General features: G+C 67.4%; 802 protein-coding genes, 16 tRNA genes, 1 other RNA gene, 10 pseudogenes and 3 riboswitches (2 of these 832 cut by a window edge). Of the genes and pseudogenes, 403 read left to right on the forward strand and 426 right to left on the reverse strand.

The annotated features are described in order from the left end of the window. The 3 genes from prfB to HWX14_RS00465 form a co-directional block, all read right to left on the reverse strand. Positions 1-239, reverse strand: a protein-coding gene (gene prfB / locus HWX14_RS00455) for a peptide chain release factor 2 (protein ID WP_175881119.1) whose coding sequence is annotated in 2 segments (ribosomal slippage) — positions 1-157 and positions 159-239 — 1,104 coding nt in all; it reaches 866 nt to the left of the window's first position. Because the reading frame shifts where the segments join, the coding sequence is not laid out codon by codon here. A 153-nt stretch (positions 240-392) separates the two neighbouring features. Beyond that, complete coding sequence (gene recJ / locus HWX14_RS00460; protein WP_124623881.1) at positions 393-2,090, reverse strand: single-stranded-DNA-specific exonuclease RecJ; 1,698 nt, start codon at positions 2,088-2,090, stop codon at positions 393-395. A 14-nt stretch (positions 2,091-2,104) separates the two neighbouring features. Further along, positions 2,105-3,181 (reverse strand): regulator, encoded by a 1,077-nt coding sequence (locus HWX14_RS00465; protein ID WP_175881120.1) that lies wholly within the window; start codon positions 3,179-3,181, stop codon positions 2,105-2,107. A 150-nt stretch (positions 3,182-3,331) separates the two neighbouring features. Here HWX14_RS00465 and HWX14_RS00470 point away from each other — a divergent pair, with 150 nt between their 5' ends. The 9 genes from HWX14_RS00470 (at position 3,332) to ftsB (ending at position 14,379) form a co-directional block, all read left to right on the forward strand. Further along, positions 3,332-4,585 (forward strand): lipoprotein-releasing ABC transporter permease subunit, encoded by a 1,254-nt coding sequence (locus tag HWX14_RS00470; RefSeq protein ID WP_175881121.1) that lies wholly within the window; start codon positions 3,332-3,334, stop codon positions 4,583-4,585. Between the two features lie 58 nt (positions 4,586-4,643). Then, positions 4,644-5,339, forward strand: a complete 696-nt coding sequence (gene lolD, locus HWX14_RS00475; protein ID WP_034174517.1) for a lipoprotein-releasing ABC transporter ATP-binding protein LolD — start codon at positions 4,644-4,646, stop codon at positions 5,337-5,339. Positions 5,340-5,402: 63 nt separating this feature from the next. Continuing rightward, positions 5,403-6,191 carry a TatD family hydrolase gene (locus HWX14_RS00480; protein ID WP_175881122.1) on the forward strand — a complete coding sequence of 263 codons (789 nt, stop codon included), beginning with the start codon at positions 5,403-5,405 and terminating at the stop codon, positions 6,189-6,191. Positions 6,192-6,247: 56 nt separating this feature from the next. Next, positions 6,248-8,746 (forward strand): DNA internalization-related competence protein ComEC/Rec2, encoded by a 2,499-nt coding sequence (locus HWX14_RS00485; protein ID WP_175881123.1) that lies wholly within the window; start codon positions 6,248-6,250, stop codon positions 8,744-8,746. A 189-nt stretch (positions 8,747-8,935) separates the two neighbouring features. Further along, positions 8,936-9,781 (forward strand): alpha/beta hydrolase, encoded by an 846-nt coding sequence (locus HWX14_RS00490; protein WP_175881124.1) that lies wholly within the window; start codon positions 8,936-8,938, stop codon positions 9,779-9,781. 191 nt (positions 9,782-9,972) lie between these two features. Next, on the forward strand, positions 9,973-11,631 hold the full coding sequence (locus HWX14_RS00495; RefSeq protein WP_175881125.1) for a CTP synthase: 1,659 nt from the start codon (positions 9,973-9,975) through the stop codon (positions 11,629-11,631). Then, complete coding sequence (gene kdsA, locus HWX14_RS00500) at positions 11,628-12,482, forward strand: 3-deoxy-8-phosphooctulonate synthase (RefSeq protein ID WP_006478405.1); 855 nt, start codon at positions 11,628-11,630, stop codon at positions 12,480-12,482. Before HWX14_RS00495 ends, kdsA begins: the two co-directional genes overlap by 4 nt. 106 nt (positions 12,483-12,588) lie before the next feature. Further along, positions 12,589-13,872 (forward strand): phosphopyruvate hydratase, encoded by a 1,284-nt coding sequence (gene eno / locus HWX14_RS00505; protein ID WP_006478406.1) that lies wholly within the window; start codon positions 12,589-12,591, stop codon positions 13,870-13,872. An 81-nt stretch (positions 13,873-13,953) separates the two neighbouring features. Beyond that, a complete protein-coding gene (gene ftsB, locus HWX14_RS00510) occupies positions 13,954-14,379 on the forward strand; it encodes a cell division protein FtsB (protein WP_011549473.1) in 426 nt (141 codons plus the stop codon). 89 nt (positions 14,380-14,468) lie between these two features. Here the strand turns inward: ftsB and HWX14_RS00515 are convergent, their stop codons facing one another. From HWX14_RS00515 to HWX14_RS00525, 3 genes are all read right to left on the reverse strand, one after another. Then, positions 14,469-14,834, reverse strand: coding sequence for a hypothetical protein (locus tag HWX14_RS00515; RefSeq protein WP_175881126.1), 366 nt, complete (start codon positions 14,832-14,834; stop codon positions 14,469-14,471). Between the two features lie 138 nt (positions 14,835-14,972). Continuing rightward, entirely contained in the window at positions 14,973-15,923 is a 951-nt protein-coding gene (gene hslO / locus HWX14_RS00520; RefSeq protein ID WP_175881127.1) for an Hsp33 family molecular chaperone HslO, read from the reverse strand. Positions 15,924-15,948: 25 nt separating this feature from the next. After that, the gene (locus HWX14_RS00525; protein ID WP_175881128.1) at positions 15,949-16,473 is read right to left on the reverse strand and encodes a gamma carbonic anhydrase family protein; all 525 of its coding nucleotides are present in this window, start codon (positions 16,471-16,473) and stop codon (positions 15,949-15,951) included. 143 nt (positions 16,474-16,616) lie between these two features. Between HWX14_RS00525 and HWX14_RS00530 the strand changes: the two genes are divergently transcribed. The 11 genes from HWX14_RS00530 (at position 16,617) to HWX14_RS00580 (ending at position 25,995) form a co-directional block, all read left to right on the forward strand. Continuing rightward, positions 16,617-17,477 carry a ferritin-like domain-containing protein gene (locus HWX14_RS00530; RefSeq protein ID WP_175881129.1) on the forward strand — a complete coding sequence of 287 codons (861 nt, stop codon included), beginning with the start codon at positions 16,617-16,619 and terminating at the stop codon, positions 17,475-17,477. Between the two features lie 180 nt (positions 17,478-17,657). Further along, positions 17,658-18,548, forward strand: a complete 891-nt coding sequence (locus HWX14_RS00535) for an alpha/beta fold hydrolase (protein ID WP_175881130.1) — start codon at positions 17,658-17,660, stop codon at positions 18,546-18,548. An 81-nt stretch (positions 18,549-18,629) separates the two neighbouring features. Further along, entirely contained in the window at positions 18,630-19,460 is an 831-nt protein-coding gene (locus HWX14_RS00540) for a 3',5'-nucleoside bisphosphate phosphatase (RefSeq protein WP_175882324.1), read from the forward strand. A gap of 72 nt (positions 19,461-19,532) precedes the next feature. Then, positions 19,533-20,165, forward strand: coding sequence for an L-threonylcarbamoyladenylate synthase (locus HWX14_RS00545; RefSeq protein ID WP_175881131.1), 633 nt, complete (start codon positions 19,533-19,535; stop codon positions 20,163-20,165). A gap of 47 nt (positions 20,166-20,212) precedes the next feature. Next, positions 20,213-20,875: a site-2 protease family protein gene (locus HWX14_RS00550; RefSeq protein WP_175881132.1), complete on the forward strand. Its 663-nt coding sequence runs from the start codon at positions 20,213-20,215 to the stop codon at positions 20,873-20,875. Positions 20,876-20,883: 8 nt separating this feature from the next. Beyond that, a complete protein-coding gene (locus HWX14_RS00555; RefSeq protein ID WP_126362314.1) occupies positions 20,884-22,086 on the forward strand; it encodes a tryptophan--tRNA ligase in 1,203 nt (400 codons plus the stop codon). 8 nt (positions 22,087-22,094) lie between these two features. Continuing rightward, positions 22,095-22,697 carry a class I SAM-dependent methyltransferase gene (locus HWX14_RS00560; protein WP_175881133.1) on the forward strand — a complete coding sequence of 201 codons (603 nt, stop codon included), beginning with the start codon at positions 22,095-22,097 and terminating at the stop codon, positions 22,695-22,697. Between the two features lie 46 nt (positions 22,698-22,743). Then, positions 22,744-23,649, forward strand: a complete 906-nt coding sequence (gene dapA / locus HWX14_RS00565; protein ID WP_175881134.1) for a 4-hydroxy-tetrahydrodipicolinate synthase — start codon at positions 22,744-22,746, stop codon at positions 23,647-23,649. A gap of 111 nt (positions 23,650-23,760) precedes the next feature. Further along, positions 23,761-24,906 (forward strand): outer membrane protein assembly factor BamC, encoded by a 1,146-nt coding sequence (gene bamC / locus HWX14_RS00570; RefSeq protein WP_175881135.1) that lies wholly within the window; start codon positions 23,761-23,763, stop codon positions 24,904-24,906. A gap of 4 nt (positions 24,907-24,910) precedes the next feature. Continuing rightward, on the forward strand, positions 24,911-25,687 hold the full coding sequence (locus HWX14_RS00575) for an MBL fold metallo-hydrolase (protein WP_175881136.1): 777 nt from the start codon (positions 24,911-24,913) through the stop codon (positions 25,685-25,687). A 104-nt stretch (positions 25,688-25,791) separates the two neighbouring features. Next, positions 25,792-25,995 carry a hypothetical protein gene (locus tag HWX14_RS00580; protein ID WP_006487056.1) on the forward strand — a complete coding sequence of 68 codons (204 nt, stop codon included), beginning with the start codon at positions 25,792-25,794 and terminating at the stop codon, positions 25,993-25,995. On the opposite strand, the pseudogene HWX14_RS36840 reads toward HWX14_RS00580, so the two are convergent. Together HWX14_RS36840 and HWX14_RS00585 are read right to left on the reverse strand one after the other, a co-directional pair. Continuing rightward, a pseudogene (locus HWX14_RS36840) lies at positions 25,996-26,242 on the reverse strand (hypothetical protein). A 56-nt stretch (positions 26,243-26,298) separates the two neighbouring features. Continuing rightward, on the reverse strand, positions 26,299-27,519 hold the full coding sequence (locus tag HWX14_RS00585) for a cupin domain-containing protein (protein ID WP_175881137.1): 1,221 nt from the start codon (positions 27,517-27,519) through the stop codon (positions 26,299-26,301). 32 nt (positions 27,520-27,551) lie between these two features. Here HWX14_RS00585 and HWX14_RS00590 point away from each other — a divergent pair, with 32 nt between their 5' ends. After that, complete coding sequence (locus tag HWX14_RS00590) at positions 27,552-28,094, forward strand: peptidylprolyl isomerase (RefSeq protein WP_175881138.1); 543 nt, start codon at positions 27,552-27,554, stop codon at positions 28,092-28,094. Here HWX14_RS00590 and HWX14_RS00595 read toward each other — a convergent pair. The 3 genes from HWX14_RS00595 to HWX14_RS00605 form a co-directional block, all read right to left on the reverse strand. Beyond that, a complete protein-coding gene (locus HWX14_RS00595) occupies positions 28,074-29,309 on the reverse strand; it encodes a hypothetical protein (RefSeq protein ID WP_175881139.1) in 1,236 nt (411 codons plus the stop codon). The genes HWX14_RS00590 and HWX14_RS00595 overlap by 21 nt on opposite strands. Further along, positions 29,290-31,947: a DNA mismatch repair protein MutS gene (mutS, locus tag HWX14_RS00600; protein ID WP_175881140.1), complete on the reverse strand. Its 2,658-nt coding sequence runs from the start codon at positions 31,945-31,947 to the stop codon at positions 29,290-29,292. Before mutS ends, HWX14_RS00595 begins: the two co-directional genes overlap by 20 nt. A gap of 117 nt (positions 31,948-32,064) precedes the next feature. Beyond that, on the reverse strand, positions 32,065-32,556 hold the full coding sequence (locus tag HWX14_RS00605) for a hypothetical protein (protein WP_175881141.1): 492 nt from the start codon (positions 32,554-32,556) through the stop codon (positions 32,065-32,067). Between the two features lie 380 nt (positions 32,557-32,936). Between HWX14_RS00605 and HWX14_RS00610 the strand changes: the two genes are divergently transcribed. Both HWX14_RS00610 and HWX14_RS00615 read left to right on the forward strand, forming a co-directional pair. Then, complete coding sequence (locus tag HWX14_RS00610) at positions 32,937-33,263, forward strand: EthD family reductase (protein WP_175881142.1); 327 nt, start codon at positions 32,937-32,939, stop codon at positions 33,261-33,263. A 304-nt stretch (positions 33,264-33,567) separates the two neighbouring features. Further along, positions 33,568-34,263, forward strand: coding sequence for an isoprenylcysteine carboxylmethyltransferase family protein (locus tag HWX14_RS00615; protein ID WP_175881143.1), 696 nt, complete (start codon positions 33,568-33,570; stop codon positions 34,261-34,263). A 115-nt stretch (positions 34,264-34,378) separates the two neighbouring features. On the opposite strand, the gene HWX14_RS00620 is transcribed toward HWX14_RS00615, so the two are convergent. Together HWX14_RS00620 and HWX14_RS00625 are read right to left on the reverse strand one after the other, a co-directional pair. Continuing rightward, a complete protein-coding gene (locus HWX14_RS00620; protein ID WP_175881144.1) occupies positions 34,379-36,001 on the reverse strand; it encodes an NAD(P)/FAD-dependent oxidoreductase in 1,623 nt (540 codons plus the stop codon). 307 nt (positions 36,002-36,308) lie between these two features. Further along, positions 36,309-37,112 (reverse strand): inositol monophosphatase family protein, encoded by an 804-nt coding sequence (locus tag HWX14_RS00625; protein ID WP_059608913.1) that lies wholly within the window; start codon positions 37,110-37,112, stop codon positions 36,309-36,311. Between the two features lie 281 nt (positions 37,113-37,393). Here HWX14_RS00625 and HWX14_RS00630 point away from each other — a divergent pair, with 281 nt between their 5' ends. Both HWX14_RS00630 and cysE read left to right on the forward strand, forming a co-directional pair. Then, complete coding sequence (locus tag HWX14_RS00630) at positions 37,394-38,218, forward strand: RNA methyltransferase (protein ID WP_175881145.1); 825 nt, start codon at positions 37,394-37,396, stop codon at positions 38,216-38,218. Positions 38,219-38,532: 314 nt separating this feature from the next. After that, complete coding sequence (gene cysE / locus HWX14_RS00635) at positions 38,533-39,306, forward strand: serine O-acetyltransferase (protein WP_175881146.1); 774 nt, start codon at positions 38,533-38,535, stop codon at positions 39,304-39,306. Positions 39,307-39,368: 62 nt separating this feature from the next. Here the strand turns inward: cysE and HWX14_RS00640 are convergent, their stop codons facing one another. The 4 genes from HWX14_RS00640 to HWX14_RS00655 form a co-directional block, all read right to left on the reverse strand. Continuing rightward, on the reverse strand, positions 39,369-40,169 hold the full coding sequence (locus HWX14_RS00640; RefSeq protein ID WP_175881147.1) for a UDP-2,3-diacylglucosamine diphosphatase: 801 nt from the start codon (positions 40,167-40,169) through the stop codon (positions 39,369-39,371). A 26-nt stretch (positions 40,170-40,195) separates the two neighbouring features. Next, entirely contained in the window at positions 40,196-40,687 is a 492-nt protein-coding gene (locus tag HWX14_RS00645) for a peptidylprolyl isomerase (RefSeq protein ID WP_006478428.1), read from the reverse strand. Between the two features lie 88 nt (positions 40,688-40,775). Next, positions 40,776-41,351, reverse strand: coding sequence for a peptidylprolyl isomerase (locus HWX14_RS00650; protein ID WP_175881148.1), 576 nt, complete (start codon positions 41,349-41,351; stop codon positions 40,776-40,778). A 39-nt stretch (positions 41,352-41,390) separates the two neighbouring features. Next, positions 41,391-42,113 (reverse strand): tetratricopeptide repeat protein, encoded by a 723-nt coding sequence (locus tag HWX14_RS00655; protein WP_175881149.1) that lies wholly within the window; start codon positions 42,111-42,113, stop codon positions 41,391-41,393. A 234-nt stretch (positions 42,114-42,347) separates the two neighbouring features. Between HWX14_RS00655 and cysS the strand changes: the two genes are divergently transcribed. From cysS to cyoD, 12 genes are all read left to right on the forward strand, one after another. Further along, positions 42,348-43,745, forward strand: coding sequence for a cysteine--tRNA ligase (cysS, locus tag HWX14_RS00660; RefSeq protein WP_175881150.1), 1,398 nt, complete (start codon positions 42,348-42,350; stop codon positions 43,743-43,745). A 43-nt stretch (positions 43,746-43,788) separates the two neighbouring features. After that, positions 43,789-44,616, forward strand: coding sequence for a DNA-3-methyladenine glycosylase (locus HWX14_RS00665; RefSeq protein WP_175881151.1), 828 nt, complete (start codon positions 43,789-43,791; stop codon positions 44,614-44,616). 103 nt (positions 44,617-44,719) lie between these two features. Continuing rightward, complete coding sequence (locus tag HWX14_RS00670; RefSeq protein WP_006478433.1) at positions 44,720-45,691, forward strand: acetyl-CoA carboxylase carboxyltransferase subunit alpha; 972 nt, start codon at positions 44,720-44,722, stop codon at positions 45,689-45,691. A 43-nt stretch (positions 45,692-45,734) separates the two neighbouring features. After that, complete coding sequence (gene tilS, locus HWX14_RS00675) at positions 45,735-47,156, forward strand: tRNA lysidine(34) synthetase TilS (RefSeq protein ID WP_175881152.1); 1,422 nt, start codon at positions 45,735-45,737, stop codon at positions 47,154-47,156. Between the two features lie 342 nt (positions 47,157-47,498). Continuing rightward, entirely contained in the window at positions 47,499-48,752 is a 1,254-nt protein-coding gene (locus tag HWX14_RS00680; protein WP_050012969.1) for an aspartate kinase, read from the forward strand. A 110-nt stretch (positions 48,753-48,862) separates the two neighbouring features. After that, a tRNA-Ser gene (locus HWX14_RS00685) sits at positions 48,863-48,956 on the forward strand. Between the two features lie 214 nt (positions 48,957-49,170). Next, complete coding sequence (locus HWX14_RS00690) at positions 49,171-50,559, forward strand: hypothetical protein (protein ID WP_175882325.1); 1,389 nt, start codon at positions 49,171-49,173, stop codon at positions 50,557-50,559. 476 nt (positions 50,560-51,035) lie between these two features. Beyond that, positions 51,036-52,565: an NADH-quinone oxidoreductase subunit M gene (locus HWX14_RS00695; protein ID WP_175881153.1), complete on the forward strand. Its 1,530-nt coding sequence runs from the start codon at positions 51,036-51,038 to the stop codon at positions 52,563-52,565. Positions 52,566-52,854: 289 nt separating this feature from the next. After that, positions 52,855-53,742 (forward strand): ubiquinol oxidase subunit II, encoded by an 888-nt coding sequence (gene cyoA, locus HWX14_RS00700; RefSeq protein WP_175881154.1) that lies wholly within the window; start codon positions 52,855-52,857, stop codon positions 53,740-53,742. Positions 53,743-53,745: 3 nt separating this feature from the next. Further along, positions 53,746-55,749 (forward strand): cytochrome o ubiquinol oxidase subunit I, encoded by a 2,004-nt coding sequence (gene cyoB, locus HWX14_RS00705; protein ID WP_175881155.1) that lies wholly within the window; start codon positions 53,746-53,748, stop codon positions 55,747-55,749. After that, the gene (gene cyoC, locus HWX14_RS00710; protein WP_175881156.1) at positions 55,749-56,357 is read left to right on the forward strand and encodes a cytochrome o ubiquinol oxidase subunit III; all 609 of its coding nucleotides are present in this window, start codon (positions 55,749-55,751) and stop codon (positions 56,355-56,357) included. Before cyoB ends, cyoC begins: the two co-directional genes overlap by 1 nt. Next, a complete protein-coding gene (gene cyoD / locus HWX14_RS00715; RefSeq protein WP_034207706.1) occupies positions 56,358-56,690 on the forward strand; it encodes a cytochrome o ubiquinol oxidase subunit IV in 333 nt (110 codons plus the stop codon). A 106-nt stretch (positions 56,691-56,796) separates the two neighbouring features. Here the strand turns inward: cyoD and HWX14_RS00720 are convergent, their stop codons facing one another. Beyond that, positions 56,797-57,096 (reverse strand): DUF4148 domain-containing protein, encoded by a 300-nt coding sequence (locus tag HWX14_RS00720; RefSeq protein ID WP_175881157.1) that lies wholly within the window; start codon positions 57,094-57,096, stop codon positions 56,797-56,799. Between the two features lie 218 nt (positions 57,097-57,314). On the opposite strand from HWX14_RS00720, the gene HWX14_RS00725 reads away from it, so the two are divergent. The 9 genes from HWX14_RS00725 to HWX14_RS00765 all read left to right on the forward strand — a co-directional run bounded on the left by HWX14_RS00725 (position 57,315) and on the right by HWX14_RS00765 (position 67,381). After that, positions 57,315-57,989 carry a response regulator transcription factor gene (locus HWX14_RS00725; RefSeq protein ID WP_175881158.1) on the forward strand — a complete coding sequence of 225 codons (675 nt, stop codon included), beginning with the start codon at positions 57,315-57,317 and terminating at the stop codon, positions 57,987-57,989. A gap of 11 nt (positions 57,990-58,000) precedes the next feature. Next, positions 58,001-59,392, forward strand: a complete 1,392-nt coding sequence (locus tag HWX14_RS00730; RefSeq protein ID WP_175881159.1) for a HAMP domain-containing sensor histidine kinase — start codon at positions 58,001-58,003, stop codon at positions 59,390-59,392. Positions 59,393-59,411: 19 nt separating this feature from the next. Then, positions 59,412-60,077, forward strand: a complete 666-nt coding sequence (locus HWX14_RS00735; RefSeq protein WP_175881160.1) for a winged helix-turn-helix domain-containing protein — start codon at positions 59,412-59,414, stop codon at positions 60,075-60,077. Between the two features lie 265 nt (positions 60,078-60,342). Then, the gene (locus tag HWX14_RS00740; protein WP_027784809.1) at positions 60,343-60,699 is read left to right on the forward strand and encodes a hypothetical protein; all 357 of its coding nucleotides are present in this window, start codon (positions 60,343-60,345) and stop codon (positions 60,697-60,699) included. A 140-nt stretch (positions 60,700-60,839) separates the two neighbouring features. After that, positions 60,840-62,714: an extracellular solute-binding protein gene (locus tag HWX14_RS00745; protein ID WP_175881161.1), complete on the forward strand. Its 1,875-nt coding sequence runs from the start codon at positions 60,840-60,842 to the stop codon at positions 62,712-62,714. Positions 62,715-62,766: 52 nt separating this feature from the next. Then, entirely contained in the window at positions 62,767-63,810 is a 1,044-nt protein-coding gene (locus tag HWX14_RS00750; protein WP_175881162.1) for an ABC transporter permease subunit, read from the forward strand. Positions 63,811-63,858: 48 nt separating this feature from the next. Next, entirely contained in the window at positions 63,859-64,956 is a 1,098-nt protein-coding gene (locus tag HWX14_RS00755) for an ABC transporter permease (RefSeq protein ID WP_175881163.1), read from the forward strand. Next, entirely contained in the window at positions 64,953-66,581 is a 1,629-nt protein-coding gene (locus HWX14_RS00760; protein WP_175881164.1) for a dipeptide ABC transporter ATP-binding protein, read from the forward strand. Before HWX14_RS00755 ends, HWX14_RS00760 begins: the two co-directional genes overlap by 4 nt. A gap of 128 nt (positions 66,582-66,709) precedes the next feature. Continuing rightward, a complete protein-coding gene (locus tag HWX14_RS00765; protein WP_175881165.1) occupies positions 66,710-67,381 on the forward strand; it encodes a C40 family peptidase in 672 nt (223 codons plus the stop codon). Positions 67,382-67,540: 159 nt separating this feature from the next. Here the strand turns inward: HWX14_RS00765 and HWX14_RS00770 are convergent, their stop codons facing one another. Beyond that, positions 67,541-68,458, reverse strand: coding sequence for a patatin-like phospholipase family protein (locus HWX14_RS00770; protein WP_175881166.1), 918 nt, complete (start codon positions 68,456-68,458; stop codon positions 67,541-67,543). Positions 68,459-68,736: 278 nt separating this feature from the next. Between HWX14_RS00770 and gltX the strand changes: the two genes are divergently transcribed. The 7 genes from gltX to HWX14_RS00805 all read left to right on the forward strand — a co-directional run bounded on the left by gltX (position 68,737) and on the right by HWX14_RS00805 (position 71,806). Next, positions 68,737-70,146 carry a glutamate--tRNA ligase gene (gltX, locus tag HWX14_RS00775; RefSeq protein WP_175881167.1) on the forward strand — a complete coding sequence of 470 codons (1,410 nt, stop codon included), beginning with the start codon at positions 68,737-68,739 and terminating at the stop codon, positions 70,144-70,146. Between the two features lie 127 nt (positions 70,147-70,273). Next, positions 70,274-70,349: transfer RNA gene (locus HWX14_RS00780), tRNA-Ala, on the forward strand. 138 nt (positions 70,350-70,487) lie between these two features. Then, positions 70,488-70,563: transfer RNA gene (locus HWX14_RS00785), tRNA-Glu, on the forward strand. A gap of 80 nt (positions 70,564-70,643) precedes the next feature. Then, positions 70,644-70,720 (forward strand) — tRNA-Asp (locus tag HWX14_RS00790). Between the two features lie 65 nt (positions 70,721-70,785). Continuing rightward, positions 70,786-70,861 (forward strand) — tRNA-Glu (locus HWX14_RS00795). A 73-nt stretch (positions 70,862-70,934) separates the two neighbouring features. Beyond that, a tRNA-Asp gene (locus HWX14_RS00800) sits at positions 70,935-71,011 on the forward strand. A 330-nt stretch (positions 71,012-71,341) separates the two neighbouring features. Continuing rightward, a complete protein-coding gene (locus HWX14_RS00805; RefSeq protein ID WP_175881168.1) occupies positions 71,342-71,806 on the forward strand; it encodes a GNAT family N-acetyltransferase in 465 nt (154 codons plus the stop codon). A gap of 25 nt (positions 71,807-71,831) precedes the next feature. Here the strand turns inward: HWX14_RS00805 and HWX14_RS00810 are convergent, their stop codons facing one another. Then, on the reverse strand, positions 71,832-72,713 hold the full coding sequence (locus tag HWX14_RS00810; protein ID WP_175881169.1) for a helix-turn-helix transcriptional regulator: 882 nt from the start codon (positions 72,711-72,713) through the stop codon (positions 71,832-71,834). A gap of 281 nt (positions 72,714-72,994) precedes the next feature. Between HWX14_RS00810 and HWX14_RS00815 the strand changes: the two genes are divergently transcribed. After that, on the forward strand, positions 72,995-73,408 hold the full coding sequence (locus tag HWX14_RS00815) for a gamma-glutamylcyclotransferase family protein (protein WP_175881170.1): 414 nt from the start codon (positions 72,995-72,997) through the stop codon (positions 73,406-73,408). A 131-nt stretch (positions 73,409-73,539) separates the two neighbouring features. On the opposite strand, the gene aceB is transcribed toward HWX14_RS00815, so the two are convergent. Together aceB and HWX14_RS00825 are read right to left on the reverse strand one after the other, a co-directional pair. Next, positions 73,540-75,132 carry a malate synthase A gene (gene aceB, locus HWX14_RS00820; RefSeq protein WP_175881171.1) on the reverse strand — a complete coding sequence of 531 codons (1,593 nt, stop codon included), beginning with the start codon at positions 75,130-75,132 and terminating at the stop codon, positions 73,540-73,542. 66 nt (positions 75,133-75,198) lie between these two features. After that, positions 75,199-75,960 (reverse strand): haloacid dehalogenase type II, encoded by a 762-nt coding sequence (locus HWX14_RS00825; protein ID WP_175881172.1) that lies wholly within the window; start codon positions 75,958-75,960, stop codon positions 75,199-75,201. 157 nt (positions 75,961-76,117) lie between these two features. Between HWX14_RS00825 and HWX14_RS00830 the strand changes: the two genes are divergently transcribed. Together HWX14_RS00830 and HWX14_RS00835 are read left to right on the forward strand one after the other, a co-directional pair. Further along, positions 76,118-77,023 (forward strand): LysR family transcriptional regulator, encoded by a 906-nt coding sequence (locus tag HWX14_RS00830; protein ID WP_059510889.1) that lies wholly within the window; start codon positions 76,118-76,120, stop codon positions 77,021-77,023. A gap of 159 nt (positions 77,024-77,182) precedes the next feature. Next, entirely contained in the window at positions 77,183-77,617 is a 435-nt protein-coding gene (locus HWX14_RS00835; protein ID WP_175881173.1) for a universal stress protein, read from the forward strand. A gap of 211 nt (positions 77,618-77,828) precedes the next feature. On the opposite strand, the gene aceA is transcribed toward HWX14_RS00835, so the two are convergent. The 3 genes from aceA to HWX14_RS00850 all read right to left on the reverse strand — a co-directional run bounded on the left by aceA (position 77,829) and on the right by HWX14_RS00850 (position 81,715). Beyond that, a complete protein-coding gene (aceA, locus tag HWX14_RS00840) occupies positions 77,829-79,136 on the reverse strand; it encodes an isocitrate lyase (RefSeq protein WP_175881174.1) in 1,308 nt (435 codons plus the stop codon). 396 nt (positions 79,137-79,532) lie between these two features. After that, a complete protein-coding gene (locus HWX14_RS00845) occupies positions 79,533-81,089 on the reverse strand; it encodes a DEAD/DEAH box helicase (protein WP_175881175.1) in 1,557 nt (518 codons plus the stop codon). A 356-nt stretch (positions 81,090-81,445) separates the two neighbouring features. Continuing rightward, positions 81,446-81,715, reverse strand: a complete 270-nt coding sequence (locus HWX14_RS00850) for an acyl-CoA-binding protein (protein ID WP_006478462.1) — start codon at positions 81,713-81,715, stop codon at positions 81,446-81,448. Positions 81,716-81,862: 147 nt separating this feature from the next. On the opposite strand from HWX14_RS00850, the gene tsaB reads away from it, so the two are divergent. The 4 genes from tsaB to HWX14_RS00870 are packed head-to-tail and all read left to right on the forward strand — an operon-like array spanning position 81,863 to position 85,095. Then, on the forward strand, positions 81,863-82,630 hold the full coding sequence (tsaB, locus tag HWX14_RS00855; RefSeq protein WP_175881176.1) for a tRNA (adenosine(37)-N6)-threonylcarbamoyltransferase complex dimerization subunit type 1 TsaB: 768 nt from the start codon (positions 81,863-81,865) through the stop codon (positions 82,628-82,630). Further along, entirely contained in the window at positions 82,627-83,127 is a 501-nt protein-coding gene (gene rimI, locus HWX14_RS00860) for a ribosomal protein S18-alanine N-acetyltransferase (protein WP_175881177.1), read from the forward strand. Before tsaB ends, rimI begins: the two co-directional genes overlap by 4 nt. Then, the gene (locus tag HWX14_RS00865; protein WP_175881178.1) at positions 83,114-84,133 is read left to right on the forward strand and encodes a uracil-DNA glycosylase; all 1,020 of its coding nucleotides are present in this window, start codon (positions 83,114-83,116) and stop codon (positions 84,131-84,133) included. The genes rimI and HWX14_RS00865 overlap by 14 nt, the downstream gene beginning before the upstream one ends. Further along, a complete protein-coding gene (locus HWX14_RS00870; RefSeq protein ID WP_175881179.1) occupies positions 84,130-85,095 on the forward strand; it encodes a DUF1853 family protein in 966 nt (321 codons plus the stop codon). The genes HWX14_RS00865 and HWX14_RS00870 overlap by 4 nt, the downstream gene beginning before the upstream one ends. Positions 85,096-85,113: 18 nt before the next feature. Here the strand turns inward: HWX14_RS00870 and thiD are convergent, their stop codons facing one another. Then, complete coding sequence (gene thiD / locus HWX14_RS00875; protein WP_175881180.1) at positions 85,114-85,923, reverse strand: bifunctional hydroxymethylpyrimidine kinase/phosphomethylpyrimidine kinase; 810 nt, start codon at positions 85,921-85,923, stop codon at positions 85,114-85,116. Between the two features lie 58 nt (positions 85,924-85,981). Then, positions 85,982-87,289, reverse strand: a complete 1,308-nt coding sequence (gene lplT, locus HWX14_RS00880) for a lysophospholipid transporter LplT (RefSeq protein ID WP_175881181.1) — start codon at positions 87,287-87,289, stop codon at positions 85,982-85,984. A gap of 218 nt (positions 87,290-87,507) precedes the next feature. Here lplT and alr point away from each other — a divergent pair, with 218 nt between their 5' ends. From alr to HWX14_RS00895, 3 genes are all read left to right on the forward strand, one after another. Then, positions 87,508-88,578 carry an alanine racemase gene (gene alr, locus HWX14_RS00885; RefSeq protein WP_175881182.1) on the forward strand — a complete coding sequence of 357 codons (1,071 nt, stop codon included), beginning with the start codon at positions 87,508-87,510 and terminating at the stop codon, positions 88,576-88,578. A gap of 11 nt (positions 88,579-88,589) precedes the next feature. Further along, a complete protein-coding gene (radA, locus tag HWX14_RS00890) occupies positions 88,590-89,966 on the forward strand; it encodes a DNA repair protein RadA (protein WP_175881183.1) in 1,377 nt (458 codons plus the stop codon). A 148-nt stretch (positions 89,967-90,114) separates the two neighbouring features. Continuing rightward, positions 90,115-90,381: a DUF2866 domain-containing protein gene (locus HWX14_RS00895; protein ID WP_021159088.1), complete on the forward strand. Its 267-nt coding sequence runs from the start codon at positions 90,115-90,117 to the stop codon at positions 90,379-90,381. A 196-nt stretch (positions 90,382-90,577) separates the two neighbouring features. On the opposite strand, the gene HWX14_RS00900 is transcribed toward HWX14_RS00895, so the two are convergent. Then, positions 90,578-92,509: an ATP-binding cassette domain-containing protein gene (locus tag HWX14_RS00900; RefSeq protein WP_175881184.1), complete on the reverse strand. Its 1,932-nt coding sequence runs from the start codon at positions 92,507-92,509 to the stop codon at positions 90,578-90,580. A 136-nt stretch (positions 92,510-92,645) separates the two neighbouring features. Between HWX14_RS00900 and HWX14_RS00905 the strand changes: the two genes are divergently transcribed. Next, a complete protein-coding gene (locus HWX14_RS00905; RefSeq protein ID WP_175881185.1) occupies positions 92,646-93,125 on the forward strand; it encodes a glutathione peroxidase in 480 nt (159 codons plus the stop codon). A gap of 62 nt (positions 93,126-93,187) precedes the next feature. On the opposite strand, the gene cls is transcribed toward HWX14_RS00905, so the two are convergent. The 6 genes from cls to dapC form a co-directional block, all read right to left on the reverse strand. Next, positions 93,188-94,627, reverse strand: a complete 1,440-nt coding sequence (cls, locus tag HWX14_RS00910) for a cardiolipin synthase (RefSeq protein WP_175881186.1) — start codon at positions 94,625-94,627, stop codon at positions 93,188-93,190. Between the two features lie 123 nt (positions 94,628-94,750). Further along, positions 94,751-95,659 carry a 50S ribosomal protein L3 N(5)-glutamine methyltransferase gene (gene prmB, locus HWX14_RS00915; RefSeq protein ID WP_175881187.1) on the reverse strand — a complete coding sequence of 303 codons (909 nt, stop codon included), beginning with the start codon at positions 95,657-95,659 and terminating at the stop codon, positions 94,751-94,753. Positions 95,660-95,670: 11 nt separating this feature from the next. Next, positions 95,671-96,810 carry a succinyl-diaminopimelate desuccinylase gene (gene dapE, locus HWX14_RS00920; RefSeq protein ID WP_175881188.1) on the reverse strand — a complete coding sequence of 380 codons (1,140 nt, stop codon included), beginning with the start codon at positions 96,808-96,810 and terminating at the stop codon, positions 95,671-95,673. Positions 96,811-96,898: 88 nt separating this feature from the next. Then, positions 96,899-97,267, reverse strand: a complete 369-nt coding sequence (locus tag HWX14_RS00925) for an ArsC family reductase (RefSeq protein WP_006478478.1) — start codon at positions 97,265-97,267, stop codon at positions 96,899-96,901. Next, on the reverse strand, positions 97,267-98,094 hold the full coding sequence (gene dapD, locus HWX14_RS00930; RefSeq protein WP_006478479.1) for a 2,3,4,5-tetrahydropyridine-2,6-dicarboxylate N-succinyltransferase: 828 nt from the start codon (positions 98,092-98,094) through the stop codon (positions 97,267-97,269). Before dapD ends, HWX14_RS00925 begins: the two co-directional genes overlap by 1 nt. 45 nt (positions 98,095-98,139) lie before the next feature. Continuing rightward, the gene (gene dapC, locus HWX14_RS00935) at positions 98,140-99,387 is read right to left on the reverse strand and encodes a succinyldiaminopimelate transaminase (RefSeq protein ID WP_175882326.1); all 1,248 of its coding nucleotides are present in this window, start codon (positions 99,385-99,387) and stop codon (positions 98,140-98,142) included. A 157-nt stretch (positions 99,388-99,544) separates the two neighbouring features. Here dapC and HWX14_RS00940 point away from each other — a divergent pair, with 157 nt between their 5' ends. The 5 genes from HWX14_RS00940 to def all read left to right on the forward strand — a co-directional run bounded on the left by HWX14_RS00940 (position 99,545) and on the right by def (position 108,275). After that, positions 99,545-100,486: a DMT family transporter gene (locus HWX14_RS00940; protein ID WP_175881189.1), complete on the forward strand. Its 942-nt coding sequence runs from the start codon at positions 99,545-99,547 to the stop codon at positions 100,484-100,486. Positions 100,487-100,625: 139 nt separating this feature from the next. Then, positions 100,626-104,138: a chromosome segregation protein SMC gene (gene smc / locus HWX14_RS00945; RefSeq protein ID WP_175881190.1), complete on the forward strand. Its 3,513-nt coding sequence runs from the start codon at positions 100,626-100,628 to the stop codon at positions 104,136-104,138. 85 nt (positions 104,139-104,223) lie between these two features. Next, on the forward strand, positions 104,224-105,504 hold the full coding sequence (locus HWX14_RS00950) for a cell division protein ZipA C-terminal FtsZ-binding domain-containing protein (protein WP_175881191.1): 1,281 nt from the start codon (positions 104,224-104,226) through the stop codon (positions 105,502-105,504). A gap of 165 nt (positions 105,505-105,669) precedes the next feature. After that, positions 105,670-107,745 carry an NAD-dependent DNA ligase LigA gene (gene ligA / locus HWX14_RS00955; protein WP_175881192.1) on the forward strand — a complete coding sequence of 692 codons (2,076 nt, stop codon included), beginning with the start codon at positions 105,670-105,672 and terminating at the stop codon, positions 107,743-107,745. After that, a complete protein-coding gene (gene def, locus HWX14_RS00960; protein WP_175881193.1) occupies positions 107,742-108,275 on the forward strand; it encodes a peptide deformylase in 534 nt (177 codons plus the stop codon). The genes ligA and def overlap by 4 nt, the downstream gene beginning before the upstream one ends. Before the next feature lie 80 nt (positions 108,276-108,355). Here def and HWX14_RS00965 read toward each other — a convergent pair whose 3' ends face one another. Genes HWX14_RS00965 through map form a run of 3 tightly spaced genes read right to left on the reverse strand, consistent with a single transcriptional unit; the run spans position 108,356 to position 113,841 of the window. After that, complete coding sequence (locus HWX14_RS00965) at positions 108,356-110,386, reverse strand: pseudouridine synthase (RefSeq protein ID WP_175881194.1); 2,031 nt, start codon at positions 110,384-110,386, stop codon at positions 108,356-108,358. A gap of 16 nt (positions 110,387-110,402) precedes the next feature. Beyond that, positions 110,403-112,979, reverse strand: coding sequence for a [protein-PII] uridylyltransferase (locus HWX14_RS00970; protein ID WP_175881195.1), 2,577 nt, complete (start codon positions 112,977-112,979; stop codon positions 110,403-110,405). A 46-nt stretch (positions 112,980-113,025) separates the two neighbouring features. Then, a complete protein-coding gene (gene map, locus HWX14_RS00975; protein WP_126362171.1) occupies positions 113,026-113,841 on the reverse strand; it encodes a type I methionyl aminopeptidase in 816 nt (271 codons plus the stop codon). 378 nt (positions 113,842-114,219) lie between these two features. Between map and rpsB the strand changes: the two genes are divergently transcribed. From rpsB to HWX14_RS01055, 16 genes are all read left to right on the forward strand, one after another. Continuing rightward, positions 114,220-114,960, forward strand: coding sequence for a 30S ribosomal protein S2 (gene rpsB / locus HWX14_RS00980; RefSeq protein WP_006758564.1), 741 nt, complete (start codon positions 114,220-114,222; stop codon positions 114,958-114,960). 162 nt (positions 114,961-115,122) lie between these two features. Beyond that, positions 115,123-116,004, forward strand: a complete 882-nt coding sequence (gene tsf, locus HWX14_RS00985) for a translation elongation factor Ts (protein WP_175881196.1) — start codon at positions 115,123-115,125, stop codon at positions 116,002-116,004. Between the two features lie 156 nt (positions 116,005-116,160). Beyond that, entirely contained in the window at positions 116,161-116,874 is a 714-nt protein-coding gene (gene pyrH / locus HWX14_RS00990) for a UMP kinase (protein ID WP_006402648.1), read from the forward strand. A gap of 91 nt (positions 116,875-116,965) precedes the next feature. Next, the gene (gene frr / locus HWX14_RS00995; RefSeq protein ID WP_059464256.1) at positions 116,966-117,526 is read left to right on the forward strand and encodes a ribosome recycling factor; all 561 of its coding nucleotides are present in this window, start codon (positions 116,966-116,968) and stop codon (positions 117,524-117,526) included. 49 nt (positions 117,527-117,575) lie between these two features. Further along, the gene (uppS, locus tag HWX14_RS01000) at positions 117,576-118,358 is read left to right on the forward strand and encodes a polyprenyl diphosphate synthase (RefSeq protein ID WP_006478494.1); all 783 of its coding nucleotides are present in this window, start codon (positions 117,576-117,578) and stop codon (positions 118,356-118,358) included. Then, on the forward strand, positions 118,352-119,173 hold the full coding sequence (locus HWX14_RS01005; RefSeq protein ID WP_175881197.1) for a phosphatidate cytidylyltransferase: 822 nt from the start codon (positions 118,352-118,354) through the stop codon (positions 119,171-119,173). Before uppS ends, HWX14_RS01005 begins: the two co-directional genes overlap by 7 nt. A gap of 15 nt (positions 119,174-119,188) precedes the next feature. Beyond that, a complete protein-coding gene (locus HWX14_RS01010) occupies positions 119,189-120,385 on the forward strand; it encodes a 1-deoxy-D-xylulose-5-phosphate reductoisomerase (protein ID WP_175881198.1) in 1,197 nt (398 codons plus the stop codon). Between the two features lie 11 nt (positions 120,386-120,396). Continuing rightward, the gene (gene rseP, locus HWX14_RS01015) at positions 120,397-121,767 is read left to right on the forward strand and encodes an RIP metalloprotease RseP (protein ID WP_175881199.1); all 1,371 of its coding nucleotides are present in this window, start codon (positions 120,397-120,399) and stop codon (positions 121,765-121,767) included. Between the two features lie 61 nt (positions 121,768-121,828). Continuing rightward, on the forward strand, positions 121,829-124,138 hold the full coding sequence (bamA, locus tag HWX14_RS01020) for an outer membrane protein assembly factor BamA (RefSeq protein WP_126362160.1): 2,310 nt from the start codon (positions 121,829-121,831) through the stop codon (positions 124,136-124,138). A gap of 64 nt (positions 124,139-124,202) precedes the next feature. After that, positions 124,203-124,700 carry an OmpH family outer membrane protein gene (locus tag HWX14_RS01025; RefSeq protein ID WP_069256978.1) on the forward strand — a complete coding sequence of 166 codons (498 nt, stop codon included), beginning with the start codon at positions 124,203-124,205 and terminating at the stop codon, positions 124,698-124,700. Between the two features lie 16 nt (positions 124,701-124,716). Then, positions 124,717-125,811, forward strand: coding sequence for a UDP-3-O-(3-hydroxymyristoyl)glucosamine N-acyltransferase (gene lpxD / locus HWX14_RS01030; protein ID WP_175881200.1), 1,095 nt, complete (start codon positions 124,717-124,719; stop codon positions 125,809-125,811). 129 nt (positions 125,812-125,940) lie between these two features. Next, positions 125,941-126,408 (forward strand): 3-hydroxyacyl-ACP dehydratase FabZ, encoded by a 468-nt coding sequence (gene fabZ / locus HWX14_RS01035; protein WP_006495559.1) that lies wholly within the window; start codon positions 125,941-125,943, stop codon positions 126,406-126,408. Between the two features lie 67 nt (positions 126,409-126,475). After that, positions 126,476-127,264, forward strand: a complete 789-nt coding sequence (gene lpxA, locus HWX14_RS01040; RefSeq protein WP_175881201.1) for an acyl-ACP--UDP-N-acetylglucosamine O-acyltransferase — start codon at positions 126,476-126,478, stop codon at positions 127,262-127,264. A 3-nt stretch (positions 127,265-127,267) separates the two neighbouring features. After that, complete coding sequence (lpxB, locus tag HWX14_RS01045; protein WP_175881202.1) at positions 127,268-128,437, forward strand: lipid-A-disaccharide synthase; 1,170 nt, start codon at positions 127,268-127,270, stop codon at positions 128,435-128,437. Then, entirely contained in the window at positions 128,434-129,081 is a 648-nt protein-coding gene (gene rnhB, locus HWX14_RS01050; RefSeq protein WP_175881203.1) for a ribonuclease HII, read from the forward strand. Before lpxB ends, rnhB begins: the two co-directional genes overlap by 4 nt. After that, positions 129,078-129,860, forward strand: a complete 783-nt coding sequence (locus tag HWX14_RS01055) for an RNA methyltransferase (RefSeq protein WP_175881204.1) — start codon at positions 129,078-129,080, stop codon at positions 129,858-129,860. Before rnhB ends, HWX14_RS01055 begins: the two co-directional genes overlap by 4 nt. A 101-nt stretch (positions 129,861-129,961) precedes the next feature. Here the strand turns inward: HWX14_RS01055 and HWX14_RS01060 are convergent, their stop codons facing one another. Beyond that, complete coding sequence (locus HWX14_RS01060) at positions 129,962-130,777, reverse strand: pyruvate, water dikinase regulatory protein (RefSeq protein ID WP_034207652.1); 816 nt, start codon at positions 130,775-130,777, stop codon at positions 129,962-129,964. A gap of 375 nt (positions 130,778-131,152) precedes the next feature. Here HWX14_RS01060 and ppsA point away from each other — a divergent pair, with 375 nt between their 5' ends. The 3 genes from ppsA (at position 131,153) to HWX14_RS01075 (ending at position 135,163) form a co-directional block, all read left to right on the forward strand. Beyond that, positions 131,153-133,552 carry a phosphoenolpyruvate synthase gene (ppsA, locus tag HWX14_RS01065; RefSeq protein WP_175881205.1) on the forward strand — a complete coding sequence of 800 codons (2,400 nt, stop codon included), beginning with the start codon at positions 131,153-131,155 and terminating at the stop codon, positions 133,550-133,552. Positions 133,553-133,759: 207 nt separating this feature from the next. Continuing rightward, on the forward strand, positions 133,760-134,194 hold the full coding sequence (locus HWX14_RS01070) for an NfeD family protein (protein WP_175881206.1): 435 nt from the start codon (positions 133,760-133,762) through the stop codon (positions 134,192-134,194). A 33-nt stretch (positions 134,195-134,227) separates the two neighbouring features. Further along, positions 134,228-135,163, forward strand: coding sequence for an SPFH domain-containing protein (locus tag HWX14_RS01075; RefSeq protein ID WP_175881207.1), 936 nt, complete (start codon positions 134,228-134,230; stop codon positions 135,161-135,163). A 158-nt stretch (positions 135,164-135,321) separates the two neighbouring features. On the opposite strand, the gene smpB is transcribed toward HWX14_RS01075, so the two are convergent. Continuing rightward, complete coding sequence (gene smpB / locus HWX14_RS01080; RefSeq protein WP_006478511.1) at positions 135,322-135,768, reverse strand: SsrA-binding protein SmpB; 447 nt, start codon at positions 135,766-135,768, stop codon at positions 135,322-135,324. A gap of 99 nt (positions 135,769-135,867) precedes the next feature. Between smpB and HWX14_RS01085 the strand changes: the two genes are divergently transcribed. Both HWX14_RS01085 and HWX14_RS01090 read left to right on the forward strand, forming a co-directional pair. Next, the gene (locus HWX14_RS01085) at positions 135,868-136,305 is read left to right on the forward strand and encodes a type II toxin-antitoxin system RatA family toxin (protein WP_006478512.1); all 438 of its coding nucleotides are present in this window, start codon (positions 135,868-135,870) and stop codon (positions 136,303-136,305) included. A 4-nt stretch (positions 136,306-136,309) separates the two neighbouring features. After that, entirely contained in the window at positions 136,310-136,633 is a 324-nt protein-coding gene (locus HWX14_RS01090; protein ID WP_175881208.1) for an RnfH family protein, read from the forward strand. Between the two features lie 42 nt (positions 136,634-136,675). Here the strand turns inward: HWX14_RS01090 and HWX14_RS01095 are convergent, their stop codons facing one another. The 3 genes from HWX14_RS01095 to HWX14_RS01105 all read right to left on the reverse strand — a co-directional run bounded on the left by HWX14_RS01095 (position 136,676) and on the right by HWX14_RS01105 (position 139,698). Then, a complete protein-coding gene (locus HWX14_RS01095; RefSeq protein WP_175881209.1) occupies positions 136,676-137,641 on the reverse strand; it encodes a DMT family transporter in 966 nt (321 codons plus the stop codon). A 118-nt stretch (positions 137,642-137,759) separates the two neighbouring features. Next, positions 137,760-138,446, reverse strand: coding sequence for a glutamine cyclotransferase (locus tag HWX14_RS01100; RefSeq protein WP_175881210.1), 687 nt, complete (start codon positions 138,444-138,446; stop codon positions 137,760-137,762). A 31-nt stretch (positions 138,447-138,477) separates the two neighbouring features. Further along, entirely contained in the window at positions 138,478-139,698 is a 1,221-nt protein-coding gene (locus tag HWX14_RS01105; RefSeq protein ID WP_175881211.1) for a helix-turn-helix domain-containing protein, read from the reverse strand. 112 nt (positions 139,699-139,810) lie between these two features. Here HWX14_RS01105 and HWX14_RS01110 point away from each other — a divergent pair, with 112 nt between their 5' ends. The 5 genes from HWX14_RS01110 (at position 139,811) to guaA (ending at position 145,521) form a co-directional block, all read left to right on the forward strand. Further along, positions 139,811-140,575, forward strand: a complete 765-nt coding sequence (locus HWX14_RS01110) for a DUF899 domain-containing protein (protein ID WP_175881212.1) — start codon at positions 139,811-139,813, stop codon at positions 140,573-140,575. 28 nt (positions 140,576-140,603) lie between these two features. Then, complete coding sequence (locus HWX14_RS01115) at positions 140,604-141,437, forward strand: DUF2182 domain-containing protein (protein WP_175881213.1); 834 nt, start codon at positions 140,604-140,606, stop codon at positions 141,435-141,437. A 281-nt stretch (positions 141,438-141,718) separates the two neighbouring features. Next, the gene (gene guaB, locus HWX14_RS01120; protein WP_027784746.1) at positions 141,719-143,179 is read left to right on the forward strand and encodes an IMP dehydrogenase; all 1,461 of its coding nucleotides are present in this window, start codon (positions 141,719-141,721) and stop codon (positions 143,177-143,179) included. 6 nt (positions 143,180-143,185) lie between these two features. Further along, positions 143,186-143,794: a hypothetical protein gene (locus tag HWX14_RS01125; RefSeq protein ID WP_175881214.1), complete on the forward strand. Its 609-nt coding sequence runs from the start codon at positions 143,186-143,188 to the stop codon at positions 143,792-143,794. Between the two features lie 107 nt (positions 143,795-143,901). Further along, positions 143,902-145,521, forward strand: coding sequence for a glutamine-hydrolyzing GMP synthase (gene guaA, locus HWX14_RS01130; RefSeq protein ID WP_175881215.1), 1,620 nt, complete (start codon positions 143,902-143,904; stop codon positions 145,519-145,521). Between the two features lie 156 nt (positions 145,522-145,677). On the opposite strand, the gene HWX14_RS01135 is transcribed toward guaA, so the two are convergent. From HWX14_RS01135 to HWX14_RS01150, 4 genes are all read right to left on the reverse strand, one after another. Then, positions 145,678-146,253 (reverse strand): DinB family protein, encoded by a 576-nt coding sequence (locus tag HWX14_RS01135; RefSeq protein ID WP_069232829.1) that lies wholly within the window; start codon positions 146,251-146,253, stop codon positions 145,678-145,680. A 173-nt stretch (positions 146,254-146,426) separates the two neighbouring features. Next, complete coding sequence (locus HWX14_RS01140; RefSeq protein WP_175881216.1) at positions 146,427-147,272, reverse strand: PhzF family phenazine biosynthesis protein; 846 nt, start codon at positions 147,270-147,272, stop codon at positions 146,427-146,429. Between the two features lie 54 nt (positions 147,273-147,326). Further along, entirely contained in the window at positions 147,327-147,956 is a 630-nt protein-coding gene (locus HWX14_RS01145) for a LysE family translocator (RefSeq protein ID WP_175881217.1), read from the reverse strand. Positions 147,957-147,990: 34 nt separating this feature from the next. Next, entirely contained in the window at positions 147,991-148,395 is a 405-nt protein-coding gene (locus HWX14_RS01150) for a VOC family protein (protein WP_175881218.1), read from the reverse strand. A 133-nt stretch (positions 148,396-148,528) separates the two neighbouring features. Here HWX14_RS01150 and HWX14_RS01155 point away from each other — a divergent pair, with 133 nt between their 5' ends. Next, positions 148,529-149,875, forward strand: coding sequence for a PLP-dependent aminotransferase family protein (locus HWX14_RS01155; protein ID WP_175881219.1), 1,347 nt, complete (start codon positions 148,529-148,531; stop codon positions 149,873-149,875). Between the two features lie 71 nt (positions 149,876-149,946). Here HWX14_RS01155 and HWX14_RS01160 read toward each other — a convergent pair whose 3' ends face one another. After that, entirely contained in the window at positions 149,947-150,564 is a 618-nt protein-coding gene (locus HWX14_RS01160; protein ID WP_175881220.1) for a 3'-5' exonuclease, read from the reverse strand. A gap of 154 nt (positions 150,565-150,718) precedes the next feature. Here HWX14_RS01160 and thpR point away from each other — a divergent pair, with 154 nt between their 5' ends. Further along, positions 150,719-151,306 (forward strand): RNA 2',3'-cyclic phosphodiesterase, encoded by a 588-nt coding sequence (gene thpR, locus HWX14_RS01165; RefSeq protein ID WP_244130153.1) that lies wholly within the window; start codon positions 150,719-150,721, stop codon positions 151,304-151,306. Between the two features lie 102 nt (positions 151,307-151,408). Here thpR and HWX14_RS01170 read toward each other — a convergent pair whose 3' ends face one another. The 10 genes from HWX14_RS01170 to HWX14_RS01215 all read right to left on the reverse strand — a co-directional run bounded on the left by HWX14_RS01170 (position 151,409) and on the right by HWX14_RS01215 (position 160,175). Further along, positions 151,409-151,855, reverse strand: coding sequence for an NUDIX hydrolase (locus HWX14_RS01170; RefSeq protein ID WP_175882327.1), 447 nt, complete (start codon positions 151,853-151,855; stop codon positions 151,409-151,411). 76 nt (positions 151,856-151,931) lie between these two features. Continuing rightward, the gene (locus tag HWX14_RS01175) at positions 151,932-152,816 is read right to left on the reverse strand and encodes an NAD(P)-dependent oxidoreductase (protein WP_175881222.1); all 885 of its coding nucleotides are present in this window, start codon (positions 152,814-152,816) and stop codon (positions 151,932-151,934) included. 106 nt (positions 152,817-152,922) lie between these two features. Further along, positions 152,923-153,201 carry a gamma-butyrobetaine hydroxylase-like domain-containing protein gene (locus HWX14_RS01180; RefSeq protein ID WP_175881223.1) on the reverse strand — a complete coding sequence of 93 codons (279 nt, stop codon included), beginning with the start codon at positions 153,199-153,201 and terminating at the stop codon, positions 152,923-152,925. Further along, positions 153,198-154,202 carry a HEAT repeat domain-containing protein gene (locus HWX14_RS01185; RefSeq protein ID WP_175881224.1) on the reverse strand — a complete coding sequence of 335 codons (1,005 nt, stop codon included), beginning with the start codon at positions 154,200-154,202 and terminating at the stop codon, positions 153,198-153,200. Before HWX14_RS01185 ends, HWX14_RS01180 begins: the two co-directional genes overlap by 4 nt. Before the next feature lie 40 nt (positions 154,203-154,242). Further along, positions 154,243-155,031 carry an ABC transporter ATP-binding protein gene (locus HWX14_RS01190; RefSeq protein WP_175881225.1) on the reverse strand — a complete coding sequence of 263 codons (789 nt, stop codon included), beginning with the start codon at positions 155,029-155,031 and terminating at the stop codon, positions 154,243-154,245. Continuing rightward, a complete protein-coding gene (locus HWX14_RS01195) occupies positions 155,028-155,903 on the reverse strand; it encodes an ABC transporter permease (RefSeq protein WP_175881226.1) in 876 nt (291 codons plus the stop codon). The genes HWX14_RS01190 and HWX14_RS01195 overlap by 4 nt, the downstream gene beginning before the upstream one ends. A gap of 46 nt (positions 155,904-155,949) precedes the next feature. After that, positions 155,950-157,374 carry an ABC transporter substrate-binding protein gene (locus tag HWX14_RS01200; protein WP_175881227.1) on the reverse strand — a complete coding sequence of 475 codons (1,425 nt, stop codon included), beginning with the start codon at positions 157,372-157,374 and terminating at the stop codon, positions 155,950-155,952. Positions 157,375-157,411: 37 nt separating this feature from the next. After that, a complete protein-coding gene (locus tag HWX14_RS01205; protein WP_006490846.1) occupies positions 157,412-157,657 on the reverse strand; it encodes a ferredoxin family protein in 246 nt (81 codons plus the stop codon). 11 nt (positions 157,658-157,668) lie between these two features. Then, complete coding sequence (locus HWX14_RS01210; protein WP_175881228.1) at positions 157,669-159,408, reverse strand: fumarate reductase/succinate dehydrogenase flavoprotein subunit; 1,740 nt, start codon at positions 159,406-159,408, stop codon at positions 157,669-157,671. Continuing rightward, positions 159,405-160,175: a GntR family transcriptional regulator gene (locus tag HWX14_RS01215; RefSeq protein ID WP_109341413.1), complete on the reverse strand. Its 771-nt coding sequence runs from the start codon at positions 160,173-160,175 to the stop codon at positions 159,405-159,407. The genes HWX14_RS01210 and HWX14_RS01215 overlap by 4 nt, the downstream gene beginning before the upstream one ends. A 324-nt stretch (positions 160,176-160,499) precedes the next feature. Between HWX14_RS01215 and HWX14_RS01220 the strand changes: the two genes are divergently transcribed. The 11 genes from HWX14_RS01220 to HWX14_RS01270 all read left to right on the forward strand — a co-directional run bounded on the left by HWX14_RS01220 (position 160,500) and on the right by HWX14_RS01270 (position 170,702). After that, positions 160,500-161,723, forward strand: coding sequence for an MFS transporter (locus tag HWX14_RS01220; protein ID WP_175882328.1), 1,224 nt, complete (start codon positions 160,500-160,502; stop codon positions 161,721-161,723). A gap of 280 nt (positions 161,724-162,003) precedes the next feature. Then, on the forward strand, positions 162,004-162,405 hold the full coding sequence (locus HWX14_RS01225) for a DnaJ family domain-containing protein (RefSeq protein WP_012328731.1): 402 nt from the start codon (positions 162,004-162,006) through the stop codon (positions 162,403-162,405). Beyond that, complete coding sequence (gene tadA, locus HWX14_RS01230; RefSeq protein ID WP_175881229.1) at positions 162,402-162,998, forward strand: tRNA adenosine(34) deaminase TadA; 597 nt, start codon at positions 162,402-162,404, stop codon at positions 162,996-162,998. Before HWX14_RS01225 ends, tadA begins: the two co-directional genes overlap by 4 nt. 101 nt (positions 162,999-163,099) lie before the next feature. Next, on the forward strand, positions 163,100-164,038 hold the full coding sequence (ldcA, locus tag HWX14_RS01235) for a muramoyltetrapeptide carboxypeptidase (RefSeq protein WP_175881230.1): 939 nt from the start codon (positions 163,100-163,102) through the stop codon (positions 164,036-164,038). A gap of 306 nt (positions 164,039-164,344) precedes the next feature. Further along, on the forward strand, positions 164,345-165,049 hold the full coding sequence (locus tag HWX14_RS01240) for a GntR family transcriptional regulator (protein WP_175881231.1): 705 nt from the start codon (positions 164,345-164,347) through the stop codon (positions 165,047-165,049). Between the two features lie 149 nt (positions 165,050-165,198). After that, on the forward strand, positions 165,199-166,683 hold the full coding sequence (locus HWX14_RS01245; RefSeq protein ID WP_175881232.1) for an NCS1 family nucleobase:cation symporter-1: 1,485 nt from the start codon (positions 165,199-165,201) through the stop codon (positions 166,681-166,683). Between the two features lie 10 nt (positions 166,684-166,693). Beyond that, positions 166,694-167,485 (forward strand): aspartate/glutamate racemase family protein, encoded by a 792-nt coding sequence (locus HWX14_RS01250; protein ID WP_175881233.1) that lies wholly within the window; start codon positions 166,694-166,696, stop codon positions 167,483-167,485. 160 nt (positions 167,486-167,645) lie between these two features. Next, positions 167,646-168,599 carry an allantoinase PuuE gene (gene puuE, locus HWX14_RS01255; RefSeq protein WP_175881234.1) on the forward strand — a complete coding sequence of 318 codons (954 nt, stop codon included), beginning with the start codon at positions 167,646-167,648 and terminating at the stop codon, positions 168,597-168,599. Then, positions 168,596-169,117 carry a 2-oxo-4-hydroxy-4-carboxy-5-ureidoimidazoline decarboxylase gene (uraD, locus tag HWX14_RS01260; RefSeq protein ID WP_175881235.1) on the forward strand — a complete coding sequence of 174 codons (522 nt, stop codon included), beginning with the start codon at positions 168,596-168,598 and terminating at the stop codon, positions 169,115-169,117. Before puuE ends, uraD begins: the two co-directional genes overlap by 4 nt. A gap of 62 nt (positions 169,118-169,179) precedes the next feature. Beyond that, positions 169,180-170,193, forward strand: a complete 1,014-nt coding sequence (alc, locus tag HWX14_RS01265) for an allantoicase (protein ID WP_175881236.1) — start codon at positions 169,180-169,182, stop codon at positions 170,191-170,193. Then, a complete protein-coding gene (locus HWX14_RS01270; protein WP_175881237.1) occupies positions 170,190-170,702 on the forward strand; it encodes an ureidoglycolate lyase in 513 nt (170 codons plus the stop codon). The genes alc and HWX14_RS01270 overlap by 4 nt, the downstream gene beginning before the upstream one ends. A 79-nt stretch (positions 170,703-170,781) precedes the next feature. On the opposite strand, the gene HWX14_RS01275 is transcribed toward HWX14_RS01270, so the two are convergent. Continuing rightward, positions 170,782-171,747, reverse strand: coding sequence for a LysR family transcriptional regulator (locus HWX14_RS01275; protein ID WP_175881238.1), 966 nt, complete (start codon positions 171,745-171,747; stop codon positions 170,782-170,784). Between the two features lie 152 nt (positions 171,748-171,899). Between HWX14_RS01275 and HWX14_RS01280 the strand changes: the two genes are divergently transcribed. Next, positions 171,900-172,304 (forward strand): RidA family protein, encoded by a 405-nt coding sequence (locus HWX14_RS01280; protein WP_175881239.1) that lies wholly within the window; start codon positions 171,900-171,902, stop codon positions 172,302-172,304. A 34-nt stretch (positions 172,305-172,338) separates the two neighbouring features. Here the strand turns inward: HWX14_RS01280 and HWX14_RS01285 are convergent, their stop codons facing one another. After that, positions 172,339-173,265, reverse strand: coding sequence for an aminotransferase class IV family protein (locus HWX14_RS01285; protein WP_175881240.1), 927 nt, complete (start codon positions 173,263-173,265; stop codon positions 172,339-172,341). Positions 173,266-173,285: 20 nt separating this feature from the next. On the opposite strand from HWX14_RS01285, the gene HWX14_RS01290 reads away from it, so the two are divergent. Together HWX14_RS01290 and HWX14_RS01295 are read left to right on the forward strand one after the other, a co-directional pair. Beyond that, entirely contained in the window at positions 173,286-174,206 is a 921-nt protein-coding gene (locus HWX14_RS01290; protein ID WP_175881241.1) for a LysR substrate-binding domain-containing protein, read from the forward strand. A 60-nt stretch (positions 174,207-174,266) separates the two neighbouring features. Beyond that, the gene (locus HWX14_RS01295) at positions 174,267-174,677 is read left to right on the forward strand and encodes an ACT domain-containing protein (RefSeq protein ID WP_175881242.1); all 411 of its coding nucleotides are present in this window, start codon (positions 174,267-174,269) and stop codon (positions 174,675-174,677) included. A gap of 102 nt (positions 174,678-174,779) precedes the next feature. On the opposite strand, the gene HWX14_RS01300 is transcribed toward HWX14_RS01295, so the two are convergent. Both HWX14_RS01300 and uraH read right to left on the reverse strand, forming a co-directional pair. Then, positions 174,780-175,973, reverse strand: a complete 1,194-nt coding sequence (locus HWX14_RS01300; RefSeq protein ID WP_175881243.1) for a urate hydroxylase PuuD — start codon at positions 175,971-175,973, stop codon at positions 174,780-174,782. 53 nt (positions 175,974-176,026) lie between these two features. After that, positions 176,027-176,380, reverse strand: a complete 354-nt coding sequence (uraH, locus tag HWX14_RS01305; RefSeq protein ID WP_027784716.1) for a hydroxyisourate hydrolase — start codon at positions 176,378-176,380, stop codon at positions 176,027-176,029. Between the two features lie 506 nt (positions 176,381-176,886). On the opposite strand from uraH, the gene HWX14_RS01310 reads away from it, so the two are divergent. Next, the gene (locus tag HWX14_RS01310; protein ID WP_175881244.1) at positions 176,887-178,299 is read left to right on the forward strand and encodes an 8-oxoguanine deaminase; all 1,413 of its coding nucleotides are present in this window, start codon (positions 176,887-176,889) and stop codon (positions 178,297-178,299) included. A 145-nt stretch (positions 178,300-178,444) separates the two neighbouring features. Here HWX14_RS01310 and HWX14_RS01315 read toward each other — a convergent pair whose 3' ends face one another. Further along, on the reverse strand, positions 178,445-179,374 hold the full coding sequence (locus tag HWX14_RS01315) for a LysR substrate-binding domain-containing protein (protein ID WP_006478550.1): 930 nt from the start codon (positions 179,372-179,374) through the stop codon (positions 178,445-178,447). A gap of 221 nt (positions 179,375-179,595) precedes the next feature. Then, positions 179,596-179,805, reverse strand: coding sequence for a dodecin (locus tag HWX14_RS01320; RefSeq protein WP_011549586.1), 210 nt, complete (start codon positions 179,803-179,805; stop codon positions 179,596-179,598). Between the two features lie 138 nt (positions 179,806-179,943). Here HWX14_RS01320 and HWX14_RS01325 point away from each other — a divergent pair, with 138 nt between their 5' ends. Beyond that, complete coding sequence (locus HWX14_RS01325; RefSeq protein ID WP_175881245.1) at positions 179,944-180,837, forward strand: NAD(P)-dependent oxidoreductase; 894 nt, start codon at positions 179,944-179,946, stop codon at positions 180,835-180,837. 68 nt (positions 180,838-180,905) lie between these two features. Here HWX14_RS01325 and HWX14_RS01330 read toward each other — a convergent pair whose 3' ends face one another. From HWX14_RS01330 to HWX14_RS01345, 4 genes are all read right to left on the reverse strand, one after another. Beyond that, positions 180,906-181,352, reverse strand: a complete 447-nt coding sequence (locus HWX14_RS01330; RefSeq protein ID WP_006488003.1) for a hypothetical protein — start codon at positions 181,350-181,352, stop codon at positions 180,906-180,908. 333 nt (positions 181,353-181,685) lie between these two features. Next, entirely contained in the window at positions 181,686-182,117 is a 432-nt protein-coding gene (mscL, locus tag HWX14_RS01335; protein ID WP_175881246.1) for a large conductance mechanosensitive channel protein MscL, read from the reverse strand. Between the two features lie 241 nt (positions 182,118-182,358). Further along, the gene (locus HWX14_RS01340; protein WP_175881247.1) at positions 182,359-183,543 is read right to left on the reverse strand and encodes a tetratricopeptide repeat protein; all 1,185 of its coding nucleotides are present in this window, start codon (positions 183,541-183,543) and stop codon (positions 182,359-182,361) included. Positions 183,544-183,634: 91 nt separating this feature from the next. Further along, complete coding sequence (locus HWX14_RS01345; protein WP_175881248.1) at positions 183,635-184,315, reverse strand: PspA/IM30 family protein; 681 nt, start codon at positions 184,313-184,315, stop codon at positions 183,635-183,637. A gap of 443 nt (positions 184,316-184,758) precedes the next feature. Here HWX14_RS01345 and HWX14_RS01350 point away from each other — a divergent pair, with 443 nt between their 5' ends. Beyond that, on the forward strand, positions 184,759-187,281 hold the full coding sequence (locus tag HWX14_RS01350; protein ID WP_175881249.1) for a penicillin-binding protein 1A: 2,523 nt from the start codon (positions 184,759-184,761) through the stop codon (positions 187,279-187,281). A gap of 85 nt (positions 187,282-187,366) precedes the next feature. On the opposite strand, the gene HWX14_RS01355 is transcribed toward HWX14_RS01350, so the two are convergent. The 4 genes from HWX14_RS01355 to mfd all read right to left on the reverse strand — a co-directional run bounded on the left by HWX14_RS01355 (position 187,367) and on the right by mfd (position 193,828). Then, on the reverse strand, positions 187,367-187,807 hold the full coding sequence (locus tag HWX14_RS01355; protein ID WP_175881250.1) for a DUF3574 domain-containing protein: 441 nt from the start codon (positions 187,805-187,807) through the stop codon (positions 187,367-187,369). Positions 187,808-187,952: 145 nt separating this feature from the next. After that, a complete protein-coding gene (locus HWX14_RS01360; protein ID WP_175881251.1) occupies positions 187,953-188,972 on the reverse strand; it encodes a threonine/serine dehydratase in 1,020 nt (339 codons plus the stop codon). 60 nt (positions 188,973-189,032) lie between these two features. Then, the gene (argE, locus tag HWX14_RS01365; RefSeq protein WP_175881252.1) at positions 189,033-190,253 is read right to left on the reverse strand and encodes an acetylornithine deacetylase; all 1,221 of its coding nucleotides are present in this window, start codon (positions 190,251-190,253) and stop codon (positions 189,033-189,035) included. 104 nt (positions 190,254-190,357) lie between these two features. Beyond that, positions 190,358-193,828, reverse strand: a complete 3,471-nt coding sequence (mfd, locus tag HWX14_RS01370; protein WP_175881253.1) for a transcription-repair coupling factor — start codon at positions 193,826-193,828, stop codon at positions 190,358-190,360. 108 nt (positions 193,829-193,936) lie between these two features. On the opposite strand from mfd, the gene ispD reads away from it, so the two are divergent. Together ispD and ispF are read left to right on the forward strand one after the other, a co-directional pair. Beyond that, a complete protein-coding gene (gene ispD, locus HWX14_RS01375; RefSeq protein WP_050013299.1) occupies positions 193,937-194,647 on the forward strand; it encodes a 2-C-methyl-D-erythritol 4-phosphate cytidylyltransferase in 711 nt (236 codons plus the stop codon). A gap of 29 nt (positions 194,648-194,676) precedes the next feature. Beyond that, positions 194,677-195,162, forward strand: coding sequence for a 2-C-methyl-D-erythritol 2,4-cyclodiphosphate synthase (gene ispF / locus HWX14_RS01380; RefSeq protein ID WP_175881254.1), 486 nt, complete (start codon positions 194,677-194,679; stop codon positions 195,160-195,162). Between the two features lie 125 nt (positions 195,163-195,287). Here ispF and HWX14_RS01385 read toward each other — a convergent pair whose 3' ends face one another. The 4 genes from HWX14_RS01385 to ompR all read right to left on the reverse strand — a co-directional run bounded on the left by HWX14_RS01385 (position 195,288) and on the right by ompR (position 198,758). Beyond that, entirely contained in the window at positions 195,288-195,815 is a 528-nt protein-coding gene (locus tag HWX14_RS01385) for a carboxymuconolactone decarboxylase family protein (RefSeq protein WP_050013297.1), read from the reverse strand. A gap of 76 nt (positions 195,816-195,891) precedes the next feature. After that, positions 195,892-196,440 (reverse strand): peroxiredoxin, encoded by a 549-nt coding sequence (locus tag HWX14_RS01390; protein WP_034188782.1) that lies wholly within the window; start codon positions 196,438-196,440, stop codon positions 195,892-195,894. Positions 196,441-196,629: 189 nt separating this feature from the next. Continuing rightward, positions 196,630-197,991: an ATP-binding protein gene (locus HWX14_RS01395; RefSeq protein ID WP_175881255.1), complete on the reverse strand. Its 1,362-nt coding sequence runs from the start codon at positions 197,989-197,991 to the stop codon at positions 196,630-196,632. A gap of 41 nt (positions 197,992-198,032) precedes the next feature. Then, positions 198,033-198,758 (reverse strand): two-component system response regulator OmpR, encoded by a 726-nt coding sequence (gene ompR, locus HWX14_RS01400; protein ID WP_004199523.1) that lies wholly within the window; start codon positions 198,756-198,758, stop codon positions 198,033-198,035. A 267-nt stretch (positions 198,759-199,025) separates the two neighbouring features. On the opposite strand from ompR, the gene HWX14_RS01405 reads away from it, so the two are divergent. The 3 genes from HWX14_RS01405 to HWX14_RS01415 all read left to right on the forward strand — a co-directional run bounded on the left by HWX14_RS01405 (position 199,026) and on the right by HWX14_RS01415 (position 202,223). Further along, positions 199,026-199,304 (forward strand): hypothetical protein, encoded by a 279-nt coding sequence (locus tag HWX14_RS01405; protein ID WP_006478566.1) that lies wholly within the window; start codon positions 199,026-199,028, stop codon positions 199,302-199,304. 134 nt (positions 199,305-199,438) lie between these two features. Beyond that, positions 199,439-200,935 (forward strand): DUF1800 domain-containing protein, encoded by a 1,497-nt coding sequence (locus HWX14_RS01410; protein ID WP_175881256.1) that lies wholly within the window; start codon positions 199,439-199,441, stop codon positions 200,933-200,935. A gap of 67 nt (positions 200,936-201,002) precedes the next feature. Continuing rightward, entirely contained in the window at positions 201,003-202,223 is a 1,221-nt protein-coding gene (locus HWX14_RS01415) for a DUF1501 domain-containing protein (protein WP_175881257.1), read from the forward strand. A gap of 10 nt (positions 202,224-202,233) precedes the next feature. Here the strand turns inward: HWX14_RS01415 and hpnD are convergent, their stop codons facing one another. Then, complete coding sequence (gene hpnD, locus HWX14_RS01420; RefSeq protein ID WP_175881258.1) at positions 202,234-203,067, reverse strand: presqualene diphosphate synthase HpnD; 834 nt, start codon at positions 203,065-203,067, stop codon at positions 202,234-202,236. Positions 203,068-203,301: 234 nt separating this feature from the next. Between hpnD and HWX14_RS01425 the strand changes: the two genes are divergently transcribed. Next, positions 203,302-203,388: transfer RNA gene (locus HWX14_RS01425), tRNA-Leu, on the forward strand. 186 nt (positions 203,389-203,574) lie between these two features. Beyond that, positions 203,575-203,871: a hypothetical protein gene (locus HWX14_RS01430; RefSeq protein ID WP_175881259.1), complete on the forward strand. Its 297-nt coding sequence runs from the start codon at positions 203,575-203,577 to the stop codon at positions 203,869-203,871. A 104-nt stretch (positions 203,872-203,975) separates the two neighbouring features. Here the strand turns inward: HWX14_RS01430 and HWX14_RS01435 are convergent, their stop codons facing one another. The 5 genes from HWX14_RS01435 to HWX14_RS01455 form a co-directional block, all read right to left on the reverse strand. Next, on the reverse strand, positions 203,976-204,206 hold the full coding sequence (locus HWX14_RS01435) for a hypothetical protein (RefSeq protein ID WP_006487995.1): 231 nt from the start codon (positions 204,204-204,206) through the stop codon (positions 203,976-203,978). A 112-nt stretch (positions 204,207-204,318) separates the two neighbouring features. Continuing rightward, on the reverse strand, positions 204,319-205,428 hold the full coding sequence (locus HWX14_RS01440) for a class II histone deacetylase (RefSeq protein WP_175881260.1): 1,110 nt from the start codon (positions 205,426-205,428) through the stop codon (positions 204,319-204,321). 14 nt (positions 205,429-205,442) lie between these two features. Next, entirely contained in the window at positions 205,443-206,645 is a 1,203-nt protein-coding gene (locus tag HWX14_RS01445; RefSeq protein ID WP_175881261.1) for an MFS transporter, read from the reverse strand. 21 nt (positions 206,646-206,666) lie between these two features. Further along, positions 206,667-207,713, reverse strand: a complete 1,047-nt coding sequence (locus HWX14_RS01450; RefSeq protein ID WP_175881262.1) for a porin — start codon at positions 207,711-207,713, stop codon at positions 206,667-206,669. After that, positions 207,710-207,883 carry a hypothetical protein gene (locus HWX14_RS01455; RefSeq protein ID WP_244130154.1) on the reverse strand — a complete coding sequence of 58 codons (174 nt, stop codon included), beginning with the start codon at positions 207,881-207,883 and terminating at the stop codon, positions 207,710-207,712. The genes HWX14_RS01450 and HWX14_RS01455 overlap by 4 nt, the downstream gene beginning before the upstream one ends. 132 nt (positions 207,884-208,015) lie before the next feature. Here HWX14_RS01455 and HWX14_RS01460 point away from each other — a divergent pair, with 132 nt between their 5' ends. Beyond that, positions 208,016-209,161, forward strand: coding sequence for a helix-turn-helix transcriptional regulator (locus tag HWX14_RS01460; protein ID WP_175881264.1), 1,146 nt, complete (start codon positions 208,016-208,018; stop codon positions 209,159-209,161). A 105-nt stretch (positions 209,162-209,266) separates the two neighbouring features. Next, positions 209,267-210,265 (forward strand): 2-dehydropantoate 2-reductase, encoded by a 999-nt coding sequence (locus tag HWX14_RS01465; RefSeq protein ID WP_175881265.1) that lies wholly within the window; start codon positions 209,267-209,269, stop codon positions 210,263-210,265. Between the two features lie 203 nt (positions 210,266-210,468). On the opposite strand, the gene HWX14_RS01470 is transcribed toward HWX14_RS01465, so the two are convergent. Together HWX14_RS01470 and HWX14_RS01475 are read right to left on the reverse strand one after the other, a co-directional pair. Further along, positions 210,469-210,918 (reverse strand): MarR family transcriptional regulator, encoded by a 450-nt coding sequence (locus HWX14_RS01470; RefSeq protein WP_175881266.1) that lies wholly within the window; start codon positions 210,916-210,918, stop codon positions 210,469-210,471. Between the two features lie 62 nt (positions 210,919-210,980). Then, positions 210,981-212,126 carry a glycerate kinase gene (locus HWX14_RS01475; RefSeq protein ID WP_175881267.1) on the reverse strand — a complete coding sequence of 382 codons (1,146 nt, stop codon included), beginning with the start codon at positions 212,124-212,126 and terminating at the stop codon, positions 210,981-210,983. A 391-nt stretch (positions 212,127-212,517) separates the two neighbouring features. Here HWX14_RS01475 and tig point away from each other — a divergent pair, with 391 nt between their 5' ends. The 7 genes from tig to HWX14_RS01510 all read left to right on the forward strand — a co-directional run bounded on the left by tig (position 212,518) and on the right by HWX14_RS01510 (position 221,241). Next, entirely contained in the window at positions 212,518-213,864 is a 1,347-nt protein-coding gene (tig, locus tag HWX14_RS01480) for a trigger factor (RefSeq protein WP_175881268.1), read from the forward strand. A 140-nt stretch (positions 213,865-214,004) separates the two neighbouring features. Next, positions 214,005-214,658, forward strand: coding sequence for an ATP-dependent Clp endopeptidase proteolytic subunit ClpP (gene clpP / locus HWX14_RS01485; protein WP_006496351.1), 654 nt, complete (start codon positions 214,005-214,007; stop codon positions 214,656-214,658). A 164-nt stretch (positions 214,659-214,822) separates the two neighbouring features. After that, positions 214,823-216,094, forward strand: coding sequence for an ATP-dependent Clp protease ATP-binding subunit ClpX (gene clpX / locus HWX14_RS01490; protein ID WP_006489345.1), 1,272 nt, complete (start codon positions 214,823-214,825; stop codon positions 216,092-216,094). 197 nt (positions 216,095-216,291) lie between these two features. Further along, on the forward strand, positions 216,292-218,715 hold the full coding sequence (gene lon / locus HWX14_RS01495) for an endopeptidase La (protein ID WP_175881269.1): 2,424 nt from the start codon (positions 216,292-216,294) through the stop codon (positions 218,713-218,715). A 208-nt stretch (positions 218,716-218,923) separates the two neighbouring features. Further along, positions 218,924-218,999, forward strand: a tRNA-Val gene (locus HWX14_RS01500). A gap of 23 nt (positions 219,000-219,022) precedes the next feature. Continuing rightward, positions 219,023-219,099 (forward strand) — tRNA-Asp (locus HWX14_RS01505). 204 nt (positions 219,100-219,303) lie between these two features. Beyond that, positions 219,304-221,241 carry a SurA N-terminal domain-containing protein gene (locus HWX14_RS01510; RefSeq protein ID WP_175881270.1) on the forward strand — a complete coding sequence of 646 codons (1,938 nt, stop codon included), beginning with the start codon at positions 219,304-219,306 and terminating at the stop codon, positions 221,239-221,241. 72 nt (positions 221,242-221,313) lie between these two features. Here HWX14_RS01510 and HWX14_RS01515 read toward each other — a convergent pair whose 3' ends face one another. Continuing rightward, entirely contained in the window at positions 221,314-221,982 is a 669-nt protein-coding gene (locus HWX14_RS01515; RefSeq protein ID WP_175881271.1) for an arylesterase, read from the reverse strand. On the opposite strand from HWX14_RS01515, the gene HWX14_RS01520 reads away from it, so the two are divergent. After that, entirely contained in the window at positions 221,981-222,694 is a 714-nt protein-coding gene (locus HWX14_RS01520; protein ID WP_175881272.1) for an ABC transporter ATP-binding protein, read from the forward strand. The two genes, HWX14_RS01515 and HWX14_RS01520, sit on opposite strands and share 2 nt — an antisense overlap. A gap of 71 nt (positions 222,695-222,765) precedes the next feature. On the opposite strand, the gene pgi is transcribed toward HWX14_RS01520, so the two are convergent. The 3 genes from pgi to HWX14_RS01535 form a co-directional block, all read right to left on the reverse strand. Further along, on the reverse strand, positions 222,766-224,388 hold the full coding sequence (gene pgi, locus HWX14_RS01525; RefSeq protein WP_175881273.1) for a glucose-6-phosphate isomerase: 1,623 nt from the start codon (positions 224,386-224,388) through the stop codon (positions 222,766-222,768). Positions 224,389-224,499: 111 nt separating this feature from the next. After that, positions 224,500-226,050 (reverse strand): NAD(P)H-hydrate dehydratase, encoded by a 1,551-nt coding sequence (locus tag HWX14_RS01530; RefSeq protein WP_175881274.1) that lies wholly within the window; start codon positions 226,048-226,050, stop codon positions 224,500-224,502. Positions 226,051-226,102: 52 nt separating this feature from the next. Beyond that, positions 226,103-227,404 carry an FAD-dependent oxidoreductase gene (locus HWX14_RS01535; protein ID WP_175881275.1) on the reverse strand — a complete coding sequence of 434 codons (1,302 nt, stop codon included), beginning with the start codon at positions 227,402-227,404 and terminating at the stop codon, positions 226,103-226,105. Between the two features lie 330 nt (positions 227,405-227,734). Here HWX14_RS01535 and purL point away from each other — a divergent pair, with 330 nt between their 5' ends. Both purL and HWX14_RS01545 read left to right on the forward strand, forming a co-directional pair. Further along, positions 227,735-231,799, forward strand: a complete 4,065-nt coding sequence (gene purL / locus HWX14_RS01540) for a phosphoribosylformylglycinamidine synthase (RefSeq protein WP_175881276.1) — start codon at positions 227,735-227,737, stop codon at positions 231,797-231,799. Between the two features lie 5 nt (positions 231,800-231,804). Next, positions 231,805-232,353, forward strand: a complete 549-nt coding sequence (locus tag HWX14_RS01545) for an N-acetyltransferase (protein WP_175882329.1) — start codon at positions 231,805-231,807, stop codon at positions 232,351-232,353. 171 nt (positions 232,354-232,524) lie between these two features. On the opposite strand, the gene HWX14_RS01550 is transcribed toward HWX14_RS01545, so the two are convergent. From HWX14_RS01550 to HWX14_RS01570, 5 genes are all read right to left on the reverse strand, one after another. After that, a complete protein-coding gene (locus tag HWX14_RS01550) occupies positions 232,525-233,307 on the reverse strand; it encodes a peptidylprolyl isomerase (protein WP_069617783.1) in 783 nt (260 codons plus the stop codon). Positions 233,308-233,325: 18 nt separating this feature from the next. Beyond that, positions 233,326-233,634, reverse strand: coding sequence for a BolA family protein (locus tag HWX14_RS01555; RefSeq protein ID WP_050013273.1), 309 nt, complete (start codon positions 233,632-233,634; stop codon positions 233,326-233,328). Between the two features lies 1 nt (position 233,635). Beyond that, a complete protein-coding gene (locus HWX14_RS01560) occupies positions 233,636-234,166 on the reverse strand; it encodes a septation protein A (protein WP_069617784.1) in 531 nt (176 codons plus the stop codon). Between the two features lie 129 nt (positions 234,167-234,295). Further along, on the reverse strand, positions 234,296-234,727 hold the full coding sequence (gene msrB / locus HWX14_RS01565; RefSeq protein ID WP_069232789.1) for a peptide-methionine (R)-S-oxide reductase MsrB: 432 nt from the start codon (positions 234,725-234,727) through the stop codon (positions 234,296-234,298). Between the two features lie 44 nt (positions 234,728-234,771). Then, the gene (locus HWX14_RS01570; RefSeq protein WP_175881277.1) at positions 234,772-236,340 is read right to left on the reverse strand and encodes a protein adenylyltransferase SelO; all 1,569 of its coding nucleotides are present in this window, start codon (positions 236,338-236,340) and stop codon (positions 234,772-234,774) included. Between the two features lie 177 nt (positions 236,341-236,517). Here HWX14_RS01570 and HWX14_RS01575 point away from each other — a divergent pair, with 177 nt between their 5' ends. The 5 genes from HWX14_RS01575 (at position 236,518) to HWX14_RS01595 (ending at position 244,037) form a co-directional block, all read left to right on the forward strand. Next, positions 236,518-238,161, forward strand: coding sequence for a 3-(methylthio)propionyl-CoA ligase (locus HWX14_RS01575; protein ID WP_175881278.1), 1,644 nt, complete (start codon positions 236,518-236,520; stop codon positions 238,159-238,161). A gap of 217 nt (positions 238,162-238,378) precedes the next feature. Continuing rightward, on the forward strand, positions 238,379-240,463 hold the full coding sequence (locus tag HWX14_RS01580) for a 3-hydroxyacyl-CoA dehydrogenase NAD-binding domain-containing protein (protein ID WP_175881279.1): 2,085 nt from the start codon (positions 238,379-238,381) through the stop codon (positions 240,461-240,463). A 44-nt stretch (positions 240,464-240,507) separates the two neighbouring features. After that, entirely contained in the window at positions 240,508-241,140 is a 633-nt protein-coding gene (gene pncA / locus HWX14_RS01585; RefSeq protein ID WP_046545910.1) for a bifunctional nicotinamidase/pyrazinamidase, read from the forward strand. A gap of 47 nt (positions 241,141-241,187) precedes the next feature. After that, complete coding sequence (locus HWX14_RS01590; RefSeq protein ID WP_175881280.1) at positions 241,188-242,366, forward strand: acetyl-CoA C-acyltransferase; 1,179 nt, start codon at positions 241,188-241,190, stop codon at positions 242,364-242,366. A 270-nt stretch (positions 242,367-242,636) separates the two neighbouring features. Then, on the forward strand, positions 242,637-244,037 hold the full coding sequence (locus HWX14_RS01595; protein ID WP_175881281.1) for a GGDEF domain-containing protein: 1,401 nt from the start codon (positions 242,637-242,639) through the stop codon (positions 244,035-244,037). Positions 244,038-244,136: 99 nt separating this feature from the next. On the opposite strand, the gene HWX14_RS01600 is transcribed toward HWX14_RS01595, so the two are convergent. Continuing rightward, positions 244,137-246,278 (reverse strand): hypothetical protein, encoded by a 2,142-nt coding sequence (locus HWX14_RS01600; protein WP_175881282.1) that lies wholly within the window; start codon positions 246,276-246,278, stop codon positions 244,137-244,139. Positions 246,279-247,174: 896 nt separating this feature from the next. On the opposite strand from HWX14_RS01600, the gene HWX14_RS01605 reads away from it, so the two are divergent. The 5 genes from HWX14_RS01605 (at position 247,175) to HWX14_RS01625 (ending at position 251,375) form a co-directional block, all read left to right on the forward strand. Then, entirely contained in the window at positions 247,175-248,653 is a 1,479-nt protein-coding gene (locus HWX14_RS01605; protein WP_175881283.1) for a sensor domain-containing diguanylate cyclase, read from the forward strand. A 316-nt stretch (positions 248,654-248,969) separates the two neighbouring features. Continuing rightward, positions 248,970-249,284, forward strand: a complete 315-nt coding sequence (locus tag HWX14_RS01610; RefSeq protein ID WP_012328683.1) for a Dabb family protein — start codon at positions 248,970-248,972, stop codon at positions 249,282-249,284. Next, complete coding sequence (locus tag HWX14_RS01615; RefSeq protein ID WP_006483907.1) at positions 249,281-249,760, forward strand: PaaI family thioesterase; 480 nt, start codon at positions 249,281-249,283, stop codon at positions 249,758-249,760. Before HWX14_RS01610 ends, HWX14_RS01615 begins: the two co-directional genes overlap by 4 nt. A gap of 167 nt (positions 249,761-249,927) precedes the next feature. Further along, positions 249,928-250,887, forward strand: coding sequence for an alpha/beta hydrolase (locus HWX14_RS01620; protein WP_175881284.1), 960 nt, complete (start codon positions 249,928-249,930; stop codon positions 250,885-250,887). Between the two features lie 41 nt (positions 250,888-250,928). After that, positions 250,929-251,375: a GNAT family N-acetyltransferase gene (locus tag HWX14_RS01625; protein WP_175881285.1), complete on the forward strand. Its 447-nt coding sequence runs from the start codon at positions 250,929-250,931 to the stop codon at positions 251,373-251,375. Positions 251,376-251,391: 16 nt separating this feature from the next. On the opposite strand, the gene HWX14_RS01630 is transcribed toward HWX14_RS01625, so the two are convergent. Continuing rightward, positions 251,392-252,237: an NRDE family protein gene (locus HWX14_RS01630; protein WP_175881286.1), complete on the reverse strand. Its 846-nt coding sequence runs from the start codon at positions 252,235-252,237 to the stop codon at positions 251,392-251,394. 76 nt (positions 252,238-252,313) lie between these two features. Then, a complete protein-coding gene (locus HWX14_RS01635; RefSeq protein WP_175881287.1) occupies positions 252,314-253,348 on the reverse strand; it encodes a folate-binding protein YgfZ in 1,035 nt (344 codons plus the stop codon). A 77-nt stretch (positions 253,349-253,425) separates the two neighbouring features. On the opposite strand from HWX14_RS01635, the gene mltG reads away from it, so the two are divergent. From mltG to HWX14_RS01680, 9 genes are all read left to right on the forward strand, one after another. After that, on the forward strand, positions 253,426-254,445 hold the full coding sequence (mltG, locus tag HWX14_RS01640) for an endolytic transglycosylase MltG (protein WP_175881288.1): 1,020 nt from the start codon (positions 253,426-253,428) through the stop codon (positions 254,443-254,445). Further along, positions 254,445-255,065 carry a dTMP kinase gene (gene tmk, locus HWX14_RS01645; RefSeq protein WP_175881289.1) on the forward strand — a complete coding sequence of 207 codons (621 nt, stop codon included), beginning with the start codon at positions 254,445-254,447 and terminating at the stop codon, positions 255,063-255,065. Before mltG ends, tmk begins: the two co-directional genes overlap by 1 nt. Positions 255,066-255,084: 19 nt before the next feature. Then, positions 255,085-256,113 carry a DNA polymerase III subunit delta' gene (locus HWX14_RS01650; RefSeq protein WP_175881290.1) on the forward strand — a complete coding sequence of 343 codons (1,029 nt, stop codon included), beginning with the start codon at positions 255,085-255,087 and terminating at the stop codon, positions 256,111-256,113. Positions 256,114-256,254: 141 nt separating this feature from the next. Then, complete coding sequence (locus HWX14_RS01655) at positions 256,255-257,034, forward strand: TatD family hydrolase (RefSeq protein WP_175881291.1); 780 nt, start codon at positions 256,255-256,257, stop codon at positions 257,032-257,034. 43 nt (positions 257,035-257,077) lie between these two features. Then, positions 257,078-257,788: an ankyrin repeat domain-containing protein gene (locus HWX14_RS01660; RefSeq protein ID WP_006478608.1), complete on the forward strand. Its 711-nt coding sequence runs from the start codon at positions 257,078-257,080 to the stop codon at positions 257,786-257,788. Positions 257,789-257,907: 119 nt separating this feature from the next. Beyond that, positions 257,908-258,264 (forward strand): Rap1a/Tai family immunity protein, encoded by a 357-nt coding sequence (locus HWX14_RS01665; protein WP_006485939.1) that lies wholly within the window; start codon positions 257,908-257,910, stop codon positions 258,262-258,264. A gap of 89 nt (positions 258,265-258,353) precedes the next feature. Then, complete coding sequence (locus HWX14_RS01670; RefSeq protein ID WP_175881292.1) at positions 258,354-259,526, forward strand: mechanosensitive ion channel domain-containing protein; 1,173 nt, start codon at positions 258,354-258,356, stop codon at positions 259,524-259,526. Positions 259,527-259,562: 36 nt separating this feature from the next. Further along, complete coding sequence (locus HWX14_RS01675; protein WP_175881293.1) at positions 259,563-260,738, forward strand: AAA family ATPase; 1,176 nt, start codon at positions 259,563-259,565, stop codon at positions 260,736-260,738. A gap of 284 nt (positions 260,739-261,022) precedes the next feature. Next, positions 261,023-262,087: a glycosyltransferase family 4 protein gene (locus HWX14_RS01680; protein ID WP_023475621.1), complete on the forward strand. Its 1,065-nt coding sequence runs from the start codon at positions 261,023-261,025 to the stop codon at positions 262,085-262,087. Positions 262,088-262,212: 125 nt separating this feature from the next. Here HWX14_RS01680 and HWX14_RS01685 read toward each other — a convergent pair whose 3' ends face one another. The 3 genes from HWX14_RS01685 to HWX14_RS01695 form a co-directional block, all read right to left on the reverse strand. After that, positions 262,213-262,800, reverse strand: coding sequence for a YSC84-related protein (locus tag HWX14_RS01685; RefSeq protein ID WP_175881294.1), 588 nt, complete (start codon positions 262,798-262,800; stop codon positions 262,213-262,215). 249 nt (positions 262,801-263,049) lie between these two features. Then, complete coding sequence (locus tag HWX14_RS01690) at positions 263,050-263,499, reverse strand: membrane protein (protein WP_012328676.1); 450 nt, start codon at positions 263,497-263,499, stop codon at positions 263,050-263,052. Positions 263,500-263,757: 258 nt separating this feature from the next. Continuing rightward, positions 263,758-264,048, reverse strand: a complete 291-nt coding sequence (locus HWX14_RS01695; protein WP_006761523.1) for a PsiF family protein — start codon at positions 264,046-264,048, stop codon at positions 263,758-263,760. A 270-nt stretch (positions 264,049-264,318) separates the two neighbouring features. Between HWX14_RS01695 and HWX14_RS01700 the strand changes: the two genes are divergently transcribed. Further along, positions 264,319-265,341 (forward strand): asparaginase, encoded by a 1,023-nt coding sequence (locus HWX14_RS01700; RefSeq protein ID WP_175881295.1) that lies wholly within the window; start codon positions 264,319-264,321, stop codon positions 265,339-265,341. A gap of 89 nt (positions 265,342-265,430) precedes the next feature. Here HWX14_RS01700 and lysM read toward each other — a convergent pair whose 3' ends face one another. The 4 genes from lysM to gcl all read right to left on the reverse strand — a co-directional run bounded on the left by lysM (position 265,431) and on the right by gcl (position 269,925). Further along, a complete protein-coding gene (lysM, locus tag HWX14_RS01705; protein ID WP_027807606.1) occupies positions 265,431-265,901 on the reverse strand; it encodes a peptidoglycan-binding protein LysM in 471 nt (156 codons plus the stop codon). 460 nt (positions 265,902-266,361) lie between these two features. Then, positions 266,362-267,255, reverse strand: a complete 894-nt coding sequence (locus HWX14_RS01710; protein ID WP_175881296.1) for a 2-hydroxy-3-oxopropionate reductase — start codon at positions 267,253-267,255, stop codon at positions 266,362-266,364. Between the two features lie 41 nt (positions 267,256-267,296). Then, on the reverse strand, positions 267,297-268,106 hold the full coding sequence (hyi, locus tag HWX14_RS01715) for a hydroxypyruvate isomerase (RefSeq protein WP_175881297.1): 810 nt from the start codon (positions 268,104-268,106) through the stop codon (positions 267,297-267,299). Positions 268,107-268,149: 43 nt separating this feature from the next. Next, entirely contained in the window at positions 268,150-269,925 is a 1,776-nt protein-coding gene (gcl, locus tag HWX14_RS01720; RefSeq protein ID WP_175881298.1) for a glyoxylate carboligase, read from the reverse strand. A 171-nt stretch (positions 269,926-270,096) separates the two neighbouring features. Here gcl and HWX14_RS01725 point away from each other — a divergent pair, with 171 nt between their 5' ends. The 10 genes from HWX14_RS01725 to HWX14_RS01770 all read left to right on the forward strand — a co-directional run bounded on the left by HWX14_RS01725 (position 270,097) and on the right by HWX14_RS01770 (position 278,776). Next, on the forward strand, positions 270,097-271,008 hold the full coding sequence (locus tag HWX14_RS01725) for a LysR family transcriptional regulator (RefSeq protein ID WP_175881299.1): 912 nt from the start codon (positions 270,097-270,099) through the stop codon (positions 271,006-271,008). 177 nt (positions 271,009-271,185) lie between these two features. Next, positions 271,186-271,827 carry an RNA polymerase sigma factor gene (locus HWX14_RS01730; RefSeq protein WP_175881300.1) on the forward strand — a complete coding sequence of 214 codons (642 nt, stop codon included), beginning with the start codon at positions 271,186-271,188 and terminating at the stop codon, positions 271,825-271,827. Next, complete coding sequence (locus tag HWX14_RS01735) at positions 271,817-272,719, forward strand: zf-HC2 domain-containing protein (protein ID WP_175881301.1); 903 nt, start codon at positions 271,817-271,819, stop codon at positions 272,717-272,719. Before HWX14_RS01730 ends, HWX14_RS01735 begins: the two co-directional genes overlap by 11 nt. Positions 272,720-272,949: 230 nt before the next feature. After that, positions 272,950-273,324 (forward strand): 30S ribosomal protein S6, encoded by a 375-nt coding sequence (rpsF, locus tag HWX14_RS01740; RefSeq protein ID WP_006486255.1) that lies wholly within the window; start codon positions 272,950-272,952, stop codon positions 273,322-273,324. A gap of 40 nt (positions 273,325-273,364) precedes the next feature. Further along, complete coding sequence (priB, locus tag HWX14_RS01745) at positions 273,365-273,664, forward strand: primosomal replication protein N (RefSeq protein ID WP_175684470.1); 300 nt, start codon at positions 273,365-273,367, stop codon at positions 273,662-273,664. A 4-nt stretch (positions 273,665-273,668) separates the two neighbouring features. Further along, complete coding sequence (rpsR, locus tag HWX14_RS01750; protein ID WP_006486248.1) at positions 273,669-273,944, forward strand: 30S ribosomal protein S18; 276 nt, start codon at positions 273,669-273,671, stop codon at positions 273,942-273,944. Between the two features lie 27 nt (positions 273,945-273,971). Continuing rightward, on the forward strand, positions 273,972-274,424 hold the full coding sequence (gene rplI / locus HWX14_RS01755) for a 50S ribosomal protein L9 (RefSeq protein WP_021156519.1): 453 nt from the start codon (positions 273,972-273,974) through the stop codon (positions 274,422-274,424). 142 nt (positions 274,425-274,566) lie between these two features. Further along, positions 274,567-276,990: a replicative DNA helicase gene (dnaB, locus tag HWX14_RS01760; RefSeq protein ID WP_175881302.1), complete on the forward strand. Its 2,424-nt coding sequence runs from the start codon at positions 274,567-274,569 to the stop codon at positions 276,988-276,990. A 138-nt stretch (positions 276,991-277,128) separates the two neighbouring features. Continuing rightward, positions 277,129-277,755, forward strand: a complete 627-nt coding sequence (locus HWX14_RS01765) for a DUF47 domain-containing protein (RefSeq protein WP_006478627.1) — start codon at positions 277,129-277,131, stop codon at positions 277,753-277,755. Positions 277,756-277,765: 10 nt separating this feature from the next. Beyond that, positions 277,766-278,776, forward strand: coding sequence for an inorganic phosphate transporter (locus HWX14_RS01770; RefSeq protein ID WP_175881303.1), 1,011 nt, complete (start codon positions 277,766-277,768; stop codon positions 278,774-278,776). A gap of 140 nt (positions 278,777-278,916) precedes the next feature. Here HWX14_RS01770 and HWX14_RS01775 read toward each other — a convergent pair whose 3' ends face one another. Next, a complete protein-coding gene (locus HWX14_RS01775; RefSeq protein ID WP_175881304.1) occupies positions 278,917-280,008 on the reverse strand; it encodes a C40 family peptidase in 1,092 nt (363 codons plus the stop codon). Between the two features lie 236 nt (positions 280,009-280,244). Beyond that, positions 280,245-282,047, reverse strand: a complete 1,803-nt coding sequence (locus tag HWX14_RS01780; RefSeq protein ID WP_175881305.1) for a PhoH family protein — start codon at positions 282,045-282,047, stop codon at positions 280,245-280,247. Here HWX14_RS01780 and HWX14_RS36845 point away from each other — a divergent pair. Continuing rightward, positions 281,943-282,169, forward strand: a pseudogene (locus HWX14_RS36845) (hypothetical protein); the annotation flags it as partial. The gene HWX14_RS01780 and the pseudogene HWX14_RS36845 overlap by 105 nt on opposite strands. A gap of 213 nt (positions 282,170-282,382) precedes the next feature. On the opposite strand, the gene HWX14_RS01785 reads toward HWX14_RS36845, so the two are convergent. The 9 genes from HWX14_RS01785 to HWX14_RS01825 form a co-directional block, all read right to left on the reverse strand. Continuing rightward, complete coding sequence (locus HWX14_RS01785; protein ID WP_006482867.1) at positions 282,383-282,844, reverse strand: peroxiredoxin; 462 nt, start codon at positions 282,842-282,844, stop codon at positions 282,383-282,385. 107 nt (positions 282,845-282,951) lie between these two features. Continuing rightward, positions 282,952-283,848, reverse strand: a complete 897-nt coding sequence (locus HWX14_RS01790; RefSeq protein WP_175881306.1) for a polysaccharide deacetylase family protein — start codon at positions 283,846-283,848, stop codon at positions 282,952-282,954. Between the two features lie 13 nt (positions 283,849-283,861). After that, entirely contained in the window at positions 283,862-284,917 is a 1,056-nt protein-coding gene (locus tag HWX14_RS01795) for a bifunctional UDP-4-keto-pentose/UDP-xylose synthase (RefSeq protein WP_060733329.1), read from the reverse strand. Beyond that, entirely contained in the window at positions 284,914-285,861 is a 948-nt protein-coding gene (locus HWX14_RS01800; protein ID WP_175881307.1) for a formyltransferase, read from the reverse strand. The genes HWX14_RS01795 and HWX14_RS01800 overlap by 4 nt, the downstream gene beginning before the upstream one ends. Next, a complete protein-coding gene (locus HWX14_RS01805) occupies positions 285,858-286,910 on the reverse strand; it encodes a glycosyltransferase (RefSeq protein WP_244130155.1) in 1,053 nt (350 codons plus the stop codon). Before HWX14_RS01805 ends, HWX14_RS01800 begins: the two co-directional genes overlap by 4 nt. Before the next feature lie 6 nt (positions 286,911-286,916). Further along, positions 286,917-288,068: a DegT/DnrJ/EryC1/StrS aminotransferase family protein gene (locus HWX14_RS01810; protein ID WP_175881308.1), complete on the reverse strand. Its 1,152-nt coding sequence runs from the start codon at positions 288,066-288,068 to the stop codon at positions 286,917-286,919. Between the two features lie 140 nt (positions 288,069-288,208). After that, the gene (locus HWX14_RS01815) at positions 288,209-288,580 is read right to left on the reverse strand and encodes an EamA family transporter (protein WP_050013231.1); all 372 of its coding nucleotides are present in this window, start codon (positions 288,578-288,580) and stop codon (positions 288,209-288,211) included. Positions 288,581-288,593: 13 nt separating this feature from the next. Beyond that, positions 288,594-290,270 carry a glycosyltransferase family 39 protein gene (locus HWX14_RS01820; protein WP_175881309.1) on the reverse strand — a complete coding sequence of 559 codons (1,677 nt, stop codon included), beginning with the start codon at positions 290,268-290,270 and terminating at the stop codon, positions 288,594-288,596. Positions 290,271-290,393: 123 nt separating this feature from the next. Further along, on the reverse strand, positions 290,394-290,768 hold the full coding sequence (locus tag HWX14_RS01825; protein ID WP_012328660.1) for an Mth938-like domain-containing protein: 375 nt from the start codon (positions 290,766-290,768) through the stop codon (positions 290,394-290,396). Positions 290,769-291,084: 316 nt separating this feature from the next. Here HWX14_RS01825 and HWX14_RS01830 point away from each other — a divergent pair, with 316 nt between their 5' ends. The 6 genes from HWX14_RS01830 to HWX14_RS01855 all read left to right on the forward strand — a co-directional run bounded on the left by HWX14_RS01830 (position 291,085) and on the right by HWX14_RS01855 (position 297,417). After that, positions 291,085-292,323 (forward strand): pyridoxal phosphate-dependent aminotransferase, encoded by a 1,239-nt coding sequence (locus HWX14_RS01830; protein ID WP_175881310.1) that lies wholly within the window; start codon positions 291,085-291,087, stop codon positions 292,321-292,323. A 53-nt stretch (positions 292,324-292,376) separates the two neighbouring features. Next, on the forward strand, positions 292,377-293,705 hold the full coding sequence (locus HWX14_RS01835; RefSeq protein ID WP_175881311.1) for a homoserine dehydrogenase: 1,329 nt from the start codon (positions 292,377-292,379) through the stop codon (positions 293,703-293,705). A 14-nt stretch (positions 293,706-293,719) separates the two neighbouring features. Continuing rightward, positions 293,720-295,171 (forward strand): threonine synthase, encoded by a 1,452-nt coding sequence (gene thrC / locus HWX14_RS01840; protein ID WP_175881312.1) that lies wholly within the window; start codon positions 293,720-293,722, stop codon positions 295,169-295,171. 234 nt (positions 295,172-295,405) lie between these two features. Next, the gene (gene glp, locus HWX14_RS01845) at positions 295,406-296,653 is read left to right on the forward strand and encodes a gephyrin-like molybdotransferase Glp (RefSeq protein WP_175881313.1); all 1,248 of its coding nucleotides are present in this window, start codon (positions 295,406-295,408) and stop codon (positions 296,651-296,653) included. 19 nt (positions 296,654-296,672) lie between these two features. After that, positions 296,673-296,930: a molybdopterin converting factor subunit 1 gene (moaD, locus tag HWX14_RS01850; protein WP_175881314.1), complete on the forward strand. Its 258-nt coding sequence runs from the start codon at positions 296,673-296,675 to the stop codon at positions 296,928-296,930. Between the two features lie 10 nt (positions 296,931-296,940). Beyond that, positions 296,941-297,417 carry a molybdenum cofactor biosynthesis protein MoaE gene (locus HWX14_RS01855; RefSeq protein WP_175881315.1) on the forward strand — a complete coding sequence of 159 codons (477 nt, stop codon included), beginning with the start codon at positions 296,941-296,943 and terminating at the stop codon, positions 297,415-297,417. Positions 297,418-297,480: 63 nt separating this feature from the next. Here the strand turns inward: HWX14_RS01855 and HWX14_RS01860 are convergent, their stop codons facing one another. Next, entirely contained in the window at positions 297,481-298,053 is a 573-nt protein-coding gene (locus HWX14_RS01860; RefSeq protein WP_175881316.1) for a group III truncated hemoglobin, read from the reverse strand. A gap of 251 nt (positions 298,054-298,304) precedes the next feature. Between HWX14_RS01860 and HWX14_RS01865 the strand changes: the two genes are divergently transcribed. Together HWX14_RS01865 and clpB are read left to right on the forward strand one after the other, a co-directional pair. Next, positions 298,305-298,823: an Rrf2 family transcriptional regulator gene (locus HWX14_RS01865; RefSeq protein ID WP_175881317.1), complete on the forward strand. Its 519-nt coding sequence runs from the start codon at positions 298,305-298,307 to the stop codon at positions 298,821-298,823. A 166-nt stretch (positions 298,824-298,989) separates the two neighbouring features. Further along, entirely contained in the window at positions 298,990-301,587 is a 2,598-nt protein-coding gene (gene clpB, locus HWX14_RS01870) for an ATP-dependent chaperone ClpB (RefSeq protein WP_175881318.1), read from the forward strand. 113 nt (positions 301,588-301,700) lie between these two features. On the opposite strand, the gene HWX14_RS01875 is transcribed toward clpB, so the two are convergent. Together HWX14_RS01875 and HWX14_RS01880 are read right to left on the reverse strand one after the other, a co-directional pair. Further along, the gene (locus HWX14_RS01875) at positions 301,701-302,132 is read right to left on the reverse strand and encodes a YidB family protein (protein WP_175881319.1); all 432 of its coding nucleotides are present in this window, start codon (positions 302,130-302,132) and stop codon (positions 301,701-301,703) included. A gap of 88 nt (positions 302,133-302,220) precedes the next feature. Then, positions 302,221-302,832, reverse strand: coding sequence for a helix-hairpin-helix domain-containing protein (locus HWX14_RS01880; RefSeq protein ID WP_175881320.1), 612 nt, complete (start codon positions 302,830-302,832; stop codon positions 302,221-302,223). 306 nt (positions 302,833-303,138) lie between these two features. Between HWX14_RS01880 and HWX14_RS01885 the strand changes: the two genes are divergently transcribed. Together HWX14_RS01885 and HWX14_RS01890 are read left to right on the forward strand one after the other, a co-directional pair. Beyond that, complete coding sequence (locus HWX14_RS01885; protein WP_175881321.1) at positions 303,139-303,600, forward strand: MerR family transcriptional regulator; 462 nt, start codon at positions 303,139-303,141, stop codon at positions 303,598-303,600. After that, positions 303,584-304,018, forward strand: a complete 435-nt coding sequence (locus HWX14_RS01890; protein ID WP_175881322.1) for a carboxymuconolactone decarboxylase family protein — start codon at positions 303,584-303,586, stop codon at positions 304,016-304,018. Before HWX14_RS01885 ends, HWX14_RS01890 begins: the two co-directional genes overlap by 17 nt. 19 nt (positions 304,019-304,037) lie before the next feature. Here HWX14_RS01890 and HWX14_RS01895 read toward each other — a convergent pair whose 3' ends face one another. Continuing rightward, on the reverse strand, positions 304,038-305,957 hold the full coding sequence (locus HWX14_RS01895) for a sigma-54-dependent Fis family transcriptional regulator (RefSeq protein WP_175881323.1): 1,920 nt from the start codon (positions 305,955-305,957) through the stop codon (positions 304,038-304,040). Positions 305,958-306,488: 531 nt separating this feature from the next. On the opposite strand from HWX14_RS01895, the gene HWX14_RS01900 reads away from it, so the two are divergent. The 6 genes and pseudogenes from HWX14_RS01900 (at position 306,489) to lipA (ending at position 311,918) form a co-directional block, all read left to right on the forward strand. Further along, positions 306,489-307,547, forward strand: coding sequence for an NAD(+)/NADH kinase (locus tag HWX14_RS01900; protein WP_175881324.1), 1,059 nt, complete (start codon positions 306,489-306,491; stop codon positions 307,545-307,547). 58 nt (positions 307,548-307,605) lie between these two features. Next, a pseudogene (locus HWX14_RS01905) lies at positions 307,606-307,692 on the forward strand (SDR family NAD(P)-dependent oxidoreductase); the annotation flags it as partial. 95 nt (positions 307,693-307,787) lie between these two features. Continuing rightward, the gene (locus HWX14_RS01910; RefSeq protein ID WP_175881325.1) at positions 307,788-308,771 is read left to right on the forward strand and encodes a thiamine pyrophosphate-dependent dehydrogenase E1 component subunit alpha; all 984 of its coding nucleotides are present in this window, start codon (positions 307,788-307,790) and stop codon (positions 308,769-308,771) included. A 54-nt stretch (positions 308,772-308,825) separates the two neighbouring features. Then, complete coding sequence (locus tag HWX14_RS01915; RefSeq protein WP_175881326.1) at positions 308,826-309,830, forward strand: alpha-ketoacid dehydrogenase subunit beta; 1,005 nt, start codon at positions 308,826-308,828, stop codon at positions 309,828-309,830. A gap of 4 nt (positions 309,831-309,834) precedes the next feature. Beyond that, the gene (locus HWX14_RS01920; RefSeq protein ID WP_175881327.1) at positions 309,835-310,950 is read left to right on the forward strand and encodes an acetoin dehydrogenase dihydrolipoyllysine-residue acetyltransferase subunit; all 1,116 of its coding nucleotides are present in this window, start codon (positions 309,835-309,837) and stop codon (positions 310,948-310,950) included. Between the two features lie 2 nt (positions 310,951-310,952). Continuing rightward, complete coding sequence (lipA, locus tag HWX14_RS01925; RefSeq protein ID WP_175881328.1) at positions 310,953-311,918, forward strand: lipoyl synthase; 966 nt, start codon at positions 310,953-310,955, stop codon at positions 311,916-311,918. Positions 311,919-311,929: 11 nt separating this feature from the next. Here the strand turns inward: lipA and HWX14_RS01930 are convergent, their stop codons facing one another. The 8 genes from HWX14_RS01930 to trxA form a co-directional block, all read right to left on the reverse strand. Further along, positions 311,930-313,285, reverse strand: a complete 1,356-nt coding sequence (locus tag HWX14_RS01930; protein ID WP_175881329.1) for an MATE family efflux transporter — start codon at positions 313,283-313,285, stop codon at positions 311,930-311,932. 2 nt (positions 313,286-313,287) lie between these two features. Beyond that, complete coding sequence (locus HWX14_RS01935) at positions 313,288-315,120, reverse strand: glycosyltransferase family 39 protein (RefSeq protein ID WP_175881330.1); 1,833 nt, start codon at positions 315,118-315,120, stop codon at positions 313,288-313,290. Between the two features lie 143 nt (positions 315,121-315,263). Beyond that, on the reverse strand, positions 315,264-315,530 hold the full coding sequence (locus tag HWX14_RS01940) for a type B 50S ribosomal protein L31 (RefSeq protein WP_174390782.1): 267 nt from the start codon (positions 315,528-315,530) through the stop codon (positions 315,264-315,266). A gap of 158 nt (positions 315,531-315,688) precedes the next feature. Beyond that, entirely contained in the window at positions 315,689-316,522 is an 834-nt protein-coding gene (locus HWX14_RS01945; protein WP_069621260.1) for a M90 family metallopeptidase, read from the reverse strand. 38 nt (positions 316,523-316,560) lie between these two features. Continuing rightward, positions 316,561-318,114 (reverse strand): MFS transporter, encoded by a 1,554-nt coding sequence (locus HWX14_RS01950; RefSeq protein WP_175881331.1) that lies wholly within the window; start codon positions 318,112-318,114, stop codon positions 316,561-316,563. After that, the gene (locus HWX14_RS01955) at positions 318,111-318,611 is read right to left on the reverse strand and encodes a MerR family transcriptional regulator (RefSeq protein WP_175881332.1); all 501 of its coding nucleotides are present in this window, start codon (positions 318,609-318,611) and stop codon (positions 318,111-318,113) included. The genes HWX14_RS01950 and HWX14_RS01955 overlap by 4 nt, the downstream gene beginning before the upstream one ends. A 131-nt stretch (positions 318,612-318,742) precedes the next feature. After that, complete coding sequence (rho, locus tag HWX14_RS01960; protein ID WP_006478662.1) at positions 318,743-320,005, reverse strand: transcription termination factor Rho; 1,263 nt, start codon at positions 320,003-320,005, stop codon at positions 318,743-318,745. A 195-nt stretch (positions 320,006-320,200) separates the two neighbouring features. Continuing rightward, the gene (trxA, locus tag HWX14_RS01965) at positions 320,201-320,527 is read right to left on the reverse strand and encodes a thioredoxin TrxA (RefSeq protein ID WP_006402348.1); all 327 of its coding nucleotides are present in this window, start codon (positions 320,525-320,527) and stop codon (positions 320,201-320,203) included. A 390-nt stretch (positions 320,528-320,917) separates the two neighbouring features. On the opposite strand from trxA, the gene ffs reads away from it, so the two are divergent. From ffs to HWX14_RS02015, 10 genes are all read left to right on the forward strand, one after another. Further along, positions 320,918-321,016, forward strand: an RNA gene (ffs, locus tag HWX14_RS01970) — signal recognition particle sRNA small type. A gap of 127 nt (positions 321,017-321,143) precedes the next feature. Then, a complete protein-coding gene (locus HWX14_RS01975; RefSeq protein ID WP_175881333.1) occupies positions 321,144-323,546 on the forward strand; it encodes a DNA polymerase III subunit gamma/tau in 2,403 nt (800 codons plus the stop codon). A gap of 95 nt (positions 323,547-323,641) precedes the next feature. Beyond that, the gene (locus HWX14_RS01980) at positions 323,642-323,968 is read left to right on the forward strand and encodes a YbaB/EbfC family nucleoid-associated protein (RefSeq protein WP_006482124.1); all 327 of its coding nucleotides are present in this window, start codon (positions 323,642-323,644) and stop codon (positions 323,966-323,968) included. A 31-nt stretch (positions 323,969-323,999) separates the two neighbouring features. Then, complete coding sequence (gene recR / locus HWX14_RS01985) at positions 324,000-324,596, forward strand: recombination mediator RecR (RefSeq protein WP_006478665.1); 597 nt, start codon at positions 324,000-324,002, stop codon at positions 324,594-324,596. Between the two features lie 48 nt (positions 324,597-324,644). Further along, entirely contained in the window at positions 324,645-325,850 is a 1,206-nt protein-coding gene (locus HWX14_RS01990; RefSeq protein WP_006496407.1) for a CaiB/BaiF CoA-transferase family protein, read from the forward strand. Between the two features lie 217 nt (positions 325,851-326,067). Next, on the forward strand, positions 326,068-326,829 hold the full coding sequence (gene surE, locus HWX14_RS01995; protein WP_175881334.1) for a 5'/3'-nucleotidase SurE: 762 nt from the start codon (positions 326,068-326,070) through the stop codon (positions 326,827-326,829). After that, complete coding sequence (locus HWX14_RS02000; RefSeq protein ID WP_175881335.1) at positions 326,826-327,758, forward strand: protein-L-isoaspartate(D-aspartate) O-methyltransferase; 933 nt, start codon at positions 326,826-326,828, stop codon at positions 327,756-327,758. Before surE ends, HWX14_RS02000 begins: the two co-directional genes overlap by 4 nt. 5 nt (positions 327,759-327,763) lie before the next feature. Further along, positions 327,764-328,654, forward strand: coding sequence for a peptidoglycan DD-metalloendopeptidase family protein (locus HWX14_RS02005; protein WP_126361837.1), 891 nt, complete (start codon positions 327,764-327,766; stop codon positions 328,652-328,654). An 11-nt stretch (positions 328,655-328,665) separates the two neighbouring features. After that, positions 328,666-329,754, forward strand: coding sequence for an RNA polymerase sigma factor RpoS (rpoS, locus tag HWX14_RS02010; protein WP_175881336.1), 1,089 nt, complete (start codon positions 328,666-328,668; stop codon positions 329,752-329,754). A gap of 3 nt (positions 329,755-329,757) precedes the next feature. Then, positions 329,758-330,534 (forward strand): 3'-5' exonuclease, encoded by a 777-nt coding sequence (locus HWX14_RS02015; RefSeq protein ID WP_175881337.1) that lies wholly within the window; start codon positions 329,758-329,760, stop codon positions 330,532-330,534. Between the two features lie 30 nt (positions 330,535-330,564). Here the strand turns inward: HWX14_RS02015 and HWX14_RS02020 are convergent, their stop codons facing one another. Further along, on the reverse strand, positions 330,565-331,419 hold the full coding sequence (locus HWX14_RS02020; RefSeq protein ID WP_175881338.1) for an endonuclease/exonuclease/phosphatase family protein: 855 nt from the start codon (positions 331,417-331,419) through the stop codon (positions 330,565-330,567). Between the two features lie 324 nt (positions 331,420-331,743). Here HWX14_RS02020 and rlmD point away from each other — a divergent pair, with 324 nt between their 5' ends. After that, entirely contained in the window at positions 331,744-333,048 is a 1,305-nt protein-coding gene (gene rlmD, locus HWX14_RS02025; protein WP_347879817.1) for a 23S rRNA (uracil(1939)-C(5))-methyltransferase RlmD, read from the forward strand. A gap of 62 nt (positions 333,049-333,110) precedes the next feature. Here the strand turns inward: rlmD and HWX14_RS02030 are convergent, their stop codons facing one another. Then, positions 333,111-333,809 (reverse strand): Bax inhibitor-1/YccA family protein, encoded by a 699-nt coding sequence (locus HWX14_RS02030; RefSeq protein WP_175881340.1) that lies wholly within the window; start codon positions 333,807-333,809, stop codon positions 333,111-333,113. A gap of 249 nt (positions 333,810-334,058) precedes the next feature. On the opposite strand from HWX14_RS02030, the gene ndk reads away from it, so the two are divergent. The 17 genes from ndk to HWX14_RS02115 all read left to right on the forward strand — a co-directional run bounded on the left by ndk (position 334,059) and on the right by HWX14_RS02115 (position 352,775). Next, positions 334,059-334,484, forward strand: a complete 426-nt coding sequence (gene ndk, locus HWX14_RS02035) for a nucleoside-diphosphate kinase (RefSeq protein ID WP_175881341.1) — start codon at positions 334,059-334,061, stop codon at positions 334,482-334,484. Between the two features lie 55 nt (positions 334,485-334,539). Further along, positions 334,540-335,679: a 23S rRNA (adenine(2503)-C(2))-methyltransferase RlmN gene (gene rlmN / locus HWX14_RS02040; RefSeq protein ID WP_011549686.1), complete on the forward strand. Its 1,140-nt coding sequence runs from the start codon at positions 334,540-334,542 to the stop codon at positions 335,677-335,679. 163 nt (positions 335,680-335,842) lie between these two features. After that, on the forward strand, positions 335,843-336,859 hold the full coding sequence (locus HWX14_RS02045) for a helix-turn-helix domain-containing protein (RefSeq protein ID WP_175881342.1): 1,017 nt from the start codon (positions 335,843-335,845) through the stop codon (positions 336,857-336,859). A gap of 112 nt (positions 336,860-336,971) precedes the next feature. Continuing rightward, positions 336,972-338,276: a flavodoxin-dependent (E)-4-hydroxy-3-methylbut-2-enyl-diphosphate synthase gene (gene ispG / locus HWX14_RS02050; RefSeq protein ID WP_027806072.1), complete on the forward strand. Its 1,305-nt coding sequence runs from the start codon at positions 336,972-336,974 to the stop codon at positions 338,274-338,276. Between the two features lie 20 nt (positions 338,277-338,296). Further along, on the forward strand, positions 338,297-339,637 hold the full coding sequence (gene hisS, locus HWX14_RS02055) for a histidine--tRNA ligase (RefSeq protein WP_011549689.1): 1,341 nt from the start codon (positions 338,297-338,299) through the stop codon (positions 339,635-339,637). Between the two features lie 58 nt (positions 339,638-339,695). Then, positions 339,696-340,325: a tetratricopeptide repeat protein gene (locus HWX14_RS02060; RefSeq protein WP_006761402.1), complete on the forward strand. Its 630-nt coding sequence runs from the start codon at positions 339,696-339,698 to the stop codon at positions 340,323-340,325. Between the two features lie 41 nt (positions 340,326-340,366). Continuing rightward, complete coding sequence (bamB, locus tag HWX14_RS02065) at positions 340,367-341,512, forward strand: outer membrane protein assembly factor BamB (protein ID WP_175881343.1); 1,146 nt, start codon at positions 340,367-340,369, stop codon at positions 341,510-341,512. 247 nt (positions 341,513-341,759) lie between these two features. Continuing rightward, on the forward strand, positions 341,760-343,097 hold the full coding sequence (der, locus tag HWX14_RS02070; protein WP_044848985.1) for a ribosome biogenesis GTPase Der: 1,338 nt from the start codon (positions 341,760-341,762) through the stop codon (positions 343,095-343,097). 141 nt (positions 343,098-343,238) lie between these two features. Beyond that, complete coding sequence (hfq, locus tag HWX14_RS02075) at positions 343,239-343,478, forward strand: RNA chaperone Hfq (RefSeq protein WP_006399927.1); 240 nt, start codon at positions 343,239-343,241, stop codon at positions 343,476-343,478. A gap of 72 nt (positions 343,479-343,550) precedes the next feature. Further along, positions 343,551-344,723, forward strand: a complete 1,173-nt coding sequence (gene hflX / locus HWX14_RS02080; protein ID WP_006483315.1) for a GTPase HflX — start codon at positions 343,551-343,553, stop codon at positions 344,721-344,723. Between the two features lie 47 nt (positions 344,724-344,770). Beyond that, positions 344,771-346,117 carry an FtsH protease activity modulator HflK gene (gene hflK, locus HWX14_RS02085; RefSeq protein ID WP_175881344.1) on the forward strand — a complete coding sequence of 449 codons (1,347 nt, stop codon included), beginning with the start codon at positions 344,771-344,773 and terminating at the stop codon, positions 346,115-346,117. A gap of 15 nt (positions 346,118-346,132) precedes the next feature. Continuing rightward, entirely contained in the window at positions 346,133-347,032 is a 900-nt protein-coding gene (gene hflC / locus HWX14_RS02090; protein ID WP_175881345.1) for a protease modulator HflC, read from the forward strand. A gap of 36 nt (positions 347,033-347,068) precedes the next feature. After that, positions 347,069-347,260 carry a DUF2065 domain-containing protein gene (locus HWX14_RS02095; protein ID WP_006478685.1) on the forward strand — a complete coding sequence of 64 codons (192 nt, stop codon included), beginning with the start codon at positions 347,069-347,071 and terminating at the stop codon, positions 347,258-347,260. Between the two features lie 113 nt (positions 347,261-347,373). After that, positions 347,374-348,522 (forward strand): ATP phosphoribosyltransferase regulatory subunit, encoded by a 1,149-nt coding sequence (locus HWX14_RS02100; protein ID WP_175881346.1) that lies wholly within the window; start codon positions 347,374-347,376, stop codon positions 348,520-348,522. A 113-nt stretch (positions 348,523-348,635) separates the two neighbouring features. Continuing rightward, the gene (locus HWX14_RS02105) at positions 348,636-349,982 is read left to right on the forward strand and encodes an adenylosuccinate synthase (protein WP_175881347.1); all 1,347 of its coding nucleotides are present in this window, start codon (positions 348,636-348,638) and stop codon (positions 349,980-349,982) included. A gap of 7 nt (positions 349,983-349,989) precedes the next feature. Beyond that, the gene (locus HWX14_RS02110) at positions 349,990-350,586 is read left to right on the forward strand and encodes a phosphoribosyltransferase (protein WP_006478688.1); all 597 of its coding nucleotides are present in this window, start codon (positions 349,990-349,992) and stop codon (positions 350,584-350,586) included. Between the two features lie 272 nt (positions 350,587-350,858). Then, entirely contained in the window at positions 350,859-352,775 is a 1,917-nt protein-coding gene (locus tag HWX14_RS02115) for a potassium transporter Kup (protein ID WP_175881348.1), read from the forward strand. A gap of 116 nt (positions 352,776-352,891) precedes the next feature. Here HWX14_RS02115 and HWX14_RS02120 read toward each other — a convergent pair whose 3' ends face one another. Beyond that, the gene (locus tag HWX14_RS02120) at positions 352,892-355,216 is read right to left on the reverse strand and encodes a Tex family protein (RefSeq protein WP_175881349.1); all 2,325 of its coding nucleotides are present in this window, start codon (positions 355,214-355,216) and stop codon (positions 352,892-352,894) included. A 164-nt stretch (positions 355,217-355,380) separates the two neighbouring features. Between HWX14_RS02120 and HWX14_RS02125 the strand changes: the two genes are divergently transcribed. The 3 genes from HWX14_RS02125 (at position 355,381) to HWX14_RS02135 (ending at position 358,718) form a co-directional block, all read left to right on the forward strand. Continuing rightward, positions 355,381-356,118, forward strand: coding sequence for a hypothetical protein (locus HWX14_RS02125; protein WP_175881350.1), 738 nt, complete (start codon positions 355,381-355,383; stop codon positions 356,116-356,118). Positions 356,119-356,194: 76 nt separating this feature from the next. Beyond that, positions 356,195-356,410 (forward strand): YdcH family protein, encoded by a 216-nt coding sequence (locus tag HWX14_RS02130; RefSeq protein WP_006478692.1) that lies wholly within the window; start codon positions 356,195-356,197, stop codon positions 356,408-356,410. Between the two features lie 55 nt (positions 356,411-356,465). Beyond that, complete coding sequence (locus HWX14_RS02135) at positions 356,466-358,718, forward strand: ATP-dependent DNA helicase (RefSeq protein ID WP_175881351.1); 2,253 nt, start codon at positions 356,466-356,468, stop codon at positions 358,716-358,718. A 120-nt stretch (positions 358,719-358,838) separates the two neighbouring features. On the opposite strand, the gene HWX14_RS02140 is transcribed toward HWX14_RS02135, so the two are convergent. Beyond that, positions 358,839-359,663 (reverse strand): outer membrane protein assembly factor BamD, encoded by an 825-nt coding sequence (locus HWX14_RS02140; RefSeq protein ID WP_039360216.1) that lies wholly within the window; start codon positions 359,661-359,663, stop codon positions 358,839-358,841. A gap of 41 nt (positions 359,664-359,704) precedes the next feature. Here HWX14_RS02140 and HWX14_RS02145 point away from each other — a divergent pair, with 41 nt between their 5' ends. The 7 genes from HWX14_RS02145 (at position 359,705) to HWX14_RS02175 (ending at position 368,091) form a co-directional block, all read left to right on the forward strand. Continuing rightward, positions 359,705-360,913: an RluA family pseudouridine synthase gene (locus tag HWX14_RS02145; protein ID WP_175881352.1), complete on the forward strand. Its 1,209-nt coding sequence runs from the start codon at positions 359,705-359,707 to the stop codon at positions 360,911-360,913. 6 nt (positions 360,914-360,919) lie between these two features. Next, on the forward strand, positions 360,920-361,759 hold the full coding sequence (gene pgeF, locus HWX14_RS02150; RefSeq protein ID WP_175881353.1) for a peptidoglycan editing factor PgeF: 840 nt from the start codon (positions 360,920-360,922) through the stop codon (positions 361,757-361,759). Positions 361,760-362,119: 360 nt separating this feature from the next. Then, entirely contained in the window at positions 362,120-363,982 is a 1,863-nt protein-coding gene (gene phaC, locus HWX14_RS02155) for a class I poly(R)-hydroxyalkanoic acid synthase (RefSeq protein WP_175881354.1), read from the forward strand. A gap of 99 nt (positions 363,983-364,081) precedes the next feature. Continuing rightward, positions 364,082-365,263, forward strand: a complete 1,182-nt coding sequence (locus HWX14_RS02160; protein WP_175881355.1) for an acetyl-CoA C-acetyltransferase — start codon at positions 364,082-364,084, stop codon at positions 365,261-365,263. Positions 365,264-365,398: 135 nt separating this feature from the next. Then, complete coding sequence (locus HWX14_RS02165; RefSeq protein WP_006491801.1) at positions 365,399-366,139, forward strand: 3-ketoacyl-ACP reductase; 741 nt, start codon at positions 365,399-365,401, stop codon at positions 366,137-366,139. Between the two features lie 119 nt (positions 366,140-366,258). Continuing rightward, the gene (gene phaR, locus HWX14_RS02170; RefSeq protein WP_011549704.1) at positions 366,259-366,825 is read left to right on the forward strand and encodes a polyhydroxyalkanoate synthesis repressor PhaR; all 567 of its coding nucleotides are present in this window, start codon (positions 366,259-366,261) and stop codon (positions 366,823-366,825) included. Between the two features lie 423 nt (positions 366,826-367,248). Beyond that, positions 367,249-368,091 carry a lysozyme inhibitor LprI family protein gene (locus tag HWX14_RS02175; RefSeq protein ID WP_175881356.1) on the forward strand — a complete coding sequence of 281 codons (843 nt, stop codon included), beginning with the start codon at positions 367,249-367,251 and terminating at the stop codon, positions 368,089-368,091. A 203-nt stretch (positions 368,092-368,294) separates the two neighbouring features. Here the strand turns inward: HWX14_RS02175 and HWX14_RS36325 are convergent, their stop codons facing one another. Together HWX14_RS36325 and HWX14_RS36850 are read right to left on the reverse strand one after the other, a co-directional pair. Then, complete coding sequence (locus tag HWX14_RS36325) at positions 368,295-368,549, reverse strand: hypothetical protein (RefSeq protein WP_012328614.1); 255 nt, start codon at positions 368,547-368,549, stop codon at positions 368,295-368,297. Positions 368,550-368,717: 168 nt separating this feature from the next. Next, positions 368,718-368,963: pseudogene (locus tag HWX14_RS36850) on the reverse strand (insulinase family protein); the annotation flags it as partial. A 141-nt stretch (positions 368,964-369,104) separates the two neighbouring features. Between HWX14_RS36850 and rimO the strand changes: the two are divergent. The 4 genes from rimO (at position 369,105) to HWX14_RS02205 (ending at position 373,358) form a co-directional block, all read left to right on the forward strand. Further along, entirely contained in the window at positions 369,105-370,466 is a 1,362-nt protein-coding gene (gene rimO, locus HWX14_RS02190) for a 30S ribosomal protein S12 methylthiotransferase RimO (RefSeq protein WP_011549710.1), read from the forward strand. A 3-nt stretch (positions 370,467-370,469) separates the two neighbouring features. Then, a complete protein-coding gene (locus HWX14_RS02195) occupies positions 370,470-371,396 on the forward strand; it encodes a sugar kinase (protein ID WP_175881357.1) in 927 nt (308 codons plus the stop codon). Between the two features lie 123 nt (positions 371,397-371,519). Continuing rightward, entirely contained in the window at positions 371,520-372,062 is a 543-nt protein-coding gene (locus HWX14_RS02200; protein ID WP_175881358.1) for a hypothetical protein, read from the forward strand. Between the two features lie 114 nt (positions 372,063-372,176). After that, a complete protein-coding gene (locus HWX14_RS02205; protein WP_175881359.1) occupies positions 372,177-373,358 on the forward strand; it encodes a cystathionine beta-lyase in 1,182 nt (393 codons plus the stop codon). An 86-nt stretch (positions 373,359-373,444) separates the two neighbouring features. Here the strand turns inward: HWX14_RS02205 and serB are convergent, their stop codons facing one another. Next, complete coding sequence (gene serB / locus HWX14_RS02210; RefSeq protein ID WP_175881360.1) at positions 373,445-374,290, reverse strand: phosphoserine phosphatase SerB; 846 nt, start codon at positions 374,288-374,290, stop codon at positions 373,445-373,447. A 169-nt stretch (positions 374,291-374,459) separates the two neighbouring features. Further along, positions 374,460-375,398 carry a LysR family transcriptional regulator gene (locus tag HWX14_RS02215; RefSeq protein WP_175881361.1) on the reverse strand — a complete coding sequence of 313 codons (939 nt, stop codon included), beginning with the start codon at positions 375,396-375,398 and terminating at the stop codon, positions 374,460-374,462. Positions 375,399-375,522: 124 nt separating this feature from the next. Between HWX14_RS02215 and HWX14_RS02220 the strand changes: the two genes are divergently transcribed. Both HWX14_RS02220 and HWX14_RS02225 read left to right on the forward strand, forming a co-directional pair. Beyond that, positions 375,523-376,539 (forward strand): zinc-binding alcohol dehydrogenase family protein, encoded by a 1,017-nt coding sequence (locus HWX14_RS02220; RefSeq protein WP_175881362.1) that lies wholly within the window; start codon positions 375,523-375,525, stop codon positions 376,537-376,539. A 163-nt stretch (positions 376,540-376,702) separates the two neighbouring features. After that, positions 376,703-377,254: a DUF6013 family protein gene (locus HWX14_RS02225; RefSeq protein ID WP_175881363.1), complete on the forward strand. Its 552-nt coding sequence runs from the start codon at positions 376,703-376,705 to the stop codon at positions 377,252-377,254. 269 nt (positions 377,255-377,523) lie between these two features. Here HWX14_RS02225 and fetB read toward each other — a convergent pair whose 3' ends face one another. Both fetB and HWX14_RS02235 read right to left on the reverse strand, forming a co-directional pair. After that, entirely contained in the window at positions 377,524-378,327 is an 804-nt protein-coding gene (fetB, locus tag HWX14_RS02230; protein ID WP_126361734.1) for an iron export ABC transporter permease subunit FetB, read from the reverse strand. After that, a complete protein-coding gene (locus HWX14_RS02235) occupies positions 378,324-379,025 on the reverse strand; it encodes an ATP-binding cassette domain-containing protein (protein ID WP_175881364.1) in 702 nt (233 codons plus the stop codon). Before HWX14_RS02235 ends, fetB begins: the two co-directional genes overlap by 4 nt. Positions 379,026-379,184: 159 nt before the next feature. Here HWX14_RS02235 and HWX14_RS02240 point away from each other — a divergent pair, with 159 nt between their 5' ends. Then, positions 379,185-381,491 (forward strand): AsmA family protein, encoded by a 2,307-nt coding sequence (locus HWX14_RS02240; RefSeq protein WP_175881365.1) that lies wholly within the window; start codon positions 379,185-379,187, stop codon positions 381,489-381,491. Between the two features lie 106 nt (positions 381,492-381,597). On the opposite strand, the gene HWX14_RS02245 is transcribed toward HWX14_RS02240, so the two are convergent. After that, positions 381,598-382,050, reverse strand: a complete 453-nt coding sequence (locus tag HWX14_RS02245) for a lipocalin-like domain-containing protein (RefSeq protein ID WP_175881366.1) — start codon at positions 382,048-382,050, stop codon at positions 381,598-381,600. 168 nt (positions 382,051-382,218) lie between these two features. Here HWX14_RS02245 and HWX14_RS02250 point away from each other — a divergent pair, with 168 nt between their 5' ends. The 6 genes from HWX14_RS02250 to HWX14_RS02275 all read left to right on the forward strand — a co-directional run bounded on the left by HWX14_RS02250 (position 382,219) and on the right by HWX14_RS02275 (position 388,954). After that, positions 382,219-383,811: an ABC-F family ATPase gene (locus tag HWX14_RS02250; RefSeq protein WP_175881367.1), complete on the forward strand. Its 1,593-nt coding sequence runs from the start codon at positions 382,219-382,221 to the stop codon at positions 383,809-383,811. Between the two features lie 234 nt (positions 383,812-384,045). Next, entirely contained in the window at positions 384,046-384,795 is a 750-nt protein-coding gene (locus HWX14_RS02255; RefSeq protein WP_175881368.1) for an FkbM family methyltransferase, read from the forward strand. Next, positions 384,796-385,794 carry a phosphotransferase gene (locus HWX14_RS02260; protein ID WP_175881369.1) on the forward strand — a complete coding sequence of 333 codons (999 nt, stop codon included), beginning with the start codon at positions 384,796-384,798 and terminating at the stop codon, positions 385,792-385,794. Position 385,795: 1 nt separating this feature from the next. After that, complete coding sequence (locus HWX14_RS02265; protein ID WP_175881370.1) at positions 385,796-386,674, forward strand: 4Fe-4S cluster-binding domain-containing protein; 879 nt, start codon at positions 385,796-385,798, stop codon at positions 386,672-386,674. Then, positions 386,671-387,738 carry an asparagine synthase-related protein gene (locus HWX14_RS02270; RefSeq protein WP_175881371.1) on the forward strand — a complete coding sequence of 356 codons (1,068 nt, stop codon included), beginning with the start codon at positions 386,671-386,673 and terminating at the stop codon, positions 387,736-387,738. The genes HWX14_RS02265 and HWX14_RS02270 overlap by 4 nt, the downstream gene beginning before the upstream one ends. A gap of 7 nt (positions 387,739-387,745) precedes the next feature. After that, positions 387,746-388,954, forward strand: coding sequence for a glycosyltransferase (locus HWX14_RS02275; RefSeq protein WP_175881372.1), 1,209 nt, complete (start codon positions 387,746-387,748; stop codon positions 388,952-388,954). Here HWX14_RS02275 and HWX14_RS02280 read toward each other — a convergent pair. Next, positions 388,911-389,600, reverse strand: a complete 690-nt coding sequence (locus tag HWX14_RS02280) for a CmcI family methyltransferase (protein WP_175881373.1) — start codon at positions 389,598-389,600, stop codon at positions 388,911-388,913. The genes HWX14_RS02275 and HWX14_RS02280 overlap by 44 nt on opposite strands. Positions 389,601-389,625: 25 nt before the next feature. Here HWX14_RS02280 and HWX14_RS02285 point away from each other — a divergent pair, with 25 nt between their 5' ends. Continuing rightward, positions 389,626-390,591, forward strand: a complete 966-nt coding sequence (locus HWX14_RS02285) for a phosphotransferase (protein WP_244130156.1) — start codon at positions 389,626-389,628, stop codon at positions 390,589-390,591. Between the two features lie 12 nt (positions 390,592-390,603). Here the strand turns inward: HWX14_RS02285 and HWX14_RS02290 are convergent, their stop codons facing one another. Further along, positions 390,604-391,182, reverse strand: a complete 579-nt coding sequence (locus tag HWX14_RS02290) for a polysaccharide deacetylase family protein (RefSeq protein ID WP_175881375.1) — start codon at positions 391,180-391,182, stop codon at positions 390,604-390,606. A gap of 16 nt (positions 391,183-391,198) precedes the next feature. Beyond that, a complete protein-coding gene (locus HWX14_RS02295) occupies positions 391,199-391,759 on the reverse strand; it encodes a hypothetical protein (RefSeq protein WP_175882331.1) in 561 nt (186 codons plus the stop codon). Between the two features lie 287 nt (positions 391,760-392,046). Here HWX14_RS02295 and HWX14_RS02300 point away from each other — a divergent pair, with 287 nt between their 5' ends. Further along, the gene (locus HWX14_RS02300) at positions 392,047-392,535 is read left to right on the forward strand and encodes a DUF2501 domain-containing protein (RefSeq protein ID WP_175881376.1); all 489 of its coding nucleotides are present in this window, start codon (positions 392,047-392,049) and stop codon (positions 392,533-392,535) included. 160 nt (positions 392,536-392,695) lie between these two features. Here the strand turns inward: HWX14_RS02300 and HWX14_RS02305 are convergent, their stop codons facing one another. Next, positions 392,696-393,061 (reverse strand): hypothetical protein, encoded by a 366-nt coding sequence (locus HWX14_RS02305; protein WP_006488152.1) that lies wholly within the window; start codon positions 393,059-393,061, stop codon positions 392,696-392,698. Positions 393,062-393,329: 268 nt separating this feature from the next. Between HWX14_RS02305 and HWX14_RS02310 the strand changes: the two genes are divergently transcribed. The 3 genes from HWX14_RS02310 (at position 393,330) to HWX14_RS02320 (ending at position 396,786) form a co-directional block, all read left to right on the forward strand. Then, entirely contained in the window at positions 393,330-394,766 is a 1,437-nt protein-coding gene (locus HWX14_RS02310) for an aldehyde dehydrogenase family protein (RefSeq protein ID WP_175881377.1), read from the forward strand. Positions 394,767-394,888: 122 nt separating this feature from the next. Continuing rightward, on the forward strand, positions 394,889-396,079 hold the full coding sequence (locus HWX14_RS02315) for a nitronate monooxygenase family protein (protein ID WP_175881378.1): 1,191 nt from the start codon (positions 394,889-394,891) through the stop codon (positions 396,077-396,079). 65 nt (positions 396,080-396,144) lie between these two features. Further along, the gene (locus HWX14_RS02320) at positions 396,145-396,786 is read left to right on the forward strand and encodes an OmpW family outer membrane protein (protein WP_175881379.1); all 642 of its coding nucleotides are present in this window, start codon (positions 396,145-396,147) and stop codon (positions 396,784-396,786) included. A gap of 75 nt (positions 396,787-396,861) precedes the next feature. Here the strand turns inward: HWX14_RS02320 and HWX14_RS02325 are convergent, their stop codons facing one another. Then, the gene (locus HWX14_RS02325; RefSeq protein WP_006493160.1) at positions 396,862-397,065 is read right to left on the reverse strand and encodes a DUF1289 domain-containing protein; all 204 of its coding nucleotides are present in this window, start codon (positions 397,063-397,065) and stop codon (positions 396,862-396,864) included. Positions 397,066-397,484: 419 nt separating this feature from the next. Here HWX14_RS02325 and HWX14_RS02330 point away from each other — a divergent pair, with 419 nt between their 5' ends. The 8 genes from HWX14_RS02330 (at position 397,485) to HWX14_RS02365 (ending at position 407,678) form a co-directional block, all read left to right on the forward strand. Beyond that, positions 397,485-398,579, forward strand: coding sequence for a polyamine ABC transporter substrate-binding protein (locus HWX14_RS02330; protein WP_175881380.1), 1,095 nt, complete (start codon positions 397,485-397,487; stop codon positions 398,577-398,579). Between the two features lie 86 nt (positions 398,580-398,665). Next, complete coding sequence (gene potA, locus HWX14_RS02335; RefSeq protein ID WP_175881381.1) at positions 398,666-399,826, forward strand: polyamine ABC transporter ATP-binding protein; 1,161 nt, start codon at positions 398,666-398,668, stop codon at positions 399,824-399,826. Then, positions 399,823-400,749, forward strand: coding sequence for an ABC transporter permease subunit (locus HWX14_RS02340; RefSeq protein ID WP_050015507.1), 927 nt, complete (start codon positions 399,823-399,825; stop codon positions 400,747-400,749). Before potA ends, HWX14_RS02340 begins: the two co-directional genes overlap by 4 nt. After that, positions 400,746-401,567: an ABC transporter permease subunit gene (locus tag HWX14_RS02345; protein WP_175881382.1), complete on the forward strand. Its 822-nt coding sequence runs from the start codon at positions 400,746-400,748 to the stop codon at positions 401,565-401,567. Before HWX14_RS02340 ends, HWX14_RS02345 begins: the two co-directional genes overlap by 4 nt. 431 nt (positions 401,568-401,998) lie before the next feature. Continuing rightward, positions 401,999-402,250 carry a PAAR domain-containing protein gene (locus HWX14_RS02350; protein WP_175881383.1) on the forward strand — a complete coding sequence of 84 codons (252 nt, stop codon included), beginning with the start codon at positions 401,999-402,001 and terminating at the stop codon, positions 402,248-402,250. A gap of 18 nt (positions 402,251-402,268) precedes the next feature. Then, on the forward strand, positions 402,269-405,034 hold the full coding sequence (tssI, locus tag HWX14_RS02355; RefSeq protein WP_175881384.1) for a type VI secretion system Vgr family protein: 2,766 nt from the start codon (positions 402,269-402,271) through the stop codon (positions 405,032-405,034). After that, positions 405,031-406,422 (forward strand): hypothetical protein, encoded by a 1,392-nt coding sequence (locus tag HWX14_RS02360; RefSeq protein WP_175881385.1) that lies wholly within the window; start codon positions 405,031-405,033, stop codon positions 406,420-406,422. Before tssI ends, HWX14_RS02360 begins: the two co-directional genes overlap by 4 nt. A gap of 11 nt (positions 406,423-406,433) precedes the next feature. Continuing rightward, a complete protein-coding gene (locus tag HWX14_RS02365; RefSeq protein WP_175881386.1) occupies positions 406,434-407,678 on the forward strand; it encodes a type VI immunity family protein in 1,245 nt (414 codons plus the stop codon). A gap of 44 nt (positions 407,679-407,722) precedes the next feature. Here the strand turns inward: HWX14_RS02365 and HWX14_RS02370 are convergent, their stop codons facing one another. From HWX14_RS02370 to HWX14_RS02380, 3 genes are read right to left on the reverse strand one after another with little or no spacing between them, the layout of a single operon-like run. Continuing rightward, positions 407,723-408,529, reverse strand: a complete 807-nt coding sequence (locus HWX14_RS02370; RefSeq protein ID WP_175881387.1) for a sulfite exporter TauE/SafE family protein — start codon at positions 408,527-408,529, stop codon at positions 407,723-407,725. An 18-nt stretch (positions 408,530-408,547) separates the two neighbouring features. Continuing rightward, the gene (locus tag HWX14_RS02375; RefSeq protein WP_175881388.1) at positions 408,548-410,218 is read right to left on the reverse strand and encodes a bifunctional protein tyrosine phosphatase family protein/NAD(P)/FAD-dependent oxidoreductase; all 1,671 of its coding nucleotides are present in this window, start codon (positions 410,216-410,218) and stop codon (positions 408,548-408,550) included. Between the two features lie 28 nt (positions 410,219-410,246). Beyond that, positions 410,247-411,131, reverse strand: coding sequence for an MBL fold metallo-hydrolase (locus HWX14_RS02380; RefSeq protein WP_175881389.1), 885 nt, complete (start codon positions 411,129-411,131; stop codon positions 410,247-410,249). A gap of 253 nt (positions 411,132-411,384) precedes the next feature. On the opposite strand from HWX14_RS02380, the gene HWX14_RS02385 reads away from it, so the two are divergent. The 5 genes from HWX14_RS02385 (at position 411,385) to HWX14_RS02405 (ending at position 414,997) form a co-directional block, all read left to right on the forward strand. Beyond that, entirely contained in the window at positions 411,385-412,782 is a 1,398-nt protein-coding gene (locus HWX14_RS02385) for a sigma 54-interacting transcriptional regulator (protein ID WP_175881390.1), read from the forward strand. Between the two features lie 87 nt (positions 412,783-412,869). Beyond that, positions 412,870-413,394 carry a DUF4124 domain-containing protein gene (locus HWX14_RS02390; protein WP_175881391.1) on the forward strand — a complete coding sequence of 175 codons (525 nt, stop codon included), beginning with the start codon at positions 412,870-412,872 and terminating at the stop codon, positions 413,392-413,394. 148 nt (positions 413,395-413,542) lie between these two features. Next, positions 413,543-414,103 (forward strand): DUF2975 domain-containing protein, encoded by a 561-nt coding sequence (locus HWX14_RS02395; RefSeq protein WP_175881392.1) that lies wholly within the window; start codon positions 413,543-413,545, stop codon positions 414,101-414,103. 8 nt (positions 414,104-414,111) lie between these two features. Continuing rightward, a complete protein-coding gene (locus HWX14_RS02400; RefSeq protein WP_012328573.1) occupies positions 414,112-414,336 on the forward strand; it encodes a helix-turn-helix transcriptional regulator in 225 nt (74 codons plus the stop codon). Then, positions 414,311-414,997 (forward strand): hypothetical protein, encoded by a 687-nt coding sequence (locus HWX14_RS02405; RefSeq protein ID WP_175881393.1) that lies wholly within the window; start codon positions 414,311-414,313, stop codon positions 414,995-414,997. The genes HWX14_RS02400 and HWX14_RS02405 overlap by 26 nt, the downstream gene beginning before the upstream one ends. 47 nt (positions 414,998-415,044) lie before the next feature. Here the strand turns inward: HWX14_RS02405 and HWX14_RS02410 are convergent, their stop codons facing one another. The 4 genes from HWX14_RS02410 to HWX14_RS02425 form a co-directional block, all read right to left on the reverse strand. Continuing rightward, on the reverse strand, positions 415,045-416,073 hold the full coding sequence (locus HWX14_RS02410) for a MerR family transcriptional regulator (RefSeq protein ID WP_175881394.1): 1,029 nt from the start codon (positions 416,071-416,073) through the stop codon (positions 415,045-415,047). A 124-nt stretch (positions 416,074-416,197) separates the two neighbouring features. Next, complete coding sequence (locus HWX14_RS02415; RefSeq protein WP_175881395.1) at positions 416,198-417,763, reverse strand: efflux transporter outer membrane subunit; 1,566 nt, start codon at positions 417,761-417,763, stop codon at positions 416,198-416,200. A 2-nt stretch (positions 417,764-417,765) separates the two neighbouring features. Then, the gene (locus HWX14_RS02420; protein WP_175881396.1) at positions 417,766-420,912 is read right to left on the reverse strand and encodes an efflux RND transporter permease subunit; all 3,147 of its coding nucleotides are present in this window, start codon (positions 420,910-420,912) and stop codon (positions 417,766-417,768) included. Next, on the reverse strand, positions 420,909-422,018 hold the full coding sequence (locus tag HWX14_RS02425; RefSeq protein ID WP_175881397.1) for an efflux RND transporter periplasmic adaptor subunit: 1,110 nt from the start codon (positions 422,016-422,018) through the stop codon (positions 420,909-420,911). Before HWX14_RS02425 ends, HWX14_RS02420 begins: the two co-directional genes overlap by 4 nt. Positions 422,019-422,206: 188 nt before the next feature. Here HWX14_RS02425 and HWX14_RS02430 point away from each other — a divergent pair, with 188 nt between their 5' ends. Continuing rightward, a complete protein-coding gene (locus tag HWX14_RS02430) occupies positions 422,207-422,827 on the forward strand; it encodes a TetR/AcrR family transcriptional regulator (protein ID WP_175808627.1) in 621 nt (206 codons plus the stop codon). 36 nt (positions 422,828-422,863) lie between these two features. On the opposite strand, the gene HWX14_RS02435 is transcribed toward HWX14_RS02430, so the two are convergent. Together HWX14_RS02435 and HWX14_RS02440 are read right to left on the reverse strand one after the other, a co-directional pair. Further along, complete coding sequence (locus HWX14_RS02435; RefSeq protein WP_208456175.1) at positions 422,864-424,600, reverse strand: ClcB-like voltage-gated chloride channel protein; 1,737 nt, start codon at positions 424,598-424,600, stop codon at positions 422,864-422,866. A gap of 103 nt (positions 424,601-424,703) precedes the next feature. After that, positions 424,704-425,789: a YeiH family protein gene (locus tag HWX14_RS02440; protein ID WP_175881399.1), complete on the reverse strand. Its 1,086-nt coding sequence runs from the start codon at positions 425,787-425,789 to the stop codon at positions 424,704-424,706. 112 nt (positions 425,790-425,901) lie between these two features. Here HWX14_RS02440 and HWX14_RS02445 point away from each other — a divergent pair, with 112 nt between their 5' ends. From HWX14_RS02445 to HWX14_RS02480, 8 genes are all read left to right on the forward strand, one after another. Further along, positions 425,902-426,795, forward strand: a complete 894-nt coding sequence (locus HWX14_RS02445) for a LysR family transcriptional regulator (protein WP_175881400.1) — start codon at positions 425,902-425,904, stop codon at positions 426,793-426,795. A 162-nt stretch (positions 426,796-426,957) separates the two neighbouring features. Beyond that, positions 426,958-427,722, forward strand: coding sequence for a TIM barrel protein (locus HWX14_RS02450; RefSeq protein WP_175881401.1), 765 nt, complete (start codon positions 426,958-426,960; stop codon positions 427,720-427,722). A 36-nt stretch (positions 427,723-427,758) separates the two neighbouring features. Then, positions 427,759-428,751, forward strand: a complete 993-nt coding sequence (locus HWX14_RS02455; protein WP_175881402.1) for a sugar kinase — start codon at positions 427,759-427,761, stop codon at positions 428,749-428,751. A gap of 115 nt (positions 428,752-428,866) precedes the next feature. After that, positions 428,867-430,147 (forward strand): MFS transporter, encoded by a 1,281-nt coding sequence (locus HWX14_RS02460; RefSeq protein WP_175881403.1) that lies wholly within the window; start codon positions 428,867-428,869, stop codon positions 430,145-430,147. Between the two features lie 4 nt (positions 430,148-430,151). After that, on the forward strand, positions 430,152-431,117 hold the full coding sequence (locus tag HWX14_RS02465; protein ID WP_175881404.1) for a D-glycerate dehydrogenase: 966 nt from the start codon (positions 430,152-430,154) through the stop codon (positions 431,115-431,117). Between the two features lie 332 nt (positions 431,118-431,449). Then, complete coding sequence (locus tag HWX14_RS02470) at positions 431,450-432,493, forward strand: LacI family DNA-binding transcriptional regulator (RefSeq protein WP_175881405.1); 1,044 nt, start codon at positions 431,450-431,452, stop codon at positions 432,491-432,493. Between the two features lie 54 nt (positions 432,494-432,547). Next, entirely contained in the window at positions 432,548-433,336 is a 789-nt protein-coding gene (locus tag HWX14_RS02475) for a YhfC family glutamic-type intramembrane protease (protein ID WP_175881406.1), read from the forward strand. A 13-nt stretch (positions 433,337-433,349) separates the two neighbouring features. Further along, a complete protein-coding gene (locus tag HWX14_RS02480; RefSeq protein WP_175881407.1) occupies positions 433,350-433,712 on the forward strand; it encodes a DUF3022 domain-containing protein in 363 nt (120 codons plus the stop codon). 40 nt (positions 433,713-433,752) lie between these two features. On the opposite strand, the gene HWX14_RS02485 is transcribed toward HWX14_RS02480, so the two are convergent. Both HWX14_RS02485 and HWX14_RS02490 read right to left on the reverse strand, forming a co-directional pair. After that, positions 433,753-434,184, reverse strand: a complete 432-nt coding sequence (locus HWX14_RS02485; RefSeq protein WP_006491182.1) for a PGDYG domain-containing protein — start codon at positions 434,182-434,184, stop codon at positions 433,753-433,755. Positions 434,185-434,324: 140 nt separating this feature from the next. Next, positions 434,325-434,864 carry a Spy/CpxP family protein refolding chaperone gene (locus HWX14_RS02490; RefSeq protein ID WP_175881408.1) on the reverse strand — a complete coding sequence of 180 codons (540 nt, stop codon included), beginning with the start codon at positions 434,862-434,864 and terminating at the stop codon, positions 434,325-434,327. Between the two features lie 248 nt (positions 434,865-435,112). On the opposite strand from HWX14_RS02490, the gene HWX14_RS02495 reads away from it, so the two are divergent. Next, on the forward strand, positions 435,113-435,577 hold the full coding sequence (locus HWX14_RS02495; RefSeq protein ID WP_006481526.1) for an Lrp/AsnC family transcriptional regulator: 465 nt from the start codon (positions 435,113-435,115) through the stop codon (positions 435,575-435,577). Positions 435,578-436,095: 518 nt separating this feature from the next. Next, positions 436,096-437,196, forward strand: coding sequence for a saccharopine dehydrogenase C-terminal domain-containing protein (locus HWX14_RS02500; protein WP_006481527.1), 1,101 nt, complete (start codon positions 436,096-436,098; stop codon positions 437,194-437,196). Between the two features lie 98 nt (positions 437,197-437,294). Here HWX14_RS02500 and HWX14_RS02505 read toward each other — a convergent pair whose 3' ends face one another. Both HWX14_RS02505 and cydX read right to left on the reverse strand, forming a co-directional pair. Beyond that, the gene (locus tag HWX14_RS02505; protein WP_175881409.1) at positions 437,295-437,912 is read right to left on the reverse strand and encodes an ATP-binding protein; all 618 of its coding nucleotides are present in this window, start codon (positions 437,910-437,912) and stop codon (positions 437,295-437,297) included. Beyond that, positions 437,909-438,055 carry a cytochrome bd-I oxidase subunit CydX gene (cydX, locus tag HWX14_RS02510; RefSeq protein ID WP_175881410.1) on the reverse strand — a complete coding sequence of 49 codons (147 nt, stop codon included), beginning with the start codon at positions 438,053-438,055 and terminating at the stop codon, positions 437,909-437,911. The genes HWX14_RS02505 and cydX overlap by 4 nt, the downstream gene beginning before the upstream one ends. Before the next feature lie 200 nt (positions 438,056-438,255). On the opposite strand from cydX, the gene corA reads away from it, so the two are divergent. Beyond that, on the forward strand, positions 438,256-439,233 hold the full coding sequence (gene corA, locus HWX14_RS02515; protein ID WP_175882332.1) for a magnesium/cobalt transporter CorA: 978 nt from the start codon (positions 438,256-438,258) through the stop codon (positions 439,231-439,233). Positions 439,234-439,240: 7 nt separating this feature from the next. On the opposite strand, the gene HWX14_RS02520 is transcribed toward corA, so the two are convergent. Beyond that, positions 439,241-439,534 carry a YciI-like protein gene (locus HWX14_RS02520; RefSeq protein WP_006475974.1) on the reverse strand — a complete coding sequence of 98 codons (294 nt, stop codon included), beginning with the start codon at positions 439,532-439,534 and terminating at the stop codon, positions 439,241-439,243. A gap of 465 nt (positions 439,535-439,999) precedes the next feature. On the opposite strand from HWX14_RS02520, the gene HWX14_RS02525 reads away from it, so the two are divergent. The 15 genes from HWX14_RS02525 (at position 440,000) to HWX14_RS02595 (ending at position 462,056) form a co-directional block, all read left to right on the forward strand. After that, positions 440,000-440,488, forward strand: a complete 489-nt coding sequence (locus HWX14_RS02525) for a YbaK/EbsC family protein (protein ID WP_058901485.1) — start codon at positions 440,000-440,002, stop codon at positions 440,486-440,488. Positions 440,489-441,419: 931 nt separating this feature from the next. Next, positions 441,420-442,121: an energy transducer TonB gene (locus HWX14_RS02530; RefSeq protein WP_175881411.1), complete on the forward strand. Its 702-nt coding sequence runs from the start codon at positions 441,420-441,422 to the stop codon at positions 442,119-442,121. A gap of 86 nt (positions 442,122-442,207) precedes the next feature. Further along, positions 442,208-443,107, forward strand: a complete 900-nt coding sequence (locus tag HWX14_RS02535) for a MotA/TolQ/ExbB proton channel family protein (RefSeq protein ID WP_175881412.1) — start codon at positions 442,208-442,210, stop codon at positions 443,105-443,107. Positions 443,108-443,127: 20 nt separating this feature from the next. Continuing rightward, positions 443,128-443,550 (forward strand): biopolymer transporter ExbD, encoded by a 423-nt coding sequence (locus HWX14_RS02540; RefSeq protein WP_011549764.1) that lies wholly within the window; start codon positions 443,128-443,130, stop codon positions 443,548-443,550. A 100-nt stretch (positions 443,551-443,650) separates the two neighbouring features. Then, on the forward strand, positions 443,651-444,082 hold the full coding sequence (locus HWX14_RS02545) for a biopolymer transporter ExbD (RefSeq protein ID WP_006475979.1): 432 nt from the start codon (positions 443,651-443,653) through the stop codon (positions 444,080-444,082). 16 nt (positions 444,083-444,098) lie between these two features. Beyond that, positions 444,099-445,289 (forward strand): tetratricopeptide repeat protein, encoded by a 1,191-nt coding sequence (locus HWX14_RS02550; protein ID WP_175881413.1) that lies wholly within the window; start codon positions 444,099-444,101, stop codon positions 445,287-445,289. Between the two features lie 307 nt (positions 445,290-445,596). After that, positions 445,597-446,172, forward strand: coding sequence for a cupin domain-containing protein (locus tag HWX14_RS02555; RefSeq protein WP_175881414.1), 576 nt, complete (start codon positions 445,597-445,599; stop codon positions 446,170-446,172). Positions 446,173-446,524: 352 nt separating this feature from the next. Continuing rightward, entirely contained in the window at positions 446,525-449,350 is a 2,826-nt protein-coding gene (locus tag HWX14_RS02560) for a TonB-dependent receptor (protein WP_175881415.1), read from the forward strand. Positions 449,351-449,591: 241 nt separating this feature from the next. Further along, positions 449,592-451,466, forward strand: coding sequence for an extracellular solute-binding protein (locus HWX14_RS02565; protein ID WP_175881416.1), 1,875 nt, complete (start codon positions 449,592-449,594; stop codon positions 451,464-451,466). A gap of 12 nt (positions 451,467-451,478) precedes the next feature. Beyond that, entirely contained in the window at positions 451,479-452,531 is a 1,053-nt protein-coding gene (locus HWX14_RS02570) for an ABC transporter permease subunit (protein WP_011549770.1), read from the forward strand. Further along, on the forward strand, positions 452,485-453,588 hold the full coding sequence (locus HWX14_RS02575) for an ABC transporter permease (RefSeq protein ID WP_175881417.1): 1,104 nt from the start codon (positions 452,485-452,487) through the stop codon (positions 453,586-453,588). The genes HWX14_RS02570 and HWX14_RS02575 overlap by 47 nt, the downstream gene beginning before the upstream one ends. Next, positions 453,588-455,222 (forward strand): dipeptide ABC transporter ATP-binding protein, encoded by a 1,635-nt coding sequence (locus HWX14_RS02580; RefSeq protein ID WP_175881418.1) that lies wholly within the window; start codon positions 453,588-453,590, stop codon positions 455,220-455,222. Before HWX14_RS02575 ends, HWX14_RS02580 begins: the two co-directional genes overlap by 1 nt. Positions 455,223-455,334: 112 nt before the next feature. Further along, positions 455,335-458,508, forward strand: a complete 3,174-nt coding sequence (locus HWX14_RS02585) for a multidrug efflux RND transporter permease subunit (protein WP_175882333.1) — start codon at positions 455,335-455,337, stop codon at positions 458,506-458,508. Positions 458,509-458,550: 42 nt separating this feature from the next. Continuing rightward, the gene (locus HWX14_RS02590) at positions 458,551-458,697 is read left to right on the forward strand and encodes a Tn3 family transposase (RefSeq protein ID WP_279611797.1); all 147 of its coding nucleotides are present in this window, start codon (positions 458,551-458,553) and stop codon (positions 458,695-458,697) included. 638 nt (positions 458,698-459,335) lie between these two features. Then, the gene (locus HWX14_RS02595) at positions 459,336-462,056 is read left to right on the forward strand and encodes a TonB-dependent receptor (RefSeq protein WP_175881419.1); all 2,721 of its coding nucleotides are present in this window, start codon (positions 459,336-459,338) and stop codon (positions 462,054-462,056) included. A 378-nt stretch (positions 462,057-462,434) separates the two neighbouring features. On the opposite strand, the gene HWX14_RS02600 is transcribed toward HWX14_RS02595, so the two are convergent. After that, entirely contained in the window at positions 462,435-463,448 is a 1,014-nt protein-coding gene (locus HWX14_RS02600; protein ID WP_175881420.1) for a hypothetical protein, read from the reverse strand. 438 nt (positions 463,449-463,886) lie between these two features. Between HWX14_RS02600 and HWX14_RS02605 the strand changes: the two genes are divergently transcribed. From HWX14_RS02605 to HWX14_RS02630, 6 genes are read left to right on the forward strand one after another with little or no spacing between them, the layout of a single operon-like run. After that, positions 463,887-465,029: an acyl-CoA dehydrogenase family protein gene (locus HWX14_RS02605; RefSeq protein ID WP_175881421.1), complete on the forward strand. Its 1,143-nt coding sequence runs from the start codon at positions 463,887-463,889 to the stop codon at positions 465,027-465,029. A 58-nt stretch (positions 465,030-465,087) separates the two neighbouring features. Further along, positions 465,088-465,990, forward strand: a complete 903-nt coding sequence (locus HWX14_RS02610; RefSeq protein WP_124556487.1) for a CoA ester lyase — start codon at positions 465,088-465,090, stop codon at positions 465,988-465,990. Positions 465,991-465,998: 8 nt separating this feature from the next. Then, positions 465,999-466,652, forward strand: coding sequence for a pyridoxal 5'-phosphate synthase (locus HWX14_RS02615; protein WP_175881422.1), 654 nt, complete (start codon positions 465,999-466,001; stop codon positions 466,650-466,652). Beyond that, a complete protein-coding gene (gene metC, locus HWX14_RS02620) occupies positions 466,643-467,887 on the forward strand; it encodes a cystathionine beta-lyase (RefSeq protein WP_175881423.1) in 1,245 nt (414 codons plus the stop codon). Before HWX14_RS02615 ends, metC begins: the two co-directional genes overlap by 10 nt. Further along, positions 467,881-468,525, forward strand: a complete 645-nt coding sequence (locus HWX14_RS02625) for a glutathione S-transferase (RefSeq protein WP_175881424.1) — start codon at positions 467,881-467,883, stop codon at positions 468,523-468,525. The genes metC and HWX14_RS02625 overlap by 7 nt, the downstream gene beginning before the upstream one ends. A 20-nt stretch (positions 468,526-468,545) precedes the next feature. After that, positions 468,546-469,328, forward strand: a complete 783-nt coding sequence (locus tag HWX14_RS02630) for a glutamine amidotransferase (protein WP_175881425.1) — start codon at positions 468,546-468,548, stop codon at positions 469,326-469,328. On the opposite strand, the gene HWX14_RS02635 is transcribed toward HWX14_RS02630, so the two are convergent. From HWX14_RS02635 to HWX14_RS02655, 5 genes are all read right to left on the reverse strand, one after another. Then, positions 469,251-469,985, reverse strand: a complete 735-nt coding sequence (locus tag HWX14_RS02635) for an autoinducer binding domain-containing protein (RefSeq protein WP_175881426.1) — start codon at positions 469,983-469,985, stop codon at positions 469,251-469,253. The two genes, HWX14_RS02630 and HWX14_RS02635, sit on opposite strands and share 78 nt — an antisense overlap. A gap of 85 nt (positions 469,986-470,070) precedes the next feature. Beyond that, entirely contained in the window at positions 470,071-470,502 is a 432-nt protein-coding gene (locus tag HWX14_RS02640; protein ID WP_175881427.1) for a hypothetical protein, read from the reverse strand. Between the two features lie 59 nt (positions 470,503-470,561). Continuing rightward, on the reverse strand, positions 470,562-472,100 hold the full coding sequence (locus HWX14_RS02645; RefSeq protein ID WP_175881428.1) for a DHA2 family efflux MFS transporter permease subunit: 1,539 nt from the start codon (positions 472,098-472,100) through the stop codon (positions 470,562-470,564). Continuing rightward, the gene (locus tag HWX14_RS02650) at positions 472,097-473,461 is read right to left on the reverse strand and encodes an HlyD family efflux transporter periplasmic adaptor subunit (RefSeq protein ID WP_175881429.1); all 1,365 of its coding nucleotides are present in this window, start codon (positions 473,459-473,461) and stop codon (positions 472,097-472,099) included. Before HWX14_RS02650 ends, HWX14_RS02645 begins: the two co-directional genes overlap by 4 nt. Before the next feature lie 9 nt (positions 473,462-473,470). Beyond that, positions 473,471-474,970 carry an efflux transporter outer membrane subunit gene (locus HWX14_RS02655; RefSeq protein WP_175881430.1) on the reverse strand — a complete coding sequence of 500 codons (1,500 nt, stop codon included), beginning with the start codon at positions 474,968-474,970 and terminating at the stop codon, positions 473,471-473,473. Positions 474,971-475,073: 103 nt separating this feature from the next. Between HWX14_RS02655 and HWX14_RS02660 the strand changes: the two genes are divergently transcribed. Next, complete coding sequence (locus HWX14_RS02660) at positions 475,074-475,910, forward strand: helix-turn-helix transcriptional regulator (protein ID WP_175881431.1); 837 nt, start codon at positions 475,074-475,076, stop codon at positions 475,908-475,910. A 121-nt stretch (positions 475,911-476,031) separates the two neighbouring features. After that, positions 476,032-477,399, forward strand: coding sequence for a glutamate--cysteine ligase (locus HWX14_RS02665; protein ID WP_175881432.1), 1,368 nt, complete (start codon positions 476,032-476,034; stop codon positions 477,397-477,399). 19 nt (positions 477,400-477,418) lie between these two features. On the opposite strand, the gene HWX14_RS02670 is transcribed toward HWX14_RS02665, so the two are convergent. Beyond that, positions 477,419-478,531 carry a 3-deoxy-7-phosphoheptulonate synthase gene (locus HWX14_RS02670; protein WP_175881433.1) on the reverse strand — a complete coding sequence of 371 codons (1,113 nt, stop codon included), beginning with the start codon at positions 478,529-478,531 and terminating at the stop codon, positions 477,419-477,421. Positions 478,532-478,914: 383 nt separating this feature from the next. Between HWX14_RS02670 and HWX14_RS02675 the strand changes: the two genes are divergently transcribed. Genes HWX14_RS02675 through HWX14_RS02685 form a run of 3 tightly spaced genes read left to right on the forward strand, consistent with a single transcriptional unit; the run spans position 478,915 to position 480,549 of the window. Continuing rightward, the gene (locus tag HWX14_RS02675) at positions 478,915-479,325 is read left to right on the forward strand and encodes an acyl-CoA thioesterase (protein WP_089467464.1); all 411 of its coding nucleotides are present in this window, start codon (positions 478,915-478,917) and stop codon (positions 479,323-479,325) included. 28 nt (positions 479,326-479,353) lie between these two features. Beyond that, positions 479,354-480,001 carry a hypothetical protein gene (locus HWX14_RS02680; RefSeq protein WP_175881434.1) on the forward strand — a complete coding sequence of 216 codons (648 nt, stop codon included), beginning with the start codon at positions 479,354-479,356 and terminating at the stop codon, positions 479,999-480,001. Further along, on the forward strand, positions 479,998-480,549 hold the full coding sequence (locus HWX14_RS02685; RefSeq protein WP_175881435.1) for a shikimate kinase: 552 nt from the start codon (positions 479,998-480,000) through the stop codon (positions 480,547-480,549). Before HWX14_RS02680 ends, HWX14_RS02685 begins: the two co-directional genes overlap by 4 nt. A 137-nt stretch (positions 480,550-480,686) precedes the next feature. On the opposite strand, the gene HWX14_RS02690 is transcribed toward HWX14_RS02685, so the two are convergent. Next, entirely contained in the window at positions 480,687-480,914 is a 228-nt protein-coding gene (locus HWX14_RS02690; protein WP_175881436.1) for a hypothetical protein, read from the reverse strand. A 222-nt stretch (positions 480,915-481,136) separates the two neighbouring features. On the opposite strand from HWX14_RS02690, the gene HWX14_RS02695 reads away from it, so the two are divergent. From HWX14_RS02695 to HWX14_RS02715, 5 genes are all read left to right on the forward strand, one after another. Then, the gene (locus tag HWX14_RS02695; RefSeq protein ID WP_034201940.1) at positions 481,137-481,556 is read left to right on the forward strand and encodes an organic hydroperoxide resistance protein; all 420 of its coding nucleotides are present in this window, start codon (positions 481,137-481,139) and stop codon (positions 481,554-481,556) included. Positions 481,557-481,622: 66 nt separating this feature from the next. Continuing rightward, a complete protein-coding gene (locus tag HWX14_RS02700) occupies positions 481,623-481,949 on the forward strand; it encodes a DUF4148 domain-containing protein (RefSeq protein ID WP_175881437.1) in 327 nt (108 codons plus the stop codon). A 65-nt stretch (positions 481,950-482,014) separates the two neighbouring features. Beyond that, on the forward strand, positions 482,015-482,344 hold the full coding sequence (locus tag HWX14_RS02705) for a DUF4148 domain-containing protein (RefSeq protein ID WP_175881438.1): 330 nt from the start codon (positions 482,015-482,017) through the stop codon (positions 482,342-482,344). Between the two features lie 74 nt (positions 482,345-482,418). Continuing rightward, positions 482,419-482,748, forward strand: a complete 330-nt coding sequence (locus HWX14_RS02710) for a DUF4148 domain-containing protein (protein ID WP_175881439.1) — start codon at positions 482,419-482,421, stop codon at positions 482,746-482,748. Between the two features lie 166 nt (positions 482,749-482,914). Next, entirely contained in the window at positions 482,915-483,631 is a 717-nt protein-coding gene (locus HWX14_RS02715; protein WP_175882335.1) for a GNAT family N-acetyltransferase, read from the forward strand. A gap of 61 nt (positions 483,632-483,692) precedes the next feature. Here the strand turns inward: HWX14_RS02715 and HWX14_RS02720 are convergent, their stop codons facing one another. From HWX14_RS02720 to HWX14_RS02725, 3 genes are all read right to left on the reverse strand, one after another. Next, the gene (locus tag HWX14_RS02720; RefSeq protein ID WP_175881440.1) at positions 483,693-484,148 is read right to left on the reverse strand and encodes a MarR family transcriptional regulator; all 456 of its coding nucleotides are present in this window, start codon (positions 484,146-484,148) and stop codon (positions 483,693-483,695) included. Between the two features lie 107 nt (positions 484,149-484,255). Beyond that, entirely contained in the window at positions 484,256-484,384 is a 129-nt protein-coding gene (locus tag HWX14_RS36710) for a hypothetical protein (protein ID WP_256122098.1), read from the reverse strand. After that, complete coding sequence (locus HWX14_RS02725) at positions 484,381-484,752, reverse strand: GFA family protein (protein ID WP_175881441.1); 372 nt, start codon at positions 484,750-484,752, stop codon at positions 484,381-484,383. Before HWX14_RS02725 ends, HWX14_RS36710 begins: the two co-directional genes overlap by 4 nt. A 621-nt stretch (positions 484,753-485,373) precedes the next feature. Here HWX14_RS02725 and HWX14_RS02730 point away from each other — a divergent pair. Further along, a complete protein-coding gene (locus HWX14_RS02730; protein WP_175881442.1) occupies positions 485,374-486,843 on the forward strand; it encodes an MFS transporter in 1,470 nt (489 codons plus the stop codon). A 71-nt stretch (positions 486,844-486,914) separates the two neighbouring features. On the opposite strand, the pseudogene HWX14_RS02735 reads toward HWX14_RS02730, so the two are convergent. The 5 genes and pseudogenes from HWX14_RS02735 to HWX14_RS02755 all read right to left on the reverse strand — a co-directional run bounded on the left by HWX14_RS02735 (position 486,915) and on the right by HWX14_RS02755 (position 491,624). Next, positions 486,915-487,891: pseudogene (locus tag HWX14_RS02735) on the reverse strand (LysR family transcriptional regulator). A 112-nt stretch (positions 487,892-488,003) separates the two neighbouring features. Then, on the reverse strand, positions 488,004-488,831 hold the full coding sequence (locus HWX14_RS02740) for an alpha/beta hydrolase (RefSeq protein WP_175881443.1): 828 nt from the start codon (positions 488,829-488,831) through the stop codon (positions 488,004-488,006). 208 nt (positions 488,832-489,039) lie between these two features. Further along, complete coding sequence (locus HWX14_RS02745) at positions 489,040-489,423, reverse strand: VOC family protein (RefSeq protein ID WP_175881444.1); 384 nt, start codon at positions 489,421-489,423, stop codon at positions 489,040-489,042. 27 nt (positions 489,424-489,450) lie between these two features. After that, positions 489,451-490,413, reverse strand: a complete 963-nt coding sequence (locus HWX14_RS02750) for a hydroxymethylglutaryl-CoA lyase (RefSeq protein WP_175881445.1) — start codon at positions 490,411-490,413, stop codon at positions 489,451-489,453. A 20-nt stretch (positions 490,414-490,433) separates the two neighbouring features. Next, positions 490,434-491,624: a CaiB/BaiF CoA-transferase family protein gene (locus tag HWX14_RS02755; protein WP_175881446.1), complete on the reverse strand. Its 1,191-nt coding sequence runs from the start codon at positions 491,622-491,624 to the stop codon at positions 490,434-490,436. 259 nt (positions 491,625-491,883) lie between these two features. Between HWX14_RS02755 and HWX14_RS02760 the strand changes: the two genes are divergently transcribed. Beyond that, a complete protein-coding gene (locus tag HWX14_RS02760) occupies positions 491,884-492,843 on the forward strand; it encodes a D-2-hydroxyacid dehydrogenase (RefSeq protein ID WP_175881447.1) in 960 nt (319 codons plus the stop codon). A gap of 203 nt (positions 492,844-493,046) precedes the next feature. On the opposite strand, the gene HWX14_RS02765 is transcribed toward HWX14_RS02760, so the two are convergent. The 6 genes from HWX14_RS02765 to HWX14_RS02790 form a co-directional block, all read right to left on the reverse strand. Beyond that, positions 493,047-493,259 (reverse strand): hypothetical protein, encoded by a 213-nt coding sequence (locus HWX14_RS02765; RefSeq protein ID WP_006497261.1) that lies wholly within the window; start codon positions 493,257-493,259, stop codon positions 493,047-493,049. Positions 493,260-493,470: 211 nt separating this feature from the next. Beyond that, positions 493,471-493,908, reverse strand: coding sequence for a hypothetical protein (locus HWX14_RS02770; RefSeq protein ID WP_175881448.1), 438 nt, complete (start codon positions 493,906-493,908; stop codon positions 493,471-493,473). 129 nt (positions 493,909-494,037) lie between these two features. Further along, entirely contained in the window at positions 494,038-494,961 is a 924-nt protein-coding gene (locus HWX14_RS02775; protein WP_175881449.1) for an ABC transporter permease, read from the reverse strand. Then, complete coding sequence (locus HWX14_RS02780) at positions 494,961-495,842, reverse strand: sugar ABC transporter permease (protein ID WP_175881450.1); 882 nt, start codon at positions 495,840-495,842, stop codon at positions 494,961-494,963. Before HWX14_RS02780 ends, HWX14_RS02775 begins: the two co-directional genes overlap by 1 nt. A 49-nt stretch (positions 495,843-495,891) precedes the next feature. Then, on the reverse strand, positions 495,892-496,971 hold the full coding sequence (locus HWX14_RS02785; protein WP_175881451.1) for an ABC transporter ATP-binding protein: 1,080 nt from the start codon (positions 496,969-496,971) through the stop codon (positions 495,892-495,894). Between the two features lie 49 nt (positions 496,972-497,020). Continuing rightward, the gene (locus tag HWX14_RS02790) at positions 497,021-498,187 is read right to left on the reverse strand and encodes an extracellular solute-binding protein (protein WP_175881452.1); all 1,167 of its coding nucleotides are present in this window, start codon (positions 498,185-498,187) and stop codon (positions 497,021-497,023) included. A 465-nt stretch (positions 498,188-498,652) separates the two neighbouring features. Here HWX14_RS02790 and HWX14_RS02795 point away from each other — a divergent pair, with 465 nt between their 5' ends. Together HWX14_RS02795 and HWX14_RS02800 are read left to right on the forward strand one after the other, a co-directional pair. Continuing rightward, positions 498,653-499,357, forward strand: a complete 705-nt coding sequence (locus tag HWX14_RS02795; protein WP_175881453.1) for a glutathione binding-like protein — start codon at positions 498,653-498,655, stop codon at positions 499,355-499,357. Positions 499,358-499,565: 208 nt separating this feature from the next. Continuing rightward, entirely contained in the window at positions 499,566-500,450 is an 885-nt protein-coding gene (locus HWX14_RS02800) for a hypothetical protein (protein ID WP_175881454.1), read from the forward strand. 218 nt (positions 500,451-500,668) lie between these two features. Here the strand turns inward: HWX14_RS02800 and HWX14_RS02805 are convergent, their stop codons facing one another. After that, entirely contained in the window at positions 500,669-501,190 is a 522-nt protein-coding gene (locus HWX14_RS02805; RefSeq protein ID WP_175881455.1) for a MarR family transcriptional regulator, read from the reverse strand. Positions 501,191-501,320: 130 nt separating this feature from the next. Here HWX14_RS02805 and HWX14_RS02810 point away from each other — a divergent pair, with 130 nt between their 5' ends. Next, entirely contained in the window at positions 501,321-502,499 is a 1,179-nt protein-coding gene (locus HWX14_RS02810) for an MFS transporter (RefSeq protein WP_175881456.1), read from the forward strand. A 116-nt stretch (positions 502,500-502,615) separates the two neighbouring features. On the opposite strand, the gene cobM is transcribed toward HWX14_RS02810, so the two are convergent. From cobM to cbiE, 4 genes are read right to left on the reverse strand one after another with little or no spacing between them, the layout of a single operon-like run. Continuing rightward, on the reverse strand, positions 502,616-503,344 hold the full coding sequence (gene cobM, locus HWX14_RS02815) for a precorrin-4 C(11)-methyltransferase (RefSeq protein WP_175881457.1): 729 nt from the start codon (positions 503,342-503,344) through the stop codon (positions 502,616-502,618). Between the two features lie 42 nt (positions 503,345-503,386). Beyond that, positions 503,387-504,118 (reverse strand): cobalt-precorrin-6A reductase, encoded by a 732-nt coding sequence (locus HWX14_RS02820; protein ID WP_175881458.1) that lies wholly within the window; start codon positions 504,116-504,118, stop codon positions 503,387-503,389. Then, positions 504,115-505,203 (reverse strand): cobalt-precorrin-5B (C(1))-methyltransferase, encoded by a 1,089-nt coding sequence (locus HWX14_RS02825; RefSeq protein WP_175881459.1) that lies wholly within the window; start codon positions 505,201-505,203, stop codon positions 504,115-504,117. The genes HWX14_RS02820 and HWX14_RS02825 overlap by 4 nt, the downstream gene beginning before the upstream one ends. After that, the gene (cbiE, locus tag HWX14_RS02830; protein ID WP_175882336.1) at positions 505,203-506,483 is read right to left on the reverse strand and encodes a precorrin-6y C5,15-methyltransferase (decarboxylating) subunit CbiE; all 1,281 of its coding nucleotides are present in this window, start codon (positions 506,481-506,483) and stop codon (positions 505,203-505,205) included. The genes HWX14_RS02825 and cbiE overlap by 1 nt, the downstream gene beginning before the upstream one ends. 202 nt (positions 506,484-506,685) lie before the next feature. Beyond that, positions 506,686-506,877, forward strand: a riboswitch (cobalamin riboswitch). A 108-nt stretch (positions 506,878-506,985) separates the two neighbouring features. Here cbiE and cobG point away from each other — a divergent pair. From cobG to HWX14_RS02855, 5 genes are all read left to right on the forward strand, one after another. After that, positions 506,986-508,386, forward strand: a complete 1,401-nt coding sequence (gene cobG / locus HWX14_RS02835; protein WP_279611800.1) for a precorrin-3B synthase — start codon at positions 506,986-506,988, stop codon at positions 508,384-508,386. Then, positions 508,379-509,005 (forward strand): precorrin-8X methylmutase, encoded by a 627-nt coding sequence (locus HWX14_RS02840; RefSeq protein ID WP_175881461.1) that lies wholly within the window; start codon positions 508,379-508,381, stop codon positions 509,003-509,005. The genes cobG and HWX14_RS02840 overlap by 8 nt, the downstream gene beginning before the upstream one ends. After that, a complete protein-coding gene (locus HWX14_RS02845) occupies positions 509,002-509,736 on the forward strand; it encodes a precorrin-2 C(20)-methyltransferase (protein ID WP_077218400.1) in 735 nt (244 codons plus the stop codon). Before HWX14_RS02840 ends, HWX14_RS02845 begins: the two co-directional genes overlap by 4 nt. Next, entirely contained in the window at positions 509,733-511,442 is a 1,710-nt protein-coding gene (gene cobJ, locus HWX14_RS02850; RefSeq protein ID WP_175881462.1) for a precorrin-3B C(17)-methyltransferase, read from the forward strand. The genes HWX14_RS02845 and cobJ overlap by 4 nt, the downstream gene beginning before the upstream one ends. A 353-nt stretch (positions 511,443-511,795) precedes the next feature. Then, on the forward strand, positions 511,796-513,151 hold the full coding sequence (locus HWX14_RS02855) for a chitinase (protein WP_175881463.1): 1,356 nt from the start codon (positions 511,796-511,798) through the stop codon (positions 513,149-513,151). A gap of 102 nt (positions 513,152-513,253) precedes the next feature. Here the strand turns inward: HWX14_RS02855 and HWX14_RS02860 are convergent, their stop codons facing one another. From HWX14_RS02860 to HWX14_RS02875, 4 genes are all read right to left on the reverse strand, one after another. Next, complete coding sequence (locus tag HWX14_RS02860; RefSeq protein WP_175881464.1) at positions 513,254-513,997, reverse strand: IclR family transcriptional regulator; 744 nt, start codon at positions 513,995-513,997, stop codon at positions 513,254-513,256. A 60-nt stretch (positions 513,998-514,057) separates the two neighbouring features. Next, positions 514,058-515,224, reverse strand: coding sequence for an acyl-CoA dehydrogenase family protein (locus HWX14_RS02865; protein ID WP_175881465.1), 1,167 nt, complete (start codon positions 515,222-515,224; stop codon positions 514,058-514,060). A 37-nt stretch (positions 515,225-515,261) separates the two neighbouring features. Beyond that, the gene (locus HWX14_RS02870; protein ID WP_175881466.1) at positions 515,262-516,563 is read right to left on the reverse strand and encodes a citrate:proton symporter; all 1,302 of its coding nucleotides are present in this window, start codon (positions 516,561-516,563) and stop codon (positions 515,262-515,264) included. A gap of 125 nt (positions 516,564-516,688) precedes the next feature. Next, positions 516,689-517,858, reverse strand: a complete 1,170-nt coding sequence (locus HWX14_RS02875) for a CoA transferase (RefSeq protein ID WP_175881467.1) — start codon at positions 517,856-517,858, stop codon at positions 516,689-516,691. A gap of 278 nt (positions 517,859-518,136) precedes the next feature. Between HWX14_RS02875 and HWX14_RS02880 the strand changes: the two genes are divergently transcribed. Beyond that, positions 518,137-518,397 carry a hypothetical protein gene (locus HWX14_RS02880; RefSeq protein ID WP_175881468.1) on the forward strand — a complete coding sequence of 87 codons (261 nt, stop codon included), beginning with the start codon at positions 518,137-518,139 and terminating at the stop codon, positions 518,395-518,397. A 152-nt stretch (positions 518,398-518,549) separates the two neighbouring features. Further along, on the forward strand, positions 518,550-518,972 hold the full coding sequence (locus HWX14_RS02885; protein ID WP_175881469.1) for an NUDIX domain-containing protein: 423 nt from the start codon (positions 518,550-518,552) through the stop codon (positions 518,970-518,972). 39 nt (positions 518,973-519,011) lie between these two features. Here HWX14_RS02885 and HWX14_RS02890 read toward each other — a convergent pair whose 3' ends face one another. The 7 genes from HWX14_RS02890 to cobW form a co-directional block, all read right to left on the reverse strand. After that, the gene (locus HWX14_RS02890; protein ID WP_175881470.1) at positions 519,012-519,338 is read right to left on the reverse strand and encodes a low molecular weight protein tyrosine phosphatase family protein; all 327 of its coding nucleotides are present in this window, start codon (positions 519,336-519,338) and stop codon (positions 519,012-519,014) included. Positions 519,339-519,366: 28 nt separating this feature from the next. Then, positions 519,367-519,999, reverse strand: coding sequence for a DUF1993 domain-containing protein (locus HWX14_RS02895; RefSeq protein ID WP_175882337.1), 633 nt, complete (start codon positions 519,997-519,999; stop codon positions 519,367-519,369). 25 nt (positions 520,000-520,024) lie between these two features. Further along, on the reverse strand, positions 520,025-520,477 hold the full coding sequence (locus HWX14_RS02900; protein ID WP_174430393.1) for a YaiI/YqxD family protein: 453 nt from the start codon (positions 520,475-520,477) through the stop codon (positions 520,025-520,027). Between the two features lie 61 nt (positions 520,478-520,538). Then, positions 520,539-521,147 carry a VWA domain-containing protein gene (locus HWX14_RS02905; protein WP_175881471.1) on the reverse strand — a complete coding sequence of 203 codons (609 nt, stop codon included), beginning with the start codon at positions 521,145-521,147 and terminating at the stop codon, positions 520,539-520,541. A gap of 68 nt (positions 521,148-521,215) precedes the next feature. After that, a complete protein-coding gene (locus HWX14_RS02910; RefSeq protein ID WP_175881472.1) occupies positions 521,216-522,310 on the reverse strand; it encodes an ATP-binding protein in 1,095 nt (364 codons plus the stop codon). Then, a complete protein-coding gene (gene cobN / locus HWX14_RS02915) occupies positions 522,307-526,116 on the reverse strand; it encodes a cobaltochelatase subunit CobN (protein ID WP_175881473.1) in 3,810 nt (1,269 codons plus the stop codon). Before cobN ends, HWX14_RS02910 begins: the two co-directional genes overlap by 4 nt. 6 nt (positions 526,117-526,122) lie before the next feature. Next, entirely contained in the window at positions 526,123-527,211 is a 1,089-nt protein-coding gene (gene cobW, locus HWX14_RS02920; RefSeq protein ID WP_175881474.1) for a cobalamin biosynthesis protein CobW, read from the reverse strand. A 326-nt stretch (positions 527,212-527,537) separates the two neighbouring features. Further along, positions 527,538-527,802: riboswitch (cobalamin riboswitch) on the reverse strand. 152 nt (positions 527,803-527,954) lie between these two features. Here cobW and HWX14_RS02925 point away from each other — a divergent pair. The 5 genes from HWX14_RS02925 to HWX14_RS02945 all read left to right on the forward strand — a co-directional run bounded on the left by HWX14_RS02925 (position 527,955) and on the right by HWX14_RS02945 (position 533,636). Further along, complete coding sequence (locus HWX14_RS02925; RefSeq protein WP_175881475.1) at positions 527,955-530,093, forward strand: TonB-dependent siderophore receptor; 2,139 nt, start codon at positions 527,955-527,957, stop codon at positions 530,091-530,093. Positions 530,094-530,161: 68 nt separating this feature from the next. Continuing rightward, a riboswitch (cobalamin riboswitch) is annotated at positions 530,162-530,399 on the forward strand. 109 nt (positions 530,400-530,508) lie between these two features. After that, positions 530,509-531,318 carry a uroporphyrinogen-III C-methyltransferase gene (gene cobA / locus HWX14_RS02930; RefSeq protein WP_175881476.1) on the forward strand — a complete coding sequence of 270 codons (810 nt, stop codon included), beginning with the start codon at positions 530,509-530,511 and terminating at the stop codon, positions 531,316-531,318. Next, positions 531,315-531,692, forward strand: coding sequence for a cobalamin biosynthesis protein (locus HWX14_RS02935; protein WP_175881477.1), 378 nt, complete (start codon positions 531,315-531,317; stop codon positions 531,690-531,692). The genes cobA and HWX14_RS02935 overlap by 4 nt, the downstream gene beginning before the upstream one ends. Positions 531,693-531,726: 34 nt before the next feature. Then, on the forward strand, positions 531,727-532,329 hold the full coding sequence (gene cobO, locus HWX14_RS02940; RefSeq protein WP_175881478.1) for a cob(I)yrinic acid a,c-diamide adenosyltransferase: 603 nt from the start codon (positions 531,727-531,729) through the stop codon (positions 532,327-532,329). Between the two features lie 2 nt (positions 532,330-532,331). Beyond that, positions 532,332-533,636: a cobyrinate a,c-diamide synthase gene (locus tag HWX14_RS02945; RefSeq protein WP_175881479.1), complete on the forward strand. Its 1,305-nt coding sequence runs from the start codon at positions 532,332-532,334 to the stop codon at positions 533,634-533,636. Positions 533,637-533,725: 89 nt separating this feature from the next. Here the strand turns inward: HWX14_RS02945 and HWX14_RS02950 are convergent, their stop codons facing one another. The 3 genes from HWX14_RS02950 to HWX14_RS02960 form a co-directional block, all read right to left on the reverse strand. Next, positions 533,726-533,989 (reverse strand): type II toxin-antitoxin system RelE/ParE family toxin, encoded by a 264-nt coding sequence (locus HWX14_RS02950; RefSeq protein ID WP_347879815.1) that lies wholly within the window; start codon positions 533,987-533,989, stop codon positions 533,726-533,728. A 25-nt stretch (positions 533,990-534,014) separates the two neighbouring features. After that, the gene (locus HWX14_RS02955) at positions 534,015-534,260 is read right to left on the reverse strand and encodes a type II toxin-antitoxin system ParD family antitoxin (RefSeq protein ID WP_175873293.1); all 246 of its coding nucleotides are present in this window, start codon (positions 534,258-534,260) and stop codon (positions 534,015-534,017) included. Between the two features lie 113 nt (positions 534,261-534,373). Beyond that, positions 534,374-535,537, reverse strand: coding sequence for a M20 aminoacylase family protein (locus HWX14_RS02960; protein WP_175881481.1), 1,164 nt, complete (start codon positions 535,535-535,537; stop codon positions 534,374-534,376). Between the two features lie 352 nt (positions 535,538-535,889). On the opposite strand from HWX14_RS02960, the gene HWX14_RS02965 reads away from it, so the two are divergent. Then, on the forward strand, positions 535,890-536,960 hold the full coding sequence (locus HWX14_RS02965; RefSeq protein WP_175882338.1) for a type IV toxin-antitoxin system AbiEi family antitoxin: 1,071 nt from the start codon (positions 535,890-535,892) through the stop codon (positions 536,958-536,960). Then, positions 536,929-537,834, forward strand: coding sequence for a nucleotidyl transferase AbiEii/AbiGii toxin family protein (locus HWX14_RS02970; protein WP_175881482.1), 906 nt, complete (start codon positions 536,929-536,931; stop codon positions 537,832-537,834). Before HWX14_RS02965 ends, HWX14_RS02970 begins: the two co-directional genes overlap by 32 nt. A 44-nt stretch (positions 537,835-537,878) precedes the next feature. Here HWX14_RS02970 and HWX14_RS02975 read toward each other — a convergent pair whose 3' ends face one another. From HWX14_RS02975 to HWX14_RS03015, 9 genes are all read right to left on the reverse strand, one after another. Then, positions 537,879-538,295 (reverse strand): type II toxin-antitoxin system VapC family toxin, encoded by a 417-nt coding sequence (locus HWX14_RS02975; RefSeq protein ID WP_175881483.1) that lies wholly within the window; start codon positions 538,293-538,295, stop codon positions 537,879-537,881. Further along, on the reverse strand, positions 538,292-538,555 hold the full coding sequence (gene vapB / locus HWX14_RS02980; protein ID WP_175881484.1) for a type II toxin-antitoxin system VapB family antitoxin: 264 nt from the start codon (positions 538,553-538,555) through the stop codon (positions 538,292-538,294). Before vapB ends, HWX14_RS02975 begins: the two co-directional genes overlap by 4 nt. A 253-nt stretch (positions 538,556-538,808) precedes the next feature. Beyond that, on the reverse strand, positions 538,809-539,825 hold the full coding sequence (locus HWX14_RS02985) for a GNAT family N-acetyltransferase (RefSeq protein WP_175882339.1): 1,017 nt from the start codon (positions 539,823-539,825) through the stop codon (positions 538,809-538,811). Next, complete coding sequence (locus tag HWX14_RS02990; protein ID WP_175881485.1) at positions 539,825-540,664, reverse strand: formyltransferase family protein; 840 nt, start codon at positions 540,662-540,664, stop codon at positions 539,825-539,827. The genes HWX14_RS02985 and HWX14_RS02990 overlap by 1 nt, the downstream gene beginning before the upstream one ends. Positions 540,665-540,750: 86 nt before the next feature. Next, positions 540,751-543,015, reverse strand: coding sequence for a TonB-dependent siderophore receptor (locus HWX14_RS02995; protein ID WP_175881486.1), 2,265 nt, complete (start codon positions 543,013-543,015; stop codon positions 540,751-540,753). A 22-nt stretch (positions 543,016-543,037) separates the two neighbouring features. Then, the gene (locus tag HWX14_RS03000) at positions 543,038-544,414 is read right to left on the reverse strand and encodes a lysine N(6)-hydroxylase/L-ornithine N(5)-oxygenase family protein (RefSeq protein WP_175881487.1); all 1,377 of its coding nucleotides are present in this window, start codon (positions 544,412-544,414) and stop codon (positions 543,038-543,040) included. Between the two features lie 35 nt (positions 544,415-544,449). Beyond that, positions 544,450-545,481, reverse strand: a complete 1,032-nt coding sequence (locus HWX14_RS03005) for a GNAT family N-acetyltransferase (RefSeq protein WP_175881488.1) — start codon at positions 545,479-545,481, stop codon at positions 544,450-544,452. Further along, a complete protein-coding gene (locus tag HWX14_RS03010) occupies positions 545,471-550,465 on the reverse strand; it encodes a non-ribosomal peptide synthetase (RefSeq protein ID WP_175881489.1) in 4,995 nt (1,664 codons plus the stop codon). Before HWX14_RS03010 ends, HWX14_RS03005 begins: the two co-directional genes overlap by 11 nt. Positions 550,466-550,474: 9 nt before the next feature. Further along, positions 550,475-560,134, reverse strand: a complete 9,660-nt coding sequence (locus HWX14_RS03015) for a non-ribosomal peptide synthetase (RefSeq protein ID WP_175881490.1) — start codon at positions 560,132-560,134, stop codon at positions 550,475-550,477. A 269-nt stretch (positions 560,135-560,403) separates the two neighbouring features. Here HWX14_RS03015 and HWX14_RS03020 point away from each other — a divergent pair, with 269 nt between their 5' ends. Then, a complete protein-coding gene (locus HWX14_RS03020; protein ID WP_175881491.1) occupies positions 560,404-562,149 on the forward strand; it encodes a cyclic peptide export ABC transporter in 1,746 nt (581 codons plus the stop codon). 189 nt (positions 562,150-562,338) lie between these two features. Here HWX14_RS03020 and HWX14_RS03025 read toward each other — a convergent pair whose 3' ends face one another. The 7 genes from HWX14_RS03025 to HWX14_RS03055 all read right to left on the reverse strand — a co-directional run bounded on the left by HWX14_RS03025 (position 562,339) and on the right by HWX14_RS03055 (position 569,123). Further along, positions 562,339-563,364 (reverse strand): iron-siderophore ABC transporter substrate-binding protein, encoded by a 1,026-nt coding sequence (locus tag HWX14_RS03025; RefSeq protein WP_175881492.1) that lies wholly within the window; start codon positions 563,362-563,364, stop codon positions 562,339-562,341. Then, positions 563,361-564,161, reverse strand: a complete 801-nt coding sequence (gene fhuF / locus HWX14_RS03030) for a siderophore-iron reductase FhuF (protein ID WP_175881493.1) — start codon at positions 564,159-564,161, stop codon at positions 563,361-563,363. Before fhuF ends, HWX14_RS03025 begins: the two co-directional genes overlap by 4 nt. Further along, the gene (gene fhuB, locus HWX14_RS03035; protein ID WP_175881494.1) at positions 564,158-566,227 is read right to left on the reverse strand and encodes a Fe(3+)-hydroxamate ABC transporter permease FhuB; all 2,070 of its coding nucleotides are present in this window, start codon (positions 566,225-566,227) and stop codon (positions 564,158-564,160) included. The genes fhuF and fhuB overlap by 4 nt, the downstream gene beginning before the upstream one ends. Then, positions 566,224-567,072 (reverse strand): ABC transporter ATP-binding protein, encoded by an 849-nt coding sequence (locus tag HWX14_RS03040; protein WP_175881495.1) that lies wholly within the window; start codon positions 567,070-567,072, stop codon positions 566,224-566,226. Before HWX14_RS03040 ends, fhuB begins: the two co-directional genes overlap by 4 nt. Beyond that, complete coding sequence (locus tag HWX14_RS03045) at positions 567,072-568,079, reverse strand: TauD/TfdA family dioxygenase (protein WP_175881496.1); 1,008 nt, start codon at positions 568,077-568,079, stop codon at positions 567,072-567,074. The genes HWX14_RS03040 and HWX14_RS03045 overlap by 1 nt, the downstream gene beginning before the upstream one ends. Before the next feature lie 47 nt (positions 568,080-568,126). Beyond that, positions 568,127-568,369 carry an MbtH family NRPS accessory protein gene (locus HWX14_RS03050; protein ID WP_006476052.1) on the reverse strand — a complete coding sequence of 81 codons (243 nt, stop codon included), beginning with the start codon at positions 568,367-568,369 and terminating at the stop codon, positions 568,127-568,129. An 85-nt stretch (positions 568,370-568,454) separates the two neighbouring features. Further along, positions 568,455-569,123 carry an RNA polymerase factor sigma-70 gene (locus HWX14_RS03055; RefSeq protein WP_175881497.1) on the reverse strand — a complete coding sequence of 223 codons (669 nt, stop codon included), beginning with the start codon at positions 569,121-569,123 and terminating at the stop codon, positions 568,455-568,457. Between the two features lie 293 nt (positions 569,124-569,416). Between HWX14_RS03055 and HWX14_RS03060 the strand changes: the two genes are divergently transcribed. Both HWX14_RS03060 and HWX14_RS03065 read left to right on the forward strand, forming a co-directional pair. Then, the gene (locus tag HWX14_RS03060) at positions 569,417-569,668 is read left to right on the forward strand and encodes a hypothetical protein (protein WP_175881498.1); all 252 of its coding nucleotides are present in this window, start codon (positions 569,417-569,419) and stop codon (positions 569,666-569,668) included. A gap of 46 nt (positions 569,669-569,714) precedes the next feature. Further along, positions 569,715-569,852, forward strand: coding sequence for an HHHH-motif protein (locus tag HWX14_RS03065; protein WP_172593442.1), 138 nt, complete (start codon positions 569,715-569,717; stop codon positions 569,850-569,852). A gap of 159 nt (positions 569,853-570,011) precedes the next feature. Here HWX14_RS03065 and HWX14_RS03070 read toward each other — a convergent pair whose 3' ends face one another. The 4 genes from HWX14_RS03070 to HWX14_RS03085 form a co-directional block, all read right to left on the reverse strand. Continuing rightward, entirely contained in the window at positions 570,012-571,034 is a 1,023-nt protein-coding gene (locus HWX14_RS03070) for a fimbrial protein (RefSeq protein WP_175881499.1), read from the reverse strand. Beyond that, on the reverse strand, positions 571,031-571,777 hold the full coding sequence (locus tag HWX14_RS03075; RefSeq protein WP_175881500.1) for a molecular chaperone: 747 nt from the start codon (positions 571,775-571,777) through the stop codon (positions 571,031-571,033). Before HWX14_RS03075 ends, HWX14_RS03070 begins: the two co-directional genes overlap by 4 nt. A 17-nt stretch (positions 571,778-571,794) precedes the next feature. Continuing rightward, entirely contained in the window at positions 571,795-574,248 is a 2,454-nt protein-coding gene (locus HWX14_RS03080; protein ID WP_175882340.1) for a fimbria/pilus outer membrane usher protein, read from the reverse strand. Positions 574,249-574,370: 122 nt separating this feature from the next. Continuing rightward, positions 574,371-574,883 carry a fimbrial protein gene (locus HWX14_RS03085; RefSeq protein WP_175881501.1) on the reverse strand — a complete coding sequence of 171 codons (513 nt, stop codon included), beginning with the start codon at positions 574,881-574,883 and terminating at the stop codon, positions 574,371-574,373. Positions 574,884-574,906: 23 nt separating this feature from the next. On the opposite strand from HWX14_RS03085, the gene HWX14_RS03090 reads away from it, so the two are divergent. Then, entirely contained in the window at positions 574,907-575,125 is a 219-nt protein-coding gene (locus HWX14_RS03090) for a hypothetical protein (RefSeq protein ID WP_175881502.1), read from the forward strand. A 606-nt stretch (positions 575,126-575,731) separates the two neighbouring features. Here HWX14_RS03090 and HWX14_RS03095 read toward each other — a convergent pair. From HWX14_RS03095 to HWX14_RS03105, 3 genes are read right to left on the reverse strand one after another with little or no spacing between them, the layout of a single operon-like run. Next, on the reverse strand, positions 575,732-577,198 hold the full coding sequence (locus HWX14_RS03095; RefSeq protein WP_175882341.1) for an efflux transporter outer membrane subunit: 1,467 nt from the start codon (positions 577,196-577,198) through the stop codon (positions 575,732-575,734). Beyond that, on the reverse strand, positions 577,198-580,338 hold the full coding sequence (locus tag HWX14_RS03100) for a multidrug efflux RND transporter permease subunit (RefSeq protein ID WP_175881503.1): 3,141 nt from the start codon (positions 580,336-580,338) through the stop codon (positions 577,198-577,200). Before HWX14_RS03100 ends, HWX14_RS03095 begins: the two co-directional genes overlap by 1 nt. 15 nt (positions 580,339-580,353) lie before the next feature. After that, on the reverse strand, positions 580,354-581,556 hold the full coding sequence (locus HWX14_RS03105; RefSeq protein WP_175881504.1) for a MexX/AxyX family multidrug efflux RND transporter periplasmic adaptor subunit: 1,203 nt from the start codon (positions 581,554-581,556) through the stop codon (positions 580,354-580,356). 151 nt (positions 581,557-581,707) lie between these two features. Between HWX14_RS03105 and HWX14_RS03110 the strand changes: the two genes are divergently transcribed. Beyond that, the gene (locus tag HWX14_RS03110) at positions 581,708-582,355 is read left to right on the forward strand and encodes a TetR family transcriptional regulator (RefSeq protein ID WP_069232612.1); all 648 of its coding nucleotides are present in this window, start codon (positions 581,708-581,710) and stop codon (positions 582,353-582,355) included. Positions 582,356-582,694: 339 nt separating this feature from the next. Further along, positions 582,695-583,957: a M23 family metallopeptidase gene (locus tag HWX14_RS03115; protein WP_175881505.1), complete on the forward strand. Its 1,263-nt coding sequence runs from the start codon at positions 582,695-582,697 to the stop codon at positions 583,955-583,957. 1,193 nt (positions 583,958-585,150) lie between these two features. Here the strand turns inward: HWX14_RS03115 and HWX14_RS03120 are convergent. The 17 genes from HWX14_RS03120 to HWX14_RS03200 form a co-directional block, all read right to left on the reverse strand. Further along, the gene (locus tag HWX14_RS03120) at positions 585,151-586,887 is read right to left on the reverse strand and encodes a ShlB/FhaC/HecB family hemolysin secretion/activation protein (protein WP_175881506.1); all 1,737 of its coding nucleotides are present in this window, start codon (positions 586,885-586,887) and stop codon (positions 585,151-585,153) included. Between the two features lie 24 nt (positions 586,888-586,911). After that, positions 586,912-587,136, reverse strand: a complete 225-nt coding sequence (gene bcpO / locus HWX14_RS03125) for a CDI system lipoprotein BcpO (protein WP_175881507.1) — start codon at positions 587,134-587,136, stop codon at positions 586,912-586,914. Between the two features lie 28 nt (positions 587,137-587,164). Beyond that, positions 587,165-587,974 carry an immunity 49 family protein gene (locus HWX14_RS03130; protein ID WP_175881508.1) on the reverse strand — a complete coding sequence of 270 codons (810 nt, stop codon included), beginning with the start codon at positions 587,972-587,974 and terminating at the stop codon, positions 587,165-587,167. Positions 587,975-587,983: 9 nt separating this feature from the next. Continuing rightward, positions 587,984-597,406, reverse strand: coding sequence for a contact-dependent inhibition toxin BcpA (bcpA, locus tag HWX14_RS03135; RefSeq protein WP_175881509.1), 9,423 nt, complete (start codon positions 597,404-597,406; stop codon positions 587,984-587,986). A gap of 350 nt (positions 597,407-597,756) precedes the next feature. Further along, complete coding sequence (locus HWX14_RS03140; protein ID WP_175881510.1) at positions 597,757-598,482, reverse strand: amino acid ABC transporter permease; 726 nt, start codon at positions 598,480-598,482, stop codon at positions 597,757-597,759. Between the two features lie 2 nt (positions 598,483-598,484). Then, the gene (locus tag HWX14_RS03145) at positions 598,485-599,207 is read right to left on the reverse strand and encodes an amino acid ABC transporter permease (protein ID WP_175881511.1); all 723 of its coding nucleotides are present in this window, start codon (positions 599,205-599,207) and stop codon (positions 598,485-598,487) included. A 101-nt stretch (positions 599,208-599,308) separates the two neighbouring features. Beyond that, positions 599,309-600,124: an ABC transporter substrate-binding protein gene (locus tag HWX14_RS03150; protein ID WP_175881512.1), complete on the reverse strand. Its 816-nt coding sequence runs from the start codon at positions 600,122-600,124 to the stop codon at positions 599,309-599,311. A 428-nt stretch (positions 600,125-600,552) separates the two neighbouring features. After that, the gene (locus HWX14_RS03155) at positions 600,553-601,857 is read right to left on the reverse strand and encodes an MFS family transporter (RefSeq protein ID WP_050012591.1); all 1,305 of its coding nucleotides are present in this window, start codon (positions 601,855-601,857) and stop codon (positions 600,553-600,555) included. 238 nt (positions 601,858-602,095) lie between these two features. Continuing rightward, a complete protein-coding gene (locus tag HWX14_RS03160) occupies positions 602,096-603,778 on the reverse strand; it encodes a SpoVR family protein (protein ID WP_175881513.1) in 1,683 nt (560 codons plus the stop codon). After that, the gene (locus HWX14_RS03165) at positions 603,775-605,043 is read right to left on the reverse strand and encodes a YeaH/YhbH family protein (RefSeq protein ID WP_006476064.1); all 1,269 of its coding nucleotides are present in this window, start codon (positions 605,041-605,043) and stop codon (positions 603,775-603,777) included. The genes HWX14_RS03160 and HWX14_RS03165 overlap by 4 nt, the downstream gene beginning before the upstream one ends. A gap of 125 nt (positions 605,044-605,168) precedes the next feature. Next, a complete protein-coding gene (locus HWX14_RS03170) occupies positions 605,169-607,091 on the reverse strand; it encodes a PrkA family serine protein kinase (protein ID WP_006483964.1) in 1,923 nt (640 codons plus the stop codon). 564 nt (positions 607,092-607,655) lie between these two features. Next, positions 607,656-609,428, reverse strand: a complete 1,773-nt coding sequence (locus tag HWX14_RS03175; RefSeq protein ID WP_175881514.1) for a methyl-accepting chemotaxis protein — start codon at positions 609,426-609,428, stop codon at positions 607,656-607,658. Between the two features lie 277 nt (positions 609,429-609,705). Further along, positions 609,706-610,641 carry a ribokinase gene (rbsK, locus tag HWX14_RS03180; protein ID WP_175881515.1) on the reverse strand — a complete coding sequence of 312 codons (936 nt, stop codon included), beginning with the start codon at positions 610,639-610,641 and terminating at the stop codon, positions 609,706-609,708. Further along, a complete protein-coding gene (locus HWX14_RS03185; protein WP_071334418.1) occupies positions 610,638-611,669 on the reverse strand; it encodes a LacI family DNA-binding transcriptional regulator in 1,032 nt (343 codons plus the stop codon). The genes rbsK and HWX14_RS03185 overlap by 4 nt, the downstream gene beginning before the upstream one ends. Positions 611,670-611,704: 35 nt before the next feature. Further along, positions 611,705-612,724: an ABC transporter permease gene (locus HWX14_RS03190; protein WP_175881516.1), complete on the reverse strand. Its 1,020-nt coding sequence runs from the start codon at positions 612,722-612,724 to the stop codon at positions 611,705-611,707. Next, entirely contained in the window at positions 612,721-614,334 is a 1,614-nt protein-coding gene (locus tag HWX14_RS03195; protein WP_175881517.1) for a sugar ABC transporter ATP-binding protein, read from the reverse strand. The genes HWX14_RS03190 and HWX14_RS03195 overlap by 4 nt, the downstream gene beginning before the upstream one ends. Positions 614,335-614,479: 145 nt before the next feature. Beyond that, entirely contained in the window at positions 614,480-615,430 is a 951-nt protein-coding gene (locus HWX14_RS03200) for a sugar ABC transporter substrate-binding protein (RefSeq protein ID WP_050012585.1), read from the reverse strand. A 207-nt stretch (positions 615,431-615,637) separates the two neighbouring features. Between HWX14_RS03200 and HWX14_RS03205 the strand changes: the two genes are divergently transcribed. Continuing rightward, positions 615,638-615,904, forward strand: a complete 267-nt coding sequence (locus HWX14_RS03205; protein WP_175881518.1) for a hypothetical protein — start codon at positions 615,638-615,640, stop codon at positions 615,902-615,904. A gap of 254 nt (positions 615,905-616,158) precedes the next feature. Here the strand turns inward: HWX14_RS03205 and HWX14_RS03210 are convergent, their stop codons facing one another. The 6 genes and pseudogenes from HWX14_RS03210 to HWX14_RS36855 all read right to left on the reverse strand — a co-directional run. Then, on the reverse strand, positions 616,159-617,085 hold the full coding sequence (locus HWX14_RS03210; RefSeq protein ID WP_175881519.1) for a CysB family HTH-type transcriptional regulator: 927 nt from the start codon (positions 617,083-617,085) through the stop codon (positions 616,159-616,161). A gap of 75 nt (positions 617,086-617,160) precedes the next feature. Then, positions 617,161-618,219 carry a sulfate ABC transporter ATP-binding protein gene (locus HWX14_RS03215; RefSeq protein WP_011545347.1) on the reverse strand — a complete coding sequence of 353 codons (1,059 nt, stop codon included), beginning with the start codon at positions 618,217-618,219 and terminating at the stop codon, positions 617,161-617,163. Between the two features lie 13 nt (positions 618,220-618,232). Further along, positions 618,233-619,177: a sulfate ABC transporter permease subunit CysW gene (cysW, locus tag HWX14_RS03220; RefSeq protein WP_175881520.1), complete on the reverse strand. Its 945-nt coding sequence runs from the start codon at positions 619,175-619,177 to the stop codon at positions 618,233-618,235. Then, positions 619,174-620,079: a sulfate ABC transporter permease subunit CysT gene (cysT, locus tag HWX14_RS03225; RefSeq protein ID WP_175881521.1), complete on the reverse strand. Its 906-nt coding sequence runs from the start codon at positions 620,077-620,079 to the stop codon at positions 619,174-619,176. Before cysT ends, cysW begins: the two co-directional genes overlap by 4 nt. 123 nt (positions 620,080-620,202) lie before the next feature. After that, positions 620,203-621,240 carry a sulfate ABC transporter substrate-binding protein gene (locus HWX14_RS03230; RefSeq protein ID WP_069621441.1) on the reverse strand — a complete coding sequence of 346 codons (1,038 nt, stop codon included), beginning with the start codon at positions 621,238-621,240 and terminating at the stop codon, positions 620,203-620,205. Positions 621,241-621,417: 177 nt separating this feature from the next. Next, a pseudogene (locus tag HWX14_RS36855) lies at positions 621,418-621,534 on the reverse strand (sodium:proton symporter); the annotation flags it as partial. Here HWX14_RS36855 and lexA point away from each other — a divergent pair. Genes lexA through HWX14_RS03245 form a run of 3 tightly spaced genes read left to right on the forward strand, consistent with a single transcriptional unit; the run spans position 621,505 to position 623,262 of the window. Next, entirely contained in the window at positions 621,505-622,152 is a 648-nt protein-coding gene (lexA, locus tag HWX14_RS03235; protein WP_006476077.1) for a transcriptional repressor LexA, read from the forward strand. The pseudogene HWX14_RS36855 and the gene lexA sit on opposite strands and share 30 nt — an antisense overlap. 25 nt (positions 622,153-622,177) lie before the next feature. Next, entirely contained in the window at positions 622,178-622,513 is a 336-nt protein-coding gene (locus HWX14_RS03240; RefSeq protein ID WP_011351892.1) for a hypothetical protein, read from the forward strand. A 29-nt stretch (positions 622,514-622,542) separates the two neighbouring features. Beyond that, a complete protein-coding gene (locus HWX14_RS03245; RefSeq protein WP_175881522.1) occupies positions 622,543-623,262 on the forward strand; it encodes a DUF2939 domain-containing protein in 720 nt (239 codons plus the stop codon). 87 nt (positions 623,263-623,349) lie between these two features. On the opposite strand, the gene HWX14_RS03250 is transcribed toward HWX14_RS03245, so the two are convergent. Next, entirely contained in the window at positions 623,350-623,847 is a 498-nt protein-coding gene (locus tag HWX14_RS03250; protein WP_011545343.1) for a universal stress protein, read from the reverse strand. 332 nt (positions 623,848-624,179) lie between these two features. On the opposite strand from HWX14_RS03250, the gene nodI reads away from it, so the two are divergent. Then, the gene (gene nodI / locus HWX14_RS03255) at positions 624,180-625,094 is read left to right on the forward strand and encodes a nodulation factor ABC transporter ATP-binding protein NodI (protein ID WP_175881523.1); all 915 of its coding nucleotides are present in this window, start codon (positions 624,180-624,182) and stop codon (positions 625,092-625,094) included. Between the two features lie 6 nt (positions 625,095-625,100). Then, positions 625,101-625,934: an ABC transporter permease gene (locus HWX14_RS03260; protein WP_175881524.1), complete on the forward strand. Its 834-nt coding sequence runs from the start codon at positions 625,101-625,103 to the stop codon at positions 625,932-625,934. A gap of 44 nt (positions 625,935-625,978) precedes the next feature. On the opposite strand, the gene HWX14_RS03265 is transcribed toward HWX14_RS03260, so the two are convergent. The 4 genes from HWX14_RS03265 to HWX14_RS03280 form a co-directional block, all read right to left on the reverse strand. Beyond that, positions 625,979-626,401 (reverse strand): hypothetical protein, encoded by a 423-nt coding sequence (locus tag HWX14_RS03265; RefSeq protein WP_034174145.1) that lies wholly within the window; start codon positions 626,399-626,401, stop codon positions 625,979-625,981. Positions 626,402-626,507: 106 nt separating this feature from the next. Beyond that, positions 626,508-627,566, reverse strand: coding sequence for a permease (locus tag HWX14_RS03270; RefSeq protein WP_175881525.1), 1,059 nt, complete (start codon positions 627,564-627,566; stop codon positions 626,508-626,510). After that, positions 627,563-628,693 carry a tRNA 2-selenouridine(34) synthase MnmH gene (gene mnmH / locus HWX14_RS03275; RefSeq protein ID WP_175881526.1) on the reverse strand — a complete coding sequence of 377 codons (1,131 nt, stop codon included), beginning with the start codon at positions 628,691-628,693 and terminating at the stop codon, positions 627,563-627,565. The genes HWX14_RS03270 and mnmH overlap by 4 nt, the downstream gene beginning before the upstream one ends. A 64-nt stretch (positions 628,694-628,757) precedes the next feature. After that, the gene (locus HWX14_RS03280; protein WP_175881527.1) at positions 628,758-629,711 is read right to left on the reverse strand and encodes a LysR substrate-binding domain-containing protein; all 954 of its coding nucleotides are present in this window, start codon (positions 629,709-629,711) and stop codon (positions 628,758-628,760) included. Positions 629,712-629,874: 163 nt separating this feature from the next. On the opposite strand from HWX14_RS03280, the gene HWX14_RS03285 reads away from it, so the two are divergent. Together HWX14_RS03285 and HWX14_RS03290 are read left to right on the forward strand one after the other, a co-directional pair. After that, entirely contained in the window at positions 629,875-631,296 is a 1,422-nt protein-coding gene (locus HWX14_RS03285; protein ID WP_175881528.1) for a M20 family metallopeptidase, read from the forward strand. A 35-nt stretch (positions 631,297-631,331) separates the two neighbouring features. Continuing rightward, entirely contained in the window at positions 631,332-632,618 is a 1,287-nt protein-coding gene (locus HWX14_RS03290) for an MFS transporter (RefSeq protein WP_175881529.1), read from the forward strand. Positions 632,619-632,705: 87 nt separating this feature from the next. On the opposite strand, the gene HWX14_RS03295 is transcribed toward HWX14_RS03290, so the two are convergent. The 4 genes and pseudogenes from HWX14_RS03295 to HWX14_RS36335 all read right to left on the reverse strand — a co-directional run. Further along, positions 632,706-633,758 carry an NADP(H)-dependent aldo-keto reductase gene (locus tag HWX14_RS03295; protein ID WP_175881530.1) on the reverse strand — a complete coding sequence of 351 codons (1,053 nt, stop codon included), beginning with the start codon at positions 633,756-633,758 and terminating at the stop codon, positions 632,706-632,708. A gap of 147 nt (positions 633,759-633,905) precedes the next feature. After that, positions 633,906-634,343: a PaaI family thioesterase gene (locus HWX14_RS03300; protein ID WP_006484216.1), complete on the reverse strand. Its 438-nt coding sequence runs from the start codon at positions 634,341-634,343 to the stop codon at positions 633,906-633,908. Between the two features lie 204 nt (positions 634,344-634,547). Beyond that, positions 634,548-634,685, reverse strand: coding sequence for a transposase (locus HWX14_RS36330; RefSeq protein ID WP_244130175.1), 138 nt, complete (start codon positions 634,683-634,685; stop codon positions 634,548-634,550). Then, positions 634,668-634,838 (reverse strand): annotated as a pseudogene (locus tag HWX14_RS36335) (RNA-guided endonuclease TnpB family protein); the annotation flags it as partial. The pseudogene HWX14_RS36335 and the gene HWX14_RS36330, both read right to left, overlap by 18 nt. A gap of 92 nt (positions 634,839-634,930) precedes the next feature. On the opposite strand from HWX14_RS36335, the gene HWX14_RS03310 reads away from it, so the two are divergent. After that, positions 634,931-635,419, forward strand: a complete 489-nt coding sequence (locus HWX14_RS03310; RefSeq protein ID WP_006476090.1) for a helix-turn-helix domain-containing protein — start codon at positions 634,931-634,933, stop codon at positions 635,417-635,419. Between the two features lie 331 nt (positions 635,420-635,750). Then, a complete protein-coding gene (locus HWX14_RS03315) occupies positions 635,751-636,374 on the forward strand; it encodes a phospholipase D family protein (RefSeq protein WP_175881531.1) in 624 nt (207 codons plus the stop codon). Positions 636,375-636,518: 144 nt separating this feature from the next. On the opposite strand, the gene HWX14_RS03320 is transcribed toward HWX14_RS03315, so the two are convergent. The 5 genes from HWX14_RS03320 to HWX14_RS03335 all read right to left on the reverse strand — a co-directional run bounded on the left by HWX14_RS03320 (position 636,519) and on the right by HWX14_RS03335 (position 639,129). Then, complete coding sequence (locus tag HWX14_RS03320) at positions 636,519-636,746, reverse strand: hypothetical protein (RefSeq protein ID WP_175881532.1); 228 nt, start codon at positions 636,744-636,746, stop codon at positions 636,519-636,521. Between the two features lie 508 nt (positions 636,747-637,254). Then, the gene (locus HWX14_RS03325) at positions 637,255-637,728 is read right to left on the reverse strand and encodes a VOC family protein (protein WP_012328424.1); all 474 of its coding nucleotides are present in this window, start codon (positions 637,726-637,728) and stop codon (positions 637,255-637,257) included. A gap of 181 nt (positions 637,729-637,909) precedes the next feature. Continuing rightward, the gene (locus HWX14_RS03330) at positions 637,910-638,428 is read right to left on the reverse strand and encodes an aspartyl-tRNA synthetase (RefSeq protein WP_175881533.1); all 519 of its coding nucleotides are present in this window, start codon (positions 638,426-638,428) and stop codon (positions 637,910-637,912) included. 103 nt (positions 638,429-638,531) lie between these two features. After that, complete coding sequence (locus tag HWX14_RS36860) at positions 638,532-638,780, reverse strand: hypothetical protein (RefSeq protein WP_347879816.1); 249 nt, start codon at positions 638,778-638,780, stop codon at positions 638,532-638,534. 40 nt (positions 638,781-638,820) lie between these two features. Next, positions 638,821-639,129 (reverse strand): phosphatidylserine/phosphatidylglycerophosphate/cardiolipin synthase, encoded by a 309-nt coding sequence (locus HWX14_RS03335; RefSeq protein ID WP_175881534.1) that lies wholly within the window; start codon positions 639,127-639,129, stop codon positions 638,821-638,823. Positions 639,130-639,326: 197 nt separating this feature from the next. Between HWX14_RS03335 and HWX14_RS03340 the strand changes: the two genes are divergently transcribed. Further along, positions 639,327-640,097: a DUF695 domain-containing protein gene (locus tag HWX14_RS03340; RefSeq protein WP_175881535.1), complete on the forward strand. Its 771-nt coding sequence runs from the start codon at positions 639,327-639,329 to the stop codon at positions 640,095-640,097. A gap of 659 nt (positions 640,098-640,756) precedes the next feature. Here HWX14_RS03340 and HWX14_RS03345 read toward each other — a convergent pair. After that, positions 640,757-641,152 (reverse strand): hypothetical protein, encoded by a 396-nt coding sequence (locus HWX14_RS03345; protein ID WP_175881536.1) that lies wholly within the window; start codon positions 641,150-641,152, stop codon positions 640,757-640,759. 298 nt (positions 641,153-641,450) lie between these two features. Between HWX14_RS03345 and HWX14_RS03350 the strand changes: the two genes are divergently transcribed. After that, complete coding sequence (locus tag HWX14_RS03350; RefSeq protein ID WP_175881537.1) at positions 641,451-641,915, forward strand: hypothetical protein; 465 nt, start codon at positions 641,451-641,453, stop codon at positions 641,913-641,915. Positions 641,916-642,009: 94 nt separating this feature from the next. On the opposite strand, the gene HWX14_RS03355 is transcribed toward HWX14_RS03350, so the two are convergent. The 10 genes from HWX14_RS03355 to ssuD form a co-directional block, all read right to left on the reverse strand. Beyond that, entirely contained in the window at positions 642,010-642,525 is a 516-nt protein-coding gene (locus HWX14_RS03355) for a GNAT family N-acetyltransferase (protein WP_175881538.1), read from the reverse strand. 384 nt (positions 642,526-642,909) lie between these two features. Beyond that, on the reverse strand, positions 642,910-643,266 hold the full coding sequence (locus tag HWX14_RS36340) for a hypothetical protein (protein ID WP_244130157.1): 357 nt from the start codon (positions 643,264-643,266) through the stop codon (positions 642,910-642,912). Positions 643,267-643,486: 220 nt separating this feature from the next. Next, positions 643,487-643,562 (reverse strand) — tRNA-His (locus tag HWX14_RS03365). 54 nt (positions 643,563-643,616) lie between these two features. After that, on the reverse strand, positions 643,617-644,603 hold the full coding sequence (gene dusA, locus HWX14_RS03370; RefSeq protein WP_244130177.1) for a tRNA dihydrouridine(20/20a) synthase DusA: 987 nt from the start codon (positions 644,601-644,603) through the stop codon (positions 643,617-643,619). 130 nt (positions 644,604-644,733) lie between these two features. Further along, entirely contained in the window at positions 644,734-644,979 is a 246-nt protein-coding gene (locus HWX14_RS03375) for a hypothetical protein (RefSeq protein ID WP_175881540.1), read from the reverse strand. 55 nt (positions 644,980-645,034) lie between these two features. After that, on the reverse strand, positions 645,035-645,232 hold the full coding sequence (locus HWX14_RS03380; protein ID WP_175881541.1) for a hypothetical protein: 198 nt from the start codon (positions 645,230-645,232) through the stop codon (positions 645,035-645,037). 147 nt (positions 645,233-645,379) lie between these two features. After that, positions 645,380-645,595, reverse strand: coding sequence for a TOBE domain-containing protein (locus tag HWX14_RS03385; RefSeq protein ID WP_006476104.1), 216 nt, complete (start codon positions 645,593-645,595; stop codon positions 645,380-645,382). 57 nt (positions 645,596-645,652) lie between these two features. Next, positions 645,653-646,612: an ATP-binding cassette domain-containing protein gene (locus tag HWX14_RS03390; RefSeq protein ID WP_175881542.1), complete on the reverse strand. Its 960-nt coding sequence runs from the start codon at positions 646,610-646,612 to the stop codon at positions 645,653-645,655. Further along, entirely contained in the window at positions 646,609-647,421 is an 813-nt protein-coding gene (gene ssuC / locus HWX14_RS03395; protein ID WP_011545311.1) for an aliphatic sulfonate ABC transporter permease SsuC, read from the reverse strand. Before ssuC ends, HWX14_RS03390 begins: the two co-directional genes overlap by 4 nt. A gap of 16 nt (positions 647,422-647,437) precedes the next feature. Then, positions 647,438-648,595 (reverse strand): FMNH2-dependent alkanesulfonate monooxygenase, encoded by a 1,158-nt coding sequence (gene ssuD / locus HWX14_RS03400; RefSeq protein ID WP_175881543.1) that lies wholly within the window; start codon positions 648,593-648,595, stop codon positions 647,438-647,440. Between the two features lie 341 nt (positions 648,596-648,936). On the opposite strand from ssuD, the gene HWX14_RS03405 reads away from it, so the two are divergent. Then, positions 648,937-649,365, forward strand: a complete 429-nt coding sequence (locus HWX14_RS03405) for a hypothetical protein (protein ID WP_006484223.1) — start codon at positions 648,937-648,939, stop codon at positions 649,363-649,365. Positions 649,366-649,498: 133 nt separating this feature from the next. Here HWX14_RS03405 and HWX14_RS03410 read toward each other — a convergent pair whose 3' ends face one another. The 3 genes from HWX14_RS03410 to HWX14_RS03420 are packed head-to-tail and all read right to left on the reverse strand — an operon-like array spanning position 649,499 to position 651,524. Next, positions 649,499-650,653 carry an enoyl-CoA hydratase/isomerase family protein gene (locus HWX14_RS03410; RefSeq protein WP_175881544.1) on the reverse strand — a complete coding sequence of 385 codons (1,155 nt, stop codon included), beginning with the start codon at positions 650,651-650,653 and terminating at the stop codon, positions 649,499-649,501. A 31-nt stretch (positions 650,654-650,684) separates the two neighbouring features. After that, the gene (locus HWX14_RS03415; RefSeq protein ID WP_011545307.1) at positions 650,685-651,023 is read right to left on the reverse strand and encodes a multidrug efflux SMR transporter; all 339 of its coding nucleotides are present in this window, start codon (positions 651,021-651,023) and stop codon (positions 650,685-650,687) included. Between the two features lie 3 nt (positions 651,024-651,026). Further along, positions 651,027-651,524 carry a heme-degrading domain-containing protein gene (locus HWX14_RS03420; RefSeq protein WP_006476110.1) on the reverse strand — a complete coding sequence of 166 codons (498 nt, stop codon included), beginning with the start codon at positions 651,522-651,524 and terminating at the stop codon, positions 651,027-651,029. A 197-nt stretch (positions 651,525-651,721) separates the two neighbouring features. Here HWX14_RS03420 and HWX14_RS03425 point away from each other — a divergent pair. The 7 genes from HWX14_RS03425 (at position 651,722) to HWX14_RS03455 (ending at position 657,013) form a co-directional block, all read left to right on the forward strand. Further along, positions 651,722-651,798 (forward strand) — tRNA-Met (locus HWX14_RS03425). 183 nt (positions 651,799-651,981) lie between these two features. Continuing rightward, a complete protein-coding gene (locus HWX14_RS03430; protein WP_006476111.1) occupies positions 651,982-652,527 on the forward strand; it encodes an NUDIX hydrolase in 546 nt (181 codons plus the stop codon). 11 nt (positions 652,528-652,538) lie between these two features. Further along, entirely contained in the window at positions 652,539-653,303 is a 765-nt protein-coding gene (gene aat / locus HWX14_RS03435; RefSeq protein WP_175881545.1) for a leucyl/phenylalanyl-tRNA--protein transferase, read from the forward strand. Positions 653,304-653,336: 33 nt separating this feature from the next. Beyond that, positions 653,337-654,167, forward strand: a complete 831-nt coding sequence (locus HWX14_RS03440) for an arginyltransferase (protein WP_006476113.1) — start codon at positions 653,337-653,339, stop codon at positions 654,165-654,167. 98 nt (positions 654,168-654,265) lie between these two features. Then, positions 654,266-655,303, forward strand: coding sequence for a quinone-dependent dihydroorotate dehydrogenase (locus HWX14_RS03445; RefSeq protein WP_027807358.1), 1,038 nt, complete (start codon positions 654,266-654,268; stop codon positions 655,301-655,303). Between the two features lie 100 nt (positions 655,304-655,403). Further along, entirely contained in the window at positions 655,404-656,198 is a 795-nt protein-coding gene (locus HWX14_RS03450; protein WP_175881546.1) for a cystine ABC transporter substrate-binding protein, read from the forward strand. A gap of 122 nt (positions 656,199-656,320) precedes the next feature. After that, complete coding sequence (locus tag HWX14_RS03455; RefSeq protein ID WP_012328406.1) at positions 656,321-657,013, forward strand: amino acid ABC transporter permease; 693 nt, start codon at positions 656,321-656,323, stop codon at positions 657,011-657,013. Between the two features lie 61 nt (positions 657,014-657,074). Here HWX14_RS03455 and HWX14_RS03460 read toward each other — a convergent pair whose 3' ends face one another. The 6 genes from HWX14_RS03460 to rnr form a co-directional block, all read right to left on the reverse strand. Continuing rightward, a complete protein-coding gene (locus HWX14_RS03460) occupies positions 657,075-658,064 on the reverse strand; it encodes a Gfo/Idh/MocA family oxidoreductase (protein WP_175881547.1) in 990 nt (329 codons plus the stop codon). Positions 658,065-658,165: 101 nt separating this feature from the next. Further along, positions 658,166-658,882 carry an FCD domain-containing protein gene (locus HWX14_RS03465; protein WP_006476118.1) on the reverse strand — a complete coding sequence of 239 codons (717 nt, stop codon included), beginning with the start codon at positions 658,880-658,882 and terminating at the stop codon, positions 658,166-658,168. A 282-nt stretch (positions 658,883-659,164) separates the two neighbouring features. Further along, a complete protein-coding gene (rpiA, locus tag HWX14_RS03470; RefSeq protein ID WP_175881548.1) occupies positions 659,165-659,860 on the reverse strand; it encodes a ribose-5-phosphate isomerase RpiA in 696 nt (231 codons plus the stop codon). A 92-nt stretch (positions 659,861-659,952) separates the two neighbouring features. Then, positions 659,953-660,825 (reverse strand): N-acetylmuramoyl-L-alanine amidase, encoded by an 873-nt coding sequence (locus HWX14_RS03475; RefSeq protein ID WP_175881549.1) that lies wholly within the window; start codon positions 660,823-660,825, stop codon positions 659,953-659,955. 133 nt (positions 660,826-660,958) lie between these two features. Then, positions 660,959-661,702 (reverse strand): 23S rRNA (guanosine(2251)-2'-O)-methyltransferase RlmB, encoded by a 744-nt coding sequence (rlmB, locus tag HWX14_RS03480; RefSeq protein ID WP_050012544.1) that lies wholly within the window; start codon positions 661,700-661,702, stop codon positions 660,959-660,961. A gap of 148 nt (positions 661,703-661,850) precedes the next feature. Further along, entirely contained in the window at positions 661,851-664,328 is a 2,478-nt protein-coding gene (gene rnr, locus HWX14_RS03485) for a ribonuclease R (protein WP_175881550.1), read from the reverse strand. A 250-nt stretch (positions 664,329-664,578) separates the two neighbouring features. On the opposite strand from rnr, the gene HWX14_RS03490 reads away from it, so the two are divergent. Further along, positions 664,579-664,665, forward strand: a tRNA-Leu gene (locus tag HWX14_RS03490). Between the two features lie 348 nt (positions 664,666-665,013). On the opposite strand, the gene HWX14_RS03495 is transcribed toward HWX14_RS03490, so the two are convergent. From HWX14_RS03495 to gbpA, 19 genes are all read right to left on the reverse strand, one after another. After that, entirely contained in the window at positions 665,014-665,565 is a 552-nt protein-coding gene (locus tag HWX14_RS03495; protein WP_175881551.1) for a cytochrome b/b6 domain-containing protein, read from the reverse strand. Positions 665,566-665,721: 156 nt separating this feature from the next. Beyond that, positions 665,722-666,690, reverse strand: a complete 969-nt coding sequence (locus HWX14_RS03500; protein ID WP_175881552.1) for a fimbrial protein — start codon at positions 666,688-666,690, stop codon at positions 665,722-665,724. Continuing rightward, the gene (locus HWX14_RS03505) at positions 666,687-669,242 is read right to left on the reverse strand and encodes a fimbria/pilus outer membrane usher protein (protein WP_175881553.1); all 2,556 of its coding nucleotides are present in this window, start codon (positions 669,240-669,242) and stop codon (positions 666,687-666,689) included. The genes HWX14_RS03500 and HWX14_RS03505 overlap by 4 nt, the downstream gene beginning before the upstream one ends. A 118-nt stretch (positions 669,243-669,360) precedes the next feature. After that, complete coding sequence (locus tag HWX14_RS03510; RefSeq protein ID WP_175881554.1) at positions 669,361-670,089, reverse strand: molecular chaperone; 729 nt, start codon at positions 670,087-670,089, stop codon at positions 669,361-669,363. Positions 670,090-670,106: 17 nt separating this feature from the next. Continuing rightward, the gene (locus HWX14_RS03515; RefSeq protein ID WP_175881555.1) at positions 670,107-670,628 is read right to left on the reverse strand and encodes a fimbrial protein; all 522 of its coding nucleotides are present in this window, start codon (positions 670,626-670,628) and stop codon (positions 670,107-670,109) included. Positions 670,629-671,024: 396 nt separating this feature from the next. Further along, on the reverse strand, positions 671,025-671,708 hold the full coding sequence (locus tag HWX14_RS03520) for a response regulator transcription factor (protein WP_050012537.1): 684 nt from the start codon (positions 671,706-671,708) through the stop codon (positions 671,025-671,027). Positions 671,709-671,721: 13 nt separating this feature from the next. Further along, positions 671,722-672,246 (reverse strand): type II secretion system protein, encoded by a 525-nt coding sequence (locus HWX14_RS03525; protein WP_175881556.1) that lies wholly within the window; start codon positions 672,244-672,246, stop codon positions 671,722-671,724. Continuing rightward, positions 672,233-672,628, reverse strand: coding sequence for a prepilin-type N-terminal cleavage/methylation domain-containing protein (locus HWX14_RS03530; protein WP_175881557.1), 396 nt, complete (start codon positions 672,626-672,628; stop codon positions 672,233-672,235). Before HWX14_RS03530 ends, HWX14_RS03525 begins: the two co-directional genes overlap by 14 nt. Continuing rightward, positions 672,603-673,091 carry a type II secretion system protein gene (locus HWX14_RS03535; RefSeq protein WP_175881558.1) on the reverse strand — a complete coding sequence of 163 codons (489 nt, stop codon included), beginning with the start codon at positions 673,089-673,091 and terminating at the stop codon, positions 672,603-672,605. The genes HWX14_RS03530 and HWX14_RS03535 overlap by 26 nt, the downstream gene beginning before the upstream one ends. Continuing rightward, a complete protein-coding gene (locus HWX14_RS03540; protein ID WP_175881559.1) occupies positions 673,088-675,505 on the reverse strand; it encodes a secretin N-terminal domain-containing protein in 2,418 nt (805 codons plus the stop codon). The genes HWX14_RS03535 and HWX14_RS03540 overlap by 4 nt, the downstream gene beginning before the upstream one ends. Positions 675,506-675,536: 31 nt before the next feature. Next, positions 675,537-676,019, reverse strand: a complete 483-nt coding sequence (locus tag HWX14_RS03545) for a hypothetical protein (protein WP_175881560.1) — start codon at positions 676,017-676,019, stop codon at positions 675,537-675,539. Further along, a complete protein-coding gene (locus tag HWX14_RS03550) occupies positions 676,016-676,570 on the reverse strand; it encodes a hypothetical protein (RefSeq protein ID WP_175881561.1) in 555 nt (184 codons plus the stop codon). Before HWX14_RS03550 ends, HWX14_RS03545 begins: the two co-directional genes overlap by 4 nt. Next, positions 676,567-677,097, reverse strand: a complete 531-nt coding sequence (locus HWX14_RS03555; protein ID WP_175881562.1) for a hypothetical protein — start codon at positions 677,095-677,097, stop codon at positions 676,567-676,569. The genes HWX14_RS03550 and HWX14_RS03555 overlap by 4 nt, the downstream gene beginning before the upstream one ends. Further along, on the reverse strand, positions 677,094-677,867 hold the full coding sequence (locus HWX14_RS03560; protein WP_244130158.1) for a hypothetical protein: 774 nt from the start codon (positions 677,865-677,867) through the stop codon (positions 677,094-677,096). The genes HWX14_RS03555 and HWX14_RS03560 overlap by 4 nt, the downstream gene beginning before the upstream one ends. Next, positions 677,848-679,482: a GspE/PulE family protein gene (locus HWX14_RS03565; RefSeq protein WP_175881563.1), complete on the reverse strand. Its 1,635-nt coding sequence runs from the start codon at positions 679,480-679,482 to the stop codon at positions 677,848-677,850. The genes HWX14_RS03560 and HWX14_RS03565 overlap by 20 nt, the downstream gene beginning before the upstream one ends. A 54-nt stretch (positions 679,483-679,536) precedes the next feature. Then, positions 679,537-680,721, reverse strand: a complete 1,185-nt coding sequence (locus HWX14_RS03570; RefSeq protein WP_175881564.1) for a type II secretion system F family protein — start codon at positions 680,719-680,721, stop codon at positions 679,537-679,539. Between the two features lie 2 nt (positions 680,722-680,723). Next, positions 680,724-681,221: a lytic transglycosylase domain-containing protein gene (locus tag HWX14_RS03575; RefSeq protein ID WP_175881565.1), complete on the reverse strand. Its 498-nt coding sequence runs from the start codon at positions 681,219-681,221 to the stop codon at positions 680,724-680,726. Continuing rightward, a complete protein-coding gene (gene gspG, locus HWX14_RS03580) occupies positions 681,211-681,651 on the reverse strand; it encodes a type II secretion system major pseudopilin GspG (RefSeq protein WP_175881566.1) in 441 nt (146 codons plus the stop codon). Before gspG ends, HWX14_RS03575 begins: the two co-directional genes overlap by 11 nt. Positions 681,652-681,925: 274 nt before the next feature. Beyond that, positions 681,926-683,386 carry an N-acetylglucosamine-binding protein GbpA gene (gene gbpA / locus HWX14_RS03585; RefSeq protein WP_175881567.1) on the reverse strand — a complete coding sequence of 487 codons (1,461 nt, stop codon included), beginning with the start codon at positions 683,384-683,386 and terminating at the stop codon, positions 681,926-681,928. A gap of 284 nt (positions 683,387-683,670) precedes the next feature. On the opposite strand from gbpA, the gene HWX14_RS03590 reads away from it, so the two are divergent. Continuing rightward, positions 683,671-686,577, forward strand: coding sequence for a glycosyl hydrolase family 18 protein (locus HWX14_RS03590; RefSeq protein WP_244130159.1), 2,907 nt, complete (start codon positions 683,671-683,673; stop codon positions 686,575-686,577). A 584-nt stretch (positions 686,578-687,161) separates the two neighbouring features. Here HWX14_RS03590 and HWX14_RS03595 read toward each other — a convergent pair. Then, complete coding sequence (locus HWX14_RS03595; protein WP_175881569.1) at positions 687,162-689,477, reverse strand: ATP-binding protein; 2,316 nt, start codon at positions 689,475-689,477, stop codon at positions 687,162-687,164. Between the two features lie 3 nt (positions 689,478-689,480). On the opposite strand from HWX14_RS03595, the gene HWX14_RS03600 reads away from it, so the two are divergent. The 4 genes from HWX14_RS03600 to HWX14_RS03615 all read left to right on the forward strand — a co-directional run bounded on the left by HWX14_RS03600 (position 689,481) and on the right by HWX14_RS03615 (position 691,644). Next, entirely contained in the window at positions 689,481-689,684 is a 204-nt protein-coding gene (locus HWX14_RS03600) for a hypothetical protein (protein WP_175881570.1), read from the forward strand. A 342-nt stretch (positions 689,685-690,026) separates the two neighbouring features. Further along, positions 690,027-690,113 (forward strand) — tRNA-Leu (locus HWX14_RS03605). Positions 690,114-690,455: 342 nt separating this feature from the next. Beyond that, complete coding sequence (locus HWX14_RS03610; protein WP_175881571.1) at positions 690,456-691,445, forward strand: aliphatic sulfonate ABC transporter substrate-binding protein; 990 nt, start codon at positions 690,456-690,458, stop codon at positions 691,443-691,445. A gap of 112 nt (positions 691,446-691,557) precedes the next feature. After that, positions 691,558-691,644 (forward strand) — tRNA-Leu (locus HWX14_RS03615). 128 nt (positions 691,645-691,772) lie between these two features. On the opposite strand, the gene HWX14_RS03620 is transcribed toward HWX14_RS03615, so the two are convergent. Then, positions 691,773-692,276: an Ohr family peroxiredoxin gene (locus HWX14_RS03620; RefSeq protein ID WP_175881572.1), complete on the reverse strand. Its 504-nt coding sequence runs from the start codon at positions 692,274-692,276 to the stop codon at positions 691,773-691,775. A 354-nt stretch (positions 692,277-692,630) separates the two neighbouring features. Between HWX14_RS03620 and HWX14_RS03625 the strand changes: the two genes are divergently transcribed. The 5 genes from HWX14_RS03625 (at position 692,631) to HWX14_RS03645 (ending at position 698,599) form a co-directional block, all read left to right on the forward strand. After that, on the forward strand, positions 692,631-693,878 hold the full coding sequence (locus HWX14_RS03625) for an ROK family protein (RefSeq protein WP_175881573.1): 1,248 nt from the start codon (positions 692,631-692,633) through the stop codon (positions 693,876-693,878). Beyond that, positions 693,865-695,418 carry a sugar ABC transporter ATP-binding protein gene (locus HWX14_RS03630; RefSeq protein ID WP_175881574.1) on the forward strand — a complete coding sequence of 518 codons (1,554 nt, stop codon included), beginning with the start codon at positions 693,865-693,867 and terminating at the stop codon, positions 695,416-695,418. The genes HWX14_RS03625 and HWX14_RS03630 overlap by 14 nt, the downstream gene beginning before the upstream one ends. Positions 695,419-695,461: 43 nt before the next feature. Continuing rightward, on the forward strand, positions 695,462-696,499 hold the full coding sequence (locus tag HWX14_RS03635; RefSeq protein ID WP_175881575.1) for a ribose ABC transporter permease: 1,038 nt from the start codon (positions 695,462-695,464) through the stop codon (positions 696,497-696,499). 86 nt (positions 696,500-696,585) lie between these two features. Beyond that, positions 696,586-697,527: an ABC transporter substrate-binding protein gene (locus HWX14_RS03640; RefSeq protein ID WP_175881576.1), complete on the forward strand. Its 942-nt coding sequence runs from the start codon at positions 696,586-696,588 to the stop codon at positions 697,525-697,527. A gap of 133 nt (positions 697,528-697,660) precedes the next feature. Then, complete coding sequence (locus HWX14_RS03645; protein WP_175881577.1) at positions 697,661-698,599, forward strand: carbohydrate kinase; 939 nt, start codon at positions 697,661-697,663, stop codon at positions 698,597-698,599. Positions 698,600-698,621: 22 nt separating this feature from the next. On the opposite strand, the gene HWX14_RS03650 is transcribed toward HWX14_RS03645, so the two are convergent. From HWX14_RS03650 to HWX14_RS03660, 3 genes are all read right to left on the reverse strand, one after another. After that, entirely contained in the window at positions 698,622-700,361 is a 1,740-nt protein-coding gene (locus tag HWX14_RS03650; protein WP_175881578.1) for a SulP family inorganic anion transporter, read from the reverse strand. A 24-nt stretch (positions 700,362-700,385) separates the two neighbouring features. Then, positions 700,386-701,012 carry a ParB-like protein gene (locus HWX14_RS03655; protein WP_175881579.1) on the reverse strand — a complete coding sequence of 209 codons (627 nt, stop codon included), beginning with the start codon at positions 701,010-701,012 and terminating at the stop codon, positions 700,386-700,388. A gap of 125 nt (positions 701,013-701,137) precedes the next feature. After that, positions 701,138-701,680: a GNAT family N-acetyltransferase gene (locus tag HWX14_RS03660; RefSeq protein WP_175881580.1), complete on the reverse strand. Its 543-nt coding sequence runs from the start codon at positions 701,678-701,680 to the stop codon at positions 701,138-701,140. A gap of 280 nt (positions 701,681-701,960) precedes the next feature. On the opposite strand from HWX14_RS03660, the gene HWX14_RS03665 reads away from it, so the two are divergent. The 4 genes from HWX14_RS03665 (at position 701,961) to HWX14_RS03680 (ending at position 707,087) form a co-directional block, all read left to right on the forward strand. Next, a complete protein-coding gene (locus tag HWX14_RS03665; RefSeq protein WP_175881581.1) occupies positions 701,961-703,181 on the forward strand; it encodes an MFS transporter in 1,221 nt (406 codons plus the stop codon). Positions 703,182-703,396: 215 nt separating this feature from the next. Further along, positions 703,397-704,218 carry a TetR/AcrR family transcriptional regulator gene (locus HWX14_RS03670; RefSeq protein ID WP_069621395.1) on the forward strand — a complete coding sequence of 274 codons (822 nt, stop codon included), beginning with the start codon at positions 703,397-703,399 and terminating at the stop codon, positions 704,216-704,218. A gap of 157 nt (positions 704,219-704,375) precedes the next feature. After that, positions 704,376-706,130 carry an AMP-binding protein gene (locus HWX14_RS03675; RefSeq protein WP_175881582.1) on the forward strand — a complete coding sequence of 585 codons (1,755 nt, stop codon included), beginning with the start codon at positions 704,376-704,378 and terminating at the stop codon, positions 706,128-706,130. Positions 706,131-706,169: 39 nt separating this feature from the next. Continuing rightward, complete coding sequence (locus HWX14_RS03680; protein WP_175881583.1) at positions 706,170-707,087, forward strand: DUF1571 domain-containing protein; 918 nt, start codon at positions 706,170-706,172, stop codon at positions 707,085-707,087. A 27-nt stretch (positions 707,088-707,114) separates the two neighbouring features. Here the strand turns inward: HWX14_RS03680 and HWX14_RS03685 are convergent, their stop codons facing one another. Next, a complete protein-coding gene (locus tag HWX14_RS03685) occupies positions 707,115-707,399 on the reverse strand; it encodes a hypothetical protein (protein ID WP_175881584.1) in 285 nt (94 codons plus the stop codon). A 297-nt stretch (positions 707,400-707,696) separates the two neighbouring features. On the opposite strand from HWX14_RS03685, the gene hfq (HWX14_RS03690) reads away from it, so the two are divergent. Further along, positions 707,697-708,275, forward strand: coding sequence for an RNA chaperone Hfq (gene hfq / locus HWX14_RS03690; RefSeq protein WP_124701967.1), 579 nt, complete (start codon positions 707,697-707,699; stop codon positions 708,273-708,275). Positions 708,276-708,362: 87 nt separating this feature from the next. Here the strand turns inward: hfq (HWX14_RS03690) and HWX14_RS03695 are convergent, their stop codons facing one another. The 14 genes from HWX14_RS03695 to HWX14_RS03760 all read right to left on the reverse strand — a co-directional run bounded on the left by HWX14_RS03695 (position 708,363) and on the right by HWX14_RS03760 (position 721,796). Beyond that, a complete protein-coding gene (locus HWX14_RS03695; RefSeq protein WP_175881585.1) occupies positions 708,363-709,070 on the reverse strand; it encodes a DUF2968 domain-containing protein in 708 nt (235 codons plus the stop codon). 54 nt (positions 709,071-709,124) lie between these two features. Then, positions 709,125-710,516 (reverse strand): sigma-54 dependent transcriptional regulator, encoded by a 1,392-nt coding sequence (locus HWX14_RS03700; RefSeq protein WP_175881586.1) that lies wholly within the window; start codon positions 710,514-710,516, stop codon positions 709,125-709,127. 13 nt (positions 710,517-710,529) lie between these two features. After that, positions 710,530-712,338, reverse strand: a complete 1,809-nt coding sequence (locus HWX14_RS03705) for a TadG family pilus assembly protein (protein ID WP_175881587.1) — start codon at positions 712,336-712,338, stop codon at positions 710,530-710,532. Between the two features lie 12 nt (positions 712,339-712,350). After that, on the reverse strand, positions 712,351-712,680 hold the full coding sequence (locus tag HWX14_RS03710) for a DUF3613 domain-containing protein (protein WP_175881588.1): 330 nt from the start codon (positions 712,678-712,680) through the stop codon (positions 712,351-712,353). 23 nt (positions 712,681-712,703) lie between these two features. After that, positions 712,704-713,531 carry a pilus assembly protein gene (locus HWX14_RS03715; protein ID WP_175881589.1) on the reverse strand — a complete coding sequence of 276 codons (828 nt, stop codon included), beginning with the start codon at positions 713,529-713,531 and terminating at the stop codon, positions 712,704-712,706. A gap of 29 nt (positions 713,532-713,560) precedes the next feature. Beyond that, positions 713,561-714,559, reverse strand: coding sequence for a type II secretion system F family protein (locus tag HWX14_RS03720; protein WP_175881590.1), 999 nt, complete (start codon positions 714,557-714,559; stop codon positions 713,561-713,563). Between the two features lie 4 nt (positions 714,560-714,563). Beyond that, positions 714,564-715,544 (reverse strand): type II secretion system F family protein, encoded by a 981-nt coding sequence (locus HWX14_RS03725; RefSeq protein WP_175881591.1) that lies wholly within the window; start codon positions 715,542-715,544, stop codon positions 714,564-714,566. Continuing rightward, positions 715,537-716,883, reverse strand: a complete 1,347-nt coding sequence (locus HWX14_RS03730; protein ID WP_175881592.1) for a CpaF family protein — start codon at positions 716,881-716,883, stop codon at positions 715,537-715,539. Before HWX14_RS03730 ends, HWX14_RS03725 begins: the two co-directional genes overlap by 8 nt. A gap of 3 nt (positions 716,884-716,886) precedes the next feature. Then, positions 716,887-718,125: a fimbrial protein gene (locus tag HWX14_RS03735; RefSeq protein WP_175881593.1), complete on the reverse strand. Its 1,239-nt coding sequence runs from the start codon at positions 718,123-718,125 to the stop codon at positions 716,887-716,889. A gap of 75 nt (positions 718,126-718,200) precedes the next feature. After that, complete coding sequence (locus HWX14_RS03740) at positions 718,201-719,532, reverse strand: type II and III secretion system protein family protein (RefSeq protein WP_175881594.1); 1,332 nt, start codon at positions 719,530-719,532, stop codon at positions 718,201-718,203. A 22-nt stretch (positions 719,533-719,554) separates the two neighbouring features. After that, a complete protein-coding gene (gene cpaB / locus HWX14_RS03745; protein WP_175881595.1) occupies positions 719,555-720,457 on the reverse strand; it encodes a Flp pilus assembly protein CpaB in 903 nt (300 codons plus the stop codon). A gap of 95 nt (positions 720,458-720,552) precedes the next feature. Continuing rightward, positions 720,553-721,047, reverse strand: a complete 495-nt coding sequence (locus HWX14_RS03750) for a TadE family protein (RefSeq protein ID WP_175881596.1) — start codon at positions 721,045-721,047, stop codon at positions 720,553-720,555. Beyond that, positions 721,044-721,538, reverse strand: a complete 495-nt coding sequence (locus HWX14_RS03755; protein ID WP_175881597.1) for an A24 family peptidase — start codon at positions 721,536-721,538, stop codon at positions 721,044-721,046. The genes HWX14_RS03750 and HWX14_RS03755 overlap by 4 nt, the downstream gene beginning before the upstream one ends. Before the next feature lie 87 nt (positions 721,539-721,625). Next, a complete protein-coding gene (locus HWX14_RS03760) occupies positions 721,626-721,796 on the reverse strand; it encodes a Flp family type IVb pilin (protein WP_175881598.1) in 171 nt (56 codons plus the stop codon). Positions 721,797-722,474: 678 nt separating this feature from the next. On the opposite strand from HWX14_RS03760, the gene HWX14_RS03765 reads away from it, so the two are divergent. From HWX14_RS03765 to HWX14_RS03780, 4 genes are all read left to right on the forward strand, one after another. Next, complete coding sequence (locus HWX14_RS03765; RefSeq protein ID WP_175881599.1) at positions 722,475-724,148, forward strand: collagen-like triple helix repeat-containing protein; 1,674 nt, start codon at positions 722,475-722,477, stop codon at positions 724,146-724,148. 40 nt (positions 724,149-724,188) lie between these two features. Continuing rightward, on the forward strand, positions 724,189-725,613 hold the full coding sequence (locus HWX14_RS03770) for a collagen-like triple helix repeat-containing protein (protein WP_175881600.1): 1,425 nt from the start codon (positions 724,189-724,191) through the stop codon (positions 725,611-725,613). 144 nt (positions 725,614-725,757) lie between these two features. Further along, positions 725,758-727,443, forward strand: a complete 1,686-nt coding sequence (locus HWX14_RS03775) for a ShlB/FhaC/HecB family hemolysin secretion/activation protein (RefSeq protein WP_175881601.1) — start codon at positions 725,758-725,760, stop codon at positions 727,441-727,443. Positions 727,444-727,617: 174 nt separating this feature from the next. Then, entirely contained in the window at positions 727,618-728,079 is a 462-nt protein-coding gene (locus HWX14_RS03780) for a DUF2147 domain-containing protein (protein WP_175881602.1), read from the forward strand. 112 nt (positions 728,080-728,191) lie between these two features. Here HWX14_RS03780 and HWX14_RS03785 read toward each other — a convergent pair whose 3' ends face one another. The 6 genes from HWX14_RS03785 to typA all read right to left on the reverse strand — a co-directional run bounded on the left by HWX14_RS03785 (position 728,192) and on the right by typA (position 737,882). Continuing rightward, a complete protein-coding gene (locus tag HWX14_RS03785) occupies positions 728,192-728,602 on the reverse strand; it encodes a transposase (protein WP_175881603.1) in 411 nt (136 codons plus the stop codon). A gap of 148 nt (positions 728,603-728,750) precedes the next feature. After that, on the reverse strand, positions 728,751-729,848 hold the full coding sequence (zapE, locus tag HWX14_RS03790) for a cell division protein ZapE (RefSeq protein ID WP_175881604.1): 1,098 nt from the start codon (positions 729,846-729,848) through the stop codon (positions 728,751-728,753). 100 nt (positions 729,849-729,948) lie between these two features. After that, positions 729,949-731,379 carry a dihydrolipoyl dehydrogenase gene (lpdA, locus tag HWX14_RS03795; protein ID WP_175881605.1) on the reverse strand — a complete coding sequence of 477 codons (1,431 nt, stop codon included), beginning with the start codon at positions 731,377-731,379 and terminating at the stop codon, positions 729,949-729,951. Between the two features lie 81 nt (positions 731,380-731,460). Next, positions 731,461-732,738 (reverse strand): 2-oxoglutarate dehydrogenase complex dihydrolipoyllysine-residue succinyltransferase, encoded by a 1,278-nt coding sequence (gene odhB, locus HWX14_RS03800; protein ID WP_050012491.1) that lies wholly within the window; start codon positions 732,736-732,738, stop codon positions 731,461-731,463. Between the two features lie 136 nt (positions 732,739-732,874). Continuing rightward, positions 732,875-735,739: a 2-oxoglutarate dehydrogenase E1 component gene (locus tag HWX14_RS03805; RefSeq protein WP_175881606.1), complete on the reverse strand. Its 2,865-nt coding sequence runs from the start codon at positions 735,737-735,739 to the stop codon at positions 732,875-732,877. A gap of 316 nt (positions 735,740-736,055) precedes the next feature. After that, positions 736,056-737,882 carry a translational GTPase TypA gene (gene typA, locus HWX14_RS03810; RefSeq protein WP_175881607.1) on the reverse strand — a complete coding sequence of 609 codons (1,827 nt, stop codon included), beginning with the start codon at positions 737,880-737,882 and terminating at the stop codon, positions 736,056-736,058. A gap of 326 nt (positions 737,883-738,208) precedes the next feature. Between typA and HWX14_RS03815 the strand changes: the two genes are divergently transcribed. The 4 genes from HWX14_RS03815 (at position 738,209) to HWX14_RS03830 (ending at position 743,139) form a co-directional block, all read left to right on the forward strand. Next, a complete protein-coding gene (locus HWX14_RS03815; protein WP_175881608.1) occupies positions 738,209-738,700 on the forward strand; it encodes a MarR family transcriptional regulator in 492 nt (163 codons plus the stop codon). 87 nt (positions 738,701-738,787) lie between these two features. Further along, positions 738,788-740,284 (forward strand): efflux transporter outer membrane subunit, encoded by a 1,497-nt coding sequence (locus HWX14_RS03820; RefSeq protein WP_175881609.1) that lies wholly within the window; start codon positions 738,788-738,790, stop codon positions 740,282-740,284. A 52-nt stretch (positions 740,285-740,336) separates the two neighbouring features. Continuing rightward, positions 740,337-741,551: an HlyD family secretion protein gene (locus HWX14_RS03825; protein WP_175881610.1), complete on the forward strand. Its 1,215-nt coding sequence runs from the start codon at positions 740,337-740,339 to the stop codon at positions 741,549-741,551. 28 nt (positions 741,552-741,579) lie between these two features. Beyond that, a complete protein-coding gene (locus HWX14_RS03830; RefSeq protein WP_175881611.1) occupies positions 741,580-743,139 on the forward strand; it encodes a DHA2 family efflux MFS transporter permease subunit in 1,560 nt (519 codons plus the stop codon). Between the two features lie 109 nt (positions 743,140-743,248). On the opposite strand, the gene truB is transcribed toward HWX14_RS03830, so the two are convergent. The 9 genes from truB to HWX14_RS03875 form a co-directional block, all read right to left on the reverse strand. Beyond that, entirely contained in the window at positions 743,249-744,181 is a 933-nt protein-coding gene (gene truB, locus HWX14_RS03835; protein WP_175881612.1) for a tRNA pseudouridine(55) synthase TruB, read from the reverse strand. Between the two features lie 13 nt (positions 744,182-744,194). Beyond that, a complete protein-coding gene (rbfA, locus tag HWX14_RS03840; RefSeq protein WP_006495346.1) occupies positions 744,195-744,593 on the reverse strand; it encodes a 30S ribosome-binding factor RbfA in 399 nt (132 codons plus the stop codon). A 113-nt stretch (positions 744,594-744,706) separates the two neighbouring features. Further along, on the reverse strand, positions 744,707-747,622 hold the full coding sequence (infB, locus tag HWX14_RS03845) for a translation initiation factor IF-2 (RefSeq protein WP_175881613.1): 2,916 nt from the start codon (positions 747,620-747,622) through the stop codon (positions 744,707-744,709). A 91-nt stretch (positions 747,623-747,713) separates the two neighbouring features. Beyond that, the gene (gene nusA / locus HWX14_RS03850; protein ID WP_006476166.1) at positions 747,714-749,189 is read right to left on the reverse strand and encodes a transcription termination factor NusA; all 1,476 of its coding nucleotides are present in this window, start codon (positions 749,187-749,189) and stop codon (positions 747,714-747,716) included. Further along, the gene (gene rimP / locus HWX14_RS03855) at positions 749,189-749,647 is read right to left on the reverse strand and encodes a ribosome maturation factor RimP (protein WP_006476167.1); all 459 of its coding nucleotides are present in this window, start codon (positions 749,645-749,647) and stop codon (positions 749,189-749,191) included. Before rimP ends, nusA begins: the two co-directional genes overlap by 1 nt. Before the next feature lie 449 nt (positions 749,648-750,096). Beyond that, positions 750,097-751,881, reverse strand: coding sequence for a 23S rRNA pseudouridine(2605) synthase RluB (gene rluB, locus HWX14_RS03860; protein ID WP_175881614.1), 1,785 nt, complete (start codon positions 751,879-751,881; stop codon positions 750,097-750,099). Between the two features lie 60 nt (positions 751,882-751,941). Beyond that, a complete protein-coding gene (gene scpB / locus HWX14_RS03865; RefSeq protein ID WP_175881615.1) occupies positions 751,942-752,976 on the reverse strand; it encodes an SMC-Scp complex subunit ScpB in 1,035 nt (344 codons plus the stop codon). Between the two features lie 272 nt (positions 752,977-753,248). Then, on the reverse strand, positions 753,249-754,451 hold the full coding sequence (locus HWX14_RS03870; RefSeq protein ID WP_175881616.1) for a pyridoxal phosphate-dependent aminotransferase: 1,203 nt from the start codon (positions 754,449-754,451) through the stop codon (positions 753,249-753,251). A gap of 75 nt (positions 754,452-754,526) precedes the next feature. After that, positions 754,527-755,429, reverse strand: a complete 903-nt coding sequence (locus HWX14_RS03875) for a LysR family transcriptional regulator (protein WP_126361088.1) — start codon at positions 755,427-755,429, stop codon at positions 754,527-754,529. Positions 755,430-755,858: 429 nt separating this feature from the next. Here HWX14_RS03875 and HWX14_RS03880 point away from each other — a divergent pair. After that, positions 755,859-756,245: pseudogene (locus HWX14_RS03880) on the forward strand (transposase); the annotation flags it as partial. A 213-nt stretch (positions 756,246-756,458) separates the two neighbouring features. Continuing rightward, positions 756,459-756,710 (forward strand): hypothetical protein, encoded by a 252-nt coding sequence (locus HWX14_RS03885; protein WP_175881617.1) that lies wholly within the window; start codon positions 756,459-756,461, stop codon positions 756,708-756,710. A 194-nt stretch (positions 756,711-756,904) separates the two neighbouring features. On the opposite strand, the gene HWX14_RS03890 is transcribed toward HWX14_RS03885, so the two are convergent. Continuing rightward, entirely contained in the window at positions 756,905-757,222 is a 318-nt protein-coding gene (locus HWX14_RS03890) for a hypothetical protein (RefSeq protein WP_053525783.1), read from the reverse strand. 160 nt (positions 757,223-757,382) lie between these two features. Here HWX14_RS03890 and HWX14_RS03895 point away from each other — a divergent pair, with 160 nt between their 5' ends. From HWX14_RS03895 to HWX14_RS03905, 3 genes are all read left to right on the forward strand, one after another. Continuing rightward, complete coding sequence (locus tag HWX14_RS03895; RefSeq protein WP_175881618.1) at positions 757,383-758,099, forward strand: YdcF family protein; 717 nt, start codon at positions 757,383-757,385, stop codon at positions 758,097-758,099. Between the two features lie 221 nt (positions 758,100-758,320). Next, a complete protein-coding gene (locus tag HWX14_RS03900; protein WP_175881619.1) occupies positions 758,321-758,584 on the forward strand; it encodes a hypothetical protein in 264 nt (87 codons plus the stop codon). Between the two features lie 136 nt (positions 758,585-758,720). Then, a complete protein-coding gene (locus tag HWX14_RS03905; RefSeq protein WP_034184019.1) occupies positions 758,721-758,978 on the forward strand; it encodes a hypothetical protein in 258 nt (85 codons plus the stop codon). A gap of 55 nt (positions 758,979-759,033) precedes the next feature. On the opposite strand, the gene HWX14_RS03910 is transcribed toward HWX14_RS03905, so the two are convergent. The 4 genes from HWX14_RS03910 to HWX14_RS03925 all read right to left on the reverse strand — a co-directional run bounded on the left by HWX14_RS03910 (position 759,034) and on the right by HWX14_RS03925 (position 762,131). Beyond that, the gene (locus tag HWX14_RS03910; RefSeq protein ID WP_175882343.1) at positions 759,034-759,324 is read right to left on the reverse strand and encodes a putative quinol monooxygenase; all 291 of its coding nucleotides are present in this window, start codon (positions 759,322-759,324) and stop codon (positions 759,034-759,036) included. Between the two features lie 536 nt (positions 759,325-759,860). Further along, positions 759,861-761,069, reverse strand: a complete 1,209-nt coding sequence (gene bamC, locus HWX14_RS03915) for an outer membrane protein assembly factor BamC (protein WP_175881620.1) — start codon at positions 761,067-761,069, stop codon at positions 759,861-759,863. A gap of 140 nt (positions 761,070-761,209) precedes the next feature. Further along, positions 761,210-761,286 (reverse strand) — tRNA-Pro (locus HWX14_RS03920). A 131-nt stretch (positions 761,287-761,417) separates the two neighbouring features. Continuing rightward, positions 761,418-762,131 (reverse strand): methyltransferase domain-containing protein, encoded by a 714-nt coding sequence (locus HWX14_RS03925; RefSeq protein WP_175881621.1) that lies wholly within the window; start codon positions 762,129-762,131, stop codon positions 761,418-761,420. Between the two features lie 392 nt (positions 762,132-762,523). Here HWX14_RS03925 and HWX14_RS03930 point away from each other — a divergent pair, with 392 nt between their 5' ends. Beyond that, the gene (locus tag HWX14_RS03930) at positions 762,524-764,734 is read left to right on the forward strand and encodes a hypothetical protein (protein ID WP_175881622.1); all 2,211 of its coding nucleotides are present in this window, start codon (positions 762,524-762,526) and stop codon (positions 764,732-764,734) included. 81 nt (positions 764,735-764,815) lie between these two features. Here the strand turns inward: HWX14_RS03930 and HWX14_RS03935 are convergent, their stop codons facing one another. The 12 genes from HWX14_RS03935 to HWX14_RS03990 form a co-directional block, all read right to left on the reverse strand. Then, positions 764,816-765,232, reverse strand: a complete 417-nt coding sequence (locus HWX14_RS03935) for a MerR family transcriptional regulator (protein ID WP_175881623.1) — start codon at positions 765,230-765,232, stop codon at positions 764,816-764,818. A 54-nt stretch (positions 765,233-765,286) separates the two neighbouring features. Then, complete coding sequence (locus tag HWX14_RS03940; protein WP_006486093.1) at positions 765,287-765,673, reverse strand: integration host factor subunit alpha; 387 nt, start codon at positions 765,671-765,673, stop codon at positions 765,287-765,289. 72 nt (positions 765,674-765,745) lie between these two features. After that, positions 765,746-768,175: a phenylalanine--tRNA ligase subunit beta gene (gene pheT / locus HWX14_RS03945; RefSeq protein ID WP_175881624.1), complete on the reverse strand. Its 2,430-nt coding sequence runs from the start codon at positions 768,173-768,175 to the stop codon at positions 765,746-765,748. A gap of 97 nt (positions 768,176-768,272) precedes the next feature. Next, complete coding sequence (gene pheS, locus HWX14_RS03950) at positions 768,273-769,286, reverse strand: phenylalanine--tRNA ligase subunit alpha (RefSeq protein WP_175882344.1); 1,014 nt, start codon at positions 769,284-769,286, stop codon at positions 768,273-768,275. 149 nt (positions 769,287-769,435) lie between these two features. Next, complete coding sequence (rplT, locus tag HWX14_RS03955; protein ID WP_004192938.1) at positions 769,436-769,795, reverse strand: 50S ribosomal protein L20; 360 nt, start codon at positions 769,793-769,795, stop codon at positions 769,436-769,438. A 30-nt stretch (positions 769,796-769,825) separates the two neighbouring features. After that, on the reverse strand, positions 769,826-770,023 hold the full coding sequence (gene rpmI, locus HWX14_RS03960) for a 50S ribosomal protein L35 (protein ID WP_004191477.1): 198 nt from the start codon (positions 770,021-770,023) through the stop codon (positions 769,826-769,828). A gap of 189 nt (positions 770,024-770,212) precedes the next feature. Next, complete coding sequence (gene infC / locus HWX14_RS03965) at positions 770,213-770,737, reverse strand: translation initiation factor IF-3 (protein ID WP_071734130.1); 525 nt, start codon at positions 770,735-770,737, stop codon at positions 770,213-770,215. Between the two features lie 49 nt (positions 770,738-770,786). Next, positions 770,787-772,694: a threonine--tRNA ligase gene (gene thrS, locus HWX14_RS03970; protein ID WP_175881625.1), complete on the reverse strand. Its 1,908-nt coding sequence runs from the start codon at positions 772,692-772,694 to the stop codon at positions 770,787-770,789. A gap of 271 nt (positions 772,695-772,965) precedes the next feature. After that, positions 772,966-773,042, reverse strand: a tRNA-Val gene (locus HWX14_RS03975). Positions 773,043-773,126: 84 nt separating this feature from the next. Next, complete coding sequence (locus HWX14_RS03980) at positions 773,127-775,361, reverse strand: bifunctional (p)ppGpp synthetase/guanosine-3',5'-bis(diphosphate) 3'-pyrophosphohydrolase (RefSeq protein ID WP_175881626.1); 2,235 nt, start codon at positions 775,359-775,361, stop codon at positions 773,127-773,129. 39 nt (positions 775,362-775,400) lie between these two features. Continuing rightward, a complete protein-coding gene (locus tag HWX14_RS03985) occupies positions 775,401-775,754 on the reverse strand; it encodes a RidA family protein (RefSeq protein WP_069621352.1) in 354 nt (117 codons plus the stop codon). Between the two features lie 79 nt (positions 775,755-775,833). Continuing rightward, complete coding sequence (locus HWX14_RS03990) at positions 775,834-776,730, reverse strand: alpha/beta hydrolase (RefSeq protein ID WP_175881627.1); 897 nt, start codon at positions 776,728-776,730, stop codon at positions 775,834-775,836. 97 nt (positions 776,731-776,827) lie between these two features. On the opposite strand from HWX14_RS03990, the pseudogene HWX14_RS03995 reads away from it, so the two are divergent. Continuing rightward, positions 776,828-776,911 (forward strand): annotated as a pseudogene (locus HWX14_RS03995) (short chain dehydrogenase); the annotation flags it as partial. A gap of 77 nt (positions 776,912-776,988) precedes the next feature. Here the strand turns inward: HWX14_RS03995 and HWX14_RS04000 are convergent. Then, a complete protein-coding gene (locus tag HWX14_RS04000) occupies positions 776,989-777,630 on the reverse strand; it encodes a CoA transferase subunit B (RefSeq protein WP_023477364.1) in 642 nt (213 codons plus the stop codon). 1 nt (position 777,631) lies between these two features. After that, the gene (locus tag HWX14_RS04005) at positions 777,632-778,336 is read right to left on the reverse strand and encodes a CoA transferase subunit A (protein WP_012363722.1); all 705 of its coding nucleotides are present in this window, start codon (positions 778,334-778,336) and stop codon (positions 777,632-777,634) included. Between the two features lie 217 nt (positions 778,337-778,553). Here HWX14_RS04005 and HWX14_RS04010 point away from each other — a divergent pair, with 217 nt between their 5' ends. Then, positions 778,554-779,099, forward strand: a complete 546-nt coding sequence (locus tag HWX14_RS04010; RefSeq protein ID WP_175881628.1) for a LuxR C-terminal-related transcriptional regulator — start codon at positions 778,554-778,556, stop codon at positions 779,097-779,099. Between the two features lie 119 nt (positions 779,100-779,218). Here the strand turns inward: HWX14_RS04010 and HWX14_RS04015 are convergent, their stop codons facing one another. Both HWX14_RS04015 and HWX14_RS04020 read right to left on the reverse strand, forming a co-directional pair. Further along, a complete protein-coding gene (locus tag HWX14_RS04015) occupies positions 779,219-779,659 on the reverse strand; it encodes a thioesterase family protein (RefSeq protein WP_175881629.1) in 441 nt (146 codons plus the stop codon). Positions 779,660-779,691: 32 nt separating this feature from the next. Continuing rightward, positions 779,692-780,474: an SDR family oxidoreductase gene (locus HWX14_RS04020; RefSeq protein ID WP_011545236.1), complete on the reverse strand. Its 783-nt coding sequence runs from the start codon at positions 780,472-780,474 to the stop codon at positions 779,692-779,694. 179 nt (positions 780,475-780,653) lie between these two features. Between HWX14_RS04020 and HWX14_RS04025 the strand changes: the two genes are divergently transcribed. Beyond that, positions 780,654-782,327: an electron transfer flavoprotein-ubiquinone oxidoreductase gene (locus HWX14_RS04025; RefSeq protein WP_175881630.1), complete on the forward strand. Its 1,674-nt coding sequence runs from the start codon at positions 780,654-780,656 to the stop codon at positions 782,325-782,327. 148 nt (positions 782,328-782,475) lie between these two features. On the opposite strand, the gene aroC is transcribed toward HWX14_RS04025, so the two are convergent. From aroC to HWX14_RS04040, 3 genes are all read right to left on the reverse strand, one after another. Next, positions 782,476-783,576, reverse strand: a complete 1,101-nt coding sequence (gene aroC, locus HWX14_RS04030) for a chorismate synthase (protein WP_175881631.1) — start codon at positions 783,574-783,576, stop codon at positions 782,476-782,478. 288 nt (positions 783,577-783,864) lie between these two features. Continuing rightward, positions 783,865-785,799: an MFS transporter gene (locus HWX14_RS04035; RefSeq protein ID WP_175881632.1), complete on the reverse strand. Its 1,935-nt coding sequence runs from the start codon at positions 785,797-785,799 to the stop codon at positions 783,865-783,867. 139 nt (positions 785,800-785,938) lie between these two features. Beyond that, complete coding sequence (locus HWX14_RS04040) at positions 785,939-786,394, reverse strand: CBS domain-containing protein (protein WP_006488504.1); 456 nt, start codon at positions 786,392-786,394, stop codon at positions 785,939-785,941. A gap of 149 nt (positions 786,395-786,543) precedes the next feature. Here HWX14_RS04040 and HWX14_RS04045 point away from each other — a divergent pair, with 149 nt between their 5' ends. Then, the gene (locus HWX14_RS04045) at positions 786,544-786,861 is read left to right on the forward strand and encodes an Mpo1-like protein (RefSeq protein WP_124557258.1); all 318 of its coding nucleotides are present in this window, start codon (positions 786,544-786,546) and stop codon (positions 786,859-786,861) included. Between the two features lie 15 nt (positions 786,862-786,876). Here HWX14_RS04045 and HWX14_RS04050 read toward each other — a convergent pair whose 3' ends face one another. Then, a complete protein-coding gene (locus HWX14_RS04050; RefSeq protein ID WP_175881633.1) occupies positions 786,877-788,205 on the reverse strand; it encodes a YihY family inner membrane protein in 1,329 nt (442 codons plus the stop codon). A 145-nt stretch (positions 788,206-788,350) separates the two neighbouring features. Between HWX14_RS04050 and wrbA the strand changes: the two genes are divergently transcribed. From wrbA to HWX14_RS04070, 4 genes are read left to right on the forward strand one after another with little or no spacing between them, the layout of a single operon-like run. Beyond that, complete coding sequence (wrbA, locus tag HWX14_RS04055) at positions 788,351-788,971, forward strand: NAD(P)H:quinone oxidoreductase (protein ID WP_175881634.1); 621 nt, start codon at positions 788,351-788,353, stop codon at positions 788,969-788,971. After that, positions 788,968-789,360, forward strand: a complete 393-nt coding sequence (locus HWX14_RS04060; protein WP_175881635.1) for a DUF2069 domain-containing protein — start codon at positions 788,968-788,970, stop codon at positions 789,358-789,360. The genes wrbA and HWX14_RS04060 overlap by 4 nt, the downstream gene beginning before the upstream one ends. 18 nt (positions 789,361-789,378) lie before the next feature. Beyond that, complete coding sequence (locus HWX14_RS04065; RefSeq protein WP_175881636.1) at positions 789,379-790,800, forward strand: FAD-binding oxidoreductase; 1,422 nt, start codon at positions 789,379-789,381, stop codon at positions 790,798-790,800. A gap of 25 nt (positions 790,801-790,825) precedes the next feature. Then, positions 790,826-791,656 (forward strand): metallophosphoesterase, encoded by an 831-nt coding sequence (locus HWX14_RS04070; protein ID WP_175881637.1) that lies wholly within the window; start codon positions 790,826-790,828, stop codon positions 791,654-791,656. Between the two features lie 58 nt (positions 791,657-791,714). On the opposite strand, the gene HWX14_RS04075 is transcribed toward HWX14_RS04070, so the two are convergent. Next, positions 791,715-791,867 (reverse strand): hypothetical protein, encoded by a 153-nt coding sequence (locus HWX14_RS04075; protein ID WP_006476208.1) that lies wholly within the window; start codon positions 791,865-791,867, stop codon positions 791,715-791,717. A gap of 117 nt (positions 791,868-791,984) precedes the next feature. After that, entirely contained in the window at positions 791,985-792,926 is a 942-nt protein-coding gene (locus HWX14_RS04080) for a LysR family transcriptional regulator (RefSeq protein ID WP_175881638.1), read from the reverse strand. Between the two features lie 157 nt (positions 792,927-793,083). Between HWX14_RS04080 and HWX14_RS04085 the strand changes: the two genes are divergently transcribed. From HWX14_RS04085 to HWX14_RS04100, 4 genes are read left to right on the forward strand one after another with little or no spacing between them, the layout of a single operon-like run. Continuing rightward, positions 793,084-794,706, forward strand: coding sequence for an efflux transporter outer membrane subunit (locus tag HWX14_RS04085; protein WP_175881639.1), 1,623 nt, complete (start codon positions 793,084-793,086; stop codon positions 794,704-794,706). Positions 794,707-794,720: 14 nt separating this feature from the next. Next, positions 794,721-796,925 carry an FUSC family protein gene (locus tag HWX14_RS04090; RefSeq protein ID WP_175881640.1) on the forward strand — a complete coding sequence of 735 codons (2,205 nt, stop codon included), beginning with the start codon at positions 794,721-794,723 and terminating at the stop codon, positions 796,923-796,925. Beyond that, positions 796,922-797,125, forward strand: coding sequence for a DUF1656 domain-containing protein (locus HWX14_RS04095; RefSeq protein ID WP_006476212.1), 204 nt, complete (start codon positions 796,922-796,924; stop codon positions 797,123-797,125). The genes HWX14_RS04090 and HWX14_RS04095 overlap by 4 nt, the downstream gene beginning before the upstream one ends. Before the next feature lie 12 nt (positions 797,126-797,137). After that, positions 797,138-798,013 carry an HlyD family secretion protein gene (locus HWX14_RS04100; protein ID WP_175881641.1) on the forward strand — a complete coding sequence of 292 codons (876 nt, stop codon included), beginning with the start codon at positions 797,138-797,140 and terminating at the stop codon, positions 798,011-798,013. Between the two features lie 21 nt (positions 798,014-798,034). Here HWX14_RS04100 and HWX14_RS04105 read toward each other — a convergent pair whose 3' ends face one another. Further along, on the reverse strand, positions 798,035-799,711 hold the full coding sequence (locus tag HWX14_RS04105) for a methyl-accepting chemotaxis protein (protein WP_175881642.1): 1,677 nt from the start codon (positions 799,709-799,711) through the stop codon (positions 798,035-798,037). A 406-nt stretch (positions 799,712-800,117) separates the two neighbouring features. Here HWX14_RS04105 and HWX14_RS04110 point away from each other — a divergent pair, with 406 nt between their 5' ends. Then, positions 800,118-801,353, forward strand: a complete 1,236-nt coding sequence (locus tag HWX14_RS04110; RefSeq protein WP_175881643.1) for an MFS transporter — start codon at positions 800,118-800,120, stop codon at positions 801,351-801,353. A 74-nt stretch (positions 801,354-801,427) separates the two neighbouring features. On the opposite strand, the gene HWX14_RS04115 is transcribed toward HWX14_RS04110, so the two are convergent. The 4 genes from HWX14_RS04115 to HWX14_RS04130 form a co-directional block, all read right to left on the reverse strand. Next, positions 801,428-802,225: a 5'-methylthioadenosine/adenosylhomocysteine nucleosidase gene (locus HWX14_RS04115; protein WP_175881644.1), complete on the reverse strand. Its 798-nt coding sequence runs from the start codon at positions 802,223-802,225 to the stop codon at positions 801,428-801,430. Further along, positions 802,222-804,585: a UvrD-helicase domain-containing protein gene (locus tag HWX14_RS04120; protein ID WP_175881645.1), complete on the reverse strand. Its 2,364-nt coding sequence runs from the start codon at positions 804,583-804,585 to the stop codon at positions 802,222-802,224. The genes HWX14_RS04115 and HWX14_RS04120 overlap by 4 nt, the downstream gene beginning before the upstream one ends. A gap of 143 nt (positions 804,586-804,728) precedes the next feature. After that, positions 804,729-805,154: a type VI secretion system amidase immunity protein Tai4 gene (locus HWX14_RS04125; protein WP_175881646.1), complete on the reverse strand. Its 426-nt coding sequence runs from the start codon at positions 805,152-805,154 to the stop codon at positions 804,729-804,731. Continuing rightward, positions 805,151-805,645, reverse strand: coding sequence for a type VI secretion system amidase effector protein Tae4 (locus HWX14_RS04130; RefSeq protein WP_175881647.1), 495 nt, complete (start codon positions 805,643-805,645; stop codon positions 805,151-805,153). Before HWX14_RS04130 ends, HWX14_RS04125 begins: the two co-directional genes overlap by 4 nt. 215 nt (positions 805,646-805,860) lie before the next feature. On the opposite strand from HWX14_RS04130, the gene HWX14_RS04135 reads away from it, so the two are divergent. Together HWX14_RS04135 and galU are read left to right on the forward strand one after the other, a co-directional pair. Further along, positions 805,861-808,728: a valine--tRNA ligase gene (locus HWX14_RS04135; protein WP_175881648.1), complete on the forward strand. Its 2,868-nt coding sequence runs from the start codon at positions 805,861-805,863 to the stop codon at positions 808,726-808,728. An 87-nt stretch (positions 808,729-808,815) separates the two neighbouring features. Then, positions 808,816-809,700, forward strand: coding sequence for a UTP--glucose-1-phosphate uridylyltransferase GalU (gene galU, locus HWX14_RS04140; protein WP_050017561.1), 885 nt, complete (start codon positions 808,816-808,818; stop codon positions 809,698-809,700). A 52-nt stretch (positions 809,701-809,752) separates the two neighbouring features. Here galU and HWX14_RS04145 read toward each other — a convergent pair whose 3' ends face one another. From HWX14_RS04145 to HWX14_RS04175, 7 genes are all read right to left on the reverse strand, one after another. Further along, positions 809,753-810,367 (reverse strand): DUF4136 domain-containing protein, encoded by a 615-nt coding sequence (locus HWX14_RS04145; RefSeq protein ID WP_175881649.1) that lies wholly within the window; start codon positions 810,365-810,367, stop codon positions 809,753-809,755. Positions 810,368-810,404: 37 nt separating this feature from the next. Continuing rightward, on the reverse strand, positions 810,405-812,792 hold the full coding sequence (locus tag HWX14_RS04150) for a CHASE2 domain-containing protein (RefSeq protein WP_175881650.1): 2,388 nt from the start codon (positions 812,790-812,792) through the stop codon (positions 810,405-810,407). A 10-nt stretch (positions 812,793-812,802) separates the two neighbouring features. Beyond that, positions 812,803-814,164, reverse strand: a complete 1,362-nt coding sequence (locus tag HWX14_RS04155; RefSeq protein WP_175881651.1) for a FecR domain-containing protein — start codon at positions 814,162-814,164, stop codon at positions 812,803-812,805. Beyond that, positions 814,161-814,865 carry a response regulator transcription factor gene (locus tag HWX14_RS04160; protein ID WP_006490421.1) on the reverse strand — a complete coding sequence of 235 codons (705 nt, stop codon included), beginning with the start codon at positions 814,863-814,865 and terminating at the stop codon, positions 814,161-814,163. Before HWX14_RS04160 ends, HWX14_RS04155 begins: the two co-directional genes overlap by 4 nt. 267 nt (positions 814,866-815,132) lie before the next feature. After that, on the reverse strand, positions 815,133-815,567 hold the full coding sequence (locus HWX14_RS04165) for a peptidase (protein WP_175881652.1): 435 nt from the start codon (positions 815,565-815,567) through the stop codon (positions 815,133-815,135). Positions 815,568-815,832: 265 nt separating this feature from the next. Next, positions 815,833-816,060: a sulfurtransferase TusA family protein gene (locus HWX14_RS04170; protein WP_059505660.1), complete on the reverse strand. Its 228-nt coding sequence runs from the start codon at positions 816,058-816,060 to the stop codon at positions 815,833-815,835. Positions 816,061-816,177: 117 nt separating this feature from the next. Beyond that, positions 816,178-817,113 (reverse strand): LysR family transcriptional regulator, encoded by a 936-nt coding sequence (locus HWX14_RS04175; protein ID WP_175881653.1) that lies wholly within the window; start codon positions 817,111-817,113, stop codon positions 816,178-816,180. Positions 817,114-817,223: 110 nt separating this feature from the next. Between HWX14_RS04175 and HWX14_RS04180 the strand changes: the two genes are divergently transcribed. After that, positions 817,224-818,744, forward strand: a complete 1,521-nt coding sequence (locus HWX14_RS04180) for a CoA-acylating methylmalonate-semialdehyde dehydrogenase (protein WP_175881654.1) — start codon at positions 817,224-817,226, stop codon at positions 818,742-818,744. Positions 818,745-818,801: 57 nt separating this feature from the next. On the opposite strand, the gene HWX14_RS04185 is transcribed toward HWX14_RS04180, so the two are convergent. The 8 genes from HWX14_RS04185 to HWX14_RS04220 form a co-directional block, all read right to left on the reverse strand. After that, complete coding sequence (locus tag HWX14_RS04185; RefSeq protein ID WP_175881655.1) at positions 818,802-819,686, reverse strand: MurR/RpiR family transcriptional regulator; 885 nt, start codon at positions 819,684-819,686, stop codon at positions 818,802-818,804. A gap of 271 nt (positions 819,687-819,957) precedes the next feature. Continuing rightward, positions 819,958-821,130 (reverse strand): Gfo/Idh/MocA family oxidoreductase, encoded by a 1,173-nt coding sequence (locus HWX14_RS04190; protein ID WP_175881656.1) that lies wholly within the window; start codon positions 821,128-821,130, stop codon positions 819,958-819,960. A 32-nt stretch (positions 821,131-821,162) separates the two neighbouring features. Beyond that, positions 821,163-822,089, reverse strand: coding sequence for a TIM barrel protein (locus tag HWX14_RS04195; protein WP_175881657.1), 927 nt, complete (start codon positions 822,087-822,089; stop codon positions 821,163-821,165). 39 nt (positions 822,090-822,128) lie between these two features. Next, entirely contained in the window at positions 822,129-823,142 is a 1,014-nt protein-coding gene (locus tag HWX14_RS04200) for a Gfo/Idh/MocA family oxidoreductase (protein WP_175881658.1), read from the reverse strand. Positions 823,143-823,216: 74 nt separating this feature from the next. Beyond that, positions 823,217-824,128 carry a sugar phosphate isomerase/epimerase gene (locus tag HWX14_RS04205; protein WP_175881659.1) on the reverse strand — a complete coding sequence of 304 codons (912 nt, stop codon included), beginning with the start codon at positions 824,126-824,128 and terminating at the stop codon, positions 823,217-823,219. A 44-nt stretch (positions 824,129-824,172) separates the two neighbouring features. After that, complete coding sequence (locus HWX14_RS04210; RefSeq protein WP_174432082.1) at positions 824,173-825,198, reverse strand: ABC transporter permease; 1,026 nt, start codon at positions 825,196-825,198, stop codon at positions 824,173-824,175. Between the two features lie 27 nt (positions 825,199-825,225). Further along, entirely contained in the window at positions 825,226-826,800 is a 1,575-nt protein-coding gene (locus HWX14_RS04215; protein ID WP_175881660.1) for a sugar ABC transporter ATP-binding protein, read from the reverse strand. A gap of 68 nt (positions 826,801-826,868) precedes the next feature. Continuing rightward, the gene (locus HWX14_RS04220) at positions 826,869-827,795 is read right to left on the reverse strand and encodes a sugar ABC transporter substrate-binding protein (protein WP_175881661.1); all 927 of its coding nucleotides are present in this window, start codon (positions 827,793-827,795) and stop codon (positions 826,869-826,871) included. Positions 827,796-828,112: 317 nt separating this feature from the next. On the opposite strand from HWX14_RS04220, the gene iolC reads away from it, so the two are divergent. From iolC to HWX14_RS04245, 5 genes are all read left to right on the forward strand, one after another. After that, the gene (gene iolC / locus HWX14_RS04225) at positions 828,113-830,071 is read left to right on the forward strand and encodes a 5-dehydro-2-deoxygluconokinase (protein WP_175881662.1); all 1,959 of its coding nucleotides are present in this window, start codon (positions 828,113-828,115) and stop codon (positions 830,069-830,071) included. 46 nt (positions 830,072-830,117) lie between these two features. Further along, positions 830,118-832,001 (forward strand): 3D-(3,5/4)-trihydroxycyclohexane-1,2-dione acylhydrolase (decyclizing), encoded by a 1,884-nt coding sequence (gene iolD / locus HWX14_RS04230; protein ID WP_175881663.1) that lies wholly within the window; start codon positions 830,118-830,120, stop codon positions 831,999-832,001. Positions 832,002-832,061: 60 nt separating this feature from the next. Further along, complete coding sequence (gene iolE / locus HWX14_RS04235) at positions 832,062-832,991, forward strand: myo-inosose-2 dehydratase (protein ID WP_175881664.1); 930 nt, start codon at positions 832,062-832,064, stop codon at positions 832,989-832,991. Positions 832,992-833,047: 56 nt separating this feature from the next. After that, positions 833,048-833,866 carry a 5-deoxy-glucuronate isomerase gene (gene iolB, locus HWX14_RS04240; protein WP_175881665.1) on the forward strand — a complete coding sequence of 273 codons (819 nt, stop codon included), beginning with the start codon at positions 833,048-833,050 and terminating at the stop codon, positions 833,864-833,866. Positions 833,867-833,972: 106 nt separating this feature from the next. Continuing rightward, a complete protein-coding gene (locus HWX14_RS04245) occupies positions 833,973-834,467 on the forward strand; it encodes a heme-degrading domain-containing protein (protein WP_175881666.1) in 495 nt (164 codons plus the stop codon). A 61-nt stretch (positions 834,468-834,528) separates the two neighbouring features. On the opposite strand, the gene HWX14_RS04250 is transcribed toward HWX14_RS04245, so the two are convergent. The 9 genes from HWX14_RS04250 to HWX14_RS04290 all read right to left on the reverse strand — a co-directional run bounded on the left by HWX14_RS04250 (position 834,529) and on the right by HWX14_RS04290 (position 842,167). Beyond that, entirely contained in the window at positions 834,529-834,936 is a 408-nt protein-coding gene (locus tag HWX14_RS04250) for a YbgC/FadM family acyl-CoA thioesterase (protein WP_175881667.1), read from the reverse strand. Between the two features lie 51 nt (positions 834,937-834,987). Next, complete coding sequence (locus HWX14_RS04255; RefSeq protein ID WP_175881668.1) at positions 834,988-836,214, reverse strand: beta-ketoacyl synthase N-terminal-like domain-containing protein; 1,227 nt, start codon at positions 836,212-836,214, stop codon at positions 834,988-834,990. 273 nt (positions 836,215-836,487) lie between these two features. Then, positions 836,488-837,234, reverse strand: a complete 747-nt coding sequence (locus HWX14_RS04260) for a glucose 1-dehydrogenase (RefSeq protein WP_175881669.1) — start codon at positions 837,232-837,234, stop codon at positions 836,488-836,490. Positions 837,235-837,418: 184 nt separating this feature from the next. After that, entirely contained in the window at positions 837,419-838,123 is a 705-nt protein-coding gene (locus HWX14_RS04265; RefSeq protein ID WP_175881670.1) for an ABC transporter ATP-binding protein, read from the reverse strand. Next, entirely contained in the window at positions 838,120-838,872 is a 753-nt protein-coding gene (locus HWX14_RS04270; protein ID WP_175881671.1) for an ABC transporter ATP-binding protein, read from the reverse strand. The genes HWX14_RS04265 and HWX14_RS04270 overlap by 4 nt, the downstream gene beginning before the upstream one ends. Further along, positions 838,869-840,098 (reverse strand): branched-chain amino acid ABC transporter permease, encoded by a 1,230-nt coding sequence (locus HWX14_RS04275; protein ID WP_175881672.1) that lies wholly within the window; start codon positions 840,096-840,098, stop codon positions 838,869-838,871. The genes HWX14_RS04270 and HWX14_RS04275 overlap by 4 nt, the downstream gene beginning before the upstream one ends. After that, on the reverse strand, positions 840,091-841,026 hold the full coding sequence (locus HWX14_RS04280; RefSeq protein ID WP_175881673.1) for a branched-chain amino acid ABC transporter permease: 936 nt from the start codon (positions 841,024-841,026) through the stop codon (positions 840,091-840,093). The genes HWX14_RS04275 and HWX14_RS04280 overlap by 8 nt, the downstream gene beginning before the upstream one ends. A gap of 9 nt (positions 841,027-841,035) precedes the next feature. Beyond that, positions 841,036-841,473 (reverse strand): thioesterase family protein, encoded by a 438-nt coding sequence (locus HWX14_RS04285; protein WP_175881674.1) that lies wholly within the window; start codon positions 841,471-841,473, stop codon positions 841,036-841,038. 157 nt (positions 841,474-841,630) lie between these two features. Continuing rightward, a complete protein-coding gene (locus HWX14_RS04290) occupies positions 841,631-842,167 on the reverse strand; it encodes an NUDIX domain-containing protein (RefSeq protein WP_175881675.1) in 537 nt (178 codons plus the stop codon). 269 nt (positions 842,168-842,436) lie between these two features. Between HWX14_RS04290 and HWX14_RS04295 the strand changes: the two genes are divergently transcribed. Next, positions 842,437-843,492, forward strand: a complete 1,056-nt coding sequence (locus HWX14_RS04295; RefSeq protein ID WP_244130160.1) for a fimbrial protein — start codon at positions 842,437-842,439, stop codon at positions 843,490-843,492. A 161-nt stretch (positions 843,493-843,653) separates the two neighbouring features. Here the strand turns inward: HWX14_RS04295 and HWX14_RS04300 are convergent, their stop codons facing one another. Next, positions 843,654-844,934, reverse strand: coding sequence for a YbfB/YjiJ family MFS transporter (locus HWX14_RS04300; RefSeq protein WP_175881676.1), 1,281 nt, complete (start codon positions 844,932-844,934; stop codon positions 843,654-843,656). Between the two features lie 125 nt (positions 844,935-845,059). Between HWX14_RS04300 and HWX14_RS04305 the strand changes: the two genes are divergently transcribed. After that, on the forward strand, positions 845,060-845,974 hold the full coding sequence (locus tag HWX14_RS04305) for a LysR family transcriptional regulator (protein WP_175881677.1): 915 nt from the start codon (positions 845,060-845,062) through the stop codon (positions 845,972-845,974). A gap of 139 nt (positions 845,975-846,113) precedes the next feature. Here HWX14_RS04305 and alaS read toward each other — a convergent pair whose 3' ends face one another. Further along, positions 846,114-848,738 (reverse strand): alanine--tRNA ligase, encoded by a 2,625-nt coding sequence (alaS, locus tag HWX14_RS04310; protein WP_175881678.1) that lies wholly within the window; start codon positions 848,736-848,738, stop codon positions 846,114-846,116. Positions 848,739-849,283: 545 nt separating this feature from the next. On the opposite strand from alaS, the gene HWX14_RS04315 reads away from it, so the two are divergent. After that, positions 849,284-850,504 (forward strand): CaiB/BaiF CoA-transferase family protein, encoded by a 1,221-nt coding sequence (locus HWX14_RS04315; RefSeq protein ID WP_175881679.1) that lies wholly within the window; start codon positions 849,284-849,286, stop codon positions 850,502-850,504. A 60-nt stretch (positions 850,505-850,564) separates the two neighbouring features. Here HWX14_RS04315 and HWX14_RS04320 read toward each other — a convergent pair whose 3' ends face one another. The 4 genes from HWX14_RS04320 to HWX14_RS04335 all read right to left on the reverse strand — a co-directional run bounded on the left by HWX14_RS04320 (position 850,565) and on the right by HWX14_RS04335 (position 852,802). Further along, the gene (locus tag HWX14_RS04320) at positions 850,565-851,140 is read right to left on the reverse strand and encodes a hypothetical protein (protein WP_244130161.1); all 576 of its coding nucleotides are present in this window, start codon (positions 851,138-851,140) and stop codon (positions 850,565-850,567) included. After that, positions 851,137-851,565 carry a L,D-transpeptidase gene (locus HWX14_RS04325; protein WP_175881680.1) on the reverse strand — a complete coding sequence of 143 codons (429 nt, stop codon included), beginning with the start codon at positions 851,563-851,565 and terminating at the stop codon, positions 851,137-851,139. The genes HWX14_RS04320 and HWX14_RS04325 overlap by 4 nt, the downstream gene beginning before the upstream one ends. A gap of 274 nt (positions 851,566-851,839) precedes the next feature. Further along, positions 851,840-852,394, reverse strand: a complete 555-nt coding sequence (locus tag HWX14_RS04330; protein ID WP_175881681.1) for an alpha/beta hydrolase — start codon at positions 852,392-852,394, stop codon at positions 851,840-851,842. Between the two features lie 198 nt (positions 852,395-852,592). Further along, the gene (locus HWX14_RS04335) at positions 852,593-852,802 is read right to left on the reverse strand and encodes an ornithine acetyltransferase (RefSeq protein WP_006497729.1); all 210 of its coding nucleotides are present in this window, start codon (positions 852,800-852,802) and stop codon (positions 852,593-852,595) included. A gap of 254 nt (positions 852,803-853,056) precedes the next feature. Between HWX14_RS04335 and HWX14_RS04340 the strand changes: the two genes are divergently transcribed. Next, positions 853,057-854,766 carry a glutamine--tRNA ligase/YqeY domain fusion protein gene (locus HWX14_RS04340; RefSeq protein WP_175881682.1) on the forward strand — a complete coding sequence of 570 codons (1,710 nt, stop codon included), beginning with the start codon at positions 853,057-853,059 and terminating at the stop codon, positions 854,764-854,766. Positions 854,767-854,891: 125 nt separating this feature from the next. On the opposite strand, the gene HWX14_RS04345 is transcribed toward HWX14_RS04340, so the two are convergent. The 3 genes from HWX14_RS04345 to HWX14_RS04355 all read right to left on the reverse strand — a co-directional run bounded on the left by HWX14_RS04345 (position 854,892) and on the right by HWX14_RS04355 (position 857,218). Further along, the gene (locus tag HWX14_RS04345) at positions 854,892-855,362 is read right to left on the reverse strand and encodes an NUDIX hydrolase (RefSeq protein ID WP_175882347.1); all 471 of its coding nucleotides are present in this window, start codon (positions 855,360-855,362) and stop codon (positions 854,892-854,894) included. Positions 855,363-855,373: 11 nt separating this feature from the next. Then, entirely contained in the window at positions 855,374-855,760 is a 387-nt protein-coding gene (locus HWX14_RS04350) for a hypothetical protein (RefSeq protein ID WP_175881683.1), read from the reverse strand. A gap of 108 nt (positions 855,761-855,868) precedes the next feature. Further along, positions 855,869-857,218 carry a cytochrome c peroxidase gene (locus tag HWX14_RS04355; protein WP_175881684.1) on the reverse strand — a complete coding sequence of 450 codons (1,350 nt, stop codon included), beginning with the start codon at positions 857,216-857,218 and terminating at the stop codon, positions 855,869-855,871. A 232-nt stretch (positions 857,219-857,450) separates the two neighbouring features. Between HWX14_RS04355 and HWX14_RS04360 the strand changes: the two genes are divergently transcribed. Then, on the forward strand, positions 857,451-859,037 hold the full coding sequence (locus HWX14_RS04360; protein WP_175881685.1) for an acid phosphatase: 1,587 nt from the start codon (positions 857,451-857,453) through the stop codon (positions 859,035-859,037). A gap of 114 nt (positions 859,038-859,151) precedes the next feature. Here the strand turns inward: HWX14_RS04360 and HWX14_RS04365 are convergent, their stop codons facing one another. Genes HWX14_RS04365 through HWX14_RS04390 form a run of 6 tightly spaced genes read right to left on the reverse strand, consistent with a single transcriptional unit; the run spans position 859,152 to position 864,877 of the window. Next, entirely contained in the window at positions 859,152-860,714 is a 1,563-nt protein-coding gene (locus HWX14_RS04365; RefSeq protein WP_175881686.1) for an alginate export family protein, read from the reverse strand. Continuing rightward, a complete protein-coding gene (locus tag HWX14_RS04370) occupies positions 860,711-861,409 on the reverse strand; it encodes a YoaK family protein (RefSeq protein WP_175881687.1) in 699 nt (232 codons plus the stop codon). Before HWX14_RS04370 ends, HWX14_RS04365 begins: the two co-directional genes overlap by 4 nt. Continuing rightward, entirely contained in the window at positions 861,406-862,320 is a 915-nt protein-coding gene (locus tag HWX14_RS04375) for a glyoxalase (RefSeq protein WP_244130162.1), read from the reverse strand. The genes HWX14_RS04370 and HWX14_RS04375 overlap by 4 nt, the downstream gene beginning before the upstream one ends. A 26-nt stretch (positions 862,321-862,346) precedes the next feature. Next, a complete protein-coding gene (locus HWX14_RS04380; RefSeq protein WP_175881688.1) occupies positions 862,347-862,799 on the reverse strand; it encodes a DoxX family protein in 453 nt (150 codons plus the stop codon). A 1-nt stretch (position 862,800) separates the two neighbouring features. Then, positions 862,801-864,690, reverse strand: coding sequence for an amidohydrolase (locus HWX14_RS04385; RefSeq protein ID WP_175881689.1), 1,890 nt, complete (start codon positions 864,688-864,690; stop codon positions 862,801-862,803). A 19-nt stretch (positions 864,691-864,709) separates the two neighbouring features. Continuing rightward, the gene (locus HWX14_RS04390) at positions 864,710-864,877 is read right to left on the reverse strand and encodes a DUF1427 family protein (RefSeq protein ID WP_124482527.1); all 168 of its coding nucleotides are present in this window, start codon (positions 864,875-864,877) and stop codon (positions 864,710-864,712) included. 99 nt (positions 864,878-864,976) lie between these two features. Here HWX14_RS04390 and HWX14_RS04395 point away from each other — a divergent pair, with 99 nt between their 5' ends. Further along, the gene (locus HWX14_RS04395; RefSeq protein ID WP_124482529.1) at positions 864,977-865,900 is read left to right on the forward strand and encodes a LysR family transcriptional regulator; all 924 of its coding nucleotides are present in this window, start codon (positions 864,977-864,979) and stop codon (positions 865,898-865,900) included. A 63-nt stretch (positions 865,901-865,963) separates the two neighbouring features. Here the strand turns inward: HWX14_RS04395 and HWX14_RS04400 are convergent, their stop codons facing one another. Continuing rightward, positions 865,964-866,650: a hydrolase gene (locus tag HWX14_RS04400; RefSeq protein WP_175881690.1), complete on the reverse strand. Its 687-nt coding sequence runs from the start codon at positions 866,648-866,650 to the stop codon at positions 865,964-865,966. A 284-nt stretch (positions 866,651-866,934) separates the two neighbouring features. Here HWX14_RS04400 and HWX14_RS04405 point away from each other — a divergent pair, with 284 nt between their 5' ends. Genes HWX14_RS04405 through HWX14_RS04420 form a run of 4 tightly spaced genes read left to right on the forward strand, consistent with a single transcriptional unit; the run spans position 866,935 to position 870,174 of the window. After that, positions 866,935-867,195, forward strand: a complete 261-nt coding sequence (locus tag HWX14_RS04405; RefSeq protein WP_124482531.1) for a XapX domain-containing protein — start codon at positions 866,935-866,937, stop codon at positions 867,193-867,195. Positions 867,196-867,220: 25 nt separating this feature from the next. Continuing rightward, positions 867,221-868,801: a sodium:proton antiporter gene (locus HWX14_RS04410; protein WP_175881691.1), complete on the forward strand. Its 1,581-nt coding sequence runs from the start codon at positions 867,221-867,223 to the stop codon at positions 868,799-868,801. A 54-nt stretch (positions 868,802-868,855) separates the two neighbouring features. Then, the gene (locus HWX14_RS04415; RefSeq protein ID WP_175881692.1) at positions 868,856-869,248 is read left to right on the forward strand and encodes an OsmC family protein; all 393 of its coding nucleotides are present in this window, start codon (positions 868,856-868,858) and stop codon (positions 869,246-869,248) included. A 44-nt stretch (positions 869,249-869,292) separates the two neighbouring features. After that, positions 869,293-870,174, forward strand: a complete 882-nt coding sequence (locus tag HWX14_RS04420) for a pirin family protein (RefSeq protein WP_175881693.1) — start codon at positions 869,293-869,295, stop codon at positions 870,172-870,174. Between the two features lie 42 nt (positions 870,175-870,216). On the opposite strand, the gene HWX14_RS04425 is transcribed toward HWX14_RS04420, so the two are convergent. The 15 genes from HWX14_RS04425 to HWX14_RS04495 all read right to left on the reverse strand — a co-directional run bounded on the left by HWX14_RS04425 (position 870,217) and on the right by HWX14_RS04495 (position 891,500). Next, positions 870,217-870,972, reverse strand: coding sequence for a hypothetical protein (locus HWX14_RS04425; protein WP_175881694.1), 756 nt, complete (start codon positions 870,970-870,972; stop codon positions 870,217-870,219). Between the two features lie 106 nt (positions 870,973-871,078). Continuing rightward, positions 871,079-871,399 (reverse strand): hypothetical protein, encoded by a 321-nt coding sequence (locus HWX14_RS04430; protein WP_124477481.1) that lies wholly within the window; start codon positions 871,397-871,399, stop codon positions 871,079-871,081. Positions 871,400-871,593: 194 nt separating this feature from the next. Then, positions 871,594-871,791 (reverse strand): hypothetical protein, encoded by a 198-nt coding sequence (locus tag HWX14_RS04435; RefSeq protein WP_175881695.1) that lies wholly within the window; start codon positions 871,789-871,791, stop codon positions 871,594-871,596. Beyond that, on the reverse strand, positions 871,773-873,329 hold the full coding sequence (gene bcsG, locus HWX14_RS04440; RefSeq protein ID WP_175881696.1) for a cellulose biosynthesis protein BcsG: 1,557 nt from the start codon (positions 873,327-873,329) through the stop codon (positions 871,773-871,775). Before bcsG ends, HWX14_RS04435 begins: the two co-directional genes overlap by 19 nt. 27 nt (positions 873,330-873,356) lie before the next feature. After that, positions 873,357-875,894 carry a UDP-forming cellulose synthase catalytic subunit gene (bcsA, locus tag HWX14_RS04445; RefSeq protein ID WP_175881697.1) on the reverse strand — a complete coding sequence of 846 codons (2,538 nt, stop codon included), beginning with the start codon at positions 875,892-875,894 and terminating at the stop codon, positions 873,357-873,359. Next, positions 875,891-876,670 (reverse strand): cellulose biosynthesis protein BcsQ, encoded by a 780-nt coding sequence (bcsQ, locus tag HWX14_RS04450; RefSeq protein WP_175881698.1) that lies wholly within the window; start codon positions 876,668-876,670, stop codon positions 875,891-875,893. The genes bcsA and bcsQ overlap by 4 nt, the downstream gene beginning before the upstream one ends. Then, positions 876,667-876,897 (reverse strand): hypothetical protein, encoded by a 231-nt coding sequence (locus HWX14_RS04455; RefSeq protein WP_175881699.1) that lies wholly within the window; start codon positions 876,895-876,897, stop codon positions 876,667-876,669. The genes bcsQ and HWX14_RS04455 overlap by 4 nt, the downstream gene beginning before the upstream one ends. Then, the gene (gene bcsE, locus HWX14_RS04460) at positions 876,894-878,867 is read right to left on the reverse strand and encodes a cellulose biosynthesis protein BcsE (protein WP_175881700.1); all 1,974 of its coding nucleotides are present in this window, start codon (positions 878,865-878,867) and stop codon (positions 876,894-876,896) included. The genes HWX14_RS04455 and bcsE overlap by 4 nt, the downstream gene beginning before the upstream one ends. Positions 878,868-878,876: 9 nt before the next feature. Next, positions 878,877-882,785, reverse strand: a complete 3,909-nt coding sequence (locus HWX14_RS04465; RefSeq protein WP_175881701.1) for a cellulose synthase subunit BcsC-related outer membrane protein — start codon at positions 882,783-882,785, stop codon at positions 878,877-878,879. Beyond that, the gene (gene bcsZ / locus HWX14_RS04470) at positions 882,770-884,008 is read right to left on the reverse strand and encodes a cellulose synthase complex periplasmic endoglucanase BcsZ (protein WP_175881702.1); all 1,239 of its coding nucleotides are present in this window, start codon (positions 884,006-884,008) and stop codon (positions 882,770-882,772) included. Before bcsZ ends, HWX14_RS04465 begins: the two co-directional genes overlap by 16 nt. 3 nt (positions 884,009-884,011) lie before the next feature. Next, positions 884,012-886,351, reverse strand: coding sequence for a cellulose biosynthesis cyclic di-GMP-binding regulatory protein BcsB (gene bcsB / locus HWX14_RS04475; protein ID WP_175881703.1), 2,340 nt, complete (start codon positions 886,349-886,351; stop codon positions 884,012-884,014). An 839-nt stretch (positions 886,352-887,190) separates the two neighbouring features. Next, a complete protein-coding gene (locus tag HWX14_RS04480; protein WP_175882348.1) occupies positions 887,191-887,643 on the reverse strand; it encodes a hypothetical protein in 453 nt (150 codons plus the stop codon). Further along, a complete protein-coding gene (locus tag HWX14_RS04485; protein WP_175881704.1) occupies positions 887,643-889,052 on the reverse strand; it encodes a phosphatase PAP2/dual specificity phosphatase family protein in 1,410 nt (469 codons plus the stop codon). Before HWX14_RS04485 ends, HWX14_RS04480 begins: the two co-directional genes overlap by 1 nt. Beyond that, a complete protein-coding gene (locus tag HWX14_RS04490) occupies positions 889,049-890,818 on the reverse strand; it encodes a bifunctional alpha/beta hydrolase/class I SAM-dependent methyltransferase (RefSeq protein ID WP_175881705.1) in 1,770 nt (589 codons plus the stop codon). Before HWX14_RS04490 ends, HWX14_RS04485 begins: the two co-directional genes overlap by 4 nt. Positions 890,819-890,894: 76 nt before the next feature. Then, the gene (locus HWX14_RS04495; RefSeq protein WP_175881706.1) at positions 890,895-891,500 is read right to left on the reverse strand and encodes a CDP-alcohol phosphatidyltransferase family protein; all 606 of its coding nucleotides are present in this window, start codon (positions 891,498-891,500) and stop codon (positions 890,895-890,897) included. Positions 891,501-891,532: 32 nt separating this feature from the next. On the opposite strand from HWX14_RS04495, the gene HWX14_RS04500 reads away from it, so the two are divergent. From HWX14_RS04500 to HWX14_RS04510, 3 genes are all read left to right on the forward strand, one after another. Further along, entirely contained in the window at positions 891,533-891,865 is a 333-nt protein-coding gene (locus tag HWX14_RS04500) for a hypothetical protein (protein ID WP_175881707.1), read from the forward strand. A gap of 102 nt (positions 891,866-891,967) precedes the next feature. Continuing rightward, entirely contained in the window at positions 891,968-892,600 is a 633-nt protein-coding gene (locus HWX14_RS04505) for a lysophospholipid acyltransferase family protein (protein ID WP_175881708.1), read from the forward strand. A gap of 34 nt (positions 892,601-892,634) precedes the next feature. Then, positions 892,635-893,564, forward strand: a complete 930-nt coding sequence (locus HWX14_RS04510) for a phosphatidate cytidylyltransferase (RefSeq protein ID WP_175881709.1) — start codon at positions 892,635-892,637, stop codon at positions 893,562-893,564. A gap of 227 nt (positions 893,565-893,791) precedes the next feature. On the opposite strand, the gene HWX14_RS04515 is transcribed toward HWX14_RS04510, so the two are convergent. The 5 genes from HWX14_RS04515 to HWX14_RS04535 form a co-directional block, all read right to left on the reverse strand. After that, positions 893,792-895,531, reverse strand: coding sequence for a ShlB/FhaC/HecB family hemolysin secretion/activation protein (locus tag HWX14_RS04515; RefSeq protein WP_175881710.1), 1,740 nt, complete (start codon positions 895,529-895,531; stop codon positions 893,792-893,794). A gap of 1,013 nt (positions 895,532-896,544) precedes the next feature. Beyond that, complete coding sequence (locus HWX14_RS04520) at positions 896,545-896,790, reverse strand: hypothetical protein (protein ID WP_175881711.1); 246 nt, start codon at positions 896,788-896,790, stop codon at positions 896,545-896,547. 165 nt (positions 896,791-896,955) lie between these two features. Then, on the reverse strand, positions 896,956-898,353 hold the full coding sequence (locus tag HWX14_RS04525; RefSeq protein WP_175881712.1) for a hypothetical protein: 1,398 nt from the start codon (positions 898,351-898,353) through the stop codon (positions 896,956-896,958). Between the two features lie 67 nt (positions 898,354-898,420). After that, the gene (locus tag HWX14_RS04530; protein ID WP_244130163.1) at positions 898,421-898,693 is read right to left on the reverse strand and encodes a DUF4231 domain-containing protein; all 273 of its coding nucleotides are present in this window, start codon (positions 898,691-898,693) and stop codon (positions 898,421-898,423) included. Continuing rightward, complete coding sequence (locus tag HWX14_RS04535) at positions 898,680-907,826, reverse strand: hemagglutinin repeat-containing protein (protein ID WP_175881713.1); 9,147 nt, start codon at positions 907,824-907,826, stop codon at positions 898,680-898,682. The genes HWX14_RS04530 and HWX14_RS04535 overlap by 14 nt, the downstream gene beginning before the upstream one ends. Positions 907,827-908,038: 212 nt before the next feature. Between HWX14_RS04535 and HWX14_RS04540 the strand changes: the two are divergent. Next, a pseudogene (locus HWX14_RS04540) lies at positions 908,039-908,224 on the forward strand (phosphatidate cytidylyltransferase); the annotation flags it as partial. 55 nt (positions 908,225-908,279) lie between these two features. Here HWX14_RS04540 and HWX14_RS04545 read toward each other — a convergent pair. Then, positions 908,280-909,104, reverse strand: coding sequence for a topoisomerase IV (locus HWX14_RS04545; RefSeq protein ID WP_175881714.1), 825 nt, complete (start codon positions 909,102-909,104; stop codon positions 908,280-908,282). Positions 909,105-909,341: 237 nt separating this feature from the next. Between HWX14_RS04545 and HWX14_RS04550 the strand changes: the two genes are divergently transcribed. Then, complete coding sequence (locus HWX14_RS04550) at positions 909,342-910,172, forward strand: carbon-nitrogen hydrolase family protein (protein ID WP_175881715.1); 831 nt, start codon at positions 909,342-909,344, stop codon at positions 910,170-910,172. Between the two features lie 33 nt (positions 910,173-910,205). Here HWX14_RS04550 and HWX14_RS04555 read toward each other — a convergent pair whose 3' ends face one another. The 3 genes in view from HWX14_RS04555 to HWX14_RS04565 are tightly spaced (at most 39 nt apart) and all read right to left on the reverse strand, a layout consistent with a single transcriptional unit that may run on beyond the window. Beyond that, positions 910,206-910,517, reverse strand: a complete 312-nt coding sequence (locus tag HWX14_RS04555) for a hypothetical protein (RefSeq protein WP_034200710.1) — start codon at positions 910,515-910,517, stop codon at positions 910,206-910,208. After that, positions 910,517-911,881, reverse strand: coding sequence for an acyclic terpene utilization AtuA family protein (locus tag HWX14_RS04560; protein ID WP_175881716.1), 1,365 nt, complete (start codon positions 911,879-911,881; stop codon positions 910,517-910,519). The genes HWX14_RS04555 and HWX14_RS04560 overlap by 1 nt, the downstream gene beginning before the upstream one ends. A 39-nt stretch (positions 911,882-911,920) precedes the next feature. Beyond that, positions 911,921-912,488: the 3' portion of a citrate:proton symporter gene (locus HWX14_RS04565; RefSeq protein ID WP_175881717.1), read on the reverse strand. It continues 731 nt past the right edge of the window; only the last 568 of its 1,299 coding nucleotides appear in the window; its start codon lies beyond the right edge, outside the window; its stop codon occupies positions 911,921-911,923.

Here is a 912,488-nt window from a genome sequence, read left to right on the forward strand (position 1 = left end):
GCAGGTCGCTATCGAGCGCGGTGAGCGTCGTGACGACGCCTTCGAGCAGCTTCTTCTCGCGGCCGAGCGCCTGGGCGTTCTTCGAATCGTTCCAGACGTTCGGGTCTTCGAGTTCCTTGTTGACTTCGGTCAGACGCGCAGCTTTGGCGTCGTAGTCAAAGATACCCCCGAAGCTCGCCCGCGCGATTGCGCAGGTCGAGCAGGGAGCTTTCGATCGCGTTGAGACGTTCCGCTTCCATGATCGTTCGCTGTTCCGGCTTCGTAAAAAAGCGGAATTATAGCCGATCGGCGGGGTTGCCCGGTGACGCAAACGGTGCCCGCATGCGTGTCGGCGGCCCCGTCCGGCGCGGCGCGCACGCGTGCGGCGGCGCGTCGCGGGACGGTCGGCCCGCTCAGCCGGCCGCGTGTTCGACGATCAGCTGGACGCGCGTGACGCCGTTCCACGTATCGGCGACGAGCCGGTACGCGACCAGCGCGCTCGCCGGCAGCGGCTCGGTGTGGTTGAACCAGATCGCGTTGAAGCGCTGGCGGCCGCGCGCAAGCTGCAGCTTCAGGTGCTTTTCCTTCACGAGCGACTGCGACACGACGTCGAATTCGCCCGAGAAAAGCGGGGCCGGAAAGCCTTGCCCCCACACGGCTTCGTCGAGCAGGCCGACGAACTGCGGTGTGAAGTACGCGTCCTCGAGTTCGCCGTCGGTCTCGATCACGCGCGCGAGCGCGTCGTCGGACAGCCATTCGCGCGCGACGGCCTCGAACGCGGCCGCGAAGCGCGGCACGTTTTCGGTGTCGAGCGTGAGGCCGGCCGCCATCGCGTGGCCGCCGAACGCGACGATCAGGTCCGGTTCGCGTTTCGACACGAGGTCGAGCGCGTCGCGCAGGTGGAAGCCGGCGATCGACCGGCCGGACCCCTTGACCCGCCGGCCTTCGTCGTCGGCGTGCGCGAACGTGAACGACGGGCGGTGGAATTTTTCCTTGAGCCGGCCGGCGACGATGCCGATCACGCCCTGGTGCCACGCGGGATTGAACAGCGTGATCGTGCACGCGTCGGCCGGATCGACGTCGGCGAGATCGGCGAGCGCCTGCTGCTGCATGCCGGCCTCGATTTCGCGGCGCTCGCGGTTCATCACGTCGAGCTGCTGCGCGAGATCCCACGCGCGGCCGATGTCGTCGGTGATCAGGCATTCGATGCCGAGTGACATGTCGGACAGCCGCCCGGCGGCGTTCAGGCGCGGGCCGAGGCCGAAGCCGAGGTCGAAGCCCGACGCGGTGCGCGCTTCGCGCGCGGCGGCGCGGAACAGCGCGGCGACGCCCGGCTGCATGCGGCCGTTGCGGATGCGCTGCAGCCCCTGCGCGACGAGCACGCGGTTGTTGCCGTCGAGCCGCACGACGTCGGCGACGGTGCCGAGCGCGACGAGGTCGAGCAAGCCGTCGAGCCGCGGCTCGGCTTCCTTGCTCGCGAATGCGCCGCGGCGGCGCAGCTCGGCGCGCAGCGCGAGCAGCACGTAGAACATCACGCCGACGCCCGCGAGGTGCTTGCTCGGGAATGCGCAGCCGGGCTGGTTCGGGTTGACGATCGCGCGCGCGGCGGGCAGCGCGTCGCCGGGCAGGTGGTGGTCGGTCACGAGCACGTCGATGCCGCGCGCGTTCGCGGCTTCGACGCCGGCGACGCTCGCGATCCCGTTGTCGACGGTGATCAGCAGGTCGGGCTTGCGCGCGGCCGCGAGCTCGACGATCTCGGGCGTGAGGCCGTAGCCGTATTCGAAGCGGTTCGGCACCAGGTAGTCGATCTGCGCGCCGAACATCCGCAGGCCGCGCACCGCGACCGCGCAGGCGGTCGCGCCGTCGCAGTCGTAGTCGGCGACGACCAGCAGGCGCCGCTTGTCGGCGATCGCGTCGGCGAGCAGCACCGCCGCATCGGCGCAGCCTTTCAGCTCGGTGGGCGGCACGAGGCGCGCGAGCGCGGTCTCGATGTCGACGGGTGACTGCACGCCGCGCGACGCGTACAGGCGCGCGAGGACGGGGTGCAGACCGTGGCGCGCAAGCGCTTCGGCGTCGGCGGGCGCGACGGGGCGGGTAACGATCCGGGTCATTCGGGGTCTGCTGGTTATTCGAACAGGGAGGCGAGCGCGCGGCGGCGCCAGAATTTGCGCAGGTCGCCGCGCGTCGCGTGCAGCGTCACGGAGCTCGTGTCGCCGCACAGCGTGACATCGACGCCCGCCAGCTCGCCGTTCTGCAGCGCGGCGAGCGCCGGCGCGAACCAGTCGCGCTCGAGCGTGGCGAGCCCGTCATGCCAGCGCGCCCAGTCCTGCTCGATGAATGGGGTGGTCAGCGCCGGCAGGTCGACGAGCGTCGCGCCGTCGGTGGCCGGCAGCGCGCCGAACGTCGCGGGCGGGCTACCGGCTTCGGTTTGCGCGGCGCGCGCGAGGCCGAGCGCGGCGGGCGACGCGGACAGCACGCGGGCGAACGGCTTGCCGACCGGCTTCAGCGTGCCCTGCGCATGGAACCAGATCGAATTGACGGCCGGCAGTCCGCGCGCCTCGCGCGCTTCGTTCACCGGATGCTGGAACCACGCCATCTGCACTTCGTTCTGCAGTTTCATCCACATCCGCGAGCGCTCGCCCGTGTGCGCCTCGTGCGGCAGCCAGATCTCGATGTTGCGGCCGCTGGCGCGCAGCGGCGCGGCGCCGGCGAGGCGCGCGAGTTGGTCGCTCGACAGATACCAGCGCGCCGGGTTCGGCGCTTCGAGCCGCACGCCGAGCTCCTCGATCAGCGGCCGGGCGACCGCGAGCAGCGCGGCCGCGTCGCCGTCGTCGAGCGCGAGGGCCGCCGGATCGACGAGCACCAGGTGATCGTGAGCGATTTCGACGTGCACGGGCTCGACGCACGCCCATGCTTGGGTGCCGGGATCGCCGCCGTCGGCGAGCAGCATGTAGGGCGCGAGCGGCGCCTCGTCGGCGGCGTTGCCTTGCGTGGCGCCGAACCGGCTTGCCAGCCAGCGCTCGTGCGGCAGCGTGCGCTGGAAGTCCTCGCCGGCCACGCGCTCGACGAGGCTCGCGCGGGCGAGCAACTTTTGGAGCGCGGGGCTGTCCAGCGTGTGCAGGGACGAGGCCGCATCGGCCGCCGACGGCAGCGCGAACGGAACGAGAAAATGGAGGCGTCGGTCGTGCATGATGGTGCGCATTGTATGGCAAACTGCGCGCGTGATCGGGCCGGCTGACGGCCCGTTCGCGTCCGGCGGCCGTTTTTTCGACCGTGCCCGGGCTGCCGGCCGCCACCCGGCGGCGGTCCGGCCGCGGCGCGCGTTCCGCCGTAACCAGCAGAAAGGATTCGCTTGAAACTTCCGTACGAATGGCAGATCGGCTGGCGCTACACGCGCGCCGGCAAACGCACGACCGGCAACGGCTTCATTTCCTTCATCGCGCTCGTGTCGATGCTCGGGATCGCGCTCGGCGTCGCGGCGCTGATCGTCGTGCTGTCGGTGATGAACGGCTTCCAGAAGGAAGTGCGCGACCGCATGCTGTCGGTGCTCGCGCACGTCGAGGTGTTCTCGCCGACGGGCTCGATGCCCGACTGGCAACTGACCGCGCAGGAAGCGCGCCGCAATCCGTCGGTGATCGGCGCGGCGCCGTACGTCGACGCGCAGGCGCTGCTCACGCGCCAGGACGCGGTGAGCGGCGTGATGCTGCGCGGCGTCGAACCGTCGCTCGAGCCGCAGGTGTCCGACATCGGCAAGGACATGAAGGCCGGCCAGCTCGCCGCGCTCGTGCCGGGCCAGTTCGGCATCGTGCTCGGCGACGCGTTGGCCGGCAACCTCGGCGTGACGGTCGGCGACAAGGTCACGCTCGTCGCGCCCGAAGGCTCGATCACGCCGGCCGGGATGATGCCGCGGCTGAAGCAGTTCACGGTCGTCGGCGTGTTCGAATCGGGCCACTACGAATACGACAGCACGCTCGCGATGATCAATATTCGCGACGCCGAGGCGCTGTTCCGGATGAGCGCGCCGACCGGCGTGCGGCTGCGGCTCACCGACATGCAGAAGGCACCGCAGGTCGCGGTCGAGCTGTCGCATACGCTGTCGGGCAGCCTGTACATTCGCGACTGGACCCAGCAGAACAAGACCTGGTTCTCGGCCGTGCAGATCGAGAAGCGGATGATGTTCATCATCCTCACGCTGATCATCGCGGTGGCCGCGTTCAACCTCGTGTCGTCGCTCGTGATGACCGTGACCAACAAGCAGGCGGACATCGCGATCCTGCGCACGCTCGGCGCGCAGCCGGGGTCGATCATGAAGATCTTCGTCGTGCAGGGCGTGACGATCGGCTTCGTCGGCACCGCGTCCGGCGTCGCGCTCGGCTGCCTGATCGCGTGGAGCATCCCGTGGCTGATCCCGATGATCGAGCACCTGTTCGGCGTGCAGTTCCTGCCGCCGTCGGTGTATTTCATCAGCGAGCTGCCGTCCGAACTCGTCGCGAGCGACGTGATCCGGATCGGGCTGATCGCGTTCGCGCTGTCGGCCGTCGCGACGCTCTATCCGAGCTGGCGCGGCGCGAAGGTGAAGCCGGCGGAGGCGCTCCGCTATGAATGACCGCGCGGCCGCAATCGCGGATTCACGACAACAACACAACAGACAGGATTCGGCAGGTATGCAGGAATACGTGCTTCAGGCGCGCGGGATCACGAAGGCGTTCGTACAGGGCGGCTTCAACGTGCAGGTGCTCAACAACACCGAGCTGACGGTGCGGCGCGGCGAGAAGCTCGCGGTCGTCGGCGCGTCGGGCTCCGGCAAGAGCACGCTGCTGCACGTGCTCGGCGGCCTCGACGAACCGAGCGCCGGCGAAGTGTCGCTGCTCGGCAAGCCGTTTACGCAACTCGCCGAGCGCGAGCGCAACGAGCTGCGCAACCGTGCGCTCGGCTTCGTCTACCAGTTCCACCACCTGCTGCCCGAATTCACGGCGCTCGACAACGTCGCGATGCCGCTGCGCATCCGCCGGATGACGACCGAGGACGCGCGCGAGCAGGCACAGGCGATGCTCGAACGCGTCGGTCTCGGCCCGCGTGCGAAGCACCGGCCGGGCGAGCTGTCGGGCGGCGAACGGCAGCGCGTCGCGATCGCGCGCGCGCTGGTCACGAAGCCCGCGTGCGTGCTCGCCGACGAGCCGACCGGCAACCTCGACGGTACGACGGCCGACACGGTGTTCAACCTGATGCTCGAACTGTCCGAGACGCTCGAAACGAGTTTCGTGATCGTCACGCACGATCCCGATCTCGCCGCGCGCTGCGACCGCATCATGCGGCTGCGCGACGGCGTGCTGCACGAGGAGCCGGCGCTGCCGGTGTAAAGAAGCCACGCGCCGTTGGCCGGCCGCCGGTTCGGCACGGCGCAACGGCGCAGGACCGCTGCCATGTGGATCGACACGCACTGCCATCTCGATGCCGCCGAGTTCGACGCCGACCGCGACGCGGTCGCGCAGGCTGCGCACGCGGCCGGCGTGTCGCGCATCGTGATCCCGAGCATCGGGCGCGACAACTTCACGACGGTGCGCGAACTCGCGCAGCGCACGCCGGGCGCGGTCTACGCGCTCGGCATCCATCCGATGTATACGCCGCAGGCACGCGACGCGGATCTCGACCGGCTGCGCATGGAGATCGAGGCGAGTCTCGACGATCCGCGTTTCGTCGCGATCGGCGAGATCGGGCTCGACTATTTCGTGCCGGGCCTCGACGAAGACCGGCAGCAGTTCTTCTACCAAGGCCAGCTCAGGCTCGCGCGCGAATTCGACCTGCCGGTGCTGTGCCACGTGCGCAAGTCGCAGGACCGCGTGCTCGCGGGGCTGCGCCGTTTCGGCGTGCGGCGCGGCATCGCGCATGCGTTCAACGGCAGTTTCCAGCAGGCCGAAGCGTATCTCGCGCAGGGGCTGCATCTCGGCTTCGGCGGCAACGTGACCTTCACGCGCGCGCGCCAGATCCGCCGGCTCGCCACCGAGTTGCCGCTCGACGCGCTCGTCGTCGAAACCGACGCGCCCGACATCGCGCCCGAATGGGCGTACCAATCCCGCAATACGCCCGACCAGGTGCCGCGCATCGGCGGCGTGCTCGCCGAATTGCGCGGGTTCGACACTGGCGAACTGGCCGTATGCACTTCGGCTAACGCGCTCGCCGCGCTGCCGCGACTCGCACTTTCGTCCGCATAATCGTTGCCGGAAGGCGCCGTATTGGCAGGGTGGCGCCGGGTCGACGAGGAGGCGGAATGCGCGTGTGGTGGATCGCGTTCGCGCTCGGCGTCGTCGTGCTGCAGCGGCAGGCGGCGTTGCCCGGGGCGATCGCATGGACGATCGGAGCAGCCGTGCTCGCGGGCTGCGCGGCGCTGGGCGCGTGGTGCGTGCGTCGACGGCGCACGCGTGCGGTCGTCGTATGCGGATGGATGCTGTGCGCGGTCGCGGCCTGCGTCGTGGGGTTCGGCTATGCGGCCGCGCGCGCTGAATGGCGGCTGCGCGACAGTCTGCCTGTCGAGTGGGAAGGGCGCGACATCGTCGTCACGGGCGTGATCCGCGGGCTGCCCGTCGTCGACGAGACAGGCGCGCGGCTGCTGTTCGCGGTCGAGTCCAACGATGCGGGGCTCACCCGTTTTCCACTCTTGATCCGGCTGTCGTGGCGTGCATATGGCGCATCCGCGACACGCGATGCGCTGCCCGATTTGCGTGCGGCCCAGCGCTGGCGTTTCGTCGTGCGTCTGAAGCGTCCGCATGCGGAGGCCAATCCCGGCGTGCGCGACAGCGAGGCGGCGTGGCTCGCCGCGGGGATTCGTGCGATCGGCTATGTCAGTGCGCCGCGTCGGGCGGTATTGCTCGATGCGCGCGCATCGGAATGGCGTGCGTCGATCGACCGCGTGCGCGACACGCTGCGCGCCCGCATCGGCGAGGTGCTTGGTACCGACGTAGCGCATCGCGGCATCGTCGCCGCGCTGGCGATCGGCGACCAGTCCGGCATCGGCGACGACGACTGGCGCATCCTGCGCAACACCGGCACGAGCCACCTGGTCGCGATTTCCGGTCTCCATGTCGGGCTGGTCGGTGCGATCGTCGGTTGGCTCGTGTCGATGGTCTGGCGCCGCGTGCGCTGGCGCGTGCGGGCCGCGACGCTCGTGTTGCCGGCGCCGTACGCGGCCACGCTTGCCGCGCTGGTTGCGGCTGCGGGCTACGCCGCGCTCGCCGGCTTCAACGTGCCGGCACAGCGCGCGTGGTGGATGATCGCGGGCGGCGGCGTCGCCTATCTGGCCGGCCGCAGCGTGCCGACGTCCGCGGTGCTGTGCGCGGCGCTCGGCGGCGTGCTGCTCACGGATCCGTGGGCCGTGCTGTCGGCCGGATTCTGGCTGTCGTTCGGCGCGGTCGCCGTGATCCTGGTGGCCGTCGCCGGCTGGCGCGCGGTGCGCGAGATCGATCGGAGCGACGAGATCGACGAAACCGGCGCGGAAAGCGGCACGGCCCGCTTGCGGAGGCGGTTGCGCGGGTGGGCCATGCGCTGCCGGCGCCGCATCGCCGAGGCCACGCGCGTGCAGTACGCGGTGACGATCGGTCTCGCGCCGCTCACCGCCGCCTGGTTCGCGCAGGTTTCCGTGTCGGGCCCGTTCGGCAATGCGTTCGCGATTCCGTGGGTCAGCTCGGTCGTGACGCCGATCGTGCTGGCCGGCATCGCGTTGCCGCCGCCGCTCGATGCGGCTGCCTTCCGGCTTGCGCATGCGGCGCTCGCACCGATGATGACGCTGCTCGGGCACCTGGCCGACTGGCCGGGCGGCGTGTTCTGGCTGCGCATGCCCGACTGGCCGGTGCTGGCGCTCGCATGCGTGGGTGTCGCGTGGGCGCTGATGCCGCGCGGCTGGCCGTTGCGCTGGGCGGCGCCGCTCACGTGGCTGCCGCTCGTCGCGCCGGCGCCCGACGCGCCGCCGCCGGGCGGTTTCCGGCTGACCGTGCTCGACGTCGGGCAGGGCGCGGCGGTGCTGGTCGAAACCGCGCGGCGGACCTTGCTGTTCGATGCGGGGCCGGGGGCGGAGTCATCCCATGCCGGTACGCGGATCGTCGCGCCGGCGTTGCGGGCGCGCGGCATCGCGACGATCGATTCGCTCGTGCTCAGTCATGCGGATGCCGATCATGCGGGCGGCGCACCGGCCGTCTATGCGGCCGCCGACGTGCGCCAGCTGCTGGCCGGCATTGCGCCGCGGCACCGGCTGTGGCGCGATGCGCAGGCGGCCGGCGTGGCCGATCGGCTGCCTTGCGCGGCCGGGCAGCGGTGGACCTGGGACGGTGTCGTCTTCACGATGCTGTGGCCGCCGGGCGGGGTGGGCACGGGTTCGTCGAACGGACAATCGTGTGTGCTGCGCATCGACGCGGGCGGCACGTCGGCACTGCTGACGGGCGACATCGATGCGCGCGGCGAGCGCCGGCTCGTGAATGACGCGCGCGACGCGCTGGCCGCGCAGATCCTGGTCGTGCCGCATCACGGCAGCCGCACGTCGTCGGTCGAGCCTTTCCTCGATTCGGTCGGGCCGCGCGTCGCGGTATTTCCTGTAGGCTATCGCAATCGTTTCGGGCATCCGCACCGGACCGTGCTCGCCCGCTACGAGGCGCGCGGGATTCCGCTGCCGCGCACCGATCGCGACGGCGCCGTGCGGTTCGACGTCGCGCCGGCCGGCGGCGGGTTTGCCTTCGCGCGCTATCGCGACGAACGGCACCGCTACTGGATGGACCGGTGAGCGCGGCGAAGGCCGGCGTATCAGAACAGAAAGCTCGGGGCCGGCGTACCGTGCCGAGGCACGGGTCCGACGGAACACGAAGCGCGGGGCTGGCGTAACCGCCGAGCGTCAAATCCAGTCGATCGCGAAGCATGGGACTGGCGTCATCGCTGAAGTACCCGCTCCAGTCCACAAAGGAGACATCGGCATTTGAAGGACATCCTCCACTTCTCGCATGCGAACGGCTTCCCGGCGTCGACCTACCGGACGATCTTCGCCGAACTGGCCGACGACTACGAGCTGCGCTACATCGAACGGATCGGCCACGACCGCCGCTACCCGGTGACGCGCGACTGGCCGCATCTCGTCGAGCAACTGCTCGACGACATCGGGCATCGCTACGAGCGCCCGGTCTGGCTCGTCGGCCATTCGCTCGGCGGCTACCTGTCGCTGATGGCCGCGCTGAAGAAGCCGCAGTGGGTGCGCGGCGTCGTGATGATCGATTCGCCGATCATCGCGGGCTGGCGTGCCGGCGCGCTGCGCGCGAGCCAGTGGGCGGGGCTCGACGAGCGGCTGTCGCCGGCCGCGGCGACGCGCAACCGGCGCACGCGCTGGATGAGCCGCGACGAAGTGTGGCGGCACTTCCGCGAGAAGCCCGCGTTCGCCCGCTGGGACGAGCGGATGCTGGCCGACTATATCGACTACGGGATCCCGCAGGCCGGCGCCGACGGCGAGCGCGCGCTGGCGTTCGACCGGCAGGTCGAATACCTGATCTACCGGACGCTGCCGCACACGCTCGGCCCGCGGCTCGCGCACGGCGCGCCGGTGCCGCTCGGCTTTCTCGCCGGCACGCGCTCGCGCGAGGTGCGGCAGGTCGGGCTCGACGCGACGCGCCGCGCGGCGCGCGGGCGCATCGAATGGCTCGAGGGCAGCCACCTGTTCCCGATGGAACGGCCAATCGAGACCGCCCGCGCATTGCAGCGGATGCTGAATACGCTGAAGGCGGAAGAGGGCGGCGCTTCGCAGGTCGGCGCGCCGCTCGCGAAGCGCGCCTGACGCTTCGCCGGGCGGCCGGAACGCCCGCTGGCGCATGCGCGCGGTGCCGACCGGCCGGCCGGTTCGTACCGGCGCGCACGGCCGGCGCGGGTCGGCGCGGGTCGGCCCGAAGGGGGCGCGATCATCACGCCAATTGCTGAGAGAAGGGCGGGCTTTACGGTATAATCCGTTTTTCCCGCGAGCATCCAGCGATGACCAAATATGTTTTCGTCACCGGCGGCGTAGTTTCTTCCCTCGGCAAGGGTATTGCCGCCGCCTCTCTCGCCGCGATCCTCGAATCGCGCGGTCTGAAAGTCACCCTCCTCAAGCTTGATCCCTACATCAACGTCGACCCCGGCACGATGAGCCCGTTTCAACACGGCGAAGTGTTCGTGACGGAAGACGGAGCGGAGACCGACCTCGACCTCGGCCACTACGAGCGCTTCATCAGCACGAAGATGCGCAAGGCCAACAACTTCACGACCGGCCAGATCTACGAATCGGTGATCCGCAAGGAACGCCGCGGCGACTATCTCGGCAAGACCGTGCAGGTGATTCCGCACATCACGAACGAAATCCAGGCGTTCATCGAGCGCGGGGCGGCATCGGCCACCTGCGGCGAGCCGGACGTCGCGATCGTCGAGATCGGCGGCACGGTCGGCGACATCGAGTCGCTGCCGTTCCTCGAGGCCGCGCGCCAGATGAGCCTGCGCCTCGGCCGCAACAGCGCGTGCTTCGTGCACCTGACGCTGGTGCCGTACGTCGCGACGGCCGGCGAGCTGAAGACGAAGCCGACCCAGCACAGCGTGCAGAAGCTGCGCGAGATCGGCATCCTGCCGCACGTGCTGCTGTGCCGTGCGGATCGCCGCATCCCCGACGACGAATCGAAGAAGATCTCGATGTTCTCGAACGTCCCCGAAGACGCCGTGATCTCGGTGTGGGACGCCGACAGCATCTACAAGATTCCGCAGATGCTGCACGACCAGGGCCTCGACCGGATCATCTGCGAAGAGCTGAAGCTGTCGCCGAAGGACGCCGACCTGGGCATGTGGTCGGCGCTCGTCGAGAAGCTCGAGAACCCGCAGCACGAAGTGACGATCGGTATGGTCGGCAAGTACGTCGACCTGACCGAGTCGTACAAGTCGCTGATCGAGGCGCTGCGCCATGCGTCGATCCACACGTCGACCAAGGTCAACATCGAATACATCGACTCGGAAGAGCTCGAGACGAACGGCGTCGACAGCCTGAAGCATCTCGACGCCGTGCTGGTGCCGGGCGGTTTCGGCCGTCGCGGCACGGAAGGCAAGATCGCCGCGGTTCGCTACGCGCGCGAGTCGAAGGTGCCGTACCTCGGCATCTGTCTGGGCATGCAGCTCGCGGTGATCGAATTCGCGCGCGACGTCGTCGGCCTGAAGCAGGCGAACAGCACGGAGTTCGATCCGGACACGCCGGAGCGCGTGGTCGCGCTGATCACCGAATGGTACGACCGCGAAGGCAAGGTCGAGACGCGCACCGAGGAATCCGACCTCGGCGGCACGATGCGCCTGGGTTCGCAGCGCTGCCCGATCAAGCCGGGCACGATGGCGGAAGAAATCTACGGCAAGGACGTGAACGAGCGCCATCGCCACCGTTATGAAGTCAATAACCGCTTCGTGCCCCAGCTCGAAGCCGGCGGCCTTATCATCAGCGCCCGTACCCCGAGCGAGGATCTGCCGGAAATGATGGAGCTGCCGCGTTCGATGCACCCGTGGTTCGTCGGCGTCCAGTTCCACCCGGAATTCACGTCCACGCCGCGTGACGGTCATCCGCTGTTCAAGTCGTTCGTCGAAGCGGCGCTCGCCAACAAGCAAGCGCGCGGAGTGCAAGCATGAAGCTGTGCGATTTCGAGGTCGGTCTCGACCAGCCTTTCTTCCTGATCGCGGGTACCTGCGTCGTCGAATCGGAGCAGATGACGATCGACACGGCCGGCCGCCTGAAGGAGATCTGCGAGAAGCTGAACGTTCCGTTCATCTACAAGTCGTCCTACGACAAGGCGAACCGCAGCTCGGGCAAGTCGTTTCGCGGCCTCGGAATGGACGAGGGGCTGCGGATCCTCGGCGAGGTGAAGCGCCAGCTCGGCCTGCCGGTGCTGACCGACGTGCATTCGATCGACGAGATCGAGCAGGTCGCGTCGGTCGTCGACGTGCTGCAGACGCCGGCGTTCCTGTGCCGCCAGACCGACTTCATCCATGCGTGCGCGCGCTCGGGCAAGCCGGTCAACATCAAGAAGGGCCAGTTCCTCGCGCCGCACGACATGAAGAACGTGATCGACAAGGCGCGCGACGCGGCGCGCGAGGCCGGGCTGTCGGAAGACCGCTTCATGGCCTGCGAACGCGGCGTCTCGTTCGGCTACAACAATCTCGTGTCGGACATGCGTTCGCTCGCGATCATGCGCGAGACGAACGCGCCGGTCGTGTTCGATGCGACCCACTCGGTGCAGTTGCCGGGCGGGCAGGGCACGAGCTCGGGCGGCCAGCGCGAATTCGTGCCGGTGCTCGCACGTGCGGCGGTCGCGACGGGCGTCGCGGGCCTGTTCATGGAAACGCATCCGAATCCGGCCGAGGCGAAGTCGGACGGCCCGAACGCGGTGCCGCTGAACCGGATGGGCGCGTTGCTGGAGACCCTCGTCACGCTCGACCAGGCGGTGAAGCGCAATCCGTTCCTGGAAAACGATTTCAATTAAAGATCGAATGAACCTTGCGGCGGCTTCGCGCGTCTGTAGCGAAAGCGGTTCCGGCGCGCACGCCGTCGCAGTTTGAAGAATCCATCGTCATTCTCAGAGGAAACCCATGAGTGCAATCGTAGATATCATCGGCCGCGAGATTCTGGATTCGCGCGGCAACCCCACCGTCGAATGCGACGTGCTGCTCGAATCGGGCACGATGGGCCGCGCGGCGGTGCCGTCGGGCGCGTCCACCGGCTCGCGTGAAGCGATCGAACTGCGCGACGGCGAAGCCGGCCGCTACAACGGCAAGGGCGTGCTGAAGGCGGTCGAGCACATCAACACCGAAATCTCCGAAGCCATCATGGGCCTCGACGCGTCGGAACAGGCGTTCCTCGACAAGACGCTGCTGGAACTGGACGGCACCGACAACAAGTCGCGCCTCGGCGCGAACGCGATGCTGGCCGTGTCGATGGCCGTCGCGAAGGCCGCCGCCGAAGAGGCCGGCCTGCCGCTGTACCGCTACTTCGGCGGTTCGGGCGCGATGCAGCTGCCGGTGCCGATGATGAACATCGTCAACGGCGGCGCGCACGCGAACAACAGCCTGGACATCCAGGAATTCATGATTGTCCCGGTCAGCCAGCCGACGTTCCGTGAAGCGCTGCGTTGCGGCGCGGAAGTGTTCCACGCGCTGAAGAAGATCCTGAGCGACCGCGGCATGAGCACGGCAGTTGGCGACGAAGGCGGTTTCGCACCGAACTTCGGCAGCAACGACGAGTGCCTGTCGACGATCCTGCAGGCGATCGAGAAGGCCGGCTACCGTGCGGGCGAAGACGTGCTGCTCGCGCTCGACTGCGCGGCATCCGAGTTCTACCACGACGGCAAGTACCAGCTCGCGGGCGAAGGCCTGCAACTGTCGTCGGCCGAATTCACCGACTACCTCGCGACGCTCGCCGACAAGTTCCCGATCGTGTCGATCGAGGACGGCATGCACGAAAGCGACTGGGACGGCTGGAAGCTGCTGACCGACCGTCTCGGCAAGAAGGTGCAGCTGGTCGGCGACGACCTGTTCGTCACGAACACGCGCATCCTGAAGGAAGGCATCGAGAAGGGCATCGCGAACTCGATCCTGATCAAGATCAACCAGATTGGTACGCTGACCGAAACGTTCGCGGCGATCGAAATGGCGAAGCGCGCGGGCTACACGGCCGTGATCTCGCACCGCTCGGGCGAAACGGAAGATTCGACGATCGCGGACATCGCGGTCGGCCTGAACGCCGGCCAGATCAAGACGGGTTCGCTGTCGCGCAGCGACCGCATCTCGAAGTACAACCAGCTGCTGCGCATTGAGGAAGATCTCGGCGACATCGCGAGCTACCCGGGCAAATCGGCTTTCTATAACCTGCGCTAACGCGCTACTATCGGGTTCGTCATCTCGACGCCGCTCTGTGCCTGTGCGCGGAGCGGCGCTTCTTATATCTGCGTCTTCTACATGCGGCTTGTCACTGTCGTCCTGATTGCCTTGCTGGCGCTCATTCAGTACCCCCTATGGTGGGGACACGGCGGCTGGCTGCGGGTGCATGAATTGCGTCAGCAGCTCGACGACCAGCTCCAGAAGAATGCGGACGAGAAGCTGCGCAACGAGCGCACCGCCGGCGAAGTGCAGGATCTGCAGAGCGGCACCGCGGCGATCGAGGAGCGTGCGCGCTACGAGATGGGCATGGTCAAGGACGGCGAAGTATTCGTGCAGTTCGTGTCGCCGAATGCCCCTGCGGGGCCGGTGAACACCACGCCGTCGAATACGTCGACGCGCGGCGCGGTCTCGGCGGCGCCGGTGCGGGTCGTGCCGAATCCGCAGTCGATCGCGAAGCCGTCGCGGCATCACGGCGGCGACAAGGGCAAGCCCGCACATCACTGAGCGCGGTACGTCGAATCCATTGAAAAAGCGCGGGAAATGCCGCGCTTTTTTATTTCCTGCCAGTCGTCAATCGATCGGGCGACACCCGCTCACCACCACCAGCCCGGGTAGCCGTAGCTGACGCCCGTGCCCCAGCGATTGCCCCATCCGCCGTAGTACCCGCCGTAGACCGTCACGGGCGGCGGCGAGTAATAGGCCCACGCGCGCGCGGCCGCTTCGGCCGCCATCGCGCTGTTCTGCTCGCGCAGCACCTGCTGGTCGATCTCGTCGTAGCGCTTGCGTTCGGCGCTCGACAGCACGGGCGGCTGGCCGCTCGACGCGCCCGGTTCGGGCAGGCGGCTCAGGATCGTGGCAGTCGGCGGCGGCATCGCGCAGCCGGCCAGCGCGAGCGTGCCGGCGGCCATGCTCGTCACGACGATCGTGCGGAGGGTGCAAAAGGGGAGGACGCGATTCATGTGTTTCTCCTGCAGCGTGCCGACCGGGGAAAGCGACTTGCGCCGAAGGCCCGTGCCCTCGGCGCCTGAACCCTGCGTGCGGCGCTCGTGCGTCATTATGCGCCCGTGCCGCGCCGATGGCGGGCACGGGCGCATGGCTCAGTGACGCTGCTCGGTCGCGGGCGCGATGCCGGTTTCGACACCGGGGGCCGCGAACAGTTGCGCGACGTCGACCGGATCGAATTCGTAGCGCTGGTTGCAGAACTCGCAGTGGATCTCGACGTGGCCGCGCTCGACGATCACGCTGTCGACTTCTTCACGGCCGAGCATGCGCAGCATCGCGCCGACCTTCTCGCGCGAACACGAGCACTGGAAGCGCGTGCCGGCCGGTTCGAAGTGCTGCACGTTTTCCTGCCAGAACAGCCGGCGGAACACGACTTCCGGTTCGACCTCGAGCAGTTCCTTCGCGGACAGCGTGCCGCCGAGCGTGCACACGCGCTCCCACGTGTCGATGTCGGTTTCGGCGTTGCGCGGCACGATGCCGCCGTCGCCCGGCAGCTTCTGCAGCAGCATGCCGACCGCGCGGTCGCGATCGGCCGCGAGCCACAGCCGCGTGTCGAGCTGCTCCGAGTGATGCATGTAGTGCTCGAGCACCTGCGACACCGATTCGAGCGGGCCGTCGAGGCCGTTCAGCGGCACGATGCCCTGGTACGGCTGCTGGCCCGGCAGCTTGTCGGCCGGGTCGAGCGTGATCACGCAGCGGCCGTGGCCGCTCGCGTTGACGAGGGACGCGAAGCTCGTGTCGTCGCCGATCGTCTGCGCGGCGTCGCCCGAGAACTTCGCGGTGGCCCGCATCGACAGATCGGACCCGCACTGGACGACCAGCATCTGGACCGGCCCGTCGCCGAAGATCTGCATGATCAGGGTGCCGTGAAATTTCAGGTTCGCGGACAGCAGCGCGCACGCGGCCATCATCTCGCCGAGCACCGTGCGCACGGGGGCAGGGTAGTCGCGGCGGGCGAGCACTTCCTGCCACGTGTTGCGCAGCGAAACGATCTCGCCGCGCACGGGCGCCGCATTGAACATGAATTTCTGTAACTGGTCGCTCACTCTTCTTCCTTGAAATCCGTGCGAATCACCCGATCCGCACGAGTTGCTCCTTGAAATGCGCGCGTCGCTCGACATACGTCTTCGCGTTCGCGCGCAGCCGCGCGACGTCTTCGGCCGACAGCTCGCGCACGACTTTCGCCGGTGCGCCGAGAATCAGCGAATTGTCCGGGAACGTCTTGCCTTCCGTCACGACCGCGCCGGCACCGACCAGACAGTTGCGGCCGATGACCGCTCCATTCAAGACCACCGCCTGAATCCCGACCAGCGAACCTTCGCCGATCGTGCAGCCGTGCAGCATCGCCTGGTGCCCGATCGTCACGTTGTCGGCAATCGTCAGCGGAAAGCCCGGGTCGGTATGCAGGACCGCGCCTTCCTGGACGTTGCTGCCGGCGCCCACGGTGATCGTCTCGTTGTCGCCGCGAATCGTCGCGCCGAACCACACGCTCGCGTTTTCCTCGAGCACGACCTTGCCGATGATGGCCGCCGTGTCGGCGACGAATACGCTTTCGTGGATCGTCGGGGCCGTCTCGCCCAGCTTGTAGATCGTCACGGAGTCTCCTTGTCTCTTCGAGGGTGGGCGCCGGTAAAATGGCGCGTCCGGTTTGCCCGGCGCCTGGCGCCGCGGAACAAACGCATATTGTAAACCGTCGCGCGCCTGTGCTCCCGCGATGCGTACGCAAGGTGTCCCCGTTTATGAGCATCGCGTCTTCTTCTTTCGGCCCGGCGCCGGCCTGTGTGCGCAGCGTGGCGCTCGACGCGCTGCGGGTTGCCGAGCCGGCGGCCAAGGCCGCGCAGGTGCGCGCGCTGCACGATGCGCTGCGGGCCGGGCAGGCCGCGATCGCGCCGTCGCTTGAACTGCGCGAACCGGCCGGTCTGCCCGGGCGCCCGGCGCAGCCGCCGCTCGTCGAGCCGCGCGAGCTGCAGCGGCGCAGCATGCGCTCGCCCGCGGGGCGCGCGGTGCTGCTGCACGCGCTCGCGCATATCGAATTCAATGCGATCAACCTCGCGCTCGACGCCGTGTGGCGCTTCGCCGGGATGCCGGACGCGTTCTACGCGGACTGGCTGAAGGTCGCGGCCGAGGAGGCCTATCACTTCACGCTGCTGTCCGACCGGCTCGCCGACGGGTTCGGGCATGCATACGGCGATTTTCCCGCGCACAACGGCCTGTGGGAGATGTGCGAACGGACCAAGGACGATGTGCTGGCGCGCATGGCGCTCGTGCCGCGGACGCTCGAGGCGCGCGGGCTCGACGCGTCGCCGCCGATCCGCGCGCGGCTCGTGCAGGCCGGCGACGATGCGTCGGCCGCGATCCTCGACGTGATCCTGCGCGACGAAATCGGCCATGTCGCGATCGGCAACCGCTGGTTCCGGCATCTGTGCGACGCAGCCGGCCGCGATCCCGTGCCGACCTATCGGCAGCTCGCCGAGCAATACCACGCGCCGCGGCTGCGCGGCCCGTTCAATTTCGATGCGCGGCGCGATGCCGGCTTCGAAGAGGCCGAACTCGACGAACTGGCCGCGCAGGACGCGGCGAGCGGAAGCGCCGCGCGTTAGCCGGATCGCGTTCGGCCGCATCGGGCCGGCCCCCGCCGGCTCGCGCGCGTCCCGCCGATCGCGTTTGCCGGCGGTCCCTCGAACGGCCTCGCCGCTAGAGCCGTCCCTCGATCGCCGGCCGCCGGAACCGGCGCGTCGCCGCTATAATCGAACGACCATTCTTTTTTTGGGGCGGTGGCAATGAGTGCGTCGAGTTCTGTTTCCGATTTCGTCACGGTGCGCGGCGTCCAGCTGCATGTGCGGCGCTGGGGCCGGCCCGATGCGCCGACGCTGTTCATGCTGCACGGCTGGATGGACGTCGCGGCGTCGTTCCAGTTCGTCGTCGATGCGCTCGCGGGCGACTGGCAGGTGATCGCGCCCGATGCGCGCGGCTTCGGGCTGTCCGACTGGCCGGTCGCGCGGCAGGGCGGCGGCCACTACTGGTTCCACGATTACCTGGGCGACCTCGATGCGCTCGTCGACCGTTATGCGCCGACCGGCGAGGTCAATCTGGTCGGACACAGCATGGGTGCGAACGTCGTGTGCCTGTACGCCGGCGCGCGGCCGGAACGCGTGCGCCGAGTGGTCGATCTCGAAGGCTTCGGGCTCGCGCCGGCCCGCGCCGAACAGGCGCCGCGCCGGCTGCGCGGCTGGCTCGACGAGCTGCGCGAGCCGCCCGCGCTGCGGCCGTACGCGTCACTCGACGACGTGGCGGCGCGCCTGATCAAGACCAATCCGCGGCTCGACCCGCGCCGCGCCGCGTTTCTCGCCGCGCACTGGTCGAAACGCGGCGACGACGGCCTTTACCACCTGCTGGCCGACCCGGCGCACAAGATGCCGGGCCCGCTGCTGTACCGGCTCGACGAGGTGATGGCGACCTGGAAGCAGGTGCGCGCGAAGGTGCTGCACGTCGAGGCCGTCAATTCGCCGACGCTCGCGCACATCGCCGGCGACATCCCGTTGCCCGAATTCAAGGTGCGCTTCAGCGCATTCCCGGACTGGCGCGAGAAGCTCATCGAGGATGCCGGCCACATGGTGCATCACGACCAGCCCGAGCAGATCGCGGCGCTGATCGAGGCGTTCTGCGCGTAGGCGCGTGGCACGGGCGGCACGGCGGCGGGCGGCGCAATTGCCGCATTGCAGTAGAATGAGGCCTTACCTGCCATGCCGACAATGAACGCCGATCTCCACTGCCATTCCAATGTTTCCGACGGGTTGCTGTCGCCTGCCGACGTCGCGCGCCGCGCGCACGCGGGCGGCGTGACCCTGTGGGCGCTGACCGACCACGACGAGATCGGCGGCCAGGCGGCGGCGCGTAGCGAGGCGGAAGCGCTCGGCATGCGCTACCTGAGCGGCGTCGAGATTTCGGTCACGTGGGCATCGCGCACCGTGCACATCGTCGGTCTGAACATCGATCCCGCCCATCCGGCGCTGGTCGACGGCCTGTATCGCACGCGCCACGGCCGTGCGGCGCGCGCGCTGGCGATCGCGGAGCAGCTCGCGACGCTCGGCATTCCCGGCGCGTACGAAGGCGCGCTGAAATACGTGTCGAATCCCGACCTGATCTCGCGCACGCACTTCGCGCGCTTTCTCGTCGAGAACGGCCACGCCGAATCGACGTCCGACGTGTTCGACCGCCTGCTCGGCGACGGCAAGCCCGGCTTCGTCCCGCATCGCTGGGCGTCCCTGCCCGACGCGGTCGGCTGGATCCGCGCGGCGGGCGGCGAAGCGGTGGTCGCGCATCCGGGCCGCTATCGCTATACACCGGTCGAATTCGACGCGTTCTTCGGCGAGTTCATCGATCTCGGCGGCCGCGCGATCGAGGTCATCACGGGCAGTCACACGCCCGACCAGTACCGCGAATACGCGGACGTCGCGCGCCGCTTCGGCTTCGAAGTGTCGCGCGGCTCGGATTTCCATGCGCCGGGCGAAGGCCGTGTCGAACTCGGCAGCCTGCCGCCGTTGCCGCCCGACCTGACACCGGTCTGGGAGCGCTGGCTCTGACGCCGGGCGGCTTCGGGCCGCCCGCGTTGCCGTCGTTGTGCGCATCCGACTTCTCCCTCTTTACGTGTCCCCATGTCCCAGTTCTTCAGGATTCATCCGGATAATCCGCAGCCGCGCCTGATCAAGCAGGCGGTGGAGATCGTCAGCAAGGGCGGCGTGATCGCGATGCCGACCGATTCGAGCTATGCGCTCGCGTGCCATCTCGACGACAAGGATGCGGTCGAGCGCGTGCGCCGGATTCGCGGCCTCGACGAGAAGCAGCACCTGTCGCTGCTCGTGCGCGACCTGTCGGAGCTCGCCAACTTCGCGATGGTCGACAACCGCCAGTACCGGCAGATCAAGGCGGTGACGCCGGGCCCGTACGTGTTCATCCTGCAGGCGACGAAGGAAGTGCCGCGCCGGCTGTCGCACCCGTCGCGCAAGACGATCGGGCTGCGCGTACCCGATCACGCGATCACGCTCGCGCTGCTGGAGTCGCTCGGCCAGCCGCTGCTCGGCACGACGCTGATCCTGCCGCCGGACGACGAACCGCTGAACGATCCCGAAGAAATCCGCACGCGGCTCGAGAAACAGGTCGACCTCGTGATCGACGGCGGCGCGTGCCCGCGCGAACCGTCGACGGTGATCGACCTGACCGGCGATGCGCCCGAGCTCATCCGCGCGGGGCGCGGCGCGCTCGAACCGTTCGGGCTGTCGGTCGCGTAAGCGCGCCGTTCATTTTTGCGCGAGTGCGCTTGTTACAATAACGCGATATGGATGCTTCCCTGATACAGACCATCGCCGTCTACGCGCTGCCCGTGATCTTCGCGATCACGCTGCACGAGGCCGCGCACGGCTACGCCGCGCGCCTGCTCGGCGACAACACCGCCTACGCGATGGGGCGCGTGTCGTTCAATCCGATGCGCCACATCGACCCGCTCGGCACGATCGCGATTCCGCTCGCGATGTACTTCCTGACCGGCGGCGCGTTCCTGTTCGGCTATGCGAAGCCGGTGCCGGTGTCGTTCGGCAACCTGCGCAATCCGCGCTGGGGCAGCCTGTGGGTCGCGCTGGCAGGCCCGGCCTGCAACTTCGTGCAGGCGCTGATCTGGGGCGTGCTGACCCTCGTGCTGCCGGCCATCGGCGTCGACGAGCCGTTCTTCACGCGGATGGCGTTCGCCGGCGTCAGCGCGAACCTCGTGCTCGGCGTGCTGAACCTGTTCCCGCTGCCGCCGCTCGACGGCGGCCGCATCCTGGCGGCGCTGCTGCCGACCAGGCAATCGATCGCGCTGTCGCGCATCGAGCCGTACGGTTTCATCATCGTCCTCGTGCTCGTCACGACGGGCGTGCTGACGAACTTCTGGCTGCGTCCGCTCGTCAATGTCGGCTACGCCGTCCTGAGCGCCATCCTGTCTCCCTTCGCCTCGCTTTTCTAACGACAATCATGTTCCCAGAACGTATTTTCTCCGGCATGCGACCCACCGGGTCGCTGCACCTCGGTCATTACCACGGCGTGCTGAAAAACTGGGTGAAGCTGCAGTCCGAGTACCCGTGCTTCTTCTGTGTCGTCGACTGGCATGCGCTGACGACGCACTACGAGACGCCCGAGGTCATCGAGAAGAACGTGTGGGACGTGCTGATCGACTGGCTCGCGTCCGGCATCGATCCGGCGCAGGCGACGCTGTTCATCCAGAGCAAGGTGCCCGAGCACGCGGAACTCGCGCTGCTGCTCGGCATGAGCACGCCGCTCGGCTGGCTCGAACGCGTGCCGACCTACAAGGAGCAGATGGAGAAGCTGAAGGACAAGGATCTGTCCACCTACGGCTTCCTCGGCTACCCGGTGCTGATGGCCGCCGACATCCTGCTGTATCGCGGTTCGCTCGTGCCGGTCGGCGAGGACCAGGTGCCGCACGTCGAGATGACGCGCGAGATCGCGCGCCGCTTCAACTACCTGTACGGCCGCGAGCCCGGTTTCGAGGAGAAGGCGCTCGAAGCCGCGAAGAAGCTCGGCGGCAAGCGCGCAAAGCTCTATCACGAGCTGCGCAACGCGTACCAGCAGGAAGGCGACGACGAGGCGCTCGAACAGGCGCGCGCGATGCTGCAGGAATCGCAAAGCCTGTCGATGAGCGATCGTGAGCGCCTGTTCGGCTATCTCGAAGGCGCGCGCAAGATCATCCTGGTCGAGCCGCAGGCGCTGCTGACCGAAGCGTCGCGGATGCCGGGCCTCGACGGGCAGAAGATGTCCAAGTCGTACGGCAACACGATCGGCCTGCGTGAAGACGCGGAGACGATCACGAAGAAGGTCCGCACGATGCCGACCGATCCGGCGCGCGTGCGCCGCACCGATCCGGGCGATCCCGACAAGTGCCCGGTGTGGCAGCTTCACCAGGTCTACACGGACGAAGCGACGCACGATTGGGTGCAGAAGGGCTGCCGTTCGGCGGGTATCGGCTGCCTCGACTGCAAGCAGCCGGTCGTCGAAGGCATCCTGCGCGAACAGCAGCCGATGCTCGAGCGCGCGCAGAAGTACATGGACGACCCGTCGCTGCTGCGTGCGATCGTCGCGGACGGTTGCGACAAGGCGCGCAAGTACGCGACGGAAACGATGCGCGACGTGCGCGACGCGATGGGCCTGTCGTACAACTGACCCGGCGCATGAGCGAATCCGTCATCGCCGCCGCGGGCGGCCACGTCGGCCAGGCCGAGCCGTCGCGCTGGGTCGCGCAATGGGCGCGGCTCGTGCCGGCCGGCGGGGCGGTGCTCGACGTCGCCGCGGGCGGCGGCCGCCATGCGCGCGGGTTCGCGGCGCGCGGGCATCCGGTCGTCGCGCTCGACCGTGACCCGGCCGCGCTGGCCGCGTTGCGCGCGATTCCGGGTGTCGACGCCCGGGCGGCCGATCTCGAGGGCGCGCCGTGGCCGCTGCCGGCCGACGAGCGGTTTGCGGCCGTGATCGTCACGAATTACCTGCATCGTCCGCTCTGGCCCCATCTGCTCGATGCGGTGGCCCCGGGCGGCGTGCTGATCTACGAAACCTTCGCGCAAGGAAACGAAACGGTCGGAAAACCGTCCAACCCCGCGTTCCTGCTCGCCCCGGGCGAGTTGCTGGACGCCGTGCACGGCCGCCTGCGGGTGGTCGCGTACGAGGACGGTTTCATCGCCGCGCCGCGCGAGGCGTTCGTGCAGCGTCTCTTCGCAGTGCGCGAGGGCGCGACCCCGAAGGCGGGGGCGGGAATTCCACGTTACGAACTGCCCGGCTAATCCGCTACAATCTCAACGTTTACCGGTACACAATCAATCGCGTTTCATGGCTAACGGCACCCAAGACGGCATTCAAATCCGCGGCAGCATCCCCGCGATCGTCACCCCGATGCTCGAAGACGGCAGTCTCGACCTGCCGGCGTTTCGCAAACTGATCGACTGGCACATCGCGGAAGGCACCGATGCGCTGGTCGTCGTCGGTACGAGCGGCGAGTCGGCAACGCTCAGCGTCGAAGAGCACATCCTGATGATCCGCACGGCGGTCGAGCATGCGGCGAAACGCATCCCGATCATCGCGGGCGCGGGCGGCAATTCGACCGCCGAGGCGATCGAGCTGACGAAGCACGCGAAGGCCGTCGGCGCGGACGCGACGCTGCAGGTCGTGCCGTACTACAACAAGCCGACGCAGGAAGGCATGTACCGCCACTTCCGCACGATCGCCGAAGCGGTCGACCTGCCGGTGATCCTGTACAACGTGCCGGGCCGCACGGTCGCGGACATGACGCACGAGACGACGCTGCGCCTCGCGCAGGTGCCGGGCATCATCGGCGTGAAGGAAGCGACCGGCAACATCGATCGCGCCGCGCACCTGATCAAGGCCGCGCCGAAGCATTTCGCGATCTACAGCGGCGACGATCCGACCGCGATCGCGCTGATGCTGCTCGGGGGCCACGGCAACATCTCGGTGACGGCGAACGTCGCGCCGCGTGCGATGAGCGAGCTGTGCCGCGCGGCGCTGGCCGGCGACGTCGCAACGGCGCGCGAACTGCACATGAAGCTGCTGTCGCTGCACAAGAACCTGTTCATCGAAGCGAACCCGATCCCGGTGAAGTGGGCGCTGCAGGCGATGGGCAAGATGCAGGGCGGCATCCGGCTGCCGCTCACGGCGCTCGACGAGCGCTGCCACGATGTCGTGCGTTCGGCCCTCGTCGAGGCCGGCGTTCTCGCCTGATGCCGACGCGGCCGCGTCCTGCGGCCGCCGGCTCGACCCCTGATCAACCCGCACCGGCCGGCTCCGTCCGGCGCCGCTCCTGACGAGCGTTCTAGCAAGACGAAGGATTTCATGAAACGTTTCGCCTTTTCCTCTCGCGCCATCCAGCTGTCGGTGGTGGCGCTGGCGCTGGGCGCGCTCGCTGGCTGCGATACGCTGAACGACTACCTGGCCCCCGACCGGGTCAACTACAAGAACACCGGCTCGGCGCCGCCGCTCGCGGTGCCGAGCGACCTGAAGCCGGTGCAGACGACGCAGCAGTTCGTCGCGCCGCCGACCAACGCCGGGCTCGGCACGCTGCCGCCGCGGGCCACGACGCAGGCCGGCAACGCGACCGACGGCATCCCGAGCGCGCAGGATCCGCTCGGCATGCACATCGAGCGCGACGGCGATCGCCGCTGGCTCGTCGTCGACGGCCGCACGCCCGAGCAGCTGTGGCCGATCCTGAAGGAGTTCTGGCAGGAGAACGGCTTCTCGCTGAAGACCGATGCGCCGTCGACGGGCATCATGGCCACCGACTGGGCCGAGAACCGCGCGAACATTCCGGACGACTGGTTCCGCCGCACGATCGGCCGGGTCATCGATTTCGCCTACTCGTCGGGCACGCGCGACCGCTTCCGCACGCTCGTGAACCGGACGTCGGACGGCAACACCGACATCTCGATCACGCACAGCGCGATGGAAGAAATGATGGTCGGCCCGCAGGGCGGCACGTCGTCGCGCTGGGAAGAGCGTCCGCGCAACCCGGTGCTCGAAGCCGTGTTCCTGTCGAAGCTGATGCAGAAGTTCGGCCTGACCGACGCGCAGGCGAAGCAGTTGCTGACCGATGCGCGCCCCGCGACGGCGCCGGCGCAGGTCGGCGACACGAGCGGCGGCGGCGCGACGCTGCAGCTGGCCGAGTCGTTCGACCGCGCGTGGCTGCGCGTGGGCCTGGCGCTCGACCGGACCAACTTCACGGTCGACAATCGCGACCGCGAGAAGGGCGTCTACACCGTGCGCTATGCGAATTCGATGGAAGAGCTCAAGCGTGACGGCCTGTTCGGCAAGCTGTTCTACGGCGGTCCGTCGGCGGCCAAGCCCGGCAAGGAATATCTGATCAACGTGCGTGCGCAAGGCAATGGCGGCACGCAGGTCGCGGTGGTGGGCGCGAATGGCCAGGTCGACAATTCGTCGGACGCGCAGCGGCTCATTTCGCTGCTGCACGCGCAGCTGAACTGAGCGCGTGCGATTCGCCAGCCTCGGAAGCGGCAGCGAAGGCAACGCGCTGGTCGTCGAGGCCTCGAGCGGCACGACGACCACCCGCGTGCTGCTCGACTGCGGCTTTTCCGCCAAGGAGGTCGAGCGCCGGCTCGGCCGACTGAATCTCTGCATCGCCGATCTCGATGCGATCCTCATTACCCATGAACACAGCGACCACGTCGGCAGCGCGCTGACGCTCGCGCGTCGCGCGTCGCTGCCGCTCTACATGAGCTGGGGCACCGCGCGCGCGGTCGGCGCGGACGAGGCCGACGTCGATCTCCACGTGCTGTGGGGCGACGAGACGGCCGCGATACGCGATCTGGCCGTGATGCCCTATACGGTCCCCCACGATGCGCGGGAACCGCTCCAGTTCGTCTTCATGGACGGAAACCGCCGGCTCGGCGTGCTGACGGACGTCGGGATGGCCACGCCGCACATCACGGCCGTCCTGAGCGGCTGTGACGCGCTGGTGCTCGAATCCAACCACGATACCGCGATGCTGGCCGCCAGCCGCTATCCGCAGTCGCTGAAGGCGCGGATCGGCGGCAACCACGGCCACCTGAGCAACGACGCGGCGGCCGACATCCTCGCGTCGCTCGAACGCAGCCGCCTCCAGCACCTGGTCGCGGCCCATCTGAGCCAGCAGAACAACCTGCCGGAACTGGCCCGCCAGGCGTTTGGCGGCGTACTCGGGACGGACGGAGAAGACGTGATCGTGGCCTCGCAGGACGCGGGCTTCGACTGGCTGATGCTCGGATGAGCGGGGCAGGACTGCTGCGGCGGCCCGAAGCGGCTGCCGCGCGTTCGATGCGAAAGCGGCAGACGTAAAAAAAACCGGCCCTCGGGCCGGTTTTTTTTCAGCTGATGCTGAAGGCTTACTGGCTTGCGCCCGAAGCCGGAGCAGCCGTCGCTGCCGAAGCAGCCGACGCCACTGCAGCAGCAGCGTCGCTCGCAGCAGCCGTTGCCGACGAAGCAGCAGCCGAAGCGTCGCTCGCAGCACCAGCAACTGCCGAAGCAGCCGACGAAGCAGCAGCAGCCGCGTCGCTTGCAGCCGACGAAGCAGCTTGATCAGCGCTCTTGTTGCAAGCAGCCAGTGCAACAGCAGCCAACAGGGAAGCTACGAGGAGGGATTTCTTCATGATCACGTCCTTTTATGGTTAAAGGTAAGCAACAGCGCGAAACAATACCGGTAATGTGCTCCAACACCGACCTGGGCCGCTGGTGGAGATGCACTTCTTAGAGCGTGAATCTTCCCTACGGCTTGGGCGGAAATTATATGCACTTTCCTATCGACCGTCGACAAATGCGGGGTCAATACGTTGTCTTTCCCATACAGAATTTGATCTGTACGGGCATACGGGGCGACTCACACTAATTCCGGTTTCCGACCCGTATCCAGCCCGCACGATACCACTCGTGCAACAAGGCTGTCATCGAGGGAACCCGGGATAGTGTTACAAACCGTTTCGCCTCCATCTGGCGTTGATTGGCCAGTTCGGGCAGCCATTCATCGGCTTGCTCGAGCGACCCTTCCTCGCCATTAATGAAGTACGAGCGCGCGTTATACATCAATGCGGCCCTTCTGTCGAGACGCACGCCACGGCGTGACGCCTGCGTGACGAACGCGGCCTCGGACAGCGGACGCTCCGGCGGGTCGAAAACGACGTTCGATTTCGGCTCGCTCAGGTAGCAGCCGAGGAATTCGGCGACGTCGCGCTTACGCCAGCGGATCGCGTCGACGATCTCGGCCACCCGTTCGACCATGGCCGGCGGCAGTTGCGCGGGCGCGTCGACGGCCGGCTGCTTCGGATCGCGGTAGAGGTCGTCGCCGCCCGCGTCGCGCAGGCCGCCGCGCTCCGCGAGGTAGTACAGGAACTGGGCGCCCAGCTCGCCCGCGGACGGCGCCCGGAAGCCGATCGAGCAGGTCATGCACTCGCCTTCGGCGACGCCGTCGTGCGCGATGTGCGGCGGCAGGTACAGCATGTCGCCGGGCTCCAGCACCCATTCGTCGCTCGGCTCGAAGTTTTCGAGGATCTTCAGCGGCACGTCCGGCTGCAGCGACAGATCCTTCTGCGCGCCGACCCGCCAGCGGCGCCGGCCTTCGACCTGCAGCAGGAAGACGTCGTAGGAATCGAAGTGCGGGCCGACGCCGCCGCCGTCCGTCGCATACGAGATCATCAGGTCGTCCAGCCGTGCGTCGGGGATGAAGCGGAAGCGGTCGAGCAACGCGCGGGCCGCGTCGACGTGCAGGTCGAGCCCCTGCACGAGCAGGGTCCAGGATTTGCGCGTCACCGCGGGCAGTGTGTCGGGTTCGAACGGGCCGTGCGCCAGTTGCCACTTGTTACGAAAATGGGTGATCAATCGCGATTCCGCGTCATAGTCGGCGGCGAGCTCGAACAATGCATCGCGCGTGACCGGCGACGCGACGCCGGGGATCGCCTGGCGGATCAGCAGCGGCTTCTTTTGCCAGTAGTCGCGCATGAATTGCGCCGGCGTGAGACCGCCGAGCAGCGGTGTGGGAAGATCGGAAGGCGGCGCGCCGAGCGGGGCGGCAGCGGCATCCCGCGGTTCGGCTTGAGACCGGTTGCGCATCGTATAATGAGACTTGTAATTGGGAGAATTGGATGAAAATCGCAAAAAACACCGTCGTGTCGGTCACTTACAAGCTGTCGGACACACAGGGCAATCTGATCGAGGAAAGCGACGAGCCGATGGTTTATCTGCACGGCGGCTATGATGGCACGTTCCCCAAGATCGAGGAACAGCTCGACGGCCACGAGGCGGGCTATCAGGCGCAGGTCCAGCTCGAGCCGCAGGACGCATTCGGCGACTACGATCCCGAACTCGTGAAGATCGAGCCGCGCGATCGTTTTCCCGAGCCGCTCGAAGTGGGCATGCAGTTCGAAGGCACGCCGGAAGACGGTGACGAGGAAGTCGATTCGCTGATCTATACGGTCACCGATATCGCCGAAGACAAGGTCGTGCTCGACGGCAATCACCCGCTGGCCGGCATGGCGCTGCGTTTCGCGCTGACCGTGAAGGACGTTCGCGAAGCCACCGAAGACGAAATCGAGCACGAGCACGCGCATGGCGCGGAAGGGCTCGAGATCGTCGACGAGGATGACGACGAAGACGGCGAAGCGCCGTCAGGGCGCACCCTGCACTGAGCTTGCCGGCAGGCCCGGCGCCGGCCCCGATGCGGCGCCGTCGCCCTGCAACGGCGGCGCGACCGACGACGAGTCGGGCAGCGCCGGCAGCGCGGGGATTTCCGGCATCTGCGGCAGCGGCACGTCGTCGCGTGGCGCGAGCGGCAGCGTGGGCGGCACCGGCAGGTTCTTCGGCACCTCCTGCAGGCTTACGTTGAAGATCGTCTGCCGTGCCGGCGATACGCTCACCTTCACCCACTGATTCGCCGGATGGCGCGGTCCGATCGCGACGCGCGTCACGTTTCCGACCAGCTCGCCGTCGTCGCCATGCAGCGGACGGTCGATCAGAAAGCCGTTCGCCAGCGGTTCGCCGCTCGCGTGCATCACCAGTATCGGGCCGCGGAATGTCGCCGCCGCCTTCACCAGCGTTCGTTTCAACTCACGGAAGCCGTCGCGCACGCGCGGCCGGTTGAAACGCAGCCATGCGAAGCGCTCCGCGCGTTCATAGCGTTCGAACTGCGGATCGCCTTCGAAAATCACGACCATTGCGCGCGCTTCGCGCCGCTTCGCATATTCGGCCGCGTGGTCGATCCAGAAGCCGTTCGCGATGATGCGGTCCTCGAATTCGCCGTTGCGGCCGCCCGCCGTCAAATAATGGTTGTTCGGCGCCGGCGCATTGAGTGCGACGTAGACGATGTCGTCGCGCATCCAGCGGGCGTTCTCGCGATACGGCCGGAACCGTGCGACTTCGCTCTCGCGCGTGATCTGCAGCGCACCGGGGTCGGGCAACGCCGAATCGGCGAGCAGCGTCTGCCGCAGGAAATCGAGCCGTTCGACCGGGTCGTAGCTGCCGCCGGCCGCGGTGTTGCACGCGATCCAGTCGTCGTGGCCGGGAATGAACACGAGCGGCACGCGCGTCGAATCCAGGATCGCACCGCGCTGCGAATACAGCGTGTCGCGGCATGCTTCCTTCGAGCCTTTGAGATCGCCCGCGTAGACGACGAACGCGAGGTTGCGCTCGCGTGCGATCGCATCGAGCAGCCGCTGCGCGGCCGGTTCGTCCGCCGGAGCGTTGATGACGCCCGACACGACCGCGAACGAGTAGGGCGCCGCGCTGCGCTTGGGCGGCGCGGCCAGCGCGCCGGCCTGCGCGAAGACGAGGACCGCCGCGACGAGCGCGGCGGCGGCGCGGGCCGGCAGGCCCCGCGGAATGCGCTTACGCGTGCCCGTCGGCATCGTGCGAGCGGACCAGCGTGCGCAGTTCGTACAGCAGGTCGAGCGCCTCGCGCGGCTTGAGATCGTCGGGGTCGATGTCGCGCAGTTTTTCGAGCGCCGGATGCGGTGCGTCGGGCAGCGCAGGCGCGTCCGCGCATTCGAGATCGTCGACGGCCGCCGGCGGCGCGCTGAACAGGTCGAGTTGCGGCGTGTGCTGCGAAGCCGATTGCTGTTCGAGATACGCGAGGTGCTTGCGCGCAGCGCGGATCACCGGCGCCGGGACGCCCGCAAGCTGCGCGACCTGGAGGCCGTAGCTCTGGTTCGCCGGGCCTTCGTTGACCGCGTGCAGGAACACGATCCCGTGGCCGTGCTCGACGGCCGACAGGTGGACGTTGGCCGCTTGCGGGAATTCCGCCGGCAGTTGCGTCAGCTCGAAATAGTGCGTCGCGAACAGCGTGTAGCACGCGTTGTGCGCCAGCAGGTGGCGCGCGATGGCCCAGGCGAGCGCGAGGCCGTCGAAGGTCGACGTGCCGCGGCCGATCTCGTCCATCAGCACGAGGCTTTGCGGCGTCGCGTCGTTGAGGATCGCCGCGGCTTCGGTCATCTCGACCATGAAGGTCGAGCGGCCGCCCGCGAGATCGTCGGCCGCGCCGATGCGCGTGAAGATCCGGTCGATCGGGCCGAAGCACGCCGACTTCGCCGGCACGTAGCTGCCGACGTACGCCATCAGCGCGATCAGCGCAGTCTGCCGCATGAACGTCGACTTACCGCCCATGTTCGGCCCGGTGATCAGCAGCAGCTTGCGCTCGGTGCCGAACCGGCAGTCGTTCGCGATGAACTGCTCGACCTGCGCTTCGACGACCGGATGGCGACCTTGTTCGATTTCGATGCCGATCTCGTCGGTGAAGGTCGGCGCGACCCAGTCGAGTGCACGCGCGCGTTCGGCGAAGGCGGCCAGCAGGTCGAGCTCGGCGAGGGCCGACGCGACGCGCTGGCATTCGGGGATGAACGGCAGCAGCGCCTGCAGCACCGAGTCGTACAGCGCGCGCTCGCGTGCCAATGCGCGTTCCTGCGCGGACAGCGCCTTGTCCTCGAAGGTTTTCAGTTCCGGCGTGATGTAGCGTTCGGCGTTCTTCAGCGTCTGGCGGCGGCGGTAATCGTCGGGCACCTTGTCGGTCTGGCCGCGCGTGACCTCGATGTAGAAGCCGTGCACCTTGTTGTATTCGACGCGCAGGTTCGCGATGCCGGTGCGCGCGCGCTCGCGCGCCTCGAGGTCGATCAGGAACTGCCCGCAGTTTTCCGAAATGTCGCGCAGCTCGTCGAGCTCGGCATCGTAGCCGCGCGCGATCACGCCGCCGTCGCGGACCATCGCGGCCGGTTCGGTGGCGATCGCGCTCGTCAGCAGGTCGAGGCATTCGGCGGGCGGCGCGAGCGCCGCGTCGACGCGCGCGAGCGCATCCGCGTTCGCGACGATCGCGCCGATGCGCTCGCGCAGCGCCGGCAGCGCGGCGAACGTGTCGCGCAGGCTCGACAGGTCGCGCGGGCGAGCGGACAGCAGCGCGAGCCGCCCGGTGATCCGTTCGACGTCGGCGATCTGGCGCAGCGCGCTGCGCAACGCATCGAGGCTCGCGTTGGCCGGCGCGTCGAGCAGCGCGCCGATCGCCTGCTGGCGCGACTGCGCGGCGACGGAGGCGCGCGGCGGGTGATGCAGCCAGTGACGCAGCAGGCGGCTGCCCATCGTCGTGCAGCAGGTGTCGAGCAGCGAATACAGCGTGGGCGACTCGGTGCCGCGCAGCGTCTCGGTCAGTTCGAGGTTGCGGCGCGTGGCCGGATCGAGCCCGATGTATTCGGTTTCGTTCTCGACCTTCAGGCTGCGCACGTGCCGCAGTTGCTGGCCTTGCGTGGCTGCGGCGTAGAGCAGCAGCGCGCCGGCCGCGCCGCAGGCGCTCGTCAGCGAATGCGCGCCGAAACCGTCGAGGCTCGCGACGTCGAGCTGGTCGCACAGGCGCTGCGTGCCCGACGCGATGTCGAAGTGCCAGGCCGGCACGCGCTTGCTCGCGCCCGCGCCGGCGGGAAGGGCGTCGGTTGCGCCGTCCGGCGTCAGGATTTCGGCCGGCCGGATGCGTTCGAGCGCGGCGGCGAGTTGCTCGGGCTCGATTTCGGCGAGCCGCAACGCGCCGCTCGCGAGGTTCAGCCACGCGAGGCCGATATTGACCGCGACGCCGCGCTTGTTGTGGCCGGTGCACATCGCGAGCAGGTAGACGTCGTTCTTGTCGGACAGCAGCGCGGCATCGGTGAGTGTGCCGGGCGTGACGACGCGCACGACCTTGCGCTCGACCGGGCCCTTCGACGTGGCCGGATCGCCGATCTGCTCGCAGATCGCGACCGATTCGCCCATCTTCACGAGCTTCGCCAGATACTGCTCGACCGCGTGATGCGGGACGCCGGCCATCTTGATCGGCGTGCCGGCCGACGCGCCGCGCTGCGTGAGGGTCAGGTCGAGCAGGCGTGCCGCTTTTTCCGCATCCTCGAAGAACAGCTCGTAGAAGTCGCCCATCCGGTAGAAGACGAGCGTATCCGGATGATCGGCCTTGATGCGCAGGTACTGCTGCATCATCGGAGTATGGCCTGCGAAGGCTTCGGGCGACAGCGTGGTCATAGGTCAGGCATGAAGTTGTTGCTTGGGTTGCCCGAGTTTACCAGTGGCTTCGCCGTGAACGTGCGAAGTTGGCCGTTTGGTCAGGTGCGGCGGACGGCGAGCGGCAGCGGGCCATGCCTACTTGCTCTCGTCCAGCGCGTCGTTCCAGACCTTCGCGCCCCGCTCATGTGAGGCAACGCCGTTGAAGAACGACTCGATGGCGGCGCCCATGTCAAAGTCGTCACACTTGTCCCACAAGATGAGTTTGGGCTTGTGTACGCGGAACTCGCCGGTGCTCTTCGGTGTGTATGCGACCGCGATGGCTGCCTTTGCCGACGGGAAAGCGTAGGACCGCGCTTCCAGAATGATCGCATCGAGCTTTTTGCCATCGGGCGTCGCGATCCGGCCGTCGTACGCCAGCACGCCGTCGCTTGCGTTGAACGGATCGCTCTCGAGATGCTTTCGACCTTGCTCGACTGCCTCGCCGGCATCATCGAACACCAGCCGCTCGATTTTCCGTTGACCATCGTTAGTCTGAAATGCCGCCATGGGGACAAGACCATCTGCGTCGGAGACACACCAGACGGCATGTGCAGCAACAAAACCAGCGAGTTCGAAGGCGGTGAGCATGGTAGTGGGGGCGGACAGGTCAGCGTTGAGTACTCACGTGACCGGGAAAGTTGCTTGGGTAGCACGAGTTTACCAGCGCGCCAAACGGGGTCGCTCGAAGTTGGCCATTCGGTCGGTGGTCAGCGGTGGCGATCGGCCACTATCTGAAAGGCAGGCTCCCGCGACTGCCGACCCACAAAGCGTCCGATGTCGCCGGGCTGCTCCCGCATCGTTGGACACCCGGCACCACCCAACTGGCAGAACGGGTTCACCGGTGCTTACAATCAGAGGAATGTGCGCGCCGATTCTGGAAGAAGCCTCGGCCACACGCTATATCGGCGACTCGATGCCGTCTCGCGGGCGCCCTCGCGTCGTTTACCGTGCCGCAACCGGAGAACCCGATGATCAAAGTCAGTGTCATGTACCCGTACGCCGCAGGCGCGCGATTCGATCATGCCTACTACCGCGAGCGGCATATGCCAATGGTGAAACAGCGGCTCGGCGCCGCCTGTCTGTACTACACGGTGGACAAGGGAATCGCGGGCGGGGCTCCGGGCACTGACCCTGTTTACGTGGCCAAGTGCGACTTCATCTGCACTTCCGTCGAAGCTTTCCAGGCAGCTCGCGATCCGCATGCGCAGGAAATCATGGCCGACATAGCCAATTACACGGATATACGCCCCGTGCTGCAAATCAGCGAGGTGGTAGTGGAACGTTCGGAAACCTGACCAAGGTTCGGATATCGCCAGGCATTGCATGCACGCGCGAAGTTCGCCGCGGCGTCGAACTTCGCGTTGCAGTGCCACCTATTGGATGGCGAGCGGGAGAATCAGGCCCGTCCCGAAAGCGCCAAGAACTGTGAAACGTTTGGCAGTCAGCGCAATCCAGCCCTTCAGCCTTTCTATTTCCCAATGCGCTCGGGACTTACACCAATTCGCGTCGGAAAACTGAAATTTGGGCCTGTTTCAACGAGACCGGCGTGCTAGTCTGAAACGTCGATATAAAAATACAATAGATTAACGGGGCACAAACATGAAGCAGGCCATACAGGATGGCGGGGTAGCGTGCGCGCAAAGTACGCTGGCGCCGCCCACGACGGCGGTTGCGGGCAAGTCGGGGCGGATCGATCCGATCGAGCTTGGCGCGCGCGCGTCTTCAGTGACCGTGCTGGGCGCATTCGCCTATCTGATTTATATGCAGTGGCGATTGAACCCGAGCCGGATCACGCTGATCCTGCTGCTGGTTTCCGCGGGAGTGACCGTCGGCATGTCGGCTTTCGCCAAATTGCCGAAGCGGCGCGACTGGCATCCCGCCACGGTGAGCGTCGCGCTCGGTGGTTCGTTTTACTGCCTCGCCTATCAGCTGAACGCCAGTACGCACCTGATCCCGGAGTGGGCCGGGGGCGTCTGGCAAATTTCCGGGATTGCGTGGCAACTGTTCGCGAAGCTGTCGCTGGGGCGCTCGTTCGGTTTGCTGCCCGCGAATCGCGGGGTCGTGTCGAGCGGCGCGTACCGGTTCATGCGCCATCCGATCTATGCCGGTTACCTGCTGTCCGAAATCGGCTTCCTGCTGGCGAACTTCAGTACCCGGAACCTGCTCACGATCGGCATCTGGATGCTGTTGCAGATCGGGCGAATCGTCATGGAAGAGCGCGTGCTGTCGGAAGACGCCGATTATCGTGCGTACAAGGCGAAGGTGCGGTACCGGTTGATTCCCGGCGTGTTTTGACGGGAACGCCGCAAGCGCGCAACGGCGGTGCGTCGATGAAGCTCGGGTGGGGCGGACAGGCGAAAGCCGGCGCACGCAGGTTACGAACCTGCGCGCGCCGGCCCCGTACCGAGGATCAGGACGCGTGCGCCGACGTCAGGCTGAGCGCCACCGCCTGCGCGACTTCGATGCCGTCGATCGCCGCCGAATAGATGCCGCCCGCATACCCGGCGCCTTCGCCGGCCGGATACAGGCCTTCGACGTTCATGCTCTGGTAGTCGTCCTTGCGCCGAATCCGGATCGGCGACGACGTGCGCGTCTCCACGCCGGTGAGCACGGCATCGTGCATCGCGAAGCCGGCGATCTTCTTGTCGATCTCGGGCAGCGCTTCGCGGATCGCTTCGATCACGTAGTCCGGCAGCGCGGTGCCGAGATCGGTCGGATTCACGCCGGGCTTGTACGACGGCTCCACGGAGCCCAGCGACGTCGACGGCCGGCCCGCGATGAAATCGCCGACCAGCTGGCCCGGCGCGCGGTAATCTCCGCCGCCGAGTTCGAACGCGCGCTCTTCCCATTTGCGCTGGAACGCGATGCCGGCGAGCGGGCCGCCCGGATAGTCGTCCGGCGTGATGCCGACGACGATGCCCGCGTTCGCATTGCGCTCGGCGCGGGAATACTGGCTCATCCCGTTGGTGACCACGCGGCCGGGCTCGGAGGTCGCGGCGACCACCGTGCCGCCCGGGCACATGCAGAAGCTGTAGACCGCGCGCCCGTTGCTGGCGTGGTGGACCACCTTGTAGTCGGCCGCGCCGAGCTGCTTGTGGCCCGCGAACTTGCCGAAGCGGCTGCGATCGATCAGCCCCTGCGGATGCTCGATACGGAAACCCAGCGAGAACGGCTTCGCTTCGATGTAGACGCCGCGGTCGTGCAGCATCTGGAACGTGTCGCGCGCGCTGTGGCCCACGGCCAGCACCACGCGGTCGCACCGCAGCGTTTCGCCGTTCGACAGCTTGAGCGCGCGCACCTTGCCCTGGTCGATTTCGATGTCGTCGACGCGGGTTTCGAAGCGCACTTCGCCGCCGAGTTCGTGGATCGACGCGCGCATTTTTTCCACCATGCTGACGAGGCGGAACGTGCCGATGTGCGGCCGGCTCAGGTACAGGATGTCCTCGGGCGCGCCGGCCTTGACGAATTCGTCCAGCACCTTGCGGCCATAGTGGTTCGGATCCTTGATCTGGCTGTACAGCTTGCCGTCGGAAAACGTCCCCGCGCCGCCTTCGCCGAACTGCACGTTCGATTCGGGATTGAGCACGCTCTTGCGCCACAGGCCGAAGGTGTCCTTGGTACGCTCGCGCACGGCCTTGCCGCGTTCTAGGATGATCGGACGGAACCCCATCTGCGCGAGGATCAGCCCCGCGAACAGCCCGCACGGCCCCATGCCGATGACGACGGGACGCAGGAACTCGGCGTGTTCGGGCGCCTTCGTGACGAAGTGATACGCCATGTCGGGCGTCACGCCGCAATGCGGCTTGCCGGCGATGCGCTCGAGCGCGGCGGCTTCGTCGCTGACTTCGATATCGACGATATAGGTGAGCTTGATGTCGGCGCGCTTGCGCGCGTCGTGCGCGCGGCGGAACACGGTGTAACGGAGCAGCCCGTCTGGCGCCACGCCAAGCTCCGCGAGGCGCGCGCGAATCGCGGCCTCGAGCGCGCTCTCGGGATGGTCGAGGGGGAGTTTAATTTCGCTTAGCCGTAACATGGGGACTCGGATGCGATTGCCACGGCGCCGTGGCGGTGTTGATACAGGCGGGGCCGGCATGCCGGCGGCGGCGTCGTTCGCCGCGCGGGCCTGCCGGACGCAAACCCTAGGCTGTCGTCGCGGGACAGGCGGTGCGAGCGGCACTGCGCCGACCCGTACGGGCAACCCGGGCAACTTCAGGATAGGCGCACGAAGCGACCCGTGTGCACGGAAGATTTTCCCCCGTGTCGGGCGTTCGGCGCGCCATCATGACGATGCCGCGCGAGCGGTTTGCGCGAAAGCCGCGCCACGCGGGCGCGGCCCGGGCTTACTCCGCTGCCGGATGCACGCGGCTGTAGCGGTTCAGGATCGGGATCATCTGCGCGTAGATCTTCGGGTTCGCGGCGACGATCTCGTGGCGATGCAGGAAATCGGCGTCGCCCGTGTAGTTGCCAACGAGGCCGCCGGCCTCGGTGATCAGCAGGCTGCCCGCGGCCATGTCCCACACGTTGATGCCTTGCTCGAAGAACGCGTCGAGGCGGCCGGCCGCGACGTTCGCGAGGTCGAGCGCCGCCGCGCCCGGCCGGCGCAGGCCCGTGCAGGCTTGCGTCATTTCGGTGAAGAGGCGCGCGTAGGCGTCGAGGCCGTCCTTCTCGCGGAACGGGAAGCCCGTGCCGACCAGCGCGTCCGACAGGCGGTCGCGGCGGCCGACGCGGATGCGGCGGTCGTTCAGGTACGCGCCGCGGCCGCGGGTGGCCGTGAACAGGTCGTTCTTGTTCGGATCGTAGACGACGGCCTGCGTGACGACGCCCTTGTGCTCGAGCGCGATCGATACGCAGTAGTACGGGAAGCCATGGATGAAGTTGGTCGTGCCGTCGAGCGGATCGATGATCCACTTGAATTCGGATTCGTTCTCCGATTCGCCCGATTCCTCCGCGAGGATCGCGTGGTCGGGGTAGGCGGTCTTCAGCGTCTCGATGATCGCGTCTTCGGCGGCCTTGTCCACTTCGGTGACGAAGTCGTTCTGCTGCTTCTTGCGGATCTCGATCAGGTCGAGATCGAGGGACGCGCGATTGATGATCTGTCCGGCGCGGCGCGCAGCCTTGACAGCAATGTTGAGCATGGGATGCATGAGCCTGGATCCTGTAGCCGGCGGCACGGGCCGCCACGAAGTGGGACAACCGCCCGGAACGGCGCAAGCGTGCCGGGGCGAGGTGAGACGCGAATTGACAAAGAGCGGGGTACGACCCGCGCTGCGCCGAGCGCAACGCGTAAAGGCATGATTTTACCCGATTTTCGGCGGTTTCAGGCGACCGGCATGCGGGGAAACCCCCACTGGCCGTCCGGACGAGTGGGTTTGCGGAAGCGATGGCGATACCATACGGCCATTCTGACGAACCGAGTCGTATCGTAGTGGAAACCCCGCAGAACACCGCCGCGCCGTCCGAATCGGGCGCGGCCTCGTCCCCGCCGCCGTCCGGCGGCTTCACGTCCACCCGCTTCGTGCTGGTCGAGCCGAGCCATCCCGGCAACGTCGGGGCGGCCGCTCGCGCGCTGAAGACGATGGGCTTCTCGCGCCTCGTGCTGGTCGCGCCGCGCGTGCCGCACGTGCAGAGCGACCCGGACGCGATCGCGATGGCCAGCGGCGCGGACGACGTCCTCGCGTCCGCGCATGTCGTGCCGACGCTCGGCGAAGCGCTGTCCGGCGTGCACTGGTCGATCGCGCTGACCGCGCGCACGCGCGAATACGGGCCGCCGCGCCTCGCGCCGCGCGCGGCCGCCACGCAGGCGAGCGCGCAGGTCGGCACGGGCGACATCGCGCTCGTGTTCGGCAACGAGCGCACCGGTCTCGCGAACGAGCATGTCGAGCAGTGCAGCGCGCTCGCGCATATTCCGGCCAACCCGGCCTACAGTTCGCTGAATCTCGCGCAGGCCGTGCAGGTGCTCGCATACGAGTTGCGCGTCGCGTTTCTCGAGCAGGCGAGCGAGCCGTCGGCGCAGCCGCAGGCCGAAGCCGGCACGCTCGCGCAGAGCGACGAGATCGAGCGGATGTACGTGCACCTCGAGAACGCGTTGATCGCACTCGACTTCCTCGATCCGCGCAATCCGAAGAAGTTGATGCCGCGGCTGCGGCGCCTGTTCGCGCGCACGAGCCTCGAGCGCGAGGAGGTCAACATCCTGCGCGGCGTCGCGAAGCACATCCTGCTGAAGTCGGGCAAGCCGGACGGCGACGCGTAAGGTAAGCCGCCGGCGCTTCGATCACCGGGCGCGCGGGGGAGTCCGCTGGATGCCGCGTGTGGCCGGGCAGGCCATGCGTTGACCTACCGGAAGCGTCGCGTCTGCTATTTCTCTCCCGCCCGGCATTTCCCTGAAATCCCGCCCCGCAGCAAGCGTCGCGGCCGAATACCCCCGCCGACGGCGGGGTGAACGCGCGACCGCGTGCGGGCCGGCGCGACTGGCCCTACAATCGCCGGACGTCATAAGCAAATGACCCGGCGCGATAACGGCCGGCATTGCCGGCGATGCGCGCCGGCCTTTTCCCAGATCACATCATGTTCACGAGACTGCGCGAAGACGTTGCAACGATTCGCGAGCGGGATCCCGCCGCTCGCAGTGCGTGGGAAGTGCTGACCTGTTATCCGGGGCTGCATGCGCTCGTGCTGCACCGTTTCGCGCACGCATGCTGGCGAGCGAAACGCTACTGGCTCGCGCGGTTCGCGTCGCAGGCCGGCCGGTTCCTGACAGGTATCGAGATCCACCCCGGCGCGACGATCGGCCGGCGCGTGTTCATCGATCACGGCATGGGTGTCGTGATCGGCGAGACGGCGATCATCGGTGACGACTGCACGATCTATCAGGGCGTGACGCTGGGCGGCACGTCGCTCACGCGCGGCGCAAAGCGCCACCCGACGCTCGAGGCCGGCGTGATCGTCGGCGCCGGCGCGAAGGTGCTCGGCGGTTTCACGGTCGGCGCGGGCGCGAAAATCGGCTCGAACGCGGTGGTCGTCAAGCCGGTGCCGGCGGGCGGCACCGCGGTCGGCAATCCGGCGCGCATCGTGATGCCGGCGCAGCCGAAGCCGCAGACCGAGCGTGCGGCATTCAGCGCGTACGGGATCACGCCCAACGCCGACGATCCGATGTCGCTCGCGATTCACGGGCTGATCGATCACGCGGCGAAGGAAAGCCGCCGCGTCGACGAGATCGTCGCGGCGCTCGAGCGGCTCGGCACGCATCTGGAAACGCTGCAGGGCGCCGACGCGGCGCGCCTCGACCTGCGCAGGCTGTCGGCGGTGCTGGAAGGCAAGACGGTCGAACGCCAGATGTAACGAATGCGATGGGCGCCGAACGCTGCCGTCGGTGCGACGGCAGCGGCGGCGTCAGCGGAGGCTCAGTCGAGCGGCATCGCGTGGATGCCTTCCGCGTCGACGCGCAGGTAGCCGCCGCGCCGCGTGCCGTGATCGAGATCCCAGTCGGGCAGCACCCAGCGGATTCCGCCCGGTTCCGCGTGGCGCGCGGGGCGGTGCGTATGGCCGTGAATGATCACGCTTGCACGGCTTTTCCGGAACAGCGCGGCCACGCCTTCCCGCGTGACGTCGTAGATGGCCGAAGCAGGGCGCATCCGGCCTGTTTCGCTGTTCGAACGCATGCGCTGCGCGAGCGCGCGGCGCCAGCGGAACGGCCACGCGAGAAACAGCCATTGCGCGACGCGGTTGCGCGCGAAGCGACGGAACACCTGGTAGCCGCGGTCGGCCGTGCATTGCGCGTCGCCGTGCGCGAGCACGATGCGCTGGCCGAACGCCATGATCAGCGAAGGGTCGGGCAACAGCATCGCGCCGGCGGCCTTCATGAAGCGCCGGCCGAGCAGGAAATCGCGATTGCCGTGCATCACGTAGAGCGCGATGCCGCGTTCCGAGAACGTGTGCATCAGCGCGGCCATGCGCGCGGCGAACGGATCGTCGTCGAGGATGTCGTCGCCGATCCAGTATTCGAACAGGTCGCCGAGGATGAACACCGAGTCGGCGCTGTCGGCGGTGTATTTCACGAAATGCTCGAACGCGGCGACCGTCTTCGGAATCGCCTCGCTCAGGTGCAGATCGGAGAGAAACAGGAACGGGCGTGCGGCTTGCGCGTATTCGCGCTCACCCGGCACGCCCGCGGAGACGCTTCGCGGCGGACTCTCCTGCAACATCGAAGTGCCTCCGTAACGACTGTGCGTCAGACCACCACGGCCTTTTCGATCACGACGTCGTCGGTCGGCACGTCCTGATGGAAGCCCGCGTTGCCCGTCTTGACGCCCTTGATCTTGTCGACCACGTCCTGGCCTTCGACGACCTTGCCGAACACCGCGTAGCCCCAGCCCTGCGGCGTCGGCGACGAGTGGTTCAGGAAGTCGTTGTCGTTCACGTTGATGAAGAACTGGGCGGTTGCCGAGTGCGGATCGTTCGTGCGCGCCATCGCGACCGTGTAGTTGTCGTTCTTCAGGCCGTTGTTCGCTTCGTTGTCGATCGGCGCGTCGGTCGGCTTCTGCTTCAGGCCCGGCTCGAAGCCGCCGCCCTGGATCATGAAGCCGTTGATCACGCGGTGGAACACGGTGCCGTCGTAATGGCCCTTCTTCACGTAGTTCAGGAAGTTCTCGACCGTCTTCGGTGCCTTCGCGGCGTCGAGTTCGAGCTTGATCACGCCGTGGTTCGTATGCAGTTCAACCATGATGAATTCCTTCGGTGAGGCGGTTTAAATGGCACGCGGCCGGTCGTGCGACGCGGCCGCGTGTGGCGCCGGACGTGCCGGCAGGTTCTTACTTCGAGACGATGTTCGCCGATTCGATCACGACCGGTTGCGCCGGCACGTCCTGCATCGGGCCGCGCGAGGTCGTCGCCACGCCTTCGATCTTCTTCACGACGTCGAGGCCCGACACGACCTTGCCGAACACCGCATAGCCGTTGCCGTCCGGGTTCGGGTAGTCGAGGCCGCCGTTGTCGACCGTATTGATGAAGAATTGCGCGGTGGCCGAATTCGGATCGCTCGTGCGCGCCATCGCGATCGTGCCCGTCAGGTTCTTCAGACCATTGCGGCTCTCCAGCGGGATCGGCGCGCGGGTCGGCTTTTCCTCGAAGTTGGTCTTGTAGCCGCCGCCCTGGATCATGAAGCCCTTGATCACGCGATGGAAGATCGTGCCGTTGTACTGGCCGGCCTTCACGTAATCGAGGAAGTTGGCGACGGACTTCGGCGCCTTCTCCGGATAGAGCTCGACGCGGATGTCGCCCTGCGAGGTCTTCAGCTGCACGACGGGGTGCGCTGTGGCCGTTTGCGCGAACGCGGGTGCGGTCGCGAGAAGGGCGGCGCCGCCAAGCGCCAGCAACAGACGTTTCATTGCGATCCTCAGGTTGGGAGGGAAGGAAGGCCGCGCCGCTTATTGCGACGGCGCGACGTACGGCGCCGCCAGTGCGCCCGACGGACCGTTGAACTGGAACGTCGGCGACATCGGCAGCGTGGTGGTGCTCACGTTCGCGGCCGCGCGGTCGGTGTACTCGCGCGTGGCCGGCGTGGTCGCGCGGGCGTTCGGCGCGGCTTTCGGCGGCGACACGATCTTCTGCAGATCGGCGAGGCGCTGCGCGGTCGCGCCGCTCGTGCGGCCGAGCGATTGCGCGCGCTTGTACGATTCGGCCGCGAGGCGCAGGTAGAGATCGCCGAGGTTCTCGTACGCGAGCGAGTAGCTCGGGTTCGATTGCGTCGCGGTGACGAGCGCGGTGCGCGCTTCGTCGTAGCGGCCGTGCTTCGCGTACAGCGCCGCGAGGTTGTTGTACGGCTCCGGCAGTTCGGGGTACGCCTGCGTGATCGCGACGAACTGCGTGATCGCGTCGTCGTCGCGGTTCAGGCGGGCCAGCACGGTGCCGCGCTTGAACTGCGCCTGCACGTCGTGCGGGTTCGACGCGATGCGCGCGTCGAGCTGCGCGAGCGCCTGCTGCCACTGCTTGCCGGCGATCGACGCGTCGACTTCGGGGGTGCCGTCGGCGACCGCCGGGGCCTTTTGCGCATGCGCCGCGGGGGCCGCGAAAAGCGTCAGCGCGACGCCCATGACGGTGGTCGCAACGAGGGTCGCAGCGCTCGGCGCGCGGCCGCGATGAGGTTTCATAGGCGTAAATCGGAATGTTATACTCCGACCCATTCTAACAAAACGTCTGCGCGTTCCGGCGAGCCGCAGACAGTCTTTCTTAGCCTCTCGTGGCCGTCACCGCTGTGCTTGCAGCCTGACCGCCCCGTGTGATATCGAGGACGCGCGGCCTGGCGCCGCAGCAGATGGTCCGTCCGTTTCACATGCTGGGCGAGCTTCGCCAGGGCGGTTTCCTTCGGCTCACGGTTCATCTCTATGGAATCACTGCGCATCTACAACACGCTCGCGCGTGACAAGCAAGTTTTCGTGCCGCGCCAGCCCGGCGAAGTGCGGATGTACGTATGCGGAATCACCGTCTACGACTATTGTCACGTGGGCCACGCGCGCATGCTGGTCGTGTTCGACCTCGTCCAGCGCTGGCTGCGTGCGATCGGCTACCGGGTCACGTACGTGCGCAACATCACCGACATCGACGACAAGATCATCCGCCGCGCGCTCGAGAACGGCGAGACGATCAAGTCGCTGACCGACCGCTTCATCGGCGCGATGCACGAGGATGAAACCGCGCTCGGCATCCAGCGGCCCGACATCGAGCCGCGCGCGACGCAGTTCATTCCGCAGATGCTCGGCATGATCGAGACGCTCGAGGCGAACGGCTACGCGTATCAGGCGACCGACGGCGACGTCAATTACTCGGTGCGCAAGTTCGCGAGCTACGGGAAGCTGTCGGGCAAGTCGCTCGACGACCTCCGCGCGGGCGAGCGCGTCGCCGCGAACGACGCGAAGCAGGATCCGCTCGATTTCGTGCTGTGGAAGCGTGCGAAGGAAGGCGAGCCGGACGGCGCGTCGTGGGCGTCGAAGTACGGGATGGGCCGCCCGGGCTGGCACATCGAGTGCTCGGCGATGGGTTGCTCGCTGCTCGGCAATCATTTCGACATCCACGGCGGCGGCCAGGATCTGCAATTCCCGCACCACGAGAACGAGATCGCGCAGAGCGAAGGCGCGACCGGCGAGACGTTCGTCAATTACTGGATGCACAACGGCTTCGTGCAGGTCGACAACGAGAAGATGTCGAAATCGCTCGGCAACTTCTTCACGATCCGCGAAGTGCTCGAGCGTTACGACGCGGAAGTGATGCGCTTCTTCATCGTACGCACGCACTACCGTTCGCCGCTTAATTACAGCGACGTGCATCTCGACGATGCGCGCGCGTCGCTCACGCGTCTGTACACCGCGCTGAAGGACGTCGAGCCCGACACGCTCGCGCTCGACTGGAACGAGCCGCACGCGCAGCGTTTCGCGGCCGCAATGAACGACGATTTCAACACGCCGGTCGCGGTGGCGACGCTGTTCGAGCTGGCGGGCGAAGTCAACCGCACGCGCGATGCGTCGCTCGCGCGGCAACTGAAACACCTGGCGGGCCTGCTCGGCCTGCTGGGCCGCGAACCGCGCGCGTTCCTGCAGCAGGCGTCCGGCGCCGCGCAGGCGGCCGGGCTCGCGGCCGACGAGATCGAAGCGAAGATCGCCGCGCGTGTCGCGGCGAAGCAAGCGAAGGACTATGCCGAAGCGGACCGGATCCGGGCGCAATTGCTCGAAGCCGGCATCGCACTTGAAGACAAACCGGGCGGATCGACCGAATGGCGTCGCGTATGAGCGCGGCGCGTTCCACTGACCGATCCGTCAGGTAGGAGGCAAGATGGCAACGGCCAGAAAAGCGCCGGTCAGGCGCGCGACCCCGGTCGCCGCGCGTCCGGCAGCCAAGCGCGTACCGGCGGCGAAGACGGACGCGACGCGCGCCGTGCCGAACGGCGCGTTGAACGGTCATGCGCAGCCGGCGGCCGCGCCGCCGGCCGCCGACACGGCCCGCAAGACACGTGCGTCCGAAGCGGGCGGCGAGGAGGTCGTCGTGCGTCCCGTCTATTGGGACAAGGCATGCGCCGACCTCGTCAAGCGCGACCGGATCCTGAAGAAACTGATTCCGAAGTTCGGTCCCGCGCATCTCGTGAAGCGCGGCGACCCGTTCGTCACGCTCGCGCGCTCGGTCGTCGGCCAGCAGATTTCGGTGCCGTCCGCGCAGTCGCTGTGGGCGCGCATCGAGGACGCCTGTCCGAAACTCGCGCCGCAACCGGTGATCCGGCTCGGCGCGGACAAGCTGATCGCGTGCGGGCTGTCGAAGCGCAAGACGGAATACATCCTCGATCTCGCGCAGCATTTCGTGTCGGGGGCGCTGCACGTCGACAAATGGACGTCGATGGACGACGAGGACGTGATCGCGGAGCTCACGCAGATCCGCGGCATCAGCCGCTGGACGGCCGAGATGTTCCTGATCTTCAACCTGTCGCGGCCGGACGTGCTGCCGCTCGACGACCCGGGTCTGATCCGGGCGATCAGCGTCAATTATTTCAGCGGGGAACCCGTCACGCGCAGCGAGGCGCGCGAGGTTGCGGCCAACTGGGAGCCGTGGCGCACCGTCGCGACCTGGTACATGTGGCGCAGCCTCGATGCGCCCGACGCCGACGCCTGAGCGCCGGCTATCGGGTTTTAAACATCAATAGTTGAGAGCCGGTTTTGAGCGTCGCCCGCGCGGGTAGAATACGCGCTGCCGCAAGACCCAAGGATTCGAACACATGAAGACCACGTTTCTGGATTTCGAACAGCCGATCGCCGAACTCGAGGCCAAGATCGAAGAGCTGCGATTCGTGCAGGACGACTCGGCTGTCGATATTTCGGAAGAAATCGAGCGGCTGTCGAAGAAAAGCCAGCAACTGACGAAAGACCTCTACGCGAACCTGTCGCCATGGCAGGTTTCGCAGATCGCGCGGCACCCGCAGCGGCCGTACACGCTCGATTACGTCGCGGAACTGTTTACCGATTTTCACGAGTTGCATGGCGACCGCGCGTTCGCGGACGACCTCTCGATCGTCGGCGGTCTCGCGCGCTTCGGCGGCCATCCGTGCATGGTGATCGGTCACCAGAAGGGCCGCGACACGAAGGAGCGCGCCGCGCGCAACTTCGGGATGCCGCGTCCGGAAGGCTATCGCAAGGCCGAACGCCTGATGCGTCTGGCCGAGAAGTTCGGGCTGCCGATCTTCACGTTCGTCGACACGCCGGGCGCGTACCCGGGCATCGGCGCGGAAGAGCGCGGCCAGTCGGAGGCGATCGGCCGCAACCTGTACGTGATGGCCGAGCTGAAGACGCCGATCATCACGACGGTGATCGGCGAGGGCGGCTCGGGCGGCGCGCTCGCGATCGCCGTGGCCGACACGGTGATGATGCTGCAGTTCTCGACCTACTCGGTGATCTCGCCGGAAGGCTGCGCGTCGATCCTGTGGAAGAGCGCCGCGAAGGCGCCGGAAGCCGCGGAAGCGCTGGGCCTGACCGCGCACCGCCTGAAGGCGCTCGGCCTGATCGACAAGATCATCAACGAGCCGCTCGGCGGCGCGCATCGCGATCCGAAGGGCATGGCCGCGCTGCTGCGCCGTGCGCTGGCCGATTCGCTGCGCCAGTTCCAGGGCATGAGCATCGATGCGCTGCGCGAGCGCCGCTTCGAGCGCCTGATGGCCTACGGCAAGTTCAAGGAAACCACGCCCGGCGCATGACCGGCGTGCTCGCATCGCGCGCCGTTCGGCGCGCATCTCTCTCGTGATTCCCCCGACCGAATTCTCCGCCGACCGTGTCGTACTCGACGCGGTCGGCGTTGCGCTTTCCGGCCTGCCGCCGGACGCGCGTATCGCGATCGCCTACAGCGGCGGCCTCGATTCGACGGTGCTGCTCGATGCGGCCGTGCGCGTCGCGGGCGCCTCGCGCTGCGTCGCGCTGCACGTGCATCACGGCCTGAGCGCGAACGCCGACGCGTGGGTCGCGCATGCCGAAGGGCAAGCGGCGCGGCTCGGTGTCGCATTCGAATCGATGCGCGTCGACGTGCCGCGCGACAGCGGCCTCGGTATCGAGGCGACGGCGCGCGAGCGTCGCTACGCGGCGCTCGACGAGATGGGCGAACGCTACGGCGTGGCAGCGCTGTGGCTCGCGCAACATGCGGACGACCAGGCGGAGACGGTGCTGCTGCAACTGTTGCGCGGGGCAGGCATCGCGGGGCTCGCCGCGATGGCGCCGCGTTATCGCCCCGACGGCGTGAGCATCGAACGGGTGCGTCCGTTGCTGCGATTGTTGCGCGCGCAACTTGAACGCTATGCGAAGCAGCACGCGCTCACGTGGATCGACGACGAATCGAACGGCGATACGCGCTATGCGCGCAATGCGCTGCGCATCGACGTGCTGCCGGCGCTGGCCGTGCATTTCCCGGGCTTTCGCGATGCGCTCGGCCGCGCGGCCCAGCATGCGGCGGCCGCTCAGCGGCTGCTCGACGATCTGGCCGAACTGGATTTCGCCGTCGCCGCGCGCGATGACGGTCACGCGCTGTCGCGCGACGCACTGGTCGGTTTCGACGACACGCGCGGCGCGAACCTGCTGCGCTTCTGGATGCGTGGGCTCGGTTTGCCGGGCGCGTCGGCTGCCCGGCTCGCCAACATGATGCGGCAACTGCGCGCGGCGCACGACGCGCATGCGCTGCGTGTCGATCACGCGGGGCAGTGCCTGCGGCTCTATCGCGATGTCGTCTACTGGGAAGCGGGCGATAGCAGCGAGCCGGCCGACGACGGCACGGGCACGCCGCAACCGGAGGCGGCGCTCGCATGGGACGGGCAGGAAGTATGGCACCTGCCGGCGTGGCGCGGCACGTTCGTATTCGCGCCGGCCGACGCGGGCAGCGCCGATGCGGTGCCGGAGCGGCTGCTGCGGGGTGCGCGGCTGGCGGCGCGCGCCCGGGCCGGCGGCGAACGGATGCGTACGTCGCCGGGCGGGCCGGGCCGGACGCTGAAGAACCTGTTCCAGGAGCGCGGCGTGCCGGCCTGGCAGCGCGACGTGCCGCTGCTGTTCGCGGGCGACCGGCTGATCTACGTGCCGCGGCTGGGCGTCAATCGCGACATCGGCGAGCCTGCCGGCGCGGCGCGCGGTGACGCCGCATGGCGCCGGATCGAATGGCGTCCCGACCTGCTGATCGCCTAGCGGCGGCAGGCTGCCGGCGGCGCGATGGCGCGCCGATTTTCACCATTTGGTAAACAGCGCCGGAACGGCCGCCGACACGGCGCGCGGCTTGTCAAGCGGGCTTCTATCGGGTACGCTCGGTCGTTTGCTCGGCTCGATTTTTGAGCGTTTTGTGCAGGTTTTCCGCGTGACGTACCCGGTTTGCGCGGCCTGATCGGCCTTCCGGGCAAAATCCGCCACGCTTGCGTGTTGCGTCCCAGCCGTCCCCCTCGTCGTCCGTCCACAGCCACAAGCCGCGTGACCGAACGGCTATGCGGCCTGCCCAGCGCACCCGTGCGGTTTCTCCTCCAGTTCAGAACGACAATGGCACTCATCGTACACAAATACGGCGGCACTTCGATGGGCTCGGTCGAGCGCATCAAGAACGTCGCGAAACGCGTCGCAAAATGGCATCAGGCCGGGCACCAGATGGTGGTCGTGCCTTCGGCGATGTCCGGCGAAACCAACCGTCTGCTCGGTCTCGCGAAAGAGATTTCGAGCCAGCCGAGCCCGCGTGAGCTCGACATGATCGCGTCGACCGGCGAGCAGGTCAGCGTCGGCCTGCTGTCGATCGCGCTGCAGGAAATCGGCGTCGAGGCCGTGAGCTATGCCGGCTGGCAAGTGCCGATCAAGACGGACAGCGCGTTTACGAAAGCACGCATTCACTCGATCGACGACGAGCGCGTGAAGGCCGACCTGAACGCCCGCAAGGTCGTGATCATCACGGGCTTCCAGGGCGTCGATCCGGACGGCCACATCACGACGCTGGGCCGTGGCGGCTCGGACACGTCGGCGGTGGCGGTGGCGGCTGCGCTGGGTGCCGAAGAGTGCCTGATCTATACCGACGTCGACGGCGTCTACACGACCGATCCGCGTGTCGTCGAAGAAGCGCGCCGCCTCGACCGCGTGACGTTCGAGGAGATGCTGGAAATGGCCAGCCTCGGCTCGAAGGTCCTGCAGATCCGCTCGGTCGAATTCGCCGGCAAATACCAGGTGAAGACGCGTGTGCTGTCGAGCCTGACCGATCCGCTGATTGCGCTCGACGAAGAAATGCGCTCGGGCACCCTGATTACTTTTGAAGAAGACGAGACCATGGAAAAGGCAGTCATTTCCGGCATCGCGTTCCAGCGCGACGAAGCACGCATTGCGGTGATGGGCGTGCCCGACAAACCGGGCATCGCATATCAGATCCTCGGCCCGGTGGCCGATGCGAACGTCGACGTCGACATGATCATCCAGAACCAGAGCGTCGAAGGCAAAACCGACTTCACGTTCACGGTCGGTCGCGGCGACTACCAGAAGGCGATGGACATCCTCACCAACCAGGTGCAGGGCCATGTGAGCGCCGAGCGCGTGCAGGGCGACCCGAAGGTGTCGAAGGTGTCGGTCGTCGGCGTCGGCATGCGTTCGCACGTGGGCGTCGCGAGCAAGATGTTCCGCACGCTGTCGGAAGAGGGCATCAACATCCAGATGATCTCGACGTCCGAAATCAAGATTTCGGTGCTGATCGACGAGAAATACATGGAGCTGGCCGTCCGCGCGCTGCACAAGGTATTCGAACTCGACCAGGCATCGTGAATTTTCCGTGATGCATTGAAGAAAATGCATCACGGAAATTGACGCACGGTTCGAAACCCTATATTATCTCGTTCTCGTCGCACTGCCTCCCTGGTGCGAGCGAAAGTTTGGGAGACGTGGCCGAGAGGTCGAAGGCACTCCCCTGCTAAGGGAGCATCTGGGCCAAAACCTGGATCGAGGGTTCGAATCCCTCCGTCTCCGCCAAAAGCGGTGACAAAGCCCCGCAAGTTCTCGGACTTGCGGGGCTTTTTCTTTTTCAGCCCCGCCGTGCGGGTCGTGCGTCGTGCGTCGAGCATCGATGCTGCCGGATCTCATCCTCGGCCGCGCGTCGTCGGAACGGTCGATCAGGCAATGAGTGCTCGACTTGAGTGCCGGTCATGCGCTACATATCGCGTATCGTCCGGCGCGACTCAAGGTGATGCTCTTGGCAAACCCGCATTCCGTTCTGACCGTCCTGTCTCACCGACCTGTCGACGGACTGGTCGACAACCACGCCCGTTACGCGCACCTGCACGGCTACCGGCACGCGACGGTCGACGGCATGCACGTGTATGGCGAGCGGCAGCAGGTGCTGCACAAGTACCACGCGATCATCGCGCAACTCGTGGCGATGGAGCAGGGTGCGTTGCTGCTCGTGCTCGATCCGTTCTCCGTCGTGTTCGATCCGCACGCATTGCCGGACGTCGCGCACGGTTACGATGCGATCGTCACGACGCAGACGTCGAAATCGGCGCTGCCCGCGGCGAGCGGCATGATCTTTCGCAACGTACCCGACGTGCGCGAGCAGTTGCGCCGGCTGGCGCTCGAACTGGGCAAGTGGGCGATGCATCTTCCGGAGCGGCAGCACGCGTGCGAGGCGACGCTGCTTGCGGAACACTTTCCGCCGCTGCCGTTCGATGCGCGGCTGGCGAACGGTCATTTCGCGTCGGTCCAGACGGTCTGGAGCGATGGCGTCTCGATCGATTCGATCGCCGGCGCGCGGCCGCTCGTCGCGCACCAGGCACCCGAGTGGCGAGAAGCGAACGGTGTCTGGGCGCCGGCGCCCGACTACGACTTCCGTTACGTGACGGCGCTCGTCGACGATGCCGAACGGTACCAGCGCGGCGACTGCCCGCACGCGATGGACGACTGGCGCGCCGCGCAGCAGCGGCCGCGCGAAGCGGAGCGGCATGTGAATCCGCACGCGCCGATCGCGTTCGTGAGCCTGCACACATCCCCTATCGCGGGCTACGGCGACCTGCACGAGGAGAACTTCGTGCGCTACTGCACGCGACATGGCTATGCGTACCACACGTATCGCGCCGCGCCCGCATTCTTGCCGGACGGCATCGATGCGAACTGGGCGAAGCTGCACCTGATTCGCGAACATCTGCCGCATCACGCGTTCGTCTTCTGGGTCGATGCGGACATCCTCGCGATCGACCAGAGCCAGCGCATCGACGGCACGATCGACGGCCGCGACTTCGTGATCGGCACCGACCACACGGCGTGGGCGATCAACTCCTGCATGATCGGCGTGCGCAACGTCGCGCCGATGCGCGAACTGGTGGAGCGGATCTGCGCGCGCATCGAGCGTTTCGACGATCGTTCGTCGGTCTACGCGAGCGGCGGCGATCAACAGGCCATCTACGTGGAATTGCTGGCGTCCGGCATGATCGACGCGCGCCATATCGTCGATGCGACGACGCTTGCGTCATCGCCGGTCTATGCGACGCGCGACAGCCGCTTCGTCCATTTCCCCGCCCAGCACGATCACTATCGCGCGGTGACGATGCGGATATGGGATCGGCTGAGTCATCGGCGCTAGCGGCCGGCGCGTGACCGGGGCAGGTGAGGGCGCCCCTTGGCGCGAGGGGCGCGACCCGAGATCGAATGAAATAAAAGTGAAAGTATTCGTGTAAGGCAGAGCGCCCCGCGCGATCGCCGCGCAGCGGAACGTGGGTCCCGCTGTTCCAGCCCCTCGAAATGACCGGTTGACATCAAAAATGCGGCGCTGCGTCGATTCGCGCAGCGTGGCGCGTCGCGCAATACGAAAAATTACTCATGAAAATCAGTGTGCTACGGCGACGTTGAAAATCGATGCTCTGCTGCGATGCAAAAAATATTCAATCGCCTTATGCTCGTTAACCCGATCGCGTTTGAGCGGCGTCAAGTTTTCCGGTGACACCGCTTTACATTTTGCCAACATTGGCGATTCACGAAATCTACCTGTCGATTTGATTTCGTTCCTTTCGTCGCGCCTGTCCCCGATGCAAGGCGCGACTTCCTCAAGGCGTTGTTGACATGCATGATTTCCCCTTCCTGAGCCTGGCCATCTGGGTTCCGATCCTGTTCGGCGCGGGGCTGCTGCGCGCCGGTTCCGACCGGCATTCACGCCGGATACGACTGATCGCGCTCGTCGGTGCGATCGCGGGGCTGGCGGCCGTCGTCCCGCTGATTGCCGGATTCGACACGCACTCGGCGGCGATGCAGTTCGTCGAAAGACGCGACTGGCTGGCGGCATTCAATGCCGGATGGCGGGTCGGCATCGACGGCGCGTCGCTGTGGCTCGTCGTGCTGACCGCGTTCACGACGCTCGTGGTGGTGGTCGCGTCGTGGGAATCGGTCACGGTGCGCGTCGCGCAGTACTACGCGTCGTTCCTGATCCTGTCGGGGCTGATGGTCGGCGTGTTCGTCGCGCAGGACGGGCTGCTGTTCTTCATCTTCTTCGAGGCGACGCTGATCCCGCTGTACCTGCTGATCGGCACGTGGGGGCGCGAGCGCCGCGTGTATGCGGCCGTGAAGTTCTTCTTCATCTCGTTCGCCGGCTCGCTGTTGCTGCTGATGGCGATGCTGTACCTGTACGCGCAGTCGCATACGTTCGACATGGCCGTGTGGCGCACGCTGCAGCTCGGTTTCGCGCCGCAGTTGCTGGTGTTCCTCGGCTTTTTCGCCGCGTTCGCGGTCAAGGTGCCGATGTGGCCGGTCCACACGTGGCTGAGCGACGTGTACACGGACGGCCCGACGGGCGCCGCGCTGATGCTCGCGATGCTCAAGCTCGGCGGTTACGGGTTCCTGCGCTTCGCGCTGCCGATCACGCCCGATGCGAGCCACTTCTTCGCGCCGGCAGTGATCGCGCTGTCGCTGTTCGCGATCGTCTACGCGAGCCTGATCGCGCTCGCGCAGACCGATCTCGGCAAGCTGCTCGCCTATTCGACGGTCGCGCACATGGGGATCGTCACGCTCGGGCTGTTCCTGTTCAACCGGATCGGCGTCGAAGGCGCGATCGTGCAGCTCGTGTCGTACGGCTTCGTGGCGGGCGCGATGCTGTTGTGCGTGAACGTGCTCGTGGATCGCACCCGGCAGCGCGAGATCGCCGCGTACGGCGGCGTGGCGGGCGTGATGCCGCGTTTCGCGACCTTCACGCTGCTGTTCGCGATGGCCAACGTCGGCCTGCCGGGCACGTCGGGGTTCGTCGGCGAGTTCATGGTCATCATGGGCGCGATCCGCTTCAACTTCTGGATCGGCGCGATCGCGGCGCTCACGTTGATCCTCAGCGCGTCGTACACGCTGTGGATGCTCAAGCGCGTGGTGTTCGGTAAGGTCGCGAGCCAGCGGATCGCGAAGCTCGCCGACCTGAACCGTCGCGAGATCGTGATGTTCGCGTCGCTCGCGCTGATCGTGCTCGCGGTCGGCATCGATCCGAAGCCGTTCACCGATGCGATCGATCCGACCGTCGGCAAGCTGATCCAGGAAGCGAGCCATTCGAAGGTGCCGGCAGGGGATGGCCCCGCGCCGGCGCTGCCGTCGTACATGGCATCGACGCACGACTGATCTGATCGCGGCACACCGGGCCGCGCCATGCAAGCCAGGCCTGCCGCATCGCGCGGCGGGTATCGTTGCGCACACATCGATCACACGCTCCGCACGGCGAGTGCCGGGCGCGCATCCGGCTGCGTGAAATTGCCCCGCGACAATGTGACTCACGGCAGATTTTGCAATGATGATTTGCCGCATGCACCGGTTTTTCATCGCACTCGCGCGACGTATGATTCGGCCAATTTCGTGAATCGAATGCGCATCGGGCATACGCAAACGGATTCAATGACCCTCGGGCTGTGTGATGAAAAGAAGAGCATCAAGAGGCTGGTCGGCGCTGCTTTCAATGGGCGCGGCATTGAGCCTGTCAGGTTGTAATTTAGATGTACTAAATCCGAAAGGAAGCGTGGGTGCCGCCGAAAAGGCGCTGATCGCGACGTCCACCTGGGCGATGCTGATCGTCGTCGTGCCGGTGATCCTGCTCACGCTATGGTTCGCGTGGCGTTACCGCGCGTCGAACCGCCACGCCGCGTATGCGCCGAACTGGTCGCACTCGACCGCGATCGAGGTCGTGATCTGGACGGTGCCGACGCTGATCATCCTGTTCCTCGGGGTGCTCACGTGGAAGACCACGCACGAGCTCGATCCGTACAAGCCGCTCGAATCGGCGGTGAAGCCGATCGACGTCGAGGTGGTCGCGCTCGACTGGAAGTGGCTGTTCATCTATCCGGAACTCGGCATCGCGTCGGTGAACCAGCTCGCGATTCCGGTCGGCACGCCGGTGAACTTCCGCATCACGTCGGATTCGGTGATGAATTCGTTCTTCATCCCGCAGCTCGGCGGCCAGGTCTACGCGATGGCCGGCATGCAGACGCGCCTGCACCTGATCGCCGACGAGCCCGGCAACTACGCGGGCACGTCCGCGAACTTCAGCGGCCGCGGGTTCTCCGACATGAAGTTCCGCACGCTCGCCGAGCCGCGCGAGCAGTTCGATGCGTGGGTGCAGAAGGTGAAGGCATCGCCGGACCGGCTCGACGCGACCCTGTACGGCAGCGTCGCGCAGCCGAGCGAGAAGGCGCCGGTGCGCTACTTCTCGTCGGTCGATCCGCGGCTCTTCCACAACATCATCGCGAAATACAACGATGGCCACGTCCTCGACCTGAAGGACGCCGCCTGCGGCACGAAGGGGTAACGCATGTTCGGCAAACTCACACTTTCGGCGATCCCGTTCGATCAGCCCATCATCATGGGGGCCGGCGCCTTCATGGGGCTGGTCGTGCTGGGCATTCTCGCCGCGCTGACGATCACCGGCCGCTGGAAATGGCTGTGGACGGAATGGCTGACCACGGTCGACCACAAGAGACTCGGCGTGATGTACATCATCGTCGCGCTGATCATGCTGCTGCGCGGCTTCGCCGACGCGATCATGATGCGCATGCAGCTCGCGCTCGCGTACAACGCGCCCGGCTACCTGCCGCCGCACCACTATGACCAGATCTTCACGGCGCACGGCGTGATCATGATCTTCTTCATGGCGATGGTATTCATGGTCGGCCTGATGAACCTGGTCGTGCCGCTGCAGATCGGCGCGCGCGACGTCGCGTTCCCGTTCATCAACTCGCTGTCGTTCTGGATGACGGCGGTCAGCGCGATCCTGATCAACCTGTCGCTCGTGATCGGCGAGTTCGCGCAGACGGGCTGGCTCGCGTACCCGCCGCTGTCGGAGCTGCAGTTCAGTCCGGGGGTAGGGGTCGACTACTACCTGTGGGCGCTGCAGATCTCCGGGGTCGGCACGCTGCTGACCGGCGTGAACTTCTTCGTGACGATCATCAAGATGCGCGCGCCCGGCATGACGCTGATGAAGATGCCGGTGTTCACGTGGACGGCACTCTGCACGAACGTGCTGATCATGGCGTCGTTCCCGATCCTGACCGCGACGCTCGCGCTGCTCGGCCTCGACCGCTACCTCGGCATGCACTTTTTCACGAACGATGCCGGCGGCAACGCGATGCTGTACCTGAACCTGATCTGGGCATGGGGCCATCCGGAGGTGTACATCCTGATCCTGCCGGCGTTCGGGATCTTCTCGGAAGTCATCGCGACGTTCGCGAAGAAGCCGCTGTTCGGCTACAAGACGATGGTGTATGCGACCTGCGCGATCATGGTGCTGTCGTTCCTCGTGTGGCTGCATCACTTCTTCACGATGGGCTCGGGCGCGAACGTGAATGCGTTCTTCGGGATCATGACGATGATCATCGCGATTCCGACCGGCGTGAAGGTGTTCAACTGGCTGTTCACGATGTACCGCGGCCGGATCGAATTCACGACGCCCGTGCTGTGGACGATCGGCTTCATGGTCACGTTCACGCTCGGCGGCATGACCGGCGTGATGATGGCGATTCCCGGCGCGGACTTCGTGCTGCACAACAGCCTGTTCCTGATCGCGCACTTCCACAACGTGATCATCGGCGGCGTGCTGTTCGGCTATCTCGCGGGCTTCAACTACTGGTTCCCGAAGGCGTTCGGCTTCAAGCTGAACGAGAAGCTCGGCAAGGCCGCGTTCTGGTTCTGGCAGATCGGCTTCTACGTCGCGTTCGTGCCGCTCTACGTGCTCGGCTTCATGGGCATGACGCGCCGCCTGAACCACTACGACAACCCGGCCTGGCATCCGTGGCTGCTGGTCGCCGCGTTCGGCGCCGTGCTGATCGCGATCGGCATCGCGTGCCAGCTGCTGCAACTGGTGGTCAGCATCCGCAACCGCCATCTGCCCGAGTACCGCGACACGACGGGCGACCCGTGGGGCGGCCGCACGCTGGAGTGGGCGACCTCGTCGCCGCCGGCCGACTACAACTTCGCGGTGATCCCGCAGGTGCGCACGCTCGACGCGTATGCGGACATGAAGGCGCGCGGCGAAGGCCGGCCGAACCCGGCGGCGATCCGCGACATCCACATGCCGTCGAATACCTGCGCGGGCCTCGTGATCGCGGTCTTCAGCCTGGTGCTCGGCTTCGCGCTGGTGTGGCACATCTGGTGGATGGCGATCGGCGGGCTCGTCGGGATCATCGCGACGCTCGTGATCTACAGCTCGCGCGATAACGACGGCTATTACATCCCTGCGTCGACGGTGCGCAAGACCGAAGACAAGCAGCCGACGCAGCGCACGGCGCGCGTCGACGACGTGGAACTGGAGGCCAACTGATGTTGCAGAAAACCTTGAGCGCAACCCTGCTCGAGCACGACGACCATCCGCCGTCGCATTCGGTGTTCGGGTTCTGGCTGTACCTGATGACCGACTGCGTGATCTTCGCGGCGCTGTTCGCGACGTTCGCGGTGCTCGGCCACCAGTACGCGGGCGGGCAGACCGCGAAAGAGCTGTTCGACATTCCGGGCGTCGCGGTGGAAACCGCCGCGCTGCTGCTGTCGAGCATCACGTACGGTTTCGCGATGCTCGCAGCGTACAAGCAGCGGCGCGGCGCGCTGCTCGCGTGGCTCGCGGTGACGTTCGTGCTCGGCGCGGCGTTTCTCGCGATGGAACTGCGCGAGTTCTCGCACCTGATCGCGGAAGGCGCGGGCCCGCAGCGCAGCGCGTTCCTGTCGGCGTTCTTCACGCTGGTCGGCACGCACGGGCTGCACGTGACGGCCGGCCTGTTGTGGATGCTCGTGCTGGCCGCGCAGATCGTGTTGCGCGGCGGCGACCTGACCGATCGCGACCTGCGGCGCCTGACGTGCCTGAGCCTGTTCTGGCACTTCCTCGACATCGTGTGGATCTGCGTGTTTTCCTTTGTCTATCTCGCGAGCGTGATCTAAATGGCCCATTCGCATTCGTCTCAACTCGAAGAAGGGCACGGCAGTGTCGGCGGCTACGTCGCCGGTTTCATCCTGTCGGTGCTGCTCACGGCCGCGTCGTTCGGCCTCGTGATGGGCGGCGTGCTGTCGCCGCATGCGTCGCTGGTCGGGCTGGCCGTGCTCGCGTTCGTGCAGATCGTCGTGCACCTCGTGTACTTCCTGCACATGAACGGCTCGTCGGGCCAGCGCTGGAACGTGATGGCGTTCAGCTACACGGTGCTGACCGCGGCGATCCTGATCGTCGGCACGCTGTGGGTGATGCACAACGTCAGCATGAACATGATGTCGCGTTGAGCGGCAACGCGGCGCATCGGGTTCACGTCCCTGCGCGTTCATGACGAAAAGGCGGCATGTGCCGCCTTTTTGTTTTTCTCCTGCTGCGTTGCGCCGGGCCGTGCGGTCAGTGCCGCACACCCGCATCGGCGGTCAGCGCATGCGTGCAGTCGGCGCGGTACTCGGCGGCGAGCCGATGCTTCGCGCCGTCGAGATCGTCGGGATAGTACGGGCTCGCGTGGGCGGGGTCGTAGCCGACCTGTTCGAGCTCGGTCAGCTCGCGCACGAGGTCCGCACGCGTGACGTCATTGCCCGTGTGCACGAACGGGTATGCGTTGCATTCCTGCGGGGTGAGGTGCGGCCCCGCGAACGCGGCGGTGCTCGCGCATGCGAGCAGCATGCAGGCGACGGTGGTCGACAGTTTCATCCGGTAGCTCCTGGTTGCGCGGCCCGATGCCGCATGACGTCAGCGTAGGCGGCCGCGGTCGCAGGGCCGGCGACGCACGGATGAAACATGTTTCATGCGCGCCCGTCGCGATGCCGGATGAAGCTATTTTCATCTGGCGCCGCACGGCGATCGCCGCGCTTACGATAGTGGCGGGCGCGTCGTACGCGCCCGTCTTGACGTTCATTGCGAGGACAACCATGCGAGTACTGACGGTCGAGGACGATGCGGTGACCGCGAGCGAAATCGTCGGCGAATTGACCGCGCGCGGCTTCGAGGTCGACTGGATCGACAACGGCCGCGACGGGATGATGCGTGCGATGAGCGCATCGTACGATGCGATCACGCTCGACCGGATGCTGCCCGGCGCGGATGGCCTCGCGATCCTGACCGCGATGCGCACCGTCGGCATCGATACGCCGGTGCTGATGCTGAGCGCGCTCGGCGACGTGGACGAGCGCATCCGCGGGCTGCGTGCGGGCGGCGACGATTACCTGACGAAGCCGTTCGATTCCGGCGAACTGAGCGCGCGCATCGAAGTGCTGCTGCGCCGCCGGCAGGCGTCGGGCGTGCCGCAGCAGACGCTGCTGAAGGTCGGCGCGCTCGAGCTCGACCTCATTTCGCGCTGCGCGCGCCGCGGCGCCGACGAGATTCCGCTGCTGCCGACCGAGTTCCGGGTGCTCGAATTCATGATGCGCAACGCGGGGCAGACGATCACGCGCACGATGCTGTTCGAGGCCGTGTGGGGCTATCACTTCGATCCCGGCACCAACCTGATCGACGTCCACATGGGGCGGCTGCGCAAGAAGATCGATCCGCCCGGCGCGAACCCGATGATCCAGACGGTGCGCGGGTCGGGCTACATGCTCGCTTGACGGAGGCTCGGATGGATGCAGCCCGCGCGGCGAACTTCACGCGCCGCTGGCATACGACGACGTTTCGCTGGCTGTGCGCGTACGCGGCGATCTTCGCGGTCTCGCTGCTGCTGCTCGCCGGCGTGATCAGCGTGGCCGCGACGCACACGATGACGCGCGACACCGACGAGGTGCTCGCGTGGCAACTGATCTATTTCGATTCGATTCCCGATGCCGAGCTGCCGCTCGCGATTCATCGGCGTCTCGAGCACGAGCACATGCATACGAATTTCTACGGGCTGTTCGATGCGAACGGGCGCCGCGTGGCCGGCGACATCGCGATGCCGCCCGCGCTGCACACCGATCGCCACGGCCGTACGCTGGACCGCACGCTCGCGCTGCTCGACGGCCAACCGTCGCCGGTCGCGCGCGCGATGGCCGTGCGCCGCGACGACGGGATGATGCTGGTCGTCGCGCGCGACCTGTCGCACTTCATCCAGATCCGCGACGTCGCGATCCGCGGGCTCGTGATCGGCGGCGTGATGATCCTGATCGCCGGCATCGCGGGCGGCAGCATGCTCGGCATGCGGCAGATGCGCCGCGTCGCCGCGATCCGGCGCGTCACGCGACAGATCGCCGAAGGCGATCTCGGCAAGCGGCTGCCGGTCGGTCGCTACGACGAACTCGATCTGCTCGCGCATCTGGTGAACCACATGCTCGATGAAGTCGAGCGGCTGATGGGCGAGGTGCGTCATGCCTGCGACGGGATCGCGCACGACCTGCGCACGCCGCTCGCACGCGTGCATACGATGCTGGCGCGGCTCGCCGATCAGCCGTTCTGCGCACACGAACCCACGTCGGCGGCGCTGCTGGCTTCGGCGCGCGACGAAACCGACCGGCTGCTCGAACGCTTTCGCGCGATGCTGCGCATCTCCGAGATCGGCACGCTGAGCCGGCGCGGCGGTTTTGCCGCGGTCGACGTCGCGGCCTTGCTGCGCGACGTGTGCGAGCTTTACGAGCCGCTGGCCGAGGCCGTCGACGTGTCGTTCGCGCTCGATGCGGCCACGGTCGACGGCATCCATGGCGATCGTGCGTTGCTGTTCGAGGCGTTCAGCAATCTCGCGGACAACGCGATCAAGTTCACGCCGCCCGGCGGCCGCGTGCGCATCGTGCTCCAGACGACACCGCATGGTCCGCTCGTCCGGTTCGAGGACACCGGGCCCGGCATCCCGCCCGGCGAGCGCAATGCGGTGCTCGAACGCTTCTATCGCGGCGAGCGCACGCGCCACGTGAACGGCTCGGGGCTCGGGTTGAGCATCGTGTCGGCGGTGATGCGCGTGCACGGTTTCGCGCTGCGGATCGGCGATGCGCAGCCGGCCGGCGCGGCGATCACGGTCGAATGCTGGCCGCGTTCGCTCGCGTGACGGAAGAGGAGGCCGATCGATGCGCATCCTGCTGATTGCGCCGCCGACGCCGGACGCGTCGCGGCTCGACAAGGCGTTTCGAGAGAGCATGCACGGCGTCGAACGCGTCGACGAATGGCGCGATGGCTGTTTCGCGGCGACGCAGGACCGGTTCGACGCGATCGTGATCGTCGCGACCGATGGCGCTTGCGCGCCGGCGATTCTCGATGGATTGCCGCGGCTCGCCGCGTCGGCCGGCAGCGCGACGATTGCTGCGGTCGTCGCCGGCACCACGTCCGCCCAGCGTGCGCGGATGCTGAACGCGGGCTGCGACGTATGCCTGGCCCATCCGTGTTCGTTCGTCGAATTGCACGAGCGATTGCGCGCGCTGTGGCGCCGCGCGGGCGTCGTCGCGATGCGTGAATCGATCCGGCTCGACGCGGCGACGCGCGCCCTCGACGAGCGCGGCCGGCGGCTCGCGCTCAGCGCGCGGGAATTTCGCGTGGTCGAATGCCTGCTGCGCGAAGCGGGGCGGCCGGTCGGGCGCGACGCCGTGCTGCGTTATGCGTGGGGCGATGCGGACATCGAGCCCGAAACGGTCAATGCGCTGGTCGTACGGTTGCGGCGCAAGCTGGCCGCGCATGCGTTTTCCGCACGGATCGAAACGGTGGCGCGATTCGGTTTCCGGTTCGACACGGGCGGATGACGGGGGCGGATATCGGCGCTCGGCTGGAAGACGATCCTGGCGATTCCGGCGCCGGCTGCAGGCCCGCGGAGTCTCCGTCGGCGCGGCGCGCCGGCCGGTCGGCGAAGTGCCGCAGCACGGCGGCGCCGGCCGTCGATTGTTACAAGACGTTAGCGCGCGTGTCCCGTTGCGATGCCGCGCATCAGTTCTTACAAACTTGAAATATGCGGAGACGGCGCATGCCGCTATAGTCGAATCACACATGACACAACCAGAAGAGGAATCCATGAAGACTTTGCGTGTTGCCTCGCTCTTGACCGGTATGACGGCCTTGCTCGTGTCGGGCGCAGCAATGGCGGGAGTCAATGTCGGGATCAACGTCGGCGTGCCGGCACCGGTCTACGTCGCGCCCGCGCCCGTGTATGCGCCGCCGCCTCCGCCGGTCGTCTACCAGCCGGCGCCTGTCTATGCACCGGCGCCCGTGTACGCACCGGCGCCGGCGATCGTGATCGGCTGGCACGGCGACCGCTACTGGGACGGCCGCCGCTACTGGGGCCGCGACGAATGGTATCGCCGCCATGGCCGCGGCTGGGGCGACGATCGCGGTCACTGGGATCACGGCCGTCACAACGGCTGGCGCTGATCGACCGGTCGCGCATGCGTGCCGCGTGCGCGACAACGGCTCGTGAGGAAACCGCCCGCGTGGCGGTTTTCTTTTGGCCCGACGGATTGAATGGGTAGAATCGCTCCACGTTACTACCCTCATTCGACGACAGGGCCTCTATGACGAAGGGTTCGCCCCGGGCCGCCGCCGCGCGCGCCTGCCTCGGCGCGCTGCGAGCCGCCGGCCGCGCGGCCGCCGTGCTGGCGCTGCATGCGGCGCTCGCCGCGCCGGCCGCGCACGCGGCCTACGCGATTGCGCAGTACGGCGAGCCGAAGTATCCGCCGGGCTTCAAACATTTCGACTACGTGAACCCCGACGCGCCGAAGGGCGGCACGCTCGTGCTTGCGAACCCGAGCCGGCTGACGTCGTTCGACAAGTTCAATCCGTTCACGATGCGCGGCAACCCGGCGCCCGGCATCGACATGCTGTTCGAGAGCCTCGCGACCGGCAGCTCCGACGAACCGGCGTCCGCGTACGGGCTGCTGGCCGACGACATCGACGTCGCGCCGGACCGCCGCTCGGTCACGTTCCACCTGAACCCGCGCGCACGCTTCTCGAACGGCGATCGCGTCACGGCCGACGACGTCAAGTTTTCGTTCGACACGCTGAAGAGCAAGCAGGCCGCGCCGCAGTTCGGTGCGTATTTCGCCGAAATCACGAAGGCCGTCGTGGTTGATTCCGCGACCGTGCGCTTCGAATTCCACAGCGCGAACCGCGAGCTGCCGCTGATCGCCGGCGGCGTGCCGGTGTTCTCGCGCAAGTGGGGATTGCGCGCGGACGGCTCGCGCATCCCGTTCGACCAGCTCGCGTTCGAGCAGCCGATCGGCAGCGGCCCGTACGTGATCGACCACTACGACAACGGCCGCACGATCACGTACCGGCGCAACCCCGCGTACTGGGGCGCCGACCTGCCGGTACGAGTCGGGACGAACAACTTCGAGCGGATCGTCTACAAGCTGTACGGCGACGGCGTCGCGCGGCTCGAAGCGTTCAAGGCCGGCGAATACGACGTGCTCGTCGAGTACGTCGCGCGCAACTGGACGCGGCGCGACGTCGGCAAGCGTTTCGACAGCGGCGAGCTCGTCAAGCGCGAGTTCCGCCAACATAACGGCGCCGGCATGCAGGGCTTCTTCATGAACCTGCGCCGGCCGCTGTTCCGCGACGTGCGCGTGCGCCAGGCGCTCGATCTTGCGTTCGACTTCGAATGGCTGAACCGGCAGATCTTCTACAGTGCCTATACGCGCCTCAACAGTTATTTCGCCGACACCGACCTGCAGGCCACTGGCACGCCGGGCGAGGGCGAGCTGAAGCTGCTGGAGCCGCTGCGCGCGCAGCTCGATCCGGCCGTGTTCGGCCCGATGGTCACGCAGCCGAACACGAATCCGCCGGGCTCGCTGCGCGCGAACCTGCTGAAGGCGCGCGCCCTGCTCGAGCAGGCCGGCTGGACCTATCGCGACGGTGCGCTGCGCAATGCGAAGGGCGAGCCGTTCACGTTCGAGATCCTCGACGATGCGGGCGGCGCGATGGAAGGCGTCGTGACCGCCTATCGGCGCAACCTCGCAAAGCTCGGCATCGAAGCCCGTTTTCGCACGGCCGATTTCGCGCTGCTGCAAAAACGTCTCGATGCGTTCGACTACGACATGACGACGATCCGCCTGCCGGGCGTGCAGGTGCCGGGCGCCGAGCAATACTCGCGCTACGCGAGCAAGTTCGCCGACGAGCCGGGCTCCGACAACTTCATCGGGCTGAAATCGCCGGCCGTCGACGCGTTGCTGCATGCGCTTGGCACCGCGCAGACGCGCGACGAACTGCTCGACGCGACGCACGCGCTCGACCGCGTGCTGATGCACGGCTACTACGCGGTCCCGCAGTGGTACAGCACGACGCACCGCGTCGCGTACAAGCGCACGCTCGCCTATCCGCAGACGCTGCCGCTGTACTATTCGGCCGAGGGCTGGGTCGTGTCGACCTGGTGGGCGAAGCCCGATCACTGACCCGCGCCGGCCCTCCGTCCAACCCAGCCATCCGATCACGAGTCGACGCCCTATGTGGAGCTACATCCTCAAACGCCTGCTGCTGATGATCCCGACGCTCGTCGGCGTGCTGACGCTCACGTTCGCGGTGATCCAGTTCGTGCCGGGCGGCCCGGTCGAGCAGGCCGTGCAGGAGTTGCGCAAGGGCGCGACGGAGCAGGGCGCGACGCCGTTCGGGATGCGCGCGCACACCGGCGTCGACGCGCAGCAGCTCGCGCAGCTCAAGGCGCTGTACGGTTTCGACAAGCCGCCGCTCGAACGCTACTGGCTGATGCTGAAGCGCTTCGCGCGCTTCGATCTCGGCGACAGCTACTTCCGCCACCAGAGCGTGTGGTCGCTGGTCGTGCAGAAGCTGCCCGTGTCGATCAGCATCGGGCTGTGGACGTTCTTCCTCACGTACCTGATCTCGGTGCCGCTCGGCATCGCGAAGGCCGTGCGCAACGGTTCGCCGTTCGACGTCGCGACGAGCCTCGTCGTGCTCATCGGCTATGCGATTCCGGGCTTCGTGCTCGGCGTGCTGCTGCTCGTGCTGTTCGGCGGCGGCTCGTTCTGGCAGCTCTTTCCGCTGCGCGGCCTCACGTCGGACAACTTCGCGCAGCTGTCGCTCGTCGGCAAGGTGCTCGACTACCTGTGGCACATCGCGCTGCCGATCACCGCGTCGGTCGTCGGCAGCTTCGCGGTCGTCACGATGCTCACGAAGAACGCGTTCCTCGACCAGATCCGCCGGCAATACGTGCTGACCGCGCGCGCGAAGGGGCTCTCCGAGCGCAACGTGCTGTGGAAGCACGTGTTCCGCAATGCGATGCTGCCGCTGATCGTCGGCTTCCCGGCCGCGTTCATCGGCGCGTTCTTCACCGGCAGCCTGCTGATCGAGACGCTGTTCTCGCTCGACGGCCTCGGGCTGCTGTCGTACGAGTCGGTCGTGCGGCGCGATTACCCGGTCGTGCTCGGCACGCTGTACCTGTTCACGCTGATCGGGCTCGCGACCAAGCTGGTCTCCGATCTTTGCTATGTGTGGGTCGATCCGCGCATTCAATTCGACAACCTGGAACGCTGACATGAAACGAGCCATCCGCATGCCCGGCGCCATCGGGCGAGGCGCGCGATGAACCGGGCCGTCGCATCTTCCCGCATCGACGCCGCGCGTGCGCGCGTGTCGCCGTCGCCGGCCCGTCGCGTGTGGCAGCGCTTTCGGCAGCAGCGCCTCGGCTACTGGAGCTTCTGGATCTTCGTCGTCGCCTTTGCCGCGAGCCTCGCGGCGCCGCTGTGGTCGAACGACAAGCCGCTCGTCGTGCGCTACGACGGCCAGACCTATTTCCCGATGTTCCATGCGTACCCGGAGACGACCTTCGGCGGCGATTTCCCGACGCCGGCCGACTATCTCGATCCGTATGTGCGCAAGCGGCTCGAGGCGCCCGGCAACTTCGTCGTCTATCCGCCGAACCGCTATTACTACGACACGCTGAACTACTTCTCGACCGTGCCGAACCCGGCGCCGCCGTCGCGCGAGAACTGGCTCGGCACCGATGCGCAAGGCCGCGACCTGCTCGCTCGGCTCGTATACGGATTCCGTATCTCGGTCGAGTTCGGGCTGATCCTGACCGTGATCGGCACGCTGCTCGGGATCGCCGCGGGCGCGGTGCAGGGCTTCTTCGGCGGGCGCATCGACATCGTCGGGCAGCGGCTGATCGAGATCTGGAGCTCGCTGCCCGAGCTGTACCTGCTGATCATCTTCGCGTCGATCTTCGAGCCGAGCTTCCTGCTGCTGATCGTGCTGCTGTCGCTGTTCGGCTGGATCGGCCTCGCCGACTACGTGCGCGCGGAGTTCCTGCGCAACCGCACGCAGGACTACGTGCGCGCGGCCCGCGCAATGGGGCTGACGAACGGGCAGATCATCTGGCGCCACGTGCTGCCGAACAGCCTGACGCCGGTGATCACGTTCCTGCCGTTCCGGATGAGCGGCTCGATCCTCGCGCTGACGAGCCTCGATTTCCTCGGGCTCGGCGTGCCGCCGCCGACGCCGAGCCTCGGCGAGCTGCTCGCGCAGGGCAAGGGCAATCTCGACGCGTGGTGGATCTCGTTGTCGACGTTCGGCGTGCTGGTCGCGACACTGCTGCTGCTGACCTTCATGGGCGACGCGCTGCGCAACGCGCTCGACACGCGGATCGCCGATTCGGTGCGCGCAGCGGGAGGCCAGCGATGAGCGAGCCGATCGTGGCGAACGCGAACACGGGCGAACCGCTGCTGTCGCTCGAGCATCTGCACGTCCGTTTCGGCGACACGGTCGCGGTGGACGACGTGACGCTCGCGATCGGGCGCGGCGAGCGGGTCGCGCTCGTCGGCGAATCGGGGTCCGGCAAGAGCGTGACCGCGCTGTCGATCCTGCGGTTGCTGCGCGACGCCGAAGTCACGGGCGCGATCCGTTTCGCCGGGCAGGACCTGGCGGCCAAGAGCGAGCGCGAGATGCGCGGGCTGCGCGGCTCGGACATCGCGATGATCTTCCAGGAGCCGATGACGGCGCTCAACCCGCTGTATACGATCGGCGTGCAGATCGGCGAGACGATCGTGCTGCACGACGGCGTATCGGCCGTGGAGGCGCGCAAGCGGGCGATCGCGCTGCTCGCGCGCACCGGCATCGCGGAGCCGGAGAAGCGCGTCGACAGCTACCCGCACCAGTTGTCGGGCGGACAGCGCCAGCGCGCGATGATCGCGATGGCGCTCGCGTGCCGGCCGCGCCTGCTGCTGGCCGACGAGCCGACCACCGCGCTCGACGTGACGATCCGCGCGCAGATCGTCGACCTGCTGCTCGAGCTGCAGCGCGACGAAGCGGAAAAGCGCGGGATGGCGATCCTCCTGATCACGCACGACCTGAATCTCGTGCGGCACTTCGCGCAGCGCGTCGCGGTGATGGAGCATGGCCGGCTCGTCGAGAGCGGGCCCGTCGAGCGGATCTTCGCGGCGCCCGAGCATCCGTATACGCAGCGGCTGCTGAACAGCCGGCCGCAACGCGCGGTCACGCCGGTGATGCCGATCGCGCCCGTCGTGCTCGACGCGCGCCACGTGAGCGTGCAGTTCGCGCGCAAGCGACCGGGCTTCGCGGGCTGGTTCGGCACGGTGCCGGTGACGGCCGTCGCCGACGTGTCGGTGTCGGTGAGGCAGGGCGAAACGCTCGGCATCGTCGGCGAATCGGGATCGGGGAAGTCGACGCTCGCGATGGCGCTGCTCGGGCTGCAGAAGACGGCCGGCGGCGAGATCGAATTCCAGGGACGCGCGCTGTCGACCTATCGCGGCCGCGAACAGACCGCGCTGCGCTCGAACATGCAGGTGGTCTTTCAGGACCCATTCAGTTCGCTTTCGCCGCGTCACACGATCGAGCGGATCGTCGGCGAGGGGCTCGAGCTGCATCGCCCGGACATGACGCCCGACGCGCGCCGCGCGAAGTCGCTCGCGGTGCTGCGCGAAGTCGGCCTCGACCGCACGGTGCTGCACCGTTATCCGCACGAATTCTCGGGCGGCCAGCGCCAGCGGATCGCGATCGCGCGCGCGCTGGTGCTGGAGCCGCGCATCCTGATCCTCGACGAGCCGACGTCGGCGCTCGACGTGTCGATCCAGCAGCAGGTGCTGAAGCTGCTCGCGAATTTGCAACAGAAATACAACCTCGGCTATGTGTTCATCAGCCACGACCTGGAGGTGATCGGCGCGATGGCGCACCGCGTCGCGGTGATGCAGGACGGCGCCGTCGTCGAGTCGGGAGAGGTGTCCGACGTCTTCGGCAGACCGTCACATCCTTACACACAAAAGCTGTTGAAAGCGGTCTGGAAAGCGTGATAGGCGTCCAATGGTCTGACCATCTCGATTGTATTTATTAATTTGTTTTGACAAACGATTACGCGCTGGCTAGTATCGACCGAAATTTTCCGCCAATCAGCTGATTTTTAAGCACATTCCATCGACCAATGCAGCATCGATCCCTGACCCAGGCATGCGCGCGCACCATCGCCGGGCTGTTCATCGGCGCCCTGTTCGCAGCAGCACCCGGCGCGTTCGCCGACGAAGTCAGCAGTTTTAACCAGAATGTCAACAATTCGACTCAGATCGGGTCGGGTTCCTCCCTCCAGCAGGCCAGCGCGCAGCCGTCGAGCGGCGGCGCGAAGTCGTTCCTTGCCGGCATGGCGGGCAAGGCCGGCGACGTGGTCGTCGGTGCGCTGAACATGATCGGCGTGCGGTATCGCTGGGGCGGCAACTCGCCGGATTCGGGCCTCGATTGCAGCGGCTTCGTGCGCTATGTGTTCCAGGACACGCTCGGCATGTCGCTGCCGCGTCGCGCGGAAGAAATGAGCCGCGTCGGCGAGAAGGTGAGCATGAGCAACCTGAAGCCGGGCGATCTCGTGTTCTTCAACACGATGCGCCGCACGTTCTCGCACGTCGGCATCTACATCGGCGACAACAAGTTCGTGCACTCGCCGTCGACGGGCAGCACGGTCCGCGTCGACGATCTCGACAGCGGCTACTGGGAAAAGCGTTTCACCGGCGCGCGCCGGATCGAATCGGAATTCCCGATGAAGCCCGAAGACCTGCGCCGCGTGCGCGCGACGCTCGGCGACGATTCGGCGAACGGCAACAACTGACGTTCGCCGGCCGGTCATCAGGCCGGACAATGAAAAACCCTGTCACCGAAAGGCGGCAGGGTTTTTTGTTTTGGGGCTGGCGTGGGCGACCAAGCGGAAATCGTTCCGTCGGCGGCCGGGAGGCGGCGCCGCGTGCCGCGGCCTCCCGCCCATCGCGGCTTACGCGGCCACAGCCACGCCGCGTGCCGCCGCGAGCTTGCGCTGCAGTTCCGGCATGATGCGCGCGACCGCTTCCTCGCCCGCGAGAATCGCCGCGTTGCGCTGGTTGAAGTCGCTGCCGCCCATCGCCGCGAGGTTCGGGCGAATCACGACGTCCGCGTACTTGTCGAGCTCGTAGGTCTTGATCGTCTGGCCCATGATCGTGAAGGTCTGCAGCAGCATCTCGATCGGGTTGTTGGTCGCCGCGCCGTCCGGCCGGGCCGAGATGTCGACCGCGATCACGAAGCTCGCGCCCATCTTGCGCGCGTACGACGCGGGCACCGGGCTCACGAGGCCGCCGTCGACATATTCGCGATTGCCGATCTTCACCGGCTCGAACACCGACGGCACGCTGCACGACGCGCGCACGGCGAGCCCCGTGTTGCCTTGCTGGAACAGGATCGGCTGGCCGCTTTGCAGGTCCGTCGCGACGATGCCGAGCGGCTTTGCCATCTTCTCGATCGGCCGGTTGTTGAGCGTCTTGTTCAGGAAGTTCTGCAGCGCGACGCCTTGCAGCAGGCCGCGCGAGCGAAACGGCAGCGCCCAGTCGCTGATCGACGCCTGATCCATGTCGAGGGCGATCTTGTTGATCTGCAGCGCGTTCATGCCCGACGCATAGAGTGCGCCGACCACCGAGCCCGCGCTCGTTCCGGCGACGATCTCGATCGGAATGCCGCGCGCCTCGAGCGCCTTCAGCACGCCGATGTGCGAAAAGCCGCGCGCGGCGCCGCCGCCGAGCGCGATGCCGATCTTGACGGGCTTCTCCTGCGGGAGTGCCGTGCCGGGGCGGGACTTGTCGCCGAAGGACGTACAGGCGGCGAGGCTGGCGGACGCGCACGCGATCGTGAAGTGGCGGCGCGACAGGCGAGGGGACGACATCGAATGGTTCTCCGGCGGCTTGACGGCGGGTCACACGGCCCGCGCGGCGATAGGTTTCGAGCGGCCGCGCAGCGGGTTCCGTGCAGCCGGCGCCGCGCCGGCTGGCGGCCGCGGCGCGCACATCATAAAGCAAGCGGCGCGCTTGGCGCGATGTCCGGCGCGAGTATAATTCCGGCTTCTTTCCCGTTCCGGGCGTCGCCGGCTCCGTTGCTGTCCGGGCTGCCGTCGTCGTCCCGCGTCGAATCATTCATGCGCCCCAGGCGTTCGAGTTACCGTTTATGACCCGTCCTGTCCGTACCCGCTTCGCGCCGAGTCCCACCGGCTTCATCCACCTCGGCAACATCCGCTCCGCACTCTATCCGTGGGCGTTCGCCCGCAAGATGAAAGGCACGTTCGTGCTGCGCATCGAGGATACCGACGTCGAGCGCTCGTCGCAGGAAGCGGTCGATGCGATCCTCGAAGGGATGCAATGGCTCGGGCTGGATTTCGACGAAGGCCCGATCTACCAGATGCAACGGATGGACCGCTATCGCGAAGTGCTCGCGCAGATGCTCGAGAAGGGCCTCGCCTATCCGTGCTACATGTCGGCCGAGGAACTCGACGCGCTGCGCGAACGCCAGCGCGAAGCCGGCCTGAAGCCGCGCTACGACGGCACGTGGCGCCCGGAGCCCGGCAAGGTGCTGCCGGAGCCGCCGGCCGGCGTGAAGCCGGTGCTGCGCTTCCGCAATCCGCTGACGGGCACGGTCGTGTGGGACGACGCGGTGAAGGGGCGTGTCGAGATCTCGAACGAGGAACTCGACGATCTCGTGATCGCGCGCCCGGACGGCACGCCGATCTACAACTTCTGCGTGGTGGTGGACGACATGGACATGGGCATCACGCACGTGATCCGCGGCGACGACCACGTGAACAACACGCCGCGCCAGATCAACATCCTGAACGCGCTCGGCGGCGAGCCGCCCGTCTACGCGCACCTGCCGACCGTGCTGAACGAGCAGGGCGAGAAGATGAGCAAGCGGCATGGCGCGATGAGCGTGATGGCGTACCGCGACGCGGGCTTCCTGCCGGAAGCGGTCGTCAACTATCTCGCGCGCCTGGGCTGGTCGCACGGCGACGCCGAGATCTTCTCGCGCGAGCAGTTCGTCGAATGGTTCGATCTCGAGCATCTCGGCAAGTCGCCCGCGCAGTACGACCACAGCAAGCTGAGCTGGCTGAACGCGCACTACATCAAGGAAGCCGACAACGCGCGCCTTGCGGTGCTCGCGAAGCCGTTCCTCGACGCGCTCGGCATTGAGGACGCAGCGATCGCGACGGGCCCCGCGCTCGACGCGGTGGTGGGCCTGATGAAGGATCGTGCGACGACGGTCAAGGAGATCGCGGAAGGCGCCGCGATGTTCTACCGTGTGCCGGCACCGGAAGCCGACGCGATCGCGCAGCACGTGACCGACGCGGTGCGACCGGCGCTGGCCGATCTCGTCGCCGCGCTGAAGGCAGCCGACTGGACGAAGGAAGCGGTGTCCGCCGCGTTGAAGGCGACGCTCGCCACGCACAAGCTGAAGATGCCGCAGCTCGCGATGCCGGTGCGTCTGCTGGTGGCGGGCACGACGCACACGCCGTCGATCGATGCGGTGCTCGTGCTGTTCGGTCGCGACGTCGTCGTGTCGCGCATCGAGGCTGTGCTGGCCTGACGTTCGTGCGCGAGCGGAGCTGTCCGCGCGATGCGCGCGGCGGCTTCGCAAAAAATTTCGTGTGAATCGTAAAAAGGGTATTTACAAGTTCAGAATCGGTCCATATAATCTCATTTCTGTTCTGCAAGGGGGTATAGCTCAGCTGGGAGAGCGCTTGCATGGCATGCAAGAGGTCAGCGGTTCGATCCCGCTTACCTCCACCAACAGAACAAATTTGGATTGATTTGCGAAGCAGCGGCAGTAATAAATGCTTCACAAAATGATTCAAAGCAGTTAGAATTTCGGCCTTCGCTGTTGACCAGAAGTCAATAGCGAAAGTCAGACAAATCTGAAAAGATTATGTCCCCTTCGTCTAGAGGCCTAGGACATCACCCTTTCACGGTGAGTACAGGGGTTCGAATCCCCTAGGGGACGCCAGATTCAGCGGCGTTTCATGGAAGTGTCGCAACGCGTGCAGGAAGGTGACGAGATCCTGCAGGCGGTGGTGCAGAAAAGCTGGAGCGGTAGTTCAGTTGGTTAGAATACCGGCCTGTCACGCCGGGGGTCGCGGGTTCGAGCCCCGTCCGCTCCGCCAGAACGAAGCCCGTTCAAAAGCGTTTTTTGAACGGGCTTTCTCGTTAAGGATGTAAGCAGTACGTTGTCCCCTTCGTCTAGAGGCCTAGGACATCACCCTTTCACGGTGAGTACAGGGGTTCGAATCCCCTAGGGGACGCCAGATTTCGGCGTCGTTCGAACAAACGACGCGCCGGCAGGAAGTAACCGACGCCTGCCAGGCAAGCAGCAAGACTGGAGCGGTAGTTCAGTCGGTTAGAATACCGGCCTGTCACGCCGGGGGTCGCGGGTTCGAGTCCCGTCCGCTCCGCCAGAAAATGAAGAAGCCCGCCTCGTGCGGGCTTTTTCATTTGCGTCGTTGAAAGCGCACGCTAGCGTGCGCGTGACTGCGGAGCGGAGGAAGCCGCCTGCGCGGCTTCCGGCGGGACTCGAAGGGCTGCGGGATGTAGGCGAGTCCCGTCCGCTCCGCCAGAAAATGAAGAAGCCCGCCTCGTGCGGGCTTTTTCATTTGCGTCGTTCGCGGTGCCTTCTGCTCACACCCCACACCGCGTGCTGCATCGCGCCGCGCCGCTACGAGAAATTCGCGATTGCATCCGCACGCGACTGCGCTATCGTGGCGGGATGCGTTTCTGACTCCTGCGCGATGCTCGATCCGACCGACCTGCGACTCCTGTATCAGCTCCGGCCCGCGGAGCCCGGCGACTTTCCGTATGCCGAAGCGCTGACGCACGGCAACATGGGCGGCTACTACAAGCGCCATGGGCTCGTGTGGCGCAGCGACCTGTTCTACGCGAGCTGGCGCGAATCCGAGAACTTCATCCTCGAGGCCGACGGCGAGCGCATCGGCGTGCTGCGCGTGACCGAGGAGGGCGATTCGCTGCACATCCGCGACGTGCAGATCGCGGCCGGCCATCGCGGGCAGGGCGCCGGCACCTACATGCTCGAGATGTCCCATCGCTGGGCGCGTGCGCGCGGGCTGAGTGAACTGCAGTTGCGCGTGTTCGTCGACAATCCTGCCGCGCATTTGTACCTGCGCATGGGCTACCGCGTCACCGGGCCGCGGCTTGCGCAACTCGGGTCGATTCGTCACATGGTGCGGCCGGTCTGACGGTCCGGCGCGCCGGCGTGGGCGATCAGCGGGCCGTGTCGAACGCGCCGTCGTCGTCCGGCGCTTCATTTTCCGCGACGCCGCCTTCCGGGCCTCGATGCTCGTAGCCGCGCAGCATGAACGCACGCGGACTTTCGCCGAATGCGCGGCGGAACATCGCCGAGAACGCGCTCTGGCTCTGGTAGCCGAGCTCACGCGCGATGTGCGACAGCGGGCGCCCCTGGTTCAGCAGCGGGATCGCCCGCGCGAGCAGCGCCTGCTGGCGCCACTGCGAAAAGCTCACACCCAGTTCCTGCTTGAAGAGCCGCGAGATCGTGCGCGTGCTCGCACCGACCTCGCTTGCCCAGTGCTCGAGCGACTCCGCATGCGCGGGGTGCGCGAGTACCGATTCGCACAGCAGGCGCAGCCGTTTCTCGTCGGGCATCGGCACCGCGAGCGGCAACGGTTCGGCGTGACTCAGCTCGTCGAGCACGAGCCCGCACAGCAGGCGCTCGCGCGCGGCGCTCAGGTCGCGCGCGTCGAGTGCGACGATCAGCTCGCGCAGCAGCCCCGTCACCTCGACGACGCGGCATGCATCGAGCCCGCCCGGCACGATCGACTCGTCGATATACAGCGTGCGCAAATAGGCCTCTTCGACGATCACGACTTCGTGCGTCACGCGCGGCGGCACCCAGATCGCGCGGGACGGCGGCACCATCCACGTCGTGCCGGTCGTCGCGACGCGCAACACGCCGCGCGACGCGTACGCAAGCTGCGCCCACGCATGCGTGTGCAGCGGAATGCGGCGGCCGGCATCGACCTGCCGTGCGCGCACGCGCATCGGATGGACGGCGGTCGGCGCGAATTCCGGCGGGATGTCGATGACGTCGTACGGGTTCGATACGTCGGCTGGAGCGGGCGGATTCATGAACGGTTCGGGCGGCGCGGCGGCGATGCCGTTATTTTAGAAGGCGCAGCGCATGCGCATGCGGCGGTTTTTCGGGCCATCATGCCGGTTTCAAATGAACTTTGTGTGGGCATCGGCGAACCCGGGACGGCTGCCCGCAGCCGGTTGCCCACTACCGGTCGCGCCGCCGGTTCGAACCATCGGGCCGGTATCGCGGTCTACCGATGCGTGCGCCACGTCGCGCCCATCGCGCACCGATCGCACGTAAACAGGCAACACACGAATCGAAGAGGAGAACCACGATGCGCCACGTATTCGTCTATGGCACCTTGAGAGCCGGACAGGCCAACGACATCGGCCATGCGGCCGCCCGCCACGGCATCGCCGCGCCGACGCTGCTGGGTGCTGCCGCGCTGCCGGGCGAACTGGTCGATTTCGGCACCTATCCGGGCATGATCGCCGGGCCGGCCGGCAAGTCGCTGGTCTGGGGCGACGTCTACGAGGTCGACGAGCAGCTCGTCCCGGTGCTCGACGAGATCGAGCGCGTCTACCCGGGCGTCGACTCGCTGTTCAAGCCGGAACAGGTGACCGTCGAGCTCGGCGGCCGGGAGTACATCTGCCTGTATTACCCGGTCGCCGCGCACGCGGCGGTCGGGCGCCCGCGCATCGCGTCCGGCGACTGGGTCCAGCACCGGCGCGAGCAGGAAGCCGCCTGAGCACGCCTGCGGGCGGCGGCTGGATTCGCCGCAAAAGACAAAGCGCCCCGCGGGGCGCTTTTTTCATGCCGTCACCGCATGCGACCGGCGGCACGGCGCGGGGCCGGCCGACGATCGCAGCGTGCGGGTCGTCAGATTTCCTCGTACAGCGGCAGCGTCAGGAATTCGGTGAAGCCTTCCGACGTCGACATCTGCTCGAAGATCGCCGCGGCGCGTTCGTACGGCTGCGTGTTGCCGCCGACCGAGCGCTTCACGTTGTCGAGCTCGATCTTCGCGAATTCGCGCACGAGTTCGGCCGTGACCTTGCGGCCGTCGTCGAGCACGCCCTTCGGCGAACGGATCCATTGCCACACCTGCGAGCGGGAGATCTCGGCCGTCGCCGCGTCTTCCATCAGGTTATGGATCGGCACGCAGCCGTTGCCGTCGAGCCACGCGCCGAGATAGTGGATCCCGACGTTGATGTTGTTGCGCAGGCCGGCTTCGGTGATCGGCGCTTCCGGCTGGAAGTCGAGCAGGTTCTTGCCTTCGACCTGCACGTCGTCGCGCTGCTTCGCGATCTGGTTCGGCTGGTCGCCGAGCACCTTGACGAACTCTTCCATCGCGATCGGCACGAGGCCCGGGTGCGCGACCCAGCCGCCGTCGTAGCCGTCGGTCGCGTCGCGCTGCTTGTCCGAGCGCACGCCGCCCATCGCCTTGTCGTTCGCTTCCGGATCGTTCTTGATCGGAATCAGCGCGCTCATCCCGCCGATCGCCGGCGCGTTGCGCTTGTGGCAGGTCTTCAGTAGCAGCAGCGCGTACGCACGCATGAACGGCACCGTCATCGTGATCTTCGAACGCTCGGCCAGGCAGAAATCGCGGTCGTTCTTGAACTTCTTGATCGCCGAGAAGATGTAGTCCCAGCGGCCGGCGTTCAGGCCCGAGCTGTGTTCGCGCAGTTCGTACAGGATCTCGTCCATCTCGAACGCGGCGAGGATCGTCTCGATCAGCACCGTCGCGCGGATCGTGCCGCGCGGCACGCCGATCGCTTCCTGGGCGGCGACGAAGATGTCGTTCCACAGGCGCGCCTCGAGATGGCTTTCCATCTTCGGCAGGTAGAAGTACGGGCCCGAGCCGCGCGCGATCAGTTCCTTCGCGTTGTGGAACAGGAACAGCGCGAAATCGAAGATGCCGCCGGACACGCGCTGGCCGTCGACCGTCACGTGCTTCTCGTCGAGGTGCCAGCCGCGCGGACGCACGATCAGCGTCGCGACCTTGTCGTTCAGCCGGTACGACTTGCCGTTCTGCTCGAGCGAGATCGTGCGGCGCACCGCGTCCTTCAGGTTGATCTGGCCGTCGATCTGGTTCGTCCAGCTCGGCGCGTTCGAATCCTCGAAGTCCGTCATGTACGAATCGGCGCCCGAGTTCAGCGCGTTGATGATCATCTTGCGCTCGACCGGGCCCGTGATTTCGACGCGGCGGCATTGCAGGTCGGCCGGCAGCGGCGCGACCTTCCAGTCGCCTTCGCGGATCGCCTTCGTCTCGGCGAGGAAGTCGGGGCGCTCGCCCGCGTCGAGGCGTTTCGTGCGCTCGACGCGCGCCTGCAGCAGCGTCCGGCGGCGCGATTCGAACGTGCGATGCAGCGACGCGACGAGTGCCAGCGCGTCGGGCGTCAGGATCGCTTCGTAACCCGGCTTGATTTCGCCGGTGATCGTCATGCCTTGCGGCAGCGTGATCGGGGTGCTCATGAGTCTCATCTCCTTGGTCGGTCAGTTGCGGTTTCGGTGAAAGGGGAAGGCGGCAGCTGCGAAACGTCATGCACCCGGGCCGGGGCGCGTGCGGTTTGCGGGCTTGCCGGACGGAGCCGGGGTGGCGAGGAAGGCGAGCAGGTCGGCCATGCCGGTGCCCGTGCCGTCGGGCGGCGCGCCGAGTTCCTCGGCGGGCGCGCCCGTGCGGTTGAGCCAGAACGTCGTATAGCCGAACCAGGTGGCGCCGGCGACGTCCCACGCGTTCGACGACACGAACACGATGTCGCGCGGGTTCGCCCCGAACGCGGCGGTGCCGAGCGAATAGGCGGCCGGGCTCGGCTTGTACGCGCGCACGGTGTCGGCCGACAGCACGCGATCGAACAGGCCGGTCATCCCGGCGCTCTTGATCGCGATGTCGAGCATCTGCGGGGTGCCGTTCGACAGGATCGCGAGCGGCGGGCGCGGGTCGAGCGCGCGCAGCTGCCGCAGCGCGGGCACCGTATCGGGATAGGTGGACAGGCACGCGTATTCGTCCATCAAGCGCTTCTCGGCCGCGCTGTTCAGCACGAGCCCGAGCCGGCGCGCGGCGAACCGCAGCGCATCGAGCGTGATGTCCCGGAACGGGCGATAGTGCGCGCCGGCCGGATCGGCGAGCGTGCGCAGCTGCGAGTATTCGATTTGCTTGCGTCGCCACAGCTGCGACAACCGTTCCCCGTGTCCGGGAAACATCTGCTCGGCCGCGGCCAGCACGGCACGCACGTCGAACAACGTGCCGAATGCGTCGAAGAGGATGGCGTCGGGAGAGGAGAGTGTCGTTGTGGCCGACATAGCCTTGCGCTCCAGTTTCAGAGGTCGGGTCGATTCTATTCGTGATCGAAGCTGCTAAAAAAGACGCTAAACATCACTTGATCTTTTACTTTCATATACCTAATCTGGGCGGCTCAAGCTATTTGAAGGGCGGCGATGCCGTCTTCTCGACAGAGTCATGGACCGGTTCAAGCAGATCGAAACGTTCGCCGCGGTCGCGGCGAAAGGCAGCCTGTCGGCGGCCGCGCATGCGGAAGGCGTCGCGCCGGCGATCATCGGCCGCCGCCTCGACGCGCTCGAGGAGCGGCTCGGCGTGAAGCTCCTGGTGCGCACGACGCGCAAGCTCACGCTGACGTTCGAGGGTTCGGCGTTCCTCGAGGATTGCCAGCGCATCATCAACGACATGCAGAACGCGGAGGCGAGCGTGTCCGCCGGCGGCGTGAAGGCGAGCGGCCATCTGCGGATTTCCGCGCCGGCCGGCTTCGGCCGGCGCCACGTCGCGCCGCTCGTGCCCGAATTCAGCGGCGCGCATCCGGACGTGTCGGTCACGCTCGACCTGTCCGACCGGATGGTCGACCTCGTCAACGAAGGCTTCGATTGCGCGGTGCGGCTCGGCGAGCTGCCCGACTCGTCGCTGGTGTCGCTGAAACTCGGCGAGAACCGCCGCGTATGCGTCGCGTCGCCCGCGTATCTCGCGCGGCGCGGCACGCCGGCCACGCTCGCGGAACTGGCGCGGCACAACTGCCTCGCGCTCGCGGCGAACGCGAACCAGCAGCGCGGCTGGGCGTTCCAGGAGGACGACAAGGTCGTATCGATCCGCGTGAACGGCACGATGGAATGCTCGGACGGCGCGGTGCTGCACGAGTGGTGCCTCGCAGGCCATGGCCTCGCGTGGCGCTCGTGGTGGGAAGTCGGCGAGGATATCGCGGCCGGCCGGCTCGTCAGCGTGCTCGACGCGTTCGCCGCGCCGCCGATCGGCATCCATGCGGTGTTTCCGCAGCGCCGGCATCTGCCGCTGCGCGTGCGGCTGTTTCTCGATTACCTGAAGCACACGTACGAGCGGCCCGGCTATTGGGGCGAGTAGGCGGCGCGCGCCCGCGTGTTTCCGATATGAGGGCGAACCCGCTGCCGATTCGGCTTGCGCGATTTCGCACACTACAATCGTAAGAGGCATGCGCGACGTGTCGCGGCCGGCTCGACCGGCGCCGCGGCGCGTGGCGTGCGATTGACGAAGGAGGGCGCGATGTTCCGGCACATCCTCGTTCCAACCGACGGTTCCGAACTGTCGCAAAAGGCGATCGACGGCGCGATCGATCTGGCTCGTGCGGTCAGCGCGCGCGTGACGGCCTACGCGTGCCTGCCGCAATACCCGTACTCGCCGTTTTCCGAAGTGATCATCGAGCCGCCCGCCGATTTCCGCGCGCGCAGCGAGCGCGAGGCGCGGGCGCATCTCGACGAGGTGGAAGCGGCCGCGAAGGCGGCCGGGGTCGCGTGCGACACGTGGACGAGCGTGCATCCGTCGCCGTATCTCGGCATTATCGAGGCGGCCGAGCGCGGCGGGTGCGACGTGATCTTCATGGCGTCCCACGGACGTCGCGGGCTCGGCAGCCTGCTGATCGGCAGCGAGACGCAGCGCGTGCTGACCCATACGAAAATTCCGGTGATCGTCTATCGGTAGGGCAGCGCCGGCCGCGGCCGGGCAAGCTGCGCCGCAGAAAAAGGGCGCGCCGGACGAAGCCGGCGCGCATCGTTGCTGGCGGCCCGCAGGCCGCGCGGCCGGTCGCGCGAAGGGACTCGCGCGCCTGCCGTCTCCTCCCTGATTGTTGTTCCGGTGGCCGATGCCGCGGCGTCGCGAGACGCGGCCGGCATCGGCATCACGCGTGGGCGTGTTACGCGACCTTCTTGCCGTCGAAGAACTGTTCGTCCTCGGTCGAGCCGTGCAGCGCGGTCGTCGATGCTTCGCGTTCGACCGTCTGCGTCACCGCGTCGAAGTAGCCGGTGCCGACCTCGCGCTGGTGCTTGACGGCCGTGAAGCCCTTGTCGGCGGCCGCGAACTCGGCCTGCTGCAGTTCGACGAACGCGCTCATCTGCGTGCGGGCATAGCCGTGCGCGAGGTTGAACATCGAGTAGTTCAGCGCATGGAAGCCGGCCAGCGTGATGAACTGGAACTTGTAGCCCATCGCGCCGAGCTCCTTCTGGAACTTCGCAATCGTCGCGTCGTCGAGGTTCTTCTTCCAGTTGAACGACGGCGAGCAGTTGTACGACAGCAGCTTGCCCGGGAACTGCTTGTGGATCGCTTCCGCGAACTTCTTCGCGTACTCGAGATCCGGCTTGCCCGTTTCGCACCAGATCAAGTCCGCGTACGGCGCGTACGCGAGGCCGCGCGAGATCGCCTGCTCGAGGCCCGGTTTCGTGCGGAAGAAGCCTTCCACCGTGCGCTCGCCGGTCAGGAACGGCTTGTCGTTGTCGTCGACGTCGGACGTGATCAGGTCGGCTGCTTCCGCGTCGGTGCGGGCCACCAGCACGGTCGGCGTGCCCATCACGTCGGCCGCGAGACGCGCGGCCGACAGCTTCGCGACCGCTTCGCGCGTCGGCACGAGCACCTTGCCGCCCATGTGGCCGCACTTCTTCACCGACGCGAGCTGGTCCTCGAAGTGGACGCCCGATGCGCCGGCCTCGATCATCGCCTTCATCAGTTCGAACGCGTTGAGTACGCCGCCGAAGCCGGCTTCCGCATCGGCGACGATCGGTGCGAAGAAATCGACGTAGCCTTCGTCGCCCGGGTTCTTGCCTTCCGACCACTGGATCTGGTCGGCGCGCGTCAGCGTGTTGTTGATGCGCTTCACGACGAGCGGCACCGAGTTCGCCGGGTACAGCGACTGGTCCGGGTACATTTCGCCCGCGACGTTCGCGTCGCCGGCCACTTGCCAGCCGGACAGGTAGATGGCCTTCAGGCCGGCCTTCACCTGCTGCATCGCCTGGTTGCCGGTCAGCGCGCCGAGTGCATTGACGAACGGCTCGTTGTTGATGAGGCTCCACAGTTTTTCCGCGCCGCGCTTGGCCAGCGTGTGCTCGATCGGGACCGAGCCGCGCAGGCGGACCACGTCCTCAGCCAAGTAGCTGCGCTTGATGCCCTTCCAGCGCGGATCGGTTTCCCATTGCTGCTGCAGTTCCTGTGCCTGTTGCTGACGCGACATGATGAGCTCCTTGATGCGGGGTATGCGTGACGGGCCGATTCTGACCGTGGTGATGCTGTTCGCGAAGCGGGGAAGTGGGGCGTTCCGTTTCGTGAGGTCTTGTATAAGAGTCTAGGCAAATCGGGGGGAGCGAAACAGGGGCTGCATCGGGAAGTGTTGAATTTTTTAATTGTTTTGAATCAACGGCTTGCATGCTTGATTTCGAGATAAGAAATGCACTTTCCCATCCCGCAATCGCGAGGGTTGTGCCGTGCAGCATGATTTTTTACGACACAAAAATTTTTTTCGTATCGTGAAATTGAGGGCGAGACGAAAAAAAACCGGCGCGGATGCGCCGGTTGGCTGAATGGGCGAGGTGCCCATCCGCGGGGCGGCCGAACGGCCGCCCCTGCATGCTTACGATGCCGAATTGCTACGGCGCGGGCCGCCGCTGCGCTGGCCGTCGCGACGCGGGCCGCCGTCACGGCTGCCGCCCGGCTTGCCGCTCCAGCCGCCGCCATTGCCGCCGCCGTAGCTGCGGCCATTGCCGTTGCCGTTACCGTTGCCGGCATAACCGCCGCCCGGCTTGCCGCCGAAACGGCGACCGCCGTTACCGCCGCCCGGACGGCCGCGGCCGCCGGTGCCGCCGTTACGCGGGGGCGACTTGCGCGGCTCGAAACCTTCGACCACGTTGACCGGCAGCGGCGAGCGCACGAAGCGCTCGATGCGCTTGAGCGCGCCTTGTTCGGCGTGGTGCACGAGGCTCACCGCGGTGCCCGAACGGCCCGCGCGGCCGGTACGGCCGATACGGTGCACGTAGTCTTCCGCGAACTTCGGCAGGTCGTAGTTGAACACGTGCGTGATGCCCGGGATGTCGATGCCGCGTGCCGCGACGTCGGTCGCAACCAGCACGCGCACGCGGCGCTCGCGCAGCGCACGGATCGTGCGGTTACGCGCGCCCTGCGGCAGGTCGCCGTGCAGCGCAGCCGATTCGAAGCCTGCGTCGGCGAGACGGCCGGCGAGCTGGTCCGCGTCGATCTTGGTCGCCGTGAAGATGATCGCCTGGTCGAGCGCGTCGTCGCGCAGCAGGTGATCGAGCAGGCGATCCTTGTGATCGCGGTCGTCGACGTAGTGCACGGTCTGCGCGATGTTCGTGCGCGACTCGAGGCGTTGCTGGATCTCGATGCGTTCCGGATCCTTCAGCAGGCGGCCCGTCAGCGAACCGATCTTGCCGTCGAGCGTGGCCGAGAACAGCATCGTCTGGCGCGACTCCGGCGTGGCGGCGACGATCGTTTCGATGTCTTCGATGAAGCCCATGTCGAGCATGCGGTCGGCTTCGTCGAGCACGAGCATCTTCAGTTCCGACAGGTCGATGCGGCCGCGCTCGAGGTGATCGAGCAGGCGGCCCGGCGTCGCAACCAGGATTTCCGGGTTCTTCGCGAGCAGCATCAGCTGCTGGCCGTAGGCGACGCCGCCGAGAATGCTGACCGTGCGCAGGCGCTTCAGGTGCTTGCCGTACGTCGACGCGGCCGTCGTGACCTGCATCGCGAGTTCGCGGGTCGGCGTCAGCACGAGCAGGCCCGGGCGCGCGACGGGTTGCGGACGGCGCGCGCGGCGATCGCCCTGGTTCGGTTCACGCGGCGCGCGCGGATGCTGCGCCTGCGTCTTCTGGAGCTGCGCGAAACGTTCGATCGCGGGCAGCATGAATGCGGCGGTCTTGCCCGAACCGGTCGGGCTCGACACCAGCAGGTCGCGGCCGGCGATGCCGGCCGGAATCGCGCGCTGCTGGACCGGCGTCGGCTTCACGTAGCCGGCGGCCTGCAGCGCGGAGACGATCTCCGGCGACAACCCGAGCGACGCGAAGCTCGGCTCGTCCGACGCCGGTTCGACCGCGGCCGGTGCGGCGGCGTCGTCGAGACCGAGCGCCTGGTCGGCGATCGCGTTGAGCGGGCTGGAGTTGATGCTCGAAGTCATAACAATCCTTGAAACACAGTGGGTGAAACGTCGGCGCCAATCGCGCATACCCAAGTCGTCGGATTCAGCGAGCAAATCGGGAAACGGGTGCAATCCGCCGAACCTTCGGCGGATGAGGCATTAGAAGCTGTTTTGGGTGCGGCGCGCTTCAGGAGCGGGGCCGCCAGCCTAGTTGACGACCGCAAGGGTCGAAGCAGGAGGGGACAGGTTCTAAACCGGATTGGAGCTTAACGCTACGAGGCGTCGGGCCGGAACGGCTTCGAGCCGAGCGCGGGAGGTGACGCAGGCCGCATTATAAAGAAATTTGCTGCGCTGCGCCACTGATTTGATTGCCTATTGCGATAACGGCAATCCGGTCAGGACGCCGTGCCGTTTTTCAGCGATTCGACGAGCTCGATGTACTGCTGCTTCGCCGCATCCTGCGACGTGCCCTTCAGCGCTTCCCACGCGTCGTACTTGTATTTGCCGACGATGTCGGTGAAGCCCGGCTTGTCGCCGTGCGCATCGCCGTCCGTCGCCTGCTTGAAGAGCGCGTACAGGCGCAGCAGGGTCAGGTTGCCCGGTCGTTCGGTCAGTTGCTTGACGTCGATCTGCGCCTGGTCGAATTGGGCGGTGAGTTCGCTCATCGGGTGTCTCCGTAAGGGTTTCAGGTCGGCCGATCTTAACAAGCGGACCGTCGCGCGGGGTCGAGCGATCCTTCCAAACCGCCGCCGGCGCCGCCCGTGCGCACAGATCGGGCCCGATCGCCCGTGGGAGCGGGGCGGCGCATTACAATGTCGGCCATGACGCAAACAGTGCTCCTCGCCATCGATACGTCGACCGAATACTGCTCGGTCGCGCTGCTGCGCTCGGCCCCGGCCGATGACGCCGTTTCCACCCCGCAAACCTGGGTCCGCCACGAGCCGACGGGCGCCGTGTCGAGCACGCGCGTGCTGCCGGCGATCCAGGAGCTCTTCGCCGAATCCGGGCTGACGCTCGCCGACTGCGACGCGATCGCGTTCGGCGCCGGCCCCGGCTCGTTCACGGGCCTGCGTACCGCGACAGGCATTACCCAGGGCCTCGCGTTCGGCGGCGGGCTGCCGGTCGTGCCGATCGGCACGCTGCTCGCATGCGCCGAGCACGCTCGGTTGCGCACGCCCAGCACGACCCGCGTGCTCGCCGCGCTCGACGCGCGGATGGACGAAGCCTACTGGGCGGATTTCGAGTGGGACGACAGCGCCGGCGACTGGCGTACGCTGCATCCGGCGTCGCTCGACGTACCGGGCGCCGTCGGCGTGCCCGACGCGCCGTTCACGCTCGCCGGCAATGCGGCCGCGGCGTTCGGCGCGCAATTGCCGGCCGCCGCGCGGGCGGCCGCGATCGACGGCGAGGCGCTGCCTCATGCGCTGGCGGTCGCGCATGCCGCGCTGCGTGCGTTCCGCGCCGGGCGTGCGGTGCCGGCCGACCAGGCCGCGCCCGAATACGTGCGCGACAAGGTCGCGCAGACCACGGCCGAGCGGATCGCGGCACGGGGCGCGCAGACGGGCGGAGCGAACGGATGACGGGTGTCCTGCTGAGCGACCGCTATCTGGCGCCGATGACGGATGCCGATCTCGACGAGGTCGTCGCGATCGAGCACGTCGCGTACGAATTCCCGTGGAGCCGCGGCAACTTCGAGGATTCGTTGCGCAACGGCTACCTGGGCGTGTGCCTGCGGCACGTGACCGGGTCGCTCGTCGGCTATTGCGTGCTGATGCCCGTGGTCGACGAGATGCATCTGCTGAACCTGTGCGTCGCGCCAGCCGCGCAGCATGCGGGCGCCGGCCTCGCGCTGCTGCGCGAGGCGGTGCGCATTTCGCGCGCGGAAGGGCTCGACGGCATGCTGCTCGAAGTACGGCCGTCGAATCCGCGCGCGATCCAGCTGTACGAGCGCTTCGGCTTCGTGACGATCGGCCGGCGCAAGAACTACTATCCGGCGAAGCATCGCAGCCGGGAGGACGCGATCGTGATGCGTCTGACGCTGAACAAGGACGAGGGGGACGCGCATGGCGTGGGGTGAAGCGGCGCTCGAGGAACTGGGCCTCGCGCAGATCTGGGTGCGGCGCGGGCAGCGCGCGGAAGAGGGTGTGGCAACCGACGCGCAACCCGCGGCGACTGACGACGGTTCCGTCGTCGCGGCCGAGCGGCCGGGGCGTGCAGCGCGGGCGCCGGTGCAGGACGATGCGCCGGCGGCCGTCGCGCGTGGCGCAGCCCGTGACTTGCCGACTCGCGAATCGGGGGCATCGGCGCACGCTGTCGGCGATGGCGATCGCGCGCCTGCGCAGACCGCATCGACCGCATCTCCCGATACGGTGCCGCCGAAGAATGATGCGCCGCCTGCGGCGGACGACGATTTCGCGTGGTTCGACGCGGCGCCGCCGGGCGAATCCGTGCCCGTGCCGCTCACCGAATCGCGCCCCGCCGGCACGCCGGTCGCCGCGCTCGACTGGGATGCGCTGGCCGCGCGCGTGGCCGACTGCACGCTGTGCCGTCTGTGCGAGAAGCGGACCAACACCGTGTTCGGCGTCGGCGACCGCGAGGCGGACTGGATGCTGATCGGCGAAGCGCCGGGCGAGAACGAGGACAAGCAGGGCGAGCCGTTCGTCGGCCAGGCCGGCAAGCTGCTCGACAACATGCTGCAGTCGCTGTCGCTCAAGCGCGGCGACAACGTGTACATCGCGAACGTGATCAAGTGCCGGCCGCCCGGCAACCGCAACCCGGAGCCGGACGAGGTCGCGAGCTGCGAGCCGTATCTGCAGCGCCAGGTCGCGCTCGTGAAGCCGAAGCTGATCGTCGCGCTCGGCCGGTTTGCCGCGCAGACGCTGCTGAAGACGGACGCGAGCATCGCGTCGCTGCGCGGCCGCGTGCATGCGTACGAGGGCGTGCCGGTGATCGTCACCTACCACCCGGCCTACCTGTTGCGCAGCCTGCAGGACAAGTCGAAGGCGTGGGCCGACCTGTGCCTCGCGCGCAACACGTTCCAGCGTGCGCCAGGCGCCGACGCGAACGGCCCGGCCGGGCCATGACGACCGGCGCGGCGTGCGCGTTCGTCGATACGCTGCATGACGTCGCGGTGCGCGATCTGGGCTGGCTGCTGGCCAGCCCGAGCCTGCTCACCGCGGTGCCGGGCGCGCCGCTTGCGCGCCCGTGGCCGGATGCGGCAGGCCAAGCGGCCGTCGAAGCGTGGCTCGCCGCGCTCGATGCGCAGCCCGGGCCGCTGCATCGCGCGCTCGACGGGTTTCGGCCCACCCGGCTCGGCCGCTACGCCGAATGCCTGCTCGAGTACTTTCTGACGCACGGGCCGTCGCTGCGGCTCGTCGCGGCCAATCTCCCGTTGCGCAGCAACGGCCGCACGCTCGGCGAAGTCGACTTTCTCGTCGATGCGCCGGACGGTCGACGTTTGCACTGGGAACTCGCGGTGAAGTGCTATCTGTGCGCGCCGGTCCGCGACGGCGCGTCGCTCGCCGACTTCGTCGGTCCCAATCTCGTCGACCGGTTCGATCGCAAGCGCAGCCGGCTGCTCGACCATCAGTTGCGGCTCGGCGAACACGACGGCTTTGCGCGGCTCGGCTACGGCGCGCCGTCCGACGCGCAGATGTTCATCAAGGGCTGGCTGTTCCATCCGCACGGCGCGCCGGTGCCGCCGGTGTCCGCCGAAATCGCGCCGGATCACCCGCGCGGTTTCTGGCTGACGCACGCGCAGTGGCCGGCGTGGGCGGCTGCGCAGCGTGACGGCGCGGCGTGGAGCGTGTTGCCGCGGCTGGCGTGGCTGGCGCCGCGGCGTGCCGCCGCCGGCGCGGGTGTCGAGCCCGAGCCGCTGGCGAGCGCATTGGAACTGCCGCCCGTGCTGGCGACGCGCCAGACGCCCGATCTCATTGCGATTCATGAAAAGGGCGATGACGGCACGTGGCGCGAAGCGGCGCGCGGGTTCGTCGTGCCCGACGACTGGCCGGCGCGCGCGCAGGCGTTCGCGGCGCAGGATCGCTGACGCCGCGTCAGCCGGCGCTCACCACCAGCGATGAAAGTGATGGACCGGGCCGACGCCGTGGCCGACGTCGAGGTGGCCGCTCGCGGCGATCGCGCCGCTCAGGTAGGTCTTGGCTTCCCGTACTGCGCTTTCGAGGTCGGGCTGCTGCGGCAGCAGCGCGGCAATCGCCGACGACAGCGTGCAGCCGGTGCCGTGCGTGTTGCTGACCGGCACGCGCGCGCCGTCGAGCCGCACGGTGCGTGTCGCTTCGACGAGCCAGTCGGGGCTCGCGGACGCATCCGGCAGGTGGCCGCCCTTCATCAGCACGGCGCGTGCGCCCGTCTGCAGCAAGGCCTGGCCTTGCCGGACCATGTCGTCTTCGGTGGTGGCGGGCGCATCGTTCAGCAGCGCGGCCGCTTCGGGCAGGTTCGGCGTGACGACCGTCGCGAGCGGCAGCAGCGTGTCGCGCAGCGCGTCGACGGCATCGGGCGCGAGCAGCGCGTGCGAACTCTTCGAGATCATCACCGTGTCGAGCACGATGAAGCGCGGCGCGTAGCGGCGCAGCGCGTCGGCCACCGCCTGCACGATCGCCGCGTTCGCGAGCATCCCGATCTTGACCGCATCGATGCGGATGTCGTCGAACACCGCGTCGAGCTGCGCGGTCACGAACGCGGCGTCCGGCGCGTGCACGCCCGTCACGCCGCGCGTGTTCTGCGCGGTCAGCGCGGTGATCACGCTCGCGCCATACGCGCCGAGCGCGGAAAACGTCTTCAGGTCGGCCTGGATGCCTGCGCCGCCGCCCGAATCGGAGCCGGCGATCGTCAGGATGTTGGGTATCGGGTGCGTCATGAGGGCAACGCGCCGGTTCGAGGACCGGCGCCGGCGGACGGAAACGGAAAGTGTAGCGTCAGTGCCGCGATTCGCCGATCAGCGCGACCGAGTCGAACTGACGCTGGTTCGCCTGATGGCGGCGCATCACGAGCCACATCGTCAGGCAGACGAACGTGCCGAACAGCACGATGACGACGCCGACCGGCACGTCGAGCCACACGAGCACCGCATACAGGCACAGCATCACGAGCACCGACAGATTCTCGTTGAAGTTCTGCACCGCGATCGAATGGCCGGCCGACAGCAGCACGTGGCCGCGATGCTGCAGCAGCGCGTTCATCGGCACGACGAAGTAGCCGGACAGCGCACCGACGCCGATCAGGAAGAGGTACGCGACGATCAGGTAGAACGGCAGACGCAGGTGGCCGAAATGCACGGCCCAGTGCGACGGGAACAGGTCGCGCGTGTAGAACGCCATCAGCATCACCGCGATGCCCATGATGATGCCGACGGGCAGCACGGTCAGCGACTTCTTCAGCGGAATCCGGGCAGCCGCCGCGATCGCACCGGCCGCGACGCCGACCGCGACCACGGCCTGCAGGATCGCGCCTTCGGACAGCGACATGTTGAGCGACACCTCGGCCCACTTCAGCACGATGAACTGCAGCGTCGCGCCCGCGCCCCAGAACAGCGTCGTGACCGCGAGCGAGATCTGGCCGAGCTTGTCGCGCCAGAGCACCATGAAGCAGTCGGCGAAATCGGTGAGCAGCTTGACCGGGCCGCGTTCCTGCTTCGGATAGCGGGCGCCCGTGTCGGGAATGCGCAGGTTGAACAGCGCGGCGACCACGTAGATCGCCATGATGATCGCCATCGCCGCTTCGGCGGGCGTGCCGATCCAGGCGGGCGTGTGCGCGATCACGTGCGACGCGATGTGCGGGCTGATCAGCGCGCCGCCGAGCACGGTGCCGAGGATGATCGAACTGACGGTCGTGCCTTCGATCCAGCCGTTCGCGGCGACCAGCCGGTCGGCCGGCAGCAGTTCGGTGAGAATCCCGTATTTGGCGGGCGAGTAGGCCGCCGCGCCGAAGCCGACGATCCCGTACGCGATCAGCGGGTGGGCGCCGAACAGCATGATCAGGCAGCCGACCACCTTGATCGAGTTGGTGATGAACATCACGCGGCCCTTCGGGCGCGAATCCGCGAACGCACCGACATACGCCGCCAACACCACATACGACAACACGAAGAACAGCTTCAGCAGCGGTGTCATCCAGTTGGGGGCGTGGAGGTCTTTCAGCAGGGCGATGGCGGCGATGAGAAGCGCATTGTCGGCCAGCGACGAGAAAAACTGCGCGGCCATGATGGTGTAAAAACCTTTTTTCATCTGATGCGATGCTTTCGTCGCTGCGGCAGGGCCGCGTAGGCCGCCTGGTATGCGATCGGCTTATTCCGTTCGAAATGGGTTGTGCGCACGGCTTTATAACATGAAAATACGCGAATTCGGACTAGCAAGATTCCCCGATCGTTCCGCAAATTGTCGGCTTCGGTGCTCAAAAGGCGCGGTAAGCTGATGATTCGCAAGCGTCTTTACGTAAATTTCCCATGCCGCGCCCGATCTCCGCCACCATCCACACCGCCGCTCTCGCGAACAATCTCTCCGTCGTCCGCCGCTTTGCCGGCCCGTCCAAGGTCTGGGCGGTCGTCAAGGCCAACGCGTACGGCCACGGTCTCGCCCGCGCGTTTCCGGGCCTGCGCGGCACCGACGGCTTCGGCCTGCTCGACCTCGACGAGGCCGTGAAGCTGCGCGAGCTCGGCTGGGCCGGCCCGATCCTGCTGCTCGAGGGCTTCTTCCGCTCGACCGACATCGACGTGATCGACCGCTACAGCCTGACTACGACCGTCCACAACGACGAGCAGATGCGGATGCTGGAAACGGCGCGGCTGTCGAAGCCCGTCAACGTGCAGCTCAAGATGAACAGCGGGATGAACCGGCTTGGTTATACGCCGGAAAAATATCGTGCCGCGTGGGAGCGCGCCCGCGCGTGCCCGGGCATCGGCCAGATCACGTTGATGACCCATTTTTCGGACGCGGACAACGAGCGCGGCGTCGCCGAGCAGCTCGCGACGTTCGAGCGCGGCGCGGAAAGCATCGCCGGCGCGCGCAGTCTCGCGAATTCGGCGGCCGTGCTGTGGCATCCGGACACGCACTTCGACTGGGTGCGGCCGGGGATCGTGCTGTATGGGGCATCGCCGTCCGGGCTGTCGTCCGATATCGCCGACACGGGGTTGAAGCCCGCGATGACGCTCGCGTCCGAGCTGATCGCGGTGCAGACGATCGGGAAGGGCCAGGCGATCGGCTATGGCTCGACGTTCTCCGCGCAGGCGCAGATGAAGATCGGCGTCGTCGCGTGCGGCTACGCGGACGGCTATCCGCGCGTGGCGCCGGAAGGCACGCCGGTGATCGTCGACGGCATCCGCACGCGGATCGTCGGTCGCGTGTCGATGGACATGATCACCGTCGACCTGACGCCGTGCCCGCAGGCCGGCGTCGGCGCGCGCGTCGAGCTGTGGGGCAACGCGTTGCCGATCGACGACGTCGCGCGCCATTGCGGCACGATCGGCTACGAGCTGATGTGCGCGGTTGCCGGCCGCGTGCCCGTGCGAGCGGAATAAGGGCGTCGCGCGTGGCCAAACAGAAAACCGTTTACGTCTGCAGCGAGTGCGGCGGACAGACCCCGAAGTGGCAGGGCCAGTGCCCGTCGTGCCAGGCGTGGAACACCCTCGTCGAATCGGTCGCCGAGTCGCCGGCCGCCCATCGGTTCCAGTCGCTCGCGAAGCGGGCGCCGGTGCAGCGCCTCGTCGACATCGAGGCCGCCGACGTGCCGCGCTTTTCGACCGGCATTGGCGAATTCGACCGCGTGCTCGGCGGCGGGCTGGTCCCCGGCGGCGTCGTGCTGATCGGCGGCGATCCGGGCATCGGCAAATCGACGCTGCTGCTGCAGTCGCTCGCGGATATCGCGAGCGAGCGGCGCGCCCTCTATATCAGCGGCGAGGAATCGGCCGCGCAGATCGCGTTGCGCGCGCAACGGCTCGCGCTGCTCGACGGCGGCGCGCCCGCGGACGAACTGAAGCTGCTCGCCGAGATCCAGCTCGAGAAGATCCAGGCCGCGATCGACGCGGAGCGGCCGGACGTGGCCGTCATCGACTCGATCCAGACCGTCTATTCCGAGGCGCTGACGTCGGCGCCGGGCTCGGTCGCGCAGGTGCGCGAGTGCGCGGCGCAGCTCACGCGCATCGCGAAACAGTCGGGCACCGCGATCATCATGGTCGGGCACGTGACGAAGGAGGGCAACCTCGCGGGCCCGCGCGTGCTCGAGCACATCGTCGACACGGTGCTGTACTTCGAGGGCGACACGCATTCGTCGTTCCGGCTCGTGCGCGCGTTCAAGAACCGCTTCGGCGCGGTCAACGAACTCGGCGTGTTCGCGATGACCGAGCGCGGGCTGCGCGGCGTGGCCAACCCGTCCGCGCTGTTCCTGTCGCAGCACGAGCAGGTCGTGCCCGGTTCGTGCGTGCTCGTCACGCAGGAAGGCACGCGGCCGCTGCTCGTCGAAATCCAGGCGCTCGTCGATACGGCGCACGTGCCGAACCCGCGCCGGCTCGCGGTCGGCCTCGAGCAGAACCGGCTCGCGATGCTGCTCGCGGTGCTGCACCGCCACGCGGGCATCGCGGCCTTCGATCAGGACGTGTTCCTCAACGCGGTGGGCGGCGTGAAGATCACCGAGCCGGCCGCCGACCTCGCGGTGCTGCTCGCGATTCACTCGTCGATGCGCAACAAGGCGCTGCCGAAAGGGCTGATCGTATTCGGCGAGGTGGGGCTGGCGGGCGAGATCCGGCCGTCCCCACGCGGACAGGAACGGCTGCGCGAAGCGGCGAAGCTCGGCTTCACGTCCGCGCTGATCCCGAAGGCGAATGCGCCGAAACAGCCGATCGAAGGGCTGAACGTGATGGCCGTCGAGCGGCTCGAGCAGGCGATCGACCGCGTGCGCGATCTTGAATGACCGGCCCGGCGCGCGCACGGGCCGTGCGTCGCCGTGCGATCTGTCGCGTAATTCGCTGTAAAGAATATGTAGGCTGCTGTAACCCGCCGGACATCGCTTTTCCCTATCCTTTGCCGGATTGTCGAACCGCGCAATGCGAAGGGAACCTATGTTGAAATCGTATGGGGAAGCGCCTGGCGGACGCCTTTACAACCTGCGCGGCTGCCGCGTGTCGGAGCCGATTCGCCAGCCGTGGGGCGGCGGATGCCGGATCGTCGAGTGGATCGACGAAGAAGGGCGCCTGGCGCGCAAGGTCGTGTCCGAGGACGTGACGGAAGCGGAAGTCGCCGCGGCGATCCGCCGGCCGACCGAAGGACGCCGGTACCTGATGGGCGACGACGAACAGATGCCGCGCGACACGCTGCCGCGCCGCTGAGCGGATGGTGCGGCCCGCATACGGGCCCGCCGACGCAGCTACGTCAACGCGGCAATGACGACGAGGCCGGGCCAGGGCGCCCGGCCTCGTCGTTTCCGGGGCGGGAGCGCGGCCGGGGGATTCGTGGAGCGTCGACGCTCCGACACGCTACACCGCCGATGACGCGCTCATCGCCTGATGGCTCCGGCGGCCGCGTTCAGCCGATCTGCTCGAGTTCTTCCTGCACGGCGAGCCAGTCCGCCTCGACCGTCTCGAGCCGGGTCGTGACCTCGCCGAGCTTGCGGATCGCGTCGGTCAGTTCCGTCTTGCGCGCGGCCTCGTAGCTCGCCGGATCGGCGACGAACGCGTCGAGGCGCGCCTTCTCCGCGTGCAGCGCTTCCATTTCCTTTTCGAGCTTCGTGATGCGGTTCTGCAGCGGCTTCTTCAGTTGCGACAGCCGCTGGCGTTCCTCGGCCGCCTGGCGCTTCTGATCCTTGCGGTTGACGCCCGGATCGGCGCCCGCGGCGGCCGCGCTGTCGGCCTTCGCGGCCGCGCGCTGCTCGGCCGCATGCTGCAGCAGCCAGTCGCGGTAGTCGTCGAGGTCGCCGTCGAACGGCTGCAGCCGGTGCTTCGCGACCAGCATGAACTGGTCGGTCGTCGCGCGCAGCAGGTGGCGATCGTGCGACACGAGGATCAGCGTGCCTTCGAACTGCGCGAGCGCCATCGTCAGCGCGTGGCGCGTTTCGAGGTCGAGGTGGTTCGTCGGTTCGTCGAGCAGCAGCAGGTTCGGCTTCTGCCAGATGATCAGCGCCAGTGCCAGGCGCGCTTTTTCGCCGCCCGAGAACGGCCCGACCGGGCTGGTCGCCATGTCGCCCGAGAAATTGAAGCCGCCGAGGAAGTCACGCAATTCCTGCTCGCGCGTGTCGGGCGCGAGCCGCGCCAGATGCGCGAGCGGCGAATCGTCTTCGCGCAGCGTTTCGAGCTGGTGCTGCGCGAAATAGCCGATCGTCAGCCCCTTGCCGTCGCGGACATGCCCCGACAGCGGCGCGAGCGTGCCCGCCAGCGTCTTGATCAGCGTCGACTTGCCCTGGCCGTTGGCGCCGAGCAGGCCGATGCGCTGGCCGTTCTGGATCGACAGCGCGACGCGCTCGACGATCGGGATGTCCGCTCCGTCGTCGGCGTGGTAGCCGCAGCGGACGTCCTCCATCACCATCATCGGGTTCGGCGCGGCATCGGGCGTGCGGAATTCGAACGTGAACGGCGACGCGATGTGCGCGGGCGCGATCAGCTCCATCTTCTCGAGCGCCTTCATCCGGCTTTGCGCCTGCTTGGCCTTGGTCGCCTTGGCCTTGAAGCGGTCGACGAAGCTCTGCAGGTGCTCGATCGTCTTCTGCTGCTTTTCGTACGCGCTTTGCTGCAGCGCCAGTTGCTGCGCGCGCAGCACTTCGAACTGCGAGTAGTTGCCGCCGTAGCGCTTCACCTGGCGGTTTTCCAGGTGCAGCGTGACGTTGCAGATCGAATCGAGGAATTCGCGGTCGTGCGAAATCACGACCAGCGTGCCGGGGTAGCGGTGCAGCCAGTCTTCGAGCCACACGATCGCGTCGAGGTCGAGGTGGTTCGTCGGTTCGTCGAGCAGCAGCAGGTCGGAGCGGCACATCAGCGCCTGCGCGAGGTTCAGGCGCATGCGCCAGCCGCCGGAGAAGCTCGCGACGGATTCGCGCGTTTGCGCGAGCGTGAAGCCGAGGCCGAGCAGCAGCGCCTCGGCGCGGGCCGGCGCGGTGTAGCCGTCGGCGTCGGCGAACGCCGCGTGCGCGTCGGCTTCGGCCGCGCCGTCATGCGCGGCCGAAGCGGCGGCGATGCGCGCTTCGATCTCGCGCAGCGCGGCATCGCCGTCGAGCGTGTAGTCGAGCGCCGAACGGTCGACCGCGGGCGTTTCCTGCGACACGTGGGCGATCCGCCACGACGGCGGCATCGAGAAATCGCCTCCGTCGGAATGCAGCTCGCCGCGCAGGACGGAAAACAGCGTCGACTTGCCGGCGCCGTTCGCGCCGATCAGGCCGGCTTTCTCGCCGGGATTGAGCACGAACGAGGTCGACTCGAACAGCGGCTTGGTGCCGCGCGCAAGGCTGAACTGATTGAAACGGATCACGGCGGAAATGGCTGGCGAAAACCGCTATTCTAGACCGCGCGCCGGTCGCGCCGGGCATCGGCCGTTCGGCGGATGCCGCAACGGCGCAATTTCGCCTAGACTCCACGTCGATCCGGTTTCATAAAAGGAGTGCCCGATGTCCACCCTGTATTCGTTCAGCGCGGAGACGCTCGCCGGTGCGCCGGTATCGCTCGATGCGTATCGCGGCAAGGTGCTGCTGATCGTCAATACCGCGAGCGAGTGCGGTTTCACGCCGCAGTACGCGGGCCTGCAGAAGCTGTACGACCAGTACGCGGCGCGCGGCTTCTTCGTGCTCGGCTTCCCGTGCAACCAGTTCGGCAAGCAGGAGCCGGGCGACGCCGCGCAGATCGGTGCGTTCTGCGAGCGCAACTACGGCGTCACGTTCCCGATGTTCGCGAAGATCGACGTGAAGGGCGACCATGCGCATCCGCTGTATCGCTACCTGACCGACGAAGCGCCCGGCATTCTCGGCCTCAAGGCGATCAAGTGGAATTTCACGAAATTCCTGATCGACCGCGACGGGCGCATCGTCAAGCGCTACGCGCCGTCCACCAAGCCCGACGAGATCGCCGCGGATATCGACAAGCTGCTGTGACCGGCAGCGGCCGGCATACGCGGTGCCGGCGCGCAGCGCGGGCGCGGCCGTCGTCCGGGCCGTTACAGGATCGGCGCGAACAGCCGCGCGACGTGCATCGCGATGCGCCGCCAGGCGGGCGACTGCCGGTATTCGTCCGCGTCCACCTCGTACGCTTGCGCGAAGTCGGCGTCGAGCATCGTCTCGACCTCGTCGGCGAACGCCGGGTCGACGGTCAGCACCATGACCTCGAAATTGAGGCGGAACGAACGGTTGTCGAGATTCGCGCTGCCGATCGCCGCCGCGATGCGGTCGATCAGCACGACCTTCTGGTGCAGGAAGCCGGGCCGGTAGCGGAACACCTTCACGCCCGCATCGACGAGGTCGCGCGCGTAAAGCTTCGACGCCTCGAACACGACGTAGTGGTCGCGCCGGCTCGGGATCAGGATGCGCACGTCGACGCCGCGCATCACGGCGAGCTTCAGCGCGGAGACCACGGCTTCGTCGGGAACGAGGTACGGCGTGGTGATCCAGACCCGCTCGCGGGCCGCGTTGATCGATTCGGCGAAGAACAGCGAGCCGGTTTCCTGCTTGTCGGCCGGCCCCATCGGCACCGCGAGGCAGTGCATGCCGTCGCCGGGCTGCGCGGGCGGCGGCAGCGCGATGGGCGGCAGCTTCTGCGTCGCCCAGTGCCAGTCTTCGGCGAACACGTACTGGATGCTCGCCACCACGGGGCCGCGTATCTCGATGTGGGTGTCGCGCCATGGCGACAGGCGCGGCTTCGCGCCGAGATATTCGACGCCGACGTTGTGGCCGCCGACGAACGCGCGATTGCCGTCGACGACGACGATCTTGCGATGGTTGCGGAAGTTCAGCTGGAAGCGGTTCACGAATTTCCGGTTGGTCGCGAACGGATGAACCTCGACGCCACCGCGGCGCAATGCGTCGACGTAGCTGTGCGGCAGGTCGAAGCTGCCGATGCTGTCGTACAGCAGGCAGCAGCGCACGCCGGCCGCCGCACGCGCGAGCAGCGAGTCGCGCAGCATCCGGCCGAGCGCATCGTCGCGCACGATGAAGAACTGGACGAGCACGTAGTCGCGCGCGGCGTCGATCGCCGACAGGATGGCGGAGAACGTCGCGTCGCCGTTGACCAGCGTGCGCACCGAATTGCCGCCGAGGAACGGCATGCCGCCGAGCCGTGTGAGCGCGAGCACGGCGGCCTGGCCCAGCGCGTCGGCAGCCGGCCCGTCGGTCGCGTCGGTCGCGCGCCACGGCGAGCGCGGTGTGTGCGTGCGCAACATTTCGAGCTCGTGGCGCCGGGCGTCGACGTAGCCGGAGAATTTGCTGCGGCCGAGGAACAGGTACGGAACGAGCGTCAGGTACGGCATGGCCGTGAGCGAGACGGCCCACGCGATCGCGCCTTGCGACGTGCGCGTGTTCATGATCGCGTGGCATGCCGCGACGATCCCGAGCACATGGATGGTCAGGATCAGGGTGCCGAGATGTAGCCAGTCGAGGGTCATGGGCGCGTAAAGGACTCCTGCGGGGACTCCCGAGGGAACTCGCGCGGCCGGGCGGCCGCCTACGCGCATCTTACCCAACCGTGCGGCGCAATGGTGCGCCGCACGGCGGGCGGGCCGGAACGCTCAGGCCTTGCGGGGCAGGTCCGACGCCTGGATCAGGAACACGGCGTCGTCGCCCGCGCTGGTGGGCAGCCACGTGAGCTCGAGGCCGCCGAACGCCGCTTCGACGTGCTCGCGCTCGTTGCCGATCTCGACGACGAGCACGCCGTCGTCATGCAGCCAGCGGTGTGCTTCGGCGACGATGCGTCGCACGATGTCCATCCCGTCGTCGCCGCCGGCGAGCGCCATCTCCGGCTCGTGCCGGTATTCGGGCGGCAGCGCGGCCATCGACGCGGCGTTCACGTACGGCGGGTTCGTCAGGATCACGTCGTAGCGCGAGTCGGGATCGGTGCGGAACGCGGGCAGCGGCGCGTAGAGATCGCCGCGGTGCAGCCCGATGCGGTCTTCGAGGCCGTAGTCGCGCACGTTGATTTCCGCGACTTCGAGCGCCTTGTCCGACAGGTCGACCGCGTCGATCTCGGCGTTCGGGAACGCGCTTGCCGCGAGGATCGCGAGGCAGCCGGAGCCGGTGCACAGTTCGAGCACCGCGCCGACCTGCTCGGGATCGGCGACATACGGCTGCAGCCCGTCGTCGAGCAGTTCGCCGATGAACGAGCGCGGCACGATCACGCGTTCGTCGACGTAGAAGCGGTGGCCGTGCATCCACGCTTCATGCGTGAGGTACGCAGCCGGCACGCGGTCGGCCGCGCGTCGTTCGATCACCGCGAGCACGGCCGCGATTTCGTCGGGCAGCAGGCGTGCGTCGAGGAACGGGTCGAGCGTGTCGAGCGGCAGGTCGAGCGTACGCAGCACGAGATAGGCCGCTTCGTCGTACGCGTTGTCGGAACCGTGGCCGAACGCGAGCTTCGCCTTCGAGAAACGCGTGACCGCGTAGCGCAGCAGGTCGCGGACTGTGGCAAAAGGTGTCGTCATGCGAGGCTCCATCAGGCGATCAGTTGTTCGAGCACGCGTCGGTACACGTTCTTCAGCGGGTCGACGAAGCGCACTTCGATGTGCTCGTCGATCTTGTGGATGCTGCCGTTCGGCGGCCCGAACTCGATCACCTGCGGGCAGATGCGCGCGATGAAGCGGCCGTCCGACGTGCCGCCCGTCGTCGACAGCTCGGTCGTGATGCCGGTCTCGGTACGGATCGCGTTTTCCAGTGCGCCCGACAGTTCGCCGCGCGGCGTGAGGAACGGCAGGCCGCTCACCGACCACTTCAGCGTGTATTCGAGGCCGTGCTTGTCGAGGATCGCGTGCACGCGGGCCTGCAAGCCTTCGACGGTGCTCGCGGTCGAGAAGCGGAAGTTGAACAACAGGTCGGCGTGACCCGGGATCACGTTGGTCGCGCCGGTGCCGGCGTGCAGGTTCGACACCTGCCACGTGGTCGGCGGGAAGTATTCGTTGCCGGCGTCCCATTGCTCGGCCGCGAGCTCGGCAAGCGCCGGTGCGAGCAGGTGGATCGGGTTCTTCGCAAGGTGCGGATAGGCAATGTGGCCCTGCACGCCCTTGACGACGAGTTCACCGGACATCGACCCGCGGCGGCCGTTCTTGACGACGTCGCCGAGCTCGGCCGTCGACGTCGGCTCGCCGACGATGCAATAGTCGAGGCGTTCGCCGCGTTCCTGCAGCAGCTCGACGACCTTCACGGTGCCGTCGGTGGCCGGGCCTTCCTCGTCGCTCGTGATCAGGAACGCGATCGTGCCGCGGTGGCCGGGATGGGCCGCGACGAATTCCTCGGACGCGACGACGAACGCCGCGAGCGACGTCTTCATGTCGGCCGCGCCGCGGCCGTACAGCTTGCCGTCGCGGTGGGCGGGGATGAACGGCGGCGAGGTCCACTGTTCGAGCGGGCCGGTCGGCACGACGTCGGTGTGGCCCGCGAACGCGAGCAGCTTGCCGTCGCGGCCGTCGGTGCCGCGCTTGACGGCCCACAGGTTGGTCACGCCGTGCGACGCGATCGTCTCGCATTCGAAGCCGAGCGCGGCGAGGCGCTCGGTCATGATCTGCTGGCAGTGCTGGTCGTCGGGCGTCACGGACGCGCGGGCGATCAGCTGTTCGGTAAGGGCTAGGGTGGCGGACATGGTTCGGACCACTTTCGATAAAAAATGCCGGCGCGGTGGCCGGCAGCGATGAGACGTCGTGCGCAGCGCGGGCGCGGCGCGGGCGGCCCTATGCGGCAAACAGCGCCGCGTATTGATCGGCCACGAAGCCGAGCGATTTCACGCGGCCGTTGACGACGAGCACGGGGCGCTTGATGACCGACGGCTTGTGGATCATCAGCGCGACCGCGCCGGTCTTCGTTTCGGCGGCCGCCTTCATCGCGTCGTCCAGGCCGCGCCACGTGGTGCCGCGCTTGTTCACGAGCGCGTCGAGCGACACGTCCTTCAGCCAGTCTTCGATCAGCGGCGCGCTGACGCCGAGCTTCTTGAAATCGTGGAACTCGAATTCGACGCCGTGATCGTCGAGCCACACGCGGGCCTTCTTCACGGTGTCGCAGTTCGGAATGCCGTAGACGACCACGGTGTGCGGCTTCGCCATCAGTCGCCTCGCAGCAGCTCGTTCAGGCCGACCTTCGCACGCGTCTTCGCGTCGACCTTCTTCACGATCACCGCGCAGTACAGGCTGTGCGAACCGTCCTTCGACGGCAGGTTGCCGGCGACCACGACCGAGCCGGCCGGGATGCGGCCGTAGCTCACTTCTCCCGTCTCGCGATCGTAGATCTTGGTGCTCTGGCCGAGGTACACGCCCATCGAGATCACCGAGTTTTCCTCGACGATCACGCCTTCGACGACTTCCGAGCGCGCGCCGATGAAGCAGTTGTCCTCGATGATGACCGGGTTCGCCTGCAGCGGCTCGAGCACGCCGCCGATGCCGACGCCGCCCGACAGGTGCACGTTCTTGCCGATCTGCGCGCACGAACCGACCGTCGCCCACGTGTCGACCATCGTGCCTTCGTCGACGTACGCGCCGATGTTGGTGTACGACGGCATCAGCACGACGTTCTTCGCGATGAACGAGCCGCGGCGCGCGATGGCCGGCGGCACGACGCGGAAGCCGCCCGCGGCGAAATCTTCGGCCGTGTAGTTCGCGAACTTCGACGGCACCTTGTCGTAGAACTGCGAGTAGCCGCCGGCCGGCATCGGCGCGTTGTCCTCCAGGCGGAACGACAGCAGCACGGCCTTCTTCAGCCACTGGTGGACCGTCCAGTTGCCGTCGATTTTCTCGGCGACGCGCAGCGCACCCTTGTCGAGTTGCTCGATCGCGTGAGCGACGGCCTCGCGGACGTCGGCGGGCGCGGCCTTCGGCGACAGCTCGGCGCGGTTTTCCCAGGCGGTGTCGATGATTTGCTGAAGTTGTTGCGACATGTTCGTTTTCGCAGGAGATGGATGGAATTGATCGGGATGGACGTCTTACCGCGCGAGAGCGCGGCAGAAATCGACGATGCGTTGCGCGCCCTCGACGCATTCGGGGGTGCCCGCGACGAGCGCGATCCGGATGAAATCGCGGCCCGGATTCGTGCCGTGCGCATCGCGCGCCAGGTACGAGCCGGGCAGAACCGTCACATTATAGTCGGCGTACAGGCGGCGGGCGAACTCGGTGTCCGACAGGCCGGTGCGCGCGACGTTGGCCCACAGGTAGAACGCGGCGTCGGGCAGCTTCACGTCGATGACCTCGGCGAGCATCGGCGTGACCGTGTTGAACTTCTGCACGTACAGCGCGCGGTTCTCGCGCACGTGCGCCTCGTCGTTCCACGCGGCGATGCTCGCGTGCTGCCAGACCGGCGACAGCGCGGCGCCGTGGTACGTGCGGTACAGCAGGAATTTCCTGAGCAGCGCGGCGTCGCCGGCGACGAAGCCCGAGCGCATGCCCGGCACGTTCGAGCGCTTCGACAGGCTCGACAGCATCACGAGGCGCTCGAAGCCGCGGCCGAGGCGGTGCGCGGCCTCGAGGCCGCCCAGCGGCGGCGCCGCTTCGTCGAAATAGATTTCCGAATAGCACTCGTCGGACGCGATCACGAAGCCGTGGCGGTCGGACAGCGCGAACAGCTCGCGCCAGTCGTCGAGCGTCAGCACGGCGCCCGTCGGGTTGCCGGGCGAGCACACGTACAGCAGCTGCGTGCGCGCCCACACCTCATCGGGCACGGCCGCGTAGTCGCACGCGAAGTTGCGCGCCGGGTCGCTGTTCGCGAAATAGGGTTCGGCACCGGCCAGGAGCGCCGCGCCTTCGTAAATTTGATAGAAAGGATTCGGACAGAGTACGATCGCCTTCTTGCCGTCCGCGCGCGCTCGCGCGTCGATCACCGTCTGCGCAAGCGAGAACAGCGCCTCGCGCGAGCCCGAGACCGGCAGCACCTGCGTGGCCGCATCGATCGCCGGCAGCCCGTAGCGGCGTTCGAGCCAGCGCGCGATCGACGTGCGCAGCGCGTCCGAGCCGGCGGTGGCCGGGTACGACGCGAGGCCGTCGAGCGCGGCCACGACGGCGTCGCGGATCAGCGCCGGCGTCGCGTGCTTGGGCTCGCCGATGCCGAAGCTGATCGGTTTCAGGTTGCCGGAAGGCGTACCGGCACCGGGCGTCACGTCCTTGAACAGGGCGCGCAGCTTTTCGAAGGGATAGGGCTGGAGCGAGTCGAGTCGAGGGTTCACGGGCGAAGCGGCCATCGCGGCCGGTTGGAGCGAAAGAAGCGGCGGGCGCGCCGCGCGGCTGCGAACGGGCGCCGGGGCGCGCGGCTCGCAACGGACGATTATAGCGTGACGGAATGCGGTCACGGCCTGCCGGAACGGCGGCCGGGCCGGTCGAATAAAGGGTATCGAACAAATGCACAACGCGGTACGCGGCAGCCTGCCAACGCTCGCCATCCTGATCGGCGCGTCGGTATGGGGCCTGATCTGGTATCCGCTGCGGATCCTCGCGTCGCTCGGCGTGACGGGCACGCTGGCCAGCGCGCTGACGAGCCTCGTCGCCTTCCTGTTCGTGATCGTCGCGCGGCACCGGACGATCGCGACGCTGCGCTGGCACTGGGTGCTGCCGGGCATCGCGGTGACGGCCGGCGTGACGAACCTCGGGTTCGTATGGGGCACGATCCACGGCGAGGTGCTGCGCGTGATGCTGCTGTTCTACCTGACGCCGGCCTGGACCGCGATCTACGCGCACTTCCTGCTGCGCGAGCGGCTGACCTGGGCCGGCGCCGGGCTCGCGGCGCTGTCGATCGGCGGCGCGATGCTGATGCTGTGGTCGCCGTCGCTCGGCCTGCCGCTGCCGGCCAATCCGGCCGAATGGGCCGGTCTCGCGGCCGGGCTGAGCTTCGCGATGAGCAACGTGCTGGTGATCAAGGCGAGCCGGGAGCTGCCCGACATGCGCGCCGAAATGCGCACCGCGACGCTGTTCGGCGGCGCGGCCGTGTTCGGCGCGATCGCGTCGCTGTTCGAAGGGCTGCCGGCCGCGCCGGCGAGCGGCCAGCTGGGCGTGGCCGCGCTGATCATCGCGGCGATCGGCGTGACGATGGCGTCGAACAACCTGCTCGTCCAGTACGGTCTCGCGCGCGTGCCCGCGAACCGCGCGTCGATCATCATGCTGTTCGAGATCGTGATCACCGCGCTGTCCGCGTGGGTGTTCGCGAACGAGCTGCCGAGCGCGCGCGAGTGGGCGGGCGGCGCGTGCATCGTGCTGGCGACGCTGCTGTCGAGCCGGGTCCATCGTGCCGCGCCGGCACCGGACAAACCCGGCGACGGTCGGGACGGCGCACGCGCGATGGTATGATGGAAGCCGTTTGCGGGGCCCAACGCTGGATGCGCGCGGCCCCGTTTTTGAATTCCGGGGCGCATGGCGCGCAGGGGCTCTCCGGCCCCGCGCCGGGCGGCCCCGTCCGTTTCACACCTTCTTCACATCCGATACCGCCGTGCGTCTGAGCTCGATCAAACTCGCTGGCTTCAAATCCTTCGTCGATCCCACGCATTTCCAGGTTCCGGGCCAGCTTGTCGGCGTGGTCGGCCCGAACGGATGCGGCAAGTCCAACATCATCGATGCCGTGCGCTGGGTGCTCGGCGAGTCGCGCGCGTCCGAGCTGCGCGGCGAATCGATGCAGGACGTGATCTTCAACGGTTCGACCGCCCGCAAGCCCGGCAGCCGGGCCAGCGTCGAACTGATCTTCGACAACTCCGACGGCCGCGCGGCCGGCCAGTGGGGCCAGTACGGCGAGATCGCCGTCAAGCGCGTGCTGACGCGCGACGGCACGTCGAGCTACTACATCAACAACCTGCCGGCGCGCCGCCGCGACATCCAGGACATTTTCCTCGGCACGGGCCTCGGGCCGCGTGCGTACGCGATCATCGGGCAGGGCATGATCGCTCGGATCATCGAGGCGAAGCCGGAAGAGCTGCGCGTGTTCCTCGAGGAAGCCGCCGGCGTGTCGAAGTACAAGGAACGCCGCCGCGAAACCGAGAACCGCCTGCACGACACGCGCGAGAACCTGACGCGCGTCGAGGACATCGTGCGCGAACTCGGCGCGAACCTCGAGAAGCTCGAGGCGCAGGCGGTGGTCGCGACCAAGTACAAGGAACTCGTCGCCGACGGCGAGGAGAAGCAGCGCCTGTTGTGGCTGCTGCGCAAGAACGAGGCCGCCGGCGAGCAGCAAAAGCAGCAGCGCGCGATCGAACAGGCGCAGATCGACCTCGAGGCGCAGACGGCGAAGCTGCGGGAAGTCGAGGCGCAGCTCGAGACGCTGCGCGTCGCGCACTACTCGGCGAGCGACGCGATGCAGGGCGCGCAGGGCGCGCTCTACGAGGCGAACGCCGAGGTGAGCCGTCTCGAAGCCGAGATCAAGTTCATCGTCGAATCGCGCAATCGCGTGCAGGCGCAGATCGCCGCGCTGAACGCGCAGCGCGAGCAGTGGCGCGCGCAGGCCGAGAAGTCGCAGGACGAGCTCGAGGAAGCCGAAGAGGCGCGCGCGATGGCCGACGAGAAGGCCGCGCTCGCCGAAGACAACGCGGCCGCGAAGCACGATGCGCTGCCGGCGCTCGAAGCGAAGTGGCGCGACGCGCAGGCGCAGCTCAACGACGAGCGCGCGCGGATCGCGCAGACCGAGCAGTCGCTGAAGCTCGAAGCCGCGCACCAGCGCAACGCCGATCAGCAGCTCCAGCAGCTTCAGCAGCGTCACGAGCGCCTGAAGAGCGAAGCAGGCGGCCTCGACGCGCCGGACGAGACGCAGCTCGAAGAGCTGCGCATGCAGCTGGCCGAGCAGGAAGAGATTCTCGCGGAAGCGCAGGCGCGCCTGGCCGATGCGCAGGAAACGGTGCCGCGTCTCGACGGCGAGCGCCGCGCCGCACAGGAGCGCGTGCAGGCCGAAGCCGCGCAGATTCACCAGCTCGAAGCGCGCCTCGCCGCGCTGAAGCAGCTGCAGGAAAACGTGCAGACCGAAGGCAAGATCCAGCCGTGGCTCGACAAGCACGAACTCGGCGCGCTGCCGCGTCTGTGGAAGAAGCTGCACGTCGAGGCCGGCTGGGAAGCGGCGCTCGAGGCCGTGCTGCGCGAGCGCCTCGCCGCGCTCGAAGTGTCGAATCTCGACTGGGTGAAGGCATTCGCGACCGATGCGCCGCCCGCGAAGCTCGCGTTCTACGCGCCGCCCGCGGCCGGCGAGCCGCCCGCCGCGGCGGCCGGGCTGCGTCCGGTGCTGTCGCTCGTGCGCATCGACGACGCGGGCATCCGCGCGGTGCTGAACGACTGGCTCGGCAACGTGTACGTCGCCGACGACGTCGCGCAGGCGCTCGCGGCGCGCACGCAGCTGCCGGCAGGCGGCGCGTTCGTCGTCAAGGCCGGCCATATCGTCACGCGGGTCGGCGTGCAGTTGTACGCGGCCGATTCGGAGCAGGCCGGGATGCTGGCCCGTCAGCAGGAAATCGAAAACCTGACGCGCCAGGTGCGCGCGCAGGCGCTGCTCGCCGACGAGGCGCGCACGGCCGCCGTGCGGGCGGAAGCCGCGCACACGCAGGCCACGCAGGCGCTCGGCGACGTGCGTGCGCAGGCCGAACGCGCGACGCAGCGCGTGCACGCGCTGCAGATGGACGTGCTGAAGCTCGCGCAGGCGCACGAACGCTACACGCAGCGCAGCACGCAGATCCGCGAGGAACTCGAGGAAATCGGCGCGCAGATCGAGGAACAGCGTGCCTTGCGCGCGGAGTCGGAAGCGAATTTCGAGCGCTTCGACGGCGAGCTCGCGGAACTGCAGGCGCGCTTCGAGGACAACCAGCTCGCGTTCGAGTCGCTCGACGAATCGCTGACGCAGGCGCGTCAGGAAGCGCGCGACCTGGAGCGCGGCGCGAACGACGCCCGCTTCGCCGCCCGCAACGCGGTGACCCGGATCGACGAGCTCAAGCGCACGATCCAGGTCGCGCACGAGCAGAGCGAGCGCGTCGCCGCGTCGCTGGAAGACGCGCGCGCCGAACTCGAGACGATCAACGAGCAGACCGCGCATACGGGCCTGCAGGACGCGCTCGAGATTCGCGCGGTGAAGGAAGAGGCGCTGCAGGCCGCGCGGATCGAGCTCGACGACCTGACCGCGAAGCTGCGCGCGTCGGACGAGCAGCGGCTCGTCGCCGAGCGTTCGCTGCAGCCGCTGCGCGACCGCATCACCGAACTGCAGTTGAAGGAGCAGGCCGCGCGCCTGTCCGTCGAGCAGTTCGCCGAGCAGCTCGCAACCGCCGAGGTCGACGAAGTGGCGCTGGCCGCGAAGCTGACGCCGGATCTGAAGCCGTCGTACCTGCAGGGCGAAGTCACGCGCCTGAACAACGCGATCAACGCGCTCGGCCCGGTGAACATGGCCGCGCTCGACGAGCTGAAGGCCGCGAGCGAGCGCAAGGTGTTCCTCGACGCGCAATCGGCCGACCTGATCGACGCGATCACGACGCTCGAGGACGCGATCCACAAGATCGACCAGGAAACCCGCACGCTGCTGCAGGGTACCTTCGACGAGGTCAACCGTCACTTCAGCGACCTGTTCCCGCGCCTGTTCGGCGGCGGCCAGGCGAAGCTGATCATGACGGGCGACGAGATTCTCGATGCCGGCGTGCAGGTGATGGCGCAGCCGCCCGGCAAGAAAAACGCGACGATTCACCTGCTGTCGGGCGGCGAGAAGGCGCTGACCGCGACCGCGCTGGTGTTCGCGATGTTCCAGCTGAACCCGGCGCCGTTCTGTCTGCTCGACGAGGTCGACGCGCCGCTGGACGACGCGAACACCGAGCGTTTCGCGAATCTCGTGCGCGCGATGTCCGACAAGACGCAGTTCCTGTTCATCTCGCACAACAAGATCGCGATGGAAATGGCGCAGCAGCTGATCGGCGTGACGATGCAGGAGCAGGGCGTGTCGCGGATCGTCGCGGTGGACATGGAAACCGCCGCGGGTTTTGCCCAGAATTGACGTTTGACGAAACCGGACCGCGTTCGCGCGGCGCATGGGCGCCCGTTCGCGGTTCCGACGAAAAAGAATTGCTGATGGAGCGTGCATGGACGAGTTGACACTCGGTTTGATCGGCGCGGGCGCGGTCGTGGTGGGCGGCGTCGTGGTCTACAACGCATGGCAGGGCGCGAAAGTGCGGCGCAGGATGCCGCGCCCGATGCCGGAGGAAGCGGCCGAGGCGATGAACCGCCCCGAGCGCGACGAAGAGTTGCCGTTCATCGAGCCGGTGCGTCAGCCGGTGCGCCGCGAGCCCGCGGCACCGGTCGCGGCTGCTGCTGCCGAAGCCGCGCGCGTCGAGCCGACGTTCGGCGCGGCCGCCGGCGGCGCGGCGCCGGCCGATACGCCGGCCGACCTGCAGGCCGAGGCGACGGGCGTCGACACGTCGTCCGAATCGACCGAACCGGCTGCCGGTGAAGAAGCCGCGCCTGCCGCCGCGCATGAAGCGGCGGCCGAACCGGCCGGCCCGACCGAACCGGTGATGCCGGCCGCGACGACGATCTCGTCGGCGCCGCCCGCGATCGTCGATCGCCGGATCGACTGCATCGTGCCGATCCGCCTCACCGGCCCGCTGCCGGGCGACAAGATCCTGCCGGTCGCGCAGCGGCTGCGCCGCGCGGGCAGCAAGCCCGTGCACATCGAAGGCAAGCCGGAAGGCGGCCAGTGGGAGCTGCTGCAGAACGGCGTGCGCTACGAAGAGCTGCGCGCGGCCGCGCAGCTCGCGAACCGCAGCGGCGCGCTGAACGAGCTCGAATTCTCCGAGTTCGTGACGGGCGTCCAGCAGTTCGCCGACGCGATCGACGGCGCGCCGGAATTCCCGGACATGATGGAAACGGTCGCGATGGCGCGCGAGCTCGACGCGTTTGCCGCGCAGTGCGACGCGCAGCTGTCGATCAACGTGATGTCGGACGGCGCGCCGTGGTCCGCGAACTACGTGCAGGCGGTCGCGTCGCAGGACGGGCTGCTGCTGTCGCGCGACGGCACGCGCTTCGTGAAGCTCGACGCGAAGCAGAATCCGGTGTTCATGCTGCAGTTCGGCGATACGAACTTCCTGCGCGACGACCTGACGTACAAGGGCGGCAACATGATCACGCTGGTGCTCGACGTGCCGGTCGCCGAAGAGGACATCCTGCCGTTCCGGCTGATGTGCGATTACGCGAAATCGTTGTCCGAGCGGATCGGTGCACGCGTCGTCGACGATTCGCGCCGGCCGCTGCCGGAGTCGACGCTGCTCGCGATCGAGCAGCAACTGATGAAGCTGTACGCGAAGCTCGAGGAAGCCGGCATCCCGGCCGGTTCGCCGGTCACGCGCCGCCTGTTCAGCCAGTAACGCGATGGCGCGAACGGCGGTCTTTGGCGCCGTCGTTCGTCGCCGCGGCGCGCACCGTTTCGTGTGCGCCGCAGCATGTCATCGGGCCCGTATTGCGTGCCCCGCCGCGGCGTCAAACTGAGATAATCGGACATCCGATTTTTCCAGAACGACTCTGCCGCCAGCATGGCCCGAACCCAAGCCGAACCGCCAGCCAGCCAGCCCGACGCGCGCGCCGCGTGGCTGCGCGACCAACTCGAGCGGGCGAACTACGCCTATTACGTGCTCGATCAGCCGGATCTGCCCGACGCCGAATACGACCGGCTGTTCCGTGAGCTGCAGCAGCTCGAAACCGACCATCCCGAACTCGTGACGCCCGATTCGCCGACGCAGCGCGTCGGCGGCGAAGCGGCCGGCGGCTTCACGCCGGTCGTCCACGATGCGCCGATGCTGTCGCTGAACAACGGCTTCGCCGACGAGGACATCGTCGCGTTCGACAAGCGCGTGGCCGACGCGCTCGCCAAGACGACCGATCTCGCCGGCTCGGTGACCGACCCCGTCGAATACGCATGCGAACTGAAGTTCGACGGCCTCGCGATTTCGCTGCGCTACGAGGAGGGTGTGTTCGTGCAGGCCGCGACGCGCGGCGACGGGACGACGGGCGAGGACGTGACCGAGAACGTGCGCACGATCCGTTCGATTCCGCTGAAGCTGAAGGGCAAGCACGTGCCCGCCGTGCTCGACGTGCGCGGCGAGGTGCTGATGTTCAAGCGCGATTTCGCACGCCTGAACGAACGCCAGCGCGCGGCCGAGCAGCGCGAATTCGCGAACCCGCGCAACGCGGCGGCCGGCAGCCTGCGCCAGCTCGACTCGAAGATCACCGCGCAGCGGCCGCTGTCGTTCTTCGCGTACGGAATCGGCGTGCTCGACGGGATGCCGATGCCCGACACGCACAGCGCGCTGCTCGACTGGTACGAGGCGTTCGGCCTGCCCGTGAACCGCGAGCGCGCGGTCGTGCACGGCGCCGAGGGCCTGCTCGACTTCTTCCGCAAGGTCGGCGAGAAGCGCGAGTCGCTGCCGTACGACATCGACGGCGTCGTCTACAAGGTCAACCGGCGCGACGAGCAGGAGCGCCTCGGCTTCGTGTCGCGTGCGCCGCGCTTCGCGCTTGCGCACAAGTTCCCCGCGCAGGAGGCGCTGACGAAGCTCGTCGCGATCGACGTGCAGGTCGGTCGCACCGGCGCGATCACGCCGGTCGCGCGTCTCGAGCCCGTATTCGTCGGCGGCGCGACCGTGACCAACGCGACGCTGCACAACGAGGACGAAGTGCGCCGCAAGGACATCCGGATCGGCGACACCGTGATCGTGCGCCGCGCGGGCGACGTGATTCCGGAGGTGGTCGGCGCGCTGCTCGACCGGCGCCCGGCCGATGCGGCCGAATTCGTGATGCCGACCGAATGCCCGGTGTGCGGCTCGAAGATCGAGCGCCTGCCGGACGAGGCGATCGCGCGCTGCACGGGCGGGCTGTTCTGCCCGGCGCAGCGCAAGCAGGCGCTGTGGCATTTCGCGCAGCGCCGCGCGCTCGACATCGACGGCCTCGGCGAGAAGATCATCGACCAGCTCGTCGAGCTGAATCTGGTACGTACGCCCGCCGACCTGTTCAATCTCGGCTTCGCGACGCTGGCCGAGCTCGACCGGTTCGCCGAGAAGTCCGCGCAGAACCTGCTCGATTCGCTCGAGAAGGCGAAGCATACGACGCTCGCGCGCTTCATCTACGGGCTCGGCATCCGCCATGTCGGCGAATCGACCGCGAAGGATCTCGCGAAGCATTTCGGCTCGCTGACGCCGATCATGGACGCGTCGATCGAGGAACTGCTCGAAGTCAACGACGTCGGGCCGATCGTCGCCGAGTCGCTCCACCAGTTCTTCGCGGAAGAGCACAACCGGACCGTGATCGAGCAGTTGCGCGCACCGGGCAAGGTCACGTGGCCGGAAGGGCCGCCCGCGCCGAAGGCGCCGCAGGGCGTGCTGGCCGGCAAGACGGTCGTGCTGACGGGCACGCTGCCGAATCTCACGCGCGATGCGGCGAAGGAGATGCTCGAAGCGGCCGGCGCCAAGGTGGCCGGTTCGGTATCGAAGAAGACGGATTACGTGGTCGCGGGCGCCGAAGCCGGCAGCAAGCTCGCGAAGGCCGAGGAACTCGGCATCCCCGTGCTGGACGAAGACGGTCTGCACCAACTCCTGGAGGGCAATACGCCATGATTCGCGAGATCCTGAAGATGGGCGATCCGCGCCTGCTCGAAATCGCCAACCCGGTCGAGCGGTTCGATACACCCGAGCTGCACGAGATCGTCGCGGACATGTTCGAGACGATGCACCACGCGAACGGCGCGGGGCTGGCCGCGCCGCAGATCGGCATCGGGCTGCAGATCATCATCTTCGGCTTCGGCAACAACAACCGCTACCCGGATGCGCCGCCGGTGCCCGAGACCGTGCTGATCAACCCGAAGGTCGAGTACCTGCCGCCGGACATGGAAGAGGGCTGGGAGGGCTGCCTGTCGGTGCCGGGCATGCGCGGCGTCGTCAGCCGCTACGCGAAGGTGCGCTACAGCGGCTTCGACCAGTTCGGCCAGAAGATCGATCGCGTCGCCGACGGGTTCCACGCGCGCGTGGTCCAGCACGAATACGATCACCTGATCGGCAAGCTGTATCCGATGCGGATCACCGACTTCACGCGCTTCGGCTTCACCGAGGTGCTGTTCCCGGGGCTCGATCCGGCCGACGACGACTGATCGGCCGCTCTCGCGCGGAAAAGAAAAAGCCCGCTTGAAGCGGGCTTTTTCATTGCATGGCGCACGTGGCGTGCTTGCGGTCAGAACGTCTCGTCGGCGGACAGGTAGCGCCATTGGCCCTGCGGCAGCGCGCCGAGCATCACGCGGCCCATCCGCACGCGCTTCAGGCCGATCACGTCGAGACCGACCAGTTCGCACATGCGGCGGATCTGGCGCTTCTTGCCTTCGCGCAGCACGAAGCGCAACTGCTCGCCGTTCTGCCAGCTCACCAGTGCGGGCTTCAGCGCGACGCCGTCGAGCTCGAGGCCGTGGCGCAGCTTCGCGAGCGATTCCGCCGGGAAGTGCTGGTCGATGTCGATCAGCCGTTCGCCGAAGCGCACGCGCACCAGATATTCCTTGTCGATGTCCGACTGTTCGCCGATCAGTTGCTTCGCGATCACGCCGTTCTGCGTCAGCACGAGCAGGCCGGTGGAATCGATGTCGAGACGGCCGGCCGGTGCGAGCGCATGCAGGTGCTGCGGCGAGAAGCGCACCGGCGAGTGATCGCCGCTCCAGCGGTTCGCGCGCGTGATCAGCACGGCGGCGGGCTCGTAGCCGTCTTCCGCCTGACCCGACACGTAGCCGACCGGCTTGTGCAGCAGGATCGTCACTTGCGCGGCCTGCGCGGCGCTCGCACGCTCGTCGATCTCGATCTTCTGGTCGGCGCGCACCTTGGTGCCGAGCGTGTCGATGCGTTCGCCGTCGACGAGCACCCAGCCCTTTTCGATCCATTCGTCGGCTTCGCGGCGCGAGCACATGCCGAGCTCGGACATCCGCTTCGACAGGCGCATCAGGCCCGTTTCGTCGCCGTAGTCGACGTCGGCCGCCGCGCGCTTGACGGGTTGCGCGGTCTTCACCGCGCCGAACGAACGGCGCTCGCCGTCGCGCGCGGGGCGGGCCGGGCGGTCGCCGAAGCTGCGCTTCGCGCCTTCGCCGGCGGGCTTGTCGCGGTAGGACGGGCGCTTGCTGTCGTCACCGCCTGCTGCGCGGCGCGGACGTGCATCGTCATCACTGCGGCGCGGCGGGCGATCCGACGACGGGCGGCGGTCGCCATAGCTGCGCTTCGCGCCTTCGCCGGCTGCGTTGTCGCGATAGGACGGGCGTTTGCCGGCGTCACCACCTGCTGCGCGGCGCGGACGTGCATCGTCGTCGCTACGGCGCGGCGGCCGATCGGATGACGGGCGGCGGTCGTCATAGCTGCGCTTCGCACCTTCGCCGGCGGGCTTGTCGCGGTAAGACGGGCGCTTATCGTCACCACCTGCTGCGCGGCGCGGACGTGCATCGTCGTCGCTACGGCGCGGCGGGCGATCGGATGACGGACGGCGGTCGCCGAAGCTGCGCTTCGCGCCTTCGCCGGCTGCGTTGTCGCGGTAGGACGGGCGTTTGCCTTCGTCGCCACCAGCACGGCGCGGACGTGCATCATCATCGCTACGGCGGGGCGGGCGATCGGACGACGTGCGGCGATCGCCATAGCTGCGCTTCGCGTCTTCGCCGGCTGCGTTGTCGCGATAGGACGGGCGCTTGCCCTCGTCGCCACCTGCCGCACGACGCGGCCGCGCATCGTCATCGCTACGACGCGGCGGCCGATCCGACGACGTACGGCGATCGCCGAAACTGCGCTTTGCACCTTCGCCGGCAGCGTTGTCGCGATAGGACGGGCGTTTGCCTTCGTCACCACCAGCTGCACGACGCGGCCGCGCATCGTCATCGCTACGACGCGGCGGCCGATCCGACGACGTACGGCGATCGCCGAAACTGCGCTTCGCCCCTTCGCCGGCCGCATTGTCGCGATACGGCGCGCGCGCGCCGCGCTCGGCGCCGCCATCACGCGGCGCGCGCTTGGCCGGTGCGCGATCCGCGCCCGGGCGTTCGGCGCCGGCGGCACCGCGCGGCTTGAACGCGCGCTCGCCGCTAGCGGCGGCCGCGGGCGCCTTCTTCGGGCGGGCGGGCTTGTCCCCGGCGGGCGGCGCGGCGGGGCGCACCGCCTTGCGGGCGACGAGGCTGCCGGAGCGGACAGGGGCGCGGGTCGGCGACGCCGGCTTCGGATTCTTGACGGTTAATTTGGTGCGCATAAACGCTGGGATTCATTCAGACTGCGATCGCACGCAGCAATTCGGTTTCGAGCTGGATCTGCAGGCGGTTGTCGGACAGGCCGGCGCCCGCGAGCAGGAAGATGTCTTCGACGCGCTCGCCGAGCGTATTGATCCGCGCCGCATGGACGCCGATCCGATGTTCGGCGAGTACGCGCGCGATCGAATAGAGAAGGCCCGGCCGGTCGTTGGCCGACACGGACAGGATGTAGTACTGGCCGCGCTCGTCGGCCCGCAGGTCGACGCGCGGCGTGATCGGAAACGTCCGGGACAGCCTCGACAGGCGGCCCTTCGACGGCTCCGGCAGCGGGGCGGTTTCGGCGAGCCGCGTCGCGAGCTGCTGCTCGACGAGATTCGCGATGTCGCGGTAGCGCACGTCGCGTTCGGTCTGCGTGACGATGAAGTTGTCGAGCGCATAGCCGTGCCGCGTCGTGCTGACGCGCGCATCGAGCACCGACAGCCCGTTGCGGTCGAAGTACGCGCAGATGCCCGCGAACAGGTCGGGGCGGTCCTTCACGTACACGAGCACCTGCAGCGCGTCGCCGATCGGCGACGGCCGCGCGCGGACGATCGCGGTTTCGGCGTTCACGTGCCGGTACAGCACACGCGTCTGCCACGCGATGTCGGCCGCGTCGTGACGCAGGAAGAAGCCGACGTCGAGCTGATCCCACAACGCGCGGTGCGCATCGTCGGGCACGGTTTCCAGGCGCAGCAGCGCGAGCGCCTGCTCCTGCCGCGACTTCAGCTCCGAATGCGCGTCGGGGTTCGCGCCGCCGAGCACCGCGAGCGTGATGCGGTACAGATCCTCGAGCAGCTTGCCCTTCCACGTGTTCCACACCTTCGGGCTCGTGCCGCGGATATCGGCGACGGTCAGCAGGTAGAGCGCGGTCAGATACCGTTCGTTGCCGACGACTTCGGCGAAGCGCTTGATGACTTCGGGGTCGCTCGTGTCCTGCTTCTGCGCGACCTGGCTCATCGTCAGGTGATGCTGGACGAGCCACACGATCAGCGCGGCGTCGTCGCCGGCGATCCCGTGTTCGCGGCAGAAGCGCCGCGCGTCGGCCATCCCGAGCGTCGAGTGATCGCCGCCGCGGCCCTTCGCGATGTCGTGGAACAGCGCCGCGACATACAGCACCCACGGGCGCTCGAAGTTGCCGATCAGCTGGCTGCAGAACGGGTATTCGTGCGCATGCTCGGCCACCGCGAAGCGGCGGATGTTGCGCAACACCATCAGGATGTGCTGGTCGACCGTGTACACGTGGTACAGGTCGTGCTGCATCTGCCCGACGATGCGGCGGAAGTTCAACAGGTAGCGGCCGAGCACGCTCGTCTGGTTCATCAGCCGGAACGCGTGCGTGATGCCTTCGGGCTGCTGCAGGATCCGCATGAACGTGTCGCGGTTCTGCGGATCGCGGCGCCACGCGTTGTTCATGATTTCGCGCGAGTTGTACAGCGCGCGCAGCGTGCGGGCGGACAGGCCCTTCACGCCGCGGGTCGTCTCGTACAGCAGGAACGCTTCGAGGATCGCGTCGGGATGGCGTTCGAACACGCCGTCGTCGACGATCTCGAGCATCCCCTGTTTCTCGACGAAGCGATCGGCCGACAGCACGCGCGTGATGCCGCTCGTCGCGGGGAACAACTGCGCCTCGATGTTCTGGATCAGGATCGTCGCGAGCTGCGTGACCGCTTTCGCGGCCCAGTAGTAGCGGCGCATCAGCTGCTCGCTCGCGCGCTTGGCCTGCGTCGGCTGGTAGCCGAAGCTCTCGGCGGCCTGCGTCTGCAGGTCGAACACGAGCATGTCCTGGCGGCGCCCGGCAATGACGTGCAGCCGCGCGCGCAGCGTTTTCAGGAAGCCTTCGTTGCGGCGCAGCTCGCGCGCTTCGCGGTCGGTGATGAGGCCGCGCGTGTCGAGTTCGCGCCAGCTGCTGCCGAAGCCTGCCGCGCGCGCGATCCACAGGATCGTCTGCAGGTCGCGCAGCCCGCCGGGGCTTTCCTTCACGTTCGGTTCGAGGCTGTACGGCGTGTCCTGGCACTTCGCGTGGCGCTGGCGCATCTCGAGCACCTTCGCGGTGAAGAACGCGCGGGCGTCGAGCGCCTCGTGGTAGCGCACGGTGAAGCGCTCGAACAGCGCGGTGCTGCCGACGATGCGGCGCGCTTCCAGCAGCGAGGTTTGCACCGTGACGTCCTGCGACGCCTCCTCGATGCACTGCGCGACGGTCCGCACGCTGCTGCCGATCTCGAGGCCGAGATCCCACGCCATGCCGATGAAGCGCTCGATGCGCGCGTCGAGCGCCGCGTCGTGCGCATCGGGCAGCAGCACGAGGATGTCGACGTCGGAATAGGGCGCGAGCTCGCCGCGCCCGTAGCCGCCGACGGCGACGAGCGCGAGCGTCGCAGGCAGCCCGCATTCGTCCCACACGCGCTTCAGCGCATCGTCGGTGAGTTTCGACAGCGCGTGCATCAGCGACGCGACGTTCGCCGCGTGACGAAAGCGCTCGAGCATCTCCGTCTTGGCGGCCTTGAATTCGGCGCGCCGCGACAGCGCTTCGGGCGAGGGGGCAGCGTGAGCGCTCATGGGCGACCGTTCAGGTGCGGGGTGGGGCGGGCTGGCGCGACGGCGCTCAGACGGCGGCGGCCGGTTGCGCGAACACCGGGCGCGCCGGCGTGCCGGCCGACACGGTCAGCACTTCGTAGCCGGTTTCGGTGACGAGCACCGTGTGTTCCCACTGCGCGGACAGGCTGCGGTCGCGCGTCTTGACCGTCCACTGGTCGGGCATCGTGCGGATGTCGCGCTTGCCGGCGTTGATCATCGGCTCGATCGTGAAGATCATCCCGGCCTTCAGTTCGATGCCGGTGCCCGGGCGGCCGTAGTGGACGACCTGCGGATCCTCGTGGAACACCGTGCCGATGCCGTGGCCGCAGTATTCGCGCACGACGCTGTAGCCCTGCGCCTCCGCGTGCTTCTGGATCGCATAGCCGATGTCGCCGAGGTGCGCGCCGGGCTTGACCTGGTCGATGCCGAGCCACATGCATTCGTAGGTGGTCTGCACGAGGCGCTTCGCGAGGATCGACCCCTCGCCGACGATGAACATCCGGCTGGTGTCGCCGAAATAGCCGTTCTTGATCACGGTGATGTCGATGTTCAGCGCGTCGCCGTTCTTGATCACCTTTTCGCCGGGAATGCCGTGGCAGATCACGTCGTTGACCGAAATGCAGGTGGCCTTCGGGTACGGCGGATAGCCGGGCGGCTGGTAGTTCAGCGGCGCGGGGATCGTGCCTTGCTCGTTGAGCATGTACTCGTGGCAGAGGCGGTCGAGTTCTGCGGTCGTGACGCCCGCGACGACGTGCGGCGTGATGAAGTCGAGCACTTCGCTGGCGAGACGGCAGGCGACGCGCATCTCCGCGATATCGTGTTCGTTTTTGAGCGTAATAGCCATCGAGGTATGCCTGGAATGCGGTGAATTGACGGATTATCGCACCTTATGGCGGGCCTCGCAGCCCCTGCGGGCCGCGCGGATGCGGGTTTTCGAGGATTGTCCGGCCCGCTGCCGCGCGGCAAGCGGAAGTGCCGCGCGACTTGAGAGCGGACAAATCTGCGTGCTATACTCTTTGGCTAAGTCGACATCCAAATTTGCCGAAGTGCCCCATTTTGGGGTGGCATCGCGGTGACAGGCTTACGGCACGGGTGTTTTGCACGTGCCGAATCGCAAGCCGGCGCAACCAGGGTGCCGTCCGTGCGGAATCCACGCCTTCATGGCGGGTTCGCGCGGCGGTACGGCAGCCGGCTTAAGACCCAACCCTCGTGGAGAATTTACATGGCAGTTACGATGCGCCAAATGCTGGAAGCGGGTGTCCACTTCGGTCACCAGACGCGCTTCTGGAACCCGAAGATGGCTCCGTTCATTTTCGGTCACCGCAACAAGATTCACATCATCAACCTCGAAAAGACGCTGCCGATGTTCACGGACGCACAGAAGTACGTGCGCCAGCTGGCAGCGAACCGCGGCACGATCCTGTTCGTCGGCACGAAGCGCCAGTCGCGTGACACGATCGCCCAGGAAGCGCAACGTGCGGGCATGCCGTACGTCAACGCACGCTGGCTCGGCGGCATGATGACCAACTTCAAGACGCTGAAGGTATCGATCAAGCGCCTGAAGGACATGGAAGCGGCCGTCGAATCGGGCGAAACCGAGAAGATGAGCAAGAAGGAAGCGCTGCTGTTCGAACGCGAAATCGCCAAGCTGCAAAAGTCGATCGGCGGCGTGAAGGACATGGGCGGCATTCCGGACGCGATCTTCGTGATCGATGTCGGCTACCACAAGATTGCCGTCACGGAAGCGAACAAGCTGGGCGTGCCGGTCATCGCCGTGGTCGATACGAACCACTCGCCGGAAGGTGTGGATTACGTGATCCCGGGTAACGACGACTCGAGCAAGGCCGTCGCGCTGTACGCCGAAGGCGTGGCCGACGCGATCCTCGAAGGCCGTGCGAACGCGGTCAACGAAGTGGTCCAGGCCGCACGCGGCGACGACGAGTACGTCGAGGAAAACGCGTAACTGGCCCCGAGCCGGCGCAAAAAGGGGGCTCTCAACAGGCCCCCTTTTTTTAAGCTTGTGCGCCGGACCTGATCGCGCCGAATCGGCGCGGGTCCGGAAACGAATCTCGGCCGTTCGCGTCCAAGCGGGCGGCGTTGTGAATACAGACTCAAGGAGCGAATGATGGCGGCAATTACCGCAAGCATGGTGGCAGAACTGCGCGCAAAGACCGACGCACCGATGATGGAATGCAAGAAGGCGCTGACGGAAGCCGACGGCGATCTGGCCAAGGCTGAAGAGCTGCTGCGCGTCAAGCTCGGCAACAAGGCGAGCAAGGCCGCATCGCGCGTGACGGCAGAAGGCGTCGTCGCCTCGTTCGTCGGCGGCAACGCAGGCGCGCTGGTTGAGCTGAACTGCGAAACCGACTTCGTCGCGAAGAACGACGACTTCCTCGCGTTCTCGAAGACGGTGGCAGAACTCGTCGCGACGCAGAACCCGGCCGACGTGGCCGCGCTGTCGGCGCTGCCGCTCGAAGGCTCGACCGTCGACGCAGTGCGTCTGGCGCTGATCGGCAAGATCGGCGAAAACGTGTCGATCCGCCGTTTCGTCCGTTTCGAAACCGCGAACAAGATCGCGACGTACCTGCACGGCGCGCGTATCGGCGTGATCGTCGAGTACACGGGCGCGGAAGAGCAGGTCGGCAAGGACGTCGCGATGCACATCGCCGCGATGAAGCCGGTCGCACTGTCGGCAGCCGACGTGCCGGCGGAACTGATCGACACGGAACGCCGCGTCGCAGAGCAGAAGGCTGCCGAATCGGGCAAGCCGGCTGAAATCGTCGCGAAGATGGTCGACGGCAGCGTCCAGAAGTACCTGAAGGAAGTGTCGCTGCTGAACCAGACGTTCGTGAAGAACGACAAGCAGACGATCGAGCAGATGCTGAAGGCAGCGAATGCGACGGTGCAGAAGTTCGCGCTGTTCGTCGTCGGCGAGGGCATCGAGAAGCGCCAGGACGACTTCGCCGCCGAAGTGGCCGCGCAAGTCGCAGCAGCCAAGCAGCAGTAAGCAGTCAGGCAGTATCCGCGGCGGGCGTCCGCTCCGCCGCGGCCGGCGGCGCCGCCGGCCGGCCGGGAACCCCGGTCCGGTCGCCGGCGCTTGCCCGAATCAGTATTTCGCCCCTACAGTTCGTGGTTGTCACCCTCTCGTCGCTCGGAAGCCCCTATGTCCAATGCCTATAAACGCGTCCTCCTCAAACTCTCCGGCGAAGCGCTGATGGGCGACGATGCCTTCGGCATCAATCGCGCGACGATCGAACGGATGGTGGCCGATATCGCCGAAGTCGTGCGTCTCGGGACGCAGCTCGCGGTCGTGATCGGTGGCGGTAATATTTTCCGCGGCGTCGCGGGCGGCGCGGCCGGCATGGACCGCGCGACGGCCGACTACATGGGGATGCTCGCGACGATGATGAACGCGCTGGCGCTGCAGGACGCGATGCGCCACGCCGGCATCGAGGCGCGCGTGCAGTCCGCGCTGCGCATGGACCAGGTCGTCGAGCCGTACATCCGGCCCCGCGCGATCCGTCAGCTCGAGGAAGGCCGCGTCGTGATCTTCGCGGCCGGCACCGGCAACCCGTTCTTCACGACGGACACCGCCGCCGCGCTGCGCGGTTCGGAAGTGGGCGCCGAAGTCGTGTTGAAGGCGACCAAGGTCGATGGCGTATATTCTGCCGATCCGAAGAAGGATCCGTCGGCCACGCGCTACACGACGATCAGCTTCGACGAGGCGATCAGCCGCAACCTGCAGGTGATGGACGCGACGGCGTTTGCGCTGTGCCGCGACCAGAAGCTGCCGATTCGCGTGTTTTCGATCAACAAGCCGGGCGCGCTCAAGCGCATCGTGCTGGGCGAGGACGAAGGTACGCTCGTCCACGTGTAAACTCCCGCGGATGCGGGCGACCGGCCGCGGCGCGCGACATGCGCCGCGCGGGGCCCGCGTTCTTTGAAGGTTTGAAGGTTCGGAGGTTGAAATGAGTGTCGCTGATGTCAAGAAGGGCGTCGAGCAAAAGATGCAGCGCTCGATCGAAGCGTTCAAGAACGATCTGGCCAAGATCCGTACGGGCCGTGCACACACCGGTCTGCTCGATCACGTGCAGGTCGACTACTACGGCTCGATGGTGCCGATCTCGCAGGTCGCGAACCTGACGCTCGTCGACGCGCGCACGATCGGCGTGCAGCCGTGGGAAAAGAACATGGTCGCGAAGGTCGAGAAGGCCATCCGCGAAGCCGATCTGGGCCTGAACCCGGCGACGGCCGGCGACCTGATCCGCGTGCCGATGCCCGCGCTGACGGAAGAGCGCCGCCGCGAGCTGACCAAGGTCGTGAAGAGCGAAGGCGAAACGGCCAAGGTCGCGATCCGCAACCTGCGCCGCGACGCGAACGAAGCGCTGAAGAAGCTCGTGAAGGACAAGGAAATCTCGGAAGACGACGAGCGCCGCGCGAGCGACGACGTGCAGAAGCTGACCGACAAGCACGTTGCCGAAATCGACAAGCTCGTGCAGAGCAAGGAAGCCGAGATCATGACGGTCTGACGACCGTCCTCGCGCGCCGCCTTCTTCCCGCATTACTGTCTCAACGGCCATGACCTATACCAGCTCTACCGTTCGCGTGCCTGACGTCGGTGTCGTGCCGCGTCACATCGCGATCATCATGGACGGCAACGGCCGTTGGGCGACCGAACGCCGCTTGCCGCGCGTCGCGGGGCACACCCGCGGCGTCGACGCCGTGCGGGCGGTGGTCGAAGGCTGCGCGCGCGCCGGCGTCGAATACCTGACGCTGTTCGCGTTCAGTTCGGAAAACTGGCGCCGGCCGAACGACGAAGTGTCGTTCCTGATGCGGCTGTTCATCACCGCGCTCGAGCGCGAGGTGGGCAAGCTGCATGCGAACGGGATCCGCCTGCGTGTCGTCGGCGATCTCGACCGTTTCGAGCCGCGCATCCGCGAGCTGATTCGCCGCGCCGAAACCAAGACGGCGCGCAATACCCGTCTGACGCTCACCATCGCGGCCAACTACGGCGGCCGGTGGGACATCCTGCAGGCGACGAAGAAGCTCGTCGAGCAGGCCGTGCGCGAAGGTCGCGAGGTCGAAGTGACCGAGGACGCATTCGCGCCGCACCTGGCGATGGCCTACGCGCCGGAGCCCGATCTCTTCATCCGCACCGGCGGCGAGCAGCGCGTCAGCAACTTCCTGCTGTGGCAGCTCGCGTACGCCGAATTCTATTTCACCGACAAGTACTGGCCGGATTTCGACGGCGCGGCACTGGCCGACGCGATGGCGTCGTATACCGAGCGCGAGCGCCGTTTCGGGCGCACGAGTGCGCAGCTCGAACCGCAATCGCAGAACGCCGACTCCCTTTCATGCTGAAAACCCGTGTGATCACGGCGATCGTGATGCTGGCCGTGCTGCTGCCGGTGATGCTGTTCGCGCCGCTCAACGGGTTCGGCGCGCTGATCGGCATCGTGCTCGTGTTCGCCGCGTGGGAGTGGGCGCGCCTGCTGAAGCTCGGCGGCGCCAGCCCGGTCGTCTATGCGGTCGTCGCGGCGCTCGCGCTCGCGGCCACCGCGCCGCTCGGCGTCGATACGGCTTCGTCCCGTCCCCTTTTCATGGCGGCCGGCGTGTTCTGGCTGCTGGTCGGTCCGTTCGCGCTGCGGCGCAAGCCCGTCCTCGCGGGCGGCGTCTGGCGGCCGTTCCTGCTGGCCGCCGGCCTCGTCGTGTTCGCCGCCTGCTGGCACGCGCTCGTTGCGGCCCGCGCGCAGGGCGTACCGTTCGTGCTGTCGCTGCTTCTGGTCGTCTGGCTGGCCGATATCGGCGCATACTTCGCGGGCAAGGCCTTCGGAAAGCGTAAACTGGCCATCACGATCAGCCCCGGCAAGAGCTGGGAAGGCGCGATCGGCGGCTGGTTCGCGGTGATGGTCGTTTCCGGTATCGCGATGGCCGTGCATGCATTCGAACCGACCCTGTTTTCTGCATTCGCCGCGCGCTACGGGATGGCCGGCGCGTGGGCCGCGCTGACGCTGCTGGTCGCGTACAGCGTGATCGGCGACCTGTTCGAGTCGCTGCTGAAGCGGCAGGCGGGCGTGAAGGATTCGAGCGGACTGCTGCCGGGCCACGGCGGCGTGCTCGATCGTGTCGACGCGTTGCTGCCGGTGCTGCCGCTCGCGATGCTGCTGCTTGGTTAAATCATTGATTCTGTTATGCAAAAACGTCTGACATTGCTCGGTTCCACGGGCTCGATCGGAGACAGCACGCTCGATGTGGTCGCGCGCCATCCCGAGCGCTTCTCGGTCTACGCGCTGACCGCGCACCGCAACGGCGACAAGCTCGTCGAGCAGTGTCTGCGCTTCGCGCCCGAAGTGGCGGTGGTCGGCGATGCCGCGACGGCCTCGCAGGTCGACGCGAAACTGCGCGCGGCGGGCAGCAAGACGGTCGTGCTGCACGGGCCGCAGGCGCTCGTCGACGTGTCGAAGAGCGACGGCTGCGACACGGTGGTCGCGGCGATCGTCGGCGCGGCCGGCCTCGCGCCGAGCCTGGCGGCCGCCCGTGCCGGCAAGCGGATCCTGCTCGCGAACAAGGAAGCGCTCGTGATGTCGGGCGCGATCTTCATGGACGCCGTGCGCGACCATGGCGCGATCCTGCTGCCGGTCGACAGCGAACACAACGCGATCTTCCAGTGCATGCCGCGCGACGCGGCCGAGCACGGCGGGATCTCGAAGATCATCCTGACCGCGTCGGGCGGCCCGTTCCGCACGCGCGAGCCGGCCACGCTCGTCGACGTGACGCCGGACGAGGCGTGCAAGCACCCGAACTGGGTGATGGGCCGCAAGATCTCGGTCGATTCCGCGACGATGATGAACAAGGGCCTCGAGGTGATCGAGGCGCACTGGATCTTCGGGCTGCCGGGCGACCGGATCGACGTGCTGATCCATCCGCAGAGCGTGATCCATTCGCTCGTGTCGTACCGCGACGGCTCGGTGCTCGCGCAGCTCGGCAACCCCGACATGCGCACGCCGATCGCGCACGCGCTCGCATTCCCCGAGCGCGTCGACGCGGGCGTCGACCAGCTCGATCTCGCGCAGATCGCCCAGCTGTCGTTCGAGAAGCCCGATTACACGCGCTTCCCGTGCCTCGCGCTCGCGCTGAAGGCGCTCGAGGAAGGCGGTATCGCGAGCGCCGCATTGAACGCGGCGAACGAAGTGGCGGTCGAAGCCTTTCTCGAGCGCCGGATCGGCTTCATGGCGATCGCGGCGACGGTCGACGCGGTGCTCAACACGCTGCCGAACCGCGCGCCCGACGGGCTCGACGACGTCCTCGCGGCGGATGCCGAGGCTCGCCGCCTCGCCGCCGCGATCATTGCGAAAGCGCCTGCGCCACGCGTGGAGCGTACGGTCTGAATGGGGTGCTCATGAACGTACTGGTCGAACTGGTCGCGTTTGCGGTGGCGATCGGGGTACTGGTCGTCGTGCATGAGTACGGACATTATCGCGTCGCGCGCTGGTGCGGCGTGAAGGTGCTGCGTTTCTCGATCGGCTTCGGCCAGCCGATTGCGCGCTGGGTCAGCCGCAGGACGGGCACCGAATGGACGCTGGCCATGCTGCCGCTCGGCGGCTACGTGAAGATGCTCGACGAGCGCGATCCGGGCCCCGGCATTCCGCCCGAGGAGCTCGGCCAGGCGTTCAACCGCCAGTCGGTCTACAAGCGCATCGCGATCGTCGCGGCCGGGCCGATTGCGAACTTCCTGCTGGCAATCGCACTGTTTTCCCTCGTATTTGCGACCGGCGTGACCGAGCCGGCCGCGATCGTCGCACCGCCTGCGGCCGGCACGGCGGCGGCCCGCGCGGGCTTCGACGGCAGCGAGACGGTCGTGTCGATCCGCAACGCGCAGGGCGGCGAGTCCGAGCCGGTGCGATCGTGGTCGGACCTGCGCTGGAAGCTGCTGTCGGCCGCGTTCGACCATCGCGAGGTCGTGCTCGGCGCGCGCGACGGCAGTGCGACCTTCGACTTCCGCGTCGATCTCCGCAACGTGCCCGACAGCCAGCTCGACGACGATTTCATGGCCCATCTGGGCTTCGAGGCTGGCGGCGGCACGTTGTCGGTCGCGTCGGTGCAGCCGGGCAGTGCGGCGGAGCGGGCCGGCCTGAAGGTCGGCGACAAGCTGGTCGCGCTCGACGGCAAGCCGATCGGCGGCGGGTCGCGCTTCATCGATACGGTGAAGCACCATGCGGGCACGCCGCTCGAGCTGCGGATCGAGCGCGGCAGCGCCGTGCAGACGGTATCGATCGTGCCGCAGCTGCAGCGCGACGACGAATCGGGGCAGCAGGTCGGCCGGATCGGCGCGGCGCTGTCGATGCACGCGCCGTCGGTGGACGTGCGCTACGGGCCGATCGACAGCCTGCGGCTCGGCGCGCACCGCACGTGGGACATTTCCGTGTATTCGCTGAAGATGTTCGGGCGGATGATCACGGGCAACGCGTCGCTGAAGAACCTGTCCGGCCCGGTGACGATCGCCGACTACGCAGGCAAGAGCGCGCGGCTCGGTCCGTCGGCGTTCCTGTCGTTCCTCGCCCTTGTCAGCATTAGCCTTGGCGTCCTGAACTTGTTGCCGATTCCCGTTTTGGACGGGGGGCATCTGTTATATTATGCGGTTGAAGCCGCGACCGGGAAAGCCGTCTCGGAGCGTTGGCAGCTGATTCTGCAAAGAGCCGGGTTGATCTGCATCGTCGCGTTGTCGGCGATCGCGCTGTTCAACGATTTGGCTCGGTTAATCCATTTCTGAAGCGTCAGGCGGCGGCCGCTGGCCAGCCGCCTGATTTGATGCAGCTAAATATTGGGGATGCATGTTGTTCAAACCTCATCGCTTTGTACCTAAGACAGTTGCAGCGGCCGCGCTCGCCGCGCACGGCCTCGCGGCGCATGCAGCGGCACCGTTCGTGGTGCAAGACATCAAGATCGAGGGGCTGCAGCGCGTCGAAGCGGGTTCGGTGTTCGCCTATCTGCCGATCAAGCAGGGCGATACCTTCACGGACGACAAGGCATCCGAAGCAATCCGCGCGTTGTACGCGACGGGCTTTTTCAACGACGTACGCATCGCCACGCAAGGCAACGTCGTGATCGTGCAGGTGCAGGAGCGTCCGGCCATCGCGTCGATCGACTTCACCGGCACGAAGGAATTCGACAAGGACAACCTGACGAAGGCGCTGCGCGCGGTCGGCCTCGCCGATGGCCGCTACTACGACAAGGCGCTCGTCGACAAGGCGGAGCAGGAGCTCAAGCGCCAGTACCTGACGCGCGGCTTCTATGCGGCCGAGGTCAAGACGACGGTCACGCCGGTCGACGCGAACCGCGTGTCGATCCTGTTCGCGGTGGCCGAAGGCCCGAGCGCGAAGATCCGCCAGATCAACTTCATCGGCAACAAGGCGTTCAGCACCAGCACGCTGCGCGACGAGATGCAGCTGTCGACGCCGAACTGGTTCTCCTGGTACACGAAGAACGACCTGTACTCGAAGGAAAAGCTCACGGGCGACCTCGAGGCCGTGCGCTCGTACTACCTGAACCGCGGCTACCTCGAGTTCAACATCGACTCGACCCAGGTGTCGATCTCGCCCGACAAGAAGGACATGTACCTGACGGTCACGCTGCACGAAGGCGAGCCGTACACGGTGTCGGGCATCAAGCTGTCGGGCAACCTGCTCGATCGCGAGGCCGAACTCAACAAGCTGATCAAGATCAAGCCGGGCGACCGCTTCTCGGCCGAAAAGCTGCAGCAGACCACCAAGTCGATCGTCGACAAGCTCGGCGAATACGGCTACGCGTTCGCGACCGTCAACGCGCAGCCGGACATCGACCAGGCGAACCACAAGGTGAACCTGAACCTCGTCGTCGATCCGAGCCGCCGCGTGTACGTGCGCCGCATCAACGTGGTCGGCAACACGCGCACGCGCGACGAAGTGGTGCGCCGCGAAATGCGCCAGCTCGAAAGCTCGTGGTTCGACTCGAACCGCCTCGCGCTGTCGAAGGATCGCGTGAACCGCCTCGGCTACTTCACCAACGTCGACGTGACGACGGTGCCGGTCGAAGGCACGAACGACCAGGTCGACGTGAACGTGAAGGTCGACGAAAAGCCGACCGGCGCGATCACGCTGGGCGCCGGCTTTTCGTCGACGGACAAGGTCGTGCTGTCGGCCGGCGTGTCGCAGGACAACGTGTTCGGTTCGGGCACCAGCCTGTCGGTGAACGTCAACACCGCGAAGAGCTACCGGACCCTGACCGTCACGCAGGTCGACCCGTACTTCACGGTCGACGGCATCAAGCGAATCACCGACGTCTTCTACCGCACGTACCAGCCGCTCTACTATTCGACGAGCTCGAGCTTTCGGATCATCAGCGCGGGCGGCAACCTGAAGTTCGGCATTCCGTTCTCGGAAGTCGACACCGTCTACTTCGGCGCGGGCTTCGAGCAGAACCGCCTCGACGTCGATTCGAACACGCCGCAGAGCTATCAGGATTACGTGAACGAGTTCGGCCGCGTGTCGAACACGGTGCCGCTGACGGTCGCATGGTCGCGCGACGCGCGTGACAGCGCGCTGATTCCGAGCCGCGGCTACTTCACGCAGGCGAACATGGAGTACGGCGTGCCGGTCGGCAAGATCCAGTACTACAAGGCCGACCTGCAGGCGCAGTACTACTATTCGTTCTCGCGCGGCTTCATCCTGGGCCTGAACCTGCAAGGCGGCTACGGTAACGGTATCGGCAACCCGTACCCGATCTTCAAGAACTACTACGCGGGCGGTATCGGCTCCGTGCGGGGCTACGAGCCGAGCTCGCTGGGCCCGCGCGACACGAAGACGAACGACCCGATCGGCGGTTCGAAGATGCTGGTCGGCAACATCGAGCTGACGTTCCCGCTGCCGGGCACGGGTTACGACCGCACGCTGCGCGTGTTCACGTTCCTCGACGGCGGTAACGTGTGGGGCAATGCGCCGGGCGGCACGAGTACGGGCGCCAACGGCCTGCGCTACGGCTACGGCGTGGGTCTCGCGTGGATCTCGCCGATCGGCCCGCTGAAGCTGAGCCTCGGTTTCCCGCTGCAGAAGCACGAAGGCGACCAGTACCAGAAATTCCAGTTCCAGATCGGGACGGCGTTCTGACCGAACGCATGACAACAGCAACGAGAGGGTAATTTTGCTAACCGGTAAGTTTTCGAAACGAGTGATGTGCGCGCTGACCGTTGCGCTGGCCTTAGGCGCGGCAACGGTGCACGCACAGGACGTCGCCCGCATCGCGGCGGTCAATTCGGATCGGATCCTGCGCGAGTCGGCGCCCGCGAAGGCGGCGCAGACGAAGCTCGAAGCCGAGTTCGCGAAGCGTGACAAGGATCTGCAGGACCTGGCGGCGCGCCTGAAGTCGATGTCCGATTCGCTGGACAAGAACGGCACGTCGCTGTCGGCGGCCGATCGCGCGCAGAAGCAGCGCGATCTCGCGCAGCTCGACACCGACTTCCAGCGCAAGCAGCGCGAGTTTCGCGAAGACCTGAACCAGCGTCGCAACGAAGAACTCGCAGCCGTGCTGGAGAAGGCGAACAAGGTCATCAAGCAGATCGCCGAGCAGCAGAATTACGACCTGATCGTGCAGGAAGCCGTGTACGTCAGCCCGCGCATCGACATCACCGACAAGGTGCTCAAGGCGCTCGCGTCCGGCTCGACGAACTGAACGGAGCAGACGACGAATGGCATTGACGCTTGAGGCACTCGTAAAGCGGTTCGGCGGCGAGATCGTCGGCGATGCACAGTGCACGGTCGGCGGCCTCGCGCCGCTCGACCAGGCAGGCCCTCAGCAGCTCGCGTTTCTCGCGAACCCGAAGTACCTGTCGCAGGTCGAGACGACCCGCGCCGGCGCGGTGCTGATCGCGCCGCAGGATCTGCAAAAGCTGGGCGCGGCCGCCACCGCCCGGACGGCCGGCCCTCGCAACTTCATCGTGACGCCGAATCCGTACGCGTACTTCGCGCGGGTCGCGCAGATGTTCATCGATCTCGCCACGCCGCCGCGCGCGGCCGGCGTGCATCCGAGCGCGACGATCGATCCGGCCGCACAGGTCGCCGCGACCGCGGTGATCGGCCCGCACGTGACGGTCGAGGCCGGCGCGGTGATCGAAGACGGCGTGCAGCTCGACGCGAACGTCTTCGTCGGCCGCGGCACGACGATCGGCGCCGGCTCGCATTTCTATCCGAACGCATCGGTGTACCACGGCTGCAAGATCGGCCCGCGCGCGATCGTCCATGCGGGCGCCGTGATCGGCTCCGACGGCTTCGGCTTTGCGCCGGATTTCGTCGGCGACGGCGACGCGCGCACCGGCAGCTGGGTCAAGATCCCGCAGGTCGGCGGCGTGACGATCGGCCCGGACGTCGAAATCGGCGCGAACACGACGATCGACCGCGGCGCGATGGCGGATACCGTCATCGAGGAATGCGTGAAGATCGACAACCAGGTCCAGATCGGTCACAACTGCCGGATCGGCGCGTACACGGTGATTGCCGGCAGCGCCGGCATCGCGGGCAGCACGACGATCGGCCGCCACTGCATGATCGGCGGCGCGGCCGGGATCGCCGGCCACGTGACGCTCGGCGACTATGTCATCATCACCGCGAAGTCGGGCGTATCGAAGTCGCTGCCGAAGGCCGGCATCTATACCAGCGCGTTTCCGGCCGTCGACCACGGCGAATGGAACAAGAGCGCCGCGCTCGTGCGCAACCTCGACAAGCTGCGCGAGCGCATCAAGGCGCTCGAAGCCGCGCTCGCCGCCCAAGGCGGCGCGGACGCCTGAGCGCGTCATGCGAGACCACGAACCGGGCCCGGCCAGCGCAACCGGCCCGGTTTGCCAGACTGGGCCGCGCGGCGGCCCGCTTCAGCCTTTGCATCACCACCGCGCAGCCTCTGCGTGAGACGAACCATCATGAGCACTGAAAAAATCAATCTCGACATCCACAAGATCCTCACGCTGCTGCCGCATCGCTACCCGATTCTGCTCGTCGACCGCGTGCTCGAACTCGAACCGCACAAAGGGATCAAAGCGCTGAAGAACGTGTCGATCAACGAGCCGTTCTTCCAGGGGCACTTCCCGAAGCGGCCGGTGATGCCGGGCGTGCTGATCCTCGAGGCGCTCGCGCAGGCCGCGGCGCTGCTGACATTCGCGGAAGAGCAGCCGAAGGATCCGGAGAACACGCTGTATTACTTCGTCGGGATCGACGGCGCGCGCTTCAAGCGCGTGGTCGAACCGGGCGACCAGCTGATCCTGAACGTGACGTTCGAGCGCTACATCCGCGGCATCTGGAAGTTCAAGGCGGTGGCGGAAGTGGACGGCAAGGTGGCGGCGGAGGCCGAACTGATGTGCACGGTCAAGACGGCCGACGCGGCGCCCTGAGCGACGCGGCACGCATGGGTAACGTAACGCGAGCAACGCGACACATCATATCGAGAGGCAACGGCGCATGACCAGGATTCATCCTACCGCGATCGTCGAGCCGGGCGCGCAGATCGACGAATCGGTCGAGATCGGCCCGTACGCGATCATCGGCCCGCACGTCACGATCGGCGCGCGCACGACGATCGGCTCGCACAGCGTGATCGAAGGCCATACGACGCTCGGCGAGGACAACCGCATCGGCCATTACGCGTCGGTCGGCGGCCGTCCGCAGGACATGAAGTACAAGGACGAGCCGACGAAGCTCGTGATCGGCAACCGCAACACGATCCGCGAATTCACGACGATCCACACGGGCACCGTGCAGGACGTCGGCGTGACGACGCTCGGCGACGACAACTGGATCATGGCCTACGTGCACATCGGCCACGACTGCCGCGTCGGCAACAACGTGATCCTGTCGAGCAACGCGCAGATGGCCGGCCACGTCGAGATCGGCGACTTCGCGATCGTCGGCGGCATGTCGGGCGTGCACCAGTTCGTGCGTATCGGCGCGCATTCGATGCTGGGCGGCGCGTCGGCGCTCGTGCAGGACATCCCGCCGTTCGTGATCGCGGCCGGCAACAAGGCGGAGCCGCACGGGATCAACGTCGAAGGGCTGCGCCGGCGCGGCTTCTCGGCCGACGCGATCTCGGCGCTGCGCAGCGCGTATCGCTTGCTGTACAAGAACGGGCTGTCGCTCGAGGAAGCGAAGGTGCAACTGCGCGAGCTCGCGGAAGCGGGCGGCGACGGCGATGCACCGGTGACGGCGCTCGTCGAGTTCATCGACGCGTCGCAACGCGGCATCATCCGCTAAGCGATGCCGCTCCCGACCAATCAGCTGCGGCTCGCGATGGTGGCCGGCGAGCCGTCGGGCGACCTGCTCGCGGCGTCGCTGCTCGGCGGGCTGCGCGAGCGGCTGCCCGAATCGGCCCAGTATTACGGGATCGGCGGGCCGCGCATGATCGCGCAGGGCTTCGATTCGCACTGGCAGATGGACAAGCTGACCGTGCGCGGCTATGTCGAGGCGCTGGGCCAGATCCCCGAGATCCTGCGGATTCGCGGCGAACTGAAGCGCCAGCTGCTCGCCGAGCGGCCGGACGCGTTCATCGGCGTCGACGCGCCCGATTTCAACTTCAGCGTCGAACAGGCCGCGCGCGACGCGGGCATCCCATCGATCCACTTCGTGTGCCCGTCGATCTGGGCGTGGCGCGGCGGCCGGATCAAGAAGATCGCGAAGTCCGTCGACCACATGCTGTGCCTGTTCCCGTTCGAACCGGCGATTCTCGACAAGGCCGGCGTCGCATCGACCTACGTCGGCCATCCGCTGGCCGACGAAATCCCGCTCGAACCCGACACGCACGGCGCGCGCATCGCGCTGGGCCTGGCCGCAGACGGCCCCGTGATCGCGGTGCTGCCGGGCAGCCGGCGCTCGGAGATCGCGCTGATCGGCCCGACGTTCTTCGCGGCGATGGCGCTGATGCAGCAGCGCGAGCCCGGCGTGCGGTTCGTGATGCCGGCCGCGACGCCCGCGCTGCGCGAACTGCTGCAGCCGCTCGTCGACGCGCATCCGCAACTCGCGTTGACGATCACCGACGGCCGCTCGCAGGTCGCGATGACGGCCGCCGACGCGATCCTCGTGAAGAGCGGCACCGTCACGCTGGAAGCCGCGCTGCTGAAGAAGCCGATGGTGATCTCGTACAAGGTGCCCTGGCTGACCGGGCAGATCATGCGTCGGCAGGGCTACCTGCCGTATGTCGGCTTGCCGAACATCCTGGCGGGGCGCTTCGTCGTGCCCGAGCTGCTGCAGCATTTCGCGACGCCCGAGGCGCTCGCCGATGCGACGCTCACGCAGCTGCGCGACGACGCGAACCGCCGCACGCTGACCGAAGTGTTTACCGAAATGCATCTGTCGCTGCGGCAAAACACGGCCGCGAAGGCCGCCGAGGCCGTCGTGCGCGTGCTCGAACAACGCAAGGGGCGCGCATGACCGCAGTGCGTGCACCGCGCCGTCGCGCGTCGAGCGACGTGCTGCAGGGCGGTTTCGATTTCAGCCGCCCGGACGAGATCGTCTGCGGCGTCGACGAAGCGGGCCGCGGCCCGCTCGCGGGGCCGGTGGTGGCCGCCGCGGTGATCCTCGATCCGGCGCAGCCGATCGACGGGCTCGACGATTCGAAAGCGCTGTCCGCGAAAAAGCGCGACATGCTGTACGACCTGATCGTCGCGCGTTCGCGCGCGTACTGCGTCGCGTCGGCGAGCGTCGACGAGATCGATACGCTGAACATCCTGCACGCGACGATGCTCGCGATGAAGCGGGCCGTCGAAGGGCTGTCGGTGCTGCCGACGCTCGCGCAGATCGATGGCAACCGTTGCCCGACGTTGATGGTCCGTGCGGAGGCGATCGTCAGCGGCGACGCGCTCGTGCCGAGCATCTCGGCCGCGTCGATCCTCGCGAAGGTCACGCGCGACCGCATGCTCGTCGATCTGCATGAGCGCTTTCCCGTGTATGGCTTCAACGTGCATGCCGGGTACGGCACGCCGAAACATCTTGCCGCGCTGCGCGAGCACGGCCCGTGCGAAGTGCATCGGCGCTCGTTTGCCCCCGTGCGCGAGGCGCTCGACCTGATTCGATGAAAAGCATCACTTCCCGCGACAACCCGCTGTACAAGCGCCTGAAGGCGCTCGCGGGTTCGACGTCCCAGCAGCGCCGCGGCGGCCAGGCGCTGCTCGAAGGTTTCCATCTCGCGAGCGCGTACCTCGACACGGGCGCGACGCCCGAGCTGTGCGTGACGACCGAAGGTGCGCTCGGCCACGCCGACGCGCAGGCGATCGTCGCGCGCATCGACGCGCAGCGGATCGTCACGCTGCCGGACGCGCTGTTCGGGCAGTTGTCGAACGTCGTCAACGGCGTCGGCTTCCTGCTGCTGGTCGACCGGCCGGCGCAACCGCTGCCCGCGCGCGTGACGCATACGTCGGTCGTGCTCGACGGCGTGCAGGATGCCGGCAACGTCGGCTCGATCCTGCGCAGCGCGGCGGCGGCCGGCGTGCGTCACGTGTTCTGCGCGCCGGGGACGGCCTATGCGTGGTCGTCGAAGGTGTTGCGCTCGGGCATGGGCGCGCATTTCCTGCTGTCGATCCACGAGGACGTCGAAGCGGCGGCGCTCGCCGAATGCCTCGACGTACCGGTCGCGCTGACCGACTCGCACGGCGCGCAGGCGGTCTACGACTGCGACCTGTCCGGGCCCGTTGCATGGGTGTTCGGCAACGAGGGCGCGGGCGTGTCGGCATTCTGGCGCGACGCGGCCACGCATCGCGTGACGATTCCGCAGCCGGGCGGGATGGAGTCGCTGAACGTCGCTGCGGCGGCAGCGGTGTGCCTGTTCGAGCAGGTGCGGCAGCAGCGGCCTGTGTGACGCCGCGCGCGTTGCAGTGCCGTAAAACGAAACAAGGCCGCATTTGACGCGGCCTCGTTGCTTTCGTGGCGACGGCTGGACGGCCGCCGGCGCGCCCGCGCTCAGTACGACTGCCGGTCGAGGCGGATTTCCTGCAGGATCGTCGTCGCGATTTCCTCGATCGACTTGTGCGTCGACGACAGCCACTTGATCCCTTCGCGGCGCATCATCGCTTCGGCCTCGTTGATCTCGTAGCGGCAGTTCTCGGGCGCCGCGTACTTGCTGCCCGGCCGGCGCTCGTTGCGGATCTCCGACAGGCGCTGCGGATCGATCGACAGCCCGAACAGCTTGTCGCTGTACGGCGACAGCGCCGACGGCAGCTTGCCGCGTTCGAAGTCTTCCGGAATCAGCGGATAGTTGGCCGCCTTCACGCCGTACTGCATCGCGAGGTACAGGCTCGTCGGCGTCTTGCCGCTGCGCGACACGCCGACCAGGATCACGTCGGCTTCCGACAGGTTGCGGTTCGACTGGCCGTCGTCGTGCGCGAGCGAGAAGTTGATCGCCTCGATCCGCGTCTTGTATTCCTCGGTGTCCGCGTTCTGGTGGCCGCGGCCCATCGCGTGGCTCGACTTCAGTTCCAGTTCCTGCTCGAGCGGTTCGACGAAGCGCTGGAACATGTCGAGCACGAGCGCGTTCGAGCGCTTGACGATGTCGTTCGATTCGCTGTCGACGAGCGTCGTGAACACGATCGCGCGGCGGCCATCGTGCACGGCGGCTTCGTTGATCTTCTCGACGGTCGCATAGGCCTTGTCGAGCGAGTCGACGAACGGCACGCGCACGAGGCGGAATTTCTGGTCGAACTGGGAGAGGATCGAATGCGCGAAGGTTTCGGCAGTGATCCCGGTGCCGTCGGAGACGATGAATACGGTAGGCAGCATGAATCTGGACGTCGAGCGTGAAGGGCAGTTGCGCGGGCGGCTGGAGGTGAGCCTCCAGACCCAGTGACAAGGTCGCGCCACATCCGGCAGCCGGCACGGTAGAATAGCGGCAACCTGTTGGATAAGCAATTGCGGGGCGGGGCGCGAACGGCGGCCCGTGGCTGGGCCGCACGATTCCAGAATTCCCGGCAAGTCTGGCGATTTGTCTGCAAATATCGCCCTTCTGCCGGGATTTTTTCAAATCGGGTCGGAACATTTCCGCCGCTGCGAATGTTTATCTAACAGGTTGCGCAAGACGCGCCGCGCCTTTTTGCAAGCGCCCGCGTCCAAGCCCACTTGCGCGATCGAGCATTTTTTTCACACTTAGGGGCTTGTATGACTAACGCAGCAAACGTCGCAAAGGACCAGGCGTATGTAATTCCGTTCGAGCAGTTGCGGATGACCGATGTGGAAATCGTGGGCGGCAAGAATGCGTCGCTCGGCGAGATGATCAGCCAGCTTTCCGAAGCAGGCGTTCGCGTTCCCACCGGTTTCGCCACGACCGCGCTCGCATTCCGCGATTTCCTCAAGCACAACGACCTCACCGATCGCATCGCCAAGCGTCTCGAGTCGCTCGACATCGACGACGTGAAGGCGCTCGCCGAAGCCGGTGCCGAAATCCGCAAGTGGATCGTCGATGCACCGCTGCAGGCGCGCCTCGAGCAGGAAATCCGCGCGCAGTTCGAAGTGCTGAAGAACGGCTCGCCGGCCGAACTGTCGTTCGCCGTGCGTTCGTCCGCGACCGCGGAAGACCTGCCCGACGCCTCGTTCGCCGGTCAGCAGGAGTCGTATCTGAACGTCGTCGGCATCGACGACGTGCTCGATCGCATGAAGCACGTGTTCGCGTCGCTGTACAACGACCGCGCGATCTCGTACCGCGTGCACAAGGGCTTCACGCACGCCGAAGTCGCGCTGTCGGCCGGCGTGCAGCGCATGGTCCGCTCGGACGTCGGCGCGGCCGGCGTGATGTTCACGATCGACACCGAATCGGGCTTCAAGGACGCCGTGTTCATCACGTCGAGCTACGGCCTGGGCGAAACCGTCGTGCAGGGCGCGGTGAACCCGGACGAGTTCTACGTGTTCAAGACGACGCTCGCGCAGGACAAGTACCCGATCATCCGCCGCTCGATCGGCTCGAAGCTGATCAAGATGGAATTCACGCAGCCGGGCGAGCCGGGCCGCGTGAAGACGGTCGACGTGCCGCACGAGCAGCGCAACCGCTACTCGATCACCGATGAAGACGTGATCGAGCTGGCGAAGTACGCGGTCATCATCGAGAAGCACTACCAGCGTCCGATGGACATCGAGTGGGGCAAGGACGGCCGCGACGGCAAGATCTTCATCCTGCAGGCGCGTCCGGAAACGGTGAAGAGCCAGGCGAGCGGCAAGGCCGAGCAGCGCTTCAAACTGAAGGGCCAGTCGCAGGTGCTCGCGACGGGTCGTGCGATCGGCCAGAAGATCGGCGCGGGCCCCGTGCGCGTGATCCAGGATCCGTCGGAAATGGAACGCGTGCAGCCGGGCGACGTGCTGGTGGCCGACATGACCGACCCGAACTGGGAGCCGGTGATGAAGCGTGCGGCGGCGATCGTCACGAACCGCGGCGGCCGTACCTGCCACGCGGCGATCATCGCGCGTGAGCTCGGCGTGCCGGCGGTCGTCGGCTGCGGCGATGCGACCGACATCCTGAAGGACGGCGCGCTCGTCACCGTGTCGTGCGCGGAAGGCGACGAAGGCAAGATCTACGACGGGCTGCTCGAGACGGAAGTCACGGAAGTGCAGCGCGGCGAACTGCCGGAAATCCCGGTCAAGATCATGATGAACGTCGGCAACCCGCAACTCGCGTTCGACTTCTCGCAACTGCCGAACGGTGGTGTTGGCCTCGCGCGTCTCGAGTTCATCATCAACAACAACATCGGCGTTCACCCGAAGGCGATTCTCGAGTACCCGAACATCGACCAGGACCTGAAGAAGGCGGTCGAAAGCGTTGCGCGCGGCCACGCGTCGCCGCGCCAGTTCTACGTCGACAAGCTGACGGAAGGCGTCGCGACGATTGGGGCGGCGTTCTATCCGAAGCCCGTGATCGTGCGTCTGTCTGACTTCAAGTCGAACGAGTACAAGAAGCTGATCGGCGGTTCGCGTTACGAGCCGGACGAGGAAAACCCGATGCTGGGCTTCCGCGGCGCGTCGCGCTACATCGCTGAAGATTTCGCGCAGGCGTTCGAGATGGAATGCCGTGCACTGAAGCGCGTGCGTGACGAGATGGGCCTGACCAACGTCGAGATCATGGTGCCGTTCGTGCGGACCGTGAAGCAGGCGGAGCGCGTCGTCGGCCTGCTCGAGAAGTTCGGCCTGAAGCGCGGCGAAAACGGCCTGCGCCTCGTGATGATGTGCGAAGTGCCGACCAACGCGATTCTTGCCGAAGACTTCCTGCAGTTCTTCGACGGTTTCTCGATCGGCTCGAACGACCTCACGCAGCTCACGCTCGGCCTCGACCGCGATTCGGGCATGGAACTGCTGGCAGTGGACTTCGACGAACGCGACCCGGCCGTCAAGTTCCTGTTGAAGCGTGCGATCGACACCTGCCGCAAGATGGGCAAGTACGTCGGTATCTGCGGCCAGGGCCCGTCCGATCACCCGGACTTCGCGCAGTGGCTGACCGACGAAGGCATCGAGTCGATCTCGCTGAACCCCGACACGATCATCGATACGTGGCAGGCGCTCGCCAACCGCAAGTAACGGTCGGTCATGCCACTTCGGCGAAAGCGCGGTCCGCCGCGCTTTCGTTGAAGGCAAAATGCAAGGTTCGTGCTATAAACACCCCGGTAAGCACCGGGGTGTTTTTTTTCGTCGGTACGCGCGGCCCTCGCGAGCGCGCCGACCGCTTCGCACAGTGGCGAGCGCAGCGAATATAGTGAGCATCGGGGCGTTTTTCTGGAGACCACAATGATGTCGGGGCATCTGTTCTGGTGGATCGGGGTGGGCGTGCTGGTCGTCGCCGAGTTGCTGACGGGCACGTTCTACCTGCTGATGATCGCACTCGGCTTTCTCGCGGGCGGGGTGTTGCAACTGGCCGGTTTCGCGCCGCACGCGCAGTTCGGCGCGGCGGCCGCGGTCGCGATCGTCGCGATGATCGTGCTGCGCCGTTCGGGGCTCGGCCGCAAGCAGAAGCGCGACACGTCGACGAATCCCGACGTCAATCTCGATATCGGCTCGACCGTCACGGTCGACGCGTGGCGTGACGGCCGCGCGCGCGTGCAGTATCGCGGTGCCGACTGGGACGTCGAGCTCGCGCACGGCGAGCGCGACGATGCGCACGTGTACCAGGTGAGCGCCGTGCGCGGCAATTGCCTCGTGGTCGTGGCGAAACCCGCGGGCTGATCGTCCGCTGATACAACAAGGAGGAAATACTTCATGGATTCGCTGATCATCTGGGTTGTCCTGCTCGTCATCGCGATCGTGATCGTGTCGAAGACGGTGAAGATCGTCCCGCAGCAGCATGCGTGGGTGCTCGAGCGCTTCGGGCGCTATCACGCGACGCTGTCGCCCGGTCTCAATATCGTGCTGCCGTTCGTCGATCGGATCGCATACCGGCACGTGCTGAAGGAAATTCCGCTCGACGTGCCGAGCCAGGTCTGTATCACGCGCGACAACACGCAGCTGCAGGTGGACGGCGTGCTGTATTTCCAGGTGATGGATCCGATGAAGGCGTCGTACGGGTCGAGCAACTTCGTGCTCGCGATCACGCAGCTGTCGCAGACGATGCTGCGCTCGGTGATCGGCAAGCTCGAGCTCGACAAAACCTTCGAGGAGCGCGATTTCATCAACCACAGCATCGTGTCGGCGCTCGACGACGCCGCCGCGAACTGGGGCGTGAAAGTGCTGCGTTACGAGATCAAGGACCTGACGCCGCCGAAGGAGATCCTGCACGCGATGCAGGCGCAGATCACGGCCGAGCGCGAAAAGCGCGCGCTGATCGCCGCATCCGAAGGCCGCAAGCAGGAACAGATCAACCTCGCATCGGGCGCGCGCGAAGCCGCGATCCAGAAGTCCGAAGGCGAGCGGCAGGCCGCAATCAACCAGGCGCAGGGCGAAGCCGCCGCGATCCTGGCGGTGGCCGAGGCGAACGCGCAGGCGATCCAGAAGATCGCGAGCGCGATCCAGTCGCAAGGCGGGATGGACGCGGTGAACCTGAAGGTCGCCGAGCAATATGTCGGCGCGTTCGCGAATCTCGCGAAGCAGGGCAACACGCTGATCGTGCCGTCGAACCTGTCGGATCTCGGCACCGCGATCTCGTCGGCGCTGACGATCGTCAAGAGCGCGGGTGTGGGCTCGGGCGCGAAGGGCTGAGCCCGATCGGCTGCCCGATCCCTGCGCGGTCGCCGCGTGCGATCGTCGTGCGACGAATCGTCGCGCAGCCGGCCAAGCGGCACGCGCGATTCAGGCAGTCCAAAGCAACACGGCCCGCTTCGAGCGGGCCGTGTCGTTTGCGATGAATGCGGTGGGCGTCAGGTGCCGGCCCGCATGATGCGCGCCTTCTCGCGTTCCCAGTCGCGCTTCTTTTCGGTTTCGCGCTTGTCGTGCAGCTTCTTGCCCTTCGCGAGCGCGATGTCGCATTTCACGCGACCGCCCTTGTAGTGGAAGTTCAGCGGCACGAGCGTGTAGCCGCGCTGCTCGACCTTGCCGATCAGCTTCTTGATTTCCTCGCGGTGCAGCAGCAGCTTGCGCGTGCGAACCGGGTCGGGCTTGATGTGCGTCGAGGCTTCGGGCAGCGGGCTGATATGGGTCCCGATCAGAAAGATCTCGGCGTTCTTCACCACGACGTAGCCTTCCTTGATCTGGCCGCGTCCGGCGCGCAGCGCCTTGACTTCCCAGCCCTCCAGCACGAGCCCCGCCTCGTAGCGTTCCTCGATGTGATAATCGAAGTGCGCTTTCCTGTTGTCGATGATGCTCATGAAAGGATCGGGCCAACTCGTTTAAAATCACGATTTTAGCAAAGCGGGGCGGGAATCGCCCGGCTTGGCGTTCCCACTTTAAGCGATGCCGCGCGATTTATGGCAGATGTCCAGAAAACCGTATTGATCCGCCACTCGGCGGAACAGATGTTCGACCTCGTCACCGACGTGGCCGACTACCCCAATTTCCTGCCCTGGTGCGGCGGTGTCGAGGTTCGCCGTCAGGACGAGAGCGGAATGGAAGCGCGCATCGACATCAACTTCAAGGGCATCAAGCAGCATTTCGCGACGCGCAACACGCAGCAGCGTCCGACGCGGATCGACATGGAGTTCGCGGACGGGCCGTTCAAGAAGTTCACGGGTTCGTGGCGCTTCATCCCGCTGCGCGCCGATGCGTGCAAGATCGAATTCGCGCTGCACTACGAGTTCTCGAGCATCCTGCTCGAGAAGATCATCGGGCCGGTATTCAGCCACATCGCGAACACGTTCGTCGATTCGTTCGTGAAGCGGGCGGACCAGCGCTACGGAAAGGGGTGACGCGATGCTGTCGATCGAAGTCTGCTACGCACTGCCGGACCGCCAGACGCTGATTCCGCTGTCGTTGCCCGATGGGGCGACCGTGCGCTCGGCGATCGACGCGAGCGGCGTGCTCGCGCTGCACCCGGAGATCGATCTCGCACAGGCGAAGACGGGCGTCTACGGCAAGCTCGCGCCGCTCGACGCGCCGCTGGTCGATCACGATCGCGTCGAGATCTACCGTCCGCTGATCGTCGATCCGAAGCTCGCGCGCCAGCGGCGCGTCGACAAATCGCGCCGCGACGGCTCGATCGAGGGCCGCAAGTGGATGCACAAGGACGCGCGCTGACGCGCTTTTCGTTCCGATTGATCTGATCAAACGCCGCGGCGCTCAGTGGGCTGCGGCGTTTGCGTTGGTCGGCGCGCTGCCCGGCGTGTCGCCATGCCGTCGCACCGAGCCGTAGACGCCGGCGAGCAGCAGCCCGAGCGCGGCGATCTCGAGCGCGTGCGGCATCCGCCGGTCGTACACGAACGCGTACAGCATCGCGAACACGGTTTCGAACACGATCAACTGACCCGACAGCGTCAGCGGCAGCCGCTTCGACGCGGCGTTCCACAGCCCGTTGCCGAGCCACGACGCGCCGATCGCGAGCGCGAGATTCAGCAGCCAGAACAACTGCCAGCGCGATGCCGGGACGGCCGCCTGTATCGTGTCGGCCGGCAGCGCGAGGATCGCCATCCAGCAGAGCCCGCCGATCAGGCCCGTCACGACACCCCACAGCACCGACCATTCGTTGCCGCCGAAGTGGTGATGGCGCTGCAGGTAGCGTGTGTTCGCCACCGCATACCAGGTCCAGCTTGCGAGCGCGCCCGCCGCGCAGGCGATGCCCGCGAGCTTTTGGGCGAGCGTCGTCGCGTGCGCGGCTTCGGACGTAAACAGATCGACGTTGATGCAGACGATGCCCCCGACCACCAACGCAAGCGGGACGGCGAGCCGCCGCAGCGGCATCGCGCCGTGGTCGCCGAGGCCCGCGAGCGTGACGGTCACGGGCAGCACGCCGACGATCAGCGAACTGGGCGCGATACCGATCAGGTGTACGGCGCCGGACAGCAGCATGTAGTACGCGACGTTGCCGATGACCGCGAGCCTCACCAGCGCGACGAGATCCTCGCGGGTCAGCCGAACGAACAGCGAGCGGGCGGCCGGCAGGGCGGCCACGAGCGACACGAGGCCGTACATCGTGTAGCGGCCGGCGCTCAGCAGCAGCGGCGAGAAATCGGTCAGCAGCCGCGGAACCAGAAACACCATGCCCCACAGGCCGCCGGCCAGGACACCATAAATCACGCCGCGCTGCATCGACCGCTCCGAACGAATGACTGAGGTGCGCGCATCTTAGCGATGCCGTTGCGGCGGCGTCTTGTTCATTCCTGCACTCGGGGCATGCGCGCGTCGGACGGGTTCGACGCGCGGCGAATCATTCGTCTGCCGGATCGGGGGTCGCCGCCGTGTCGTCGCCGGCGGCACGCGTGCGCGCCGGACGGCGCACGGCACGCAGCTTGCCGCTGTTGCCGCCGCCGCAGTAGAAGCGGTCGTGGCCGTCGGATTCGAGCCCCGACACGCCGACGCCGGCCGGCATGTCGATCTGCTCGAGCACCTCGCCCGTGCGCGGATCGATGCGCCGCAGGTCGCTCTGGTCGGCTTCCCACGTGCCGTGCCACAGCTCGCCGTCGACCCACGTCACGCCGGTGACGAAGCGGTTCGATTCGATCGTGCGCAGCACGGCGCCCGACTGCGGATCCACCTGATGAATCTTGCGTTCGCTGTACTGGCCGACCCACAGCGTGCCTTCGGCCCACGCGAGCCCCGAATCGGCGCCGCCGCCGGGCGCCGGGATCGTCGCGAGCACGCGGCCCGATTCCGGGTCGATCTTCTCGATGCGGTCCTCGACGATCTGGAACAGGTGGCGGCCGTCGAACGCGGTGCCCGCGTGCGCGGCGACGTCGAGCGAGCGGACGGTCGTGCCGCGCTCGGGGTCGAGCGCGTTCAGCTTGTCGCCGGATGCGTACCACACGTGCTGCCCGTCGAACGTGACGCCGTGCACGCCGTCGACGCCCGGAAACGGGCCGTACTCGTGAAGGATCTCTGCGGTGGAGCGTTTCATGTTCGTCACCTCGTCGTTCGATGAGGCCATCCTAATCGCCCGGCAGCGCAACCGGGAGTAACAAGGTCGTCGCGAATCCGGGCAGCGGCGGCGTCATCCAGCGGCGCGCGCGTGCGCGGCCGAGCGCCTGCACCTTGCCGGTTTCGGCAAGCGCATCCAGCGCACGCTGCACGGTGCGCTGGCTGGCGCCGAGCGCGAGCGCCAGCGCGGAGCTCGACCATGCTTCGCCGTCGGCGAGAAGCGCGAGCACGGCCGCGTGGCGCTCGTCGACCGGACGCGCGAGGACGACGGTTTCGCGCACGCCGAGCGGTTCGAGCGCGAAGCCGCGCGGCGTCGCGACGACGTTCGCGAGCGGGCGCAGCACCGCGCGCAGCCGGCCGATCTCGACGCGCAGCCGCGCGCGGTGCGATTCGTCGGCGTGTTTCGCGCGGAACGCGGCGGCGACGAGCGCGTTTCTCGACACGTCAGCCGGCCACGCCTCGCCGAGCGCACGGGCGAGCACGAACAGCACCGGGCGCCGCGCGAGCGACACGGTCGTGCGCGCATCGCGCACCGTGTGGCGGCATGCGTCGACGACGAGCGCATTCGACTCGAACAGCGTCTCGACCTCGTCGAGCGGCACGAGCCGCGACGTGCCGCGTGCGATGAGCCGGGCGGCCGGTGCGTCGAGCACGCGCGCCGCGGTGTCGACCTCGGCGGTCAGCGCGGCGATGCCGGCGGCGCGGGCGGCTGTCCGCGCCCGGTCGAGTGCCGCACGGGCCGCGTGGGTGCGGATACGGCGCATCGCGATGCCGGCCGCGATCAATTCATGGGCCGCGCGCGATGCGGGCGGCAGCGGCACGGGATCGAGATGCGCGAGCAGCCGCTCGGCCTCGTCGAGCCGGCCGATCAGCAGCAAGCGGCGCACGCCGAGATAGCGGGCATGCGCGGCGTTCGCGCGGTCGCCGTGCGCGTCGAGCGTCGCGCAGGCCGCGTCGAGCGCACGCGTCGGCCAGTGCAGGTCGCGCGACGCGAGCGCGATCTCGGCTTCGGCGACGACGCAGCGCGCCCGTGCGACCGCTTCCTTCGCGCCGAATGCACGGGCGGCGCCGCGCACGAGCGAGCGCGCACGGTCGAAATCGCCGAGCTGCGCGAGCGCGATCCCGCGCAGCGCGAGCGCCGGCGCATCGTCGCGCAGCGCGACGCGGTTCAGCGCGCCGAGCGCGTCACCGGCCGCGAGCGCGCGCGCGGCCGCCGTGATCAGCGAATCCATCCGAATCCCGACACACTTGTCACTCCCTCCGGTCCGATGCCCGCCACTAATCTAGCACCACGCACACGGCCCGTACGCCGTGCCCGGATACCCATCGAAGGAGGAACCTGCCATGACGACCCATCTCACCGGAACCCGCGACGAATGGCTCGCCGAACGCCGCGCGCTGCTCGACGCGGAAAAGGCGCTGACGCGGCAAAGCGACGAACTCGCGCGGCAGCGCCAGGCGCTGCCGTGGGTGCGTGTCGACAAGACCTACCGGTTCGATACCGAGGACGGGCCGGCGACGCTCGACGACCTGTTTCGCGGCCGTTCGCAATTGCTCATCTATCACTTCATGTTCGGCCCCGACTACAAGGCCGGCTGCCCGTCGTGCTCGGCGCTCGCCGACGGCTTCGATGGCTTTGCCGTGCATCTGGCGCACCACGACGTGACGCTCGCGGCCGTGTCGCGCGCGCCGCTCGCGAAACTGCTCGCGTACCGGCAGCGGATGGGGTGGACGTTCCCGTGGGCGTCGTCGGTCGGCAGCGATTTCAACTTCGACTTCAACGTGTCGTTCACCGAAACGCAGCAGCGCGCGGGCGACGTCGAATACAACTATGCGCGGGCCGGCCACGCGATGGACATGGATCCGCCGCCGGCGCCCGTCGTGCAGTTCGCGGCCACGTGCGGCACCGACGCGCTCACGTATTCGCTCGACCGGCCGGGGATGAGCGCGTTCGTGCGCGAGGACGGCGCCGTCTATCACACGTATTCGACCTACGCGCGCGGCCTCGACGGGTTGTGGGGGATGTACCAGTGGCTCGATCGCGCGCCGCGCGGCCGCAACGAGGCCGCCCCGTGGTGGCGCCGTCACGACGAGTACGCGCGCGGCTGAGCGGGCCGGCGACGGATGGGAGCGCGCGATGACACGAACGACGACCGGGCCGAAAGCCGGGCCGAAAACCGGCGAGACGGCCTCCGATCCGCGGGCATTCGGCGTGGCGGTCGCGGCCGTGTTCGCGGTCGCCGCGGTGGCGACGCTGGCGCAGCATGCGTCGATGGCCGCGATGGGTGGCGAACCGATGCCCGGCGGCTGGACGGCCTCGGCCGCCTGGCTGCGGCCGTGCGGGCAGGGCGCCGGGCGCGCATTCGCGACGTTCGCCGGAATGTGGGGCGCGATGACGGTGACGATGATGCTGCCGGTGCTGGCGCCTGTGTTGTGGCGCTACCGTCGGTGCATCGGTACGCAGGCGGCGGTGCGTTCGGCCTGGCTTGTCGTCGTCGCCGGAGCGGGATATTTCTCGGTCTGGATGGCGCTCGGGGCGCTCGTGTTTCCGGCCGGCGCCGCACTGACGACGGCCGCTGCCCGGCTGCCGGCGCTCGCCCGTGCAATGCCGTTCGCGGCCGGCGCCGTCGTGCTGGCGGCGGGCGCGTTGCAATTCTCCGGGTGGAAGGCGCGCCGGCTCGCATGCTGCCGGCACGCGACGGCGCACGGCGGGCACCGGCCGCGCGTGGCGGCCGTCACGGCATGGCGGTACGGCGTGCACGCCGCGATCCGGTGCGGCGCGTGTTGCGGGAACCTGATGGCCGTCGCGCTGGCGGCCGGCATGATGGATCTGCGCGTGATGGCCGCCGTCGCAGTCGCGATCGCCGCCGAACGCGTGGCGCCGGCCGGCGGGCGCGTCGCGCGGATCGTCGGTTGCGGGGCGGTGGCGGGCGGCGTCGCGATGATCGTCCGCGCGGCCGGGCTGGCGTGACGCGACGCAGGCAAGCCGCTTCGGCGGCGTGTCGCCGGACCGTGCGCGGCGGCCGCCGTCGCGGCCGTGTGGCCTCGCCGCGACACGGGCACGTGCCGCCCGGCCGCCGGTTGCGCGAATGGCTCGATGCGGCGGTGAAACGAAAAACGATCGAAAACGAACCGAACGGCGATCCGAACGATTCGGCCCCCGAACGGCCGAAACCGGCTAAGCCGTTGTTCGTGTTGTGAAAATTCGCGGCGCTTCGCGTATAATTCGCTTTTGCGCCCATAGGATTTGCCATGCGTCTGATCCAAAAAGCACTCACTTTCGATGACGTGCTCCTCGTTCCCGCCTTCTCCGACGTTCTCCCGCGCGACACCAGCCTCAAGACCAAGCTGACCCGCAACATCTCCCTGAACATGCCGCTCGTGTCCGCCGCGATGGACACGGTCACCGAAGGTCGCCTCGCGATCGCGATGGCGCAGCAGGGTGGCGTCGGTATCGTCCACAAGAACCTCACGCCGGCCGAACAGGCCCGCGAAGTCGCCAAGGTCAAGCGTTTCGAGTCGGGCGTCGTCCGCGACCCGATCACGGTGCCGCCGCAAATGAAGGTGCGCGACGTGATCGCGCTGTCGCGCCAGCATGGCATCTCGGGCTTCCCGGTCGTCGAAGGCCCGCAGCTCGTCGGCATCGTCACGAACCGCGACCTGCGTTTCGAAACGCGCCTCGACGAGCCGGTCAAGTCGATCATGACGCCGCGCGAGCGTCTCGTCACGGTCAAGGAAGGCACGCCGCTCGCCGAAGCGAAGGCGCTGATGCACAGCCACCGCCTCGAGCGCGTGCTGGTCGTCAACGACGCGTTCGAACTGCGCGGCCTGATGACCGTCAAGGACATCACGAAGCAGACCGAACACCCGGACGCGTGCAAGGACGAACACGGCAAGCTGCGCGCAGGCGCGGCGGTCGGCGTCGGTCCCGACAACGAAGAACGCGTCGAGCTGCTGGTGCAGGCCGGCGTCGACGTGATCGTCGTCGATACCGCGCACGGTCACAGCAAGGGCGTGCTCGAGCGCGTGCGCTGGGTCAAGCAGAACTTCCCGCACGTCGAGGTGATCGGCGGCAACATCGCGACGGCCGCCGCCGCGAAGGCGCTCGTCGAATACGGCGCGGACGCGGTCAAGGTCGGGATCGGCCCGGGCTCGATCTGCACGACGCGGATCGTCGCGGGTGTCGGCGTGCCGCAGATCAGCGCGATCGCGAACGTGTCGGAAGCGCTGAAGGGCACCGGCGTGCCGTGCATCGCCGACGGCGGCGTGCGTTTCTCGGGCGACGTGTCGAAGGCTCTCGCGGCCGGCGCGAACGCGGTAATGATGGGCAGCATGTTCGCGGGCACCGAAGAAGCGCCGGGCGACGTGTTCTTGTACCAGGGCCGCCAGTACAAGTCGTACCGCGGCATGGGCTCGGTCGGTGCGATGAAGGACGGCGCGGCAGACCGCTACTTCCAGGACAACTCGGCGAACATCGACAAGCTCGTGCCGGAAGGCATCGAAGGCCGCGTCGCGTACAAGGGTTCGGTCAACGCGATCCTGTTCCAGCTGGTCGGCGGCGTGCGCGCGAGCATGGGCTACTGCGGTTGCAAGACGATCGACGAGCTGCACGAGAAGGCCGAATTCGTCCAGATCACCGCGGCGGGCATGCGCGAGTCGCACGTGCACGACGTGCAGATCACGAAGGAAGCGCCGAACTACCACGTGGACTGATCGCCGATGAAACCGCTGCTGCGAGCCGTGCTGATCGTCGATGCCGTGCTGCTGCTGGCGTTCGGCGTGCTGTTCGTGCTGACGCCCTGGCAGGCGCTGTTCAACGCGCTGCAACTGGCGAACATCCAGCCGGCGATGCTCGGTCAGGCATTCGGCATCGCGCTGCTCGGGCTCGCGTGGCTCGCGTTTCATGCGGCGTTCAACGGCGACCTCACGGCGCCCGTCGCACGGGCGGTCGGCCATGTGAACTGGCTGATCGGCGTGCTGACGGTCGTGTGGTCGATCGGCACCGGCAGCGGTCCCGCGCTCGCGGCCGCCGGCCGGGTGCTGTCGGCGGTGGCCGGGGTCGCGCTGATCGTGCTCGGTCTCGGCGGCGTGCGGCTCGCATCGGCCGTGCGGCGGCGCGAAAGGGCCGACCGGGCGCAGGCGCTCGAGGGCCGGGACGCGAAGCGTCCGGTCGAACCGGCGCCGGCCTCCGCCGTGCCGCCGCGGGTCGAGCCGGTCGTCAGCCGTCCGGTGGCGCCTGCTGCGCCGGCCGCGGCTACGCCGTCGGCCGCATCCGACCGCGCGTCAGGCAGCGTCGCATTCGACGCGCGTCCGCCGTCGCAGGATTGACCGGCGATGCGTCGCGCGAGCCGCCTGCCGCCCGACGCCGCTGTCCATGTTTTTGACGCAGCGCTTCACGCGCTGCTTTTCTTATTCTCTTCATCCCGTCCGCAGCCATGCACGACAAAATCCTGATTCTCGACTTCGGTTCGCAAGTCACCCAACTGATCGCGCGCCGCGTGCGCGAAGCGCACGTCTACTGCGAAATCCATCCGAACGACGTGTCCGACGACTTCGTCCGCGAGTTCGCGCCGAAGGCGGTGATCCTGTCGGGCAGCCACGCGAGCACGTACGAAGACCACCAGCTGCGCGCGCCGCAGGCCGTGTGGGATCTCGGCGTGCCGGTGCTCGGCATCTGCTATGGCATGCAGACGATGGCCGTGCAGCTCGGCGGCAAGGTCGAGTGGAGCGACCATCGCGAATTCGGCTACGCGGAAATGCGTGCGCACGGCCATACGCGCCTGCTCGACGGCATCGAGGATTTCACGACGGCCGAAGGCCACGGGATGCTGAAGGTGTGGATGAGCCACGGCGACAAGGTGGCCGAGCTGCCGCCGGGCTTCGCGCTGATGGCGTCGACGCCGAGCTGCCCGATCGCCGGCATGGCCGACGAGGCGCGCGGCTACTACGCGGTGCAGTTCCACCCGGAAGTCACGCACACGGTGAAGGGCCGCCAGATCATCGAACGCTTCGTGCTGCAGATCGCCGGCGCGAAGCCCGACTGGATCATGAAGAACCACATCGAGGAAGCCGTCGCGAAGATCCGCGAGCAGGTCGGTGACGAGGAAGTGATTCTCGGCCTGTCGGGCGGCGTCGATTCGAGCGTCGCGGCCGCGCTGATCCATCGCGCGATCGGCGATCAGCTGACCTGCGTGTTCGTCGATCACGGCCTGCTGCGCCTGAACGAAGGCAAGATGGTGCTCGACATGTTCGAGGGCCGCCTGCACGCGAAGGTCGTGCACGTGGATGCGTCCGACCAGTTCCTCGGCCATCTGGCCGGCGTGACCGACCCGGAAGCGAAGCGCAAGATCATCGGCCGCGAGTTCGTCGAGGTGTTCCAGGCCGAAGCGCAGAAGCTGTCGAAGGCGAAGTGGCTCGCGCAGGGCACGATCTACCCGGACGTGGTCGAATCGGGCGGCACGAAGACGAAGAAGGCGACGACGATCAAGAGCCACCACAACGTCGGCGGCCTGCCGGAGACGCTCGGCCTGAAGCTGCTCGAGCCGCTGCGCGACCTGTTCAAGGACGAAGTGCGCGAACTGGGCGTCGCGCTCGGCCTGCCGCCGGAGATGGTGTACCGCCATCCGTTCCCGGGCCCGGGCCTCGGCGTGCGGATTCTCGGCGAAGTGAAGCGCGAGTACGCGGACCTGCTGCGCCGCGCGGACGCGATCTTCATCGAGGAACTGCGCAACACGACCGCGACCGCGCAGGATGCGGCGGCCGGCCTGTGCGGCGAGGCCGACGTCGGCAAGAGCTGGTACGACCTGACGAGCCAGGCGTTCGCGGTGTTCCTGCCGGTCAAGTCGGTCGGCGTGATGGGCGATGGGCGGACGTACGACTACGTGACGTCGCTGCGCGCGGTGCAGACGACCGACTTCATGACTGCGCATTGGGCGCACCTGCCGTATGCGCTGCTTGGTCGCGCGTCGAACCGGATCATCAACGAAGTGCGCGGGATCAACCGAGTCGTGTACGACATCTCGGGCAAGCCGCCGGCGACGATCGAGTGGGAGTGAGTTGACGTCCTTCGGGAACTAGCGCCAGCCATCGAAAAACTGCGGTGACGAAGCAATGTGTTGCGGCAGCTATCGATGGCGGCCGGCGTCCGGCGGAACAGGCTGGCGTCGGACGAGACAAGTGGCGGGTGAGCGCCGGGCCAGCCGACCCGGCGCTCACCGAGCGTCGCGATAGTGGTCCCTGATGAATACCGGAAGATCATTTGACGGCGGCGCAAAAGGCACCTGATACATCATGTCGCCGACAAAGCCGCGATGATAGGTCGCGTGATTGACGACATGCAGCACGATCTGCTCGCGGGTCATGACGCCTTCTCCTCCACCCACGAACTCGAAACGAATGGCTGTCGCGAGATCCTCGTCCGACCAGCTGTCGACAAGCTCGACGTACCAGCGGTCCATTTCCTGAACCGCGTTCCAGAGATCGGAAACTGCAGGCGTATGGTCGGTGTTGCGCGAGGTGTAGGTGTGTTTCTTTCCTTGCAGATGATGTCTGAAAATGTCGTCGACTACATAGACATGATTCAAGGTATGCACCATGTTTCCGAACCGCGTCGGTCTCTGCCGAAGGGCTTCGCCAGCCGGCAGGTCCATCACGCTCTTGAACGTCAGTCCGTTCGCCCAGGACTTGTAGCGCACCAGCATGCTCAAGGTGTCTGCTGCCGAGGCGGGCGGTGTGATGCGATCGGTGGTTCCGGATGGCGCAATCGGGTTCTGCGGGAGGGCAGACATGCTGAAACTCCTTGCGTGGTTTCGAACGTCGGAACAATGCTCGGGTTGATCCGGTGTCGTCGCGCCACACCGGTAGCAGTCCTGCGCGCAAGCTGCTCGGCGTATGGCGCGACCCGGACGGGCGTCACGTGCGCCCGCCCGAACATCAGGTTGCCGCTTTGTCGTTTGCCTGTTCACAGGCCTTGTAGCCGGCCCTCGACATGCGTGCGCGTCCTGCCGCCGACCCAGATCTGACCAGCCGCGTCGCGGGTCAAATGAATGCGGCCATGGCGGCCGACGCGTGTCCCCTGGGCGGCGACATAGTCGTCCTCGACCACACCCGTCGCGAACAGCCACTGCGCCATTGAAGCATTGAGGCTGCCGGTGACCGGATCTTCGACGATAGCACCCAGATGGTCGCTGAAGAACGCGCGAACCTCGAAGGCGGCATCGCCGCCCGTTGCATGAGGGCCGATCACACCGACATCGATCCGGCCGGGCCAACTGCGGAGCGGATCGAGCGCAAGCACCGCCTCTGCCGATACCAGCCTGATGCCCAGCCATCCGGGGCCGTTGTCGATCCAGGCGGCATCCAGGATATCGCCGGATTCGATCCCCAGCAGTCGCCGAGCCTGGTCCAATTCATCCTGGGTCGGCGCGCCGGAGCGGATCAGCGGCGGGGCGGCGAACGAAAGCCGCTCGTGATCGAGTCGGATCGGAACCAGCCCGGCTCCGCATTCCTGGACGATTTCCGCTGCGCGCTTCGGCACGCGGCCTGCCGAGAGCCACGCATGGCAACTGCCGAGCGTCGGGTGCCCGGCAAAAGGCATCTCCCTGTCCAGCGTGAAGATCCTGACCCGGTAGTCCGCCTCGGGATGCGTGGGCGGCAACAGAAACGCGGTCTCGGACAGGTTGAACCACCGCGTCAGCCGCTGCATGTCATCCGTTGCCAGGGCGTCGGCACCGATGACGACCGCCAGCGGATTGCCCGAAAGCGGCCCGGCGCCGAAGACGTCGACCATATGGATCGCAAGGCTCATGACATCGCTCTTTCAATTCAGATCAGTTCGTGACGGCGCCGGCGAGCCCGGATATCAACGTTGCCAGGCAAGCAGGTTGACTCCCGCAACGGCGAACACCGCGGATAGCGTGCCTTCAATCCAGCGCCGGAGGCGGGCATACACGGCGATCATCCGAGCGGTCGAGAAGAGGATCGCATAACCGCCAAACACGATGACCCCGAGGAGCGCGCAACCACCGATGATCGCCGGCAAGGTGCCGCCGGAGGCGTGTTCCTGAAGCCCAAGGGACATGATGGCCATCCAGGCCAGAACCGCCTTCGGGTTTCCGATATGCATGAGAATGCCCTGACGGTAGAGCCGCCGATAGCGAGGTGTCGAGCGTCCGGGCTCCATCTTCGCGAAGCCGGGGCCCGGTTTCAGCGCCGACCTGCCCGTGCGGAACGCCAGGTAGAGCAGATAGACAGCGCCCACCATCTTGATCACGACGAGTGCCTCGGCATAGGCCGCCAGCACGGCGGAAACGCCGGTCGCCGCCAGGATCGCCCAGAAGAGCGAGCCCGTGATGACGCCGGCGGCCAGCACGAGGGCCGGCAGACGGCCGTCACGCATCGCTGTTGCCATGATTGCCATGTTGCTCGGCCCGGGGCTGGCGGTGGCGACGAGATAGGTGCCGTAGACGAGTGCGATCTGACTGGCGATCATTCGAGTTTCTCCAGAGAGGCGAGTGTCTCCAGCGTCATGGCTGGAGATCCCCGCGATGAACGATATGGACCTTGTTCCCGTCAGGGTCGCGCAGATACGCGCCGTAGTAGCCGTCACCGTAGCGGGGGCGTAACCCGGGCGCACCGTTGTCCGTCCCGCCGTGCTCGAGACCCTTCGCGTAGGCCGTGTTCACGACTTCCTGCGACGGGGCGAGAAAGGCGACCATGCTGCCGTTGCCGATGCTCGCCGGCTCGCCATCGTAAGGAAGGTAGACATAGAAGCGCGGCAGCGGCGTTTGACCGGCTACCCAGCACAGGGCCGGCGGCCCGCCATCGGACGTGACGACGCGACGCTTCAGTCCGAGCGGAGCGAGCACCGCGTCATAGAAACGGCCTGCCCGCCCAAGATCACGCGCGCCAACGGTTACATGGCTGAACATTCGACTCTCCCCGCGCCCGTCATGGCGATCAGGCGCCTCCAGAAATGCATGACTTCATCCGATCACATCGCGCATGTTACGCTTGTTGTTTTCATAAATAGTGTCACGTGACACTAATATCTGGGCGGCGAACATGCTCCTGCGATCCCCCTGGTCACCACGGCTGGCCGACATCGATGCGAATACCGCCGAGCGGTTGGTGCTCGCCCTGGCCGACGACATCGTCGAAGGGCGGCTGACGGGAGGCGACCGACTGCCCGCTCATCGCGATCTCGCGTTGAAACTGGGGATCGGGCTTGGCACGGTGACGAAGGCCTATGCCGCGCTTGAACGGCGAGGCCTGACGCGCAGCATCAAGGGGCGGGGAACCTTCGTGGCGATCCGCCAGGCGCACCATGATCGCCAGATCGACCTTTCGTCCAATGTGCCGCCGGCCATGCTCGACGCGCGCTTGCTGGCGCGAACACTGACGGGGATCGCACGCAAGATCGATGCGGACCATCTCAATCTCTATGCGCCGGCCGCCGGGCATATGGAGCACCGACGTGTGCTGGCCCGCTGGCTCGAAACGCTGGGCCTGATGGTGGAACCGTCGCATCTGGTGCTCACGAGCGGCGCGCGCCAGGCGCTGTCATTGGCCTTCGATCTTGCGTGCGGCTCGCAAGGGCTGCTTCTGACCGAGCGGATCACCTATCCGGGCGCGATCGCGCTGGCTCGGCGCAACGGATATCGGATGCGAGGCGTCGAGACCGACGCGCAAGGGATGGCGCCGGAGGCACTGGCGGACGCACTCGACGGCGCCGCATCGACCGGCAACCAGGCGGTCTATCTCACACCGACGCTGCACAATCCGACCACCGCGACGATGAGCACGGAACGCAGGCAGGCCATCGTGGATATTTGCCGCCGGGCGGGCGCGTGGATCATCGAGGACGGCGTCTATGCGCCGGCCGAGCCGGCTTCGCCACCGCTTGCGGCGTTGGCGCCCGAGATCACCTTTCATGTGAACGGGCTGTCCAAATCGCTTGGCCCCGGTTTGCAGATCGGCGTGCTCGCACTGCCGGCCGGATTCGACGACGCCGCGGAAGACGCGCTGCGGGACCTGCCGATGGCGCCGTCGCCGCTCTCTTGCGCAGTGATCGAGGAATGGCTGGCCACCGACGTCATCTCATCGATCCAGCGGGACCTGCACCATGAGGCGCGGCGTCGATCCAGTCTGGCCATCGCGCTGCTCGGCGCGGGCGAACTGGTCTCGCATCCCGGCGCCTACAACGCGTGGCTGCCGATGGAGCGCGACGCCGCCATTCGTTTCGCCTCCGTTGCCGCGGCGATGCGTATCAAGTTGACCCCTCCGGAATCCATGATGGTGAACCCGGAAGATCAGGCGAGCGGGATTCGACTTTGCCTCGGCGGGCCGTCGTTCGACGATCTGACGGAAGCGCTGACACTGCTGGCCGGGCTGCTGAAGCAGCGCGCCTGACGTTGCCGGGCGGACCAGAAACGGCTTGGATGTTGCCAAGCCGTTTTGCGTTTATGCACGGCGTGAATTCGTCATGCGTGCGCGCGTACGAGCGACCGCAGATACATCGGCACCTTCGCCTTGGTCGTCGCCTGAACACGCGACATCAGCGCGTGATCGATCCGATCCAGCCCGTAAGTCCGCGCAATATCCTGCTGCAACCGGCACCACAGATGGCCGGCCATTTCGGCATCGACCATCGCCCGGTGCGCGCGGCCCGTCTGCGGCAGCCGCAGCATCTCGGCCAGGCTCGACAGGCGGTGACTCCGCGCGTCGGGGTAGATCCGTCTGGCCACCAGCATCGTGCACGCAAACGCATGGTCGGCCGACATGCCGAGCAGCCCGAGTTCCGACTGCCAGAAGCGTTTGTCGAAACCGGCGTTGTGGGCCACGACCGCATGCTTGCCGACGAACGCCGCCGCTTCCTTCATGACTTCGGACACGGGCGGCGCCGCCGCGATCATGTCGTTCGTGATGCCGGTGAGCGCAACGACATCGGACGGGATGCGGCGGCCGGCATTCATCAAGCTCTGGAAGCGGTCGACGACTTGTCCATCGCGCAGCAGGATGACGGCAATTTCGGTTGCACGGTCGCCCAGATTCGGCGACAGCCCGGTTGTTTCGAAGTCCAGTACCGCGACGGTTTGCATGGTTGAATTCGGGTGCGTCATCAGAGGGTGTCGAGTGTGGCCGAGAGGGTAGCATCTTCGGGCGCGCGGACGGTGGAATCATCGAGCGGCGAGCGGCCCGGCTGCCGATTGACGATAATGAAAATCTCGCTCCATGCTTGCCGGACATGCTGCCGTGATTCAACTGACGCTACCCGGATTCGATGCGCCGCCGCCGGTTCCCGTGCACCGCTTCTTTTTCGCCGTGATGCCGGATCCGGCCACGGCGATGCGCATTGCCGGCATAGCCGAGCGTTTTCGGTTGGAGAAGGAAAGCGTGCTGCGCACCGAGCGTCTGCATATCACGCTGGGTTCTTTGGGCGACTTCGCCTATGTGCCGGGCGCTACCCTTGCGCGGGCGCGTGCGGTGGCGGGCCGCATGAACGTGCCGTCGTTCTCCGTGGCGTTCGACAAGGTCGTCAGCTTCAACGGGCGGCCCGGCCGTCAGCCGCTGGTGCTGATGGGGAAGGCCGGTCTGGAAGGCTTGATCGATTTTCGGCGGCAGTTGCGAGACGCGTTGAAACGGGCAGGTGTGCCTGTTTTTCCCTCGGGTTTCACTCCGCACGTGACGCTGCTGTATGGCGCACAGAGGCCCGATGAGTACAGGATCGAGCCGATTACGTGGGCCGTGTCCGAGTTCGTCCTGATCGACAGTTGGCTCAACAGGACGCACTACGACGTGTTGGGGCGCTGGCCGCTGACGACCGGCAGCCTGTCGGGATGATTGTCAGTCCCGCTCGCCACCGCGATAACCCGGCGCTCGGCAGGTAGCCGGCGCCGCGATGGATGGAACGTGTAGCGGTGCGGCGCAAGCGACAGCGATGTGTCAGGCGGATGGCGGACGCGCGTTACCCAGCTCCGCCGCCCGCTCGATTGCCCGTCGCGCGACGTCGCGCACGCCTGCGCTCATCGGCAAATCGTCGCGGTCGAGTTCGTCGATGCCGAACCAGCGCGCGTCCAGCGCATCGTCGCCGGCGGCCGGCGTGCCGCGCAGCCATCGGCACAGCACCGCGACCATGACGAAATGCTGGCGCACGGCGCCGTGCGCATCGTAATCGAACGCGTCCAGCGCGGTAAAGGTGTCGAGCGCCTCGACGTCGACCGTCGTTTCTTCCGCGATCTCGCGCACGACCGCATCCGCGAGCGGCTCGCCCGGTTCGATCTTGCCGCCAGGAAAGCCCCAGCAGCCCGCATCGGGCGGATTCGCGCGGCGCACCAGCAGCACGTCGCGCTCGCGCAGCACGATGCCGATTACGGCGGGAACGGGGCGCACGGGCGCGGCGGTGCGGGTTGCGGACACAGCCGCGCCTACGGGCCGGTGCGGACGAACGCGCGAGCTTGCAAGCGGCTCATCGCGCGTCTCCGGTGCGCCGCTCGATCGCACGAATCACGGCGACCATGTCGTCCGCGCCGTGTCCGGCCTGCTCGGTTTCCGCGTAAAGCGCATGGCAGATGTCGAGCAGCGGCGACGCGATGCCGATGCCGCGCGCGGATTCCGCGACGAGGCGCGCATTCTTCAGCACGTCGGTGATCGCGGCCTGCACCGAGAAATCTTCCGCGACGAGCTTGCCGAGCTTCACGCGCGATACGTCGCTGGCCATCGGGCCGGCATTCAGCACGTCGGCGAAGCGCGCGAGATCGATACCGTGACGTTGCGCGAAATGCGTGGCTTCGGTGAGACCGGTGACCATCGTGATCAGGAACAGGTTGACGGCGAGCTTCATCGTCAGTGCCGACGGCACGTCGCCGCACACGAAGCTGTCGCGGCACAGCGGCTTCACGAGCGGGCGGACGGCATCGACGTCGTCCGGCGCGCCGGCCAGCATCACGACGAGTTGACCGGCTTCGGCCGGCTTGCGCGAGCCCGATACCGGCGCCTCGACGTAGCGGCCCGATGCGGCGGCGATGTCGTCGGCGAGCGCGCGCGAGTATTCGGGCGCATTCGTGCCCATGTTGACGATCGTGTGTCCGCCGACCCGGACGACAAAAGCGGGCGTGCCGCGGGCAAGGGTGACGTCGATTGCCGCGTCGTTCGCGAGCATCAGGATCACGGTGCGGCAGGACGCGAATACGTCGTCGACGTTTTCGGCCACGCGTGCGCCGGCGTCGCGCAGCGCATCGTCGCTGCCGTGCGAACGGCTCCACACGACGAGCGGCGTGCCGGCCCGCGCGAGATTGAGCGCCATCGGCGTGCCCATCACGCCGAGACCGATGAATCCGACTGCGGTTTGCATGGTGCTGCTCCCACGGTAGGTGGCGACGATCGTGGGCGTCAGTATCGCAGCGTTTTCGCACGCCTGCCATGTGGCCCGCGCGAGCGCGCAAGCCGCGTCGTCGTCGCTACGCGATCTCCGCCAGATACGGCCACGGATAAATACCGCGTGCATGGCCGTCGCCGAACAGGAAGCGGACGCCGTAGCCGAGCGCCTCCACGCCGTCCAGCGTCAGCCCTGGACGCGCGTCGATATGGCCGCCATCGAACCGGATCTTTCGGCATTCGGCGCACGGGCAATCGCTGCGCAACCGCGCATAGCCGATGCGCTGCGTGGCGCCGTCGGGCCAGCGCAGCGTCAGTGCGTGCGCCGGGTGATCGAGTGCGATTTCGGTCGGCGCGATCATCGCGCTGCCTCGCCGATCTGCCCGATCGCGATCCGCACGGCCTTGCGGACTTCGGGGTCGCGATCGTCGAGTGCGTCGTGCAGCGCGGGCAGCGTCGTCGGGTCGCGGAATTCGCCGAGCGCGAGCGCGGCTTCCTTGCGCAGATTGCTGATCGCATGCGAGAGCAGCGCGACGACGGCCGAGGCGGCGGCCGCATCGCGCAATTGGCCGAGCGCGCGGACGGCACGCACGCGCACTTGCCAGTAGTCGTCGTCGAGCGCGGCGACGAGCGGGTCCCGCGCCGCGGCGAGGCGCAGCTTGCCGAGCGTGGCAGCCGCTTCCTCGCGCACCTGCCATTCGGCGTCACGCAGCGCCGCGAGCAACGCGGTGACGACGGCGGTGTCGCCGGCCGCCGCAAACCCGATTGCGCCGACTGCGGCGCGCCGGGCGTCCGCGTCGGTGTCCGTGGTCGCGACGCGGGCGAGCGGCGGCAGCGCGCGGGCATCCTTGAGCCAGCCGAGCACGACGACGGCCTCGGCACGTACGGCAGCGGCGCTCGCGTCGAGCGCGCGCAGCGCGGGTGCGAACGCGTCGGGGTCGCGCAACTCGCGCAAGCCGCGCAGCACGGCGGCGCGCACGAACGGCTCGGGCCGGTCGGCCCAGCGGCACAGCACGGCGCCCGATGCCGGGTCCTTCAGCTCGGACAGGCTTTGCGCGGCCGTCGCGCGCACACCGTCGTCCGGATCGAGCAGTGCGTGGCACAGCGCGTCGACGACGTCGGGCTGCTCCCATGCGTCGAGCACGCGCGCGGCCTCGCTGCGCACGTCGGCCGACGGATCGTCGCGCAGCGCCGCGACGAACGACGGCACGAGTTCGGGCGCCTCGAGATCGGCGAGTTCGAGCAGCGCGATGCGGCGCACCGAGGCATCGGCTGCGGCGAGCCGCGCGACGAGCGCGGCATGATCGTCGTGATCGGCGTCCGGCACGCCGGGCAGCGGGAAAGCGGAGGAAGAAGCGGTCATGGAAGAAAGGTCGGTGCGGTGAATGGGCAGGCGCGCGCGCTCACGCGGCGTCGCGCAACAGCGCGAGACAGCGGCGCTTGATGTCGACGAACGCGGGCTCGGTCGTGCTGTCGTCGGTACGCGGCCGCGCGAGCGGCACGCGGATATCGGCGATGATGCGCGCGGGCCGCGGCGACAGCATCAGGATGCGGTCGCCGAGAAACAGCGCCTCCTCGATGTCGTGCGTGACGAACAGCACGGTCGTGCCGATGCGCGACCAGATGTCGAGCAGCAGCGTCTGCATCATCCGGCGCGTCTGCGCGTCGAGCGCGCCGAACGGCTCGTCCATCAGCAGCACGCGCGGCCGGTTGATCAGCACGCGGGCGATCTCGACGCGCTGCTGCATGCCGCCGGAAAGCTGTGCCGGGTAGTGCGCGCCGAAGCCGCCGAGCCCGACGAGTTCGAGCAGTTCGGCTGCTTCGCGGCGGCGTTCGCGCGCGGGCACGCCTTTCATCTTCAGGCCGAACGCGACGTTGTCGATCACGCGCTTCCACGGAAACAGCGTGTGCTGCTGGAACACGAGCCCGCGATCGGGATGCGGACGGTCGACTCGTTCGCCGTCGACGACGATCTCGCCGTGCGTCGCCGCGACGTGGCCGGCGAGCGCGCCGAGCAGCGTCGATTTTCCGCAGCCGGACGGCTCCAGCACGCAGACGAATTCGCCGGGCGCGATGTCGACGTCGAGCGCGTCGAGCGCCGCGAAGCGCGCATGCGGCGGGCCGAGTTCGATCGTCAGCGCGCGCACGCCGATGCGGCCGGGCGCGGGCGCGGCAAGGTCGGCGACGCTCATGGCCGGCCTCCGCGCGGTGCGTACCACGGCGTGAGCGCCGCGCCGATGCGCTTGACGAGCAGGCTGCTGCCCATCCCGAGCAGGCCGATCAGCGCCATGCCGACCACGATGTCCGGGTAGTTCTGCAACGTATAGGACGCCCACGTGAAATAGCCGAGCCCGTACTGGCCCGCGATCATCTCGGCCGTGACGAGGCAGAACCACGCGGTGCCCATTCCGATCGACAGGCCCGTGAAGATCGACGGCGCGGCGCCGGGCAGGATCACTTCCACATAGAGCGCGAGGCCGCGCGTGCCGAGGCTGCGCGCGGTCGCGACGAGCCGCGGGTCGACGGCTTCCGCGCCGTGCACGGTATTGAGCAGGATCGGAAACAGCGCGCCGACGAACGTGATGAACATCATGCTCAGCTCGGACGACGGAAACATCAGGATCGCGAGCGGAATCCACGCGACGGCCGGAATCGGCCGCAGCATCTCGAGCGGCGGCAGCAGCGTGTCTTCGAGCGCGCGATAGCGGCCGATCGCGAGCCCGAGGCCGACGCCGGCGACCGCCGCCGCGACGAAGCCGGCCAGCACGCGCGTGATGCTTGCGAACAGGTGCATCGGCAGCTTCGGCGATTGCAGGAACGCTGCCAGCGCGGGGCCGACGTCGGTCGGCGCGGGCACGTTCGCGAACGTGACGATGCCGAGCGACAGCCGCCAGTGGACGGCCGCCTGCCACAGCGCGATGCAGGCGGCGAGCGACGCGATTCGCCATGCGCGGCGGCGCATCGGTGTCGGGCGGCGGCGCGCGCCCGGATGCGGCGAGCGGGCGTCGCCGCTGCGCGGGGCGTCGGTGAGACGGCGTTTGACGAGGTCGAGGGTGGCAGCCATGCGGAAGTCCGGTGTCGACGAATGGAAAGAGGCGGGCGTGCGGCGCTCAGCGCGCGGCGAGCGCCTGCGCGGTGACGGTTTTCGCGGCCGCGTAGTCGACCACCGCGCCCGATACCTGCTGCGCATACGCGTCGGCGCCAGACTTCAGCAGGAACGCGGTGAGCACGCCGTGCGTGTCCTTCACGTACCACGCCTGGTCGGCGAACAGCTTCAGGCCGCTCGCATGGTCGTGCACGAACACCGCGCGCACCTTCGCGGACGGGCCGAGCTTGCCGAGCGCCACGAACGCGGCGGTCGGGCTCGCGTAGTTGCGTACCGGTTCGTCGTTGGCGAGCCAGAGTTGCGCGACGTCGTTGAAATCGCGGATCGGCTTGCCGGTCGACGCATCGTTCGCGACGAGCGGCTGCTTGCCGTAGTGTTTCAGCGCCGCGTCGTAATCGAGCCCGGACGCCTTGAACGCCGCGCGGATATAGCGATCGTCGACGAACGTCGCGGGGTCGGGCGCGGTGTCGGTCTTCTTCAGCAGCGTCAGCGTATCGATCGCCGTCGCGACCGCCTGCCGGTATTCGGGCTTCCACGTCAGGTCGCGGGTCTGGATGCCGAGCGGCCCGTGATACAGGTAGTCGACCGGCGCCTCGATGCCGGTGACCTTCTCGATCAGCAGGCTGTATTTTTCCGGGTTCTGCGCGAGCAGGCGGTTCGCTTCGATCGCGGCGCGCAGATAGGCGACGACGATTTCTGGATAGCGCTGCGCGTAGTCCGCGTCGACGAGCGCGCCGTGGAAGGTCGGCGCATGGGTTTGCGCGCCGTCGTAGATCTTGCGCGCGATGCCGCGGTACGGGAACAGGTCGGCGAACGGCACGAAGTCCGCATGCGCGTCGATCTTGCTCGCCTTCAGCGCGCTGCCGGCCACTTCCGGCGCCTGCGTGACGATGTTCACGTCGGTGTCGGGGTTCCAGCCCTGCGCCTTGATCGCACGCAGCAGCATCCCGTGCGCGGTCGACGCGAACGGCACCGAGATCGTCTTGCCCTTGAGGTCGGCAAGCGAGCGCACCGTCGAATTCGACGGCACGACGATCCCGTTGCCGCTGCCGTCGATGCTGCCGTCGAGCACGGTGATGAACACGCTCTTGCGGCCGGCCTTGCGGAACGCCGCGCCGTTCAGCGCGCCGGGGAAATCGGCCATCGCGCCGAAGTCGAGCTTGCCGGCGACCATCTCGTTGGTCAGCGGCGCGCCGGACGTGAAATCCTTCCACTGCACGTCGTACTTTACGTCCTGGTACTTGCCGGTGCGCGGCAGGTACTTGTCGAGCAGATGCAGTTCGCGAATCAGCAGGCCGCCGGTCGCGCAGTTGATCGTCGTGTCCTGCGTGCCGATCGCGACGCGGATCGTCTCCGCATGCGCGAAACCGGTGGCCGCGACCGCGATCGACGCGGCGAGCAGGCGAAACATCCGTAGCGTTGTTTTCATGTGTGGTGGTCCGGTAGTGGGAGAGCGGCGCGCCGTGTCAGCGCAGCAGGTAAGGGATGTCGACCTTGACCGCGCCGGTCGGGCAGTCGCGTTCGCACGGCATGCAGTACCAGCATTCGTCGAACTGCATGTAGGCCTTGCCCTTGGTGACGTCGATCGCGAGCAGGTCGAGCGGGCACACGTCGACGCACACGGTGCAGCCCTTGTCGGCGATGCACAGCGACTCGTCGATCGTCACGGGCGCGCTGCTGCGCTGGAAGATGTCGTGCGGGGTATGGGGCATGGCAAGGTTCCTCAAAGGGCGGCCGCGAGCGCGGCCGGTTCGCGGATGCGCAACTGCGCATAGGCGCCGCGTTCGTCGTCGGCAAGCGGCACGACGTAGGGTTCGACCGGCCGCTTCTCGCTGCGCATCGCGCCCGCGGCGTCCTTGCGCAGCCAGGTGTGGCAGAACCATTCGGCGTCGTCGCGGTGCGGAAAATCGACGCGATGGTGGTACAGCCCCCAGCGGCTCTCGGTGCGGAACAGCGACGCGCGCGCGGCCATTTCGGCGCAATCGCGGATCGCGCGCACTTCGGCCGCGCGCATCAGTTCGTGCGGGTTGTTGGCCTTGATTTCTTCGATATCCTCAATAATTCCGTCAAAACGTTGCAGCCCGATTTCCATCTTGCGCGTCACCTTCGGCGGTTGCAGGTAGTCGTTCACCATCCGGCGCAGCTTGTACTCGACCTGCGCCGGCGCGAGGCCGCGCTCGCGCAGCAGCGGCGCGAGCGCGCGGGTGCGCTCGGCATCGACCTGTTGGTCGTCCACCGGCGCGTGTTCTCGGCCGGCCACGTAGTCGGCCGCGTTTTGCCCGGCGAACCAGCCGTACGTGAATGCGCCGAGCATGTAGTTGTGTGGGACGGCCGCCATGTCGCCGGCCGCGTAAAGCCCCGGCACGGTCGTCTCCGCGCGTGCATTCACGTACACGCCCGAAGCGCTGTGGCCGCTGCAGAAGCCGATCTCGGAGATGTGCATCTCGACCATCTGGCTGCGGTAGTCGGTGCCGCGCCCCGCATGGAAACGGCCGCGGCTCGGCCGTTCGTTCGTATGCAGGATCTGCTCGATGGTCCGGATCGTTTCTTCCGCGAGATGGTCGAGCTTCAGGAACACGGGGCCGTTGCCGCTCTGCAGTTCCTGGTAGAACTCCCACATCATCTGGCCGCTCCAGTAGTCGCATTCGATGAAGCGTTCGCCCTTGCCGTTCGCGGTGAAGCCGCCCAGCGGCCCCGTCACGTACGCGCAGGCCGGGCCGTTGTAATCCTTGATCAGCGGGTTGATCTGGAAGCATTCGAGGTTCGCGAGCGCGGCGCCCGCGTGATAGGCCATCGCGTAGCCGTCGCCCGCGTTGGTCGGGTTCTCGTACGTGCCCATCAGGTAGCCCGACGCCGGCAGGCCGAGGCGGCCGGCCGCGCCGCAGCAGAGGATCACGGCCTTCGCACGGATCACGTGGAAGTCGGCGGTGCGGCAGTCGAAGCCGAGCACGCCGCTTGCGCGGCCGTGCGCGTCGGTCAGCACGCGCGTCGCGACGATCCGGTTGGTGATCGCGATGCGTGCGCGCTTCAGTTGCCGGTACAGCACCTTCTTGATGTCGTGCCCCTCCGGCATCGGCAGCACGTACGAGCCCATGTGGTGGACCTTCTTCACCGCGTAGTCGCCGGTGCCGTCCTTCTCGAACTTCACCCCCCAGCGGTCGAGCTGCTCGATGGTGGCGAAGCTGTGCGTCGCATACGCGTACACGGCTTCCTGGTCGACGATCCCGTCATTGGCGATCGTGATCTCGCGCGTGTACTGCTCGGGCGTCGCATGACCGGGGATCACCGCGTTGTTCAGGCCGTCCATTCCCATCGAGATCGCGCCGCTGCGTTTCACGTTGGCCTTCTCGAGCAGCAGCACGCGCAGCGACGGATCGCGCTCCTTCGCCTTGATGGCCGCCATCGGGCCGGCCGTGCCGCCGCCGACCACGACGATGTCGTATTCGTGCACTTGGGTATTCATCGCGGGTTCCTTGCAGGTTTGCGCGCCTTCTGCCGGTCGACGCGCAACCGGTACTGGAAGGCGTCGCCGCGGAAGTAGAGGTATTCGTAGTCGATCGGCGCCCCCGACGCATCGTGCGTGAGGCGCTCGATGCGCAGCACGGGGCTGCTTTCCTCGACGTGCAGCGCGTCGACGATTTCGTCGTCGGCGAGGATCGCGTCGATCGACACGTCGGCGTGGCCGAGCGGGATCCCGCAGTCGTTCTCGAGGATCAGGAAGATGTCGCGGGTCGCGAGATCGGCGCCGGCGAGACGCTTGCCGAGCGCCTCGGGCACCCAGGTCTGTTCGAGCGACACGGGTTCGCGGTTCAGCAGCCGCACGCGATGGATCTCGACGAGCGGCGCGCCTTCCGGCACGTTCAGCTTCGTCGCGAGATGGCGATCGGCCTTCACGGTGCGCAGGCTGCGCAACTGGTTGACGATCTCGTAGCCCATCGACGACATCGCCTCGGCGAACCCTTGCAGCGACGTCACGTTCTGGAACGCCTTCGGCTTCGACACGAACGTGCCCTTGCCGTGCAGCTTGAACAGCAGGCCTTCCTTCTGCAGGTCGCCGAGCGCCTGGCGCACCGTGATGCGGCTCACGTCGAACATCGCGCAGAGCTCGTGCTCGGACGGCATCCGGCTGTGCGGCGCATAGGTGCCGTCGAGAATGCGCGCGCGCAGCGTGTCCTTGATCTGCACGTAGAGCGGGGCCGCGGACAGCGGCACGACGTTGGGTGGGGTCATCGGTCAACTTGTTATGACAAGATGGGGCGAGTGTAGCCAGCGCAAGGGCGCGCCCCAACCAACGATTTCTGATTTCGAATTTCCCGTTGCGGAAAAGCGGGGCGACAGATGGCAGGCGGCGAGACGAGCGCATGATCCGACCCTTGCGAGCCGCGGGGAATCGCCGACAATAAAAAATCCCCGGCCCATGCGCCGCGCCTGTCGATTTCCCGATACGTCGCCCGTCGTATCGATATCGAGCGGGCAGCGCGCCGCGCCATGCGGCCGCCACCCGGTTTTCCGCGAACGGCGCAACGAACGAGGAGAGGCCACATGACACGCCACATGCCGGATTCACGATACCGCTGGGTGATCGTCGCCGCGGGCGGCCTGATGGGCTGCGTCGCGATCGGCGCGATGTTTTCGTTGCCGGTGTTCCTGCGGTCCATCGCACGCGATACGGGCTGGTCGATGACCGGCATTTCCGCCGCGATGACGCTCGGCTTCATCGCGATGGCGTTCGCGAGCATGGCGTGGGGCAGCCTGTCGGACCGCATCGGCACGCGCCCGGTCGTCGTCACGGGCGCCGTGCTGCTGTCGGCGAGCCTGGCGCTCGCGAGCCGCGCGCCGTCGCTGCTCGTGTTCCAGTTGACCTTCGGCCTGGCGGTCGGCGGCGCGACGGCCGCGATTTTCGCGCCGATGATGGCCTGCGTGACCGGCTGGTTCGACACGCACCGCAGCCTCGCGGTGTCGCTCGTGTCGGCCGGCATGGGGATGGCGCCGATGACGATGGCGCCGCTGGCCGCCTGGCTCGTGTCGGTGCGCGACTGGCGCACGTCGATGCTGCTGATCGCCGCGCTGGCGGCCGTCGTGATGATTCCGGTGTCGTTGCTGGTGCGCCGGGCGCCCGCGCTCGATCCCGAATCCGCGCACGCGGCGCCTGCGCCTGCGTCCGCCGGCGCGCCCGCCGCGATGTCGGTCGCGGAGGCGCTGCGCTCGCCGCAGTTCATGGTGCTCGTGCTGACCAACTTCTTCTGTTGCGCGACGCATTCGGGCCCGATCTTCCATACGGTCAGCTACGCGGTGACCTGCGGGATTCCGCTGATCGTCGCGGTGTCGATCTACAGCGTCGAAGGGCTCGCGGGCATGGGCGGCCGGATCGCGTTCGGGATCCTCGGCGACCGGCTCGGCGCGAAACGCATGCTGGTCGCGGGGCTGTTCGCGCAGGCGCTCGGCGCGCTCGGCTACTACTTCGTGCGCACGCTCGACGGTTTCTACGCGGTCGCGACGCTGTTCGGCTTCATCTACGCGGGCGTGATGCCGTTGTATTCGGTGCTCGCGCGCGAGAACTTCCCGCTGCGGATGATGGGCACCGTGATCGGCGGCAGCGCGATGGCCGGCAGCCTCGGGATGGCCGCGGGCCCGGTCGCCGGCGGGCTGATCGTCGATGCGTTCGGCAGCTACGGCTGGCTGTATCTCGGCTCGTTTGCGATCGGGCTCGGCGCGTTCCTGATCGCGACGATGTTCCGCCCGTTCGCGAAAGCGCGGCCGGAAACGGTGGCTGCGTAAGCGGGTACCGGGAGCGGAGCGACTCGTGTTTTCGCCGGGCAGGCAGGGGAGGCGCCCCATCGTCGTGGATAAAAAATGGGTCCGGATACTGCCGCCGTTTGCGGGCGTCCAACCGGCGCTCAGCCTGCTGCGGCGCAGCAGAGCGGCAACCGACGGCGATCGGCGCGCATGCGCTGCGATTCGGCCCCTAAAAATACAATATCGAGCATGTATTCGAAGGGCCTGTCATACCGGCGTCACCCTGCTAGAATTCGGCCTGCCGCATTGTTCCGATTGACTGATGAGATTGCTTGACGCCCTGGTCGAACAACGTATTGCCGCCGCCGCCGCGCGGGGCGAGTTCGACGATTTGCCGGGTACCGGCGCGCCGCAGGCGCTGGATGACGACCTGCTCGTGCCCGAGGAGGTGCGGGTGGCCAACCGTATCCTGAAGAACGCGGGCTTCGTGCCGCCGGCCGTCGAACAACTGCGCGCGCTGCGCAACCTGCACGACGAAGTGCAGGCGGTCAGCGACCGTGCCGCGCGCTGCCGGCTGCAGGCGAAGATCCTCGCGCTCGACATGGCGCTCGAATCGCTGCGCGGCGGCCCGATGGTGATGCCGCGCGATTACTGCCGGCGCATCGCGGAACGCCTGTGCGAGCGCGGGCTCGACGAAGCGCCCGCCGAAGCGGGGCCGATGTGACGTCCGACGCGCTGCACGACGCAGCACGCTCGGCAGCCGCCGCGGCCACTGACCCCGCCGCCGATTCTCCCGTTCCCGAACCCGCGCCCGTATCGGCGCGCGACCTGCATTTCATGCGTCTTGCACAAGCCGCCGCGGAAGAGGCGCGCGCGGCCGGCGAAGTGCCGGTCGGCGCGGTGCTCGTGCGCGGCGACGAGGTGATCGCCCGCGGCTTCAACCATCCGATCGGCGGGCACGACCCGTCCGCGCATGCCGAAATGGCCGCGCTGCGCATGGCCGCGCAGCATCTGCAGAATTACCGGATGCCCGGCTGCGAGCTGTACGTGACGCTCGAGCCGTGCCTGATGTGCGCAGGCGCGATCATGCATGCCCGCATCGCGCGGGTCGTCTATGGTGCGGCCGACCCGAAGACGGGCGCGTGCGGCAGCGTGATCGACGCATTCGCGAATCCGCAGCTCAACCACCACACCGAAGTGACGGGCGGCGTGCTCGCCGACGAGTGCGGCGCCGCGCTGAAGTCGTTCTTCGCCGAGCGCCGTCGCGCGCTGCGCGACGCGCGGCTTGCCCGCGACGCTGAAGCCGGCGCGTCATAGGCGCTTCCGCCGAGCCCGGCGTTCCGGGCGTGCACGGTTTTCGTGAACCGGACACGGTTCGGTCCCTCTAAGCAGGTTTGACGACCCCGACACCTTTCGCCATGTCCTTCCAGCCCGCCGCGTCCTACACCATCCGTCTGCTGGCGCCGTCCGGCTATCCGCACGATCCCGACGCGATCAACCGCGCGCTCGAGCGCCTCAGCACCGCGCAGCAGCGCATCGAGAACATCGAGGCGACGCAGCGGCGCTTCCAGCGCTTCGGCGGCACCGACGGCGAGCGGGCAGGCGACCTGAACCGCCTCGCCGATCCCGAGCGGCCGCTGCCGGACATCGCGCTCGCGGTGCGCGGCGGCTACGGCGCCGCGCGCATCCTGCACGGGCTCGACTATCGCGGGCTCGAACGCCGGCTGCGCGACCAGCCGGTCGCGCTCGTCGGTCACAGCGATTTCACGGCGATCCAGCTCGCGCTGTATGCGAAGGCGCGCATCACGACGTTCGGCGGCCCGATGCTGTCGGCCGACTTCGGCGCGGAAACGCCGAGCGACTTCACGATGCAGCATTTCTGGCAGACGCTGACGCAGCCGAGCACGACGATCGTCGCCGACGCGCCGCAGGTGCAGACGGCGAACGTGACGGGCACGCTGTGGGGCGGCAACCTCGCGATCCTCACGTCGCTGATCGGCACGCCGTACATGCCCGACATCGAAGGCGGCATCCTGTTCATCGAAGACGTCAACGAGCAGCCGTTCCGGATCGAGCGGATGATCTATCAACTGCACCTGTCGGGGTTGCTCGCACGCCAGCAGGCGCTCGTGCTTGGCCAGTTCACCGGCGCGCGGCCGTTCGAGTACGACAACGGCTACGACATGCAGGCGATGATCGACCAGATACGCGGGGTGGTCGGCATCCCGGTCGTCACGGGGCTCCAGTTCGGTCATGTGCCCGACCTGCTGACGCTGCCGTTCGGTGCACAGGCGCAACTGGTCGCGAATGCGCACGGGTTCCGGCTCACGTTGTCGGACTATCCGCATCTCGGCTGATGCCGGCGCGATCGATCGAAAGGCGGGGTTCCCGCCTTTTTCTTTAGGTATATACGCAACTAACGGTCCATCTTTTTCATCGACGCCCACACGATCTTCGCCCGGCCTTGCACCATTTTTGTCAACAAAATGGCGGACGGGTATACGACGAGAAGGGCGTCCGTCTTGCCCGTCAGGCTTGTATTGCATGGATTTCGTGCGCGTTGCACCGAATGGGGACACGCCGGCGCACGCCGATTGTGCGAAATCCCACAAAAGAATTGTTGACAATCTTTATGTCCACCCTAGGATGAGGACTATCACACGATGCAGACCATGAACGAGCCCGATTCCTCTCCGTCCGGTGCAGCCGGCCCCGAAGCGATCGCCGAGCGGATCCGCACCGCGATCCTCGAGCATCGGCTCGCGCCCGGCGCGAAGCTGACGGAGGCGCAGCTCTGCGACGTGTTCGGCGTGAAGCGCGGGACGATCCGCCAGGCGCTCGCGCAACTCGCGACCGACAAGCTGGTCGAGCTCGAGCCGAACCGCGGCGCGTTCGTCGCGAGCCCGACGCTGCAGGACGTGCACGAAGTGTTCGAGATGCGCCGGATCATCGAGCTGGCCGTGGTCGAACGGCTCGCGACCGGCCCCGGCGCCAGGCGGCTGAAGGGCGTCGCGGCGTTGATCGACAAGGAACGCAAGGCGTTCGAGCGGCACGACTTCGCGGCGTGGATCCGGCTGTCGGGCGAATTCCATACGGCGCTCGCGACGCTGATGGGCAATGCGACGCTCAGCGAGTGCCTCGAAGGGCTCGTCGCACGCTCGACGCTGATGTCGGCGCTGTACGAATCGCACGGGCGCAGCCCGTGCTCGTGCGACGACCACGACGAGATCCTCGCCGCGCTGGAGGCGGGCGATCCGAAGCAGGCGGTGACGCTGATGGCGCGCCACCTGCAGCATGTCGAACTGAAGATGCTGGACCGGCCCGCGCAAGGGCAGGTCGATTTGCGCGAAGTGTTCGGCGGCGCCTGAGCGGCGACGCGAACCCGGCCGCGCGCCACACGACGAGAGCAATGTAGGCCCGCGGTGTTTGCCGCGGGCCGCTGGTCCGACTCCGGGCGATGATCCGGAGCGATATCGATGACGGTGGAGCGGCCTTGCGGCCGCGTCAAGGAGAAGTCATGGCTCAGTTCAGTGTGGCGCACGACAGCGCCTATCCGGCGGAAGAAGGCGGCGAGGGCGGCGGTCCGGCACTGCCGGATGGTTACAGCGAACGTCTGTACAACGAAGATTTGGCACCCCTGAAGAATCAGACATGGGGTGCGTACAACATCTTCGCGTTCTGGATGTCCGACGTGCACAGCGTCGGCGGCTACGTGTTCGCGGGCAGCCTGTTCGCGCTCGGGCTGACGAGCTGGCAGGTGTTGATCGCGCTGATCGTCGGCATCGGCCTCGTGAACGCGCTGTGCAACCTGATCGCGCGGCCGAGCCAGCAGATCGGCGTGCCGTATCCGGTCGCGTGCCGCGCGACCTTCGGCGTGCTCGGCGCGAACGTGCCGGCCGTGATCCGCGGGCTGATCGCGATCGCGTGGTACGGCATCCAGACCTATCTCGCGTCGAGCGCGCTCGTGATCGTCGTGCTGAAATTCTTCCCGCAATGGCTGCCGTATGCGGACGTCCATCGCTACGGCTTCCTCGGGCTGTCGGCGGTCGGCTGGGCCGGCTTCATGCTGCTGTGGGTGCTGCAGGCGTTCGTGTTCTGGAACGGGATGGAGACGATCAAGAAGTTTATCGACTTCGCGGGCCCGGCCGTCTATGTCGTGATGTTCATCCTCGCCGGCTACATGGTGTGGCGCGCGGGCTGGCGCAACATCGGCCTCAACCTCGGCGGCGTCAAGTATCACGGCGCGGAAGTGATCCCGGTGATGATCACGGCCGTGTCGCTCGTCGTGTCGTACTTCTCCGGGCCGATGCTGAACTTCGGCGATTTCTCGCGCTACTGCCGCTCGTTCGGCGACGTGAAACGCGGCAATTTCTGGGGGCTGCCGGTCAACTTCCTCGCGTTCTCGCTCGTCACGGTGATCACCACCGCCGCGACGCTGCCGGTGTTCGGCGAACTGATCACCGACCCGGTCGCGACGGTCGGCCGCATCGACCATCCGACGGCGGTGATCCTCGGCGCGCTGACGTTCACGATCGCGACGATCGGCATCAACATCGTCGCGAACTTCGTGTCGCCCGCGTTCGATTTCTCGAACGTCGCGCCGCGCCTGATCAGCTGGCGCGCGGGCGGGATGCTCGCCGCGGTCGCGTCGATCTTCATCACGCCGTGGAACCTGTTCAACAACCCGGCCGTGATCCACTACACGCTCGACGTGCTCGGCGCGTTCATCGGCCCGCTGTACGGCGTGCTGATCGCCGACTTCTACCTCGTCAAGCGCGGCCGCCTCGTGCGCGACGACCTGTACACGATGTCGGAAAGCGGCGCCTACTGGTACACGGGCGGCGTGAACCGCCGCGCGCTCGCCGCGCTGCTGCCGGCCGCGGTGATCGCGGTCGTCTGCGTGATGGTGCCGGGCTGGCAGGGCGTCGCGAATTTCTCGTGGTTCATCGGCGCGGGGCTCGGCTTCGTGTTCTACCGGCTGCTCGCGAGCGCGAAGGCGTAAGGAGCGTGCGATGAAGATCCGACTGATCAATCCGAATACGACGCAGCGGATGACCGACGCGATGGGCCGCTGCGCGCGCGAGGTCGCGGCCGCCGGCACCGAGGTCGTGGCCGTGAGCCCGCCGATGGGGCCGCCGTCGATCGAAGGCTATTACGACGAGGCGCTCGCGACGCCTGGGCTGCTCGCCGAGGTCGCGCGGGGCGAGCGCGACGGCTGCGACGCATACGTGATCGCGTGTTTCGGCGATCCGGGCCTGTACGCGGCGCGCGAGCTCGCGCGCGGGCCGGTGATCGGCATCGCCGAGGCCGCGATGCATGCGGCGAGCGTGCTCGCGCCGGGCTTCTCGGTCGTCACGACGCTCGCGCGCACCTGCGGGATGGCGTGGCACCTCGCGGAGCGCTACGGGATGAAGCGGTTCTGCCGCAACGTGCGCGCGACCGACGTCGCGGTGCTCGAACTCGACCGGCCCGGCTCGGCCGCGCGCCGGATCATCGTCGACGAATGCCGGCGCGCGCTCGACGAGGACGGCGCGGACGCGATCGTGCTCGGCTGTGCAGGGATGGCCGAATTCGCGCACGAGATCGAGCAGCAGATCGGCGCGCCGGTGGTCGAGGGCGTCACGGCGGCCGTGAAGTGGGCCGAGGCGCTGGTCGCGCTGCGCCTCGCGACCGCGAAGCGCGGCGACTACGCGCGGCCGCTGCCGAAGCGCTACGACGGCGCGTTCGCCCGCTTCAGCCCGCCGGACGGGGACGCGGCGGAACCGGGCCCGACTTTGCCGCAACCGCACATACACACCGTCTGACACGCACTATCTGCGCCGCTGTATGGGCGCGTATCAACGTTTTCGCTACACTGGGCCGTCATCGCATCGGCTTGTGCGGCCGGCCGCCGGCACCGCGCAGTCGATGCGAACCCATTATTCGAGCCCGCTCATTCAGCCCGCTCCCGTTGCATTTCGAACCATGTCACTCGATCCCAACTATCCTCGCGACCTGATCGGCTACGGCCGCCATCCCGTTCAGGCGAACTGGCCGGGGCGCGCCCGCGTCGCCGTGCAATTCGTGCTGAATTACGAGGAGGGCGGCGAGAACTGCGTGCTGCACGGCGATCCGGGCTCCGAGCAGTTCCTGTCCGAAATCGTCGGCGCGGCCGCGTATCCGGACCGCCACATGAGCATGGAGTCGATCTACGAATACGGGTCGCGGGCCGGCGTGTGGCGCATCCTGCGCGAATTCGAGAAGCGCGGGCTGCCGCTGACGGTATTCGGCGTCGGCATGGCGATCGAGCGGCATCCGGAGCTCGCGCGGGCATTCGTCGAGCTCGGCCATGAAATCGCGTGCCACGGCTGGCGCTGGATCCACTACCAGAGCATGACGCCGGAACTCGAAGCCGAGCACATGCGCCTCGGGATGGAAGCGATCGAGCGGGTGACGGGCGAGCGTCCGCTCGGCTGGTATACCGGCCGCGACAGCCCCAACACGCACCGCCTGGTCGCCGAATACGGCGGCTTCCTGTACGACTCCGACAACTACGGCGACGACCTGCCGTTCTGGATGGACGTCGAAGTGTCGGGCGGCCGCACGTCGCCGCAACTGATCGTGCCGTACACGCTCGACACGAACGACATGCGCTTCGCGACGCCGCAGGGCTTCAATACCGGCGACCACTTCTTCGACTACCTGCGCGACGCGTTCGACGTGCTGTACGCGGAGGGCGACGACGCGCCGAAGATGCTGTCGATCGGCATGCACTGCCGGCTGCTCGGCCGGCCGGGCCGGTTCCGCGGGCTGCAGCGGTTCCTCGATCACATCGAGCAGCACGATCGCGTATGGGTGACGCGCCGTGTCGATATCGCGCGTCACTGGCGTGAACATCATCCGTATCAGCCCAATCATCGAAACGAAGGGAAAGCATGAAGGCGATGCGCTACACGTTGGAACAACTGAACACGATGGCGCCGAGCGCATTCGTCGCGGCGCTGTCGGGGATCTTCGAACATTCGCCGTGGGTGGCCGAGGTCGCCGCGGGCCAACGGCCGTTCGCGAGCATCGACGCACTGCACCGAACGATGTCGGATGCGGTGGAAACCGGCGGCGAAGCGCGCCAGCTCGCGCTGATCAACGCTCACCCGGAGCTGGCCGGCAAGGCCGCCGTGCGCGGCGAGCTGACGGCCGAGTCGACTCGCGAGCAGAGCGGCGCGGGCCTCGACCAGTGCACGCAGGAAGAATTCGACAAGCTGCTGACGCTGAACCGCACCTATCGCGAGAAGTTCGGCTTCCCGTTCATCCTCGCGGTGCGCGGTTATGACCGCCACGGCATCATCGCGAACTTCGAGTCGCGCGTGAATCATTCGCGCGACGAGGAACTGCGCGCGAGCCTCGACCAGATCTACCGGATCGCGCGCTTTCGCCTCGACGACCTGATCGACGCCTGACACCGCAATGCGGGCGGCTGCGCCGCGGCGGCCCGATCGCCTCACTGAAACAAGGAAACATCATGGCTGTTCCGCTTCTCGATCCGAATGCACCCGATTTCACGCGGCGCTACGTGAATCTGGCCGACCCGCGTCTCGGTGCGCAGGCGCTCGAGGCCAGCGACGATTTCTTCGCGCCGAAGGACCGGATGCTGAACCCCGAGCCGGCCGTCTTCATCCCCGGCAAGTACGACGACCACGGCAAGTGGATGGACGGCTGGGAAACGCGCCGCAAGCGCACGACCGGCTATGACTGGTGCATCGTCAAGCTCGCGCGCCCCGGCGTGATCAAGGGCTTCGACATCGACACGAGCCACTTCACCGGCAACTTCCCGCCGGCCGCGTCGATCGAGGCCGCGTTCGTGGCCGACGGCGCGCCGACGCAGGCGACCGAGTGGGTCGAGATCGTCCCGTCGACGACGCTGCAGGGCAACAGCCATCACTACGTCGAAGCGCGCGACGCGCGGGCGTTCACGCACCTGCGCGTGAACATCTACCCGGACGGCGGCATCGCGCGCCTGCGCGTGTACGGCCAGCCGCAGCTCGACTGGGCCGGCGCGAGCGCGACCGAGCAGTTCGACCTCGCGGCGATGGAAAACGGCGGTTACGTGGTGGCGGCGAACAACCAGCACTTCGGCGTCGCGTCGAACCTGCTGCTGCCGGGCCGCGGCGTGAACATGGGCGACGGCTGGGAAACCCGCCGCCGCCGCGAGCCGGGCAACGACTGGGCGATCATCGCGCTCGCGCAGCCGGGCGTGATCCGCAAGATCGAAGTCGATACCGCGTTCTTCAAGGGCAACTACCCGGATCGCTGCTCGATCCAGGCCGCCTATGTGTCGGGCGGCACGGACAGCTCGCTGATCACGCAGTCGATGTTCTGGCCGGTGCTGCTCGGCGAACAGAAGCTGCAGATGGACAAGCAGCATTACTTCGAACAGGAGATCGCGTCGCTGGGCCCGGTCACGCACGTGCGACTGAACATCATTCCGGACGGCGGCGTGTCGCGCCTGCGTCTGTGGGGGACGCTCGACAAATGAAGACGCTTGCCATCGAACCGCTGACCAAGGAAGCGTTTGCGCCATTCGGCGACGTGATCGAAACGGAAGGGGCGAAGCAGATCCCGATCAACCTCGGCACGACGATCCGCTTTCACGATCTTGCGAAAGTCGACGTGAGCGATGAAGGCGGCCGCACGCTCGTCAACCTGTTCCGCGGCCAGCCGCGCACGCTGCCGTTCGAAGTGAAGATGCTCGAGCGGCACCCGCTCGGCAGCCAGGCGTTCGTGCCGCTGAACGACCAGCCGTATCTCGTCGTCGTCGCGCCCGCGGGCGATCTCGATCCGGCGAAGATCCGCGCGTTCGTCACGAGCGGCTGGCAGGGTGTGAACTATGCGAAGGGCGTGTGGCATCACCCGCTGATCGCGTTGGGCGGCGTCAGCGACTTCATCGTCGTCGATCGCGGCGGCGACGGGCTGAACCTGAACGAGCAGGATCTGCAGGAGTCGCTGTGGCTCACCGAGGATGCGCTGGATGCGGTGACGGCCTGAGTTAGGCTGATCGTTTGTCTGTCTGTCGAGACCTGCGCGGCTTGCGCGGGTTTTTTATGTGCGGTCGTTTTCTCGCCGGTCAGGTCGCCGCGCCCTTGCGCGTATCGCGCGAACCCTGGCCGCCGCGCCGCCGGTTCGCAACCGGCGCATGCTGCGCCATCAGCCCGGCGACCCAGTCGACGAACACGCGCAGCTTCGCACTGACGTGCCGGTTCGGCGGGAACGCGACATACATCGGCATCGGTTCGAGTTGCCACGGCTCGAACAGCGGCACCAGTTCGCCGCTCGCACGATACGCGGCGGCCATGTAGTCGGGCAGCCACAGGATGCCGAACCCCGCGAGGCCGGCTTCGAGATACGCATTGCCGTCGTCGACCGCGAGCACGTAGCGCCCGCGCACGTTGACCTGCTCGCCGTCGCGTTCCATCGCAAACGGTAGCGTCTTGCCGGTGCGTGCCCACAGAAAGCCGACGACCCGGTGATGCGTGTCCTCGAGTTCATCCGGATGCGACGGCGTGCCGGCACGTGCGAGATAGGCGGGCGACGCGTACACGCCGAGCCGCAAGTCGCCGATGCGGCGCGCGACCAGCGCGCGGTCGGTCGGCTCGCCGCCGCGCACGACGCAATCGACGTTCTCGCCGATCACGTCGACCACGCGGTCGCTCACGCCCATGTCGAGCTGGATGTCCGGATAGCGCGCATGGAACGCGGGCAGCGCGGGAATCAGGATCAGCCGCGCGAACGGAGTCGGCACGTCCACGCGCAATCGCCCCCGCGGCGCCGACGCCGCGGCCGACAGGCTCGTTTCCGCATCGTCCATGTCGGCCAGCAGCCGCACGACGCGCTCGTAGTACGCAGCGCCGTCGGCGGTGACGACGACCTTGCGCGTCGTGCGGTGGAACAGCTTCACGCGCAGCCGCGCTTCGAGCTGTTGCACCAGCTGCGTGACCGTGGTGCGGCTCATGTGCAGCGTGTCGGCTGCCTTCGTGAAGCTGCCGGCTTCCACCACGCGCGCGAACGCCTGCATTGCGTCGAATCGATCCATCGGGTCGGGGCTCCGCGTCGGTCGCAGATTGTTTGGAGTGACCAAACAGTGTTGGACAGGGTTGCCGGTTTATCCGCCGCGCAACGGTCCTTAAAGTGCCTCCATCGTTGATGCAAGGGCATGTCGCCCGACAAGACCGATGGAGGTGTCGAATGGCAAAGCGTAGCGTAGTTTTTCCGCCGGGTCGCCAGGCGCTGTATGACCGCAACCGTTATTCGCCGGCGCTGCGCTCGAACGGCTTCCTGTTCGTGTCCGGGCAGGTCGGCAGCCGCGAGGACGGCTCGCCCGAGCCGGAACTGGGCGCGCAGGTGCGCCGCGCGTTCGACAACCTGAACGCGGTGTTGCGCGCGGCAGGCTGCACGTTCGACGACGTCGTCGACGTGACGGTGTTCCTCGTCGATCCAGAAGCGACGTTCGAGCGGGTCTGGGAGATCGTCCCCGAATACTGGGGCGACGCACCGCATCCGACGCTGACCGCCATCGGCGTGACCTGGCTGTACGGGTTTCAGTTCGAGATCAAGGTGATCGCGCGGCTGCCGGAGACGGTCGGCGGGTGAGTATTCGGCGCGCGGGTTTCAGGGTGGCCGCGCATCACGGCGCGACGGGCGGCTCGTGCTCATACGCACGATGCAGCAGCGCGGCGAGCGGCGAAGAATCGGGCAGCGTCGCCGTGCCGAGCCGGCGCACCGCGATGGCCGGCGTCCACGAATTCATCACGACGGCGCCGGCCAGCGACGGCAGGTCGGCCGGCGTGACTTCACGGTCGTGCTGCGCGACGCCAAGGCGCGCCAGTTGTCGCCGCAGGATGCCCATCGTGACGCCGCCGAGCATGCCGGCCACGGGCCACACGACCGCGTCGCCGGTCCAGAACGCCAGATTCCAGATCGAGCCTTCGCTGATGCGCGCGTGACGGTCGACGAACGCCGCATCGTCGAAACCCTGCGCGACCGCGCGGCGCAGGAAGTGCGTCTTCGCGACTTCGCCGACGTGCTTGATCGCCGGCAGCACGCGCTCGTGCTCGAACAGCGCGAGATCGAGCGGGCCCGCCGGCCCCGACGACGGCGCGGCGGTACGCACCAGCACGTCGAGTGTTTCGTCGTCGCGCGGCGCGACGAATTCGCCGGTCGTTGCATGAACGGTCGCGGTCAGCGACAGCGCCGACGGCGCGTGCTCGAGCGCGGCGCGCAGGAACGTGCGGATCCGTGCGTCGGGCAGCGCGTGCCCGAACAGAGCATTCGAGGCATCGCGCAGCCGCGCGAGATGCAGGTCGAGGCCGCGCACGCGGCCGTCGCGGACCTGCATCGCGGTGAAATGCGCATGACCCGCGAAGGCCAGCGCCGCGAGCGCATCCGGCGGGGCGGTCGTGCCATTGAGCTGAGCGACGGACGGGAACGATAGGGCGGTCATCGGGAAGTCTCCGGGTTCGGCCGCAAGCACAGGGCGCACGGCATCTTCAAGAACGGCTATTGTTTGCCGATTGATGGCGGCATGAAAAACGAGTAGTTTTCGAACGGTCATCAAATTTATTTTGAAGATCGATGGAACGCATGTGGCCCGGTACGCGCGCGCTGAGGACGTTCGATGCAGCGGCGCGGCACCTGAATTTCTCGCGGGCGGCCGACGAGGTCGGGCTGACACCGGCCGCCGTCAGTCACCAGATCAAGGAAATCGAAGCGCAGCTCGGCATGGATCTGTTCGTCCGCACGAGCCGCAGCATCCGGCTGACGCCGGCGGGTGTCGTGCTGGCCGCCGCGGCTGCCGATGCGCTGGCGGGCCTGCAACGCGCGACCGTGCGGGCGCGCCGCGTCGCGCGCGAGCAGACTGAGCTGCGCGTGTCGGTCGGCGCACGCTTCGCGACGCACTGGCTATTGCCGCGCCTGCCGCGTTTCAGGGCCGCGCATCCGGCGTTCGAACTCACGTTCGACATCACCGATCGCCTGCGCGATTTCGACGACGACGATGTGGACGTGGCGATCCGCTTCGGCACCGGGCGTTACCGCGATGCAGGTGGGCAGCGCCTGTTCGGCACGTCGGTCGTCGCGGTCTGCAGCCCGGCGCTGCTGTCGGGCGGGCGGCCGCCGCGCGTGCCGCGCGACCTGCTGCGCTACACGCTGTGCCACGCCGACTGCGAAGTCGATGGCGTGCGCTGGCCGCGCTGGTCGGCATGGATGGCGGCCGCCGGTATCGCGGGCTTCGACGACAGCCGGTGCGTCGCGTTTCCGGATTCGAGCCACGTCGTGCAGGCGGTGGTGGACGGTGCGGCGATCGGGCTGGCCGAACCGCACATGATCGCGCGCGATCTCGCGGAGGGTCGCCTCGTGAGGTTGTTCGACGTGAGCGTCGACGTGGCGCCCGCACTTGCGTATCACGTCGTGTATCCGCGGCACATGCAGGACGATCCGCGCGTCGTCGCGTTGCGTGCCTGGCTCGCCGAAGAAGTCGCGACGGTGCGCGTGTAGCGCGTGCTATCGTGCCCGCATCGCCACCATACGACGTCCGGTTCCGGGCGCGATCCTTCGATGAGCCAGCCTGAAAACGACCTCGCGGTCCTGCTGCGCACGATGCAGCCCGAACTGCATCCGGGCGCATTCGCGTTCGTCGCGCTGCCGCACGACGCCAACGTATCGTTATCCGAAGTGATGGCGACGTTTCGCGAAGCGGAAGGACTGACGGTCGTGGTCGATGAGGCGACGGCCGCGCGTCGCGGCTGGCCGGTGCTGTTCCGCGCCGCATGGATCACGCTGACCGTGCATTCCGATCTCGCGGCCGTCGGCCTCACGGCCGCATTCGCCCGGGCGCTCGGCGCGGCCGGCATCAGCTGCAACGTGATGGCCGCCGCGTACCACGATCACATCTTCGTGCCGGTCGACGACGGCCCGCGCGCACGCGACGTACTCGTCGCACTGCAGCGCGACGCGATGCGCGCGTAGCCCGCGAAGGGCATGCCGCGCAGGCAAAAAAAACGGGCCCGTGTGACCGGGCCCGCGAACGGAGAGAATGACGCCGGCGAATCACGTCCGGCGCCCGGCGGCTTACTTGACCGCGCCGCCCTCGAACCACGCGGCGAGCTTCACGCGCTCGTCGTCGGTCATGTGCGTGACGTTGCCGATCGGCATCGCCTTCAGGCGCACGGCCTGGTCGTAGATGCGCTGCGCGTTCTTCGACACTTCGTCCGGCGTGTCGAACATCACGCCCGCGGGCGCGCTGCCCATCAGCGTCGGCTTGGCCGAGTGGCACGCGACGCAGCGCTGCTGCAGGATCGGCATGATGTCGTTGATCGCGATCTTCGGTGCGTTGGCCGCCTGCGCTTCCGGCGCGACCGGCTTCGGCATCGTCCACACCAATGCGCCCGACAGCAGCGCGACGCCGCCGATCGGCAGGTACCACAGCTGCTTGCCGCGGTGACGCATCACGAAGAACTGGCGGATCAGCGCGCCGGCCAGCATGATCAGCACGAGCACGACCCAGTTGAACTTGTTCGTGTACGTCATCGCATAGTGGTTCGACAGCATCGCGAACACGACCGGCAGCGTGAAATACGTGTTGTGCACCGAACGCTGCTTGCCGCGCTTGCCGTAGATCGGGTTCGGTTCCTCGCCCTTGAGCATCTTGTCGACCATCTTGCGCTGGCCCGGGATGATCACGAAGAACACGTTCGCCGACATGATCGTCGCGAGCATCGCGCCGACGATCAGGTAGGCGGCACGGCCCGAGAAGATGTGGCACGCGAGGTATGCGGCGACGACGACGTAGAGGCCGACGCAGATGCCGAGCACGCGATCGTTGGTGCCGAGGATGCGGCACAGCGAGTCGTAGACGATCCAGCCGGCCGCGAGGAAGCCGAGTGCGGACGCGACGGCGACCACCGGGCCCATGTCGAGCACGTTCTTGTCGATCAGGTACGTGTTCGGCGCGAGCAGGTACAGCACGAAGAACAGCGTGAAGCCCGACAGCCAGGTCGTGTACGACGGCCACTTCGACCAGTGCAGGTCGTCGGGCATTTCCGGCGGGGCGACCGTGTACTTCTGCATGTTGTAGAACCCGCCGCCGTGGACGTGCCACAGTTCGCCGAACACCCCGCGCTTGCGCTGGTTCGGGTCGGTCGGCGGTTTCAGGCTGTTGTCGAGCGCGACGAAATAGAACGACTCGCCGATCCACGCGATCGCGACGATGACGTGCAGCCATCGCAGCGCGAGGTTCAGCCAGTCGGTGATGAAGCCTTCCATGAAACTCCTCCAGACTCAGATCGTTTGTCTTGATGCCGGCGCTGATTCGTCTGTCAGCTGCCGCGATAGGTGCTGTACGACCACGGCGACACGAGCAGCGGCACGTGGTAGTGCGAGCCGGTGTCGGCGATGCCGAAGCGCAGCACGACGCGATCGACGAAGCGGGGTTCGGGCACCTTCACGCCGAGCGCCGCGAAGTAGTCGCCGGCATGGAACACGAGTTCGTATTCGCCGGCGGCGAGGGCCGCGCCTTCGAGCAGCGGTTCGTCGCAGCGGCCGTCGCTATTGGTCAGCACGGTCTTGATCGCGCGGCGCGAGTCGCCGTCCAGCGCGTAGAGGTCCACCTTGATGGCGGCGCCGGGGCGGCCGTGCGCCGTATCGAGTACGTGGGTAGTGAGCTTTCCCATTCGTTGTTCCTTGTGTGAATGCGAGGTTCGGCGGCGACTCGATCCATGTCTGTGCGGCGGATCGAGGCTCCACGTCACGTGGCTACATACCCGTCGGCGAGAGTGAAGCGAGCGCCGTGCAGGCATTGTAAAAAGGTTCCCCGTGTAAATACGTGCGCGATATCGAAGATAATGCGCCGCGCATGAGCGGCTGTCGACGGCCCGCCGGACAGGGCTTCCAGCGCCGGTGGCGGCACGCGGCGTGGCATCGGGCGGCGTACCATACCAAATCCCTGAAGCACGGTATTCCGGATCGCGTATTGTGCGCGGCGCGCGCTTGGGCGATCCTCCCGCCGTGCGCGTCGGCCCGTGAGCCGCGCGTACCCCGAAGACGGCGAGCACGCCGGGTAACCGGGCCAGGGCGTTCGAACGGACGCAGGCACCGGGGCGTGCCGCGATTCAGCGTTCGAACGGCTGTGTGACCGCTTCCAGGGCAGCTCCTGGAGGCAGACCGACGCGGAGAACGCATGAATCTCGAGCAGCACGCTGGCGCACGCGCGCCGAACCTTTCCTCATCCCGCCCGAAAACCTTGCTGGTCAAGCACGCCGACGTGCTCGTGACCATGGACGACACGCGTCGCGAGCTGCGCGACGCGGGGCTCTACATCGAGGACAACCGGATCGTCGCGGTCGGCCCGAGCGCCGAGCTGCCCGATACCGCCGACGAAGTGCTCGACCTGCGCGGCCACCTCGTGATCCCCGGGCTCGTGAACACGCACCACCACATGTACCAGAGCCTCACGCGCGCGGTGCCGGCCGCGCAGAACGCCGAACTGTTCGGCTGGCTCACGAACCTGTACCGGATCTGGGCGCACCTGACGCCGGAGATGATCGAGGTGTCGACGCTCACCGCGATGGCCGAGCTGCTGCAGTCCGGCTGCACGACGTCGAGCGACCATCTGTACATCTACCCGAACGGCAGCCGGCTCGACGACAGCATCGGCGCCGCGCAGCGGATCGGCATGCGTTTTCACGCGAGCCGCGGCGCGATGAGCGTCGGCCAGCGCGACGGCGGGCTGCCGCCCGATTCGGTCGTGGAGCGCGAACCCGACATCCTGCGCGACACGCAGCGCCTGATCGAGACCTATCACGACGAAGGCCGCTACGCGATGCTGCGCGTGGTGGTCGCGCCGTGCTCGCCGTTCTCGGTGAGCCGCGAGCTGATGCGCGATGCAGCCGTGCTCGCGCGCGAATACGGCGTGTCGCTGCACACGCACCTCGCGGAGAACGTCAACGACATCGCGTACAGTCGCGAGAAGTTCGGGATGACGCCTGCCGAATATGCGGAAGATCTCGGCTGGGTCGGCCACGACGTGTGGCATGCGCACTGCGTGCAGCTCGACGATGCGGGCATCGGCCTGTTCGCGCGCACCGGCACGGGCGTCGCGCATTGCCCGTGTTCGAACATGCGGTTGGCTTCCGGCATCGCGCCGGTGAAGAAGATGCGGCTCGCGGGCGTGCCGGTCGGCCTCGGCGTCGACGGTTCCGCGTCGAACGACGGCGCGCAGATGGTCGCCGAGGTGCGCCAGGCGCTGCTGCTGCAGCGGGTCGGTTTCGGGCCCGACGCGATGACCGCGCGCGAAGCGCTCGAGATCGCGACGCTCGGCGGCGCGAAGGTGCTGAACCGCGACGACATCGGCGCGCTGAAGCCCGGCATGGCCGCGGATTTCGCCGCATTCGACCTGCGTCAGCCGCTGTTCGCGGGCGCGCTGCACGATCCGGTCGCGGCGCTCGTGTTCTGCGCGCCGTCGCAGACGGCGTACACGGTGGTGAACGGGAAGGTGGTGGTGCGGGAAGGGCGGCTCGCGACGCTCGATCTGCCGCCCGTGATCGAGCGTCACAACGCGCTGGCGCACGCGCTCGTGGAAGCGTCGCGCTGACGCGTCGGCGGGGCCGTCGGGCAGCACGTCGCGCAGCACGTTGCGCAGCGGGGGCGCGGCCATTGCGGCCACCACCCGCCGCGCAACGCGTCGCGGCCACGCGCAACGGCGTGACCGGCGCGCGCGTGGTGCGCGCCGTATGCGACTACGCCTCGATCAGCGTGCGGGTGGCTTCGGCGACGAGGCTGCGCAGCCAGCGCACTTCATCGGAGTAATGGCAGCGCTCGTGCCACAGCTGGTAGTACTGCATCGGCGGGAAGTCGAGCGGCGCGGGCACGACGGACAGCGGCAGGAACTTCGCGTAGTGATCGGCGAACAGCCGCGTGGTCGTGAAGATCAGGTCTGACTTCACGAGCACGTACGGCGCGAGGTTGAAGTACGGCAGCGTGACGACCACATGACGCTTGAGCCGTTCGCGCGCGAGATGCACGTCGATCGCGCCGCGCTGGCCGACCGAGTACGGCGTCGGCGCGAGATGCGGCGCGTTCAGATACTGGTCGAGCGTGAGCCCGCCGCGCTTCGCGAACGGGTGCGTGTTGCTCATCAGGCAGACGATTTCATCGACGAACAGGTTCGACAGGTGCAGTTGCTCGGGCGGCTCGGGCCAGTTGCCGACGACGATGTCGAGCTTGCCGTCTTCCAGCGCCAGCTCGTAGTCGAACGCGGGGCCGAGCGAGTGGAACTCGAGCGTCGCATTCGGCGCGGCCAGGCGGAAGCGTTCGACGACGGTCGGCACGAACAGCACGTTCAGGTAGTCGGGGCAGCCGATCCGGTAGCAGCGGATCGACGTGGCCGGGTCGAAGTTGTGCTGCTGGAACTTGATGCGCTCGATCTCACGCAGCGCGTTCTGCACGGGCTCGAGCAGGCGCAGCCCGTATTCGGTCGGCACCATGCCGGACTTGCCGCGCACCAGCAGCGGATCGCCGGTGATGTCGCGCAGGCGTCGCAGCGCGGCGCTGATCGCCGGTTGCGACTGGTTCAGTTTGACGGCCGCGCGCGTGACGCTGCGCTCCATCAACAAGGTGTGCAAGACGCGCAAGAGGTACGTGTCGATCGCCTCGCGTTGCTGACTCATGTTATCTCCGGTTTATATGGCTGGGCTGATCGAGGGATGGGGCGGGTATATCGTTTTTAATATGAACGAAAATCAGCGTCAAGAGATGGATACCCGCGGCTACCCGCCGGCGGCGGTTCGACAAGGGGCTTGAACGAGGTGAAAAGCGGGACGCGCCGCGCCGCGCGGGTCCGTATGGCACGGATCCGGATCGCGACGCGGCGGGTGAGGCGGCAGGCGCGTCAGTCGTCGATACGCATGCCGACCTTCAGCGTGACCTGCCAGTGCACGACCTGGTCGCCTTCGATGTGGCCGCGCGTTTCGGTCACCTGGAACCAGTGCAGGTTGTGCAGCGTCTTGCCGGCTTTCGAGATCGCGTTGCGGATCGCGTCGTCGCTCGATTGCTGCGACGAACCGGTCAGTTCGATCAACTTGTACACGTGGTCGCTCATGATGCGCTCCCTGGGATATCGGTCTGCAATTGCCGAGGCAAGGCGCGGTCCCGCGCCACGGTCCCGTGCGTGCCCGGCTTCTTGAGTGATAGGTATGATGGGCGGCAAGTGCAACCCATATCGGAGACGAGGAACATCGTGGAAGTCGGATTTTGCGGACCGGGATTGATGGGCGCGCCGATGATTCGGCATTTGCTGGCGGCCGGGCATCGCGTCGGCGTATGGAATCGCTCGCGCGACAAGGCCGACGCGCTGGTGAAGGACGGCGCGCAGGTGGCCGGCACGCCGCGCGAGCTGGCCGAGCGCGTCGAGACGGTGTTCGTGTGCGTGCTCGACGGCCGGGCGGTCGGCGACGTCGTGTTCGGCGAACACGGGCTGCTTTCCGGTGACGCGAGCGCGCGCCGCGTGCGGCGCATCGTCGATCATTCGAGCATTCCGCCTGCCGCCACGCGCGACTATGCGGCGCGCGCCGCCGCACTCGGGGTCGGCTGGGTCGACGCGCCGGTGTCCGGCGGCGTGCCGGGCGCGCAGGCCGGCACGCTCGCGGTGATGGCCGGCGGCCGCGCGGCCGATCTCGACGCGGTGCGAGCGCTGATCGATACGTACGCGTCGCGCATCACGCACATGGGCGACGCGGGCGCGGGCCAGACGGCGAAGCTGTGCAACCAGGCGATCGTCACCGCGACGGTCACCGCGATCGCCGAGGCGGTCGGTCTCGCGCAGGCAAGCGGTATCGACGCCGCACGGCTGGCCGAGGCGCTGGCCGGCGGCTGGGCCGATTCGGTGCTGCTGCAGACGTTCGTGCCGCGCATGACGTCAGGTGGTCATCCGCCGATCGGCGCGCTCAGTACATTTCAGAAGGATGTCGATGCAATTGCGGACGCCGCGCGCGACACGGGCGCGGTGATGCCCGTGTCGGCCACCGTGCAGCAGGTGCTGAGGCTCGGCGCCGCGCAGGGGCTCGCCGGCGCCGATTTCGCCGCGTTCATCGACATCGTGCGGCCGGGCAACGGCCGCCAGCAGGCGTCGTGACGAATAAGCGGGGCGTGTGAATGGCAGATGGGCCGCCCGGAGGCGGCCCATCGAATGAGACTGGCGGATCAGCCGAGCGAGCGGGGTGTCGTGTCGCCCGCGTTCTGGCGGCCGAGGCCGCCGCGCAGGCTCGCTTTCGTGCCTGCACCAAACTCGGGCAGGATGCGCGCGCGCGCCCGGCTCGCGAACACGAGGAAGCCGAAGCCGTTCGCTTCGTACCAGTATCCGCCGTTCTCGAGGCCGTCGAGCGGCTGCTCGAGCGCGTTGGCGATCGATTCGATGCAGCGCTTGCGCAGCTCGGCAATGGCCGGATAGGGCGGCTGCGCGCCGCGCACGCTGCACAGGAGCACGTCGAGGCCGGGCAGCACGTGCGCATAGAGGACGGGTTCGTCCTGCGCGCGGGCGCGGGCAATCTTGGTGTCGAGCTGGGCAAACGGTTTCGAGTGGCGCAAGACCGCGAGGAACGACTCCTGGCCATCCTGCGGCGCACGCCGACGTTTTTTCGGGAAGGACATAAACACTCGCCTCAAAAACAATTGCAAGAAATGCGGCACTTTCATGCGACCCACTCCCGGCTATGTACGCCGCATGTCGATCCTTTATAGCACACGAAAATGCTGCATTCGTGCAGTACGACGATCAATGTCTCCCGTCGACCTGCTCGCCATGATCGACACAGCCAGCGTCTTGGCGCCCGTACTGTCGTTTAGTCTCCATCATAGACCTGCTTTTCCCGCGCGTGCATTCGCTCGTCACAAAAAAGTGAGATGGGCCGCATGCGGCGGTGCATCGCGGACGCAATAAAAAGGCCCGCACGGGGCGGGCCTGACTGGCGGAGCGTGTGGCGATCAGCGCTGCTTGAGCGAATCGCGGATCTCGCGCAGCAGCACGATGTCTTCCGGCGTCGCGGCCGGCGCGGCTTCTTCGGGCTTGCGCAGCTTGTTGATGAATTTCACCATCAGGAAAATGATGAACGCAAGGATCACGAAATTGATCGCCACCGTGATGAACGAGCCGTAGCCGAATGCGGCGACGCCCGCGGCCTGCAGGTCCTTGAACGAATCGGGATTACCCTTGAACGACGGCGGGATGGCGCCGAGCAGAACGAACTTGTTCGAGAAATCCAGACCGCCGGTCAGCACGCCGATGACCGGCATGATGAGGTCCTTCACGATCGAGTCGACGATCTTCGAGAACGCACCGCCGATGATCACGCCGACGGCGAGATCCATCACGTTGCCCTTGACGGCGAACTCCTTGAATTCCTTGATGATGCTCATGAGCGGCTTTCTCCTGGTTGGGGCGAGGGGAGGCGTGCCGCGACGCGCGGGATGGTCTTGCGTCGAATCAGGGTCGGTGGCACGCCGATGGCCGCATGATAGCGAACGTGCCCCATTGCCGGTAGCCCATCTTGAAATGATTGACAAATCCGCGCGTGGGCGCGGCCGGTCATGCAGCAGGGCCTGGCGTGCGTGGCCGGGCGTCGACATGCAGGTCGACACCCGGTGCGCCAGTAGTCACTCAGGAATTGTCGTCGGTCCAGCCGTCGTCGTTGCTGCCGAGGTCCATGCCGCCGCCACCGCCGCTGCTGCCGTCGCTCCAGTTCGAATCGTCGCCGCGGCCGAGGTCGAAGCCCGGGTCGGCGTCCTGCCGGCGGTGTTCGCCGTCGACGATCACGTCGCGTTCGACCACGCGCTCGCGGCCGCCCGACATCGCTTCGCCGAGCAGCACGCCGGTCAAGAGCCCGCCCATTCCGCCGCCGAAACCGCCGCCTTGCTGGATCACGACGGGCGGCTGCTGTTGCGGATACGGTTGTTGCGGCGGGTAGGGCTGCTGCTGATACGGCTGGCCCTGGGCGCCCGTCATGCGGTCGGCTTCCTGCGCGTACACGGAGCCGCTGCCGTTCGCCGGCGCCGCGGGCTGCGCGGCCGGGTCGGGGCGACCTTCGACGCGCGCCTTCACGCTCGCGTGGCGCTGTTCGAGTTCATCGACGCGATACGGCGGCACCGGATTCTTGCCGTTCGACAGCGTCTCGACGAGCGTGCGCGCGTCGTTCTCGATCGCTTCGAGTTCGCCGGTCAGCGCCGCGGCGCCGGGCGCCGTCGACAGTTTCGCATCGAGCTTCAGCGGCCGGATGTCGTTCAGCACGTCGGTCGCGCGCTTGAGCTGCGTGCGACGTTCGTCGTCGGCGCGGCCGTTGTCGGCCGTGCGCGCGCGCCGCAGCGTCCAGCGCAGCACCAGCGCGATCACGGCGACGATCAGCCCGAGGCCGATCCACATGCCGGTCGACGGGCCGTGTTTTTCGGCCGGCGCGACCGCGGGAGCGAGCCCCGGCTGCAGCGTGCCGGCCTGCGTGGCCGACGGCGTGTTGCCGCTCACGCGCGCGGCGTCGGCGCGAATGCGCGATTCCGTCTGCGCGAAGCGCGACGCGTCGGTGAACTTCAGTTGCGGATCGAGCGATTTCGCGCGCTGCAGTTGCGCGAGCGCGTCGGACGCGCGGCCTTCGCGGTCCAGCACCTGCGCATACAGGTAGCGCGCGTGCGCGTTGTTCGGATGGGCGTCGATGACTTGCGACAGCTGCGTGTCGGCTTGCTGCCAGTTGCGCTGCGCGATCGATTGCTCGACCTGCTGCAGCGACGGGACCGCAAACGCGGCGGACGACAGCAACATCAGCGACAGGCCGAGTGCGGCGAGAGATTTCTTCATGGTCGAACCGGGCGCATGCGCCCGTCTCCTGACGATCGGTTCGCGCCGCACGCCCGGACCGGGGGCGCGGCACGGTTGCCCGCGGCGGCGGTTACTGCGCGGGCGTATCGAGCTGCTTCTTCAGCGCGGCGAGGCGATCTTCCACCGACGGGCCCTTGTTCAGCGCGGCGAGCTTGTCGTCGAGCGCCTTGCCGCTCGACGTGTCGGCCGAATTGAGGCGCGCGTCCGAGCGCGCGTTCTGCAGCGCGACCTTGTCCTCGAGCTTCTGGAAATCCTCGGACAGGTTCTTGCCGCCGATGCCGCCCAGCGCGCTGGCGGCCACATCCTTCGCCTGCGCGATTTCCTGCTTGGCCTGCAGGATGTTCGAGCGCGAATTGAGGTCGTTGCGGCGCTGACGCATGTCGGCGATCTGCCCCTTCAGCTTGTCGACCGACGGCTCGAGCGTCGTCAGCTCGGCCGCGAGCGCATCGCGCTCGGCTTCCGCGTTCGACTGGGCCGCGAGCGCCTCGCGGGCGAGCGCTTCGTCGCCGCCCTGCAGTGCGCGCTTCGCGCCGTCCTCGTACTTCTTCACCTTGTCGTCGGCCGCATCGCGCTTGCTGCGCTGGGTCGCGACTTGTGCCTCGATCTCGATCAGCGAATTCTCGGCACGGCCGATGCTGTCGTCGAGCTCCCGCACGATCTGCCGCGCGTCGCGCGACGGATCCTGTACCGAATCGGCCGCATCGTTCAGCAGGCCTTTGATCGTGCGCGAAATAGAGTCGAAAAGCGACATGAAATCCTCCGTGGTTGAAAGGCGCCGCGTGACCGCGGCAATGCCCGTCGCGAGCCGGTTCCGGCCCGCGTGAGCCGGCGGATATTACACCACCGGTTCACTTAAATACGGCTTAAACGCGCGAGTTCAAGCGGCTCGCGCATCAGGACGCCGAACCTTTCGCGACTGAAAGAAAATCGCCCGTGTGCACCGTATCGCGTGTCCATCATAGGCCGAGGATGACGACAATACGTGCCGCGAATCACGGCATTGGGGGAATTTTTACAAAAAATCGCGAAGGCACCCGGTCGATTTCATTAAAATGCGCTGTCACGTCGCGGGAACGGATCGCCGCGCGGCGGGGTCTGTCGACGTGACAGCCGCATCTCGATGCACCCACTCTGATTCATCCGCTTGCATTTCCGCATGCGTCCGAGGGCGCCACGTACGCCCGCCATTCCGACATGCCAATTATCAAACGACCGCCTTCTTCTTCCGACAGGAACGAACCCCACTACACGCTGCGCCGTTCGCCGTCCGGAGCCTATTACCCCGATGACGACGATCGCGACGACGGCCGCCGCGCGCAGCAGCGCAGCGGCGGTGGCGGAGGGCGCCGCCGCACGTTCGGCTCGCGCGTCGCGCTGTGGTTCGTCGGCCTGTTCGCGACACTGGCGGTCGTCGGCGCGCTGATCGTCGGCTACGCGCTGGTCGTAATGGCGCCGCAACTGCCGTCGCTCGATGCGCTGACCCATTACCAGCCGAAGGTGCCGCTGCGCGTGTTCACCGCCGATCACGTGCTGATCGGCGAGTTCGGCGAGGAGCGCCGCAGCCTCGTGCGCTTCCAGGACATTCCCGACGTGATGAAGAAGGCCGTGCTCGCGATCGAGGATTACCGCTTCTACGAGCACGGCGGCGTCGATTTCCTCGGCATCCTGCGCGCGGGCGTGGCCGACCTGATGCACGGCGGCGCGCGCCAGGGCGCGAGCACGATCACGATGCAGGTCGCGCGCAACTTCTTCCTGTCGAGCGAGAAGACCTACACGCGCAAGATCTACGAGATGCTGCTCGCGTACAAGATCGAGAAGGCCCTGACGAAGGACCAGATCCTCGAGCTGTACATGAACCAGATCTATCTCGGCCAGCGCTCGTACGGCTTCGCGGCCGCGGCGCGCGTGTACTTCGGCAAGGACCTGAAGGACATCACGCTCGCGGAAGCGGCGATGCTCGCGGGGCTGCCGAAGGCGCCGTCCGCGTACAACCCGGTCGTCAATCCGAAGCGCGCGAAGGTGCGTCAGGAATACATCCTGAAGCGCATGCTCGACATCGGCTACATCACGCAGCCGCAGTACGACGAGGCGATCAAGGAAGAGATTCACGTGCGCACGCCGGGCAACCAGTACGCGGTGCACGGCGAATACGTCGCCGAGATGGTGCGGCAGATGATGTACGAGCAGTACAAGGACGAAACCTACACGCGCGGGCTGACCGTCACGACGACGATCAACTCGGCCGACCAGGAAGCCGCGTATCAGGCGGTGCGTCGCGGCATTCTCGACTACGAGCGCCGTCACGGCTATCGCGGCCCCGAAGCGTCGATCAACCTGCCCGCGGCCGGCGACGAGCGAGACGAGGCGATCGACGACGCGCTCGCCGATCACCCGGACAACGGCGACCTGCAATCGGCGGTCGTGCTGTCGGCGTCGCCGAACGCGGTCGAGGTGCAGTTCGTCGGTGGCGCGACCACGACGATCGGCCCGGCCGGGCTGCGCTTCGTGTCGGCCGCGCTGGGAGCCCGCGCGAACAACGCGCTGCGCATCAAGCCGGGCTCGGTCGTGCGCGTGCTGAAGGACGGCAAGACGGGCTGGCAGGTCGTGCAGCTGCCGCAGGTCGAAGGCGCGCTCGTCGCGATCGCGCCGCAGGACGGCGCGATCCGCTCGCTCGTCGGCGGCTTCGACTTCAACAAGAGCAAGTTCAACCACGTGACGCAGGCGTGGCGGCAGCCGGGCTCGTCGTTCAAGCCGTTCATCTACTCGGCGTCGCTCGACAAGGGGATGGGGCCGGCGACGATGATCAACGACGCGCCGCTGTACTTCCCGCCGAGCGTGCCGGGCGGCACCGCGTGGGAGCCGAAGGACGACGACCAGCCGGACGGCCCGATGACGATGCGCACCGGCCTGCAGCGGTCGAAGAACCTGGTGTCGATCCGGATCCTCGCGTCGATCGGCACGCAGTATGCGCAGCAGTACGTGACGCAGCGCTTCGGCTTCGATCCGGCGAAGACGCCGCCGTACCTGCCGATGGCGCTCGGCGCGGGTCTCGTGACGCCGCTGCAGCTCGCGACCGGCTACGCGGTGTTCGCGAACGGTGGCTACAAGGTCGATCCGTACCTGATCGCCGAAGTCGACGACGCGCGCGGCCAGCCGCTGCAGAAGTCGCAGCCGGTGGTCGCGGGCGGCACGGCGCCGCGCACGATCGAAGGCCGCAACGCGTACGTGATGAACAGCCTGCTGCATTCGGTCGCGACGGCCGGCACGGGCGCGGGCACCAATGCGCTGGGCCGCAACGACCTGCAGGGCAAGACGGGTACGACGAACGACGCGAAGGACGGCTGGTTCGCCGGCTATCAGCAATCGCTCGTCGCGGTCGCGTGGATGGGTTTCGACCAGCCGAAGAGCCTGGGCAGCCGCGAATTCGGCGCGCAGCTCGCGTTGCCGATCTGGGTGAACTACATGCGCACCGCGCTGAACGGCGTGCCCGAGCAGCAGATGCCGATGCCGGACGGCCTGACGACGATCGACGGCGAGCTGTACTACGCGGACCGCACGCCGGGCAACGGCTTCGTCGCGAACGTCGACATCAACCCGGCCGAGAACGCGATCAGCGCGAACGACGCGCTCGGTTCCGCGGGCGCGGCCGGGCTCGCGCCGCCGCCCGTCACGCCGCAGGAGAAGCAGCAGATCATGGACATGTTCGAGAACAAGTAAGCGGTACGCTGTGCTTCACCCATGCGACGGGCGCCTACGGGCGCCCGTTTTTTTTTGTGCGCGGCCGATAGCGGAAGACAGGGAATCAGAACGAAGCGCAGGCCGGCACGACGGTCATCCCGACCGATTGCTGGTGGAATCGCTGCACGTACGCTTGCCGGATCGCGGCGAGCCGCGTGCGCGTGTCGGGCGTATCGTCGGCGATGATACGGATCACGAAGCTGTCTTCGCGCGTGACGCCACCGGTCGAGCGGTCGCGCCACTGGCCGTGCGTGTCCCAGTAGGTGAGGCCGTCGGGGAAGCGCGGCGTGACCGTGTCGGCGAGGAACGCCGCGCGTTCGGCATCGGTAACGGGCCCGCGCCCGGCGATGTCGCGCCCGAACAGCAGGTCCGCCTGCAGCATGCGGCTTTCGCCCGGTTGTATGCAGGCCGCAGGTTGTGCGGTGGAGGTGGAGATGGACGAGGGCGCCGTCGCGCAACCGGCGAGCAGCGCGAGCGCCGCCGCGCATGCGGCCCACCGCCGCATCTGCCCATTTCCTGACGATCGACCTTCGCGCGCGCAAAACGCTGCGCGCTCAACCACTTGCGTGCGGGGCCGGCGGGTTATCAACAGGGCTGTCAACATAATCTGGGGATAACCCTAGGTTGGCCTGCGCACGCGCGATGCGCAATCAGTGCTGCAGTTGCGCGTGCGCGAGATGCATGCCGAGCGTGGCGGGGTCGGTATTCGTGCCCGACAGCAGCACGCCGACGCGCTTGCCCTGCAGCGTTTCGCGCAGCGGGCCGAGCAGCGCTGCGAGCGCGGCCGCGCAGGCCGGCTCGACCGACAGTTTCAGATGCGAGAACAGGAACAGCATCGCGGCGCGCAGCGCGTCGTCGGAGACGGTGACGATGCGCTCGAGGTGGCGCCGGCACAGCTGGTAGCTGTATTCCTCGGTATGCGGCGCCATCAGCGAATCGGCGATCGTCTGCATCGCGCTCATCGTGATCGTGTGATTGGCCGCGAAGCTGCGGCTCATCGCGTCGGCGCCTTCCGGCTCGACGCCGTACACGTGCACGCGCGGATTCGCGAGCCGCAGCGCGGTCGCCATGCCGGCCGCGAGCCCGCCGCCGCCGATCGGCACGATCACCGCGTCGAGGTCCGGCGTCTGCGTCGCCCATTCGTAGCCGAGCGTCGCGGTGCCGAGGATCGTGTGATAGCCGTTGAACGGATGAATGAAGAAGCGGCCTTCCTCGGCCTCGATGCGCCGCACGAGATCGAACGCCTGCGACGCGCTGCCCGCCAGCACGACTTCCGCGCGGTACTGCTTGCACTGCGCGATGCGCGCCGGGCTCGCGGTATGGAACATCACGACCTTCGCGCTGCTGCCGAGCCGCATCGCCGCATACGCGACGGCCGCCGCATGGTTGCCGGCCGACACGCAGGTGACGCCGGCGTTCTTGCGCGCTTCGTCGAGCGCAAGCAGGTGCGTGAACGCGCCGCGCGCCTTGAAGCTGCCGCTCGCCTGCAGCAGCTCGAACTTGAGGTTGACGTGCGTGCCTTCGAGGGAAGGCAGGTCGGCGCGCTCGAACACGGGCGTGCGCGCGACCCACGGCGACAACGCGAAATGCTGCGCGGCGATTTCGTCGAGCGTCGGAATCGGCTCGCCGTCGATCGTCGTATGGGCCGTGCCCTGTTGTTCAGTCGACATGACGTGGCGGGTGGCGGAGTGGGCCGGCCCGCACACGCGAGCCGGCGTGGCGGGAGGCAGTCAGTGCGCGTCGACCGACATGCTGCGGATGAACTTGCGCAGGAACTGCTCGCAGCCGGCGAGCTGCGCGAGCTCGACGTATTCGTTCGGCTTGTGCGCCTGCTCGATGTTGCCGGGCCCGCACACGACGCTCGGGATGCCCGCGCGTTCGAACAGCCCGGCTTCGGTGCCGTACGCGACCTTGCGCTTGTCCTGGTCGGCCGTCAGCGCGCGCACGAGCTGCGTGATCGCCGCCTGTTCGGTCGCGTCGAGGCCGGGCGCCGCGGCGATCTTCGAGAACTCGATCGCGGCGTTCGGATGCTCGCGCAGCATCTGCGGCAGCAGCGTTTCCTGCGCATACGCTTCGATGCGCGTGAAGATCTGTTCGGGATCGAGCGTCGGCAGGTTGCGGAATTCGAAGTCGAACCGGCACTCGGCCGGCACCGTGTTGATCGCGTTGCCGCCCTGGATCGTGCTCGTCTGCGCGGTGGTGAACGGCACGTCGTACAGCTCGTCGAACGGCCCTTCGGCGCGGAAGCGGTCGGCGATGTCGCGGATGTGGCAGATGAGGCGCGCCGCATACTCGATCGCGTTGAGCCCCTTCGGCGTCAGCGACGAATGCGCGGCGTGGCCGCGCACGCAACAGCGGTACGCGTTGATGCCCTTGTGCGCGATGATCGGCCGCATGCTGGTCGGCTCGCCGACGATGCAGCCCGACGGCTGCACGCCGCGCTTCACGAGATCGGCGATCATCAGCGGCGCGCCCGCGCAGCCGATTTCCTCGTCGTAGGACAGCGCGAAATGGATCGGCTTCGCGAGCTTCGTCGCCTGCATCTCGGGCAGCAGCGCGAGCGCCGCGCCGATGAAGCCCTTCATGTCGCAGGTGCCGCGGCCGTACAGGCGGCCGTCGCGGATTTCCGGCGCGAACGGATTGCTGTCCCATTGCTGGCCGTCGACCGGCACGACGTCGGTGTGGCCCGACAGCACGATGCCGCCGTTCGTCGAACCGTCGTGCGCGGGCACGGTGGCAAACAGGTTCGCCCAGCCTTCGCGCGGATCGTGCGTGATCGTCGACGCGATGCCCTTCGCGGCGAGCGCGTCGCGCACCGTTTCGATCAGGCCGAGGTTCGGCACGCGGCTCGTCGTGTCCATCGACACGAGTTGCTTGACCCAGGGCAGGCTGACGAGCGATGCATCGCCTTCGGTTGCGGCGGACGGCGCCGTCGCGTCGAGAGTGGACATGGCAAAACTCCGTCTGATGAATGGGAAATCATACTCAAAAACGCGCCGGCCCGCCTTCGTCGGGCGCGATGCGGTGCAGCAACGTCGCGCCCGTCAGGATGGCGTCAGCGGGCCGCGACGGCCGCCCCCTGTTTCGGGCCGAGCGCGCGCAGCGTTTCCTTGATCGTCGACACGCGGATCGCGAGATCGGGCGAGCGCGTCTCGATGCGCAGCTTGTCCTGGCCCGCGAGCTTGATGTGGCGATGCTTCTGCACCATCTCGATGATCCGCATCGGGTCGATCGGCGGATTCGGCTCGAACTGCAGCCCGATCGCGACCTCGCTCGCGTCGATCTTCACGATGCCGAGCGGCTTCGCGGCGATCCGCAGCCGGTGCGTCTCGACGAGCGCGTGCGCCTGCGGCGGCAGCTTGCCGAAGCGGTCGATCAGTTCCTCCTGGATGCCGTCGATCGCGTCGCCGTGCTCGCAGTTCGCGAGCCGCTTGTACAGCGACAGCCGCTCCTGCACGTCCGCGCAGTAGTCGGCCGGCAGGATCGCGGGCGCATGCAGGTTGATTTCGGTCGTCGCGGCGAGCGGTGCGGTGAGGTCGGGCTCCTTGCCGTTCTTCAGCGCCTTCACCGCGTCGTTCAGCATGTCCGTATAGAGCTGGAAGCCGATCTCGTGGATTTCGCCCGACTGCTTGTCGCCGAGCACCTCGCCGGTGCCGCGGATCTCGAGGTCGTGCATCGCGAGATAGAAGCCGGAGCCCAGTTCCTCCATCTGCTGGATCGCTTCCAGCCGGCGCTGCGCCTGCTTGGTCAGCGACTGCGGATCGTGCACCAGCAGGTACGCATACGCCTGGTGGTGCGAGCGGCCGACACGGCCGCGCAACTGGTGAAGCTGCGCGAGGCCGAACTTGTCCGCGCGGTGCATGATGATCGTGTTCGCGCTCGGCACGTCGATGCCGGTCTCGATGATGGTCGTGCACAGCAGCACGTTCGCGCGCTGCGCGACGAAATCGCGCATCACGCGTTCGAGCTCGCGCTCGTGCATCTGGCCGTGCGCGATCACGATGCGCGCCTCGGGCACGAGCGCCTCGAGCATCGCCTTGCGGTTCTCGATCGTCTCGACCTCGTTGTGCAGGAAGTACACCTGGCCGCCGCGCTTCAGCTCGCGCAGCATCGCCTCGCGGATCACGCTTTCCTCCTCGCGGCGCACGAAGGTCTTGATCGCGAGCCGCTTCTGCGGCGCGGTCGCGATCACCGAGAAATCGCGCAGCCCCTCGAGCGCCATCCCGAGCGTACGCGGGATCGGCGTCGCGGTGAGCGTCAGCACGTCGACTTCCGCGCGCAGCGCCTTCAGCGCTTCCTTCTGGCGCACGCCGAAGCGGTGTTCCTCGTCGATGATCACGAGGCCGAGGCGCTTGAACTGCACGTCCGACGACAGCAGCTTGTGCGTGCCGATCACGATGTCGACGCTGCCTTCGTTGATCTGCGCGATCGCCGCATTCACTTCCTTCGCGGTCTTGAAGCGCGACAGCTCGACGATGCGCACCGGCCAGTCCGCGAAGCGGTCGGCGAAGGTCTGCGTGTGCTGCTCGGCGAGCAGCGTGGTCGGCGACAGCAGCGCGACCTGCTTGCCGCCCAGCACCGCGATGAACGCCGCGCGCAGCGCGACTTCCGTTTTGCCGAAGCCGACGTCGCCGCACACGAGGCGGTCCATCGGCTTGCCGCTCGTCATGTCGCCGATCACGGCCGCGATCGCCGCGGCCTGGTCGGGCGTTTCCTCGAAGCCGAAGCTTTCCGCGAATTTCACGTAGTCGCGCGGGTCGAGCGAGAACGCGTGGCCTTCGCGGGCCGCGCGGCGCGCGTACAGGTTCAGCAGTTCGGCGGCCGTATCGCGGATCTGCTGCGCGGCCTTGCGCTTCGCGCGCTCCCACTGGCCGGAGCCGAGCGCGTGCAGCGGCGCGCTGTCGGGATCGGCGCCGCTGTAGCGCGAGATCACGTGCAGTTGCGCGACGGGCACGTAGAGCTTGCTGTCGCCCGAGTATTCGAGGTGCAGGAATTCGGTCTCGCCTTCGCCGAGATCCATCGACACGAGGCCCATGTAGCGGCCGATGCCGTGCTGCGCGTGGACGACCGGGTCGCCGATCTTCAGCTCCGACAGGTCGCGCACCATCGCGTCGACGTTGCTCGCCTGCTCCTGCCGGCGGCGGCCCGCGCGGCGGCCGAGCGCGCCGTACAGCTCGGTCTCGGTGACGATCGCGTAGCCTTCGCCCGGCACGGCGAAGCCGTTCGAGAGCGGCGCGACGCCGAGCGCGAAGCGTTCGTCGCTCGCGAGCCAGCCCGCGAAGTGGTCGTTCGACGCGGGGCGCAGGTGATGTTCGGCGAGCAGTTGCAGGATCGTTTCCCGGCGGCCGGCCGATTCGACCGTCAGCAGCACGCGCTTGCCCGACGATTCGACGAACGTGCGCAGCGACGCGAGCGGATCGTCCGCATGGCGGTCGACGGTGAGCTCGGGCAGGCCGGTCGCCCAGCCGCCGGCCGGCTGAGCGGGCAGCACGACGCGCGCGAACGGCTTCGCGAACGCGAAGAAATCCTCGTCGGACAGGAACAGCCGCTGCGGCTCGAGGATCGGCCGCTCGCGATCGTGCGAGAGGAACGCGTGACGCTGCTTCGTATCGGCCGTGAAGCGCCGGATCGACGCTTCGAGATCGCCGGCGAACACGAGGTGCGCGTCCTGCGGCAGGTAGTGGAACAGCGTGGCCGTCTCGTCGAAGAACAGCGGCAGGTAGTATTCGATGCCGGCCGACGGCACGCCGTTGCCGATGTCCTTGTAGATCGGCGCGCGGCTCGGGTCGCCTTCGAAGGTCTCGCGCCAGCGGCTGCGGAAGGCCGTGCGCGCGGCCTCGTCGAACGGGAATTCGCGGCCGGGCAGCAGGCGCACGTCGCGCACCGGGTACAGGCTGCGCTGCGTGTCGGGATCGAACGCGCGGATCGAGTCGACCTGGTCGTCGAACAGGTCGATCCGGTACGGCAGCGGCGAGCCCATCGGGTACAGGTCGATCAGCGAGCCGCGCACGCAGTATTCGCCGGGCCGCACGACCTGGCTCACGTGTTCGTAGCCGGCCAGCGTGAGCTGCGCCTTCAGCTTCGCCTCGTCGAGCCGCTCGCCCTGCGCGAACGCGAACGTGTACGCGGCCATGAACGACGCGGGCGGCATCCGGTACAGCGCGGTGGTCGCGGGCACGAGCAGGATGTCGCAGCGGCCCTCGCCGAGGTCGTGCAGCGTGGCGAGGCGCTCGGACACGAGATCCTGGTGCGGCGAGAACGTGTCGTACGGCAGCGTTTCCCAGTCGGGCAGCAGCCGCACGCGCGCCTCGGGTGAGAAGTAGCGGATTTCCTGCGACAGCCGCTGCGCGTCGACCGCGTTCGCGCAGATCACCGCGAGGAGCGGCACGTCCTGGCGGTTGTCGGCGAGATAACGGGCGATGGCGAGCGCGTCGGCGGAGCCGTGCGCGCCGTCGAAGGCGAAACGCTGGCCGGGCTTGACGCGGGCAACGGGTGAAGCGGACGGGGTGGAAGCGTTATCTGGCATAGGGACGACAGGGGTGGCGTGCACGGGCGCGGCGCGGTGCGCCGGTCGAGACGAAAGACCTATTATAAAATCCGCTTCTCGATTTCATCTTTCCGGCGTTTCCCCTTCGTGACTCCCCGACTTTTCGCCCTGATTCCTTGTGCCGGCACGGGCAGCCGTTCCGGTTCGGCCGTGCCGAAGCAATACCGCACGCTGGCCGGCCGCGCGCTGCTGCACTACACGCTCGCCGCGTTCGACGCGTGCAGCGAGTTCGCGCAGACGCTCGTCGTGCTCGCGCCCGACGATTCCCATTTCGACGCGCGCCGCTTCGCGGGCCTGCGCTTCGCGGTGCGCCGCTGCGGCGGCGGCTCGCGGCAGGCGTCGGTGCTCAACGGGCTGCTGGAGCTGGCCGAATTCGGCGCGACCGACCACGACTGGGTGCTCGTGCACGACGCCGCGCGCCCGGGCATCACGCCGGCGCTGATCCGCACGCTGGTCGCGACGCTGAAGGACGACCCGGTGGGCGGGATCGTCGCGCTGCCGGTGGCCGATACGCTCAAGCGCGTGCCGGCCGGCGGCGACGCGATCGCGCGCACCGAGTCGCGCGACGCGCTGTGGCAGGCGCAGACGCCGCAGATGTTCCGCATCGGCATGCTGCGCGACGCGATCCTGCAGGCGCAGCGCGAAGGGCACGACCTGACCGACGAGGCGAGCGCGATCGAATGGGCCGGCCATACGCCGCGCGTCGTGCAGGGCAGCCTGCGCAACTTCAAGGTCACGTACCCGGAAGATTTCGCGCTCGCGGAGGCGATCCTCGCGCGCCCCGCGAACGCTTCCTGACTTTCACCTCATCTCAAACCGGATTACGCATGGATTTCAGAATCGGACAAGGCTACGACGTGCACCAGCTCGTCGAAGGGCGCCCCCTCATCATCGGCGGTGTGACGATTCCGTACGCGCGCGGCCTGCTCGGCCACTCGGACGCGGACGTGCTGCTGCACGCGATCACCGACGCGCTATTCGGCGCGGCGGCGCTCGGCGACATCGGCCGCCATTTCTCCGACACCGACGCGGCGTTCAAGGGCGCGGACAGCCGCGTGCTGCTGCGCGCGTGCGCCGAGCGCGTGAAGGCGGCCGGCTTCACGATCCAGAACGTCGACAGTACCGTGATCGCGCAGGCGCCGAAGCTCGCACCGCATATCGACGGGATGCGCGCGAACATCGCGGCGGATCTCGGGCTGCCGCTCGATCGCGTGAACGTGAAGGCGAAGACCAACGAGAAGCTCGGCTATCTCGGCCGTGGCGACGGGATCGAGGCGCAAGCCGCCGCGCTGCTGGTGAAGCAGGGCGGCTGACGGCCTTTACGGCGGCGCGCGCGGTTCGCGCTGCACGCCACGCCGCCGAAATGAAAAATGCCACGCGGATGCGTGGCATTTTCGTTTGAAGCGGGCGCTGTGTATGGCGCGCGCCGCGCAACCGCTTATTCGCCTTCGGCGGCGATCACCTGCGCGGCGGCGTTGATCACCGACGCGATGCGGCCGACGTCGCGCAGTTGCGTCGTCGTCATCCCTTGCTCGTTCTTCAGCAGCGCATAGTGCGACTTCACGCAGAAGTGGCACTTGCCGACGATCGACGCGGCGAGCGCGTACATCTCGAACTTGCGCTTGTCGACGCCGCCGTGCGTCGCGTACGCACCCATCCGCAATTCGGCGCGCTGCGTCTTCAGGTCGGCGTCGTCGGCCATCTCGACATACGGATACCAGGTGTTGTTCATCCCCATCAGCGCGGCCGCCGTCAGCACGGCGTTGGTCTCTTCGGGCGACAGCACGCCGGCTTCGCGAATCGTCTTCACGAGTACCGTGCTCTTCGCCGCGATGGCCGCCGCGAGCGCCACGCCGACCGCGTCGGTGCCTTCGAGCGACGAGCGCGAGATCGTGCCGTCGAGGTTCAGGCGAATGTCCTTCGCGTAGTCGGGGATACGTGCCTTAATCGAGTCGATGAATTCCATTGATATCTCCTATGGGTTGGCCGTTAAAAAAGCCCGCAGGCAGCACGTGCGCCGCGGGCTTCGTGCATTGCTACGCTTACAGCGTGGCGCCGCCGACTGCGCGGTTGCACGGGCAGAGTTCGTCCGTTTGCAGGCCGTCCAGAATGCGCAGGACTTCTTCCGGGCTGCGGCCGACGTTCAGGTTGTTCACCGAAACGTGCTGGATCGTGTTGTCCGGGTCGACGATGAACGTCGCGCGCAGGGCCACGCCGGCTTCCTTGTCGCGCACGCCGAGCTGGTCGATCAGCTCGCCCTTGACGTCGCCGAACGAGTAGTGGTTCAGCTTGTCGAGGTCCTTGTGCTCACGGCGCCATGCGAGCTTGACGAATTCGTTGTCCGAGCTGCCGCCGAGCAGGACGGCGTCGCGCTCTTCGAACTGCTTCGTCAGCTTCGCGAATTCGACGATTTCCGTCGGGCACACGAACGTGAAATCCTTCGGATAGAAGTAGATGATCTTCCACTTGCCCGGGAACGACGCTTCGGTGACGGTCTCGAACGCCGACTGGCCGTTTTCCTCGTGATGATTGAAGCCCGGCTTCGCGGCTACGACGGTGAAAGCTTCGAGTTTATCGCCCACGGTTTTCATGCGGATACTCCTGTGTGAGTTGGGAAGAAGACTGAGTCAAGCTACCTCGGTGCTGCAACGATGATGTGACAGCATGGGGAAAACTATAACACTATTAGTAAGGCGCTTCAATAGATTTTGACTAACGACCTTCATAGCTTTTGTCAACCGGGTCGATAGTGTGACGCGCAAGATGCGTGCGCGAACGCGTCACGCGGTCGCACGCGCCTTGCCGGCGCCGGGGAATTCGAGCGTGACTTCGAGGCCGGCTTCCGGGTGGCGGTTGCGCAGGCGCAGCGCGCCGCGGTAGCGGCCGACGAGGCGCAGCACGATCGCCATCCCGAGGCCCGTGCCGTCCGCCTTGGTGCGCGCGGTGTCGACGCGGTAGAACGGCCGCATCACGAGCGGCAGTTGATCCTCGGGGATGCCGGGGCCTTCGTCGCTCACCGACAGCTCGACGCGCGCATGCGACACGCGCGTCTCGAGCGTGATGCGCGAGATGCCGTCCTGCTTGCTCTGGCCGTACTTGCGCGCGTTCTCGACGAGGTTGCCGATCACGCGCCGCATGTCGGTCTCGTCGGCTTCGATGATCGCGCTCGGCGCGAGCCGCGTGCGGATCTGGACGCCGTCCTCGCCCGACACGCGCGCGGCGACGTCCTGCGCGACCGACGACAGGTCGACGGGCTCGGGCTTGCGCTGCGACGGGCGCGCGTAGTCGATGAAGGCCGCGATGATGCGGTCCATCTGTTCGATGTCGTCGACCATCGCGTCCTTGGTCGCCTGGTCGGACGGACTCATCTCGGTTTCGAGCCGCAGCCGCGCGAGCGGCGTGCGCAGGTCGTGCGAGATGCCCGCGAGCATCAGCGCGCGGTCGGCCTCGAGTTGTTCGAGGTCGCGCACCATCTGGTTGAAGCTGCGGTTGGTGTCGGCCGCGACGCCCATCCCGCGCTCGGGCAGCGGCTCGGGCGCCTGGCCCGAACCGACCTGGCGCGCGGCGAGCGCGAGCCGCGAGAACGGCCGGTTCACGAGGCTCGTGATGAACGCGGAGCCGAACAGCGACAGCGCGAGCGCGAACAGCCCCCAGCCGGCCCATTGCAGGCCCGTGACGTTGTCGAGCTGGTCGCGGTCGAGCGCGACCCAGTAATCGTCGTCGTCGATCTTGAAGCTGATCCACACGCCGGGAATGTCGTTGACCGACTGCGCGATCACGGTATCGTCGCCGAGGCGGCTGCGGATGTCGTGTTCGATCAGGCGGTTCAGCGATTCGTCGGGCTGCAGCTTGAACTTGTCGGTTTTCTCGCGCGGGTACACGCGCACGCCCTCGTTGCTCTCGAGATCCTGCAGCAGCGCGCGCCGCAAGTCGGGATCGGAATAGAGCAGCGCGGTGCGCGTGAGCTTCACGACCGCGACGAGCTGGAGCGCGACGCGCTGCGCGCGCGGCTCGCGCTCGATCACGCGAAAGCTCTGGAACCACGCGGCGAGACTGACCGAGATCAGCAGCGCGATCAGCAGGAAGGTGCGCCAGAACAGCCCGCCGAACGCGAGCTGCAAAAGGCGCCGGTCGATACGCATGGGACGGGCCGTGGACGGGGCGAAGCCGGGAAGGAAAAAGCTCAGGCGGCGCCGTCCGGGATGAACACGTAGCCGAGGCCCCAGACGGTCTGGATGAAGCGCGGGCTGCCCGGATCCGGTTCGATCAGCTTGCGCAGGCGCGAGATCTGCACGTCGAGGCTGCGGTCGAACACTTCGTATTCGCGGCCGCGCGCGAGCTCCATCAGCTTTTCACGCGACAGCGGCTGGCGCGGATGGCGCGCGAACACCTTCAGCACCGAGAATTCGCCGGTGGTCAGCGGAATTTCCTGGCCGGACTTCGTCAGCGTGCGCGTGGCGAGGTTCAGCGAGAACTCGCCGAACTCGAACACCTCGGTGGTTTCCGACGGCGCGCCCGGCAGTTCGGCCGGCGCCTGGCGGCGCAGCACCGCGTGAATGCGCGCGACCAGTTCGCGCGGGTTGAACGGCTTCGGCAGGTAATCGTCGGCGCCCATCTCGAGGCCGACGATGCGATCCACGTCCTCGCCCTTCGCGGTGAGCATGATGATCGGCGTGCGGTCGTTGCTGCCGCGCAGCCGGCGGCAGATCGACAGGCCGTCTTCGCCGGGCAGCATCAGGTCGAGCACGAGCAGGTCGAAACGCTCGCGGACCCAGAGCTTGTTCATCGCGGTCGCGTTTTCCGCGACGTAGACGTTGAAACCCTGTTCGCCGAGATAGCGGCGCAGCAGATCGCGCAGGCGAGGGTCGTCGTCGACGACGAGAATCTTGGAGGGGTTTTTCGTTTCCATGATCGGCATCTTATCGCGAATGGGAATTGACGCACGGCCGGGGATTTTCGTGCGTTACAGTCGGTTACAAAATTTACCCGTAGTGTCGCGCGGAGTAAAGGCAGGCTATAGAGATTCCTTTACTCGAAGCCGAAATTCGTTAGATACTCCCCTGCACTCCATCTTTCATCTTTGCACACCCGAATTCCGCAGGGTTTTTCAAGTACCAGAGGTAGCCGGTTGCCGCGTGACGAAGGGAACAAATCGACCAAAGAAGCGAGGACGGTCATGCGATCTGCCCGGATTGCACTGATGCTGACGATCGCGCTTGCCGGTCCGTATGCGTCGAACTTCGCGTATGCGCAGCGCCCCGAGCAGGGCGCATCGTCGCGCAAGCTGCCGCGCGGCAAAGCGCCGCAACCCGATCGCGCCGCCGATATGACGGTCCGTTCCGCCGTGCCCCCCGATCTCGAACAGCGCCGCCGCGACGGGCACATGACGCCCGAAGAGCGGCACCTGTTGCGCCAGCACATCGAAGACGCCGTTCGCGAGCTGTACAAGCGCTGATGCGTGCCGTCGTTCGCTTTGCGCGGAAACCTCCGCGCGGAAAGAATTCGTAGCACTTTTTCCGTCAACTTTCGGCTGCCGAATGCCGTTGTACGGGCATCCGCACCGCCGGTGCGTTCCGGGAGTCCATGACGATGAAAGCGAACGCTGCCGCACCGGCGCCGCCGCCTGCCATGCAGTCGCCGCTCGATGCCGACGACGCGCTGTTTTTCCTCAGTCGCACCGGTTTTTCTCCCGCGCCCGCCGAGGTCGCGCGCATCGTCGGCATGACGCGCGCGCAGGTCGTGGCCGACACGCTCGGCAGCGCGCGACACGAACCCGTCACGACGTGGCCCGACTGGCTCGCCGAGCCGCCGCCGACGCGCGCGCAGCGCCAGGCGCTGACGCCCGACATGCGGCGCGACGAGCAGCGCGAGCGCAATCTTCGCTACGACGCGTTGCGTGCGGCGTGGGTCAACGAGATGGTCGCGACGCCGTCGCCGCTCAGCGAGCGCATGACGCTGTTCTGGCACGGGCATTTCACGTCGGGGCAGGACAAGGTGCCTTACCCGCAGACGATGGCCGCGCAGAACGCGCTGTTTCGCCGCGAGGCGCTCGGCAACTTCGGCACGCTGCTGCACGCGGTCGCGAAGGACCCGGCGATGCTGCAGTATCTCGACGGCGCGAGCAATCGCAAGGGGCGGCCGAACGAGAATTTCGCGCGCGAGGTGATGGAGCTGTTCACGCTCGGCGAAGGGCACTACACGCAATACGACGTGACCGAAGCCGCGCGCGCGATGACGGGCTGGACCGTCGACCCCGATACGCTGCGCTTCGTGGTGCGACCCGAGTGGCACGATGCCGGCGACAAGGCGATCCTCGGCGAAACCGGGCCGTTCGACGGCGACGGCTTTCTCGACATCCTGCTGAAGCGGCCGGGCACCGCGCGCTTCATCGCCGGCAAGCTGTGGCGCGAGTTCGTGTCCGATACGCCGGAGCCGGTCGCGCTCGACGCGGTGGCCGAACGATTTCGCGCGAGCGGCTACGACATTCGCGCGGCGCTCGCCGCGCTGTGGTCGACCGACGCGTTCTGGGATCCGCGCAACCGCGGCGTGCTGGTCAAGTCGCCGGCCGAATTCGTCGTCGGGTCGGTGCGGCTGTTCGACGTGGCGTACGGCGATCCGCAGATGCTCGCGAACACCGTGCGCACGCTCGGGCAGAACCTGTTCTACCCGCCGAACGTGAAGGGCTGGCCGGGCGGCGCGCTGTGGATCAACAGCACCACGCTGCTGTCGCGCAAGCAGTTCGTCGAGCAGTTGTTCCGCGCGACCGAGACGGCCGGCATGCGGCCGCCTGCCCGTGCGATCGCGCCGCCGCCGAACGCGCGTGCGATGCCGGTGGTCGACGCGGCGTCCGCCGCCGCCGTGCGCGGCCTGCCGGCGAAGCCGGCGCGCGGCGGCCTGCGTTTCGATCTCGAACGCTGGCTCGCCCAGTATCGTGCGCGGCCGCAGACGATCGCGGGATTGTCGACCGAGCTGCAGTTGCAGCACGCGGTGCTGCAGCTTTCGCCGGTCGCGGCGATCGACACGGATTCGACCGGCAGCGCGTATCTCGAGGCGCTGCTGATGGATCCGGCCTATCAACTGAAATGATGCAAACGACGACGAAGCGGGCAGCCGCCGCGGTAAAGGTGCGCGGCGGCGAACCAAAGGATGTGCGATGAACCGACGTGATTTTCTGACGCTCACAGGCGCTGCGGCCGCCGCCGGCGTGTCGATGTGGCAGGCGCCCGCGATGGCGGCCGCCGCGACGCAGGCGGGGCGCAAGCCCGCGACCGGGTATGCGAACGTGCTGATCCTCGTCGAGCTGAAGGGCGGCAACGACGGCCTCAACACGGTGGTGCCGTATGCGGATCCGCTGTATTACCAGTTCCGGCGCGGCATCGGCATCAAGCGCGACCAGGTGCTGCAGCTCGACGCGCAGACGGGGCTGCACCCGTCGCTCGCGCCGCTGATGCCGCTGTGGCGCGACTGCCAGGTCGCGATCGTGCAGGGGGTCGGCTATCCGCAGCCGAACCTGTCTCATTTCCGCTCGATCGAGATCTGGGACACCGCGTCGCGCTCCGATCAGTACCTGCACGAAGGCTGGCTCACGCGCACGTTCGCGCAGGCGCCCGTGCCGCCCGGTTTCGCCGCGGACGGCGTCGTGCTCGGCAGCGCCGAGATGGGGCCGCTGTCGAACGGCGCGCGCGCGATCGCGCTCGTCAATCCCGCGCAGTTCATCCGTGCGGCCCGGCTCGCCGAGCCGTCGTCGCTGCGCGAGCAGAACCCGGCGCTCGCGCACATCATCGACGTCGAGAACGACATCGTGAAGGCGGCCGACCGGCTGCGCCCGCGCGGCGGGATGCGCGAATTCAGGACGGCTTTTCCGGCCGGCGCGTTCGGCACGTCGGTCAAGACCGCGATGCAGGTGCTGGCCGCGTGCGAAGCGTCCGGGCCCGGCGCGCAGGATGGTGTCGCGGTGCTGCGCCTGACGCTCAACGGCTTCGACACGCACCAGAACCAGCCGGGGCAGCAGGCCGCGCTGCTCAAGCAGTTCGCGGACGGGATGAGCGCGATGCGCGCGGCGTTGATCGAACTCGGGCGCTGGAACGAGACGCTCGTGATGACGTATGCGGAATTCGGGCGGCGCGTGCGCGAGAACCAGAGCAACGGCACCGATCACGGCACGGCCGCGCCGCATTTCGTGATGGGCGGCCGCGTGGCGGGCGGGCTGTACGGTGCGCCGCCGGCGCTCGGGCGGCTCGACGGCAACGGCAACCTGCCGGTCGCGGTCGATTTCCGCCAGCTTTATGCGACCGTGCTCGGGTCGTGGTGGGGGCTCGATGCGACGCACGTGCTGCAGCAGCGTTTCGACACGCTGCCGCTGCTGAAGGCGTGATGCGCGCGGCTCAGCGGCGGCGCGCGGCGCGCCACGCGATCCACAGCTTGCGGATCGGCGTGAGTGCGATGCGCTGGTGCAGCACCTGGTAGCCGTCGCGCGCGATCTCCTCGAGCAGCGCGCCGGCCAGCGCGATCTGCGCACGCAGCGTGCGCTGCGCGCGGCGTTCGGCGGCGGGAATCGCCGCATCGGCGGCTGCGAGCGCCTCGCGCGCGCGGGCCGTCTGGAATTGCAGCAATTCGGTGAAGGCGGGGCTGTAGCGGCGGTTCAGCAGATCGGCCGCGGTCACGTTGTAGCGCTGCAGTTCGTCGATCGGCAGATAGATGCGGCCGTGGCGTGCGTCGTTGCCGAGCTCCTGCACGAATTGCGCGAGCATCAGCGCGCGGCCGACGTCCGCGGCCCACGGCTGCGGGTCGGCCGGGTTCGCCGAGCTGGCGCGCGCGACCAGCGACGCGAAGGTGCCGCCGACCTGCGCGATATAGCGCTGCAGGTTCGCGAAATCGAGGTAGCGCGCCTGTTCGAGGTCCATCCCGTAACCGTTGACGAGCGTGCGCAGCGCATCGGCCTCGGCGGCGATCGCCGGGTGATGCTGCGCGAGCGCGTTCGTGACGGGGTGCGACGGCTGCCCGTCGGCGAGCGCCGCGAGTTCCTTGTGCCACCACGCGAGCTTCGTGTGTCCGACGGTCGGATCGCTGGTTTCCTTGACGGTTTCCTCGAGTTCGCGGCGCAGCGCGAACAGCGCGGTCAGGCGCGGCTGCGTGGCGAGCGGCGCCTGGCGCAGCGCGTAGTAGACGCTGGAGCCGGCGGGGGCGGCCTTTTGCTGACAGTAGTCGTCGAAGTTCACGGGCGAAATCGGGTGGGGCGGGTTCGGGGGACGCGCGGCGGCGCGCTGCCGAAACGTCGAGCGCGGCATTCTAGCACCGCGGCACGACAGGCGCCGGCGGGGCGAGACAACGCCGCACGGATCGGGTAGAATCTCGCGCTCGCCTGATCGGGCGTGCCGGTTTTCGGGCCGGCGTGAAGTCCCGGGGGCGCGGCGCACGCATCTTGCGTCCCGCGCGGTCAGGCGACGGAATGCGCGTGAGTGGCGAAATTGGTAGACGCACCAGGTTTAGGTCCTGACGCCCGCAAGGGTGTGCCGGTTCGAGTCCGGCCTCACGCACCAGAAGTCGAACGTGTCCCGCCAGGGGCCGTTCGCGAAAAAGCGCTGCCGGTCGGCTGACCGCAGCGCTTTTTTGTTGACGTCGGTTTCATCGCCAGGCATCCCGGTCTCGCCCGGAAAACTGGCCGCGTGTAATATCGTGCTCGGTTTTCACATACAAGAAGCACGACGACACCGAGGGGCCGCCCGATGAAACACACCTTACGTATCCCGATTTCCGTTCTGGCGCTGATGCTGGCCGCGCCGGCCATTGCCAACACGCCTGCCGACAACATCGCCTGGAGCGCCCAGCCCGTGAAGACGGCGGCATCGTCGTCCGCGTGCGCCGCGTACTCGGGGCGCGTGATGTCGGGCAGCGGCCAGCCGCTGTCGACCGAGGGCGTGCTAAAAGCGCTCGGCACGTCGCTGGCCGGCGCCGCGCTGGGTGCCGTCGCCGGCGGATATCAGGGCGCAGCCCCCAATCCGTGCCCGCGGCCCGGCCTGTGACTCGCTTGCAAGCGGATCGCGGAGCGCGCCGCTTCGGTTGAAACAAGCACGATACGAAGCGCCGCGTGTCGCCCGACCGCGGCGCTTCGTCGTTTCCGGCGCGCCTATTCCCAGAAGCTGCGGATCGCGACGGCCACGATCACCGGCACCGAGAACACCAGCGGAATCGCGAAATACTGCGCTTCGCGATCGACGACCCAGCTATAGATCACCCACGCCGCGCCGATCGCGAACGTGATGAGGCCGACCGTCACGGCGGCGATGTTCAGGGCCAGCTTCGACGGCTGGCGGCGCGTTTTGGCGTTGTCGTTGTTGTCGCGCGGGGACGATTTCATCGGAAGAGTGCGGCCTCGTGCCGGAACAGGGGGTAAAGGCACAGGAAACCCCATCCGCACGGATCGCGCAAGGGCCGGCGCGGGCCGGCCCCGTCACGTCCGTTCCCGCGCGTTACAACCCGAACGACGCGGCCAGTTCGTCGAGCAGCGCGCGCTGGAACGCGACGAACCGCTCGCCCGGCTGCTGCGCGATCGCCAGGTCGAGCATCGGATCGACGACCTCGGTGCGCAGGCCGGCCAGTTCCTCGACGATCGCGAGCCCGCAGAACGGCACGTACGCCTCCGAATAGCCGCCTTCGTGAACGATCACCAGCCGCCCGCCGCAATGGCGCTGCGCGGCTTCCTTCACCGCGCGGGTCATGAACCGGTAGCTGTCGGTATGCAGCTGCATGCGCGCGAGCGGATCGACCGCGCTCGCGTCGAGGCCGCTCGCGACGACGATCAGCTCGGGGCGGAAACGCGCGAGCGCCGGCAGCACGATCCGCTCGAACGCATACCGGTATGCATCGTCGCCGCTGCCCGCGAGCAGCGGCACGTTCAGGTTCGCGCCGACGCCCGCGCCTTCGCCGCGATCGTCCGCGCCGCTGTAGCCGGGCGGGAAGCAGCGGTCCTGGTGCAGCGAGATCGTCAGCGTATCGGGATCGTCGTAGTAGATCGACTGCGTGCCGTTGCCGTGATGCACGTCCCAGTCGATCACCGCGACGCGCTCGATGCCGTATTTCGCGCGCGCGGCCTCGATCGCGATCGGGATGTTCGCGAGCAGGCAGAAGCCCATCGGGCGGTCGCGCAGGCAGTGATGGCCGGGCGGTCGCGACAGCGAGAATGCATTCGCCGCGCGCTCGCCGACCACCGCATCGACCGCCGCGATCGCGAGGCCGGCCGACAGCGCGGCGATCTCATAGCTGCCCTTGCCGAACGGCGCGAGATCGCCGAGGTCGCCGCCGTTCGCGTCGCTCAGCGCGCGAAACGCGTCGAGATAGTGCGCCGGATGAATGCGCAGCAGGTCGGCGGTCGCCGCGGGCTCGGCGCTCCGCAGGTCGAGCTGCGCGGCCAGGCCCGACGCCTGCACGAGCGACAGGAAGCGGCGCTTCGAATCGGGCGATTCCGCGTAGCCCGCGCTCGACGGCGGCTGGACCCAGCCGCCTACGGGCAAGAACAGCGCGTGCGTGCCGCCGGTATGCCAGAAAGTGCGTTCATCGGTGAAGAAGGCAGTGCGATTCATGGATGCGTGACCTGTCACGGTTGGGAGGAAAAGGAAGAACGGCGATCGATGTGGCGCAGCGCGGCGAACGACACGATCGCGACGGCCGTCGCGGCGATGAACAGCGCGCGCATCGTGCCGCCAGCATCGAGCATCAGGCCGGCCAGCAGCGGACCGGCGGCGAGCCCCGCGCCGATCACGAAATTGAGCGTCGCGACGAGGCGGCCCGACGTGTCGATCTGCGCGACCGTCGCGAGGATGAACGGCAGCACGAAGGTCCACGCGAACTTGAACGCGAAGATCGCCGCGCCGTAGCCGACGGTGTCATGCATCGCGGCGAGCGCGACGAGCGACGCCGCGAGCAGCGCGTAGCCGATCGCCAGCATCGCGCACCGCGCGAGCCGGCCGCCCGCGCACGCCGCGAGCGCCGCGCCGGCGATGCCCATCACGCTCGCGATCGCGAGCACGTTGCCGGTCGACTGAGGATCGAGTCCGGCCTCGGCCGCCGCGCGGCTCGCGAACGTCCACACGCTGCCGATCGCGAGATAGAACGTCAGCACCGCGCCGATGCCGAGCACGACGAAGCGTCGCGGCGTTGGCGGCGCGTCGCCGCGCGCGGTGTGCGCGGATGCCGTCCGCGTGCCGAGCGACGACGGAAAGCCGCGCGACAGCGGCGCCGCGAGCAGCGCGAGCGCGGCGAGCGAGACGTACAGCGCGCGCAGCCCGAACGCGGCGAACACGTGCGGCAGCACGAACAGGCCGATCGCGCCCGCGATCAATTGGCCGACGACCCACAGGCCGTACACGCGGTCGCTGTTTTGGCTCGTCGCCGCGCTCGTCATGCAGAGCACCATCAACGAGCCGCCGCCGAGCGCGGTGACGGCGCGCAGTGCGAGCAGCGCGGCAAAGCCCGGCATCCACAGCGCGGTCAGCAGGTTGCCCGCACCGAACAGCGCGATGGCGAGCGCGGCGACGCGGCGCGCGTCGATGCGGCCGAGCCACAGGTACGACGGCACGGTCGCGAGGCTGAACGCGCCGAGTTCGACGAAGAAGTAGGTGCCGATCTGCGATGCGGACAAGCCGAGCTGCGTCGCGAGCTGGCCGGCGACGGCAGGCGCCACGAGCAGCAGCAGCGGCGTGATGGCCGCGAACACGACGAGTGCGACGAGCGTCGAGCGCGCGAACGTCGACGTGCGGCCGTCGGGCGACAGGGCGGCATCCGGGGACAGGGTCTTCATGGCGGGGTCTCGTTGGGGGAATCAGAACAGGTGGTACATGCCGACCATCGCGCCGAACTGCGACGCGCCGGCGAGCGGCGTCGGGTCGTATTCGTAGACGGTCTGCGAACTCTGGCCGCTGTTGCGCGCATAGCCGAGGTTCACGTACGCGACGGTGCGTTTGGACAGCGCGTACGTGGTGCTCGCGATGAACAGCGTCGGATGGCCGAGCGCCGGTGTGCGCGAATCGGTGTGGTAGACGCCCGCGTTCAGGCCGATTCCGTTCGACGTCAGGTAGCGCGCACCGCCCCAGACGATCGTGCGCGCCGCGTCGAGGTCGCCGGTCAGGCGTTCGACGCCCGCATAGACGGTGAGCGGTAGCGTCGCGAACGCATAGCGGGCGGCGAGCGTGCCGAGTTCGCGACGCCGCGCGGACGCGTCGGCCGCCGCCGATACGTCGCCGTGCGCCTGGTGCAGCACCGCGCTGACCGACAGGCCGTTGCTCGCGTACTGGCCGCCGAGCTCGAGCACGCGGCCGGCGCGCGTATTGCCGGCGACGCCGGATGTGGCGGCGAGCGCCTCGACGTCGAAGCCGGCGAACGTCGGCGACTGGTATTTGACCGAGTGGTCGATGAAGTTCGCGCTCATCGGCACGAGCACGCCCTGGCCGCTGTACGACGCATACCAGAGCGGGTCGTAGAACAGCGTCTTGTCGAACAGCACGCTGAACTGGCGGCCGAGCGTGACGGTGCCGACCGGCCCCGCGATGCCCGCGTACGCGCCGCGAAAGAACGCGTAGCCGGGCACGGTCGAAGTGCCGTCGTTGACGTTGAAGCCCTGTTCGAGCTTGAACAGCGCACGCCAGCCGCCGCCGAGATCCTCGTGGCCCTTGATCCCGAACTGCGAAGGCAGGATGCCGTAGTTCTGCAACTGCACGGCCGAGCGGCGCCCGTCGGCGTGCGTCAGGTATTGCACGCCGGCGTCGAGCGCGCCGTACAGCGTGAGGGCCGACTGCGCGTGCGCGGCGGCGCTGCATGCGGCCAGCGTCGCGGCGGCCGCGGCCGTGCGGATGAAGCGGGGTGTCGTCACGAGGGGTTCTCCATACCGTCCTGCATCGATTCGTCGTTGGTGTTGTCGCGACGCAGTGTCCGCAGCGGGAAAACCGTCGAACAGTCGTCCAGATGAACGGTGCGGAAAACCCGCGGTGCGCGGCATGAACGCCGCGCGATGCCGCCGCGCGCCGTGCTGCGCAGCAGCAACGTGCGGCGCACCGTTCAAATGGATGGGGCTGGCGCGCGTTCCGGCGCCGTGGCCCGCCAAAAAAGCCGCTGGCTATAATCGGCCGGTGTCGTTGCGCACATCAGCAGCCCGACTGGGCAGGGGAGCGGAAGGTGAGGATCACGACGGATATCGGGCAGGATCTCGACGCGCTGCGGGACGTGCCGGCCGCCATCGTGCTCGACGAATTCGCGTGGCCGCCGCGGCCGTCCCGCCGAGCCGATTTCGACGGCGTCACGCGCGGCGACGCGCCGCAGCGCGAGCTCGGGCTGATGCTGCTCGACCTGTACGCGGTGGCCGCCCAATCCGGCATCGGCGAATTCGAATGCCGGTTCTTTTCGCTGCTGCAGGCGCTGATTCCGTTCGATGCCGCGTGGACGGGCGTCGCGACCCATTTGCCGACCGGCCCCGTCATGCACAACAGTTTTTTGTACCGGTTGCCGCACGCGTTCTTCACCGACTGGAAGCGCGTGCGCGATTGCGATCCGCTCGCGCACCGCACGTTGCACGGCGCGCACGGTCGCGCGGTGCGGCTGACGGTCGTCGAGCCGGGGCTCGATGCGCGGTTTCGCGACTGGTGCGTGAAGTACGGGCTCGCGCAACTGATGTGCGTGTGTACGCTCGATCGCCGCTTTGGCCTGACGACGTTCATGTCGATCTACCGCCAGGGCCTGAACCGGCCGTTCAGCGACGACGACGCGCGGCGCTTCGAGGAAGTGATTCCGCATCTGGCGGCCGCGCTGACGATCAATCGCGCCGCGCAGCTCACGCGCGAGCGCGCCGACACGGTCGCGCCGGCGGCGCGTGCGCTGTGCGACAACTTCGGCGTGCTGCACCATGCCGATCACGGTTTCGACGACGTGCTGCGCTCCGAATGGCCGGCCTGGGCCGGCGCGCGGGTGCCGGAGCCGCTCGTCGCGCACCTGCGGCGCCAGTCGGGGCAGCCGTTCGTCGGCGACGCGCTGCGCATCCAGTGCGTGCCGGTCGCGGGGCTGTTCCAGATCGAGGCGCGGCCGCGCTCGCTGCTCGACCGGCTGAGCCCGCGCGAACTCGCGGCGATCCGCTATTACGGCGCCGGGCGTTCGCACAAGGAAGTCGCGCAGCAGATGGCGATTTCGCCGACGACCGTGCGTCACTACCTGCGCTGCGCGTACCGCAAGCTCGGCATGCACGACAAGAGCCAGATCGCCGGCGTGCTCGGCGCGACGGGCGGCGCGACCGATGACGAGGCGGTGGAAGCCGGCGGCATGCCGCGCTGACGCGCACGAGCCTGTGCCGCGCGGGGTGCAGTACGCTGCCAGAATGGTTGTGCCCGCAACCATTGAGCGTTATGCTCGTCAGCTCCCAGGAGACGGAACTCCATCATGAACGACACGAATTCAGGGTCGGTGCGCGCGGCGGTGGTCGGGCTCGGCGCGATCGGCGGATTGCTCGCGGCCGCGTTGTCGAGAGCCGGCATGAGCGTGAGCGCATACGCGCGCGGCGCGACGCTCGATGCGCTGAATGCGCACGGCGTACGCGTGATCGACGAGGCGGGCGCGACCTCGTCGGTGCCGGTGCGCGCCAGCGACGATGCGGCCGCGCTCGGCGTGCAGGACTACGTGGTGATCGCGCTGAAGGCACAGGCGCTGCCGGCGCTGGCCGCGCGCATCGCGTCGCTGGTCGGGCCGGATACGGTGATCGTCGCGGCGATGAACGGGCTGCCGTGGTGGTTCACGCACGGGCTCGAAGGCGCGATCGACGGCGTGCCGCTCGATGCGGTCGATCCGGCCGGCGCGGTGTCGGCCGCATTGCCGCCCGCGCAGGCGATCGGCTGCGTCGTGCACCTGTCGTCGAGTACCGATGCGCCGGGCGTCGTGCGTCGCGGGCGCGGCAACCGGCTGATCGTCGGCACGCCCGATCCGCGGCTCGACATGGCTACCGCGCGGTTCGCCGCGGCGCTCGCGGCGGGCGGTTTCGACGTCGAGTCGACGCGCGCGATCCGGGCCGAGATCTGGACGAAGCTGTGGGGCAACATGAACATGAACCCGCTGAGCGCGTTGACCGGTTCGACGGCCGAGCAATTGCTGGACGATCCGTTCACGCAGGATCTCGCGTTGCGGATGATGGAGGAGGCGGCGGCGATCGGCGCGAGGCTCGGCCTGTCCACCGGGATGAGCGGCCCCGAGCGGATCGCGGTCACGCGCAAGCTCGGCGCGTTCAAGACGTCGATGCTGCAGGATTTCGAAGCGGGGCGCCCGCTCGAGATCGGGCCGATCCTCGGCGTGTTTCCCGAACTCGGCCGCAAGCTGGGCGTGCCGACGCCGTACTGCGACGCGGTGCTCGGGTTGTTGCGTCAGCGCGCGGCGAACAGCGGGTTGTAGGGCTCACGAGGCGGCTGAATTCGCGGCCGTCGGCAACGTCCGCAATGCGCCCACGTGTGCTTCGCGCGACGCCGCCGCATGATGCAAAACGGGCCGCCCGGAATCGCGCGTGACGCGACCCGGGCGGCCTGTCTGATTCGTCGGATCAAATCCTGCCCGCACCGCTCGGCGATCCAGCACTGCCGAGGGGCTCGACGCGCGGCTTACTCGTCGCGCTCGGTCGCGTGCGCGACGACCTTGTCGAGCAGCCGCTCGAACGTCTGACGTTCGCTGTCGGACAGGCATGCGAGCAAGCCGTCGTTCCACTTGCGCACGATCGGCATGATCTTGCGATGCAGCGCGCGGCCGTCGGGGGTCAGCGCGATCAGCACGATCCGGCCGTCTTCGTCGCTCGCGCTGCGCTCGAGCAGCCCCTGGCGCAGCAGCGCTTCGGCCGCGCGACTTGCCTGGCTCTTGTCGAGATTGGTGTGGCGCGCGAGATCCATGATCGAGAACGGGCCGAATGCGCCGACGGCGGCGATCACGCGCGCCTCGGGCAGCGAGATGTCGAGCTTGTGCCGGTACACCTCGCCGATCCCGCGGTCGGAGCGCTTCGTCAGCGCATGGAGGCGATAGGTCAGAAACTGGTCGAGCCCGGCTTGACGGCCTTTCATGTCGAATCCTGAAGAAAAAGGGCGGGCCCGATTGTTCCTGTATCGCGCGCTCGGGTCAACGGTCAGTGTGCACCGTACTTCAGGCGTGTCAACTGTTCCGCTTCGTTCGCGAGCAGGTTGGCCGCGTCGCGGATCGCGACGTCGAGCGTGATCGGCCCGGGAGCCGGCGAAAAGCAGCCGGAGAAATGCTCGGACAGGCGCGGCAGCGCGGCCGGATCGACCGCGCCCGACAGCAGCGACGCGGGTACGCCGGCGGCCTGCGCGTGCCGGCACGCGATGAACGGCGCCTTGCCGTGCAGCGTCTGCACGTCCGAGCGGCCTTCGCCGGTGATCAGCCAGTCGGCGCCGGCGAGTGCGGCGTCGAGCCCGACCTGGCGCGCGACCACTTCGGCGCCGGCCTCGAACTGCGCGCCGAGCATGTGCAGCGCGAAACCGAGGCCGCCCGCGGCGCCCGCGCCCGGCAGATCGCGGCCGCGGCGGTCGAGCGCGGCTTCGAGCAGGTCGGCGAAGCGGGCGAGGGCCGCGTCGAGGGTCGTGACCTGTGCGGCCGTCACGCCCTTTTGCGGACCGAACACGGCGGTCGCGCCATGCGCGCCCGTCAGCGGGTTGTCGACGTCGGACATGCCGACGAATTCCGTTTCCTTCAGGCGCGGATCGAGCCCCGACGCATCGATGCGCGCGATGTCGGCGAGCCGCGACGGCACCGGCTCGACCGGCTGGCCGCCCGCGTCGAAGCACTGCAGGCCGAGGCCCGCAAGCAGCCCGGCGCCCGCGTCGTTGGTGCTGCTGCCGCCGAGCGCGACGAAGAAGCGGCGTACGCCGTCGTCGAGCAGCGCGCGGATCGCCTCGCCCATCCCGCGCGTGCTGCGCGCGTCGACCGGCACGCTCATGCCGACCGGGTCGGTAATCCCGACGATCTCGGCCGTCTCGACGATCGCGGTGCGCGCGTCGATCACGCCGACCGCCGCATCGCGCGCCGCCAGCGACGCGCCGGCCACCCGCAGCACGCGCCGCGCGCCGCCGCCCGCCAGCATCGCATCGAGCGTGCCTTCGCCGCCGTCGGCCATCGGGCAGCGGCGCACGACCGCGTCGGGCCGGGCGCGCAAAATGCCGGCGGCGATCGCGTCCGCGACCTGCTCGGCGGAAAGCGAGCCTTTGAACGAATCGGGCGCGATGACGACGACAGGCGCGGACGGGTGGTGCGGCATGGTGTCTCCGGAAGGCGTGATTGGTGTGAAGAATGAAGGGCGGGCCACGACGGTGGCTCACACGCTATCGGAGCTTACAGGATGGCGCGCGCGCGGTGGATACGCCGTTCGGCATAGCGACGATCCGCGTGCATCGCCGTGCAACGGGCCGTCGACAGCGCGGGGACACACGCGTGTCGCGCCGATCTGGCGGTACGAGGAAAATTGTTTGCTAGAATAGTCGATTCTTCCGGCCAAAGCCGTGCTCCGAGCCGCTTGCGCTAGCCACTCGGCGCGTGCAGGGATGGCGTGGCGCTCCGGCGCGGCGTGCGAGTGCGACGCACCGCATGCTGCAGGCAGGCACGGCAAGGAAAACCCGATTCGCTCGAATAATTTTAGGACGATTGAAGCCATGGCTAACGTTGTTGAGAACCTCGGCAAGCTTGAACGCCGCGTGACGATTTCTTTGCCGAAAGACACCGTGCAGAAGGAAATCGACGCCCGCATCCAGAAACTCGCGAAGACCGTGCGCATGCCGGGTTTCCGCCCGGGCAAGGTGCCGCTGAAGATGGTCGCCCAGCAATACGCGGGTCAGGTCGAAGCCGAAGTGCTGAGCGACAAGATCGGTCAGGAATTCTTCACGGTCAGCCGCGCGGAAAACCTGCGCGTCGCCGGCCAGCCGAGCTTCGAGCCGAAGCAGGAACAGGCTGAGGACGCATACGCGTTCGACGCGACGTTCGAGGTCTACCCGGAAGTGAAGATCGGCGATCTGGCGACGGCTGAAGTCGAGCGCTCGACCACGTCGATCGGCGACGCCGAAATCGACCGCACGCTGGACATCCTGCGCAAGCAGCGCGTGCACTACCACGCACGCGGCGAAGCCGGCGAGCACGGCGACGGCGGCGGCGACACCGCAGCGAAGAACGGCGACCGCGTGACGGTCGACTTCGTCGGCAAGATCGACGACGTCGCGTTCCAGGGCGGCACGGCCGAAGATTTCCCGTTCGTGCTCGGCGAAGGCCGCATGCTGCCGGAATTCGAAACGGCGGCGCTCGGCCTGAAGGTCGGCGAACAGCGTACGTTCGACCTCAAGTTCCCGGATGACTACCACGGCAAGGACGTCGCCGGCAAAACGGCGCAGTTCACGGTCACGATGAAGAAGATCGAGTGGCCGCACCTGCCGGAAATCGACGCGGAATTCGCGAAGTCGCTCGGCATCGAAGACGGCGACCTCACGAAGATGCGCGCCGAGATCAAGGAAAACCTCGAGCGCGAAGCGAAGCGTCGCACGCAGTCGATCGTCAAGAACCAGGTGATGGACGCGCTGCTGAAGATCTCCGAACTCGACGTGCCGAAGGCGCTGATCGAGCAGGATCAGCAACGCCTCGTCGAAATGGCTCGCCAGGATCTGGCGCAGCGCGGCGTGCCGAACGCGAAGGACGCACCGATCCCGGCCGAAATGTTCGCCGAGCAGGCCGAGCGCCGCGTGAAGCTGGGCCTCGTGCTGGCCGAGCTGGTGAAGTCGAACGGCCTCGAAGCGAAGCCGGAACAGATCCGCGCGGAAGTCGACGAGTTCGCGAAGAGCTACGAAGACCCGAAGGAAGTGGTCCGCTGGTATTATTCCAACCAGCAGCGCCTCGCCGAGATGGAAGCGTTCGTCGTTGAAAGCAACGTCGTCGATTTCGTGCTGGGCAAGGCAAAGGTGACGGACAAGGAAGTGAGCTTCGAGGCACTCGCGAGCGCATCGGCGCAAGCGTAAGTGTTGCTCTAGCGGCGTGCCGGCTGTCGGAGCGACGGCCCGCACGCCGTTTTTACGTCAAGCGCACGGTTGCCATTAATATGGCGATTGAGCGGGCGGCTTCCTTCCGTTCAATTTTCCATTCGAACAAGGTTCATTGAATGATCACTCGCGCTGAATTGCTGGACATGCTTGCTTCGAACGCGCCGCAGGGTTTCGAGGCGCAAGCGCTGGGGCTGGTGCCGATCGTCGTCGAAACGAGCGGCCGCGGCGAGCGTTCGTACGATATCTATTCGCGTCTCCTGAAGGAGCGCCTGGTGTTCATGGTCGGCGAAGTGAACGACCAGACCGCCAACCTCGTGGTCGCGCAATTGCTGTTCCTCGAGAGCGAGAATCCCGACAAGGACATCAGCCTCTACATCAACAGCCCGGGCGGCTCGGTGTCGGCCGGGATGGCGATCTACGACACGATGCAGTTCATCAAGCCGGACGTGTCGACCCTGTGCATGGGCCTCGCGGCCAGCATGGGCGCGTTCCTGCTCGCGTCGGGCGCGAAGGGCAAGCGCTTCGCGCTGCCGAATTCGCGCGTGATGATTCACCAGCCGCTCGGCGGCGCGCGCGGCCAGGCATCCGACATCGAGATCCAGGCACGCGAGATCCTCTACCTGAAGGAACGGTTGAACAACCTGCTCGCGCAGCACACGGGCCAGGACGTCGAGCGCATCGCGCGCGACACCGACCGTGATAACTTCATGTCGAGCGAGGACGCGAAGGCGTACGGGCTGATCGATCAGGTGCTGTTGAAGCGCCCGTGAGCTTAAACGGGGTGCCGCCCCGATTCGGGCGGCGCCCTCGAAACGTCCCGAGTGCCCTGAGCATCTGCGGCAAGCGCATCCAGCCGGCTCCGGTCGCGCCCTAGGCGCGGCGTCCGGAGCAATCGGCGTATCATGTCATCTACCTGTCCGGAGGCTCTACATTCATGGCGGACAAAAAAGGTTCGAACAGCGAGAAGCTGTTGTATTGCTCGTTTTGCGGGAAAAGCCAGCATGAGGTGAAAAAACTCATCGCGGGCCCGTCGGTGTTCATCTGCGATGAATGTATCGACCTCTGCAACGAAATCATTCGCGACGAGGCGGCTGCCGCCGGCGTCGAGGCCAGCCTGTCCCGGTCGGATCTGCCGAGCCCGCAGGAAATTCGCGACATCCTCGATCAGTACGTGATCGGCCAGGAACGCGCGAAGAAAATCCTCGCGGTGGCCGTGTACAACCACTACAAGCGTCTGAAGCATCTCGACAAGAAGGACGACGTCGAGCTGTCGAAGAGCAACATCCTGCTGATCGGCCCGACGGGCTCCGGCAAGACGCTGCTCGCGCAGACGCTCGCGCGGTTGCTCAACGTGCCGTTCGTGATCGCCGACGCGACGACGTTGACCGAAGCCGGCTACGTCGGCGAGGACGTCGAGAACATCATCCAGAAGCTGTTGCAGAACTGCAACTACGAGGTCGACAAGGCTCAGCGCGGGATCGTCTACATCGACGAAATCGACAAGATCAGCCGCAAGTCGGACAACCCGTCGATCACGCGCGACGTGTCGGGCGAGGGCGTCCAGCAGGCGCTGCTGAAGCTCGTCGAGGGCACGATGGCGTCGGTGCCGCCGCAGGGCGGCCGCAAGCACCCGAACCAGGATTTCATCCAGGTCGACACGACCAACATCCTGTTCATCTGCGGCGGCGCGTTCGACGGTCTCGAAAAGGTGATCACCGACCGCACCGAGAAAACCGGCATCGGCTTCGGCGCGACGGTCAAGAGCAAGCAGGAACGCGACGCGGGCGAAGTGCTGCGCGAAACGGAACCGGAAGACCTGATCAAATTCGGTCTGATCCCCGAATTGATCGGCCGTCTGCCGGTGGTCGCGACGCTCGGCAAGCTCGACGAAGCCGCGCTGATGAAGATCCTGGTCGAGCCGAAGAATGCGCTCGTCAAGCAGTATCACAAGCTGTTCGCGATGGAGCGCGTCGAGCTGGAAATCCGGCCGGGCGCGCTGCAGGCGGTCGCCCGCAAGGCGATCCGCCGCAAGACCGGCGCGCGCGGTTTGCGTTCGATCATCGAACAGGCATTGCTCGACGTGATGTACGAGCTGCCGACGATGAAAGGGGTCAGCAAGGTCATCATCGATGAGAACGTGATCGATGGGGACGGCAAGCCCTTGCTGATCTACGAGGACACGCCGAAGGTGGCGGGTTCGAACTGACCGGCTTGCCGACGATGTTCAGCGAAAAAGGCCGTTCATGAGTCCGTGGGCGGCTTTTTTTCGTTTATCTTGTGGGTAACTCTGACTCGACACGCGGTGGTTACTTTCTTACCGAATATTTCCCGCACTTGAAGGCTTGCAATTCGTTGTGGCGGCCTCAATTACCGAACAATTGATTCCACTCATGGGGAAATGAAATGTCAGGCACCCAACTTCTCCCGCCGGAACGCATCACGCTCCCGCTGCTGCCGCTGCGGGACGTCGTCGTTTTCCCGCACATGGTCATTCCGCTCTTCGTGGGCCGGCCGAAATCGATCAAGGCCCTCGAAGCAGCGATGGAGGGCGGCAAGCACATCATGCTCGTCGCCCAGAAAACCGCGGCCAAGGACGAACCGACCGAAAAGGACATGTACGAGGTCGGTTGTATCGCCAACATTCTGCAGATGCTGAAGCTGCCGGACGGCACCGTGAAGGTGCTCGTCGAGGGCCTGCAGCGCGCGAAGGCGTTGTCGATCGAAGAGCAGGAGACCCAGTTCTCGTGCGAAGTCTTGCCGCTCGAACCCGACCACGCCGACAGCGCGGAAACGGAAGCGCTGCGCCGCGCGATCGTGTCGCAGTTCGACCAGTACGTGAAGCTGAACAAGAAGATCCCGCCGGAGATCCTCACGTCGCTGTCGGGCATCGATGAAGCGGGCCGCCTCGCCGACATGATCGCCGAGCGCCTGCCGCTGAAGCTCGACCAGAAGCAGCACATCCTCGAGATGTTCCCGGTCATCGAGCGCCTCGAGCACCTGCTCGCGCAGCTCGAAGCCGAGATCGACATCCTGCAGGTCGAAAAGCGCATCCGCGGGCGCGTGAAGCGCCAGATGGAAAAGAGCCAGCGCGAGTACTACCTGAACGAACAGGTCAAGGCGATCCAGAAGGAACTGGGCGAGGGCGAGGAAGGTGCGGATCTCGAGGAACTCGAGAAGCGCATCAATGCCGCGCGCATGCCGAAGGAAGCCAAGAAGAAGGCCGACGCCGAGCTGAAGAAGCTGAAGCTGATGTCGCCGATGTCCGCGGAAGCGACCGTCGTGCGCAACTACATCGACACGCTGATCGGCCTGCCGTGGCGCAAGAAGAGCAAGGTCAACAACGACCTGTCGAACGCCGAGCAGGTGCTCGACGAGGATCACTTCGGCCTCGAGAAGGTCAAGGAACGGATCCTCGAGTATCTCGCGGTGCAACAGCGCGTGGACAAGGTCAAGGCGCCGATTCTGTGCCTCGTCGGGCCTCCGGGCGTCGGCAAGACCTCGCTCGGCCAGTCGATCGCCCGTGCGACGAACCGCAAGTTCGTCCGGATGGCGCTCGGCGGCGTGCGTGACGAAGCCGAGATCCGCGGCCACCGCCGTACGTACATCGGTTCGATGCCGGGCAAGATCCTGCAAAGCCTCGCGAAGGTCGGCGTGCGCAATCCGCTCTTCCTGCTCGACGAAGTCGACAAGATGGGGATGGATTTCCGCGGCGATCCGTCGTCGGCGCTGCTCGAAGTGCTCGATCCGGAACAGAACCACACGTTCGCCGACCACTACATCGAAGTCGACTTCGACCTGTCGGACGTGATGTTCGTCGCGACGTCGAACTCGCTGAACATCCCGCCGCCGCTGCTCGACCGGATGGAAGTGATTCGTCTGTCGGGCTACACGGAGGACGAGAAGGTCAGCATCGCCCAGCGTTACCTGCTGCCGAAGCAGAAGAAGAACAACGGGCTGAAGGACGGCGAGATCGAGGTCACCGAGCAGGCGATCCGCGACATCATCCGCTATTACACGCGCGAAGCCGGTGTGCGTTCGCTCGAGCGGGAAGTGTCGAAGATCTGCCGCAAGGTCGTGAAGATGCTGCTGCTGAAGAAGGCATCGGGCGCGATCAAGGTCGATGGCGAAAACCTCGACACGTTCCTGGGCGTGCGCAAGTACGACTTCGGCCTCGCGGCGAAGGAAAACCAGGTCGGTCAGGTGACGGGCCTCGCGTGGACGGAAGTCGGCGGCGACCTGCTGACGATCGAAGCCGCGGTGATGCCGGGCAAGGGCAACGTGATCCGTACGGGTTCGCTCGGCGACGTGATGAAGGAGTCGGTCGAGGCTGCGCGTTCGGTCGTGCGCTCGCGTTCGCGTCGTCTCGGTATCAAGGACGAAGCGTTCGAGAAGCAGGACATCCACATCCACGTGCCGGAAGGCGCGACGCCGAAGGACGGTCCGTCCGCCGGCGGTGCGATGACGACCGCGCTGGTGTCGGTGCTGACGGGGATCCCCGTGCGGGCCGACGTCGCGATGACGGGCGAAATCACGTTGCGTGGCGAAGTGCTGCCGATCGGCGGGCTGAAGGAGAAGCTGCTGGCCGCGCATCGCGGCGGCATCAAGCTCGTGCTGATTCCGGAAGAGAACGTGAAGGATCTCGCGGACATTCCGGACAACGTGAAGAACGCGATCGAGATCGTGCCGGTCCGCTGGATCGACAAGGTGCTGGAGCTCGCGCTGGAGCGTTCGCCGACGCCGCTGCCGCCGGAAGAAGAGGCGAAGGCTGCGGCGCCGGTTGGCGAGGCGGCGAAGGATGCCGGCTCGACGGAAGTCGTCAAGCACTGAGACCCTGAGCGCCGTCGTTGCTGACGGTCGTTCACGAAAACCCGCGGCATAGTCCGCGGGTTTTTTTATGCGTATCGGAATCGTGCGAGGGTGTACGTTAAAAAAATTCACGCCCAGACTTGGCAAAATGATCGGGGATGAATTAAACTTGCGGGCTCGCTGATTGTTGATGCGCAAACGCAGATCGCAGTCAGAACGAATCGGAAACGGGTGCTTAGCTCAGCTGGTAGAGCGGCGCCCTTACAAGGCGTAGGTCGGGGGTTCGAACCCCTCAGCACCCACCAGTTTCACGATTCAGCCAGACCAAGGAGCGGTAGTTCAGTCGGTTAGAATACCGGCCTGTCACGCCGGGGGTCGCGGGTTCGAGTCCCGTCCGCTCCGCCAGAAAACGAAAAAGCCCGCCTCGTGCGGGCTTTTTCGTTTGCGTCGTTGAAAGCGCACGCTAGCGTGCGCGTGGCTGCGGAGCGGGGGAAGCCGCTTGCGCAGCCTCCGGATTCCGGTTCTGTTCGCGCATAGCGTGCCTGCTTTTTTCCCGTCCCACCCCGTATGTTGTAATATCGGTCGTTTTGTCCAATTTTCCCGTCACGCATGCTCGATTTCTTCCGTAATCACCAGCGCCTGATGATGGCGCTCCTGCTCCTGATCGTGTTGCCGGGGCTGGGTTTCGTCGGGATACAAGGCTTCCGCGGCTTCTTCGACGACAGTGCGAACGTCGCGGCGGTCAACGGGCACAAGATCACGCGGGTCGAATTCGACGGCGCGTTCCGCCAGCAGATCGACCAGGCGCGCCAGGCGCTCGGCGGGCAGTTCGACATCAAGATGTTCGACACGCCCGAGCATCGCAAGCAGGTGCTCGACGGCCTGATCCAGCAACGTGTGCTGGCCGACGAGACGCAACGTCTGCACCTGACCGCATCCGACAACGCCGTGCGCGACGCGCTGATGAGCGACCCGATGATCGCGTCGCTGAAGAAGCCCGACGGCACGATCGACGTCGAACGCTATGCGCAACTGCTGTCGTTCCAGGGGATGACGCCCGAGCAGTACCAGGAGCGCGTGCGTTACAGCCTGTCGCTGCAGCAGATTCCGGCCAGCATCGTGTCGAGCGCGTTCACGCCGAAGAGCCTCGCGCAACGCCTGTCCGAACTCGCCGCGCAGCAGCGTGAAGTGCAGGCGCTCGTGCTGAAGACGAGCGACTTCGCGGCGAAGATCCAGCCGACCGACGCGCAGCTCACCGCGTACTACGACGCGCACAAGCAGAGCTTCGCGACGCCGGAAACCGCGACGATCCAGTACCTCGTCTATTCGCCGGCCGCGGCGGCCGCGAGCGCGCAGCCGACCGAAGCGGACATCAAGAAATTCTACGACGACAACCCGACGCACTTCCGTACCGAAGCACAGGTGCGCGTGAGCCACATCTTCATCGCCGCGCCGGGCAGCGCCAGCGCGGCCGACAAGGCAGCAGCAAAGGCGAAGGCCGAGCAACTGCTCGCCGACGTGAAGGCGCATCCGGACCAATTCGCGCAAATTGCACAGAAGAGCTCGCAGGACGCGCCGTCGGCGGCGAAGGGCGGCGACCTCGGCTTCATCACGCGCGGCTCGACCGCGGGCGGCAAGGCATTCGACGATGCCGCGTTCTCGCTCAAGCAGGGCGACGTGAGCGGTATCGTGCAGTCGGATCTCGGTTTCCACATCCTGAAGGCGACCGAAGTGAAGCCGGCGGTCGTCAAGCCGTTCGCGGAAGTGAAGGACCAGATCGCGGTCGACCTGAAGCAGCAGTACGCAGCGAAGGCATTCTCGGACAACGCGGAAGGCTTCACGTCGACCGTCTATGAAAAGGCGAAGACGCTGCAGCCGGCCGCGGACAAGTACAAGCTGACGATCCAGACGGCCACCGTCGCGCCGACGCCGAATCCGCAACTGCCGCCGACGAGCCCGTTGAACAATCCGAAGTTCCTGGCCGCCGTGTTCGCGAACGACGCGGTGAAGAACCAGAACAACACGCAGGCGATCGACGTCGGCAACAACACGCTGATCTCGGCGCGCGTGACCGACTACAAGCCGGCTGCCGTGCCCGCGCTCGACGCGATCAAGGACGTCGTGCGCCAGAAGGTCATCGCGGAGCAGGCCGCGGAACTCGCAAAGAAGGACGGTGCGGCGAAGCTGGCCGAACTGCAGAAGTCGAAGTCGACCGACGGCTTCGCGGCCGCGCAGAAGGTGTCGCGCACGCAGTCGCAGGGCCTGACGCCGGCTGCGCTGAGCGCCGTCTACAAGGTCGATGCGAAGACGTTGCCGGCTTACGTCGGTGTCGACCTCGGCGCGGACGGCTATGCGATCTACCGCGTGAACGCGGTGATCGCGGGTTCGGCGGTCGATCCGCAGCAACTGGCGGCCGCGCAGCAGCAGATGGCGCAGGTCGACGCGCAAAGCGAGGGCGAGGCATATCTCGCCGCGCTGCGCGATCGCTCGAAGGTGAAGCTGTACGGCAGCACGACGGCCAGCCAGCAGCAGGACGGCGACAACTGAGCACCGTTTCGCCCGCAACCATCGAAAAGCCCCGCTCGAAGCGGGGCTTTTTGTTTTCCGGTGCGGCCGCGGTCAGCCGTGCGGCTTGCCAAGCAACGGCTTCAGCGCCGGCCATACGTTGTCGAGCAGGATGCCCTGGGCCTGCTGCGCGGGATGCATCTGGTCGGCCTGGAACATCTCGGGCTTGTTCTCGATGCCGGCCAGCAGGAACGGCACGAGCGGCACGCCGAGATCCTTCGACAGCCGTGTATAGACCGCATGGAACTTCTGCGTGTAGTCGGGGCCGTAATTGGGCGGCACGTACATGCCGACCAGCACGACCTTCGCCCGCGCGCGCTGGGCGCCGGCGATGATGTCGCGCAGGTTCTGCTCGGTCGTCGCGAGCGGCACGCCGCGCAGCGCATCGTTCGAACCGAGTTCGACGACGACGATCGACGGCTTGAGCCGTTGCAGCACCGCGGGCAGCCGCGCGCGGCCGCCGCTGGTGGTGTCGCCGCTGACGCTGGCGTTCGCGACGCTATAATCGATTCGCTCGGTCGTGAGCCGTTGCCGCAGCAGCGACACCCAGCCGGTGTCGCGCGGCAAGCCGTATTCGGCCGACAGGCTGTCGCCGAGCACGACGATCACGGGCGGGCTCGATGCGGGCGCCGTCGCGGCGCGTGCGGGTACGGTGACGGCCAGCAGGGTGCCCAGCAGCGCGGCGGCCGCCGCGCGTCTCTTCCAGCGAAATGTCGTGTCCATGTTCAAGATTACCGATCCGATCATCGAAGTCCATGACGTGTGCAAGCGGGTTGCCGATGCAACGGGCGAGCTGACGATCCTCGACGGCATCACGCTCGCCGTGCAGCCGGGCAGCAGCCTCGCGATCGTCGGCGCGTCGGGGTCGGGCAAATCGACACTGCTCGGCCTGCTCGCCGGGTTGGACAGCGCGACGAGCGGCACGGTTCGCCTGCTCGGACGCGCGCTCGACCCGCTCGACGAGGACGAACGCGCGGCGCTGCGCAACGGCGCGGTCGGATTCGTGTTCCAGTCGTTCCAGTTGATGCCGCACCTGACGGCGCTCGAGAACGTAATGCTGCCGCTCGAACTGCGGGGCGGCATCAGCGCGCGCGACGCAGCCGACCGCGCCCGGGCGCTGCTCGTGCAGGTCGGTCTCGGCGAACGCACCGCGCATTATCCGAAGCTGCTGTCGGGTGGCGAGCAGCAGCGCGTCGCGCTCGCACGCGCGTTCGTCACGCGCCCGGCGATCCTGTTCGCCGACGAGCCGACCGGCAGCCTCGACGCGGCCACCGGCCACGCGGTCATCGACCTGATGTTCGAACTGAACCGCACGCACGGCGCGACCCTCGTGCTCGTCACGCACGATGCCGAACTCGCGCGCCGCTGCGCGACGACGGTTACCATCGACGCCGGGCGCATCGTCGCGCCGCACGCGGTTTCGCGCAACGCGTGAAGGTTCGTGCCGGCCGCGCGGCGTGGATCGCGCGGCCGGCACGGGCATGACGCCGTCGCGTCAGTGCTTCTTCAACGCTTGAGCGCCGCGCGGGCGCGCTCGATCAGCGCCGTGGTCGACGAGTCGTGCTTCGCCGGATCGACCGAGTCGGCCGACAGGTCGGCCTCGACCACCTTGCCGAGAATCTTGCCGAGCTCGACGCCCCACTGGTCGAACGGATTGATGTCCCACACCGTCGCCTGCACGAGCACCTTGTGCTCGTAAAGCGCGATCAGCGCGCCGAGCGTGCGCGGCGTCAGCGCATCGACGAGCAGCGTCGTGGTCGGGCGGTTGCCGGGGAACGTCAGGTGCGGCGCGAGCGCTTCCTTGCCGGGCCCGGCCACCTCGCGCGCTTCCTCGAGCGTGCGGCCGAGCATCAGCGCCTCGCTCTGCGCGAAGCAGTTCGCGAGCAGTTTCGGATGATGGCTCGCGAGCGGATGCTCGGGCGTCAGCACCGCGATGAAGTCGATCGGCACGATCGTCGGCCCCTGGTGCAGCATCTGGAAGAACGCATGCTGGCCGTTGGTGCCCGGCTCGCCCCACGTGACGGCCGACGTCGGGTAGTCGACGAAGGTGCCGTCCAGGCGCGCGGATTTGCCGTTGCTTTCCATTTCGAGCTGCTGCAGGTACGACGGCAGGTAGTGCAGGGCTTCCGAATACGGCGCGACGAGATAGCTCTGCGAGCCGAAGAAATTCCGGTACCAGATGCCGATCAGGCCGAGCAGCACCGGCAGGTTGCGCTCGAGCGGCGCTTCGCGGAAATGACGGTCCATGTCGTTCGCGCCGGCCAGCAGCGCGTCGAACTGTTCGGGGCCGACCGCGATCATGATCGACAGGCCGACCGCCGACCACAGCGAATAGCGGCCGCCGACCCAGTCCCACATTTCGAACACGTTGTCCGCGGCGATGCCGAACTTCACGACTTCGGCCGGGTTCGCCGATACGCCGACGAAGTGCTTCGCGAGCGCATCCTCGGGGCAGCCGCGCGCGACGAACCAGTCGCGCAGCGAGCGTGCGTTCGTCATCGTCTCGAGCGTCGTAAACGTCTTCGACACGATGATCGCGAGCGTTTCCTCGGGATCGACCTGTTCGAGCACGCGCGCGAGATCGGCGCCGTCGACGTTCGACACGAAGTGGGTCGAGATTTCGGGCGTCGCGACGTGGTGCAGCGCGTGCACGACCATCTTCGGCCCGAGATCCGAGCCGCCGATGCCGATGTTGATCACGTGACGGATGCGCTTGCCCGTATAGCCCGTCCACGTGCCGCTGCGCACGGCGCGCGCGAACGTCGCCATCTTCGCGCGCTCGGCGCTCACCTGTGCGTGGAACGGCGCCTGCGGGTCGGTCGCGCGCAGCGCGGTGTGCAGCGCCGCGCGGCCTTCGGTCGGGTTGACGATCTCGCCCGCGAACATCGCGTCGCGGCGCGCCTCGACGCCCGCGTCGCGCGCGAGCTGCACGAGCAGGCGCAGCGTTTCGTCGTCGATGCGGTTCTTCGAGAAATCGGCCGCGAGACCGCCGCCCGGAATCGTGAAGCGTTCGGCGCGGGTCGGCGCGCGGTCGTTTTCCGGCGCGAACCAGTCGCGCAGCCGCGCGTGGCGGATCTGTTCGAAGTGGGATTGAAGGGCAGTCCAGGCGGGGAGCGATTTCAGCGTCATGGCGGTTCGAGTGAAGCGTGAATCGGGAGGAATGCCGCGCCGGCTCATCGGGATCGGAAAGCCGGCGGACGAGAAGGCCCGCCGTGCGGCGGGGCAGTCAGTATAGCGGCGTTACGTGTCGGCGCGCGGCGACGGATAAAAAAGGCGATTGACCAGCGTGCGCACCATCGGCGCGAGCTCGCCCGCGGTGAGCCCGGCCGGACCGGTGCCGTTCGCGGTCAGCGTGTCGGCCGCGAGGCCGTGCAGGTAGACGCCGGCCAGTGCGGCTTCGTACGGCGCGACCCGCTGCGCGAGCAGCGCGCCGATCAGGCCGCCGAGCACGTCGCCGGTGCCGCCGGTGGCGAGCGCCGCGTTGCCGGTCGGGTTGATCGTCACGCGGCCGTCGGGCGCCGCAATCACCGTGCCCGAGCCTTTCAGCACGACGATGGCCGCGTAACGGGCGGCGAGCGCCTGCGCGGCCGCGACGCGATCGCGCTGCACGGCGGCCGTGTCGCCGCCGAGCAGGCGCGCGGCTTCGAGCGGATGCGGCGTCAGCACGCACGGATTGCCGCGTGCGCCGCGCGTGGCGACGGCGGCCGCGAGGTCCGCGTGCGTCGCGACGAGGTTGAGCGCGTCGGCATCGAGCAGCGTCGCCGTGTCGTGCGCGAGCACGTCGCGCACGAGCGTCGCCGCGGCTTCGCGCGTGCCGAGCCCGCAACCGGCCGCGATCGCGGTCATCGCGCCGAGGTCGAGCGTGTCGGCCGGATGCAGCATCAGTTCAGGGAAGGGTGGGTCGTACGGCGGCGCGCCCGCGCCAAGGAAGCCGACGTGCACCTTGCCGGCGCCCGCGAACAGCGCGGCGCGGGCGGCGAGGATCGGCGCGCCGCACATGCCCGTGTCGCCGCCGAGCACCGCGAGGCTGCCGTACGTGCCCTTGTGGGACGCGAAGGCGCGCGCGGGCAGCGCCGCGGCGAACCGCGCGGGCGCATTCAGCACGATGGCCGGCGCGGCGGGTGGCGCGACGTCGAGCGACGCGACGTGGATCTCGCCGGCGAGATCGCGGCCGTCGCCCGTGTAGAGGCCGGGCTTCGCGCCGATGAAGGTGAGCGTGTGGGTGGCCGCGACGGCGACGCCCGCGCCGACGATCCGGCCCGTGTCGCTGTCGAGCCCGCTCGGCACGTCGAGTGCGAGCACGCGGCCGCCGCCGCGCGCATGGGCGGCGATGCAGGCAGCCTGCTCGGCGAACGCGCCGTCGAGCGCGCGGCCGAGACCGATGCCGAACAGCCCGTCGACGATCCACGCGTAGCCGTCCAGCGACGCGGGCGCCGTGGCCGACAACGGCACGCCGGCCGAGCGCGCGAGACCGAGCGCCCATTGCGCGTCGTCCGGCTTGACCGGCACCGGCATCCACGCATGCGTCGCGACGCCGAGCTGCTGGAGCTGCGCGGCGGCCACCAGCGCGTCGCCGCCGTTGTTGCCGGGGCCGACCGCGAACCAGACGGGGCGATCGTCGCCGGCGACGCGCTCGGACAGCCAGCGCGCGGCGGCCGCGCCGGCGCGGCCCATCAGCGTGTGCGGCGGCAGCGCGGCGGTGGCGTCGGCTTCGGCGGCGCGCAGGTCGGCGACGCGCAGCAGCGCGATCGGAGCGGAATCGGAATCGGGAAGCGGGCGGGTAGCGGTCATCGCGGGATCGTGGCGGCGGGCAAGGATGCCGCCACGGGTCGGCCCGCGGCGGTCAGGTCGTGAAGCGGCCGGCGTTCAGCGCGGCGAGCGTGTCGGCGGGCCAGTGCTGGACGTCGCCGGCCAGATAGTCGGTCACCACTTTAGCAGACCCGCACGCGAGGCCCCAGCCGGCCGGACCATGGCCGAAATTGACGAATACGCGCGGATGCGGGGTCGGACCGACGACGGGCAGGCCGTCCGGCGACAGCAGTTGCATGCCTTGCCACGACAGCGCGGCCGAGATCTTCGCGGCGCCGGGCACCCAGTCGTGGACGGCCTGGCCGAGCAGCGCGAGCGCGGCCTCGGACAGCGGCTCGGCGAGCGGTTTCGCGGTGTCGGCGAGGCTCTGCAGCACGGCGGCGCCACCGACGCGCAGCCGCTGGTGGGTGCGCGTGATCGAGATCCGCTTGATCGAATCGACGACGCTCAGGTGCGGCGCATGTTCTTCGTACGCGACCGGCGCGGTGAGCGTATGGACGCGCACCGGGTGCAGCGGCAGGCGCCAGCCGAGCCGTTCGAGCAGCGGGATGCTGCCGGCGCCGGCGGCGACCACGATCGCGTCGGCGGACATCACGTCGACCTCGCGCGCGTTCGCCGCGCGCCGGTTGGCCGGCGGCGCGAGCTCGACCGCGACGCGGCCGTTGTCGACGCGGATCGCGGCGACGTCCGCGCCGAAGCGGAACTGCACGCCGTGCTCGTCGAGCGTCTGCTTGACCAGTTTCGCGAACAGCGGGCAGTTGCCGGTGCGCTCGGTTTCGAGCAGCACGCCGCCGGCAAAGCCGGGTTCGGCCGGCACCGACGGTTCGAGCGCCGTGCATTCGTCGGCGGTGAGCGTGCGATACGGCTGGTCGAGCGTGCGCAGCAGGTCGAGCGCGGGCTGCAGCGCGTCCCAGTCGCGCGGATCGCGCACGACGTGCAGGATGCCGGGTTTCTGCTCGTATTCGAGTTCGAGGCGCGCCTCGATATCGGCGAGCGTGTCGCGCGACACGTCGATCAGCGGGCGCAGCCGCGCGTACTGCGCGGCGAACGCGTCGGGCTCGCGCAGCGCGCCGAGCTGCTTGACGAAGCGGCGCACGCCGCCGTTGAAACCCGGCTTGTAGACGATGCCGCTGTCGCGCGACTGGCGCTGACGCATGAAGGTCGGGCCGAACCAGACGTCGAGCGGGCTCGGCAGCAGCGCGCCGCCGTCGCCGTAGGTCGCGCCTTGCGCGACGGTCGCGTGGCGTTCGACCACGCACACGCGATGGCCGGCCGCGCGCAGCTGGTAGGCGGTGGCGACGCCGCTGATTCCGCCGCCGATGACGATGACATCCATTTGGATTGCTTCGATGACGGGCGGCGCGCACGCCGCCCGGTGAGAATTCGCTGAGGGCCCGGGCCCGGTGAACCCGGAATGATAGCGCCAAAAGTGCGCGAGCCGGCGCCGGCCGAGCATCGGCCGTGCGGCCGCGCCACGGCGGCCGGCGCGCGGGCCCTTGGAGGCCGGCCCGGCGGGCGGCCGGGCGCGCCGCGCGTCCGGGCACCGTGGCGGTGCAGGCGGACTACCGATCGGCCGGTCTTGGGCGGCCGACTTCCGGGTATAATTACGGCCTTCCTTTCGCCCCACGTCGCCACCTCGCGCGACTCATCGACGTCAGTCCAGCCCATGGCTCACTTCTCGTGTTTTCCCGGCGCTTCGGCCCTCTCCGATTTCCGTCAAACCCGTCTGCTCGACACGCTCAGGCAAATCGACGCCAACATCGTCGCGGTGCGCGGCCAGTTCCTGCACTTCGTCAATGCGGCCGAGCCGCTGTCGGCCGACGACAGCGCGCGCATCGATGCGCTGATGCACTACGGCGCGCCGTTCCAGCCGGCGGGCGAGAAGGGCGCGACCGAGACCTTCGTCGTGCTGCCGCGCTTCGGCACGGTTTCGCCGTGGGCGAGCAAGGCGACCGACATCGCGCAGCACTGCGGCCTCACGCAGGTGCGCCGCATTGAGCGCGGCGTCGAATTCACGGTCACGCTGAAGTCGGGCCTGCTCGGCGGCAAGAAGGCGCTGTCGGACGACGCGCGCGCGGCCGTCGCGGCCGCGCTGCATGACCGGATGACCGAAAGCGTGGTCGCGGTGCGCGACGACGCGAAACACCTGTTCGACGAACTGCCGGCCAAGCCGCTGTCGACCGTCGACGTATTGGGCGTGGGCCGCGGCGCGCTGGAGCGCGCGAACGTCGAGCTGGGCCTCGCGCTCGCCGACGACGAGATCGACTACCTGGTCGACGCGTTCCGCAAGCTCGAACGCAACCCGACCGACGTCGAACTGATGATGTTCGCGCAGGCGAACAGCGAACACTGCCGCCACAAGATCTTCAACGCGCAGTGGACGATCGACGGCGAAGCGCAGGACATGTCGCTGTTCGCGATGATCCGCAACACCGAGAAGCTGAGCCCGCAGGGCACCATCGTCGCGTATTCGGACAACTCGTCGATCATGGTCGGCGCCGAAGCCGAGCGCTGGTTCCCGCGCAAGGCCGGTGCGGCCGGCGAGCCGGGTGAACGCTACGGCCGTCACACCGAGCTCACGCACACGCTGATGAAGGTCGAGACGCACAACCACCCGACGGCGATCTCGCCGTTCCCGGGGGCGGCGACCGGCGCGGGCGGCGAGATCCGCGACGAAGGCGCGACGGGCCGCGGTGCGCGTCCGAAGGCCGGCCTCACCGGCTTCACCGTGTCGAACCTCGACCTGCCCGATGCGCGCCAGCCGTGGGAAAACGCGCGCGACGCCGCGCAGCCGGTGGCCGAGCGCAACCCGAACGAGCAGCACGGCCCGTACGGCCGCCCGGACCGCATCGCGTCGCCGCTGCAGATCATGATCGACGGCCCGCTCGGCGGCGCCGCGTTCAACAACGAATTCGGCCGTCCGAACCTCGGCGGCTACTTCCGCGTGTACGAGCAGAACGTCGGCGGCACGGTGCACGGCTATCACAAGCCGATCATGATCGCGGGCGGCCTCGGCAACATCGCGGATCAGCACACGCACAAGCACGACGTGCCGGCGGGTTCGCTGCTGATCCAGATCGGCGGCCCCGGCATGCGGATCGGGATGGGCGGCGGCGCCGCGAGCTCGATGGCGACCGGTGCGAACACGGCCGAACTCGACTTCGACTCGGTGCAGCGCGGCAACCCCGAAATCGAGCGTCGCGCGCAGGAAGTGATCAACGGCTGCTGGCAGCTCGGCGCGGAAAACCCGATCCTGAGCATCCACGACGTCGGCGCGGGCGGCCTGTCGAACGCGTTCCCCGAAATCGTCGACGGCGCGGGCAAGGGCGCCCGCTTCGAGCTGCGCAAGGTCGCGCTCGAGGAATCGGGCCTGTCGCCGCGCGAAATCTGGTCGAACGAGGCGCAGGAGCGCTACGTGCTGGCGATCGCGCCGGCCGACCTGCCGCGCTTCGAGGCGATCTGCGCACGCGAGCGCTGCCCGTTCGCGGTGGTCGGTGTCGCGACCGACGAGCGCCAGTTGAAGCTCGTCGACGACGAAGCGACGGGCGCCGACGAATACCCGGTCGACATGCCGATGGAAGTGCTGCTCGGCAAGCCGCCGCGCATGCACCGCGACGTCACGCGCGTCGCGACCGAGCGTGCGCCGGTCGACGTGACGGGCATCGCGCTGTCGGCCGTCGCGCTCGACGTGCTGAAGCATCCGACGGTCGGCAGCAAGTCGTTCCTGATCACGATCGGCGACCGTTCGGTCGGCGGTACGTCGGTGCGCGACCAGATGGTCGGCCCGTGGCAGGTGCCGGTGGCCGACTGCGCGATCACCGCGCTCGACTACGCCGGCTTCAAGGGCGAGGCGATGACGATGGCCGAGCGCACGCCGCTCGCCGTGATCGACGCGCCGGCTTCGGGCCGCATGGCCGTCGGCGAGGCGATCACGAACATCGCGAGCGCGCCGATCGCGTCGCTCGACAAGCTGAAGCTGTCGGCGAACTGGATGGCCGCGTGCGGCACGGCCGGCGAGGACGCCGCGCTGTTCGACACGGTCAAGGCGATCGGCATGGAGCTGTGCCCGGCGCTCGGGATCGGCATCCCGGTCGGCAAGGACTCGCTGTCGATGAAGACGAAGTGGGACGAGCAGGGCGTCGCGAAGGAAGTCGTGTCGCCGGTGTCGCTGATCATCTCGGCGTTCGCGCCGGTCGAGGACGTGCGCCGTCATCTGACGCCGCAACTGCGCCGCGTGGCCGACGCGGGCGACACCGTGCTGATCGCGATCGATCTCGGCCGCGGCAAGAACCGGATGGGCGGCAGCATCTTCGCGCAGGTCACGCAGCAGGTGGGTAATGCGACGCCGGACGTCGACGACGCGGAAGACCTGAAGCGCTTCTTCAACGCGATCCAGTCGCTCAATGCGCAAGACAAGCTGCTCGCGTACCACGACCGCTCGGACGGCGGCCTGTGGGCGACGGTGTGCGAAATGGCGTTCGCCGGCCATGCGGGCGTGTCGCTGAACGTCGACATGCTGACGCTCGACCCGAACCACGAATCCGACTACGGCGACGCGAAGGACTGGGCGAAGCAGACGAGCGGCCTTCGCGACGACCGCACGCTGCGCGCGCTGTTCTCCGAAGAACTCGGCGCCGTCGTGCAGGTGCGCGCGTCCGACCGCGATGCGGTGCTCGGCGCGCTGCGCGAGTTCGGCCTGTCGACGTGCTCGCACGTGATCGGCTCGGTCAACGATCGCGACGTGATCGAGGTGTACCGCGACGCGAAGAAGATCTTCGACGCGCCGCGCACCGAACTCCATCGCGCATGGAGCGAAGTGAGCTGGCGCATCGCGCGCCTGCGCGACAACCCGGCCTGCGCGGATGCCGAATACGACGCGCTGCTCGACGCGGCCGATCCGGGCATTTCGCCGGTGCTGACGTTCGATCCGGCCGACGACATCGCCGCGCCGTTCATCGCGACGGGTGCACGGCCGCGCGTCGCGATCCTGCGCGAGCAGGGCGTGAACTCGCATCTGGAAACGGCGTACGCGTTCGACCGCGCAGGCTTCGATGCGCATGACGTGCACATGAGCGACCTGCTCGCGGGCCGCGCGTCGCTGGCCGATTTCGCGGGCGCGGTCGCGTGCGGCGGCTTCTCGTACGGCGACGTGCTGGGCGCGGGCGAAGGCTGGGCGAAGACGATCCGCTTCAACGCGAATCTCGCCGACATGTTCTCGGCGTTCTTCGCGCGTCCCGATACGTTCGCACTCGGTATCTGCAACGGCTGCCAGATGCTGTCGAGCATCGCGTCGATGATCCCGGGCGCGCAAGCCTGGCCGAAGTTCACGCGCAACAAGTCCGAGCAGTTCGAGGCGCGCTTCTCGTTCGTCGAAGTGGAGAAGTCGCCGTCGATCTTCTTCGCGGGGATGGAAGGCTCGCGGATTCCGGTCGCGGTCGCGCACGGCGAAGGCTATGCGGACTTCTCGCAGCAGGGCGACATCGATCGCGTCGCGGTCGCGATGCGCTACGTCGACCACCGCGGCGAAGCGACCGAACGCTATCCGTTCAACCCGAACGGGTCGCCGGCCGGCATCACGTCGGTCACGACGGCCGACGGCCGCTTCTCGGTGCTGATGCCGCACATGGAGCGCGTGCATCGCACGGTCACGATGAGCTGGCACCCGGAAGGCTGGGGTGAAGCGAGCCCGTGGCTGCGCGTGTTCCGCAACGCGCGCCGCTGGATCGGCTGATCCGGATGATGTTCGACCCGAACGCACCGGTCGAGGTCGTCACGCTGCGTGACGAGCGGGCGAGCGAGGCCGACGCGATCGGCCGCGTGATCCGCGCGGCGTTCGCGGGCGAGCCGCAGGGCGGCGAGTTCGAACAGCGGATCGTCGACACGCTGCGTGCGGACGGTGCGCTGAGCGTATCGCTCGTCGCGGAGCGCGACGGGCGCATCGTCGGGCACGTCGCGTTCTCGCCGGTCGCGATCGGCGGCGAGCCGCCCGGCAGCCAGCAGTGGTACGGGCTCGCGCCGCTCGCGGTGCGGCCGGATTGCCAGCGGCAGAGCATCGGCGCGGGGCTCGTGCGCACGGGGCTCGACGCGTTGCGGCGGCTCGGCGCGCGCGGTTGCGTGGTGCTCGGCGAGCCCGCGTATTACACGCGTTTCGGGTTCGAACCGCGCGGCGACATCGTGTTTCCGGGCGTGCCGGCCGAGTATTTCCTCGCGCTGTCGTTCGATGAATCCTCACCGCTGCCGTCAGGCAACGTGCGTTATCACGACGTGTTCTATCCCGCCGCGTAGCGAACGCCGCGGGCGGGTAGCACCTGGCACGGAAAAGCCGCTCTTCGGAGCGGTTTTTTATTGCGCGTCGGTTAACCGCCGTCGCGTCGCGATACATCTGTTTCGTGCGCACCAAAAGAAAAAGCCGCTCCGAAGAGCGGCCTTTCGATGCGCGTACGACGCGTGCCGGCGTTACTGGATCTTCGCCTGCTGGCGCAGACCTTCCTCGAACGCCTGCAGCTTCTGCTGCACGAGCTGCTGCGCGATCTGCGCCTTCACCTGGTCGAACGGCGGCGGCGCGATGTCGCGGATGTCGTCGACGCGGATGATGTGCCAGCCGAACTGCGTCTTCACCGGCGTGTCGGTCATCTGGCCTTTCTGCAGCTTCTGCGCGGCCGCCGCGAATTCCGGCACGTACGCCTTCGGGTCCGACCAGTCGAGATCGCCGCCGTTCTTGCCCGAACCCGGATCCTTCGAGTATTGCTTCGCGAGATCCTCGAACTTCGCGCCGCCCTTGATCTTCGCGATCAGGTCCTTTGCCTGCTGCTCGCTCTCGACGAGGATGTGGTGCAGGTGATATTCGCGGTTGCCGCCCACGCCCTTGACGAGTTCGTCGTAGCGCGCCTTCACTTCGGCGTCGGTCGGCTGGTTCTTCTTCAGGAAGCTCTCGATCATCGAGCGCAGCACGACGGTCTGCTGCGCGACGGCGACTTGCGCCTTCACGTCCGGACGGTTCGGGATGCCTTCGCGGATCGCTTCCTGCATCAGGATTTCGCGGTTCACCAGTTCCTGGCGCACGGCTTGCTGCAGTTGCGGGCCGTCGGTCTGGCCTTGCTGGACGAGCTGCGCGACCATCGCGTCGGCGCGCGACTTCGGAATCGGCGTGCCGTTGACGACGGCGATGTTCTGGGCAAATGCCGGTGCCGCTGCAAACGCAGCCGCCGCGACCCACAGGCGGGGGGATTTCAGGATCATCGGGAATTCCTAATGAGACTAGATTGAAGATTCGTTGAATTCTTCGGGCGTGTAAGCCACGATCGCGAGCGCGTGAATGCCGCGCTGCATCGCATCAGCGAGCGCATCATACACCAGCCGGTGCCGCGCGACGCGCGGCTTGCCCGCGAACGCGGATGAGACGATCGTGACCGTGAAATGGCCGCCGGCGGCCGCGCCCGCATGGCCCGCGTGCTGCGCGCTGTCGTCGCGCACGGTGAGCGACAGCGGCGCGAGCGACGCGGTGAGGCGCGCTTCGATCAGCGCGATGCGTTCGTCGGCGGAGGCGTGGAGAAAGGCGTCGCTCATGTCACTCGTCCTTCAGGTACTTCGTGAGCCACAGGCTCTGCAGGATGATGAACACGACCATCGCGCCCGTCGTACCGAACAGCTTGAAGTTCACCCATTGCGATTCGGTGAAGTTGTGCACCACGTACAGGTTCGCGACGCCGAGCACCGCGAAGAACAGCGCCCACGCGACGTTCAGCTTGTCCCACACCGGGTGCGGCAGCGTGAGCTGCTTGCCCATCATCTTCTCGATCAGGTTCTTGCTGAACGCATAGCGCGCGGCGAGCAACCCGATCGCAAACAGCCAGTACAGCACAGTCGGTTTCCATTGAATGAATTTCTCGTCATGCAGGACGAGGGTGGCGCCGCCGAACACGACGATCACGCCGAGGCTGACCCACAGCATCGTGTCGACCTTCCGGTGCCGGAAGGCGACCCAGGCGACCTGGGCCAGCGTCGCGACGATCGCGACGGCGGTGGCGGTAAAGATGCCCCAGACCTTGAAGGCGACAAAAAACAGGATGATCGGAAACAGATCGAACAGGAATTTCATGGCGCTCGCAGCTGCGTGACAGGCCGCTGGCGCGGCCCGTCACCGTTGTAGGGACCCGCCAGGCATCGCCGTCGCGGAGCGGGGCGGCCCACCCGGGGCTCGCCGCCCGGCAGATCCGCCCGGCGCCGCTCATTCGTTTTCGGGTCGGGACTCGAAGTTTAACGCAGCCGAATTGATGCAGTACCGCAAACCGGTCTGGTCGCGCGGGCCGTCCTCGAATACGTGGCCCAGATGCGCGCCGCAATTGTTGCAGCGCACTTCGACGCGCACCATCCCGTGCGAGTAGTCGACCTTCTCGTCGATCACCTCGCCGTTGAGCGGCTTGAAGTAGCTGGGCCAGCCGCAGCCCGAGTGGAACTTGGCGCCGGATTCGAACAGCGGCGTGCTGCACACCACGCACTTGTAGATGCCGGCATCCTCGGTGTCGGTGTATTCGCCGGTGAACGCGCGCTCGGTCGCCGCGTGCTGCGTGACCTCGTACTGCATCGGCGTGAGCCGGCGGCGCAGCTCGGCGTCGTCCTTCTGGTACGGGAAGGTCTTGTCGTCGGAATCGTGGGACATCGGGGTTCTCCTGATCGGTCGGTCGAGATGCGCGGGTTGCGGGCTCAGGACGAGCAGCTCACTTCGAGCGTGCCGGCCCAGTCGGGCGGCAACGCCGCGTACGCTTCATGCTCCGGTTGTTCGTCGAACGGGCGGCGCAGGATCCGCGCGAGCCGCTCGACTTCCGAAAAATCCTTTTCCTTCGCGCGCCGGATCGCAACTTCGGCCAGATGGTTGCGAAGCACGTATTTGGGGTTCGCGCGGTTCATTGCAACCGCGCGCGCCGCGTCGTCGCGCGTTTCCTCGGACAGCCGCGCGCGGTAGAGGTTCGCCCATGCGTCGAATGCTTCACGGTCGATGAACAGGTCGCGCACGGGCGCGTCGCGGCTCGCGTCGTGCTTCGAGAGCTGCGCGAGCCGGCGGAACGTCAGCGTGAAATCCGCGTGGCTCGCATGCATCGTCTCGAGCAGCTTGTTCGCGAGGTCGGCGTCACCCTCGCGTTCGAGTTCCAGACCGAGTTTCGCGCGCATCGCGCGTTCGAGCGCGGGACCGAAGCGTTCCGGAAACTTCGCGAGCACGGCCTGGGCGTCGTCCACCGCGCGCTCGGCGCGCGCGTCGTCGTCGGCGATGCCGTGCTGCAGCCCGATCAGCGGCAGCAGCGCCTGCGCGAGGCAGTAGCAGTTCCAGTGCGCGATGCGCGGCTGCATCCGGTACGCATAGCGGCCGCCGTTATCGGAGTGGTTGCAGATGTGGTTCGCGTCGAATGCATCGACGAAGCCGAACGGGCCGTAGTCGATCGTCACGCCGAGGATCGACATGTTGTCGGTGTTCATCACGCCATGGCAGAAGCCGACGGCCTGCCATTGCGCGACGAGGTCGGCCGTGCGCAGCGTCGCGGCCTCCAGCAGCGCGAGGTACGGATCGTCCGCGTCGCGGCAGGCCGGATAGAAGCGGTCGATCACGTGATCGGCCAGCTGGCGCAGCAGGTCGGGGCGATCGTTCGAGAAGAAGTGCTCGAAGTGGCCGAAGCGCACGAAGCTTTCCGACACGCGCGTGACGACGGCCGCCGTCTCGATCTCCTCGCGCACCACCGGCTGGTCGGAGCCGATCACCGTCAGCGCGCGCGTGGTCGGGATGCCGAGGTGATGCATCGCTTCCGAGCACAGGAATTCGCGGATCGACGAGCGCAGCACCGCGCGGCCGTCGCCCATGCGCGAGTACGGCGTGCGGCCGCCGCCCTTGAGCTGCAGTTCGTAGCGCCGGCCGTCGGTGCCGGGCAATTCGCCGATCGTCAGCGCGCGGCCGTCGCCGAGCTGGCCGGCCCACACGCCGAACTGATGGCCGGAATAGACCGACGCGTACGGCATCGCATGCGCAGGCCAGTCGCGCGTCGGGTTGCCGGCGAACAGCTCGGCGAAGCCGGGCTGCGCGGCGAGCGCGGGCGGCAGGTCGAGCAGTTGCGCGACTTCGTCGGAAAAGCCGACGACGTACGGCGCGGCAAGCGGCGCGGCCGGCAGCCGCGTATGAAACGCGTCGCCGAGCGTGACGAACGCGCCCTCGGCGGGCGCGCCGAGCGTCGCGGCGAGGTCGGGCAGGGTGTCAGCCGCATCGGCTGCGCTTCGGGAAAACGACATGTTGAGCGCCTCTGGGTAAGCCGATATTGTAAGGCGGCGTCGCGCCGCCCGCATGGCGGCCCGCGCATCGTGCGCCACGCCCGTCCGGGCCGCTGACGGGCGCGCACGAGGGCTGCTTCCGGATGGAAACGGCCGCCAGGCTGGTCACCGATTCGCATCCTCACGGAGAACAAGACGATGGGTAAGCCGTTGCTGGGCCAGATGATGGATGTGCCGTTGCTGGTGTCGTCGCTGATCGCGCATGCCGCGCGGCACGCCGGCGACACGGAAATCGTGTCGAAGCGCGTGGAAGGCGACCTGCATCGCTATACGTACCGCGATTGCGAGCACCGCGCGAAGCAACTGGCACAGGCGCTCGCGCGGCTCGGCGTCGAAACCGGCGACCGCGTCGGCACGCTCGCGTGGAACGGCTACCGGCATCTGGAAGCGTATTACGGGATCGGCGGGATGGGCGCCGTGTGCCATACGATCAACCCGCGCCTGTTTCCCGAACAGATTGCATACATCGTCAATCACGCGGAAGACCGCTACGTCTTCTTCGACATCAATTTCGCGCCGCTCGTCGACGCGATCGCGCCGCAATGCCCGCACGTGAAGGGCTGGATCGCGATGACGGACGCCGCGCACCTGCCGTCCGGCGCGACGCCGTTCCTCTGCTACGAAACGCTCGTCGACGCCGAGGACGGCCGCTACGACTGGCCGCGCCTCGACGAGCAGCAGGCGTCGGGGCTCTGCTACACGTCGGGCACGACCGGCCACCCGAAGGGCGTGCTGTATTCGCATCGCTCGACCGTGCTGCACGCGTACGGCGCCGCGCTGCCCGACGCGATGAACCTGTCCGCGATGGACGCCGTGCTGCCCGTCGTGCCGATGTTCCACGTCAACGCATGGGGGCTGCCGTACGCGGTGCCGCTCACCGGCGGCAAGCTGGTGCTGCCCGGCAAGGATCTCGACGGGAAATCGCTGTACGAGCTGATGGAGGCCGAGCGCGTGACGTTCTCCGCGGGCGTGCCGACCGTGTGGCTCGGCCTGCTGAACTACATGCGCGAGGCCGGCGTGCGTTTCTCGACGCTGAACCGCACGGTGATCGGCGGCTCCGCGTGTCCGCCCGCGATGCTGCGCACGTTCGAGGACGAATACGGCGTGCGCGTGATCCATGCGTGGGGGATGACCGAACTGTCGCCGCTCGGCACGCTCGCGAAGCTCAACTGGGCGCAGTCGCAGCGGCCGCTCGACGCGCAGCGCCGGCTGCTCGAGAAGCAGGGGCGCGTGATCTGCGGCGTCGACATGCGCATCGTCGGCGAGGACGGCCACGAGCTGCCGTGGGACGGCGTCGCGTTCGGCGAACTGCAGGTGCGCGGGCCGTGGGTGATCGATCACTACTTCGGGAGCGATGCGTCGCCGCTGTCGGACGGCTGGTTTCCGACCGGCGACGTCGCGACGATCGACCCGGACGGCTTCCTGCAGATCACCGACCGCAGCAAGGACGTGATCAAGTCGGGCGGCGAATGGATCAGCTCCATCGACATCGAGAACGTCGCGATCGCGCATCCGGGCGTGGCCGAGGCCGCCTGCATCGCTTGTGCGCACCCGAAATGGACCGAGCGGCCGCTGCTCGTCGTGGTGCCGCGCGAAGGCGCGAACCTGACCCGCGACACGCTGCTGGCGTTCTACGAGGGCAAGGTCGCGAAATGGTGGATTCCCGACGACGTCGTGTTCGTCGAATCGCTGCCGCACACCGCGACCGGCAAGCTGCAGAAGCTGAAGCTGCGCGAGACGTTCCGCGATTACGTGTTGCCGACGGCGGTGTGCGCGCCGTAAGCCCCGAGCCCGGGCCACCGCCTGCCCGCGAACCTGTCGCCCGATGCCGGTCGCCTGCTGCCGGTCGCCCGATCCGTCCCCGGATCGGGAACGAAATTCAAATTGAACGACCGTGCTTTTTCGTTGTATGCTGCCTGCGTTCATTCGGACATGCGGCCGTTCGACCGCGCACAATGAAGCGCAGCCAATCCGGCGCGCGATGCATGGAGGCAGGCAGATGGCAGTGGATTACTCGACTCGCGACGGCGTGGCCGTCATCACGCTCAACAATCCGCCCGTCAACGGGCTCGGCCTGTCGACCCGCCAGGGCGTCATGGACGCGCTCGATCGCGCCGCGCAGGATCCGTCGGTCACGGCCATCGTGCTGACCGGCGCGGGCCGCGCGTTCTCGGGCGGCGCCGACATCACCGAATTCAATACGCCGAAGGCGCTGCAGGAGCCGACGCTGCATACCGTGATCCGCGCGGTGGAGGCGAGCGCGAAGCCGGTCGTCGCGGCGCTGCACAGCGTCGTGATGGGCGGCGGCCTCGAGCTCGCGCTCGGCGCGCATTACCGCATCGCCGCGCCCGGCGCGCAGGTCGCGCTGCCCGAGGTGAAGCTCGGGCTGCTGCCGGGCGCGGGCGGCACGCAACGGCTGCCGCGCGCGGTGGGGCTCGAAACCGCGCTGAACATGATCGTGTCGGGCGCGCCGGTGCCGTCGGAGCAACTCGCGAAGAGCGGGCTGTTCGACGAAATGGCCGACGGCGACCTGCTCGACGCGGCCGTCGCGTTCGCCCGCAAGGTCGGTGCGCAGAAGGGGCCGCATCCGCGCGTGCGCGATCGCAAGATCGTCCACGAGAACGCGGCGGGCTTCATCCAGTTCGCGCGCAATTCCGCGCGGGCCGCCGCGCCGAATTTCCCCGCGCCGCACAAGTGCATCGACGCGATCGAGGCCGGCGTGCTGAACGGCTTCGACAAAGGCAGCATCGCCGAGCGCGAAGGGTTCGTCGCGCTGATGATGACGCCGGAAAGCCGCGCGCTGCGCCATGCGTTCTTCGGCGAGCGGGCGGCGAGCAAGATTCCCGACGTGCCGGCCGATACGCCGCTGCGCGAGATCCGCCGGGTCGGCGTGATCGGCGCGGGCACGATGGGCGGCGGGATCGCGATGAACTTCATCAACGCGGGCCTGCCCGTCACGCTGCTCGAGACGAAGCAGGACGCGCTCGAGCGCGGCCTCGCGACGATCCGCAAGAACTACGATGCGCAGGTGAAGAAGGGCAAGCTCACGCAGGAGAAGCTCGACGCGCGCATCGCGCTGATCACGCCGACGCTGTCCTACGACGACCTGAAGGACGCCGACCTGATCGTCGAAGCCGTGTTCGAGGAACTCGGCGTGAAGGAGCAGGTGTTCCGCAAGCTCGACGAAGTCGCGAAGCCGGGCGCGATCCTCGCGTCGAACACGTCGACGCTCGACGTCGACAAGATCGCGGCGTTCACGAAGCGTCCGCAGGACGTGGTCGGCATGCACTTCTTCAGCCCGGCGAACGTGATGAAGCTGCTCGAGGTCGTGCGCGGCGCGCAGACCGCGAAGGACGTGCTCGCGACCGTGATGGCGGTGGCGAAGAAGATCCGCAAGACGGCGGTGGTGTCGGGCGTGTGCGACGGCTTCATCGGCAACCGGATGATCGAGCAGTACATCCGCCAGGCGCTGTTCATGCTCGAGGAAGGCGCGCTGCCCGCGCAGGTCGATCGCGCGATCGAGAAGTTCGGCTTCGCGATGGGGCCGTTCCGGATGAGCGACCTCGCCGGCAACGACATCGGCTGGGCGATCCGCAAGCGCCGCTACGTCGAGCAGCCCGATCTGCACTATTCGAAGATCGCCGATCGCCTGTGCGAACAGGGCCGCTTCGGCCAGAAGACGGGCGCCGGCTGGTACGACTACGTGCCGGGCGACCGCAAGGCGAAGCCGTCGTCGCTCGTCGACGAGATGGTCGTCGCGTATTCGAAGGAGCGCGGCGTCGAGCGGCGCAAGATCGGCGACGACGAGATCGTCGAGCGGCTGGTGTTCGCGCTCGTCAACGAAGGCGCGAAGATCCTCGAGGAGAAGATCGCGTCGAAGGCGTCCGACATCGACATGGTCTACCTGACCGGCTATGGCTTCCCGCTGTGGCGCGGCGGCCCGATGCTGTATGCGGACATGGTCGGCCTCTACAACGTCGAGCGCGCGATTCGCCGCTATGCGGCGGCGCCGAACGGCGACGCGTGGCAGCTCGCGCCGTCGATCGCGGAACTGGCGAAGGCCGGCCGCGGGTTCAACGGCTGACGATATCGCACGACGGCGCGCCCGATTCACCCAGGAGAATTGCAATGAAACGCACCGACGACGTCCTGCTCGTGATCGACGTGCAATACGACTTCATGCCGGGCGGCGCGCTCGCGGTGCCCGACGGCGACGCGGTCGTGCCGGTGATCAACGCACTCGCGCAACGCTTCGACCAGGTCGTGCTGACGCAGGACTGGCACCCGCGCGAGCACGTGTCGTTCGCGGCGAACCATCCGGGGCGCGAGCCGTTCTCGACGCTCGCGCTGCCGTACGGCGAGCAGGTGCTGTGGCCCGTGCACTGCGTGCAGGACACCGACGGCGCGGCGCTGCATCGCGACCTCGACATCCCGCACGCGCGGCTCGTGATCCGCAAGGGCGGCGACGCGCAGGTCGACAGCTATTCCGCGTTCGTCGAAGCCGACCGCACGACGCGCACGGGGCTCGCGGGCTATCTGCGCGAACTCGGCGCGAAGCGCGTGTGGTGCTGCGGGCTCGCGACCGACTATTGCGTCGCGTGGTCGGCGCTCGATGCGCGCGCGGCCGGCTTCGAGGCCGCGGTGATCAACGATGCGTGCCGTGCGATCGACCTGAACGGATCGCTCGCGCACGCATGGCAGCAGATGCAGGCAGCGGGCGTCGCCCATGTGACGTCCGCGGGCGCGCGCCCGGCGGCGTAGCGCATTTCCCATCCGATTCAGATTCAGCAGGACCGAAGGAGACTCGCATGACCGAAGCCGTAATCGTATCGACCGCACGCACGCCGCTCGCGAAATCCTGGCGCGGCGCCTTCAACATGACGCACGGCGCGACGCTCGGCGGCCACGTGGTCGCGGCCGCGCTGGAACGCGCGAAGCTCGACCCGGCACGCGTCGAGGACGTGATCATGGGCTGCGCGAACCCCGAAGGCGCGACGGGCGCGAACATCGCGCGGCAGATCGCGCTGCGCGCCGGGTTACCGGTGAGCGTGCCGGGGATGACGGTGAACCGTTTCTGTTCGTCGGGGCTGCAGACCATTGCGCTGGCCGCGCAGCGGATCATCGCGGGCGAAGGCGAGGTCTACGTGGCCGGCGGCGTCGAATCGATCTCGTGCGTGCAGAACGAGATGAACCGGCACATGGTCCAGGAAGGCTGGCTCGTCCAGCACAAGCCCGAGATCTACTGGAACATGTTGCAGACCGCGGAGAACGTCGCGAAGCGCTACGGGATCTCGAAGGAGCGGCAGGACGCGTACGGCGTGCAGTCGCAACTGCGCGCCGCGGCCGCGCAGGAAGCCGGGCGTTTCCGCGACGAGATCGTGCCGATCACCGTGCTCGCGGGTATCGCCGACAAGGCGACGGGCCGCCTGTTCACGCAGGAAGTGACGGTCTCGGCCGACGAAGGCATCCGCCCCGACACGACGCTCGAAGGCGTGTCGAAGATCCGTTCGGCGGTGCCGGGCGGCGTGATCACCGCGGGCAATGCGAGCCAGTTCTCCGACGGCGCGTCGGCATGCGTGGTGATGAGCGCCGACGCCGCGCAGCGCGACGGGCTGCAGCCGCTGGGCGTGTTCCGCGGCTTCGCGGTGGCCGGCTGCGAACCGGACGAAATGGGCATCGGCCCGGTGTTCGCGGTGCCCAAGCTGCTGAAGCAGGCCGGGCTGACAGTCGACGACATCGGGCTGTGGGAGCTCAACGAGGCGTTCGCGGTGCAGGTGCTGTACTGCCGCGACACGCTCGGGATTCCTGAGGACCGCCTGAACGTGAACGGCGGCGCGATCGCGGTCGGCCATCCGTACGGCGTGTCGGGCGCGCGGCTGACCGGCCATGCGCTGATCGAAGGCAAGCGGCGCGGCGTGAAATACGTGGTCGTCACGATGTGCATCGGCGGCGGGCAGGGCGCGGCCGGCCTGTTCGAAATCCTCTGATCTTTGCCCGGCGGCGGCCGCGGTTGCGCTTCGGCGGGACCGTGCGCCGCGCGCCGCCGTTGCGGATCGGCGCGGCCGATGCGGCTTTCGCAACGATCGGGAAACAAAAGGCATGCGCCCGGCAATGCCGTTTCCCCTGACTTGTCAAACGAATTCCCCCTCCTATACTTGCTCTGACATTTGCCTTTCGGCACGATGGGCCAGATCGCGCGTCGGCACGATCCGTGCCGCGAAGATTCGAACCAATGCAGCAGACCGACCGGGGACCGAATGAGTACGACCTATGCAGCCGGGGAACCGCCGCGCGTCGTCAGCGCGGCCGCGAGGCTCTACGCGAAATGCCTGCTGGTCGGATTCGCGTTGCTGCCTGCCTATCTGATTGGCTATCTGTGGTTCTTCAGCGACCCGAGCGTCGTGTTCGAGAGCCACGCTTTCCATGAAATCGCGATCGCGGCGGCGACGCTCGAAGGCGCGTTCGTCACCTACGTGACGTGGGTGTGCTACCGGTCCTCCGGCGAGCCGCTGCTGCGCTGGCTGACGCTCGGCTTTCTCGGCTTCGCGATGATCTATGCGCTGCACGGCGCGTTCACCGGGATGGCGCACCACAATATCTGGCTGTTCCTGCTGTACGGGCCCGCGTCGCGGTTCGTGATGTCGGCGCTGCTGCTCACGGGCCTGCTGTCGTATTCGCGTCCGCCCGACCGGCTCGACAAGCGCACGCGCGTGGGGACGTGGCTGCCGTGGATCGTGTTCTTCCTGATCGTCAACGTGGCGGTCGCGTACATCGCGTATTCGCCGGTCGCCGGCGCGCTGGGCACGCGGCTGTCGATGGAAGGCGGCGCGCTGGTGTTCTCGCTGCTGAACGTGTGCGTGCTGCTCGCGCGGCGGATCCGCTCGCCGCTGATGGTGATCTACGGCGTGTCGATCATGGCGTTCGCGCTGTCGTCGGTCGCGTTCATCCTCGGCAAGCCGTGGAATCACATGTGGTGGCTCGCGCATGCGATCTTCGCGGGCGGATTCTTCCTGCTCAGTTACGGCGTCGTGCAGGCGCTGCAGACGACGCGCTCGTTCTCGGCGATCTACAGCCAGGAAGACCTGATGAGCCGGCTGTCGGAATCGATGGCGCGCACCGAGAGCGCGCTGCAGGAGCTGCGGCGCACGAACCAGAAGCTCGAGTACATGGCCGCGACCGACCCGATGACGGGCGCGTCGAACCGCCGGCAGTTCATCGCGCAGGTGGAGCGCGAGATCGTGCGGGCCGAGCGCGACGGCACGCCGTTCTGCCTGCTCGCGCTCGATCTCGACAATTTCAAGAACATCAACGACGCCTACGGGCACCAGATCGGCGACGAGGTGCTGCGCGGCGTCGTGCGCCAGTGCCTCGAGGCGATCCGCCCGACGGGCGCGCTCGCGCGGGTCGGCGGCGAGGAATTCATGGCGCTCCTGCCGGAGATGCCGCTCGAGGGCGCGCGGATGACGGCCGAGCGCGTACGTTCGTCGATCTCGAGTGCGCCGTTCGGGCTCGACTTCAAGCGCGTGCAGGTGACGGTCAGCGTCGGCGTCGCGCAATACGGCGTCGACGGCAGCACGGTCGATGCGCTGCTGCGGGTGGTCGACGAGCGGCTGTACCAGGCGAAGCGGGAAGGGCGTAACCGCGTGGTGACGCGCTAATCCGGATTTGCACCGACGGCCCCGGCGGCGGGAGTGCCGCCGGGGCTTTTGCGGGCCGGTGGCGATGTCGGTGCCGGCCTGCTCGCGCGCGGCGACGCGCTAGCGCGACGCCGCCGCCGTCGCCTGCTTCGACTGTTCGTCCTGCATCGACTGCGACGCCTGCCACCAGTACTTGCCCGCGCGCTGCTGCGGATCGCGGATCGCGAGATACGTCGTACTCCAGAGCTGCGCCGCGTTGGCTTCGGTCGCATCGGCGCTGCGCGTGCCGAATGCGTCGGTCTGGTACTTGCCGTTCACGTAGGACCACGTCCACATTTCCGACGTGCGCATGTCGCGCCCGTTCGAGATCACCTGCCAGATCGTCTGCCGCGCCTGCGTGAGCAGCGTGCGCGTCGCGGCCGACAGGTCCTGGCGCGCCAGTTGCCGATCGAGCCCGGCCACCCACATCGCCTGCTGCCACGACCAGATCACCGTGCCGTGATACGCGGAGCTCGTGAACTTCGGCCACAGCGACGAGTTCGCGTACGCGGGGTTCGCGATCAGCATCCCGACGTCGGTCACGAGCCCGGTCGGGAACGGCCGCGTGACGTCGGTGACGACCCGCTGGAGCTGATCGTCCGGCGGCGTGCCGAACAGCAGCGCGAAGCCGCCGTCGGAGTTCATTACCGGAATCGGGTTGCCCTGCTGGTCGAGCGACAGCGCGTAGAAGGCCAGCGGTGCGTCGGGCGCGGCGCCGGCCGGCACGCCGGCGGACGGCGCGTAGGCCGACACGTCGGTCGCCGCCTGTGCGGCCGGCACGCTGACCTGGAACAGCGGCGGCGCCTGCGTTTCCCACGTGGCCGCTGCGTTCGCCGTGTTGGCGAGCGTCGCGCGCTGCCCGGCATCGAGATACGGATCGAGCAGGCCACGGGCGAGGAACGCGTTCGCCGCGCGCAGCGCGGCCGGCACGAGCACCGCGTTCACGTCGTACGGGTAGACGCCGCCGCCGAGGCCGTCGGTGCTGTCGCGCCAGTTGCCGACGATCTCGCCAGGCCGCAGGTGGATCAGGTTCGCGACCGACGGCTGCTGCGCGAACGGCTGCGCGGTCGTCGCGACGTGCAGCAGATTGACGACGAGGCGGCTGCCGTTGGTCTGCCCGTCGCTGCCGCGCTGCGCGAGATACGCGGCCGCCCGCGCCTGGCCGCGCGCATCGTCGATCAGCCACGCGGCCGCGATCGGCGCGAGCAGGTAGTCGCTGTCGATCATCTTGTAGTCGTAGGTCGGTGTCGCATCGTTCGGCCGCCCGTTCTTCTGGTTGTCGACCAGCGCGAATTCGCCGATGCCTTCCTCGTGCGCGACCTTGCCGTCGGCCGACAGGCGGCTCAGCACCGACGACAGCCCGGCCTCGATCGCCGCGGGTTCGAGCACGGGCATCAGCATGCGGACCGAGATCAGCGTGTCGCGGCCGAAGTACGTGTCGTACTGCCACGAGCCGGCCAGCAGCTTGTCATTGAAGCTCAGGAATTCGAGCACGTTCTGGCTGACCGGGTCGGGGTTCACGGACGGGGCGAACAGGTCGGCGTGCGTGATCGGCGACAGCGGCGTCTCGCCCGACAGCGCATCGACGTGCAGCTTCAGCGTGTGCGCGCCCGCCGGTGCGTTGAGCACGAGCTTGCCGCCCGCTGCGGGCGTGATGCTGCCGCCGTCGCGCAGCGTGATGCGCAGCGCATAGCCGGGCGCGCCGTCGAGCCGGTCGCGTTGCCATTGCGCGGTGCTGCCCTGGACCGTCGGCGCGGTGAGGATCTGCTGCGGAATCGTCGCGCCGCCGTTGAAGTCGCGCAGGAAGCGCACGTTGCTGAGCACGCTCTGGCGAATCGTCAGCGTAGCGGTGTCGACCGACACGTCGGCGCCGATGCCGTACAGCGGGCGGCCGTGCGCGTCCGGGGCCGACAGCGCGGACGGCGGCGTGTCGAGACTCCAGTTTACCGGCTGCGCGGTGTCGTCGAACCACAGCCCGGTGCCGCTGTTGCCGGCGGGGAACACCACGAGCAGGCGCGGCTTCGTCGACGAACGCACCAGCAGGTGCGCGGCGACCTTGTCCCGCCGGTAGAACGCGTTGATCTGGCCGCCGGCGTCCATGCGGAACGACAGCGCGGCGGTGTTCGACGGCGGGGTGGTCGACTTGACGTCGTCGTCGTTGCAGGCCGACAGCAGGCCGGCGCAGACGAGCCCGAGACACAGCGACTTCGCAAGGCGATGCATGTTGATGTCCCTCCTGATGACTGGCGATTTTTTATCTGGATGTTTTCAGTGGCGGATCTTGGGTCCGTCTGGTCTCGTGTCGCGGCTATTCCGGTGAATGGCTGGAATTAATCGAGGTGTTGCGTTTCTTCGCAATGAAAAACGGGTTGGAAATAACCGAATGGCTGATAAATGCCGAAATCTGAAAGAGACAGGGGCGAGCGTCGATACCCTGCGAGAAGGCCGATGCGAAGGACCTTCGCGCCGGTGAGTGGCGAATCCGGAGCGGCGCGGAAAACGATGCGTAAGCCGTCGTAGGCGATTCTAAATTTACGGGAAAGTCGAAGTCAATAATGTTTTGCTTTTCAAATATCGATTGAAAAATCGATCGCAATTATTACCCGTCTCGCCGGTAAAACTTGCGATTCAGCGAATTGGAATTAACGCGCTCCGGATAGTCAGTGACAAAACGATCGGCAATGCTCTATCGCGCCGGAGATTGATGCCGGACAGGAAACGAATCGCCGCGTTGTGTCGGTCTGTGTCGTGACAGGCCGGCATGCAAGACACGGCGCGCGCGAAGCGCAGCAAGCCACGTTCCCGCGCATGCCCGCACGGCGAGACATCGTCGCCTGATCTTTAACGGCCACCGGCGGACGCAGTACGGCGGGCCGTCGCCTTCGGCCCCGCGCCGGCAGAAGCAGCTTGACGAAGAGAACGCGAAGCTCGAGCGGCTCGTTCGTGGCCGATCTGTCGCTGGAAGCCGTTACGAGCGGGCAATTTTTCGCACCGGGTATTTATAATCGCGCACGCGCTGAGTCTTTCCATTCGCGCTGAGCGCGAATATCGGTCCAACTGATTTAGTATGAGCAATCTGCGCTCGGCGGGAGGGGCGCTCATTCGCGGTGAGGAGACCCATGCACCCCCGTAAGACTGCCCCTTACGTCATCGTGGCGATTGCTTCAGTGATCGCGTGCGCGCTCATGGCGCTATGCGTGCTGCAACTCTTGCAGAGCCGCGACGATGCGATGGAGCGTGCAAGGGAAACTTCACGCAACCTCGGACTTGTCGCCGAGCGCGACATCGAACGCAATTTCGAGTTGTACGACCTGTCTTTGCAAGCGGTCATCCATGGGTTGCAGCGCCGCGATGTGATGGACGCTTCACCCAGCCTGCGCCGCGCGGTGTTGTTCGATCACGCCATGACCGCACAGTTTCTCGGTTCGATGCTCGTGATGGATGCGGGCGGCAATATCATTCTGGATTCGGGCTACGACGAGCCGCGCAAGGGCAATTTCGCCGATCGCCCATACTTCACGGTCCACCGCGATAATCCGGACGTCGGACTCTATGTCAGTGACCCGTTCGTCTCCCGGTTGCGTGGAGGCATGCTCAGTATCGCACTCACGCGGCGGATTTCGAACCCCGATGGATCGTTTGGCGGCATTGCCGTTATCGCGGTCAATCTCGAGTACTTCCATCAACTCTTCGCCGGGCTTTCGCTTGGCAAACATGGCTCGATTTCGCTGATCGGCGAAGACGGCAAGATGGTGATGCGTCAGCCGTACGATGTGCATACCATCGGCCGCGACCTCAGCAAGGCCGCCACGTTCCGGCGGTTTCAGACCGCGCGAGAGGGCGCCTTCTCTGAAACCTCATCGATCGACGGTGTGCGCCGCCTGTACTACTTCAAGCATTTGCCGAAACTGCCGCTGATCATCATGGTGGCGGAGGCCGAGCAGGACATTTACGCCGCATGGCGGCAACGTGCGATCACGATCGGCGGACTGGTCGCGACGTTCGGGGTCGCGTTTATCGTGCTGTCCCTTCTGCTCGGTTCGCAGCTGCGGCGCCGTATGCGGGCCGAGTCGGAACTCGTGCTGCTCGCCCGGACGGACGGTCTCACCGGCCTGAGCAATCGCCGCAGCTTCGGCGAGGTACTGGACAGCGAGTGGCGTCGCGCCCGGCGTGCGCGTTCCGTTTTCTCGCTGCTGTTCGTGGATGTGGACCGGTTCAAGGCTTACAACGATACGTACGGTCATCAGGCCGGGGACGATGCGTTGGCGGCTGTCGCGCGGTGCATCGGCGAGAACATTCGCCGGCCGGCCGATACGGCGGCTCGTTATGGCGGAGAGGAGTTCGTCGTGTTGCTCCCCGACACGCCACAGACCGGCGCGGCGCAGATCGCCGAGCGGATTCGTGCGGCCATCGACGAGTTGGCCCTCGAGCACGCCGGCAGCGAATACGGGCGCGTTACCGCGAGCATTGGCCTGGCGAGCTGGACGCCCGATCAGGAAGGGCAGCCGGATGCCGTGATCAAGGCGGCTGATGAGGCGCTGTATTACGCGAAGGCGACCGGGCGGAACAAGGTCGCCGCGCTGCAGCCGGCGGAGTGAGCGGGGCGCTGCATTGCGCCTTTCGTCAGGCTCACGCCAGCGGTGACTGAACCTGACGGACGCACGTCAAGATACAAGCCATTGCCTTCGGTAAGTTTGGTAGGCTTGTCGCCTGCCTTCGCTCGTCGGATCTTGATGTCGGTCAGTGGCGCGGTGAAAAAGCGGGTATCGTCCGTGAAGATTTCAAACGATGCCCGTTCTTTTCGACCGGGTGCGATTCCGAGCGAACGAGAGCGAGCGGCGGACGGGCGCAAGGTGCCCGACCGGCAAAGGTTCCCGGCCAATCGCCGAACCAACACGAACAGGAGCGAACGAAGTGATCAGACATATCGTCATGTGGAAGTTGAAGGAATCGGCGGAAGGCGCGACGCGTGCGCAGAACGCGCTGAAGCTGAAGGAGAAGCTCGAAGGCTGCCGCGACCTCGTGCCGGGCACCTTGCAGATCGACGTCGGCCTGGCGACGCCGGGCCTCGACGCGACCGCCGACATCGTGCTCGTCTCCGATTTCACCGACAAGGCCGCGCTCGACGCGTACCAGGTGCATCCGGTTCACCAGGAAGTGAAGAAATTCGTCGTCGCGGTGGCCGAATCGCGCGAGTGCGTCGACTACATCGTCGACGTCGCACGATGAGCGACGCGGCGACCCCGACGGAAGGCCCGTCGATCGAAAGCCCGTTCGTCGATCTGCTCGGCGTGCAGCTCGTGTCCGCGAAGGATGGCGCGAGCGAGATCGTGCTGCCGCTCGAGGAGCGCCACATGAACACGTGGAGCATCGCGCACGGCGGCGTGACGATGACGCTCGCCGATATCGCGCTCGCGATGGCGGCGCGCAGCCTGACCGACGACGGCGTCGGCGTCGTCACGGTCGAGATGAAGGTGAACTTCATGCAGCCGGGCCGCGGCGAGCTGCGCGCTTACGGGCGCGTGATGCACCGCTCGACGACGATGGCCTACTGCGAAGGCGAAGTGCGCGACAGCGACGGCAATTTCGTCGCGAAGGCGCTCGGTACGTTCAAGTACATGCGGCGGCTCGCGGTCGGCCGCGACATCAAGCGGCAACGCTCGCGCACGGCGCCGGACGCCCAGCCGGGCCCGAGCGACGCGTAAGCCTGCGCCACGCACGGCCTTGCCTCTTCGATGAGGCAGGGCCGTTTCTTTTTGAAGCACGGGATGCCGGCACACGGCGCGCCGCGCCTGCCCCGGCGCGCGCGTGGCATCATGTCACGCTTGTCCGCTTTGTCCGTTCACGGCGCCACGCCGGCGCGCCCACACCGATGCCGCTGAATCCGAAGATCGCCCAGGTGCTCGACATGATCGAGCGCGCGAAACGTCCGTCGTATCACCACCAGACGCCGCAGCAGGCGCGCGCCGCGTACGAGAAGAGCGCGCCGATCCTCGACGTCGCGCCGGCGCCGATGCATTCGGTCGAGGAATGCGTGGTGCCGACGCGCGACGGCCGCACGATCGGCGCGCGGCTGTATCTGCCGGTCGCGCCGAGCCTGGCGGAGCCGCTGCCCGCGCTCGTGTACTACCACGGCGGCGGCTTCACGGTCGGCAGCGTCGACACGCACGATGCGCTGTGCCGGATGTTCGCGCGCGATGCGCAATGCGTGGTCCTGTCGGTCGGCTACCGGCTCGCGCCCGAACACCGGTTTCCGACCGCGGTGAACGATGCCGACGATGCATTGCAGTGGCTGCATCGCGAGGCTGCCGCGTTCGGTATCGATGCGGCGCGGCTGGCGGTCGGCGGCGACAGCGCGGGCGGCACGCTCGCGACGGTCTGCGCGGTGCTCGCGCGCGACGCGGGCATTCGTCTTGCGCTGCAACTGCTGATCTATCCGGGCGTGACGCGCTACCAGGACACCGAGTCGCACGCGCGGCTCGCCAGCGGCCACCTGCTGACGCAGGACACGATCCAGTGGTTTTTCACGCAATACGTGCGCGACCGCGCGGATCGCGACGACTGGCGTTTCGCGCCGCTCGACGGCACGCGCGATGCGCCGTCGTTCGCGGGTGTCGCGCCGGCATGGATCGCGACGGCCGAATACGATCCGCTGAGCGACGAGGGCGCCGCGTACGCGGACAAGTTGCGCGCGGCCGGCAACGCGGTCACGCTGGTCTGCTATCCGGGGATGATCCACGAATTCTTCAAGATGGGCGGCTACGTGCCCGAGGTGCGGGCCGCGCATGCCGATGCGGTCGCGGCGCTGAAGGCTGCATTCGACGAGGTTTGACGGCGGGCGCGTGAAGGCGCGCACGCTGCGGGAGGATCGCGATGACGAACGGCGTGGGCAGCGTGGAAACGGGCGACTGGACGATACTGGGCGGCGACGCCGCACGGATCCGCGACGCGGTGTTCGTGCGCGAGCAGCAGATTCCGCCCGAATGGGAGCTCGACGACGACGATCCGCTGTCGCTGCATGCGGTCGCGTACCGCACCGATGCGGCGACCGGCCTGCGCCGCGCGGTCGCGACGGGGCGGCTGCTGCCGTCCGGCACGATCGGCCGCGTCGCGGTGCTCGCCGACATGCGCGGGCAGGGCGTCGGGTCGGCCGTGCTCAATGCGCTGCTGGACGCCGCGCGGCGCCGCGGCGAAGCCGTCGTGCGGCTGTACGCGCAGGATTCGGCGGTGTCGTTCTATCTGCGGCACGGCTTCGCGGCGGTCGGCGAACCGTTCGTCGAAGCCGGCGTGCCGCACGTCGAGATGGCGCGCGCGCCGTAGCGCGCACCGCGTGGGTTCAGCGCGGCCGCGCCGCGTCGATATCGAACGTGAACGCGCGCTCGAACGCGCCCGGGCGGACGGTGCGGTGCGAGCCGTCGTCGTCGCTGCGCTCCTTGACCTCGACCGTCAGCCGCACGCCTTCCTTCATCGTGACGCGCAGCGCGGTCGTGCCGCGCGTGCCGTATTCGGGCGTCTCGATGAACGCGGCCGACAGCGCGCGCTCGCGCTCGATCGGAATGCCCGTATGCGGCAGCGCGTCGTCGTCCGCGACGTGCGGGTCGCGCAGCAGCGCGATCAGTTCGTCGAGCGACGGGGTCGGATTGTCGGTGAGCAGCGTGCCGAGCTCCGCGCGCTTGCGCACCACTTTCGGCCAGGGCGTATCGAGCCGCGCATTCGACAGCGCATGCACGCCCGGCGCGATCGCGACGGGCGCGGCGACACGGCTTTCGCCGTCGGGCGCGCGGTTGCAGAACCACGCGAGTTCGCGCCGGCGCCAGTCGCCGACGAGCAGGTTGAAGCCGTTGTACACGGCCGCATGCTCGGCGAGCTGCGTCAGATAGTCGAGCGGCGCGACGGACGCGCCGCCGAGAAAGTCGGAGACCAGCTTGCCGCGGGTCGGCGCGCCCGCACGGATGTCGAACGGCGCGCGGTAGTTGGTCAGCGCGGCGAAGCGCCCGTCGCGCGAGACGCCGAGCCACGTGCCGCCCGCTTCGAGATCGCGGCCGGCCAGTACGCCCGGCACGTCCTCCCACCACGAGAGCGGCGCGCTGGTCCGGCGAAAGAACTCGTCGCGATTGGCGACGAGGGTAAAGACGGGACCGGCGGCGGCATCGGGCTGCCAGTCGAAGGCAATCAGACACATCGGGCGAATCTCTCGCAGGAAACGTCGGGCGCCGGCTGCGACTCGCGAGCCGGCGCCCGAACGGGTTGTCAGTGCATCACGCTTCGGTCGGCCATGCGTACGGCAGCGCGTCGAACGCGAGCGCCGGGCCGTCGGCCGAACCGAGGTGCACCGTGCCGCCGTCGAGCGCGGCGAGCTTGATCTCGACGAGCGCGTCGACGCCGCCCGCCGGCGCGGCCGCCGCGTTGACGATCATCCCGCACGGCTGGCCCGGGTCGTCGCTGTGGAACAGCTCGACGCCGGCATGCACGGTATCGGTCTCGCCGGCGACGTGCGCGAGTGCGGTGCGGCGCTTGATCGTGCCGCGGTACTGGCTGCGCGCCACCACTTCCTGGCCCGGGTAGCACCCCTTCCTGAAGTTAACGGCACCGATCACGTCGAAGTTGACCATCTGCGGCACAAACTGTTCGACGGCCGGCTGCGTGATGCGCGGCTCGCCCGCGCGAACGTCGAGCCAGTCCCATACGGCGGGCGACACGACGGGCAGCGTGCCGGCGAGCGCGGCGAGGCGCGCGTCGACTTCGGCGCGCGGGCCGATCCACAGATAGCGCTTGCGGCCGGCCGCATCGGGCACGCGGATCAGCGCGCCGGCCGGGCCGTCGACCTTCACGTGCACGCCGTCGGGCAGCGCATCGAAGATGCCCGATAGCGCGTCGCGCACGTCGCCCGTGAAGCCGGCCACCGCGAGCGTGTCGCTCGCGTCCGTCAGCTTCGCCTTCGCGCGCAGCACGAACATCGACAGCCGCTTCTGCACGGCCGGCTGCACGTCCTTCGACACGAGCAGGCGCACGTCGTGGCCGGCGCGCCACGCGAGGAACGACGCGAGCAGGCGGCCCTTCGGCGAGCAGTACCCGGACAGCCGGGCGCTGCCGGCATCGAGATGCTCGATGTCGTTGGTGAGCTGGCTGTGCAGGAACGTCGCGGCATCGTCGCCGGCCACGTCGATCACGCCGAACTGCGGCAGCGGCATGCAGGCGCCCGGCGCATCGAAATCGGCGGCGGACGGGCGGGGGAAAACGGGGAGCGAGGCAGATGCGGCCTGGGCAGCCGGTGAAGCGAACGGTGTGCTCATGGAATGAGGGAACAGTCAACCCTGACTTTGACGGAGGCGAGCAAGTATTATATGGGTCTTACCTGAGTCACGTTTCCATGTCCCTACTGAAGAAATGCGCCGCGACGATCGTGGCGCTGGCCGTCGTCGTGGCCGCTGCCGGCGCGGGCGGCGGGTATTACTGGGCGACCCGGCCGCTGTTGCTGGGCTCGGCATCGCTCGACGTCACGATCAAGCCGCGCAGCAGCGTGAAGAGCGTCGCGCTGCAGCTCAAGCGCGGCGGCGTGCCGGTCGAGCCGTTCGCGTTCGTCGCGATGACGCGCGTGCTCGGGCTGTCGAGCCGGCTCAAATCGGGCAACTACGAATTCAAGACGGGCATCACGCCGTACGACGTGCTGCAGAAGATCGCGCGCGGCGACGTGAACGAGTACGTCGCGACGGTCATCGAGGGCTGGACCTTCAAGCGGATGCGCGCGGAGCTCGATGCGAACCCCGATCTGGCGCACGCGACGGCCGGCATGAGCGACGCCGAGCTGCTGCGCGCGATCGGCGCGTCGGACGGCGCGGTGCAGCGCGGCAGCGGCGAGGGGCTGTTCTTCCCCGATACCTACCTGTTCGACAAGGGCACGAGCGACCTGAACATCTACCGGCGCGCATACCGCCTGATGCAGACGCGCATCGACGAGGCATGGGCCGCACGCACGCCGGGCCTGCCGTACAAGACGCCTTACGAAATGCTGACGATCGCGTCGATCGTCGAGAAGGAAACCGGCCACGCGGCCGACCGCGCGTTCGTCGCGGCCGTGTTCGCGAACCGGCTGCGCATCGGCATGCCGCTGCAGACCGATCCGTCGGTGATCTACGGGCTCGGCGACGCGTACGACGGCCGTCTGCGCAAGCGCGACCTGCAGGCCGACACTCCTTACAATACCTACACCCGACGCGGGCTGCCGCCCACGCCGATCGCGTTGCCGGGTGTCGCCGCGCTGCAGGCGGCGATCAATCCGGCGCCGACGAGCGCGCTCTATTTCGTCGCAAAGGGCGACGGCACGAGCGTGTTCTCGTACACGCTCGGCGACCACAACAAGGCCGTGGATAAATACATACGAGGTCAATAATGGCGAGCGGTAAATTCATCACGTTCGAAGGCATCGACGGGGCGGGGAAGACCACCCACCTGCAATGGTTCTGCGAACGCCTCCAGGGCAAACTGGCCGCGGCCGGCCGGCAGGTCGTCGTCACCCGCGAGCCGGGCGGCACGCAGCTCGGCGAGAAACTGCGCGAGATCCTGCTGAACCAGCCGATGGATCTCGAGACGGAAGCGCTGCTGATGTTCGCCGCGCGTCGTGAGCACCTCGCGCTCGTGATCGAGCCGGCGCTCGCGCGCGGCGACTGGGTTGTGTCCGACCGCTTCACCGACGCGACGTTCGCGTACCAGGGCGGCGGCCGCGGGCTGCCGCGCGACAAGCTCGAGACGCTCGAGCGCTGGGTGCAGGGCGGCTTCCAGCCCGACCTCACGGTGCTGTTCGACGTCGCGCCGCAAGTCGCGAGCGAGCGTCGCGGCGCCGCGCGCATGCCCGACAAGTTCGAAAGCGAGTCGGACGCGTTCTTTGCCCGCACACGCACCGAATACCTGCGGCGTGCGGAAGAGGCGCCGCACCGCTTCGCGATCGTCGACGCGACGCAGTCGATTCCGGAGATCCGCCAGCAGCTCGAACGCGTGCTCGCCGCGCTGTAACCCGCAAGGAACGCACCCCATGATCTATCCGTGGCAAACCGACGACTGGAACCGCCTGCAGCAACTGCGCGCGCAATGGCCGCATGCGCTGCTGCTGCACGGTCAGGCCGGGATCGGCAAGCTGCAGTTCGCGCAGCATCTCGCGCAGGGCTTCCTGTGCGAATCGCCGCGGCCGAACGGCGAGCCGTGCGGCGCCTGCGCGGCCTGCAACTGGTTCTCGCAGGGCAACCATCCGGACTACCGGATCGTGCTGCCCGAGGCGCTGGCGGGCGAGGCGCCGGGCGCGGCCGACGACGCGAAGCCGGCCGACGCGGACGAAGGCGGCAAGAAGACCCGTGCGCCGAGCAAGGAAATCAAGATCGAGCAGGTGCGTGCGCTGCTCGACTTCTGCGGCGTGGGTTCGCACCGCGGCGGCGCGCGCGTCGTCGTGCTGTACCCGGCCGAGGCGCTCAATGTCGCCGCGTCGAACGCGCTGCTGAAAACGCTGGAGGAGCCGCCGGCCGGCGTCGTGTTCCTGCTCGTGTCGGCGCGCATCGACCGCCTGTTGCCGACGATCATCAGCCGCTGCCGGCAGTGGCCGATGACCGTGCCGGCGCCGGAGGCGGCCGCCGCATGGCTCGCCGCGCAGGGCGTGGACCACGCCAGCGCGCTGCTCGCCGAAGCCGGCGGCGCGCCGCTCGCCGCGCTGGCGCTCGCGAGCGACGAGAACCGCCCGCTGCGCGACTACACGCTGGGGCAACTGGCCGCCGGTGCGGGCTGCGATCCGTTCGCGTGCGGCGAGACGCTGCAGAAGCTGCCGGTGCCGCTGGTGCTCGGCTGGCTGCAGCGCTGGCTGTACGATCTGCTCGCGCAGCGGATGGCTGGCGCCCCGCGTTACTTCCCGACGCATGCGGCAGCCCTGGCGCGCTGCGCGGAAGCGGTCGACGCGAACGCATTCGCGCGCTTCATGAAAGCCGTGACGCGACAGCGGACGGTCGAGAACCATCCGCTCAACGCGCGGCTCGTATTCGAGGAATTGTTTCTCGGATATCGGGAAATATTCGCTTGATCCGGCATTGTTTCCGATGGGTTGCGAAACGATGAACGGATCACGCGGGGGCGTGACCGTGGTCAGCCGGCCCGCTTACCTCGCCCGGTGCCGCATGCCGGCGGGCGCATGAGCGCCCGTCTCACGTATTCAGGAAACACGATGTTCGTCGACTCTCACTGCCACATCAATTTCAAGGGCCTGGCCGACCGCCTGCCGGCCGTGCTCGAGAACATGCGCGAGCACGACGTCACGCACGCGCTGTGCGTGTCGGTCGATCTCGAGACGCTGCCCGACGTGCTCGCGATCGCCGAAGCGCACGACAACGTGTACGCGTCGGTCGGCGTGCATCCCGATCACGAGGACATGCGCGAGCCGACGCTCGCGGAGCTCATCGAGCTGGCCGCGCACCCGAAGGTCGTCGCGATCGGCGAAACCGGCCTCGACTACTACCGTCTCGAAGGCCGCTCGATCGCCGACATGGAATGGCAGCGCGAGCGCTTTCGCACGCACATTCGCGCGGCGACCGCGACGATGAAGCCGCTGATCATCCACACGCGTTCGTCGTCGGAAGACACGCTGCGGATCATGGCCGAGGAGCGCGCGGACGTGCCGGGCGGCGTGATGCACTGCTTCACCGAGCCGTGGCCGGTCGCCGAGCAGGCGCTCGCGCAGAACTTCCATATCTCGCTGTCGGGCATCGTCACGTTCAAGAACGCGACCGACGTGCAGGACGTCGCGCGGCGCGTGCCGCTCGACCGGCTGCTGATCGAGACCGACTCGCCGTACCTCGCGCCGGTGCCGTATCGCGGCAAGCCGAATGAACCTGCGTACGTCAGCCATGTCGGACGCTTTATCGCATCCGAGCGCGGGATGGCCGTCGAGGCGCTCGCCGATGCGACGACGCAGAACTTTTTCCGGCTGTTCAAGATCGCCCGCTAACGACGGGCGCGCAGCCGACAACCCAGGGAAGGAGCCCACAACAATGACGAAGCCGACCAACCATCTGCCCAAACGCGCACTCGTTGCCGCCGCATTCGTCGCGAGCGGCCTGTTCGCCGCCGCCGGCGCGCATGCCGAGTCGCTCGACGCGATCGTCAAGGCCGTCAAGTTCGACGACATCGCCGATATCGGCAAGCAGCTCAAGAGCGGCAAGCTCGATCCGAACACGCTCGCGCCGAACGGCGACCCGATCCTCGTGATCGCCGCACGCGAGAAGTCCGACAAGGTCGCGGCGGCGATCGCCACGACGCCGAACGTCGATCTCGAGAAGGAAGACAAGGCCGGCGAAAACGCGCTGATGCTCGCGTCGCTGAACGGCGACCTCGGCCTCGTCAAGCTGCTGATCGACAAGGGCGCGGAAGTCAGCAAGAAGGGCTGGGCGCCGCTGCACTACGCGGCGACCAACGGCCAGGACGCGGTCGTCAAGGTGCTGCTCGACCACGACGCGTACATCGACACCGCATCGCCGAACGGCACGACGCCGCTGATGATGGCCGCGCGCGGCAACCATGCGTCGACGGTCACGCTGCTGCTCGACCAGGGCGCCGATCCGCAGGTGAAGAACCAGCTCGGCATCACCGCGCTCGAATTCGCGAAGCACTACAACGCGCCGGACGCGATCGAGATCCTGAGCAAGCGGACGACGCGTATCGGTGCAGCGACGCCGGCAGATGCTCAAAAGAGTGCAAAATAACGGTTTTTGGTGCGGCGGCGCCCGTCGCCCGGCCGGCTTCGGGCCGGTGCAGGGCGCCACGGCGCCGCACCGGCCAACGCAAGCAGGCGGTCTCCGGCCGCATTGACATAAGGAACACCATGTTGCGCGCAATGTTTTGTGCCGCGGCGTTTGCCGTGCCGTTGTCGGCGGCGGCTTTCACGGGCGCGGATCTCGACCGGCTGTGCGCGAAGACGGACGTCAAGTCGCGGGCGTCGTGCGCGGCCTATATCGAAGGCGCCGCCGACGGCGTCTACAACACGATCGATGCGATCGGCGGCACCACGGGGCCGCGCGTCGGTCAATACTTTTGCCTGCCGCCCGACATCCGGGCGCAACAGATGACGGACGCGGTGCGCAAGTACATCGCGGAAAATCCGAAGCTGGCCGACTACAACGCGAGCACCGCGGTGTCGCTCGGTCTCGGCAAGGCGTTTCCGTGCAGGAGCGGCAACTGACCTGACGCCGTGTCCGGGCGCGTGCGTGGCCCGGACGTCGCCGACGCATCCAGGACGAAGCCTGTGCGCTTCATCACTCGAGGGCGCCGATGATTTCAATCGAGGAACTGCAGCGCATCGCCGATGCGCCGCTGCATTCGTGGCTCGGCACGCTGGGCGTGTCGGTCATCGTGATACTGGTCGTCACTGTCGTGCACCGCCTCGGCGCACGCATCGTCAAGCGCATCGCGCAGCCGTATCCGCTGATGAGCGCGATCCTGCGCTACATCGACAAACCGTCGCTCGTCGTGCTGGCGCTGCTGGCGCTCGAATTCCTGTGGGTCCAGGCGGACGACGGCATGTCGTTCGTGCGCGGCATGCGCACCGCGGCCGCGGTCGGCTCGATCGTGTCGCTCACGTGGCTGCTGGTGCGGCTCGCGGCCGGCGTCGGCGACGCGATCATCCAGGCCCACCCGCTCGATACGGCCGACAACCTCCAGGCGCGGCGCGTTCATACGCAGGCCAAGGTGCTCGTGCGGACCGTGATGGTGCTGATCGTGATCATCGGCACCGGCGCCGCACTGATGACGTTCCCGAACGTGCGCCAGGTCGGCGCGAGCCTGCTGGCATCGGCCGGCGTGGCCGGGCTGGTCGCCGGTATCGCCGCGCGGCCGGTGCTCGGCAACCTGATCGCCGGGTTGCAGATCGCGCTCACACAGCCGATCCGGCTCGACGACGTGGTCGTGATCCAGGGCGAGTGGGGGCGCATCGAGGAAATCACCGGCTCGTTCGTGTCGGTGCGGCTGTGGGACCAGCGGCGCCTCGTCGTGCCGCTGCAGTGGATCATCGAGAACCCGTTCACGAACTGGACGCGCAGCAGCGCGGAGATCATCGGCACCGTCTACCTGTCGGTCGACTACCGCACGCCGCTCGCGCCGTTGCGCGAGGAACTCGCGCGGCTCGTCCACGCCGCGCCCGAGTGGGACGGCCGCGTGCAGGTGCTGCAGGTGACCGACGCGACGGAGCGCACGATGCAGTTGCGCGCGCTCGTCAGCGCGGCCGATTCGTCGTCGTGCTGGGATCTGCGCTGCCGCGTGCGCGAAGGGCTGATCGCGTATCTGCAGAACCGCTATCCGCAATGCCTGCCGCGCAGCCGGATGGAGCTGTATCCGCACGAATCCGCGCCCGATGCGCCGAATCCCGAACGGCCGCACGCGCGGTCGCCCGCCGCCAGCACGGCGGCCAACACCGCGGCCGATCCGCAGGCCGTCGATGGCCGCTGAATGCGGCCCGGCGCCTGTCCGGCATTCCCCATTCCCATGACCGCGCTGAAGACGCTCGCCATCGCCAACTACCGCTCGCTGCGCGAGCTGATCGTGCCGCTCGCGGCGCTCAACGTTGTCACGGGGCCGAACGGCAGCGGCAAGTCGAGCGTGTACCGCGCGCTGCGGCTGCTCGCCGACACCGCGCAGGGCCGCGTGATCCCGTCGCTCGCCCGCGAGGGCGGCTTGCCGTCGACGTTGTGGGCCGGCCCCGAGCGCTTCTCGCGCGCGATGCTGGCCGGCGACGTGCCGGTGACGGGCACGGTGCGCAAGGGGCCGGTGAGCCTGAAGCTCGGCTTCGCGTGCGACGATTTCGGCTATTCGATCGATCTCGGCCTGCCGCTGCCGAGCAATTCGCAGTTCGCGCTCGATCCGGTGGTCAAGCGCGAATGCATCTGGGGCGGCGCGTTGCTGCGCCCGTCCACGCTGCTGGTCGACCGGCAGGGTGCGCAGATTCGTGCGCGTACCGCATCGGGCGACTGGCAGACGATTCCGCAGCCGGTCGCGAGCTTCGACAGCATGATGACCGAGTTCGCCGATCCGACCGGCGCGCCCGAGATGATCGCGGTGCGCGAACGGATCCGCTCGTGGCGCTTCTACGACCATTTCCGGACCGATGCGCAGGCGCCCGCGCGCCAGTCGCACATCGGCACCCATACGCCGGTGCTCGCGGACGACGGGGCCGACCTGGCCGCCGCATTGCAGACGATCCGCGAAATCGGCGACGCGGCGGCGCTCGACGCGGCGATCGACGACGCGTTTCCGGGTGCGTCGATCGAGATCGACAATCCGGGCGGCCGCGGCCGCTTCGACGTGCTGATGCGCCAGCCGGGGCTGCTGCGGCCGCTGGCGGCGGCCGAGCTGTCCGACGGCACGCTGCGCTACCTGCTGCTCGCGGCCGCGTTGCTGACGCCGCGGCCGCCTGCGCTGATGGTGCTGAACGAACCGGAGACGAGCCTGCATCCCGATCTGCTGCCGGCGCTCGGCCGCCTGATCGCGCAGGCCGCCCGGCGTTCGCAGGTGCTGGTCGTGTCGCACGCGGCGCGGCTCATCGCGACGCTCGAGCGCGAGGCCGGCTGCGAATCGCTGGTGCTCGACAAGCAGCTCGGCGCGACCGCGCTCGTCGATGCCGATTCGCGCGACCTGCCGGCGTGGAAGTGGCCGTCGCGTTGACGGCCCGATCGCGTGCCTGGGGTCGCGATCGGCGCCCGGCGGCGTCGGATCGGCCCGGCGGGGCCCGCTGCGAGGCGGACCGGGCTCGATCGGCCGAATGTATCCGGTCTGTAACAACCCCCAAAAAATGCAAGACCTGCGGTTCCGCTCATCGGGATCGCGAATAATAATGAGATATCCGGCTGGTGCCATGCCGGCCAGCGCTGCATGGACGCAGGGCGGGCTCGCATAAACGAGTGCTCCGCCGCCGTGCCGCAACGGACAGGACACAGGAGACGTGGACCATGAGAATTGCCCAGATCGCCCCGCTGACCGAATCCGTGCCGCCGAAGCTGTACGGCGGCACGGAGCGCGTCGTGTCTTACATCACCGAGGCGCTGGTCGACCTCGGCCACGACGTGACGCTGTTCGCGAGCGGCGATTCGACGACGCGGGCGAAACTCGAGCCCGTGTGGCCGCGCGCGCTGCGGCTCGATTCGTCGATCCGCGACCGGGTCGCGCCGCACATGCTGCTGATGGAGACGGTCGCGCGCCGCGCGAAGGATTTCGACGTGCTCCATTTCCACATGGACTACTACTCGTTCTCGGTCTTCAACCGGCAGGAAACGCCTTACGTGACGACGCTGCACGGCCGGCTCGACCTGCCCGAGCAGCAACCGGTGTTCGACACGTTCAACACGGCGCCGGTGATCTCGATTTCCAATGCGCAGCGCCAGCCGTTGCCGCAGGCGAAATGGCTGACGACCGTCTATCACGGGTTGCCCGATACGCTGTACATGCCGCAGCCCGTCGAGCCGCGCTATCTCGCGTTCCTGGGCCGCATCTCGCCGGAAAAACGCGTCGACACCGCGATCCGCATCGCGCGCCAGTGCGGGCTGCCGATCCGGATCGCCGCGAAGATCGACGCGGCCGACCAGGAATATTTCGACCGCGAGATCAAGCCGCTCTTCGCGTTGCCGCACGTCGAATACATCGGCGAGATCGCCGATCACGAGAAGGCCGAATTCCTGTCGGGCGCGCATGCGCTGCTGTTTCCGATCGACTGGCCGGAGCCGTTCGGCCTGGTGATGATCGAGGCGATGTCGTGCGGCACGCCGGTGATCGCGTTCAACCGCGGCGCGGTGCCCGAAGTGGTGGACGAGGGCGTGTCGGGGTTCATCGTCGAGGATGAAATCAGCGCGGTGGCCGCCGTGAACCGGCTGCACCTGCTGCCGCGTGCGCGCGTGCGGCAGCGCTTCGAGGAACGCTTCACGTCGCGCCGGATGGCGCAGCAGTACGTCGACGTGTACCAGTCGGTGATCCGCGCGCAGAAGCGCTCGCGCTTCAAGGTGATCGACTCGACGACCTGATCGGACCGACCCACCTGACCGACTTGCCGCACGGCGACGGCAGATAAAAAAAACGGCGATGCCCGCAAGGACATCGCCGTTTGCGCATGCCCCGCGCGCAGCGCGCGCGGGGCAGTGCGTCGACGTCAGATCTTGAGCTTCGTGACCTTCGTGCCGTTGATCGACACGTCGCCCATCAGGCCCGCGTTGGTCAGCACGACGACCTGGATCGGTGCGGTGGCCGTGTTGGAGTCGACCGCGCCGTTCGCGCCCATCTTCACGAGTGCGACCGATGCGCCGGCGCCGGCTGCCCAGCCGTCCGAGTTGCGGAATTCGTCGAGCGCCTGCTGCGTCATGAACAGGAACACGATCGCCTTCGACTGCGCGCCGGCCTGCAGGCCGACCGACAGCGACGACGTGTTGTAGTAGCCGACCGTGCTGCCGCCGACGCGCAGCGCGCCGTTGCCGGACTGGCCGCCGACGATGAAGCCGGCCTGGAGCACTTCGGGGAAGACCAGCACGCCGCGCGATTTCGCGACGAGCTCGCGCGAACCCTTGACGGTGGAGTACATGCGCGACAGCGTGGCGTCGACGCTCGCGTCGATCGACTGGCGTTTGGACGCGTTCGTCGCGGCATTGTCCGGCTTGTCCGGGGTGGTGGTGCAACCGGTGAGCGCGAGGCTACCGACGATGAGCGCGGCGGCGGCTTTCAGCACAAGAGTCCGTTTTTGCATCGTTGTTCTCCATCGGATGATGTTCGGAGTGAGTCTCGCTCAGGGAGCGGATCACGTCGGCAGTTATATCACAGCGGATTACGACCTCTTTTCGTTGCCGCGTGAAAAAGCGTCAAATCGCGTAGGGGTGTCGCGGCGCGCCAACGGACGAACCGGCGCCGACGCGCGACGCGCGCCCGGCGCGTGGTTGGCTGGCGGCGAACGCGAGGGTCGAGCGGAGGGCGGCGGGGCCTGCGGCGCGCGCCGGTATCAGTGCGTGACGGGTGGAACGGGCGGCTTGATCGGCGGGCGGCGCAGCGCGCGGCGGATCAATGCGATCACGACGCCGCATGCGAACAGGAACGCGGCCGGGACGACCCAGTAGCCGACGAACGCATGCCACAGATAGCCGGCGAGCGTATTGCGGCGCACCACGTATTCGTCGCGGGCCGCCTGCTGGCGCGGCGCATTGGCGGCGAGCACGTCGGCCGGGCAGCCGGCCGCGCGCGCTTCGTCAGGATCCCCGTGGCACTTCGCGGCGGCGCCGGCGGCCTGCTGCGCGTCAGTGAGCTGCCAGGTGGTCAGCGCAAGCTGCAGATCCGCCTTGTTGTAGGCCATTTCCTCGCGGATCTCGCGCACGGCGATGATCGCGACGGGCACCGCCCAGAACACGATCACGATCAGCCAGCGGCGGAACCAGCGGTGTTGTCTCCATGCCATCCAAGCCTCCGTTTGACGCGCGTGCGCGTCCGTCTCGAGGGCGGCCCGATGGCGCTTCTTGGTCTTGGGTGGGCCGCGTTGCAGCCATCATAGAAGAAAACGCGGCGAATTGCCGCACCATGTGGCGGCGCCGGAGCGGCGGACCGGGAAAACGGGGCGGGAAGGGCTGGAATGCGTGTGTCGATGCGCGTGCAACGAAAACAAAAATGCCGCGCCCGCCGAAGCGGGGCGCGGCATTCGAGACGGGAGCGCCGGGGGTCAGGCGGCCGGCTGGCTGCTCAGGCAGCTCTTCATGAACGCCTTGCGATCGTCACCCTTCTTGCCGGTGGCCTGCGTGTTGCACGCCTTCATCTTTTCCTGCTGCGTCATCGCCTTCGCGGGCTTCGCCGACAGGCAGTCCTTCATGAACGCCTTGCGTTCATCGCCCGTCTTGCCGGTTGCCTGCGTGTTACAGGCCTTCATCTTGTCCTGCTGGCTGTTCGCCGCGAATGCGGGGGAAGCCAGCATGCCGCCGAGAAGCACTGCGGCTACGAGCGATTGAATTTTCATTTCGACACTCCCATGGGGTGAATTGCGTGTGATCGACGCGTCACGAAGCACGACGCGATGAGGACAGGGCCACATCGCACCACGCGTTCCGATTATGGCAAATCAATGTGAAAACACCAAAACGGCACTTTCTATAACGTTGCGGATGCCACGGCCGTTGACGGCGCGCGCGTTCCGGAGATCGGGACAAACCATGACGCGCGGCGGCGGGCGCCGGCCGCCGCGCCGGAACCTGCCGGCTCGCGGCCGCGAGCCATTACAATCGCGGCCATGAATACACCGAACACCGCATCCCCTTCGTCCGTGGCGGCGCTGCCGCGCATCGCCGTACTCGCCACCGGCGGCACGATCGCCGGCGCCGCGCCCGACGCGGCCAGCACGGCCGGCTATCAGGCCGGCGCGCTCGGCGTCAATTTCCTCGTCGACGCCGTACCGGCGCTCGCGTCGGTCGCACGCATCGACGCGGAGCAGGTCGCCAGCATCGACAGCAAGGATCTCGCGTTGCCGCTGTGGAACACGCTCGCCGCGCGGATCGACGCGCTGATGGCCGATCCGGCCGTCGACGGCATCGTGATCACCCACGGCACCGATACGCTCGAGGAAACCGCGTATGCGCTGCATCTGGTCGTCCGGGGCGACAAGCCGGTCGTGCTGACGGCCGCGATGCGGCCGGCCACTGCGCTGTCGTCCGACGGCCCGCTGAACCTGTTGAACGCGGTGACGGTCGCCGGTCATCCGGCCGCCCGCGGGCAGGGCGTGCTGGTCGCGTTCAACAACCGGATCCACGGCGCGCGCGACGTCGTGAAGACGAGCACCTATGCGGTCGACGCGTTCCAGTCGCCGGAGCTCGGCGCGCTCGGCTGGGTGCAGGACGGCCGCGTCGAATTCGCACGCCGCGTCACGCGCACGCGCGACGCGCAACTGGCGATCGCCGCGGCGTGGCCGCCGGTCGAAGTCGTCGCGAGCTATGCGGGCGTGACGCGCACGACCGTCGACGCGCTCGTCGCGGCCGGCGTGCGCGGCCTCGTCGTCGCGGGTACCGGCAACGGGTCGATCCATGCGACGCTGCAGACGGCGCTCGCCGATGCGGTGAACGCGGGCGTGGCCGTGGTCCGTGCGTCGCGCGTCGGCTCGGGGCACGTGATGCGCAACGGTGCCGCGAGCGACGATGCGCTCGGTTTCGTGAGCGCGGGCTCGCTGAGCCCGTTCAAGGCGCGCGTGCTGTTGATGCTCGCGCTCGCGAACGGCATTGACGATCGAGACGCACTGCAGCGCGCATTCGATACGCTGTGACCGATGGCCGCCACTCGGGCGGCACGCGGCGCGCATAAAAAATGGCAGGCCGATGGCCTGCCATTTTTGCGTCAGTGCTGCGCGAACGCTCAGGACTGCGGCGGAATCACGAGCTTCTGGCCCGGATAGATCCGGTCCGGGCTCGACAGCATCGGCTTGTTCGCCTCGAAGATTGCCGGATACTTGTTCGCGTCGCCGTACACTTCCTTGGCGATCGCGGACAGCGTGTCGCCCGGCTTCACGTCGTGGTACTGCACTTCCGGATCGTCCGGCTGCAGATCGTCGTCGTTGACGCCCGCGACACCCTGCACGTTGCCGGCCGCGACCTTGACCTTCGCCTTCGTGTCGAGATCGGCGACGCTGCCCGACAGCGTGACGGTGCGCGATGCGCCGTCGAACGCGACGGTCAGGTTCGACGTGTCGAGACCTTGCGAGCTGATGTAATTCTTGATCGCATCGGCCGCGGTCTGGTTCGCGGCATTCGGATCTTCCGCTGCCTGTGCATCGGCGTGACCCAGCAGTTTTTCACCCGCCTCCTTGATAAACGAAAGAAGACCCATCGTTGCACTCCTTAGGTGGTTGAAAAGAAAACGCGCCGTGAAGTGGCGAAAAAAACACCGCGCTGGGGGCGGGCCCGGAAGGGGCGCGCAAGCGCGGCGGTTTTCTCGAAAGGCGTGGCGAAAGTGTAGGCGTTCGACGCGACGATTGCATGAAAAATCGCACGCTCGAACGTAAAGAAATGTAATACGCGAAATCCGACAGGCGGACACCCGACGACGACGTCTGACCGACCAAGGCTTCCCCGGCGCCGCCGGGTGCCGCTGCGGACCCCACCACGCCGCTCTCAGCCCAGAGCGGCGTTTTTCGCCCCGTCCCGCATGCTTTTCAGCGATGCGTGGCGGGGCGCCCCACCGTCATGCGCGTGATGTCGCGCATCGATGCGACCGGCCGTGACCGGATCGCGTGTGTTCGTGACACGCGTTTCGCCATTGCAGCGAAACGCGCGTTGCGGCATCCGCGTTACGCGGCCGGCGTCTGGCCGATCTCGAAGTTCGACATGATCTCGAGCGCACGCACGAGGGCCGAGTGATCCCACGCCTTGCCGCCATGCGATGCGCACACGCTGAACAGTTGCTGCGCGCTCGCGGTGTGCGGCAGCGCGAGGCCGAGCTTGCGTGCGCCGTCGAGCGCGAGGTTCAGGTCCTTCTGGTGCAGCTCGATGCGAAAGCCCGGATCGAACGTGCGCTTGGTCATCCGCGCGCCGTGCACTTCGAGGATGCGCGACGCGGCGAAGCCGCCCATCAGCGCCTGGCGCACGCGCTCCGGATCGGCGCCCGAGCGCGCGGCGAACAGCAGCGCTTCGCCAACGGCTTCGATGTTCAGCGCGACGATGATCTGGTTCGCGACCTTGCAGGTCTGGCCCGCGCCGTTGTCGCCGACGAGCGTGATGTTCTTGCCCATCTTCTCGAACAGCGGCTTCGCGCGTTCGAACGCCTTTTCCGGGCCGCCGACCATGATCGTCAGCGTCGCTTCGCGCGCGCCGACTTCGCCGCCGGACACCGGCGCGTCGAGGTAGTCGCAGCCGAGCGCGTTGATCTGCTTCGCGAACGCCTGCGTATCGAGCGGCGAGATCGAGCTCATGTCGATCACGAGCTTGCCGGCCGTCAGGCCCTTCGCGACGCCGTCGTCGGCGAACAGCACGTTACGCACGTCCGGCGTGTCCGGCACCATCGCGATGATGATGTCCGCGTGCTGCGCGACTTCGGTCGAGTTCGCGACGACCTTGGCGCTGCCGCGCAGATCGTCCGGAATCGGGAACGCGCCGTTCACGACGAGTTGATGATCGCCCTTGAGCAGGTTGCGCGCCATGTGCGCGCCCATGATGCCGAGGCCGATGAAACCGATGGTTGCCATGTGAAAGTCTCCTATGGGGCTGAAAACGGAAAGGGCGCGACTCAGGCGGCGCGACGCGCCGAGCCCGGTGCGCAGCCGGCCACGCTTTGCAGCCAGCCGAGCCCTTCCGTCGTGGTGGTGCGGGGCTTGTATTCGCAGCCGACGTAGCCGGCATAGCCGAGCCGGTCGAGCAGCGCGAACAGGAACGCGTAGTTGATCTCGCCGGTGCCCGGCTCGTTGCGGCCCGGGTTGTCCGCGAGCTGGACGTGGCCGATCGACGCGAGGTTGCGTTCGATCGTCGCGGCCAGTTCGCCTTCCATGCGCTGCATGTGATAGACGTCGTACTGCAGGAACAGGTTGTCCGAGCCGACCGCGCGGATCACGTCGAGCCCTTCGGACGAACGGTTCAGCGCGAAGCCCGGGATGTCGAAGCGGTTGCACGGCTCGACGAGCAGGCGGATGCCTTCGCGCTTGAGCGCATCGGCGGCGAAGCGCAGGTTGTCGACGATCGTGACGAACGTCTTGTCGCGCGCCGTGCTCGCCGACGGGATGCCGACCAGACAGTTCAGTTGCGGCACCTTCAGCGCCTTCGCGTAGTCGATCGCGCGGCCGACCCCTTCCTGGAACTCGCCGACGCGATCGGGCAGGCACGCGATGCCGCGCTCGCCCTGATCCCAGTTGCCGGCCGGCAGGTTGTGCAGCACGAGGCGCAGGCGGTGCGTCTCGAGCCGCTCGGCGAGTTCTTCTTTCGCGTACGGATACGGGAACAGGAACTCGACGGCGTCGAAGCCCGCGTCCGCGGCCGCCTTGAAGCGGTCGAGGAACGGCACTTCGTTGAACAGCATGGTCAGGTTTGCAGCAAACTTCGGCATGAGCTAAGCCTCTTCGGTCGGTCAGTCAAAAATGTCGTGCGGTTCAGTCGAGCATCGAGATCGCGGTCGGTGCGTGCTCGGCCTTTTCGGCGAGATCCTCGAACTCGTTGATCGCGTCGATTTCGGTGCCCATCGAGATGTTCGTCACGCGCTCGAGGATCACCTCGACGACCACCGGCACGCTGAACTCGTCCGCGAGCGTTTGCGCCTGGCGCAGCGCCGGCTCGATCTCTTCCGGCTTGAACACGCGCAGGGCCTTGCAGCCGAGGCCCTCGGCAACCGCCACGTGGTCGACGCCATAACCGTTCAGTTCCGGTGCGTTCACGTTGTCGAACGCGAGCTGCACGCAGTAGTCCATGTCGAACGCGCGCTGCGCCTGGCGGATCAGCCCGAGGTACGAGTTGTTCACGACGACGTGCACGTACGGCAGCTTGAATTGCGCGCCGGCGGCGAGCTCCTCGATCATGAACTGGAAGTCGTAGTCGCCGGACAGCGCGACGATCGGGCGGCTCGGGTCGGCCGCACGCACGCCGAGCGCGGCGGGGATCGTCCAGCCGAGCGGGCCGGCCTGGCCGCAATTGATCCAGTTGCGCGCCTTGAACACGTGCAGGAACTGCGCGGCGGCGATTTGCGACAGGCCGATCGTGCTGACGTAGCAGGTATCGCGGCCGAACACCTTGTTCATCTCTTCGTACACGCGCTGCGGCTTGACCGGCACGTTGTCAAAGTGGGTCTTGCGCTGCAGCGTGCGCTTGCGTGCCTGGCAGTCGGCCACCCACGCGCTGCGGTCCTTCAGCTTGCCGGCGGCCTTCCATTCCAGCGCGACCGCGACGAACAGTTCGAGCGCGGCCTTCGCGTCGGACACGATGCCGAGATCCGGGCCGAACACGCGGCCGATCTGCGTCGGCTCGATATCGACGTGCACGAACTTGCGGCCCTTCGTATAGACCTCGACGCTGCCCGTGTGGCGGTTCGCCCAGCGGTTGCCGATGCCGAGCACGAAGTCCGACGCGAGCATCGTCGCGTTGCCGTAGCGGTGCGACGTCTGCAGGCCGACCATGCCGGCCATCAGCGGGTGGTCGTCGGCAATCGCGCCCCACGACATCAGCGTCGGGATCACCGGCACGCCGACCGTTTCGGCGAACTGCACGAGCAGGTCTTCGGCCGCCGCGTTGAGCACGCCGCCGCCCGACACGATCAGCGGCTTGTCCGCGTCGTTGAGCATCGCGAGCGCCTTCTCGATCTGCGCGCGGGTGGCCGCCGGCTTGTAGACCGGCAGCGGTTCGTACGTATCGATGTCGAACTCGATTTCGGCGAGCTGCACGTCGATCGGCAGGTCGACCAGCACCGGGCCCGGACGGCCCGAGCGCATCAGGTGGAATGCCTGCTGGAACACGCGCGGCACGAGCGCCGGCTCGCGCACGGTGACGGCCCACTTGGTGACCGGCTTCGCGATCGATTCGATGTCGACGGCCTGGAAGTCTTCCTTGTAGAGGCGCGCGCGCGGCGCCTGGCCGGTGATCGCGAGGATCGGAATCGAGTCGGCGGACGCGGAGTAGAGGCCGGTGATCATGTCGGTGCCGGCGGGGCCGGACGTGCCGATGCACACGCCGATATTGCCCGGGGCCGCCCGCGTGAAGCCTTCGGCCATGTGCGACGCGCCTTCGACGTGGCGCGCGAGCACGTGGCTGATGCCGCCCGACTTGCGCATGGCCGAGTAGAACGGGTTGATCGCGGCGCCCGGCACGCCGAACGCGGTCTGGATGCCTTCCTTCTCGAGCACGAGTACGGCTGCGTCGACGGCTCTCATCTTGGCCATGAATGTCTCCTTGAATGTGCGGATCTGGCGAATCGGTCTGTTGGGAACACTGTAGGGACGCAGGAAAGGTTTGATAAGATCAGCCGAAGTCGCTTATTTCGAAACTAAAAGTATGGAATGACGGCCGGACGGGGCTTCCCGCCGGTGTCGGAGCCGGGACGGAGACAGCAGATGGATCGTTTCAAGCAGATCGAGACGTTCGTGCGGGTCGCGGACGCGGGCAGCCTCGCGGCGGCCGCGCTCGAGGAGGGCGTGTCGCCGGTGGTGCTCGGGCGGCGCATCGACGCGCTCGAGAAGCGTCTCGGCGTGAAGCTGATGTACCGCTCGACGCGGCGGCTGGTGGTCAGCGAGGAGGGCGCCGCGTTCCTCGAGCGCTGCCGCGGGCTGCTGACCGAATGGGACCAGGCCGAGAACGAGCTGGCCGCCGGGCGGCGCGCGGTGAGCGGCCACCTGATCGTGTCGGCGCCGGCCGCGTTCGGGCGCAAGCACGTCGCGCCGCACGCGCCCGGCTTCCTGGCCGACAAGCCGGAGATGCAGCTGTCGTTCAACCTGACCGACCGCGTCGTCGATCTGGTGCGCGAAGGCTATGACCTGTCGATCCGGATCGGCGGCGCGGTCGATCCGAACTTCGTCGCGGTGAAGCTCGCGTCGAACCGGCGCGTCGTGTGCGGCACGCCCGAGTATTTCCGCAAGCACGGCCGGCCGAAATCGCTCGACGACCTGCTCAAGCACAACTGCCTCGCGTTCAACCTGCAGGGCGGGCAGAACCGCGGCTGGTATTTCCAGCGTCACGGCAAGATCGCGACGATGCGCGTGGCCGGCAATCTCGACTGCAACGACGGCGAGCTGCTGCACCGCTGGGTGGCCGAAGGGCTCGGGCTCGGCTGGCGCTCGACGTGGGAAATCGCCGCGCAGCTGGAGACGGGCGAACTCGAGACCGTACTCGACGAATACGCGCTGCCCGACTACGACATCCTCGCGGTCTACCCGCAGCAGCGCTACGTGCCGGCACGCGTGCGCTATTTCATCGACTACCTGCGCGAAGCGTATGCACGCCCCGGCTACTGGAGCACCACGCCGTAACGGGGCGGGCCGCCCGGCCGCCCGGCCGCGCGGCGATTTTTTTACGCTCGATGCGCGCGGCGCGGGAATAAACTCGACGCAGCAGCGGTAAGGTCATCGAGCGCGCACGTTGCCGGTCTGTCCGGGCGCCGTGCGCGGAACGGGCGCGGCGTCGGCCGCCGGGACCAGGGAGGCCATGTGGGGCAAGCCGGACAGGCGGTCGATGAACGGGCGGCGGACGATGCGGTCGCGCGCGGCGAGCGGTTTCGCGCGCTGGTGCTGCCGCATCTCGACGCCGCGTACAACCTCGCGCGCTGGCTGAGCGGCAGCGCCGGCGATGCGGACGACGTCGTCCAGGACGCGTGCATGCGCGCGCTGCGCTTCGTCGATTCGTGTCGCGGCGACAACGCACGGCCGTGGCTGCTGACGATCGTGCGCCACACCTGGTACACCGAGTGGCGGCGGCGCACGCATGCGCACGAGGTCGCGCTGCCCGACACGCTCGACGACACCGACGTGCCCGACGACTGGCAGCCGGCGACGGAGGATCCGCTCGCGCACCTGCTGCGCGGCGAGAACGTGCGGCTCGTGAATGCGGCGCTCGCGAAGCTGCCGCCCGAATACCGCGAGGTGCTCGTGCTGCGCGAGATGGAGGACCTGAGCTACCGCGAGATCGCGGCGATCGCGGACGTGCCGGTCGGCACGGTGATGTCGCGGCTCGCGCGCGGCCGGCGCAAGCTCGCCGCGCTGCTGGGCGGCGCGCCGGCGCCGGCGACCGAAGGCCGGCCGGGCCGTGCGCCGGCGGGCGGAACCGCATCGGAGGCTATCGATGGACTGTAACGAAGCGCGAGCGTTGCTGGACGCGGACGTCGACCGCGAGCTGTCGGCGCCCGATGCGTTGCGGGTCCAGCAGCATGTCGAAGGGTGCGATGCGTGCCGCCGCGAACGCGCGCGGATCGTCACGCTGGTGCAGGCGGTGCGGCAGGCCGATTATCACCGCGCGCCGGACGCGCTGCGGGCGAGCATCCTCGCGAGCCTGCCGCCGGCGGTCGACGCGCCTGCCCATGAGCCGTCGCGCGCCGAGCCGCGGCCTGAGTCCCGGCCCGAGCCGCCACGTCGGCCGCGCGGCCGCGACTGGTTTTCCTGGCTGACCGGGCGCGGCGGGTCGGCCCGACCGGGGCCGGCCGGCACCGGCGCCGGGCCGCGCGTGGCCGCGTTGCCGGGCCTCGGCTGGGGCGTCGCGTTGCTGATGGCGGTCGCGGCGGCGGGCGGCATGGCGTGGTCCGCCCGTCACGCCGACACCGACCGGACGGTCGACGAACTCGTCGCGAGCCACGTACGGGCCGACCTGTCGGCGCGCGACATCGACGTGATCTCGACCGACCAGCACACGGTCAAGCCGTGGTTCAACGGCCGGCTCGACTACGCGCCGCCGGTCGAGGATCTCGCCAGGGACGGCTTCGCGCTGGTCGGCGGCCGGCTCGACTACGTCGGGCGTCGCCGCGTCGCGGTGCTCGTCTACCGCCACCGGCAGCACGTGGTCGACGTCTACGTGCAGCCGGCCGGCGAACGGCCGGCGGCCCCGTACGCGACCGTGTCGCAGGGCTATGCGCTCGACCGCTGGGACGCGGCCGGGATGACGTGGTGGGCGGTGACGGACGCCGAGCCGTCGGCGCTCGCGGCGTTCCGGACGGCGCTCGACGCGCGGCTTGCCGGCGCGCGCAGCGAGTGACCGCGGCGGCGGGGCGGTCGCTCCAGTGTTCCGACCCTCGACAGTAGAAGGCTCGACCGGTTGCCGTTTGCCCCCGCACACCCGTTCAAGTCTTTGAAAACACGGCCGAATCCGTTGGCAAATCGTCGATTGGCCTTGCATGCGCCCCGTAACCGGGTTAAAATCTTTGGCTTCTCACTTGCCACACCGGTTCAGACGCCCGGGTGGCTTTAATCCACAAGGAGTGTGTAATGCGTCATTACGAAATCGTATTCATCGTGCACCCCGATCAAAGCGAGCAAGTGCCCGCGATGATCGAGCGTTACAAGTCCACGATCACGTCGCACGGCGGTCAGATCCACCGCGTCGAAGACTGGGGCCGTCGCCAGCTGGCCTACATGATCGAGAAACTCGCGAAGGCTCACTACGTCTGCATGAACATCGAGTGCGACCAGACGACGCTCGACGAACTCGAACACGCGTTCAAGTTCAACGACGCCGTGCTGCGCCACCTCATCGTCAAGATGAAGAAGGCCGAAACCGGCCCGTCGCCGATGATGAAGGAAGTTCAGCGCGAAGAAGCCAAGAAGGCGGCTGCCGCTCAGCCGGCCGAAGCGCAGGCTTAAGTTCGTCACTCATTAAGCCATCAAGGAGCGCGGCACTCACGTGAACAGGTTGCAATTGACGGCGAGCGTCGTCGAACGCGCACCGGTGCGATATACGCCGGCAGGTGTTCCGATCGCAAGCGCCACGTTGCATCACCGCACGGAAGTCGTCGAAGCAGGCATTCCCCGTCAGGTCGAAATGACGATCGACGCGGTGGCGGCCGGTGAGGCGAGCGGCAAGCTGGAAAGTCGTGAAATGGGCGTCGAAACGCTGTTCACGGGCTTCCTGGCCAAGAAAAGCCGCAACGCGAGAACCTTGGTGTTTCACATCACAGCATTGCAGGACATTGGAAAGGACTGAAATCATGCCCCGCCCGACTGGTAAGAAATTCGACAAGCGTCGTCAGCAACAAAACCCGCTCTTCAAGCGCAAGAAGTTCTGCCGTTTCACGGCTGCCGGCGTCGAGCAGATCGACTACAAGGACACGGAAACGCTGAAGGACTTCATCGGCGAAAACGGCAAGATCACGCCGGCTCGTCTGACGGGTACGAAGGCGCACTATCAGCGTCAGCTGGATACGGCCATCAAGCGTGCGCGTTTCCTCGCGCTGCTGCCGTACACCGATCAGCACAAGGCGTAATCAGGCGACGCAATAAGGAGAATTCGAATGCAAATCATTCTGTTGGAAAAAGTCGCCAATCTGGGCAACCTCGGCGATATCGTCAAGGTCAAGGACGGTTACGCTCGCAACTTCCTGATCCCGAACCGCAAGGCTCGCCGTGCAACGAAGGAAGCGATCGCCGAATTCGAAGTGCGCCGCGCTGAACTCGAAAAGATCGCCGCTGAAAAGCTGGCGGCATCGCAGGCAGTGGGCGAGAAGCTGAACGGCCAGTCGTTCGAAATCACGCAGAAGTCGGGCGTCGACGGCCGTTTGTTCGGCTCGGTCACGAACGGCGACGTCGCGGAACTGCTGAAGAAGGCAGGTTTCGAAGTCGAGAAGCTGCAAGTTCGCATGCCGGAAGGCCCGCTGAAGATGATCGGCGAGCACAACGTCCAGGTCGCGCTGCATACGGACGTCGTCGTCGACGTCACGATCAACGTGATCGGCGACCACGCGTAAGCGTAGACGCAAGCTTGCCGGGCGGCTTCCGCCGTCCGGACAAGGGCAGGCGCCCGGGTAACCGGGGCCTGCCTTTTTTATTGCCCGCTCGCCGGCAAGCGGTGGTAGCGCTGCCGCCATCTATTCGCGATAATCCCAACCCATGAACGCGCCGCAAGATCCCCAAATCGAATCGCTGAAAGTCCCGCCGCATTCGGTCGAAGCCGAGCAGTCGGTGCTCGGCGGCCTGTTGCTCGACAACGCGGCATGGGACCGGATTGCCGACTTCCTGTCGCAGGGCGACTTCTACCGCTACGACCACCGGATCATCTACGAGCACATCGGCCGCCTGATCGCGTCGACGCGCCCGGCCGACGTCGTGACCGTGTACGAAGCGCTGGTCACGTCCGGCAAGGCCGACGACGTCGGCGGGCTCGCGTACCTGAATGCGCTCGCGCAGAACACGCCGAGCGCGGCGAACATCCGTCGCTACGCGGAAATCGTGCGCGACCGCGCGGTGCTGCGCCGGCTCGTGTCGGTCGCCGACGAGATCTCGGCCGACGCCTTCAATCCCCAGGGCAAGGAAGTCCGCCAGCTGCTCGACGAAGCCGAATCGAAGGTGTTCTCGATCGCCGAAGAGGGCGCGCGCGGCAATCAGGGCTTCCTCGAGATCGGCCCGCTGCTCACGCAGGTGGTCGAGCGCATCGACACGCTGTACCACACCGCGAACCCGAGCGACGTCACCGGCACGCCGACGGGCTTCGTCGACCTCGACCGGATGACGTCGGGGATGCACGGCGGCGAGCTGATCATCGTGGCCGGAAGACCGTCGATGGGTAAGGCGCAGCCGCTCGATGCAAAGGTAAAGACACTGAGCGGCTGGAAGCGCATGGGTGAACTGGCGATCGGTGACGCGCTGGCATCTGTCGACGGCGCGCCGTCGATGGTTACCGGGATCTACCCGCAGGGCGAACGCGAGGTGTATCGGGTCCGCTTTTCGGATGGGCGTTCGGCCGAATGCTGCGACGAGCACTTGTGGTGCGTCCATTTCCGCGAGTGGGAAAAGCCGCGCGTGCTGTCGACCGCGGAGATTCGCACGTTGCTGACGCGCGAACGCTACCGGAACCGGTTGTGGATCGACATGCCGAGCGGCGAGTTTGGTCATCGCGAGGCGCTGCCGGTTGATCCGTGGGTGCTCGGCGCGCTGCTAGGCGACGGTGCGCTCGGCGGGACTGCCGTGCGTTTCAGCGTGAAGGCCGAGGAAACGTTGAGCCGGATGCGCGCGCGTGTCGACGCGTCGCTCGAACTTGAATACGCAGGTCAGTACGACTGGCGCATCAAGCGCCGGCCGTCGACGGCCGCCGCGGCCCGGCCGTCCGTCAACCCGCTCAAGGCTGCGCTCGAGCAACTCGGTGTGTGGGGGAGGACGAGCTACGACAAGTTCATCCCGCGTATCTACCTCGATGCGGACAAGGACGCGCGGCTGGATGTGTTGCGCGGGCTGCTCGACACGGACGGCTGGGTCGAATCGTGGGGTACGGTGCGTTATTCGACCGCCAGTGCGCAGTTGGCGAGCGACGTGCGCGAACTGGCGCGTTCGCTCGGTGCGTGGTGCCAGGTTGCCGAAAAGGCGACGAGCTTCACGGTCGACGGCGAACGCAGGGCCGGTGCGACGGCTTACATCTGCACGATCAGTCATCCGGATCCGCAGAGCCTGTTCCTGTTCGAGGGCAAGCGCGAGCGGCTGACGGCCGGGCGGACGCGCCGCAAGCTGCCGGTGATCACGGGTATCGAGCCGTCGCGCCGGGCAGCCACGCAGTGCATTTCGGTTTCGCATCCGTCTCGGCTGTACGTGACCGACGATTACGTCGTGACCCACAATACGGCGTTCTCGATGAACATCGGCGAATACGTCGCGGTCGAGTACGGGCTGCCGGTCGCGGTGTTCTCGATGGAAATGCCGGGCACCCAGCTCGTGATGCGTATGCTCGGCTCGATCGGCCGGCTCGACCAGCACCGGATGCGTACCGGCCGCCTGACCGACGAGGACTGGCCGAAACTGACGCACGCGGTGCAGAAGATGAGCGAGGCGCAGCTCTTCATCGACGAGACGGGCGGTCTGAACCCGATGGAACTGCGCTCGCGCGCGCGGCGTCTTGCGCGGCAGTGCGGCAAGCTCGGCCTCATCATCGTCGACTACCTGCAGCTGATGTCGGGTTCGTCGCAGGGCGAGAACCGCGCGACCGAAATTTCGGAAATCTCGCGATCGCTGAAGAGTCTCGCGAAGGAGCTCGACGTGCCGGTGATCGCGCTGTCGCAGCTGAACCGAGGCCTCGAACAGCGTCCGAACAAGCGTCCGGTGATGTCGGATTTGCGCGAATCGGGTGCAATCGAACAGGATGCGGACGTGATCCTGTTCATTTACCGTGACGAAGTCTACAATCCGGACAGCCCGGACAAGGGGACGGCCGAAATCATCATCGGCAAGCAGCGTAACGGGCCGATCGGCCCCGTTCGGCTCACGTTCCTGGGGCAATACACGAAGTTCGATAATTTTGCAGGGGCGCAGACCTTCTACGGCGAGTAACGCCGATTGTAAAGTCCTAAATCGCCAAGCGTTGTATCCAATCCCGGCGTGCGCATATGCGCACGTCGCGTCGCGACCGGAACCGGTACAATGTCGCCCGTTTTCGTGACAGTAGTTTGACAATCTCTCAGGAATCCCATGTTCGGTCGATTCATGCCCACCGAGGGCAAGTTCTTTGAACTCTTCAACGCGCACGCGAAGCACATCGTTTCCGGTGGCCGCGAGCTCGAACTGCTGATCGACAATCTCGCCGACGCCGAGATTCACAAGCAAAACGTGCAAATCGCCGAGAAGGCCGCCGACAAGCTCACGCACGAGGCGATTGATCTGCTGCACAAGACTTTCATCACGCCGCTCGATCGCGACGAGATCCACAAGCTGATCACGACGATGGACGACATCCTCGACCTGATGGAGGACGTCGCCACGGCCGTGTCGCTGTACGACGTGCAGTCCGTCACGTCCGAGGCGAGCCAGCTCGCGCACATCGTCACGCAGTCGGCGCAACACGTGCAGCAGGCCGTCGGCTTGCTGTCCGACATGAAGCAGTCGGCGCAGATCCTCAAGCAATGCGAGGAAATCGACCGCTGGGAGTCGGAGGCCGATCGCGTGCTGCGCGCGGCGATGTCGAAGCTGTTCCGCGAGGAAGACGACGTGAAGACGCTCATCAAGCTGAAGGCGATCTACGAGCTGCTCGAAGAGATCACCGACAAGTGCGAGGACGTCGCGAACATCATCGAAGGCATCGTGCTGGAAAACGCCTGAGCGGACCACGATGCATTCGATACAACTCGCCCTATGGATGGTCGCGACGCTGGTGCTCGTCGCGCTCGTATTCGACTTCATGAACGGCTTTCACGACGCGGCGAACTCGATCGCCACCGTCGTGTCGACCGGCGTGCTGAAGCCGCAGCAGGCCGTGGTGTTCGCGGCCGCGTTCAACGTGATCGCGTATTTCATCTTCCACCTGAAAGTCGCGCAGACCGTCGGTAAAGGCACGATCGATCCCGAGATCGTCGACCATTACGTCGTGTTCGGCGCGCTGGTCGGCGCGATCGGCTGGAACGTGATCACCTGGTACTACGGGATCCCGTCGAGCTCGTCGCACGCGCTGATCGGCGGCCTCGTCGGCGCGGCGCTCGCGAAGTCCGGCTGGAGCGCGCTGAACATCGACGGGCTGCTGAAGACGATCGCGTTCATCTTCATTTCGCCGCTGCTCGGCTTCATCCTCGGTTCGCTGTTCATGCTCGGCGTGTCGTGGCTGTATTTCCGTACCGCACCCAGCAAGGTCGACCGGCGCTTCCGCCGGCTGCAGCTGCTGTCGGCCGGCCTGTACAGCCTGGGTCACGGCGGCAACGACGCACAGAAGACGATCGGGATCATCTGGATGCTGCTGATCGCGAGCGGCTACGCGTCGGCGAGCGCCGATGCGCCGCCGGCGTGGGTGATCGGCGCGTGCTACCTGTCGATGGGCCTCGGCACGCTGTTCGGCGGCTGGCGCATCGTGCGCACGATGGGCCAGAAGATCACGAAGCTCAAGCCCGTCGGCGGTTTCTGCGCGGAAAGCGGTGGCGCGATCACGCTGTTCATCGCATCGTTCCTCGGCATTCCCGTGTCGACCACGCACACGATTACCGGCGCGATCGTCGGTGTCGGCGCGACGCAGAAGCTGTCGGCCGTACGCTGGGGCGTCGCCGGCAACATCGTGTGGGCTTGGGTGCTGACGCTGCCGGCGGCCGCGCTGTTCGCGGCCGGCGGATGGTGGATTGGCCGCCAGATCTTCTGAGTGCCGACACGGCCGGATCGACATGAAATGCGCCGCAAGCCGACAGGCTGCGGCGCATTTTCTTTTGGGGCGGCGAAAGGGGGCGGTGGGGCGGCCGCGGATACCGCCGACGTCACCGTCGTCCGGCAAGCAACAACCGGTCAGTAACTGCCGTTCGCGAACCGCGCGATCGGATCGTCAGCCGTACTCGTGCGCGAGCCGACCGGCGCGGATTGTGTCGACGCCCGCCACACCTGCGCGGGCGCGGGCTCGATACTGCGTGGGGGCGTCGACGCGGTGACGGGCGGCGGTTCGGCATCGAAGGCGGCGGCCTGGGCGGCCGTCAGCGCGGTCGTCGGAATCTGCGTGCCGACTTCGGCCGGCGCGGCCGGTGCTGCATTGGCCGTCATCGCGGCCGCATCGTCATTCACCGACGCGGCCTGCTGCCGGGCCGCCTGCATCCGTGGTGGCGGCGGTTCGTACGGATCCGCTGCCGGTACTGCCGGTGCAGCTGCGGCAGCCGTCACGACCGGCGGGGTCGGGATGGCCGCAGCCGGCGCCTGCGCCGCTCTCGCTTGCGACGACGCCGTCGCGGGCTGCCGCGGCGCGGCCGCGGCCGTCACGACCACCGGAGCGGCCGCGACCGTTGCCGGATTGCGCGGCTCGTCGCGCTTCGCCTCGTAGGTCGGCGCATCGAACGGCGTCGGGGCCGAGCGCGGCGGCGCGACGCGGCGAATGCCGTCGAATCGCTTGGCCCAGTACGGGTTCGTCAGGTAGTCGAGCCGCACGGTGCCGCCCGTCGACGGCGCGTTGACGAAGCGCAGCTTGCCGACATAGATGCCGACGTGCGAATGCGGTCGCCCGGTCGTATTGAAGAAAATCAGGTCGCCCGGCGCGATCTCGTCGGGTTCGACCGATACGCCGCGGCCGCTCATGTCGGCGGTCGTGCGCGGCAGGTTCACGTCGGCCGCGCGGCCGATCACGTAGCGCACGAGCCCGCTGCAGTCGAAGCCGCTCGTCGGCGTGTTGCCGCCCCAGCGATACGGGACGCCGACGAGGCTCATCGCCTGGATCGAGATTTCTTCCTGACCGACGCTGTGGTCGACGAATTTCGGAAAATTGGCGGGCGCCGGGAACGCACGCGGCGTCGTGATCTTCATGCCCGAAGCGGAACGCGATGCCGACTGCGGCGGCACGCTGGAACAGGCCGCAAGCAGGGAGACGACGGCGACGGGAACCCAGATTCGAAGCATGGCAAGGCGGGCGAGCGCGACGCACTCGCGAATCGTATGACGACAGACAGACCCGATGGTAGACGCTCCAGCGGGGCTTAAGCAACCATTCTTGAGAATTTACTTGAAGTTTCGTGCGTAAACTGCGTTGTTGCGTGACGAGGCGTTACCTCCGTATTCGACCCCAAATAAAAACGGCGCTCCGGAAACGGAGCGCCGCGTGGCGTCGAAAGCCGGCCGATCGGCCGGCGTGCGCGTTACAGGATGTCCGACGCGTAGTCGGCGAGCCGCGAGCGTTCGCCGCGCGCGAGGGTCACGTGGCCACTGTGGCCCCAGCCCTTGAAGCGGTCGACGACGTAGGTGAGGCCCGAGCTGCCTTCGGTCAGGTAAGGCGTGTCGATCTGCGCGATGTTGCCGAGGCAGACGATCTTCGTGCCGGGGCCCGCGCGCGTGACGAGCGTCTTCATCTGCTTCGGCGTCAGGTTCTGCGCCTCGTCGATGATCAGGTACTTGTCGACGAACGTGCGGCCGCGCATGAAGTTCATGCTCTTTACCTTCAGGCGCGAACGGATCAGCTCCTGCGTCGCCGCGCGGCCCCATTCGCCGGCCGCGTCGTCGGTCTTCTGCAGCACCTCGAGGTTGTCGTCGAATGCGCCCATCCACGGCTGCATCTTCTCTTCCTCGGTGCCGGGCAGGAAACCGATGTCCTCGCCGACGGGCACGGTCGCGCGCGTCACGATGATCTCGTTGTAGCGCTTGTCGTCGAGCACCTGCGCGAGGCCGGCCGCGAGCGCGACGAGCGTCTTGCCGGTGCCGGCCTGGCCGAGCAGCGTGACGAAGTCGATCTCGGGGTTCATCAGCAGGTTCAGCGCGAAGTTCTGCTCGCGGTTGCGCGCGGTGATGCCCCACACGTTGTTCTTGTGGTGGCTGTAGTCGCGCAGCGTCTGCAGCAGCGCCGTCTTGCCGTTCAGCTCGCGGACGATCGCGTGGAACGTCGGTTCGCCGTTCTGCGGCTCGAGATAGACGAACTCGTTGACGAGCATCGACGCGACGAGCGGGCCGGTCACGCGGTAGTACGTGGTGCCCGTCTTCGTGTCCTGCCAGCTCTCCATGCCCTTCGCATGCTTGGTCCAGAAGTCCTGCGGCAGCTCGCGCACGCCGTTGTACAGGAGATCCGAATCCTCGAGTACCTGGTCGTTGAAGTAGTCTTCCGCGGGCAGGCCGAGCGCGTGCGCCTTGATCCGCATGTTGATGTCTTTCGACACCAGCACGACCTGGCGGTCGGGCCGGTCGCGCTGCAGCGCGCGCACGACGCCGAGGATCTGGTTGTCAGCCTTGCCTTCGGGCAAGCCTTCGACCGGCGCGATGTCGGCGAGCTTCGTCTGGAAGTACAGGCGGCCGAGCGCGTCGCGGCTGCCGAGGCGCGACAGCGGAATGCCGGCCGTGATCGGGCCGCCGTCGGCGACGAGCGCGTCGAGCGTGCGGCTGACCTGGCGGGCGTTGCGCGCGACTTCGGACATCCCCTTCTTGTGGTTGTCGAGTTCCTCGAGCGTCATCATCGGCAGATAGACGTCGTGTTCCTCGAAGCGGAAGAGGCTGCTCGGGTCGTGCATCAGCACGTTGGTGTCGAGCACGAACAGTTTCTGCTGTTCGGTTTCGGCGGGCTTGCGGCTGCGCGACTTCGTCGCGGCGCCGGCATCGCGCGCGGGCGCGGCGGCCGGTTTCCCGGCGGCCGGCTTGTCGTCGCGTGCCACCACCGGCGCCGCGGGTTCGGCGGGCGCCTGCAGCGGCTGCAGCAGCGCGGCCGTCTGTCGGGTCTTGCGGCCGCGCGCGGGTGCGCTCGCGGCGTCGGGCGCCGAAGACGCGACGGCACGCAGCGGCGCGGCCGTGTTCGCGGCTTCGATCATCGGTTGGGCCACGCTGGCCGGACCATAGTCACCGGCTGTGGATGCGTCCCCTTCGGCGGATTTCTTCGCGGCTTTCGCGGGCCGCGCTTTCGCCTTGTATTCGTCGGGCGGCAGCAGGCTGCCGAGCTTGCTGGGGGGGGTAGGCAAAGGCATGGTGTCCCTCGGGAGGAATCGTGTCGCATGGCGTGCGCCGCTGATCGCATCCTGCGTGACGTAGACGCATGCAGTTTGCGCGCGGTGGCGCACAGGAATTTCGTCTAGCCGGTTCGCCTAAGTGTCGATCAGCTCCTCGATGCGGTAAAGGCCGGACCGGGGAGGGCCGGCGCGCGTTCCATAAAAAAAGCCGCTGCCCCGTCGACAGGGGCATGCGGCTCGGCTGATGCCGTCGTGATGCGCGTCAGGTGCCGGGAAGCAATGCAACGGGCACCGGCGCAGCTACGAGAAATATGGGGCGAACTGGCATTCATTGCGGCCCAATATAACGCGCCTCAAAGCGCTTGTACAGCCTTTAGCACGTCGTCCACGTGACCCGGTACCTTGATGCCGCGCCATGCCTGGCGGAGCACGCCGTCGGCGTCGAGCAGGAAGGTCGAGCGCTCGATTCCGCGCACTTCCTTGCCATACATTTTCTTCATCTTGATGACATCGAACAACGCGCACAACGCTTCGTCGGCGTCCGAAATCAGCGGGAACGGCAGTTCGAGCTTCGCCTTGAAATTGTCATGCGAGCGCAGGCTGTCGCGCGACACGCCGATGACTTCCGCACCGGCTTTCTTGAACTTCGGATAGAGATCGCGGAACTGCAGGCCTTCGGTCGTGCAGCCCGGCGTGTTGTCCTTCGGATAGAAGTACAGCACGAGCTTCTTGCCCTTCAGGTCGGACAGCGAAATGTCGCCGCCCGTGGCCGGTGCGGTGAAATCGGGAACTTGACGGTCAACTTCGACAGACACGTGTTTCTCCTGTTGTTATGGAAAGGCGCCGCTGCGGCGGCGCGGTTCGGCGGGGCGTCGCGGCAGCGCGCCGCAAGGGCGCAGCGGCGACGCCGGCTCGCGCGAACTCAGTCGGGCTGGACGATCAGCTCGCCGGAGCGGCCGGGGATTTCGCCCCATGCGACAGGGTACGATGGCAGCGAGGCGCGGTCCAGCGTCGCGTGGTAGTCGCCCATCGTCGCAAACGTGTGGCCTTGCGCACGCCAGCCGGCGAGCAGTTGCTCGAACACAGGCGCGAGCTTCTGGCCTTCGAGTTCCGCATGCAGCGTGAACACCTGGTCGTGCGGATTGGTTTCGGTGAACGCGAGGATGTGCGCGGCGACGTTGTGCGTGTCGATGCCGTCGACGCCGAGCACTTCGTCGAGCGTCGGCAGCGTGGTCGGCATCTGCACGTGCGACAGCGTGCGGCCGCCGACGACGGGCAGGTACGGCGAATGGCCGCGGCCGTCGGATGCGTAGCGCATCCCCCATGCATCGATCTGCTCGAACGCGGCGTCGTTCATCTGCCAGCCGGCCGCGCCGTGCGTGACGGGCGGCGCGCCGAAGATCTCGACGAAGCGCGCGTGACTCTTCTGCATTTCACGCGCGGTCCAGTCGCGATCGCGTGCGCGCACGTTGTCCTGCCAGACGACGTGATCCCACGTGTGGATCCCGCATTCGAAGCCGGCCTCGTGAATCGCGCGCATGTCGGCGATCGCGCGGCGGCCGATGTCGGGGCCGGGCAGCAGCACGCCGTACATCAGCTGCTTCACGCCGTAGTGCTCGACCACCGACGTGCGCGACACCTTCTTCAGGAAGCCCGGGCGGAACACGCGCCGCAGCGCCCAGCCCGTGTGGTCGGGCCCGAGGCTGAAGAGGAAGGTCGCGCGCGCGTTGAAGCGGTCGAAGATGCGCGCGAGGTTCGGCACGCCTTCGCGTGTGCCGCGCAGCGTGTCGACGTCGATCTTGAGGACGATACGAGCCAAGCGAACGTCCCGGTCAGCCTTGCTGTTCGACGAGCGCGCGTGCGTCGGCGACGTGGCCGCGATACGCTTCGAAGATGTTGCGCAGCGCGTCGTCGAACGTCGCCTGCGGCGCCCAGCCGAGCTCCTGCATCGTGTTGTCGATCTTCGGCACGCGGTTCTGCACGTCCTGGTAGCCGTTGCCGTAGTAGGCGCCGGACGTCGTTTCGACGAGCTTCACCTGCTTGGCCGAATCGGCGTACTCGGGGAATTCCGCGGCCAGTTCGAGCATCTTGTGCGCGAGCTCGCGAACCGAGAAGTTGTTCTTCGGATTCCCGATGTTGTAGATCTTGCCCGACGCGACGCCGCCCTTGTTGTCGATGATCTTCATCAGCGCGCTGATGCCGTCGCCGATATCGGTGAACGCGCGCTTCTGCGAGCCGCCGTCGACGAGGCTGATGTTCTCGCCGCGCACGATGTGGCCGAGGAACTGCGTGACCACGCGCGAGCTGCCTTCCTTCGGCGTGTAGATCGAGTCGAGGCCCGGGCCGATCCAGTTGAACGGACGGAACAGCGTGAAGTTCAGGCCTTCCATCCCGTAGCCCCAGATCACGCGGTCCATCAGCTGCTTCGAGCACGCGTAGATCCAGCGCGGCTTGTTGATCGGGCCGTAGGTGAGCGCCGACGCGTCCGGGTCGAACTGTTCGTCCGAGCACATGCCGTAGACCTCGGAGGTCGACGGGAACACGAGGTGCTTGCCGTACTTGACGGCCGAACGCACGATCGGCAGGTTCGCCTCGAAGTCGAGTTCGAACACGCGCAGCGGCTGCTGGACGTAGGTGGCCGGCGTGGCGATCGCGACGAGCGGCAGGATCACGTCGCACTTCTTCACGTGATACTCGACCCACTCCTTGTTGATCGTGATGTCGCCTTCGAAGAAATGCATCCGCTCGTGGTTGACGAGGTCGCCCAGCCGGTCGGTCTGCATGTCCATGCCGAACACTTCCCAATCGGTGGTTTCAAGAATGCGCTTCGACAGGTGATGGCCGATGAAGCCGTTCACACCCAGGATCAGGACTTTTTTTGCTTTCATGAATGACGGGAAGAATGAATGAACTGCGCGAATTCCGCGGGCGTCACGACGGTTTCGCTGCCGTCGCGCTGCTGCCAGAGCTCGAGAATGGATAGGGCGCGGCTGTCGCCGCAGACGCCGAATAGCGCATTATCGCTTACGTGCAGGCCGGGCGGCAAATCTGCCGCGGCGGCGGCGATCGTGCTGCCGGGCGCCGCGAGGCGCGCACGCGCGATCACGAAGCGCGTGCCGTCGACGTCCGTGAATGCGCCCGGATACGGGGGCGCGACCGCGCGCACCAGGTTGTAGACCTGCGCGGCCGGCTTCGACCAGTCGACGCGGCCGTCCTCGGGCTTGCGCCCGCCGTAGTAGCTGCCGGTCGCGAGGTCGTTCGGCAGGTGCGGCGCCTCGCCCGCGAGCAGCGCAGGCAGCACGCGCCACAGCGTCTGCTCGGCGGCCACCGTGACCTTGTCGAACACCTGCGCGGCCGTGTCGTCCGGCAGGATCGGCACCGCGGTCTGCGCGATGATCGCGCCTGCGTCGGGTTTGGCGGCCATCTCGTGCAGCGTCGCGCCGGTCTCGGTCTCGCCGTTCAGCACGGCCCAGTTGGTCGGTACCCGACCCCGGTATTTCGGCAGCAGCGAACCGTGCATGTTGTACGCGCCGCGCGGCGCGATCGCGAGCAGGTCCACCGGCAGCATGTGCCGGTAGTAGAACGAGAAGATGAAATCGGGCCGCGCGTCGGACACCGCGCGGCGCAGCGCCGGATCGGCCGGGTCGGCCGGCGTGAGCACCGGAATGCCGTGTTCGGCAGCGACCGACGCGACGCTGCCGAACCAGATGTTCTCGTTCGGATTGTCCTCGTGCGTGACGACCAGCGCGACGTCGACGCCGCGCGCGAGCAGCACCTGCAGGCACCGCACGCCGACGTTGTGATACGCGAAGACGACCGCGCGCGGCTTCATTGCGCGGCTCCCGGGCGGTTCGCGGCGGCCGGCACCGCCGGCATGCCGTCGTGCTGCTCGAGCACGGCCTGGATCAGGTAGCGCGGCCGCGCGCGGACCTGCTGGTAGATGCGGCCGACGTATTCGCCGAGCAGGCCGAGCGCGAAGATGATCACGCCGAGCAGGAAGAACGTGATCGCGAACAGCGTGAACACGCCTTGCACTTCCGCGCCGACGATGAAGCGGCGCACGAGCAGCAGCACGAACAGCGCGGCGGAGCCGAGCGACAGGATCACGCCGATGAACGACAGCCACTGCAGCGGCACGACCGAGAAGCCCGTCACGAGGTCGAAGTTCAGCCGGATCAGGCTGTACAGCGAATACTTCGATTCGCCCGCGAAGCGTTCCTCGTGCGCGACCTCGATTTCGGTCGGGTTCTGCGCGAACGTGTACGCGAGCGCGGGGATGAACGTGTTGACTTCGCCGCACACGTTGATCGTGTCGATGATGCGGCGGCTGTACGCGCGCAGCATGCAGCCCTGGTCGGTCATCTTGATGCGCGTGATGCGCTCGCGCAGCCGGTTCATCATCTGCGACGCCTTGCGCCGCCACAGGCTGTCCTGGCGCTGCTTGCGGATCGAGCCGACGTAGTCGTAGCCCTCGCGCATCTTCGCGATCAGCTTGCCGATTTCCTCGGGCGGGTTCTGCAGGTCGGCGTCGAGCGTGATGGCGATCTCGCCGCGCGACTGCGCGAAGCCCGCGAGGATCGCCATGTGCTGGCCGTAGTTGCCGTTGAGCAGCACGACGCGCGTCGTGTCGGGCCGGACGTGGAACTGATCCGCGAGGATCGCGGCCGAGCGGTCGCGGCTGCCGTCGTTGATCAGGATCACTTCGTACGACGTGTCGAGTGCGTCGAGCGCCGGATACAGCCGCGCGAACAGCGCGGCGAGGCCGTCTTCCTCGTTGTACACGGGGATGATGATCGATACTTCGGGCCGGCCGGCGTCCAGGTGCGCGGCGCCCGGGTGCCCGGCGCCCGGATGCCCGGCGCGTGCTTCAAGGTGACTCATGTACGCTTATTTTCCGTATTGTTCGCAAATCTGATTGACGGCGTCGACCACGCGACGCACGTCGCCTTCCGTCATCTGCGTAAACAGCGGCAGCGTGACGGTCGACGCGCCGTACCGTTCGGCGTGGGGGAACATGCCCTCCTTGAAACCGCGCGCACGGTACAGCGTGAAAAGATGGATCGCCGGGTAGTGGATGCCGGTGCCGATGCCGCGTTCCTTCATCTGCGCCATGAACTCGGCGCGCGTGATCGTCAGCCGCTCGAGCGGCAGCGTGACCAGGAACATGTGCCAGTTGCCGTTCTCGAATTCGGCGACCGGCAGGCCGAGGCCCAGCTTCACGGCCGCGCCGCCGTCGAACGCGGCGAAATACGCGCGGGCGAGCGCGCGGCGCTGCGCGGTGAAGCGCTCGATGTGCGGCAGCTGGCCGAGGCCGACGCGCGCGGCGACGTCGGTCAGGTTGTACTTGCCGCCGAGCACGTCGCAGTCCATCCCGTCGAAGCCGGTGCGCGTGATGCCCTGCAGCCGGTACTTCTGCGCGAGCACGGCTTCGTCCTCGTTGTTCAGCACGAGCGCGCCGCCTTCGATCGTCGTCAGGTTCTTGTTCGCGTGGAAGCTGAACGACACGATGTCGCCGATCGCGCCGATGCGCTTGCCGTGCCACGTCGAGCCGAACGCCTGCGCGGCATCCTCGATCACGCGCAGCTTGTGCGCACGGGCGATCGCGTACAGGCGGTCCATGTCGACCGGCAGGCCGGACAGGAACACGGGAATGATCGCCTTCGTGCGCGGCGTGATCGCCTGCTCGAGCTTGTCGAGGTCGATGTTGCGCGTGACGGGATCGATGTCCGCGAACACGGGCGTCGCGCCCGTCTCGATGATCACGTTGCTGGTCGAGACCCACGACGCCGGCGTCGTGATCACCTCGTCGCCGGGGCCGACGCCCGCGATGCGCAGGCCGATCTCGAGCGTGCAGGTGCCCGAATTGAACGCGCGGACCGGGCGGCCGCCGCAATACTCGGACAGCGCGGCTTCGAATTTCTGGCACTGCGGGCCGGTGGTGATCCAGCCCGAGCGCAGCACGTCGACGACGCCCTGGATGGTTTCCTCATCGATCTCGGGGCGGGTGAACGGCAGAAACGGAGCAGTAGTCTGGCTCATGAACGCGTTGGGCCTGTAATGGCGTGTAATAAAAGGGTCGGGCGATCCGTCCGAAACCGGCATTAAACACCGGTTGACGGATTCGCACCGTGATTTTTTGTAGGCGGACGCTTAACGAACGCTGGGGCCGCGAGCCGCGCTCAGCTGCGCGCGAGCACGAGCACGCCGATCAGGATGATGCCGATGCCGACGAATTTCTGGATCGACAGCACCTCGCCGAACAGGTACCACGCCGCGAACGCGTTGACGACGTAGCCGAGCGACAGCATCGGGTACGCGATCGACACGTCGACCCGCGACAGCCCGACGATCCACACGACGACGCTCAGCACGTAGCAGCCGAGCCCGCCGATGATCGGCAACTGGGTCGCGATCTTGAACCCGACCGGGATGATGTTCGCACGGCTGAATTCGAAGTGTCCAACGGCGTTGACGCCGGCTTTCAGCAGAAGTTGCGCACAGGCGTTGAGCATCACGCCGGTGATGATGCAGACGAACGAAACGGGATTCATGTGGGGGACGTCCTTACGATTGCGGTTTCTCGACGATCACGCGGCGGTTGTCGCGCGCGATCACGCGCATCGGTACGCCTTCCTTGACCAGCGCGTCGTACTGGCCGGGCGGCATGATCGCGAGCGCATGGGTGTCCTGCTTCCAGCGCGTGATCCATTCGCCGACGGTCGGGACCCACTTGTTCGGCTCGACCGAGATTCCGAACGCGAGCTCGTCCTGGCGCTGGACCATGATCGTCGTGTGGCCCATGTAGAACGGGAACGTGTGATCGAGCATTTCGATCGAGTAGAACGGCGTGTTGGCCGGCAGTTTCGCCAGTTCGGCGCGTACGGCCGGCGCGAGCAGCGCGCCCGAGCTGTAGCGGCCGAACTCGTCGTGCCCGGTGCCGCCGATCGTCCCGAACGCGAGCCATGCGGCGCCGAACGCGGCGAGCGCGGCGGCCACGCCCGCGCGGCGGTTCAGCCACGCGGCCGCGAGCGTCAGCGCGGCCGAGACCGCGAGACCGGCGTACAGCCACATCTGGAATGCGCGATACAGCGCGTTCGGCGTGCGGGCGTCGCCCTGGTACGCGAGGAAGATGATCCCGAACGCCGCGGCGACGAAGAACACGAGATAGCCGAGCAGGTGGCGGCGGAACCGGTCGGCGGTCATCAGCGGCAGGTACGCGCCGATGATCAGCGCGAGCGCCGGCGCGACCGGCAGCACGTACGAGATCAGCTTCGAGTGCGACGCGCTGAAGAACAGGAAGATGAACGCGCTCCAGATCAGCAGCACGAGCATCGGCGAGAAGCCGTTCGGCTGGCGCGGCATCCGCAGCGCATGGCGGATGCTCTGCCACGCGACCGACAGCCATGGCAGGAAGCCGACCAGCAGCACCGGCACGAAGTAGTACAGCGGGCCCGGGCGGTTCTGTTCCGGAGTCAGATATCGGCGGAACTGCTGGACGACGAAGAAGAAATTGAAGAACTCGGGGTTGCGCTGCTGGACGAGCACGAACCACGGCGTGACGATCGCGAAGAAGATCACGAGGCCGCTGACGAGGTACAGGCGCTTCCACAGCGCCCAGTCGCGCGCGATCAGCGTATACAGCACGAGCACGGCGCCGGGCAGGATCAGGCCGACCAGGCCCTTGGACAGCACCGCGAGCGCCATCGCGGCCCAGCACGCCCACATCCAGCCGCGCACCGCGGCCGGGCGCAGCCCGGGCCGCTGCGCGAGCAGCAGCGAGCAGAGCGACGCCGCCATCCAGAACGCGAGCCCCATGTCGAGCGCGTTGAAGTGGCCCATCAGGTTCCAGTACGGCGCGCTGGCGAGCACGACGGCCGCGAGGAAGCCCGACAGCGGGTTGAACAGCCGCGCGCCGGTGTAGCCGACGAGCAGCACGCCGGCGAAGCTCGCCACCGCGGTATAGAGGCGCGCCTGCCATTCGCCGAGGCCGAACCACGCGAACGTCAGCGCGTTCAGCCAGGTCTGCAGCGGCGGCTTCTCGAAGTACTTGTAGCCGTTGTAGCGCGGCGTGATCCAGTCGCCGGTGACGAACATCTCGCGCGCCATTTCCGCGTAGCGGCCTTCGTCGCTCGGGATCAGGTGGCGCAGCCCGAGCGGCGCGAACCAGACGATCGCGAGCGCGACGAGCAGGAGGACGAGCGTGATGCGATTGAGCGGTAGCCTGGACGGCGTATCGTTCATGGGTTTTCAGCCTGTTGGTTGTTGTGACGGGGCCGCCGGCGGGGTGCGCCGGGGCGGGCGGCCTGGCCGGGACGATCCGGGGATCGACCCGCTGCGCCGGCCCGAGTTTTACCGCATCGGGGATTAACGTTCAATTAAGAGCGCGGCGGCGACTTTGCGGCCCTCGGCCATCAGGATGTTGTAGGTGCGGCAGGCGGCCTGGAAATCCATCGTCTCGACGCCGATCCGCTTCGCGGTGAGCGCCGCGACGAGCCGCGGGTGCGGGAAGCGCAGCCGCGCGCCGCTGCCGAAGATCACGAGTTCGGGCGTCGGGTCGAGCAGCATCGCGAAATGCTCGGGCGCGAGCGCGTCGAACGACGACACGGGCCACGCCTGGACCGGCGCGCCGGGCAGCACGATGACGCTCGTTTCGTGGCGTTCGAGATTGACGTCGACATAATCGGGGCCGTAGCCGGTGACGGTATTGAGCGCGCCGCTCGTGTCCTGGTGCAGTTTCAAATCGGTATTCCGCGGTTCCGTAGGGGAATGGATCGGCAGGGCCGCAGGGGCCCGGCGGGCCGGTTTCGCGCGCTCCGGCACGCGCGGACGCCCGACGGCGCGGGCCCGGCGCGGCTATGGTGCATTGCGAAAGTCGGCCAAAATCCGCTAAATTATAACTTTTTGGTCGCCTGCGGGCGCCACTTGCGTCGTGCGTCGCCACAAGCTGCGTCCGACCGCCGCTTTTTCCCAGCCTAGACAGCGCGCACAGACCGGCCGCTTTCCAGTTTTGATCCCGTCCCCCCGGCCGCAAGGCCAACCCAGGAACCGTGTCGTCGTGAAACCGATTCAGAAGTCGAACAAGCTGCTCAACGTCTGCTACGACATCCGTGGCCCGGTGCTCGAGCACGCGAAGCGCCTCGAGGAAGAAGGCCACCGCATCATCAAGCTGAACATCGGCAACCTCGCGCCGTTCGGATTCGACGCGCCGGACGAGATCATCCAGGACATGATCCGCAACCTGCCGGCGTCGTCCGGCTATTCGGATTCGAAGGGCGTGTTCTCGGCGCGCAAGGCCGTGATGCACTACACGCAGGAAAAGGGCGTCGTCGGCGTCGGCCTCGACGACATCTACATCGGCAACGGCGCGTCCGAGCTGATCGTGATGGCGACCCAGGCGCTCCTGAACGACGGCGACGAAGTGCTGCTGCCCGCGCCCGACTACCCGCTGTGGACGGCCGCCGTGAGCCTGTCGGGCGGCACGCCCGTGCACTACGTGTGCGACGAGCAGAACGCGTGGATGCCCGATCCCGACGACATCCGCAGCAAGATCACGCCGAACACGAAGGCGATCGTCGTGATCAACCCGAACAATCCGACCGGCGCGCTTTATTCCGATGAATTGCTGCTCGAACTGCTCGAAATCGCGCGCGAGCACGGGCTGATCGTGTTCGCCGACGAGGTGTACGACAAGATCGTCTACGACGGCCTCGAGCACACGGCGCTGGGTGCGCTGTCGGAGGACGTGATCACCGTCACGTTCAACAGTTTGTCGAAGAGCTATCGCTCGTGCGGCTATCGCGCGGGCTGGATGGCCGTGTCGGGCCTCGGCGGCGACAACCGCCGGCGCGCGAAGGATTACCTCGAAGGGCTCGGCATCCTGTCGTCGATGCGCCTGTGCGCGAACGTGCCCGGCCAGTTCGCGATCCAGACGGCGCTCGGCGGCTACCAGAGCATCAACGAGCTGATCGTGCCGAGCGGGCGCCTGTACAAGCAGCGCGAACTCGCGTATGACATGCTGACGTCGATCCCGGGCGTGACCTGCGTGAAGCCGCAGGCCGCGCTGTACATGTTCCCGCGCCTCGACCCGAAGCTCTACCCGATCCAGAACGACCAGCAGTTCATTCTCGACCTGTTGCTCGAGGAGCGCGTGCTGCTGGTGCAGGGCACGGGCTTCAACTGGGCGACGCCGGACCACTTCCGCGTGGTTTTCCTGCCGAACCTCGACGACCTGGCCGATTCGATCAACCGGATCGCACGCTTCCTCGACGGCTACCGCAAGCGCCATTCGGTCTGAGCGGGCAGGGTCACACGGAACTCACTACTTCTTACTCATCGATCACACGCAGCATGGAACCGATCAAAGTTGGCCTGTTGGGCTTCGGCACCGTCGGCAGCGGCACCTTCACGGTGCTGCACCGCAACCAGGAAGAAATCAAACGACGCGCGGGGCGCGGCATCGAGGTCGCGCGCATTGCCGTGCGCAACCCGGCCAAGGCGCAGGCGGCGCTCGGCGCGCACGCCGGCACCGCGCAGATCACCGACGATTTCAACGCGGTCGTCGACGATCCGTCGATCGCGATCATCGCCGAGATGATCGGCGGCACGGGCATCGCGCGCGAGCTCGTGCTGCGCGCGATCGCGAACGGCAAGCACGTCGTGACGGCGAACAAGGCGCTGCTCGCGGTGCACGGCACCGAGATCTTCGAGGCCGCGCGCGAGAAGGGCGTGATGGTCGCGTTCGAGGCGGCCGTCGCCGGCGGCATCCCGATCATCAAGGCGCTGCGCGAAGGCCTGACCGCGAACCGCATCCAGTACATCGCCGGCATCATCAACGGCACGACGAACTACATCCTGTCGGAAATGCGCGACCGCGGGCTCGACTTCGCGACCGCGCTGAAGGCGGCGCAAGAGCTCGGCTACGCGGAAGCTGATCCGACCTTCGACATCGAAGGCGTCGACGCCGCGCACAAGGCGACGATCATGAGCGCGATCGCGTTCGGCGTGCCGGTGCAGTTCGACCGCGCGTACGTCGAGGGCATCAGCAAGCTCGACGCGACCGACATCCGCTACGCGGAAGAGCTCGGTTACCGGATCAAGCTGCTCGGCATCGCGCGCCGCGCCGCCAACGGCATCGAGCTGCGCGTGCACCCGACGCTGATCCCGGAAAAGCGCCTGCTCGCGAACGTCGAGGGCGCGATGAACGCGGTCGTCGTGCACGGCGATGCGGTCGGCACGACGCTGTACTACGGCAAGGGCGCGGGCGCGGAGCCGACCGCATCGGCCGTCGTCGCGGATCTCGTCGACGTCACGCGCCTGCATACGGCCGACCCCGAGCATCGCGTGCCGCATCTCGCGTTCCAGCCGGACAGCCTGTCGAACACGCCGATTCTGCCGATCGAGGAAGTGACGAGCGGCTATTACCTGCGCCTGCGCGTGGCCGACCAGACCGGCGTGCTGGCCGCGATCACGCGCATCCTCGCCGAATCGGGCATCTCGATCGACGCGCTGCTGCAGAAGGAATCGGAGCAGATCGACGGCGCGAACGGCGAAACCGACATCATCCTGATCACGCACGAGACGGTCGAGAAGAACGTCAATGCGGCGATCGCGCAAATCGAGAGCCTCGCGACCGTCGTGTCGAAGGTGACGAAGCTGCGCATGGAAGCGCTGAACTGAGGACCAGGAACGACATGAACTACATCTCCACGCGCGGCGCCGGCATCGGCGAGCGCCATACGTTCTCCGACATCCTGCTCGGCGGTCTCGCGAAGGACGGCGGGCTCTACCTGCCGGCCGAATACCCGAAGGTGTCCGCCGACGAGCTCGCGCGCTGGCGCACGCTGTCGTACGCGGATCTCGCGTTCGAGATCCTGTCGAAGTTCTGCGACGACGTGCCGGCTGACGACCTGCGCGCGATCACCCGCCGCACGTACACGGCTGCCGTGTACAGCAACACGCGCCACGGCGAGAACGCGTCCGACATCACGCCGCTGAAGACGCTCGGCACCGAGCACGGCACGGCGCTGTCGCTGCTCGAACTGTCGAACGGCCCGACGCTCGCGTTCAAGGACATGGCGATGCAGCTGCTCGGCAACCTGTTCGAGTACACGCTCGCGAAGCACGGCGAAGCGCTGAACATCCTCGGTGCGACGTCGGGCGATACCGGCAGCGCGGCCGAATACGCGATGCGCGGCAAGGCCGGCGTGCGCGTGTTCATGCTGTCGCCGCACAAGAAGATGAGCGCGTTCCAGACGGCGCAGATGTTCAGCCTGCAGGATCCGAACATTTTCAACCTCGCGGTCGAAGGCGTGTTCGACGACTGCCAGGACATCGTGAAGGCGGTGTCGAACGATCACGCGTTCAAGGCGCAGCAGAAGATCGGCACGGTCAACTCGATCAACTGGGCGCGCGTTGTCGCGCAGGTCGTGTACTACTTCAAGGGCTACTTCGCGGCGACGCAGTCCAACGACGAGCGCGTGTCGTTCACGGTGCCGTCGGGCAACTTCGGCAACGTCTGCGCGGGCCACATCGCGCGGATGATGGGGCTGCCGATCGCGAAGCTGGTGGTCGCGACCAACGAGAACGACGTGCTCGACGAGTTCTTCCGCACCGGCGCATACCGCGTGCGCAGCGCCGAGCACACGTATCACACGAGCAGCCCGAGCATGGACATCTCGAAGGCATCGAACTTCGAGCGCTTCGTGTTCGACCTGCTCGGCCGCGATCCGGCCCGCGTGATGCAACTGTTCCGCGACGTCGAGGAGAAGGGCGGCTTCGATCTCGCGGCGAGCGGCGATTTCGCGCGCGTCGCCGAATTCGGTTTCGTGTCGGGCCGCAGCAGCCACGCCGACCGCATCGCGACGATCCGCGACGTGTTCTCGCGCTACGACACGATGATCGATACGCATACGGCCGACGGCGTGAAGGTCGCGCGCGAGCATCTGGAGGCCGGCGTGCCGATGGTCGTGCTCGAGACGGCGCAGCCGATCAAGTTCGGCGAGACGATCCGCGAAGCGCTCGATCGCGAAGCCGAGCGGCCGGCCGCATTCGACGGGCTCGAGGCGCTGCCGCAGCGCTTCGAGGTCGTGAAGGCCGACGCGCAGCAGGTGAAGGACTTCATCGCCGCCCATACGGGCGCATGACGCACGGCCGGGCCCGCGGGCCCGGTGGCGCAGGACGGCCGGAATGCCGATTCGTCGAACGGATCGGGGTTCCGGCCGTTTCGTTTGGCCCGCGGACATCGCTCGCGGCGCGAAACAAGTGCCAGACCCGCACGTTCGCGCCGATCACAGTCTTCGCATGCTCGCCATATCGCGCGTGCGCTTAGCGGCGTCGCTACAATGACGTATTGATTCCAACGATCCCCGATTCCATCGATGTCGAACCCGAATCCCGCGGCGCCGCGTGCGCCGATGCTGTCGACCGCCGAGGCGCTCGCCGCGCTGCTCGATGCCGCGAAGCCGCTGCCCGGCGCCGAAACCGTCGCGACGCTCGACGCGCTCGGCCGCGTGCTGGCGGCCGACGTGAGCTCGCCGCTCGACGTGCCGCCGATGCATACGAGCGCGATGGACGGCTATGCGGTGCGCGTCGCCGACCTGCTGCACGGTGATCGGCGCTTGCCGGTGTCGCAGCGCATTCCGGCCGGGCATCCGGCCGCGCCGCTTGCAGCCGGCACGGCCGCGCGGATCTTCACCGGCGCGACGGTGCCGCCCGGCGCCGACGCCGTCGTGATGCAGGAGCAGACGTCGGCCGACGGTGACGCGGTCGAGATCCTGCACACGCCGAAGGCCGGCGAATGGATCACCGCGCAGGGCGCGGACATTCGTCAGGGTTCGGTGATCCTGGCGGCCGGTACGCGGCTCACGCCGCAGGCGCTGGGTCTTGCCGCATCGGTCGGCTGCGCGCAGCTGTCGGTCGCGCGGAAGATTCGTGTGGCGGTGTTCTTCACCGGCGACGAACTGACGATGCCGGGCGAGCCGCTGAAGCCCGGCGCGATCTACAACTCGAACCGCTTCACGCTGCGCGGGCTGCTCGAGCGGCTCGGCTGCCACGTGACCGACTACGGGATCGTGCCCGACTCGCTGGCCGCGACGCGCGACACGCTGCGCGAGGCCGCCCGCGATCACGACGTGATCCTGACGAGCGGCGGCGTGTCGGTCGGCGACGAGGATCACGTGAAGCCGGCCGTCGAAGCCGAAGGGCGGCTCGCGCTATGGCAGATCGCGATGAAGCCCGGCAAGCCGCTCGCGTACGGCGCGGTGCGCCGCGGCGACGCGCGCGCCGACGCGCACTTCATCGGGCTGCCCGGCAACCCCGTGTCGAGCTTCGTCACGTTCCTGCTGTTCGTGCGGCCGTTCCTGCTGCGCCTGTCCGGTGTGCGCGACGTCGCCCCGCGCGCGTTGTCGCTGCGGGCCGATTTTTCGCAGAGCAAGGGCGACCGGCGCAACGAATTCCTGCGTGCGCGCGTCAATGCGGCCGGCGGCCTCGAGCTGTTTCCGAACCAGAGCTCGGCCGTGCTGACGTCGACGGTCTGGGGCGACGGCCTGATCGACAATCCGCCGCAGCATGTGATCAGCGCAGGCGAGACCGTGCGTTTCATTCCGTTTTCCGAATTGCTGTCGTAACGCGGCGGCTCCCCGAACCATGAAGATTCAGCTGAAATTCTTTGCAAGCGTGCGCGAGGCGCTGGGCGTCGCCGACGAACAGGCCGACGTGCCGGACAGCGTGACGACCGTCGGCGACGTGCGCGCGTGGCTGCGCGTGCGCGGCGGCGCGTGGGCCGACACGCTCGCCGAAGGGCGCGCGTTGCGGATGGCCTGCAACCACGAGATGACCGATCCCGACACGCGGCTCACCGAAGGCTGCGAGGTCGCGTTCTTCCCGCCGGTAACGGGCGGCTGAGGCGCGGGTCATGGCGACGATACGAGTCCAGACCGACGATTTCGACCTGAATGCCGAAGTGGCGGCATTGCGTGCGCGCAACCCGAAGATCGGTGCGGTTGCGTGCTTCGTCGGCACGGTGCGCGACCTGAACGAAGGCGATGCGGTCGCCGCGATGGAGCTGGAGCACTACCCGGGCATGACCGAGAAGGCGCTCGAGAAGATCGCCGCTGAGGCGGGCCGGCGCTGGCCGGGCATCGACGTCGCGATCGTGCATCGCGTCGGCAGGCTGCTGCCGCTCGACCAGATCGTGATGGTCGCGACGGTCGCGTCGCACCGCGGCGATGCGTTCGCGTCGTGCGAGTTCGTGATGGATTATCTGAAGACCGAAGCGCCGTTCTGGAAGAAGGAAACGACGCCGGACGGCGAGCGCTGGGTCGATGCGCGCAGTACCGACGACGCGGCGCTCGCGCGCTGGGGCGTCGAGTCGGGCAACACGCGGCGCTGAGTGCGGTGCCCCGGGCGATGCGGCGACGTGCCGCATGCGCGTCGTCGTCGCGCGTGACGGGCGTTAAGCGTCCGGGTCGACGCCGCGCCCGATGATCTTCGTCGGGAACGGCTCGCCGCGGGGCTCGCCGCGGGCGCGCGACGGCAACGCATGCGGATCGTCGCCCGTGTCGCGGCGGCGCGGCGCGATCGCGTCGAGCAGCGCCTGCTGCTCGGGCGGAATCCGGTAGTCCCAGCCGAACCGGCTCAACTGCAGGCTCTGCGCGATCCGCAGCGCGGGTTCCATGAAACGGATCGCCGCGGGCGGCGCGTAGCGCGCGTCGACGGTCTTCAGGAACAGCGACAGCCAGCGGCTGAAATGGGCCGGCTCGATGCCGTCGAGCGGCTGGTGTGCCTGCTGCACGTTGCCGCGATAGCCCTTGGTGCCGAGCACGAGGCTCGACCAGAACGTCACCATCTTCGGCAGATGATCGTCCCAGCGGCCGGCGAGCTTCGCATCGAACACGGGCCCGAGCAGCGGATCGGCGCGCACGCGGTCGTAGAACGCGTAGACGAGATCGCGGATGTTGTCTTCGGTCGGTTCGGCGTCGCGCGGGCGGGCCGGTACGGTGTCGGGCGAGGCGGGCAGGGCAGTCATGACAAAAAGGGCCGGTGGATCGGGGCAGCGACGCGGCGCCGCCGCGGGCAACGAGCAGGACGCCGGCGGGATTTTGACGCAAAATAGCGTCCTGTACCCCCTGGAAAACGTGCAGATATCACGCATCTTATTGTGCGCACGCGATTCCGGCAACCGGGGCCGCGCCAAGGCGCCGTCAATCGGCCCTGCACGCATCGCGATCGGCCCGCCTCGCGTAATCGGGGCACGATCGATCTTTTCCGTATTCGCTCATGAGACTCACCGACTACACCGACTATTCGCTGCGCGTGATGTTGTACCTGGCCGTGCGCGGCGAGGGGCTGGCGACGATCCAGGAGATCTCGGACGCCTACGGCATCTCGAAGAACCATCTGATGAAAGTCGTCCAGCAGCTCGGCGAACTGGGCTGGGTCGACACCGTTCGCGGCCGCAACGGTGGCCTGCGGCTGTTCGCCGATTCGCTGCAGCTGACGGTCGGCCAGGTCGTGCGGGCGACCGAAAACGACTTCGCGCTGGTCGGCTGCTTTTCGCCCGACGGCGGCGAGTCGCGCGGCTGCGTGATCGAGCCGCAGTGCCGGCTGAAGGGCGTGCTGGCGGCCGCACGCGATGCGTTCTTCGCGGAACTCGATCGTCACACGCTCGGCGAACTGACCGAGCCCGCGTCGCCGCTCGCGGCGCTGCTCGGCATCCGTCCGGTCGCGCTCATGCGTGCCGCGCCGGTGCCGGACGAAGCGCCGGCAGCCGCCGAGCCGTCGTCCAAGGCCCACTGACGCGCGGCCGCCATAGGCCGCACGGGCCGCACGCCCACTCCCTTGCGCCGCCGCGCCGTTTTCAGGCGATCCGGCAATTTTTGCGCTGAATCAACCCGAATTTCGCTTGAAAGCCGCATAACCATCCTCATCTTGGTGTTAATCGAAAATTGGAGGTCTCGACTAAATGAGAATCGACAAGCTCACCACCAAGTTCCAGGAAGCACTCGCGGACGCGCAAAGCCTCGCGGCAGGCCGCGACAATCAATACATCGAACCCGTTCACGTCCTCGCGGCGCTGGTCGCGCAGCAGGACGGTTCGGCCCGCTCGCTGATGTCGCGCGCGGGCGTTCACGTGCAGGCGCTGCAAGGCGCGCTGAACGAAGCCATTTTGCGCCTGCCGCAAGTGACGGGCACGGGCGGCGACATCCAGATCGGCCGTGAGTTGGCCGGGCTGCTGAACCAGGCCGACAAGGAAGCGCAGAAGCTCAACGACACGTTCATCGCGAGCGAGATGTTCCTGCTCGCCGTGTCCGACGACAAGGGCGACGCCGGCAAGCTCGCGCGCCAGCACGGCCTCACGCGCAAGTCGCTCGAAGCCGCGATCGCCGCGGTGCGCGGCGGCTCGCAGGTGCACAGCCAGGACGCGGAAAGCCAGCGCGAGGCGCTGAAGAAATACACGGTCGACCTGACCGAGCGCGCCCGCGCGGGCAAGCTCGATCCGGTGATCGGCCGCGACGACGAAATCCGCCGCTCGATCCAGATCCTGCAGCGCCGCACCAAGAACAACCCGGTGCTGATCGGCGAGCCGGGCGTCGGCAAGACCGCGATCGTCGAAGGGCTCGCGCAGCGGATCGTCAACGGCGAAGTGCCCGAGACGCTGAAGGGCAAGCGCGTGCTGTCGCTCGACATGGCCGCGCTGCTCGCCGGCGCGAAGTATCGCGGCGAGTTCGAGGAACGCCTGAAGGCGGTGCTCAACGACATCGCGAAGGACGAAGGCCGGACGATCGTCTTCATCGACGAGATCCACACGATGGTCGGCGCGGGCAAGGCCGAAGGCGCGATGGACGCGGGCAACATGCTGAAGCCGGCGCTGTCGCGCGGCGAGCTGCACTGCATCGGCGCGACCACGCTCGACGAATACCGCAAGTACATCGAGAAGGATGCCGCGCTCGAACGCCGCTTCCAGAAGGTGCTCGTCGACGAGCCGAGCGTCGAGGCGACGATCGCGATCCTGCGCGGGCTGCAGGAGAAGTACGAACTGCATCACGGTGTCGACATCACCGACCCGGCGATCGTCGCCGCGGCCGAGCTGTCGCATCGCTACATCACCGACCGCTTCCTGCCCGACAAGGCGATCGACCTGATCGACGAAGCCGCTTCGAAGATCAAGATGGAAATCGATTCGAAGCCCGAAGAGATGGACAAGCTCGACCGTCGCCTGATCCAGCTGAAGATCGAGCGCGAAGCGGTGAAGAAGGAGCAGGACGAAGCGTCGCAGAAGCGTCTGCAGCTGATCGAGGAAGAGATCGACCGCCTCGGCCGCGAATATGCGGACCTGGAAGAGATCTGGACCGCCGAGAAGGCCGCGGTGCAGGGCAGCGCGCAGCTCAAGGAAGAGATCGAGAAGGTGCGCGCCGACATCGCGCGCCTGCAGCGTGAAGGCAAGCTGGAGAAGGTCGCCGAGCTGCAGTACGGCAAGCTGCCGCAGCTCGAGGCGCAACTGAAGCAGGTCACGCAGGCCGAAGAGCAGGAGCAGCACAACCCGACGCGTCCGCGCCTGCTGCGCACGCAGGTCGGCGCCGAGGAAATCGCGGAAGTCGTGTCGCGTTCGACGGGCATTCCCGTGTCGCGGATGATGCAGGGCGAACGCGAGAAGCTGCTGCACATCGAGGAAAAGCTGCACGAGCGCGTGGTCGGCCAGGACGAGGCGATCAGCGCGGTGGCCGATGCGATCCGTCGTTCGCGCGCGGGTCTCGCCGATCCGAACCGTCCGTACGGCTCGTTCCTGTTCCTCGGCCCGACGGGTGTCGGCAAGACCGAGCTGTGCAAGGCGCTGGCGTCGTTCCTGTTCGATTCGGAAGAGCACCTGATCCGCATCGACATGAGCGAGTTCATGGAGAAGCACAGCGTCGCGCGGCTGATCGGCGCGCCGCCGGGCTATGTCGGCTACGAGGAAGGCGGCTACCTGACGGAAGCCGTGCGCCGCAAGCCGTACAGCGTGATCCTGCTCGACGAGATCGAGAAGGCGCATCCGGACGTGTTCAACGTGCTGCTGCAGGTGCTCGACGACGGTCGCATGACCGACGGGCAGGGGCGTACGGTCGACTTCAAGAACACGGTGATCGTGATGACGTCGAACCTCGGCTCGCAGGTGATCCAGGCGATGACTGGCGCACCGCAGGACGAGATCAAGGACGCGGTGTGGCTCGAGGTGAAGCAGCATTTCCGCCCCGAGTTCCTGAACCGGATCGACGACGTCGTCGTGTTCCATGCGCTCGACCGCAGCAACATCGAGTCGATCGCGAAGATCCAGCTCGCGCGCCTGCACGACCGGCTCGCGAAGCTCGACATGGCGCTCGACGTGTCGCCCGCGGCGCTCGAGCAGATCGCGAAGGTCGGCTACGATCCGGTGTTCGGCGCGCGGCCGCTGAAGCGCGCGATCCAGCAGGAGATCGAGAACCCGGTCGCGAAGCTGATCCTCGCCGGCCGCTTCGGTCCGAAGGACGTGATCCCGGTCGACGTCAACGACGGCCAGTTCGTGTTCGACCGCGTCGTTCACTGATCGCCGGCCATCGGCAGCGTGCCCGGTTCGCACCGGGCGCGCAAAAACGAACACCCCGCCTCGGCGGGGTGTTTGCTTATGGAGCGGCCGAACGGGCCGCCCGATGGCGGTGGTCAGCCCTGCTTGTTGCCGCCGAACATGCCGGCGAGCTGCGTGAGCGTGCCGAGCACGTTCGACGTGTCGACCTGGCCGCCGGCCGGCACTTCGCCGTTCGGCGTCGCGCCGTTGACGACGTGCGGCAGCACCTGCGCGAGGATCGACGAGGCCTGCGACGGATCGATGCCGACCTTGCTCGCGAGCGAGCCGACGACGTCCGAGCCGAGCACGTTCTGCAGCGTGTCCGGCGAGATCGGCTGGTTTTCGCCGGTGCCGACCCACGAACCGATGACGTCGCCGGCGCCGCCGGCCTTGAACTTCTCGATCAGCCCGTTCAGGCCGCCCGGCTGGTTGTTGATGAATTCGAGCGCGGTGGTGATCAGCGCGCTTTGCGAGTTGCCGCCGGCCTGGCCGCCGAGCAGACCGCCAACGATGTCGAGGAGACCCATGGTTCTTCACCTTCACTGAAAAGGGCGCCGTGACGACGGCGCCCGTTGAACGAATGCCACGCGCACGCCGTCGCGCGCGCGGCGCACATCAGGCGCCCGACGCCGCGGCGGCGGAGGCGGCCTTGTCCTTCTTGCTCTTCTTCTTCGAACCCTTCGCCGCCTTCGCGGACGACGCAGGCGCCGCTGCGCTCGCACCCGCGTCGGCGGATGCCGCGGCAGCCGCTGCCGCCTTTTCCTTCTTCGATGCGCGCTTGGTCTTGGCCGGCTTGGCGGCCGCGTCCGGTGCGCTGGCCGCCGGCGCGGGCGCCGCGGTCGTCGTGCCGGCCGTCGCGGTCGTGGACGTCGACGCGGTGCCGGCCGACGTCGTGGTCGACGTGGTCGCGGACGTCGTCGCGGCCGGCTTCGACAGCTTCACGCCCTTCGGCGGCGTCGACGCGCCGCCGATCGTCAGGCCGTTTTCCTCGAGATGCCCGACCGACTTCGTGCCGAGACCCTTCACGCGGTTCGCGAGATCGTCGGCGTCCTTGAACGGGCCGTTCTTGGTGCGTTCGTCGATGATCGCCTTCGACTTCACGGGCCCGAGCCCCTTCACGGATTCGAGCGCGGCCTGGTCGGCCGTGTTGACTTCGACGGCTGCGGCGAGGCCGGCGGCAAGCGACAGCGACAGCGCGACGAACAGCATCAGCAGCTTTTTCAGCATGGCAAAGGCTCCCTGGTTCTGACGGATGAATGGTTGTTGCAACGGACGGCCGGGCGCGAGCTGGCCGGGCGTCGCCGTTAAGCATAGGACAAATGCGTGCCCTTTTTGAGACAGGCTGACCGAATCTTGCTGAAGGCTTGCGGTGCTGTAAAGGCCGAAACCGGTGCCGGGCGGTGATTTTGACGATTCTTTACGGTATCGCGGGGTGTCGCCGGGTGCGGCGGACGTATCGCGCGTGAACGCCGCACTGGCCGTCACACAATGCTTGACTTAGAGTGAACTCTAACTCCTAACCTTGTTCCTGCCATGTCGAAAACCGTATCCCAACCCTCCGCCGCCGGTCCGCTGACGATCGGGCAAGTCGCCGAACTGACGGGCGTGTCGACGCATACGCTGCGGTATTACGAGCAGGCCGGCCTGCTGCGCGCGATTTCGCGCACGGCGGCCGGGCACCGGCTCTATGCGCCGGCCGACCTTGACTGGCTGGCCTTCGTGATGCGCCTGAAGGCGACCGGCATGCCGATCGCGCAGATGCAGGCGTTCGCGGTGCTGCGCGAGCAGGGCGCGTCGACGTTCGGCGCGCGGCGCGACTTGCTGGTCGCGCATCGCGACGCGGTGCGCGCGCATATCGCGGAGCTGCAGGCGAGCCTCGACGCGATCGGCGACAAGATCGCGTACTACGAGGCGCAGGAACGGGAAACGGAACGACGGGCGAAATCTTCTCACCCTTTATCGGAACAGGACGGACACGATGGAACGACTCGTTGAGGATCGCTACACGCGCGGCTGGAACAAGCTCAAGGAAATCGACGGCGAAGCGGGCGAACGCGTGATCGCGGCGCTTGCGCCGATCGCGCCGGACTTCGGGCGGCTCCTGGTCGAATTCAGCTTCGGCGACATCTACAGCCGGCCGCAACTCGACCTGAAGGCGCGCGAAATCGCGACGATCGCCGCGCTGGCCGCGCTCGGCAACGCGCAGCCGCAACTGAAGGTGCATATCGAGGCCGCGCTGAACGTCGGCTGCACGCGCGACGAGATCGTCGAGGTGTTCATGCAGATGGCCGTGTATGCGGGGATGCCGGCCGCGCTCAACGCGCTGTTCGCCGCGCACGAGGTGTTCACGCGGCGCGACGAAGCGGCCGGCGCGGCGGACCACCCGAACGAAGCGGCCGGACAGCCCGCATGACGCAGCGAGCGCCCGCGCGTCACGCGCGGTGCGGCGCGACGATCCGGTACTTCGCGATGCGCCGGTACAGCGTCGCGCGCGACATGCCGAGCGCCTGCGCGGCCGCGTCGGGCCGCCAGCGATGCGCGGTGAGCGCGGCGACGATGCGGCCGCGTTCGTCGTCGGGCAGCGCGCCCGCCGGGGCGCCGCCGAGTTGCGCGGCGAGGTCGGCCGGCAGGTCGCGCCGCGTCACGCGCGCGGCGTCGCACACCGCGCACGCATAGCGCAGCACGTTGCGCAGTTGCCGCACGTTGCCCGGCCATGGGTACGCGGCGAGCTGTTCGGCGAGCGTCGCGTCGAGCGTGAGCACGTGGCCGGTCGCCTGCGCTTCCTCGGCAAAGACGGCGGCGATCACGTCGCGCACGTCCGCGCGTTCGCGCAGCGGCGGCAGGTCGAACGTCGCGCCGCTCAACCGGTAGTACAGATCTTCGCGGAACGTGTCGTCCGCGACCATCCGCGCGAGATCGCGGTGCGTCGCGCAGATCACGTCGAGATCGACGCGCACCGGCGTATCGCTGCCGAGCGGCACGACCTCGCCGTCGGCCAGCACGCGCAACAGGCGCGTCTGCAGCGCGAGCGGCATGTCGCCGATTTCATCGAGAAACAGCGTGCCGCCGTCGGCGAGCGCGATCTTGCCGCGCGCGCCGTGCTTGCGTGCGCCGGTGAACGCGCCTGCCGCATAACCGAACAGTTCGCTCTCGATCAGCGCCTCCGGCAGCGCGCCGCAGTTGACGGCGACGAACGGTCGCGCGCGCCGCGCGCCAGCGTCGTGGATCGCGCGGGCGAACACTTCCTTGCCCGCGCCGGTTTCGCCGAGCACGAGGATCGGCAGCCGCTTGCTCGCGACGCGCAGCGCGAGTTCGGCCTGTTGCGCGATGCGCGCATCGCTGCTGTGCAGGAACGGCGTCAGCGCGCCGACGTGACGCGGTGCGGCGGTGCCCGGGCGGCGCGACGCCGCGCCGGGTTCGCGGCCGGCGCGCCGTAGCGGCGCGCGCAGCCGCGCATAGAGTGGGGCGCCGGTCGCACGCACCCGCAGCGCGACGATGGCATCGAGCCGTGCGGCGTCGCGCAGCGGCATCTCGGTCGCATCGAAGATCTCGTCGATATGGCGCGGCTCGCGCAGCGCCGGCAGCGCGTCGCGCGCGTGCCGGTTCGCGGCGACGATGTTGCCGCATTCGTCGAACGCGATCAGCCACTCGGGCTGCGCCTCGACGTAGTGACGGTTTGGATGCCCGAACAATATCCAGTGCTGCGCGGTGCTGTGCACGAAGTAGCCGTCCTCGATCAGCGCCGCGCTCTGCCGCACGAGCTGGTAGACGAGGCGCTGGCTGTCGCGGCCGTCGGGCGAATGCACGGCCGACGCGTCGAGCACGCCGATCAGTTCGCCGCCCGGCGAGAAGATCGGTGCGGCGCTGCACGTGAGCGTCGTGAACGCCGCGCGAAAGTGATCGGTCTTGTGCACGGTGATCGGCGCGAGATCGGTCAGCACGCTCGCGACGCCGCACGTTCCTTCCTCGCTTTCCGACCAGCACGAGCCGATGTGCAGCCCCGCATGACGGAAGTCGTTGCGGCGTTCGCGGTCGATCCGGTAGTCGATCGTCACGCCGTGCGCGTCGGTCAGCATCACGCAGTAGTCGGCGACGCGGATCATGTCGTGCAGCCGCGTCAGGCACTGGCCCGACGCGCGCAGGAAGGCTTCCTCCTTGTCGCGCACTTCGCGCAGTTCCGCCGCGGTCAGCACGCGCGGGCCGATCGACGAAGCGGGGTCGAGACGGTAGCGCTCCAGCGACCGTTGCCATGACGACACGAGGCGCGCGGAATCGGCCGGCGCGGGCAGGCGTCCGGCGAGCGCACCGAGGACACGGTCGGCGTGCTGGGCCTGGGGGACGGCGTAGGGCATGGTCGGCTCCGGTTCCGTACGGCGGGGATGTCGCTGTTCTTGTAGCACATCCGGTCCGGCGGATCACATTGCATCGCAGCACGCGGCGCGCGTGAGACGGTCGTCTCACCGGTATCGCCGCGTCTCGCGCAGTTGAGACGGCCGCATGCGTGGCGCGCGGCGCTCGTCCGGCAGATCGTCGCGCGCGCGGCGCCGCGTGAATACGGGGTTTGCGGGCGAAACGCCGCGCATACGCAGGTGGAGCGGCGATCGCGTTGCCGTATCGGCGACGTGAGACGTCCCGGCGAATTTGCCGCGCGCTGCATCGTCACGGCCACGGAGTCCGAACCCGCGCATGCCCGCCGCGCCAGTGCGGACGCGGGTTTCGCGGCCATCGCATGCACGATGGCACGCCGCTTGCAGAAATGACGGGCAAGCCGGCGCGATCGCGTCGGCGACGACGATCCGCCGCCCGTCGATGGCGGCGGACGAAACAGGCGGGGCCGGCGCGCGCCAATGCGCCGGCCCTGCCGACTGGATGGAGACGAATCCGTGACGACGCCCGTTACCGTCGGCGTGATCGCGAACCCCGCATCGGGGCGCGACATCCGCCGCCTCACGACGCATGCCTCCGTGTTCCCGACCGCGGAGAAGGCGAACATGATCGTGCGCCTGCTGGCCGGCCTCGGCGCGATGGGCGTCGAGCGCGTGCTGACGCTGCGCGACCGCACGGGCATCGCGACGCTGCTGCTGCGCGCGATCGACACGCATCGCGCGGTCGCGCCGCACGAGCGCTGGCCCCAGGTCGAATTCGTCGACCTGCCGATCACCGATTCCGTCGCCGACACGCAGGCCGGCGCGGCCTATCTGCACCGGATGGAAGTGGCGCTGATCGTCGTGCTCGGCGGCGACGGCACCCATCGCGCGGTGGCCGCGCATTGCGGCGCGACGCCGCTCGTCGCGCTGTCCACCGGCACCAACAATGCGTTTCCCGAACACCGCGAGGCGACCGTCGCCGGTGTCGCCGCAGGGCTCGCGGCGACCGGCGCCGTGCCGGCCGAGGTCGCGTTCGTGCGCAACAAGCGGCTCGTCGTGCGCTGCGTCGCGGGCGCGCAGCCGGGGCGCGAGGAGATCGCGCTGGTCGACGTGTGCGCCGCGCGGCAGCGCTTCATCGGCGCGCGCGCGATCTCCGGCTCCGACGACATCGACTCGCTCTACCTGACCTTCGCGGAACCGGACGGCATCGGCCTGTCCGCGCTCGGCGGCGCGTGGGCGCCGCTCGAACGCAGCGCACCGCACGGGCTCGCGATGCGCTTCGCGCCAGCCGGCAACGCGACCGGCACGCCGCTCGTCGCGCCGATCGCGCCGGGGCGCGTCGACCGTGTCGTGATGCGCAGTTGCGAGCGGCTCGAACCGGGCGCGTGGCACGCGATTCCGTTCGAGCGCGGCACGCTCGCGTTCGACGGCGAGCGCGAGATCGAGGTCGTGCGCGGCGATCGTTACGAGATTTCGCTCGACTGGCGCGGACCGTTGACGGTCGACGTCGGCCGCACGCTGCGCTACGCGTCGTCGCGGCAACTGCTGCGCGATGCCGGTGCGCGGCACGACTGATACGCCGGTTTGACGAAGACGTTTCGCGATCCATAACGATCATCACGGAGACATTGCCATGACAGCCCCTCTCGAAGGACTGGTCGCCATCGTCACGGGCGGCGCGCGCGGCATCGGCCGCGGCATCGCGCTGACGCTGGCCGGCGGCTTCACGTTCCACTGACGGCCGCAGGCCGTGCAATCCGCCGCCACGGCGTGGCCGGGGCGGCATTCGCAGTCAGACCTACCCAGGAGACACACATGACCGCTTCGACACAGCTCAGCAGGGACACGCTGCTGGACGCCTACCGGCTGATGCGCACGATCCGCGAATTCGAGGAACGCCTGCACGTCGAATTCGCGACCGGCGAGATTCCCGGCTTCGTTCACCTGTACGCGGGCGAGGAGGCGTCCGCCGTCGGCACGATCCTGCACCTCGGCCTCGACGACTACGTGGCCACCACGCACCGCGGCCACGGCCATTGCATCGCGAAGGGCGTCGACGTGCACGGGATGATGGCCGAGATCTACGGCAAGAAGACGGGCGTCTGCCACGGCAAGGGCGGCTCGATGCACATCGCCGACCTCGCGATGGGGATGCTCGGCGCGAACGGGATCGTCGGCGCGGGCGGCCCGCTCGTGTGCGGCGCGGCGCTCGCGGCCAAGCACAAGAAGACGGGCGGCGTCGGCGTGTGCTTCTTCGGCGACGGCGCGTCGAACCAGGGCGTGATCTTCGAATCGATGAACCTCGCGTCGGTGTGGCGGCTGCCCGCGATCTTCGTCGCCGAAAACAACGGCTATGCGGAAGCGACGTCGTCGAGCTGGTCGGTCGCGACCGACAACATCGCCGATCGCGCGAACGGGTTCGGGATGCCGGGCGTGATCGTCGACGGCTTCGACTTCTTCGCGGTGCACGAGGCGCTCGGCGAGGCCGTCGAGCGTGCGCGCAACGGCGGCGGCCCGACGCTCGTCGAAGTGAAGTTCACGCGCTACTTCGGCCACTTCGAGGGCGATGCGCAAACCTACCGGGCGCCGGGCGAAGTGCAGAAGCTGCGCGACGAGAAGGACTGCCTGAAGCATTTCGAAACGCGCGTCGTGCGCGCCGAAGCGCTGACGACCGCCGAGCTGCGCGCGGTCGATGCGCAGGTGAAGGCGCTGATCGACGACGCGGTCGCGCAGGCGAAGGCCGCGCCGCTGCCGGATGCGGCCGACCTGCTGACCGACGTCTACGTGTCGTATCCGTGAGCGCGGGCTGACCCCGCAGCCGGCACGGCGAACCGAACATTCCAGGAGACAGACATGGCAAGGAAGATCACTTATTCGCAGGCGATCAACGAGGCGCTCGCGCAGGAAATGGCGCGCGACGACAGCGTGATCGTGATGGGCGAGGACAACGCGGGCGGCGCGGGCGCGCCGGGCGAGGACGACGCATGGGGCGGCGTGCTCGGCGTGACGAAGGGGCTGTTCCACAAGTTTCCGGGCCGCGTGCTCGATACGCCGCTGTCGGAGGGCGGCTACATCGGCGCGGCGGTCGGCGCGGCCGCGTGCGGGATGCGGCCCGTCGCGGAACTGATGTTCATCGATTTCATGGGCGTGTGCTTCGACCAGATCTTCAACCAGGCCGCAAAATTCCGCTACATGTTCGGCGGCAAGGCCGTGACGCCGGTCGTGATCCGCGCGATGTACGGCGCCGGCCTGCGCGCGGCCGCGCAGCACTCGCAGATGCTCACGTCGCTGTTCACGCACATCCCGGGGCTGAAGGTCGTGTGCCCGTCGACGCCGTACGACGCGAAGGGGCTCCTGATCCAGGCGATCCGCGACAACGATCCCGTGATCTTCCTCGAACACAAGCTGCTCTATACCCGTGAGGGCGACGTACCGGAGGAATCCTATGCGATTCCGTTCGGCGAGGCGAACGTGCTGCGCGACGGCGACGACGCGACGATCGTCACGTACGGCCGCATGGTGCATCTCGCAATGGACGCGGCCGCGACGCTCGCCAAGGACGGCATCCAGTGCGACGTGATCGACCTGCGCACGACGTCGCCGCTCGACGAGGAAACGATCCTCGAAAGCGCCGAGCGCACCGGGCGCGTGGTGGTGGTCGACGAAGCGAACCCGCGCTGCTCGATCGCGACCGACATCGCCGCGCTCGTCGCGCAGCGCGCGTTCCATTCGCTGAAGGCGCCGATCGAACTCGTGACCGCGCCGCATACGCCCACGCCGTTCGCCGGCGTGCTGGAAGACCTGTACATCCCGTCCGCCGATGCGATCGCGCAGGCGGTACTCAAGACGAGGAGCTGACACGATGTCGATTCACATGATCACGATGCCCAAGTGGGGGCTGTCGATGGAGCAGGGGCAGGTCAACGGCTGGCTGAAGGCGATCGGCGAGCGCGTGACGAAGGGCGACGAGGTGCTCGACGTCGAGACCGACAAGATCTCGTCGGGCGTCGAATGCGCGTTCGACGGCACGCTGCGCCGGCAGGTCGCGCAGGAGGGCGAGACGCTGCCGGTCGGCGCGCTGCTCGGCGTGGTCGCGGCCGCCGATGCGAGCGACGCCGACATCGATGCGGCGATCGCCGACTTCCAGCGCGATTTCGTGCCGAGCGCGGCGTCCGACGACGCGGCCGGCCCGCAGCCGGAGAAGGCGCAGATCGGCGGCCGTACGATCCGTTATCTGAAACTGGGCGACGGTTCGGACACGCCGGCCGTGCTGATCCATGGCTTCGGCGGCGACCTGAACAACTGGCTGTTCAATCACGCGGAGCTCGCCGCGCATCGGCCGGTGTGGGCGCTCGACCTGCCGGGCCACGGCGAATCGGCCAAGGCGGTCGAGAACGGCAGCCTCGACGAGCTGGCCGACACGGTGCTCGCGCTGCTCGATGCGCAGCACATCGAGCACGCGCACCTGATCGGCCATTCGATGGGCGGTGCAGTCGCGATGACGGTGGCCGAGCGCGCGCCGCAGCGCGTCGCATCGCTGACGCTGATCGCGAGCGCCGGGCTCGGCGCCGACATCAACCGCGCGTACATCGACGGCTTCGTCGCCGGCAACAGCCGCAACACGCTGAAGCCGCATCTCGGCGCGCTGTTCGCGGACAACGCGCTGGTCACGCGGCAGCTCGTCGAGGATCTCGTCAAGTACAAACGGCTCGAAGGCGTGCAGGCCGCGCTGGAGAAGATCGCGAACGCCGCGTTCGACGGCGCGACCCAGCGCCGCGTGTTCCGTGAGCGCATCGCGTCGCTGGCGCCGCGCACGCTCGTGATCTGGGGCGAGCGCGACCAGGTGATTCCCGCGCGGCATGCACAGGGCTTGCCGGACGGCGTGCGCGCCGAGGTGATCGCCGGCAGCGGCCACATGGTGCAGATGGAGGCGGCCGCCGACGTGAACAGCCTGATCGTCGCATTCCTCGGAGACTGACGATGGCCGCCGCGCTCGAACGACCCAGCCTCACGGCGCTCGGCCAGCCCGGCGCGAGAAGTCGCGACAAGCTCGCGCGCATTCCGGTGCGCGTCGAGCCGGCGGCCGGCGCGGCGCTGCCGAAGCCGCTGTGGCTGCACGCGCGGCCGATGATGAGCGCGGCGGTGGCCGACATGGCCGCCGTGCTGCGCGAGCATCGGCTGCATTCCGTCTGCGAGGAGGCGATGTGTCCGAACATCGGCGAATGCTTCGCGCAGCGCACCGCGACCTTCATGATCATGGGCGGGCTGTGTACGCGGCGCTGCCCGTTCTGCGACGTCGCGCACGGCCGTCCGGAGCCGCTCGATCCCGACGAGCCCGCACGGCTCGCCGATGCCGCGGCGGCGTTGGGGTTGCGCTACGTCGTGATCACGTCGGTCGACCGCGACGACCTGCGCGATGGCGGCGCCGCGCATTTCGCCGCATGCATCGCGGCAGTGCGCGCGAGCGTGCCGGGCATTGGCGTCGAGGTGCTGACGCCCGACTTCCGCGGCCGCGCGGCGCGTGCGCTCGATGCGCTGTCGTCGGCGTGGCCGGACGTGTTCAATCACAACATCGAGACGGTGCCGTCGCTGTACCGGGCGGCGCGGCCGGGCGCCGACTACCGCGGTTCGCTCGAACTGCTCGCGCAGGCGAAGGCCGCGCGGCCGACGCTCGTGACGAAATCGGGATTGATGCTCGGGCTCGGCGAACGCGACGACGAGGTGCGCGACACGCTGCGCGACTTGCGTGCGCACGAGGTCGACGTGCTGACGCTCGGCCAGTATCTCGCGCCGTCGGCGCACCATTTGCCGGTGCGGCGCTACGTGAGCCCGGAAGCGTTCGCCGCGTGGCGCGACGAGGCGCTCGCGCTCGGTTTCAGGGAAGTCGTCGCCGGCCCGCTCGTGCGCTCGTCGTATCACGCGGCCGACGTGCTGGAGGACGCGTAGCGCGCCGCATATCAGGCCGCGGCGGCGGCGTGCGCGCGACTGACGCGGCGCAGGTACAGCACGAGCCCGGCGCCCGCCAGCATCAGGCTGACCGTGTTCGCGAACCAGAAGCCGCGCGCGCCGGTCAGCCACGCGGGCGCGATGCCGCCGACGTCGAAGCCGAGCAGGTAGCCGCCGCTGAGTCCGACGCCCCACAGCGCGACCGCGTAGATCACGGTCGGCACGACCGCCACCTTGTACGCGCGCAGCACGAACGCCGACGTGACCTGCAGCGCATCGAACACGTGGTAGCACGCGACGATCGCGACGAGCGGCATCGCGGCCGCGGCGACGGCCGGGTTCGGCGTATAGCCGCCGATGATCAGCGGGCGCAGCGCGAACACGAGCATGCCGTACACGGCCGCGATGCCGCACGCGAACATCACGCTGTGCCGACCGAGCAGCCGGGCTTCGTCGGCGCGTCCGGCGCCGAGCGCGCGCGCGACCAGCGTCGACGCCGCCACGCCGATCGACAGCGGCGTCATGTACAGCACCGCGCCGATGTTGCCGGCGATCTGGTGACCGGCGAGCGTCGTCGTGCCGAACTGCGCGATGAACAGCGCCATGCACGTGTACGACGTGACCTCGATCAGGTACGACAGGCCCATCGGCACGCCGAGCTTCAGGATTGCCTTCTGGCGCTCCCAGACGGGCCAGCAGAAGCGCGAGAAGATCGCGAGCGGCGCGAACACGTCGAGCTTCGCGAGCAGCGTGTAGCCGATCAGCGCGAGCGCCCAGTTGATCAGCGTGCTCGCGAGCCCGCAGCCGGGGCCGCCGAGCGCCGGTACGCCGAACCCGCCGAAGATGAACCACACGTTCAGCGGAAACTTGAGCAGCAGCGCGCCGATCTGCAGGATCATCGCGAGCCGCGGCTTGCCGGCTGCGTTGGTCAGCGCGTTGTAGATGCGGAACACGAGGCTGGCGGGCAGCCCGTACGACAGGATGCGCAGGTAGTCGACGGTGCGCTCGTGCAGCGCGGCGGGCGCGTGCGCGACGCGCAGCAGCGGTTCGGGAAAATGCAGCAGCAGGAAGCCGGGAATCGAGAGCAGCAGCGCAAGCCACAGCGCCTGGCGCACTTCCTCGCCGATCTCGGCATAGCGCCGCGCGCCGTACAGCTGCCCGGTGATCGGCTGCAGCGCGGACAGGATGCCCGTCAGGCCGATATAGATCGATACGTAGATCGACGAACCGAGCCCGAGCGCGGCGAGATCGACGGCCGAGTAGCGGCCGACCATCGCGGTGTCGATCACGCCGAACGCGATGATCGCGAGCTGGCCGACCAGCACCGGCCACGCGAGACCGACGATCCGGCGGATGTCGCCGAACATCGTCAATCGGCCGCCTGGCGGCGCGGCGGACGCCGCTTGACGGGCGCCTTCGGCCGTTCGATGCGCTCGTACAGGCGGAAGCGCTCGTCGCGGTCGGCGACGCGGCGGCCTTCCCAGACGAGACGCCACACGTATTGCGACATCGCGCTCGGCTCGCCGAAGTCGGCGCGGTCCTGGCGCAGGATCACGTCGCAGTCGCCGGAGAAATCGAAGTGCATGTTGCCGAAGTACGCGAAGGTCGCGATCTGCGCGTCGCCGAGCCGCACCGGCGAGATGCACTCGTAGTCGGACGGCAGGTGCACGGCGATTTGTTGCGCGACGTCGCGATAGGTCCGGCCGTAGTTGACGATCGGCAGCCACAGCGTCATCAGCAGCACCCACATCAGCGTGGTGCCCGCGCCCGACAGCACGACGCTGCGCCACAGCACCTTCGGCTGTCGCGACACCCGCCAGCGCACGAGGAAACACCAGCATACGGTGACGATCACCGCGCAGATGAACGACAGGATCTTGAAATGCGGCTCGTAGCCGGGCACGAGGCGCGCGAGGTTGCGCGCGAGCGGATGCGGGAAGCCGGTGAGCGACGCGAGCCACACGAGCCACACGAAGGTGCCGAGGATCGTGAAGCTCAGCACCGCGAACCAGTCGATCGCGTTGATCGCGCCGCGCTTGAGGGTCGGCAGCGCGAACGTCGCGAGCACCGCGAGCGGCGGCAGCAGCAGCATGTACATGCGGTTCGACTGCTGGCTTTGCAGGATCACGAGCCCGACGAGCGGCACGGCGACCGACAGCGGAATCGCGATGTGCGCACGGCGGCGCATGCCGGCCCAGCTCCACCACGCCCAGATCGCGAGCGGCCACGCGGGCCACGTGAACAGCGGCAGGTTCTTCGCCGCATAGCCGAGCACGGCCGTCGGCGGGCCGGAAAAGCGCATCAGGCTGCCATGGATCCACTGGTTGAAGAACCAGGCGGCGTCGTCGGGCGCCGCGACGAACGCGGCGAGCGGCCACAGCGCGAAGATCGCGGCCGCGAGCGGCAGGCCGACCAGCGGCAGGCGCAGGTTGCGCATCTCGGGCGTGACGAGCCACAGCGCGGCCGTGCCCGCGAGCAGCGCGACGACCAGCACCGGGTTGCCGGACAGCGCGACGAGACCCATCGCGACGCCCCACCACAGTGCGCCTTGCAGCGGCTTGTCGATGCCGCGCACGATTCCGTACACGAGCATCGCGATCCACGCGAACTGCGCGAGCTGCGGCGTCGTTTCGTGCCCGCGTTCCGCGAGGCCGAAGCAGGCGACGAGCACCAGCAGCGCGCCGTCCGCGAGCGTGCGGCCGTAGTCGCGCGGCTCGGGCTCGCCGCCGAACGCGTATTTGAACGGTTGAACCTCGGCGCGCCGGCCGAGCAGGTAGGCCGCGTACCAGACGAACGCGCACGCGACGCAGAACAGCACGCCGGTATCGACGCGCGACGCGTTGCTCGCGTCGACCCACGGGCCGAGGCCGCGGATCGACAGCGCGCCGAGCCAGTAGCCGAGCGGCCCGTCGGTCGTGATGAACTTGCCGACCAGGTTCGGCAGCAGCCAGTCGTGCCAGCCGCCCTTGGCCATCGTCCACATCACGCCGAAGCCCGCCGCGTCCTCGTTTTTCCACGGGTCGCGGCCGAACAGGCCGAACGCCGCGTAGACGAAGCAGAGCGTGAGCAGCAGCCAGCGCGGCAGCGCGCGCGTGGCGGAGGCGGTGAGACGGACGACAGGCTTCATGCAGATGAGCGATTTGTTATGGGCGGGCAGCCGGCGCGGTCGCGCGCGGCCGAGCCGGTTTCGAGCATCCGGCATTGTAGTCGCGCCCGCTGTTGTGCGTCAGGTCGTTTCCCGGGCGCCGGGCGGCGCCTGCCGGGCGAGCAGAGACAAAAAAGGGCAGCCTGGGCTGCCCTTTCGTGCGGTACCGGTGCGTTGCCGCCACCGGATCGGTGCAAGGCTTACTTTGCTACAGCCTTGCCGTTGGCGCGTGCGCCGAACTTGTTCTTGAACTTCTCGACACGGCCTGCCGTGTCCATGATCTTTTGCTGACCCGTGTAGAACGAGTGCGATTCCGACGACACTTCGATCTTGGCGAGCGGGTAGGTCTTGCCGTCGAGTTCGATGTTTTCGCGCGTCTGGATCGTCGAGCGCGTGATGAACTTGAAGCCGTTCGACATGTCTTGGAAGACGACTTCGCGGTAATTCGGGTGGATGCCTTCTTTCATGGTCTTTCCTTGGTGAGAGCGGTAGCCAACCCGCCGCTTGCCGTGCCGGAATCCGCACATTTGCGTATCACGGACGACGCCAAGCCCGGCGCGAGCCACTTGCCTAAGGTCGAAAAACGGCGATTATGCCAGAAAATCAGACGGTTGACGAATAATTTTCAGGGCGCGTCGAGCGCGCCGGTGCCGGCCGGATCCTGCCGGTAGTAGCGCGCGAGCAGCCGGTACAGCTCCGGAAATTCGGACTCGAACGCCTTCGGCCGCACGAACAGCGCCTCGCTGCACACCGCGAAGAATTCCGACGGGTGGTCGGCCGCATAGGGATCGATCAGCGAATCCCGCTCGAAGCGCGCCCACGCGCGGTCCGGCACCGCGTCGACGCGCGCGCAGAACTGGTCGTACGCATGTTCGAACACGTCGGCCCACGCCTGCGCGTCGAGGTGCGGCGCATGCCAGCGACGAAAAAGGGGCGGATAGCCGTCGGCCGCGCCGTTGACCATGTCGATCTTGTGCGCGAACTCATGGATCACGACGTTGTACGCGTCCCGGCCGTCCGTCATCTGCGCGTCTTCCCACGACAGGATCACGGGGCCGCCTTCCCATGCCTCGCCGCTCGCATCCTGCTCGACTTCGTGGACGACGCCGTCCTCGTCCTGCACGGTCTTGCGGATCACGAATTCGCCCGGGTACACGACGACGCCGACCCAGCCGTCGTACAGCGACAAATCGAGATTCAGCACGGGCAGGCAGGCCTGCGCGGCGATCGCGACGATCATCGCGTCGGTCAGTTCGAGCCCGTGCGCGGTCGAAAACGATTTCTTCGCGACGAACAGGCTCGTCAGCTCGCGCAGCCGGCCGAGCGCGTCGGGCGGCAGGGCGGCGAGGAACGGCAGGCGCTCGACGGTCTCGTGCCACAGCGCGTCGGGAATCGGATGGCTGCGCAGCGCGCGGTCGCGGCGGCGGTCGTCGAACCAGCGGGTCAGTTTCGAAAGCATGGAGGCTGCGGACGAAAATCCAAAGCCTGTCTTTTAACTCAATCGATCTGTTTTTGCCATGCCGCGAAGAGGCCGCCGACGAGCGCGATGCCCGCCAGGAAGTAAAAACCGTCGAGCGACGCGAGGAACGACGCCTGTTGCGCGACCATCCGCGCGATCGACGCGATCGCGAGGCCGTGCGCGTCGTTCAGCGCGTGGCCGGCTGCCGCATAGCTGCGCGTGAGCGCATCGACGGTCTGCTGGAACAGCGGGTCGAACACGTTCGCGCGCTCGACGAGCCGCGTCTGGTGCACGGCCACCCGGTGCTGCTCGACGATGATTACCGACGACGTCGCGAACGAGATCGTCAGTTGCCGCACGATGTTCTTCAGCCGGTAGCCGTGCGTGTATTCGTCGATCGCGAAGATCCGGAACGTGAGGTTGGCCACCGGCAGCACGATGAACAGCAGCAGCAACCCGCGCAGCAGCAGCGGCACGACCAGCGCCGCTTCGCCGACCTGCGGCGTCATCCGCGTCATCCACAGCGCGGCCGTGACGGCGATCGCGAACCCCGGCACGACGAACCACTTCTTGTGCGTGACGAATTTCGCGTAGCGCAGGTAGGCGAACAGCGCGGTGGCCGAAATCAGCGACATCGTGCCGACCAGGCGCCCGGCGTTTTCGACCGGATAGCCGAGGCCGCCCTCGAGGAGCCGCGCCGTCAGGTAACTGAAGCCCGTCGTCTCGTAGTAATAGAACATGTAGAGCAACAGCCCGATTCGGAACGTCCGCTCGCGGAACGCATGCAGCCGCACGAGCGGCGTCGGGTGATGCCACTGGTGATATGCGAACCACGCGAGCGCACCGAGCCCGGCAAACGTCAGCACGATCAGCATCGGCGAGCCGCTGTAGAGCTGGTAATGCACTTGCTGCAGCACGATCTGCAGCGCCCCTTGCGCGAGCGCGAACACGACGTACGGCCAGAAGTGGCCGGAGCCGCGTTCGTCGTCGGGTGTGCGGCCCGAATCGGGCAGCGTGAGCAACGCGAGGATCGCGAATGCGATGCCGGCCGGCGCCGTGCACGCGAACAGGGCGCGCCAAGTCGAATGCGCGACCAGCAGCCCGCCGACGATCGGTGCGAGGGCGGTGCCGAGCAGGATCATGATCAGGAACGCGCGGGTCGCGGGCGGTCGTTCCTGCGGCTTGAAGCTGATCTGGATCAGGATCCGGCACGCGCCCATCATCGGGCCGATGAAATAGCCCTGAAAGCCGCGCGCGAACGCGAGTTCCAGCGACGTGTCGGCGAGCGCCGCCGCGATCGCGCCGAACGAGAACATCAGCATGCAGCCCGCGACGTAGCGGCGATGGCCGAGCCGGTCGACCCACCATTGCTGCTGCAGGATGCCGAGCACGGCCGTGACCGCGTACGCGCTCGACGACCACACGAGTTCGTCGGGCGATGCGTTGATGCCGCCCGCGATGTAGCTCGCGAAGAACGAGAAGGCGGCGTTGTCGAAATAGTCGATGCCGGTGACGAGCGCGAGCGCCCATGGGAACAGGTCCGCGCGCAGGTTGGCGCGGCTCCACAGCGGCCGGCCCGGCACCGCGTTCATTCGCGATCCTTGCGTGTGCGCCTCGTGCCGGCTTCCGCCCGCCGCTGCGCGATCAGCGTATCGGCGTTCTCGCCGGCGAGGCGCCGCTCGACGTAGTCGATGTCGTGCTGCAATTCCTTGTGCAGCGAAACGGCTTCCTTCAGTTCCCGCTGGACGGCCGCGATCCGCCGGTCGAGCGTGTCGATCTGCTCGGCGAGGCCGGCGCGGATGTCGCGCAGCGACGCATCCGAATAGCGGCGCCGGCCGTCGCCCGTTTCTTCCAGCGGGCGCTTCAGCATTTCGGTGATGCCGTGCAGCGAGAAACCGAGCGCGCGCAATCGCAGGATGCGCGCGAAGCGCTCGAGGTCGGCTTCGTCGTAGAGGCGGTAGCGGCCTTCGCTGCGCGACGGTGTGACGAGCCCGCGCTCTTCGTAATATTTGAGCGTGCGCGGCGTGACGCCGAGCCGCGATGCGGCGTCGCTGACGGTCAACAGCGGGGTGGAGGCGTCGTTCGACATCGGGTATGGGGACTTCTTCGATGGGACAATGACGCGATTATAGATCAACCTGTACGTTCACGTTCAGGTTGGGATCGAAAAACGGCCGCCGGGCTGGATGCGCGGGCGGCCGTGTCGCGGAGCGGAGGCGATCAGCCGCCGCGGCGCATCAGGTCGAAGAACTCGGAGTTGCTCTTCGTCTGGCGGATCTTGTCGAGCAGGAATTCCATCGCCTCGACTTCGTCCATGTCGTGGATGAACTTGCGCAGCACCCAGATCTTCTGAAGGATCTCGGGCTTGATCAGCATTTCCTCGCGACGCGTGCCCGACTTGTTCAGGTTGATCGACGGGTACACGCGCTTTTCCGCGAGACGGCGCTCGAGGTGCACTTCCATGTTGCCGGTGCCCTTGAACTCTTCGTAGATCACGTCGTCCATGCGGCTGCCGGTTTCGATCAGCGCGGTGCCGATGATCGTCAGCGAGCCGCCTTCCTCGATGTTGCGCGCCGCGCCGAAGAAGCGCTTCGGACGCTGCAGCGCGTTCGCGTCGACACCGCCCGTCAGCACCTTGCCCGACGCCGGGATCACGGTGTTGTACGCACGCGCGAGACGCGTGATCGAGTCGAGCAGGATCACGACGTCGTGCTTCATTTCGACGAGGCGCTTGGCCTTCTCGATCACCATTTCGGCGACCTGGACGTGGCGCGTGGCCGGTTCGTCGAACGTCGACGCGATCACTTCGCCGGCGACCGAGCGCTGCATTTCGGTCACTTCTTCCGGGCGCTCGTCGATCAGCAGCACGAACAGGATCACGTCCGGGTGGTTCTGCTTGATCGCGTGGGCGATGTGCTGGAGCATCACGGTCTTGCCCGACTTCGGCGACGCGACGAGCAGGCCGCGCTGGCCCTTGCCGATCGGCGCGATCATGTCGATGATGCGGCCCGTGACGTTTTCCTCGCCGCGCATTTCGCGTTCGAGCGACAGCGGCTTGTTCGGGTGCAGCGGCGTGAGGTTCTCGAACATGATCTTGTGTTTCGAGGCCTCGGGCGGCTGCCCGTTGACTTTGTCGACCTTCACCAGCGCGAAGTAGCGCTCGCCGTCCTTCGGCGTGCGGACTTCACCTTCGATCGTGTCGCCGGTGTGCAGGTTGAAGCGGCGGATCTGCGACGGGCTGATGTAGATGTCGTCGGTGCTCGCGAGGTACGACATTTCCGGCGAGCGCAGGAAGCCGAAGCCGTCCGGCAGCACTTCGAGCGTACCGTCGCCGAAGATCGTCTCTCCCGTCTTGGCGCGCTTTTTGAGAATGGCGAACATCAGCTCCTGCTTGCGCAGGCGGTTCGCGTTTTCGATCTCCAGGCCATTGGCCATTTCGATCAGTTCGGAGACGTGCAGAGACTTGAGCTCGGATAAATGCATACGGAGAACCCGCCAGGGAGGAGATGCGACGAAAGAAAATAAGGGAGGAGGGCGAGCGGAAGCGCTCAGAGACTTAAATGCGTCTTGTCGACGTTTTTTAATTCTAGCATAGGCCGATTCGCGCTTGAGCGAGCGATCGGCGGCTTGACGGCGGACGTGTTGCCGACTGACAACACGTCCGCGGAACTGCCGGTATTACAGGTGGCTGTCCAGGAATGCGGTGAGCTGCGACTTCGACAGCGCGCCGACCTTCTGCGCGGCGGCCGCGCCGTTCTTGAACAGGATCAGCGTCGGGATGCCGCGCACGCCGAATTTCGCCGGCGTGGCCTGGTTGTCGTCGACGTTGATCTTCGCGATCTGCAGCTTGTCGCCGTAGTCCTTCGCGACTTCGTCGAGGATCGGGGCGATCATCTTGCACGGGCCGCACCATTCGGCCCAGAAATCGACGAGCACGGGCTTGTCGGACTTGACGACGTCCTGTTCGAACGATGCGTCGCTGATGTGTTTGATCTGTTCGCTCATTGGGTCAATACCTCTTACGGGTTCGGGGACTGCCTGCTTGCGCGTTGCAGCGTACCGGCCTCCGCAGGCTGCCGGCCGCTGCGGCAGGGCACTCCGCCTTCCGGGAAGGAGGGACGTAAGCGCTGCATGCCGCGGCTCGCGGGTCGTTCGGGCGTCATATTAGCCTAAATTGCTATCTGCTGCGGGCGGCGATAGTAGCCGCTACGCGAGTAGGGGTACGACGCGACGTTCGACCGTTGTGCCACGCAGATGGAGGCCGGCCCGCAAATTACAAGGGGCGCCGCCGCTTGCAGCGCGTACGAAGGGACGACGCACCGGTTTGCCCGGTGAGATCGCATTGATGCGAACAAACGGTCGCATTCGTCTGGAAGCGGTGATAGAATATGCCGTGACGGGCCTCCTCGCATGGTGGGGCGGTGAACCTGGTCAGGTCGGGAACGAAGCAGCCACAATCGTTTTCCGCCAGTGCCGAGGGTTGGGCTCGTCACCTTCCTTCTCGCCCCGTTCGCAGGGCGTTTTTTATTTCTGCGTCACACTCCGTTCGACCTGCATCTTGTCCGTGTTCCGCACCGTTTCGCGTGTCGGCGCGACGCAGCGTTACTGATACAATTTCCCGATGACCTATCAAGTTCTCGCACGCAAGTGGCGTCCGAAGGATTTCGCTTCGCTCGTCGGCCAGGAGCACGTCGTCAGGGCGCTCACGCACGCGCTCGACGGCGGGCGTCTCCATCACGCCTATCTGTTTACCGGAACCCGCGGTGTCGGCAAGACGACGCTGTCGCGGATCTTCGCCAAGGCGCTCAACTGTGAAACCGGCGTCACGTCGCAGCCGTGCGGCGTGTGTCGCGCCTGTCGCGAGATCGACGAGGGCCGTTTCGTCGATTACGTCGAGATGGACGCGGCGAGCAACCGCGGCGTCGATGAAATGGCCGCGCTGCTCGAGCGCGCGGTGTACGCGCCCGTCGATGCGCGCTTCAAGGTCTACATGATCGACGAAGTGCACATGCTGACGAACCACGCGTTCAACGCGATGCTCAAGACGCTCGAAGAGCCGCCGCCGCACGTCAAGTTCATCCTCGCGACGACCGATCCGCAGAAAATTCCCGTCACCGTGCTGTCGCGCTGCCTGCAGTTCAACCTGAAGCAGATGCCGGCCGGGCACATCGTGTCGCATCTCGAGCGGATCCTCGGCGAAGAGCAGATCACGTTCGAGCCGCAGGCGCTGCGCCTGCTCGCGCGCGCCGCGCAGGGCAGCATGCGCGACGCGCTGTCGCTGACCGACCAGGCGATCGCCTATTCGGCGAACGAGGTGACCGAGTCGGCGGTGTCGGGCATGCTCGGCGCGCTCGACCAGACTTACATGGTGCGTCTGCTCGACGCGCTCGCGGCCGGCAACGGCCCGGAAATCCTCGCGATTGCCGACGAGATGTCGTTGCGCAGCCTGTCGTTCTCGACCGCGCTGCAGGATCTCGCGAGCCTGCTGCATCGGATCGCATGGGCGCAGTTCGCGCCGGGCTCGGTGCTCGACGAATGGCCGGAAGCGGCCGACCTGCGCCGTTTTGCGGAGACGCTGAGCCCCGAGCAGGTGCAACTGTTCTATCAGATCGCGACGGTCGGGCGCGCCGAGCTCGGCCTGGCGCCGGACGAATACGCGGGTTTCACGATGACGCTGCTGCGGATGCTCGCGTTCGAGCCGGCCGTGGGCGCCGGCAGTGCGCCGGGCGGTCAGCCGTCCGTGCCGCCGCGTGCGGTGCCGGCCCCGCGCGCTGCCGCGGCACCGGCCGCCGCAGCGGCGAAGCCGGTGTCGGCCGCGCCCGCCGTCGCGGCGCGGCCGCAAGCCGCGGCGCCGGCTGTGCCTGTTGCGCCGGTCGCGCGTTCGGTGCCAGCGCAGTCCGGTGACGAAGCCGATCGGCCGGCCGCCAAGCCGGCAGCCGTTCCGGCACCGGCAGAAGCAGCCGTTTCGGCACCCGAAGAGGCAGCAGCACCGGCACCGGTAGCGGCCGACGCTCGAGCGATCGAGCCGCCGCAGCCGGAAGCGAACGCAGTGCCCGCCGGCGACATGTCACCTGCCGCCCGCAACGAACCTGAGCCGCCTGCCGTTGCCGCCGTGCAGCGAAACGACGAACCGGCGCCGCAGCCCGAACCGGCGCCGCGCGCCGCATCACCCGAGCCGGCCGCCGCCCGTCAGGCGGCGCGTGCAGGCGGCGGCGCTGCCGCCGCGCTCGACGTGCTGCGCAATGCAGGAATGCGCGTGTCGTCGGACCGCGGGCGCGCAGGCGCTGCAGCCAAGCCGGCGGCGGCCCAGCCGGCCGCCGAGAAGCCGGCCGCGCCGCGTCCGGCCGTCCAGGTGCCGACGCCGCGTGCCGCTGCCCGCGCGCCGCAAGCCGCGGATTCGCGCCAGCCGTCGCCGCCGTGGGAAGACATCCCGCCCGACGACTACGTGCCGCTCAGCGCCGACGAGATGTTCGGCGGTTCCGACGACGGCTTCGTGCCGGTGTTCGACAGCGGTCCCGACGATGTGCGCGTGACGCCGAAGCTGGCGGACGCGCGTCCGGCCGCGCCGATCGACACGCGTCCGTTGCCGCCCGCGATCGCGCTCGATCCGATCGGCTTCGACGGCGAATGGCCGGCGCTGGCCGCCCAGTTGCCGCTGAAGGGCGTCGCGTACCAGCTCGCGTTCAACAGCGAGCTGACGGCCGTCGATGCGAGCACATTGAAATTGTCCGTGCCGGTGCCGCAGTATGCGGACGCCGCGCAGGTGGCGAAGCTGAAGGCCGCGCTGGCCGATGCGCTCGGCAAGCCGGTCGAGGTGAGCGTCGAGGTCGGGCCCGCCCGGCGCACCGCGGCGGCGCTGGATGCGGCCGCGCGCGCGGCGCGCCAGCGCGAAGCCGAGCAGGAGATTCACGGCGATCCGTTCGTCCAGCAGCTCGTGCGCGACTTCGGTGCGCGCATCGTCGAGGGGTCGGTGCGCCCGCTCGCCGATTCGGCGCCGGACGGCGCGTCGCCCACACTGCATTGAACTGACCGCCCCGCGACAGGCACAATCACGCCCCGCACACATTGGCCGGCACGCGCCGCGTGCCGGTTTTCACACGATCAAGAAGGAGTATTCCCATGTTGAAAGGCAACCTCGCCGGACTGATGAAGCAAGCGCAGCAAATGCAGGAAAACATGAAGAAGATGCAGGAGCAGCTTGCGCTGATCGAAGTCGAAGGGCAGTCGGGCGCCGGCCTCGTCAAGGTGACGATGACGTGCCGCAACGAGGTGCGCCGCGTGTCGATCGACCCGAGCCTGCTCGCGGACGACAAGGACATGCTCGAGGACCTCGTCGCCGCTGCGTTCAACGATGCGGTGCGCAAGGCCGAAGCGACGTCGCAGGAAAAGATGAGCGGCATGACGTCGGGCCTGCCGCTGCCCCCGGGCTTCAAGCTGCCGTTCTGAGCGCGGCGTCCTTGCCACCGTTTGCCGCCGTATGAAACAGCCGTCCGCCCTGTCCGCTCTCGTCGAAGCGTTGCGCGTGCTGCCCGGCGTCGGGCCGAAATCCGCGCAGCGCATGGCGGTTCACCTGATGCAGCACGACCGCGAGGGCGCGGAGCGGCTCGGCCGCTCGCTGCTGTTCGCGACCGAGCACCTGCAGCACTGCGAGAAGTGCAACACGTTCACCGAAGCGCAGATCTGCGAGGTCTGCAGCGACGAGGAGCGTGATCCGACGCTGCTGTGCGTCGTCGAGACGCCTGCCGACCAGATCATGCTCGAGCAGACGATGACCTACCGCGGGCTGTATTTCGTGCTGATGGGGCGGTTGAGCCCGCTCGACGGAATCGGCCCGAAGGAAATCCATTTCGACCGCCTCGTGCGGCGCGCGTCCGACGGCGTCGTCAAGGAGGTCGTGCTCGCGACCAACTTCACGAACGAAGGCGAAGCCACCGCCCACTACCTCGGCCAGACGCTCAAGGCGCGCGGGCTGGCGGTCACGCGCCTCGCGCGCGGCGTGCCGGTGGGCGGCGAGCTCGAGTACGTCGACGCGGGCACCATCGCCCGCGCGATGCTCGATCGCCGCACGATGTAAGCCGGGCGCCGCCTGCCGGCGGCGCCGTTCCTCATGCCAGGGAGACACATGAGCACCAGCCAGGGCCCGCTCGCGGGCGTCAAAGTGCTCGAATTCGGAACGCTGATCGCGGGGCCGTTCGCGTCGCGGCTGTTCGCCGAATTCGGCGCGGAAGTGATCAAGATCGAGGATCCGAACGGCGGCGACCCGCTGCGCAAGTGGCGCAAGCTGCACCCGGAGCAGGGCGGCACGTCGCTGTGGTGGTCCGTGCAGGCGCGCAACAAGAAATCGGTCACGCTCAACCTGAAAGCCGACGCCGGCAAGGCGATCGCGCGGCAGCTCGCGAGCGAGGCCGACATCGTGATCGAGAATTTCCGTCCGGGCCTGCTCGAAAAGCTCGGGCTCGGCTACGACGTGCTGTCGGCCGACAATCCGGGCCTCGTGATGGTGCGCCTGTCCGGCTACGGGCAGACGGGCCCGTACCGCGACCGGCCCGGCTTCGGCGCGATCGCCGAATCGATGGGCGGGCTGCGCCACATCACCGGCTATCCAGATCTGCCGCCGCCGCGCATCGGCATCTCGATCGGCGATTCGATCGCGGCGCTGCACGGCGTGATCGGCGCGCTGATGGCGCTCCATCACCGCAAGGTCAACGGCGGCGCGGGGCAGGTGGTCGACGTTGCCCTGTATGAAGCCGTCTTCAACATGATGGAAAGCGTGGTGCCCGAGTACGGCGTGTACGGGATGGTGCGCGAGCGCACCGGCGCGTCGCTGCCGGGCATCGTGCCGTCGAATACGTACGCATGCCGCGACGGCAGCATCGTGATCGGCGGCAATAGCGATCCGATCTTCAAGCGGCTGATGAAGGCGATCGAGCGCGACGACCTCGCCGACGATCCCGCGCTCGCGCAAAACGACGGGCGGGTGCCGCGCACGCAGGAAATCGACGATGCGATCGCCGCGTGGCTCGCGCCGCGCACGATCGACGAGGCGCTCGTCGTGCTCAATGCCGCCGACGTCCCGGCCGGGCGCATCTACAGCGCGGCCGACATGTTCACCGATCCGCAGTTCGTCGCGCGCCAGATGATCCAGCGTTTCAAGCTGGCCGACGGCACCGACATTCCGCTGCCGAACATCACGCCGAAGCTGTCGGATACGCCGGGCGAAACGCGCTGGCTCGGGCCCGAACTCGGCGAGCACACCGACGAGGTGCTGCGCGGCCTCGGCTACGACGCGCAGGCGATCGCCGCGCTGCGCGAGGCGGGCGCGATCTGAGCGCACCTGGCCTGGCGCTTCGCGCCGGGCCTGTCGACGAAGGGTTCCCCGACGCGATTTTCTCCGGGCGGAAAACCCGTCGGCCCGGTGTTTTTCCCGGCGTGCGGAACGCCGTCGCGCAATGCGGCGGCGCATCGTGTGCCCATGCGTATACCCGCCCGTCCGCGGTGGCCTGACTGTCGCTCTCGCGCCATCTTTCCTCGGTTACAATCGCCGGATGCGAATCCTACTCAGCAACGACGACGGCTATCTCGCCCCCGGTCTCGCCGCGCTCAGCGAAGCGCTGCAGCCGCTGGCCGAGCTTACGGTGATCGCGCCGGAGCAGAACTGCAGCGGCGCGTCGAATTCCCTCACGTTGTCGCGGCCGCTGTCGGTGCAGCGCGCAGCGGGTACGGGTTTCTTCTACGTGAACGGCACGCCGACCGATTCGGTGCACGTCGCGCTGACGGGGATGGCCGACGCGAGGCCGGACATCGTCGTGTCGGGCATCAACAACGGCCAGAACATGGGCGAAGACACGCTCTATTCGGGGACAGTTGCGGCCGCCACCGAAGGCATCATGTTCGGCGTGCCGGCCATCGCGTTCTCGCTGGTCGACAAGGGCTGGGCCCATCTGGCCGACGCCGCGCGCGTCGCCGCGGACATCGTCGCGCACTATCTCGCGCATCCGCTGCCGGGCAACCCGCTGCTGAACGTCAATATCCCGAACCTGCCGTACGGCGAACTGAAGGGCTGGAAGGTCACGCGTCTCGGCAAGCGTCATCCATCGCAGCCGGTGATTCGGCAGACCGACCCGCGCGGCGAGCCGATCTACTGGATCGGTGCGGCGGGCGAGGCGCTGGACGCCAGCGACGGCACCGATTTCCACGCCGTTGCAAACGGTTTCGTGTCGATCACGCCGCTGCAGCTCGATCTCACGCATACGCAGATGTTGCCCGCGACGCGCGAATGGGCGCGCGCCGGAGGGCGGGCTTCATGAGCGGCGAGCGCGCGAAGCGGTTCCCGCTCGCGCTCGAAGATCTCAAGCGAGCGCCACGCAAGTCCGAAGGTCGGCCCGGCGAACGCCAAGCGGCGGGCGCGGTGCCGAAGGCCGCCGACAAACCCGCAGCCGTGCTGAAACCGGTTGCGGTGAAGCCGGCCGCCGGGCGGGCGCCGCTGCCGGGTATCGCGGCCGCGAAGCCGGCGACCGCCCCGAAGCCGACCGCGCCGAAACCTGCGCCGCCGAAGCCGGCTGCGCCGAGCATCGCGCCGGCCGGCACGTTCGCCCTCACGTCGGAACGTGTGCGCGAGCGGATGGTCGAACGCCTGCGCGCGAACGGCGTGACCGATGCGCGCGTGCTGGACGCGATGGCCGCGGTGCCGCGCCACCTGTTCGTGGATCCCGGGCTCGCGACGCAGGCCTACGAGGATTCGGCGTTGCCGATCGGCCACCAGCAGACTATTTCAAAGCCGTCGGTCGTCGCGCGCATGATCGAGCTCGCGATGGCCGGCCGCACCCTCGAGCGCGTGCTCGAGATCGGCACCGGTTGCGGCTATCAGGCCGCCGTGCTGAGCCACGTGGCACGCGACGTGTATTCGATTGAACGCATCAAGCCGCTCTACGAGCGCGCGAAGCTGAACCTGCGGCCGTTGCGCGTGCCGAACATCCGTCTGCACTACGGCGACGGGCGTGTCGGCCTGCCGTCCGCGGCCCCGTTCGACGCGATCGTGATCGCGGCGGCGGGGCTCGACGTGCCGCAGGCGCTGCTCGAGCAGCTCGCGATCGGCGGGCGGCTCGTCGCGCCGGTCGGCGCGCAGAGCGGGCAGCACCAGGTGCTCACGCTCGTCGAGCGCGTCGCGCACGCGCAATGGCGAGAGTCCCGGCTTGATCGCGTTTTCTTTGTCCCTTTAAAATCCGGAGTGATTTGAAACCGATGAGTATGTTGCGCGCGATGCAAAACAACCGATCCAGGGAACCGCTCACGCTCGCCCAGCGCGCGATCTGTGTGGCTGCGTTCTCCACGCTACTGGCCGCCTGTGCGACGCGGCTCGACAACGCGCCCGTCGTCGACCGCTCCGGTTCGCTCGGCACGACCGCCGCCGCGCAGCCCGCGGCGCCGCTTCCGCCGGCGCCGCCGGGTTACTACCGGGTGAAGCCGGGCGACACGCTGTACCGGATCGCACTCGAAAACGGGCAGAACTATCGCGACATCGCGGCGTGGAACAATCTGGCGAACCCGAACCAGATCGAAGTCGACCAGCTGCTGCGCGTGTCGCCGCAGGCCGGTGCCGCAGTCGCGGGTACGCAGGTCGCCGCGCCGATCGGAGGCGCCGCCGTCGCGACCGCGCCGCTGAGCAGCGGTCCGGCCACGCCGGCCGCCGGCACGTCGTCCGCGCTCGCCGCCACGCCGCCGGCCGCGGCAACCGGATCGAGCGATACGGCGGCGGCGCCGAGCGGCCCCGTGACGTTCGCATGGCCCGCGCGCGGCCCCGTGCTGAACGGGTTCGACGATGCAAAGAACAAGGGTGTCAATATCGGCGGGACGGCCGGCGAGGCCGTGAAGGCGGCGGCGGACGGTCGCGTCGTTTACTCCGGCAACGGTCTGCGCGGCTACGGCAACCTCATTATCATCAAACACGATGCGACTTACCTCACGGCGTATGCACACAATCGCGCTTTGATGGTAAAAGAGGGGGACGCGGTGACGAAGGGGCAGAAGATCGCCGAGATGGGTAACAGCGATGCCGACCGCGTGATGCTGCATTTCGAGGTTCGCCGGCAGGGTAAGCCTGTCGATCCGCTGAAGTATTTGCCGCCTCAATAACCGAGACGACCATGCCGAAATCGAAGCGCCACGAGCCGCAAGCCGAGTCTGAGAAGATCAGTCGTGCCACGCAAGCATCGGTGGGGCGAGCAGGTGCTTCGACGGACGACGAGGACGACGTCGCGGAAAACGAACGCGATCTCGAGGCGCGCGACGCCGAAGCGGACGGGGCCGACGACGAGCGCGAAGGCCGCCAGGAAGCCGCGCCCGACGTCGACGATTTCCGCACGTTGCTGCAGGCCGAGCTCACGGCCGACACGATCCAGCATTACCTGAACCGCATCAGCGTGAAGCCGCTGCTGACCGTCGAGGAAGAGCAGCGTTATTCGCGCCTGGCGAAGGCCGGCGAATTCGAGGCGCGGCAGGTGATGATCGAGCGCAACCTGCGTCTCGTCGTCAGTATCGCGAAGGGCTATCTGAACCGCGGCGTGCCGCTGCTCGACCTGATCGAGGAAGGCAATCTCGGCCTGATGCACGCGATCGAGAAATTCGACCCGACGCGCGGTTTCCGTTTCTCGACCTACGCGACGTGGTGGATCCGGCAGAGCATCGAGCGGGCGATCATGAACCAGGCCCGCACGGTGCGCCTGCCCGTGCACGTGATCCGCGAACTGAACCAGGTGCTGCGCGCGAAGCGCCACCTCGAAAAGAATTCGATGTCGACGGGCGAAGCGGCCGAGCGCCGCGAAGCCAGCATCGACGACATCGCCTATCTCACCGGCAAGACCGCCGAGGAAGTCACCGATATCCTCGCACTCAACGAACACACGGCGTCGCTCGACGCGCCGCTCGACCTCGATCCCGCGAGCAGCCTGCTCGACCTGCTGCCCGACGACCAGAGCCAGTCGCCCGACGCCGAAGTGCAGCATCGCGAGCTCGAAACGCTGACGCGCGCGTGGCTGTCGCGGCTGTCCGACAAGCACCGGCACGTGATCGAGCGCCGCTTCGGCCTGAACCACATCGAACCGGCGACGCTCGAGGAGCTCGCCGACGAGATGGGGCTCACGCGCGAGCGCGTGCGGCAGATCCAGCAGGAAGCGCTGGTGCGCCTCAAGCGGTTCTTCGCCTCCAACGGCGTGCGCAAGGACGCCGTTCTGTAACTGATGACCCCGATCCTTGTTTTTGACATCGAGACGATTCCCGATGTCGACGGCATTCGCCGTCTGGAAGACCTGCCCGCCACGCTCGACGATGCCGCGGTGGCCGAACACGCGTTCGCCGCACGCCGCGAGAAGACCGGCGGCGATTTCCTGCCGCACCATCTGCAGCGGATCGCGGCGATCTCGTGCGTGTTCCGCGACAACAGCGGTTTTCGCGTGCGCTCGCTCGGGACGCCGCAGGACAACGAAGCGGCGCTGATCCAGTCGTTCTACCGCGTGATCGAAAAATACACGCCGCAGCTCGTGTCGTGGAACGGCGGCGGCTTCGATCTGCCGGTGCTCCATTACCGCGCGCTCGTGCACGGCATTCCCGCCACCCGCTACTGGGATCTCGGCGAGGACGACCGCGAATTCAAGTGGAACAACTACATCTCGCGCTATCACTCGCGGCATACCGACCTGATGGACGTGCTCGCGATGTATCAGGCGCGCGCGAACGCGCCGCTCGATGCGCTGGCGAAACTGTGCGGTTTCCCGGGCAAGCTCGGGATGGACGGCAGCCAGGTATGGCCGGCGTTCCGCGACGGCCGGATCGAAGAAATCCGCAATTATTGCGAAACCGACGTCGTCAACACCTACCTGCTGTACTGCCGGTTCCAGTTGATGCGTGGCGGCCTGACGCCGAGCGAGTACGCGGACGAGATCCTGCTCGTGAAGAACGCGCTCGCGCTGGAGCCGGCGCCGCACTGGGTCGAATACCTCGCCGGCTTCGACGCGTAGCGCGGGCGGCCCGCGCCGCAACCGGCGCGATCAGGCCAGTTCGAGCAGCACCGGCTGGTGATCGGACGCGCGTACGCTGCCGTCGATCTCGCAGCCGATGACGCGCGGCAACAGCGTGTCGGTGACGAACACGAAATCGCACGCGAGCGGCCCGTCCGACCATTGCACCGTATCGTAGACACCGGCCGTCGGCGGCGGTGTACGACCGGGATGCCGTGCGACCCACGCGTCGACGAAACCCGGCGCGTCGGCAATCGGCTCCAGGAAGCGCCGGTACGCATCGGCGCCGAATGCACTGTTGAAATCGCCGCAGACGATCGCATCGCGTGGTTGTCCGGTCGCGCTGAACGGCCCGTCGGCGGTTTCGGCGGGAGCGGGATGGTCCGCGTGCGCGCAGGCTTCGCGATGCCGGTCGCGTAGCGCGTCGACCTGCGCCAGCCGCTGGCGTGCCGAGTAATACTCCAGATGCGTGGTGACCACGCGCAACGGCCCGAACGGCGCCTGCAACGCGATATCGAGCGCGACGCGCGGCATCGACGGCGCGCCGGCGTCGGCGGGCCACGGCAGCGATTGGCGCAGCACGCGCCCGACCGGCAGCCGCGTCGCGATCACGTTGCCGAATTGCCGGCGCGGTGCGCCTGGCCGGACGGCGGGCAGGTCGGCGCCGATGGCGTCGACGATCGTATAGCCGGGCAGCAGCGCCGCGAGTTCGGCGAACTGGTCGGGGCCCGGCCGCCCGGGCAATGCGTCGAAGCCGCGCGTGACTTCCTGCAGGCACAGCACGTCGAAATCGCTCAACTGCCGGGCGGCGGCGATCGTGCGCGGGAGGTCGACGATGCCGTCCGCATCCCGACCCCATTGGATGTTCCAGTCGATCAATCGCATGATGGAGTCTCCTTGGCTTGGTGCTGCGAGCAGAACCCGTGCCGCCGGTGGGGCTGCGCCACGCATCGCGCGCGGCAGGTCGGCGCGCAGCGGGGCGCGCGGTTGTCAGCCGCTCGCGCGCCACGCAGCGCGGCATGCGCATCGGCTTCGACGCTTGCGCGACGAAAGCGCGCGACGGGAGCCTTCGTCGTCTACAATCTCGCCTTCTTCAACGTTTGTCAGGAAAAGCTGGTGTCCGAAGCCGTCCCCACTTCTGCGCGCAAATCGAAAAACGCGCCCGTCGCGCCCGGGCCCGCCCCGGTTCTCGAGATCGAATCGCTCGACATGGAAGCGCGCGGTGTCGGCCGCACGATGACCGAGGACGGTCAGCCGGGCAAGGTGATCTTCGTCGAAGGTGCGCTGCCGGGCGAACGCGTGACCTATTCGAGCTATCGCCGCAAGCCGAGCTACGAGCAGGCAACGGTTGTCGACATTCTGCGCCCGAGTGTGATGCGCACGCAGCCGAAGTGCACGTTCTTCGGCACCTGCGGCGGCTGCTCGATGCAGCATCTCGACATGCGCGCGCAGGTGGCGGTCAAGCAGCGCGTGCTCGAAGACAACCTGTGGCACCTGGCGAAGCTGCGCGCGGAAACGATGTTCGCACCGATCCACGGTCCGTCGTGGGGCTATCGCTACCGCGCGCGCCTGACCGTGCGCAACGTCGCGAAGAAGGGCGGCGTGCTCGTCGGGTTCCACGAGAAGAAGAGCAGCTACGTGGCCGACATGACGAGCTGCGAAGTGCTGCCGCCGCACGTGTCGGCGATGCTCGTGCCGCTGCGCCGGCTCGTCGAGGGGCTGTCGATTCGCGACCGGATGCCGCAAATCGAACTCGCGGTCGGCTCGACCGTCACGGCACTCGTGCTGCGCGTGCTGGAGCCGATCAACGCGGACGACGAAGCGCTGCTGCGCGCGTTCGCGGACGAGCACAACGTGCAGTTCTGGCTGCAGCCGAAGGGGCCGGACACGGTGACGCCGTTCTATCCGCTCGACGTGTCGCTCGACTATACGCTGCCGGAATTCGGCATCCGCATGCCGTTCAAGCCGACCGACTTCACGCAGGTCAATCACCAGATCAACCGCGTGCTGGTGGGCCGTGCGCTGCGTCTGCTCGCGCCGTCGCGCGACGATCGCGTGCTCGACCTGTTCTGCGGGATCGGCAACTTCACGCTGCCGCTCGCGCGGCTGTCGCGCGAAGTGATGGGTATCGAGGGCAGCGACACGCTGACCACGCGCGCGCTCGCGAACGCACGCGAGAACGGTGTCGACGGCCACACGACGTTCGCGTGCCGGAACCTGTTCGAGGTCACGGGCGACGATCTGCGCGCGCTCGGCGCATTCGACAAGTTCCTGATCGACCCGCCGCGCGAAGGCGCGCTCGCGGTGTCGAAGGCGCTGGCCGAGATCGCGCAGAGCGGTGAAGGCCCGCTGCCGAAGCGCATCGTCTACGTGTCGTGCAATCCGTCGACGCTCGCGCGCGACGCGGGCCTGCTCGTGCACGAGGCCGGCTACCGGCTGAAGGGCGCCGGGGTCGTGAACATGTTCCCGAATACGTCGCACGTCGAATCGATCGCGCTGTTCGAGCGCGACTGAGCCGGGCGGCGGACGTAAAAAAACCGGCCCTCGGGCCGGTTTTTCATGGTGCGTGCCGAACGTCAGTTGCGGTTGCCGCCGAAGATGCCGAGCAGCGCGAGCAGGTTCGTGAACACGTTGTACAGGTCGAGGTAGATCGCGAGCGTGGCCGAGATGTAGTTCGTCTCGCCGCCGTTCACGACGCGCTGGACGTCGAACAGCATGTAGGCCGAGAAGATCGCGATCGCGAGCACCGACACGGTGAGCATCAGCGCCGGCAGGTGCAGGAACATGTTCGCGACCGACGCGAGCAGGATCACGATCACGCCCATGAACAGCCACTTGCCGAGCCCCGAGAAGTCGCGCTTGCTGACGGTGGCGATCGTCGCCATCGTGGCGAAGATGATGCCGGTGCCGCCGAACGCGAGCATGATCAGCGACGGGCCGTTCGAGAAGCCGAGGATGAAGCTCAGCAGCCGCGACAGCATCAGGCCCATGAAGAACGTGAAGCCGAGCAGCACGAACACGCCGGCTGCGCTGTTCTTGGTCCGCTCGATCGCGAACATGAAGCCGAACGCGATCGCGAAGAACGCAAGCAGGCTCATCATCGGGCTGGTGGCCGCGAACAGCGAGAAGCCCGTCGCGACGCCGACCCAGGCGCCCAGCACGGTCGGCACCATCGACAGCGCGAGCAGCCAGTACGTGTTCCGCAGCACGCGGTTGCGAACCTCGGCGGTGCTGACGGAACCGCCGCGGCCGAAATTGTACGGATAGTCGTTCATGGTTTCTCCTAACATTGAACGCGTGGGCGTCCGGGGCCGGTTCGGCGCGCGCGATGTGCGGCGCAGCAAACCAGGGCAGCTATGGCTAAGATACGTTCCGTGCCGGGAGGTTTCAATGGCCCGGCGGAACAAAATACAGGGATTCCGAACCTTTCATTCGTGTAAGGGTTCAATCGCAATGATACACGGGATCGTGCTACAATAGCGGATTCATTTGAACCTGTAACTTCTTAATTTTTTGGAGTTTTTATGGCAATCGAGCGCACCCTGTCGATCATCAAGCCGGATGCGGTGGCAAAGAACGTGATCGGCCAGATCTACAGCCGTTTCGAAGGCGCCGGCCTGAAGATCGTCGCATCGCGCATGGCGCACCTGTCGCGTGCCGACGCAGAGAAGTTCTACGCGGTTCACGCAGCGCGTCCGTTCTTCAAGGACCTCGTCGATTTCATGATCTCGGGCCCGGTGATGATCCAGGTTCTGGAAGGTGAAGGCGCGATCCTGAAGAACCGCGACCTGATGGGCGCGACGGATCCGAAGAAGGCGGAAAAGGGCACGATCCGCGCCGACTTCGCCGACAGCATCGACGCGAACGCCGTGCACGGCTCGGACGCTGCGGAAACGGCAGCGGTCGAAATCGCGTTCTTCTTCCCGGAAATCAACGTTTACTCGCGTTAAGCCCTGGCTGACAGCAAGTAGGCAGGATTCAGCGCACGCGGCAAGGCAGCACATCATGACGAGCGAAACTTCCGTCAACCTTCTCGACTTCGACGCCGAGGGTCTTGTCGCGTACTGCGGCAGCCTGGGCGAGAAGCCGTTCCGCGCCAAGCAGTTGCAGCGCTGGATCCACCAGTACAACGCCGGCGATTTCGACGGCATGACCGATCTCGCGAAGTCCCTGAGAGAAAAGCTCAAGGGCCGCGCATCGATCGTGATGCCCGACATCGCCAGCGATCACGTTTCCACCGACGGCACGCGCAAGTGGCTGATCGACGTCGGAAACGGCAATGCGGTCGAAACCGTGTTCATCCCGGAAGAGACGCGCGGCACGCTGTGCGTGTCGTCGCAGGCCGGGTGCGCGGTGAACTGCCGCTTCTGTTCGACGGGCAAGCAGGGCTTCTCCCGCAACCTGTCGACAGCCGAAATCATCGGCCAGCTCCGGATGGCCGAATTTGCATTGCGAGCGTCGCTGGGCCGCGCGCCCGGCCCGAACGGCAAGGCCGAACGGGTCGTCACCAACGTGGTGATGATGGGCATGGGCGAGCCGCTGCTGAATTACAGCGCGGTCGTCCCCGCGATGCGGCTGATGCTCGACGACAACGCGTACGGCCTGTCGCGCCGTCGCGTCACGCTGTCCACGTCCGGCGTGGTGCCGATGATGGACCGCCTCGGCGCCGAGTTGCCGGTCGCGCTGGCCGTTTCGCTGCATGCGCCGAACGATGCGCTGCGCGACGAGCTGGTGCCGCTCAACAAGAAGTATCCGCTGCGCGAGCTGATGGCCGCGTGCCAGCGTTATCTGAAGGTCGCGCCGCGCGACTTCATCACGTTCGAATACTGCATGCTCGACGGCGTCAACGACACCGAAGCGCATGCGCGCGAACTGCTGGCCGTCACGCGTGACGTGCCGTGCAAGTTCAACCTGATCCCGTTCAATCCGTTTCCGGAATCGGGCCTCATCCGCTCGAAGCCGGAGCAGATCAAGCGCTTCGCGCAGGTCCTCATCGACGCGGGTGTCGTCACGACCGTGCGCAAGACGCGCGGCGACGACATCGACGCCGCGTGCGGGCAACTGGCCGGCGCGGTGAAGGATCGCACGCGCCTCGCGGAGCGAACGGGCGCAGCAGGAAAAATCATCGAAGTTCGGGCAGTTTGACGGGGGCACCTGGCCGGGGTGCCCGAACCCTTTGGCGGTGCAACACGCGAATAGCGATCGGTCGCGGCGCCTCGGCGCCGCGCATGGTATGAACCGTTGCGGGTGCCGGCCGGCAGGAGCCGGCGGCAGCCGCCAGTGAAGAAGAATCGACGCGAGGACAAGGATGAGTGAGCCGCAGCCGTCTAACGGCGCAGAGACGAATGCCGCGAAGTCGGCACCGGCCGGACTGGAATCGCTGGCGGCGGTCGGCAGCCGGCTGGCGCAGCTTCGGGAGACGAAGGGCTGGTCGGTCGACGACGTGTCGGCGCGACTCAAGGTCGCACCGCAAAAGCTCCGGGCGCTCGAGGCCGGCGACATCAGCCATTTGCCCGGCGTGACGTTCGCGCTCGGCGTCGTGCGCAGCTACGCGAAGATGCTCGGCGTCGATCCGGAGCCGTTCGCGCAGGCGCTGCGCCGCGAGCGCGGGGTACCGGAAGTCGACCTGTCGATGCCTGCGTCGTCGGGCACGGATCTGCCGCGCGGCCGCGTGTCGATTCCGCTGGGCGGCTCGTCGCGCCACCATCCGTGGCTGTGGGGAACGGGGATCGTCATCGTCGCGGTGGTCGCCGTACTGATGTGGCACACTGGCGGCGATTCGTCGAGCCTGCTCGCACGCTTCAAGGGCGGCGACGCCGAACATGCGTCGGCAGCGAGCGCGGCGACGGCATCGTCGTCTACCGAAGAAGCGGCGACGACCGGCGCGTCGGCGGTGGTTGCGAATGAGGTTCCGGCCCCGGCTGCTGCATCGGCTGGGCCGGCGCAGGCGATGGCGTCGGCCGTTCCGGCGCCTGCGGCCCCGGTCGCGATGGCGGCTGTGTCGCAGCCCGTGGCGGCAACGGCGGCGGCAAGCACCGCGGCGCCGGCCCAGCCGGCGAGCGTCGTGGTGGCGGCGGGCCAGTCGATGGTCGAACTGAAGGTCAAGCAGGATTGCTGGTTCAGCGTGCGCGACAAGAACGGCAAGGAGCTGTTCTCGGCGCTGGTGCGTGCCGGCGAAACGAAGCAGGTGGCCGGTGACGGGCCGTTCAAGGTCACGATCGGCAACAAGGCCGGCCTCGACGCGGTTGCGTTCGACGGAAAACCGGTCGATCCGGCAAAATATTCGGCAGCGCGGGGTAACGTGGCGCGGTTCACGTTGCCCTGACGTCAAGCGCCGTGGCGAAGGCCTGTCGCCGATATCGGCAGGCCGTGAGGGCACGGCGCTTTTTCAATTCATGCGCCGCGTCGCGGCGCATTCCGCGTAAATGGATCTATCGATGCAATCCGAAGCTCAATCCCCACGCAGCAGTCAGATTTGTTCAACCGAGCCGGTGTTCGGCGGGCATCAGCCGCGCCGCGTATCGCATGCGGTGGATGTCCGCTGGGGCGGGCAACTGGTGACGATCGGCGGCGACGCGCCGGTGCGCGTGCAGTCGATGACGAATACCGACACGGCCGACGCGATCGGCACGGCGATCCAGATCAAGGAACTCGCGAATGCGGGCTCCGAACTGGTGCGCATCACGGTCAACACGCCCGAAGCCGCGGCCGCCGTGCCGGCGATTCGCGAGCAGCTCGACCGGATGGGCGTGACCGTGCCGCTCGTCGGCGATTTCCACTACAACGGCCACCTGCTGCTGCGCGACTACCCGGGCTGCGCGGAGTCGCTGTCGAAGTACCGGATCAATCCCGGTAACGTCGGTCAGGGCGCGAAGCGCGACACGCAGTTCGCGCAGATGATCGAGGCGGCGGCGAAGTACGACAAGCCGGTGCGGATCGGCGTGAACTGGGGCAGCCTCGACCAGGATCTGCTCGCACGCATGATGGACGAGAACGGCGCGCGTGCGCAGCCGTGGGACGCGCAGAGCGTGATGTACGAGGCGCTGATCCAGTCGGCGATCGGCTCGGCCGAACGCGCGGTCGAGCTCGGCCTCGGCCGCGACCGCATCGTGCTGTCGTGCAAGGTCAGCGGCGTGCAGGACCTGATCGCCGTGTACCGCGAACTCGGCCGCCGCTGCGGCTTCGCGCTGCACCTCGGGCTGACCGAGGCCGGCATGGGCTCGAAGGGCATCGTCGCGTCGACGGCCGCGCTCGGCGTGCTGCTGCAGGAAGGGATCGGCGACACGATCCGCATCTCGCTGACGCCGGAACCGGGCGCGTCGCGCACGGGCGAGGTGATCGTCGGCCAGGAAATCCTGCAGACAATGGGCCTGCGCTCGTTCGCGCCGATGGTGATCGCGTGCCCGGGCTGCGGCCGCACGACGAGCACGCTGTTCCAGGAGCTCGCGATGCAGATCCAGACGTATCTGCGCGAGCAGATGCCCGCGTGGCGCAAGGAATATCCGGGCGTCGAGAAGATGAACGTCGCGGTGATGGGCTGCATCGTCAACGGCCCGGGCGAATCGAAGCACGCGAACATCGGCATCAGCCTGCCGGGTTCGGGCGAGAACCCGGCCGCGCCCGTCTTCATCGACGGCGAGAAGGTCAAGACGCTGCGCGGCGAGCGGATCGCCGAGGAATTCCAGCAGATCGTCAGCGACTACGTCGCACGCAATTACGGCCGCACCGAGGCCCTGAACTAATTCGTCCACACACACGAACGATGACTGAACAGAAACGCAAGATCGAGAAGCTCACCGGCGTCAAGGGCATGAACGACATCCTTCCGCAGGATGCCGGCCTGTGGGAGTTCTTCGAAGCTACCGTGAAATCGCTGCTGCGCGCGTACGGCTACCAGAACATCCGCACGCCGATCGTCGAACACACGCAGCTGTTCACGCGCGGCATCGGCGAAGTCACGGACATCGTCGAGAAGGAGATGTACAGCTTCACCGACGCGCTGAACGGCGAGAACCTGACGATGCGCCCGGAAAACACCGCGGCCGTCGTGCGTGCGTCGATCGAGCACAACATGCTGTACGACGGCCCGAAGCGCCTGTGGTACATCGGCCCGATGTTCCGTCACGAGCGTCCGCAGCGCGGCCGCTATCGCCAGTTCCACCAGGTCGGCGTCGAGGCGCTCGGCTTCGCGGGCCCGGATGCGGATGCCGAGATCATCATGATGTGCCAGCGCCTGTGGGACGACCTCGGCCTGACCGGCATCAAGCTCGAGATCAACTCGCTCGGCCTCGCCGAAGAGCGCGCCGCGCACCGCGTCGAACTGATCAAGTACCTCGAGCAGTTCGCCGACGTGCTCGACGAGGACGCGAAGCGCCGCCTGTATACGAACCCGCTGCGCGTGCTCGACACGAAGAATCCCGCGCTGCAGGACATCGCGCAGAACGCGCCGAAGCTGATCGACTTCCTCGGCGACGAATCGCGCGCGCACTTCGAAGGGCTGCAGCGCCTGCTGCTCGCGAACAACATTCCGTTCAAGATCAACCCGCGTCTCGTGCGCGGCCTCGATTACTACAACCTGACCGTGTTCGAGTGGGTGACCGACAAGCTCGGCGCGCAGGGCACGGTCGCGGCCGGCGGCCGCTACGATCCGTTGATCGAGCAGCTCGGCGGCAAGCCGACCGCCGCATGCGGTTGGGCGATGGGCATCGAGCGGATCCTCGAACTGCTGAAGGAAGAGGATCTGGCGCCCGAGCAGGAAGGCGTCGACGTCTACGTCGTGCACCAGGGCGACACGGCACGCGAACAGGCGTTCATCGCGGCCGAGCGCCTGCGCGACACGGGCCTCGACGTGATCTTCCACTGCAGCGCCGACGGCGCGCCGGCGAGCTTCAAGTCGCAGATGAAGCGGGCCGATGCGAGCGGCGCCGCGTTCGCGGTGATCTTCGGCGAAGAAGAGGTCGCGAACGGCACGGTGGGCGTGAAAGCGTTGCGCGGCGCGGGTGCGGAAGGGGAAAAGAACGTTCAGCAGACCGTACCGGTCGAAAGCTTGACCGAATTCCTAATCAATGCGATGGTTGCATCCGCCGAAGACGGCGACGACTGATCGCGCTGGCATCCGCTCGACAAGAAAAGCCTGAACAGGAAGAAGGAATCGCTCGCCGATGAGTTATCACGACGAACAAGAATCGATTGAAAGTCTCAAGGCGTGGTGGGCCCGCTGGGGCAACCTCACCACGTGGATCGTGCTCGCGGCGCTCGTCGTCGCGGCCGGTTTCAACGGCTGGAACTACTGGCAGCGCCGTCAGGCTGCCGAGGCGTCCGGGCTGTACGAGCAGGTCCAGAAGGCCGCCGCCGCGAACGACAAGGCGACGATGGCCCGCGCGGCCGCCGACATGGAAGACAAGTTCGGCAGCACGCCGTATGCGCAGATGACGGCGCTCGCGGCCGCGAAGACGCTGTATGCGGCCGGCGACGCGGCAGGCGCGAAGGCGCAGCTGCAATGGGCGGCCGATCACGCCAAGGACGAAGAGTACAAGCAGATCGCGAAGCTGCGTCTCGCGTCGCTGCTGCTCGACGAGAAGGCGTACGATGCGGGCCTCGCGCTGCTGTCGGGCACGCCGGTCGATGCATTCAAGGGCCTCGTGGCCGATCGTCGCGGCGATCTGCTGGCCGCGCAAGGCAAGACCGACGATGCGCGCGCGGCCTACAAGCTCGCGCTCGACGGCCTGTCGAAGGACGACCAGTCCGCGCGCCAGCTCGTGCAGTTCAAGCTGGACGCGCTCGGCGGCTGAATCCCGGTCCCCTCAACCTCTTAACTCTGCTTCGCTAACCGATGAATTTGCTGAAACGTTACGCTGTGCCCGTTGCCTGCGCGGCGGCTGTCCTCGCTTTGGCGGCTTGCTCGTCGTCGAAGGACGCGCGCCGCGTGCCGACGCCGCTCACCGAGTTCAAGCCCGTCATGGACGTGCAACAGGTCTGGAAGGCGAGCGTCGGCAAGGGCGGACGCTACCTGTTCTCGCCGGTGGCCGTGGGCGACGCCGTCTATGCGGCGGGCGAAAACGGTTCGGTCGAGAAGATCGACGCGAAGACGGGCCAGACGCTGTGGCGCTCGAAGGTCGGTTCGGACCTGTCGGCCGGGGTCGGCAGCGACGGCAACCTGACCGCGGTCGGTGCGTTGAAGGGCGGCGTGTTCGTGCTGGGCCCGGACGGCAAGCAGCTGTGGAAGACCAGCGTGCAGGGCGAGATCTTCTCGCCGCCGCTCGTCGGCAACGGCCTCGTGGTCGTCCGCACGATCGACGGCCAGGTGATCGCGTTCAACGCGCAGACGGGCGAGCAGAAGTGGAACTACCGCAACCGCGCGGTGCCGCTGAACCTGCGCGTGTCGGCCGGCATGACGTTCGCGGGCGACGCGGCCGTGCTCGCGGGCTTCCCGGGCGGCGGTCTGGTCGCGATCAATCTGCAGACGGGCGAGCCGTTCTGGCAGACCCCGGTGTCGTTCCCGAAGGGCGTGACCGAGGTCGAGCGCATCAACGACGTCAGCGGCCCGCCGACGCTCGTGGGCGCGGAAGCTTGCGCGGTGACGTTCCAGGGTCAGCTCGGCTGCTTCGATGCGAACTCGGGCCGTCCGCTGTGGGAAAAGCCGTTCTCGAGCCGCAGCGGCCTCGCGCAGGACGATTCGGTGGTCGCCGGCGGCGACGACTGGTCGGTCGTCACCGCGTACGACGCGGCCACGGGCAACCAGCTCTGGCGCAACGACAAGCTGAAGAGCCGTGACGTCGGCGTGCCGTACCTGCTCGGGCACGCGGTCGTGATGGGCGATTACAAGGGCTTCGTGCACTTCCTGTCGCGCGAGGACGGCAGCTTCATCGCGCGGATGAAGACCGACGGCAGCGCGATCACGGCGGCGCCGGTCCTCGCGGGCAATACGCTCGTCGTGCAGACGAAGGACGGCGGCCTGTACGGGTTCCGCCCGCGCTGACGCGCAGGAAACCGGTGCGGCCGTGGCGCGGCGGGCCGGTCCCGCGCGCCGCGGCCGCGCGACTTGAAGGCGGCCGGCGCTCCCGGCCGCTCGGTATTTGAAAGGCAGTTCGAGACGAAAGACGACGGCGCGCAACGCGCGCCGGGCGCGCGCATCCGGCGCGGCGCGAATTCGTGATATTTTCATTCAGCGCAGCCGCCCGCAGCAGCGGGCCTCCCGCTGCTGCGCATCACCGTAGAAAACACAGATGAAACCGGTCATTGCCCTCGTTGGGCGCCCCAATGTGGGGAAATCCACGCTGTTCAACCGGCTCACGCGCTCGCGCGATGCGCTGGTCGCCGACTTGCCCGGCCTGACGCGCGATCGCCATTACGGCGAAGGGCGCGTCGGCGCACGGCCTTACCTGGTCGTCGATACGGGCGGCTTCGAACCCGTCGCGAAGGACGGCATCCTGCACGAAATGGCGCGCCAGACGCGGCAGGCGGTCGAGGAAGCCGACGTCGTCGTGTTCATCGTCGACGGCCGCAACGGGCTCGCGCCGCAGGACAAGTCGATCGCCGACTACCTGCGCAAGACCGGCCGGCCGATCTTCCTCGTCGTCAACAAGGCCGAGGGGATGAAGTACACGGCGGTCGCGACGGACTTCTACGAGCTCGGCCTCGGCGATCCGCGCGCGATCTCCGCCGCGCACGGCGACGGCGTGACCGACATGATCAACGAGGCGCTGGAAGTCGCGTATGCGGGCCAGCCCGAGGAAGCGGACGAGGACGATCCGTCGCGCGGCATCAAGATCGCCATCGTCGGCCGGCCGAACGTCGGCAAGTCGACGCTCGTCAACGCGCTGATCGGCGAGGACCGCGTGATCGCGTTCGACATGCCGGGCACGACGCGCGATTCGATCTACGTCGACTTCGAGCGTAACGGCAAGAAATACACGCTGATCGACACGGCCGGCCTGCGACGCCGCGGCAAGGTGTTCGAGGCGATCGAGAAGTTCTCGGTCGTGAAGACGCTGCAGTCGATCTCCGACGCGAACGTCGTCATTCTTCTGCTGGATGCGCAGCAGGACATTTCCGACCAGGACGCGCACATCGCCGGCTTCGTCGTCGAGCAGGGCCGCGCGCTCGTGATCGGCGTCAACAAGTGGGACGGCCTTGACGACCACGCGCGCGACCGCGCGAAAGCGGATTTGACCCGCAAGCTGAAATTCCTCGACTTCGCGAAGTCGCACTACATTTCGGCCGCGAAGAAGACGGGCATCGGCGCGCTGATGCGCTCGGTCGACGACGCGTACGCGGCGGCGATGGCGAAACTGCCGACGCCGAAGCTCACGCGCGCGCTGATCGAGGCTGTCGAATTCCAGCAGCCGCGCCGTCGCGGCCCGGTGCGTCCGAAGCTGCGCTACGCGCACCAGGGCGGCCAGAATCCGCCGCTGATCGTGATCCACGGCAACGCGCTCGACGCGGTGACGGAAACGTACAAGCGTTACCTCGAAAACCGATTCCGCGAAACTTTCTCGCTGACCGGGACTCCATTGCGCATAGAGTTCCGTTCGTCGAACAACCCGTACGCGGACAAGGGCTGAAGCACGCCCCGCAAGGCATTGGCCGTATGGCCAGTGGCCGGGCGGGGCAGGCAAAATCAGCTATAGTGTAGCGATTGGCGCCGGATCTCTTTTTCTTCGTCGCCAATCCAGATCAACCTGCAAAAAAAGATGGAGTACGCCATGAGCAACAAAGGGCAATTGTTACAAGACCCGTTTTTGAACGCACTGCGCAAAGAGCACGTTCCCGTTTCGATCTACCTCGTCAACGGCATCAAGCTTCAAGGGAACATTGAATCGTTCGACCAGTACGTCGTGTTGCTCCGTAATACGGTGACCCAGATGGTTTACAAACACGCCATCTCGACGGTCGTGCCGGCGCGCCCGGTGAATTTCCACCCGGACGCGGAAGCCTCGTCCTAACCTATCGCAGCGGCCGGCATCCGGTCGCCGCGAGCGACCGATGCCAGCCGCCTTATCTTGACACCCGATAATTTGATCAACGCAGCGCTCGTCGGCATCGATTTCGGCAAGACCGATTTCGAAGCCAGTCTCGAAGAACTCAGTCTTCTCGCCTCCAGTGCGGGGGCCCGTCCCGCCGTCACCCTCACCGGGCGTCGCGCCAGTCCCGATGCCAAGATGTTCATCGGCAGCGGCAAAGCCGAAGAACTGCGGCTTGCCTGCGACGCGCACAACGTCGAAATCGTCATCTTCAACCACGCCCTCGCACCGGCCCAGCAACGCAATCTGGAGCAGGCGCTTAACCGGCGCGTGGTCGATCGCACGAGCCTCATCCTCGACATCTTCGCGCAGCGTGCCCGCAGCCACGAAGGCAAGCTGCAGGTCGAGCTCGCGCAGCTGCAATACCTGTCGACCCGGCTGATTCGCGCGTGGACCCACCTCGAGCGGCAAAAGGGCGGTATCGGCCTGCGCGGCCCCGGCGAAACCCAGCTCGAAACCGACCGCCGGCTGATCGGCGAACGCATCAAGATGCTGAAGTCGCGGCTCGACCGGCTGCGCCGCCAGCACAGCACGCAGCGCCGGCAGCGCGCGCGCAGCGGCACGATGTCGGTGTCGCTCGTCGGCTATACGAACGCGGGCAAGTCGACGCTGTTCAATGCGCTGACGAAAGCGCAGGCGTACGCGGCCGACCAGCTGTTCGCGACGCTCGATACGACGTCGCGGCGCGTGTACCTCGGCGACGAGGTCGGGCAGATCGTCGTGTCCGATACGGTCGGGTTCATCCGCGAGCTGCCTCACCAGCTCGTCGCGGCGTTCCGCGCGACCCTCGAGGAAACGATCCACGCGGATCTGCTGCTGCATGTGGTCGATGCGTCGAGCGCGGTCCGGCTCGAGCAGATCGAGCAGGTCAACGGCGTGTTGCACGAGATCGGTGCGGACACGATCCGGCAGGTCCTGGTGTTCAACAAGATCGACGCCGTGCCCGAGCTGGCGGCCCGCGGCGACGCGGTCGAGCGGGACGAGTATGGTAATATTTCGCGCGTCTTTTTGAGCGCACGCACCGGTCAGGGTCTCGATACGTTGCGTGCCGCCATCGCCGAAATCGCCTCCGCGGAACACCTTTCCAGCGCGACGTTACCCGACGCGCTCGATGGCACGTCCGCTGAACCACACGAAGACCACACGATTTCCGAACACGGGCGCTAACCGGTCCCGGCCGGTTCGCCGGCGTCCAATCTGGTGAACAAACTCTGGTGAACGAATACAACGAGCGGAGTACCTGGCGGCGGATGCGCGCCTTGCTGTCGATCAACGATCCCCGCTGGGGACGCGGCGAAGGCAATGGCAAGGACGGATCCCGTCCGCGCGCGAACGAATCGAAGCGTCCGCCAGGCGGAGACGGCGACGGTCCGCCCGATCTCGACGAGATGTGGCGCAACTTCAACCGGCGCCTGAGCGGCCTGTTCGGCGGCAAGGGCGGCAACGGCTTCCGTCCCGACAACGGCCGGGCCGCACGCGTCGGCGTCGGCATCGTGATCGGCGTGCTGGTCGCGGTCTATGCGGGCAGCGGGCTGTTCGTCGTGCAGGAAGGCCAGACGGGCGTCGTGCTGCAGCTCGGCAAGCTGTCCGGCACGGTCGGCCAGGGCGTGCACTGGCGCGCGCCGTATCCGTTCGCGTCGCACGAGATCGTCGATACGTCGCAGGTCCGCTCGATCGAGATCGGCCGCAACAACGTCGTGCGCCTCGCGAACGTGAAGGAAGCGGCGATGCTGACGCGCGATGCCGATATCGTCGACGTGCGCTTCATCGTCCAGTACCGGATCCGTTCCGCCACCGATTACCTGTTCCGCAGCGTCGATCCCGAGCGCAGCGTGTCGCAGGCCGCGCAGGCCGCGGTGCGCGCGATCGTCGGCACGCGCAGCGCGGCCGACATGCTGAACCAGGATCGCGACGCGCTGCGCGAGCAGCTTGCCACCGCGATCCAGCGCGATCTCGACCGCTACCAGTCGGGGCTCGAGGTGACGGCCGTCACGATGCAGAGCGTCGCGGCGCCCGAGCAGACCCAGGCCGCGTACGCCGAAGTCGCGAAGGCGCGTGACGAGCGCGAGGCCGCGAAGCGCGCCGCGCAGGCGTATGCGAGCGACCTGCTGCCGAAGGCGCAGGGCGACGCGGCGAAGCTCGTCGACGAGGCGAAGGCGTATGCCGATCGCGTGGTCACCGAAGCCGAAGGCGACGCGGACCGCTTCAAGCAGGTCTACGCGCAGTACTCGAAGGCGCCCGCGGTCATCCGCGAGCGGATGTATCTCGAGACGATGCAGGAAATCTATTCGAACGCGACGAAGGTGTTCGTCGGCAACAAGGGCGGCAACAGCGTCGTCTATCTGCCGCTCGACAAGCTCGTCGAGCAGGGGCGGCAAAACGCCGCGGCGTCGACCGGCGCGTCCGCACCCGATGCGGCGTCGGCACCGGCGGCCACGGCGCCGGCGGCAGCCGCTGCCGCGCCGGCGAGCGCCGCACCGGCCGCCACCGCGTCGGGTGTCGACGTGCTGCGATCGCGCGAAGCGTTTCGCAGCCGTTCGCGTGAAGACGATACGAAGTAACGGGGAACGCAGAACATGAACCGAATCATTGCGCTCGTCGTCGCAATCGTGATCGTTGCCTTCGCGGCGTCGTCGACGGTCCTCACCGTCGATCCGCGCCACGCGGCCGTGCTGTCGGGCCGCGACGGCACGCAGCCGGAGCTCGCGGGGCCCGGCGTCCACTTCAAGCTGCCGCCGCCGCTGCAGACGGCCACGCTGATCGACACGCGCCTGCAGTCGCTCGAGTCGTCCGATCCGCTGCAACTGGCAACCGAAGACAAGCACGACCTGCTCGTCGCGTATGCGGTGAAGTACCGGATCAGCGATCCGATGAAATATTTCACCGCGACGGGCGGCGACCCGGCGGCGGCGGCCGACCGGCTGTCGGGCGCGCTGAAGGGTGCGCTCGGCGATGCATTCGCCAAGCGCGCGCTCGACGATGCCCTCGGCGGTCAGCGCGCGATCGCCGATGCGGCGCGCGATGCGGCGAAGGCGCAAGCGTCCGGTTTCGGAGTCGACGTGGTCGACGTCCAGCTGACGCGTGTCGACCTGCCAGCCGCGCAGACGGATGCCGTCTATCAACGGATGATCGGCGCGTTGCGCGATCAGGCGGCGCAAGTGCGTGCGCAAGGCGCGGCCGACGTCGAGCAGATCAAGGCCGACGCCGAACGCGAGCAGCAGGCCGTGCTCGCGAACGCGTACAAGTCCGCGCAGACGATCAAGGGCGAGGGCGACGCGAAGGCCGCGACGATCGCCGCCGATGCGTTCGGCCGCGATCCGCAGTTCTATCAGTTCTACGCGAGCCTGCAGGCCTACCGGAATACGTTCAAGCGCAACGACATCATCGTCGTCGATCCCGACAGCGAGTTCTTCCGCTTCATGCGCAGCCCGACGGGCGGTGCCGCACCGGCGGCGCCTGCTCCCCGCAAACATTGACCTTGGGGCGCCGCGTCGAGCGGCGCCGTCGCTCGCATGGACCTGGCTGGCTCGTTGTTGCTCGCAGTAGCGCTGATGCTGATCATCGAGGGGGCGTTCCCCTTCGTGTTTCCCGTCGCCTGGCGCGACACGTTTCGTAGAATAGCCGAGCGGCCGCCGCATCATATCCGGATCGGCGGGCTGATCGTGATGGTGCTCGGACTCGTGCTGCTGTTGCTCGCGACCTGACCGGCGCCCCGATCCGGACGGCGCATCCGCCGTTCGTCCCGCCCGATTTCGAAGTTCCGATTCAACTCGCGGCGCGCGTGTCGCGCGCCGTTTCCCGTCGTAGGACCGTACCGATGTCGACCTGGTTACTTCCCGAGAATATCGCCGACGTGCTGCCGTCGGAAGCGCGCAAGATCGAGGAGCTGCGCCGCAGGCTGCTCGACCGCTTCCGTTCGTACGGCTACGAAATGGTGATGCCGCCGCTGCTCGAGTATCTCGAATCGCTGCTGACGAGCGGCGGCGCCGATCTGCGCCTGCGCACCTTCAAGCTGGTCGATCAGCTGTCGGGCCGTACGCTCGGCCTGCGCGCGGACATCACGCCGCAGGTCGCACGGATCGACGCGCATTTGCTGAACCGTCAGGGCGTGACGCGCCTCTGCTACGCGGGCCACGTGATGCATACGCGTCCGCGCGGCCTGCACGCGACGCGCGAGCAGATCCAGATCGGCGCAGAAATCTACGGCCACGCCGGGCTCGAGGCCGATCTCGAGATCCAGCAACTGATGCTCGACGCGCTGCATCTCGCGGGCCTGTCGCGCATCCGTCTCGACCTCGGCCACGCGGGCGTGCTCGCGGCGCTGCTGGCGCGCGACGCGCAGGCCGCCGAGCGCGGCGAGTCGCTGTACGACGCGCTGTCGGGCAAGGACGTGCCGCTGCTGAACGAACTCACCGACGATCTCGGCGCCGATACGCGTGCCGCGCTGCGCGCGCTGCCGAACCTGTACGGCGACGCGAGCGTGCTCGCCGAGGCGCGCGCGCGCCTGCCGGTGCTGCCCGAAATCACGCGGGCGCTCGATGATCTCGCGCAGCTTGCGGCGCAGGCGAAGGGCGTCGAAGTCGCGATCGATCTCGCGGACCTGCGCGGCTACGCGTATCACAGCGGCGCGATGTTCAGCGCATACATCGACGGCGTGCCGAACGCGATCGCGCGCGGCGGCCGTTACGACCACGTGGGGCAGGCCTATGGCCGCGCCCGTCCGGCCACGGGCTTCTCGCTCGACCTGCGCGAGCTCGCGCGGATTTCGCCGGTCGAGGCGCGCGGCACCGCGATTCTCGCGCCGTGGGCGCAGGACGACGCGCTGGGCGCGGCGGTCGCGGCGCTGCGCGATGCGGGCGAGGTCGTGATCCAGGCGCTGCCGGGCCACGACCACGTGCTCGACGAATTCGCATGCGATCGTTCGCTCGTCGAGCGCAACGGCGCATGGGTGGTCGAACCCCGATAAAGCGGTGTTCGCGGGCCGTGCTTCGGCGTGCATATCGTTGAAGCGAAACGGAAAAATTCGGAATCGCCCGCGAACATAGGTAGAATACGTTTTTAACCAGCTAACGAATCAACATGTCTGCCAGCGCAGTGAACGTGACTCCCGGGCGCAATGTCGTCGTCGTGGGAACGCAATGGGGTGATGAAGGCAAGGGCAAGATCGTCGACTGGCTGACGGACCACGCTCAGGGCGTCGTGCGTTTCCAGGGCGGTCACAACGCCGGCCACACCCTCATCATCGGCGGCAAGAAAACGATCTTGCGCCTCATTCCGTCGGGCATCATGCGTGAAGGCGTCGCCTGCTACATCGGCAACGGCGTCGTTCTGTCCCCCGAAGCACTGTTCAAGGAAATCGGCGAGCTCGAAGAAGCCGGCGTGAACGTGCGCGACCGCCTGTTCATCTCCGAAGCCACGACGCTGATCCTGCCGTACCACATCGCGATCGACCAGGCGCGCGAAGCGCGCAAGGGCGCGGGCAAGATCGGTACGACCGGCCGCGGCATCGGCCCCGCGTACGAAGACAAGGTCGGCCGCCGCGCGCTGCGCGTGCAGGATCTGTTCGACGCGAAGACCTTCGCCGATCGCCTGCGCGAAAATCTCGATTTCCACAATTTCGTGCTGACCCAGTATCTGGGCGGTGCGGCCGTCGATTTCCAGGCCACGCTCGACACGATGCTCGGCTATGCCGACCGCCTGAAGCCGATGGTGGCCGACGTGTCGCGCCGCCTGTACGACGCGAACAACGCGGGCCAGAACCTGTTGTTCGAAGGCGCGCAAGGCACGCTGCTCGACATCGACCACGGCACCTATCCGTTCGTCACGTCGAGCAACTGCGTCGCCGGTGCGGCGTCGGCCGGCGCGGGCGTCGGTCCGCAGAAGCTCAACTACATCCTCGGCATCACGAAGGCGTATTGCACGCGCGTCGGCTCGGGCCCGTTCCCGAGCGAGCTGTACGATGCGGACAACCCGCAGCGTCAGGACCAGATCGGCGTCACGCTCGCGAACGTCGGCAAGGAATTCGGTTCGGTCACCGGCCGTCCGCGCCGCACCGGCTGGCTCGATGCGGCCGCGCTGCGCCGCTCGATCCAGATCAATGGCGTGTCGGGCCTGTGCATGACGAAGCTCGACGTGCTCGACGGCCTCGACGAAGTCAAGCTGTGCGTCGGTTACCACGTCGACGGCAAGGACGTGGACATCCTGCCGCGCGGCGCGGTCGATGTCGCGCGTTGCGAACCGGTGTACGAGACGTTCCCCGGCTGGAAGGAAAGCACCGTCGGGATCAATACGTGGGACGCGCTGCCGGCGAATGCGCGGGCCTACCTCGCCCGCGTCCAGGAAGTGGCTGGCGTGCCGGTCGACATGGTGTCGACGGGCCCGGACCGCGACGAAACGATCCTGCTCCGCCATCCGTTCAAGGTGTAATTCCCAGATGACGCAGCAAATCACGATGACGGCGGCAGACTTGATGACCGATCCGCGCAACGACGACAAGAACCTGTGGGTAGGCTGGGACGAGTATCACCGTCTGATCGAGCTGCTCGCGCTCCAGGTGCATGCGTCGGGCTGGAAGTTCGACCAGATCCTGTGCCTCGCGCGCGGCGGCCTGCGCGTCGGCGATCAGTTGTCGCGCATCTACGACGTGCCGCTCGCGATCCTTGCGACGAGTTCGTACCGGGAAGCGGCCGGCACCGAGCAGGGCGAGCTCGACATCGCGCAGTACATCACGATGACGCGCGGCCATCTCGCGGGCAACGTGCTGCTGGTCGACGACCTCGTCGATTCGGGCGTCACGCTCGCGCGCGTGCAGGAGCACCTGAAGGAGCGCTATCCGGCGGTCACGGCCGTGCGCTCGGCCGTGCTCTGGTACAAGGGTTGCTCGAAGGTCAAACCCGACTATCACACGCAGTTCCTGCCGACGAATCCGTGGATTCATCAGCCGTTCGAGGAGTGGGACACGGTGCGTCCGCACAACCTCGAGGCGTGGATCAAGCGCGGTCGCGCGCAGCGCGACGGTTCGGGCGCGTAAGCGGCCGGCCGATCGAAGGAAAGCCTTGCACGGCGCCGCTTGCGGCGCCGTTTTTCGTTGGTGCGCGCGTTGCGCCACGCGGCGTGCCGCGCACCCGATAGGCAGACGGCGCGGCCCCGGCTATGATGGCAGCCCTGCCACAGGTCGCGTCGGATTGCATGCGCCGCGTGGATCACGTGGTTCCACGGCAACACGGCAGGGCGGCGTTTCACGGGGGCGCGAGTAGAATAGCGCTCGTTTTGTCCGACCCGGACCCGATTATTACGCTTCATATGAACGACACGACTCACGCGACCGACGCCGCCCACGCGCCGCATTCGACGCAACAACACTCGATGCGGGCGCTCGCGATAGCAGCCATCGGCGTCGTGTTCGGCGACATCGGCACCAGCCCGCTGTATTCGCTCAAGGAGGCGTTCAGCCCCGCGCACGGCATCCCGCTGACCGAAGGGTCGATTCTCGGCGTGATCTCGCTGCTGTTCTGGGCCATCGTGCTGGTGGTCGGCGTCAAATACCTGCTGTTCGTGATGCGGGCGGACAACAACGGCGAAGGCGGCGTGCTCGCGCTGATGGCGCTGTCGCTGCGGCCGCTCGATTCCAGGACCCGGGTCGCGGGCGCGCTGATGGCGCTCGGGATATTCGGCGCGTGCATGTTCTACGGGGACGCGGTGATCACGCCGGCGATCTCGGTGATGTCGGCCGTCGAAGGTCTCGAGATCGCGACGCCGCATCTTTCTCACCTCGTGCTGCCGATCACGATCGTGATCCTGATCGCGCTGTTCTGGATCCAGCGGCACGGTACCGCGCTGGTCGGCAAGCTGTTCGGCCCGATCATGGTGCTGTGGTTCATCGTGATCGCGGCACTCGGCGTGTACCACATCGTGCGCGTGCCGGGCATCATCGCGGCGATCAATCCGTATTACGCGGCGTCGTTCATGGCCGACCACCTGCTGCAGGCCTACGTTGTGCTCGGCTCGGTCGTGCTGGTGCTGACCGGCGCGGAAGCGCTCTACGCGGACATGGGCCACTTCGGCGCAAAGCCGATCCGGTACGCCGCGTACGGGCTCGTGATGCCGTCGCTCGTGCTGAACTACTTCGGCCAGGGTGCGCTGCTGATCCAGAATCCGAAAGCGATCGAGAACCCGTTCTTCCTGCTGGCGCCCGAATGGGGGCTGCTGCCGCTCGTCGTGCTGTCGACGGTCGCGACCGTGATCGCGTCGCAGGCCGTGATCTCGGGCGCGTATTCGCTGACGTCGCAGGCGATCCAGCTCGGCTACGTGCCGCGCATGAAGGTGCTGCATACGTCGGAGCTCGCGATCGGCCAGATCTACGTGCCGGTCGTGAACTGGCTGCTGCTGGCCGTGATCCTCTGTATCGTCGTCGGCTTCAAGAGCTCGGACAACCTCGCGGCCGCGTACGGCATCGCGGTGACGGCGACGATGGTGATCACGACCGTGCTCGCGTGCGTCGTGATGGTGAAGGTGTGGAACTGGAACCGGCTGCTGGTCGGCGCGATCATCGCGGTGTTCCTCGCGATCGACCTCGGCTTTTTCGGCGCGAACCTGCTCAAGGTCGCGCAGGGCGGCTGGCTGCCGCTCGGCATCGGCGCGCTGTTGTTCTTCCTGCTGATGACCTGGTACAAGGGGCGTCACATCGTCAAGGAACGCACGGCGGCCGACGGTATCCCGCTCGAGCCGTTCCTGCAGGGGCTGCTCGCGCATCCGCCGCACCGCGTGTCGGGCACCGCGATCTACCTGACCGGCAACGACAAGCTTGTGCCCGTCAGCCTGCTGCACAACCTGAAGCACAACAAGGTGCTGCACGAGCGGACCATTTTCCTGACGTTCGTCACGCGCGACATTCCGTACGTGCGCGACGACAAGCGCCAGACGTCGCGCGATGCGGGCGGCGGGCTGTACATCGTCAAGGCCGAGTACGGCTTCAACGAGACGCCGGACGTGAAGGCCGTGCTCGAGGAATTCGGCCGCACGCACGACATGACGTTCGAGCTGATGGACACGTCGTTCTTCCTCGCGCGCGAAACGGTCGTGCCGACGCATCTGCCGGGCATGTCGATCTGGCGCGAGCGCGTGTTCGCGTGGATGCACCAGAACGCCGCGAAGCCGACCGATTTCTTCGCGATTCCGGCGAACCGCGTCGTCGAGCTCGGGACGAAGATCGAGATCTGACCGGGCGCAGCGGGGCCGCGCATGCGGCCCGTGCCGATCAGGCTGTGCGCTTCGCCGAAGCCATAAAAAAACCCGCCTTCCGGCGGGTTTTTTTGTGCGTCGACGCCTTCGCGTGCTCAGCGCTTGAGCTTCGCGAATGCCGCAGCCATCGCGCCGGCCGGTTCCGGCTCGCGCGAACGCTGCGGGCGGGCGGCGCCGCGCCCCGCGTTGCCGCGATCCTGGCCGCCGCGCGGGGCCGTGCCGGGCGCGGCCGCGTCGTCGTCGAGGCGCATCGTCAGCGCAATGCGCTGGCGCTTCACGTCGACGTCGATCACCTTCACCTTGACGACCTGGCCGGCCTTCACGACTTCGTGCGGATCCTTGATGAACTTCGTCGACATCGCGGACACGTGGACGAGGCCGTCCTGGTGCACGCCGATATCCACGAACGCGCCGAAGGCGGCGACGTTCGTCACGACGCCTTCGAGCGTCATGCCCGGCACGAGATCCGAGACCTTCTCGACGCCCTCGCGGAACGTGGCCGTCTTGAATTCGGGGCGCGGATCGCGGCCCGGCTTCTCCAGTTCGGCCAGGATGTCGCGTACGGTCGGCAGGCCGAAACGTTCGTCAACAAATTCCGTCGGGGACAGGCCCGACAGCGCTTCGCGGTTGCCGAGCACGTCGTCGATGCGCTTGTTGATCTTCGCGAGCATCCGTTCGACGACCGGATACGCTTCCGGGTGCACCGACGAGCGGTCGAGCGGATTCTCGCCGCCGTTGATGCGCAGGAAGCCGGCGGCCTGTTCGAAGGTCTTGTCGCCGAGGCGCGGCACCTTGCGCAGGTGCTCGCGCGACGGGAACGGGCCGTTCGCATCGCGGTAGTCGACGATGTTGCGCGCGAGCGTCGCGTTCAGGCCCGATACGCGGGCGAGCAGCGGGGCCGACGCGGTGTTCGCGTCGACGCCGACCGCGTTCACGCAATCCTCGACGACCGCGTCGAGCGAGCGGGCGAGTTCGCGCTGGTTCACGTCGTGCTGGTACTGGCCGACGCCGATCGCCTTCGGCTCGATTTTCACGAGCTCGGCGAGCGGGTCCTGCAGACGGCGCGCGATCGAGACCGCGCCGCGCAGCGACACGTCGAGATCCGGGAATTCCTTCGCGGCGAGCTCGGACGCCGAGTAGACCGACGCGCCGGCTTCCGACACGACGATCTTCTGCAGGCGCAGCTCCGGGTGTTTCGCGATCAGTTCGCTCGCGAGCTTGTCGGTTTCGCGCGACGCGGTGCCGTTGCCGATGCTGATCAGCTCGGCCTGCGTCTGCGCGGCGATGCGCGCGAGTTTCGCGATCGAGCCGTCCCAGTCGCGGCGCGGCTCGTGCGGGTAGATCGTGTCGGTCGCGAGCACCTTGCCGGTGCGGTCGACCACCGCGACCTTCACGCCCGTGCGCAGGCCGGGGTCGAGGCCGATCACGGCCTTCGGGCCGGCCGGCGCGGCCAGCAGCAGGTCGTTCAGGTTGCGCGCGAACACGCGGATCGCTTCGGTTTCGGCCGTTTCGCGCAGCTGCGTGAGCAGTTCGTTCTCGATATGCGGCTGCACCTTCACGCGCCAGCACCAGCGGCAGACGTCGGACAGCCATTTGTCGGCCGGACGGTTCTGGTTCGCGATGCCGAAATGGCGCGCGATCATCGCCTCGCCCGGATGCGGCACCTGCGCGTCGAGTTCCTCGCCGAGGCCGAGCTTGACCGTCAGCACGCCCGCGTTGCGGCCGCGGAACAGCGCGAGCGCGCGATGCGACGGCACGGTCTTGATCGTTTCCGCGTAGTCGTAATAGTCGCGGAATTTCTCGCCTTCCTCGTTTTCCTTGCCCTCGACGACGGCCGACGACACGACGCCCTGGCTGTGCAGGTAGTCGCGCAGCTTGCCGAGCAGCTCGGCCGTCTCGCCGAACTGTTCGGACAGGATGTCGCGCGCGCCGTCGAGCGCGGCCTTCACGTCGGCGACGCCCTTGTCGGCGTCGACGTACGCGGCGGCCTCGGCCTGCGGGTCGAGCAGCGGGTTCGCGAGCAACGCCTGCGCGAGCGGCTCGAGGCCGGCTTCGCGGGCGATCTGCGCGCGCGTGCGGCGCTTCGGCTTGTACGGCAGATAAAGGTCTTCGAGCACCTGTTTGCTGTCGGCCGCATCGATCGCGGCACGCAGTTCGTCGGTCAGCTTGCCCTGTTCGTCGATGCTCGACAGGATCGCGGCGCGGCGATCCTCGAGTTCGCGCAGGTACAGGAGGCGTTCCTCGAGGTTGCGCAGCTGCGTGTCGTCCAGGTTGCCGGTCACTTCCTTGCGGTACCGGGCAATGAACGGAACGGTCGAGCCTTCGTCGAGGAGTTGCACGGCCGCCGCGACCTGGCGCGGCTGGACGGACAGTTCGGTGGCGATGCGCTGTACGATCTTGAGTGCTACGGTTTCCGTCATGTCGTGGATGGTCTGTCTGCCTGCTGAAATCGCGGCGCGGGCCGGCAGCCCCGAAGCGGCGGGCTGCCCGGCGGGCCCGACGGGCCGGAGGCCGCGGGTGAATGAAGCGGGGCATTTTGCCATAAATGGCGGAGCGTCCAGCCGGGGGTGATAGAATTTGACACATGTCCCGCAGCTTTCCTACGACGTTGCCAACTTCCCGTATTTCTCTCGTCGCGCTCGGCGCAGCGCTCGCCGCGGCTTTGTCTGCCGGGCCTTCCGGTGCATTCGCGCAGGCCTCGGACGCCGCCGCGTCCGCGCCCGTTGCCGCTTCCGCCGCCCCGGATTTCGACGCCCGTCAAAAAGTGCTCAATCAACGCTCCGCGGAAAACGATTATCGTTATGCGGTGGCGGAGCACGATTGCTACAGCAAGTTCTTCGTCAATCACTGTCTCGGCAAGGCGCGCGACCAGATGCGCGAGGAGCGGGCGAGCATTCGCCAGGAGCAGCTCGCGCTCAACGACGAGCAGCGCGCGGTGCGAGCGCAGCAGCGCGACCAGCAGCAGGCGCTGAAGCAGGCCCAGAACGCGGCGGAAGCGCCGCAGCGGGCGGCCAACGACGCGGCGAACGCGGCTGCATTCCGCGACAAGCAGGAGCAGAATGCACTGAAGCAGGCGCAGCGCGGCGCGGAAGGGCCGCAACGCGCGGCGAGCAAGCAGGCATACGACCAGAAGCAGGCGGATTTCCAGCGCAAGCTCGATCAGGCGCACCAGCAGGCTGCGCAGAAAGCGCAGGAGCGGGCCGACAACGCCACGCGCTACGAGCAGAAGCAGAAGGAAGCCGCGCAGCACAAGGCCGATGTCGAGCGGCGTCAGCAGGAAGCGGCCGAGAAGGCCAAGCAGCAGCAACAGCAGGGGCAGTAACGTGTTGAATTGATCGGGATCAGTCTCGGGCGCGTCGGCACGCCGGTCGTCGCGCTGCTTCGATGAGGAGGCAAGTATGCAAAACCGTCACACGGAACAGCAGCAGGAATTGCACAACCGTTTGGCTGCATTGCAGGAGCAGCACCAGCAGCTCGCTCGGGAGATCGAGCTGAAGGAAGGGCACTCCGACATCGACGACATCACGCTGCACCGGCTGAAGAAGGAAAAGCTGGCGGCCAAGGACAAAATCATTTTGCTGCAATCGCAGCTCGAACCGGATAAGCGCGCCTGAGCGCGGCCTGGCAAGCGCCGGCGCCGCTTGGGCGCTGGACACAGGAACGCTTGCCTTGAATTCACCGCTTGAAGCCACCCCCGATGCCCGGCGTGACACGACGTCCGCCGGGCGTGCTCGTGCGCCCGAAGGCACCTTCGAGCTGAGCCGCAAGCGTGTCGACGAACTCGACACGATCTTTGGCGTTGGCGGGTTGCTGGCGCGCGCGCTCGACGGCTATCGGCCGCGTACGTCGCAGATCGAGATGGCCCGCGCGGTCGCGTCCGCGATGGAGGCGTCCGCGCGCCGGATGCCCGAGCCCGAGATCTTCGAAACCCGCAAGCGGCCGGCGCGCCGCCTGGGCGAGGCCGACAAGACGGCCGGCTCGGCCGCGGACGCCGCCGCTGCGGCAGCCGAATCCGACAGCGACACCGGCGACAACACGCTGATCGTCGAGGCCGGCACGGGTACCGGCAAGACCTACGCGTATCTGGTGCCCGCGATGCTGTGGGGCGGCAAGGTGATCGTGTCGACCGGCACGAAGCATCTGCAGGACCAGCTGTTCCAGCGCGACATCCCGACCGTGCGCAACGCGCTCGCGGTGCCGGTGTCGGTCGCGATGCTCAAGGGCCGGGCCAACTACCTGTGCCACTACTACCTGCAACGCACGGCCGACAACGGCCGGCTGCCGTCGCGGCAGGATACGGCCTATCTGCAGGAAATCGTCCGCTTCGCGAAGATCACGAAGAGCGGCGACAAGGCCGAACTCGCCAGCGTGCCGGAAAACGCGCCCGTATGGTCGATGGTCACGTCGACGCGCGACAACTGCCTCGGCCAGGAATGCCCGCACTACAAGGAATGCTTCGTGATGCAGGCGCGGCGCGAGGCCCAGCAGGCCGACATCGTCGTCGTCAACCATCACCTGTTCTTCGCGGACATCATGCTGCGCGACACGGGGATGGCCGAACTGCTGCCGAACGCGAACACGATCATCTTCGACGAAGCGCACCAGCTGCCGGAGACGGCGACGCTGTTCTTTGGCGAGACGCTGTCGACGACGCAGATCCTCGAGCTCGCGCGCGACACGGTCGCAGAAGGCCTGAGCCATGCGCGCGACGCGGTCGAGTGGGTGAAGCTCGGCGGCGATCTCGAGCGCGCGGCGCGCGATCTGCGCCTCGCGTTCGCGAACGATCAGATCGTGCGCATGTCGCTCGCGCAGCTCGGCGACGATCACCCGATGTTCGGTGCGCTCGACGCGCTCGACGCTGCGCTCGAAGCGCTCGCGTCGGCGCTCGCGAGCCAGGCCGAGCGCGCGGAATCGCTCGGCGCGTGCCTGCGGCGCGCGCGTGAGCTGCAGGACCTGCTGGCCGGCTGGGTCGCGCCCGGCGCGGCGGAAGCGGCCGCGAAAGCCGATGCGGCAGCCGCCGGCGACAAAGCCGCATCCGACGGCGATCCGAACGAGAAGGTGCGCTGGGTCGAGGTATTCGCGCATACCGTGCAGCTGCACGAGACGCCGCTGTCGGTCGCGCCGATTTTCGCGAAGCAGCGTGCGGGCGTGCCGCGTGCATGGGTGTTCACGTCGGCCACGTTGTCGGTGCGCGGCGATTTCACGCACTACGCGGCGCAGATGGGCCTCAGCTCGCGCCGTTCGATGACGCTCGCCAGCCCGTTCGATTACCAGTCGCAGGGGCTGCTGTACGTGCCGCGCAACCTGCCGCAGCCGTCGTCGCCGGCGTTTACCGATGCCGTGTTCGATGCCGCGCTGCCGGCGATCGAGGCATCCGGCGGCGGCGTGTTCATGCTGTGCACGACGCTGCGCGCGGTCGACCGGATCGCGTCGAAGCTGCGCGACGTGATCGAATCGCGCGGCTGGAACACGCCGCTGCTCGTGCAGGGCGACGCCAGCCGTACCGAGCTGCTCGACCGCTTCCGCGCGTACGGCAATGCGATCCTGGTCGGCAGCCAGAGTTTCTGGGAAGGCGTCGACGTGCGCGGCGATGCATTGTCGCTGGTCGTGATCGACAAGCTGCCGTTCGCGCCGCCGGACGATCCGGTGCTGGCCGCGCGGCTCGATGCGTTGACGAAGAAGGGGCTGAGCCCGTTCGCCGTGCACCAGTTGCCGCAGGCCGTGATCACGCTGAAGCAGGGCGCGGGCCGGCTGATTCGTGCGGAGACGGATCGCGGCGTGCTGATGATCTGCGACACGCGACTCGTCGACAAGCCGTACGGGCGCCGGATCTGGCAAAGCCTGCCGCCGTTCAAGCGCACGCGCGAGATCGCGGTCGTGCAGGATTTCTTCGACGAACGCCGCTCCGACAAGGGCGCGTGACTGCACACGCGGCGCTGGCCGCGTGAACGCCGCGGTGCCGCCGGAGTGCGGCGCCAATAAAAAACCCGGCTCGATGGCCGGGTTTTTTGCGTGCGCGACGGTATTACATCGCGCGGTGCGTCAGAACTGCCACCACGACTTCTTCGAGCCGGGGCGCGAATGGCCCGTCACGTACGGGCTGTCGGGGAACGTGCCCGCGAGCACGCGCTTGGTGTCCTCGGCGAGTTCCGGCTGGTTCAGCTTGCCGTACGACAGGATCATGATGTGCAGCGCATCCTCGATCGCCGGCGCGCCCTTGTAGTCCTTGATCGCGAGCTGCGCGCGGTTGATGGCCGCGACATACGCGCCGCGACGGTAGTAGTAGTCGGCCGCGTGCACTTCGTGCGACGCGAGCGCGTTGACGATGTAGCGCATCCGCGCGGCCGCATCGGGCGCGTACTTGCTCTTCGGGAAGCGGTCGACGACGACCTTGAACGCATCGTACGATTCGCGCAGCGCCTGCGGATCGCGCTCGCTCATGTCCTGGCCGGAGAAGCGCCCGAACAGGCCGAGATCGTCGTTGAAGTGGATCATCCCCTTCAGGTAGTACGCGTACGGGATGTCCGGATGATCGGGGTGGAGCTGGATGAAGCGATCGACGGCCTGGTCGGCGGCTGCCGCTTCGTTATCCTTCCAGTTGCAGTATGCAACGTTGATCTGCGCCTGCTGCGCGAAATGGCCGAACGGATCGCGGCCTTGCAGCGATTCGAAATATTTCGCGCACTTGCCCCAGTCGCCGCCGGACAGTGCGTCCTGGGCCTCTGAGTATAATTTGTTGTTCGACCAGGTAGCCGTCTCGTCCTGCTTCTGCGGCAAGCCGTGGCAGCCGGCGATGAGGGCCGCGGCCGCTACCGCCGCAGCCCGGGCGGCGACGGTTCTGGCCGTACGTTTGGTCGAATTCATCATGCTCGCATGTCCTAGCTTCAAGTCTCGGTGACCCAGTCTAAATGACCCGTTCAAGTTCGCAGAATGCCCAGCCGGGCACACCAAATCGCGAAGATTATAGCCCAAGCGATCGGCCCGCCGACGCTGCGTCGGGGGATTCCCTCGATGACGATCTGGCCGGCGACGCCGTGCAGCCGCCCGTGGTGCCGTCCGCGGCGCTCGACGACGCGCCGCGCATCGTCGAAGTGCCGCTGTCGCTTGCGGGCGAACGCCTCGACAAGGCGCTCGCCCAACTGTTCCCCGAATTCTCGCGCAGCCGCCTGCAGAGCTGGATCGAGGCGCAGCGCGTGCTGGTCGACGGCGCGCCGGCGAAGATCCGCCAGCCGGTGCCGCTCGGCGCGAAGATCGAGCTCGTGCCCGATCTGCTGCCCGAGCAGCTCGCGTTCACGCCGGAGCCCGTGCCGCTCGACGTGATCTACGAGGACGACGCGCTCGTCGTCATCAACAAGCCGGCCGGCCTCGTCGTCCATCCGGCCGCCGGCAACTGGAGCGGCACGATCCTCAACGGCCTGCTGCATCGCTACGGCGACGCGGCGGCCGGCCTGCCGCGCGCGGGGATCGTCCACCGGCTCGACAAGGAAACCTCCGGCCTGATGGTCGTGGCACGCACGCTGGCCGCGCAGACGGACCTCGTGCGCCAGCTGCAGGCCCGCACGGTGAAGCGCCGCTATTTCGCGCTCGTGTGGGGCACGATGCCCGAGGAGGGCACGATCGACGCGCCGATCGGCCGCGACCCGCGCGAGCGCACGCGCATGGCCGTCGTCACCGGTGCGTCCGGCAAGCCCGCGCGCACGCATTTCCGTACGGTTGACACATGCCTGTGGCAACGTCAGCCGGTTTCGGCGATTCAGTGCGATCTCGAGACCGGCCGCACGCACCAGATCCGCGTGCACTGCGCGCACGCCGGGCATCCGCTGCTCGGCGATCCGGTCTACGGGCGTGCGCGCGGCAAGCGTTCGGTCGCGCCGCTGCCCGACGGGTTCGCGCGACAGGCGCTGCATGCGTGGCGGCTCGGTCTCGTGCATCCGGTCACGGGCAAGGCGATGCAGTGGCGCTGCCCGCTGCCGGACGACATGAACGCCCTGATCGCGGCGCTCGGCTTCGGGCAGGGCGACGAGGAATTCGACGACGACGACGGTGTCTACGACGATGACGATTTCGGCGGCGAGTATCACGACGACGAGCCGTACCTGGACGACGAGGAGGAGTGAGTGCCGATGACGAACCTGGCGCCGTTGACGTGGCAGGACTGCGTGCGGCCCGACTGGCAGGTGTCGCCGCGCGTGCGTGCGCTGATCACGACGCGCGACGGCGGTGTGAGCGAAGGCCCGTACGGGCGCTGGCGGGACGGTGCCGCGCTGCCGGGCGGGATGAATCTCGGCCTGCATACCGGTGACGATCCCGACCATGTGGCCGTCAATCGCGCGCGCGTGCTCGCCCTCGCGGGCCAGTCGAGCGCCGCCTGGCTCGAGCAGGTTCACGGTGCGCGGATCGTGCGGGCGGACGAGGTGATCGCCGCGGCGCCCGCGGCCACGGCGCCGGTGCAGGCCGACGCGAGCGTCACGAACCAGCCGGGCACCGTCTGCGTGGTGATGGTGGCCGATTGCCTGCCCGTGCTGCTGTGCGATGCGCAGGGCCGCGCGGTCGGCGCCGCGCATGCGGGCTGGCGCGGGCTCGCGGCCGGCATCGTCGAGCAGACGGCCGCGCGCGTCGCGGCGCTCGCGGGCGGCGCGACGGACACGCTGCACGCGTATCTCGGGCCGGCGATCGGCCCGCAGGCGTTCGAGGTCGGCGCCGACGTGCGCGATGCGTTTCTCGACACGGCCCCTCAGTCGGAGCATGATGAAACCCGTCATGCGTTTGTCGCGATCGACGGCGCGCCCGGCAAGTTTCTCGCCGATCTCTACGCGCTCGCGCGCTTGAGGCTCGCGCGTGCGGGCGTGGCGCACGTGAGCGGCGGGACGGCATGCACGGTCGCCGAACGCGCGCGCTTTTACTCGTACCGGCGCGACCGCGTGACGGGCCGCATGGCCGCGGCAATCTGGCTGGCCGATTGATTGCATGTGCATGCGCGCCGATTTTGTTGCGTCGCGAAATCGGGTTATCTCGATATTGAGGCGGCAATGCGGCGGTGCATGCGCGACTGAATGAAAAATCCCGGAGTCAAGCCATACAAAATGTTTTATGTTTCGCCGGAACCCTTGTCCCGTCTGTTGTACGCGGATTATCTCCGTGCAGAAATGTTCAGTGGTTTGATCGTGCGCTTCACATGGGGAAAACGATAATGATAAAAATACCGCACTGCGGCAGAATCTGGAGACGCCTCTCCAGAGCATGACGGCCCGGCTCGCAGCCGGCACGCCGCGCGCGAGCAGGATTTCACGATTGACGCTCACGAATCACCGGTAAGGCAGGTAATGACAGCATCGAAAAATTCGTCGACGTCCGCACATGCGGGCACTTCCGCGGGCAACGCCGGTGTCGATCCGGCCGCCCAGCCGATGCAGCAGATGTTCGAGTCGTGGTTGAACGCGTGGCGCGGTTTTGCCGACCCGGCGCGCGCCGCGACGGTATCGGCCTCCGTCAATCCGTTCGCGACATTCCAGTTCCCGACGTCGTTTCCGTTCCAGCTGCCGTCGATGCCCGACCTGGGCGCGATGGCGTCGCCGTTCGCGGGGCTGAAGCTGCCGGTTGCGGCGATTCCGCCCGAACGGCTGCAGGCATTGCAGGCCGACTACGCGCGCGACTGCATGACGCTGATGCAGCAGGCGGCCGCCGCGAAGCTCGAATCGCCCGAGTTGAAGGACCGCCGCTTCAGCGGCGACGCGTGGAAGGCGTCGCCCGCACATGCGTTCGCGGCCGCCTGGTATCTGCTCAACGCGCGCTATCTGCAGGAGCTGGCCGACGCGCTTCAGACCGATCCGAAGACGCGCGAGCGCATCCGCTTCACGGTCCAGCAATGGACGGCCGCCGCCGCGCCGAGCAACTTCCTCGCACTCAATCCCGACGCACAGAAATCGATTCTCGAGACGCAGGGCGAAAGCCTGCGGCAGGGGATGATGAACCTGCTCGGCGACCTGCAGCGCGGCAAGATTTCGCAGACCGACGAATCGCAGTTCGTGGTCGGCAAGAACCTCGGGTGCACCGAAGGCGCGGTCGTGTACGAGAACGACCTGATCCAGCTGATCCAGTACACGCCGAAGACGGACAAGGTGTTCGAGCGGCCGCTGCTGATCGTCCCGCCGTGCATCAACAAGTTCTACATCCTCGACCTGCAACCCGAGAATTCGCTTGTCGCGCACGCGCTGTCGAACGGTCATCAGGTGTTCCTCGTGTCGTGGCGCAACGCGGATGCATCGGTCGCGCACAAGACGTGGGACGACTACATGAACGAGGGGCTGCTCGCGGCGATCGATGCGGTGCAGCAGGTCAGCGGCCGCGAGCAGATCAACACGCTCGGCTTCTGCGTCGGCGGCACGATGCTCGCGACCGCGCTCGCGGTGCTCGCCGCGCGCGGCGAACATCCGGCCGCGTCGATGACGTTGCTCACCGCGATGCTCGACTTCACCGATACGGGCATCCTCGACGTGTTCGTCGACGAGGCGCACGTGCAGATGCGCGAGCAGACCATCGGCGGCAAGAACGGTACGCAACCGGGGTTGATGCGCGGCGTCGAGTTCGCGAACACGTTCTCGTTCCTGCGGCCGAACGATCTCGTGTGGAACTACGTCGTCGACAACTACCTGAAGGGCCGCACGCCCGCGCCGTTCGACCTGCTGTACTGGAACAGCGATTCGACGAGCCTGCCGGGCCCGATGTACGCGTGGTACCTGCGCCATACCTATCTCGAAAACAAGCTGCGCGAACCGGGTGCGCTGACCGTGTGCGGCGAATCGGTCGACCTGTCGCTGATCGACGTGCCGACCTTCATCTACGGTTCGCGCGAGGATCACATCGTGCCGTGGCAGACGGCCTACGCATCGACGTCGATCCTGTCGGGCCCGCTGAAGTTCGTGCTCGGCGCGTCGGGGCACATCGCGGGCGTGATCAACCCGCCGGCGAAGAAGAAGCGCAGCTACTGGGTCAACGACGATCTGCCCGAATCCGCGGACGACTGGTTCGCCGCGGCGACCGAGCAGCCGGGAAGCTGGTGGACGACGTGGGTCGAATGGCTCGATGCGTACGGCGGCCGCAAGGTCGCGCCGCCGGCCCAGCCGGGGTCCGCGCAATTCCCGGTGATCGAGCCGGCGCCCGGCCGTTACGTGTTGCAGCGCGATTGACGAAAACCGGACAGCGGCGCACGCTGTCCGGTGCACCGCAGTTTTTTTAACAGGGCCGGTAACGATGCGCCGTGTCGTGCGGGCCTGGAGGAACGGGAAATGACGGATGTAGTGATCGTATCGGCCGCGCGGACCGCGGTCGGCAAATTCGGCGGCTCGCTCGCGAAGATCGCGGCGCCCGAACTGGGCGCGACGGTGATCCGCGCAGTGCTGGAGCGCGCGGGCGTGAAGCCCGAGCAGGTCAGCGAAGTGATCATGGGCCAGGTGCTGACGGCCGGCTCGGGGCAGAACCCGGCGCGGCAGTCGCTGATCAAGGCGGGGCTGCCGACGGCCGTGCCGGGCATGACGATCAACAAGGTGTGCGGCTCGGGCCTGAAGGCCGTGATGCTGGCGGCGAACGCGATCATCGCGGGCGACGCGGACATCGTGATCGCAGGCGGCCAGGAGAACATGAGCGCGTCGCCGCACGTGCTGCCGGGCTCGCGCGACGGGTTCCGGATGGGCGACGCGAAGCTGGTCGACACGATGATCGTCGACGGCCTGTGGGACGTGTACAACCAGTACCACATGGGCATCACGGCGGAGAACGTCGCGAAGGAATACGGGATCACGCGCGAAGAGCAGGACGCGTTCGCGGCGCTGTCGCAGAACAAGGCGGAAGCCGCGCAGAAGGCCGGCCGCTTCGACGACGAGATCGTGCCGGTGTCGATCCCGCAACGCAAGGGCGAGCCGCTGCAGTTCGCGACCGACGAGTTCGTGCGTCACGGCGTGACGGCGGAGTCGCTGGCCGGGCTGAAGCCGGCGTTCTCGAAGGAAGGCTCGGTGACGGCGGCGAACGCGTCGGGGCTGAACGACGGTGCGGCGGCGGTGCTGGTGATGTCGGCGCAGAAGGCGGCGGCCCTGGGGCTGACGCCGCTGGCGCGGATCAAGGCGTACGCGAACGCGGGCGTGGATCCGAGCGTGATGGGCATGGGCCCGGTGCCGGCGTCGCGCCGTGCGCTGGAGCGCGCGGGCTGGACGCCGGGCGACCTGGACCTGATGGAAATCAACGAAGCGTTCGCGGCGCAGGCGCTGGCGGTGCACAAGCAGATGGGCTGGGACACGTCGAAGGTGAACGTGAACGGCGGGGCGATCGCGATCGGGCATCCGATCGGCGCGTCGGGCTGCCGGATCCTGGTGACGCTGCTGCACGAGATGGTCAAGCGCGACGCGAAGCGCGGGCTGGCGTCGCTGTGCATCGGCGGCGGGATGGGCGTCGCGCTCGCGGTCGAGCGTCCGTAAGCGGCCCTCCGTAACCGGCCGTTCGCCATTGGCGAACCGAATCCGTGCGCCGGCCGATTGCGGCTTCGGCCGGCGTCACGTGAAGTCAGAGGGGGCGTTCGGCAGCTCTCGAAACCAAAAAATGGAGTGAGATTTATGTCTCAGCGAATTGCGTACGTAACGGGCGGGATGGGCGGCATCGGCACCAGCATCTGCCAGCGCCTGTCGAAAGACGGCTTCAAGGTGGTCGCAGGTTGTGGCCCGAACTCGCCGCGCCGGGTGAAATGGCTCGAGGACCAGAAGGCGCTCGGGTACGACTTCATCGCGTCGGAAGGCAACGTCGGCGACTGGGACTCGACCAAGGAAGCGTTCGACAAGGTCAAGGCCGAAGTCGGCGAGATCGACGTGCTGGTCAACAACGCGGGCATCACGCGCGACGTCGTGTTCCGCAAGATGACGCATGAAGACTGGACGGCGGTGATCGACACCAACCTGACGAGCCTGTTCAACGTGACGAAGCAGGTGATCGACGGAATGGTCGAACGCGGCTGGGGCCGCATCATCAACATTTCGTCGGTGAACGGCCAGAAGGGGCAATTCGGCCAGACGAACTACTCGACCGCGAAGGCCGGCATTCACGGCTTCACGATGTCGCTCGCGCAGGAAGTCGCGACGAAGGGCGTGACGGTCAACACCGTGTCGCCGGGCTACATCGGCACCGACATGGTGAAGGCGATCCGCCCCGACGTGCTCGAGAAGATCGTCGCGACGATCCCGGTGCGGCGTCTCGGCGGCCCCGAGGAAATCGGCTCGATCGTCGCGTGGCTCGCGTCGAACGATTCCGGCTTCGCGACGGGCGCCGACTTCTCGCTGAACGGCGGCCTGCACATGGGCTGAGCGTCCGGGCTGCGCCGGCCGGCTGGCCGCGCAGCCGGGCGTTTTCCGAAGGCCCCCGCCTCCCGGATTCGGGCGGCGGGGATTCGTCACTTGCGCTACGCTGCACTCAAAGGCGTTACATGACTACTACAAAGAAGACGGCCGAACGGCTCATCAAGAAGTACCCGAACCGCCGGCTCTACGATACCGAGACAAGCACGTACATTACGCTCACCGACGTGAAGCAGCTCGTGCTGGAGCAGGAGGATTTCAAGGTCGTCGATGCGAAATCCAATGAAGACCTGACGCGCAGCATCCTCCTGCAGATCATCCTCGAGGAGGAAAGCGGTGGCGTGCCGATGTTCTCGTCGTCGATGCTGTCGCAGATCATCCGTTTCTACGGTCATGCGATGCAGGGCATGATGGGCACGTATCTGGAAAAGAACATCCAGGCCTTCATCGACATCCAGAACAAGCTCGCGGATCAATCGAAGAACCTCTACGAAGGTAACGCGATGAATCCGGAAGTCTGGTCGCAGTTCATGAACATGCAGGCGCCGATGATGCAAGGGATGATGACGAGCTACATCGAGCAGTCGAAGAACATGTTCGTGCAGATGCAGGAACAGATGCAGAACCAGGCGAAGTCGATGTTCAGCACGTTCCCGTTCAAGCAGCCGGGCGCGCCGGAGCCCGAAAAGAAGTAAGCGTTTCGCGGCAGGCCGGCCGGGGCGGCGCGAGCCGCCGGGCGTCGGTGCCGCGAAGCGGGGCGGCCGGTCGCTGTCGTGCATTCGGGCACGACGATGCGCGGCTGCCGCCTGCCGAAAGAGATCGCCGACGGTCGTCCAGGATCGTCGGCATCGAATGCCCGTGCCCGGTATGCACGGGTATCGCCGTTGTCCCAGTCGATCGAGATCCAGTCCATACGAATGAAAGCCCGGGCGCGCCGCGCCGGGTGGTGCGCGTTTGCGCCCGCGCGGGCGCGCGCCTGTCGTACCATAAGCGGCGCCGCATGGCGATGCGTGGAAGCCGCTTGCGGCGAACCACGCAGCGGTTCCCGCGCATGGCGACAGGTGCGATGCCGCGTCGATGCGGGGCGGCCGAGAAAAACAAACCGACTGAGAGAAAGCATGCGAGGGATTCGAACGGCATCGACCGGCAGGCTGGCCGGTCTTGCTGCGATGTTCATGATGGGTGTCGGCCTGGCCGTGCCGGGCTTTGCGATGGATTGCGCGAAAGCCGTCCAGCCGATCGAGAAGCGCATTTGCGCGACCCCCGCGTTGCGCGCGGCCGATGCGCGGTTGAATGCGGCCTATGCGGGCGCGCTGAAGGCCGCGCCGGACGCTGCCATCCGCGACATGCTGGTGCGTAGCCAGCGCCGCTGGCTCGACGCGCGCAACAAACGGCTCGACACCGGTTACGAAGGCCATCGGCTGGCCGTCGACGAAGTGCGCAAGGCCCTCGATCGGCGCATCGCGGTGCTGGCCGACCGATCGGGTGAAGGGCTGATCGCACGTGCGCTGGCCGAGCGGCAGTGGCTCGCGAAATACAGCGGCGGCCCGCTGGCCGGCTTCGATGCAAACTGCGACTTCATCCCCGACGATGCGAGCGGCGCACACGTTTCTTATGCGTGTTTCGGCGCGATTCATGTACAGCATCACGCGCGGGTGTGCAGCCAGAGCGAGGACTGGGCGACCGGCGCGGTCTATCAGTACCGCCTGGTGAGCGCGGCCGACGGCGGGAGGGTGCATCCGGTGGCGTTCTGCGAAGCGCAAGGCACGCATGCCTGCGACAGCGGCAGCGCGCAGGCGGGATGGGTGCGTGCCGCGGCGTCCGGTGGCGAGAACCGTACGCCAGCGCCGGTGACGGGCCTGCCGCCACTCGACGCCGAGTTGTGGCCGCTCGGCGAGGACAGCGATGCCGCGTGGTTCGAGCGGTGTCTGAAGGCGCCGGTGTTTCCGGATGCGCGCTGACGCGTGGTGTTTGGTGTTCGAGCAAGGCCCGCGATGGCGGGCTTTCTTGTTGCGTCGGCAAGGAACGCACGGGCGGCCGGCGGCAAACGATCATCCGCTTCGACGCCGCGCAAGCACGCATGCATGCGCGAGATCATGCGAAATGATCGATTGCCTGCGGGCGGGTAGCCGGTTCGGACCGGCGTGACGCGTTTCGTCGTGACTCAGTGCGCCGGGCCGAAATCCTGGTCGTCGTCCGACGGCGGCAGGTCGAGCACGAGCTTGACCGCGCTGTAGTTGGCCTTGAGCGAGAACACGCGGCCAATCACGAGAAACGTCTGCCGGGAATTTTCGAGCTCGACGAAGTCGCCCGGTTGCGGGACATGCGCGCCCTGGTCGTATGAAAAGCTGGTGCTGGTCTGTTCACCGATGGCTTCTGCGGCGTGTTCGGTGAATTCGATCGTGAGGTGGGTAGTCATGCGAATCCCGTTGCGTGGATGGAAGAGGGCGATGGCTTCGATTTTCGCATAGCGGCGGCGTGCTTCCGCGGCGATTGTTGCGCGACCGCGGTGGCGGATCGTGCTCGCCTGCCGGTTCGCGCATATGCGATCGCAACGCGGGGCGAAGCTGGTGTTGACGACGAAGCCGTCCTCCATCAGCGAGAGGCCGGACAGGCCGGCGCCGATGCCGTAGGTCAGGCCTTCCTCGTCGCGGACGGTCGCCATCAAGCGGCCCGTGAAGCCGCTGCCCAGGACCGCGATGCCCGCACTCAGGAGCAGGTAGTCGCCGTCGCTGGCGCGCAGGTCGATGGCCTGCCCCGGCGCCACGCTGACGGTCGCCTTGTCCTTCATTGCGATGCGCTGCGTGTCGGGGCCGAAATGAAAGGGTCGCATCAAACTCCGATTCGTGACCCGCCGATCATCATGCGGCGTGGTCGAGCGGGCGGCCCATGCCGTCGCCAACCGCTCATTTTGGCTCGCCGCCCCTAAATCGCTGTAAACTCACGCTTTTGCTGCCACGCCCCCACATTCCAGATGTCCCAATCCCCCAAAGTAGGGTTCGTATCCCTCGGCTGCCCGAAAGCGCTCGTCGATTCCGAACAAATCATCACGCAACTGCGCGCCGAAGGTTATGAAATCTCCGGCAGCTACGACGGCGCCGATCTCGTCGTCGTGAACACCTGCGGCTTCATCGACGAAGCCGTGCAGGAAAGCCTCGACGCGATCGGCGAAGCGCTGACCGAGAACGGCAAGGTGATCGTCACCGGCTGCCTCGGCGCGAAGTCGAGCGCGAGCGGCTCGAACCTGATCGAGGAGGTCCACCCGAAGGTGCTCGCCGTCACCGGCCCGCACGCGGTGGGCGAAGTGATGCAGGCCGTGCATTCGCACCTGCCGAAGCCGCACGACCCGTTCGTCGACCTCGTGCCCGCGGCGGGCATCAAGCTCACGCCGCGTCATTACGCGTACCTGAAGATCTCCGAAGGCTGCAACCACCGCTGCACGTTCTGCATCATCCCGTCGATGCGCGGCGATCTGGTATCGCGTCCGGTCGCCGAAGTGATGCTGGAAGCCGAGAACCTGTTCAAGTCGGGCGTGAAGGAGCTGCTCGTGATCTCGCAGGACACGAGCGCATACGGCGTCGACGTGAAGTACCGCACGGGCTTCTGGAACGGCAAGCCGATCAAGACGCGCATGACCGACCTGGTCGCCGCGCTCGGCGAACTCGCCGCGCAGTATGGCGCATGGGTGCGCCTGCACTACGTGTATCCGTATCCGAGCGTCGACGAAGTGATTCCGCTGATGGCCGAAGGCGCGTTCAAGGGTCACGTGCTGCCGTATCTCGACGTGCCGTTCCAGCATGCGCACCCGGAAGTGCTGAAGCGCATGAAGCGTCCGGCGAACGCCGAGAAGGTGCTCGAGCGCGTGCAGAAGTGGCGCGAGATCTGCCCGGACCTGACGATCCGCAGCACGTTCATCGCGGGCTTCCCCGGCGAGACGGAAGAACAGTTCGAAACGCTGCTCGACTTCATCCGCGAAGCGGAACTCGATCGCGTCGGCTGTTTCGCGTATTCGCCGGTCGAGGGCGCGACCGCGAACGACCTCGACGGCGCGCTGCCGGACGAGGTCCGCGAGGAACGTCGCGCGCGCTTCATGGAAGTGGCCGAGGAAGTATCGGCGAACCGCATGCAGCGCAAGGTCGGCAAGACGCTCAAGGTGCTGATCGACGAAGTGAGCGCGGAAGGCGGGATCGGCCGTACGGCAGCCGATGCGCCGGAGATCGACGGCGTCGTCTACGTCGAGCCGGCGGCGAAGGCATCGAAGCGCTACAAGGTCGGCGATTTCGTGTCCGTGAAGATCACGGGCGCCGACGGCCACGATCTGTGGGGCGAGGTGTAAGCGATGGCCGCCGCATTCCCGGAGATCCTCGCGCTCGGCGAGGCGATGATCGAATTCAACCAGTCGCAGCCGGGGCGTCCTGAATTCCTGCAGGGCTTCGGCGGCGATACGTCGAACTTCTGCATCGCGGCGGCGCGCCAGGGCGCATCGACGGGCTTCGTGTCGGCGATCGGCGACGATCCGTTCGGCCGCCTGCTGGCCGACATGTGGGCGTTGGAACGCGTCGACACGACGTACGTGCGGATCGACCGCTCCGCGCCGACCGGCGTGTATTTCGTCACGCATGGCGCCGACGGCCACCAGTTCGATTATCTGCGCGCGGGCTCGGCGGCGAGCCGCTACGCGACGGGCGACCTGCCGCTCGACGCGCTCGCGGCCGCGAAGGCCGTGCACCTGTCGGGCATCAGTCTTGCGATCAGCACGGCCGCGTGCGACGCGGCATTCGCGGCGATCGACCATGCACGCCGCCACGGCGCGAAGGTCAGCTTCGACACGAACCTGCGCCTGAAGCTGTGGCCGCTGGCGCGAGCCCGCGCGGTGATGCGCGAGGCGCTGCGGCAGACGGACATCTGCCTGCCGAGCTGGGACGACGTCACGGCGCTCACGGGCGCGAACGATCGCGACGCGATCGTCGACGCGATGCTCGAACACGGGCCGCAGGTCGTCGCGCTGAAGCTCGGCAAGGAAGGCGCGTATGTCGCGACGCCGAACGAGCGGCGCGTCGTGCCGGGCTTCGCGGTCGACGCCGTCGACGCGACCGGCGCGGGCGACTGCTTCGGCGGCGCGTTCGTCGCGCGGATCGTCGCAGGCGACGATCCGTTCGCGGCCGCGCGCTATGCAAACGCGGCGGCGGCACTGTCGACGACCGGTTACGGCGCGGTCGCGCCGATTCCGCACCGCGAGGCGGTGGAACGCCTGATGCGGGGCTGACTGACGCAAAACGCGCACGCCCGCACATTCACGGCGCAGGCTTGCGCGGTCACGCAGAAACCGGGTCTCGACCCGGCACGGTCCGCGATTGCCGGGCGAATCTGAAGCAAGGAGCAACACAAGGTGGGTCGATATTCGGAATGGCAACGGGCGCTCGTCGTCGCCGGTGCGCTGGCAGCAGGCATCGCGCTGCCGAAGGTGGTCGCCGCGCAGGCGGTCGTACCGGGCGTGCAGCAGGATGAACCGGCGCCGGCGCGGCCGCTGAAGCCGAATCCTGAGTTCGCCCGCCTGCCGCGCTACGAAGGCACGCTCGGCGATCGGCCGATCGTCGTGCATCTCGGCCCGAAGACGGACGAGGAGGGCGTGCACGGCGAATACCAGTTCGCCGACACGGGCGAGGTCGTGCTGCTCGCGGGCGACCGCGACGGCGATACGCTCGAGATCGAGGAGTCGAACGACGGCACGAACATCACCGGCGTGTGGATCGGCCGCTTCGACGCGACGGGCGACCTGAAGGCCGACCGGATGAACTCGGACGAATCGGATCCGCAGCCGGTCGTGCTGCATCTGGCGCCGGGCAAGCGCGCGGCGCTGCAGGTGCGCGACGGCCGCGTGCACGAAATCGAGACGGTGGGCGGCATCGTCAACCTGCGTACCGACGACTGAGCGCGTGCTGGCTCGGTGTGCGCGGCGCGCATTGTACCGGGCCAAGCGCGCCGATTTTGGCTACTCTAACGACATATTCCGCAACCGAACGGCCTCGTGCCCGGCCTCCCAGTCATGACTGCATCCACTCCCAAGCGCGCGCTGCAAACCCGCATCGTTCAACCCGACGACGTCATTCCGGAAGGCTTCCGTTCGTTCGTGCCGCCGGTCGCGCGCGCGTCGACGGTCGTGTTCCCCGATCTCGCGACGATGCGCGCGCTGGTCTGGCACGACGACAACCAGTGGCGCTACGGGCTGCACGCGACGCCGACGTCGCTCGCGCTCGCGCAGCGGCTCGCCGAGATCGAAGGCGGCACGCACGCGCTGCTGCAGCCGTCGGGCCTCGCGGCGATCATGAACGTCTACTTCGGGATCGTGAAAGCGGGCGACGACGTGCTGATTCCGCATAACGTGTACGGCCCGAACGCCGATCTCGGCAACTGGCTCGCGAAGGATTTCGGCATCACCGTGCGCTTTTACGATCCGATGGTCGGCGCCGGCATCGCCGAGCTGATCCAGCCGAACACGCGGCTGATCTGGATCGAGGCGCCGGGCTCGGTGACGATGGAAGTGCCCGACGTGCAGGCGATCACGGCGGCCGCGAAGGCGCGCGGCATCGTCACCGCGATCGACAACACCTTTTCGGCGGGGCTCGCGTTCAAGCCGTTCGCGCACGGCGTCGACATTTCGGTGCAGGCGCTGACCAAGTACCAGTCGGGCGGCAGCGACGTGCTGATGGGCGCGACGATCACCGCGAACGCGGAGTTGCACGCGCAACTGAAGCTCGCGCGGATGCGCTGCGGGATCGGCGTGTCGGTCGACGATTGCTCGCTCGTGCTGCGCAGCCTGCCGAGCATGCAGGTGCGCTTCGACGCGCACAGCAAGAGCGCGCTCGCGCTCGCGCAATGGCTGAAGGCGCGGCCGGAGATCGCGGCGGTGCTGCATCCGCAGATCGCCGACTGCCCGGGGCACGCGTCGTTCATGCGCGATTTCACGGGCGCGGGCGGGCTGTTCTCGGTGGTGTTCGACGAACGCTACAGCGCGGAGCAGGTCGACCGTTTCGTCGAGTCGCTCGAACTGTTCGCGATCGGCTGGAGCTGGGGCGGCGCGTGCAGCCTCGCGATGCCTTACGACGTCGCGTCGATGCGGCCGGACTGGCCGCATCGCGGCACGCTGGTGCGTTTCTACGTCGGTCTGGAAGACGAATCCGACTTGCGCGCGGACATTGAGCGCGCGATGCAGGCTACGCTCGGCTGATCGCAGGCCGGCAACGTCCGGCCCAAAAACGAAACGCCGGCGCGATGCTCTATCGCGCCGGCGTTTTCATTGACGGTGCCGCGGAATCAGAACAGTCGCAGCAGCCCGTCGAGGCCGACATGGTCGAATGCGACGGTGGCCGCATCGCGCACGACGGGCTTCGCGTGGAACGCGACCGACAGCCCGGCTTCGGCCATCATCTTCAGGTCGTTCGACCCGTCGCCCATCGCGATCGCGTGGCTCGGTTCGAGGCCGAGCGACGCGCAGGTCTCGCGCAGCAGGCGCGCCTTCACGTCGGCGTTGACGATCTCGCCGAGCACCTTGCCGGTGAGCTTGCCGTCGACGAGCTCGAGCGTGTTCGCATGCGCGTAGTCGAGGCCGAGGCGGTTTTTCAGCCGCTCGGTGAAGAACGTGAAGCCGCCCGACACGAGCAGCGTCTTCATGCCGGCGGCCTTCACGCCGGCCAGCATCGTCTCGGCGCCCGGCGACAGTTGCAGCCGTTCTTCGTACACGCGTTCGAGCGCGTGCGCGTCGAGCCCGGCCAGCAGCGCGACGCGGCGCGTGAGGCTTTCGTTGAAATCGCGGATCTCGCCGCGCATCGATGCTTCGGTGATCTCCGCGACCTGCGTTTTCAGCCCGCAGAAATCGGCGATCTCGTCGATGCATTCGATCGTGATCAGCGTCGAATCCATGTCCATCACCGCGAGCCCGAAATCGCCGAGCGTGAGGCCGGCCTCGACGAACCCGAAGTCGAGCGCATGCGTGCCGCAGTACGCGTCGATGTCGAGGCGCTGCGCCGGGCTCGCGTTTTCGACGCGCAGCGCGTGCTCGTCGGTCTGCACGATGCGGGTGCCGCGCGACAGCGCGAGTAGCGGTTTGTGATGGGCGTCCGACAGCGGCGCAAGACTCTGGATGACGAGATTGTGGGTCATGACGAGTGGTTGGGAGGCGAATGAATGACGTGCGCGGCCCATGGGCGGCCGCCTGCGAGCGCGGGCCCCGTGCGGCTGCGGGCCATTGCGTCGCGAACGCGCCATTGTAGCCGGTTGGCCGCGCGTGGCGGCCGGCGCCGGCGCGAAACCGTGCGCGGTGCGGCGGTGATTACCCGTCTGCGCGATCCCAGTACGGCGGATCGCCGAAATGCTCGGCCAGGAACGCGATGAACGCGAGCGTTTTCAGCGGCACGTGCGCGCGGCTCGGATAGACGGCCCAGATCGCGACGTCGTCCGCGAACGGGTAGTCGTCGAGCACGGTGACGAGCGCGCCGCTCGCGAGCAGCGGGCCGACGTCCCAGGTCGACTTGATCGCGATCCCGAAGCCGTCGACGAGCGCTTCGCGGATCGCCTCGCCGTTGCTCGCGACGAGCCGGCCGCCGACCCGCACCGTGAGCGGGCCCTGCGGCGTCGCGAACGACCAGTCGCGCTGGTCGCCGAGGATCACGCACTCGTGCTGCGTCAGGTCGGCCGGATGGCGCGGCGTGCCGTGTTCGGCGAGATAGGCGGGCGAGCAGCACAGCACGCGGCGGTTGGTGGCGAGCTTGCGGGCGACGAGCGTCGAATCCTTCAGCGCGCCGAGGCGGATCGCGACGTCGTAGCCGTCGTCGACCAGATCGACGATCTCGTCGGACAGCCGCAGATCGAGCGACACGGACGGGTAGCGCCGCAGGAACGCCGGAATCACCGGCGCGACGTGCTGGCGGCCGAACGACGACGACATCGACACCTTCAGCCGCCCGTACGGCTCGCTGCGGCCGCGGCCGACGGACGCGCGCGCCGCATCGGCGGCCGCCAGCAGCGCGTCGGCGCGCGCCATGAAGATTTCGCCGTCCTGCGTGAGGCTGATGCGGCGCGTGGTGCGATGCAGCAGCCGCGCGCCGAGCTGGCGTTCGAGCTGCGCGATGCGCGCGCTCGCGACCGCGGCCGACACGCCGAACTCGCGCCCGGCGGCGCTGACGTTCGCGAGCAGCGCCGCGCGCACGAACAGCGCGACGTCGAGCAGGTCGAGCGGCTTGTCGGGCGCCGAAATCGGATCGAACGTCATTATTCTGAAATTCCTGAAAATGTTTCAGGAAATATAGCGGTTTTCTCGAAGGATCGGGTTGCCTACGATGGCACGCATGGAGGTTGCGCCGCAGCCTGCCGGATTCCCTGAAAGGAGTATCGAGATGAAAGCCGTTGGATTGACCCGTTATCTGCCGATCGACGACCCGCAAGCGTTGCTCGACGTCGAGCTGCCGCAGCCCGTGCCGGGCCCGCGCGACCTGCTCGTGAAAGTCGAGGCGATTTCCGTGAACCCGGTGGACACCAAGGTGCGTGCGCCGAAGCCGCAGGTCGAGGAGACGCCGCGCGTGCTCGGCTGGGATGCGGCCGGCACGGTCGTCGCGGTCGGCGCCGACGTCACGCTGTTCCGGCCCGGCGACGAAGTGTTCTACGCGGGCAGCATCACGCGCCCCGGCGCGAACAGCGAATTCCACGCGGTCGACGAGCGGATCGCCGCGTTAAAGCCGCGCACGCTCGACTTCGCGGCGGCCGCCGCGCTGCCGCTGACCGCGCTGACCGCGTGGGAAGCGCTGTTCGACCGGTTGCGCGTGTCGCCGCAGGGGGCCGACGCCGGCAAGTCGGTGCTGATCATCGGCGGCGCGGGCGGCGTGGGCTCGATCGCGATCCAGCTCGCGAAGACGCTCGGCAAGCTGCACGTGATCGCGACCGCGTCGCGGCCGGCATCGGCCGAATGGGTGCGCACGCTGGGCGCGGATGCGGTGGTCGACCATTTCGGCGACCTGCCGGCGCAGTTGCGCGAGGCCGGCCATCCGAGCGTCGACTATGTGCTGATCTTCAACGATACCGACCATCATTTCCCGGCCGCCGCGGAAGTCATCCGGCCGCAGGGCGGCATCTGCACGATCGTCGAGAACGCGAAGCCGGTGCCGGTCGAGTTGCTGAAGGCAAAGAGCGCCGCGTTTCACTGGGAATTCATGTTCACGCGTGCGATGTTCGAGACGCCGGACATGATCGAGCAGCACAAGATCCTGAGCGAGGTCGCGCGGCTCGTCGACGCCGGCACGCTGCGCACGACGCTCGGCGAACAGCTCGGCACGATCAACGCCGAGAACGTGCGGCGCGCGCACCAAATGCTCGAGGGCGGGCGCGCGATCGGCAAGATCGTGCTGAGCGGTTTCTGAGCCGGCGGCGCGCGTCGATAAGGTTGCGGCGCCGCGAACGCAAGCGGGGTAACACCCGATGCGTTTGCGGCGCATTGCGCCCCGCTTGGCGGTAGACTGGCAACGCATCATGCATCGAAAACCGCGCGGCACGTGCGTGCCGTCGCATGACAAGGAGGTCAGCATGAGCCAACGCAGCTTGTCGGTCGCCGCATCGTGGTCGGTCGTGTTCGCGGCGGCGTGCGTCAGCGCGAGCGTATTCGCGGCGCCGCCGGTCAAGGGCAGCCTGAAGGGCGGCGGTACGGGACAGCTCGAATACACCGTCAAGGTCGACTCGAAGACCTTCGGCAATACGCAGGAGACCCGCAAGATCCGCTCGGGCGAGACGGACGATTTCAACTGGAAGTCGGTGCCGCCGAGCGGCGCGGTCGCGATGCAGGACGGCTGCCCGAACGCCGAGAACCTGCCGCGCGACGCGAATGGTGCGATGGTGCGGCAGACCCAGGTGCGGCTCGCGCCATCGGTCGACGCGAAGGGCGTCGCCAACGTGCAGCTGAGCTTCCAGGCAGCCGCGCCGAAAGGCACGCGCAGCGTGACGGCCGGCGGCAAGTCGCTGCAGTGTCCGGACGTCGTGTCGGTGAGCCAGGTGAAGTGGGTGTCGCTTCCGACCAACGGCGGCTCGAAGGCCGTGACGATGAGCGACGGCACCAAGGTGACGGTGTCGATCAAGCATTGAGCGGCGCGCGCGGGCCGGCGTTTCGTTCGGTGCGCGCGCAACCGGTTCGATCGGCGCAACGAGCAGGGCGGCACGCGAGCGGGTGGTGCCGTGCCGCCGTTGCCGTGCGTTCCGTTGCCTGCTTCGCGGTACGGGGCCGCGGCCGTGCAACGGCGCTGCGTGACGTCATGCGGATGTCACGTCATGCTCGCCCGCATCCTTTCCTTCCGGTCGTCACATCCCGATGAAATTTCGCCTGCGCGCGCCGCGGCTGCTGTCGCCGCCGCGCGTCAGTGCGCGCGTTCTTCGAGCCGCGCCGCGAGAAAGCGGTGATCGGCCGAGAACAGCCGGCGATACGTCATCAGCACCGCGCCGACGGTGCCGAGCGCGGACGCCGCCGCGATCAGGAACATGATCACGATCTGGTAGCGCACGGCCTGCAGCGGCGACTGGCCGGCCAGCACCTGGCCCGTCATCATCCCCGGCAGGCTCACGACGCCGACCACCGCCATCTGGTTCAGCGTCGGCAGCATGCCCGCGCGCACGGCCTGGCGCGCGGCGTCCTGCGCGGCTTCCCAGCGCGTCGCGCCGAGCGCGAGCGCGGTTTCGACGCGATCGCGGCGCGCCGTGAGTTCTTCCATCATCCGCTCGACGCCGAGCGACACGCCCGTCAGCGTGTTGCCGAGAATCATCCCGAGGATCGGGATCGCATATTGCGGCGCGAACCACGGATGGATGCGGATCACGACGAACAGCCCGACCGCCGCGACGAACCAGCTGCTGAACCAGATCGACGCGATGCTGTCGATGCGCTGGCCGCGGTACGTCCGCTTGCCGCGCCCCGCGCCGGCGAAACCGGCGATCAGCGTCATCAGCGCGGTGAGCGGCAGCACGACGTACCAGTGCGGATGGCCGAACACCCAGCCGAGCACGTAGCCGATCGCGAGCAACTGCACGACGGTGCGCACCGCCGCGAGCGCGAGCTTGCGGCCGAGGCCGAGCGACAGCGCCGCGGAGATCGCGCCGTTGACGGCGACGAGCGCGGCCGCGATGCCGACGTCGACGAGGCTCAGGTCCTGCAGGGCCGGGCTCATTGCGCCGCCTCCGCCGGGTTGGCCGCGTGCAGCACGCCGGCCTGCATCACGAGCCGCATCGTGCCGATCCGCGCGGCCTGGGCCGGATCGTGCGAGATCCACATGTAGGCGCGGGCATCGGGCGCCGCGTCGAACCACGCGCCGACGAGCGCTTCGATCGCGCGCGCCGATTCGGGATCGAGCGCGGAGGTCGGCTCGTCGAGCAGCAGCACGTCGGGATCGAGTTGCAGCACGCGCAGCAGCGCGGTGATCTGCGCTTCGCCGCCGGACAGGTCGCTCGCGCGCTTGTCGAGAAAATCGGCGCCGCGGCCGGCCTGCGCGGCGAGCGCTTCGGCGCGCGCGCGATCGAACGCGACGTCGCGATAGATCGCGAGCGAGTACGGGTAGCGCAATTGCGATTCGACGGTGCCGTCCATTTGCGCGGGGCGCTGGCGGACATAGGCGATGCTGCGCCGGTAGCGCGGAATCGCACTGCGCCGGATCCGGCGGCCGCGCCACAGCAGGTGACCGCCGTCGAGCGGATCGAGCAGTGCGAGCGCGCGCAGCAGCACGCTCTTGCCCGACCCGGACGGTCCGGTGATAGCAATTCGCGATCCCGCGGCGAGGCTGAAATCGGTCGGGGCGAGCAGCGTCTTGCCGCTGCCGGCGTCGCGCCGCGTGATGCGCTGCGCGTCGATGAGGCCGGTGGTGGAGGTCATGTCAAAAATGAAAAAAAGCGTTAATGGCGCCGAAAGGCCGCCATGTCGTGCGCCATAATACCGATTGAAAAGCCGCCAGTGTCGAGCGCCGTTCGTCCACGCAAGCGGCAGCGGCAGCGACAGGGTGCGGCAACACTTCAGAACAACAACGGAACCGCCATGACGCTAACCCGAGCCATCGGCAAATCGGCTGCATGGATCGTCGGTATCGTCGCGGTGCTCATCGCGGCGGCCGGCATCTTTCTCTTCACGTTCGACTGGAACCGCGCGAAACCGTGGGTCAACGAACAGGTGAGTGCCGCGCTCGGCCGCCCGTTCGCGATCAACGGCGATCTCAAGGTCGGCTGGCGTCGCCCCGACGGCGAGACCGGCTGGCGCGCATGGGTGCCCTGGCCGAGCTTCTCCGCCACGCAACTCGAGATCGGCAATCCGGACTGGGCGCAGGCGCCCAAGTTCGTCACGCTCGACGCCGCGCACTTCGATCTCGCGATCCTGCCGCTGCTGGCGCATGAAATCGTCATCCCGTCGATCGACGTCGTGAATCCTGCCGTCGATCTCGAACGGCGCGCGGACGGCAGCAACACGTGGACCTTCCAGTTCAAGCAATCGTCGCAGCCTTCGCGGTGGAAGGTGCGGCTCGACAGCTTCGGTTTCGCGAAGGGCACGGTCACGTATCGCGACGCGATCACGAAGGCCGACCTGAACGTTGCGATCGATACGCTCGGCCAGCCGATCCCGCTCGGCGACGTGCTGAAGGAGCAGGAGCAGACGTCGCGTGCGGCGTCGGCGCAGCGCGTCGGCAAGCATGGCGCCGCGCAACTGGGCGCGAAGGCCGACGCGGAAGCCGCGTCGGGGGCGTCGGGGGCGAGTGCGGCGGCGGCCTCGGGGGCGTCGGCGGCGAGTGTCGTTGCGTCGGCGGCTTCCGGTTCGTCGGGGGCATCCGCTCCGTCGGCTTCGTCCGCGCCTTCCGCATCGGCGGCCGCTGCCACGTCCGGCGCGAGCGGGGCCGCGGCGCCCACGCAGCCGGCCGGCCCGACCTATGCATTCGGACTCAAGTTCGATGGCCGCTACAAGAACGTGCCGATCAGCGGCACCGGCAAGGTGGGTGGCGTGCTGGCGATCGAGAACGCGACGCGGCCGTTCCCGCTGCAGGCCGACGTGAAGGCCGGCGATACGCGGCTCGCGATCGTCGGCACGCTGACCGACCCGATGCATCTCGCGGCGCTCGACCTGCGGCTGTGGCTGCAGGGCACGTCGATGTCGCACCTGTACCAACTGACCGGCATCACGCTGCCCGACACGCCGCCATATGCGACCGAGGGGCGCCTGATTGGCCAGATCAAGCAAAATGCGAGCACGTTCCGCTACGAGAACTTCAACGGCCGCGTCGGCGGCAGCGATCTCGCCGGCACGCTCACCTGGGCACAGCGCGAGCCGCGGCCGAAGCTGTCGGGCGAACTCGTGTCGAACCTGCTGCAGTTCTCCGACCTCGCGCCGGTGATCGGCGCCGACTCGGCCGCGAGCAAGAAGAAGCGCGGCGACACGACGCGCCAGCCGCCGGACCGCGTGCTGCCGGTCGCGGCGTTCCGCACCGAACGCTGGAGCGCGATCGATGCGGACGTGAAGTTCACCGGCCGCAAGCTGATCAAGAGCGCGAACCTGCCGATTACCAACCTGTACACGCACATCCTGATGCAGGACGGCGTGCTGACGCTGGAGCCGCTGCAGTTCGGCGTCGCGGGCGGCACGCTCGCGACGAATGCGCATCTCGACGGTAGCCGCACGCCGCTCAAGGGGCGCTTCACGCTGAGCGCACGCCACCTGAAGCTCAAGCAGCTGTTCCCGACTCAGAAGGTGATGCAGACCGCGCTCGGCGAGATCAACGGCGACGCGTCGCTGTCGGCGACCGGCAATTCGCCGGCCGCGCTCGCGGCGACGTCGACCGGCGAAGTGAAGGCGCTCATCACGAACGGCCGCATCAGCCTTCTGCTGATGGAGGCCGCGGGCCTGAACGTCGCGAACGTCGTCTACGAGAAGCTGTTCGGCAGTCGCGACGTCAACATCAATTGCGCGGCGATCGATTTCGCCGCGAACGACGGCATGCTCGAGCCGAAGGTCTTCGCGCTCGACACCGACGATGCGCTGATCAACGTCGACGGCCCGATCAACCTGCGCGACGAATCGCTCGACCTGAAGATCCATCCGCACACGAAGGGCTTCCGGATCTTCTCGCTGCGCTCGCCGTTGTATGCGAAGGGCACGTTCAAGAACCCGAAGGTCGGCGTCGATGCGGGCGCGCTCGCGCTGCGCGCCGGCGCGATGGTCGGGCTCGGGCTGATCAACCCGTTCGCGGCGCTGATCCCGCTGATCGCGCCGAGCAACAACCGCGACGTGCCGTGCTCGGAACTGTTCGGGCAGATGAAGGCGCAGGCGGCGCAGAAAGCGGCCAAGAAGGCCGGCAAGTGATGCGCGGCCGCGGGAGCGGCATGCGCCGCCGTGATGCGCCACCATGCGGCATCGGCGTCGTTGCCGCGACCGGCCGAGCGCCGGCCGCGCTGCACTGCCAGGGCGCTCAGCGGCGGGCGCGTGCCCAGACGAGCACCGGCTCGACCTCCCGGCCGCCGATCCGCACCGGCCCGGCGGTGCCGAGTTGCAGCCGGTCGCCGTCCAGGCTGACGACACGCTGCTGGACGTTGCCGATCCAGTTCGGATACAGGCTGACGTCCATTTCATGGGTCAACGTGCCGTCGTCGTCGACGTTGAAGGGGCCGGAATACGCGATATAGCCGTGCGCCGCGGCCGCGCGCTCCTCGACGCTGCCGCCCTGCAGGTCGCCGTCCGCGTAGGGCGGGCGGCCGGCCGCCATCAGCTGCGCGGACATGTAGCCGTCGGGCGTGTAGAGGATCCAGCCGCGCGCGTCGCGGCCGAGCGGATAGGTGACGGTGCTCCCGTCGCGCGGGCGGATTTCGTAGGACACGAGGCGCCATGCGCCGACGAGTTGTTCGCGAAGCTGGCTGGCGAGCATGCGGGATTCCGGTAAGACGGCGGTGGAGCGCGTGCCGTCGTGTTGACGGGCCGGCGGGCGGCGGGCCTGAGGCCGGGAATACGCCGCCGGGGCGGTGCGGTCGGCAGTTTCTCCGACACCTGCTAAAATACACGGTTTTCCGTCGATTTCTCTCTTACGGGACCTGCCGTGCTTTCTACTGCCAACATCACGATGCAATTCGGGCCGAAGCCCTTGTTCGAGAATATCTCGGTCAAATTCGGCGAGGGCAACCGCTATGGTCTGATCGGCGCGAACGGCTGTGGCAAGTCGACCTTCATGAAGATCCTCGGCGGCGACCTCGAGCCGAGCGCCGGCAACGTCGCGCTGGAGCCGAACGTCCGTCTCGGCAAGCTGCGCCAGGACCAGTTCGCGTACGAAGACGTGCGCGTGCTCGACGTCGTGATGATGGGCCACACCGAGATGTGGGCCGCGATGACCGAGCGTGACGCGATCTACGCGAACCCGGACGCCACCGACGACGACTACATGCACGCGGCCGAACTCGAAGGCAAGTTCGCCGAATACGGCGGCTACGACGCCGAGGCGCGCGCGGGCGCGCTGCTGCTGGGCATCGGCATCGAGGAGAAGTTCCACACCGGCACGATGGCCGACGTCGCGCCGGGCTGGAAGCTGCGCGTGCTGCTCGCGCAGGCGCTGTTCTCGAAGCCGGACGTGCTGCTGCTCGACGAACCGACCAACAACCTCGACATCAACTCGATCCGTTGGCTCGAGCAGACGCTCAACGAGTACAACTCGACGATGATCATCATCTCGCACGATCGTCACTTCCTGAACTCGGTGTGCACGCACATGGCCGACATGGACTTCGGCACGCTGAAGGTCTGGCCGGGCAACTACGACGACTACATGCTCGCATCGGCGCAGGCGCGCGAGCGCCAGGCCGCGGCGAATACGCGTGCGAAGGAGCGCGTGGCCGAACTGCAGGACTTCGTGCGCCGCTTCTCGGCGAACAAGTCGAAGGCGCGCCAGGCAACCAGCCGCGCGAAGCAGATCGACAAGATCAAGATCGAGGAATTCAAGCCGTCGTCGCGCCAGAACCCGTTCATCCGCTTCGAGTTCGAGAAGAAGCTGCACAACGTCGCGGTGGTCGCCGAAGAGATCACGAAGAAGTACGAGCGCACGATCTTCCAGAACTTCAACCTGTCGGTGCAGCCGGGCGAGCGCATCGCGATCATCGGCGAGAACGGCGCGGGCAAGACGACGCTGCTGCGCTCGCTGCTCGGCGCGCTGCCGCTCGATCACGGCACGGTGAAGTGGTCCGAGAACGCGAACGTCGGCTACATGCCGCAGGACACGTACGAGGAATTCCCGAACGACATCACGCTGATGGACTGGATCGACCAGTACCGCAAGGACGGCGACGACGAAACGATGGTGCGCGGTACGCTGGGCCGCCTGCTGTTCTCGTCGGACGACATCAAGAAGTCGGTGAAGGTGCTGTCGGGCGGCGAGAAGGGCCGCATGATCTGGGGCAAGCTGATGCTCGGCCGCCACAACGTGCTGCTGATGGACGAGCCGACCAACCACATGGACATGGAATCGATCGAGTCGCTGCAGATCGCGCTCGAGCAGTTCGAAGGCACGCTGATTTTCGTGTCGCACGACCGCGAGTTCGTGAGCGGGCTGGCGAACCGGATCATCGAAGTGAAGACGGACGGGACGCTGTTCGACTTTGGCGGGAATTATGAGGAGTTCCTGACGAGTCAGGGGCAGGAGTAAGTGCCCTGAGGTTTCCTCCGGCCGTGAGTCCAGCTTGGGCCTCCCCGCACGGAGCGAACCGCCAGAAGCGCGACAGGCCCGCATCGACAGCAATGTCGATGCGGGCTTTTTCATATCCGATGCGGTGAAACCCGACCGCATCGCGCATTCCAGTTTCCTCTGCTTAATCGACTTCAGGTAAATTACCCACCGAACGTCACCCATCATTCCCCATTTCGCCCGGAGCCGCCTTCGATGCAGGACCATCCTCTGCCGCTCGACCTGTCCGGCCTTGCGCCCAGCCTGTACGCGCAGGGCACCGAGGAAGGCATCCTGTCGCGTCTGATGGAGCGGATCGCGCCGACCAACCGCTTCTGCGTTGACATCGGCGCGAGCGATGGCCTGCGCAACAGCAACACCGCGCGATTGCTGCGCGAACAGGATTGGGCCGGCGTACTCGTGGAAGGCAGTGCGTACCGATTCGGCAAGCTCGCCGCCCACTACGCGGGCGTGGAGTGCGTCCGTCTGCATCACGATCGCGTCCAGCCCGATACGGTCGATTACCTGCTCGCCGATGCGAACGTACCGACCGACTTCGACCTGCTGTCGATCGACATCGACGGTAACGACTACTGGGTGTGGCGCGGCCTGCAAGCGTTCAAGCCGCGCATCGTCGTGATCGAATACAACCCGTACTACACGCCGCCCGAGCGCTGGGTCATGTGCTTCAACCCGGACCACGAATGGGACGGCTCGACCTATTACGGCGCGAGCCTCGAATCGCTCGTGCACCTCGGTCGCGAGAAAGGCTATGAACTCGTCTGCTGCGACGACATGGGCAACAACGCATTCTTCGTGCGGCGCGACCTGTACCCGCTGCTCGGCATCGCGAACAACGATCCGTCGGTGTTGTTCCGGCCGGCGATGTACAAGCTGCGCTACGTGGGACACAACACGTTCCTGACCGGTCATCCGTATCGGCACGGGCCGGCCGAGCACATCTGAATGGATTCGCTCGCCGTCACGTTCGACGAAATTCGCGATGCCTACGGGCTCGATCGCGGCGGGCCGCCGACACAGGTCAGCGAGCGGGTGTGGCATCTGCCGACCAGCAGCGGCGCGGGCGTGGCGGTCAAACTCTATGCACTCGAACACCATACGCGCGCAGTCAAGGAAGCCGCCGTCCTAGCGCATCTGGAAACGCATGGCGATACCCGTTTCCATGTGCAGACGCTCGAGCGCACGACGTCCGGCGCATCGCTGTGGTCAGGGCAGCATTCGCATGCGATGCTGACGCGTTGGGAAGCCGGGCAATTCAAAACCTACGATACGTTCTCGTCAACCGAATGGGATGCGCTCGGCGCGAGTCTGGCCGCGTTGCACGTGAGCCTTGAACAACTGCATCTGCTGTCGCTCGATACGATCCGCGCGCGGCTGACCTCGATCGATGCGGATGCGGTGCGCCGCAACCTGCTGGATGCACTCGATCGAGCCGATGCGAACGCCGCCGCTGCCGCGAACCTGCGCCGCTACGTCGATCTCGCGCTGCGTATGCTCGACCGCTACTATCCGGGCAGCATCGATGCGTTCCCGGCCGACGATCCGCAGCACCCGATCCACAACGACTACAACCAGTTCAACTATCTGTTCACGGGCACGCTGCCGCCGTTGATCGTCGACTGGGAAGCGTCGATCGGCGCGCCGCGCGAATACGAGCTGGTGCGATGCCTGAATCATCTGCCGCTGGAAGCGCCGCACCTCGCACAAGCGTTCGTGCGTGCATATCATCGAGTGCGGCCCGTGAACCCTGCACACATAGCGTGGGCAGTCGATGCCGCCTGCTTGCAGCACGCGCTCAAGCTGTGGATCGTGCAGGGCTGGCTCGACAATCCATCGCGTTTCGCGTCGCACCTGAACGGCGCGGTGACGATGACGTCGGCGATGGTGAACGCGCGTGACCGTCTAATAGATTTCTTTTCGCGTTGCGTGGAAACAGGAAGCTGATGTGAGTGCGAATCCGAACGAGATCCCGAATCCGCCGCGCGCCGGCGAGCGGCAGCACGTGTTTCCGCCGCCGCTGGATCGCGATTACCGCGTCGAGGACGGGCGCGTCCAGACGCGCTCGCTGGAAGCGCATATCGTCGATCACTGCAACCTGACCTGCGCGGAATGCTGCTCGCTGTCGCCGCTGTTGCCCGAGTGGTATGCGAGCCCCGAATCGATCGAGGCCGATCTGCGCAAGGCCGCGAAGGTGTTGCGCCCGCGCATGTTCAAGCTGGTCGGCGGCGAACCGTTGCTGCATCCGGCGCTCGTCGAACTCGTCGAGCGCGTGCGCGGCACCGGTATCGCGCCCGTGATCTCGGTCACGACGAACGGCCTGAAACTCGGCGAGATGCCCGACGCGTTCTGGCAAGCGGTGGATGCGCTGACGATCTCGCGGTATCCGAAGCCGGCGCTTTCCGCCGACCTGGTCGCGCATGTCGAGCGCCAGGCCGCGCGTTTCGACGTGCGGCTGAACTGGAAGGTGCAGAACGTGTTCACGACGATGAACCGCGCGCAGCCCGGCACGGATCGCGACGAAGCCCAGCGCCTGTATCACGATTGCTGGATTCGCGAGCGCTGCCATATGATTCGCGACGGCATGTTCTACACGTGCACGCGTCCCGCGCATTTTCATACGCTGTACAAGGGCGAGAAGGACTTTCAGGCGGACGGCCTGGCGCTGCGCGACGACGCGGGCATGCTCGACGCGATGCTCGCCTATCTGCAACGCGAGACGCCGCTCGAAGCGTGCCTGCATTGTCAGGGCGGCAGCGCGCCGGTGGCGCCGCATCGCATCCTGAAACGCATTGAAGTGGACACCTTGAAGGCTCGTTATCCATGATCGTCGGCACGCGCGACCTGTTCGGTTTCGATCGTCTTCATTACCATCCGCGCAGCGGCGTGTCGGCGTCCGGCATCCGCGCCGTATTGCGCGCGTCGGGGCAACCGGCCGGCGCGCTGGACCCGGCCGCCATCGCGGGCTACCTGAGCGGCGAGCGCCTCATCGGCCGCACCGTGCTGCGCGACGTGCTCGCGGTGCCGCCCGGCCATGCGCTGATCCGGTCGCCGCAAGGGCTGACGGTGCAGCCGGCGCCCGAGCGGCCGCAGCATGCCGATCTCGATACCGTGCTGCGCGCGTCGCTGCAACGCGCGCTCGACAGCGGCAAGCGCGTCGCGCTGGCGCTGAGCGGCGGGCTCGATTCGGCGCTGCTGCTCGCATTGCTGCGCGAGCTCGGCGCGCTGCGGCACGTGACGGCTTACATCCTCGCGACCGACATGCCCGATTATTGCGAACGCGACGCGGCGCTCGAACTCGCCGCGCAGATGCAGGCGAACGTGAAGATCGTGCGGGCGAACGAGGCCGATTTCATCGCGGCGCTGCCGAGAACGACGTATGCGGTCGAGGAGCCGATGTTCAACCTGCATCCGGTCGCGAAGCTGCTGCTGGCCGACGCGATGGCGGCGGACGGCGTCGAAGTGGCGATCACCGGCGACGGCGCCGATCAGGTATTGCGCCGCGACCGGTCGGCCAACTATCTGCCGCTGTGCCACGCGTTGTTCGACGCCGCGTCGGTCGACCTGCATCCGCCGTTCGTCGACGATGCCGTCGTCGCGCATCTGACCAGTATCGCGCCCGATCCGAACAAGCAGTGCCTGCGCGATCTCGGTGCGCGCCTGAACCTGCCGGCGCGTCTCGTGCACGGCCCCAAGCGCGGGCGGCTCGCGCCGGCGATGGATCTCGCGACACTGCTCGATCGCGACCGCACGCGTGCACTGGCCGATACGCTCGGTCTCGCCACGCCCGCGTTGCAGACGGATACCGAACGCGTGCTGTGGACGACGCTGACACTGATCCTCGATCATCTCGATCGCCTTCATCCCGATGCCGCGCATCGCCCGACCTGAGCCGTTCATGAAACGCATCCTGTTCTGCGTGGTGCCCGAGAAGGGCCACGTCAATCCGTGCATCGGCCCGGCCCAGCATCTGCGCGCGACCGGCTGCGACGTTGCGTTCTATGCGCCGGCCGACATCAGCGCCCAGCTCGACGGCGCCGGCGATTTCGCGTTCGTCGGGCCGCGCGAGACGCCGGAGCGCCACGACCTGTCGCGCGGCGCGAGCTTCGCCGCGAACATTCGCGACGCCGACTGGCTGCGGCACTGGATCCGCACGCTGCTGATCGACCTCGCGCCCGCGCAGGTGGACGGCATCCGCGCGGTGCTGCGCGAATGGCAGCCCGACGTGGTCGTGATCGACCCGCTGCTCTATGCCGCGGCGATTGCGGCCGAGCTGGAAGGGCTGCCGTGGGTGTCGATGTCGAATTCGCTGAACCCGGTGCTGCCGGACGATCTCGATTCGGAACTGCTGCGCACGGTGCGATGGCTCGAACCGGAACGTGCGCGCCTGTTCGCGCGCTACGGCCTCGACGCACGCTTTCGCGGTTGCGACGTGCTGTCGCCGCACCTGACGCTCGCGTTCACGACCGACGCGCTGGTCGGCGCGCCGCCGCCCGGCGTGGAACTGGTCGGCCCGGCGATGCCATCAGGCCCGCGCGGCGACGAGACGGCGTTCCCGTGGGAGCGCGTCGACGCGGATCGTCCGCTCGTCTACATGTCGCTCGGCAGCCAGCTTTACTATCACCCAGAGGTGTTCGCGAAGGTCATCGACGCGACGCGCGCGACTTCCGCGCAACTGGTGCTGTCGGTGGGCGAACTGGTCGATTCGGATCTGCTGCCGGCCGGCGACGAACGCGTGATCGCGGTGCGGTACGCGCCGCAACTGGCGCTGCTGCGGCGCACGCACGCGTTCGTGAGCCACGGCGGCGCGAATTCGGTGATGGAATCGCTCGCCTGCGGCGTGCCGATGCTGCTGTCGCCGTTCTGCAACGACCAGTTCCATTCGGCGCACTTCGTCGAGCGGGCCGGCGCGGGCTGCGTGCTCGATCTGCAGCAGGCCGGCGTCGCGGCCATTACCGATGCGCTCGAACGCCTGTTGCGCGCCGGATCGTTGCGCGAGCACGCGGCGCGGATCCGCGACAGCTATGCCGCGCGCGACGGCTCCGCGCAAGCCGCCCGCCTGATCAGCGCACTCGCTTCAGGAAGCCGCCTGGCGACAGCGTCATGAGCACGCGGTCCTCGATGTCGTGGTCGATTTCGAACCGGTCGTCGCGGGCGAGAAATTCGCGCGTGGCCGTGGCCGGGTTGTTGCCGCGGCCGTACGGCTTGCCGTCGAACATCGACTCGGGCAGATACTCCATGATGGTATCCATCACGATCGCGTAGCTGCCGGGCGTCACGAGCGCCGCATAGCATTCGAGTTCGCGCAGCACGTGCGCGTGCGTATGCGTGAGATCGAGGATCGCCATCACGCGCGCGCCGTCGTCGATCTGCGCGCGCACCGATGCGAGCGTGTCGGTCGCGCACGATTCGCCTTCGATCAGCACCATGCGATGGGCGAGCTGGTGCGACTGAAGGCGCTGGCGGACCTCGTCACGCAGGCGCGGTTCGATCGCGACGACGCGACCTTCGTTGCCTGCCAGCTCCAGCATCGACGCGGTGAAAACGACGCCGCCGCCGGCCGCGATGCCGGTCTGGACGATGCAGTCGGGGCGCTCGCGCCAGATCAGTTCCTGGAGCGCGAGCATGTCGCCGGGCAGATGGAAGAAGCGCTCGCCGAGCCAGCGGGTCTGGAACAGATGGCCGAATTCGGCGGCGCGCGTCAGCCATTCGATGTTGATGTCCCGCATGCGGGCCGAAGGACGCTCTGACATGGTCGATGCAACGAGTAGGAGTGACGTGAAAACGCTGGAACCGTGGCTTCACCGGTACTGGAACATCGCGCCGGCGCGCCTGCACGCGCTGGCGTCGGGCCATACTAACAAAACGTATCTCGTCGAGTGCGATGCGGCGCGCACGGTGCTGCGCGTATCGTGGGCCGGCAAGCCGGTCGCGCAGATGCAGCGCGAGGCGTCGATACTCGGCCATCTCGGCGACGCGCGCACGGCGCCGCGGCTGCCCGCGCTGCCGCGGCTGCGGCCGACCGTCGATGCACAGATCGGCGTGCAGACGCCGGACGGAAGCTGGCTGCATCTGTTCGAGCATATCGACGGCCGTCCCGGCTTGCCGGACGACGCGCACGCGGGGGCGACCGATGCGATGCACACGCTCGCGCATCTGCATGCGGCGCTGGCCGCGATACCCGCCAGCGAAGCGACGCCGCTCGCGTGGCTGTCCGCACGTCATGCGCGCGTCGCGGCGCGCGCGATGCCGTCGCTGCCGGCTGACCTGCGTGACGATTACGACACGGCGATCCTGCGGATCGGCGCGCATCTCGACGCGGCGTCGTCGTGGCTCACGGGGCCGGTGCATTGGCTGCACGGCGACTATCACGCAGGCAACCTGCTGTATGTCGGCAACGCGGTGACCGGCGTGCTGGATTTCGACGACGTGGGGCAGGGGGCGCAATGGCTCGAAGCGGCCTTTGCGTCGTTCGCGCTGTCGCACGATGCCGGCCGGGACGAGCGCTTCGTGTTCGACCGTGAGCAATGGACGGCTTGCCTGCAGGCTTACGCGACGACGCGGCCCGACGCAGCGCCACAGTGGCTGCGCGACAACCACGACGCGCTGACGGCGCTGTTCTGCGCGGACCAGACGCTGATCCATCTCGAAGCCGCGCAGCGCGGGCTGTGGATGCCGGGGCCCGGCATCGGATTCCTCGGCGGCTGGCGCCAGTTGCTCGACGGGCAGGTGCCCGCGGGTTAGCCGGCCGTCGCGTCAGCGCTGCCGGTTCAGGAACAGCCGCACGGCTTCGACCGTGTTGGGCCGCGCGTCGCCGTGCCGCGATCCGTCGTGCAGGCAGAACAGCACGTCGCGATGCTGCGCCGCGCACGCGTCGACATGCGCGCACATCGCGTCGAACAGCGCGTGAGGCGATGGCGCTGGCCGCTGCCAGTCGTCCAGTATCGCGGTCCAGCCCGTGTGTTCGCGTTGCAGGCGTGCGAGCATGGCGGCGCGATCGTCCTGCGGCATCAACCCGTACGGAAGACGCAGCGGGATCGTGTGCGGCACCGGAACGCCGGCGCGGCGGTAGACGTCGCGGATCAGCGCATCGGTCGTGTCGATCTCGTCGATCAGTGCGGCATCCGCGAGTACACCCGGCCTCGCATGCGAATGGGTGTGATTGCCGAGCCGGTGGCCTTCGCGCGCGATTCTCGTCGCGACGTCGAGCGCGCCCGCGAGGTGCTTGCCGAGCACGAAGAAGGTCGCCGAGCACGAGGCGTCGCGCAACACGTCGAGCAGCGCAGGCGTCGACGGGCCGGGGCCGTCGTCGAAACTGAGGTGAATGGATGTCATGGGTCGCCCGGGCCGCTCACTGAACCGGCTCGATGGCCAGCGGGCACGCGCCGACCGGACGCAGCCGGGTGCCGGTCCATTCGTAGAAGAAGCGGGCCGCCTTCGCGTTGCCGGCGTCGCAATCGTCGTTGAAGCAGCCGGCGACGATCAGCAGCCTGCTGCCGGCACGGAAGTCGACGCGTTCGTCGTCGTTGCCCATCACGCCCGAGACGGCCTTCACGCCGGGCATCGTGTACGTCGCACCCGTGTATTTGTCGACGATCGCGAAATTCCGGCAATCCGTTCCGCAACCCCAGATCGCGACGCGGTAGTGACCGGCAAAATTGGCCGGTTGCGCGAATTCGTCACGAATGATGGTGCGATACAGGCGCGCTTCGTTGCTCGTAAGCCGAGGCGCGGCAGCCGGTTTGCGCGGCGCGTGGGCAGCGGCTGGGGCCGGATAGCGGTCGAACGGAGGCGATGCGCAGGTCGTGACCGTGGCTGCAGGTGCTGCGTCGACCGCACCGGCGGCACCGGCGCCGGCCAGCAGCGCAGCCGATGCGCCGGCGATCAGCAGAAATCGATGGGCGAGCGCCACGCGAGTGTCCTTCATGTTCGAGATTGATGCCGGGCCGCAGCGGCCAAAACGGCTGGCGACGACGATTCTATGACGCTTCGCGCGGGCCGGCGACCCGGAATGGCGATCGCGTGCGCGTGCCGAGCCCGCGATGCCGCGCGCAATCTCCCGTCAAGCATTGTCAAATCGCCGCGATATCACGATGCCTGACGTTTCGTGCGGGCCCCGAGGGCTGTCATGCCCCGGTCGATTGCGTATCCTTGAATGCGATTCGCGGTACTCACGCAGTCACAACCGGGAGGTTTTACATGAATGCACGTCTATACCGCGCGACCGTTGCCGGCGCGCTGATCGGATTGCTCGCGCCGTTTTCGGTCGCCCATGCGCAGCTGGGCGACGTCCTGAAGCAGGTCGGCGGTGGCGGCGATTCAGGCGGCAGCGCGGGCGGGGCGCTCGGCAACCTCGGCGGCCTCGGCGGTGCGCTGACGGGCGGCGGCGGGGCGTCGCTGACGTCGGGCAGCACCGGCAACGTCGCGGGCCTGCTGCAGTTCTGCATCCAGAACAACTATCTCGGCGGCGCAACCGGTGGCGGCGCATCGTCGGTGAAGGACGCGCTGATCGGCAAGCTCGGCGGCAACGCGTCCGCATCGTCCGACAGCGGCTATACGAGCGGCGCGAGCGGGATCCTCGACGCAGGCAACGGCAGCAAGCTCGACCTGAGCGGCGGCGGGCTGAAGCAGCAGGTGACCAAGCAGGTCTGCGACAAGGTGCTGACGCAGGCCAAGTCGCTGCTGTAAACGCATCGGCACGCATCGGCACGCGTTGCGCGTGTCGGCACCGGGGCGGTGCGCATGCACCGTCCCCCGTCAATCACGCCGGACGTGACGTTCGTCGCGGCGAACAGCGCGTCGCGCCCCGGCGATGCCGCGACCCGCGCACGGGCGGCGCCCGTGCGGCTCAATCGGCCAGCCGCTTGTCGGCGAGCGCCTTGCAGCAGTCTTCGTACACCCATTGCACGAGTTTGGCCCGATAGTCGAGATCGTCGGTATCGACGATTTCCTCGACCGCGTCGCGCGCCCACGACGCGTCGACGAACCCCGCATGCCGCTTCGCGATGTCCTGCGCGAGCGCCGCGAGCCGGGCGACCGAGAGCCAGTCGGCCTGACGGTGATGGCGGTCGAGCCAGCGGTGCGCGGCCTGGACCTGGAACGCGGCGTCCGGCCATGATTCGTTCAGGTAAAACGCGCCGAGGTTGCCGCAGGTGAGCCAGCAAAGCAGCTCCAGGCGGTCTTGCGAGCCGAGGGTATGGGATGCGTCGGACATGGCAGCGCTCACGAAGTGCGTCGATTCCGGGCGGCGCCGGCCGCAATGGGCCGGTGCCGATAGTAAAAACATAGCACGATGCGGGCCCGGCCGCGCACCCGGGCGGATGCTGACGCGGCGGCGGCCACGCGAATACCGCACCGGCCACGCGCGCCGGGCGGCGGAGCACACACGCGAGGGCGCGCCGGCCCTTTCGGATGGCTGTCATTCGTCACACCAGCTACCGAAACGCTCGCTAGAATGTCGGCTTCCCTGGAGGCGGAAAGCGATGAAAATCTACGACCAGTTCTACATCGACGGCGCATGGCGCAAACCGGCCGGCACCGGCACGATCGACGTGATCGATTCGGGCACCGAAGCCGTGATCGGCCGGATTCCCGAGGGCGTCGCGTCCGACGCGCAGGACGCGATCCGCGCGGCGCGCGCGGCCTTCGATGCGTGGGCGGCCACGCCGGCCGCGACGCGCGCCGGCTACCTGCGCAAGATCGTCGAGCATCTGCAGGCGCGCAGCGAGGAACTCGCGCAGTCGATCACCGGCGAAGTCGGCATGCCGATCAAGCTGTCGCGCGCAATCCAGGTCGGCGGTCCGATCTACAACTGGAAGGCGTACGCGAAGCTCGCCGAATCGTTCGAATTCGAGGCGCGGGTCGGCAATTCGCTGGTGGTGCGCGAGCCGGTCGGCGTCGTCGCGGCGATCACGCCGTGGAACTACCCGCTCAACCAGATCACGCTGAAGGTCGCGCCGGCGCTCGCGGCCGGCTGCACGGTGGTGCTCAAGCCGTCGGAAGTCGCGCCGCTCAACGCGTTCATGCTCGCCGAAGCGATCCACGAGGCCGGGCTGCCGGCCGGCGTGTTCAACCTCGTGTGCGGGTACGGCCCGGTCGTCGGCGAGGTGCTGGCCACCGATCCGGACGTCGACATGGTGTCGTTCACCGGCTCGACGCGCGCGGGCAAGCGCGTGGCCGAGCTGGCGGCCGCGGGCGTGAAGCGCGTCGCGCTGGAGCTGGGCGGCAAGTCGGCGTCGGTGATCCTCGACGATGCCGATTTCGCGACGGCGGTGAAGGGCACGGTCAACGCGTGCTACCTGAACGCGGGTCAGACCTGCTCCGCGCATACGCGGATGCTGGTGCCGGAAGCCCGCTACGACGAAGCGCGCGAAATCGCGAAGGCCGCGGCCGAGGCGTACGTCGCCGGCGACCCGCGGCAGGACACGACGCGCCTCGGCGCGCTGGCGTCGGCCGCGCAGCAGCAGCGCGTGCAGGCGTACATCCAGCGCGGCATCGACGAAGGCGCGGAACTCGTGACGGGCGGCACCGGCTTGCCGGAAGGGCTCGCGAAGGGCTTCTTCGTGAAGCCGACCGTGTTCGGCCGCGTCGATCCGAAGGCGACGATCGCGCAGGAAGAGATCTTCGGGCCGGTGCTGTCGATCATCACGTATCGCGACGAAGACGAGGCCGTGCGGATCGCGAACGATTCGCCGTACGGGCTCGGCGGCGCGGTGTGGGCCGGCAGCGACGAACGCGCGATGCGCGTCGCGCGCCGTATCCGCACCGGGCAGGTCGACATCAACGGCGGCACGTGGAACGGCGCCGCGCCGTTCGGCGGCTTCAAGCAGTCGGGGTACGGCCGCGAGAACGGCGTGTACGGGCTCGACGAGTATCTCGAGTACAAGTCGATGCAGTTGAAGCCGGCGAAGCCGGCCTGAGCGTTTCCTCCCGCATGACCGCGCCACGGCACGCTCGCGTGCCGTTTTTTATTGACGGCCGTCAAGGTGCGCGGCGGTGGATCGTCGATCATCGCGATTCCGATGTTCCGACGAGGTTTCAGATGACCGTACGCACTTCCTTTCCGCCGCTGACGATCCGCGGCCGCACCTTGCTGCCTGTCGTGCAGGGCGGCATGGGCGTCGGCATCTCCGCGCACCGGCTGGCGGGCAGCGTCGCGCGCGAAGGCGCGGTCGGCACGATCGCGAGCATCGACCTGCGCCACCATCATGCGGACCTGCTCGCGCGTTGCCGCGCGCAACCCGATCGCGCGACGCTCGAGGCGGCGAACCTCGACGCGCTCGCGCGCGAGATCCGTCTCGCGAAAACGTACAGCGAAGGGCGCGGGATGATCGCGGTCAACGTGATGAAGGCGGTGAGCGCGCAGGCCGACTACGTGCGGGTCGCGTGCGACGAGGGCGCGGACGCGATCGTGATGGGCGCGGGCCTGCCGCTCGATCTGCCCGACCTCACGCAAGGACACGACATCGCGCTGATCCCGATCCTGTCGGACAGCCGCGGGATCGCGCTGGTGCTGAAGAAGTGGATGAAGAAGGGGCGCCTGCCCGATGCGATCGTGATCGAGCATCCGGCGCACGCGGGCGGGCACCTCGGCGTCACGCAGATCGACGACATGCACGACGCTCGTTTCGATTTCGCGCGCGTGCTCGACGAGACCGCGCAGGTGATGGTGTCGCTCGGTCTGGCCCGCGACGCGATTCCGCTGATCGTGGCGGGCGGAATCAACGGTCACGACGCGGTGCGCGCGGCGTTCGCGGCCGGCGCGAACGGCGTGCAGGTCGGGACGCCGTTCGCGGTCACCGAGGAAGGCGATGCGCATCCGCAGTTCAAGCGCGTGCTTGCCGATGCGACGCCCGACGACATCGTCGAATTCGTCAGCGTGACGGGGCTGCCCGCACGCGCGGTGAAGACGCCGTGGCTCGATCGTTACCTGCGCAACGAGGCGCGCATCCGCAACAAGCTCGGCGCATTCAAGCAGCGCTGCCCGACCGCGCTCGAATGCCTGAGCGTATGCGGGCTGCGCGACGGCATCGAGAAATTCGGCCACTTCTGCATCGACACGCGGCTCGCGGCCGCGCTGCGCGGCGACGTCGCGAACGGGCTGTTCTTCCGCGGCCGCGAAGCGTTGCCGTTCGGCCGCGCGATCCGCAGCGTGCGCGATCTGCTCGACCTGCTGCTGACGGGCAGTGCGACCGAACCTGCGGCAAACCGTCCCACGTTTACGCTGGCTTGACCAATATCAAGATGACGAAAAGACCCTACACGGAGAATGGAAACCATTCTTTGGGGGTCCGTACCATGCATAAAACGATTCGAACTTGTGTCACCGCAGCCGCCGTCATGGCCGGCGTCGTCGCGATGCCGTCGCTGTCGCACGCGGCGTCGCCGGGCGACGGCATCAACCAGGGCGACGTACTGGTCCGGCTGCGCGCGATCAGCATCCAGCCGAACGAGCGCGCGAGCGACACGCTCGGCGCGCTCAACGTCGGCGTGAACAACGCGATCGTGCCCGAGCTCGACTTCACGTACATGATCCGCGACTACCTCGGCGTCGAGCTGATCCTCGGCACGTCGCGGCATCAGCTGACGTCGAGCCTCGGCAATCTGGGCGGCGTGGGCGTGCTGCCGCCGACGCTGCTGCTGCAGTATCACTTCAACCATGCGGGCAAGGTGCGCCCGTACGTCGGCGCCGGGTTGAACTACACGTACTTCTACAACAACGGGCTCAACGTCGGCGGGCAGGGCGTGTCGATCGACAAGAGCAGCTTCGGTCCCGCGCTGCAGTTCGGCGTGGACGTGCAGTTGACGAAGAAGGTGTTCATGAACGTCGACGTGAAGAAGATCTGGATGAGCACCGATGCGACGCTCGGCGACAAGGGCATCGGCACGCTGCACATCGATCCGCTGATCGTCGGCGTGGGCGTCGGGATGAAGTTCTAGACGCGACGGAACAAGAACAGAGTTGGGGTTGGCGGCATGGCGGTCGGCATGCCGCTCTTTTTTTGCGCGGCGGATTTACAGCTTGTCGTACTGGAAGCGCATCGCGGTGCCTTCGCGCGTGATGCGTTCCCACACCGCGCGTTTTTCGTCGTCGCTCAGGAACACCCAGTTCGACACTTCGGCGGCCGTGCGGCCGCAGCCCTTGCAGACTTCGTCGAAGAGCGTCGAGCACACGCCGATGCAGGGGCTGTCGGGGAGGTCGTGAAGATTGGAGGCCATCGGGAGGGTTCGCGCAGTTGAATCGTCAGCCGCCATTTTAATGCATCGCGGCGGGCCGGCCGGACGCCGGCGCCGGCATGCTGTCCCGGCGCGGGAGCGGGGCAGTCAGGCCGCGCGTCGGGCGTCGGCGCCGAGCGGGCGCGCCCGGCATGCGAATGCAGGTTCGCCGCTGTCCGTTTTTCCCGGTGGACAGCCGCCGATTACCCGATAGAATTCCCCCGGAACGCCCCGCCGCGCGGGCGGCTCGACCGACCGGCGGCGGGAATCTGTTCCGTTTGCGCGACACCGGCATGATTTTTTTGTGACGGGGCGCGAATGATGGTAGTTTTCGGGGTTTTCGAGGGGCGGCGCGCCAGAATGCGCCGCCATGACGAGGCAGACGGCAGCCGGGCAACGCGTCCGGCCGAAGGGAGAACGGGATGAAAGCAAAGGTAGTGGGCCGGTTCGCAGCGCTCGCGCTGTGCGTGGGGGCGTCGGCGGCAGCGGCGAAGGATACGCAGCTCAATGTCTATAACTGGTCGGACTACATTGCGAAGGACACGATCCCGAACTTCGAGAAGCAGGCCGGTGTCAAGGTCCGCTACGACAACTACGACAGCGACGACACGCTGCAGGCGAAACTGCTGACGGGCAGCTCGGGCTACGACATCGTCGTGCCGACCAGCAACTACGCGGGCAAGCAGATCGCCGCCGGCATCTTCGCGCCGCTCGACAAGTCGAAGCTGCCGAACCTCAAGTACCTCGATCCGCAACTGATGGCGCTCGTCGCCGGCGCGGACCGGGGCAACAAGTACTCGGTGCCCTGGGCGTACGGTACGACCGGCCTCGCATACAACCTGACGAAGGCGCAGCAGGCGCTCGGCAAGGTGCCGCTCGACAACTGGGACATCCTGTTCAAGCCGGAAAACCTCTCGAAGCTGAAGACTTGCGGCGTGTCGGTGCTCGACGCGCCCGACCAGATGTTCGCGGCGACGCTGCACTACATCGGCAAGGATCCGATGAGCACGAACCCGGCCGACTACAAGGCCGCGATGGACGTGCTGAAGAAGATCCGCCCGTACATCACGCAATTCAACTCGTCGGGCTACATCAACGACCTGGTCGGCGGCGACATCTGCTTCGCGTTCGGCTGGTCGGGCGACGTCGTGATCGCGAAGCATCGCGCGATCGAGGCGAAGAAGCCGTACAAGGTCGAGTACTACATTCCGAAGGGCGGCGCGCCGGTGTGGTTCGACGTGATGGCGATCCCGAAGGATGCGAAGAACAAGGATGCCGCGCTGCAGTGGATCAACTACATCGAGGATCCGAAGGTGCACGCGGCGATCACGAACGCGGTGTACTACCCGAGCGCGAACGCCGAGGCACGCAAGTACGTGCGGCCCGACGTCGCGAACGACCCGGCCGTCTACCCGCCGGCCGACGTCGTGAAGACGCTGTTCCTGCTCAAGCCGCTGCCGCCTGAAATCCAGCGTCTGCAGACGCGTCTGTGGACCGAGCTGAAGTCGGGCCGCTGACGCGAGCCGAAGTGAATCAGCAGTCATGAAGCCCCTGGTGCCCCCGGGGGCTTTGTTCGTCTAACGCAGGAGAGAAGCAGCACATCATGAATAGCCAGTCGGGCGCGCCGGTCGCGGGCGCGCCGTTCTCCGTTTCCTCCTCCGGCGCCGATGCGCGCGCCGAGAACTTTGTCCAGATCGTCGACGTCGTCAAGAAATTCGGCGACACCGAAGCCGTGCGCAGCGTCAACCTGACCGTGCGCCAGGGCGAGCTGTTCGCGCTGCTCGGCAGCTCGGGCTGCGGCAAGTCGACGTTGCTGCGGATGCTCGCGGGCCTCGAGACGGTCACGTCGGGCAAGATCCTGATCGACGGCGAGGACCTCGCGCAGATGCCGCCGTACAAGCGGCCCGTGAACATGATGTTTCAGTCGTATGCGCTGTTCCCGCACATGTCGGTCGAGTCGAACGTCGCGTTCGGGCTCAAGCAGGAAGGCACGCCGAAGGCCGAGCTGAAGGCACGCGTCGCGTCCGCGCTCGAACTCGTGCAGATGAGCAAGTATGCGAAGCGCAAGCCGCATCAGCTCTCCGGCGGCCAGCAGCAGCGTGTCGCACTGGCCCGCTCGCTGGTCAAGCGCCCGAAGCTGCTGCTGCTCGACGAGCCGATGTCCGCGCTCGACAAGCAGATCCGCCAGCGCACGCAGATCGAGCTCGTCAACATCCTGAAGCAGGTCGGCGTCACCTGCATCATGGTCACGCACGACCAGGAAGAGGCGATGACGATGGCGAACCGCCTCGCGGTGATGAGCGAAGGCCAGATCGTGCAGATCGGCTCGCCGAACGAAGTGTACGAATACCCGAACAGCCGCTTCTCGGCCGAATTCATCGGCTCGACGAACCTGTTCGACGGCGTGACGGTCGAGGACGAACCCGATCACGTGTTCATCGAATCGCCGGAACTGCCGAGCCGGCTGTACGTGAGCCACGGGATCTCGGGCCCGCTCGGGATGCCGGTCACGGTGTCGGTGCGCCCCGAGCGGATCGCGCTCACGCGCAAGCCGCCCGAAGGCGCGTTCAACTGGGCGCGCGGCCGGATCAGCAACGTCGCGTACATGGGCGGCTATTCGCTGTATCACGTGAAGCTCGACGGGGGCAAGACGGTGATCGCGAACGTGTCGAGCCTCGCGATTTCCGAACTCGACACGCCGGCGCTCGGCGACGAGATCTACGTGCGCTGGAGCGCGACCGCCGGCGTGGTGCTGACGTCATGAACGCGTTCAAGTCCCTGCTCGAGTGGCCGGTGCGGCGCTTCAACCTGACGGGCGCCACCGCGGTCGTGGCCGGCCCGTTCACGTGGCTCGTGCTGTTCTTCCTCGTGCCGTTCGTGCTGGTCGTGAAGATCAGCTTCGCGGAGCTGCAGCTCGGCATCCCGCCGTATACGGAGCTCGCGTCGTACGCGGACGGCGTCGTGCACGTCGCGCTGAACCTGTCGCACTACGCGTTCCTGTTCACGGACAGCCTGTATTTCGCGACCTACGTGAACTCGGTGTGGGTCGCCGCGATCACGACGCTGCTGTGCCTGCTGCTCGGCTATCCGATGGCGTACTACATCGCGCGCTCGAACCCGGCCACCCGCAACCTGCTGATGATGGGCGTGATGCTGCCGTTCTGGACGTCGTTCCTGATCCGCGTGTACGCATGGATCGGGATCCTGAAGAACAACGGGCTGCTGAACAACTTCCTGATGTGGATCGGGCTCACCCATACGCCGATCGAGCTGTACCGCACCAACTACGCGGTGTACATCGGGATGGTGTATTCGTACCTGCCGTTCCTCGTGATGCCGCTCTACGCGCACCTCGTGAAGATGGACCTGCGCCTGCTCGAAGCCGCGTACGACCTCGGCGCGAAGCCGTGGAAGGCGTTCGTGCAGATCACGCTGCCGCTGTCGAAGAACGGGATCATCGCGGGCTGCCTGCTGGTGTTCATCCCGGCGGTCGGCGAGTACGTGATTCCGGAGCTGCTCGGCGGCGCGAATACGCTGATGATCGGCCGCGTGATGTGGAATGAGTTCTTCAACAACGCGGACTGGCCGATGGCGTCTGCCGTGACCTGCGCGATGGTGCTGCTGCTGCTCGTGCCGATGGCGATGTTCCAGCACTTCCAGGCGAAGGAACAGGGAGGCCGTCGATGAAGCCGAATCGTTTCCTGCAATTCGCGGCGCTGTTCGTCGGCTTCGCGTTCCTGTACATCCCGATCATCAGCCTGATCGTCTATTCGTTCAACGAGTCGAAGCTCGTCACCGTGTGGTCGGGCTTCTCGTTCCGCTGGTACACGGCGCTCGTCGAGGACGACGAGCTGCTGACGGCCGCGTGGCTGTCGCTGAAGATCGGCGTGCTGACTGCGTTCGCGTCGGTGTTCATCGGCACGTGGGCCGGCTTCGTGCTCGCGCGGATGGGCCGCTTTCGCGGCTTCGCGCTGTTCAGCGGGATGATCAACGCGCCGCTCGTGATTCCCGAGGTGATCCAGGGGATCTCGCTGCTGCTGCTGTTCATCGAGCTCGCGAAGTGGATCGGCTGGCCGGCCGAGCGCGGCGTGTTCACGATCTGGCTCGGCCACGTGATGCTGTGCATCTCGTACGTCGCGATCATCGTGCAGTCGCGCGTGCGCGAGCTGAACCCGTCGCTGGAAGAAGCCGCGCTCGATCTCGGCGCGACGCCGCTGAAGGTGTTCTTCACGATCACGCTGCCGCTGATCTCGCAGGCGCTGGTCGCGGGCTGGCTGCTGTCGTTCACGCTGTCGATCGACGATCTGGTGCTGTCGGCGTTCCTGTCGGGCCCCGGCTCGACGACGCTGCCGCTCGTCGTGTTCTCGCGCGTGCGCCTCGGGCTGAACCCGGAGATGAACGCGCTCGCGACGCTGTTCATCATCGCGGTGACGGCCGGCGTCGTGATCGCGAACTTCGTGATGCTGCGTCAGGAGCGCAAGCGGATGGCGGGGTTCGCCGCCTGACGCGCATCGACCGGCGTAAGAAAAAACGCCCGGCCCGGACGATCAGTCGGGCCGGGCGTTTTTTTGCGCGCAGGCAGCCGATCAATGCGCGAAACGCTTACCCGGCGTCATCCAGACTGCCGTGGCGGCCGTGCACGACTGGAGGCTAACCGAGCCGCCGGCGTCGCGCACACGTCGCCCGTGCTGATGAGCGCGACTACCATCAGCGTCGTCGTGACGACGCCATGCATCGACACGAGCACGATTCGGCGCTCAATCAGACATTCATACAAATACGATAAATCCTAAATTGCATAAGCCAATTAGTAAAAATCTAATTCCTTAATGGAGCGTGATTCTATTCATGGATAGATGGAAATAATCATCTCAATAATTGCACGGGACTTCATGACGCGGTAAAAGAACGGCTTCATTCCTCGCACGAGTCATCGATGAAGAACGCACAGGGCCGCGACATGGTTCGCCTGGGAGACGCCACCGATCATGGCGGCATCGTCATCGAAGCCGCCAGTGATCTCAAGCATCTCGGCATTGGCGTGGCACTGGACGGACACGGCGTGACCTGCCCGACATGCGGCGGCGTCTTTCCGCTGCTGGCAAGCGGCCCGCGCACGCACCGTGGCCGCCGGGTCGGATATCTGGGCGACAAGACCGCGTGCGGCGCCACGGTCGTCGGTGCATGACGCAAGAGGTTCAAAATCATGTCGATCCTGAACCAAGCCCGTACGCTGTCCATCTCCGGTGCAGCATTACCCACTTACGGGATGGACGCGCTCCCGGTATTTGTTCCGGTGCGATTGCAAGGCACCGAAACAATCGGTCGTATTGAAGCATGCCGTTATCTCGTGACGCTGCGCACCGACGATGCTTACGCGTTTTCTCCGAGCGCCACAGCCAATCTCGATCTGGATAAAGTAGTCGGCACCGAAGCTACCGTTTCCATTCAACTCGACGGCAAAGGCCGTTTCATTCCCGGTTTGGCGGGCAATGACGGACTCGGCAATATCGGCGCCGGCACGCGCGAAATCACGGGGCTGGTCGAAGCGGCACGGATTGTCGGCCCGGACCAAGATTCGATCCTGTACGAACTCGAATTGCGCCCGTGGCTCTATCGCGCGACGCTGACGCAAGACAGTCGACTCTTTCAGGAGATGAACGTCGTCGAGATCACCGATGCGGTGCTGTCGACGTATCCGTACACGGTCGACAAGCGTCTGGCGGGCGCATTCCGCGGGGGGTATCCGAAACGCGACGTACAGCGTCAGGCATTCGAGTCGGACTGGGCGTTCCTGCAACGACTGTGGGAAGAATGGGGCATCTGGTGGTGGTTCGAGCACGATGACGGCCATCACCGTCTGGTCTTGTGCGACACGATCGGCGGCCATCACCCCCACGGTCCTGCCTATGAGACGCTGCGCTACCTGCCGCCGGACGGCAAGCACATTGACGAAGAGCACATTCATGCGCTGTCGGTAACCAGCCGACTCACGGCCGGCCGCGTGACCGTGACGGACTATGACTACACGCGCCCGCGCGCGAAGCTGGCGGTAACCGAGGAAAACCCGCGCGACACGGCGAGCGCCGACGCGGAAATCTATGCATGGGGCGACTACAGCCAGCCGCTGGCGGGCGCACAAGGTCTCGCGGGCCAGCCCAACGATACGGATCTGGAAGCGCGCCACCTCGCTCGCGTACAGCTTGACGCACAACACTGTACGGGGCTGCGCGTCAAGGGAGCAGGAAACCTGCGCGGGCTGACTGTCGGTCGCACGTTCACCTTGACCGGATACCCGCGGCAATCCGCGAACCGTGAATATGTGGTCGTGTCCTGCGCGCTCGACATCGAGGAAATCGGTGGTCGGACAGGCGTCGCACAAACGTTCCGTGTCGACACGCAATTCGAACTGTTGCCGGCGAACGAGCCGTTCCGCCTGAAGCGCAGTGTCGACAAGCCCGTGTTGAGCGGCCCCGAAAAGGCCGTCGTGGTCGGCCCCGTCGGACAGGAGATCTGGACGGATCAATACGGTCGGGTCAAGGTGCAATTCGAATGGGACCGTCAAGGCCCGCACGACGAGCGCTCGGGAATCTGGCTGCGCGTGTTGTCACCATGGCAAGGCACCGACATGGGCGCGACGTTCATCCCCCGGGTCGGCCATGAGGTTGCCGTCATGCACTACTACGGCGATCCGGATTTGCCGGTCATTGCGGGCAGCCTCGTGAATGCGTTCCGTCAGCCGGCGCTGGACCTGCCACACAATCAGGGCGTGTCGATACTGCGCGGCCGCGAGCACCAAGGCACGGCATCCGGTCACGTCGCAATCGACGACACGCAGGGGCAAATCCAGACGCAGATTGCGAGCGATGCCGGCACATCGCAGCTCAGTCTCGGCAACCTGCGGCGCATGCTGAAAAAGAAGGGGCGTGCCGAGGCGCGCGGCAAGGGCTTCGATCTGTGTACCGACGATTGGGGCGTGATGCGGGCGTTGAAAGGCCTGTTCGTCACGACAGATGGTCAACCGGGCGGCGCGGGCCACGCGAAAGACGCGAAGGAGGCCATCGGCCGGCTGACTCGCGCGCGAGAGCTGCAAGAGAGTTTGTCCGGGCTGGCGCAACGGCACGACGCGCAACGACACGGCGCTGACCAGAGCGAGGTCGTCAAGGCGATCAACGCGCGCAACGATGCGATCAAGGGCAATCCATCGGGGGATCCGGACCACTTTCCCGAACTCACCGAAGCCGACATCGTGCTGGCCGGACCAGCGGGCATCAGTCTGGCCGCCGAGCGAGGTGTTCATATTGCGAGCGGTGAGGATGTGGCCGTGACGAGCGGCCGGCATGTCGGGATTGCCGTTGGGCGTTCGCTGTTCGCCAGCGTAGTGAACACGTTCGCGCTGTTCGTGCACAAGGCAGGTATGGCGCTGGTCGCCGCTGGCGGCAAGGTACGTATCGAAGCGCAGACCGACGGGATTGATCTGACAGCCAAGCGGGCGATCCGGATCACGAGCACGACGGACAGCATTCATCTGCACGCGGCGGAGGAAATCGTGTTGCACGCCGGCAGTACCGAGGTGCGCATCAGCGAACGAGGTTACGTGGTGCGCACAGCGGGCGAGCATACGGTCTATGCCGGTAGTCATCAGACCGACGGCCCGGCATCGGTCACGAAGCCATTTCCGGGGATGCCCGGTGCTGATTTCGAAGAGTTCTACACGCTGTGTGATCGAACGGGTAAGACACTGCCCGCCTGCGCGTATCGGTTGACCTGTCCCGATGGGCGCGTGATCGAAGGACACACCGATGCGGCGGGCCGCACGGCAACGGCTTATGCCGAATCGGCCGAGGCGGTGCATTGCGAGGCGTTGTCCGACGACGAGGACGATTTCGTGCGAGCGCGGTATTGGGACGAGGACGCGGAATACACGCTCGATTTCGCGAGCATCAGTGCAACAGGAGTGAGTCAGTCGTGACAAGTACACCACCCCCACGTAAGCGCGCGCCGAGTGTTCCGAAGGCCGGCAAGGGCAGCCAGACCAAACGGCCGGATGCGGCCGGCACTGTGTTGCCTGTCGAAAACCCGATGGACCTTTGGTATCTGTGCCAGAAAGCGGGTTTTGCGGAGCGGTTCCCGATGCGTGATGCGCGCGGGCGCGCGCTATGTCAGCGGCAAGTGTCTCGATGGGTGCACCATGACTGCAAGGGCAATCGATGGAAATGGCCGTATTGGGGCGAGGTCGGCTTCAATATGCTGCCCGGTGGCGGGCGACCGCCCGAGGCGATCATGAGTCGCAGCGAACCGTTCCGGCCATCGACCATGCCGCTGTCGCGCTACGAGATCATTCGGCGGCGCGTGGCGTTTCAGGCGGGCATCGATGAGGGCGTGTTGCCCTGGGTGTTGATCGGTTTGGTCGAGCCACTGGTGACGACTGAATACCTTGAGAACAACCTGTCGCCCGACGAGGTGCGTGAAGCGTACCGGTTGGTGCGCTCGGCCGGTACAGGATGGGACTGGACGGCGCTGGATCGGCCGACGATACCGGGATTGCTGCGCATTCCGGACGTGATCCGTCTGCGCGACTACAAGGGACGCACGGGCTCGGCCCGCTTTGCTGCCGACAACATCGCCTACCTGATCGAGATCAAGTTCGAGGGGGATGCGCTAACCCCGGAACAGGAGCGAGCCTATTACAAAATCATAAACGGAGACATCAATAGATTCCGTCTCCTTGAAACGAAGGCTTGCAAGGTGCCGCGCCGCCGCCGTCGAGAATGGCTGGAAAAGGCACGCAATGCGGAGCCGGTATTTCGAGCGGTCGAAGGCAGTGTGACGTCGCCGGAGCGGCTGAAAGAGTTTCATGCGCAACTGCCTCAGGCGGCGATGCTACTGCACGACATGGAGGCCGAGCAGCAAGCGGTACGACGGCTATTCGGAGGCGCTCGCCGGATTGACGAGCGGCGGTACTTTGCGGAATTGCGCACCTATGATTCGCAGCGTGCCGCGCGCGAGGAGGTGGAACGGCAACGGTTGCGGGAGCAACTGACGCTGATTCTCGGCGCGCCGTTGGCCGGGGCTGCTGCTGGTGTAGCGCTTGCCGGTGCGGGCGCATTTGCCGGTGCTGCCGGCGAATTGGGCGGCGCGGTGGAGTTGGTCGGACGCGGGGCACAGACACTGGCGCGCTTTCCGATCGAGAAGGTCGCCGTGACGGCGGCTGCCGCCAATGCAGCCATCTATAACGCAGCAGCACAAACGTCGCCCGAAGGTACCGGCGAGGTGGCCGGAATGACGCAGGACACGCTGCGTATGCTGGACATGTTGAATCGCAACCAGACTGTGCGCGTGTTGTATCTGTCGGATTAAGGGGAAAGAGCGTGGATTTTTTTAAGGAGTGGGACGAGGCGAAGTGGCATTTCACCTACGGAGACGAGGACGAACCGGATAACGTCGTGTTGCAGGGCGGATTGGTCATCGTGCTTTACCTGCTGAGATCGTATGCACAGTCGAATCGGGCAGCGTTGGCAAGTGTGATGTTGAGGCTTCAGGAAATCATGGGGCGACAGTTGCAATGGGGCTACTGGGAGCATCCGCGCAAGCGAGGCAAATACACGTCGGAGCGCTTTTCTGCATTCGTGGAATCGGTGCGAAAGCAACCGCCGACACACGTAGTCCAGTTCACTTGGTCGTCAGGGGCGGGTTATGACTTCGTTGGCGATTATGGGATGCGAATGTTTTCTCAGGGGAGCGTGTTTGAAGAAGAGTGGAAGGACCTGTCGTATCTCCAAATCTATCTACCCGTCGAAGTTCTTCGTGACAACGGGCGGGTGGGGTTCGAAGCACTACTGGCGAATTTGGCGATGCGCTTGCCGGTGTTACACGGCCGTGCGGGACTAGGGTTTCAGCGGTCCGATGAGGCCCACCGATATGAAAATCTGGAGTTGGAACTGGCCGAGCAGTTCGTGGGATTTGACGTGGGCGGTGAACTAGGACACGACGAATTGCGCGAAGGCATCAAGAGCGTGAACTGGTACACGATTTTGAACCAGATCTGGCTGGAAAAGCTTGGTGGTCGAGATGAGTTTGAACGTGCAATACAAAGCGAGGCGGCGAGCGGGCTATCGCTAGTCGACTACGCGAACGGGGTGATGGTGAAGGCGGGCGAATGGCCGTCGTTGGGCTGGACGGAGCGTGACCCGCAGCCACCCGCCTACGTGGCGGCGAACAGGTTGCTGAGGCCGATACGCGTGCCGGAGTTACGTTGTTTGCATATGGGCTCGGTCATGGGTGAGACGCGCTTCGACAATGTGTCGACGGATCAGTGGCTGCGTCGGTTCGATGCTCCGGGAATCTGGCCGCCGCGCCCGGCGATACCAGTGGCGAATACACCGGCACCGGCAGTAGATGAACCAGCCGTACCAGTGTCGCTCCCGCCTGCTGCGCAGCCGCCCGGCGTTCGCGTACTGAGTGCCCGTCCGGGGCAGCCGTGTCCACGCGAGGGGGACTGGTTCAGTCCGTTTCTGAAGCGCACGGAACGGATAAAGCAGGGGGAACCGATGCCGGGGCCGGAGACGACTCAGCAAGGGGCGGTGACCTGGTATTTGCGCGAGGCGGACGTCTGATATTAGCGGGGAAGGCTCCGTAGTCCGGCGAGCGTCACCGCTGCTCATGCGCCGAACGCGGCCTTGGCCAGCAAGCCCAGTGCGACGCACACGAGCACTACCGAGAAGCCCGCCTGCACATGCCGCGCCGCGAGGTGGCGCGACGCGCCGCGGCCGGCGGCCATGCCAAGCGCGGTCGCGACGGTGAACCACAGCGTCACGTCGAGCGGCGCGCGCGTGCCCGACACGAGCGTCGCCAGTACGCCGCCGGTGCCGACCAGCGCGATCACCATCAGCGACGTCGCGACCACCCCATGCATCGATACGTTCGTGAACTTGCGCAGCATCGGCACGATCACGAAGCCGCCGCCGACGCCGAGCAGCCCCGTCATCAAGCCCGTGACCGCGCCGGTCGACGCCAGCGCGATGCCCACGGGCCACGACCACACGAGCCGGCCCGTATCGGGATTCACGCGGCCGACGCACAGCGGCGACGCGTCCGCATCGGTCGCCTGCCGCCGCAGCGCCTGTCGCAGCAGGCGGCCGGCGACGACCAGCATCGTCAGCGCGAACAGCGTGAGCAGCAGGCGCTGCGGCAGCACGTGCGCGAGCCGCACGCCGAGCGTGGTCAGCGGCACGCCGGCCACCGCCATCAGCAGCGCCGCGCGATAGCGCACGAGCCCGCGCCGGAAACCTTCGAGCGCGCCGAGCGCGGCGCTGCCGGCCACCGCGACGAGCGCGACCGGCGTGGCCTGCTGCATCGGCCAGCTCATCCCGACGACGAGCGCCGGCACCGCGAGAATGCCGCCGCCGGCGCCGGTCAGGCCCAGCACGGCGCCGACGAAGCCGCCGAGTACGAGAGAGATCAGCATGACGTCATCGCGCTCCGGTCAACGTGCGATCGCGGGCTTCGCGAGCCATTCGCGGCCCTTGAGCATCGCCTTCCAGTAGAGCGGCGGCAGCACGCGCTCCTTGAGCAGCCACGCGAGCCGCGACGGCCGCTTGCCGTCGATCAGCCACGCGGGGAAGGTCGGCGCGACCTTGCCGCCGTACAGGAATTCGGCAAGCACGATCTTGCCGCGCTCGACGGTGAGCGGGCACGAGCCGTAACCGTCGTACGCGGCGTCGCCCTGTGCGCGGCCGAGCGACGCAAGCAGGTTGTGCGCGACGACGGGCGCCTGCTTGCGGGCGGCCGCGGCGGTTTTCGCGTTGGTCGTGTTGGTGACGTCGCCGAGCGCGTAGATGTCGTCGAACTGCTTGTGGCGCAGCGTCGCCGGATCGACGTCGATCCAGCCCGCCGCGTCGGCGAGCGGGCTCGCGCGCACGAAGTCCGGCGCCTTCTGCGGCGGCACGACGTGGATCATGTCGAACGAACGCTCGACGGTTTCGTTGCCGCCGTCCGGCAGCGCGCGCGAGAACGTCGCGCGGCGCGCGGGCCCGTCGATCGCGACGAGGTTGTGGCCGAACGACAGCGCGATGTCGTAGCTTTTCACGTACTCCATCAGCGCGGGCACGTAATCGGCGACGCCGAACAGCGCGCCGCCCGCATTCAGGAATTCGACGTTCGCGGCGTCGAGGCGCCCCGTGCGGCGCCAGTGGTCGCACGACAGGTACATCGCCTTTTGCGGCGCGCCCGCGCACTTGATCGGCATCGGCGGCTGCGTGAAGAGCGCGTGGCCGCCGCGGAACGCGCGCACCAGCTCCCACGTGTACGGCGCGAGATCGTAGCGGTAATTCGACGTGACGCCGTTGCGGCCGAGCGTGTCGGCGAGGCCGTCGATCGCGTGCCAGTCGAGCTTGAGCCCAGGGCATACGATGAGCCTGCGATAGCCGATGCGCCGGCCGCCGTCGAGCACGACCACGTGCGCGTCGGGCTCGAAGGCCGCGACCGCGGCCCGGATCCGCTGCACGCCGCGCGGCAGCACGTCGGTCATGGGCCGCGCGGTGGTCTCGGGCTGGAACACGCCCGCGCCGACCATCGTCCAGCCGGGCTGGTAGTAGTGGACGTCGGCGGGATCGATCACCGCGATGTCGAGGGACGCGTCGCGCGCGAGCAGGCTCGACGCGACCGCGATGCCGGCCGCACCCGCGCCGACGATCACGATGTCGTGTCGCGCGTCCACGGCCGGCGCCGTGTGGCCGCTGTGCCGCGCGATACGCGAGGCAAGCGCGCTCAGGTCGTAGCCTGCGGCGCCGGCGGCGGTGATGAGGTCGTCAAGCGGGCGCCGCCCCGCCTGCGACAGCGCCCACAGCGTGGCCGATCGCGTGCCGCTGCGGCAGTACGCGAGCACGGCCCCGTCGAGCGACGCGACGAGCGCGCCGAACCGCGCGGCCTGGTCGTCGGTCACCTTGCCGGGTTCGACCGGCAGGTAATGCACGTCGATGCCGAGCGGCGCGGCGGCCGCGCGGATCTCGGTGACGCTCGGCTGGTCGGCGCCTTCGCCGTCGGGCCGGTTGCAGATGATCGCGCGGATGCCCGCCGCGTGAAGCGCGGGCAGGTCGGCCGCCGCGATCTGCGGCGAGACCGACAGCGTGTCGGTCAGCTTGCGAATGGTCGTCATGTTGGGGCTCTCGGTGGGGCGCAGGCGCTCAGATCGCGTCGAGCGGAATCTTCAGGTAGCGCACGCCGTTGTTCTCGGGCTCGGGCAGGTGGCCGGCGCGCATGTTGACCTGCACCGACGGCAGCATCAGCACCGGCATGTCGAGCGTCGCGTCGCGCGCGGTGCGCATCGCGACGAAATCGTCCTCGGTCACGCCGTCCTTCACATGCACGTTCGCGCGGCGCTGCTCGGCGACGGTCGTCACGAACTGCACGTCGCGGCCGCCCGGCTGGTAGTCGTGGCACAGGTACAGGCGCGTGTCGGGCGGCAGCGCGAGCACGCGCGCGATCGAGCGGTACAGCGTGCGCGCGTCGCCGCCGGGGAAGTCGCAGCGGGCCGTGCCGTAGTCGGGCATGAACAGCGTGTCGCCGACGAACGCCGCGCGCTGCGTCGCGTCGTCCACGCAGTAGGTCATGCACGCGGGCGTGTGGCCCGGCGTGTGCAGCGCGCGGATCGTCAGCGCGCCGAGCGGGAGCGTGTCGCCGTCGTCGACGAGCCGGTCGAACTGGCGGCCATCTTCCGCGAAGCCGGGGCCCGCGTTGAACAGCGTGCCGAATACGTGCTGCACGCGGCGCACGTGCGAACCGATCGCAATCTGGCCGCCGACCTGCGCTTTCAGGTAGGGCGCGGCCGACAGGTGGTCGGCGTGCACGTGCGTTTCCAGCAGCCAGTGCACGGTCGCGCCGAGTTCGGCGACGCGCGCGATCAGCCGGTCGGCGCTGGCGGTGCGCGTGCGGCCGGATTTCGGATCGTAGTCGAGCACGCTGTCGATCAGCGCGCACGCGCGGCTCGTCGGATCGAGCAGGAGATAGCTGACGGTGTGGGTCGCCGGGTCGAAAAAGCCTTCGACCGACAGGGCGGGGGCGTTGCTCACGGAGTGTCCTCGATCGGGTTCTGCATCTGCAATGGCGGTCTTTGTCTCAAGAAGCGTGCCAGCGCTGCGGCGCGCCCCGCCCGATGTGGCAGGGGCTTGATTCAGCACGGGTTTTGGGCGCGCCGGCGGCCCCGAGAAGGTGGCGGCGACATCCGGTGGCGGACGATAACTGCCATAACTGGCAGTGTCGTGGCAGAATTGGCAGTCAGCCTGGCAGTCCGTCCGGGCGCCCCTTCGCCGAGCGAGCCGCCGCATGAATCCGCACGACACCATCCCGATCGTCCCCGTCCCGCGCCACGACACGATGCCCGACGTACGCGCGCTCGTCGCGTATCTCGAGCAGGACCCGCAGCCGATGATCGTCGTCGACCCCGACTACCGGATCCTCGCGGCGAACGATGCGTACCGGCGCCAGTTCGGCGTGGCAGGCGTCGAGCACGTGGGCCGGCACTGTTTCCAGGTATCGCATCACTACGACGTGCCGTGCGACCAGGCGGGCGAGCATTGCCCGATGAAGCAGGCGCTCGAATCGCGCGGGCTGAACCGCGTGCTGCACATCCATCACACGCCGCGCGGCCCCGAGCATGTCGACGTCGAGCTGCGGCCGATCTTCGATGCGGACGGCAACGTGATCGCGTACGTCGAGCGGCTGACGACGGTGCGCAGCGCGTCCGCGCAGCCGAGCGCGGAAGGGCTCGTCGGCGGCTCGGACGCGTTCAACGCGGCGCTCGGCGCGCTGCAGCGCGTGGCACCCTCGACGCTGCCGGTGCTGCTGCTCGGCGAATCGGGCACCGGCAAGGAGCTGTTCGCCCGTGCGCTGCACGAGGCGAGCGATCGCGCGATGGGGCCGTTCGTCGTCGTCGATTGCTCAGGAATCGCCGAGACGCTGTTCGAGAGCGAACTGTTCGGCTACGAGAAAGGCGCGTTCACGGGCGCGAACCAGCGCAAGCCGGGCCTCGTCGAAACCGCGCAGGGCGGCACGCTGTTTCTCGACGAGATCGGCGACGTGCCGCTGCCGATGCAGGTGAAGCTGCTGCGGCTGATCGAATCGGGCACGTTCCGGCGCGTGGGCGGCGTCGAGGCGCTGCGCGCGGATTTCCGGCTCGTCGCGGCCACGCACAAGCCGCTGCGCGAGATGATCGACGATGGTCGGTTCCGGCAGGATCTTTACTACCGGATCAACGCGTTTCCGATTCCGCTGCCGGCGCTGCGCGAACGGCAGGGCGACGTCGCGCTGCTGGCCGAATCGATCCTGCGGCGGATCGCGAACGCGCGCGGCAAGGCGGGCGACGCGAATGCGCGACCATTCGCGGCCCGGCCATTCACGCTGACCGAGCGCGCGCGGGCGTGCCTCGACGCATATGCGTGGCCCGGCAACATCCGCGAGCTGCGCAACGTGCTCGAACGCGCGTGCCTGTTCGCGGACGACGGCACGATCCGCGTCGAACATCTGCCGGCCGAACTCGTCGCGGCAGCGGCGGCGCCGCATGCGCAGGCGGCGGATGCGCGCGGCGTGTCGGACGCGGAGCTGGTCCGTATCGCGCGCGCGTTCGACGGTACCCGCAAGGCGCTCGCCGAGCAACTCGGATTGAGCGAACGGACGCTGTACCGGCGGATGAAGGCGCTCGGGTTCGGCACGCGCGAGCGCTGAACGGGCGTGGCGTATGCGGCTGGCAGCGGCACGCGGCTTTGTCGATAATGGCGCGTTCGATTCCCGCTCGCTTTCTCTCCATCGCCGATGACAAGACATGCCCTTTTGCGTTGCCTGTTGCTCACAGTCGCAGCGCTGGCCGGCCCGGCGCACGCCGCCGACTACACGTGGACCGATGCGGCCGGTGCGCACGCGGTGACGCTCGCCAGAACCGCGTCCGGCGACGACGTCGAACTCAAGGTGTCCGCGACGCTCGACGGCCGCCCCGACTGGACGGTGCGCGACTACGTGAAGGCATGCCCGGTCGACGTGATTCTCGACGTCGTACCGAAGTCGATCGAAATGCGCGACCTGCTCGGCAACGGCCGCAAGCAGTTCCTGTTCGCATACAAGATCGGTTGCCGCGGCGACGTGAGCGCCGATCAGGTCAAGTACTTCCTGATCGACGCGGGCACGAAATACGTGCTGCGCGGCGAGGAGATCGTCACGGTCAACGGCAAGTTGGTCGACGGCGGCGCGGCGCCCGTGCCGAATGCGGACCTGAAGGCGCAGCCCGCGTTTCTGCGCTATATGACGAAGCGCTGGCGCGGGATCAGCATGCGCAACGACTAGCGGAGGCACCCGGCCGGTCACGGACAGATCGCCACGGATTGAGCCTGCCGAACAATAAAAAATCACAACAATACGACAATTAATTATCGTTTCACGATAATTTCCGGCGTACAATCGACGCTCGTTCATTCGTCGTCGAGGACACGTCATGCATTCCGATCGCATTGCCCGTATCAGCCAGCAGATGGCCACCGTCACGCTGGGGTTCATCGTCTGCATGCTGGTGCTCAACGCTGCGTGCTGGCTGTTTCCGTCGCTGAACGGGGCCTCGGGGCCCGGCTTCGTATTCGGCCTCACGGATTCGGTGCTCACCAACCTGCGCGTGGACGTCGCCGCGTTCCCGTGGTGGCAGAAGGCCGTCGGCATCCTGCTGTCGAGCGTGCCGCTCATCGCGCTGGCGAACGGCCTTCGTCATCTGCGCGCGCTGTTCCGCACGTATGCGCGGCGCGACTATTTCTCGGTGCAGGCGGCCGGCCATCTCGGCAAGACGGGGCGCGCGATCGGCCTGTGGGTGGTGCTGAGCCTGCTGTGCGAGCCGCTGCTGAGCGTGTGGGCGACGCTGCGCGAACCGGTCGGCCATCGTGTGGTCAGCATCGGCTTCACCCTGCCGTACGTGGTCGCGCTGTTCACGGCCGCGTGCATCGCGGTCATCGCGCACATTCTCCGGCAGGCGAGCGAGCTCGACGCCGAGCATCGGCAATTCGTCTGAGGCGCGCGATGACGATCGTAGTCAAGCTCGACGTGATGCTCGCGATGCGCAAGGTTCGCTCGAAGGATCTGGCGGCAGCCGTCGGCATCACCGAACAGAATCTGTCGCTGCTCAAGCAGGGGAAGGTGAAGGGCATCCGCTTCGCGACGCTCGAGGCGATTTGCCGCTATCTCGACTGCCAGCCGGGCGACCTGCTCGCGTTCAGCGATGACGGCGGCGGCGAGCCCGACTGACGCAGCGGGCACGCGGCGTGTCGATGCGGCCGGGCGCCGTCGGTCGCGCGTCGTCGCGCTCGCGGTCGTGGTGTCCATATCGATCCACCTGCTCGGATGGCTGCTGCTGCAACGAGTGTCGACGGCGGTCGGCCCGAAAACCGTCGAGCGGCCGCGCACCGCGCTGCGCGTCGAGTTGATTCCCGCGCGGCCGGCGCCCGAGGTGATCGCACGCGAGGTCGGGCCGGCTGGCCCGAGCGCGGGCGGGCGCGGCACCGTGCAATCGGCGAAGCGTTCTGCTGCGGTGGCGAACGCGCGTAGGGCGGCGCGTTCGTCTGCGGATGCGCCGAGTACGTCGCACAGGCAAAGCCGGACGACCGCCGACGCAGATGACAGCCCGCCGGCGACCGCTGCAAGCCCCGATCTCGACTGGCGGCGCGATCTGGACGCGATCGGTGCACAGCCACGCGCAGCGCGCAGCCCCGCGCAGGCGGCCGTCGGTGCGCTGGGCGCATCGTCGGGCGGCATGTTGCCGCGCCGTCGCACCGTCGATGCCAAGCTGGCCGACGGCATGTCGGGCGCGCGTCGCGCCGATTGCCGGCACGCATATGCGGGCGCAGGCCTGCTCGCGTTGCCGATGCTCGCGCTGGATGCGGTACGCGACACCGGCTGCCAATGGTGAAACGGGCGGCACACGGGCAACCCGCGTGCCGCCCGCCCGTCATGCGATCAACGCACCGGCGCCAACTGCGCCATCGCTGCGCGCACGAAACCGAGCAGCGTGTCGTCGGTCCACGAATCCTTCGTCAGCGCCGGCTCGTTCATCAGCGCGTGACGGAATTTCGCGTGCGTGGCCGGATCGTGGCCCGCATAGCTGCAGAACAGCTCGAGCCAGCGCTGCGCGAGCGCGCGGCCTTGCGGCGAATCGGGCTGCGCGCCCGCATCGATTGCGTCGCGCACGTCGGCCATCAGTTGCGGCCATTCCATCGAGCGTTCGCCGTAGTGCGCCCGCATGAAGCGGATCTCGTCCGGCGCGAGGTATTTCTCGAAGAGCCGCATCTTCGTTTCCGCCGAAGCGCGCAGCACGTAGTCGCGCAACGCGGTCGAAATGCCGATCTTCGACTGCATCGATGGTTCTTGCTCGTGCATCAGGTTCAGCTTCGCGAGCAACCGCGGATCGTTGTTCGTGTCGCGCACCAGCAGCGCCATCCAGCGCGCGGCGAGCGCACGCACGCGCGCGTCCTCGGCGGGCACGCCCGCCTCGTGCAGCGTACGGACCTCGTCGACGAGCGCGATCCATTCCGCGTCGCCGGCCTGGCTCTTCTGGTACATCGGCAGGCGCGCGAGTTCTTCCTCGGAGAAATATTTGTCGTACACGGTCATCAACTCCAGTGTGGTGAGCCAATCGGCCAGTTCCGGCTCGGTGCCCGCCGCGAGCTGCGCATGCAGGCTCGCGAGCCGCTCGCGCAGCTGCGCGGTTTGCGCGAGCTGGCGGTCGAGCGACGCGATCTGCCTGGCGACGAGATCGACGAGCGGCGTGCCGGGCCGGTTCAGGTAGTCGCCGATTTCGGCGAGCGACAGTCCGAAGCGACGCAGGGCCTGGATCTGGTGGAGCCGGGCGATGTCGTCGCGGTCGTACAGCCGGTAGCCGTTGTCGGCGCGCGCCGAAGGCGTCAGCAGACCGATGGCGTGATAGTGATGAAGCGTGCGGACGGTCAGCCCGCTGCGTTTCGCCAGGTCTCCCACTTTCAGCCGCATTCGTTTCTCCGTTCGGTGCGCACACTGGAGTCTCGAACGTTACGCTACGTGAGGGTCAAGCGGAAGATCGGCGATCGGACGGGTGTGGCGGGGAGCCGCACGCGCGTCCGATCGAAGGGGCCGGTTATTGCGCGGAAGGAGCAGGGTCGGGCGTGGTGGCGCGTGCCTGCGTGCCGGTCGTGCTGTCGCCGGCTGCGTTGCCGGTTTTAGCAGACTTGTCGCCATTGCCCGCCGGCGGCGTGCCCATCGCCTGGTACAGCCGCGCGGTATCCGCGAACCGGGCGCCGGTCGCGCGAATCTCGTCGAGCCGCGCATTGCGGTACTGCAACTCGCTCGCGCGCGCGGCCGACGGCGGCAGCGCACCGAGCCGCACGCGGGCGGCCGCGTCGTCGTATGCGCCACGGGCGGACAGCGCGGCGCGCGACGACGCATCGAGCGCCTCCGCGTCGTGCTCGAGCGCCGCGAGCGAATCGGCGACGTTCTGGAACGCGCCGAGCACCGCCTGCTTGTACTGGTCGACCGCGGCCTCGTAAGTCGCCTTCGCCGCGCGGCGCTGGGCGAGCAGCGCGCCGCCGTGGAAGATCGGCTGGCTCAGCGACGCGCCGACGTTCCAGATCGCGCCCGCGCCCGACAGCATCGCCGGCCAGCTGAAGCCGCCTTTGCCCATCGCCGCCGACAGCGACAGTTGCGGGAACATCTGCGCGGTCGCGAGGCCCACTTCGGCGGCGGCGGCCTTCAGCCCCGCGTCGGCGGCCTGGATGTCCGGGCGGCTTTGCAGCAGGTCCGACGGCACGACGACGGGCACCTGCTCGGGCAGGTGCAGATCGGCGAGTGCGAGATCGGCCGGCGGCCGGTCGGGCGTGCGGCCGACCAGCACCGCGAGCGCGTGGCGCGCCGAGTCGCGCTGCTGGCGCAGCGCGGGCAGGCTCGCCGCGAACGTGTCGGCGCTTTGCCGGGCATTGAGCGCGTCGCTGCGCGAGGCCGAGCCGAGCGCATGGCGGCGCTCGGCGTCGTGCGCCTGGTCGTTCGCGAGCGCGACGAGCCGCTCGGTCGTGTCGATCTGCGCATTGAGCACCGACACGGTGATCGACGCGGTCACGATGTTCGCGGCCAGCGCGCGCCGCGCGGATTCGAGCTGGAACGCGCTGACGTCGACGCGTTTCGCGAGCGCGCGGTTCGCGAAGCGCGACACGCCGAACAGGTCGACCGTGTAGCTGGCCTGCAGTTGCCCGACGAACGTGTCGTACAGCAGCGTCGGTGCGCCGAGCGCGGGAATCGGCACGCCGAGCGCGCGCTGGCGCGTGGCCTGGCCGACCGCGTCGATCGACGGCAGCATCGAACTGCCGATCTGCCCGCGCAACTGTTCGCGCGCGGCATCCAGCGAATGCGACGCCGCGCTCAATGTCGGGCTGTTGCGCAGCCCTTCGTCGACGAGCGCGTTCAGCGCGTCGGAACGGTACTGTTTCCACCAGTCCGGCACCGGCTGCGCGCCGACCTCGAACTGCTGCGCGACACCTTGCGCGGACACCGTCTGCTCGACTTGCGGCGCGGCGCCGTAGTGCGCGGGCGACGGCATCGCGGGCGGCTCGCCGCTCGGCGCGAACCACGCGCAGCCCGCGAGCGGGCCGGCGACGCTCGCCACCGCGAGCGCCCGCACGGCTTTCTTTTTCAGGGTCATCGATCGATCCATGGTCAGGCTCCCGACGGCGCGGCAGGTGTGCCGCCTGGCGGCGGGCCGTCCTGCGGGTCGCGTTCGTCGCGCTTCACGCGGAACCACGTCGCGTACAGCGCAGGCAGGTAGAACAGCGTCAGCACGGTTGCGCTCGTGATGCCGCCCATCAGCGCGGTCGCCATCGGCCCGAAGAAGTTCGAGCGCAGCAGCGGGATCAGCGCGAGCACGGCGGCCGCGGCCGTCAGCGTGATCGGCCGGAAGCGCCGCACGGTCGCGCCGATGATCGCGTCGACGCGGCCGTGGCCGACCGCGATGTCCTGCTCGATCTGGTCGACGAGGATCACCGAGTTGCGCATGATGATCCCGAACATCGCGATCACGCCGAGCATCGCGACGAAGCCGAACGGCTGGCCGAACAGCAGCAGCGTCGCGACCACGCCGATCAGCCCGAGCGGCGCGGTCAGCACGACCATCAGCACGCGCGAGAAGCTTTGCAGCTGGATCATCAGCAGCGTGAACACGGCGATCGCCATCAGCGGCATCTGTGCGTTGATCGACGTCTGCGCCTTCGCGCTTTCCTCGACCGAGCCGCCGATGTTGATCTGATAGCCGACCGGCAACTGCGCGCGCAACGTGTTCAGCTTCGCGTCGACCGCATGCGTGACGTCGATGCCCTGGGCGCCGGCGCGCACGTCCGACTGCACGGTGATGGTCGGCTGGCGGTCGCGCTCCCATACGACGCCGTATTCGAGCGTCGGCGTGAAGCGGCCGAGCGAGCCGAGCGGCACGGGGCCGTTCGGCGTCGGCAGCGCGAGGCCCGCGAGTTTCGCCGGATCGACGCGGTCGGCGCGCGGCGCGCGCAGGTCGACGGCGATCAGCTTGTCGCGCTCGCGATACTGCGTGACGGTCGTACCGGACAGCGTCATCGCGAGGAAGCTCGACACGTCCTGCGACGTGACGTTCAGCTCGCGCGCCTTCTTCTGGTCGAGCTCGAAGCGCACCGAGCGCTCGGCCGGCTCGTCCCAGTCGAACTGCACGTTGACCGTGCGCGCATCGCCGCGCATCGTCGCCGCGACCTTCTCGGCGATCGAGCGGACCGTCGCGATGCTGTCGCCGCTCACGCGGAACTGCACCGGATAGCCGACCGGCGGGCCGTTCTCGAGCCGCGACAGCCGCCAGCGCACGGCCGGAAAGGTGTCGCGCAACGTGGTTTCGAGCCAGGTCGCGAGCTTCTCGCGATCCTCGACCGATTTCGCGGTGATCACGAACTGCGCGAAGTTCGGCAGTTGCAATTGCTGATCGAGCGGCAGGTAGAAGCGCGGCGCGCCGCTGCCGACGAAGTTCACCGCATGGTCGATCTCGGGCCGCTTGTCGATCGCTTTCTCGAGGCGCTCGGTCTCGCGCAGCGTCGCCGCGAACGACGCGCCTTCGGGCAGCCGCAGGTCGACCAGCAGTTCGGGCCGGTCGGAGCTCGGGAAGAACTGCTGCGGCACCAGCGAGAAGCCCATCATCGCGACGACGAAGAGGGCGCCCGTGATCAGCAGCACGACGAAGCGCCGCTCGATGCACCAGTCGATCCAGCCGCGCAGCCGCCGGTAGAAGCGGGTGTCGTAGATGTCGTGCTCGTGATCGTCGGGCAGGTGCGCCTCGTGCGCGTGCCGCTTGCGCTCGGGCAGCATGTGGAAGCCCAGCAGCGGGATCAGCACGACGGCCGCGAACCACGACGCGATCAGCGCGATCGCCGACACCTCGAAGATCGAGCGCGTGTATTCGCCGGTGCTCGATTTCGCGAGCGCGATCGGCAGGAAGCCGGACACCGTGACGAGCGTGCCCGTCAGCATCGGGAACGCGGTGCTGGTGTACGCGAACGCGGCGGCGCGCGCGCGGGTGTAGCCCTGTTCGAGCTTCACGGCCATCATCTCGACCGCGATGATCGCGTCGTCGACGAGCAGCCCGAGCGCGAGCACGAGCGTGCCGAGCGACACCTTGTGCAGCCCGATGTCGAACAGGTACATGAACAATGCGGTGACCGCGAGCACGACCGGGATCGAGATCACGACGACCATCCCGGTGCGCAGCCCGAGCGACACGAGGCTCACGACCAGCACGATCGCGACCGCTTCGGCGACGGCTTCGAGGAAATCGTCGACCGAATGCGCGACCGCGTGCGGCATGCTCGACACCAGCGTCAGCTTGAGGCCGGCCGGCAGTTGCGCCTGCAAGTCCTTCGATTGGGCGTCGAGCGCCTTGCCGAGCCGGATCACGTCGCCGCCCGGCTGCATCGTCACGCCGATGCCGAGCACGGCATGGCCGTTCGTGCGCATTTGCGTGACCTGAGGATCGTCGTAGCCGCGCTTCACGGTCGCGAGATCGCCGAGCCGGAACGTGCGGCCGTTGATGCGGATCAGCGTATTCGCGATCGCATCGACGTTGTCGAACTGGCCGCTCGGCCGCACGAACACGCGATCGTCGGCGGTCGTCAGCACGCCGGCCGACGAGATGTCGTTCTGCGCGTTGATCGCCTGGCCGAGCTGCTGCGGCGAGATGCCGAGGCGCGTGAGCTGCGCGTTGTTGACCTCGATGAAGATCCGCTGGTCGGGGTCGCCGAAATAGTCGACCTTGCCGACGCCCGGCACGCGCAGCAGCACGGTGCGCAACTGGTCCGCGTAGTCGTGCAGTTGCGCGGGCGTGAAGCCGTCGCCCTCGAGCGTCCAGATGTTGGTGTAGACGTCGCCGAATTCGTCGTTGAAGAACGGACCCTGCACGCCGGGCGGCAGCGTATAGCCGATGTCGCCCACTTTCTTGCGGATCTGGTACCAGGTTTCGGGCACGTCCTTCACGGGCGCCGAATCCTTCATCGTGAAGAAGATCAGCGATTCGCCGGGGCGCGAATAACTGCGCAGGAAATCGATGGCCGGCGTTTCCTGCAGCTTGCGGCCGATCCGGTCGGTCACCTGTTCCTGCACCTGGCGCGCGCTCGCGCCCGGCCAGAAGGTGCGGATCACCATCACGCGGAACGTGAACGGCGGGTCTTCGGACTGCGCGAGCCGCGTGTAAGCGAGGATGCCCGCAAGCGTCGCGAGCGCGATCAGGTAGACGACCAGCGCCTGGTGGCGCAGCGCCCATGCGGACAGGTTGAACCGGCCTTCTTCGTGGGAGACGCTCACGATGCGAAGTCCTCCGGGTGCAGCGGCGCGATCGCGCGCACCTTCTCGCCCGCGCTGACCGTATGCACGCCCTGCAGCACGACGCGCTCGCCCGGCTGCAGTCCGTGCGACACGGTGACGGTGCGCTCGTTGAAGCGCGCGACGTCGACGCGGCGCAACTCGAGCGTGTCGTCCTTGGTGCGCACGACCCACACGGCCGGTTGCGCGCCGTCGTGGAACAGCGCGGTCGCGGGCAGCGTGATCGGCTGCGTGTCGCCGGCGGACGGCGCGCCGTCGAACGCGACGTCCGCGGTCATCCCGAGCCGGATCGCCGGATCGGGCGCGCCGAGCGTGAGCTTCACGCGGTAGGTGCGGCTTTGCGGATCGGCGGCCGGCGCGATTTCGCGCACCTTCGCGGCGAATTGTCGGCCCGGCAGCGACGGCAGCGTGACGGTGGCGGCATGACCGGGCGCGAGCGACGCGAGCGCGGCCTCGGGCACGTCGCTGACGACGTCGACGTCGCCCGACCACGCGAGCTGGTAGACCGGCTGGCCGGCCGACACGTTCTGGCCGGTATCGGCCTGTTCGGCGGTGATGGTGCCCGCATGGTCGGCGACGAGCGTCGCGTAGCGGAGCTGGTTCTTCGCGAGCGCGAGCTGCTGCTGCGCCTGGTCGCGCTGCGCGAGCGCCGACGTGTAGCTGTTCTGCGTCTGTTCGAGCTGCGCGGTCGCGATCAGGTTTTCGCGGGCCTGTGCGCGGTCGCGGTCGAGCTGCTGCTTCGCGAACGCGAGGCTGTGCGTCGCGGCATCGAATTGCGCCTGCGCACTCGCGGCGTTCTTCTCGACGTCGGACGGATCGAGCAGCGCGACGACCTGGCCGACCTTCACCGTATCGCCGAGCCGAACCTTGCGCTCGATGATCTTGCCGGCGATGCGGAACGACAGCGGGGTGGCATAGCGCGGCTGGATGTCGCCGGGCAGCGTGCGCGCGGCCGCGGCGGTGTCGGCCCGCGCGGGCAGCGCGACGACGGGGCGCGCAGCGGGCGGCGCGGATTCTTTCGGATGACAGGCGGCAAGGACGAGCGCGGCGCCGATCAGCAGCGCGGCGCGGGAACCGGAGCGATTCACGAAACCCCCAGGTGAGGTGGAGCGGAACGAAGCCGGCAAGCGCGGCGGGCGCTTGCCCCAAGTGGCGCCGGCACCGGCGCACACGAACAGACGAACGACATCTTCGGAAACTGTGGCGAATTCTAATACACACCTGTATCTGAATGCAAAGATGAATCCGAAAGGAAAGGGATGCTAGACTGCGCGGCATGAAACCACAGCGCTTAACTCGCGAGCAGAGCAGGGACCAGACGCGCGAACGTCTGCTGAAAGCCGCGCATCGCATTTTTCTGAAGAAAGGGTATGTGGCCGCGAGCGTCGAGGACATCGCGGCGGCCGCCGGCTATACGCGCGGCGCGTTCTACTCGAATTTCCGCAGCAAGTCCGACCTGTTGCTGGAATTGCTGGAGCGCAACCACGAGGAGGTACAGGCCGACTTCGTCGCGATTTTCGAAGGGGGCGGCACGCGCGAGCAGATGGAATCGATGGCGCTCGCGTATTACCGGACGCTGTTTCGCGACGACGAATACTCGCTGCTGTGGGGCGAGGCGAAGCTGCAGGCCGCGCGCGACGCGAAGTTCCGCGTGCGCTTCAACCAGTTCCTGCACGGCAAGCGCGTGCAGATGGCCGAATTCATCCAGCGCTTCGCCGAGCGCTCGGGCACGCCGCTGCTGCTGCCGGCCGACACGCTCGCGTTCGGTCTGATGTGCCTGTGCGACGGCGTGCAGTCGTACTACACGGCCGATCCGCAGCACGTGTCGGCCGACGTGGCCGAGTCGGTGCTCGGCGGGTTCTTCGCCCGGGTCGTGCTGGGGCGTGCGCCGGACTGACCGGCGCGGATGGTGTGGGCGGTGCGGCGAGGCGCGTCAGCGTTCGCCGGTCATCCGCCGGTACGCGTCGAGCAGCGACGTCTTGTAGACGACGCCCGCGAGCGTCGGCTCGGCTTCGCTCTCGATCACCGGCAGGCGTTCGCCCTGGAACGCCATGAAGCGCTCGAGCGCGGTCGCGAGCGGCATGTCGGGCGTGAGCAGCGGAAACGGCGTATGCGCATAGTGCGCGGCCGTCTTGTCGGTCGTGTCGCGCTTGTCGAGCAAATCGGACGTGATGTCCTTCAACGCGACCGCGCCGCGAAAGCGCCCGGCGTCGTCGGTCACGTACAGATACTTCACCGGATATTCGAGAAACACGCGCGTCATGTCGGCGACGCTCGCGGTGAGCGGCACGACCGTCTGCGCGGGCTGGATCAGCTCGCGCATCTGCGTGGTGCGCAGCCGCTGCCGCTCCTGCGCGTCCTGGTAGTGGTGCTGCGTGATGTCGTACATCGACGTCGTGCCCGTCGCGCGCGCGACGAAATACGCGAACACGCACGACACCAGCAGCGGCAGCACGACCTGATAGCTCAGCGTCATCTCGAAGATCATCAGGATCGCCATCAGCGGCGCCTGCGTGGCGCCCGCCATGAACGCGCCCATCCCGACGATCGCATACGCGAAATACGCGGACGTATGGCCCGGCCACAGCGCGTCCATCGCGAATCCGAACAGCGAGCCGAACACGGCGCCGACGAACAGCGTCGGCGTGAACACGCCGCCGATCGCGCCCGAGCCGGCCGTCGCGGCCGTCGCGATCACCTTGAACACGAGGACCGCGACGAGCGCCTGCCAGGTCCACGGCGCATGGAGGATCTGGTTCACGACGCTGTAGCCGTTGCCCCACACGTCCGGAATCCACACCGAGATCACGCCGACCACGAGGCCGCCGAGCGCGAGCCGCACGGGCAACGGCACGGGCAGCCGCTTGAACTGCGTCTTCGACGCGTCGAGCAGGTGCAGGAACTGCGGCGCGAGCACGCCGCACAGCGCGCCGAGCACGACGAACGGCAGCACCTCGGCGCCCGTCACGGCCGGAAACACCGGCATCTCGTACGGCGGCCGGTAGCCGACGAATTCGCGCATCACGATGTTCGCGACGACCGACGCGACGACCATCGGCCCGAAGCTCTCCATCGCGATCGTGCCGAGCACGATTTCCGATACGAAGAACGCGCCGGCGATCGGCGCGTTGTACGCGGACGTGATGCCGGCCGCCGCCCCGCACGCGACCAGCAGGCGCAGGCGCGGCGGGTCGAAGTGCGCGAAGCGGCCGACGAGGGACGCGGCGAGCGCCGCGAGCTGCACCATCGGGCCTTCGCGGCCGATCGAGCCGCCGCTGCCGATCGTCAGCAGCGACGACACGCTGCGCCACAGGCTCTGCCGCACCGGCACGACGCCGGTGCCGAGCGCGACCGATTCCATGTAGTCGGTGGTCCTGGCGGCCTGCCGGTCGCCGCGCGTCGCGAGCAGCAGCACGCAGCCGGCGAGGAAGCCGCCCGCGGCCGGTATCCAGAACCGCAGGTACCACGGCAGGCTCTTCGCCATCTGCACGAAGCTGCCGCTGTGCCCCGAGATCAGGCGCTGCATCAGGTCGATGCCTTCGCGGAACGCCATCGTGGCAAAGGCGCCGCCGACGCCGACGATGGCCGACCAGATCAGCATCGTATGGGCGTCCGACAGGCGGAGCAGCGTTCGCGCGCGAGTGCGCAGCTTCAGCAGGAACGAGAGCACGGCTGACAGGGGGCGATGGAAAACGACGCGAAGCATAGCACTGCGCCGCGCCCGCGGGACTCCCCCGGCGGGCGCGGCGCGCGAACCGTCGCGGACATGCGGCTCAGCCAAGGCAGTGCTGCACGGCCCAGGTGATCCCGTAGCCGCCGGCGATCAGCCACACGTTCAGGATCAGGCCGGTCATCAGCGCACGCGGGCCGGCCGCGCGGATCTGCGCGACGCGCGTTTCGATGCCGAGTGCGGTCATGGCCATCGTCAGCGCGAAAGTGTCGAGCACGTTCAGCGTATGCGTGACGTCCGCGGGCAGCACGTTCAGCGAATTGACGATCACGAAGCCGAGGAAGCCGAGCGCGAACCACGGCACCGCCACCTTGTGCCGGCGTTGCGCGCCGCCGGCCGCGTCGTGAGCCGAACGCGCGAAACGGGCCGAATGCGCGAGCCACCAGCCGAGCGCGAGCAGCACCGGCACCAGCAGCATCACGCGCGTCATCTTCACGATCGTCGCGACGTGCACGACCTCCGGGCTGATGTCGCTCGCCGCGCCGACCACCTGCGCGACTTCGTGGATCGTGCCGCCGAAGAACAGGCCGAGGCCGGCCGGATCGAGGTTCAGCAGCCCGGCGTGATAGGCGAGCGGATACAGGAACATCGACAGCGTGCCGAACAGCACGACGCTGCCCACGGCCATCGCGCTCTGGTGCGGCTTCGACTGCAGCGTCGACTCGAACGCGAGCACGGCGGCCGCGCCGCAGATCGCGCTGCCGGCGGCGGTCAGCAGCGCGGCGTCGCGGTCGAGCTTCATCAGCTTCATGCCGACCCAGGTGCCGATCGCGAGCGTGCTGACGACGACCAGCACCGATACCGCGAGGCCCGGCAGCCCGACCTGCGCGATTTCCTGCAGGCTCACGCGCAAGCCGAAGAACGCGACCGCGATGCGCAGCAGCTTGCGGGCGGAGAAATTGACGCCGGCCGCCCAGCTGGCCGGCATGCCGTCGCGCAGCGCGTTGCCGTACAGCGCGCCGGCGACGATGCCGACGATCAGCGGCGACAGGCCGAGCCCCGCGATCGCGGGAAGCTCGGACAGGCTCGTGACGGCGGCCGCGAACAGCGCGACGAACAGCACGCCGTTCAACTGGCCGCGCATCGACGGCGCGGCGTGGCTGAGAGGGGGAGTCGGAGCAGTGGACATGGAAGCACCGTGGTGGAGCGTGTGGCGATGCTGTAATCCTAATTTCGTTATATCGATATGAAAAATTGTGATTTGTGACATAAACTATCCGGAAAGCCGATAATTTATCCCCATGACCCCGGATCAACTGATAACGTTCGCCGCCGTCGCCGAGCATCTGAACATCAGCCGCGCCGCCGTCGCGCTGCATCTGTCGCAGCCGGCCGTGTCGGGCCAGTTGCGGCTGCTGCAGGACGAGTTCGGCGAGCCGCTGTACCAGCGCGACGGCCGCGGCATCCGCCTGACGCCGGTCGGCGAACAGCTCGCGCAATACGCGAAGGCGCAGCGCGACACGTTCGCGCAGGCACGCGCGTTTCGCGACGCGGTGCGCGGGCTGGAAGCCGGCACGCTGCGCATCGGCGCGAGCACGACGCCCGCGAGCTACCTGCTGCCGTACTTGATCGCGGCGTTCCAGCCGCGCGCGCCGCGCGTGTCGATCCAGACGATGAGCGGCAATACGGCCGACGTGGTCGCGGCGCTGCCGTCGCTCGACATCGCGCTGATCGAAGGGCCGCCCGGCGAGGCGCTGCCGCCGGGCACGGCCGTGCACGCGTGGCACGAGGACGAGATCGTCGCGATCGTGCCGGCCGGCCATCCGCTCGCGGCGCCCGGCCACGACGCCGGCGTGACGCTCGACGCGCTCGCCGCGCATCCGCTCGTGCTGCGCGAGGCGGGCTCCGCGGTGCGGCAACTCGTCGAGCGCGCGTTCGCGCATGGCGGCGCGCCGATGCGCGTCGCGTTCGAGATCGCGGGGGTCGAGGCCGTGAAGGAGGCCGTGCGCGCGGGGATGGGCGTCGGGTTCGTGTCCGCGATGTCGCTGCGTCACGAGGATGCGGCGCTCGTGCCGCGCTCGCTCGCGCCCGCGCCGCTCACGCGGCATTTCTCCATTCTCCTGCCGCATGGCGGCGCGCCGTCGCGAGTCGCCGCGCAATTCCTCGAAATGAGCCTCGCGCAGCGCCTCGCGTAGGTGCTCGAAGCCGCGCCGGGAACACCTGTTGCGCGCGCTCGGGCGCGTATTCGTGCGCCGATCGGGCCTTAGGGATTTCCTCTATGGCGTGGGTTTGAAGCGAAGCGCACCATCCGTCTCAAGCAAATGGAACCGGTTCCATTCCGGTTGAAAAAGGGCAACATGGCAGACATCGTGATCGTGGCGAGCGCATTCGGGATGGACCGAGTGCGCCAGGAGGGCCACAGTGCATTCATCGCGACCGTGGCGGCATCCGGCGCGGCCGGTTTCGAGGTGCGGCGCGAACTATTCGCGTCGGACGACGATACGGCGCCCGGCGCGCTGGCCGCGCTCGGCGCGCAAATCGCCGGCCACGGGCTGTGGTCGGTCTATTCGACCCCGGACTCGCTCTATACGGAAACGGGTGCGCTCGATGCCGACGCATTGCGCGACACGCTCGCGCAAGCCGACGCGCTCGGCGCGCGCTTCGTGAAATTCCAGCTCGGCGGTTTCGCCGGCGATGCGCACGCGGCCGAGATCGTCGCGCTGTCGCGCGGCGCGCGGGCCCGCGTGGTGGTCGAGAACGGCCAGCTCGAGGTCGGCGGCGCGTTCGCGCAGTTCCGCGGGCTGTTCGACGCGCTGTCCGACGCCGGCCTGCCCGATGCGCTCGGCATGACGTTCGACATCGGCAACTGGCAGTGGCGCGGCGAAGCGCCGCTCGACTGCGCGCAGGTGCTCGCGCCGCATGTGGAATACATTCATTGCAAGGCCACCGAAGGCGAGGGCGCGCGTCGTTTCGCTGTCGCGCCGGCGCCGAACGATCCGCTCGTGACCGGCGTGCTCGCGGCGCTGCCGCAGCATGCGCCGCGCGGCATCGAGTTTCCGTTCGACGCGGCCGACCTGGCCGGCGATGCATGCCGGCGCGTCGCGTGGCTCGCATCCGCGTGACCGCGTGACCGCAGCAGGATCCTGAGGAGTTCAGTCATGAAAGCAGCACTCGATGTCGTGACCTACGGCGAAGCGATGGCGATGTTCGTCGCGACGGAGCCCGGCCATCTCGCGCACGCCGGGCAATTCGCGAAGCGGATCGCCGGCGCCGATCTCAATGTGGCGATCGGCCTGTCGCGGCTCGGCTTCCGAGTCGGCTGGATGAGCCGGGTCGGCCGCGATTCGTTCGGCCGCTACGTGCTCGACACGCTGGCGCGCGAGGGCATCGACGCGTCGTGCGTGACCGTCGACCCGCGCTACCCGACCGGTTTCCAGCTGAAGTCGCGCAACGACGACGGCAGCGATCCGACCGTCGAATATTTCCGCAAGGGCTCGGCCGCGAGCCACCTGTCGTGCGACGACTACGTGGCCGACTACGTGCTCGGCGCGCGCCATCTGCATCTGACCGGCGTCGCGCCGGCGATCTCGGCGACGTCGTGCGAACTCGCGTTCCGGCTTGCGCGCGAGATGCGTGCGGCCGGCAAGACGATCTCGTTCGACCCGAACCTGCGCCCGACGCTGTGGCCGTCCGCCGACGTGATGGCGAACACGCTGAATGCGCTCGCCGCGCTTGCCGACTGGGTGCTGCCGGGCCTGGCCGAAGGTCGGCAACTCACCGGGCACGACACGCCGGCCGACATCGCGGGCTTCTATCTCGCGCAAGGCGCGCGCGGCGTCGTGATCAAGCTCGGTGAGCAAGGCGCGTATTTCCGCACGGCCGACGGCCGCGAAGGCACGGTGGCTGGCGAGCGCGTCGAAAAGGTCGTCGATACGGTCGGCGCCGGCGATGGCTTCGCGGTCGGCGTGGTCAGCGCGCTGCTCGAAGGGCGCAGCGTCGAACAGGCGGTCGCGCGCGGCAACCGGATCGGTGCGCTCGCGATCCAGGTGATCGGCGATTCGGAAGGATTGCCGACGCGCGACGCGCTCGACCGGCTCGAAAAGGTCAGCAATCACGCCGATCGCTTAGAGGAAACCGTCACCGCGCAATGAGAGGCCGGACACGGCACAATCCGCGGATCCATTTCGTGCGCGACGCACAGTAGTTTTGTTCGCGGCCGGGCAGGCGCCAGCGCGCCAAGTCCGGCCGACATACGGAGACACGCTCATGCCAACCAATCTCGCAGCCCGTCGGTGGTGGACGATCATGCCGATCGTCTTCATCACGTACAGCCTCGCTTACCTCGATCGCGCCAACTACGGGTTCGCGGCGGCGGCCGGCATCAACCAGGATCTCGGCATCAGCAAGGGCCTGTCGTCGCTGATCGGCGCGCTGTTCTTCCTCGGCTACTTCTTCTTCCAGATTCCCGGCGCGATCTACGCGGAACGCCGCAGCGTGAAGAAGCTCGTGTTCGTGAGCCTCGTGCTGTGGGGCGGCTGCGCGGCGCTGACCGGCGTGGTCAGCAACATCCCGTCGCTGATGGCGATCCGCTTCGTGCTCGGCATCGTCGAGGCGGCCGTGATGCCGGCGATGCTGATCTACATCAGCAACTGGTTCACGAAGAACGAGCGCTCGCGCGCGAACACGTTCCTGATCCTCGGCAACCCGGTCACCGTGCTGTGGATGTCGATCGTGTCCGGTTATCTCGTGCATGAATTCGGCTGGCGCCACATGTTCATCGCCGAAGGCGTGCCGGCCGTCATCTGGGCCGTGTGCTGGTGGGTCCTCGTGCAGGACAAGCCGGCCGATTCGCCGTGGCTCAGCGCGCAGGAAAAGCGCGACCTCGACGCCGCGCTCGCGGCCGAGCAGGCGGCGATCAAGCCGGTGCGCAACTATGGCGAGGCGTTCCGCTCGCCGGCCGTGATCAAGCTGTGCGCGCAGTATTTCTGCTGGAGCATCGGCGTGTACGGCTTCGTGCTGTGGCTGCCGTCGATCGTGAAGAACGGCTCCGACCTCGGGATGGTCGCGACCGGCTGGCTGTCCGCGCTGCCGTACCTCGCGGCGACGATCGCGATGCTCGCCGCGTCGTGGGCGTCCGACAAGGTCGGGTCGCGCCGCGGTTTCGTGTGGCCGTTCCTGCTGGTCGGCGCGGCCGCGTTCGCCGCGTCGTACGCGCTCGGCTCGTCGCATTTCTGGATCTCGTATGCGCTGCTGGTCGTCGCGGGCGCGGCGATGTATGCGCCGTACGGTCCGTTCTTCGCGATCGTGCCGGAACTGCTGCCGAAGAACGTCGCCGGCGGCGCGATGGCGCTGATCAACAGCATGGGTGCGCTCGGCTCGTTCGTCGGCTCATATTTCGTCGGCTACCTGAACGGCGCGACCGGGTCGCCCGTCGCGTCGTACGCCTTCATGAGCGCCGCGCTCGTCGCCGCGGTGATCCTCACGCTGTCCGTCAAACCCCAGGCGCGCGATGCGCATCCGCTCGCCGCGCCGCTGCAAGGAAAATGAAACGATGAAGCCCCGTATCGTCGCGTACAAGCCGCTGCCCGATGACGTTCTCACGTACCTGCGCGAGCATGCGGACGTCGTGCAGGCCGACGGCGCCGACGCGCTTGCCGCCGCGCTCGGCGACGCCGACGGCGCGATCGGCGCGAGCCTGAAGGTCACGCCGCAGATGCTCGATCGCGCGCCGCGGCTGAAGGCGTGGTCGACGATCTCGGTCGGCTACGACAACTTCGACGTCGCCGATCTCACGCGGCGCGGCATCGTGCTCGCGCATACGCCGGACGTGCTGACCGAGTCGACGGCCGATACGGTGTTTTCGCTGATCCTGGCTTCCGCCCGGCGCGTGGTCGAACTGGCCGAGTGGGTGAAGGCCGGCCACTGGCATCGCAGCATCGGCGCGGACCTGTACGGCACCGACGTGCAGGGCAAGACGCTCGGCATCGTCGGGCTCGGGCGCATTGGCAGCGCGGTCGCGCGTCGCGCGGCGCTCGGCTTCCGGATGCAAGTGCTGTACGCGAACCGGTCCGCGCATGCGGAGGCCGAGACGCAGTACGGTGCGCGGCGCGTGACGCTCGACGAGCTGCTCGCGCAGTCGGATTTCGTGTGCCTGCAGGTGCCGCTGTCGCCCGACACGCGCCACCTGATCGGCGCGCCCGAATTCGCGAAGATGAAGCGCGGCGCGATCCTGATCAACGCGTCGCGCGGGCCCGTCGTCGACGAAGCCGCGCTGGTCGACGCGCTGCGCGCGGGAACAATTCGCGGCGCGGGGCTCGACGTGTTCGAAAAGGAGCCGCTGCCGGCGGATTCGCCGCTGCTGCAGATGAAGAACGTCGTCGCGCTGCCGCATATCGGCTCGGCGACGCACGAGACGCGCCATGCGATGGCGCGCTGCGCCGCGGAAAACCTGGTCGGCGCGCTGGCCGGCACGCTGCGCACGAATCTCGTCAATCCGGATGCGCTGGCGCACGCCTGAGCCGCTTCCGGCAACCGGCCGGCGCGGTGCCCGCGCCGTTAGAGTCGATGATCTTGGTGCCGGAGGGCTGGCTGCGTTATGATCGCCCGCGCTCGTCGTATCGACGGCCGGCCACGCGGCCGGCGGCGTCGCACGACGGGCATCCGCGCCAGGTCCGGTGCGGCCGACTGCCGTAGCACGCTGCTGGCGGGCGCGGCTCGACCGCGAAGCACCGGGCCGGCGCAGGCGCCCACGCGCCAGGACAGGGAAGGCCGCCGGTTGGCTTACGTTTCCAACAACAAAGGTCCGTCTGCTCGAGAAGCGGCGCGGATCGTACGTCGCGAGGCACGACAGTGACCGATTCGCAACCTTCCACGACGCGTCCGGCGACGATCAGCGACGTCGCGCGCGAGGCCGGCACGGGCAAGACCAGCGTTTCGCGCTACCTGAACGGCGAGACGCATGTGCTGTCCGTCGATCTGCGCCAGCGGATCGAGGCGGCCATCGCACGGCTCAACTACCGGCCGAACCAGATGGCGCGCGGGCTCAAGCGCGGCCGCAACCGGCTGCTCGGCATGCTCGCGGCCGACCTGACCAATCCTTACACCGTCGAAGTGCTGCAGGGCGTCGAGGCCGCGTGCCATGCGCTCGGCTACATGCCGCTCATCTGCCACGCGGCGAACGAAGTCGAGATGGAGCGCCGCTTCCTGCAACTGCTCACGACGTACCGCGTCGAAGGGCTGATCGTCAACGCGCTCGGCGCCGACGAAGACGTGCTGCGCCCGCTGCGCGGCGCGGGCATTCCGGCCGTGCTCGTCGACCGCACGGTCGAGGGCTTCGAGGCCGACCTGATCGGCCTCGACAACACCGACGCGATCGAGACGGCGCTCGCGCACCTGGTCGAGCACGGCTTCGACGCGATCCATTTCGTCGTGCAGCCGTTCGAGCGCGTCAGCTCGCGGCGCGTGCGCGAGACCGCGTTCCGCGCGGCGCTGGCGGCGCGCGGGCTGCCGGTGCCGCCGACGGTCGTGCTCGACCTGAACGAACCCGACGCGGCCGCGGCGGCGCTCGCCGACGTCGATGCGCGCATCGACGATGCGGCCCGGCGCGGCGTGCGCGCGGCGCTGTTCGCCGCGAACGCGCCGGTCGCGCTGGCGATCGCGCGCCACCTGCGCGCGCGCTTCGGCGCCGCGTGGCAGCAAAAGGCGGCGCTGCTGTCGATCGACGATCCGGAATGGGCCGAGCTGATCGGCATCACGACGATTCGTCAGCCGACCTACGAAATCGGCTACAAGGCCGTCGAATTCGTGCACGAACGGATCGACGGCGCGGCGGGCGACGTGCGCGTCGCGATGCTGCCCGGCGAGTTGATTGCGCGCGCGTCGACCGCAAGCTGAGTATCATTCGGGGCACGCGGCGCGTCAGGTGCGCCGCCCCGAACAAGGAACTCCATGACTGTCGCTCCCGTCACGCTGGCGGCGCTGATCGCCGCCACGCTGATCATCGCGCTGCTGCCGCTCGTCCTCTACCGCATCCTGCGCAAGCCGATTGCGCTCAACCGCCGCGACACGATCGTCGGCGTCGCCGTCTTCACGCTGTCCGCGATGATTCTCGAGCGCGCGTTCCACGGGCTCGTGCTGAGCCACACGCCCGAGGACGGCTGGCTGACGCAGCCGCTCGCGTTCGTCGCGTACGGCGCGCTCGCGACCGCGATGTTCGAGGAAGTCGGCCGCTATCTCGGGATGCGTTTTCTGAACCGCCGCTACGGCGCATCGGCCGGCGACGGCCGCGGGATCGGCTACGGAATCGGCCACGGCGGCGCCGAAGCGTGGTTCGTCGGCGTGCTCGTGTGGGGCCAGTGGTCGTATCTCGCATGGCTCGCGAGCCGCGGCCAGCTCGAGACGCAGTTGTCCGACCTGCCGGTCGACACCGTGGTGCGGCTGCACATGATGCTCGCGACGCTGTCGGCCCAGTCGATCCTGCTGTTGCTGCTCGAACGCTGCGCGGCGTTCGCGGTGCAACTGGCGCTGTCGGTGCTGGTGTGGCGCGGCGTGCGCGCCGGGCGAATCGCCGTGTTGCCGCTCGCGATCGTGCTGCATGCGCTCGCGGCGACGCCGACGCTGCTGTACCAGGTGCGCGTGCTGCCGGCCGCGTGGGTCGAGGCCGTGTATTTCGTGCTGGCCGCGATCCTGGTGGTCGTGCTGGTGAAGGCGTGCCGGCCGTCGCGTGCGGCGGCCTGACGGGAGAGACGGAATGGACGACTATCTGATCGAATGCCAGAGCGCGGAATTCGACGCGCTCGCGCGCGTGATCTGCGATCTGTTTCCGGAGCAGACGCGCTTCGCCGAAAGCAGCGACGCGCGCGGGCGCTTCCTGTCCGTGCACTGGCTCGCGATGCGGTTCGGCGCGACGCCGAAGCGGATGACGCTCGACATCCGGATCGTGCCGGCCGCGTTCGCGCGCTACCTGGCGCTCAAGCCGATGCAGCGCGCGCGCAGCCATGCGGTGCTGCATGCGTATACGGAAGCGATGCTGGGGTCGCTCGAAGAGCGGCACGCGGCCGGCGAGGCCGTCGAGCGCGACGCGGCACTCGAACTCGACGAAGACTTTGCGTGAGTAGCGGCGCCGGCTTCGTGCCGGCGCGGTGCGTTACGCGTCAAGCGTCGCGGTAGACCTGCGCGAAGCGCTGCGCCTGCACGACACCGTAGTCGCCGGGCGCGTATTGCATCACCCAGTCGCCGGCGACGCCGCGCAGCGTGTCGCCGTTTTCCGAGCGGGCGATCGTAAACGGTTCGTCCATCCGGCGCGCGAGCACGACGGCCGGCCGGTTGCGGTAGGCGCCCGGCGTGCCGTGCGCGAGCGCCGGATCGGCGGGCAGGTATTTGGCGTCGAAGCGTGCGCGCGACACGACCCAGCGGTCGCCGGTCGAGCCGGTGATCAGCGCGTCGCCTGCGACGTAACGGTTCGGGCCTTCGAGGCTCATCAGTTCGCCGTCGGCGTCCGCGAAGGACACGGCGACGGTTTCGTCCTTGACGACGCGACGGGCCTGCGGATCGGTACGCAGATCGAGTTGCTTGAGTTCGAGCATGGCGGGGAAGGGCGGGAAAGCGGGAAAAGCCGGGAGCTTATCCCGAATTCGGCGCGCCGTGTGGCGCGCCGTCGCCGATCGTCGATAGCGGCGCGGCGCCGTTCGGCCCGAGCGGGCCGGCACGGCGCCGGCGGGGGGCGTCAGGGCTGCGCGGGTGCGCTCGCGGCCGGCGCGGCCGCCTTGCCCTTCGTCTTGCCCTTGCCGCGGTGCTCGCCGCCGTGGTGCAGCCAGCTGCGGAAAGTCGTGTCGGCCAGCGCCTTCTGCTCGGCCGGGAAGCTCTCGTAGAGCGGCGCGAACGCGTCGGCGAGCTTCTTCGCGCCGTCGGCGTTCGCCTGCGACAGTTCCGCATACTGCTTGATGTCGTCGAGCGCGGACACGTCGTGCTTGGCCATCCGTTCGCCGTAGAGGCGGCCCATCGTTGCACCGTTGTCGCGCATCGTGTCGGCGAACGTCTTCCATTGCGGCTCCTGCGCCGACGTGATCTTCAACTGGTCGTGCAGGTACTTGATGCGCTGCTCGATGCGCGCTTCATGGCGTGCCGCGCGCTGTTCGGCGCTCGGGGCCGATGCCGCGGCCGTCGTGGCCGGCGCCTGGGCGGGCGCTTGCGGCTGCGCCGGGGTTTGCGCGAATGCGCTGGCTGCAACGACGAGCGTAGCGAGGGTGAGCGAGATTTTCTTCATGGTTGGCTCTCCGGGGTGGTGTCTTGCGAGCGGGCGCGGCGGCCATCGCCGCCGGCGCGCCTTTCGCGTCGCCCGCTATTAGTAGCACGTTGCCTGCGGTGCAGCAGTGAATGCGACACTTGCTTACATCCGATACGAATCGAAATCGAAAGGTTGAATCCGGCCCGTGCCGGTTGGGCGTGCCCGCGTTCGGCGCTATCATCGCGTCACTTTCCACTTCGCCGGCGCATGCGTACCGGCCCAGCGTCATGCGTCCACCCCGCCTCGACCAACTCGACGATCTCGACCGGCAACTCGTCGCGCTGCTGCAAGCCGATGCGCGCGCCAGCGTCGCGGATCTCGCGCGCCAGCTCGACGTCGCGCGCACGACGGTCGTCGCACGCATCGCGCGGCTCGAGCGCACCAACGTGATCGCCGGGTACAGCGTGCGGCTCGGGCAGGACGTGCTCGATGCGAGCATCTATGCATACGTCGGCATCATCCTCACGCCGAAGTTCGGCAAGGACGTATTGCGCAAGCTCGACCGGATGCCGGAAGTCCAGCTGCTGTGCGCGGTGAGCGGCGAATACGACTACGTCGCATGGCTGCGCGCCGATTCGCCCGAACGGCTCAACGACCTGCTCGACCAGATCGGCACGCTCGAAGGCGTCGAGCGCACGACGACGTCGATCATCCTGTCGCGCAAGATCGATCGCGGGACGATCGGCGGCTGAGCCGTTGTACGTGACTTGTTATACGCTGCGCCGCGCATGACGAACGGCGCGAGCGCATGTGCGGCGCAGGTTTCGTTGCGTCACGGGCATCTGGATTAACGTCGGGTAGGTGCCGGCACGCATTCGTATCGGCATTCGCTGCACATCATGATCGGTACGGGTGCCCGTCGCCATCCTTCCGCGCACTTCGCGCGCCTCTCTCCCGAATCTCCTTTCCGTATTTCGCTTCGACACAGCGTGTAACACCTGACGCATGTGCAGTTCGTGCGTCGGGAGCCATGCGGTGCGTCGTCGTCTTCGTCGTCGCAATGCGCAGCCGCCAACGGCCGGTTCGCGACAGCGCCTTTACGCGATTTTTAGACGAATGTGTCGTTTCGACGAAATGCTTCGTCATAACGTCGAAATTATCGGTCGTTTCGCATCATTCTTCGTCTTGGAACTGATTTTGAGCGTCCCTACACTGTGTCCATGGCTCGACGCCGTACACCAACACCCACCCATCATCAGGAGATAAGCGCATGAAAATCGCCATCGTCGGCGCAGGTCTGATCGGCCACACCATTGCTCACATGCTGCGCGAAACGGGCGACTACGAAGTCGTCGCGTTCGACCGCGACGCGGATGCGCTCGCGAAGCTGTCGCGCGAAGGCATCGCGACGCAACGGGTCGATTCGGCCGACGCGAATGCGATTCGCGAAGCGGTGAAGGGCTTCGATGCGCTCGTCAACGCGCTGCCTTACTACCTCGCGGTCAACGTGGCCGCGGCCGCGAAGGCTGCGGGCGTTCACTACTTCGACCTGACCGAAGACGTGCGCGCCACCCACGCGATCCGCGAACTGGCCGACGGCTCCGACCGCGCGTTCATGCCGCAATGCGGGCTCGCACCGGGCTTCATCGGCATCGCCGCGCACGAACTCGTGAACGGCTTCAGCGAAGTGCGCGACGTGAAGATGCGCGTCGGCGCGCTACCGGAATATCCGACCAACGCGCTGAAGTACAACCTGACGTGGAGCGTCGACGGCCTGATCAACGAATACTGCCAGCCGTGCGAAGCGATCCGCGACGGCCGCAAGCAGTGGGTGCAGCCGCTCGAAGGCCTCGAGCACTTCTCGCTCGACGGCACCGAATACGAGGCGTTCAACACGTCGGGCGGCCTGGGCACGCTGTGCGAAACGCTGTCGGGCAAGGTCGAGACGCTCGACTACAAGTCGGTGCGCTATCCGGGCCACCGCGAGCTCGTCCAGTTCCTGCTGGAAGACCTGCGCCTGTCGACCGATCGCGACACGCTGAAGTCGATCATGCGCCGCGCGGTGCCGTCGACGAAGCAGGACGTCGTGCTCGTGTTCGTCACGGTGACGGGCGTGAAGGACGGCCAGCTGGTGCAGGACGTGTTCACGCGCAAGATCTTCGCGAAGGACGTGTGCGGGATGCACATGAGCGCGATCCAGATCACGACGGCCGGCGCGATGTGCGCGGTGCTGGATCTGTTCCGCGAAAAGAAGCTGCCGCAGAGCGGTTTCATCCCGCAGGAAAAGGTGTCGCTGAAGGCGTTCCTGTCGAACCGCTTCGGCAAGCTGTACGACGGCGGCACGATGGAGCGTGTGCACGCGGTTGCCTGACCGCAGTTACCAGACACGAGGGCCGTACGACGCCGGGAGCGCAGCAGCGCTTCCGGCGTTGTTTTTTGCGGGGAAGGGAAGGGCGCCGGGCGGCGCGCTCAGGCCGGCAGCGGCGGGACCATCGTCGCCGGTTGCGGCGGCGGCACGATGCGGTACAGCAGCGCGTCGAGGTCCGCGTCGGACGGCGCGGTGTTGTCGAACATCACGATGCCGTCGCATTCGTGGCCGCTCGGCACGAAGCGGCGCTGCCGGTATTCGTCCCAGTGCGCGAGCTTGTACGCATCGTTCGGGTTGGCGCGCGCGACGATCCGCTGATGCGCGACGTCTTCCGACGTGTGGACCCAGACGACCGTCAGCGTGACGTCCGGCGCGATGCCGAGCCACGCGCGATCGAGGATGCGGCGGTCGCGCACTTCACGCGACAGCGGGCCGACGACGAGCGCGCCGATGCCGAGCGCGAGATTTTCACGGGCCGTGTCGAGCAGGCCTTGATATTCGGGATCGCGAAGATGTTTCAGGTAGAGCGGGCTGTCGCGGTCGTTCGGATCGTCCGTCAGCGCGCCCATCGCCGCCGCGCTGTAGCGGCCGTACAGCGTGTCCTTGTCGAGCAGGCAGAACGCGTCGCCGGTCGCGCGCATCAGCGGCCCGATGAGCCGCTTCGCGAGCGTGGTCTTGCCGGTGCCGGCGTGACCGCAGAAGAACACGAGATGCGTCACGAATACCGGCTCCCTGCTTCCTGGCGCGACGTGTCGCCGCGCTTGTCGCCGCGCGAGAACACTTCCGCTTCCAGCCACATCGCGTTGATGATGCCGAAGCCGAGCGCCACGCCGATGCCGAGTATCCACGAGAAATACCACATAGATCTGTCTCCTTGACGGTGGGGCCGCACGGCCGTTGTGCGGCGCGCAACGCAGACCCGGTGGGCCTGTCGACGTGCGCCGACGCGCGTGCTGCGGCGCACTCAGCCCGATCATGACCAATATCGGCGTGCCACGCAAGCCGGGTCGTCCGTGCAGCAAACCGTTAAACTGATGCGCAAACCGCAACATCGTGGACAACATGCTGATCAACTGCGCTGCTTACCAGGATGGCCGCAAGCTGGCCGATATCGACATCGACGCCATCAGCGATTACGTGTCGAAGCCCGAATGCTTCGTGTGGGTCGCGCTGAAGGATCCGACGCCCGAGGAAATCGACCTGATGGGCGAGGAGTTCGGGTTGCACGAGCTGGCGCTCGAGGATGCCCGCAAGGGCCATCAGCGGCCGAAGATCGAGGAATACGGCGATTCGCTGTTCGCGGTGCTGCACACCGTCGAACTCGAGGACGACGGCGAATTCAAGGTCGGCGAACTGAACGTGTTCGTCGGCCCGAATTACGTGCTGTCGATCCGCAACCATACCGAGCAGGATTTCCGCGACGTGCGCAAGCGCTGCGAGCGGGAGCCGCATCTGCTGCGAGAGGGTTCGGCGTTCGTGTTTTACGCGTTGATGGACCAGGTCGTCGACCGGTATTTCCCGATCCTCGAAACGCTCGGCACCGAGCTCGAGGAACTCGAGGATCGCATCTTCGCGAAGGCGACGCCCGCGTCGTCGCGCGCGATCATCGAGGATCTCTATTCGCTGAAGCGCCGGCTCGTGCTGCTGTACCAGCACACGGCGCCGCTGATGGAGCCGCTCTCGAAGCTCACCGGCGGGCGCGTGCCGCACGTCTGCAGCGGGATGGCGGCCTACTTCCGCGACGTGTACGACCATCTGCAGCGGATCGTGAAGACGATCGAAGGGCGCCGCGAGATGGTCGTCACCGCGATCCAGGTCAACCTCGGGATGATTTCGCTCGCGGAGAACGAGGTGACCAAGCGGCTCGGCTCGTTCGCCGCGCTGTTCGCGATCCCGACGATGATCGCCGGCATCTACGGGATGAACTTCGCGAACATGCCCGAGCTGCACCTGAAATACGGGTTCTACGGCTGCATCGCGGTGATGGCCATCGCCGACCTCGCGCTGTGGTGGCGTTTCAAGCGGGCAGGGTGGCTGTAGTCCGGCTTCACGCCGGACGCGGCGCGTGCTTGCCGACCACGACGCGCCACGGCCGCACGCGCCACGATTTCACGAGGCCGTTCTGCACGTACGGATCGGCGCGCGCGAACGATTCGGCCGCTTCCGGCGAATCGCCTTCGAATACGAGCACGGCCTGATCGGCCGGGTCCGCCAGCGCACCGGCGAGCACGAGTTCGCCGCGCTCGGTCGCAGCTTGCGCGAGCGCCAGATGCTCAGCACGGAACGGCTCGCGCCGCGACAGGTAATCGTCGACGAGTTCATAGATCAACTGGTAATGCATGGTCGCTCCAGGAGTCGGTTTCTGCCGCGGAATGGTGGGCGGCCGGCTCAGTATAGGCCACCGGGAAAGCCGTGGCGGTGGGGTTTGCCGGCGGGTCGGCGGTCGTTCGCAGGTTCGTTTTTTGAACGGCGCATCCCGGGCGGTATCCCGATGTTCTTCTTGAAACGCAACTAACGGTCGAGTTTCTCAACGTCGACAAATTGGCGGGCGCGACCGCATCTTCGTTCGCACTGCCTGAAATCTGCCTGCAGAAATGAGGGTCCGCCAAGCGTATTCCGGGGCCGGATTTCACATGCCGGCGCGGGCGGACGGCTCGAAGGGGAACCGAGGGCGCCGGCTGCCGGGCCGTGTGGACCGGCGTGGCCTGAGGGCGTTTCCATTGGGCCGGAATGCGACCTATGCTGAACGAATCCGGAGCGAACGTCGTTCGCCCTATTCGTCAGATTCGCCCAGACGAGGTGCGCCATGCCGGTCTCAGCCACCCTGCAGGATTGCCTGCGCCAGAAGTCATCGCGGTACGAAGTCGTGTACCACCCCTATAGCCATACGAGCATGGAGACGGCCGCCGCCGCGCATATTCCCGGCGATCGTCTCGCGAAAACCGTGCTCCTCGAGGACGCCGAGGGCTACGTCGCCGCCGTATTGCCGACGACGCACGCCGTGCGCCTGTCGGATCTCTGGGTGAAGACGGGACGCCATCTCGTGCTCGCCCGGGAGGTCGAATTGCGCGAACTGTTCAAGGATTGCGACATGGGCGCGTTGCCGCCGGTGTGCATGGCGTACGGGATGAAGACGTTCCTCGAGGAGCGCCTCGCGCAGCAGCCGGAAGTCTATTTCGAGGCCGGCGATCATCAAGCGCTGATTCACATGATGCAGGACGAATTCCTGATGCTGATGGAGACGGCCGAGCGCGCGCATTTCTCGCACAGGATGCAGGGAATGATGTTGTCCTGAGCGATGTCGGTCGCTCGTCGATGAAGCGTACACGCAGGCATTTTTCGCTGGGTTCAGTGAGGCGGGGATGCCTGTGCGCGCCGAGGGGCGGGTAATGGATTCATGCTGACGCAGTGGTCTCCGGCGTCGGAAAATAGATTGGTTATACGAATTATTTGATGGACTTCTGATGAGCGGCAAGCTCTGTTTGTTTTGATTTGTCATCCTTGAGATATAGGAACTTGAGCGCCGCCTGAGCATCGCGTGACCGCCATGGAGTCGGCGAGGGCCTGTTCGCGCGGATGCAAGCCGGTTCTTGACATGAGCGGCTTCTCGCCCCCGCGCCGGATGCGGACGCGGCAGTGGTCTACCGGCTGCCGTCCCTGGGCGAGCCAACGAAACGCATCCGGCAACGCACGCCCGGGCGAGCCAATTCGGTGCGTCGCACTAAATTAGTGATTATTTATGCATGGGCACCGAATAAGTGCGCACACCATACAAATCAATTACTGAATTGGTGGGCAATGGTTAATGAAGCTTACTAACTCGTTATTCGAGTAAGGCCTCCAAACTTTGTATTCAAGTATCAAATAAAGTTTGACGCCCGGATTTTTTCCTTGCTATCTTCTGCACCCAAGACGAACGGCCTGGCTGACATCGTCGTGTAACGAAGATCCAATCGTCATACGAGAAATGTGCCTGTGTCGACGCAGCTGACAATTGCCTGACCACGCTGGTGCGGGATGGACGCCGGATAGGGCGGCTATCCCGTTGCGGTTGAAACGATTCCTTGAAATTGAATAAACGCGATCCGAAATCGATGCTTTCAATTCGGATTGCCAATTGAATTAAAAATGAAATTTCGAGTTGAGGCGGAGACGGAACCGACCCGGTTCCGGCGCCGGCCATCATCGCGAAACTGGGCGATTCGCTTGGGGGAAGGATAGTGGGCATGAAAGTCGAAGAGCATCTGGTTGCTTCGAACAGCGGACTGGCCACGCTGGGGCGTCCGCGGGAATTCGGCAAGAAGCAGCAGAATCCGGTGCGCCGTTTCGGCGGCATCGCAGTCGTCCTCCTGTTGCATGCAGTGCTGATCTACGCATTGCTCAACGGCCTCGCGACCAAGGTCGTGCAGGTGATCCAGCATCCGATCGAAACCCGCATCATCGAGCCGGTGAAGCCGCCGCCGCCCCCGCCGATGCCGGTCGTCAAGCTTCCGCCGCCGAAGTTCGCGCCGCCGCCGCCGCCGTTCGTGCCGCCGCCCGAAGTGCCGGTGCAGGCGCCCCCGCAACAGGCGACCATCACGCACCAGTCGGCACCGGTGCCGTCCGCGCCGGCCGTGCAGGCGCCGGTCGTCGCACCGCCCGCGCCGGCCAAGCCGGTCAGTCACGAAGTGGGTGTCGTCTGCCCGAATTCGGACTCGATTCGCGCGTCGATGCAGTACCCGAAGGAAGCGCAGGAAAACAACATCACGGGTGACGTGACGATCGAGTTCGTCGTGGATGCGGAAGGGAACATCACGAACGAGCGCGTGGCCCAGTCGGCCGACCCCGTGCTCGATCGGGCGGCCTACAACACCGTGAAGCGCTTCAAATGCGTGGCGCAAGGCCAGGCAGTACGGGTGCAGGTGCCGTTCTCGTTCAACCTGAATTGATGCAGTGGGCGGTCCGGCGGGAGCCGGACCGGGGAAAACCGGCTTGAACTTTAATCGTAAGTTCAACGAAAGAATTGGAGTGGGGTATGACGAAGCGTTCTCTGGCCGCGCTGGCGGCAAGCCTGTTGATGTCCGTCACTGCAATCGACGGGCTCGTTGCGCCGCAACTCGCTTACGCGCAAGCGAGCGGATCCACGGCGACATCCGACGCGTCGACACAGGCCGCGGCGCCGACGCCCGCCGCCGCCGAGCCGGCTCCGCCGCCGGCACCGGCCGCGACCGAAGCGGTCGAGAATCCGTACGGGCTCGGCGCACTCTGGAAGAACGGCGACTTCGTCGCGCGCTTCGTGCTGATCCTGCTCGTGATCATGTCGATGGGCAGCTGGTACATCATGATCACGAAGTTCGTCGAGCAGTTGCGGGCGAACCGCCGCGCGAAACTCGCCGACGCGCAGCTCTGGAGCGCGCCGTCGCTGGCCGAGGGCGCGAAGCTGCTCGACGAGGCGTCGCCGTTCCGCTTCATCGCGGAAACGGCGATCGAGGCGGGCGAGCATCATGACGAGGCGCTGCTCGAAGCTGTGGACCGCAACACGTGGATCGACGTGTCCGTCGAGCGCTCGATCACGAACGTGTCGAACCGCATGCAGGACGGGCTCGCATTCCTCGCGACGGTCGGCTCGACCGCGCCGTTCGTCGGGCTGTTCGGCACGGTCTGGGGGATCTATCACGCGCTGACGGCGATCGGGATCGCGGGTCAGGCGTCGATCGACAAGGTCGCAGGCCCGGTGGGCGAGGCGCTCATCATGACGGCGATCGGCCTGGCGGTCGCGGTGCCTGCGGTGCTCGGCTACAACTTCCTGGTCCGGCGCAACAAGTCGGTGATGGAGCGGGTGCGCAACTTCGGCGCCCAGCTGCATACCGTGCTGCTGGCCGGCAGCAAACGTCCCGCTCGCGTGCCGTCGGCCGCCGCGTCGCTCGTGAACTGACCGGCTGACGGAGGCGCGCGATGGGCATGAACGTCGGGCAGGACGAAAGCGACGAGGTGATCGCGAACATCAACACGACGCCGCTCGTCGACGTGATGCTGGTGTTGCTGATCATCTTCCTGATCACGATTCCGGTCGTCACGCACACGATCCAGCTGCAGTTGCCGAAGGAAGTCGTGCAGCCGCTGCAGACCACGCCGAAGAGCGTCGAGATCGCAGTGAACCGCGACGGCGATTTCTTCTGGGGCGAGCAATTGGTGGATGCGTCGACGTTGCTCGCGAAGCTGAAGGGCGTGTCGCAGCAGCAGCCGCAGCCGAGCGTGCACGTGCGGGGCGATCAGAACACGCGCTACGAGTTCATCGGCCGGGTCATCACGATGTGCGAGCGCGCGGGTATCGCGAAGGTGTCGTTCATTACGGAACCGCCGGCGCGGGGTGGTTAGCGTTGGATGGGGAACGGCGCACGCGCCGATTCGGATCGACCGCGAAGCATGGGACCAGAACAAGCGCTGAAGCGCTAACTCTGGTCGACAGGAGCAAACGATGGGAATGAACGTGCCTTCGGGCGGGAGCAGCAGCGAGCCGGACGTGATGGTCGACATCAACACCACGCCGCTGATCGACGTGATGCTGGTGCTGCTGATCATGCTGATCATCACGATCCCGATCCAGATGCATTCGGTGAAGATGGATCTGCCGGTGGGGAACCCGCCGCCACCCGCCACACAGCCGGAAGTCGTGCAGATCGACATCGACTTCGACGGCACGACGACGTGGAACGGCACGCCGGTGCCGGATCGCGCGGCGCTCGAGGCGAAGCTGACACAGGTCGCGCACGAGCCCGTGCAGGCGGAGATCCATCTGCGGCCGAACAAGCTGGCGCCATACAAGGACGTGGCGGCCGTGCTGGCGTCCGCCCAGCGCGTGGGCGCGACGAAGATCGGCCTGATCGGCAACGAGCAGTTCATGCAATGACGGGACAGGCCAACCGATGAACCAGCAACGATGGAAACGGATGGTGGCGCTGACGGCGCTCGGTGCGGCCTGCGCGCTCGGCCGGCCGGCGTGGGCAGCCGACGCGTTGCGGCCCGATGTGGCGAAGCCGCTGGCGGCGGCGCAGGAGCTGTATCGCGCGCACAAGTATCGCGACGCGCTCGGCAAGATCGCGCAGGCGGCCGCCGTGCCCAACCGCACGCCGTATGAAACCTACATGGTGGAAGCGACGCGTGGCGCGGCGGCGATGGCGGCCGGCGATACCGGCGTGGCCGCGCAGGCCTACGAAACCGTGCTGAACTCGGGGCGCCTGTCGGGCGAGGACGAGCAGCGGACGACGGCGGCGCTCGCGGGGATCTACTTCCAGCAGAAGAACTATCCGCAGGCGATCCGCGTCGCGCAGCGCTACCTGAAGGCGGGCGGCACGGATCCGGAAATGCGCACGCTGCTCACGCAGTCGTATTACCTGTCGAACGATTGCGGCCAGGTCGTGAGCCAGCTGAAGGCGAGCGCGGACGCACAGGTGAAGGCCGGCCACGCGCCGGACGAAGGGCAGTTGCAGATGCTGGCGACCTGCGCGCAAAAGAGCAAGGATGCCGGCGCCTATCGCAGCGCGCTCGCCATGCTGGTGGCTTATCACCCGAGCCCGGCGTACTGGGAGGAAATGGTCTCGGCGATTCGCGCCAGCCCCGGTTACCTGTCGTCGCTCGACCTCGACATCTACCGGTTGCGCCGGGCGACGGGCTCGCTGACGACGGCCGACGCCTATATGGAGATGACGCAGCTCGCGCTGGTGGCGGGCACGCCGGCCGAAGGCCGGCAGGTGATCGACCAGGGGTTCGCGTCCGGCGTGCTGGGCAAGGATGCGCAGGCGGACCGCGAGAAACGGCTGCGGGGGCTGGCCGACAAGCGCGCACAGTCGGGCGCGGACGCTGCCGATCCGGTGGCGCCGATCGACGCGGGCATGAATCTGGTGTTCGCGGGCCACGCGGCGCAGGGGCTGTCGATGATGGAGCAGGCGATCGCGAAGGGCGGGCTCGAGCATCCCGATGCGGCGCGGCTGCGGCTCGGCGAGGCGTACTACGTGGCGGGCCAGAAGGCGCACGCGGTCCAGGTGCTGCGCACGGTGAAGGGTACCGACGGATCGGCGGATCTGGCGAAGCTCTGGACGGTCGTCGCGTCGCGGTAAGGCGACGCCGGAGGACGCAGGGGCCAGAGGCGGGATGAGCGCCGTACGGCATACACGTGCCATTGCGGCCACCTGAAGGCAGGGAAGTCTGACTGGACGAAGAAAAGGGGCAGCCTTGTTAATTAGTAAACCGAATGAAATGAGCGAGAATCGCGCGACCACGAAGCGGGCATCCCGTTTCGCGCCGCGTGCGACGTGCGCGCGTCGGCGAAGGGTCGCTCAGCCTCGCGTCGCGGCGGCAGCCTCATGGCGTCGGGCAAGGGCTGCCGACATCAAACCGATTTCGATTGAGAGGGTCCGTTCTTCCATGGTCTTGCCTCCCGATGAATCGGTGCTCGTCGCGATTTCGCTCGGCAACAAGATCCGCGCGCTTCGGCAGCGGCTGAAACTCACGCTCGACGAAGCGGCCACGACGGCAGGGATCTCGAAGCCATTCCTGTCGCAGGTCGAGCGCGGGCGCGCGACGCCGTCGATCACGTCGCTGGTCCGAATTGCGAAGGCGCTCGGCGTGACGATGCAGTACTTCATCGACACGCCGACCGAGGCGCGCTCGGTGTGCCGCGGCGACGCGTTGCAGTATTTCCAGTTCGCGAACTCGGCGAGCTCCTTTGCGCGGCTGACGAATCTCGTGGACGGTCGCAAGCTCGACGCGATTCTCGTCAGGATACCGGTGGGGCAGTCGCCGTCGGAAGTGACGACGCATGCGGGGGAGGAGTTTCTCTACGTGATGCGCGGAAGGGTCGTGCTCACGCTGGAGGAGTGCACGTTCGTGTTGAGCGCGGGCGACACCGCGCACTACGAGTCGACGCTGCCGCATGCGTGGCACAACACGGCTGACGAAGAGGCGGTGATCGTCTGGGTCGGTACGCCGCGGTTGTTCTAGCGGAGGCGGCAGGTGCTGCACGCCGCGATGCAGGAGAAGTACCCGATCGATGGAAGACAGCACGCAGTACGGCGCGCGAACAGTTTCGTTGTCGGCAGGGCTGGACTCGTCATCCATCGAATCGGAAGCAGCAGGAAGTGCGCTCATTACATGTAGTAAGTATGACGAATCAAATATAAAGAGACGGTGATGCCGAGTGGCACGGGTGCCCCGAGGCCGATCCGTTCGAGTCATGGCAGGCGGAAAAGTGGCTATCGCGGGTTCCGTTACACGGGCACCCAGGACGCGCAAGGAATTCACAAGGTTCCGGCACGCAGCAGGCGGGGTCTTACTACGAGCGAGAGGGAACAAGATGAAGCAGAGAGTTTTGGCGTTGGCCATCAAGAGGATAGTCTGGGCGGAACTGGCGCTGACGGCCGCGCTGGTGCCGCCGGCGTTCGCCCAGAGCCAGCCGGCGCCGGGCGCCGCGTCGATCGCGGATGCGGTCGCGAACGGCGCACCCATGACCGTTGCACAGGCGGACGGTGCGGCGGGCGCTGTCGCTGCCACGGGTGCCTCGGCATCCGGTGCGGCAGCCGAGGCGACGCTTGCCGCGCCCGGCGCGAACGGACAAGGCAAGGTCGCGCAGATCAAGCGGTTCGAAGTGACGGGTTCGCTGATCCGGCAGGCCGACAAGGTCGGCTTCAACCAGGTTCAGACCGTCACGAGCAAGGACATCGAGAACAGCGGTCAGACCAGCGTCGCTGACTACCTGCGCAGCACCTCGGCGAACTCGGCAAGTAGCTGGAGCGAAGGTTCGACGAACAGCTTCGCACCGGGCGGCGCAGGTATCGCGCTGCGCGGTCTTAGCGAGAAATACACGCTGGTGCTGATCGACGGCATGCGGGTGTCGCCGTATGCGTTCGCAGTGAATGGCAGCGATCAGTTCTTCGACCTGAACACGCTGCCGCTCAACATCATCGACCGCATCGAAATTGTCAAGACAGGCGCGGTGTCCCAGTATGGTTCCGACGCAATCGCGGGCGTGGTGAACATCATCACGAAGAAAAACTTTCAGGGTCTTGAATTGGGGGGCAGCTACGGTGGTGCGACGAACGGTGAAGGCGGCCAGGGCACGACGAAGTTCAGCATCCTGGGCGGCTTCGGCGACCTGAACGCCGACCGTTTCAACGTGACCGCAGCGCTCAGCTACTACAAGTCGAACGGCATCTCGATCGCCGATCGCGACACGACGCAGAACCAGAATTTCTCCAATTTCCCGGGCGGCCTGTCGAACCAGAGCGTGTCGTACTGGCGCAATCCGGCCACCGGCGCGAAGGTGCCGCTGAGCCCGTGTCCGAACGGAGGCCAAGCCGTGCCGGGCACCTCGGTCGCGCAGGTCAACGGTCCCGGCACGGTCTGCGCAAACAACACTGCGTACGCATCGTCGCTGTCGCCGTGGACTGAGCGCCTGAGCGCGAAGGTGCATGCCGACTTCAAGATCAACGACGCGATGCAGGCGTTCGCCGATCTCTGGGAAAGCAACAATACGACGGTCACGAACAACTTCGTCGGCCGCCTCGGTAACAGCACGCAGACCTATGATCCGGCGACGGGCGGTCTCACCCCGATTTCGAACCTGGTGCCGGGCAGCAACCCGTATAACCCGTTTGGCGTGCCGGCCAAGCTGGTCTACGCATTCCCGGCCACGCAGGCCGTGCATACGAGCTCCAACTTCTGGCGTGCCGCGACGGGCGTGAAAGGCTCGTTCAGCACGCCACGCGTGGGTGATTGGGATTGGACAGCGTCCTACACGCATTCGCAGAACACGGTTTCGAACAACTATTCGAACCTGATCAACGCGGCCGCACTGGAAAATATTGTCCAGAACGGCGTGTTCAACTTCGCCAATCCGTCGTCGACCCCGAACGGGTTGGACGGGTTGTACGGAAGCACGTCGACACAGGCCATCACGAAGCTCGACGCTGTCGACGCGACGCTGTCTACGCCGAACCTGTTCACGTTGCCGACGGGTAACGTCGGCCTGGGTCTCGGTACGCAATTCACGCACCAGAGCCAGTACATCGGTACGGGCGCGGACTACGCGAACGGCACGCTCGTTCAGCCGTCGCTGCAATCGGTCAACGGCGAGCGCAACGTCGCGGCGGTCTACTACCAGATCGACATTCCTATCCTGAAGAACTTGACGTTCAGCCAGTCGGGGCGCTATGACCACTACAGTGACTTCGGTGGAGCATTCTCGCCGCGCTTCGCGTTGCGCTTCCAGCCGATCCGCGAGCTGACGATGTACGGTTCGTACAACCGTGGCTTCCGCGCACCGACGCTGATCGAAAACACCTCGTCGAGGACCTACGGCGCACAGGGCGCGGTCGATTCGAACGATCCTAACAACCCGAACGCATACAACCTCGTTGAGGAAGTGCAGACCGGTAACAGCAAGCTGCAGCCGGAGCGGACCAAGAATTACAACATCGGCTTCCAGCTGTCGCCCACCCGCAATACCGATTTCGGCTTCGACTGGTACAAGATCCACATCGACAACGTGATTGGCACGGAAGACATCCAGACGGTGGTCGACCAGAATGATCCGTCGAAGGTGATCCGTAACCCGAACGGCTCGATCGCGTATGTGCTGCTGCCGTACATGAACCTGTCGTCGCTCGATACGGACGGCTTCGAGACCACCTTCCGCCAGTCGGTGTCAACCAAGATCGGCACTTTCACGCTGTCGGGTGACTGGGCCTACGTATGGCACTTCAAGATGCCGGTGGGCGGCGAGACGACCGACTTCGCGGGCAACAACGGTTCGCTGAACGAGCCGTTCGGCGGCAGTTTCCCGCGCTGGAAGGGCAACACGAGTCTGAACTGGAACTACCACAACCAATGGAACGCGACGTTGACGTGGATGTTCACGGGACCGTACAGCCAGGCCATCCTGTCGCCGGGCCAATATCCGAACATGCAGGACAGCGTGGCTTCGTACAGTCAGTTCAACCTGATGGTCAGCTACACCGGCTTCAAGCACTGGACGATCTACGCGGGCATCGACAACATCTTCAATCGTGCGCCGCCGTTCGACCCGGTTTATATGAACGCGAGCTACCAGACGGGCTACGACACGTCGCTGTACACGTATGTCGGTCGATTCGCGCAGGTTGGCGCGACCTACAAGTTCTGATGGCGATTGCGATGCACTGATAGGTTTTAGACCGGCCGCTCCACGTCCACCTCCCCATTTTTTTGGAGCGGCCCTTTTTCGCCTGACGCCACGACGGCCCGCAACCGGGACGTGCGGCGATGCAGTTTGCCGGATCGTTTTCAGCACGAACAACCAGTGGGATGCAGGTGGCACGCGGCATCCTGCACAGGAATCTACCGCGCGCAGGCATCGCGCCCGCACGCTTTCGGACAGACGGACCATGAAACTGTTGAAATGGCGATGGGCAGGCGTGCCGCGCGCGGCGCTGTTCGCGTGCGCCGTGCTGCTCGTGTCGGGTAGCGCCATGCCACGTGCGGCGCTCGCGGTGTCGGCGATCGCGCAATACGACCAGCCCAAGTACCCGGCCAATTTTACGCATTTCGATTATGCCGATTCCGACGCGCCGAATGACGGCACGCTCAATTTCGAAAACTACGACGAAGCACAGAGCTACGACTCGCTGAACCCGTTTCTGACCCGCGGCTCGCCCGCGCCGGACATCAAGAACCTGATGTTCGACACGCTGATGCAGCGCAGCTGGGATGAACTCGCGTCCGAATACGCGCTGATCGCCGACGACGTCGAGGTCGCGGCCGACGGGCTGTCGGCGACGTTTCACATCAACGCGGCCGCGCGCTTTTCGAACGGCGACGCGATCACCGCGGCCGACGTCAAGTATTCGTTCGATACGCTGACGAGCCCGCAGGCATCGCCGCTCTACAACGCGCAGTTCTCGATCATCAAGCGCGCGGTGGTCGTCGACAGCCACACGATCCGCTTCGAATTCAAGCACGCGGAGCGCGACGCCGCGCTGATCGCAGGCGACCTGCCGGTGTTCTCGCCGAAGTGGGGGCAACGCGCGGACGGTACGCGGCCGCCGTTCGACCAGATCGCGAACGAGCCGCCGATCGCGAGCGGCGCGTACCTGATCGAGCAGCGCAGGAACGACAAGCAGATCGCGTACGTGCGCAACCCGCACTACTGGGCCGCGAATCTGCCGTCGCGGCGCGGGATGTTCCGTTTCGCGCGCGTGTCGTTCAAGCTGTACCTCGACCAGTACACGGCGCTCGAGGCGTTCAAGGCCGGCGATGTCGACGCGCGGATGGAGTACAGCTCGACGCAGTGGGCGCGCAAGTACGTCGGCAAGAATTTCAGCAACGGCATGCTGAAGAAGGGGGAATTCCCGGACGGCCCCGCGCAGATGCAGGGTTTCCTGATGAACCTGCGCAAGCCGATGTTCCAGGACGTGCGCGTGCGGCATGCGCTCGCGCTGGCGTTCGACTTCGACTGGATGAGCCGGATGATGTTCTACGGACAGTACCGGCGCACCAACAGCTTCTGGGACGCGAGCCCGTTCGCCGCGTCCGGCATGCCGAGCGCGAAGGAGCTCGCGCTGCTCGAACCGTACCGCTCGACGCTGCCGCCGGAGGTGTTCGGGCCGATGGTCAAGCAGCCGTCGACGCTGCCGCCGGGCTCGCTGCGCGCGAACCTCAGGCAAGCGCGCGACTTGCTCGCGCAGGCCGGCTGGCACTATCGCGACGGCGCGCTGCGCGACGCGAACGGCACGCCGATGACGATCGAGATCATCGACGACCAGCCCGGCATGGATCGCCTGATCCTGCCGTACACGCAAGCGCTCGCGACGCTCGGCATCCATGCGTACCTGCACGAGATCGACAGCGCGCTCTACCAGAAGCGGCTCGACAATTTCGAGTACGACATGACGACGTATATCTACTCTCCCGTGACGATCCCCGGCGCGGAGCTGACCCGCCGTTTCGGCAGTGCGGCCGCCTCGCAGCCCGGCTCGGAGAACTATCCGGGCGTGAAGTCGAAGGCCGTCGATGCGCTGATCCGCGCGGCGCTCGCGGCGAATACGCTCGACGATCTCGAGACGGCCACGCACGCCCTTGATCGCGTGCTGATCAACCTGTACGTGCTGGTCCCGCAGTACTACATGCCGAACGCGCGGATCGCGTACAAGACGACGCTCGGCCATCCGGCGGTCGTGCCGGCTTCCTATCAGTACGAGGACTGGATCGTCGACTACTGGTACGGGAAGCGGCCGGCGGTTCAACCCGCTCCGGCGGCCTGACGGAGAACAACCATGCTGGCATACATACTCAGGCGCCTGCTGTTGATGATCCCGACGCTGATCGGCGTCGTGACGATCACGTTCGCGGTCACGCAGTTCGTGCCGGGCGGCCCGGTCGAACAGGTGCTCGCGCAATTGCGCCACGGCAGCGCGCGCGGCGGGGAGGCGGGCGGAGGCGCGGGCGGCTACCACGGCAGCCAGGGTGTCGACCCGCAGCAGATCGAGCAGATCCGCAAGCAGTTCGGCTTCGACAAGCCGCCGCTCGAACGCTACGTGCTGATGCTGAAAAGCTATGCGACGTTCGACCTCGGCCAGTCCTACTTCGCGCACCGCAGCGTGTGGGCGGTAATCCGCTCGAAGCTGCCAGTGTCGATCACGCTCGGGCTTTGGACGGTGATCCTCACGTATCTCGTGTCGGTGCCGCTCGGCATCGCGAAGGCGGTGCGCAACGGTTCGCGGTTCGACACCGTGACGAGCGTGCTGGTGCTGACCGGCTACGCGGTGCCGGGCTTCGTGCTCGGCGTGCTGCTGCTGATGCTGTTCGGCGGCGGCACGTTCTGGCAGGTGTTTCCGATGCGCGGGCTCACGTCGGACAACTTCGACGACCTGACGCTGATCGGCAAGACGCTCGACTATCTGTGGCACATGGTAATGCCGGTCACCGCGTCGGTGATCGGCAATTTCGCGATCGTCACGATCCTGACGAAGAACACGTTCCTCGACGAAATCGGCCGGCAATACGTGCTGACCGCGCGCGCGAAAGGGGCGCCGGAGCGCGACGTGCTGTGGAAGCACGTGCTGCGCAATGCGGCGATCCCGCTGCTCACCGGGTTGCCGGCCGCGTTCGTCGGTGCATTCCTGAACGGCAACCTGCTGATCGAGACGCTGTTCTCGCTCGACGGGATGGGGCAACTGTCGTACGACTCGGTGATCCGCCGCGACTATCCGGTCGTGCTCGGCTCGCTGTTCCTGTTCACCCTGATCGGTCTGCTGACCAAGCTTATCGCGGATATCTGCTATGTCCTCGTCGACCCCCGTATCCAGTTCAGCCGCCTGGACCACTGATCCAGCGTGCGCGCCGTCGCCGTCGCCGTGGCGGCGCACGTGGCAGCGCTTTCGTGCGCAGCCGCTCGGCTATGCAAGCCTCGCGATCTTCGCGACGCTGTTCGTGCTCAGCCTGTGTGCCGACGGCCTGTCGAACGATCGGCCGCTGCTCGTGCGCTACGACGGGCACTATTACTTTCCGATTGTGAAGGACTATCCGGAGACCGAGTTCGGCGGCGACTTTCCGGCGAAAACCAACTATCTCGACCCGTACATTCGCGCGAAGCTCGAGGCAGGCGGAAATTTCGCGATCTATCCGCCGAATCGCTACCGCTACGACACGATCGACTATTTCGCATCGCGGCCGTATCCGGCGCCGCCGTCGGCGAGCAACTGGCTCGGCACCGATCAGTTCGGGCGTGATGTGCTCGCGCGACTGCTGTACGGGTTCCGGCTGTCGGTGCTGATGGCGTTCGCGCTGACCGTGTCGGGCGTGCTGGTCGGCGTGCTGACCGGCGCGCTGCAGGGCTTCTACGGTGGCCGCACCGACTTGGTCGGGCAGCGCCTGATCGAGATCTGGAGTGCGCTGCCCGACCTATACCTGCTGATCATCTTCGCATCGATCTTCACGCCGTCGCTGTGGTTGCTGTTCATCTTGCTGTCGATGTTCGGCTGGCTCGTGCTGTCCGACTACGTGCGCGCGGAGTTCCTGCGCAACCGCGCGCTCGACTACGTGAAGGCCGCGCGCACGATGGGACTGTCGAACTGGCAGATCATGTGGCGGCACGTGCTGCCGAACAGCCTGACGCCGGTGATCACGTTCCTGCCGTTCCGGATGAGCGCGGCGATCCTGTCGCTGACGAGCCTCGACTTCCTCGGCCTCGGCGTGCAGCCGCCGACGCCCAGCCTTGGCGAGCTGCTGCAGGAAGGCAAGAACTACCTCGACGCGTGGTGGATCTCGATCTCCGCGTTCTCGGCGCTCGTCATCACGCTGCTGCTGCTGACCTTCATGGGCGACGCGCTGCGCAACGCGCTCGACACGCGCTCGCGCGGCTCGGCATTCGGCGGGGAGCGATGATGGCGAACGCGTTGCTTCAGATCGACGGGTTTTCGGCGCGCTTCGGCGCGAAGGCGGCCGTGCAGGACCTGAGCCTGTCGGTCGGCCGCGGCGAGCGCGTGGCGCTCGTCGGCGAATCGGGGTCGGGCAAGAGCGTCACGGCGCTGTCGATACTGCGCCTCGCGCAGCAGGCGACGCTGTCGGGACGGATGCTGTTCGACGGCGAGGACCTGCTCGCGAAGACCGAACGGCAGATGCGCGGGATTCGCGGCGCCGACATCGCGATGGTGTTCCAGGAACCGATGACGGCGCTGAATCCGCTATATACGATCGGCAAGCAGATCGCCGAGAGCCTGCGGCTGCACGAGGGGCTGCGGCCGGGCGATGCGCGCGAGCGGGGGATCGCGCTGCTGCGGCGCACCGGGATTCCGGAGCCGGAACGGCGCATCGACAGTTTTCCGCACCAGTTGTCGGGCGGCCAGCGGCAACGCGCGATGATCGCGATGGCGCTCGCGTGCCGGCCGCGGCTGTTGCTGGCCGACGAGCCGACGACGGCGCTCGACGTGACGGTGCGCCAGCAGATCGTCGACCTGCTGATCGAACTGCAGGAGCAGGAGGCGGCCGCGCGCGGGATGGCCGTGCTGCTGATCACGCACGACCTGAATCTCGTGCGGCGCTTCGCGCAGCGCGTGGCCGTGATGGAGCAGGGCGTGCTCGTGGAGACGAACACGACCGACGCGCTGTTCGCCGCGCCGCAGCACGCCTATACGCGCCGGTTGCTCGACAGCGCCCCGCAGCGGGACGTCGAGCCGGTCGCGGCGGGCGCGCAGACGATTCTCGACGTGCAGGACCTCGCCGTCGATTACCGCGTCGCGGCGAAGGGCTGGCGCGCGGTGCTCGGCAAGACGACGTTCCGCGCCGTGCACGATGTGAAGTTGAACCTGAGGCGCGGCGAAACGCTGGGAATCGTCGGCGAATCGGGCTCGGGGAAATCGACGCTGGCGGCGACGGTGCTCGGCCTGCAGCGGCCGGCCGCGGGCTCGATCGAAATCGACGGCATGCCGCTGGACGCGCTGCGGACGACGGGCGGCAGGCGCGCGCTGTACGGCAGGATGCAGGTCGTGTTCCAGGATCCGTTCGGCTCGCTGTCGCCGCGCATGACGGTCGAGCAGATCGTCGGCGAGGGGCTCGCCGTGCACCGGCCGCAGGTGGCCGGCGTCGCGCGGCGCACGCGGGTCGCCGCGCTGCTGCAGGAGGTCGGCCTGCCGGCCGAAGCGATGCTTCGCTATCCGCACGAATTTTCCGGCGGCCAGCGCCAGCGCATCGCGATCGCGCGCGCGCTGGCGGTGGAGCCGGAGCTGCTGGTGCTGGACGAGCCGACGAGCGCGCTCGACGTGTCGATCCAGAAGCAGGTGCTGAATCTGCTGACGAATCTGCAAAAGAAGTACAAGCTGAGCTACCTGTTCATCACGCACGATCTCGCGGTGATGCGTGCAATGGCCCACCGGGTCGTGGTGATGAAGGCGGGGCGGGTAGTCGAGGAGGGCGATACGCTCGACGTGCTGCATGCGCCGTCCCATCCGTATACACGCGCGCTGCTCGCGTCGTCGATGCTGGCTCCGGTGCGCGGCACACAAGAGAGCACCGATGATTGACGTGAACCGGGCGAAGTACGCCCAGGCCGCCCATACGCCGTGCGGCGGCGCCGACGGTGATGCCGTTCCGCGGTCCCGCGCCGACACGCCGGCGGTTCGCTGACGCATGCCGATGCCATCGTTCTTCATCGATCGTCCCGTCTTTGCGTGGATCGTTGCGCTCGCAATCGTCGTCGCCGGCGTGCTCGCCATTCCGCAGCTTCCGATCGCGCAATATCCGCGGCTTGCGCCGCCGCGGGTCGTGATCGCGGCCGCGTATCCGGGCGCGTCGACCGAGACGGTCGACGGCGACGTCGGCAGCATCATCGAGGAAAGCCTCGACGGCGCCGACGGGCTTCTGTATTACGCGACGAGCAGCGACGGTCACGGCAATCTCGAGATCGACGTCACGTTTTCGCCCGGCACCGATCCGGACATCGCGCTCGTCGACGTGAACAACCGGCTGAAGCAGGTCGAGCCGCGGTTGCCGCAGCAGGTCGTCCAGCAGGGGATCAGCGTATTCAAGGCAGCGAACACGTTCCTGATGCTCGTCACGCTGACGTCGACCGACGGCACGCGCGATTCCGCGCAACTCGGCGATTACCTGAACCGCTACGTGCTGCGCGAACTGAAGCGTGCGCCGGGCGTCGGCGCGGCCGAGCTGTGGGACGCCGGCGAGGCGCTGCGGGTCTGGCTCGATCCGAACAAATTGCGTGAATACGACCTCGGTGCCGATGACGTGATCGCGGCGATCGGCGTGCAGAACGCGACGGTGACGGCCGGTGCGATCGGCGATGCGCCGTTCGAGCGCGGCCAGCAGCTCACCGCGACGATCGTCGTCAAGGGACAGCTGACGTCGCCGGAGGAGTTCGGCCGGATCGTGTTGAAGTCGAAGCAGGACGGTTCGGTGGTGCGGGTCGCCGACGTCGCGCGTGTCGAAATCGGCCGCGACGACTACTCGTTCTATTCGCGGCTGAACGGCCGGCCGGCGGCAACCGTCGGCATCCAGCTTGGCCCGCGCGGCAACGCGCTCGAAACGTCGAACGCGATCCGTGCGCGGCTTGCCGAACTGTCGAGGGTATTGCCGCCGGGCGTGGCGATGGAGATTCCGTTCGATGGCGCTCATTTCGTGACGATCGCGATCCGGGAGGTCGTGCTGACGCTCGTCGAGGCGGTCGTGCTGGTGTTTTGCGTGATGTGGCTGTTCCTGCGCGATCTGCGTTACACGCTGGTGCCGACCGTCGTGATTCCCGTGACGCTGATGGGCGCGTTCGTCGCGATGTGGGCGTTCGGACTGTCGATCAACGTGTTCACGATGTTCGGTCTCGTGCTGGCGATCGGCATCCTTGTCGACGATGCGATCGTCGTCGTCGAGAGCGTGCACCGGGTGATGGAGGAGGGCATGTCGCCGCGCGACGCCACGCGCCGCGCAATGAAGCGGATCGGCGGTGCGATCGTCGGTGTGACCGCGGTGCTGACCGCCGTATTCGTGCCGATGGCGTTTTTTCCGGGCGCCGTCGGCGGCATCTACCGGCAGTTCGCGGTGGCGATGATCGCATCGATGCTGGTGTCGTCGTTCATGGCGCTGTCGCTCACGCCCGCACTGTGCGCGAACCTGCTGAAGCCGGTCGCGCGACACGACGGCGGAATCGGCCACGCGCGGCGACGTGGCATCGGCACGCATCTGGCCGACTGCTTCGGTGCGTCCTTCGCGCGCGTCGAATCCGGGTATCGCCGTGTCGCCGTGTTCGCCGTGCGCCGCACCGGCATGGTCGTGGCGGTCTACGCGGCGCTCGTGATCGCATGCGGGCTGCTGTACGGGATGATGCCGGGCGGCTTCCTGCCGACCGAGGACCAGGGGCAGCTGCAGGTGATGATCCAGTTGCCGGCGGGCGCCACGCAGGCGCGCACGCTCGCGGTCGTCGAGCGTGTCGAGGCGATCCTGCGCGCGGAGCCGGCGATCGCGAACGTGACGAGCGTGATCGGCTGGAGTTTCGCGGGCAGCGGGCAGAACGTCGGGATGGCATTCGTGGAGCTGAGGGACTGGGCGCGGCGCGACGTCGACGCGATGGCGTTGCGCGACCGGCTCAACGGGCGTTTCGGCACGATCCTCGACGGCGACGTCGAGGCGTCGCTGCCGCCGTCGGTGCGCGGCATCGGGCATTCCGACGGATTCACGTTCCGGCTCGAGGATCGGGGCGGCGTCGGGCTCGACGCGTTGAAGGCGGCTCGCGAGCAGTTGTCCGGACGAGCGAAAGCGGATCCGTTGCTCGCTGCCGTCCATTTCGAAGACCTGCCGGACGCGCCGCGCATCGAACTCGATGTCGATCGTGCGAAGGCGTATGCGCTCGGCGTGCCGTTCGAGCGAATCGCGGGCCTTCTGGGCGGCACGTTCGGCTCGAACTACATCAACGATTTTCCGGCATCGGGCCGGATGCGGCGGGTGATCATTGAGGCCGACCCGGCCGCGCGCGCGACCGATGCGCAACTGATGGCGCTGACGGTGCCGAACCGCACCGGCGACATGGTTCCGTTGTCGGCCATCGCCGCGCCGCACTGGACGGTCGGCCCGGTGATGCTGAATCGCTACAACGGCTATCCGTCGCTCGACATCAGCGGCCGCGCGGCGACCGGCACGAGTTCAGGCGCGGCGATGTCGGAGATGGAGCGGCTCGCCGGCGCACTGCCGGTCGGGATCGGCTTCGACTGGGTCGATGCGGCGCGCGAGGAGCAGGTTGCCGCGCGGCAAACGCCGCTGCTCGTCGGGCTGTCCGTGCTTGCGGTTTTCATGGCGCTTGCTGCGCTGTACGAAAGCTGGACGGTCCCGCTGTCCGTGCTGACGATCGTGCCGCTCGGCATGATCGGCGCGATCGCGGCGGCGCTCGCGCGCGGGATGCCGAACGACGTGTATTTCAAGGTCGGGATGATCACGGTGGTCGGGCTGGCGGCGAAGAATGCGATCCTGATCGTGCAGTACGCGCGCGATCTGGCCGGGAGCGGCGTGCCGCTGCGGCAGGCGGTGATCGACGCGGCCGCCGCGCGATTTCGGCCAATCATGATGACGTCGATGGCGTTCCTGCTGGGCGTCGTGCCGCTCGTGCTGGCGACGGGCGCGGGTGCGGAAAGCCGGCGTTCGATCGGCACGGGCGCGTTCGGGGGTGTGCTCGCCGCGACGATGTTCGGGCTCGTGTTCGCGCCGGTGGCGTTTCGGGTGGTGGTATCCATAGGCCGGCGCGGGCGGCATGCAGCGGTGACGAAGCGCGAGACGCAGCGCGTGAAAACGGCTGAAAATCTGGAGATCGATTGATGGTCGCGACGGGGTGTCGGCGGTGCGATCACGGGATGACGGGTGCGCGACGCCAGGCACGTGCTCGAAGGGCCAATCTATCAGGAGTCCGATTTGATAAACGAGGAACACTATACCGACACGACCGGATTCATCGATCACGTGTTCGGACTGTTTCTATGCCAAGGATTCGTGTCTCCTCCCTGGTAAACAAAAAAGTTCGGGCTGACGAGTCCCGGCCGCGTGCTCCATTGCGGCGCATGCGCGAGCGGGTGAAAAAGGCAGCCGAGCAAGGAAAACAAGACAACGGTAGCGGCTGATGAACCATATCGATTTTTATTCGGCACCAACCGAGTGCATCTATTGCACCTAAACAAAGTTATGTAGCATCAAATATTTTTTGACGCATAGATTCTGTCCTGCTATGTTCGCGTCCAACGTAAAACTTTGTAGTGAACGGTAATGAAGATTCCGTGCATTAAGACCTTCAAAGTGAAGACGTAAAGCACCCCTTCAACGAGCGACTGCCTTTCCTGGCAACACATGCGCGCTAATTGACGAAGCGCCATGGTGCGAATGTTCCAGGGGCATCTTGTATGCGGTCGTTCGATGCGTGGAAAGATCGATCCATGTAATTAGGCTTCCTAACTCTATAGGGGTGTCGTTTCTTTTATTTCAAATTGATTCCACTCGACAGTGGGAGAAATGATGTTGAAAGAAATGAGCGGGCGGGCGGAATGTTTGTGATCGCCAGATGACGAATCAGGAACGCGGGGCAACGCTATTTAAAGGCCGGCGAATCTCCGTGCATACAAAAAGGTCAGGCCTTGCGACGACAGAGGGGTGTTATGAAACCAACGGCTTTGGGATCGGCAATACGCAGCATCGTATGGGCTGAAGTCGCGTTGACGGCGGCTTTGGGTACCTCCGCTTACGCGCAGACAACGCCTGTCGACGGGAACGTCGCCGCCGAGCAAACCGGCAGCACGGCCGCCGCTGCGCCCGCGCCGGCATCGGGCCCCGCCGCGGGCGGGCAGACCGTGAAAAAGCTCGACAAGTTCGAAGTGACGGGCTCGCTGATCCGCACGTCCGACAAGGTCGGCCACACCGAAGTGCAGGTCATCACCGCAAAGGAAATCCAGCAAAGCGGATACACGACGGTCGCCGATTTCCTGCGTTCGACCTCGGCCAATTCCGCAAGCAGCTGGGGCCAGACGACGATGAACAGCTCGGCCCCCGGCGGCGCCGGCATGGCGTTGCGCGGGCTCAGCGAGAAATACACGCTCGTGCTCGTCGATGGCCAGCGCGTCGCGAACTATGCGCAGTCGGTGAACTTCACCGACACGTTCTTCGACGTCAACGCGATCCCGTTGAACATGGTGGAGCGCGTCGAGATCGTCAAGACCGGCGCGGTATCCGTCTACGGCTCGGACGCGATCGCGGGCGTCGTCAACATCATTACGAAGAAGAACTTTCAGGGCCTGCAGATCGACGGCCAACTCGGCAAGGCGCAGCATCCGGGCGACGGGCAGGGCAACTTCAGTGTACTGGCCGGCTTCGGCGACCTGAATTCGGATCGCTTCAACGTGACCGCGGCCGCCAGCTATTACCGCGATTCGGGCTCGACGCTCGGCGATCGCGACATGACGTCGGCGCAAGACTTCACGCAATATCCCGGCGGGCTGGCAGCGCCGCTCGGGCCGAACCAGCAATCGTACTGGTCGCTGGCGGACGGCTCCAAGGTGCCGCTTTCGCCGTGCCCGCCCGGCAGCAAGACGAGCGCGACCAATTGCACGTACAACCCGGCCGCGTCGACGTCGCTCGTTCCGTCCACGACGCGCCTGAACGCGAAGGTGCGCGCCACCTTCAAGATCGACGACAACACGCAGGCCTATGCGGGCTTCTGGGTGAGCCGCGATGAAACCGTCCAGTTGCAGGGACCGGCCTCGATCTCGAGCACGACGAACGTCTACAACCCTTCGACCGGGTCCGTTTCGCCGCTGCCGCGCACCGTACCGGTGAGCAATCCTTATAACCCGTTCGGCGTGCCGACGGCGATCAACCTGACCTTCCCGGGCAACGTCGTGAGGGCGGACACGGTATCGACGTTCTGGATGGCGAACACGGGCGTCAAGGGTTCGCTCGACGCGGGCAGATTCGGCGCGTGGGACTGGTCGGCCGATTACGGCCACTCGCAGAGCACCGTCGATACGACGTATCGCAACCGGATCAACGTCGCGGGCCTCGAGAACATGCTCGCGAACGGCACCTACAACTTCTCGAACCCGGCCGCCACGCCAAACGGCCTGAACGGCGTTTTCACGGACGACGATCAGCAGGCCATCTCGAAGGTCGACAGCGTGACAGCCAAGGCCTCGACGTCGAATCTCTTCACGCTGCCCGGGGGCCCGGTCGGCCTGGGCCTGGGCACCGAGTTCCGTCACGAATCGTCGACGATCAACCCGCAGACGCTCGCGTCGCAGGGCGTATCCGCACCCGCGAACGTGCAGACGGTGGAGGGTTCGCGCAACGTCGCCGCCGCGTTCTACCAGGTCGACATTCCGATCCTGCGCAACCTGACGTTCACGCAGGCGGGCCGCTACGATCACTACAGCGACTTCGGTGGGGCGTTTTCGCCGAGCTTTGCGCTGCGTTTCCAGCCGGTGCAAATGCTGACGACGTATGCATCGTACAGTCGCGGCTTCCGCGCGCCGACCCTCGTCGAAAACTCGCAGGCCGTCTATCTCTCTCACCAGAACCTCGTCGATCCGAACGATCCGAGCGGTGTGCCGACCAAGCACTTCACGACGGAGCAAGTCGCGGGCAATCCGAATCTTCAGCCCGAGCACACGAAGAACTACAACATCGGCTTCCAGCTTTCGCCCGATGCGATGACCGATATCGGCGCGGCGTTCTACAAGGTCCGCATCGACGGAGTCATCGGCACCGACGATCCGAACGCGGTGCTCGTCGCCAACGATCCCTCCCGCGTCGTGCGCAACGCCGACGGGTCGGTGCGTTACCTCGTTCAGCATTTCGTGAACCTCGGTGCGCTCGACACCGATGGCTTCGATCTCAACTTCCGCAAGGCGCTGCGCACCAAGTACGGCACGTTCACGCTCGCAGGCGACTGGACTTATGTGTGGCACTTCAAGCTGCACAGCCCCGGAACCGCACCGCAGGACTTCGCCGGCAACAACCTTGCGCTGCTGCAGCCGTTCGGCGCGAGCAACCCGCGCTGGAAGGGCAATACGAGCGTGAGCTGGGACTACCGGCAGCTGACCACCACGCTGACCTGGCAATACACCGGGCCATATACGAACGCCGTGGCCGCGGAATTCGGCGACGGCGGTACGGGATCGGTGGCGTCGTACAGCCAGTTCAACCTCATGTTCAACTATCGCGGCTTCAAGCATTGGACGATTTACGGCGGCATCACGAACCTCTTCGACAAGAAGCCGCCGTTCGACGTCGAGTGGCAAGCCGTGCCCGACATCACTGGCTATGACCAGTCGCTCTACACGGACCTTGGTCGTTTCTTCCAGGTCGGGGCGACGTACCGGTTCTGACAGGGAGGAAGCCGTCAGGCGGCAATCCGTCCCGGCGCGCGGCCCGCGCCGGGACGACGGAGAATGAGCACATCGGTTCCAACGAGGATCAGATCGGCTACATCGAGCAGAGGTGCAAGGTTTGAACGCGAGGACGCTCGGCCAACAGTACCTCGTGCAGTCGATTTATCGTATTTGACATAATCAACATTATCGATGATTTGTGTGTAACGGCCATTTAGTAATGTCCGCTTCTGGCTAAGTTCAAATGTCCGTTTTTCGACCCATCGTAAGCTGATCGGCCGCTGGGAATCCAGCGCTGGAGGCTTCGATGGCAGCGACGGAACGGATCACGATGACGATGCGCGAACTGCACCGATTCAACGTCATTCACTCGAACTAGAAATTGCGTGCCACCCCGACCATGAACATGTCCTGGTCCTTGTCGTTGCCGGTTGCGACACGATTGAAGCGCAAGCTCGCCGCCCACTCGTTCGTGATCTGATAGGCCACTTGCGCGCTGAGCAACGCATTGAGGCGCGTCCTGCCCGAGCCGTCGTTCCGATCCCGCGACAGATACGGACCGACGCCTGCCGAAAGCGTCCATTTGGTCTGGATCGGCGCGACGTACCAGAATTGCGCGGCCACGCCTCGTCGGCCGGCAACGCCATTGTTGCCTTCGTAGACGAAGCTCGCCGAATAGGCCCACGCATTGCCGAGCGGCCGCTTGACCTCGATCATGTATCCCTTTTCGATCGGCACTTGAGGACGGTTCGTCTGCGACGTCCCGGCCCAAACGCCGACCTGCGTCTTGCCGTCCGAAAACACCGGGCCAGGATTGCCGCCGAAATCCGAGCCGATACCGAAGAGCACCGCGTCGGAATTGAATCCGCCAATCATCTGGACGTGGTTGTACTGCAGCTTGAGAAAGAAGCGCTTGGGAACGAGGTAATACCGCACCGCTGCCGACGCACGCACGCCCCAGCGTTTTTCATTGCGTGGCTGGTCGTCGACATGTGTCGTGTCCATGCTGAAATACGGGCCCGCCGAAAATTCGAGCGCCAGACGACTGCCGACCGGCCAACGAAACGAACCCAGCGCGGCAAAACCGTCACGATGGTGATCCAGCGGATGCCCCTCGTTCAAATAGGCAAGGTAGACGGAGAGGTAGTCGTTCAGGACGTCGCCGAAGCCGACTTCGTACGCACGCCAATGCATATCGCCGCCCTCGGTCGCGCGTCCGTCGCCATACACCGCATAGGCGTTGAGCGTTCTCCCCGATGGTTTGGGCGCGCCCGGTGAGCTCGAAGGCCCGTCCTCGGCGTGCGCGTGTATCGGGCACGCCAGTATTGTCAGACCGGTGATCGAGCTTGCGACGACGAAGCGCGAACAGATGCGACGGCACTGTCCCATTTGGACACCCCCTCACCTTGGCAACCGCGATTTCGTGGAGAAGTTGATAGCGATTATAGGCGGCGTCCGGTCAGGCGGCTGACGTGCACCGATGCCGATATCGGTGCGCCCATCGACGACGAAGCCATCGACGATGCAACCGCTCGCCTGCTCGCTCGTCGTTCCCGCCAGGTGCGCGGCGATGTCTCAAACCGTTCGCAGAACGCGCGGCTGAAATGCGACATATCGTCGATCCCCGCCGCAACGCGACGCCCCGCCCTTTTGTCTACATAGAGCAGCCTCGTGTCACACCCTCCCGATTCCACCGAGCCGCTCATTCGTGCCGCGCCCGGCAACTACCACTACTGCCAGTACCTCCGCTGTCCGTGCCCCCTTAACCTTGTCGTCATCGCAGGCGCGCCGTCGAAGGCCGCGCCGCTTCGACCGGAGACACGACAGATGCCATTCGACTGGACACAGGAACAGCACGCGACGCTTGCGCGGTTTCGCGATATCGGCGCCGGGATCGCCGCCGCCGTGGAGCGTGACGGCCGTGCGCCCGCCGGATTCGACGAAGCCGGCTGGACGCGGCTCGGGCACGAAGGACTGTGGGACATGATCGTGCCGGAGACGTATGGCGGCGACGGTCACGGCTGGTGGCATTTTTCCGCGGCGCTCGAAGGGCTCGCGTCGTCGATCCGCCGCCCGGCGCTGCTGCTGTCGGTGATCGCGCAGGCCGGCATGGTGCGCGCACTCGAACGATATGGCACGGCGGCGCAGCAGGACCGCTATTTCGGCGCGATTCTGCGTGGCGAACTGAGCGCGACCGCGATTGCCGAGCCGGGCACCGGCACCGACGTGCGCAGCATCGCGACGACGCTCGCCGAGCACGGCGACGGCTACCGGCTGACCGGCAGCAAATTCAATATCGCGCATGCGCCGCTCGCGCGTTTCATCCTCGTCGTCACGCGCATCGAAACGCCGGGCCGGCGCAACACCGCGCTCGTGATCGTCGATCGCGACCAGCCGGGCATGACGGTGGCCCCGCCCGACCGCAAGCTCGGCCTCGACGACCTGCCCACCGGCGCGCTGCACTTCGACGACTGTCCGATCGCACGCGGCCAGTTGCTCGGCGAACCGGGCGCCGGGCTCGGCAACCTGATCGACATCATCTCGCTCGGCCGGCTCTATTACGGCCTCGTCGCGGCCCAGGTGACGGCGCCCTATCTGCGCGACGCGATCGGCTATTGCCGCGAGCGACGCAGCTTCGACAGCACGATCGATGCACATCAGTACGTGCAGCGCCGCCTCGTCGACCTGCAGATCGGCATGGAGCGCGGCACGTGGCTCGCGCGCGGCGCGCTCGCGCAGTTGCTGACGGATCACCCGCAGGCGTTGATGACGTGCTCGATCGCGAAGCTGGTCGGCGCGCAGGATCTCGTCGACGGCGCGCTCGGCCTCGTGCGGCTGTACGGCAGCCTCGGCTATCAGGCCGGGCCGGTGGCCGCGTTCGCGTCGGATGCGCTGGGCTTCATGAGCGTCGGCGGCACCGAGGAAATGCATCGCAAGAACATCTTCAACCAGATGATGCGCGCCGGCTGATTGCCCGCGCCATCGCCACGCATACCCCGCGCACCACGCGCCCTACAGGAACCCACGCATGACACCGACGAACCGACGCCCTTCCCGCCTGCGCCGCTCCTGGCTGTTTCTCGCCGGCGCCGATCACGATGCGCTCGTTGACGGCACCGCGAGCGGCGCGGATGTGCTGATCCAGGAACTCGAAACCTTTACGCCGCCCGACCGGCGCCCGGCCGCACGCGAACTGAGCGAGCGGGTGCTCGCGGGCTGGCGCGATGCCGGCGTGCTGGCGTCCGTGCGCGTGAATCCGCTCGACGCGGGCGGCATCGACGACCTGCGCGCCGCGATGCGCGGCCGCCCGGACATCGTGATGATGTCGTACGTCGCGACGCCCGAGCAGGTCGTCGCGCTCGACGAGGCCGTCACGCGCTTCGAGCGCGAATACGACATCGCACCGGGCTCGACCGAACTGGTGCCGAACGTCGAGACGACGCTCGGCCTCGTGAACACGATGGCGATTGCGCGCTCGAGCCCGCGCGTGTCGGCCGTGCTCGTCGCGACCGAGGACATGGTGGCCGACATGGGCGCCGAGCGCACCCGTGCGGGCCGCGAGCTCGACTACGTGCGCTCGCGCTTTCGCGTCGAATGCGCGGCGGTCGGCGTGACCGCGATCGACTGCCCGTACAGCTATGCCGACAACGAAGGCGCGGAACTCGACATGCGCGTGTCGCGCGGCCTCGGCTACCAGGCGAAAGCGATCGTCAACGCGCAGTTCGTGCCGGTCGTCAATCGCGTGCTGACGCCGACGGCCGATGAAGTCGCCCTCGCCCGCCGCGTGATCGACGCGTTCGATCATGCGCGGCGTACCTCCGGCGGCCGCCGCGTGGCCGCCGCCGTCGTCGACGGCTTCCTCGCGGAAGTCCCCGACTATCTCGCCGCGCATCGGCTGATCGCCCGCGCGACGCAATTCGGCATCGCATGAGTGTCGCCATGGAGACGATCGCCACGCGCCTGAAGGCGCTGAAAACCCTCGCGCATGCCGCGCCGCACGTGCCGGCCGACCACTGGGCCGACACGCCGCACGCGCAGTTCGAGCGCTGGCTCGACGAGGCCGTGACCGCCGGCGCGCTCGAACCGCAGGTGACGACGCTGTCGACGGTCCGCCCGGACGGGCGGCCCGATGCACGTTCCGTCGTGCTGCTGAACGTCGACGCACGCGGCTGGCATTTCGCGGCGAACGCGCGCAGTCCCAAGGGGCGCCAGCTTGCGAACCAGCCGTTCGCGGCGCTGACGTTCTATTGGCCCGCGATCGCGAGCCAGGTCCGGCTGAGCGGCCCGGTCGAGCGCTTGCCGGACGCCGAAGGCCAGGCCGATTTCGCGAGCCGCCCCGAGCGGTCGCGCGCGAGCATCCTGGCCGGACGGCAAAGCGAACGGCTCGACGATCCGGCCGACCTGACGCAGGCGATCGACGCGCAACTCGAACGGCTGGCCGCCGACCCGGCGCTCGTGTCGGACGACTGGCACCTGTATACGCTGGCACCCGACGAAGTCGAGTTCTGGCGGGCCGACAGTTCGCGCCGTTTCGCACGGCAGGCTTATCGTCGCGCCGGCGCGCGCTGGGAACGGTGTGCGCTATGGCCGTGAAGCCTGACGAACCGCTGCCGGCGTCGCTGCCGCGCGACGGCACGCATGACCGCCTGCATGACGACACGCGGCTTGCGCATGCGGGCCGCGACAGCGCCGCGTGGCACGGCTTCGTCAATCCGCCCGTCTACCATGCGTCGACCGTGCTCAGTCCGACGGTGTCGGATCTGCTGAACCGCACGCAGCCGTATATCTACGGCCGTCGCGGCACGCCGACGACGGACGCGCTCGAGCGCGCGGTGACGAGCCTCGAAGGCGGCGCAGGCGCTGTGCTGTGCCCGTCGGGCCTGTCCGCGTGCACGCTCGCGCTGCTGTCGTGCCTGAAGCCCGGCGACCATCTGCTGATGACCGCATCGGTCTACGGCCCGGTGCGTCACGCATGCGAAGGCGTGCTGGCGCGGCTCGGCGTCGAGACGACCTGGTACGACGGCAGCACGCCCGTCGCAGCCGCGTTTCGTCCGAACACGCGCGCACTGTACGTCGAAGTGCCCGGCTCCTACACGTTCGACATGCACGACATCCCTGCCCTCGTGCGGCTCGCGCACGCGCACGGCGCGCAGGTCATCGCGGACAACAGCTGGGCCACGCCGCTGTTCTTCCAGCCGCATGCGTTCGGGATCGACGTGTCGATCCAGGCCGGCACCAAGTATCTGGTCGGGCACTCGGATGCGATGCTCGGCACGGTGTCGGCCAACGCGCGCGCGTGGCCCGCGCTGAAGCAACTGCATGGCGATCTCGGCCTGTGCGCGGGCCCCGACGACGTGTATCTCGCGCTGCGCGGGTTGCGCACGCTCGGCGTGCGGTTGCGGCAGCACCAGCGCAACGCGCTCGCGGTCGCGAGCTGGCTCGAACGGCGTCCCGAGGTGCAGCGCGTGCTGTATCCGGCGTTGCCGGGCGACGACGGGCACGCGCTGTGGCGCCGCGATTTCCGCGGCGCGTCGGGGCTGTTCTCGGTCGTGCTGCAGCCGGCTCCGGCGCACGCGATCGACGCGTTTCTCGATCACCTGGCGCTGTTCGGGCTCGGCTATTCGTGGGGCGGCTACGAGAGCCTCGCGCTGCCGTTCGAGCTGGACGCGCACGGCCTCGCCGCGCGCTGGCCGGCCGGCAGCCGCGGCGTGCGCCTGCACATCGGGCTCGAGGATGCGGACGACCTGATCGCCGATCTGGCGGCGGGCCTCGATCGCTACGCGGCATGCGCGCCGATCGCCGCGTGCGAGGATGCCGCGCGATGCTGACCGTCTGGGGTCGCCGCACGTCGTTCAACGTGCAGAAGGTGTTGTGGCTCATCGGCGAGCTCGGCCTGCCCTACCGGCATATTGCGGTCGGCGGCGAGCACGGCTCGCTGCAGACGCCCGCGTTCGCGGCGCTGAATCCGACCTGCCGGATTCCGGTGATCGACTGGGACGGCGACGTCGTGTGGGAGTCGCACACGATCCTGCGCTATCTGGCCGCGCGCGTGCCGGACAATCCGTTCTGGTGCCGCGACACGTTCGCCCGTTCGCGCGCGGAGCGCTGGATGGACTGGTCGCAGACCGCGCTCGAACCCGACGTGATGACCGGCTTGTTCTGGGCGCTCGTGCGAACGCCGCCGGAGCGGCGCGACGACGCGATCGTGCTCGACAAGGCCGCGCGCAGCGCGATGCATTACCGGCTGCTCGACCGGCTGCTGTCGACCCAGCCGTTTCTCGGCGGCGCGACGCCGGGCCTGGCCGACATTCCGGCCGGCGCGACGCTGTTCCGCTATTTCTCGCTCGACGTCGAGCGGCCGCCGTTGCCGCACGTCGAAGCCTGGTACGCTCGCCTGTGCCGACGGCCCGCCTACCGCGAACAGGTGATGGTGTCGTTCGACGCGTTGCGCGGCCAGCCCGGCTGACCTTCTACCGACCACCCGACATGACGCACTTAGCCCTTCGTCCGATCCTGATCGTGCTGCATCGCGAACAGTCGAGCCCCGGCCGGATCGGCCGGCTGCTCGCCGCCCGCGGCCATCCGCTCGACATCCGCCGCCCGCCGCTCGGCGATCCGTTGCCGGCGACGCTCGCCGACCATGCGGGCGCCGTGGTGTTCGGCGGCCCGATGAGCGCCAACGACGACGATCGCTGGATCCGCGACGAGATCGACTGGATCGGTGTGCCGCTGCGCGAGGCGGCGCCGTTTCTCGGTGTCTGCCTCGGCGCGCAGATGATGATTCGGCATCTGGGCGGTCGCGTGAACGCGCATCGCGACGGCCGCGCGGAAATCGGCTACTGGCCGATCGCCGCGACGCCGGCCGGCCGGCGGCTCGGTTCATGGCCGTCGCACGTGTACCAGTGGCATCGCGAGGGCTTCGAGCGCGTGGCCGGGCTCGAGATCCTCGCGACCGGCGAGCATTTCGAGAACCAGGCCGTCCGTTACGGGCCGCGCGCGTACGGTGTCCAGTTCCATCCGGAAGTGAGCTATCCGATGATGCGGCGCTGGAGTACGGCCGCCGCGCACAAGCTGACGGTGCCCGGCGCGCAGGATCTCGCGACGCAGGCCAGCGAAGGCTGCCGGCACGACCGCGCGACGGCCGCGTGGCTCAGCGCGTTTCTCGACCGCTGGCTCGACGAGACGCCGGCATCAGCTCGGCACCGTGACGTCGGAGATGCTGATCAGCCCCCACTCGACCGCGCGCAGCACGGCTTCGTGCCGACGTGACACGTTGAACTTGCGGCGGATGTTCATGAAGTGGAAGTTGATGCACGACTCGGTCACGTTCAGGATGTGGCCGATTTCCCACGAGGTCTTGCCGGCCGCATGCCAGCGCAGGCACTCGACCTCTCGCCGGCTGAGGCGCGGCACGCTGTCGGGCGGTGTGTGACAGCGCGTGCCCGCGATCGCTTCGCAGGCGATGTCGCGCAACAGCGTGAGCGCCGCCAGATGTCGGTCGCAGCGCTCGCGCGTGGCGGCGAGATCGTCCGCGCTCGCGCACGACAGCATGCCGACCTCCCCCTTCGGGCCGCGCACGGGCAGCACGACGCCGCTGCGCATGCCGTACGCGGCCGCCGCTTCGTAGCACGGCCGTTGCCCGGCCAGGCCGAACAGCGTGTCGTCCCAGACGAGCGGCAGCGCCGAGCGGAAGCAATGTTGCAGCGTCGGATCGACGCGGTCGAACTGCCGCTGCCGGTACAGCGCCGTCCAGCCCGGCACGCCGCTGCTCCACTTGCGCGCGAGATCGAACGATGCGCCGGTGAACGGCAACACGATCAGCACGACCTTGTCGAATCCCATGCCGGCGGCCGCGTCGGTCATCCGCTGCCATGACGCGTCCGTGTCGCCGGGTACCAACCATTTCAGACAATCCAGTCCTTTCATCCAAGCCACCCCGTGTATTTGTTGGAATCTGCAATCAGGCGGACTTGCGCAACCGGTTCGAGGCGTTGCGCGCGAACGGGCCGCGCTAGACCGCCTCCGTCAGGCGTCGCCGGCCCGCCTGCTTCGCGTCGTCGAGCGAAGCCGTCACGTCGAACGGAATCCCGAACGCCTTCTCGATGCCGGCCGCGTTGGCGATGGCCGCTTCGCGCTCGCGCGGGTCCGGTTCGATCGACACGAGCGCGCGGCAAACCGCGGCGAGCGCGGCGCGGTTCTGCTTGAGCCACAGGCCGCGTTCCTTGCGGTCGTCGTGCGGCTCGTCGGGGCGGGCCGGCGGAAAGATCATGACAAACGGCTCGCCGTGCCGCATCAGCGCGTGCATGTCGTCGAGCCAGCGCTGCGCGTAGCCGCCGGATGCGATTGCATCGTTGCGCACGACGACGAGCGGAAATTCCGTGACGTCGAACACGGCGAGCGCCGCCAGTGCGGACGGCGTGTTTCCTGCGTGGTGGGTAGGCATCGGGTCAGTCTCCATCGAATTGAACAGCATGGGTCGGAACGGGCCGCGCGGCGCCCGCTTCATCGTTTCGCGGCGGCGCCGGGGCCGAACGGCGGGCGGGCGAGCCACACCACCGCGATCACGGCGAGATACACGCAGCCGAGCGCGAACGACACGTCGTTGAACGAAATCTGGTAGGCCTGCGCGTCGACCAGGTTGCCGAGCAGCGCCGCCGCGCGTTGCGGATCGCCGCCGCCGAGCTGCGCGAGTTCGGCGCGCACGGCCGGGTCGAACTGGCTCACGTGTTCGCTGAGCTGCGCGTGATGCAGGATCGCGCGCCGGTCCCACAGGAACGACGTGATCGACACGGCGAAGCTCGCGCCGAGCGTACGCAGGAACGTCGACAGGCCGGAGCCCGCGGCGATCTCGTCCGGCTTCAGGTCGGACAGCAGGATGCTGTTGATCGGCATGATGAACAGCGCGAGGCCGAGGCCCTGCAGCAGCTGGATCAGCGCGATGTGCGTGAAGTCGACGTCGGGCACGAAGCCCGCGCGCAGGAACGACGACGTGCCGAGGATCGCGAACGCGCAGCACACGAGCACGCGCATGTTGAAGCGCGGCGCGTACTTGCCCATGAACGGCGTCATCAGCACGGGGATCACGCCCATCGGCGCGACGGCCAGCCCGGCCCAGAACGCCGTATAGCCGAGCGTGCGCTGCAGCCACTGCGGCACGATCACGTTGACCGCGAAGAACGCCGAGTACGCGAGCACGAGCGTCAGCGTGCCGGCCGCGAAGTTGCGATGCTTGAACAGCCGCAGGTTCACGATCGGGTTCGGCTCGTTGAGCTCCCAGATCAGGAACAGCGCGATCCCGAACGCGGCGACCACCGACATCACGACGATGAACGTCGAGTTGAACCAGTCGGCTTCGTTACCCTTGTCGAGCACGATCTGCAGCGCGCCGACGCCGACGACGAGCGCGGCGAGACCGACATAGTCGACGCGCGCGGCGACCGTCGTCTCGACGCGCGCGCGCATCTGCGCGAACACGCACATCGCGGCGAACACGCCGATCGGCAGATTGATCAGGAACGCCCAGCGCCACGAGTAATGCTCCGTCACCCAGCCGCCGAACACAGGGCCCGCGATCGGCGCGACGACGGTGACCATCGCGATCATCGACAGCGCGAAGCCGCGCCGCTGCGGCGGGTAGATCGACAGCATCAGCGCCTGCGTGGTCGGGATCATCGGCCCGGCCACGAGGCCCTGCAGCGCGCGGAACGCGACGAGCTGCGGCAGGTTTTGCGCGAGGCCGCACAGCAGCGACGCGAACGTGAACGCCAGCGTCGCCCACACGAACAGCCGCACCTGCCCGACGCGCTTGACCAGAAACCCGGTCAGCGGCAACGCGATCGCATTGCTGACCGAGAACGTCGTGACGACCCATGCGCTCTGCGTCGTGCTGACGCCGAAGTTGCCGGCGATCGTCGGCAGCGACACGTTCGCGACGGTGCCGTCGAGCACCTGCATGAACACCGCGAGCGCGAGGCCGAACGTCGTCAGCGCGACGCTCGACGGACGAAAGCCGGCGTCCGTGGCCGGCATCGGGCCGCTCATCGCACACGCTCCGCACGCGCCGCCGCCGGCAGGTTCGCATGCACGACGTCGGCGATCAGGCTGTCGGCGCGCGCGAGCTCGTCGCGGTACACGTCGGTCCGGAACACCGGCGCATCCTGTTCGCGACGCGACAGCATCGCGCCGCTGCGGTCGTGCTGGTCGACGCGCGCGTGCATCGACAGGCCGATGCGCAGCGGATGCGCGTCGAGTTGCGACGGGTCTGTCAGTTCGATGCGCACCGGCAAGCGTTGCACGATCTTGATCCAGTTGCCGGTCGCGTTCTGCGCGGGCAGCAGCGAGAACGCGCTGCCGGTGCCGACGCCGAGGCTCTGCACGCGGCCCGTATAACGCACGGCGTCGCCGTACAGGTCCGCCGTCAGCTCGACCGGTTGGCCGATCCGCATGTGCTCGAGCTGCTTTTCGGTGAAGTTCGCGTCGACCCACAGCTCGCGCAGCGGCACGACCGCGAGCAGCGGCACGCCGGGCGACACGCGCTGCCCGACCTGCACCGTGCGCTTCGCGACATAGCCGGTGACGGGCGCGACGATGTCGGTGCGGGCGCGGGCCAGATAGGCGGCGCGCAGCCGCGACGCCGCGGCCTGGACATCGGGGTGCGACGCGACCGCGGTGTCGTCGACGAGCGCCTTGCTCGTCTGGTGCTGTTCGCTCAACGTCGCGAGCGCGCTTTGCGCGGCGGCGTACGCGCTTTGCGCGGACGTCAGCGTGTCGAGCGCATGCGCGAGCTCCTCGCGCGAGATCGCGCCGGAGCGGCCGAGATCTTCGCGGCGCCGGTAGTCGGCTTTCGCCTTGTCGAGCGCGGTGCGTCGCGCGTCGAGATCGGCGCGTGCGCCGTCGATGCTGTTCGCGAGCCCGCGCTCGTTGCTGTACAGGCCGCGCACCTTGCGCACCGTGGCCGCGAGGTCGGCCTGCGCGGCCGCGAGCGCGATCTGCGCGTCGCTCGCGTCGAGACGGACGAGCGGTGTGCCGGCGCGAACGAGGTTGCCGTCGTCCGCGTCGATCGACACGACGGTGCCCGTCACCTGCGGCGTCAGCTCGACGACGTTGCCTTGCGCGTACGCATTGTCGGTGGATTCGTACCAGCGGCCGACGATCCCGTACCAGATGCCCCAGCCGACGATGCCGAGCGCGAACACGGCGACGAGCGCCCGCACGAGGTGCTTGCGTCTTGCGGGCGGCGGCGTGGCCGGTGCGGCGCCGCCCGGCGCCGGTTGCGTGCGGGCGTCCGGCCCGCCTGGCGCGCGCGGCGCACCGGTATGGTCGGCCGACGGGGGCTGGCGGGCGCTGGCGGGATCGGCGGTTGCGGGCCGCGCGGGAGTCTGCAGGGTGTTGTCGCTGCTCATGGTTCGATGTCAAGGACGGTGGGAAGGAGTGGCGGCGAGCGCGACGTCGTCCGGCTCGGCGTGGAAGCCGCCGCCGAGCGCGGCGACGAGCTGCAGCGACTGGTCCGCGCGCTGGGCGCGCAACGCGGCGACTTCGCGACTCGCGATCAACAGCTGCTGGCGCACGACGAGCGCGTCGAGGTAGCTGCCGACGCCGGCCCGGTAGCGCGCGTCTGCGAGCCGCCAAGCATCGGTGGCGGCGTCGAACGCGCGCTGCTGCGCATCGGCTTGCACGGCGAGTGAATGCAGCCTGTGCAGATCGTCGGCCACCTCGCCGATCGCGCCGATCAGCGTCTTGTTGTAGCTGGCGACCGCGACGTCGTATTGCGCGTCGCGCTTGCGCAGCACGCCGCGCCGCTCGCCGCCGTCGAAGATCGGCAGGCTTACGGCCGGGCTGACGTTGTAGGTGCGCGAGGCGGCCTGGAACAGCGATGCGCCACCACGCGTCGCGAGCCCGATCAGCGCGGTGAGACTCACGTCGGGCAGGAAGTCCGCGCGGGCGGCCGCCACGTTGCGGCTCGCGGCTTCCACGCGCCAGCGGGCGGCGACGAGATCGGCGCGCCGGCCGAGCAGCGCGGCCGGCAGGTCGGCCGGCACCGCGAGCGCGGCGGTGGGCAGCAGCGCGGGCCGCACGAGCGCGAGGCCGCGATCGGGGCCTGCGCCGAGCAGGATCGCGAGCGCGATGCGCGCGCTGTCGATCGCCTGCACCACGCGTGCCTGCTCGCGCATCGCGGCCGCGACTTCGCTTTCGGCCTGGCGCTGCTGCGCGACGTTGTCGATGCCTTTCGTGACGCGCTGCCGCGTCAGCGACAGCGCTTCGTCGGCGCGGTCGTATTCGGCCCGCGCGACGTCCTGTTGATCGAACGCATAGGCAAGATTCACGTACGCGCGCGCGACGTTGACGGACAGCAGCACACGCGCGGCCCGTGCATCGATTTGCGCGGCCCGCGCTTCGCCGAGCGCGGCTTCCCACGCCGCGCGACGGCCGCCCCACAGATCGAGATCCCAGCTCAGGCCGAGGTTGATCTCGCGTGTGTGGCTGAAGAAGCCGCCGCCCTCGCCCGTCGAGAACTGCGTGCCGGACGTGCGTTCCCCTTTCGCGCTGGCGCGGCCGACGAGGTGCGGCAGCCGGGCCGCCTGTGCTTCGATCACGAGCGCCTGCGCTTCGCGCGCCCGCGCATCGGCGGTCGCGAGATCGGGATTGCCGGCAAGCGCTTCGTCGATCAGCGCATTCAACTGCGCATCGTTCAGCGCAATCCACCAGTCGGCGGCCGGCCAGTCGGCGGCCGGCGCATGCGCGAGGCTGCGCGATGCGGCGAGCGTATCGGCGCCGCGCAGCGTGCCGGCGGGCGTGAGCCCGTCGCGGCTCGCGCATGCGCCGAGCATGGCGAGCACGACGGCGATGGCCATTCGCGACAGGACGCGCGGCGCGACGGCATCGCGTGGCGACGGAGCAAGTGCTGCATGCATCGCATTCCTCGGATTCGTTTGGGTTTGAACACGACACGCATTGTTGGACGCTCCCGGGCAAAGCTGATAATGTTGTTTAGACAAAAAATAATGAATTCCGGCCATGCCCATCCGAGACACCTCTCCCGCCCGCGCGGTGCAACGCGCCGACGCCGATCCGAGCGAACGCGCGGACGGCCCGTCGCTGATCGCCGTCTGGGGCGAGGACGACGGCAGCAACGCCTACCAGCTCGGCACGCGCGAGGTCGACTGGCACAGCCATCTGCGCGGCCAGGTGTTCTGCGTCGAAAGCGGGTTCGCGCACGTGCGCACGCCGCACGGTTCATGGCTGCTGCCGCCGCATCGCGCGGGCTGGATTCCGCCGGGCGAGCAGCACAAGGTCAGCATCAGCGGTGCGTTGAGCGGCTGGAGCGTCGTGATCGCACCGGCCGCGAGCCGCCGGATGCCCGACCAGCCATGCGTGATCGCGATCAGCGAACTGATGCGCGCGCTCGTGCGGCGCGCGGTGTCGTGGGCCGACCAGGACCGGCTCGACCTCGAGCAGGCGCGCATGAGCGTCGTGCTGCTCGACGAGATGCGCCGCGCGCCGCACGAACCGCTGCACTTGCCGATGCCGCACGACCGGCGCTTGCTGCGGATCGCCAACGCGATCCTCGGGCAGCCGCACGACGGTCGTACGCTCGACGCATGGGCCGAATGGGCCGGGCTGTCCGCCCGCACGCTGAGCCGGCTGTTCGTCGCGGAAACCGGCACGAGCTTCGCGCAGTGGCGGCAGCAGGCGCGGCTCACGCATGCGCTCGAACGGCTGGCGAACGGCGACAGCGTCGCCAACATCGCGGACGCGCTCGGCTATGCGACGCCGAGCAATTTCATCGCGATGTTCCGCCGCGCGTTCGGCGATTCGCCCGCGCATTACTTCGCGAAGCGCAGGCAGCCGTAACGCCGCGCGGCATCTGCCGGCCCCCCTATCACCCCTGCCAGTACTGCGCGCGCATCGACATCGCTATAGTCGCCGTGCGACCGGCCGGTCGGTCGCCCAATGTGACCTGTGGAGGATGTCGATGTCGAATGCCGTCGGATCGGACAACACGCCGATCGTCTCCGAGCAGCAGCTCGCCGATCATCTGGCCGCCGGCTGCAAGCCGCCCGCGCAGTTCCGGATCGGTACCGAGCACGAGAAGTTCGTCGTGTCTCGCGCGACGCACGCGGCTGCGCGTTATGACGGACCGTCCGGCATCGCCGAGGTACTGGCGCGGCTGCGCGGCGACGGGACGCCGATCGTCGATGCCGGGCAGACCGTCGGCGTGATCCAGCGCGACGGCGCCGCGATCTCGCTCGAGCCGGCCGGCCAGCTCGAACTGTCGGGTGCGCCGCTCGAGACGCTGCACGACACGCACGCCGAACTGCATGCACATCTCGCCGCGGCCCGTGCGGCATGCGATCCGCTCGGCCTGCGCTGCGTGCCGCTCGGCTTTCACCCTCACCTGTCGCGCGACGCGCTGCCGTGGATGCCGAAGCAGCGCTACGCGATCATGCGGCGCTACATGCCGCGCGTCGGCACGCGCGGGCTCGACATGATGCAGCGCACCTGCACCGTGCAGGTCAACCTCGATTTCGCATCGGAAAGCGACATGGCGCGCAAGCTGCGCGTGTCGCTCGCGTTGCAGCCGGTCGCGACCGCGCTGTTCGCGAATTCGCCGTTCCGCGACGGCCGCCCGTCGGGGCTGTTGTCGACGCGCGCCGACACGTGGCTCGATACCGACGCGGATCGCTGCGGCGTGCCGGCGCTGTTCCTGTCGCGCAGCTTCGGCTTCGAGCGCTATGTGAGCTGGCTGCTCGACAACGTGCCGATGTACTTCGTGCGGCGCGGCGATCGCTATGCGGACGCGACCGGGCACACGTTCCGCGATTTTCTGCGGCGGCGCATTCCGCACCTCGAAGGCGAGACGCCGACGCTGGGCGATTTCGCGGACCATCTGACGACGGTGTTCACCGAGGTGCGGCTGAAGCGCTATCTCGAGATGCGCGGCGCCGATGCCGGCTCGCCGGACATGATGGTCGCGCTGTCCGCGTTCTGGACCGGCCTGCTGTACGATTCGGCCGCACTGTCTGAAGCCGAGACGCTGGCTGCCGCGATCGATCGCGGTACGCTGCTCGCGCTGCGTCGCGACGTGCCGCGCACCGGGCTCGATACGCCGGCCGACGGCCGGTCATTGCGTGCGATCGCCGCCGATGCGCTCGCGATCGCGCATCGCGGCCTGCGCGCGCGGGCACGCAGGGATGCGGCCGGACGCGATGAGTCGATGTATCTCGCGCCGCTCGACGAGATCGTCGCCGGCGCACCGACCCAGGCCGAACACTGGCTGGCCCGCTATCGCGACGCGTGGGCCGGCGACGCGACGCGGATCCATGACGAAGCCGCGATCTGAACGCGTCGCGCCGGGCCGCTCACGCGCAGCAGGCGAGCAGCGGTTCGTGCGCGAACTCGCCGCCGAGCGGCAGCGCATGGCCGCGTCGCCGGGTCCGCACCGCGTGCGCGAGCGTCTCGAACAACTGCGCGGTATCGGCGAACGACAGGCACGCGTCCGTGATGCTCTGCCCGTAGCGCAGCGGCACGCCGGGCACGAGGTCCTGCCGCCCTTCGATCAGGTTCGATTCGATCAGCACGCCGACGATGCGCGTGTCGCCGGCTGCCACCTGCGCGGCGACTTCCGCGCCGACGGCGAGCTGGTTCCGGTACTGGCGGCGGCTGTTGCCGTGACTGACGTCGATCATCACGCGCGGGGCGACGTGCGCGGCCGTCATCCGCTCGCAGGCGGCATGCACGGCGGCCGCGTCGAAATTCGGCTCGCGCCCGCCGCGCAGCACGACGTGCGTATGCGGATTGCCGGGCGACGCGCTGGCGCATAGCCGGCCGTCTGCGTCGATCGACAGGAAACGGTGCGCGTGCGCCGCCGCGCGCATCGCATCGACGGCTACCTGGACATTGCCGTCGGTGCCGTTCTTGAAGCCGATCGGGATCGGCAGCGACGACGCCAGCTCGCGATGCACCTGCGACTCCACGGTGCGCGCGCCGATCGCGCCCCACGCGACCAGATCGGCCAGGTAGCGCGGCGACAGCGGATCGAGAAACTCGGTCGCGGCCGGCATCTCCGCGCCGTTGATCTCGCACAGCAGCGCGCGGGCCGTATGCAGCCCGACGTCGATCCGGTCGCTGCCGTCCAGCCCCGGATCGTTGATCAGCCCCTTCCAGCCGACCGTCGTGCGCGGCTTTTCGAAGTACACGCGCATCACGATTTCCAGCTCGTCCGCAAAGCGCGCGCGTTGCAGCGCGAGCCGTGCCGCGTAGTCGCGCGCGGCGTCGGCGTCGTGTATCGAGCACGGGCCGGCGATGACCACGAGCCGGTCGTCCGCGCCGTCGAGCACGTCGACGATCGCGCGGCGGGTCGTATGAACGGTGCGCGACGCGCGCCACGCCGGCGGCAGCGCGCCGGCCAGATCCGCGGGGGACGGCAAGCGCAGCACGGCGTCGCGGTTGGTCGTCCAGGCGTTTGCATGCATGGGGACTACCCTCCTGTCGATAATGAACGGGATTTTTCACTACAGCGCGACTGTATTGAATGGCGCTTTCTGCGCGCAACTAACATATTTATCAGTTTCTAATTCATAACCTTATGAATGAGGAGAATAAGAGTCGGATTCGATAATCGAGGAAGCTGGTGCGTGTACGTTTGCGAGGTGCGGAATCGCGTGTTCATTGGGTTTTCATTCGAAAATTCGGGCGTGATTTTGCAAAGGCGCATGCCGGCTGGTGGGACTTTCCGCCGCGCTTCGCTATTCGTTCTGATAGTGGCGGCCCGATAGTCGTTCGATTAATTTTCGGATGCCCGAGGGCCATTCGGGCTCGAAAATATAAATCAACCCAGTCATTGCGGAGAGTCACCATGTCGAAACGGCATTACGAAACCCCCATTCACGTCAAGTATCGCGATACGGATTCGATGGGGCATGTGAGCAGTCCCGTCTATTACGACTATCTGCAGCATTCGTATCTCTGCTACATGTTCGATCTGCTCGGCCTGCCGCGCAGCGAGAAACTGCCGCACATCATGGTGAAGACGCAGTGCGAGTACCTCGCGCCGGCGCAATTCGGCGACAACCTGACCATCCGCTCGAGCATCGTGCGCTTCGGCAGCAAGAGCTTCGACCTCGAACACCTGATGGAGCGCGACGACCAGACCATCGTCGCGCGCGGCGTGTCGACGCACGTGATGTTCGATTACGTGAACAACACGACGCTGCCCGTGCCCGACGAATTCAAGACGCGCGTGCTCGAATTCCAGGGGTCGCTGTGATGCGTGCGCACCCGCTCGGGAGCGACACGTGAGCTGCGCGGTGGTGCGCGCCCGGCGGCGGATCGGCGCGATCGTCGAGCGGCGGGACGATCACGCGATCGTGATCGTCCGGCACGCGGCGCACGCCTTGCTCGAGCCGGCTGCGCTCGAGCGGCACCGTGCGCTCGCGTACCGCCACGAGGACGAGCTGGAGGTGCTGCTGCAGCCGTGCGGCGGCGCGCACGACGGCGTGCGGACGCTGCTCGGCCGGCTGCGGGACGCCGGCGTGGCCGTGGCGCTCGACGCGGCGACGGTCGCGCACGATGCGTCGCTGCTCGAATTCGCGAGCTGGGTCACGCGGTGTACGACGCCCGGCGATTCGGCGGCGGCACCCGACGACGCAGCCGTGCCGGGCGGTGCGCTGCTCTCCGGGCTGGTCGTGCGATGGCGCGATCTGCACGGCCGGTGGCGGCGGCCCGAGCGCGACGCGGGGCCGGAACGCACGCCGCGGACCATCGCGGCGGATGCGGCCGAGCACATCGCGGCCGGCGCGCCGGACGAGCTGGTGCTCGGCGCGCTGCTCGACGCCGACGACGCATCGACCGGCGCGGCGCTCGACACGCTGTCGGACGCGGTGCGCGCGCGACGGATCTGTCTGGCGACGCGGGCCCGCTGGCCGCTCGCGCGGCGGTTATGAGTTCCATCGTCGGGCCGGCCGGCGCGCGCGCGTTTCTGGTCGGGATGATGGGCGCGGGCAAGTCGACGCTTGGCCGCGCGCTCGCGGCTTCGCTCGGCTGGGCGTTCGCCGACAGCGACGACGAGATCGAGCGGCGCACGGGTCGCTCGGTCGCCGCGCTGTTCGACATGGTCGGCGAAGGCGGCTTTCGGCTGATGGAAACGCAGATCGTCGACGAGCTGACGCAGCGCGCGAACGTGATCGTGGCGACCGGCGGCGGCTCGGTCCTGAATCCGCGTACCCGCGCACGCCTGAGCGAGCGCGGCAGCGTGATCTATCTGCATGCGGACCCCGAGGTGCTGTGGCGGCGTACGCGCGACGACACGCGGCGGCGGCCGTTGCTGCAGGCGGGCGAGCCGCGGCAGACGCTCGCGGCGCTGTACCGGATGCGTGACCCGCTGTATCGCGAATGCGCGCATGTGCTGGTCGATACGACCGCACACGGTGTTGCGCGCGCGACGGCGGAGGCGTTGACGCTGCTGTTTGCGCGGATGAACGCGCCGGAGTGACGGCGCGTTCACTTCCCTGCCCTTCGAATCGGACATGCGCTCGATGTGACACGCGTTTTTGGAACGGGAAGTTTGGATTATTGATAGTGCTATTGTGATAAGAAAAGTTATCCGGATAGAGGCATCATTTTATCCAACTACGTGTTCCGCGACAGAAGGTTCAGGTCGGCAAACCACCAAAAGTCGGTTCCCTCGGTATGATCGCGCCACGCTTCGACCTTCACGAACCGCGCGTCGACGCACTTCGACGCAACGTCGAACGCTGATTGCCATTTGCCGGGCCGCAGCCGCAACGACTGGATATCCGACCCCAACGCGGCGATCACCGCGCCGCCCGCCCGACCCACATCGCCCAGGTTCCACATCGGCGAGACCGCCCTGTCCGGCCGGCTGCCGCCATGGTTCACCAGGGACGGATCGCCTCAAAGCCTTGCCCGGCAAGGCGCTACACGCTCCAGATACATTGAAATACAAAATATCGCATGCGATTTAATCGAATCCGCTTGACGAGAATGGCCGTCAAGCGGAAACTGCATCGCATGCGATCGAATCGCATCTGATACAAACCTTAACTGACGGAGCAAATGATGAGCAAGATCGACAAAGTGCTGTACACGGGCAAGACGCATACGACTTCCGGCGGCCGCGACGGCGCGGCGCGCAGTTCCGACGGCCGCCTCGACATCCAGTTGTCGTCGCCGGGCAGCGCCGGCACCGGCACCAACCCGGAGCAGTTGTTCGCAGCCGGCTGGTCGGCCTGCTTCATCGGTGCGATGCAGCTTGCGGCGCGTGCCGCGAAGGTGACGCTGCCGGCCGATCTCGCGGTCGACGCCGAAGTGGATCTCGGCACGGCGGGCAACGCGTACTTCCTGCAAGCCCGGCTGAACGTGAGCGTGCCGGGGCTCGAGCGCGACGTCGCGCAACGCATCGTCGACGCCGCACACCAGACCTGCCCGTATTCGAAGGCGACGCGCGGCAACATCGACGTCGACATCCGGATCGCCTGAACGTTGCATCGGGCGGCCGAGCGCCGCCTTCCCGAATTCCCGATTCCTTTTCTATCGAGGTGAAAAATGAAAACCCAATTGATCGCTGCCCTGCTCGTCGCTGTTTCGGCCGCCGTTGCCGCTCCGGCGTTTGCCAATGATGCTGTCGTGACGCGTGCGCAGGTACGCGCCGAACTCGCGCAGCTTCAGCAGGCCGGCTATCCGCTGAACCGTGCGACCGACGCCACCTACCCGAACGATCTGCAGGCCGCGCTGACGCAGGTCCACGCCGACGATGCCGTCGCGGCCAACGCACCGGCTGCCGGCTACGGCAGCACCGGCGACACCGCGACGCAATCCGGCCGCCGGCAAGTCGTCAGCGTGGCCGAGCGCTCGGTGTACTTCGGCCACTGAGCACCACGCCCGCTGCGTGAACCCTGATTCCTTTTATTCCTGATTCCATTTTGTCGAGGTGAATGATGAAAACCCGCCTGATCGCCGCCCTTCTCGTCGCTCTTGCCGCTTCTGCCGCCGCACCGGCGTTTGCCGCTGACGAAGCCGTCGTGTCCCGCGCGCAAGTACGCGCCGAACTCGTCCAACTGGCCCAAGCCGGCTATCGGCCGGGCCGCGCGAACGATCCGCACTACCCGGACGACCTGCAGGCTGCATTGACGCGCATTCACGCCGGCGACGCGGTGGCGGCCGAGACTTCGGCATCCGGCTACGGCAACGATGCCGCCGCCGCGACGCAGTCGGGGAGCCGGCCGGCGACTCGTATCGCCGAACGCTCGATCTACTTCGGCCATTGAACGAACGCGCGAACGGCGCCGATGGCCGGCGTGCGGTGCGCATCCCCTGAACTCCTGAAATCCTATCGAGGTGAATGATGAAAACCCAACTGATTGCCGCCCTTCTCGTTGCCGTGTCGGCCTGCGTCGCCGCGCCGGCTTTTGCAAGCGAAAGCACCGTCACCCGTGCGCAGGTGCGTGCGGAACTGGCTGCGTTGCAGCAAGCCGGCTACCAGCCGAATCGCCCCAACGATCCGAACTACCCGGACAATATCCAGGCGGCGCTGAAGCGGATTCGCGACGACGGCGCCGTCGCGGCCGGTACCCAGGCAGCCGGTTACGGCAGCGATGCCGGCGGCGCCACACAATCCGGCAGCCGAAACACGCTGCGCACCGCGGACCGCTCGATCTATTTCGGTCATTGAGCGCGGCACGGCAAATTCGGTCGCTGAAGTCCGCCATATAAAGCGCATGCGATGTAATCGCATGCGCTTTTTGTCATGTTGCGCGGACGTGTATCGACGGCGCTACCTGCCCGGCCCATCCAGGATTATTCTGTGCGGCACCTCATCTTTCACCAAGGAGCCGCCGATGTCGGACGCCATGACCGGAAACGCAACAGGCGATGCACACGTGCTCGACCGGATCGTCTGGAATGCGCTCACGGGCAGGCAACGCCGCTTTGCGGTCGGCGAAGGCCGTGCGTTGCGGTTCCCGGTGGCTATCGCACCGTTTGCCGCGATCGACGATACGAGCCCGGCGTCGTTCGACGCACTACGCGGGCTGATCGCCGCGCACGGGCCGGCGGCGCTCGTCACGCCGGATGAAATCGAGCCGCCGGCGGGATTGTCGGTGATCCGGCGCGCGACGTTGCTTCAAATGATCTGGCAAGGAAGGTTCGATCCGATACACGAATCGGAGCACGTTTCGCTCGGCGAAGCCGACGTGCCGGACATGCTCGCGCTGACCGCCGCCGCGCAGCCGGGCCCGTTCGGCCCGCGCACGTTCGAGCTTGGCCACTACATCGGCGTGCGCAGTGAAGGCCGGCTGGCCGCGATGGCCGGCCAGCGGATGCAGGTCGATGGATATACCGAGATCAGCGCCGTCTGCGTGGATGCCGCGTTTCGGCGGCAAGGGCTCGCGGCGCGGCTGATCCGGTCGTTGATCGCGACGATCGGTGCGCGTGCGGAAACGCCGTTCCTGCACGTGCTCACGACGAACCAGGTGGCGATCGAGCGCTATCTCGCGCTCGGTTTCGTCGTCCGTCGCGAGATGCATCTGCTGGTGCTGGGCGACGCGCGCGCGTGACGACGCGGCCGGCGCGGCCGGCGCGATTCACGCGTCGGCCGCTTGCGGTGCCCGAGTGTCTTTATGCTTCGGTCGACCGGATCAGGTTGCCGCGCAGCGTGACGATCGCCTTCTGGACCTTCGCGAACTCGTCCGGCTTCAGCCCGGTGGCTTCGACCAGATTCATGTCGAGCCCTTTCTCGCGCACGCGGCGCCCGCTTTTCGTCAGGCTGACGAGTACCTGGCGTTCGTCGGACGGATCGCGGTGCCGCTCCAGATAGCCCATTGCCTCGAGCTTCTTCAGGATCGGCGTCAGCGTATTGGATTCGAGGAACAGCTTCTCGCCGAGCTGGCCGACGGTCTGGTTGTCCTGCTCCCACAGCGCGATGATCGTGATGTATTGCGTATACGTGAGGCCGAGCTCGTCGAGGATCGGCTTGTACGCCTTGCCGAACGCGAGGTTCGCCGAGTAGATCGCAAAGCACAGGAACTCGGACAGCTTCGGCGCGGCGGCCGACGGGGTTTCGGTCGGTTTCATGAACTTCCTCCAGCGACGCGAACGGTCGCACACACGCGCATTATATATCGCATGCGATCTTATCGGAAGCATGATAATCGGTATCGATGGGCTGATGCGCCGCGCGCTCAGCCCGGCTTGCGGCGCTTGCCGGTTTGCTGGCGGCTGACCGACAACAATGTGCACTGCACCGGATGCGCGATTTCGGTCGCGAGCCCGCCTGCGGCAAACAGCAGGATCATCAGCCAGCGTTTCATGCGTCCTCCACGACCGAGAGGCTCGCGCCATCGGCGACCGTCGCGTCGAGCGCGTATGGATCGACACCGTCGAGGCAGCCGAGATTGACGCGCCAGCAGGCCGGGTCCTTGCGGGTCTGGTGGAACGGATAGACGCCGCACCGGCTGCAGAAATAGTGACGCGCCGTGTGCGTGTTGAAGCGATAGCACGTCAGTACGCCCTCGCCTTCGACGATCGTCAGGTTGGCGGCGGCGAACATCGGGCTCATCAGCGCGCCGCGCCGGCGGCACAGGCTGCAGTTGCAGCGGACGGCTGGCGTAATGGCCGCCGTGACTTCGAATTTGACGGCCCCGCAATGGCAGGACCCTTTGAAACAGGTGGCAGACATGATGGACTCCGGAAGAGGTCATGCTGCTTTATAGCGAACCCGCGCGGGGGCGGTGTATCGCACTGTATCGGCGGTCGGTGCGGATACAGGACATTGCAAATCCGCGGCTCGCGCGATCGGTCCCGCACGTGTTGCATCCGCTCGATCGCCGCGCACGTTTCGCGTTCGAGCGCCGCGAACGGCTCAGCGGCCGAAGCGTCGGCCGCATGTATCGCATTTCGTGTTTCGCCCCCGGGATGTTCGTCGTGTTCTGCCGGAACACGCTTTCCGCCGTGGTGCGCGAAGCGGCCTGACGACCCGAGTCTCATGGTTTTCCCGGCCCGTCCGGCTGCGCGAGCGCACCCCGTTTCCTGCAAGTCACCCCGTGTCGCGCACGCTGCAACGGCCTGCCGCGCGAATCCTGGCCACCGTGCTGCCCCACCCTTTCTGCTCAGGAAAGGACGCTTGAAACATCCTCAATTATCACGGGCCGCCGATTTGCCCACCATGTATCGGACGATCGGCGCAGCCCGCGCAGCCGGCGCCCGGCGATGCCTGTCGTCGCGTCGCGCGGCCCGCGCGTTGCGCCGGTCGTGAACGGCGAGACCCCGAGCCATCGCATATCGATAATCAGGAGACACGATGAACAGCCAATCCCTCGACCTCGACGGCCACGCGGGCGGACCCGCGTCCGCCCGCCCGCCGGCCGCCTCCGCAAGCGCCGGTGCCGGCATCGATGCGGCGCCCCGCCCCGCCCGCCGCGTCACGCTCGGCGATTTCATGGACGATCTGCCGGTCGGTGCGTTGCATCGATTCGTCGTCTGGGTGATCGGCATCGGGTTGTTTTTCGACATGTACGAGATCTTTCTCGTCAGTACGATCGGCTCCGCGTTGCAGCACGAATACGGGCTGAGCCGGCAAAGCGCCGATTTCAAGCTGCTGCTGGCGTCCGCGTTCATCGGCATGTTCGTCGGCGCGATGTGCCTCGGCAGCCTGGCCGACCGTATCGGCCGGCGCAAGGCGTTCCTGCTCACGCTCGGGTGGTACAGCGCGTTCTCGCTGGTCGGTGCATTTTCGGTGAACGCCGACATGCTGGTCGCATGCCGGTTCCTGACCGGCATCGGCGTCGGCGCGATCTATCCGGTCGCCGACAGCTTCCTGTCCGAAATCCTGCCGAAGGACAAGCGCGGCCGGCTCGCCGCATGGGCCTATACGACCTCGTATGTCGCGGTGCCGCTCGTCGGCTTTCTCGCGCTATGGCTGAACCCGCTACATGTGGCAGGCATAGCCGGCTGGCGCATCATCCTCGCGATCGGCAGCCTCGGCGCCGTGTACGTGCTGCTCGTCCAGCACCGGCTGCCGGAAAGCCCGCGCTGGCTGCTCGCGCAAGGCCGCACGGCCGACGCGCATGCGGCGCTGCGGCGCTTCGCGGAAAGCGCCGGCGTGCGCGTGCCCGAACACTTCGCGGCACCGGTCGAGCCGCAGCGGCCGCTCGGGCTGGGCGAGCGCATCGCGCTGCTGCGCCGCCAACCGTATGGCGCACGCTACCTGATGCTGGCGATCTTTCATCTGTTCCAGGGTTTCGGCTATTACGGGTTCGGTACGCTGGCCGGCACGGTCGTGAAGAGCCGCGGTTTCGACGTGACGGACAGCACGCTGTTCATCGCGCTATCGTTCATCGGCTACCCGATCGGCTCGCTGCTGTCGATTCCGCTGCTCAACTGGATCGAGCGTCGCACGCTCGTGATCGTGTCGATCCTGTCGATCGCGGTGTTCGGGCTGTGCTTCGCGTATTCGGGCAATACCGTGCTGATCGTCGGCTTCGGGTTCCTGACGACGTGCGCGTCGAACGTGTTCAGCAACGCATATCACGTGTACCAGGCCGAGATCTTCCCGGCGCGCGTGCGCTCGACGGCAATCGGCAGCACCTATGCGCTGTCGCGCATCGTCAGCGGCGCGCTGCCGTTCGCGTTGCTGCCGGTGCTCGGCAATTACGGCGCGGGCGCGATGTTCGGCGTGATCTCGGCGGCGCTCGGCGTCGTCGCCGTCACGCTGCGCGTGCTGGGGCCGCTGACCACGCGGCGCAGCCAGGACGAGATCAATCCGGTTTGACGCGGCGACCGGCGCGGACCGCACGGGCGCATGCCTCGTGCGTCGCCCGTCGTTTCATCGCATCCTCGCATTCAACGCGCCGACATGAAATCGAACAGCTTCGCGATATCGCTGGTCAGCACGCTACCCACCTTCACGCCGACCCACAGCGTGCGCGTCGCCCACGCGTCGTCGAGCGTCACGACACCGAGCCGCGCCGCGCGCTCGCCGGTCACCGCGTCGCGCGGCAGCACGCCGATGCCGAGGCCGGCCTCGATCATCCGGCTCACGCCGTCGAAATTCGATACCTGGATCCGCAGCTTCAGCGAGCGCTCGGCCGCGAACGCGGCGTCGGTCATCCGCGCGAGCAGCGAGCTGCCGTCGCTCAAGCCGACGTAGTCCTCGTCGAGCGTATCCGCGAAGCGGATGCGCTCGCGCGCGGCGAACCGGTGCGTGCGCGGCACGAGCAGCACGAGCTCGTCGCGCCGATACAACCGCCGTTCGATGCCGGGCGCCGGCACGTTGTCGGCGAACACGCCGAGGGCACGAGCAGCACGAGCTCGTCGCGCCGATACAACCGCCGTTCGATGCCGGGCGCCGGCACGTTGTCGGCGAACACGCCGAGGTCGGCCTTGCCCGACGCGAGCGCGTCGACGATCTCGTGGCTCAGCCGCTCCTCGAGACTGACCTTGATGCCGGGATTGTCGGTGAGGAACGCGGCAAGATCGGCGGGCAGGAACTGCACGATCGCGGACGTGTTGGTCCACACGTGGATATGGCCGCGCACGCCGGCGACGTAGTCGCTCATCTCGTGCGCCATCCGGTTCACCTGCTCGATCACCTTCGCCGCATGATCGAGCAGCGCGCGGCCCGCGGGCGTCAGCTCGACGCCGCGCGCATGCCGGACGAACAGCGCGCTGCCGGTCACGCTTTCGAGTTCGGCAATGCGCTTGCTGACCGCGGACAGCGTGAGCTGGCCGTGTTCGGCCGCCTTCGTCAGGCTGCCGTGCTCGGCGACGAGCGCGAACACGCGCAGCGACTGCAGATCGAAATGAAGCGGGTTCACCATGTCGGGGGTCCTGGAAGGCCGGGCGGGTATGCGGTCAGCACGCCGACCTGACGCCGATCATACGCCGGGCCATGCGCGTGCGATATGCACGATATGGCGAGATACGGCGCGGCTAGCGCGGAGCGATTGCGTGCAAGGCGGCGAGCATCGCGCCGTCCGGCGTCGCGAGATCGTCGAGCACCGCGAAGTGCTGCATGCCGGGCAGCCACGTGCGGGCGATCCGCTCGCCGGCGGCTTCGCACGCCGTCGCGTATTCGTCTGCTTGCCGGATGAGTTCGGGCAGTTCGGCGTCGCCGACCGCAACGACGGTCGGGGCGCCGGGCCCGATGTGATGCAGCGGACTGTATGCGTCGACTTCGTGCGCGGTGAGCTGCAGCTTGTCGTTCAGGCAGCACAGCGCGATCGGTTCGAGATCGACGAGCGGGCTGATCGCGAGTGCCGACACGACGGCCGGATGCGCGCGATGCATGGCCGTCAGGTGGCCGCCCGCCGAATGTCCGCTCAGGTGGATCGGCCGCCCCGCGATGCCGAGGCCGTCGCGGTCGGCCGCGAGATGGTCGAGCAGCGCGCCGATCTCGCCGACGATATCGGTCATCGTCGCGACCGGCGCGAGCGTGTATTCGGCGAGCACGACGTCGTAGCCGCGCGCGAGCGGCCCGCTCGCCGCATACGCGAAATCCTCTTTCGTGCAGTGCTGCCAGTAGCCGCCGTGGATGAACACGAACAGCGGCGCGTCGGGCTGCCCGCACGGCAGCCAGTCGAAGCGCTGCGCGGGTCGCGCGCCGTAACGCAGGTCGCGGCGGCCGGGTGTCGCGGCGTACAGCGCCGCGCTGCGCGCCTGGCATGACGCCAGTAACGCGGGGAAATCGGGAACGGCCTTCGTGTTCAGGTACGCGGCGTCGAGCGCCGTGCGGTCCATGCCGCGATAGAGGATCGTCATTCGGGAAGCCCCTGGATCGGGTTGCGGATGCGCGCGGCCGGTTGCCGTGCGCGCGGCGAAGGCGGCGGCCGCGCCGACGCCGTTGCGCCATTATGCGTAGCGCGGCCGCACACGGCTATCCGGAATCGGCGGGCGTGGCGCCCGCCTGTCCGCTTTCGGCGAAGGACTGTGGCGGCGTACGTGCAGCGGGCCGGTGCTCGGGCGGCCGTCAGATCAGTTCGGAGATTTCGATCAGGTTCAGGTCGGGATCGCGCACGTAGACCGAGCGGATCTTCTGCGTCGCGCCAGTGCGTTCGACGGGCCCTTCGACGATCGGCCAGTCGACGCGCCGCAGGTGCGCGATCACGTCGTCGAGCGGGACCGACGCGATGAAGCACAGATCGAGCGCGCCCGGCGCCGGCACATGCGCTTTCGGCTCGAATTCCGCGCCGCGCACGTGCAAGTTGATCTTCTGGTTACCGAAACGGAACGCGAGCCGGCCCGCGCCGAAGGTTTCGAGCTGCATCTGCAGTACCTCGGTGTAGAAATGCTTCGTCCGCTCCGGATCGACGCAGGTCAGCACGAGATGATCGAGGTGGTCGATCAGCGCCATGGGATTCGCTCCTGTTTCTGTTGAGGTTCACGAGAAAGCGCGTTGCGCGGGCATGTCGCCGGCGTCGGTGCGCGGCCGCGGATGAAGGTCCGAGCGGCGCCCGGCCTTCAGGAGCTGGCTCGGCACGTCGTGCCCGATCAGCGAGGGCAGCCGCGCCGCCGCGGCGAGCACGGCCGCAAGATCGATGCCCGTATCGTAGCCGTCGAGTTCGAGCATGTGCACGAGCTCCTCGGTGCACGCGTTGCCGGTCGCACCCGGCGCATACGGGCAGCCGCCGAGCCCGCCGAGCGACGCGTCGAAGCGGTCGATGCCGGCGTCGAGCGCCGCGAGCGTGTTCGCGAGCGCCATCCCGCGCGTGTTGTGGAAGTGCAGCGTGAGCTGCAACGCGCCGAAGCGCTCACGTGCGCAGCGGGACAAATCGCGCACCTGCGACGGGAACGCCATGCCCGTCGTGTCGCATAGCGTGAAGCCGTGCACGCCGAGATCCGCGAAGCGCTGCATCCATGCGAGCACCGTTTCGGCCGGCACGTCGCCTTCCATCGGGCAGCCCATCGCGGTCGACAGCGACACGTTGATCGCGACACCCGTGCCGCGCACCGCGTCGATCACGTCGCGCAACTGCGCGAACGACTGCTCGCGCGTCATCCGCAGGTTCGCGCGGTTGTGGCTCTCGCTCATCGACATCACGAGGTTGACCTCGTCGACGCCGCACGACAGTGCGCGCTCGGCGCCGCGCACGTTCGGCACGAGCACCGTATAGACGACGCCCGGCGCGCGCGCGATGCCGTGCATCACGGCCTCCGCGTCGCGCAGCGCGGGAATCGCCTTCGGCGACGTGAACGACGTGACCTCGATCTTCGCGTAGCCGCAGGCGCTCAGCGCGTCGACGAGCGCGATCTTGTCGTCGGTGTCGACGAACGCCGCTTCGTTCTGGAAACCGTCGCGCGTCGCGACTTCGTGGAGATGGAGTCGTTGCCGATGGTCGGTCATGTCTTCGTTCCTGAGCTGTTTCAGATCACGCCGCGCGTGCGCCAGTCGTCGCGGGTCGCCGCATCGATGCCGAGCGACTCGAGTACCGCGTCGGTATCCGCGCCGAGCGCGGGCGCCGGCCGCTCGATGCGTCCGGGCGTGGCGTCGAGTTTCGGCACGATGCCCGGCACGAGCACGGGCGTGCCGTCGGGCAGCGCGGCGTCGACGATCATGTCGCGCGCACGGTAGTGCGGATCGGCCGCGATGTCGGCCACGTCGTAGATGCGCCCGGACGGAATGCGCGCGTCGTTCAGCGCGGCGAGCACGTCGTCGAGGTCGTGGCGGGCGCTCCATTCGCCGATCGCCGCATCGATGCGCGCGACCTGCGCGACGCGCCCGTCGTTGTGCGCGAGCGCCGGATCGTTGCCGAGATCGGGCCGGCCGATCAGTTCCATCAGGCGCCGGAAGATGCTGTCGCCGTTGCCGGCGATCAGCGCGTACCGGCCGTCGCGGCAGCGGTACGCGTTGGTCGGTGCGATGCCCGGCAGGCTGCTGCCGGCCGGCTCGCGCACCGCGCCGAACGCCGCATATTCGGGCAGCAGGCTTTCCATCATGTTGAACACCGATTCGTACAGCGCGACGTCGACGACCTGCCCGTTGCCGCCCTGCCGTTCGCGATGCCGCAACGCGAGCAGCACGCCGATCACGCCGTGCAGCGCCGACAGCGAATCGCCGAGCGAGATGCCGACGCGTACCGGCGTGCGGCCGGGCTCGCCGGTCAGGTGGCGCAGGCCGCCCATCGCCTCGGCGATCACGCCGAAGCCGGGACGGTCGCGATACGGGCCCGTCTGCCCGAAGCCCGACACGCGCAGCATCACGAGCCCCGGGTTGATCGCGGACAACGCGTCCCAGCCGAGCCCCCAGCCTTCGAGCGTGCCGGGCCGGAAGTTTTCGATCAGCACGTCGGTGTCGGCGACGAGGCGACGCACGACGTCCTGCCCTTCGGGCGTGCGCAGGTCGAGCGTAAGCGACGTCTTGTTGCGCGACTGCGCGGCCCACCAGACCGACGTGCCGTCGTGCAGCAGCCGCCATTTGCGCAGCGGATCGCCGACGCCGGGCGGCTCGACCTTGATGACCTCCGCGCCGAATTCGGCGAGCATCCGGCCCGCGAACGGCCCGGCGATCAGTTGGCCGAGTTCCAGCACGCGGATGCCGTCCAGGGGGCGTGTCATGACTGTCTCCGATGAAATCGTGTTGTCGATGACGGCGATCATGACGGCGTTCGCGCCCGGCGAAAATCGATCGATGGTCAACCAGCCTTTCCGAAACGGAAAGGCGTGCGGCGGCGCGAGCGCAGTGTCGGCCAGATGTGATGCGTCAGCCTTTCCATCCGGGAAAGCGCACTCGCGCAACGGTCAAACGACGGCGCGCGCGCCGCCGGCAGAATCGGATCCGTTCCGCGCCACCCGGCGCCTGTCAACGAGACCCGCCATGTTTTCCGTTTCCGCGAAGATCGTATTCCTCGACCGCGCGACGCTGTCGCCGCAGACCGTGCTGAAGCCGTTTCCGTTCCCGCACGTCGTGCAGGCGTTCGACCGGACGGCCGCGCACGAAGTCGCGGCGCGCATCCGCGATGCGGACATCGTCGTGACCAACAAGGTACGGCTCGACGCGGCAACCGTCGCCGACGCGCGGCGGTTGCGGATGATCGCGATCGCCGCGACCGGCACCGATATCGTCGATCTCGATACCTGTGCGGCACGCGGAATCGTCGTGAGCAATATTCGCGGCTATGCGGTGCGTACGGTGCCGGAGCACACGTTCGCGCTGATCTTCGCGCTGCGCCGCAGCCTCGTCGCTTACCGCGACGCGGTGCGCGCCGGGCGCTGGCTCGACAGCGGGCAGTTCTGCTTCTTCGATCATCCGATTCGCGACCTGGCCGGTTCGACGCTCGGGATCGTCGGCGACGGCGTGCTCGGGCGCGCGGTGGCCGCCATCGCGCGGGCGCTCGACATGCGCGTGCTGTTCGCCGCGCACGGCGACGCAGCAGGCGACGGTTATGCGCCGCTCGACACGCTGCTGCGCGTCAGCGACGTGATCACGCTGCACTGCCCGCTCACGCCCGCGACGCGGCACCTGATCGACGCACACGCGTTCGCGCGGATGGCGCGCCGGCCGCTGCTGATCAATACCGCGCGCGGCGGGCTCGTGGACGAAAGCGCGCTCGTCGACGCGTTGCAATCGGGGCAGATCGCGGGCGCGGGGTTCGACGTGGTCACGCAGGAGCCGCTGCCGGCCGCGCATCCGTTTCACGCGATCCTGTCGCATCCGGCGTTCATCCTGACGCCGCACGTCGCGTGGGCGAGCGACGAGGCAATGCAGGCGCTGGCCGATCAGCTGGTGGACAACGTCGCCGCATTCGTCGATGGCGAGCCGCGGCATGTCGTGTGACATGCGCAAACAGAACGGCCCCGCTCGATTGCTCGAAGCGGGGCCGACAGAATGCGGGGGCTGGTTGCGACAGCGACTCGGCACGTAACGGGTTCGTACATCCGCCCTATCTTGCGGCCGGTTTCTGAATACCTGATGAACGTTACGTCAAGGCATTCAGACCGGCGGTGATGTAGGGCAAATCCGAAAGGCGGAAAGCTGGCTCAGTAAGCGGACATCTCGACGCAAGGATCGACCTTGGACGGCGAGCAGATGACCGAGTACTTGGCGCTCTCGCGCATCAGCGCCTCGCCTTCGTGCAGCGCGATCTTGATCTCGGGATGACGCTCGTACGCGAGGAAGGCCGAGCACACGACGGCGGACATCACGACGAGGGAAAACACAAATTTTTCAAGGGTTTGGAAGCGTTCAGGCATGGTATGACCTTTCTCTCATGGCCGGAATTATACCTTGAGATAAGGGTTTTCCCTATAACCCTGCCCGCATACCGAGGATGGGGTCAAACGAGATAAGCCGAGTGCTTGCGCCCTTTTTTATCGAAAACCCGAGGCGATGCGGCCCGCTGGAACGAGGCCGCCTACACGAGGAAGGAAAAGAAGGCTTGCCGCCGGCCGGCGGGTCACCGCGTCACTCCGCCGCCGACGCGCCGCTCGCCGCATTGCCCGGCCACGCCTTGCCGATATGGTCGATCAGCGACTTCGCGGTGCCCGTCACGAGCGCCGCGTCGACGCCCGACGTCTGCCATGACCCGTCGGCCGCCTTCACGAAGGTCAGGTTCGCGCGCGACGGCGAGTAATCGGTGTTGCGCCACGTGACCACGACATCGCACGAGTACGTCCGATCGCCGAGCTTCCTGCAGTCGCCGTCGGGCTTCGCCGACACGACGTCGGCCGATACGGGCAGCGGCTGACCGAACAGCGCGTTCAGGCCGCCGTGATTTTCCGCTTCGAGCGCGCGGCGCACGGCGGCGTCGACATCGCTCGATCCGGGACCGTCGTGGAGCAGATTGCAGGCGGCCAGCAGCGTCGAGGCGCCGGCGAGTGTCAGCAGCGTTTGAAACTTCATGGATATCCGTCGGTCAGGTGAACGCCGCGTAGTCTGCAACGTCCGCGTGTCGTGCGCGGTATCCATTTGTAACCAATTGCACGGCTGCCTACAGCCTGGCGACCCGGTGCGATCGTGCGATGCTCTCGCCTATTGCCGCTCCTGCTTCACGCGGCTCACGAGCTGCGTCGGACTGACGAACTGCAGCGCGATCACGACCCATACGAGCGTGATGGCCATGTAGATCATCGCCATCGCGTCGATCGACTGCGGCGCGCGCACGCCGGTCGAGAACACCGCGTAATACAGCGCGACGACGAGCGTCTGCGTGCTCGGACCCGCGGTGAAGAACGTCAGCTCGAACATCCCGATCGTGCGCACCAGCACGAGCAGCCCGGCCGCGAGCATGCCGGGCACGAGCAGCGGCAGCAGCACGTAGCGGAAATAGCGCCACGTGTTCGCGCCGAAGATGCGTGCGGCGGATTCGAGATTCGGGTCGATCTGTTCGATGAACGGCGTCATCACGAGGATCACGAACGGCAGCGCCGGCACGAGGTTCGCGAGGATCACGCCCGGCAGCGTGCCCGCGAGCCCGATCTTGTACATCACGGTCGCCATCGGAATGCCGTAGGTGACGGGCGGCACCATCAGCGGCAGCAGAAACACCAGCAGCGCGAAACGCTTGCCGCGAAACTGCACGCGCGCGAGCGCATACGCGGCCGGCACGCCGAGCGCGATCGACAGCAGCACGACCGCGCCGACGACCTCGACGGTCACCCACAGCACGCTCGCGAGCTGGAAGTCTTCCCACGCCTTCGCATACCAGTGCAGCGTGAAGCCCTGCGGCAGCGGCGTGCCGAACCAGCGCGTCGCGACCGAGTTCACCGCGACGGTCGCGATCAGCAGCATCACGTTCAGCAGGAAGAACGCCATCAGCCCCCAGACGAGCGCCTTCCATGCGCGGCCGGCGAGATTGCTTTTCATCCGGTGCGGTTTCCTTGCATCGACGGGCCGCGTATCGGGCGCGTCGGGCTTCGGCGGCCACGTGCGAGCGGCATGATTGTCGGTCGCCATCAGCCCTTGCCTCCCGTCACCGCACCCGTATAGAAGAAGCGGCGCGCGCCGAGCATCGACGCGACCACCAGCAACTGCACGAAGCCCATCACGATCGCGATCGCCGACGCGAGCGAATAGTCGTAGCTCTCGAACGCGGCTTCGGCCGCCGCGATCGAGATCACGCGCGTCGGCCCGGCCGGCGCGCCGAGGAGCACGGCCGACGGGAACACCGAGAACGCCTGCACGAACGACAGGCACGCGGCCATCGTGAGCCCCGGCACGAGCAGCGGCAGGTAGATCTGGCGAAACTGCTGCCACGGGTTCGCGCCGAGCGTCGCGGCCGCGCGCGCGAGCGTCGGGTCGATGCCGCTGATGTACGACAGCATCAGCAGGAACGCGAACGGAAAACCCGACACGATCAGCGACAGCAGCACGCCCCAGTAGTTGTGCGTGAGGCGCACTTCGTCCGTGTACAGGTGCAGCCCCTGCAGCGCCTGCGGGAACCAGCCGTTCGGCCCGAAATACGTGAGCATCCCGTCGGCGACGAGCACCGTGCCGAGCGTGACGGGAATCACGAGCAGCGTCGTGACGAACTTCTGGTACGGCGAATTGCGGCGCAGCGCGAACGCGACGGGCACCGCGATGCCGACGTTGAGCAGCGTCGCCGGCACCGCGAGCTTCAGCGTGACGAGCACGGTCGGCCACATCGCGGTGTCGGTGAAGAACTGCACGTAGTTCGCGAGCGCGCCGCCGCCGTTCGTCGCGTTCGTCGGCTGGAACGACAGCACGAGGCCGTACGCGAACGGATAGATGAACAGCGCGACGATGAACGCGAGCGCCGGCGTGACGAGCCAGGCTTTCGCGTCGCGCGGCGCGCCGCCGGTCGCGAGCGTGCTCATGCGGCCTCCGGGGCGGACGCCGCCGTGCGTGCCGCTTCGCGCGGCCCGTTCATTGCCCGTCTCCCGCATAGACCAGCGTGCGCGCCGGCGCCACGCGCAGCCGCAATCGTTCGCCTTCCGTGAACTCGCCGGCCACGCGCGCCCAGATCGCGCCGAACGGCGTGATCGCGCGGATCAGCGAGTCGCGGCCACCGTACTCGACCGTCTCGACGGTCGCGTCGAACGCATTGTCGGCACCCGCTTCCGCGCGTTCGATGTCGTCGGGGCGCAGCGCGACCACGACCTCCTTCGCGTCGAAGCCGGCCATCGGCACGCCGATGAGGCGCACGCCGCCCGATGTGACGTTCACGTAATCGCCGGCCATTCCTTGGAGCGTAAACGGCAGCACGTTGCGATAGCCCATGAAGCGCGCGACGTGCAGGTTGTGCGGGCGCGTGTAGACGTCCTTCGGCGACGCGACCTGCTGCACGACGCCCTCCTTCATCACGACGATGCGGTCGGCCATCGACAGCGCCTCGTCCTGGTCGTGCGTCACGTAGATCGTTGCGCGTTCGAGCTGCGTGTGGATGCGGCGGATCTCCGCGCGCATCTCGATGCGCAGCTTCGTGTCGAGGTTCGACAGCGGCTCGTCCATCAGCACGAGCGGCGGCTCGATCACGATCGCGCGCGCGATCGCGACGCGCTGCTGCTGCCCGCCCGACAGTTGCCCGGGCAGCTTGCCTTCGTGACCGACGAGCTGCACGAGCTCGAGCGCCTGCTGCGCGCGCCGCCGCGTTTCCTGCTTCGGTATGCCGCGCATCTTGAGGCCGAAGCCGACGTTGTCGAGTACCGACATGTGCGGAAACAGCGCGTAGTTCTGGAACACCATCCCGAAGCCGCGACGCTCGGGCGGCAGCACGTCGATGCGCGTGTCGTCGAGCCAGATGCCGCCGCGCGTGAGCGGCTGCAACCCGGCGATGCAGTTCAGCGCGGTCGATTTGCCGCAGCCCGACGGGCCGAGCAGCGCGATGAACTCGCCGCGCCGGATCTCGAGGTCGAGCCCGTTCAGCGCGGCGACCTGCGCGCCTTCCGCATTGGTGAAACTGCGGCACACGCCGTCGAGCCGCAACCGTTCGAAACTGTGCTTCATTCCATGAACTCCATCGGCGCGGGCGCCGCGGCGCCCGCCGGTTCAGGCGTCACTTCGATTTCTGCGAACCGATCTCGCGATCCCATTTCTGGAACGCGGCGACCATCGCCTGCGCGTTGAGCGGCTGCACGTGCGGGCGATCGGCGAGCAGCTTCGCGTATTCGGGGCGGCCGAATTTCTTGATCACTTCCTGGCTGTGCGCGGGCGCCATCTCGAGCGTCACGCCCTTCACCGCCGGGCCCGGATAGAAGTAGCCGTCGTCGTAGGTCATCGCCTGTTGCGCCGGTTCGAGCAGGAAGTTCATCAGCTTGAACAGCACGTCGAGCTTTTCCTTCGGCACGCCCTTCGGGATCACCATGTAGTGCGCGTCGTTGACCCACGTCATGTTGTCGAACGCCTGGATCTTGAATTCGGCCGGCACGATGCCGAGCGCGCGCGGGTTCAGGTCCCAGCCGGTGACGGTCACGGTCATGTCGCGCGTACCCTCGCCGAGCTCCTTCATCACCGCCGACGTGCCGCCCGGGTAATACGGCACGCAGTCGTTCAACTGTTTCAGGAACGCCCAGGTCTTGTCCCAGCCGTTGACCGGGTCCTGCGGATTCTTGTCGCCGAGCACGTACGGCAGCCCCATCAGGAACGTGCGGCCGGGGCCCGAGTTCGCCGGGCGCGCATAGATCAGCTTGTTCGGATGCGCCTTGCACCACGCGAGCAACTGGTCGGGCGTCTTCGGCGGGTCGCTGACCTTCGCCGGGTTGTATTCGAGCAGCGGGCCGGCCGGCATGTAGGTGACTTCGAGGCCGAAGCCCTGCGCGAGATCCTGCATCTTGCGCGGGCCGGGCGCGTACTTGTCGAGCACGCCGGGGAGCGCAGCCGCGTTGTCCGGCAGCAGCTTTTGCCACAGGTTTTGTTCGATGCCGGCGGCCAGCGCGTCGGTGCCCGTCAGCACGAGGTCGATGTCGGAGCGCCCCGCCGCCTGCATCGCCTTGATCTTGCCCGGCAACTGCGGCGCGGGCGCGTTCGTGAACGTGACGTTCGCGACGAGACCCGGGTTCTTCTCCTTGAACGCCTCGATGGCCTTTTGCGTGAGCTGCAGGTTGCCTGCGACGTCGACGATGTTCAGCGATACGGGGGCTGCAACGGCCGAGGCGGCCGACAGCGCGAAGCCCAGTGCGAGTGCGATCCGGCGGACGCGGCGAGCGATCGGGGTGGTGTTCATGTCTCCTCACTTCGGTCGGTGGATGGGACCTTTCTTTTCAGGAAATCATGACGGCGTTATACGATGTCGGTCAACAAAAAACCACGGAATGCGGGGCGGGACTTTCCCTGACAAAAAGCTTCCGTTTGTTGATGAATTGCGCGGTGGTCGATTTTGTCGGCGGTGACGGGGTCGCTCGGCGCGGTGTGTTAGGACGTCGTATCTCGATGCGAGGCGAAATGCGTCGGGCCGTCTGCGATCCGACGGCCGGCGGAGACGCGTTGCTCGCCGAGTGTTGCGACATCGCGAGCGACGCCGGGCACCGCTCTCGCGTCGAACGACCGGCGGCCGGCCGCCCCCTGCATCGTTTTCCCGGATCGGCTACAGTGGGCGCTTTCGGCGCGCTCCGCCCCGCCGCCGCGAACCGTGCGCGAGCGCGGCGGCACGGGTGGAGCGCGGATCATTCATTTCGACGAGCGAACCTTCATGCCCGATCTGTCCGCCTTCCCGATCACGCAAAAGTGGCCGGCCCAGCATCCCGACCGCCTCCAGCTCTACTCGCTGCCGACGCCGAACGGCGTCAAGGTGTCGATCATGCTCGAGGAAATCGGCCTGCCGTACGAGCCGCACCTCGTGCGCTTCGACACGAACGACCAGTTCTCGCCCGAATTCCTGTCGCTGAACCCGAACAACAAGATTCCGGCGATCATCGATCCGAACGGCCCTGACGGCCAGCCGCTGCCGCTGTTCGAATCGGGCGCGATCCTGATCTATCTGGCGGACAAGACGGGCCAGCTGATCCCGAAGGATCTTGCGGGCCGCTACGAGACGATCCAGTGGGTGATGTTCCAGATGGGCGGCATCGGGCCGATGTTCGGCCAGCTCGGCTTCTTCCACAAGTTCGCCGGGCGCGATTATGAGGACAAGCGTCCGCGTGACCGTTATGTCGACGAGTCGAAGCGCCTGCTCGGCGTGCTCGACGCGCATCTCGCGAACCGCCAGTGGGTGATGGGCGATACCTATACGATCGCCGATATTGCGATCTTTCCGTGGGTGCGTAACCTGGTCGGTTTCTATGAAGCGGGCGATCTGGTCGGGTTCAGCGAATTCCGGAACGTCAAGCGGGTGCTTGATGCGTTTGTTGCGCGGCCGGCTGTTGCGCGGGGGCTCAATATTCCGGCGCGGGGCTGAGTGACCGGGCGGCAGCGGGCATGCCGTCCGCGGCCCGCGCCACGCTCGAGTCAGGCCCACCGCAATGCGCGGTGGGCATTTTTTTGCTCATCACGAATTTTCGGGGAACGCTGGGAAGACTGTCGGTGTTCGGCCAGGAACAGTCACTCGACGTCAGTGGCTAAATTGTTGACAATCTAAACAATAAACTCACGACCAAATCTTCAATATGATCACGCTCACCAAACGCGCCATCCTCGACGGGGCACTGTCTCATCACGAACAGAAATTAATTGCTTCAAAGATTGTGCAACTGGGCGATGCAAAAATGACCATCACCTCACACGGGTACCGCCCTGGAAAAGACGAGACGATCCTAGCAGCTGCTACGCGAGGCGCCAAAGGCTATACGAAGAAGAGTCGCAACAGTCCGGCGATCGCCATGATGGACGTAATTCTTGCCGCTAATCGGGACTACAACAAAGCCGTCAAGCCTTACGTTGACGATATGCGACAGCGTTATGGGCGATTGACGATAAAGCAGCTGGAGGGAATGGTCGCCGCTGCAGCTAGTGCGAGTGAATTCAAAGCCGTATGGGGGCACAATGATGCACGGAAATTTGAAATCCTCAAGGCGCTATTGAAGACTTTCACTCCGCGATTGGGGCAACTCGATAATCCCGATAACGACTTTAAGGTTATCTCTGCGTGGGCGAAGACCGCGCACTTGTCAACCAAGGCTACGGATCCCGTGGGGCGGATCAAAGATATCGGCATCGCAACGTTTCAGCATCTGCGAATGACTTTTGGGGCAGATACGATCAAGCCCGACCTTCGCGTTAAACATGTGCTTGAGCGAGAATTTTATCTGAATCTGTCAGATCGGGATGCCATCCTGGCTGTCGAGCAAATGGCAAAAATCGTCGGGCACACTCCACTTTTGATCGACCAGATATTTGTGAAATATGGTTCGGGGTACTACTATCGGACGGACTCGGATGCTGTCCGAAAGGCTGTCACGCACATCGTGCGCAACCTGAAAATTATGAATTTTCCGATCGAGAGGATCGCGGAAGCTACCGGATGGTCAACCCGCGATGTAGAAGGAGCGTAGCAAGATCGGGCCGGTCGCATTGAGCTTGCCGACCTACGCGGGCGAATACATGCACGAGGGCTAGATCAAACTATGCCCGTCCTTGCCCAACAAATAGCGCGAAAGCGAAGGACCGCTATTGGGGAATGCGTATGTCGCGTTCGGGTCGGCAAGCGACGTCCACGAAAAATTCACGAAGAACTTTTTTGCCCGCCGCGTACGTTTCGATCACGCATTCTTCAACGCGACTTCTCTTCCTCCCCTTCCCGCGTCGCACCTCCCAACCCCGCCAGCAACTTCCCCAGCAATTCCGACAACTGCGCCTGTTCCGCCGCTGACAACGCAGCCAGCACCTCACGCTGGTTATCGATATGCGCAACAACCGCCTCATCGATCAGCGCCCGCCCGGCATCCGTCAGCGCGACGAGCGTGCCGCGCCCGTCCGCCGGGTTCGGCCGACGCTCGACCCACCCCGCCTTCTGCAGCCGGTCGATGCGCGCGGTCATCCCGCCCGACGACATCATCAGCGCGTCGTACAGCGCGGTCGGCGTCAGCGCGAACGGCGCGCCGCTGCGCCGCAGCGTCGCGAGCACGTCGAATTCGCCCGGCTGCATGCCGTAGCGCGCGAACAGCGGATTGAGACGGTCGCGGGCGATCACGAGCGCGGCTTCCTGCAGCCGCCCCATCACCACCATCGACGTTGCGTCGAGATCCGGACGCTCGGCGCGCCATTGCGCGAGCGCATGCTCGGCTCGATCCATTAACCCTCCTCGGCCTACCAGTTATCTTGACGTCGAGACAAACGAGCGTTTATCTTGATGTCGAGATACTTTACCTGAAAAACGCGCGGCGCCTCGCCTGCAGCCGCGCACCGATATCGAGGGCCTTGCGATGAATCGCTTCACTTCCCCCGGATGGCGGCTTGCCGCGATCGTGCTCGTCGGGCTGAACCTGCGGCCGGCGCTCGCCGCGGTCGGCCCGCTGCTCGACATGATCCAGCGCGCGACGGGTATCAGTGACGGCGCGGCCAGCCTGCTGACGACGATTCCGATCCTGCTGATGGGGCTTGGCGCGCTGAGCGCGCGGCGCCTGCAGCGCATCACCGGGATCGCGGGCGGCGTGTGGCTCGGCGTCGCGTTGATCGGGCTGGCGTGCGTGTCGCGCGTCGGGGCGCAGCACGCATGGCTGCTGCTCGCGAGCGCATGCTGTGCGGGCGTCGGGATCGCGATGGTGCAGGCGCTGCTGCCCGGCTTCGTGAAGGCGCATTTCGCGACGCGCATCGGCGGCGCGATGGGCGTCTATTCGACGTCGATCATGGGCGGCGCGGTGCTCGCGAGCGTCGTCGCGCCGTTCGCCGCGGCGCGCTGGGGCTGGCTCGCCGCGCTCGCCGGCTGGGCGCTGCCGGCGGCGCTCGCCGCGCTGGCCTGGCCGCTGGCCAGCCGTGGGGGCGACGCGCTTTCCGCCGGGCCGGTGTCGGTATCGAATGCACGGCCGTCGCGTTCGCCGCGCGCATGGCGGCTCGCGCTGTTCTTCGGCATCGCGACCGGCGCTTACACGCTCGTGCTCGCGTGGCTGCCGCCGTACTACATGCGGCTCGGCTGGTCGCCGACCGCGGCCGGCAGCCTGCTCGGCGGCGTGACGCTCGCGGAAGTCGTCGCGGGGCTGACGATTGCCGCGACGATCGATCGCGTGCCCGATCGCCGCCCCGCGCTGCATGCGGCGATCGCGTCGCTGTTCGTCGGGTTGCTGGTGATGCTGGCCGCGCCCGACGCGCTCGCGTTGCCGGCCGCGCTGCTGCTCGGTGCGGGGATCGGCGCGCTGTTTCCGCTGTCGCTGATCGTCACGGTCGACCATGCGGCCACGCCGGCCGATGCCGCGTCGCTGACGGGGTTCGTGCAGGGTGTCGGCTATTTGATCGCAGGACTATTCCCGTTCGCGGCCGGCATCGTGCGCCAGCAACTCGCGGACCTGACGCCCGCGTGGATCGCGATGGCGTGCCTCTGTGTCGTGCTGTTCGCGCTCGCGGCCGGGCTTGCGCCGAAGCTGGCGCGGCACGTCGCGCGGGCCTGAGCGACGCCGCGGGCCAGCGGCCCGGGCGCCTGCATGCCCGGTGTCGTCCCGGGCATGCTCGCACCAGCAATATCCTCGCGGCCCGTCCAGATACTCGGCTCCACGGCGCGATGCGTTCAGCCCGCGCTCGCGTACAGCGTCGAATCCGCGAACCCTTCGGCGTCGAGCACGCGCCCGATCAGGATCAGCGCGGTGCGCTCGATCTGCGTGCCCTGCACCTTGCCGACGATGTCGGCCAGCGTGCCCGTCACGCGTTCCTCGTCGGGCCAGCTCGCGCGATAGATCACCGCGACCGGGCAAGCGGCGCCGTAATGCGGCAGCACTTCGTCGACGATGCGCGCGAGATGGCGCACGCCGAGATGGATCGCGAGCGTCGCGCGATGCGCGGCGAGCGCGCCGAGCGCTTCGCCTTCCGGCATCGTCGTCTTGCCCGCGAAGCGCGTGAGGATCACCGTCTGCGCGACGCCGGGCAGCGTCAGTTCGACGCCGAGCGTGGCCGCGCACGCGGTCGTGGCCGTCACGCCCGGCACGATTTCGTACGGGATCCCGAGCGCTTTCAGGCGGCGGATCTGCTCGCCGATCGCGCCGTACAGCGACGGGTCGCCCGAATGCACGCGCGCGACGTCCTGCCCTTTCGCGTGCGCGGCGGCGAGCAGCGCGACGATCGCGTCGAGGTCGAGTTCGGCCGTGTTGACGACCTGCTCCGCGCGATGGCCGTCGAGCACGGCGGCCGGCACGAGCGAACCCGCATACAGGATCACCGGGCACGTGCGCACGAGGCGCTGGCCCTTCACCGTGATCAGCTCCGGGTCGCCGGGGCCCGCGCCGATGAAATACACCGTCATCGAAATTTCTCCGTCAATTCGTGGGATGACCGCTGCGTCGCGTCACGCGCGCGCGGCCGGATCGAGTGCGTCGATGAGCGCCGTGACCGAGTCGAACGCGCGGTCGGCATCGGGCAGCGGCGGCCGGCGCAGCATCACGACCGGCAGCCTGCGTTCGCGCGCGACGTCGAGCTTGGCCTCGGTGGCCGCGCCGCCGCTGTTCTTGCTGACGACGACGTCGATGCCCGCCAGCGCGAACAGCGCGCGCTCGCCGTCGGGCGTGAACGGCCCGCGCGCGGCGACGACCTGCGCGCGGGCGTTGCCGGGGTGCGCATCGAGGCAGCGCACGAGCCAGAACTGGTGCGGCGGGATCGCGTCGAGATGCGCGAGCGGTTCGCGGCCGAGCGTGAACAGCGGGCGCCTGAACGGCGCGAGCGCGGCCTCGATGCCGGCCCAGTCGTCGACCATCCGCCAGTCGTCGCCCGGTTGCGGCGTCCACGGCGCGCGGCGCAGCGCCCACAGCGGCACGCCCGCGTCCCGCGCTGCCGTCGCGGCGTTCGCGCTGATTTGCGCGGCATACGGGTGCGTGGCGTCGATCACGAGGCCGATGCCGGCGTCGCGAAGATATGCGGTCAGCCCGGCTGCGCCGCCGAAACCGCCGACGCGTACCTCGCAGCGCAAATCGTCGGGCGTCTTGCCGAGACCGGCGAGACTGTAGACGTGATGCGGGCCGAGCGCGCGTGCGATCTTCAGCGCATCGCCGGTGCCGCCGAGCAGCAGGATGCGCGGGTTCATCGCGCCTCCCCGACGAAGCGACCCTGCCGGTCGATCGCGAACATCTCGACGGCGACCGACGGCGGCACGATGTCGCGCGCCACCCGCAGCGCGTGCGCGCAGACGAGATCGCCGAGCGGCACGCCGTCGGTTTGCGCGAGTTTCAACGCTTCCTGGCTCGTGTTCGCGGCGCGCATCGCGGCCTGCAGCGCATCGCTCGCGCCGGCTTCGGCGGCCCACTGCGCGAGCAGCGGCAGGTCGATGCTCGAATGACGGCTGTGCAGGTCGAGATGGCCGGCCGCGAGCTTGCTGAGCTTGCCGAAGCCGCCGCACATCGACAGGCGCGCGACCGGCGCGCGCCGCAGGTGCTTGAGCACCGCGCCCGCGAAATCGCCCATCTCGATCAGCGCCATGTCGGGCAGATGGTAATGCGCGCGCATCGCATCCTCGCTCGCGTTGCCGGTGCAGGCGGCGATGTGCGCGATGCCGTTCGCGCGCGCGACGTCGATGCCCTGATGAATCGACGCGATATAGGCGGAACACGAGAACGGCCGCACGATGCCGGTCGTGCCGAGGATCGACAGCCCGCCGACGATGCCCAGCCGCGGGTTCATCGTCTTCAGCGCGAGCGCCTCGCCGCCTTCGACGCCGATCGTCACGTCGAAGCCGCCCGCGTAGCCGTGTTCGGCGGCGAGCGCTTCGAGGTGGGTGGTCATCATCTGGCGCGGCACCGGGTTGATCGCCGGTTCGCCGACCGGCAGCGTCAGCCCCGCACGCGTGACCGTACCGACGCCCGGCCCCGCATGAAAGCGCACGCCGGGCGCCGCCGCGAGCGCGACGCGCGCGAAGATCAGCGCGCCGTGCGTGACGTCCGGATCGTCGCCGGCATCCTTGATCGTGCCGGCTTCGGCGCCGTCGGCCGTGGCGCGGCAGAATTCGAGCCGCATCATCACGCGCCGCCCCTTCGGCAGCACGATCTCGACCGCGTCGTCCGCCTGACCCGCGAGCAGCAGCCGCGCGGCCGCGAGCGACGTCGCGGTCGCGCAACTGCCGGTCGTGTAGCCGAAGCGCAGCGGCGCGGGCTGTTCGGGGGTTTCGTCGCGCATCACGCGTCCGTTGGGTTCGACGGGTTCGACATATTCGATGAGCCGGCCGCGTCGACCGCGTCGGCTACGTCTGCCGCGTCGGGCTTGCGCACGTCGTACAGCGTGACCGGCAGCGGCTGCCGCCACGTGTCGAAGCGGCCGAGCGGCTCCGCATGCGCGAACGACACGCGCGTGAGCGTGCCGCCATGCGCATCGCGCCACGCGGCGAGCGCGATCTCGCCCTGCAGCGTGACCGCGTTCGCGACCAGCCGCCCGCCGGGTTTCAGCGCTGCCCAGCACGTGTCGAGCACGCCAGGCGCGGTCGCGCCGCCGCCGACGAAGATCGCGTCGGGCGCGGCGAGCCCCGCGAGCGCATCGGGCGCACGGCCCGCGACGAGCTGCAGGCCCGGCACGCCGAGCGTATCGCGGTTGTGTTCGATGAAGCGCAGCCGTTCCGCATGCGCTTCGATCGCGATCGCCTGGCAGGATGGATGCGCGCGCATCCATTCGACGCCGATCGAGCCGCTGCCGGCGCCGACGTCCCACAGCAGTTCGCCGGCCGCGGGCGCGAGGCGCCCGAGCGTCATCGCGCGCAGGTCGCGCTTGGTGAGCTGGCCGTCGTGGCGGTACGCGTCGTCGGGCAGGCCGGGCGTGAGCGCGCGGCGCGGCGCGTCGGGGCCCGCCCGGCAGTCGAGTGCGACGAGATTGAGTGCGGCCGTTTCGTCGACGTTCCAGTCCTGCGCGAGGCCGTCGATCCGCCGCTCGAGCGGGCCGCCCAGATGTTCGAACACGCTGATGCGCGTCGGCCCGAAGCCGCGGGCGGCGAGTTCGGCCGCGACCGCGGCCGGCGTGCGGCCGTCGGCGCTCAGCACGAACAGGCGCCGGCCCGGCAGCAGGTGGCGCGCCAGCGTCGCGAGCGGACGCCCGACGAGCGAGACGGCGCCGACGTCCTGCAGCGCCCAGCCCAGGCGTGCGGCCGCGAGCGACAGCGACGACGGCGCGGGCAGCACGCGCCATTCGTCGGGAGAAAGCGCGCGGGCGAGCGTCGCGCCGACGCCGAACAGCATCGGGTCGCCGCTCGCGAGCACGCATACGGGCGCGCCGCGGCGCGCGAGCAGCCCCGACAGGTCGAACGGCGACGGCCATGCTTCGCGCGCGGCCCGCAGCCGCGCGGGCAGCATGTCGAGATGCCGTTTCGCGCCGACCACGTGCGTCGCGTCGAGCAGCGCGCGCCGCGCGTGGCGTCCGAGCCCCGCGTAACCGTCGTCGCCGATGCCCACTACCGTCAGCCACGCCGTCATGCACCCTTCCCCATCGTTCGATTTCATCGTGTCGCCGCGCGGCCGCGAAAGCGCCGGTGCAGCCGTCCGCATTGCAAAAAACGGCATGGTACCGTGTTCGACCCGGCGTTTCATCTGCCGGCCCGCCCGCGCCCGGCCATTGCCCGCTTCGCCCGCCGCGAACGGCCAGCCGGTCGCGAATCGCGGCCGAAATCGGGTATCCTACGGCCGTTCGTTCGCCGGTGCCCTTCGGGGCCGAAGAGGGAACACAGGGCGCGCCGCGCGCCGCTGTGGCTGCCCCCGCAACTGTAGACAGCGAGCCGATCTCCTCCTCATGCCACTGGTTTCACCGGGAAGGCCGGGAGACGGCGCCGACCTGTCAGCCAGGAGACCTGCCGGCCAGAAAGTGCGTGCGTGCCAGTCGGCGTCGGGCGGGGTGTACCGATGCGTTGGCCGCGGCGCCACACCCTGTTCCGGTATCCCGTTGAATTCCGCCCCCGATTCGATTCCTGCATCGCCCGTCGTGCGCCCGTCGGCCTGCCCGGGGCTTGTGCGCGTGGTCGCGGCCGCCGACGGCGGGCTGTGCCGGATCAAGCTGCCGGGCGGCCGGCTCGACGCACGGCAGGCGCACGCGATCGCCGCTGCCGCGCGCCGGTACGGCTCCGGCGCGATCGATGCGACCAATCGCGCGAATCTCCAGCTGCGCGGCATTCGCGACGGCGCGGCCGATGCGCTCGCGCATGCGTTGCTCGATGCGGGGCTCGGCCCGCGCGCAAGCGCCGACAATGCCGCCTTCGATGCGGCCGCGCTCGCGGCGAGCGACGACGTGCGCAACCTGATGCTGAGCCCGCTCGCCGGGCACGACCCCGCCGCGCTCGTCGATAGCCACGCGCTCGCCGGGCCGCTGCTCGACATGCTGGCGAGCGAGCCGCGTCGCGGCGAACTGTCGCCGAAATGCTCGATCCAGCTCGACGGTGGCGAAACCGTCGCCGCGCTCGATCATCCGCACGACATCTGGCTCGCCGCGTGGCGTCGCGGCGACGGCGCGGTACGTCTCGCGGCGGGGCTGGCCGGCTGTCCGCCGGTTGCGCACGGCGACCGGCCCGCGTCGGTCGACGTGTCGATCGATCAGGGCGTCGCGCTGGTTCGCGCGCTGCTGCTCGCGTTCCTCGATCTCGCGCCGGCCGACGTCACGCGGATGCGCGCATTGCTGGCGACGTGCGACGAACGCACGCTGTTCCACCGCGCGCAACACTATCTGCCCTTCCCGCTCGCGGCCGATCCGGCGCTCGCCGGCTGGCGGCGCACGCGTGCCGACCCTGCGTTACGTTTCGGCGCGCACCCGTCGCGCGATGCGGCGCGTTGCAGCGTCGGCGCGCAGTTCGCGCTCGGGCGGCTCGACGCGGCGCAACTGGAACGGCTCGCCGCGCTGGCCGAAGCCGACGGCGACGGCACGCTGTCGATGACGCCGTGGCAAGGCGTGTTCATGCACGGCGTGCCGAACGAACGTGCGGCTGCGACATACGAAGCCCTCGCGTCGATCGGCCTCGTGTGCGCAGCGTCCGACCCGCTGGCGACGCTCGTCGCCTGCACCGGCAGCGCGGGCTGCGCGAAAGCGCACGCCGACACGAAACACGACGCGCGCGCGCTCGCCGCGCGACTTGGCCGTCCGCTCGACGTGCATCTGACCGGTTGCGAGCGCCACTGCGCGCTGTCGCACCCCGCCGCGCATACGCTCGTCGCGGTGGCGCCCGGACATTACGACCTTTATACGCTCGTCGCGGTGGCGCCCGGACATTACGACCTTTACCGGCGCGACGCAGCCGCGGGCCTCGGCGCCCCGCTCGCGCGCCATCTGACGATTGACCAGGCCGCGGTCCGACTCATGGACGCGCGGCACAGCCAGGACACCACCGATGCTTGACTATATTCGCGACGGGCAGGAAATCTACCGCCAGTCGTTCGCGACGATCCGCGCCGAGGCCGACCTGTCGCAGGTGCCGCCCGATCTCGAGAAACTCGCGGTGCGCGTGATTCACGCGAGCGGGATGGTCGACGTCGCGTACGACCTGCGCTTCTCGGCCGGCGCCGGCACGGCCGGCCGCACGGCGCTCGCGGCCGGCGCGCCGATCCTGTGCGACGCGAGGATGGTCGCCGAAGGCATCACGCGCGCGCGGCTGCCCGCGGCCAATCGCGTGATCTGCACGCTCGGCGAGCCGGAGGTGCCCGACCTCGCCCAACGTCTCGGCAACACGCGTTCGGCCGCCGCGCTCGAACTGTGGCGTCCGCATCTCGCGGGCAGCGTCGTCGTGATCGGCAATGCGCCGACCGCGCTGTTCCACCTGCTCGACATGATCGACGCCGGCGCGCCGCGCCCCGCGCTGATCGTCGGTTTCCCGGTCGGCTTCATCGGCGCGGCCGAATCGAAGGCGGCGCTCGACGCCGACAGCCGCGGCGTGCCGTACGTCACGCTGCTCGGCCGGCGCGGCGGCAGCGCGATGGCCGCCGCCGCGGTCAATGCGCTCGCAACGGAGGTCGAATGACGACTGCGCGCGGACGGCTGTTCGGTGTCGGCGTCGGCCCCGGCGATCCCGAACTGATGACGATCAAGGCGCTGCGCGTGCTGCAGGCGGCGCCCGTGGTCGCGTATTTCGTCGCGAAGGGCAAGAAAGGCAACGCATACGGCATCGTCGAAGCGCACCTGCTCGACGGGCAGACGCAACTGCCGCTCGTCTATCCGGTGACGACCGAGGCGCTGCCGCCGCCGCTGTGCTACGAGACGGTGATCGCCGATTTCTACGACACCGCGGCCGAGATCGTCGCGGCGCACCTCGATGCAGGCCGCGACGTCGCGGTGATCTGCGAAGGCGACCCGTTCTTCTACGGCTCGTACATGTACCTGCACGACCGCCTCGCGCCGCGCTACGACACCGAGGTGATCCCCGGCGTGTGCGCGATGCTCGGCGGCACGGCCGTGCTCGGCCAGCCGCTCGTCTATCGCAACCAGAGCCTGTCGGTGCTGTCGGGCGTGCTGCCCGAGCACGAACTGCGCGAGCGGCTCGCGCGGGCCGACGCGGCCGTCGTGATGAAGCTCGGCCGCAATTTCGACAAGGTGCGGCGCGTGCTCGACGAACTCGGGCTCGCGAAGCGCGCGCTGTACGTCGAGCGCGCGACGATGGCGAACCAGCGCATCGTGCCGCTCGACGAAGTCGATCCGATGGCGTCGCCGTATTTCTCGCTGCTCGTCGTGCCGGGGGAAAAATGGCAAGGATGACGACGCCGCCCGCGATCGTGATACTCGGCGCGGGTGCGCTCGATACCGCGCGGCGTATCCAGGCGCGCTATCCGGGCGCAAGCGTGCACGGTCTCACGTCGCGCGTCGACGCCGACGTGCCGTTCGACGAACTCGGCGCGCACCTGCGTGAACTCTATGCGCGCGGCTTGCCGATCGTCGCGCTGTGCGCGGCCGGCATCGTGATCCGCTGCCTCGCGCCCGCGCTTGCCGACAAGGGCGTCGAGCCGCCGGTGCTCGCGGTCGCGGAGGACGGCTCGGCCGTCGTGCCGCTGCTCGGCGGGCTGACGGGCGTCAACGTGATCGCGCGCGAAATCGCCGACTGCGTCGGCGTCGCGCCGGCGATCACGACGAGCGGCGAACTACGCTTCGGCGCGTGCGTGCTCAATCCGCCGGAAGGCTATGCGCTCGCCGATCTCGCGCAGGGCAAGCGCTTCGTGTCCGACCTGCTCGCGGGCGCGTCGACGCGCATCGACGGCGCGGCGCCATGGCTCGACGACGTCGCGCTGCCGCGTGATGCCGCGGCAGCGCGCGCGATTCGCGTGACGCCCGATGCATGGCGCGGCGCGCGTGACGAACTCGTGATTCATCCGCGCAGTGTGGTGGTCGGCGTCGCCGCGGATGCCGTGCATGCCGGCGAAGCGCTTGCTGCACGCATCGAAGCCATGCTCGACGCACAGGGCGTCGCGCGGCTGGCGCTCGCGGCCATCGTCGCGCCAGCCTCGGCGATCGGCGAGGCCGCGCTGGAAGAAGCGGCGAGCGCGCTTGACGTGCCGCTGCGTTTCATCGACAGCGATAGCGATGCGCCCGCCGACGTCGCCACGCTGCTCGGCCGCGCGTTGCGCGTCACCCACACGCTGCGTGAAGAATCGAACGGCCTCGCATGCGCGGTCGCATCGCATCCGGTCGACCCGGCCACGCTCGGCCGCGCACGCGGCCGCCTGACGGTGCTCGGCCTCGGCCCGGGCGGCGCCGCCTGGCTCACGCCCGCCGCGCGCGCGGCGCTCGCGGACGCGACCGACATCCTCGGCTATACGACCTACGTGAACATGGCCGGCCCGTTTCGCGCGGACCAGCGCGTGCACGGCACCGACAATCGCGAGGAAATGCAGCGCGCGCGCCATGCGTTCGAACTGGCGGCCGAGGGCCGGCGTGTCGCGGTCGTGTCGTCGGGTGACCCCGGTGTGTTCGCGATGGCCGCGGCCGTGCTCGAAGCGCTGGACGAAGCGCGCGACCCGCAATGGGCCGCGGTCGACCTGCGCGTGGAGCCTGGCATCTCGGCGTCGCTCGCCACAGCCGCGCAGGCCGGCGCACCGCTCGGCCACGATTTCTGCGCGATCTCGCTGTCGGACAACCTGAAGCCGTGGGACGTGATCGAGACGCGCCTGCAACACGCGGCGCAAGCCGATCTCGTGATGGCGTTCTACAACCCGATCTCGCGCGCGCGGCCGTGGCAGCTCGACCGTGCGCTCGATATCGTGCGCGCGCATCGCGCGGCCGATACGGTGGTCGTGCTCGGCCGCGACATCGGCCGGCCGGGCGCGACGCTCACGACGACGACCCTCGGCGCGCTGCGCAGCGAGCAAGTCGACATGCGCACGATGGTGATCGTCGGCTCGTCGACGACGCGGCGCTTCGCGATCGGCAACGCACGCGAATGGGTCTATACGCCGCGCTGGTATCGCTGAACGCTTCTGCGCGGTGCGGCACGCGTACCGAATCCGGCGGCGCTCGCATGAGCGTGCATGCATGCATGCGAGCGGTTGATCGCCATGCCGGCGCTTCGCCGTTTCGCTGGAACCGGTCCATGCGCGCGCCGTCGCGCGATTGTTCGGAAAAAGTGCCCGCCCCGCGTTTCGAAATGCGAACGAATCGGCAAGTTCGTTACGTATCGGAAATCGAATAACAAAAAGAAGAACACCTAAGTTTCCTATTCGACGCGAATCCTCCAAGATAGGCACGCCGCCGACGGGGCACGTGCCTGCCCCATCGGCGGCGATACGCAGGCCAGCGTATCCCTCTTCCACTTGGAGAACACAGAATGAACAACAATGTGTTGCCGCGTTTCATTCCGCGTGCGTTTGCCGCGGGTTGTCTGCTCGCGATGGCGAGCGTGTCGCAAGGGGCCGGCGTCTATGCGCCCTATGTCGACGTGACGCTCTATCCGACACCGTTGGTCGACCAGATCGGCGTGCGTCAGGGCATCCAGCAGTTCACGCTCGCGTTCGTGGTCGCGGGCAACGGCTGCGTGCCGTCGTGGGGCGGCGTGCAGCCGATCGGCAACGGCGCGAGCGGCGGCCTGCTGACCGCGCTGTCCACGTCGATCGCGAGCTACCGTGCGAAAGGCGGCGAAGTCGCCGTGTCGTTCGGCGGCGCGAACGGCACGCCGCTGATGCAGGCGTGCTCGACGGTCCCCGCGTTGAAGACTGCATACCAGACGGTGATCGACACGTACGGCCTCACGCATATCGACTTCGACATCGAGGGCGCGTCGCAGCAGGACACGGCGGCGATCGCGCGCAACTTCCAGGCGGTCGCGCAGTTGCAGGCCGACTACGCGGCGAAGGGCAAGCCGCTGCACGTGACGCTGACGCTGCCGACGATGCCGACCGGGCTCACGCAGGACGGCATAAACGTCGTCAACGCGGCCATCGCGAACAAGACCGCGTTCGACGCGGTGAACGTGATGGCGATGGATTACGGCCCCGCGAACATCGACATGGGCGCCGCCGCGATCAGCGCCGCGCAGGCGCTCTATTCGCAACTCGACACCGCGTTCAAGTCGGCCGGCCAGCCGAAGACCAACGCGCAGCTGTGGCAGATGGTCGGCGTCACGCCGATGATCGGCGTCAACGACGTGCAAGGCGAAACCTTCACGCTCGCGAATGCGCAGACCGTGCTGAACGCGGCCGTCGCGAACGGCTACGGGTTCTTCGGCAACTGGTCGGTCGGCCGCGACCAGGCGTGCCCGTCCGGCGGCACGTATGCGTCGCCGACCTGCTCGGGCGTCGCGCAGCAGCCGTACGCGTTCGCGACGATCTTCAGGAAGCTCGACGGCAAGTGGGGCGCGGGCGTCACGCAGGACCCGAACTACGGCGGCGGCTCGGACGGCGGCACGCCGCAGCCGGGCGCACCGTGGGTGGCCGGCCAGGTCTATACGGCCGGCGCAACGGTCACCTACCAGGGCACGACGTATCAGGCGCAGTGGTGGACACAGGGCGACGTGCCGGGCCAGGCGGCCGTGTGGAAGCCGGTCGGCGGCGGCACGCCCGCGTGGTCGGCGACGACCGCCTATCAAGGCGGCACGTGCGTGACGTATCAGGGCGCGAAGTATTGCGCGAAATGGTGGACGCAGGGCGACAACCCGAGCGCGGGCGGCGTGTGGGTGAAGTCGTGACGGGGCGACGCGTTCGCGCGTGACGCGCGGCGGGCCGTTTTCGGCGTGGCAGGATCGCACGCTGGCGACGGCCCGCTGCCGCCAGCGTCGTGCGCCGCTGCCCTACCCGCGCGCGTGCTCGGCGAGCAGCCGCGCCTTCGCGTCGACGAGCAGCGCCGCATGCGTGTCGCGATGCTGGCGGATCCGCTCGGTCGGCCCGACGACCGACAGCCCGTACCAGTCGCCGTCGAGCGTCAGCGCCACCGCGATCGCCGACAGCTCGGGCGCGCTCTCGCCGAAGTTCTCGGCCCAGCCGAGTTCGCGAAACCGTGTCGTTTGCGCGACGAGCGCCGGGAGGTCGGCCACCGTCGCGTCGGTGAAGCGTTCGAACGGCAGTTGCGCGCCGAGCGCCTGCTGCGCATCGCTCGCGAGTTCCGCGAAGATCGCCTTGCCGATCGAGTTCGCATGCAGCGGCCGCAGCTCGCCCGGCTGGCGCGTATAGCGAATCGCCTGCTCCGATTCGACGACGTCGAGATACGTGACCGACGCGCCCTGGATCTTGCCGAGCACGGCCGTTTCGCGGCTCGCGTCGCGCAGCGCGACGAGGTGCGGATGCATGATGTCGACGACCGGGTCGGTCGCGTCGATCGCGGCGGCGACCGTCTGCAGGCGTCGCGTCGGGTAGTAGCCGCCGCGCTTGCGCACTTCGTACAGATAGCCGCGGCTCACGAGCGTGCGCGCCATCGCGAGGCAGCTCGAGGCCGGCACATTGAGCAGGCGCGCGAGTTCGGTGAGCGGCAGCGGCCGCCGTTCGGCGGCGAACAGCTCGAACAGGTCGAGCGTGCGGGCAACGAGTTTGACGTCCATGACGAGCGCTTGATTCGGAACGGGAAACCGCGCGCCGGGCGGGCCGCCAGGTCGGTACGGTCAGTAAGACTTCGGCAGCCCGAGCACCTTCTCCGCGATGTAGCACAGGATCAGTTGCGGGCTCACGGGCGCGAGCCTCGGAATCATACACTCGCGCAGGTAGCGCTCGACATGGTATTCCTTCGCGTACCCCATCCCGCCGTGCGTCGCGATCGCCGTCTGGCAGGCCTGGAACGCGGCTTCCGCGCCGAGGTATTTCGCGGCGTTCGCCTCCGCGCCGCACGATTGGCCCGCGTCGTAGCGCGTCGCGGCCTTCATCACCATCAGCCACGCGGCCTCGAGCTGCATCCACGCCTGCGCGAGCGGATGCTGGATCGACTGGTTCTGCCCGATCGGCCGGCCGAACACCACGCGCTCGCACGCATACTGCGTCGCGCGGCGCAGCGCGGCCTGCCCGAGCCCGATCGCCTCGGCCGCGATCAGGATCCGTTCGGGGTTCAGCCCGTGCAGCAGATAGCGGAAGCCGTCGCCTTCGTGGCCGATCAGGTCGTCGCGCGACACACGCAGGTTGTCGATGAACAGCATGTTCGAATCGACCGCCTTGCGGCCCATCTTCTCGATCTCGCGCACCTCGATCCGTGAACGGTCGAGGTCGGTATAGAACAGGCTCAGCCCGTCGGTCGGCTTCGCGACCTGGTCGAGCGGCGTCGTGCGCGCGATGATCAGCATCTTGTTCGCGACCTGCGCGGTCGAGATCCAGATCTTGCGCCCGCTCAGCACATAGTGATCGCCGTCGCGGCGCGCCTGCGTGCTCAGGTGCGTGGTGTCGAGGCCGGCGTCGGGTTCCGTTACCGCGAAGCACGCCTTGTCGCGCCCGGCGATCAGCGGCGGCAGGAAGCGCGCCTTCTGCGCGTCGTTGCCGAACACCTGCACCGGGTTCAGCCCGAAGATGTTCATGTGGACGGCCGACGCGCCCGACAGGCCGGCGCCCGACGCGCTGATCGTGCGCATCATCAGCGCCGCCTCGGTCATCCCGAGCCCGGCGCCGCCGTAGGCAGGGTCCATCGCGATACCGAGCCAGCCGGCGTCGGCGAGCGCCGCGTGGAAATCGGCCGGAAATCCGCCCGCGCGATCGCGTTCGAGCCAGTAGTCGTCGCCGAAGCGTTCGCAGATTTTCTCGATCGCGCTTTCGATCGCGCGCTGGTCGTCGGTCAGGTCGAACTGCATGGACTGCTCTCCCGGCAAGCGTGAACGGCCGCGCCGCTCACAATGGAAACACGCCCGTCGCGACCGCGGCGAAGACCATCAGCACGGTGGCGGCGAACAGGAACGGAATCGTGAATTTCTGGTGCTCGGCGAGCTCGACGCCGGTCAGGCCGACGATCAGGAACGTCGCGGGCGTGAGCGGGCTCACCGGAAAGCCCGTCGTCATCTGGCCGAGCAGCGCGGCCTGCGCCATCTGGATCGGCGGCACGCCGAGCAGCTTGCCGCTCTCCGCGAGCACCGGCAGCACGCCGAAGTAGAACGAATCGGGATCGAACAGCAGGCTGAGCGGCATCGACAGCAGCCCGAGCACGAACGGCATGTGGCGCGCGTGCTCGACGGGCACGTGCGCGACGACCACTTCGGCCATCGCCTTCAGCATCCCGGTGCCGGACATGATGCCGGTGAACGCGCCGGCCGCGAGCAGCACGCTCGCCATCATCAGTGCGGCCTTCGCATGCGCGTCGATCCGCTCGCGCTGGGCCTGGACGTCCGGATAGTTGATCACGAGCGCGGCGACCGTGCCGAGCATGAACATCACCATCGGGTCGACGATGCCCGACACCAGCGTGACGAGCACGACGAGCGTCAGCGCGACGTTGATCCCGAAGCGTCCCGGCCGGCGCAACGCGCGTTCGGCGTCGGTCAGCTCGCGCGGCGCGATCGCGAGCGAGGCCGCGCCGGCGCGGTCGAGCCCGAGCCGTTTCGCCTCGCGCACACCGAGCACCCAGGCGGTGCCGAACACGAACGCGAGCCCGACGATCTGCACCGGAATCATCGGCGTGAAGATCGCCGAGCCGGGAATGTGCAGCGCGGCCGACGCGCGCAGCATCGGCCCGACCCACGGCAGGAAGTTGACGCCGGCCGCCATCGACGCGACGCACGCGAGGATGCGGCGGTCCATCCCGAGCCGCGTGTAGAGCGGCATCATCGCGGGCAGCGTGACGAGAAACGTGACGGCGCCCGAGCCGTCGAGATGGATCAGCAGCGCGAGCAGCGCCGAGCCCATCACGATGCGCGGCGGATGGCAGCCGATCACGCGCAGCACGCCGGCGATGATCGGGTCGAGCATCCCCGCATCGGTGAGGATACCGAAAAATAGAATCGCAAAAACGAACATCCCGGCGATCGGGCCGATGTTCTGTACGCCGTGCACGATGAACTTGCCGGTCTGCAGCCCGAAACCGGCCGCGAGCGACGCGGCCACCGGCACGACGATCAGCGCGACGAGCGGCGACAACCGCTTCGTGATGATCAGGCCGAACAGCGCGACGATGGCGATCGCGCCGATCCATGCGAGCATGATGCGTCTCCTCTTCAGCCGGTGCGCATGCCGTACGTGTCGATGCGCGGGCCGGCGTGATGTCCGAATATGGGTGTGCGCGGCTCGGCGCCGCAATGCGACGTGGCCGACGGCCGCGGTGCCGGTCAGCTCCGGCAGTGGTCGTCGTTGTTGCTGCCGTTGCCGTCCGCGAACACCTGCGCCGCATGTTCGTTCAGCGCGGGCGGCGGCCGCCGGTACGTGGCCGGCGTGCGGCCGAGCTTGATCGGCGACGCGATGCCGCGATGCCGGCCCAGTTCGACCTTCATCTGCCGATGCGCGACATGCGGATGGTCGAGCGCCGCATCGAGCCCGAGCACGGGCGCGCACGGCACGCCGCGGCGCATCAGCTGCGCGGCGAGCGTCGCGCCGTCGTGCGCGGCCAGCGCCGTCTCGAGCAGCGTGCGCAGCGCGGCGCGATGCTGGCTGCGCGCGCGGTTGTCCGCGAAACGCGGATCGTCGAGCCAGTCGCGCGTGCCGAGCACGTCGCACAGCGCGGCGAACTGGCCGTTGTTGCCGACCGCCAGGAAGATGTCGGCGCCCGCCGTCGGGAAGCTGTCGTACGGCGTGATGTTCGGATGCGCGTTGCCGGTGCGCACCGGCGCGTTGCCCGAATGAAAGAAGTTCGGCGTATGCGGATGCAGGATCGACAGCGCGCAGTCGAACAGCGTCGATTCGACGAACTGGCCGCGCCCGCTCGCATCGCGCTCGCGCAGCGCCATCAGCACGCCGAGCGCCGCGTTCAGCCCCGTGACGAGATCGACGATCGGCACGCCGACGCGCAGCGGTGCGCCACCCGCTTCGCCGTTGACGCTCATCAGCCCCGCGAGCGCCTGCACGGCCGCGTCGTAGCCCGGCAGCCCGCCGAGCGGGCCGTCCGCGCCGAAACCCGACACGCGGCAATAAACGAGGCGCGGAAACCGCGCATGCAGCGCGTCGAACCCGAGCCCCCACCGCTCCATCGTGCCGATCTTGAAGTTCTCGACGATCGCGTCCGCGTGTTCGAGCAGCCCGAGCAGCCGCTCGCGATCGGCCGGCTGCGTCAGGTCGAGCGCGATGCCGAGCTTGTTGCGGTTCACGCCGAGGAAGTACGACGCGGTGTCGCCGTCGAACGGCGGCCCCCACGTGCGCGTCTCGTCGCCGGACGGCGGTTCGACCTTGATCACCTCCGCGCCGTGGTCGGCGAGGATCTGGGTCGCGTACGGGCCGCCCAGCACCCGCGACAGATCGATGATGCGCAATCCCGCCAGCGCGCCCTGCTGCTCGTGTTCCGCCATGCGTCTCGCTCCTGGTTCCGGTCGATCGAACTGCCGGTTCCGGTGGCCCGCAACTGACGGCGCGGCCCGACCGGATTCGACGAATAATTCTTGTGTGTGAATTTATATTCACACTCGGGAATTATGTTGTCAAGCCCGGATGCACCCGGCTGCCGCGCGGATCACGTCGTCGCGCGCAAGCGGGGACCCCACCCAACACGGGCCGGTTGCGGTGGCGCCCCGCCGTTCGCTAAGCTGGCGGCCAGCGTTCATCCCGAACGATATGAGGCGGAACATTCATGAAACGATTGTGGCTGGCGGCTTTCGTGCTGGCGTCGACGCTGGGCGTCGCGCACGCGCAAAACCAGACTTTCCATTTCGACGAGGGACAAACCGGGGTGTCGGGCGCCGCGCCGCATGCTGCCGCGCCGGCGGCCCGGCCCGCGCCCGCGCGCCGGCACGTCACCGCGCCGTCGCCTCATCACCGGCGTGCGGTTCACAAGCGCCGCTATTCGCGTCGCGCGAAGCCGGCGCGCAGCGGGATCTATACGCACGCGTGACGTGTCGTCCCTGGAGCGACCGCCCGGCACGGAACTGTCACGAACGGCCGGTAACATCGGCGTGGCGGCTTGCATGCCGTCGCCGCCTGCTGCCGGACAATGGCCGCCGGCGCGCACTTCTCTCCACGATTCAGCACCTGTCTTGCCAGAACATGAGCACCGGGCCGGATACCCTCGCCGTCATCAAAGAACGCGCCACGATCGTGTGCCGCCAGCGCAGCAGCGTGCTGCTGGTCGCGCGCACCGCGGCGCGCTGGTCGCTGCCGGGCGGCACGATCCGGCGCGGCGAGACGCCGCTCGAAGCCGCGCAGCGCGAGCTCGCGGAAGAAACGCGGCTGGAGGGGCTCGCACTCGACTACGCGGTGCAGTTCGGCGGGCTGACGAAGCTGCATCACGTGTTCGTGGCCGACGTGCCCGCGCATCTGACGCCGCGCGCGAGCAACGAGATCGCCCGCTGCAAGTGGTTCACCGTCGACCGGCTCGACACGCTGCGGGCCAGCGTGCCGACGCGCAAGATCATCGAACTGCTGCGGCTCGAGTGTTTTTCCGCATTCGCGAGCGGACGGCTTCGCTGAGGTCGACGCCGGCTCGGGCTCGGGTGCTGATTGCGACGATTACGCGCGCAGAAACGGACCGGCCTTGCGTTCGAGCAGCGCGACGAGTTCGGGCTGCATGAACGCGTAGCGGTCGGGGATGTCGAGGCAGACGATCTTCTTGTGCTTCAGATGCGCATCGAATTGCGCCGACAGTCGCGCCCGGTGCGCGCGCTCCATCACGAACACGATGTCCGCCCAGTCGAGCTGCTCGGCGGACAGCCGCACGTCCGCGTCGGGCGCGAGGCCCGCGGAGTCGGTTTCGATGCCCGGCCACGCGGCGAACACCGCTTCGGCCGTCGGGCTGCGCAGCCGGTTGCGGCTGCAGAGGAACAGTGCCCGTGCCATGTCGCTTCGCGGCCGCCCGGGGGCTGGCTCAACCTTGCGGAATCGTGCCCGGCCGCACGTACGCGAGCATGTGCGGCACGTAATCGGCCTTGCCGAGTTCGACGCCGTGATGGCGCAGGATCGCGTACGCGGCGATCGCATGGAAGTAGAACTGCGGCAGCGCCCAGTCGCGCGCGTACTGCTCGCCCGTCATGTCGAACGCGATCCCGTTCGGCAGCTCGAGCGAGATCGGCAGCGCAGCGCCGCCATCGAGCGCATCCGGTGCGAGTTCGCCGAGAAAGGCGAGCGTGCCGGCGATGATCGCCTGCGCATCGGCCGGCGAGCCGGGTTGCGCATCCGCGTTCCAGCCCGCCTCGCGCAACGCGAGCAATGCCGCCGGCAGCGGTTCGCCGCGCAGCCGGTGAACCGGCTCCATCGCCTGGAAACACGAGAAGCGTACCTGGGCGGCGAGCGGATACATGTCGGGCGCGAGCCTCAGCGTCATCGCCGCGTCGGGTTCGTCGCCCGCGGCCTGCCGGTGGGCGACCGCCTTGTCGAGCCACGCGGACTGCGCGCGCAGCATCTGGGTGTAAGTTGGAACGAGAAGTTGGGTGGGTGACACGCATGCGCTCCTGTGTTGGGGTTCTCGCCCCACGATAGCAGCGTCGGCGCGAACCTGCATCCTGACTGCACGCAAACGCATGCCGTTACGGCTTGCCGTGCCGCGCCAGGAACCGGTCGAGCTGCGACGCGAACGTCTTGCCGTCGCGCGGGCTGAACGGCGCGGGGCCGCCTGTGTCGATGCCCGCGCTGCGCAACTGGTCCATCATCGCGCGCGTCGACAGGCGTTCCTCGATGTTCTCGCGGCTGAACCAGTTGCCGCGCGGGTCGAGCGCATGCGCGCCCTTGTCGAGCACAGCGGCGGCCAGCGGGATATCGGCGGTGATCACGAGGTCGCCGGGTTCCGCCAGCTCGACGATGCGCGCATCGGCCACGTCGAAGCCGGCCGGCACCTGCACGGCCTTGATGAACGGCGACGGCGGCGTACGCAGAAACTGGTTCGCGACCAGCGTCACGCAGATTTCGGCACGGCGCGCGGCGCGAAACAGCATGTCCTTGATGACGGCGGGACACGCGTCGGCATCGACCAGTACTTGCATGGCGGGAGTTTCCAGTGAGCAGAAGCGCAAACGTCGATCATAGCGCACCGCCGACCGGCCCTCAGCCGGCGAGATCCGTGCGAAGCGCGTCGGCCGTCACCCACTGCGCGCCCCACGCCGCGGCGAGCCGCGCGCCCTGCCCGATCCGCACGGCCGCATCGTCGAAGTCGACGAACACGACATGATCGGCCGCCGCGGGTCTGGCCGGCATTTCGCGCGTGCGCCCGTCGGACAACACCCACAGCCAGCGTGCCTTGGCGGGCTCGCGACGCGCGGCGCGAGCGAGGAGCTGCGCGGCGGTCGCGATGCCGTCCGCCAGCGGCGTGCCGCCGCCGCCGTCGACCGGTTCGAGCCAGCGCGCGTTCCACCAGCGCGGCACGGCCGGACCGAAGCGCCGCGCGGCGCCTTGACCGCCGAAGCAAATCAGTGCGGTTTCGACACGCTCACGCGCGGCCTGATCGAAATACGCGACGATCAGCCCCTTCGCGAGCGCGAGCCGCTCGTGCGACAACATCGACGCCGAACAGTCGAGCACGAAACAATGCAGCGCGTGCGGCGTGCCCGCGCGTTTGCCGTAGCGCAGATGCTCGCGATGCAGCGGGCCGCCGCGCTTCGCGGCGAGCGTCGCCGGCCACGCGACGCTCGTGCCGGCGCACACCGTGCCCGGCACGCGCGCGGCTGCGCCTGACTGCCATCGAGGACCGCGAATGGGGTTCGCGGCGGCGCCGGCTCGATGGCTCAGCGTTTTTTTAGCGGTAGCGGCACCACGCTTTTTACATCGCGCAGCCCGGCCGGTTCGGGCGGCAGGTAGCCCCAGTCGCTTTGCGATGTGGACGCGTCGCCCTTCGTATTGCCCGTGTCGTCCGTGTCGCCCTGTCGCTTGTCGGGCTGCTGGCGCGTGTCCGGTGGCGAACGATCGTCGCGTTCGTCGCCGTGTTGCGACGACTGCTGCGACGGCGGCCGCCCCGCATGGCGCCGATGCCGCAACACGGCTTCGGCCACGCGCGCCACATGCGACACCGTCACCGCCTCGGCCTGCTCCAGCGCGGCAAGGGCCCGTGCGGCGCGCAGCATCACGAGATCGGCACGCAGCCCGTCGACGGCCGCGTCGATGCACAGCGCGCTGACGCGCGCATGCACCGCATCGTCGAAATCGAGCGCCGCCAGCCGCGCGCGCGCCGCGTGAATCCGGCCGGCGAGTTCGCGCTGGGCAGCCGCGTGACGCGCACGAAACGCCTCCGGATCGAGATCGAACGCAAGACGCGCCTTCACGATCCGCTCGCGCTGTGCAGCGTCGAAGCAGTTCTCCAGTTCGACCATCAACCCGAAGCGGTCGAGCAACTGCGGGCGCAGCTCGCCCTCCTCGGGATTCATCGTGCCGACCAGCACGAAGCGCGCGTCGTGCGCATGCGACACGCCATCGCGCTCGACGATGTTCACGCCACTCGCGGCGACGTCAAGCAGCGTGTCGACGAGTCCGTCGGCGAGCAGATTCACTTCGTCGACGTACAGCACGCCGAGATGCGCGCGAGCCAGCAGGCCCGGCCGGAAACGCACGCCGTTTTCGGCGAGGGCATGCGCGAGATCGAGCGTGCCCGTCACCTGCTCGTCGCTCGCCGACAGCGGCAGCGTGACGAACTGCCCTTCCGGCAGCAGCTCCGCCAGCCCGCGCGCGGCGGTCGATTTCGCGGTGCCGCGCGGGCCGCTGACGAGCACGCCGCCGAGCGACGGATCGATCGCGGCAAGCAACAGCGCCTGTTGCAACGCGTCCTGCGCGACGAGCGCCGCAAACGGAAAAACCGCGCGGGCGCGGTGCGTCGTCGGATCGGTCATCGCCGTCCTCCTTCCTGGCGTTGTTCGCTGGCGAGCCAGATCGCTTCGATCCGCTCGCGATAATGGCCCGGCTGCTGCCACAGCCCGCGCTGCATCGCTTCGACGAAGCGTTCGCAGATGCCGTGCAGCGCCTTCGGGTTGTGCCGTTCGACGAACGCGCGGGTGGCGTCGTCGAACAGGTACGCGTCGGCGACGAGCGCGTACTGGTGATCGGACAGCACGCGCGCGGTCGCGTCATAGCCGTACAGGTAGTCGACGGTCGCGGCCATTTCGGCCGCGCCCTTGTAGCCGTGACGCTTCACGCCGTCGAGCCATTTCGGGTTGACGACGCGCGAGCGGATCACGCGTGCGATTTCCTCGCGCAGCGTGCGCATCTTCGGCGCGGCCGGGTTCGCATGGTCGCCGTGGTAGAGGCTCGGCTGCTGCCCGGACAGGTGCCGCACCGCCGCCGTCATTCCACCCTGGAACTGGTAGTAGTCGTTCGAATCGAGGATGTCGTGCTCGCGGCTGTCCTGGTTCTGCACGACGACGTCGATCGTCGCGAGCCGCTCGCCGAACACGTCGGGCGCCGCGTCGCCCGCGCTGTTCTGCGCGTACGCATGGCCGCCCCATTGACGGTAGGCATCCGCGAGATCGGCGTCGGTCTGCCAGCGGCGCTGGTCGATCAGGTCCTGCAGGCCCGCGCCGTAGCTGCCCGGCCGCGCGCCGAACACGCGCCAGCCGGCGCGGCGCCGCGCTTCGTCGGGCGCCACGCCCTGCGCGATCCACTTCTCGCGTTCGCGTTCGATGCGTGCGCGGATCGGGTTCAACTCTTCGGGCTCGTCGAGCGCGGCGACCGCCTGCACGGCCGCGTCGAACAGATGCATCAGGTTCGGGAACGCGTCGCGGAAGAAGCCCGACACGCGCAGCGTCACGTCGATGCGTGGCCGGTCGAAGATCTCGATCGGCAGGATCTCGAAGTCGGTCACGCGATGGCTGCCGTGCGCCCATTTCGGCCGTACGCCGATCAGCGCGAACGCCTGCGCGATGTCGTCGCCGCCGGTGCGCATCGTCGCCGTCCCCCACACCGACAGCCCGATCGCGCGCGGATAGTCGCCGTGATCCTGCAGATGGCGCTCGATCAGTTGCTGCGCGGATTTCAGCCCGAGCGACCACGCGGCCTGCGTCGGCACCGCGCGCGTATCGACCGAATAGAAGTTGCGACCCGTGGGCAGCACGTCGGGACGGCCGCGCGACGGCGAGCCGCTCGGCCCCGGCGGCACGAAGCGGCCGTCGAGGCCGCGCAGCAGCTGACGCATTTCCTCGCCGCCGCACGCGTCGAGTGCGGGCAACAGCGTCGAACGCACGCGTTCGATCACCGCGAGCGTATGCGGCCATTCGCCGGGCGGCGGCATGTCGATGCCGGGATCATCCGAAGCGGTTCCGCACACGACGTTCAGCCAATGCTGCGCAAGGCGTTCGAGCCGCTCGCGCGTATCGCCCGCATGACGCCACGGCGACGCGTCGAGCGTCTGCAGGACGGACGGCCGCGGCCCGGTCCACGGCGCGGCCCAGTCGGCCGCGAGCGGATCGAAGGCGTCGCCGAGCGCGAGATCGCGCGCGAGCGCGCCGATCAGCCCGGCCCGTTCGCCCTTGCCGTCGCCAATCGGGAACCGTGCGAGCGCGAGCAGCGTGTCGCGCCGCTGGCGCTCGAGCGGCGACGCGCCGAACACATGCAATCCGTCGCGAATCTGCGCTTCCTTCAGTTCGCACAGCCACGCATCGACCCGCGTGAGCAGTGCATCCTCGTCGCCCGCATCGCGCGGCGGCGACACGCTCAGCTCGTCGTGCAGCCGATGCTCGGCGATCGTCGCGAGGATCGTCTTGCGCAACAGCTTCGCGCGCCGCGCATCGACCATCAGCGCTTCGTAGTATTCGTCGACCTGCCGCTCCAGATCCTGCAGCGGGCCGTAGTTTTCCGCGCGCGTGAGCGGCGGCATCAGGTGATCGACGATCACGGCCTGCGCGCGGCGCTTCGCCTGGCTGCCCTCCCCCGGATCGTTGACGATGAACGGATACAGGTGCGGCAGCGGCCCGAGCGTCAGGTCGGGCCAGCATGCGTCGGACAGCGCGACGCTCTTGCCCGGCAGCCATTCGAGATTGCCGTGCTTGCCGAGATGGATGACCGCGTCGACGCGATACGTATCGCGCAGCCAGAAATAGAACGCGAGATACGCATGCGGCGGCACGAGGTCCGCATCGTGGTAGCTCGCGTAGTCGTTGTCGTCGCGCGAGCGCGACGGCTGGATGCCGACGAACACGTTGCCCGCGCGCCAGCCGGCGATCGTGAAACGCTGTTGCCGCAGCGTCGGGTCGGCTTCGGGCGGCCCCCAGCGTTCGTTCAGCGCGTCGCGCACCGCTTCCGGCAGCCGCTCGAAACGCGCGACATAGTCGGCCAGCGCGTAACTCTGAAACGCGGGACGCAGCGTGCGCACGGCGGGATCGTTGGTCACGCCTTCGGTGAGTTGCGCGATCAGCGCGTCGCCGTCGGGCGGCAGGTCGGCCACCGTGTAGCCCGCATCGCGCAGCGCCGCGAGCACGCGCAGCGCGGATGCCGGCGTGTCGAGCCCGACGCCGTTGCCGATCCGTCCTTCGCTTTGCGGATAGTTCGCGAGAATCAGCGCGATGCGCTTGTCGGCATCGTCGAGTGTGCGCAGCCGGCACCAGCCGCGCGCGAGCGCCGCGACGAACGCGATCCGCTCGGCGTCCGGCTGATAACGCACGACGTCGACTTCGGTGTGCGGGCAACGATACGCGAGCCCCTTGAAGCTCACCGCGCGTGTGACGATGCGTCCGTCGACTTCGGGCAGCGCGATATGCATCGCGATGTCGCGCGCGTGCAGGCCCTGGTTGTCGGCGACCCACGCGTCGCGATTGCCGCCGGACAGGATCACCTGCAGCACCGGCGCGTCGCCGGCCAGCACGTCGGGCTCGGGGCTGTCGATCGCGCCGGCCGCGAACGCGGTGGTGTTCAGCACGAGCGCGACATCGTGCGTGTCGCAGAGCTGCGTGATGACCTCGCGGCTCACCGCGTCCTTCAGCGACGTGACCGCGATCGGCAGCGGATTCAGTCCTTCGTCGATCAGTGCATCGGCGAGCGCGTCGAACACGGCCGTGTTCGCGGCCTGCCAGTGCGCGCGATAGAACAGGATCGCGACGACCGGCGCGCCCGGCGTCCAGCGCGGCCGCCAGTCGTCGACGCTCGCGCGGTCGCGCGCCGGGTGATACAGTGCGGCGGCCGGCAGCGGGCGCGGCGGTTCGGGCTCGTCGCCGAACCCGAACGTGTGAAACGCGATGCTGCGCAGCAGCGCGTCGGCGTTGTGCACGCCGCCTTCGCGCAGGTAGCGCCACCACAACCGGCACAGCTCGGGCTTGACCGTGCTCTTCGCGACGAGGTTCGGGTCCTCCTGCAGGTCGCCCGAGAACATCGCGAGCTGCTGCCCGCGTTTCGACGCGAGCGACACGGCCTGCTCGATCCCGTACGGCCAGTACGCTTCGCCGCCGAGATGATCGATCACGACCGTCTTCGCATGACGCAGCACGTCGTCGACGTAGAAATCGACCGACGCCGGCTGCCGCAGGAACGTGACGTTCGCGAGCCGCACGCTCGGGAATCCTTCGGGCAACTGCGGCACGACGCTCGCGAGCAGCGACAGCGTCGTGTCGGCCGAACTCAGGATCACGATGTCGGCCGGCTGCTGGTCGATCCGGACGACGCCCTGCGTATCGTCGACGAAGCCGCCCGGCGTGGTGCGCAGCAGATGCATCGTGCGTTACGCCTGTTGCGGCTCGGCCGCGCACGCGGCGTCGAACGCGCGTTGCAGCACGGCCGCGTCGAGATCCTCGCCGATCAGCACGAAGCGGCTCGCGCGCGTTTCGCCGTCTTGCCAGCGGCGGTCGAAATAGCTGTCGAAGCGGCGGCCGACGCCCTGGATCACGAGCCGCATCGGCGCATCGGGCAGCGCGGCGAAGCCTTTCGCGCGATAGATCGTGTGCGTTTCGACGACGCGCTGCAGCGCGGCGATCGTCGCTTCGCGCGTGCCGGCGTCGCCCGACACCACCACCGAGTCGAAATCGTCGTGATGGTGATCGTGATCGCCGTCGTCGGCCGAGCCGTGGTGGTCGTGACGCAGGTGGATCGTTTCCTCCGATGCCGACTCCAGCCCGAGCAGCATCGCGAGATCGAGTTCGCCGCGCGTCGCGCGCACGATCTTCACCTGCGGCGGGATTTCTTCGCGGATCGCGGTTTCGATCTGCGCGAACTGCGCGTCGCCGACGAGGTCGGCCTTGTTCACGATCACGAGATCGGCCGACGACAGTTGATCGGCGAACAGTTCGTGCAGCGGCGATTCGTGGTCGAGGTTCGGATCGGCGCGACGCTGTTCATCGACGGCCTGCGGGTTTTCCGCGAACTGGCCGCTCGCGGCGGCCGGCCCGTCGACGACGGTCACGACCGCGTCGACCGTGAAGCTGTTGCGGATCGTCGGCCAGTTGAACGCCTGCACGAGCGGCTTCGGCAGCGCGAGGCCCGACGTTTCGATCAGCACGTGATCGATGTCCGCGCGGCGCTCGACGAGCGCTTCCATCACCGGATAGAACTCTTCCTGCACGGTGCAGCACAGGCAGCCGTTCGCGAGTTCGTACAACTGGCCCGATGCTTCGCCCTGCGCGCCGTCGGCATCGTCGCAGCCGATGCCGCAGCCCTTGAGGATTTCGCCGTCGATGCCGAGCTCGCCGAATTCGTTGACGATCACCGCGATGCGGCGGCCCTCGGCGTGCTGCAGGATGTGGCGCATCAGCGTCGTCTTGCCGCTGCCGAGAAAGCCCGTGACGATCGTGACGGGAAGCTTGCGTAGGGTCATGGTAGGTCCTGTGACGGAAATGGAATCAGGCCGGGCTCGTCGCGGCGAATGCGGCGCGGCATGTCATCTGGGAGATCGCGGGGACGGCGCGACGGCGTCCGCACGGACGGCCGCGGAACGAACGGAACGACGGATCGGACATGACGCTTCCTTGCGAACGGTCGACATCGTGAATGCCAACACGGCCGTCGTCGCCGTGCCCGCGCCGCCTGCCGTTCGTCGCGCCGGCCCGCGCGCATGCGCGGCGGGCGAATCGGCGGAGGAAGCGGAACAGGCTCGGGTGTCGGCGAACTGCGGCCGTGGACGATGCGCCGCCTCCCCGCGGCGCTGAACCCCAATGTCTCGGCCGGTATCCGGGCTGACGAACACGCCGCTTCGCCTTCCCGGATGCGCGGCATCCAGTGGCGGTCGTCCGCATGCGCAGGGCATGCGGCGAAGCGGCGCTGCGTGGCGCTTGCGCGCGACGCGTTCGCTTACCGTTGCGGGGGCAGCACAGGTTGGCTCGACTGCGGTGCAGGCAGGCTCCCTGTTTCCCGTTTAACTGCGTGCGCCGGAGCGGCGCGCGCGAGCACCAAAACGCGTGCGAGTGTAGGCGGCGGGGCGGAGAGCGTCAAGGCGAGCAGCCGGCGGCAAATGCGAATGATTGTCGTTTTCAACCAGTCGAGATAAACTTCCCCCCAACAACAACGAAACCACCGCGCAACGGCAATGTGAGGCAATCACTCAGTCATCCTTAAATCTTCATGTCGAAACGACAGATATCCGGGCGGCGCTTTCCTGCGCTGGCCCTGTCGCTGTGCTCGATCGCCGGCGTCGCCTCCTTCCCCGCCCCGGCGGCCGAGTTCGACGACGAACTGCCCGCGCTCGAGGTGCGCAGCCGCCGTCATCCGAACGATCCGCGCGCCGAAAGCGTGAGCACGGCAACCCGCACCGCCAGCGATCCGCGCGACGTACCGCACACCGTCGACAGCGTCGCGGTCGAGGAAACGCTGTCCTATGGCGGCCGCACGCTGGCCGATGCGCTGGCCGGCGTGCCGGGCGTGTCCAACACGTCGGATACGCGCTTCGATTCGTTCCGCATTCGCGGCTTTTCCGCCGCGGGCGACCTGCTGCTCGACGGCATGCGCGACGACGCGCAATACGTGCGCAGTCTCGGCAACATCGAACGCGTCGAAGTGCTGAAGGGGCCGGCGGCGGCGCTGTACGGGCGCGGCAGCGGCGGCGGCGTCATCAACCGGATCACCAAGCAGCCGTTGCCGGAAAACTTCGGGCATCTGTCGGCGGCGACCGGCAGTTATGGACGGCTCGGCGCGTCGGTCGATCTCAACCGGACGCTGTCGAACGCATGGAGCGTGCGGCTCAATGCCGGACGCGAACACGCAGGCAGCTTCCGCGACCACGTCGACGGCACGCGCCAGTATGTCGCGCCGTCGATCAAATGGCGGGACGCGCAGCGCAGCTGGCTGCTGCAGTTCGAATACGACACGTACCGACGCGTGCCCGATCGCGGCATGCCGGCGCCCGTCGCCGCGCTCGACGCGGCCGGCAAGCCGGTCGCGTACTCGCTGCCGTCCGCGCGGCGCGCGACCTTCTTCGGCGCGGCGGGCCGCGATACCATCCGCGACGCGAACATGAACTGGCGCTCGGTCTTCACGCACGCGTTCGATGGCGGCTGGGAACTGCGTCATACGCTGGGCGTGCTGGATCTGCGCAGCACCTTCGACAATACCTACGTCACGCAAAGCTACGTCACGAAGCCGCGCGATTACCGGCGCGTGCAGCGGGCGCGCTACCTGCAGGACATGACGCATCTCAACGTGCAGACCGGCGTCGAACTGGGCGGCAAGGTCGCGACCGGTCCGGCGCTGCATCATCTGCTGTTCGGCATCGAATACGGCTGGCAGAAACGCAGCCCGACGCTGTGGCAGGCCGACGCGGCGCCGGTCCCGATCAGCGGACCGGATCGTTTCGCACTGGCCGGCTCGGCGCCGCGCCCGTATGCGATGAACCGCCACCGTGTCAGCGACTACGCAATCTTCGCGCAGGACCGCATCGACCTCGGCCGAGCGTGGAAGCTGCTCGGCGGCCTGCGCGGGGAACGCTTCGACGTCGATTCGACCAACGCGCTGAACGGTCTGCATTCGCGGCGCACGACGACGGCATGGAGCCCGCGGCTCGGCGTCGTGTGGTCGCCGGTCGGCGCGCACAGCGTGTATGCGTCGTACAGCAAGAGCTTCGCGCCGGTCGGCGGCGACCTGATCGGCATCACGCCCGACGCGCGCGGCAACGCCAACGATCTCGGCCCGCAATACAACCGCCAATACGAGATCGGCGTGAAAAGCGACTGGCGCGGCGGCGCGCTGAGCACGACGCTCGCGCTGTTTCAGCTCGACCTGTACAACCGCCGCGTCGCCGACCCGGTTCGGCCGGGTTTTTTCGACCTCACCGGCCTCGAACGCAATCGCGGCCTGGAACTGGGCGTCGCCGGCCGGCTCGCGGGCGACTGGTTCGTCCGCGGCGGCATCGGCTGGCAACACGCGCGGGTGGTCGACGCCGAGCCGAAGTACGCGGGCAAGCGCTCGGCGGGCGTGTCCGGGGCGAACGGCAGCCTGTTCGTCAGCCATGCGCCGCTGCGCGGATTTTTCGTCGAACTCGGGCTCGTGTACGAAGGCGCGCGTTACGCCGATCGCGACAACCTGCTCGAACTGCCCGCGTATGTTCGCTGGGACGGCAAGGCCGGCTATCGCACGCGCGACTTCGAGGTGACGCTGGCGGCCGTCAACCTCACCGATCGCGACTACTACGCGAATGCGACGAGCCTCGCGCAGATCATGCCCGGTTCGCCACGCACGTTCACGCTGACGGCGGCGTACAAGTTCTGACCGCGCGGGCCGCGCCGACGCCCCGCGCAGCCGGCCCGCCGGGGCTTGCGCGCCGCAAGCCCTGTGCTATCGTATGCGCCGCGTTCGGTGCTCGCATGCGCATTCCGCGCTTGCAGTTAAACGGGAAACAGGAGGCGGATATCCGCCCGGCCTGTGCTGTCCCCGCAACGGTACGCCGCCCGCGCAACGCGCTTTCCCGCGCACGCGCCCAGGCCGCCCGCGATGCCACTGCCCTTCGACCGGGCGGGAAGGCTGCGGCCTGGCAAGCGGCCAGCCCGGATACCGGCCGACGCAAGGGGCGAGCTCGATGCTCGCCGAACGCCCGATCCGCGGGGGACGGATGGGGTGCGCATTCCCCCCGCGTTCGCGCGGGTTTCGCCCGATTCGTCATGCACTGCCTGCCCGCCGGCCGCCGATGTGCCGCCCGCCTTCCCTGTTCCACTGTTTCGACACGGTGCGCACCGTGCCGCGCGCGATGAGCCGCGCCTGGCTCGTCGGCGCCGGCCCGGGGGATGCCGATCTGCTCACGCTGAAAGCCGTGCGCGCGATCGGCGCGGCCGACGTGCTGCTCGTCGACGATCTCGTGAACCCCGACGTGCTGCGCCATGCGCGCGCCGATGCGATGGTCGAGCACGTCGGCAAGCGTGGCGGCCATGCGTCGACGCCGCAGGCGGCGATCGTCGCCGCGATGCTCGCACACCTGCGCGCGGGCCGCAGCGTCGCGCGGCTCAAGGGCGGCGATCCGTTCGTGTTCGGCCGCGGCGGCGAGGAGCTGATCGCGCTCGGCGCGGCGGGTTTTCCGGTGGAAGTCGTCAACGGCATCACCGCGGGTATCGCCGCGCCGGCCGCGCTCGGCATTCCGGTCACGCACCGCGGCGACGCGCAGGGTGTGGTCTTCGTCACGGGCCACGGCGCGGGGGCCGACGAGCCCGACTGGCGCGCGCTCGCGGCGACGCGCATGACGATCGTCATCTACATGGGCATCCGCCGGCTCGACGCGATTGCCGCGGCGCTGCGCGACGGCGGGCTGCCCGGCGACACGCCGTGCGCGGCGATCGAGAACGCCACGCGCCCCGAACAGCATCACGTAACCGCGACGCTCGATACGCTCGTCGAGCGCGTCGCCGAGACCGGTATCGGTTCGCCGGCAATCGTCGTGATCGGCCGCGTCGCCGCACTCGCCGACGATCCGGCGGTGCGTGCGGCGCTCGGCGGCCGCGCATGATGCGCGTCGCGCTCGGCGTCGGTTTCCGCGCAGGCGTCACGGCCGCGCAACTCGATGCCGCGATCCGCGCCGCGCTCGCGCGCTACCCGAGCGCCGAACCGGCGCTCGTCGCGACGCTCGCCGACAAGGCGCGCGCCCGTGCGTTGCGCACGCTGTGCGCGCGCCGCGGCTGGCCGCTCGTCGCGTTCGACGCGGTGCAACTCGCGAGCCGTCCGGAACTGGCCGCGAGCGGCCCGTCGGACGCCGCGCTGGCCCGTTTCGGCATCGCGGGCGTGGCCGAGCCGTGCGCGCAGCTCGCCGCGCCGCACGGCCGGCTGCTCGGCCCCAAATCCATCCGGGACGGCGTGACGGTCGCGCTCGCCGGCCCGCTCTGAACCCATTGTTTCGCTTTCGACAGGACGATTCCCGATGAAGACCGATTCCGAATCCCATCAGCGGATGGCCGAACGCCGCCGCGCCGGCCACGAGAAGAAACAGGCCGCCGCCACTCAGGAGAAAGGCCTGCTGATCGTCCACACCGGCAACGGCAAGGGCAAGAGCACGGCCGCGTTCGGGATGGCCGTGCGCGTGCTCGGCCACGGCATGCGGCTCGGCGTCGTGCAGTTCATCAAGGGCGCGCTGCATACGTCCGAGCGAGACTTCCTCGGCGCGGTCGCGGAATGCGATTTCGTGACGATGGGCGACGGTTATACGTGGAACACCCAGAACCGCGACGCCGATATCGCGACCGCGCGCAAGGGCTGGGACGAGGCGCGCCGGATGATCGAAAGCGGCGACTACCGGATGGTGATCCTCGACGAGCTGAACACCGTGCTGAAGTACGAATACCTGCCGCTCGACGACGTGCTCGCGACGCTCACGGCTCGCCCGGAGTCGGTGCACGTGGTCGTCACCGGGCGGCATGCGCCCGATGCGCTGATCGATGCGGCCGATCTCGTCACCGAAATGCGGCTCGTCAAGCATCCGTACAAGGAGCAAGGCGTGAAGGCGCAGCGCGGCGTGGAGTTCTGAGCATGCCGGCCTGCCCCGCGCTGTTCGTCAGCGCGCCCGCGTCGGGCCAGGGCAAGACGTCGGTGACGGCCGGCCTCGCGCGGCTGCACCGCCGGCTCGGCCGCCGCGTGCGCGTGTTCAAGACCGGGCCGGATTTTCTCGATCCGATGCTGCTCGAACGCGCGAGCGGCGCGCCGGTGCATGCGCTCGACCTAGGGATGGTCGGCGAGACCGGTTGCCGGGCGCTGCTCGCCGACGCCGCGCGCGACGCGGACCTGATCCTGATCGAAGGCGTGATGGGGCTGTTCGACGGCACGCCGAGCAGCGCCGATCTCGCGATCGCATTCGGCGTGCCGGTCGTCGCGGTGATTTCGGCGAAGTCGATGGCGCAGACGTTCGCGGCGATCGCATTCGGGCTCGCACGGTTTCGGCCCGAGGTGCCGTTTCACGGCGTGCTGGCGAACCGCGTCGGGTCGGTACGGCACGCGGAATTGCTGCAACAGGCGTTGCCCGACGACCTGCGCTGGCTCGGGTACGTGCCGGCCGATGCGGGCATCGCGCTGCCGGAACGGCATCTCGGGCTGCATCAGCCGGCCGATATCGACGATCTCGATGCGCGGCTCGACCGCGCGGCCGACGTGCTCGCGCAAACCGCGCTCGCCGAATTACCGGCGGCCGTCACATTCGCGGAACCGGACGTGGCCGCGCCGTTGCCGCGCGCGCTCGCCGGCAAACGGATCGCAGTGGCGCGCGATGCGGCATTTTCGTTCATCTATCCGGCGAATCTCGCGTTGCTCGATGCACTCGGTGCGGCGCTGCGGTTCTTCTCGCCGCTCGCCGACGAACCTGTGCCCGACGATTGCGACGCGCTGTTCTTGCCGGGCGGGTATCCGGAACTGCATGCGACGACGCTCGCGGCGAATGCCGTGACGGCTCAGACGATTCGCGCACACGCGGCGGCCGGCCGGCCGATCGTCGCGGAATGCGGAGGGATGGTGTATCTGTGCGAATCGCTGACCGATGTGGATGGGTCGACGATGCCGATGCTCGGGCTGCTGCCGGGCCATGCGACGATGCAACGCCGGTTCGCGGCGCTCGGGATGCAGCAGCTCGATACGCGCACCGGTCCGATGCGCGGTCATACGTTTCATTATTCGCGGCTGGATACGCCGCTGGCGGCGGCCGCGACCGCTGCGCGGCCCGACGGCGCGGCCGGCAGCGGCGAAGCCGTTTATCGCGCGGGCGCGATCGTCGCGACGTACATGCACATGTACTGGCCGTCGAATCCGGATGCGGTCGTGGCGTTGTTCAGCGGGGAAGTGTTCTGAACGGTCGATGTCGTGCCTGCATGACGCAGCACAAAGCCTATCGGGATTGAGCGTTGCTTTGTAGCGACTACAGGATTCGACGTGCGCGGCTACAGATGTCGTTCGATGTCCATCCGCTGATGCAGGACACGGATGACGTCGATGGTTTCATCCGTTTCGCGGTAAAACACAACGTGAGAGCCAGCGGGGTAGCGGAAATACCCGTCGCGAACGACGCAAATCCGTCCTGCTTTTTTGCCACGCGCCAGCGCTTCCATGGTGCCGATCAGATCGTGGTGATAGCGCTCTGCCTGCTCGGGCGACCAATGCTCGGCGGTATAGCGCCAAATGTCTTCAAGGTCGAGTTCAGCCAACGGGGTCAGCCGAAGTTGTCTGCCTTTAACCGCCATGCGTTGCCCGCATGCGGGCCAGGAAGGCCTCGCTGTCGAAGGGCTTGGGCGCCCCGGACGCTTCACCAGCCTTCAATGCTTCCTGCAACGCACGCATTTGCGTTTCATGTGATTCGAGGAGCCGCAACCCGGCTCGCACGACGTCACTTGCGGAACCATATCGCCCGGATCGCACCTGGGCATCGACAAATTCGGCAAAGTGATCGCCAAGGGAAACGGACGTGTTTCGCGACATGAGTCACCTCCTTTCGATGTGGTCATCATATACCAATTTTTGGTACATTTCGCATTCGGCCCGCCGAAGTGGGGCCGATGGTCGGCCCGGTGCCGCATGTCTCGCATCCTCCGTCACACCAGGAACGCCTCGGTCAGCTTGACCCAATACGACGCACCGGTCGGCAACGCCGCGTCGTTGAAGTCGTAGCCGGGGTTATGCACCATGCAACCGCCCTCCCCGTCGCCGTTGCCGATGATCAGGTAGCACCCCGGCCGCTTTTCGAGCAGGAACGCGAAATCCTCGCTGCCGGTGAGCGGCACCATCCCGTCGATCAGGTTGGCTTCGCCGACCCATTCGCGTGCAACGCCGCGTGCGAACGCCGTCATCTCCACATCGTTGACGAGCACCGGATAGCGGCGCTGGTAGTCGATCGTCGCACTCGCGCCGAACACGGCCGCCTGCGCATGCACGACCTCCTTGATGCGCGTTTCGAGCAGGTCGCGCACGTCGGGCCTCAGCGCGCGCACTGACAGGCGCATCTGCGCGCGATCGGGAATCACGTTCGGCGCCTCGCCCGCATGGATCGCGCCGACCGTGATGATCGCCATGTCGAGCGGCGACACGTTGCGCGACACGATCGTCTGCAACGCGACGACGATGTGCGCGCACACGACGACCGGATCGATCGCCCGGTGCGGCACCGCGCCGTGGCCGCCGCGGCCCTGCACGTCGATGACGACGGTATCCGACGACGCCATGAACGGCCCCGGCAGGAAGCCAAACTTGCCGGTCGGAAAGCCCGGCATGTTGTGCATCGCGAAGATCGCGTCACACGGAAATTGCTCGAACAGCCCCTCGTCGAGCATCTTCTTCGCGCCGCCGAGCCCTTCCTCGGCCGGCTGGAAAATCAGGTTCAGCGTGCCGGAGAAGCGGCGTTCGCGCGCGAGATGCTTCGCGGCGGCGAGCAGCATCGCGGTGTGGCCGTCGTGGCCGCATGCGTGCATCTTGCCCGCGATCGTGCTCTGGTACGGCAGACCGGTCGACTCGTGGATCGGCAGCGCGTCCATGTCGGCGCGCAGGCCGAGGCGCTGCTGGCCGTCGCCCAGTTTCAGCTGCGCGACGACGCCGGTGCCGCCAAGCCCGCGATGCACGGTGTAGCCCCACGACTGCAACTGCTCGGCGACGAGATCGCTCGTCGCGAATTCCTCGAAACCCAGTTCGGGGTGGGCGTGGATGCGATGCCGGATCTCGATCATTTCGTCGGCGAGGCCTGTGGGGATCACGCTGTGCGTCACGGTGTCGTCTCCTGTGTGCTGTGAATGTACGGGCAAGGATAGTCCGACGAGCGGCAACCGGACAGACAGAAAGTCGTCACGTCAGCAACTAATGATTGCCAGCCGATCGCACGGGCGCGAGGCGAAGCGCGGCTGCCGGGGGGCTATCCCGTCCGGACGACTGCCGCCAGCGAGAAGCACACCCGACACTGTGTGTTCGGGCTCGATTTTCACGTGGAGGTTCTCGTTGGCGCCCTCTCAACATTCCGGAATAATTCCTTTGCATCAAAGGGTTGAGCACATTTGTTCATTTTTTGACGACTGTACATTTTTTGTGTACGCTGACAAAACAGTGAACAAGCGATCCTCGGTGATGCCCGCGAACGTACCCCTCCCCCTATCGGAACAGCACGTGCTCGACGACGCCTGTACCGCGTTCGGACGCGCGACGCGGCGCTTCGCTGCGCGGCCCGTGCGCGTGCCGGCGGCGTACCAGGCGCGCGCCGATGCAATGATCCGCTTCGCCATCGCCGGGCAGACCTTCGAAATGCCGGCGGCCGTGAGCATCGGCGTCGAATCGCTGCAGGGCGCGCTCGCGGCGCTGCGTCGCCGCGGCGGCACGCCGGCGCCGGGCGAGCGGCCGCTGATGCTGGTCGCACCTTATTTTTCTGCCGAACTGGCCGCCCGCCTGACCGAGCACGACATCCCGTTTCTCGATACCGCCGGCAATGCGAGCCTGATCCAGCCGGAGGCCACCGTGATGATTTCCGGCCGCCCGAAACCTGCGCGCATGCCGCGCCGTCAGGCGTCGCGCGCGACCACGCCGAAGGGGCTCGCCGTGATGTTCGCGCTCGCGACGCAGCCGGGCCTCGTCGCGCAGCCGTACCGGGCGATCGCCGCCGCGTCGGGCGTCGCGCTCGGCACGGTGAATCTCGCGATGGACGACCTGATCGCGCGCGGCCTCGTCGCGCAGCGGCGCAACGGCGATCGGCTGATGCCCGACTGGCCGCGCTTCCTGCAGGAATGGGTCGCGCTGTACCCGAGCCGCCTGCGCGCGAAACTGCCGGCCCGGCGGTTTGCCGCGATCGCGCCCGACTGGTGGCGCGGCTTCGATTTCGCCGCCTTCGATGCGCGGCTCGGCGGCGAAGCGGCGGCCGATCTGCTCACGCACGACCTGAAGCCGGCCGCGATCACCGTCTATACGCACGGCGCCGTGCCGAACCGCCTGCTGCTGCAGGCGCGCCTGCGCCCGGACGAGCACGGCGACGTCGAGCTGCTCGAAGCGTTCTGGCCGCCGTCGCCCACGCTCGACTGGCGCGAGCAGGACGTGCCGCTCGTGCCGCCGCTGTTGATCTACGCGGATCTCGTCTCGTCCGGAGACAGCCGCAATCTTGCCGCCGCCGAACACATCCATGACCGATACCTCGCCCACCCGCCCGCTTGAAATCGACGCGCGCCGGCCGCTCGAGCCGGCGGCGGTCGCGCTGCTGCAGGCGGTCGGCGCGGCCTGCGCGCGGCTCGACGCGGCATTTGTCGTGGCCGGCGCGACCGCGCGCGACATCCTGATGTGGCATGTCCACGGCATCCGTCCGGTGCGTGCGACGCGGGACGTCGACGTCGCTGTGTGCGCGGTCAACTGGCCGTTTCATGAGCGGCTCGTCGATGCGCTCGTCGCGACCGGGCAATTCGCCCGCGCGCCGAAGCATCGGCAGAAACTGCTGTTCGACAGCGGTTCGCCGGGTTTTCGCACCGAACTCGATCTGGTGCCGTTCGGGCCGCTCGAAACGCCGCCCGGCGAAATCGCCTGGCCGCCGGGCGGCGACTTCGTGCTGAACGTGCTGGGGTTTCAGGAGGCGGTCGATACAGCGCTCGCCGTGTCGATCGGCGCCGGCATCACGGTGCCGGTGGCGAGCCTGCCGGCGCTCGCGTTGCTGAAGCTGCTCGCGTGGAAGGACCGGCGCGCGCGCCAAAATAGCGACGCGTACGACCTGCTGTTCCTGCTCACGCATTTTCACGATGCGGGCAATCGCGAGCGCATCTGGGACGTCGCGCCCGACCTGCTCGAACGACATGGCTTCCAGCCGGAGCTGGCGGCAGCGGCGCTGCTCGCACGCGACGCGAAGCGGCTCGCGTCACCGCACACGCGCGACGCCATTCACGCGCTGTTATCCGACGACGCGACTTACGCGATGCTCGGGCAGGATCTGCAGGCCCGCGCGTTCGCGCTGTTGCCCGGCGAATTCAACGACGACGCCGACCGGTATCTCGATGCGTTCCGCAGCGCCTTTCTTGCCGGGCCGCCTGCCCGCCACCGGTGACGTGACGCACGCCGGCAAGATGACGACGCTGCCGCTCGCCCGGCTCAAGCGGCCCAATCTTCGACGGATAACCCCTCGACGCGATTGAACTCACGACCGTTATTCGTCACGAGCACCGCGCCGGCCGCGATCGCATGCCCGGCGATCGACGCATCGTTTGCGCCGATCGGCGTGCCGCGCACGGCGAGATCCGCGCGAATCGCGGCGGTGGCGTCGACCGCCGCCGAATCCCACGACAGCACGCCGTCGAGTCGCGAAACAAAGGCCGCGACGAGTTCCGCGTGCTTCGGGGACGCTTTCTTGTCCACCGCGCCAAAGCGCATCTCGGCGTAGGTAATGGCCGACACGACGATCCGGTGCTGCGCGTTGACACACGACTGCAACCGCGACAGCACCACGGGCGGCCGCTCGCGCATGATGAACGAACAGATGTTCGTATCGAGCATGTAGAGCGTGGTCACCGGTTGGACTCCGACGGCGCATCGGCATCGCCGGACAGGTCGAAACGACCGGACTCGATGACGGCCAGGCGTTCGGCAAGGAAATCGGCGTCGGCCAGCGGTTCGTTCGCGAACGACAGCCACGTGGGGCGTACCGGCCGCAACAGCAGCGTATCGCCCTCGCGGCGGATCTCGAGTTCCGTGACACCCTCGAACTCCATGTCCTTCGGGATGCGGATTGCCTGGTTACGGGCGTTCTTGAAAATGGAAACGGTGCGCATGAGCCACTCCATGGGAGTACGATGCGCCCATTCTAGACATATGCTGGCATATGTCAATTTGACGGGATGCGAGTTCGCCGTTGCGTCCCACGTTGTCGAGGATGTCTGATTCATGCTGCCGGCCTGTCGTCGATGAGAAGAGCGTCCCATTCTTCATGACGCAGGCCGCGCGGTCCATATATCGGACGGCCGATGCATGCGCATCGCAAGGCCGCGTACACTGTCGGCCCGACGCCACGCCCCCCGGACCCCGTCAAGGCAACCGGAAAGTGTCAAAGAACGTATCGCGCTCGATCACGGTGAGTGCCGCGCGCTTGTGCGGGAAATCGAATTCCTTCAGCGTGTAGAACCCGAGCCGGTGCATGTACGCGATATGCCGGACGTGATCGACGCGCGGCTCGCCGACAAGCCGCTGCGTGCGCGGTTCGTCGACGAACATGTAGTGCAGCACCCCGCTCCACCAAGCATGCAGCTTGCCGGCGCTCTGGAACCGCGAGTCGCCGATCAGCAGGTGCAGCCCGCGATCGTAGTCGTGTGCGTCGTAGAACGGCGCGAGGCGATCCTCCTTCGCCCAGTAGAACTCGAAATAGCCGAACGGCGTGTCGTCGAAATAGCCGATCATCGGGTGCATGTGCGGGTCGGCCAGCCGTTCGGCGAGATACGCCGCATGCTCGTCGCGCGTGCCGCGCTGGTCCCAGAAATGCGCGACGCGGTCGAGGTTCATCCAGCCGCTGAACAGGTCCGCGTGCGCGTCGATGTCGACGGTGCGCAGGCTGAACGTCATCCCGACCTGCGGCATCGCGCGCGCATAGATCTCGCCGGCCGGCGACGGCGGTCGCACCGGATGCCGATGGCCGTTCGTGATCGTGTAGCGCAGCGGCATCCCGCCCGATGCGGGCGCCTTCAGCCACGGCCGCGGGTTCTGCCAGAACGTCGTGCGCGACACGGTGAGCCGCAGCGTGTCGCCCGCGACCTGCGCGCCGTCGATCACGCCTTCGCGCACCGCCCGCGCGACGTACGATGCCACGGCCGTCGCATCGGCGCCGCCGAGCGGCACCGTGATCGTCGCCGCGTCGTATCGCGTGTCGGTGTTGAACAGCGCGACGAACGTCGCGAGCAGCGCGTCGGGCGCGTCGTCGGGCCGCCATGCGTCGAGCGCATGCTCGACGACGGCCGCCGCCTGCCCGTGCGCGGCGCCATCGAGCGCCACGGCCACTTCACCTTCGACGGCATCGGCGGCGCCGGCCGGTTTCGTCAGCGTGTCTTGCATCACCATGCTCCCGCGTCGTGGCGATCGGCGAGCACGTGCAGCCCGCGCTCGAGCGCCGGAAACAGGCTGCGCTGGAAATTGTTCCAGCGCAGTTCGAGAATCGTGTCGTCCGGCGCGATCGGCGTGTCGAGCACGTCGCAGATCACCTCGCCGGAATCGATACCGTTGTCGACGTAGTGGAACGACGCGCCCGTCATCGTCACGGGTTCGACGCGCGAGGTCGCGCCGGTCGCCCAGTCGACCCGTTCGCCGCGTGCGCCGTGCAGCGCGTCGAGCGTCGCCCACGCGCCGCGCCGCTGGTACGGCGAATCGTCGGCCGTGATGCCCGGGTGGATGTTCGCGATGCGCCGGTGAAAGCGCGCGCCCGGCCGCACGAGTTCGTCGAGGATCACGAGCAGCCCGTCGAGCACGACGACGTCGGCGTCGAGTTCGAGCAGGCGCTCGAGCACGCGGCGCTCGAACGCCTGTTTGGCCGCAGCGCGCTCACGCGCGTCGCGCGGCAGCCGCCGGTACGTCGACGGGATGGTGCAGAACAGCTCGTCGACGGGCCGGCCCTGCACCGTCAGGCCTTCCGGCAAAATCCACGGGCGGCCCGGCGTGCGCGCGAAGCCGTAATCGGCCACTTTCGCGCGGTCGGCCGGCGACCCGTCGTCGTCGTCGATGATCACGCCCCGCAGCGTGTAGCGTTCGCCGAGCGGCGAATCGTTCAGGCGCTCGACGAGGAATTCGAGCGGCGCCTTCATGTAGCGCGTGCCGCCGCGATAAGCGACCGGCTGGCCGGCACGATCGGCCGCGCCGTTGCGCAGCGACTGGATGTAGACGAGATTTTTCTTCGGCATGGATGCGTCGTGGAAAAGCGGACGAAGGCGCCGCGGCCGGCCCGCGCCGGCCACGAGGGCCGGCCGGCGAGCCGCGGCGCACGACGTCACCAGTTGTATTTCGCGGTGGCGATCACCGTCCGGTCGTTCCCGAAAATGCAGACGTTGTTCGACTGGCAACCGCTGATGTAATGGCGGTTGAACAGGTTCGTCCCGTTCACGGCGAAGCGCCAGTTACGCACGTCGTAATGCAGGCCCGCGTCGAACAGCGTGACGCTCGATACCGTCAGCGAGTTGTCGGCCGCACCGGCCGACGCGCTCTGGTAGCGAATGCCGCCGCCGAGGCCGAAGCCGGCGAGCGGCCCCGTGTACCACGTCCAGTCGGTCCACAGCGACGCCATCTGGCGCGGCCGCGGAATGTCGACCGGCCAGTTGTTCAGCGAGACGTCGTTGGCCTGCACGTTCTTCACGTCCTGATAGACGTACGACGCGATCACCGACAGGTTCCGCGTGACCTTGCCGGTCGCGCTCAGCTCGATCCCGCGCGAACGCACCTCGCCCGTCTGCACCGACTTCGTGCCGGTCGGGTCCTCGCTCGGCAGCGCCGACGTGAGCACGTTGGTCTGGTTGATCTGGTAGATCGCCGCGTTCAGCATCAGGTTCTTGCCGGGCGGCTGCCAGCGCAGGCCGGCTTCGATCTGCTTGCCGCGCGTCGGCTGCGGCAGCCCGCCGCCGACCAGGCTCACGCCGATCAGCGGGTTGAACGACGTCGCGTAGCTGACGTACGGCGACAGCCCGTAATCGCCCTGGTACGTGAGGCCGACGCGGCCGGTGAACGCCGTGACGTCCGCCTTCGTCGACGTGCCGCCCGCGCGATCGTCCATCCGCATGTTGACCCAGTCCTCGCGGCCGCCGAGCGTCAGCGTCCAGCGGTTCCACTTGACCTGGTCCTGCGCGTACAGGCCGAACGTGTTCATCGTCGTGTACGTGTTGGTGCGGAACGTCGCGTCCGGTGTGAACACCGCCGTCGTGACCGGCTGGTACACCGGGTTGTAGATATTCAGCGGCGGCGCGGCGGCGAGCCATTCGCTGTCGGTCGCGGTCTGCCGGTTGTACTGGAAGCCGAGCAGCAGCGTGTGCTGCAGCGGGCCGGTCGCGAAGCGGCCCTCGAGGTTGTTGTCGATGTCGAAGCGGCTGTAGTTCATCTGGAACACGCCGGCCCAGCGCGACACGTCGGTCGTGCTGCCGTCGACGAAGCCGTTGCCGAACACCGAGCCGTTGTCGAGCGACAGGTGCATCAGCCTCGTGTTCTGACGGAACGTCCAGGCCGGCGTCAGGTTGCGCTCGAACTGGTAACCGACCGACCACTGCTTCTTGCGGTAGTAGTTGAAGTTGCCGTCGCCTTCGTAGACGTCCTTGTTGATCTGGCCGTTCGGGTTCGGCAGCACCGTGCCCTGCGCGGGCAGGAAGTTCGACGAGATGTCGCCCCAGTCCTGCAGGTAGGTCGCGGACAGCGTCAGCGACGTATCCGCGTCCGGGCGCCAGCGGAACGACGGCGCGAGCGCGACGCGCTGGTCGTTGTTCGGGCCCGTCAGCGCGTTGCCGTCGCGCGCGACGCCGACAAACCGGTACGCATACTTGCCGTCCGGGTCGAGCTTGTCGCCGACGTCGATCATGAACTGCTTGCGCGCATAGTTGCCGATCTGCACGCCCGCTTCGCGCACGCGCTCGCCGTCGGCGAGCTTGGTGTGCACGTCGATGATCGCGCCCGGATCGCCCGCGCCGTACAGCACGGAGGTCGGCCCGCGCAGCACGCTGATGCTGTCGATCATGTACGGATCGACGCGCCAGCTCGCGAGGTTGAGCGTGTTCGGCACCTGCAGCCCGTTCACGTAGGCGGTCGGCGTGAAGCCGCGCAGCGCCGCGTACCAGTCGGAACGGTTGTCCGACCCGTACGACGAGAAGCCCGGCACGTAGCGCAGCGCCGCGTTCACGTCGGTGGCGCCGGTCATCTCGATCTGCTGCGCGGTGACGACGTTGATCGTCTGCGGGATCTCGTTGAGCGGCGTGTCGGTCTTGGTGCCCGTCGTGCTGCGCTTCGCGACGAGCCCGACCGTGCCGTCGCTTGCCGAGGCCGCGTTGACGGTGATCGCCGGCAGCGTGCCGTTTTGCGCGCCGTTCGACGTCGTCGCCGTCGCGCCGTTTTGTGCACTGCTGGCCGACGCCGCGGCGCCCGCGTTCACGGCCGGCGCCGTCTGGGCGTATGCGTGCCCTGCCGCTGCCGCACCGAACGCGACGCTTGCCGCGGCTGCGATCGCACGCAAACGCGTGCCTGTTGCCCACTCCATCTTCTTCTGCTCCACTTTTTTCATGCGGTCTCCGACCGCGCCTTTGTCAAAGAGCGAAAGCCATCCGGCTCGCGCTCACCCCGTTGTTCGGTCGTTTTTCATGCGTGGCCCGGGCCGCGCCTTCGTCATGCGCGGGCGCGATCCCGTCTTCGAGCGACGCGCAGATTTCGTCGGCGCGGCGCGCCAGGACCGACAGCAGCGTGTCGGACAGGCCGTGGCTGTCTTCGCAGCAGCCTTGCAGGTAGATGCGCGGCGCGAAGTGCTCGGGCGTCGCGAGCAGGTAGTCGCGCGTCACGTCGCCGCGCGTGAGCGCATCGCCCAGGTGCGGCGCGAGCCCTTCGAGCAGCGCCGAATGCGTGTCGCGGCGGTAGCCGGTCGCGAGCACGAGCGCGTCGAAACGCTCGACGCGCGTGGCGCCGTTCAGCCGGTCGCGCAGCGTCAGCTCGATGCGGCCGTCGGCGCCGCGCGTCGCGGCCTCGATCGCGCTGTTCGCGAGCAGCGCATGACGCGCCGTGCCGTCGACGCGCTGCAGATACAGCATTTCGTAGATCTGCTCGATCAGCGGCCGGTCGACCACCGCGTAGTTCGTGTCGCGATAGCGCTCGAGCAGCGCGCGGCGCGCGTCGTGCGGCTGCGCATAGACGACGTCGGTGAATTCCGGGCTGAAGATTTCGTTGACGAACGGGCTGTCGTCCGCCGGCTTCAGCGCGCCCGCGCGCATCACGAGGCTCGCGTCGACGTGCGGGAAGCGGCGCGCGAGGTCGATGAACACCTCGGCCGCGCTCTGCCCCGCGCCGATCACCGCGACGCGGCGGCGCTCGCCGTCGGGCGACGCGACGAGCCGGTCGATGTCGGTCAGGTACGTCGACGAGTGGATCACGCGGTCGCGGCCGAGCGCGGCAAACGCATCGGGAATCGCCGGCGTGCCGCCGACGCCCACCGACAGCGCGCGCGTGACGCGCTGGCGCTCGTGGCCGGCCGCGTCGCGCGACAGCACGCGCAGCGCGTCGATCTTCGCGCCGTCGCCGCGCACGGGTTCGATCCCCAGCACGGTCTCGCTGTAATGGACGCGATCGTCGAACGCGTCGGCCACCCAGCTCAGGTAGTCGTGGAATTCGACGCGGGTTGGATAGAAGTTCTTCAGGTTGATGAATTCGTTCAGCCGGCCGCGTTCGAACAGGTAGTTGATGAACGTGTAGCGGCTCTTCGGATCACGCATCGTGACAAGATCCTTCAGAAACGAGATCTGCATCCGGCAGTCGTCGAGCAGCATCCCGCGATGCCAGCCGAATTCCGGCTGGCGCTCGATGAAGCAATGGGCGAGCGTGTGCGCGCCGCTGCGCTCCGCGAGGCGCACGGCCAGCGCCAGATTCGACGGCCCGAAGCCGACGCCGATCAGGTCGAATACGGTTTCTCTCTGCATGTCTCTCAGCTCCCTTTATCGGTGAATCCGGCCCGTCAGACGTGACGGCCGGAGAAGAACGTCTCGCGCAGCGTGCGCATCCACAGCGGCTGCGCGTCGGCCAGCGCGAGGCGGCGCTGCCGCGCGAAGCCATGCCGCGCGAGATGGTCGGCAACCCGCGTGTGGCCGGCCGGAACGGCACAGCCGACCGCTTCGGTACGCAGGTCGTCGAGAAACAGGTAATGCACGACGGACGGCAGCCAGCCGGCCACGCGGTGCGCGCCGCGCCAGCGCGGCTCGCCGACCAGCATTCGCAGCCCGCGGTCGTAGTCGCGCGCCGCGACGTGCGGCGCGAGCGCGTCCTCCTTCAGCCAGAACGCTTCGAAATACGCGAACGGCTCGCCGTCGAAACAGCCGACGAGCGGCGTCACGTGCGGGTCGGCTTCCTGCGTGCCTTCCGCGCTGCGTTGCGCGGGCTGTGCACCTGGCCAGCCGTCGCGCACGCGCGGCTCGTCGAACCAGCGCGCGAGCCGCTCGGCGTCCTCGGCCGGCTGCCAGCCGCGCAGCGTGAAGCGCACGCCGAGCGCCGGCAGGTCGCGTGCATAGACGTCGCCGCGCGGTGCGGGCGGACGGCGCGGATGACGCCGGCCATCGGTGATCGTCGGCAGCGTCGCGCACGGCAGAGATGGGCCGACACGCCACAGGTCGGCCTGTTGCGCCCAGCCGTCGCGCATGCAGCGCCCGCCGTCGGCGAGGACGCCACTCGCGCGCAGCGCATCCAGCGCGACGGCCGGCCATGCGGCCGGGTCGAGCCGGATCGCCGCGTGGCGCGCGCTGTCCGAGAACGCCGCGGCCAGCGCGGCCAGCAGCGCGCGCCGCTGGTCGGCCGGCGCCGCACGATGGTTGTACGCGACGAGGCGCAGCGCGCCGTCGTCGCCGAGCTGCGCGCGCAGCAACTGCGCGCCGATGCCGTCGCCCTGCGCGACGCGGATCTCCGCGCCGTCGCGCGCGGCGAACAGGCCGTCCGCGAACGCGAGGCGATAGGTATCGAGCATCGTGAATCCGTCCGGGCGCACTTCAGCCAGCATGGCGCGCCTCCTGTCCCGTTTCCGCCTGTGCATCGAGCCGCGCACCGAGCGCCGCGAGCGTCGGCGCGGCGAATACGTCGGCGACCGTCAGCGCATGGCCGGCACGGCTTGCGGCATCGACGAAGCGCACGACGTCGAACGACGTCGCGCCGGCTTCGAACAGGTCCGCATCGGGCTCCGGGGCGGCCGTCGCGAACGTGTCCGACCACAGCGCGGCGAGCGTGGCGGCGGCCTGCGACGGCATCGCGTCGGGCCGTGTCGATCCTTTGGCGTGGGCGCTGAACGCAGGGTGCGTGGGCTTGGCTGCGCACGCATCGGGCGCGCCGAGCGCCGCCTCCGACGCGCCGGCGAAACGCGCGACTTCGTCGTGGTACAGATCGACGAGCGCGTCGACGAAATCGCGCGCGAGCAGTTCGTCCGCATACGAAAACGCGGCGCTCACGCGGCCGTCCGGATGCTCGACGACGTCCAGCTCCAGCGTGAACACGACGCGATGGCGCACGTCGTCGAATCCGGCCAGCGACAGGCCGGCCCAGTCGCGCGCGGCGGCGCCGGTCGGGCGCAGGTAGTTGAACATCACCTGGAACAGCGGATTGGCCTGCGCGGCGCGCGGCGCACGCAGCGCGGCCACGACGTCGGCGAACGGCACGTCGGCATGCGCATACGCGGCGAGCGCCGTGTCGCGCACTTGCGCGAGCACGTCCGCACGGCGCGCGGCCGGGTCGATCCGCGTGCGCACGACGACCGAGTTGATGAACAGGCCGAGCGCGGCGCGCGCCGCGTCGCCCGTCAGCTCGCGCGTCGACGCGAGCACGCCGACCGGCTGGTCGGCCGCGCCCGTCGCGCGGAACAGCGCGGTATTGAGCGCCGCGTGCAGCAGCATCGGCAGCGTCGCGTGCGAGGCCGACGCGGCGTCGCGCGCCGCGCGAATCAGCTGCGCATCGAACTCGAACGCGATGCGTGCCGCGCGCCATTGCGGCACGGCCGGCGCGTCGGCGCGCAGCGGCAATACGCGCGACGGCAGATCGGCGAGCGCATCGCGCCAGTACGCGACCCGCGCCGGATGGCACGGCGCGGGCAGCACGAGCGGTTGGGTGGCCGGTTGAATGGCTTGGGCGGCCGACGTGGCGTTGCGCTGCACGCGAGCGACATAGCGGGCGCGCACCGCGTCGAGCCACAGCTCGATCGATTCGCCATCCGACACGATGTGGTGGATCGTCACCGACAGCACGTGGTCGTCCGCCCCGAGCCGCAACACGCGGGCGCGCCACAGCGGCGCGTCGGTCGCGAGATCGAACGGCGCGAGCGCGTCCTCGTCGGTCAGCGCGGTGGCGCGGGCCAGTGCATCGGCTTGGGCCGACAGGTCGATCACCGGCAGGTCGACGGCAATGTCTTCCTCGATCCGCTGGCCCGGCAGCGCGCCGTCGCGGACGACGAGCCGCGCCCGCAACGCCGGATGCACGGCCGCCGCATCGGCGAACGCGGCGCGCAGCGCATCGACGTCGAGCGGGCCGCGCACGCGCAGCGCGACCGGAATGTTGTACGCGGCGCTGTCCGGCTGCGCGCGCCACAGGAACCACAGGCCGAGCTGCGCGGGCGACAACGGCCACACGCCGTGCGCGTCCGGTTTGGCCAGCGCGACGCCCGGCGCCGTGGCGCCGGTATGCGCGGCGCGCGGTGCGTCGGCCACCTGCAGCGCGTACTGCGCGAGCACGGGCGCCTCGAACAGCGCGCGCACCGGCACGTCGCGGCCGAGCCGCTCGGCCACGCGCGTCGCGACGCGCACGGCCGCGAGCGAATGGCCGCCGAGATCGAAGAAGTGATCGCCGCGGCCGACGCGTTCCAGGTTCAGCACGTCGCACCAGATCGCCGCGAGCGCGGCTTCGTCGCCGTCGTGCGGCGCCTCGTACACGCGTTCGACGCGCACCGGCGCCGGCAGCCGCGCACGGTCGACCTTGCTGTTCGCGTTGCGCGGCAGCGCGTCGAGCACGATCAGTTGCGCGGGCACCATGTAGTCGGGCAGCGTGCGGCGCAGATGCGCGTCGAGCGTCGCGGCTTCGACCGGCTGCGCGGCCGCCTGCGCTTCGGCGGTCAGCTCGACGTACGCGACGAGCTGCGCGAGCGCGCCCTGCCCGTGCACGACCGCGCAGGCTTCGCGCACCGCGTCGTGCGCGGCGAGCTGCGCTTCGATTTCGCCGAGTTCGATGCGCAGGCCGCGCAGCTTCACCTGGTGATCGACGCGGCCGATGAAATCGAACACGCCGTCCGCGCGGCGGCGCACGAGGTCGCCGGTGCGGTACAGTCGCGCGCCCGGCGCGCCATACGGATCGGGCACGAACCGCTCGGCCGTCAGCGCCGGACGGTCGAGGTAGCCGCGTGCGACGCCGATCCCCTCACCGCCCAGGTACAGTTCGCCGATCACGCCGACCGGCAGCGGATGCAGCCGCGCGTCGAGCACGTGCGCGGTGCGCGCGCCGACCAGCGTGCCGATCGGCAGATACGCGGCGTCGCCGAGCTTCGCGAGATCGTCGCCGGGCCGGAACATCCACAGCGTCGGCGTGATGACCGTCTCGGTCGGGCCGTAGCCGTTGACCACGCGCACGTTCGGCAGCGCGCGGCGCAGCATCGCGAACGCCTCGCGCGACGTCGCCTCGCCGCCGACGGTCAGCGAACGCAGCGTCGGCGGCGCGCCATGTGCGAGCGCCCATTCGGCGAGCTGGGCCGCGCAGCCGGGCGGCACGTAGGTCATCGTCACGCCGTCGCGGATCATCATCGCGCAGGTCTGCGCGGGCGGCCACAGCACGTCGGCCGTCACCGACACGGCGGCGCCCGACATGTATTGCGAGAACCAGCCTTCGTGCGCGCCGTCGAAATTGACCGACTGGAACAGCAGGAACACGTCGTTCTCGCCCGCGCCGTAGCGCTCGGCGATCGCCGCGCAATGCAGCGCGAACGACGCGTGGTCGACGATCACGCCCTTCGGCTTGCCGGTCGAGCCCGACGTGTAGATCGCATACGCCGCATGGCCGGGCAGCACGTCCGGCAGCGCGACGTGCGCGGCTTCGTCGAGCGCATCGATTTCGTCCGCACGCCAGATGCGCAGTTCAGGCAAGTCGGGCAGCGACGCGGCGCTCGCGGCGTCGGTCAGCACGTGCGCGATGTTCGCATCGCCGACGATCTGCGCGAGCCGCTCGCGCGGGTGAGCCGGATCGAGCGGCACGAACGCGGCGCCCGACTTCAGCACCGCGATCAGCGCGACGAGCAGGTCGACCGAGCGCTGCAGCGCGACGCCGACGCGCATCTCGGGGCGTACGCCGGCCGCCACCAGATGGCGCGCCAAACGTGCGGCACGCGCATCCACTTCGCCGCGCGTCAACGCGCGATCGATATCGGCGACGCCGCGTGCGTCGGGCCGCGCGTGCGCATGGGCGGCGATGCGTGCATGCACCGGTACGAACGGCTCGGCATCGGTCGCGCCGGCCGGCGCGTTCCATGCGAAAAGCTGTGCGCGTTCGTCGGCAGGCAGCCAGTCGAGATCGCCGATCGGCAGATCCGGGCGCGCGAGCGCATCGGTCAGCAGCGTGACGAAACGCGCGGCCAGCCGCGCGATCGCATCCGCGTCGAACAGGTCGAGCGCGTAGATGAAGGCTGCGTCGAACGTACCGTCCGATGTCGCTTCGATGGACAGTGTCAGGTCGAATTTCGCGGACGGCGTGCCGGACGGCAGCAACGCGGCCGACGCCGCGCCGAGCGCCGGCAGCGCGCGGCGTTCGCCGTACGCGGCCATCACCTGGAACAGCGGATGGTGGCTCGCGCTGCGCGGCACGCCGAGCGCATCGACCACCTGCTCGAACGGCACGTCCTGGTGCATCTGCGCGTCGACGAGCGCGCGCTGCGTACGCGCGACCAGCGACGAGAAATCGCCGTGCGCGGGCACGTCGACGTCGATCGCGAGCGTGTTGACGAAGAAGCCGATCAGGCCGGCGACTTCCGCGCGCTCGCGGTTCGCGGCCGGCACGCCGACGCAGATCCGTGCGTCGCCGGTCGCACGCGCCAGCAGCGCATCGAGCGCGGCGAGCAGCACCGCGAACGGCGTCGCGCCGGACGCGGCCGCGAACGCGCGCAACTGCGCACCGATACGCGCGTCGAGCGAAAACACATGGCGCGCGCCGCGCGCACTGCGACGGGCCGGCCGCGCGGTCGCGCCCGGCAGCGTCAGCACGCCGCGCTGCGGATCGAGCCGTTCGCGCCAGAACGCGAGCTGACGGTCGCGCTCGCCCGCATCGAGCCAGCGGCGCTGCCACAGCGCGTAGTCGGCGTACTGGATCGGCAGCGGCGCGAGCGGCACCGGCCGGTCGGACGCATACGCGCGATAGAACGCCGCGAGTTCTTCCAGCATCACGCCCGACGACCAGCCGTCCGACACGATGTGATGGACGGTCAGTGCGAGCCAGTGATGCGTCGCGTCGAAGCGCACCAGATGCGCGCGCACGAGCGGCGCCGTGCCGAGATCGAACGGCTCGGCTTCGTCGGCCGTCGCGACGGCTTCCGCGCGCGCTGCACGTTGCGCGTCCGGCAACGCTTCGAGATCGGTTTCGCGCCACGGGCAGCGCAGCGGCGCGTGGATCGTCTGCGCGACGCCGTCCTGCGCTTCGTCGAAGGTCGTGCGCAGCGCCTCATGGCGCGCGATCAACGCATCGCATGCAAGACGCAGCGCATGCACGTCGAGCGGGCCCATCAGCGCCAGGCGCTCGGTGATGTGATACGCGTCCGGCGCATCGATCAGCCGCGCGTGCAGCCACAGCCGTGTCTGCGCGAACGACGCCGGCACGCGGTCGCTGCGCGGCGTGCGCGGCGGGATCGGCAGCACGCGGAAGTCGATGCCGGCCGCGCCGAGCTTGTCGATGAAGACCGCGCGCTGCGCGTCGGGCAGTTGCGCGAAACGCGTCGCGAGCGCGAGCCAGTCGGGTTGAACCTTCGTCATCCGTCGTCCTTATTGGGTTTCCAGTTCGCCGAGCAGCGCGTCGATCGCGCTCGCCGCATCGGTCGCGCCGCGGGCCGCGCAGGCCGCGTCGATCGCTTCCGCGCAGCGCGCCAGCGTGCGCGTGTCGAACAGCGTGCGCAGCGGCAGCGCGAGTCCCCAGTGCAGGTTCGCCTGAGCATGGGCCTGCGTCGCGAGCAGCGAGTGGCCGCCGAGCAGGAAGAAATCGTCGTCGCGGCCGATCGCGTCCACGTGCAGCACGCGCTGCCAGATGTCGGCGAGCGCGCGCTCGGTGTCGGTCGCGAGTTCGACGGCTTCGGTTGCTTCACGCACCGGCGCGGGCAGCGCATGGCGGTCGCACTTGCCGTTCGGCGTAACGGGCAATGCATCGAGCTCGATCAACTGCGACGGCACCATGTACGCCGGCAGTTGCGCACGCAGTGCGTCGAGCAGCGCCGCACGGTCGAGCGGGCCGGCGTCGCCGCGCGCGACATAGCCGATCAGCTGTTCGTCGCGCACGATCACGACCGCATCGTTCACGCCCGGCGCCGCGCGCAGCAGCGCCTCGATCTCGCCCGGCTCGATCCGCTGGCCGCGCAGCTTCACCTGCGTGTCGACGCGGCCGAGATAGTCGAGCGCGCCGTCCGCGCGCCGGCGTGCGAGGTCGCCGGTGCGGTACATGCGGGCGCCCGGCACGAACGGATCGGGCACGAAACGCTCGGCGGTCAACGCGGGACGGCCGAGATAGCCGCGCGCGAGGCCCGCGCCCGCGAGATACAGTTCGCCGGTCGCGCCGGCCGGCACCGGCTGCCACGCGGCATCGAGCACGTGCAGTTGCAGGTTAGCGATCGGATGGCCGATCGGCACCGCTACCGCGTTCGCGTCGTCGGGGCCGCAGGTCCAGTGCGACACGTCGATCGCGGCCTCGGTCGGCCCGTACAGGTTCACGAGCGTCGCGTTCGGCAACAGGCGCGCCATCTTCGCGACGAGTTCGGGCGCCAGCGCCTCCCCGCTCGCGACGATCAGGCGCACACTGTCGCATTGCGCGGCCGCCGAGAAATCGTCGAGATGCGCGGCGAACGCGGCGAGCATCGACGGCACGAAATGCAGCACCGTCACGCCGTGCGCGTGGATCGCGGCGGCCAGACGGGCCGGATCGCGGTGGTCGCCCGGCGCGGCGATCGCGAGCTTCGCGCCGATCGCGAGCGGCCACACGAATTCCCACACCGACACGTCGAAGCCGAACGGCGTCTTGTGCAGCACGACGTCGTCGCGCGTCAGCCGGTACGCGTGCTGCATCCATGCAATCCGGTTCGCGAGCGCGCCGTGTGTGTTGCCGGCGCCCTTCGGCTTGCCGGTCGAGCCGGACGTGTAGATCAGGTACGCGAGCTGTGCGTCGTCGATCGCGACGGTGTTTTCGTCGATATCGCTCGCTTCGTCGGCCAGCAGGTCCGCGACCGTCAGCAATTGCGTATCGGCGCCGTCGCCCAGCGCGGCTTCGACCTGCTCGCGCAGATGCGCCTGCGTGATCGCGACGGCCGGCCGCGCTTCGCGCAGCAGATATGCAATGCGCTCGGCCGGATAGTCGGGATCGACCGGCAGGTAGGCTGCGCCGGCCTTCAGCACGCCGACGAGCGCCATCACCATGTCGAACGAGCGCTCGACGCACAGCGCGACCGGCGTGTCGGGCTGCACGCCGCGCCGGCGCAGCGCGGCCGCGATGCGCGACGTAGCGGCGTCGAGTTCGTGATAGGTCGCGCGCTGCACGCGGCCGTGAGCGTCCGCGTATTCGAGCGCGATCGCGTCGGGCGTCGCGCGCGCGGCGTCCATGAATTGCAGATGCAGCGGCTGGCGCTGCGCGTCCGGCCATGTTTGCGCGGTGTCCTGCGCGCGAGCCAGCGCGTCGCGGGTCGCGTCGTCGGCGATCGACAGCGTGCCGAGCAGCGCGTCCGGCGTACGGGCCAGCGCATCGAGTGCGCAAGCGAACGCGCGATGCCAGGTCTCGACCTGACGCGCATCGACGCGTGCGGTGTCGTAGCCGTAGTCGATCGTCAGTTTGGCGCCGCTTTCGATCACGAGCGTCAGCGCGAAATCGGTCGCTTCGATGCTGCGTACGCCGCTCAACGCCAGCGCGCGCGGATCGGCGTCGCGCACCGACTCGTCCACCGGATAGTTCTCGAACACGACCAGCGTGTCGAACAGTGCGCCGCCCGACCCGCGCGCCCAGCGCTGGATGTCGGCGAGCGGCGTGTGCGCGTGTTCGGCGGCCGCCGCGTTCTCGCGTTGCAGCGTTTGCAGCCAGTCGGCCGCACGTTGCTGCGGCGCCGGCGCGGTGATGACCGGCAGCGTGTTGATGAAAAGACCGAGCACCGAATCGACGTCCGCGAGCGCATCGGGGCGGCCGGCGACGGTCGCGCCGAACGCGACGGCCGGCTGATGCGTCATCCGCTGCAGCGCGAGCGCCCACGCGCCCTGCACCAGCGTGTTGACGGTCAGTTTCAGCGCGCGGGCGGTCTGCGCGACGCGCGCCGTCGTGTCGGCATCGAGCGTCGCGCGCCACGTGACCATCTCGGCATCCGCGCGGTCGGCCGTGCGTTCCGCGATCAGCGTCGGCGCGTCGAGCCGCGCCAGGCGTTCGGTCCAGAAGCGCTCGTCGGCGTCGCGGTCGCGCGTGCCGAGCCATGCGATGAAATCGCGATAACGCAGCGCCGGACGGCTCGCGAACGGCGACACGGCGTCCGGGTCGCGGTAGTCGCGCAGCACGTCGGCGAGCAGGCGCGCGGTGCTCCAGCCGTCGAGCAGCACGTGATGACGCGTCCAGACGACACGCCACGCGTCGTCCGTCACGCGGATCAGCGTGAGCCGCATCAGCGGCGGCTCGCGCCAGTCGAAGCCGCGCGTGCGGTCGGCCGCGAGCCACGCATCGAAATCGGCATCGAGCGTGTCGCCGCGCGTGCGCCAGTCGAGCTGCTCGACCGGCATGCGTGCGTGACGATGCACGCACTGCAGCGGCGCGGCCTCGTCCGGCATCACGCTCGTGCGCAGGATGTCGTGACGTGCGATGGACGCGTCGAACGCGGCCGCGAGCCGGTCGGCGTCCAGCGCGGTCGCGGTCGCGACGAGCTGGTTCACGTAGCTCGCGTGGCCGGGTGCGAACAGCGCATGGAACAGGATGCCCTGCTGCATCGGCGACAGCGGATACACGTCGTCGATCGTGCGCCAGTCGAGCGGCGCGCGCTCGATCGCAGCCTGCGTGAGGCCGGCGGCCTGCGCGAGCGGGAAATCGCCCGGTGTCGCGCCGGCGCCGCGATGCGCGACGCGTGACGCGCATGCATCGACGAGATCGCGCAGCGCTGCAGCGAAGCGTTCGGCGAACGCATCGATCGTCGCGCGTTCGAATTGCGGCGCACCGTAGACCCAATGCACTTTCAGCGTGCGCGCACCGTCGCTGTCCGTGTCGAGGTACGCATGGATCGCGAGCGTATTGCCGACCGGCCCCCGAGGATCGCGCTCGACACCGGTGCCGCCGAAACGCGGAACGAGCGTGGCATCGCGCGGCGCGTCGAACTGGCCCAGATAGTTGAACGTGACGCGCGGGCGCGGCACGGCGGCCAGCGCCGCACGCGTGGCCGCGTCGCCGTAGTGCGCGAGCACGCCGAAGCCGAGCCCCTTGTGCGGCACCGCGCGCAGCGTGTCCTTGACCGCGCCCAGCGTGTCGCGGGCCGTCGCTTCGACCGGCAGCGTCACCGGGTAATGGCTCGTCAGCCAGCCGATCGTGCGGCTGGCCTCCGCGTCGTCGAACAGCGCTTCGCGGCCATGGCCTTCCAGTTCGACCCGGCACGATGCGGCGCCGCGCGCGCCGGCCAGCGCCAGCGCGAGCGCCGCGCCGAGCAGCTCGATCGTCTGTGTGCGATAGGCCGCGTGCGCGTCGGTCAGTGCGGCGCGGGTCAATGCCGCGTCGATCGTCTGCACGACGACGGCTGCATCGGCGTTCGTCGCCGCTGCGTCGGGGTGATCGGCCACGATGTCGTCGCCGTGCGCCATGCCGGCCCAGTAGGCGGCTTCGCCCGCGAACGGCGACGCCGGTTCCGTTGCCGCGCGGGCGAGCCGTGCGGCCCAGGCGTCCGCGCGCAGGCCCGGCTGCGACAGGCGAACCGGCGTGCGTTCGCATGCGGCGCGGTAGGCGGTGTCCAGGTCGTCGAGCAGGATGCGCCACGACACGCCGTCGACGATCGCATGGTGAATCGCGAGATAGAGCCGCGTCGAACCGTCCGGCAGTCGTGCCGCGCATGCGCAGGCGAGCGGCCCGTTGCCGAGGTCGAGACGGCGTTGCAGCGCGTCGAAGCGTGCCAGCGCGTCGGCTTCGTCGCGTGCGGCGACTTCGACGAACGGCAGCGCGTCGTACGGCTTCGCCGCATCGCTCGCGTGCCACGTGCCGTCCGCGCCGCGCGCGAAGCGCTGGCGGAATGCATCGTGATGCGTGAGCAACGCGTCGAATGCGCGGGCGAATGCGTCCGCGTCGAACGCGCCGCGCACGTCGAACGATACCGACTGGTTCCAGTGGCCGCGGTTCGGGATATCGAGCGCGAAGAAGCGTTGCTGCGCGGGCGTCAGGATCGGCGCGGCGGCCGGCGTGACCGTTGCAGGCGCAACCGCCGGGTTCGAGGCAACAGCCGCGTCATCCGTTTTCGCGATGCGCGCGAGTTCGGCGACCGTCGGCCCGTCGAACAGTTGCTTCGGCGTGAAACGCACGCCGCGCTTGCGCGCACGGGCGATCACCTGCAGCACGAGGATCGAATCGCCGCCAAGTTCGAAGAAGTTGTCGTCGCGGCCGACCTTCGGCGCCTTCAGCACGGCCTGCCAGACGTCGGCGAGCACCGTTTCGACCGCGCCCTGCGGCGCATCGCTGGATGCGACCGCTACCGGCACGGCGGCCAGTTCGCGCAATGCCGCGCGATCGATCTTGCCGTTCGCCGTCACCGGCAGACGCGCGAGCGCGACGAATTGCGCAGGCACCATGTAGTCGGGCAACGTTGCGGCAAGCGCCGCGCGCACCGCGGCTTCGTCGAATGCCGCGCCGTCGCGCATCACGACGAACGTCGCGAGCCGCAGGCGGCCATCGTGCTCGATCGCGAGCGTCTCGGCCTGCGCGATCGGGCCGGCCGCGCGCACGGCCGCACTCACCTCGCCCGGCTCGACACGGTAGCCGCGAATCTTCACTTGATCGTCGATACGGCCGAGGAATGCGAGGCGGCCGTCCGTGCGCAACCGCACGCGGTCGCCCGTGCGATACAGCCGCGCGCCGGGCGTGAACGGATCGGGCACGAAGCGCTCCGCCGTTTGCGCGGGGCGGCCGAGGTAGCCGCGCGCGACGCCCGGCCCGCCCAGATACAGCTCGCCGGTCGCGCCGGCCGGCACGCATGCGCCGAACGCGTCGAGCACCAGCGCGCGCGCATTCGGCAGCGGCAGCCCGAGCGGCACGCCGCTCGCGGGATCGCGTGCATCGGCGGCAATCGACGCCGTGTCGCACGCGATCGCGCCAACCGTCGCTTCGGTCGGCCCGTAATGGTTGATCACGCGGCACGCCGGCGCGAGCGCGGCCAGCCGCGCGACGAGCGCCCACGTCAGCGTTTCGCCGCCCGTCACGAGCGCGTGGCGCGGCAGCACGTCGGCCGGCACGCGCGCGTCGAGCAGCGCCTGCAGGTGGCTCGGCACGATCTTCAGCACGCCGACGTCGCGACGGCGCATTTCGTCGGCGAACAGGTCCGGATCGAACGCGCACGCGGCCGGCAGCAGGTGCAGCGTGCGGCCCGCGCACAACGCGCCGAACAGCGTCGTGTGGCCGAGATCGGCGGCGACCGTCGAGACCATCGCGAACGATGCGTCGGGCGCGAACGCGAGTTCGTCGAGCATCCCCTGCACGTAGTCGGCCAGCGCGCCGTGCGACACGACGACGCCCTTCGGCGTGCCGGTCGAGCCCGACGTGTAGATCAGGTACGCGCCCTGTTCCGGGTGCGGTGCGACGCGCACGCCGGCCGCATGGGCGAGCGTCGCGTCCTGCGCGAGCGCGTCGACGTCGAGCGGCTGCGTGTCGATGCCGGCCGGCCATGCGGCCGGCTCCGCGACGAGCGCCCAGCTTGCGCCGCAGTCGGCCGCCGCCGCGGCGAGTCGCGCGGCCGGCTGCGCGGGGTCGAGCAGCACGGCCAGCGCGCCGGCCTTCAGCACGCCGAGCAGGCCGACGACGAAACGCGCCGAACGCTCGATGCAGACGACGACGGCCGTTTCGGCGGCCACGCCGCGTTGCGTCAGCGCCCGCGCGATGCGGTTCGATGCGTCGTCGAGTTCGGCGAACGTCAGCGATGCCGATGCGTCGGAAAGCGCGACGCGATGCGGATAGGCGGCCGCCTGCCGGGCGAATACGGCGACGATATCGGCATGTTCGATGCGCAGCGCACGGCCGTCGCGCGGCTGGCGCGACGCAGCCGAGGCATCGCACGGCAGCGCGGCCGTCGTGGCGTTCGGTTCATGGGCGGCGGACGCGACGAGCGCCGCATAGCTGTCGAGCCACGCACGCGCGGTATCGGCCTCGATGCAGTCGGTCGCATAGGCCGCGACCAGTTCGACGCCGTTCGCGTCGTCGGTGAAATCCAGCGCGAAATCGAAACGCGCGGCGAGATCGGGCCCCGGCGTCGCGACTGCGGTCGCGCCCGGCAGCACGCTGTCGTGCCGTGCGTCGAACTGCTGCGCGAACTTCACGCGCAGCCATTCGTCGCCGCGCTTGACGGGCGGCTTCACCGCGTCGACGACGCGCTCGAACGGCACGTCCTGGTGCGCGACCGCGTCGAGCGCCGCGGTACGCGCCGCGTCGACGAGCGCACGGAACGGCAGCGTCGGCGCCACGCGCACGCGCAGCGCGACCGTATTCAGGAACAGACCCAGCAACGCACGCGTTTCGGGGCGCTGACGATGCGCGACCGGCACCGCGACGACGACGTCCGTTTCGCCGGTCAGGCGCGACAGCCATGCGTCGAGCGCGGCCAGCAGCACCGTGAAGACCGTTGCCTGTGCGTCGCGGGCGAGTTGCCGCACGTCGGCCGCGACCGCATCGGGCAGGCGCACCGACACGCGCGCGCCGTGCAGCGTGCGCGTCGCGCCCGGTTGCCGGTCGGCCGGCAGCGCGAGCGGGCCCGGCACGTCGCGCAACGCGTCGCGCCAGTACGCGAGCTGACGCTCGCCCTCGCCGCCGGCGAGCATGTCGCGCTGCCAGTCCGCGTAGTCGGCGTACTGGATCGGCAATGCAGGCAGCGACGGCTCACGGCCTTCGGCATACGCGCAATACGCAGCCGACAGTTCGTCGAACGCGCAGCGCGAGCTCCAGCCGTCGGTGATCGCGTGATGCGCGGTCAGCAGCAGGCGGTGACGGTCATTGGCGAGCGCAACGAGTGTTGCGCGCAGCAGCGGGCCGTGTGCGAGGTCGAACGGCTCGGCCGCGTCGCGCTCGGCGAGACGCGCGGCTTGCGCGTCGCGGGCGGCCGGCGGCTGGTCGCGCAGGTCGACCGAGGCGATCGACACCGGCAGATGCGCATGAATCCGCTGCATCACGACGCCGTCGTCGTTGTCGACGAGCGTCGTGCGCCACGCTTCGTGCCGCCCGATCACGTGATCGAGCGCGCGCTGCAGCGCGTCGCGGTCGAGCACGCCGTCGATCGTCCAGTGTGCGGCGATGTGATATGCGGCGCTTGCGTCGCGCGTCTGCGCGAGCACCCAGAAGCGTTGCTGGGCGAGCGATGCCGCACGATCGACGTACGGCGCACCCGACACGGCCGCATCGGCCGGCGCGCGGCGCGCGGCAATCGTGGCCAGCGGTTCGCCGGTCTCGCGTTCCGCGCGATCGACGGCTTCGGCCAGCTCGGCGAGCGCCGGATCGGCGAACAGCGTGTCGAGCCGCAGGTTCACGCGCACGGCCGCACGGATCGCGGCCTGCAACTGCATCGCGGCGAGCGAATCGGCGCCCAGCGCGAAGAAACGATCGTCGCGCGACGGCGTGACGTCGAGGCCCAGCAGCGTCTGCCACAGCCCCGCGATCTGTTGTTCGGTCGGCGTGCGCGGCGCATCGCCGGCGGCTTGCGACGTGTCACGCGCGGCGGCAATCCGCTCGCGCAGCGCGGCACGGTCGAGCTTGCCGTTCAGCGTGTACGGCAGCACATCGCACCGCACGAACCGGTGCGGCTGCCACGCGGCCGGCAATTGCGCGGCCACGTGCGCCTTCAATGCGGCATCGTCGGCCGCCGCGCGCAGCGCGACGCACGCGATCAGCCGCGTCGTCCCGTTGGTGGTGTCGGCGATCACGGCCGCGTCGGCGACGGCCGGGTGCGAGCGCAGGCACGCGGCGATTTCCGCCGGCTCCACGCGCACGCCGCGCACCTGGACCTGATCGTCGAGGCGGCCCAGATAATCGTATGCGCCGTCGTCGCGCAGGCGTGCCAGGTCGCCGGTGCGATAAACGCGCGCGCCGGGTTCGCCGTCCACATCCGGAATGAAACGTTCGGCCGTGAGCGCCGCGCGACCGTGATAACCGCGTGCGACGCACACACCGCCGAGCAGCAGTTCGCCCACCCCGTCGGTGTCGGCGCCGTCGATGCGCGCGACGCGCGGGCCGATCACGCGGCCGATCGGCAGCGACGCATACGCGTCGTCCGCGGCCAGCACCGGCGTCTCGCCCGGCTCGACCGGCCACAGCATCGGCGAGATCACGGCCTCGGTCGGGCCGTAACCGTTGATCAGGCGGACTGCCGGGAAGGTGCGACGCACGAATTCGAATGCCTGCTGCGGCAGCGCTTCGCCGCCGAACGCGAGCACGCGCAACGCCGGCGGCACGCCGTCGCGCGCGGCGACGGCCGCGAATTCGCGCAGGTACGCCGGCGGAAACGCGGCGACGTTGACTGCTTCGCGCACCATCAGCGCATGCGCGTCGACCGGCGCGAACGGCTGCGGCGGCGCCACGACGATGCCGGCGCCGACCGCGAGCGGCGCGAGCCAGCATTCGTGCGCGGCGTCGAAATTGACCGACGCGAAATGCAGCAGACGGTCGCCGGCCTCGATCGGCAGCGCGGCCGCGAGCGCGTCGCAATGCGCGGCGAGCGGCCCGTGCTCGACGACCACCGCCTTCGGCGTGCCGGTCGAGCCCGACGTATAGATCATGTAGGCGGCCGACCGCGGATGCACGGTCACAGTGTCGTCATCGAACGCGTGATCGTGCGCGACGCCCGATGCTTCCACCGTCGCGTCGAACGCGTGTTCGAACGGCGTGCCGAGCGCCGCGCGGCCGGCGGCGTCGACGATGCCGTGCCGCAGGTGCGCGTCCTGCACGATCCAGTCGAGGCGCGCGGCCGGATGGCGCGGATCGAGCGGCACGAACACGCCGCCAGCCTTCAACACGGCCAGCAGCGCGACGAACAGTTCGACCGAACGTTCGACGCACACGCCGACCCGCACTTCGGCGCCGACGCCGGCCGCGCGCAGTTGCCGGGCGAGTTGCGATGCACGGGCATCGAGCGCACCGCGCGACAGGCGCAGGTCGTTCTGGAAAGGCACCGCGATGGCGGGCGCGTCGGGCGCGATGCGCGCCAGTTCGCGGATTCGGTGATGCAGCGCAGTCGGGAAACTCGTCATGTGCATGAAGTCCTTCGGTCCGGCCGCTTCGGCCAAGTCTCGGGGCCGCTTGGGGCGGCTTCACTGGTGTGACGAACGACGCGGCCGATTTTTTACCGTTTTGCACGCGAAGTGCGTAAGACGACTTTTTTTGACGATGTCGCTAAATATTTGTGCGGCCCGTTCGTCTATCAGGGAGGAAAGCCGGAACGGGCTCACCCGCCCGCCGCTTTCGCGTCAGATTTGCCGTTTCCGCGTTATTGCCTGCCTTCCCTTTACCGACGTTGCCGATGACAGCCGCCCACGAGCCTTCCTCCCCGCCGTCCCTCGACGCTTCCCCCGGCCGCCCCGCGGCGCGCCTGATCCTTGCACTGCTGCGCGAAAGCCGCGTGTCGCTCACGCTGGCGCTCACCGCGTGCGTGCTCAACGGCGTCGCGAGCGTGCTGCTCGTCGCGACGCTGAACCGCGCGCTGTCGCAACCGGGCGCCGCCGACGCGTCGCTCGCGTGGCGCTTCGCGCTGTGCGCGGTGATCGCGCTCGTCACGCGGATCGTGTCGGGCACGCTGTTCGCCCGCCTGTCGCAGGACACGATGGCGCGCTTGCGCGTGCATCTGGCGCGGCGCGTCGGCGCGGCCGAACTGCGCGACATCGAGCGGATCGGCGCGGCGCCCGTGCAGTCGGTGCTGACCGACGACGCGACCAACGTGTCGATGCTGTTCTTCGCGCTGCCGAACCTGGTCATGCACGGCTCGATCGTGTTCGGCTGCCTCGGCTATCTGGCGTGGCTGTCCTGGCCCGTGTGCGTGCTGGCGCTGGCCGCGATCGTCGCCGGCTCGCTCGGCTATCACACCGGCGACCGCCGCGCGATCGCCGCGCTCGAAGCCGCCGGCCAGGCGCAGGACCGCCTGTTCGGCTATCTCGGCTCGCTGTTCTCCGGCGCGAAGGAGCTGAAGCTGCACGATGCGCGCGCGCGCCAATTCGTCGACGGCCAGCTCGGCGCCGCGATCGGCGAGGTGCGCGACCACCGCCGCCGCGCGTTCAGCGCGTATGCGGTCGGGGTCGGCTGGATCATCTTCCTGTTCTACGTGTTCCTCGGCGTCGCGTCGTTCTGGCCGCAGCTCGGCGTGCATGCCGACCCGGCCGCGGCCGCCGGCTACGTCGTCGTGTTCCTGTTCATGCTCGTGCCGCTCGACGGCCTGCTGAACAACCTGCCGACCGTCAATGCGGCGCGCGTGTCGCTCGGGCGGATCGAAGGCGTGATGGCCGAGTTCGGCGCGCTGCGCACGGTGCCGCCCGCGGCCGATGCGCCCGACGTGCCGCCGGCCGGCGCGGTCACGCTGCGCGGCGTCACGCATGCGTATTTCCACGAACGCGACGAACGGATGTTCAGCATCGGGCCGATCGATTTGACGATCAAGCCGGGCGAACTCGTGTTCATCGTCGGCGGCAACGGCAGCGGCAAGACGACGCTCGCGAAGGTGCTGACGGGGCTGTACGAGCCCGAACAAGGCACGATCGAGGTCGACGGCCGCACGATCGGCTGGCGCGAGCGCGCGGCCTACCGACAGCGCTTCAGCGCGGTGTTCAACGATTTCCACCTGTTCGATGCGCTGCTCGGCATCGTCGACCCGGACGATCCGTCCCGTGCGCAGGCCGATGCGCGGGCGAACGCGCTCGTCGCGAAACTCGCGCTCGACCACAAGGTGAAAGTGGTCGACGGCGCGTTCTCGACCCGCGCGCTGTCGACCGGACAGCGCAAGCGGCTCGCGCTCGTCGTCGCGTATCTGGAAGATCGCCCGTTCTACCTGTTCGACGAATGGGCGGCTGATCAGGACCCATCGTTCAAGGCCGTGTTCTACGAGCAACTGCTGCCCGAGCTGCGCGCGCGCGGCAAGGCCGTGATCGTGATCACGCACGACGACCGCTACTTCGATCTCGCCGACCGTCTGCTGAAGCTCGACAACGGGCGCATCGTCAGCGACACGCAACCGGCGCGCCTGCGGGCGCAGGCTGGCGTCGATGCGCTGAGCGCGTAACAGGACAACGACAGTCGGATCGAAAAAATCGCCGACACGCTGCAATGGCAGTGTGTCGGCGATTGTCGTTTCAGCGGGGAATTCGGCTGACGTGTAGCGAAAAGGAAAGACGGAAGCCACTCGTCGTCAGACGGATCACAACGCCCTGCCCGTCAACGGCTGCATCGTTCGCCGCTCAACGCGCCATGCTCAACGCACGGCCGGCAGCTTCAACATCGTGTCGGTCATCACGTCGGCCAGCTTCAGCGCCGACATCGGGCCGCCGAACCCCCAGATGTTGCGCTCGATCAGCGCGATCCGATGCTCACGCAGCGCGGGCACGAAACGCCACACCGGCGAATCGAGTTTCGCCGACAGCGGCACGTCCATCCCCGACGCGGTCACGAACAGCACGGCCAGGTCGCGCTGCTTCAGCAGATCGGCCGACGTCACGTACAGCGTGCCTTCCCGCGTCGGCTTCTTCGGCCACGGGTCGAGCCCGAGCGCCCGCGCGAGGCCCGCCGACGTGCTGTTGCCCGTATAGGCCCAGTAACGATCGGGCAAGCCGAGATCCTGCAGCAGCGCGACGCGCTCGCCGTGGCGGCCCGCGGCCGCGAGCCGCGCCGCATTGCGCGCGATGCCGGCGTCGAGTTGCGCTTCGACCGCCTGCGCGCGCGCATCGCGCCCCATCACCGCGCCGATCGTCCGGAAGATCTGCCGCATCCAGTCGAGCTGCGTGACCGGCACGCCGTCTTCCGACACGTTCGGACTGAACTGGAACAGGATCGTCGGCGCGATCCGGTCGAGCGCGTCGAAGATCGGCGCGTGCCGGAAACCGACGCCGATGATCAGGTCCGGCTTGACCGCCGCGATCGCCTCGAGCCCCGGCTCCTGCCGCGAGCCGATGTCGGTCACGTGCGTGAGCTGCTCGCTCCGGTAGCCGAGCCAGCCGGGGTAGAACGCGGTATCGGCCATCCCGACCGGCACGAGGTCGAGCGCGATCACGCTTTCCGCGAACATGAAGTCGAGCGCGACCACGCGCAGCGGCCGCACGGGCATCTTCGCGCTGGCCTGCGACACCACCGGGTTGCCGGCCAGCGACACCGTGCCCTGCGTACCGCCGGCGCCCCCGGCCACGGAAACGGCCGCCGCCGACGCGGAAAACGCGCCGCAGCATGCGGCGCCGAACGCCGCGGCGAGCGTGCCAAGCGCGTGCCGGCGGCCGACGTGCGTCACCGGATCGCGTCCTGCTCGGCCAGCGCCGCATCGTCCATCGTCAGTAGCAGGGGGCAGCTTCCACACAGTTGCGTTTCTCCAGGAATTTCGTAGCGCAGGCAGCACACGCGGCGCGCGCGAAACGGCGTCGGCAGCAGCGGCGAGCGCGGCACGGCATCGCGCACGGGCACGCGCAGCGGATTCGGCTCGCCGCGCACGCAGGTCGAACCGAACAGCCAGTCCGCGTCGCGGACGGGATCGGCCGCGCACGGCAGCGAACGATACGTATCGAGCAGGTAGTCGAGCAGATTGCCGGCGTTGCTCCACAGCACGCGCGGCGTGACGCGGCCCATCGCCGCGAGCAGGTCGATCACCGCGCCGAGATGCGCGATGAGCCCCGCATAGCGCGGCGCCGGATCGTCGCACGGCGCGCCGAGCGCATCGCTCGCGAAATACAGCGCGGCCGGCATCCCGTCGTCGAGCGCGACGAACGTGCGCTCGGGCGTCATGTCGAGCGGCCGGCCGAGCGTCAGCGCGGCGACGACGCCGGCCGGCGCCGCGCGGCCAAAATAGTATTTGCTCCATTGCGACATCAGCGCGCGCGCATGCTGCGCGGGATCGCCGCCGTAATGGTCGACCATCGCGCCGAGCACGGCGTCGCGGTGTTCGGGCAACGCGCTGACGGGCACGACGATGCGGCCCGGCGCGCGCACATCGTCGGGCATGCCGAGCCAGACGACGTCGAGGTGTTCGGCGAACGGTTCCGGCGCGAACGCGGAAAAGCGCGTGGCGCGCGCGCCGTCGGGCGACGGCGTCATCGTCCCGCGCGCCGGGCGCGGCGCCCCTCGAGAATCAGCAGCCCGAGCAGGTACGGTGCGCCGATCAGCGCGGTCAGCACGCCGGCCGGCACTTCGCGCGGCGCGACGACGGTGCGCGCCGCGAGATCCGCGACGCCGAGGATCAGCGCGCCGCACGCCGCCGCGAGCCACAGCCGCGTGCGATGCCGGCGCGCGCCGAGCATCGTCGCGACGTGCGGCGCCATCAGCCCGATGAAGCCGACCGGCCCGACCGCCGCGACGGCCGCGCATGCGGCGAGCGTCGCGATCGTCAGCGCGAGCGGCCGCAGCGCGGCCACCGGCAGGCCGAGCGCGGCTGCCTGATCGTCGCCGAGCGCCAGCATGTCGAGCGGTTTCGCGAGCCACGCGAACACCGGCACCGCGAGCACGCACCACGGCAGCAGCATCGACACCTCGCCCCAGCTGCGGCCGTACGTGCCGCCGACGAGCCACACGACGAAGCGCGCGGGCTGCACGCTTTCCTGCGTGATCAGCCATTGCGCGAGCGTGGTCCACAGCGCGCCGATCACGATGCCGGTCAGCGCGACCGCGAGCGGCGCGTAGCGATGCCGGTGATTCAGCGCGAGCGTGATCGCGAGCGACAGCCCGCCGCCGATCAGCGCGGCGGCGGCAAGCGTCACGTGGCCCATCAGCGGCCACGTCGACAACGCGAACAGCGTGACGAGCCCCGCGCCCTGCGTGACGCCGAGCACTTCCGGGCCCGCGAGCGGATTGCGCACGACGCTCTGCATCGCGACGCCGCTGACCGCAAGCAACGCGCCGGCGAGCAGTGCGCACAGCAGACGCGGCATGCGCAGATCGATCAGCATCCGCGCGAGCGCATCTTGACCGGACAGCGCGGCCGACCAGCGTGCGGGCGACAGCCATTCGGGGCCGGCCGACACGCCGACGAACACAACCAGCACGCCCGCCACGACGAACAGCACGGTGCGCAGCGGCCAGACGAGCCGCGTCGAGCCGCCACCCGCCGCGCGTTCGGCATCCGCATGCAGCACGCCCGACCACGCGGCGCCGCGCCGGATCATCGCGAGCATCAGCGGCGTGCCGACCAGCGCGATCGCGACCCCGGTCGACAGCGTCGCGTCGAGGCCCGACGCGAGCACCGCGCTGTCGGTGACGAGCACGAGCGCGCCACCGGCGAGCGCCGACAGCGGCACCAGCACGCCGAGCCGCGCCGCGCGCGCGCCGCGCACCTGGCGCAGCAGGTTCGGCGCGACGAGCCCGACGTACGACAGCGGGCCCGCGATGCTGACGGCCACGCTCGTGAACGCGACCGCGACGATCGTCGCGGCGAGCCGCGTCGCATCGACGCGCACGCCGGCCGCGGCCGCCGCATCGTCGCCGAGCGTGAGCGGATTCAGCGGCCGGATCACGAACGGCAGCGCGACGAGCGGCACGACGAGCCAGCGCGCGGCGAGCGCGAGGCCCGTCGCGCCCGGTTGATAAAGGCTGCCGTTGGTCCATAGCGCGGCGCCCGCGATGTTCTGCTCGAAGAACGCGAGCACGAGCGTCGACAGCGCGGCGAACAGCAGCATGCACACGCTGCCCGCGAGCACGAGCCGCAACGGTGTCGCGCGCCAGCCGCCGGCCGCGACGATCGCGCACGCGGCGGCCGCGAGCCCGCAGACGAACAACAGCGGCACCGACGCGACGCCCGCCAGCGCCGGCACCAGCATCGCCGCGAGCAGCCCGAGCTGCGCGCCGCCCGTCACACCGAGCAGGTCGGGCGACGCGAGCGGATTACGCGTGAGCGACTGGAACAGTGCGCCGGCGATGCCGAGGCAGCCGCCCGCGACGAGCGCGGCCGCGACGCGCGGCAAATTGAGGTCGAACAGCAATACGTGCGCGAGCGACGCGGCATCGCTGCCGGGCGCCGCGTCCCACCACACGCGCAGATCGGGGGCGATCCGCAGCGCCGCGAGCAGCGCGATCAACGCGACGAGGCCGAACCCGATCGCGCCGGCTCGCCCGCGGGTCGCCCCCCTGCCCGTCGCCGCGAGGCGCTTGCGCATCGCGAACGTCGTCATACGGCGAGATCCCGGTCGAAGACGCCGGCTACCTGCGGCGCGCCGTCGGTCGACGGCCCGTAGGCCGGCACGCACATCGGCGCGCCCGTCTGCGGATGCGCGAGCTTCAGCATCTCGACGCCGAACGCCGCGCGCAGCCGCGCCGGCTCGAGCATCGCGTCGGGCGTGCCCTGCGCGACGAGGCGGCCCGCGCGCATCAGCACGATCTCGTCGCTGTACGCGGCCGCCTGGTTCAGGTCGTGCAGCACCCACACGATCGTGAGCCCGCGCGTGCGGTTCAGCGCACGCAGCGCATCGAGGATGTCGAGCTGGTGATGAATGTCGAGATAGGTCGTCGGTTCATCGAGCAGCACGATCGGCGCCTGCTGCGCGAGCGCCATCGCGATCCACGCGCGCTGGCGTTCGCCGCCCGATAGCGCGCCGACGTCGCGCTCCGCGTCGTCCGCAAGGCCGCTCGTGTCGAGCGCCTCGTCGATCGCCGCATGATCGGCGCGCGACAGGCCGCGCAGGAAGCCGCCGTACGCATAGCGCCCGTACGCGACGAGCTCGCGCACCGTGAGGCCCGACGGAATCTGGTTGAATTGCGCGAGCATCGTCAGCTCGCGCGCGAGCGCGCGACGGCGAAACGACGCGAGCGGCTTGCCGTTCACGTCGACATGGCCGGCACGCACGGGCTGCAGGCCCGCGAGCGTGCGCAGCAGCGTGCTCTTGCCGCAGCCGTTCGGTCCGCACAGCGCGGTCACGCGGCCGGCCGCGATCGACAGGTCCAGCCCGTCGATCACGACATGGTCGCGATATCCCACCGACAGCCCGCGCGCGGCAAGCGCGGCGGTACGACGCGTCATCAATCCTCCGTTCGGTCGCGCGGGACCGTGTAACTCTGCGCCATCGCGACGACGACCTTGCGCGGCCCCTCGAACGGGTCGCGCGCATGCGCGGTCAGCATGTTGTCGAGCATCAGCACGTCGCCGGTGCGCCACGGGAACACGATGCGCTGCTGGTCGAGCACGCCGCGGATCTGCGCGAGCGCGTCGGCCTCGAGCGGTTCGCCGTCGCCGTAATACACGTTGCGCGGCACGTTCTCGAGCCCGACCGCATCGACGAGCGCTTCCTGCATGTCGTCGTCGAGCGCCGACAGGTGAAACAGGTTCGCCTGGTTGAACCACACGCGGTCCCCCGTGCGCGGATGCCGCGCGACGGCCTGGCAGCGTTCGCGCGTGCGCAGCAGCAGCTCGCCGTCATCGTCGGTGCGCCACGTGCATTCGATGCCGCGCGCCGCGCACATCCGCTCGACCTCGGCCGGCTCGTCGGTGCCGAACGACTGCTGCCACGGCAGATCGAGCCCCTGCCCGAAATTGCGCACGTACAGCAGCTCGCGCTTCTCGAAGCGCGCGACGAGCGCCGGATCGAGCGCGCGGTACACGGCGCGGCTGTCCGCGATCGGCGTCGCGCCGCCCTTCGGCGCGGCGAGCGCGCAGTGGAACCAGATCCGCAGCGGCCATTCGCGCGTGTACGACTGCTCGTTGTGCAGCGGAATCGCGCGGTGCGGCGGATATTCGGTCGACGTGTAGACCGCGCCCTCGACCTGGCTGCGCGGCGTCGACGCGTATTCATAGCCGATCAGCGGATCGCCGAACGATGCCGCGAATTGCTGGAACGTGTCGATCGACGGCACGCGAAAGCCCGTGAACAGCACGCCGCCCGCCCGTTCGAGCGTGTCGGCCGCGATCTCGCGCGCGAGCGGCGCGACGTCGTCGATCGACATCCCGTCGTCGCCGCGCGGCGACACGACGGTGGGCAGCCCCGGCTCGATACGCAGATCGTCGAGCGTCGGCAACGAAAGCAGGGTCATGCAACGTCCTCTTCAGGTGGCGCGCCGCACCCGCGCGGCGCAGCAGGTCACGACGCGCGCGTCGCGCGCTCGCCGTCCATCGCGCGGCGCAGGCTCGCGGGGCGCATGTCGGTCCAGACGGTTTCGATGTGTGCGAGACAGTCGGCCTTCGGGCCGCTCACGCCGACCTCGCGCCAGCCGGCGGGCACGGGCCGGAACGTCGGCCAGATCGAATACTGTTCTTCGTCGTTGATGACGACCGTATAGACGAGATCGTCGGTGTCGGCGGAAGGCGTCGGGGCTTGCGTCATGATCGGAAATCGCTGGGCGGTTGAAGGAGGCGAAGCGGCGAATTCGGCCGCTCCTGTCTGATAGACGGTTGGCCGGCGCGTTTTTTTACCGTCGCCGTGCGCGGCCGCCCAGGAACACCGGGCAGGCGACGCCGCGATGGCACGCGTCGAGGCATTCCGCGCAGTGGCGCTCCGCGTCGCGCACCATGAAATGCACGAGCGTCTGCGACACGTTCAGCGCGCGCGCCGCGGTCTGCAGCGTCTCCTCGCGCAGCCGCACCATCTCGAATGCGGCACGGCTGCGCGCCGGCAGGTCGTCGAGCGCGGCCCACACGCGCCGCAGCGTATCGCGCGTCATCAGCGCGGCTTCCGGCGTCGGCTCGGGCGACGGCACGTCGTAGCCGTCGTCTTCTTCGGTGTGATAGACGTTTTCCAGGCTTTGCCGGCGGCACGCGTCGATCGACGCATTGCGCACCATCCGCGTCACGTACGCGACCGGCTGGCGCACCGCGTCCTGGTTCGGGAATTCGACGAGCTTCACGAACACGTCGTGCACGACGTCCTCCGCGCGGCTCGCGCAGCCGACGAAGCCGCGCGCGACGTTGACGAGCATCGCGCGATGCGAGATCAGCACGTCGAGCAGCGCGCCCTGCGCACGGGGCTCGGACGCCCGGCGCGCACGCGGCGCGGCGCGCGGCGGCAGGTCCGGATAACTGCCGAGGAACGGGTTTGCCGCTGCCGCCGCCGGTCGGTCGAGCACTTCCGCCATGGCCATCGATCTGCTCCGTCAAATTCCGAGATAAGGGAATTTAACGTAAACGCAAATCATTCTCAATCCGATTACAGGATGACCCCTCAGGTTGTCAGGATTTGTCTGAACAATTGCCGGAATCGCTGCCCGGGCGGACAGGTACGCGTCTGCGCGGCGCAGACGGCTTGCACTTCGCCGACGCATGCTTTCGCGATTCTGACGACGGGCTTGCACGTGTCATCGGCGGTAGCAACTTCTTACCACGTGAAATTTCGAGGGCTCGTACGATCGACTTGCCGTTTCCAAGGGAGAACAACATGAAATCCATCGTGTTATCCGCCGTCCTGGTGGGCGCGCTGTCGAGCGTGATGCTCACCGGCTGCGTCGCCTACCCCGGCCCTGCCGAAGTCACGATCGGCTGGCATGGCGATCGTTACTGGGACGGCAATCGCTACTGGGAGCGCCGCGACTGGGAAGCCCGGCATGCCGGCCCGCGTGACGATCGCCGCGATGATCGTCGGGACGACTACCGTGACGACCGCCGCGACGAACCACGGCCGCAGTGGTGATGCCGCTGCGCACCCTTGATCCATCATTGAACGACAGGACCTCGACATGAAGACGCTACTGAAAACCCTCGCCGCCGCCGCCGTGGCCGCTGCCGTGCTCGTGCCGGCCATCGCCGAAGCGCATCCGCACCGCGTGTGTCACTTCGAGCATCACCATCACCGGGTGTGCCACTGGGTGCGTTGAGCATCGCGCGGCAGACGCGGGAAAGCGCCGGCACGCCGGCGCTTTTTTCGTTTTGGCGGCTCGAATTGCGCGGGTGCCCGCCTCATCGGAATCCACGTGCGCTCTGCTCGCGCATCGCGGGCCGTGCGGAGGAATGTGGCCCCGGCGTCGCCGTCCCTATCAATAGATGAACAAGCGGATCGTCGCCGTCGCGTCGAACCGACCGATCTTCGGCGGCCCGAACGACTTCAGCACCGCGTCCATCAATACGCTCTGGTTCATCACGTTGGACGGGAATTGCGCGAGGGTGAACTGTTCGTTGAACGGAATCGCCTTGCCCTGGCTGTCCTCGATGCCGATACCGAAATTGCTGTCCTTCGCCGGCACCAGCAAACCGTTCTGAACCGGAAAGCTCGTTTCGAAATACCCGTCCACCCGCACCGCGACGTTGCACTTCTTGGTCAACGACAACGAGAACCGCTTGCGCGGCACCGCCGGCAGGAAGCCGTTGCCGACCGCCTGCACCTGCCCGAAATTGACGATGCCCGGTTCGGGCGTCACGAGCACGTCGACGAAGCACGGCGTCGGCTTGAGGTTGCGCAGGCCGCTCAGCCGGTACTGGAAGCTCGTGCCGAACGCATTCAGCCCGAACTCGCCGTCGAACTGGAACACCGTATAGATATCGCTCGGCGGCTGGACCCAGTTGCCCTTCTTGCGCACGACGACCTGGTAGTCGATGCTGATGCTGGTCCGCTGGCAACGCCCCCGGTCGAAGTCGTACCGGCTGCACGGCGGCACCGAATACCCGGTAAACACCCCGCCGCCGCGATTGCTGGTCTTGTCGAAATAATCGATGCCCTTGTAGCGGATGCCGATCTCGAGCCCCCACGCGGCAGGGTCCGTGCGATTCGGATTCGCGTAGAAGTAGATGTTGTCGACCACCTTCAGGCTGCCGGCGTCACCCAGATCCTTGTAGCAATACCCCGACGTGGTGCGCACCGGCGACACCCAGATCACGTAGCCGTCCGGCGCGTCGGTCGGATACGACGCCACGCCGCCGATCGGCTCGGTCAACGAAGTCGCGCCGCTGTTGGTCAGGCAGCGCAGCGCCCATGCTGGCTGCACCGCCGCGACCAGCAGCACGAGTACGACCCCGCGCAACCATGCGGCCGGCGACACCCGATCGCGTATTCCCCCGCTCATTTCTTCACGCTCTTGCACACACCGGCCTCGCACGCATACTCGACCGCCACCTGGCCGCCGTAATCGTCGATGTGCGTGACGAACAGCGTCGACGGCGTCGCGACCTTGAACGGCACGTCGGCCGTGCTCATCGGGCTCACCATCGTCGGCTCGATCGGCACCGGCGTCTTCTGCGCGCCCGCGCTCACGTCGACCACCGTCACGTGGTACGGCGTCGGGTTGTCGAACACCAGCTTGTGCGCGGCCGCATCGAAGCGCAACGTCATCGGCAGCGTCCAGTCCTCGTCGCGCGCAGGCTGCACGGCCTTCGGCCGGTAGAACAGTTTCATCTGCGTATGCAGCGCGATCTGCAGCGTGTTCGGCGTGTCGGTCTTCGGCGGCACTTCGCGGATGTTCAGGTAGAACACCGTTTCGCGATCGGCCGGCAGCTCGGTGCCCGGCAGCTTCGCGATCCGCAGCACGTTGCGCTCGTTCGCCTCGATGCGTTGCAGCGGCGGCACGACCATCAGCGGCGACGTGGTCTTGTTGCCCTTCGCGTCCTCGAGCCACGACTGCACGAGATACGGATACGTCGTGCTCTTGTTGGTGATCGTCACGATCGCGGCCTGCTCGCCTTCGTTGAAGATCACGCGCGTGCGGTCGGGCACGATCGCCGCATGCGCGGCGCCTGCCAGCACCGCGCCGACGGTCGCGAACACGCACAGCGCGCGCCGCGGGAAAGAAAGGGAGAAAAGGTTCTTCATCGCTGGATCCATGAAAATCATCGGTCGACCCGCGCGGCCGCCGCATGCGACTCGCCGGGTGTCCGGCACGTCACCGGAATCGGCGTGCCTTCGAGTTGGAGCTGGTTCGGCAGGGCGTCGATCGTGCACAGCGTGCGTTCGCCCGCCCGTACCGCCAGCACGGATTTCGGCTGAACCTGGGTCAGGAACGCCGCACCGCCCTCGCCGACGATGCCGAGCTCCTTGCCGTTCGCCGCGTCCTGCACCGACGCGCCGAACGGCAGCGCCTTGCCGGCCGCATCGGTCAGCGTCAGGTACAGGTTGCTGCCGCGCGCGGCGGAGAACTTCACGAAGCCGATCGCACCGTCGGTCAGCACCATGCGCTGGATCGGGTTCGTCACCTGCACTTCGAGCGGCAGCTTCTCGACGTTGACCGTCGCGTCGTACACGTTGTACGGCGAGATGCCGTCGAGCACCGCGTAGCCGCGCGAATCGGTGTGCGCGAGCGTGCCGGACAGCGGCACGTCGGGCACGCCGTCGGTCGATACCAGCAGCCGCGTATCGCCCGCATTGCCGTTCGCGTGCGCGGACACGCCGTACTGCGTCGCGACGAACGAGCCGTCGACTTCGAGCGACGCGGCCGCATACGCATTGGCGAGCGTCGAGGCCTGCGCGGTGAGCTGGTACGCCGACGTGCGCTGGCGGAAGCTCGCGTTCGCCGATGCGCGGCCGTCGGTCGCGCCCGCATTGACCTGGTAAGTGCGGCCGGCCGGATCGTCGTAGATGTAGCCGGCGTTCACGCTGGTGCTGCCGTTGCCCGTCGTCAGGTTCGACGTGACGGTGTGGCGGCCGCCGATCGGCAGCGTCGCGGTGACCGAGAACTCGTTGCCGCTCGTGCCCGCGCTCTGCGTGCGGAATGCCGACACGCTGACGTTCAGGTTGCGCAGCGTGCCGATCGAGAACGCACGCGTGAGCGTCAGGCCGACCCGCTGCTCGGACGCACGCGCCCAGTAGGTCGTCTGGTCGTACGAGAAATAGGTCGACGTGTCGCCGAAACGCTTCGACATCGTCGCCGAATAGCGCTGCTTGCTGTTGGCGAGGCCGTACGACGTCGGGTCGCCGGTGAACTGCGCGAAGTTCGTGTACTCGCGTTCCGAAAAACGGTAGCCGAAGAAGCGCACGTCGGCATCGAGCGAGTCGAAGTGCTTCGAATAGTTGACGCGGTACGAATTGCCGTTGCGCGTCGCGCCGTTCCACCACAGGCGCGCGCGGGCGCGGGTGACGTCGGCCGATACCGCGCCGAAGGCGCCGAAATCGTGGCCGATGCCGAGCGCGATCGACGTATAGCCGGACGCCGCGATGAAACCGCCGTACAGCGTGAAGTCGAGCGGCAGCCCGTATGCGGCCTCGCCGAAGCCGAAGAACGGCGTGATGCCGGCGCCGCCGAACAGCCGCGGCTTGCCGACCGCGGCCTTGTAGCGCAACTGGCCGGTGCGCGCGAGGAACGGCACGGCGGCCGTCGTCACCTGGAAACGCTGCACGCTGCCGTCCTCTTCCTCGACCGCGACGTCGAGCGTGCCCTGCACGCTCGTGTTGATGTTCTGCAGCGCGAACGCGCCCGGCGACACGCGCGTCACGTACAGCACGCGGCCGGCCTGCGACACGGTCACGGTCGCGTTGGTGCGCGCGACGCCCGAGATCAGCGGCGCATAGCCGCGCAGCGACGGCGGCAGCATGCGGTCGTCGCTGCGGATCGACGCGCCCGTCAGCGCGAACGTGTCGAAAATGTCCGAGCTCAGGTAGTCGTCGCCGAACGTCACCGTCGACTGGATCGACGGCAGCGCGCGAAACGCATAAAGCCGGCTGAAGCGGAACGTGCGGTCCGCGTACGCGGTATTGCCCACGTTCGATTGCGCCTGGTAGTCGCCGCGAAAGCGCCATGCATCCCAGTTCGCGCCCACCGTCCCGTACGCCTGGATCGCATTCGTCTGCCCGCCGCCCGCACCGAAGTTGCGGTTCGTGTTCGCGATCACGCGATAGTCGAGCATCGCGCCGGGAATTCCTTCGGACCAGTGGTCCGGCGGCAGGTAGGTCGAATCGGTGAATTCGAGCGCGGCTTGCGGAATCGTGATCTTGAGCCGCCCGTCGCTCTTCAGGTAACGCACGGTCGCCCCTTCGATCGCAGCCAGGTCGACGCAACTGCCGCCCCGGAAGCGCGGCAGGTCCTTGACCAGCGACGGCTTCAGGCCGAACCGCGCGACGAGCGCCGGTCGCAGGCACGGCTTGCCCGCGCCCGTCGCATCGACGGCCACGAATTCGATCGGCTGCAGCCCGAGATACAGGTCGTTGACCTGCACGTCGAGCATGTACTCGCCGGGCAGCGTGAAATCGGCTTGCGAGAACTGCGACAGGTCGACGTTGCTCGTTCCGTCGATGTCGAGGAACGACGAATTGAATTCCGTCGCATGGCTCTGGCTGCCGACCACCAGCACGGAGACGCAAAGGAAGGAATGTCTGATTCGCACGCGGTGCTACCGGAAGTCCGAGGGGAAGGAAAACAGGCGGAAAGAAGAAGGAGGAAGGGATGCACGCACCCCTCCTCCGGCACGGACGCTTATTCGTAGCGGACCGTGAAGTTGGCGACGGCGTCGGCCGTACCCGCCGTCACGCCGGCGGCCGTCGCTTCGTAGCGTGCCGCGAATTTCACGACGTTGTCGCCGTTCGACAGCATCGTCGGCGCAGCTTGCTCGACGCCGTTGTCGAGGTCTTCACCCGACGCGCTCTGCAGGCGGATACCGACGTTGGTCGCGGAGCCGATCGTCGCGAGCAGCTTCGGCTGCGTGGCGTTCGACGTGCCCGTGAACGTGAACTTCGCTTGCTTCGAGACGCTGGTGTCGCAATCCGTCAGCTTGATCTGGAAGGCAACCGGCGTGGACTTGTCACCCGCTTTCGTGAAGGTATGCGTCGGCACCTTGCCGAGTTGCACGGTCTGATTGACCGAACCCGCATCGATGCCGCATGCGCCCGCGACGATCTCGCCCGTGAAGTTGATCGTGCCGGTGCCCGCTGCGAAGGCCGAGGTGGACAGGGCCGCGAGTGCAACAGCGGACAGGATGGATTTTTTCATGACGTTTCCCGTAAGGACTGCAAATGGAATGGATGACGTGGCGGACACAAACGGCAGCGTGTGGTGGCTCCCGTCCGACACGAGGCGGCATTATCGAGATAACCGTGAAAGATTTCTGTAAATCATTGTCAAATGCTTCTGACAATGTTCGATTTATCGCTCTAAAACCCGATTCTTTCCTTTCGATCTTCAATCCCGGATTTTTTATCCGCAGTCCTTTTTTATTTTCCGGAACCGATTGAAGATCAAGGGAATTTCCTGCCCATAATCATCGCCGCCACGCCCGGCCTTGTCGGCGTCGGCTTGCGCGAGACGGCCACTCAAAGGACAAAACAATGTCCAGCGCCGCCATCGTTGCCCGATTACAACGCGAATATCGAATCATTTTCAACTGACAGGAAATTAACGATGGCATTTCATCAATACGGATTTATCGCGCAAACGATTGCGAAAAGCATACAAACGTTTTACCGCGGCACTTTGTCGCCGCCATTAATTCCAATACATTGATTAATTGGATCGTCAATTACAGATCTTGAATCGTGCGGATGTGCGGCCGCCGGAACATGACTGGCATGCCGGATTGGACGAGATGAAAAAGGAAGAGGCGCGGCACACGTTTGCGCCGGCGGGCGACACGATCGATCGCCGGATGCGGGTGGTGGCGGAAGCCGCGCTTCCGCCCTGTCGAGAGAGGAAAAGGGCGCGCTGAACAGCGAGAGAAAGCGCCGATGACGATCGGCGATACGGCGGGCGGCATGCCCCGTCGAAACGGCGGCCGCACGTCGAATCGTACGGCCGCCGTCATGTCGCCCGACACGCCGCGGCGGCGGGCAACGAATCGCACGTCACGCGGACGCCGCGACCTCCGCCGATGCCGTGGCCGGCGCCCAGCCGCCGCCGAGCGCGCGATACAGCGCGATCGCGTTCGCGAGCCTGAGCTGTCTGAGCCGGATCAGCTCCTGCCCCGACTCGTACGTGCTGCGCTGCGCATCGAGCAGTTCGAGATAGGTCGCGACGCCGCCCGCATAGCGGCGCTCCGCGAGCTTCAGCCGCGCGCCGTCCGCCGCATACACGTCCTGCTGCGCGGCAAGCTGCCGGTCGATCCAGTCGCGCGCGGCGAACGCATCGGCCACTTCGCGAAACGCGGTCTGCACCGCCTTCTCGTATTCTGCGACCGCGATGTCCTTGCGCGCGTGCGCGACGTCGAGGTTCGCGTGATTGCGGCCGCCCGCGAAGATCGGCAGCGTGATGCGCGGCGCGAACGTCCACACGCTCGTGCCGGCCGCGAACAGGCTCGAGAACGCGTCGCTCACCGAGCCGTAGTCGGTCGTCAGCGCGATGCGCGGGAAGAACGCCGCGCGCGCCGCGCCAATGTTCGCGTTCGCGGCCTTCAGCCGTGCCTCGGCCTGCCGGACGTCCGGCCGCCGTTCGAGCAGTGCGCTCGGCGCGCCCGGCGCCACCGGCGCGATCGTGAGCGTGTCGAGCGCGGTCGCGTCGTCGGGCACGTTGCGCGCGAAATCGCCCGCCAGCAGTTGCAGCGCCCGTACGGCCTGCGCATGCTCGCGCTGCAGCGCGGCCTGCGACGCGCGCGCGGACGCGACCAGCATCTCGGCCGAGCGCAGCTCGATCGCGTCGCTCGTGCCGGCCGCATAGCGGCGTTGCGTGAGCGCGGCCATCCGCTCGCGGGCTTCGAGCGTGCGCTGAGCGAGCGCCAGTTGCTCGTGCAACGATCGTTCGGAAACGTACGCGCCCGCCACTTCGGCGATCACGCCGATGCGGACCGTGCGCTGCGCATCGGCCGTCGCGAAGTATTCGGCGAGCGCCGCGTCGGACAGGTTGCGCACGCGGCCGAACAGGTCGAGCTCGTACGCGCTGACACCGACGCCCGCGCGATACAGCCCGCTGATCGCGCTTTCGCGCACGACCGGGTCGTACTGGCGCGCGCGTTCATAGCCGAGAGTCGCATCGACCGACGGCATCCGATCCGCGCGCTGCACGCCGTACAGCGCGCGCGCTTCCTCGAGCCGGCCGGCCGCGATCCGCAGGTCGCGGTTGTTCGCGAGCGCCGCGTCGATCCATGCCTGCAGCGCCGGATCGGTGAAATACGCATGCCAGTCGTCGAGCATCGCGGCATCCTGCGCGGCGGCCGGTTCGGCCGCCGGCGTCGTGCTGCCGTCGACCGGCGCATAGCTCGCCGGCACCGGCGCCACCGGGCGCTCGTAACGCGGCGCGAGCGAGCAGCCGGCGAGCGCGAGCGCGGCGGCCAATGCGACCGGCACCCGCCGCGCGGCGCGTGCATTCAGCGCGAACATCATGGTTGAGAACCCTCCATCGTCGTCGGCTGCGCGCCGCCGCGCCGCCGCGGGCCGACGTCGAACAGGCGGCCGACGATCACGAAAAACAGCGGGACGAGGAACACCGCGAGCACGGTCGCCGTGATCACGCCGCCGAGCACGCCGGTGCCGATCGCCATCTGCGCGCCGGACGCGGCGCCGGACGCGAACGCGAGCGGCAGCACGCCGACGCCGAACGCGAGCGACGTCATCACGATCGGCCGCAGCCGCAGGCGCGCGGCCTCGAGCGCCGCGTCGACGAGCGACATGCGCTGCGCGACGAGATCCTTCGCGACCTCGACGATCAGGATCGCGTTCTTCGCGGACAGCCCGATCGTCGCGATCAGCCCCACCTTGAAATAGATGTCGTTCGGCATCGCGCGCAACGTCACGCCGAGCACCGCGCCGATCACGCCGAGCGGGACCACCAGCATCACCGCGAACGGAATCGACCAGCTCTCGTAGAGCGCCGCGAGCGCGAGGAACACGACGAGCACCGACAGCGCGAACAGCATCGGCGCCTGCGCGCCCGACAGCCGCTCCTCGAACGACTGCCCCGACCACGCGTAGCCGATGCCGGCCGGCAGCGTCGCGGCGATCCGCTCGATCGCGCTCATCGCGTCGCCGCTGCTGTGGCCGGCCGCGGCCGAGCCGTTGATCGTGAACGACGGATAGCCGTTGTAGCGCGTGAGCTGCGGCGGCCCGAGCGTCCAGTGCAGCGTCGTGAACGCCGCGAGCGGCACCATCTCGCCGCGCGCGTTGCGCACGCGCAGCTTCTTCACGTCGTCCGGATCGAGCCGGTGCCGCCCGTCGGCCTGCACCATCACGCGCCGCACCTGCGTGCCGTGCATGAAGTCGCCGATATAGTCCGAGCCGAACATCACCGCGAGCGTCGTGTTGATCTCGTCCATCGACACGCCGAGCGCGGACGCCTTCGCGCGATCGATGTCGAGCTTCAGTTGCGGCGCGTCCTGCGTGCCCGCGAACATCAGGTCGGTGAGCGCGCGATCCTTGCCGCCCGCCGCGAGCAGTTGCTCGCGCGCGGCGCTGAACGTCGCGTAGTCGAGCCCGCCGCGGTTCTGCAGCCGGAAGTCGAAGCCGCTCGACGAACCGAGATCGGGCAGCGCCGGCGAGTTCATCGCGAACACTGTCGTGTTCGGCGTGCCCGCGAAGCGCTCGTTGATGCGCGCGACGATCGACTGCACGTGATCGTGCACGGCCTTGCGTTCCTTCCAGTTCTTCAGCGTGACGAAGATCATCCCGCCGTTCGGCCCTTCGCCGTACAGGTTGAAGCCGCCGAGCGCATACGTATAGGCGGTCGGCTCGTCGCGGCGGATCGCCGACTCGACCGCGCGCACGCTCTGCATCGTTTCCGCGAGCGGCGTGCCTTGCGGGCGGATCACCATCACCATGAAGTTGCCCTGGTCCTCGTCCGGCAGGAACGCGGTCGGCAGTTGCGTGAGCATCAGCGCGGCCGCCGCGGTCAGCGCGCCGTACACGACGAGCCAGCGCAGCGGCTTCTTCAGCATCGCGCCGACGCGTGTCGCGTAGCGCTGCGTCGAACGCGCGACCAGGCGGTTGAACCAGCCGAAGAAGCCGCGCTTCTCGTGATGGTCGCCGGCCACCGGCTTGAGCAGCGTCGCGCACAGCGCGGGCGTCAGCGACAGCGCGAGGAACGCCGAGAAGCCGATCGACACCGCGAGCGACAGCGCGAACTGCCGGTAGATGTTGCCCACCGCGCCGCCGAAGAACGCCATCGGCACGAACACCGACGTCAGCACCACGGTGATCCCGACGATCGCGCCGCTGATCTGCTGCATCGCCTTGACGGTCGCGTCGTACGGCGCGAGCCCCTCCTCGACCATCAGCCGCTCGACGTTCTCGACGACGACGATCGCGTCGTCGACGAGGATGCCGATCGCGAGCACCATCCCGAACATCGTCAGCACGTTGATCGAGAAGCCGGCCGCATACATCACGCCGAACGTGCCCGCGAGCGCGACCGGCACGACGAGCGTCGGAATCAGCGTCGCGCGCAGGTTCTGCATGAACAGGAACATCACGAGGAACACCAGCACGCCGGCCTCGATCAGCGTCGTGACGACCTTGTTCATCGACACGCGCACGAACGACGACGTCTCGTACGGAATCTGGTATTTCACGCCCGGCGGGAAGTACCTGGACAGCTCGTCCATCGTCGCGCGCACGCGCTTCTCGGTGGACACCGCGTTCGAGCCCGGCGCGAGCTTGATGCCCATCCCGGTCGCGACCTTGCCGTTCACGTACGACGGATAGTTGTAGTCGTTGCCGCCGAACTCGACGCGCGCGACGTCACGTAGGAACAGCGCGGCGCCGTCGGCCCGCGCGCGCAGCGCGATCGCGCCGAAATCGGCCGGCGTCTTCAGCGGCGCGTCCGCGAACACGGTCGCCGCGATCGGCGCGCTGTCCGGCACCGCGCTGCGGCCGATGTCGCCGATCGTCACGCGCGCGTTGTGCGCACGCACGGCCGACGCGATGTCCGACGCGGTGAGGCCGTGCCCGGCCAGCTTCACCGGGTCGGGCCAGATCCGCATCGCATATTCGGCGCCCCAGAACTGCACCTTGCCGACACCCTCGACGCGGCGCAGCGCCTGCACGACGTTCGCCGACGCATATTCGCCGAGCTGCACGTCGGTCATCCGGCCGTCGTCGGACGTCAGCGACACGACGAGCTGGATGTTGTCGGCGGCCTTCTCGACCTGGATGCCGTCGCGGCGCACCGGCTCGGGCAGGCGCGCATCGACCGTCTTCAGCCGGTTCTGCACTTCGACGGCCGCGAGATCGGCGTTCACGCCCTGCTTGAACGTCAGGTACAGCGACGCGGCCCCCGCGCTGCTCGTCGCGGACGTATACAGCAGCCCCGGCGCGCCGTTCATCTCGCGCTCGATCAGCGCGGTCACCGATTCCTCGACGACCTGCGCGGACGCGCCCGGGTACGTCGCATAGATGCTGACGACGGGCGGTGCGATGTCCGGGTACTGCGCGACGGGCAGCGCGCGGATCGCGAACAGGCCGCCCAGCATGATGAAAATGGCGATCACCCACGCGAAGACGGGGCGATCGATGAAGAAACGTGCCATGTTGGTTTGAACCGGTCAGGTTTGACGGGGGGCCGCCTGCGACGCGGCCACTGCCGGCGGCGCCTTCGACGGCGGCGCCTTCTCGACGGGCTTGACGGCCGTATCGGGCGCGAACTGCGCGGCGTCGTCGACGATCACGCGCTCGCCGCCCGCGAGGCCGCGCGTGATGCGCCAGTCATGGCCGCTCATCTGGTCGGCCGTGACCTCGACGTCCTTGACCTTGCCGTTCGCGCCGACGACACGCACCGACGTACGGTCGGCGGTACGCAGCAGCGCGTCGCGCGGCACGAGGATCGCGCGCTGGTCGACCGCCGTGTCGAGCGCGATCCGCACATACGCGCCCGGCAGCAGTTCGCGCTCCGGATTCGGGAACAGCGCGCGCATCGCGACGGTGTCGGTGGTCGGATCGACCGCGAGATCGCTGAACAGCAGCTTGCCCTTCAGCGGATACGCGGTGCCGTCGGCGCGCAGCAGCGTCACCGCGATGTCGTGCTGCGCGATGCCCGTCGCGCGCCCGCTCTTCACCGCGCGACGCAGTGCATCGACGTCGGCGGCCGGCTGCGAGAAGTTCACGTAGATCGGATCGAGCTGCTCGACGGTCGTGAGCGGCGTCGCCTGGTCCTGGCCGACCAGCGCGCCCTCGGTCACGAGCGCACGCCGTGCGCGGCCCGCGATCGGCGCGGTGACGGTCGCATAGTCGAGCTGCAGTTGCGCGCGCGCGAGTTCGGCCTTCGCGGATGCGACCTCGGCCTTCGCCTGCGTATCGGCCGCGACGGCTTCGGTATGGTCGCGCTCGCTCACCGCGCGGTCGCGCACGAGATCGTCGTAACGGCGGCGCTTGTCGGTCGCCGCGAGCGCGGCGGCCTGCGCTTTCGCGAGCGCGCCCTGCGCGGCGTCGCGTGCGGCCTTCAGCGGCGCGGGATCGATGCGGAACAGCACCGCGCCCTGCTTCACTTCCTGGCCTTCCTCGTAGGTGCGCGCGGTGACGATGCCCGCGACCCGCGCGCGGACTTCCGCCTGCCGGTAGGCGTCGAGCCGGCCCGGCAGTTCGACGGTCATCGGCACGGCCGTCGGGCGCACCGTCACGACGGTGGCCTGCTTCGCGGTCTCCGGCGCGGCATCCTTGTCGCCCTTTCCGCATCCGGCCACGGCGAGCACGGCCGCGAGCGCGAACGGCGCCAGCCGCATGCGGCGCCACAGGGTGCGTTTGTTATTCATGTTCTGACCTCGGATCATTCGCCGCCGATACAATGCGGCGGCTCAGGGTGGCCGATTATAATCAGTCACGACTGATTAAATACATGCGGTTTCAATCCCGCTGGCACACTGTCTCAATAAAACGACAGCGAACTGTAAGGAATTTCACGACATGGCCCGCAAGACCCGGGAAGAATCGCTCGCCATCAAGCACCGGATCCTCGACGCCGCCGAGCTCGTGCTGCTCGAGCGAGGCGTCGCGCAAACCGCGATGGCGGACCTCGCCGAGGCCGCCGGGATGTCGCGCGGCGCCGTCTACGGCCACTACCGCAACAAGATGGAAGTGTGTCTGGCGATGTGCGACCGCGCGTTCGCGCGCACGTCGGAAGGGTTCGACGCGGGCGACGGCCTGCCGCCGTTCGCGACGCTGCGGCGCGCCGCGTCGCACTATCTGCAGGAATGCGGCGAGCCGGGCCCGATGCAGCGCGTGCTCGTGATCCTCTATACGAAGTGCGAGCAGAGCGAGGAAAACGGCGCGCTGCAGCGGCGCCGCATGCTGCTCGAGCTGCAGATGCTGCGGATCACGAAGGCGCTGCTGCGCCGCGCGATCGCGGCCGGCGAAGTCGCCGCCGATCTCGACGTACATCTGGCCGCCGTCTATCTCGTGTCGCTGCTCGAAGGCGTGTTCGCGTCGATGATCTGGACCAACCGGCTGCGCGGCAATCTGTGGAACGACGCCGAGGCGATGCTCGATGCCGGCTTCGACGCCGTCCGCACATCCGCCGCGCTGCGCCGACGCGCGCAGAAATTGCCGGACTGACGAGAATCATCGTAACAAATGCTGATTTAACCCGATTTACCGCACTGCGAAACGAACGAGCTGACCCTCTTTAAAATTTTTAACGTTCCGCGGAACATCGGTAGACTGACGCTGTCATCCTTCTTTAGCGTCTTCGTGATAACCGGGTTCGACCCGCTATGCACGCCGCCGTTCGAAGCGGGCCCGCCCCGCGCGTTGGGTCGAACGGGAAACGACACAGGCCCCTGGCGGGGCCTGTTTTGTTGCACGCACGCCGCCCGCCCCGTCGCCGTTCGACGGATGTGCCGCCGGCGGCCCCCGCCCACACCCCTTTGAACCGCTTTCCTGGATGTGGACACCTTGGTGAAGTCTGTCGCAACCCCTGATGCCGTCGCGCCCGGTCGCGCGCAGCGCGCCGTGCGCGCGCTCGTGCCGGCCGCCGTGCTCGGCGCCCTCGCCGCATTCGGCCTCGCCGCCGCGCTGCCGGCCGTGTCGCAACTGCCGGGCGCCGTCGATTCGGGCACGGCCGCGCTGCCGCAGCGCGTGCTGTCCGATACGCCGTTTCCCACCGCGCAGCATTTCGTGACGAGCGAGCTCGCGCGCACGATCGGCGAGCGCAACGAACACGTCGATCGCAGCTTGCAGCCGGGATTGTTCGCGCCGCTCAGCGCGCATCGCAACGACATGCTCGGCTACGCGAGCCTGTTCCAGTTCGCGTCGCCCGAACGCCAGCAAGGGATGCGCGCGGGCGACATCGAGCTCACGCTGTCCGATACGCTGAACCGTCTCGACGTGCCGCCCGAAGTGCGCATCCAGCTCGGCGATCTCGTGACCGGCAAGGTCGCGATGCGCGCGAGTGCGCAGCGCGGCGACTATTACCGCGTCGCGTTCGACACGAACGACGGCTCGCCGCGCCTCACGGCGCTCGAGCTGCGCGTCGCCGGCCGCACATTCGGCGCAATCTGGTTCCGCGCGCCGGGCGCCGCGCACGGTGCGTACTACGCGCTCGACGGCTCGCCGCTCGAAGCCGCCGCGTTCACGATGCCGGTCAAGTGGACGCGCATCAGCTCGTTCTTCGGCGAGCGCATCCATCCGCTGTCGCAGGCGATGGCGTTCCATACGGGCGTCGATCTCGCCGCGCCCAGCGGCACGCCGGTCGATGCGGCGGCCGACGGCGTCGTGTCGTTCGTCGGCACCGATCCGGGCGGCTATGGCCGCTATGTGATCGTCGATCATGCGGATGGCTATTCGACGTACTACGCGCACCTGTCCGCGTTCGCTCGCGGGCTGAAGACCGGCGAAACGGTGAAGCAGGGGCAACGTATCGGCTCGGTCGGGATGACGGGCGCGGCGACGGGCCCGCACCTGCATTTCGAGGTACGTGTCGCGAACGATCCGGTCGATCCGCTCGTCACGCTGGCCAGCGCGCAGACGGCGCTGTCCGACATGCAGCTCACCGCGTTCCGCCAGGAAGCCGCGCAATGGCGCTTGCGCCTCGCGTCGATCAGCACCACGCCGTTCGCGTTCGCGCAGAACGACGGGCCGCTGTGGGGCGATTTCGCGACCGGTCCGTCGACGCTGCGTGCGGTGTTCGATACGCACTACTCGGCGGAACGAAGCTGACTCCGAGGCACACAATCCTGGTTGCAGAAGAGCGTGCGGTCAAAATGCTCCGCCGCTGTTCTCTGCACCGTCAGTTGATCACGGGCTTGAGCCAATGTTTTGTTTTGGCGCAAGCCGAATGTAGACTGCGCCCGAGACCGCCGGTGGTTCGCGCTACCCCTCAAGGTCATAGCGCCGGCGCAATGCCGGATCCCGTGTGATTCGCAACCGAAAACAGTTCGGGCACCACGCGCCACGATTGATCACCGTGTTAGGCATTGAGTTCCACACATGCCCGTGTGCGCACTGCCATGTCAATTTGACTCGATTGCCGTGATATTCGGTACTCAAGCATCGACCACCGCGCGCAGCTGCAACCGCCTGCATGTCCTCTATCGTTCGGCGCTTCGCGAGATTCGCGCAATGCCAACACCATGCCCCGCCAAGCACTATGTGCCCCCACGTCGTCCATTCATGTCCGCGTGCGCATCGGAATCGGTACTTCGAATTCGTCAGGCGATACTCCGTCGAGAGAAGCTGTCCGCCGCGCAGCGCCGCCGCGGCCTGCAATCGCTGCAGCCCGTTCGGATCGCGTTGCTGTTCTCCATGCCTGATTCGAGCGCAGAGCGGACACCATCCGCCGTCGACGACTCGGTAAGCCACTGCTATCCATCGATGGCCTTCGGCACACTCCCATTCGTAATGCGCGGCGATACCGATATAGGTGTCAGTCAGACAACGACCGCCACGCTCCGTCGCCGCCTCATGAAGACGTTTCAAGCCATCGGAATGTAGGAGACACGCAGCCAACTCGACTTTTGCGCATCGTGGACATCCATGGCCGTCTAAAATCTTGCGAGCCTCAGTAGTCCATTCGTGTCCAGAAAGACAGGTGAAGTGTTGCCGCGCCGTTTGACCGAGATAGGCTCCCTCATGACAAACAAGACCGCGTTCACTCAGCAGTTCCTGAAAGCGGTCCTGCACGCGCACTTGCTCGCACTGGAGGCAAGTTATCGTGCCTCGCATCGCAACAGTGCCTATGCGCGTGAAGTCATGGCCCGATTCGCAGCGGAATTCATAGTAGGACTTCAGCCCTCGCCATTCGAGCGTCAGAAGCGTAAGCCCCCGTTCGGCGGCAATCTCGACCAGACGGGCATATGCAACATCTGGCTTACGACGTATACGTGTCGGAGAAGTATCTTGTCTCATTGTCTTCAGAACTGAGCAGTCACCTGAAAACCGAGCGTCACTCGCGCAGTCGGAAAACCCGACGGCTTGTAGACAGGCGTACCCGCGAAGAGATCGTACGCATAGGCTCCGAATCGCGTGCCGACACTCCCCTTCACGCCGATCACAGCACCCGCCAGTTGCGTCCCGACTAGGACGACAGGCTGCGGCCCCCATACGCGACCATAGTCGAGTCCCGCATACACTGCCTGCCCCGTCTGCCCGATCGGCGCCTGCAATTCGTTGCGCCAGTAGAAGCCGCGTGCTGCGGCGAGCATCGTCTCGCCATCGAAACCGCGCACTGTATAGCGACTGCCAATCGTCAAGTCGTCGATGTAATAAAGCGTGTTTCCGGTGTACTGGCCGTGGAATGTGCCGACATAGCGGAATGGCTGCTTACCGATCGCAAACGGCACCGACAAGTTCGCGTCGAGCACCGCCATCTTGAAGCGATAGGTCGGCCCGCCACCCGCCGCTAGCACATCATCCTGTGCGCCCAACCCACCGACACCTTGACGATATGCAAGTGAGCCGTCGAACTGCGCGCCGCCGAAGTAGTGACGATCGGTCAGGCCGAGTTCGATCATCGTGTTGTTGCGGCGCTGCTGCGAGATCTCGGTGTCTTCGATAAAGCTTTGTCCAAATCGGCGCGACAGGCGAACGTACGCGCCGAACACGTCGTTCTGACTACGCGACAGCACGCGGGCCAGTTTGAAATCGACCGTCTTTGAATTGCCGCTCGCGACGAATGTCTGATTCACGCCCGCAATCTGCTGGTAGTACGTGTTCGTGTAAGCGGACAGCGTGGCCGTCCAGTAGCCCCACGGGATCGAATAGAAGCCGTTCCAGCCGTGCGAGCCGAGGCGCTTGTCACCAAATTCCAGATCCTGGCTCACGCCGACGTTGAAAATGTCGTTCAGGCCGAGCGGATTGTCGATGCCGAGCGACAGATTGCCTTGCAGCTTGCCAGTCGCACGCGTGCCGGAGTTGTCGACGGACGCGACGACGGTCCACGGTTTGCCTCGCTTCACGTCGAGTACGACATCGCTTTCGCCGGGCAGCTCGCCCGGAACGATTTGCATCGAAACGTCCTGGCTCGACACGCGTTTCATTTGCTCGAGGCCCTGTTCGAGATCGCGCAGGTTCAGCAGTTCGCCGTCGCCCGTTGGAAATGCGGTCTTCCACGTGCCGCCCAGTTTCTCGTCGGCGAAGCGCACGTGGCGAACCACACCCGGGATCAGTGAAAACTTCAGGATACCGGTCGAGAGATCCTGTTCAGGAAGTAGCACACGCGTCGTGACGTACCCGCGCGCGAGGATCGCTTGCGACAGTCCCTTGACGAGGATGTCGAGGCCCAGTTTGCCGACGCACTGGCCGGTGTAGTGCTCAAGCCATTCACGCGCGAACGCGAAGCGATCCATGGGCAACGCCGATGCGCCTTGCGACTTCAGCGAGGCAGGCAGCGCATCGGGTACATCGAGCGCAAAACGGTCAATGCGAAAGCACGGCGTTTCGGATGGCAGCGCTGGATACCCTGCGCTCGCCGTTACGCTCGAACGCACCCCGGGCGCTGTGACGGTCCGTTCGCGCTCGCGCGCTTCTTCCTGCTGTCGGATTTGCTGGTCGTTGCCCGAAATGATCGGGCGAGGAGCTTCTTGCGCCGACACGGCCATTGGAATCAGCCATGCGGCCGACAGCAGCACGACCGGGGTACGGATTGTCATAAATGTGGTCTTGTTCGTTCGATTTTATGGCTTGGGTGCTAAATGCCCCGGAATCCAAACCCATTCGGTACCGCTCCATTTCCAGAAGCCCATGACCCAGATCGTGCTCGACCACGATGGCAACACGGGCTCCATTTCCGGTTTCGGCGGAGGACGCGGAGGAGCATCAGGTGGCACGGTCTCGCATGCCGCGAGAAGCGTCGACATGACAAACGCCAGAGCCGCCGACCATTTGGCTTTCTTCATCATTACCTCAGCGTCACGGGACGTCGATCGATCATGTCTTAAACCACCGGGAAACGCGGCCGATCAGTCCTTGCGAAGGAGGCATCCAACCGGGTTTCAGAAAGTCGTAGACGTCATCGTAGTGATCGAGAGGCTTCACCGGCATCAGCTCCATTGGCACCAGCGGATGATCGACTTCGACAAAAACACCTCGGCGCCAGCACAGTTTCGCCTCCAGTACGGCCAAGAATGAAAAATAATCCTCTGTATACACGTGCTCCGACTTGCGTGAAGCGTCAGTGCGAATGATTTGCTCAAGCCCTTCTTTATCGCCACGAATCAACGTTGAGAAAAAATCCTCACCACGCTCGCATTCAGTTCTCAGCGGCTTCCGTCCGTTCTTCGCCATTCGGCGAATCTTGTCAGCTAGAGAAACATCGTCGCCCATCATAGCCAACTGAAGCATGTGAACATAGAACTGGTTATTTAATGGATCTTCTCTTGCACTCACGAATCCCTGAGGTGAGGCGACCGAGAACGCCTGGACCATCGCATTGGAGTCCGACATCATCGAGTACAATAAGTAATCTGGTGTTTGCAGCTCGAAGCGATCCTCGCTTATGGCGAGGGAAGTCAACTTGAGAACACACGAAACGTATAAATTATTTTTGAGCGACGGCATATCGCCATTGACAAAATAATCATAAAGTCCGACCACGGAGTGATCTCTCGAAAGTCCATCATAACAGCGCTTCAAATCAATAGGCTTGATCCGATTGCGGATCTTTCCTGAAATCTCCGGAATATGCCGCATAGCTGCATCAAATCCAAAAGATTTCCGCTTAATCGTCTCTGCATCCATTTCGACACCTTATTTTATCTTCACAAGTGTTGCACCATTAGAATTAACACCCGTAACGACCTTTACAAGTTTGCCACTATCAATTGCCTTCTGGATCACGTCGGCGGTTGCTCTTTGATTTGCATCTCCACTTCGAAGACGGGCAACTGCGCTATCAATCCATCCATCAGTCATTTGCGTTGGCAAGCTACCGGATGGGCCATTAAGCTGGACCGATCCGTTCGCGTTCAATGGCTTGACTTCGTTGATATATACCGTGTCACCCTTGATGTAGACGCCGTCAAAGCAATTGACGCCGCACTTACCATCCAGTGGAGTAAAGCCGTTGCGCACGAAGTAGTTGTTCGCCACATATTCACGGGCCTGCCCCTGCAAATCCTTCGACGGCAGCTGGTCGAGTTGTGACAGCACGCCTTGCTCCGCGGTATTCAATTTCACCGGCATGCTCTCCATCGTCACCTTGCCGGTGCTGATGAATCCTTTGCCTGTCGGATTCACCGGTCCCGCCAACCAAACATCAATCGACTCACCCACGCGGGCGACCGTCGACGCGATCTTGTTGGTAAGGATACCGCCGATGACCGTTTCCTCGATCGTGTAATCGGGTTTCACGGAGCCGTTTTGCGTGGCGAAGGAATCCACTCGATTCTGATCGCGCTGGCTTGCACCCGGCACGATCGAGCCAGGCAGCGAGCCCAATATGGCATTCAGGCTTTGATTGGAACGTTGCTCGGGTGTCGCACTGAAATACGTCTGCGCCGAACCGTCGGAGATGATAGGCGAACCGCGTACCAGAATCGGCTTGCCCATATACTGCGACAACATGTCTTGCGCCGTCTGAAGGTTCGTCAGGTAGGCGCTGAGGCCTCCCATTGCGCCTTCGCTGGTCGGATTGTTCGCCGTCTGGATCAACGTCTGGAGATACGCCATGTTTTCCTTGTTGGCGGTGTCGTCGACCATCCCCTTGGCCGCGCGCTCGAGCATGTCGGTCCAGTAGGTCGTTGCCTTCGCCACGCAACTCGAATCGCCACGGCATACCGCCTGCGCCTTTTCCTTCGCGAGCTGCTCGACAACCTTCACCTCTTCTACGTGAAGCTGCCGATTGTAAAGCTCGTTGTTGACGGCCGACCCTGCACCGGCCAGCGCACCGGATGATCCGCCACCTGCGACAGCGCCAGCCGCCGCACCGCCCGCCGTCGCCACGATCTCGTTCAACGCATTCCGCGCGGCGGCTTGCGCGCTCAGCGGCAACTGGCTCACAGTCTGATCGATGATTGGCTGCGCCAGGGACTGCAGCACATCACCGGCCAGTGAACCTGCGACCGCTCCGCCGATGTTGCCACCCGACAGCGCTGCCCCGATCGCCGCCACTGCGGCGTGCAGCGCGTCGCGACCCGCACCGCCTTCGCCGAACAATGCCTTCATCTGCGGGCTGCTGTTTTCCAGCTGAGTCGCCGCTTCCGCCACCGCGAACGTCGCGACCTTGCCGAACGCCTGCGCAAAGGCCATATTGTTCTGGACCTTCTGCAGGTTGAATGTGTTCTCCACTGTCTGGTTCGCGTTCGCGGTGTCGCGCGACAACCCGGCCGTGCTGTCCGTGCCGTTCTGTTCATCCGACTTCACGACGATCTTCGCCGGGCTCACCGCGGCATGCGTGACACCGCTCGCGCTATCACCCGTCTGCGCGAAACTCGGCCCACCCGACGTCGAAAAACCTTCCGACGAGCCCGAATAAGACATCTTGTTCTGGATGTCGGTAAATCCGAGGCTGCCGGTCGTCAGCGTATTACTGTCAGCCGGCGCCGCGCTCGCGATCTGCGCGCCGTTGAGCTGCGTGTGGCCTGCAACATTGACGTCAAACCCCTCCTTACCTGCCAGGATGCCGGTTTGCTGGTTCGCCGACGCATAGTTCGCGTCGATGCTGGTATGGCCGATCGACGCGTCGACGCCGCCACCATAGCCGAACGTAAAGCTGCCACTGACGCCCGTGTTGTGCTGGTTGCTGCTGTAGTTCGACGTATCCTGAAGGCTCGTCATCGTCAGGTCGCCGCCGACATCAACCTTGACCTTGTCGCCTGACACCTTGGCGCCCGCCAGCGTCGTGTCACCGCCCGACTTCATCGTTAGCGAATTGCCTGCCGCCACCGTCGAGTTGGTTTGCGTGACGCTGTCGCCGTTGCCTTGGCCGTGCGAGTTCGAGCCATTCGCGAAGACGCTGATCCCGGTATTCTTGCCCACGCCGATCGCCACGCCTGCATTCCAGCCGGTCGAACTGTTCGAGCTCGTACTCTGCTCGGTGCTCTGCGCGCTTTGCAGCGTGATCGCGTTGTTGGCGTCGAGCTCGACGTTCTTGCCGAGCACTGACGCTCCCGTCATCGCAATGTTTCCGGTGCCCGCCTGAGCGTTTCCGTGTGCGTCCGGTGTGCCCGTCGCGGTGATGGAGACGTTGCCGTTGCCTATGATCGACGAACCTTTCGCGCTCGAGATCGATGTCGTCGCATTGCTGCTGCTATGGCTCGACCCGATGCTGAGCTGTACCTGAACGCCCTTGGCGGCTTCGCTCACGCTCCCGTTCGACAGGGCATTGGCCGCGTCCTTGATCCCGCCGCGGTTCTGGTAAGCCTGTTCGGCAGCCGCCACGGCCTGTACTGCGGCGAGGCGCGAATCGCCCGACTGCTGGCCTTGGCGGACGGCGCCTGCCATCGACTGACCGAGTCCGACCAGCCCGCCGCCCAATCCGACACTCAAACCCGACTGGCTGAACTGCTGCGACTGCGCGTCCTTGTAGGTGTCGTACGCGGCATTTACCGTCACGTTTTGAGCGGCGATTCCGACATCCCGGCCTCCCACAATCGTGCTACCGGTAATCGTGGCATCCTTTCCGGCCTGGATCGTGACATTGCCCTGCGATGACCCGATCACACTCCCCTGATTCGTCACCGAGCTGCTTTGATCTTGTTGCGCGGCCGAGCGCGAACCTACCGTCACCGACAAACCACCATTCGTCAGAAGACCCGATTCCTTCTTGTCGAAATAGCTGGACGATTGAGTCGTGTCTTGCGAGGTCGTGATGTTGACGTTGCGCGTCGCCTGCAACGTCACGTCGTTCGTGCCAACGACGTTGCTGCCCGTTACGTTGATGTCGCGGTTACTGACGATGTTGACGCCGTCGGCCGACACCGTACTGCCCTGGCTATATGTCGCCGTCTGGTCGATGCCGCTTGCAACCTGCACACCGCTCACGACATTGCTGTGGCTGTGCGTTTCGTGCGAGTTCAGCACGTGCGTTTCGGTTGCTGCGCCGATATTCACATCGCCGCTCGCCATCAGGTTCGCATTGCCTTTATCCAGGCTGACCGTGCTGCCGCTGATCGTGAGATCCTTGCCCGACGCCAATGTGACGGTATCACCACCCTTGAGCGTGGTGCCTGTGAGCGCCTGATCGGACGTGTGCAGCCTATCCGCGTAGCTGCCGTGACTGTCGCTGCCCGAGCTGTTGCTGTTCACCGTCGATGTCGTACTTGCCGCGCCGAGTGTTACGTTGCCCTTGGCCGCGATCGTCCCGCCCTGGCCGAGGTCGATCTGCGCGCCCTTGGCCGTCAGGTCTCCGCCAACGCCGATGCTCGACTGCCCGCCGACCGTCACCGAACTGCCGGTGACCTTGTTGATGTCGGTGTTCGACACGCCGTTCGCCCGCTGCACGATCTTGTGCTCGCCCGTCTGGACCGCACCGAGATCCCAGTTGCCGCCGACGTTCATCCCGAGATTGCCGCCGACCGACAAGTTGCCCGCGTTCTGCTGGAAGTTGCCACCGGTGACGATCGACGCGTTGCCCGCAACGTCCAGCTTCGCGGTCGGTCCGAGCGTCGTCACCACGCTCGTCGCACCGTCCCGGCTCACGCGCGTGTTCGTCTTCGTCGCCGTATCGAGAATCAGGTCTTTCCCGGCGTCCAGCTGCAGACTGCCCGCCTTGACGCTCGACGACGTCAGGTCGATGTTGTTCTCGGTCTTCAACGACATCAACCCGCCGCTTTGCAGTGCGCCGAATGCGTTGTCGATCTGCTTGCCCTGAATCGCCAGCGTGTTGTCCGCCTTGATCGTGCCGCTGTTCGTGAATGACTGCGCGTTCTGGTAATCGATGTTCGTCGCGCTGATCAGCGGGCCGTTGACATTCTGCTGGCTGGCTTTTGCAAGGTACACGACCGGCACCAGCACCGACTGACCGTCGACCACGCGCGTTTCCATCAGGATCACATTGCTGGTCAGCTTCGACACCTGCTCGGGAGACAGGCTCGCGCCGATTGGCAAATCGAGCGACTTCGACAGATCCGCGCCTGCTGCCATCAGCGATTGATACATCGTCTGCAAGTCTGTGTATGGCCCGAGCACCGCCTTCCCAGTCAGCGCCGTGACTTCGTTGCGCACGAGCTGTTGTTCGTAGAAGCCGTCACCAAGTCGCTTCGGGATGTGAGTGAGGTCGACGCCGAGCTGCCCGAAGAAGTAGTCGCTCGAAATGAAGTTCTTCTGGTTCGTGAACGCCGGATTCGTCTCGATCACATAGCTTGCGTTCGGCGCAGTGGTCGGTTTGAACAGCCCGCCCTGCGGAATCGTGAGGTGGTTCAGTACATTCAACGCGGTCGCACTCGCGACGATCGGATCGACCGGCGCCTGCGGACCGCCGTGCACCGACGACGCCCCCGACTTCACTCCGCTCGCATTACCACTCAAATTGGTCGGTGTGAGACCCGGCACAGACTGCCCCGGCAGCAAGCCGAGCGACGGAATCGATGCGTTACCAGCCGTGTTGCTGACGCTGACGCCCGTGCCGGAAATCGTGCCGTTGGAACTCAGCGTCGAAAAATAGCCTGGCAGCGTGTAATCCTTGATGGATGCCGGTGCCGCCTGCGTGTAACCGCCTGGCCGCCCTGTCACGAACGGCGCGTTGCCGAACGGCAGTTGCCAGTCGTGTTCGGAATTGTCGTAGTTGTTGTAGTGATATTGGCCCGAGTAGGAAACCGACACACCCGGCAGTTTCTGCCCGGATGCCGCCCAACCGTCGGCGTCGTAGTGCCCCGGCATCTTGACGTCGCCAACCGCGGCGATGTTGCTCCAGTAGTTTTTCAGCATGCCGACCGACGACGCATCGATCTTGCCGCCCGACACGATCTGCGCGGCCGGGCTGATGTCCGTCACGGTCGTCGCCGTCGCGCTGTCGGCATAGTAGGTCGTGAACTGATACGTGCTGTTCCACTGACCGCCGTGAGGCGGCTCGGTGTAGACGCCGCCGATGCTGTCCGGATCCTTCACGCCGACCTGGCCCGTGCGACCGCTGATCGGAATACCGAACTGGCCGAGCAGCGATGGATCGATCGAACTCGTCGAGGTCTTCATCACGCGGCGCGTGCTCGTGATCTTGTCCGCGTGCAGTTCCATGTCGCCGCCGGACTGGATCAGCGCGGACACGTTGTTGACCAGCGCGGCGTTCCTGTAATTGCCGCTCGCGTCCTTGCCGCCCGCCAGCACGACCTTGCCCATGCCAAAGATGGCGGTCGTCGCCATCGAACCGGTCGCGGTCATGTCATCGCGGTTTTCGATGTCGTGCGCGAAGATTTCAAGCGTGCCGTTGCTGTCCGATGCACCGATCAGCGCGGTCGGCCCGAGGTTCGAGATCGTGTTTGTCGCGTTGAGCGAGGCACTGGCGCCCACGAGCGCGCCGGTATTGATCAGGTTGGTCGATTGCGTGTGCAACAGGCCGCCGGCAGTCAGAGCGCCCACGTTGACGATGTTGCCCGCGTTGACGCTCAGGTTGTTGACCGACTGCAGGTTCGCGTTGTTCGTGAAGGTGCCGGGCAGCGTGAAGGCGAGATCGTGACCGACGTTGAACTGCGTATCGGATGCCGCCGTGTAATCGCCCTGCAGGTTCACGTTCGCATCATGCGCCGCGCTGTATGTGCCGCTGCCCTGCAGCGTGGCCGCCGCGACCGACAGGTCGTGCGTCGAGCTGATCTGACCATTCGTGTTGGTGATCGCACCGGTCGTCGTCACGTCCACGTCGCCGTTCGAATTCGTGACGTTGCCGATCGTGCCGCCGCTGTTGTCCAAGGCGTTGCCTTGAACATGCAGCGACGCGCCGCTGAGCTGACCGCCTTGCGTGTTGCTGATCGACGCCGCGCTGACCGTTACATCGCCGTTGCCTGTAATCGCGCCCATGCCCGCGACGCCGCCGGCGTGACTGTTGGCGATCTGGTTGCCGCCTTGCACCGTCATCTTGCCCGCGCCCAGGTCGACAATGGCGCCGTCCGCGTTGTCGATCGAGGCCGATTCAATGGCGAGCGTGCTGGTGTCGCCCGCAATCGATTGCCCCGCCTGGATGTGGCCGCCTCGGTTTGACAGAGCGCCGCCGTTCTTCAACGACAGCGACGCGTCCGATCGCAGCAGGCCCTGTGCGTTGTTCACGTCGCCCGCAATCGTGGCGTTGATGCCGCGCTGCGCGGCGAGGATACCGCTCGCGTTGTTCCAGGAAGCCGCATTGACGACGGCTTGCCCCTTCGTCACGATGGTGCCCGACGCGTTGTTCAGTGCGCTCGATCCTTGGCCCGGCGCGATCGTCAGCGTGCCGGTGCCGGCATGCGTAATGGTGCCGCCCGCGTTGTTCAACTCGGCCGGCGTGAGCGTCAGGTCCGTGCTGTTGGTCTGGATTACGCCGGCGGCCGAGTTGTCGAGTGTGCCGCTGACGTTCATCCCCATTGCTGACGATCCATACTGCGTGATCGTCCCGCCGTGGTTCACGAGGTTCGCGGCCGCCAGCGCAAGCTGATTGGCCTCGAGCTTGCCGCCGCTGTTGTCGAGCGTCGAATCGGCGGTGACCGACAGGTTCGGCGCGACGATCGAACCGCCCTGGTTCGTCATCGAGCCCGTGTGGATCGTCGCGTTCGTGCTCGCGCCGATCTGGCCGCCGTCGTTCGCGAGCGTACCGCTGGTGACGCTCAGATCCGTGTTCGACAACAGCTTGCCGCTCGCATTGTTCAGCGTGCCGGCGACGGTTGCCGTCAGTCCGTTCTGCGCGTTGAACGAGCCCGATGTGTTGTTCAGCGCGCCGGTTTGGGCTACGACGCGTCCGTTGCTCGCGATCGAACCGCCTACGTTCGACACGGAACCCGTACCTCCGCCGAGCGTCAGCGTTCCGTTGCCCGCATGCGTGATCGTGCCGCCATCGTTGACGAGTGCGACAGGGGCGAGCGTCAGGTCGGTACTGTTGGTTTGCAGCGTGCCGCCGCTGGAATTGTCGAGCATGTCCGACACGTTCACGCTCATCGCTCCGGCGCCGGTCTGTGTGATCGTGCCGCCGTGATTCACGAGGTCGGTCGCGTTCAACGACATCTGCTCGGCCTGCACGGTGCCGGCGCTGTTGTCGAGGGTCGTACCAGTCAGCACAGCCGCCTGACCGACAATCGAGCCGCCGTTGTTGACCAAGCGCGCGCCTGCGTCGACAGCCACCTTTTGCGCGGCCTGCAGCGTGCCGCCGCCGTTGTCGACCGACTGGCCCGATACCCGCAGATTCGTGTTGGATGTGATCGCGCCGCGGTTGACAACGTTTGCGCCCTGGACCGACACATCGCCGTTGCCGCCGATCACACCGCCTTGCGCGCCGTTCGCGGTCGTCCCTGCGGCGTTGGTCAACTGGCCACTGGTCGTCACCGACAAACCGTCGCCGTTGAGCGACGTAATTCGGCCCGCCGTGTTATCCAGTGACGCACCGGCCACCGTCATGCCGGCCGCACTTTGAAGGGTGCCCTGGTTGTTCACGATGGCGCCGCCACGCACGTCCGCCGTGCTTTCGGATACCAGTTCGCCGGACTGGTTGGCGATTTGGCCGGCGACATTCACCGCCAGCGGGCCTTGTGACGATACCTTCCCGCCCTGGTTCGACAGGTTACCGCCGGTCAACGTCGTACCGCCGCCGCTCGACAGGCTGCCGTGATCGTTGATCACGGTGCCCGATGCGTTCGCCTGAATGGCACCTTGTGCGCTCGTTGTCGCGTTCGACAGGTTCACGTCGCCGGCCGTCGCGTTCAGCGACAGATTGCCGTTCGCGGCGGTCTGGCTGCCGGCGAGATTCATGCTGCCGCCCGTCAGCGATGCATTGCCGCCCGCGACATTCTGGCCGGTCGCGGTCAGTTGGCCCGACGCCGTCAGGTTGAGGTCGCCACTGTGCGCGACAGAACCGTCGCTGTTCACGCCCGCGCCGAGCGTGCCAGTCGAGTTGAGGCTCCCGGCGTTGACCGTTGTATTCTGCTGCGCCGCGAGCGTCCCGGTATTCGTAAGATCAGCGCTTGTGCTGGCCGACAGCGATTGCTGCGCATACGTCGTGCCGCTGTTCTGGATACCGCCGGAGGCCGACAGCGCGAGGTTACCGCTCGCGGTCGTCTTGCCCGTGAGCACGAGCCGGCCGTCCGACTGCAACGTCAGATCGCCTGCCTGCGCCGCGATCGTCCCGGCGTTCGCGACACCCACGCCTGCGGAGTTGCCAACCAAAAACACCCTGTTGGCATACATGCCACCCAACTGAGCCACGTCGATCGCGACAGCCGGGGCAGGACCGTCACCGGCGATCGGCGTCGCGGCAAGCGTGTCGTGATTAACCTGATTCGTACCGGCAATCACGTTCAGATTCTTCGCATAGATCGCGGCATTAGCCTGGACAGCGCGAGCGATGATGTCAGTCTGATCAACATTCGAAGTATCCAGGCCCGCACCTTGCACGGTCACCAGGCCACGATTGACATTGAAGCCCGTCAACGATCCGTCCGCGCCAAACTGCGGCACGCCAGTTGTCAGGACCGCGCGCGAGGTATTGATGAACCCGCCACCGTCCACGACGATACCGGCAGGGTTGGCCAGCACAATCTCCGCACGCCTTCCCGCTATCTCGACGTACCCTTTGATCTGGCTGGCCGCCGTGCTGTTGACCTGGTTGACGATGATGCGCGCCGCCTGCCCCGCACCCAGGTTCGGGTTTCCGTTGATATAGCCCGCTTGCTGCGTGTTGACGATCGTCGGCGAGTTGTTCAGGATCGCGCCAGCATGCGTCACGTCAAACTGGTTGTAGGTGTTCAGCGAAACGCCAGCGCCGCCCGGCTTGTTGATATTCACTTGCGGCAGGCCGTTGGGCGTCTGGATTACCGATGGTGCATTCGGCCCCGCACCGACGATTTGTGCGTGCGCCCACATCGGTATCGCGCCTGCGGCAATCAGCGCGCCGAATGCGGCAAGACGCAACGTGAATTGCGTCACTACCTGCACACCGCTGCGATTGAGGGTACGCCGCGTTTCACCTGCGCTTGCTTTCCCCGCCGAGCTGGCCGTTTCTTCCGCTGCGACCAACATACCGTGCACGCGGCTGAACACCAGCCGATAATGGTTTTTATTCATACCTTGGTCTACTCGCGATTTTCGTTCGATCCGCCCTCACAGCCTCGAACATCGCATGGAATCTAATCGAAACCGTGAAAAGGCAGCGTCAAAGAGTGTCAATCGTTGCCGAGATACGACGGACGAAACAACTCGATACGTCGCTCAATTACTGCCACGCCAATCCGACTATCTTGATATTTTGGATAACGACATACTCCGTCGACTGCAACTATCGACGGTATAGTTAATCGCAATCCGCGCGAATCTTACCTCACGCATCATCTCAAAAAAATCCCTGACAGAATTGCCAGGTTGAATCGGCACGCGCCCCGTAATCAGATCTCTTTCAACTACTTATAGGGGTTACGTTATCGCAGGGATTTGACCTGTTCGACCGCCGTATCGTCGACGCTCCACGCCCTCGGGCGGCGCGACAGCAGCCACCGCGCCGCGCCATCGAGCGACGTGCACAGCACCAGATAGATCAGCGCGACGAACAGGAAGATCGGCGCCGGATACACCATCAGTCGGTTGTTCACCTGCGTCGCGACGAACGACAGCTCCGGCACGCCGACGATATACGCAAGCGACGTGTCCTTCACGAGCGCGACCCACTGGTTGACGAACGACGGCGTCATGATCCGGATCGCCTGCGGCAGCAGCACGTAGCGCACCGTCTGCCAGCGCGTGAGCCCGAGCGACAGCCCGGCCTGCCATTGCCCGTCGCCCGCCGCGACGATCCCCGCATGCACCGCATGCGCGAGATACGCGCCGCCGATCAGCGCCAGCGCGCACACGACCGTCGCGAGCCCCGGCACGTCCATGTGCAGCAGCACGGGCATCAGGAAATACGTCCAGAAGATCAGCATCAGCACCGGAATCGCGCGGAAGAAGCCGATGACCGCGAGCAGCAGCATGCGCGCCGGGCCGCGCGCGAGCGCCATCGCGACGCCGAGTGCCGCGCCGAGCACGGCCGACGCGACCGCGGACGCGAGCGCCAGCACCAGCGACAATGCGGCGCCGCCGAGCGGGCCGTCCGGAAACGCGCCGACCAACAGGTACGGCAGATTCGAGAGCAACAGCGAAAGATCCATCGTCAGCGCCCCGCTCCGAGCCGGTCGCGCCATTGCGTGGCCGCATACGCGCCGGCCTCGATCGCGGCCACCGCCGCGACGTACAGCACGGTCGCGACACCGAACGCGGCGAAGGTCTGGAACGTCTCCGTCTCGACCTGCCGCGACGCATACGACAGCTCGGCCACGCCGATCGCCATCGCGAGCGACGAGTTCTTCACGAGATTCATGTATTGGCCGAACAGCGGCGGCAGCGCGATGCGCACGGCCTGCGGCAGCACCACGTAGCGCAGCGACTGCATCGGCGTGAGGCCGAGCGCGGCCGCCGCATCGTGTTGCGCGCGCCGCACGCCGCGCAGGCCGGCTTCGCATTCCTCGGCGACGAACGCGGCCGTATAGGCGCTCAAGCCGAACCAGCCCGCGACGAATTCGAACGACGGCCACGCGAGCGTGAGCGGGCCCGCGCTCACCGCATGGCGCGCATTGAGCCATGCGATCCACGTTTCGGGCAGCAACGACGCGACGCCGAAATACCAGAACAGCAACTGCACGAGCAGCGGCGTGTTGCGGAACGCGACCACGTATGCGGCGGCGACCGCGCGCGGCGCCGTGCCGCGCGCATGCCGCATCACGGCGAGCAGCAGCCCGCCGACGGTCGCGGCGACGGCCGACGCGGCCGCGAGGCCGAGTGTCAGCAGGAAGCCCTGCCAGAGCCAGGACAGATATTTGGGAGCCAACCCGAGCATGTCGTATTACGGGCGCAAAACGCGCGATCGGAAGAAAACGAAAAGCGCCGCGACGCCGGGATACCGGCGCAAACGCGGCGCGCGTGCGGCCTTGGCCTGATTCAGGTCTTGTCGCCGATCCGGAAAATGCGCGTGAGCGGCGTTTTCGTCGTCGGCCCGAACCATGCGTCGTAGATCTGCGCCGCGCGGCCGTTCGTCTCGAGCCCCTTCAGCGTGTCGTTGACGAAGCCGAGCAGGCGCGTTTCGCCCTTCGGCACGCCGACGCCCATGTAGTCGTTCGAGATCGTGAACGCCGGGATCTCGTAGTTCTGCTTGTCGGGCACGTTCGCGAGCAGGCCGATCAGCTTCGGGCCGTCCTGCGTGATCGCCTGCACGTTGCCGGCGCGCAGCGCGGCGAACGCGAACGGCGTGTCGTCGTACGCGACGATCGTCGCCTTCGGGAATTTCTCGCGCAGCGTGATTTCGTTGGTCGTGCCCTTGTCCGCGCCGACGCGCAGGCCGTTCAGCTGATCGGCCGATTTCAGCACGCCCTTCTTCGCGAGAAACTGCTGACCCGACGAGAAATACGGGATGCTGAAGTCGACCTGCTTCGCACGCTCGTCGGTGATCGTGAAGTTCGCGAGCACGAGATCGACCTTGCCGGACGTCAGGAACGGAATGCGGTTCGCGGGGTTGGTCGGTTGCAGTTGCAGCTTCACGCCGAGCTTGTCGGCGAGCGCCTTCGCATAATCGACGTCGAGACCGACGATGTGGTTGCTTTTCGCGTCGACATAGCCGAACGGCGGATTGCTGTCGAAGGTCGCGACGCGCAGCACGCCGGCCTTCTTGATGTCGTCCAGACGATCCGCATGCGCGGCGGTACCTGCGGTAACGAGCGCGACCCCGATGAGCCACGTAGCGAGCGTGTTGATTTTCATGAGCACGACCTGAATTGTTATGGAGGCCGCCGCGGATCGCGCGGCGGCACGGTTAGAAGCACATCGCGACGAAGTGTGTCGTCGCGAAGCCGCTAACGTATCAGCGCGTGCGGCGAATTCGAACCAACAAATGGTGCTTTGCTCAGCGGGTTTCGTGATGAGGCGCGCGGGCGGCGGGCACGCACCGCCCCGCACAAAAAAAAGACGCCCGCTGCAAGCAGCGGGCGCGAATCCCAGTCAAGGAGGTGTCACACGAACTACGCAGTCAGATTAAGGAAATCGCCCGTCACGGACAACGAATCGATTTCCATATCGATATGACGCGGCACGCTCATGCCGCCGCCTGCGGAATCGCACGCCGCAAAAAAAACGTCCCGCCAACCGGCGGGACGTTCGTCATCATGCAAGTACGCGCAACGCGCCGCCGATCACGGCTCGTGACGCAGATACCCTTCCTTGCTCGGATCGCGCATGCGCCACGACACGATCAGCGAGATCGCGCACAGCACGGTCACGTACCAGTAGAAGGTTTCCTCGCTGCCGATCGACTTGAACCACAGCGCGACGTACTCGGCCGACCCGCCGAAGATCGCGTTCGCGACCGCATACGACAGGCCGACACCCATCGCGCGCACTTCCGGCGGGAACATCTCGGCCTTGATGAGGCCGCTGATCGACGTGTAGAAGCTGACGATCGCCAGCGCAACGGTAATCAGCACGAATGCGGCCACCGGGCTCGTCACGTCCTTCAGCGCATGCATCAGCGGCACCGTGCCGATCACCGCGAACGAACCGAACAGGATCATCGACGTGCGGCGGCCGATCTTGTCCGACAGCGCGCCGAACACCGGCTGCATCAGCATGTAGACGAGCAGCGCGACGGTCATCACGTTGCTGGCCGTCTTCGCGTGCATGCCGGCCGTGTTCACGAGGTACTTCTGCATGTACGTCGTGAACGTGTAGAAGATCAGCGAGCCGCCGGCCGTGAAGCCGACCACCGTGAAGAACGCGCCCTTGTGCTGCCACACGCCGCGGATCGTGCCGGCGTCCTTCTTGTCGCGCGATGCGCTCGTCGACGTCTCGTCGAGCGATTTCCGCAGGTACAGCGAAATCAGCGCGGCCGCCGCGCCGACCACGAACGGAATGCGCCAGCCCCACGCTTTCAGCTCGCCGGCCGACAGCGTCTGCTGCAGGATCACGAGTACCAGCAGCGCGCACAGCTGGCCGCCGATCAGCGTCACGTACTGGAACGACGCGAAGAAGCCGCGACGGCCCTTCAGCGCCACTTCACTCATGTAGGTCGCGCTCGTCCCGTACTCGCCGCCCACCGACAGGCCCTGGAACAGGCGCGCGACCAGCAGCAGCGCCGGCGCGAGCGCGCCGATCTGCGCATAGGTCGGCAGCACCGCGATCACGAGCGACCCGCCGCACATCATCAGCACCGAGATCATCATCGCCGCGCGCCGGCCGTGACGGTCGGCGATGCGGCCGAACAGCCAGCCGCCGATCGGACGCATCAGGAAGCCGGCCGCGAACACGCCGGCCGTGTTCAGCAGCTGCGTCGTCGTGTTGCCGCTCGGAAAGAACGCCGGCGCGAAGTACAGCGCGCAGAACGAGTAGATGTAGAAGTCGAACCACTCGACGAGGTTGCCCGATGAGGCGCCGACGATGGCGAACACGCGCCGCCGGGTGTCATGCGCGGACAGCGCAGCTTGGTCGGTCTGGACGTCCATGGGTTGGTCTGTTCCTTTTAGTGCTTTCTGGGCGAGACGGCTGGGGGCCGCCGCGTGCGGTCGCACGTGGCACCGGTTCCGGGCGCACGGCGCTACGGGATTTTAGCGAAATGTAAAGTAACAGGCGCTCCGGGTTCGTCCCGATGTAGAAAATTTTTCTCCCGTCGCGCGCGCTTCATATGAAAACGCCAGCCCGAAGGCTGGCGTCCGATGCAAGCATTTCCGACTGCGGCGACGATCACACGCGCACTTCCGGCGGCACGTAGCGGCACTCGTAGCGCTTGCGCACGGTGCCGGCCTCGTCGACGCTTTCCAGATACACGTCGAACTGCCAGAGCCGCGCCATGTGCTTGAGCACTTCGTCGCTGTCGTTCGACAGATGGCGGTTGTCGGTCATGAAGTGGCGCAGCGTGAGGCTGCGGTCGCCGCGCGTGTTCACCGCCCACACCTGGATGTTCGGCTCGCGATGATGGATGTCGTACTGCCGCGACAACGCCTGCCGCACGTACTGGTAGCCGGAATCGTCGTGGATCGCCGATACCTCGAGCGAATCGCGCATGTCGTCGTCGAGCACCGAGAAGAGCCGCATCTCGCGAATCAGGTTCGGCGACAGGTATTGCGCGATGAAGCTCTCGTCCTTGAAGTTGCGCATCGCGTAGTGCATCGCCGGCAGCCACGGCGTGCCCGCGATCTCCGGAAACCACTTGTAGTCCTCCTCCGTCGGCGCTTCGCAGATCCGGCGGATGTCGCTCATCATCGAGAAACCGAGCGCATACGGGTTGATCCCGCTGTAGTACGGCTTCGTGACGGGCGGCTGGTAGACGACGTTGCTGTGCGAATGCAGGAACTCCATCATGAAGCCGTCTTCCAGCTTCCCCTGGTTGTACAGCGTATTGAGCAGCGTGTAGTGCCAGAACGTCGCCCAGCCTTCGTTCATCACCTGCGTCTGCCGCTGCGGATAGAAATACTGGCCGATCTTGCGCACGATGCGGATCACTTCCCGCTCCCACGGTTCGAGCAGCGGTGCATTCTTCTCCGCGAAATACAGCAGGTTCTCCTGCGGCTCGGACGGATAGCGATCGTCCTGCTCCTCCGTCAGCTCGGGCTTCTTGCCCGGCAGCGTGCGCCACAGTTCGTTGACCTGCGACTGCAGATACGCCTCGCGCTCGCGCCGCAGCGCCGCTTCCTTCGACAGCGACGGTTTCTGCGGCCGCTTGTAGCGGTCGACGCCGTAGTTCATCAGCGCGTGGCACGAGTCGAGCAGTTCCTCGACGCGATCGAGGCCGTAGCGCTCCTCGCATTCCGCGACGTAGTTCTTCGCGTACACGAGATAGTCGATGATCGCGTGCGCGTCGGTCCACAGCCGGAACAGGTAGTTGCCCTTGAAGAACGAGTTGTGCCCATACGCCGCGTGCGCGATGACGAGCGCCTGCATCGTCATCGTGTTCTCTTCCATCAGATACGCGATGCACGGGTTCGAATTGATGACGATTTCGTAGGCGAGGCCCATCTGGCCACGGCGGTAGCTCTTCTCGGTCGCGAGGAAGTGCTTGCCGAACGACCAGTGACGGTAGTTGACGGGCATCCCGACCGACGCATACGCATCCATCATCTGCTCGGCGCTGATCAGTTCGAGCTGGATCGGGTAGATGTCGAGCTCGTACTGTTCGGCGACCTGCGAGATGTGCGTGTCGTATTCCTCGAGCAATTCGAACGTCCAGTCGGACGGGCACGGCAACGGCTTGCGTTCGGCAACGTTCATACGCGCTTCCTTTTGCCCGGAACCGGGCAAGTCGGCGGCCGGCGGCGGTGGTGGTTCGGCCTGCCCGCGTTGCTGCGGTGCGGCAGGGCCGGCCGTGTCGTCGCCGGAAGGGCGCGGCTCATAGCCGCGCGACTCGTTGTGCAGATGGCGGGTCGTCATGACATTTCCACCTGCTTTTCGAACAATTCGCGAAACACCGGGTAAATGTCCGCAGCCGATTCCACTTTTTTCATCGCGAGATGCGGTTGCGACAGGGCCAGTTGCGCGTATTCCAGCCACAGATTCTGCTCTTCCGGCGCGACCTGGATATACGCGAAGTAACGCGTCTTGGTGAGGATATCCTCTTCCAGGATTTTGCGACACTTGGGCGAATCGTCAGTCCAGTTGTCGCCGTCGGACGCCTGCGCGCCGTAGATGTTCCACTCGGTCGGCGAGTAGCGCTCGTCCATCACCTTGCGCATCAGTTCGAGCGCGCTCGACACCACGGTGCCGCCGCTTTCGGTCGAATGGAAGAAGGTGTCCTCGTCGACTTCCTCGGCGCGCGTGTGGTGGCGGATGAACACCACTTCGATGCGCTCGTAGTTGCGCTTGAGGAACAGGTACAGCAGGATGAAGAAGCGCTTCGCGAGATCCTTGCGCTGCTCGTCCATCGAGCCCGACACGTCCATCAGGCAGAACATCACGGCCTGGCTCGACGGTTGCGGCTGCTTCACGCGGTTGATGTAGCGCAGATCGAACGGATCGATGAACGGAATCCGCCAGATGCGCCCTTTCAGGTGATGGATCTCGGCCTCGAGCGTCGCGATTTCCGCGCGGCGGTCCTCGGGGTCGCTCTTCAGCGCTTCGAGCTGCGCCTCGAGCTCGCGCAGCTCGTTGACGAGCGGCGAGCCGAGCGCGATGCGCCGGCCGAGCGCGCTGCGCAGCGAACGCACGACGTCGATGTTGTTCGGCGTGCCTTCCGCCGACCAGCCCGCGCGCACGTTCTTCCAGCTCGGCACCGTCAGCAGGTGCGTCTTCACGAGGCGCGGCAGTTCGAGATCGTCGAAGAAGTACTGCATGAACTCGTCGCGCGACAGCTCGAACACGAAGTCGTCCTGCCCTTCGCCCTCGTTGCTCGCCTGACTGCCGCCGCCACCCGAGCCGCCCTGCGGACGCGGAATCTTGTCGCCGCGCACGTAGTCCTCGTTGCCGGGGTGCACGTATTCACGACGCCCGCCCGGCGCGTGCCGGAAATTCGGCTCCGCGATGTCCTTGCGCGGGATCGTGATGCTCTGCGTGCTCTGGATATCCTTGATGCTACGGTCGCGCACCGCGTCGGACACGGCACGACGAATGTAGTTCTTGACGCGACGCAGAAAGCGTTCGCGATTGGCGATGCTCTTGTTCTTGCCGGCCAGCCTGCGGTCGATGATTTGATGAAGCACTCCCGGTCTCCCGCTCGAAAGTCGATCTGCCGGGGCACTCGCCGCGCATGCCGTCTGCCGTCATGCGGGCGGCGCCTCTGAAAGCGCCCGGACGGACTCGCCGTACGGGCGCGATACCGCGCGCGTCATGACGACTTGCGCACGCGCAGGTACCAGTCGCAAAGGAGCCTCACCTGCTTCGGCGTATAGCCCTTCGCGACCATCCGGTTCACAAAGTCCTCATGCTTGCGCTGCTCCTCCGCCGAACCCTTGGCGTTGAATGAAATGACCGGCAACAGTTCCTCGGTGTTCGAGAACATCTTCTTCTCGATCACGACGCGCAACTTCTCGTAGCTCGTCCACACGGGGTTCTTGCCGGCGTTCGCCGCCCGTGCACGCAACACGAAGTTCACGATCTCGTTGCGGAAATCCTTCGGATTGCTGATCCCGGCCGGCTTCTCGATCTTCTCCAGCTCCGCGTTCAGCGCGGCGCGGTCGAAGCTCTCGCCCGTGTCGTGATCGCGGAATTCCTGGTCCTGGATCCAGAAGTCCGCATACGTGACGTAGCGATCGAAGATGTTCTGGCCGTATTCCGAATACGACTCGAGGTAGGCCGTCTGAATCTCCTTGCCGATGAACTCCGCGTAACGCGACGCGAGCACGTCCTTCACGAACGACAGGTACTTCTGCTCGGTTTCCGGCGGGAACTGCTCGCGTTCGATCTGCTGTTCGAGCACGTACATCAGGTGCACCGGGTTCGCCGCGACCTCGCTCGTATCGAAGTTGAACACGCGCGACAGGATCTTGAACGCGAAGCGCGTCGAGACGCCGGTCATCCCTTCGTCCACGCCCGCGTAGTCACGATACTCCTGGTACGACTTCGCCTTTGGATCGGTGTCCTTCAGGTTTTCGCCGTCGTACACCTGCATCTTCGAGAACAGGCTCGAATTCTCCGGCTCGTGCAGCCGTGACAGCACCGAGAACTGCGACATCATCTTCAGCGTGCCCGGCGCGCATACGGCCTCGGCCAGCGACGAATTGCGGATCAGCTTCTCGTAGATCTTGATCTCTTCCGACACGCGCAGGCAGTACGGCACCTTCACGACGAAGATCCGGTCGAGCAGTGCCTCGTTGTTGCGGTTGTTGCGGAACGCCTTCCACTCCGATTCGTTCGAGTGCGCAAGAATCACGCCGTCGAACGGAATCGCGCCGAAACCTTCGGTGCCCTTGAAGTTGCCTTCCTGCGTGGCGGTCAGCAGCGGGTGCAGCACCTTGATCGGCGCCTTGAACATTTCGACGAATTCGAGCAGGCCCTGGTTCGCGAGGCACAGGCCACCCGAGTAGCTGTATGCGTCGGCATCGTCCTGCGCATACTGTTCGAGCTTGCGGATATCGACCTTGCCGACCAGCGACGAGATGTCCTGATTGTTCTCGTCGCCCGGCTCCGTCTTCGCGATGCCGACCTGCCGCAGGATCGACGGATAGCGTCGCACCACGCGGAACTGGCGGATGTCGCCGTTGTATTCGTGCAGGCGCTTGACGGCCCACGGACTCAGGATGCTTTTCAGGTAGCGGCGCGGAATGCCGTACTGTTCCTCGAGGATCGGACCATCCTCGTCGTAGTCGAACAGCCCGAGCGGCGATTCGTTGACGGGCGAGCCCTTCAGCGAATAGAACGGCACGCGCTCCATCAGTTGCTTCAGGCGCTCGGCGATCGACGACTTGCCGCCGCCCACCGGGCCCAGCAGATAGAGAATCTGCTTCTTCTCTTCAAGACCTTGCGCAGCGTGGCGGAAGTACGCGACCACCTGCTCGATCACCTCCTCCATTCCGTAGAACTCACGGAATGCCGGATACACCTTGATGACCTTGTTCGCGAAGATCCGCGACAGGCGCGGGTCGTTGCGGGTATCGATCTGTTCAGGTTCCCCGATTGCTTCCAGCATGCGTTCACCAGCCGTCGCGTACGCGGATGGATCGTTCTTGCAGAGCGCGAGATACTCCTCCAGCGAGAGCTCTTCCTCTCGCGTTTTTTCGAAGCGGTTCGCGAAGCTGCTGTAAATATCCATGCTACCTCCCTCGCCTGAGTCTGAAGACGGGCCTGCCTTCGTATGACTGCGCAGAAGCAAGCGCGTTCGAATTCATCCTAAACCCTTTCTTATTTTTTTTCACGAACTCTTCGTATGAAGTTCGTCATTCTCGACAACACCGCTTGGACAACGCATTTCGTCGTTTTACAATCGACCTCCCGAGCCGCAGAAACTGCATCCGCCGCGTCTCGTCGAACATCGAAACGTCTCGTGCGTTGGACATCTCCGACGTCGCCACCTCTGCCCTTCATCCCTATACGTTCGAGCAGTCGCGTGCGATGACACGCCGCGCGCACCGTTACAAATTTTTTTCGCACGCCCTTACGGACATACCCGTACGACGAACGCGGGAACATGACGCGCACGCCGCGCATTCCCGCGAATCCGTCGGTGCGCGACGCACGACGCACGACGCACGAGCACGTGCCGATGCACGATCGAGCGTGCGCGCTGTCACATTTCACTTGTCGCGGAAACGACGACGCCCGCGGAGCGCGGGCGTCGTTCGTCACCAAATGGGGATAGATACGCGCGTCGCGCGGATCAGAACGTCTCCCAGTCGTCCCCGCCGACGGTCGCGGCGGCCGGTGCGGGCGCCGGCGCAGCCGATGCGGCGGCAGGCTTGCGCGCCGGTGTCGCGGCGGCCGCGCGTTTCGGCGCGGCATCGCGTTCGATACGCGCGGCCGCCGGTGCGGGTGCCGCGGCCGGCGCGGAAAGCGCGCGCGGCGCCTGACGCGCGGCTACCGCAACGACGGTGCCCGCTCGCGCCGCTTCGTCGTCGAGCTGGAATACCGCCGCCGTTTCGCGCAGGCGGGCCGCCTGTTCCTCGAGCGACTGCGCGGCGGCCGCCGCTTCCTCGACGAGCGCGGCATTCTGCTGCGTGACCTCGTCCATCTGCGCGACCGCGCGCGCCACCTGGTCGATCCCGCTGCTCTGCTCCTCGGAGGCCGCCGCGATCTCGCCCATGATGTCCGTCACGCGCTGGACCGCGCCGATCACGTCGCTCATCGTGCGCCCGGCTTCGTCGACCAGCGTCGAGCCGGTCCGGATGCGCTCCACCGACGCGTCGATCAGCGCCTTGATTTCCTTCGCCGCGCTCGACGAACGCTGCGCGAGGCTGCGCACTTCGCCGGCGACCACCGCGAAGCCGCGGCCTTCCTCGCCCGCCCGCGCGGCTTCGACGGCCGCATTCAGCGCAAGGATGTTGGTCTGGAACGCGATTCCCTCGATGATCGCGATGATGTCCGCGATTTTCGCCGAGCTGTCGTTGATTTCGCCCATCGTGCCGACCACCTGGCCGACCACCGTATTGCCCTTGTTTGCAATGTCGGACGCATTCGCGGCCAGCGAGCTTGCCTGACGCGCATTGTCCGCATTCTGCTTCACGGTGCCGGTCAGCTGCTCCATGCTCGACGCGGTTTCCTGCAGCGCGGCGGCCTGCTCCTCGGTGCGCGACGACAGGTCGGTGTTGCCGGCCGCGATCTGGCGGGCCGCGGTCGCGATCGACTCGCTGCCGCCGCGCACGGTGCGCACCGTGTCGACGAGCCCGCGCTGCATCCGCGCGAGACCTTCCAGCAACTGGCCCATCTCGTCGCGCCGGTCCACGACGATCGGCCGGCGCAGGTCGCCCGCGGCGATCGCGTCGAAATGCGACAGCGCATCGGCGATCGGGCGGCCGATCGCACGGCTCAGCGTCAGCCACGACAGCACCGCGGCGCCGATGCCGGCCAGCAGCACGACGATCGACAGCACGCGCATCGTCTCGAACACCGATTCCGCCCGATCGAAGCGGGCCTGCGCGTCGGTGAACTGGAAGGTGCGCAGCGCTTCGCCGGCCACGGCCAGATCGTTATAGCGCGCCTGGAGCTGCTTCGCGCCGCCGCCGATCTGGTCGTGATCGCCCGTCCCGATCGCCGTCGCGAACGCGTCGCAACTGTCCTGCAGCGCCTTGCGCCGGGCGGCGACGTCCTGTGCGAGCCGGTCCTCGTCCATGCCGCGCGGCAGCGCCAGGTATTTCTGCCACCATGCGTCGGACTGCCCACGCATCGCGCGGCTGCGCTCGATGGCGGCCGTGGAGTCGGGCGTGCCGGCCAGCAGCGCCGCCCGGTCGAGTGCGAGGCGCTCGCGCGCGGCGAACACTTCGGCGACCGCCACGTCGACCGCGCTCGGCATCTGGTTCGTGAAAATCTCGCGCGTCGAATCGTTCGAACGCGTCATCCCGTACAGACCGAGCACGCCGGTGACACCCAGCAGTACCGCCAGAAACGCCATCGTCAAACCGATGCGCGCACGAATCGTCAGGTTCCTGAACACCATCATCCATCCTGTGTTGCGTCGTCATGAACGGGCCGCGCCCGTTGGCTCGAAGCATTGCTTCACTTGACTCATTTACGACCGCGCCACGCACAACTTGACGGATTTCAGCCCATTTTTTCGAATTATTCGTCTGAACATTACAATTCACTGAACAATTCGCGCCAATTCGGGCCGGTTCGACAACGGGAGGAAAAGGCAGCGATGCGCGGGCACGCGCACGCGCGGCCGGCCGTCTCGTGCGACGAACCGGCCGCGATGCGGACCCGGAATCCTGGGATCAGGCCTGGTCGGCCAGTTCAGCGCGCGTCGGAATCGACGGCTGCGCGCCCGCGCGCGTGACCGACAGCGCCGCCGCGCGTTGCGCGAAGCGGATGGCCGTGTCGACGTCCGCGCCGGCCGCGAGCCGTGCGGAAAAGCCGCCGATGAAGGTGTCGCCGGCCGCCGTCGTGTCGACGGCCTGCACGACCGGCGCCGGATAGTGCCGCGCGGCGCCGTCGGCCGTCAGCGCGAGCACGCCGCGCGCGCCGAGCGTGACCAGCACGTTGCGCGCGCCGCCGGCCTGGAGTGCCCGCGCGGCGGCTTCGGCTTCCGCCGGATCGCGCACCGGCAGCCCGGTCAGCGCGGCCGCCTCGACCTCGTTCGGGATCAGGTAATCGACGAGCGGCAGCCAGCCGTCCGGCAGCGGTGCGACGGCCGGGGCCGGATTGAGCACCACCGTCCGGCCCAGCCGGCGCCCGGCCGACAGCGCCGCGAACACCGCGTCCGGCGGCGTCTCGAGCTGGCAGATCAGCACGTCGGCCGCCGCCAGCGCGGCCTCGTGCCGCGCGATCGTGTCGATCGTGACCTCGCCGTTGCCGCCCGCGACGATCACGATCGCGTTCTGGCTCGCATCGTCGACGACGATCAGCGCGACGCCGGTCGACGCCGATGCGCTCGTCGCGAGCCCCGTGCAGTCGATGCCCTCGGCCTCGAGGCCCGCGCGCAAGGCCGCGCCGTGCGCATCCGCGCCGACGCAGCCGATCATCGCGACCTGCGCGCCGAGCCGGGCGGCGGCGACGGCCTGGTTACCGCCCTTGCCGCCCGCCGCCTGCGCGAACGCGTGCCCGGCGAGCGTTTCGCCCGGCAGCGGCAGCCGCGGCGCGCGTACGACGAGATCCATGTTGAGGCTGCCGACCACCGTCACGCGGCCGGCGCCCGTTGCGTTCGCCGTCATGCGCGAGCGCCCGGTGCGGCCGGCTCCCGGTAGATTGCCGTCGATTCGCGCAGCACGAGGCGCGGCGACACGACGCGGCGGCGGCTCGGCACCGCGGTCGAACCGCCGCCGATCCGTTCGATCAGCGTCTGCGCGGCCATTTCGCCGAGCGCGCGCACCGACTGGCCGACCGTCGACAGCGCCGGATACGTGTAACGGGAAAATTCGATATCGTCGAAGCCGATGATCGAGCAATCGTCGGGCACGCGCATCCCGCGCTCGGCCGCCGCGCGCAGCGCGCCGACGCCCATCAGGTCGTTGCCCGCGAAGATCGCGCTCGGCCGCACCGATTCGAACAGCCGCGACGCCGCGTGATAGCCGCCCAGGCACGAGAAATCGCTTTCGGCGATCGCGCCCGGCACGATGTCGACCCCGCGCTCGGCCATCGCGCGGATGAAGCCGTGCACGCGCATCGCGCTGACGGCGGTGTCGGTCGGCCCGGTGATGCAGCCGATCTTCGCGTGTCCGAGTTCGAGCAGGTGGCGCGTCGCCAGGTACGCGCCGCGCTCGTGGTCGATCTGCACGAGATCGGCCGCGAGCCCCTCGATGTTGCGGTCGACGACGACGAGCGGCGCGTGGATATCCGCGAGCGTCTGCGCGAGCACCGCGTCCTCGCCCGCCGACGCGACGATCAGCCCGTCGATGCGCTTTTCCTGCAACACGCGCAGGTAGTTGCGCTGCTTCACGGGATCGTCGTCCGAATTGCAGAAGAACACGCAATAGCCGTTGGCCGCGCACTGATCCTCGATGCCGCGCGCCAGCTCGGCGAAATACGGATTCGTGCTGTTCGGCACGACGAGGCCGATCGTCGCCGTCGCCCGCGCCTTCAGCGAGCGCGCCACGGCCGATGGCACGTAATTCAGCTCGCGGATCGCGCCCTCGACCTTCGCACGCACATCCGCGGACACCGGCCGCGAATTGTTCACCACGTGCGAGACGGTCGTAAACGACACGCCCGCCATGGCCGCCACATCCTTGATCGTCGCCATTTCCCGTTTCTCTCTGGTCTGTTCTGTCTGTCTTCTTACCGCACGCGCGTACGCCGGCTGCGATACGTATCGAGCACGACCGCCACCACGATCACCGCACCCGTGATGATCCGCTTCGTCGGCTCGTTCGCACCGATCTGCGCCAGCCCCGCGGCCAGCACGGAAATGATCAACACGCCGAAGAACGTGCTGATCACCGAGCCGCGCCCGCCCATCAGGCTCGTGCCGCCGATCACGACGGCGGCGATGACCTGCAGTTCCAGGCCCGCCCCCGCGTTCGGATCGGCCGCCTCGAGCCGCGAAATCTGGAACAGCGACGCGAGCCCCGCGAGCGCGCCCATCAGCGCGAATACGAGGATTTTATACGGCCTCGGGTTAACCCCCGCAAGTCGCACCGCTTCCTCGTTCGTGCCGATCCCGACCAGATAGCGCCCGAACACCGTGCGCGTGAGCACGAACTGGGCGGCGATCATCACCGCGACCGCGATCAGGAACGCCGGCGAAATGCCCAGCGCGATCGGGTTCGACAGGAAATCGAACGCGTCGCCGATATACGCGGTGCGCGAATTCGTCAGCTGGTACGCGAGGCCGCGCGCGGCCTCCAGCACGCCGAGCGACACGATGAACGACGGAATCCGCCAGCCGACCGTGACCGCGCCGGTCAGCGAGCCCGTGACGGTCGCGACCGCGATCCCGATCAGCGCGGCCGGCAGCGGCCCCCACTGCCATTTCAGCGCGGCGACGCTGACCATCGACGCGGCGAGCGCGAGCACCGAGCCGACCGACAGGTCGATCCCGGCGATGATCAGCACGAAGGTCATCCCGACCGACATCACGACGAGATCGGGAATCTGGTTCGCGATCGTGCTGAACGTGTCGTAGGTCAGGAAATGCGAACTCAGCACCGAGAACAGCGCGATCATCGCGGCCAGCGCGCCGGCGAGCCCGAGATAGTTCGACAGGCCGAGCCGCGTGCCGGACAGCGTGCGCGCGCGGCGCCCCGTCACGTCCTGCTGCGCGCCTGCGTCGGTCGGGGAAACGGGAGGCTGGGTCATTGCTGTGGTCCTGTCGTCGAAGTGCCCGGAGCGGCGCCGCGCGCCTGCTCCGCGTCCGGATGCCGCATGGCCGCCGCCGGCGTCTCGCGGCCGAAGCCGGCGAATGCCGCGGCCAGCAGCGCATCCTGGGTCCAGTTGCCGCGCTCGAACACGGCGGTCATGCGCCCGGCCGACATCACGCCGATCCGGTCGCAGATCAGCATCAGCTCGCGCAGGTCGCTCGATACGACCACGAGCGCGCGGCCTTCGCGCGCGAGCGCGCCCATCAAAGTGTAGATCTCGAATTTGGCGCCGACGTCGATCCCGCGCGTCGGCTCGTCGAACAGCAGCACGCCCATGTCGCGCGCGAGCCAGCGGCCGATCACGACCTTCTGCTGGTTGCCGCCCGACAGTTCGCCGACCGGCTGCGCCGCCCCGTGCGTGCGGATCCGCAATGCATCGATCTGTCGCTCGGCGAGCGCCGTTTCGCGTGCCGAATCGACGACGCCGCCGCGCGCGAGCCGGTCGAGCTGACCGAGCGACACGTTCGCGGTGATCGACTGCGACAGCAGCAGCCCTTCGCCCTTGCGATCCTCGGTGATCAGCGCGATGCCCAGCTTCACCGCATCGACGGGCGACGCGATGCGCGCCGGCTTCAGCGGCTGGCCGACCGCGATCGTCCCGGCGTCCGGCGTATCGGCGCCGTAGATCAGCCGCAGCAGCTCGGTGCGCCCCGCGCCGATCAGCCCCGAGATCCCGAAGATCTCGCCCGCGCGCACCTCGAGCGACACGTCGCGCACGGCCGTCCCGCGCGTGAGGCCCGATACGGCGAGCCGCGGCGCGCCGAAGCGGCGCGCGCCGAGATCGATGTGTTCGCCGACCTCGCGCCCGACCATCAGCGTGACGAGCCCGTCGGACGTCGTCGCCGCCATGTCGCCCGCATGCACGAGCCGGCCGTCGCGCAGCACCGCGACGCGCTCGGCGACGCGCGCGAGCTCCTCGAGCCGGTGCGAGATGTAGACGATCGCGACGCCGCGCGACTTCAGCCGGTCGATCTGCTCGAACAGCAGCTCGACTTCGCGCGCGGTCAGCATTGCGGTCGGCTCGTCGAGAATCAGCACGCGGCAGTCGCCGATCAGGTTGCGCGCGATCTCGACCATCTGCTGATGGCCGATGCCGAGCGCGCCGACCGGCGTATCGGGGTCGACCGCGTCGAGCCCGACCTGCGCCATCGCGGCACGCGCGTCGTCGCGCAGCCGCGCGCGATCGATGATGCCGAAGCGCCGCGGCAGGCGGTTCAGGAAGAGGTTTTCGGCGACGCTCAGCGTCGGCAGCAGGTTCAGCTCCTGCATCACCATGCGCACGCCGAGCGCCTCGGCCTGCGTGCGGCTCGCCGGCGCATAGGCCTCGCCGCCGAGCTGCATCGTGCCGGTGGTCGGGTCGACGAGCCCGCCGATGATCTTCGACAGCGTGCTCTTGCCGGCGCCGTTCTCGCCCGTCAGCGCGAGCGCGTGGCCCGCGTCGAGCGTCAGCGTGACGTCGGCGAGCACGGGTTCGGCATAGGTCTTGCCGATGCCGGAGACGGACAGCACGGGGTGGGCTGAACGGGAGGGTTGGAAGGTCGGTTCCATCGCGATCCTGGTTGCGGCCGCGCGCACGCGGCGCGCGGGTATGACGCTCACAAGTGCATGTGCATGCAGTGGCCGTGATCGCGCTCACACCGGATAACGGCCGCCGCGCCGGATTCTTGAGCGCGGCGGCCGGACCGGCGCGGCGTTACTTCGTCACGAGATCCACCGGCGTCTCGACCACGCCGGACAGGTCGGCCTGCTTGCGATGCTCGGCGATCGCCTTGAGCGCCGTGTCGATGCCGAACACGGCCTGCTTCGCCGCGTACTGGTCGGCGGTCGCGAGCACGCGGCCGTCCTTCAGCATCGGCTTGATCGCGTTGATGTTGTCGTAGCCGACCACCAGCACCTTGCCCTGCTTGCCGGCCGCGCGCACGGCCGACACGGCGCCGATCGCCATGTTGTCGTTGCCGCACAGCAGCGCCTTCAGGTTCGGGTATTCGTTGAGCATCGCGGCGGCCACCGCATTGCCCTTGTCGATCTCCCATTCGCCCGACTGCACCGACACGACCTTCATCCCACCCGCCTTCATCGCGTCCTGGAAGCCGGCCGTGCGCTGCTGCGCATTGGTCGTCGTCGACACGCCTTCGACGATGCCGACCTGGTCGCCCGCCTTCAGCCGCTTCGCGAGGTAGTCGCCGATCTTGCGCGCGCCCTTGCGGTTGTCCGGGCCGACGAACGGCACGTTCAGGTTCTTCGACTTCAGCACGTCGGGATCGAGCCGGTTGTCGATGTTCACGACGACGATGCCGGCGTCGACGGCCTTCTTCACGACCGGCACGAGCGCCTTCGAATCGGCCGGCGCGAGCACGATCGCGTCGACCTTCGACACGATCATCTGCTCGACGATGCGGATCTGGTTCGCGGTGTCGGTCTCGTCCTTGATGCCGTTGGTGATCAGGTCGAACTGGTTCGCGTTGTGTTTCTGGTATTCCTTCGCGCCCGTTTCCATGGTCAGGAAGAACTCGTTGGCGAGCGACTTCATCACGAGCGCGACCTTCGGCTTGGCCGCGGATTGCGCGTGGACAGCCGGTGCGGCGGCCACCGCGACGGCGGCGAGCGCGGCGGTCAGGAAGCGACGGCGAAAGCGGACATTCATACACATCTCCTGGCGACTGGCCCGAAGGCCGGATTGTTGTTTGGTTGTTGTTTTAATGTGAGCAAACGTTTGCGCCACACTACCCGGGCAATGGCCATCGATGCTGCTGTCGGTACCACGGAATGGAAGCGAGGCAGACGGCCGACTGCCTGGCGCGTGCTGTCGTTGACGCGCCACCGCCGGCGGGACGCCGGCGGAGTGAAGGCTATGCTGTACCGATTCGCTTCGGCGCGCAACCTGTCTAATCAATATTTAAGGGTTTATTCGGAGCGCGCGAGCGCGCTTCACGACGCGCAAATACGACACTCGCGACGTCGGCGGCGGCTCGTCGAAGTACCTTGCAGCGGCGGGCCGAGGATGCAGCGATTCGTCGCGAACGACGCGATCGCCATGCGGATCGACGGCATTCGCCGTGCCGATATGTCGTCGACCGTGGCCGAACCGGCGATTCGGAAGGCGGTGCTTCGTGAATGAGAAGGGCTGCCGATCTGCGGTCCGCGCCGAGGTTCGGCGTGGCTGGTTGTTCTTGTTTTTCTGTCGGCAAGAAAGGTAGGTCGATCGTCGCCTGACGCGACGCATCTGACCGAAAGCCTTGGGGCTGATGCTTCAAGCGTGACGGCGGCAGTCCCAGCCGCCGCGCGGCGCGATACGGTGTACGCCAACGTACGCGTGCTGCGGGTCGCGCGCCGTCCGCGGCATCCGCCCGGACAGCGCACGACACGCGCGGGTCAAACGGCTTCGCGCAACAGCCCGGCGATTTCCGCTTCGTTCAGATGCGGCGCGAACATTTCGATCAGCCGGTACGCATACGCGCGCAGGAACGCGCCCTTGCGCAGCCCGACCCGCGTCGTGCTCGCCTCGAACAGGTGCTGCGTGTCGAGCGCGACGAGCCCCGTGTCGCGCTGCGGGTCGTAGGCCATCGCCGCGACCACGCCGATCCCCATCCCGAGCTCGACGTAGGTCTTGATCACGTCCGCGTCGATCGCGGTCAGCACGACGTCGGGCACGGCACCCGCCTGCGAGAACGCCTGGTCGATGTGCGAGCGGCCCGTGAAGTCCTGGTCGTACGTGATGATCGGATATTCGGCGATTTCCTCGAGCGTCAGGTTCTCGCGGCCGACGAGCGGATGGCCCTTTGGCACGACGACCGTGTGATGCCACGAATAGCACGGGAACGTGACGATGTCCGGATAGCGGTCGAGCGCCTCGGTCGAGATGCCGAGATCGGCCTCGCCGTTCAGGATCATCTGCGCGATCTGCTGCGGGCTGCCCTGGCGCAGCGCGAGATGCACCTTCGGGAACACGTCGGTGAACTGCCGGATCACCTTCGGCAATGCGTAGCGCGCCTGCGTGTGCGTGGTGGCGACGACGAGGTGGCCGCTGTCCTGATCGGCGAACTGGCGCGCGACGCGGCGCAGGTTCTCGGCGTCGAGCAGCATCCGCTCGATCAACTGGTGCACCGCCTTGCCCGGCTCCGTGAGCCCCGTCAGCCGCTTGCCGCGCCGAATGAAGATGTCGACGCCCAGCTCATCTTCCAGATCCTTGATCTGTTTCGACACGCCCGACTGCGACGTGTACAGCACGTTCGCGACTTCCGTCAGGTTCATGTTCTGGCGCACCGCTTCGCGCACGAACCGCAATTGCTGAAAATTCATGGGTATGCCTCTTAGGCTGTCGTTGTTTGATTGTCGAATCGGAGCGAATCCCGCCCTCTGCCCTGCATTGTCTCGTCAACGCGCGGGAAATACCCGCACGGCGCGCGGCACGGCCGTCGCGCCGTCGCCGACCTGCAGCGAAAGCGCGCGCCATGCGTCGCGGTCGAGTTCCGCCTCGAGCGCACCGCCCGCGCGCGCCTCGAGCTCCACGCGCACCGAACCGCCGAGCGGAATCACGCGCCGCACGTCCACCGCGATGCCGTCGCGGTGCCCTTCGCCTACCGGCCACAGCTGCAGATCGTGCGGCCGCACGTACGCGTTCGCGGGGCCCGCGAAATCGGCGTCGACCTCGATCGGCGCGGCCGCGCCCTCGGCGACGAAGCCGCGGCCGGCCACCGTGCCCGGCAGCCGGTTCGCCGCGCCGAGGAACTCGTACACGAACGCGCTTTGCGGATGATCGTAGACGTCCTGCGGGCTGCCGACCTGCTCGACGTGGCCGCGGTTCAGCACGACGATGCGATCGGCCACTTCGAGCGCCTCTTCCTGGTCGTGCGTGACGAAGATCGTCGAGATGTGCAGGTCGTCGTGCAGCCGACGCAGCCAGCCGCGCAGTTCCTTGCGGACCTTCGCGTCGAGCGCGCCGAACGGTTCGTCGAGCAGCAGCACCTTCGGCTCGACCGCGAGCGCGCGCGCGAGCGCGATGCGCTGGCGCTGGCCGCCCGACAGCTCGGACGGATAGCGCTGCGCGAGCCAGTCGAGCTGCACGAGCTTCAGCAGCTCGTGAACCTTCTCGCGAATCGCTGCTTCCGACGGCCGCTCGCGGCGCGGCTTCACGCGCAGCCCGAACGCGACGTTCTCGAACACCGTCATGTGGCGGAACAACGCGTAGTGCTGGAACACGAAGCCGACCTGGCGGTCGCGCGCGCCGACCGACGCGACGTCGAGCCCCTGCAGCACGACCTGGCCGGCGTCCGCGTGCTCGAGGCCCGCGATCACGCGCAGCAGCGTGGTCTTGCCGCAGCCGGACGGCCCGAGCAGCGCGACCAGTTCGCCGGGCGGGAAGTCGAGCGACACGTTGTCGAGCGCCGTGAAATCGCCGAAGCGCTTCTGAAGGTTACGGACGGTGATACCCATTCTGGTTGCCTCTTTACGATTTCGACGAAACGGCGCCGACAGGGCCGGCATGTGCGGGAACGGCGTCGTGCGTATCGGCCAGTTCGGCGGCGAGATGACGCTCGGCGATCAGCTTCAGCGCGAGCGTGACGAGCGCGAGCAGCGCCAGCACCGACGCCACCGCGAACGCCGCCGCGAAGTTGTATTCGTTGTACAGGATCTCCACGTGCAGCGGCATCGTGTCGGTCACGCCGCGGATGTGGCCGGACACGACCGACACCGCGCCGAACTCGCCCATCGCGCGCGCATTGCACAGGATCACGCCGTACAGCAGGCCCCACTTCACGTTCGGCAGCGTCACGCGGCGGAAGATCTGCCAGCCCGACGCGCCGAGCACGCGCGCGGCCTCTTCCTCGTCGGTGCCTTGCGCCTGCATCAGCGGAATCAGCTCGCGCGCGACGAACGGGAACGTGACGAAGATCGTCGCGAGCACGATGCCCGGCACCGCGAAGATGATCTGCACGTCGTGGTTCTGCAGCCAGGGCCCGAGCCAGCCCTGCGCGCCGAACAGCAGCACGTACACAAGGCCCGAGATCACCGGCGACACCGAGAACGGCAGGTCGATCAGCGTCGTCAGCAGCGCCTTGCCGCGGAATTCGAACTTCGCGATCGCCCACGATGCGCACACGCCGAACACGAGGTTCAGCGGCACCGCGATCACGGCGACGGTCAGCGTCAGCTTGATCGCCGACCACGCGTCGGGATCGGCCAGCGATTCGAAATAGAAGCCGACGCCCTTGCGCAGCGCCTCGACGAACACCGCGGCGAGCGGCACGACGAGGAAGAACGCGAGGAACGCCAGCGCGATGCCCGTGAGCAGCCAGCGCACGACGCGCGACTCGCTGACGGGGTCGAGCCGCTTCGTGGCGCGCGCGGCCGGCGACGGGGTTTTCAGCACGACGGTGGCCTCCTGGCTCATTGCTGGCCTCCTGCGGCGGCGGCGGCGGCAGCGGCGGTGACGGTGGCGGGCGCCGGGCCGCTCGCGCCCTTGCTCGTCCGACGCTGCAGATACCACTGCAGCGTGTTGATCAGCAGCAGCATCAGGAACGACACGACCAGCATCACGACCGCCAGCGCGGTCGCGCCCGCGTAGTCGTACTGCTCGAGCTTCGTGATGATCAGCAGCGACGTGATCTCGGATTTCATCGGCACGTTGCCGGCGATGAAGATCACCGATCCGTATTCGCCGAGCGCGCGCGCGAACGACAGCGCGAAACCGGTGAGCAGCGCCGGCAGCACGGCCGGCAGCACGACGCGGCGGAACGTCAGCCAGCGCGACGCGCCGAGGCACGCGGCGGCTTCTTCCTGCTCGCGCTCGAAATCCTCGAGCACCGGCTGCACGGTGCGCACGACGAACGGCAGCCCGATGAAGGTCAGCGCGACCAGCACGCCGGCCGGCGTGAACGCGATCTTGATACCGAGCGGCGCCAGATACTGGCCGACCCAGCCGTTGGTCGCGTAGACGGCCGCGAGCGAGATGCCGGCCACCGACGTCGGCAGCGCGAACGGCAGGTCGACGATCGCGTCGACGAGCCGCTTGAACGGGAACGTGTAGCGCACCAGCACCCATGCGACGAGGAAGCCGAACACGGCGTTGATCAGCGCGCCGCCGAGCGCGGCCGAGAACGTCAGCCGGTACGACGCGAGCACGCGCGGCGACGTGACGGCGGTGACGAACTGGTCCCACGACAGCGTCGCGGTCTTCAGGAACGTGGCGGCGAGCGGAATCAGCACCACGAGGCTCAAATAGGCCACCGTGATGCCGAGTGTCACGCCGAAACCGGGCAGCGCGCTCGGTTTGCGAAAGATGTACGTCGTCATCGGATGCTCTTGCTGGGTCGATGCTGCTCACGGGTCCGACGCAAACGCCGGCGCAGTGAATCGCGCCGGCGGCCCGTCGGGGATGCGGCGCGCTGTCGTGGCGCGCCGCTTGTCGTTATGGCGTTACTGCGGCTTGTAGATCGAATCGAACACGCCGCCGTCCGCGAAATGCGTCTTCTGCGCATTCGTCCAGCCGCCGAACGTGTCGTCGACCGTGTACAGCTTCAGCTTCGGGAACTGCTTGGTCAGCTCCGCCGGCACGTTCTTCGAACGCGGCCGGTAGTAGTTGCGCGCCGCGATTTCCTGGCCCTGCGGGCTGTACAGGTAGTTCAGGTACGCCTCGGCCAGCTTGCGCGTGCCCTTCTTGTCGACCACCTTGTCGACCACCGCGACGGGCGGCTCGGCCAGGATGCTCACCGACGGCACGACGATCTCGAACTTGTCGGTGCCGAATTCCTTGACCGACAGGAATGCCTCGTTTTCCCATGCGATCAGCACGTCGCCGATCCCGCGCTGCACGAAGCTCGTCGTCGCGCCCCGCGCGCCCGAATCGAGCACGCCTGCGTTCTTGTAGAGCTTCGTGACGAATTCCTTCGCCGTCTGCTCGTTGCCGCCCGGCTTGTGCAGCGCGTATGCCCATGCGGCCAGGTAGTTCCAGCGCGCGCCGCCCGAGGTCTTCGGGTTGGGCGTGACGATCGAGATGCCCGGCTTGGTCAGGTCGTCCCAGTCCTTGATCCCCTTCGGATTGCCCTTGCGCACGAGGAACACGATCGTCGACGTGTACGGCGACGCGTTATCGGGCAGGCGCTTCTGCCAATCCTTGTTCACGAGCCCCTTGTTCGCGAGCGCATCGATGTCGTACGCCAGCGCCAGCGTGACGACGTCGGCCTGCAGGCCGTCGAGCACCGAGCGCGCCTGCGCGCCCGAACCGCCGTGCGACTGCTTGAAGTTGACGGTTTCGCCCGTCTTCGCCTTCCACTCCTTGCCGAACGCCTGGTTGAAATCCTGATACAGCTCGCGCGTCGGGTCGTACGACACGTTCAGGAAGGTCGTATCGGCCTGGGCATGCGTCGCGACGCCCAGCGCCGCCGCCGCGCCCAGCGCGAGTGTTGCGATCAGGCGGCCCACTCCGCCCACCAGCCCCGTATTGCGCTTCGCCATCCTTGGTTCTCCAGTGTTGTCGGTATTGCGATGTCGGGCCAGTCTATCGAACGGGTTACATGATTAAAAATAATCGTTCCTTATTTTTTAATACTCAAAAGTGCTAACGCAGACGGGATGGACGGTTGCGGCGGACAAACCGGCGTTTGGACGTCGCGAAATCACGCCCGAACCGGCGCGATCGCGTCGAACCTCAAGTAACACTTGAAATTCACCAAGTACTGTATAAAAATACAGCTCACTGTCTATCCATACAGTTGAGCCATGACCAAACTCACCGCCCGTCAGCAGCAAGTGTTCGACTTGATCCGTCGCGCGATCGAGCGCTCCGGATTCCCGCCCACCCGTGCCGAGATCGCGGCCGAACTGGGCTTCAGCTCGCCGAATGCGGCCGAGGAGCACCTGCGCGCGCTGGCGCGCAAGGGCGTGATCGAGCTGGCGGCCGGCGCATCGCGCGGCATCCGGCTGCTCGGCATCGACGACGCCCCGCACCAGTTCACGCTGCCGCACGCCGGCCTGATGCAACTGTCGCTGCCGCTCGTCGGCCGCGTCGCGGCCGGTAGCCCGATCCTCGCGCAGGAGCACATCTCGCAGCATTACGCGTGCGATCCCGCGCTGTTCACCAGCAAGCCCGACTATCTGCTGAAGGTGCGCGGCCTGTCGATGCGCGACGCCGGCATTCTCGACGGCGACCTCCTCGCCGTGCAGAAGCGCACGGAAGCGAAGGACGGCCAGATCATCGTCGCGCGTCTCGGCGACGACGTCACGGTCAAGCGCCTGATGCGCCGGCCGGGCGGCCTCGAGCTGATCGCGGAGAACCCGGATTACGAAAACATCTTCGTCAAGGCCGGCAGCGCGGATTTCGCGCTGGAAGGCATCGCCGTCGGGCTGATTCGCTCGGGCGAACTCTGACATTCCGTCTCGCCAGGAGAACATCATGGAACGCCTTGCCCGCCTGCTGCCTTTCCGTCAATTCGGTCGCCTGCGTCATCTGCGCGGCCGCACGCCCTGCGCACCGCTGTCCGCGGCGGCGCCAGTGCAAGAAGAAGTCGCAGTCGAACGGCAGGCGTCCCTGCTGCCGTCAGCGCTCCCCGCGTTCGCGCGGGTCTCGCTGAACGCCGGCCTGAATCACGCGGAACCCGCGCGCCGCGCGCCGGTGCGCGTCTATCACGGCCGGTCGCGCCTGATCATGGTGGGCACGATCGATGCCGTGTGCCGGATGATCGATCACTGCATCGCAGAGGAACGATCGGCCACGCCGGGCGGTCTCTGATTGCGGAACCTTCCCGCACCGGAGGCAACGTGACTGGATCGTCGCGCCGCGCATGGCGACTCAAGCCCCTGCTGATCGTCGCGCTGGTCGTCGCCCTGATTGGGGCGCTCGGCTATGCGTACGCGTCGCCGTATGTCGCGCTCGGTCGCCTGAAATCGGCGATCGATGCGCGCGATGCGCAGGCGATCAGCGAGTACGTCGACTTTCCGTCGCTGCGCATCAGCCTGAAGCAGCAGGTCACGGAAGAGTTGATGCGCCGGATCGACGCCGTGAAGAAGAACAACCCGTTCGCGGTGCTGGGCGCGCTGATCGGGTCCGCGCTGATCGGCCCGCTGGTCGACGCGTACGCGACCCCGGAAGGCGTCGCCGCGCTGATGAGCGGATTGCCGCCGCGCGGCAATCCGGGCGAGCGTCCGCCTGAGTGGTCGAACCAGCCGCCAGCAGGCAATGCGCCCGGCAACCCGCCTGCCGCACCGCCCGCCAATCCAGCGCAGGCAAGCGCCGGCGTACCGGGCGACAACGCGGCCGCTTCGGCGGCATCGTCGCCGGCACCGGCGCCCACCGCACCGGCCAGCCCGAGCGAAGCAACGCCAGCGCCGCGCCAGCAGCAAACTAGCGCGGGCTACCGAAATATCGATGAATTCGTCGTGACGTACCAGCGCAGCGCCGATGGCACGCGCTATGCGGCGATCTTCCACCGCTTCGGGCTGTTCTCGTGGAAATTGTCCGGGATCGACCTGCATGCATAGCAGGCCGTGCTCGACGTGCGCACCGCCGATGCAGTGCGATGCCTGACCGGCACGCATTGCCGGTCAGGCGGTCATCCAGCTTTTAGATCATTGGCCGTTCGCGATGGCCGCTTCGCGCTCGCGCGCAATTTCGGCCTTCTGCTCTTCCGCCGACGAACACGCGACCAGGATGCTGCAGTTCACGCGATCGAGCAGTTGCGTATTGCCCGACCCCATCCACCATCTCGACAATCCGCTGCGGCACCGGTGGCCGACGACGACGAGATCGACCTTCAATTCCGACGCGAGATTCGCGATTTCGTCGATCGGGTAACCGAACGCAAAATGGCCTTCGGCCTGGACGCCGCGCTCGCGCAGCCAGTTCACGCCTTCCTGCAGGATTTCGCGCGCGGTTTCCTCGAAGCGGCCGCAGGCGACATCGGTCAGCAAACCCGCGCTTTGCGCAATGCTCGAACGCATGTCGACGACCGACAGCAAATGTGTTTCGGCCTTGAGGTCCATTGCGAGATTGGCGCCGTAACGCAGCGCCTTGCGCCCTTCGAGCGTGCCGTCGTAACACAGCAAAATCTTGTTGTAGCTAGCCATGAAGCCTCCCTATCGCGACAACGAACCCTACGCATTCATCATGGTGCGCCGCAATTCAGGACGCAAGGGATGGAAAACGCTGATTCGCCCCGTGCGGCGCGTGCGCGATGATGCGGTGCACGATCGGCGCGCACTTGCATCGCACCGTGCAGGCATGCCCTGAAGCGAGGCAGCCGATGCACTAGAATGGCCCGTTCCATCGCCAGCGGGCTGCCTCGTGCCGGCGTCGTATGCTTCGGCCATGCCCGTGTGACACGCATTCGCGCGATCCGTTCGCACACCGGCCACGCACAGAGCAGCGGAACGCGCCCGCTTACAACGACAACACGCCCATGTCCGTCGCACCGATCGATTTACGCAACGTCGAAAAGCGCTATGGCGACAAGCTCGTCGTCAACGGTCTGTCCTTCAACGTGAAGGCCGGCGAATGCTATGGCCTGCTCGGGCCGAACGGCGCCGGCAAGACCACGACGCTGAAGATGCTGCTCGGCCTCGCGCATCCCGATGCGGGCACCATTTCACTGTGCGGCGAACCGGTTCCATCGCGTGCGCGACATGCACGCCGGCGGGTCGGCGTCGTCCCGCAGTTCGACAACCTCGACCCCGACTTCACGGTCCGTGAAAACCTGCTCGTCTTCAGCCGCTATTTCGGGATGTCGGCGCAGGCCGCACGCGCGCTCGTGCCGCCGCTGCTCGAATTCGCGAAGCTGGAAAACAAGGCCGATGCAAAGGTCGGCGAGCTGTCGGGCGGCATGAAGCGCCGCCTCACGCTCGCCCGCGCGCTCGTCAACGACCCCGACGTGCTCGTGCTCGACGAGCCGACGACGGGCCTCGATCCGCAGGCGCGGCACCTGATGTGGGAGCGGCTGCGTTCGCTGCTCGCGCGCGGCAAGACGATCCTGATCACCACGCATTTCATGGAGGAAGCCGAGCGCCTGTGCGATCGGCTGTGCGTGATCGAGGAAGGCCGCAAGATCGCCGAAGGCGCGCCGCACGCGCTGATCGAATCGGAGATCGGCTGTGACGTGATCGAGATCTACGGGCCCGATCCGGCCGCGCTACGCGACGAGTTGTCGGCATTCGCGAAGCACACCGAGATCAGCGGCGAGACGCTGTTCTGCTATGTGACCGACCCCGAACCGGTCAGCGCACGACTCAAGGGCCGCACGGGGTTGCGCTATCTGCATCGTCCGGCCAATCTGGAGGATGTGTTCCTGCGGCTCACGGGCCGCGAGATGCAGGACTGATCGACCATGGACGTCCGCAACTATTCCGCCACCACGCCGTCGGCTCCGCCGCGCGAATCGCGCTTTGCGATCGCGATGCCGGCGAACGCCAGCAACTGGGTCGCCGTCTGGCGGCGCAACTATCTCGTGTGGCGCAAGCTCGCGCTCGCGTCGATGTTCGGCAATCTGGCCGATCCGATGATCTATCTGTTCGGGCTGGGTTTCGGGCTCGGCCTGATGCTCGGCCATGTCGACGGCGTGTCGTATATCGCGTTCCTCGCGGCCGGCACGGTCGGCTCGAGCGTGATGATGTCCGCGAGCTTTGAATCGATGTATTCGGGTTTCTCGCGGATGCACGTGCAGCGCACGTGGGAAGCGATCATGCATACGCCGCTCGCGCTCGGCGACATCGTGCTCGGCGAGATCGTCTGGGCAGCCAGCAAGGCGATGCTGTCGGGGGGCGCGATCATGCTCGTCGCGGGCGGGCTCGGCTACGCGCAGTTTCCGTCGATGCTCGCGGCGCTGCCCGTGATCGCGCTGGCCGGCCTCGCGTTCGCCAGCATCGCGATGATCGTCACGGCGCTCGCGCCGTCCTACGATTTCTTCATGTTCTATCAGACGCTCGTGCTGACGCCGATGCTGCTGCTGTCGGGCGTGTTCTTCCCGATCACGCAGTTGCCGCCGCTCGCGCAGCACGCGGCGCACGCGCTGCCGCTCGCGAACGCGGTCGAGCTGATCCGGCCTGCGATGCTCGGCCGGCCGGCGACCGACGTCGCGTTGCACGTCGCGGTGCTCGCCGGCTACGCGGTCGGCGGGTTCCTGCTGTCCGCGTGGCTGTTCCGGCGCCGGATGATGCGCTGACGGCCGGCGCGCCGGGCACCGGGCGCCAGCTTCATGCGACGACGTTATTCGTCGTCGTCGCTCCACGGAATTTCGACGTCGGTCAGGAACGCGACGGTCGCGAGCGGGCCGCCTTCCTGGCGGCCGAGCTTGCCGTCCGCGCGATGCCATTCGACGCGGAACTGCGTGCCCGGATCGTCGGCCACCAGATAGACCGTGCGCAGCTCTTCCTTGTCGGCTTCGTCCACCGGGCCGTCGAACGACACCAGCATCTTCTGCGGCCACAGGCCGTTGACCGGATCGTAAATGCGATCGCCTTGCGGAATGTCGATGCTGGCCTCGACGCCGATCGTTGCGGAAGCCTCGATGATCATCGTGCCGAGTGCGTTGAGCACGGCAGTCGCCCGCGCGGAATTGGCCTGGCGGATCGCGAGATCGCCGCGCGTCAGCGCCTTTTCGAGTCGAGGATGAATCTTCGGTTGGGTCATGCGTTTTCCTGTTTGCTTCTTGTAAAGGGCGCCGCACGCGTGAAGCGGCGGCGCCGGGTGAATACGAATGCGACGATTGCGCCGGGCCGGCGTGTCGCCCGCGTCGTCAGAACCCGAACGCGATCGCGAGCAAGCCGCTCGCGATCCCGAACGCGACGACGAGCGTCGCGACGATCGCCAGCATGTAAGGCTTGAACGAACGCGCGAGCATCGCGAGCGACGGCACGCTGATCGGCGGCAGCGTCATCAGCAAGGCGGCGGCCGGACCGACGCCCATGCCGAGCGACAGCATCGCCTGGATGATCGGCACCTCGCCGGCCGTCGGGATCACGAACAGCATGCCCGCGACCGCGAACGCGACGATCCAGCCGAGATGATTGCCGATGTCCGGGCCGATATGCGGAAACAGCCACGCGCGCGCGGCGCCGAGCAGCAGCACGAGCACGATGTATTCGGGCACGAGCCGCACGGCCATGCGCGCGAGCAGTTTCATCCAGCGGACGAACGGATTGCCGGCCGCGGCCTGCTCGGCCGCCAGCGCGGCGAGCTGCGCATCGTCGATGCTGCGGTCTTCGGGACGCGCGATGCGGTTCAGCAGATAGCCGATCCCGAACACCATCGCGATGCCGAGCACGAGGCGCAGCGCGCTCCAGTGCCAGCCGAGCACGAAGCCCATGAACACCAGCGCGGCCGGGTTCAGCACCGTATTGCCGAGCCAGAATGCGACCGCGCCGCCCGGCGACGCATGGCGCGCCCGCAGGCCCGCGACGACCGGCGCCGCGCAGCACGTGCACATCATCCCGGGCAGCGACAGCAGCCCGCCCGCGGCGACGCTGCCGAACCCCGTGCGGCCGAGCACGCGCGCCACCCAGTGCGCGGGCAGCAGCGCCTGCACGGCCGAGCCGAGCAGCAGGCCGAGCACCATCGCCTGCCAGATCGCCTTGCCGTACGCCCACGCGTAGTCGAGCGCCGCCTTCAGCGACGGCTCGGGCGCGGCCGCCGACGTGCCCATCAGGATCGACTGGCCGATCGAATGATGCTCGGCGGCAACGAACGCCTTGTTGTAGTACGGGAACCATTTCACATAGAACAGCCCCGCGACCGCGATCAGCAGGAAGGTCATCCAGCCGAGGGCCGGATTCGGTTGAGTGCGTGTGGTCGTCATCGTGTGGTGGTCGTTGATGGGTCTTGGTCGGTTTCGGATGGCGTGCCGGCGGCGAGCGCGGCCGATGCGGGCAACCCGGCTTGCGCAAGTTCGGCCAGCAGCCGGCGCGCCTGCTCGCGCACGTCGGCCGCGTTGGGCCGGAACGTGAAGGTCAGCGCGCGGTTCGGCTTGTTGTACGTCGCGCGGTAAGTGCGCGCGTAGGCGGGATCGTAATGCCTGTCGATCAGTTCGGTGAACAAATCAGCTCGCGCGCCGGCATCGATCAGCCCGTTCCAGCGTGTCACTTCTTCGCGGCTGTGCAGGCCGATCAGCCGATGAAGCTGCGCCTTGAACGCGTCCGGTTCGTCGAACAGGTGCGCGTAATCGTCGAGCAGGAACGCGATCCGCTCGTCGTGCGCCGCTTCGACCTGCACCCACGGCCCCGCGTGAAACGCTTCGATCAGCGCGATCGGCAACTGCACGAGCCCGATCCTGCGGCTTTCCGATTCGACGAACACCGGCCATTGAGGGTCGAAACGCCCCAGCGCTTCGACGAGCCCGGAATCGAACCCCTTCTGCTTCGGCTGCGGCTTGCCCGGCAGCGCGCCGAGCAGCGAGCCGCGATGGCATGCGAGCGCTTCGAGATCGAGCGTCTGCGCGCCCGCGTCGCGCAGCGCGTTCAGCAGCCGCGTCTTGCCGCAGCCCGTATGGCCGACGAGCGCGATGTAGCGAAAGCGCGTCGGCAGCGAGTCGAGCGTCGCGCACACCGACTGCCGGTATGCCTTGTAGCCGCCGTCGAGCTGGCGCGCCTTCCAGCCGATCAGGTTGAACCAGGTCGTCATCGAGCCCGAGCGCTTGCCGCCGCGCCAGCAGTAGATCAGCGGCCGCCAGTTGCGCGGCCGGTCGGCGAACGTCGTGTCGAGATGGCGCGCGATGTTGCGCGCGACGATCGCCGCGCCGACGCGCGTCGCCTCGTACGGCGACACCTGGCGATACATCGTGCCGACGAGCACGCGCTCCTCGTTGCTGAGCACGGGCGCGTTCAGCGCGCCGGGGATATGGTCCTCGGCGAACTCGAGCGGCGTGCGCACGTCGATGATCTCGTCGAACTCGCCGGCGCGATCGAGGGTGACAATCAGGTTCTTCAATTTGGCGTCGAACAGGGGCGATGCGGCTCGAGGAGCCGCATGGGCACGGAAGGCGGATTGACGATTATCTCACGGCCCGGCGTCCCGGGCCTCGCGCGGCGGTCGGCGGCGGCGAGGCGGCCTGCATCGCGTCGATCAGATGATCGCGGAATGCGCGCACCGACGCGGGCAGATCGCGCCCGGCCATCGTCTGCACCTGGATGCTGCGTTCGCGCAGTTGCGGGTTCGTCATCGGCACGACGACGAACCCGTCCGCCTCGGAACGGTCACGCACCGACAGCAGCCCCGTGAACATCACCGCGCCCGTGCGGCGCGCGTAGCCGTACATCGCCGCGGTGTTGTTGCTCGTCAGCTCGGGCTCGAGCAGCAGCCCGTCGAGCGCGCATGCGATGTCGATCAGCTGGCGCACCGTCGTGCCGGCCTCGGGCAGCACGTGCGCGTGCGGCGCGACATCGGCGAGCGACACCGCATTGCGGGCCGCGAGCGGGTGATCGTGCCGGACCAGCGCAAAGACCGGCGCGCGCTCGGTGTGGTCGACGCGCACGCCCTTCTCCGGCGCGAGGCTGAAGGTCAATGCGATGTCCGCATCGCCGTCGCGCACGCGCCGGGTCGCGTCCGCCGGCGATACGACCCACACGGTGAAATCGACGCCCGGGTGGCGGGCCTTGAAGCTCGCGAGCACGGCAGGCAGGAAGTCGATCGCAAACCCTTCCGAGCACGCGATCTTCAGCAGGCTGCCGTGCAGCGCGTCGAGCCCGCCGATGTCCTTCATCACGTGCTCGGCCTCCAGCAGGCTGCGCTGCGCGAACGCCAGCAACCGCTCGCCCGCCTCCGACAACGCCATCCCGCGCGGTCGCCGCTCGAACAGCGGCGCGCCGAGCTCGCTCTCCAGCTTCGCGATCTGGCGGCTGATCGCCGACACGGCCACGTGCAGCCGCGCGGACGCGTCGCTGATCGAGCCGGTACGCGCCACCTCGACGAAATACCGCAACCCCAGGCCATGCAGGAAAGCCGCCATCGTTCTGTCTCCGCGCCGCATCCGGCCGCGCTGCTTTGCCTTTTCGGCAAAGAAAGGTTCGAAATTCGATCATTGTGACAAAAAAACCGGCTTTCTAGAATCGATCGCACTTCACGTTGCCTGCGCGGCCCGCGCGCAGCGAACCCGACCGAGGAGACACGATTTGAGCCGTACCGCCGCCATCCAGCACGCGCTGAACCAGTTCGAATCCGGTGCGTTCTTCACGACCCTGAGCCGCCGCGTCGGCCTGCGCACCGAAAGCCAGGAAAGCGGCAGCGAAGCCGCGCTGCGCGCCTATCTGACCGACGAAATCGCGCCCGAGGCCGCCCGCCTCGGCTTCACGTCGCGGATCGTCGACAACCCCGTCGACGGCGGCGGCCCGTTCCTGCTCGCGTCGCGCCACGAAGACGACGCGCTGCCGACCGTGCTGATCTACGGCCACGGCGACGTCGTGCGCGGCTACGACGCGCAGTGGCGCGCGCCGCTGTCGCCGTGGACACTGACGGCCGACGGCGAGCGCTGGTACGGCCGCGGCAGCGCCGACAACAAGGGCCAGCACACGATCAACCTGGCCGCGCTGGCGAGCGTGCTCGACGCGCGCGGCGGCCGGCTCGGCTTCAACGCGAAGCTGTTGATCGAGATGGGCGAGGAAACCGGGTCCCCGGGCCTCGACGCTCTGTGCCGCCAGGAGCGCGACGCGCTCGCGGCCGACGTGCTGATCGCGTCCGACGGCCCGCGCATCGCCGCCGCGCGCCCGACGGTCTTCCTCGGCTCGCGCGGCGCGGTCAACTTCAGGCTGAGCCTGCGCGCCCGCGACGGCGCGCATCACTCCGGCAACTGGGGCGGGCTGCTGCGCAACCCGGCGATCGTGCTCGCGCATGCGCTCGCGAGCCTCGTCGACGCGCGCGGCGCGATTCGCGTCGCGGGGCTGCGCCCGCCACCGATCCCGGCCGCGGTGCGCGACGCGCTCGCCGATCTTTCCGTCGGCGGCGGCCCCGGCGACCCGGCGCTCGACGCCGACTGGGGCGAGCCCGGCCTGTCCGCCGCCGAGCGCGTGTTCGGCTGGAACACGTTCGAGATCCTCGCGTTCAAGGCCGGCAATCCGGAGCATCCCGTCAACGCGATCCCGCCCGTCGCGTATGCGCACTGCCAGTTGCGCTTCGTCGTCGGCACCGACTGGGAAGCGCTGCAGGCGCACCTGCGCGCGCACCTCGATGCGCACGGCTTCGCCGACGTCGAGATCGACGTCGAACGCGGCGCACCGGCGACGCGCGTGCCGCCGGACGATCCGTGGGTCCGCTGGGCCGTCGCGTCGCTCGCGCGCACCACCGGCAAGAAGCCCGCGATCCTGCCGAATCTCGGCGGCACGCTGCCGAACGAAGTGTTCGCCGACACGCTCGGGCTGCCGACGCTGTGGGTGCCGCACTCGTACCCGGCGTGCTCGCAGCACGCACCCGACGAGCATCTGCTCGCGAGCGTCGTCAGCGAGGGGCTGCAGATGATGGCCGGCCTCTTCTGGGATCTCGGCGACGACGCGCCGCCCGTTCGCCGCGCGGCATCCGCCGCGGCCGGCGCCGCCCTGTAACGCGCTTCGCCCCTTTCACGGGACCTGCACACACGATGAATACGACCACCCTCACCGCGCAGGACGCCGCGCGCCCCAGCGCCGCGAAAATCCGCCGCATCATCTTCGCCGCGTCGATCGGCAACGCGCTCGAATGGTTCGACCTGATCGTCTACGGCTTCTTCGCGGTCACGATCGCCAAGCTGTTCTTCCCGGCCACGAGCGAAGCGACGTCGCTGATGCTGACGCTCGGCACGTTCGGGCTGTCCTACCTGATCCGGCCGATCGGCGGCTTCGTGCTCGGCGCGTATGCCGACCGCGCGGGCCGCAAGGCATCGCTGCTGCTGTCGATCGCGATGATGATGGTCGGCACGCTGCTGATCGCGCTGATGCCGACCTACGCATCGATCGGCATGCTCGCACCGCTCGGGATCATGCTGTCGCGGCTGATGCAGGGCTTTTCCGCGGGCGGCGAATTCGCGAGTTCGACCGCGTTCCTCGTCGAGCACGCGCCGCAGCGGCGCGGTTTCATGTCGAGCTGGCAGTTCGCGAGCCAGGGCCTCGCGACGTTGCTCGCGTCGGGCTTCGGCGCGCTGCTGACGGCCACGCTGACCACCGCGCAACTCGAAAGCTGGGGCTGGCGCGTGCCGTTCCTGTTCGGCCTCGCGATCGGCCCGGTCGGGCTGTACATCCGCCGCTACGTCGACGAAGGCATCGAGTTCAAGACGCAGGCGCGCTCCGAAGCGCCGGTGCGCGAGCTGTTCGCGGACCAGAAGTTGCGGCTGCTGCTATCGATCGGCGCGCTCGTGATCTCGACCGCGATCAACTACATGATCCTGTACATGCCGACCTATGCGATCAAGCAGCTCGGGCTGCCGGCATCGACGGGCTTCGCGGCGACGCTCGCGACCGGCTTCGTGCTGACGCTCGTCACGCCGGTCGTCGGCCACCTGTCCGACCGCACCGGGCGGATCCGCATGATGGCGGTCGCGGCCGTGCTGATGCTGGTCACCGTATGGCCGACGTTCGCATGGCTCACGCGCCACGCGTCGTTCGCGACGATGCTCGCCGCACTGGTCTGGATCGGCGCGTTGAAGGCGATGTACTGCGGCGCGCTGCCGGCGCTGATGGCCGAACTGTTCCCGGCGCAGACACGCGCCACCGGGCTCGCGGTCAGCTACAACACCGGCGTCACGCTGTTCGGCGGCTTCGCGCCGTTCGTCATCACCTGGCTGATCAGCACGACCGGCAACCGGCTGTCGCCGGCGCTCTACCTGATGGGATGTGCGCTGCTGAGCCTCGCCGCGCTGTTCGTTGCGCGCACGCGGCTGAAGATGCGTTGACGCGAGAAACGACGGCGCGGCGATGCGCCGTCGATGCAACCGATCGCGGCCCGTCGCGGCATCGCTGCCGCGCGGGCCGCGCGCCGTTTACGGCGCCGGGTTCGGCTGCTGTTCGTGCAGCGCGTCGATCTCGGCGAGGATCTCGTCGGACAGCGTCACGTCGATGCTGCCGATGTTCTCCTTCAACTGCTCGAGCGACGTCGCGCCGACCAGGTTGCTGCGCACGAACGGGCGGCTGTTGACGAACGCGAGCGCCAGTTGCGCGGGCGACAGCCCGTGTCGCCGCGCGAGCGCGACGTAACGCGACGTCGCGTCGACCGCCTGCGGCTTGCTGTAGCGCTGGAAACGCTCGAACAGCGTGATGCGCGCGCCGGCCGGACGCGCGCCGTTCTCGTACTTGCCGGACAGCCAGCCGAACGCGAGCGGCGAATACGCGAGCAGGCCGACGCCGTCGCGATGCGTGAATTCCGACAGCCCGTTTTCGAACGTGCGGTTCAACAGGCTGTACGGATTCTGGATGCTCGCGATCCGCGGCAGCCCGAGCTTCTCGGCCGCGCGCAGGAACTGCGCGACACCCCACGGCGTTTCGTTCGACACGCCGATCGCACGCACCTTGCCGGCCTTCACGAATTCCGCGAGCACGCCGAGCGTTTCCTCGATCGGCACCGTGTACGCGTCGTCGACCCACGGATACGCGGGCCGGCCGAACGTGGTCGTGCTGCGATCGGGCCAGTGCAACTGGTACAGATCGACGTAGTCGGTCTGCAGACGCTTGAGGCTGCCGTCGAGCGCTTCGGTCAGGTTCTTGCGGTCGAACTGGTTGCCCTCGCCGCGAATATGGCGCGGATTGTGCGGCTGCCGCGCCGGCCCCGCGATCTTCGTCGCGAGCACGATGCGCTCGCGCTGCGCGCGATGCTGCGCGATCCAGGTGCCGATGTATTGCTCGGTGCGGCCCTGCGTGTCGGGCTTCGGCGGCACCGGATACATCTCCGCGGCGTCGATCAGCGTCACGCCCTGCCCGAGCGCGTAGTCGATCTGCTCGTGCGCGTCGCGCTCCGAATTCTGCTCGCCCCACGTCATCGTGCCGAGACCGATCAGGCTGACCTCGATGCCCGAATCGCCGAGTGTGCGGTATTCCATGCTGTTCCTGTCGCGTCGGTGGAAAGCAGGAACGCTATCACATTGAAGCGACGGCTTCAGTTGGGCGACGCGCATGCTTACAAGCGGCCTTCGGCGCTGCCCCGTGCGCTCACGCCCGGGCCCGGACGAGGGCCCCGCCGCCCTTCGTCACTGCGGCCGCTGGATGAAGCAGGTCGCCGACGCATGCGCGACGATCTTGTCGTCCGGCGTCTTCAGCGTGCCCTCGGCGACGCCCAGCGAACGCGACAGGTGAATCACGCGCCCTTCCGCGATCAGGTCGACGTCGCGCGGCACGGGCCGCAGCATCTTCACGTGCAGATCGACGGTGCCGTAACCGACGCCCGCGTCGAGCATCGAATGCACCGCGCACCCCGTGACCGAATCGAGCACCGTCGCGGCGAACCCGCCGTGCACGCCGCCCAGCGGATTCAGGTGCCGGCCGTCCGCCCGCGCCGAAAACTTCACGTAACCGAGCTCGACGTCGAGCGGACGCATCGGGATCGTCTCGGAAATCGACGCAAGGGGCGCGTCGCCCGACACGGCGGCACGCAGCAGGTCGAGGCCAGACAGGGAAAGCGGATTCATCGGGTTGTCTCCGGGTTGAAAGCGCGTCGCCGCGCGAGTAAGTTCTAAATTGGAACTCATTATTGTCAGCGAGACCGGTCGTTGTCAACGCGACCGGGCCCGTTGCAACCGAAGGCGGGTTCTATAATCGAACCCGCTATTTCGCTGAACCGCCGCAAGACCGCCGCAACAGGCAAGAGACTCGACGTTGACGTCCTCCTCTTCCTAAAGGGGGAGGATTCCCACACCTGGCGATGCACGTCCGCATCGGAGAATGTTCAACGCAGCGTTGATATCACGATCATGCTCGACACCACAGTCACTACAGGCCCACTCTCTTATTCTGCTGCCGGTCGTCAGCACGTTCAGGTCGAAACCGGTCGGCCGCTTCTTGTTCCACTGCAGCGCGTGCTTCTGCGTGTCATCGCAGAAGTTCCAGACGTAGTTCACCGCGCGGCTCTGCTTGTTAAGCAGTCCGTTGAGCGACTTCACACGGTAGCGATAGACAAGAATCATGCCGGTGATCCTAACCCGTGGAAGAAGCTGCCTGTCAACAGCGGCGCTCCTTTCCTCCCCGTCCTGAAGGACGGGGTTTCTCGGAGCAACTGATGAAATGGGATGACATCGGCACGCTGAACTGTTCGGTCGCGCGCACGCTCGCCGTGCTCGGCGACCGCTGGACCATGCTGATCCTGCGCAACGCATTCCTCGGCTGCCGCCGCTTCGACGCGTTCCAGGCCCAGCTTGGCCTGACGCGCCACGTGCTGGCCGAACGGCTCGCGCGGCTCGTCGACGAAGGCGTGCTCGTGAAGCGCGCGTATCAGGAGCGCCCTCCGCGCTTCGAATACCGGCTGACGGAAAAGGGCCTCGATCTCTACCCGGCCCTGCTCGCGCTGATGGCGTGGGGCGATCGCTGGAAGGACGACGGCCAGGGGCCGCCGGTGCAATTGCGCCACCGGGCCTGCGGGCAACTGATGCACGCGGTCACCGTATGCTCGGCGTGCGGCGAACCGCTCGACGCACGCGACGTGCAGCCCGAGCCGGGGCCCGGATGGATTGCGTCCGACGGGACCGAGGCGTCCGCATCCACGGATTGACGATACGTTGCGCGCGGATGTCGTTCGGACGCGCCTGCTAGACATACGTTTGGGCCACAAGCCGCATCGAGTGGCAGTCCGCCCGCCGGGGCACGCATCGTTCGCACGCCCGTGCGCTGCAACGGCAAACGCAATCGCCGGCCATCGCCGGCACTATCGCTGTGCGTTGATCGCCCGCTCGCCCGCACCGGCTGCATAACGCAACTTTGCGTCACCCTGTCCACCGCTGCCAATCCCTGCGCACGCCCTCGCTTCGCATCCGCACGTGACCGGGCCGCCATGCGTGCGTTACACTCACGGCCCGCTGTCTCGAAATTATTCGCTGTCCAAGATGTTGCCGCGCAATCGCCTCGCTGCCGCCTGTCTCGCCGCTTCCCTGCTCGCCACCCCGTTCGCCGCCTTCGGCAAGACGCAAAGCGAATCGCTGCTCCAGCAAGCGATCGATCTCGTGTCGCGATGGCTGCCGGCTCCCACTCACGAAGCACCCGCGACCCAGGTCGTCGAATCGGCGTTCTCGCCCGACGGCGGCGCCGAGGCGCTCGTACTGAAAGCGATCGGCGCAGCGCGCAGCTCGATCCGGGTCGCCGCCTACTCGTTCACGTCGCCGCCCGTCGCACGCGCGCTGCTTGCCGCCAAGCGCCGCGGCGTCAATGTCGCGGTGGTGGTCGACGACAAGGGCAACCGCGCGAAGAGCAGCAAGCAGGCACTGAACCTGCTCGTCAACGCGGGCATCCCGACGCGCACGATCGACGCCTATGCGATCCATCACGACAAGTACCTCGTGATCGACGCCGAGCACGTCGAAACGGGTTCGTTCAACTACAGTGCGTCGGCGGCGAGCCGCAACTCCGAGAACGTCGTCGTGGTCTGGAACAATCCGCAACTCGCGTCGCGCTACCTCACGCACTGGCAAAGCCGCTTCGACCAGGGCACGCCGTACCGCTCCAGCTACTGACGCGCGACACGCGCTCGCCGCTCCACCGCTCACATTCGCGTCACCGTGTTGCAGATGATCGGCGAGCATGGCGCGATGTTCAATTCGGCCGAATGGCCAGTGCGCCGCGTCGCGAAGCGCCCGTCACGCGCGACGCCGCCGCGTTCAATGGATGTCAGGCACGCGCCCGGTCGCTGCGCCGGCATGCGTGTTCGACACACAGCGGTTCACGTGCCCGTCCACCCCGCTGGCCGAATTCGCCGACGAGCCCGGGTCGCCCATCGGCAGCACGCTGCGCACGCAATCGGTGCTGAACATCAGCGTGTTCTGAACCAGCGGGTAAATGAGATACAGCGCAAACGCGAGATAGCCCGCGTACAGAATTCGAACCATGGTGCGATGGGAGGCGATGAATGATTGGTCTCGTCCTGTTTACGGCGTGGCGACGCGCACCTTGAGGTATCGCCCGTCCGATTCCGCATCGGGACGAAACACGGGCCGATGACACCCGCTTCTTACCGCATCTTCACCGACGCTCACGAGCCCGATCACCGCCGCGGCGGGACGCGCAGCGAGGCGACGCATCGAACCATGCGCAACACAGTTCGACGTACGAACCATGGACCGACCTGGCCAACGAGACAAGAGACAAGAGACAAGAGACAAGGCTCACGCAAATCGCACCGAAACCGGCCGACGAGGCAGCTCGGTCCGCCACGTTGCCGATGATCCGGCACGCCATCGCACCGCGGCCGACCGACTAGCATCGGCCGATCGCCGGATGGACGAACACAAGCCGCGCGGCAGGACGGCCGGCGCATGACCCGCGGATGAGCCAGGCCGGCGCGCCGGATCAAGCCGCCGCGCTGCCGCCCGGCCGCGGTCGTGCGACGGCGCCGGTTCAACTGCCGCAGGGCGGCGCGCTGGCCATTGCGTCCGCGATCTGCTCGGGCGTCAGGTCGCGCTGATGCGTCGCCAGCGACCAGCGATGCCCGAACGGATCCTCGACCTGCCCGTAACGATCGCCCCAGAACATGTCGGCGGCCGGAATCGTGACCGTCGCGCCGGCTTCGACCGCCTTCGCGATCGCCGCATCGGTGTCCGGCACGTACAGATGCAGGCAGACGGGCGTGCCTTTCAGCGCCTTCGGGCCCAGCGCACCGTGCTCGGGCATTTCATCCACCAGCATCAGCGTCGAATCGCCAATCGCAAGGCACGCATGCGCGAGCCGGCCGTCGGGCATCGCGAGGCGAAACTGTTCGGTCGCATTGAATGCGCGTTTGTAGAAATCGATGGCCGCGGTTGCGCCCGCACAGATCAGATGCGGGGTCAGCGTGCGCATCCCTTCCGGGATCGGCTTCACGGACGTGGGCATGGTGTCGCTCCTTCAGTCGGTTGTCGTATCGAAAATCGGGACGGACGCGCGATGCGCACGCCTCCGATGCTACGACGGACGACTCCCGCGGAAATCGACACGGCACACGGGATTTTTTTGTTGGGTCGAGCGACGCGGTGCGCAGTGCGCCCCATCGGGCCTCGCCAGCTCGGTCGGCCGGCTAGTCCGGCAGGCCGAACTGCCGTCGGCAGGCCTCCAGCAACGCGGCCACCGCGTCGAGCGGAAGATCGGCAAACCGGGCAATCGGCAGCATCACGCCGCCCGGCACCTTCGTGCGCGACGAATGGGCGGAGAACTGATAGCCGATGTAACGATTTCCGGCGACGCTGACGATCCGGAATTCAGTGACGTCGCGCCACGGCGTGACGGGTTTTTCGCGGGCGGAACCGATCAGCCGGAAACCCGTCTCGTCGACCTGCAGCGCCAGCTTGCGCCGCGACGAGACGAACAACGCGGCACTGGCCAGCCCCAGCAACGCGGCCAGCGCCGCCACCGGCCAGAGCGTCGGCGCGGCCACATAACCGCCCAGGCTCGCCGCGGCCAGCGCCGCGCACACGACCGCCCTGCTTTTCAGGCTGCGGCTGTCGACCGCCAGCGTCACCGGCAACGCGCCGGTGACCGTTCCCGCGACGGGATCGACGTGCCAGCCGGAATCCGTCGTTTCGCGTTCGTCGTTCATTGCTCGCCGGCTCGTGTCGACGGCCGCCGGCCCATCGGCGCGGGCGGCACGCCGGGATGCCGATCCCGTTTGCGCGAAGCACGCGCCGTTGCGCCGACGTCGGTCAATTGCATACCTTGACGGTACCGTTGGTCGTACATTCACCGGTCGCCCAGTGGCTCTGCCCGGCCAGATGAGGCGCGACGCCCATGCCGCGAATCGGCGCGGCCGGCGGCGACGAGGCAGGAACGGTCGCCGACGCCGTCTCGGGCGACGGTTGCACGGGCGCAGGCCCGGATGCGGTCTGACAGGCGGCAAGCGCCAGACAAAGCGCGAATGCCAGCGGGGCGATGGCGGATCTGGGCATGGTCATGAGCGCGTTCGTGCGATTCGGTTCGGGTAACGGCTCGCAGTCAGATCTGCGGCAGATCGCGCAACGTGCGCGACTCGTTCGTTGCATCGATGTCGAGCTCGATGCCTTCCGACGCGTCGCGATACAGCACGCGTTTCAGCCTGGGCCCGATTGCGGTGGTGTCCGACGCCGAGAAGATCACGCGAACATCGTTACCGGACGCGAGCGCGCGCGCCACGTCCGCCACCGGGGCCTCGCGGGGCGTCGCCGCCCACGAGCGATCGGCCGGGTTCACGGCCGCCCAGCGCACGTGCGTCACGCGCGCGCTGAGCGGATCGATTCGGACACCATTCACCGCAAACGTCGACATCGGCATCTCCTTTGAATTTTTGCGGCCTGCCGCATGCAAGCGGCGGGCGACGAACAGCCCGGACCTCGCCTGCGCGGCGCGCACGGCCCGCGACCGTGTGCGCGGCTTCATGTGTGCGGCGCCGGCCAACCCGATTTTCGATGATACATTGGGACGCTTTGCAACCGTCAACAGACAATCGTGTACGGGAGAAACACATGAGCGACGCCTGGGGAACCTTCCCTGCCAGAATGGGCGACCATCAGGCTTTCATCAGCTTCAACCACGGCTTTGCGGAAATCGCCGAAGGCGATCCGCGCACGTCGCTGCTCAGCGTGCGCGTCCCCTTCGCGCATCCGTCGCCCGAAGGTCTGCCGACCGGCGACGAATTCGCCGATCTCGCGAAGATCGAAGATCTGCTCGACGCCGCGATCACCGCGAAAGGCGGCGTGCAGGTCGGCCGGATCACCGTCGACGGCAACCGGGATTTTCTTTTCTACGTGCCGTTCGACGAAGAGGCGGCCGGGGAGATCGTCGACTCGCTGGCCGACCAGACGACCTATGCGCTTCAGTACGCCCATCAGGACGACCCCGACAAGACGACATACTGGCAGACGCTCTACCCGACCGACGACGACTGGCTGATCATGCGCGACATGCGCACGCTGGATGCGCTGCGGCAGCAAGGCGACGCGCCCGACGTGAGCCGGCGCGTGATGCACTGGGCGTACTTCCCCGACCCGAGCGACGCGCACCAGTTCGCGGACTGGGCCGAAGCGAAAGGCTATCCGGTCGAATCGGTCGCGCCGACCGAGGACGGCAAGTCGGCGGTGCGGTTTTCGCACGAAGGCACGATGACGCTCGCCGACATCACGCGCCATACGATCGCGCTCAATCGCGAGATACGCGCGCTCGGCGGGGACTACGACGGATGGGAAACGAGCGTCGAACAGGCGGGGGGAGCTGAGCCCCATGCCCGTGGCGCGTGACGTGACGTCGCGCATGCGACGCAAAAAACATCCCGGCAGCGTTGTTGCGCGCCGCCGGGATCAAGGCATCGCCGGCAAGAACCGGCGATGGGCCTGAGGGTTCGCTCAGGCACGAGGAAAGCGATTCGTGCGGATCGGGCGAACGGATGTCGGGGTGCGAACGAATGCCGTCGCGCAGCCCGCCGAACGCCTGTCCGGTTCCGCCGACGCAGCCTTCCGGCGTCGGGGGGCAAAAAGCCCCCGCTCCTGCACGAGCGAGCGGGGAAATGGTTGACCGGGCCGGGGAAGAACGGTCAACCGGTCAAATTGTGATCGCGGGTCGCGCGACGGTCTGTGCGGCAACTCACCCTTTAGTGACGACGTGACGGCGACCGGCATGCTCGTATGCCGGCGAATACCGTCGTGATTCAAGCGCGACGCATTGCTCGCCGGCCTCGCTGACGGCGAGCCGGTCGACGGCGTTCGTCTTTTCATTCCGGCGTTTTATTTTGTTTTAATTCGAGTCGACTTTTCAGTTCCGGGCGCAGTTTCCGGTAAGCCGTGGATATTGTCAAAGCAGGATTATTCTATTTTTTTCGCACGATGCGATTTCCATCGCGTCTTTTTGTTCGGAATTTCGCGCGCACAATGATCTGCGTCATGAAAACACGAGTTCGTCGCTATAACGAGCCACTGGAAAACCAATCGGAAACCATATCGATCCAGTCGAGATTGCTGACGATTTCGATAGCGGCGTCACCGACGATTTCTGCTGTCGACGCATCCGCCGCCACCGCGCCGGCTGCCACCGCGCTCGCCTTCGCAATCTCGGCCGATGCGACGGGCCTCGGATCGACAAGCCGCTCCAGCCAGCCGACGAGATTGGCGCGCGCGTCCGCCTCATCGGCGAAATCGTTTCGCTCGAGAAAACGATCGAACACGATCCACCCGAGCGCCTTGCTGCGCACTTCGGATTCGAGCTGCCTGTCGACAACGGCGGTACGGCCGGACTCCGTGATTTCGAGCGTTGCCGTGAAACGGTAATCGAGATATTCGATCTCGAGTTTCGATGGCACGGCTTCTCCGTTCAATGTGTCCGCTCGATTTTCATGATGCTTGGCGCCTGACGTGCTTCGCGATACAGCGTGAATCTTGCGTGAATGTCGCGCCGGGCTTCATTCTCGCCGGCAGTATCGCGATATTCTCGCGGCCTGTCGATATGGACCGTCAGCGTATGACCGCCTTCGTTCTTTTCGCCGGTTGAGCCGTCAGTCGCTCCGTTTTCCTGTTTCCTGCATCGACCTGCTCCGTAGCCGCAATCGCGCTGCTAAACTCGAATCACAAAGAAAACCGCTTGCGCCACCAGAGGAAATAATGACGCTCGCTCTCGCACGACAAGGCGGCGTAGACGTCTGGATCGTCCAGCTTCCCGGGCACGCTCCCTATGCCTACACACACCTCAAGCGGGTATTCTCGTCCGACGACTCTCGACATCGGGTCGTAACGATCGACCTGAAGAAACTGCTGGCCTGCGCCGACCGCGACACCACCGACTACGTGCTGCCGTCGGTTCAGTACTGGGCGCCCGGAAAAGCCGCGGGCATTCGCGAATTCCTCAATCCGGACCGGGACCGGATTCCGGACATGCCGTTCATCACATTTCGCGAGACGAGAACGCGGACGTTGTTCGGCATTCCCGGCCTGTCGAAAATCGGCGTCGCATCGTTCCGTAACGGCCAGCATCGCGCGCGCTATCTCGCCTATGCCGGTGCGACGATCTTGCCCGTCGAAATCCACGAGACCGAAGCCGATTTGCTCGTGCGGTATTGCGGCGAGTGACGACAAAGTCCGTTCGGCTTTCACCGGGCGCTTCCATAGCAGCCAGGCGCCGTTGCACTCGCTTGCCGTCGCTCGCATCGATGCCGGCAAGCATTCAAGCCTGGATCGCGTAAATCCGGTCGGCGACTTCCGTCTGGCCGATGCGGCTCGTTTCGACACCAACCCATTGCCAGCCGTTGTGTTCGTAGAACCCGATCGCACGCACGTTGCCCTCCAGTACCTGCAGATGGACCTTGTCCACGCCGATCGACCGGGCCCATGCGCGAACGGCTTCGATCATGCGCTTGCCCGTGCCGCTGCCGTGATGCGAAGGATGAACGTGCAGGCAGTCGAGCAGCACACCCAGCGCCGGATCGACGGGGCGCTCGGCGCTGACGAAGCCGACGGGCTCGCCGTTCGACTCGGCGATCAGCACGAGGCCCCACTCGCTCTCGTCGCGATCGAAATACTTGCGCCACCGGATCGCATGCTCCGTCGGCACCTCGTCGGACAGATAGGTGGCCGGAAGGATGTGGCTATAGGCGGTTTGCCAGCTCAGCGTGTGCAGGCGAGCGATGTGGTTCGCGTCGTGGGGCGTCGCGTCGCGCAGTATGGTCCGGGTGTCCGGCATCGGTAGCCACTCCTTGTGCTGCTTCTCTTGATCGGCATGTGTCTGCGCAAAATATACCGTGCTTCGCGGGATGCATTTCGCAGGGCTCATCGTCGGGGCGCGGCACGTGGGCAAAAAAAATCCCGACACCTTCTCCGGTCGTCGGGATCGAACGGCCCTGTAAAGCATGAGGGCACGAGGAAGGTCATACATTACACGCATGTAAGACTGTTGCGCTTTGTCGGTTTGCGCCAAGCCCCTGTTCGATTCCGCCAATCAGCCGGTTATGAACGGGCGTAAACGAAAAAAGCCTGCTCGCGTGTTGCGCGAGCAGGCAAGAAAACGGATCAGCATTCGAGGCACGAGGGCTGTCCAGGCAAGATAACGGCATGGCGGGCGGGAACCTTAGGCGGGAAGGGAAGCGCTGCGGGCAAAGTGGTACGAACGTTGTCGGCGCAACGACAAGGAAACGCGATACGAAGCGGGACCGGGCTTTTTCGGCATCACATTGCAGATGCCGGACAAGCGGTGGTATCGGCCGATACCACGCACGAACACGCGCTCGACTTCGACACCCGCCCTCCTTGCTTCGCCCGATTTCTGATAGTCGATATCGAAGTCATATCGCCGGGGCGGCTCGATTCCGTCTTTACCAACCCGAATGTTCGGCGTCCACATGCTGCCCGGTGCCGGCTGCACGGACTCGACGATGATTTCGTAACCGTCGAATTCATCGCCATTGCATTTGATTCTCTTGTGCAAAGGGTGTCCCTTTACATGCGCCTGATGTTGCTGTCGCGCAGCGCGCTTTACGCAACCGCTCTTTTGAAGCGCAAGGCCGAAATGGCATCGCGGTGGTTTCGTTGAATACGGGGATGCCACTTCGTTAAAGACGCCGTGACCAAGACACACGACGGCTGTGTCCGAACGCCAGAAAGCAAAAAGCCCGGCTCAATGAACCGGGCTTTTTGCTTGAATTTTTTGGGGTGGCTGATGGGACTCGAACCCACGACGACAGGAATCACAATCCTGGACTCTACCAACTGAGCTACAGCCACCACTGATACTGCTTTCTTCGCTTCGCTGTTTTGTTTCAGCAGCGAAGAACAAGATTATACGAACACTTTTGAATCTTGCAAAGCCTTTTTTTCAAAAAATTCTTCGGCTTCGTTCAGATGTGCGCGTGCCTCGTCGAACACGGCCAGATCGCCGCGCGCGAGCTTCTTGTTGTCGGATAGCACGCGACGCCAGCCGCGCGCGCCCGGCATGCCGCGATACAGCCCGAGTGCGTGCCGCACGATCGCGCCGAGGTAGGCGCCGCGCTTCAACTCGGCCGCGCAATACGCGATCAGTTGCGCTTCGGCCTCTTCGCGCGTCGGCACCGCTGCGGTCGACCCGTAGAAGCGCGCATCGACCTCCGCCAGCACGTACGGGTTGTGATACGCCTCGCGGCCGAGCATCACGCCGTCGACGTGCTCGAGATGCTGCGCGACTTCATCGAGCGTCGTGATGCCGCCGTTGATCACGATCTCCAGCGACGGAAAATCGCGCTTCAACCGATACGCATAGTCGTACTTGAGCGGCGGGATCTCGCGATTCTCCTTCGGCGACAGCCCCTTCAGGATCGCGTTGCGGGCATGCACGACGAAGGTTTCGCAACCGGCCTCGGCCACCGTGCCGACGAAGTCGCGCACGAACGCATAATCCTCGACCGCATCGACACCGATCCGGTGCTTGACCGTCACCGGCACCGACACCGCATCGCGCATCGCCTTCACGCAGTCGGCGACGAGCGCCGGCTCGTTCATCAGGCATGCACCGAACGCGCCGCGCTGCACGCGCTCGGACGGACACCCGCAATTCAGGTTGATTTCGTCGTAGCCCCACTGCTCGCCGAGCTTCGCCGCGCGCGCGAGGTCGTCACGTTCGCTGCCGCCCAGTTGCAGCGCGACCGGCGATTCGCTCGGCGTGAACGCAAGATGCCGCTGGGCATCGCCGAACAGCAGCGCGCCCGTCGTGATCATCTCCGTATATAGCCACGTATTGCGCGTCAGCGTGCGGTGGAACGACCGGCAATGGCGGTCGGTCCAGTCGAGCATCGGCGCGACGGATACACGGCGGGGAGGAAGCGAGGACGGAACGGACATGGAATTCGGGCGACAGGCCAGGCGGCGCGGAAACAACCTGTTATTTTACCGCAATACCGGCGATGCCCGCCCGACACGCGCGCTACCGGTCGCCCAGCTCCCCATCGACCGCCCGGCGCGCCTCGTCGAACACGCGCTCGATCACGCGCCGCTCGGTGAGCAGCATCCCGTCGACCTTGACCAGCCGCCAGTCGATCCGTACGGCATCGCCCTGCAGCACGCGGTAGTGCGCATGCTCGCCGTCCCAGACCTGCTCGGTCTTCACCTCGATCTCGAAACCGCGGTACGGCTCGCTGAAATCGCCGAGGTCGCTGCCTCTCGGTTCCATCGCACGCTCCGTGGCGACGCCGCGCCAGGCCGCGTGCGCGGCCGGCGCCGCACGCTCAATCGTATTCGTCGGACAAAAACGCCCGGCCATCGGCCGTCAGGTCGACCCGGTCGGCCGTCGCCTGATAGATCAGCCCGTCATTCAGCAACGCATAGACCACGTCGTCGAACGCGGCGGGAACCGGCCGGCTGTCGCCGAACTGGTCGATCCATTTCAGCGCCTCGATGGCTTCGGGGGAAAGGATGGGGGTCATGCGTTGGCCTCCGGCATCGGTGTCGTTCCATCCTAGCACTTCGTCCGGCACTCGAATACCGAGGCAAACGCGCGGCGCGAACGCAATGCGGCGCCGCCGGGCACGTTGCCTGCCCGGCGGCGCCGCACCGACGCGCGACCCGCGCGCTCAGAGACGCGCGATCGAGACTTCCGTCGACTTCACGAGCGCGACGACTTCCGCGCCGACCTTCAGTTCGAGTTCGTCCACCGAACGGGTGGTGATCACCGACGTGACGATGCCGAACGGCGTCTCGACGTCGACTTCGGAGACCACGGACCCGCGAATGATCTCCTTGACCTTGCCCTTGAACTGGTTACGTACGTTGATTGCGGTGATGCTCATCGGGATGATCGCTCCGAAGAAAAAAGTCTCAGAACGGGCGGCCGGAGCCGCCCGGAATTAAACGGCCCAGCGGATCTGCCCGACCGGTCGAACCTTGTCTGCTTCATGCTCCGTGTCCTGATCGGCCGCGCCGGGGCCGCCGGCGAGCACGCGTTTCAGCACGCGATCCTCCAGCGCCGCGAAGGCGGCCGACGCGCGGGCACGCGGCCGGTCGAGCGGCACCGGCTGGTCGAGCGCCACCCGCCCCTGCTCGATCAGCAGGATGCGATCGCCGAGCGCGACGGCCTCCTGCACGTCGTGGGTGACGAGCAGCGCGGTGAACCGATGCTCGCGCCACAGGCGCTCGATCAGCGCATGCATCTCGATGCGGGTGAGCGCGTCGAGTGCGCCGAGCGGCTCGTCGAGCAGCAGCAGTTGCGGCCGGTGCACGAGCGCGCGGGCCAGTGCGACGCGCTGCCGCTGGCCGCCCGACAGTTGCGCGGGCCAGTCGTTCGCGCGTTCCAGCAGCCCGACTTCGTCGAGCACCGCGCGGGCCTGGTCGCGCGCGCCGCGGCCGAGGCCCAGCATCACGTTCTGCAGCACGCTCTTCCACGGCAGCAGGCGTGCATCCTGGTACATGATCCGCGTATCGAGCGCGCCGCCGCCCTCGCCGCGCGTCACGAGCGCGCCGCTGCTCGGCTCCTCGAGCCCCGCGACGAGACGCAGCAGCGTCGATTTCCCGCAGCCGCTGCGGCCGACGATCGCGACGAAGCTGCCGCGCGCGATGCCGAGCTCGACGTTGTCGAGCACCGTACGGGCGCCGAAGCGCTTGCTGACGCCCGACAGCGTGACCGCGTCGTCGGATGCCGGGCCGCCTGCGCGCCGCCGCGCGAGCGGCACGACCGATGCGCTGCCGTCACGTTCGAGAATCGCCGCTTCGCGCGCATCGCCGTCCGCGACGCGGGCCTGCGCCAGTTCGGCCTCGAGGTCTGCGCCGGCGAGCGGGCCATAGGCAGCCGCCGAAGTCGTCGCATTCATGCCTTTGCTCCTGATTGATAGGCGGGGTGCCAGCGCAGCGTCACGCGCTCGATCCATTTCGCCAGCACATCGGCCAGCTTGCCGAGCACCGCGTACAGCAGGATGCCGACCACCACCACGTCGGTTTGCAGGAATTCACGCGCGTTCATCGTCATGTAGCCGATGCCCGACTGCGCGGAGATCGTTTCCGCGACGATCAGCATCACCCACATCAGCCCGAGCGCGAAACGCACGCCGACGAGGATCGACGGCAGCGCACCGGGCAGGATCACGTCGCGGTACAGCGCGAAGCCGCGCACGCCGTAGCTCTTCGCCATCTCGATCAGGTTCGCGTCGACCGAGCGGATGCCGTGATACGTATTGATGTAGACGGGGAAGAACACGCCGAGCGCGACGAGGAACAGCTTCGCCTTCTCGTCGATGCCGAACCACAGGATCACGAGCGGGATCATCGCGAGCGCCGGGATGTTGCGGATCATCTGGATCGTCGAGTCGAGCGCGACCTCGGCGGCCTTCGACAGCCCGGTCGCAAGCCCCAGCGCGAGACCGACGCCGCCGCCGATCGCGAAGCCGAACAGCGCGCGCCACGTGCTCACTTTCACGTTCGCCCACATTTCGCCCGACGTCACGAGCGACCAGGCCGCGCGCACGACCGCCACCGGCTCGGGCAGCACGCGGGTCGACAGCCAGCCGGTGCGCGCACCGACTTCCCACACCACCAGCAACGCGAGCGGCACGAGCCACGGCGCGACGCCGCGCCACGCGCGGGCGGCCACGGCGACGCCCGTCGTCGACGTTTTCGTTGTCATCGCAGGCCTCCGTCGCTCAGCTCTGGGCCGTCTTCGGCAGATAGTTGTTGCCGACGATCTCGCCGAACGGCCCCGACAGCGGGCCGGTGGCCTTCTCCGCACCCTTGCCCTTGATCAGCGGGAACACGAGTTCCGCGAAGCGATACGATTCCTCGAGGTGCGGATAGCCGGACAGGATGAACGTCTCGATGCCGAGATCCGCGTATTCGCGCATGCGTTCCGCGACCTGCTCGGGATTGCCGACGAGCGCCGTGCCGGCGCCGCCGCGCACGAGCCCCACGCCGGCCCACAGGTTCGGATAGACCTCGAGCGACTCGCGGCCGCCGCGCTTGCCGCCGTGCAGCGCGGCCATCCGGCGCTGGCCTTCCGAATCCATGTTCGCGAACGCTTTCTGCGCACGCGCGATCGTGTCGTCGTCGAGCCGGCTGATCAGCCGATCGGCGTCACGCCATGCCTCGTCCTCGGTCTCGCGCACGATCACGTGCAGGCGGATGCCGAACTTGATCTTGCGGCCGCGCGCCTCGGCACGGGCGCGGATGTCGGCGATCTTCTTCGCGACGGCCTCGGGCGGCTCGCCCCAGGTCAGGTAGGTATCGATGTGATCGGCGGCAATCGCGTGCGCGGCCGGCGACGAGCCGCCGAACCACAGCGGCGGATGCGGATGCTGGGCGGGCGGATAAAGCGCCTTGCCGCCTTTCGACTGCAGGTGCTTGCCGATGTAGTCGAACCCGTCGTTGTCGTGCGACGCGGTGAGCAGCCCGCGCCAGATGTTCAGGAAATCGTCGGTGATCTCGTAGCGCGTGTCGTGATCGGCGAACAGGCCGTCGCCTTCGAGCTCGGCCGCATCGCCGCCCGTGACGACGTTGATCAGCAGGCGGCCGCCCGACAGGCGGTCGAACGTCGCGGCCATCCGCGCGGCCAGCCCCGGCGAAGCGATGCCGGGGCGCACGGCGACCAGGAACTTCAGGCGCTGCGTCGCAGGAATCAGGCTCGACGCAACGACCCACGCATCCTCGCAGGAACGGCCGGTCGGCAGCAGCACGCCTTCGTAGCCGAGCGTATCCGCCGCCACGGCGACCTGCTTGAAGTAATCGTAGTCCGCGGCGCGCGCACCTTCGGCCGTGCCGAGATAGCGGCTGTCGCCATGCGTGGGGATAAACCAGAACACATTCATCTGCTGCTCCTGCTTGACTGTCACTGCCGAAATTTGAAAAAAGCATCGCCCTGCTCGCGTCGCGGATGAGCGACGCATGCATGGTGTGCATTCGAATCGGGATGGCTCGCCGGTCAGGCCGTGCCGCGGACGAGGACGCGATTGCACGGCTGTTTCTGGGAAATCAGTCTAGGGATCGGTACAGGGCTTTGGAACGATTTTTTTGAGCTTAGGTTTTCCGCTTTCGTGATTAGCACGACGCTGGAGCGAATATCGCCGCGGCCGGGCCCTATAATGGCGCACCTATCCGAATAACTCCGCGCGCCCGGCCCCGGCCGTGCGCGCCTGCGGTGCACTCATCGATGCAGAAAGTCATCCTGCCGTTCCTGTCCGGCTTCCTGGCCGCGCTGTTCTTCCGCGAGGCCACGCTCGCCCTCCTCCACACGGCCGACCTGATCGCCGCAACCGGCTTCTCGACACAACCGTTCGCGCCGCTCGGCATTCCTGAATTTGTCGCGAATGCGCTGATCAGCGCGTGTTGCGCGATTCCGATGGCGTGGTTGCTGCGCGTGTCGCCGGAACGCGAAGCATCGTGGATCGGCGCGCTCGTGTTCGGCGGCATCGTGCTGACGGCCGCCCGCGTGTTCGCGATCGATCCGCTGCGCGGCATCTGGCCGTCGGGCAACATGATGCCCGTGCTCGCGGCCGGCTTCGCGGCGAACGCGGTGTGGGGTTTCGGCGCGCTCGTGTTCATGCGCGCGTTCATGTCGGACGACGCGGGCGACGAATAACGCCGGCGCGGACGACGTACCCTTCGGCCTCAGGCCGACCGACTTCCATGAAAAAGGCCGCGTGCATCGTGCACACGGCCTTTTCGTTTCCGTGTCGCGCGTCGATCGGCCGCGCGCGTCAGCCCGATCGACGTCAGTCCTTCAGCTTGCGCAGCGGATGCGTGTCGGGCGTCCACGGGCTGCCGAACATCGCGAGCACGTCGGCACGACCGACGTCGGCGGCCGACTTGAAACGCCACACAGGCTGCTGATCCTTGTCGACGATCAGCGCGCGCACGCCTTCGATCACGTCGCCGTGCGCGAAGGTCGAGCGCGTGAGATCGAGATCGCGCCGCAGGCAATCGGCCATCGTCGCGCCGCGCGCGCGTTCGACGACTTCGAGCGACACGGCCATCGACAGCGGCGACAACTGCTCGCGCATCGCGTGGGTCGCCTTCTCGACCCACCCGTCGACGGCCGCGCAATCCTGCTCGGCGTCGAGCGACGCGAGGATCGCGTCGAGGTCGGGCTGCGCGAAATGCCGGTCGATCCCGGCGCGCGCGTCCGCAAGCGCCGACGTGTCGGGCGTCGGCACGACCTTGTGCGCGGCTGCCGCGTCGGTCACGCAGGCGACGGCCTGCGCGCCGCTGTCGAGGCGCGCGCCGCGCAGCGTGTCGAGCAGCGCCGGCAGCGCGGCATCGGGCAGATAGACGTCGGCGAGTTGCGCGTACAGCGCGCCGGCCGCGTCGAGCGTCACGCCGGTCACCGCGAGATAGCGGCCGATCGCGCCGGGCGTGCGTGCGAGAAACCAGCTCATCCCGACGTCCGGGAACAGGCCGATGCGCGTTTCGGGCATCGCCATCTTCGTCGAGTCGGTCACGACGCGCAGGCCGCCCGTCTGCCGCGCCGCCTGCGAAATCCCCATGCCGCCGCCCATCACGACGCCGTGCATCAGCGCGATGTACGGCTTCGGATACGTGAAGATCGCATGGTTCAGCGTGTATTCCTCGATGAAGAACGTGTCGACCGCATCGCGGTCGCCGCGCTGCCACGCGTCGTGGAAGAAGCGCACGTCGCCGCCCGCGCAGAATGCGCGCGGATGCGGGCTGTGCACGACGACCGCGACGACGTCGGGATCGTCGCGCCATGCGTCGAGCGCCTGCTGCATCAGCCGGATCATGCCGACCGACAGCGCATTCAGCGCCTTTGGCCGGTTCAGTTCGAGAAAGCCGATGCGGTTCGCGACATACGCGCGCACGTCGGGCTGGGCGGATTCGGCGGAAGCGGCGGCGGGAGTGGAATCGGTCATGACGGTCATCCGGCAAACGGCAGTCGCACGCTCAGTGCGCCTGCATCTTCGAGAACAGGTTCAGCACCACGACGCCCGCGATGATCAGCCCGAGACCGATCACCGCCGGCACGTCCGGCACCTGGCGATAGAGCAGCATCGCGACGAGCGTGATCAGCACGATGCCGGCGCCCGACCAGACGGCATAGATGATGCCGACGGGCATCGTGCGCAACGTGAGCGACAGGCAGTAGAATGCGACGCCGTAACCGGCGACGACGAGGACCGACGGCCACAAGCGCGTAAAGCCGTCCGCCGCGCGCAGCGCGGACGTGCCGATCACTTCCGCGACGATCGCGATCGCGAGCCATGCGTAACCGGGCAGTTGCATCGCTCAGCTCCTTGCGAGGGCCAGTACCGCGTAGTCGTGACCGAGTTCCGCACACAGCGCCTCGACGACGAACTCGTGGTCCGCGCGCTGCGGGAGCCCGGACGCGGTGATCGAGCCGATCACGCCGGCGCCGGCGACGGTCAGCGGAAACGAACCGCCGTGCGACGCATATTCGGCGACCGGCAACCCGTGCTTGTCCGCGAGCGTCGCGCCGGCCTGCTGCATGCGCAGGCCGATCGCGTACGAGCTGCGGCGAAAATGCGCGACGACGTTGCGCTTGCGGCGCACCCAGTCGGCGTTGTCGGGCGTCGCGCCGGCGAGCGCCGCGTAGAACAGCGGCTGGCCGAACGTGACGATGTCGATTGCGATCGCATGGCCGCGCGACGTCGCGAGCGCGTGCATCCGGTTGCCGAGCGCCCACGCGCGGGCCGGGTCGAAATGGGGAAACACGAGCGCCTGTTCCTGCGCGCCGATCGATTGCAGATCGTGAGCGATATCCATGAATCCGTCGATGCAGTAATGAGAGTCGCAGCGGCGCCGATGCGATCGCGCAGGGCCCCGCTGCCGAAGTGACGAAACAAACCGCTCGATTCTAGCGCACGCGCCCAGCGCACCGTCCCCACCAGACGCGACACGGGATTGTCAGAAAGTGCTTGCGCGCGTTCGGGGAACTCCTTATAATTCATTTCTTCGACGGACGCGGGGTGGAGCAGTCTGGCAGCTCGTCGGGCTCATAACCCGAAGGTCGTAGGTTCAAATCCTACCCCCGCAACCAACCGTCCAGAATTTCGCAAAAAGCCCGGCCTCGCGCCGGGCTTTTTGTTTTCGCGCGTCCGAACGCGGTGCCCTCTTCGCTCGTGCGCCCGCCGTTTCGCACGACACGCCGCCGCATGCGCAGGCGTTCAAGAATGCCGCGGGCCGGTGATACACTCGCATCACCTCGTCCCTTCCACTCGACATGAAATTCTGCTCCGTCTGCGGTCACGAAGTCCTCGCGCGCATTCCTCCGGGCGACAACCGTGAGCGCTTCGTCTGCGATCACTGCGGCACGATCCACTATCAGAATCCGCGCAACGTCGTCGGCACGGTGCCGGTCTGGGGCGACCAGATCCTGCTGTGCCGCCGCGCGATCGAACCGCGCTACGGATTCTGGACGCTGCCGGCGGGCTTCATGGAAATGGGCGAGACGACCGCGGAAGCCGCCGCACGCGAAACGCTCGAGGAAGCCGGCGCGCGCGTCGAGGTGCAGAACCTGTTCACGCTGCTCAACGTGCCGCACGTGCACCAGGTCCATCTGTTCTACCTGGCGCGGCTCACCGACCCGGGTTTCGAAGCCGGCGAGGAAAGCCTCGAAGTGAAACTGTTCGACGAAGCCGACATCCCGTGGGACGAGATCGCGTTCCCGACCGTCAGCCAGACGCTGCGCTTCTTCTTCGCCGATCGCGCCGCCGGCGACTACGGCGTGCACACCGGCGATATCTTCCGCTCGTTGCGCAACGGCTGAGCCCCGCACCCATGGTTCCCTGGCTCGGCCCGGACGATCCGTTTCCGTCCATCGAACGTGCGCTCGGTCCGGCGACCGGCGCGCCGGGGCTGCTCGCCGCGAGCGCCGACCTGCTACCGTCGCGGCTGATCGACGCGTACCTGCGCGGCATCTTCCCGTGGTACTCGGACGGCCAGCCGGTGCTGTGGTGGAGCCCCGACCCGCGCATGATCCTCGTGCCGGCCGAATTCAAGGTATCGCCGTCGCTGCGCAAGACGCTGAAGCGCGTGCTGCGCACGCCGGAATGGGAAGTGCGCGTCGATCACGACTTTCCCGGCGTGATGCGCGCCTGCGCGCAGGCGCCGCGCCGCGGGCAGCGCGGCACCTGGATCACCGCCGAGATCATCGACGCCTACACGTCGCTCTACCGCTCCGGCAACGCGCACAGCATCGAGACGTGGCACGACGGGCGCCGCGTCGGCGGCCTGTACGGCGTGTCGTTCGGCCGGATGTTTTTCGGCGAGTCGATGTATGCGGACGCGACCGATGCGTCGAAAATCGCGCTGGCCGCGCTGATCGCGCACCTTCGCGAGCAGGGGCTGGAAATGATAGACTGCCAGCAGAATACGTCGCATCTAGCGTCGCTCGGCGGCCGCGAGATCGCACGCAAGGCCTTTGTCGCTCACGTGCGCCGCGCGGTAGCCGAACCGCCGATTCCGTGGCAGTTCGACAAGCGCGTGCTCGCCGCGCTGACGAGCCCCGCCGAAACGGCGGCGCCCACCGGGAGCGAGCGCTAGCGCGGCACTCCTTCCCTGCATCGAGAGCTGCCCATGACTCACCCGACTGAGCTGCCGCTTTCACCGCTTTCGGCGCTGCAATTCTATGCAACGGCGCCCTATCCGTGCAGCTACCTGGACGGCCGCATCGCGCGCTCGCAAGTCGCGACGCCGAGCCACCTGATCAATTCCGACATCTACACCGAACTCGTGAAGGCCGGCTTCCGCCGCTCGGGCGTCTTCACGTACCGCCCGTACTGCGACGGCTGCCGCGCATGCGTGCCGGTGCGCGTGCCGGTCGGCGAGTTCGCGCCGACGCGCACGCAGCGCAGGATGTGGAAGCGGCACCGCGCGCTGGTCGCGACGGTGTCGCCGCTGCACTACGACGAAGAGCACTACGCGCTCTACATGCGCTACCAGTCGGCACGCCACGCGGGCGGCGGCATGGATCGCGACAGCCGCGACCAGTACGAACAGTTCCTGCTGCAAAGCCGGATCAATTCGCGCCTCGTCGAATTCCGCGACCTCGACGCACCGGGCGGCGAACCCGGCAAGCTGCGGATGGTCAGCATGATCGACATCCTCGGCGACGGGCTGTCGTCGGTCTACACGTTCTTCGAGCCGGACGACCGGCACACGAGCTACGGCACCTACAACATCCTGTGGCAGATCGAGCAGGCGAAGAGCCTCGGGCTGCCCTACGTGTACCTCGGCTACTGGATCCGCGAGAGCCCGAAGATGGCCTACAAGGCGAACTTCCATCCGCTCGAAGGACTGATCGACGGCCGCTGGAAGACACTCGATCCGGAACGGATCGACCTGCCGCCCGTCGACGCGGCGCTCGCGCGCGCACCGTTGCCGGGCGGGCATTCCGGCTCGGGCTGACGCGCGCGGCGGCGGCTACGAAGCGAAGCATGCCCGTGCCGCGCAACTCCCGGTAAAATAGCGGGTTGTCATTCATTTCGGCCGTCCGCCCCATTCCCGTGTTCAGTTCCCTCTACCCGCTGGCCCGCGCATCCCTGTTCAAAATGGATGCGGAAGACGCTCACCACCTCACGCTGCGCGCGCTCGGCGCGGCCGGACGCACGGGCCTCGCCTGCGCGCTGTCGGCCCGCGTGCCCGACGCGCCGCGCACCGTGATGGGGCTCACGTTCCGCAACCCGGTCGGCCTCGCGGCCGGCCTCGACAAGGACGGCGCGGCCATCGACGGCCTCGCGGCGCTCGGCTTCGGCTTCATCGAGGTCGGCACGGTCACGCCGCGCCCGCAGCCCGGCAACCCGCGCCCGCGGATGTTCCGGCTGCCGCAGGCCGAGGCGCTGATCAACCGGATGGGCTTCAACAACCACGGCGTCGACCAGTTCGTGAAGAACGTCCAGGCCGCCCGCTATCGCGGCATCCTCGGCCTGAACATCGGCAAGAACGCCGACACGCCGATCGAGCGCGCCGCCGAGGATTACCTGTACTGCCTCGAGCGCGTGTACCCGTTCGCAAGCTACGTGACGATCAACATCTCGTCGCCGAACACGAAGAACCTGCGCCAGTTGCAGGGCGCGGGCGAGCTCGACGCGCTGCTCGCCGCGCTGAAGGACAAGCAGCAGCGCCTCGCCGACCTGCACGGCAAGCTCGTGCCGCTCGCGCTGAAGATCGCGCCCGATCTCGACGACGAGCAAGTCAAGGAAATCGGCGACACGCTGCTGCGCCACAAGATCGAGGCAGTGATCGCCACCAACACGACGCTGTCGCGCGCGGCCGTCCAGGGCCTGCCGCACGCGGACGAAGCCGGCGGCCTGTCGGGCCGCCCCGTGTTCGACGCGTCGAACGAAGTGATCCGCAAGCTGCACGCCGAAGTCGGCAACGACGTGCCGATCATCGGCGTCGGCGGCATTTTCTCCGGCGAGGACGCTCGTGCGAAGCTGGCGGCCGGCGCGGCGCTCGTCCAGCTCTATACCGGCTTCATCTATCGCGGCCCGGCGCTCGTGTCCGAATGCGTGAAGGCGATCGCCCGCGAACGCAGTGCGTAATATAGCCATAAGCAAACTATATTTAGTTTTCGATAGTATTTTTGCTATCATCGACTTCACGATCAGAATCATTGACCCGGACAGGGCAAGGACACACACGATGAAATTTTCGCTGTTGAAGAAGCTGCTGGTTGCCGGCGTGATCGGCACGTCGTTCGCTGCGGCCACCGCGCATGCGGCCGACCTCCTCGACCAGGTCAAGCAGCGCGGCACGCTGCGCGTCGGCCTCGAAGGTACGTTCCCGCCGTTCAACTCGAAGAACCCGCAAGGCGAACTCGTCGGCTTCGACGTCGACATCGCGAAGGCCGTCGCCGCGAAGCTCGGCGTGAAGGCCGAATTCGTGACGACCGAATGGAGCGGCATCATCGCGGGCCTGCAGGCCGGCAAGTTCGACGTGATCGCCAACCAGGTCGGCATCACCGACAAGCGCAAGGAAACGCTCGACTTCTCGCCGGCATACACGTACTCGTCCGCGCAGCTGATCCAGCGCAAGGACGACGCGCGCGAGTTCAAGTCGCTGGAAGACCTGAAGGGCAAGAAGCTCGGCGTCGCGCTCGGCACGAACTACATGGACATGGCGAAATCGGTGCCGGGCATCGACGTGAAGACGTACCCGGGCGCGCCCGAGTACCTGCGCGATCTCGCGGCCGACCGCCTCGACGCGGCGCTCAACGACCGCCTGATGCTCGCGTACCTGACGAAGAACTCGCAGCTGCCGCTGCGCCCGGGCGCGAACGTCGGTTCGGCGAACCCGTCGGGCATCCCGTTCAAGAAGGGCAACCCGAAGTTCCAGAAGGCGATCGACGACGCGATGACGCAACTCGAGGCCGACGGCACGTTCACGAAGATCTCCGACAAGTGGTTCGGCATCGACGTGACGAAACCGATCAAGTAAGCACGCCTGCATTTCCCGCCTGACGGCGGGCCGGAAAGGGCGGCATCCGCAACGATGCCGCCCTTTGTTTTATCGGTCCGGTTTATGATTGCGCTTTCGCGCACGCATTCGCCTCGTATTCCATGTCGACAACGTCCCTGCTCGTCCAATCGCTGCCGGTGCTCGCCCAGGGTGCCGTACTGACCGTCAAGTTCGCCGTGCTGTCGATGGTGTTCGGCCTGCTTGGCGCCGTCGTGCTCGCGATGATGGGCATCCGGCAAAGCGAAGCGCTCGACGGCTTCGAGCGCATCTGGGTCAATGCGCTCGCGTGGCTCGCGCGCGCGTACGTGAGCCTGATGCGCGGCACGCCGCTGCTCGTGCAGATCTTCGTGATCTATTACGGGCTGCCGAGCCTCGGCATCTCGCTCGACCCGACGCCGGCCGGCGTGATCGCGCTGTCCGCGAACGTCGCGGCCTACATGTCGGAAAGCATGCGCGGCGCGATCAACGGAATCGCGCGCGGCCAGTGGCTCGCCGCGTACAGCCTCGGGCTGTCGTGGGGGCAGACGCTGCGCTACGTGATCGGCCCGCAGGCGCTGCGCATCGCGGTGCCGAGCCTGTCGAACAGCCTGATCAGCCTGATCAAGGACACGTCGCTCGTGTCCGTCATCACCGTGACCGAACTGCTGCGCAGCGCGCAGGAAGTGATCGCCGCGACCTATCAGCCGCTGCCGCTCTATCTCGCCGCCGCGGCCGTGTACTGGGTGCTGTGCCAGATCCTCGAATGGGTGCAGCGCTGGTACGAAAAGCGCCTGTCGCTGCCGTCGCGGCACTGAGCCGCGCCGTCGCGCCGGGCCGCGCTCGCGGGCCCGACGCCCTCCTTCCCGCCTGTTCCCCCTATTCGCCCGAATAGCGCACGCCGAGCACGGCGCGCGCCGCATCGGTCATCACGATCATCTGTCGCGAATGGTCGTGCGTGATGATCGGGCTTTCGGTCTCGCCCGCGCGCAGCAGGTCGCAGAAATGCGCGGTTTCGTAGTTCAGCCCGCCGCCTTCGGCCGGTGCGTCGAGTTCGACGGTGCGCCCGTCCGCATAGCGGATCGTCGCACGCTCGGGGTTCCACCACTTCTCGTGAATCGTCACGTGGCCGCCCGCCGCGGCGATCAGCGCATCGCCGCGCCCCATCACGTCGAGCCCGCAAAAGAGCTGCGCGATCCCGCCGTTCGCATGCACGCTGTTCAGGCTCGCGAACAGGTCGACACCCGTCGCGCCGACGCGGCCGAGCGTCTGCACGTCGCGCGCCGCGCCGAGCCAGTCGACGGCGAGAAACGCCTCGTAGATGCCGATGTCGAGCAGTGCGCCGCCCGCGCGATCGAGCCGATAGACGGAATGGTCGTCCGGCATCGACGACGATGCGCAACCGGCCCGCACGAGCCGGATCTCGCCGATCGGATCGTCGCGCAAGTGCGCGCGCAACCGACGGTACAGCGGGAAGAATGGCGGCTTCATCGCCTCCATGAAGAGCCGCCCGGCATCGCGCGCCGCGTCCAGCACCGTGTCGAGTTGCGCGGCGTTCAGCGCCGCGGGTTTCTCGCACAGCACGGCCTTGCCGGCAGCCAGGGCGGCCAGCGTGTACTGCGCGTGACTGTCATGGAGCGTCGCGATGTAGACCGCGTCGATCTCGTCGCTCGCGAGGAGCGCGTCGAGGCTCGCGGCAGGCGTGCCGCCGTATGCCCCGCAGAAGGCGGCAGCCGCGTCGGCGCGGCGCGCCCAGACGCCGGCGAGCGTGGCGCCCGGCACATGTGCGAGGCTTTGCGCGAAGCGGCGCGCAATGCTGCCTGCACCGACGATGCCGAAGCGCACCGGGCGATGGTCGTTGTCGTTCATCCTGATTTTCCGTGTCGGTCGTATGGCGGTGGCCGGCACGCTGCCGGCCGGCCCTCATGATAAACGGCCCGGCGGCACGAGGATGAGCGACACGCGCCGCGTCAGGCACGCACCGGCACGTCGACCGAGAAATCGCGCGAAATCTCGTCCGCGCTGAAATCGATCAGCGCGAGCGAGGCCGCTTCGGCTTCGCGCGGGTCGCGCCGTTCGATCGCATCGACGACGCGCGCATGCGCCTTCACCGCGATGTCGTGCGCGCCTTCCTTCTGCACGACGCGCGGATTCACGAGACGCACTGCTCCGCGCACGATCGCCGCCATCTGCTGGAAGAACTGGTTGCCGCTCGCCTGGACGATCCGCGTATGCAGCAGCTCGTCCGCCGTGTCGTAGCCGGGGTCGCCCGGCTGCAGCACCTTGAACGCATCGAACGCTTCGCGAATGCCCGCGATGTCGGCCGCCGTCGCACGCACCGCCGCCTGCGCGGTCGCGCGTGGTTCGATCAGCATCCGGAATTCGATGACGTCGCGCATGAACTGCGGATCGGGCTTTGCCCGAAATCGCCAGCTCACGACGTCTTCGTCGATCATCCGCCAGTCGCGCATCGGCCGCACGCGCGTCCCGACTTTCGGACGCACGTCGAGCATGTCGCGCGCAAGCAACATCGACAACGCTTCCCGCATCACCGTGCGGCTCACATCGAACTCTTTCGACAGCACGTCCTGCGGCGGCAAGATGCCGCCGTACTTGTCTTCGACGATACCCGCGACAAGCCCATCCATCACTTTGGCGACCAGTGACCGGTCTTTGCCCTGCTCCATGACACCTCCCCGTGCGTCGATTTGCGAACACCTGCTCCGCAGTTCCGCCGGCCCTGGTTACTACTCTGTTCTTATGATCTATAAGTTGATGAGTTCGACGATATTTCGCTATCTGGTAAACACCTGACAGGGTTATCCCTCTTTTGAACGAGGTGATTTATACGGCTAAAAAAAAGGCCCGGGAAGCGCGCCGCGCCTGCCGGACCCCGGTTTCCACAAGATTTAACCATCCAATCCATGACAGCCGATACCGCGCCGTTACGGACTGCTTCTCATTCAGTTTCAGCGAGCCGGATAAACGATCGTTTCAACGCCGTTTTCCGTGCCGAGCAAGCACAGATTCGCGCCGCGCTCGGCGAACAGGCCGACCGTCACGACGCCCGGCCATGCATTCACCTGCGCTTCGAAACCGCGCGGATCGGCGATCTGCAGCCCCTTCACGTCGATGATCTCGTTGCCGTTGTCGGTGATGTAGGGCGCGCCGTCCTTCGTCACGCGCAGCACGGGCACGCCGCCGAGCGCGGTCACGCGCCGGCCGATCGCCGTGCGCGCCATCGGCACGACCTCGATCGGCAGCGGGAATGCGCCGAGCACCGGCACGCGCTTGCTGGCGTCGGCGATGCAGACGAACGTGTCGGCCACCGACGCGACGATCTTCTCGCGCGTCAGCGCACCGCCGCCGCCCTTGATCATCGCGCCGCCGGCGTCGATCTCGTCGGCGCCGTCGACGTACACCTGCAGTGAATCGATCTCATTCAGGTCGAACACCTTGATGCCGTGCGATTTCAGGCGTTCGGTCGTGGCGACCGAGCTCGACACGGCGCCGCGATAGCGCGATTTGACGGCGGCGAGCGCGTCGATGAAGCAGTTGGCGGTCGAGCCGGTGCCGACCCCGATCACGGCGCCTTCCGGCACGTTCTGGATCACGTAATCGGCGGCGGCCTGGCCGACGAGGCGTTTGAGTTCGTCTTGAGTCATGGCGTGGTAATGCTGCGGGATTGCGGAAAACCGCCAGTTTACCGGAGTCGGCGCACGCCCCCGCGTTTTTCGGCGGGCGATACGCCGCGTATTCAGCGCATGTCGGCCGCCGGCGCGGGGTCCGCCGCTTGCGTGCCGGGGAAGTACTTGTCGAGCAGCGCCTGCGCGATCGCGTCGCTTTCCGCGTCCGGATTGCCCGCGTAATCGGACGGCCGGAAATGCATCTGGAACGCCGCGAACACGCGCCGCGTGCGCGTGTCGAGCACGCCGTCGGTCGGCACGTCGTAGCCGTAGCGCGCAAGCTTGAGCTGCAGTTCGCGCACGTCGACCGGCGCGTGCGGGTCGCGGCCGCCGAGCCGCGCGGCGACGGTCGCGTCGTCCGGCCATGCGCCGACGCCGGCTTGCGCGAGCGCATGCCACGGGAACAGCGGGCCGGGATCGATCTTGCGTTGCGGCGCGATGTCGCTGTGCCCGACCACGCGCGTCGGCGGAATCCGGTAGCGCGCGACGATGTCCTTCGACAGGCGGACCAGCGCGTCGACCTGTTCGGGCGGATACGGCTGCCAGGTGCGCTGCTGTGCGTCGAGCGGGCCGCGGTTCACGTTCTCGATGCCGATCGACACCGCGTTCAGCTCGGTCGTGCCCTGCCACTCGCTGACGCCCGCGTGCCACGCGCGCCGCGCTTCCGGAACGAGCTGGTAGACGACCGGCATCCCGCGCTCGGTGCGCGGCTGCGGCGGGATGACGTAGTGCACGCTGACCGAATCGCCGGTCAGCGTACGCAGCGATTTCGTCTCGTCGCTTTCGGTGTAATGCATCACGAGAAAGCGGATCCGCGAATCGGCGCCGCGCGCGTGCAGGCTCGTGTCGGCGTAGTAGGTGCCGCGTTCGACGAGCGACGGCGACGTGCAGGCCGCCAGCAGCCCAAGCACGGCGCAGGAGACGCCAACACGAAACAGGGTCATCGGTCGCGGGTTCCGGAGAACCGCGTGCCGCTTTGCATCGCGGCACGCGTCGTTCGGGTCGTTCGACGCCCGCGCATCGCGCGCGGGACGGGCCGGGTCGGCCCACGGGCAGCCCCGGGGGGCAGCCCGGAGGTCAGCCCTTCACGCGCCGCTGGCGCACGGCCTCGTACAGGCACACGCCGCTGGCGACCGACACGTTCAGGCTTTCCACGCTGCCGGCCATCGGGATGCTCATCACTTCGTCGCAGGTGTCGCGCGTGAGCCGGCGCATGCCTTCGCCTTCCGCGCCCATCACGAGCGCGACCGGGCCGTCGAGCTTCGTATCGTAGAGCGTCGCCGACGCCTCGTCCGACGTGCCGATGATCCACACGCCGGCTTCCTTCAGCTCGCGCAGCGCGCGGGCGAGGTTCGTCACCGTGATGTACGGCACCGTATCGGCCGCCCCGCTCGCCACCTTGGCCGCGGTCGCGTTCAGGCCGACCGCCCGGTCGCGCGGCGCGATCACCGCGTGCGCGCCGGCCGAATCGGCGACCCGCAGGCACGCGCCGAGGTTGTGCGGATCGGTGACGCCGTCGAGCACCAGCAGCAGCGCGGGCCCGTTGATGCCGTCGAGCAGCTCGGACAGGTTCTGCGCGAGCGGCATGTCCTCGACGCGCGCGACGACGCCCTGGTGGCGCTCGGTGTGCGCGAGGCCCCACAGGCGCGTTTCGTCGGCCGCGATCAGCCGCACGCCCGCTTCCTTCGCGGTGTGCAGGAAGTCCTGCATGCGGCGGTCGCGGCGCGTCTGGTCGTACAGCACCTCCGCCACCGTCGATGCATCGTGCCGCAAACGTGCGGTCACCGCATGAAAACCGTAAAGAACCTTCAGACGTGACATGACTGGAACAACCTTCGATCAAACGTGCGGCCGCGCGACGTGCGCAGCCGCGATCCATGGAAAAGGAAAGCGCCGCGTGGCCGGCCGATGACCGGTGACGCGGCGTCTCTCGATACTGCAGGGCATGCGCGAACGCCGCCCCGAACGCTCAATACTTCTTGCGGGCGCGCGGCTTCTTCGCAGTCGGCTTCGCGGGTGCGCCGCCGCCACCGCCGCCGCCCTTCTTCTTCGCGGCGCCACGCGCGGCGCGCGCTTCCTTCACCGCGACGCTCGGCGCGCTCGCGGCCGGCTTGCGGCGCGGCACGGTTTCCTCCACCGGCGGCAGCGCACGCACGCGCGGGCCGCCGCCGTTGCGATCGACACCGGCAGCCGGCGCGGGCGACGGACGCGGCGCCTTCACCGGCGTATCGCGCACGAGGCGGAAATCGATCTTGCGCGCGTCGAGATCGACGCGGCTCACCTGCACGCGCACGCGATCCGACAGGCGATAGCGGATGCCCGTGCGCTCGCCGCGCAGCTCGTTCTTGATCTCGTCGTACTGGAAGTAGTCCGAGCCGAGCTCCGTCACGTGCACGAGCCCTTCGATGAACAGCGTGTCGAGCTGCACGAAGATGCCGAACGACGTCACGCCGTTCACCATCCCGCCGTACTCCTCGCCGAGCTTGTCGCGCATGAAGTAGCACTTGAGCCACGCTTCGACGTCGCGCGACGCCTCGTCCGCACGGCGCTCGTTCGCCGAGCAGTGCAGGCCGAGTTCTTCCCAGATCGCCGTGTTCGAGCGCGAACGGCCGCGCGCTTCGTCGTCGGCCTGCTGCATCGCGCGGGCGCGCGGCGACAGCGCGGTGTTCAGCTCGAAGCCTTCCGGCGCCTTCGGCGTGTATTTCTTGCCCGACAGGATCGCGTAGATCGCGCGGTGCGTGAGCAGGTCCGGATAGCGGCGGATCGGGCTCGTGAAGTGCGCGTACGCCTCGTATGCGAGACCGAAGTGGCCGATGTTGTCCGGGCTGTAGACGGCCTGCTGCATCGAGCGCAGCAGCATCGGCTGCAGCATCTGCGCGTCCGGCCGGTCGCGGATCTGCGCCATCAGCGCCGCGTAGTCGCTCGCATGCGGCTTGTCGCCGCCGCCGAGCGACAGGCCCATGCCGCGCAGGAACGCACGCAGGTTCTCGAGCTTCTCCGGCGTCGGCCCCGCGTGCACGCGGTACAGGCCCGGATGCTTGTTGCGCTTCAGGAAATCGGCCGCGCAGACGTTCGCGGCCAGCATGCATTCCTCGATCAGCTTGTGCGCGTCGTTGCGCTGGCGCGGCACGATCTGCTCGATCTTGCCCTGCGAGTTGCAGACGATGTAGGTCTCGGTCGTGTCGAAGTCGATCGCGCCGCGCTTTTGACGGGCGGCGAACAGCGACTTGTAGACGCCGTACAGATCCTGCAGGTGCGGCAGCAGATCCGCGCGGCGCGCGGCCTCCGGCCCCTTCGTGTTCGACAGCACGGCCGCGACTTCGGTGTACGTGAGGCGCGCCGCCGAATGGATCACGGCCGGATAGAACTGGTATGCCTTGATCTCGCCGCGCGCGGTAATCACCATGTCGCATGCGAGCACGCAGCGGTCGACCTGCGGGTTCAGCGAACAGAGGCCGTTCGACAGCTTCTCCGGCAGCATCGGGATCACGCGGCGCGGGAAGTAGACCGACGTGCTGCGCTCGAGCGCGTCGGCATCGAGCCCGCTACCCGGCTGCACGTAGTGCGACACGTCGGCGATCGCGACGATCAGCCGGTAGCCGTCGCCGCGGCCGACCTTGACCGGCTCGCAGTACACGGCATCGTCGAAGTCGCGGGCGTCCTCGCCGTCGATCGTCACGAGCGGCACGTCGCGCAGGTCGACGCGGAAACGCAGGTCCGCCGGCCGCACCTTGTCGGGCAGCGCGGCGGCTTCGTCGAGCGCCGGCTGGCTGAATTCGTGCGGCACGCCGTACTTGCGCACCGCGATTTCGATTTCCATGCCCGGATCGTCGATGTCGCCGAGCACTTCGACGACACGGCCGAGCGGCTGCGAATGGCGGCTCGGGAAATCGGTCAGCTCGACGACGACGACCTGCCCGACCTTCGCCTTCTTCACGTTCTGCGTGATCAGGATGTCGTGGCCGATGCGCTTGTCTTCCGGCGCGACGATCAGCGCGCCGTTCTCGTTCAGCAGGCGGCCGATCACGCGCTTGTTCGCACGCTCGGTGACTTCGACGACATGCCCTTCCGGCCGGCCGCGGCGATCGTAGCCGACGATCCGCGCGAGCACGCGGTCGTTGTGCATCACCTTCTGCATTTCGCCGTTCGGCAAGAACAGGTCGTCCTGGCCGTCGTCGCGGATCACGAACCCGTAGCCGTCGCGATGCCCCTGCACGCGCCCCGCGACGAAATTCGACGGATGGGTCAACTGGTAGTGGCCGCGCTTGTCGAGGCGGATCTGGCCGTCGCGCTCCATCGCGGCGACACGCCGGAAGAACCCCTCGCGCTCCTGACGCTTGATCGACAGGGCTTCGGCGATGTCGTTGGCGGCCAGCGGCGCGTCGCTCGTACGCAGCACGCCGAGAATCTCTTCACGGCTCGGAATGGGGTACGGATATTTGCTCAAGGGTTTGTCGATGATTGTTCTCGTTGCGTTGACTGATGGTGCACGGCATCAACATAGAGGTGTCCGTCTGACAGTTCTATATTGACGGCGGCGGGTCATTCTATCACCCGCCTTGTGTCGCCAAATGACGGGAATGCCGCCGGCACGCGCGGCGGCGGCCGGTTTACGATGCATCGCAAAAAAGTGTTGACAGGAATAATTGGGGCGCTATAATTTCGCTTCTTTGCAGCAAGCAGCTACTGCAAAACGTGCCCAGGTGGCGGAATTGGTAGACGCACTAGGTTCAGGTCCTAGCGGTGGCAACATCGTGGAGGTTCGAGTCCTCTCCTGGGCACCACTTTATTTATAAAAAGGTCGGCTTTTAGCCGGCCTTTTTTCATTTCAAGCCCAGGAAGCAAAGCGCCTGCGCGCTTTGCGCGAGGACTCGAAGGGCTGCGCTTGCAAGCGCAGCCGGGGTCGCGCAGGGGTGACCGAGTCCTCTCCTGGGCACCATCTGTTTTCTAAAAAGGTCGGCTTCTAGCCGGCCTTTTTTCATTTCGAGCGCCACGAAGCAAAGCGCCCCCGGAATTCAAAAAGGTCAGCGAAAGCCGACCTTTTTTCGTTTGCCCGCGCACGCCGCCAGTCGACCGGGCCGTACGTGCTTGCGCACCAGCCTTCCCTTCATCGACTCACCGCGGCACGCTCGTCAAAGCATGCGCTTCAGCACGCCGTTCTTCGACACGAAATGGTGCTTGAGCGCGGCGCCCGCATGCGCCGCCACCAGGAATGCGAGCAGGTAGCAGCCGATCTTGTGCAGGACGAACCAGTGCTCGGTCACCGGCCCCGCGCTGAACGGCGTATTCACATAAACCGCCCAGAACAGCCAGTAGCCGTCCGGCACCATCACGAAGCCGCTGAACAGCACGAACGCGACGAGCGCGTAAATCAGCGAGTGCACCAGATGCGCGATCGAGCGCTGCTTCGACGGAATCGACGCGATGTCGGGCGGCGTCCGGCGGAAGAACGACCACACGTAGCGCAGCGGAAACAGCACGATCAGGCTGCTCGCGAGCGACATGTTGAGCGTCGACACGAAACGCCAGACGTCCGGCTGGGTAATGAAGTGCAGCGCGAATCCGGCCACCATCGTGTACAGGATCACGGCCGCGAAGATCCAGTGCAGTGCGCGGGAAAAGCGATCGTAGCGGCCGTCGTCCGAAGACGCTTGCCGAAAACGGGTCTGAGAAACCGTATGCATGATTCATCCTTTATCGATTGCCATTGCAGTGTTGCGATGGATAAGTGGATGAAATTATCGACGTCGATTCCGGTACGGATAAGCATCCTCAACGATTTCAAAACACCCGGTTCGGCGTTGGCCGGCGTACGGACGAGCACCCGTGGCCAGCCGGCGTCAGCGCATCTCGATCAGGAACGTCATCACGCCATCGCCCGAACCCGCCGTCACGCGCTCGCCGTACTGGTAGTACTGCGCGGTGAACGGCAACGTGGTCGCACCGACCGTCGCCTCGCCGAGGCTGTGCCACGCATTCAACGTCACCGGCGCTTCGTCCTTCAGCACGCGGATCCCGACCCCTTGCGCGGCAGCGTCGCCATGCAGCTTCAGCACGTCCGCCGTGCCCGGCACCGTCTCGCCGAGCAGCTGAATCGACAGCGGCGTCGGCCGCGCCTCTCCATACGGGCTGCAGGTCAGGTTGATCGCGAATTCGCGCGACGCACGGGTCGAGCCCGGACCATCGAAAGCGTTCGCGGGCACGGCGCCGAGCGGCACGACGAGATGCCTGGAATCGGTATTGACCGTGCAGGCGACACCGCGCACGTAGCTGCTCGTGATGTGCTTGTGCACCACGTTGTGGTCGGGATCGCCGATCGCGGCCGATGCATCGACGCTCAGCACCTGCCCCTGCAGGAAGCCGGGCGTCACCGGCCCGGTCTTGACGAGCTCCACGTCGATCACGAACTCGCGCGCCGTGCCGTCGCCCGGGTGCACGCCGAGCAACCCGTCGGTCTTGCCGCCGAGATCCTCTCCATCGCGCGCCACGCGAAGCGCGAGCCCGGGCAGGTTGCTCGCCCAGAGGCTCATGCCCGATAGCGGACCGAACTCGCTCGAATACCGCAACGTGCGCGGCTCGGGCGCGTTCTGGCCGTTGCGCGAACAGGTGACGGTCAGCGTGAAACGCGCCGACGCGACGATGCCGCCGGCCTCGACACTGTCGGCCGCGATCGGGCCGAACTCGAGCGGATTGAAGTCTTCGGGCGCGCTCAGGCACGTGGCGAACGCGGGCGCGGTACCGAGCGTCAGCGCGACGAGCGCCGCCCAGCGGCGCAGACGCGCGGCAAATCGGAAAGTCGAGGATTTCATGATCGGGATGACGAAGTTGACGCAGCGTCGGCCCGGAGCGCGGGATGCGCGCGCGAGCAGACGGCCGCGAGTTCGGGAAAATTGCGATGCGCGGTCGATTCGCCCATGTCGTACGACAGCGCGCAGCGTTCGTCCGGACGCACACCCCAGCGCACGAGCAGGTCGCCGGCGCGGTCGATTCCCGTGACGAAGCCCTGACCATTCGGGCCGACCATGCCGACCGCCTTGCCGTCCGTCGTCAGCACGGCCGCGCCGAACGGCACCGGCTTGCCCGCGTCGTCGGCCAGGTCGAGCATCAGGCGCCCGGCCTCGACCTCGAACGGCGCCAGCACGACCGCCCCGCGCGTCGGTACGACGTGCACGATCGCGTTGCGGATCTCGAGCCGGCGATCGAGCTCTGCGGTCCGCAATGCGATGCGGTTCTGCCGGTACGGCGTGACATGCGGCACGACCGCATAACCCGCGCGGTCGGTACGCACACCGGCGTGCGCCACCACGCCGACGCCAGCCGCGCGCTCGCTGCGCACGAGCGCGACGGTTTCGCCGAGCGGCTGCGACAACGTCACGCCGCCGCCGTGCACGAGCACGCCGCCCGCGGCGCTGACCGATGTCTGCGAGCCGCCGCGCGCCTGGTTGTGGGTGGCCGAGAACTGGCCGGCCGTCGCACGATAGTTCAGGTTCAGGGCGCCGCCCAGGCCGTTCGTCGATCGATCGGCGTCGACGCCATAGCTGAGGCTATCGTCGGCGAGCAGCGTGCCGAACACGCCCGCGCGCTGCTCCGTGCCGGCAGTGCCGGCGATCAGCGTCGCGCTGCCGTACGCGCGAGGCGCCGCCGTGCGCCCGCCGCCGATCGGAAGCGACAGGTTCAGCGACACCTGCCGACTGCTCGCGCCACGGGCCCGCGACTCGTGGCTGACGCTCACGTTGTACGACACGCGCGACACGCTGCCCGAGTAGCCGAGCTGCACCAGCCGGTCTTCGCCCGCGCCGTCGCGATAGGTGCGCCGGCTCGCGTTGACGTACAGCGAGCCCGCGCGTCCGAGGTTCTGCGACACGCTGAGCTCGCTGCGGCTGCGCTTGCCGGCGCGATACGCCCACCGGTCGACCGACGCCGCGTAGCGCACCGCGACATCGGACAGGCTGCGATAGCCGTCCGAATAATGATGGTGCGCGGCGCGCAGCTCGGTGCCGGTGGCCGCGAATGCCTTCGCGAACATCAGGCGCGCGGCGCTGCCGGCCCCCGCCTGCCCCGCATGGTTCCGGTGGCGCGCATGCGTGACGTCGACCGATACCGCGCCCAGGCGCGCCATGTTGCGCGCGACCCCGGCCGCCAGCGCCGCATAGCCGCTCGCGAAAGTCGCGCCGCCGTAGATCGTCGTCTCGCCCGGCAGGCCATAGGCGGCGCTCGCCGACGCGAACCACTGCGGCCGGCCGGAATCGGCGCGCAGGCGGCCCGCGGCCGCGCGATACGACCACGCGTTCTGGCGCAGCAGGGTCGGAATGCTCGCCGACGACTGGATGAAGCTGCGCGCCTGCCCGTCGGCCTCGATGATCGTCACCTCGAGATCCGCGTTCGACGCGACCGCATACAGGTCGTCGATCTCGAACGGGCCGGGCGGCACGTAGCTGTTGTAGATCAGATAGCCGTTCTGACGGATCTCGACCTTCGCATGGCTTTGCGCGATGCCGCGCACGACGGGCGCGTAGCCGCGCTGGCTGTCCGGCTGCATGGTGTCGTCGGACGCGAGCTGCACGCCCTGGAAGGCCACGCTGTCGAACACGCTGTCGGACGTGAAGCTGTCGCCGAGCGTCACGCGGCTGCGCCACGCGGGGATGTCGCGTTCGAGATAGGCGTTCGAGAACTGCGTCTGCAAACCGGACGCGTTGCGGTTCGCCATCGCGCTGCCGCGCAGGCGCCACGCGCCGAGGTTCAGGCCCGCGCGCACGCTGCCGTAGGCTTCCGTCGCGTGGCCCGACGGCAGGTCGCCGTAGCGCCGCTGCGCGGCGTTGACGCGGTAGTCGATGCGCATCGCGTCGATGCCGCTGTCCCAGCGCGACGGATCGACCGAGCCGCGCGGGACCCGCTTCATCTTCGCCTGCGGGACCGTCAGCGACAGCGCCTGGCGATCGGGGTCCACCGTGACGGTGGCGTCCGGCATCGCGTCGCGCAGGTCCAGGCAGACGGACGCATCGTCATCCGCACCGGCGAGTCGCGGAAACGCCGCGAGATTCACGCCGAACGCATCGAGTTGCGCGGCGGCCAGGCACGGCCGCACCGACTCGTCGCGGGCGTCGCGCTCGAAGCGGATGTCGTTCAGACCGTACGATTCGCCATTCACCGCCACCTCGACCGGATGGATGCCGGGCAGCAGCACGTTCGCTTCGGCGAACGCGTCGAGATCCACGTCCGCCTGCGTGTTGCCGAACGCGAGGAACGCGGGATTGAATGCCGTCTGCGCGTGCGCGGACCCGCCCGCGATCGGCAATCCGATCGCGAGGGTCGAGGCGAGCGCGAGCACGCATCGGCGCAGCAGGTGAAGGCGTCGTGTCATGAACGAAAGGCGCGGCGCACGCCGGATCAGCGCGCGCCGCGTGAGGTCCGAATGATGAAAAGGTCGTGAAAGCGGATCGTGAAGCGCTCGTCGGCCGCGGCTGCGCGACCGCGTCGCGTCAGGTGGCGTCGGCCGGCACCGTCACCGTGACGGCCGGCGTCACGGCGCCGTAGTCGTTGATCGTGCTGAACCGCAGCGCGACCGGCTGCGCCGGCAGCGCGCGGAGGTTGCGCAGCGGGTAGGTCGTCGCCTGCAACGGCGGCGCCGTCTCGAGATCGACGTCCTCGGTCGCCCCCGCCTCGATGCCGATCTTCGCGAACGTGACGTGATAAGGCGTCGGATTGAATACCTGCAGCATCGCGCCGTCGCTCGACGGCACGATGCGCCACGTCAGCGCCGCCGGTGCGTCGGCCGCCGAGCCGGTCAGGCCCTGCGGGCGATAGAACGCCTTGAGCCGCGTCTGGATCGCGATCTGCAGCACGTTCTCCTGCTTCGCCGCGACCGGGATTTCCTTCACGTTCAGCCACAGCATCGACTCGCGATCGGCCGGCAGTGCGTGCTTGACGCGCATCACGCGCAGCAGGTTTTCCTTGCCGGGATCGAGCCGCGACAGCGGCGGCGTGACGAAGAACGGCGCTTTCGCGCCGGCCTGCGCGGGCCCGCCGTCGATCCACGCCTGCACGACGTACGGCTGGCCATCCGTGTTCTTCACGGGCACGACGGCCTCACGCCGGTCTTCCTGCAGGATCACGCGGGTCGCGCCCACCACGATGCCCGCGAGCGCGCCGTGGGTCATGCACAGCCCGAGCATGCAGGCAACCAGGCGGGGTACGAAGCGGTGCGTCATCGGGCGGCCCCCTCGGCTCAACGGTAGTTCAGCGTGAACGACGCCGTACCGTTCGCCTCGCCGGCCTCCGTCTGGTCCGACGTCGAAACGTAGTTCGCGGCGAAGCTCAGCACGTTGCTGCCCGGCGTCAGCTGGAGCGTGTCGGACTCGGTATTGATGCCGATCTGCTTGCCGTCTTCGTGCATCAACTGGATACCGACGCCTTTCGCGTCGTCCTTGCCGCCGGTGCCGACCGCGAGCAGCGTCGCATCTTCGCCGTGCGACAGCCCTTCGAACTGCGCACGCACGCCGCTCAACTGCTCGTTGCACTCGCTCAGCGCGATCTGGAACGGCACGCGACGGCTTTCCCGGCCCGCCTCGGCGAGCTGGTCGATACCGATTGCGCCGAGCGGCACCTGAATATTGCTGTTGTCGATCTTGCAGGTCGTCGCGACGATCTTGCCGTGAAAGTTGACCGTGCCGTCCGCCGCGAGCGCGGACGTCGAACCGAATGCCGCCATCAGGGCGAGCAGCACGAAAGGTTTCTGGAACTGTTTCATCGAATGTCTGGGGAAAAAGTAAGGAGCTTCACTGCCGGTACCGGACAGCGGAACCGCGAACCCGTCGAGTTCACAGGCATTATTCCGATCCGCTTGCCGCAACCCAACAAATGTGAAGAGATCCTCAACGATCCCCGACAGGCGCCCCACGCGCGCTGCGCGCGAACGCGATCTCGCACCGGCATGGCCGAACGTGCCGTTCGAACCGGTGGGCAATGACAGACGAAAAACAGGGGGGATGAATGGATCGCGAAGCGCGCCGCCGCGCGTCGCGGCAGCGTCACCACGTGCATCGTTGCGATGCCGAACGGTGACGGAAGGTCAGCGAGCCGAGGCGGTGCATCGCCCCGGCGTCGCCGGATCAGGAGATGAAGCGGCCGCTATCCGGCCCGGCGCTCAGGCCCGCTCGAGCCGGTATCCGTAGTTGTAGACCGTCGTGATCACGAGGCCGTTCTTCGCCCGCAGCCCGAGACTCGAGCGCAGCTTGCTCACGTAGGTGGCGAGCGTCGCGTCGTACTTCCGGTCGACCACGCCCCAGATGCGCTTGATCATCATGTCCTTCGACACGATCCGTCCGACGCTCTCGAACAGCATCAGCGCGACCTCGAACTCGCGCAGCGACAGTTCGACCGGCGCACCGTCCACGGTCGCGGCATGCGCGCTCACGTCGAGCGCGAACTTGCCGACCTCGACGACCTTCGCACGCTGCGTCTCCGGGTAGTACTTGCGCGCCTGCGCATTCACGCGCGCGACCAGCTCGCGCTCGCGCAGCGGCTTGATCAGGTAATCGTCGGCGCCGCTGTTGAGACCGAACACGATGTCGTTCTCGCCGTCGTGCTGCGTCATCATGATGATCGGCAGCGCGTCGGCGAACGATTCGCGCGCCCAGCGCATCACCTCGATCCCCGACTTGCCCGGCACGTCCCAGTCGAGCAGCAGCACGTCGACGCGCTGCGTGCGCACCAGTTCGATGAAGCCGTCGCCGTCGTGCCGCACCTCCGTGTCGTAGCCCGCCTTGTTGAGCCAGCCGGCCACGACGCCGGCCTGGGTCACGATGTCTTCGAGTATTGCGACAATCATGTTCGTCCTGATCTCAGTACGCCGCCCCGTCTCCGGGCCCGTTCGCCGCTGCGTCGACCGGAGCGGGCGGCAGATAAACAAAAGTCCATTCGCTGTACGCGCCGCTGTCGCCGAACGCGTCGTACCGCGCCGGGAAACCGTGGCGCTTCAGCGGCTGGCCCGGCGCCTCGCTGAACACGCCCATGATGCCGCCGTCCGGCGCCTTCACGAGCCCCCACTGCGTCGACCCGGTCAGCGGATCGGCGTACAGGCGCCGCAGGTGACGCACCGTCGGCAGCCCGCGACGATCCTCGAGCAGCGCGTCGAGCGACGCCGGATAGCGGCTGCCTCCCGCCGCATTGTAGTAGCTTGCGATCGCCGCGCGAAACTGGTCGCCGACGAACAGGAGCTGCGCCTCGCGCTCGCGCTGCTGCACCGTCGTCCAGATCCGCGCCGCCTGCGTCATGCCGAGCCCGAGTGCCGCGACCAGCATCAGCACGCCGAGATACGCGATGCCGCGCTGCTTGCACAAGCCGCCGCGCCGATCACCACGTCGCATAGTCGCTCCCGTCGAGCGCGCGCCCTTTCGCGCCGCTCTTCACGTCCGCGATGCCGCCCGTCTCGCCGGCCTGCGTCCGCCACGAGCCGCGCTTGCCGGTGACCGGATCGAGCGGCAGCTCGCGCAGGTAGCGCTGCTCGACCAGCGCCTCGAGCGTGGCGGGATCGCGGCCGTGATCCGCCCGGTAGTCGTCGATCGACTGGCGCAGCGTGTTCAGGTTGTGACGCAGCACCGTTTCCTTCGCGCGGTCGCCCTGCTTCAGGTAGCCGGGCGCGACGAACGCGGTGAGCGCCGCGATGATCGCCATCACGACGAGCAGCTCGATCAGCGTGAAGCCGGCGGCACGGCGCGCACGGCTACCACTGGTTGTACGGGACGCCATTGAGGCCCTCCTTGCGGTTGGTCGAGCGGATGTCGAACACGTCGTCGCCGGACGAAAACGAATCGGGATCGCTCGCGTAACTGCGCGTTTCCCATGTGTCCTCGGGCGCCTTGCCGTCGCATTCGCACATCGGATCGGCGGGAAGCTTGCGCAGGAAATACAGCCGCGCACCGTCCGGCGACTTCTTGTCGTCGACGCCGTCGACGAGCGTGCGCAGGTCGGCCGGGTAGCCGCTCGCGTCGACGCTGCGCTCGACCCGCCCGTCGTTCGCCGCCTCCTTGTACGCATCGAGTGCCGAGCGGATCACGACCAGCGCGCGGCGCAGCTCGGCCTCGTCCGCGCGACGCTTGACGAGATCCGTCAACGGCAGCGCGACGGTCGCGAGCAACGCGAGCAGCGACATCGCCACCATCAGCTCGATCAGCGTGAAGCCGCGCGCGCGGGCGCGTCGACGGACGCTCATGCGACGCCCCGCGCACGCGACAGCAGCATCGGCGCGTCGGCGTACAGCGGCGCAGCCGGTGCGGGCTCGCCCACGAAGCGATCGACGAATGCCTGCAGCGTGGCGATCAGCGAGCGCACCGCTGCGGCGACCCGGTGCTCGCCGCGCGCCGGCGCAGCGGCGGCCGTCGCCTGTGCGTCCGGCATGGGTGCCCCGGCATGCTCGAGCGCGGCCGGTCGTGCGCGCCGCGATGCCCCGCCGACGTCGCTCGCGCGATCCAGCTCGATTCGCGCCATCGCGATTTCCGCGCGCAGGCCGGCAGGCTTCGCCGGCGTGGCGGCCGCGTGCGTTGCCTCCTGTCGCAGCGGCGCCGTCGGGCGGTGCGCCGCAGCCGTGTTAGCCGAGGCGGCCGCGGCCACCTTGACGGCCGCAACCGGCTGCGACCCGGCCGCGGCACGCGTACGCATCATGCCCGTGCCGCGCGCGCCGCGCTCGACTGCCGGGCTCGCCGTGTCGTCCTGCCGGGCCGCCGCGGGCGCCTGCGGTTGCGCGTCGGCCGGCTCGGCCGACTCGGCCGTGTCGGACTCCGCGGCTGCGCGGTTGCCCGCGGGCCGCGACGGCTCGATCGGCGCGTCCAGATCCGGGCCGTTCGGCGACGGCAGGCGCGCCGGCACGGCCTGTGCGGACTCGAGCGTCAGCGCTTCGGTGGTCACGCGCGACTCGGTGCCCGACAGGAAGGTCGTCACCGCGGACAGCGGCAGGTCGAGATTGCGCTCGATATGCGGCGTGATCAGCAGCACGATCTCCGAGCGCTCGTTGCTGCGGCCGTTCGAGCCGAACAGCCGGCCGAGCACGGGCAGGCCCGATACGCCCGGCAGCCCGGCGATGCTGTCGCTTTCATTGCGCTTGACGAGGCCGGCAAGGATCTGCGTTTCGCCGTTCTTCGCGGTCATCAGCGTCTCGGCGTTGCGCGTGCCGAGCGAATAGGCGACCAGCCCGGTCTTCGTGGTTTCCTTCGACAGGATGCTGCTGACCTCCATGTTCACCTTGACGCTCACCTCCTCGTTCAGGCTGATGCGCGGTTCGACCTTCAGCATCAGGCCCACGTCCTGGTAGCTGACCGATTCGGTCACGACGCCGTTCGCGTTGGTGGTCGTGACGATCGGCACACGCTCGCCGATCTTGATGTTCGCCTTCTCCATGTTGCGCACGCGGATCTTCGGGTTCGCAAGCGTCTTCGTCTTGCCCTGTTTCTGCAGCAGATCGATCGCGAGCGCGAGGCCGCCCGATTCGCTCGACACGCCGACGCGGTCGCGATTCAGGCGCAGCAGGTCGCCGAGCGTCAGCGCGCCGCCCTCCACGCCGCCGAGCGCGTTGAACTGGATCTTGCCCGGATACTGGACGCCGAAATCGAGGCTGTCGTTCATGTTCACCTCGAGCACCTGCACGTCGAGCGTCACTTCGGATTGCGGGATGTCCAGGCCCATCACCACGCGCTCCGCGACCTGGATCGTCTCCGGCGTGTCGCGCATGACGACTGCGTTCACCCGCTCGTCCACGTAGACGTCCTTCGGCTTGACCATCTGGCGCAGCGCGGCCATCACCGATTTGGCGTCCGCATGCGACAGGAAGAACGTGCGAATCGCGAACTCCGTGTAGTTGCGGGCCTTTTCAGGCTGCGACGGGTAGACGAGCAGCGTGTGCTTGTCGAGCACCTTCTTCTCGAGCTGGTTGGTGCGCAGCAGCAGGTTGATCGCGTCCTCGGCGGTCGTGCGCTCCGCGAGCAGCGTCGCGGCCTGGCTGGTGTCCACGTCGCGGTCGAACACGAAATTCACGCCGGACACGCGCGAGATCACGTCGAAGATGTTGGCCAGCGGCTGCTGCTTGAAATTGAGCGACACCGGCTTGCGCAGCGCGTCGGACAACTGCGGGCGCACCGCGCGGCTGGCCTGCGACTGGCGCAGCATCGTGTCGCGCAGGCGCTTCGCTTCCGCGTGGTTCGGCTGCTCGGCGAGGATGCGCCGCGCGATCTCGAGCGCCTCCTGCGGCTTCTCGCCGCCGATGCGCTGCGCGCGCGCGAGCTCGACCGCCATTTGCTGGCCGCGCTTGACCTGCTCGAGCGCCTGGCTGGCCTTCAGGTTGCCCGGGTCCTCGCCCAGCACGTTCTCCAGGTGATCGATCGCGGCCGCGTGGTTGCCCTGCGCGACCTGGCGGTCGGCTTCCTTCAGCTCCGCGCGCACATACGCTTGCCGGCTGAATTCGACGGCGGTCGTGACGGCGATGTCGTCCGGCGCGGCGGCCTGCTGTCGCTGTAGCGTGCCGAGTCGTTCGGCGGGCGTCGCGGCGGCATCGGGCGCGGCATTGAACGGGGTACTTGCGCATCCTGTCAGCGCAAGCGCCGAGATCAGGAGCAACAGACTGACTTTACGTTTCATGATGGTGTTCGGCACAGGTTGGATTCGGGGTTCATTGGGTCGGGACGGGCAGCGACAGCTCGACATCGGTGCTGTCGCGGGTCACGATCACCGTGCCCTGTTCGCCCAGTTTCTTCAGCCGGTAGCCTTCGGCGATCTCGTCGCCCGGCCGCACCGCGTCGCGCACGCCGCAGCGCGAGCCGCACAGCAGGAACGTCTTGCCGACGCCCTCCAGCACGACGATGCGCTGGCCGCTCTCGCGCCACTCTCCGGCGATCTCGAACGGCACGGCGGCGGCCGGCGCTGCGTCGATCGGCGTGTCCAGCGACGGCGGTTCCGGTTCGGATGCGGGTTCCGGCGCCGCGACCGGCGGCGGGTCGTCGCGCGCCGGCTCCGCGCCGAGCGACGCCCAGCTCTGCGCCGGGAAGACGTCGACGATCGGCGCCGGGCTGCCGCGCTCGTGCGCCGCGCTGCCGCCGGAGAGGCAGGCGGCGGCGACTGCGAGCGCCAGCGGGATCAGGACGGCGCGCATCATGTATCGGGCCCCAGCAGGCTGACCCGCAGGTCGGCGGTGACCGTGGCGCTGTCGATCCGGTCGCGCTCGATCGACACGCCCTCGATGCGCACCATCGGCTGGTCCGCGATCTCGCGCATCGCTTCGCGCAGCCCGACATAGCTGCCGCTCAGCGCGATGCTGATCGTGAGCCGGCGCAGCTTGCCCTTCATCTCGACTTCGCGGCGATAGGTCGCGTGCTTGCGGTCCATGCCGCGCTGCGACAGGATCTGGAAAATCGAGTACGCCTGCTCGCTGCTGCGCAGTTGCTGCACCTGCTGCAGCGTCATGCCGCCGGCGCCGGCCTGCTTGCCCGGCTTCGGCAGCGCGGCCAGTTCCGCCGCGCGCGCCGAACGCTCGGCCTCGAGCCGCTCGCCGGCCGGCTGCAGGTGCAGTGCGTGAGCGCCGATCAGCGCGACGACCAGTCCGCCCGCCAGCAGCCCCGGCACGCCGAGCTTGGCGGTCGCCGCGTAGGCGCCCCAGCGCAGCCGCGCGGCGAGCGCCGTCGTGTCGATTGCTTTCAGGTTCGTCATGGGTGTTCGATGCTCAGGCTGAAGTGAAAGATGTTCTTGCCGTCCTCCGCTTTCGTGCGGTGCTGCAGCAGGCCGATCTTGCGGTCCGGGTGACGGTCGTTCAGGCGATCGACGAAGATGTAGATGTGCGACAACTCCGCCGCGCCGCCTTCGATGCGCGCCTCGCGGCCGGCCTTGTCGACCGTCAGCGACTTCAGCGCGATTTGCGGCGTCCATGCGTGTTCGATCCAGTCGACCACCGACAGCCCGGAGCCCGCGGCGCTCGCCTTCTGTTCGGCGAGCACGCGCTCGATGCGGCGCTGCTCCGGCGTCATGCTCTTTTGCCGGCGCTGCTCGCGCTCGATCGCGCGCTTGCGCTGGTCGATCCGGCTTTCGATGCGGTCGACTTCGTCGCGCAGCTGGTCGACGCGCGACCATTCGCTCGCGGCGAACGCGCCGGTGAGCAACGCGCAGCACAGCGCAACGGCCGCCCACGGCGTGACGCGCGCGCGCGGCGCAGCGAAATCCAGTTCGGCGAGACGTGTCATGCCGGCTCTCCGGACGCACACACGGGCACGTCGCGCCGCCTGTCGTCGTCGTCGAGCAGCGTGACGCCGTCCGCGGCCAGCGGTGCACCGTCGAACGCACTCGCGAAGGCCGCGCCGGCCAGCGGCTGCCCGGCCATCAGCGCGGCGGCGGCGAACCAGTCGTCGAACCGACGGCCACCCGCACGCGGCAGCGTGACCACGTCGGCCCACTCGCCCGCGCGACGAAACACGCAGGTGACGACGCGCGGCTGCAACAGCGCGTAGCGGCTGTCTTCCGCGTTCAGGCGGCCCGCATGCAGCGCGAGCGACGCCGACAGCGCATCGCGCACGCCGACGAGCCGCCAGCCGGCGGCGCGGCTCACGGTCGCGAGCGACGCGAGCAACGTGTCGCAGGCCGCCACCGCGAGGCGCGCGCGGCCGTGCCGCCCGGCTTCGATACGGATGCGCAGCGCGCCGCGCTGCGCGCGGGCGGCGAACAGCGCACGCGCATAGCCGTCCCACGCCGCGTCCGACACCAGCCCGTCCTGCCAGGGCAGCACGACACCATGCGTCCACGGATGGCCGACGACGATCCGCAGGCGGTTGCACATCGGCAGGCGCTGCTTCGGCAAGTCGCCCAGCACCTGCGCCAGCGCGTCGGCCGGCAGTCCGTCGTGCGCGACGACGACCTGCGGCGGGCCGGCGCGACGCGCGCGCCAGCCGTCGTTCGTCCACACGCGCAGCGTGTCCGCGTCGAGCACCGCGACGGCGTTATTCCACGGCGATCGCACGCTGCACCTCCTGAAACGTCGTCAACCGCGCGCGAATCGCCGCCAGCCCCGCGTCGCGCATCGACTGGTAGTCGGCGTTGTCCGCGAGCGCGCGCGTACGCTTGTCGATCGAGCGTTCGAGCAACGCGACCTTCATCGCGGCGTCGAGCGTCAGCACTTCCGCGAGCCCGATCCGGCCGTGATAGCCGGTGCCGCGGCACGTGTCGCAGCCCGCGCCGGGCGTGACGACCCGCTTCAACTCGTCGAGCGATGCGTCGCGCAGCGCGGCGCCGTCCGCGGCCGCGTCGCCGCAGTTCGCGCAGATCCGCCGCACCAGGCGCTGCGACACGACGCCGTTCAGCGCCTCGAGAAACGTCGACGGCTCCACGCCCATGTAGATGAAGCGGTCGATCACGCTGAACCCGTCGTTCGCGTGCACGGTCGACAGCACGCGGTGGCCGGTGAGCGCGGATTGCACGGCGATCGACGCGGTCTCCTCGTCGCGGATCTCGCCGACCATCACCGTGTCGGGATCGTGACGCAGGATCGAGCGCGGCCCGCGCGCGAACGTGAGCCCCTTGCGCTCGTTGACCGGAATCTGCAGCACGCCCTGCAGCTCGTATTCGACCGGGTCCTCGATCGTGATGATCTTGTCGTCGCCGGTGTTGACCTCCGACAGCACCGCGTACAGCGTCGTCGACTTGCCGCTGCCGGTCGGCCCCGTCACGAGCATCAGCCCGTACGGACGATGCGCGAGCGCGCGCACGCGCCGCGCGGTCGGCGCATCGAAGCCAAGCACGTCGAGGCTCACGCTGTCGCCGCGCTGCGACTTGTCGAGCACGCGCATCACCGCGTTTTCGCCATGGGTGCCGGGAATGATCGACACGCGGAAATCGATTTCGCGGCCCTGCATCACGACCTTGAAGCGGCCGTCCTGCGGGACGCGCTTCTCCGCGATGTCGAGCGACGCGAGCACCTTGAGACGCGACAGCGTCTGCGCGGCCGCCTCGAGCCCGGGAATGCGGCGGATCGACTGCAGCACGCCGTCGATCCGGTAGCGGATCGACAGGCCGTCCGGCACCGCTTCGAGATGGATATCGCTGGCGCGGCTCTGCAGCGCGTCGTAAAGCGTCGTGTTGACGAGCCGGATGATCGGGCTTTCGTCCTTCGCGATGCTCGCGAGCGAGATCGACTCGATCGCCTGCGCGAGCGAATCGCCCTGCGTATCGATCGTCACGTCGTCCATCAGCCGTTCGCTCGATTCGATGTCGCCGAGCAGCCGCTCGACTTCACCCGGCGCGCTCATCGCCAGTTCGACCGGCCGCGTGCCGAAGCGCGCAAGCAGTTCGTCGCGCACGTGGCGCGCAAACGGATCGGCGACGACCACGCACGGCGCGCCGTCGAGTTCGACCGGCAACACGCGCCAGGTCAGCGCGTCGTGCAGCGGCAGCAGGTCGAAGCGCGTGCGCGCCGCGCGCAGCGCATCCGCATCGACCGCGCCGATGCCGAGGCAGGCGGCCGCTTGCGCGAGCAGCGTCGCATCGGCGCTCAGCAGCCCGGCGACATACTGCGCGAAGTCGACGCCTGACGCGTCGGATTCCGACTGCCAGCGTTGAACGATGTGTTCCGTTTTCATTGAATTTTCTCCAGTTGGACAGTGGAATCGCGAACGCCTCATCGGGCCGGATCGCTATCCGACGCTGCCGGCCAATTCGAAGATCGGCATGTAGAGCAGCAGGACCACCGCGCCGACCGTCGCGCCCACCGCGAGCATCAGGACCGGTTCGAACACCTTGCTGAGCATCTCGATCGCGCGGTCGAGCGCGCCGTCGTGAAACTGCGCGATGTGCTCGCACATCCCGCCGAGGTCGCCGCTCTGTTCGCCCACGCGCAACAGCCGCTCGGCGACCGACGTCGTCAATCCATGCGCGGCGAGCACGGCCGCGACCGGCCGCCCTGCGCGCATCTCGTTCAGCGCGACGGCGAGCCGCGCGCGAAAGTGCTCGGGCAACACCTTGCCGGACAGCTCCAGCGCGACGATCGCCGGCGTGCCGCCCGCGATCAGCAGGCCGACGGTCCGGTAGAACCGCGTGAGCGCGAACAGTGCGCAGATGTCGCGCACTTTCGGCGCACGCCACATCAGGCGCTGCACCGCACGCTTGAACGCAGCCGAGCGGAGCGCCAGCGCCGCGCCGACGAACGACGCCGCGACCGCGAGCCCGACCGCCATCCCGTTCTCGCGCAGCAGATTTGCCCACCAGAGCATCGCGCGGGCCGTCGCCGGCAGCGTCGCGAGCGATTCGAACACCACGGCGAAACGCGGAATCACGAAGAACGCCATGAACAGCAGGATCGCGATGCCGACGCCGATCACGACCGCCGGATAGATCAGCGCGCCGATCACGCGCTTGCGAACCTGTTCGATTCGCACTTCGTATTGCTGATAGCGCTTGAGGACGACCGGCAACTGGCCACTGCCCTCCGAGGATTCGATCGTCGCGACGAGCAGCGGCGGAAAAATGGCCGGCTGCTGCGCGAGCGCCTTCGACAACGGCTGCCCTTCGACCATCACCGCCAGGATCCGGTCGATCACGTGCTTCGCGTCCCGGCCCGAATCCGCCTTGTCGCGCAGCGCCTCGAGCGCCTCGATCAGCACGAGGCCCGCGTCGAGCAGCGTCGACAGTTCCTGCAGGAACAGCGCGAGCGCGAACTTCGGCGCCCGTTTGCGGCGCCCGAAGCGGGTATCGCGCCGCACCTCGAGCACGACCGCGCCCTGCGCGGCGAAGCGCGCGCGCACGTCCGTCTCGCTCGCCGCTTCGACCGCCTGCTGCGTGACCTTGCCGGCGGCAAGCACGCGTACCCGAAATGCGTCCATCGCTACCTCCGCCATTCGTCGAGCAGCGCGAGGCTCGCATCGCGATCGCTCGTCAGCGCGCGGTACTCGCGCCAGACCTTGGTCGCATACGTCTTGCGCGCCGGCTCCCGTTTCGCCGACGACCCGGCGTTGTACGCGCCGACCGCGTTCCACGTATAGCCGTGCCGGTCGATGAATCCGGCGAGAATCGACGCGCCGGTGTCGATCGACGTGCACGGCTCGTCGATCAAGCGCTTGTGCGTCACGCCGACCTTGACGAGACGCGGCAGATGCGAACTGTTGATCTGCATCAGCCCGATGTCGTAGGTGCCGTTCCGGTTCCAGTTCATCGCGCGCGGGTTCAGCGCGGATTCCACTTTCGCGATCGCGACCAGCAGCAACGGATCGATGCCGTGCCGGTCGCCCGCCCGGGTCCAGCAATCCTTGGCCGCGGCGCCGGATACGCAGGCGGCGAACAGCGCCACCCCCGCGATCCAGCGGCGCGGACCCTTACATGCCATGGACAAGGTCCGCATCGAGACCACTCCCGCCGACACGACCGTCCCGTCCGAGCGACACGATCTCCGCCTCGCCGTCGCGGCCCGGCACGTTCCATTGGTATGCGCGGCCCCAGCCGTCCTTCGGCACGGCCTTCGCGAGGTACGGACCGTTCCAGCCGTCGCTGCCTTGCGGCTGCGCGACCAGCGAGTCGAGCCCTTCGTCGGCCGTTGGATAGCGGCCCGTGTCGAGCCGGAACTGCGTGACCGCGTCACCCAGCGTCTTCATCTGCGCTTCGGTCGACTTGACCTTCGCCTTGTCGACCTGCGAGAACAGCTTCGGACCGACATAGCCGGCCAGGAGCGCGATGATCAGCAGCACGACCAGCAGCTCCAGCAGCGTGAAGCCCTGCTGGCCGCGGCGCGTTGCCCATTTCCGGTAGTTCTGTTTCACGTCGTTTGCCCTCTGTGAAGATCCCGGCGCGGCGTCGCGGCCGGGGGCCGTCGTGTTGCAGACGGCAGGTGAGTGAGGCGCTTTCGGAGAGACGGGTTCGAATGAAGGAAAGCGCCGATCGATGACGTCATTTTCCCGGGCGAAGGGAAGCGTCACCACCTTCATCAACGAAATATCAAAGCCGGTTTTGAATCGGTCGATTCGCGGCCCCGCGTCAACGAAAAAAGCCGCGCGCATCGCTGCGCGCGGCTTACGTCATCTCCTTGTCAGGTCGTTACTTGCTGCAGGGGCCCACGTCCTTCCACACCTTGCCGGTATGGTCGGCGCCCGTCGATGCCGGATCGCCCGGCACCTCGTTCTGGGTCCACCAGCGCGCCTCGTACGTGCGGCCGTTGTGCTGCACCTTCGCACCGCCCGTGTAGGCCGTCCCCTGCTTCCATGCGGCCTGGCACTGCGCGCCTTCGCCACCGCCCGATTCGCCGGTCAGCTTGAACGTGGTGGTTTCCTGCTTCAGCGTGCCGCCGTCGATCTGCGACGTCGCCACGGCCGTGTGGTCGCCCGCCTTCGCGTTCGCGATGTCGACGTTCACGTCGCCCTGCATGCGCATCGTCGACGACTTCGAGCCGACCAGCGAATTCGCCGCGTCATAGACCTTCACCGTGACGTTCGTGTCCTTCGCGTGATTGAACTTCAGGAAGAACTTCGCGGTCGCCTTGCCGTTCTGGATCTTGAACTCGCCGTTGTTCGAGATGCTGAAGCCTTCGTCGAGGCCGCCTTCCGGCTGGTGATCGATCGTCGTCTCGGTGCGCACGATGCCGCTGGTGCTCTTCGAGAACACGTCGTTCTTGCCGAGCGCGGGCTCGATGCGGCCGTCGCGCTCGACGCCGGCGATCAGGTTCGCCGCCTGTGTGCGGTTGATTTCCTTCGCGAGCAGCATCGGCCACATGTTGCGCTCGCCCTGCTGCGCGGAACCGATCGTCACCGTGGTCTTCATCGACGGCACTTCGCCGCCCGACTTGAACACGCGGTTCGTGACCTTGTCGCCAGTCTTCAGGTCCATCGTCGGCGCGATGCTGCCGACGTTGGACCAGTTCGGCTTGCCCGGATCGGTCGGGCCGCCGGCGTCGGTGATGTTCAGGTCGGCCACGTTGTAGAACATGCCGGCCGTATCGCCGACGTGCCACGTCGTCAGCATCACGTGATGGCCCTTCTTGTCCGACGGGATCGTGCAGCCGTGCGGGCCGATCTCGTCGGCTTTCTTCATCCCGCCGTCGATCGTGCAGAACGGCGTCAGGTCGAACTGCTCGCGCGTGAGCTTCGCGTTCGGATTCCAGCCCTGCTTCGTCAAGTAGTACTTGAATTCCTTCGTCACGTGCGGCGCGGTGAACGTCCACTTGAACTGCTGCGCGCCCGGCTTGATGTCCGTGATCTTCCAGCGATCGACCGACTGCTCGTTGAGCTCGCTGAACTGCGTCACGCCGCCGCTCGCGATCTCGCCGTCCGGCGCGCCGGCTGCCGGGAAGCCCTGCTTGCCTTCGATGCTTTGCGGTTCGTAGGTGACCGAACCGCAGTTGAAGTTTTCGATCTTGCCCGCCTTCGCGCTGCACAGCAGGCCGCGCGACGGCGGCTCCGACAGGTAGCCGTGGGCAAACGCGGCTTGCGCGAAGAACATCGACGCGCACGCTACGAGCGGCGACAGGGTGAAGAGGGTCTTTTTAGCTGATCGGGTTCTCATCTGATTCCGTTGGGTTGAGCGTTGAATGGGTTGCCTCGTTAAGCGAATCGCGAGCGATCCGCCGGAATGTGCGTGACGCATGTCCTGCTGACGAAACGCCGGGTGCAGTATCGTCAGGCGCCGCGCGTCGGCGTACCTTCCTGAACGATCTCTCAACGATTCGTCGTCCCCTGCCCGCTCGCTTTTAGATTGCGTTGAGAATCGTTGCCGCCATGCCGCCCTCGAAAAAGAATGTGCTCGCTTTCCCGCACTCTTTTTCAACACCTGGATGGATGGTCATCAAATTGAAATCGCATAAACGTACTCCCGACATCGTGATCCGCCGCCGCTCCCTGCGTCGTGCGCACGTTGCCTATGCCGCGCTCGCGGCGGCCAGCGCACTGAGCTTCGCGAACGCCGCGCTGGCCGCGCCCGGCAAACCCAGCCTGAAGCAGTACGAAATCACGTCGCAGCCGCACGGCTTCGTCGAGATCGACATTCAGAGCGCAGGCGTCAAGCCATACAAGGACCTCGTCAAGCTGAACAAGAAGGTCGACGTGCCGCTGCCGTTCGACATCTGGAGCAACGGCACCGCCGTGAAGGCGGTCGCGGTGGTCAACGGCGTCGTCGATCCGGCGTCCGAGGTCAGGATGACGCCCGGCGGCACGCAAAGCGGCCAGGTGGTCGCGAACGTGAAGACGCCCGGCGTGAAGAAGATGCAGGTCCGCGTGATCGACGCCAACGGCGCATCGACCGACAGCGCGCCGCTCGACGTGGTCGTGTTCGACACGATTTCCGAACTGGCGGACGACCTGCCGAACAACGCAAGCAAGAACCACAAGCCGTATGCGAACACGACCGGCTCGGTCGTCGGCACCTACTTCGCGACCTGGTCGATCTACGATCGCAAGTTCAACGTCGACAACGTGCCGGTCGAGAACCTCACGCACATGCTGTACGGCTTCATCCCGATCTGCGGCGGCGCGGACGTGAACGCATCGCTCGCGAAGGACCTGCCGGGCTCGTTCAACACGCTGATGCAAAGCTGCAAGGGCCTGCCCGACTACAGCGTCGCGATCCACGACACCTACGGCGAGATGGCCAAGACCTTGCCGGGCCAGACCGCGAATTCGAAGCTCAAGGGCGTGCTCGGCCAGATGATGGCCGCGAAGAAGCGCAACCCGAACCTGAAGATCCTGCCGTCGATCGGCGGCTGGACGCTGTCCGACCCGTTCTTCGGGATGCACGATCCGGCGAAGCGCAAGGTGTTCGTCGATTCGACCGAACAACTGCTGCGCACGTGGAAGTTCTTCGACGGCGTCGACATCGACTGGGAATTCCCCGGCGGCAAGGGCGTGAATCCGTCGCTCGGCGATCCGGTCAAGGACGGCCCGCTGTATGTGACGCTGATGAAGGAGCTGCGCCAGATGCTCGACAAGCTGTCGCAGGAAACCGGCAGGACCTACGAGCTGACGTCGGCGATCGGCGCGGGCAAGGACAAGATCGACGTGGTGAACTACAAGGAAGCCACGAAGTACATGGACTACATCTTCGACATGACGTACGACTTCTACGGTGCGTTCAGTCTGAAGGATCTCGGCCATCAGACCGCGCTGTACGCGCCGAACTGGAAGCCGGACACCGCGTACACGACCCACAACTCGATCAAGGCGCTGCTCGCGCAGGGCGTCGATCCGAAGAAGCTCGTGGTCGGCGCGGCCGCGTATGCGCGCGGCTGGAACGGCGTGCACGGCTATGCCGACGGCAATCCGTTCACCGGCACCGCGACGGGCCCGCACAAGGGCCAGTGGGAAGCGGGCATCCTCGACTACAAGAAGCTCAAGGCGGAGATGATCGGGCCGAACAACGCCGGCATCAACGGCTACGAATACCACTACGACCAGACGGCCGAAGCGCCGTACGTGTTCAACAAGGGCACCGGCGAACTCCTCACGTTCGACGACGAGCGTTCGGTCCTCGCCAAGGGCGACTACGTGCGCGCGCATCAGCTGGGCGGCCTGTTCTCGTGGGAAATCGACGCGGACAACGGCGACATCCTGAACGCGATGCACAAGGGCCTCGGCCACGGCGACGAAGGCGGCGGTGGTGCCGAAAACCATCCGCCGGTCGCGCACGCGGGCGCCGACGTGACGGTGACCGGGCCGCAGACGGTGACGCTCGATGCGTCGAAGTCGCGCGACCCCGACGGCGACAAGCTGAGCTTCAAGTGGGAACAGGTCGGCGGCGATCCGCTGAAGCTCGTCGATGCGACGGGCGCGACGGCGCGCGTCGACGTGCCGTCGGTCAAGCAGGACACGAAGTACACGTTCCGCGTGACGGTCACCGACCCGGCCGGGCTGAAGGATACGGCGCAGATGGTCGTGACCGCGCAGGCGGAAGCGACGGTCGAACCGCCGCCGGCTGAAAACCGTCCGCCGGTCGCGCATCTCGGCGGCCCGGCGACGGTCGAGGCCGCTCAGGCCGTGACGCTGTCAGCCGCGAAGTCGACCGACCCGGACGGCGACAAGCTGACCTTCAAGTGGAACGTCCCGACCGGCATCAACGCGACGCCGACCGGCGCGACGTTGAACTTCAACGCGCCCGAACTCGCGAAGGACCAGTCGTTCACGTTCTCGGTCACGGTCAGCGACGGCAAGCTGTCGAGCACCGCGAAACACACGGTCCTCGTGAAGGCGAAGGATACGGGCGGCGGCAACGGTGGCGGCGAAGGCGGCGGCAATGGCGGCGGCGAGTACCCGGCGTACAAGGCCGGGACGCAATACAACGCCGGCGACATCGTGTCGAACCTCGGCAAGCTGTACCAGTGCAAGCCGTTCCCGTACAGCGGCTGGTGCTCCGGCGCGCCGGCGGCATACGAACCGGGCAAGGGCTTCGCGTGGAACGACGCGTGGACGCTGCACGGTGACGGCGGCGGTAACGGCGGCGGCGAAGGTGGCGGTAATGGTGGTGGCGAAGGCGGCGGTGAAGGTGGCGGCAATGGCGGTGGTGAAGGCGGCGGCAACGGCGGCGGCGACCACCCGCAGTACAAGGAAGGGACGAAGTACAACGCCGGCGACGTCGTCTCCAACAACGGCAAGCTGTACCGCTGCAAGCCGTTCCCGTACACCAACTGGTGCTCGATGGCGGCCTGGGCTTACGAGCCGGGCAAGGGCACCGCATGGGACCAGGCATGGGAGGAACACAAGGAGTAAGACCGACCACGTCCCAGGTCCGGCCGGCCGCGCCTTCGCGGCGCCCCGGCCGATGTGAAACCCGCGTCTGACGACGCACAACGGCAAATGCCCGGAATCGCCCTCGCCTCGTGCGGGGGCGTTTTCGTTTCTGGAGCCGGCGATGCGTGGCCGCTTCCCTTTCCGTGTCCGTTGCCGGTGTCGGTTTCCGGCTCTTGTCGTGCTACTGCGCGTGCTTCCGTGCTTCATCGGGTCGGCCAGCAAACGCGCCGGATGGCGCGCTCCATCGCCGACAGGACTTGGCCAGCGGACCGTCATCGCCAGCCGGCATGCGCGGCATCGCCGTCGTGCGGTAAGCGCCATGGGGTACGACAGCAAGACGCACGCAACCCTTTCGCGCCTCCTTTCGCTCCAGTCAGGCACACGCGACGTCATTCGACGCGCTGCCTGGGCCTCGATCTTCGCCGTCGTGACGAACGCACCACCCGAACGCAAAAAGGCCGGACCCCATGCAGTACAGGATCCGGCCTTTCATCGACCCGGTTTCAATTCTCGCCCGACTTCGGCAAAGCGCACGCCCGCGCTACCGCGCCGGCACTCGGCGCTTACGCGTCGTCGAGCATTTGCGCGGCGGTTCTCGGCAAGCGTACGGTAAAGCGGCTGCCCTGCCCCGGCGCCGACGTCACCTCGACCGATCCGCCGTGGCGCTCGATCACCGCCTTCACGAACGGCAGCCCGAGGCCAACGCCGCCGCTTGCGTCGCGATACATGCCGTCGACCTGAAAGAACGGCTCGAACAGCCGCGGCATCGCGTCGGCCGGGATGCCGATCCCCTGGTCCTGCACCGTCACCGACGCCTGCCGGTCGTCGGCATCGATCCACACGTCGACCACCGTGTCTTCGTCCGAGTACTTGATCGCGTTGTCGAGCAGGTTGGTCAACGCGCGCAGCAGCATGTCGCGATTGCCGAGCACGAACACGTCGTCGCCCTCGTAATGCGGACCCTCGACGCGGATGCGCTTCGCGTTCGCGCCGTGCCAGACATGATCGACGGCTTCCGTCGCAAGGTCGTTCACCGATATCGGCACGTACGCTTGCGTGTCGAGGTGCTCGGCGCGCGACAACTGCGTGAAATCCTGCGCGACGCGCAGGCTGTAGTCGACGAGCTTGTGCAGGTCGGCCAGGAAATCCTCGTCGCTCGCGCCGTCGGTCTGGTGTCGCTCCTCGAGCAGCGACAGCACCGTCGACAGCGGGTTGCGCAGATCGTGCGCCATGTGCCGCAGCGTCCGCCGGTCGCTTTCGACCGCGGCCTTGATGTTGTGGATATCGACGAGGCAGATCATGCTCGCCGTCGAACTGTGCCGGTCGCCGTCGCCGAACGGCGTCACCATCACCATCTGCGTGCGCCCGTTCAGCGCGAGCTCGGCCGAATGGATCTTGCCGCTCGCCTTCGCGGTCAGCACTTCGTCGCGCACGATCGACAGCACGCGCCGTACCGCCGCGTCGCCGTCGGCGTCGAGCGCGGCCAGCATCGCGCGGCCGCGGGCGTTGCACATCAGCATCTCGCCACGCTGTTCGACGAAAATCGGATACGGCAGCGTCTCGATCATGTCGACATAGGCCGTGCGCCATTCGCGAATGCGCTGCATCGCGAGTTCGACTTCATCCGTCGTCGGCAGTGCGCTGCCCGCGTCGGCCGCGGGCGGCAAGCCGACGAACGCGTGCTGGCCGACCAGCCCGCGCAGCATTCCGTATTCGCTCAGCAGGAACGCCCGCAGGCTGCCGGCACGCCGCCAGCCGCACATTGCGAAAATCAAGACGCACACGGCAAGCAACGGCCCGATCGGTGTCCAGTACGACCCATGCACGAGCAGCATCACTTCGGCGGCGACGAACGCGGCCAGCCACCCGAGCGCGAATGCGTACATGCGCCAGCCCGGCACCAGCAGGCAGATCAGCAGCATCCCCGTCGCGACCGCGATGCTGACGGCAACCCGGATCGCCATCGGCTCGCGCCACTGAATGTGGCCGTCGATCAGTGCCTGCGTCATCAGCGCGTCCACCTCGACGCGGCGCAGCCGTCCGTCTGCCGACGTCGACAGGTCGTAGACGCCCGAAAGATCGGACATCGTGTCGCCGACGAAGACGATGCGGCCGCGCCACGCCGATTCGGGGATTCGCCCCTTCAGCACATCGACGTACGAATAGCGCTCGAGATCGAAGCGCGCCGGCAGGAGCAGCGCGAGCGAGCTCGCTTCGACATGCCCCATCCTGGACACGTGATCCTGCACGTGGAGGCGCACGTCGCCGGCCGGCAGCGACACCCCCGCGACGCGAATCGCCTCCAGCGCGACATGCGACAGTTCGCGATCCGAATCGCCGTCCCGGACGTACGGCACGATGCCCTGCACCAGATGGTCGCTGCCGAGCACGACGCTGCGCTGGCCGACGGCCGCCGCCGCGCCGCGCAACCGCGGCGCGGGCAGCAGCACGGTGTCGGCGCGCGTGCCCTCCGGCGACACGTGGGCGGGCAACACGACCCGCCCGTGCCGGGCGAGCGCAGCCACGAGCGCGTCGTCGCCGCGCGCCGGGCTGAACATCGTCATGTCGAGCACGACGCTCGATGCGCCGCCCAGACGATCGAGCACTTGCGCATGGGCGGCGCGCGTATAGCTTGCATCGCCACCGAGTTCGGCGACCGTCTTCTTGTCGATCGAGATGACGACGACATCGTCGCGCGCGCCGTAGTCGACGCCGGTCGTGACCAGATTCCAGTACAGACGGTCGAGCGGAGACAGCAGCGTCTCGGCCGCCGGCGTACAGCTGAGCGCCGCCAGTAACGCGACGCCGGCCGACAGCGGCCAGACGGCGGGCCGCGCGGATGTCGCGATTCTCCAGACTCGATTGAGCCAGTCAGGCATGGGATGGCATTCCTCGTTATTGTTTTATTTGCCCGAGTTCGATGGGTGCGCGTTCCTGAATTGTCTCGCGGCGAATCGGCCGCATTCTTCGTCGCACGGGCGATCCCGCCTCGCGACTACCGTGCAGGCGGGCTCGGGTTCCTCAACACAACCGCGCCGCATGCGGCTGCCGGTTACCAGACCGACATGTTGCTCGAATCGCTTTGATTTTTTTCAAGTGACAGATTCAATTATCTCTTGTCCCATATGATTTATCACCACTTTAGTACTTGTCTCATCCCTCGACATTCAGCGTGGTGTCGATGACGTGGATGGAGCGCAAATCTGTTGCCCCGGGCTCCGTCACCGGACGATGGACTACGAAGGTCGGCTAGCGCCGATACACGACCGCTGCGCCGAAATTACGCCGCGTAACGAGGGGATCCAGCGAAGCATGAGCGGTCGATCGAGCGGGGAAGGAATATTTTTGCCAGCCCTCATGGAATTGTGTTGACAGCCCCTTTGGAGCCGCTATAATTGCGGTCTTTCGCATCGCAGCAAGCGAAACGTGCCCAGGTGGCGGAATTGGTAGACGCACTAGGTTCAGGTCCTAGCGGTGGCAACATCGTGGAGGTTCGAGTCCTCTCCTGGGCACCATCTGTTTTCTAAAAAGGTCGGCTTCTGCCGGCCTTTTTTCATTTCAAGCCCAGGAAGCAAAGCGCCTGTGCGCTTTGCGCGAGGACTCGAAGGGCTGCGCTTGCAAGCGCAGCCGGGGTCGCGCAGGGGTGACCGAGTCCTCTCCTGGGCACCATCTGTTTTTGAAAAGGTCGGCTTCTAGCCGGCCTTTTTTTCATTTCGGCACCCGCATCGCGACTGCCTCCCTTCGGCCCTTATGTCGCCCGCTCCGATCGATAGCAGAATTTATCGGTTATCAATCGCCGTCCCCGTTGTTACGTTAGCCGCCTCGCTTTCAACGCATCCAACGAGGAGCCCCCCTTCATGACGTCGATGAACCGCCGCGCATTCGCACGCGCGATGCTGGCCGCGGGCCTCACGGCCGCCGGTGTCCGCGCGCACGCCGAGAACGCGCCGGCCGCACTGCGCATCGGTTACCAGAAGTCGTCGACGCTGATCACGCTGCTCAAGACGCGCGGCACGCTCGAGCAGGCGCTGACGCCGCTCGGCCTGACCGTGTCATGGCATGAATTCGCGAGCGGATTGCCGCTGACCGAAGCGCTCAACGTCGGCGCCGTCGACTTCAGCGCCGACGTGGCCGATACGGTCCCGGTCTTCGCGCAGGCCGCGCATGCGCGTTTCGTGTACGTCGCGCAGGAGGCGCCTTCGCCAAAGGCGCAGGCGATCGTCGTCAAGCGGGACAGCGCGCTGCGCACGCTCGCCGATCTCAAGGGCCGGCGTATCGCGGTCACGAAGGCGGCCGGCAGCCACTACCTGCTGCTCGCCGCGCTCGCCCGCGCGAAGCTCGCGCCCGCCGATGTGGCGATCCATTACCTGACGCCCGCGGACGGCCGCGCCGCATTCGAGCGCGGCAGCGTGGACGCATGGATCACGTGGGACCCTTATGTCGCGTCGGTCGACCGGAATCCCGACGTGCGGATCCTGGCCGACGGCAGCGGACTCGCGTCGTACCAGCGCTACTACCTCGCATCGAGCAGCTTTGCCGCCGCGCGCCCCGACGTCGTCCAGATTCTGTTCGACCAACTGTCCCAGGCCGGCGCGTGGCTGCGCGACCATCCGCAGGAGGCCGCGAACACGCTCGCGCCGATCTGGGGGCTCGATGCCGCGACAATCGCGCGGGCGAATGCGCGACGCAGCTACCTCGTCCGCGCGGTGGCCACGCAAAACTTCGGCGAACAACAGAAGATCGCCGATACGTTCCTGGCGGCCGGACTGCTGCCCGCTCGCGTCGATACCAGCCAGGCGGAGCGCTGGAATTTCACCGCGAAGCGCGCGGAACCGATCGGCGCATGACGATCGCGCCGCGCCCCGCGCACACTATTTTTATCGTCCCGGATGAAATTGTGTTGACAGACTCCGTCAGCACGCTACAATAGCGGTCTTCGCATCGCAGCAAGCGAAACGTGCCCAGGTGGCGGAATTGGTAGACGCACTAGGTTCAGGTCCTAGCGGTGGCAACATCGTGGAGGTTCGAGTCCTCTCCTGGGCACCACTTGATTTATAAAAAGGTCGGCTTTTAGCCGGCCTTTTTCATTTTTCGCCCAGGAAGCAAAGCGCCTGCGCGCTTTGCGCGAGGCTCGAAAGGCTGCGCTCGCAAGCGCAGCCGCGGTCGCGTCGTGATTACACCGTCCCGGTGACGCGCACGACGTGCTGAATCCCGTCCCTCGCCATCTTCGCGTACGGACAAATCGCCTCCGTCTCCGCGACCAGCTCGCGCGCGGCAGTTCCGCCGACGCCCGGCATGCCGACCTCGAGATCGAGCGCGATCGCAAACAGGCCATCCGCCGGATCGCGCTGAAACGTTGCGCTGGCCGTGATCGAGAGATCGGGCGGCAGCCGAATCCGGCGCCGCATCGCAACCAGCGTCAACGCGCCATGAAAGCACGCCGCGAAGCCGGCCGCGAACAACTGCTCCGGATTCGTACCGCCGCCCGCGCCACCCAATTCAACCGGCAGGCGCAACGACACATCGAGTTCGCCGGTGGTCGAACGCGCGTGGCCGGACGAACGTCCGTGGGCCGCTTCGCCGCCGGTGACCGTCACCGTCGTCGTGTAAAGCGGCAGCGGTTCGCTGCCGGTATAAGGATCGAGCAGCGATACCGAAGGCCGCGTCGTACGATGCATGGCGTTACTCCCAAGTGCAGACGCCGGACGGCTCCCGCCGCACTGCGCCCAATGAACGATGAACGACCGACGCTGCCGGCCCCGCATCATGCGGCACCCGCAGACATCGCCCTCTTCCGGCTGTGCTGTCGCATGCAGCCGAGCCGGCAATCGTGACGCGCGGCCGGCAGCAAATCCATCAGACGAATTCGAAATTCCCGGTCCCGAAACGAGCCGCGGGCGCCCGAGCCACGCTGCCGTTCCCGGATACGACCGGGATTTCCCTAGGCTGACAGACCGCCGTTCACGCGGTTAAATAAATCAACGTGATTTATTTAATGCGCCGCCAAGCGGTGCGACATGGAAGGAGACGCCATGAGAAGCCCGCACTTCGGCCAAGGAAGCAATTCGGCCAACGTGCGCCGTTACAACGAGCGCCTGCTGCTGAAGACGCTGCGCCGCGCGGGCAGCGCATCGAAGGCCGACCTCGCCCGTCTCGCGAGCATGACGGGGACGGCGGTCGGCAGCATCATCGCGTCCCTCGCCGACGCGAAGCTGATCGAATTCGCGGGCCGCACCGAAGGCCAGCGCGGCCAACCGGCATCGCTGATCCGCCTCGATCCGCGCGGCGCGTTCGGCATCGGCGTCCATCTCGACCGGATGCGCATCGAGACGGCGCTCGTCAATTTCGCGGGCGACGTGCTCGGCCGCCGCTCGCACGACACGCTGCTTCCCCCGCCCGCCGACGTGCTCGAGATCGTGCGTCACGACATCGACGCGATGCAGGCCCTGCTCCCCGACCATGAACGCGCGCGCCTGACCGGCGTCGGCGTCGCGCAGCCGTACAACCTCGGCGCGTGGATGCGCGAGCTCGGCCTCGCGCCCGACACGTTCCGCGCGTGGGAAGACGTCGATTTCGCGGCCGACCTCGGCCGCACGCTGTCGCTGCCCGTATTCGGCGAAAACGACGGCAACGCGGCCGCGATCGCCGAACTGTTCTACGGGTACGGCCGGCAGTGCGACGACTTTGTCTACCTGTTCATCGGGCCGGCGATCGGCGGCGGCATCGCGATCGACGGCGACTGCCTGCGCGGCGTGACCGGCAATGCCGGCGACATCGCGGTGATTCCGGTGCCGCCGAGCGGGCTGGCGTCCGCGCCGCCGCCGCGCGGCCGGTGGGACATCCTGCTCGCGCGCGCGTCGCTGCATGCGCTCGTGCGCCACCTGCGCCATCACGGCGAGACGGTCGAGAACCGCGCCGATCTCGAAGCCTGCATCGCCCGCGGCCTGCCGGCCGTCGACGAATGGATCGACGATTGCGTCGACGCGCTCGCGCCGGCGTTGCGCTCGGTGCTGTGCGTGATCGACGCGCCGGTGGTCGTGATCGACGCCGACACCGACGCGGGCCTGCTCGACGCGCTCACGACCCGCCTGCGCGCGGCGCTCGTGGCCACCGCGCCCGAGGCGCGCGGCACGCCGGTCCTCGTGCGCGGCACGTTCGGCGCCGATGCCGGCGCGATCGGCGCCGCCACGCTGCCGATGTTTTTCAACTTCTCCCCGCGGGCCGGCATCCTCAAGGGCGCCCGCACCGATTCGCAGGAGGTCCACCATGTCGCGTTCTGAGTCGCCCCGCCCGCTGCTCGAGATGCGCGGGATCAGCAAGACGTTCCCGGCCGTGCGCGCGCTCGACAACGTCAGCCTGACCGTCTATCCGGGCGAGATCCATTCGCTGATGGGCGAGAACGGCGCGGGCAAATCGACGCTGATGAAGATCCTGTCGGGCGCCTACCGCGCCGACGCCGGCGGCGAGATCCTGATCGACGGCCAACGCATCGACATCGACGGCCCGCTCGCCGCGCGCGATGCCGGCGTCGCGGTGATCTACCAGGAGCTGTGCCTGTCGCCGAACCTGAGCGTCGCGGAAAACATCTACATCGGCCGCGAACTGCGCCGCGGCAACCGGCGCTGGGGCACGATCGACCGCGCGGCGATGGCGCGCGGCTGCCAGGACGTGCTCGCGCGCCTGGGCGCCCCGTTCGGCCCCGACACGCTCGTCGACACGCTGTCGATCGCCGAACAGCAGCTCGTCGAAATCGCGCGCGCCGTGCATACGCGCGCCCGGATCCTCGTGATGGACGAACCGACCACGCCGCTGTCGTCGCGCGAAACCGAGCACTTGTTCAGCCTGATCCGCCAGTTGCGCGAGGAAGGCCTCGCGATCATCTACATCAGCCACCGGATGGCGGAGATCTACGAACTGTCCGATCGCGTGTCGGTGCTGCGCGACGGCGCGTACGTCGGCACGCTGGAGCGCGAGGCGCTGTCGGCCGAGCGGCTCGTCGCGATGATGGTCGGCCGCGACATCTCCGGCTTCTACAAGAAGGAACACGCGCCGTACGACCCCGGCCACCTGCTGCTGTCGGTGCGCGACATCGCCGACGGTGCGCGGGTGCGCGGCTGCAGTCTCGACCTCCATGCCGGCGAAGTGCTCGGCATCGCGGGGCTCGTCGGCGCGGGCCGCACCGAGCTCGCGCGGCTGATCTTCGGCGCCGAGCCGCGCGTGCGCGGCAACGTGAAGCTCGGCGAGCGCACGTTCGGCGCGCACTCGCCGCGCGACGCGATCGACGCGGGGCTCGTCTACCTGACCGAGGACCGCAAGCGCCAGGGCCTGTTCCTCGACATGAGCGTGCGCGACAACATCAACATCTCGGTGTGCAACCGCGATGCGCGGCTCGGCGCGCTCGATCTGGCCCGCGGCGCCGCACGCGCGCGCGACGCCATCGCATCGCTGTCGATCCGCGTGCCGCATGCAAACGTCAACGTCGGCGCGCTGTCGGGCGGCAACCAGCAGAAAGTGCTGCTGTCGCGCCTGCTCGAGACGAAGCCGCGCGTGCTGATCCTCGACGAACCGACGCGCGGCGTCGACATCGGCGCGAAATCCGAGATCTACCGGATCATCAACGAACTGGCCCGTGCCGGCGTGGGCGTGATCGTGATCTCGAGCGAACTGCCGGAAATCATCGGCGTCGCCGACCGCGTGCTCGTGATGCGCGAAGGCGAGATCGCGGGCGAACTCGGCGGACACACGCATACGCCGATCACACAGGAAGCGATCATCGCGCTCGCCACCGGCTCGCAGGCCGAACTGGCCGACGCGCACTGAGCGCCGCCCCTTTTCATTTCACTCTCACATTCAGGCTACCGAAATGATCAACCCGACCAAGCAGCGGAACCTCGCTTCCGCGACCGCCCACCCGGTCGCCAACCGTACGCCCCTGATGCGCGGCGCCGATCATCGCGCCCGCATGCAATCGCTGATCCGCACGGCCGGCATGCTGCCGGTGCTGCTGGTCCTGTGCGTCGGCTTCGGCTTCCTGACCGATGGCTTCTTCACGCTGCAGAACCTGTCGATCGTCACGCAGCAGGCATCGATCAACATCGTGCTCGCCGCCGGCATGACCTTCGTGATCCTGACGGGCGGCATCGACCTGTCGGTCGGCTCGGTGCTCGCCGCCGCGGCCGTCGCGGCGCTCATCGCGTCGACCATTCCCGGCTGGGGCTGGCTCGGCGTGCCGTTCGCGCTCGTCGTCGGCCTCGTGTTCGGCGCGATCAACGGCGGGCTGATCTCGTTCCTGCGCCTGCCGCCGTTCATCGTCACGCTCGGCGCGATGACGGCCGTGCGCGGCGTCGCGCGCCTGATCGGCAACGACACGACCGTGTTCAACCCGCAACTGCCGTTCGCGTTCATCGGCAACGGCTCGATCGTCGGCGTGCCGTGGCTCGTCGTGATCGCGTGCGCGGTGATCGCGATCTCGTGGTTCATCCTGCGCCGCACGGTGCTCGGGATGCGGATCTATTCGGTCGGCGGCAACCCGGAAGCCGCACGCCTGTCCGGCATCAACGTGCGCGCGATCCAGCTGTTCGTGTATGCGGCGTCGGGCCTGCTCGCCGGCCTCGGCGCGGTGATGTCGGCCGCGCGCCTGTATGCGGCCAACGGCCTGCAGCTCGGCCAGTCGTACGAACTCGACGCGATCGCCGCGGTGATCCTCGGCGGCACGAGCTTCGTCGGCGGCGTCGGTTCGATCGTCGGCACGCTGATCGGCGCGCTGATCATCGCGGTGCTGACCAACGGCCTCGTGCTGCTCGGCGTGTCCGATATCTGGCAATACATCATCAAGGGGCTGGTGATCATCGGCGCGGTCGCGCTCGACCGCTATCGCCAGCGCGACTCGGCCCGTACCTGATACTTCTTCCCCATCGTTCCACCATCGCGGCGCAGGCAGGTCCTCCTGCGCCCGTTCGCCAACAGACCTCACGGAGACACAACGACATGTTCAAGCACACCGCCGCCCTGACCGCCGCCGCCTGCGCACTCGCCTTCGGCGCCGCCGCCCAGGCAGCCGACAAGCCGCTGAAATCGATCGGCGTCACGGTCGGCTCGCTCGGCAACCCGTACTTCGTCACGATCGTGAAAGGCGCCGAAGCGCGCGCGAAGCAGCTCAACCCGAACGCGAAGGTCACGGCCGTATCGGCCGACTACGACCTGAACAAGCAGTTCACGCAGATCGACAACTTCATCTCCGCGCACGTCGACATGATCCTGCTCAACGCGACCGATCCGAAGGCGATCGAGCCGGCCGTGAAGAAGGCGCAGGCGGCCGGCATCACGGTCGTCGCGGTGGACGTCGCGGCGGCCGGCGCGAACGCGACCGTGCAGACCAACAACGTGAAGGCCGGCGAACTCGCGTGCGACTACCTCGCGAAGAAGCTGAACGGCAAGGGCAACGTGATCATCGAGAACGGCCCGCAGGTGTCGGCCGTGATCGATCGCGTGAACGGCTGCAAGGCCGTGCTCGCGAAAAACGCCGGCATCAAGCTGCTGTCGAGCGACCAGGACGGCAAGGGCTCGCGCGAAGGCGGGATGAACGCGATGCAGGGCTACCTGACGCGCTTTCCGAAGCTCGACGGCGTGTTCACGATCAACGACCCGCAGGCGATCGGCAGCGATCTCGCGGCGAAACAGCTGAACCGCCCGAACGTCGTGATCACGTCGGTCGACGGCGCGCCCGACATCGAGGTCGCGCTGAAGTCGAACACGCTCGTGCAGGCGTCGTCGAGCCAGGACCCGTGGGCGATGGCGCAACAGGCCGTCAACGTCGGTTACGGGATCATGAACGGCCAGAAGCCGGCCAATCCGATGATCCTGATCGAGCCGACGCTCATCACGCGCGACAACGTGAAGACCTACAAGGGCTGGAGCTCCCCGCGCTGATCGCGGCGATCGCCCGCGAGGCCGGGCGGTGCCGGGCCGCGTCGCCGCGCGCGACGGCCCGCACCGCCCGATTGTCCAGATTCTGATCAACCGCCGTACGGCCGCGCGCGACGCCGCGGCACAAGGTTTCAACATGACGACGACGTTTCCCCGCCTGATCGTTTTCGGCGAAGCGCTGACCGATTTCATCCGCGACGACGCACGGCACTGGCACAGCGTCGCCGGCGGCTCGTGCTGGAACGTCGCGCGCGTCGGCGCGCGACTCGGCGTGCCGACGGCCTTCGCCGGCACGGTCAGCCGCGACACCTTCGGCGACGAGCTGATGCGCAAGAGCGCCGACGCGGGGCTCGACATGCGCTTCATTCGGCAGGTCGACCGCGCCCCGCTGCTCGCGATGGTCGTGTCGAAGCAGCCGCCCGATTATTTCTTCATCGGCGAAAACAGCGCCGATCTCGCGTTCGATCCGGCCGATTTGCCCGCCGGCGCCTTCGATGCGGCCGACATCGTGCACGTCGGCTCGCTCGGCGTCGTGCGCGAGCCGCTCGCATCGCGCCTGATCGAACTCGCGTACGCCGCGCGGGCGGCCGGCAAGCGGATCTCGTTCGACCCGAACTTCCGTGCGCCGATGGCGGCGCCCTCGTATCGCGACACGCTGCGCCGGCTGACCGCGCTCGCCGACTGGATCAAGGTATCCGACGAGGATCTGCGCGGGCTGTTTCCGGAACTCGACGAAGCGGCCGCGCTCGCGCAGTTGCGTGCGTGGGCACCCGACGCGACGATGCTCGTCACGCGCGGCGCAGCCGGCATGCAGCTGCTGCATCGCGATACCGTGCTGTTCCAGCCCGCGTTCCCGGCCGAGGTGGCCGACACGGTCGGCTGCGGCGATGCGAGCATCGGCGGCTGGCTCGCGAGCCAGCTCGCTCGCCCCGATGCGTCGGCCGCCGAGCATCTGCGCTACGCGGCCGCGTGCGCGGCCGTCGCCTGTGAACATGCAGGCGCCTATGCGCCGACGGCCGCGGAAGTGGCCGACATGATCGAACGCACCGCCGCCAACGCCGCGCTTTCGCAATAGACGGCGCCGACGCGCCGCGCCGTCACGCGGCGCCCGTACCGTCGCTGCCGTCGCCACCGTTCGGCGGCCTGCCGGCCCGCAGCAGTTGCAGGCTTTCATCGACGCTCAGTTCCGACATCGCGTCGTCGTGCAGCGTATCGTCCGCCGCGCGGCGCAGCGCATGCAACGCGTGCACCTTGAGCCGCACGAGCGCGAGCCGCAGCCCGCGCGCCGCGCATTCGGCCGCGAACGTGCGCAACGATTCGATCGTCGTGCCGTCGACATCCGGCGTTTCCTCGAGGCTCACCATCACGGTATGCGTGTCCGGCGCGGCCTTCATCAGCGCCCGCACGCGATTGAGCATCCGGTCCGCGTTCGCGAAGAACAGTTGCGCCTCGGGCCGCACGATCAGCACGCCCGGCACCGGCTTCGCATCGGCATGGCTCGCGACGTCGACGAAATCGTGGCTGTCGCGCAGCCGGCCGAGCACGCTGACGTTCGGCTCGGACAGCTTGCGCAGCGTCAGCAGCAGGCTCACGCCGATGGCCGCGAGCAGCCCGTGCAGCACGCCGAGCAGGAGCACCGCGAGCAGCGCCGCGATCACGACGAGCCGGTCGCGATGCCAGGCCCAATATGGCCGGAACACGGACGGATGCAGCGAGTGGCTGACCGCGAAGATCACGATCGCCGCGAGCACGGGCTCGGGCGTGCGCGCGAGCTGCGGCAGCAGCAGCCAGACGATCAGCGCGACCACGCCGGCCGCCCACAGGCCCGCCAAGCGCGACTGCGCACCGGCCGCCTCGTTCGCCGACGTCGCCGAATAGCCGGCGCCGACCGGCATCCCGTGCAGCAGGCCCGACACGAGGTTCGCGCAGCCGAGCGCGACGAGGTCGCGGTTCGGCGACACGGTATCGCCGTGCTTCAGCGCGAAGTTGCGGATCGATCCGTACGATTCCGCATACAGGATCAGCATCAGCGCGAATGCGAGCTCGACCGTCTGCATCCACGCATTGCGGTCGAGACGCGGCAGGCCGAATTCGAGGTGCCGGAAGTCGATATGGCCGACGATCGCGATGCCGTACCGCTGCCAGTCGATCGCGTAACCCGCCGCGATCGACAGCACGATCACGACGAGCGTCGCCGGCACGCGCGCGCCGCGCCCGAGCACGAACAGCAGCGCGAGCGCGGTCGCGCCGAGCACGACGCTCGCGAGATTCGCGTGCGGCGCGCCGGCGAGCAGGTCGAGCGCGACGTGCGGCGCGTCGCCGTGCTGCACGGAAATCGCGAGGATCTTCGGCAACTGCTTGATGACGATCGTCAGCGCGAGACCGAACGTGAAGCCGCGCAGCACGGGCCGCGCGACGAAATCCGACATGCCGCCGAGCCGCGCGACGCCGGCCAGGATGAACAGCACGCCCGTCATCGCGACGAGCGCCGCCGCGAGCGCGAGCTGCGCGGCCAGCGCCATCCCCGATTCGGCGAGCACGGTCGCCGCGAGCACCGCGGCCGACGACGACGTCGACGACACGATCGCGAAGCGGCTGCTGCCCGTCAGCGCATAGACGACGAGCCCCGACAGCAGCGCGATCAGGCCGGCCTGCGGCGGCAGGTTGGCGAGCCCCGCATACGCGACCGCCTCGGGAATCAGCAGGCCGGCAATCGACAGACCGGCCAGCGCATCGAGGCCGATGCGTCGCGTGCGCGGCGCGGGCGGCGTGTCGAGCGCCGCGAAATGGTCGGGATGCTGCGGCCCGGCGTCGGGGCGAATCGGAGCAGTCGTCATGAGGCGGTCGGCGCCGTGCGCCGGTCAGGGTTTGACGGCAATCACGCCCGACCAGCCGGGCAGATAGCGCGCATCCTGGTCGTGCGCGCGATGCAGCGCGACGTCGAGCGCCTTCGCGAAGTTCTTGCGGATCTGGTCGAGCGACACGTGCTGGCGCAGATAGTCGGCCCACAGGAATTCGCTGAACGGCGTCGCGTCCTTCGCATAGCCGCCCGCCGTGCGCAACTCGCCGGCGAGGCTGCGGTACGGATCGTCCTCGAGGCCCGTCAACGCCTTCGGCAAATGCGCATAGTCGCGCCGCGAGCCGTCCGGGCCGAACGGATGCACCCACTGGTTGTGTTCCATCATCCGCCAGAAGATCGTGTCGTCGAGCCACGACAGATCCTTCAGCAGCATCGCGTTCACGCGCGCCTCGCCCTCCTCGATCAGCGCGAGGCCGAGATGATGATGATCGGTGATGTAGTGCAGCCCGTCCGGGCCGAGCACGGCCGGGAACCAGTGCGAGTCGATCGCGGCCTGGCGGGCGCGCTTGTTCAACGCCTTCCAGTGCTTGCGCTTCGCCTTGACTTCGCGATAGCCCACCGTCATCTGGGTCGGACGCAGCGCGTCGAGCCTGACGGGAATGAGATGAACGTCGTTGCCGAGTGCCATGGTCGTACCCCATGTTGCGAAATTCCGGCAACGATACTCCTGATCATGCGCGCCGTTAATACGTCACGAATGCGATGCGCGTTCGGTTGACGATCTCTGACACACGCCGCGTGCACGACGCCGCGCTACGCGCGCAAATCGTTGCGTTCGAGACGATGCCGAATGTAAGGAATGCCGTCGTGCACGATGCTCACGCGCCGCATGCCGAGCTTGCGCGCCACGTTCAGCGAGCCGCTGTTGGCCTCCGCGATATCGGCGATCACGCGCGGCAGGCGCACCGTGTCGAACGCATGCCGCACGACGGCCATCGCGGCTTCGCTCGCGATGCCGCGCCCCCACGTCGCACGCACGAGCCGCCAGCCGATCTCGACGTCGCGCGAGCCGTCCTTGTAGTCGGGAATCAGCAGGATCCAGCCGATGAACACGTCGGGCGCGGCCTTCTCGAAGATCGACCAGTAGCCGAGGCCCGGCGGATAGTCGCACGTGATCCGGTGCGTGACGAAGCGGCGATGCTCGACGGGGTCGTGCCACGGGCCCGCGATGTGGCGCGTGACCTCGGGATCGCGATCCATCTCGATGCACGCATCGAGATCGGCCAGCACGCGCGGACGCAGCCACAGCCTCTCGGTTTCGAGTACGGGCAACGTGTCGGCGGAACGGTCATTCATCGGGACTCCTGACTCGGTGGCGATGCGCATCGAACGCATTACAGAACGGATACAAAAAGCCTTCCGGAATGATACAGAGACCTGTCGCCTGCCTCGCGCGGCTCCGTTTCCATTTCCGAAACAGTGCATTTCGTAGGGATTATTCCCGATTCGCGGTTATCGCGCCCCACCTCGCGCAGCGCGGAAGCCTACACTCGATCAGTGCCCCGCGCCGCGCGCGAGCCGGGCGCCATCCGCATGCAGGATCGCGAGCGCGCAAGCCAACGAGGAGACCCCGGACATGAGCTGGACCCGCGAGCAACGCAACGTCACGATCGCCGCCTACCTGGGCTGGACGCTCGATGCGTTCGATTTTTTCCTGATGGTTTTCGTGCTGAAGGACATCGCCGCGGAATTCGCGTCGACGATCCCCGCCGTCGCGTTCGCGCTCACGCTGACGCTCGCGATGCGCCCGCTCGGCGCATTGATCTTCGGCCGGCTCGCCGACCGCTTCGGCCGCCGCCCGACGCTGATGGTCAACATCGCGTGCTATTCGCTGCTCGAGCTCGCGTCGGGCTTCGCGCCGAGCCTGACCGCGCTGCTCGTGCTGCGCGCGCTGTTCGGCATCGCGATGGGCGGCGAATGGGGCGTCGGCTCCGCGCTGACGATGGAAACCGTGCCGACCCACGCGCGCGGCTTCGTATCCGGGCTGCTGCAGGCCGGCTATCCGAGCGGCTATCTGCTCGCGTCGGTCGTGTTCGGCCTGTTCTATCAATACATCGGCTGGCGCGGGATGTTCATGGTCGGCGTGCTGCCCGCACTGCTCGTGCTGTACGTGCGCGCGCACGTGCCCGAATCGCCCGCATGGAAGCAGATGGAGAAGCAAGCACGCCCGAGCCTTGGCGCCACGCTGAAGCAGAACTGGAAGCTCACGCTCTACGCGATCGTGCTGATGACCGCGTTCAACTTCTTCTCGCACGGCACGCAGGATCTCTATCCGACCTTCCTGCGCGAACAGCATCACTTCGATCCGCATACCGTGTCGTGGATCACGATCGTGCTGAACATCGGCGCGATCGTCGGCGGCCTGTCGTTCGGCGCGATCTCCGAGCGGATCGGCCGGCGCCGCGCGATCTTCATCGCCGCGCTGATCGCGCTGCCCGTGCTGCCGCTGTGGGCGTTCTCGAGCGGCGCGATCGCGCTCGCCGCCGGCGCGTTCCTGATGCAGATCTCGGTACAGGGCGCGTGGGGCGTGATACCGGTTCACCTGAACGAGATCTCGCCCGACGAGATCCGCGCGACCTTCCCCGGCGTCGTCTACCAGCTCGGCAACCTGCTCGCGTCGGGCAACGCGACGATGCAGGCGTCGCTCGCCGTATCGAACCACGACAATTACGGCTTCGCGCTCGCGCTCGTGGCCGGCATCGTCGCCGTCGCGATCGCCGTGCTGATCCTGTTCAGCCGCGAGCGGCGCGGCATCGACATGACGCAATCGGTCAATACGCGTACCACCGCCGGGTGAACCCGCACGTTGCGGCACCGCATCATCGCGCGCGCCCCGCCCCGCCGTGAGCGGGTGCCGCGCTTTCCGCACCTGCACATCGAACTAGAGGAATTGATCCAGATTCCGCGCTTGCCCGGTCCGCCCGCGATTTTTTATCTTAATAAAAACGACTGTTTGAATCAGATAATCAAATCACCTGTTCGCGGCCGGGAAACCGGCATGGGAGGCGGAACATGGCAGTAAGTCAGGAGGGGCGGCCATCTGCGGGACGGCCGTCGGGGGCACGGTCATCCGGCACGCGGCAGACCGGCGGGACGAAGGCGCGCATTCTCGATGCGGCCGAGGACCTGTTCATCGAACATGGCTTCGAAGCGATGTCGATGCGGCAGATCACGTCGCGCGCGACGGTCAATCTCGCCGCGGTCAACTACCACTTCGGCAGCAAGGAAGCGCTGATCCACGCGATGCTGTCGCGCCGGCTCGACCAGCTGAACCAGGAACGCCTCGGCATCCTCGACCGCTTCGATGCACAGCTCGGCACGCACATCACCTGCGAGCACGTGCTCGGCGCGATGTTCATTCCGGCGCTGAAGGCGTCGCGCAACCCCGAACGCGGCGGGCCCGGGTTCCTGCGGCTGATCGGCCGTGCGTACACCGATCCTTCGCCGTTCGTGCGCAACTTCCTGACCGCGCACTACGCGAGCGTCGCGGGCCGCTTCTTCGACGCGTTCCAGCGCGCGCTGCCGCACCTGCCGCGCACCGAGCTCGGCTGGCGGCTGCACTTCGCGATCGGCGCGCTGTCCGGCGCGCTCGCGGGCGCCGAAACGGAAAGCCTGATCGATGAATTCTCGCAAGGCCGCACGATGAACGACGTGCAGATGATCGCGCGGCTGTCGTCGCTGATCGTCGCCGCGCTGAAGGCGCCGATGCCCGACAGCGCGCAACTGTCGATCTTCGCGGCGGTGCTCGACGACGCGGGCGCAAGCGAAGCGTTCGGGCTGCCGCAGTCGGGCACGACAGCCGCCGAGGCGGCCACGCTGCATTCCACGAACTGAGTGCGCGAGGCCACGCGCGGCTTCCTGTTCACGATTTGATTGATACGCGCGGTCAGGCGCGGCGTCGAGACGCCCGCGCCGGCCGGCCGCGAAGCACGGGGCATGGGCAGGCGCTGACGCGCGGGCCCGCGCCGAGAGCCAAGACCGGAGACACGTCATGTCATCTTCCGCAGCACCCAGCTCGGCCCAGATTCCGCCGAACACCGACGCCGTCTGGTACGCGTCGTACCCGCCCGGCGTCCCGCACGAGATCGACGTCACGCAATACGCGTCGCTCGTGCAGTTCTTCGACGAATGCACGACCCGCTTCGCCGATCGCGTCGCGTACGTGAGCGCCGGCGCATCGATGACCTACCGGACGCTCGCGCAGAAGGTCGACGCCTTCGCGTCATATCTGCAAAGCCTCGGCGTGAAGCCCGGCGACCGCGTCGCGATCATGCTGCCGAACACGTTCCAGTATCCGGTCGCGCTGTTCGGCACGCTGAAGGCCGGCGCGATCGTCGTCAACGTGAATCCGCTCTACACCGCGCGCGAACTCGCGCACCAGTTGAAGGACAGCGGCGCGCAGACGATCGTCGTGTTCGAGAACTTCGCACGCACGCTGCAGGACGCGCTGCCGGAAACGCAGGTGAAGCACATCGTCGTCACCGCGCTCGGCGACCTGCTCGCCGACGGCTTCAACGCGAAAGGACGCCTGATCAATTTCGTGCTGAAGCACGTGAAGAAGCTCGTGCCGGACTACCACCTGCCGCAGGCGATCCGGCTGCGTTCCGCGCTCGCGCTCGGCGCGCGCGGCAAGCCGCAGCCGGTGCAGACCACGCGCGACGATCTCGCGTTCCTGCAGTACACGGGCGGCACGACCGGCGTCGCGAAAGGCGCGATGCTCACGCACGGCAACCTGATCGCGAACCTGCTGCAGGCGAAGGCGTGGATCGCCGACCAGGTGTCGGGCGACGTCGAGACCGTGCTCACGCCGCTGCCGCTCTATCACATCTATTCGCTGACGGTGAACGCGTTCATCTTCATGGGGCTCGGCGGGCGCAACATCCTGATCGCGAACCCGCGCGACATGACGATGGTGATGAAGATCATCCGTCACGAGACGTTCACGGGAATCACCGGCATCAATACGCTGTACAACGCGTTCCTCGACAACGAGGAATTCCGCAAGCGCGACTTCTCGAAGCTCAAGCTCGCGATGGCGGGCGGGATGGCGATGCAGCGCGCGGTCGCCGAGCGCTTCCAGCAGGTGACGGGCCGGCCGGTCGTCGAAGGCTACGGCCTCACCGAGTGCTCGCCGATCGTCACGATGAACCCCGTGGACCTGAACGACATGGCCGCGTTCAGCGGTTCGATCGGCCTGCCCGCGCCGTCGACCCTCGTGCGCTTTCGCCGCGAGGACGGCACCTGGGCCGCGATCGGCGAACCGGGCGAGCTGTGCGTGCACGGCCCGCAGGTGATGCGCGGCTACTGGCAGCGCCCCGACGAGACGGCCAAGGTGATCGACGCCGACGGCTGGCTCGCCACCGGCGACATCGGCGTGATGGACGAGCGCGGCTTCATCCGCCTGATCGATCGCAAGAAGGACATGATCCTCGTGTCGGGCTTCAACGTGTATCCGAACGAGATCGAGGAAGTGCTCGTGATGCATCCCGGCATCAGCGAAGCCGCGGCGATCGGCATTCCGGACGAGGTCCAGGGCGAACGGATCAAGGTGTTCGTCGTGCGCCGCGACCCGTCGCTGACGGCCGAGGACGTGCTCGCGCACTGCCGCAAGAACCTGACCGGCTACAAGATGCCGAAATTCGTCGAGTTCCGCGACGCGCTGCCGCAGACGAACGTCGGCAAGATCCTGCGCCGCGCACTGCGCGACGAGGAACTCGCCAAAATCAACGCCGCTAAACAAGGCTGAACCAGCCTGAACGATCCATCGCTTCGGGAGACGCTGTCGATGAACGAAGGCATGAAACGCCGCGCGCGGCATGCCGCCGCGGCCGCCGTCGCGTGCGTGCTGTCGCTCGCGCAAGCCGGGCTGCATGCACAGGAAACGGTCGGCGCCGCGAGCGCGGCCCAGGCGGTCGCGCTGCCGGCGGACCTCGCGAAGGTCACGCGCGAGCCGCTGGCGCAACAGGCGCGCTGGCTGCGCACGGCGGCCCAGCGCGGCACGCTCGCGCAACTCGACGACGCGACGCTCACCGCGCTCTTCAAGGGGCTCGATCCGCTCGCCGTGCCGCTCTATATCCGTAACGGCCCGAACGGCTATCCGTCCTACCAGTTCACGATGGTGCGCCAGGAGCGCATCAGCGGAAAATGGTCCGATACGCCCGACCGCATGCTCGTGAAGACGACCCGCGAGCCGCTGCGCGTGTATGCGAAATGGCTGCCGGGCGGTGCGCATGCCGGACAGGAAACCATTTACGACACGACGCAGCGCAAGGACGAAATGTACGGCCACCTCGGCGGCCTGCTCGGCAAGATTCCGCTGTGGACGGCGATCGACGGCGCGCTGGCGCGCGCCCAGTCGAATCACCAGGTGAAGGATCTCGGCACCGAGTTCATCGCGAACCTGTACCTGACCGAAGGGAAGAAATACCTGGAAGCCGGCGTGCAGCGGCCGACCGACGTGGAGGCCAAAACGATCGGCGGCGTACGCGTCGTCGCGCTCACCTACGAAACGCCGACCGGCCGGCCGCAGTTCTATGCGAAAAAGGAAGTGCTGGGGCTCGACCTGCACGCACCCTATTTCCGGACCGTCGAGTCCTATGACAACGACGGCAGGATCTTCGAGCGGATCGTCATCGAGACAATCGCGCCAACGCCCCTCGACGACACCGCATTCGACCCGAAAAACCCCGACTACGCGTTCTGACGCGTGCGACCGACGCGAGCCGCGGGTTCAATCGTCATCGTCGTCGCCGTGGTGCCGATGCCAGTGCTTGTAATAGTGCTTGCGCCACTTGCGGTAGCGATCGTCGTCGTCATCGCCGTAATAGCCGTATCCGTAGCCCGGATAGGCGACGACGGCGGGCTGCGGCGCCACATAGACCGGCGCCGGCTCGACATAGACCGGCGCGACCGGTACGCCGATGCCGACCGACAGATCCACATGCCCCGCCATTGCACTGCCGGACACGAGCAATGCCGTGCTCCCGATCACCGCTGCCACTTGCCTCTTGTTCATGCTCCGCACCCCTGATAAGCCGGCCCGCCCGGCTTGCGCGATCAATGTAAGCGCGGCGCGCACACCGGGGTGATACGGGGCTGCGAGAGTCGTAACGCGACGTAACCAAACGGCTTTGGCCATTCGGTCTAATCGCGAAAATACGCCGGAGCGTCTATAGTGGGTTACGGTTCGACACAATCACGACTGCGCGCTCCCCTATCGAACAGGGTAGAATTCCGCCAAACGGCTTGTGGACGAACACGCCACACACACACGCACAACATATTCTCTGACGCAGGCTCCTGCCGCACCTCAATGGCCAATCCCGCAGAATCCCATCCGCAAAACGACTTCATCAATTCGGCGCGCAAGGAACGTAAGCGTGTTGAAATCTATCTCGTCAACGGCATTCGTCTGACGGGGTGTATCGAGTCGTTCGACCAGTATCTGGTGATGCTGCGCACCCCCGTGGGTCTGCAAGGCATCTACAAGCGTGCGATTTCCACGATCCAGCTCGACACGGGCGGCTCGCGCCCCGGCGGCGGCGGCCCCCGCGGCCCGCGCACCGGCGGTCGCCCCGGCGGCCGTGAAGGCGGCGGTCACAGCCCGTACGGCTCGCACGGCGGCCCGCGCGAATCGCGCGGCGACGGCGGCTACGGCTCCCGCGAGCCGCGTGAAGGCTACGGTTCGCGCGAACCGCGCGAGGGTTACGGCTCGCGCGAGCCGCGCGAAGGCTACGGCGCACCGCGCGAGCCGCGTGAACCGCGCGAAAGCTACAGCGCGCCGCGCGACACCGGCGACGCGTCCGGCAACGCCGCGCCGTCGGATTCCCGCGGCGGCAATGGGCCGGTCATCGTGACGCGCCGCCGGCGAATCGTGCCGGACGGCCAGTAAAACAAAAAGGGCAAGCCAATCGGCTTGCCCTTTTCACTGATACGGCCGGCGCGGCACGTCGCCGCACCGCCGTCGCCGTCATCGAGCTCAGCGTGCCGTCGTCGGCAGGCCCGCGTTGGCCTCGCGCTGCAGCGAACGCACCTGCTGCTGCAACGCCCGCAGTTGCGCCTGAAGCTGCGCCTGTTGCGCCTGCAGCGCCGCCGTTTCGCTCCGCACGTTCTTCTGGCGATCCGCCACCGCCGCCTGCTGCTGGCGGGCGATCGAGATGTCCGCCTGCAGGCGCCGCGCGCGATCCTGCGTGACTTCGATCTGCTTGTCCATCTGCGCCTTCTGCGATTCCAGCTTCGCCGCCCGCAGTTCGTCGACGGCCAGCCGCTCGGCCTGATGCGAGAAATCGCGGTAGATCGCTTCCGCCCGCGTTTCGTCGTAAGTCTTGATCACGCGCCAGAACGCCTTCTGCTGGAACAGCGCGACGAAATACGCACCGTCCTTGACGTTGAACAGCAGGCTCGCGCCGTAGCTGCCGTTGTAGCTCGTGCGCATTTCCGTCAGCGAATGCGCCTGGATCTGGCGCTGCAAATCGTCAACCGTGCTCGGCCCCGTCGACTCGCCGGCCTGCGGCTGCACCGACGTCTGCGCCTGCGAATCGATCGCCGGAATCGCGGCCACCGGCGCCGACGCCTGCTGCACCGCCGACGAATCGCTGCCTGCCAGCCCCTGCGCGAACGCGCCCTGCATGCCTCCCACCACCGCGAGCAACACGCTCAACCGCCCCAACCCCGTCATATGGCTCATGAAGTTTTATTCCCGCCCGAGTCGTTGTAATTCACCGCGATTTTATCTCATTAATTACTCGCTTTCGCGGGTCTCGGGCTCTTCGTCGAATATCTGATACTTGCGCATTTTTTCCCACAATACCTTGCGGCTGATGCCAAGCTGCTGGGCCGTGTCCTGACGCCGCCAACCGTTTGCGTCGAGCGCCGCGATCACGCGGTTGCGCTCGTTCATGTCCCACTTGCTGCGATCGACGAACACCTCGGCCGCGCTCTCCGCCGGCACCGGCTGGGCCGAGCTGCGTGCGTGCGCGATCAGCCGCTGCAACCGCGCGGCATCCCAGCCGCCCGTCTGCCGCACCGTCACGCCGACCCGCTCGGCGAGGTTGCGCAGTTCGCGCACGTTGCCGGGGAAATAGCTGTCCGCGACCGAATCCGTGAGCCAGTACGGCAGGTCGGACAACTCGGCGAGCCGCTCCTCGCCCACCACCTCGGCGACGAACGACTTGAACAGCGCGATCTTGTCCACCGCACCGCGCTCTTCCAGCGACGGAATGCTCAGCTCGATCACCGCGAGCCGGTAGTAGAGATCGGCGCGGAACAGCCCATCCTTCACGAGTTGCGGCAGCTTCTTGTTGCTCGCCGCGACCAGACGGAAATCGACCTTGACCGGTGCCGTCGCGCCGACCCGCAGCACCGCGCCGTCCTCGAGCACGCGCAGCAGCTTGACCTGCTGATACAGCGGCAGATCGCCGACTTCGTCGAGGAACAGCGTGCCGCCGGCCGCCTGCTCGAAATAGCCTTTATGCGCAACAACCGCGCCCGTGAACGATCCTTTCGCATGGCCGAAGAACAGCGATTCGAACAGGCCGTCCGGAATCGCGCCGCAGTTCACCGGCACGAATTCGCCGTGCCGATAGCGTGAATGCTTTTCGTGCAGCAGTTGCGCGATGCGCTCCTTGCCGACGCCGGTTTCGCCGTGCAGCAGCACGTTCGTGTCGCAGTCGGCGAACGTATCGACTTCGTGCAGCAGCGCCTGCATCGATTCGGAGTGCGCGACGAGTTCCGACGGCTGCAACGTTTCGGCCGCGTGCGCGCGCAGTTGCGTGACGAGCTTGCCGATCATGCCGCGCAGTTCGGCGCACGTGAAGTCGAGCGGCAGGATGTGCGAATACTCGGGCGGATATTGCGACGCGTCGTTGCCGCGCGCCGCGCCGACCCAGACGACCGGCATGCCGATGTTGGCCTGCCAGTCGCGCAGGAATGCCGCGCCGCCTTCGATCATCGTCACGCTGATGATCGCCAGCGACCGCCGCAACGCGGCGCGTTCGGGCGAGACCGCCGCGTTGTCGGCGCGGATCACTTCGACGTCGAAGCTCGCCATGCACCGGGCGACGCGGTCGACGATGTCCGCCTTGCCTTCCCAGACGTACAGGTCGAGCTCTTCGATTGCGGGCGTATTTCTCATCTGATCTGCTTCTTCAGTAAACCGTTTGGGCGACCCCGCAATTGAGCGAGATCTGATGGACCGTCGCCGCGCCGACCTGGACGCCGAGCAGATTCAGCAGCGGAACGAGGACTGCGTCGAGACCCGACAGGAGCGGGCTGAGCAGGCCGGTCAAAAACGTGAGCAAGGTGGAGGCGAAGTTCAGGGGAACGGACGCTGAGTTGCCACCAAACACGGAAACGTTGGCAGTAATGTTCGCGGCCGCGAGTTGCGCCAATGCGGAACTGAGCGCCGAACCCAGTGCGTTCGAGTTTACCGTCCAGTAGTTGGCATCGATTCCCGGCACGCCATTGAAGGTATGCGATTGCGATGCACCCTGCACCTGGACGGACACGTTGGACATGGACACCGTCAACTGTCCGACTATGACGCTCGCATTGATGATTTGTGCAGGCGACGTACAGCTGTAATTCGACGACAGGCTGATCTTGCCGGATGAATCGAGCGGCGGCTTGCCGATGCACAGATTGGCCACGCCCGGTTGCGCAGTAATGGCGACCGTGCTTGCCGTCTGCGTGGAAGCGCATTGCGTCGAGTTCAACGTCGCGGTGCCGGTACCGGCCTGCAGATAAATCGGCAGATTGACATCGACGTTCACGTTCAGCAACGCCAGCAAAGCACCCAGCAGCGGCAGCTGCGCCGTACCAAGATCGACATTCAGATACACACCCACCGCCGCCGTCGACGCCGTTGTCCGCCACGTTCCCGTCACCGGATCCTTCCCGCCCTCGCCGATGCCGATCGACGGCGGGCTGATGATCTGCACCTGCAGCTGCGTCCCCGTCAGCCCGCCGAGATTCACCGACGGCACGTTGACCACGACCGCCGGCTTGCCCGTTGCCGCGATCTCCGCGCCGACCATCAGCAGATCGAGCAGATCGACCTGCGCGTTGAGCGCCGCCTGCGTATCCGCGAGCGCGACGTTCAGCAAGCCGCCCGCGCCGCCGAGGCCGATCGACGTCCCCGGAACGTTCGCGTTCACGATCGCTTGCAGCGTAGCAATGCTCGCCTGCAGGCTTGCGTTGACGACGGACGTCTGCGTGGCCGCCTTCACCATCAACTGGAGCAGTTGCGGCAACGTGAGCTTCAGCGCGAGCAGTTGATCGACCGTGCCGACACCCGCCGCCACGACGAGGTCGCCGACCGTCACGTTCGTGCAGGCAAGCGCTTGATACGAGCCGATATTCAGGTTCAGGTTGGCGCCGAGCAGCGCGCCGATCAGCCCGTTGACGAGCCCCGGATTGCCGGACGTCGGCGCCGATCCGCCCGCGCAACCGACGCCGCCCAGCGCGGCCAGGGTCGCGCCGACCGAGAACGTATCGATGTTCGTCGACCGCGCGGTCGACACCGCGGACACCGTCTGCGGCGGTCCGACGAAGAAGAACGGCACTTGCCGCGTGACGACCACCTTGGCCGCGTTCAACTGCGTGGTCCCGGATGTCGCGGCGGCGTAGTAGCTGGGTGCCGGGTTGGCAGACGTATCCCAGCGGCCGCATTCGATGTTGATCGTGTCGCCGTTCGACGCATCGAGCCCGTTCGACTGCGCATTGCTGGTCGCGGTGGCAGTCGGCTGCGAACAGGCGTCATCCATGCGCTGCACGGCCGCGAGCGCGGCCATGTCGGCAATCCGCTGCACGTCCCGACGCTGGTAAAAGAGATTACCGACGCCAATGGCGCCAAGCGTCGTGATGGCGATCAGCGTCGCGATGATCGCCATCACCGAGAACGCGCCGCGCTGTCGTGACGCGCGGCCGATCGTGCCGCCACTGTGCCGGGTAGTCACCGTTTTGCTCCGTCAGCGTGCGAGATCGCCGCCGGACAGTCCGCCGCTGCCGCTGCCGCCGCTGCTGCCGCCGCCCGACGCCGACATCGTGCCGAACCACTGCGGAATCGGCGTCTTGAACGAGTCGATGTAGCGCTGATAGGCATACGTGCCGGCCGCGCCGTCGATCGGTTGCGGCGTGGCGGCCGCGCGATTCGAACGCTGCAGGTCGAGCAGCGAGCTGGTCGCATGGCCGATTTCGGACGCCGGCGTGTCGTCTTGCGCATGCGCGACGCCCACACTCAGCGAGCAGGCGAACGCGATGCCCACGGCCCGCACGCGAATTGAGGAAAGGTGAAACATGATGGCCTCCGTGAATATCGTCGTCATCGCGCGAAACGCTGCAGCAGCGGCACGGCAAGATCGAAATTGTCGCTGCTCGCCACCGACGGCACGGACGCATTGGCCGGCGCATACGCGATGGCGCGTTGCTTCGCGCGCATCGCGGCCGCGACCTTCGTCTCGTCGTCGCGGATCTGGCTGCGCACCGCGGGCGACAGCTTCTGCTGATCCATCAGCCGCCGCGCGTCCTTCGCATGACCGGTCGCGAGCAGGTAAAGCACGAAGTTGCTGAGGATCTTCGGGTTCTTCTGCTCGAGTTCGGCCGCCTTCAGCAACGGCACGCGTGCGCCTGCCAGATCGCCCCCGCGCATCTTCGAATACGCGAGATCGGACAACGTCGCCGCATCGGTCGGCGCAAGCGCCGTCGCCTGTTCGAGCTGCTGCGCGGCCAGCGCAAAATCGCCGCGGGCGCCGGCGGTCAGGCCCAGCCCGCGATAGCCGCGCGCGGCGAGCGGCGTCGTCAGCAACTGGGTATAGGCGGCCACGCCGGCGTCGTACTGGCCGGTCGCCCGCAACGCATCGGCGCGCAGCAGGATCGTGTCCGGCGAGGCGCCATATTGCTTCTCGTACTGATCGATGTGCGCAAGCGACGCAAAATACAGCCCCTGCCCCTGCATCCGCTCGATCAGGCCCAGATACATGCCCGGCGTATCGGGCGGCGCATTCTTGTCGGCGGCGGCCTGCATCAGCGCGCCGCGTTCGGCCTGCGCACCGATTCCGTATCCGGACTCCTTGAACATCGCGCACCCGCTGGCAAGCAACGCGCACGCCGTCGCGCCTGCGATCGTGCGAACCCACCCCAATCGATTCATCTTGTGTCGCTCCTTCCCCTCATGCCGCATCAGCGCTGAATCGCAGCGAGCGCGGACAGCACGGTCATGATCCCCGGCCCCGCCGTCACGATCAACAGTGCCGGCAACAGCGTGACGATCATCACGCCGGTCATCTTCACCGTCAGGCGGCCGATCTGCTCGCGCAGCGTCGCGCGACGCCCTTCGCGCAAACGGTCGCCGAATTGTTTCAGCGGCTCCTGCACCGCGCCGCCGTGCTTGTCGACCTGAATCAGCAAGCGCACGATCGCGCGCAGATCCTCGTTGTCGAAACTGTTCGTCAGGCGGTGCAGCGATTGCTCGCGCGTACGGCCGGCCGCGAACTGCCGCTGCGCGACGCCGAGTTCCCACGACAGCACCGGCAACATCGTCTGGAAATCGTGCGTGACGACCTGGATGCTCTGGTCGAGCGACAGGCCGACGCCCTGCAGCAGCCGCAACATGTCGACGAGCAGCGGCAGTTCGGCCGCGATGCTCTGCCGGCGCGCGGTCGCGCGCCGCCGCACGTAGATTTTCGGCAGCATGTAGCCGGTCGCGAGCGCAATGGAAATCCACAGCGGCCAGCGCGCCTGCTGTCCGCGGCCGATCAGCACCAGCGCGGCAAGCGCCGGCAGCAGGATCGCGCAGACGATGCGCGCGCCGACGAACAGCGCTCTGGCGCGCACGTCGACGAACCCGCATTGCTCGAGCAGCTGGCGATCTTCGTCGGCGATCAGATACCGGCTGAAGCCGGTCTCGAGCCACCGCATCCCGACGTCTTCGAAGCGTTCGCGCAGCCCCGCGAAACGGACACGCGGCGCGGCAGGCGCCGCTGCCTCGCGCGCCGGTTCGGCGGAGCCGGCACGCGCGGCGGCCGCCTCGACTGCGGCGGCCCTGCGGTCGAGCGCATGCATCAGCGCACGCTCGGCACGCTGCACGAGCACGATGCGAACGATCGCGAGCCCGGCAAGCAGCAGCACGCCGACCGATCCGAGCACCAGCGCAAGCGCGCCTAAACGGTTTGCATCCATCGATTCACCTCAGCCGCGCGAGCCGGAACAGCCAGAAACCGCCGATCGCCTGCAGCGCGAACGCCAGATACACCAGTTGACGCCCGGCATCGTCGTTCCACATCGCCGTGAAGTAGCGCGGGCTCGTGGCGATGACGAAGCTGCCGACCGCGATCGGCAACAGCGCCAGCACCCATGCAGACAGCCGGGTCTCGGCCGACATCGCGGACAGTTCGCGTTCCGCCTGCTCGAGATCGCGCATGAAGGTCGACATCCGGTCGAGCATCACGTCCGCCCGGCCGCCGTAGCGGACAGACAGACGCAGCACCGCGCCGACCAGTTCGAATTCGCGGATACGGTACGTGTGCGCGATGTGCAGCATCGCGCGATCGATCTCGACGCCGGAGCGCAGCATCTGCGACACGTCGTCGAGACAGCGGCGCAGCGGCATCTCGGCCGTCTGAAGCGCCGACTGGAACGCCGCCGGCACGCTGTTCCCGAGCGTCACCAGACGCACGATCCCGTCGAGAAACGACGGCAACTGACGGACGATCTTCAGCCGGCGCCGGCTGATGCGCGACGTGATCCACAGCACGACGAGCACACTGCCCGCCACGACCGCGGCCGCCGCGGCGAGCACGCCGCCGGCCATGCCGGCCCACAACGCGAGCAGCACGACGACCGCAAGCGCCAGCACGAGGCCGGGGCGTGCTTCATCGAGGCCCGCACGGTCGGACAGCACCGCCCATGCGTCGAACGCCGACGCGCGCCAGCGCGCGAACCCTTGTTCGGGCTCCTGCGCGTTCGCCGTACCGGCCGCCGGGCTGCGCGCGGGGCGCGTGTCGGCAGCCGGGGCGGTGGGGCGCGCGCCCTGTCCCAGCCGGCTGTCGAAGAACCGCTGCGCATGCGCACGCCCTTCCCGCACCTGGCTGCCGCGCCACAGCAGCAGCCCGGCCGCCGCGCAGATCAGCGCGAACATCAGCGCGAGCAAGGTGGCGCTAGACATTGAAGCCCCCGCCTCGCCCGAAGTTGCCGCCGAACCCACCGCCGCCGGACGCCACCAGCGTGCTGCGGAAACGTGCCAGCTTCGGCGAATGCGGATGAATGCCGAGCGACTCCCAATGATCGATCTCTTCGCCCTCCGGCGTGACGCGCGCCTCGTAGCGATACAGCTCCTGCGTCGATACGATGTTGTCCGACATCCCGGTGACTTCGGTGATCGACAGGATGCGGCGGCGGCCATTGGACAGCCGCCCGATCTGCACGATGAAGTCGATCGCGTTGGCGATCTGCCGCCGCAGGCTTGCCTCGGTACCCTGGAAACCGGCGAAACCGGCCAGCATCTCGAGCCGGTACAAACATTCGCGCGGCGAGCTGGCGTGCACGGTGCCCATCGATCCGTCGTGGCCGGTATTCATCGCCTGCAGCATTTCGAGCACTTCGCCGCCGCGCACTTCGCCGACGATGATCCGGTCCGGCCGCATCCGCAGCGTGTTTCGCAGCAGGTCGCGAATCGACACGATGCCGCTGCCGTCGAACCCGCCGGGGCGGCTTTCGAGCCGCACGACGTGCGGGTGATTCAGCGACAGTTCGGCCGTATCCTCGATCGTCACGACGCGTTCCGCCATCGGGATGTGGAACGCCAGCGCGTTCAGCAGCGACGTCTTGCCCGAACTGGTGCCGCCCGACACGAGCACGTTGCAGCGCGCGTCGACCGCCGCCTCGAGCAGCCGGCCGATTTCCTCGTTGTAGGTGCCGTTGCCCAGCAGGTCCTCGGGCTTCAGCGGATCCTTGCGGAACTTCCGGATCGACACGACCGGGCCGTCGATCGACAGCGGTTCGATCACGACGTTGACCCGCCCGCCGTCGGGCAGCCGCGCGTCGACCATCGGGTTCGATTCGTCGAGCCGCCGGCCGACCGGCGCGAGGATCCGTCGCACGATCCGCAGCAGATGCGCGTTGTCGGTGAAGCGGATCGGCAGCTTCGACAGGATCCCGTGGCGCGACACGTAGATGTCGTTGTAGCCGTTGATCAGGATGTCCTCGACGTGCGGGTCCGCCAACAGGTCTTCGATCGGCCCGAAGCCGGCAAGCTCCTTCGTCAGCGCCTCGGCCACCGCACGCACCTCGCTCTCGTTGAGCGGGATGCGCCGCAGCCGCACGAAGCTGTCGATTTCGAGATCGACGAACTGGTTGATCGCCTGTCGCGACCACCGGCCGAATTCGGCACCCAGCTCCTCGATCCGCGTGAGCAGATGCTCATGCGCGGCATTCTTGATGTCGTGGAACTGTTGCGTTTGCGAGAACGGCGCTGCGCCGTCGGCAAATTGAATGTCGTGTGCCATCGCTTACGACCGCTTCGTTGAGGATTGAATGATTCGCCTGAGCGCCGAGAGGCCGCCGGCCGCACGCTGTGTCGCCCCAGGCGCCGGCGCGCCCGCGAGGCGCTCGACCAGCGGCCCGAGCGCGCGGACGTACGGATCGCGTTCCGCGACCTCGGCGATCAGCTTGCCCTGGTTCGCCGCATGCCCGATCGACACGCGCCGTGACGGCAGCGTCGCGAGCAGCGGCAGTTCGAGCCGTTCGGCGATCTGCGCGGGCATCAGCCCGAGCTCGGTGTCGAACTGGTTGACGACGAGCCGGATCCGGTCCGTCGCCGCGCCTGCCTCGCGCAACCCGTCCAGCATCTCGACGGCCGACACGACCGACGCCACGCCCTGGTCGCAAACCAGCCACGCTTCGTCCGCCAGGTTCACGACCTGCGCGATGAATTCGCGATTCGGGAAACCGCCGAGATCGACGATCTGGTGATCGAAGAACGCCCGCAGCCGGTTCAGCAACGCCGCGCACGACGCCGTCGCCACGTCGCGCAGCTCGGCGAGGTTCGGCGGCAGCGTCGTCAGCGCGACGCCGCTCGAGTGGCGCGCGAGCGCGGTCGTCACGAACGTGCGGTCGATCCGGCGCAGGTTGCGCACGGCCTCGACGAAATGGAACTCGCAGCGCGTGTTCAGGAACAACGCGCCGTCGCCGGCCGGCAGCCCGAGATCGAGCAGCGCCGCCGTGCGTGCCGGCTCGGCCGGCCGCCGCTGCATCAGCACCGACAGGTTCGCGGCGAGCGTGCTCACGCCCATCCCGGCGCGCGCGCCGAGCAACGCGGTGACTTTCCCGTGACGGTTGGCCGGCTCGCCGACGTTGTCGAGCAACACGCGCGTGATCCGCAGTGCCTCGTCGGCCGGTGCGGAAAAATCGACGAAATCGCGTACGCCCGCGCGCAGCGCGGCGAGCGCCCCTTCCGGTTGCGCGAGCGAGCCCAGTGCGACGACCGGCACGCCCGGATGCGCGACGCGTACCGCGGCGACCACCGTACTTGCCGCCGCGCAATCACCGGAAAAGTCGATGAATACCAGTGCCGGATTCAACACGCCGATACGCTGCGACAGCGCGGCGCCGTCGAGCGGCACGCCTTCGACCGCGCCGGCGGACACCAGCGACTGCGACAGCCAGTGCACATGCTCCGCGAGCGAGGATGCGCAGACGAAGTGATCGGTGACGGCGGGCTCAGCCAAAGAATAGGTTCTCGCATTCATCTTGGATACTCCCAATGAAGCAAGGCATCGCGTCGTGCGCGACGGCCTGCGCGGTCCGGTAACGATTCGGCGCGCTCATTTCGAGAACCCCGGCCCCGCGTCCGGCGATGCGATGCCGCCCAGGTACGAACGCCACACCGGACCGTCGCGCTGCTCGGACAGCTCGCCCGGCGTCGCCGGCAGCGGTGCACCCTGCGCGATCGGTGCAACGAGATGCGGTGTCACGATGATCACGAGTTCCTTGTCGTTCTGCTGGTAGCTCAGATTCTTGAAAAACGCGCCGATGATGGGCAGGTCGCCCAGGAACGGCACCTTGTTGACGTTGGACGTGGTCTCGCGGTCGATCAGGCCGCCGATCACGAAGCTCTCGCCGTCGCCGAGCTCGACCGTCGTGTCCGCGCGCCGCGTCGTCAACGCGGGCACCTGCACGCCGTTGATCGTGATCGAATGCACGAAGTCGAGCTGGCTCGACTCGGGCGCGACCTTCAGCGCGATCCGCCGCGGGTTCAGCACCGTCGGCGTGACCGTGAGCCCGACGCCATAGGGTTTCCATTCGATCGAGATCGTGCCGAGCGATTGCGGCACCGGCACCGGAATCTCCCCGCCCGCGAGGAAGTTCGCGCTCTGGCCGGACAACGCGACGAGCGTCGGCTGCGCGAGCACGCGGGCCAGGTTGTTCGCCTCGAGAATCGACAGGTCGGCGAACAATCCGCGCGACACCGAATTGACGACGAGGTTGAACGCCGACGAAATCGGCACGTTCGTGTTGTAGGTGAGCGAGCCGCCCGGCGTACCGGTAATCGAGGTCAGCCCGGTCGGCGCGAAGGCCCCGAACGCAAAGCCGTTGCTCTGCTTGAAGAAGTTCAGGCCCGCCTGCTTCAGCACCGAGCGGCTGAATTCGACGACCCGCACGTCGACCTGCACGACGTTCTTGCCGGAGATCGTCGACGCATCGAGCGTCGTCCCGTCCTTGCCGCCGACCGTCTTCGCCGCATGAACCGCACGCTGATGCCCGTCGAGCGTCCCGGACGCACCGCCGATCACCGTCGTGCCGCTATACGTGTTCACGCTCGGCGACGTGCCGTCCAGCAGTGCCCGCGCCGCGCCGCTCGTGACGTTCACGTTATAGACGGTCGGCTCGTCGCGGCCGCGCTCCCAGACCATCACGTTCGTCGCACCGGCACTCTTCGCCACCAGCAGCACGCCGCCGCGCCCGCCCTTCACGACGAGCACGTCGACCACCGACGGATCGCCGACCGCGACCCGCTGCAGCGCACGCCCCGTCGCGAGCTGCCGCTGCGCGCCGACCGCAAGGCTGATCGTGCCGCTCGTGTCGGCCGCGTCCGACAGCGGCGGCATCGCCAGCGCGCTCAATGCAATAGCCAAACCAATCAGTTTCTTTTTCATTGTTTTGCCGTCTTCGTCCCGCTCAATAAGCGACCGTTTCGGTCCGCCCACCCCGAATCACTTCGATGCTGCCGCCGCCCGGATGCCGCGCGACCACCCGCGGCGCCGCACGCGGCGCCGGCGCCGGCGTCGTCGCGCTCTTCGACAACTCGCCCAGCACCATGCCGGCCGCGGCAAGCGCCGACGGGCTCTTGTCGTCGCCGACACGAACCGCGACGGTTTGCGTCGCGACATCGTCGTCGCGCGGGTTACGCAGCGCGAGCACCAGCCGGCCGCTCTGCTCGGCGAGCGTCAGCGCGTCGACCTGTGCAGTGGGCACGGCCAGCACCGCGGTCCGCGTCCCGACCACCGAGCCGTTCGAGCTGTCTCGCTCGGTCGTCGCATCGCCGAACGACAGCACGCGGACCTTCGACATCAGCAGCCGCGCCTGGGTATTCACGATCTCGGCCGATGTCCCGCCGATCGCCACGCCGGTCCCGTCGCGCTTCAGATTCAGGAACACGTCGACATAGTTGCCGGGCCGCACACGGTTGCCGACCGCGTTGGTCTCGTCGATCTTGATCGCGACGGCGCGCTCTCCCGGCGCGATCTGCTCGGCGAGGCCGGACGACAATGCACTCGCGACGACGGCCGCCTGCGCGGGAATGTCGGCTGCCGGGATGCGACCGACCAGTTGCAGCGGATCGGCGAACGCCCCCTGCGGCGCGGCGGTCGACTGCTGGACCTTCAGCGCATCGGCCGGAATCGGCTGGCCGGCTTGCAACGGCCGCGTCGTCACGACGACCGGCACGCTCCGCGTGGCGACCGTCGACGCAACCGGCGCGACGTCGGCCGGCTTGCGACCGAGCATCCACGCATAGACGCCGAGCAGTATCGCGATCGCGATCAGCAAGCCCGCAATGATCTTGGTCAGGTTGTTGGCCATGGTGTTGTTATGTTTCCCCGCTACTCACGATTGAATTCTCCGCGCAACGTTGCCGGCCGGGCGCCCTCGACCCGGCTCGACGCCGTTGCTGCCGTCTATATGATGTTGACCGGGCTGATCTGCACCATCGCGGTTCCGGTGAGTGTCGACGGCACCGGCAACAGCGAACCGAGCAGCGGGAACGACGGGATCAGCGGGCTCTGCGCGTAGGGATAGGTCAGCGTGATCTGCACGCACAGCATCGTCGGGTCGTACGAACAGCTGCCTTGCTGCGTGGACGAGCATGTCGCCCCTTTCAGCCAGGTGGTCAGGTTGGTCGCGGCCGTGCACGCGGCCTGGGCCCGCGCCGCCAGCGCGGCTTGCTGCACTGCCTGCACCGACCCGGCCGCGCCGACCTGCTGATAGTTCAGCGCGGCGCGCGCGCCTTCCGTTGCCGCAAGCGTGAGGTTTTGCTGGGCCGCGAAGATCATCCCGTACGTGATGATTGCGTACAGGATCAGGAAGAACACCGGCAGCATCAGCGCAAATTCGATCGCCGTCGCGCCGCGTTCGCGACACCGCATGCCGGATACCGGACGAACGACCGTCATTGCATTCCCCCGGTCGCGATCCGGTACAGACACCACAGCGCCGCGGGGATCACGAGAAACGCGGCATAGGGCGACGCCCGGAAACCGGCGATTTCCATCGTCGGGGAACGCCGATGCCACAACGCCGACACCGGCGTACGGGTGGCGAAGACGAGCGTGCCGGCGTGCGCGAATGCAAGCAGGCTCGCAACGATCCAGAGCCACAGCAGCGCATACGGACCGCACCACGCGCCCAGCACCGCGAATACCTTGACATCCGCGGCACCCATCACGCGCAGCACGAAAAACGGGAAAAGACTGAGAAAGCCGACCAGTACGCCAATCAGCGCCTGGTTCACGGAAATGCCGAATGGATTATGCCCGGCGAGCACAAATGCAGATACGAACCCACCGATCACCAGTGAATTCGGTATACGCCTATGACGGATATCCTCGAGCGCGACGAGCACCGCCCACGCGAGGAAAACCCCGACGCCAGTTAGCAGGATCATTTACGCCCCGAGCGGCAAAACTTACCGCGCGGATTGCCGAAGCAATCCGCGCCCCTAACAACAGGGAAAAGAGCCGAAGCTCGTTCGTTATGCCGCCGGCAGCTTGCTCGCGATGTAGGTGAACGCCCCCGAGATGCCGTTCGTCAACGTGCTCATGGCAGTGACGAGAGCAACTGCGATAAGTCCGGCGATGAGACCGTACTCGACTGCGGTAACCCCGTCTTCTTCCTTAAGGAAACGCTTGATGATTGCTTTCATTTTATTCCTCGTGCCTGTATTTACGTTTTCTGGCCTTTTATACGTATACGTCCCCGCATATCTGGCCGTTTTGCCCCAACCGTTCGCCACATCTGCTGTAGCGTCAGTCGGGTGCGCTTTCTTTATAGGTCGCCCCGAAGGGCATTGCTCACGATTTGATGCAAGTTAACATTCGCGATAGCGCTCCTCCTCGAACGTAGTGTACCGAACCGTACATTTGCTTACATCTGCTCCCGATTCTATATCCGTTCCTATTTAAATTCCAACCTCTTTTAACCACTCTGGCGGAAAAAAACGACCGGAAGCACAACATATTTGTACGGCGTTTCGGTACGACTTACACATAGGATTTACGATAGGTTAGATGTGCACACCTAATCCACCAGTAAAACCATTGCCACGTCCACCAAGCCTGCGCGGGCCCCACGTTACGCCGCACGCGTAACGCCAATGTTGTGACGTTACGTTACGAAACGGCCGAAACCGTTCTCATTCATCTGCTCTTAAACAGATTCAACAATCTTTCAACTCCCGTAACTTCCTTTTCCGACAAGGAATTGCCTCGTTTAAAACCTGTTGTCGAACCGTCGGGCATCGAAATGGCACGACAGTTGCAGAGTAGTCCTCGCACCACTCAACACAATGCAGTTCACAACACATCTTTAATGCGAGGAAGAAATGGACACTAAGGTTATCCCTCATGGCGTGCTCCGGACGACTCTGATCGCGGCCACCGTTGCAACCATGCTCTCCCTCTCCGCGTGCGGCGGCTCCGGCTCCATCAGCCAGGGCCTCGGCGGCGGCTCCAGCTCGGGCGGCGGCGATACGATCTCCACGTCGGGCGGCAACGGCTCGAGCGGCACCTCGGGTACGAGCGGTACCTCCGGCACCAGCGGGACCTCGGGCACGAGCGGCACGTCCGGCACCAGCGGAACCTCGGGTACGAGCGGCACGTCGGGCACCAGCGGAACTTCGGGCACGAGCGGTACGTCCGGCACCTCGGGCGTGTCGGCGAATCCAGTGGGAACCGTCCTCGCAGGCACCGGCAACATCATCACGAATGCCGGCGGCACCGTCTCCGGTCTCGGCTCCGTCATCGGCAGCCAGACGCTGCCGGGCGTGAATCCGGCCACCACGCAAGCCGCGGGCGGCATCGTGCAAAGCGTCGGCGGCGCGGTCACCGCACTGGGCAACGGCCTCGGCAGCGGTCTCGGCCAGCTCGGCGCGACGAAGGACCCGGTCGGCATCACGGTCGCCAGCACCGGCGGCGTGGTCAATCAGCTCGGCGGCGCAGTCACGCAAACGGGCAACCTGGTCACGAGCCTCGGCAGCGGCCCGCTGTCGCCGCTCGCGCCGGTCACGGGCGCCGTCGGCGGCCTCGTGTCGACGCTCGGCGGCGCCGTGTCGAACGGCGGCACCACGCTCACCAACGCGCTGTCGACGGGCCCGATCCAGCAGGTCACGCAAACGGTCAGCTCGGCCATCACGCCGATCACGACGATGGTCGGCCAGACGACCCAGACGATCGGCTCGGCAACCGGCCTCGGCGCACCGGTCAACACGCTGCTCGGCACGGTCGGCAACGGGCTGAACCAGGCCGGCGCCCTGCTCGCATCGACGGGCGGCAACCCGGTCACCACGGGCCTCGGCAACACCGTCTCGTCGACGGGCAACACCGTGAAGGCCGTCGGCGGCCTGCTCACGGGCGGCACCGGCGGCGTGACCAACCCGCTCGCGCCGCTCACCGGCCTCGTTTCGACGGTCACGGGCGCACTCGGCGGCGCAACGGGCGGCGGCAGCGGCCCGCTCGCACCGGTCACGGGTCTCGTCTCCACGGTCACCGGCGCACTCGGTGGCGCAACGGGCGGCAGCGGCGGCCCGCTCGCACCGGTCACGGGTCTCGTGTCGACGGTCACCGGCGCGCTCGGCGGCGTAGCAGGCGGCGGCAGCGGTCCGCTCGCACCGGTCACCGGCCTCGTCTCGACGGTCACCGGCGCACTCGGTGGCGCAGCAGGCGGCAGCGGCGGTCCGCTCGCGCCGGTCACGGGCCTCGTGTCGACGGTCACGGGCGCACTGGGCGGCGCAGCAGGCGGCAGCGGCGGCCCGCTCGCCCCAGTCACGGGTCTCCTCGGCGCAGTCACGGGCGCCCTCGGCGGCGCGACGGGCGGCGCAGGCGGCAGCAGCCCGCTCGCCCCGGTCACGAACGTCGTGTCGACGGTGACGAGCACGGTCGGCGTACCGGCATTGAGCGGCGGCACGGGTGCCGTCACGAACGCAGGCTCGTCGTCGAATCCGCTTGCGCCCGTCACGTCGCTGATCGGCGGCCTGCTCGGCGGCACGCACGGCAAGTAATCCGGCATCCATTCATCGAAAAGACAGCGAGGAGTCCATCATGTCCCAGCAACGTTCCATCACGACCGTCGCCCTGCGCCAGTGGCGCGCGCCCCTCACCGCCTTCGCCGCAGCGTGCCTGCTGGCTGCCTGCGGCGGTGGCGGCGTCAGCTCGCCGCCGACCAGCAGCAACGACAACAACAACCCGAGCACGAGCGGCACGTCCGGCACCAGCGGCACCAGCGGCTCGTCGACCGGCACCAAGGGCGTCATCAGCACGGTCGGCCAGACGGCCAGCGACCTCGGCAGCACGGTCGGCAACATCAGCCTGCCAGGCCTCGGCGACGGCGTGACGAAGGGCGTCGGCAGCACGGTGTCCAGCACCGGCACGATCATCAATGCGGCAGCCGATGCGCTGAGCAACGGCCTGGGGCAGATCGGCTCGACGAAGGACCCGGTCGGCACCACGGTGGCCGGTCTCGGCAACGTCGTCGGAGCGACCAGCAACACGGTGTCCGGCCTGAGCTCGACGGTCAAGGCGCTGGGCACCGGCCCACTCGCGCCGCTCGCGCCGGTCACGACGCCGGTCGGCACCGTGCTCGACACGGTCGCCAACGGCCTGACGGCCGCCGGCACGACGATCGGCTCGACGCTGTCGTCGGGCGCCGTGCAACAGGTCACGCAACCGATCAGCTCGGCGATCACGCCGCTCGTGATCACGGCCGGCCAGGTCACGCAGCAGGTCGGCACGACGACCGGCCTCGGCCAACCCGTGTCGGGCCTGCTCGGCCAGATCGGCGGCGCCATCAGCTCGGCCGGCAAGCAGGTCGGCGGTACGTCGAGTCAGCCGCTCGTCGGCGACGTCGGCCAGCTCGTGACCGCGGTCGGCAACACCGTGACCAACGCGGGCGGCCTCGTCAATCCGAACGGCCCGAACGGCGCAGCACCGATTCCCGGCCTGATCACGAGCCTCGTCGGCGGCTCGACGGCAACCGTCCAGAACGGCTCGTCGTCGGGTTCCGGTTCGACGAACCCGCTCGGCGGCCTGCTGTCGGGTCTCGGCTCGACGCCGCTCGGCTCGCTCACGGGCGCGCTCGGCGGCGCAACGGGCGGCTCGGGCAGCGGCCCGCTCGCGCCGGTGACCGGCCTCGTCTCCACGGTGACCGGCGCACTGAGTGGCGCAGCAGGCGGCAGCAGCGGCCCGCTCGCCCCCGTCACGAATCTCGTGTCGACGGTCACGGGCACGCTCGGCGGCGCAACGGGTGGCGCAGGCAGTGCAAACCCTCTCGCGCCCGTCACCGGTTTGCTGAATACTGTCACCGGAGCAGTGGGCGGTGCAGCAGGGTCCGGGGGCTCGAGCCCGCTCGCGCCGGTCACGTCGCTGGTCGGCAGCGTGTCGGGTACGGCATCGTCGGGCAGCGGTTCGACGGGCCTGCTGGCACCGGTCACGGGGTTGCTGGGTACGCTGGGTAGCGTTGGCAAGTAAGGAGGACGGCCGCATCATCGCAGCCGGAGCGAATGGCGCGGCCGTACGAACACAACCGGCATGGCGGCACGCGGCGCGCGACATCCAGGTGTCGCGCGCCGGCATTACAAAGAAGACGAAAAGCAAGGCCTACGAGGAAGAACAATGAAATCCAGACTCGACAGATGGATGATGCTGCTCGCCATCGCGGCAGCGGGCACGGCACAGGCACAAACGCGCGTCGGCGGTAATCCGCTCGACTCCCTTCCCCAGATCAACGCACCGAAGACAGGCCCGAACGTCACCGTTCAGGTCGCGCCGCAAGCGCCGCAATTGCAGGAGCTGCTGTCGCGGCACCTGACGCCGAAGACGTTCCAGGTCGAAGGCGTGAAGTCGGTGCCGTTCGAGGAAATCACGCGCCGCTTCACGCCGCTCGTCGGCAAGGACATCACGATCGGCGAGCTGATCGAAACCGCCAACGGCGTGACGAAGCTGTACCAGGAGCGCGGCTACGCGCTGTCGTTCGCGTTCGTTCCTGCGCAGACGTTCGAGGACGGCGTCGTGCGCATCACGGTGGTCGAAGGCTACGTGTCGGACGTCAAGGTCACCGGCAAACCCGGCGCGATGGAATCGAAGATTCGCGCGATCGCCGCGCACATCACGGCCGACCGCCCGTTGCGCCGCGCGACGTTCGAGCGCTACGTGAACACGTTCGGCCTGCTGCCCGGCCTCACGGTGAAGGCGAACGTCCCGCCGCCGCAAACCACCGACGGCGCGACGACGCTCGAACTCGCGGTCGATCGCAAGCCGTTCAACGTCAGCACGGGGATCGACTTCAACCACCCGGGCGTCCAGGGCCTCATCACCGCGACCGAAAACGGCCTCACGTCGTTCGGCGAGCAGTTGAGCATCTCGGCGCTCGCGCCGCCGGGACGCGACAAGCAGACCTACTTCGCGTTCAGCGGCGCGGTGCCCGTCGGCAGCAACGGCCTGATCACGCGCCTCGATGCCAGCACGTATCGCGGCAAGCCGACCGACAACCCGGGGCTGCCGTCGACCGTCGAGCGCACCGTCAAGAACGAGAAGCTTGGTCTTTCGGCGTCCTATCCGATCTTGCTGAACAACCAGCGCAGCCTGCTCGGCACCGTGTCGGGTTATGCGTCCCACAACGACGATCGCTACCAGAACAAAATTACCGGCAACTCCATCGACACGCGCTCGCAGGTCCGCGTGCTGCAGATGCAGCTCGACTACACGAGCGTCCAGCCGAAACAGGTACAGAAACTGAGCGTCAACGTCGCGAAGGGCTTCAACATCCTCGGCGCATCGAAAGCGCAGGACATTACTATCGGTACGACGACGACCTCGGTGGACAGCCCGATCTCGCTGACCTTCGTTCGCACCGGCGCGACCTTCACGCAGACGAACGAATGGCCGTTCCGGATCGGCACGTCGGTTTCGCTGACCGGGCAATACAGTCCCGACTCGCTGCCGACGTCCGAACAGATCTCGTTCGGCTCGACCCGTTACGCGCTCGGCTATCAGCCCGGCGAAACGTCGGGCGACTCGGGCTGGGGGATGTCGCTCGAAGTCAACCGTGGTTTCACGCCGGGCTGGACGTATCTGAAATCGATCACGCCGTACATCGCATACGACATGGCACGCGTGTACCTGCACGCGGGCACGCCATCGCCGAACCGCATGTCGTCGGTCGGCATCGGCGTGCGGCTCACGGACAGCCGCTACTACAGTCTCGACCTGAACGTCGCCAAACCGGTCGGCGACGCACCGGTCGAAAGCGCGTCACGCAGCCCGCGCATCAACGCCGCGTTCTCGTATCAGCTCAACTGATCGGTCACCAAAGTCACGAAACAGCCCGCGTCACGCGGGCTGTTTCGATTAGAGTCCCCTCTATCAAACGCCGCGCACGGTTTCACGTATTCTGGCGAAGCTCGCAACATGCCCGCCCCATGCAGACGGTCGTGCGAGCGAATCGAACAGACATGCAAAACAAGGAGGAAGACAATGATTCAACTGACCCGCCCGTTGCGTGCAATCGCCATCGCCGGCGCCCTGCTCGCATGCGCCGCTCCCACGTTCGCGCAAGCCGACAGCCCCGTCGGCATGTGGCAGACGATCGACGACAACACCCATCAACCGAAGGCACTCGTGCAGATCGCCGAGGACGGCGACGGCGCGCTGACGGGCAAGGTCGTCAAGGGCCTCGGTGCGAACGATACGCCCGATCGCCGCTGCACCGCGTGCACGGACGAGCGCAAGGATCAGCTCATCAAGGGCATGACGATCATCAAGGCGATGAAGAAGGAAGGCGACCACTGGGATGGCGGCAACATTCTCGACCCGGAGAACGGCAAGGTCTACAAGTGCAAGATGACGCTTGAAGACGGCGGCCAGAAGCTCGTGGTGCGCGGCTACATCGGCGTGTCGCTGCTGGGCCGGTCGCAGACCTGGGTTCGCCAGCAATAACGCAGTACGCGCTGAACCGCGCGGTTCAGCCCGGCTCAATGAAAAAATCGGCCTGCGACGACGTCGCCAGGCCGATTTGTTTTGGTGCGTGCACAACGAAACCCGGTGGGCATCACGCCGCGTGCTTCATCGCATCCGGTGCATAGCTGCCCGGCGCACGATACGCGGGTGCCGCGTTGCTACGCGCTTCCGCCGCCTTCGATTGCGTGTGCTTGCGCATCCGCGACGACAGTTCGTTGCACAGATTCATGCCGGCGTCGCCATAGAGCTCACGCATCACGCTCATCAGCGTGCCCGTTTCGTGCCACACCTTGAAGCGGCGATGGCATGTCTGATACGACGGGTAACGGCGCGGCATGGCCGACCAGGTCGCGCCGCTGTAGATCACCCAGAGCACACCGTTCAGCACGGCTCGCGTATTGGCTAACGGCCGGCCGCGCAACTCGGTGCGCGGCTGCATTTCGGGCAGAAGCGGCGCGACGCAGCGCCATTCGTGGTCGGTCAAATCGCGATACGGTGTCATGGACGTCTCCAGCCTTAATTACCATGACACCACGATATCGGCTCACCTCGACGATGAATATAAGACAAATCCGAAAATACCCGAGGATTGGCGGAATCTAACCGAAATTGACGTTTAATTCCCGCCAATTGCAGCGTCCGCCATCGACTCAGGTCAACGACGTATCGACGATGCGGCGCGGCGTTTCGAGATACTCCTTCGACTGCATCTCGACGATGCGCGAGACCGTCCGCGCGAATTCGTTGGCCATCGGCCCTTCGACGTACAACGCCTCGGCCGGCACGGCCGCGGACATCAGCAGCTTGACCTTGTGGTCGTACAGCACGTCGATGAGCCACGTGAAGCGGCGCGCTTCGGACGCCATCCGCGGCGACATCTGCGGCACCTCGGACAGCACGATCGCATGGAAGCGGCTCGCCAGTTCGAGATAGTCGTTCTGCGAACGCGGGCCGCCGCACAGCGTCGCGAAATCGAACCACACGACGCCGTCCGCCTTGCGCAGCGCCTTCAGTTCGCGCTTCTCGATATGCAGGATCGGGCTCTCATCGGGCACGGCCGCGAGCTTGCCGAATGCATGGCGCAGTTCGCGATCGGTTTCCGCGCCGAGCGGCGTGTGATACATCTTCACCTGCGCGAGCGTGCGCTGGCGATAGTCGACCCCTGCGTCGACGTTGAGCACGTCGAGCTTGTCCTTGATCAGCGCGATCGCGGGCAGCATGCGGTCGCGATGCAGGCCGTCCGGATACAGGTCGTCGGGATCGTAATTGGACGTCATCACGAACTGCACGCCGTTGTTGAACAGGCGGTCGAGCAGGCGGTACAGGATCATCGCGTCGGCGATGTCCGACACGTGAAACTCGTCGAAGCAGATCAGCCGGTAACGCTTCGCGATACGCCGCGCGAGTTCGTCGAGCGGATCGGCCTGCCCTTTCAGTTCCTCGAGCTCGCGGTGCACTTCGCGCATGAATTCGTGGAAATGCAGGCGCGTCTTGCGCTGCACGGGCACCACCGCGTAGAAGCTGTCCATCAGGAAGCTCTTGCCGCGGCCGACGCCGCCCCACATGTAGACGCCGCGCGGGAGATCCGGATGATTGATGAGCTTCTTGAACGCGTTCGAGCGGCGCGCCTTGTAGTCGACCCACTCGTCGAAGCAATGCTGCAGACGATCGACGGCCGCGCGCTGCGCGGGATCGGACTGATAGCCGCGCGTGGTCAACTCGCGCGTGTAGTATTCGGTGACGTTCATCAGGGCAAACCGGAAAAAACAAAGGCGAGCGGGAAAAACCCGCCCGCCTTCGTCATGAGACGGCTGCGCCAGCCGACAGCCGGCCGGCGCTATACCGCGCTCAGCTGTTCAGCGAGCGCTTGTCGACGGCGAGCGCCGCTTCGCGCATCACTTCCGACATCGACGGGTGCGGATGGCAGATGCGGGCGATGTCTTCCGACGCCGCCTTGAACTCCATCGCCACCACGGCTTCCGCGATCAGATCCGACGCGTTCGCCGCGATCACGTGCACGCCGAGCAGTTCGTCGGTCTTCGCGTCCGCGATCATCTTCACGAAACCGTCCGGCGCGTTCATGCCGAGCGCGCGGCCGTTGATCGAGAACGGGAACTTGCCCGTCTTGATCTCGCGGCCTTCCGCCTTCAGCTGCTGCTCCGTCTTGCCGACCCATGCGATTTCCGGGTACGTGTAGATCACCCACGGAATGCAGTTGTAGTCGATGTGCGGCTTCTGGCCGTCGATCACTTCCGCGACCAGCACGCCTTCGTCTTCCGCCTTGTGCGCGAGCATCGGACCACGCACCACGTCGCCGATCGCGTAGACGTTCGGCACCGCCGTGCGGCAGTGGTCGTCCACGTCGATGAAGCCGCGCTCGTTCGCCTTCAGGCCGATGGCTTCGAGGCCGAGGTTGTCGGTGTTCGGCACGCGGCCGACCGACACGATCAGGCGGTCGGCGTCGAGCGTCTGCGCGTTGCCGTCCTTGTCCGTGTAAGCGATCGACACGCCGTCGGCGGTCGTCTTCACGTCGCCGATCTTCACGCCGAGATGGATGTCGAGGCCCTGCTTCTTGAACAGCTTGGCCGCTTCCTTCGCGAGCGCTTCGTCGGCCGCGCCGAGGAACGCCGGCAGCGCTTCGAGCACCGTCACTTCGGCACCCAGGCGACGCCACACCGAGCCGAGCTCGAGGCCGATCACGCCCGCGCCGATCACGGCGAGCTTCTTCGGCACCGCGTCGAACGTCAGCGCGCCTTCGTTGTCCGACACGATCTTGTTGTCGACCGGGACGTTCGGCAGGTGACGCGCCTTCGAACCCGTCGCGATGATCACGTTCTTCGCGGTGACGACTTCGGTTTCACCCTCGCCGCTCACTTCGATCTGCACGCCGGCGTCGGTCTTGCCGGTGAACTTGCCATGGCCCTTCAGCCAGGTGATCTTGTTCTTCTTGAACAGGAACTCGATCCCGCTCGTCATCTTCTCGACGATCGCATCCTTGCGGCCGAGCATCTTCGCGACGTCGATCTTCACGCCGTCGACGGTGATGCCGTGGTCGGCCAGGTGATGCGACGTGTTCTCGAACTCCTCCGACGACGCGAGCAGCGCCTTCGACGGGATGCAGCCGACGTTCAGGCAGGTGCCGCCGAGCTTCAGCGCGCCGGCCGGGTTCTTCCACTTCTCGATACAGGCAACGGTCTTGCCGAGCTGCGCGGCGCGAATCGCGGCGATGTAGCCGCCGGGGCCGGCGCCGATCACGACGACGTCAAATTCCTTGGACATGACAATCCTTTCTACTTGTACGCCCGCGGGTTCGCGCGTGGGCGCGAACCCGCGGAACGGGTCGATGCGGTGAGACTCGGCTTACAGGTCGAGCAGCAGGCGTGCCGGATCTTCCAGCGCATCCTTCATCGCGACGAGCGACAGCACGGCTTCGCGGCCGTCGATGATGCGGTGGTCGTACGACAGCGCGAGATAGTTGATCGGGCGGATCACGATCTGGCCGTTTTCGACGACCGGGCGCTCCTTCGTCGCGTGCACGCCGAGGATGGCCGACTGCGGCGGGTTGATGATCGGGGTCGACAGCATCGAGCCGAACACGCCGCCGTTCGAGATCGAGAACGTCCCGCCCGTCATTTCCTCGATCGACAGCTTGCCGTCCTTCGCCTTCTGGCCGAATTCGGCGATCTTCTTCTCGATCTCGGCGAGGCTCAGCTGATCCGCGTTGCGCAGGATCGGCACGACGAGGCCGCGCGGCGAACCGACCGCGATACCGATGTCGAAGTAGCCGTGATAGACGATGTCGTTACCGTCGATCGACGCGTTCACGAGCGGGAACTTCTTCAGCGCGTGCACGGCCGCCTTCACGAAGAACGACATGAAGCCGAGCTTCACGCCGTGTTCCTTCTCGAACTTGTCCTTGTACTTGTTGCGCAGCTCCATGACCGGAGCCATGTTCACTTCGTTGAACGTTGTCAGGATCGCGTTGGTCTGCTGCGATTCGAGCAGACGCTCGGCGATACGCGCACGCAGGCGCGACATCGGCACGCGCTGTTCCGGACGGTCGTTCAGCCAGGTCGCTGCCGACGCCGGCACCTTCACTTCCGGCAGCGCCGGCTTCGCGGCGGCGGTCTTCGCCGGTGCGGCGGCCGGAGCAGCCTTCGGTGCGCTGCCTGCGGCCAGCGCGTCGCCCTTCGTGACGCGGCCGTCGCGGCCCGAACCTGCGACGTCGCCCGTCGACAGGCCCTTCTCGGCCAGCAGCTTCGCTGCGGCCGGCGATGCGGCAGCCGAGCTCGATGCGGTCGCGGCAGCCGGCTGGGCGGCCGGTGCGGCTGCAGCAGGCGCTGCCGCCGGCTTGACTTCGGCGGCGCCTGCCGCGGCTTCTGCAGCACCCGCCTTCGCTTCGGTGTCGATCGTCGCGATGATCTGGTCGGCCACGACGGTGTCACCGTCGTTCTGCAGCACTTGCGCGAGCACGCCCGCTGCCGGCGCCGGCACTTCGAGGACGACCTTGTCGGTCTCGAGTTCGATCAGGATTTCGTCCTGCGCGACTGCTTCGCCCGGCTTCTTCTTCCACTGCAGCATGGTGGCTTCCGACACCGACTCCGAAAGCTGGGGGACTTTGACTTCTACGATAGCCATGTGATTTTCCTGGATGCTTAATCTGGGGTATGACGAGGTTCGTGCGATTCCTTCGGCCGATGTGGCGCGCGACGCGCCCGGCGGGCCAAAAGGAACGGGAAAGCGCCGCGCGCCTTCCCGTTTCGCTTGACGTCGGTTATTTCGCGATCGATGCGCTCTTCAGGCGGCCGAATGCCCCTTCGATCAGGGCCTTCTGCTGCTCGTAGTGCTTCGCGTAGTAGCCAACCGCCGGCGAGGCCGAAGCCGGACGGCCGCTGTATGCCAGCTTCTGCCCTTCCTTCATGCCTTCCTTCAGGTGGTGCTCGACGTAGAACCAGGGGCCCTGGTTCTGCGGCTCGTCCTGCACCCAGACCACTTCAGTCGCGTTCTCGTACTTCTTGATTTCGGCTTCGAACTGCTTGTGCGCGAACGGATACAGCTGCTCGATACGGATGATCGCGACGTCGTTCGCCTTCGCTTCGCGGCGATGCGCGACGAGGTCGTAATACACGCGGCCCGAGCACACCAGCACGCGCTTGACCTTCTTCGCGTCGATGCCGCCGTCGGTTTCGCCCAGCACCGGCTGGAACGAACCCTTCGCGAGTTCCGACAGGTCCGACACGGCTTCCTTGTGACGCAGCAGCGACTTCGGCGTCGCGACGATCAGCGGCTTGCGGAACAGGCGGATCATCTGGCGGCGCAGCAGGTGGAAGATCTGCGCCGGCGTCGTCGGCTGGACGACCTGCATGTTGTGATCGGCACACAGTTGCAGGAAACGCTCGATCCGCGTGGACGAGTGTTCCGGACCCTGGCCTTCGTAGCCGTGCGGCAGCAGCATCGTGAGACCCGACACGCGGCCCCACTTCACTTCGCCCGACGAGATGAACTGGTCGATCACGACCTGCGCGCCGTTGACGAAGTCGCCGAACTGCGCTTCCCACAGCACGAGCGTGTTCGGCTCGGCGGTCGAGTAACCGTATTCGAAGCCCAGCACCGCCTCTTCCGACAGCACCGAGTCGATCACCGTGAACTTCGCCTGACCGTCGGCGATGTTCTGCAGCGGCACGTACGTGCCGTCGTTCCAGCGCTCGCGGTTCTGGTCGTGCAGCACCGCGTGACGGTGCGTGAACGTGCCGCGGCCCGAGTCCTGGCCCGTCAGGCGCACCGAGTAGCCCGATGCGACGAGCGACGCGAATGCGAGGTGTTCGCCCATGCCCCAGTCGAGCGGCTGGTCGCCGCGCGCCATGTTGCGGCGGTCGTTGATCACGCGCTCGACGAGCGGGTGAACCTTGAAGTTTTCCGGGACCGTGGTGATGCGTTCGCCCAGGCGCTTCAGTTCGGCGAGCGGCACGGCCGTATCGGCTGCGTCCGTCCACTTGCGGTTCAGGAACGGAACCCAGTCGACCGCGTACTTGCTCTTGTAGTTCGACAGGACCGGATCGACGGTGTGGTGGCCGTCGTCCATCGCCTTGCGGTACGCCTTCACGTAGTTGTCGGCGTCTTCCGCGGTGATCACGCCCTGCTGCACGAGCTTCTCGGCGTACAGCGCACGGGTGCCCGGGTGCTGCGCGATCTTCTTGTACATCAGCGGCTGCGTGACCGCCGGCGTGTCCTGCTCGTTGTGACCCAGCTTGCGGAAGCAGACGATGTCGATCACGACATCCTTGTGGAACTGCGTCCGGTAGTCGATCGCGATCTGGATCGCGAGCACGACGGCTTCCGGATCGTCGCCGTTCACGTGCAGCACCGGCGCTTCGATCATCTTGACCACGTCGGTACAGTACAGCGTCGAGCGCGCGTCGCGCGGGTCGGACGTCGTGAAGCCGATCTGGTTGTTGATGACGATGTGCAGCGTGCCGTGCGTGCCGTAACCGCGCGTCTGCGCGAGGTTCAGCGTTTCCATCACGACGCCCTGGCCGGCGAAGGCCGCGTCGCCGTGGATCTGCACCGGCAGCACTTGCAGGCCGTCTTCGTCGCCGCGACGGTCCATCCGCGCCTTCGCGGAACCTTCGACCACCGGGTTCACGATTTCGAGGTGCGACGGGTTGAACGCGAGCGACAGGTGGACCGGGCCGCCTTCCGTCGACACGTCCGACGAGAAGCCCTTGTGGTACTTCACGTCACCGGCCGGCAGGTCGTCGACGTGCTTGCCTTCGAATTCGGCGAACAGGTCGGCCGGCATCTTGCCCAGCGTGTTGACCAGCACGTTCAGACGGCCGCGGTGGGCCATGCCGATGATGATTTCCTGCACGCCGTTCTTGCCCGCGTGCTGGACGACTTCGTCCATCGCCGCGATGAAGCTTTCGCCGCCTTCGAGCGAGAAGCGCTTCTGGCCGACGTACTTGGTGTGCAGGTAGCGCTCGAGGCCTTCGGCGGCCGTCAGGCGATTCAGGATGTGCTTCTTCTTGTCGATCGAGAACGACGGCGTCGCGCGGGTCGACTCCAGGCGCTCCTGCCACCAGCGCTTCTGCTCCGGATCGCTGATGTACATGTACTCGGCGCCGATCGTGCCGCAGTACGTGTCGCGCAGGCCCTTGACGATATCGCGCAGCGAAGCCTGGTCGAAACCGAAGTACAGGTTGCTTGCGCTGTACGTCTGGTCGAGGTCGCCTTCGGAGAAGTCGTAGAAAGCCGGTTCGAGTTCGGGAATCGCGGGACGTTCGCGACGCTTCAGCGGATCCAGGTTGGCCCATTGCGAGCCGAGGAAGCGGTAGGCGCTGATCAGCGACTGGACGTGCACCTGCTTGCGCGCGGTCGCCAGATTGCTGGTGCTTTCGCGCGGGATGAAGGCATTGGCCTTCGCGCGCTCGGCGAACGATTCGACGATCGGGAAGTGAGCGACGTCATTGGCATTCGAGCCGTCGGTTGCAGGCACGTTCTGCAACGCGTCGAAATACTCGCGCCAGTTCTCCGGCACCGATGCCGGATTGTTGAGGTATGCATCGTACAGTTCTTCAACGTACGAAGCATTGCCGCCGAACAGATAGGAGTTCAGCTGAAACTGCTTCATTACATCTGACATTTTACGCTCACCTTTCTTCGAGCTTCTCGAGAAATAGCGGGTTACTCAACCTTCCGCGACACGGCCTGACCGTTTAGCGGATTGCGAATCAAGTCTTGCTTGGAAGGACCTAAAACTTGCGTGCGCGCAGCATATCACAGAACCGATACCGAAGCTCACGGCGAAATGTGCCCGAAAGCACCGCGCGGCGGGGTTTTGCCGGATTGCCACGACCCGCGGGAACAGTGTTTTGCAGGCAATCCGGTTGCACGATGCGCAGCTGCAAAAAAGGCTGCCCGAAGGCAGCCTTTTCGTCGTGCACGGGAACAGTCGATGCTTAGTCGACCGCGCCTTCGCGGCTCGCGCGGCGACGCTCGTGCTCCTTCAGGAAGCGCTTGCGCAGGCGGATCGACTGCGGCGTCACTTCGACGAGCTCGTCGTCGTCGATGAATTCGACCGCGTATTCCAGCGACATCTGGACCGGCGGCACCAGACGCACGGCTTCGTCGGTACCCGACGCACGCACGTTGGTCAGCTGCTTGCCCTTGATCGGGTTCACGACGAGGTCGTTGTCGCGGCTGTGGATGCCGATGATCATGCCCTCATACAGCGCGTCGCCCGGCTTCACGAACATGCGGCCGCGATCCTGCAGCTTCCACAGTGCGTAGGCAACCGCTGCGCCGTCGTCCTGCGAGATCAGCACGCCGTTGCGGCGCTCGAACACCGAGCCGTCCTTGACCGGTGCGTACGAGTCGAAGATGTGGCTCATCAGGCCCGTGCCGCGCGTGAGCGTCAGGAATTCGCTCTGGAAGCCGATCAGGCCACGGGCCGAGATCTTGTATTCCAGGCGCGTGCGGCCGCGGCCGTCCGACGCCATGTCGAGCATTTCGCCCTTGCGGCGGCCGAGCTCTTCCATCACGCCGCCCTGGTGTTCGTCCTCGACGTCGACCGTCAGCAGCTCGTACGGCTCGTGACGCACGCCGTCGATTTCCTGCATCACCACGCGCGGACGCGACACGGCGAGTTCATAGCCTTCGCGGCGCATGTTCTCGACGAGAATCGTCAGGTGCAGTTCGCCTCGGCCCGACACTTCGAACACCGTTTCGTCGCCGGTATCCTTCACGCGCAGCGCGACGTTGTGGTTCAGTTCCTTCATCAGACGGTCGCGGATCTGGCGGCTCGTCACGAACTTGCCTTCGCGGCCGGCGAGCGGCGACGAGTTGACGAGGAAGTTCATCGTCAGCGTCGGCTCGTCGACGGTAATCATCGGCAGCGCTTCCGGCGTGTCGACCGCGCAGATCGTCGCGCCGATGCCGACGTCTTCAATACCGTTGATCAGCACGATGTCGCCTGCTTCGGCCGATTCGACCTGCACGCGCTCCAGACCCTTGAACGACAGCACCTGGTTGATCTTGCGGCTCAGCACGTCGCCTTCAGGGCCGAAGCGCATCACGACCGGCTGGCCCGGCTTGATGCGGCCGCGCGTGATGCGGCCGACGCCGATCCGGCCGACGTACGTCGAATAGTCGAGCGACGTGATCTGGAGCTGCAGCGGCGCTTCCGGATCGGCCGGACGAACCGGCACGTGCTCGAGGATCGCCTCGAACAGCGGGCGCATGTCGCCTTCGCGCGCCGCCGGGTCGAGCGACGCGTAGCCGTTCAGGCCCGACGCGTAGACGATCGGGAAGTCGAGCTGCTCTTCGGTCGCGCCGAGCTTGTCGAACAGGTCGAAGGTCTGGTTGATCACCCAGTCGATCCGCGCGCCCGGACGGTCGATCTTGTTGACGACGACGATCGGCTTCAGGCCGAGCGCGAGCGCCTTCTTCGTGACGAAGCGCGTCTGCGGCATCGGGCCCTCGACCGCGTCGACGAGCAGCAGCACCGAGTCGACCATCGACAGCACGCGCTCGACTTCGCCGCCGAAGTCCGCGTGCCCCGGCGTGTCGACGATGTTGACGTGCGTGCCTTCGTATTCGACCGCGCAGTTCTTCGCGAGAATCGTGATCCCGCGCTCTTTTTCGATGTCGTTCGAGTCCATCACCCGCTCCGCAATCTGCTGGTTGTCGCGGAAGGTGCCGGACTGGCGGAGCAGTTGGTCGACGAGCGTGGTCTTGCCGTGGTCGACGTGGGCGATGATGGCGATATTGCGAAGGGCGCGGGTCATAGAAACCTGGAAATCGTTTGAACGCGCAAACGCGCGCGCTCGTTTTCACGGGGCGCGCGCGTTGCAGCTTGGAGAGCCTCAAATTATAGCACGTGTGCGTGTCGAGAGCGGACCCGCGCGTTGCAACGCAGCAAAACGGACTGTTTCGCCCGCCCTTCCGCAACAGCCAACTCCCTTGCGCATCACCGACGCCGGCCGAAAAACCTTATCGGGATAAGGGATTCTCGCCGGGCACAGCGCACGTCTTGCCGTTCGATTAACATTTGCCGCGGCAAGCAATTGTACCTATACTGCTGCCTAGTCAACTATTGCAGCTTCAGGGTTTTATGTCGGATTCTCCTACCCCACCGCCCGTTTCGCCGCTGTCCACGTATCAGATGAACGACAGCGTCGGCTATCTGATGTCGCGCGTGAAGTCGGTGATGACCAACCTCGTCACGCAGCGCACGCAGGAAGAGCTCGGCATCACGGGCACGCAGGCGAGCATGCTGTTCATGATCGCGGTCGGCAAGTGCTCGACGGCCGCCGAACTCGCGCGCGAATACGGGATCGACGCAAGCGCGGTCACGCGCCTGCTCGACCGGGTCGAGAAACGCGGCCTGCTGTCGCGCGTGCGCAGCATCGAGGACCGGCGGGTCGTGCGCCTCGAGCTCACCGACGAAGGCCGTGCGCTGGCCGAACGGCTGCCGCCCATTTTCCGCAGCGTGCTCGACCAGGTGCTGGACGGGTTTACGCCGGAAGAAGTCGGCTTCCTGAAGAGCATGCTGCGCCGCATTCTCAGCAACTATTGCGAGACGGCCGCCGGTAGCATCACGTAATAGTTGCCATAACAATTACTTTTGACAGATTAATGTAAGGAAATCCTTGCAGTGTCCATCATTCATTCCGAGTCAGGGGTCAGCGCGATGAAATCCTCCCCGTTGTCCGTGCGCGCCGGGTCGTGCCGCGCCGCCGTCGCCGCCGCGGTCGCCGCGCTGGCGCTGGCGGGCTGCGCGAACTACATCGGCATCAAGAGCGACAAGCAGATCGCCCCCGCGTCGCAATTCGAATCCGCCCAGAGCCTGCCGGCCCAGGGCGGCCAGTGGCCGGCGCTCGACTGGGCCAGCCAGTTCGGCGATCCGCAACTGCCGAAGCTGATCGACGAAGCGCTGCAGGGCAGCCCGTCGATCGCGCAGGCGCAGGCGCGCATCGCGAAGGCGTCGTCGTACATCGAATCGTCGCGCTCGAACCTGATGCCGAAGGCCGAAGCCAGCTACTCATGGACGCGCGAGCTGTATTCGTCGAACGCGCTGTTCCCGCCCCCGTACGGCGGCCAGTGGTACAGCGAGAACAACGCGCTCGCGAGCGCATCGTGGGAACTCGACCTGTGGGGCAAGAACCGCGAGCGCCTGCACACGGCCGTATCGCAGGAAAAGGCCGCCGAAGCCGACATGCAGCAGGCGCGCATCACGCTCGCGTCGTCGGTCGCGCGCACCTACAACTCGCTCGCGCAGCTCTATGCGCTGCGCGACATCGCGCAACGGGAAATCTCCAACCGCGAGACGGTCGGCAAGATCACCGACGGCCGCGTCTCGGCCGGCCTCGACACCAACGTCGAACGCCAGACGGCCCGCGGCAACATCGCGACGACCCAGGCTTCGCTGTCGGACCTCGACGGCCAGATCACGACGGTGCGTTACCAGCTCGCCGCGCTGCTCGGCAAGGGCCCGGATCGCGGGCTGCAGATCGCGGCGCCCGTGCTGAACCCGAGCGGCGACGTCACGCTGCCCGGCAATCTGCCGGCCGATCTCGTGTCGCGCCGCCCCGACATCGTCGCCGCGCGCTGGCAGGTCGAAGCCGCGATGCACGACGTGAAGGAAGCGAAGGCCGAGTTCTACCCCGACGTGAACCTCGCGGCCGGCTTCGGCTTCGATGCGTTCGGCTGGGGCAAATTCCTGAACTTCGCGAGCCGCCAGGCGCAGTTCGGCCCGGCGATCCACCTGCCGATCTTCGATGCCGGCGCGCTGCGCGCGCAGCTCAAGGGCCGCTACGCCGACTTCGACCTGTCGGTCGCGAACTACAACCAGACGCTGATCAGCGCGCTGAACGACGTCGCCACGCAGGTCGCGTCGATCCGCGCGGTCGATCGACAGATGGGCGACGCCCAACGTGCGCTCGACGCATCGACGCGCGCGTACGATCTCGCGGTCATCCGCTACAAGGCCGGCCTGTCGCCGCAACTGCAGGTGCTGACGGCGGACAGCAACCGCCTCGCGTCGGAGCAGACGGTGACCAACCTGAAGATGCGCCGGCGCGACATGCAGCTCGCGCTGATCAAGGCGCTCGGCGGCGGGTTCGACGCGACCGGCACGCCGCTCGCCGCGCCCGATGCCGCCACGCCGACCAAACAGGCCGCCAACTGAGCCGGCGCCACCACTACGCAGACACTCGAAATAACGGACGGAGAAAATCGCCATGAGCGACCAACAAAACGCCGCCAGCGCGCAGCCGCAGAACAACAACAAGCGCAAACGAATGATGACGCTGCTCGTCGCGGTCATCGTGATCGCGGCCATCGCATACGGCCTGTACTACTTCCTCGTCGCCCGCTTCCATGAAGACACCGACGATGCGTACGTGAACGGCAACGTCGTGCAGATCACGCCGCAGGTCACCGGCACCGTGATCGCCGTGAAGGCGGACGATACGCAAACGGTCAAGGCCGGCGACCCGCTCGTCGTGCTCGACCCGGCCGATTCGCAGGTCGCGCTGCAGCAGGCGGAAGCGAACCTCGCGCAGACGGTGCGCCAGGTGCGCGGCCTGTTCGTCAACGACGACCAGTACCGCGCGCAAGTCGCGCTGCGCCAGTCCGACCTGTCGAAGGCCCAGGACGACTTGCGTCGCCGCCTCGCCGTCGCGCAGACGGGCGCCGTGTCGCAGGAAGAAATCTCGCACGCCCGCGACGCGGTGAAGGCCGCGCAGGCATCGGTCGACGCCGCGCAGCAGCAGCTCGCATCGAATCGCGCATTGACCGCGAACACGACGATCGCATCGCACCCGAACGTGATGGCCGCCGCCGCGAAGGTGCGCGACGCGTACCTCGCGAACGCGCGTAACGTGCTGCCCGCGCCGGTCACCGGCTACGTCGCGAAGCGCTCGGTGCAGGTCGGCCAGCGCGTGTCGCCCGGCAACCCGCTGATGTCGGTGGTGCCGCTCAATGCGGTGTGGGTCGACGCGAACTTCAAGGAAGTCCAGCTCAAGCACATGCGCATCGGCCAGCCCGTCGAGATGACGGCCGACATCTACGGTTCGTCGGTCACGTACCACGGCAAGGTCGTCGGCTTCTCGGCCGGCACGGGCTCGGCGTTCTCGCTGCTGCCGGCGCAGAACGCGACCGGCAACTGGATCAAGGTCGTGCAGCGCCTGCCGGTGCGGATCGAGCTCGACCCGAAGGATCTCGACAAGCATCCGCTGCGCATCGGCCTGTCGATGCAGGTCGACGTGGACATCAAGGACGAACGCGGCGACCAGCTCGTCAACGCGCCGAACACCGTCTACGAGACCAACGTGTTCGCGAAATACGGCGACGAAGCCGACGCCGAAATCGCGCGCATCATCGCCGAGAACGCAGGCGGCAACGCATCGGCGCCGGTCGCGGCGAAGCAGAACACCGCCGCGAAAATGATGTAACCGTTCCGACTCCGGAAAGGCAACCGACATGGCACAGGCTCCTGTCTCCTACCCGCCCCTGCAGGGCGGGCAACTCCTGCTCGGGACGATCGCGGTTTCGCTCGCGGTGTTCATGAACGTGCTCGACACGTCCATCGCGAACGTCGCGATCCCGACCATCTCGGGCGACCTCGGCGTGTCGTCCGACCAGGGCACGTGGGTCATCACGTCGTTCGCGGTCGCGAACGCAATCTCGGTGCCGCTGACCGGCTGGCTGACCGACCGTTTCGGGCAAGTGCGCCTGTTCCTCGCGTCGATCATCCTGTTCGTCATCTCGTCGTGGATGTGCGGGCTCGCGCCGAGCCTGCCGTTTCTGCTCGCGTCGCGCGTGCTCCAGGGTGCGGTCGCGGGCCCGATGATTCCGCTGTCGCAATCGCTGCTGCTGTCGAGCTATCCGCGCGCGAAAGCGCCGATGGCGCTCGCCCTGTGGTCGATGACGACGCTGATCGCGCCGGTCGCGGGGCCGATCCTCGGCGGCTGGATTTCGGACAATTATTCGTGGCCGTGGATCTTCTACGTGAACATCCCCGTCGGCATCGCCGCCGCGCTGGCCACCTGGTCGATCTACCGGACGCGCGAATCGACGGTGCGCCGCGCGCCGATCGACGGTGTCGGCCTCGCGCTGCTCGTGCTGTGGGTCGGCTCGCTGCAGATCATGCTCGACAAGGGCAAGGATCTCGACTGGTTCGCGTCGACCACGATCGTCGCGCTCGCATTGATCGCGGTCATCTCGTTCGCGTTCTTCGTGATCTGGGAGCTGACCGCGGAACATCCGGTCGTCGACCTGTCGCTGTTCCGCATGCGCAACTTCACGGGCGGCACGATCGCGCTCGCGGTCGGCTACGGGCTCTACTTCGGCAACCTCGTGCTGCTGCCGCTGTGGCTACAGACCCAGATCGGCTATACGGCGACCGATGCGGGCCTCGTGATGGCGCCCGTGGGGCTGTTCGCGATCCTGCTGTCGCCGCTGACCGGCAAGTTCCTGCCGCGCACGGACCCGCGCTACATCGCGACCGCCGCGTTCCTCACGTTCGCGCTGTGCTTCTGGATGCGTTCGCGCTACACGACCGGTGTCGACGAATGGTCGCTGACGCTGCCGACGCTCGTGCAGGGTATCGCGATGGCCGGCTTCTTCATCCCGCTCGTGTCGATCACGCTGTCCGGCCTGCCCGGCCACCGCATTCCGGCGGCGTCCGGCCTGTCGAACTTCGTGCGGATCATGTGCGGCGGCATCGGCACGTCGATCTTCCAGACCGCATGGGATCATCGGAACAACTTTCACCACGCGCAACTGGTCGAGCAGACGAACCCGTACAACCCGACGTTCAACCAGGCCGTCACGCAGATGGGCAACCTCGGGCTCACGCAGCAGCAGGCACACGGCCTGATCAACAACATGGCCACGCAGCAGGCCGCGCAGCTCGGCGTGAACGATCTGTTCTACATTTCGGCAGCGATCTTCGTGCTGCTGATCGGACTGATCTGGATCACGAAGCCCGAACGCGCGGGCGGCGGCGATGCGGGTGCGGCGGCGTCGGCTGCGCACTGAGCGCCACGTTCGAGGCAGCGCAGCACTGCGCGGTCACGCCAAAACAAAAAGCCCGGTCACCGACCGGGCTTTTTTCATTCTGCTACGCGCACGTGCGTGCGCTGCTGCGTCATTGAGCCGTTACGACGAGCCGTTCAGGCGCGAGCACGCCATTCGCCTTGCGCGCCACGCCGAGCAACCGCGTGGCGTCGTACACGCGCACGCGCTCGCCATCGGCGGCGTCGATCGGTTCGAGCGCCGACAACGGCAGGCGCTGGCCGTGCAGGAAGCGCTTCGCGCCAGCTTCGTCGAGCCGCACCAGCGGAAACGTCGACAACAGCGCATCGACCGGCTGCAGCCATGCATCGCGCGCCGATTCGGCGGCGTCCGACAGCGCATCGAGCGTCACCGCATGCTCGAGCGTCAGCGCACCGACGCCCGTGCGACGCAGCATCGTCAGATGCGCGCCGCAACCCAGCGCCTCACCGATATCCTCCGCCAGCGTGCGCACATACGTGCCCTTGCTGCAGGTCACGCGGAACGTCACGTCGGGCAGCTCGCAGGCGAGCAGATCCAGCGCATGGATCGTCACGTTACGGCCTTCCCGCTCGACGGTCTGGCCCGCGCGCGCGTATTCATACAGCGGCTTGCCGTCGCGCTTGAGCGCCGAATACATCGGCGGTACCTGCACGATGTCGCCGGTGAAGCGCACCAGCGCGGCTTCGACCGCCGCACGATCGCATTCGACGGGCCGCGTGTCGATCACGTCGCCTTCCGCGTCGCCGGTGGCCGTGCGCTGGCCGAGACGCATCGTCGCTTCGTAGGTCTTGTCGGCGTCGAGCAAGTCCTGTGAGAACTTGGTCGCCTCGCCGAAGCACAGCGGCAACAGGCCCGAAGCCAGTGGATCGAGCGTGCCGGTGTGACCGGCTTTCTTCGCGAGAAGCAGGCGCTTCGCACGAATCAGCGCATCGTTGCTCGACAGGCCGATCGGCTTGTCGAGCAGGAGAACGCCGTCCAGCACGCGCCGGGGCACGCGCGGACGTTGGGGTGCTGCATTCGTCATAGGGCGGTCGAGCTCAATCGTCCTTGGCAGGCGCGTCGGCCTCGTCGTCGTCCTTCGCGCGCGTCGAATTCGCTTCCTTGATCAGGCGCGACATTTCGACGGCCTTCTCGATCGTCTGGTCGTAATGGAAATGCAGCGTCGGCACCGTATGAATGTGCAGGCGCTTGAACAGCAGGTTGTGCAGGTGACCCGACGCATGGTTCAGCGCCTCCTGCGTCTTGTCCGGATCGCCGGTGAGCGCCGTGAAGTAGACCTTCGCGTGCGCATAGTCCGGCGTGAGTTCCACGCTCTGGATGGTCACGATGCCGATGCGCGGATCTTTGACCTCGCGCATGATGAGTTCGGACAGGTCGCGCTGAATCTGATCGGCGATCTGAACGTTGCGATTGGGGGAAGTACGTTTCCTGGACATGATCGATCCGTGATCCGTTTATCAGGATGAAGCGGCGGCCACTTCGGCACGCCACCATGAAAATGGGCGGGACAGGCCCAAGCCTGCCCCGCCCAAGAGCCGATACGCGACGATTACAGCGTACGTGCGACTTCGGTCACTTCGAAGACTTCGAACTGGTCGCCCTCGACGACGTCGTTGAAGTTCTTCACCGACATACCGCACTCGAAGCCTTGCTTGACTTCCTTCACGTCGTCCTTGAAGCGCTTCAGCGATTCGAGTTCGCCCGTGAAGATCACGACGTTGTTGCGCAGCACGCGAACCGACGACGAGCGCTTGACGATACCGTCGGTGACCATACAGCCGGCGACCGTGCCGATCTTCGGCACCTTGAACACCTGGCGCACCTCGACCATGCCGGTGATGACTTCGCGCTTCTCCGGCGCCAGCATGCCCGACATCGCCGCCTTCACCTCATCCACTGCGTCGTAGATGATATTGTAGTAACGGATGTCGATACCGTTCGCTTCGGCCAGCTTGCGCGCCTGTGCATCCGCACGCGTGTTGAAGCCGATGATGACCGCTTTCGATGCCGTTGCCAGGTTGACGTCGTTTTCGCTGATGCCGCCCACCGCGCTGTGCACGATCTGCACGCGCACTTCGTCGGTCGACAGCTTGAGCAGCGACTGCACGAGCGCTTCCTGCGAGCCCTGCACGTCTGCCTTGATGATGAGCGGCAGGTTCTGCACTTCGCCTTCGCCCATTTGCTCGAGCATGCTTTCCAGCTTCGCGGCCTGCTGCTTCGCGAGCTTCACGTCGCGGAACTTGCCCTGACGGAACAGTGCGATTTCACGCGCCTTGCGCTCGTCCGGCAGCACGATCACTTCCTCGCCCGCACCCGGCACTTCCGACAGACCCTGGATTTCGACCGGGATCGACGGGCCGGCTTCCTTCGTCGGCTTGCCGTTCTCGTCGAGCATCGCGCGGACGCGGCCGTAGGCCGTACCCGCCAGCACGATGTCGCCGCGGTTCAGCGTACCGGACTGCACGAGGATCGTCGCGACCGGGCCTTTACCCTTGTCGAGCTTCGCTTCGATCACGATGCCCTTGGCCGGCGCTTCGACCGGTGCCTTCAGTTCCAGCACTTCGGCCTGCAGCAGCACGTTCTCGAGCAGATCGTCGATGCCCGCGCCCGTCTTGGCCGATACCGGCACGAACGGCGAATCGCCGCCGTATTCTTCCGGCACGACGCCTTCCGCGACCAGTTCCTGCTTGACGCGATCGAGGTTCGCGTCCGGCTTGTCGATCTTGTTGATCGCGACGACGATCGGCACGCCGCCCGCCTTCGCGTGGGCGATCGCTTCCTTCGTCTGCGGCATCACGCCGTCGTCGGCCGCCACCACCAGCACCACGATGTCGGTCGCCTTCGCGCCGCGTGCACGCATTGCCGTGAACGCTTCGTGACCCGGCGTATCGAGGAACGTGATGACGCCGCGCGGCGTCTCGACGTGATACGCGCCGATGTGCTGCGTAATGCCGCCCGCTTCGCCCGCGGCAACCTTCGCGCGGCGGATGTGGTCGAGCAGCGAGGTCTTGCCGTGGTCGACGTGACCCATCACCGTGACGACCGGCGGACGCGGCAGTTGCTCCGCATCGGTACCGGTTTCGCCTTCGACGAGCAGCGCTTCCGGATCGTCCAGCTTCGCGGCAACCGCGCGGTGGCCCAGTTCCTCGACGATGATCATCGCCGTTTCCTGGTCCAGCACCTGGTTGATCGTGACCATCTGGCCCATCTTCATCATCACCTTGATGACTTCGGAGGCCTTGATCGACATCTTGTGCGCGAGATCGGCAACCGACACGGTTTCCGGCACGTGCACTTCACGGACGATCGGTTCGGTCGGCGCCTGGAACGTCGAGCTGTCCTGGTGACGGCCGCGACCCTTCGGGCCGCCGCGCCAGCCGCGGTCGACGCCGCCGCTCGAATCGCCGCGCGTCTTGATGCCGCGACGCTTCGCCGCGTCGTCCTGCCAACCGCCCTTGCCGGCGCCCGGCTTCTTGTTGCGGTCGCCCGCGCCTGCCGGCGCCTGCGTCGTGGCCGGCGCAGCAGCGCCCGCCGGCTTCTTCACGGCCGGACGCGCCTGCGCACCTTCCGGCTTCGCCGGCTTGTGCAGCGTGCCCTTCGCTTCCGCCGGCTTCGGCGGCTCGACCGGCTTCGGCGGTTCGACTGCCTTGACCACGGCCTTGCGCGGCGTGTTCATCATTTCGCGGATCGCGCGTGCTTCGGCTTCCGCCGCCGCGCGACGCTTGCTGATCTCTTCCTGCTCGGCGCGCGCCTTGTCGGCTGCCTCGCGAGCAGCATCCTCGGCCTTCTTCGCCGCTTCGCGCTGCGCCGCACGTTCGGCGGCCGCGCGTGCTTCGTCCTGCGCGGACTGCGTCGGCGCCGTTTCCTGCTCGGCTGCGGCGGCCTGCTGGGCTGCCGCCTGCTGCGCGGCGGCGGCTTCCGCCGCGGTGCGCTTCGCCGCTGCCTCTTCCTCGGCGCGACGGCGCTCGGCCTCGGCCGCTTCCTCGCGGGCGCGGCGTTCGGCTTCCTCGCGCTCCAGGCGTTCCTGGCGCTCGCGCAGCTCCTGCGCCTGCTTCTCGAGCAGCTCGGCCTCGCGGCGCGCCTCTTCCTCGCGACGCTTCAGTTCCGCATCGTCGTCCGCTTCGGCGACCTGCGCCTGACCCTGATCCGCACCTTCGGCCACGTCGTCGCGCTTGACGAACGTACGCTTCTTGCGAACCTCGACCTGAATGGTGCGAGCCTTGCCCGTCGCGTCAGATTGCTTGATCTCCGACGTATGCTTGCGGGTCAGCGTGATCTTGCGCTTGTCGCCGTCAGTTGCGCCGTGCGACTTGCGCAAATGATCGAGCAGACGCGCCTTGTCCGTTTCGGACAGCGCATCGTCTTCACTCGCTTTCTGGACGCCCGCTGCCTGCAGCTGTTCGAGCAGCACACCAGCAGGCATTTTCAGTTCCGCGGCAAATTGGGCTACGTTGTTACTCGCCATTCATTCCTCTTAGTGCAAGGACCGATTCCTTGCGGTTAGCATCGGGTCAGGCCGTACGGCCGCCATCAAATCAGTGCGCCATGGTCATTTCTCACTGGAACCAATGTTCACGTGCTTTCATGATCAACGCCTTAGCGGCATCCTCTTCCATTCCGGTCATGTCGACCAGTTCATCTACAGCCAGCTCGGCGAGATCGTCGCGCGTCTGCACGCCGTGCTCGGCCAGCTTCGCGAGCAGCTCCGGCGTGATGCCGTCGAGGCTCTTGAGATCCAGCGCTGCGTTCTCGACCTTTTCTTCGTTCGCGATGGCCATCGTCAACAGCGCGTCGCGTGCGCGGTTGCGCAGTTCGTGCACGGTGTCCTCGTCGAACGCCTCGATTTCGAGCATTTCGTTGAGCGGCACGTACGCGATTTCTTCGAGGCTCGTGAAGCCTTCGTCGATCAGGATGTCGGCAACTTCTTCGTCGACGTCGAGACGCGCCATGAACAGTGCACGCAGCCGGTCGCGTTCTTCACCCTGCTTCAGGGCGGATTCGTCCGGCGTCATGATGTTGATCTGCCAGCCGGTCAGCTCGCCGGCAAGGCGAACGTTCTGACCGCTGCGGCCGATCGCGACAGCCAGTTCGTTCTCGTCGACGACGACGTCCATCGAATGCTTTTCTTCATCGACGACGATCGACTGGACGGCTGCCGGCGCGAGCGCGCCGATCACGAACTGGGCGGGATCCTCCGACCATAGCACGATGTCGATGTTTTCGCCACCGAGCTCGTTGCGCACGGCCTGCACGCGGGAGCCGCGGATGCCGACGCAGGTGCCGATCGGATCGATCCGCTTGTCGTAGGCAATCACGCCGATCTTGGCGCGCACGCCCGGATCGCGGGCAGCCGCCTTGATCTCGAGCAGGCCCTGCTCGATTTCCGGCACTTCCATCTCGAACAGCTTCATCAGGAATTCGGGCGCCGTGCGCGACAGCTCGATCTGCGGGCCGCGCGCGGTGCGGTCGACCTTCGCGATGTACGCACGCACGCGGTCGCCCACGCGCAGGTTTTCCTTCGGGATCAGCTGATCGCGGCGCAGCAGCGCCTCGACGCGGCCCGATTCGACGATGAAGTTGCCCTTGTCGAGGCGCTTCACCGTACCCGTCATGATCTTTTCGCCGCGCTCGAGGTAGTCGTTCAGGATCTGCTCGCGTTCCGCGTCGCGCACCTTCTGCAGGATCACCTGCTTCGCGGCCTGCGCGCCGATGCGACCGAATTCGATCGACGGAACGGGTTCCTCGACATACTCGCCGACTTCGACGTCGGGCTTCTGCTCACGTGCTTCGAACAGCAGGATCTCGCGATCCGGCTCCTGCAAGCCTGCCTCGTCGGGCACGACGAGCCAGCGACGGAAGGTTTCGTGCTCGCCGCTTTCGCGATCGATATGGACGCGGATTTCGGCGCCTTCGTCGAACAGCTTCTTGGAAGCGGACGCGAGCGCAGCCTCGAGGGCGCCCAGCACCACATCCTTGTCGACGTTTTTCTCGCGCGCCAGCGCATCCACCAGCATCAACACTTCGCGACTCATTATTTGCGGCTCCTAAAGTCAACTTGCGGAATCAGGCGGGCTTTATCGATATCGGCCAGCGTGAAATCCAGCATGGCTGCCTCGCCCTTCTTCCCCTCAAATTCCAAACCGATCGTTTCGCCATTCGGCGCGTGCAGAATGCCCCGGTACGTCTTGCGCCCGTCCAGCGGCTTTTTCAAGGTCACGGAAACTTCGCTGCCGGCGAAGCGCTCGAAGTCGGCCAGTTTCTTCAACGGGCGGTCGAGCCCCGGGGACGAGACTTCGAGCCGTTCGTAATCGATATTTTCGACCGTCAAGACGTGCTGGAGCTGACGCGTAACCTTTTCGCAATCTTCGAGCGAGATGCCGGCAGGCTGATCGATATAGATGCAAAGCATGCCGCGCCCGGTGCGCTCGAGTTCCACCAGCTCGTAGCCGAGCCCGGTGACCGTGGTTTCTATCAGTTCCGTCAGTTGCACAGTGTCCTCTCAGGTGTTCGCGCCCGCCGCTCGCGATTACACCCGCGGGCGCGCGCCTTAGCCGGCGCAGGAAGCGCTACCCGAGATGCCTAACCGTTTCAGCAAAAAAAAATGGGCGGAACGCCCATCTTCTTACTGGTGGTCGCACCTGAGCCGCACATTGAATCCGTACGCCCAGCGACTCCGCGATTATAGCGATTTTTGGCGCAAACGCCAAGCCAGCCGGTAAAAGCAGCGCGTCGGCTGCCTTTACGGACCGAAAATGCGAAATCGGACGGCCCGATCGACCGGCACCACCCTACCGTACCGGCGATCGTCGTTGTCGCGGCACGCGACATGGAGGCAGCCGAAACCCGTCAACGCGATGCGCCGTATCGACAAAACCGGCCGGACGCCGGCCAGGCCGGCGAGCCGGCGGCTTCGCGCCGCCGCACGCCATCGACAGGCGCTTAGCGGCTACGCGTACGACTGCGCTGCGGACGCTGACCGCCGCGCGGGCCGCCGTTGCCGGCGCCTTCGGCACGATTGCCGTTCGGATTGCGATTGCCGCCGCCCTTGCTGCCGCCGCGCTTGCCGCCCGCGCCATCGCGCTTCGGGCCTGCGCCATACGACGCGCGATTGCCGTCGACATCGCGACCGCCGCCTGCGCGGTTGCCGTCGCGACCGCCGCCCGTGCGGTTACCGTCGCGGCCGACACCCGTGCGGTTGCCATCACGGCCGCCGCCCGCGCGGTTGCCGTAACCCGACGGCGCAACCGGCAGGCTGCCGTAGCCGCTCAGGCCCGGCAGGCCGGGCGCGCCGCGTCGGCCACCACCGCGACGCGGCTGGTCGAGTTGCCCGTGCGTCGTCAGCACCGGCTCGCGACTGATGAAGCCCATCGACGTCTCCATCGGATCGGGCTGGCGACGCTCGGCCGGACCGGCACCGCCGCGCTTGCCCTTCTCCTCGGACGGCGCCTTCAGGCCGACGGTCGCCATCAGCTTGCGCACCTGCGCGTCGTCGAGCTCTTCCCAACGACCGCGCTTCAGGCCGCGCGGCAGCGGAATCGGGCCGTGACGCGTACGAATCAGCCGGCTCACCATCAGGCCGACCGCCTCGAACATCCGGCGCACTTCGCGGTTGCGGCCCTCGGCCAGCGCGACGTGATACCAGTGGTTCGTGCCTTCGCCGCCGCCATCGCGGATGCGCAGGAAATTCGCCGGACCGTCGTCGAGCTCGACGCCGTGCAGCAGCTTCTGCCGCATCCCTTCGGCCAGCTCGCCGACGACGCGCACCGCGTACTCGCGCTCGACGCTGTAACGCGGATGCATGAAGCGGTTCGCGAGGTCGCCGGAGGTCGTCAGCATCAGCAGACCTTCGGTATTGAAGTCGAGACGACCCACCGCGAGCCATTTCGCCGTCTTCATCGGCGGCAGACGGTCGAACACCGACGGACGGCCTTCCGGATCCGCGTGGCTGACGATCTCGCCCGTCGGCTTGTGATACAGCAGCACGCGCGGCGGCTTGTTCGGCAGCTTGCGCTTGACCGGCTTGCCGTTGATCCGCACCTGGTCGGTCGGCATGATCCGCTGGCCGATGTGCGCGGGCTCGCCGTTCACCGACACGCGGCCGGCGACGATCAGTTCTTCCATTTCGCGGCGCGAACCCATGCCCGCTTCCGCCAGCACCTTGTGGAGCTTCGGCGCGTCGTCGTCCGGCGACAGCACGCGCTTGTTCGCCGGCTGGGCGCGGCCGCGGCGCAGCATCGGCGCACGCACGCCGCTGCCACCCGCGGAGTTGTCCGCGTCGAAGGCGGGCGACGTCACGTACGCGAACAGTTCGTCCTGGGACGCATCGCCTTCCGCCGCCTTCGCCGGGCCGCCTTCAGCCTTCGCTGCACCGCGACGACCCTGAGCAGCCTGGCCGCCCTTGGCCGCCGCCGCGCCTTCGCGCTTGCCGGCCGGCTTGCGACCGCCCTTGGCCGCGCCTTCCTTGCGCGGCGCACGCGCCTGCGGCGCGTCGGCAGCGTCGGCCGGCTGCGCATCCGCGCCCTCGGCACCCGGCTGCTCGCCTTCGGCGCCCTTCGACTTGGCCGCCGCGCGACGCCGCGCGATCAGGCTGCGCGGCCCGCGCCGCAGACCGCGGCGGGGACGCTCGTCGCCACCCGCGGCCGAAGCATCCTGCTCCGGCGCATCGTCGGCACGCGCTGCCTGCACGGCAGGCGCGGACGATTCAATATCGTGGATATCTGTCAAAACAACCTCAAAATGTCAGGTCTCGCGCCCGGCGCGGGCGCGGCAAGAAGTTGGCCGCGTTCAGGCGCGACGCTGTTCGGGTTCTGCTTCGTCGTCCGGCAACGCGTCGGCGCCGATGGGCGCACTGGCGCTTCGTACGGCATCCGCGAGACTGTCGGACGTGTCGTCCAGCGTCTCGTCGTCCGCGGGACGGGAACGGGAGGCGTCGGCCTGATCGGCCTCGCCGGGCGTGTCGCCGGCCGCTTCCGCTCCGTCTCCGGCAGCCGCTTCGGCGGCCGGCTCGCGATCTTCCTCGCTCCAATCCGCACGTTGCGGCTCGGGCTGCACACCGGTCGGCACTGCTTCGGCACCAACCTGTTCCGTATGTTCCGTATGCTCCATTTGCCCGCAATCGGCATCGAGCGTATCGCGACTCGGCATTTCCTGCGTCGACGCGACGTCGTCCGGCACGTCGGCCGACTCGCCGGCGAGCGCTTCGTCCGCCAGCGGCTGCGGCACGTCGCCCGCTGCCTCGTCGGCCCCCGGTACGTCACCGTCGAAATCCATCGCCTGCTGCGCGAGCAGCGCGGCCTCGATGTTCGCGGCCGGCTCTTCGAGCGCCGGCAGATCGTCGAGCGCCTTCAGGCCGAGATCGTCGAGGAACTGCTTGGTCGTCGCGTACAGCGCCGGACGCCCCGGCACGTCGCGATGACCGATCACCTCGATCCAGCCGCGATCCTCGAGTTGCTTGACCACCTGCGTGTTGACCGTGACGCCGCGAATCTCTTCGATGTCGCCGCGCGTGACGGGCTGCCGGTACGCGATGATCGCGAGCGTTTCGAGCACCGCGCGCGAATATTTCGGCGGCTTCTCGGGATGCAGGCGATCCAGATAATGACGCATCGCCGGCTTGCTCTGAAAGCGCCAACCCGTCGCCAGCGCCACCAGTTCGACACCGCGACCGGACCAATCCTGTTTCAGATCTTCGAGCAACGTGCGGACCGTGTCAGCCGACACGCCGTCGGCAAAGAGCTTGCGCAAATCGCCGAGCTTCAGCGGTTCCTGCGCGCAGATCAAAGCAGTCTCGAGGACGATCTTCGCCTCTTGGGTATTCATGCAGCTAGGCCAGACCCTGTGGTCAAACGAACCGGATCAACAAACAGACGAAAGGAACGGAAGACGCGCTCGCCCGATTCTGATCGGTCATATTGATGGGAGCACGAACCGGGGGCGGCGAACCAACTTCAGGCCAGGCCCAAACCGGACGGAACAGCACGGCTCAACGACGGAACCGCGTGACTGAGCGCCATATTACGCAAAATTGCCCGGTGCGTAAAGATGAGCGGAACAGGCCGCCGCCCGGACGGCGCGTCCGCTCCGTCCCCGCTTCAGCGGGCGTCCGCGCCGCGCGCAAGGAACCGGCGCAGCCGCTCGACGCCCGCGTCGAGCCGCGCCGGATCGCACGCATAACACCAGCGCACGAACCCCTCTCCCTCCGGGCCGAACGCGCGACCGGGCGCCAGGCCGAGCCCCGCGTCGCGCACCAGCGTCTTGCAGAACGCGAGGCTGTCGGTCGCGCCCGGCAGCCGCAGGAACAGGTACATCGCGCCCGGCGGAGGCGGCACCTCGACGCCCGGCAGCGTCCGCAGCGCGGCGACCAGGTGGTCGCGCGCGTCGCGCAGCGCCGTGACGAACGACCGCACGAACGGCTCGCCGTCGCGCAACGCGACCTCGGCCGCGGCCTGCACGAAGCCCGGCGCACACGACGTGTTGTATTCCACGAGCTTCGACAGGTCGCCCATCAGCGATGCCGGCGCAATCAGCCATCCGAGCCGCCAGCCCGTCATCGCCCACGCCTTCGAGAACGAATTCACGACCACGACCCGCTCGTCGCGAGACGCGATATCGAGAAACGACGGCGCGCCGCCCTCGGCGAAGGCAAGCCGCTCGTACACCTCGTCGGCGACCAGCCAGATGCCGTGACGACGGCAATGCGCGAGTACGGCCTGCTGATCGTCGCGCGACATCGTCCAGCCGGTCGGGTTGTTCGGCGAATTGATCAGCAGCATCCGCGTGTCGGGCGTCAGCGCCGCGAGCAGCCGGCCGAGGTCGAGCTGCCAGCCCGCGTCGCCGTAGCCGAGCGGCACGCACTCGACCTGTGCGCCGAGGATCTTCGGAATCTCGACGAGATTCGGCCACAGCGGCGTGACCGCGACGACGCGGTCGCCCGGCCCGACCAGCATCTGCGCGGCCAGCATCAGCGCACTCACGCCCGAACTCGTCACGGCGACCGTGTCGGTCGCGGTCGCGCCGTGACGCGCGCCGACATAGGCCGCAATCGCGTCGCGCAACGGCGCCGTGCCGAGATTGTGCGTGTAGAAGGTCGCGCCGTCGCGCAGCGCCGCCGCCGCGGCGTCGCGGATGAAGTCCGGCGTCACGCGATCGGATTCGCCGAACCAGAACGGCAGCATGTCCGGCACGCCGAAGCCGGCGTTTGCGACCTCGCGGATCAGCGACGGACGCAGCGCATGCACCGCGGTGCGCGCCGCCGGCTCATCGTTCGCCGGGAAAAAACCTGCGGAATGCGTCATCCAGGACCACCGCCGAGGAACACGATCCGCGTAGTGTACCGGCCGGCAAGCCCGACCGGCGCGCGCCGATGCGCGTCAGTCGAGATCCTCGGCACGTGCCGGCATCTGCCGCACGAGCTCCCAGATCGCCTGCGCGGCCGGCGACAACGACCGGTCGCGGCGGCGCACCAGCTCGACGGTGCGTTCGGTGCGCGGCGTGAGCGGCCGCGCGACGAGCGTCGAGCCGGCGGGCAGCGGCAGCGACAGCCACGGCTGCACGCTCACGCCCACACCGGCCTCGACCAGCCCGAACACGGTCGCCGAATGCCCGAGTTCCTGCATGACCGTCGCGTTGACGCGATGCGTGGCCAGCGCCGCATCGATCAGCGGCCGGCTGCCCGACGCATGATCGAGCAGCACGAGGCGCTCGCCGTCCAGCGCCGTCCACGGCACCTCGGCGCGCGCCGCGAGCGGATGGTCGGCGCGCGCGACCAGACAGAACGAATCGGTCATCAGCGGCTCGCAGACGAGATCGGCGACCGTCAACGGCCCGATCACGACGCCGAAGTCGACTTCGCTCGATTTCACCTTGCGCAGCACGTCGCTCTGCACGTCGTCGCGCAAGCCGAGCGTCACGAACGGGAATTGGCGCTCGCACGACGCCACCACGCGCGGCATCAGCCTGCATGCGATCGTCGGGCTTGCCGCGACGATCACGCGCCCGCGGCGTTGCTCGCCGATTTCGCGAATCTCGCGCAGCGTGTCGTCGAGATCGTCGAGCAGGCGCGACACGCTCGCGATCAGGTTCCCGCCGACGTCGGTCAGTTGCACGTCGCGCGTCGTGCGGTCGATCAGCTTCAGCCCGAGTTCGGCCTCGAGCTCGCGCACGCAACGGCTGACGGCGGACTGCGTGAGCCCGATCTCGTCACCCGCCCGACTGAAGCTCTTGAGCCGCGCGACCTCGATGAATACGCGAAGCTGGCGCAGCGTAACGTTCATGTCCGGACCTCATCAATCGTCGATATCGATGCACGATTTTAATGCTCGGAACCGGCTTCGGCGAATGATCGGACACCCATTGCTCATGTTTCGCTGCGGTGCAATACATTCGCAAACGCACGTGACATGGGCGAATTGCACAAGATTGGTGATTGTCCCGATTTGCTGACGGGTTATTTTGGCGTCTTATACGCCCCTAGCTGACTTAGCCGTTAGCTCGCTGCCAAGCGGCTCTCGGGGGATTCACCTCCGACATGGCACGCTTCGTGCATTACCTTGCGCACAGGGTGCAGGTTACGTCGGACGGAAGAGCAGAAACGCCGCTGCCGGCCAACCGGACGCCCCCACCCGGCACTCGAGATCGAGTGCTTGAAGAGTGCGCGGCGCAGGGCAGCGCACCGGAGTTAGCTTCGCTGAGGTGAGGACATGATGCTGTTCGACGATTTGAGAGATAACGAGTGGGCGCTGGTCGAGGGTCTGTTTTGCTCGGAGCCCGCGCGGAGTGAGCGGCGCGGCCGCCCCCGCGTGGAAGCTCGGTCGGTAGTCAACGCCGTGCTGTGGGTGCTGTCGACGGGCGAAGGCTGGTCGAAACTGCCGGGCCGCTATCCGTCCCCGCCGACCTGCCGTCGCCGCTTCGACGAATGGCAGGCAGACGGCACGCTCGCCGAAATCGTGAAACGACTCGGCACGAGCGGCCGGCAGATTTCGCTGCGCGGACGCATCGGCGCAAGCGCGGCGAAGCCGCCCGCGCCGCCGAGCCGCGACCGGCTGCGCGGCGCCTTCTGGACCAATCCGGAATCCTGGCGCGCACCCGTCAAGATGGCGTAACGAATGCTCGATCGGGCGGCTTCGGCCGCCCGGTTTCTTTCTGCGACGCGACCTTGTTGCGACGCATGCCTTGCCGTCGATTGCCGTCGTTGTCGTGCCGCGAAACATCTATTTACCAATATTTACAGCAAGCCTGCACTCCCACGCTTACCTTAGCGAAATATCAACAGGCCGCACGGACGGCTTGAAGGGAGCCCCGCCATGAAAACAATGTCACTGCTCGTTGCATGCGGCATTGTCGTTTCCGTGGCGCTGAGCGCTCCTGTCCACGCCGACGATCGCGTGAAGCCGCCCCATCGCCAGCAGGATCACCGCACCACCCTCCGCCAGCCGCCGCCCGCCAATCCGTCCAGCCGGCAAACCGTGCCGCGCGGCGACTTGCGCGGCGACATCGCCAGCAATGCGCGGGCGCGGATCGGCTCACAGCCGCCGGGCATGTCGCGTCATCCGTAGTCCTGCCGATTTCGAGATTTCGCCAAAGAAAATGCCCGCATCCGGGAACTGCGCCGCATGCGGCGAGTCACATCGTTGCCATGAGCACAGCGTGGCAGCAGCAAAAGTATCCGGTACGCCCGTATCCTCGCGATACGGGCTTTTTTTGCGCCGCCGGCCCTGCGCGACGCTGCACGGAATGGGATGAAGACCCGCTACAGGCGGCTTTCGAGAATCGCCACGGCGCTCGCTTCGCTCAATGCGTAGTCGTCCATGCGGCGATCAGTCCAGGAAAGTAATTTCTCGGCGCGCTCGAGGCGCGAGAATTCGGCTCGACCGCTGTCGGTCAGTATGGCGATGTCGACCGGTGCATGGAAGCCCGGTGCGGGGGCGACGGTCTTCTGCCTGACCGTGTCCATCAGCCCGAGCGAACGGAGATACTCGAACACGCCCGGGCGGCGTGCCCACGGTACCTGGCGGTACTGCACTCGTCTCAATGCGTCGAGCACCGCTTCGTTGGAATACGTGGCCATCTCGATTCTTTCTTAAAGTGCAGCGACAATGCGAAGCGGCGTCCCGGGCGGGGTCTCCGCCCGCCGAAACCGCCACCGATTCTGGAGGCCGACGTTGTTCGGCGTCGCGTCAGGGCCGTATCGTCAGCCGTCCATAAAAAGACACCATACCCCAATCAAATTGATTCTGTTCGATTCATTTGTACTTCTCTTCATCGGTTTCATGCTCTGCCGCAAGCAGCGTCGCGTCATTTCGATCGCCGCCGCCGTGCTGTTCTGGCTGCTGGCGACGGGCTGGCTCGCGGCGCCGCTGATCGCGTGGACCGAGGCCGGCGTCACGCCGGTCGAGCACCCCGACATGCACGGGCGCACCACGCTGATCCTCATCGGCGCCGGCACGCACCGCACCGATGCCGGATTGCAGCCGCCGCCCGACGGCACCGCGCGCATCCGCAAGGTTGCGGCGCTCTACCGCACGTGCCGGCAGCAGGCCGAACGCTGCACCGTGGTGATGTCGGGCGGCGACCCGCAGCATCACGGCGACAGCGAAGCGGCCGTCTACGGGCGCCTGCTCGTCGCGCAAGGCGTGGCGCCGGCCGACCTCGTGCTCGAACCGAACAGCCGCACAACCTACGAAAACGCGAAATTCACTGCGTCTATACTACGCCCACAGTATGACGACGCGCGCATTCTCGTCACGTCGTCGTACCAGATGCGCCGGGCGCTGCTCGATTTCCGCCGTTTCGGCATCGATCCGCAGCCCGTTTATGCGAATCTCCGACGCGCGCAGACGGGCTGGCTGCCGCGCTGGCGCAATGTAGCCAACGCCGAGCAGGCGCTGCACGAGCTGGTCGGGATCGCGCAATTCCACGTGTATCGTTGGCTCGGCTGGTTTTGACGACGGCGCGAAACCCGCCGCGAAAATCGCTGCACCGCCGTGGATGGCACACGCGTGACGAGGTGTGTGAAGTGTTGCGCGACTTCAACGGGGCCTTGCGTCGTGCGGCGATCCGGTGCACATTGATCCGTCACTTTTGTTACACTCGACACGCACTCGATTGCAGTCGCCAGACAAAACGGCAACACTCGGGTTCATCACCACTTAGCGGAGGTAAAGCAATGAAGAAGACGTCCCTGGCTATCCTGGTAGCGATGTCGGCGCTGACTGGCGCAGCGTATGCGCAAGAGAGCACGCAGATCCAGACCATCACCGATCCGGCCAAGATCGCCGAGATCGAGCAGCGTGCACAAGCGCTGCAACAGCAGCAAGCGGCCGAAGCGGCTCAGCCGGCGGCGCAGGAAGCGCATCACCACGGCAAGAAGGCTGCGCATCACAAGAAGGCCGCCAAGAAGGCGAAGGCTGCAGACGCTGCCAGCCAGTAAGTTCGGCGGCACCGCTCCAGCGAAAAGCCGAATCCGGGCAACCGGGTTCGGCTTTTTTGGTTGCGGCGCCTGCGCGCTGTGCTAAAGTCGCGCACCGAAATTTTCCACCCGTGCGCACCCCGGTGCGGAGGACAGCATGAGCAACATTCAACTCGACATCGAGTGGACCGAAGCCGCCACTCGCCAGATCAAGCAACTGATGCCCCGCGGCTCGGCGGACGCGTTTCTCGCGCTGCCGCCGATCGAGTGCCTGCCGATGGAGGGCGACGTGCTGTTCCTCGGCCCGCAAGGCAAGCAGCAACCGTTCATCGTTGCCGAGCGCCAGTATCACCATGACGGCGACGCCGACTGGACGATCATCCTGATCCTCGACGTACCCGGCACGTCGCACTGACGCACTGACGCGCCGCCGCGACCGGACACGTCCGGTCGCCCCACCCGGCTCGCGCTCAGACGAGCTTCGACAGCACGCGGATTTCGGAACGCTCGATCCAGTCCGCGGCCGCTTCGCGATAAGCGAGAATATGCGCGGAACGCGCATGAGCGGCCAGCGCCTCCTCGCTCTCCCAACGCTCGACAAATACGAACCGCGCGGGCTCCTTCAGATCCCGGTGCAGGTCGTATTGCAATGCGCCGGCTTCGTTGCGGGTCGGCTCCACGATTCCCTCCAGCACGGTACGCAGCTTTTCCTCGGCGCCCGGCTTCGCCGCGATCAGCGCCACGACTGCAATTTCCGCCATTCCCGCCTCCTTCATCCGAAAAAGTCCGAGAATACGCGAATCCCGCACCGCGCATCGGCGACGCCGATACGGCATGACGACGGCACAAAAAAAATAGCCCGCGCTTCAGAGAAGCGCGGGCGAAACCGTCGCCCTACGAGGATAGGCGACGGGGCCATCGAGATCCGCACGCTGGCGCGGATCGTCATCTGTTGTGCGGACGCTTGACGCGTCGGCATGTGAAGGCGTCGATACCGTTTGTTCAGGCGCTCGCGGCGCATGCCCGGACTCTGACGCCAATCCTCCCTGTCCTGACGATTCCAACCTATAAAGCAGGTTGCGTGCCAGGCATCACGCACCCGGCACTCCATTGATTTATAAGGACAATTTTTTAGATCGGCGACAATGTGACACGTGTTCTGTCGTCGTAACGCTCGAATGTTACGTAACGTCACGGGGCGGGGCCGCACCCCTCGACAACTCGCACGCGCCGGCGAGCGACCATGAAAAAAGCCCGCCGAAGGGCGGGCTTTTCAACGGTGCGGGAAACGCCGGGATCAGCGGAGCTGATTCACGAGCAACCCCATGATCTGGCGAGCCGGCGACGACGTATCGATCGCGCCCGCATCGTCGACGACCGCGACACGCGTCTGATCGGCCGTCAGCGCCTTCACGTTGACGCGATACTGCTTCGCCTGCTTTTCCTTCTTGCCATGGAACAGCTGGCTCCAGAAGCCCTGCTCGGCCGAACTCAGATCCTTCGGATCGACATAGCGCACGAAGTACAGGCCCTTCGAGCGATCGCGATCGTCGACCGTGAAGTTCGCGCGATCGAGCGCGAGACCGACGTGCAGCCACGACCGGTCGTACGGCTCGCCGAGCGTGACTTCGGACGGCACGGCCGCTTCAGCCGCGTCATTGCCTTGCGCCGACGTGCGCGACACGTTCTGCGCGGCGATCGCCGCGGCGGCCTTCGACGACGCGTCGGCATCCGCCTTCTTGTCCTTCGGCACCGCGTTGTCCTTGATGTTCGCGATCGGCGGCTCGCCGTTCTTCGCGCGCTGCTCGTTCTGCGCGAGCACGGCCATCAGCCGCTTCAGGTATTCCGTCTCGAGCGCCGGATCGTTCGGCTTCGGTTCCCACTTGCTCGAATCGTTGTTCGCGCCGGTGATCGCCTCGCGCATCCCCTTCTGGCTGATGAACACGTAGGTGCCGCCGTTCGGCGCCGAATCGAGACGCGTACGGTACTTGTTGCGTTCGGCCGTCACGTACGAATTGCCCATCGCCTTCGAGATCACGCTGCGGATCAGGCCGTCGTTGATCTGCGGATGGGTTTCGTTCCAGTCGGTTTCCATCACGCCCTTGTCGCGCTGGTCGACGACGAGCAGGAAGCCCTGCTCCTGCCAGAAACGGCGAACCTGCGGCCAGATGGCGGCCGGCTGCTTGCCGTCGATCACGAGCCAGCTTTCGGTGCCGTCGCGCTGGATATGCATGCCGGCCACGGCCGGCGCGACGGTGTCCAGCGCGGGCGCGGCCTGCTGGACCTCCTTGAGCGCGGACAGGGAAGTCGCGCCGCCCTGGGGCGGCAGCGAACGCTGATCGGCCGTCTCGTCGAGCATGTTGGGCGGCACTGCGAGCGACGCTTCCTTCGATTTCGAATCGCTCTTGTAGTCCACTTTCGTGGGCGACGACGTACCGCAACCGGCGACGAGCGCGCCGGTGGCGAGCACTGCAGCGAACCGCATGGTAAGACGAAGATCAGTCATGTTCGGGGAATCCTCTTCCGCTAAATCACGGCGCTTTCCGTGGATCAACCTTGCATTTTACCGGGGCCGCGCTGCGATGTGCAAAAAAGCGACGGCCAAGAAAAAACCCGCGTCAGCTTGAACTGACGCGGGTTCTTGTCTGGTCGGGGCGAGAGGATTTGAACCTCCGACCACCTGCACCCCATGCAGGTACGCTACCAGGCTGCGCTACGCCCCGAAAGAAAAAAATTATAACAGACAGTTTCCCGATTTAGAACGGGTCGCATGCATTTTGTGAATGTTCTCGTGAAATTTTTTGGCGCGATCGCGCCGATGCAAGCAATCCGCGGCACCGATCACGTATCGCCGTCACCGCTTGCGTGCGACGCAGATGACCGTCAAGCCGGCGACGCGGTTGAAGCGAAACATCGGCAACTCGATGCGGCAGATCGTCTTGAGCACGCCGTTGACGAACGGATGATGACGGCGCAATTGCGACGCAGGCTCGCGCGGATGCGAACGCGCCCGTTCGCCCAGCCGCAGTGCGGCCGCGAGCGGAAACGTGAGGCCGAAATAATAGGCGCCGTGCTCGACGTCGAGCCCCGCACGCCGGGCCACGTCCTCGAGGCCGCCGAGCGTATACCTGCGCTTGTGCTCGAGGAAATCGTCGTGGCCGCTCCACAGGAACTGGAACGCGGGAACCGTGATCAGGAACCGGCTGCCCGAAGGCGCGCCCTTCACATACTGCGTCAGCAGCCCGACGTCGTCGTCGACATGTTCGAGCACGTCCATCAGCAACACGAGATCGGCATCGAATCGATCGACCGCGCGCCGAAAGTGGATGGGCTTGCCGGCCGCCTCGCCGTCGCTGTCGTCGGGGTAGCTCGTATCGACACACCATGCTTCCGTCGCCTGCGTGCGCTCGAGCAGATGCTTCGAGAAAAAGCCGGAGCCCGCACCGACGTCGAGTATCCGGTTCGCGCCCGACGCGCCCAGGAACCGGCGAATGGCGCTCGCCTTCGACGCGTAGTACCAGTGATCGCCCACCCCCGCACCCAGTACGTCGACTTCCTTCAGGTCCATGGCGCTTCCCCGTGATGGCTGCCGTGTCGTGATATCGAATTCGCCGCTGATGCCGATCTTACCTCGCCGCCTTCCCCGATCGTATCCGTCGATGCCCGGGGCCGCGCCCCTTCGGCATCCGGTGAAACCCGCGCCGGCCAACGCCGCCGGCGGATTTTCAGGGTCGCCTTGAAGGACGCCGACCGACGGTCCGGACAAACCGAACGACCGTTTGATCCGGCCGGCCATCCACCGCGAATCCGTTGTCCGGCAGCCCGCCCGGGCACCGCAGCCGGACGCCCGTTGTTTGGTAACGCGGCTCTAGCGCGCTATGACACACTGCACGGCATCGACGCTCGCGCCGTGCAGTGGCGCGCGCCGCCGTCGATCAAGACAAGACATGGAGACAGACGATGCGGAATACGGTCCGGCGCGGCCATCGCTCGCCTTTGGCAATTTTCGACTGGATTTCCGGCCTGCGACGCACGGCCGCCCCGATGTCGCACACGACATCCCGCGTGTTCGGCTGCGGCGCGCTGGCGCTCGCCCTGCTCTGCGCCGGCTGCGCGGAATCGACCGCGCAGCGCGACAGCGCCCCGTCCGCCGCATCGACGAAGATCGAGCGGACCAAGGCCGAGCGGCTCGCGCACGAGCAGCAGGTCGCGCGTACCGTACCGTCGCTCGCGTCGATCCGCCTCACGCAACCGCGCCCGTTCACGCTGCGCGACTCGGGGCAGAACGGTGCGATGACGTTCCTGCGCGACGTCGATTTCCGCGTCGTCAACAACCTCGGCTTCTTCATCCATCAGCTGTCGGCCACGCTCGTGCCGACGCAGGCCGGCGCGCCGATCGTATTCGACGATCCGACGAGCTTCGAGATCGACGTGCATGAAGGCACGGTCACGCTCGACAACGCGAAGCTGACCGCCCTCTTCAACACCTACATCTTCGGCTATCGCAACGCGCCGCTGCGCAAGCTCGCGGTGTCGGCCGGCGACGGCGTGATCCATCTGCAAGGCGAGATGCAGCGCGACGGCTGGGTACCGTTCTCGCTGACCGGCACGCTCGCGATCCGCGACGGCAGCCAACTCGTGTTCCATCCGACCGGCGTGCGCGTGTCGGGGCTCAACGCGCAGCCGGTGATGCGCGCGGCCAACGTGAAAATGGCCGACCTGCTGAAGGTGCAGACGCCGATCGCGCAACTCGCCGGCGACGATCTCGTGATGGCCGTCGACAAGCTGATGCCGCCGCCGCGCCTGAAGCTCACGATCACCGCGCTGCGCGTGACGCCGGCGGGCCTCGACCTGAAGCTCGACGACGGCACGCATGCCGGCTTCGCGATGCCCGCGAACGCGCCGCAGCAGGCGATGGTTATCCGCGGCGGCGACGTGAAGTTCATGCGCTCGATGCCGATGAACGCGGACATCCTGATCGGTCCGCTCGACGCGTCGAAGCGCGACCAGACGTTCGTGTTCGACCTGTATCACTATCGCGACCAGGTGTCGGCCGGCTACTTCAATTTCGACGAAAGCGGCGCGATGGCGATCCGGATGCCTTCGTATACGGGCCCGGCGAGCGGCGCGCTGCTCGGCAACGCAGCGGCGCGCCTGAACGACAGCTTCCTCGCCGCGCAGCAGAATGCGCTGCGCGACGTGCGGCAGCACTGGGAAGCGTATGCGCTCGCGGCGGACGCCGTGCGGCCCGGCATGCAGAAGGTCGCGATGCGGCGCACGTCGACGACACCGTTCAACGAACGGCACGTGTCGAACCGCAACCCGACGATCCATCTGCGCAACGTCGACTTCAACCTGTCCGGCGATATCGGCTTCCATGTCGAGGATCTCGACGTGGAGCTCGTGTCGAAGCGTGCCGGCGAACCCGTCGATCTCGACGACCCGAACCAGTACGACATCCGCATTCTCGGCGGCACGGTCGTCGAGTCGTGGAAGGCGATGTCGGCGCTCTTCAACAACTACCTGCTCGACTATTCGCCGCGCTCGCTGAACGACCTGCAATTGAGCGCGGACGGCCAGAACCTGCGCGTCCAGGGCGGCATCAAGCTGTGGAATCACGTGCCGGGCGTCTGGTTGCCGACCGACATGAAGGGCTCGCTGACGGTACTCGACGACCGCCACCTCGCATTCAAGCCGTCGCAGGTGTCGGTGCTCGGCATCCCGCAGGCGACGCTGCTGCGCTCGCTCGGCATCGAGCTCTCGTCGCTGACGCCGCTGCAACGGCGCGGCGCGGAACTGCGCGGCGACACGCTCGTGCTCGACCAGTACACCGTGTTCCCGCCGCCCGTGTTGAACGGCAAGCTCGGCCAGGCAACGGTCGAGCGTGACGGCTTGCGTCTGACGTTCCGGCGCGCAGCGGGCGCGCCCGCGCCGAAGCGGCCGCAGATCGATGCGCCGAGCTACATGTGGATGGAAGGCGGCGACATGAAGATGTTCAACGTGCTCGAGCTGAACGTGCGCGCGCTGATCCGGAATTCGGCCGAGGCCGGCCCGATGCGGTTCGACCTGTACGGGTACCGCAGCCAGGTCGCGCAGGGCTCGGTGCGGATGCTGCCGGACGGCACGCTGGTCGTCGACATGGGCCGGAAGAATCCGCTCGCGTCGCGCTGATCCGCAGGCGCGACCCGCATGAAAAAAGCCCGGTGGCAGGTCGCCAACCGGGCTTTCCAATGCATCCTGCGCGCCGTGCGCTCAGTCGTGTTTCAGTCCGTCGATCACGTCCAGCAACGCCTGCCGCAACGCGATCACATCGACGTTCGCGCCCGGCCTGACCGCCCCGCGCGCATCGACGGCCTGCGCGCCGGATTCGACCGGCTCCGCCGCCGCGGCCCGCTCGCTGCCCGGCGAATCGAGCCGGTTGCGCGCGCCGTTGATCGTGAAGCCCTGCTCGTACAGCAACTCGCGAATCCGCCGGATCAGCAGCACTTCGTGATGCTGGTAATACCGCCGGTTGCCGCGCCGCTTCACCGGCCGCAGCTGAGTGAATTCCTGTTCCCAGTAACGCAGCACATGCGGTTTGACCCCGCACAGTTCGCTGACTTCGCCGATCGTGAAGTAGCGCTTCGCGGGAATCGGAGGCAAGACGACTTTCTCAACCGTGGTGGTCATCGGTTAACCGTCGGTAAGGGTGCGCGGCAGCCGCGCGGGGCGTGGGCGCGCGTCTTACTCCGCGCCGTTTTCGACCAGCGCCTTCAGCTTCTGGCTCGCGTGGAAGGTTACCACCCGGCGGGCCGCGATCGGAATCGCCTCGCCCGTCTTCGGATTGCGGCCCGGACGCTGCGGCTTGTCGCGCAGCTGGAAATTGCCGAACCCCGACAGCTTGACGCTTTCGCCGTTTTCGAGCGCATCGCGGATCACTTCGAAAAACGCCTCGACCATGTCCTTCGCTTCACGCTTGTTCAGCCCGACGCTGTCGAACAGCAGCTCCGCCAGTTCCGCCTTCGTCAACGTCGGCGTCTCGGTGGACGCCGGCGCCGAAGCGTCGCGGTTCATCGCGCTGCGTTGCGCCGTCAGGAGGGCTTCGAATTCACTCGAGGTCATGTCGTTCATATCTGCCATACAGCGCGTTGAATCAAAACTTACGATGGAAAAAAGCCGCCCGCGAACGGGCGGGCCCTCTCCTTAGCCGCGCAGGCGCGCACCGGCACGAGCCATCCGCTCGACCAGCGTCTGGATCGCCTGATCGACGACCTCGTCCTGCAGCGTGCCAGCCGCGTCCTGCAGCGTGACGCGGAAGGCAAGGCTCTTCTCGTTCGCGGCAAGACCACCGGAAGTATTTGATTTTGCACGAAATTCGTCGAAGAGTACAACCTTCTGAACGAATCGGCAGGCCTCTTCGGCAAGCGCCTTCTTCATTTCGTCGAAAAGTGCCTGAACCTCGACCGCCTGATCGACGACAACGGCGATATCGCGCCGGACCGGCGGGAATTTCGACACGTCGGTCGGCGCGGGCAGCGCACGGGCAATCAGCGCGTCCGTGTCGATCTCGAACATCACCGGCGGGTGCGGCAGCTCGTACTTCTGCATCAGGCGCGGATGCAGCTCGCCGATCCAGCCGACCGCGCGGCCGTCGATTTCGATGCGTGCGCTGCGGCCCGGATGAAGGGCCGGATGCTCGGCCTTCACGAACCGCGCGACCGCCGGCGCGAGCAGGGCCTCGAGATCGCCCTTCACGTCGAAGAAATCGACCGCGCGGGTCGCGATGCCCCACTGCTCGTCGAATGCCGGACCGTACGCCAGCGCGCCGACGCGCTTCGGCTGCGCATGACCTTCGACCGCCAGTTCGCCGGCCTTCACCGACGGATCGGCGACGAATACGCGCCCCGATTCGAACACGCGCACGCGATCGGCGCGGCGGTTCAGGTTGTGGCGCAGCACGGCGATCAGGCTGCCGAACAGCGTGGTGCGCATCACCGAAAGCTGGCTCGCGATCGGGTTCAGCAGCCGGATCGGGTTGTCGTTGCCCGCGAAATCCTGCTCCCACTCCGCATCGACGAAGCTGAAGTTGACGGTTTCCGCGTAGTCGCGCGCGGCGAGCGCGTGACGGATGTCGTGGATCGAACGGCGCGTCTCGTGGGTCGCGCGCATTTCGCTCGTCGCGACCGGCGGCCGCGCCGGGATCTTCTCGAAGCCGTAGATGCGCGCCACTTCCTCGATCAGGTCTTCCTCGATCTCGATGTCGAAGCGGTGCGACGGCGGCGTGACGAGGAACGCGTCCTCCTCACGCTCGAACGGCAGGCCGAGGCGCGTGAAGATGTTCGCGATCTCGTCGGCGTCGATCTTCACGCCGATGATGCGGTTCGCGCGCGACACGCGCATCTTCACCGGCGCGCGCTGCGGCAGGTTTACCGCCTGATCGTCGACCGGGCCGGCCTTGCCGCCGCAGATCTCGAGAATCAGTTGCGTGATGCGTTCGACGTGCTCTACGGTCGTCGCGTAGTCGACGCCGCGCTCGAAGCGGTGAGCCGCATCGGTCGAGAAGTTGTACTTGCGCGCGCGGCCGCGGATGCTGTCCGGCCACCAGAACGCGGCTTCCAGGTAGATGTTGGTCGTATCGAGCGTGACGGCCGTGCTGTCGCCGCCCATGATGCCGGCCAGGCTTTCGACCTGACGGTCGTCCGCGATCACGCCGACCGTTTCGTCGAGTTCGACCGTGTTGCCGTTGAGCAGCTTCAGCGATTCGCCGCGCTTGCCCCAGCGCACTTCGATGCCGCCGTGGATCTTGTCGAGATCGAACACGTGCGACGGGCGGCCGAGTTCGAACATCACGTAATTCGAGATGTCGACGAGCGCGGACACGCTGCGCTGGCCCGAACGCTCGAGACGCTCGACCATCCACTGCGGCGTCTTCGCGTGCGCGTTCACGCCGCGGATCACGCGTCCCGAGAAGCGGCCGCACAGATCGGGCGCGGCAATGCGCACCGGCAGCGTTTCGTCGAGCTCGACGTTCACCGGGCGAATGTCGACCGGCGTCAGCGGCGCGCCGGTGATCGCGGCCGTCTCGCGCGCGATGCCGAACACCGACAGGCAGTCGGCCTTGTTCGGCGTCAGCTTGATTTCGAAGATCGTGTCGTCGAGATTGAGGGTTTCGCGGATGTCCTGGCCGATCGGCGTATCTTCCGGCAGGATCAGCAGCCCGCTGTGATCCTCGGACAACTTCAGCTCGCGCGCCGAGCACAGCATCCCCTGGCTCTCCACGCCGCGCAGCTTCGACAGCTTGATCGCGAACGGCTTGCCGCCCTCTTCCGCCGGCGGCAGTTCCGCGCCGACCAGCGCGACCGGCACCTTGATGCCGGGCGCCACGTTCGGCGCGCCGCAGACGATGTTCAGCGTCGCGCCGGTGCCGGCGTCGACCTGGCAGACATTGAGCTTGTCCGCATCCGGATGCTTGACGACTTCGAGCACGCGGCCGACGACGATCTTCGACGTCGGGGGCGCAGCCTTGCTCAGCGATTCGACTTCGAGCCCCGCCATCGTCAGCGCGTGCGACAGCTCGTCGGTCGTCAGCTGCGGGTCGACAAAGGTTCTCAACCAGGATTCAGGGAATTGCATGGATGTCTACGTTCGAAACAGGTTAGATCGACGCCCGGGCCCCGTCGGAATCGTCCGGCGGGGCGTGCGCGGGCACAGGTCGGCACGGCGAGCGGCGTTACGCGAACTGGCGCAGGAAACGCAGGTCGTTCTCGAAGAACAGCCGCAGATCCTGGACGCCGTAGCGCAGCATCGTCAGGCGCTCGAGGCCGCTGCCGAACGCGAAACCGATGTAGCGCTCGGGGTCGAGGCCCATGTTGCGGATCACGGTCGGATGCACCTGCCCCGAACCGGAAATTTCGAGCCACTTGCCGGCGTTCTTGCCTTGCTCGAACATCATGTCGATCTCGGCCGACGGTTCCGTGAACGGGAAATACGACGGACGGAAGCGCACGAGGATGTCGTCGCGCTCGAAGAATTTTTTCAGGAAGTCGGTATAGACGCTCTTGAGGTCGGCGAAGCTGATGTTTTCGTCGATCCACAGCCCCTCGACCTGATTGAACATCGGCGAGTGGGTCGCATCGCTGTCGACGCGGTACGTGCGGCCCGGCGCGATCACCTTGATCGGCGGACGGTTCATGCGCGCATAACGCACCTGCATCGGGCTCGTGTGCGTGCGCAGCAGGAGCTGGCGGCCGTCGGCATCCTTGCCTTCGACGTAGAAGGTGTCCTGCATCGAACGCGCCGGATGGTTCTCCGGGCTGTTCAGCGACGTGAAGTTGTACCAGTCGGTCTCGATTTCGGGGCCGTCGGCCACGTCGAAACCGATCGAGCCGAAAATCTGTTCGACACGCTCCCACGTGCGCATCACCGGGTGCAGGCTGCCTGCACCGGCGCCGCGGCCCGGCAACGTCACGTCGATCGCTTCGGCGGTGAGGCGCTGATTCAGCAGCGCGTCGGCCAGTGCCTGGCGACGGGCGGTGAGCGCGGCTTCGACCTGCTGCTTCGCGACGTTGATGCGTGCGCCTTCGGTCTTGCGTGCTTCGGGATCGAGCTTGCCGAGGCCCTTGAGCAACTCGGTCAGCGCACCCGATTTGCCGAGAAATCGAGCTTTCTCGTTTTCGAGCGTGGTGATGTCGGCAGCCTGTTCGAAGGACTGCTGCGCGTCGGCGACAATCTGGTCCAGATCCATAGATCCCATCATTTCCAACGTCATTCGGTCTTGGCGAGCGAAATGGCCTCGCCAAACAAAAAAGGGGCTCGGAAGAGCCCCGTTTTCGCTGCAGCGGCCGAGACTACCGGAACCTCGCTGCAACTAACCACGCAGTGCTAATTTCGCAATTAGGCTGCAACGGCGGCTTTCACCTGCTTGACGATCGCAGCAAAAGCAGCCTTGTCGAACACCGCCATGTCGGCCAGGACCTTACGGTCGAGTTCGATCGACGCCTTCTTCAGGCCGTTGATGAACACGCTGTAGGTCATGTCGTGCTGGCGAACTGCCGCGTTGATACGCGTGATCCACAGTGCGCGGAACACACGCTTCTTGTTGCGGCGATCGCGGTACGCATACTGACCAGCGCGCATCACCGCCTGCTTGGCGATGCGGTAGACGTTATTGCGGCGGCCGCGATAACCCTTGGCCAGGTTGATGATCTTCTTGTGGCGGGCCCGTGCGGTTACCCCACGTTTGACTCGAGGCATGTTTCTCTCCTTGGAGTATCAGTTGAGGGGTTACGCGAACGGGAGCATCGCGCGGACGGAGTTCAGATCGGAATCATGAACTGCCGTTGCGCCGCGCAGATGGCGCTTGTTCTTCGTGGTTTTCTTGGTCAGGATGTGACGCTTGAAGGCTTGACCGCGCTTGACGGTACCGCCCGGACGCACCACGAAGCGCTTTGCAGCGCTCTTCTTGGTCTTCATCTTAGGCATGACGAACAACTCCAGTTTATTAGATGGCGATGGGTGTGCGGTTGGCTTGCGCCCTTGACCCGCCCTTCGAAACCCAGTCCACTTGTGTACGGCGCCCGCTTGCGCAGCCGCCGTCATCGTTGGCGCGCCGCCCTGACCGGGCAACGCGCCGAACCACTGTCGAACCTGCGCGCGACGCGCGCGGGCCCGTTACTTCTTTTTCTTCGGCGAGAGCACCATGATCATCTGGCGCCCTTCCATCTTCGGCATCTGCTCGACCTGGCCGACTTCCTCGAGATCCGTGCGCAGACGCTCGAGCATCCGCATACCGATTTCCTGGTGAGCCATTTCGCGGCCGCGGAAACGCAACGTGATCTTCGTCTTGTCGCCCTCTTCGAGGAAGCGCACGAGATTGCGGAGCTTGACGTTGTAATCCCCGTCATCGGTACCCGGGCGGAACTTGACTTCCTTGACCTGGATGACCTTCTGCTTCAGCTTCGCTTCGTGCTGCTTCTTCGATTCCTGGTACTTGAACTTGCCGTAATCCATCAGACGGCAAACCGGCGGCACCGCTTGCGGCGCGATCTCCACCAGGTCAACATCCAGTTCTTCCGATTTACGGAAAGCATCAGCGAGTTTTACGATACCGAGCGGTTCGTTCTCGATCCCGACCAGGCGCACTTCCGGCGCAGTGATTTCACCGTTGATGCGGTGCGACGACTTATCAGTAGCGATGTTACGTTTCCTCTAAAAATTAAAAAAACGAGCCGCGCTGCCAGGGCGGTTACTTGAACGAGCGCAGGTCTTCCTGCAGACGCTCAACGAAGGCTTCGACCGGCATTACGCCAAGGTCGACGCCGCCACGGGCACGCACGGCTACCGTTTGCGCATCACGCTCCTTATCGCCCACGACGAGGAGATAAGGCACCTTTTCCAGCGTGTGCTCGCGTATTTTATAGCTAATCTTCTCGTTGCGCAAATCCGCCGCCACTCTAACCCCTTGTTTTTGCAACGATTGGGCTAGAGCCTGCGCATATTCGGCCTGACTTTCGGCGATATTGAGCACAATTGCCTGATACGGCGCGAGCCAGGCGGGCATTGCACCAGCATGGTGCTCGATCAAAATGCCGAGGAAACGCTCCATCGAACCGACGATCGCGCGGTGCAGCATCACCGGCCGACGGCGGCTGTTGTCTTCCGCCACGTACTCGGCGCCGAGGCGCTCCGGCAGCACCATGTCGAGCTGCAGCGTGCCGCACTGCCACGAGCGGCCGAGCGCGTCCTTGATGTGGTACTCGATCTTCGGGCCGTAGAACGCACCCTCGCCCGGCAATTCTTCCCACGTGAGGCCGCAGGCCGTCAGCGCGTCGCGCAGACCCTGCTCGGCGCGATCCCACGTCTCGTCCGTGCCCGCACGCTGGTCGGGGCGCAGCGACAGCTTGATGTCGATGTGATCGAAACCGAAGTCCTTGTACACGCTCATGGCCAGCGTGTTGAACGCGATCGATTCCGAGATGAACTGGTCTTCCGTACAGAAAATGTGCGCGTCGTCCTGCACGAAGCCGCGCACGCGCATCAGGCCGTGCAGCGCGCCCGACGCCTCGTTGCGGTGGCACGAGCCGAATTCCGCGTAACGCAGCGGCAGGTCGCGGTACGAGCGCAAGCCGTGCTTGAACACCTGGACGTGGCCCGGGCAGTTCATCGGCTTGATCGCGTAGTCGCGCTTCTCCGACTCCGTCGTGAACATGTTCTCGCGATAGTTCTGCCAGTGGCCCGACGCTTCCCACAGCGAGCGGTCCATGATCATCGGCGTCTTGATCTCGAGATAGCCGGCGTCGTTCACGCGGCGGCGCATGTACTGCTCGACCTGCTGCCACAGCGCCCAGCCCTTCGGATGCCAGAACACCATGCCCGGCGACTCTTCCTGCATGTGGAACAGGTCGAGCTGCTTGCCGAGCTTGCGGTGGTCGCGCTTTTCCGCTTCCTCCAGCATGTGCAGGTACTGATCCTGGTCTTCCTTCTTCGTCCAGGCCGTGCCGTAGATGCGCTGCAGCTGCTCGTTCTTCGAATCGCCGCGCCAGTACGCGCCCGCGACCTTCATCAGCTTGAAGACCTTCAGCTTGCCGGTGGACGGCACGTGCGGGCCGCGGCACAGATCGGTGAAGCCGCCGTGCGAGTACAGCTTGATTTCGTCGCTCTGCGGAATCGATTCGATGATCTCGGCCTTGTACTTCTCGCCGATGCTGCGGAAGTAACCGGCCGCCTCGTCGCGCGACACGACACGGCGCGTGACCGGCTCGTCCTTCTTCGCGAGCTCCTGCATGCGCTTTTCGATCTTCTCCAGATCTTCCGGCGTAAACGGGCGGTTGTACGAGAAGTCGTAATAGAAACCGTTGTCGATCACCGGGCCGATCGTCACCTGCGCGTCCGGATACAGCTCCTTCACCGCATACGCGAGCAAGTGGGCGGTCGAGTGACGGATGATGTCGAGACCGTCGGCATCCTTGTCCGTGACGATCGCGAGCGACGCGTCGCGGTCGATCACCGTCGACGTATCCACGAGCTCGCCATCGAGCTTGCCACCAAGCGCAGCCTTCGCAAGGCCGGGACCGATCGAGGCTGCAACCTCGGCAACTGTCACCGGATGCTCGTATTGTCGAACTGAGCCGTCAGGCAAGCGTATCGAAACCATAGCATTCTCCGTGATGCCGACAGTGGGCGGCAGACCAGGTACGCGAGATCGAACTCACGCGTGAAAATTTCGCGACAAAAAAAATGCGGCCCCGCTTTCGAGGGGCCGCATTCGATACTTCACTCAACCTGAAAGGGCGAAAACGTTCCTCGACTAGCGTCGCTCCGAAGTGGTTTCGGTCAACGTTCGCGGTGTCATAACCGTATTCGCCTTGTTCGCGTTGAGTTGTGTACTGCATCGAACACCCGGAAGCCGGGCATTCTCGATTCGTTGGTAGGCTCGATTGGATTCGAACCAACGACCCCCACCATGTCAAGGTGGTGCTCTAACCAACTGAGCTACGAGCCTAGAGAAGCTAAGATTATATGAAGTGGCTACCAGCTTGGCAAGTGTTTTATGCGGCCGCAGCAAAATAACGCGGTTCCAACCCCATCAGGATTTCCGCCCTGCCCGCACGACGCCCTGCACCTCGCCGAGCAGCGTGCACGCGCGCTGCACCTGCGCCGAATTCGATACCTCGACCGTGAACTGCATGAAGGCCGCATTGCGGCGGCTCTGCGTCTTCACGCCCACGACGTTGATCTTTTCGCGCGCGAACACTTCGGAGATATCGCGCAGCAGCCCTTGCCGATCGCTCGCCTCGATCATCAGATCGACCGGATAGACGGATGCGCCGCGCCCGCCCAGCACGTCGGCCGACCAGGTCGTCTGCAGCACGCGTTCCGGCGCGCGCTCGACCATCCGGCGAAACGTCGGGCAGTCGCTGCGGTGGATCGACATCCCCTTGCCGCGCGTGACGAAACCGCTGATCGGATCGGGCGGCGCCGGACGGCAGCAGCGCGCCAGCTGCGTCAGCAGTGCGTCGACGCCGACTACCAGCACGCCGGTCGACGCGCCGTGCGCGACGCTCGCGCCGCTGCTGCGCTTCTCGAAATCGGCCGGCGCCTCGGGCGCCGGTTCCGGCGGCGGCGCATCGGACAGCGCATGCTCGACGTTGCGCAGGCTGAACTCTTCCTTGCCGACGACCGAGAACAGCTCCTCGGGCGACTTGAAGCCGAGCTTCGCGGCGAGGTTGTCCAGGCTGACCGACGTCTTGCCCTCGCGCTGCAGCGTCTTTTCGATGAGCGCGCGGCCGTGCGCGATGTTTTCTTCCTGCTCGATCGAGTTGAACCACGCACGCACCTTCTGCCGCGCGCGCGAGCTCTTCAGGTAACCCAGTTGCAGGTTCAGCCAGTCGCGCGACGGCCCGCCCTCCTTCACCGCGACGATCTCGACCGTCTGGCCGTTCGCGAGCGACGTGTTCAGCGGCACCATTACGCCGTCGACGCGCGCGCCGCGGCAGCGATGGCCGAGCTCGCTGTGCAGGTGGTACGCGAAATCAACCGGCGTCGCGCCCTGCGGCAACGCGATCACGCGCGCCTGCGGCGTCAGCACGTAGATGTGGTCGTCGTCGAGCGACGTCTCGCGCAATTGCGCCCACGCCTGATCGCCCGACACCTCGGTGCCGTCCTCGACGTCATCCTTCCATGCGAGCAACTGGCGCAGCCACGCGATCTTCTCGTCGTACTTGTCGCTCGCCGAGAACTGGCCGCCATAGCCGCGCGCGCCGGCCTCCTTGTAGCGCCAGTGCGCGGCGACGCCGTACTCGGCGAAACGATGCATCTCCTGCGTGCGGATCTGCACCTCGAACGCGCGGCCGTCGTCGCCGATCACGACCGTATGCAGCGACTTGTAGCCGTTCGGCTTCGGCCGCGAGATGTAGTCGTCGAATTCCTTCGGCACCGGCTGCCACAGGTGATGCACGATGCCGAGCACCGTGTAGCAATCCTTGATGTCGGGCACGATCACGCGGAATGCGCGCACGTCGTACAGCTCGGAGAAATCGAGCTCCTTGCCGCGCATCTTGCGCCAGATGCTGTAGATATGCTTCGGCCGGCCGCTGACGTCGGCCTGGATGTGCGCTTGCGCGAGCTCGTGCTGCAGCCGCGCGATCGCCTGCGTGACGTACGCCTCGCGCTCGATGCGCTTCTCGTCGAGCAGCTTCGCGATCCGCTTGTAGGTGACGGGATCCTCGAAGCGGAACGCGAGATCCTCGAGCTCCCACTTCAGTTGCCAGATACCGAGACGGTTCGCGAGCGGCGCATAGATCTCGAGCGTCTCGCGCGCGACGTCGGGCGGCGGATCCAGCTTCGCGGCCGCGTAGTAGCGCAGCGACTGCAACCGCGACGCGAGCCGGATCAGCACCACGCGGATGTCCTGCGCGAATGCGAGCAGCATCTTGCGCAGCGCCTCGATCTGCGTGCGCCGCTCTTCCGCCGCGTCGCGCCCGGAGTCGGGCTTCGCGTTCTGCGCGGCGCGCAGGCTGACGGTGCCGAGCCGCAACAGCTTGCGCACGTCGGCCACGAGCCGCGCGACTTCGTCGCCGAAACGCTCGGTCAGCTCGCGCTCGGGGTCGCTCAGGTGCGGCGTCAGCACGAACAGCGCGGCGGCCTGCATCGCGTGCGGATCGACGTTCAGCGTGCGCATGATCGCCGCCGTGCCCGCCGAGTGGTCGGCGAGCAGCTCGCCGGACGACAGGCGCACGTCGCCGGCCCGCTCGCGCACGAACGCGAGCACGTCGTCGAACGACGGCGCCGCGACGGGAGAGGCGGAAACGGATTCGGTCATTGCACGGCCTGCCGGAATACGGTCATCGTCGGATAACGCTCAGCTCCGCTGCGCGGCGACGACGACGATCTCGACGAGCAGCGCCGGATCCGCGAGCTTCGCCTCGACGGTCGCGCGCGGCGGCGTGTTGCCTTCCGCCACCCATGCGTCCCACTCCGCATTCATGCCTTCGAAGTTCGCGAGATCCGAGATGTAGATCTGCACCGACAGCAGATGCGCCTTGTCGCTGTTCGCTTCGGCGAGCAGGCGATCGATGTGGCCGAGCACTTCGCGCGTCTGGCCGCGGATGTCCTGCGTAGTGTCTTCGGCGATCTGGCCGGCCAGATACACGGTACCGTTGTGGATCGCGGTTTCGGAGAGACGGGCCCCGACGTGGTGACGAATGACTGCCATGAAATGTTCCGGTCGTGATGGGTAGGGAATCGGGCGGCGGCACGGCCCGCGTGCCGCCGAACCGCATATTATGACGCGTTTATGCGCCGCCTTCGACGAAAAACCGCCGCGCGAGCGCAATCTGGTCGGCGCTGACGAACGCCGGCGCGTGGCCCGCACCCGGAATCTCGACCTGCGTCACATGCCGGCCGCGACGGACCATTTCGGCCGCCGTCTCGCGCGACAGCAGGTCGGACGTCTCGCCGCGCACGACGAGCAGCGCCGCGTCCGTCGTCTCGATCGCGCGCCACAGCGCGGCCTCGCCGAGCGCGGCCAGTTCGGGCGTCGTCGCCTTGAACGGCTCGGCGATGCGCGGATCGTAGCGCATCGTCCAGCCGCCTTCGGGGAGCTCGTGCAGCAGCGGCCCGTTGATCTCGCGCCACTCGTCGGCGCTCAGCGCGCCGAACGGCAGCGACAGCGACGTCAGGTAGTCGATCCCCTCCTGCTCGGTCGCAAAGCGCGGCTGCACGCCGAGGTATTCGCCGATGCGCGTCAGCGAATCGGGCTCGATGCGCGGGCCGACGTCGTTGACGATCATCCGGCGCAGCGGCGAACCGGGCAGCCCGGCGAGCGCCATGCCGATCAGGCCGCCCATCGACGTACCGAACCAGTCGACCGATTCGACGTCGAGCCGTGCGATCAGCGTCACCATGTCGGCCACGTATTGCGGAATCGCATAGAGCCGCGGATCGGCCAGCCGGTCGGACCGGCCGCGCCCGGCGACATCGGGGCAGACGACGCGATACGTATCGGACAGCGCGGCGGCGAGCCGGTCGAAATCGCGCCCGGAGCGGGTCAGGCCGTGCACGCAGACGAGCACGCGCGGATTCGCGGGGTCGCCCCACTCGGTATAGGCGACGTGGTGAAGGCCGGCCGCGCTCGCACACTGCACACGCCGCTGGCGGGGAACCGGGGGATTCGCTGGGGTCGTTGGCATCGTTGGCATCCTGTCGAACGGGGGGCGACGCGCGGGGCAACGCTTGCGACGCCCGATGCAAACGATTGTAAACCGCTTCGGAATGACGAGGCGTCAGGCGCAGGCGATCCTGTATCTGGCGGCCACGCCTTATGCAACCGGTTCGACGGTCCTGATCGACGGCGGCGGCGCGATTGCGTGATGCACGCGCGTGACGACAAAACGCCCCGCGCTCCGTCAGGAACGCGGGGCGTCGAAAATGACGCACCAGGGTAGTGCTCAGGCCACGGCGCTGACGTCGAGCGGCGCGCCCGTCTTCGCCTGGATCTCGTCGGCGCTCACGCCATCGGCGAGCTCGAGCACCTTCAACCCGGCCGGCGTCACTTCGATCACGCCCAGATCGGTGATGATCAGGTCGACCACGCCGACACCCGTGAGCGGCAGGTTGCATTCGTCGAGGATCTTGTGCTGATCGCCCTTCGCGACATGCTCCATCAGCACGACGACACGCCCCACGCCCGCGACGAGGTCCATCGCGCCGCCCATCCCCTTGATCATCTTGCCGGGGATCATCCAGTTCGCGAGATCGCCCTGCTTGCTGACCTGCATCGCGCCGAGGATCGCCAGGTTGATGTGGCCGCCGCGAATCATCGCGAACGAATCGGCCGACGAGAAGATCGACGAACCGGGCAGCGTCGTGACGGTCTGCTTGCCGGCGTTGATCAGATCGGCGTCGACTTCGTCTTCGGTCGGCGACGGGCCGATGCCGAGCAGGCCGTTCTCCGACTGCAGCCACACCTCCACGCCTTCCGGCACGTGGTTCGCGACGAGCGTCGGCAGGCCGATGCCGAGGTTCACGTAGAAGCCGTCCTGCAGTTCCTTCGCCGCGCGCGCGGCCATCTGGTCACGATTCCAGGCCATGTCAGTCTCCTTTCGCGCGTACGACGCGTTGTTCGATGCGTTTTTCCGGCGTCGCGTTCAGCACGATGCGCTGCACGAAGATTCCCGGCGTATGAACCTGGTCCGGATCGAGCGTGCCGTTCTCGACGATCTCCTCGACCTCCGCCACGGTGATCTTGCCGGCCATCGCGCACATCGGATTGAAGTTGCGCGCGGTGCGGCGATAGATCAGGTTGCCGGATTTGTCGGCCTTCCACGCCTTGACGAGCGCGACGTCCGCCGTCAGCGACGGCTCGAGCACGTAGTGGCGATCGCCGAACTGGCGCGTTTCCTTGCCTTCCGCGATCACGGTGCCGTAGCCGGTATTCGTGAAGAACGCGGGGATGCCCGCGCCGCCCGCGCGCAGCTTTTCGGCGAGCGTGCCCTGCGGCGTGAATTCGAGCTCGAGTTCGCCGGCCAGGTACTGGCGCTCGAACTCCTTGTTCTCGCCGACGTACGACGAGATCATCTTCTTGATCTGGCGCGTTTCCAGCAGCAGGCCGAGGCCGAAACCGTCGACGCCCGCGTTGTTGCTGATGCAGGTGATGCCCTTGACGGCCGAATCGCGCAACGCCGCGATCAGCGCCTCGGGAATGCCGCACAGGCCGAAGCCGCCCACCGCGAAGGTCTGTCCGTCGCGGACGATCCCCTCCAGCGCGGCAGCCGCGCTTGGATAGACTTTGTTCATCTGTTGTCCCTTCCTCTATGGAAACCAGCAAAACCGGTTCACGCGCCACGTGGCGCAAGCCCGCCGCACCATTCTATGCATGCGCGGCGATGCCTGCGTCGAGGCACGCTTTTTTATGTCGCGACGAACGCCGCGAGATGCCTGAAAGGGTACGATGCGGCACGGATGCGGCACAATACGCAAAAATACATAAGCATTTCCCTCCGCCTCCTGCGCCATGCCCGCTCTCGATTACCAGACCGCCTTCCACCTCGCGCCGCTCGGCCTCGTGCTGTCGCGCGACCGCGTGATCGAGGACTGCAACGACGCGCTCGCGTCGATCTTCCGCTGCGCGCGGGCCGACCTGACCGGAAAATCGTACGAGGTGCTCTACCCGTCGACGGACGAATTCCAGCGGATCGGCGAGCGCATCGCCCGCGTGATGGTCGCGAACGGCGTCTACTCGGACGACAGAATCATGAAGCGCGCGGACGGCGAACTGTTCTGGTGCCACGTGACGGGCCGCGCGCTCGACCGCACCGCGCCGCTCGCGGCCGGCGTCTGGACCTTCGAGGACTTGAGCGCGACGCGCCGCGTCGCGGTCGAGCTGACCCCGCGCGAGCGCGAGATCGCCGCCCAGCTCGCGACCGGCAAGACCAGCAAGCAGATCGGGCGCGTGCTCGACATCAGCTCGCGCACGGTCGACATCTACCGCGCCCGGCTGATGCGCAAATACGGGACGAACAATACGCCGGAGCTGCTGCAGCGCCTGCTCGGGCAGTGACCGCGCAGGGGATGCAGGCGCTCAAATGACGATCGGCCGCACACGGCGGCCGATTGACGGAAACGACGGGCTCGGCGCGCCACCGGCGACCCGGTATGCGCGGACTGCCGGTATGCGCCTCAGCCGATTTTCGTCGCCAGCGCGTGCTCGATCGTGTCGCGCAGCAGGGGCGGCAGCGGCACCGACTTGCCGAGCGCGTAGTCGACCCACACGCAGCGCGCGTTGCCGCGTGCATAGAGATGCTGCGGATCGTCCGCGCGCGTGAGCTCGAACCCGGTGTCGAAGCTGCTTCGGCCCGGCTTCGCAGCCGACATCCTGGCGATCACGTCGCCCGGATAGTGCAGTTGCTTGAGGAATTCCATCGACGCGGTGACGATGACGGGCCCCTGCCCCTCGCCGTTGCCGCCGGCAATGCCGAGCTGCTCGAACCACGAGATCCGCGCCTGCTCCATGTAGCGGAAATAGACCGTGTTGTTCACATGGCCGAACGCGTCCATGTCGCCCCAGCGGATCGGCATCGACATCTCAAAAACGGGGGAGTAATCGCTAGTAGCGCTCATTGCAGTCTTCTTTGTTGCTGAATGTCATCCGCTCACGCGAGGCCGAAGCCGTCGTCGGCGGAGATGATCGAGCCATTGATGAACTGCGACTCGTCGGCCGCGAGCAGCAACAACAACCCGTCGAGATCCTGCGGCTTGCCGACGCGCCGGCGCGGCAGCATCGACTGCAGCTTCTGGCCCTGCTCGGTTTCCCACAGGTAATGATTGATTTCGGTGTCGATGTAGCCCGGGCAGATCGCGTTCACGTTGATCCCGTGGCGGCCCCACTCCAGCGCCATCGCGCGCGTCATCTGCACGACCGCGGCCTTGCTCATCGCGTACAGCCCGATCTGCGGGAACACGCGCAGCCCGGCCACCGACGCGATGTTGATGATCCGGCACGGCGGCTTGCCGTTGCCGCCGCCGTTCGCGCGCATGATCATCCGCTTCGCGACTTCCTGCGCGACGAAAAATGCGCCGCGCGTGTTGGTGTCGAACACGAATTCGAAATCCGCCGGCGTGACGTCGACCAGCTTCTGCATCGTCGACACGCCCGAATTGTTCACGAGGATGTCGATCGTGCCGGCTTCCGTCTCCGCATGCGCGACGGCCGCCTTGATGCTCTGGACGTCGGTCACGTCCAGCGACACGACGTGCGCGGCGCCGCCCGCCGCCTCGATCTCCGCGCGCAGCTCCTTCAGGCGCTCGACGCGGCGGCTCGCGAGCACGACCTTCGCGCCCGCCTGCGACAGCACCTGCGCAAAACGCTGCCCGAGGCCGCTCGACGCGCCCGTCACCAGCGCAACCTTGCCTTCCAGATTGATCGATCGACCCATTTGCACATCCCCTTTCGATATCGTTGCGCCAGCCCGAACGGCACAGCCCGGGCGGCATTACCCTAGCACAAAAAATAGAACGATCGTGCTAATCTACCCGCATGTTGTTGCGGCAAGCGTTTCGTTTCGCAGACAATACGCTCCCGAATAAAAGCATTCTAACGGTTAGAGGAACGCCAATGACCCCCGCAAGCCTCATCGAGCAATACGGCCCGCGCGAATCGATGGAATACGACGTCGTGATCGTCGGCGGCGGCCCGGCCGGGCTGTCTGCCGCGATCCGGCTCAAGCAGCTGGCCGCCGAGAAAGGCACCGAGATCGGCGTGTGCGTGCTGGAGAAGGGTTCCGAGATCGGCGCGCACATCCTGTCGGGCGCGGTGATGGACCCGCGCGCGATCACCGAGCTGTTTCCCGACTGGAAGGAACGCGGTGCGCCGCTCGATGTCGAGGTGAGCGAAGACCGCTTCCTGTTCCTGTCCGAGAAGAGCGCGGTGACCACGCCGAACTGGGCGCTGCCGGAGAACTTCAAGAATCACGGCAACTACGTGATCTCGCTGGGCAACGTCACGCGCTGGCTCGGCCAGCAGGCCGAGGCGCTCGGTGTGGAGATCTTCCCGGGCTTCCCGGCCGCGGAGATCCTCTACAACGACGACGGTTCGGTCAAAGGCGTCGCGACCGGCAACATGGGCGTGGGCAAGGACGGCGAGCCGACCGAGAACTTCCAGCTCGGCATGGAGCTGCACGCAAAGTACACGCTGTTCGCCGAAGGCTGCCGCGGCCATCTGGGCCGTCAACTGATTTCGAAGTTCAAGCTCGACGCGAACGCCGATCCGCAGGCGTACGGGATCGGCATCAAGGAACTGTGGGAAATCGATCCCGCGAAGCACAAGCCGGGCCTCGTGATCCATACGGCCGGCTGGCCGCTGAAGTCGGACACGTACGGCGGCTCGTTCCTGTATCACATGGACAACAACCAGGTCGTGGTCGGCTTCGTGGTCGGCCTCGGCTACACGAACCCGTACCTGTCGCCGTTCGAGGAATTCCAGCGCTACAAGACGCATCCGTCGATCCGCGCGTTCCTCGAAGGCGGCAAGCGCGTGTCGTACGGCGCGCGGGCGATCACGGCCGGCGGCCTGCTGTCGCTGCCGAAGACGGTGTTCCCGGGCGGCGCGCTGATCGGCGACGACGCGGGCTTCCTGAACGCATCGCGGATCAAGGGCAGCCACGCGGCGATCAAGACCGGCATGCTGGCGGCCGACGCCGCATTCGACGCGGTGCAGGCCGGCCGTCAGTCGGACGAACTGAACGCCTATCCGGACGCGTTCAAGCAATCGTGGCTGTACACGGAGCTGTACCGCGCGCGCAACTTCAAGCAGTGGATGGCCAAGGGCCTGTACCTGGGCACGCTGATGGTGGGGATCGAGCAGAAGGTGATGGGCGGCAACGTGCCGTGGACGCTGCATCATCAGCACGCGGATCACGAGATGCTGAAGCCGGCGTCGCAGTGCGAGCCGATCGAGTATCCGAAGCCGGACGGCAAGCTGACGTTCGACCGGCTGTCGTCGGTGTTCATCTCGAACACGAACCACGAGGAAAACCAGCCGGCGCACCTGACGTTGAAGGACGCGAGCGTGCCGGTGAACGTGAACCTGCGTACGTACGCAGGCCCGGAGGCGCGCTTCTGCCCGGCGGCCGTGTACGAGTTCGTGAAGAACGACGACGGCGGCGAGCGCCTGGTGATCAACGCGCAGAACTGCGTGCACTGCAAGACCTGCGACATCAAGGACCCGACGCAGAACATCGTGTGGGTCACGCCCGAAGGCGGCGGCGGGCCGAATTACCCGAACATGTAAGCTGCCGGAACGCGCCGCCACGAGCGGCGCGTTTTGCGTCGGTCACTGCGAACCGCCATAAACGAAACGGGGCGCTGCATCACGCAGCGCCCCGCTTGCATTCATCGTTCGACGGCCAAGGCGACACGCTGCGCCACGGCCGCTTCGATCAGGTCGCGCTGCCGGCGATCTTCGGCGTGGCCGTCTCGACGTCGCCGCACTGCGCGCGATGGCGCAGCGCATGGTCGATCAGCACCAGCGCGAGCATCGATTCGGCGATCGGCGTCGCGCGAATGCCGACGCACGGATCGTGGCGGCCGAAGGTTTCGACCGTCGCCTCGTCGCCGGACTTCGTGATCGAGCGGCGCGGCGTGCGGATGCTCGACGTCGGCTTGATCGCGATCGACACGGTGATGTCCTGCCCCGTCGAAATCCCGCCGAGCACGCCGCCCGCGTGGTTGCCGATGAAGCCGGCCGGCGTCAGTTCGTCGCCGTGCACCGAGCCGCGCTGCGCGACGCTGTCGAAGCCCGCGCCGATCTCGACGCCCTTCACCGCGTTAATGCTCATCATCGCCTTCGCGATATCGGCGTCGAGCCGGTCGAACACCGGTTCGCCCCAGCCGACCGGCACGCCCGACGCGACGACGTCGATGCGCGCGCCGATCGAATCGCCGTCCTTGCGCAGCGCGTCCATGTACGCCTCGAGCTCCGGCACGACCGCCGCGTTCGGCGAGAAGAACGGGTTCTCGTGCACGTACGACCAGTCGACGAACGGCACGTCGATTTCGCCGAGACCGCTCATATAGCCGCGCACCTCGACCCCGAAGCGCTCGCGCAGCCACTTCTTCGCGACCGCGCCCGCGCCGACGATCGGCGCGGTCAGGCGTGCGGACGAGCGGCCGCCGCCGCGGTAGTCGCGGATGCCGTATTTCTGCCAGTAGGTGTAGTCGGCGTGGCCGGGACGGAACGTCTCGACGATGTTGCCGTAGTCCTTGCTGCGCTGGTCGGTGTTGCGGATCAGCAGCGCGATCGGCGTGCCGGTCGTCACGCCTTCGAACACGCCCGACAGGATCTCGACCTCGTCGGCCTCCTGCCGCTGCGTCACATGCCGCGACGTGCCGGGCTTGCGGCGATCGAGCTCGATCTGGATGTCGGCTTCGGTCAGCCCCATCCCCGGCGGGCAGCCGTCGATCACGCAGCCGATCGCGGGACCGTGCGATTCGCCGAAGGTCGTGACAGTGAAAAGCGTGCCGAGGGTATTGCCGGACATGATGGAACCGCCCAAAGAGAAATGGGCAAACCGATGCGCTGCCGGGGCCGCAGGCAGGCCGATCGTTTGCCGGTCGAGAAAAAGAGGTAAACCGCTATTATGCCAGCCGTCCCGGGCCCGCGGGCCGCGTGAACCGTTCAGACCACACGGGCCGGCCGCGGATAAGGGCAGAGGCGAGGCCGGTACGGCGATCGCAGGCCGTCGGCGCTGCGCTCGGGACCGCCGAACCGGGGCCGCCATCCCGGCCCGGTGCGCGGATCGATCATCCCGCGCCGGACCGGCGACCGCCTACTTCCGCGCGCCGCGCAGCTCGGTCACCGCCGCCTGCAGCGCCTCGGGCGTCGCCACCGACGCCGGGATCGGCTCGCCGACCGCCAGCGTCAGCCGGCTCATCACGCCGCGCTTGATGGGACGCGGCATCCGCGCATCGGAATGCCGCGAAAAATAGCTGCCCCACAGCCCGCGCAGCGCCATCGGAATCACCGGCGCCGGCGTGCGGCTCAGGATCTCGGTGATGCCGTGGTGGAACGTGTTGATGTCGCCCGTCTTCGTCAGCTTGCCTTCGGGGAAAATGCACACGAGTTCGCCGTCCTTCAGCGCGGCCTCGCACAGGTCGTACGCACGCGCGAGCATCGCGGGATCCTCGTGGCGCGGCGCGATCGGAATCGCCTTCGCATGCCGGAATACCCAGCTCGCGAAACGCGTCTTGAAGATCCGGTGATCCATCACGAAGCGGATCGGACGCGGGCTCGCGGCGGCCAGCACGAGCGCATCGACGTAGCTGACGTGATTGCACACGAGCACCGCCGCGCCGTCCGCCGGAATCCGCTCCGCGTGCACGAGGCGGATCCGGTAGAACGTATGCACGAGCACCCACGCGACGAAGCGCAACAGGAACTCGGGCACGAGCAGGTAGATATACGTCGCGACGACCACGTTCAGCAGCGCGGTGACGAGAAACAGCCCCGGGATGTCGACGCCCGCCTTGGTCAAGCCCATCGCCATCACGGCCGACAGGATCATGAACAGCGCGTTCAGGATGTTGTTCGCGGCGATGATCCGTGCGCGGTGCGTCGGCGCGCTGCGGCTCTGGATCAGCGCATACAGCGGCACGCTGTAGAAGCCGCCGAACATCGCGAGCAGGAACAGGTCGGCCAGGATGCGCCAGTGGCGCGCACCGGCGAGGAACTCGCCGACCGACAGCAGATGGCCGGGCGACGGCAGCGCGTGGCTCGCGAAATACAGCTCGATCGCGAACACGCTGATACCGATCGAGCCGAGCGGCACGAGGCCGATCTCGACACGCCGCTGCGACAGCCGCTCGCACAGCAGCGAACCGAGGCCGATGCCGACCGAGAACGTCGCGAGCAGGACCGTGACGACGTCGGGGCTCGCGGACAGCACGTCCTTCGCGAAATTGAAGAACGACGTGAGGAACGTCGCGCCGACGAACCACAGCCACGAGATGCCGAGCAGGCTCAGGAACACCGTGCGGTTCTGCCGCGCGAGCCCGAGGTTGCGCCAGGTCTCGCTGACCGGGTTCCAGTTGATCACGAGATCGGGCTGCGGCGCGGGCGTCGGCGGCACGCGCTGCGCGACGAGCCGCCCGGCCAGCGCGATCACGACGACGCTCACCGCGAGCACGCGCTCGCCGCTGCCTTCGATGCCGGCGGCCGCGCCGCCGATGATCGTGCCGATCAGGATCGCGATGAACGTGCCCATCTCGACGAGACCGTTGCCGCCGACCAGCTCATGTTCGCCGAGATGCTGCGGCAGGTACGAATACTTGACGGGCCCGAACAGCGTCGAGTGCATCCCCATCATGAACGTGCACAGATACAGCAGCGTCGCGCTGTGCGTGACGAAGCCGGCCGCGCCGACCAGCATCAGCGCGATCTCGAACGTTTTCACGAAGCGCGTGAGGGTCGCCTTGTCGTATTTGTCGGCGATCTGGCCGGAGGTGGCCGAGAACAGCACGAACGGCAAGATGAAGATCGCGGAAATCAGGAACGCGGCCGTCTTCGCATCGACGCCGGAGAAGCGTGCGGTGTGATACGTGACGAGCGACGTGAAGCCGATCTTGAAGACGTTGTCGTTCAGCGCGCCGAGGAACTGGGTCGTGAAGAACGGCGCGAAACGACGCTGGCGCAGCAGGTCGAACTGGGATGCGTGCTCGCGGCGTTCGCCGCGCGAGCCGGAGGAGACTTGCGTGTGATCGCTCATTCGGAATACGCGCGCATCGTCTGGGCGATGCTGCGCGGGCCTCGTGTTGTCGTTGAAAAAACGGCGGCGCAGGACAAGCCTGCGCCGCCGCGTGCCGGATGGCGGCGCCCATGCATCGACGTGCCGGGCGCGGCGCGATTCACGGCTTGTGCGCTTCGGCTTCCGATTCCGGCCAGTCGCGGATGTACGCCTTCAGCATCCGGTTCTCGAAGCTCTGCGCCTCGACGACCGTCTTCGCGACGTCGTAGAACGAAATGACGCCCATCAGCACCTTCTTGTCGAGCACCGGCATGTAGCGTGCGTGACGCTCGAGCATCATCCGGCGCACTTCGTTGACGTCCGTTTCCGGCGTGCACGTGAGCGGCTCGTCCATCACCTTGCGCACCTGCACGTCGCCGATCGCGCCGCCGTTCACGTGCAGGCGCAGGATGATCTCGCGAAACGTCAGCATCCCGACGAGATCGCCATACTCCATCACGACGAGCGAACCGATGTCATGCTCGGCCATCGTATCGACCGCTTCGCGCAGCGGCTTATCGGGCGTCACCGTAAACAGCGTGTTGCCCTTCACTTTCAGAATATCGCTGACGCGCATCGTAGTCCCCTCATGCTTGAATGCAAAATCTCTTTCGATCCTATCGGAAAGCCTGTCAAAAGGAAAGCACGGGCCGGCGCAGCCCCGCTTGCGGACGCGGGCCGCCGGCCGCACAATGGCCCCATGAACAGCGGCCCGAGGAGACGGCCATGGCGCATACGCATACGGAGCAATTCGCCAGCTTCGCTGACTTCTACCCGTATTACCTGAACGAGCACCAGAACCTCACGTCGCGGCGGCTGCACTTCATCGGCTCGCTCGGCGTGATCGGCTGCGTGGCGATGGCGGTCGCGACCGGCCACTGGCTGTGGCTGCCGGCGGCGATCGTCTGCGGTTACGGGTTCGCGTGGGTCGGCCACTTCTTCTTCGAGAAGAATCGTCCGGCCACGTTCCGGCACCCGATCTACAGCCTGATGGGCGACTGGGTGATGTTCAAGGACATCTGCACCGGCAAGATCCCGCTGTAGCCGCCGGCCCCGCCTTCAGGCAGGCCGCGGCGGCCGCGCGTGCGGATCGGCCACGCCCGGCGCCTGTCCGGCGTCACCTGCCGACTGCGCGCCCCCGAGCCGGTGCTCGGCGATCAGCGACGCGAGCGTCACGTCGAACCGGTCGCTCGACAGCACCGCGAGCAGCGCCGCGCCTTCGACGTGGCTGCGGCGCCGTTCGAGCTGATAGGTCAGCTCGGTACGGTCGATCACCAGCACGTCGAACAGTTGCGCGAGCGTCAACTGCTCCGGGTTCGCGAGCAGGATATAGCGCGGCGTGATCTCGTCGCCGCCCTCGAGCCGCGCGACCCATTCCCGCTCCTCCATCGTCGTCAGCAACCGCTGCGCGGTTTCCATGTCGCAGCGCAGCATCGTCGCCAGCCGCAGCGCCGTGTAGCCGCGCTTGCCGGCCGCGCGGGCTTCGGCCAGCCGCGCGAGCAGTTCGAGCGCGTCGAGCAGGTCGCTGCCCGGATAGTGGATCCGGTGGAACTGGCCGACGCGAATCGCCGGCAGCGCCGACGCCACCATCGCGCCGAGCAGCGCGATGAACCAGCTCAGGTACACCCACAGCAGGAACACCGGCAGCGCCGCGAAGGCGCCATAGACGGCCGTATAGGTCGGAATGCGCCGCACGTAGTAGCCGAAGCCGCGCTTCGCGAGTTCGAACGCGATGGCCGCGAACAGCCCGCCGATCACCGCGTCGCGCCACGCGACCGCGCAGTTCGGCAGATACACGTACAGCAGCGTGAACGCGAGCACCGTCAACGGCAGTGATGCAAGCGCGAGCAGCCACTCGACCATCGACGTCGCCGGCCCCGCGCCGGTGAACGCGAGCGATTGCGTGAACAGGTACGACGAGATCGACAGGCTCACGCCGAACAGCAACGGCCCGAGCGTGATCAGCGCCCAGTACGCGAGCACGCGCTGCGCGAACGGCCGCGGCTTGCGCACGCGCCAGATCAGGTTGAACGCCGATTCGATCGTCATCATGGTCATCACCGACGTGACGACGAGCACGATCAGGCCGGCCGTCGTCAGCCCCTTGGCCTTCGACGCGAACTGGTTCAGGTACTTGAAGATCTGGATGTTGAACTGCGCGGGCATCAGGTGATCCGCGAGGAACCCCTGCAGCGAGATCTGGAACGACGCGAACATCGGGAACGCGGTGAACAGCGCGAACGCGACCGTCAGCAGCGGCACGAGCGCCAGCATCGTCGTGAAGGTCAGACTGCCCGCCACTTGCGGGATGCGATCCTCGGCGCTGCGCCGGGCCGCGAACTGCGCGAGGCGCTTGATGGTGACGAGATCCACGCTCAACTTCGGCAAACGGCTTCTCCTTCTCGAGGCTGCGCGCGTCACGGCGCGCCGCCGCCGCGCTGCGCGACGGCTTCAGCCCCTATAATAGCCGCTCGATTCCAGCAGGGGCCGACTGCACCGGGCACGCGCGCGGCCGCACGCGGCTCCGTCGCCCATGAAAGACATCCTCGTCCTCTATTACAGCCGTCACGGCGCCACGCGCGATCTCGCGCTCGCGATCGCGAACGGCATCGACAGCGTGCCGGGCATGCAGGCCCGCATCCGCACCGTGCCGCCCGTGTCGGCCGTCTGCGAAGCCACCGCCCCCGACATCCCGGCCGACGGCCCGCCGTACGCGGAACTGCGCGACCTCGAGGAGTGCGCGGGCCTCGCGCTCGGCTCGCCCACCCGCTTCGGCAACATGGCCGCGTCGCTCAAGTATTTCCTCGACGGCACGACGCCGCAATGGCTGTCGGGCGCACTGACCGGCAAGCCCGCGAGCGTGTTCACGTCGACGGGCAGCCTGCACGGCGGCCAGGAGTCGACGCTGCTGTCGATGATGCTGCCGCTGCTGCATCACGGGATGATGATCGTCGGGATTCCGTACACCGAATCCGCGTTGAGCACGACGCGTACCGGCGGCACGCCGTATGGCGCGTCGCACGTCTCGCAGCACGACCGCTCGGCGCCCGGCGGGCTGTCGGCGGACGAGAAGGCGCTCGCGGCCGCGCTCGGCGTACGGCTCGCGCGCGCCGCTGCGGCCCTCGCCAGCGCCCAGGCCGCCGAGGCGGCATGAGCGCCCCCGCCCGCCCCGCCGTCGCGGCCCGGCCGCGCTATGCGCTGGCCGCCGCCGCGTGTCTCGTCGCGCTGATCGCGCTGTCGCTCGCCTGGGAGCTGTGGCTCGCACCGCTGCGCCCCGGCGGCTCCGCGCTGATGCTCAAGGCCGTGCCGCTCGCGCTCGCGCTGCCCGGCGTCTGGCGGCGTAACATCTATACGATGCAGTGGGCGAGCATGCTGATCCTCGTCTATCTTGCCGAAGGCATCGTGCGCGGCATGTCCGATCGCGGACTGTCCGCGACGCTCGGCTGGTGCGAGACCGCGCTTGCCGTCGGCTTCTTCGTGGCGGCGCTCGCTTACGTCGCGCCGTTCAAGCGCGCGGCGAAAAAACCGCGCGCCGCGTCCTGACCCTTACGCGACAAGGTGATGATGTCCTCCGAAGCTTTCGTTTCCGCGTGCCGCGACGCGATCGGCGCCGATCACGTGCTGACCGATCCGCACGATACCGAACCGTTCCTGACCGACTGGCGCCGCCGCTACAAGGGCGCGGCGTGTGCGGTGCTGAGGCCCGCGAACACGGCCGAAGTCGCCGCGCTCGTGAAGCTCGCCAACGCGCACGGCGTCGCGCTCGTGCCGCAGGGCGGCAACACGGGCCTCGCCGGCGGCGCGACGCCCGACGCGAGCGGCAGCCAGGTCGTGCTGAGCGTCGCGCGCCTGAACCGCGTGCGGGCGCTCGATCCGCACAACAACACGATCACCGTCGAAGCCGGCGTGATCCTCGCCGACGTGCAGGCGCGCGCCCGCGAAGGCGGCCGGCTGTTCGCGCTGAGCCTCGCGGCGGAAGGCAGCTGCACGATCGGCGGCAACCTGTCGACCAATGCGGGCGGCACCGCGGTGCTGCGCTACGGCAACGCGCGCGAGCTGTGCCTCGGGCTCGAGGTCGTGACGCCGCAAGGCGAGATCTGGGACGGGCTGCGTGGGCTGCGCAAGGACAACACGGGCTACGACCTGCGCGACCTGTTCATCGGCGCCGAAGGCACGCTCGGGATCATCACGGCGGCCGTGATGAAGCTGCATCCGCTGCCGGCCGCGCAGGTCACGGCGCTGGCCGCGCTCGAATCGCCGCACGCGGCGCTCGATTTCCTCGCGCTCGCGCAGCGCGCGGCCGGGCCGCTGTTGACGGGCTTCGAGCTGATGTCGGATTTCTGCATGCAGCTGGTCGGCAAGCACTATCCGCAACTGCGCTACCCGTTCGCGCAAACCCATGCGCAAACGGTGCTGCTGGAGCTGTCCGACAACGAAAGCGAAGCGCATGCGCGCGCGCTGTTCGAGAAGCTGATGGAAGAAGCGTTCGAGGCCGGGCTCGTGGTCGACGCGGTGGTGGCGGAGAACCTCGCGCAATCGCGTGCGTTCTGGGACCTGCGCGAACACATCCCGCTCGCGCAGGCCGACGAAGGGCTCAACATCAAGCACGACATCGCGGTGCCGATCTCGTCGGTCGCACGCTTCATCGACGAGACCGACGCGGCGATCCAGCAGGCCGCGCCGGGTGCTCGGATGGTCACGTTCGGCCACCTCGGCGACGGCAACCTGCACTACAACGTGCAGACGCCCGAAGGCGGCGATCCGAAGGCGTTCCTCGCGGCGTTCCAGAAGCCGATCAACCGGATCGTCTACGACAACGTGCACCGCCACCACGGCACGATCAGCGCGGAGCACGGCATCGGCCAGTTGAAGATCGACGACGCGCAGCGCTACAAGTCGCCGGTCGAAACGACGCTGATGCGCACGCTGAAGACCGCGCTCGACCCGCGCGGCCTGATGAATCCCGGCAAGGTCCTGCGCTGAAGCCGCCTACTCCGGAGCCAAGCCCGTGAAAGTCCGCGTCCTGTCCGACCTGCATCTCGAAAACAACCTGCCCGATGCGATCCCGCATGCCGACGCGGATCTCGTCGTGCTGGCCGGCGACATCCACAATCACGCGGAAGGCCTGCGCTGGGCCGCCGAGACGTTCGACCCGGCGGTACCGGTGATCTACGTGCCGGGCAACCACGAGTATTACGACGGGGAATTCGGCGCGCTGGAGACGGCGATGTGCGATGCCGCACATGCGCTCGACAACGTGCATTACCTGAACAACGGCGTCTACGTCGATCCCGCGCAACGCTTCCGCGTGCTGGGGACGACGCTCTGGGCCGATTTTTCGCTGTTCGGCCGGGACGAAGCCAGCGTCGCACGCGCGACCGACGCCGGCCTGCGCGTGATGCTCGATTTCAAGGGATTGATCCAGGTGACCTGGCCCCACGATGCGGCATTGCATGGGGCAGCGAGCGCGCCGGAACGGGATTTCTCGCCGGCCGATGCGATCGCGCTGCACCGGCGAGGCCGCGCGTGGCTGGAAACGCAGCTGGCGGCGCCGTTCGCGGGCAAGACAATCGTCGTTACCCATCACGCGCCGCACCGGCGCTCGCTGGCGGAACGCTATGCGGAAGATCTGGCGTCGGCGGGGTTCGTCACGGACATGGCGGAGCTGGTGCGGCCGCCGGTGGATCTGTGGCTGCACGGCCACACGCATACGTCATTCGACTACGTGGCGGATGGCGGCACGCGCGTGGTGTGCAATCCGCGTGGCTACCTTCACCGGCGCACCGGCGAATGGGAAAACCCCGCGTTCGCGTGGGACAAGGTCGTCGAACTCGGCTGAGCGCCGGCCCGGGCGGCCGCGTCGCGCGGCCGGCCCGACCTGAAACGTGACGGCGGGATCAGCGGCCGGGGCGGCGCGGCTCACGCACGCGGACCGGCACGGGCTTCATCTGCGCCTTCGCCTTCATCGCACGCAACAGGTCGCGGGTCGCCGCCGCGGCGGCAGCAGCGCCCAGCAGGACGCCAAGGCCGATCATCAGGTGCGTATCCATTGCTACTCCGGTGTGGTGTATCTCGTTAATTCCAACAGTATCAAACTGTCTGACACACGTTCGTAAAAAAATGTTGCGTGAAGGAAAAATCTCGTCAGATTGAGGTCGACCGCGCGGTCATGTCGCACGCGTGAACTGTTCGAGCGCCGCTTCGTCCGCTTCGAGCGTCAGCGGCAGCTCTTCGCGCAGGAAATCGACCCAGGTCCGGATTTTCGCGTCGAGGTATTGACGCGACGGATACAGCGCGTAGATGTTCATCACGTGCGACCGGTACTCGGGCATCACGCGCACGATGTGCCCGCTGCGCAGCCAGCCGATCGCCGAATAGAGCGGCAGCCCGCCGACGCCCATCCCCTCCCGCACGGCCACCGCGAGCGCCTCGGCGACGTTCACGCGAAACGGCGGCGCCGTGATCGGCACGACCTCGTTGCCGTTCGGCCCCGCCAGCGCCCATTCGTCGAAGTGAAAGCCCGGCGCGACCATCCCGAGGCACACGTGCTGCGCGAGATCGGCCGGCCGCTGCGGCACGCCGTGCGACTCGATATAGCCGGGCGACGCGCACACGACGCTGTAGCTCTCGCCGAGCCGCTGCGACACGAGCCCCGAATCCGGCAGATCGCGGCCGACGACGATCGCGACGTCGTATCCCTCGTCGAGCAGGTCGGGCATCCGCTGCGCGAGCGTCAGCTCGACGTGCACGTCCGGATAGCGCTCGCGGTAGCGCGCGATGGCCGGCACCAGGTAGTGCTGGCCGAGGCTCGTGAAGCAGTGGACCTTCAGCTTGCCGGACGGGCGCGCATGCGCGTCGCCGGCCTCGGCTTCGGCCTGGTCGACGTAAGCGAGGATCTGTTCGCAGCGTTGCAGATAGCGCTCGCCGGCTTCGGTCAGCGCGATGCGGCGCGTCGTGCGGTTCAGGAGACGCGTGCGCAGATGGGCCTCGAGATCCGAGACCGCGCGCGATGCGTAGGCGGTGGTCGAATTCATCTGCTGGGCGGCCGCGGTAAAGCTTCCCGCGTCGACCACGCGGACGAATACCCGCATGTTTTGTAACGTATCCATCCGATTACCCGTTTGAATCCGGAGGGATTGTTGCACAGGGTCCAACAAATATTATCTCAGGATTCGTAAAAATGACTTGCACCGTTGTCCGTTTATTCAGGAATCGCCGAAAAATATAATCGCCTCCGACTCATCTATATCCGAAAGGGAGAAAATCGTGCAGTCTCCGGCGACAAAAGGGACGCTCGCACTGGCGGTTCTTGCAGTCTCATTAATAATGGCCGGTTGCGCGAGCATGGGCGACAACCACACCCAGTCCACGCGCATCGAGGCGAACGCGCTCGACGCCGGTGCGGCGATCCGCGCCGCCGACCGCGACGCGGGCTGGCCCGCCGCCGACTGGTGGCGCGCGTACCGCGATCCGCAGCTCGATGCGTGGATCGCCGCCGCCCAGGCCGGCAACCCGAGCCTCGCGGCGGCCGAGGCCCGCGTGCGCGAAGCGCAGGCGATGGCGCGCGTCGCCCGTTCGGCCGAGCTGCCGCAAATCAACGGCAACCTGTCGCTGATGCGCCAGCACTGGCCCGACAACGTGTACTACGGGCCGGGGCCGCTCGCCGATACCGACACCTGGAACAATACCGGCACGCTCGGCCTGTCGTACCACCTCGATCTGTGGGGCAAGGACAAGAACGCGACCGAGCGGGCGCTCGACACCGCGCATGCGAGCGCCGCCGACGCGCGGGCCGCGAAGCTCGAACTCGAAGTCAACGTCGTGCGCGCGTATGTCGGCATGTCGATGAATTACGCGCTGCTCGACCTCGCGCACGAAACGTACGAACGGCAGCGCTCGCTTGCCGATCTCGCACGCAAGCGGCTGCAGGCCGGCCTCGGCACGCAGCTGGACGTGAGCCAGGCGGAATCGACGCTGCCCGACTACGAGCGCCAGATCGACAGCTATGAGGAAGCGATCCAGCTCGCGCGCCACCAGCTCGCCGCACTGGCCGGCAAGGGCCCGGGCGCCGGCGACGCGATCAAGCGGCCGCAGCTGGCGCTCGATGCGCCGGCCGGCCTGCCGTCGGCGATGCCGGCCGACCTGCTCGGCCGCCGCCCCGACGTCGTCGCGGCGCGCTGGACGGTCGACGCGCAGGCGCGCGGCATCGACGTCGCGAAGGCGTCGTTCTACCCGAACATCGACCTGCTCGCGACGGTCGGCGGCTTCGGCGTGACCGCGCCGTTCACCGACTTCCTGCGCGCGATGAACGGCGGCTGGACGGCCGGCCCCGCGCTGTCGCTGCCGATCTTCGAAGGCGGCCGGCTGCGGGCGCAGCTCGGCGCCGCGAATGCCGGCTACGACCAGGCGGTCGAGCGCTACAACCAGACGATCGTCGGCGCGCTCAAGGACATCGCCGACCAGGTCGTGCGGATCCGCTCGCTCGATACGCAGAAGAAGGACGCCGCGCGCTCGGTGGCGGCCAACAATCGCAGCTATCAGTTGTCGCGCGAAGGCTTCCGTCGCGGGCTGACCGATTACGTGAACGTGCTGGTCGCGCAACAGCAACTGCTGCGCGCGCAGGAAACGGCCGCCCGCATCGACGCGGAACGCCTCGCTGCGCACGCGCAGTTGATGGCCGCGCTCGGGGGTGGGGTCGAGACGGGCAAGGATGTGCCGGGCGGCGATCCGTCGGGCGGCGATTCGTCGAGCGGCCAACCGCCGAAGGACGCCGCCGCTGCGCCCGCCGCCGCGTCGGCCACGCAGCCCGCGGCAGCCGCCGCCCGGCCCGCGCAGGTCGCGACCGCCGGCGGCGCCATTGCGCCGGCCGCCGTGCCGGTCGCACGGTAACGCGGAGCGTCGCCATGTCAGCTTCCTCCCCCACTTCCACGCCCGCCGGCGGTCCATTCGCGGCCTGGACCGCCGCGTTCGGCGACTGGGCCCGCACCGACGGCGCCGCGTGGCTCTACCTGTTCAAGGCGCTGCTCGCCGCGTTCATCGCGACCGGCGTGTCGATGCGGCTCGACCTGCCCGCGCCGAAAACGGCGATGACGACGGTATTCATCGTGATGCAGCCGCAAAGCGGCGCGGTGCTCGCGAAGAGCTTCTACCGCGTCGCCGGCACGATCTTCGGGCTGATCGCGACGCTCACCTTCGTCGGGCTGTTCCCGCAGCAGCCGCAACTGTTCCTGCTGGCGGTCGCGCTGTGGGTCGCGCTGTGCACGGCCGGCGCCGCGCGCAACCGCAACTTCCGCAGCTACGGCTTCCTGCTGGCCGGCTACACGACCGCGCTGATCGGGCTGCCCGCGTCGCAGCACCCGGACGGCGCGTTCATGAGCGCGATGACGCGCGTGGCCGAAATCATGGTCGGGATCGTGTCGTCCGGCGTGGTCAGCGCACTCGTGTTTCCGCAGACCACCAGCGAGCAGATGCGCACGACGGTGCGCAAGCGCTTCGGCAGCTTCGTCGACTACGTCGCGGCGGCGCTGTCGGGCAAGCTCGACCGCGCGCATATCGAAACCATCCATACGCGCTTCGTCGCCGACGTGGTCGGGTTCGAGGCCGCGCGCAGCATGGCCGTGTTCGAGGACCCGGACACGCGGATGCGCAGCGGCCGCCTCGCGCGGCTGAACAGCGAGTTCATGAGCGCGTCGAGCCGCTTCCATGCGCTGCACCAGTTGATGAACCGGCTGCATGCGGCCGGCGCGCAGGCCGCGATCGACGCGATCGAGCCGTACTTCCGCGAGATCGCCCCGCTGCTGCTGACGCCCGCCGGCGAACCGGTGCGCACGTCGGCCGATGCCGGCCACGCGGCCGCGCAACTGCTCGCGTGGCGCGACGCGCTGCCCCGCCGCATCCGCGCGACGCGCGCCGCGCTCGAAACGCAGCCGGACTTTCCGCTGCTCGACTTCGATACGGCCGCCGAACTGCTGTACCGCTTCATCACCGACCTGCACGAGTACGCGGCCACCTACGCGTCGCTGTCGAGCGCGATGCACGAGCGCGAACGCTGGATCGAGCGCTACGAGCCGCGCACCAATGCGACGGCGATGGTGATCGCGGCGATCCGCACCGCGACCGTGATTCTCGTGCTCGGCTGGTTCTGGATCGAGACCGCGTGGCCGAGCGGCGTGACGATGACGCTCACGGCGGCGGCCACCTGCGCGCTCGCGTCGTCGACGCCGCGCCCGACCGCGATGTCCGCGCAGATGGGCATGGGCACGGTGCTCGCCGTCTGCACGGGTTTCCTGCTGACGTTCGGCATCTATCCGCACATCGACGGCTTTCCGCTGCTGTGCGTCGCGCTCGCGCCGCTGCTTGCGATCGGCGTCTTCATGACGCTGAAGCCGAAGCTCGCCGGCTACGGAATGGGCTACCTGATCTTCTTCAGCTTCCTCGCCGGCCCGGACAACATCACGCATTACGATCCGACCGGCTTCATGAACGATTCGCTCGCGCTCGTGCTGGCGATGCTGGTGTCGGCGATCGCGTTCGCGGTGCTGTTCCCGCCGACCGCGCCGTGGCTCAAGAAACGGCTGTTCGCCGATCTGCGCCACCAGGCCGTCGCGGCCGGGCACGCGCGGCTCGCGGGCCTGCGCACGCGCTTCGAAAGCGGCGCGCGCGACCTGATGTACCAGGCGCACACGCTGTCGGCCGATCAGCCCGACGTGCAGCGCGACGCGCTGCGCTGGATGTTCGCGGTGCTCGAAACCGGCAACGCGACGATCGACCTGCGTCACGAGCTCGCGACGCTGCCGTCCGACCCGCGCTATGCACCGGCGATGCCGTGGCGGCGCGCGATCGACACGATGCGCAGCGCGCTGTCGGCGCTGTTCTCGAAGCCGAGCGCCGCGCGTTTCGACGCGACGCTCGCCGCGACCAATGCGGCGATCGACGCGACCCGGCACACGCTCGATGCGGTCGAGCCGTCGCGCGACGAGCGCCACCGGCTGCAGCGCATCCTGAGCCACCTGCATTTCGTGCGGACCGCGCTGCTCGATCCGGAATCGCCGCTCGAGCCGCTCAATCGCAACCGCCCCGTGCGTCCCCAACCAGGAGCCTCGTCATGATGCCGCGTGAAATCGCCATTCTCGATGCCTACATGCCGACGGTGGTGCTGATGTTTGTCCTCGGCGCGATCGCGACCTGGGCCGTCGACCGCCTGCTCGCCTATACGGGCCTCTACCGTCTCGTCTGGCACCCGTCGCTGTTCCGGGCCTGCCTTCTCGTCTGCATTTGCGGCGGACTGAGTCTTGCCGTTTACCGTTGATTCCGAACCATCATGATGCTCAGAAAACTCTTCGGCTTCGTCGCGACCGCCGTCATCCTTCTCGTCGCGATCCTGATCGGGCGCTCGCTGTGGGTGCACTACATGGACGATCCGTGGACGCGCGACGGGCGCGTGCGCGCCGAGATCGTCAACGTCGCGCCGGACGTGTCGGGCGCGATCGTCGAGCTGCCCGTGCATGACAACCAGCTCGTGAAGAAAGGCGACCTGATCATGCAGATCGACCCGTCGCACTACCAGATCGCGGTCGAGCAGGCGCAGGCGGCCGTGGCCGCCCGTCGCGCGGAACTGCAGATGCGCCGCGACGACGCGGCCCGCCGCGCGGACCTCGATGCGCTCGTCGTGTCGAAGGAAAACCGCGAGAACGCGGTGCACAGCGCGTCGAGCGCCGACGCGCAGTACCAGCAGGCGATCGCCGCGCTCGACGCCGCGAAGCTCAACCTCGAGCGCACGCGCGTCGTCGCGCCGGTCGACGGCTACATCACGAACCTGCAGACGTTCAAGGGCAACTACGCGGTGGCCGGCCAGGCGAAGCTCGCGATCGTCGACAGCCACTCGTTCTGGGTCTACGGCTACTTCGAGGAAACCAAGCTGCCGCGCGTGAAGATCGGCGCGCCGGCCGAAATGCGGCTGATGAGCGGCGGCGTGATGAAGGGCCACGTGGAAAGCATCTCGCGCGGCATCTACGATCGCGACAATCCGCAAAGCCGCGACCTCGTCGCGGACGTGAACCCGACCTTCAACTGGGTGCGCCTGGCGCAACGCGTACCGGTACGCATCAAGATCGACGACGTGCCGGCCGACGTGGTGCTGTCGGCGGGCACGACCTGCACGGTCATCATCGATCCGGACAAGCAGAAGAAGTCGTAAGCGCCGGGGCGCGCGGCACGCTCAGGCCGCGGCGATACGGAAACGCCCGACCAGCGCCTTCAGTGCCTGGGCCTGCTCGTCGAGCGCGTTCGCGGCAGCGGCCGCCTGTTCGACGAGCGCCGCGTTCTGCTGCGTGCCGGCATCCATCTGCGTGACCGCGCGGCCGATCTCGTCGATCCCCGCGCTCTGCTCGTCCGACGCCGCCGAAATCTCGCCGATGATGTCGGTCACGCGCTTGACCGCGCGCACCACGTCGCCCATCGTGCGGCCCGCGTCGTGCGCGAGCGCCGCGCCGTTCGCCACGCGCTCGACCGACGCGCCGATCAGTTCCCGGATCTCCTTGGCCGCGGTCGCCGAGCGTTGCGCGAGCAGCCGAACCTCGCCGGCGACCACCGAGAAACCGCGCCCCTGCTCGCCGGCGCGTGCGGCCTCGACCGCCGCGTTCAACGCGAGAATGTTGGTCTGGAACGCGATCCCCTCGATCGTGCCGATGATGTCGCGGATGTTCTTCGCGCTGTCGTCGATCTCGCTCATCGTCGCGACCACGCGGCCGACGACCTCACCGCCCGTCTCCGCCACCGCCGACGCATTGGCCGCGAGCGTGCTCGCCTGCCGCGCGTTCTCCGCGTTCTGCCGCACGGTCGACGTGAGCTGCTCCATGCTGGCCGCGGTGCGCTCGAGCGCGACGGCCTGCTGCTCGGTGCGGCGCGACAGGTCGAGGTTGCCGGTCGAGATCTCGCCGGACGCGGCCGCGATGGCCTCGGCGCTCACCGCGATCTCGCCCACGGTGGCCGCGAGCCCCGTCTGCATCTCGGCCAGCGCGCGCACCATGCTGCCGCGGTCGTGCCGGCCGAGCGCGATCGGCCGCGTCAGGTCGCCGCGCGCGATGTCCGCGGCAATCTCCTTCGCGAGCGCGGGCTCGCCGCCGAGCTGCGACGCGAGGCGGCGCACGACGCGCTCGGCGATCACGACGGCCAGCACGATCAACGCGGCCGTCATCGCCGCGATCATCGCGAACGACGACGAAAAAATGGTCGCGGACGCATCGAGCGTCGCCTTCGACTTCTCGCCGCGCGTCTTCACGAGTTCGGCGACGAGTTTTTCGAGCTTGCCGGTTTCGACCAGCAGCGACACGTCCTGCGTGCCGACCTGCCAGTTCATCTGCGACAGGTCGAGCGGCTGCGCGCGCACCAGCGTGACGAAATCGCGCAGATGCGTGCTCCACGCGCCGACCGCCGTCGAGAATGCGTGCAGCCGCGCCGAATCGCCGGTATCGGCCGGATCCGCATAGCGCTGCAGCGTGCCGAGCGCCTGGCCGATCGACGCGAGCCCCGCGCTCACCTCGGCGCCGAGTTCGTCGCGCTCCTTCGCGGTCGTCGCGGTCAGCAGCATCTTCTGCGCGCGGCTCGCGCGCAGCACCTCGGCGCGGACTTCCGCCGCCGCCCGGCTCGCGACGTGGCCCTGTTCGTAGACCGATGCGATCGACGCGTTCAGCCGGCTGATCTGCCACAGCGAAAACACGCCGATCGCGAGCGTGCCAACCAGCAGAATCGCGAATGCGGCGCGCAACGTCGCCTTGACGGTCCACGGCCGACGCTCGCGCCGCGCCGCGCGCGCACGTCGTGCGGCACGACCGGCGGCAACGTCGGGTGCGGCGGCTGCCGCACCGGGCTGTGGATGCAAAGATGCTGCTTTCATCGAACTATCCCCGTATGGATCACGCTGCCGGAAAGGTCGGTCCCGGCGGTCCCGCGATGGCAGGCCATGCCGCGCGTCCTGCGCCCGCCCGGCGGGTAGCCGGTGCCAGGCGCGGCGCGCGTGTTGTCATTGGGTCGTTCTACGGCCGCCACCGCCGTTTCTTGAGTCCGGAAAAACACGCACCCGGCTCCGGCGCGGCCGCCGCTGAAGGACGGACGCGCCGCCAGCGTTATACCCGTCCAAAAAAGCACGCAGCGGCCGATCCGTCCGATGAATGTCCGATTCGCGATAAAACTTGGCCTGACATTCTCGATACGCCACATTACACTTCTTTGACGCATCAACAAATCAACCACGCGCCGATCCCCAACAGAGCGCGCCCGCCACCTCAACTCGTTCAGCTCACATGGAAACCAGCCTCGATTCCGGAGCCGGCGCAGCCGCCGCCCAGCCGTCCGCACCGCCCGTCGCCCGCACCGTCTACCCGGTGCTCGGCGCGATCAGCTTCTCGCACATGCTCAACGACATGATCCAGTCGTTGATCCTCGCGATCTACCCGATGCTCAAGAGCCAGTTCGCGCTGTCGTTCGCGCAGATCGGCCTGATCACGCTCACGTACCAGATCACCGCGTCGCTGCTGCAGCCGCTCATCGGCCTCTATACCGACAAGCGTCCGAAGCCGTATTCGCTGCCGGTCGGCATGGGCTTCACGCTCGCGGGGCTGCTGCTGATGTCGGTTGCGCCGAATTTCCCGATGCTGCTGGTAGCGGCCGCGCTCGTCGGCTGCGGCTCGTCGGTGTTCCATCCCGAATCGTCGCGGGTCGCGCGGATGGCGTCGGGCGGCCAGCACGGGCTCGCGCAGTCGGTGTTCCAGGTGGGCGGCAATGCGGGCTCGGCGCTCGGGCCGCTGCTCGCCGCGCTCGTGATCATTCCGCACGGCCAGCACAGCATCGCGTGGTTCTCGGCGGCCGCGCTCGTCGCGATGATCGTGCTCACGCAGATCGGCCACTGGTACAAGAAGCATCCGTCGATGAAGAAGAAGGCCGCCTCGACCGGCCACCCGACGCTGTCGCGCGGCCGCGTGATGGGCGCGATCGGCGTGCTGGTGCTGCTCGTGTTCTCGAAGTACTTCTACCTCGCGAGCATCAACAGCTATTTCACGTTCTACCTGATCGACAAGTTCCACCTGTCGGTGCAGGCCGCGCAGATCCACCTGTTCGTGTTCCTCGCGGCGGTGGCGGCCGGCACGCTGATCGGCGGGCCCGTCGGCGACCGGATCGGCCGCAAGTACGTGATCTGGGTGTCGATCCTCGGCGTCGCGCCGTTCACGATGCTGCTGCCGTACGCGAACCTGTTCTGGACGAGCGTGCTGACCGTGATCATCGGCGTCGTGCTGGCGTCGGCGTTCGCCGCGATCCTCGTCTATGCGACGGAGCTGATGCCCGGCAAGGTCGGGATGGTCGCGGGGCTGTTCTTCGGCTTCGCGTTCGGCCTGGGCGGCGTCGGCGCGGCCGTGCTCGGCCAGCTCGCGGACGCGACGAGCATCCCGTTCGTCTACAAGGTGTGCTCGTTCCTCCCGCTGATCGGCGTGCTGACGGTGTTCCTGCCGAACCTCGAAAGCAGCCGGCGCAAAAAGGCATGACGAACGGCCGGCCACGGCGGCGTGCGCGCCGCGGCCAGTCGTCTGGTTCGAATGGGAATTGTTCGGCGGCGGCGTCAGGCCGCCGTCGTCGCATGCAGCGTCAGGAAACGCTTGAGGATGCCGGACGAATAGCTGCTCGCGATCGCCGACAGGAAGTGCGAGAACGACTGCGTCGCGTGATCGTCGGCCGTATCGGAGATCGTGCGCACGAGCGCGAACGGCACGTCGTGTTCCGCACACACCTGCGCGATCGCCGCGCCTTCCATTTCGACCGCGAGCGCGTCCGGCAGCGCGTCGCGCAGCGCGAGCACTTCCTGCTCGCTCGACACGAAGCGGTCGCCGCTGATGATGAGCCCCGCGTGCAGCGCCGCGCCGGCGAGCCCGAAGCACTCGGCGAACTGCGCGCCCTCTTCGTCGATGAACAGCGTGCACGCGGCCCGCAGGCGGGCCGTCAGCGCCGCGTCGGTCGCGAAACGCGTGATGCCGAGCAGCGGCACCTCGTAGCGCGGAAAGAGCGGCGACGCGTCGAGATCGTGCTGCAGCAGCGTATCGGCCACGACGACGTCGCCGACTCGCACCGTGCGCGACACGCCGCCCGCGACGCCGGTGAACACCACGCCCGACACGCCGAACACGTGGATCAGCGCGCTGACGGTCGCGGCGGCCGCGACCTTGCCGATCCGCGCGAGCGTGACGACGCAGGCCGCGCCGTGCACGGTGCCGACGTGATAGTCGCGGCGGCCGAGCGTGACCGTCTTCATCGCGCCGTCGGCGCGCATCGCGGCGATCAGGTCGCCGAGTTCCTCGGGCAGCGCGGCCAGAATGCCGAGCGGACGCGCGGCAGGCGTCACGATCAGGTCGACGTCCATCATTCCACCGCCTGCAGTTTCGCGACCGCGAGCGCGAGCCATTTCTCGCCGTGGCGCTTGAACTTCACCTGCGCCTTCGCATCGGTGCCGTTGCCTTCGAGCGCGGTGACCGTGCCTTCGCCGAACTTCGTATGGAACACCTGCTGGCCGACCCGGAAGCCGGTGTCGGCCGCGCGCTGCTTGTTCGCGAACGCCGGCAGCGGCGCGGACACGGCCGCATCGACGATCTGCTCGCGGCTGCCGCCGCCCGGCCGTGCGAACCAGTCGCGCCCGTAGCCGGCGTTGTCCGAACGCCCGCCCCAGCGCGACCCGGCCTCGACCTTCGGCGTGAGCCACTTCAGCACATGCTCCGGCAGTTCGTCGAAGAAGCGCGAGCGCACGTTGTAGCGCGTCTGGCCGTGCAGCATCCGGCTTTGCGCGAACGACAGGTAGAGCCGCTCCTTCGCGCGCGTGATCGCGACGTACATCAGCCGGCGCTCTTCCTCGAGGCCGTCCGATTCGAGCACGCTGTTCTCGTGCGGGAACAGCCCTTCCTCGAGCCCGGTGATGAACACGGCCGAGAACTCGAGCCCCTTCGCCGCGTGCACGGTCATCAGCTGCACGGCGTCCTGGCCGGCCTGCGCCTGGTTGTCGCCGGCCTCCAGCGACGCATGCGACAGGAAGCCGGCGAGCGGCGTCATCGTGTCGGGGTTCTGTGCCGGGTCGGCGGGCGATGCGGGATCGAGCACCTCGACCGCCGGATCGTCCGTCGCGGCGCCGAGCTCGGGCGCCGCGATCGCGCCCGCGCGCAGCGGGATCGAGCGGGCCGGCGTGTCGAGCCCGTAGCCTTCCTCGGCGATGAACGCGGTGGCCGCGTTCACGAGTTCCTGCAAGTTTTCGAGGCGATCCTGGCCTTCGCGCTCGCCCTGGTAGAAATCGGCGAGACCGCTCGCGCGCACGATGTGCTCGACGGTGTCGGGCAGGTTCATGTGCTGCGTGTCGGCGCGCATCTTCGCGATCAGGTTCGCGAACCCGCCGAGGCTCGTGCCGGCCTTGCCGGTCACGTACGGAATCGCGGCGGCCATCGAGCAGCCGTACAGACGCGCGGCGTCGGCCAGTTGCTCGACCGAGCGCGCGCCGATCCCGCGGGTCGGGAAGTTCACGACGCGCGCGAATGCCGTGTCGTCGTTCGGGTTGTCGATCAGGCGCAGGTACGCGAGCGCGTGCTTCACTTCCTGCCGCTCGAAAAAGCGCAGGCCGCCGTACACGCGGTACGGAATGCCCGACGACATCAGCGTGTGCTCGATCGAGCGCGACTGCGCGTTGCTGCGGTACAGGACGGCCACTTCGCTGCGCGCCATGCCGGTGTTGATCAGCGAGCGGATTTCCTCGACGATCCAGCCGGCTTCCTGCGAATCGGTGCTGGCTTCGTACACGCGCACCGGCTCGCCGTGGCCGGCATCGGTCCGCAGGTTCTTGCCGAGGCGGTGCGCGTTGTTCGAGATCAGCTGGTTCGCCGCGTCGAGGATGTTGCCGTGCGACCGGTAGTTCTGCTCGAGCTTGATCAGGTTGCGCACGCGGAATTCGTCTTCGAAGTCGCGCATGTTGCCGACGTTCGCGCCGCGGAACGCGTAGATCGACTGGTCGTCGTCGCCGACCGCGAAGATCGCGTTCTCGCCGCCCGCGAGCATCTTGAGCCACGCGTACTGCAGCTTGTTGGTGTCCTGGAACTCGTCGACGAGGATGTGCCGGAAGCGCGCCTGGTAGTGCGCGCGCAGCGGCGCGTTGTACGCGAGCAGCTCGTAGCAGCGCAGCAGCAGCTCGGGGAAATCGACGACGCCTTCGCGCTGGCACTGCTGGTCGTACGCCTGGTACAGCTCGACGAACTTGCGGTTGAAGTTGTCGGTCGCATCGACCTTGTCCGGGCGCAGCCCCTGCTCCTTCGCGTTGTTGATGAAGTACTGGACGTTCTTCGGCGGGTACTTTTCGTCGTCGACGTTCGCCGCCTTCATCAGCCGCTTGATCGCGGACAGCTGGTCGGCCGTGTCGAGGATCTGGAAGGTCTGCGGCAGGCCGGCGTCGCGCCAGTGCGTGCGCAGCATCCGGTTGCACAGGCCGTGGAACGTGCCGATCCACATCCCGCGCGTGTCGATCGGCATCATCGCCGACAGGCGCGCCATCATCTCGCGCGCGGCCTTGTTCGTGAAGGTGACGGCGAGCACGGTGGGCGGCGACGCATAGCCCTGCTGGATCAGCCACGCGATGCGCGTGATCAGCACGCGGGTCTTGCCGCTGCCCGCCCCTGCGAGGATCAGCGCCGGTTCGTTCGGCAACGTGACGGCGGCGAGTTGTTCGGGGTTCAGATTGGCGAGCAGATCGGGCATGGAGCGGCGGCTAACGGGCGAGAAAAATGCGGACCCGACATTATAAGTCGGCGGCGCGCGATACCGTGACCGACCGATGTGGCATCGCGGCCCAACAAGGCCGCCTTTCCCGCCGGCGACGGCTTCGGCACGCGTAACCAGCGTTATTTCGTGCGCGGGGCAGCAGGTTTGTCGCCGATCCAGTCGGGATGAGGGACATACCGGCGAACTTGTTCGGCGAGTTCGGGGCCGTGATACAGGTCCAGGCATTTCAGCAGAGCAAATTTTGCCCCGGCGTAACCTTCCACGGGATTGCCGTAATCGCGGCGCAAATAGCGTTCTGCAAGCTGCTCGACCGCCCGATCGCCTTTATCCTCATCGTAATAAGTCCATTCCAGGAACGCACTCTTGGTGATATCGGCATCCTCGCCTGCCGGCGATCCCCGGTAAGCGAGCGACAGGCACGCCGCCAACGCCCTGTCCTTGTAATTCTCCGCATTGGTGCGCCGCACGGCCATGACGGAATCGGCTGCTTCGGCAGACAGTGCCGAACATAGCGCGACGGCGCAGACCATCCGAAAAATGTTCATTTGAGCGCCCAGAAATAAGCGCGGCTAGTGCGATAGTTCGCCTCCGGCTCGTTGAAATAGCAAGCGTCGTAGCACTTGCGTCCATTGAAAAGTGTCGCATGCCCGCTGGCGTCACTCCATCCATGCACCTCGAAAAGGATAAGACCGCATTTCCCCGCCAGTGAGCCCCCACCGCTCGGTGGATAGGCAATGAGTTGAGGCGCGCCCCAAACAACTTTCAGAAACGAGACAACATCTCTGACACGATAGAAATAGTGCCGGCGATCGGCTCCTTCTCTGGTCTTGCCCGACATGGACGGGACGATTACGCCAGCTTCATTCAGGATATAGCTCATACGAACCGCGCATGTGTTCCGCCAAGGGTTCTTTTTATCCCGGATATGCGCAGCGACGCTGCCCCCTATCACCTGCGCCACTCTCTCGCCCGAACGGGCCGGATCGTAGATCTTCGTTGACGCCGCCCAGGCCGCGGCAAATGTCGGTCGTATCACTCCATTTCTCCTTACCTGGCGGCGGACCGGTGCGGCAAGGAGCCAACGCCCGACTCAAACCCGCGGCCAGACCCGCAAGTTAGCCGTCCCAACACGCGTCAGCAATTGGACACGTACGAACCTGACTGTAAGCCGCGAACGGCTCACTCGACGCCTGGCGATTTATAATGAGCGGTTCAAGTCTCCAACAAGCATTTTTCGGCAAATTTCCAACCATGAGCGACAACACGCTGGCGAAGAGTTTCGAACCCCACACCATCGAGTCCCAATGGGGGCCGGAGTGGGAAAAACGCGGCTATGCCGCCCCGGCATTCGATCCGTCCCGCCCCGATTTCGCGATCCAGTTGCCGCCGCCGAACGTGACGGGCACGCTGCACATGGGCCACGCGTTCAACCAGACGATCATGGACGGCCTCGCCCGCTATCACCGGATGCTCGGCGAGAACACGCTGTGGGTGCCCGGCACCGACCACGCGGGCATCGCCACGCAGATCGTCGTCGAACGCCAGCTCGACGCGCAGGGCGTGTCGCGCCACGACCTCGGCCGCGAGAAGTTCGTCGAGCGCGTGTGGGAATGGAAGCAGAAATCCGGTTCGACGATCACCGACCAGGTGCGCCGCCTCGGCGCATCGACCGACTGGTCGCGCGAATACTTCACGATGGACGACAAGATGTCGGCCGCCGTGCGCGACGTGTTCGTCACGCTGTATGAGCAAGGACTGATCTACCGCGGCAAGCGCCTCGTCAACTGGGATCCGGTGCTGCTCACCGCCGTGTCGGACCTCGAAGTCGTCAGCGAAGAGGAAAACGGCCACCTGTGGCACATCCGCTACCCGCTCGTCGACGGCTCGGGCTCGCTGACGGTCGCCACCACGCGTCCCGAGACGATGCTCGGCGACGTCGCGCTGATGGTCCATCCGGAAGACGAACGCTACGCGCACCTGATCGGCAAGCTGGTCACGCTGCCGCTGACGGGCCGCGAGATCCCGGTGATCGCCGACGACTACGTCGACCGCGAGTTCGGCACGGGCGTCGTGAAGGTCACGCCCGCGCACGACTTCAACGACTACCAGGTCGGCCTGCGCCACAAGCTCGCGCCGATCGAGATCCTGACGCTCGACGCGAAGATCAACGACAACGGCCCCGAGCAGTATCGCGGCCTCGACCGCTTCGACGCGCGCAAGGCGATCGTCGCCGACCTCGACGCGCAAGGCTTCCTCGACTCGGTGAAGCCGCACAAGCTGATGGTGCCGCGCGGCGACCGCACGGGCGTCGTGATCGAGCCGCTGCTGACCGACCAGTGGTTCGTCGCGATGACGAAGCCGGCGCCGGAAGGCACGTTCCATCCGGGCAAGTCGATCACCGAGGTATCGCTCGACGTCGTGCGCGACGGCCAGATCAAGTTCGTCCCGGAAAACTGGACGACCACCTATTACCAGTGGCTCGAGAACATCCAGGACTGGTGCATCTCGCGCCAGCTGTGGTGGGGCCACCAGATTCCCGCGTGGTATGGCGAGAACGGCGAGGTGTTCGTCGCCCGCAACGAGGAAGAGGCGCGCGCGCAGGCCGACGCGAAGGGTTACACGGGCGCGCTCAAGCGCGACGAGGACGTGCTCGACACGTGGTTCTCGTCGGCGCTCGTGCCGTTCTCGTCGCTCGGCTGGCCGAACGAGACACCCGAACTGAAGCATTTCCTGCCGTCGTCGGTGCTCGTCACCGGCTTCGACATCATCTTCTTCTGGGTCGCCCGGATGGTGATGATGACCACGCACTTCACCGGCAAGGTGCCGTTCCATACCGTCTACATGCACGGCCTCGTGCGCGACGCGGAAGGCCAGAAGATGTCGAAGAGCAAGGGCAACACGCTCGACCCGATCGACATCGTCGACGGCATCGACCTCGAGGCGCTGGTCGCAAAGCGCACGACGGGCCTGATGAACCCGAAGCAGGCCGCGACCATCGAGAAGAAGACGCGCAAGGAATTCCCGGACGGCATCCCCGCGTTCGGCACCGACGCGCTGCGCTTCACGATGGCGTCGATGGCGACGCTCGGCCGCAACGTGAACTTCGACCTCGCGCGCTGCGAAGGCTATCGCAACTTCTGCAACAAGCTGTGGAACGCGACGCGCTTCGTGCTGATGAACTGCGAAGGCCACGACTGCGGCGCCGACAAGCCGGAAGTTTGCGGCGCGGGCGACTGCGGCCCCGGCGGCTACCTCGACTTCTCGGCGGCCGACCGCTGGATCGTGTCGCTCTTGCAGCGCACCGAAGCCGACATCGCGAAGGGTTTCGCCGATTACCGCTTCGACAACATCGCGAGCAGCATCTACAAGTTCGTGTGGGACGAGTACTGCGACTGGTATCTCGAACTCGCGAAGGTGCAGATCCAGAACGGCACGCCGGAACAGCAGCGCGCGACGCGCCGCACGCTGCTGCGCGTGCTGGAAACGGTGCTGCGCCTCGCGCACCCGGTCATCCCGTTCATCACCGAGGCGCTCTGGCAGAAGGTCGCGCCGCTCGCCGGCCGCTATCCGCAGGGCAAGGCCGAGGGCGAAGCGTCGCTGATGACGCAGGCGTACCCGGTCGCGAACCTGCAGAAGCTCGACGAGGCATCCGAGCAATGGGCGGCCGACCTGAAGGCGATCGTCGACGCGTGCCGCAACCTGCGCGGCGAGATGAACCTGTCGCCGGCCACCAAGGTGCCGCTGCTGGCCGCCGGCGACGCCGAGCGCCTGCGCTCGTTCGCGCCGTACGTCCAGGCGCTCGCGCGCCTGTCGGACGTGCAGATCCTCGTGGACGAAGCAGCGCTCGACAAGGAAGCGCACGGCGCGCCGATCGCGATCGTCGGCCCGAACAAGCTGGTGCTGAAGGTGGAAATCGACGTCGCGGCCGAACGCGAGCGCCTGTCGAAGGAAATCACGCGCTTGACGGGCGAGATCGCAAAGTGCAACGCGAAGCTCGGCAACGAGGCGTTCGTCGCGAAAGCGCCGCCGGCCGTGGTCGAACAGGAGCAAAAACGTGTCGCCGAATTCCAGAGCACGCTCGAAAAACTGCGTGCGCAGCTCGATCGGTTGCCTGCGTAACAAACGGTAAGGTCATTTGCGTTCACTATAATGCGAACGTGAACATAGACCGTCTGACAAGTCGATTACAGGAATAAAGGTTCGATCATGTTGAAAGTCACCAAGGCGGTATTCCCCGTGGCCGGCCTCGGCACGCGGTTCCTGCCGGCAACGAAGGCGAGCCCGAAGGAAATGCTGCCGGTCGTCGACAAGCCGCTGATCCAGTACGCGGTCGAGGAAGCGATTGCGGCGGGCATCACCGAGATGATCTTCGTGACCGGGCGCAGCAAGCGCGCGATCGAGGACCACTTCGACAAGTCGTACGAGGTCGAGGCCGAACTCGAGGCGCGCGGCAAGGAAAAGCTGCTCGAACTGGTGCGCAGCATCAAGCCGAGCCACGTCGACTGCTTCTACGTGCGCCAGCCTGAAGCGCTCGGCCTCGGCCATGCGGTGCTGTGCGCGGAAAAGCTGGTCGCCGACAATCCGTTCGCGGTGATCCTCGCGGACGACCTGCTCGACGGCAACCCGCCGGTGATGAAGCAGATGGTCGACGTGTTCGACCACTATCACAGCTCGGTGATCGGCGTCGAAGAGATCCCGCCGTCGGAGACGAAGTCGTACGGGATCGTCGACGGCAAGGAATGGGAAGAGTCGATCGTCAAGATGTCGGCGATCGTCGAGAAGCCGGCGCCGGAAGTCGCGCCGTCGAACCTCGGCGTGGTCGGCCGCTACATCCTGAAGCCGCGGATCTTCGAGCACCTGCGCGCGCTGAAGCCCGGCGCGGGCGGCGAACTGCAGCTCACCGACGCGATCCAGGCGCTGCTCGCCGACGAACAGGTGCTGGCCTACAAGTACCAGGGCACGCGCTACGATTGCGGCAGCAAGCTCGGCTACCTGAAGGCGACGGTCGAATTCGCGCTGCGCCACCCGGAAGTCGGTGCGGAGTTCGAGACCTACCTGCGCACGCGCGACGGCGGACAACCGACCGTCTGAACGCGGCAAGGGCGCGCCCCGGCGGGCCCGCCCTCACCTCACGGCCGGCGCTTCAGCGTGCGTCGGCCGGCTTCACCGAGACGACGCCCGGCATGCCGCCCGCGTCGTCTTTTTTCGTCTTGACGAGCCAGCCGCTGCCATCGCCGAACGGCACCTTCGCCAGCGCGCTCTTCACGAGCGCCGGCGCGGCCTGCTGCGTGCCCGGATCGCGATCGCGCAGCGACGCCGACACGCGATAGACGTCGGCGCCCGATTTCGCATCGACGAAGTGCAGCGTCAGCACGTGGCGGTACACGCGGCCCATGAACGGCACCGCGAGCGGCGCGGGCCCGTCGACCGTCACGCATGCGCTGCTCGCCGCGCCGCAGCCGGCGGCGCTCGCCGCGACCGCCGCCGGCTGCGTCGCATACGCGACCGACAACCGGTAACGCGCGTCCTTGAGCGGCTGCGCATCGAAGCCGCGGCGCGCGAGTTCGTCGCGCACGAGCGTCTCGATCTGCCGGTACTCGGCATCGCCCGCCTGCGCGGCCGTCCGCACGAAATCGTAACCGTGCGCGCCGGATGCAAATGCATTCGGCTGCCCGACCGCACTCACGCCGCTCGTCACGCCGGCGCAACCCGCCAACAGCGACGCCGCCAGCGCGGCCGCTGCCCATTCCTTTCTCATGGCTTTCCCCAAATGCCTGCCGTCGCGCCCGGCCCTGTCAGGCGGACGGCTCGTCGATCGCGGGCAGCGACACCGTCACCGCGGTGCCGACACCCACTTCGCTGTCGACCGACACGCTGCCCCCATGGCGCGTGACGACCGTCTTCACGAACGCCATGCCGAGCCCGGAACCCGAGATTTCGGGCCGCTCGCCGGCATGGAATCGCTTGAAACGCTCGAACAGATGCCGCTGATCTTCCGGCGCAATGCCGTACCCCTGATCGCGAATCGTACAGAACATCCGCTTCGATGCGTGCTCGACCGTCAGCGTACACGTGATCACCGTGTCGGACGGACTGTATTTGACCGCGTTGTTCAGCAGGTTCACGAATGCGCGCGTGATCAGAGAACGATCCGCGCGCACCCAGCACATGGCGGCGCCTACGTCGGTCTCGACGCGGATGTGCTTCGCCTGCGCCTGCGGCCACACCTCGTCGCTCGCGTCGATCAGCACGTCGACGAGGCTCGTCGCCTCGAGTTGGTACGCCTGCGACTCCGCACGCGCCAACTGCACGAACTCGTCGGCGAGCGACAGCGCGCGGTGCGCATAGCGCTCGATCCGCGCGAGCAGCCCGCGCATCGCGTCGCTCTCGACGCGGTCGCGCTCGATCTCGACCAGTGCGAGGATCGACGACTGCGGCGAACGCATGTCGTGCGACAGCAGGTGCAGCGCTTCCTCGCGCTGCCGCTCGGCCGCGTGCAGCTCGGTCACGTCGACGAGGCCGGCGATCCAGCCGGTCACGCGGCCCTGCGCGTTCGTACACGCCGCGTAGCGTAGCAGATGGTCGAGCCCGTCGCGATCGCGCACCTCGATGCCGCGCGCCATCGCGTCATGCTCGGCCTCGAGCGTCGGGTCGAGCGCGGCCGGCCAGTGCTCGCGGATCGTCGTGTCGTGCTCGGTGTTGCCGTCGACGGTCTTCATGAACGTCAGCTCGCCGAGCGCGGTGCGCAGCGGCCGCCCTTCCGGCAGCGGCAGCGCGAGCCGCGACCCGTAGCGTTTCGCCGCGTGGTTCGCGATCAGCACGGTGCCGGCGAGGTCGGTCACGAAGATCGGCTCGGGCATGCTGTCGAGGCTGTCCCACACGAAGCGCTTCATGTCCTGTACGCGCTGCGCGGCCTGCGCCATCAGCGCCATCTGCCGCTCCAGCACGTCGCCGCCGACGCTGCGCGTGCGCGGCGCCTCGGGCAGCAGGTGCGGCTCGTCGGCGAGCTTCTGCAGCTCGCGGCGCAGGTACGACATCGTCATTTCCAGCCGCCGCCAGTTCCAGATCGGGTAGACGGCGATCAGCCCGAAGATCGCGGGCGCCGGCGTCAGCCAGATGCGCGCCTCGAACAGCAGCGCCAGGCTCGCGACGACGGCGAGCGCGGCAAGACTCAGCGTCAGCAGCAGCGCGCGCCACGGCGACAGCATCAGGAAGCCGCCCAGCAACACGGCGAGCGGCAGCAGCGACGCGGCGAACAACCCCGCGCGCGACGCGGGCGAGATCGCACTGCCGGTCGCCAGCATGTCGAGCACGTTCGCATGGATGTACACGCCGGCCAGCGGGCCGAACTCGCCGGACACCGGCGTCGCGAAGCGATCGTACAGCCCGGACGCCGTCACGCCGACGACGACGATCTTGCCGCGCAGCGCGTCGGGCTTCACGCGCCCTTCGAGCACGTCGTCGAACGACAGCGTCGGATACGCGGGCGTGTTGCGGCTGAACGGAATCAGGTAGCGCCCCTCGCCCGCCGCATCGCGCGACAGGTCGTGCGCGTTCGCGCCCGGCACGCCGCCGACCGGGTGCAGCCGGCCGGCCTGGATCGCGCGATACACGGGCACCATTAGTTGCGGCCAGCGCACGCGGCCGTCGCTTTCGAACAGCGCGACGCTGCGCACGATGCCGTCGGGGTCGACTTCGAGGTTGATATGGCCGAGCCCCGTCGCGCGCGACGCGAGCGCCGCGACCGGCGGATCGACCGATCGCGTGCCGTCCGCCTGCTCGGGGCTCAGCAGCACCGGCAGGAAGGTCGGCACGCGGCTCATCGCGTCCGCGAACGCGCGATCCTCCGGCGACGGTTCGGTAAACAGCACGTCGTAGACGACCGCGGCCGGCTGCGCGCGCGCGAGCGTGTCGAGCAGCCGCGCATGCACGTCGCGCGGCCACGGCCAGCGGCCGAGCGCGGATACGCTCTGGTTGTCGATGTCGACGACGACCACGTCGGGCGACAGCGGCAGGCTGCGCAGCATCAGCAGCCGGTCGTAGATCAACCCGTCGACGCTCGACGACAGGCGGCCGAGCGCGCACGCGAGGATCACCGCGACCCCGAGGCAGCCGATCGCGATCCATTCGATCAGGAAGCGGCGGCCGAGGCGCCGCCGCGGAGAAACGGAGTCGGGTTTCATGCGCCGCGGGTCAGCGCGACAACGTGAACGCGCTGACCGGACTGGTCTTCTCGTAGAACTTGCCGCCTTCGAATTCCTCGACGATCACGGCCCAGAAATAGTCGCCCGGCGGCAGGTGCGCGACGGTGATCTGGCGCGCGTGCAGGCCGACCTGGTCGACGACCGGCGCGCTCAGGTCCTTCGAGCGCGACAGCACGAACCGGTAACGCGCGTTCTTGCCCGCCCCGTTCGGCGACCAGCGGAACTCGTAACCGCCGGCGCCCTGCGACGCGCTCGCGTCGAGCCCCATCACGCGGCGTTCGAACGCATAGGTGCGCGGCAGCCCCTCGAGACCATTCGTATCGATCGCGGCGACCCGTACGAAGTAGTTGCCGTTCGGCACGTCGCGGAACACCGCGCGCGGCGAATCGGTGCGCGTTTCGCGGAACAGGTCGAGCAGCCCCGCGTCGTGCGCGAGCTGCACGCGATACGCTTGCGCCTGCGCGAGCGGTACGAGGTCGAATGCGACGTCGGGCTCGTCCTGCACCTTGTCGGGATGCGCGAGCGCGGGTGCGCCCAGCAGCTGGACGGGCGCGCCGACCGCGCCGGACGACGTCGCGACGCTGCCGAAGTTCGCATGCACGAGCGTCGCGTCGGCCGACTGCCGGCCGCCCGCGACGCCGACGGTGCCGTCGAGCACTTCGACGCGCGTCGACGCCGTGCCGGCCGCGTCGTAGTTCACGCGAAAGCGCGTGCCGCGCACGCCGGCCACGACCGACGGCGAACGGATCTGGAAGCGGTCGTCGCGTTTCTTCAGGTGGGTGACTTCGCTGTCGACCGAGCCGCGCGTGAGTTCGAACTCGCGATCGAGCGCGCCGGTCAGCACCGTGCGGCGCAGCGACTTCAGGTCGAGCTGACTGTCCGGCGGCAGGCTCATGTGCGTGCCGTCGGCCAGCTCGATCGTCACGAAACCGTTCGCGCCGGTGCGCACGCGGTCGCCTTCGGCGAGCGTCGCATCGTTCGCGAGCGGCGCGAAGGCTGCGCCGGACGCGCGCTCGGCCGTGCCCTGCACCGCGATCACGTGTGCGGTGAGCTTTTCCTTGCGCAGGCGCGCGACCGGCAGCTTCAGTGCAATACCGGGCTGCAGGCGCTTCGGCGCGGGCACGCCATTGATCTGCTGGAGCAGTTGCCAGTCGTCCGCGCCCTGCAGGTAGCGCGCGGCGACGTCGTACAGCGTGTCGCCCGCCTGCGTGCGATAGACGACCGTCCTGCCCGCGGCGGCGGGCGGCTGCGCCGCGGCCTGCTGCGCGGCGAACGCGAACGCGACCGCGCAGGCCGCGCGCAGCGCCGCCGTGCACAGGCTCGCCGTGCGCTGCGTGATTCGCGTGGTCACTCCGGTTCCCCCTGGCCGACCCGTTCGAGCCGGTAGCCGTACCCGTAGATCGGCGCGAGACGGTAGCCGTTCTCGGGTCGCAGGCCGAGCTTGGTGCGCAGCATCGAAATGTGCGTATCCATCGTGCGCGACGGAATGTCGGTCGCCTGCTTCCATACGAGGTCGAGGATGTGCGCGCGCGACAGCGGCCGGTCGAGATGCTGGAACAGCAGCAGCGCGAGCTCGAATTCCTTTTGCGTGAGGCTCACGGCCTTGTCGCCGACGTACGCCTGCTTCAGGTTCACGTCGAAACGGAACTGGTCGAATTCGCGGACGGTCGCCTCGGCGTTGACCGGATACGCGCGGCGCAGCAGCGAACCGATGCGCGCGCGCAGGATCGGGCCCGACACGGGCTTGACCACGTAATCGTCGGCGCCGGCGTTGAGGATCTGCGTGATCCCCGCCTCGTCGTCGCGGCTCGTCATGAAGATGATCGGCAGGCTGTGCTCGGTCTGGTTGGCGCGCACCCACTTGAGCACTTCCTCGCCGGACATGTCGGGCACGTTCCAGTCGAGCACCAGCAGGTCGAACGTCTCGCGCTGCAGGCGCTTCTTCAGGGCCTTGCCTTCCTTGAACGCATAGCACGTGTGGCCGACGGCCGTCAGCGTTTGACTGACGAAATCCGTCTGGGCCGGATCGTCATCCAGTACAGCAATTCTCATAGCACCCCGCAAATCGAAGTCGATTCGTCCATTCGGCTCCCGCGCCCGCCCCCGGCCGCGCAGACTGCACGCGGCGCCGGATGCCGACCGGCGAGCCGTCGTTCGCCGCTCGCGCCTCCTGCGCAAACCGGCGAGCCCGGCTTAATATCTCAAAAACGGGGCACGGACGAACCGGCGATTTCATCATAGTAGTATGAAATTCGCCAAGAAATTGCGCGGACTGTCGCCCTTTCTTCGAATAATCCTTTCTGTTGCGCAACCGGACGCCTATTCGGCGCCCGCGATGCCGGCCACCGGCTCGGCAAAATCGTCTGTGGGCATGCGTGGCGACGGCCGCTCCGACAGCGGCGGCTGCGCCAGCATCCGCTGCAGCTGGTCGCGCACGCGCTCCCACGCGCTGGCCGCGTAGTCGGGCTGGCCCGCCGCCCATGCCTGCGCCAGATCGAACACGCGTTCGATCGTCGCACCGCAGTAGGTCGGGCCCGCGCCGTCGTCCCGCGCGGCGTCGCGCAGCCGTTCGTCCAGCCATTCGGCCAGCCACGGCATCTCGGCTGCGGCCGAATCCGCATAGGCCTCCAGCGCGGCACGCGCGTGGCGGTCCTGTTGCGGATCGAGCTCGATCCGGCTCAATTCCGAGGTGCGCACGGGCGCGATGCTTTCCGCTCCGGACGGACTTCGAAGGGTCCCTGGTCTGAAGGACATGTCCTCTCCCCGTTGTACGACGGTAGCATCAGGCATGGCCCCCGAGCCCGCCGTGCGACGTACCGTGGCCGGCGCCTCCGCTGGGAGCGGACGACCGGCCGGGTCAGTATACGCAGCCGGTCACGCAACGAGGTTTAAGAATTGTCAGAGAGGGGCGCCCGGCTAGGGGCGGTCGGCTGGGGTGCCCGGCTGGAGGCGGCCGGCCAGATGCGGCCAGATGCGGCCGGACGGACGCCGGGCGCGGCGGGACGTGCGATGCGCGCCTTCAGCGGCGGCGCATCAGGAATACGAAGATCTTGTCCTGGGTCGTCGATTCGACGATCTCGTTGCCCGTCTGCTTCGCGAACGCGGCGAAATCGCGCTGCGAGCCCGGATCGGTCGCGAGCACCTTGAGGATCTGCCCGCTTTCCATATCGGCAAGCGCTTTCTTGGCACGCAGGATCGGCAACGGGCAATTGAGCCCGCGCGCGTCCACTTCCTTGTGAATCTGCATCGGCTGTCGACCTTCGAATGACGCGCCACACACGGCGCGGGAGGAAGCCGCGATTTTACCGCAGCGCCGCCGCGCGTGCCCGGGCCGCCCACGGCCCGGCGCCGGCCGGCGCCCGGCTCACGCGCCGGAGAAGCCGCCTGCCAGCCGTTCGCGCAGGTGCCGCACGAGCGCGCGCACCGCGCTCGGCACGACCGGGCTGTACGGGCGGATCGCGAAAATGTGGTCGCCGAACGCGCCCGACGGCCGCCAGCCGTCGAGCAGCGCGACGAGCCGGCCGGCATCGAGATCGCGCCGCGCGCTGAAATCGGGCAGCAGCGCGATGCCGAGCCCGCCGAGCGCGGCCTCGCGCATCGCCTCGCTGTTGTTCGCCGCGAAACTGCCGCGCACCGGCACGCTCACGCGCTGGCGCCGGCGGCCGTCCGGCTCGAAGCTCCACGCGGCCGGCTCGTTGTCGCGCAGGTAGCACAGGCAGCTGTGATCGACGAGCTCGCTCGGGTGGCGCGGCGCGCCGCGCGCGTCGAGATAGTCGCGGCTCGCGACCAGCAGCGAACGCGTGTCGCACAGCTTCCAGGCGACGTGGGTCTGCGGCGCGGTGGTCGTATGGCGGATCGCGAGGTCGAAGCCTTCCTGCGTGAGCGAATGCAGGCGGTCCGACAGGTCGAGCTCGATCTGTACGGCCGGATGCTGGCGCAGGAAATCGGGCAGGTGCGGCACGACCTGCTGGCGCCCCAGCGCGACCGGCACCGTCAGGCGCAGCAGCCCGCGCGGCTCGCCGGCGAGATCCTTCACGCGCGCGAAGTGCTGGCCGATCGATTCGAACGCGTCGCGCGTGCTGTCGACGAGCGTCTGGCCCGCATCGGTGAGCCGCACGCTGCGCGTGGTGCGGCGCACGAGCGGCACGCCGGCCGCCTTCTCGAGATCGGCGATGCGCTGGCTCATCGCGGCCTTGCTGATGCCGAGCCGCTGCGCGGCAGCCGTGAAACTGCCCGCCGCGGCCAGCACCGTCAGCGAATGGATATGCGGCCAGAGCGCCTGGACATTTTGCTGATTCATCCACCGATTATTCAGAATTCTGAACAGTGAATCAAGTTTCGCGGCCTTCTCCCGCCCTGCCGGTTTCCCTAGACTAGGCGCTGTTCCGCTCTTATCCCCAGGAGACACGCATGACCACGGTTCCCGCGTACACGTCCGACGCCGACGTCGGCCACTACATCGACGGCGCGCCCGTCGCCGGCCGCAGCGGCCGCTTCCAGGACGTCCTCAACCCGTCGCTCGGCCGCGCGGTGCGCCGCGTGTCGCTGGCCGGCAACGACGAAGTCGAACGGGCCGTCGCGTCGGCTCACGCCGCGTTCCCGGCCTGGGCCGACACGCCGCCGATCCGCCGCGCGCGCGTGCTGCACCGCTTCCTGCAATTGATGAACGAGCACCGCGACACGCTGGCGGCGATCATCACGGCCGAGCACGGCAAGGTGTTCTCCGACGCGCAGGGCGAGGTCGCGCGCGGCATCGACATCATCGAATTCGCGTGCGGCGTGCCGCAACTGCTGAAGGGCGACTTCACCGACCAGGTCAGCACCGGCATCGACAACTGGACGCTGCGCCAGCCGCTCGGCGTCGTCGCGGGCATCACGCCGTTCAACTTCCCGTGCATGGTGCCGTGCTGGATGTTCCCGGTCGCGCTCGCGACCGGCAACACGTTCGTGCTGAAGCCGAGCGAGCGCGACCCGTCGGCCGCGCTGTTCATCGCCGACCTGCTCACGCAGGCCGGCCTCCCGGCCGGCGTGTTCAACGTCGTGCAGGGCGACAAGGGCGCGGTCGATGCACTGCTCGACCACCCGGACGTGCAGGCCGTCAGCTTCGTCGGCTCGACGCCGATCGCGGCCTACGTGCAGCAGCGCGCGGTGCAGTCGGGCAAGCGCGTGCAGGCGCTCGGCGGCGCGAAGAACCATCTCGTCGTGATGCCCGACGCGAACATCGAGCAGGCGGTCGACGCGCTGATCGGCGCCGCGTACGGCTCGGCCGGCGAGCGCTGCATGGCGATCAGCATCGCGGTGCTGGTCGGCGACGTGGCCGACAAGATCGTGCCGGCGGTGGCCGAGCGCGCACGCAAGCTGGTGATCGGCGACGGGATGTCGCCGGAAGTCGAGATGGGCCCGATCGTCACCGGCGAAGCGCTCAAGCGCATCGAAGGCTATATCGAGCAAGGCGTGAACGAAGGCGCGCAACTGGTGGTCGACGGCCGCGGGCTGCGCGTGCCGGGCCGCGAGGCCGGCTTCTTCACCGGCGGCACGCTGTTCGATCACGTGCGCCCCGACATGCGGATCTACAAGGAAGAAATCTTCGGGCCGGTGCTCGGCTGCGTGCGTGTGAAGGACTTCGGCGAAGCGGTCGACCTGATCAACGCGCACGAGTTCGGCAACGGCGTGTCGTGCTTCACGAGCGACGGCGGCATCGCGCGCGAATTCGCGCGGCGCATCCAGGTCGGCATGGTCGGCATCAACGTGCCGATCCCGGTGCCGATGGCGTGGCACGGCTTCGGCGGCTGGAAAAAGAGCCTGTTCGGCGACATGCACGCGTACGGCGAGGAAGGCGTGCGCTTCTACACGCGCCAGAAGTCGGTGATGCAGCGCTGGTCGTCGAGCATCGGCAAGGGCGCGGAGTTCGCGATGCCGACCGCGAAGTAAGCCGGCCGGTGCGCCGCCCGCCGATCCGTTCGGCGGGCGGCGCACCCGTCGTCGAGATCAACCGGCTTTCGTGCCGTGCGCGCCGTCGGCGGTCGGCAGGTACGACAGCTCGAGCCGGTACGCGAGCGCGACGAACAGGCTCTGCGCGAGGCCCATCGTGGCCGTCAGCGCGCGAAAGCCGAACGTCGCGCTGTCCTGCACCATCAGCGTCACTTCCGCCTCCCGCGCGAGCGGGCTCATCCGGCTGTCGGTGATCGCGATCAGGCGTGCGCCGCGCTGCGCGGCCTGCTGCGCGACCTGTATCGTCTCGTCCGCATACGGCATGAACGAGATCGCGATCATCACGTCGCCCTTGCGCACCGACCGGATCTGGCCGAGATGCATGCTGCCGAGCGCGCTGAACAGCCCGATGCGCTTGTCGGTGTGCTGCAGCGCATAGTCCAGATACACGGCGATCGGAAACGCGCGCCGCGACCCGGCGATCCAGATCGCCTGCGTATCGGCGAGCAGGTCGACGGCCTGCGCGAGCGCCTGCGAATCGAGCGTCTGCCGCAACTGCTGCATCCCGGCGATGCTGCCCTTGATGAATTCGTCGGCGATCTGTTCCGGTTGCAAGCTCGACGAACCCGATTCGATCACGTCGCGCACGCGCAGGTTGTACGCACGGCCCGGCGCGATCTGCTGCGCGAGCCCTTCGCGGAACAGCCGCTGCATCTCGGAGAAGCCGGAGAAGCCGAAGTGCTTCGCGAAGCGCACGACGGCCGACGGCTGGACGCCGCAGGCCTCCGCGAGCGACTGGATGCCTTCCAGCCCAAGCTGGTCCCGATGCGTTTCCACGTGGCGCGCAATCACCTTCAGGCGATTACTGAGGCCGTCGTACTCCTGCGTCAGGTGCTGCAGGAACGCCTCGACGGTGGCGGGAGGTTTCTCGGATGAACTCATCGGATAGCGCGAAGTTGACGGCCCCGATGCGCGCGCGTGGCTGGCCGGCGCGGCCCGGGGCTCGACTGGATACATGCATGAAGGGCGAATTTAATCACGTTTGCGGTACGGCCCGCGCCGCCCGCTCGCTCCCACGCGCTCGATCATCGCTTGCATACGCTCCACGGCAAGACTGGGAGCGATTGTCCAACGCTCTCGCGGCGTCGTAAAGATCAGGGTGTGTACCGAGGCCGGCCGCCGCGGCGAAGCGCGGCGCAGCCGGCCTCCCCGTTCAACGATAGTCGACCCACACGCTGCCCGCGTCGGCCGAACGCACGCAGTTCTCGACCCAGCGCACGCCCTCGACACCCGCGTGCACGTCCGGAATACGGATCGCCTTCACCGCCGCGGCGTCGCCGCGATCGGCGGCGTCCATCGCGAGCGCGAAGCGCGCGTACAGGTTCGACCACGCTTCGAACAACCCTTCCGGATGCCCGGCGCCGATGCGGTCTTCGCGCAATGCGTGCGGATGCAGGTATGGCATCCCGCGATCGAGCACCTGCGCGGGCTGCCCCTGGATTTCGTAGCGCAACTGGTTCGGGTGTTCATCCCACCATTCGATGCTCGCCTTCGAACCGATCACGCGCACCTTCTGCCCGTGCATCGAGCCGGCGTTCACTGCGCTCGACCACACATAGCCGATCGCGCCGGTGTCGTATTCCATGATCGTGAATGCGTTGTCCTCGAGCGGTGCGCGGCTCTTCACGAAGCTCTGCCGCGAACACATCAGCCGCCGGATCTTCAGCTCCGGCGCCATCACCTCGGAGATGTACAGCGGATGCGTGCCGATGTCGCCCAACACGTAGCTTGGGCCCGCGAACTTCGGATCGACGCGCCAGCGCGCAGCCGCGCTCGCGGCCTCGACGCCCTCGCTGTGAAAGCCGTGCGCGAACTGCATCTGCACGATGCGGATCTCGCCGAGGTCGCCGCGCGCGATCATCTCGCGCGCCTGCTCGATCATCTGGTGTCCCGAGTAGCCGTACGCGACGCCGACGATCCGGTTCTTCTCGACCGACAGGCGCTGCAGCGCCTCGGCCTCCTCGGTCGTGAAGCACAGCGGCTTCTCGCAGACCACGTGCAGCCCCGCGTTCAGCGCGGCGCGGCAGATCTCGAAGTGCGTATTGTTCGGCGTCGCGATCGACACCGCGCGGATGCCGTCCGGGCGACGCGCCTCGGCGTCGAACATCGTCGCGTAGTCGGGATAGCAGCGCTCGGCCGCGACGCCGAGCTTCACGCCGAACTGGCGGCCGCGCTCGGGATCGATGTCGAATGCGCCGGCGACCAGCTGGAAGCTGCCGTCGCGCAGCGCGGCCGACCGGTGGCTGTAGCCGATCTGGCTGCCGAGGCCGCCGCCGACCATGCCCCAGCGAATCGAATGTCCAAGCAGAATCTGTCCGTCAATCATGATGGTGGTGTTCCTGGTGCGGGTTCTGGGGGTCATGCAAAACCGGCCGACGCGAGAAACGCGCGGCTCGCCGCGACGTCGCGCAGGCTCGTGCCGGCGTTGCGCGGGTCACGCTCCTGTTCGATCGTGATGTAGCCGGCATAGCCGATGTCGACGAGCGCGCGGCGGATCGCCGGGTAGTCGAGCACGCCGGTGCCGATCGGGCACATCACGCCGCGCGCGCAGGCCGCGAAGAACGCGATGTGCTCGCCCATCACCGCGTCGTACACGGCCGCGTCGATGTCCTTGAAGTGCACGTAGTCGAGCCGTGCCGCATGGCGGCGCAACCACGTTTCGGGGTCCATGCCCGAGTAGTACAGGTGGCCGGTATCGAGACACAGGCCGGCCGTATCGGCCTCGATGTCGGCGACGATCCGGTCGATCTCGTCCGCAAATTCGATGTAGCCGCCCGCATGCGGATGGATTACCGCGCGCACGCCGAACTCGTCGCGCGCGATGGTGGCGATCTGCCGGATATGGTCGACCATCCGCGCCCAGCGCTCGTCGGACAGCCGCGGCGCGCGATCGCCGTGACCGGCCGCGTAGTCGCGTTCCTCGTGGCCCCAGTCCATCACGACCAGGTACGGCGCCGCGTAGCGCTGGCCGTCCTGCGTCGGCAGCTTCGGCAACCGCGTGATCAGCGCGCAGATGTCGCGCGTCTGGCGCAGCAGGTTCGGCAGGTTCTCCGGCGACACGAGATCGTCGAAGATCGTGCCGGCCGTGATGCTCAGACGCTGGCGGTCGAGCTCGGCGCTCACCACGTCGAGCTCGAGCGGGATGTAGCCGTACGGCCCGAGCTCGATCCCCGAGTAGCCGGCCTGAGCGGCCTCGGCGAGCACGTGCCGCCACGGCGGCAGGTGCGGGTTATTCACGTCGTCGACGCCCCAGCAGCACGGTGCGCAGCCAATCTTCATCGTCATGTCGGTCGGTCCGGCAAGTAAGTGGCAGGCGGCCACGGGTCAGCCGCGATAGAACGCGGGACGCTCGGCCATCGCGATCGGCTCGACCGCGCCGCTCTTCTGTGCGCGCACGCATGCGTCGGCCGCGACCGCCGCCGCGTAGCCGTCCCACGCGGACGGGCCGGTCAGCGCGCCCTGCCGCACGCCGTCGATGAACGCCTGCAGCTCGACGTCGTACGACGCGATGAAGCGCTCCTTCCAGTCGGTCATGATCTCGACCGACTGCCGCGCTGCCTGCTTGAGCCCGACGGCCGGCGGATCGGGCAGCTTCGCGATGCCCTGCTCGCCGACCACCTCGCACTGGATGTCGTAGCCGTACTGGCAATTCACGAAGATCTCGACGTCGATGCGCACGCCGCTTGCGGTTTCGAGCAGCACGATCTGCGGATCGGCGAGATGCGCGGACGCATGGCGCGTCTTCTTCGGATAGACGACCTGCGCGCTCGCGTAGTCCTCGCCCAGCAGCCAGCGCAGCACGTCGAGTTCGTGGATCAGCGTGTCGGTGATCGCCATGTCGGTCGTGTAGCGCTCGCCGACCGACTGGTTGCGGTGCGCGCAATGCAGCATCAGCGGCGCGCCGATTTCGCCGCTGTCGATCACGCGCTTGAGCGCGCGATAGCCTTCGTCGTACGGCCGCATGAAGCCGACCTGCACGAGCCGCTTGCCGTGCGCGACTTCGGCTTCGACGATCCGCATGCAGCCGTCGGCGGTGACGGCGAGCGGCTTCTCGCAGAACACCGGCTTGCCGTGCGCGATCGCGTCGAGCACGAACGCTTCGTGCGTCGGCCCCCACGACGTGACGAGCACGGCCTGCACGTCGGCGGCCGCGACCACTTCGTGGCCGTCGCCGTAGATCTCGGCGTCGAGCCCGTACTTCGTCACCGCGTCGCGCGCCTGCTGCGGATCGATGTCGTTGACGGCCACGACGCGCGCGCCGGACAGCGTGCGGGTCAGTCTGCGAATGTGGTCCTGGCCGATCGCGCCGCAGCCGATCACGCCGATTTGCAAGGTCATGCAGTTGTCTCCAGTCGTTCGTTCATCAGCGGCGCGGCCCGTGCCGCGCCGGTCAACAATCGGTCATCAGCCGGTCAGCGCCCGGTGCGATCGAAATGGCGATCGACGTAGCGCTGGATCGCGTCGCGCATGTAGCGCGACGACGCTTCCGCGCGGTCTTCCCACGCGAACACGCACGACGACATCACGCCGTCGAAGCCGGCCGCGCCGAGCGCGCGGAAAAACACGTCCCAGTCGATCTCGCCCTGCCCGATGTCGAGATGCTGGTGCACGCGGATCTGGTTCGAGCCGGGCGGGTTCACGATGTAGCGCAGCTGGCTGCTCTTGCGGTGGTCGAACGTGTCGGCCACGCGCACGTGCGCGAGGATCGGCGCGGCCTGCGCGATCATCGCGGCCATGTCGTCGCCGTAGTAGAACGTGTGCGGCGCGATATACGACAGCTTCAGCGACGGCGAATCGATATTGGTCACGATGTCGATCGCCGGCTGCAGTTGCTCGATCCAGTCCTCCGGATGCGGCTCGACCGACAGCACGATGCGCTCGCGCTCGAGGATCGGCAGCAGCTCGTCCATCGAGCGGAACCACGCGGCCTCGCACAGCTCCTTCGGGTTCGCGCCCGGCCGCTCGCCGACCGAGCGCTCCGGCGACGCGCCGCGCCCGAACTCCGACACCATCAACGGGCACTCCATCTCCACTGCCACCTCGATCGCCTTCTTCCAGCAGCGCACGGCCCATTGCCGCTCGTCGTCGAACGGGCTCGCCCAGCGGTACATCGGCTGCAGCGACGCGAGACCGACGCCGCTCGCGCGCATCGCCTGGCGGAACGCGGCCATGCGTTCGCGGGTCGCGCGCGGCATCACCCACCAGTCGAGAAAATCGCTGCGCGGAGACAGCTCGATCTGGTCGTAGCCGAGCTCGGCCACCGCGTGCGGCAGGCGATCGAGCGGCAGGTGGCGAATCATGTAGGGATCCAGAGCGATCTTCATCTTCTTCCCGGGTATTTCCGTGGTTTCGATAGTTTTTGAATCGATCAGCGACGCGACTTCTTGTTGCGATACTGGTCGGCGATCACGGCCGCGACGATGATCGCGCCCTTCACCATCTCCTGGTAATACGCGTCGATGCGGATGAACGTGAAGCCCGACGTCATCACGCCGAGGATCAGCACGCCGATCACGGTGCCCGTCACGCGGCCGAGGCCGCCCGACAGCGACGTGCCGCCGATCACGACGGCCGCGATCGCATCGAGCTCGTACATCACGCCCATGCCCGACTGGCCGGAGATCGCACGCGCGGCCGTCACGGTGCCGGCGATGCCGCTCAACAGGCCCGCGATCGCATAGACGAAGATCAGGTGCCGCGTGACGTTGATACCCGACACGACGGCCGCATGGCGGTTCGCGCCGATCGCATACGTGTACTTGCCGAAGCGCGTGTAGCGCAGCACGACGTGGAAGATCGCGGCCACCACCAGGAAGATGATCACCGGATTCGCCCCTGCGCCGATCGCCGCGAACGGGTCGGTCAGCATCGACACCGGCATCCCGTTGGTGAACCACTTCGCGAAGCCGCGCGCGGCGACCATCGTGCCGAGCGTCGCGATGAACGGCGGGATGCCCGTCAGCGCGATCAGCGTGCCGTTCAAGAGACCGACCAGCAGCCCGACGCACACGCCGGCCAGCACCGGCCAGATGATCGGCAGATCGGTGAGGTGCGGAAACACCGCGCGCGGGAAGTCGGACACCTGCGCGAGGCTCGCCGACACGACGGCGGCCGCCGCGACGACCGAGCCGGACGACAGGTCGATCCCGCTGGTGATGATCACGAGGTTCACGCCGACCGCGATGATGCCGATCACGGCCATCTGCAGCACGATGATCTCGAGCCGCTCGGCATTGAACAGGAAGCTCTGGCCGACGACGACCCAGCCGACGATCTCGAAGAACAGGCTGATGCCGACCAGCACGAGGAAGATGCTCAGTTCGGGCGGCCACTTCGTATGCCGCGACTTGAGTGTCATGGTCTGCGCATCCGCGACCGGGTTCAGGTTGCCCATTTCAGTTGTCTCCAATCTTGTTTCGGCTCAGCGCGACGCGAGATCCATGATGCGGACCTGGTCGGCGTCCTTGCGATCGACGATGCCGGTCATGCGCCCTTCGTGCATCACCATCACGCGATCGCTCATCCCCAGCACTTCCGGCATTTCCGACGAGATCATCAGCACCGCGACGCCCTTGCCGGCAAGCGCGCTGACGAGCCGGTGAATCTCGGCCTTCGCGCCGACGTCGATGCCGCGCGTCGGTTCGTCGAGGATCAGGATGCGCGGTTGCGTGAGCAACCATCGGCCGATCAGCACCTTCTGCTGATTGCCGCCCGACAGGTTCTGGATTTCCTCGTGCAGCCCGGGCGACTTCACGCGCAGCATCCGGCTCATTTCCTCGCAATCGCGCTTCAACTGCGCCTGCTGCACGAAATTGAACTTCACGTAGCGGCGGCTGAGCACGGCCGCTTCCATGTTCGCGAGCAGGTCGAGATTCAGGAAGCAGCCGGAATCCTTGCGGTCCTCGGTGAGGAACGCCATCCCGTGCTTCATCGCCTGCGCGGGCGTCGCGATCCGCACCGGCTTGCCGTCGATGCGGATCTCGCCCGAGGTCGCCGGCACGACGCCGAACAGCGCCTCCGCGACGTTCGAGCGCCCCGAGCCGACGAGGCCCGCGACACCGAGGATTTCACCCGCGCGCAGCTCGAAGCTCACGTCGCGGAACACGCCGTCGACGCAGAGATCCTTCACCGACAGCACGACGTCGCCGATCGGCACGTCTTCCTTCGGGAACATCTGCGTGATCTCGCGCCCGACCATCATGCGGATGATGTCGTCGCGCGTGACGTCGGTCGACGCATGCGTGCCGATGTACTTGCCGTCGCGGAATACCGAGAACTCGTCGGCGATCTCGAACAGCTCGTTCATCTTGTGCGTGATGTAGACGATGCCCTTGCCCTGCTCGCGCAGCTGGCGAATGATCCGGAACAGGTGCGTGACTTCCTTGTCGGTCAGCGCGGAGGTCGGCTCGTCCATGATCAGCACGTCCGAGTCGAACGACACGGCCTTCGCGATCTCGACCATCTGGCGGCTCGCGACCGTCAGCGTGCGCACGTCGGTCTCCGGATCGATGTCGATCGACAGCCGCTCGAACAGCGCGGCCGTGCGGCGGCGCAGCTCGGCGTGATCGATCAGGCCGAAGCGGTTCTTCGGTTCGCGGCGGATCCAGATGTTCTCCGCGACCGTCATGTACGGCATCAGGTTGAGTTCCTGATGGATCATCGCGATGCCGCGGTCGAGCGCATCGAGCGGGCCGTTCAGCACGACCGGTTCGCCGTTGATCAGGATTTCGCCCTGGTCGGGCGTGTAGACGCCCGCGATGATCTTCATCAGCGTGGACTTGCCGGCGCCGTTCTCGCCCATCAGCGCATGAACGGTGCCGCGGCGCACGCGGAACTGCACGCCGTCGAGCGCGACGACGCCGGGAAAGGACTTGCCGACGCCACGCACCTCGAGCACGCAGTCGGCCATGGGCGCACCGGACGAACCCGGCGCGGCGGACGAAGCGGCCGGTGCGCTTTCGCTGGCCATCGAGCGCGCGATCCTGGCTGTAAACATGGACGTTCCTCGAAAGTCGCGCGCGAACCCGGTCGCGCCGGGCCCGCGCAGTTCAGCGGAAAAACCGGTCAGTGCTTCGCGTACTGGTTCATGTTCTCCGGCGTCACGAGTTCGAACGGCACGTTCACGTAGCGATCGACCGGCTGCTTCTTCGCGAGCTTGAGCGCCGTGGCCACGGCTTGCGCGCCCTGCCCGGTCGCGTTCTGGTAGACCGACACCTTCAGCTCGCCGGCCTTCATCGCCGCGAGCCCGTCCGGCGTCGCGTCGATGCCGGCGACGACCGTTTTCGGCGTCAGCTTGCGCGCGGCCTTCAGCGCATTGATCGCGCCGATCGCCATTTCGTCGTTGTTCGACACGATCGCGTCGAACTTCGTGCCGGAACTCAGCCAGTTCATCGTGATGTCCTGGCCCTGCGTGCGGCTCCACTTGCCTTCGCGCTTGTCGACGATCTTCATGCCCGAACATTCCTTCGTCGCGATCACGTCCTCGATGTCCTTGGTGCGGGCGCGCGCCGATTCGTTGGACAGCTCGCCCATCAGCACCAGGAGGTCGCCCTTGCCGCCGAGCAGCTTGCACACCTGGCGCGCCTGCAGCGTGCCCGACTGTTTTTCGTCGGACGCAACGACCGCGACGCCGGCCGGCAGCTTGTCGAAATCGACCGGCTTGCGGTTCACGTAGACGAGCGGAATCTTCGCCGCGGTCACCATCTTCGTGATCTTCGGCGTCGCGTCGGTATCGACCGGGTTCACGACGATCGCGTCGACCTTCTGCGCGATCATGTTCTGGATCTGGCTCAACTGCTTGCCGACGTCGTTGCCGCCGTCCTCGATCTGCGCCGTCACGCCGTCCTTCTTCGCCGAATCGGCGATGCTGTTGCGCAGGATGGTCAGGAATGTGTCGTCGAACGATGCCATCGTCACGCCGATCTTCTCGGCATGCGCGAGCGGCGCAGCCAGGATCGCGGCGGCCGCGACGGCCATCAGCTTGGTCTTCATGATCAATCTGTCTCCTCATCTCCGGGGGGCGGAAGACGGCGCGTTGCGCGCCGCCGGGCCGAGTCCGATCTGGTCCGATCGGGACTGAAGCATCCGGATGAAACTGTAGATCACTTCCTCGAAAATTTGGAAATTTATTTCTACGTGATTTCACCTAGGGAACTGGATTTCCAAAAAGTCTAGACTCCGTTCCGTAGCCCGACTCCCGGTGGCAGGCAGCCTCGTGTCGTGCGGCATAGGCCGCGGACAGCCGCCACGGGACCGGTCCCCTAATCTGCCGGCAGCGCCGAACGCCGGCCGCGAGCGTGACACGTGATATGAGCCTGCTGAACTTTCCGAGTGACCGCCCCATCGATCTCGCCTGCCTCGGCCGCGTGGCCGTGGATCTCTATGCGCAGCAGTACGGCAGCCGCCTCGAGGACGCGCGCAGCTTCCAGATGTATCTCGGCGGCTCGTCGGGCAACGTCGCGTTCGGCGTCGCGCGGCTCGGGCTGAAGACCGCGATGATTTCGCGCGTCGGCGATGAGCAGATGGGCCGCTTCCTGCGCGAGACGCTCGAGCGCGAAGGCTGCGACACGAGCCAGCTGCAGACCGACCGCGAGCGCCTCACCGCGCTGGTGCTGCTCGGGTTGAAGGATCGCGATACGTTCCCGCTGCTGTTCGTGCGCGAGAACTGCGCGGACATGGCCGTGCGCGCCGACGAGATCAGCGAGGACTTCATCGCCGGTTGCCGCGCGCTGGCGATCACCGGCACGCACCTGTCGACGCCGGGCACGCGCGAAGCGTCGCTGACCGCGTTGACGTATGCGCGCCGCCACGGCGCCGTGCGGATCCTCGACATCGACTACCGGCCGGTGCTGTGGGGGCTGACCGCGCGCGGCGCCGGCGAAAACCGCTACGTGCCCGACGCGCAGGTGACGCGGCAACTGCAGCAGGTGCTCGGCGAATTCGACCTGCTGGTCGGCACCGAAGAGGAATTCCTGATCGCGGGCGGCGTGCCGCACGACCTGATCGGGTCGTTGCAGGCGGTGCGCGCGATCACGAACGCGACGCTGGTGGTCAAGCGCGGCGCGCTCGGCTGCTGCGTGATCGAAGGCGGCATTCCGGCCAGCATCGACGATGCGCCGACCTTTCTCGGCGAGCGCGTCGAAGTGCTCAACGTGCTGGGCGCGGGCGACGCGTTCCTGTCGGGCCTGCTGTCGGGGCTGCTGCGCGGGCGCGACTGGGCCGAATCGACGCGCATCGCGAACGCGTGCGGCGCGATCGTCGTGTCGCGCCACGCGTGCTCGGCCGCGATGCCGACGCCGGCCGAACTCGCGCACTGGTTCGACGGCAGCCGCAATCCGCAGGTCGATGCGGACCGCACGCTCGCGCACCTGCATCGCGTGACGGTCGCGCGCCGCGAATGGGACGACCTGTGCGTGATGGCGTTCGACCATCGCAGCCAGTTCTACGAGCTCGCGGTGCAGGCCGGCGCGGACGAAGCGCGGATCAAGACGCTGAAGCGCCTGCTCGTGCGCGCGGTCGAACAGGTCGAGCGCGATCGCGGGATCGCCGGCCACGTCGGCGTGCTGATCGACGGCGGCGCGTACGGCAGCGACGCGCTCGCGTCGGCCACCGGGCGCGGCTGGTGGGTCGGCCGCCCGGTCGAGCTGCCGGGCTCGCGGCCGCTGCGCTTCGATGACACGCGCTCGGTCGGCTCGTCGCTCACGCACTGGCCGACCGAACAGGTCGTGAAGTGCCTCGTCCACTATCACCCCGACGACCCCGTCGACCTGCGCGTCGAGCAGGAGCAGCGCGTGCTGGAACTGTGGGAAGCCACCCGCGCGAGCGGCAACGAGCTGCTGCTGGAAATGATTCCGCCGCGCGCGGTCACGCCGGCCGGCACCGAGGACGACGCGGTGCTGCGCACGGTCGCGCGCTTCTACAACCTCGGCGTGAAACCCGAATGGTGGAAGCTCACGCCGCTGAGCGCCGACGGCTGGGCGCGGCTCGCCGCGCTGATCGCCGAGCGCGACCCGTACTGCCGCGGCGCGGTGATCCTCGGGCTGAACCAGCCGCTGCAATACCTCGTCGACAGCTTCCGCGCAGCGACCAATCCGATCGTCAAGGGCTTCATGGTCGGGCGCACGCTGTGGGCCGATGCGTCGCTGAACTGGTTTGCAGGCAGGATCGACGACCAGGCGCTGATCGACGAAGTCGCCGGCAACTTCGCGCAACTGGTCGACGCGTGGCTGGGCCGCCGGGCCGGCGCGCGCCCCGCCGCCGCGGCCTGATGCCCGTGTTCGTGACGATCACCCGACTTCTTTCTATCGACCGACGATGACCACCACCGTAAGACTGACCGTCAGCCAGGCGCTCGTGCGCTACCTGGCCGCCCTGCGCGCCGAAGTCGTCCAGCCCGACGGCCGCACCGAAATCCTGCCGTATTGCGGCGGCGTGTTCGCGATCTTCGGACACGGCAACGTGGCCGGGCTCGGCGAAGCGCTGCATGCGGAGAAGGACCGGCTGCCGACGTTTCGCGCGCACAACGAGCAAGGAATGGCCAATGCGGCCGTCGCGTTCGCGAAAGCGAATTTCCGTCAGCGGATGATGGCCGCGACGTCGAGCATCGGCCCCGGCGCGACCAACATGCTCACGTCCGCCGCGCTCGCGCACGTCGGCCGCTTGCCGCTGCTGTTGCTGCCCGGCGACGTATTCGTGTCGCGACTGCCCGACCCGGTGCTGCAGCAGGTCGAGGATTTCGAACAGGGCGACGTCAGCGCGAACGACTGCTTCCGGCCCGTGACGCGCTACTTCGACCGCATCACGTCGCCCGAGCAACTGCTCGTCGCGCTGCCGCGCGCGATCCAGGTGATGACCGACCCCGCGCAGTGCGGGCCCGTGTGCCTCGCGCTGCCGCAGGACGTGCAGACCTTCGCGTACGACTGGCCCGAGGATTTCTTCGCGCCGCCGGTGATCCGGATGCGCCGGCCGCCGGCCGACGCGCTCGAACTCGCCGATGCGCTCGACGTGCTGAAGGCCGCGAAGAAGCCGCTGATCGTCGCCGGCGGCGGCGTGCTGTACAGCCAGGCGTGGGACGCGCTGCGCGCGTTCGCCGACACGCACGGCGTGCCGGTCGCCGAATCGCAGGCCGGCAAGGGCAGCCTCGCGTGGGATCACCCGCTGAACCTCGGCTCGATCGGCGTGACGGGCTCGCCCGCCGCGAACCGCGCGGCCGCGCAGGCCGACGTCGTGTTCGCGGTCGGCACGCGGCTGCAGGATTTCACGACCGGTTCGCACGCGCTCTACGGCGACGCGACGCTGTTGAGCCTGAACGTGCAGCCGTTCGACGCGGGCAAGAAACGCGGCCGGCAACTGGTGGCCGATGCGCGTACGGGCCTCGGCCAGCTGTCGGCCGCGCTCGCCGGCTGGCGTGCCGACCCGGCGTGGACCGCCGCGAACCGCGACCAGGCCGCCGCGTGGAACGCGCGCGTGACGGACCTGACCACACGGATTCCGAAGGACACGCTGCCGTACGACGCGGAAGTGATCGGCGCGGTGCGCGACTCCGCGGCCGACGCGGGGCGCGACAGCGCGCGCGACGATCTGGTCGTCTGCGCGGCCGGCACGCTGCCGGCCGAACTGCACAAGCTGTGGCGCAGCGGCGTGCCGGGCAACTACCACATGGACTATGCGTATTCGTGCATGGGCTACGAGGTCGCGGGCGGCCTCGGCGCGAAGCTCGCGCGGCCCGAGCGCGAAGTGATCGTGATCGTCGGCGACGGCTCGTACATGATGCTCAACGCCGAACTCGCGACCTCCGTGATGCTCGGCCGCAAGATCATCGTCGTGATCCTCGACAACCGCGGCTACGGCTGCATCGAGCGGCTGCAACTCAACTGCGGCGGCGCGAGCTTCAACAACATGCTCGACGACTGCGTGCCCGAAGGCGGCGAACGCTCGACGATCGACTTCGCGATGCACGCACGCTCGATGGGAGCCGACGCCGTGCACGTGCGCGACGTCGGCGAGCTGCGCCACGAAATGAAGCGCGCACGTGCGGCGACGACCAGCCAGGTGCTCGTGATCGACACCACGCACCGCCGCACGACCGACGACGGCGGCGCGTGGTGGGAAGTCGCGGTGCCGCAGGTGTCCGAGCGCGCGGGCGTCACGGACGCACACCGCGCGTATCTCGACGCGAAAACCCGCCAGCGGCGCTGATCCGCTCACCCTCTCCATCGGCCGCGCCGACACAACACCATTCGAACCAGGAAATACGTCATGAGCTGGAACGTCCGCATCGGTATCAATCCCCTGTCGTGGATGAACGACGACCTGCCGTCGCTCGGCGGCGAGACGCCGCTCGAAACGGCGCTGAAGGAAGGCGCCGAAATCGGCTATGCGGGCTTCGAGCTCGGCAACAAGTTTCCGAAGACGGGCCCCGAACTGAAGGCGAAGCTCGCCGAATTCGGGCTCGTGTGCGTGTCGGGCTGGTATTCGGGCTTCCTCGCGGAGCTCGCGCCGGGCATGACCGATGCCGATGCCGTCGCGGCCGAAATCGAGCGTTGCCGCGCGCACATGACGAAGCTGCAGTACAACGACGTGAAGGTCGTCGTGTACGGCGAATGCGCGGGCACGATCCAGGGCAGCATCGACACGCCGGTCGCGAAGCGGCCGCGTTTCGTCGACGACGCAGCGTGGCGGCGCTATGCCGCGCGCCTCGACGCGTTCGGCGCGCACCTGCTCGACACATACGGCATCAAGCTCGCCTACCATCACCACATGGGCGCGTACGTCGAGTCGCCGGACGACGTCGACCGGCTGATGGCGCTGACCGATCCGGCGAAGGTGTTCCTGCTGTTCGACACCGGCCACGCGTATTTCGGCGGCGCGGCCGACCCGGTCGCGCTGCTGACGAAGCACGTGTCGCGCGTCGCGCACGTGCATTGCAAGGACGTGCGGCCGCAGGTCGTGAACCAGGCGCGCAACGACGGCTGGAGCTTTTTGAACGGCGTGATCAACGGCACCTTCACGGTGCCGGGCGACGGCGCGCTCGACTACGACGCGACGCTGCGCACGCTGAAGGACGCCGGCTACGAAGGCTGGCTCGTCGTCGAGGCCGAGCAGGACCCGGCCGTCGCGCCGAGCTATGCGTATGCGAAAAAAGGCTACGAATCGCTGCGCGCGATCGTCGACCGGTTGAGCGCGTGAGTTCGCGCGAAAGCGCCTGAGCGTTCGCGCCCCACCCCATTGCGGAGACTTATTTCATGACGATTTCTCCCCTGCTGGTCAAGGCATCCGCCGACCGCGAGATCTGCAACGTCACGCCCGAATCGGCCGGCTGGAAGCACGTCGGCTTTCGCGCGCTGCGCCTGAAGGCCGGCGACACCGAAACGCTCGACACCGGCACGCGCGAACTGTGCGTCGTCGTGCTGACCGGCACGGTGCGCGCGGACGTCGACGGCGAAACCTACGATGCGCTCGGCAAGCGCGACAGCGTGTTCGAGGACGTGTCGCCGGACGCGCTGTACGTGCCGGGCGGCAAGACCGTCACGCTGGTCGCGACGCGCGATGCGGAAGTCGCGCTGTGCACGGCGCCGTACGCGAGCGGCGACAAGCGCGTGCGGCGCCTCGACGGCGAGCGGATGCGCCGCTCGGTGCGCGGGCAAGGCACCAACACGCGCTACGTCTGCGACATCCTGATGGGCGACAACCCGGCCGCCGACCGCTTGCTCGTCGTCGAAGTCGTCACGCCGGCCAGCCATTCGAGCAGCTATCCGCCGCACAAGCACGACCGCGACGCGGCGCCCGACGAAACCTCGCTCGAGGAAACCTATTACCACCGGATCGATCCGCCGCAGGGCTTCGCGTTCCAGCGCGTGTACACCGACGATCGCAGCCTCGACGAAGCATGCGCGGTCGAGAATCACGACGTCGTGATGGTGCCGCGCGGCTATCACCCGGTGGTCGCGCCGCACGGCTACAACCTGTACTACCTGAACGTGATGGCGGGCCCAAGCCGCGCGTGGGCGTTCAAGAACGATCCCGCGCACGAGTGGATGCTCGACGCGGCGCCGAAACGCTGAAGCGCTGACACGCCGAAGCACTGAACGGAAGACGGGCCCGCGCGCGGCCCGTGACGATGCGACGCCCGGCACGCGCGTGCAGCGCCGGCAACGCGACGGAGCCGCCATGGTGACGCCCCCCTTTCGCCTCGAACCCCACGCCTTCGACGACGATGCGTCGAACCCGGCGCTGCCGCACTTCAATGCCGCCGTCGCACGCCGCATCGGAGAAATCGCGGTCAACCTCGCGTCGCGCCGCGGGCTGCCGATCGCGGTCAGCATCGTCGGCGGGCACGCACCGCTGTTCTACTGCGCGCTCGACGGCAGCGGCGCGCACGACAGCGATGCAATCCGCCGCCGGCAGAACACGGTACTGCGGTTCGGCCAGAGTTCGCTCGCGGTCGGCGCGTGCTTTCGGCGTGCCGGCTGGTCGCTGCGCTCGCAGGGCCTGTCGGACGACGACTACGCGCTCGACGGCGGCGGCGTGCCGTTGCGGGTCGCCGGGGCCGGCATCGTCGGCGCGATGACGATCGCGGGGCTCGGCTCCGAAGCCAATCACGCGCTCGTCGTCGAATGCTTGCGATGGCACGTCGGCGCGAATGCGCTGGCGATGAGCGCGTAACGCATCACGCCCGTTCGCGGCCGGCGGCCTGCGGGCCGCACAGCGCCACGGCATGCGTCTTTCATTCGACGCGAAACGCGAACGGAATCCGAACGGGCCGCAGCGTGTCGAGATTCACGCCGGCGAGCCCCGTTCGCCCTTTGGCCAGCAGCGTATCGTCGCGATAGACCTCCTGCTGGAACGCGATACGCACGCGCGTGAGCTCGGTCAGCGTCGTGCGGATCGTCAACGGTTCGTCGTGACGCGCCGGCGACAGGAACGCCGTCTCGATGCGGCAGACGATGAGTCCGGTTCGCAGTTCGGCCATCATGTGCGCGAGATCGATGCCGTTGGCGCGATACCATTCCATCCTGGCCTGATCAAACCAGCGCAGGTAGTTCGCGTGATAGGCGACGCCGCCGAGATCGACATCCGCGAACGGCACGCGCAACGAAAGGTGATGGCTGCGATGGCTGGGAGCAACATCCATGTCGAGACCTCCGGGAGAAATCGGCAGTTCGGGAAAAGGAATGCGGCGTCGCTATTGCATCTGCGCGCGATAGGCGTTCGTCATCACGAGCGTCGCATTGACGCCGCCGAAACCGAAACTGTTCGTCATCACGGTCGTCAGTGTCCGCTGCGTGGGTACGGTGACGATGTCGAAGCCGCGCGCGCCATCGTCGAGCTGCTCGATGTTGATGCTCGGCGCAATGAATCCGCCGTTCATCATGAGCAGCGCATAGATGAATTCGTGCACGCCGGCCGCACCCTGCGCGTGGCCGGTCGTCGACTTGGTCGACGACAACGGCGGCGCGGCCTCGCCGAACACGTTCCGGATCGCGCGTAGTTCGCGGATATCGCCGACGGGCGTAGACGTGCCGTGCGTGTTCAGATAGTCGATCGGCAAATCGATACCGCGCAATGCGAGCCTCATGCTGCGCTCGGCGCCTTCGCCGGACGGCACGACCATGTCGACGCCGTCGGTCGTCGTGCCGTAGCCGATCACTTCCGCATACACGTGGGCGCCGCGCTCGATTGCATGGTTCATTTCCTCGACCACGACGATCCCTGCGCCGCCGGAGATCGCGAAGCCGTCGCGGCCCGCGTCGTAGGTGCGCGATGCACGCGCCGGCGTATCGTTGAAGCGGGTCGACAACGCGCCGATCGCATCGTACTGGCACGCGATTTCCCAGCCGAGTTCTTCGGCGCCGCCGGCGAACACGATGTCCTGCGTGCCCGCGCGGATCAATTCGACCGCATGGCCGATGCACTGTGCCGATGCGGCGCACGCGCCGCAGATCGCATAGCTCACGCCGCGCACGCCGAACGCGACGGCCAGGCACGCGGCATGCACGGACGGCATCGAATGCACGATGTCGTAAGCGCCGACGCCGCGCAAGCCGCGCGTGCGCATGGCATCGACCGCATGAACGTAACCGAGCGATACCCCGCACGCGTTGCCGACGATCACGCCGGTACGCTCGTTCGACACCAGGTGTGGGGGGAGCCGCGCGTCGTCGATCGCTTGTTGCATGCACGCGAATGCTTGCAGCGCGGCAGGGGTCATCCATCGGAGATGCCGGCGGTCGACGCGGTCTGCGGCGGGCGCCTCGACGGGCGCCCAGACGTGACTGCGCAATCCGGCGTCCCTGAACGATTCGGAAAACACGATGGCGCTGCGGCCCGCGCGCAGCGCTTCGCGCACGGTCGGGACATCGCTGCCGATGCTGGACGCAATGCCGATCCCCGTGATGACCGCACGTCTCATGTCCCGCTTCCCCGAAAACGAACCCTGTCGGCGTCGGCCGCATGCCGAGCGTCGCGCCGCCGATGTTCGCTCGACTGGCCAGCGACGTGCGCCGTCTGCATCCGGATGCAAACCGTTCAAACCCGCCGGATCACTTCAGAGGAATTAAATATCGAAATTCGCGTTTTCGCAAACCCGACCGACGCTGCGCGGCGGGGATGCCGCGCCAGCGGGGGCCTGCGACGCGGCAATCGCGGGGCACGTTGCCGCGCGCACGGCCCCCCCGATGCCGACTCAGCGCAGCCCGCCGCTCGCGACCAGGCGCTCGCCGGTCAGCCAGCGTGCATCGTCCGACGCGAGGAACACGGCGACCGACGCGATGTCGTTCGGCTCGCCGAGGCGGCCGAGCGGCGTCTGGCCGAGCACCTGCGTTTCGAGATCGGAACCGATGATGCCCGCGCTGTGCGTGCCCTCGGTCACGACCATCCCCGGGTTGATCGCGTTCACGCGGATCTTGCGCGGCGCGAGTTCGAGCGCGAGCACGCCGGTGATCGCGTCGACCGCGCCCTTCGTGCCGCTGTACACGGCGCTGGCCGGCGGCGTGATGCTGGTCACGACCGAGCTGATGTTGATGATGCTCGCGCCCTCGCCGAGATGCTTGACGGCCGCCTGCGTGGTCAGCAGCACGCCGAACACGTTCGTGTCGAACTGCCGGCGGTAGTGTTCCTCGGTGATCGCTTCGATCGGCGCGAATTCGTACACGCCGGAATTGTTGACGAGCACGTCGAGACGACCATACGTGTCGATCGCGGTATCGACGATGCGCTGCGCATCGGCGGCCTTCGACACGTCGCCGCCGACCGCGACCGCGCGGCCGCCCGCTTCGGTGATCGCGCTCACGACCGCATCCGCGCCCGCCTTGCTGCTCGCGTAGTTGACGACGACCGACGCACCTTCGTCGGCCAGTGCCTTCGCGATCGCCGCGCCGATACCCTTCGATGCGCCCGTGACGACCGCTACCTTGCCTGTCAGCTTGCTCATGATTTCATTCCTCAGTCCGAAGACGTTCGATGGATGGCGCCGGTTGCCGAGACGATGCGTCGATGCATCGATGCGTTGGGATGGCGACCGGCCTGACTGGCAATGTACGGTGCGGCACCGCAGCGATAAAGCGGCTCGACGCGAATTGACTGGCGGAGTTTGCCGAACAATCGACCGGGCGCGGTCAACCGGCGCTCAGCCACGCGTCGGCGACTTCGCCGCCCAGCCCGTCGAGCGCACCGTCGTAGACGATCCGTCCCCGCCCCATCACCGCCACGCGCCGCGCGAGCCGCGGCGCGAGCTGCAGCCGCTGCTCGATCAGCACGATCGAAACGCCATCGGCCTGCAGCGCGGCGAGACACGTGCCGACCTCGTCGACCGCGAGCGGCGCGAGTCCTTCGGCCGGTTCGTCGACGATCAGCACGCGCGGGCGGCCGGCGAGCGCGCGCACCAGCGCGAGCACCTGCTGCTCGCCGCCCGACAGCCGCCCGGCTTTCACGTCCGCGCGTGCGGCCAGCAGCGGAAAACGGTCGAACAGGCGGTCGAGCGCCGCACGCTCGGCCGCACCGCTCGCGCCGCGCAAACCGAGCCGCAGGTTGTCGCGCACGCTCAGCAGCGGGAACACGTCGCGGCTTTCGGCGACGTAAGCAACGCCGCGCCGCGCGATCTCGAACGTCCGCGCGCCCGCGCATTCGGCGCCGGCGATGCGCACCGAGCCGGCCGTGCGTACCAGCCCCATCACGGCCTTCGCGAGCGTCGAGCGCCCCGAGCCGTTGCGGCCGAGCAGCGCGAGCGTCTCGCCCGGCGCGAGCGCGACATCGACGCCGTCGAGCACGGGCCGCATGCCGTACCATGCGCGCAGCCCGCGAATGTCGAGCACGGCGCTCATGCGGCGCCCTCGCCCAGGTACGCGGCACGCACGCGCGGATCGGCGCGGATCGCGTCGGGCGCGCCGGTCGCGACCACCATGCCGCGCACGAGCACCGTGATGCGTTCGGCGAAACCGAACACCGCGTCCATGTCGTGCTCGATCATCAGCACGGTGCAGCCCTGCGTCGTCGCGCGGATCAGCGCGATCATCCGCGCCGCCTGCGCGCGGCTCATGCCGGCCGTCGGCTCGTCGAGCAGCAGCGTACGCGCGCCGCTCGCGAGCGCGATCCCGAGGTCGAGCGCGCGCTGCTCCGCATAGCTCAGTTCGCCGGCCGGCGTGTCGCGCCGCGCGTCGAGGCCGATGTCGTGCAGCACGCGCGCGGCCGCGAGATCGACCGACGCCGATTCGCGCAGCCGGTTCCACCAGCGCCGCCGTTCGGCCGGCGCATGCAGCGCCGCGCAGCGCAGGTTGTCGAACACGCTCAGGCGCGCGAACGCGCTCGTCTGCTGAAAACTGCGACCGATGCCCAGGCGACTCGCGACGACCGGCCCGCGCCCGCGCAACTCGACGCCGTGCAGCACGACGCGCCCGCGCGTCGGCCGCGTCGCGCCGGCGATCACGCCGAACAGCGTCGACTTGCCCGCGCCGTTCGGCCCGATCAGCGCGTGGCGCTCACCGGCCGCGATGCTCAGATCGACACCGTCGAGCACGGTCTGCGCGCCGAAGCGCTGCACGACGCCGTGCAGCGCGATCGCGTTGCCGTTCATCGCGCGTCCTCCCGCGTGCCGGCCGCCGCGCCATGTCCGAGCCGCGCGCGCCAGCCCCACAGCAGCGCGCCGATGCCGGCCGCCGAGGCCGCCACGGCCCAGCCGGCCGGCGTATCGGCGTCGATGCCCCACGCGCCGAACGCGAGGCCTGTGCCGTCGTCCTGCGCGAAGCGCCACGCATAGCCGAGTTCGGCCGCGCAGACGAGCGCGACGCCCCAGAACGCGCACGCGCCGACGCCGCACAGCACGCGCCATCGCTCGACCGCCGGCGCGCCACGCCGTAGCGCCTGCGCGAGCACCTGTGCGATGCCCGCGATCCCGCCCGGCGCGGCGACGACGATCGCGACGAACAGCACGCCGAGATACAGCGCCCATGCGCGCGACACGCCCGCGACGCCGATACTCAGCGCGGTCAGCACGGCCGCGCCGGCCGCCGGCCCGAAGAACGTGCCGGTGCCGCCGATCACCGCGGCGATCAGCACGGTCGCCGAGCGCGCCATCGACACGCTGTCGGGCGTCGCGATCTCGACGTCGATCAGCGTCAGCGTGCCGGCGATGCCGGCGAAGAACGACGCGCAGGTGACCATCGCGAGCCGCACGCGGCGCGGATCGGTGCCGAGCGCCGCGACACGCGCCGGGTTGTCGCGCACCGCGTTGGCGAGCCGCGCGAGCGGCGTGCGCGTCAGCGCATGCATCGCCCACGCCGACACGACGCACCACGCGGCGATCAGCGCATACGCGTGCGCCGGCGCGCCGAAATACCCATTGCCCCACGGCGCGCCGCTCGCGCGGTCGATCGGCACGCCGCCGATCCCGCCGAACCACGCGGGCACGCTCCATGCGGCCGCCGCGACGCATTCGCCGAGCCCGAGCGTGATCATCGCGAACGCGGTGCCGGAACGGCGCGTCGCCAGCAGCCCGGCGACGCATCCGAAGCCCGCGCCGGCCACGCCGCCGACGAGCGGCAACAGCGGCAGCGGGCCGCCGACGTGATTGAACCAGTGCGCGGCCGCGTACGCGCCGAGGCCCGCGAACGCCGCATGCCCGAACGACAGCAGCCCGGTCGTGCCGAGCTGCAGGTTGTACGACAGCGCGAGCACGACGAGCGCGGCCGTCTGCGCGAGATAGCCGAGCACCGCGCCATGCGGCCACAGCCACGCAGGCAGCGCGACGCACGCGGCGAACAGCGCCCAGCGCACGCCTGCGGCGAGGGCGCGGCTACGCATCGACACGCTCGCCGAATAATCCGCGCGGCCGCGCGACCAGCACCGCGACGAGCAGCAGGTACGGCACCAGCGGCGCCAGTTGCGCGATCGACACCGCGGCGACGCTATCGGGCAGCGCGATGCCCGTCCATTGCGCGAGGTCGCGCAGCGACGTGTCGCTCGCGGCCGCGAAGGTCTGCGCGAAGCCGACCGCGAGCGACGCGACGAACGCGCCGCCGAGCGAGCCCAGGCCGCCGATCACGACGACCGCGAACACGACCGACCCGACGGTTTCGGCGAGCGCCGGCTCGATCACCGCGAGCGGCGCGCCGATCACGCCGGCCAGCGCCGCGAGCGCGGTGCCCGCGCCGAACAGCGCCGTCATCACGCGCGGCACGTCGTAGCCGAGCGCCTCGACCGCCGCGCGATGCGTGAGCGCCGCGCGCACGACGAGCCCGATGCGCGATGCGCGCAGCAGCACGCCGAGCGCGACCAGCATCGTCGCGGACATCGCCATCATGAACAGCCGGTAACGCGGCAATGCGAGGCCGAACACGCTCGCGGGCGCGCCGTCGAACAGCGGCGGCACGGGCGCCGGCAGCGGCGCGAGGCCCCACGCGAGTTTCGCGCCCTCGCCGATCAGGTACGCGAGACCGAAGGTCAGCAGCAGCTCGCTCGTATGGCCGCGCGCCTGCACGCGGCGCAGCAGCACGCGTTCGCAGCCGGCGCCGAGCAGCCCGACCGCGAGCGGCGCGAGCACGAGCGCCGGCCAGAAGCCCGCAAAGGCCGCGATGCTGTAGCCGACGTACGCGCCGAGCATGTAGAAGCTCGCATGCGCGAAGTTGAGCACGCCCTGCACGCTGAAGATCAGCGTGAGGCCGGCCGACAGCATGAACAGCAGCAAGCCGTAGCTGAGGCCGTTGAAGGCCTGGAGCGCGAATGCGTGCACCGCGTCCGGTCAGGTGGCGAGCGGTTCGAGCGCGGCGCGCAGCGCGTCGGGCAGCGGCACCGGGCGGCGCGTGCCGCGATCGACGTACACGTGCACGAAATGCCCCTGCGCGGCGGGCGACGCATCGCCTTGCGCGAACAGCCCGACTTCGTAGCGCACGCTCGACGTGCCGAGCTTGACGACGCGCAGGCCGGCGTCGACCGATTGCGGGAACACGAGCGGCGCGAAGTAGTTGCACTGCGTCTCGACGACGAGCCCGATCGTCTGCCCGTGCTCGACGTCGAGCACGCCCGCGCGGATCAGGTACTCGTTCACGACGGTGTCGAAGTAGCTGTAGTAGACGACGTTGTTCACGTGCCCGTAGACGTCGTTGTCCATCCAGCGGGTCGTGATCGGCAGGAAGTGGCGATAGGCGTCGCGCGGACGCGGCTGCGGCTTGTCGGACATGGCGATGGCGCTCAGGACGATGGAGACGAAGGGAACGATGGGGACAATTGGAACGACGCGCGGCGGCCGAAGCTCGCGACGCGCCGGCAGGCAACGCAGCACCGCGCCGCAATCGCGCGCGGCACGGCGGACGACACGCTGCGGGCAGGCCGGCCCGTCACTGCCCCGGCCGGTCGACGAAGTCGAAATCGAGGCCGCGCGCGCGCATCCAGTCGGCGAGCGCGATGCCGGTGCCGGCGCGCCAAGGGCGCAGCAGCGGCGGATCGACGAGCTTGTATTCGAGCAGTTCCGGCGACAGCGACACCGTGCCCGACGCCCGCACGTGGTACGCGATGATCAGTTCGTTCTTGCGGATGAATTCGTACACGCCGACGAGCGATACGTGCTCGGCCTTCAGCGCGGTTTCCTCGAACACCTCGCGCGCGATGCCGTCCTCGGGCGTCTCGCCGTTTTCGAGGAAGCCGGTGATCAGCGCGAACATCCCTTCGGGCCACGCGGCGTTGCGCGCGAGCAGGATCTTGCCGTCGAGTTCGACGATCGCGGCGACCACCGGCAACGGGTTGTTCCAGTGCACGTAGCCGCAGGTGTCGTCGGGGCAGGCCTGGCGGATGCGGCCGCCTTCATGGTCGGGATCGGCACGCTCGGTCAGCGGGCTCGCGCAACGCGGGCAAAAGCGGTAGTCGGCGGTGGTCATCGATGGGGATCTGGCGAGCGCCGGGCATCGGCCTGCGGGCCGCGTCGGGCACCCGCTCGGCGCGGGAAAGGCTTCATTCTAGCGAGTTTGCCCGCGCCCGGGCGTCGGTCACTCGCGGTGCATCGGCCGCGTGCGATATCGCCGGGCCAGGCGCCGGTGCACCCCGGTCTAACGCCATAAAAACGAAAATTTAGTACTTGTCCGATTCACGGAGGGATACATCGAATGAAAAAATCGCCCCTTTCCCACTCTTTGGCCACCGCGCAAAAATGCAATTGCACATCAAGAAAACGATCGCAGCGGGATGGCGCCGTTACACGCTGCCGATCCAGCCGGGTGGCCGGCAGCACCGAACCCGCGCAAGTACGGTCGTAACGGATTCGTGCGCGTGGGCGCGTCGCTCGCCACGCTACCTCGCGGCCGCACGGCTTGCCCGGCGGCTGGCGTTCCTCGGCGTGGCCATCTGCCTGTCGCCGCACGCATCGGCGGCGTCGTCGCTGTACGGCTTCGGCAAAGACAAGGTCGCGATCCCGTCCGGCGCACCGTCCGGCATGGTCGTGGCGCGCGAGTATTACAGTCCGCAACAACTTTGCAACGCCGCCACCTGCGAAGTGACGAGTTCGAAGCTCTATCCGAAAGGCAGCATTATCAGCACTGCGCCCGGCCCCGACATCGAGACGGGCGTATCCGGCCTGTCGATGCGCGTGATCGCCGACGGTGTGGCACTCAGGGACACGACCCGCATGACGGTCCGCTCGGGCATCGAGGTTCAGTTGTTCCTCGACGGGCGGCCGCCGCAAAACGGCACGCTGAAGCCCACCTTCGCGGGCAACTACGTGACCATCTACTACAAGAGCGGCCTGTTCGGCGATTACACGCAGATCTTTCTCGTGCCCGAGGTCCGGTTCATCGCCGGCACCTGCACGGTTCCGTCACAGACGGTGAGATTGTCGGATGCGTCGGCAGCCAGCTTCAATGGCGTCGGAAGCAGCACGGGCGCCACGCCTTTCGTCGTCCAGTTCAACAACTGTCCCGCCGGATTCAACCAGATCGGCTACCAGTTTCAGCCGGCAACCCCCGCCATCGAATATCTGCCCGGTACGCTCGCATTGCAACCGGACTCAACGGCGGCGGGCGTCGGCATCCGGCTGCTCAACCCGGTAGCAAACGAATATGTGCCCCTCGGTCAGTCACGCCCCACGCCGTACGACGGACAGGCGGGTTCCTACATGCTGCCGTTGATCGCCTCCTACGTGCAGACCGATCCCGTCGTGCGCGGCGGATCAGTGCGCGCGTCGGCGCTGATCCTGCTCGACTATCGTTGAACGCGAGCGAGCATGGCCGGGCCGGCCCGTCGGGTCATCGCGACACATCCCGTTCGCCGGCTCGGTCGACCGGGTGTGCATCGGCTCCTGCCCCGGCCCGTCCGCCCCGTTGACCGCCTGCGGCCTGCGTCAACGCAGGCCATGTTCGCCCGCCGCAAACGTCAACGCGGGTTGCGCGACAATGCCGTCGCGCAGAAGCCCGCGGCGCCCACTACCAGCGCCGCCGCCGCGACCCACAGCGCCGGCGTAAACGACCCGAAACGCGCGGCCAGCGGCGCCGCGACGAGCGGCCCGAGGATCTGCCCGACGCCGTACGACGCGGTCGCATAGCCCATCAGCCCGGCCGCGCGCTCGCCGTGCAGGCGCCGCGCCTCGCGCATCGCGAACAGCGTGATCGCGGTGAACGGCAGGCCGAGCAACGCGCTGCCGATCGAGAAACCGGCCGCGTTCGGCCATACGATCCCGGCCGCGATGCCGAGCGCCTGCGTCGCGCAGCCGGCCGCCAGCAGCAGCCGGTTGTCCCAGTGCCCGGGCAGCCGCGCGGCCGTGATCGCACCGACGATCAGCGCCGCGCCGAACATCGGCCAGAACAGGTCGGGCCACGGTGAGGCGGCCGGCAGCGCGGCGCGCGCGATCACCGGCAGGAACGTCGCGGTGATGATGTAGCCGAAGCCCGGTGCGCCGTACAGCACGACGAGCCACGCGGCGTCCGCGCGATGGCGTCGCGTGTCGGCCCGCGCCGTCGGGGTGGCCGGAGCGACGCTGGCCGCATGCGGCGCGGCGGCCGGCGGTGTTGTGGCCTGTGCGCGCGCCGGGGTCGGAGTCCGTTCGGGAGCCGGCGCCGTACCGAACGTGCGCCAGATCGCGACCGACAGGAGGGCCGACAACGCCGCGAAACCCAGCCAGCCCACCGCCGCGCGCTGGCCGGCCAGCGCGCTGCCGATCAGCCCCGTCACCACGATGCCGACGCCCGGCCCCGCATAGATCACCCCGCTCCATTCGGGCGCATGCAGCTCGGCCAGCCGCCGCAGGCCCCATTGCGACACGAACACGAACGTCCATGCGCTGACGACGCCCGCGACGAAGCGCACGACGAGCCACACCGGCAGCACGTGACCGACGCCCATCGCGGCGGTCAGCAGCACGGTTGCCGCGAGCCCTAAGCGCACCATCCGAGCCGGCGCGACGCGCAGCGCCGCGCAACTGACCGCGCCAACGAAATAGCCCGCATAGTTCGCCGACGCAAGCCAACTGCCGGCTTTCAGCCCGATCGAACCGTCCGCGAGCATCAGCGGCAACAGCGGCGTGAACGCGAAACGGCCGACGCCGAGCACGACGGCCAGGCCGACCATGCAGGCCAGCGCGGCCGCGCGGGCACGGCGGTCGGCGTGGTCGGACGAAAGCACGCGGGCAGCGGCGGTCAGGGCATTGAAGCGGGACATGGCGGGATGGGCCGGCGCGGCGCGCGCGCCGGCCGGATCGGAAATCGGAATGGGTCCATCCTAGCTTGACCAAGCGTTCTCGAAAAATGAATAATTGAGAATCGACTCATCCCCTGGAGAGAATCATGGACCTGGCGGCGCTGGCGATTTTCCGGGCGGTCGTGCGCGAGAACGGCGTGACGCGCGCGGCGGCCAAGCTCAATCGCGTGCAGTCGAACGTCACGACGCGCATCAAGCAGCTGGAGGAGGAACTCGGCGCGGCGCTGTTCGTGCGCGACGGCCGCCGGCTCGTGCTGACCCCGGCCGGGCAGACGCTGCTGCCGTATGCGGAACGCCTGCTCGCGCTCGCCGACGAGGCGCGCGACGCGGTGCGCGAGGACACGCCGCGCGGGCGGCTGCGGCTCGGCACGATGGAAAGCACGGCCGCGAGCCGGCTGCCGGCCATCCTCGCGCGCTACCACCATGCGTGGCCCGACGTGTCGCTCGAACTGCTGACGGGCACGACGGGCTGCCTGATCGACCGCGTGCGCGACTTCGAGATCGACGCCGCGCTGTTCGCGCGGCCGCCCGAGCCGGACACGCTGCCCGACACGTTCGAGACGGTGCCGATCTTCCGCGAGGATCTCGTGCTGCTCACGCCGCGCGGCCATCCGCCGGTGCGTACGCCGCGCGACGTGATCCTGCCGACGCTGATCGCGTTCGAGCGCGGCTGCGCGTATCGCAAGTACGTCGAGCAGTGGTATGCGGCGCACGGCGTGAAGCCGGCGCGCGTGCTCGAACTCGGCTCGTACCACGCGATCGTCGCGTGCGTCGCGGCCGGCGCGGGCATCGCGGTCGCGCCCCGTTCGGTGCTCGATCTGCAGCCCGAGACCGGCAACGTCGCCGCGCACACGATTCCCGAACTCGCAGGCATCGACACGCTGCTCGGGTGGCGGCGAGGGTATGCGTCGGCGGCGCTCGCCGCGCTGCGCGATGCGCTCACCGAAGCCACGCGGCAGCCCGGCGACGCGGCGAAGCCGGCCGCGACCGTGCCGGCCTGACCCGGTTCGCGCGCCGCCGCAGCGATCCACGCGCACAGCCTGCACAAACGAAACGACCCGACCAGCGCCTGCCGATCGGGTCGTTTTTCGATTCACGCGATGCCGTCAGGGCGACGGCATCGCATCGGTCGTGTGACGATCAGAGCCGTTCTTCGACCCAACCCTTCACGCCGGCCAGCGCGCCCGGCAGGTTCGCCGGCTCGGTGCCGCCCGCCTGCGCCATGTCCGGACGACCACCGCCCTTGCCGCCGACTTGCTGCGCGACGAAGTTTACCAACTCGCCGGCCTTGACCTTCTTGCTCGCGTCCGGCGTGACGCCCGCGATCAGGCTGACCTTGCCGCCTTCGACGGCCGCCAGCACGATCGCCGCGCGCTTCAGCTTGTCCTTCAGCTTGTCGACCGTTTCGCGCAGCGTCTTCGCGTCGGCGCCATCGAGCGTCGCGGCCAGCACGTACACGCCGCCGACTTCGACGGCCTGCTGCGCGAGCTCGTCGCCCTGGCTCGACGCGAGCTTCGACTTCAGCGCGCCCAGTTCCTTCTCGAGCGACTTCACCTGCTCCTGCACCTGCGCGATCCGCTGCGTCAGTTCCGACGGCTGCGCCTTCAGCGCCGCTGCCGCTTCGTTCACGCGCGCGTCGAGTTCCTGCACGTAGCGCACCGCGTTGTCGCCGGTGATCGCCTCGACGCGGCGGATGCCGGCCGCGACGCCGCCTTCGACGACGATCTTGAACAGGCCGATGTCGCCGGTGCGGTGCACGTGCGTGCCGCCGCACAGTTCGCGCGAGAAGCCGAGATCGAGCACGCGCACTTCGTCGCCGTACTTCTCGCCGAACAGCGCCATCGCGCCGCCCTTCACCGCTTCGTCGTACGGCATCACGCGCACGATGCCCGGTGCGTTGGCCAGGATCTCGTTGTTGACGATCTGCTCGACGCGACGGATTTCGTCGTCGGTCATCGGTGCGTTGTGCGCGAAGTCGAAACGGGTCTTGTCCGCGTCGACGAGCGAACCCTTCTGCTGCACGTGCGCGCCGAGCACTTCGCGCAGCGCCTTGTGCATCAGGTGGGTGGCCGAGTGGTTGCGTTGCGTGCGGGCACGGCGATGCGCGTCGATTTCCGCGCGCAGCACGTCGCCGACCTTCAGCGTGCCCTGCTCCAGCGTGCCGTGATGGCCGATCACGTCGGCCTGCACCTTCAGCGTGTCGGCCACCGCGAAGCGCGTCGCGGCGTTCGCGAGCACGCCCTGGTCGCCGACCTGGCCGCCCGATTCCGCATAGAACGGGGTGTGGTCGAGCACGACGACCGCATCCTGGCCGGTCTTCACTTCGTTGACGGCCGAACCGTCGACGTACAGCGCGACGACCTTCGCATCGTCGAACGCGATTTCCTCGTAACCGTGGAACGTGGTCTTCGCGCCCGAGTATTCGAGGCCCTGCGTGGCCTTGAACTTGCCGGCCGCGCGCGCCTGCTCGCGCTGGCGCGCCATCGCGTCGTCGAATGCCGGCTCGTCGACCGTCATCCCGCGCTCGCGGCACACGTCGGCCGTCAGGTCCAGCGGGAAGCCGTAGGTATCGTGCAGCTTGAACGCGAGTTCGCCGTCGAGCACCTTGCCGCCCTTCGCGTCGACGTCCGCCAGCGCGGCTTCGAGGATCGACATCCCGTGCTCGATCGTCTCGAAGAAGCGCTCCTCTTCCTGGCGCAGCACGTCGGTGACGCGCTGCTCGGCTTCCTTCAGCTCCGGATAGGCGGTGCCCATCTCGGCGACGAGGTCGGCCACCAGCTTGTGGAAGAACGCGCCCTTGCGGCCCAGCTTGTAGCCGTGGCGGATCGCGCGGCGCACGATCCGGCGCAGCACGTAGCCGCGGCCTTCGTTGCCGGGAATCACGCCGTCGACGATCAGGAACGAGCACGCGCGGATGTGATCGGCGATCACCTTCAGCGAGTTGTTCGTGAGGTCGCTGATCTCGGTCACGCGCGCGGCGGCCTTGATCAGGTTCTGGAACAGGTCGATCTCGTAGTTGCTGTGCACGTGCTGCAGCACCGCGGCGAGACGCTCGAGGCCCATGCCGGTGTCGACCGACTGCTTCGGCAGGCGCGTCATGTTGCCCTGCGCGTCGCGGTTGAACTGCATGAACACGAGGTTCCAGATCTCGATGTAGCGGTCGCCGTCTTCTTCGGGCGACCCCGGCGGGCCGCCCCACACGTCCGGGCCGTGGTCGTAGAAGATTTCGGTGCACGGGCCGCACGGGCCGGTGTCGCCCATCGTCCAGAAGTTGTCCGACGCGTAGCGCGCGCCCTTGTTGTCGCCGATCCGGATGATCCGCTCGGTCGGCACGCCGACTTCCTTCGCCCAGATGTCGTACGCCTCGTCGTCTTCCTGATAGACGGTGACCCACAGCTTGTCCTTCGGCAGCTGGTAGACCGTGGTCAGCAGCTCCCACGCGAACTTGATCGCGTCGTGCTTGAAGTAGTCGCCGAACGAGAAGTTGCCGAGCATCTCGAAGAACGTGTGGTGGCGCGCCGTATAGCCGACGTTCTCGAGGTCGTTGTGCTTGCCGCCCGCGCGCACGCTGCGCTGCGCCGTCGTGGCGCGCGAGTACGGGCGCGGGTCCGTGCCGAGGAAGACGTCCTTGAACTGGACCATGCCCGAGTTCGTGAACATCAGCGTGGGGTCGTTACCGGGCACGAGGCTCGACGAGCGGACGATCGTGTGGCCCTTCGATTCGAAGAATTTGAGGAATTTCTCGCGGATTTCGGCAGCTTTCATGGCGTGCGGGGACAGTCTGGCAAAGACGGCTTCAAACGCCGGCGCCCCAGGCGGGGCGCGCGACGGCATGGATTCGGAAACGATCGATTATACGGGATCGGGGCCGGCTTCCGGGCAAAGCGCCGGCAAGGCGGCTCGGCCATCCGGACGACCGGTCGGAGCCTGTTCCCGCTGATAACGGGCTTGCGAACGTGCCTTTCCGCCCGCAGGGCAAGGAGAAAGGAGGCGCAATAGCCGTAGCTATTGCAACGACGAACGACGCCGCCATGCGGGCGGAAAGGCACGTTCCCCTATTTTTTGAAGAATTTCATTCGTCGGGCTGGCCCCCAGAAGGGCCGATCGCCGCGTCATGCTCCTTGCGAATACATCGAGTATTCACGGCGTCGCATTCCTTGCGCTCGGCCCTTCTGGGGGCCAGCGCAAGCCCGTTATCAGCGGGAACAGGCTCCAGGCCACCCGCGCGGCCGATTCGCCTTAAGATGCTCGGCATGCCAATCGGCCTTGCCCGGCAAGGCAGGCCCGCCATGAAAGGAGACGATTCGACGATGGGTGCCCTGAGCCATATCCGCGTGCTGGACCTGACCCGCGTGCTCGCGGGCCCGTGGTGCGCGCAAACCCTCGCCGATTTCGGCGCGGACGTGATCAAGGTCGAGCGCCCGGGCGCCGGCGACGACACGCGCCACTGGGGGCCGCCGTACCTGAAGGACGCGGACGGCGCGGATACCGCCGAAGCCGCGTACTACCTCGCGGCGAACCGCAACAAGCGCTCGGTGACGATCGACATCGCGACGCCGGAGGGCCAGCAGATCGTGCGCGAGCTCGCCGCGCAGAGCGACGTCGTGCTCGAGAACTACAAGGTCGGCCAGTTGAAGAAATACGGGCTCGATTACGAATCCCTGCGCGCGGTGAAGCCCGATCTCGTCTACTGCTCGGTCACCGGCTTCGGCCAGACGGGGCCGTACGCGCACCGCGCGGGCTACGACTTCATCGTGCAGGGGATCGGCGGCTTCATGAGCATCACCGGCGAACGCGACGGCGAACCGGGCGGCGGCCCGCAGAAGGCCGGCGTCGCGATCGCCGATCTCGCGACCGGCCTCTATTCGACGATCGCCGTGCTCGCCGCGCTCGCGCACCGCGACCGCACGGGCGAAGGCCAGTACATCGACATGGCGCTGCTCGACGTGCAGGTCGCGCTGCTCGCGAACATGAACACCAACTTCCTCGCGAGCGGCAAGCCGCCGGTGCGCTGGGGCAACGCGCATCCGAACATCGTGCCGTACCAGACGTTCCAGACGCGCGACGGCTGGATCATCGTCGCGGTCGGCAACGACGGGCAGTTCCGCAAGTTCGTCGAGGCCGGCGGCCGGCCCGAGCTGGCCGACGACGAGCGCTTCGCGACGAACCCGTCGCGCGTGCGTCACCGCGACACGCTGGTGCCGATTCTCGCGGAGATGGTGAAGGCGCGCGACAAGGCCGACTGGATCGGCGCGCTCGAAGCGGCCGGCGTGCCGTGCGGGCCGATCAACGATCTCGACGAGGTGTTCGACAACGAGCAGGTGGTCGCGCGCGGAATGCAGGTATCGCTGCCGCATCCGTGCGGCGCGGACGTGAAGCTCGTGCGCAACCCGATCCGGATGAGCGCGACGCCGCCCGACGCGCGCACGGCCCCGCCGCTGCTCGGCGCGCAGACGGAAGACGTGCTGCGCGACATGCTCGGCTACGACGACGAGCGGATTGCGGCGTTGAAGGCGAAACGGGCGATCTGAGCCCGTGTGACACCCGGCCCGACGGCCCGCGCAAGCAGTGTCGGCCGGGTATATCGGGGGTCAGCGCCGCGCAAGCGTATCGCACCCGCCAGCGAGCAGTGCGAGCGCGGCACGCGCGGCCGGATCGACGACGATCGCGCGATCGCCCGCGCCCGGGAGGCCGGCGACTGCCACCGTGTCCGTATCGGCCGCCCCCCGGAATACCAATGCCGGAAGCGGTTCGGAGGCGATACGATCGCGCATTTCCAGCGTGCCGAGCGGCGTCGGGAACGCAGTCGCGAGCTCGGCGCCGCTCGGCACGCTACCGCGCGCGATCAGCGTGGTGAGCGGCGCGAGCCGACCGGCCAACCCAGGTGGCGCGACACACAGCCGGGCAGCACGGCCATCGGCAAACGTGACGCGCACGGAGAATGGCGCCGCCGGCTGCACGCGATGCGCGTTCACGCTCAGCGTACCCGCGGTGTAGACGAACGACATCACCTCATCCGGCTGCACGCTGAGTATTTCGGTACCCGGCGCGATCGGCGCGGGACTGCCGGCACTTCCGACCATGCTTCGCCAAGCCAATCCAACGAGCACGGCGACGAACACCACGCCAGCCGCGCGTACGACCCGGCCTGTTGCCGCGCGCGTCATGACACCTGCACCATGGTGCCAACCGGCGTCCATTCGTACAGTTGCCGCGCATCGGCTTCACTCAGCCGCACACATCCGTGCGAGCCGAACCGGTCACTCACCGAATTGCGGGCCAGCCGCACGACGCCGAGCGGCATCGGGCCGTGGTATTGATGAAAAGCCTTGCCATCCGTGGTGAAGAACATTGCATGATCCATCTGCACGTTATACATGCGACTGCGATAAGGGTGGTGCTTGCGGAGGATTCTGAACGTGCCCCGATCGGTCGGGTGCGCGCGGTCGCCTGTCACGCAGTCGAAGCGGAACACGCAAACGCGCCCCTCGTATGCTTCCACGCATTGCCGTGACAGATCAACCTGAATCCGTTTCGTCGCGGCTCCGTTGTTTTCTTTGGTACGGTCCGATCGTGCGGGCTGGACTGGCATGGAGGCTTTCCGTCTGGTCGAATGGCCCGCCAGACTACCCATTACCGGCTTCAAGCGATATCGGACACGTCAGAAATTCGGAGCGCTGTCCGATAGCAGATGAGCCTGCTCCCGCGCACGCCCACCAAGCGATGTGCCCGGATGGCGCGACGTGCTTCGGGGACTGCCGACGCGCACGGCTACGCCGCTGCTCGGCGACGACGACGAACGGATTGCGGCGTTAAAGGCGAAGCCGACGATCTGAAGGTCCTGCGATCCGCCTTGCGCGGCACGGTCAACCCGCGACCGCCAGCGCATCGAGCCAGCCGCGCGCTTGCGGCCAGTCGCCGAGCCCGCTGTCCGCGTTGATGTGGCCGCGCGGACCGAGGTCATGGAACATGCTGCCCCACGCGTGCGCGCAGCCGCGTGCAAACGCGAGCGAGCCGTACGGATCGTCGCTGCTCGCGACCACGCAGGTCGGAAACGGCAACCGCTCGTGCGGCACCGGGCCGAAGCCGTGTGCGTCGGTCGGAAACGCCGGCGCAGTCGGGTCGGGCAATGCGACGAGCAATGCGCCGCGCACCTTCGCGAGCGCGGCCGGGCGTGCATAGCGGGTCGCCCACCATGCGGTGGTCAGCGTGCCGAGGCTGTGGCCGGCGATCAGCACGGGCCCGCGCGCGGCTTCGACCGCACGGTCGAGCGCGCGACACCAGCCGTTGCGGAACGCGCTGTCCCAGTCCGGCATCGCAATCCGCACGAAACGCGCATCGGCGCGCTCCCAGCGGCTTTGCCAGTGAAGCGGGCCTGAATTGGCATAGCCCGGCAAGACGAAAACGACGGGGTCGGTCATGGAAGGATTCGTCGACGAATGGAGTCGTGTTGTAGCGTCGACGCAGTGTCGCACACCCGCCTCTCCCTGATGGTGCCTGTCAAAATCCGGGGGATGTGCGTGACCTTCGAGCGGGTCGTGACGCGGTGAGGCGGCAGGCGTCACGACCAGGGGCCGGCGGTCAGATGCGCCCGCGTCGCGGGCGCCCGCCGGCGTGAATCAGCGTACGCCGGCGCCGACCAGGCCGCCTGCCGCCGCGCCGGCCACCGTGCCGACCGGGCCGCCCGTGATCAGGTAGCCGAGCGCGCCGCCCGCGGCCGCGCCGATCCCGGCATTGCGTTGCGTATGCGTCATCGCGCAGGCGCCGAGTTGCGAGAGAGCCGCGACGATCACCGCGGTACGAACGAGAAAAGTGGTCTTCTTCATCATGATTATTGGCTTCCTCCCGCCACGCAAAAATTGCGAATGGCGGCATTGAATCGGTAAAGCCATCATAGGAAAAGCCGAACGGCGCCCGCAATCCGATTTACGTCGTGTTACAGCCGACACACACTCGATATATTGAGATACACATCGCGAACGGACGGCGCCCGACCGGCAAGCCGCGCGGGACGGACCCCGGTCAGGTAGAATTACAGGATTAAACCGGCGCGACGCGCCGACACAACCCTGACGCCAACCGCATGAGCACCGAACGCAACGACGCCCCCGCGGCTTCCAATTTCATCCGCAACATCATCGACGACGACAACCGCACCGGCAAATGGGGCGGCCGCGTCGAGACGCGCTTCCCGCCCGAGCCGAACGGCTATCTGCACATCGGTCACGCGAAGAGCATCTGCCTGAACTTCAGCGTCGCGCGCGACTACGGCGGCGTGTGCCACCTGCGCTTCGACGACACGAACCCGGAAAAGGAAAGCGTCGAATACGTCGATTCGATCGTCGACGCGGTGCGCTGGCTCGGCTTCGACTGGCGCAAGGACGCGGTCGATCATCAGTATTTCGCGAGCGACTACTACGACAAGCTGTACGAATTCGCCGAGCTGCTGATCCAGCGCGGCAAGGCGTACGTCGACAGCCAGAGCGCCGACGAAATGCGTGCGAACCGCGGCTCGCTGACCGAAGGCGGCAAGCCGTCGCCGTTCCGCGACCGCTCGCCCGAGGAAAACCTCGACCTGTTCCGCCGGATGAAGGCCGGCGAGTTCAAGGAAGGCGAGCACGTGCTGCGCGCGAAGATCGACATGGCGTCGCCGAACATGAACATGCGCGATCCGGTGATCTACCGGATCCGCTACGCGCACCACTACCGCACCGGCGACGCGTGGTGCGTGTATCCGATGTACGACTACACGCACTGCATCTCGGATGCGCTCGAAGGCATCACGCATTCGCTGTGCACGCTCGAGTTCGAGGATCACCGCCCGCTGTACGACTGGGTGCTGAACGAACTCGCGGATGCCGGCATGTTCACGCGCCCGCTGCCGCAACAGATCGAATTCTCGCGGCTGAACCTCACGTACGCGATCACCAGCAAGCGCAAGCTGCTGCAGCTCGTCACCGAAGGCCACGTCGACGGCTGGGACGACCCGCGCATGCCCACGATCGTCGGGATCCGCCGCCGCGGCTTCACGCCGGAGAGCATCCATCTGTTCTGCGAGCGGATCGGCGTGACGAAGGTCGATTCGTGGATCGACATGAGCGTGTTCGAAGGCGCGCTGCGCGACGACCTCGACGACAAGGCCGCGCGTACGGTCGCGGTGCTCGATCCGCTGAAGCTCGTGATCGACAACTATCCGGAAGACCTCGAGGAAGCGTGCACGGCGCCCGTGCATCCGCACCATCCGGACCGCGGCGTGCGCACGTTCCCGATCTCGCGCGAGCTGTGGATCGAGCGCGAGGATTTCGTCGAGAATCCGCCGAAGGGCTATTTCCGCCTGTTCCCGGGCAACAAGGTGCGCCTGCGCTACGGCTACGTGATCGAATGCACGGGCTTCGACAAGGACGCCGACGGCAACGTGACGGCCGTGCACTGCAACTACTTCCCGGACAGCAAGTCGGGCACCGAAGGCGCGAACACGTACAAGGTCAAGGGCAACATCCACTGGGTCAGCGCGAAGCATGCGCAGCCGGCCGAAGTGCGGATCTACGATCGCCTGTTCAAGGAGCCGCACCCGGACGCGGGCGGCGCGAACTTCCTCGAGGCGCTGAACCCCGATTCGAAGAAGATCGTGCAGGCCTACGTCGAGCCGGGCAACGGCGACATCGCGCCGGAAACGCGCCTGCAGTTCGAGCGCCACGGCTACTTCGTGGCGGACCGTGTCGATTCGAAGCCGGGCAAGCCGGTGTTCAACCGGATCGTCGGGCTGCGCGACAGCTGGGGCAAGCCGGCCTGACGGCCTGCTGCGCGCGGCGGCGTGCGGCTTCGCAAGCCGCCCCGCTGCCTGATCATGAAAAAACCGGCCCTCGGCCCGGTTTTTTCATGCGCGTGCGCCGAAGGACGGAAGGCGGCGGCGCCCGTTCACGCGCCCGACAACCGCCGATGCAGCTCCGCGAGCGACAGCTTCGTGCGAAACAGCCGCGCGAGACTGCGGCTCGCATAGGTGTCGATGTCGCCCGGCGCGGTCCAGCGGTACGCATCCATTTCGGGAATCATCGAGCCGTCGCGACGGCTCGGAAACAGCGACGTACACGTGCACTGCGCGGGATCGATCTCGCCTTCGGCCACCTGCACCGCGAACAGGTGCAGGTCCTTGTCGTGCCGGTACGCGAAGCGGCCGAGATCGAGCAAGCGGGCCCGCGCGAACTCGATGCCGGTTTCCTCGAGCAGTTCGCGCAGCGCGGCGTCGGCCGGCGTCTCGCCCGGTTCGCCCTGCCCCTTCGGGATGTCCCAGTGCGTGGTGTCCGTCGCGTGCGCGAGGAACACGCGGCCGGCCGCATCCAGGATCACGACGCCGCACGACACGGTGCGCGGCGCGCCGCCCCGCTTCATCACGCGTGTGCTCAGCGCTTCTGCAATTGCCACTTGCCCGCGGCCGTCTTGCAGTAGACGGGCTTGAGCGTCATCGTCTGGCCCTTCGCGGCGATTTCGGTCGCGACTTCGCGGCAGGTCTTGCCGTCCGTTTCCGTCGTGCTCGGCGTGAGCTTCGCGTCGATCTGTGTGCCGCGGCCGCTGCTCCGCCACGTCGTGGTCTCGCCGTCCTTGCCTTCGTCGCGCACCTGCACGACCGCCCTGGAAAGCGACGCGCGGTCGGTCTTGCTGAAATAGCTGATCGGCGTGTCGTTCAGGAAGTTCAGGTTGTTCTGGGCATGGGCGGGCAGCATCGCGGCTGCACACGCGGCGCCGGCCAGCACACGCGTGACGACGGAAAGGGATGCACGCATCGACATGTTGTTCTCCTTGGATGTTCGATCGAACGGTGCGGTGCATGCCGGCGAACGGCATGCACCACGCCCGTCAGCGAGCGAGCATAGCATGCGTGCTGCGGTGAAGGCCTTCTACGGTTTGGCCGCCGCCCCCGTTTGCTGATATCCGTCAGTCAGCGTGCCGAGGAACGCGATCACGTCCTTGATCTCGGCCGCGTTCAGCGCCGGCTGCTCGCCGCGCTTGCGGTCGAACGGCGCTTCGCGGTTGATGTTCGGCCAGTAGCGCTTCGGCAAATCGTCGTAGATCTGCACCTTGCCGTGCACGACCGGATAGAACTTCTCCGGATGGATGTCGCGTTCGACGTAGAAGCGCATCACGTCCTCGAGCGAGTGATACACGCCGTTGTGGAAGAACGTCTTGCGCAGCGCGACGTTGCGCAGCGACGGCGTGCGGAACAGCCCGCAGAATTCGTCGCGTCCCTTCAGGTCGGTGCGTTCGGGGCCGCAGGCGCCGAGATCGTAAAAGCGCGGGTCGCGATTGACGGGCAGCGCGCGGTTGCGCGGCACCGCGATCGCGATCAGCCCGAAATCGCTGAACTGCGGCGGGCCGCCTTCGAGCGTGCGCTGGCTGATGTGGCAGCTCGCGCAGTTCCCCTTCTTCTCGTCGTTGAACAGCTGCAGCCCGTGCAGCTCCGCGGGCGTGAGCTGTGCGTGGCCGGCCAGATACGCGTCGTACTTGCTCGTGTACGGATCGAACAGCGCCGGCTGCTGCTGGAACGCGTCGAGCGCGCGCAGCACCGCATCGAACGTCGCCTGGTCGTTGCCGAGCACTTGGTCGCCGAATGCCTTGCGGAACGCATCGGCATACGGTGCGGCGCGAACCGCCTTCGCGACCCGCGCGGGCGAACTGCTCATCTCGAACGGCGACGTGAGCGGAATGCGCGCCTGTGCATCGCGCGTATCGACGCGGCCGTCCCAGGTGAGCCCGCCGGTCGGGCCCGCGTCGATGCTTTCGTCACCTTCGTCCGGCGAATCGTGGAAGTGCTCGCTGAACGGCGGAATGCCGCGCAGGTACTTCAGCGACGGCACCGCACGAAAGCCGATGCGGTGCATGTCGTCGCCGCCCAGTTGCACCGACAGCGCGTTCGGCGGCCCGAACGCATGGTCGGCGCTATGGCACGACGCGCACGCGAGCTTGCCGGACCCGGACAGCGACGGATCGAAGAACAACTGCTTGCCGAGCGCCGTCATCTGCTTCACGCCCTCGAACACCTGCGCACGCGTCTGCGGCTGGCTGGCCGGCGCGACCGCCGGAGCGGCGGGAGCGGCCTGAGCCGCCGGTACGACGGACGCGGCCGATGCAGTCGTGCCGGGCTGCGCATCGCAACCGGCGAGCGCCGCGAGCGCGCCGACCAACGCGAGCGTCGCCGCGGCCGGGATCAGCGATCGCGCGGACGCGAAGGTTTTCAGAAGGGTGTGCATCGTCGTTGTTCTGGTAGCGGTGGGCAGGTGGGCAATCGGCCGGAGCTTATGTCAGTTCCGTGACCGTTGGATGACGTTCGACCGACAGTCAATTGAAAGCGTCCCTACACCCGGCTGTCAAATCGGTTCCAGATAATGCGCGCAGCCGGGCGGTACCGCGAGGTTCGTGCGCCGGCCCTCCCCGCCACCCGGTTCCCACACGCGACCAACGACGAATGAGAGAGAACATCGCATGAAGAAGCACGCCTGGATTCGCTACACGCCGATCGCCCTCGCGGCCGCGCTCAGCCTGACCGCCTGCGGCGGCGACGACGTCACGCAGCAGGGTCTGTCGGCCGTCAAGAACGTCGTCGTGATCTACGCGGAAAACCGCAGCTTCGACAACCTGTACGGCAACTTCCCGGGCGCAAACGGTCTGCAGAACGCGACGGCCGCGAACTCGGTGCAGAAGGATCGCGACGGCTCGACGATGGCGACGCTGCCGAAGATCTGGGGCGGCCTGACCGCGACCGGCATCACGCCGGCGGTGACCGAGGCGATGACGGCGAACCTGCCGAACGCGCCGTTCGCGATCGACGATCCGAAGGGCTTCAACCAGTCGATGAGCATCGCGACGCGCGACATCGTGCACCGCTTCTACCAGGACCAGATGCAGATCAACGGCGGCAAGAACGACATGTACGCCGCCTGGACCGACGCGGGCGGCCTGACGATGGGCCACTACACGGCCGATCCGTCGAAGCTGCCGCTGTGGAAGGTCGCGCAGCAGTACGTGCTCGCCGACAACTTCTTCATGGGCGCGTTCGGCGGTTCGTTCCTGAACCACCAGTACCTGATCTGCGCGTGCGCGCCGTACTACCCGAACGCCGACAAGAGCCCGGCGGCCGGCAAGATCGCCGTGCTGAACGCCGACGGCAAGTCGCTGAAGGTCGCGACGAACTCGCCGGCTTCCGCGCTGAGCGGCCCGCCGAAGTTCGTCAACGACGGCGCGCTGACGCCCGACTTCTACGGCATCAACACGATGCAGCCGGCGTATCAGCCGAGCGGCAACAAGGCGGCCACGGGCGGCGACCCGCTGCTCGCCGACCCGGCCAACCCGTCGACGATGCCGCCGCAAACGGCGACCAACATCGGCGACCTGATGACCAACGCGGGCGTGTCGTGGGCGTGGTATTCCGGCGCATGGGGCCAGGCGCTGCAGGCGAGCCAGAACGGCACGTCGAACGTGATCTACGGCGCCGACCTGTCGACGCCGAACTTCCAGCCGCACCACCAGCCGTTCAACTACTTCGCGAACCAGGCGCCGGGCACCGCGAGCCGCGCGCAGCACCTGCTCGACGGCGGCGCGAACGGCGCCGAGTTCATCAAGGCGATCGCTGCGGGCACGCTGCCGCAAGTCACGTTCTACAAGCCGCAAGGCAACCTGAACGAGCACCCGGGCTACACGGACGTGACCTCCGGCGACCAGCACATCGCCGACGTGATCGCGCACCTGCAGGCCAGCCCGCAATGGAAGAACATGGTCGTGGTCGTCACGTACGACGAAAACGGCGGCTTCTGGGATCACGCGACGCCGCCGAATGCCGACCGCTGGGGCCCCGGCACCCGCATTCCGGCGCTGATCGTGTCGCCGTATGCGAAGAAGGGCTTCGTCGACCACACGCAGTACGACACGGGCTCGATCCTGCGCTTCATCACGCGCCGCTTCTCGCTGCCGCGCCTCGCGGGCCTGCAGCAGCGCGATGACGCACTGAAGGCGAACGGTTCGCAGCCGATGGGCGACCTGACGAACGCGCTCGCGCTGTCGCCGAATCTGTAACGGCATCACCCTCACCGCGAACGGGCCGGCCACGCTGCCGGCCCGGACGAACGAAGGGCAGCTCCGCGGAGCTGCCCTTTTTTCAAGCCGCGTGCGGGTTGCCGCGCGCCGGCGTCACCAGCCGTACTTCAGCTCGACGCCGACGTAGTCGGCGTTGTGCCCGCCCGCCTGCCGGATCGCGTCGCCGACCTGGAAATGCACGGCCTCCACCGCGCCGATCAGGTTCGCGGCGATCGTCCAGTCCGCGCGCAGCTGCACGTACATGCCCGTCCACAACCCGCCCTTGCCCGCCGTGCCCGGCACCGGGATGTTCGGCTGCTGATAGACGGCGTCGCCGGTCGTCTCGCGCCACTGGAAGCCCAGCGCGCCGAGCAACGACAGGTTCGCCGACGGTTTCAGCGTCACGGACGGCTTCACGTGAATCAGGTTCGCGTAACTCGTATAGCCGGCCAGCGTGAAGTAATAGCCGTTCGGAAACAGCGGATTGAAGGTGCCGACGCGGCCGTCGCGCGGATGCCGGTCGCCCGACGCCGCGTCGACCTGCAGCGCGATGCGCGGCGACCACGGCGCGTCGAGCTTGTAGCCGGCGATCGAACCGACGGCCCACGCGCCGATCGTGGCGTTGCCGAGCGTGCCGGTCTGCAGCATCGTTTCGAGATCCCAGTCGAAGCGGCCGTGCGTGCCCGTGTAGCGGACGTCCCACACGTCGCGATGCTCGGGGCCGCTCGCATCGAGGAAACGCGCGCTGCTGCGGTTGTAGCGCGACCAGTAGCCGGACAGGTCGCCCGGCCCCACCGACTGCCGCTCGAAGCGCACGCCGCTGAACGTGAGATCGCGATTCGACACGTCGTCGAAATCGGACGCGTTGCGGTTCTGCACCGGCTGCGTCGCATAGCCGATGAAGCGCCACTTCCCGTATTCGTAATCGGCCCATACCGCATCGAACGCCTGCCGTACGTTCGGGCCGTCGCGCGCGGCGATGAAGCGCTGCAGGTCGAACGCCATCTCCTGACGGCCGACGCGGAACTTGACCGTGCCGCCGCCGAGCGCGCCCGTGTAGGTCGCGAACGCCTGTTCGAGATCGACCGGGTTCCTGTCGACCGGCGACACCGTGTTCTTGCCGAACGCGCGCGCGTCCTGCAACTGCGCGAAGAACTGCCAGTGCGGGCCGAGATGCACATCGGCGTGCACTTCGATGCGCTGGATCAAGTACGTATCCGATTGCGCGGCGCCGATGCCGAACAGCTGTGCGTCGTTGGTCTCGAGCCGCTCGCGCAGGTTCACGCCGAGCGACAGATAGGATGACGGATCGTTGCCGAGCGGGATGTATTTCAACCCGTCGAGCGGCGCGCGCGGCACGCACGGATTCGCGAGCACCGACCAGTCTTCCTGCCAGCGGTTGAACAGGACGGTCGGCCGCTTGGCGGTGCACATCGGTGTCGTGGTGGTCGTGGTGGTCGTGGTGGCCGCGGACGTCGAGGCCGGCGTCGAAGCCGATGACGCGGTCGATGCCGGCGCCGGTTCTTGCGTCGAAGTCGAAGTCGAAGCCGAAGTCGACGCGGCTGCCGTTTCCGCGAACGCCTCGTCGGCGCCCGCGAACAGCAGCCCCGCGACGAGCGACACGCGCGCGGCCCGCTCGAAGCGGCGGCCGCGGCGTCGCCTCCGTCGCTCGATCATGCGCGCTCCTGCGTGGGGGCACCGGCCGATTGCGCCGCGCACAGCGCGAGCGTCGCGAGCGCGCCGACGGGCACCAGCAACGCGAGGAATCCGACATAGCGGAACCCGAGCGCACCGCCCGCCGCACCGAGCGCGAACGCGACGATCGCCGGTAGCATCTTCGCGAAGCGTGCACGCGCGGTGGCACGCACGTTGTCCGCCGTGCCGGGCGACAGGATGTCGACGGCATCGAGGATCGCCTGCGTGACGTTGCCGGTCATCACCGTGTTCGGCACGCCGCCCGCGCGCGCGATCACGCGCGGATGCGCGTTCTGCACGCCCATCGCGAACGTGCCGACGATGCCGGCCACGAGCGCCGCCAGGCTGTCCGGCTGCGTGACGGGCGTCGCCCACACGCCGGCCGCGCAGAAGCCGAGCAGCAGCACGGCCTGCACCGTATGCAGCACGCGCGTGCCCTGCCACGCGGGCCGCGCGGCCATCGACCGCGCGATCAGGCTGCTCGCGATCACGCCGCACACGAACGCCGGAAACACGCTGAGCTTCAGTATGACGCCCTGGCCGAAGCCCGCGAGGCCCGCGCCGATCAGCACGAAGTTGCCGGTCACGTGCGCGGTGAACAGCCCGAACAGCGCGACGAAGCTCAGCGTATCGACGAAGCCGGCCACCGCGGCAAGGATCGTGTCCTCGTGCTTCATCGCGCGACGCTCGCGTGGATTTCGGCGACGTAGCCGCCCGGGAACTGCACGAGCGCCGCGTCGCGGCCGTCCGACTTGAACGGCGGCACGAGCACCGTCACGCCCGCGGCTTCGGCCTGCTTCAGCGTCGCCGCGAGATCGGCGACTTCGTAGCCGGTCATTTCGTGCCCGAACGGGTACGGCAGATGGCCGTCGGTCACGAGCACGGTCATCTTGCCGAAGCCCGACTCGATGCGAATGCGGCGGTACGTATCGTCCGGCCGGCCGATCTCGATGCCGGGCGCCTTCAGGTTGTCGGACACCACCTTGCCCTTCGAGAACTTGACGAAGTCGTGCACGAACTTGCGCACGCTTTGCGGCGACACGTACACGCGATTCTCGGGGATGGTCTGCAGCGCGTCGTAATTCGGCGCCTGCGTGTGCCAGTACAGCTGCATGTTCACGCCGCCCGCCCACGTGACGATCGCGTCGCGCCCGATCGGATCGGGGAACGTGTCGACGATCACGTCGGCGCCGTGCTCGCGCGCGGACTTCACCGCGACGTCCATGTCGGTCACGAGATAGCCGGTGCGCTCCGCGCAGAACGGATACGGGATCGGCGTCTTGAAGCCGAACACCGAGATCGTGCCGACCGGCGTCAGCACGAGCTGCGACATCGTCTGGCTCGGCGTCGGCGTGACCTGGAACACGCCCTGCTTCGACTTCTTGCCGCCGAACGTCGCGACGAAGCTGTCGGTGAAGCGGTCGAAGTCGTCGGGCGCGACGCACACGTGCGTCGTGTCGTACTGCGGACCGACGGCCACCGTGGGCGCGACGGCCGGCGGCACCGGCGGTTTCGCGAACGCCGTCGGCGCGCAGGCAAGACCGCCCGCGAGCATCGCGGCGAGCAGCACGGAACGAATGGATTTCATCACAGGCTTTCCTGGTGGTTGCATCGTCATCGAATGGAACGGCCATCATCGGCCAATTGCCGCACATCGTCGAGCACGGTCGCGAGCACGAGTGCCGCGATCAGCCCGAGATGCTCGAAAAAGCTGTTGAGCGCCATGAAGTGCTCGGCGCCCGAACGGTTCCAGAAATCGTTCGCCACGACCATCGCGACGAGCGTCAGCATGCCGAGGCTGCCGGCGCCGAGCCACGTGAAGCGGCGAAACACCACGCACAGCGAGCCGACGATCTCGACCGCGATCGCGAGCGCCGCCCACAGCGCGGCCGGCTGCAGGCCGAAATGCGCCTGCTCCGCGACCGCGCCGTGGAAGTCGAGCGCCTTCGCGACGCCGCCGAGCAGATAGGCGGACACCAGCGCGAGGCGCGCGAGCGGCAGGACCCACGGCTGCGCGAGCAGCGCGCGGATCCACGCGGGGGTGCCGTAGACGGTGCGCGTCGTCATGTCAGACCGCCCAGCACGAACAGCCGAACGCGCCCCAGAAGCCCTTCGCGTCAGCCGTCGGCAACGCGCTTGCCCATGCGCCCGCGTGCGCATGCTGGTGAACGTTGCATTCGTTCGCGCAGGCACACATCGCAGCGGCCGCCGCGCGTTGCAACGGCGCGCCATTGCGCTGCGTCGCGCCCCAGCCGCCATAGCCGCCGAACTCGCGCACGGGCGACCAGTCGGGCATCGCCGGCGGAATCGGCGCGTCGTGCGACGCGAACGGCCCCGCGCCCCATACGATCTTCCCGTCGACCACCGTCAGCAACGCGGTCGTGCCGGCGATATCGTCCTCCGCGCATGCGAAGAAATCGCGATCCGGGACCACCAGGTCAGCAAGCTGCCCCACCGCGATCCGCCCTTTCTTGCCCTCCTCGTTCGAGAACCACGTCACGTACTCGGTCCACATCCGCAGCGCGGTTTCGCGATCGAGCAGGTTGCGCTGCGGATACAGGCGCAAACCGCCGACCGTCTTGCCGGCCACGAGCCACGCGAGCGACACCCACGGGTTGTACGATGCGACACGCGTCGCGTCGGTGCCGGCCGACACCTTGAGCCCCTTGGCGAGCATCTTCGCGACAGGCGGCGTCGCCTCCGCGGCTTGCGCGCCGTAGCGCTCGACGAAGTATTCGCCCTGGTACGCCATCCGGTGCTGCACCGCGATGCCGCCGCCGAGTGCGGCGATCCGGTCCATCGACTTCTCGGTGATCGTTTCCGCGTGATCGAAGAACCAGTTCAGCCCGTCGAGCGGGATGTCCTCGTTGACCTTCTCGAACACGTCGAGCGCGCGGCTGATCGTTTCGTCGTAGGTCGCATGCATGCGCCACGGCCAGCGGTTTTCCGCGAGCACACGCACGACGCCTTCGAGATCGTCCTCCATCTGCGCGGGCAGGTCCGGCCGCGCGACGCGGAAATCCTCGAAATCGGCCGCGGAAAACGCCAGCATCTCTCCGGCGCCGTTGTTGCGGAAGTAGTCGGTGCCATCGTGGTACTTGACGCTCTTCGTCCAGTTCACGAAGTCTTCCTTCTCCGCGTTCGGCTTCTGCGTGAACAGGTTGTACGCGATCCGGATCGTCATCTCGCCCGCGTCGTGCAGCTTGCGGATCACTTCATAATCGTCGGGATAATTCTGCGAACCGCCGCCCGCGTCGATCACGCCCGTCACGCCGAGCCGGTTCAGCTCGCGCATGAAATGGCGCGTCGAGTTGTACTGATACTCGAACGGCAGCTTCGGGCCCTTCGCGAGCGTCGCGTAGAGGATCGTCGCGTTCGGGTTCGCGAGCAGCAGGCCGGTCGGGTTGCCTGCCGCGTCGCGCAGGATCGTGCCGCCCGGCGGCTCCGGCGTGTCCTTCGTATAGCCGACCACCCGCAGCGCCGCCGCGTTCAGCAACGCGCGATCGTAGAGGTGCAGGATGAACACAGGCGTGTCCGGCGCGACTGCGTTGAGTTCGTCGATCGTCGGCAGCCGCTTCTCCACGAACTGATGTTCGGTGAAGCCGCCGACCACGCGCACCCACTGCGGCGCGGGCGTGATCGCGACCTGCTGCTTGAGCATCTCCATCGCGAGCGCGAGCGACGGCACGCCGTCCCAGCGCAGTTCCATGTTGTAGTTCAGTCCGCCACGAATCACGTGGCAGTGGTTGTCGATCAGACCCGGCAGCACGCCGCGGCCGCCGAGATCGACCACCTTCGTCGCGCGGCCCGCGAGCGGCACGATCTCCGCATTGCCGCCGACCGCGACGAAGCGGCCGTCCTTGATCGCGACGGCCGTCGCGACGGGGTTCGCGCGGTCGAGCGTCGTGAATCGCCCGTTGTGCAGGATGAGATCGGGTTGAGTATCGGTTGCGCTCATTGACATATCCTCGATGCGGTCAGAAGCCGAGCCAGTGGCGGATGGCGCCGATGGCCTGCGCGCCGATCAGCATGCCGGCGAGGCCGATCAGCGCGATCAGCGGCGGCGCGGGCGAGCGGACCTTGATCACGCTGTACACGACGCCGATCAGCAGGCCGGCGCCCAATGAAATTAGATAAGATTCCATAACGATTTTTTCTCCCGGCCGGATTAGAATCACCGGCATCGCGACGCCGCCTGCGCGGCGCAACGCATCCGTTTCGCTTCCCCGCCATCCGCTCCGACCATGCAACACCTTCCTGATCTCGAAGCCTGGGCCATCTTCGCGCGCGTCGCGGAGACGGGTTCGTTCGCGAAAGCGGCCGACCTGCTCGGCGTATCGCAACCCACCGTGTCGAAGGCGATCGCGCGCCTCGAAAAACGTCTCGGCGCGATGCTGCTGTACCGCACGTCGCGCAAGCTGTCGCTCACGCCGACCGGCGAACTGCTGCGCGACCGCGCGATCCGCCTGCTCGCCGATGCGGAACTGATCGAGAGCGAGGCCACCGCGCAAGCGCTGGAACCGCACGGCCTCGTGCGCGTGAACGCGCCGATGTCGTTCGGGCTGCGCCATCTGTCGCCGGTGCTGCCCGCGTTTCTCGAGCGCTATCCGCGCGTCGACGTCGATCTCGTGCTCACCGACCACATCGTCGACATCGTGTCCGGCGGCTTCGACGTCGCGATCCGGATCGCCGAGTTGAGCGATTCGTCGCTGCGCTCGCGCCGGCTGTGCGCGGTGCGCCGGCCGCTCGTCGCGTCGCCCGCGTACCTCGACCGGCACGGCCGGCCCGCGCATCCGCGCGACATCGAACAGCACGTGTGCCTCACCTACACGAACCTGCCGACGCCCGAGTACTGGCGCTTTCGTCACCCGGCATCGGGCGACGACTTCGGCGTAAACGTGCACGGACGCATCCGCTCCAACAACGCCGACGTGATCGTGCCCGCGCTCATCGAGGGGCACGGCCTCGCGCTTCAGCCCGAGTTCCTGGTGTGGGACGAACTGCAGCGCGGCGAACTCGAGGAAGTGATGAGCGACTGGAAGATCGCGGACATCAACGTGAACCTCGTCACGCCGCCCGGCATGCTGCGCGCCGCGCGCGTGACGGTGCTGCTCGAATTCCTCGCCGAACATTTCTCGCGCGCGCCGTGGGCGCTGCCCGCCGCCTGAACGCGCGACGGCCGACGGCACGCGATCGCCGCAGCCCGCGCGGCGATCGCGGCCGACGGCGCGTTACTTCGCCGGCACGGCCGGAATCGACTCGTGCGGCGTCGCGGTACGCTGTGCTGCCTTGTGGACCATCGTGTACGCGTAGTCGACGCCCATCCCGTATGCGCCCGAATGCTCCTTCGCGATTGCCATCACCGCGTCGTACGAGTCGCGGCGCGCCCAGTCGCGCTGCCATTCGAGCAGGACCTGCTGCCACGTGACCGGCACCACGCCGGCCTGCACCATCCGCTGCATCGCGAAATCGTGCGCGGCCTGCGACGTGCCGCCCGATGCGTCGGCGACCATGTAGATCTCGTAATCGCCTTCGAGCATCGCGCAGAGCGCGAACGTCGTATTGCACACCTCGGTCCACAGGCCCGACACGACCACCTTCTTGCGGCCGTTCGCGGCGAGCGCGTCGCGTACCTTCTGGTCGTCCCACGAATTCATCGACGTGCGTTCGAGCGTCTTCTGGTTCGGGAACACGTCGAGCAGTTCGGGATAGGTGTGGCCCGAGAAGCTGTCGCTTTCGACCGTCGTGATCGTGGTCGGAATGTTGAAGACCTTCGCGGCCTTCGCGAGCCCGACGACGTTGTTCTTCAGCGTCTGCCGATCGATCGACTGCACGCCGAACGCCATCTGCGGCTGCTGATCGATGAAGATCAGCTGGCTGTTGTGCGGCGTCAGTACTTCAAGTTTCGGGTTGCTCATGGCGTGATCATCCTTTGAACGGAAAGGGAGTCTTGCCTCGCCGCGCACGCGGGAGGCGTCGAGTCGGTACGACGCCGAATCCGCGTCGTCTGTCTCGATTGATTAAAACCGCAATCCTCTGGCGCGAACATCCAAAAAATGGAATCACTCGGATTCCAGAATAGATGGTCGACCAAGGGCAATCCGCCCTTTTTTTCCTCACGTAAACCCGATACGCTTCCAGGACCTCGGCGATGCACGCGTCGCCGTCAATCCTCCGATCAAGAGACCACGAGACGCCCATCATGAAAGCCCATGTCTTCTCGCTGCTCGCCGGCATCCTCGCCGGCGTCATCTACGGCGCGATCGGCGTGAACTCGCCCGCGCCGCCGATCATCGCGCTCGTCGGCCTGCTCGGCATGCTGGCCGGCGAACAGATCCTGCCGGTCGCGCGGCGCATGCTGTCCGGCCATCGGCTGAACACCGCATGGCGCGATGCGAAGTGCAGCCAGCACATGTTCGGCGCGTTGCCCGGCGGCAGCACGAACGAACGCAAGCCGTCGTGATGCGCGCCCCCACCCTGCGCCGCGCATGACCAACGTCGAGCTGTTCCATTACCTGTTGCTGCTGATTTGCGGCGCGGGCGCCCTCACGTGGCTCGCCGAACGCGTGTCGATTCCGCCGGCCGTCGTGCTGCTGTTCGGCGGCTGCGTGGTCGCCGTCGCCGGCAAGCGCGTGCCCGACATGGACCCGGCGCTGCTGCTCGCGGCCGTGCTGCCGCCCTTGCTGATGTCGAGCGGGTTCTACACCGCCTGGAAGGAATTCCGGCAGGAGCTCGCGTCGATCGCGTCGCTCGCGCTCGGCGCCGTGGCGTTCACGACCGTCGCGGTCGCGCTCGCCGTGCATGCGGCGAACCCCGCGCTGCCGTGGGCCGCGTGCTTCACGCTCGGCGCGATCGTGTCGCCGCCCGACGCGGTCGCCGCGAAGGCGATCCTGCAGCGCCACCCGCTGCCCGCGCGGCTCGTCGCGGTGCTCGAAGGCGAAAGCCTCGTCAACGATGCGTCGGGCCTGCTGCTGTACCAGATGGCCGTATCGGCCGCGCTCGCCGTCACGATCACGACCGCGAGCGCGACCGGCCTGTTCTTCTCGCTCACGCTGATCGGCATCGCGGTCGGCCTCGCGTGCGGCCATGCGATGTGCTGGGTGCTGCAGCGCCTGCGCGAGCCGATGCTCGGCATCGTCGTGACGTTCGCGATGGCCTGGGGCAGCTACGGGATCGCGGAAGCCGTCGACGGCTCGGGCGTGCTGTCGGTCGTCACCTGCGGCCTCGTGCTCGGCGTGCGCCAGCATCGCGTGTTCGGCGCCGACATGCGGATCAAGGCGAAGGCGACGTGGGAAGCGATCGTGTTCGTGCTCGATGCGCTCGTGTTCATCCTGATCGGCCTCGCGCTGCACGCGATCCTCGCGGGCGTGAACCACGAAGGCGCGGTGCTGATGGCCGGCCTGCGGGTCGCGCTGCCGGCGACGGCCGCCGCGATCGGCGCGCGCGTGGTGTGGGTATTCGTCGCGATGTGGCTGCCCGGTCGCCTGCGCGCGCCGCGCGCGGGTCACGCGCCGTGGTCGTGGCGCGAAGCCATCGTGCTCGGCTGGTCGGGCATGCGCGGCGTCGTGAGCCTCGCGGCCGCGATCGCGCTGCCGGCCAACTTCCCGGGCCGCGACCTGATCCTGTTCAGCACGTTCCTGCTGATCATCGCGACGCTCGTCGTGCAGGGCGGCACGCTCGCGCCGCTGATCCGCGTGCTGAAGCTGCGCCCGGCCGCGCGCCGCACGATGTCCGAACACGCGGTGCGTGCGCACACGTTCGGCGCGGCGCTCGCCGAACTCGATGCGCGCGAGCAGCGCGGCGCCGGCCTCGAACGCGCGTCGCTCGACCGGCTGCTGACCGAATACCGGAGCCGCGTCGCGTTCAACGAACGCGCCCACCGCGACGGTGCGGCGCCCGCGGACGTGCGCGCGCGGATGCTGCGCGTCGAGCTCGAGCTGGTCGGCGTGTCGCGCGACGCGCTGCTCGACCTGCATCGCGACGGCCGGGTCGACGACGCGGTGCTGCACCGCATAGAATCGGAACTCGATTTCGAGGAGCTGCGGCTGCAGCGCCTGCTCGAACCGTAACGTCCGGCCGGCCATGCGCGGCCGGCCCGCCCCCCTTCCCCACCTGGAATTGCCATGAGCGAACTCACCGTCGAAGCGAGCATCGGCCCGGTCGATTACCTCGTCCACTTCACCGATGGCGTCCACCAGTGGCGCGCCGACGAACCCGCGTCGCTCGGCGGCGGCGATGCGGCGCCGACGCCCGTCGCGCTGCTGCTGTCGAGCCTCGGCGCGTGCACCGCGATCACGCTTAAGATGGTTGCGCAACGAAAAGGCTGGCCGCTCGACGAAGTGCATGTGAAGCTCGCGCACGAATCGGGCAGCGCGGGCAGCACGATCGTGCGCCGCATCACGCTCGACGGCGACCTGACCGACGAGCAGCGCGAACGCCTGCTGCAGATCGCGAACGCCTGCCCGGTGCACAAGATCCTCACCCACCCGATCGCGATCGACACGGCGATCGCCTGAGCCTTTCCCGCCACCGTCACCGTCATCGTCACGAGATTTCCGTCATGTCCGCCTCGATCAAGACCCTGCTCACGCCGCGCGAAAGCGACATCGGCAACCTCGTCGTGCGCCGCGTGCTGCCCGCGCGCGCCGCGCGCCTCGTCGGCCCGTTCATCTTCTTCGACGAGATGGGGCCGGCCGTGTTGCCGGCCGGCCGCGGCATCGACGTGCTGCCGCATCCGCACATCGGGCTCGCGACGGTCACCTACCTGTTCGACGGCTCGCTGATGCATCACGACAGCCTCGGCTTCCGGCAGAAGATCGTGCCGGGCGACGTGAACTGGATGACGGCCGGCCGCGGCATCGTGCATTCGGAGCGCTCGCCCGACGAGGATCGGCCGCACGAGCAGCCGGTGCATGGCATCCAGACCTGGGTCGCGCTGCCGGTCGAGCATGAAGACACCGCGCCGGCGTTCGTTCACCATGCGGCCGACACGCTGCCGTCGTTCACGCGCGACGGCGTGACCGTGCGCGTGATCGCGGGCACCGCGTTCGGGCTCGCGTCGCCGGTCGCCGTGTTCTCGCCGACGCTCTATGCGGTTGCGGAATTCGCGGCAGGCGGCACGTTGGCGCTCGATGCCGAACATGAGGAACGCGGCGTGTATCTCGTCGACGGCGACCTCAGCGTCGACGGCACGCCGCTCGCCCCCGCGACGATGGCCGTGCTCGAACCGGGCGCGAGCGTCGCGCTGGCGAGTACGAACGGCGCACGCGTGATGCTGCTCGGCGGCGCGCACCTGCCGGGCGAGCGGTTCATCGAGTGGAATTTCGTGTCGAGCGAACGCGCGAAAATCGATGCGGCGCGTGCCGCGTGGGCCGATCAGACGTTCGGCAAGGTGCCGGGCGAAGAAGGCGAATGGACGCGCCAGCCGGAACGCAGGGCGTAACGCGAGGCTAACGGGCGGCCGAGGCCGCTCGGCGACGCAGGCTCAGCACGGCACGCGGCCCACGACTCCGCCACCCGACTGCGTACACCAGCGCTGTACTTGCTGAGGCTGGCCTTGCGGTTGCGGCGCCGAGTACGGCACGGCCCTCGCCATGGCAAGCGCCTTGTCTAACGCTTTGGCCTCTACCTGCCGCTGTTGCTCGATCGACGCGCGCTGCGCGTCGTCCGCCTGCTTCGTCAGCGCGACCAGCCTCGCATACCGGGGATCTCGTGCGTCCTGGAATGGCGGCAGCGGCGGCGGCACCGGCACGGCAGGCGCGGTGCCGCGGTATCGGGGGATCGACATCTTCGAGGTCTTCCCCCAGATCGCCGCCTCGCCGATATCCCACATCGCCACCCGCATCTCGAGCGCGTGTTCATAGCCGCGATCGACATCGGCCGTCGCGGGCGTTCCCGTCGGCGCGGGAAGCGGCTGCAGGGACGGCGGCAGCGGCTGCAGCGTCGGATGGACGAGCCGCACCCAGCTCACGGCGGCCACCGAGTATTGAGACAGAACGCGCTGGTAAGCGTCGAGTATTCTGGCGCGACTGTCGGGCGTGGAGGACGGGGTGCTCGACACCAGCGCGATGAACGACGTCAGCGTCTGGGTGTAGCGGGCGCCTTCTTCCTTCTGCGCCGCCACGCGTTCCGGCTGCGGACCGGACGAGGCGGTCAACATCCCCGCGCACCCCGACAGTGCGGCGACCGCGGTCACGCACACCGCTACCGTTCGACACGCGATCCGAATTTGATACGACATGGCAGCACCCGACCGACACGAGACAAACACACAATGAATCCGCGGTGACCGCCCGATCGCCCAGGCGACGGCGCCGGTCAGCGGGCAGACCGCCCGACCTTCACGTTCAGGAGAACGGGCCGCCCTGGCGCGGCTGCCCCTTGCGGTTGCACACCGGCGGGTTCGTCATGCCGAAAGACAGCAGATTGCCGCCATTGATCGTGCACGCGAACTCCTTGCCGTCCCGGGCCTTCAGGTTGACGTAGGTATTCGTCCCTTCGGTGCGGCGGTTGACGATGACGAGTTCATCGGGCGAATACCCCAGCGTGCCGGCGGTACTGGACTTGATCTTGTCGTCGGTCAGCATGTTGGTGCTGCCGGCGATACCCGCGCAGCCGGAAACCAGCAAAACCGTCAGCCCCACGAGAAAAGCGCTTGCCGAACGCATAGACCCTCCGTTATTTGACTTTTATCGTCCATTTGCCGAATAAAACATACGCACGGCTCGCGCGGCTATTCGACGGAATAGCCGCAATAGCCTGGCGCGTATGCCAGGTGGACTGCGCCAAATGATATAGACCGGTCTAGTTTCGTGTCAACCATGCTCAATAAAACCCGGTATCCGGGCCGGCCGCGATGCCTTCAGGGCTTCAATCCCATCAGCTTCGCGAGCGTCGGCCAGCGATCGAGCGACGCGTCGAACGCGCGGCGCGCCTGTTCGTCGACATAGCGCTCGGGATCGAGCGCGGGCAGATGCCGCGCGAGGCCGATCACGTCGTTCGGTTGCGACAGGCGTTCGTCGTCGCCTTCGCCGGCAATCGTTACTGTTCGTCGATCCATACGCCGTCCGGAGTTTTCACCGCGTAACCCGCGGCCGTCTGCATCGTCACCGTGCCCTCGTTCTCGCCGATCATTCGCGTGCGCGGCAAATCGGCCGCGTATTGCGCGAGCGTCGCACCCGGCTTGAACGGGCTGTTCGACACGAGACTCGACAGCAACTGCGCGAGCGCGAGGAAACTGGTCGGCTGCTCGATCACGGTCGTCGCGCCGTGGTTGCCCGTGAAGCCGACGAGCCGCACGCCGACCGGCCCGTGCACGATGCGCGGCGTCGGAATCTCGCGCAGCCCCGCGACCTGGTTCTTGTCGCCGCGCAACGCGGCGCCGTGCTCGGGCACGAACACGATTACCGCGCGGCGGCCCGATTGCGCGATCAGGTCGGCGAGACGGTCGAAATCGGTCATCATTTTCGTCGCGCGCTGCGGATACGAATCGATGCTCGTCAGCGCGCTGCCGACCACGCGGTTGCCGTCGTGCAGGCTGATCGTGTTGTAGTACAGCGCGACCGGCCCCGGCACCGACGCACGCTGCGCATACCAGTTCGCGAGCGTCGAATAGTCGTCCTTGATCGGCGAGCCGTCGAACGCGTGCATCGCGACCGGTGCGGCCGCGTTCGAGATCATCGGCGCATCGGCCACGCCGATGTTGTCGTGGACCACCTGCAGGAAGTTGTCGAAATGGCCGTCGTGGTTCAGCAGCGACTGCACCGTGTAGCCGGCGCCCGCCAGTTGCGAGAACAGGTGGCACTGCTGCGGCGCGCTCTTGTACAGGTCCGCATGCGCTTCCTGCCCGCAGCTCGCGCGCAGCACGCGGATCGCCGCCGGGCCGCTGTAGCTCGCGGCCGTGCTGAAGTTCGTGAACAGGTAGTCGAAGTGGCTCAGCATCGGATGGTTGCGCACCTTCGCCGCGTCGAGGTCGTCCCACGACAGCGAGCAGATGTGCAGCACGATCACGTCGAACTGCGCGGCCGGATCGCTGCCGAGATGGCCGAACGCGACCTGCCGCTGCGATTCCTGCGCGCGGAACGTCGCGAGCGCCGCGTTGTGATCCTCGGGCTGGTCGACGCGCGTGGCGCCCGCCGCGTTCGCCTGCGGCTGGGCCGGCGCGACGACGCGCGCCATCAGCCCGGTGCCGGCCTGCCACAGCGGCATCACGACCAGCACGGCGACCACGAACGTCGCGACGCGCAGCCAGCGATTGACGATGAAATAGACGATCAGCACGCCGACGATCGTCAGCGCCAACACGGGCGGCAGCAGGCGCGGCAGCAGCTCCATCCAGTAGTCGAAGCGGAACGTGCCGACTTCGCGCGCGGCCTCCGCGAGACGGGCGAGCGGCGGCGCATGCAGCTCGCGCGCGAGCAGCGGCACCGCGATCGCGATCGCCACGACCTGCCGGACGATGCGCCACGCACGCGAGCGGAGCGGCGCGCTCGCCACCAGCGCCACCGCGAACGCGAGGTTCGCGAGCCAGAACGGCTGCAGGTGCCCGGTCGCGAACAGCGCGAACTTCAGGATGAAATACAGATTCCAGAACGTCATCTAACCCACTCCATGATGCGCGCCGCGTCAGTCGCGCGCGCGATCGAGTTTCGGCGCGAGCATGGCCTGCAGGCCGCGCGCCGCACCCTTCCACATCCGGACATAACCGTCCAGCCCGATCCGCAGCACTGCCTTGAGCCCGCCGAGCGGCGTGTCGGGCCGCGCGCTTTCGTGCCAGTCGAGCCACGCATCCGCGCGGCCGAACGTGCATTGCACGAGCTGGCGCTCCTGTTCGAGCGTCAGTTCCTCGAAGCTCACGCCGACATGGGTCGGCGTCGCACGGGTCACGCGCACCGGGAACGGGAACGCGCGGTCGCCGCGCGTCACGCACACCGTCAGCGTATCGCCGACGGCGAGCGGCAGCCCCGGCACCGCTTCGAGGCCGAGGCCGCCGGTCGAGTAGTCGCTCGTGAAGCACGCGGCGGTCGAACCGTCGGCGAGCAGCAGCATCGCCGGCACGCGCATCGCGATCCGGTGCGTGACGCGCACCTGCTTGGTCTCGCGCGCGACGGCCAGCGCCGCGCCGAGCATCGCGAGGTTGTACACGGTCCAGCCGAGCGTGATCAGGATCGTCGACGCCTCGTCGCCCTGCTCCGCCACGAGCCGCCACAGGCCGGCGACGATCGCGAGCACGTTCAGCGCGAACAGCACGAGATACGGCTTCGACGTCGACCAGTCGACGTAGCCCTCGTCGATCTTGCCGCCCTTGTCGGTCACGTTGAACTTGCCGTGCTTCGGGCTGAAGAACGCGACGGTGGTCGGCAGCGCGATGTACCACGCGAGCACCGATTCGTAGACCTCGGCCCAGAACGAATGACGGTAGCGCCCCTGCATCCGCGAGTTCGCGACGTTCGCGAGCACGAGGTACGGGATCACGTAGCTCGCGAGCGCGAGCGACGACGCGTTGATGAAGTACAGGTGGAAGAACAGGTACGCGAGCGGAATCGTCAGGAATATCAGCCGCGGAATTCCGTAGAAGAAATGCAGCATCGCGTTGCCGTAGCAGATCCGCTGGATGAAGCCGAGCCCGCGCCCGAGGAACGGGTTGTCGATCCGGAAGATCTGCGCCATCCCGCGCGCCCAGCGCGTGCGCTGCTTCACGTGGCCCGCGAGGCTTTCGGTCGCGAGGCCGGCCGCCTGCACGGTCGGCAGGTACGCCGACGTATAGCCGCGCCGGTGCAGCTTGAGCGCCGTGTGCGCATCCTCGGTCACGGTCTCGACCGCGACGCCGCCGACCTCCTCCAGCGCGCTGCGCTTGAGCACCGCGCACGAGCCGCAGAAGAACGTCGCGTTCCACAGGTCGTTGCCCGACTGCACGAGGCCGTAGAACAGGTTGCCCTCGTTCGGGATCTCGCGGAACGTGCCGAGGTTGCGCTCGAACGGATCGGGCGAGAAGAAATGATGCGGCGTCTGCACGAGCGCGCACTTCGGGTCGCGCAGGAACACGCCCATCGTCGTCTGCAGGAACGAGCGCGTCGGCACGTGATCGCAGTCGAAGATCGCGATGTACTCGCCGTGCGTCTTCGGCAGCGCGCGGTTGATGTTGCCGGCCTTCGCGTGGCGGTTGTCGTCGCGCGTCAGGTAGTCGATGCCGGCCTGGGCCGCGAATGCCGCGAACTCGGGACGCCGGCCGTCGTCGAGCAGGTACACGCGCAGCTTCGCGCTCGGCCAGTCGATGCTCTGCGCGGCGAACACCGTCGGCTTCACGACCGACAGCGGCTCGTTGTAGGTCGGGATATAGACGTCGACGGTCGGCCAGGTGTCCGGATCGTCGGGCAGCGGCACGATCGGCCGGTCGAGCGGCCACGCGGTCTGCACGAAGCCGAGCAGCAGGATCATCCACGTATAGGCTTCGGCGCCGTACAGCAGGTAGCCGGCGACGGCTTCGACCGGGCCGCGGAAGTCGAGCGTCTGCGTCGTGCGCCACCACACGTAGCGCAGCGTGGCCAGCAGCGCGAGCGACGCGAGCGCCAGCGTCGGCAGATGGCCCGGCAGGCGGCGCAGCGCGAGCGCGAGCACCGCGACGATCGCGAAGAACGCGAACTGCGCGCCGGGCATCAGCGGCGACATCCCGGCCGTGGCCCACAGCACTGCGCCGGCCACAAGCAGCAGCGGCGCGGGCCAGCGGCGCCGGCCGACGCCGTTCGCGCGCGCATCGAGCCAGCCGCCCCAGCGCACCCACGGCAGACGCTCGAGCATCGCGTTGACGCGCCGGCCGACCGCCCGCCCGGCCACGTACACGGGCACGACGAACGTATCGAACCACGCGAGCGGATCGCGCGCGGGCCGGCCGTCGGCCGCGCGCGGTGCACGCACGATCGCGCGCCACAGCCATTCGCGCACGCTGAGCGGCTGCAGCACGCCCCAGTCGTGCGCGAGCCGCAGGAACGCGACGCGCACCCAGCGGCGCACGTGATCGGGCCGGCCGGGCGGCGGCGCGTGGAAGAACAGCCGCACGAACCAGTCCACCCGCGTGCGTTCCGCCGGCAGCCCGATGCCGCGCGCGCACCAGTCGGCCGCGCGACGGCCGAACGCGCGCAGCCGCGACGCGAGCGCGGCCTTCATCGCGCGGCTCCCGCGCGGCCGGCGACGGCCGCCTTCAGCCACGTGTCGACCCAGTTCGCGACGCCGTTCAGGTCGTGCGACGCCTGCGAATACGGCGCATCGTCGAAGATCCAGCTGCCGCGCGCGAGCGCTTCGGGCACGGCCGCGTCGACGTGGATGCGCTGCTCGAGCATCGACGCCGGCCCCGCGACCGCGCGCAGCATCGCCAGCGCGTCGCGCTGCATGTCGCGCGCCGGGTTCAGCCGGTTCACGACGATCCGCAGGTCGCCGCCGCCGGCCCGCAGCGCGCCGAGCCGCGCGGCCGTCGTCGCGCACGCGACCGGCTCCGGCGGCACGACGACGAGCGTCAGGTCCGCGCGGCGCATCGCCTGCTCGGCGTGCGGCGACGGATAGCGCGCGGTGTCGACCAGCACGACGCCATCGGCCGGCAGCGCGATCTCGTCGAGCGCGCGCGACAGCCACGCCGGATCGGCGACGAGCCGCGCATCGCACGCGGCGGCGCCGGCCGCATCGACTTGCCCGTACGGCACGAACAGCACGCCGTCGGCGTTGCGCCACGTGTGCGCGTGCCACGGTTCGGCGCCGCCCAGCAGGCCGTGCGCGAGACCGTGCTCGGCCAGCGTATCGAGGCCGAGCGTCGCGCCCATCAGGTTCTGTGCATCGAATTCGACGGCGACGACCGGCCGGCCGCGGCGCGCGAGCAGCACCGCAAGCGCGGCGGCCAGCGTCGTGCGGCCCGCGCCGCCCGTCGTCGACGTGAGGGCGATCGTCTTCATCGTGCCGCCTTGCTGTCGCGTTCGTGGCGTTCGCCGGCTTCGTCGCCGCCCGGCAGCAGGCGGCCGCGCAGCGCGACCGGCACGAGTTCGCACGGCACCGCGTCGCGCCGGTCGATGCCGCGCGGCGCGTGGAAGCCGCGGCCGACGCCGAGGTGCTGCGCGACGATCCACACCGGCACCGCGATCACGATACCGACGAGGAAGCCGATGACGAGTTCGGCGATCATGCGTCCTCCTGCTTGCGCAGCGGCATCGCGCTGCGAACGGCGCCGCGCGCACGCGCGGCGGGAATGACGGGGGGCGGCGGCGACGCGTCGACGGCATCGGCGGCGGGTTCGGACGCCTGCGGCACGCCGATCGCGTCGAGCGCGACGACGGTATCGATCGCATCGATCGCGTCGCTCACCTCGCTCGCGTCGGGCAACGCCGCGCCCGGCGCGCCGGGTGCGGCCGTTGCGCGCGCGGCGGGCGCCGGCCGCGTCGCCGCGAACAGGTCGCTGTAGTCCGCGATCGGCGCGCGCCGGTTTTCGGCCTTCAGCGCATCGAGCTCGGTGTCGATGCTGCCCTGCCCGAGGCACACGACGCGATCGGACAGCGTATCGACCGGCACGTCGAAGATCCGCGCGAGCGCGTCGTCGGCGTCGACCGGCTCGCACGCGAACAGGAACACGAACAGGTGGCCGGCATCGGCCGTCACGACATCGCCCGCGCGGCGCGGCCGGCAGTGCCGCAGCGCGTCGACGTGCGACACGCCCGGCAACAGCGTGAGCTTCGCGAGCGTGTGCGGCAGCGCGAGCACCGCGCCGCGGTCGAGCACCGCGCGAATCCGCTGGCAGAACGCGCCGACCGGCAGATAGCCGAGCACCGAATCGCCGAGCGCGGCCGCGAGTGCCGCGCGATAGTCGGCCGCGACGGGCCGCGCGTAGAGCTGGCCGTGCAGCGCGTGCACGGCCGCCTGCATCCGCGAGACGGGCAGGTCGCGCGCGACGACCCGGTTCGCGCCGACGCTCAGCACGAGCATCTCGAACTGCTGGCGCAGCACCTCGCCGCGCTCGACGATCGCGATCTTCAGCGCGCCGCCGCACTGCCGGCGCAGCGCGTGCACGTTCGCGCACAGCGCCTCGAGCTGCGCATGCGAGCGGAACACGAGCACCGCGGTCGCGGCCTGCGCGTTCGCGCACGCGGCGACGACGGCCGCGTTGTCGTCGACGATCTCCCAGCCGTCCGGCACGCGGCTCGCGCCGTCGAGCACCGCGCGGCTGACCACCACGCGATCCTCGTCGCTCGCGAGCTTCATCCGGTGCGCCGGCTCGGTCGCGCCGCCGTCGACGCTCGCCGACAGCCGGCCGCCCGGCGCGAAGCGCAGCGGCCGCACCTCGCCGGCCGCGAGCGTGTCGCCCGCGCGCCAGAAATCGACGACCCACAGCAGCTCGCCGTGCGTGCGCTGCAACTGCGCGACGCCCGAGCAGATCCCGTGGAAGCCGCTGCGCGGCGTGCGATCCGCGTCGCGCACGAGCGGCGCATCGTCGGCGCGCGCGTCGTCCGCGCGGGTCGCTTCGGGGTCGAGCAGCAGCACCAGCGCGATGCGGCGCGTGCGGCACCAGTCGGCCAGCGCGTGCGCTTCATCCGCGAGCGCGACCGGATCGTCCCAGCTGAACCAGCGCTGCGCGCCTTCGACGAAATACAGCGAACGCGCGTGAAAGCCGTAGCGCTTCATCGCGCGCAAGCCGCCGGTGAGCCGCGCGAACGGGCCCGGCGACGCGCGGCGCGGCGCAGCGGCGGTCACGCCGGCGTCGGCACCGTCGTCGGCCGGCTCGGCCGCCGGCGGCATCGCCAGCACGTTCAGGTTGCGCGGCCAGCCGGCCGGCAGCGCGCCGCCCGCGAAGCCGAGCGACGCCATCTGCGCGGCGACGCGCGCCGGATCGCGCGCCAGCACGATCGTGACGTCGCGCGTACGCGCCTGACGCGCGCTGTCCCACACGAGCGCGTCGCAGGCCGGCGTGCCGCCGGCCGCGTAGATCGCGTAAAGGCCGCCGGCTTCCAGTTGCGTCCAGGTATCGGGCAGGCCGTCGATCGCGAGCCGGCTCAAGGCGCCGGCGCGGCCGCGCGCCGGCCCCACGCGCAGCAGCGCGCGCAAGCGGTCGACCAGGCTGGCGGCGCGGGACGCGGAGCGGGTGGCATCGAATTCCGTAGTCACGGCGGTCCCCTAGTAATCCGAATAAAGCCGCACGGGCGTCGGCGTGACGAGCCAGCTGCGCGGCGCGCGCGCGTCGAACGCATAGCGCAGGTACACGAGCGCCGAGCTCGGCGCATAGTCGTGCGAGCGGTCGATGTGCAACTGCGCGCCGACGCTCAGGTGCGGGTTCACGCGATATTCCGCAATGCCGTTCACGCCGTACGAGAACGACACGCCGCGCGTCGAGCTGCCCGTATAGACGAACCCGGCCGCCACCTGCGCGGCGCGCTGGGCCGAGAGCGTCGGGTAATACAGCGAATCCTTCTCGTAGCTGTTCGAGATCCCGCCCGTGACGGTCAGGTCCCACGACAGCGCATCGTACCGCCCCGCCCATTCGATCGGCACGCCGAGCGACAGATAGCGCTGCGGGCTGTAGTAACCGCCCTGCCCGTACGTGTAGTAGCGCAGGTTCTGCGCGTAGTGCCACGCATTGCCGACCAGCCCGGTGCTGACCTTCATCGTCGCGCGCTCGTACACGGGCACCGTGAAGCCGGTGCGCAGCGTGACTTCGGCGTTGCGTTCGACGTTGCGGCCGGACAGCACGCCCGCGCCGAGTTCCGCGAACAGGTTCGTGCGGCCGACGTCGACCGACGCGCGCAGGTTCACGCCGTCGCGGCGCACGCCGCCCCACACCGCGCCGGTCCACGGGTCGCGCATTCCCGCGTACGACAGCACGCTGCTCGTTTCCGGCCGGCGCGACGCGTTCACGGAGAAGCTTGCGGGGCCCGCGTCGAAGCGGTAGCGCACGCCGCCGACGAGGTAATGCACGGGGAAACCGAGCGGCGACGTACCGAGATCGACGCGCCATGCATCGGACAGATAGCCGGCGCCGAGTGCGACGCCCGTGGTCGACTGCCGCAGCGAGCCCGACGGATTCGCGAGCAGCGCGGCGGCCTGCGGATTCGGCTGGAACGGCGGCGGCAGCCCGTTCGGCGTCCTGAGCCCCGCGTACGTGCCGAACGTCTTCAGCGAAAACGCGTCCGGATTGCTCGTATCGAGCGTGCCCGGATCGAGATGCACGGTGTCGATCTGCGCGAACACGTGCCCGTCGTAGCGGATCGGCATCTGCATGTAGATCGGCACCTGCTGCGCGCGATACGACGAGATGCCTTCGTCGCCCGATTTGTATGCGGGCATCCACGCGGTCTCGATCTCCGGATCGCGCCGCTGCTCGAGCTCCGCGAACGCGGTCTGCGCGGGCGTGAGCCCGTCGCGGCCCGGGCTCACACCCGTCGCGCGTTCCTGCGACCGCGACAGCCGGTACAGCGATGCCGCGTCGTCATAGCGGCCCTGCGCCTCGGCCACGCGCCCGGCCGCGACCGTCACGTCGGCGCGTGCCGGATACGCGGCCTGCAGCCGGTCGGTCACCTGCGCGGCTTCGTCCGGGCGGCGCAGCGCGTTCAGGCGGCGCACGGCCGACAGCTGCGTGTCGACGTCGTCGTCCGGCGTGCGCGCGAGCACGGCCAGCACACGCTCGCGTGCGGCCGCACGGTTGCCGCTGTCCTCGTCGATCCGGGCGAGCGCGAGCTGCGTGTCGGCGTCGTCCGGCGTACGCGCGACGACCGGCGCGAGCGCCTCGCGTGCCGCGTCGTAATGGCCCTGCGCGCGTTCGAGATCGGCGAGTTCGAGCGCATAGCGCTTGTCCGCCCGGCCGGCCGGGCTCGCGCGATCGAGCAGCGTGCGCGCCCGTGCATAGTCCTGCCGGGAGATCGCGTCATCGGTCTGCCGCAGCACGAGCCGCAGCGACTGGTCCTCCAGTCGCGCCGTCTGCGCGGGCGTCAGCGACGGATCGCGGCGCAGCGTATCGAGCCACGCGGCGAGCGCGTCATCGCGCCCCGCGCTGCCGAGCAGATCGCCGTAGCGCAGCCGCACGTCCGCGTCGGCTTCGCGCGGATGCGCGGCGATCCAGTCGCGCAGCGGCGCGAGGCCGCGCTCGGGTTCGCCCGCGTCGATCCACTGCGCGCCGATCGCCGCGAGCATGTCGGGATCGTCGGGCGCGCTCGCCTGCGCGTGCGCGAGCGTGGCGGCGAAAGCCGCGCGGTCGCCGCGTGCGTGCGCGCCGCGCGCGTCGGCCAGCGCGCTTTCGGCATCGAGCTTGCGCGCCAGTGCCCGCATCCCGTCCGAACGGTGCGCATCGTCGACCGGCGCCAGCGCGGCCTGCGCGCCCGCGACGTCGTCGACCGAGTTGCGGTACAGCGCGATCGCGTAGCGCATCTCGGGCGTATCGTTCTGCGCGAGCCCGTCGTCCATCACCGTGCGGCCGAGCTGCGGCAGCCCCATGTCACGATAGAGGCGCGCGAGCGCGAAGCGCGTCCACGGCGCGTCGGGCGCCGCGCGCACGGCCGCCTCGTAGCGTTGCGCGGCCGGCCCGCGCGCGCCCTTGTCGGCCAGCGCGCGCGCTTCGTTCGCGAGCACGTCGCCGCGCAGGCCGTCGAGCGCGCGGCGATCGTCGGCGCCCGTCACGCGCCCTTGCAGCGCGTCGAGCAGCGGGCCGATCCGGTCCGCGCGGCCGGTGTTTTCATACAGCGTGGCCGTGTCGCGCACGGCCGACAGGCTCGGCGAACGCGCGGCCAGCAAGCCGCGCAGCAACGGCTCCGCCCGCGCCCAGTCGCGCTGCGCGAGCAGTGCATCGGCGAGCTGCAGCTTCGCGTCGGGGTTGTCCGGCTGCATCGCGAGCGCCGCGCGCGCGGCGCGCTCGGCATCCCGCGGGCGGCCCGCGCTGGCGGCTTCGCGGCCCTGGGCAAGCAGCCCCCAGAACTGCGCGGTACGCGCGAGGCCTTGCCATTTGCCGCGCTGGTCGGTCGCACGCGCCGCGGCCCGCGCGAACAACGCGCGCGCTTCGTCGTGGCGCCCTTCGCGCAGACGCAGCAGGCCGAGCCCGCCCAGCGCATCGGCGTCGTCCGCCCGCGCCCGCGCGGCACGCGCGAGCAGCGGATCGGCGGCGGCCAGGTCGCCGCGCGCGAGCGCCTGCAACCCGCGCTGCTGCGCGATGTAGTCGGGATCGCGTTCGAGCCGGCGCTGCGCGTCGCGCTGCCGGTCGAGGCCGGCCGCGCGGTCGACGAATTCGGTGTCGTCCGGCACGAGTGCGAGATACGCATGCAGCGCATCGAGATACGCGGGATCGCTGCCGGCCGACTGCAGCACGCGCCGCCACAGCGCCATCGCTTCCGTATGGTCCGCGTCGGTGCGCTTCGCGAGCGACCACGCGATCCGGTTCGCTTCCGCGCGCGTGTCGTCGCGCTGGTTCAACAGCCGCGCGAGCGCCATCGACGCGCTCGTGTCCCGCGGATCGGCGGCGACCGCGCGGCGCAGCGCGGCGATCGCCGGCTCGCGCCCGCCCGGCGCATTCGACACGATCTGGTAATACTCGGCGCCGAGCGCGCCCGACGGCGCGCCGTTCGGAAACAGCGCGACGATCCGCCGGGCCGCTTCGTCGGCCCGGCCGCTGCGCGCGAGCAGCCGGATCTGCGCCATCTCGCCGCGCCCGCTCGTCGCGACGCGGTATTCGTCGGCCACCCGCCGCGTGGCAGGCGCATTCGGCGACTGCGCCTGCAGCCGCGCCAGCGACGCCTGCGCGCCTTTCGCGTCGCCGAGCCGCAGCAGCACGCGCACCTGTTCGGCCAGCAGTTCCGGATCGCCCGGCGCGATCAGCAGGCCCTTGCGCAACGCATCGCGCGCGAGGTCGTCGCGATGTTTGGTGCCCCACATCCGCGCGGTGTCGAGCTCGCGCCGCGCATCGGCGGCGGCCGAGGTCGCCGGTGCCGCGGGGTTCGCGAGCGCCGTGCCCGACCCGGCGCCCGGCGCCGCCGCGCACACCGACGACGCGAGCCACGCGAACCCGGCGACGTGCGGCGCGGCGCGCTTCAGCGGGCGGCGCACGAACGGCCTCCCCAGCGGGTGTCGAGCGTGCCGTCCGCACCGAACCGGTAGCGCCCGTCGCGCCAGCCGAGGCCGAACAGCGTCAGCACGCTGGTGTAATAGCCGGGCGGCGACTGGCGCGCGAGCGTGTCGACGCGGGCCGCCTGCGCATCCGCGAGCGCGTGCTGGCCGCGCGCGTCGAGAAACGGCACGGCCGCGGCGGAGAAGCCGCCGTTGCCGTCGTTCGGCCCCGCGACGCCCGTCGTCGTATCGACCTTCTCCGGCGGCGCGCCATGCGCGGCGATATGGTCGGCGAACGGCGCGAACTTCGCGAGCAGCGGCGCGGCGAGCGGATCGGCGCGGTCGAGCGTGCCGGCCCACAGGTACACGCGGATCGCGTTGTACGCGCTCTCCGCATGCGTGTCCGGATCGGGCCCGAAGCCCTTGCCCGCGCGATACAGCGCCCAGTCGGGCGAGAACCCCTTCGGCGCGGTGTCGAGCAGCACGCGAGCGGTGCTCGATGCCAGCGCGGCCCAGCGACGATCATCGGGCAGCCGCGCGGCCAGCGCGCGAATCACCTGCGGCGGCGAATAGCTCGGATTCACGCGCCATTGCCCGTCGGCCAGCTTGAACCCGGTCGGCCCCGGCAGCAGCGTGAGGCCGAGGCCCGGCACGGTCGCCGTCTCGGCGTCGAGCACGCGCTTCGCGAGCAGCGCGCCGCGCGCCGTATAGCTGCGCTCGTGCCACAGCCGGCCGGCCTCGACGAGCGCATACGCGATCCACACGTCGGCGTCCGACGCCGCGTTCGCGTCGAGCACGCGCCACGCGCCGTCGGGCGCACGGCCCCACAGCCACGCCGGCAGGTGCGCGCTCAGGTCGCCCTGCGCGAGGTTGTTCTCGGTCCATGCGAGGATCGTGTCGAACATGCGCCGGTCGTTCGCGACCAGCGCGAAGAACAGTCCATACGCCTGCCCCTCCGATACCGTGCGCGAATCGGCCGAGCCGACGTCGATCACGCGGCCGTCGGCCGAGACGAAATCGCGCTTGAACGCATCCCAGCGCGGCCACGCCGCGCCGCAGCCCGCGCCCGCCGCATCGGCCGCACTGGCCGCACTTGCCGCCGCGGCGTGCACGCACGCGGTCATGCCGGCCACCGCACACGTCATCGCAACCGCCAGCGCGAGCGTCGCGCCGACACGCCGCGCCGGCCGCGTTGCCCGTCGCTTCGTCATTGCCCGCGCCATCCGTCACATCCCCCGTCGACGCGCGGCGATTCGCTGCAGCACGCTGAACACGCCGAGCGCGAGCAAGAGCCCCGCGACGACGCCGACCGCGCCGAGCACGACCGGATGCCGCGCCGCCTCCGTCCACACCCGCGCATACCACGGCACGAAGCCGACCACGTAAGGCTCGCCGACCCGCAGGCTGTCCACCTGCCCCGGCCGCACCAGCGCGAGGTCGCCCTGCAGTTGCGACAGGAGCCCGGCGTTCTCGAACACGTCGAGCAGATCGCCCAGGCGCGGCTGATCGGTCGCCGTCAGCGCGACGACGCTGCGGCCGCGGCTGCCCGGCAGTTCGAAACCGGCGAGCGCCGAGAGCGGGCCCGTCTGTTCGATGTGCGCGCCGCCGTCGGCGACGCCCACGCCGTTGCGCCAGCGTTCCTTCACCGTGAACGCGACGCGCGTCGCGCCGCTGCCGGCCCCGCCCTGCTCGCCGATCGCGAGCGGCAGCGCCGAGCGCCAGTGCGCGAGCAGCGGCGACGCGGGCGACCCGTCGATCACGAGCAGATCCTTGTGCCCCGACAGCGCGGCGACGTCGCCGGGCCGCGCGACCTGCACGCGCAGCGCCGGGAAGCCGGTCCATTCGCCCATGTGGCCGAGCATCGTCAGATAGGCCTCGAGCTCCTGCGGCGACGGCCGGTCGGGCAGCACGACGGCCGTCTGCGACAGGTCGGCGAAGCGCGTGAACGGGAAGCCGCTGTTCGCGAAGAACGCAAGGTTCGGCAATTGCGCGTAATGGACGAAGTGCGAGAAGTCGATCGTCGAATCGGGATCGATCGCCGCGCGCTGCGGCTCGGTGGCCGTGCTGGAGCACAGGCCCGTCTTCTGCGAATCGAGCGTAAAGCGGAACTGCAGCTGGTTGCCGCTGCCGACCCGGAACGCGGGAATGTCGACGTCGCTCGTCACGCGTCCCTCCGGCACCGCCAGCAGCGGCAGCTGCATGCGGCCGTGCGCGTCCTCGGCGTGGGCCGGCCCGAGCCGGTACGACTTCACGAGCTGATCGTTGATCTCGACCGCGAGCGTCGAATTGTCCTGCACGGTCGGCGCCGTGTAGCGGTAGCGCAGCGTGATCGGCACGCCCGCGCCGTTCCACGAATGCAGATCGGCCGGCACGCGCAGGTTCAGCCGGATCGCGTCGGGCGTCGTGCCGCGCACTTCGAGCTGGCGCGGGTCGTTGACGAGTTCGCGGAACGTGATCGGCCGGTTCACCGGCAGCCAGCGCGGCGCGTCGTACGGCTTGCGCGGTGCGCCGAGATCGACGTGCGCGACCGTCGCAGCCGGCCCCGACAGCGCCGCGCGGCCGAGCACGAGCGTCGCGAGCGCGTCGTCGACCTCGGCCGCCGTGCGGCCCGTGACGACCAGCAGCTTGCGGCCCGGCGCGGCCGGGTTGTCGGCGACCGCGAGCAGCGGGCCGTTCACCGGTGGCAGCGCGAGACCGGCCGGCAGCGTCGTGGCCGTGCCGACCACGACGGCCTGGTCGTCGGCCGGCAGCGCGGCCGACACCGGGAAGCGCGCATGCCGGTAGTCGGCCAGCGCGCCGAACCACGACGCGAGCACGCCCGCGCTGCGCAACGTCGCCGAATCGGGCGCGGCCGGCAGCACGAACGGCAGCCGCACGCGGCCGTTGTCGCGCCGGTCGAAGAACGGCGCGGGCAGCAGCGCGAGATCGTTCGGCAGGCGCACCGGCGATTCGTCGAGGATCAGCTCGCTCGTCGGGCTCACGTCGGCCCACAGCGCCGAGTTCGTCGGATCCTCGCAATGGTCGAGCGTGTAATGCGCGATCAGGCGCAGGCCGATCTGGTTGAAATCCGAAAAGTAGCGCGGATCGATCGGGATCTCCTGCGTCACCGTGCGGCCCGCGCGCGCGGCGTCGAACGGGACGGTCGCGACCACCTCGCCGTTCACCGACACCTTCAGGTGCGACAGCGGAAAGACCAGCGACGGCGAATACGCATAAGTCAGACGCAAGCGCGCGCCGGTGACCACGCGGTCGAGCCGCACGCCGGCGTTGATCGTGCGTGCATCGTCGGCGCCGCGCAGGCGCAGCGGATCGAACGCGCCGAGCGATGCGAACGGCACGCGCACGGTCGTCGCCGGCAGGCCGGCGGCCGGCGCGCTGGCCGCCGTCGGGGCGGCCGGAGCGGTCGCGGGCATCGCGGCCGTTGCATCGGGCGCCGCCGCGCGAGCGGCGCCCGCCGTCGAGGCAGCAGCCGGCACCGCCGGCATCGGTGCGGCCGACAGCGCGGCCGCGTGGAACGCGCCGGTCATCGCGGCCGCCAGGACGAACAGCGACACGGCCGGCTTCATGCACCGCTCCGCGTCGTCACGATCGTCCGGTCATCCTGCGCGTCGCAACCGACGCGCGCAAAGCAGCTATGCCCGTGAGTGCACATCCCCTCTGCTTCCCCCATATATGGCCTGATTGCATTTATCGGAACGACGCGGCGGATTCTTGAATGACCGGTTCGTCGCGCTGGGGGCGCCTGGCACCGGCGCCCGCCCATTCCACTATCTCAAAAATAGAAAAAAACTTACCGTGATTCGCGACAGAAAAGCGAAAAAACCTCAATTCGGCGGGAAATGCTGCGCGGGAAGAACGAATAACAAGAATTGCGCCGTTGCCGCCGGCCGGCCGAAACGGCATGCTGCCGGCGCACGATGACTGGCCCGGCACCGGCTACGGTCCGTTGCGGACCGCCGGAGCGCGCTGCCGCGAGCGGCGCGTATGCTACCGCAAGCACGCGCCGCGTGACGTATTTTTCTTTACGGGAAACTGATTTGAATCAATTCGTCGACACCGCCGCCCGCCCTTGGGCGTGCAGCAGCGCGGCGCCGGGCGACATCGCGACGACCGGGGCCCCGAGATTCGGAGCACGATGGCCTACGGCCGGTTTCCGCCGATAACGCATGTGCGCGCCGGCCCTGCCAGACCTCGGCATTCCGCGATGTCGGGCATGCGCGGAGCGCGCGGCAGGTCGGCGAATCCGTCGAATTTGACGGCGGGCGCGACGGCCGGGGGTCCGCGTCGGCAGCGCGGAGCGATCGGCCGACGGCACCTGTAAGAAAAACCGACTGAGCGCGCATCCGAAACAGACGATGCAAGCATCCAACTGAACACTGTGGCCGCGTCTTGGCGCCATGCATCGCTAGCCGATCGGCGACACCGCGATCGCGATTCCGACGACGAGCCACTGCACGATCGCGACGAGCACGGCAGCGCGGCACAGCCCGACCGCGCCGCGCACGCGCGCGTCGAGCGGTCGTCCGGCCTTCGCCGCATCGATCCAGCCCAGATCGACGAGCGCGCGGTCGAGCGCCGCGAGCCCGTCGTCGACCGACCCGGCGCCGTCCACCGCCCGGGCCAGCGCGGCGAACAGCCGCCGATCGATCTCGATGCGCACCGCGTACCACAGCGCCGCGACCGCCGCCCCCGTGCTGACGACGACCAGCAGCGCGCGGGCGAGCGTCGCCAGCGGCCAGCCCGCCGCGATCCAGCCGCCCGCGCCGGCCGCGACCAGCGCGGCCGCGATCGCCCATGCGCCCGCATCGAGCGCGCCGCGCGCGGCGGCGATACTGAACGGAGCGGACGAATCGCGCATCATTCGCGCTCCGCGTCGCGGCGGCGATCGATCCACTGCTGCAGCACGGCCACGCTTTCATCCGACCATACCGCGTGCGGCCGCACCGCACGCACCGCGGCCAGCGCGTCGCGCGCATCGGTCAGGTCACGCCGCGCCGCGAGCCACGCGGCCGCGCACAGCACGCTGCGCCCGTAGCCGAGCGCGCAGCAGACCAGCACGTCGCGCCCTTCGCCATGCAGGCGTTCGAGCGCCGCGACCGCCTGCGCGAGCTGCGCCGCGGTCGGCGCGACGAGGTCGAGCTGCGGCACCGACGCATACGCGAGCGCTGCATCGGCCGCGGCCCAGCGCGGCATCTCGGCGGTCAGGTCGACCAGCGCGGTGAAGCCGTGGCGCCGGATGTCGCGCGTCGTCGGCGTCCGGCCGATCGACACGCGTTCGTCGATCCGCACCGGCGCCGGCTGCCGGCACGTCCACAGCCGCGAATTGACGAACGCGCCGGCGATCGTCGGCGCGAGCAGTCCGCCGATGAAGACCGGAAACCGCCCGTCCGCATCCTTCTGGAACACGCCGGGCGCGCCGCGCCGGTACGCCCACGCCACGCCGGCGAGCGCCAGCGCGCCCCACCCTGCCGCCAGCGCCCAGCCCGGCGCGCGCGGCACGCACGCCAGCGCCACGAGTGCGACCAGCGCGGCGCCGAACGCATAGCGGCGCGCGAGCGCGCGACCGGCCGCGGACGGCGATGCCTCGGCGCCCGGCAAGCGGCCCGCGGCATCGCGCAGCGGAAACAGGAACAGCGCGAGACAGCCGACGGCCGCCCCGGTCGGCACGTCGATCGCGTGATGCTGGTAAGTCGTCAGCACCGACACGCCGATCGCCGCGAACCACACATGCAGCACGACGCGCGCGAACGTGCCGCGCAGGTGCTTCGCATAGACGGCCCACAGCACGACGAGCAACCCGATATGCAGCGACGGCGCCTGATTGAACGGCTTGTCGAAACCCATCAGCAGCGTGAACAGCGCGCCGGCCACGCCGCCCGCGTCGGGCCGCTCGAAACCGAAGCGCAGCGGCCACGCGATGAAGCACGCGACCGACACCAGTTGCACGGTCAGCAGCCGCTTCACGTGATCGAGCAGATCGTCGCGGCGCGTCCAGAAGAAGAACGACAGCGCATACAGCAGGTCGATCGACCAGTACGGCACGATCGTCCACGGCACGAACGGGATCGTGTGCTCCCAGCCGAACGCGAAGGTCGGCACCGCGGCGCGGCGCGCGGCGAGCCAGTTCGCGAAGCCGTACGTCGAGAAGAACACGGCGCCCATCGCCGCGAGCCAGCCGGCGCGCAGCACGAACGACGCGTCGCGCGCGCCGGCCGCCGGCTCGGCCAGCCCGCCGCTCGCGCCCGCGCCGCCGCCGAGCGCGCTCATGACGCGTCGACCCGCTGCGCGAGGCTCACCGTGAAGATGCCCATCTCGTCGATCCGCTGGTCGAGCTTGCGGAAGCCCGCCCGCGCGACGAGTTCGTCCATTTCGGCCTGCGAACGGCGACGCATCACCCAGGTCGCCTCGCCGCGGTGATTGTTCAGCGCACGCGCGATGAATTCGAGCTGCGGATGCCACGGCTGCCCCGTATAGACGAGATAGCCGCCCGGCGGCACGGCCTGCGCGAGCCCGCGCAGCGAGCGCTCGATCAGCGCGTTCTCGCCGAACAGCTCGTACAGGCCCGACACGATCGCCAGCGTCGGCCGCGGCTCGAGCGTCGCGAGCGACGCCTCGTCGAACGCGTCGCCGCGCTCGAAGCGTGCGATCGGCTCGAGGCCGCGCTGCGCGATCAGCACGCGCCCCGCTTCGACGTTCGGCGGGCTGTAGTCGCGCAGCGTGATGTCGTCGGGCGCCGCGCCGTCGCGCTCGGCGGCCATCGCGATCGCGTCGAGCACGTAGCGCCCGTGGCCGGCCGCGATGTCGACGATCCGCACCGGCGTGCCGTTCCCGCGCAGGCGGCCGATCGCCGTGCCGATCAGTTCCTGCAGATGCACCTTGCGCTGGCGGATGCCGACCCAGCCCGGCGAATCGAGATACGTGCGGTCGATCAGCGCGCCGACGCCGAACCGCCCCTGCGCGCGGTTGCGGTACACGTAGTCGAGCGTCGAGCCCGAATCGAAGCCGAGCCGCAGCCCGAGCGCGATGCCGTCCGACAGCGCGCCGCCGGCTTTCAGGCCGGCGCGCGTGAGCGCCCAGTACGCCCGGGCGAACACGTTGGCCGGCGGTCGGCCGAGCGCCGCGTATTCGTCGTGGAACGCGCCGCGCCGGTCCGCATCGGCGAGCGACACGCGCGGGCTCGGCGCATCGAACTCGCGCAGCACGAACGCACGCAGCGGCGCGAGCGCCTGCGCGCGATCACGCTCGCCGAGCGTATCGTGATAGAAGCCCGGCAGCACGATGCGCTCCTTGCGCGCCGAGCCGAGCCGTTCGAAGAAGCGGTCCTGCGGGCCGCGATGCACGACCCAGTCGGCGCCCGAGATCAGCAACAGCGTCGGCACGGTGATCGCCGCCGCGTCGGCGACGATCCGCTGCGCGGTATCGTGCAGGTCCAGCAGCATGTTGACCGCGATCGGCCGCGTGATCAGCGGATCGGACGCGTAGCTCGCGATCCGCTCCGGGTCATGCGTGAGGAATTTCGGCTTCACGTAGCTGTTCACGTAGAACAGCCCGCGCAGCTTGTGCATCAGCCGCAGCCCGGGCCGCGCGAACGGCACGTAGAGCTTGATGTGGAATGCCGGCGACGCGACGACGAGCGCGCGGATCGGCGGCGCGTAGTCGTGCACCCAGGTCGCCGCGAGCACCGCGCCGACGCTCTGGCCGACCACCGCCAACTCCTCGATCGCGATGCCGTGCGTGTCGCGGATATGCTCGACGAAGGTCTGCAGGTCGCGCACCGACGCGGCCGCGCTCGGGCTGTAGCCGCGCGCGCCCGGCGAGCGGCCGTGGCCGCGTGCGTCCCACGCAAAAAACGCGAAATCCGGCAGGTCGAGCTCGTCGACGAGGTGCGCGACGCGCGCCGAATGTTCGTGCCCGCGATGCAGCAGCACGATCGCGCCGCGGCAGTGTGCGCCCGTCGCGGGCCAGTGGCGATAGAACAGCGTTTCGCCGTCGTGCGTGATGAAGTCGGCTTCACGGGCCGTGCGTGCGTTCATGCGATCTCTCTCGTTTCGTTATTCGAATGGTGTGGCGCGGCCCTCCGGCGCCGGTCCTGCTCCGCGTCGGCGGCCGTCAGCCGCCCGCTTCCGCGATCCCGGCCTGCACGCGCCGCACCGCCGTCACGATCGACAGCACGATCAGCAACCGCCACAGCCACGCGGCGACGCTGCCGGCCGGCAGGCCGAGGCCGATCCACAGCGCGAACGCGCCGAGGGCCAGCGCCCGGTCGCTCTTGCCGAACGGGCCGTCGTAGCGGCGCGTCGCGCCGACCAGCGGGCCGATCAGCCCCGCGCATTCGACGATCACCGCCGTCAGCGCGAACAGCCAGACGTCCGCCGGAGCGAACGCGGGAATGGCGAGGAACGGCAGCACGAGCGCGACGTCGGACACGATGTCGCCCAGCTCGTTCAGGTACGCGCCGAGCGTGCTCTTCTGCCCGTGCTCGCGCGCGAGCATCCCGTCGATCGCGTTGAGCGCCATCCGCGCGAACAGCCACAGCGGAATCAGCAGGAACAGCGCGCGGGCGAACACGCCGAGCCCGGCGAGCGCGCCGACGACGATCGAGCCGCCGGCCGCGAACAGCGTGACCTGGTTGGCCGTGACACCGCGCTCGGCGAGCGAATTCGCGAAGGGGCGCAGACGGTCCTGGAATTTGGGTTTGAGTGCGTAGAGGCTCATCGTTTCGTATTCGTATTATTCGCGCGGCACGGTTGGATACGTTTCCCGCCGCCATGCCCCGGGCGGCGAAACGGCCTTCGTCGGCCTGGATTGAACGGCCCTCATCGTCGCCGAGCGGCCCCGATGCGTCAAGCATGCGGCCGGGCCACCCGCATGGCGCCAATCTGGCGTTTTTCGGCGAAACTCGCGATAATCCGCTGGCCCGATCGCGGCGAGATCCATTCGAACTGCAGACGGGCACTCGTGCAACAGCCGATTATCACGCCGCCGACCGGCGCATTCGCCGCGACGCGACAGCGTGCGACGGCGAATCGTCCGATTATCGCGGACCTGCGACAGGCAGCCACGAACTTGAAAAAATTTAAACAAGAGCCGTCCGGTGCGCGTCCTGCCGCGCCGGCATTCCGGGGTTCCGCCCGCCGCGCGTGCGCAGCGGGCCGGGCATGCACGCAGGAGGCGCCGCGCCGATGAACATCGTCAACGTCTGGCAGCGCGACTTCCTGCTGTCCATCGTGCGGCTCGTCGCCGGTGCGTATCCGGTCTGGCATCAGGCGCCGCCGTCCCCGACGCAGAAGATCTATTTCTCGAACCACACGAGCCACATCGACACGCTCGCGATCCTCGCCGCGCTGCCGCGCGACGTGCGCGCGGTCGTGCGGCCGGTCGCCGCGCGCGACTACTGGGACAGCAGCGACCTGAAGCGCCACATCGCGCAGAAGCTGCTGAACGTCGTGCTGATCGACCGTCACCGCGAAAACGGCGGCGACCCGCTGGAGCCGGTGCGCGATGCGCTGCGGCAGGGCCACTCGATCATCATCTTCCCGGAAGGCACGCGCGGCGCCGACGTGCTGCCGCAGCCGTTCAAGAGCGGGCTGTTCCATCTCGCGACCGAGTTCCCGGACGTCGCGCTCGCGCCCGTCTACCTCGAGAACCTGCAGCGCATCATGCCGAAGGGCGCGATCTGGCCCGTGCCGCTGATCTGCAAGGTGCATTTCGGCGCGAACGAAGCGCTCGGCGCGCAGGAAGACAAGCCGACGTTCCTCGCCCGCATGCGCGACGCGGTCGTCGCGCTCGCGCCGCCGCAGCGGCCGGCCGGCTGAACGCGTCCCCTTCTCCCTTTTCCGGATACCAACCATGCGAACCCTCTTCTGGGAACTGGTCGCGGGCGTCACGGGCGTGCTCGTCGTCGCGACCGTGATCGGCGCGATCCTCGGCGCGCGCAGCGGCGGCACGAACGCGACCATCGTCAACCTGAACCAGCGCATCCGCGCATGGTGGGCGATGATCGCGATCATGGCCGTCGCGATCGGCCTCGGCAACAACGTCACGTATCTGGTGTTCGCGCTGCTGTCGTACCTGACGCTACGCGAATTCATCACGCTCACGCCGACCACCGCGAGCGACCATACGACGCTCTTCATCGCGTTCTTCGTCGCGATCCCCGTGCAGTACCTGCTGCTCGGGATCAACTGGTACGGGATGTACTCGATCTTCGTGCCCGTGCACCTGTTCTTCGCGATGTCGCTCGTGTCGGCGCTCACGCAGGACACGCGCGAATTCCTGAGCCGCAACGCGAAGATCAACTGGGCGCTGATGGTGTGCGTGTACGGGCTGAGCCACGCGCCGGCCGTGCTGATTCTCGACATCCCGCGCTACGCCGGGCAGAACGCGCTGCTGCTGTTCTTCTTCCTGTTCGTCGTGCAGATCAGCGACGTGCTGCAATACGTGGTCGGCAAGCTGTTCGGACGCCGCAAGATCGCGCCGCAGCTGTCGCCGTCGAAGACGATCGAGGGCTTCGTCGGCGGCGGCCTGCTGGCCACGCTGTGCGGCGCGTCGCTGTATCGCGTGACGCCGTTCAGCTTCGGCGCGGCGTTCGGGATCTCGCTCGCGATCGTGATCGCGGGCTTCGTCGGCGGGCTCGTGCTGTCGGCCGTCAAGCGCTCGCTCGGCACGAAGGACTGGGGCTCGATGATCGCCGGCCACGGCGGGATGCTCGATCGCGTCGATTCGATCTGCTTCGCCGCGCCGGTGTTCTTTCACTTGGTGCGCTATCTGTACGTGTGATGGGCGGGCGGTGCAATGCCGCCCGGCGTACGCCAATACTTGTCGCCGATCTAGCACTGTGCCGATTGTCCTGCTGAAGCAGCACTGGCAAGCCGGGCATTCGAACATCGATAGCCTGCCAACTGTTCGCGAACACGACTGCTACGATCTGCGCGGTCAGAAATGGTCCCCGATCCTCGTCGGCATTTTGAATCCATGAAGTGCCGAGCGGCTCGATCGCGTTTTCATCAGAACTGGGCCGTCAACTGGAACCCGAGCGTGACCCGGTTCGTCGGAAAGCCGGACGGCTTGTACACCGGCGTACCGGCGAACAGGTCGTAGCCGTACCCGCCGAAACGCGTCGCGACGCTCCCCTTCACGCCGATCACCGCGCCTGCCAGTTGCGTGCCAACCAGCGCGACCGGCTGCGGGCCCCACACTCGACCGTAGTCGAGGCCCGCGTAAACCGCCATCCCCGTCTGCCCGATCGGCGCCTGAAGCTCGTTGCGCCAGTAGAACCCGCGAGAAGCCGCCAGCATCGTCTCTCCATCGAAGCCGCGTACCGTGTAGCGGCTGCCGATCGTCAGGTCGTCGATGTAGTACAGCGTATTGCCCGTGTACTGGCCGTGGAATGTCGTCACGTAGCGGAACGGCTGCTGCGCGATTACGAACGGTACCGACAGATTCGCGTCGAGCACGGCCATCTTGTAGCGGTAAGTCGGGCCGCCGTCGGCCGCCAGTATGTCGTCCTGCGCGCCGAACGCGCCGATGCCCTGCCGGTACGCGAGCGTGCCGTCGAACTGCGCGTTGCCGAAGTAGTGACGATCGGTCAGGCCGAACTCGACGAACGTGTTGTTGCGGCGCTGCTGCGGGATCTCGGTGTCTTCGATGAAGCTTTGACCGAAGCGGCGCGACAGCCGGAACTGCGCGCCGAACACGTCGTTCTGGCTGCGCGACAGCACGCGGTTCAGCTTGAGGTCGACCGTCTTCGAATTGCCGCTCGCGATGAACGTCTGGTTCACGCCGGCGATCTGCTGGTAGTACGTGCTTGTGTATGCGGAGAGCGTCGCGGTCCAGTAGCCCCACGGAATCGAATAGAAGCCGTTCCAGCCGTGCGAACCGAGCCGCTTGTCACCGAACTCGAGATCCTGGCTTACGCCTATGTTGAAGATGTCATTCAGACCGAGCGGGTTGTCGATGCCGAGCGACAGGTTGCCCTGCAGGCGCCCAGTCGCCCTCGTGCCCGAGTTATCGACCGAGGCGACGACGGTCCACGGCTTGCCGCGCTTCACGTCGAGCGCGACATCGCTTTCGCCAGGCACGTCGGCCGGGACGATTTGCATCGACACGTCCTGGCTCGACACACGTTTCATCTGCTCGAGGCCCTGTTCGAGATCGCGCAGGTTCAGCAGTTCGCCGTCGCCGGTCGGGAAGGCTGTTTTCCAGGTGCCGCGGAGCTTCTCGTCGGCGAGGCGCACGTGGCGGATCACGCCGGGAATCAGCGAAAACTTGAGGGTGCCAGTCGACAGATCCTGTTCGGGCAACAGCACGCGCGTCGTGACATATCCGCGCGCCAGGATCGCTTGCGACAGGCCCTTGACGAGCACGTCGAGCCCCTGTTTGCCGACGCATTGGTCGGCGTAGTGCTCGAGCCATTCGCGCGCGAAGGCGAAGCGATCCATCGGCAACGCCGACGCGCCTTGCGACTTCAGGGAGGCGGGCAGCGCATCGGGTACGTCGAGTGAGAAACGGTCGATGCGAAAGCACGGCGACTCCGACGGCAATGCCGGATACCCGGCGCTCGCCGTCACGCCCGAACGCACCCCGGGCGCGGAGACCGCTCGTTCGCGCTCGCGGGCCTCTTCCTGCTGCCGGGTTTGCTGATCATTGCCCGGAATGACCAGTCTCGGCGTTTCCTGTGCCGATACACCAGTCGCGATAAGCAGCAGTACTGCTACAGCGGAATTCCCTCGGCAAATAGTTCTCATGTATTTTTAAGCACTTGACTGTGAATGTCGACTACGTCGCACACCGATCGGTGCTCAGTATGCGATCGCCAGTTAACCGAACGCACCTAGCATCCGCCAACGCCATTGGACTTACCGCATTACAACATCGCAAGAAGCCTGAGCGCCCGAAGATAAAAGTATCGATTAATCCAACGCTCATTAACACCCTTAATTATCTTTGCCACCCTTCATCTCGGAAAATATCGGCACACCTTCTTAAATATAACCAATACATTCCCCATCGGAAGTGATCCGAAACAACGCACGAGTGCCTTTCCAGAAGCGAAACGTTCCCAAACACCTTACCAACGAGTGTCCCGAACATTTCGCCAACCAACCCGCTTATGATCTAACCCGGCATGACAGTCCCTTACCAATAGGAGTGCAGGTCGGTCAGTTCTCTCGGTTTTTTTGTGCGGCACGCCCTAAAAATGCAACGAGAGTGACAGTGGCAGACAAACCCACAAATACAAGCAGCGCGAAAGGTTTGAGAAATTCACCAAATCTAGATATTGCATCCTTGAACCCAACCACCACAATCCCCGCCGCAAATAATCCTATATATAAGCAACATTGATGCGAGGAAAACCTTCCAGAGACGAAATTTCCTGAGAATCCTTCCGAAAACTGGCCCGAATAATCCTCCTATAAGGCCACTTATGGATTCAAGCGACATTCCCACTCCTAATTGCTTATGAGGTTCACCAGACTTCACGATTGCCTGCGCTGCCCTACCAGCCTCTTCACTATCACGCAAACGATAAAGCCCATAATCGCAGTGAAAAGCACCACCAGATGATTTTCTGTATCCGCGCTTTCGAAACAGATGCAATTGACGGCCCCATGGCTACCATCCAATCCCAGTTTTCCCTTGATCAATGGAGAAGCCCCAGCCAACTGAAGCAGGGTTGTTTGTCTTCCCCACTATCCTGGTAGTCTTTTCGTCCGGATACAGCTGCCGGTTGAAGCAGATTTTATGATGGCATCGGCAATCATTTTTTTCGCACAAAAGCCACCGTCGCAAAAACACAAAACACGAACCCCAGTAGGGTGCCGTTCACCAAAACAAATCTCGTGTCGCTACTTTCCCACAATAAACCGCCACCATAAAAATGAGCAAAAAAAGCCATTACAAATATTTTTATCAAGACAAAACACAGAAATGACAACAAGAAAGCGGCAAAATACAAGACAATCAATCTGAACATTTCTTCACTTCCCAATCCGAGATTTTGCATCGTTTATCGCTTTCGTTCCGGCTTCGGCGCCGGCAGCGCCGCCGACACCGGCACCAATCGCAGGAACATTATTCGGGTTAAACAGATTTTGTCCCGATGATCCCGCCCAAACACCAGTCCCGGACCAACCAAAGCTACCCATCCCCGACTTCGACAATGCGGATATTAAATTTGCATAGCTAGTCCCGTACCATAACCGATAGCCGCCGCACCCGCGTTCACCGCTGCGCCAGTTGCTATGCTGTCGTGTTTGCCAGAGATCACGTTGTTGGTGACGGTGTCAAGAGCACCTGTCACTGCGTTTATTACAAAATTTCCAAAGAACTTGGTGTAAGTGCCGGTTCCGCCAGCCAATGCCGCATACCCAACATCGACTGGATTAACCGTGCCATTCTGGATGTACTGCGATGTCGCATTTACACTACCAGTTAGGGCGCCAATACCAATCGGTGACGCCCACGCACTGGATCCCAAAGCTCCGGTCGAACCAAAAATTGGCGCGCCCGGGATAGCCGCCAATCCGGCAGCAATCTCTGGCGCCAGCCCAGCAGTTACCAAGCCGCCGGCAATGACTAGCCCGGCCTTTGGATTGGCCACCGCACCCGGCAACGCCTTCTGCTCTGGTGTCAGCGAGCCATCCTTGTTCCCAGACAAGAACGGACTGTTGTACTCCGCCGACGTCGCATGGAACAGCCCGCCACCATTCTGACTGATATAGGCCACCGCGGTTGCGTCCCCTCCCGGCCCCTTGCTTGCCGCCGCATCCACCAATCGATAGCCGTTCGCCAGCAGCATATTCTCCGCCTGCTCCGCAGTGAGTGCCTTCCCGGTCTTTTCTTCATAGAACTTCGCAAAGTCCTTCGCCTTGTCCTTCGCCCACTGTCTTTCGTCGGGGTGAAGCTGCCGGTTGAACCGGTCAACGTTGTATCCAGAGAACGCTCCAGCTTCACCGCCAACTGCTGCACCGGCACCCGTCGCAAGCGCATTCGCCACGATGTTCCCCAGCGCCTGATTCATATTGGCGTTGCCGGTCGGATCGCTGCTGGCGATCGCGCTGCTCAGTTCGTTCAGCTTGCCCGATGCGATCGACGCAATTGCCGCACCGGCTGCACCACCGACCGCGTTGCCGCCCGCCAGTCCAGTCACCAGCGCCGCACCTGCGCCTTGCATCAGTGCGCGGTTCGCTCCGCCCTCCTTCCATGCGTCGACGCCGGCCTGGTCGCCGTTCCTCTCGGCTTGCCGTTTCATCTCGTCGGCATAGTCCCCGATCCGGCGCGACACTGCTTCACCAGCCGCGCTGGCTGCAGCCATCATGTCCGACTGATTGGCCAGCAGGTTCTGCATGTCCGGAAGTTTGGCAACCGTACCATTCGTGTTCGTCGTATCGCGGTTCAAGCTCGCCAGATCCTGCTTCTGGTTCGCCGAATCCGTCGTCGTCACCGTCCCCGCGCTCACGCCGCTCTTCGTCGTCGCGCTATCACTGCCGCTATCGTTCTGGCCAAGCATGGGCGCAGCGCCCCCCGTATTCTTGCCCGACGTGCTGCCGTGCGTGCTGTAGTTCATTCCGCCGTCGCCGGTCGTCGCACCTGCACTGGAGCCGCTGGAGCTCGCATCGCCAAATTTATTGTCCTCAGGACTCGTCCGACTCGTCGTTTTTCACTTCGTAGCTCTTGCGCGCCTTTTTGTAGCTGTTATCGAAGGGCTTGATCTTCAACATCGCGGCTCGACTTGTATAGCCACCCACCAGCGCTATCCCGAAGCCAGCCAATAACACAATCCCTCCAAAAATTGATGGTGGAATGAATTTGACTGCGACACACATCGCCAATACCCCTATCACAATCAAACCCAATCTCACCCACCGAGGAAAATTTCCATCTTCGATCAGATTAATTTTTCGCACTGTTTCCTCCCGCGTTTCCCGTTGCCGCCTTCACGACACTCTGCCAATAAGAATTGAGTATTCCTTGAACCTTATTTGAAATATCACTGCTACTCACAGTATTCGATACTCCATTGATAACCGGGCCGAGGAGAGGATATTTTTCCGATGCTGCATTCGACACCACGTTCAGTACGCCGCCAACGCCGTACTGCCCAAAGTTCGGACTCACCATCTGTCCGACAGCATCAGCGCCGACACCAACGGCAGTCGCCCAGAATGCAATCTGCGCAAACAATGGAGCAAACGGAGATGGAGCAGACGCCAGTGCACCGCTCGTCGACCCAATCCACCCGGCGGTCGTTGACGTGGCCGACGCTAAATCACCCGTGGTTGACTTGACGTAATTCACATCGGTTTGGTTCGGCAGACGAGTAAATGGCCCTGTCAACGTGAAATGATAATCTGGCTTCGCCGGCTGATCGTAGCTGAACTGGCTCGGCACCTGACCAGGCGCCGCCGAGTTCGCGTTTGCCACGATGTATGCCTGCAGATCCGAATTCACCTGTGCCGTCGCCTGGGTCAGAATTGGTTTCCCGTCGGCCGTCGAGCCCGCATAGATCCATTTAGCACCAGAGTCCGTCGGTGCTTGCCCCACTAGCGTCTCCGGTGCGCCTGATTGATGCTGGCCGTCAACCGACACATCCATGATTCGCATCTGGTCTTCAATCTGCGCTTGGGTATATTTACCTTTGCTTTTCTCTGCCAGCTGCTTCGCCAGCGTCTTTTCTTCCGGATGCAGCTGCCGGTTAAACCGATCGACGTTGTACCCGGAGAACGCCCCCGATTCACCGCCCACGACACCTCCGGCACCCGTCGCAAGCGCGTTCGCCACGATGTTGCCCAGCGCCTGATTCATATTCGCGTTGCCGGTCGGATCACTGCCTGCGATCGCGCTGCTCAGTTCGTTCAACTTGCCCGATGCGATCGACGCAATTGCCGCACCGGCTGCGCCACCGACCGCGCTGCCGCCCGCCAGTCCGGTCACCAGCGCCGCGCCTGCGCCTTGCATCAGTGCGCGGTTCGCTCCGCCCTCCTTCCATGCGTCGACGCCGGCCTGGTCGCCGTTCCTCTCGGCTTGCCGTTTCATCTCGTCGGCATAGTCCCCGATCCGGCGCGACACCGCTTCGCCGGCCGCGCTCGCCGCGGCCATCATGTCCGACTGATTGGCCAGCAGGTTCTGCATGTCCGGAAGTTTGGCAACCGTACCATTCGTGTTCGTCGTATCGCGGTTCAAGCTCGCCAGATCCTGCTTCTGGTTCGCCGAATCCGTCGTCGTCACCGTCCCCGCGCTCACGCCGCTCTTCGTCGTCGCGCTATCACTGCCGCTATCGTTCTGGCCAAGCATGGGCGCAGCGCCCCCCGTATTCTTGCCCGACGTGCTGCCGTGCGTGCTGTAGTTCATTCCGCCGTCGCCGGTCGTCGCGCCTGCACTGAAGCCGCTCGAGCTCGCATCGTAATGCGACTGGTTCTGGACGTCCGAGAAGGACAGCGAACCTGTCGTCAGGGAATTCTTCGACGCATCCGCGTCGCTCGCGATCAGCCCACCCTTCAGATCGGTATTGCCGGTGACGTTGATATTGAAACCGCCATCGCCTGCGTGAATCCCGGCCTGTTCATTGACGCCCGCATAGCTGCCCGACGCGTTGCCCTTGCTTTGGCTGAAGCTCCCGCTGGCGCCGCCCTGACTGACGCTGAAGCCACCGCCCGAACTCGACTGATGCGCCGCGCTCGACAACGTATCCTGCACGCTGACGATGTTCAGATTCCCGCCCACATCGGCGTTGACCTGATTACCCTTCACGTTCGAGCCGATGATGTTCGTATCGCTGCCCGAGATGATCGTCACATTGTTTGCTGCGGTTACATGGCTGTTGTTCTGCGTGGCCAGATCGCTGTTGCCGTCGCCGTTGGCCTTCGACATCGCCGCGGAAACACCGAACCCGCCCGTGCCGACCGACACGCCCACGCTCGCACTCTTCGATTCATTCGTGCTGCGCGTCGAATCCGTATCCGTCGTATTGATGATATTGACCTGATTCTTCGCCGCCAGGATCACGTCGTTTGCGTTCACGTTCGAACCGGCGATCGTCACATTGCCGCTGCCAGCCTGACCATTGCCGGTCGCCGCGAACGCCACCGTCCCACCCGCGTTCACGTTCGAGCCGCGATTCGTCACGCTGTCTTCGGAAAATGCGCTCTTGCTGTGACTGCTGCCGACGCTGACTTCGACCTTGAACTGCGGCGTCTCGCCAGCCCCCAGCGCCCGGACCACATCGCCTGCGGCCATATTCGCATCCCACGCCGCGCTGGCTGCCGCCATCCCATGCAACGCTGCCGCGCGACCATCCTGGCTATTGCCGGACGCACGCGATTGACCCACAGCGTTAGATACCGCGTCGATCACCGGCGCCTTCAGCGCTAGCGTCAGGCCGCTCTTGGAGACTTCCTGCGTTTCACTGCGGTGGTTCTTGTCCTGCGCCGCGTCAATCGTCACGTTCGCGCCTGTCCCGCTGAGATTCTTCGCGGCGATCAGGTCGCTGCCCGTCACGTGCAGGTCGTTTCCAGCCGTGATGCTGAGGTTGCCCTTCAGCGAACCGATCGCGCTGCTGTTGTTCGACACCTCGGTTGTCTGACTGGTCGTCTTCAGCGAACTGCTGCCCACTGACACAGACAGCCCCCCGCCCGACATCAGCCCGGATTCCTTCTTGTTGTAGTAGCTCGACGACTGCAAGGTGTCCTGCGACGTCGTGACAGTTACGTTACGCGCTGCCGTGAGCGTCACGTCATTCGTTCCGACGATGGTGCTGCCCTGAACATTGACGTCCCTTCCGCTGACAATGTTCACGCCGTCCGCCGACACCAGACTGCCTCGATTGAGCGTCATCGTCTGGTCGATCCCGCTCGCGACCTTCACGCCGCTCACCACATTGCGATGGCTGTGCGTTTCGTGCGAGTTCAACTCGTGCGCTTCGGTTGCCGCGCCGACATTCACGTCGCCGGCCGCCAGCAGGTTCGCGTTGCCCTTGTCGAGGCTGATCGTGCTACCGGAGAGCGTTATATCCTTGCCCGACACGATATTGACCGTATCGCCGCCCTTGAGCGTCGTCCCGGTCAGCGCCTGATCCGACGTGTGCAGCGTCTCCGCATAGCTGCCGTGACTGTCGCTACCCGAGCTGTTGCTGTTCACCGTCGATATCGTGCTTGCCGCACCGAGTGTCACATTGCCCTTGGCAGCAAGGGTCCCGCCCTGGCCGAGGTCGATCTGTGCACCCTTGGCGGTCAAATCGCCACCCACGACGACATTCGATTGTCCGCCCACCTTCACCGAGCTACCGGTAACCTTGTTGATGTCGGTATTCGACACACCGTTCGCGCGCTGCACGATCTTGTGCTCGCCGGTCTGCACCGCGCCGAGATCCCAGTTGCCGCCGACGTTCATTCCGAGATTGCCGCCGACCGACAGGTTGCCCGCGTTCTGCTGGAAGTTGCCGCCCGTCACAATCAATGCATCGCCGGCGACGTCCAGCTTGGCAGTCGGCCCGAGGGTGGTCACGACGCTCGTCGCACCGTCCCGGCTCACGCGCGTGTTCGTCTTCGTCGCCGTATCGAGAATCAGGTCTTTCCCGGCATCCAGTTGCAGGCTGCCGGCCTTCACGCTCGCCGACGTCAGGTCGATGTTGTTCTCGGTCTTCAGCGCCATCAGCCCGCCGCTTTGCAGCGCGCCGAACGCGTTGTCGATCTGCTTGCCCTGGACCGCCAGCGTGTTGTCCGCCTTGATCGTGCCGCTGTTCGTGAACGACTGCGCGTTCTGGAAATCGATGTTCGTCGCGCTGATGAACGGGCCGTTGACATTCTGCTGGTTCGCCTGCGCGAGATACACGACTGGCACCAGCACGGACTGGCCGTCCACCACGCGGGTCTCCATCATGATCACGTTGCTGGTCAGCCTCGACACCTGCTCGGCCGACAGGCTCGCGCCCATCGGCAGATCGAGCGACTTCGACAGATCCGCGCCAGCCGTCATCAACGACTGATACATCGTCTGCAGATCCGCATACGGTCCCAGCACCGCCTTGCCGGTCAGCGCCGTCACCTGGTTGCGCACGAGCTGCTGCTCATAGAAGCCGTCGCCGAGACGCTTCGGAATATGCGTGAGGTCGACACCGAGCTGCCCGAAGAAGTAGTCGCTCGAAATGAAATTCTTCTGGTTCGTGAACGCCGGGTTCGTCTCGATCACGAAGTTCGCATTCGGCGCGGTAGCCGGCCGGTACAGCCCGCCCTGCGGAATCGTGAGATTGTTCAGTACGTTCAGCGCCGTCGCACTGGCGATGATCGGATCGACAGGCGCCGGCGGACCGCCGTGCACGGCGGACGTACCCGATTTCGCACCACTCGCGTTACCACTCAGGTTTGTGGGCGTGAGACCCGGCACGGACTGTCCCGGCAGCAAGCCGAGTGACGGAATCGATGCGTTACCAGCCGTGTTGCTGACGTTGACGCCCGTCCCCGAGATCGTGCCGTTGGAACTCATCGTCGAGAAGTAGCCGGGCAGCGTGTAATCCTTGATCGACGCTGGTGCCGCCTGCGTGTAGCCGCCCGGGCGACTGCCGACGAACGGTGCATTGCCGAACGGCAACTGCCAGTCGTGTTCGGAATTGTCGTAGTTGTTGTAGTGATATTGTCCCGAGTAGGAAACCGTCACACCCGGCAGTTTCTGCCCGGATGCCGCCCAACCATCGGCGTCGTAGTGCCCCGGCATCTTGATGTCGCCGACCGCCGCGATGTTGCTCCAGTAGTTTTGCAGCGTGCCGACCGACGACGCATCGATCCTGCCGCCCGACACGATCTGCGCGGCCGGGCTGATGTCCGTCACTGTCGTCGCCGTCGCGCTGTCGGCATAGTAGGTCGTGAACTGATACGTGCTGTTCCACTGACCGCCGTGAGGCGGCTCGGTGTAGACGCCGCCGATGCTGTCCGGATCCTTCACGCCGACCTGGCCCGTGCGACCGCTGATCGGAATACCGAACTGGCCGAGCAGCGATGGATCGATCGAACTCGTCGAGGTCTTCATCACGCGGCGCGTGCTCGTGATCTTGTCCGCGTGCAGTTCCATGTCGCCGCCGGACTGAATCAGCGCGGACACGTTGTTGACCAGCGCGGCGTTGGTGTAATTGCCGCTCGCGTCCTTGCCGCCTGCCAGCACGACCTTGCCCATGCCGAAGATCGCCGTCGTCGCCATCGAATCGGTCGCAGTGGTGTCGTCGCGGTTTTCGATGTCGCGCGCGAGGATTTCCAGCGTGCCGTTGCTGTCCGATGCTCCGATCAGCGCGGTCGGCCCGAGGTTCGAGATCGTGTTTGTCGCGTTGAGCGAGGCACTGGCGCCCACGAGCGCGCCGGTATTGAACAGGTTGGTCGAGTGCGTGCGCAGCAAGCCGCCGGCAGTCAGAGCGCCCACGTTGACGATGTTGCCCGCGTTGACGCTCAGGTTGTTGACCGACTGCAGGTTCGCGTTGTTCGTGAAGGTGCCGGGCAGCGTGAAGGCGAGATCGTGACCGACGTTGAACTGCGTATCGGATGCCGCCGTGTAATCGCCCTGCAGGTTCACGTTCGCATCATGCGCCGCGCTGTATGTGCCGCTGCCCTGCAGCGTGGCCGCCGCGACCGACAGGTCGTGCGTCGAGCTGATCTGACCATTCGTGTTGGTGATCGCACCGGTCGTCGTCACGTCCACGTCGCCGTTCGAATTCGTGACGTTGCCGATCGTGCCGCCGCTGTTGTCCAAGGCGTTGCCTTGAACATGCAGCGACGCGCCGCTGAGCTGACCGCCTTGCGTGTTGCTGATCGACGCCGCGCTGACCGTTACATCGCCGTTGCCTGTAATCGCGCCCATGCCCGCGACGCCGCCGGCGTGACTGTTGGCGATCTGGTTGCCGCCTTGCACCGTCATCTTGCCCGCGCCGAGGTCGACAATGGCGCCGTCCGCGTTGTCGATCGAGGCCGATTGAATGGCGAGCGTGCTGGTGTCGCCCGCAATCGATTGCCCCGCCTGGATGTGGCCGCCTCGGTTTGACAGAGCGCCGCCGTTCTTCAACGACAGCGACGCGTCCGATCGCAGCAGGCCCTGTGCGTTGTTCACGTCGCCCGCAATCGTGGCGTTGATGCCGCGCTGCGCGGCGAGGATACCGCTCGCGTTGTTCCAGGAAGCCGCATTGACGACGGCTTGCCCCTTCGTCACGATGGTGCCCGACGCGTTGTTCAGTGCGCTCGATCCTTGGCCCGGCGCGATCGTCAGCGTGCCGGTGCCGGCATGCGTAATGGTGCCGCCCGCGTTGTTCAACTCGGCCGGCGTGAGCGTCAGGTCCGCGCTGTTGGTCTGGATCACGCCGGCGGCCGAGTTGTCGAGCGCGCCGCTGACGTTCATCCCCATCGCTGACGATCCGTACTGCGTGATCGTACCGCCGTGGTTCACGAGGTTTGCGGCCGTCAGCGCAAGCTGATTGGCCTCGAGCTTGCCGCCGCTGTTGTCGAGCGTCGAATCGGCGGTAACCGACAGGTTCGGCGCGACGATCGAACCGCCCCGGTTCGTCATCGAGCCCGTGTGGATCGTCGCGTTCGTGCTCGCGCCGATCTGGCCGCCGTCGTTCGCGAGCGTACCGCTGGTGACGCTCAGATCCGTGTTCGACAACAGCTTGCCGCTCGCATTGTTCAGCGTGCCGGCGACGGTTGCCGTCAGTCCGTTCTGCGCGTTGAACGAGCCCGCCGTGTTGTTCAGCGCGCCGGTTTGCGCGACGACGCGCCCGTTGCTGGCGACCGCGCCTCCCACGTTCGACACCGACCCCGTACCTCCGCCGAGCGTCAGCGTTCCGTTGCCCGCATGCGTGATCGTGCCGCCATCGTTGACGAGTGCGACAGGGGCGAGCGTCAGGTCGGTACTGTTGGTTTGCAGCGTGCCGCCGCTGGAATTGTCGAGCATGTCCGACACGTTCACGCTCATCGCTCCGGCGCCGGTCTGTGTGATCGTGCCGCCGTGATTCACGAGGTCGGTCGCGTTCAACGACATCTGCTCGGCCTGCACGGTGCCGGCGCTGTTGTCGAGGGTCGTACCAGTCAGCACAGCCGCCTGACCGACAATCGAGCCGCCGTTGTTGACCAAGCGCGCGCCTGCGTCGACAGCCACCTTTTGCGCGGCCTGCAGCGTGCCGCCGCCGTTGTCGACCGACTGGCCCGATACCCGCAGATTCGTGTTGGATGTGATCGCGCCGCGATTGACAACGTTTGCGCCTTGGACCGACACATCGCCGTTGCCGCCGATCACACCGCCTTGCGCGCCGTTCGCAGTCGTTCCTGCGGCATTGGTCAACTGGCCGCTCGTTGTCACCGACAGGCCGTCGCCGTTGAGCGACGTGATCCGGCCCGCCGTGTTGTCCAGTGACGCACCAGCCACCGTCATGCCAGCCGCGCTTTGAAGGGTGCCCTGGTTGTTCGCGATGGTGCCGCCATGCACGTCTGCCGTACTCTCTGAAATCAGTTCACCAGACTGGTTGGCGATCTGGCCGGCCACGTTGACCGACAGCGGCCCCTGCGATGAAACCTTGCCGCTCTGGTTCGAGAGGGCACCACCGGTCAACGTCGTGCTGCCGCCGCTCGACAGGCTGCCGTGATCGTTGATCACGGTGCCCGATGCGTTCGCCAGAATGGCACCTTGCGCGCTCGTCGTCGCGTTAGACAGGTTCACGTCGCCGGCCGTCGCGTTCAGCGACAGATTGCCGTTTGCCGCCGTCTGGCTGCCGGCGAGATTCACACTGCCGCCCGTCAGTGACGCATTGCCGCCCGCCACATTCTGGCCGGTTGCGGTGAGCTGGCCCGACGCCGTCAGGTTCAGGTCGCCGCTGTGCGTGACGGAACCGTCGTTGTTCACGCCGGCGCCGAGCGTGCCGGTCGAGTTGACGCTGCCAGCGTTGACCGTTGTATTCTGCTGCGCCGCGAGCGTCCCGCTGTTCGTGAGATCGGCACTTGTGCTGGCCGACAGCGATTGCTGCGCGTATGTGGTGCCGCTATTCTGGATGCCGCCGGCGGCCGACAGCGCGAGGTTGCCGCTCGCCGTGGTCTTACCCGTCAGGACGAGCCGGCCGTTCGACTGCAGCGTCAGGTCGCCTGCCTGCGCCGCGATCGTGCCAGCGTTGGCCACCCCCACACCAAACTCGTTCGATGCGAGGAAGATCCGATCGCTATACATACCGCCCAACTGGCTCACGTCGATCGCAACCGACGGAGCCGGGCCGTCGCCGGCAATCGGTGTCGCGGAGAGCGTGTCGTGGTTGACCTGGCTCGCGCCGGCGATCACATTCAGATTCTTCGCGTAGACCGCCGCATTCACCTGTACAGCGCGGGCGATAAGGTCCACCTGATCGGTACCGGTTGCGTTCAGGCCAGCGCCTGACACGGTCACGAGCCCGCGGTTGACGTTGTAACCGGCGAGTGAGCCGTCGGCGCCGTAGAACGGCACGCCCGTCGTCAAGGTCGCGCGACTGGTATTCAGAAAGGTTCCGCCGTCCACGAAAATCCCGGACGGGTTAGCCAGGACGAGCTCCGCGCGGGCGCCTGCGATCTCCACGGCGCCGCGGATTTGAGAGGGGTTCGGACTGTTGACCTGGTTGACGATGATCCGTGCAGCCTGCCCGGCTCCGTAATTCGGGTTGCCGTTGATCCAGCCCGCCTGTTGGGTCTGAACCATCGTGGCCGAGTTGTTCAGGATCGCGCCAGCCTTTTGGACGTCGAACTGATTGTAGGTGTTGACCGATACGCCAGCGCCCGAAGGCTTGGCCACGTTGACCTGAGGCAAGCCGTTCGGCGTCTGGATCACCTGCGTGCTGGTGCCGGGCGTCGGGATGATCTGCGCACCGGACAGGGTGGGTAACATGCCAAGTGCGGCGACGCCCGCCACCACAACGCCAGCGCCATACGTCGACGACCGCCCCTGCGCGCGAGCTTCGCCTGTTGCGGATTTCCCCTCAGCGGTTACCGTCTCCCCGACAGCGGCCACCATACCCCGAAGCCTGGAATACACCAGGCGGTGCGTATTCTTGTTCATTCTCGTCGACGCGGCCCGCGTCCATTCGTTTGCTTATTGGACGCGAGCTTACCGAAACCCTTGCGAGCGACTGTCAAATATTGCCAAGCTGTTGAAGGAGAACCACAAATCCCGTATTTCGGACCTGTCTAATTGACGTGTACTGACGTACGACTTAGAAAGCCACCAATCGAACGAGAAGTCTCTACATACCACGCGAATTGGCTGTTTTAATTTCGCTCGCGATCGTGATCGCGGGCTTCGTCGGCGGGCTCGTGCTGTCGGCGGTCAAGCGCTCGCTCGGCACGAAGGACTGGGGCTCGATGATCGCCGGCCACGGCGGGATGCTCGATCGCGTCGATTCGATCTGCTTCGCCGCGCCGGTGTTCTTTCACTTGGTGCGCTATCTGTACGTTTGATCCAGTTGCGCGATACGCGGGCGGTGCAATGCCGCCCGTTCCTGCGAGCGAAGGATCAGTACCCGTCGCGCAGCGCCTTCGGCACGACGTAGCGGCCGCGCGCGGCGTCGAACTTCACCGTGTAGCGCGCATGGATGGCCTTGTCGCCGCGCGTGCCCGTTTCCGTGACCGTCAGCGGATAGACGTCGCCGACGCCGGTCGTGTCCGGCGCGATCTCGAAGCGGCGCTCCTCGCAACGCGCGCGAGCGTGCGCGCATTCCGTCGACTCCGCATTGTCGAGCGCCTCGTCGATGCGCGCCGCCGCATGCACCAGCGCATTGCCGTACGGCAGCCAGATCGAACGAAAGCTTTGCGTGTAGCCTTGCCGCATGTCGCTTTCGCCGACGACGAACCCGAACAGGTGCGGCCCGAGCCGCTCGATGCGCACCGTGCCCGGTTCGCCGCGCTGACCCGATGCGATCTCGGTTTTCTTCGCGACCGGCTCGAGCGTCCTGCCGTCCGGCGAAGGCTTCAGCACGTACAGGTCGATCGCTCCCGGCGTCGCGTCCGAATCCATGCCCGGCATCCCATTCTGCACGGCCGCCTCGGTCTCGCCGCACATCGCAAGCAGCGTGCGCGGGCCGTCCGCGGTCGCCACGCGCAGCACGCCGCACGGCGAATGGATGAAATCGCCCTCTTCCGCCTGCCAGCCCTTGCGGTCCGCGCGCCAGTTGCCGTACGTGTCGTGGATGAAGGTTTTCAGTTGACGGTCGGGCTGCGGCGGCTCGGCGGCATGAACGGGCGACAGCGCAGCGAGCACGGCGAGTACCGTGAGCGCACCAAATGCAGCGCGCGAAGCCGCGAGCGGCTTCAGACGTCGGTTCCGGTTCTGGACAGTCATGACGAGGTTCGATCGGATTGGGAAAAATGTGCGGCGGATCGTTGCAGACTCGCCCGCTCAAGGTCACTGGCGCCGCCGCGGCGGCCTGATGCGAAACCACGACGCCCGGTCTCGCCATTCGCGCCGGCCGGCGTTACGATCTCCCACTCCAGGCTCCGTTCGACACGCGCGGAAATCGACCCGCGAGGCCGTAGCGTACACGCACGGCGCGACGAGCTACCGCCACCGACATCACCCATGAAACTGAAGCTCGACATCGTGCAGCTCGCCGGCCGCGACGGCGACACGCCCACCAACCTGCGGCGCACGCTCGAAGCGATCGCGACCTGCGCACCCGGCACCGACCTCGTGATGTTCCCGGAAGCGCAGCTCACCGGCTTCCTCGATCCGTCGAATCTCGCCGAACTCGCCGAACTCGCCGAGCCGCTCGACGGCCCGAGCGTCGGTGCGGTGATCGCGGCCGCCCGCGCGCGCGACGTCGCGGTCGTGGTCGGGCTGATCGAGAACGATGGCGGCCGCTTCTACAACACGACCGTGTTCGTCACGCCGAACGGCATCGCGCTGCGCTACCGCAAGACGCACCTGTGGGTCAGCGAGCACGGCGTCGTGCTGCCCGGCGACCGCTACGCGACGGTCGAATGGCGCGGCGTGCGGATCGGCCTGCTGATCTGCTACGACAGCGAATTCCCGGAAACCGGCCGCGCGCTCGCCGCGCTCGGCGCGCAACTGATCCTCGTGACCGACGGCAACATGGAGCCGTACCGCAACGTCCACCGCACGTCGGTGACGGCGCGCGCGATGGAGAACCAGGTGTTCGCGGCAGTCGCCAATCGCGTCGGCGGCGGCAGCCACGGCGTCGTGTTCGCCGGCGGCAGCCTCGCGGTCGACCCGTTCGGCAACCTGATCTTCGAAGCCGGCAACACCGAATCGCGGCACGCGATCGAACTCGATTTCGATCAGCTCGCCGCGTCGCGGGCGGTGTACGACTATCGTCGGGATCAGCGCCTGCAGATCGCCGGCGAGCGCATCGCGCACGCGGACGGCCGTCGCGAACTGCTGATTCCGTAAGCACCCTGCCGCGTCCCGGCCGCGACGCCGTCGTCACGCCGGGTCGGGCACCTCGATCGCCAGCAGCGCCGAACTGACCGACTTGCCGTGCGCGTCGAGCGCGAGCGAGCGCGTCACGCCGCCGCCGAGCGCATCGCGCAGCACGAAGTTGAACGCGCCGAGCGCCGGCAATTCGTAGCGCACGACGTCGCCGTGCACGATGCCCGCGAGCCATCCCTTCACCGTTTCCGCATCCAGATGCATGCGCAGATGGTCGTAATGACGCGGATCGCGGCAGATGACCGACACGTTCAGCGTATTGCCCTTGTCGCCAGTGCGCGCATGCGCGAGTTCACGCAGTTGCATCAGGCCTCCACGAATGAAAACGACGGCGTCACGGCCGCGCGCGGCAGCAGCACCGACTGCACGGCGATCACCTCGCGCGTCGACTTGAACGCGCCGCCACCGCCGGCCGGCCCGTTCGTATAGAGCGTCTCGACTTCGTTGCCGATCCGCGCGGCTTCGGCGGCATTCGCCGCGCGACCGGCCACCCGCACGCGCACCTCGGCCGGCTCACCGCCGCGCGCGACCGGCGGCGCGTCACCATACAGCGAGTCGACGCCGATCAGGTCGAAGCGCAGCTCGCTTGCCGCGACGCCGGTCAGCGCGAGCCGCTCTCGCACGATGTCGAGCGCCAGACGCGCACGGGCGAGCGCGCCCGGGCCGCCGTACGAGATCTGGCCTTCGCCGATCCAGCCGTCGACGTAAGCCACCGACACCTTCAGCGTATCGGGCCGCGCGGCGCCGCGGCCGCCCGTCACGCGCACGCGATCGGCCGCCTCCTCCGCGACCGCCACGCGCGTGAAATCGGCCACGACGTCGGGTTGCAGATACCGTGCCGGGTCGTGAATCTCGTAGAGCAGCTGTTCCTTGCAGGTCGCCGCGCTCACGCGGCCGCCCGCATGCGGCACTTTCGTGATCACGACCGCGCCGTCGGCCGCGACCTCGCCGATCGGGAACCCGAGCCGTGCCAGGTTCGGCACGTCCTTGTAACCGGGATCGGCGAAATAGCCGCCCGTCACCTGCCCCGCGCATTCGAGCAGATGGCCGACGACGGTCGCCTGCCCGAGCCGGTCCCAGTCGTCCATCCGCCAGCCGAACGCATGAATCAGCGGCGCGGCGAACAGCGACGGATCGGCGACGCGCCCGGTCAGCACGACGTCCGCGCCGGCCGCGAGCGCGTCGACGATCGGCGCGGCGCCGAGATACGCGTTCGCGGACACGATGCGGTCGCGATACGCGGCGACGTCGTCGCCCGATTCCTCGAAACGGAACGCGCCGCGCAGCACGACGTCGAGCACGTCGTCGCCTTCGACCGCCGCGACTTTCAGCTCCGCGATGCCGAGCGACTGCGCGATCTGCGCGGTACGTCTTGCAGCCGCGCGTGGGTTCGCCGCGCCCATGTTCGACACGATGCGCACGCGCTTCGCCGCCGCGACCGGCAGCACCGCGTGCATCCGCGCATCGAGCAGCGGGTCGTAGCCGAGCGCCGGATCCTTGCGGCGCGCCTGCTGCGCGATCGCGATCGTGCGCTCGGCCAGGCATTCGAAGACGAGATAGTCGAGCTGCCCGTGTTCGGCCAGTTCGACCGCGGGCTCGATCCGGTCGCCCGAGTAGCCGGCGCCCGCGCCGATGCGCACGCGCCGTTCGTGTGATGGCTTTGCTGTCATGTCCGTACCGTCATCCGGCGAGCGCATCGCCGACAAAGATCAAAAAACGCCGAGCACGACGCACGCGATCGTCATCACGATCGACGCGCCGAACAGCAGCGGAAACGTGAATTTCTGATGCTCGGCCAGCTCGATCCCGCACAGGCCGACGACGAGGAATGTCGCGGGCGTGAGCGGGCTGACCGGAAAGCCCGTCGTCATCTGGCCGAGCAGCGCCGCCTGTCCGACCTGCACGGCCGGCACGCCGAGCTGGCCGGCCACTTCGGCGATCACGGGCAGCACGCCGAAGTAGAACGAATCGGGATCGAACAGCATGCTGAGCGGCATCGACGCGAGGCCAAGCACAACCGGGATGTGGCCGGCCATCGACGGCGGCACGAAGCCGACCGCCGCCTGCGCCATCGCCTTCAGCATCCCGCTGCCCTGCATGATCCCGGTAAACACGCCGGCCGCGAGCAGGATGCCGGCCATCATCAGCGCGGCGCGCGCATGCGCGTCGATGCGCTTGCGCTGCATGTCGACGTCCGGGTAGTTCACCATCAGCGCGATGCACAGCCCGACCATGAACATGATCGCGGGCGGAATCTTCTCGCCCATCACGACCATC

Origin of the sequence: Burkholderia sp. BCC0044 (assembly GCF_902832955.1) — a bacterium.
GTDB lineage: Bacteria > Pseudomonadota > Gammaproteobacteria > Burkholderiales > Burkholderiaceae > Burkholderia.

Excerpts from the sequence above, each read along its gene's own strand:
- recJ (WP_124623881.1), bottom strand. The coding sequence starts at position 2,090 with ATGACCCGGATCGTTACCCGCCCCGTCGCGCCCGCCGACGCCGAAGCG.
- HWX14_RS00465 (WP_175881120.1), bottom strand. The coding sequence starts at position 3,181 with ATGCGCACCATCATGCACGACCGACGCCTCCATTTTCTCGTTCCGTTC.
- lolD (WP_034174517.1), top strand. The coding sequence starts at position 4,644 with ATGCAGGAATACGTGCTTCAGGCGCGCGGGATCACGAAGGCGTTCGTA.
- HWX14_RS00480 (WP_175881122.1), top strand. The coding sequence starts at position 5,403 with ATGTGGATCGACACGCACTGCCATCTCGATGCCGCCGAGTTCGACGCC.
- HWX14_RS00485 (WP_175881123.1), top strand. The coding sequence starts at position 6,248 with ATGCGCGTGTGGTGGATCGCGTTCGCGCTCGGCGTCGTCGTGCTGCAG.
- HWX14_RS00495 (WP_175881125.1), top strand. The coding sequence starts at position 9,973 with ATGACCAAATATGTTTTCGTCACCGGCGGCGTAGTTTCTTCCCTCGGC.
- kdsA (WP_006478405.1), top strand. The coding sequence starts at position 11,628 with ATGAAGCTGTGCGATTTCGAGGTCGGTCTCGACCAGCCTTTCTTCCTG.
- eno (WP_006478406.1), top strand. The coding sequence starts at position 12,589 with ATGAGTGCAATCGTAGATATCATCGGCCGCGAGATTCTGGATTCGCGC.
- ftsB (WP_011549473.1), top strand. The coding sequence starts at position 13,954 with ATGCGGCTTGTCACTGTCGTCCTGATTGCCTTGCTGGCGCTCATTCAG.
- HWX14_RS00515 (WP_175881126.1), bottom strand. The coding sequence starts at position 14,834 with ATGAATCGCGTCCTCCCCTTTTGCACCCTCCGCACGATCGTCGTGACG.
- HWX14_RS00530 (WP_175881129.1), top strand. The coding sequence starts at position 16,617 with ATGAGCATCGCGTCTTCTTCTTTCGGCCCGGCGCCGGCCTGTGTGCGC.
- HWX14_RS00535 (WP_175881130.1), top strand. The coding sequence starts at position 17,658 with ATGAGTGCGTCGAGTTCTGTTTCCGATTTCGTCACGGTGCGCGGCGTC.
- HWX14_RS00540 (WP_175882324.1), top strand. The coding sequence starts at position 18,630 with ATGAACGCCGATCTCCACTGCCATTCCAATGTTTCCGACGGGTTGCTG.
- HWX14_RS00545 (WP_175881131.1), top strand. The coding sequence starts at position 19,533 with ATGTCCCAGTTCTTCAGGATTCATCCGGATAATCCGCAGCCGCGCCTG.
- HWX14_RS00550 (WP_175881132.1), top strand. The coding sequence starts at position 20,213 with ATGGATGCTTCCCTGATACAGACCATCGCCGTCTACGCGCTGCCCGTG.
- HWX14_RS00555 (WP_126362314.1), top strand. The coding sequence starts at position 20,884 with ATGTTCCCAGAACGTATTTTCTCCGGCATGCGACCCACCGGGTCGCTG.
- HWX14_RS00560 (WP_175881133.1), top strand. The coding sequence starts at position 22,095 with ATGAGCGAATCCGTCATCGCCGCCGCGGGCGGCCACGTCGGCCAGGCC.
- dapA (WP_175881134.1), top strand. The coding sequence starts at position 22,744 with ATGGCTAACGGCACCCAAGACGGCATTCAAATCCGCGGCAGCATCCCC.
- bamC (WP_175881135.1), top strand. The coding sequence starts at position 23,761 with ATGAAACGTTTCGCCTTTTCCTCTCGCGCCATCCAGCTGTCGGTGGTG.
- HWX14_RS00580 (WP_006487056.1), top strand. The coding sequence starts at position 25,792 with ATGCTGAAGGCTTACTGGCTTGCGCCCGAAGCCGGAGCAGCCGTCGCT.
- HWX14_RS00585 (WP_175881137.1), bottom strand. The coding sequence starts at position 27,519 with ATGCGCAACCGGTCTCAAGCCGAACCGCGGGATGCCGCTGCCGCCCCG.
- HWX14_RS00590 (WP_175881138.1), top strand. The coding sequence starts at position 27,552 with ATGAAAATCGCAAAAAACACCGTCGTGTCGGTCACTTACAAGCTGTCG.
- HWX14_RS00595 (WP_175881139.1), bottom strand. The coding sequence starts at position 29,309 with ATGCCGACGGGCACGCGTAAGCGCATTCCGCGGGGCCTGCCGGCCCGC.
- mutS (WP_175881140.1), bottom strand. The coding sequence starts at position 31,947 with ATGACCACGCTGTCGCCCGAAGCCTTCGCAGGCCATACTCCGATGATG.
- HWX14_RS00605 (WP_175881141.1), bottom strand. The coding sequence starts at position 32,556 with ATGCTCACCGCCTTCGAACTCGCTGGTTTTGTTGCTGCACATGCCGTC.
- HWX14_RS00610 (WP_175881142.1), top strand. The coding sequence starts at position 32,937 with ATGATCAAAGTCAGTGTCATGTACCCGTACGCCGCAGGCGCGCGATTC.
- HWX14_RS00615 (WP_175881143.1), top strand. The coding sequence starts at position 33,568 with ATGAAGCAGGCCATACAGGATGGCGGGGTAGCGTGCGCGCAAAGTACG.
- HWX14_RS00620 (WP_175881144.1), bottom strand. The coding sequence starts at position 36,001 with ATGTTACGGCTAAGCGAAATTAAACTCCCCCTCGACCATCCCGAGAGC.
- HWX14_RS00625 (WP_059608913.1), bottom strand. The coding sequence starts at position 37,112 with ATGCATCCCATGCTCAACATTGCTGTCAAGGCTGCGCGCCGCGCCGGA.
- cysE (WP_175881146.1), top strand. The coding sequence starts at position 38,533 with ATGTTCACGAGACTGCGCGAAGACGTTGCAACGATTCGCGAGCGGGAT.
- HWX14_RS00640 (WP_175881147.1), bottom strand. The coding sequence starts at position 40,169 with ATGTTGCAGGAGAGTCCGCCGCGAAGCGTCTCCGCGGGCGTGCCGGGT.
- HWX14_RS00645 (WP_006478428.1), bottom strand. The coding sequence starts at position 40,687 with ATGGTTGAACTGCATACGAACCACGGCGTGATCAAGCTCGAACTCGAC.
- HWX14_RS00650 (WP_175881148.1), bottom strand. The coding sequence starts at position 41,351 with ATGAAACGTCTGTTGCTGGCGCTTGGCGGCGCCGCCCTTCTCGCGACC.
- HWX14_RS00655 (WP_175881149.1), bottom strand. The coding sequence starts at position 42,113 with ATGAAACCTCATCGCGGCCGCGCGCCGAGCGCTGCGACCCTCGTTGCG.
- cysS (WP_175881150.1), top strand. The coding sequence starts at position 42,348 with ATGGAATCACTGCGCATCTACAACACGCTCGCGCGTGACAAGCAAGTT.
- HWX14_RS00665 (WP_175881151.1), top strand. The coding sequence starts at position 43,789 with ATGGCAACGGCCAGAAAAGCGCCGGTCAGGCGCGCGACCCCGGTCGCC.
- HWX14_RS00670 (WP_006478433.1), top strand. The coding sequence starts at position 44,720 with ATGAAGACCACGTTTCTGGATTTCGAACAGCCGATCGCCGAACTCGAG.
- HWX14_RS00680 (WP_050012969.1), top strand. The coding sequence starts at position 47,499 with ATGGCACTCATCGTACACAAATACGGCGGCACTTCGATGGGCTCGGTC.
- HWX14_RS00690 (WP_175882325.1), top strand. The coding sequence starts at position 49,171 with ATGCTCTTGGCAAACCCGCATTCCGTTCTGACCGTCCTGTCTCACCGA.
- HWX14_RS00695 (WP_175881153.1), top strand. The coding sequence starts at position 51,036 with ATGCATGATTTCCCCTTCCTGAGCCTGGCCATCTGGGTTCCGATCCTG.
- cyoA (WP_175881154.1), top strand. The coding sequence starts at position 52,855 with ATGAAAAGAAGAGCATCAAGAGGCTGGTCGGCGCTGCTTTCAATGGGC.
- cyoB (WP_175881155.1), top strand. The coding sequence starts at position 53,746 with ATGTTCGGCAAACTCACACTTTCGGCGATCCCGTTCGATCAGCCCATC.
- cyoC (WP_175881156.1), top strand. The coding sequence starts at position 55,749 with ATGTTGCAGAAAACCTTGAGCGCAACCCTGCTCGAGCACGACGACCAT.
- cyoD (WP_034207706.1), top strand. The coding sequence starts at position 56,358 with ATGGCCCATTCGCATTCGTCTCAACTCGAAGAAGGGCACGGCAGTGTC.
- HWX14_RS00720 (WP_175881157.1), bottom strand. The coding sequence starts at position 57,096 with ATGAAACTGTCGACCACCGTCGCCTGCATGCTGCTCGCATGCGCGAGC.
- HWX14_RS00725 (WP_175881158.1), top strand. The coding sequence starts at position 57,315 with ATGCGAGTACTGACGGTCGAGGACGATGCGGTGACCGCGAGCGAAATC.
- HWX14_RS00730 (WP_175881159.1), top strand. The coding sequence starts at position 58,001 with ATGGATGCAGCCCGCGCGGCGAACTTCACGCGCCGCTGGCATACGACG.
- HWX14_RS00735 (WP_175881160.1), top strand. The coding sequence starts at position 59,412 with ATGCGCATCCTGCTGATTGCGCCGCCGACGCCGGACGCGTCGCGGCTC.
- HWX14_RS00740 (WP_027784809.1), top strand. The coding sequence starts at position 60,343 with ATGAAGACTTTGCGTGTTGCCTCGCTCTTGACCGGTATGACGGCCTTG.
- HWX14_RS00745 (WP_175881161.1), top strand. The coding sequence starts at position 60,840 with ATGACGAAGGGTTCGCCCCGGGCCGCCGCCGCGCGCGCCTGCCTCGGC.
- HWX14_RS00750 (WP_175881162.1), top strand. The coding sequence starts at position 62,767 with ATGTGGAGCTACATCCTCAAACGCCTGCTGCTGATGATCCCGACGCTC.
- HWX14_RS00755 (WP_175881163.1), top strand. The coding sequence starts at position 63,859 with ATGAACCGGGCCGTCGCATCTTCCCGCATCGACGCCGCGCGTGCGCGC.
- HWX14_RS00760 (WP_175881164.1), top strand. The coding sequence starts at position 64,953 with ATGAGCGAGCCGATCGTGGCGAACGCGAACACGGGCGAACCGCTGCTG.
- HWX14_RS00765 (WP_175881165.1), top strand. The coding sequence starts at position 66,710 with ATGCAGCATCGATCCCTGACCCAGGCATGCGCGCGCACCATCGCCGGG.
- HWX14_RS00770 (WP_175881166.1), bottom strand. The coding sequence starts at position 68,458 with ATGTCGTCCCCTCGCCTGTCGCGCCGCCACTTCACGATCGCGTGCGCG.
- gltX (WP_175881167.1), top strand. The coding sequence starts at position 68,737 with ATGACCCGTCCTGTCCGTACCCGCTTCGCGCCGAGTCCCACCGGCTTC.
- HWX14_RS00805 (WP_175881168.1), top strand. The coding sequence starts at position 71,342 with ATGCTCGATCCGACCGACCTGCGACTCCTGTATCAGCTCCGGCCCGCG.
- HWX14_RS00810 (WP_175881169.1), bottom strand. The coding sequence starts at position 72,713 with ATGAATCCGCCCGCTCCAGCCGACGTATCGAACCCGTACGACGTCATC.
- HWX14_RS00815 (WP_175881170.1), top strand. The coding sequence starts at position 72,995 with ATGCGCCACGTATTCGTCTATGGCACCTTGAGAGCCGGACAGGCCAAC.
- aceB (WP_175881171.1), bottom strand. The coding sequence starts at position 75,132 with ATGAGCACCCCGATCACGCTGCCGCAAGGCATGACGATCACCGGCGAA.
- HWX14_RS00825 (WP_175881172.1), bottom strand. The coding sequence starts at position 75,960 with ATGTCGGCCACAACGACACTCTCCTCTCCCGACGCCATCCTCTTCGAC.
- HWX14_RS00830 (WP_059510889.1), top strand. The coding sequence starts at position 76,118 with ATGGACCGGTTCAAGCAGATCGAAACGTTCGCCGCGGTCGCGGCGAAA.
- HWX14_RS00835 (WP_175881173.1), top strand. The coding sequence starts at position 77,183 with ATGTTCCGGCACATCCTCGTTCCAACCGACGGTTCCGAACTGTCGCAA.
- aceA (WP_175881174.1), bottom strand. The coding sequence starts at position 79,136 with ATGTCGCGTCAGCAACAGGCACAGGAACTGCAGCAGCAATGGGAAACC.
- HWX14_RS00845 (WP_175881175.1), bottom strand. The coding sequence starts at position 81,089 with ATGACTTCGAGCATCAACTCCAGCCCGCTCAACGCGATCGCCGACCAG.
- HWX14_RS00850 (WP_006478462.1), bottom strand. The coding sequence starts at position 81,715 with ATGAGCGAACTCACCGCCCAATTCGACCAGGCGCAGATCGACGTCAAG.
- tsaB (WP_175881176.1), top strand. The coding sequence starts at position 81,863 with ATGTCGGCCATGACGCAAACAGTGCTCCTCGCCATCGATACGTCGACC.
- rimI (WP_175881177.1), top strand. The coding sequence starts at position 82,627 with ATGACGGGTGTCCTGCTGAGCGACCGCTATCTGGCGCCGATGACGGAT.
- HWX14_RS00865 (WP_175881178.1), top strand. The coding sequence starts at position 83,114 with ATGGCGTGGGGTGAAGCGGCGCTCGAGGAACTGGGCCTCGCGCAGATC.
- HWX14_RS00870 (WP_175881179.1), top strand. The coding sequence starts at position 84,130 with ATGACGACCGGCGCGGCGTGCGCGTTCGTCGATACGCTGCATGACGTC.
- thiD (WP_175881180.1), bottom strand. The coding sequence starts at position 85,923 with ATGACGCACCCGATACCCAACATCCTGACGATCGCCGGCTCCGATTCG.
- lplT (WP_175881181.1), bottom strand. The coding sequence starts at position 87,289 with ATGAAAAAAGGTTTTTACACCATCATGGCCGCGCAGTTTTTCTCGTCG.
- alr (WP_175881182.1), top strand. The coding sequence starts at position 87,508 with ATGCCGCGCCCGATCTCCGCCACCATCCACACCGCCGCTCTCGCGAAC.
- HWX14_RS00895 (WP_021159088.1), top strand. The coding sequence starts at position 90,115 with ATGTTGAAATCGTATGGGGAAGCGCCTGGCGGACGCCTTTACAACCTG.
- HWX14_RS00905 (WP_175881185.1), top strand. The coding sequence starts at position 92,646 with ATGTCCACCCTGTATTCGTTCAGCGCGGAGACGCTCGCCGGTGCGCCG.
- cls (WP_175881186.1), bottom strand. The coding sequence starts at position 94,627 with ATGACCCTCGACTGGCTACATCTCGGCACCCTGATCCTGACCATCCAT.
- prmB (WP_175881187.1), bottom strand. The coding sequence starts at position 95,659 with ATGACGACACCTTTTGCCACAGTCCGCGACCTGCTGCGCTACGCGGTC.
- dapE (WP_175881188.1), bottom strand. The coding sequence starts at position 96,810 with ATGTCCGCCACCCTAGCCCTTACCGAACAGCTGATCGCCCGCGCGTCC.
- HWX14_RS00925 (WP_006478478.1), bottom strand. The coding sequence starts at position 97,267 with ATGGCGAAGCCGCACACCGTGGTCGTCTACGGCATTCCGAACTGCGAC.
- dapD (WP_006478479.1), bottom strand. The coding sequence starts at position 98,094 with ATGTCGCAACAACTTCAGCAAATCATCGACACCGCCTGGGAAAACCGC.
- dapC (WP_175882326.1), bottom strand. The coding sequence starts at position 99,387 with ATGGCCGCTTCGCCCGTGAACCCTCGACTCGACTCGCTCCAGCCCTAT.
- HWX14_RS00940 (WP_175881189.1), top strand. The coding sequence starts at position 99,545 with ATGCACAACGCGGTACGCGGCAGCCTGCCAACGCTCGCCATCCTGATC.
- HWX14_RS00950 (WP_175881191.1), top strand. The coding sequence starts at position 104,224 with ATGGACGAGTTGACACTCGGTTTGATCGGCGCGGGCGCGGTCGTGGTG.
- ligA (WP_175881192.1), top strand. The coding sequence starts at position 105,670 with ATGGCCCGAACCCAAGCCGAACCGCCAGCCAGCCAGCCCGACGCGCGC.
- def (WP_175881193.1), top strand. The coding sequence starts at position 107,742 with ATGATTCGCGAGATCCTGAAGATGGGCGATCCGCGCCTGCTCGAAATC.
- HWX14_RS00965 (WP_175881194.1), bottom strand. The coding sequence starts at position 110,386 with ATGCGCACCAAATTAACCGTCAAGAATCCGAAGCCGGCGTCGCCGACC.
- HWX14_RS00970 (WP_175881195.1), bottom strand. The coding sequence starts at position 112,979 with ATGAGCGCTCACGCTGCCCCCTCGCCCGAAGCGCTGTCGCGGCGCGCC.
- map (WP_126362171.1), bottom strand. The coding sequence starts at position 113,841 with ATGGCTATTACGCTCAAAAACGAACACGATATCGCGGAGATGCGCGTC.
- rpsB (WP_006758564.1), top strand. The coding sequence starts at position 114,220 with ATGGCAGTTACGATGCGCCAAATGCTGGAAGCGGGTGTCCACTTCGGT.
- tsf (WP_175881196.1), top strand. The coding sequence starts at position 115,123 with ATGGCGGCAATTACCGCAAGCATGGTGGCAGAACTGCGCGCAAAGACC.
- pyrH (WP_006402648.1), top strand. The coding sequence starts at position 116,161 with ATGTCCAATGCCTATAAACGCGTCCTCCTCAAACTCTCCGGCGAAGCG.
- frr (WP_059464256.1), top strand. The coding sequence starts at position 116,966 with ATGAGTGTCGCTGATGTCAAGAAGGGCGTCGAGCAAAAGATGCAGCGC.
- uppS (WP_006478494.1), top strand. The coding sequence starts at position 117,576 with ATGACCTATACCAGCTCTACCGTTCGCGTGCCTGACGTCGGTGTCGTG.
- HWX14_RS01005 (WP_175881197.1), top strand. The coding sequence starts at position 118,352 with ATGCTGAAAACCCGTGTGATCACGGCGATCGTGATGCTGGCCGTGCTG.
- HWX14_RS01010 (WP_175881198.1), top strand. The coding sequence starts at position 119,189 with ATGCAAAAACGTCTGACATTGCTCGGTTCCACGGGCTCGATCGGAGAC.
- rseP (WP_175881199.1), top strand. The coding sequence starts at position 120,397 with ATGAACGTACTGGTCGAACTGGTCGCGTTTGCGGTGGCGATCGGGGTA.
- bamA (WP_126362160.1), top strand. The coding sequence starts at position 121,829 with ATGTTGTTCAAACCTCATCGCTTTGTACCTAAGACAGTTGCAGCGGCC.
- HWX14_RS01025 (WP_069256978.1), top strand. The coding sequence starts at position 124,203 with ATGTGCGCGCTGACCGTTGCGCTGGCCTTAGGCGCGGCAACGGTGCAC.
- lpxD (WP_175881200.1), top strand. The coding sequence starts at position 124,717 with ATGGCATTGACGCTTGAGGCACTCGTAAAGCGGTTCGGCGGCGAGATC.
- fabZ (WP_006495559.1), top strand. The coding sequence starts at position 125,941 with ATGAGCACTGAAAAAATCAATCTCGACATCCACAAGATCCTCACGCTG.
- lpxA (WP_175881201.1), top strand. The coding sequence starts at position 126,476 with ATGACCAGGATTCATCCTACCGCGATCGTCGAGCCGGGCGCGCAGATC.
- lpxB (WP_175881202.1), top strand. The coding sequence starts at position 127,268 with ATGCCGCTCCCGACCAATCAGCTGCGGCTCGCGATGGTGGCCGGCGAG.
- rnhB (WP_175881203.1), top strand. The coding sequence starts at position 128,434 with ATGACCGCAGTGCGTGCACCGCGCCGTCGCGCGTCGAGCGACGTGCTG.
- HWX14_RS01055 (WP_175881204.1), top strand. The coding sequence starts at position 129,078 with ATGAAAAGCATCACTTCCCGCGACAACCCGCTGTACAAGCGCCTGAAG.
- HWX14_RS01060 (WP_034207652.1), bottom strand. The coding sequence starts at position 130,777 with ATGCTGCCTACCGTATTCATCGTCTCCGACGGCACCGGGATCACTGCC.
- ppsA (WP_175881205.1), top strand. The coding sequence starts at position 131,153 with ATGACTAACGCAGCAAACGTCGCAAAGGACCAGGCGTATGTAATTCCG.
- HWX14_RS01070 (WP_175881206.1), top strand. The coding sequence starts at position 133,760 with ATGATGTCGGGGCATCTGTTCTGGTGGATCGGGGTGGGCGTGCTGGTC.
- HWX14_RS01075 (WP_175881207.1), top strand. The coding sequence starts at position 134,228 with ATGGATTCGCTGATCATCTGGGTTGTCCTGCTCGTCATCGCGATCGTG.
- smpB (WP_006478511.1), bottom strand. The coding sequence starts at position 135,768 with ATGAGCATCATCGACAACAGGAAAGCGCACTTCGATTATCACATCGAG.
- HWX14_RS01085 (WP_006478512.1), top strand. The coding sequence starts at position 135,868 with ATGGCAGATGTCCAGAAAACCGTATTGATCCGCCACTCGGCGGAACAG.
- HWX14_RS01090 (WP_175881208.1), top strand. The coding sequence starts at position 136,310 with ATGCTGTCGATCGAAGTCTGCTACGCACTGCCGGACCGCCAGACGCTG.
- HWX14_RS01095 (WP_175881209.1), bottom strand. The coding sequence starts at position 137,641 with ATGCAGCGCGGCGTGATTTATGGTGTCCTGGCCGGCGGCCTGTGGGGC.
- HWX14_RS01100 (WP_175881210.1), bottom strand. The coding sequence starts at position 138,446 with ATGAAACGCTCCACCGCAGAGATCCTTCACGAGTACGGCCCGTTTCCG.
- HWX14_RS01105 (WP_175881211.1), bottom strand. The coding sequence starts at position 139,698 with ATGGATTCGCTGATCACGGCGGCCGCGCGCGCGCTCGCGGCCGGTGAC.
- HWX14_RS01110 (WP_175881212.1), top strand. The coding sequence starts at position 139,811 with ATGACGACCCATCTCACCGGAACCCGCGACGAATGGCTCGCCGAACGC.
- HWX14_RS01115 (WP_175881213.1), top strand. The coding sequence starts at position 140,604 with ATGACACGAACGACGACCGGGCCGAAAGCCGGGCCGAAAACCGGCGAG.
- guaB (WP_027784746.1), top strand. The coding sequence starts at position 141,719 with ATGCGTCTGATCCAAAAAGCACTCACTTTCGATGACGTGCTCCTCGTT.
- HWX14_RS01125 (WP_175881214.1), top strand. The coding sequence starts at position 143,186 with ATGAAACCGCTGCTGCGAGCCGTGCTGATCGTCGATGCCGTGCTGCTG.
- guaA (WP_175881215.1), top strand. The coding sequence starts at position 143,902 with ATGCACGACAAAATCCTGATTCTCGACTTCGGTTCGCAAGTCACCCAA.
- HWX14_RS01135 (WP_069232829.1), bottom strand. The coding sequence starts at position 146,253 with ATGTCTGCCCTCCCGCAGAACCCGATTGCGCCATCCGGAACCACCGAT.
- HWX14_RS01140 (WP_175881216.1), bottom strand. The coding sequence starts at position 147,272 with ATGAGCCTTGCGATCCATATGGTCGACGTCTTCGGCGCCGGGCCGCTT.
- HWX14_RS01145 (WP_175881217.1), bottom strand. The coding sequence starts at position 147,956 with ATGATCGCCAGTCAGATCGCACTCGTCTACGGCACCTATCTCGTCGCC.
- HWX14_RS01150 (WP_175881218.1), bottom strand. The coding sequence starts at position 148,395 with ATGTTCAGCCATGTAACCGTTGGCGCGCGTGATCTTGGGCGGGCAGGC.
- HWX14_RS01155 (WP_175881219.1), top strand. The coding sequence starts at position 148,529 with ATGCTCCTGCGATCCCCCTGGTCACCACGGCTGGCCGACATCGATGCG.
- HWX14_RS01160 (WP_175881220.1), bottom strand. The coding sequence starts at position 150,564 with ATGCAAACCGTCGCGGTACTGGACTTCGAAACAACCGGGCTGTCGCCG.
- HWX14_RS01175 (WP_175881222.1), bottom strand. The coding sequence starts at position 152,816 with ATGCAAACCGCAGTCGGATTCATCGGTCTCGGCGTGATGGGCACGCCG.
- HWX14_RS01180 (WP_175881223.1), bottom strand. The coding sequence starts at position 153,201 with ATGATCGCGCCGACCGAAATCGCACTCGATCACCCGGCGCACGCACTG.
- HWX14_RS01185 (WP_175881224.1), bottom strand. The coding sequence starts at position 154,202 with ATGACCGCTTCTTCCTCCGCTTTCCCGCTGCCCGGCGTGCCGGACGCC.
- HWX14_RS01190 (WP_175881225.1), bottom strand. The coding sequence starts at position 155,031 with ATGAGCGTCGCCGACCTTGCCGCGCCCGCGCCCGGCCGCATCGGCGTG.
- HWX14_RS01195 (WP_175881226.1), bottom strand. The coding sequence starts at position 155,903 with ATGGCTGCCACCCTCGACCTCGTCAAACGCCGTCTCACCGACGCCCCG.
- HWX14_RS01200 (WP_175881227.1), bottom strand. The coding sequence starts at position 157,374 with ATGAAAACAACGCTACGGATGTTTCGCCTGCTCGCCGCGTCGATCGCG.
- HWX14_RS01205 (WP_006490846.1), bottom strand. The coding sequence starts at position 157,657 with ATGCCCCATACCCCGCACGACATCTTCCAGCGCAGCAGCGCGCCCGTG.
- HWX14_RS01210 (WP_175881228.1), bottom strand. The coding sequence starts at position 159,408 with ATGAATACCCAAGTGCACGAATACGACATCGTCGTGGTCGGCGGCGGC.
- HWX14_RS01215 (WP_109341413.1), bottom strand. The coding sequence starts at position 160,175 with ATGACCCCACCCAACGTCGTGCCGCTGTCCGCGGCCCCGCTCTACGTG.
- HWX14_RS01220 (WP_175882328.1), top strand. The coding sequence starts at position 160,500 with ATGCCGGATTCACGATACCGCTGGGTGATCGTCGCCGCGGGCGGCCTG.
- HWX14_RS01225 (WP_012328731.1), top strand. The coding sequence starts at position 162,004 with ATGAGATTGCTTGACGCCCTGGTCGAACAACGTATTGCCGCCGCCGCC.
- ldcA (WP_175881230.1), top strand. The coding sequence starts at position 163,100 with ATGTCCTTCCAGCCCGCCGCGTCCTACACCATCCGTCTGCTGGCGCCG.
- HWX14_RS01240 (WP_175881231.1), top strand. The coding sequence starts at position 164,345 with ATGCAGACCATGAACGAGCCCGATTCCTCTCCGTCCGGTGCAGCCGGC.
- HWX14_RS01245 (WP_175881232.1), top strand. The coding sequence starts at position 165,199 with ATGGCTCAGTTCAGTGTGGCGCACGACAGCGCCTATCCGGCGGAAGAA.
- HWX14_RS01250 (WP_175881233.1), top strand. The coding sequence starts at position 166,694 with ATGAAGATCCGACTGATCAATCCGAATACGACGCAGCGGATGACCGAC.
- puuE (WP_175881234.1), top strand. The coding sequence starts at position 167,646 with ATGTCACTCGATCCCAACTATCCTCGCGACCTGATCGGCTACGGCCGC.
- uraD (WP_175881235.1), top strand. The coding sequence starts at position 168,596 with ATGAAGGCGATGCGCTACACGTTGGAACAACTGAACACGATGGCGCCG.
- alc (WP_175881236.1), top strand. The coding sequence starts at position 169,180 with ATGGCTGTTCCGCTTCTCGATCCGAATGCACCCGATTTCACGCGGCGC.
- HWX14_RS01270 (WP_175881237.1), top strand. The coding sequence starts at position 170,190 with ATGAAGACGCTTGCCATCGAACCGCTGACCAAGGAAGCGTTTGCGCCA.
- HWX14_RS01275 (WP_175881238.1), bottom strand. The coding sequence starts at position 171,747 with ATGGATCGATTCGACGCAATGCAGGCGTTCGCGCGCGTGGTGGAAGCC.
- HWX14_RS01280 (WP_175881239.1), top strand. The coding sequence starts at position 171,900 with ATGGCAAAGCGTAGCGTAGTTTTTCCGCCGGGTCGCCAGGCGCTGTAT.
- HWX14_RS01285 (WP_175881240.1), bottom strand. The coding sequence starts at position 173,265 with ATGACCGTTCGAAAACTACTCGTTTTTCATGCCGCCATCAATCGGCAA.
- HWX14_RS01290 (WP_175881241.1), top strand. The coding sequence starts at position 173,286 with ATGGAACGCATGTGGCCCGGTACGCGCGCGCTGAGGACGTTCGATGCA.
- HWX14_RS01295 (WP_175881242.1), top strand. The coding sequence starts at position 174,267 with ATGAGCCAGCCTGAAAACGACCTCGCGGTCCTGCTGCGCACGATGCAG.
- HWX14_RS01300 (WP_175881243.1), bottom strand. The coding sequence starts at position 175,973 with ATGGAAGGCTTCATCACCGACTGGCTGAACCTCGCGCTGCGATGGCTG.
- uraH (WP_027784716.1), bottom strand. The coding sequence starts at position 176,380 with ATGGGAAAGCTCACTACCCACGTACTCGATACGGCGCACGGCCGCCCC.
- HWX14_RS01310 (WP_175881244.1), top strand. The coding sequence starts at position 176,887 with ATGAATCTCGAGCAGCACGCTGGCGCACGCGCGCCGAACCTTTCCTCA.
- HWX14_RS01315 (WP_006478550.1), bottom strand. The coding sequence starts at position 179,374 with ATGAGTCAGCAACGCGAGGCGATCGACACGTACCTCTTGCGCGTCTTG.
- HWX14_RS01320 (WP_011549586.1), bottom strand. The coding sequence starts at position 179,805 with ATGAGCGACCACGTGTACAAGTTGATCGAACTGACCGGTTCGTCGCAG.
- HWX14_RS01330 (WP_006488003.1), bottom strand. The coding sequence starts at position 181,352 with ATGTCCTTCCCGAAAAAACGTCGGCGTGCGCCGCAGGATGGCCAGGAG.
- mscL (WP_175881246.1), bottom strand. The coding sequence starts at position 182,117 with ATGAGCATCATCAAGGAATTCAAGGAGTTCGCCGTCAAGGGCAACGTG.
- HWX14_RS01340 (WP_175881247.1), bottom strand. The coding sequence starts at position 183,543 with ATGAAGAAATCTCTCGCCGCACTCGGCCTGTCGCTGATGTTGCTGTCG.
- HWX14_RS01345 (WP_175881248.1), bottom strand. The coding sequence starts at position 184,315 with ATGTCGCTTTTCGACTCTATTTCGCGCACGATCAAAGGCCTGCTGAAC.
- HWX14_RS01350 (WP_175881249.1), top strand. The coding sequence starts at position 184,759 with ATGCCAATTATCAAACGACCGCCTTCTTCTTCCGACAGGAACGAACCC.
- HWX14_RS01355 (WP_175881250.1), bottom strand. The coding sequence starts at position 187,807 with ATGCGGCGGTGGGCCGCATGCGCGGCGGCGCTCGCGCTGCTCGCCGGT.
- HWX14_RS01360 (WP_175881251.1), bottom strand. The coding sequence starts at position 188,972 with ATGTCGACTGAACAACAGGGCACGGCCCATACGACGATCGACGGCGAG.
- argE (WP_175881252.1), bottom strand. The coding sequence starts at position 190,253 with ATGTCCACTCTCGACGCGACGGCGCCGTCCGCCGCAACCGAAGGCGAT.
- mfd (WP_175881253.1), bottom strand. The coding sequence starts at position 193,828 with ATGCCAGATAACGCTTCCACCCCGTCCGCTTCACCCGTTGCCCGCGTC.
- ispF (WP_175881254.1), top strand. The coding sequence starts at position 194,677 with ATGGATTTCAGAATCGGACAAGGCTACGACGTGCACCAGCTCGTCGAA.
- HWX14_RS01385 (WP_050013297.1), bottom strand. The coding sequence starts at position 195,815 with ATGGAATTCATCGACTCGATTAAGGCACGTATCCCCGACTACGCGAAG.
- HWX14_RS01390 (WP_034188782.1), bottom strand. The coding sequence starts at position 196,440 with ATGAAAACCGTGGGCGATAAACTCGAAGCTTTCACCGTCGTAGCCGCG.
- HWX14_RS01395 (WP_175881255.1), bottom strand. The coding sequence starts at position 197,991 with ATGCGTATCGACCGGCGCCTTTTGCAGCTCGCGTTCGGCGGGCTGTTC.
- ompR (WP_004199523.1), bottom strand. The coding sequence starts at position 198,758 with ATGGAAACGAAAAACCCCTCCAAGATTCTCGTCGTCGACGACGACCCT.
- HWX14_RS01405 (WP_006478566.1), top strand. The coding sequence starts at position 199,026 with ATGCGATCTGCCCGGATTGCACTGATGCTGACGATCGCGCTTGCCGGT.
- HWX14_RS01410 (WP_175881256.1), top strand. The coding sequence starts at position 199,439 with ATGAAAGCGAACGCTGCCGCACCGGCGCCGCCGCCTGCCATGCAGTCG.
- HWX14_RS01415 (WP_175881257.1), top strand. The coding sequence starts at position 201,003 with ATGAACCGACGTGATTTTCTGACGCTCACAGGCGCTGCGGCCGCCGCC.
- HWX14_RS01430 (WP_175881259.1), top strand. The coding sequence starts at position 203,575 with ATGAAACACACCTTACGTATCCCGATTTCCGTTCTGGCGCTGATGCTG.
- HWX14_RS01435 (WP_006487995.1), bottom strand. The coding sequence starts at position 204,206 with ATGAAATCGTCCCCGCGCGACAACAACGACAACGCCAAAACGCGCCGC.
- HWX14_RS01440 (WP_175881260.1), bottom strand. The coding sequence starts at position 205,428 with ATGAATCGCACTGCCTTCTTCACCGATGAACGCACTTTCTGGCATACC.
- HWX14_RS01445 (WP_175881261.1), bottom strand. The coding sequence starts at position 206,645 with ATGAAGACCCTGTCCCCGGATGCCGCCCTGTCGCCCGACGGCCGCACG.
- HWX14_RS01465 (WP_175881265.1), top strand. The coding sequence starts at position 209,267 with ATGAACGACACGAATTCAGGGTCGGTGCGCGCGGCGGTGGTCGGGCTC.
- HWX14_RS01470 (WP_175881266.1), bottom strand. The coding sequence starts at position 210,918 with ATGAAAGGCCGTCAAGCCGGGCTCGACCAGTTTCTGACCTATCGCCTC.
- HWX14_RS01475 (WP_175881267.1), bottom strand. The coding sequence starts at position 212,126 with ATGCCGCACCACCCGTCCGCGCCTGTCGTCGTCATCGCGCCCGATTCG.
- tig (WP_175881268.1), top strand. The coding sequence starts at position 212,518 with ATGGCTAACGTTGTTGAGAACCTCGGCAAGCTTGAACGCCGCGTGACG.
- clpP (WP_006496351.1), top strand. The coding sequence starts at position 214,005 with ATGATCACTCGCGCTGAATTGCTGGACATGCTTGCTTCGAACGCGCCG.
- clpX (WP_006489345.1), top strand. The coding sequence starts at position 214,823 with ATGGCGGACAAAAAAGGTTCGAACAGCGAGAAGCTGTTGTATTGCTCG.
- lon (WP_175881269.1), top strand. The coding sequence starts at position 216,292 with ATGTCAGGCACCCAACTTCTCCCGCCGGAACGCATCACGCTCCCGCTG.
- HWX14_RS01510 (WP_175881270.1), top strand. The coding sequence starts at position 219,304 with ATGCTCGATTTCTTCCGTAATCACCAGCGCCTGATGATGGCGCTCCTG.
- HWX14_RS01520 (WP_175881272.1), top strand. The coding sequence starts at position 221,981 with ATGTTCAAGATTACCGATCCGATCATCGAAGTCCATGACGTGTGCAAG.
- HWX14_RS01515 (WP_175881271.1), bottom strand. The coding sequence starts at position 221,982 with ATGGACACGACATTTCGCTGGAAGAGACGCGCGGCGGCCGCCGCGCTG.
- pgi (WP_175881273.1), bottom strand. The coding sequence starts at position 224,388 with ATGACGCTGAAATCGCTCCCCGCCTGGACTGCCCTTCAATCCCACTTC.
- HWX14_RS01530 (WP_175881274.1), bottom strand. The coding sequence starts at position 226,050 with ATGACCGCTACCCGCCCGCTTCCCGATTCCGATTCCGCTCCGATCGCG.
- HWX14_RS01535 (WP_175881275.1), bottom strand. The coding sequence starts at position 227,404 with ATGGATGTCATCGTCATCGGCGGCGGAATCAGCGGCGTCGCCACCGCC.
- purL (WP_175881276.1), top strand. The coding sequence starts at position 227,735 with ATGGCTCACTTCTCGTGTTTTCCCGGCGCTTCGGCCCTCTCCGATTTC.
- HWX14_RS01545 (WP_175882329.1), top strand. The coding sequence starts at position 231,805 with ATGATGTTCGACCCGAACGCACCGGTCGAGGTCGTCACGCTGCGTGAC.
- HWX14_RS01550 (WP_069617783.1), bottom strand. The coding sequence starts at position 233,307 with ATGATCCTGAAATCCCCCCGCCTGTGGGTCGCGGCGGCTGCGTTTGCA.
- HWX14_RS01555 (WP_050013273.1), bottom strand. The coding sequence starts at position 233,634 with ATGAGCGACGCCTTTCTCCACGCCTCCGCCGACGAACGCATCGCGCTG.
- HWX14_RS01560 (WP_069617784.1), bottom strand. The coding sequence starts at position 234,166 with ATGAAATTCCTGTTCGATCTGTTTCCGATCATCCTGTTTTTTGTCGCC.
- msrB (WP_069232789.1), bottom strand. The coding sequence starts at position 234,727 with ATGTCCCACGATTCCGACGACAAGACCTTCCCGTACCAGAAGGACGAC.
- HWX14_RS01570 (WP_175881277.1), bottom strand. The coding sequence starts at position 236,340 with ATGTCGTTTTCCCGAAGCGCAGCCGATGCGGCTGACACCCTGCCCGAC.
- HWX14_RS01575 (WP_175881278.1), top strand. The coding sequence starts at position 236,518 with ATGGGTAAGCCGTTGCTGGGCCAGATGATGGATGTGCCGTTGCTGGTG.
- HWX14_RS01580 (WP_175881279.1), top strand. The coding sequence starts at position 238,379 with ATGGCAGTGGATTACTCGACTCGCGACGGCGTGGCCGTCATCACGCTC.
- pncA (WP_046545910.1), top strand. The coding sequence starts at position 240,508 with ATGAAACGCACCGACGACGTCCTGCTCGTGATCGACGTGCAATACGAC.
- HWX14_RS01590 (WP_175881280.1), top strand. The coding sequence starts at position 241,188 with ATGACCGAAGCCGTAATCGTATCGACCGCACGCACGCCGCTCGCGAAA.
- HWX14_RS01595 (WP_175881281.1), top strand. The coding sequence starts at position 242,637 with ATGAGTACGACCTATGCAGCCGGGGAACCGCCGCGCGTCGTCAGCGCG.
- HWX14_RS01600 (WP_175881282.1), bottom strand. The coding sequence starts at position 246,278 with ATGCATCGCCTTGCGAAGTCGCTGTGTCTCGGGCTCGTCTGCGCCGGC.
- HWX14_RS01605 (WP_175881283.1), top strand. The coding sequence starts at position 247,175 with ATGCACCCCCGTAAGACTGCCCCTTACGTCATCGTGGCGATTGCTTCA.
- HWX14_RS01615 (WP_006483907.1), top strand. The coding sequence starts at position 249,281 with ATGAGCGACGCGGCGACCCCGACGGAAGGCCCGTCGATCGAAAGCCCG.
- HWX14_RS01620 (WP_175881284.1), top strand. The coding sequence starts at position 249,928 with ATGCCGCTGAATCCGAAGATCGCCCAGGTGCTCGACATGATCGAGCGC.
- HWX14_RS01625 (WP_175881285.1), top strand. The coding sequence starts at position 250,929 with ATGACGAACGGCGTGGGCAGCGTGGAAACGGGCGACTGGACGATACTG.
- HWX14_RS01630 (WP_175881286.1), bottom strand. The coding sequence starts at position 252,237 with ATGTGTCTGATTGCCTTCGACTGGCAGCCCGATGCCGCCGCCGGTCCC.
- HWX14_RS01635 (WP_175881287.1), bottom strand. The coding sequence starts at position 253,348 with ATGAGCACACCGTTCGCTTCACCGGCTGCCCAGGCCGCATCTGCCTCG.
- mltG (WP_175881288.1), top strand. The coding sequence starts at position 253,426 with ATGTCCCTACTGAAGAAATGCGCCGCGACGATCGTGGCGCTGGCCGTC.
- tmk (WP_175881289.1), top strand. The coding sequence starts at position 254,445 with ATGGCGAGCGGTAAATTCATCACGTTCGAAGGCATCGACGGGGCGGGG.
- HWX14_RS01650 (WP_175881290.1), top strand. The coding sequence starts at position 255,085 with ATGATCTATCCGTGGCAAACCGACGACTGGAACCGCCTGCAGCAACTG.
- HWX14_RS01655 (WP_175881291.1), top strand. The coding sequence starts at position 256,255 with ATGTTCGTCGACTCTCACTGCCACATCAATTTCAAGGGCCTGGCCGAC.
- HWX14_RS01660 (WP_006478608.1), top strand. The coding sequence starts at position 257,078 with ATGACGAAGCCGACCAACCATCTGCCCAAACGCGCACTCGTTGCCGCC.
- HWX14_RS01665 (WP_006485939.1), top strand. The coding sequence starts at position 257,908 with ATGTTGCGCGCAATGTTTTGTGCCGCGGCGTTTGCCGTGCCGTTGTCG.
- HWX14_RS01670 (WP_175881292.1), top strand. The coding sequence starts at position 258,354 with ATGATTTCAATCGAGGAACTGCAGCGCATCGCCGATGCGCCGCTGCAT.
- HWX14_RS01675 (WP_175881293.1), top strand. The coding sequence starts at position 259,563 with ATGACCGCGCTGAAGACGCTCGCCATCGCCAACTACCGCTCGCTGCGC.
- HWX14_RS01680 (WP_023475621.1), top strand. The coding sequence starts at position 261,023 with ATGAGAATTGCCCAGATCGCCCCGCTGACCGAATCCGTGCCGCCGAAG.
- HWX14_RS01685 (WP_175881294.1), bottom strand. The coding sequence starts at position 262,800 with ATGCAAAAACGGACTCTTGTGCTGAAAGCCGCCGCCGCGCTCATCGTC.
- HWX14_RS01690 (WP_012328676.1), bottom strand. The coding sequence starts at position 263,499 with ATGGCATGGAGACAACACCGCTGGTTCCGCCGCTGGCTGATCGTGATC.
- HWX14_RS01695 (WP_006761523.1), bottom strand. The coding sequence starts at position 264,048 with ATGAAAATTCAATCGCTCGTAGCCGCAGTGCTTCTCGGCGGCATGCTG.
- HWX14_RS01700 (WP_175881295.1), top strand. The coding sequence starts at position 264,319 with ATGAATACACCGAACACCGCATCCCCTTCGTCCGTGGCGGCGCTGCCG.
- lysM (WP_027807606.1), bottom strand. The coding sequence starts at position 265,901 with ATGGGTCTTCTTTCGTTTATCAAGGAGGCGGGTGAAAAACTGCTGGGT.
- HWX14_RS01710 (WP_175881296.1), bottom strand. The coding sequence starts at position 267,255 with ATGGCAACCATCGGTTTCATCGGCCTCGGCATCATGGGCGCGCACATG.
- hyi (WP_175881297.1), bottom strand. The coding sequence starts at position 268,106 with ATGCCGAAGTTTGCTGCAAACCTGACCATGCTGTTCAACGAAGTGCCG.
- gcl (WP_175881298.1), bottom strand. The coding sequence starts at position 269,925 with ATGGCCAAGATGAGAGCCGTCGACGCAGCCGTACTCGTGCTCGAGAAG.
- HWX14_RS01725 (WP_175881299.1), top strand. The coding sequence starts at position 270,097 with ATGGATCGTTTCAAGCAGATCGAGACGTTCGTGCGGGTCGCGGACGCG.
- HWX14_RS01735 (WP_175881301.1), top strand. The coding sequence starts at position 271,817 with ATGGACTGTAACGAAGCGCGAGCGTTGCTGGACGCGGACGTCGACCGC.
- rpsF (WP_006486255.1), top strand. The coding sequence starts at position 272,950 with ATGCGTCATTACGAAATCGTATTCATCGTGCACCCCGATCAAAGCGAG.
- rpsR (WP_006486248.1), top strand. The coding sequence starts at position 273,669 with ATGCCCCGCCCGACTGGTAAGAAATTCGACAAGCGTCGTCAGCAACAA.
- rplI (WP_021156519.1), top strand. The coding sequence starts at position 273,972 with ATGCAAATCATTCTGTTGGAAAAAGTCGCCAATCTGGGCAACCTCGGC.
- dnaB (WP_175881302.1), top strand. The coding sequence starts at position 274,567 with ATGAACGCGCCGCAAGATCCCCAAATCGAATCGCTGAAAGTCCCGCCG.
- HWX14_RS01765 (WP_006478627.1), top strand. The coding sequence starts at position 277,129 with ATGTTCGGTCGATTCATGCCCACCGAGGGCAAGTTCTTTGAACTCTTC.
- HWX14_RS01770 (WP_175881303.1), top strand. The coding sequence starts at position 277,766 with ATGCATTCGATACAACTCGCCCTATGGATGGTCGCGACGCTGGTGCTC.
- HWX14_RS01775 (WP_175881304.1), bottom strand. The coding sequence starts at position 280,008 with ATGCTTCGAATCTGGGTTCCCGTCGCCGTCGTCTCCCTGCTTGCGGCC.
- HWX14_RS01780 (WP_175881305.1), bottom strand. The coding sequence starts at position 282,047 with ATGCCTTTGCCTACCCCCCCCAGCAAGCTCGGCAGCCTGCTGCCGCCC.
- HWX14_RS01795 (WP_060733329.1), bottom strand. The coding sequence starts at position 284,917 with ATGAAAGCAAAAAAAGTCCTGATCCTGGGTGTGAACGGCTTCATCGGC.
- HWX14_RS01800 (WP_175881307.1), bottom strand. The coding sequence starts at position 285,861 with ATGAAGCCGCGCGCGGTCGTCTTCGCGTATCACAACGTCGGCGTGCGG.
- HWX14_RS01805 (WP_244130155.1), bottom strand. The coding sequence starts at position 286,910 with ATGAGTCACCTTGAAGCACGCGCCGGGCATCCGGGCGCCGGGCACCCG.
- HWX14_RS01810 (WP_175881308.1), bottom strand. The coding sequence starts at position 288,068 with ATGAGCCAGACTACTGCTCCGTTTCTGCCGTTCACCCGCCCCGAGATC.
- HWX14_RS01815 (WP_050013231.1), bottom strand. The coding sequence starts at position 288,580 with ATGAATCCCGTTTCGTTCGTCTGCATCATCACCGGCGTGATGCTCAAC.
- HWX14_RS01820 (WP_175881309.1), bottom strand. The coding sequence starts at position 290,270 with ATGAACGATACGCCGTCCAGGCTACCGCTCAATCGCATCACGCTCGTC.
- HWX14_RS01835 (WP_175881311.1), top strand. The coding sequence starts at position 292,377 with ATGGAACCGATCAAAGTTGGCCTGTTGGGCTTCGGCACCGTCGGCAGC.
- thrC (WP_175881312.1), top strand. The coding sequence starts at position 293,720 with ATGAACTACATCTCCACGCGCGGCGCCGGCATCGGCGAGCGCCATACG.
- glp (WP_175881313.1), top strand. The coding sequence starts at position 295,406 with ATGTCGAACCCGAATCCCGCGGCGCCGCGTGCGCCGATGCTGTCGACC.
- moaD (WP_175881314.1), top strand. The coding sequence starts at position 296,673 with ATGAAGATTCAGCTGAAATTCTTTGCAAGCGTGCGCGAGGCGCTGGGC.
- HWX14_RS01855 (WP_175881315.1), top strand. The coding sequence starts at position 296,941 with ATGGCGACGATACGAGTCCAGACCGACGATTTCGACCTGAATGCCGAA.
- HWX14_RS01860 (WP_175881316.1), bottom strand. The coding sequence starts at position 298,053 with ATGACTGCCCTGCCCGCCTCGCCCGACACCGTACCGGCCCGCCCGCGC.
- HWX14_RS01865 (WP_175881317.1), top strand. The coding sequence starts at position 298,305 with ATGAGACTCACCGACTACACCGACTATTCGCTGCGCGTGATGTTGTAC.
- clpB (WP_175881318.1), top strand. The coding sequence starts at position 298,990 with ATGAGAATCGACAAGCTCACCACCAAGTTCCAGGAAGCACTCGCGGAC.
- HWX14_RS01875 (WP_175881319.1), bottom strand. The coding sequence starts at position 302,132 with ATGGGTCTCCTCGACATCGTTGGCGGTCTGCTCGGCGGCCAGGCCGGC.
- HWX14_RS01880 (WP_175881320.1), bottom strand. The coding sequence starts at position 302,832 with ATGCTGAAAAAGCTGCTGATGCTGTTCGTCGCGCTGTCGCTGTCGCTT.
- HWX14_RS01885 (WP_175881321.1), top strand. The coding sequence starts at position 303,139 with ATGTCGAAAACCGTATCCCAACCCTCCGCCGCCGGTCCGCTGACGATC.
- HWX14_RS01890 (WP_175881322.1), top strand. The coding sequence starts at position 303,584 with ATGGAACGACTCGTTGAGGATCGCTACACGCGCGGCTGGAACAAGCTC.
- HWX14_RS01895 (WP_175881323.1), bottom strand. The coding sequence starts at position 305,957 with ATGCCCTACGCCGTCCCCCAGGCCCAGCACGCCGACCGTGTCCTCGGT.
- HWX14_RS01910 (WP_175881325.1), top strand. The coding sequence starts at position 307,788 with ATGACCGCTTCGACACAGCTCAGCAGGGACACGCTGCTGGACGCCTAC.
- HWX14_RS01915 (WP_175881326.1), top strand. The coding sequence starts at position 308,826 with ATGGCAAGGAAGATCACTTATTCGCAGGCGATCAACGAGGCGCTCGCG.
- HWX14_RS01920 (WP_175881327.1), top strand. The coding sequence starts at position 309,835 with ATGTCGATTCACATGATCACGATGCCCAAGTGGGGGCTGTCGATGGAG.
- lipA (WP_175881328.1), top strand. The coding sequence starts at position 310,953 with ATGGCCGCCGCGCTCGAACGACCCAGCCTCACGGCGCTCGGCCAGCCC.
- HWX14_RS01930 (WP_175881329.1), bottom strand. The coding sequence starts at position 313,285 with ATGTTCGGCGACATCCGCCGGATCGTCGGTCTCGCGTGGCCGGTGCTG.
- HWX14_RS01935 (WP_175881330.1), bottom strand. The coding sequence starts at position 315,120 with ATGCCGGATGCTCGAAACCGGCTCGGCCGCGCGCGACCGCGCCGGCTG.
- HWX14_RS01940 (WP_174390782.1), bottom strand. The coding sequence starts at position 315,530 with ATGAAAGAAGGCATCCACCCGAATTACCGCGAAGTCGTCTTCCAAGAC.
- HWX14_RS01945 (WP_069621260.1), bottom strand. The coding sequence starts at position 316,522 with ATGCTTTCGAAACTGACCCGCTGGTTCGACGACCGCCGCCGCGACCGC.
- HWX14_RS01950 (WP_175881331.1), bottom strand. The coding sequence starts at position 318,114 with ATGAACGCGGTGCCGGGCCGGCCGCTGTGGAGCCGCGCCAACCTGCGC.
- HWX14_RS01955 (WP_175881332.1), bottom strand. The coding sequence starts at position 318,611 with ATGTCGAACGACGCCTCCACCCCGCTGTTGACCGTCAGCGACGCCGCA.
- rho (WP_006478662.1), bottom strand. The coding sequence starts at position 320,005 with ATGCATTTATCCGAGCTCAAGTCTCTGCACGTCTCCGAACTGATCGAA.
- trxA (WP_006402348.1), bottom strand. The coding sequence starts at position 320,527 with ATGAGCGAACAGATCAAACACATCAGCGACGCATCGTTCGAACAGGAC.
- HWX14_RS01975 (WP_175881333.1), top strand. The coding sequence starts at position 321,144 with ATGACCTATCAAGTTCTCGCACGCAAGTGGCGTCCGAAGGATTTCGCT.
- HWX14_RS01980 (WP_006482124.1), top strand. The coding sequence starts at position 323,642 with ATGTTGAAAGGCAACCTCGCCGGACTGATGAAGCAAGCGCAGCAAATG.
- recR (WP_006478665.1), top strand. The coding sequence starts at position 324,000 with ATGAAACAGCCGTCCGCCCTGTCCGCTCTCGTCGAAGCGTTGCGCGTG.
- HWX14_RS01990 (WP_006496407.1), top strand. The coding sequence starts at position 324,645 with ATGAGCACCAGCCAGGGCCCGCTCGCGGGCGTCAAAGTGCTCGAATTC.
- surE (WP_175881334.1), top strand. The coding sequence starts at position 326,068 with ATGCGAATCCTACTCAGCAACGACGACGGCTATCTCGCCCCCGGTCTC.
- HWX14_RS02000 (WP_175881335.1), top strand. The coding sequence starts at position 326,826 with ATGAGCGGCGAGCGCGCGAAGCGGTTCCCGCTCGCGCTCGAAGATCTC.
- HWX14_RS02005 (WP_126361837.1), top strand. The coding sequence starts at position 327,764 with ATGAGTATGTTGCGCGCGATGCAAAACAACCGATCCAGGGAACCGCTC.
- rpoS (WP_175881336.1), top strand. The coding sequence starts at position 328,666 with ATGCCGAAATCGAAGCGCCACGAGCCGCAAGCCGAGTCTGAGAAGATC.
- HWX14_RS02015 (WP_175881337.1), top strand. The coding sequence starts at position 329,758 with ATGACCCCGATCCTTGTTTTTGACATCGAGACGATTCCCGATGTCGAC.
- HWX14_RS02020 (WP_175881338.1), bottom strand. The coding sequence starts at position 331,419 with ATGCGATTGATCGACTGGAACATCCAATGGGGTCGGGATGCGGACGGC.
- rlmD (WP_347879817.1), top strand. The coding sequence starts at position 331,744 with ATGGAAGCGCGCGGTGTCGGCCGCACGATGACCGAGGACGGTCAGCCG.
- HWX14_RS02030 (WP_175881340.1), bottom strand. The coding sequence starts at position 333,809 with ATGAACGACTATCCGTACAATTTCGGCCGCGGCGGTTCCGTCAGCACC.
- ndk (WP_175881341.1), top strand. The coding sequence starts at position 334,059 with ATGGCAATCGAGCGCACCCTGTCGATCATCAAGCCGGATGCGGTGGCA.
- rlmN (WP_011549686.1), top strand. The coding sequence starts at position 334,540 with ATGACGAGCGAAACTTCCGTCAACCTTCTCGACTTCGACGCCGAGGGT.
- HWX14_RS02045 (WP_175881342.1), top strand. The coding sequence starts at position 335,843 with ATGAGTGAGCCGCAGCCGTCTAACGGCGCAGAGACGAATGCCGCGAAG.
- ispG (WP_027806072.1), top strand. The coding sequence starts at position 336,972 with ATGCAATCCGAAGCTCAATCCCCACGCAGCAGTCAGATTTGTTCAACC.
- hisS (WP_011549689.1), top strand. The coding sequence starts at position 338,297 with ATGACTGAACAGAAACGCAAGATCGAGAAGCTCACCGGCGTCAAGGGC.
- HWX14_RS02060 (WP_006761402.1), top strand. The coding sequence starts at position 339,696 with ATGAGTTATCACGACGAACAAGAATCGATTGAAAGTCTCAAGGCGTGG.
- bamB (WP_175881343.1), top strand. The coding sequence starts at position 340,367 with ATGAATTTGCTGAAACGTTACGCTGTGCCCGTTGCCTGCGCGGCGGCT.
- der (WP_044848985.1), top strand. The coding sequence starts at position 341,760 with ATGAAACCGGTCATTGCCCTCGTTGGGCGCCCCAATGTGGGGAAATCC.
- hfq (WP_006399927.1), top strand. The coding sequence starts at position 343,239 with ATGAGCAACAAAGGGCAATTGTTACAAGACCCGTTTTTGAACGCACTG.
- hflC (WP_175881345.1), top strand. The coding sequence starts at position 346,133 with ATGAACCGAATCATTGCGCTCGTCGTCGCAATCGTGATCGTTGCCTTC.
- HWX14_RS02095 (WP_006478685.1), top strand. The coding sequence starts at position 347,069 with ATGGACCTGGCTGGCTCGTTGTTGCTCGCAGTAGCGCTGATGCTGATC.
- HWX14_RS02100 (WP_175881346.1), top strand. The coding sequence starts at position 347,374 with ATGTCGACCTGGTTACTTCCCGAGAATATCGCCGACGTGCTGCCGTCG.
- HWX14_RS02105 (WP_175881347.1), top strand. The coding sequence starts at position 348,636 with ATGTCTGCCAGCGCAGTGAACGTGACTCCCGGGCGCAATGTCGTCGTC.
- HWX14_RS02110 (WP_006478688.1), top strand. The coding sequence starts at position 349,990 with ATGACGCAGCAAATCACGATGACGGCGGCAGACTTGATGACCGATCCG.
- HWX14_RS02115 (WP_175881348.1), top strand. The coding sequence starts at position 350,859 with ATGAACGACACGACTCACGCGACCGACGCCGCCCACGCGCCGCATTCG.
- HWX14_RS02120 (WP_175881349.1), bottom strand. The coding sequence starts at position 355,216 with ATGACGGAAACCGTAGCACTCAAGATCGTACAGCGCATCGCCACCGAA.
- HWX14_RS02125 (WP_175881350.1), top strand. The coding sequence starts at position 355,381 with ATGTCCCGCAGCTTTCCTACGACGTTGCCAACTTCCCGTATTTCTCTC.
- HWX14_RS02130 (WP_006478692.1), top strand. The coding sequence starts at position 356,195 with ATGCAAAACCGTCACACGGAACAGCAGCAGGAATTGCACAACCGTTTG.
- HWX14_RS02140 (WP_039360216.1), bottom strand. The coding sequence starts at position 359,663 with ATGATGAATTCGACCAAACGTACGGCCAGAACCGTCGCCGCCCGGGCT.
- HWX14_RS02145 (WP_175881352.1), top strand. The coding sequence starts at position 359,705 with ATGACCCGTTCAAGTTCGCAGAATGCCCAGCCGGGCACACCAAATCGC.
- pgeF (WP_175881353.1), top strand. The coding sequence starts at position 360,920 with ATGACGAACCTGGCGCCGTTGACGTGGCAGGACTGCGTGCGGCCCGAC.
- phaC (WP_175881354.1), top strand. The coding sequence starts at position 362,120 with ATGACAGCATCGAAAAATTCGTCGACGTCCGCACATGCGGGCACTTCC.
- HWX14_RS02160 (WP_175881355.1), top strand. The coding sequence starts at position 364,082 with ATGACGGATGTAGTGATCGTATCGGCCGCGCGGACCGCGGTCGGCAAA.
- HWX14_RS02165 (WP_006491801.1), top strand. The coding sequence starts at position 365,399 with ATGTCTCAGCGAATTGCGTACGTAACGGGCGGGATGGGCGGCATCGGC.
- phaR (WP_011549704.1), top strand. The coding sequence starts at position 366,259 with ATGACTACTACAAAGAAGACGGCCGAACGGCTCATCAAGAAGTACCCG.
- HWX14_RS02175 (WP_175881356.1), top strand. The coding sequence starts at position 367,249 with ATGCGAGGGATTCGAACGGCATCGACCGGCAGGCTGGCCGGTCTTGCT.
- HWX14_RS36325 (WP_012328614.1), bottom strand. The coding sequence starts at position 368,549 with ATGACTACCCACCTCACGATCGAATTCACCGAACACGCCGCAGAAGCC.
- rimO (WP_011549710.1), top strand. The coding sequence starts at position 369,105 with ATGTCCCAATCCCCCAAAGTAGGGTTCGTATCCCTCGGCTGCCCGAAA.
- HWX14_RS02195 (WP_175881357.1), top strand. The coding sequence starts at position 370,470 with ATGGCCGCCGCATTCCCGGAGATCCTCGCGCTCGGCGAGGCGATGATC.
- HWX14_RS02205 (WP_175881359.1), top strand. The coding sequence starts at position 372,177 with ATGACTGCATCCACTCCCAAGCGCGCGCTGCAAACCCGCATCGTTCAA.
- serB (WP_175881360.1), bottom strand. The coding sequence starts at position 374,290 with ATGACCCACAATCTCGTCATCCAGAGTCTTGCGCCGCTGTCGGACGCC.
- HWX14_RS02215 (WP_175881361.1), bottom strand. The coding sequence starts at position 375,398 with ATGACGTTCGATCCGATTTCGGCGCCCGACAAGCCGCTCGACCTGCTC.
- HWX14_RS02220 (WP_175881362.1), top strand. The coding sequence starts at position 375,523 with ATGAAAGCCGTTGGATTGACCCGTTATCTGCCGATCGACGACCCGCAA.
- HWX14_RS02225 (WP_175881363.1), top strand. The coding sequence starts at position 376,703 with ATGAGCCAACGCAGCTTGTCGGTCGCCGCATCGTGGTCGGTCGTGTTC.
- fetB (WP_126361734.1), bottom strand. The coding sequence starts at position 378,327 with ATGAGCCCGGCCCTGCAGGACCTGAGCCTCGTCGACGTCGGCATCGCG.
- HWX14_RS02235 (WP_175881364.1), bottom strand. The coding sequence starts at position 379,025 with ATGACCTCCACCACCGGCCTCATCGACGCGCAGCGCATCACGCGGCGC.
- HWX14_RS02240 (WP_175881365.1), top strand. The coding sequence starts at position 379,185 with ATGACGCTAACCCGAGCCATCGGCAAATCGGCTGCATGGATCGTCGGT.
- HWX14_RS02245 (WP_175881366.1), bottom strand. The coding sequence starts at position 382,050 with ATGCTCGCCAGCCAGCTTCGCGAACAACTCGTCGGCGCATGGCGCCTC.
- HWX14_RS02255 (WP_175881368.1), top strand. The coding sequence starts at position 384,046 with ATGCAGGACCATCCTCTGCCGCTCGACCTGTCCGGCCTTGCGCCCAGC.
- HWX14_RS02260 (WP_175881369.1), top strand. The coding sequence starts at position 384,796 with ATGGATTCGCTCGCCGTCACGTTCGACGAAATTCGCGATGCCTACGGG.
- HWX14_RS02270 (WP_175881371.1), top strand. The coding sequence starts at position 386,671 with ATGATCGTCGGCACGCGCGACCTGTTCGGTTTCGATCGTCTTCATTAC.
- HWX14_RS02275 (WP_175881372.1), top strand. The coding sequence starts at position 387,746 with ATGAAACGCATCCTGTTCTGCGTGGTGCCCGAGAAGGGCCACGTCAAT.
- HWX14_RS02280 (WP_175881373.1), bottom strand. The coding sequence starts at position 389,600 with ATGTCAGAGCGTCCTTCGGCCCGCATGCGGGACATCAACATCGAATGG.
- HWX14_RS02290 (WP_175881375.1), bottom strand. The coding sequence starts at position 391,182 with ATGACATCCATTCACCTCAGTTTCGACGACGGCCCCGGCCCGTCGACG.
- HWX14_RS02300 (WP_175881376.1), top strand. The coding sequence starts at position 392,047 with ATGAATGCACGTCTATACCGCGCGACCGTTGCCGGCGCGCTGATCGGA.
- HWX14_RS02305 (WP_006488152.1), bottom strand. The coding sequence starts at position 393,061 with ATGTCCGACGCATCCCATACCCTCGGCTCGCAAGACCGCCTGGAGCTG.
- HWX14_RS02310 (WP_175881377.1), top strand. The coding sequence starts at position 393,330 with ATGAAAATCTACGACCAGTTCTACATCGACGGCGCATGGCGCAAACCG.
- HWX14_RS02315 (WP_175881378.1), top strand. The coding sequence starts at position 394,889 with ATGACCGTACGCACTTCCTTTCCGCCGCTGACGATCCGCGGCCGCACC.
- HWX14_RS02320 (WP_175881379.1), top strand. The coding sequence starts at position 396,145 with ATGCATAAAACGATTCGAACTTGTGTCACCGCAGCCGCCGTCATGGCC.
- HWX14_RS02325 (WP_006493160.1), bottom strand. The coding sequence starts at position 397,065 with ATGGCCTCCAATCTTCACGACCTCCCCGACAGCCCCTGCATCGGCGTG.
- HWX14_RS02330 (WP_175881380.1), top strand. The coding sequence starts at position 397,485 with ATGAAAGCAAAGGTAGTGGGCCGGTTCGCAGCGCTCGCGCTGTGCGTG.
- potA (WP_175881381.1), top strand. The coding sequence starts at position 398,666 with ATGAATAGCCAGTCGGGCGCGCCGGTCGCGGGCGCGCCGTTCTCCGTT.
- HWX14_RS02340 (WP_050015507.1), top strand. The coding sequence starts at position 399,823 with ATGAACGCGTTCAAGTCCCTGCTCGAGTGGCCGGTGCGGCGCTTCAAC.
- HWX14_RS02345 (WP_175881382.1), top strand. The coding sequence starts at position 400,746 with ATGAAGCCGAATCGTTTCCTGCAATTCGCGGCGCTGTTCGTCGGCTTC.
- HWX14_RS02350 (WP_175881383.1), top strand. The coding sequence starts at position 401,999 with ATGAAGAACGCACAGGGCCGCGACATGGTTCGCCTGGGAGACGCCACC.
- tssI (WP_175881384.1), top strand. The coding sequence starts at position 402,269 with ATGTCGATCCTGAACCAAGCCCGTACGCTGTCCATCTCCGGTGCAGCA.
- HWX14_RS02370 (WP_175881387.1), bottom strand. The coding sequence starts at position 408,529 with ATGCTGATCTCTCTCGTACTCGGCGGCTTCGTCGGCGCCGTGCTGGGC.
- HWX14_RS02375 (WP_175881388.1), bottom strand. The coding sequence starts at position 410,218 with ATGACGACCATTCGCAAGCTGACCGACACGCTGTCGGTCTCGCCGCAG.
- HWX14_RS02385 (WP_175881390.1), top strand. The coding sequence starts at position 411,385 with ATGAATCCGCACGACACCATCCCGATCGTCCCCGTCCCGCGCCACGAC.
- HWX14_RS02390 (WP_175881391.1), top strand. The coding sequence starts at position 412,870 with ATGACAAGACATGCCCTTTTGCGTTGCCTGTTGCTCACAGTCGCAGCG.
- HWX14_RS02395 (WP_175881392.1), top strand. The coding sequence starts at position 413,543 with ATGCATTCCGATCGCATTGCCCGTATCAGCCAGCAGATGGCCACCGTC.
- HWX14_RS02400 (WP_012328573.1), top strand. The coding sequence starts at position 414,112 with ATGACGATCGTAGTCAAGCTCGACGTGATGCTCGCGATGCGCAAGGTT.
- HWX14_RS02405 (WP_175881393.1), top strand. The coding sequence starts at position 414,311 with ATGACGGCGGCGGCGAGCCCGACTGACGCAGCGGGCACGCGGCGTGTC.
- HWX14_RS02410 (WP_175881394.1), bottom strand. The coding sequence starts at position 416,073 with ATGCGGCTGAAAGTGGGAGACCTGGCGAAACGCAGCGGGCTGACCGTC.
- HWX14_RS02415 (WP_175881395.1), bottom strand. The coding sequence starts at position 417,763 with ATGGATCGATCGATGACCCTGAAAAAGAAAGCCGTGCGGGCGCTCGCG.
- HWX14_RS02430 (WP_175808627.1), top strand. The coding sequence starts at position 422,207 with ATGAAACCACAGCGCTTAACTCGCGAGCAGAGCAGGGACCAGACGCGC.
- HWX14_RS02440 (WP_175881399.1), bottom strand. The coding sequence starts at position 425,789 with ATGTCCACTGCTCCGACTCCCCCTCTCAGCCACGCCGCGCCGTCGATG.
- HWX14_RS02445 (WP_175881400.1), top strand. The coding sequence starts at position 425,902 with ATGACCCCGGATCAACTGATAACGTTCGCCGCCGTCGCCGAGCATCTG.
- HWX14_RS02450 (WP_175881401.1), top strand. The coding sequence starts at position 426,958 with ATGGCAGACATCGTGATCGTGGCGAGCGCATTCGGGATGGACCGAGTG.
- HWX14_RS02455 (WP_175881402.1), top strand. The coding sequence starts at position 427,759 with ATGAAAGCAGCACTCGATGTCGTGACCTACGGCGAAGCGATGGCGATG.
- HWX14_RS02460 (WP_175881403.1), top strand. The coding sequence starts at position 428,867 with ATGCCAACCAATCTCGCAGCCCGTCGGTGGTGGACGATCATGCCGATC.
- HWX14_RS02465 (WP_175881404.1), top strand. The coding sequence starts at position 430,152 with ATGAAGCCCCGTATCGTCGCGTACAAGCCGCTGCCCGATGACGTTCTC.
- HWX14_RS02475 (WP_175881406.1), top strand. The coding sequence starts at position 432,548 with ATGACTGTCGCTCCCGTCACGCTGGCGGCGCTGATCGCCGCCACGCTG.
- HWX14_RS02480 (WP_175881407.1), top strand. The coding sequence starts at position 433,350 with ATGGACGACTATCTGATCGAATGCCAGAGCGCGGAATTCGACGCGCTC.
- HWX14_RS02485 (WP_006491182.1), bottom strand. The coding sequence starts at position 434,184 with ATGCTCGAACTCAAGCAACTCGATCTGCGTACCGATCCGCAGGCCCGT.
- HWX14_RS02490 (WP_175881408.1), bottom strand. The coding sequence starts at position 434,864 with ATGAAGAAAATCTCGCTCACCCTCGCTACGCTCGTCGTTGCAGCCAGC.
- HWX14_RS02495 (WP_006481526.1), top strand. The coding sequence starts at position 435,113 with ATGCGTCCACCCCGCCTCGACCAACTCGACGATCTCGACCGGCAACTC.
- HWX14_RS02500 (WP_006481527.1), top strand. The coding sequence starts at position 436,096 with ATGAAAATCGCCATCGTCGGCGCAGGTCTGATCGGCCACACCATTGCT.
- cydX (WP_175881410.1), bottom strand. The coding sequence starts at position 438,055 with ATGTGGTATTTCTCGTGGATACTCGGCATCGGCGTGGCGCTCGGCTTC.
- corA (WP_175882332.1), top strand. The coding sequence starts at position 438,256 with ATGCTGATCAACTGCGCTGCTTACCAGGATGGCCGCAAGCTGGCCGAT.
- HWX14_RS02520 (WP_006475974.1), bottom strand. The coding sequence starts at position 439,534 with ATGCATTACCAGTTGATCTATGAACTCGTCGACGATTACCTGTCGCGG.
- HWX14_RS02525 (WP_058901485.1), top strand. The coding sequence starts at position 440,000 with ATGCCGGTCTCAGCCACCCTGCAGGATTGCCTGCGCCAGAAGTCATCG.
- HWX14_RS02530 (WP_175881411.1), top strand. The coding sequence starts at position 441,420 with ATGAAAGTCGAAGAGCATCTGGTTGCTTCGAACAGCGGACTGGCCACG.
- HWX14_RS02535 (WP_175881412.1), top strand. The coding sequence starts at position 442,208 with ATGACGAAGCGTTCTCTGGCCGCGCTGGCGGCAAGCCTGTTGATGTCC.
- HWX14_RS02540 (WP_011549764.1), top strand. The coding sequence starts at position 443,128 with ATGGGCATGAACGTCGGGCAGGACGAAAGCGACGAGGTGATCGCGAAC.
- HWX14_RS02545 (WP_006475979.1), top strand. The coding sequence starts at position 443,651 with ATGGGAATGAACGTGCCTTCGGGCGGGAGCAGCAGCGAGCCGGACGTG.
- HWX14_RS02550 (WP_175881413.1), top strand. The coding sequence starts at position 444,099 with ATGAACCAGCAACGATGGAAACGGATGGTGGCGCTGACGGCGCTCGGT.
- HWX14_RS02555 (WP_175881414.1), top strand. The coding sequence starts at position 445,597 with ATGGTCTTGCCTCCCGATGAATCGGTGCTCGTCGCGATTTCGCTCGGC.
- HWX14_RS02560 (WP_175881415.1), top strand. The coding sequence starts at position 446,525 with ATGAAGCAGAGAGTTTTGGCGTTGGCCATCAAGAGGATAGTCTGGGCG.
- HWX14_RS02565 (WP_175881416.1), top strand. The coding sequence starts at position 449,592 with ATGAAACTGTTGAAATGGCGATGGGCAGGCGTGCCGCGCGCGGCGCTG.
- HWX14_RS02570 (WP_011549770.1), top strand. The coding sequence starts at position 451,479 with ATGCTGGCATACATACTCAGGCGCCTGCTGTTGATGATCCCGACGCTG.
- HWX14_RS02575 (WP_175881417.1), top strand. The coding sequence starts at position 452,485 with ATGTCCTCGTCGACCCCCGTATCCAGTTCAGCCGCCTGGACCACTGAT.
- HWX14_RS02580 (WP_175881418.1), top strand. The coding sequence starts at position 453,588 with ATGGCGAACGCGTTGCTTCAGATCGACGGGTTTTCGGCGCGCTTCGGC.
- HWX14_RS02585 (WP_175882333.1), top strand. The coding sequence starts at position 455,335 with ATGCCATCGTTCTTCATCGATCGTCCCGTCTTTGCGTGGATCGTTGCG.
- HWX14_RS02595 (WP_175881419.1), top strand. The coding sequence starts at position 459,336 with ATGAAACCAACGGCTTTGGGATCGGCAATACGCAGCATCGTATGGGCT.
- HWX14_RS02600 (WP_175881420.1), bottom strand. The coding sequence starts at position 463,448 with ATGGGACAGTGCCGTCGCATCTGTTCGCGCTTCGTCGTCGCAAGCTCG.
- HWX14_RS02605 (WP_175881421.1), top strand. The coding sequence starts at position 463,887 with ATGCCATTCGACTGGACACAGGAACAGCACGCGACGCTTGCGCGGTTT.
- HWX14_RS02610 (WP_124556487.1), top strand. The coding sequence starts at position 465,088 with ATGACACCGACGAACCGACGCCCTTCCCGCCTGCGCCGCTCCTGGCTG.
- HWX14_RS02615 (WP_175881422.1), top strand. The coding sequence starts at position 465,999 with ATGGAGACGATCGCCACGCGCCTGAAGGCGCTGAAAACCCTCGCGCAT.
- metC (WP_175881423.1), top strand. The coding sequence starts at position 466,643 with ATGGCCGTGAAGCCTGACGAACCGCTGCCGGCGTCGCTGCCGCGCGAC.
- HWX14_RS02625 (WP_175881424.1), top strand. The coding sequence starts at position 467,881 with ATGCTGACCGTCTGGGGTCGCCGCACGTCGTTCAACGTGCAGAAGGTG.
- HWX14_RS02630 (WP_175881425.1), top strand. The coding sequence starts at position 468,546 with ATGACGCACTTAGCCCTTCGTCCGATCCTGATCGTGCTGCATCGCGAA.
- HWX14_RS02635 (WP_175881426.1), bottom strand. The coding sequence starts at position 469,985 with ATGAAAGGACTGGATTGTCTGAAATGGTTGGTACCCGGCGACACGGAC.
- HWX14_RS02640 (WP_175881427.1), bottom strand. The coding sequence starts at position 470,502 with ATGCCTACCCACCACGCAGGAAACACGCCGTCCGCACTGGCGGCGCTC.
- HWX14_RS02645 (WP_175881428.1), bottom strand. The coding sequence starts at position 472,100 with ATGAGCGGCCCGATGCCGGCCACGGACGCCGGCTTTCGTCCGTCGAGC.
- HWX14_RS02650 (WP_175881429.1), bottom strand. The coding sequence starts at position 473,461 with ATGAGCAGCGACAACACCCTGCAGACTCCCGCGCGGCCCGCAACCGCC.
- HWX14_RS02655 (WP_175881430.1), bottom strand. The coding sequence starts at position 474,970 with ATGCATGCAGCACTTGCTCCGTCGCCACGCGATGCCGTCGCGCCGCGC.
- HWX14_RS02660 (WP_175881431.1), top strand. The coding sequence starts at position 475,074 with ATGCCCATCCGAGACACCTCTCCCGCCCGCGCGGTGCAACGCGCCGAC.
- HWX14_RS02665 (WP_175881432.1), top strand. The coding sequence starts at position 476,032 with ATGTCGAATGCCGTCGGATCGGACAACACGCCGATCGTCTCCGAGCAG.
- HWX14_RS02670 (WP_175881433.1), bottom strand. The coding sequence starts at position 478,531 with ATGCATGCAAACGCCTGGACGACCAACCGCGACGCCGTGCTGCGCTTG.
- HWX14_RS02675 (WP_089467464.1), top strand. The coding sequence starts at position 478,915 with ATGTCGAAACGGCATTACGAAACCCCCATTCACGTCAAGTATCGCGAT.
- HWX14_RS02685 (WP_175881435.1), top strand. The coding sequence starts at position 479,998 with ATGAGTTCCATCGTCGGGCCGGCCGGCGCGCGCGCGTTTCTGGTCGGG.
- HWX14_RS02690 (WP_175881436.1), bottom strand. The coding sequence starts at position 480,914 with ATGTGGAACCTGGGCGATGTGGGTCGGGCGGGCGGCGCGGTGATCGCC.
- HWX14_RS02695 (WP_034201940.1), top strand. The coding sequence starts at position 481,137 with ATGAGCAAGATCGACAAAGTGCTGTACACGGGCAAGACGCATACGACT.
- HWX14_RS02700 (WP_175881437.1), top strand. The coding sequence starts at position 481,623 with ATGAAAACCCAATTGATCGCTGCCCTGCTCGTCGCTGTTTCGGCCGCC.
- HWX14_RS02705 (WP_175881438.1), top strand. The coding sequence starts at position 482,015 with ATGAAAACCCGCCTGATCGCCGCCCTTCTCGTCGCTCTTGCCGCTTCT.
- HWX14_RS02710 (WP_175881439.1), top strand. The coding sequence starts at position 482,419 with ATGATGAAAACCCAACTGATTGCCGCCCTTCTCGTTGCCGTGTCGGCC.
- HWX14_RS02715 (WP_175882335.1), top strand. The coding sequence starts at position 482,915 with ATGTCGGACGCCATGACCGGAAACGCAACAGGCGATGCACACGTGCTC.
- HWX14_RS02720 (WP_175881440.1), bottom strand. The coding sequence starts at position 484,148 with ATGAAACCGACCGAAACCCCGTCGGCCGCCGCGCCGAAGCTGTCCGAG.
- HWX14_RS36710 (WP_256122098.1), bottom strand. The coding sequence starts at position 484,384 with ATGAAACGCTGGCTGATGATCCTGCTGTTTGCCGCAGGCGGGCTCGCG.
- HWX14_RS02725 (WP_175881441.1), bottom strand. The coding sequence starts at position 484,752 with ATGTCTGCCACCTGTTTCAAAGGGTCCTGCCATTGCGGGGCCGTCAAA.
- HWX14_RS02730 (WP_175881442.1), top strand. The coding sequence starts at position 485,374 with ATGAACAGCCAATCCCTCGACCTCGACGGCCACGCGGGCGGACCCGCG.
- HWX14_RS02740 (WP_175881443.1), bottom strand. The coding sequence starts at position 488,831 with ATGACGATCCTCTATCGCGGCATGGACCGCACGGCGCTCGACGCCGCG.
- HWX14_RS02745 (WP_175881444.1), bottom strand. The coding sequence starts at position 489,423 with ATGGCGCTGATCGACCACCTCGATCATCTCGTGCTGACCTGCGTCGAT.
- HWX14_RS02750 (WP_175881445.1), bottom strand. The coding sequence starts at position 490,413 with ATGACCGACCATCGGCAACGACTCCATCTCCACGAAGTCGCGACGCGC.
- HWX14_RS02755 (WP_175881446.1), bottom strand. The coding sequence starts at position 491,624 with ATGACACGCCCCCTGGACGGCATCCGCGTGCTGGAACTCGGCCAACTG.
- HWX14_RS02760 (WP_175881447.1), top strand. The coding sequence starts at position 491,884 with ATGTTTTCCGTTTCCGCGAAGATCGTATTCCTCGACCGCGCGACGCTG.
- HWX14_RS02765 (WP_006497261.1), bottom strand. The coding sequence starts at position 493,259 with ATGCCTGAACGCTTCCAAACCCTTGAAAAATTTGTGTTTTCCCTCGTC.
- HWX14_RS02770 (WP_175881448.1), bottom strand. The coding sequence starts at position 493,908 with ATGAAGTTTCAAACGCTGCTGACACTCGCCGGCGCCTCGACGCTGCTG.
- HWX14_RS02775 (WP_175881449.1), bottom strand. The coding sequence starts at position 494,961 with ATGGCGACCGACAATCATGCCGCTCGCACGTGGCCGCCGAAGCCCGAC.
- HWX14_RS02780 (WP_175881450.1), bottom strand. The coding sequence starts at position 495,842 with ATGAGCACGCTCGCGACCGGCGGCGCGCCGCGCGACGCGAAAGCCTGG.
- HWX14_RS02785 (WP_175881451.1), bottom strand. The coding sequence starts at position 496,971 with ATGAAGCACAGTTTCGAACGGTTGCGGCTCGACGGCGTGTGCCGCAGT.
- HWX14_RS02790 (WP_175881452.1), bottom strand. The coding sequence starts at position 498,187 with ATGAACACCACCCCGATCGCTCGCCGCGTCCGCCGGATCGCACTCGCA.
- HWX14_RS02795 (WP_175881453.1), top strand. The coding sequence starts at position 498,653 with ATGCCCGATCTGTCCGCCTTCCCGATCACGCAAAAGTGGCCGGCCCAG.
- HWX14_RS02800 (WP_175881454.1), top strand. The coding sequence starts at position 499,566 with ATGATCACGCTCACCAAACGCGCCATCCTCGACGGGGCACTGTCTCAT.
- HWX14_RS02805 (WP_175881455.1), bottom strand. The coding sequence starts at position 501,190 with ATGGATCGAGCCGAGCATGCGCTCGCGCAATGGCGCGCCGAGCGTCCG.
- HWX14_RS02810 (WP_175881456.1), top strand. The coding sequence starts at position 501,321 with ATGAATCGCTTCACTTCCCCCGGATGGCGGCTTGCCGCGATCGTGCTC.
- cobM (WP_175881457.1), bottom strand. The coding sequence starts at position 503,344 with ATGACGGTGTATTTCATCGGCGCGGGCCCCGGCGACCCGGAGCTGATC.
- HWX14_RS02820 (WP_175881458.1), bottom strand. The coding sequence starts at position 504,118 with ATGAACCCGCGCATCCTGCTGCTCGGCGGCACCGGCGATGCGCTGAAG.
- HWX14_RS02825 (WP_175881459.1), bottom strand. The coding sequence starts at position 505,203 with ATGCGCGACGAAACCCCCGAACAGCCCGCGCCGCTGCGCTTCGGCTAC.
- cbiE (WP_175882336.1), bottom strand. The coding sequence starts at position 506,483 with ATGACGGCGTGGCTGACGGTAGTGGGCATCGGCGACGACGGTTACGCG.
- HWX14_RS02840 (WP_175881461.1), top strand. The coding sequence starts at position 508,379 with ATGCTTGACTATATTCGCGACGGGCAGGAAATCTACCGCCAGTCGTTC.
- HWX14_RS02845 (WP_077218400.1), top strand. The coding sequence starts at position 509,002 with ATGACGACTGCGCGCGGACGGCTGTTCGGTGTCGGCGTCGGCCCCGGC.
- cobJ (WP_175881462.1), top strand. The coding sequence starts at position 509,733 with ATGACGACGCCGCCCGCGATCGTGATACTCGGCGCGGGTGCGCTCGAT.
- HWX14_RS02855 (WP_175881463.1), top strand. The coding sequence starts at position 511,796 with ATGAACAACAATGTGTTGCCGCGTTTCATTCCGCGTGCGTTTGCCGCG.
- HWX14_RS02860 (WP_175881464.1), bottom strand. The coding sequence starts at position 513,997 with ATGGACGTCAAACTCGTTGCCCGCACGCTCGACCTGTTCGAGCTGTTC.
- HWX14_RS02865 (WP_175881465.1), bottom strand. The coding sequence starts at position 515,224 with ATGCAGTTCGACCTGACCGACGACCAGCGCGCGATCGAAAGCGCGATC.
- HWX14_RS02870 (WP_175881466.1), bottom strand. The coding sequence starts at position 516,563 with ATGCTCGCATGGATCGGCGCGATCGCCATCGTCGCGCTGTTCGGCCTG.
- HWX14_RS02875 (WP_175881467.1), bottom strand. The coding sequence starts at position 517,858 with ATGGCGGAACACGAGCAGCAGGGCGCGCTGGCGGGATTGCGCATCATC.
- HWX14_RS02880 (WP_175881468.1), top strand. The coding sequence starts at position 518,137 with ATGAAACGATTGTGGCTGGCGGCTTTCGTGCTGGCGTCGACGCTGGGC.
- HWX14_RS02885 (WP_175881469.1), top strand. The coding sequence starts at position 518,550 with ATGAGCACCGGGCCGGATACCCTCGCCGTCATCAAAGAACGCGCCACG.
- HWX14_RS02890 (WP_175881470.1), bottom strand. The coding sequence starts at position 519,338 with ATGGCACGGGCACTGTTCCTCTGCAGCCGCAACCGGCTGCGCAGCCCG.
- HWX14_RS02895 (WP_175882337.1), bottom strand. The coding sequence starts at position 519,999 with ATGCAGGTTCGCGCCGACGCTGCTATCGTGGGGCGAGAACCCCAACAC.
- HWX14_RS02900 (WP_174430393.1), bottom strand. The coding sequence starts at position 520,477 with ATGCAAGTACTGGTCGATGCCGACGCGTGTCCCGCCGTCATCAAGGAC.
- HWX14_RS02910 (WP_175881472.1), bottom strand. The coding sequence starts at position 522,310 with ATGACCGATCCGACGACGCACCGCGCCCGCGCGGTTTTTCCGTTTGCG.
- cobN (WP_175881473.1), bottom strand. The coding sequence starts at position 526,116 with ATGCATCTGCTGCGCACCACGCCGGGCGGCTTCGTCGACGATACGCAG.
- cobW (WP_175881474.1), bottom strand. The coding sequence starts at position 527,211 with ATGACCCTACGCAAGCTTCCCGTCACGATCGTCACGGGCTTTCTCGGC.
- HWX14_RS02925 (WP_175881475.1), top strand. The coding sequence starts at position 527,955 with ATGTCGAAACGACAGATATCCGGGCGGCGCTTTCCTGCGCTGGCCCTG.
- cobA (WP_175881476.1), top strand. The coding sequence starts at position 530,509 with ATGTGCCGCCCGCCTTCCCTGTTCCACTGTTTCGACACGGTGCGCACC.
- HWX14_RS02935 (WP_175881477.1), top strand. The coding sequence starts at position 531,315 with ATGATGCGCGTCGCGCTCGGCGTCGGTTTCCGCGCAGGCGTCACGGCC.
- cobO (WP_175881478.1), top strand. The coding sequence starts at position 531,727 with ATGAAGACCGATTCCGAATCCCATCAGCGGATGGCCGAACGCCGCCGC.
- HWX14_RS02945 (WP_175881479.1), top strand. The coding sequence starts at position 532,332 with ATGCCGGCCTGCCCCGCGCTGTTCGTCAGCGCGCCCGCGTCGGGCCAG.
- HWX14_RS02955 (WP_175873293.1), bottom strand. The coding sequence starts at position 534,260 with ATGTCGCGAAACACGTCCGTTTCCCTTGGCGATCACTTTGCCGAATTT.
- HWX14_RS02965 (WP_175882338.1), top strand. The coding sequence starts at position 535,890 with ATGCCCGCGAACGTACCCCTCCCCCTATCGGAACAGCACGTGCTCGAC.
- HWX14_RS02970 (WP_175881482.1), top strand. The coding sequence starts at position 536,929 with ATGACCGATACCTCGCCCACCCGCCCGCTTGAAATCGACGCGCGCCGG.
- vapB (WP_175881484.1), bottom strand. The coding sequence starts at position 538,555 with ATGCGCACCGTTTCCATTTTCAAGAACGCCCGTAACCAGGCAATCCGC.
- HWX14_RS02985 (WP_175882339.1), bottom strand. The coding sequence starts at position 539,825 with ATGCAAGACACGCTGACGAAACCGGCCGGCGCCGCCGATGCCGTCGAA.
- HWX14_RS02990 (WP_175881485.1), bottom strand. The coding sequence starts at position 540,664 with ATGCCGAAGAAAAATCTCGTCTACATCCAGTCGCTGCGCAACGGCGCG.
- HWX14_RS02995 (WP_175881486.1), bottom strand. The coding sequence starts at position 543,015 with ATGAAAAAAGTGGAGCAGAAGAAGATGGAGTGGGCAACAGGCACGCGT.
- HWX14_RS03000 (WP_175881487.1), bottom strand. The coding sequence starts at position 544,414 with ATGCAGAGAGAAACCGTATTCGACCTGATCGGCGTCGGCTTCGGGCCG.
- HWX14_RS03005 (WP_175881488.1), bottom strand. The coding sequence starts at position 545,481 with ATGCTGGCTGAAGTGCGCCCGGACGGATTCACGATGCTCGATACCTAT.
- HWX14_RS03010 (WP_175881489.1), bottom strand. The coding sequence starts at position 550,465 with ATGACGAAGGTTCAACCCGACTGGCTCGCGCTCGCGACGCGTTTCGCG.
- HWX14_RS03015 (WP_175881490.1), bottom strand. The coding sequence starts at position 560,134 with ATGACGAGTTTCCCGACTGCGCTGCATCACCGAATCCGCGAACTGGCG.
- HWX14_RS03020 (WP_175881491.1), top strand. The coding sequence starts at position 560,404 with ATGACAGCCGCCCACGAGCCTTCCTCCCCGCCGTCCCTCGACGCTTCC.
- fhuF (WP_175881493.1), bottom strand. The coding sequence starts at position 564,161 with ATGACGCCGTCGCCCGACGGCGCGCGCGCCACGCGCTTTTCCGCGTTC.
- fhuB (WP_175881494.1), bottom strand. The coding sequence starts at position 566,227 with ATGACGACGTTCGCGATGCGCAAGCGCCTCGCGGCGACGGGCAGGGGG.
- HWX14_RS03040 (WP_175881495.1), bottom strand. The coding sequence starts at position 567,072 with ATGACGCGTCGTACCGCCGCGCTTGCCGCGCGCGGGCTGTCGGTGGGA.
- HWX14_RS03045 (WP_175881496.1), bottom strand. The coding sequence starts at position 568,079 with ATGACCCTGCTTTCGTTGCCGACGCTCGACGATCTGCGTATCGAGCCG.
- HWX14_RS03050 (WP_006476052.1), bottom strand. The coding sequence starts at position 568,369 with ATGACGCAAGCCCCGACGCCTTCCGCCGACACCGACGATCTCGTCTAT.
- HWX14_RS03055 (WP_175881497.1), bottom strand. The coding sequence starts at position 569,123 with ATGGCCATGGCGGAAGTGCTCGACCGACCGGCGGCGGCAGCGGCAAAC.
- HWX14_RS03060 (WP_175881498.1), top strand. The coding sequence starts at position 569,417 with ATGAAATCCATCGTGTTATCCGCCGTCCTGGTGGGCGCGCTGTCGAGC.
- HWX14_RS03065 (WP_172593442.1), top strand. The coding sequence starts at position 569,715 with ATGAAGACGCTACTGAAAACCCTCGCCGCCGCCGCCGTGGCCGCTGCC.
- HWX14_RS03070 (WP_175881499.1), bottom strand. The coding sequence starts at position 571,034 with ATGAGCGGGGGAATACGCGATCGGGTGTCGCCGGCCGCATGGTTGCGC.
- HWX14_RS03075 (WP_175881500.1), bottom strand. The coding sequence starts at position 571,777 with ATGAAGAACCTTTTCTCCCTTTCTTTCCCGCGGCGCGCGCTGTGCGTG.
- HWX14_RS03085 (WP_175881501.1), bottom strand. The coding sequence starts at position 574,883 with ATGAAAAAATCCATCCTGTCCGCTGTTGCACTCGCGGCCCTGTCCACC.
- HWX14_RS03090 (WP_175881502.1), top strand. The coding sequence starts at position 574,907 with ATGGAATGGATGACGTGGCGGACACAAACGGCAGCGTGTGGTGGCTCC.
- HWX14_RS03095 (WP_175882341.1), bottom strand. The coding sequence starts at position 577,198 with ATGTTCGCGCTGAATGCACGCGCCGCGCGGCGGGTGCCGGTCGCATTG.
- HWX14_RS03100 (WP_175881503.1), bottom strand. The coding sequence starts at position 580,338 with ATGGCACGTTTCTTCATCGATCGCCCCGTCTTCGCGTGGGTGATCGCC.
- HWX14_RS03105 (WP_175881504.1), bottom strand. The coding sequence starts at position 581,556 with ATGAATAACAAACGCACCCTGTGGCGCCGCATGCGGCTGGCGCCGTTC.
- HWX14_RS03110 (WP_069232612.1), top strand. The coding sequence starts at position 581,708 with ATGGCCCGCAAGACCCGGGAAGAATCGCTCGCCATCAAGCACCGGATC.
- HWX14_RS03120 (WP_175881506.1), bottom strand. The coding sequence starts at position 586,887 with ATGACAATCCGTACCCCGGTCGTGCTGCTGTCGGCCGCATGGCTGATT.
- bcpO (WP_175881507.1), bottom strand. The coding sequence starts at position 587,136 with ATGATGAAGAAAGCCAAATGGTCGGCGGCTCTGGCGTTTGTCATGTCG.
- HWX14_RS03130 (WP_175881508.1), bottom strand. The coding sequence starts at position 587,974 with ATGGATGCAGAGACGATTAAGCGGAAATCTTTTGGATTTGATGCAGCT.
- bcpA (WP_175881509.1), bottom strand. The coding sequence starts at position 597,406 with ATGAATAAAAACCATTATCGGCTGGTGTTCAGCCGCGTGCACGGTATG.
- HWX14_RS03140 (WP_175881510.1), bottom strand. The coding sequence starts at position 598,482 with ATGGATCTTTCGCTGTTGCTCTCGAATCTGCCGTACCTGTTGGTCGGC.
- HWX14_RS03145 (WP_175881511.1), bottom strand. The coding sequence starts at position 599,207 with ATGCTCGGGTTGGCTCCCAAATATCTGTCCTGGCTCTGGCAGGGCTTC.
- HWX14_RS03150 (WP_175881512.1), bottom strand. The coding sequence starts at position 600,124 with ATGAAAATCAACACGCTCGCTACGTGGCTCATCGGGGTCGCGCTCGTT.
- HWX14_RS03155 (WP_050012591.1), bottom strand. The coding sequence starts at position 601,857 with ATGGACGTCCAGACCGACCAAGCTGCGCTGTCCGCGCATGACACCCGG.
- HWX14_RS03160 (WP_175881513.1), bottom strand. The coding sequence starts at position 603,778 with ATGACGACCCGCCATCTGCACAACGAGTCGCGCGGCTATGAGCCGCGC.
- HWX14_RS03170 (WP_006483964.1), bottom strand. The coding sequence starts at position 607,091 with ATGGATATTTACAGCAGCTTCGCGAACCGCTTCGAAAAAACGCGAGAG.
- HWX14_RS03175 (WP_175881514.1), bottom strand. The coding sequence starts at position 609,428 with ATGGTGTTCAGGAACCTGACGATTCGTGCGCGCATCGGTTTGACGATG.
- rbsK (WP_175881515.1), bottom strand. The coding sequence starts at position 610,641 with ATGACGGCGAACGCAACGGGCGCCGGCCGCGTGACGGTGGTCGGCAGC.
- HWX14_RS03185 (WP_071334418.1), bottom strand. The coding sequence starts at position 611,669 with ATGGCGACGATCAAGGATGTGGCGGCCATGGCGGGCGTGTCGTTTACG.
- HWX14_RS03190 (WP_175881516.1), bottom strand. The coding sequence starts at position 612,724 with ATGACCCAGCCTCCCGTTTCCCCGACCGACGCAGGCGCGCAGCAGGAC.
- HWX14_RS03195 (WP_175881517.1), bottom strand. The coding sequence starts at position 614,334 with ATGGAACCGACCTTCCAACCCTCCCGTTCAGCCCACCCCGTGCTGTCC.
- HWX14_RS03200 (WP_050012585.1), bottom strand. The coding sequence starts at position 615,430 with ATGAATGTCCGCTTTCGCCGTCGCTTCCTGACCGCCGCGCTCGCCGCC.
- HWX14_RS03205 (WP_175881518.1), top strand. The coding sequence starts at position 615,638 with ATGCTGTACCGATTCGCTTCGGCGCGCAACCTGTCTAATCAATATTTA.
- HWX14_RS03210 (WP_175881519.1), bottom strand. The coding sequence starts at position 617,085 with ATGAATTTTCAGCAATTGCGGTTCGTGCGCGAAGCGGTGCGCCAGAAC.
- HWX14_RS03215 (WP_011545347.1), bottom strand. The coding sequence starts at position 618,219 with ATGGGTATCACCGTCCGTAACCTTCAGAAGCGCTTCGGCGATTTCACG.
- cysW (WP_175881520.1), bottom strand. The coding sequence starts at position 619,177 with ATGAGCCAGGAGGCCACCGTCGTGCTGAAAACCCCGTCGCCGGCCGCG.
- cysT (WP_175881521.1), bottom strand. The coding sequence starts at position 620,079 with ATGACGACGTACATCTTTCGCAAACCGAGCGCGCTGCCCGGTTTCGGC.
- HWX14_RS03230 (WP_069621441.1), bottom strand. The coding sequence starts at position 621,240 with ATGGCGAAGCGCAATACGGGGCTGGTGGGCGGAGTGGGCCGCCTGATC.
- lexA (WP_006476077.1), top strand. The coding sequence starts at position 621,505 with ATGACCAAACTCACCGCCCGTCAGCAGCAAGTGTTCGACTTGATCCGT.
- HWX14_RS03240 (WP_011351892.1), top strand. The coding sequence starts at position 622,178 with ATGGAACGCCTTGCCCGCCTGCTGCCTTTCCGTCAATTCGGTCGCCTG.
- HWX14_RS03250 (WP_011545343.1), bottom strand. The coding sequence starts at position 623,847 with ATGGCTAGCTACAACAAGATTTTGCTGTGTTACGACGGCACGCTCGAA.
- nodI (WP_175881523.1), top strand. The coding sequence starts at position 624,180 with ATGTCCGTCGCACCGATCGATTTACGCAACGTCGAAAAGCGCTATGGC.
- HWX14_RS03260 (WP_175881524.1), top strand. The coding sequence starts at position 625,101 with ATGGACGTCCGCAACTATTCCGCCACCACGCCGTCGGCTCCGCCGCGC.
- HWX14_RS03265 (WP_034174145.1), bottom strand. The coding sequence starts at position 626,401 with ATGACCCAACCGAAGATTCATCCTCGACTCGAAAAGGCGCTGACGCGC.
- HWX14_RS03270 (WP_175881525.1), bottom strand. The coding sequence starts at position 627,566 with ATGACGACCACACGCACTCAACCGAATCCGGCCCTCGGCTGGATGACC.
- HWX14_RS03280 (WP_175881527.1), bottom strand. The coding sequence starts at position 629,711 with ATGGCGGCTTTCCTGCATGGCCTGGGGTTGCGGTATTTCGTCGAGGTG.
- HWX14_RS03290 (WP_175881529.1), top strand. The coding sequence starts at position 631,332 with ATGAATACGACCACCCTCACCGCGCAGGACGCCGCGCGCCCCAGCGCC.
- HWX14_RS03295 (WP_175881530.1), bottom strand. The coding sequence starts at position 633,758 with ATGGAATACCGCACACTCGGCGATTCGGGCATCGAGGTCAGCCTGATC.
- HWX14_RS03300 (WP_006484216.1), bottom strand. The coding sequence starts at position 634,343 with ATGAATCCGCTTTCCCTGTCTGGCCTCGACCTGCTGCGTGCCGCCGTG.
- HWX14_RS03310 (WP_006476090.1), top strand. The coding sequence starts at position 634,931 with ATGAAATGGGATGACATCGGCACGCTGAACTGTTCGGTCGCGCGCACG.
- HWX14_RS03315 (WP_175881531.1), top strand. The coding sequence starts at position 635,751 with ATGTTGCCGCGCAATCGCCTCGCTGCCGCCTGTCTCGCCGCTTCCCTG.
- HWX14_RS03320 (WP_175881532.1), bottom strand. The coding sequence starts at position 636,746 with ATGGTTCGAATTCTGTACGCGGGCTATCTCGCGTTTGCGCTGTATCTC.
- HWX14_RS03325 (WP_012328424.1), bottom strand. The coding sequence starts at position 637,728 with ATGCCCACGTCCGTGAAGCCGATCCCGGAAGGGATGCGCACGCTGACC.
- HWX14_RS03330 (WP_175881533.1), bottom strand. The coding sequence starts at position 638,428 with ATGAACGACGAACGCGAAACGACGGATTCCGGCTGGCACGTCGATCCC.
- HWX14_RS36860 (WP_347879816.1), bottom strand. The coding sequence starts at position 638,780 with ATGACCATGCCCAGATCCGCCATCGCCCCGCTGGCATTCGCGCTTTGT.
- HWX14_RS03335 (WP_175881534.1), bottom strand. The coding sequence starts at position 639,129 with ATGTCGACGTTTGCGGTGAATGGTGTCCGAATCGATCCGCTCAGCGCG.
- HWX14_RS03340 (WP_175881535.1), top strand. The coding sequence starts at position 639,327 with ATGAGCGACGCCTGGGGAACCTTCCCTGCCAGAATGGGCGACCATCAG.
- HWX14_RS03350 (WP_175881537.1), top strand. The coding sequence starts at position 641,451 with ATGACGCTCGCTCTCGCACGACAAGGCGGCGTAGACGTCTGGATCGTC.
- HWX14_RS03355 (WP_175881538.1), bottom strand. The coding sequence starts at position 642,525 with ATGCCGGACACCCGGACCATACTGCGCGACGCGACGCCCCACGACGCG.
- dusA (WP_244130177.1), bottom strand. The coding sequence starts at position 644,603 with ATGCTCGACTGGACCGACCGCCATTGCCGGTCGTTCCACCGCACGCTG.
- HWX14_RS03375 (WP_175881540.1), bottom strand. The coding sequence starts at position 644,979 with ATGGAACCGAGAGGCAGCGACCTCGGCGATTTCAGCGAGCCGTACCGC.
- HWX14_RS03380 (WP_175881541.1), bottom strand. The coding sequence starts at position 645,232 with ATGACCCCCATCCTTTCCCCCGAAGCCATCGAGGCGCTGAAATGGATC.
- HWX14_RS03385 (WP_006476104.1), bottom strand. The coding sequence starts at position 645,595 with ATGAGCATCACCGCAATCAACGTACGTAACCAGTTCAAGGGCAAGGTC.
- HWX14_RS03390 (WP_175881542.1), bottom strand. The coding sequence starts at position 646,612 with ATGAATGCGACGACTTCGGCGGCTGCCTATGGCCCGCTCGCCGGCGCA.
- ssuC (WP_011545311.1), bottom strand. The coding sequence starts at position 647,421 with ATGACAACGAAAACGTCGACGACGGGCGTCGCCGTGGCCGCCCGCGCG.
- ssuD (WP_175881543.1), bottom strand. The coding sequence starts at position 648,595 with ATGAATGTGTTCTGGTTTATCCCCACGCATGGCGACAGCCGCTATCTC.
- HWX14_RS03405 (WP_006484223.1), top strand. The coding sequence starts at position 648,937 with ATGCAGAAAGTCATCCTGCCGTTCCTGTCCGGCTTCCTGGCCGCGCTG.
- HWX14_RS03410 (WP_175881544.1), bottom strand. The coding sequence starts at position 650,653 with ATGACCGATTCCACTCCCGCCGCCGCTTCCGCCGAATCCGCCCAGCCC.
- HWX14_RS03415 (WP_011545307.1), bottom strand. The coding sequence starts at position 651,023 with ATGCAACTGCCCGGTTACGCATGGCTCGCGATCGCGATCGTCGCGGAA.
- HWX14_RS03420 (WP_006476110.1), bottom strand. The coding sequence starts at position 651,524 with ATGGATATCGCTCACGATCTGCAATCGATCGGCGCGCAGGAACAGGCG.
- HWX14_RS03430 (WP_006476111.1), top strand. The coding sequence starts at position 651,982 with ATGAAATTCTGCTCCGTCTGCGGTCACGAAGTCCTCGCGCGCATTCCT.
- aat (WP_175881545.1), top strand. The coding sequence starts at position 652,539 with ATGGTTCCCTGGCTCGGCCCGGACGATCCGTTTCCGTCCATCGAACGT.
- HWX14_RS03440 (WP_006476113.1), top strand. The coding sequence starts at position 653,337 with ATGACTCACCCGACTGAGCTGCCGCTTTCACCGCTTTCGGCGCTGCAA.
- HWX14_RS03450 (WP_175881546.1), top strand. The coding sequence starts at position 655,404 with ATGAAATTTTCGCTGTTGAAGAAGCTGCTGGTTGCCGGCGTGATCGGC.
- HWX14_RS03455 (WP_012328406.1), top strand. The coding sequence starts at position 656,321 with ATGTCGACAACGTCCCTGCTCGTCCAATCGCTGCCGGTGCTCGCCCAG.
- HWX14_RS03460 (WP_175881547.1), bottom strand. The coding sequence starts at position 658,064 with ATGAACGACAACGACCATCGCCCGGTGCGCTTCGGCATCGTCGGTGCA.
- HWX14_RS03465 (WP_006476118.1), bottom strand. The coding sequence starts at position 658,882 with ATGGAGCAGGGCAAAGACCGGTCACTGGTCGCCAAAGTGATGGATGGG.
- rpiA (WP_175881548.1), bottom strand. The coding sequence starts at position 659,860 with ATGACTCAAGACGAACTCAAACGCCTCGTCGGCCAGGCCGCCGCCGAT.
- HWX14_RS03475 (WP_175881549.1), bottom strand. The coding sequence starts at position 660,825 with ATGACCCTGTTTCGTGTTGGCGTCTCCTGCGCCGTGCTTGGGCTGCTG.
- rlmB (WP_050012544.1), bottom strand. The coding sequence starts at position 661,702 with ATGTCACGTCTGAAGGTTCTTTACGGTTTTCATGCGGTGACCGCACGT.
- HWX14_RS03495 (WP_175881551.1), bottom strand. The coding sequence starts at position 665,565 with ATGCATACGGTTTCTCAGACCCGTTTTCGGCAAGCGTCTTCGGACGAC.
- HWX14_RS03500 (WP_175881552.1), bottom strand. The coding sequence starts at position 666,690 with ATGAAATCCTCGACTTTCCGATTTGCCGCGCGTCTGCGCCGCTGGGCG.
- HWX14_RS03505 (WP_175881553.1), bottom strand. The coding sequence starts at position 669,242 with ATGACACGACGCCTTCACCTGCTGCGCCGATGCGTGCTCGCGCTCGCC.
- HWX14_RS03510 (WP_175881554.1), bottom strand. The coding sequence starts at position 670,089 with ATGACGCACCGCTTCGTACCCCGCCTGGTTGCCTGCATGCTCGGGCTG.
- HWX14_RS03515 (WP_175881555.1), bottom strand. The coding sequence starts at position 670,628 with ATGAAACAGTTCCAGAAACCTTTCGTGCTGCTCGCCCTGATGGCGGCA.
- HWX14_RS03520 (WP_050012537.1), bottom strand. The coding sequence starts at position 671,708 with ATGATTGTCGCAATACTCGAAGACATCGTGACCCAGGCCGGCGTCGTG.
- HWX14_RS03525 (WP_175881556.1), bottom strand. The coding sequence starts at position 672,246 with ATGCGACGTGGTGATCGGCGCGGCGGCTTGTGCAAGCAGCGCGGCATC.
- HWX14_RS03530 (WP_175881557.1), bottom strand. The coding sequence starts at position 672,628 with ATGGCGTCCCGTACAACCAGTGGTAGCCGTGCGCGCCGTGCCGCCGGC.
- HWX14_RS03535 (WP_175881558.1), bottom strand. The coding sequence starts at position 673,091 with ATGAGCGTCCGTCGACGCGCCCGCGCGCGCGGCTTCACGCTGATCGAG.
- HWX14_RS03540 (WP_175881559.1), bottom strand. The coding sequence starts at position 675,505 with ATGAAACGTAAAGTCAGTCTGTTGCTCCTGATCTCGGCGCTTGCGCTG.
- HWX14_RS03545 (WP_175881560.1), bottom strand. The coding sequence starts at position 676,019 with ATGATGCGCGCCGTCCTGATCCCGCTGGCGCTCGCAGTCGCCGCCGCC.
- HWX14_RS03550 (WP_175881561.1), bottom strand. The coding sequence starts at position 676,570 with ATGACGAACCTGAAAGCAATCGACACGACGGCGCTCGCCGCGCGGCTG.
- HWX14_RS03555 (WP_175881562.1), bottom strand. The coding sequence starts at position 677,097 with ATGACACGTCTCGCCGAACTGGATTTCGCTGCGCCGCGCGCGCGCGTC.
- HWX14_RS03565 (WP_175881563.1), bottom strand. The coding sequence starts at position 679,482 with ATGAAAACGGAACACATCGTTCAACGCTGGCAGTCGGAATCCGACGCG.
- HWX14_RS03570 (WP_175881564.1), bottom strand. The coding sequence starts at position 680,721 with ATGGACGCATTTCGGGTACGCGTGCTTGCCGCCGGCAAGGTCACGCAG.
- HWX14_RS03575 (WP_175881565.1), bottom strand. The coding sequence starts at position 681,221 with ATGGCATGTAAGGGTCCGCGCCGCTGGATCGCGGGGGTGGCGCTGTTC.
- gbpA (WP_175881567.1), bottom strand. The coding sequence starts at position 683,386 with ATGAGAACCCGATCAGCTAAAAAGACCCTCTTCACCCTGTCGCCGCTC.
- HWX14_RS03595 (WP_175881569.1), bottom strand. The coding sequence starts at position 689,477 with ATGCCTGACTGGCTCAATCGAGTCTGGAGAATCGCGACATCCGCGCGG.
- HWX14_RS03600 (WP_175881570.1), top strand. The coding sequence starts at position 689,481 with ATGGCATTCCTCGTTATTGTTTTATTTGCCCGAGTTCGATGGGTGCGC.
- HWX14_RS03610 (WP_175881571.1), top strand. The coding sequence starts at position 690,456 with ATGACGTCGATGAACCGCCGCGCATTCGCACGCGCGATGCTGGCCGCG.
- HWX14_RS03620 (WP_175881572.1), bottom strand. The coding sequence starts at position 692,276 with ATGCATCGTACGACGCGGCCTTCGGTATCGCTGCTCGATCCTTATACC.
- HWX14_RS03625 (WP_175881573.1), top strand. The coding sequence starts at position 692,631 with ATGAGAAGCCCGCACTTCGGCCAAGGAAGCAATTCGGCCAACGTGCGC.
- HWX14_RS03630 (WP_175881574.1), top strand. The coding sequence starts at position 693,865 with ATGTCGCGTTCTGAGTCGCCCCGCCCGCTGCTCGAGATGCGCGGGATC.
- HWX14_RS03635 (WP_175881575.1), top strand. The coding sequence starts at position 695,462 with ATGATCAACCCGACCAAGCAGCGGAACCTCGCTTCCGCGACCGCCCAC.
- HWX14_RS03640 (WP_175881576.1), top strand. The coding sequence starts at position 696,586 with ATGTTCAAGCACACCGCCGCCCTGACCGCCGCCGCCTGCGCACTCGCC.
- HWX14_RS03645 (WP_175881577.1), top strand. The coding sequence starts at position 697,661 with ATGACGACGACGTTTCCCCGCCTGATCGTTTTCGGCGAAGCGCTGACC.
- HWX14_RS03650 (WP_175881578.1), bottom strand. The coding sequence starts at position 700,361 with ATGACGACTGCTCCGATTCGCCCCGACGCCGGGCCGCAGCATCCCGAC.
- HWX14_RS03655 (WP_175881579.1), bottom strand. The coding sequence starts at position 701,012 with ATGGCACTCGGCAACGACGTTCATCTCATTCCCGTCAGGCTCGACGCG.
- HWX14_RS03660 (WP_175881580.1), bottom strand. The coding sequence starts at position 701,680 with ATGAATGACCGTTCCGCCGACACGTTGCCCGTACTCGAAACCGAGAGG.
- HWX14_RS03665 (WP_175881581.1), top strand. The coding sequence starts at position 701,961 with ATGAGCTGGACCCGCGAGCAACGCAACGTCACGATCGCCGCCTACCTG.
- HWX14_RS03670 (WP_069621395.1), top strand. The coding sequence starts at position 703,397 with ATGGCAGTAAGTCAGGAGGGGCGGCCATCTGCGGGACGGCCGTCGGGG.
- HWX14_RS03675 (WP_175881582.1), top strand. The coding sequence starts at position 704,376 with ATGTCATCTTCCGCAGCACCCAGCTCGGCCCAGATTCCGCCGAACACC.
- HWX14_RS03680 (WP_175881583.1), top strand. The coding sequence starts at position 706,170 with ATGAACGAAGGCATGAAACGCCGCGCGCGGCATGCCGCCGCGGCCGCC.
- HWX14_RS03685 (WP_175881584.1), bottom strand. The coding sequence starts at position 707,399 with ATGAACAAGAGGCAAGTGGCAGCGGTGATCGGGAGCACGGCATTGCTC.
- hfq (WP_124701967.1), top strand. The coding sequence starts at position 707,697 with ATGGCCAATCCCGCAGAATCCCATCCGCAAAACGACTTCATCAATTCG.
- HWX14_RS03695 (WP_175881585.1), bottom strand. The coding sequence starts at position 709,070 with ATGAGCCATATGACGGGGTTGGGGCGGTTGAGCGTGTTGCTCGCGGTG.
- HWX14_RS03700 (WP_175881586.1), bottom strand. The coding sequence starts at position 710,516 with ATGAGAAATACGCCCGCAATCGAAGAGCTCGACCTGTACGTCTGGGAA.
- HWX14_RS03710 (WP_175881588.1), bottom strand. The coding sequence starts at position 712,680 with ATGTTTCACCTTTCCTCAATTCGCGTGCGGGCCGTGGGCATCGCGTTC.
- HWX14_RS03715 (WP_175881589.1), bottom strand. The coding sequence starts at position 713,531 with ATGAATCGATTGGGGTGGGTTCGCACGATCGCAGGCGCGACGGCGTGC.
- HWX14_RS03720 (WP_175881590.1), bottom strand. The coding sequence starts at position 714,559 with ATGGATGCAAACCGTTTAGGCGCGCTTGCGCTGGTGCTCGGATCGGTC.
- HWX14_RS03725 (WP_175881591.1), bottom strand. The coding sequence starts at position 715,544 with ATGTCTAGCGCCACCTTGCTCGCGCTGATGTTCGCGCTGATCTGCGCG.
- HWX14_RS03730 (WP_175881592.1), bottom strand. The coding sequence starts at position 716,883 with ATGGCACACGACATTCAATTTGCCGACGGCGCAGCGCCGTTCTCGCAA.
- HWX14_RS03735 (WP_175881593.1), bottom strand. The coding sequence starts at position 718,125 with ATGAATGCGAGAACCTATTCTTTGGCTGAGCCCGCCGTCACCGATCAC.
- HWX14_RS03740 (WP_175881594.1), bottom strand. The coding sequence starts at position 719,532 with ATGAAAAAGAAACTGATTGGTTTGGCTATTGCATTGAGCGCGCTGGCG.
- cpaB (WP_175881595.1), bottom strand. The coding sequence starts at position 720,457 with ATGGCCAACAACCTGACCAAGATCATTGCGGGCTTGCTGATCGCGATC.
- HWX14_RS03750 (WP_175881596.1), bottom strand. The coding sequence starts at position 721,047 with ATGACGGTCGTTCGTCCGGTATCCGGCATGCGGTGTCGCGAACGCGGC.
- HWX14_RS03755 (WP_175881597.1), bottom strand. The coding sequence starts at position 721,538 with ATGATCCTGCTAACTGGCGTCGGGGTTTTCCTCGCGTGGGCGGTGCTC.
- HWX14_RS03760 (WP_175881598.1), bottom strand. The coding sequence starts at position 721,796 with ATGAAAGCAATCATCAAGCGTTTCCTTAAGGAAGAAGACGGGGTTACC.
- HWX14_RS03765 (WP_175881599.1), top strand. The coding sequence starts at position 722,475 with ATGGACACTAAGGTTATCCCTCATGGCGTGCTCCGGACGACTCTGATC.
- HWX14_RS03770 (WP_175881600.1), top strand. The coding sequence starts at position 724,189 with ATGTCCCAGCAACGTTCCATCACGACCGTCGCCCTGCGCCAGTGGCGC.
- HWX14_RS03775 (WP_175881601.1), top strand. The coding sequence starts at position 725,758 with ATGAAATCCAGACTCGACAGATGGATGATGCTGCTCGCCATCGCGGCA.
- HWX14_RS03780 (WP_175881602.1), top strand. The coding sequence starts at position 727,618 with ATGATTCAACTGACCCGCCCGTTGCGTGCAATCGCCATCGCCGGCGCC.
- HWX14_RS03785 (WP_175881603.1), bottom strand. The coding sequence starts at position 728,602 with ATGACACCGTATCGCGATTTGACCGACCACGAATGGCGCTGCGTCGCG.
- zapE (WP_175881604.1), bottom strand. The coding sequence starts at position 729,848 with ATGAACGTCACCGAATACTACACGCGCGAGTTGACCACGCGCGGCTAT.
- lpdA (WP_175881605.1), bottom strand. The coding sequence starts at position 731,379 with ATGTCCAAGGAATTTGACGTCGTCGTGATCGGCGCCGGCCCCGGCGGC.
- odhB (WP_050012491.1), bottom strand. The coding sequence starts at position 732,738 with ATGGCTATCGTAGAAGTCAAAGTCCCCCAGCTTTCGGAGTCGGTGTCG.
- HWX14_RS03805 (WP_175881606.1), bottom strand. The coding sequence starts at position 735,739 with ATGTCAGATGTAATGAAGCAGTTTCAGCTGAACTCCTATCTGTTCGGC.
- typA (WP_175881607.1), bottom strand. The coding sequence starts at position 737,882 with ATGACCCGCGCCCTTCGCAATATCGCCATCATCGCCCACGTCGACCAC.
- HWX14_RS03815 (WP_175881608.1), top strand. The coding sequence starts at position 738,209 with ATGTCGGATTCTCCTACCCCACCGCCCGTTTCGCCGCTGTCCACGTAT.
- HWX14_RS03820 (WP_175881609.1), top strand. The coding sequence starts at position 738,788 with ATGAAATCCTCCCCGTTGTCCGTGCGCGCCGGGTCGTGCCGCGCCGCC.
- HWX14_RS03825 (WP_175881610.1), top strand. The coding sequence starts at position 740,337 with ATGAGCGACCAACAAAACGCCGCCAGCGCGCAGCCGCAGAACAACAAC.
- HWX14_RS03830 (WP_175881611.1), top strand. The coding sequence starts at position 741,580 with ATGGCACAGGCTCCTGTCTCCTACCCGCCCCTGCAGGGCGGGCAACTC.
- truB (WP_175881612.1), bottom strand. The coding sequence starts at position 744,181 with ATGACGAATGCAGCACCCCAACGTCCGCGCGTGCCCCGGCGCGTGCTG.
- rbfA (WP_006495346.1), bottom strand. The coding sequence starts at position 744,593 with ATGTCCAGGAAACGTACTTCCCCCAATCGCAACGTTCAGATCGCCGAT.
- infB (WP_175881613.1), bottom strand. The coding sequence starts at position 747,622 with ATGGCGAGTAACAACGTAGCCCAATTTGCCGCGGAACTGAAAATGCCT.
- nusA (WP_006476166.1), bottom strand. The coding sequence starts at position 749,189 with ATGAGTCGCGAAGTGTTGATGCTGGTGGATGCGCTGGCGCGCGAGAAA.
- scpB (WP_175881615.1), bottom strand. The coding sequence starts at position 752,976 with ATGAATACCCAAGAGGCGAAGATCGTCCTCGAGACTGCTTTGATCTGC.
- HWX14_RS03870 (WP_175881616.1), bottom strand. The coding sequence starts at position 754,451 with ATGACGCATTCCGCAGGTTTTTTCCCGGCGAACGATGAGCCGGCGGCG.
- HWX14_RS03875 (WP_126361088.1), bottom strand. The coding sequence starts at position 755,429 with ATGAACGTTACGCTGCGCCAGCTTCGCGTATTCATCGAGGTCGCGCGG.
- HWX14_RS03885 (WP_175881617.1), top strand. The coding sequence starts at position 756,459 with ATGAAAACAATGTCACTGCTCGTTGCATGCGGCATTGTCGTTTCCGTG.
- HWX14_RS03890 (WP_053525783.1), bottom strand. The coding sequence starts at position 757,222 with ATGGCCACGTATTCCAACGAAGCGGTGCTCGACGCATTGAGACGAGTG.
- HWX14_RS03900 (WP_175881619.1), top strand. The coding sequence starts at position 758,321 with ATGAAGAAGACGTCCCTGGCTATCCTGGTAGCGATGTCGGCGCTGACT.
- HWX14_RS03905 (WP_034184019.1), top strand. The coding sequence starts at position 758,721 with ATGAGCAACATTCAACTCGACATCGAGTGGACCGAAGCCGCCACTCGC.
- HWX14_RS03910 (WP_175882343.1), bottom strand. The coding sequence starts at position 759,324 with ATGGCGGAAATTGCAGTCGTGGCGCTGATCGCGGCGAAGCCGGGCGCC.
- bamC (WP_175881620.1), bottom strand. The coding sequence starts at position 761,069 with ATGACTGATCTTCGTCTTACCATGCGGTTCGCTGCAGTGCTCGCCACC.
- HWX14_RS03925 (WP_175881621.1), bottom strand. The coding sequence starts at position 762,131 with ATGGACCTGAAGGAAGTCGACGTACTGGGTGCGGGGGTGGGCGATCAC.
- HWX14_RS03930 (WP_175881622.1), top strand. The coding sequence starts at position 762,524 with ATGCGGAATACGGTCCGGCGCGGCCATCGCTCGCCTTTGGCAATTTTC.
- HWX14_RS03935 (WP_175881623.1), bottom strand. The coding sequence starts at position 765,232 with ATGACCACCACGGTTGAGAAAGTCGTCTTGCCTCCGATTCCCGCGAAG.
- HWX14_RS03940 (WP_006486093.1), bottom strand. The coding sequence starts at position 765,673 with ATGAACGACATGACCTCGAGTGAATTCGAAGCCCTCCTGACGGCGCAA.
- pheT (WP_175881624.1), bottom strand. The coding sequence starts at position 768,175 with ATGCAATTCCCTGAATCCTGGTTGAGAACCTTTGTCGACCCGCAGCTG.
- pheS (WP_175882344.1), bottom strand. The coding sequence starts at position 769,286 with ATGGATCTGGACCAGATTGTCGCCGACGCGCAGCAGTCCTTCGAACAG.
- rplT (WP_004192938.1), bottom strand. The coding sequence starts at position 769,795 with ATGCCTCGAGTCAAACGTGGGGTAACCGCACGGGCCCGCCACAAGAAG.
- rpmI (WP_004191477.1), bottom strand. The coding sequence starts at position 770,023 with ATGCCTAAGATGAAGACCAAGAAGAGCGCTGCAAAGCGCTTCGTGGTG.
- thrS (WP_175881625.1), bottom strand. The coding sequence starts at position 772,694 with ATGGTTTCGATACGCTTGCCTGACGGCTCAGTTCGACAATACGAGCAT.
- HWX14_RS03980 (WP_175881626.1), bottom strand. The coding sequence starts at position 775,361 with ATGACCGAATCCGTTTCCGCCTCTCCCGTCGCGGCGCCGTCGTTCGAC.
- HWX14_RS03985 (WP_069621352.1), bottom strand. The coding sequence starts at position 775,754 with ATGGCAGTCATTCGTCACCACGTCGGGGCCCGTCTCTCCGAAACCGCG.
- HWX14_RS03990 (WP_175881627.1), bottom strand. The coding sequence starts at position 776,730 with ATGCCAACGACCCCAGCGAATCCCCCGGTTCCCCGCCAGCGGCGTGTG.
- HWX14_RS04000 (WP_023477364.1), bottom strand. The coding sequence starts at position 777,630 with ATGGCCTGGAATCGTGACCAGATGGCCGCGCGCGCGGCGAAGGAACTG.
- HWX14_RS04005 (WP_012363722.1), bottom strand. The coding sequence starts at position 778,336 with ATGAACAAAGTCTATCCAAGCGCGGCTGCCGCGCTGGAGGGGATCGTC.
- HWX14_RS04010 (WP_175881628.1), top strand. The coding sequence starts at position 778,554 with ATGCCCGCTCTCGATTACCAGACCGCCTTCCACCTCGCGCCGCTCGGC.
- HWX14_RS04015 (WP_175881629.1), bottom strand. The coding sequence starts at position 779,659 with ATGAGCGCTACTAGCGATTACTCCCCCGTTTTTGAGATGTCGATGCCG.
- HWX14_RS04020 (WP_011545236.1), bottom strand. The coding sequence starts at position 780,474 with ATGGGTCGATCGATCAATCTGGAAGGCAAGGTTGCGCTGGTGACGGGC.
- HWX14_RS04025 (WP_175881630.1), top strand. The coding sequence starts at position 780,654 with ATGACCCCCGCAAGCCTCATCGAGCAATACGGCCCGCGCGAATCGATG.
- aroC (WP_175881631.1), bottom strand. The coding sequence starts at position 783,576 with ATGTCCGGCAATACCCTCGGCACGCTTTTCACTGTCACGACCTTCGGC.
- HWX14_RS04035 (WP_175881632.1), bottom strand. The coding sequence starts at position 785,799 with ATGAGCGATCACACGCAAGTCTCCTCCGGCTCGCGCGGCGAACGCCGC.
- HWX14_RS04040 (WP_006488504.1), bottom strand. The coding sequence starts at position 786,394 with ATGCGCGTCAGCGATATTCTGAAAGTGAAGGGCAACACGCTGTTTACG.
- HWX14_RS04045 (WP_124557258.1), top strand. The coding sequence starts at position 786,544 with ATGGCGCATACGCATACGGAGCAATTCGCCAGCTTCGCTGACTTCTAC.
- wrbA (WP_175881634.1), top strand. The coding sequence starts at position 788,351 with ATGAAAGACATCCTCGTCCTCTATTACAGCCGTCACGGCGCCACGCGC.
- HWX14_RS04060 (WP_175881635.1), top strand. The coding sequence starts at position 788,968 with ATGAGCGCCCCCGCCCGCCCCGCCGTCGCGGCCCGGCCGCGCTATGCG.
- HWX14_RS04065 (WP_175881636.1), top strand. The coding sequence starts at position 789,379 with ATGATGTCCTCCGAAGCTTTCGTTTCCGCGTGCCGCGACGCGATCGGC.
- HWX14_RS04075 (WP_006476208.1), bottom strand. The coding sequence starts at position 791,867 with ATGGATACGCACCTGATGATCGGCCTTGGCGTCCTGCTGGGCGCTGCT.
- HWX14_RS04080 (WP_175881638.1), bottom strand. The coding sequence starts at position 792,926 with ATGGATACGTTACAAAACATGCGGGTATTCGTCCGCGTGGTCGACGCG.
- HWX14_RS04090 (WP_175881640.1), top strand. The coding sequence starts at position 794,721 with ATGTCAGCTTCCTCCCCCACTTCCACGCCCGCCGGCGGTCCATTCGCG.
- HWX14_RS04095 (WP_006476212.1), top strand. The coding sequence starts at position 796,922 with ATGATGCCGCGTGAAATCGCCATTCTCGATGCCTACATGCCGACGGTG.
- HWX14_RS04100 (WP_175881641.1), top strand. The coding sequence starts at position 797,138 with ATGATGCTCAGAAAACTCTTCGGCTTCGTCGCGACCGCCGTCATCCTT.
- HWX14_RS04105 (WP_175881642.1), bottom strand. The coding sequence starts at position 799,711 with ATGAAAGCAGCATCTTTGCATCCACAGCCCGGTGCGGCAGCCGCCGCA.
- HWX14_RS04110 (WP_175881643.1), top strand. The coding sequence starts at position 800,118 with ATGGAAACCAGCCTCGATTCCGGAGCCGGCGCAGCCGCCGCCCAGCCG.
- HWX14_RS04115 (WP_175881644.1), bottom strand. The coding sequence starts at position 802,225 with ATGATGGACGTCGACCTGATCGTGACGCCTGCCGCGCGTCCGCTCGGC.
- HWX14_RS04120 (WP_175881645.1), bottom strand. The coding sequence starts at position 804,585 with ATGCCCGATCTGCTCGCCAATCTGAACCCCGAACAACTCGCCGCCGTC.
- HWX14_RS04125 (WP_175881646.1), bottom strand. The coding sequence starts at position 805,154 with ATGAACATTTTTCGGATGGTCTGCGCCGTCGCGCTATGTTCGGCACTG.
- HWX14_RS04135 (WP_175881648.1), top strand. The coding sequence starts at position 805,861 with ATGAGCGACAACACGCTGGCGAAGAGTTTCGAACCCCACACCATCGAG.
- galU (WP_050017561.1), top strand. The coding sequence starts at position 808,816 with ATGTTGAAAGTCACCAAGGCGGTATTCCCCGTGGCCGGCCTCGGCACG.
- HWX14_RS04145 (WP_175881649.1), bottom strand. The coding sequence starts at position 810,367 with ATGAGAAAGGAATGGGCAGCGGCCGCGCTGGCGGCGTCGCTGTTGGCG.
- HWX14_RS04150 (WP_175881650.1), bottom strand. The coding sequence starts at position 812,792 with ATGAAACCCGACTCCGTTTCTCCGCGGCGGCGCCTCGGCCGCCGCTTC.
- HWX14_RS04160 (WP_006490421.1), bottom strand. The coding sequence starts at position 814,865 with ATGAGAATTGCTGTACTGGATGACGATCCGGCCCAGACGGATTTCGTC.
- HWX14_RS04165 (WP_175881652.1), bottom strand. The coding sequence starts at position 815,567 with ATGTCCTTCAGACCAGGGACCCTTCGAAGTCCGTCCGGAGCGGAAAGC.
- HWX14_RS04170 (WP_059505660.1), bottom strand. The coding sequence starts at position 816,060 with ATGCAGATTCACAAGGAAGTGGACGCGCGCGGGCTCAATTGCCCGTTG.
- HWX14_RS04175 (WP_175881653.1), bottom strand. The coding sequence starts at position 817,113 with ATGAATCAGCAAAATGTCCAGGCGCTCTGGCCGCATATCCATTCGCTG.
- HWX14_RS04180 (WP_175881654.1), top strand. The coding sequence starts at position 817,224 with ATGACCACGGTTCCCGCGTACACGTCCGACGCCGACGTCGGCCACTAC.
- HWX14_RS04185 (WP_175881655.1), bottom strand. The coding sequence starts at position 819,686 with ATGAGTTCATCCGAGAAACCTCCCGCCACCGTCGAGGCGTTCCTGCAG.
- HWX14_RS04190 (WP_175881656.1), bottom strand. The coding sequence starts at position 821,130 with ATGATTGACGGACAGATTCTGCTTGGACATTCGATTCGCTGGGGCATG.
- HWX14_RS04195 (WP_175881657.1), bottom strand. The coding sequence starts at position 822,089 with ATGACGATGAAGATTGGCTGCGCACCGTGCTGCTGGGGCGTCGACGAC.
- HWX14_RS04200 (WP_175881658.1), bottom strand. The coding sequence starts at position 823,142 with ATGACCTTGCAAATCGGCGTGATCGGCTGCGGCGCGATCGGCCAGGAC.
- HWX14_RS04205 (WP_175881659.1), bottom strand. The coding sequence starts at position 824,128 with ATGAAGATCGCTCTGGATCCCTACATGATTCGCCACCTGCCGCTCGAT.
- HWX14_RS04210 (WP_174432082.1), bottom strand. The coding sequence starts at position 825,198 with ATGGGCAACCTGAACCCGGTCGCGGATGCGCAGACCATGACACTCAAG.
- HWX14_RS04215 (WP_175881660.1), bottom strand. The coding sequence starts at position 826,800 with ATGTTTACAGCCAGGATCGCGCGCTCGATGGCCAGCGAAAGCGCACCG.
- HWX14_RS04220 (WP_175881661.1), bottom strand. The coding sequence starts at position 827,795 with ATGAAGACCAAGCTGATGGCCGTCGCGGCCGCCGCGATCCTGGCTGCG.
- iolC (WP_175881662.1), top strand. The coding sequence starts at position 828,113 with ATGAGCCTGCTGAACTTTCCGAGTGACCGCCCCATCGATCTCGCCTGC.
- iolD (WP_175881663.1), top strand. The coding sequence starts at position 830,118 with ATGACCACCACCGTAAGACTGACCGTCAGCCAGGCGCTCGTGCGCTAC.
- iolE (WP_175881664.1), top strand. The coding sequence starts at position 832,062 with ATGAGCTGGAACGTCCGCATCGGTATCAATCCCCTGTCGTGGATGAAC.
- iolB (WP_175881665.1), top strand. The coding sequence starts at position 833,048 with ATGACGATTTCTCCCCTGCTGGTCAAGGCATCCGCCGACCGCGAGATC.
- HWX14_RS04245 (WP_175881666.1), top strand. The coding sequence starts at position 833,973 with ATGGTGACGCCCCCCTTTCGCCTCGAACCCCACGCCTTCGACGACGAT.
- HWX14_RS04250 (WP_175881667.1), bottom strand. The coding sequence starts at position 834,936 with ATGGATGTTGCTCCCAGCCATCGCAGCCATCACCTTTCGTTGCGCGTG.
- HWX14_RS04255 (WP_175881668.1), bottom strand. The coding sequence starts at position 836,214 with ATGAGACGTGCGGTCATCACGGGGATCGGCATTGCGTCCAGCATCGGC.
- HWX14_RS04260 (WP_175881669.1), bottom strand. The coding sequence starts at position 837,234 with ATGAGCAAGCTGACAGGCAAGGTAGCGGTCGTCACGGGCGCATCGAAG.
- HWX14_RS04265 (WP_175881670.1), bottom strand. The coding sequence starts at position 838,123 with ATGAGCGCCGTGCTCGACATTCGCGGGCTGCGCGCATGGTACGGCATG.
- HWX14_RS04270 (WP_175881671.1), bottom strand. The coding sequence starts at position 838,872 with ATGAACGGCAACGCGATCGCGCTGCACGGCGTCGTGCAGCGCTTCGGC.
- HWX14_RS04275 (WP_175881672.1), bottom strand. The coding sequence starts at position 840,098 with ATGCGTAGCCGCGCCCTCGCCGCAGGCGTGCGCTGGGCGCTGTTCGCC.
- HWX14_RS04285 (WP_175881674.1), bottom strand. The coding sequence starts at position 841,473 with ATGTCCGACAAGCCGCAGCCGCGTCCGCGCGACGCCTATCGCCACTTC.
- HWX14_RS04290 (WP_175881675.1), bottom strand. The coding sequence starts at position 842,167 with ATGACCACCGCCGACTACCGCTTTTGCCCGCGTTGCGCGAGCCCGCTG.
- HWX14_RS04295 (WP_244130160.1), top strand. The coding sequence starts at position 842,437 with ATGCAATTGCACATCAAGAAAACGATCGCAGCGGGATGGCGCCGTTAC.
- HWX14_RS04300 (WP_175881676.1), bottom strand. The coding sequence starts at position 844,934 with ATGTCCCGCTTCAATGCCCTGACCGCCGCTGCCCGCGTGCTTTCGTCC.
- HWX14_RS04305 (WP_175881677.1), top strand. The coding sequence starts at position 845,060 with ATGGACCTGGCGGCGCTGGCGATTTTCCGGGCGGTCGTGCGCGAGAAC.
- alaS (WP_175881678.1), bottom strand. The coding sequence starts at position 848,738 with ATGAAAGCTGCCGAAATCCGCGAGAAATTCCTCAAATTCTTCGAATCG.
- HWX14_RS04315 (WP_175881679.1), top strand. The coding sequence starts at position 849,284 with ATGGGTGCCCTGAGCCATATCCGCGTGCTGGACCTGACCCGCGTGCTC.
- HWX14_RS04320 (WP_244130161.1), bottom strand. The coding sequence starts at position 851,140 with ATGACGCGCGCGGCAACAGGCCGGGTCGTACGCGCGGCTGGCGTGGTG.
- HWX14_RS04325 (WP_175881680.1), bottom strand. The coding sequence starts at position 851,565 with ATGCCAGTCCAGCCCGCACGATCGGACCGTACCAAAGAAAACAACGGA.
- HWX14_RS04330 (WP_175881681.1), bottom strand. The coding sequence starts at position 852,394 with ATGACCGACCCCGTCGTTTTCGTCTTGCCGGGCTATGCCAATTCAGGC.
- HWX14_RS04335 (WP_006497729.1), bottom strand. The coding sequence starts at position 852,802 with ATGATGAAGAAGACCACTTTTCTCGTTCGTACCGCGGTGATCGTCGCG.
- HWX14_RS04340 (WP_175881682.1), top strand. The coding sequence starts at position 853,057 with ATGAGCACCGAACGCAACGACGCCCCCGCGGCTTCCAATTTCATCCGC.
- HWX14_RS04345 (WP_175882347.1), bottom strand. The coding sequence starts at position 855,362 with ATGAAGCGGGGCGGCGCGCCGCGCACCGTGTCGTGCGGCGTCGTGATC.
- HWX14_RS04350 (WP_175881683.1), bottom strand. The coding sequence starts at position 855,760 with ATGTCGATGCGTGCATCCCTTTCCGTCGTCACGCGTGTGCTGGCCGGC.
- HWX14_RS04355 (WP_175881684.1), bottom strand. The coding sequence starts at position 857,218 with ATGCACACCCTTCTGAAAACCTTCGCGTCCGCGCGATCGCTGATCCCG.
- HWX14_RS04360 (WP_175881685.1), top strand. The coding sequence starts at position 857,451 with ATGAAGAAGCACGCCTGGATTCGCTACACGCCGATCGCCCTCGCGGCC.
- HWX14_RS04365 (WP_175881686.1), bottom strand. The coding sequence starts at position 860,714 with ATGATCGAGCGACGGAGGCGACGCCGCGGCCGCCGCTTCGAGCGGGCC.
- HWX14_RS04370 (WP_175881687.1), bottom strand. The coding sequence starts at position 861,409 with ATGAAGCACGAGGACACGATCCTTGCCGCGGTGGCCGGCTTCGTCGAT.
- HWX14_RS04375 (WP_244130162.1), bottom strand. The coding sequence starts at position 862,320 with ATGAAATCCATTCGTTCCGTGCTGCTCGCCGCGATGCTCGCGGGCGGT.
- HWX14_RS04380 (WP_175881688.1), bottom strand. The coding sequence starts at position 862,799 with ATGACGACGCGCACCGTCTACGGCACCCCCGCGTGGATCCGCGCGCTG.
- HWX14_RS04385 (WP_175881689.1), bottom strand. The coding sequence starts at position 864,690 with ATGAGCGCAACCGATACTCAACCCGATCTCATCCTGCACAACGGGCGA.
- HWX14_RS04390 (WP_124482527.1), bottom strand. The coding sequence starts at position 864,877 with ATGGAATCTTATCTAATTTCATTGGGCGCCGGCCTGCTGATCGGCGTC.
- HWX14_RS04395 (WP_124482529.1), top strand. The coding sequence starts at position 864,977 with ATGCAACACCTTCCTGATCTCGAAGCCTGGGCCATCTTCGCGCGCGTC.
- HWX14_RS04400 (WP_175881690.1), bottom strand. The coding sequence starts at position 866,650 with ATGAGCAACCCGAAACTTGAAGTACTGACGCCGCACAACAGCCAGCTG.
- HWX14_RS04405 (WP_124482531.1), top strand. The coding sequence starts at position 866,935 with ATGAAAGCCCATGTCTTCTCGCTGCTCGCCGGCATCCTCGCCGGCGTC.
- HWX14_RS04410 (WP_175881691.1), top strand. The coding sequence starts at position 867,221 with ATGACCAACGTCGAGCTGTTCCATTACCTGTTGCTGCTGATTTGCGGC.
- HWX14_RS04415 (WP_175881692.1), top strand. The coding sequence starts at position 868,856 with ATGAGCGAACTCACCGTCGAAGCGAGCATCGGCCCGGTCGATTACCTC.
- HWX14_RS04420 (WP_175881693.1), top strand. The coding sequence starts at position 869,293 with ATGTCCGCCTCGATCAAGACCCTGCTCACGCCGCGCGAAAGCGACATC.
- HWX14_RS04425 (WP_175881694.1), bottom strand. The coding sequence starts at position 870,972 with ATGTCGTATCAAATTCGGATCGCGTGTCGAACGGTAGCGGTGTGCGTG.
- HWX14_RS04430 (WP_124477481.1), bottom strand. The coding sequence starts at position 871,399 with ATGCGTTCGGCAAGCGCTTTTCTCGTGGGGCTGACGGTTTTGCTGGTT.
- HWX14_RS04435 (WP_175881695.1), bottom strand. The coding sequence starts at position 871,791 with ATGGATCGACGAACAGTAACGATTGCCGGCGAAGGCGACGACGAACGC.
- bcsG (WP_175881696.1), bottom strand. The coding sequence starts at position 873,329 with ATGACGTTCTGGAATCTGTATTTCATCCTGAAGTTCGCGCTGTTCGCG.
- bcsA (WP_175881697.1), bottom strand. The coding sequence starts at position 875,894 with ATGAAGGCCGCGCTCGCGTCGCGGCTGCGCGCGTTCGGCCGTCGCGCG.
- bcsQ (WP_175881698.1), bottom strand. The coding sequence starts at position 876,670 with ATGAAGACGATCGCCCTCACGTCGACGACGGGCGGCGCGGGCCGCACG.
- HWX14_RS04455 (WP_175881699.1), bottom strand. The coding sequence starts at position 876,897 with ATGATCGCCGAACTCGTCATCGGCTTCCTCGTCGGTATCGTGATCGCG.
- bcsZ (WP_175881702.1), bottom strand. The coding sequence starts at position 884,008 with ATGGCGCGGGCAATGACGAAGCGACGGGCAACGCGGCCGGCGCGGCGT.
- bcsB (WP_175881703.1), bottom strand. The coding sequence starts at position 886,351 with ATGAAGCCGGCCGTGTCGCTGTTCGTCCTGGCGGCCGCGATGACCGGC.
- HWX14_RS04480 (WP_175882348.1), bottom strand. The coding sequence starts at position 887,643 with ATGCGCGATTCGTCCGCTCCGTTCAGTATCGCCGCCGCGCGCGGCGCG.
- HWX14_RS04485 (WP_175881704.1), bottom strand. The coding sequence starts at position 889,052 with ATGAGCGCGCTCGGCGGCGGCGCGGGCGCGAGCGGCGGGCTGGCCGAG.
- HWX14_RS04490 (WP_175881705.1), bottom strand. The coding sequence starts at position 890,818 with ATGAACGCACGCACGGCCCGTGAAGCCGACTTCATCACGCACGACGGC.
- HWX14_RS04495 (WP_175881706.1), bottom strand. The coding sequence starts at position 891,500 with ATGAGCCTCTACGCACTCAAACCCAAATTCCAGGACCGTCTGCGCCCC.
- HWX14_RS04505 (WP_175881708.1), top strand. The coding sequence starts at position 891,968 with ATGAACATCGTCAACGTCTGGCAGCGCGACTTCCTGCTGTCCATCGTG.
- HWX14_RS04510 (WP_175881709.1), top strand. The coding sequence starts at position 892,635 with ATGCGAACCCTCTTCTGGGAACTGGTCGCGGGCGTCACGGGCGTGCTC.
- HWX14_RS04515 (WP_175881710.1), bottom strand. The coding sequence starts at position 895,531 with ATGAGAACTATTTGCCGAGGGAATTCCGCTGTAGCAGTACTGCTGCTT.
- HWX14_RS04520 (WP_175881711.1), bottom strand. The coding sequence starts at position 896,790 with ATGCAAAATCTCGGATTGGGAAGTGAAGAAATGTTCAGATTGATTGTC.
- HWX14_RS04525 (WP_175881712.1), bottom strand. The coding sequence starts at position 898,353 with ATGAACTACAGCACGCACGGCAGCACGTCGGGCAAGAATACGGGGGGC.
- HWX14_RS04535 (WP_175881713.1), bottom strand. The coding sequence starts at position 907,826 with ATGAACAAGAATACGCACCGCCTGGTGTATTCCAGGCTTCGGGGTATG.
- HWX14_RS04545 (WP_175881714.1), bottom strand. The coding sequence starts at position 909,104 with ATGACTGTCCAGAACCGGAACCGACGTCTGAAGCCGCTCGCGGCTTCG.
- HWX14_RS04550 (WP_175881715.1), top strand. The coding sequence starts at position 909,342 with ATGAAACTGAAGCTCGACATCGTGCAGCTCGCCGGCCGCGACGGCGAC.
- HWX14_RS04555 (WP_034200710.1), bottom strand. The coding sequence starts at position 910,517 with ATGCAACTGCGTGAACTCGCGCATGCGCGCACTGGCGACAAGGGCAAT.
- HWX14_RS04560 (WP_175881716.1), bottom strand. The coding sequence starts at position 911,881 with ATGACAGCAAAGCCATCACACGAACGGCGCGTGCGCATCGGCGCGGGC.